Annotated in this window: 622 protein-coding genes, 16 tRNA genes, 1 rRNA gene, 8 pseudogenes, 2 CRISPR repeat arrays and 1 riboswitch (2 of these 650 cut by a window edge); of the genes and pseudogenes, 337 read left to right on the top strand and 310 right to left on the bottom strand. The window is 47.5% G+C overall.

Features of this window, described 5'->3' with window-relative positions; genetic code table 11:
• Nucleotides 1-172, bottom strand: a 16S ribosomal RNA gene (locus tag ACO6VG_RS14815); it reaches 1,384 nt to the left of the window's first position.
• Between the two features lie 665 nt (nt 173-837).
• On the opposite strand from ACO6VG_RS14815, the gene ACO6VG_RS14810 reads away from it, so the two are divergent.
• Nucleotides 838-1,395, top strand: a complete 558-nt coding sequence (locus ACO6VG_RS14810; RefSeq protein WP_422137479.1) for a chalcone isomerase family protein — start codon at nt 838-840, stop codon at nt 1,393-1,395.
• A gap of 41 nt (nt 1,396-1,436) precedes the next feature.
• Here ACO6VG_RS14810 and ACO6VG_RS14805 read toward each other — a convergent pair whose 3' ends face one another.
• Nucleotides 1,437-2,450, bottom strand: coding sequence for a hypothetical protein (locus ACO6VG_RS14805; protein ID WP_422474465.1), 1,014 nt, complete (start codon nt 2,448-2,450; stop codon nt 1,437-1,439).
• 65 nt (nt 2,451-2,515) lie between these two features.
• Nucleotides 2,516-3,403 (bottom strand): DMT family transporter, encoded by an 888-nt coding sequence (locus ACO6VG_RS14800; protein WP_422474463.1) that lies wholly within the window; start codon nt 3,401-3,403, stop codon nt 2,516-2,518.
• Nucleotides 3,404-3,744: 341 nt separating this feature from the next.
• Between ACO6VG_RS14800 and ACO6VG_RS14795 the strand changes: the two genes are divergently transcribed.
• The gene (locus ACO6VG_RS14795) at nt 3,745-4,176 is read left to right on the top strand and encodes an IS607 family transposase (protein ID WP_422476293.1); all 432 of its coding nucleotides are present in this window, start codon (nt 3,745-3,747) and stop codon (nt 4,174-4,176) included.
• A complete protein-coding gene (locus ACO6VG_RS14790; RefSeq protein ID WP_422476291.1) occupies nt 4,088-5,302 on the top strand; it encodes an RNA-guided endonuclease InsQ/TnpB family protein in 1,215 nt (404 codons plus the stop codon). The genes ACO6VG_RS14795 and ACO6VG_RS14790 overlap by 89 nt, the downstream gene beginning before the upstream one ends.
• Nucleotides 5,303-5,365: 63 nt before the next feature.
• Here the strand turns inward: ACO6VG_RS14790 and ACO6VG_RS14785 are convergent, their stop codons facing one another.
• Complete coding sequence (locus ACO6VG_RS14785; RefSeq protein ID WP_422133008.1) at nt 5,366-5,866, bottom strand: GAF domain-containing protein; 501 nt, start codon at nt 5,864-5,866, stop codon at nt 5,366-5,368.
• 258 nt (nt 5,867-6,124) lie between these two features.
• Here ACO6VG_RS14785 and ACO6VG_RS14780 point away from each other — a divergent pair, with 258 nt between their 5' ends.
• Nucleotides 6,125-6,325, top strand: a complete 201-nt coding sequence (locus ACO6VG_RS14780; protein ID WP_422133007.1) for a hypothetical protein — start codon at nt 6,125-6,127, stop codon at nt 6,323-6,325.
• A 206-nt stretch (nt 6,326-6,531) separates the two neighbouring features.
• Here the strand turns inward: ACO6VG_RS14780 and ACO6VG_RS14775 are convergent.
• The 3 genes from ACO6VG_RS14775 to ACO6VG_RS14765 form a co-directional block, all read right to left on the bottom strand.
• A tRNA-Glu gene (locus ACO6VG_RS14775) sits at nt 6,532-6,607 on the bottom strand.
• A 34-nt stretch (nt 6,608-6,641) separates the two neighbouring features.
• A tRNA-Ala gene (locus ACO6VG_RS14770) sits at nt 6,642-6,717 on the bottom strand.
• 160 nt (nt 6,718-6,877) lie between these two features.
• Entirely contained in the window at nt 6,878-7,837 is a 960-nt protein-coding gene (locus tag ACO6VG_RS14765; RefSeq protein WP_422474461.1) for a GlxA family transcriptional regulator, read from the bottom strand.
• A 76-nt stretch (nt 7,838-7,913) separates the two neighbouring features.
• Between ACO6VG_RS14765 and ACO6VG_RS14760 the strand changes: the two genes are divergently transcribed.
• Nucleotides 7,914-8,438 (top strand): cysteine hydrolase family protein, encoded by a 525-nt coding sequence (locus tag ACO6VG_RS14760; RefSeq protein WP_422474458.1) that lies wholly within the window; start codon nt 7,914-7,916, stop codon nt 8,436-8,438.
• A gap of 511 nt (nt 8,439-8,949) precedes the next feature.
• On the opposite strand, the gene ACO6VG_RS14755 is transcribed toward ACO6VG_RS14760, so the two are convergent.
• From ACO6VG_RS14755 to ACO6VG_RS14695, 13 genes are all read right to left on the bottom strand, one after another.
• Nucleotides 8,950-9,022: transfer RNA gene (locus ACO6VG_RS14755), tRNA-Glu, on the bottom strand.
• 43 nt (nt 9,023-9,065) lie between these two features.
• Nucleotides 9,066-9,141: transfer RNA gene (locus ACO6VG_RS14750), tRNA-Gly, on the bottom strand.
• Nucleotides 9,142-9,178: 37 nt separating this feature from the next.
• A tRNA-Glu gene (locus tag ACO6VG_RS14745) sits at nt 9,179-9,254 on the bottom strand.
• 43 nt (nt 9,255-9,297) lie between these two features.
• Nucleotides 9,298-9,373 (bottom strand) — tRNA-Gly (locus ACO6VG_RS14740).
• Nucleotides 9,374-9,407: 34 nt separating this feature from the next.
• A tRNA-Gly gene (locus ACO6VG_RS14735) sits at nt 9,408-9,490 on the bottom strand.
• Nucleotides 9,491-9,527: 37 nt separating this feature from the next.
• Nucleotides 9,528-9,603 (bottom strand) — tRNA-Glu (locus ACO6VG_RS14730).
• A 43-nt stretch (nt 9,604-9,646) separates the two neighbouring features.
• Nucleotides 9,647-9,722 (bottom strand) — tRNA-Gly (locus ACO6VG_RS14725).
• A gap of 34 nt (nt 9,723-9,756) precedes the next feature.
• A tRNA-Gly gene (locus ACO6VG_RS14720) sits at nt 9,757-9,839 on the bottom strand.
• 34 nt (nt 9,840-9,873) lie between these two features.
• A tRNA-Gly gene (locus tag ACO6VG_RS14715) sits at nt 9,874-9,956 on the bottom strand.
• Nucleotides 9,957-10,051: 95 nt separating this feature from the next.
• Nucleotides 10,052-10,127 (bottom strand) — tRNA-Glu (locus ACO6VG_RS14710).
• A 53-nt stretch (nt 10,128-10,180) separates the two neighbouring features.
• A tRNA-Ala gene (locus ACO6VG_RS14705) sits at nt 10,181-10,256 on the bottom strand.
• A gap of 258 nt (nt 10,257-10,514) precedes the next feature.
• Nucleotides 10,515-12,008 carry a glutamate--tRNA ligase gene (gltX, locus tag ACO6VG_RS14700; protein WP_422133006.1) on the bottom strand — a complete coding sequence of 498 codons (1,494 nt, stop codon included), beginning with the start codon at nt 12,006-12,008 and terminating at the stop codon, nt 10,515-10,517.
• A 154-nt stretch (nt 12,009-12,162) separates the two neighbouring features.
• The gene (locus ACO6VG_RS14695) at nt 12,163-13,455 is read right to left on the bottom strand and encodes a cation:proton antiporter (protein WP_422133005.1); all 1,293 of its coding nucleotides are present in this window, start codon (nt 13,453-13,455) and stop codon (nt 12,163-12,165) included.
• Between the two features lie 269 nt (nt 13,456-13,724).
• Here ACO6VG_RS14695 and ACO6VG_RS14690 point away from each other — a divergent pair, with 269 nt between their 5' ends.
• From ACO6VG_RS14690 to ACO6VG_RS14680, 3 genes are all read left to right on the top strand, one after another.
• Complete coding sequence (locus ACO6VG_RS14690) at nt 13,725-14,603, top strand: LysR family transcriptional regulator (protein WP_422133004.1); 879 nt, start codon at nt 13,725-13,727, stop codon at nt 14,601-14,603.
• Nucleotides 14,604-14,666: 63 nt separating this feature from the next.
• A complete protein-coding gene (locus ACO6VG_RS14685; protein WP_422474456.1) occupies nt 14,667-15,590 on the top strand; it encodes a hypothetical protein in 924 nt (307 codons plus the stop codon).
• A 110-nt stretch (nt 15,591-15,700) separates the two neighbouring features.
• Nucleotides 15,701-16,078, top strand: a complete 378-nt coding sequence (locus ACO6VG_RS14680) for a RidA family protein (protein WP_422133002.1) — start codon at nt 15,701-15,703, stop codon at nt 16,076-16,078.
• A 40-nt stretch (nt 16,079-16,118) separates the two neighbouring features.
• Here the strand turns inward: ACO6VG_RS14680 and ACO6VG_RS14675 are convergent, their stop codons facing one another.
• A complete protein-coding gene (locus ACO6VG_RS14675; RefSeq protein WP_422133001.1) occupies nt 16,119-16,679 on the bottom strand; it encodes a DUF2058 domain-containing protein in 561 nt (186 codons plus the stop codon).
• 193 nt (nt 16,680-16,872) lie between these two features.
• Between ACO6VG_RS14675 and ACO6VG_RS14670 the strand changes: the two genes are divergently transcribed.
• Nucleotides 16,873-17,388: a shikimate kinase gene (locus ACO6VG_RS14670; protein ID WP_422133000.1), complete on the top strand. Its 516-nt coding sequence runs from the start codon at nt 16,873-16,875 to the stop codon at nt 17,386-17,388.
• Between the two features lie 92 nt (nt 17,389-17,480).
• On the opposite strand, the gene ACO6VG_RS14665 is transcribed toward ACO6VG_RS14670, so the two are convergent.
• From ACO6VG_RS14665 to rplM, 5 genes are all read right to left on the bottom strand, one after another.
• Nucleotides 17,481-18,236, bottom strand: coding sequence for a cytochrome c1 (locus ACO6VG_RS14665; RefSeq protein WP_422132999.1), 756 nt, complete (start codon nt 18,234-18,236; stop codon nt 17,481-17,483).
• Nucleotides 18,236-19,468 (bottom strand): cytochrome b, encoded by a 1,233-nt coding sequence (locus ACO6VG_RS14660; protein ID WP_317142580.1) that lies wholly within the window; start codon nt 19,466-19,468, stop codon nt 18,236-18,238. Before ACO6VG_RS14660 ends, ACO6VG_RS14665 begins: the two co-directional genes overlap by 1 nt.
• Nucleotides 19,468-20,061: a ubiquinol-cytochrome c reductase iron-sulfur subunit gene (gene petA / locus ACO6VG_RS14655; RefSeq protein WP_422132998.1), complete on the bottom strand. Its 594-nt coding sequence runs from the start codon at nt 20,059-20,061 to the stop codon at nt 19,468-19,470. Before petA ends, ACO6VG_RS14660 begins: the two co-directional genes overlap by 1 nt.
• Before the next feature lie 480 nt (nt 20,062-20,541).
• Complete coding sequence (rpsI, locus tag ACO6VG_RS14650) at nt 20,542-20,934, bottom strand: 30S ribosomal protein S9 (protein ID WP_252176279.1); 393 nt, start codon at nt 20,932-20,934, stop codon at nt 20,542-20,544.
• A gap of 12 nt (nt 20,935-20,946) precedes the next feature.
• A complete protein-coding gene (rplM, locus tag ACO6VG_RS14645) occupies nt 20,947-21,375 on the bottom strand; it encodes a 50S ribosomal protein L13 (protein WP_252176280.1) in 429 nt (142 codons plus the stop codon).
• A 302-nt stretch (nt 21,376-21,677) separates the two neighbouring features.
• Here rplM and ACO6VG_RS14640 point away from each other — a divergent pair, with 302 nt between their 5' ends.
• The 7 genes from ACO6VG_RS14640 (at nt 21,678) to trpC (ending at nt 28,809) form a co-directional block, all read left to right on the top strand.
• Nucleotides 21,678-22,709: an NADP(H)-dependent aldo-keto reductase gene (locus tag ACO6VG_RS14640; protein WP_422474454.1), complete on the top strand. Its 1,032-nt coding sequence runs from the start codon at nt 21,678-21,680 to the stop codon at nt 22,707-22,709.
• Nucleotides 22,710-22,954: 245 nt separating this feature from the next.
• Nucleotides 22,955-23,632, top strand: coding sequence for a ribulose-phosphate 3-epimerase (rpe, locus tag ACO6VG_RS14635; protein WP_422474452.1), 678 nt, complete (start codon nt 22,955-22,957; stop codon nt 23,630-23,632).
• Nucleotides 23,633-23,723: 91 nt separating this feature from the next.
• A complete protein-coding gene (locus ACO6VG_RS14630; RefSeq protein ID WP_422412230.1) occupies nt 23,724-24,410 on the top strand; it encodes a phosphoglycolate phosphatase in 687 nt (228 codons plus the stop codon).
• 357 nt (nt 24,411-24,767) lie between these two features.
• Nucleotides 24,768-26,294, top strand: a complete 1,527-nt coding sequence (gene trpE, locus ACO6VG_RS14625; protein ID WP_422132994.1) for an anthranilate synthase component I — start codon at nt 24,768-24,770, stop codon at nt 26,292-26,294.
• A 1-nt stretch (nt 26,295) separates the two neighbouring features.
• On the top strand, nt 26,296-26,877 hold the full coding sequence (locus ACO6VG_RS14620) for an aminodeoxychorismate/anthranilate synthase component II (RefSeq protein ID WP_422474450.1): 582 nt from the start codon (nt 26,296-26,298) through the stop codon (nt 26,875-26,877).
• An 88-nt stretch (nt 26,878-26,965) separates the two neighbouring features.
• Nucleotides 26,966-28,003: an anthranilate phosphoribosyltransferase gene (gene trpD, locus ACO6VG_RS14615; protein ID WP_422132992.1), complete on the top strand. Its 1,038-nt coding sequence runs from the start codon at nt 26,966-26,968 to the stop codon at nt 28,001-28,003.
• Nucleotides 28,004-28,005: 2 nt separating this feature from the next.
• Entirely contained in the window at nt 28,006-28,809 is an 804-nt protein-coding gene (gene trpC, locus ACO6VG_RS14610) for an indole-3-glycerol phosphate synthase TrpC (RefSeq protein WP_422132991.1), read from the top strand.
• A gap of 345 nt (nt 28,810-29,154) precedes the next feature.
• Here trpC and ACO6VG_RS14605 read toward each other — a convergent pair whose 3' ends face one another.
• Nucleotides 29,155-29,634: a superoxide dismutase family protein gene (locus ACO6VG_RS14605; RefSeq protein WP_422132990.1), complete on the bottom strand. Its 480-nt coding sequence runs from the start codon at nt 29,632-29,634 to the stop codon at nt 29,155-29,157.
• A gap of 406 nt (nt 29,635-30,040) precedes the next feature.
• Between ACO6VG_RS14605 and ACO6VG_RS14600 the strand changes: the two genes are divergently transcribed.
• Nucleotides 30,041-30,451 carry an OsmC family protein gene (locus ACO6VG_RS14600; RefSeq protein ID WP_422474448.1) on the top strand — a complete coding sequence of 137 codons (411 nt, stop codon included), beginning with the start codon at nt 30,041-30,043 and terminating at the stop codon, nt 30,449-30,451.
• Between the two features lie 17 nt (nt 30,452-30,468).
• Here ACO6VG_RS14600 and ACO6VG_RS14595 read toward each other — a convergent pair whose 3' ends face one another.
• Together ACO6VG_RS14595 and cysZ are read right to left on the bottom strand one after the other, a co-directional pair.
• Nucleotides 30,469-30,810, bottom strand: a complete 342-nt coding sequence (locus tag ACO6VG_RS14595) for a histidine triad nucleotide-binding protein (protein ID WP_422132988.1) — start codon at nt 30,808-30,810, stop codon at nt 30,469-30,471.
• Nucleotides 30,811-30,891: 81 nt separating this feature from the next.
• Nucleotides 30,892-31,620: a sulfate transporter CysZ gene (gene cysZ, locus ACO6VG_RS14590; protein WP_422474446.1), complete on the bottom strand. Its 729-nt coding sequence runs from the start codon at nt 31,618-31,620 to the stop codon at nt 30,892-30,894.
• 364 nt (nt 31,621-31,984) lie between these two features.
• Between cysZ and trxB the strand changes: the two genes are divergently transcribed.
• Nucleotides 31,985-32,935 (top strand): thioredoxin-disulfide reductase, encoded by a 951-nt coding sequence (gene trxB, locus ACO6VG_RS14585; RefSeq protein WP_422132986.1) that lies wholly within the window; start codon nt 31,985-31,987, stop codon nt 32,933-32,935.
• A gap of 129 nt (nt 32,936-33,064) precedes the next feature.
• Here trxB and ACO6VG_RS14580 read toward each other — a convergent pair whose 3' ends face one another.
• Complete coding sequence (locus ACO6VG_RS14580; protein WP_422137470.1) at nt 33,065-33,559, bottom strand: YhcB family protein; 495 nt, start codon at nt 33,557-33,559, stop codon at nt 33,065-33,067.
• A gap of 284 nt (nt 33,560-33,843) precedes the next feature.
• On the opposite strand from ACO6VG_RS14580, the gene zapE reads away from it, so the two are divergent.
• The 3 genes and pseudogenes from zapE to ACO6VG_RS14565 all read left to right on the top strand — a co-directional run bounded on the left by zapE (nt 33,844) and on the right by ACO6VG_RS14565 (nt 36,420).
• A complete protein-coding gene (gene zapE, locus ACO6VG_RS14575; protein WP_422137083.1) occupies nt 33,844-34,950 on the top strand; it encodes a cell division protein ZapE in 1,107 nt (368 codons plus the stop codon).
• Nucleotides 34,951-35,407: 457 nt separating this feature from the next.
• A pseudogene (gene fucP, locus ACO6VG_RS14570) lies at nt 35,408-36,277 on the top strand (L-fucose:H+ symporter permease); the annotation flags it as partial.
• 2 nt (nt 36,278-36,279) lie between these two features.
• The gene (locus ACO6VG_RS14565) at nt 36,280-36,420 is read left to right on the top strand and encodes a hypothetical protein (protein ID WP_422137469.1); all 141 of its coding nucleotides are present in this window, start codon (nt 36,280-36,282) and stop codon (nt 36,418-36,420) included.
• 59 nt (nt 36,421-36,479) lie between these two features.
• Here ACO6VG_RS14565 and ACO6VG_RS14560 read toward each other — a convergent pair whose 3' ends face one another.
• The 5 genes from ACO6VG_RS14560 to ACO6VG_RS14540 all read right to left on the bottom strand — a co-directional run bounded on the left by ACO6VG_RS14560 (nt 36,480) and on the right by ACO6VG_RS14540 (nt 39,968).
• Nucleotides 36,480-36,683, bottom strand: a complete 204-nt coding sequence (locus ACO6VG_RS14560) for a hypothetical protein (RefSeq protein WP_422132983.1) — start codon at nt 36,681-36,683, stop codon at nt 36,480-36,482.
• Nucleotides 36,684-37,058: 375 nt separating this feature from the next.
• Nucleotides 37,059-37,280, bottom strand: coding sequence for a hypothetical protein (locus ACO6VG_RS14555; RefSeq protein WP_422137468.1), 222 nt, complete (start codon nt 37,278-37,280; stop codon nt 37,059-37,061).
• A gap of 164 nt (nt 37,281-37,444) precedes the next feature.
• A complete protein-coding gene (djlA, locus tag ACO6VG_RS14550) occupies nt 37,445-38,263 on the bottom strand; it encodes a co-chaperone DjlA (RefSeq protein ID WP_422132982.1) in 819 nt (272 codons plus the stop codon).
• On the bottom strand, nt 38,260-38,925 hold the full coding sequence (murU, locus tag ACO6VG_RS14545) for an N-acetylmuramate alpha-1-phosphate uridylyltransferase MurU (RefSeq protein ID WP_422137082.1): 666 nt from the start codon (nt 38,923-38,925) through the stop codon (nt 38,260-38,262). The genes djlA and murU overlap by 4 nt, the downstream gene beginning before the upstream one ends.
• 5 nt (nt 38,926-38,930) lie before the next feature.
• Nucleotides 38,931-39,968 (bottom strand): aminoglycoside phosphotransferase family protein, encoded by a 1,038-nt coding sequence (locus ACO6VG_RS14540; RefSeq protein ID WP_422137467.1) that lies wholly within the window; start codon nt 39,966-39,968, stop codon nt 38,931-38,933.
• A gap of 639 nt (nt 39,969-40,607) precedes the next feature.
• Here ACO6VG_RS14540 and ACO6VG_RS14535 point away from each other — a divergent pair.
• The 5 genes from ACO6VG_RS14535 (at nt 40,608) to ACO6VG_RS14515 (ending at nt 47,881) form a co-directional block, all read left to right on the top strand.
• Nucleotides 40,608-43,454, top strand: coding sequence for an LPS-assembly protein LptD (locus ACO6VG_RS14535; RefSeq protein WP_422137466.1), 2,847 nt, complete (start codon nt 40,608-40,610; stop codon nt 43,452-43,454).
• Nucleotides 43,454-44,746, top strand: coding sequence for a peptidylprolyl isomerase (locus ACO6VG_RS14530; RefSeq protein WP_422132979.1), 1,293 nt, complete (start codon nt 43,454-43,456; stop codon nt 44,744-44,746). Before ACO6VG_RS14535 ends, ACO6VG_RS14530 begins: the two co-directional genes overlap by 1 nt.
• Before the next feature lie 103 nt (nt 44,747-44,849).
• Nucleotides 44,850-45,833 carry a 4-hydroxythreonine-4-phosphate dehydrogenase PdxA gene (gene pdxA / locus ACO6VG_RS14525; RefSeq protein ID WP_422132978.1) on the top strand — a complete coding sequence of 328 codons (984 nt, stop codon included), beginning with the start codon at nt 44,850-44,852 and terminating at the stop codon, nt 45,831-45,833.
• A gap of 63 nt (nt 45,834-45,896) precedes the next feature.
• Nucleotides 45,897-46,703 (top strand): 16S rRNA (adenine(1518)-N(6)/adenine(1519)-N(6))-dimethyltransferase RsmA, encoded by an 807-nt coding sequence (gene rsmA / locus ACO6VG_RS14520; RefSeq protein ID WP_422132977.1) that lies wholly within the window; start codon nt 45,897-45,899, stop codon nt 46,701-46,703.
• 359 nt (nt 46,704-47,062) lie between these two features.
• The gene (locus ACO6VG_RS14515) at nt 47,063-47,881 is read left to right on the top strand and encodes a symmetrical bis(5'-nucleosyl)-tetraphosphatase (RefSeq protein ID WP_422132976.1); all 819 of its coding nucleotides are present in this window, start codon (nt 47,063-47,065) and stop codon (nt 47,879-47,881) included.
• Between the two features lie 243 nt (nt 47,882-48,124).
• Here the strand turns inward: ACO6VG_RS14515 and ACO6VG_RS14510 are convergent, their stop codons facing one another.
• On the bottom strand, nt 48,125-49,168 hold the full coding sequence (locus ACO6VG_RS14510) for a hypothetical protein (protein ID WP_422474443.1): 1,044 nt from the start codon (nt 49,166-49,168) through the stop codon (nt 48,125-48,127).
• Between the two features lie 401 nt (nt 49,169-49,569).
• On the opposite strand from ACO6VG_RS14510, the gene ACO6VG_RS14505 reads away from it, so the two are divergent.
• Both ACO6VG_RS14505 and ACO6VG_RS14500 read left to right on the top strand, forming a co-directional pair.
• A complete protein-coding gene (locus ACO6VG_RS14505) occupies nt 49,570-50,787 on the top strand; it encodes a type II secretion system F family protein (RefSeq protein ID WP_422132974.1) in 1,218 nt (405 codons plus the stop codon).
• Nucleotides 50,788-50,848: 61 nt separating this feature from the next.
• A complete protein-coding gene (locus ACO6VG_RS14500; RefSeq protein WP_422132973.1) occupies nt 50,849-51,070 on the top strand; it encodes a transcriptional regulator in 222 nt (73 codons plus the stop codon).
• A gap of 249 nt (nt 51,071-51,319) precedes the next feature.
• Here ACO6VG_RS14500 and ACO6VG_RS14495 read toward each other — a convergent pair whose 3' ends face one another.
• From ACO6VG_RS14495 to ACO6VG_RS14480, 4 genes are all read right to left on the bottom strand, one after another.
• Nucleotides 51,320-51,838, bottom strand: coding sequence for a GNAT family N-acetyltransferase (locus ACO6VG_RS14495; protein WP_422474441.1), 519 nt, complete (start codon nt 51,836-51,838; stop codon nt 51,320-51,322).
• Entirely contained in the window at nt 51,822-52,115 is a 294-nt protein-coding gene (locus tag ACO6VG_RS14490; RefSeq protein ID WP_422132971.1) for a DUF1778 domain-containing protein, read from the bottom strand. Before ACO6VG_RS14490 ends, ACO6VG_RS14495 begins: the two co-directional genes overlap by 17 nt.
• Before the next feature lie 586 nt (nt 52,116-52,701).
• On the bottom strand, nt 52,702-53,922 hold the full coding sequence (locus ACO6VG_RS14485) for a hypothetical protein (RefSeq protein WP_422132970.1): 1,221 nt from the start codon (nt 53,920-53,922) through the stop codon (nt 52,702-52,704).
• A 729-nt stretch (nt 53,923-54,651) separates the two neighbouring features.
• Complete coding sequence (locus ACO6VG_RS14480) at nt 54,652-56,169, bottom strand: IS1182 family transposase (protein WP_422474439.1); 1,518 nt, start codon at nt 56,167-56,169, stop codon at nt 54,652-54,654.
• 637 nt (nt 56,170-56,806) lie between these two features.
• On the opposite strand from ACO6VG_RS14480, the gene ACO6VG_RS14475 reads away from it, so the two are divergent.
• On the top strand, nt 56,807-57,679 hold the full coding sequence (locus ACO6VG_RS14475) for a prepilin peptidase (protein ID WP_422474437.1): 873 nt from the start codon (nt 56,807-56,809) through the stop codon (nt 57,677-57,679).
• Between the two features lie 7 nt (nt 57,680-57,686).
• A complete protein-coding gene (gene coaE / locus ACO6VG_RS14470; protein WP_422132968.1) occupies nt 57,687-58,289 on the top strand; it encodes a dephospho-CoA kinase in 603 nt (200 codons plus the stop codon).
• Nucleotides 58,290-58,323: 34 nt separating this feature from the next.
• On the opposite strand, the gene ACO6VG_RS14465 is transcribed toward coaE, so the two are convergent.
• Together ACO6VG_RS14465 and ACO6VG_RS14460 are read right to left on the bottom strand one after the other, a co-directional pair.
• Nucleotides 58,324-59,946 carry an NAD+ synthase gene (locus tag ACO6VG_RS14465; protein ID WP_422132967.1) on the bottom strand — a complete coding sequence of 541 codons (1,623 nt, stop codon included), beginning with the start codon at nt 59,944-59,946 and terminating at the stop codon, nt 58,324-58,326.
• Between the two features lie 99 nt (nt 59,947-60,045).
• Nucleotides 60,046-62,148 (bottom strand): EAL domain-containing protein, encoded by a 2,103-nt coding sequence (locus ACO6VG_RS14460; protein ID WP_422132966.1) that lies wholly within the window; start codon nt 62,146-62,148, stop codon nt 60,046-60,048.
• Nucleotides 62,149-62,359: 211 nt separating this feature from the next.
• On the opposite strand from ACO6VG_RS14460, the gene ACO6VG_RS14455 reads away from it, so the two are divergent.
• From ACO6VG_RS14455 to ACO6VG_RS14430, 6 genes are read left to right on the top strand one after another with little or no spacing between them, the layout of a single operon-like run.
• Nucleotides 62,360-62,926, top strand: a complete 567-nt coding sequence (locus ACO6VG_RS14455) for a GspH/FimT family pseudopilin (protein ID WP_422132965.1) — start codon at nt 62,360-62,362, stop codon at nt 62,924-62,926.
• Entirely contained in the window at nt 62,923-63,393 is a 471-nt protein-coding gene (gene pilV / locus ACO6VG_RS14450) for a type IV pilus modification protein PilV (protein WP_422132964.1), read from the top strand. The genes ACO6VG_RS14455 and pilV (ACO6VG_RS14450) overlap by 4 nt, the downstream gene beginning before the upstream one ends.
• Before the next feature lie 3 nt (nt 63,394-63,396).
• Nucleotides 63,397-64,446 carry a PilW family protein gene (locus ACO6VG_RS14445; RefSeq protein WP_422132963.1) on the top strand — a complete coding sequence of 350 codons (1,050 nt, stop codon included), beginning with the start codon at nt 63,397-63,399 and terminating at the stop codon, nt 64,444-64,446.
• A gap of 2 nt (nt 64,447-64,448) precedes the next feature.
• Nucleotides 64,449-65,009, top strand: a complete 561-nt coding sequence (locus ACO6VG_RS14440; protein ID WP_422132962.1) for a pilus assembly PilX family protein — start codon at nt 64,449-64,451, stop codon at nt 65,007-65,009.
• A gap of 23 nt (nt 65,010-65,032) precedes the next feature.
• Complete coding sequence (locus ACO6VG_RS14435; protein WP_422132961.1) at nt 65,033-69,643, top strand: pilus assembly protein; 4,611 nt, start codon at nt 65,033-65,035, stop codon at nt 69,641-69,643.
• A gap of 57 nt (nt 69,644-69,700) precedes the next feature.
• Entirely contained in the window at nt 69,701-70,123 is a 423-nt protein-coding gene (locus ACO6VG_RS14430) for a type IV pilin protein (RefSeq protein WP_422132960.1), read from the top strand.
• An 11-nt stretch (nt 70,124-70,134) separates the two neighbouring features.
• Here the strand turns inward: ACO6VG_RS14430 and ACO6VG_RS14425 are convergent, their stop codons facing one another.
• The 7 genes from ACO6VG_RS14425 to ACO6VG_RS14395 form a co-directional block, all read right to left on the bottom strand.
• Nucleotides 70,135-70,539, bottom strand: a complete 405-nt coding sequence (locus ACO6VG_RS14425; protein WP_422132959.1) for a type IV pilin protein — start codon at nt 70,537-70,539, stop codon at nt 70,135-70,137.
• The gene (locus tag ACO6VG_RS14420) at nt 70,536-72,986 is read right to left on the bottom strand and encodes a pilus assembly protein (RefSeq protein WP_422132958.1); all 2,451 of its coding nucleotides are present in this window, start codon (nt 72,984-72,986) and stop codon (nt 70,536-70,538) included. The genes ACO6VG_RS14425 and ACO6VG_RS14420 overlap by 4 nt, the downstream gene beginning before the upstream one ends.
• Nucleotides 72,987-73,050: 64 nt before the next feature.
• Complete coding sequence (locus ACO6VG_RS14415) at nt 73,051-73,512, bottom strand: hypothetical protein (protein ID WP_422474434.1); 462 nt, start codon at nt 73,510-73,512, stop codon at nt 73,051-73,053.
• Nucleotide 73,513: 1 nt separating this feature from the next.
• Nucleotides 73,514-74,284 (bottom strand): PilW family protein, encoded by a 771-nt coding sequence (locus ACO6VG_RS14410; RefSeq protein ID WP_422132956.1) that lies wholly within the window; start codon nt 74,282-74,284, stop codon nt 73,514-73,516.
• Complete coding sequence (pilV, locus tag ACO6VG_RS14405) at nt 74,284-74,829, bottom strand: type IV pilus modification protein PilV (RefSeq protein WP_422132955.1); 546 nt, start codon at nt 74,827-74,829, stop codon at nt 74,284-74,286. The genes ACO6VG_RS14410 and pilV (ACO6VG_RS14405) overlap by 1 nt, the downstream gene beginning before the upstream one ends.
• Nucleotides 74,829-75,371: a GspH/FimT family pseudopilin gene (locus ACO6VG_RS14400; protein ID WP_422132954.1), complete on the bottom strand. Its 543-nt coding sequence runs from the start codon at nt 75,369-75,371 to the stop codon at nt 74,829-74,831. Before ACO6VG_RS14400 ends, pilV (ACO6VG_RS14405) begins: the two co-directional genes overlap by 1 nt.
• Before the next feature lie 314 nt (nt 75,372-75,685).
• Complete coding sequence (locus ACO6VG_RS14395; protein WP_422474432.1) at nt 75,686-77,551, bottom strand: autotransporter domain-containing protein; 1,866 nt, start codon at nt 77,549-77,551, stop codon at nt 75,686-75,688.
• A 235-nt stretch (nt 77,552-77,786) separates the two neighbouring features.
• Here ACO6VG_RS14395 and ACO6VG_RS14390 point away from each other — a divergent pair, with 235 nt between their 5' ends.
• Nucleotides 77,787-79,841, top strand: coding sequence for a hypothetical protein (locus ACO6VG_RS14390; protein WP_422132952.1), 2,055 nt, complete (start codon nt 77,787-77,789; stop codon nt 79,839-79,841).
• A 47-nt stretch (nt 79,842-79,888) separates the two neighbouring features.
• On the opposite strand, the gene ACO6VG_RS14385 is transcribed toward ACO6VG_RS14390, so the two are convergent.
• From ACO6VG_RS14385 to ACO6VG_RS14365, 5 genes are read right to left on the bottom strand one after another with little or no spacing between them, the layout of a single operon-like run.
• Entirely contained in the window at nt 79,889-84,658 is a 4,770-nt protein-coding gene (locus tag ACO6VG_RS14385; RefSeq protein WP_422132951.1) for a pilus assembly protein, read from the bottom strand.
• Nucleotides 84,659-84,680: 22 nt separating this feature from the next.
• Complete coding sequence (locus ACO6VG_RS14380) at nt 84,681-85,241, bottom strand: pilus assembly PilX family protein (protein ID WP_422132950.1); 561 nt, start codon at nt 85,239-85,241, stop codon at nt 84,681-84,683.
• A 10-nt stretch (nt 85,242-85,251) separates the two neighbouring features.
• Entirely contained in the window at nt 85,252-86,307 is a 1,056-nt protein-coding gene (locus ACO6VG_RS14375) for a PilW family protein (protein WP_422132949.1), read from the bottom strand.
• Nucleotides 86,304-86,813 carry a type IV pilus modification protein PilV gene (pilV, locus tag ACO6VG_RS14370; protein ID WP_422132948.1) on the bottom strand — a complete coding sequence of 170 codons (510 nt, stop codon included), beginning with the start codon at nt 86,811-86,813 and terminating at the stop codon, nt 86,304-86,306. The genes ACO6VG_RS14375 and pilV (ACO6VG_RS14370) overlap by 4 nt, the downstream gene beginning before the upstream one ends.
• A gap of 28 nt (nt 86,814-86,841) precedes the next feature.
• Nucleotides 86,842-87,381, bottom strand: coding sequence for a GspH/FimT family pseudopilin (locus ACO6VG_RS14365; protein WP_422132947.1), 540 nt, complete (start codon nt 87,379-87,381; stop codon nt 86,842-86,844).
• 341 nt (nt 87,382-87,722) lie between these two features.
• Here ACO6VG_RS14365 and ACO6VG_RS14360 point away from each other — a divergent pair, with 341 nt between their 5' ends.
• From ACO6VG_RS14360 to ACO6VG_RS14335, 6 genes are read left to right on the top strand one after another with little or no spacing between them, the layout of a single operon-like run.
• On the top strand, nt 87,723-88,187 hold the full coding sequence (locus ACO6VG_RS14360) for a GspH/FimT family pseudopilin (protein ID WP_422137454.1): 465 nt from the start codon (nt 87,723-87,725) through the stop codon (nt 88,185-88,187).
• Complete coding sequence (pilV, locus tag ACO6VG_RS14355) at nt 88,184-88,699, top strand: type IV pilus modification protein PilV (protein WP_422137453.1); 516 nt, start codon at nt 88,184-88,186, stop codon at nt 88,697-88,699. The genes ACO6VG_RS14360 and pilV (ACO6VG_RS14355) overlap by 4 nt, the downstream gene beginning before the upstream one ends.
• Nucleotides 88,696-89,664 (top strand): PilW family protein, encoded by a 969-nt coding sequence (locus tag ACO6VG_RS14350; RefSeq protein ID WP_422137452.1) that lies wholly within the window; start codon nt 88,696-88,698, stop codon nt 89,662-89,664. The genes pilV (ACO6VG_RS14355) and ACO6VG_RS14350 overlap by 4 nt, the downstream gene beginning before the upstream one ends.
• A gap of 6 nt (nt 89,665-89,670) precedes the next feature.
• A complete protein-coding gene (locus ACO6VG_RS14345; RefSeq protein WP_422451805.1) occupies nt 89,671-90,120 on the top strand; it encodes a PilX N-terminal domain-containing pilus assembly protein in 450 nt (149 codons plus the stop codon).
• A 14-nt stretch (nt 90,121-90,134) separates the two neighbouring features.
• Nucleotides 90,135-95,168, top strand: coding sequence for a pilus assembly protein (locus ACO6VG_RS14340; RefSeq protein ID WP_422474429.1), 5,034 nt, complete (start codon nt 90,135-90,137; stop codon nt 95,166-95,168).
• A 2-nt stretch (nt 95,169-95,170) separates the two neighbouring features.
• Nucleotides 95,171-95,620 (top strand): type IV pilin protein, encoded by a 450-nt coding sequence (locus ACO6VG_RS14335; protein ID WP_422474427.1) that lies wholly within the window; start codon nt 95,171-95,173, stop codon nt 95,618-95,620.
• A 48-nt stretch (nt 95,621-95,668) separates the two neighbouring features.
• Here ACO6VG_RS14335 and ACO6VG_RS14330 read toward each other — a convergent pair whose 3' ends face one another.
• The 12 genes from ACO6VG_RS14330 to murJ form a co-directional block, all read right to left on the bottom strand.
• Nucleotides 95,669-96,529 carry a D-hexose-6-phosphate mutarotase gene (locus tag ACO6VG_RS14330; protein ID WP_422132940.1) on the bottom strand — a complete coding sequence of 287 codons (861 nt, stop codon included), beginning with the start codon at nt 96,527-96,529 and terminating at the stop codon, nt 95,669-95,671.
• A gap of 308 nt (nt 96,530-96,837) precedes the next feature.
• Complete coding sequence (locus tag ACO6VG_RS14325) at nt 96,838-98,049, bottom strand: alginate export family protein (RefSeq protein ID WP_422474425.1); 1,212 nt, start codon at nt 98,047-98,049, stop codon at nt 96,838-96,840.
• Nucleotides 98,050-98,177: 128 nt separating this feature from the next.
• On the bottom strand, nt 98,178-99,047 hold the full coding sequence (locus ACO6VG_RS14320; protein ID WP_422132938.1) for an ABC transporter ATP-binding protein: 870 nt from the start codon (nt 99,045-99,047) through the stop codon (nt 98,178-98,180).
• A gap of 18 nt (nt 99,048-99,065) precedes the next feature.
• On the bottom strand, nt 99,066-100,064 hold the full coding sequence (locus tag ACO6VG_RS14315; protein WP_422132937.1) for an ABC transporter permease: 999 nt from the start codon (nt 100,062-100,064) through the stop codon (nt 99,066-99,068).
• 151 nt (nt 100,065-100,215) lie between these two features.
• On the bottom strand, nt 100,216-101,559 hold the full coding sequence (locus ACO6VG_RS14310; protein ID WP_422137081.1) for a CmpA/NrtA family ABC transporter substrate-binding protein: 1,344 nt from the start codon (nt 101,557-101,559) through the stop codon (nt 100,216-100,218).
• A 451-nt stretch (nt 101,560-102,010) separates the two neighbouring features.
• On the bottom strand, nt 102,011-102,598 hold the full coding sequence (locus ACO6VG_RS14305; RefSeq protein WP_422132936.1) for an ANTAR domain-containing response regulator: 588 nt from the start codon (nt 102,596-102,598) through the stop codon (nt 102,011-102,013).
• A gap of 162 nt (nt 102,599-102,760) precedes the next feature.
• Nucleotides 102,761-103,705, bottom strand: a complete 945-nt coding sequence (ispH, locus tag ACO6VG_RS14300; protein ID WP_422474423.1) for a 4-hydroxy-3-methylbut-2-enyl diphosphate reductase — start codon at nt 103,703-103,705, stop codon at nt 102,761-102,763.
• Entirely contained in the window at nt 103,702-104,187 is a 486-nt protein-coding gene (locus ACO6VG_RS14295) for an FKBP-type peptidyl-prolyl cis-trans isomerase (protein WP_422474421.1), read from the bottom strand. Before ACO6VG_RS14295 ends, ispH begins: the two co-directional genes overlap by 4 nt.
• 96 nt (nt 104,188-104,283) lie before the next feature.
• On the bottom strand, nt 104,284-104,778 hold the full coding sequence (gene lspA / locus ACO6VG_RS14290; protein ID WP_422132933.1) for a signal peptidase II: 495 nt from the start codon (nt 104,776-104,778) through the stop codon (nt 104,284-104,286).
• 232 nt (nt 104,779-105,010) lie between these two features.
• Nucleotides 105,011-107,848 (bottom strand): isoleucine--tRNA ligase, encoded by a 2,838-nt coding sequence (ileS, locus tag ACO6VG_RS14285; protein WP_422474419.1) that lies wholly within the window; start codon nt 107,846-107,848, stop codon nt 105,011-105,013.
• A gap of 168 nt (nt 107,849-108,016) precedes the next feature.
• Nucleotides 108,017-108,940: a bifunctional riboflavin kinase/FAD synthetase gene (ribF, locus tag ACO6VG_RS14280; protein ID WP_422132931.1), complete on the bottom strand. Its 924-nt coding sequence runs from the start codon at nt 108,938-108,940 to the stop codon at nt 108,017-108,019.
• A 180-nt stretch (nt 108,941-109,120) separates the two neighbouring features.
• Nucleotides 109,121-110,704 carry a murein biosynthesis integral membrane protein MurJ gene (gene murJ / locus ACO6VG_RS14275; RefSeq protein WP_422132930.1) on the bottom strand — a complete coding sequence of 528 codons (1,584 nt, stop codon included), beginning with the start codon at nt 110,702-110,704 and terminating at the stop codon, nt 109,121-109,123.
• Nucleotides 110,705-110,992: 288 nt separating this feature from the next.
• Here murJ and rpsT point away from each other — a divergent pair, with 288 nt between their 5' ends.
• Nucleotides 110,993-111,259 (top strand): 30S ribosomal protein S20, encoded by a 267-nt coding sequence (gene rpsT, locus ACO6VG_RS14270; protein ID WP_317142656.1) that lies wholly within the window; start codon nt 110,993-110,995, stop codon nt 111,257-111,259.
• 143 nt (nt 111,260-111,402) lie between these two features.
• Nucleotides 111,403-112,614, top strand: coding sequence for a hypothetical protein (locus ACO6VG_RS14265; RefSeq protein WP_422132929.1), 1,212 nt, complete (start codon nt 111,403-111,405; stop codon nt 112,612-112,614).
• A gap of 86 nt (nt 112,615-112,700) precedes the next feature.
• Here ACO6VG_RS14265 and proB read toward each other — a convergent pair whose 3' ends face one another.
• From proB to rplU, 4 genes are all read right to left on the bottom strand, one after another.
• The gene (gene proB, locus ACO6VG_RS14260; protein WP_422132928.1) at nt 112,701-113,831 is read right to left on the bottom strand and encodes a glutamate 5-kinase; all 1,131 of its coding nucleotides are present in this window, start codon (nt 113,829-113,831) and stop codon (nt 112,701-112,703) included.
• A 120-nt stretch (nt 113,832-113,951) separates the two neighbouring features.
• The gene (cgtA, locus tag ACO6VG_RS14255) at nt 113,952-115,160 is read right to left on the bottom strand and encodes an Obg family GTPase CgtA (protein WP_422474417.1); all 1,209 of its coding nucleotides are present in this window, start codon (nt 115,158-115,160) and stop codon (nt 113,952-113,954) included.
• 219 nt (nt 115,161-115,379) lie between these two features.
• Nucleotides 115,380-115,637 carry a 50S ribosomal protein L27 gene (gene rpmA, locus ACO6VG_RS14250; RefSeq protein WP_422132926.1) on the bottom strand — a complete coding sequence of 86 codons (258 nt, stop codon included), beginning with the start codon at nt 115,635-115,637 and terminating at the stop codon, nt 115,380-115,382.
• 143 nt (nt 115,638-115,780) lie between these two features.
• Nucleotides 115,781-116,092, bottom strand: coding sequence for a 50S ribosomal protein L21 (rplU, locus tag ACO6VG_RS14245; protein WP_422132925.1), 312 nt, complete (start codon nt 116,090-116,092; stop codon nt 115,781-115,783).
• Between the two features lie 403 nt (nt 116,093-116,495).
• Here rplU and ispB point away from each other — a divergent pair, with 403 nt between their 5' ends.
• The 5 genes from ispB to ACO6VG_RS14220 all read left to right on the top strand — a co-directional run bounded on the left by ispB (nt 116,496) and on the right by ACO6VG_RS14220 (nt 123,213).
• Nucleotides 116,496-117,473 carry an octaprenyl diphosphate synthase gene (gene ispB, locus ACO6VG_RS14240; protein ID WP_422474415.1) on the top strand — a complete coding sequence of 326 codons (978 nt, stop codon included), beginning with the start codon at nt 116,496-116,498 and terminating at the stop codon, nt 117,471-117,473.
• 669 nt (nt 117,474-118,142) lie between these two features.
• Entirely contained in the window at nt 118,143-119,330 is a 1,188-nt protein-coding gene (locus tag ACO6VG_RS14235; protein WP_422474413.1) for a hypothetical protein, read from the top strand.
• Between the two features lie 65 nt (nt 119,331-119,395).
• Nucleotides 119,396-119,986, top strand: coding sequence for a hypothetical protein (locus tag ACO6VG_RS14230; protein WP_422474411.1), 591 nt, complete (start codon nt 119,396-119,398; stop codon nt 119,984-119,986).
• Between the two features lie 435 nt (nt 119,987-120,421).
• Entirely contained in the window at nt 120,422-120,547 is a 126-nt protein-coding gene (locus ACO6VG_RS14225; RefSeq protein WP_422132921.1) for a hypothetical protein, read from the top strand.
• A 134-nt stretch (nt 120,548-120,681) separates the two neighbouring features.
• Nucleotides 120,682-123,213 (top strand): hypothetical protein, encoded by a 2,532-nt coding sequence (locus ACO6VG_RS14220; protein ID WP_422474409.1) that lies wholly within the window; start codon nt 120,682-120,684, stop codon nt 123,211-123,213.
• 221 nt (nt 123,214-123,434) lie between these two features.
• Here the strand turns inward: ACO6VG_RS14220 and ACO6VG_RS14215 are convergent, their stop codons facing one another.
• A complete protein-coding gene (locus tag ACO6VG_RS14215; RefSeq protein ID WP_422474407.1) occupies nt 123,435-125,996 on the bottom strand; it encodes an inositol phosphate phosphatase SopB in 2,562 nt (853 codons plus the stop codon).
• A gap of 176 nt (nt 125,997-126,172) precedes the next feature.
• On the opposite strand from ACO6VG_RS14215, the gene ACO6VG_RS14210 reads away from it, so the two are divergent.
• The gene (locus ACO6VG_RS14210) at nt 126,173-127,753 is read left to right on the top strand and encodes a peptide chain release factor 3 (protein ID WP_422137439.1); all 1,581 of its coding nucleotides are present in this window, start codon (nt 126,173-126,175) and stop codon (nt 127,751-127,753) included.
• Nucleotides 127,754-127,820: 67 nt separating this feature from the next.
• Here ACO6VG_RS14210 and ACO6VG_RS14205 read toward each other — a convergent pair whose 3' ends face one another.
• Nucleotides 127,821-128,339 (bottom strand): copper chaperone PCu(A)C, encoded by a 519-nt coding sequence (locus ACO6VG_RS14205; protein WP_422132917.1) that lies wholly within the window; start codon nt 128,337-128,339, stop codon nt 127,821-127,823.
• A 3-nt stretch (nt 128,340-128,342) separates the two neighbouring features.
• Nucleotides 128,343-128,810: a hypothetical protein gene (locus ACO6VG_RS14200; protein WP_422132916.1), complete on the bottom strand. Its 468-nt coding sequence runs from the start codon at nt 128,808-128,810 to the stop codon at nt 128,343-128,345.
• 48 nt (nt 128,811-128,858) lie between these two features.
• Here ACO6VG_RS14200 and ACO6VG_RS14195 point away from each other — a divergent pair, with 48 nt between their 5' ends.
• Nucleotides 128,859-129,650, top strand: coding sequence for a TatD family hydrolase (locus ACO6VG_RS14195; RefSeq protein ID WP_422132915.1), 792 nt, complete (start codon nt 128,859-128,861; stop codon nt 129,648-129,650).
• Here ACO6VG_RS14195 and ACO6VG_RS14190 read toward each other — a convergent pair.
• The 6 genes from ACO6VG_RS14190 to ACO6VG_RS14165 form a co-directional block, all read right to left on the bottom strand.
• Nucleotides 129,616-131,391, bottom strand: a complete 1,776-nt coding sequence (locus tag ACO6VG_RS14190; RefSeq protein ID WP_422132914.1) for a hypothetical protein — start codon at nt 131,389-131,391, stop codon at nt 129,616-129,618. The two genes, ACO6VG_RS14195 and ACO6VG_RS14190, sit on opposite strands and share 35 nt — an antisense overlap.
• 212 nt (nt 131,392-131,603) lie before the next feature.
• Nucleotides 131,604-132,119, bottom strand: a complete 516-nt coding sequence (def, locus tag ACO6VG_RS14185; protein WP_422137435.1) for a peptide deformylase — start codon at nt 132,117-132,119, stop codon at nt 131,604-131,606.
• Nucleotides 132,120-132,189: 70 nt separating this feature from the next.
• Nucleotides 132,190-132,266: transfer RNA gene (locus ACO6VG_RS14180), tRNA-Pro, on the bottom strand.
• A gap of 40 nt (nt 132,267-132,306) precedes the next feature.
• Nucleotides 132,307-132,383: transfer RNA gene (locus tag ACO6VG_RS14175), tRNA-Pro, on the bottom strand.
• A 37-nt stretch (nt 132,384-132,420) separates the two neighbouring features.
• Nucleotides 132,421-132,497 (bottom strand) — tRNA-Pro (locus tag ACO6VG_RS14170).
• A gap of 327 nt (nt 132,498-132,824) precedes the next feature.
• On the bottom strand, nt 132,825-134,186 hold the full coding sequence (locus ACO6VG_RS14165; protein ID WP_422132912.1) for a class II 3-deoxy-7-phosphoheptulonate synthase: 1,362 nt from the start codon (nt 134,184-134,186) through the stop codon (nt 132,825-132,827).
• Between the two features lie 381 nt (nt 134,187-134,567).
• Here ACO6VG_RS14165 and ACO6VG_RS14160 point away from each other — a divergent pair, with 381 nt between their 5' ends.
• Nucleotides 134,568-134,804, top strand: coding sequence for a hypothetical protein (locus ACO6VG_RS14160; protein WP_422132911.1), 237 nt, complete (start codon nt 134,568-134,570; stop codon nt 134,802-134,804).
• Nucleotides 134,805-134,898: 94 nt separating this feature from the next.
• Here the strand turns inward: ACO6VG_RS14160 and ACO6VG_RS14155 are convergent, their stop codons facing one another.
• The 3 genes from ACO6VG_RS14155 to ACO6VG_RS14145 form a co-directional block, all read right to left on the bottom strand.
• Nucleotides 134,899-135,819: a M14 family metallopeptidase gene (locus tag ACO6VG_RS14155; RefSeq protein ID WP_422132910.1), complete on the bottom strand. Its 921-nt coding sequence runs from the start codon at nt 135,817-135,819 to the stop codon at nt 134,899-134,901.
• A gap of 98 nt (nt 135,820-135,917) precedes the next feature.
• Complete coding sequence (locus ACO6VG_RS14150; RefSeq protein ID WP_422132909.1) at nt 135,918-136,760, bottom strand: sulfurtransferase; 843 nt, start codon at nt 136,758-136,760, stop codon at nt 135,918-135,920.
• 304 nt (nt 136,761-137,064) lie between these two features.
• The gene (locus tag ACO6VG_RS14145) at nt 137,065-137,382 is read right to left on the bottom strand and encodes a hypothetical protein (protein ID WP_422132908.1); all 318 of its coding nucleotides are present in this window, start codon (nt 137,380-137,382) and stop codon (nt 137,065-137,067) included.
• A gap of 463 nt (nt 137,383-137,845) precedes the next feature.
• On the opposite strand from ACO6VG_RS14145, the gene ACO6VG_RS14140 reads away from it, so the two are divergent.
• Genes ACO6VG_RS14140 through ACO6VG_RS14125 form a run of 4 tightly spaced genes read left to right on the top strand, consistent with a single transcriptional unit; the run spans nt 137,846 to nt 141,543 of the window.
• Nucleotides 137,846-138,811, top strand: coding sequence for a glycosyltransferase family 2 protein (locus ACO6VG_RS14140; RefSeq protein ID WP_422137432.1), 966 nt, complete (start codon nt 137,846-137,848; stop codon nt 138,809-138,811).
• Nucleotides 138,798-139,166 (top strand): GtrA family protein, encoded by a 369-nt coding sequence (locus tag ACO6VG_RS14135; protein WP_422132906.1) that lies wholly within the window; start codon nt 138,798-138,800, stop codon nt 139,164-139,166. Before ACO6VG_RS14140 ends, ACO6VG_RS14135 begins: the two co-directional genes overlap by 14 nt.
• Nucleotides 139,163-139,969, top strand: coding sequence for a ChbG/HpnK family deacetylase (locus ACO6VG_RS14130; protein WP_422132905.1), 807 nt, complete (start codon nt 139,163-139,165; stop codon nt 139,967-139,969). The genes ACO6VG_RS14135 and ACO6VG_RS14130 overlap by 4 nt, the downstream gene beginning before the upstream one ends.
• Entirely contained in the window at nt 139,951-141,543 is a 1,593-nt protein-coding gene (locus tag ACO6VG_RS14125) for a glycosyltransferase family 39 protein (protein ID WP_422474405.1), read from the top strand. The genes ACO6VG_RS14130 and ACO6VG_RS14125 overlap by 19 nt, the downstream gene beginning before the upstream one ends.
• 17 nt (nt 141,544-141,560) lie before the next feature.
• On the opposite strand, the gene ACO6VG_RS14120 is transcribed toward ACO6VG_RS14125, so the two are convergent.
• Both ACO6VG_RS14120 and ACO6VG_RS14115 read right to left on the bottom strand, forming a co-directional pair.
• Nucleotides 141,561-142,031, bottom strand: a complete 471-nt coding sequence (locus ACO6VG_RS14120) for a glycine zipper 2TM domain-containing protein (protein WP_422132903.1) — start codon at nt 142,029-142,031, stop codon at nt 141,561-141,563.
• A 74-nt stretch (nt 142,032-142,105) separates the two neighbouring features.
• Nucleotides 142,106-144,433, bottom strand: a complete 2,328-nt coding sequence (locus ACO6VG_RS14115; RefSeq protein ID WP_422137430.1) for an inositol phosphate phosphatase SopB — start codon at nt 144,431-144,433, stop codon at nt 142,106-142,108.
• A gap of 393 nt (nt 144,434-144,826) precedes the next feature.
• Here ACO6VG_RS14115 and aspA point away from each other — a divergent pair, with 393 nt between their 5' ends.
• From aspA to ACO6VG_RS14100, 3 genes are all read left to right on the top strand, one after another.
• Nucleotides 144,827-146,263, top strand: a complete 1,437-nt coding sequence (aspA, locus tag ACO6VG_RS14110; protein ID WP_422132901.1) for an aspartate ammonia-lyase — start codon at nt 144,827-144,829, stop codon at nt 146,261-146,263.
• Between the two features lie 626 nt (nt 146,264-146,889).
• The gene (locus ACO6VG_RS14105; protein WP_317142683.1) at nt 146,890-147,543 is read left to right on the top strand and encodes a response regulator transcription factor; all 654 of its coding nucleotides are present in this window, start codon (nt 146,890-146,892) and stop codon (nt 147,541-147,543) included.
• A 450-nt stretch (nt 147,544-147,993) separates the two neighbouring features.
• On the top strand, nt 147,994-148,500 hold the full coding sequence (locus ACO6VG_RS14100; RefSeq protein ID WP_422132900.1) for a response regulator: 507 nt from the start codon (nt 147,994-147,996) through the stop codon (nt 148,498-148,500).
• 6 nt (nt 148,501-148,506) lie between these two features.
• Here ACO6VG_RS14100 and sbcB read toward each other — a convergent pair whose 3' ends face one another.
• The 6 genes from sbcB to ACO6VG_RS14070 form a co-directional block, all read right to left on the bottom strand.
• Complete coding sequence (gene sbcB, locus ACO6VG_RS14095; RefSeq protein ID WP_422474403.1) at nt 148,507-149,931, bottom strand: exodeoxyribonuclease I; 1,425 nt, start codon at nt 149,929-149,931, stop codon at nt 148,507-148,509.
• A gap of 2 nt (nt 149,932-149,933) precedes the next feature.
• On the bottom strand, nt 149,934-150,572 hold the full coding sequence (locus tag ACO6VG_RS14090; RefSeq protein WP_422132898.1) for a YigZ family protein: 639 nt from the start codon (nt 150,570-150,572) through the stop codon (nt 149,934-149,936).
• Nucleotides 150,573-150,666: 94 nt separating this feature from the next.
• Nucleotides 150,667-151,035 (bottom strand): PilZ domain-containing protein, encoded by a 369-nt coding sequence (locus tag ACO6VG_RS14085; protein ID WP_422132897.1) that lies wholly within the window; start codon nt 151,033-151,035, stop codon nt 150,667-150,669.
• A gap of 35 nt (nt 151,036-151,070) precedes the next feature.
• Nucleotides 151,071-162,176, bottom strand: coding sequence for a hypothetical protein (locus ACO6VG_RS14080; protein ID WP_422474401.1), 11,106 nt, complete (start codon nt 162,174-162,176; stop codon nt 151,071-151,073).
• A 180-nt stretch (nt 162,177-162,356) separates the two neighbouring features.
• Entirely contained in the window at nt 162,357-163,253 is an 897-nt protein-coding gene (locus ACO6VG_RS14075; protein ID WP_422474399.1) for a hypothetical protein, read from the bottom strand.
• Nucleotides 163,254-163,455: 202 nt separating this feature from the next.
• A complete protein-coding gene (locus tag ACO6VG_RS14070) occupies nt 163,456-164,268 on the bottom strand; it encodes a hypothetical protein (RefSeq protein ID WP_422132894.1) in 813 nt (270 codons plus the stop codon).
• 334 nt (nt 164,269-164,602) lie between these two features.
• Here ACO6VG_RS14070 and sodB point away from each other — a divergent pair, with 334 nt between their 5' ends.
• The 4 genes and pseudogenes from sodB to ACO6VG_RS14050 all read left to right on the top strand — a co-directional run bounded on the left by sodB (nt 164,603) and on the right by ACO6VG_RS14050 (nt 167,419).
• Nucleotides 164,603-165,184, top strand: a complete 582-nt coding sequence (gene sodB, locus ACO6VG_RS14065) for a superoxide dismutase [Fe] (RefSeq protein WP_422132893.1) — start codon at nt 164,603-164,605, stop codon at nt 165,182-165,184.
• A gap of 203 nt (nt 165,185-165,387) precedes the next feature.
• A pseudogene (locus ACO6VG_RS14060) lies at nt 165,388-166,556 on the top strand (IS3 family transposase).
• 204 nt (nt 166,557-166,760) lie between these two features.
• Nucleotides 166,761-166,985 carry a FitA-like ribbon-helix-helix domain-containing protein gene (locus tag ACO6VG_RS14055; protein ID WP_422132892.1) on the top strand — a complete coding sequence of 75 codons (225 nt, stop codon included), beginning with the start codon at nt 166,761-166,763 and terminating at the stop codon, nt 166,983-166,985.
• Complete coding sequence (locus ACO6VG_RS14050; RefSeq protein WP_422474397.1) at nt 166,982-167,419, top strand: type II toxin-antitoxin system VapC family toxin; 438 nt, start codon at nt 166,982-166,984, stop codon at nt 167,417-167,419. The genes ACO6VG_RS14055 and ACO6VG_RS14050 overlap by 4 nt, the downstream gene beginning before the upstream one ends.
• Before the next feature lie 207 nt (nt 167,420-167,626).
• Here ACO6VG_RS14050 and ACO6VG_RS14045 read toward each other — a convergent pair whose 3' ends face one another.
• Nucleotides 167,627-167,797: a hypothetical protein gene (locus ACO6VG_RS14045; protein ID WP_422132890.1), complete on the bottom strand. Its 171-nt coding sequence runs from the start codon at nt 167,795-167,797 to the stop codon at nt 167,627-167,629.
• A 684-nt stretch (nt 167,798-168,481) separates the two neighbouring features.
• Nucleotides 168,482-169,468, bottom strand: a complete 987-nt coding sequence (locus ACO6VG_RS14040) for a transposase (RefSeq protein WP_422474395.1) — start codon at nt 169,466-169,468, stop codon at nt 168,482-168,484.
• Between the two features lie 137 nt (nt 169,469-169,605).
• Here ACO6VG_RS14040 and ACO6VG_RS14035 point away from each other — a divergent pair, with 137 nt between their 5' ends.
• From ACO6VG_RS14035 to ACO6VG_RS14025, 3 genes are all read left to right on the top strand, one after another.
• Nucleotides 169,606-171,231, top strand: a complete 1,626-nt coding sequence (locus tag ACO6VG_RS14035; RefSeq protein ID WP_422474393.1) for a serine/threonine-protein kinase — start codon at nt 169,606-169,608, stop codon at nt 171,229-171,231.
• Nucleotides 171,232-171,359: 128 nt separating this feature from the next.
• A complete protein-coding gene (locus ACO6VG_RS14030; RefSeq protein ID WP_422474391.1) occupies nt 171,360-172,961 on the top strand; it encodes a serine/threonine-protein kinase in 1,602 nt (533 codons plus the stop codon).
• Nucleotides 172,939-173,319, top strand: a complete 381-nt coding sequence (locus ACO6VG_RS14025) for a thiol-disulfide oxidoreductase DCC family protein (protein ID WP_422132886.1) — start codon at nt 172,939-172,941, stop codon at nt 173,317-173,319. Before ACO6VG_RS14030 ends, ACO6VG_RS14025 begins: the two co-directional genes overlap by 23 nt.
• 25 nt (nt 173,320-173,344) lie before the next feature.
• Here the strand turns inward: ACO6VG_RS14025 and ACO6VG_RS14020 are convergent, their stop codons facing one another.
• The 8 genes from ACO6VG_RS14020 to ACO6VG_RS13985 all read right to left on the bottom strand — a co-directional run bounded on the left by ACO6VG_RS14020 (nt 173,345) and on the right by ACO6VG_RS13985 (nt 192,821).
• The gene (locus ACO6VG_RS14020; RefSeq protein ID WP_422474389.1) at nt 173,345-176,599 is read right to left on the bottom strand and encodes a hypothetical protein; all 3,255 of its coding nucleotides are present in this window, start codon (nt 176,597-176,599) and stop codon (nt 173,345-173,347) included.
• A gap of 115 nt (nt 176,600-176,714) precedes the next feature.
• Nucleotides 176,715-177,176 carry a DUF29 domain-containing protein gene (locus tag ACO6VG_RS14015; protein WP_422137419.1) on the bottom strand — a complete coding sequence of 154 codons (462 nt, stop codon included), beginning with the start codon at nt 177,174-177,176 and terminating at the stop codon, nt 176,715-176,717.
• A 241-nt stretch (nt 177,177-177,417) separates the two neighbouring features.
• Nucleotides 177,418-180,660, bottom strand: a complete 3,243-nt coding sequence (locus tag ACO6VG_RS14010; protein ID WP_422474387.1) for a hypothetical protein — start codon at nt 180,658-180,660, stop codon at nt 177,418-177,420.
• 199 nt (nt 180,661-180,859) lie between these two features.
• The gene (locus ACO6VG_RS14005; RefSeq protein ID WP_422474386.1) at nt 180,860-184,219 is read right to left on the bottom strand and encodes a hypothetical protein; all 3,360 of its coding nucleotides are present in this window, start codon (nt 184,217-184,219) and stop codon (nt 180,860-180,862) included.
• A gap of 172 nt (nt 184,220-184,391) precedes the next feature.
• Nucleotides 184,392-185,540, bottom strand: coding sequence for a hypothetical protein (locus ACO6VG_RS14000; RefSeq protein ID WP_422474384.1), 1,149 nt, complete (start codon nt 185,538-185,540; stop codon nt 184,392-184,394).
• A gap of 204 nt (nt 185,541-185,744) precedes the next feature.
• Nucleotides 185,745-187,997, bottom strand: a complete 2,253-nt coding sequence (locus ACO6VG_RS13995) for a hypothetical protein (protein ID WP_422132880.1) — start codon at nt 187,995-187,997, stop codon at nt 185,745-185,747.
• Between the two features lie 48 nt (nt 187,998-188,045).
• Nucleotides 188,046-192,458, bottom strand: a complete 4,413-nt coding sequence (locus ACO6VG_RS13990) for a hypothetical protein (protein WP_422474382.1) — start codon at nt 192,456-192,458, stop codon at nt 188,046-188,048.
• A 102-nt stretch (nt 192,459-192,560) separates the two neighbouring features.
• On the bottom strand, nt 192,561-192,821 hold the full coding sequence (locus tag ACO6VG_RS13985; protein WP_422137414.1) for a hypothetical protein: 261 nt from the start codon (nt 192,819-192,821) through the stop codon (nt 192,561-192,563).
• Between the two features lie 342 nt (nt 192,822-193,163).
• Between ACO6VG_RS13985 and ACO6VG_RS13980 the strand changes: the two genes are divergently transcribed.
• The 3 genes from ACO6VG_RS13980 to ACO6VG_RS13970 all read left to right on the top strand — a co-directional run bounded on the left by ACO6VG_RS13980 (nt 193,164) and on the right by ACO6VG_RS13970 (nt 195,671).
• On the top strand, nt 193,164-193,520 hold the full coding sequence (locus ACO6VG_RS13980) for a type II toxin-antitoxin system RelE/ParE family toxin (RefSeq protein WP_422132876.1): 357 nt from the start codon (nt 193,164-193,166) through the stop codon (nt 193,518-193,520).
• Nucleotides 193,517-193,792: a helix-turn-helix domain-containing protein gene (locus ACO6VG_RS13975; RefSeq protein ID WP_422132875.1), complete on the top strand. Its 276-nt coding sequence runs from the start codon at nt 193,517-193,519 to the stop codon at nt 193,790-193,792. Before ACO6VG_RS13980 ends, ACO6VG_RS13975 begins: the two co-directional genes overlap by 4 nt.
• A gap of 314 nt (nt 193,793-194,106) precedes the next feature.
• A protein-coding gene (locus ACO6VG_RS13970; RefSeq protein WP_422474173.1) for an IS3 family transposase occupies nt 194,107-195,671 on the top strand; the annotation gives its coding sequence in 2 pieces (ribosomal slippage) (nt 194,107-194,560 and nt 194,560-195,671; 1,566 coding nt in all).
• 19 nt (nt 195,672-195,690) lie between these two features.
• On the opposite strand, the gene ACO6VG_RS13965 is transcribed toward ACO6VG_RS13970, so the two are convergent.
• Complete coding sequence (locus tag ACO6VG_RS13965; RefSeq protein WP_422474380.1) at nt 195,691-196,038, bottom strand: hypothetical protein; 348 nt, start codon at nt 196,036-196,038, stop codon at nt 195,691-195,693.
• A 216-nt stretch (nt 196,039-196,254) separates the two neighbouring features.
• Between ACO6VG_RS13965 and ACO6VG_RS13960 the strand changes: the two genes are divergently transcribed.
• Nucleotides 196,255-196,494 carry a hypothetical protein gene (locus ACO6VG_RS13960; protein WP_422132873.1) on the top strand — a complete coding sequence of 80 codons (240 nt, stop codon included), beginning with the start codon at nt 196,255-196,257 and terminating at the stop codon, nt 196,492-196,494.
• Here the strand turns inward: ACO6VG_RS13960 and ACO6VG_RS13955 are convergent.
• The gene (locus ACO6VG_RS13955) at nt 196,491-197,951 is read right to left on the bottom strand and encodes a hypothetical protein (protein ID WP_422474378.1); all 1,461 of its coding nucleotides are present in this window, start codon (nt 197,949-197,951) and stop codon (nt 196,491-196,493) included. The genes ACO6VG_RS13960 and ACO6VG_RS13955 overlap by 4 nt on opposite strands.
• Nucleotides 197,848-199,140, bottom strand: a complete 1,293-nt coding sequence (locus ACO6VG_RS13950; RefSeq protein WP_422474376.1) for a hypothetical protein — start codon at nt 199,138-199,140, stop codon at nt 197,848-197,850. The genes ACO6VG_RS13955 and ACO6VG_RS13950 overlap by 104 nt, the downstream gene beginning before the upstream one ends.
• Before the next feature lie 429 nt (nt 199,141-199,569).
• Here ACO6VG_RS13950 and ACO6VG_RS13945 point away from each other — a divergent pair, with 429 nt between their 5' ends.
• Nucleotides 199,570-202,476, top strand: coding sequence for a hypothetical protein (locus tag ACO6VG_RS13945; RefSeq protein WP_422408878.1), 2,907 nt, complete (start codon nt 199,570-199,572; stop codon nt 202,474-202,476).
• Nucleotides 202,477-203,207: 731 nt separating this feature from the next.
• Here the strand turns inward: ACO6VG_RS13945 and ACO6VG_RS13940 are convergent.
• Complete coding sequence (locus tag ACO6VG_RS13940) at nt 203,208-203,816, bottom strand: HNH endonuclease (protein ID WP_422132869.1); 609 nt, start codon at nt 203,814-203,816, stop codon at nt 203,208-203,210.
• Between the two features lie 254 nt (nt 203,817-204,070).
• Here ACO6VG_RS13940 and ACO6VG_RS13935 point away from each other — a divergent pair, with 254 nt between their 5' ends.
• The 3 genes from ACO6VG_RS13935 to ACO6VG_RS13925 all read left to right on the top strand — a co-directional run bounded on the left by ACO6VG_RS13935 (nt 204,071) and on the right by ACO6VG_RS13925 (nt 206,388).
• Nucleotides 204,071-204,415 (top strand): antibiotic biosynthesis monooxygenase family protein, encoded by a 345-nt coding sequence (locus ACO6VG_RS13935; RefSeq protein ID WP_422474374.1) that lies wholly within the window; start codon nt 204,071-204,073, stop codon nt 204,413-204,415.
• A 53-nt stretch (nt 204,416-204,468) separates the two neighbouring features.
• The gene (locus ACO6VG_RS13930) at nt 204,469-205,488 is read left to right on the top strand and encodes an acyltransferase (protein WP_422132867.1); all 1,020 of its coding nucleotides are present in this window, start codon (nt 204,469-204,471) and stop codon (nt 205,486-205,488) included.
• Nucleotides 205,489-205,638: 150 nt separating this feature from the next.
• On the top strand, nt 205,639-206,388 hold the full coding sequence (locus ACO6VG_RS13925; protein ID WP_422132866.1) for an HAD-IIA family hydrolase: 750 nt from the start codon (nt 205,639-205,641) through the stop codon (nt 206,386-206,388).
• 45 nt (nt 206,389-206,433) lie between these two features.
• On the opposite strand, the gene ACO6VG_RS13920 is transcribed toward ACO6VG_RS13925, so the two are convergent.
• The 3 genes from ACO6VG_RS13920 to ACO6VG_RS13910 all read right to left on the bottom strand — a co-directional run bounded on the left by ACO6VG_RS13920 (nt 206,434) and on the right by ACO6VG_RS13910 (nt 207,707).
• On the bottom strand, nt 206,434-206,700 hold the full coding sequence (locus ACO6VG_RS13920) for a hypothetical protein (protein ID WP_422137144.1): 267 nt from the start codon (nt 206,698-206,700) through the stop codon (nt 206,434-206,436).
• Complete coding sequence (locus ACO6VG_RS13915; protein ID WP_422137080.1) at nt 206,630-206,917, bottom strand: helix-turn-helix domain-containing protein; 288 nt, start codon at nt 206,915-206,917, stop codon at nt 206,630-206,632. Before ACO6VG_RS13915 ends, ACO6VG_RS13920 begins: the two co-directional genes overlap by 71 nt.
• Before the next feature lie 127 nt (nt 206,918-207,044).
• The gene (locus tag ACO6VG_RS13910) at nt 207,045-207,707 is read right to left on the bottom strand and encodes a TetR family transcriptional regulator (protein WP_422474372.1); all 663 of its coding nucleotides are present in this window, start codon (nt 207,705-207,707) and stop codon (nt 207,045-207,047) included.
• Nucleotides 207,708-208,281: 574 nt separating this feature from the next.
• Between ACO6VG_RS13910 and ACO6VG_RS13905 the strand changes: the two genes are divergently transcribed.
• The 7 genes from ACO6VG_RS13905 (at nt 208,282) to ACO6VG_RS13875 (ending at nt 218,885) form a co-directional block, all read left to right on the top strand.
• On the top strand, nt 208,282-209,970 hold the full coding sequence (locus ACO6VG_RS13905; RefSeq protein ID WP_422474370.1) for an F-box/WD repeat-containing protein: 1,689 nt from the start codon (nt 208,282-208,284) through the stop codon (nt 209,968-209,970).
• Between the two features lie 275 nt (nt 209,971-210,245).
• Nucleotides 210,246-211,409: an isovaleryl-CoA dehydrogenase gene (locus ACO6VG_RS13900; RefSeq protein WP_422474368.1), complete on the top strand. Its 1,164-nt coding sequence runs from the start codon at nt 210,246-210,248 to the stop codon at nt 211,407-211,409.
• Nucleotides 211,410-211,570: 161 nt separating this feature from the next.
• Complete coding sequence (locus ACO6VG_RS13895) at nt 211,571-213,178, top strand: carboxyl transferase domain-containing protein (RefSeq protein WP_422474366.1); 1,608 nt, start codon at nt 211,571-211,573, stop codon at nt 213,176-213,178.
• Between the two features lie 17 nt (nt 213,179-213,195).
• Entirely contained in the window at nt 213,196-213,981 is a 786-nt protein-coding gene (locus tag ACO6VG_RS13890) for an enoyl-CoA hydratase-related protein (protein WP_422474364.1), read from the top strand.
• Nucleotides 213,978-216,029: an acetyl/propionyl/methylcrotonyl-CoA carboxylase subunit alpha gene (locus tag ACO6VG_RS13885; protein WP_422474362.1), complete on the top strand. Its 2,052-nt coding sequence runs from the start codon at nt 213,978-213,980 to the stop codon at nt 216,027-216,029. The genes ACO6VG_RS13890 and ACO6VG_RS13885 overlap by 4 nt, the downstream gene beginning before the upstream one ends.
• Nucleotides 216,019-216,930: a hydroxymethylglutaryl-CoA lyase gene (locus ACO6VG_RS13880; protein ID WP_422474360.1), complete on the top strand. Its 912-nt coding sequence runs from the start codon at nt 216,019-216,021 to the stop codon at nt 216,928-216,930. The genes ACO6VG_RS13885 and ACO6VG_RS13880 overlap by 11 nt, the downstream gene beginning before the upstream one ends.
• Nucleotides 216,927-218,885, top strand: coding sequence for an acetoacetate--CoA ligase (locus ACO6VG_RS13875; protein ID WP_422474358.1), 1,959 nt, complete (start codon nt 216,927-216,929; stop codon nt 218,883-218,885). The genes ACO6VG_RS13880 and ACO6VG_RS13875 overlap by 4 nt, the downstream gene beginning before the upstream one ends.
• A 101-nt stretch (nt 218,886-218,986) precedes the next feature.
• On the opposite strand, the gene ACO6VG_RS13870 is transcribed toward ACO6VG_RS13875, so the two are convergent.
• Entirely contained in the window at nt 218,987-219,364 is a 378-nt protein-coding gene (locus ACO6VG_RS13870; RefSeq protein WP_422140072.1) for a hemerythrin domain-containing protein, read from the bottom strand.
• 549 nt (nt 219,365-219,913) lie between these two features.
• On the opposite strand from ACO6VG_RS13870, the gene ACO6VG_RS13865 reads away from it, so the two are divergent.
• Entirely contained in the window at nt 219,914-221,407 is a 1,494-nt protein-coding gene (locus ACO6VG_RS13865) for a CoA-acylating methylmalonate-semialdehyde dehydrogenase (protein WP_422132857.1), read from the top strand.
• Nucleotides 221,408-221,477: 70 nt separating this feature from the next.
• Here the strand turns inward: ACO6VG_RS13865 and ACO6VG_RS13860 are convergent, their stop codons facing one another.
• Both ACO6VG_RS13860 and ald read right to left on the bottom strand, forming a co-directional pair.
• Nucleotides 221,478-221,933, bottom strand: coding sequence for a GNAT family N-acetyltransferase (locus tag ACO6VG_RS13860; RefSeq protein ID WP_422132856.1), 456 nt, complete (start codon nt 221,931-221,933; stop codon nt 221,478-221,480).
• A gap of 170 nt (nt 221,934-222,103) precedes the next feature.
• The gene (gene ald, locus ACO6VG_RS13855; protein ID WP_422137400.1) at nt 222,104-223,225 is read right to left on the bottom strand and encodes an alanine dehydrogenase; all 1,122 of its coding nucleotides are present in this window, start codon (nt 223,223-223,225) and stop codon (nt 222,104-222,106) included.
• 382 nt (nt 223,226-223,607) lie between these two features.
• On the opposite strand from ald, the gene ACO6VG_RS13850 reads away from it, so the two are divergent.
• From ACO6VG_RS13850 to ACO6VG_RS13830, 5 genes are all read left to right on the top strand, one after another.
• A complete protein-coding gene (locus ACO6VG_RS13850) occupies nt 223,608-223,796 on the top strand; it encodes a hypothetical protein (protein ID WP_422137399.1) in 189 nt (62 codons plus the stop codon).
• A 91-nt stretch (nt 223,797-223,887) separates the two neighbouring features.
• Nucleotides 223,888-224,310: a DUF3301 domain-containing protein gene (locus ACO6VG_RS13845; protein WP_422132853.1), complete on the top strand. Its 423-nt coding sequence runs from the start codon at nt 223,888-223,890 to the stop codon at nt 224,308-224,310.
• A gap of 114 nt (nt 224,311-224,424) precedes the next feature.
• The gene (gene yeiP / locus ACO6VG_RS13840) at nt 224,425-224,991 is read left to right on the top strand and encodes an elongation factor P-like protein YeiP (RefSeq protein ID WP_422132852.1); all 567 of its coding nucleotides are present in this window, start codon (nt 224,425-224,427) and stop codon (nt 224,989-224,991) included.
• A 623-nt stretch (nt 224,992-225,614) separates the two neighbouring features.
• Nucleotides 225,615-226,100 (top strand): hypothetical protein, encoded by a 486-nt coding sequence (locus tag ACO6VG_RS13835; RefSeq protein ID WP_422132851.1) that lies wholly within the window; start codon nt 225,615-225,617, stop codon nt 226,098-226,100.
• 120 nt (nt 226,101-226,220) lie between these two features.
• On the top strand, nt 226,221-226,826 hold the full coding sequence (locus tag ACO6VG_RS13830) for a DUF416 family protein (RefSeq protein WP_422132850.1): 606 nt from the start codon (nt 226,221-226,223) through the stop codon (nt 226,824-226,826).
• Between the two features lie 4 nt (nt 226,827-226,830).
• On the opposite strand, the gene ACO6VG_RS13825 is transcribed toward ACO6VG_RS13830, so the two are convergent.
• The gene (locus tag ACO6VG_RS13825) at nt 226,831-227,937 is read right to left on the bottom strand and encodes a hypothetical protein (protein WP_422474356.1); all 1,107 of its coding nucleotides are present in this window, start codon (nt 227,935-227,937) and stop codon (nt 226,831-226,833) included.
• An 82-nt stretch (nt 227,938-228,019) separates the two neighbouring features.
• Nucleotides 228,020-228,382 carry a hypothetical protein gene (locus ACO6VG_RS13820; protein WP_422132848.1) on the bottom strand — a complete coding sequence of 121 codons (363 nt, stop codon included), beginning with the start codon at nt 228,380-228,382 and terminating at the stop codon, nt 228,020-228,022.
• Nucleotides 228,383-228,572: 190 nt separating this feature from the next.
• Here ACO6VG_RS13820 and ACO6VG_RS13815 point away from each other — a divergent pair, with 190 nt between their 5' ends.
• The 3 genes from ACO6VG_RS13815 to ACO6VG_RS13805 all read left to right on the top strand — a co-directional run bounded on the left by ACO6VG_RS13815 (nt 228,573) and on the right by ACO6VG_RS13805 (nt 230,068).
• Nucleotides 228,573-228,773: a DUF2788 domain-containing protein gene (locus ACO6VG_RS13815; protein WP_422132847.1), complete on the top strand. Its 201-nt coding sequence runs from the start codon at nt 228,573-228,575 to the stop codon at nt 228,771-228,773.
• A 168-nt stretch (nt 228,774-228,941) separates the two neighbouring features.
• Entirely contained in the window at nt 228,942-229,643 is a 702-nt protein-coding gene (locus ACO6VG_RS13810; RefSeq protein ID WP_422132846.1) for a pseudouridine synthase, read from the top strand.
• Nucleotides 229,644-229,681: 38 nt separating this feature from the next.
• Nucleotides 229,682-230,068, top strand: a complete 387-nt coding sequence (locus tag ACO6VG_RS13805) for a VanZ family protein (protein WP_422132845.1) — start codon at nt 229,682-229,684, stop codon at nt 230,066-230,068.
• Between the two features lie 78 nt (nt 230,069-230,146).
• Here ACO6VG_RS13805 and ACO6VG_RS13800 read toward each other — a convergent pair whose 3' ends face one another.
• Together ACO6VG_RS13800 and ACO6VG_RS13795 are read right to left on the bottom strand one after the other, a co-directional pair.
• The gene (locus tag ACO6VG_RS13800) at nt 230,147-231,520 is read right to left on the bottom strand and encodes an ATP-binding protein (protein WP_422132844.1); all 1,374 of its coding nucleotides are present in this window, start codon (nt 231,518-231,520) and stop codon (nt 230,147-230,149) included.
• A 17-nt stretch (nt 231,521-231,537) separates the two neighbouring features.
• Complete coding sequence (locus ACO6VG_RS13795) at nt 231,538-232,236, bottom strand: response regulator (protein ID WP_422132843.1); 699 nt, start codon at nt 232,234-232,236, stop codon at nt 231,538-231,540.
• 717 nt (nt 232,237-232,953) lie between these two features.
• Here ACO6VG_RS13795 and ACO6VG_RS13790 point away from each other — a divergent pair.
• From ACO6VG_RS13790 to ACO6VG_RS13775, 4 genes are all read left to right on the top strand, one after another.
• The gene (locus ACO6VG_RS13790; protein ID WP_422132842.1) at nt 232,954-234,168 is read left to right on the top strand and encodes an efflux RND transporter periplasmic adaptor subunit; all 1,215 of its coding nucleotides are present in this window, start codon (nt 232,954-232,956) and stop codon (nt 234,166-234,168) included.
• 5 nt (nt 234,169-234,173) lie between these two features.
• Nucleotides 234,174-237,302, top strand: a complete 3,129-nt coding sequence (locus tag ACO6VG_RS13785; RefSeq protein ID WP_422132841.1) for an efflux RND transporter permease subunit — start codon at nt 234,174-234,176, stop codon at nt 237,300-237,302.
• Between the two features lie 195 nt (nt 237,303-237,497).
• Nucleotides 237,498-239,786 carry a hypothetical protein gene (locus ACO6VG_RS13780; RefSeq protein ID WP_422137396.1) on the top strand — a complete coding sequence of 763 codons (2,289 nt, stop codon included), beginning with the start codon at nt 237,498-237,500 and terminating at the stop codon, nt 239,784-239,786.
• 183 nt (nt 239,787-239,969) lie between these two features.
• Complete coding sequence (locus ACO6VG_RS13775; RefSeq protein ID WP_422132839.1) at nt 239,970-240,338, top strand: hypothetical protein; 369 nt, start codon at nt 239,970-239,972, stop codon at nt 240,336-240,338.
• Between the two features lie 28 nt (nt 240,339-240,366).
• Here ACO6VG_RS13775 and nhaD read toward each other — a convergent pair whose 3' ends face one another.
• The gene (gene nhaD, locus ACO6VG_RS13770) at nt 240,367-241,674 is read right to left on the bottom strand and encodes a sodium:proton antiporter NhaD (protein ID WP_422132838.1); all 1,308 of its coding nucleotides are present in this window, start codon (nt 241,672-241,674) and stop codon (nt 240,367-240,369) included.
• Nucleotides 241,675-242,164: 490 nt separating this feature from the next.
• Between nhaD and ACO6VG_RS13765 the strand changes: the two genes are divergently transcribed.
• Entirely contained in the window at nt 242,165-242,635 is a 471-nt protein-coding gene (locus ACO6VG_RS13765) for an aminoacyl-tRNA deacylase (RefSeq protein ID WP_422132837.1), read from the top strand.
• Nucleotides 242,636-242,691: 56 nt separating this feature from the next.
• On the opposite strand, the gene ACO6VG_RS13760 is transcribed toward ACO6VG_RS13765, so the two are convergent.
• Complete coding sequence (locus ACO6VG_RS13760) at nt 242,692-243,678, bottom strand: pentapeptide repeat-containing protein (protein WP_422132836.1); 987 nt, start codon at nt 243,676-243,678, stop codon at nt 242,692-242,694.
• 135 nt (nt 243,679-243,813) lie between these two features.
• Between ACO6VG_RS13760 and ACO6VG_RS13755 the strand changes: the two genes are divergently transcribed.
• From ACO6VG_RS13755 to ACO6VG_RS13745, 3 genes are all read left to right on the top strand, one after another.
• The gene (locus tag ACO6VG_RS13755; RefSeq protein WP_422132832.1) at nt 243,814-244,251 is read left to right on the top strand and encodes an ArsC family reductase; all 438 of its coding nucleotides are present in this window, start codon (nt 243,814-243,816) and stop codon (nt 244,249-244,251) included.
• Nucleotides 244,252-244,350: 99 nt separating this feature from the next.
• Nucleotides 244,351-245,388: a 2,3,4,5-tetrahydropyridine-2,6-dicarboxylate N-succinyltransferase gene (gene dapD / locus ACO6VG_RS13750; protein WP_422132831.1), complete on the top strand. Its 1,038-nt coding sequence runs from the start codon at nt 244,351-244,353 to the stop codon at nt 245,386-245,388.
• Between the two features lie 479 nt (nt 245,389-245,867).
• On the top strand, nt 245,868-246,464 hold the full coding sequence (locus ACO6VG_RS13745) for an OmpA family protein (protein ID WP_422137391.1): 597 nt from the start codon (nt 245,868-245,870) through the stop codon (nt 246,462-246,464).
• Nucleotides 246,465-246,535: 71 nt separating this feature from the next.
• Here ACO6VG_RS13745 and dcd read toward each other — a convergent pair whose 3' ends face one another.
• Nucleotides 246,536-247,120 (bottom strand): dCTP deaminase, encoded by a 585-nt coding sequence (dcd, locus tag ACO6VG_RS13740; protein ID WP_422132829.1) that lies wholly within the window; start codon nt 247,118-247,120, stop codon nt 246,536-246,538.
• A gap of 184 nt (nt 247,121-247,304) precedes the next feature.
• On the opposite strand from dcd, the gene ACO6VG_RS13735 reads away from it, so the two are divergent.
• Nucleotides 247,305-247,880 (top strand): NAD(P)H-dependent oxidoreductase, encoded by a 576-nt coding sequence (locus ACO6VG_RS13735; protein WP_422132828.1) that lies wholly within the window; start codon nt 247,305-247,307, stop codon nt 247,878-247,880.
• A 31-nt stretch (nt 247,881-247,911) separates the two neighbouring features.
• Here the strand turns inward: ACO6VG_RS13735 and apbC are convergent, their stop codons facing one another.
• The 8 genes from apbC to cas9 all read right to left on the bottom strand — a co-directional run bounded on the left by apbC (nt 247,912) and on the right by cas9 (nt 258,899).
• Nucleotides 247,912-249,006 (bottom strand): iron-sulfur cluster carrier protein ApbC, encoded by a 1,095-nt coding sequence (gene apbC, locus ACO6VG_RS13730; RefSeq protein WP_422137389.1) that lies wholly within the window; start codon nt 249,004-249,006, stop codon nt 247,912-247,914.
• 75 nt (nt 249,007-249,081) lie between these two features.
• The gene (locus ACO6VG_RS13725) at nt 249,082-249,771 is read right to left on the bottom strand and encodes a replication protein P (RefSeq protein WP_422132826.1); all 690 of its coding nucleotides are present in this window, start codon (nt 249,769-249,771) and stop codon (nt 249,082-249,084) included.
• On the bottom strand, nt 249,728-250,204 hold the full coding sequence (locus ACO6VG_RS13720; RefSeq protein ID WP_422132825.1) for a DnaT-like ssDNA-binding domain-containing protein: 477 nt from the start codon (nt 250,202-250,204) through the stop codon (nt 249,728-249,730). Before ACO6VG_RS13720 ends, ACO6VG_RS13725 begins: the two co-directional genes overlap by 44 nt.
• 201 nt (nt 250,205-250,405) lie before the next feature.
• A complete protein-coding gene (locus tag ACO6VG_RS13715; protein WP_422132824.1) occupies nt 250,406-250,528 on the bottom strand; it encodes a hypothetical protein in 123 nt (40 codons plus the stop codon).
• 380 nt (nt 250,529-250,908) lie between these two features.
• A CRISPR array of direct repeats spans nt 250,909-251,954; the repeat unit is 37 nt; unit sequence CTTTCAGTAGCCATTGATTCGAAGTAAGCTGTTCTGC.
• Nucleotides 251,955-252,059: 105 nt separating this feature from the next.
• Nucleotides 252,060-252,602: a CRISPR direct-repeat array (repeat unit 37 nt; unit sequence CTTTCAGTAGCCATTGATTCGAAGTAAGCTGTTCTGC).
• A 205-nt stretch (nt 252,603-252,807) separates the two neighbouring features.
• Nucleotides 252,808-253,392, bottom strand: coding sequence for a CRISPR-associated protein Cas4 (cas4, locus tag ACO6VG_RS13710; RefSeq protein WP_422408844.1), 585 nt, complete (start codon nt 253,390-253,392; stop codon nt 252,808-252,810).
• Nucleotides 253,379-253,651, bottom strand: coding sequence for a CRISPR-associated endonuclease Cas2 (gene cas2, locus ACO6VG_RS13705; RefSeq protein WP_422408842.1), 273 nt, complete (start codon nt 253,649-253,651; stop codon nt 253,379-253,381). The genes cas4 and cas2 overlap by 14 nt, the downstream gene beginning before the upstream one ends.
• Before the next feature lie 20 nt (nt 253,652-253,671).
• Nucleotides 253,672-254,667 carry a CRISPR-associated endonuclease Cas1 gene (gene cas1 / locus ACO6VG_RS13700; protein WP_422408840.1) on the bottom strand — a complete coding sequence of 332 codons (996 nt, stop codon included), beginning with the start codon at nt 254,665-254,667 and terminating at the stop codon, nt 253,672-253,674.
• Nucleotides 254,658-258,899: a type II-B CRISPR-associated RNA-guided endonuclease Cas9/Csx12 gene (gene cas9, locus ACO6VG_RS13695; RefSeq protein WP_422474353.1), complete on the bottom strand. Its 4,242-nt coding sequence runs from the start codon at nt 258,897-258,899 to the stop codon at nt 254,658-254,660. Before cas9 ends, cas1 begins: the two co-directional genes overlap by 10 nt.
• Nucleotides 258,900-259,114: 215 nt before the next feature.
• Here cas9 and metG point away from each other — a divergent pair.
• From metG to ACO6VG_RS13655, 8 genes and pseudogenes are all read left to right on the top strand, one after another.
• Nucleotides 259,115-261,169 (top strand): annotated as a pseudogene (metG, locus tag ACO6VG_RS13690) (methionine--tRNA ligase); the annotation flags it as partial.
• A gap of 79 nt (nt 261,170-261,248) precedes the next feature.
• Nucleotides 261,249-262,580, top strand: coding sequence for a DEAD/DEAH box helicase (locus ACO6VG_RS13685; protein WP_422474351.1), 1,332 nt, complete (start codon nt 261,249-261,251; stop codon nt 262,578-262,580).
• A gap of 150 nt (nt 262,581-262,730) precedes the next feature.
• Nucleotides 262,731-263,252 (top strand): hypothetical protein, encoded by a 522-nt coding sequence (locus tag ACO6VG_RS13680; protein WP_422132822.1) that lies wholly within the window; start codon nt 262,731-262,733, stop codon nt 263,250-263,252.
• 105 nt (nt 263,253-263,357) lie between these two features.
• A complete protein-coding gene (locus ACO6VG_RS13675) occupies nt 263,358-264,671 on the top strand; it encodes a DEAD/DEAH box helicase (RefSeq protein ID WP_422132821.1) in 1,314 nt (437 codons plus the stop codon).
• A gap of 90 nt (nt 264,672-264,761) precedes the next feature.
• Nucleotides 264,762-265,163, top strand: coding sequence for an SMI1/KNR4 family protein (locus ACO6VG_RS13670; protein ID WP_422132820.1), 402 nt, complete (start codon nt 264,762-264,764; stop codon nt 265,161-265,163).
• A gap of 189 nt (nt 265,164-265,352) precedes the next feature.
• Entirely contained in the window at nt 265,353-266,342 is a 990-nt protein-coding gene (locus ACO6VG_RS13665; RefSeq protein WP_422132819.1) for a rhodanese-related sulfurtransferase, read from the top strand.
• A gap of 297 nt (nt 266,343-266,639) precedes the next feature.
• Complete coding sequence (locus ACO6VG_RS13660) at nt 266,640-268,310, top strand: C2H2-type zinc finger protein (protein ID WP_422474349.1); 1,671 nt, start codon at nt 266,640-266,642, stop codon at nt 268,308-268,310.
• Between the two features lie 341 nt (nt 268,311-268,651).
• Nucleotides 268,652-270,262, top strand: a complete 1,611-nt coding sequence (locus ACO6VG_RS13655) for a C2H2-type zinc finger protein (protein WP_422408827.1) — start codon at nt 268,652-268,654, stop codon at nt 270,260-270,262.
• 45 nt (nt 270,263-270,307) lie between these two features.
• On the opposite strand, the gene ACO6VG_RS13650 is transcribed toward ACO6VG_RS13655, so the two are convergent.
• Both ACO6VG_RS13650 and ACO6VG_RS13645 read right to left on the bottom strand, forming a co-directional pair.
• Nucleotides 270,308-270,922, bottom strand: a complete 615-nt coding sequence (locus ACO6VG_RS13650; protein ID WP_422132816.1) for a hypothetical protein — start codon at nt 270,920-270,922, stop codon at nt 270,308-270,310.
• Between the two features lie 67 nt (nt 270,923-270,989).
• Nucleotides 270,990-271,448, bottom strand: coding sequence for an Lrp/AsnC family transcriptional regulator (locus tag ACO6VG_RS13645; RefSeq protein ID WP_422132815.1), 459 nt, complete (start codon nt 271,446-271,448; stop codon nt 270,990-270,992).
• A 145-nt stretch (nt 271,449-271,593) separates the two neighbouring features.
• Between ACO6VG_RS13645 and ACO6VG_RS13640 the strand changes: the two genes are divergently transcribed.
• Nucleotides 271,594-272,505, top strand: a complete 912-nt coding sequence (locus tag ACO6VG_RS13640) for a DMT family transporter (protein ID WP_422132814.1) — start codon at nt 271,594-271,596, stop codon at nt 272,503-272,505.
• 56 nt (nt 272,506-272,561) lie between these two features.
• On the opposite strand, the gene ACO6VG_RS13635 is transcribed toward ACO6VG_RS13640, so the two are convergent.
• Both ACO6VG_RS13635 and ACO6VG_RS13630 read right to left on the bottom strand, forming a co-directional pair.
• Nucleotides 272,562-273,041, bottom strand: a complete 480-nt coding sequence (locus ACO6VG_RS13635) for an FKBP-type peptidyl-prolyl cis-trans isomerase (RefSeq protein WP_422474347.1) — start codon at nt 273,039-273,041, stop codon at nt 272,562-272,564.
• A 93-nt stretch (nt 273,042-273,134) separates the two neighbouring features.
• Nucleotides 273,135-276,740, bottom strand: coding sequence for a hypothetical protein (locus tag ACO6VG_RS13630; protein WP_422408824.1), 3,606 nt, complete (start codon nt 276,738-276,740; stop codon nt 273,135-273,137).
• An 11-nt stretch (nt 276,741-276,751) separates the two neighbouring features.
• Here ACO6VG_RS13630 and ACO6VG_RS13625 point away from each other — a divergent pair, with 11 nt between their 5' ends.
• Complete coding sequence (locus tag ACO6VG_RS13625) at nt 276,752-277,486, top strand: DNA-3-methyladenine glycosylase I (RefSeq protein ID WP_422408822.1); 735 nt, start codon at nt 276,752-276,754, stop codon at nt 277,484-277,486.
• A gap of 258 nt (nt 277,487-277,744) precedes the next feature.
• Here ACO6VG_RS13625 and ACO6VG_RS13620 read toward each other — a convergent pair whose 3' ends face one another.
• The gene (locus ACO6VG_RS13620) at nt 277,745-278,077 is read right to left on the bottom strand and encodes a type II toxin-antitoxin system RelE/ParE family toxin (protein WP_422137381.1); all 333 of its coding nucleotides are present in this window, start codon (nt 278,075-278,077) and stop codon (nt 277,745-277,747) included.
• Nucleotides 278,070-278,330, bottom strand: coding sequence for a type II toxin-antitoxin system Phd/YefM family antitoxin (locus ACO6VG_RS13615; RefSeq protein WP_422137380.1), 261 nt, complete (start codon nt 278,328-278,330; stop codon nt 278,070-278,072). Before ACO6VG_RS13615 ends, ACO6VG_RS13620 begins: the two co-directional genes overlap by 8 nt.
• 225 nt (nt 278,331-278,555) lie before the next feature.
• Between ACO6VG_RS13615 and ACO6VG_RS13610 the strand changes: the two are divergent.
• Nucleotides 278,556-278,776 (top strand): annotated as a pseudogene (locus ACO6VG_RS13610) (DNA-3-methyladenine glycosylase I).
• 211 nt (nt 278,777-278,987) lie between these two features.
• On the opposite strand, the gene ACO6VG_RS13605 reads toward ACO6VG_RS13610, so the two are convergent.
• Nucleotides 278,988-279,188, bottom strand: a complete 201-nt coding sequence (locus ACO6VG_RS13605; RefSeq protein ID WP_422132784.1) for a type II toxin-antitoxin system PrlF family antitoxin — start codon at nt 279,186-279,188, stop codon at nt 278,988-278,990.
• A 157-nt stretch (nt 279,189-279,345) separates the two neighbouring features.
• On the opposite strand from ACO6VG_RS13605, the gene ACO6VG_RS13600 reads away from it, so the two are divergent.
• Together ACO6VG_RS13600 and ACO6VG_RS13595 are read left to right on the top strand one after the other, a co-directional pair.
• On the top strand, nt 279,346-280,116 hold the full coding sequence (locus ACO6VG_RS13600; protein WP_422474345.1) for a type IV pili methyl-accepting chemotaxis transducer N-terminal domain-containing protein: 771 nt from the start codon (nt 279,346-279,348) through the stop codon (nt 280,114-280,116).
• Between the two features lie 233 nt (nt 280,117-280,349).
• A complete protein-coding gene (locus ACO6VG_RS13595) occupies nt 280,350-281,009 on the top strand; it encodes a hypothetical protein (RefSeq protein WP_422408817.1) in 660 nt (219 codons plus the stop codon).
• 68 nt (nt 281,010-281,077) lie between these two features.
• On the opposite strand, the gene ACO6VG_RS13590 is transcribed toward ACO6VG_RS13595, so the two are convergent.
• The 3 genes from ACO6VG_RS13590 to ACO6VG_RS13580 all read right to left on the bottom strand — a co-directional run bounded on the left by ACO6VG_RS13590 (nt 281,078) and on the right by ACO6VG_RS13580 (nt 283,158).
• On the bottom strand, nt 281,078-281,992 hold the full coding sequence (locus ACO6VG_RS13590; protein ID WP_422474343.1) for a Tim44 domain-containing protein: 915 nt from the start codon (nt 281,990-281,992) through the stop codon (nt 281,078-281,080).
• 381 nt (nt 281,993-282,373) lie between these two features.
• Nucleotides 282,374-282,790 carry an alternative ribosome rescue aminoacyl-tRNA hydrolase ArfB gene (arfB, locus tag ACO6VG_RS13585; protein ID WP_422132780.1) on the bottom strand — a complete coding sequence of 139 codons (417 nt, stop codon included), beginning with the start codon at nt 282,788-282,790 and terminating at the stop codon, nt 282,374-282,376.
• A 5-nt stretch (nt 282,791-282,795) separates the two neighbouring features.
• On the bottom strand, nt 282,796-283,158 hold the full coding sequence (locus tag ACO6VG_RS13580) for a DUF2288 domain-containing protein (protein ID WP_422132779.1): 363 nt from the start codon (nt 283,156-283,158) through the stop codon (nt 282,796-282,798).
• 175 nt (nt 283,159-283,333) lie between these two features.
• On the opposite strand from ACO6VG_RS13580, the gene ACO6VG_RS13575 reads away from it, so the two are divergent.
• The 4 genes from ACO6VG_RS13575 (at nt 283,334) to ACO6VG_RS13560 (ending at nt 293,008) form a co-directional block, all read left to right on the top strand.
• Nucleotides 283,334-283,825, top strand: coding sequence for a hypothetical protein (locus ACO6VG_RS13575; RefSeq protein ID WP_422474341.1), 492 nt, complete (start codon nt 283,334-283,336; stop codon nt 283,823-283,825).
• A gap of 16 nt (nt 283,826-283,841) precedes the next feature.
• Nucleotides 283,842-286,475: a hypothetical protein gene (locus ACO6VG_RS13570; protein ID WP_422474339.1), complete on the top strand. Its 2,634-nt coding sequence runs from the start codon at nt 283,842-283,844 to the stop codon at nt 286,473-286,475.
• 120 nt (nt 286,476-286,595) lie between these two features.
• Entirely contained in the window at nt 286,596-289,733 is a 3,138-nt protein-coding gene (locus ACO6VG_RS13565; RefSeq protein WP_422474337.1) for a hypothetical protein, read from the top strand.
• A 119-nt stretch (nt 289,734-289,852) separates the two neighbouring features.
• Entirely contained in the window at nt 289,853-293,008 is a 3,156-nt protein-coding gene (locus tag ACO6VG_RS13560; RefSeq protein ID WP_422474335.1) for a hypothetical protein, read from the top strand.
• Between the two features lie 49 nt (nt 293,009-293,057).
• Here the strand turns inward: ACO6VG_RS13560 and ACO6VG_RS13555 are convergent, their stop codons facing one another.
• Nucleotides 293,058-293,780: an SDR family oxidoreductase gene (locus ACO6VG_RS13555; RefSeq protein WP_422474333.1), complete on the bottom strand. Its 723-nt coding sequence runs from the start codon at nt 293,778-293,780 to the stop codon at nt 293,058-293,060.
• A 316-nt stretch (nt 293,781-294,096) separates the two neighbouring features.
• Here ACO6VG_RS13555 and ACO6VG_RS13550 point away from each other — a divergent pair, with 316 nt between their 5' ends.
• Nucleotides 294,097-294,726, top strand: coding sequence for a glutathione S-transferase (locus ACO6VG_RS13550; protein WP_422474331.1), 630 nt, complete (start codon nt 294,097-294,099; stop codon nt 294,724-294,726).
• 191 nt (nt 294,727-294,917) lie between these two features.
• Here ACO6VG_RS13550 and dnaK read toward each other — a convergent pair.
• Nucleotides 294,918-296,801 (bottom strand): annotated as a pseudogene (gene dnaK, locus ACO6VG_RS13545) (molecular chaperone DnaK); the annotation flags it as partial.
• A gap of 657 nt (nt 296,802-297,458) precedes the next feature.
• On the opposite strand from dnaK, the gene rsxA reads away from it, so the two are divergent.
• Genes rsxA through nth form a run of 7 tightly spaced genes read left to right on the top strand, consistent with a single transcriptional unit; the run spans nt 297,459 to nt 304,448 of the window.
• Nucleotides 297,459-298,043: an electron transport complex subunit RsxA gene (gene rsxA / locus ACO6VG_RS13540; RefSeq protein WP_034834307.1), complete on the top strand. Its 585-nt coding sequence runs from the start codon at nt 297,459-297,461 to the stop codon at nt 298,041-298,043.
• 19 nt (nt 298,044-298,062) lie between these two features.
• Entirely contained in the window at nt 298,063-298,647 is a 585-nt protein-coding gene (rsxB, locus tag ACO6VG_RS13535; RefSeq protein WP_422137371.1) for an electron transport complex subunit RsxB, read from the top strand.
• A complete protein-coding gene (rsxC, locus tag ACO6VG_RS13530) occupies nt 298,644-301,154 on the top strand; it encodes an electron transport complex subunit RsxC (RefSeq protein ID WP_422474329.1) in 2,511 nt (836 codons plus the stop codon). The genes rsxB and rsxC overlap by 4 nt, the downstream gene beginning before the upstream one ends.
• Nucleotides 301,155-301,184: 30 nt before the next feature.
• Complete coding sequence (gene rsxD, locus ACO6VG_RS13525; protein WP_422132770.1) at nt 301,185-302,258, top strand: electron transport complex subunit RsxD; 1,074 nt, start codon at nt 301,185-301,187, stop codon at nt 302,256-302,258.
• Nucleotides 302,259-302,272: 14 nt separating this feature from the next.
• Nucleotides 302,273-303,061: an electron transport complex subunit RsxG gene (rsxG, locus tag ACO6VG_RS13520; protein ID WP_422137369.1), complete on the top strand. Its 789-nt coding sequence runs from the start codon at nt 302,273-302,275 to the stop codon at nt 303,059-303,061.
• Nucleotides 303,058-303,816 (top strand): electron transport complex subunit E, encoded by a 759-nt coding sequence (locus ACO6VG_RS13515; RefSeq protein ID WP_422132768.1) that lies wholly within the window; start codon nt 303,058-303,060, stop codon nt 303,814-303,816. The genes rsxG and ACO6VG_RS13515 overlap by 4 nt, the downstream gene beginning before the upstream one ends.
• On the top strand, nt 303,816-304,448 hold the full coding sequence (gene nth, locus ACO6VG_RS13510) for an endonuclease III (RefSeq protein WP_422474327.1): 633 nt from the start codon (nt 303,816-303,818) through the stop codon (nt 304,446-304,448). The genes ACO6VG_RS13515 and nth overlap by 1 nt, the downstream gene beginning before the upstream one ends.
• Nucleotides 304,449-304,557: 109 nt before the next feature.
• Here the strand turns inward: nth and ACO6VG_RS13505 are convergent, their stop codons facing one another.
• Together ACO6VG_RS13505 and ACO6VG_RS13500 are read right to left on the bottom strand one after the other, a co-directional pair.
• A complete protein-coding gene (locus tag ACO6VG_RS13505) occupies nt 304,558-305,637 on the bottom strand; it encodes a substrate-binding domain-containing protein (RefSeq protein ID WP_422132766.1) in 1,080 nt (359 codons plus the stop codon).
• An 80-nt stretch (nt 305,638-305,717) separates the two neighbouring features.
• Entirely contained in the window at nt 305,718-307,103 is a 1,386-nt protein-coding gene (locus ACO6VG_RS13500) for a hypothetical protein (RefSeq protein ID WP_422474325.1), read from the bottom strand.
• Nucleotides 307,104-307,458: 355 nt separating this feature from the next.
• Between ACO6VG_RS13500 and ACO6VG_RS13495 the strand changes: the two genes are divergently transcribed.
• The 4 genes from ACO6VG_RS13495 to plsB all read left to right on the top strand — a co-directional run bounded on the left by ACO6VG_RS13495 (nt 307,459) and on the right by plsB (nt 313,326).
• Nucleotides 307,459-308,916 (top strand): hypothetical protein, encoded by a 1,458-nt coding sequence (locus ACO6VG_RS13495; RefSeq protein WP_422474323.1) that lies wholly within the window; start codon nt 307,459-307,461, stop codon nt 308,914-308,916.
• Between the two features lie 160 nt (nt 308,917-309,076).
• Nucleotides 309,077-310,207 (top strand): succinyl-diaminopimelate desuccinylase, encoded by a 1,131-nt coding sequence (gene dapE / locus ACO6VG_RS13490; protein WP_422132763.1) that lies wholly within the window; start codon nt 309,077-309,079, stop codon nt 310,205-310,207.
• A 32-nt stretch (nt 310,208-310,239) separates the two neighbouring features.
• Entirely contained in the window at nt 310,240-310,626 is a 387-nt protein-coding gene (locus tag ACO6VG_RS13485) for a hypothetical protein (RefSeq protein WP_422132762.1), read from the top strand.
• A gap of 219 nt (nt 310,627-310,845) precedes the next feature.
• Entirely contained in the window at nt 310,846-313,326 is a 2,481-nt protein-coding gene (plsB, locus tag ACO6VG_RS13480) for a glycerol-3-phosphate 1-O-acyltransferase PlsB (protein ID WP_422132761.1), read from the top strand.
• An 81-nt stretch (nt 313,327-313,407) separates the two neighbouring features.
• Here plsB and ACO6VG_RS13475 read toward each other — a convergent pair whose 3' ends face one another.
• The 5 genes from ACO6VG_RS13475 to adk form a co-directional block, all read right to left on the bottom strand.
• Nucleotides 313,408-314,193 carry a class I SAM-dependent methyltransferase gene (locus ACO6VG_RS13475; RefSeq protein WP_422474321.1) on the bottom strand — a complete coding sequence of 262 codons (786 nt, stop codon included), beginning with the start codon at nt 314,191-314,193 and terminating at the stop codon, nt 313,408-313,410.
• Nucleotides 314,194-314,392: 199 nt separating this feature from the next.
• On the bottom strand, nt 314,393-315,052 hold the full coding sequence (locus ACO6VG_RS13470) for a peroxiredoxin (RefSeq protein WP_422132759.1): 660 nt from the start codon (nt 315,050-315,052) through the stop codon (nt 314,393-314,395).
• A gap of 237 nt (nt 315,053-315,289) precedes the next feature.
• Nucleotides 315,290-316,093, bottom strand: coding sequence for an undecaprenyl-diphosphate phosphatase (locus ACO6VG_RS13465; protein WP_422474319.1), 804 nt, complete (start codon nt 316,091-316,093; stop codon nt 315,290-315,292).
• Nucleotides 316,094-316,206: 113 nt separating this feature from the next.
• The gene (gene tsaB, locus ACO6VG_RS13460) at nt 316,207-316,878 is read right to left on the bottom strand and encodes a tRNA (adenosine(37)-N6)-threonylcarbamoyltransferase complex dimerization subunit type 1 TsaB (protein WP_422474317.1); all 672 of its coding nucleotides are present in this window, start codon (nt 316,876-316,878) and stop codon (nt 316,207-316,209) included.
• Nucleotides 316,879-317,029: 151 nt separating this feature from the next.
• Nucleotides 317,030-317,680, bottom strand: coding sequence for an adenylate kinase (gene adk / locus ACO6VG_RS13455; protein WP_422132756.1), 651 nt, complete (start codon nt 317,678-317,680; stop codon nt 317,030-317,032).
• Between the two features lie 224 nt (nt 317,681-317,904).
• Between adk and ACO6VG_RS13450 the strand changes: the two genes are divergently transcribed.
• A complete protein-coding gene (locus ACO6VG_RS13450) occupies nt 317,905-318,420 on the top strand; it encodes a hypothetical protein (protein WP_422408789.1) in 516 nt (171 codons plus the stop codon).
• A gap of 4 nt (nt 318,421-318,424) precedes the next feature.
• Here the strand turns inward: ACO6VG_RS13450 and ACO6VG_RS13445 are convergent, their stop codons facing one another.
• Nucleotides 318,425-318,808, bottom strand: a complete 384-nt coding sequence (locus tag ACO6VG_RS13445) for a gamma-butyrobetaine hydroxylase-like domain-containing protein (RefSeq protein WP_422408787.1) — start codon at nt 318,806-318,808, stop codon at nt 318,425-318,427.
• A 209-nt stretch (nt 318,809-319,017) separates the two neighbouring features.
• Between ACO6VG_RS13445 and ACO6VG_RS13440 the strand changes: the two genes are divergently transcribed.
• The 5 genes from ACO6VG_RS13440 to ACO6VG_RS13420 all read left to right on the top strand — a co-directional run bounded on the left by ACO6VG_RS13440 (nt 319,018) and on the right by ACO6VG_RS13420 (nt 324,441).
• Complete coding sequence (locus ACO6VG_RS13440; protein ID WP_422408785.1) at nt 319,018-320,397, top strand: TatD family hydrolase; 1,380 nt, start codon at nt 319,018-319,020, stop codon at nt 320,395-320,397.
• 346 nt (nt 320,398-320,743) lie between these two features.
• Nucleotides 320,744-321,289, top strand: a complete 546-nt coding sequence (locus ACO6VG_RS13435; protein WP_422132752.1) for a hypothetical protein — start codon at nt 320,744-320,746, stop codon at nt 321,287-321,289.
• A 311-nt stretch (nt 321,290-321,600) separates the two neighbouring features.
• Nucleotides 321,601-322,146, top strand: a complete 546-nt coding sequence (locus tag ACO6VG_RS13430; protein WP_422474315.1) for a hypothetical protein — start codon at nt 321,601-321,603, stop codon at nt 322,144-322,146.
• A 451-nt stretch (nt 322,147-322,597) separates the two neighbouring features.
• Nucleotides 322,598-322,936 (top strand): hypothetical protein, encoded by a 339-nt coding sequence (locus tag ACO6VG_RS13425; RefSeq protein WP_422132751.1) that lies wholly within the window; start codon nt 322,598-322,600, stop codon nt 322,934-322,936.
• Nucleotides 322,937-323,178: 242 nt separating this feature from the next.
• Nucleotides 323,179-324,441 (top strand): LPS O-antigen chain length determinant protein WzzB, encoded by a 1,263-nt coding sequence (locus ACO6VG_RS13420; RefSeq protein WP_422474313.1) that lies wholly within the window; start codon nt 323,179-323,181, stop codon nt 324,439-324,441.
• A gap of 4 nt (nt 324,442-324,445) precedes the next feature.
• Here the strand turns inward: ACO6VG_RS13420 and hslU are convergent, their stop codons facing one another.
• The 8 genes from hslU to ACO6VG_RS13380 form a co-directional block, all read right to left on the bottom strand.
• Nucleotides 324,446-325,786, bottom strand: a complete 1,341-nt coding sequence (gene hslU, locus ACO6VG_RS13415; RefSeq protein WP_422132749.1) for an HslU--HslV peptidase ATPase subunit — start codon at nt 325,784-325,786, stop codon at nt 324,446-324,448.
• A 97-nt stretch (nt 325,787-325,883) separates the two neighbouring features.
• The gene (gene hslV / locus ACO6VG_RS13410; RefSeq protein WP_257255452.1) at nt 325,884-326,432 is read right to left on the bottom strand and encodes an ATP-dependent protease subunit HslV; all 549 of its coding nucleotides are present in this window, start codon (nt 326,430-326,432) and stop codon (nt 325,884-325,886) included.
• 411 nt (nt 326,433-326,843) lie between these two features.
• A complete protein-coding gene (locus ACO6VG_RS13405) occupies nt 326,844-328,946 on the bottom strand; it encodes a S9 family peptidase (protein WP_422414107.1) in 2,103 nt (700 codons plus the stop codon).
• Between the two features lie 71 nt (nt 328,947-329,017).
• Entirely contained in the window at nt 329,018-329,617 is a 600-nt protein-coding gene (locus tag ACO6VG_RS13400) for an SPOR domain-containing protein (protein WP_422442254.1), read from the bottom strand.
• Between the two features lie 48 nt (nt 329,618-329,665).
• Nucleotides 329,666-330,037, bottom strand: a complete 372-nt coding sequence (locus ACO6VG_RS13395; protein ID WP_422474311.1) for a hypothetical protein — start codon at nt 330,035-330,037, stop codon at nt 329,666-329,668.
• 98 nt (nt 330,038-330,135) lie between these two features.
• Nucleotides 330,136-331,266: a hypothetical protein gene (locus ACO6VG_RS13390; RefSeq protein WP_422412086.1), complete on the bottom strand. Its 1,131-nt coding sequence runs from the start codon at nt 331,264-331,266 to the stop codon at nt 330,136-330,138.
• A 342-nt stretch (nt 331,267-331,608) separates the two neighbouring features.
• On the bottom strand, nt 331,609-332,673 hold the full coding sequence (locus ACO6VG_RS13385; RefSeq protein ID WP_422137348.1) for a hypothetical protein: 1,065 nt from the start codon (nt 332,671-332,673) through the stop codon (nt 331,609-331,611).
• Nucleotides 332,674-332,695: 22 nt separating this feature from the next.
• The gene (locus ACO6VG_RS13380; protein ID WP_422132743.1) at nt 332,696-332,959 is read right to left on the bottom strand and encodes a hypothetical protein; all 264 of its coding nucleotides are present in this window, start codon (nt 332,957-332,959) and stop codon (nt 332,696-332,698) included.
• A gap of 114 nt (nt 332,960-333,073) precedes the next feature.
• Between ACO6VG_RS13380 and ACO6VG_RS13375 the strand changes: the two are divergent.
• A pseudogene (locus ACO6VG_RS13375) lies at nt 333,074-333,640 on the top strand (trypsin-like serine protease); the annotation flags it as partial.
• A gap of 191 nt (nt 333,641-333,831) precedes the next feature.
• On the opposite strand, the gene ACO6VG_RS13370 reads toward ACO6VG_RS13375, so the two are convergent.
• Complete coding sequence (locus ACO6VG_RS13370) at nt 333,832-334,233, bottom strand: hypothetical protein (protein WP_422412108.1); 402 nt, start codon at nt 334,231-334,233, stop codon at nt 333,832-333,834.
• Between ACO6VG_RS13370 and leuS the strand changes: the two genes are divergently transcribed.
• Nucleotides 334,222-336,819 (top strand): leucine--tRNA ligase, encoded by a 2,598-nt coding sequence (gene leuS / locus ACO6VG_RS13365; RefSeq protein ID WP_422476289.1) that lies wholly within the window; start codon nt 334,222-334,224, stop codon nt 336,817-336,819. The genes ACO6VG_RS13370 and leuS overlap by 12 nt on opposite strands.
• Before the next feature lie 66 nt (nt 336,820-336,885).
• Here leuS and ACO6VG_RS13360 read toward each other — a convergent pair whose 3' ends face one another.
• On the bottom strand, nt 336,886-337,302 hold the full coding sequence (locus ACO6VG_RS13360; protein ID WP_422132742.1) for a response regulator: 417 nt from the start codon (nt 337,300-337,302) through the stop codon (nt 336,886-336,888).
• A gap of 148 nt (nt 337,303-337,450) precedes the next feature.
• On the opposite strand from ACO6VG_RS13360, the gene trxC reads away from it, so the two are divergent.
• Both trxC and ACO6VG_RS13350 read left to right on the top strand, forming a co-directional pair.
• Nucleotides 337,451-337,891 (top strand): thioredoxin TrxC, encoded by a 441-nt coding sequence (gene trxC, locus ACO6VG_RS13355; protein WP_422132741.1) that lies wholly within the window; start codon nt 337,451-337,453, stop codon nt 337,889-337,891.
• Between the two features lie 84 nt (nt 337,892-337,975).
• Nucleotides 337,976-339,814, top strand: coding sequence for a hypothetical protein (locus ACO6VG_RS13350; protein WP_422412089.1), 1,839 nt, complete (start codon nt 337,976-337,978; stop codon nt 339,812-339,814).
• A gap of 109 nt (nt 339,815-339,923) precedes the next feature.
• Here ACO6VG_RS13350 and ACO6VG_RS13345 read toward each other — a convergent pair whose 3' ends face one another.
• Complete coding sequence (locus ACO6VG_RS13345) at nt 339,924-340,535, bottom strand: YceI family protein (protein ID WP_422474309.1); 612 nt, start codon at nt 340,533-340,535, stop codon at nt 339,924-339,926.
• Between the two features lie 543 nt (nt 340,536-341,078).
• Here ACO6VG_RS13345 and ACO6VG_RS13340 point away from each other — a divergent pair.
• Complete coding sequence (locus ACO6VG_RS13340; protein WP_422442249.1) at nt 341,079-341,300, top strand: hypothetical protein; 222 nt, start codon at nt 341,079-341,081, stop codon at nt 341,298-341,300.
• Nucleotides 341,301-341,367: 67 nt separating this feature from the next.
• Here ACO6VG_RS13340 and ACO6VG_RS13335 read toward each other — a convergent pair whose 3' ends face one another.
• Complete coding sequence (locus ACO6VG_RS13335; RefSeq protein WP_422474307.1) at nt 341,368-343,839, bottom strand: F-box/WD repeat-containing protein; 2,472 nt, start codon at nt 343,837-343,839, stop codon at nt 341,368-341,370.
• A gap of 372 nt (nt 343,840-344,211) precedes the next feature.
• On the bottom strand, nt 344,212-345,870 hold the full coding sequence (locus ACO6VG_RS13330) for an ankyrin repeat domain-containing protein (RefSeq protein ID WP_422474305.1): 1,659 nt from the start codon (nt 345,868-345,870) through the stop codon (nt 344,212-344,214).
• A gap of 272 nt (nt 345,871-346,142) precedes the next feature.
• Between ACO6VG_RS13330 and ACO6VG_RS13325 the strand changes: the two genes are divergently transcribed.
• The gene (locus tag ACO6VG_RS13325; RefSeq protein ID WP_422137343.1) at nt 346,143-347,009 is read left to right on the top strand and encodes a hypothetical protein; all 867 of its coding nucleotides are present in this window, start codon (nt 346,143-346,145) and stop codon (nt 347,007-347,009) included.
• 188 nt (nt 347,010-347,197) lie between these two features.
• Here the strand turns inward: ACO6VG_RS13325 and ACO6VG_RS13320 are convergent, their stop codons facing one another.
• A complete protein-coding gene (locus ACO6VG_RS13320; protein WP_422132734.1) occupies nt 347,198-347,908 on the bottom strand; it encodes a DNA-3-methyladenine glycosylase I in 711 nt (236 codons plus the stop codon).
• A gap of 151 nt (nt 347,909-348,059) precedes the next feature.
• Here ACO6VG_RS13320 and ACO6VG_RS13315 point away from each other — a divergent pair, with 151 nt between their 5' ends.
• The 5 genes from ACO6VG_RS13315 to ACO6VG_RS13295 all read left to right on the top strand — a co-directional run bounded on the left by ACO6VG_RS13315 (nt 348,060) and on the right by ACO6VG_RS13295 (nt 353,470).
• Nucleotides 348,060-349,229 carry a pyridoxal-phosphate-dependent aminotransferase family protein gene (locus ACO6VG_RS13315; protein WP_422474303.1) on the top strand — a complete coding sequence of 390 codons (1,170 nt, stop codon included), beginning with the start codon at nt 348,060-348,062 and terminating at the stop codon, nt 349,227-349,229.
• A 126-nt stretch (nt 349,230-349,355) separates the two neighbouring features.
• Nucleotides 349,356-349,565 (top strand): hypothetical protein, encoded by a 210-nt coding sequence (locus ACO6VG_RS13310; RefSeq protein WP_422132732.1) that lies wholly within the window; start codon nt 349,356-349,358, stop codon nt 349,563-349,565.
• 418 nt (nt 349,566-349,983) lie between these two features.
• On the top strand, nt 349,984-350,400 hold the full coding sequence (locus ACO6VG_RS13305; protein WP_422132731.1) for a hypothetical protein: 417 nt from the start codon (nt 349,984-349,986) through the stop codon (nt 350,398-350,400).
• Nucleotides 350,401-350,569: 169 nt separating this feature from the next.
• Nucleotides 350,570-351,895, top strand: a complete 1,326-nt coding sequence (locus tag ACO6VG_RS13300) for an ADP-ribosylglycohydrolase family protein (protein ID WP_422474301.1) — start codon at nt 350,570-350,572, stop codon at nt 351,893-351,895.
• 546 nt (nt 351,896-352,441) lie between these two features.
• A complete protein-coding gene (locus ACO6VG_RS13295) occupies nt 352,442-353,470 on the top strand; it encodes a hypothetical protein (protein ID WP_422132729.1) in 1,029 nt (342 codons plus the stop codon).
• Nucleotides 353,471-353,594: 124 nt separating this feature from the next.
• Here ACO6VG_RS13295 and ACO6VG_RS13290 read toward each other — a convergent pair whose 3' ends face one another.
• Nucleotides 353,595-354,368 (bottom strand): ferredoxin--NADP reductase, encoded by a 774-nt coding sequence (locus ACO6VG_RS13290; RefSeq protein WP_317142846.1) that lies wholly within the window; start codon nt 354,366-354,368, stop codon nt 353,595-353,597.
• A gap of 427 nt (nt 354,369-354,795) precedes the next feature.
• Between ACO6VG_RS13290 and ACO6VG_RS13285 the strand changes: the two genes are divergently transcribed.
• From ACO6VG_RS13285 to ACO6VG_RS13270, 4 genes are all read left to right on the top strand, one after another.
• The gene (locus ACO6VG_RS13285; RefSeq protein WP_422132727.1) at nt 354,796-354,921 is read left to right on the top strand and encodes a LysR family transcriptional regulator; all 126 of its coding nucleotides are present in this window, start codon (nt 354,796-354,798) and stop codon (nt 354,919-354,921) included.
• A gap of 127 nt (nt 354,922-355,048) precedes the next feature.
• A complete protein-coding gene (locus ACO6VG_RS13280; RefSeq protein WP_422474298.1) occupies nt 355,049-355,510 on the top strand; it encodes an IS607 family transposase in 462 nt (153 codons plus the stop codon).
• A gap of 55 nt (nt 355,511-355,565) precedes the next feature.
• Nucleotides 355,566-356,633: a hypothetical protein gene (locus ACO6VG_RS13275; RefSeq protein ID WP_422474296.1), complete on the top strand. Its 1,068-nt coding sequence runs from the start codon at nt 355,566-355,568 to the stop codon at nt 356,631-356,633.
• Nucleotides 356,530-356,823, top strand: coding sequence for a zinc ribbon domain-containing protein (locus ACO6VG_RS13270; protein WP_422474294.1), 294 nt, complete (start codon nt 356,530-356,532; stop codon nt 356,821-356,823). The genes ACO6VG_RS13275 and ACO6VG_RS13270 overlap by 104 nt, the downstream gene beginning before the upstream one ends.
• 55 nt (nt 356,824-356,878) lie before the next feature.
• Here ACO6VG_RS13270 and ACO6VG_RS13265 read toward each other — a convergent pair whose 3' ends face one another.
• On the bottom strand, nt 356,879-358,174 hold the full coding sequence (locus tag ACO6VG_RS13265; RefSeq protein ID WP_422132725.1) for an ankyrin repeat domain-containing protein: 1,296 nt from the start codon (nt 358,172-358,174) through the stop codon (nt 356,879-356,881).
• 290 nt (nt 358,175-358,464) lie between these two features.
• On the opposite strand from ACO6VG_RS13265, the gene ACO6VG_RS13260 reads away from it, so the two are divergent.
• The 6 genes from ACO6VG_RS13260 to ACO6VG_RS13235 all read left to right on the top strand — a co-directional run bounded on the left by ACO6VG_RS13260 (nt 358,465) and on the right by ACO6VG_RS13235 (nt 364,800).
• Nucleotides 358,465-359,355 carry a LysR family transcriptional regulator gene (locus ACO6VG_RS13260; RefSeq protein ID WP_422137336.1) on the top strand — a complete coding sequence of 297 codons (891 nt, stop codon included), beginning with the start codon at nt 358,465-358,467 and terminating at the stop codon, nt 359,353-359,355.
• 95 nt (nt 359,356-359,450) lie between these two features.
• On the top strand, nt 359,451-360,323 hold the full coding sequence (locus tag ACO6VG_RS13255; RefSeq protein ID WP_422132723.1) for an aspartoacylase: 873 nt from the start codon (nt 359,451-359,453) through the stop codon (nt 360,321-360,323).
• 184 nt (nt 360,324-360,507) lie between these two features.
• Nucleotides 360,508-361,071: a hypothetical protein gene (locus ACO6VG_RS13250; RefSeq protein WP_422132722.1), complete on the top strand. Its 564-nt coding sequence runs from the start codon at nt 360,508-360,510 to the stop codon at nt 361,069-361,071.
• Entirely contained in the window at nt 361,068-362,114 is a 1,047-nt protein-coding gene (holA, locus tag ACO6VG_RS13245) for a DNA polymerase III subunit delta (protein ID WP_422132721.1), read from the top strand. The genes ACO6VG_RS13250 and holA overlap by 4 nt, the downstream gene beginning before the upstream one ends.
• 253 nt (nt 362,115-362,367) lie before the next feature.
• Nucleotides 362,368-363,249 (top strand): hypothetical protein, encoded by an 882-nt coding sequence (locus ACO6VG_RS13240; RefSeq protein ID WP_422132720.1) that lies wholly within the window; start codon nt 362,368-362,370, stop codon nt 363,247-363,249.
• Between the two features lie 171 nt (nt 363,250-363,420).
• A complete protein-coding gene (locus tag ACO6VG_RS13235) occupies nt 363,421-364,800 on the top strand; it encodes a sodium-dependent transporter (protein WP_422132719.1) in 1,380 nt (459 codons plus the stop codon).
• An 82-nt stretch (nt 364,801-364,882) separates the two neighbouring features.
• Here ACO6VG_RS13235 and ACO6VG_RS13230 read toward each other — a convergent pair whose 3' ends face one another.
• Nucleotides 364,883-366,700, bottom strand: coding sequence for a hypothetical protein (locus tag ACO6VG_RS13230; RefSeq protein WP_422474292.1), 1,818 nt, complete (start codon nt 366,698-366,700; stop codon nt 364,883-364,885).
• 354 nt (nt 366,701-367,054) lie between these two features.
• On the opposite strand from ACO6VG_RS13230, the gene ACO6VG_RS13225 reads away from it, so the two are divergent.
• Together ACO6VG_RS13225 and ACO6VG_RS13220 are read left to right on the top strand one after the other, a co-directional pair.
• Nucleotides 367,055-367,288 (top strand): AbrB/MazE/SpoVT family DNA-binding domain-containing protein, encoded by a 234-nt coding sequence (locus tag ACO6VG_RS13225; protein ID WP_422137333.1) that lies wholly within the window; start codon nt 367,055-367,057, stop codon nt 367,286-367,288.
• Nucleotides 367,230-367,442 (top strand): type II toxin-antitoxin system PemK/MazF family toxin, encoded by a 213-nt coding sequence (locus ACO6VG_RS13220; RefSeq protein WP_422137332.1) that lies wholly within the window; start codon nt 367,230-367,232, stop codon nt 367,440-367,442. The genes ACO6VG_RS13225 and ACO6VG_RS13220 overlap by 59 nt, the downstream gene beginning before the upstream one ends.
• Before the next feature lie 116 nt (nt 367,443-367,558).
• Here ACO6VG_RS13220 and ilvD read toward each other — a convergent pair whose 3' ends face one another.
• The 7 genes from ilvD to eat all read right to left on the bottom strand — a co-directional run bounded on the left by ilvD (nt 367,559) and on the right by eat (nt 376,737).
• Nucleotides 367,559-369,400 carry a dihydroxy-acid dehydratase gene (gene ilvD / locus ACO6VG_RS13215; protein WP_422474290.1) on the bottom strand — a complete coding sequence of 614 codons (1,842 nt, stop codon included), beginning with the start codon at nt 369,398-369,400 and terminating at the stop codon, nt 367,559-367,561.
• A 154-nt stretch (nt 369,401-369,554) separates the two neighbouring features.
• Nucleotides 369,555-370,265 (bottom strand): DUF3581 family protein, encoded by a 711-nt coding sequence (locus ACO6VG_RS13210; protein ID WP_422132714.1) that lies wholly within the window; start codon nt 370,263-370,265, stop codon nt 369,555-369,557.
• Between the two features lie 287 nt (nt 370,266-370,552).
• Complete coding sequence (locus ACO6VG_RS13205) at nt 370,553-371,251, bottom strand: glutamine amidotransferase-related protein (RefSeq protein ID WP_422132713.1); 699 nt, start codon at nt 371,249-371,251, stop codon at nt 370,553-370,555.
• Nucleotides 371,248-372,417 (bottom strand): iron-containing alcohol dehydrogenase, encoded by a 1,170-nt coding sequence (locus ACO6VG_RS13200; RefSeq protein WP_422474288.1) that lies wholly within the window; start codon nt 372,415-372,417, stop codon nt 371,248-371,250. Before ACO6VG_RS13200 ends, ACO6VG_RS13205 begins: the two co-directional genes overlap by 4 nt.
• 22 nt (nt 372,418-372,439) lie before the next feature.
• Nucleotides 372,440-373,828, bottom strand: a complete 1,389-nt coding sequence (locus tag ACO6VG_RS13195; RefSeq protein ID WP_422474286.1) for an aldehyde dehydrogenase family protein — start codon at nt 373,826-373,828, stop codon at nt 372,440-372,442.
• Between the two features lie 23 nt (nt 373,829-373,851).
• The gene (locus ACO6VG_RS13190; protein ID WP_422132710.1) at nt 373,852-375,225 is read right to left on the bottom strand and encodes a glutamine synthetase family protein; all 1,374 of its coding nucleotides are present in this window, start codon (nt 375,223-375,225) and stop codon (nt 373,852-373,854) included.
• Between the two features lie 66 nt (nt 375,226-375,291).
• Entirely contained in the window at nt 375,292-376,737 is a 1,446-nt protein-coding gene (eat, locus tag ACO6VG_RS13185) for an ethanolamine permease (protein WP_422132709.1), read from the bottom strand.
• Nucleotides 376,738-377,013: 276 nt separating this feature from the next.
• On the opposite strand from eat, the gene phrB reads away from it, so the two are divergent.
• The 4 genes from phrB (at nt 377,014) to ACO6VG_RS13165 (ending at nt 383,228) form a co-directional block, all read left to right on the top strand.
• Nucleotides 377,014-378,432 carry a deoxyribodipyrimidine photo-lyase gene (gene phrB / locus ACO6VG_RS13180; protein ID WP_422474284.1) on the top strand — a complete coding sequence of 473 codons (1,419 nt, stop codon included), beginning with the start codon at nt 377,014-377,016 and terminating at the stop codon, nt 378,430-378,432.
• A 662-nt stretch (nt 378,433-379,094) separates the two neighbouring features.
• The gene (locus tag ACO6VG_RS13175) at nt 379,095-380,069 is read left to right on the top strand and encodes a YbgA family protein (RefSeq protein WP_422413428.1); all 975 of its coding nucleotides are present in this window, start codon (nt 379,095-379,097) and stop codon (nt 380,067-380,069) included.
• 105 nt (nt 380,070-380,174) lie between these two features.
• Complete coding sequence (locus tag ACO6VG_RS13170) at nt 380,175-380,372, top strand: hypothetical protein (RefSeq protein ID WP_422137323.1); 198 nt, start codon at nt 380,175-380,177, stop codon at nt 380,370-380,372.
• 258 nt (nt 380,373-380,630) lie between these two features.
• Complete coding sequence (locus ACO6VG_RS13165) at nt 380,631-383,228, top strand: ATP-binding cassette domain-containing protein (RefSeq protein WP_422474281.1); 2,598 nt, start codon at nt 380,631-380,633, stop codon at nt 383,226-383,228.
• Between the two features lie 6 nt (nt 383,229-383,234).
• Here the strand turns inward: ACO6VG_RS13165 and ACO6VG_RS13160 are convergent, their stop codons facing one another.
• From ACO6VG_RS13160 to ACO6VG_RS13150, 3 genes are all read right to left on the bottom strand, one after another.
• On the bottom strand, nt 383,235-384,107 hold the full coding sequence (locus ACO6VG_RS13160; RefSeq protein WP_422137321.1) for a class I SAM-dependent methyltransferase: 873 nt from the start codon (nt 384,105-384,107) through the stop codon (nt 383,235-383,237).
• Nucleotides 384,108-384,302: 195 nt separating this feature from the next.
• Nucleotides 384,303-384,428, bottom strand: coding sequence for a hypothetical protein (locus ACO6VG_RS13155; protein ID WP_422137320.1), 126 nt, complete (start codon nt 384,426-384,428; stop codon nt 384,303-384,305).
• Nucleotides 384,429-384,599: 171 nt separating this feature from the next.
• Nucleotides 384,600-384,830, bottom strand: a complete 231-nt coding sequence (locus tag ACO6VG_RS13150; RefSeq protein ID WP_422132702.1) for a hypothetical protein — start codon at nt 384,828-384,830, stop codon at nt 384,600-384,602.
• A gap of 26 nt (nt 384,831-384,856) precedes the next feature.
• On the opposite strand from ACO6VG_RS13150, the gene argS reads away from it, so the two are divergent.
• Complete coding sequence (gene argS, locus ACO6VG_RS13145; protein WP_422474279.1) at nt 384,857-386,599, top strand: arginine--tRNA ligase; 1,743 nt, start codon at nt 384,857-384,859, stop codon at nt 386,597-386,599.
• A gap of 48 nt (nt 386,600-386,647) precedes the next feature.
• Here the strand turns inward: argS and ACO6VG_RS13140 are convergent, their stop codons facing one another.
• Nucleotides 386,648-388,240, bottom strand: a complete 1,593-nt coding sequence (locus tag ACO6VG_RS13140; RefSeq protein WP_422132700.1) for an FMN-binding glutamate synthase family protein — start codon at nt 388,238-388,240, stop codon at nt 386,648-386,650.
• Between the two features lie 186 nt (nt 388,241-388,426).
• Between ACO6VG_RS13140 and ACO6VG_RS13135 the strand changes: the two genes are divergently transcribed.
• Nucleotides 388,427-388,915: a DUF29 domain-containing protein gene (locus ACO6VG_RS13135; protein ID WP_422474277.1), complete on the top strand. Its 489-nt coding sequence runs from the start codon at nt 388,427-388,429 to the stop codon at nt 388,913-388,915.
• A gap of 31 nt (nt 388,916-388,946) precedes the next feature.
• Here the strand turns inward: ACO6VG_RS13135 and dtd are convergent, their stop codons facing one another.
• Nucleotides 388,947-389,384, bottom strand: coding sequence for a D-aminoacyl-tRNA deacylase (dtd, locus tag ACO6VG_RS13130; RefSeq protein WP_422132698.1), 438 nt, complete (start codon nt 389,382-389,384; stop codon nt 388,947-388,949).
• A 249-nt stretch (nt 389,385-389,633) separates the two neighbouring features.
• The gene (gene pip / locus ACO6VG_RS13125) at nt 389,634-390,587 is read right to left on the bottom strand and encodes a prolyl aminopeptidase (RefSeq protein WP_422137317.1); all 954 of its coding nucleotides are present in this window, start codon (nt 390,585-390,587) and stop codon (nt 389,634-389,636) included.
• Nucleotides 390,588-390,854: 267 nt separating this feature from the next.
• Here pip and ACO6VG_RS13120 point away from each other — a divergent pair, with 267 nt between their 5' ends.
• Nucleotides 390,855-392,555: a CAP domain-containing protein gene (locus ACO6VG_RS13120; protein ID WP_422474275.1), complete on the top strand. Its 1,701-nt coding sequence runs from the start codon at nt 390,855-390,857 to the stop codon at nt 392,553-392,555.
• Nucleotides 392,556-392,590: 35 nt separating this feature from the next.
• On the opposite strand, the gene typA is transcribed toward ACO6VG_RS13120, so the two are convergent.
• Both typA and ACO6VG_RS13110 read right to left on the bottom strand, forming a co-directional pair.
• Nucleotides 392,591-394,405, bottom strand: coding sequence for a translational GTPase TypA (gene typA, locus ACO6VG_RS13115; RefSeq protein WP_422132695.1), 1,815 nt, complete (start codon nt 394,403-394,405; stop codon nt 392,591-392,593).
• A gap of 22 nt (nt 394,406-394,427) precedes the next feature.
• Nucleotides 394,428-395,078 (bottom strand): hypothetical protein, encoded by a 651-nt coding sequence (locus ACO6VG_RS13110; RefSeq protein ID WP_422474273.1) that lies wholly within the window; start codon nt 395,076-395,078, stop codon nt 394,428-394,430.
• Nucleotides 395,079-395,307: 229 nt separating this feature from the next.
• Here ACO6VG_RS13110 and msbA point away from each other — a divergent pair, with 229 nt between their 5' ends.
• From msbA to ACO6VG_RS13095, 3 genes are all read left to right on the top strand, one after another.
• Nucleotides 395,308-397,149, top strand: a complete 1,842-nt coding sequence (gene msbA / locus ACO6VG_RS13105; RefSeq protein ID WP_422132693.1) for a lipid A export permease/ATP-binding protein MsbA — start codon at nt 395,308-395,310, stop codon at nt 397,147-397,149.
• A gap of 123 nt (nt 397,150-397,272) precedes the next feature.
• Nucleotides 397,273-398,715 carry a bifunctional D-glycero-beta-D-manno-heptose-7-phosphate kinase/D-glycero-beta-D-manno-heptose 1-phosphate adenylyltransferase HldE gene (gene hldE, locus ACO6VG_RS13100; RefSeq protein ID WP_422132692.1) on the top strand — a complete coding sequence of 481 codons (1,443 nt, stop codon included), beginning with the start codon at nt 397,273-397,275 and terminating at the stop codon, nt 398,713-398,715.
• A gap of 158 nt (nt 398,716-398,873) precedes the next feature.
• On the top strand, nt 398,874-400,265 hold the full coding sequence (locus ACO6VG_RS13095) for a hypothetical protein (protein WP_422413356.1): 1,392 nt from the start codon (nt 398,874-398,876) through the stop codon (nt 400,263-400,265).
• A 33-nt stretch (nt 400,266-400,298) separates the two neighbouring features.
• On the opposite strand, the gene ACO6VG_RS13090 is transcribed toward ACO6VG_RS13095, so the two are convergent.
• Together ACO6VG_RS13090 and ACO6VG_RS13085 are read right to left on the bottom strand one after the other, a co-directional pair.
• Nucleotides 400,299-401,108 carry an aldo/keto reductase gene (locus ACO6VG_RS13090; RefSeq protein ID WP_422413358.1) on the bottom strand — a complete coding sequence of 270 codons (810 nt, stop codon included), beginning with the start codon at nt 401,106-401,108 and terminating at the stop codon, nt 400,299-400,301.
• On the bottom strand, nt 401,101-402,315 hold the full coding sequence (locus tag ACO6VG_RS13085) for an FAD-dependent oxidoreductase (protein ID WP_422413360.1): 1,215 nt from the start codon (nt 402,313-402,315) through the stop codon (nt 401,101-401,103). The genes ACO6VG_RS13090 and ACO6VG_RS13085 overlap by 8 nt, the downstream gene beginning before the upstream one ends.
• 199 nt (nt 402,316-402,514) lie before the next feature.
• Between ACO6VG_RS13085 and pxpB the strand changes: the two genes are divergently transcribed.
• Genes pxpB through ACO6VG_RS13065 form a run of 4 tightly spaced genes read left to right on the top strand, consistent with a single transcriptional unit; the run spans nt 402,515 to nt 405,660 of the window.
• Nucleotides 402,515-403,216, top strand: coding sequence for a 5-oxoprolinase subunit PxpB (gene pxpB, locus ACO6VG_RS13080; RefSeq protein ID WP_422132688.1), 702 nt, complete (start codon nt 402,515-402,517; stop codon nt 403,214-403,216).
• Nucleotides 403,213-404,199 (top strand): biotin-dependent carboxyltransferase family protein, encoded by a 987-nt coding sequence (locus ACO6VG_RS13075; protein WP_422413362.1) that lies wholly within the window; start codon nt 403,213-403,215, stop codon nt 404,197-404,199. Before pxpB ends, ACO6VG_RS13075 begins: the two co-directional genes overlap by 4 nt.
• Nucleotides 404,189-404,968, top strand: coding sequence for a LamB/YcsF family protein (locus ACO6VG_RS13070; protein WP_422132686.1), 780 nt, complete (start codon nt 404,189-404,191; stop codon nt 404,966-404,968). The genes ACO6VG_RS13075 and ACO6VG_RS13070 overlap by 11 nt, the downstream gene beginning before the upstream one ends.
• Nucleotides 404,968-405,660 (top strand): hypothetical protein, encoded by a 693-nt coding sequence (locus tag ACO6VG_RS13065; RefSeq protein WP_422137309.1) that lies wholly within the window; start codon nt 404,968-404,970, stop codon nt 405,658-405,660. The genes ACO6VG_RS13070 and ACO6VG_RS13065 overlap by 1 nt, the downstream gene beginning before the upstream one ends.
• Before the next feature lie 42 nt (nt 405,661-405,702).
• On the opposite strand, the gene ACO6VG_RS13060 is transcribed toward ACO6VG_RS13065, so the two are convergent.
• Nucleotides 405,703-409,134, bottom strand: a complete 3,432-nt coding sequence (locus tag ACO6VG_RS13060) for a hypothetical protein (protein WP_422474270.1) — start codon at nt 409,132-409,134, stop codon at nt 405,703-405,705.
• A gap of 474 nt (nt 409,135-409,608) precedes the next feature.
• Here ACO6VG_RS13060 and ACO6VG_RS13055 point away from each other — a divergent pair, with 474 nt between their 5' ends.
• Complete coding sequence (locus ACO6VG_RS13055) at nt 409,609-410,388, top strand: DUF2057 family protein (RefSeq protein ID WP_422132683.1); 780 nt, start codon at nt 409,609-409,611, stop codon at nt 410,386-410,388.
• Entirely contained in the window at nt 410,385-411,101 is a 717-nt protein-coding gene (rsuA, locus tag ACO6VG_RS13050) for a 16S rRNA pseudouridine(516) synthase RsuA (RefSeq protein WP_422132682.1), read from the top strand. The genes ACO6VG_RS13055 and rsuA overlap by 4 nt, the downstream gene beginning before the upstream one ends.
• On the opposite strand, the gene ACO6VG_RS13045 is transcribed toward rsuA, so the two are convergent.
• The 12 genes from ACO6VG_RS13045 to ACO6VG_RS12990 all read right to left on the bottom strand — a co-directional run bounded on the left by ACO6VG_RS13045 (nt 411,083) and on the right by ACO6VG_RS12990 (nt 423,387).
• On the bottom strand, nt 411,083-411,613 hold the full coding sequence (locus ACO6VG_RS13045) for a DinB family protein (RefSeq protein WP_422132681.1): 531 nt from the start codon (nt 411,611-411,613) through the stop codon (nt 411,083-411,085). The genes rsuA and ACO6VG_RS13045 overlap by 19 nt on opposite strands.
• Nucleotides 411,614-411,655: 42 nt before the next feature.
• Nucleotides 411,656-412,861 carry a hypothetical protein gene (locus ACO6VG_RS13040; RefSeq protein WP_422132680.1) on the bottom strand — a complete coding sequence of 402 codons (1,206 nt, stop codon included), beginning with the start codon at nt 412,859-412,861 and terminating at the stop codon, nt 411,656-411,658.
• A gap of 16 nt (nt 412,862-412,877) precedes the next feature.
• Nucleotides 412,878-413,786, bottom strand: coding sequence for a cyanophycin synthetase (locus ACO6VG_RS13035; protein WP_422137305.1), 909 nt, complete (start codon nt 413,784-413,786; stop codon nt 412,878-412,880).
• Nucleotides 413,783-414,637 carry a hypothetical protein gene (locus ACO6VG_RS13030; RefSeq protein ID WP_422474268.1) on the bottom strand — a complete coding sequence of 285 codons (855 nt, stop codon included), beginning with the start codon at nt 414,635-414,637 and terminating at the stop codon, nt 413,783-413,785. The genes ACO6VG_RS13035 and ACO6VG_RS13030 overlap by 4 nt, the downstream gene beginning before the upstream one ends.
• A gap of 34 nt (nt 414,638-414,671) precedes the next feature.
• The gene (locus tag ACO6VG_RS13025) at nt 414,672-415,190 is read right to left on the bottom strand and encodes a hypothetical protein (protein WP_422474266.1); all 519 of its coding nucleotides are present in this window, start codon (nt 415,188-415,190) and stop codon (nt 414,672-414,674) included.
• Nucleotides 415,191-415,327: 137 nt separating this feature from the next.
• Nucleotides 415,328-415,801: a YHS domain-containing (seleno)protein gene (locus ACO6VG_RS13020; protein ID WP_422132676.1), complete on the bottom strand. Its 474-nt coding sequence runs from the start codon at nt 415,799-415,801 to the stop codon at nt 415,328-415,330.
• A gap of 194 nt (nt 415,802-415,995) precedes the next feature.
• Nucleotides 415,996-416,940 (bottom strand): CNNM domain-containing protein, encoded by a 945-nt coding sequence (locus ACO6VG_RS13015; RefSeq protein ID WP_422474264.1) that lies wholly within the window; start codon nt 416,938-416,940, stop codon nt 415,996-415,998.
• A 267-nt stretch (nt 416,941-417,207) separates the two neighbouring features.
• Nucleotides 417,208-417,792 carry a cobalamin adenosyltransferase gene (locus ACO6VG_RS13010; protein WP_422132674.1) on the bottom strand — a complete coding sequence of 195 codons (585 nt, stop codon included), beginning with the start codon at nt 417,790-417,792 and terminating at the stop codon, nt 417,208-417,210.
• A 91-nt stretch (nt 417,793-417,883) separates the two neighbouring features.
• Nucleotides 417,884-419,734, bottom strand: a complete 1,851-nt coding sequence (locus ACO6VG_RS13005) for a TonB-dependent receptor domain-containing protein (RefSeq protein WP_422132673.1) — start codon at nt 419,732-419,734, stop codon at nt 417,884-417,886.
• Nucleotides 419,735-419,738: 4 nt separating this feature from the next.
• Nucleotides 419,739-420,806 carry a cobalamin-binding protein gene (locus ACO6VG_RS13000; protein WP_422412944.1) on the bottom strand — a complete coding sequence of 356 codons (1,068 nt, stop codon included), beginning with the start codon at nt 420,804-420,806 and terminating at the stop codon, nt 419,739-419,741.
• Nucleotides 420,807-420,938: 132 nt separating this feature from the next.
• A riboswitch (cobalamin riboswitch) is annotated at nt 420,939-421,147 on the bottom strand.
• A 117-nt stretch (nt 421,148-421,264) separates the two neighbouring features.
• Nucleotides 421,265-421,858, bottom strand: a complete 594-nt coding sequence (locus ACO6VG_RS12995; RefSeq protein ID WP_422132671.1) for a cob(I)yrinic acid a,c-diamide adenosyltransferase — start codon at nt 421,856-421,858, stop codon at nt 421,265-421,267.
• A gap of 47 nt (nt 421,859-421,905) precedes the next feature.
• Nucleotides 421,906-423,387, bottom strand: coding sequence for a cobyric acid synthase (locus ACO6VG_RS12990; protein WP_422132670.1), 1,482 nt, complete (start codon nt 423,385-423,387; stop codon nt 421,906-421,908).
• A gap of 229 nt (nt 423,388-423,616) precedes the next feature.
• On the opposite strand from ACO6VG_RS12990, the gene waaA reads away from it, so the two are divergent.
• Nucleotides 423,617-424,906: a lipid IV(A) 3-deoxy-D-manno-octulosonic acid transferase gene (gene waaA, locus ACO6VG_RS12985; RefSeq protein WP_422132669.1), complete on the top strand. Its 1,290-nt coding sequence runs from the start codon at nt 423,617-423,619 to the stop codon at nt 424,904-424,906.
• 245 nt (nt 424,907-425,151) lie between these two features.
• Here the strand turns inward: waaA and ACO6VG_RS12980 are convergent, their stop codons facing one another.
• Complete coding sequence (locus tag ACO6VG_RS12980; RefSeq protein WP_422474262.1) at nt 425,152-425,478, bottom strand: hypothetical protein; 327 nt, start codon at nt 425,476-425,478, stop codon at nt 425,152-425,154.
• Between the two features lie 349 nt (nt 425,479-425,827).
• Here ACO6VG_RS12980 and ACO6VG_RS12975 point away from each other — a divergent pair, with 349 nt between their 5' ends.
• The gene (locus ACO6VG_RS12975) at nt 425,828-426,841 is read left to right on the top strand and encodes an IS110 family transposase (protein WP_422132667.1); all 1,014 of its coding nucleotides are present in this window, start codon (nt 425,828-425,830) and stop codon (nt 426,839-426,841) included.
• Between the two features lie 359 nt (nt 426,842-427,200).
• On the opposite strand, the gene ACO6VG_RS12970 is transcribed toward ACO6VG_RS12975, so the two are convergent.
• On the bottom strand, nt 427,201-427,677 hold the full coding sequence (locus ACO6VG_RS12970) for a hypothetical protein (RefSeq protein ID WP_422474260.1): 477 nt from the start codon (nt 427,675-427,677) through the stop codon (nt 427,201-427,203).
• 332 nt (nt 427,678-428,009) lie between these two features.
• A complete protein-coding gene (locus ACO6VG_RS12965) occupies nt 428,010-429,410 on the bottom strand; it encodes a TolC family outer membrane protein (RefSeq protein WP_422411359.1) in 1,401 nt (466 codons plus the stop codon).
• A 241-nt stretch (nt 429,411-429,651) separates the two neighbouring features.
• Here ACO6VG_RS12965 and ACO6VG_RS12960 point away from each other — a divergent pair, with 241 nt between their 5' ends.
• From ACO6VG_RS12960 to ACO6VG_RS12945, 4 genes are all read left to right on the top strand, one after another.
• Nucleotides 429,652-430,302: a cupin domain-containing protein gene (locus tag ACO6VG_RS12960; RefSeq protein WP_422411357.1), complete on the top strand. Its 651-nt coding sequence runs from the start codon at nt 429,652-429,654 to the stop codon at nt 430,300-430,302.
• A 26-nt stretch (nt 430,303-430,328) separates the two neighbouring features.
• Nucleotides 430,329-430,769, top strand: coding sequence for a DUF1249 domain-containing protein (locus ACO6VG_RS12955; protein ID WP_422132663.1), 441 nt, complete (start codon nt 430,329-430,331; stop codon nt 430,767-430,769).
• Between the two features lie 101 nt (nt 430,770-430,870).
• Nucleotides 430,871-431,653, top strand: a complete 783-nt coding sequence (cpdA, locus tag ACO6VG_RS12950; protein WP_422411355.1) for a 3',5'-cyclic-AMP phosphodiesterase — start codon at nt 430,871-430,873, stop codon at nt 431,651-431,653.
• Between the two features lie 91 nt (nt 431,654-431,744).
• Nucleotides 431,745-431,999 (top strand): hypothetical protein, encoded by a 255-nt coding sequence (locus ACO6VG_RS12945; protein ID WP_422132661.1) that lies wholly within the window; start codon nt 431,745-431,747, stop codon nt 431,997-431,999.
• Nucleotides 432,000-432,046: 47 nt separating this feature from the next.
• Here the strand turns inward: ACO6VG_RS12945 and ACO6VG_RS12940 are convergent, their stop codons facing one another.
• Complete coding sequence (locus ACO6VG_RS12940) at nt 432,047-432,814, bottom strand: alpha/beta fold hydrolase (RefSeq protein WP_422132660.1); 768 nt, start codon at nt 432,812-432,814, stop codon at nt 432,047-432,049.
• A 172-nt stretch (nt 432,815-432,986) separates the two neighbouring features.
• Here ACO6VG_RS12940 and ACO6VG_RS12935 point away from each other — a divergent pair, with 172 nt between their 5' ends.
• Nucleotides 432,987-433,895 carry a hypothetical protein gene (locus ACO6VG_RS12935; RefSeq protein WP_422474258.1) on the top strand — a complete coding sequence of 303 codons (909 nt, stop codon included), beginning with the start codon at nt 432,987-432,989 and terminating at the stop codon, nt 433,893-433,895.
• A gap of 69 nt (nt 433,896-433,964) precedes the next feature.
• On the opposite strand, the gene ACO6VG_RS12930 is transcribed toward ACO6VG_RS12935, so the two are convergent.
• From ACO6VG_RS12930 to ACO6VG_RS12920, 3 genes are all read right to left on the bottom strand, one after another.
• On the bottom strand, nt 433,965-434,798 hold the full coding sequence (locus ACO6VG_RS12930; protein WP_422132658.1) for a thymidylate synthase: 834 nt from the start codon (nt 434,796-434,798) through the stop codon (nt 433,965-433,967).
• Nucleotides 434,799-434,837: 39 nt separating this feature from the next.
• Entirely contained in the window at nt 434,838-435,707 is an 870-nt protein-coding gene (gene lgt / locus ACO6VG_RS12925; RefSeq protein WP_422132657.1) for a prolipoprotein diacylglyceryl transferase, read from the bottom strand.
• 132 nt (nt 435,708-435,839) lie between these two features.
• Nucleotides 435,840-436,628 carry a sulfite exporter TauE/SafE family protein gene (locus ACO6VG_RS12920; RefSeq protein WP_422132656.1) on the bottom strand — a complete coding sequence of 263 codons (789 nt, stop codon included), beginning with the start codon at nt 436,626-436,628 and terminating at the stop codon, nt 435,840-435,842.
• Between the two features lie 372 nt (nt 436,629-437,000).
• Between ACO6VG_RS12920 and ACO6VG_RS12915 the strand changes: the two genes are divergently transcribed.
• From ACO6VG_RS12915 to ACO6VG_RS12885, 7 genes are all read left to right on the top strand, one after another.
• A complete protein-coding gene (locus ACO6VG_RS12915; RefSeq protein ID WP_422132655.1) occupies nt 437,001-437,897 on the top strand; it encodes a lysophospholipid acyltransferase family protein in 897 nt (298 codons plus the stop codon).
• Between the two features lie 394 nt (nt 437,898-438,291).
• Nucleotides 438,292-439,710: a glutamate decarboxylase gene (locus tag ACO6VG_RS12910; protein WP_422132654.1), complete on the top strand. Its 1,419-nt coding sequence runs from the start codon at nt 438,292-438,294 to the stop codon at nt 439,708-439,710.
• 87 nt (nt 439,711-439,797) lie between these two features.
• Nucleotides 439,798-441,384, top strand: coding sequence for a putative glutamine/gamma-aminobutyrate antiporter GadC (gadC, locus tag ACO6VG_RS12905; protein ID WP_422137295.1), 1,587 nt, complete (start codon nt 439,798-439,800; stop codon nt 441,382-441,384).
• Entirely contained in the window at nt 441,381-442,319 is a 939-nt protein-coding gene (gene glsA / locus ACO6VG_RS12900) for a glutaminase A (RefSeq protein WP_422474256.1), read from the top strand. Before gadC ends, glsA begins: the two co-directional genes overlap by 4 nt.
• A gap of 371 nt (nt 442,320-442,690) precedes the next feature.
• Complete coding sequence (locus ACO6VG_RS12895) at nt 442,691-444,613, top strand: PrkA family serine protein kinase (protein ID WP_422132651.1); 1,923 nt, start codon at nt 442,691-442,693, stop codon at nt 444,611-444,613.
• A gap of 188 nt (nt 444,614-444,801) precedes the next feature.
• Nucleotides 444,802-446,085, top strand: a complete 1,284-nt coding sequence (locus ACO6VG_RS12890; RefSeq protein ID WP_422132650.1) for a YeaH/YhbH family protein — start codon at nt 444,802-444,804, stop codon at nt 446,083-446,085.
• Nucleotides 446,078-447,688 carry a SpoVR family protein gene (locus ACO6VG_RS12885; RefSeq protein WP_422474254.1) on the top strand — a complete coding sequence of 537 codons (1,611 nt, stop codon included), beginning with the start codon at nt 446,078-446,080 and terminating at the stop codon, nt 447,686-447,688. Before ACO6VG_RS12890 ends, ACO6VG_RS12885 begins: the two co-directional genes overlap by 8 nt.
• 19 nt (nt 447,689-447,707) lie before the next feature.
• On the opposite strand, the gene ACO6VG_RS12880 is transcribed toward ACO6VG_RS12885, so the two are convergent.
• Entirely contained in the window at nt 447,708-449,024 is a 1,317-nt protein-coding gene (locus ACO6VG_RS12880) for an amino acid permease (protein WP_422132648.1), read from the bottom strand.
• 350 nt (nt 449,025-449,374) lie between these two features.
• Between ACO6VG_RS12880 and ACO6VG_RS12875 the strand changes: the two genes are divergently transcribed.
• From ACO6VG_RS12875 to ACO6VG_RS12865, 3 genes are all read left to right on the top strand, one after another.
• Nucleotides 449,375-450,520: an FAD-dependent oxidoreductase gene (locus ACO6VG_RS12875; protein ID WP_422474252.1), complete on the top strand. Its 1,146-nt coding sequence runs from the start codon at nt 449,375-449,377 to the stop codon at nt 450,518-450,520.
• Nucleotides 450,521-450,561: 41 nt separating this feature from the next.
• A complete protein-coding gene (locus ACO6VG_RS12870; protein ID WP_422132646.1) occupies nt 450,562-451,491 on the top strand; it encodes a sulfurtransferase in 930 nt (309 codons plus the stop codon).
• A gap of 426 nt (nt 451,492-451,917) precedes the next feature.
• The gene (locus ACO6VG_RS12865) at nt 451,918-452,214 is read left to right on the top strand and encodes a cold shock domain-containing protein (protein ID WP_422132645.1); all 297 of its coding nucleotides are present in this window, start codon (nt 451,918-451,920) and stop codon (nt 452,212-452,214) included.
• A 215-nt stretch (nt 452,215-452,429) separates the two neighbouring features.
• Here ACO6VG_RS12865 and ACO6VG_RS12860 read toward each other — a convergent pair whose 3' ends face one another.
• From ACO6VG_RS12860 to tyrS, 3 genes are all read right to left on the bottom strand, one after another.
• The gene (locus ACO6VG_RS12860; RefSeq protein ID WP_422474250.1) at nt 452,430-454,103 is read right to left on the bottom strand and encodes a GMC family oxidoreductase; all 1,674 of its coding nucleotides are present in this window, start codon (nt 454,101-454,103) and stop codon (nt 452,430-452,432) included.
• Between the two features lie 460 nt (nt 454,104-454,563).
• Nucleotides 454,564-456,201, bottom strand: coding sequence for a phosphoglucomutase (alpha-D-glucose-1,6-bisphosphate-dependent) (gene pgm, locus ACO6VG_RS12855; protein ID WP_422474248.1), 1,638 nt, complete (start codon nt 456,199-456,201; stop codon nt 454,564-454,566).
• Between the two features lie 255 nt (nt 456,202-456,456).
• Complete coding sequence (tyrS, locus tag ACO6VG_RS12850) at nt 456,457-457,764, bottom strand: tyrosine--tRNA ligase (RefSeq protein ID WP_422137290.1); 1,308 nt, start codon at nt 457,762-457,764, stop codon at nt 456,457-456,459.
• Nucleotides 457,765-458,235: 471 nt separating this feature from the next.
• Here tyrS and ACO6VG_RS12845 point away from each other — a divergent pair, with 471 nt between their 5' ends.
• A complete protein-coding gene (locus ACO6VG_RS12845) occupies nt 458,236-459,675 on the top strand; it encodes an OapA family protein (protein ID WP_422474246.1) in 1,440 nt (479 codons plus the stop codon).
• 42 nt (nt 459,676-459,717) lie between these two features.
• A complete protein-coding gene (locus ACO6VG_RS12840) occupies nt 459,718-460,845 on the top strand; it encodes an anhydro-N-acetylmuramic acid kinase (RefSeq protein WP_422132640.1) in 1,128 nt (375 codons plus the stop codon).
• Between the two features lie 67 nt (nt 460,846-460,912).
• Here ACO6VG_RS12840 and ACO6VG_RS12835 read toward each other — a convergent pair whose 3' ends face one another.
• From ACO6VG_RS12835 to ACO6VG_RS12825, 3 genes are all read right to left on the bottom strand, one after another.
• Nucleotides 460,913-462,343, bottom strand: coding sequence for a hypothetical protein (locus tag ACO6VG_RS12835; RefSeq protein ID WP_422132639.1), 1,431 nt, complete (start codon nt 462,341-462,343; stop codon nt 460,913-460,915).
• 221 nt (nt 462,344-462,564) lie between these two features.
• Entirely contained in the window at nt 462,565-462,921 is a 357-nt protein-coding gene (gene erpA, locus ACO6VG_RS12830; RefSeq protein ID WP_422132638.1) for an iron-sulfur cluster insertion protein ErpA, read from the bottom strand.
• A gap of 152 nt (nt 462,922-463,073) precedes the next feature.
• Entirely contained in the window at nt 463,074-463,859 is a 786-nt protein-coding gene (locus ACO6VG_RS12825) for a DUF6776 family protein (RefSeq protein WP_422132637.1), read from the bottom strand.
• A 409-nt stretch (nt 463,860-464,268) separates the two neighbouring features.
• Here ACO6VG_RS12825 and ACO6VG_RS12820 point away from each other — a divergent pair, with 409 nt between their 5' ends.
• Both ACO6VG_RS12820 and ACO6VG_RS12815 read left to right on the top strand, forming a co-directional pair.
• On the top strand, nt 464,269-464,901 hold the full coding sequence (locus ACO6VG_RS12820; RefSeq protein WP_422137288.1) for a CDP-alcohol phosphatidyltransferase family protein: 633 nt from the start codon (nt 464,269-464,271) through the stop codon (nt 464,899-464,901).
• Between the two features lie 9 nt (nt 464,902-464,910).
• Nucleotides 464,911-465,084 carry a hypothetical protein gene (locus ACO6VG_RS12815; RefSeq protein WP_422132635.1) on the top strand — a complete coding sequence of 58 codons (174 nt, stop codon included), beginning with the start codon at nt 464,911-464,913 and terminating at the stop codon, nt 465,082-465,084.
• A 64-nt stretch (nt 465,085-465,148) separates the two neighbouring features.
• On the opposite strand, the gene ACO6VG_RS12810 is transcribed toward ACO6VG_RS12815, so the two are convergent.
• On the bottom strand, nt 465,149-465,358 hold the full coding sequence (locus tag ACO6VG_RS12810) for a cold-shock protein (protein ID WP_034832746.1): 210 nt from the start codon (nt 465,356-465,358) through the stop codon (nt 465,149-465,151).
• Between the two features lie 522 nt (nt 465,359-465,880).
• Between ACO6VG_RS12810 and ACO6VG_RS12805 the strand changes: the two genes are divergently transcribed.
• Nucleotides 465,881-466,393: a GNAT family N-acetyltransferase gene (locus ACO6VG_RS12805; protein ID WP_422132634.1), complete on the top strand. Its 513-nt coding sequence runs from the start codon at nt 465,881-465,883 to the stop codon at nt 466,391-466,393.
• 206 nt (nt 466,394-466,599) lie between these two features.
• Here the strand turns inward: ACO6VG_RS12805 and ACO6VG_RS12800 are convergent, their stop codons facing one another.
• Nucleotides 466,600-467,115: a TIGR00645 family protein gene (locus tag ACO6VG_RS12800; RefSeq protein WP_422132633.1), complete on the bottom strand. Its 516-nt coding sequence runs from the start codon at nt 467,113-467,115 to the stop codon at nt 466,600-466,602.
• Nucleotides 467,116-467,381: 266 nt separating this feature from the next.
• A complete protein-coding gene (argC, locus tag ACO6VG_RS12795) occupies nt 467,382-468,416 on the bottom strand; it encodes an N-acetyl-gamma-glutamyl-phosphate reductase (RefSeq protein WP_422474244.1) in 1,035 nt (344 codons plus the stop codon).
• A 382-nt stretch (nt 468,417-468,798) separates the two neighbouring features.
• Between argC and hemJ the strand changes: the two genes are divergently transcribed.
• The 5 genes from hemJ to ACO6VG_RS12770 all read left to right on the top strand — a co-directional run bounded on the left by hemJ (nt 468,799) and on the right by ACO6VG_RS12770 (nt 474,454).
• Nucleotides 468,799-469,221: a protoporphyrinogen oxidase HemJ gene (gene hemJ / locus ACO6VG_RS12790; protein WP_422132631.1), complete on the top strand. Its 423-nt coding sequence runs from the start codon at nt 468,799-468,801 to the stop codon at nt 469,219-469,221.
• A gap of 96 nt (nt 469,222-469,317) precedes the next feature.
• Nucleotides 469,318-470,145, top strand: a complete 828-nt coding sequence (locus tag ACO6VG_RS12785) for a DUF805 domain-containing protein (RefSeq protein WP_422132630.1) — start codon at nt 469,318-469,320, stop codon at nt 470,143-470,145.
• A 414-nt stretch (nt 470,146-470,559) separates the two neighbouring features.
• Complete coding sequence (locus tag ACO6VG_RS12780; RefSeq protein ID WP_422474242.1) at nt 470,560-471,747, top strand: acetate kinase; 1,188 nt, start codon at nt 470,560-470,562, stop codon at nt 471,745-471,747.
• Nucleotides 471,748-471,813: 66 nt separating this feature from the next.
• On the top strand, nt 471,814-473,910 hold the full coding sequence (gene pta / locus ACO6VG_RS12775) for a phosphate acetyltransferase (protein WP_422132628.1): 2,097 nt from the start codon (nt 471,814-471,816) through the stop codon (nt 473,908-473,910).
• Nucleotides 473,911-474,169: 259 nt separating this feature from the next.
• A complete protein-coding gene (locus tag ACO6VG_RS12770) occupies nt 474,170-474,454 on the top strand; it encodes a GDCCVxC domain-containing (seleno)protein (RefSeq protein ID WP_422476287.1) in 285 nt (94 codons plus the stop codon).
• An 87-nt stretch (nt 474,455-474,541) separates the two neighbouring features.
• On the opposite strand, the gene ACO6VG_RS12765 is transcribed toward ACO6VG_RS12770, so the two are convergent.
• The 4 genes from ACO6VG_RS12765 to bioA all read right to left on the bottom strand — a co-directional run bounded on the left by ACO6VG_RS12765 (nt 474,542) and on the right by bioA (nt 477,840).
• A complete protein-coding gene (locus tag ACO6VG_RS12765; RefSeq protein ID WP_422132627.1) occupies nt 474,542-475,204 on the bottom strand; it encodes an OmpA family protein in 663 nt (220 codons plus the stop codon).
• An 11-nt stretch (nt 475,205-475,215) separates the two neighbouring features.
• Nucleotides 475,216-475,860, bottom strand: a complete 645-nt coding sequence (locus ACO6VG_RS12760) for an MBL fold metallo-hydrolase (RefSeq protein ID WP_422132626.1) — start codon at nt 475,858-475,860, stop codon at nt 475,216-475,218.
• A 218-nt stretch (nt 475,861-476,078) separates the two neighbouring features.
• Nucleotides 476,079-476,327, bottom strand: coding sequence for a hypothetical protein (locus tag ACO6VG_RS12755; protein WP_422132625.1), 249 nt, complete (start codon nt 476,325-476,327; stop codon nt 476,079-476,081).
• A 226-nt stretch (nt 476,328-476,553) separates the two neighbouring features.
• On the bottom strand, nt 476,554-477,840 hold the full coding sequence (gene bioA, locus ACO6VG_RS12750) for an adenosylmethionine--8-amino-7-oxononanoate transaminase (protein ID WP_422474240.1): 1,287 nt from the start codon (nt 477,838-477,840) through the stop codon (nt 476,554-476,556).
• 205 nt (nt 477,841-478,045) lie between these two features.
• Between bioA and ACO6VG_RS12745 the strand changes: the two genes are divergently transcribed.
• The 3 genes from ACO6VG_RS12745 to nagA all read left to right on the top strand — a co-directional run bounded on the left by ACO6VG_RS12745 (nt 478,046) and on the right by nagA (nt 480,946).
• Nucleotides 478,046-478,900, top strand: coding sequence for a 6-carboxytetrahydropterin synthase (locus ACO6VG_RS12745; protein ID WP_422474238.1), 855 nt, complete (start codon nt 478,046-478,048; stop codon nt 478,898-478,900).
• Between the two features lie 111 nt (nt 478,901-479,011).
• Nucleotides 479,012-479,668, top strand: a complete 657-nt coding sequence (locus tag ACO6VG_RS12740; protein ID WP_422137283.1) for a hypothetical protein — start codon at nt 479,012-479,014, stop codon at nt 479,666-479,668.
• A 123-nt stretch (nt 479,669-479,791) separates the two neighbouring features.
• Nucleotides 479,792-480,946: an N-acetylglucosamine-6-phosphate deacetylase gene (gene nagA, locus ACO6VG_RS12735; protein ID WP_422474236.1), complete on the top strand. Its 1,155-nt coding sequence runs from the start codon at nt 479,792-479,794 to the stop codon at nt 480,944-480,946.
• Nucleotides 480,947-480,988: 42 nt separating this feature from the next.
• Here the strand turns inward: nagA and ACO6VG_RS12730 are convergent, their stop codons facing one another.
• Both ACO6VG_RS12730 and ACO6VG_RS12725 read right to left on the bottom strand, forming a co-directional pair.
• Complete coding sequence (locus ACO6VG_RS12730; RefSeq protein ID WP_422474234.1) at nt 480,989-481,888, bottom strand: GlxA family transcriptional regulator; 900 nt, start codon at nt 481,886-481,888, stop codon at nt 480,989-480,991.
• A gap of 197 nt (nt 481,889-482,085) precedes the next feature.
• Complete coding sequence (locus tag ACO6VG_RS12725) at nt 482,086-482,778, bottom strand: class I SAM-dependent methyltransferase (protein ID WP_422132619.1); 693 nt, start codon at nt 482,776-482,778, stop codon at nt 482,086-482,088.
• Between the two features lie 269 nt (nt 482,779-483,047).
• Between ACO6VG_RS12725 and ACO6VG_RS12720 the strand changes: the two genes are divergently transcribed.
• From ACO6VG_RS12720 to ACO6VG_RS12685, 8 genes are all read left to right on the top strand, one after another.
• The gene (locus ACO6VG_RS12720; RefSeq protein WP_422132618.1) at nt 483,048-484,262 is read left to right on the top strand and encodes an aspartate aminotransferase family protein; all 1,215 of its coding nucleotides are present in this window, start codon (nt 483,048-483,050) and stop codon (nt 484,260-484,262) included.
• 109 nt (nt 484,263-484,371) lie between these two features.
• A complete protein-coding gene (locus tag ACO6VG_RS12715) occupies nt 484,372-485,634 on the top strand; it encodes a hydrolase (protein WP_422132617.1) in 1,263 nt (420 codons plus the stop codon).
• The gene (locus ACO6VG_RS12710) at nt 485,631-486,662 is read left to right on the top strand and encodes an arginine N-succinyltransferase (protein WP_422474231.1); all 1,032 of its coding nucleotides are present in this window, start codon (nt 485,631-485,633) and stop codon (nt 486,660-486,662) included. The genes ACO6VG_RS12715 and ACO6VG_RS12710 overlap by 4 nt, the downstream gene beginning before the upstream one ends.
• Before the next feature lie 36 nt (nt 486,663-486,698).
• The gene (locus ACO6VG_RS12705; RefSeq protein ID WP_422132615.1) at nt 486,699-487,523 is read left to right on the top strand and encodes a DUF1338 domain-containing protein; all 825 of its coding nucleotides are present in this window, start codon (nt 486,699-486,701) and stop codon (nt 487,521-487,523) included.
• Nucleotides 487,524-487,637: 114 nt separating this feature from the next.
• Nucleotides 487,638-488,675, top strand: coding sequence for an arginine N-succinyltransferase (astA, locus tag ACO6VG_RS12700; protein WP_422132614.1), 1,038 nt, complete (start codon nt 487,638-487,640; stop codon nt 488,673-488,675).
• A 48-nt stretch (nt 488,676-488,723) separates the two neighbouring features.
• Nucleotides 488,724-490,190 (top strand): succinylglutamate-semialdehyde dehydrogenase, encoded by a 1,467-nt coding sequence (gene astD / locus ACO6VG_RS12695; RefSeq protein WP_422137278.1) that lies wholly within the window; start codon nt 488,724-488,726, stop codon nt 490,188-490,190.
• Between the two features lie 33 nt (nt 490,191-490,223).
• Nucleotides 490,224-491,567, top strand: a complete 1,344-nt coding sequence (gene astB, locus ACO6VG_RS12690; RefSeq protein WP_422137277.1) for an N-succinylarginine dihydrolase — start codon at nt 490,224-490,226, stop codon at nt 491,565-491,567.
• Nucleotides 491,568-491,633: 66 nt separating this feature from the next.
• Nucleotides 491,634-492,191, top strand: a complete 558-nt coding sequence (locus ACO6VG_RS12685; protein WP_422132608.1) for a hypothetical protein — start codon at nt 491,634-491,636, stop codon at nt 492,189-492,191.
• A 32-nt stretch (nt 492,192-492,223) separates the two neighbouring features.
• On the opposite strand, the gene ACO6VG_RS12680 is transcribed toward ACO6VG_RS12685, so the two are convergent.
• Nucleotides 492,224-494,041, bottom strand: coding sequence for a WD40 repeat domain-containing protein (locus tag ACO6VG_RS12680; protein WP_422474229.1), 1,818 nt, complete (start codon nt 494,039-494,041; stop codon nt 492,224-492,226).
• A gap of 170 nt (nt 494,042-494,211) precedes the next feature.
• Entirely contained in the window at nt 494,212-494,751 is a 540-nt protein-coding gene (locus ACO6VG_RS12675; RefSeq protein WP_422137275.1) for a WD40 repeat domain-containing protein, read from the bottom strand.
• On the opposite strand from ACO6VG_RS12675, the gene ACO6VG_RS12670 reads away from it, so the two are divergent.
• The 3 genes from ACO6VG_RS12670 to ACO6VG_RS12660 all read left to right on the top strand — a co-directional run bounded on the left by ACO6VG_RS12670 (nt 494,725) and on the right by ACO6VG_RS12660 (nt 497,310).
• Nucleotides 494,725-495,525 (top strand): aldehyde dehydrogenase family protein, encoded by an 801-nt coding sequence (locus tag ACO6VG_RS12670; RefSeq protein ID WP_422474227.1) that lies wholly within the window; start codon nt 494,725-494,727, stop codon nt 495,523-495,525. The two genes, ACO6VG_RS12675 and ACO6VG_RS12670, sit on opposite strands and share 27 nt — an antisense overlap.
• A gap of 33 nt (nt 495,526-495,558) precedes the next feature.
• A complete protein-coding gene (locus tag ACO6VG_RS12665; RefSeq protein ID WP_422474225.1) occupies nt 495,559-496,686 on the top strand; it encodes an N-succinylarginine dihydrolase in 1,128 nt (375 codons plus the stop codon).
• Between the two features lie 66 nt (nt 496,687-496,752).
• Nucleotides 496,753-497,310, top strand: a complete 558-nt coding sequence (locus ACO6VG_RS12660) for a hypothetical protein (RefSeq protein ID WP_422132608.1) — start codon at nt 496,753-496,755, stop codon at nt 497,308-497,310.
• A 32-nt stretch (nt 497,311-497,342) separates the two neighbouring features.
• Here ACO6VG_RS12660 and ACO6VG_RS12655 read toward each other — a convergent pair whose 3' ends face one another.
• The 6 genes from ACO6VG_RS12655 to ACO6VG_RS12630 all read right to left on the bottom strand — a co-directional run bounded on the left by ACO6VG_RS12655 (nt 497,343) and on the right by ACO6VG_RS12630 (nt 506,614).
• A complete protein-coding gene (locus ACO6VG_RS12655; RefSeq protein ID WP_422474223.1) occupies nt 497,343-499,040 on the bottom strand; it encodes an F-box/WD repeat-containing protein in 1,698 nt (565 codons plus the stop codon).
• A 287-nt stretch (nt 499,041-499,327) separates the two neighbouring features.
• On the bottom strand, nt 499,328-501,136 hold the full coding sequence (locus ACO6VG_RS12650; RefSeq protein WP_422474221.1) for an F-box/WD repeat-containing protein: 1,809 nt from the start codon (nt 501,134-501,136) through the stop codon (nt 499,328-499,330).
• Nucleotides 501,137-501,462: 326 nt separating this feature from the next.
• Nucleotides 501,463-503,286 carry an F-box/WD repeat-containing protein gene (locus ACO6VG_RS12645; RefSeq protein ID WP_422132605.1) on the bottom strand — a complete coding sequence of 608 codons (1,824 nt, stop codon included), beginning with the start codon at nt 503,284-503,286 and terminating at the stop codon, nt 501,463-501,465.
• Nucleotides 503,287-503,505: 219 nt separating this feature from the next.
• The gene (locus ACO6VG_RS12640) at nt 503,506-505,311 is read right to left on the bottom strand and encodes an F-box/WD repeat-containing protein (protein ID WP_422474218.1); all 1,806 of its coding nucleotides are present in this window, start codon (nt 505,309-505,311) and stop codon (nt 503,506-503,508) included.
• A gap of 295 nt (nt 505,312-505,606) precedes the next feature.
• A complete protein-coding gene (locus ACO6VG_RS12635; RefSeq protein WP_422132603.1) occupies nt 505,607-505,741 on the bottom strand; it encodes a hypothetical protein in 135 nt (44 codons plus the stop codon).
• A gap of 237 nt (nt 505,742-505,978) precedes the next feature.
• The gene (locus ACO6VG_RS12630; protein ID WP_422474216.1) at nt 505,979-506,614 is read right to left on the bottom strand and encodes a glutathione S-transferase family protein; all 636 of its coding nucleotides are present in this window, start codon (nt 506,612-506,614) and stop codon (nt 505,979-505,981) included.
• 159 nt (nt 506,615-506,773) lie between these two features.
• On the opposite strand from ACO6VG_RS12630, the gene ACO6VG_RS12625 reads away from it, so the two are divergent.
• Nucleotides 506,774-507,943 (top strand): JmjC domain-containing protein, encoded by a 1,170-nt coding sequence (locus ACO6VG_RS12625; RefSeq protein ID WP_422474214.1) that lies wholly within the window; start codon nt 506,774-506,776, stop codon nt 507,941-507,943.
• Between the two features lie 95 nt (nt 507,944-508,038).
• On the opposite strand, the gene ACO6VG_RS12620 is transcribed toward ACO6VG_RS12625, so the two are convergent.
• Entirely contained in the window at nt 508,039-508,314 is a 276-nt protein-coding gene (locus ACO6VG_RS12620) for a hypothetical protein (protein WP_422474212.1), read from the bottom strand.
• Nucleotides 508,315-508,884: 570 nt separating this feature from the next.
• Here ACO6VG_RS12620 and ACO6VG_RS12615 point away from each other — a divergent pair.
• Entirely contained in the window at nt 508,885-510,159 is a 1,275-nt protein-coding gene (locus ACO6VG_RS12615) for a hypothetical protein (RefSeq protein WP_422474210.1), read from the top strand.
• Nucleotides 510,160-510,538: 379 nt separating this feature from the next.
• Here ACO6VG_RS12615 and ACO6VG_RS12610 read toward each other — a convergent pair whose 3' ends face one another.
• Nucleotides 510,539-512,347, bottom strand: a complete 1,809-nt coding sequence (locus tag ACO6VG_RS12610; protein WP_422137264.1) for an F-box/WD repeat-containing protein — start codon at nt 512,345-512,347, stop codon at nt 510,539-510,541.
• A gap of 413 nt (nt 512,348-512,760) precedes the next feature.
• Between ACO6VG_RS12610 and ACO6VG_RS12605 the strand changes: the two genes are divergently transcribed.
• Entirely contained in the window at nt 512,761-514,074 is a 1,314-nt protein-coding gene (locus ACO6VG_RS12605) for a hypothetical protein (protein WP_422474208.1), read from the top strand.
• Nucleotides 514,075-514,144: 70 nt separating this feature from the next.
• On the opposite strand, the gene ACO6VG_RS12600 is transcribed toward ACO6VG_RS12605, so the two are convergent.
• Complete coding sequence (locus ACO6VG_RS12600) at nt 514,145-514,666, bottom strand: hypothetical protein (RefSeq protein WP_422132596.1); 522 nt, start codon at nt 514,664-514,666, stop codon at nt 514,145-514,147.
• Between ACO6VG_RS12600 and ACO6VG_RS12595 the strand changes: the two genes are divergently transcribed.
• A complete protein-coding gene (locus ACO6VG_RS12595; RefSeq protein WP_422474206.1) occupies nt 514,665-514,937 on the top strand; it encodes a hypothetical protein in 273 nt (90 codons plus the stop codon). The genes ACO6VG_RS12600 and ACO6VG_RS12595 overlap by 2 nt on opposite strands.
• A gap of 475 nt (nt 514,938-515,412) precedes the next feature.
• Here the strand turns inward: ACO6VG_RS12595 and groL are convergent, their stop codons facing one another.
• The 4 genes from groL to ACO6VG_RS12575 all read right to left on the bottom strand — a co-directional run bounded on the left by groL (nt 515,413) and on the right by ACO6VG_RS12575 (nt 518,853).
• Nucleotides 515,413-517,059 carry a chaperonin GroEL gene (gene groL, locus ACO6VG_RS12590; protein ID WP_422132594.1) on the bottom strand — a complete coding sequence of 549 codons (1,647 nt, stop codon included), beginning with the start codon at nt 517,057-517,059 and terminating at the stop codon, nt 515,413-515,415.
• Nucleotides 517,060-517,114: 55 nt separating this feature from the next.
• Nucleotides 517,115-517,408 (bottom strand): co-chaperone GroES, encoded by a 294-nt coding sequence (locus ACO6VG_RS12585; RefSeq protein WP_257252343.1) that lies wholly within the window; start codon nt 517,406-517,408, stop codon nt 517,115-517,117.
• Nucleotides 517,409-517,545: 137 nt separating this feature from the next.
• Entirely contained in the window at nt 517,546-518,013 is a 468-nt protein-coding gene (locus ACO6VG_RS12580; RefSeq protein WP_422132593.1) for an FxsA family protein, read from the bottom strand.
• A gap of 117 nt (nt 518,014-518,130) precedes the next feature.
• Nucleotides 518,131-518,853 (bottom strand): HugZ family protein, encoded by a 723-nt coding sequence (locus ACO6VG_RS12575; protein WP_422132592.1) that lies wholly within the window; start codon nt 518,851-518,853, stop codon nt 518,131-518,133.
• Between the two features lie 397 nt (nt 518,854-519,250).
• On the opposite strand from ACO6VG_RS12575, the gene ACO6VG_RS12570 reads away from it, so the two are divergent.
• Both ACO6VG_RS12570 and ACO6VG_RS12565 read left to right on the top strand, forming a co-directional pair.
• Nucleotides 519,251-520,303, top strand: a complete 1,053-nt coding sequence (locus ACO6VG_RS12570) for a hypothetical protein (RefSeq protein ID WP_422474204.1) — start codon at nt 519,251-519,253, stop codon at nt 520,301-520,303.
• A gap of 235 nt (nt 520,304-520,538) precedes the next feature.
• On the top strand, nt 520,539-521,300 hold the full coding sequence (locus ACO6VG_RS12565) for an SDR family oxidoreductase (protein ID WP_422132590.1): 762 nt from the start codon (nt 520,539-520,541) through the stop codon (nt 521,298-521,300).
• A gap of 42 nt (nt 521,301-521,342) precedes the next feature.
• On the opposite strand, the gene ACO6VG_RS12560 is transcribed toward ACO6VG_RS12565, so the two are convergent.
• Nucleotides 521,343-522,287 carry a DUF481 domain-containing protein gene (locus ACO6VG_RS12560; RefSeq protein WP_422132589.1) on the bottom strand — a complete coding sequence of 315 codons (945 nt, stop codon included), beginning with the start codon at nt 522,285-522,287 and terminating at the stop codon, nt 521,343-521,345.
• Nucleotides 522,288-522,855: 568 nt separating this feature from the next.
• On the opposite strand from ACO6VG_RS12560, the gene ACO6VG_RS12555 reads away from it, so the two are divergent.
• The 5 genes from ACO6VG_RS12555 to ACO6VG_RS12535 all read left to right on the top strand — a co-directional run bounded on the left by ACO6VG_RS12555 (nt 522,856) and on the right by ACO6VG_RS12535 (nt 524,659).
• Nucleotides 522,856-523,170 carry an MGMT family protein gene (locus ACO6VG_RS12555; RefSeq protein WP_422132588.1) on the top strand — a complete coding sequence of 105 codons (315 nt, stop codon included), beginning with the start codon at nt 522,856-522,858 and terminating at the stop codon, nt 523,168-523,170.
• Nucleotides 523,171-523,173: 3 nt separating this feature from the next.
• Nucleotides 523,174-523,368 (top strand): hypothetical protein, encoded by a 195-nt coding sequence (locus ACO6VG_RS12550; RefSeq protein ID WP_422132587.1) that lies wholly within the window; start codon nt 523,174-523,176, stop codon nt 523,366-523,368.
• A 397-nt stretch (nt 523,369-523,765) separates the two neighbouring features.
• Entirely contained in the window at nt 523,766-524,053 is a 288-nt protein-coding gene (locus tag ACO6VG_RS12545) for a type II toxin-antitoxin system RelE/ParE family toxin (RefSeq protein WP_422137258.1), read from the top strand.
• Nucleotides 524,054-524,056: 3 nt separating this feature from the next.
• A complete protein-coding gene (locus tag ACO6VG_RS12540; protein ID WP_422132585.1) occupies nt 524,057-524,338 on the top strand; it encodes an addiction module antidote protein in 282 nt (93 codons plus the stop codon).
• Nucleotides 524,339-524,383: 45 nt separating this feature from the next.
• Nucleotides 524,384-524,659, top strand: a complete 276-nt coding sequence (locus tag ACO6VG_RS12535) for a BrnA antitoxin family protein (protein WP_422132584.1) — start codon at nt 524,384-524,386, stop codon at nt 524,657-524,659.
• Between the two features lie 320 nt (nt 524,660-524,979).
• Here the strand turns inward: ACO6VG_RS12535 and tnpA are convergent, their stop codons facing one another.
• From tnpA to ACO6VG_RS12510, 5 genes are all read right to left on the bottom strand, one after another.
• Nucleotides 524,980-525,432: an IS200/IS605 family transposase gene (gene tnpA, locus ACO6VG_RS12530; protein ID WP_422132583.1), complete on the bottom strand. Its 453-nt coding sequence runs from the start codon at nt 525,430-525,432 to the stop codon at nt 524,980-524,982.
• A gap of 181 nt (nt 525,433-525,613) precedes the next feature.
• Nucleotides 525,614-527,179, bottom strand: a complete 1,566-nt coding sequence (locus ACO6VG_RS12525; RefSeq protein WP_422132582.1) for an AmpG family muropeptide MFS transporter — start codon at nt 527,177-527,179, stop codon at nt 525,614-525,616.
• 243 nt (nt 527,180-527,422) lie between these two features.
• Nucleotides 527,423-527,908: a YajQ family cyclic di-GMP-binding protein gene (locus ACO6VG_RS12520; RefSeq protein ID WP_422132581.1), complete on the bottom strand. Its 486-nt coding sequence runs from the start codon at nt 527,906-527,908 to the stop codon at nt 527,423-527,425.
• A gap of 96 nt (nt 527,909-528,004) precedes the next feature.
• Nucleotides 528,005-528,226, bottom strand: coding sequence for a dodecin (locus tag ACO6VG_RS12515; RefSeq protein WP_317142992.1), 222 nt, complete (start codon nt 528,224-528,226; stop codon nt 528,005-528,007).
• A 48-nt stretch (nt 528,227-528,274) separates the two neighbouring features.
• Nucleotides 528,275-529,447, bottom strand: a complete 1,173-nt coding sequence (locus ACO6VG_RS12510) for a MerR family transcriptional regulator (RefSeq protein ID WP_422137256.1) — start codon at nt 529,445-529,447, stop codon at nt 528,275-528,277.
• A 152-nt stretch (nt 529,448-529,599) separates the two neighbouring features.
• On the opposite strand from ACO6VG_RS12510, the gene ACO6VG_RS12505 reads away from it, so the two are divergent.
• Nucleotides 529,600-529,875, top strand: coding sequence for a hypothetical protein (locus ACO6VG_RS12505; protein ID WP_422137255.1), 276 nt, complete (start codon nt 529,600-529,602; stop codon nt 529,873-529,875).
• A gap of 23 nt (nt 529,876-529,898) precedes the next feature.
• On the opposite strand, the gene ACO6VG_RS12500 is transcribed toward ACO6VG_RS12505, so the two are convergent.
• From ACO6VG_RS12500 to ACO6VG_RS12490, 3 genes are all read right to left on the bottom strand, one after another.
• Nucleotides 529,899-531,857: an AarF/UbiB family protein gene (locus ACO6VG_RS12500; protein ID WP_422474201.1), complete on the bottom strand. Its 1,959-nt coding sequence runs from the start codon at nt 531,855-531,857 to the stop codon at nt 529,899-529,901.
• 103 nt (nt 531,858-531,960) lie between these two features.
• Entirely contained in the window at nt 531,961-533,595 is a 1,635-nt protein-coding gene (locus ACO6VG_RS12495; protein ID WP_422137299.1) for an IS1634 family transposase, read from the bottom strand.
• A gap of 418 nt (nt 533,596-534,013) precedes the next feature.
• The gene (locus tag ACO6VG_RS12490) at nt 534,014-535,684 is read right to left on the bottom strand and encodes an AarF/UbiB family protein (protein ID WP_422474199.1); all 1,671 of its coding nucleotides are present in this window, start codon (nt 535,682-535,684) and stop codon (nt 534,014-534,016) included.
• A 517-nt stretch (nt 535,685-536,201) separates the two neighbouring features.
• On the opposite strand from ACO6VG_RS12490, the gene ACO6VG_RS12485 reads away from it, so the two are divergent.
• On the top strand, nt 536,202-537,119 hold the full coding sequence (locus ACO6VG_RS12485; protein ID WP_422474197.1) for a ketopantoate reductase family protein: 918 nt from the start codon (nt 536,202-536,204) through the stop codon (nt 537,117-537,119).
• A 36-nt stretch (nt 537,120-537,155) separates the two neighbouring features.
• On the opposite strand, the gene ACO6VG_RS12480 is transcribed toward ACO6VG_RS12485, so the two are convergent.
• Nucleotides 537,156-537,680, bottom strand: a complete 525-nt coding sequence (locus tag ACO6VG_RS12480; RefSeq protein WP_422474195.1) for a hypothetical protein — start codon at nt 537,678-537,680, stop codon at nt 537,156-537,158.
• 154 nt (nt 537,681-537,834) lie between these two features.
• Between ACO6VG_RS12480 and nadC the strand changes: the two genes are divergently transcribed.
• The 3 genes from nadC to ACO6VG_RS12465 all read left to right on the top strand — a co-directional run bounded on the left by nadC (nt 537,835) and on the right by ACO6VG_RS12465 (nt 541,518).
• On the top strand, nt 537,835-538,713 hold the full coding sequence (gene nadC / locus ACO6VG_RS12475; RefSeq protein ID WP_422474193.1) for a carboxylating nicotinate-nucleotide diphosphorylase: 879 nt from the start codon (nt 537,835-537,837) through the stop codon (nt 538,711-538,713).
• A 16-nt stretch (nt 538,714-538,729) separates the two neighbouring features.
• A complete protein-coding gene (gene galE / locus ACO6VG_RS12470; RefSeq protein WP_422132573.1) occupies nt 538,730-539,746 on the top strand; it encodes a UDP-glucose 4-epimerase GalE in 1,017 nt (338 codons plus the stop codon).
• 89 nt (nt 539,747-539,835) lie between these two features.
• Nucleotides 539,836-541,518: a helix-hairpin-helix domain-containing protein gene (locus ACO6VG_RS12465; protein ID WP_422474191.1), complete on the top strand. Its 1,683-nt coding sequence runs from the start codon at nt 539,836-539,838 to the stop codon at nt 541,516-541,518.
• 103 nt (nt 541,519-541,621) lie between these two features.
• On the opposite strand, the gene ACO6VG_RS12460 is transcribed toward ACO6VG_RS12465, so the two are convergent.
• Entirely contained in the window at nt 541,622-542,095 is a 474-nt protein-coding gene (locus ACO6VG_RS12460) for a pilin (RefSeq protein WP_422474189.1), read from the bottom strand.
• Nucleotides 542,096-542,235: 140 nt separating this feature from the next.
• On the opposite strand from ACO6VG_RS12460, the gene ACO6VG_RS12455 reads away from it, so the two are divergent.
• Nucleotides 542,236-542,676 (top strand): hypothetical protein, encoded by a 441-nt coding sequence (locus ACO6VG_RS12455; protein ID WP_422132570.1) that lies wholly within the window; start codon nt 542,236-542,238, stop codon nt 542,674-542,676.
• Here the strand turns inward: ACO6VG_RS12455 and ACO6VG_RS12450 are convergent.
• Complete coding sequence (locus ACO6VG_RS12450; protein ID WP_422132569.1) at nt 542,669-543,940, bottom strand: O-antigen ligase family protein; 1,272 nt, start codon at nt 543,938-543,940, stop codon at nt 542,669-542,671. The genes ACO6VG_RS12455 and ACO6VG_RS12450 overlap by 8 nt on opposite strands.
• 438 nt (nt 543,941-544,378) lie before the next feature.
• Here ACO6VG_RS12450 and ACO6VG_RS12445 point away from each other — a divergent pair, with 438 nt between their 5' ends.
• Nucleotides 544,379-545,362, top strand: a complete 984-nt coding sequence (locus ACO6VG_RS12445; protein WP_422474187.1) for a transposase — start codon at nt 544,379-544,381, stop codon at nt 545,360-545,362.
• A gap of 394 nt (nt 545,363-545,756) precedes the next feature.
• Here ACO6VG_RS12445 and ACO6VG_RS12440 read toward each other — a convergent pair whose 3' ends face one another.
• The 5 genes from ACO6VG_RS12440 to ACO6VG_RS12420 all read right to left on the bottom strand — a co-directional run bounded on the left by ACO6VG_RS12440 (nt 545,757) and on the right by ACO6VG_RS12420 (nt 551,104).
• A complete protein-coding gene (locus tag ACO6VG_RS12440) occupies nt 545,757-546,620 on the bottom strand; it encodes an ABC transporter permease (protein WP_422132566.1) in 864 nt (287 codons plus the stop codon).
• Between the two features lie 10 nt (nt 546,621-546,630).
• Complete coding sequence (locus ACO6VG_RS12435) at nt 546,631-547,494, bottom strand: ABC transporter permease (RefSeq protein ID WP_422474185.1); 864 nt, start codon at nt 547,492-547,494, stop codon at nt 546,631-546,633.
• A gap of 2 nt (nt 547,495-547,496) precedes the next feature.
• Nucleotides 547,497-548,615, bottom strand: coding sequence for an ABC transporter ATP-binding protein (locus ACO6VG_RS12430; protein WP_422474183.1), 1,119 nt, complete (start codon nt 548,613-548,615; stop codon nt 547,497-547,499).
• An 87-nt stretch (nt 548,616-548,702) separates the two neighbouring features.
• Nucleotides 548,703-549,773: an extracellular solute-binding protein gene (locus ACO6VG_RS12425; protein ID WP_422132563.1), complete on the bottom strand. Its 1,071-nt coding sequence runs from the start codon at nt 549,771-549,773 to the stop codon at nt 548,703-548,705.
• Nucleotides 549,774-550,081: 308 nt separating this feature from the next.
• The gene (locus ACO6VG_RS12420) at nt 550,082-551,104 is read right to left on the bottom strand and encodes a hypothetical protein (protein WP_422474182.1); all 1,023 of its coding nucleotides are present in this window, start codon (nt 551,102-551,104) and stop codon (nt 550,082-550,084) included.
• 473 nt (nt 551,105-551,577) lie between these two features.
• Here ACO6VG_RS12420 and ACO6VG_RS12415 point away from each other — a divergent pair, with 473 nt between their 5' ends.
• Complete coding sequence (locus tag ACO6VG_RS12415) at nt 551,578-553,434, top strand: hypothetical protein (protein ID WP_422474180.1); 1,857 nt, start codon at nt 551,578-551,580, stop codon at nt 553,432-553,434.
• Between the two features lie 143 nt (nt 553,435-553,577).
• Here the strand turns inward: ACO6VG_RS12415 and ACO6VG_RS12410 are convergent, their stop codons facing one another.
• A complete protein-coding gene (locus ACO6VG_RS12410) occupies nt 553,578-554,003 on the bottom strand; it encodes a type II toxin-antitoxin system VapC family toxin (RefSeq protein ID WP_422474178.1) in 426 nt (141 codons plus the stop codon).
• A complete protein-coding gene (locus tag ACO6VG_RS12405; protein ID WP_422137242.1) occupies nt 554,000-554,254 on the bottom strand; it encodes a type II toxin-antitoxin system Phd/YefM family antitoxin in 255 nt (84 codons plus the stop codon). Before ACO6VG_RS12405 ends, ACO6VG_RS12410 begins: the two co-directional genes overlap by 4 nt.
• 624 nt (nt 554,255-554,878) lie before the next feature.
• Between ACO6VG_RS12405 and ACO6VG_RS12400 the strand changes: the two genes are divergently transcribed.
• Entirely contained in the window at nt 554,879-555,112 is a 234-nt protein-coding gene (locus ACO6VG_RS12400; protein WP_422132560.1) for a FitA-like ribbon-helix-helix domain-containing protein, read from the top strand.
• Nucleotides 555,099-555,518, top strand: coding sequence for a type II toxin-antitoxin system VapC family toxin (locus tag ACO6VG_RS12395; RefSeq protein ID WP_422132559.1), 420 nt, complete (start codon nt 555,099-555,101; stop codon nt 555,516-555,518). The genes ACO6VG_RS12400 and ACO6VG_RS12395 overlap by 14 nt, the downstream gene beginning before the upstream one ends.
• Before the next feature lie 215 nt (nt 555,519-555,733).
• On the opposite strand, the gene ACO6VG_RS12390 is transcribed toward ACO6VG_RS12395, so the two are convergent.
• Both ACO6VG_RS12390 and ACO6VG_RS12385 read right to left on the bottom strand, forming a co-directional pair.
• On the bottom strand, nt 555,734-556,006 hold the full coding sequence (locus tag ACO6VG_RS12390; protein WP_317143018.1) for a CopG family antitoxin: 273 nt from the start codon (nt 556,004-556,006) through the stop codon (nt 555,734-555,736).
• On the bottom strand, nt 556,003-556,281 hold the full coding sequence (locus tag ACO6VG_RS12385; RefSeq protein ID WP_422474175.1) for a hypothetical protein: 279 nt from the start codon (nt 556,279-556,281) through the stop codon (nt 556,003-556,005). The genes ACO6VG_RS12390 and ACO6VG_RS12385 overlap by 4 nt, the downstream gene beginning before the upstream one ends.
• A 347-nt stretch (nt 556,282-556,628) precedes the next feature.
• Here ACO6VG_RS12385 and ACO6VG_RS12380 point away from each other — a divergent pair.
• Nucleotides 556,629-558,193 (top strand): IS3 family transposase gene (locus ACO6VG_RS12380; protein WP_422474173.1). Its coding sequence is split into 2 segments (ribosomal slippage): nt 556,629-557,082 and nt 557,082-558,193, totalling 1,566 coding nucleotides; the frame shifts between segments, so codons are not numbered across the junction.
• Nucleotides 558,194-559,000: 807 nt separating this feature from the next.
• On the opposite strand, the gene ACO6VG_RS12375 is transcribed toward ACO6VG_RS12380, so the two are convergent.
• From ACO6VG_RS12375 to ACO6VG_RS12365, 3 genes are all read right to left on the bottom strand, one after another.
• Entirely contained in the window at nt 559,001-560,386 is a 1,386-nt protein-coding gene (locus ACO6VG_RS12375; protein WP_422132555.1) for an O-antigen ligase family protein, read from the bottom strand.
• Nucleotides 560,387-560,491: 105 nt separating this feature from the next.
• Nucleotides 560,492-560,947: a pilin gene (locus ACO6VG_RS12370; protein ID WP_422132554.1), complete on the bottom strand. Its 456-nt coding sequence runs from the start codon at nt 560,945-560,947 to the stop codon at nt 560,492-560,494.
• 41 nt (nt 560,948-560,988) lie between these two features.
• Nucleotides 560,989-561,231, bottom strand: coding sequence for a hypothetical protein (locus ACO6VG_RS12365; RefSeq protein WP_422474171.1), 243 nt, complete (start codon nt 561,229-561,231; stop codon nt 560,989-560,991).
• Between the two features lie 265 nt (nt 561,232-561,496).
• Here ACO6VG_RS12365 and ACO6VG_RS12360 point away from each other — a divergent pair, with 265 nt between their 5' ends.
• Both ACO6VG_RS12360 and ACO6VG_RS12355 read left to right on the top strand, forming a co-directional pair.
• Complete coding sequence (locus ACO6VG_RS12360) at nt 561,497-561,973, top strand: hypothetical protein (RefSeq protein WP_422474169.1); 477 nt, start codon at nt 561,497-561,499, stop codon at nt 561,971-561,973.
• Nucleotides 561,974-561,990: 17 nt separating this feature from the next.
• Entirely contained in the window at nt 561,991-562,278 is a 288-nt protein-coding gene (locus ACO6VG_RS12355; protein WP_422474167.1) for a type II toxin-antitoxin system ParD family antitoxin, read from the top strand.
• Between the two features lie 60 nt (nt 562,279-562,338).
• Here the strand turns inward: ACO6VG_RS12355 and ACO6VG_RS12350 are convergent, their stop codons facing one another.
• The 6 genes from ACO6VG_RS12350 to moaD all read right to left on the bottom strand — a co-directional run bounded on the left by ACO6VG_RS12350 (nt 562,339) and on the right by moaD (nt 566,046).
• Nucleotides 562,339-562,785, bottom strand: a complete 447-nt coding sequence (locus tag ACO6VG_RS12350) for a DUF29 domain-containing protein (RefSeq protein ID WP_422137235.1) — start codon at nt 562,783-562,785, stop codon at nt 562,339-562,341.
• Between the two features lie 64 nt (nt 562,786-562,849).
• Complete coding sequence (modC, locus tag ACO6VG_RS12345) at nt 562,850-563,923, bottom strand: molybdenum ABC transporter ATP-binding protein (protein ID WP_422474165.1); 1,074 nt, start codon at nt 563,921-563,923, stop codon at nt 562,850-562,852.
• Nucleotides 563,923-564,597 (bottom strand): molybdate ABC transporter permease subunit, encoded by a 675-nt coding sequence (gene modB, locus ACO6VG_RS12340; RefSeq protein ID WP_422132550.1) that lies wholly within the window; start codon nt 564,595-564,597, stop codon nt 563,923-563,925. Before modB ends, modC begins: the two co-directional genes overlap by 1 nt.
• Nucleotides 564,597-565,346, bottom strand: a complete 750-nt coding sequence (gene modA / locus ACO6VG_RS12335) for a molybdate ABC transporter substrate-binding protein (protein ID WP_422474163.1) — start codon at nt 565,344-565,346, stop codon at nt 564,597-564,599. The genes modB and modA overlap by 1 nt, the downstream gene beginning before the upstream one ends.
• Nucleotides 565,343-565,798 carry a molybdopterin synthase catalytic subunit MoaE gene (moaE, locus tag ACO6VG_RS12330; RefSeq protein WP_422474161.1) on the bottom strand — a complete coding sequence of 152 codons (456 nt, stop codon included), beginning with the start codon at nt 565,796-565,798 and terminating at the stop codon, nt 565,343-565,345. The genes modA and moaE overlap by 4 nt, the downstream gene beginning before the upstream one ends.
• Nucleotides 565,799-565,800: 2 nt before the next feature.
• Entirely contained in the window at nt 565,801-566,046 is a 246-nt protein-coding gene (gene moaD, locus ACO6VG_RS12325; RefSeq protein WP_422132547.1) for a molybdopterin converting factor subunit 1, read from the bottom strand.
• 80 nt (nt 566,047-566,126) lie between these two features.
• On the opposite strand from moaD, the gene ACO6VG_RS12320 reads away from it, so the two are divergent.
• Nucleotides 566,127-566,690 carry an MYG1 family protein gene (locus tag ACO6VG_RS12320; RefSeq protein WP_422137232.1) on the top strand — a complete coding sequence of 188 codons (564 nt, stop codon included), beginning with the start codon at nt 566,127-566,129 and terminating at the stop codon, nt 566,688-566,690.
• A gap of 43 nt (nt 566,691-566,733) precedes the next feature.
• On the opposite strand, the gene moaC is transcribed toward ACO6VG_RS12320, so the two are convergent.
• Genes moaC through mobA form a run of 3 tightly spaced genes read right to left on the bottom strand, consistent with a single transcriptional unit; the run spans nt 566,734 to nt 568,339 of the window.
• Nucleotides 566,734-567,210 (bottom strand): cyclic pyranopterin monophosphate synthase MoaC, encoded by a 477-nt coding sequence (gene moaC / locus ACO6VG_RS12315; protein ID WP_422476285.1) that lies wholly within the window; start codon nt 567,208-567,210, stop codon nt 566,734-566,736.
• Complete coding sequence (gene moaB, locus ACO6VG_RS12310; RefSeq protein ID WP_422476283.1) at nt 567,207-567,731, bottom strand: molybdenum cofactor biosynthesis protein B; 525 nt, start codon at nt 567,729-567,731, stop codon at nt 567,207-567,209. The genes moaC and moaB overlap by 4 nt, the downstream gene beginning before the upstream one ends.
• A 23-nt stretch (nt 567,732-567,754) precedes the next feature.
• Nucleotides 567,755-568,339, bottom strand: coding sequence for a molybdenum cofactor guanylyltransferase (gene mobA, locus ACO6VG_RS12305; RefSeq protein ID WP_422474159.1), 585 nt, complete (start codon nt 568,337-568,339; stop codon nt 567,755-567,757).
• Nucleotides 568,340-568,513: 174 nt separating this feature from the next.
• Between mobA and ACO6VG_RS12300 the strand changes: the two genes are divergently transcribed.
• The 3 genes from ACO6VG_RS12300 to ACO6VG_RS12290 all read left to right on the top strand — a co-directional run bounded on the left by ACO6VG_RS12300 (nt 568,514) and on the right by ACO6VG_RS12290 (nt 573,843).
• Complete coding sequence (locus ACO6VG_RS12300; protein WP_422474157.1) at nt 568,514-571,726, top strand: hypothetical protein; 3,213 nt, start codon at nt 568,514-568,516, stop codon at nt 571,724-571,726.
• A gap of 77 nt (nt 571,727-571,803) precedes the next feature.
• Entirely contained in the window at nt 571,804-573,294 is a 1,491-nt protein-coding gene (locus ACO6VG_RS12295) for an SLC13 family permease (protein ID WP_422132543.1), read from the top strand.
• Nucleotides 573,295-573,384: 90 nt separating this feature from the next.
• Nucleotides 573,385-573,843: a YcgN family cysteine cluster protein gene (locus ACO6VG_RS12290; RefSeq protein WP_422137227.1), complete on the top strand. Its 459-nt coding sequence runs from the start codon at nt 573,385-573,387 to the stop codon at nt 573,841-573,843.
• A 17-nt stretch (nt 573,844-573,860) separates the two neighbouring features.
• Here ACO6VG_RS12290 and ACO6VG_RS12285 read toward each other — a convergent pair whose 3' ends face one another.
• Together ACO6VG_RS12285 and ACO6VG_RS12280 are read right to left on the bottom strand one after the other, a co-directional pair.
• Nucleotides 573,861-574,607 carry an enoyl-CoA hydratase-related protein gene (locus ACO6VG_RS12285; RefSeq protein ID WP_422132541.1) on the bottom strand — a complete coding sequence of 249 codons (747 nt, stop codon included), beginning with the start codon at nt 574,605-574,607 and terminating at the stop codon, nt 573,861-573,863.
• A gap of 252 nt (nt 574,608-574,859) precedes the next feature.
• Entirely contained in the window at nt 574,860-575,756 is an 897-nt protein-coding gene (locus ACO6VG_RS12280; RefSeq protein WP_422474155.1) for a 1,4-dihydroxy-2-naphthoyl-CoA synthase, read from the bottom strand.
• A gap of 225 nt (nt 575,757-575,981) precedes the next feature.
• Between ACO6VG_RS12280 and ACO6VG_RS12275 the strand changes: the two genes are divergently transcribed.
• The 8 genes from ACO6VG_RS12275 to ACO6VG_RS12240 all read left to right on the top strand — a co-directional run bounded on the left by ACO6VG_RS12275 (nt 575,982) and on the right by ACO6VG_RS12240 (nt 585,711).
• A complete protein-coding gene (locus tag ACO6VG_RS12275; protein WP_422474153.1) occupies nt 575,982-576,389 on the top strand; it encodes an SCP2 sterol-binding domain-containing protein in 408 nt (135 codons plus the stop codon).
• 146 nt (nt 576,390-576,535) lie between these two features.
• Nucleotides 576,536-577,057: a flavin reductase family protein gene (locus tag ACO6VG_RS12270; RefSeq protein ID WP_422137223.1), complete on the top strand. Its 522-nt coding sequence runs from the start codon at nt 576,536-576,538 to the stop codon at nt 577,055-577,057.
• Nucleotides 577,058-577,127: 70 nt separating this feature from the next.
• On the top strand, nt 577,128-577,694 hold the full coding sequence (locus ACO6VG_RS12265; protein ID WP_422137222.1) for a DUF4202 domain-containing protein: 567 nt from the start codon (nt 577,128-577,130) through the stop codon (nt 577,692-577,694).
• An 11-nt stretch (nt 577,695-577,705) separates the two neighbouring features.
• Entirely contained in the window at nt 577,706-578,206 is a 501-nt protein-coding gene (locus ACO6VG_RS12260; protein ID WP_422474151.1) for a protein disulfide oxidoreductase, read from the top strand.
• Between the two features lie 66 nt (nt 578,207-578,272).
• The gene (locus tag ACO6VG_RS12255; protein WP_422132535.1) at nt 578,273-579,697 is read left to right on the top strand and encodes an efflux transporter outer membrane subunit; all 1,425 of its coding nucleotides are present in this window, start codon (nt 578,273-578,275) and stop codon (nt 579,695-579,697) included.
• A 7-nt stretch (nt 579,698-579,704) separates the two neighbouring features.
• A complete protein-coding gene (locus ACO6VG_RS12250; RefSeq protein WP_422137219.1) occupies nt 579,705-580,895 on the top strand; it encodes an efflux RND transporter periplasmic adaptor subunit in 1,191 nt (396 codons plus the stop codon).
• A complete protein-coding gene (locus ACO6VG_RS12245) occupies nt 580,892-583,984 on the top strand; it encodes an efflux RND transporter permease subunit (RefSeq protein ID WP_422474149.1) in 3,093 nt (1,030 codons plus the stop codon). Before ACO6VG_RS12250 ends, ACO6VG_RS12245 begins: the two co-directional genes overlap by 4 nt.
• 314 nt (nt 583,985-584,298) lie before the next feature.
• Nucleotides 584,299-585,711 (top strand): hypothetical protein, encoded by a 1,413-nt coding sequence (locus tag ACO6VG_RS12240; RefSeq protein ID WP_422474147.1) that lies wholly within the window; start codon nt 584,299-584,301, stop codon nt 585,709-585,711.
• Nucleotides 585,712-585,724: 13 nt separating this feature from the next.
• Here the strand turns inward: ACO6VG_RS12240 and ACO6VG_RS12235 are convergent, their stop codons facing one another.
• Nucleotides 585,725-588,481, bottom strand: coding sequence for a hypothetical protein (locus ACO6VG_RS12235; RefSeq protein WP_422474145.1), 2,757 nt, complete (start codon nt 588,479-588,481; stop codon nt 585,725-585,727).
• A 334-nt stretch (nt 588,482-588,815) separates the two neighbouring features.
• Here ACO6VG_RS12235 and ACO6VG_RS12230 point away from each other — a divergent pair, with 334 nt between their 5' ends.
• Entirely contained in the window at nt 588,816-590,618 is a 1,803-nt protein-coding gene (locus ACO6VG_RS12230) for a WD40 repeat domain-containing protein (RefSeq protein WP_422474143.1), read from the top strand.
• A gap of 103 nt (nt 590,619-590,721) precedes the next feature.
• On the opposite strand, the gene ACO6VG_RS12225 is transcribed toward ACO6VG_RS12230, so the two are convergent.
• Nucleotides 590,722-590,898 carry a hypothetical protein gene (locus ACO6VG_RS12225; protein WP_422132529.1) on the bottom strand — a complete coding sequence of 59 codons (177 nt, stop codon included), beginning with the start codon at nt 590,896-590,898 and terminating at the stop codon, nt 590,722-590,724.
• A gap of 162 nt (nt 590,899-591,060) precedes the next feature.
• Here ACO6VG_RS12225 and ACO6VG_RS12220 point away from each other — a divergent pair, with 162 nt between their 5' ends.
• The 3 genes from ACO6VG_RS12220 to ACO6VG_RS12210 all read left to right on the top strand — a co-directional run bounded on the left by ACO6VG_RS12220 (nt 591,061) and on the right by ACO6VG_RS12210 (nt 595,672).
• The gene (locus ACO6VG_RS12220; protein WP_422132528.1) at nt 591,061-591,381 is read left to right on the top strand and encodes a hypothetical protein; all 321 of its coding nucleotides are present in this window, start codon (nt 591,061-591,063) and stop codon (nt 591,379-591,381) included.
• Nucleotides 591,382-591,952: 571 nt separating this feature from the next.
• On the top strand, nt 591,953-593,743 hold the full coding sequence (locus tag ACO6VG_RS12215; RefSeq protein WP_422132527.1) for a WD40 repeat domain-containing protein: 1,791 nt from the start codon (nt 591,953-591,955) through the stop codon (nt 593,741-593,743).
• Between the two features lie 720 nt (nt 593,744-594,463).
• The gene (locus ACO6VG_RS12210) at nt 594,464-595,672 is read left to right on the top strand and encodes an F-box/WD repeat-containing protein (protein ID WP_422474141.1); all 1,209 of its coding nucleotides are present in this window, start codon (nt 594,464-594,466) and stop codon (nt 595,670-595,672) included.
• 196 nt (nt 595,673-595,868) lie between these two features.
• Here ACO6VG_RS12210 and ACO6VG_RS12205 read toward each other — a convergent pair whose 3' ends face one another.
• From ACO6VG_RS12205 to ACO6VG_RS12195, 3 genes are all read right to left on the bottom strand, one after another.
• Nucleotides 595,869-596,141 carry a hypothetical protein gene (locus ACO6VG_RS12205; protein ID WP_422474139.1) on the bottom strand — a complete coding sequence of 91 codons (273 nt, stop codon included), beginning with the start codon at nt 596,139-596,141 and terminating at the stop codon, nt 595,869-595,871.
• A 103-nt stretch (nt 596,142-596,244) separates the two neighbouring features.
• The gene (locus ACO6VG_RS12200; protein ID WP_422132524.1) at nt 596,245-597,399 is read right to left on the bottom strand and encodes a hypothetical protein; all 1,155 of its coding nucleotides are present in this window, start codon (nt 597,397-597,399) and stop codon (nt 596,245-596,247) included.
• A 664-nt stretch (nt 597,400-598,063) separates the two neighbouring features.
• Nucleotides 598,064-599,230 (bottom strand): hypothetical protein, encoded by a 1,167-nt coding sequence (locus ACO6VG_RS12195; protein ID WP_422132523.1) that lies wholly within the window; start codon nt 599,228-599,230, stop codon nt 598,064-598,066.
• 1,111 nt (nt 599,231-600,341) lie between these two features.
• On the opposite strand from ACO6VG_RS12195, the gene ACO6VG_RS12190 reads away from it, so the two are divergent.
• Complete coding sequence (locus tag ACO6VG_RS12190) at nt 600,342-602,279, top strand: WD40 repeat domain-containing protein (RefSeq protein WP_422474137.1); 1,938 nt, start codon at nt 600,342-600,344, stop codon at nt 602,277-602,279.
• A gap of 99 nt (nt 602,280-602,378) precedes the next feature.
• Here ACO6VG_RS12190 and ACO6VG_RS12185 read toward each other — a convergent pair whose 3' ends face one another.
• The gene (locus tag ACO6VG_RS12185; protein WP_422474135.1) at nt 602,379-602,642 is read right to left on the bottom strand and encodes a hypothetical protein; all 264 of its coding nucleotides are present in this window, start codon (nt 602,640-602,642) and stop codon (nt 602,379-602,381) included.
• Between the two features lie 238 nt (nt 602,643-602,880).
• Here ACO6VG_RS12185 and ACO6VG_RS12180 point away from each other — a divergent pair, with 238 nt between their 5' ends.
• From ACO6VG_RS12180 to ACO6VG_RS12170, 3 genes are all read left to right on the top strand, one after another.
• Entirely contained in the window at nt 602,881-603,759 is an 879-nt protein-coding gene (locus tag ACO6VG_RS12180) for an F-box/WD repeat-containing protein (protein WP_422474133.1), read from the top strand.
• Between the two features lie 151 nt (nt 603,760-603,910).
• Nucleotides 603,911-605,797, top strand: coding sequence for a WD40 repeat domain-containing protein (locus tag ACO6VG_RS12175; protein WP_422474131.1), 1,887 nt, complete (start codon nt 603,911-603,913; stop codon nt 605,795-605,797).
• A 253-nt stretch (nt 605,798-606,050) separates the two neighbouring features.
• On the top strand, nt 606,051-607,988 hold the full coding sequence (locus ACO6VG_RS12170; protein WP_422474129.1) for a WD40 repeat domain-containing protein: 1,938 nt from the start codon (nt 606,051-606,053) through the stop codon (nt 607,986-607,988).
• A gap of 99 nt (nt 607,989-608,087) precedes the next feature.
• On the opposite strand, the gene ACO6VG_RS12165 is transcribed toward ACO6VG_RS12170, so the two are convergent.
• Nucleotides 608,088-608,330 (bottom strand): hypothetical protein, encoded by a 243-nt coding sequence (locus tag ACO6VG_RS12165; protein ID WP_422132517.1) that lies wholly within the window; start codon nt 608,328-608,330, stop codon nt 608,088-608,090.
• 238 nt (nt 608,331-608,568) lie between these two features.
• Here ACO6VG_RS12165 and ACO6VG_RS12160 point away from each other — a divergent pair, with 238 nt between their 5' ends.
• The 3 genes from ACO6VG_RS12160 to ACO6VG_RS12150 all read left to right on the top strand — a co-directional run bounded on the left by ACO6VG_RS12160 (nt 608,569) and on the right by ACO6VG_RS12150 (nt 614,466).
• The gene (locus ACO6VG_RS12160; RefSeq protein WP_422474127.1) at nt 608,569-610,374 is read left to right on the top strand and encodes an F-box/WD repeat-containing protein; all 1,806 of its coding nucleotides are present in this window, start codon (nt 608,569-608,571) and stop codon (nt 610,372-610,374) included.
• A 151-nt stretch (nt 610,375-610,525) separates the two neighbouring features.
• A complete protein-coding gene (locus tag ACO6VG_RS12155) occupies nt 610,526-612,187 on the top strand; it encodes a WD40 repeat domain-containing protein (RefSeq protein ID WP_422474125.1) in 1,662 nt (553 codons plus the stop codon).
• 353 nt (nt 612,188-612,540) lie between these two features.
• On the top strand, nt 612,541-614,466 hold the full coding sequence (locus ACO6VG_RS12150; protein ID WP_422474123.1) for a WD40 repeat domain-containing protein: 1,926 nt from the start codon (nt 612,541-612,543) through the stop codon (nt 614,464-614,466).
• 232 nt (nt 614,467-614,698) lie between these two features.
• Here the strand turns inward: ACO6VG_RS12150 and ACO6VG_RS12145 are convergent, their stop codons facing one another.
• Nucleotides 614,699-616,567 carry a WD40 repeat domain-containing protein gene (locus ACO6VG_RS12145; RefSeq protein ID WP_422474121.1) on the bottom strand — a complete coding sequence of 623 codons (1,869 nt, stop codon included), beginning with the start codon at nt 616,565-616,567 and terminating at the stop codon, nt 614,699-614,701.
• A 436-nt stretch (nt 616,568-617,003) separates the two neighbouring features.
• Complete coding sequence (locus ACO6VG_RS12140) at nt 617,004-617,192, bottom strand: hypothetical protein (protein ID WP_422413440.1); 189 nt, start codon at nt 617,190-617,192, stop codon at nt 617,004-617,006.
• Between the two features lie 53 nt (nt 617,193-617,245).
• Here ACO6VG_RS12140 and ACO6VG_RS12135 point away from each other — a divergent pair, with 53 nt between their 5' ends.
• Nucleotides 617,246-617,731 (top strand): DUF29 domain-containing protein, encoded by a 486-nt coding sequence (locus tag ACO6VG_RS12135; RefSeq protein ID WP_422132512.1) that lies wholly within the window; start codon nt 617,246-617,248, stop codon nt 617,729-617,731.
• Between the two features lie 187 nt (nt 617,732-617,918).
• On the opposite strand, the pseudogene ACO6VG_RS12130 reads toward ACO6VG_RS12135, so the two are convergent.
• Nucleotides 617,919-618,071: pseudogene (locus ACO6VG_RS12130) on the bottom strand (transposase); the annotation flags it as partial.
• A 161-nt stretch (nt 618,072-618,232) separates the two neighbouring features.
• Here ACO6VG_RS12130 and ACO6VG_RS12125 point away from each other — a divergent pair.
• From ACO6VG_RS12125 to ACO6VG_RS12080, 10 genes are all read left to right on the top strand, one after another.
• The gene (locus ACO6VG_RS12125) at nt 618,233-620,026 is read left to right on the top strand and encodes an F-box/WD repeat-containing protein (protein ID WP_422474119.1); all 1,794 of its coding nucleotides are present in this window, start codon (nt 618,233-618,235) and stop codon (nt 620,024-620,026) included.
• A gap of 377 nt (nt 620,027-620,403) precedes the next feature.
• Nucleotides 620,404-622,326: a hypothetical protein gene (locus ACO6VG_RS12120; protein WP_422474117.1), complete on the top strand. Its 1,923-nt coding sequence runs from the start codon at nt 620,404-620,406 to the stop codon at nt 622,324-622,326.
• Between the two features lie 146 nt (nt 622,327-622,472).
• On the top strand, nt 622,473-624,386 hold the full coding sequence (locus tag ACO6VG_RS12115) for an F-box/WD repeat-containing protein (protein WP_422474115.1): 1,914 nt from the start codon (nt 622,473-622,475) through the stop codon (nt 624,384-624,386).
• A 260-nt stretch (nt 624,387-624,646) separates the two neighbouring features.
• Entirely contained in the window at nt 624,647-626,317 is a 1,671-nt protein-coding gene (locus ACO6VG_RS12110; protein WP_422474113.1) for an F-box/WD repeat-containing protein, read from the top strand.
• 156 nt (nt 626,318-626,473) lie between these two features.
• Nucleotides 626,474-628,426 carry an F-box/WD repeat-containing protein gene (locus ACO6VG_RS12105; protein ID WP_422474111.1) on the top strand — a complete coding sequence of 651 codons (1,953 nt, stop codon included), beginning with the start codon at nt 626,474-626,476 and terminating at the stop codon, nt 628,424-628,426.
• A 117-nt stretch (nt 628,427-628,543) separates the two neighbouring features.
• The gene (locus tag ACO6VG_RS12100; protein ID WP_422474109.1) at nt 628,544-629,677 is read left to right on the top strand and encodes an F-box/WD repeat-containing protein; all 1,134 of its coding nucleotides are present in this window, start codon (nt 628,544-628,546) and stop codon (nt 629,675-629,677) included.
• 332 nt (nt 629,678-630,009) lie between these two features.
• Entirely contained in the window at nt 630,010-631,938 is a 1,929-nt protein-coding gene (locus ACO6VG_RS12095; RefSeq protein ID WP_422137192.1) for an F-box/WD repeat-containing protein, read from the top strand.
• Between the two features lie 178 nt (nt 631,939-632,116).
• Complete coding sequence (locus ACO6VG_RS12090) at nt 632,117-634,093, top strand: WD40 repeat domain-containing protein (RefSeq protein WP_422474107.1); 1,977 nt, start codon at nt 632,117-632,119, stop codon at nt 634,091-634,093.
• A gap of 158 nt (nt 634,094-634,251) precedes the next feature.
• Entirely contained in the window at nt 634,252-636,036 is a 1,785-nt protein-coding gene (locus ACO6VG_RS12085) for an F-box/WD repeat-containing protein (RefSeq protein WP_422474105.1), read from the top strand.
• A gap of 165 nt (nt 636,037-636,201) precedes the next feature.
• Nucleotides 636,202-638,232, top strand: a complete 2,031-nt coding sequence (locus ACO6VG_RS12080) for an F-box/WD repeat-containing protein (RefSeq protein WP_422442210.1) — start codon at nt 636,202-636,204, stop codon at nt 638,230-638,232.
• Here ACO6VG_RS12080 and ACO6VG_RS12075 read toward each other — a convergent pair.
• Entirely contained in the window at nt 638,189-639,823 is a 1,635-nt protein-coding gene (locus ACO6VG_RS12075) for an IS1634 family transposase (protein WP_422474103.1), read from the bottom strand. The two genes, ACO6VG_RS12080 and ACO6VG_RS12075, sit on opposite strands and share 44 nt — an antisense overlap.
• A 133-nt stretch (nt 639,824-639,956) precedes the next feature.
• On the bottom strand, nt 639,957-640,766 hold the full coding sequence (locus ACO6VG_RS12070) for a type II CAAX prenyl endopeptidase Rce1 family protein (RefSeq protein ID WP_422474101.1): 810 nt from the start codon (nt 640,764-640,766) through the stop codon (nt 639,957-639,959).
• Between the two features lie 1,007 nt (nt 640,767-641,773).
• On the opposite strand from ACO6VG_RS12070, the gene ACO6VG_RS12065 reads away from it, so the two are divergent.
• Nucleotides 641,774-643,705 (top strand): F-box/WD repeat-containing protein, encoded by a 1,932-nt coding sequence (locus ACO6VG_RS12065; RefSeq protein WP_422474099.1) that lies wholly within the window; start codon nt 641,774-641,776, stop codon nt 643,703-643,705.
• Here ACO6VG_RS12065 and ACO6VG_RS12060 read toward each other — a convergent pair.
• Nucleotides 643,655-644,425, bottom strand: a complete 771-nt coding sequence (locus tag ACO6VG_RS12060; RefSeq protein WP_422137185.1) for a hypothetical protein — start codon at nt 644,423-644,425, stop codon at nt 643,655-643,657. The genes ACO6VG_RS12065 and ACO6VG_RS12060 overlap by 51 nt on opposite strands.
• Before the next feature lie 696 nt (nt 644,426-645,121).
• On the opposite strand from ACO6VG_RS12060, the gene ACO6VG_RS12055 reads away from it, so the two are divergent.
• On the top strand, nt 645,122-646,573 hold the full coding sequence (locus tag ACO6VG_RS12055; RefSeq protein ID WP_422474097.1) for a WD40 repeat domain-containing protein: 1,452 nt from the start codon (nt 645,122-645,124) through the stop codon (nt 646,571-646,573).
• Nucleotides 646,574-646,606: 33 nt separating this feature from the next.
• On the opposite strand, the pseudogene ACO6VG_RS12050 reads toward ACO6VG_RS12055, so the two are convergent.
• The 5 genes and pseudogenes from ACO6VG_RS12050 to ACO6VG_RS12030 all read right to left on the bottom strand — a co-directional run.
• A pseudogene (locus ACO6VG_RS12050) lies at nt 646,607-646,909 on the bottom strand (IS3 family transposase); the annotation flags it as partial.
• A gap of 93 nt (nt 646,910-647,002) precedes the next feature.
• The gene (locus ACO6VG_RS12045; RefSeq protein WP_422474095.1) at nt 647,003-647,947 is read right to left on the bottom strand and encodes a C-terminal binding protein; all 945 of its coding nucleotides are present in this window, start codon (nt 647,945-647,947) and stop codon (nt 647,003-647,005) included.
• Nucleotides 647,940-648,830 (bottom strand): hypothetical protein, encoded by an 891-nt coding sequence (locus tag ACO6VG_RS12040; protein ID WP_422474093.1) that lies wholly within the window; start codon nt 648,828-648,830, stop codon nt 647,940-647,942. The genes ACO6VG_RS12045 and ACO6VG_RS12040 overlap by 8 nt, the downstream gene beginning before the upstream one ends.
• Before the next feature lie 12 nt (nt 648,831-648,842).
• A complete protein-coding gene (locus ACO6VG_RS12035; RefSeq protein WP_422474091.1) occupies nt 648,843-649,505 on the bottom strand; it encodes a 2OG-Fe dioxygenase family protein in 663 nt (220 codons plus the stop codon).
• 185 nt (nt 649,506-649,690) lie between these two features.
• Complete coding sequence (locus ACO6VG_RS12030; RefSeq protein WP_422474089.1) at nt 649,691-650,341, bottom strand: fumarylacetoacetate hydrolase family protein; 651 nt, start codon at nt 650,339-650,341, stop codon at nt 649,691-649,693.
• 696 nt (nt 650,342-651,037) lie between these two features.
• Between ACO6VG_RS12030 and ACO6VG_RS12025 the strand changes: the two genes are divergently transcribed.
• From ACO6VG_RS12025 to ACO6VG_RS11990, 8 genes are all read left to right on the top strand, one after another.
• Nucleotides 651,038-652,825, top strand: a complete 1,788-nt coding sequence (locus tag ACO6VG_RS12025; RefSeq protein ID WP_422474087.1) for a WD40 repeat domain-containing protein — start codon at nt 651,038-651,040, stop codon at nt 652,823-652,825.
• 285 nt (nt 652,826-653,110) lie between these two features.
• Nucleotides 653,111-654,943: an F-box/WD repeat-containing protein gene (locus ACO6VG_RS12020; protein ID WP_422132496.1), complete on the top strand. Its 1,833-nt coding sequence runs from the start codon at nt 653,111-653,113 to the stop codon at nt 654,941-654,943.
• 624 nt (nt 654,944-655,567) lie between these two features.
• On the top strand, nt 655,568-657,358 hold the full coding sequence (locus ACO6VG_RS12015; RefSeq protein ID WP_422442206.1) for a WD40 repeat domain-containing protein: 1,791 nt from the start codon (nt 655,568-655,570) through the stop codon (nt 657,356-657,358).
• Nucleotides 657,359-657,594: 236 nt separating this feature from the next.
• A complete protein-coding gene (locus tag ACO6VG_RS12010) occupies nt 657,595-659,382 on the top strand; it encodes a WD40 repeat domain-containing protein (protein ID WP_422474085.1) in 1,788 nt (595 codons plus the stop codon).
• A 153-nt stretch (nt 659,383-659,535) separates the two neighbouring features.
• On the top strand, nt 659,536-661,329 hold the full coding sequence (locus ACO6VG_RS12005; protein WP_422474083.1) for an F-box/WD repeat-containing protein: 1,794 nt from the start codon (nt 659,536-659,538) through the stop codon (nt 661,327-661,329).
• 351 nt (nt 661,330-661,680) lie between these two features.
• The gene (locus ACO6VG_RS12000) at nt 661,681-663,492 is read left to right on the top strand and encodes a WD40 repeat domain-containing protein (protein ID WP_422132492.1); all 1,812 of its coding nucleotides are present in this window, start codon (nt 661,681-661,683) and stop codon (nt 663,490-663,492) included.
• A 282-nt stretch (nt 663,493-663,774) separates the two neighbouring features.
• Nucleotides 663,775-664,380 (top strand): RING finger domain-containing protein, encoded by a 606-nt coding sequence (locus tag ACO6VG_RS11995; protein ID WP_422411306.1) that lies wholly within the window; start codon nt 663,775-663,777, stop codon nt 664,378-664,380.
• Between the two features lie 218 nt (nt 664,381-664,598).
• Nucleotides 664,599-665,189: an RING finger domain-containing protein gene (locus ACO6VG_RS11990; RefSeq protein WP_422474081.1), complete on the top strand. Its 591-nt coding sequence runs from the start codon at nt 664,599-664,601 to the stop codon at nt 665,187-665,189.
• A 3,980-nt stretch (nt 665,190-669,169) separates the two neighbouring features.
• Here ACO6VG_RS11990 and ACO6VG_RS11985 read toward each other — a convergent pair.
• The 19 genes from ACO6VG_RS11985 to ACO6VG_RS11895 all read right to left on the bottom strand — a co-directional run bounded on the left by ACO6VG_RS11985 (nt 669,170) and on the right by ACO6VG_RS11895 (nt 699,705).
• Nucleotides 669,170-669,976 (bottom strand): hypothetical protein, encoded by an 807-nt coding sequence (locus ACO6VG_RS11985; RefSeq protein WP_422476281.1) that lies wholly within the window; start codon nt 669,974-669,976, stop codon nt 669,170-669,172.
• 314 nt (nt 669,977-670,290) lie between these two features.
• On the bottom strand, nt 670,291-671,310 hold the full coding sequence (gene lipA / locus ACO6VG_RS11980; RefSeq protein ID WP_422137073.1) for a lipoyl synthase: 1,020 nt from the start codon (nt 671,308-671,310) through the stop codon (nt 670,291-670,293).
• A gap of 78 nt (nt 671,311-671,388) precedes the next feature.
• Entirely contained in the window at nt 671,389-672,051 is a 663-nt protein-coding gene (gene lipB / locus ACO6VG_RS11975; RefSeq protein WP_422474079.1) for a lipoyl(octanoyl) transferase LipB, read from the bottom strand.
• Nucleotides 672,051-672,317, bottom strand: coding sequence for an HP0495 family protein (locus ACO6VG_RS11970; RefSeq protein ID WP_422132487.1), 267 nt, complete (start codon nt 672,315-672,317; stop codon nt 672,051-672,053). The genes lipB and ACO6VG_RS11970 overlap by 1 nt, the downstream gene beginning before the upstream one ends.
• Nucleotides 672,318-672,402: 85 nt before the next feature.
• Nucleotides 672,403-673,620 (bottom strand): D-alanyl-D-alanine carboxypeptidase family protein, encoded by a 1,218-nt coding sequence (locus ACO6VG_RS11965; protein WP_422474077.1) that lies wholly within the window; start codon nt 673,618-673,620, stop codon nt 672,403-672,405.
• A gap of 170 nt (nt 673,621-673,790) precedes the next feature.
• Entirely contained in the window at nt 673,791-674,573 is a 783-nt protein-coding gene (locus ACO6VG_RS11960) for a septal ring lytic transglycosylase RlpA family protein (RefSeq protein WP_422132485.1), read from the bottom strand.
• A 175-nt stretch (nt 674,574-674,748) separates the two neighbouring features.
• Nucleotides 674,749-675,846, bottom strand: coding sequence for a lytic murein transglycosylase B (gene mltB / locus ACO6VG_RS11955; RefSeq protein WP_422132484.1), 1,098 nt, complete (start codon nt 675,844-675,846; stop codon nt 674,749-674,751).
• 498 nt (nt 675,847-676,344) lie between these two features.
• Entirely contained in the window at nt 676,345-677,493 is a 1,149-nt protein-coding gene (gene rodA / locus ACO6VG_RS11950) for a rod shape-determining protein RodA (RefSeq protein ID WP_422132483.1), read from the bottom strand.
• The gene (gene mrdA, locus ACO6VG_RS11945) at nt 677,490-679,355 is read right to left on the bottom strand and encodes a penicillin-binding protein 2 (protein WP_422132482.1); all 1,866 of its coding nucleotides are present in this window, start codon (nt 679,353-679,355) and stop codon (nt 677,490-677,492) included. Before mrdA ends, rodA begins: the two co-directional genes overlap by 4 nt.
• Before the next feature lie 12 nt (nt 679,356-679,367).
• Nucleotides 679,368-679,835 (bottom strand): 23S rRNA (pseudouridine(1915)-N(3))-methyltransferase RlmH, encoded by a 468-nt coding sequence (gene rlmH, locus ACO6VG_RS11940; RefSeq protein ID WP_422132481.1) that lies wholly within the window; start codon nt 679,833-679,835, stop codon nt 679,368-679,370.
• The gene (gene rsfS / locus ACO6VG_RS11935; protein ID WP_422137175.1) at nt 679,835-680,185 is read right to left on the bottom strand and encodes a ribosome silencing factor; all 351 of its coding nucleotides are present in this window, start codon (nt 680,183-680,185) and stop codon (nt 679,835-679,837) included. Before rsfS ends, rlmH begins: the two co-directional genes overlap by 1 nt.
• Nucleotides 680,186-680,335: 150 nt before the next feature.
• A complete protein-coding gene (locus tag ACO6VG_RS11930; protein WP_422474074.1) occupies nt 680,336-681,598 on the bottom strand; it encodes a glutamate-5-semialdehyde dehydrogenase in 1,263 nt (420 codons plus the stop codon).
• 690 nt (nt 681,599-682,288) lie between these two features.
• Nucleotides 682,289-683,899, bottom strand: a complete 1,611-nt coding sequence (locus tag ACO6VG_RS11925) for a response regulator (RefSeq protein ID WP_422132478.1) — start codon at nt 683,897-683,899, stop codon at nt 682,289-682,291.
• A 180-nt stretch (nt 683,900-684,079) separates the two neighbouring features.
• Entirely contained in the window at nt 684,080-686,842 is a 2,763-nt protein-coding gene (locus ACO6VG_RS11920; RefSeq protein ID WP_422474072.1) for a hypothetical protein, read from the bottom strand.
• 317 nt (nt 686,843-687,159) lie between these two features.
• Nucleotides 687,160-689,067: a hypothetical protein gene (locus ACO6VG_RS11915; RefSeq protein WP_422474070.1), complete on the bottom strand. Its 1,908-nt coding sequence runs from the start codon at nt 689,065-689,067 to the stop codon at nt 687,160-687,162.
• A gap of 593 nt (nt 689,068-689,660) precedes the next feature.
• Entirely contained in the window at nt 689,661-691,973 is a 2,313-nt protein-coding gene (locus ACO6VG_RS11910; RefSeq protein WP_422474068.1) for a hypothetical protein, read from the bottom strand.
• A 156-nt stretch (nt 691,974-692,129) separates the two neighbouring features.
• Nucleotides 692,130-694,601, bottom strand: coding sequence for a hypothetical protein (locus ACO6VG_RS11905; RefSeq protein ID WP_422474067.1), 2,472 nt, complete (start codon nt 694,599-694,601; stop codon nt 692,130-692,132).
• Between the two features lie 266 nt (nt 694,602-694,867).
• Complete coding sequence (locus tag ACO6VG_RS11900; RefSeq protein WP_422474065.1) at nt 694,868-697,054, bottom strand: hypothetical protein; 2,187 nt, start codon at nt 697,052-697,054, stop codon at nt 694,868-694,870.
• 269 nt (nt 697,055-697,323) lie between these two features.
• Entirely contained in the window at nt 697,324-699,705 is a 2,382-nt protein-coding gene (locus ACO6VG_RS11895) for a hypothetical protein (RefSeq protein WP_422474063.1), read from the bottom strand.
• A 200-nt stretch (nt 699,706-699,905) separates the two neighbouring features.
• On the opposite strand from ACO6VG_RS11895, the gene ACO6VG_RS11890 reads away from it, so the two are divergent.
• Nucleotides 699,906-700,796 carry an SDR family oxidoreductase gene (locus ACO6VG_RS11890; protein WP_422132471.1) on the top strand — a complete coding sequence of 297 codons (891 nt, stop codon included), beginning with the start codon at nt 699,906-699,908 and terminating at the stop codon, nt 700,794-700,796.
• Nucleotides 700,797-701,009: 213 nt separating this feature from the next.
• Here the strand turns inward: ACO6VG_RS11890 and ACO6VG_RS11885 are convergent, their stop codons facing one another.
• Complete coding sequence (locus tag ACO6VG_RS11885) at nt 701,010-703,262, bottom strand: hypothetical protein (protein ID WP_422474061.1); 2,253 nt, start codon at nt 703,260-703,262, stop codon at nt 701,010-701,012.
• Between the two features lie 826 nt (nt 703,263-704,088).
• On the opposite strand from ACO6VG_RS11885, the gene ACO6VG_RS11880 reads away from it, so the two are divergent.
• Entirely contained in the window at nt 704,089-704,823 is a 735-nt protein-coding gene (locus tag ACO6VG_RS11880; RefSeq protein ID WP_422132469.1) for an FAD-binding oxidoreductase, read from the top strand.
• A 199-nt stretch (nt 704,824-705,022) separates the two neighbouring features.
• Entirely contained in the window at nt 705,023-706,693 is a 1,671-nt protein-coding gene (locus ACO6VG_RS11875) for an alpha/beta fold hydrolase (RefSeq protein ID WP_422474059.1), read from the top strand.
• A 58-nt stretch (nt 706,694-706,751) separates the two neighbouring features.
• On the opposite strand, the gene ACO6VG_RS11870 is transcribed toward ACO6VG_RS11875, so the two are convergent.
• Nucleotides 706,752-708,005: a bifunctional DedA family/phosphatase PAP2 family protein gene (locus ACO6VG_RS11870; RefSeq protein WP_422137166.1), complete on the bottom strand. Its 1,254-nt coding sequence runs from the start codon at nt 708,003-708,005 to the stop codon at nt 706,752-706,754.
• 153 nt (nt 708,006-708,158) lie between these two features.
• Between ACO6VG_RS11870 and trmH the strand changes: the two genes are divergently transcribed.
• Both trmH and ACO6VG_RS11860 read left to right on the top strand, forming a co-directional pair.
• On the top strand, nt 708,159-708,842 hold the full coding sequence (trmH, locus tag ACO6VG_RS11865) for a tRNA (guanosine(18)-2'-O)-methyltransferase TrmH (RefSeq protein ID WP_422132466.1): 684 nt from the start codon (nt 708,159-708,161) through the stop codon (nt 708,840-708,842).
• A 156-nt stretch (nt 708,843-708,998) separates the two neighbouring features.
• Nucleotides 708,999-710,108 (top strand): polysaccharide deacetylase family protein, encoded by a 1,110-nt coding sequence (locus ACO6VG_RS11860; RefSeq protein WP_422474057.1) that lies wholly within the window; start codon nt 708,999-709,001, stop codon nt 710,106-710,108.
• A gap of 202 nt (nt 710,109-710,310) precedes the next feature.
• Here the strand turns inward: ACO6VG_RS11860 and ACO6VG_RS11855 are convergent, their stop codons facing one another.
• Nucleotides 710,311-711,123 carry a hypothetical protein gene (locus ACO6VG_RS11855; RefSeq protein ID WP_422137165.1) on the bottom strand — a complete coding sequence of 271 codons (813 nt, stop codon included), beginning with the start codon at nt 711,121-711,123 and terminating at the stop codon, nt 710,311-710,313.
• A 458-nt stretch (nt 711,124-711,581) separates the two neighbouring features.
• On the opposite strand from ACO6VG_RS11855, the gene ACO6VG_RS11850 reads away from it, so the two are divergent.
• The 6 genes from ACO6VG_RS11850 to ACO6VG_RS11825 all read left to right on the top strand — a co-directional run bounded on the left by ACO6VG_RS11850 (nt 711,582) and on the right by ACO6VG_RS11825 (nt 716,197).
• Entirely contained in the window at nt 711,582-712,154 is a 573-nt protein-coding gene (locus tag ACO6VG_RS11850) for a hypothetical protein (protein WP_422474055.1), read from the top strand.
• A gap of 374 nt (nt 712,155-712,528) precedes the next feature.
• Nucleotides 712,529-712,900, top strand: coding sequence for a c-type cytochrome (locus ACO6VG_RS11845; protein WP_422132462.1), 372 nt, complete (start codon nt 712,529-712,531; stop codon nt 712,898-712,900).
• Nucleotides 712,901-713,025: 125 nt separating this feature from the next.
• On the top strand, nt 713,026-713,568 hold the full coding sequence (locus ACO6VG_RS11840; protein ID WP_422132461.1) for a hypothetical protein: 543 nt from the start codon (nt 713,026-713,028) through the stop codon (nt 713,566-713,568).
• A gap of 215 nt (nt 713,569-713,783) precedes the next feature.
• Nucleotides 713,784-714,089, top strand: coding sequence for a hypothetical protein (locus ACO6VG_RS11835; protein ID WP_422132460.1), 306 nt, complete (start codon nt 713,784-713,786; stop codon nt 714,087-714,089).
• A 50-nt stretch (nt 714,090-714,139) separates the two neighbouring features.
• Nucleotides 714,140-715,072: a hypothetical protein gene (locus ACO6VG_RS11830; RefSeq protein ID WP_422132459.1), complete on the top strand. Its 933-nt coding sequence runs from the start codon at nt 714,140-714,142 to the stop codon at nt 715,070-715,072.
• Nucleotides 715,073-715,336: 264 nt separating this feature from the next.
• Complete coding sequence (locus ACO6VG_RS11825) at nt 715,337-716,197, top strand: hypothetical protein (RefSeq protein ID WP_422474053.1); 861 nt, start codon at nt 715,337-715,339, stop codon at nt 716,195-716,197.
• On the opposite strand, the gene ACO6VG_RS11820 is transcribed toward ACO6VG_RS11825, so the two are convergent.
• Together ACO6VG_RS11820 and mpl are read right to left on the bottom strand one after the other, a co-directional pair.
• On the bottom strand, nt 716,194-716,745 hold the full coding sequence (locus tag ACO6VG_RS11820) for a flavin prenyltransferase UbiX (RefSeq protein WP_422137072.1): 552 nt from the start codon (nt 716,743-716,745) through the stop codon (nt 716,194-716,196). The genes ACO6VG_RS11825 and ACO6VG_RS11820 overlap by 4 nt on opposite strands.
• 67 nt (nt 716,746-716,812) lie before the next feature.
• The gene (gene mpl, locus ACO6VG_RS11815; protein ID WP_422132457.1) at nt 716,813-718,180 is read right to left on the bottom strand and encodes a UDP-N-acetylmuramate:L-alanyl-gamma-D-glutamyl-meso-diaminopimelate ligase; all 1,368 of its coding nucleotides are present in this window, start codon (nt 718,178-718,180) and stop codon (nt 716,813-716,815) included.
• A gap of 251 nt (nt 718,181-718,431) precedes the next feature.
• On the opposite strand from mpl, the gene ACO6VG_RS11810 reads away from it, so the two are divergent.
• The 28 genes from ACO6VG_RS11810 (at nt 718,432) to ACO6VG_RS11675 (ending at nt 773,188) form a co-directional block, all read left to right on the top strand.
• A complete protein-coding gene (locus ACO6VG_RS11810) occupies nt 718,432-719,697 on the top strand; it encodes a 6-phosphofructokinase (RefSeq protein WP_422474051.1) in 1,266 nt (421 codons plus the stop codon).
• Between the two features lie 143 nt (nt 719,698-719,840).
• Complete coding sequence (locus tag ACO6VG_RS11805; protein WP_422474049.1) at nt 719,841-721,241, top strand: hypothetical protein; 1,401 nt, start codon at nt 719,841-719,843, stop codon at nt 721,239-721,241.
• Between the two features lie 282 nt (nt 721,242-721,523).
• Entirely contained in the window at nt 721,524-722,777 is a 1,254-nt protein-coding gene (locus ACO6VG_RS11800; protein WP_422474047.1) for a hypothetical protein, read from the top strand.
• Between the two features lie 133 nt (nt 722,778-722,910).
• On the top strand, nt 722,911-724,266 hold the full coding sequence (locus ACO6VG_RS11795; RefSeq protein ID WP_422474045.1) for a hypothetical protein: 1,356 nt from the start codon (nt 722,911-722,913) through the stop codon (nt 724,264-724,266).
• 246 nt (nt 724,267-724,512) lie between these two features.
• Entirely contained in the window at nt 724,513-725,640 is a 1,128-nt protein-coding gene (locus ACO6VG_RS11790; RefSeq protein WP_422474043.1) for a hypothetical protein, read from the top strand.
• A gap of 243 nt (nt 725,641-725,883) precedes the next feature.
• Nucleotides 725,884-727,125 (top strand): hypothetical protein, encoded by a 1,242-nt coding sequence (locus tag ACO6VG_RS11785; protein WP_422474041.1) that lies wholly within the window; start codon nt 725,884-725,886, stop codon nt 727,123-727,125.
• A 252-nt stretch (nt 727,126-727,377) separates the two neighbouring features.
• Nucleotides 727,378-728,589 (top strand): hypothetical protein, encoded by a 1,212-nt coding sequence (locus tag ACO6VG_RS11780; RefSeq protein ID WP_422137158.1) that lies wholly within the window; start codon nt 727,378-727,380, stop codon nt 728,587-728,589.
• A 344-nt stretch (nt 728,590-728,933) separates the two neighbouring features.
• Nucleotides 728,934-730,691 carry a hypothetical protein gene (locus ACO6VG_RS11775; RefSeq protein ID WP_422474039.1) on the top strand — a complete coding sequence of 586 codons (1,758 nt, stop codon included), beginning with the start codon at nt 728,934-728,936 and terminating at the stop codon, nt 730,689-730,691.
• A 156-nt stretch (nt 730,692-730,847) separates the two neighbouring features.
• Entirely contained in the window at nt 730,848-733,745 is a 2,898-nt protein-coding gene (locus ACO6VG_RS11770; protein ID WP_422474037.1) for a hypothetical protein, read from the top strand.
• A 101-nt stretch (nt 733,746-733,846) separates the two neighbouring features.
• Nucleotides 733,847-735,823 (top strand): hypothetical protein, encoded by a 1,977-nt coding sequence (locus ACO6VG_RS11765; RefSeq protein ID WP_422474035.1) that lies wholly within the window; start codon nt 733,847-733,849, stop codon nt 735,821-735,823.
• 660 nt (nt 735,824-736,483) lie between these two features.
• Complete coding sequence (locus ACO6VG_RS11760; RefSeq protein ID WP_422474033.1) at nt 736,484-738,460, top strand: hypothetical protein; 1,977 nt, start codon at nt 736,484-736,486, stop codon at nt 738,458-738,460.
• 161 nt (nt 738,461-738,621) lie between these two features.
• Nucleotides 738,622-740,424: a hypothetical protein gene (locus tag ACO6VG_RS11755; RefSeq protein ID WP_422132445.1), complete on the top strand. Its 1,803-nt coding sequence runs from the start codon at nt 738,622-738,624 to the stop codon at nt 740,422-740,424.
• 294 nt (nt 740,425-740,718) lie between these two features.
• Nucleotides 740,719-742,830, top strand: a complete 2,112-nt coding sequence (locus tag ACO6VG_RS11750) for a hypothetical protein (RefSeq protein ID WP_422474031.1) — start codon at nt 740,719-740,721, stop codon at nt 742,828-742,830.
• Between the two features lie 134 nt (nt 742,831-742,964).
• Entirely contained in the window at nt 742,965-745,016 is a 2,052-nt protein-coding gene (locus tag ACO6VG_RS11745) for a hypothetical protein (protein ID WP_422132443.1), read from the top strand.
• Nucleotides 745,017-745,145: 129 nt separating this feature from the next.
• Nucleotides 745,146-746,945, top strand: coding sequence for a hypothetical protein (locus tag ACO6VG_RS11740; protein WP_422474029.1), 1,800 nt, complete (start codon nt 745,146-745,148; stop codon nt 746,943-746,945).
• 135 nt (nt 746,946-747,080) lie between these two features.
• The gene (locus ACO6VG_RS11735; RefSeq protein ID WP_422474027.1) at nt 747,081-749,489 is read left to right on the top strand and encodes a hypothetical protein; all 2,409 of its coding nucleotides are present in this window, start codon (nt 747,081-747,083) and stop codon (nt 749,487-749,489) included.
• A 131-nt stretch (nt 749,490-749,620) separates the two neighbouring features.
• Nucleotides 749,621-752,059 carry a hypothetical protein gene (locus ACO6VG_RS11730; protein ID WP_422474025.1) on the top strand — a complete coding sequence of 813 codons (2,439 nt, stop codon included), beginning with the start codon at nt 749,621-749,623 and terminating at the stop codon, nt 752,057-752,059.
• Between the two features lie 133 nt (nt 752,060-752,192).
• A complete protein-coding gene (locus ACO6VG_RS11725; RefSeq protein WP_422474023.1) occupies nt 752,193-754,244 on the top strand; it encodes a hypothetical protein in 2,052 nt (683 codons plus the stop codon).
• A gap of 157 nt (nt 754,245-754,401) precedes the next feature.
• Entirely contained in the window at nt 754,402-756,282 is a 1,881-nt protein-coding gene (locus tag ACO6VG_RS11720) for a hypothetical protein (RefSeq protein WP_422140048.1), read from the top strand.
• Between the two features lie 124 nt (nt 756,283-756,406).
• Nucleotides 756,407-758,650: a hypothetical protein gene (locus ACO6VG_RS11715; RefSeq protein ID WP_422474021.1), complete on the top strand. Its 2,244-nt coding sequence runs from the start codon at nt 756,407-756,409 to the stop codon at nt 758,648-758,650.
• Nucleotides 758,651-758,815: 165 nt separating this feature from the next.
• The gene (locus ACO6VG_RS11710) at nt 758,816-760,747 is read left to right on the top strand and encodes a hypothetical protein (RefSeq protein ID WP_422474019.1); all 1,932 of its coding nucleotides are present in this window, start codon (nt 758,816-758,818) and stop codon (nt 760,745-760,747) included.
• 161 nt (nt 760,748-760,908) lie between these two features.
• Complete coding sequence (locus ACO6VG_RS11705) at nt 760,909-763,062, top strand: hypothetical protein (protein ID WP_422409164.1); 2,154 nt, start codon at nt 760,909-760,911, stop codon at nt 763,060-763,062.
• Between the two features lie 93 nt (nt 763,063-763,155).
• Complete coding sequence (locus ACO6VG_RS11700; RefSeq protein WP_422474017.1) at nt 763,156-765,078, top strand: hypothetical protein; 1,923 nt, start codon at nt 763,156-763,158, stop codon at nt 765,076-765,078.
• Between the two features lie 247 nt (nt 765,079-765,325).
• On the top strand, nt 765,326-767,077 hold the full coding sequence (locus ACO6VG_RS11695; protein ID WP_422474015.1) for a hypothetical protein: 1,752 nt from the start codon (nt 765,326-765,328) through the stop codon (nt 767,075-767,077).
• A gap of 125 nt (nt 767,078-767,202) precedes the next feature.
• Nucleotides 767,203-769,113, top strand: a complete 1,911-nt coding sequence (locus ACO6VG_RS11690; RefSeq protein WP_422474013.1) for a hypothetical protein — start codon at nt 767,203-767,205, stop codon at nt 769,111-769,113.
• A gap of 92 nt (nt 769,114-769,205) precedes the next feature.
• On the top strand, nt 769,206-769,586 hold the full coding sequence (locus ACO6VG_RS11685; RefSeq protein WP_422474011.1) for a hypothetical protein: 381 nt from the start codon (nt 769,206-769,208) through the stop codon (nt 769,584-769,586).
• Nucleotides 769,587-770,300: 714 nt separating this feature from the next.
• Nucleotides 770,301-770,717: a hypothetical protein gene (locus ACO6VG_RS11680; protein ID WP_422474009.1), complete on the top strand. Its 417-nt coding sequence runs from the start codon at nt 770,301-770,303 to the stop codon at nt 770,715-770,717.
• A 125-nt stretch (nt 770,718-770,842) separates the two neighbouring features.
• Nucleotides 770,843-773,188 (top strand): hypothetical protein, encoded by a 2,346-nt coding sequence (locus ACO6VG_RS11675; protein WP_422474007.1) that lies wholly within the window; start codon nt 770,843-770,845, stop codon nt 773,186-773,188.
• Between the two features lie 104 nt (nt 773,189-773,292).
• Here ACO6VG_RS11675 and ACO6VG_RS11670 read toward each other — a convergent pair whose 3' ends face one another.
• A complete protein-coding gene (locus ACO6VG_RS11670) occupies nt 773,293-773,592 on the bottom strand; it encodes a hypothetical protein (protein WP_422409175.1) in 300 nt (99 codons plus the stop codon).
• Between the two features lie 176 nt (nt 773,593-773,768).
• Here ACO6VG_RS11670 and ACO6VG_RS11665 point away from each other — a divergent pair, with 176 nt between their 5' ends.
• The 13 genes from ACO6VG_RS11665 to ACO6VG_RS11605 all read left to right on the top strand — a co-directional run bounded on the left by ACO6VG_RS11665 (nt 773,769) and on the right by ACO6VG_RS11605 (nt 797,979).
• Nucleotides 773,769-775,958: a hypothetical protein gene (locus ACO6VG_RS11665; protein WP_422474005.1), complete on the top strand. Its 2,190-nt coding sequence runs from the start codon at nt 773,769-773,771 to the stop codon at nt 775,956-775,958.
• Nucleotides 775,959-776,083: 125 nt separating this feature from the next.
• Nucleotides 776,084-778,744, top strand: a complete 2,661-nt coding sequence (locus ACO6VG_RS11660; RefSeq protein WP_422474003.1) for a C2H2-type zinc finger protein — start codon at nt 776,084-776,086, stop codon at nt 778,742-778,744.
• A 110-nt stretch (nt 778,745-778,854) separates the two neighbouring features.
• Complete coding sequence (locus ACO6VG_RS11655; protein WP_422474001.1) at nt 778,855-780,597, top strand: hypothetical protein; 1,743 nt, start codon at nt 778,855-778,857, stop codon at nt 780,595-780,597.
• Nucleotides 780,598-780,664: 67 nt separating this feature from the next.
• A complete protein-coding gene (locus ACO6VG_RS11650) occupies nt 780,665-782,758 on the top strand; it encodes a hypothetical protein (protein WP_422132423.1) in 2,094 nt (697 codons plus the stop codon).
• A 150-nt stretch (nt 782,759-782,908) separates the two neighbouring features.
• Entirely contained in the window at nt 782,909-784,582 is a 1,674-nt protein-coding gene (locus ACO6VG_RS11645; RefSeq protein ID WP_422132422.1) for a hypothetical protein, read from the top strand.
• A gap of 150 nt (nt 784,583-784,732) precedes the next feature.
• Nucleotides 784,733-786,682 (top strand): hypothetical protein, encoded by a 1,950-nt coding sequence (locus ACO6VG_RS11640; RefSeq protein ID WP_422473999.1) that lies wholly within the window; start codon nt 784,733-784,735, stop codon nt 786,680-786,682.
• Between the two features lie 27 nt (nt 786,683-786,709).
• Nucleotides 786,710-786,958: a hypothetical protein gene (locus ACO6VG_RS11635; protein ID WP_422132420.1), complete on the top strand. Its 249-nt coding sequence runs from the start codon at nt 786,710-786,712 to the stop codon at nt 786,956-786,958.
• Nucleotides 786,959-787,030: 72 nt separating this feature from the next.
• Nucleotides 787,031-789,427, top strand: a complete 2,397-nt coding sequence (locus tag ACO6VG_RS11630) for a hypothetical protein (RefSeq protein WP_422473997.1) — start codon at nt 787,031-787,033, stop codon at nt 789,425-789,427.
• A gap of 180 nt (nt 789,428-789,607) precedes the next feature.
• The gene (locus ACO6VG_RS11625) at nt 789,608-791,437 is read left to right on the top strand and encodes a hypothetical protein (protein ID WP_422473995.1); all 1,830 of its coding nucleotides are present in this window, start codon (nt 789,608-789,610) and stop codon (nt 791,435-791,437) included.
• 145 nt (nt 791,438-791,582) lie between these two features.
• Entirely contained in the window at nt 791,583-793,379 is a 1,797-nt protein-coding gene (locus tag ACO6VG_RS11620; RefSeq protein ID WP_422473993.1) for a hypothetical protein, read from the top strand.
• A 56-nt stretch (nt 793,380-793,435) separates the two neighbouring features.
• Complete coding sequence (locus ACO6VG_RS11615) at nt 793,436-793,654, top strand: hypothetical protein (protein WP_422132416.1); 219 nt, start codon at nt 793,436-793,438, stop codon at nt 793,652-793,654.
• A gap of 78 nt (nt 793,655-793,732) precedes the next feature.
• A complete protein-coding gene (locus ACO6VG_RS11610; RefSeq protein WP_422473991.1) occupies nt 793,733-795,697 on the top strand; it encodes a hypothetical protein in 1,965 nt (654 codons plus the stop codon).
• Between the two features lie 173 nt (nt 795,698-795,870).
• Nucleotides 795,871-797,979 carry a hypothetical protein gene (locus ACO6VG_RS11605; protein ID WP_422473989.1) on the top strand — a complete coding sequence of 703 codons (2,109 nt, stop codon included), beginning with the start codon at nt 795,871-795,873 and terminating at the stop codon, nt 797,977-797,979.
• 441 nt (nt 797,980-798,420) lie between these two features.
• Here ACO6VG_RS11605 and ACO6VG_RS11600 read toward each other — a convergent pair whose 3' ends face one another.
• Both ACO6VG_RS11600 and ACO6VG_RS11595 read right to left on the bottom strand, forming a co-directional pair.
• Nucleotides 798,421-799,173 carry an HIRAN domain-containing protein gene (locus ACO6VG_RS11600; RefSeq protein ID WP_422140028.1) on the bottom strand — a complete coding sequence of 251 codons (753 nt, stop codon included), beginning with the start codon at nt 799,171-799,173 and terminating at the stop codon, nt 798,421-798,423.
• Nucleotides 799,158-800,084, bottom strand: a complete 927-nt coding sequence (locus ACO6VG_RS11595) for a hypothetical protein (protein ID WP_422132412.1) — start codon at nt 800,082-800,084, stop codon at nt 799,158-799,160. Before ACO6VG_RS11595 ends, ACO6VG_RS11600 begins: the two co-directional genes overlap by 16 nt.
• Between ACO6VG_RS11595 and ACO6VG_RS11590 the strand changes: the two genes are divergently transcribed.
• Complete coding sequence (locus tag ACO6VG_RS11590) at nt 800,083-800,433, top strand: hypothetical protein (protein WP_422132411.1); 351 nt, start codon at nt 800,083-800,085, stop codon at nt 800,431-800,433. The two genes, ACO6VG_RS11595 and ACO6VG_RS11590, sit on opposite strands and share 2 nt — an antisense overlap.
• A gap of 178 nt (nt 800,434-800,611) precedes the next feature.
• Nucleotides 800,612-801,986, top strand: partial view of a hypothetical protein gene (locus ACO6VG_RS11585; protein WP_422132410.1) — the 5' portion only. It continues 272 nt past the right edge of the window; 1,375 of the gene's 1,647 nt are visible here — the first part of the coding sequence; its start codon is at nt 800,612-800,614; the stop codon falls past the right edge of the window.

Raw genomic sequence — 801,986 nt, 5'->3', positions numbered from 1 at the left:
TATTAATCCGGATTTCTCCGGGCTATCCCCCACTACCGGGCAGATTCCTACGTGTTACGCACCCGTCCGCCGCTCGTCAGCAACTAGCAAGCTAGTTCTGTTACCGCTCGACTTGCATGTGTTAGGCCTGCCGCCAGCGTTCAATCTGAGCCATGATCAAACTCTTCAGTTTAAATCGTTTTGTCAGCTGCCCCGAAGAACATGCTGACTGCTCAATCTTTGCAATTAAACGTACATGTTAGAATTAACGAGTATGTTCGCTTGCTTGATCAGCATTTAAATCATTCCAGAGCAAAGCTCTGTTGACCGATGCCATTCGCACAAGCGCCCACACGAATTGTCTGATAATTTGTTAAAGAACTGGATTAAAACAAGAAGGTTTTAACCGTCTGATTCAGCGGTCAGCGCTGTTCAGCGAGGCCGCTATCTTACCGCGACCGTTTTTGTTGTCAAGTGCTTGTTTTCTAAGTCACTTTTCAACTTACCAAGACCGCATTCGTTCACTCAGTGAGCGTTGCGTTTCTGTCTCAGCGGCGGTGCATTCTACGCTGTTCGATCCGATTGTCAATCACCGTTTTAAACGCTGTTGCAATGGATCCTTGCGTGCTCTTTGAGAGCCATGCACCATTCAGTGGAGGCGCATTATACAGGGGAGGTTTGTTCTGCCAACCCCCGGTGAATACCTACACCAGCAGGTCAACTTTCCAACCTTTGGTTATGATCAGTCTCTTTTCATTTGCTTTTCTTTACCAATTAATACATTTGTTTTTTTCACAGTTATTCGTCGGTTAGCGTATATTTAGTTCTTCATTTCGTCATTCCCTTCAGGAGAGATCTGTGAAAAAAATACTCCTCTTTGTTTCAGCGCTTGTAATGAGCCTGAACCTCCAGGCCATTGAGCTAGATGGTGTAAATGTTCCAGAAACGCTAACCCTGGAAAACCAGACTCTGAAACTCAATGGTGCAGGTGTCCGCTCCAAATTTTTTGTTGATCTGTACGTAGGCTCGCTCTTCACCACGGAAAAAGCCAGTGAAGCCAGCAGTGTCTTGAACAGCACAACGCCTGTAGCCATTCAGCTGTTCATCACCTCCACGCTGATCACTTCTGAAAAACTCACTGAAGCCGTTAATGAAGGATTTGAGAAGTCGACCGGTGGCCAGATCGCACCTCTCGAAGATCGACTGACCGCCTTTATCGATGTTTTCAAAGACGAGATTGTTAAGGGTGATAACTTCGTAATGTTTATCACCCCCGGCAAGGGCGTTAATGTCTATAAGAATGGGAAAAAGCTGGCTACCATCGAAGGTGATGACTTCAGCAAAGCTCTACTGGGTGTCTGGCTGGGAGATCAACCTGCCGACGCTGACCTCAAGGCTGATATGCTGGGCCACTGATACTTTCGCAGCCAGTTTACTGGCTGCTTACTCCTGAACCTTTAGCTCTGATCACTGAGAAACTGCTGTTCAATAGTTTCCACGGCATGACAAAAGCAGTCTCCCTGCATTTCACCAAGACATTCTTTCTGCAGATAACCCACCATCGCCTCCCCTATCATGGTGATTACCATTTTGCGATTGTAGAGAGGCAGACTGCTTGCATAACCCAGAGCAAACTGCCTGAGCGGATTCACTATGCAGTCATAGGCAACCCCACAATAAAACCCCTTCCTGGTCTGAGCATCAGAGGCCATTTCAGCCAAACTTCCCACCACTTCCTCAAGATCTTCATGCACATAGGCTGGCTCACCAAATTCGCCAATGGTCTCCGCCAGGTCCACCAGGTAGATTCGATCAGATTCCTGGTCATAGATTTCATTATTTCCATTTCGGTCCGGAAGGTGTAACCGAACCATCCGGCTCAACATTTCGGCAATGTTCTTGGCGGGTCGTTTTGGATCTAAATGAGCCAGAGCCAATACCTGCCCATAACGGTAAAAAGCTTTTCTCAACAAAATTTTCTGTTTGGTATTCAGGGCATAATCTGAGGCAAGATACTGTTGATTGTAAATGTTACTCAAATTCTTGCCCGGAACCAGAGGATAACTCAGGATGTAGTGCTGCTTTTGATTGAGCATGAAAGTAGCAGCACGATCCGGGAGAACCAGTTCAGCATTCACCCTGACCAACCAGGGGTAAAGCGAAAGCTTCTTTTTCAGCAGCCATTCAGACTCAAAGCGTATCAGTTCACATCCATAACAATCTTCTCGAAAGATCTTGACAAACCATTCAGTACCATCAAACAAAGCGGTGTAAGCCCGATCGAGCTCGCCACCGGCGGTTATGATTTCTTTAAAGTTTTTACCTTTACCCTGAAACAGCTGGTGTATGGCCTCTTCATGGGTCTGCAGCTCAGAGAAGTCCGGCACCTTCGGTAATTCAACGAATTCAGCTCTGGCGGCATGACTGAGGATGAGCAACAGGATCAGAAAGGAAGATCGGAGAGCGGTCATTTGAAAAAAAGCCTCTGATAGCTTAATAACCGTTTTATCGACCTTTAGCCCTGCTCTTTAATAAGTCAGGCCAGCCAGAGTAGCAGAATGACACTACTCAGAATCAGAGCCATGCCATAATATTCACGAGGCGAATGTTTTTCCCTGAACAGACGACTGGAGATAATCAGCGTGAAGAAGAATTCAACCTGCCCCAAGGTTTTGACCAGGGCCGGGTTTTGCAGACTGAAGGCTGTAAACCAGCCGATGGACCCCAGGAGACTGAGAAGCCCGACAGCGCCACTTAACTTCCATTGCTGAATGAGGTTTCCCAGAGTCTGAGGCTCTTTTAACCAGATAAAGCCACCCAAAAGCACCGTTTGCATAAGAACTGTGACAGTCAGTGTATAGGCCGAAGCCACGAGCGGATCATCATCCAGCGACAAACTCGCCTGTCTGACCCAAAGGGTGGTCAAAGCCAGAAGGAACCCTGCGCCGAGGCCAAACGCAGCAGATACCGAAAACAGGGATCGCCATCCTTGCTGCCCGGGCGGATTCAAAAAGATCAACCCAACCGTCCCCAACAAAACACTGATCCAGCCCGCCCAGCTGAGCATCTGGGAAAAAATAATGGCACCCAACACAGCCACCAGAACCGTCTCAGACTTGGAATAAATAACCCCAATCGCAAAGTTTCTCAGGTGAAAGAGCTTGACGATAACAACCGTAGCAGCGATTTGAGCCAATCCGGCACCCAAACTGTAGAGCAGGAAAGTGGAAGAAATTTCAGGCAGCTCAGAATCCTGCCAGTGCAGTTGCAGATACAAATAAACCCAAACCAGGGGAAGTGAGAAAACATATCGGGAAAATGTGGTCCCCCAGACACTGACTCGCTCAGAAAGTGTTTTTTGACATGCCGTGCGAAATGCCTGAGCAACAGCGGCCATCAAAGTCAGCCAGATCCAGGTAGACACTGTTTCTCCTCCCTGAAAAAGATAAAGCATACCATCTTACCCATTGGACTTGGTGATGTGGGTAGACGACAAACTTGACATGTGTTCCAAAACCCCGGTGTTGAGCAATGAGGTTTCGGAACAGTCAAATAAAATTGCAACAATCGCAAAATCAATTACGCCAGACACAAGATAAATCATTAAAAGGTGAATTTATCTTGTGGGTTTCAGCTACAAAGCTAGCCAAGATTGAAAGCGTAACCAGCCAAACTATAAGGCGCAAGATCGAAAGCGGTCACTACGAAAAAGTGAAGCAAACAAGTGGTGGTCACTTCCGCATATTCATTAGCCAGTAAAGGAAGATATGCTATGCAAGAGTCAGTTCTGGAAAGCAAAAATCCAGCATCGACACGCAAAAGCATATCTTACTCCAAAAACATCCTGACGCAGAATTTATCAGCGATATTGCCAGTGCTTTCAACTTTAAGCGAAAAGGACTGCAAACCATTCTGGAATCAGCGGTGTGCGGAAATCCAACCCATATTGTGGTTGCCACAAAAGATCGCCTTGCCCGATCAGGATTTGAACTTATCAAGTGGCTTGTTGAATTATCGGGAGGACAAATCGAAGTTTTGGATGACCCGGATAACGCCTGTGAGCCATTCGACACCCAAGAGCTTATCGGTTTCATTACCTCATTCTGCAATAGCCACTACGGGAAGCGATCTGCTAAAAGACGCAAAGGACGCAAAGATAGTAGCGTCAAAAAAGATCAGGTTTTACCCAGAGAATAAGCAAGCCTATCACGATGCCCTGATGCTCTATCGGAGGTCGTACAACCTTGCTGTTGAGCGTTTCCGCAATGATGACTATAAAGATGCCAGCAGAAAATTCATCAACATGCGACCCGCCATTAAAGCTCAAGTGGAGCAGGAGCAAAAAGAAAGTGGCAGGGCTTATAACTCGATTGTTTCTGATAATGGAACACTGGCGGCAGCGGCTACATTCAAAGCGGTCTGCAAGCACAACAAGAAGCTCAAGGGAGCTAAAGAGGGCTTTGCAGAAATCAGTTTCAAAAGCCGCAAAGGTTGCAGGCACTCATTCTCTATTGACCGTTTCCCAAAGGGATTAAATCCCTGCGTACAGGCTCTTGGCAAGATTCACCTGACAGAAGATGTGCCAGCAGAAGCGATTGGTAAATCTTGTGTCGTAACCTACGACAAAGGTCGCTGGTTCATTCAGGTTCAACAACATATTGAACTAAATCCCGAAATCCAAGGGAAGGTTAGATGCGTTGGAGTTGACCCCGGAGTTCGCACCTTTGCCACTTGCTACAGCGAAAAAGAGGCGTTGATAGCGGGTAATAACGTTGCAAAAACAAAGCTGTTCCCACTGATGAAGCAAGTGGACAGCTTGATCAGTCAAAAGCAAAAAATCCTGAACACTCAGAAGGGCGTTGAGTTCCCCGATATGCCCCAATGGGCAAGAGATCGGATTATTCATTTCAACAGGGAAATTGACCGGCTGACATGCAAAAAGGATGACATTGTTCTTGATCTGCATAACCGGCTGGCGTTCGAGTTGGTGTCGAACTACGACGTTGTATTTTTGCCAACCTTTGAGACAAGAGGTATGGTCACACGCAAAGATAAGAAGGTTCGCACCATTCGCCGTAACACCTGCCGCCAGATGCTTGACCTCAATCACTACCAATTCAAAAAGCGGCTTAAGTGGTACGCAAAAAAGTATGGAAAGCATGTAGTTGATTGCAACGAAGCCTATACATCCAAGACTCAATCATGGAACGGGACCATTGACGAAAAATTAGGTTCTTCCAAAATTATTAAGGGTGAGGGCTTCACCGTTGATCGTGATATCAACGGTGCCAGAAATGTCTTTCTTAAGTGTTTGACAAGGTAGCTTGAACCTTAGCCATAACAGCGAGTGTTGCGCTCGTTGCGGTTTTAATCAAGAGGATAGACCTCAGTAGCAAAGCTGGTCGAATTGAACCCTTTCTTCCAGCAATTCTGCCAAGGCCTCCAGACCTTTTTGGTCTTCTTCATCAAAACGGGAAGTGATCGGACTGTCGATGTCCAGAACCGCTTTCACCTCACCCCCTTTAGACAACGGAATCACGATCTCGCTCTGACTGGCTGAATCACAGGCAATATGACCAGGAAATGCAGTCACATCAGCCACTAGCTGGGTGGTTTGGTCCCGGGCAGCAGTACCACAGACGCCCCGGCCAAACGGGATGCGAACACAAGCAGGATTACCCATAAACGGCCCCAGTACCAGCTCATTGCCCCGGACGATATAAAACCCGGCCCAATTTACCTCTGCCATGGTCGTAAACAGCAGGCTGGCAACATTGGCGAGATTGGCTAGTGCATCCATTTCACCCTCAGTCAATGCCTTTGCCTGAGCCACCAATATTCGATAAAAGCTGGCTTTATCCTCCGGCATCTCAACAACTTTAAACATACTTGCACTCATTTAGATACAGCTTGATACAGCCCTAAGTTAGTAGCAGTTCGCAGCAGAGTACGTAGCCACTGCCGTTATTATCACCATCAGAGCCAGTTTATATACAAGTTCAGAGACTCCAAGGGGAACTTATGTCTCTAAAGTCACTCTAACTAATTATAAGGCTAACCGTGCACTTTCCCGAAGCCCGTCTAAGCTGGACTAGTGTTAAGAAGGGGGTGTGTGTTCAAAAGCACAATTAACAGAGAGGCTGTAATGTTCAATTTACATCGAATTCTTGAAGAAATGTCGACCACCGGATGGATCATCGTGGCTTTCTGCCTGGTGGCATGGATTGCCGCTACCTACCTGATGGGAGAGATTTCCGACAAACATTGGGGCGACAGGGAATCCGGTGCTTTGGTAGGCTTCTTCGTACCCGGTATTCTCTTTGTAATTGGCCTTTATATGCTCTGACATTTCTGTCTGGTTAATTCAGCCTGCATCAGCCAGACAATTCACTTTCTGGCTGACCGACCTGGACAAACAGACTGATGAAAAGCATTCTGCACATATAATAATTAAGAAGGGAATCGGTGCCAGGGAAAGGAATTGTATTGCAGCAACGAATGATTGAATTATCTTTTCGATCATCTCAATTTATTCATCACTTCAAAGATAAATGGCATCCCGTAGGGGACTCGAACCCCTGTTACTGCCGTGAAAGGGCAGTGTCCTAGGCCACTAGACGAACGGGACACAATATTTAGCTAACACCAGGAAAGTGTTAAATTGGTGGAGCTAAGCGGGATCGAACCGCTGACCTCAACACTGCCAGTGTTGCGCTCTCCCAGCTGAGCTATAGCCCCAAAATCTGATGAGTATTATGCAGTTATTTCCTCAAAGATCAAGTAGTAGAAAATCATGCCTGCATGACTAGTGACTTGATCAATAGCCGCCATCTCGGTATGTCAAGAATCAATACAACTTCCTTGAATCTGAAAAGACTTCACAGGCTCTTTCGATTACCTAATCCACCTGAAATCTCTTGCGGAACTCACTCGGCGTAAGCCCATATTCTCGGTTAAATATTTTTCTAAACGCACTGACGTTATGATATCCAACCAGATATGAGACTTCAGAGATACTTTTATTACTGAGTTCGATTAATTGGCAGGCATTGTGTAACCTGAGTTTTTGCAAATACTCCACCACCGTCAAACCAACAGCATTTTGAAATCGACGCTGAAGCGTTCTGGTACTGACAAAAAGACGTTTGGCAAGACCAGACACAGAAACCACCTCCGAGAAGTGTTCGTTAAAGTAAGTTTGTACTTGAAGCACGAGCGGATCACCATGATCCATCCTGGGCATAAACTGACGGTAAAACGCTTGCTCCCGATAGCCTGTATCGGTCACCATTTCTTTCGATAAATGAGTCGCTACCGATGGAGGACAGAAAGATGAAATCACTTCAAATGCGAGATCGAGCCAAGCCATTCGGCCACCCGCTGTAATGACATTACCCTCATTAACAATCATGGCATTGATATTCAATTTGGCTTTGGGGAACATCTCGCTGAATTCACTACCGAGCCTCCAATGGGTGGTGCAAAACTTATTGTCCAGAAACCCACCTCTGGCGAGCATAAACGACCCAACACAGGCAGAGGCGAGTACTGCTCCCTGCTGGTGAGCATTAGTCAGGTATTGATTCAAAACGTCGCAATCTTGCATGTAAAATGTGCCGCCGCTACAGGGTGGCAATACGACAACGTCTGGTATCTCAGCCCCACCAATTGCTTCAAGCCTATAAACAGCTGTGACGAATTCTGTTTCAACGCCCAGTTCTCGACAAACTGCACTTGCCAACTCCATCGTCTCTAAAAAACCAAACACCGCTGATTTACTGACCGATGGATACTCAATAATTACAGTTTTTATTTGTCTCACGGTGACACCTGTCGCATTTGAAGCTAATGATGTCATTTTAGTCGCTGCTCAGACAAACCCAAATCAAACAAAATGACCAAACATTGACAAGAAACTATCAGGAAAAACTTAGATGACTCAACAAGCTCTAATCGTAATCGACATTCAAAACGACTATTTCAAAGCAGGAAAATATGCACTCCATCAAACGGAAGTAACGCTAACGCAGAATCTTAAAGCGATAGAATTAGCGAAAGGAAAAAACATACCGATTATTCACATACAACACCTGGTTTCACCTGAGGCGGGTGAAGGTTTGTTTTTCTACGAAAACTCACATGGCGCTGAAATTCATGCAGACATTCTGGCAGCGGCACCTGATGCTCCTATCATCACCAAACGCCATGCAGATTGCTTTGAAAAAACCAATCTTGATGAAATACTTCAAGCGCTAAATGTCAATGAGATTATACTGACAGGCATGATGACTCATAACTGTATCACCCATACAGCCTTATCTCCTGCAGCAGCCAGATATCAACCCAAAGTGATTGAAGAGTGCGTATGCACTACAGATCGCATTACCCATGCATTGGCCCTTGATGCAATGCAAGTAAGGGGTATCGAAATGTCGACCATTGAAAAAGCCTTCGCTTAATACTCCCATCCATACGATGAGCTGTCTGTGGGTGTCTCGTTATGGTTCATGCTTTTGGTACACATGGTACGGTGCCCCCAGCTAGGGGCACCGGCCTTTGAATCAGTATAGGTATTTCACAGATTTCGGTGCCCCTAGCTGGGGGCACTTTGCAAGCGGAGCGATAGTACTGGTAGTTACAGGCCGGTGCCCCTAGCTGGGGGCACCGAGATTTTGGGGCGAAACTCTTGGGGATTCGGGAGAGAAAATTGGGCGTTTTTACCACGCCTTACAATTTGGTACGCATGGTACTCTAAAATTCTCGTGAGCTGTGTGAATTATGAGGAGGGTTCCTGGCTCAGTGCCCCTAACTGGGGGCACCGAAACTCCAGGGGCACTCTGAGGGGCACTCAGAAAATGGTATCAGGTGGAATGGGGCTTGTAGGGGTGCTATCAGGGGGATTTTGCTGTGCAAAAGTTGATCAGATATTTTGTAAGGTATTGATTTAGAAGGGAAATTAGCAGGAAGGAGTATCCCGTAGGGGACTCGAACCCCTGTTACTGCCGTGAAAGGGCAGTGTCCTAGGCCACTAGACGAACGGGACACAATCTTTTGTGTCTATATGCTTGTGCATACAACCTTTAATTTGGAGCGGGAAACGAGACTCGAACTCGCGACCCCAACCTTGGCAAGGTTGTGCTCTACCAACTGAGCTATTCCCGCAGTGAAGATTTTTTATGACTTCTTCAATGTCTTAAATTGGCATCCCGTAGGGGACTCGAACCCCTGTTACTGCCGTGAAAGGGCAGTGTCCTAGGCCACTAGACGAACGGGACACAATCTCTTATGTCTATATGCTTGCGCATACAGCCTTTAATCTGGAGCGGGAAACGAGACTCGAACTCGCGACCCCAACCTTGGCAAGGTTGTGCTCTACCAACTGAGCTATTCCCGCAATGAAGATTATTTAGGACTTCTTCAAAGTCCGGAGCAGGAAACGAGACTCACTCTTTAGCTCTGAGGCGACCCCAACCTTGGCAAGGTTGTGCTCTACCAACTGAGCTATTCCCGCAATGAAGATTTTTTATGACTTCTTCAATGTCTTAAATTGGCATCCCGTAGGGGACTCGAACCCCTGTTACTGCCGTGAAAGGGCAGTGTCCTAGGCCACTAGACGAACGGGACACAATCTTTTGTGTCTATATGCTTGCGCATACAGCCTTTAATTTGGAGCGGGAAACGAGACTCGAACTCGCGACCCCAACCTTGGCAAGGTTGTGCTCTACCAACTGAGCTATTCCCGCAATGAAGATAATTTAGGACTTCTTCAAAGTCCGGAGCAGGAAACGAGACTCACTCTTTAACTCTGAGGCGACCCCAACCTTGGCAAGGTTGTGCTCTACCAACTGAGCTATTCCCGCAATGAAGATAATTTAGGACTTCTTCAAAGTCCGGAGCAGGAAACGAGACTCACTCTTTAACTCTGAGGCGACCCCAACCTTGGCAAGGTTGTGCTCTACCAACTGAGCTATTCCCGCTTAATCAGTGCATTCAACAATGAACTGAGCGACGCAGTCTAATGACTTAGCCGGTCAGAACAATCAGTAAAAATACTATTCACCGACTTTGAAAATGGCATCCCGTAGGGGACTCGAACCCCTGTTACTGCCGTGAAAGGGCAGTGTCCTAGGCCACTAGACGAACGGGACACAATTTTTTATTCAAACGCCTATGACGAACAAAACGTCTGGCTTTGAAAATTTGGTGGAGCTAAGCGGGATCGAACCGCTGACCTCAACACTGCCAGTGTTGCGCTCTCCCAGCTGAGCTATAGCCCCAAAATACTCCTTAACACTCCGGCTCACCCTACCCTTCCTGAAAAGATGTTTGGCTGCCCCGAAACGCAGGGCGAATGATATGGATGCCCCCCTGACCTGTCAAGCTCACTTATGAAAAAATGTTTAATTGAAGCAGATAGTTATATAGTTTTTTATCGCTGGACGCTTTACCGCTCAGGCTTTAAACAAAGCTTCTGCCCCTGATAAAGAAAAAGCCGGAAAAATCCAGCCTTTTCTATAGGGAGGGATGAGTCAGGTTTACTTAGACCCAGCGCCCAGTGCCCTGAACTCTTTTTCAAAACGCTTGGTTTCTTTCTTGGACAATCCACCCAGAACATTGACCGCATGGCGCAGACGGGCACGAGTCATGTCGGCACCGAGAATGGCCATAGAATCCATTACCGACCAGGAGTTCGGTGTCCCGGCAATGGCGATAAAGATTGAAGGATTAAAATCTCCCAGCTTCAATCCCATCTCCCCGGCAAGGGTTTTCACTTCAGCAAAGATATTTTCTTTGTTCCACTGCCTGAGCTGCTCCAGTCTCCAAAGGGTGAACTGCAGCACTTTCTTTACCTCAGCCAACGCAAGCTTTTTATGTATAAAGTCTTCTTCTGACAGCTCTAACATGCCAGAGAACATAAAGCTGGCCATGGGAGCAAAGTCAGCCAGAGTTTCGACACGCCCCTGGGCGAAAGGCAGGAACTTCATAATGTAGTCGCTGTTGAGCAACCATTTATGAAGGCGATCGGCAAACTGCTCGGTGCTCAGATCCTCACGAATCCAACTGGCGTTCAGCCACGACAGTTTTTCCTGGTCAAAAATCGGACCACCCAGGGAAATACGCTGGATGTCAAAGTTTTCAACCATCTCTTCCAGGTTAAACTTCTCGCGCTCATCCGGCATCGACCAACCCATACGAGCCAGGTAATTCAGCAGCGCTTCTGGCAGGTAGCCGGCATCCCGATAATAGGTAATACTGGTTGGATTCTTGCGTTTGGATAGCTTGCTCTTGTCCGGATTTCGCAGCAGTGGCATGTGGCAGAGCTTTGGCATTTCCCACTCAAAGTATTGATAAAGCAGCTGGTGCTTGGGTGCAGAACTGATCCACTCTTCACCCCTGATGACATGAGTAATACCCATCAGGTGATCGTCGACCACATTAGCCAGATGGTAAGTAGGCATACCGTCTGCTTTAACCAGAACCTGCATATCCACCTGAGACCATTCAATTTCGATGGTGCCACGCAACATATCTTCTACTTTGCTACTGCCTTGAGAAGGTACCTTCATGCGAATAACATGGGGCTCGCCTGCAGCCATCTTGCTCTGCACTTCTTCTTCAGACAAATGCAGACAGTGACCATCATAACCTGAGCCCTGTTTGGTTTCAGCCTGCTCTGCTCTCAGGGCATCCAGACGCTCAGCGCTGCAGAAGCAACGAAAAGCATGCCCTTTATCAAGCAGCGCTTGCGCGTGCTCGTCGTAAATTTCACGTCTTTCACTTTGACGATAAGGGCCATGAGGACCGCCCACATCAGGGCCTTCATCCCAGTTCAGCCCCAGCCAGCGCAAAGAGTCGAGAATCTGCTGTTCAGATTCAGCGGTACTTCGCGCCTGATCAGTGTCTTCTATGCGAAGCAGAAACTGCCCACCCTGACTTTTGGCGAAAGCCATATTAAACAGGGCAATATAGGCCGTTCCCACATGGGGATCGCCGGTAGGTGAGGGAGCTACGCGAGTACGAACAGTCATGATCTACTAATGAGTAAAGTTTTAAGTGGCCGCTAGTCTACACCCTGCAGGGCCGCATCGACAACGAATCAACGACCGGTTAATACTTGAGGCCAACAATCCGTTCATTAGCGTTGCTGCTTATTATTGCTTTCACGATGAATCATTAAAAGGGTTATCCCCCCAGCTTTTTCATAGCTTCTCTAACTATGATGTAGTGTTGATTGACACCCAGCTTTCTCATCAGCCAGTTTACTGTAGTGCCCTGAACCAGAAGAGAGAACAAAATCACAGCCAGAGTCATGTCCATAATCAGTTTTTTCTCGGGAATACTGTCAGGAATCGACAGCATCAGTGCAACAGGCACTACACCTCTCAAACCACCCCAAAACATAATGGCTTTGATTTTGTTATCCACCGGACGCCCCACCGGCAGGCGGTTAGATATGGGCAGGAGCAGATAGACGACGACCAAACGACCAATCAAAACAGAAGCAATGGCGATCAACAGGTAAGGGTAATAGTACTGTAAGTGGTCCAGATTTCTGAATAACAGGTTTTCTTTCATCCCCAAAAGCAGGAAAATCAGGCTGTTAGCAATAAAGGCCACAAACTCCCAAAAAGGCGTAATAAAGCTGCGCACCTGTTGAGACAATACTTTTCCTGAATTGGATCGAGTAACGATACCCGCAGCAATAGTTGACATAACACCGGATACTCCCAGAACGTGGTCAGCAACGATAAAGCTGCTATACGCCAGGATAGTGGTATGAGCAATCTGCACAAAGGGCTCGTTTCTGCCCAGCTTCAATAGCCAGTCCATACCGATACCCATGACCAAACCAACCAGTATTCCGCCAAAGAAGATTTCGATAAATGACCAGACTCCGTCGAACAGAACACCGACGCCGAGGCCGCCACCGGCCTGAATAACCGCCAGGACAATCCCGAAGATAACAATTGCTGTGGCATCATTAAACAGACTCTCTGCATCCATCAGCATAGACATTCGAGCCGGCGCTCCAACTTCCTTGAACAGGGCAATAACGGCAACGGGGTCCGTTGCAGAAATCAGCGCCCCGAACAGCATAGCTCCAGCGAGACTGAGAGGAGTCAGCACATTCATGATGACCCCAACCACCAGCATAGAAAGGATTACGCCAAATATGGCCAGATTCAACACCGAAGTCATCTCACGAAACAGATATGGAGGCTTTATGTTGATAGCCGCATCAAATATCAACACCGGAAGCAGGATATACATGATCAGATCATGGGACAGTTCGACCTTTAATAAGGGCCCCAATACGTCAGTGTATTGCGCCAGAATTCCCAGAGCCATGCCGATTACTACCAGACCAATGGTATAAGGAAACCGCAATTTTTTTAGTAATATGGCTGAGCTGGTGGCAAGCAGCAGCAGAGCAGCCAGTATCAGGACCTGTGTAGCAAGGCCGGTTTCATGCATATCAAAACCTCTGAAAACGATTCAATGAGACATCAGGATTATGTCGATTCGGGTAGACCAGGAAGAACAATTGCGCCTGAGGTACCAAGGAAAAATAGCATCCCACAGAGGAATTGACAGCTCAACCAGGAGACTGGTGCAGAGCTTACATCAGCCGTTAACTCCATAGGTTACAAAGACGTAAAGGTGAAGACAATCAGACATCTTAAAATTCAGTATTGTGCTCAACCAGTTTAAAATACAAGCGTTACCCTAATCAGAACCTCAACATGCACATCACACTGAAACAGCTCAAGACATTCCGGGCTGTCGCAAGTCTCGGACAGGTTCGCCTGGCTGCCCAACAGCTTAACCTTTCTCAACCCGCTACCAGCATGGCCCTTGCCGAGCTGGAGAATCAGCTGGGCTGCCAGCTTTTTGACCGCACTGGCAACAAGCTCCTGATCAATCACCAGGGCGAGCTACTCATGCCTCTGGCCTCCGAGTTACTGGATCGGACGTCTGAAATAGAAACTCTGTTTAGAGATCTGCAAAACACCGAATCGGGTCATCTTCGAATCGGTGCAAGTACCACAATTGGCAACTATTTGTTACCCGATATTCTGGCCCGGTTCAGTGCAGACTTTCCCAGGATCAGCTTTAACATGGATATCCGTAATACCGAGACCATCATCAAGCGGGTAACCAGTTTTGACCTGGATATTGGCTGTGTAGAGGGTCCCTGCCAGCATGAAGATATTGACGTCATCCCCTGGAAAGAAGATGAACTGCTGGTCATCTGCAGCCCTGACAACCCTATAGCTAAACGGGGGGAAATCTCACTGGAAGAACTCAATCACCAGCAGTGGATTCTCAGGGAACCGGGCTCTGGCACCCGAAATATTTTTGATCAACATCTGAGCCAAAAGCTGACTGACCTGCCTATCAAGATGGAACTAAACCAGTCAGAAGCCATCAAAAAGCTGGTACAGTACGGTCAGGGCATCGGCTGCCTGTCCCGGCTTTGCGTCAGCCATGAACTGGAGCTGGGCGAACTGGTTGCTGTCAAAATCTCCGGAATCACCATGAAAAGAACCCTCTCTCTGTTGCTTCACAGGAAAAAGTATCAGAGCCAGATCATTCAACTGATACTGAAAGCTCTTCGCTGACAGAAGCCGGAATATTGACTATTTTAAGTGAGCTACTGATGAACAGCGTACAAGGATACTATTTTGCAGCTCACGGCAAAGCCTTCACACTCACAACCGCTTTTTACCAGCAAGACCATCTGGAATATTGTTTTTCTGATTCTGGCATTCTGGTTGGCCAAAGCTAATGCCTCCGAGTCTGAAGAGACCGAGCCTGCATCGAAAATAAGCAATGCAGAGCTGGAAAAGCTGGATGTCAATGAACTGAAAATGACTGTGCTTACGGACATCTCCAGCACAATAATCAGTGACGAAGAGCTTGCCAGCAGTATCAAGACCAACATCGCAAGCCTGGTCATCAGCCCCCTCATGCTCACACCTGAAGTTCAGGTTGTCGGCAGTGATGAGTTCACACGCCCAATAGCTGTCAGTTTTCAGAAAACCTTTGAGCAGAGCTTGATGAATATGCTTGATGAAGCCCTCCTCAGTCATGCAATAGCGATTATCCACACCCGCAAACCGACCACCCCGCTATGCAATCCTGTGGGCAAAGCACTCAGACAAACCATGTCAGCTTCCATGCAGGATGACCCGCACCGGGTTAAAACCATTCAGGACAGGACTTTCACCCTGCGCAGAATGGCGCAGAAAGGTTCACCTGTGGAGCTTTATGTGGCGTACACCAAAGGCGGTCTGGATAAACGCTCGCCCGAGGAACAGCAGATTTATAAAAAAGAGGTTAATAACACTGCCAATTCCAGTCTCCGTGACAAAGAGATGACCTGCACTGAAATGCCTGATGAAATAGTAGGCGCCTCCTACTTACTGACCACTAAACGAGGAAACACGCTCTTCTTTAGCACTAATGGTACTCAGGCGGCGGATGCTGCTGGCAGTACTGTCTGGAGATTCTGGTTCGGAAGTTTGAAAGATGCTTCCGTCGAAAAGCGTTACAAAGAAGTGATCAAGTACCTCAAAGAAGGTGGTCTGGATATTCCTGTTAAGTAATTGTACCTGAATCGGCCAGTTACCCCCCCTCACTACGATGACAAAGCCCTGACAGGTGATTAGAATCCGCAAACTAAAATTGGTAAACCGCCCCAGATAACTTAAGTATTATGCACAAAGTCATTGAAACCCCGGATGCACCACCTGCCATTGGCCCATACTCCCAGGGGATTCAGTTTGGCAACCTGATTTTCACCTCCGGCCAGCTGCCCATTGAGCCTGAGACCGGAGTAATGTCTGAAGACACCAAAGAACAGGCTCATCAGTGTCTGAAAAATCTAAAGTCTGTTCTGGAAGCCGCAGGCAGCAGCCTGAATAAGGTCAAGAAAGCGACGGTGTTCGTAAAAGATATGAATGACTTCACTGATATCAATGAAGTTTACAAGCAGTACTTTACCTTCCCTTTCCCTGCTCGCAGTTTGGTAGAAGTGGCTCGCCTGCCCAAAGATGTGAAGGTAGAAATTGAAGTCATTGCCACCACTGAGTAGTCAGTTGCGTCAGTAAGGGGGCCTGAACGCCCCCAGTGCTTCACCACATCAAATCGTCCGGAATTTCATAATCCGCGTACCACTCCTGCTCTTCTTGGGTCAGCTCGCTCTGACTTTCAGACTGAACAACCACAGCAGCAGGTTGACGCTCTTCAATCTTTCTGGCCACTGTTGCGGGAATCACCCGATACTCTTCCTCGTCTGCCTGACTCAGAATACCGATCGCATAAAGCCCCCGACTCAGTCTGTTTTGCATGTCTTCAGAGACATAGATCTTTTTAACCTTGCCATCCACCACAAAGTTATAACCCACATCACCGACTTCCCGGGGAATAGTGTTCATCTCAATGAGCTGACAAACCTGTGCAGCAAACGCCTTTTTCTGACGTTCTTCCTCCAGTTTGCGATTGAGCTCACGATCACGTTCTATCTGGTCGGCTTTCTGCTTTTCCAGTTCAATACGGCGTTTTTCCTGATCGGTCAGCTCACCAGTCTTGGCAGCCTGCTTCTTCTTTTTCTTATTACTGGATTTGGCTTTCAATGCCTGTTGTTTGGTTGCCAGACCAGCGCCCATCAGCTGGTCTCTTAATGATTTACTCATGGATTGCTCAAAATAGATGGATCGAAGATGGATAAAATCTCAGGAGTGATATCTTAGCAGCCGCGTGATTTCGGAGCCAGCCGAACTCTGGTAGATAAGACACATGCCTTCAACAGAGGGCTTGCAGTTGAGCATTCAGGTGTTTGAAAATAGGCCACTAAACTCTGGAAAGCAGTCACGGGTGACGCTAACAATGAAAAACAACATCACACTGATCGGTATGCCAGGCGCTGGAAAAAGTACTATTGGTATTATTCTGGCCAAAGATCTGGCCTTTGGCTTTCTGGATACCGATGTACTGATCCAGATCAGCCAACAGAAAACCCTGCAGGATATTGTTGACGGATCAGGCTATATGTCTCTTCGAGACATTGAAGAAGCAGAACTGCTCAAAGTTAATCTTAAACGGCACATCATTGCCACCGGGGGCTCAGCCGTTTACAGCGAAGCCGCCATGAAACATCTTGCTAAAGAATCGGTCATCGTCTTTCTGGATCTGGACCTTGAGCAGATTCGTCAGCGCATTCATAACTTTGATACACGAGGTATCGCTCGTGCAGAAGATCAAACCATTGAGGATCTGTTTGAAGAACGGGTGATGCTTTACAAGAAATACGCAGATGTAACTATCGATTGCCGTACCCTCTGTCAGGACTCGCTGGCACTGGAAATCATTGAGCAGGTTAAACCACTTCTTCAAACAGATTGAGTGATCACAACTACCCGGGGAAAAACAGCAGATAACAAAAAGCCCATGACAGATATTCCGACATGGGCTTTTTTACGCTAACAGACTGTCAATCAGTGAATATCTTTCCAGTATTCGCGCTTGAGCAGCAGAGCTACGATGAAGAGCAGAACCAGGAACAACAAGACATAGATACCCAGCTGCTGACGCTTCTGCTTCACAGGCTCAGCAGAGTATGACAGGAAGTTGGTCAAGTCATACATCGCCTGATCGTATTCAGCCGGAGTCAGGGAGCCTTTGCGCTCAGGATCCACAACCAGACCACAAATCTTCTCACCGGTCAGAGGATCACGCTCGGTCGGGCTTGCACCCTGACAGCTGTCAATCTGAACACCTTGAAGCTCCATCAGCACATGAGGCATACCCACGTCAGGGAATACCTTGTTATTCACACCCCACGGACGCTTTGGATCTTCATAAAAAGTACGCAGATAGGTATAGACCCAGTCTTCACCACGTACCCGGGTCACCATGGTCAGATCCGGTGGCGCAGCACCAAACCATACCTTGGCTTCATCCTTGCGCATACCGTTCTTCATAAGATCACCGATCTTGGCAGACTTTGGTACCAGATTTTCCATCATCAGATCGTGTGGAATACCGATATCGTCGGCTACACGCTCGTAGCGCTGGAACTGAGTCGCATGACAGCCCGCACAAAAGTTCTGATAATACATGGCACCACGCTGCAGCGATGCCTTGTCAGAGTGATCAGTCTCAATCGGATCCAGAGGATAACCTGAACCACCCGCCGCAAATCCAAGCACTGGGACCAGCGAAAACAACAGGGTAATTATTGTTTTTTTCATTATCCGGTCACCCTCTCCGGTACAGGTTTGGTTTTTTCCCATCGTGTATAAAACGGCATCAACAGGAAGAATGCGAAGTAATACAGGGTGCAAAGCTGTGCAATCAGTGTGTAGGTTACTGTCGCCGGCTGAGTTCCTAACCAGGTCAGCACCGCAAAGACAATGGCAAACAGGAAGATCCCAACCTTGCTGATAATACCCTTGTAGCGCCAGGATCTGACCCGGCTGCGATCCAGCCATGGCAGGACAAACAAAATAGCAATCGCTGCACCCATCATGATAACACCACCGAGCTTGGAGTCGATCGGACCTATGTCAAAGGTGATCGCACGCAGGATGGAGTAGAAGGCTCCGAAGTACCATACCGGTGCAATATGCGCTGGAGTCTTCAGTGCATCGGCCTGCTCAAAGTTAGCGTACTCAAGGAAGAAGCCACCCATTTCAGGGAAGAAGAACATGACACTACAGAACACAAACAGGAAGACTGCAACCCCTACCAGGTCTTTCACGGTGTAGTATGGGTGAAATGGAATACCATCCAGAGGTACGCCGTCCTTGTCTTTCAGCTTCTTGATATCAACACCGTCAGGGTTGTTGGAACCCACTTCGTGCAGGGCAATGATATGCAAGACCACCAAACCCAGAATAACGATAGGCAGAGCCACAACGTGCAGAGCAAAGAAACGGTTCAGAGTAATACCCGAGATCAGGAAGTCACCCCGGATCCACTGCTGCAGGTCTGGACCAATAACAGGGATAGCACCGAACAGGGAAATGATAACCTGGGCACCCCAGTATGACATCTGACCCCATGGCAGCAGGTAGCCCATAAAGGCTTCAGCCATCAGCGCCAGATAAATGGCCATACCAAAGATCCACACCAACTCCCTTGGAGCTCGGTAAGAGCCGTAGATCAGACCACGGAACATGTGGAGGTAGACAACGATAAAGAAGAAAGATGCGCCGGTAGAGTGCATGTAGCGAATCAGCCAGCCGTATTCCACATCACGCATGATGTATTCAACGGAAGCAAAAGCCTGCTCTGCACTGGGCACGTAACTCATGGTCAGCCAGATACCGGTCAGCAACTGGTTAACCAGAACCAGCAGCGCCAGAGAGCCGAAGAAATACCAGAAGTTAAAATTCTTTGGTGCGTAGTATTTACTGAGATGATCTTCCCAGACCTGGGTGACAGGTAGCCTGGCATTAAGCCAATCCATGAAGTTGCCCATTACGCATTCTCCTCATCTTGGCCGACAATGATGACTGTGTCGCTCTCAAAGGTATAAGGAGGCACTTCCAGATTGGTGGGCGCAGGCACTCCCTTGAATACACGACCAGCCAGATCGAACTTCGAACCATGACATGGGCAGTGGTAACCACCTTTCCATTCAGGGTCAAATTCCATCGGTTTGACTTCAGGCATGTATTTGGGTGAACACCCGAGGTGGGTGCAAAGACCGACCAGAATCAGGTACTCATCCTTCACGGAACGGTACTCATTTGCTGCGTACGCTGGCTGTTCTGATTTCTCGGACCTGGGGTCTCTCAACTTGTCATCCAGAGACCTTATATTATCCAGCATGGCCTGGGTTCGTCTTACCACAAACACAGGCTTACCGCGCCATTCAACTACAATCTGCTGTCCCGGCTCCAACTTGCTGAGGTTCACCTTCACAGGAGCACCAGCAGCCTTTGCTTTGGCACTGGGATTCCATGACTTGATAAAAGGTGTAGCGACCCCAACGGCCCCGGCAGCCCCCACCACCGAAGTCGCAGCCACGAGAAAGCGGCGCCGGCTGTTATTTACGCCGTTGTCACTCATTTAACCTACTCTCCCCATCCAGGCAAATGCCCAAAAACTTCTTTTAATTCACGGGTGGGATATTAGCAGGGAGTACAAGAGTTACGTCTCTTACTAAGAGAAAAATCTTTAAATGACCTTTCTCTCACCCCCTGTCAAAGCCTTGTCTGATTATTTGTCCCACCTAAGCAGCAGAGCGTAATGATACTGGTTTTAGTTTCTATACAAAAGCCTTACATGAAGTTTTCCTTAACCTCTGAATCAAACCCTTACGCCACAGGAACTCCAGCCCCCCCATTGTCCAAGGGCATATTCTATTACATCCAGCCCAGGCCATATTTGTTAAACATCCAACACTGATTAAGTTTGTTTTTTATACAAACAACCTTCGCCAAGGATACAAAACACCAGCGATCGTACCGTTTTCTTTTTTTCAGCCAAAAAAAACGCCCGCATAAAGCGGGCGTTTTCTGCAGCGCCTGAAAACAGGCGCCAGCGACATCAACGCTTGGAGAACTGTGGACGCTTACGCGCTTTGCGCAGACCCACTTTCTTACGTTCAACTTCACGTGCATCACGAGTCACATAGCCAGCTTTACGCAGAGGAGAACGCAGGCTCTCATCGTACTGGATCAGCGCACGAGTGATACCGTGACGGATAGCACCGGCCTGACCGGAACCACCACCACCGTTAACGGTGATTTTAATGTCGAATTTTTCCAGCAATTCGGTCAGTTCCAGAGGCTGGCGAACAACCATACGAGCAGTCTCACGACCGAAGTATTCGTCCAGGCTACGGCCATTGACAGAAATACTGCCAGAACCAGATTTCAGGAAAACGCGAGCGGTAGAAGACTTACGACGTCCGGTACCGTAGTATTGAGTCACTGACATGGCTACCCCCGATTAAATGTCCAGTTTCTGTGGCTGTTGAGCAGCATGCGGATGCTCAGTACCGGCGTAAACTTTCAGCTTACGGTACATGTCGCGACCCAGAGGGCCTTTTGGCAGCATACCTTTAACAGCTTTTTCAATGACCATTTCTGGCTTGTGCGCAATCAGCTTTTCAAAACTGGCTGAACGCAGGCCACCAGGGAAGCCAGTGTGACGGTAATACATTTTGTCAGACGCTTTACGACCAGTAACATGGACCTTCTCTGCATTAACAACAACGATGTAATCGCCAGTGTCAACGTGAGGAGTGTATTCTGGCTTATGCTTGCCGCGCAGACGGGTTGCAATTTCGGTAGCCAGTCGCCCCAGGGTCTTGCCTTCAGCGTCGACCACGAACCAGTCACGTTTTACGGTTTCTGGCTTTGCACTAAAAGTTTTCATTAAATTCGCCTCAGTAGTATTGCTCTCGCAATACCTGTTCTTACTTGGCCGCCCTTCTCAGGGAACTGATCAGGGATCGAAGCAAGGCTAACAGCTCCGGCAACGACCTGTTCAAACATGGGCGCTCAATTGGGAAACGGGAGCGGTATTATATCGTCTGTTCACAGGAATGAAACCCCCTTCCGACACATTAGAGGATTCCTACGTATCCGCTGATACAAATAATCTGCAAATACCCTTGTGAACATTGTAAATCCGGAGTTATTCTGCCATCAGGCTGAAACCTTTGGAGCTTGATTTCAATGGAATACAGAAAACTGGGGCGCACCGATATTAAAGTCAGCGTCCTTTGTCTCGGCACTATGACCTGGGGCGAGCAAAATACCGAACAGGAAGCATTCGCTCAGCTGGATCGAGCTGTGGACTATGGTGTCAATTTCATTGACACTGCAGAAATGTATCCGGTACCGGCCAGGGAAGAAACTTATTCCCTTACAGAATCTATCATTGGCAACTGGATAAAGCAGCGTGGCAAAAGCAATGATCTGGTCATTGCCACCAAGGTCTGCGGCCCCGGCCTGACATATATAGACGGTGGCCGAATGATGACACCGAATCATATCCATAAAGCCATTGACGGCAGCCTGAAACGACTGGGCGTTGAAGCTATTGACCTTTATCAGCTGCACTGGCCTGATCGTAACACCAACTTCTTCGGAAAGCTCGGTTACGCTCACCAGCACGGCTTCGACGGGACGCCGGTAGAAGAAACACTTTCAGCCCTGGATGAACTGGTTAAGGTCGGCAAGATCAAACACTACGGCCTCTCCAATGAAACCCCCTGGGGTGTTATGGAGCACCTCCGTATCAGCAGCGAAAAGCACCTGCCAAGAGCCGTCAGTATTCAAAACCCCTATAATCTGCTGAACCGTTCTTTCGAGGTAGGTCTTGCTGAAATAGCCCACCGTGAGCAGGTCGGTCTTCTGGCATACTCACCATTGGGGTTTGGCGCTCTTTCGGGCAAATACATTGGCGGTGCGCGACCTGAAAACGCTCGATTAACGTTATTCCCTCACTACCAGCGCTATGACTCACCCCAATCTCGCAGGGCCATCGAGGCCTATGTACAGCTGGCAAAAGATTCAGGTCTGGACCCTGCTCAGATGGCACTGGCATTTGTCACATCCCGCCCTTTCCTGACCAGCAACATCATTGGCGCTACCAACCTGGAGCAACTGGAGAGCAACCTCGCTTCCAGTGAATTGCAGCTGTCAGAACCCCTGCTGGAAGAGATTGAAAGCATTCACACCCTGCAGCCGAACCCTGCCCCCTGATTTATTACACCCTTGTTCATCGGGTGTCAGCCTCAATGACACCCAACACCCCTGAAACAACGAGCCTCTTCCAGTGAGCAAAAGGTCAAAACACCGCAAAGCTTCAGGCACTTTCTGAAAGCACGACTCAATCTAGTCAGTCCACCTACTTGAAGGTGAATACTTTTTTGTTAAGAACTGACATCGGCTGGGCAAAAGTCTAAAATCCCCCACATTTCTGATCGGAACTCACCGGAAACCAAAACATGCGTGACTTTATTATCGCCCCCAGCATACTTTCAGCTGACTTTGCCCGTCTTGGAGAAGAGGTGGACAACGTCATTGCCGCTGGAGCTGACTGGGTACACTTTGATGTCATGGATAACCATTACGTGCCCAACCTGACCATTGGCCCCATGGTTTGCAAGGCCCTGAGAAAGCATGGCGTCACAGCTCCCATCGATGTCCACCTGATGGTCAACCCGGTAGACCGCATAATCGGAGATTTTATTGAAGCCGGCGCCAGCATCATCACCTTCCACCCTGAAGCCTCTGATCATATTGATCGCAGCCTGCAGATGATTCGTGAAGGTGGCTGCAAAGCCGGACTGGTATTGAATCCGGCAACCTCTCCCGACGTGATTGAATATGTGATCGACAAACTGGATATGATTCTGCTTATGTCCGTAAACCCGGGCTTTGGTGGCCAGAAATTCATTCCTTCGACTCTGCGCAAACTGCGCCATGCTCGCAAAATGATTGACGACAGTGGGCTGGACATTCGTCTGGAGGTAGACGGCGGCGTCGGTGTACAGAACATTCGCCAGATCGCTGAAGCCGGTGCAGATGCTTTTGTTGCCGGCTCAGCCATCTTCAATGCTGAGGATTATCATGATGTTATCAGCCAAATGCGGACAGAGCTTTCCAAGGCAGAATCCCTCTGAAGCTGACCTCAGGGAGTAGAGTCGCCTGCTGACTCTGTTCCTTCTAAAACCTCGGCCTCTATTACTTCTTCCCTCTGGATATTTGAAAACAATGAAGTTGTTTGAATTGTTGAGCAGTCCCGTTCAATTAATCATGTACGATCTCGATGGCACACTGGTTGATAGTGTTCCCGATCTGGCTATAGCCCTGGATAAAATGCTGACAGAACTCAACCTGCCTGAAGCTGGTGATGAAAAAGCCAGGCTCTGGGTAGGCAATGGTATTCCATCCCTGGTCAAAAGAGCTCTGGCCGATGACATGATGGGAGACCAACCCGGTGTTGTTGAAGAAGGCATCTTTACCAAAGCTATGGAACGGTTCAAACACCACTACGCCATTGAAGTTGGCCAGCACAGCGCTCTTTACCCCGGCGTATTCACCTTCCTCAACCAGATCCACAAGGCGGGCGTCAAACAGGCTGTAGTAACCAACAAATCCGAAATCTTCACCGACTCACTGTTAAAGCATATGGGCATTGACCACTTCTTTGAACTCAGCATAGGTGGTGACAGCCTGAACGAGCAAAAGCCCCACCCGCTGCCCCTTCAGCACACCATGAAGCACTTTGGCTGTACTACGCAGAACAGCCTCATGATCGGGGACTCCAGCAGTGACGTAAAAGCGGCCAGAGCTGCAGATGTAAAAGTGGTGGGCCTTCGCTACGGCTATAACCATGGAGAGCCGATTGAGTCTGCACACCCGGACCTTGTTATCGATAGTCTGACGGATTTGCTATGAAATCTGACCCTGAGCCTGACAGACTGCCAAACTGCAAAGACTCAGGGGAGAGGCAATAAACTACACAATTCAGTAGTCCCAGTGTTTGCATTAACCCTTGCAGTCATATAGTCTTCAACTCTTACTCATACAACTGCGCCCAGAATAATTGCGGAGCCAGCAGTGATAGCAAGTCATTCAGAGACATACATCAATATAAGAGCCACTGAACGGTCAGTGAGACCTTCCACCCCTACCTCAAAGCTTTCCTCCCGGCGATGGCATGGCTGGCCCTGCGCCTGATTAAAAAGCCCCAACTCAGCCAAAACCCTGCGTTTTTTAGTACTTTTTAAACAGCCTGATAATAAAGAGGCCAGTATGACGCCTGAAGCTTTTTCTCGTCTGGCCCGCGAAGGATATAACCGTATTCCTGTAACGCGGGAAATCCTGGCGGATCTGGACACACCCTTGACCACTTACCTGAAGCTGGCCAATGGTCGCTACTCATACCTGCTTGAGTCCGTGGAAGGCGGAGAAAAGTGGGGACGCTACTCAATGATTGGACTACCGTGCAGAACCATACTCCGGGTGTCAGGCTACAACCCCGACTGCAAGGTCACACTGGAAACCGATGGCCAGATTGTTGAAGAGCATAACCCGGAAGATCCTCTGACCTTTATTAAGCAGTTTCAACAGGGCTACAAAGTGGCCGAGCTGCCTGATCTGCCTCGCTTTACCGGCGGACTGGTAGGCTACTTTGCTTACGACACGATCCGTCATATTGAAGAACGGCTGAAACGAACAGCGCCAAAAGATGAGCTAAACAACCCGGACATCATGTTGATGGTTTCTGACGAACTGGTGGTATTTGACAACCTCAGTGGCAAGTTGATTATGGTGACCCATGCTGACCCGGCAGAATCTGCTGCCCTGGAAAAAGCAGAGTTTCGACTGGATGACCTGGTGCGGAGACTGCAAACGACCAATCTACTGCCACCGGCACAGGCTTCACTGAACCCTGCCCGGGAAAATGATTTCAAATCCGGTTTCGGTCAGGATGCCTTTGAAGCTGCAGTAGAAACCATCAAAGAATACATTCTGGCCGGAGACGCTATGCAGGTGGTTCCATCCCAGCGCATGACCATTCCTTTTGACAGCTCACCCCTTAACCTTTACCGGGCTCTGCGCACTACTAACCCATCCCCCTATATGTATTACATGGATCTGGGTGATTTTCATGTCGTAGGCTCATCACCTGAGATTCTTGCCCGTCTTGAAGACGGTGAAGTCACCGTCAGACCTATTGCCGGTACTCGCAAACGCGGTGCCACCGAAGAGCGGGATAAGGCACTGGAACAAGAACTGCTGAATGACCCCAAAGAACTGGCAGAACACCTGATGCTCATCGACCTGGGAAGAAACGACGTTGGGCGTGTAGCTAAAACAGGCAGTGTCAGCCTGACCGACAAGATGATCATTGAACGTTACTCTCACGTTATGCATATCGTATCGAATGTCACCTGTCGTTTAAAAGACGGTATGGATGCCATGGACGTGCTCAAAGCGACACTACCAGCAGGTACACTCAGTGGCGCACCGAAAGTACGTGCCATGGAAATTATTGATGAACTGGAACCTGTCAAGCGCGGGGTTTACGGCGGAGCAGTGGGTTATCTGGCATGGAACGGCAACATGGATACTGCCATTGCCATTCGCACTGCCGTGATCAAAGACCGCAAACTCCACGTTCAGGCTGGTGCGGGCATTGTCGCCGACTCAGTTCCCGAAATGGAATGGAAAGAAACCATGAATAAGGGGCGAGCCCTTTTCAAAGCCGTTGCCATGGCTCAGACAGGTTTGTCTGCTGCTTCCAGCAGCCAGAAGCAGACAGGGGAGCGAAACTAAGATGCTTTTAATGATCGACAACTACGATTCGTTCACCTGGAATCTGGTTCAGTACTTTGGCGAACTGGGTCAGGAAGTGGCAGTGCATCGTAACGACCACATAACTCTGGAACAGATCCAAACCCTAAACCCGGAACGTATAATTATTTCACCCGGCCCCTGCACACCCAATGAGGCCGGTATCTCCATGAAAGCTATTGCTCACTTCAGTGGCAAAAAGCCTATTCTTGGTGTCTGTCTGGGACACCAGAGCATAGGCCAGGTCTTTGGTGGCAAAGTAGTCCGGGCCCGGCAAGTCATGCATGGAAAGGTCTCACCTGTTTATCATAAGGGGCTGGGGGTGTTCACAGGCCTTCCCAACCCGGTCACAACGACCCGCTACCACTCACTGGTTGTTGAAAAAGAGAGCTTGCCAGACTGTTTTGAAATTACCGCCTGGACCCAGCACGAAGATGGCAGCATGAATGAGATCATGGGGATTCGCCACAAGACTCTACCCCTGGAAGGTGTCCAGTTCCATCCGGAATCCATCATGACCGAACGAGGCCACGACATGCTGGAAAATTTTCTGAAGCAATCCTGAAGCAATAAAGCCTTTGGTGACAGAAGCCAGGCCATAGACAACAGACATTCAGACGAACGATTGAGAACACCGACTGGAGCCAGATTACATGAATATTAAAGAGGGCATTTCCCGCGCTGTCAGCCATCTTGACCTGAGCCGTGACGAGATGATGAGCATCATGCGCGACATCATGACAGGCCAGTGCACCAATACCCAGATCGGCTCATTCCTGACCGCCATGCGCATGAAAAGCGAAAGCATTGAAGAAATTACCGGGGCTACCCAGGTACTCAGAGAAATGGTTACTGCGGTTGAAGTTAACGCTGACCACCTGGTGGATATTGTCGGCACCGGTGGAGATGGTGCACACCTGTTCAATGTATCAACAGCTTCCTCGTTTGTCGCCGCCGCCGCCGGTGCCTCTGTTGCCAAGCACGGCAACCGGGGAGTATCCAGTTCCAGCGGCAGTGCTGACCTGCTGGAAAGAGCAGGCATTCAGTTGGACATCAGTCCTGAACAGGTAGCACGCTGTATTGAACATGTGGGCGTAGGCTTCATGTTTGCTCCGGCTCACCACTGTGCCATGAAAAACGTTGTCGGTGTCCGCAGAGAGCTTGGCATAAGAACCTTCTTCAACATCCTGGGACCTATGTCCAACCCCGCCAGTGTAAAAAACCTTGTCATCGGTGTGTTTACCCGTGAACTCTGCCGCCCTATGGCCGAGGTTCTGCGCGAGCTGGGCAACAAGCACATCATGGTCGTACACTCTATGGATGGTCTGGACGAAATCAGTATCGCCAGCGAAACTTTTATAGCTGAGCTGAAAGATGGCGAAATTCATGAATACGTGATCAAGCCAGAGAACTTTGGCATTGAATCCCGGAGCCTGATCGGGTTGAGTGTAGAAGGTTCCGGGGACTCACTGGCGCTAATCAGGGATGCCCTGGGTAAACGGGAAGGCGAATACGCCAGCAAAGCGGCAGACATGATCGCGCTGAACGCTGGTGCGGCCATTTATGTTTCCGGTGTCGCCACCAGTCTGCAGGAAGGGATAGCCATGGCACAGGATGCTATTGCCAGCGGGCTGGGCCTGGAAAAAATGCGTGAGCTGGCCAGCTTCACACAAGTGATTGCGGAGGGGTAACAATGTCTATGCCAACCATCCTCAACACAATTGTTGAGAGAAAACGTGAAGAAGTCGCAGAGCGTCAGGCAACACTGTCCATGCAGGAGGTTATTACCAGAGCCCGTCACACTGAAGAGTCCCGTGGCTTTGCCAAAAGCCTGGAAGCCCGGACAGAAGCCCGGCAGGCAGCGATCATTGCCGAAATCAAAAAAGCGTCTCCCAGCAAGGGGGTGATTCGCGAAAATTTTGATCCGGCCAGCATTGCCCGGAGCTATGAAAAAGCGGGCGCCAGCTGCCTGTCCGTATTGACTGACAGGGACTTTTTCCAGGGTGCTGAAAGCTACCTTCAGGAAGCCCGCTCAGCCTGTGCCCTGCCTGTTTTGCGCAAAGACTTTATGATCGATCCATGGCAGATTTATGAATCCCGCATGATTGGTGCAGACTGCATCCTGCTGATCGCTGCCTGTCTCACAGACGGTGAACTTCAGGAGTTCAGCAGTACTGCCCTGGACCTGGGGATGGATGTTCTGGTAGAGGTCCATGGTGCCGATGAGCTGGAACGTGCTTTACCTCTGGAAGGTACATTGCTGGGCATCAATAACCGAAACCTGCATACTTTTGAAGTCACATTGGACAATACGTTCTCTCTGCTTACTGAGATTCCGGAAGGCAGAAAAGTGATTACAGAAAGCGGCATCCATACAACAGAAGACGTTGATAGTATGTTTTCGAAGGGTGTAAACAGCTTCCTGGTCGGTGAAGCATTTATGCGTCAGGAAGATCCGGGTGACGGGTTGAAAAAACTGTTTAGTCAATACCTTTAACGCCTTAGATTGAGGACCAGCAGCCAAGATCAAACTGTTTTCTACCCAGGCATCAGAGGCTGTCGCAATACTGCCTCCAGCCCCCAGGAGCCTGTCGGACTTAAGACTGTCCTACACGGCAACTGCTCCTGCGTTGCTCTAGCTCCTGCATCCATGCAGTCGTGCGGTTGCGATAAATTGGTCTAAAAATCCTTGTTTCTTCGTCAAATAGCTCGCTATTCCCCTCAGAAACAGAAATTTTTATCCTCAATTTCTTGCAATCCTCGCTACGGACGCTTAAGTCCGACAGGCTCCTGGCCCGGGTTTCGTCTGCTCAAGCAGAAGCTCTCAAAGCCCAACGGATAACTACTTGATGACCCCGCAGGCAATCCTTGAATCGGCGCCTTCTGGCGTGTTATTGCCAATGACAGCAGTGCCGGAGTGGATAACCAGCGAGCGCTCTTTCAGATCAGTCAGTTTCAAATTCTTGGCAACCACCGGAACTGTGGCGAAGCCCTTGTCGTCTACATCAAGCATGGGCAGATCATCAAGAGCACCTCCGGCTGCCAGGGCCGCCTGCATCACGTCATTTTTGGAGCCCGGTTCGCAGCTGGGGTTTTCATGAACACGGAAACCATGCTCTCCGGGCGGCAGGTCATAAAGATTGGGTGTCAACTGCACCCCTCCTCCGGAGGCTTCAGAAACAGTCACTGTTCCCAGTTCTGCTCCTACACCGGAAGGAGAAACCTGATTCACCATGACCGTATAGCTTTCATTGGAGGTACAGGCAGAAAGCATAGCTGCCACGACTACTACACCCGATAGCGCACTGACTTTATTGAACATGATTGCCAACTCCAGGAGAAATGGGATTGTAAAACAGCAATATAGCCATGCTTATTCGGGTTTACTTAATACAGTGCCTTAAAAAACAGGCTTTTTATGGTTTTATTCCAAAAAAACTCATTGACATTCCCGACCGTTATTATGTTGCTTCCGACTCACCAGCATCACGTTTCTTATCAGCCAGAGCCGTTATGGCTCCTGCTCACAGAGCGTACATTAACAGGATGGTTAGCCTGACATCCTGCTGCTGAGGTAAGATAGCGGCTTGATACCCATTGGATTTGGATAAAAGACGATGGGGATATTTTTCTGGCTGCTCTTATGAAGCCTCCACCCCAAGCTCCCGACCTTCAAAGCTTGTGGGTTTGAGACTGAGAGCCCTCTTCAAGAAAGGAAAGACGCTGTAATGAAAGCACAAGTCAAATGGGTGGATCAGGAACGTTTTCTGGGACTGACTGACAGTAATAACTCCGTTGTCATGGACGCAGATAGAGCGGTTAAATCCGCACCCAGCCCAATGGAACTGATCCTGATGGGCCTGGGTGGCTGCTCATCTGTTGATGTGATCGGTATTCTGAAAAAAGCTCGCCAGAAGGTCGTTGACTGCCACGTCGATATTCAGGCTGAACGTGCCGACTCTGTACCTGCTGTCTTCACCAAAATTCACCTCAACTTTGTCGTTAAAGGCACCGCAGTAAAAGAATCCCATGTTGAGCGTGCAATAGAACTGTCTGCAGATAAGTATTGCTCGGTTGCCAGGATGCTGGGTAAGGGTGATGTAGAAATCACCCACAGCTTTGAGATTATTGAAGCCTGAGTCACAGGCATGGCTCGTCAGCCCGGAGGCCAGCTCATCTGACGACCACCAATCAGGTGGAGATGAATGTGGTAAACCGACTGACAGCCATGACTATTACAGTTCATCACCGTTCTGTAGCCGTCTTCGGCAAAACCTTCATCTTTAGCGATCTGACTGGCCACCAGCGCCATTTTCCCCAAAACTGCCTGATCTTCCGGAGTGGCATCGTTAAGTGTTGCGATATGCTTCCTGGGAATGACCTGAACATGAACGGGGCCCTGGGGATTGATATCCCTGAACGCAAGAACATCGTCGTCTTCGTAGACCTTGTCGACGGGGATCTCCCCTTCGACTATCTTGCAGAAAAGACAGCTCATTAATTGACCTCCGGGCCTTTGAGTCGAAAAACTGAATTAAGCCTATCATCAGATTCCTTAGCCCGAAAGGCTCCTGTTGCACTACTCAATTCTGTCTTCCCAAAGCAGCGTCGATCCTACGACAGCAGCTGGCATGACCAGCAAGTTGACAAAAGGAATCAGCATAACCAGAGTGACGGCTGTACCAAAACCCCAGACGTAATTTCGATCCTGCTTCAGACGTTCCAGCATATCATTAAACGACACCCCCCTGTTGTCCGCAGCATAGTCACAGTATTGGATCGACATCATCCAGCTGTTGAACAGAAACCAGAGCACAGGGGTGACGAGGTTCACCACGGGAATAAAGGATAAAATTAACAGAACCACAGCCTTGGGCAGGTAGTAGATGAGTTTTCTGACCTCCCGGCCTACGGCTCTGGGTAACAGGGTCAGCCAGTCTTTCAACTCGTATTCCGGCAGGTCTGACTTGCAATGAAGGTTCTGAACTTTTTCGGCAAGAAGCCCATTGAAGGGTGCCGCGATAAAGTTCCCAACGATGGTAAAAGTAAAAAAGACCACTCCCAGCATGGCCAGGAATAACAGAGGCCAGAGCAGGAATTCAAGGAAAGACAGCCAGTCAGGCAACCAGTTAAGCAGCTGCTCCATCAGCACGCTCATTTGCTGAAGACCGAAATAGATCAGGAATCCAAACACCAGAATATTAACGGTCAGGGGAATCAAGACAAACAGGCGGATGGCCGGATCGGGAAGATAGGATAGACCCTTGAGGAAATAACCGGGTCCACTTCCCGGTGCAGGCGATGGCATGGCAGAGTTCCTTTTATTGATGTTAAGTACCTAACCAGTTGGTTTCGCATATTCTGGACGGCGGCTTTTTCCATCCTTCTGCGTTCCAACTCTAGTTGCGTAGCTATGGCTACGCGCCCGTCGTTGCGCCTTGAAGGATGAAAAAATCCACTCGCCAGAATATGCGAAACCAACTGGCCAGGTACTTACACAACTGCTGACAATTGGCAGTGAAGTTAATGACGAACAAAGGCCAATCGCTGAAGAGATTCTGGTTCTCGTCAGCACAAGCCGTTATTATTCACACAGTTTAACGAATTATGAAGCCTTTACCGTCAGAGATTTTCTTTGTCTCTGACAGTCATTCCTGAACGAGGAGTAAAATGTGAGTGAAGCCAAGCACGTCCAGCTGCTGATTCTGGGTTCCGGTCCTGCAGGATATACAGCTGCGGTTTACGCTGCCAGGGCAAACCTGAAGCCGGTTATGATCACTGGTATGCAACAGGGCGGGCAGTTGACAACCACTACCGACGTGGACAACTGGCCAGGAGGCCCCGAAGGTCTTCAGGGACCCGGCCTGATGGAAGATATGCGCATCCATGCAGAACGCTTTGGTACCGAAATCATCTTTGATCATATCGAAGAAGTCGATCTGAGCAAGAAGCCATACACCCTGAAAGGTAGCGATACCTACACCTGTGATTCCCTGATTATCAGCACGGGTGCCAGCGCCCGCTACCTGGGCCTGGACAGTGAAGAAGCCTTCAAGGGCAGAGGGGTTTCTGCCTGTGCCACCTGTGATGGATTCTTCTACAAAAACAAGGACGTCGTGGTAGTGGGTGGCGGTAATACTGCTGTCGAGGAGGCCCTCTATCTTTCCAACATTGCAAAGAAAGTGACACTCATTCACCGTCGCAAGGGTTTCCGTGCAGAAAAAATTCTGCAGGACAAGATGATCGACCGGGTAGAAAACGGCAACATGGAGCTGGCCCTTGACGCCACATTGGATGAGGTACTGGGAGATAGCATGGGCGTGACAGGCGTTCGCATCAAGGATGTGAATACTGGCGAGACCCGCGAAATCAACGCTGAAGGCTGCTTCATTGCCATCGGCCATACACCGAATACCGGTATTTTTGAAGGCCAGCTGGAAATGAAAGACGGCTACATTAAAGTCAACAGTGGTTCAGAAGGCAACGCAACACTGACTTCCAAAGAAGGCGTATTCGCTGCGGGTGACGTTATGGATCACGTTTACCGTCAGGCTATTACCTCTGCCGGCACTGGCTGTATGGCTGCCCTGGATGCTGAAAAATACCTTGACTCTCTGTCCTGATCACAGTGCCCCGCCATTGAGGCTGTCGTAAAGCTCTGCCATACTCTCAGGCCGTTTGGGTCGCGGCCCGGGAGCGGAGGGTGGAGTCTTGCGTCGGCTTCTGTTGTCGGCTTGCAGGCTTAAGAGAGATCAGGAGGTTTTCTGGCTACTCACCGCCTCTTGAGCTTCAGTTGTTACCATGAAGTCTTCAGACAGGGTGCCTTTCTCATCCGGAGCTGTCGTCTTGGGTGCATAGTCCAGCGGCTGCTCCAGAGGCTTCGCACGTTCGTTATGACGCTTGGGAATCTGACCCGACAACAGAGCTGTGCTGCTGATCAGAGAATCACTGAGCTTGTTCTTGACTCTGTCATCGTTACACAGTGAATCGGCTCCGTTAGCCATATGCTCATAGACATCTTTATAGCTGTCCGTCAGCTTGTTGATCAGGTGAGCCGTTGTGTTGAAATGATCGGCTACGTTATCCTGATACTGCTTGAAATCAGCTTCCAGTTCGATCAGCTGAGCTTCCATTTTGCCTCGATCCGAACGGGGGCCTGCCAACAGATGATACAAAAGTGCGCCACCGGTCATACCCGCCAGAAATGCCAAACTGCCTAAAAACCAAAGTACATTCACATTTTCCACAGCATCGCCTCATTGGGTGGAACATTTCACGTCCTTTATTGCTGTCAAAGTTATAATCTTTTATGCGCAAAGTATAGAGCGGTTGTGTAACATCGGGATGCCAAAACATACCTTGTCCTGCTGAAGCCGGAAGGATACATTGTGCTCCGTTATTCCAGACTGCGGCAATGATGGCAGCTCGACTTATGCCTGCCGATACAGGAATGGGCCGGAACTGTTTCAACAACCCTGGAAATGACACCCGTAAACAACGGACCTGGTGAAATAACAACTGTATGACTAGCATGACCCCGGAATCTCGTTACCAGCAGGACTTAAAGAAAGACAGCTTCAGCTATGACCCGGCTCAGGAAGCAGCGGTTCAGCATCTTCAGCGTCTTTTTGATCAGCTGACCGCTGAAGCTCCCCGCAACTCCCTGCTCAGGCGCATCAACCCTTTTGTCGGCAAAGAATCCCATACTGTTCGTGGACTCTACTTCTGGGGAGGCGTTGGCCGGGGCAAAACCTATCTGATGGACACCTTTTATGACTGCCTCCCGTTCTCCGAGAAAAAACGCATGCACTTTCACCACTTCATGCGCTGGGTTCACGGTGAACTGAAAAAGCTGTCCGGAGAAAAAAACCCCCTGGATAAAGTGGCAGAAATACTGGCTGCCGAAACCCGGGTCATCTGCTTTGACGAGTTCTTTGTCTCAGACATCACCGACGCTATGCTTCTGGGTGGACTCTTTGAGCAACTTTTTCAAAGAGGCATTACACTGGTAGCCACTTCCAACGTGGTACCCGATCAACTCTATAAAGACGGCTTGCAAAGAGCCCGATTCCTGCCAGCCATTGACCAGATAAAAGAGCATACCCTGGTGATCAATGTTGATGGTGGCACCGACTATCGCCTGCGCCTGCTGGAAAAGGCAGACACTTACTTCAGCCCTCTGGGAGCGGAAGCTGATCTGCACTTGCAGAAAACATTCGATGACCTTGCACCAGACATAAGTCACTGCAGGGAAGCCGACGTCATTGAGATAGCGGGCCGAGCCATCAACAGCGAACGCACCTGCGAAGACATAGGCTGGTTTAGTTTCGGGGCACTCTGTGACGGTCCAAGAAGCCAGAACGACTACATAGAGCTGGCCTGCCTTTACCAAACCGTCATTCTCGAAAATGTACCCCAGATGGGCGAGAAGAAAGACGATCAGGCCAGACGTTTCATCAACATGGTGGACGAATTCTATGACCGCAACGTCAAGCTCATTCTGACCGCTGCAACGCCCTTGCCTGAACTCTATACCTCCGGCAGGCTGAACTTTGAATTCCAGCGCACCATCAGTCGTCTGCAAGAGATGCAATCCAGAGAATACCTGTCGCAACCGCACGACCCGATTTTGTCATAAAACAGAGTATTGGGCTCAAATGAGCATGCCCTCGAGCCATGCATTTTGAGCCTGAAACCAGTCCGGGCATAGCTGTCATGCATAACTGAATATCCTGTCTATACTCCCCTCCCGGAAAGACATCGAAAAGCCACTGAGGCAACAGATAGCAAGCTGCCATCTATGTTGTCTTCTGTCTGGTTTTGAATGCGATCAGGACAGCCATAACGTGAAGGAATGTATTAATTTAATACGCTAAGTACTCAGCCATACGGAATCGAATATTTCTGGCTTATTGGGCAGGTGCTCTGCAAGGCGCAACGACGGGAACATAGCAAGCTATGTGACCAGAGTTGCAACGCATCACGACTGCATGGATGCAGGAGCTAGAGCAACGCAGGAGCAGTTGCCGCGAGTGCCTGAACAATAAGTCAGAAAATATAATTTCGTATGGATGAGTACTTAAAAGTTTTCTTACAAATCCGGTGTGCTGCTCGGAATGAGTCTGTTTGCATTTGGCGCCTTGCTGTTTTACCCAGCCAGCCAGACTATGCAATATTCCCACTTTCTGGCAGCCCTGTTTGTACTGGCTGGCGGGCTTTCCATTCTGGAGACCAGTGCTAACCCTTACATTATTGCCATGGGGCCACAAGAGACCGCTACCCAGAGATTGAACTTCGCCCAGTCCTTCAACCCTTTAGGTTCAATTGTCGGGGTCCTGATCGGGAAATTCTATATCCTGAGCCAGCTCAACCCGGCTTCAGTCGCAGAGCGGGTAGCAATGCCGGTTGCCCAGCTTGAGGCCATCCAGTCCCGGGAATTAATGGCTGTTATGGAGCCATACATAGTGACGGCTGCCATCATTCTGGGAGGCTGTCTGTCTATAGCGCTCTGCAAAATGCCAAAAGCGGCAGATGCTTCCGAAGCATACAGCTATTCAAAATCCTTTAGCCGTCTCTTTAAAAAGAAAATATTTATCCGTGGAGTACTGGGGCAGTTTCTTTACATGGGGGCGCAAATTGGCTGCTGGTCATGGACAATTCGTTATGTCATGAATAATGTCGGAGGCACCGAGGCAGAAGCATCAACCTATTACCTCTATTCAATCCTGTTATTCAGTGGAAGTCGCTTCCTTTGTACCTCTCTGATGCGCTATATCGAACCTGCCAATTTACTGGGGGGGCTTGCCACTGTTGCGGCAGTTATGACTATCGTTGTAATGATGAGCGCTGGCTATGCTGGCATTTACGCTCTGGTGGTTATCTCCGGATGCATGTCACTGATGTTTCCTACCATTTACGGCCTCTCTGTAGCTGGGCTGGGTAAGGACACTCAGCTAGGAGCCTGATTATGGCCATTCTTGGTGGCGCGGTGCTCACCGCAATAATGGGGCGGATTTCAGATATGGCGGGGATTGGCTGGGCCTTTATTATTCCGCTGATCGGATTTACTTACCTCACATGGTTTGGTCTCAAAGGGAGCAAAGCCTGATTTCATGGTGAAAAGTTTCTGGCAGGTTGCAATGGCTGCACCTGCCAGTTTGCTGAAGCTTAGCTCAGAGTGACTCTTCGATCCCATATGGTTTTTGCAAAAGGTTCATAAATCAGACAGCGAATATACCTCACAGAACTCCGTACTTGCTTTACCCGTTTGAGCGGATAAAAGCAGTAGCCTTCATTACGCTCTCTTTTCAAAACAACCCGGGTCGTGGATGGAATGTGCCAGTACATGAATCGTTGTCTGACAATATTCATGGAAGAATCTCCTGAGAGAGAGAAGGCGTCCCTTCCAATGCAACAGGCATTCCGTGTTCTGCGTTTGAAAGAAACATTAGTCTTCTTCTCCCTATTGGGAAAGTTCCTGACAAAATGCTCCCGAATTATTTACTTTTCCGGTGCTCTCGAATCTTCGAGTAGAGCTTACAAGGCAGTCAAAAGGTATCTCATAATATTTCCAAGTTTCTTATCCTGACTTTATACAAAACGGCGCCGGACACCTGAAGTCTGTCGCCGGGGTTTGACCCGCTGCCAACTTATGAAGAAGCGGTTCCAGGTCTTCTCGAAGACTGCGGTATTTTTTTAATAACCTGCTCAGTGAGCGTTCGAATTCTGGTGTGTATTGAAGCTTTATCAATGCTCAAGACCCTGCCACAGGTCCTCTATGGGCTTGAGGTCGTTTTCAGTAATTTCTTTCCAGCCTTTTTCAAACGAATTTTCTGCACTATCGAAGGCAACACTCTCACGGAAACTATGAACAATAGTCAACAGTGCCGGTAGGAATTCAGGAGGTACTTGCTTTATCTCACTCAGCAACCTCCTTTGCACATCAGTTTCATTTTTACTTTCTTTCATGTTTGATCAACTCAGTAATAAGAACGACATACATTACATAAATGGAAGAATCTCCTGAGAGAGATGGCGTCCCTTCCAAGACTACAGGCAATCCATGCTCTGCACTTGAGAGAAACATCAGCCCTCTCCCTCTTAAGGAAGTTCCCTACAAAAATACACCAGAATTACTTACTTTTCCGGTGCTCTCGAATCTGGTCGTAAGCCGCCTGGATTTCCTGGGTTTTCTGCTTGGCGACTTCCATCATCTCTTCGGGCAGACCTTTGGCCACCAGTTTATCAGGATGATGCTGACTCATCAGCTTACGGTAGGCTCTTTTCACTTCACTGTCTGTTGCAGAAGACTCAACCCCCAGCACTTCATAGGCTTTGGAGAGACTTTTTCCACTGTCTGGACGTGCCCAGCCGCCACCCTGATGCCCCCCGGCATGATAATAAGCTCTCTGAGCCTGAAACCTTTTGTGAAGCAACTCAAAACTGATCTTGCTGACACCCAGTTGATCACATACCTGTTTGAAAACAACCCGCTCAGCCTGAGTCAGGCTGCCATCAGCGTATGCAGCTTGCAGCTGAATTTCAAGAAACAGGGGGAGCAGGGTACTTGAACCTGCGACTCTGCGAAACTCAGCCAGGGCGGCACTGATATCTGCCGAAGGCTGCTTACCCTGGTTAAAAAGATTGATTGCAGCCTCACGCTGATCCGGTGAGAGACGCATCTGATTCATAATGGCCGATGCCATTTCAATCTCATGCTCACTGACTCGCCCGTCAGCCTTGGCCAACTTGCCCATCACCAGAAAAGTGGCCTGAAAAAACGCACTCTGGGCACGCTGACGATTAAAATGCCCCCCGGGACCGCCACCCTGGCGTTGATTGGGATTAATATAATTACGGTTCAACCAGGCGCCCACCAAGCCACCCAAAAACGCCCCGAAAGGTCCTCCAAACACAAAACCGATGAATACACCGATCAGAATTGCCGTCATGTTGCCCTGCTCTGATTTAAATGTCCTTCCAGACTCTGCAAGCGTTCCACTGTGCCGACATCAGTCCAGAGTCCGTGATAATGTTCTCCCGCCACTTTGCCCGAGGCCATTGCATCAATCAACAGGGGTGCGAGTTTAAAGACGCCGGATTTACAATGTGCAAAGAGTTCGGGTGACAATACACTCAGCCCACTGAAAGTCAGCTTGTTCTTACCATCCTTATGAACCCGTCCAAGACTGTCCAGGGCAAAATCACCGACTTTCTTGAAGTCAGGATTATCCACCAACACCAGGTGAGCTAACCCCTTGGGTGTATCTGGTAAAGACTGGAAATCAAAGTCTGTATAAACATCGCCGTTGACCAGCAGGAAAGGATCATCCCCCAGCAACGGTAAAGCCTTGAACACGCCACCACCTGTTTCCAGAGGCTCAGACTCCGCTGAATATTCAATATTCAAGCCCCAGTGGCTGCCTTTGCCCAAAGCCGCAACCAGTTTTTCACCGAGCCAGGCATGATTGATTACTATGTCTGTGAAGCCAGTCTCCGAGAGCTTTTCCAGATGATGTACTATCAGCGGTTTACCACCCACTTCTACCAGTGGCTTGGGTTTTTCCAAAGTCAGTGGCCTGAGTCTTTTTCCCAGGCCGGCAGCCAGAATCATTGCTTTCACTGTTCAGTCTCTTTCCGTGTAGCTGTAATACAATCGTTAAGAATGGGTGCCACAGATTGCCTGAGCCATTTGGCATGAAAATCCAGCTCCTGATAACGTTCACAAACATCCATGACATAAGCGAAGGTTGCTGGTATCTCTGGCAGGTACTGAGGCTTGTTATCCCGGAACCAGAGTCGGGAGAATATTCCGAGACACTTGAGGTGTCGCTGCAATCCAATCCAGTCAAACCATTTAAGGCTGGTTTCAAAATTCACATCTTTCAACTGAGGGTGAGACTTGATAAACATCTTTAACCAACTCTCCACCTTGTCTCTGGGCCAGCTGATATAACAATCTTTCAGCAAAGAAACAGCGTCATACAACACGGGACCATGAAGGGCACCCTGAAAATCAATGACCCCCAGGTTCCCTTGCGAGAGCACCATCAGGTTTCTGGAATGAAAGTCACGGTGAACGACCCCTTTGGGTTGTTGCAAAGCTGTCTCGGTAAGCAGTTCAAACAGCTGGTTGAGTTGCCTGCCGGTAGTGCCTTCAATATCCAACCCCAGCAATTCTTTCAGAAACCATTGGGGATAGATTTCCAGCTCTGTCATCAACAGTTCACGGCTATAAGGGGGGAGTGTGTCAGGCTTACACGTCTGGATTTGCAAAATAATATCCAGCGCTTTTCCATAAAACTCGTCAGCACTGCTATCATTGAGGGCCTGAAGCAACAGGGTGTCGCCAAAGTCATCCACCAGCATAAAGCCTGACTGATAATCAACCGAGTGTACATCTGGCACAGAGACTCCCTGAGCCTTGAGCAAACCCGCAACGGCAACAAAAGCACGGGAGTCTTCAGTCTCTGGTGGAGCGTCTACTGCCAGCAATGAGCCTTCAGGGAGTTGCAATCGATAATAATTTCTGAAGCCGGCATCACCACCCACAGGAATCATTTGGGCAGCCCGGTCGAGTGTAGCCTGGACCGGCGTTAAAGCCTTGTACGCCCAATGCTTTAATTGCTGCAGACGATCGTTTGGAGAGGGTGTCACTTGCTTTACATGTCCTGTGTTGATTGAGAGGCCACCTACAGATTCAGAGGCTCCATTGCTTATGCCTCTTTTACTCTTGAATGTCTATGCAATATTCGGACTGAACAACTGAAGGTTTAACATCAAGGTGTTGAAATGTATTGCACTGAAAGACAGAGTAACACAGACTAGTAATAGTGATATAACTGACCCTACTGATTGTTTACTGCATGAGCAATCGGGCTCAGTCATAAATTGTCAACAAGCCATGGAATGCAAAGTCTTCGGGCAAAATCACTGTCCGCCTGAAACACTCAGCCGGACAATAGCTCATGGTAAAAAGCAGATGTTCGCTCTACGATTTCCAGAGGTCTGCCAGCAATTGACAGAGACTGACCTGAACTTTCATGTTTTCAGAACAGCTGGCGATCATGATAACCACACACAAGACCCGAAACACTGCTTTACAGATGCCCTTATTGATAGGAAATGCTGCTTCCGGCAGCAGGTTGAGTAACAAGGTTCTCTGTACGCATGACAGAGCAGATTTAAACCGCCATCAACCATGGCACGCCGTTTTGTCTCGCTCCGACATAAACCGGAGTTGTGCAAAAAACCTTCAAACCATGGTAACAAGAACGGCACGGGAAAGTTGAGCTCATGGAGAAATACCCTCTACCTTTCAAACCGGCAACATTAACTCTGGCGATTGCTTCCGTGCTGCTTGCCAGCCAACCGACTGTCAGGGTTTATGCCGAATCCACACTATCAGCAGATGATCATTGGAGCTGTAAAGCCAGCCCGGATGGGTCCGGCTGGCACTGTTCTGCCGAGCCGATGGAGCCTGGTGTTATGAATCGGGCGTCTCGCCCCATTGCGCCGGCTGTGACCCAATCCGCTCGAAAGAAAGCCAGCAGTGAAACAGCTACTGTCGTAACCGGCAACAGCCACGCCAACCTCAGGGAAACGCTAGACTGGGTGCCTAAATCCCGGCTCAGCGAGAATGAACGAAAAGCATTGGATCAGGCAACGCCCTGGTGCACAGGTGACTATTCAGAGCCTGCCCGTCCTGGTAAAAACTTCGCGGGCAACTCTGATACAGCACCCATCATTGCCGAATCAGATGAATCCTCTTTTGGTCAAAATGACATAGGAACTCTTACCGGCAACGTCTCTATCAGACAGGGCAATCGTCAGATCCAGAGTGATACGGCCAGAATGAATCGCGCTACCAACTATGCCGAGTTCGAAGGCAACGTGGTCTACCGTGAACCTGGCACCCTGCTGGTAGGTGATTACGCTGATATGCTGCTCGATAGTGGCCGGGCTACCATCAAGAATGCCAGTTACGCCATGCATGGAGCCCATGCCAGAGGGAACTCCGAACAAATCATTCGCAACGAAGACTCTACACTGGTGCTCGAAGATGCCTCTTACACCACCTGCCGCCCCGGTGATGAAAGCTGGCTGCTAACTGGCAGTAATGTCACTCTTGACCCCAATACCGGTTTTGGTTCAGCGCGAAATGCTGTTATTCGGGTCGAAGGGCTACCCATTTTCTATGCCCCCTACATGTACTTCCCCATTGATGATCGTCGTCAATCCGGCTTTCTGTACCCGACAATAGGCTCAGACAGTGAAAACGGCATCGACTTTACCCTGCCCTATTACTGGAATATTGCCCCGAATTACGATGCCACCATCACGCCTCGCATTTTGTCCAGGCGCGGTCTGCTGCTGGAAAACCAATTCCGCTATATGAATGCAAGCGGAGAAGGTGAAGCAGGTATTGCCGGGCTAACCAGTAAGGACAAGCTGGAAAAAGAAAACCCCTATTACGATCAGGAACGCTGGCTGGCCAATGTGCGTTATAAACAGCGTTTTTCTGAGCGTTGGACGGCAGAGCTCGACTATGCCGACGCCAGTGACAAAAATTATATTGAAGACTTTGGTACCAATCTAAACCTGTCCAGTTCTGGTCCGTTGAATCAGAAGATAGGCACCCAATACCTGGGCGGCAGTACTTACAATAACTGGACCTTCAGTCTCAATGCTCACCAGTTCAAGAACATGAGTCAGACGGCTGATGACCCCTATAACAAACTTCCACAGCTGGTCTTCAGTGGTAACTGGCAAGCAGGAGAAACATTGCAGGTCAATTACCTGGCGGATTACACCCAGTTCAGTCGGGATAAAGACTGGCGCTTCGTCAGAGAGATTCAGCATCCGGACTTTGGTGATCCGGATATCAGAGAAAGTGTTTACGACGAAGGCTACGGTATCAAAAAAGCCGAAGGGGGTCGGGCCTTCGGTCAGGCAGGTGTCAGCTACCCAATGAAGACCATTTGGGGCTTCCTGACACCTGAAGTAAAGGTTCGAAGTGTTAACTACAGCCTCAGCAATCTGGTGGCAAGTGAAGTGATCAACGACCTTCAGGGAGCCTATGGTCAATCTGTCATCGACCCGAATGATTTTACCAAATCTCCGAATACCACAGCGGCTTCCTTCAGCCTGGATAGTGGCCTCTACTTTGAGCGTTTTACCAACCTGTTCGGTACTGACTTCACAAACACTCTGGAGCCCAGGGCCAAGTACCTTTATGTGCCTTATGTCGAGAATCAGGAATACAACCCGATTTTCGACACCGCCGCCATGGGCTTCACCTACGGTTCTCTTTGGCTCGATAACCGCTTCAGTGGCTATGATCGTATTGGCGATGCCAACCAGCTCTCTCTGGGCGTTACCACCCGCCTGATTGAAGACGATGGTTTTGAACGGATGCGTTTTGGTATTGGCCAGATTGTCTATTTCCAGGATCGCAAAGTCTACATAGCCAACAATTTAGGCTACGAGAAAGTTCCGGCTGAGGACATTGATGAAAACTTTGTCGCCATGGATGAAAGACTCAAAAGTGAACTGACCGATCCAACCTCTCCCCTGGCATCGGAATTCATCTACAATTTCAATCGCACAATGAGTGTGAGACAGGATTTCTCCTGGAATACCAACGAAAATCGTCTGGACAACTATGGTCTCTACTATCGTTGGCAGCCTGAACAGCGCAAGACTCTGAACCTGGGTTTCCGTTTCAGGGATCAGGTTGATCGCTATGTTCAAGACAAAGATGGACAAAATATTCAGATCGGCACCGACCAGAATGGCAATCCAATCTTTGAAACTGCTGATAACAACGTGAAGCAGACCGACCTGTCCTTTGCCTGGCCGATCCCCGCAACCACTAGTTGGGTTGGTCTGGGTCGCTGGCAATATGATTTAACCAACAAAAGGAACCTGGAGAGCCTTGCGGGCGTCGAATACAACAGTTGCTGTTATCAGGTTCGATTTTTCTGGCGTTCATGGATCGAAACAGACGATAATATCGACCACCCTGATCCGAAGAGCGGTGTTTTCTTCCAGTTCATCTTGCGTGGACTGGGTAATATCACTGGCAGCTCCGGAACGGAATACTTGCAAGGTATCCAAGGTTACGAGATTCACGAGAAGTAATGATGACGGGATTGAAGAGTCTATTCTTTGTCGCCTGCTGCACCCTTGCAGTAGTCGGCGGTACGGCTAACGCCAAGTCGCTACCATTGGATCGCATTGTTGCCGTCGTCGACAAAGACGTGGTGATGGAAAGCGAGCTAAACAACCGTATCGAAGCTGTTCAGCGTCAGTTGAACAGTCGGGATATTCCCATGCCTCCTGACAACATCCTCAAGAAGCAGGTGCTCGACCAGCTGATTCTTGAAAACCTGCAACTGCAGATGGGTCAGCGCGGCGGAATCCGAATTGATGACTGGGCTTTGAATGACGCCATCAGTAAAATCGCCAAGCGGAACGGTATGTCTGTTGAAGCCTTCAAGAAAAATCTTGAATCAGGCGGCCTGTCTTACGCCGCTGCCCGGGAAGAAATTCGTCGCGAGATGATCATCAACCGGGTGCGTCAACGCCAGATTGCCGAGCGCATCCAGATCAGCGAGCAGGAAGTGGACAACTTCCTCAAGTCGCCGGAAGGACAGGCCAGCATGCAAGTTGAATATCGTCTGGGCCATATTCTCATTGCCACACCAGACAATCCGACACCTGATCAGGTTCGGGAAGCTGAAAAGAAAGCCAACAATATTGCTATTCAGCTTGACAGGGGTGCCAACTTTTCCGAAATGGCGCTCAGCTACTCCGGCGGCCAGAACGCTTTAAATGGTGGCGATCTGGGCTGGCGCTCTGCTGATCAGCTGCCAACTCTTTTTGCTGAACAGGCGTTGAAGATGACAGACGGAGAAGTATCTGCACCGATTCGCAGCCCTGGTGGCTTTCATATCTTCAAACTGATCGACACTCGTGGTAACGAGAAGCATATGGAACATCAGATACACGTTCGTCATATTCTGATCAAGCCCAACGAAATTCGCAGCGATCTTGAAGCGCAGATGCTCGCCAAGAGCCTCTATGACCGAATTGAGAAAGGTGAAGATTTTTCTGAGCTGGCCAAGGCTTATTCTGACGACACTGGCTCAGCTCTCAATGGCGGAGACCTGAACTGGGTTTCTCCCAAGACTCTGGTTCCGGAATTCCAGAAAGCCATGAAAGAAACGCCTGAAAAAGTAGTCAGCGACCCCTTCAAGAGTTCATACGGCTGGCACGTTCTGCAGGTATTGGGTAAACGTAATTCAGACATCAGCGACAAGGTCCGCAGAAACAAAGTGCGTGAAATTCTGGGCAACCGCAAGTTTGAAGAAGAGCTTCAGGTGTGGCTACGTGAAATCAGAGATCAGAGTTACATAGACATACGACTCTGAGACATCCCGAGAAGAATAACGCCCCGGTTTTCCGGGGCGTTGTTTTTTTTGTAGACTCTCTTTTGTGGCACACACTCTATTTTTCATGGCTCATGGCTGACTTATGACACGCAACACACTGCCCAGACTGATCATTACCTCCGGCGAGCCTGCAGGCATCGGACCCGACCTCTGCCTGCAACTGGCTTACCAGAATTTGCCAGTGCAAACAGTGGTCGCTGCCGATCCTGAGCTTCTGGCGCAGCGTGCAGACACTCTGGGAATGGATATAACCTTTGAATTATTCAACCCTGATGAAAAAGAACCTGCCAGAGAAGGAACTCTTCTGGTTGCCCCTGTCTCCCTGACCAAACCCTGCTCAGCCGGACAGCTTAATGAAGCCAACAGCCCCTACGTTCTGGAAATGCTGAGCTATGCCATTGAAGGCTGTCAAAATGGTTTGTTCGATGCCATGGTCACCGCTCCTGTCAGCAAGGAAGTGATCAATAACGCAGGTGTTCCTTTCAGTGGCCATACCGAATTTCTAGCCGAAAAAACCAACACTCAAAAAGTCGTTATGATGCTGGCAACCGAAGGCCTCAGGGTCGCTCTGGCCACCACCCACCTGCCACTTAAGGATGTCTCGTCTGCTATCACACAATCTTCTCTGGAAGAAGTCATCAGAATTCTTCACAGGGATATGGTGACAAAATTTACCATCGAGAACCCCAGAATTCTGGTCTGCGGTCTTAACCCTCACGCTGGAGAAGGGGGTCACCTTGGCATGGAAGAAATAGAAACCATTATTCCGGTACTGAATCAGTTAAACCATGAAGGTATGAATCTGGTAGGTCCTCTGCCAGCCGACACGCTCTTTAACCCGAAATATCTTGAAAATGCTGACGCTGTTCTGGCGATGTACCATGATCAGGGTTTGCCGGTTCTGAAATACAAAGGCTTTGGTAATGCCGTCAATATTACCCTGGGGCTTCCCGTTATTCGTACCTCTGTCGATCACGGCACGGCTCTGGATCTGGCCGGGACTGGAAAAGCCGATTCGGGCAGCCTGTTTACCGCTATCCGCTATGCTCTCGATATGGTTCAGTAGCCAAATGGCTTATCTGCCGCTATTATAGCGCCCCCTCTGTTGCTGGTTTAGTTTGTCAAAAGCATGGCTGAAATTCCCTACCACAAGGCCCGTAAACGATTTGGTCAGAACTTTCTGCACGATCACGGTGTCATTCAACGGATTATCCGTTCCATACACCCAAAGGCGGGCGACCGAATTGTGGAAATTGGCCCAGGTCAGGGTGCACTGACCGAATTTCTGCTGGACGCTGCCGGGCAACTGGACGTGGTTGAACTGGACAGAGATCTGATCCCGACTCTGAAGCTCAGGTTTGGCCTGAATCCTGAGTTCAGAATTCACGAAGGAGACGCCCTAAAGTTTGATTTCTCCTCTCTTATTAAAGAGGGTCAAACACTTAGACTGGTGGGCAACCTGCCCTACAACATATCCACCCCCCTGATTTTCCACCTGCTTGAGTTCCAGGGGCTGATCAGCGATATGTACTTTATGTTGCAAAAAGAGGTTGTGGAAAGACTGGCAGCGCAGCCCGGTGAAAAGCACTATGGGCGTTTGGGCATCATGGCCCAGTACTACTGCAAGGTAGACAATCTGTTCGTTGTGGGCCCGGGCTGTTTCAAACCAGCCCCCAAAGTTGACTCAGCCATTGTACGACTTGAGCCTTATAATGAGTTACCTTGCCCGGCGGATGACGTAAACCTTTTGGAAAGGGTTGTTCGGGAAGCTTTCCAGCAACGCCGTAAAACCATGCGAAACACTCTGAAAAAGCTGATCTCTGCCGACGCACTCACTGAACTGGGTGTTGACCCAGCGAGTCGCCCTGAAACGGTGACGCTGCCCGAGTTTGTTGCCATCGCCAACTATCTGCATACATCTGCCATGAACGACTGAAACAATTGTTCATCACCCTCGGTGATGAACAATTTTTCACCGTGAAAAGCTGCTATTAAATGCTAAACAGCAAGACAGCTTGCATGCCCGCTGCTCACTGAGTTACTACTATTAGCAGGGAAATGCATATTAGCAGGGAAATACAGTTTTCAGTAGTGTGGAGAAGAACCTCCATCCGGCCAACGAAGAAAAGGATATTTTTTCGAGTCGGTCAGAAGCTTATCCTGAAACAGACACCTGATCAGGAAAAGCCTTTGGGCATTTCCACCAGGCAATCCTCAATTTGATGTTAAAAATCAGCAACCTTTATAAGTCATGTATTGCTGCTCCACATTGAAAGGTTCAGGAGATTATAGTTAATGACCGTTTACGCCGTAGGTGATATCCAGGGATGTTACGAACCTCTCAGACGCCTGCTTGACAAAGTCCGTTTCAAGCCTGGCCGTGATCAATTGTGGGTGGCGGGAGATATGGTAAACCGTGGCCCCGACTCACTGGCCACGCTTCGCTACCTGAAAAGTCTCGGTAGCCATTGTACTGCTGTTCTGGGGAACCATGACCTGCACCTGCTAGCTGTTGCTGCACGCGTTCGCCGATCTAAAAGGAAAGACACATTAGCCCCTCTACTCAGCGCCCCTGACCGGGACTCACTGCTTGATTGGTTAAGGTACCGCCCACTGATTCATCATGATAAAAAACGCAAAGTCACCATGGTGCATGCCGGAATTCCCCCGATCTGGACTCTGAAGCAGGCCTGCCTTTATGCAGGCAAGCTGGAAAAAGCGCTTCAGGGAGAAAACTATCAGGAGTTTCTTCAGTTTTTATTCAAATCAGACTCCATCAGCTCTATGGAAGAGGCCTATACCCGTCGAGCTCGTCTCAAACTGACCGCAGCCTACCTGACACGGATGCGTTTTTGTGACCAATACGGTCGGCTTGACCTCGATAACAAGACAGCATCTGCCTCAGAGACATTCGCCCCCTGGTACAGCTTTCCTGACAGCCCGGTCTACAAGGAACGTATTATTTTTGGTCACTGGGCCGCCCTGGAAGGCAACAGTCAGCGAAAAAAAATCCATGCTCTCGATACCGGTTGCGTCTGGGGACGCTGCCTCACTGCCCTGAACCTGGACGACTACACTACCACCTCAGTAGACTGCTGCTATGAGGATGAATGAAATGGCTAAGAGAAGTTTGTTGAACACTTTGGGCCCTTAAGTACTCAACCATACGAAGTCATATTTTCTGACTTTTTGTTCAGGCACTCGCGGCAACTGCTCCTGCGTTGCTCTAGCTCCTGCATCCATGCAGTCGTGATGCGTTGCAACTCTGGTCACATAGCTTGCTATGTTCCCGTCGTTGCGCCTTGCAGAGCACCTGCCCAATAAGCCAAAAATATTCGATTCCGTATGACTGAGTACTTAGCGCCTTCTTTTGAAATTCTGACTTTGCTCGGAACTCCCGGTATTGTGTTCTCTTTTTTGGTGCTTCAAAAGAGCCTCATGATTCATACAGACTACCCCGCATCCACAGGTTACTGGATCGTAGTCGTCTGCCCCCCAGGCATCACCTGTAAAGATTGCCTCTGGATGCAGCGTGCAGCTGTTTGTTGGGTCATCCATCGTAAACGTAAATTTAAATGTATGGGGTTGCTCAAAGGGTTGTGTTTCTGCCATCTCATTATCATAACAAGTATGGGTCGTCGAATTCTCCAGCGGACCCAGCGACCAATCAGCTGACTCGCTAATATCGATTATTTGAGGGAGTTTACAGACACCTGCGCAGGAATCGACAAAACAATTTAAACCCAAAGTATGCTGGGGTTGTCCAGAGCCTTCGTTACCGCCGCCAGAGCCTGAAGACCAAAAGCTGGAAAAAGCTTGGGGGGTTGCGGTTCCTGAGGCTTGCTGACCGGATGATGATGCTTCTGCTGATGGCGCTTTTTGTTGTTGACTGTGACCAGGAAGCATCATAGTGGTGACCGCAAACGGGTCACCCTGAGTTGCCTCCAGTTGACCCAACGGTTTATAGAACGGTGAATCGGCGTTCCAATAGCTTTTCAAAAGCGCGCCTACAGCAGCAAGTGCTTCTGCAGTCAGACGTGAGTATGGTTTAGAGTCAGGGGTGCCATTGGTGGTCAGAACCAGTTCGTAAGCAACCAGCAGATTAGCAGCGTAAATCAGTTGCCAAGAAATCGACTCAATAAAAGACGTTTTCACTCCGTAACCGCCAAGACTGAATGCTTCGTTATCAGGTGGCAAATTCGATCCTGAATCGGCGTCGACACCGTATGACGGCTTGTCAGACAATCCATGCTCGCCAGACATTATGGAAAAGCTCTCGCCCGGGTAAACGCCACTCTGTTCAAACTCGACAACAAAACTTCCTTTCAATGATCTGGCCTGACAAATCACAGACAGAGAGAGCATCGGCAACAGCAGTGCCAAAGAGAGTGGTTTTTTCAAAATTTTTTCCTTACATCTGTTTTGTGTTTTATGTCTTCTGTCTTGTGTTTTTGATTTATTAGATTGGAAAAGTAGACAAAGAAAGTGATAGTTCAAGAAAGCAAGCGTATTTTTCTGTCAAAAACCAAAGGTTTCACTGGTAAAAAAACCGCTGCGGCAAACCCGCTACAGCAGAATAGTCACCGGCTTTTTACAACCGTTCTGAAGACTTCTGTCATCTTTTTGTGATTTTGTTTTCTACTTCCTATAAAGTTTCCCTAAGGTCTCGTACAATATTCGCCGACAAAGCCATTAGCGCTATAATGAACCCCCTATAGCGAACTCCGTTAACAGCGGTTCAGCGCCATTGCATCGCGGTGGCTCAACAAGAATGATAAAAGAAGCTACGGAACTGGCTAGATATGGCACGAAAACCAACAAAAACAGCCACATTCGTCTGGGAAGGTAAGGACAAGAGTGGACGGAAGGTCAAGGGAGAAATCCAGAGTGGTAGTATTGCCCTGGTCAAGGCCGAACTCCGTAAGCAGGGAATCAGCACCACAAAAGTCAGAAAAAAAGGTATGTCACTGGGCACAAAGGGCGGCAAGATCAAGCCCATGGACATTGCCCTGTTTACCCGCCAGCTCGCTACCATGATGAAAGCAGGTGTACCCCTGCTTCAGGCTTTTGATATTACCTCTGACGGCATCGAAAAGCCTGCCATGAAAGATCTCATTGGCAAAATCAAGAATGATGTTGCCGGTGGTTCCACCTTGGCCGACGCTCTGAGAAACCATCCCATTCATTTTGATGACCTCTATTGCAACCTGGTCGCTTCCGGTGAGCAGTCAGGCTCTCTGGAGTCACTGCTGGACAGAATCGCCACCTACAAAGAGAAGACCGAGGCCCTCAAGGCAAAAATCAAAAAAGCAATGAAATACCCCATCGCAGTCGTGGGTGTTGCGATGATCGTAACCGGTATTCTGCTGGTCTATGTAGTGCCTCAGTTTGAGGAAGTATTCCAGGGGTTTGGAGCCGAGTTGCCTGCCTTTACCCAGCTGGTTATCGGTATCTCTGAAGTGGTTCAGAGTTCATGGCATCTGGCGATAGCCGTTCTTGTCGCCTTCGGATTCCTGTTCAAAAAACTGTTGCAGAAGTCCAAAGCAACCAGAGACAAAATGGATCGAATCACCCTCAAGATCCCGGTGATTGGTGTTATTCTTGATAAATCAGCGGTAGCCCGATTTGCCAGGACTTTATCGACGACGTTTGCCGCCGGTGTCCCCCTGGTGGACGCCCTCGATTCGGTTGCCGGTGCTGCAGGTAACGTCGTCTATTTCGATGCTACCCAACGGATCAAGGAAGACGTATCCAGCGGTCAGCAACTCCAATTTGCCATGAGAAACTCCGGCATATTCCCTGCAATGGCCGTTCAGATGGTGTCGATTGGTGAAGAATCTGGCGCTCTGGATGAAATGCTCGATAAGGTCGCTACCTTTTACGAAGACGAAGTCGACAACATGGTAGATGGACTGACCAGTTTGATGGAACCTTTGATCATGTCGGTTCTTGGTGTGCTGGTTGGTGGTCTTATTATTGCGATGTATTTGCCTATCTTCCAGTTGGGGTCTGTTGTGTAGAAACATTTTGATGATGACCTGAAAAAAGCACTGGAGGCTGGTGATTTAGTGGAGATTAGCTATGAGTGATTTACTGGACGCAATGCATGAAACCTCCAAGGGCTTGTATGACGCTGGCATTATGAATACCACGACCATGCACAAGTTCGATGCACTATGTTTACCACCAGTAAAGGCGTTGGCTCCAACGCAGATTAAGCATTTGCACCCTAAATGCAAAGTCAGCCAGTCTGTCTTTGCAGCATTTTTGAATGTTAGCCCGTCCACCGCCGTGCAGAAATGAGAAACGGTCAGCAGCACACGAGGCCGGAATTCTGTCCAATTGGGCTTCAAATGACTCGGGTGACATGATTGGGCGAGGTGTTACGGCGTTTTTGCTAGGAGCCTGACCGAGAATAGCGCCCGTAGCGAGGACGGCAGAAAATTGAGGATGAAAATTCGGTTTAGTGAGGAGAATAGCGAGCTATTTGACGAACAAAAGCGGATTTTCAGACCAATTTGCTGCCGCCGCAGTAGGGCAGACTATTCTCGGTCAGGCTCCTAGCGTGCTGGCTAATTCTATACATGTTTCGATGGGCAGCCACATATCAAGTTTTGTTTCATCTTCTGGATAGGCTAGACAAAAACCATATTGTTCATAAAATGAAACAACGGTTGCCATCATTGGATCAACAAATAATCCGATAGTTGAAATCTGGTCTGCAACAAGTACCGTTCGATAAATAGCATCAATTAGTAACATTTCCCCTAATCTCTGCCCTTGATATGAGGTAGCTACGGCGAGTCTTGTAAGCTTTACGGCACTCAGAGGATGCGGGTACTTCTGGTAATATTGATGTGCCGGAGGAACTGTTACTGAATATCCAGTCAGAGTGTAATAACCGGTGATAGTCTTTGATGACGATTCCTGGCAAGCCACATAGGTTTTTGAAATGTGTTTTACACTCTTTTGTCGAGCCTGCTGTTGTAAAAATCTATTTAATTCTTCAATACCGCAATCAAAGATCTTGCGATCATGATTGCGTGTGATTTCCTCAATGATTAGTGACATTCACAGTGTCCTTATAATTCCTGGCTGCTTCCAATAATTTCCCATTTGCTTTAGGAGGATTTTCCAGGGCTTCAAATAGTGCATCAGCCCCCTTCATGGAAAGTTGTAATGATTCAGTTTGTGTTATCACAGTGCGAGCCTTCTCCATTGCAGAATCAATTAGAAACTGAGAAAGAGATGCACCGGAATAATCAGCAGCTCGTTGGATAATGTCCTGAATATCCTTGGATGTTCGTGCTACAAGCCGTGTTTCTTTACGATCTGGAATTGAGGCCATAAATCACCTATTAGTTAATTATCGAATAGATGTGTGTCATTATGGCATACAGGAAGATCATTAACCAATAAATTAATTGCCTCACCACATGGTATTCGGCCTGCAAAATTGCTTTCACCCGGTGGCTTATGGATTCGTTCCCGAGCTCCTGTGGTTGCTTCATCTTTGCTCTGGCAGGTCTGAAGCCAATTTCTGCCAGCCTGGTTCTGTTCAACAAGAGAACCAACGGTTAATTCACACAGGTCAATACTGGACCTCGCAGGTTCCTGAGAAATCCATCCTGTACCTCTGCACCGGTCACAGATCCCGGCCAGGCTGAAACTGCCTCACCAATTCGGCAGTTCTGTGCTGACACCATTCCCAACAAAATGAAGTCCCAAGCGAACACATGATATCGAGACTCAATCCTGCGGCTGTAGTACCTTCTGTCTTCGCTTCACAACCAGCGTTATCTCTGGCTGTGCAAGACGCACTTCCGGTCCTGCCCAATTTGGAACGCACTGCGTTCCAGTTTGCAAAAGCCAGATAAAAAGCGCATGTAAAGCAGGTCGCGACATTCGCCTATGCGTAGCCGCTGTGCGAGGAGTTAGCTGTCATCGTCAGCATTTTGGATACGGGGGTAGTTACCTGAAATTTCAAAGAGTGAGTGAGCTATAAGTGCAAGCCTATAAAGAGAAGCCATGCCAGTGTGATGAATATATGCATCATTAATAAGTGCAGCTATGGCTCTTTCATTTTCTGTATCTGAATTGTAATTTGCCTGGCTACCATTGTAAAAATGGTTAAATCTTTTAAATGTATTAAAATCCCAATCTCTAGTCCTGTTTCTAATAAATTTGATAACTGAAGATCCTCGACCGAAATTTCTTTTAAGCTTAGCTAAGGCTTCTTGTTCGTGGAGCGTATATTCTTGAGTGTTTTTTCCCAAATCCGGGTCATCTCCATAATTAAGCCATTGCCCTACAATATCAGAGCAATAACTTGTATTCTTAACCATAATAATGCCTGTATTCGGTAAATGACCACCATCTAAGAAATCTGACTCTTCATAGTACCAGTAGTCCCGAGAAGTTATAATGCAAACTTTCTCATCAACTGAATCTATTATTTTATCAAGATGGCTTTGATCATTCTTGAAATCATTGATCACAATATCATCATCAATCCAGGCAATCCATTTCCCAGGTTTTACCCGACCCTCTTTCAGGAATTTCTTAATTAAAAATATTTTCCCCCAATAAGGCTGCATACCTTGCATCCAATTCATCAAATCTACTGAGTCATCATCCTGACTATTCTGGCTAAACAATACAAACTTATAGTTAGTGCGTCTTGCTTTTGAAAATGCCAAATGATTTTTTGCAACGGCCAGTGAATAGGGTTTCCAGGTTCCTCCCGATAGAATAAAGTCTATATTTTTCAATCCATGTATTGCATTGCCATCAATTTCAGAGGCATTTGGAACAGAAGAAAGAGCTGCTTTAAGAATATTTGGCTTGTTGAAATTTGTCTTGGAATATCTAGAATAATTATCTCGATATGATTTAGATTGTCCTTCAAAATCAGCTTTATTACTGATTTCTAATTCAAGGTTATTTTTAACATTCACATATAAATAACTCTCTTTAGAAAGCTCTGTATAAATATATTTATTTAAATTATGCTTTTTATCCTCATTTTCTATTTCAGTGATACTTTGCTCATATGGGCTTTTCCAGAATCTATTATCACCATCGCTTGGAATTGTGCTGTCAGCTGAAAGCCATAAAGGGATTAATGATAGAGAAATGTATCTATATTTTTTCATAACGCTTAGAATTCCATTTAATATTCATATATTTTCGGCATCATCATGATATTTTAAACAGGATGGGATGCAACTAACAAAACCTTCCAACCGACGCACCTCAGGCGTGCGGTTGAAGGCGGACCCGCTGTGTCATGATTATTGTCCCGGTTATTAATTAATCTACTAATAAAACCGTCGGCGGTAGACAGTTTATCGTTCCTCGTTATTCTGAAGAACGGAAAGCCGCTATAAGTACCTGGCCAGTTGGTTTCGCATATTCTGGCGAGTGGATTTTTTCATCCTTCAAGGCGCAACGACGGGCGCGTAGCCATAGCTACGCAACCAGAGTTGGAACGCAGAAGGGTGGAAAAAGCCGCCGTCCAGAATATGCGAAACCAACTGGTTAGGTACTTATTATTGAAAAAGCTTTTACCATCCGTTAATCGCTCTGTTCCCTAGGTGCCTGACCGAGAATAGCGCCCGTAGCGAGGACGGCAGAAAATTGAGGATGAAAATTCGGTTTTGTGAGGAGAATAGCGAGCTATTTGACGAACAAAAGCGGATTTTCAGACCAATTTGCTGCCGCCGCAGTAGGGCAGTCTATTCTCGGTCAGGCTCCTAGGAGCCTGACCGAGAATAGCGCAACCAGACCAACAGAAGTTTTCCCAAATCTTAAAATGAGCAAAAAATATCCAATTATTAGTGGGATTTTGCTCATTTTTGCATATTTATGCCTTCTCACAGCCTCTATGCTGCCTTTTTAGCCTCTTTCAAATCTTCAAGACGGATTGACCTCGTGGAAGCCGCTTTTACAAATTTTTTGATATTATGCGCAGTGCATACCAGTGAAAATTCCGCTGAAACTTTTTCTTTGCTGCGGAGACTGAACCCTCGGAAACCAGATTCTTTTATCTGTCCAAATGGTGGCTCCGCAATAACTTTACGACGCTCATATATGGCTTTCGCACCGGCTGTCTCCATTTTCTTATTCATAGCCTGACGTGCTTTTTCAAACTTATCGGTACGGATAACCCTGCCAGCCTCTTTCTTTGAATCACTGCAATTCCGACGATAAGGGCATTCCCTGCATACCGTCTTGTTTGCCCGGTAGCTTTTTCTTTTGCTTTTGCTGGCCGGGTTCGTTACCAGCTTTTCCCCTGCCGGACAGATAAATACATCAGCTTCGGAATCATACGCAAAATCCGCTTTGACAAACTTCCTGTCAGAGCTTTCAAGGTCGTCAGCGGCAGGCTTCTCCGCCTTGTCGGTTGCGATATAGGCATCAATCTCATGTCGCTCGACTGTATGTAAGTTTGACCCTGAAAAGTAACCATTATCCATACTCCACTTATCTACAGCCGCGCCATCAGTGGCTCCTGATAATGCCCTCAGCGCCGGCTCCACTTCCTGTACATCGTTGGCGTGTTGGCTGACATGCTGGCCAACAATGATCTGGTTATCGGAATCAACTGTAATTTGAGCATTGTAGCTGTACTCACAATACCCCTTCTTGCTCATCATGCGGGCATCGTGATCTGCAAAACTGATCTGCTTTTTGTCGTCTATTGGTTTGTCTGGATTTAAAGCTTTTTCACGTTCTTCAAGTGCTTTCTTGGCCTCTTTGATTTTTTTCAGGCGCTCTTCTTTAAACTGGAGGTCTTCAGGAATGCTGTAACCATTGGTTGCTTTGTAGGCGTCATCTTCTTCCTGATCACACTGACTGGCTTTTTTGATCAGCTCATCCACTTCGGCACTGAGTTCTGCCTCTTTCGCTTTGAGCCTCCCGTAGCTCATGGCCTTGTGTTTTGAGCTGTTGGCTTTGAACTTGGAGCCGTCCAGGCTGATATGACCCAGTGATGCCATTTTGAGTTCAATGGCCAGTTTGACTGACTGTTTGAAGCAGTCATGGAAAAACGACAGATTATCCTTACGAAAGTCACCAAGAACCCTGAAATTCGGGCAGTTCATTTGTGAGATATACATGAACGCCAAGTCTTGTCGACACCGTCGCTCAATCTCACGGGAACTGAAAACACCATGGCTGTATGCGTAGATCAGAATAGCGACAATGAGCTTTGGAGGGTATGCGTGCTGACCAAGGTGGTGATATTTTTTTTCGACTTCAGACGTATTAATGTTCTGAAAAATGCTTTCATAAATAAAACAATCATGATCTTTGGGAAGCAAATCGAAAACGTTGGTTGGGAACAGCAGATGCTGATCAAACTCAACAGGACTGTCCTTAAACTTTGGTGGTGGTGACATTTGGCATAATCAGAGTTGGTTTAAGGCTTATCATAACAGATAAGCCTATTCTCGGTCAGGCTCCTAGGAGCCTGTCGGACTTAAGACTGTCCTACACGGCAACTGCTCCTGCGTTGCTCTAGCTCCTGCATCCATGCAGTCGTGCGGTTGCAATAAATTGGTCTAAAAATCTCTGTTTCTTCGTCAAATAGCTCGCTATTCTCCTCAGAAACAGAGATTTTTATCCTCAATTTCTTGCAATCCTCGCTACGGACGCTTAAGTCCGACAGGCTGCTAGGTTGACTAAAAAGAAGGCATTAGTGAGCGACTGGCAGCATTTGAAGCGATTGCTGCAGAACTCTAGACAAATCCACACTGACTATATTGGGTGCCTTGGCTGGTAACAGTTTCCGGCACCTGTCAGTATTTTTAATACATTGTCATTATGGTCTGAGTCGCTGGCAGGCCATAAAGACTTTCAAAGGATAACCCGACAACTCAATTGAGACTGCACCCAAGAATGCACTGACGCCAAAAATCAAGTAGAGTAACCCCAGAAACAGCCATGAGCCATAGTGTCGCTGCTATCGAATTATAATGCGTCTCTGAACCTGAACGAGTGGCACTTTAATACTAAGAAAACCGGATTTATTGACTAATGGCACTCATAGAATTACTGCAATCTTCGCCCACTTACTTCTACCTGACCCTGACTCTGGTCGGCCTTCTGGTCGGTAGTTTTCTCAATGTTGTTATTTTGCGCCTGCCGGTGATGATGGAACGTCAGTGGAAGCTGGATTGTCTGGAAACACTTCATCCGGACAAGGTGCCCACTGAGATGGAGCCTTATAACCTGATCAAGCCCGACTCCACCTGTCCAGGCTGTGGTCACAAGATTCGGGCCTGGGAAAATATTCCGGTTATCAGCTACCTGTTTTTGAAAGGTCGTTGTTCTTCCTGCAAAGCCTCTATTTCTGCCCGCTATCCGATCATTGAGATGATCTCTGCCCTGCTGACCGTTGCTGTTGGTATCTACTTTGGCGCCACTCTCCAGACAGTTTTACTTTGCTTTTTAGTCTGGTCCCTGCTGGCATTGACCATGATTGACCTGGACACCCAACTGCTGCCAGACAGCATTACCCTGCCCTTACTCTGGCTGGGCTTACTGGCCAACAGCTTTGAATTATTTATTCCGTTGCAGGACGCAGTGCTGGGTGCTGCTGCCGGTTATCTTTCACTCTGGTCTGTTTACTGGTTATTCAAACTGCTGACGGGCAAAGAAGGTATGGGCTATGGTGACTTTAAACTACTCGCTGCGCTCGGTGCCTGGATAGGTTGGCAAATGCTGCCACTGATTATTCTGCTGTCTTCACTGGTAGGAACCATTGTCTCAGTGGTACTGATCATTCTCAAAAAACAGGAACGGAGCAAACCTGTTCCTTTTGGACCTTATCTGGCCGCTGCCGGTTTTATTGCCCTGCTTTGGGGGGAAACACTGGTTCAATCTTATCTGCAGATTATGGGGCTGTGAGCTGAGCATGAGTAAGTTGGTTATTGGCGTAACGGGCGGCATCGGCAGTGGTAAAACAGCCGTTACCGACTACTTTTCCAGTCTCGGTATTACTGTGGTGGACGCGGACCAGGCTTCAAGAGAAGTGGTGGAACCCGGTCGGCCAGCTCTGCAAAAAATTGCAGAACGACACGGTCAGGATATTCTTACTGATGAAGGTACACTGGATCGAAGAAAACTCAGGGATATTATTTTCAATGACGACAGCGAACGTGTATGGCTGGAACAGCTGCTGCACCCTTTGATCCGTCATCAAATTATTCAGGAACTGGCAGCGTCTGAGTCTCCTTACACCATCATCGTTTCACCGCTTCTGGTGGAAACCGATCAACATGTGCTCACCGATCGCATTCTGGTTGTCGATGTCCCTGAAGACATTCAGCTTTCAAGAACCATGAGTCGGGACGGCATGGGCAAAGAACAAACCCGGGCCATTATGGCCAGGCAAGCCTCCCGGCAACAGAGGCTGGAGAAAGCCAGCGACGTAGTTGATAACAGCGGCTCTCTGGAGCAGCTGTTTCAACAGCTGGATGAGGTTCACAAGACTTACATGGCTTTGGCAAACGCATGAGCCCTGTTGGGGAAGCCTGGTTTTGCCCGGACCCTCAAATGCCCGGACGCCATCCGTTGGTAATCGGGTATCGGCGGTCTCGCCCAAAACCACGGGGAGTAATGCGAACCCCGACCACCGCCTGCCGACGTTTGAACTCATTAACATCAATCAGGCGCAGTACCCGATAGACAGTATCCCGGTCAAAACCGGATTCGATAATGGCTTCCGCGCTTTTATCTTCTTCCACATACATTTCGATGATTCGATCCAGTTCATCGTAGGGAGGCAGGCTGTCTTCATCCACCTGGTCCGGTGCCAGTTCGGCGGAAGGCGGGCGATCGATCACTCGTTGCGGAATCACATAGCCCAAAGAATTTCGGTACTCGGACAATTCAAAAACAAGCGTTTTTGGCACATCTTTCAGGGCATTGTAACCACCGCACATATCACCATAGAGCGTGGCATAGCCTACCGCCATTTCACTCTTGTTACCGGTAGTGAGGACCATGTAACCTTTTTTGTTGGAAATAGCCATCAGCATAACGCCCCGGCAACGGGACTGAAGGTTTTCTTCTGTAGTGTCCTTTTGGGTATTCTCAAACTGGGCACTCAGCGTTTCCATAAACGCATCAAACATCGGTGCAATGGGCATGACGGAGTAATCGACACCCAGAATATCGGCTTCTTCACGGGCATCTTCCAGACTCATGTTTGAGGTATAACGGAATGGCATCATAACCGCCTGCACCCGCTCAGCGCCCAGGGCGTCAGAGGCAATGGCCAGAGTCAGAGCGGAATCAATACCACCAGATAAACCTAAAACAACGCCTTTGAAGCCATTTTTATTCACATAATCACGAACACCTGTAACCAGAGCTTTGTAAACCCTTTCATGAAGGCCTGGCAGCTCTGCGACGTCTTCCTGGTCAAAAGCCTTGTCTACTATGTCGAAACGGGTTGTGTAGAGACCTTCAGCAAAGTAATCGGCCCTGACAGCAACCTGCCCATTGCCGTTCATAGCAAAAGAGCCACCGTCAAACACCAGTTCATCCTGACCACCCAGCAGGTTGACATAAAGCACAGGAAGACCCGTTTCCAGACAACGGCTGCGGATGGTTTGGTAACGGATAGATTGCTTATCTTTGTGAAAGGGAGACGCATTGAGACTCAAAATCAGCTCGGCCCCGGCATCCGCAGCCTGCTGGGCTGAAGAGGGATACCATAGATCTTCACAGACAGTCAGTGCCAGCGTTACCCCTTTACACTCAAAGACGCAGGGTTTCTGTCCCGGCATGAAATAGCGTTTTTCATCGAAAACCTGGTAATTCGGCAGATGTTGTTTGGCGTATCGGGCCACCACCTGACCGTCTCTCAACACCACGGCCTGATTTTCCAAACCATGTGCCCCCATGGCGGGCAGTCCAATCACCAGGTCAACGCCTTTAATCACACTGAGCTTGCTGATGGCCTGCTCAATTCTTAACACCATACTGGGCCTGAGTAACAGATCTTCAGGAGGATACCCACAAAGTGTCAATTCAGGAAAAACCACCAGATCGGCCTGATGCTGATCACGGGCTTCTTCAGCCGATTCGATCACCTGTTGGGTGTTGCCGTCGATGTCGCCCACCTTGAGGTTAAGCTGAGCCATGACGATATTGAGCTTTGCTGACATTGAAAAGCCTGATGTCTTAATCTTGAATCTGAGAGCAGGCTATTTTCGACGATGTTGCAGTCGGTGTAAAACTCAAAATGATCCATGATTATGGGGAGGCTAGAAATCACCCTCAAAATCAAAGTCCATATGTTCTGCAGGCTCCTGAAGAAAGTCGCCCTGGATGAAATCAACACCGGTATGCCACAGTGGTGCCATTTCAACAGCACTCTGAACCTGGGGAACAATCACTTTCTGACCTTTTTCCGACAGCGCCTGAACCATTTTCTTGAGCTCTTCGCCCTGATTTTCGCTGGTCAGATCTTTGGTGAAAGACGGATCGACCTTTATATAGTCCAGAGTCATTGAGGCAATGGTTTCCATAGGGTTCAAACTACAGCCAAACTCACTCACTCCAGTACTGCAACCCAACTCCTTGACCGCCTTGAAAAAGTCCGGTGCCTGTCTATTGAAGCGGACAATATTCTGCTCACTGACTTCCACAACCACGGATGAAGCAGGAATACCTGCTGCCTTAAGTGCAACGCCCATCCAGGGCAGGAACTCCTTCTCAAGTATGGCGTTACCGCCGAGGTGCATAAAGAGTCGGATTTTATCCTTTGTGCGGGTTTGGTTCAGAAGCGCTTTTCCTGCTTCTATGACCTGCCAACGATCGACTTTGCTCCAGAGCGCATTTTTATCGAGCTTGTTTCGGAATGCCACTGAGTCATGTTCACGACCTCTGGCATCCACCATATGCAGCTGAACTTCAAAGTGCTTTTCAGAAGAACCTTTCAGACTGACCACAGGCTGGTACTTCAATTTGAAATTGTCATTTTTCAACGCCTGACTGACCATGCCTGCCAGATGCTTCTCCACAGAACTGACCTTATTAATCTTACGTTTCTGGAAGAAACAAATCTTTCCGCCACCTTCTTTTTGAGCCTGTGTGGCAGCATGACGGGCTCTGACCAGCTGAGTATTTAGATCGCTGCTGGAATCGGTCAGTATGACACTCCCCAGACTCAGCTTGACGGGAAGCTCATTTCTTCCCAGTGTAACTCTCTCGTGTGTAACACCCCTGATAACTTGATCGGCCAGCTCCCGCACTGCCTTTTCATCACTGGCCTTAACCAGAGCCATAATACAGTCGCCGCTCCAACTGGCAGCCTGATGTTCTATCAACACCAATCCGAGTCGAGAACTAACTTCCTTGTAGTAAGGCTGGCTGACTCTTTTGCCTCCTTTGGCATGAAGTGCCCGCAGTGAATCGAGAGTAATACAGAGCAAGGCAAATTGGTCTTTACCTGCAACCACTCTCTGCATGGCAACATCCAACTGCTCCTTGAAAGCTTCTTTATCATAGAGGTGGGTTTCACTGTCGGGACGTGCGACTTCAACGTCTTTCTGCCCAATTTCCGAAGTTCCTTCGGATTCCTGGGTTCTCACCAAAACGCTCAGTGTATAACGCCCCTCATAGGAAGTAGGACTGACTATAGCCCTCACAGGCACTTCCTTATCCCGATCAGCCAGCAGTGGACATTGAATGGCTGCCAGTGCCCGACCACTTTCTTCGATACTGTTCAGGAAGTCACCCACTTCCCTGCGATCTCTGCCTGCAACCAGATCAGTAAAGGGTTTACCGACAAGACTGGCGTTGCCATCAACCCCTACCAGCTCATTAAATGCCGGGTTTGAGTATTTAATCTGACCTTCACTGATGTAGATGATGGCATCGACCTGATCATCCAACAGGTGACGCCTCTGCTTCTCTGATTCATTCAGGGCAACACTCATGCGTCGGTAGTGACGGCGGGTATTAAGGTCGGCAATTTCCCGATCGGAAGTCAGCAGAAGCAGTTCATCATTGTCCTGGGTAATGACACTTCTTACTCCCAGCTTAAGCCATTCCAGCTGTTCTTCTTCTTGCTCTTCTTCCTGTTCTTCTGACAACACGATGGCAGGAATATCCCTGCCCTGCTGGTCAACCCGATCAAGCACTGAACTGATTGTTAATCCTTCTGGCAAGCCTGCTGATGAGATAATCAGCAAATCCCATTTCTGATGACCGGACAGGGCTTCTTCCAGACTTTCCATAGCGATGACATGATGAGCACGGGTCGGGTATCCGGCATCCCGATAGACATTCAGCAGTGCCTCGGCTTCTTCAGAAGAAGCATCCACTATCAACAGCCGGACAGTATCCCTTTTTTCCTGCTCCATGGCATTGACCTGATTCAACGAGAGTTTAAGGCTTATCTCATTCTTATAACTGCCATACGCCTGAAATCATTAGCCCCTGCCAAAAAAACACCCTGTTTTTATCCGTCTGGCTTCTTTGTAAATAATTCTACAGGTTCTCTGACCCTATACACAGATCACGAAAACGCACTTCTAAACTAATCAGAGAAGCGCTAAAAACCGGTCAGATGTGATGGAGCAGTCAAACAATGATAAAGCCAGAGCAATAAACAGCCCTGAGCCTGGAGAACAAGGATTTTCATTAATTGAACTGATGATCACTCTGTTGATCGCTGCGATTATTGTTGCCATGGGACTGCCACAACTGAGAGAAATGTCTAACTCCATCCGTTTCTCAAACATTCAGCAAAACCTGCTGTCAAACCTGCTTTACACCCGCAGTGAAGCCGTTAAAACCGGCAACGATACCATCGCCTGTGCATCCACTGACGGAGTCACCTGCGCAGCAGACCCAACCCTCTGGAGTCAAGGCTGGATCATTTTCACCGATGAAAACAGTAACGGCCTATTTGATTCAGGAGTCGATACCTTGAGACGTTCCCAGACAACAGATTCCATCGCCTCAATCACCTGGAGTAACAACACTCCAATCGTGTTTGAGGGAGATGGCACTGTCAATAACACCAGTTCAGGCAATTTTCTCATTTGCGACAATCTGACAACATCCAAGGTTGCCAGGGGCATCACCATTAACCTGTCTGGCCGGGTGCGCTCAACGGACTCGGTGGTCTGTCCATGAGTTCAAAGCGCTCTCAGGCAGGAATGACCCTGGTGGAAGTTCTGATCACAGTGGTCATTCTGGCTTCTGGCCTTTTGGGAATGGCTGCTTTACAAACCCGAAGCATCAGTTACAACAATATTGCCTACTTCAACTCTCTGTCCAACATTCTTGCTTACGACATGCTCGACAGGATCAAAGCCAACCCGGTCTATGGCCTGAATGGGCCCGGTTATTCTGCCAGTGTCGGCAATGTGCCCGCAGCCTATCCCGATGATTGCGACACAGCAGATTGCACACCTGCAGAGCTGGCCCGCTACGACGTAGCACAGTGGAAGTTCATTCTCGACACTCAGCTCCCCGATTCAGATGGCTCAATTGTCAAAACCGATACACCAGAGGGTCGGAACTACACCATCACGATTTTCTTTGATGACAGCAAAGGTCAGCAGCCCCGCCGTCAGGTGATTCTGAGGAGCACGCTATAAAACATGAATAGTTCCAAGCAGAAGGGACTCAGCCTGATTGAACTGATGATTTCGATGTTATTGGGTATTTTCATCATTACTTCGGTCACTCAGGCCTTTCTTAGCAGCAATAACTCCAATCGCTTGAACTTTCAGTTGGGGCTAATGCAGGAAGCGGCCAGAATTGCTGTCAGCTCCATATCCAATGACGTCCGTGTCGCTGGCTACACAGGCTGTAATACCGATGCTGCAATCGGTAATGCTCTGCTTCAAAACAGTGCTCCCCATGAATGGCTCACTGCTGAACAACCGACACAGGGAATGAATCTTTCTGACACGCGGTCAAAGATGGACGCTCAGGCCACTTCGGAAAGCCTGTTGATCTTCAAAGCCAATCCCGACACTGTTTTTGCTATAACCAACCATGACACATCCACATCCACCCTGACACTGGACCGCAACATCGGTTCGACCCTGCCGGTCGGCGGTGCTGCAGTGATAACCCGTCAGGACTGCTCTCAGGTAGCCCTGATAGCCCTGAGTTCCATCGGCGGCAGTACCTTAACCCATACCACCAGCGGTGTCGGCGATTTCAAGAATTGTGTCGCTCAACTCAAGGGCAGTTTTCGTTGCTATGACGGCTCGACGCCTTCCGGCGCTCTGTCATTCAATCCCGGTTATTTGAAGCCTCTGGAATCTGTGGGTTATTTTGTGAAACCGGATAACGGCCTGCCTACCCTGTTCCGAAAAGAAGCAGGCAATGCCTCAGCACTGGCCATAGTGGACGGCATTGAGGATATTCGAATTCATTACGGCCTCGACACAGATAACGACGGGGTCACTAATCGCTATATCAGCGCCGGTGATCGCAGTTTTCGCCATGCTGACTGGCTGCAAACCACCGCCATCCGAATTCATCTGCTGACGCGCAGTGAAACCGAAATCCTCCCTGTTCCAGCACCTCCGCCTGCGCCCCCGAGAACCTATCTTTTCGATGGTCAACAAGTCACTCAGTCGGATCGCTTCTTACGCAAGGAATATGTCATGACCATGGCCCTGAGAAACAGTGGATAATCATGAGTCATATCAGACGACGTCGCGATGAAGACGGAACCGCTCTGCTCTACACCATGATTTTTTTTACACTCATGGTGATGGCGACTCTGACGGCGGTTCAATTCTCAAGCCTTGAGCAAAGAATGTCAGCCAGCTACCGGACTCATCAGACCGCTTTTATCGCTGCCGAAACCGCACTGCTGGAGGCCGAACGCTGTATCAAAAGCCAGAGCAGTTGCAACGATATCAACACGTTCGCCAGCGATTGCAGTAATGGCCTCTGCTTCAATGGCTCTGACCGTAACAGCATTATCAGCTGTAGGGCCGGGAATGCCAGCCCCTGGGAAAGTGCCGCCCTCTGGGCCGATGCCAGCAAAACCATTGTTGCCACCAGTGTGCCTTCAGGAACCTCAGCCCGCTATACAGTGGAATTCCTCTGCTACATTCCAAGAGTCTTGTTTGGGGTCACTCCCAACCCCGCCAACCCTTCCGACTGGTCAAAGCTTTACCGTGTAACCGTGCTTTCTTCGGTCGATAACCTCAATAGTCAGGTCATGTTGCAGTCCACCTACAAACGGTGAACCAGAAGAAAAAGGATTTCACAGTGTTCGTGTTAAAAGGGATCAGTCCGTCTGCGCTTTTTGCAGCCAGAAAACAGCCTTTATCTCTGTTTTCGCTAAAAATCTGTTTATTGACATTCCTGCTCCAGCCCCTTTTCCTGCAACAGGCCATCGCAGCCGCCTCGGACTACGCTGCAAAGCCCAACCAGGGCAGCACCTTTTCACCGCCTCTTGTTATGCTGGCGATGCCGGTGGATCAACAGCTCTTTCAAAGAGCTTATTCAGACTACACCGATCTCGATGACGACGGCCTGATCGATTCAACTTATAAGGACGACTTTGATTACATCGGTTACTTTGACAGTAACTGGTGCTACGCATACAGCAGCTCGGACAAGATGTACCAACCCGTATTGCCAGCAACGGGTAGCAATCAACATTTTTGCCAGGACGCCTCAGCCCCATGGAGTGGTAACTTTATGAACTGGGTGTCCATGTCCAGAATGGAAATACTGAGAGTCATTCTCTACGGTGGACATCGGTCAACGGACTCTGCCACACAGACAGTGCTTAGAAGGTCTTCCCTCTCTACAAACCTCAGTGGTGCTTTTGCCAAAGTTTATTCCGGTGCAGACATTGATAAATACACTCCGTATTCATCACCGGTTTCTTTTTGCAGTCTCTGGGCTGGAGCACCGTCACTGAGAATCGCAGCGGGTCAGTTTCCTCGCTGGGCCACTACAGAAATCAACCAATGTCAGTGGGGAAATGCATTCAGTCCTGCCAGAAGTGCTGAACTGGCGACCCACACTGTCCAGGTAGAAGCTTGTGTCTCGGGCAAAGATGGCAATAATACCGGGCGTTGCAAACAGTACTCCAGCGGTGTTCCCAAGCCCGTTGGCCTGCTCCAAGGCTATGGCGAAGAAAATCAGATTCAATTTGGTCTTATTACCGGAAGTTATGGCCGCAACAGCTCAGGCGGTCTGTTGCGGCGCAATATCAGACAGTTTGCAGGTAATACCGACCCAAATGATGATGAGATCAATCTATCCAATGGCACCTTTAATACCAGCGTTCAGGGTATTATTCACAATATCGATGCCATTGGTTTGACTGCATGGCGTAACCCGATTTCAGAAATTTATCTTGAGGCCATCAGGTATTTCTCGGGAAGCAACGCAGGTTCTTCTGACTTCAGCACCTCAGATGCCGGACGAGGCATGACCAATGAAGCCTGGGTGACACCTATGAGCCAGGCCAATGACTGCGCCAGCTGTGCCATCATTCTTATATCCAGTGGCACCAACGTGTATGACCTGGATGATTTAGACAATAGCATCTCTGATGTCACAGGTCTGAGTAATATCAATGACCTGATTAACCTAACCGACGATCTCGGTGACATTGAATACAATGGCAACCTCTCGGGTAATTATTATTACGGTGGCAGTAACAACCGTTGCACAGCAAAGTCCCTGTCCAATCTTTCAGATGCCGTCGGTATCTGTCCTGAAGCTCCGGACAAAGAAGGGGGTTACGCAGTTGCGGGTCTGGCTTATCACGCTCAAACAACAGACCTGAGAACCGATCTTGATGGTATCCAGAATATTAAAACCTATACCATTCAACTGGCTGACAGCCTTCCCTCCCTGAGCGCCAATGTCAACAACAAGACGGTCAGCTTCCAACCGATCACTTCCAGCGGCTCTTTCCGTGACCTTGTGGTCGATGAGCAGACGGCAGACGGCAAAAAAGGAAAATACACGTTTATCTGGGAAGATTGTCAGGAAGGCTGTGACAATGATTATGACGCCAGCTCCAGTATTGAATATTGCCTTGGCAATGCCTGCTCACCCGCCATCACCGGCAATCAGATTCAGGTCAGTTCCCGCTTCGAAGGGAAGTTTTCTAACGGAAACTACTCTTTTTCCCACAGTATTTTTGGTACCAATAATGATGGTATAGCGTCACCCTACGCGGCGGGCCCCGGTGGTGGAGCAGCCCAGGGTCCCGGAACGCCAGAGACTCAAACCTATGTGGCAACTGGCACTGCGTCCGGTATTTTGCCCAAACCACTGAGGCTGGCAGCAAAGTATGGGGGCTTCAACGATCTGGATAATGATGGTACACCCAATCATGATGCCAATGGTGATGGAGTGCCTGACAATGATTCCAGAGAGTGGGATATCAGAAATAACGCAACAGGTGAACTGGGCGCCGACAATATTCCCGACAATTTTTTTCTGGCGAGCAATCCATCTTTGTTACGAACCCAGCTGGAGCTGGTTTTTAAGGACATCGCCAGCCGTATATCTTCCGGTGCCAGTGCCGCGTTGGTTTCTAACAGTGCCAGCGGTGCAGGCTCGGTCATTCAGGGGCTATTCCGCCCCAAAATAACGGTCAGGAACATTGAAATCAGTTGGGTCGGACTGCTTCACAGTTTATTTGTTGATACCAAAGGTCACTTCCGGGAAGACTCCAATGGTAACCGGACACTGGATGACTATTCGACTGACCAGATTGTGACCTTGTCTTTTGACCCCGCCAGTAGTTCTACTGTTATTCAACGTTATACCTCTTCCGATAATGGTGTAACACTGACGCCTGATGGCAGTACCGCCGATTTGACCTCACTGGCACCTGTCTGGGACGCTCGTGAACGCTTGACGGAAATCAACAATATTACCAGTCAAAGAAACTATACGGCGCTGACCAACACTGGCCGTCATATCCTGACCTGGCTGGATGCCAATAATAATGGCCGTGTCGATGCCGGTGAGGAACAGCCTTTTGTCTCTGCCACCTTCACAGGCAGCAACGGTGACTATTTAGGTGTGAACGCAGCAGAATCGGATAAGCTGGTTAAATTCATTCGTGGCGAAGACCAGACGGATTATCGCTCCCGTTCTGTGGACATCGACAATGATGGCGACCTGGAAGTATGGCGACTGGGCGACATCATTCACTCCAATCCCGTCGCCGTGTCCAAACCGGAAGGGTATTACTCTGACAGCAAACCCTTCAACGGCAACGACGCAACCTTTATCGATTTTCAGAAACACTACGAAAACCGCCGCCAGGTCGTGTATCTGGGTGCCAACGATGGCATGATCCATGCCTTCAATGCCGGTTTCTGGGACAAAGACAATCAGCGCTTTGACCTGAATCATGATCCCTCAGAAACTCAGCACCCCCTGGGTGGAGAACTCTGGGCGTACACACCGATGAATTTATTGCCCCATCTTCGCTGGCTGTCAGAACCGGATTATCCCCATGTTTATTACATGGATGGCGAACCTTTGATTTTTGATGCCAATATTTTCACCCCGGATGCGGACCACCCAAAGGGCTGGGGAACAGTGCTGCTCATGGGCATGCGGCTGGGTGGAGGACCCATTGGCGTTTCAGTCAACAGTACAACCCGGACAATGCGTTCTGCCTACGTCATGCTGGATATTACTAACCCGGAAAAGCCTCCGAAACTGCTGGCAGAAATTACTCATCCGGAGTTGGGCTTTACCACGGGCCGACCCGTGGTGGTACAACGGCGAAAACCCAATGCTTCCGGAGACTATAATTTCCCCACCGAAAACAACTGGTACCTGGCCTTTGGCTCAGGTCCGACAGGCACAGGGCCCAGCGGTATACGACAAGCTCTGGGCGATGCTACCAGTGACCAGAATATGAAAGTGTTTGTCTATGATCTAAAGAGCAAAAACTTTCTCAGCGCTTTTAACCCAATGGACAGTGGTATCGCACAGGCTTATGCCGGCAACATGGCCACCGTGGACTGGGATCAGGACTACTATGACGATGCCATCTACTTTGGCAGTGTAGAAACCGCAGGCAATCTCAGTGGCGAACTGCTAAGGATCAACCTGGCAGACCCTCTGGCTGCAAACTGGACACTGGGCACCTTAACCCGCCCACAGCGCCCTGTTAGCGCCCGTCCCACGGCAGTGACCAACAGCGATAATGAGCGCTGGGTCTTTGTCGGTACTGGTCGTGAGTTGACCCGGGCAGACAGTCAGAATACTCAGCAGGAGTTCTTTTTTGGTGTTAAAGAACCCAAGCTCAGTGGTGTGTTCTCTTATGGCACGCTGCCCTTCAGCAGCCTGATTGATACGACGGATATTCAAGTGGAAGCCGATGGTGACCTGAAATCCGGCTTTACCGTATCGCCGGGCACGACAGTGAGTAACTTTGAGTCCCTGCGCAACAGCCTGACCACCGAAGCCGGTTGGAAAAACCGACTGATCCATGACGGCAAAAATCCCAGCGGTAAAAGTGTTAGCTCACCGGCTAATGCTTTTGCCCTGCTGCTGTTCACCGAATACCAACCACCTGCTGATCAGTGTCTGGTGGATGGCACCAGCTTTCTGAATGCTCTGCACTATCAGACAGGCACGGCAATACCCGCCAGTATCCAGCAAGTGCTGACTGCGGGTGGTTTTACTGACGATACGGTATCGGAAAAGAAAATCAGCCTGGGAGCAGGCCTGGCACCGGCTCCGGTAGTCCACCAGGGCAGTGACGGCAAAACCAGCATTATTATTCAGGGCGGTGCCGGTAATATTTCCAGCACCAATCTGGAATACACACTGACAGATGATGGCCGACAATCCTGGCGACAGATATTTAATATCCCCAAGTAGGAAGGCTATAGCGTAAACGGCCATGTGCCAGAAGAAATAATTCTAAGGAGCTGAGTTATGGATAACGAGCCAGTGCCTACTATAGGCAATGGATTCAGTCTGATCGAGCTGATGATCGTCGTTGCTATCATCGGCATTATTGTCGCGGTTGCCATTCCATCCTATCAGCAATATGTCTTTGAAAGTCGCAGGACAGACGCCCATATCGCCCTGACGACGGCGGCCGCAGAACAGGAGAAATTCTACACCTACGACAATGCTTATACCACTGATATCAACAATCTTGGTGGAGCTACTTCTCCGGACGGGCACTACACCATCGCCGTAACGGCCACCAATACCACCTATACCCTGACAGCCACAGCAAACAGCAGCAGCAACCAATTTGAAGATGCAGACTGTCGAACCATCACCTTAAATCAACTTGGGGTCAAAGCCGGTTTTGACAGTGCCGGGACAGCGTTTTCAGAATGTTGGTGAACCGGAAAGAGCTATTGCCAGGAACCGAGTGGCGTTCGTGTACCACGACTATTGATAGTCAGGTTACCGTCCGGGGCCTGAACACCCTGAGGGGTCGCAGTCAGTAATACACACTGTGAAATAGTCATAGAAGAACACGCAGCTGCACTGATTAAGTAATGACCATTCTCGGACACCACTTCATTGGCACCATTGATGGCGTAGCCCAATTTTGAGAGATCAGTAGTATAAGCCAGTTGTTCGGTAAAATAGCGTTCCTGCTGCTGCATAATCGTCAAAAGGGACGATATGCCTTCGCTGCGTCGGGAATGCATCACATGTTCGTTATACGACGGGACAATGATTGCGGCGAGAATACCGATGATGGCCACCACGATAATAATTTCCAGTAGTGTAAATCCCTTTACCTTTCTCACTGTTTTTCCCTCCAGAACGTTTTGTGGAAAGGTATCGAACCCGCTTCCCTGAGAATATCCTGAAAACACTCCCCACCCACACAGATATCTGCGCCTTGACTGCTACGGTTAAGAATGACGGGCGCTGGCGTCAGGATATCATATCGTAGCTCTCTCTTGCGGTCGCCTTTAACAACCTGACTATTGCCATCAAGATCAACTACTGCACTGGCATTATCAATGTTCAACACATAGAGAAAGCTGCTACCCCCACTACCAGGCGCGTAGGTAGTCAGGGTCAGGACATTATTGAACACAGTGGGCCTGCCCAGCAGCTTTTCTCCAGACACCTCAAAGCGGATATACCAGCCTTTCAAGCTACCCAAAGAACTGCGGGCCGTTGCCCGCTGAACCCCATTCCCCTGCTGTACAAGGTTGGCCGTGGCATCGTAGAGCGCTGATTCATCAATGACTGAACCATTGTTGTAGTTATAACTGGCAGGAGCGTCGTAAATGTTGGGATCCCTGAATACATAAAGCCGATCATTGACCTGAGTCCCCAGAGGTTTCGCCCTGAAACCACTGCCTACGACAATGTTCAAATGATCAACCGATCTTGACAGCGAAACATCCGGCCTTTCATAAAACCGTCGGGCATCGGCACTGGAGCTGCCAGAGAAGTTGGCAATTCGCCCTCCCGTGGCGAAGTTCGAGGCTCCGCTGTTATTCTGGTTAACATCGAATCGCCAGACCTGACCGCCAATGTCCACCGCAAAAAAGTAATCCGTCAGCCCATCGTTGTCGATGTCAATGACCGCAAGATCAGCAGGAATACTGTAATCCATATCCGACAGGTTCAGGTTGGTACCGCTGTTACCGGCAGACCAGAGCTTCTGGCCTGTTTCGGCATCCACCATATAGATGGCCCGGCCGATGTCATTATTGCCGATCGTCGTCTGTTCATCAGTATCCTGATCGTAGCCAGCACCAAATAACAGCACTTGTCTGTCAGAACCATTAAAACGAACCTTTGCCAGCGTTGGGGCTGACCAGGTCTGGCCCAATTCAGGAAAATCAGGGTTATTTGCAATGCTATCTGCCTGATTGTCCCTGTCCTGGTCCCCTCGAATCACCCATTTCAATACCGGACTGTTCCTTTCAGTAACATCAAGAGCGTAGATATTACTGCCGCCGCGCCTCATGGTGAGATAAAGATAGACATGCTCTCCAGAATCGGGACTGCCATTATTAGTCTGAAGCACATCGCCATCACCGTTGGCATCATTTATCCATACCGTCATAGGGCCATCCATGCCGTAGGGCTTGGCCGGCTTAGTCACAGGGGGAGGCGGTATCTGAGGGGTGCTCCTGAGCCTGCAGCTCTTATCAAGGGGGACATCACCAAACTTATAGCGATACTCACAAAACTCAGGCTCTAAACAGGTTCCCGGGGGCACAGAAAGAGAATAATTATAGTAACAGTCACCGTCCGACTTTGGTATGCTATTTTTAAGACGGCAACTCTGTGTATGATGAAGATCTAAAAATCGATACTGATAACTGCACCAATACTCGGGAATGCATTTACCGGGTATTCGGTAGTCCCAGACACAACCCGCATCGGAAGATGGGCCGCTATAGTGGTCCCCCCCCCCTACCAGATTATCTTTGTAGAGTTTAAGGTTAACGAGCAACTCTTTAGGAATAAATGAGAACTCGGTGCTGCCATTAGCGGTATTTACACCGTGTAAAAAGCCGTCGTTGGTGGTGAAATAGACAGTTCGATCCACCACTGAGCCAACACTGTTCTTATAATAGGTGATCACTTTTGGCTGGGTATGAAGTGGATCACCAATACTGGTTCGATTGTCCGTAATGGAACCGTCCCTGTCTTCGTCGTCAACATCAACCCCTCTGGCCCACTTGAGAACATTGGTGCGGTTCGTTGCCGACCCACTCCCGGACAAAGCCAGAAGCCCGGTGGTAATCCTTGAATTATTCTCACTGACACGATTACCCGAAGCACTCAGGATGAGATTGTTACCAGTGATAATATTGGAAACCACCAGCCGATTTTGACTCAGATGGGCAGCCATCCCCCCTTCACTAACAGAGCCACCATCATAAGTATTTCCCCAAAAGCTTTTGGAAACGCCGCCAAAAAATCCGGTGGATGAATTGATAGCCAAATTACCATTGGCATCATAAACCTGATTATCCGAACCCAACCGGTAACGCTTGAGGTTGCCGCGCCAGCTGGGGCCATTCTCAGTCCGCAGCACGATATAATAGAGTTCATCAGAGCTTTGGAGAGCGTTTGCAGCATCACTGACCGATCCGGGTGCCGCAAACCCCAGGGTATCGGTCTGACTGTTATTGTATGCATTGATCAGAAGATCTGTGTCGTCGGACTTTACCTTTGACAGCCAAAACAGACTGAGAAGTAATGTAAGAAGTAGATGATGCATTAAAGGGGAAATCCTCCGTCACGCGCTCTTACTTCTCCATCGGCAGCAAAGCCTTCAGATTGATTCAAAGTGTGTTCACATAGATAAAGCCCAGGGTCTGACTGGATTGTGCGCCTGCCTTGAGCAAAGTAGCGACACTATCAATTTCGAACATCAGCCCCATGTATTTGCCCAGGCTGTAGCCCGGAGGCGGTGGTACCTCACCGATATATCGGAGAGTGGCAGTCTGGCAGATTTGAGTCGAGTTAGGGCAACCTGTCTGGTCCTGTACAATGGTCAGGCTGACATTACTGGCCTTGGCATCCAGTAAAACACTGGGGTTGTCGATAAGGTATTTATATTGTCCATCCAACTCACTGTACGCTACCTGATAGACCTGTAATCCTTTCTGTTCATTGCTGACCGCCATTTCTTCAAAAATAGCCATTTCCATGACAAACAAACTCGAAAATAGCAGCACCAGCATAATGATCATGGTCATAAGCATGATCGCACCCTGTTGCCTGGCTCTGTGAATAGATCTCATACTAGAATCCGGCGTTGTTAAGTTTATAGGCTGTGGTAAAGACATATCGGGGGCGTCCATCGTTAAAGGTCAAAGTATTACTGTCCAGAATGTTGTACGTCCGCGTTCGCTGTTCAAATGAGCGAGCCTGCTGACCAGAATTCACAAGTATGCCCAATCTGATACTTCTGACATCCCGCCAGTCACTGACCGTACTGGCCGACAGATACTGATGTACATTATTCGTATTGTTATGGGTAACGCCATAAAGAGCCTGGAGACGTTCAACACCACTGATCACAGCCCTGGCTGCACCTCTGGCTATAGAGTTTGCCGGGTTGTAGCCCCGGCAGAACAGAGTATCAATATTGTTATTAGCCGGATCAGGAGCCACATAGTAAACATTGGCCGTCAGCTCATTCGCCGGAACGGTGTTACCCGCACAATCTTCACTGTTCTGAGGTAGAAACTGGACAGCCACCTGATCACTGTTGTTACCGCCACCATCAAATGTACATTGTGCCGCGCTGCCACATCTGCCAGTAAAGAATGGCAGCACCAGACTATTCACTTCATCGCTGTAGCCTGCCTGTCTTAGAGCACGACCCAGCAGATACAGTGTATGCCGCCCATTTTCCTGGGCCAGGGCAAGATCTTCCTGGAAATAGGTAGAACGACTGCTGTTCAACATCAGTTTTAAAAAGGTGCTGCTGACTAACAAACCGATCACAAGCGCCAGCATCAGTTCAATCAGCGACAACCCTTGCTGTCGGAATAAGGATTTTCTGATCATTACCGTAGATATTTCAGAGTCAGTGATTTCTGAGCCAGAAACAAACTACCAATGCCGCCTCTGGCTTCCCATTCAAGGGTTATCGACACCGTTGCACCAGAATTACAGGGGCTGGCTGAACAGCTGACAGTCATCTGCTGGTCGGATAGTCTGGCATTTCGGCACATGAGATCATGAACATCAAAATCAGCCATTTCATCAGCCGTGCAGGTGTTGGCAAGGCATTGTCTGGGAGCAGGCCCGGCACAATAGGATGAGAGATTACTGCTGGCGGTCTGGGCTCTACTCTGGTAACGGCCTGACTGCACCCCCTGAACATTCACCTTCATACGTTCAGACATCTCATTCGCCAGCCAGAGCGCCTGAGAACGTTGCAGGCTGTCTTGAGTTGCTCTGGTGGCCTGAGCCTGCATTCCCGCCATCCCAAGAATGCCTACCATAAAAATCACCACACTTATCAACACTTCTATGAGACCAAAGCCTTTCTCTTTGCTCTGTGGAACCTTTCTGTACGTCTTTGTATGTGCTTTTAAGTGTGCTTCCATCAACAATTACCTGTGGAAGAAGATTTTCGAATTTGTCCAGTCGTTGTGACCGATACGGTTTTAATTGGAGTGCCCAATCCTCCCGTGGGACAAACTCTGATAGTTCGCACCACTGAAGGGCTGCCCCTGGGGGTAAATGTCAATGTGTTACCGGCATTCAGATTAATCGTGACATCACTGTCAATTTCTCCGTATACCCTGATAACGTCCTCACCCGTATCAACCGAACTGTTATTGTTGGGATTAGTGAAAACCATCCAGCCTGCTTTCCAGTTGCTGCCTGAAGTATCGCAACTTGTGCCGTTTTTGCTTCGACAGAGACTGATATTCACGCCTCTTTTTATCGCCTCACTGCGAGCCACCACCACACTACTGAAAATACGTTGATTGTAAAAATCCAATCGAAACGATTGCACAAGCGAATCCAGGGACACCGTTATGGAACTAATGATGCCGACCAAAAGAATGGTGATCATCATCTCGATAAGGGTCAGCCCTTTCACAAGCCCGGGCCGGGTAATTGCGAAGCGATGCCTGAACACAACCTGCTTCCTTTGCTGAATGACACTCCAACTTTAGGAAAAAAAGCAAGACCAGAGATTCAGGGAATGACAGGCGGCTTATCCAGGTGTGAGCCGGATAGCACCTGATAAAAAGGCTTCAAAGAATTGACACGAATCGGGAGATTAAGGGCTTCCCCGGGGAATGCCAAAGATCTGTCGTCATGACATTCTGCCCGAGGTTTGTGAATTCAGTTCGTGATTGCTGATACCGCCTCCGGCTTCCTGATGGATATCGAAAGACGATGTAACCCAGCTCCAGTTTGACTCTTTTTATGAAAAGGTCACGTCCCGGCTTAGAAAGCAGCCGAATACGTCAAACTGACCAGCTCAGAGCCATCACCCTGACCGCTATAGTTATAATTCAGCCCCAACTTGCCATTGCCCAATTCCATAACGGCGCCCAGATTAGCCGTAGCAAAGCCACCTTCATCCACATAGGCTCCAGGCAGGTTGTACTGCCCAAAATTCAGATTGGTATTGGTGACGTTAATGCTCTCAAAGCCACCTTCCTGCTCATCGGTATGATACATCTCGGCGTTGAAGGCAATAGTCTCCGTGAGCTGCATACTACCCATAAAACCGGCACGCAGCTGCATGCTTTCTGTGGATTGATTCCCCCATTTGTAATTGGAAATTTCTCCGCCACTCTCGGTATAACCGTTAACAGAAGCATGAATGGCTTGTAATCCGAGAACGGGACCAAAAACAAACTGAGACGATTCATCGAGCAGGTTATAGCCAGCCAGAAGATCCAGACCAACAGCATGGCCTTCGGTATCCCCTTTGGCAGTATAAGACTGCGAACCTATATTGAAATCACGCGCAAGATCTGCATAGTCCATATTGGTATAACCCAGTGCACCTTCTAAAAACCAGGCACCTTCACGATAACCATAAAGAATATTCAGACCATAATTGTTTGCCTCAAACGATGAACCATCGACGTCCAGCTCATTCTGTCCCAGAGTAACAGCAATACCCAAAAAATGGTTGTCATCCAGGCCTTTGATCAATCCCACAGTGGATGAATAACGATCATCGTCGGGACTTAAGCCGCCATCCAGCTCATTGGCCCCCGAAGCGCCACTGATAAACCAGCCACTTTTTACATCCTTCCAGCGGGACTGACGCATTTCATTGGTAACTGCACTGAATTGACTGCGAGCTGCACTCAAGCCCATCAGCGGTAACAACCCCACTTTTCTGGGGGCTATAATGATATCCGCCATGTAATCTGCAGCCAGAGCATGGGTTTTGCCGGTGGGGTGCAAAAAATCATTAAAAATCAGGCTGTCAGGGTCCGGAGCAGTGCCATCAACCCCATAGACCGGATGCTCGAAGCATGTGCTTGAAGCACCAGTACCCGCCTCACCATTGTCATAACAGGTATACACCTGATCGATTGGAGCGACGGTGACAGCTGCATCGACGCCTGAGGCAAAACCAAATTGATCAGCGTCCCTGATAATAAGATCAATAAAACCCTGAAAATCTACCGGTATGACATTGGCACTGGTTTGGTTGACAAAAATTTCAAGCGCCTGGTTGTAACCAGCAGCAGCAGTACTTGCCCCAGTGGCCTGATTCGGATCAGCCAGAGCAGCCAGTTGAGTAAGGGGAATCCGCCCCATATCAGGCAAATTTGCCAACATAATATAGTTGGCACCAGCAGCACTCAGAGCACCCACCGCTGTAGCCATATTCTGGGCTGATGCCTGAATCGCAGCCGCTTGATCGGGCGCGCTCGACCATGTTCCCCGTAAATCATTCCCCCCACCATCGAGCAAGTAAAGTGCATTTCCAGAGGCCGAAGGGTTATCAATCAAGTAAGAATTAAAATTGCTTCCTCCACTGACCGTAACAGTATTTGCATCATCCTGAAGGGCAACCCCACCAACAATAGAATCCAGAACATCGGCGGTTTGATAGCCCCCGACTGCATAGTTATTACCGCCATTGGCAAGAGTATCAATATCCAATCCCAGGGCCTTAGCCAGCAATTCAGTCGCTATGACTCCGCCATCATTTGTCGCATAAGACAGGTTGCCTGTATCCAGCAAGCTGTCACCAAACACGTAAAAGTCACTGAAGGGCTGCTCGGCCTGAGCACCAAAAGATACGACTGCAGCCACAGCCGCAGATAGAATTTTCCGCTTCATCTTCTTTCCTTATTATTATTGTGATGATTTTTATATGCAGTATTGTGAGGCTATTTTTATCACTGCGACCAGAATTTAGCAATCAGTCATTAATAATCGGCATATGCCGCCGACTCACTTTTCCTGATTTTCTCAAGCAGCTAGCTCATCAGTCTTTATTGTCTTTCTTTGAACTTTTTTTGGATTTAAAGGTCAAAATATACTCAAGGAACACAATACTTCAGGGATTAAGTATATGAATATATCGCAGTCTGGAGCCTTCAATGGCCCCTCCATCGGAAATGAGCCCTACTCGCTACAGGACAGCGTTGCCAGACTGCCTGGCAGCAACAACGCGGCAGAGGTTTATTTACCAGCTAATCGCGAACATCACTACACGGGTTCAGAGCAACCTGTTGTACAGCGCAAGGTTTCTAACCTTGCCCTCTTTGACGGGCCTGGCCCAGTATCCGCTTCAGGTCATGATATTTACCTGACGCCACTGTCCACAGCTGTACATCTTCGGGAAACGCTGCAGAACCTTATCAAAACATTGCATTATCAAAAAATAACCATCGAAAAGTCTGACGTTAAAGAACCGGAAAACCAGATTGAAGAAACGAAGGAGGATGATAAAACCGATGAGGCACTCAATATTTTTATCGGTTTTATATTATACAAGGAGGGCCTCCAGGAAGACCGTGGTTTTTTTGCAAGAGAACAAAATCGATATTTGCCAGACCAGACAATCGAAGCCAGACGGGTTACTGAGATCTGTGATGTCCTGAAGAAAATATTTCAAGAGCATTCAGAAGGAGTAAAATCTAACGAGAACTATTTTAAACATGAAGGTCTTAATTATGATCTCTCTGAAATGCTGATTGATTATCTTGCGGAAACCGGTTATATCCCAGTCTGGAAGAATTGCGATAGTATACCCTGGGCTCTTCGCAGGGAACTGTTTGAATTTTTTGAAACTATCCTGTCGCATTACGGCAAGTTTTCCGAGCTAATCGCTATATTTGGTTTTATTTACAAACATGAATCCCATTTTATTGAGATTGCCAAAGCTTCTGCTGACAGTCTCAATAATAATTTGTTGTCGTGTGTTTTACGCATCGATGATGACCTGCGCGAAACATTCAACAAATCGATAATGAAAGAAATATTTGAACGACGCTATATACATGTTATTGACAACCTGTTTGCCAAAAAGTCTGAATTCGTGGGGAGCAGCGAGTACCCATTGATGAGTCCATGCCTTAAATTTGGAGAAGAGTTCGAATACTATATTAACACTTTATCGGGCTCAAAAAGTGAAGCGAGGCGTAAAGCCCTGTATCCTCTTGGAGAGCACCTTGAAGAGCAGGGCTTTAAGTTCCTTGGTTGGATTGAACCATACAAGAGGCGGTATACCCTGAACAGTGATTTTGAGATTACCTCGTTTGTGGATACAGTTGAGTGTCTTGAGATAAACTGCAAGCCATACCACTTAGATGATAAACAAGCCCATGACTGCTTTAAAAAGGTGATTAGTGCGATTAACTTCATGCGCAACAATAGGGTTATCAGTTATAGCTCCGGGCACAAACATGTTGATGTGTTGAGTGCAACGGGCGGTGATCCCGCAATTATCATGGCAATCGAATGTGAATTACAAAACAACCCCTATTTACTCAGATTTTTCGGTAATGAAAAACGGATTGTCTCAGATAGCGAGGCGCAATGGCATAAAACATTCAATGATTTTGAGAAGCTGAAGGATATCGCGATAGTCAGGATGAATCAAATGATTGCCCATTACAATACGAGACTAATGGATGGGGATTATTGCAGCAGCAATTTGCAAGGAGCAACCGATGAAGAAAAAATGGAAAACCTGAAACAGTTTACTGGTTTTTACAGTCGATTTGTTCAGATGACCGACTTTCAGCATATGACCGGGAAATGGAGGTGTATGCCATGTGAAGAAAATGATGCACTCGCAGGCGCTGCAGAAAAGTACATGGCGATCTCGTTATTACATATCAACGGAACAGCTGCCATCAATGCGCTTCCAACAATGGAATTCCGTTTTTTCCGCTGTCCGAAAACAGCTGAAGAGGTACAACTGGTCAATGAATTCTTGCAGGCCTGGTTTCAATATATCCACCAGTGTCGGCGTGACAATATACCTCTGGAACCCGTTCCTGCTGACATCAAGGCATCCAAAGATTATTCCCCTGAAGAAGTGCGGAGCTGCAGTCTTGCCTATCTCGAAAAAATAGGTCTGGATTCACGACGTTATCTGGTCTTTATGGATGCAGAATAATGGCTTTATCCAATTGAAAAGAAAGGCAAGACCAGAGATCCATGGAATCATTCGCTTCCCCAGGGAATGCTCAAGATCTGTCGCCATGACATTCTGCCAGAAGTCTGGAAACGGTAATTCAGTTCGTGACTACTGATACTGCCCCCGGCGCCCTGGGTTACCGCAGATCGACTGCCACCAGCCCCCTGATGGATAACGGGAGACGACGCATAGCCCAGCCCCAGATTGACTCTTTTTATGGAAAGATCAGCGCTGGTTTGATCGCCCTGATCCTGCTCACCCAGAACGGGATCGGGTGATGCTGTCCCCGTCTGGTAATGCAAGCCGACCAGAGTACTGGAACCATCCACACGGCAACTGTCTGCTGATGGCTTGTATTCAGTGAACAGAATCAGAGAAAACAATCGGGAAGCCGAGGTGATTGACCGCCCGGCGGGAATAACACCATCACCCTCTAAATCAATCATCCAGCCACTCTTGGCCGCAATCACTGACTGAAGCGCAGTAAAGCTACTGACGGTTGAGGAGTCCACTGTATAAGCCACATTGCCGCTGCTGGTTTTTTTATTGATGTTACCATTGGTGTAGACCTGAACGTCCGTCGTATTGACCAGATCTGATAAAGACACCGCATTGTAGGTTAAAGCACCGCTGCTATCCTGTGGTTCCCTGAAACCATAGAAGGACTGTGCTTGTGTTGTGCGATTGTCATCATACGTCAGTAGTCTTCCACTCCCTACATAAAGCCAATGATGACGCTTGTCTGAGGCCACAACAGGGGCGGCTGAAATCGGCTTCCCGGTATCAAGAAGTGTTGCCAGTGTTGAGTCGGCCATAGTGTTTTGCAGACGCAATCTCATAAGTTTGCCATCCAAAGTCGAAGCACCTGTTGCAACTGCTCCGAGATAAACGGCATCGTCTTTATAATCCCGATCCCAATCCACAGCTGTAATATTACCTCCGTATGCCTGAGAAACCCCTGAATCCATCGGCGCCATGCCCGACACAAAAGCTTTACTTTTCAGATCATAGACAAAGAGTTTCAGATTCTGATTACTCGACCCGTCATCCAGTGCCGTTCGTATGCCAGACTCCCCTGTACCGATGGGTCCTGATGCAAAAACCAGATACCATTCATTCGTCGTAGGTGTTTGACTCCAATCATCTTCACCCTGGCTGTCTTTGGCAGCCACACGACGTTTTACCAGAGCAGGGCGAGAAGTGGTAAAGCCCAGTTCCGGATGGGTTATTTCCGCCAGCAGTTTAGGGGGCTCCTCTGGATTAGTGATATCCAGCACTACATAGGCAGAGCGAAGTGTTTTGTTATTCCCACCCAAAGTCACCTCGTAATCACCGCCACCAAGACGCATACCCATCACCAGCACGGTTCCCCAGCCGCCGGGATAATCACTGTCATTACTGTCAAAAATGTTGGCATCGAAAGTTACAGGCTCTGCATCCATGTAGTAAACATGGGGATAGTCCGGCTCTCTCAACCACTGCAGATGAGGCAACAGATTCATGGGCGTATAAGCCCAAAGTTCAGAACCCAGTGGATGGCTGACTTCGCTGTTATCCCCCGTTGTGTTATAGCCGTATTGACTGTCATCCCAGAAGCCACCGTTAAAAGCGTGGATCATGCCGTCATTAGCCCCTACGTAAAGCATGTGCCGACGGTTTTTGTATTGGTTGTAGAAGGAGGTATAGGTGGTATCGGAATAGAGGGCATCAAACCGACTTTCCGGAGAAGACACCAGCTGTGGTGTTGAATGAATAATATCACCCAGTCGCCAGACATCATCGTCTCCGTCTTCATCGTAGTCAATGGTTCTAGGACGGGTTCCGGAGATCTCCTCACCGCGAACATAGTTGATGACATTGGCAACCTCAGAAGCTGAAACCCCCAGATAACCCTCGCTTGTGCTGAATGTATCAGGCGTCAGTGGCAGAGTTTCACCGATATCAACAACACCATCATTATCTTCATCCAGCCAGGTCAGAATATGGCGGCCACCTGAAGCGAGGGAACTGAAGGTACGCTGACTGGTGACGTTGGAGAGACTGGATAATTGATCTCTGGCATCCCAGATTGCATCCAGCTGATTCAGGGACTTAAGAGCGCCGTCGGGCGTCAGTGTTACCCCTGAATCTGAAGTGGAATATCTCTGAAGCAGCGTCTGGTTGGAGTTGGGGTCAAAAATCAACTTCACGACTTTATCGACCGTATAATCATCAAGCTTGTCATTACCATTGCTGTCTTCGCGAAGTAAACCCTTACTGTCGACAAAGAGCGCGTGAAGCATACCACCCCAGGAAATGGTCTTACCGTTGTACTCCATAACGGGTTGAAACAGCGCCTGATAGAGAACACCTGCGCCAGTCTGACTGTTCGAAAAAAGTGCCGCGTTGGTGGCGGAGGACACCCTGCTGACGATATCCTGCAACACTTGCCCCAGCTGAGCTTCTAACTGGCTGGGGTTACGAGCGAAATAATAATTGTCAGGTAAACCATCTGCGCCTATTGAGCCTGTAGTATTATTCCGGCTATCCCACTCCCGGTCGTCATCTGAAATCCCATCGCCATTTTCGTCATACCTGGGCGTACCATCGCCATCAAGATCAACAAAGCCACCGTACTTGGCCGCAAACCAGAGCGGTTTTTCAAGTAGACCTGCTGAGTTGCCGCTGGCCGTAAAGTTATTCACTTCATAATCCGTCTGCCCTTTGTAGACAAAATCGTTTTGTAATCCATCGTCGTAAGTACCAGTCATTGTGTAACTGAACCTCAGGTTCAATCCGGCATAAACACCATCTACTTGGACAGCCATTCGCACCTGGTCACTGCCAAAACTACCCACACGCAGGGTTGAATCTGAAGTGGCTGAGCACTGGGCTCCAACACAAAACTTAATGCGTGAGGAAGCGTCATAATCAAAATCATTACCCCAGAGAGAGTCCTCCCAGGTAAACAGCAAGCTGCCTTCCACGACCTCACCATCAGAGTTCAGTACTGTATTCTCTACCACTACATCAGTGAGTGTGCAGTCACTACCACTGCCAGAGAAATTCGTTCCGGAACCAAAGTTGGAGCTGGTATGACAAACCGGTTGGAAAGTGACAGGCTTACCACCCGCATTCAGGGTAAAGCTAGGCATACTCTCTGCCAATTGAACGGCATAGGTTTTGACTTTCTGCACACCATCAAGAGTAGTGTTCAAATCGGTCTGGTTGCCATAGAACGCCAATCCGGACGCCTGATAACTCCCCTCCAGCTGAGGCAACTCAGGACACAGGCCTTTGGCTTCTGACAACCCATTAAGATACTTAGCTGTACACTGTCGCGTGCTACCTGTACCTCCAACCAGATAGTTACCAGCAAAGTTATTGTTATATTCAAGCTCACCTACTTCATCGGTTTTGCTATTCACACTGGCAGTACCCGACAAGCCAGGCAAATCGGCACTACTGGAGAGTTCGTCGGAATCAAAAGAGTTCAGTCCGCTGGACAACAGGATAATTGAACAGTTGGCACAGGCGTTGGCTGAAGTGACGGGGGCAATCCAGGACTCGGTCGACAGTCCTGACACAAATTGATCATCAACACTGGTATCAAAAGCACTGCTGGGTGATGACTGACCGGCAAAGTATCTTAGAGCCTCCAGATACATTTCAGCCAGTGGATTCCCCCAGTTGCTGCAATGACGATTTGAATAAGTTGAACGCCCTGATTTAAAGGTATCAATGGAAATGCCATAAGTGCTGCAGTCGGTATATTTATTCTGACTGTAGCTGTACCTGGCAATTCTGAAGCTGTTGATGTGCTGTATGATGCCATTGACAGAGCCGTTAAAAATACCGGTAGATACATTGACCTCATCATCAGAAGACGACGAGTTACCACCAATTTTGGAGATATTTCTTCGCAGCAAGCCACCAGAAATATTCTTGTCGTAACTGCCGCTGATCAAGCCAAACCGGAGACTGCCATCTTCACCATAGCGTTGCAGCAATCCCACCGGTTTGGCGTTGCCATTAGAATACTCTCTGCAACGAACCGACGTTGATGCATCTTTACCTGCTACACAGGATTCAACCCGAACCGTTTTTTCTGCTAACTCATAGCTGCTGGAAGGACTGTTAGACGCACCCCACTGGCACTGAATCACTTCAGTAGAAGCCCAGCGTGGCCATTGACCACTGGCAATACGAACCTTTGGTTCACCAAGTTCACTGGTCGCCAGATTACAAAAACTCACAGAACCACTGTAAGGAGTCAGACTGGCAAGATCACTGCCATTGTATACTTTGACAAAAGCATGAATATCTCTGGGCAAATAGGCTCTTTCCAGAACGGTCAATGATGAACTATCAGAAGAACGTTTACCCCCAAAGAGCACCCTTCTCAGAACATCCATTCGACTCATGGTCGCCCAATTCAGAAAATTACCACTCCATGGTGCACTTGCTGTATCACAGAAGTGACTATGGGTACCGGTTGCCAGTGCAACCGGTGAAAATCGCCCATTCGACGAACTGTACGAATAGCACCACTGACTGTCGAAGTACCCCAGGTATTCGAAGTCGTCTTTATAGGTCACATCCAACTGACCATCACCATCCAGATCCGAGTAATCCGGGTAGGCTTTTTTAAACAGCTCGTGATCAACCGACATCACCAACATAACCAGAGGTTCCGAGCTTCGACTTAACAGAGGTGGCACCGATGAATAGAGATTCGATGAGGGATCTGCTGATACCAGAGTGGACCAGACTGACAAAACAGACAGGCTGTTTATCAGCATTTGCTTCATCTTCATGACTGCACTCCTTGAGCTATAGCTAGTCATTTTTTTTATAAGTAGTCTGCAGCATGACCCGGGCATCTGTAGAACCACCCGTTGCCAATACGGTAATCCGATAAAACTGCGCCCAGTCAGTAAAACTGCCCGGGTCGGGGACAGGGCCATCACTTTCCTTGGGTAGATAGCACCGGAACTCAACGATGTATTTAGCCTGAGCAGATATACCTTCCAGATTAATGACCGTCGTTCGATGTTTTGAAGAGGAAGACCAGACAGACTCATCCTCCCAGGGCCTGTCACTGCCATTTTCACAGGTTCCTGCATCGGTAATTTCAGCGCCACTGAAACAAAGCCCATTGCTGCAGCCTGAATTAAAACTGGAAAGGGAAAAAACGGTATTGGCAATGTAATTTTCAGCTTCGAGCACTGCCACTTCGGCAGAGTGAAAGGCTAATTGTTCATTTCGAAAGTTACCGGTCATTTTCTCTTCCAGACTGGTCATCCTGATCGAAGTAATACCGGCTACTGTGAGAATCAATAGCAGCACCAGACTGACCATTAAAACGCTTCCCTGTTGAGACTTCATTGTGCTTTTCATTGAGCGATCCTCACTGCGGAATTCGATTCCGCAACTCCATAGTGATCACAAAAGATCGACGTAAAAAATTATCCGAGGGTGTTATGCGGTTTCCGGCAAAAAAATAGGACTGAGGGGTGTCCGTCACCTCCTGAAAACTTCTAAACAGCATCTCCATACGCACACTGGTGACATTTTGCCAATCAAGACTGAACAACCCTATCTCTGAAGCGGTTCGATATTGATTGGCAATGCCATCGTCATCGCTGTCATAGCCATAAAGCAGACTTAAACCTTCTACACCTTCAAGAAGCGCTTCAGCTGAATTAATCGCTCCAGAGGAAGTTTCTCCGGCAAACCTGCGATAGAGATTCGGGACACCGTTACTGTCCCGGAGGTAGTAAACGACAGAAGACAGAGGAAAAACCTGTGAACCGGTATGACTCTCAGCTTTGGCGTCCGCAGCGGATGTCAGACAGTTATAGCTTCCACCCAATTGGCTGGTGCAGTTATACAAGTTGCCACTGGAAGCTGATTCGTGAGAGACCATTGAGCCACTGGTATTGGCTCCGGCACGAAAAACGGAGACCCCCTGACAGTCAGAGCGAACCGCAACCAGAAGATCTCCTGAATTAAAACTATGAGGAGCCGACAGCGTCATTCTGGCCGTTCCGGTATTGTGGCTGATGACACTCAACGCGCTTTCCTGATCAACCTTGTGAATGACAACACTCTCTGAAATAGCATTGCTGTCGACTCTGGAATTATTGGCCTGGGGAACACCCAGAATGCCCTTATCAAAGTGTGCCATCCAGATGCGGTCATCCGTGCTGGTAAATAAAGCATTGGCAAGATCCGAAGAGGGAGGGCAACCTGTAGAGCCAGCCATACGAATATCCCGCGCGATCAAATCAATGGCAAAGCGCGCATTTTCCTGAATGCGGGAGAGTTCATCCTGTAACATGTAAGTGCGATTGGCACTCAAAAAAAGGTGCCCAATACCCGCGATAAGAATCAACCCCAACAGCAGGGCGACCATCATCTCTACCAGTGATAACCCTGCCTGCTTCACCCCCTCTCTATTCATAGTGCACTCCTCAACACCACTTCACGTGCTGCCTGGGCACTATGGGAATCATTGAATTTCAGAGTGATGACATAGACACGGCCTGAGGAAGTATCTTCTATGGCAATAGAGCCTGTAGCATCGGGTAGCTGACAGGCCAGCTGGAATTTCCATTGCTGCACATCATAGGTTGCTAACTGTGACTCACTGCAGGTTGCAGATTCACAGCTATTAATAAATTCCTGAGTCGTACAGGCAGCGGCAACATGCTCTGTTTCCAAAGTGATGTAATCACTGCCCGTAGCTGCGACTGTTTTATTCGCACGAATACGATCCATCATATCGTTGACAACAATGACAGCCTGGGAGCGGAGATAAGCCAACTGGTTATGCTGGAGGCTTTTGGTTTGCAGGCCAGCCATGCCCAACACACCGACGGAGATCACCAGCAGAGCCACCATGACCTCGATCAGGCCAATACCCTTCTGATACAGCTGGTTGATCAGGTTGCGTGTACTTCCTTTCATACGCACCTCAGTAGATTTCACAGTCTATTCAGTTGCAGGTTCCCGACTCTGACACCCTTGCTCTCCCGGTGAGACTCAGAACTATCTGCCTGACTTCAAAGCCACTCGAATTGGCTTCGCACAGAGTAAATGTGCCTGCCAGCCGGGCTTGTCCATGAGGGTTAAAACCCAGCGTGTTGCCATTATTCCACTGCATGGAAATCAGATTATCCGTATCTCCAAAGACTCTGATTAACTGATCTTCCGAGTCGAGAGCACCATCAGCATCTTCATCTGCAAACACCAGCCACCCTGAGCTCCAGTTCATCAGTGAGTTATCACACCCAGACCCATTACTGGACTTGCAAATCGAAACAGGACTTCGTCGTTTAATCGCCTCACTTCGGGCCAGCAACATACTGCCGAACAGTGTCTGGGTATTAGCAGCAACACGACGATCTGCCAGTACATCTTTCATTGAGGGAGCTGCAACAGTGATAAGAATCGCAAAAACAGACAGTGTGACCAGCATTTCAGGAAGCGTCATCCCTGCCCCGCTTTTCCATTTTTGGCCCGATCCGAACACCATAATCAGTTCTCTGTTTCGATACTTTGGGAAGAAGGTTTCTCATCGTTTAACTGCACTTTAGTTGTCTCTGATCTCAAACCGTAGAAGCACTGTAAGAAACTCGGATAGCAAGATCGCTTCAACCGACCAATGGCAAAAACCGCTTGGTTTTCAGGGATAAAAGATTTCGGCAGGGGGCAAAGTGGCAGGTACTTATAACAGCTCATCCAGATGAAATACCGCTTATCGGTATCTACTGCCAACTGCAAAAACATTGTGTTCAACTCGGCCATGCAGGGATCGGTACACTGCCTGCGGCTTTCGAAAAGAAGAAAAATAAATACAAGAAGAAATGCTTTTTCATGGATGTTCAGAATCCCATCAAGTATTCCGGCTTTACATTAATAGAGCTGATGATCACTGTGGCAATACTGGCCATCCTTGCCAGTATTGCCTACCCCAGTTTTGATGCATCCATTCAGGACAGCAGGATTACATCTCAGACGAACCGTATTTTGGGTGCACTTCACTTGGCACGAAGTGAAGCATCTGCAAGAAATATGGCCATAACTGTCTGTGGCTCCAATGATCAAGCTACCTGCAATGACAATGATTGGTCTGATGGTTTTATTGTCCTTGAGGGAGCGAACCTTCTGCAAACCTTCACCCCTCTTGAAGGCGGAAATCAGGTCAACGTCGCCCGAGTTGACTTCGACCAGAACGGGCAACTTATCGCACCTATTCAACTGACTGTATGTGATGCCAGAGGTGCTGCCTTCTGTGGAACGATTCAGCTAAATGGTTCCGGACAAGCGAGGATACAATGACCGGGAATAAACTCACCTCAGAAATGGTACAGGGGTTCACGCTCATTGAAATTCTTGTAGCCGTTTTAGTCTTGTCTATAGGTCTTCTGGGAATGGCCAGCCTTCAATTATTGGGCAGCCAATCATCTCAGGGGGCCGCTTCCAGAACACAAGCTGCTCTTCTGGCCTATGACCTGGCAGAGAGAATGAGAAATAACAGAGACGCTGCTCTCAATGGCAGCTACGGTAATGGTCAGCTCGCCGCACCTAATGACCCTGCTTGTATCTTTCAAGGAGGAGGATGCAATCCAGACCAGCTTGCCGCACACGACATCAGAGAATGGCTGGATCACATTGTTGATGTGAACAATATAGGGCTTGATGGCAATAACTGGCAACCAACAATTGCTGGTGCCACAGCATCTCTGGCCCAGAACAATAATCAATTTACTCTAACAATCAACTGGCAGGAAACTGATAGCGGATCACAACAACTTTTACAGCGAAGCTACGAAATGGGTTTTGAAATATGAAGTCGTACAACTCAAAACAACTCGGTCTTAGCCTTGTAGAACTCATGGTGGCTATTGCCCTCAGTGCCTTATTAATGCTGGGCGTAACCCGGATGTTTGCTGACTCAGTTACCTCCAATGCAACAGAAACTGCACTTTCTCAAATCAGGGAGAGTGCTCGAATAGCTATGGATATGATTAAGCGCGACATTAGAATGGCTGGATATCAGGGAGACTGTGCCCCATCCACTATGACCTCGATGAATAACTCTGTGCTTAATTTTGCAAATCAGGCATTAGGTGGCACTGAAGGAAATGGCACAAACAATGATACTTTAATGATGTTTACAGCATCAGAAGAGTTTTCCGATACCGATGTCAGCAGTTTTTTTTCTGCAGGTAGTATTACTCTGGAGAACTCTGTGACATACGATGCCAATGATATCTTCCTTGTTTCAGACTGCCAGAACGTTGCCATATTTACTCCTAATGCTGGTGCTGCAAACACTACTCAAATTACACCACAACAAAATATCGATACTAGTGACATGGTTCTCCTGTCCACGTGCACTCCTGATAGCACGTGCAATCAGAGTCATCCATTATTCAGAGTAGGGAGTATGGTTGCAGGTGTGCCCCAAGGTCTCATATACGACATCAACGGAACGACACTTCGCCGTGATGGCGTCAATATGGTTGACGGCATCGAGAACATGCAAGTTCTATATGGCGTCATAGATAATGGTGGCCTGAGATACTGTGATATAAGCGACTTTGGTAACACAGCGGGTGACTGCCAATGGCAAAACCTCAGAAAGGTTAGAATCAGTCTAATTGCCGTCTCAAGAGCAGCTGTACTTCCTCAGGCAACTCAACAAACTTTCCCTATTCTGAACACGGCTGCCGCAAACAATCAATTTGTTGCTAATGACCGTTTCCTCAGGAGAGTTTTTACAACAACAATCAACTTAAGAAATCGGGGATAATCAGAAATGAAAACAAGGGCCCCCTATAAATCTGAAAGAGGTGCAATTCTATTCATCTCTTTGATAATTTTGCTATTGGTTACCGTAATTGCAATCGGATCAGTACGTTACTCCACTCTGGATCAGCGCATCTCTCTGACTGTTCAACAAAAAAACTCAACGTTTCAAGCTGCTGAAAGTAGCTTAAGCCAGAATGAAAACGATATGGATCTCAAATTTGCCGTTGATCAGGCTGGAGAAGGTGGATACACACAAACCTTCATATTTACTGACGCCTCTGGCTCCCAGGTTGCAGCTCAGGCAACCACCACCCGGGTAGGTATCGTTCAGGGACAAGGCTTACGTTCTGATGGTCTTAAGCTCTACCGCTTTCGAACTGTCAGCAATGCAAACATGAATAATGCGAATACAGTCACAGAACTTGAGGCTGGTTTTATTAAAGCGATATTGGAGTAACAGGAACAGCCTCCATGAAATTGAAGTCCATTAATATAACTTTACTCACTTCCCTTTTACTCACCACCAGTACTGCAACATGGAGTGACGATACAGACATATTCCTGAGCAATCCAAACTATGATAGTTCAATCAAGCCTAATGTACTTTTTATCCTTGATAACTCAGGTTCGATGGATTGGTCACTCACAGATAACTATGATGCAGGCTATGGAGAAGACTCTCGCCTTGATGTTCTTAAGCAGTCATTTGGTGACATTATGGCAAATGCATCTGACATCAATGCTGGTTTAATGAAACTTCACGCCCGATCAGGAGAGTCAAGCCGACTCACTTTTCCTGTTACGGATATTGATGCCCTTTATGGCTCAGATATTATTCTGGCTGGAACACCTGAGCTTTTAGAATCAACCGATGATGCTACTGAAGATCTCACGACGGGCGCGGTAACTACATCTTCCAACACTCTCACACTAGGTGTTGTGAGCAGTTCAGCTATAAATAGTCAAGAGCGAACTTATCAGCTTCAAAACTATTATGACAGTCCTGAAGGGCTCAGTTCAGATGGTTCAATTTGGTATAACACATCATACTATTCATTTTATAGCACTCAGTTGAATGGGCTGTATTTCAGAAATCTCGAAATACCCTTTAATGCCATTATCGAAGAGGCTCATATTAAATTTCGCAGCACGTATGATACCGATGAGTTTGTGGAAATTAAAATTGATGCAGAGCTGGCGAAAAACCCGCAATCAATGGGACCGGATCAAAGTAATTTTGGAAATAGGCCTCGAACTTCTGCCAGCCATGTTTGGGAACCTGATGACTGGTTAAGTAACACCAACGGAGTAACTGACGATATATCAAGTGTTATACAATCGATTCTGAACGATGCATCGCTCAATTGGACGGCTGGTGAGAAGCTGAACAATCTGGCTCTTTTCATGGAAGTTATTGGTGGAACACCCAATGATCGTCATATATTCAAAGAACAATCCGATGGGAGCTATAAAAGCTACGCCCCCAAACTGTTCATAAAATACTCTGTACCGGAAAGTACTGTTGAAAAATTAACAGGAGTTCGCTTCCAGTCAGTAGGGATCCCCAGCGGCTCAACAATAAACAGTGCAAAAATAGAGTTTACATCCACTGAAAACAGTTCTGAGCCTATATCTTTTAATGTCTTCGCAGGAAAACCAACAGGCAACCACAATAATTCATTTTCTCAAAATAATCAGAACCTCAGCAGCAGGGAAAAATACGGACCTATAACCTGGACTCCCGGAAGCTGGTCCGCAGGAACTTCCGAAGATCCAAGTGTTCATGAGGTTGATGTAGCAAGCCTACTTCAAGAGGTTGTTAATGATAGTAACTGGTGTGGAAATGACAGCAGCACCTTCTATATTAGCAAGGGTTCTGGAAGTGGTAACCGAACTGCCTACAGCATTGACAGGAACAATGCTAAAAAGCCTCGCCTCGTTGTTCAATACACTCCACCCGCAAACGGATCGGGTTGCATAACCTCTATCATTAACACGCGCATTAATGGTTCAGATCAGGATGCTTATGAGTGGAACTCTGATGGAGGTATCTATTTATATAACAATGAGATTCGCATGGGTGGTAATTCAAGCACCTATTCTACAGGCGGTCTTCATTACCCAAGATTACCCCTGAAGAAAAATGCCACCATTTTAGAAGCCTATCTTGAATTGACCTCACATAATAATAATTCAGGGAACATGTCAATCCGTATTCAGGCAGAGGATCGGGATACTTCGTCAGCATTTGTCAGTGGCTACAGAAATATCAGCTATCGCAGCGGCTTAACCTCTGCATCTGTTGACTGGTCAATTCAGGAAAACTGGATTACTGGCATCACTTATCGCTCACCGGACATAAAAGATGTTATCACTGAAGTCATCAGCAGAAATGGCTGGCAGGCTGGCAATAATCTGACCCTGATCCTCAAGGCCACCGGGGGTGAGCGTTATGCAAAGAGTTACGATAATAGTCCATCATCTTCGCCTCGACTGATAGTTAAAGTCGCAGACGGTGGTATCGACACAAGTGCAGGCTATAGAGTTAAAGATCATCTCGTATCTCTTGTTGACAATATGTCGGCTGGTGGAGGCACCCCCATTGTTCCGAGTATGTACAATGCAGCCAATTACTACACAAGCATTTTTCGAGGAAACCAAACTCCCATAGTTAACTCTTGCCAATCCAACCATCTTGTATTGTTGACTGATGGACAAGCGAACAGCAATACCTCTACAGCAATAGATGGCATTGCCAGCTTGATCGGCCAGACCTGTTCAGGAGATGCCTACAATGATGGTGAAAAGTGTGGCAGATCCCTTGCAAACTGGATGGCTACAAACGATCTGGTTGATACCGTTGAGTCTGTCAATACAGTAACCACCCACACAATCGCTTTTGCAACACAAGCTGATCAGAATGCCAAACAGTTCATGCAGAATTTGGCCTATCAGGGAAGAGACAGAACGAAGCCCGATAGCGAAGTAGGCTACTATGAGGCAAAAAACGCTCAGGATCTGGCAAATGCTTTCAACGATATTGTTAACGGCATTCTTGACAAGGAAAGTACTTTTGCAGCGCCTGGTGTTGCTGCAAACTCATTCAACCAATCCCGGCACCTGAACAAGATTTTCTACAGCGTCTTCAAGCCCTCTCTCAGCGATCGCTGGATAGGAAACCTTAAAAAGTACCAGTTGCTCACTGACAATAATGACTCCACAGAAATTTATGACGGTAGTACCCCCCCTCTACCGGCTATAGATCAGGAAACAGGTTTCTTTACTGATGCTTCCAAGAGTTTTTGGAGCGCTACGCAGGATGGCAAAAACGTTGATGAAGGCGGTGCAGCCAGTCGCTTCAATGGTGCAGATAACCGTAAAATATTTACCTATATTGGTCAAAACCCAGCGGGCACTTCTGTCTCTATTGCGGCTGATAATCAACAATTGAAAATTACAAACTCAAATCTGACACCTGACCTGTTTGGCCTGAATAATGCTGATGTTGCCAGGAAGAATGAATTAATAAATTGGGTAAGAAACCCTAACACCTGGATGGGAGACCCCCTCCACTCCACACCCGCATTAGCAAATTACCGGTGTCGTAACCAAACCGTAGACAACCTCTACAGTTGTAGTGAAGATAACCTGGAGCTTGCCCTGTTCATTGGCAGCAATGATGGAATGTTCCATGCATTCAACACCACCCCTATATCCGGCCAAGAGCAAAATATGGAATACTTCTCGTTTATTCCACAAGAATTATTGCCAATCCTGGAGACTCTCGAGGAAAACAACACAACAAGCCGTATACCAGGACAGCAGGGCCGCCCCTATGGTTTGGATGGTGACATTACCTTATGGACCAACGATGTAAATGGTAATGGTGTGATCTATGGTGGTGCAGACACTATGGACTACGACAATGACAGCGATACCCTGTTAATACCCAGTGACACTCTAAACCCGAATGAGTTCGTATATGCCTATGTAGGCATGCGTCGCGGAGGACGAAACTATTATGCATTGGATGTCACAGATTTAAGCACTCCTGAAATGCTTTGGTTCATTCGTGGAGGTGAAGGTAATTTCAGTCGACTTGGACAAACCTGGTCGAAGCCAATTAAAGCAAAAATAAGAATAGGCAAGTCGGTCGACAGCTCAACAGATAACAAAGTAAGCAGCAACCTTACTGAAACCATTGATGTACTTGTCTTTTCAGGAGGCTACGACAACAGTCAGGATGCCTCTGCAATATACAAGACAGACACCATGGGTAATGCAATATACATTGTTGATGCAAGTACGGGAGAACTCCTCTGGCACGCAAGCCCGGATAATACTGCCTCACTTAAGCTGAATAAGATGCAATACAGCATCCCTGGCGGAGTCAGCCTGGCCGATCTCCAAGGTGATGGATTCCCGGATCAGATTCTGTTCGGAGATACCGGAGGCCAGCTTTGGCGATTATACCTGAATCAGTGCATACCCATTTCAAACGCTAACGGAGAGTACAGCAACGATCACTGTGCTGTTACTTCAAGAAGTGAACTGGGTAATCTAGTCTGGCCAAGTGACTCGGATGGTAATGGAACCTGGGATTCCGACGACGGGGTTATGGCTTACATTGGTTATCCAACAGCTGAAGATACTTCTCAGAGCACGCAAGCAGAGAACGCGCGCAAGTTCTATACCCGCCCCGACATTACAACTTTCGGAAGAAACGGACGCCTTAATATAGGCATTGCCATGGGTAGTGGAAAACGCTCTGACCCTCTGGGAAGAATTAACCAGCACACAGAAGATCGCTTTTTCTTCATTACCAGTGAGGAGTTATACAACCCAAGTTTTAGCTCTGACAGCAACGACGACAACCATAAGTCCAAGCGATCCATACCGGAGCATACAATGTATAACGTGAATGATAATGACCTGATAGAAATCACTTATTCACAAAACAGTGACGGTGATTACGTAACATCAGTGCCAACAGGCTCTGACACCTTGGGGAAAGGCTGGTATCTCGCTATGTCGACCATTCCTGGCTTGCATGAAAAAGTTCTGAGTGATCCGACTATTTATAACAGTGAAATTTATTTCAGCAGTTTTACACCAGAGGCGGATGCAACAAACACTTGTTCAGCAGTTACTGGTCGAAGCTGGGCATGGAAAACAAGCCTGGACGGACAGGTTATTGATCGTGACCGGATTAATACCAATGGTATTGTCGATGCCAGCGTGTTCATTCGGCTTGCAAAAGACGAGGGTTCTGATTCAGAACCCTCACCTCAGCCGGATGGAGGAACACCTCCACCAGGAGGTGGTACAAATCCAACTCCAGATGGCGAAAACCCATCTCCAGATGGCGAGACCCCAGATCCAGATAGTGAAGAAAACCCATCTTCAGGAAACGACTCAACATGCTTGATGTTTAATGGTACAGATGGAGAAGAAGTAGCTTGTCCAAACTTTGAAGGCAGTAGCTACTGGAGACAGGTTAGATAGCCATGAAAGATATAAGAACAACAGAAAAAGGCTTCACACTGATAGAGATGATGATTGTTATAGCAATCATTGGAATACTGGCTGCTGTAGCGATTCCTGCCTATAACCAACAGGTACAGGATGCGGCTACGGCGGATGCACGTGCCTCACTCACTGGATTGGCGAATGCAATGGAAAGACAAAGAGCTCAAACAGGCTCTTATTTAGGAGCTTCTGCAGCTGATGGCGATGGCGATAATGACAACGGTGCTCCGAGCATTTTTGCCACCCAAAGTCCGGAAACCGGCAACCCGAACTTCAACCTTACCATTGCTGTTCCAGCGGGTGGAGTGACTTACACTTTAACTGCAACGGCTACCGGTGCTTCAGGTATAACTGCAGGAGATACTATAACCCTGACCTCGCTGGGACAGCGAGGAGGGACAGGTACACTCGTAAACGTCTGGAACTAGCCTCGAACAAGCCCTCTAAACCCGAGGGCTCCATTCCAAAAAAACCAGTCACCCCACAAAAATCTCAGCCACCATAACATGACTCCCCCCCGGTTCCAGCCCAACAGAAACCTGGGGCAACGTTATCGTTTCCACACAAACCATAGACTTATAATCAAAAGTAGGCACATCATGCATTTTTTCTGCCCGAACAGGTCCCGGGTTCCAGACGACTGTGCCGTTGCTGCCGGATTTTTTGATGGTGATTTTTCTTCCCAAACCAGGATCGTGAAGGATGCAGGCTTCGCTATCATCAATATAGGTTCTGTCGACTTCACCCTGAATGATCACATCCCCTTCCTGAATGCAGGCTCTGCTGTCGTCAGTCTCATCCAGGTAACGCTTGCCATCCAGTCCTTCAATCCAGATCAGGTCCGTGTTTGATACGGTGAAATAAGTATGCAATGCCTGACTGATTTCAACTTTTCCTGCTCCAGTGTTTCTCGAGGTCAGACTGATTCTTAGTGTTTTGCCAACAATAATCTCTATAGTTAGGCCTGCTTTACCATCCCATTCCGGAATACTGTCAATTGGTAATGACAAAACAACTCGAGTCTCGCCAGTCTCCAGCGTGTCAGTCAACTCAAATTTCCAAAGCTCTGTACGGGCAAAACCGTGATTGGGGCCTCCTTCCTGTCGAGGACCAAACCATGGCCAGCAAATGGGCACGCCACCACGAATCGCTTTTCCCTCAACCATATCCGCTAGCGGGCTCATCCAGAGGACCTTCTCCTGACCTTTTGGCTGATAACTTAAAACCTGCCCTCCCTGCAGGGAAATCATAGCTTTGGCAAAAGGGTTGTCGATTTCAAGAACAGGCACAGCGCCTATCATTCTGGGTTTGAAAGCAGAATTCGTTTGAAAAGTCATAGCGAAACTTCCTGAGTTGTAACATCAAAATAACAGACCCACATTTCTGTGACATGATCAGACACCTCATCGACACATGCATTTACATCTATACCTGCAGATACACTGATAGCAGGGTATGCGGTCAGTCTGGACTTATTGTGGCAACCAAAAATTTACAAGACTATGAAAGAGTATCAAAACTTCAGATAGAGAATTGGGTAAGTAGACGATAAATATCGTATTTTGGACATCCGATAAGCTGGATTGAATATGGGATCAATAACTATTTTATGAAAGGGAAGCTCAGGCTTCCCTTTTCGTTGTTATCAGAAACTTAAACCCACCCACAACCAGAGTTTATCGGTATCTACCTTACCAGCAGCATCATCGCCTGCAGTATAGGTGGCATATTTCACACCCGCGTTATAGTGCTTCCCAAACTTCTTGCTGTAGACCAGGTCGATCTCTTTACCCAGATCTTCAATAGTGGAGGTCTCTTCATCAGCACTGAAATCGTGATAGGTGACCGACCACTTACCACCAAAAAGCTTGCCACCGACTGTGGCATAAAGATCTTTAAGACCCTGAGCAGGAGTGCTCAGGAACTGATCCGCCCAACCATTGAACTTATGAGCAGTAGCCAGCGGCGTCGAGAAGCCATAATTGCCATCATCGGAGCCCAGTACTTCATAACCCACTTTGGTGGTAATACCGAATATCGCTACTCCACCCTCGACAAAGTAGAAATTGGCGTCGTATTTATCTGAACCTGATTCGGACTCCTGAGTGGCAAACTCTCCAGTGTAGAGGAGTTTCAGGTCACTGACATCTGCGGAACCTGAGAGTCGCACGCCGTAAGTATCCAGACTGTTGTCGGTATCATCATCCAACTCAAGCAAGTATGCATAGCCGGTCAGTTTTCCTAAGGGTGTGGCATAAGAAGCGTTGAGCAAATGATCCTTGGATCTCAGATCCTTTTCTTCCGCAAAAATCCGGTTGCGTTTGTTGATGTAGGCGTATTTCAGTGACAGTCCTTCAACCGGCATATAATCAGCGCTGAATGCATTAAAGGTTTGTCGATCCTGTCGCCAGCCAACATGCCCAACAAAACGTTGATTATCATAAGCGATAACCTGTCTTCCGAGCCTGGCTGTCAGCCCTTCCATTTTATATTGAATAAATGCCTGATCGACTTCAGTCACTTCCGGATCAGCAATCACGGAATAGTCAGCACCATTGCCAACCGCATCATTGTAATCATCGATACCCGCTATAGACCTTGAATCTTCAAATTCCAAAAGGCCAGAGAAACCGTAGTAATCCCCTGTCTTGTATCCCAGTCGAGAGCGAAGGGTCAGTGCTTTGCCGTCTTTCAGGGTATTGTCCTGATCAACCGTTTCGTATCTGAGCCTGAAGTCACCATACGCCTCTCCGCCGGTAAGCGCTTCTATAAATTCGTCAGCCTGAACCTGAGTTGTTGAGACAGCAGCTGCCCCCGCAATAGCCGCTGCCAGTAATGTTACCTTTGTGTGTTTCAAGGACTTAAACTCCGTTTTTTTGTTGTGAAAAGCCTTTTATCGCATGGACGACAAAAAATTATTTTTCTCGCTCATTGCTGATTTATTGTTGTTATTGTTGATTGAGCTGCGTTATACCCCCCCGGATACTACGCGGCCTGAAAGCTTTCCTTACTGCTGGAAGCTTCTTTTTTCTTTTTATGCTTGCTGATGTTTTCCACCTTGCGCTGTTTCTCATAGAGGAACTTCAATACTTCAGAGCGCAGGCGGGTATACTCAAGGTCTTCTGCCAGAGCCAGACGATCTCTGGGACGTTCCAGATTGATGTCAAGAATTTCGCCAATAGTGGCTTCTGGCCCATTGGTCATCATGACGATGCGATCCGAGAGCAGTACGGCTTCATCCACATCATGGGTAATCATGATGACGGTGTTATTCAGCTCCTGCTGGATCTCCATCAAAGAGTCCTGCATATGAGCCCGGGTCAGAGCATCAAGAGCACCGAAAGGTTCATCCATCAACAAAATTTCCGGCTGCATGGAGAGTGCCCTGGCAATGCCGACACGCTGCTTCATACCTCCGGAAATTTCATCAGGTCGCTTGTGCATGGCATGCTCCATGTGCACCAATTCCAGGTTGTGCTCTATCCATTCTTTTGTTTCAGACTTGCTTTTTGAGCGTCCAAATACCTGCTTAACCGCCAGCTCAACGTTCTGATAGGCTGTCAGCCAGGGCAGCAGAGAATGATTCTGGAACACCACGGCTCTTTCCGGTCCCGGTTCCCTGACCTCCTTACCGTTAAGGACTACACCCCCGGTAGTGGCCTGGTAAAGCCCGGCAACAATGTTCAATACGGTTGACTTACCACACCCCGAATGACCAATCAGCGAAACAAATTCTCCTTTACTGATCTTCAGGTCCACGCCTTTGAGTGCCGTGAAAGGTCCTTTTGGTGTATCAAACACCATGTCGATGTGGCTTATATCTAATAGAGTGCCCGCTGCTTTTTGAGAGTTCATGTCCGTCACCTCCGTGAATTAACTGACTATGCCGGCCTTGTCCCAGGAGACAAAGCGCTGCAGCTGAAGCATGGTGCGATCCAGCAGAAAACCGATAAACCCGATGACGATAACGGCCACCATAATCCGGGCCAGAGAGTTGGAGCTGCCATTCTGGAACTCATCCCAGACGAACTTTCCAAGGCCGGGGTTCTGAGCCAGCATTTCCGCAGCGATCAGAACCATCCAGGCAACCCCTAACGACAATCTCATACCGGTGAAAATCATCGGTATGGAAGCGGGCAGAACAATTTTCTGCACATGCTTCAGGGCTGGCAGTCTCAGCACACGGCTGACATTCACCAGATCCTTCTCAATAGAAGAAACGCCCACTGAAGTGTTGATTACCATGGGCCACAGACAACAGAGCGTGACGGTAATCATGGAATTTAAAAAGGACTTGGCTACCAAAGGGTCAGGACTGACATACACAGCACTGACGACCATGGTCACCAAAGGTAGCCAAGCCAGGGGAGAAACCGGTTTAAAAATCTGAATAACAGGATTCACTGCCGCATTCAGGGTTTTATTCAGTCCTATGGCAATCCCCAGGGGTATGGCGATGACTGCTGCCAGGACAAATCCACTCAGCACAGTGATAAGGCTGGTGAAGATCTGGTCCAGAAACGTTTCTTTACCGGTGTAGGCACGAATTTTGGGTACGTAATCCGGGTCCTTGGCCAGTCTGGCTTCGATACGCTTCTCTTGTCGCTCATAGAAGGCCTGCTCTTTGAATCGTTCGGCGCTGTGTTCTTCATAGAGCGACCCCATTTGCTCCCAGACTGCCGAGGGTCCGGGAAATTGGCCCAGTGATGTATCAATTTTGCTGGCGACCCCTGACCAAATCATCAGAAAGACCAGGATGCCGGCAAAAGGAATCAACAGGGTTTTAAAGGTTATTATTATTGTTGTTTTAAGATTTTCAGAAATAATTGGCTTGTTAGTATTGTTATTGGCCAACGCAGTTTCAGTTGTCATGTTGGTTCTCTCCCCCAAACAGCCTTGAGCGGAAAATTCAGCCCATCCCGGAACATAAAACAGTGCACAAATCGTGATGGGGCTGTATTTTCAAAATCATCAGCCCGAGCTTGAATGGATCAACCACAAGGCTGATCCATTCACAACAAAATCAAATCTTGTCGCCCTGCTTCAGACCAATACTGAACTTGTTGATGTACTCATTAGGCTTCTTGCCGTTGTAGACGATGCCGTCAATAAAGTGGGTCTGTGGATTTCTGAACCCGTCTTCTTCTGCAAAGTTCGGGAAGTCGCTAACCTTGGCCAGTTTGTCTTCGATCAGGGACCTGGCAGCTGCTTCATAGATATCCGGGCGATAAACTTTCTTGGCAATGTCGACGTACCAGGAATCGGGTTTATCTTCAGAAATCTGTCCCCAGCGACGCATCTGGGTCAGATACCAGATCGCATCAGAGTAGTAGGGATAAGTAGCGTTGTAACGGAAGAAGACGTTGAAATCAGGTACTTCACGTTTGTCACCTTTCTCATATTCGAAAGTACCGGTCATGCTGTTGGCAATCACGTCGTAGTCAGCACCTACATAATTGGACTGGGAAAGTATTTTCACAGCCTCAGGACGGTTGGCGTTGTTGTTTTCATCCAGCCATTTGGCAGCACGGATCAGTGCGCGAGTCAAACGAATAGTGGTGTTGGGGTATTTTTCGGCAAAGGCTTTGGTAATACCGAACACTTTCTCCGGATTGTCTTTCCAGATCTCGTAATCCGTAACAACAGGAACACCGATGTTTTTGAAGACAGCCTGCTGGTTCCAGGGCTCACCTACACAGTAACCATAGATAGTGCCCGCCTCCATAGTGGCTGGCATCTGAGGTGGCGGAGTCACCGATAGCAGTGCGTCAGCATTAATCTGACCTGAGGTATCCCCCTTGTGCGGAGCATAATATCCGGGGTGAATGCCACCCGCTGCCAACCAATATCTTAATTCATAGTTGTGTGTGGAGACCGGGAAGACCATACCCATGTTGAATGGTTTGCCGTCGTCTTTGTACTTTTCAACAACGGGTTTCAGAGCATCCGCCTTGATAGGATGCTGAGGCTTGCCGTCTGCCCGTTTGGGAATATTCGGTTTCATCTGTTTCCAGATTTCATTGGAAACAGTGATACCATTACCGTTCAGATCCATGGAAAACGGAGTGATGATTTCCGCTTTTGTACCATAACCCATGGTCGCAGCAATAGGCTGACCGGCCAGCATGTGCGCGCCATCGAGCCGTCCATCGATGACACCATCGAGCAATACTTTCCAGTTTGCCTGAGCTTCTATGGTGACGTACAAGCCTTCATCTTCGAAGTAGCCTTTTTCGTACGCAATGGCTATTGGTGCCATGTCCGTCAGTTTGATAAAACCAAACCTCAGCTCTTCTTTTTCTGGATAACCCAACTCGGCATTTGCCTGCATTGACACAAGACCACTGACGCTAATCAGGGCACTCATTGCCACCGACTTAAAGGGTCTGAACCACTTCATTTGTCACTCCAAATATCTCTACTGATAGCTCACTGCCCTGCTACCTAAAGATTTATTATTCTGCACCGCCCCCTGAAATGCCTTCTCGGCTCTGGCTCATAGATCGCTCCATCACCTTGTCGTCACGCATTTCAGGGGTTCGGTACATCCATGTAAAAAAAAAGGCGCCCACCGCTACCTGGAAATTTTTCCGGATAGCGATGAGCGCCTTTGCTCTCTTTCACAACGTCTTTGTTGCGAATGCCTGCTCCTGCCGCCCTTGGCAGGAACATTTTTTATTGTTGTAGCTGAGTTAAAGCATTCTTCGTGCCAACTAATTTCGGCCTCTAACTCTGATCTTTTTTCAATTTTGTTTCATTTTTATTTCGGTTTGGTGCACGACACTGAAATTGCGCACCAACAACGAGCAATCTTCCGATCATGACGCTTTTTCTTCCAGCATGTTGAAAACATCAATAACATTTCTGGCCACAGCTGCCAGAGTTTTACCGTTATCCATAGCCATCTTTCTTAACTTTTTATAAGCCCGGTCTTCACTGATCCCCTGTCTGGACATCAGCAACCCCTTAGCCTTGTCCAGTAACTTTCGATCTTCCAGACGACTCCGGGTCCGCTCCAGCTCATCTTTCAATGACTGGTATTCCTGAAAACGGGCAACGGCCACATCAATAATGGTTTTGAGGCGCTGAGGCTGCAGATCAGCCACGATATAGGCATTAACGCCGGATCGTGTGGCTTGCTGGACGATGTTGTCAGTGGTTTGCTCTACAAACATTACGACAGGGAGTGGAGAGGTCTTGTTGATCAGAGCCAGCTTTTCCAGAAGTGAGGGGGCAGGCTTATCCAGACCAATCACCAGAATATCGGGCGAGAGGTCGGGCACAAGGGTCAGCAGGTCCTCATTCTGCCCCTGTCGTTTAATGACTTGGTAGCCAAACTCATTCAGTGCCTGGTTTAAAACAGACAGTCGAGCCGAACGGTCTCCAATCAACAACACTGAATCCATAGCCTGTAACACTTTATATCCCTGAAAAGATAACTATTCACAGACTATTTTTAAGCAAGGGCTGTACCAGAGCAATGAGGAACGGGTTTAGCATTCAGAACCAGCCAGCTGTTCCGGAAACGAAATCGATGCAAATGCCTGATGCCTGGCCAATTGGATGTGTCAGACTTCTACCATCCGGAGCTCTTTGGGCATGCTAAAAACAATATTCTCTTGTTCCCCTTCCAGTTCTTCGGGCTCTTCGGCGCCTAATTCAATCAACCGATTGATGACACCTTTTACCAGCACTTCAGGGGCTGAAGCGCCTGCGGTAATGCCCAGACTCTGTCTGCCTTCCAACCATTCAGGCTGAATATCCTGGGCTCCGTCAACAAGATATGCTGATGCGCCTGTTCTTTCGGCTAATTCTCTAAGGCGGTTGGAGTTGGAACTGTTCACCGAACCTACCACAAAGACTGCATCGCATTCAGATGACAGAGCCCTCACGGCATCTTGACGATTTTGAGTGGCGTAGCAGATATCGTCTTTGCGCGGCCCATTAATTTCAGGGAACTTGGTCCTCAGTGCATCAATCACCCTGGCGGTATCATCCATAGACAGTGTCGTCTGTGTAACATAAGCAAGATGTTTCGGATCTTTCACTGTCAGTTTCCGAACATCGTCTTCTGTTTCGACGAGGTACATCTTCCCGCCTTTAGAGTCGTCGTACTGGCCCATGGTACCTTCCACCTCAGGGTGACCATCGTGACCAATCAGAATACACTCCATACTATCCCGGGAGTAACGCACAACTTCCATATGGACTTTTTTGACCAGAGGACAAGAGGCATCAAAGACTTTCAAACCACGACGGGCAGCCTCTGCTTCGACCGCTTTGGAGACACCGTGAGCACTGAAAATAACAATAGAATCATCCGGTATCTGATGGAGCTCCTCGACAAATATGGCACCACGCTGTTTGAGGTTTTCTACCACAAACTTGTTGTGAACGACTTCGTGACGCACATAAATAGGAGGCTCAAAAACATCCAGAGCCCGGTTTACGATGTCGATAGCCCGGTCAACGCCTGCACAGAATCCCCGGGGATTTGCCAGCCTGATTTTCATGCCTTTGCGCTCTTGTCTGGTGTATGAGTTTCTGGTGTATGAATCGCTTGAGTGATATTCAGAACCTTCACTTCAAACAACAGTTCTTTACCCGCCAGTGGATGATTAAAGTCCACTTCAACATGGCTCTCTGTCAAACCGGTAATGACGCCAGCCAGCTCAGAGTTGGCGGCATCAGCAAAAGAAACGACTAAACCTTCCTGCAACTCCATATCATCAGAGAATGTGTCTCTGGTAAACTCCCTGATGTTCTCGGGATTAGGCATACCAAAAGCACCGACGGGTGGGATTCTGAAGCTGCCCTGGTCACCCTCGGACAAGCCATAAATCACCTGCTCAAAACCCTGAGGCAGGTTCCCATCCCCCACGACAAATGTAGCAGGCTGGCCATCAAAATTACTGTCTACCACCTGCCCGTCTTCCAGTTTCAGGGCAAAGTGCAGTGTTACCTGCCTTCCCGGTCCTACCACAACATCAGACATTGTTTTTCTATACCCGCTTTCGAAAAATCCATTCATACACAGACAACGATTGCCGCCATCTTAAAGACTCCAGGTGCCCCATAGTCCAGCATAATTTCAGCTATGACTGTTATGCTGAGGCCGGAAGATATCCAGAACCAACATGGCTGCACCGGAGGTTATGGCCATATCCGCCAGGTTGAAGGACGGGAAATACCAACCGTCATGATACACCAGCAGAAAATCCACGACGTAACCATTCATGATCCGATCATAAAGATTGCCCAGTGCACCTCCCAGTATCAGAGCCATTGAGCAGGCCTGCCAACTTTCTTCTCTCTTCATTCGGGCAAGCCAGATGACCAACATCAGGCTGACGACGGATGCTACCCCCACAAAAAGCCACCGTTGCCAGCCACCCTGATCACTCAGAAAACTGAATGCGGCGCCAGTATTATAGGCCAGAGTCAGCGAGAAAAAGGAAGGAATGACAGGCACCTGCTCATAAAGGTATAAGCTGTCCACAATGCGATGCTTGACCACCTGATCCAGAATCAGAACCACTCCACTTATCCACAACCAGTGGAGCATTCCCCAGGATTTTTTTCTCATACTGTTGAGGCCCTTTTAATCTGTTTTAGTGAGTCCCAGTTAAATCTTATGCCGAGTCGTATAAATGTCGATATGGTTACAAACCGAAATAGAAGATAAAGCTCTATGTCTATAACCGGAGAAGGTGACTTTTCCTTGTCCGTCTGACTGTTCATGCAGTCAAAAAATAGAGCACCAGTGAATGAAAAAAATGCCCGAACGCTATCGGGCATTTCTGATTCATGACGATCAATCAGGCAAATCTTCTGACCTCACCTTCACCGTCAACATTTTCAACACAACGCCCGCAGAGTGAAGTGTGTGCTTCAATAGTGCCAACGTCTTCACGACGGTGCCAGCAACGATCACACTTCTCATGCACTGACTTGCGAACAGCAACCTTCAAATCCTCAACTTCGGTATCCACAGCCTTCACAGCTTCAGGCAGAGGCTTGAGTTCAGCCTTGGAAGTAATCAGGACAAAGCGCAGTTCATCGCCTAGTTTGCCCAGCGTTTCCAACAGTTCATCACTGGCAAACAAGGTCACTTCTGCTTCCAATCCGCCACCGATCACACTTTCTTTACGAGCATCTTCAAGCGCCTTATTGACGGCGTGTTTTACGGCCATGACAGAGTTCCAGTAATCTGCACCCAATTCATCACCTTCCAGGCTTTTCAGGTCTTCATACCAGGTTTCCAGCAGAACAGACTTGCTGCGCGAGCCAGGAATGGACTGCCAGATCTCATCGGCCGTAAAGCTGGTGATGGGAGCAATCCACCGGGCAAAGGCTTCAACAATATGGAACATAGCCGTCTGACAGCTGCGACGCGCCAGACTATCTGACCGGGTTGTATACTGACGATCCTTGATGATGTCCAGATAGAAACCACCCAAATCCAGAGAGCAGAAATTATGAACTTTCTGGTAAACATTAAGGAAGTTATAGCTGTCATAGGCGTCAATGACTTCCTTCTGCAGACCCATGGCACGGCCAACGGCCCAGCGATCAAGAGACAGCATATCATCCCAGGCTACACTGTCGGTTTCAGGGTTGAAGCCGTTTAGGTTAGACAGCAGGAAACGAGCCGTATTACGAATACGACGATAGCTGTCTGCCGTGCGCTTGAGGATTTCATCAGACACGGTCATTTCTGCGGTGTAGTCTGTTGCAGACACCCAGAGACGTAAAATATCTGCACCCAGTGACTTGAATACCTTCTGGGGGGCGATAACATTGCCCAAAGACTTGGACATCTTGCGACCATTGGCATCCACCGTGAAGCCATGGGTCAGAAGCTGCTTGTAGGGTGGCACACCTTTAGTAGCAATGCCGGTCTTCAGGGAAGACTGAAACCAGCCACGGTGCTGGTCAGATCCTTCTACATAGATATCTGCAGGGGACTGCAAACCTTCGCGACGATCCAACACAGAGTAGTGGGTGACACCGGAGTCAAACCATACATCCAGAGTGTCTGTCACCTTCACATAGTGCTCAGCATCTTCTGCTGATAACAGATCAGCAGGCTCCAGATCAAACCAGGCATCCATACCTTTCTGCTCGACTTTCAAGGCCACTTTTTCAATGAGTGCAGAGGTATCAGGATGCAGCTCTTCGGTTTCCTTGTGAATAAACAGAGCAATGGGCACACCCCAGGTACGCTGACGAGAGATACACCAGTCGGGGCTCTGGCCCAGCATGGACTCCATACGGTTACGACCCCAGTCTGGAGTGAACCTGACATTATCCAGAGATTTCATGGCTGTGTTTAGCAGGCCTTCTTTTTCCATACTGATAAACCATTGCGGTGTAGCACGGAAAATCAGGGGCGTTTTGGTTCTCCAGCAGTGTGGATAGCTGTGCACCATTTTGGCCTGAGCCAAAAGACGACCATTTTCTTCTAACGTTTCAACAACCTTTGGATCAACCTTGTAAACATGCTCTCCGGCAAAACGTTCAACATGACTGCGATAGAGACCGGCATCATCCAGATAGTTCAGTGTGCCAATGCCGTACTTTTTACCAACGTTAAAGTCATCGACACCATGGTCAGGTGCAGTATGTACAGAGCCGGTACCGGCGTCGGTGGTGACATGATCACCCAGAATCAGGGGGATTTCACGATGATAGAATGGATGGGCTACTTTTTTGCCTTCAAGCCGGGCTCCCAGACTACGGGCAATGATAGTGTAGTCTTCAATACCGTAGCGTTGCATGGCAGACTCAACCAACTGTTCGCCCAGAATCAGTCGTGCAGGCTGACCGTTGACCTGACACTGAATCAGTGCATAACCCAATTCTGCACCCAGTGTTACTGCCTGGGAGGATGGCAGAGTCCATGGCGTTGTGGTCCAGATAACAACGGCTACTTCGCCTTCACCCTGCTCATTACCTTTGCCATCATTGTCAAAATCAAAAGCAGACAGTAGATCAGCTTCGTCCAGAGCGGCGTAACGCACATCAACCTGGGTAGAGGTTTTTTCCTGGTATTCCACTTCAGCCTCAGCCAATGCAGACCCCCCAACCACACTCCAATAAACAGGCTTATAACCTTTCACCAGATGACCGTTGTCGGCTATTTTACCCAAGGCCCGGATAATGTCGGCTTCGGTCTGGAAGTCCATGGTCAGGTAAGGCTTATCCCAGCTACCCAGGATGCCCATGCGTTTGAAATCTTCACGCTGACCATTGACCTGCTTGGCGGCATACTCCCGGCACTTGGCACGGAAGGTTTTAAAATCAACCTTATCGCCCGCCTTGCCCAACATGCCTTCCACTTTATGTTCAATCGGCAGGCCGTGGCAGTCCCAGCCCGGCACGTAGGGAGCATCAAAACCGCTCAGGGTTTTGGACTTGATGATCATGTCCTTAATGATTTTATTGACCGCGTGACCGATATGGATGTCGCCATTGGCATAAGGAGGGCCATCATGCAGAATGAACTTGTCACGACCTTCGGACACCTTGCGAATCTCTTCGTAAAGCGCTTCGTCGTACCAGCGCTTGAGCATTTCAGGCTCACGCTTGGCCAGATTTCCACGCATTGGGAAATCAGTCTCCGGCAAGTTCAATGTATGCTTATAGTCGGTCATAGTTGGATCTCATCATCACACGTCTTGCGGGCCAGACAAACAGGCCCAAAGCTCGTCATCCCAAACTGTTTCAAGAAACTCGCCCGGAAGTTCCAGACGATGTTTCTCAGCAATCTTCTCACAAGCTGTTTTTCTGAGTATTCGTGAAACAGCTTTTTTGAATCCGGCTCATTGATGAAAGAAGCTTCTTGCGGCTTCCACATCATCAGCAATCGCTGCCTTGAGAGCATCCAGCGATTCAAACTTTTTCTCACTGCGGATCTTCTTGATAAATTCTACCCGCAGGGTGTGGCCATACAGGTCACCCTGATAGTCCAGAAGGTGCACTTCCAGCATGGCACGGGTGGCATTCACGGTTGGCCTGACACCCAGGTTAGCCACCGCATCATAGCTTCGGCCATCGAACCATGCCCTGACTGCAAACACTCCCTGTATAGGCAGTGTCCGCCTGCAGACACGTATATTCGCAGTTGGAAAGCCCAACTGCCTGCCCAACTGCTGGCCTTTTGTAACACGCCCCATCATGGTGAAGGGACGTCCTAACAATTTCTCTGCCGCATCCAGACTCACACTCGCCAACTGCTCACGAATCCGGGTACTGCTGATACGGTCCATATCCATAGATACCGTTCGGGTGTCGCACACCTCGAACCCGAATTGATCGCCCATCTTTCTCAGGTGCGCAAAATTTCCCTGCCGCTTCAATCCGTAACGGAAATCATCTCCCACTATCAGATAGCGTATATCCAGTCCATCCACCAGCACCTTCATAACAAAATCATCCGGTGTCAGGTTTTGCAGTTTCTGATTGAAAGGCAGGCACAGTACCTGATCTACACCGGCTTCTTCCAGAAGTGTCAGTTTCTCTCTCAGGTTAGTCAGTCTTGCCGGTGCCTGATCGCCCTGAAAATATTCCCGGGGCTGAGGTTCAAAAGTGATCACACAAATCCTGACATCCAACTCGAAAGCTTGCTGCCGCAGTGTCTCCAGGATAGTCCGGTGTCCAAGATGAACACCATCAAAATTACCAATAGTCGCAACACAGGCGCGATGCTCCGGTCTGATATTGTGCATTCCGCGAATCAACTGCATTAGGCGGTCTATTCTCTGTTAGGCTGGCAAAGGCAGGGATTATATCTCAGGAGCGTTTTGTACTTAAGAGCCATGTTCATCAAATCACCGCTCTTTTTTCCCGGGTTGAATCTGTCGCCCGGAAAAGTACTGAAAGGAAGCCTGACAGACAGTAAAAAACTGCCCGCCAGACACTGCTCATTAATGCCTGAAGTGAACAGGGCGCAAACCTACAACCAGTAAGGCCGTTGCGTAAACAGCAAGCCCGGCAGCAACCACTTTCGCCATTTCAAACACTCGCTGCCAGAGCGTTGCATCCAGCCACCAGGCAGCGTCACCCGCCATCCAGAGCAGTAGCACCGCCATTGCGAGATTGGCAAAGATCAGTCGCCCGCAGAACAACCACCACCCCGATTCAGGAGTGAATACACCGGAACGCTTTAACCCCCAGAACAATAGTCCGGCATTCAGGAAAGCAGACAGGGTAGTAGCCAGGGCCAGACCCGCATGTTTAAGCCAGAAAACCAACATCAGATTAAAAGCCATATTGGCCACCATCGCAATGATGGCAATCTTGACCGGAGTTTTGGTGTCCTGACGGGCAAAGTAGCCGGGTGCAAGCACCTTGATCAGCATAAAAGCAATCAATCCCAGGGAATAAGCCCGAAGACTCATACCCGCCATAATAACGTCCCGGTTCTGCATCTCACCGTAGTCGAACAATGTTGCCAACAGAGGCTCTGACAGAATGAACAGCGCAATGCCCGCCGGAACGCCAATCAACAGGACAAGACGAATTGCCCAGTCCAGGGTTTTGGAAAACTGATCTCCGTGGTCATCAGCATGCTTGCGAGAGAGGCTTGGAAGAATCACTGTGGCAATAGCAATACCGAAAACACCCAGCGGCAGTTCAGACAAACGGTCTGAGTAATAAAGCCAGGAGACACTCCCGGTTTCCAGAAAAGACGCCAGCACCGTATCCAGTAATAAGTTGACCTGACTGACAGACACCCCAAACAACGCTGGAATCATCAGTTTCATGATACGCCTTACACCCTCATGCTTATGTCCCCACCCGGGAGCTGGCAGCAAGCGAATCTGCAATAAAAAAGGAATTTGCAATAACAACTGTGACACGCCGGCAATCACCACACCCCAGGCCAGAGCCATGACAGGCTCATCAAACCATTGCGACAGCAATACAGTAGAGCCAATCATGCTGAGATTCAGCAGAACCGGGGTAAACGCAGGTACTGCAAAGCGGTTGTAACTATTCAGAATGGAGCCCGCCAGAGCCGTCAGCGAGATCAACAGAAGATAGGGAAAGGTAATCCTCAACATCTCCTGAGCCAACAACAGTTTTTCGGGATAATCCATAAAACCCGGAGCAAACAGGCGGATTAACAGGGGAGAGGCCAACATGCAGACCAGGGTCACCAACAGCAGCAAACCTGCCAGAGTGCCACTGACCCGACTGATCAGATAGCGCACCTCATCAAAGCTGCGTTTAGTACGATACTCTGACAACACCGGCACAAATGCCTGGGAGAAAGCCCCCTCAGCAAACAGTCGACGAAGAAAATTTGGAATCTTGAAGGCAACAAAAAACGCATCTGCTGACGATGTGGAACCAAAATACCCAGCAATAACCACATCTCTGGCCAACCCCAAAATCCGGGAAAGCATGGTCATTATGCCCACGACCAGGCTCGACCTCAGCAAACTGGGTGATTTATCCTCAGCTTCACTCTTCTGAGGACTGTCTGATAAGTTTTCTGTGGACATTCAGGTCGCTCAAACGATCAAAAACCGATAATAGTACTGAGTTGTCAAAGTTATTAACAGCCTCACCATTCGGGTTTGCACGCCATAGCGCCAGGAAGCCTTATTGACAACCCTTGTCCAAATAGGCATGATTCCGCGACTTGACTGTATGGGTATGGCACTGGTGAGACCCTTGCCCGGGGGATTCATTTGTGACGCGGCAAACACCATACTCCCAACAGGGTGCCCGAAGCAGCCCTGTTTAAAAACAGTGCAAATGGTTAATTAAGATTCTTAGGAGCACCACAAATGGCTAACTCTCCATCCGCCAAGAAGCGCGCCCGTCAGGCTGAGAAGCGTCGTACTCACAATGCTTCCCTGCGCTCCATGGTTCGCACTTCCATCAAAAAAGTAGTTCGCGCCATCGAAGCCAAAGACGTTGAACTGGCTAAAACTGAATACACTGCGGCTGTTCCAGTGATCGACCGCATGGCCGACAAAGGCATCATCCACAAAAACAAGGCTGCTCGCCACAAGAGCCGCCTGAATGCACAGATCAAAGCTCTGTCTGCATAATTGCCAGCCCTTGCATAGCAAGGGCATAACAAAAAGGCCGGTTTTCACCGGCTTTTTTTATGCCTTTACAAATTGAAACTTAAAATTCACAACTATACTTCCGCATTATTTCTTCCTACCCCCTCTCAACGAGGACCTTAACCATGCGGCATTTTTATTCGTTAATCTTACTCGCTTTCACCAGTCTGGCAGCAACGTTCTCTTACGCGACGCCAGCCCTACCTCCGGAAATCACTCTGGTGCTCTGTGCCCCCAAAGGCACAACGACCGATTTAATTACCGAGATGGGGATAGCCAGATTTGACTACAAAATAAATCCCGTCAAGGCTGCCGCACTCGTGCAAAAGACGATATCCGACCACCCTTTGCATCCCAAGGTCGTTTGCACCGGCGAAATTTCAAAAATCATGGAGAAAGTCAAAATTGGCAGCCAACCTGCTGCAAACGACAACGATCAGGAAGCCTTCCGGAAGATCGCGGACGCTGTTGCGAAGACTGAAAAGTCGTCCAACTTGTTCCGCAAAGGGGATCATGAGTTTTATTACCGCACCGTCTCCCCGGAGAATTCAAAAGAGATCCTGATGGAACCCGGAAAGGCTCAGGCTCTCTATCAAAAAGATTCCGGCATACCTAACGCTGGAATCAGTGATTATATGAACAGAAATAGCGGCACGCTTCTCCTGCTTCCACCTCTGGTATTCGCCGCAAGTGGTGCTTCTGAATACACCATTTACTACATCCTGGCACTCGGCCTGGGAATTTCGTTCCAGCAAACAGGCATCTGGAATTCACTCACCATTCTGGCGCTGAATACCGCCGGCATTGCCGCCCAGGCAGGTCTGCTCTTTCAACAAAACAAAGGGGGCGAGTTTCAAGATGAGTGGGACACCAATGGTTATTCCGCAGAGGCAGTTAAAGAAGAGTATGAGAAGCTACGTGCTTCGGAGGCAGATTATAACACGGTGGCAACAACCTCATGGGCTATTCTGACCCAGCAGGTTGCAGCCACTGCATTTACATTCAGCGCTATCAAATTGGCAGCGGCCAAATATCTGAGCATGGGCACAACACAGGCACTGGGCGTTTCATTTGGTCAGGCAGCGTTTAACATCATCTTCGAAAGCATAACAGGCTACCCGCTGGAAGATTGCATCCCTATTTTCAAATACGATAAAAATTACAGCGCCATCAGCGCCAGAAACTGGCCTTACTACGGCAAGAAATTTGTCGCCACTAATTTTTTCATGATTCACTGGGCCGCCAAACATTCAGGATTTATTGCTCGAAAAACCGCTTGGCTTGGTGGGCATCTGGGAAGAGCAGCATCCTTTTTGTGGAAAAAGAAACAGGATTGACAATAATTATACCGGTGTCCATGAAACCGGGATCAGATCATAAAGACGAATACCTCAATGAGTTGCGATCTGATCCCATACCTGACTCAATGCCCAGCAAGCACCATATTATCTCGATGCAAAAGCTCGGGCTCACCTGAATAACCTAACAACTCACCTATCTGGTGACTGGGTTTGCCCATGATCTTCCGGGCATCATCAGCCCCGTAATTGATCAAGCCACGGGCCACTTCCTGACCCGACTCATCAATGCAGGCCACCATCTCGCCCCGAAGGAAGTGACCTTCTACAGCCTTTACCCCCACGGCAAGAAGACTTTTGCCCTGGTTTTTAAGCACATTAACGGCACCCGCATCCAGAACCAGCTTTCCTGAAGTTTGCATGTGCCCCTGCAACCACTGCTTGCGAGCAGCCAATCGCTCATGATCCGGAGTGAGCAAGGTCCCCAAAGCTTCCTGTTCAAAAAGGCGAGTGATGACACTCTCAATCTTGCCGCCCACAATAACCGTTGCCGCACCAGATGCCGCCGCCTGACGAGCCGCCCGAAGCTTGGTTTGCATGCCACCGCGCCCCAAACGACCACTGCCACCACCTGCCATAACATCCAGGGACGAATCAAAGGCCCTGGCCTCACTCACCAGTCTCGCCCTGGGGTCTTTACGAGGATCGGCAGTATACAAACCTTCCTGATCCGTCAGAATCACCAGGATATCGGCCTCCACCAGGTTGGCCACCAGAGCACCGAGAGTATCGTTATCACCAAAGCGAATCTCATCGGTCACAACGGTATCGTTCTCATTAACGACGGGAACCACATCCATATCAAGCAGTGTTCTCAAGGCGCTGCGAGCATTCAGATAGCGTTGACGATTGCTGTGGTCCGCATGGGTCAGTAACACCTGAGCCGGCTGGATACCATGCCTCTGAAAGCTGCTCTCCCAGGTTTGAACGAGTCGCGTTTGCCCCACGGCAGCCGCAGCCTGAAGCTCGTTCAGAGCGGTCGGTCGCTCCTTTTGTCCAAGCTTTTCCATGCCAGCCGCGACAGCTCCGGATGACACCAGAACCAGCTCAACACCTTGCTTACGCAGTTCGCACAACTCATCGACCCAACCATCTATCTGATCAATAGCCAGACCACGCCCTTCATCCGTTAACAGGGCGCTACCTATTTTGACCACCCAGCGTCGGGCTGTTTTCAGCCTGCTACGCTCACTCATGTTGCTCTCCTGCACTTTCTCCTGCACTCGCCCCTGAACCTGAGAAGGCTGTCGTGCAGTGCTTCGCTAATACTGAGTTATAAAGTGGTTCAGCTTTGCTCGCCAGTTTTGCCACAGCCTCTAAGGTGCGTAGAAGACTTCAACATCATCATCGTCGTCATGATCATCGTCGTCCCGAGCCGCTTTTTCAGCTTTTCTGGCAAGACGCTGCTGCCTCCTCTCTTCCGCCAGCTCACGCATACGCCCTCTGGCTTCGTGCTCCAGCTTCTGACGGGCCTCTGCTTCCTGAGCAGCCAGTTCAGCATCTTCGCTCTCCTGAAGATTACGCTCTTCAATGTAAGACATCAGATCCTGGGCCAACTTTTCTGTACCCCGGGAAGAGATTGCGGAAATCTTGTAAACAGGTCCTTCCCAGCCCAGCTCTGCAATCACCCGATCACAGATCTCCTGCTGTTGCTCTTCGGGCAACAAATCCAGCTTGTTCAGCACCAGCCAGCGCTCACGTTCAGCCAGAGCCGGACTGAAACTTTTCAACTCATCGACAATGGCATTTGCCACATGCACAGGATCGCTCTCGTCGAAGGGAGCCACATCGACCAAATGCAGGAGTACACGACAACGTGAAAGATGCTTAAGGAATCGAATTCCCAGACCCGTACCATCGGCAGCCCCCTCAATCAGACCGGGAATATCAGCGATAACAAAACTGCGATGCTTCTCCACACTCACCACACCGAGATTAGGAACCAGCGTGGTAAAGGGATAGTCTGCTACTTTCGGCCTGGCATGAGAGACTGAGCGAATAAAGGTAGACTTACCCGCATTGGGCATACCCAGAAGCCCCACGTCAGCGATAACCTTGAGCTCCAGCCTGAGCGAACGCTCTTCACCCGCAGAACCCTTGGTTGTCTGTCTCGGAGCACGGTTGACGCTGGATTTAAAGCGGGTGTTACCCAGACCATGCCAGCCACCCTGGGCGACCAGTAACTTTTGGCCCTCGTGTGTCAGATCACCAATCACTTCTTCTGTTTCATCATCCACAACCGTAGTGCCCACAGGTACAGGCAATTCCAGATCCTGCCCCTTGGCACCGGAGCAATTGCGACCACGACCCGACTCACCATTTTCTGCCTGATAGCTGCGCTGATAGCGATAATCCACCAGCGTGTTCAGGTCGTTCCCGGCAACCACATAGATGCTGCCTCCGTCACCACCATCGCCACCGTCCGGCCCCCCTTTGGCAACATACTTTTCTCGCCTGAAACTCAGGCAGCCATTGCCACCTTTGCCAGCCTGAACCCTGATGGTGGCTTCATCGACAAACTTCATTCAAAACCTCCCGCAGCAATGACTTCAGACGGCCAATGCCTGCAGATAAATACTCACCCAAATGCCTGCAGCAAAAGAAAAGCATTGACCTCCAGACACTCAACTTCAGGAGTCTACACCACTCAAATCACTTTACGCATATACAAGAAAGCCCCGCCAAAAAGCAGGGCTTTCCCGTGGCGCCACCCTCAACAGGGGGTAAACACCAGAAAAGTACTGTTACGCAGCTTCGATGCGAACGTACTTACGCTTCTGAGGACCTTTAACCTCAAAAACAACCTTACCGTCAGCCTTGGCAAACAGGGTATGATCCCTGCCAATACCGACGTTTTCACCCGCGTGGAACTTGGTGCCACGCTGACGAACCAGGATATTACCTGCGTTGACTACCTGACCGCCGAAACGCTTAACGCCAAGGCGTTTACTTTCTGAATCGCGACCGTTACGAGTAGAACCACCTGCTTTTTTGTGAGCCATGCTGCTCTCCTTTTAGCCCGGTCAAACAGCCGGCTACCACACCAGATGCAGACCTTAGAAGTATTTAACGAACTGTTTCCAGTCCATCAGCCATGCCCTTTTAATCAGCCTTGAGCGGCTTCAGCAATTAAAAGGCCTGATTATTAGCCAGCAATGCCGGTAATTTTCAGCTCAGTGAACCACTGACGGTGGCCCATCTGCTTGCGGTGATGCTTACGACGCTTGAACTTTATGATCTTGATCTTTGGACCACGACCATGAGCTACAACTTCAGCAGTCACCTTGGCACCTTCAACAACAGGAGCGCCGATCTTGACTTCTTCACCATTAGCTACCAGCAGAACGTCGTTAATATCCAGGCTTTCACCTGCAGCTACGTCCAGTTTTTCAACCTTCAGGGTTGTGCCTTCAGCAACACGGTACTGTTTGCCGCCAGTTTTGATAACTGCGTACATATTTATCTCCGAAAATCCTTAATAGCCTCTTTGTCAAAGGCATCCGGCGAGATCCAGGCTTTGGTTCAAGAAAACAAGACCAGGGTACTCAGACCGGAATTTTCAATGCCATCTACGTCTATCTGATCATCACTTCAAGGTGGGCTGCGCCGCATAAACTTCTGATCAACTCTGAAAACAGAGCTCAAAAGCATGACAAAATGGACCGCCGCCCGGATTCTCAGTCAGATTGTAAGACAGGGGCGCAAATTCTAAGGAATTGCAATCCGACTGGCAACCCCGATTTATCCTTTATGACCCCTGGGGGTGATACCCATGAAATAAGCACCAAAGTCATACAGCTATTGACAGCCGGGTGGTCTCTACCTACGATGCTCGATTTCCCTATCTCTGCAGCAGCCTTATGCCTGAACGCAACAAGCACTCCTTTCAAACCGTTGTCAGCGAAGATTTTGCTCTGGTTAACCAGTACATCGCCGAACAACTGCACTCGGATGTTGTCATGGTCAGCAAAATTGGCCAGTACATAATCCAGTCCGGAGGCAAACGGCTCAGACCCCTTCTGGTTCTGCTGACCGCAGGCGCCACAGGCTTTCGGGGACAGGACCATATCCCACTGGCGGCTATCATCGAGTTTCTCCATACCGCAACGCTGCTGCACGATGATGTCGTGGACCAGTCGGACCTCCGCCGAGGTCGCGATACGGTCAACGCGCTCTGGGGTAATGCTCCCAGTGTTCTGGTGGGCGACTTTCTCTATTCCCGAGCCTTTCAGATGATGGTCAGTCTGGACAACATGAAGCTGCTCAAGATTCTCTCTGATGCCACTAATATCATTGCTGAGGGTGAAGTCATGCAGTTGATGAATATCAACGATGCCAGCGTGACAGAAGAACAGTATATGGATGTTATCCGATGTAAGACCGCCATGCTCTTTGAAGCCTCTACCCATACTGCAGCGATCCTGTCTAATGTGGACAGCAGGGTTGAACAATCCCTGAGAGATTTTGGCAATCATCTGGGCATGGCATTCCAGCTGGTAGATGACCTGCTGGACTATGAGGGCAGCAGCGAAGACATGGGAAAAAACCTTGGCGATGACCTGGCAGAAGGCAAACCCACTTTGCCCTTGATATTCACTCTCTCCCAGGGCACCCCGGAGCAGAAAGCACTGGTCAGGGAAGCTATTGAACAAGGTGGTCTGGATAAGATTGATCAAATTGTTGAGGCGGTTCGCACCTGTGGAGCGCTGAATTACACATCCCGCATAGCCAGAGAACAGTCTGAGAAGGCCATTGCCTGCCTGCAGGCCTTGCCTGACAGCGAATATCGTGACGCTATGGAAGACCTGGCACGTTTTGCTGTGGCCAGAACATTCTGAACACTACCGAACAGCTTCTCTCTTCAGGTGGATGCTATCCACCTGCAAGGCACTGAACCTTTATTTCACTCTAAACCATCGGGTGTGAGCAGCTGACAAGCAGATTCACCTTCTGTTGGTTAGCCACCCAAACTCTTATGGAATCAAGCTGCACCTCAGAACCCATCAGCTTGATAAGCCCTTCATTTTATTCATCTATCAGATTTTGATCTACGACTTCTATCATCCGAATCGAAGGGGGCAAAACACATAATGAGAAAATAACAGAAAAATGTAGGGAACATTTTCATGAAATCACAGTCTAAACCTTCATTATGGTCAGAAATACTGGAAAACAACTGAGAAACCACTTAGCAAGAATTGATTAATCGGCTTATCTCAGCGTCTGTGTCTAACTGACCACTCATGCTCAAATTGGAGATTGCTATGATACATGATTTTTCCTTAACAAAGACTGATACGAGATGGCAATCATCCCAGAATCATGGAGAACAAACCGCTTCTTCAGTATTGCCCCTTGTGAACATCGATTCATCGGTTGTGAACATCGATTCATTGCCCTTAACACCTGAACCACAAAGTACCGGGCTGCAAAGACGCTCCAGAATTGAAGCAATTAATCAATCATGCCTTCGATGCCTGCTACCCAAATTACCCGAATCTTTTCGGTTGGATTTTGACCTTAGTGAAATTGAACGCCAGATTGATAGCTATCGGAATAGCTTTCAAGCTTATGCCGATAAGGATAAGCCTTTGGAAGCTTATGAGCGCAACAAATTGGCATTGAGAACACTGGAGTCTAATATAGATGAGAATCTCAGGTGGCCCATACGCAGACACGTACGCAGACACGATAACAGAAGATACGTCAGGCTACAGAATAGACTTGATGAACAAATACAGAATGTAGATACACTCTTGAAAGCTAATTTGAAGCGTGCCACCCAATCATTTTCCAGTATCAGCCTCCTACTGAACCTCGTCTACTCAGAGCTATCTGAGTTCATTGCACTCCCCGATACGATCTGTCCGCTAAAGGACTCATTAAAGAGGTTATTTGACGAGGACCAGGCGCAACACCCCCAATCCGGTAATGCCGAGACTCTCCAGTTGATATACAAGGTTTCTTGTTTGGTCGATCAAAAGATAGAGGAAGAGCAAAAAAGCCTGGATCATTTTCGCATTAGACTGCAGATGAGGAGGCAAGAAAGAACACAAAGAGACTTAGAGCTTCTTAAAAATCTGAATGCAACCCTGCATGACATGGCCGTTGCTAATATGTGCCGTCACCTTGATTCACTCAACACTATGGAGTCGTTAATAGAATTCGTTGAAAATCATGGCGGAAATATAAGAACCCTGTCAGATTCAAACCATAACTCTCTTATTCAGCGTATGATAAAAACAATAGAGCATTTACCTGAAAAGGTATCCGCTGAACCACTGTTTTTACTTGATAAGAAGATGGAAGCTATTCGTGAAGACAGTAAAAAAATAATTCTCAAAAAGGCATCTTCTTTACTAACCAACGAGATCGACTCATTAGATGCCGGGATAAAGGCTTTTATCAGAGCAAGTCTTACTGGACTGGGTGGATTTAGAAAAGATGAGGTTGCCGAGGCATTATTCTATAAGATGTGTACATTTATTAAAGACTTTGATGATGCACTTCTTACATTTGATAAAGTCACTGCCTTAAATCCACATACCTCAAAAAAACATTCTGATATCTTGTATAAAAAAGTGGTATCCCAGGCAGTCAGTTTCGAGCACTTTTACCGGCTCACCAATCATACAGCTTTTGATAAAGACAAGAGCACCCTTTTCCTGAAAGCTTTTGTTGCTCTCTCTGAATGATTGAAACAAATGTACACTTAATTTACAGCTATTATGGAAACACCTTTTCATAGTAGTAACCTGTCATGTCTGCTTCTATTATTGCCCGCCGAGAGAAAACTATTGTCCAGCAGATTGTGGTGCCTATTGATTCTGGGAACATGCTGAATCTTGAAGATGGTTTGCAGAGAGCACTGAATGAAGCAGGGCAACTCGGAACTCAAGAGTTACTGAAGCTATTTGAGCCCCCTAATAAAGAACCTATCGTCGTTAACCAGCAGAAGTGGAGCAGCTATAAGGGAAAAGTGCTGAAGCACTACGAAACCTTATACGGGCGCGTACCCATGGAACGTTCTGTTTATCAGGGGGTCAGGGGTGGAAGTACTTTGGCACCGATTGATCTTCGCACTGGGATTGTTGGCTCTGCTACACCCAAATTTGCCAAAACTCTTGCCTGGAAATACAGTCAGATGCCTGCTCCTGCTGTAAAAGAAGATTTTGAAACCAATCATCAAAGAGTACTGTCAAACTCGTACATCAAGCATTTATCCGACAGAGTAGGTGCGTTAGTCGAAGACCAGAAAGACACTCGCTACGACTTGCCATCACTTACCGAGCCCGTGGAAACAATCGCTATCGGTCTGGATGGCACCTGCATGCTGCTGCGAGTATCGTGACGCTACGGAAGACCTGGCACGTTTTGCTGTGGCCAGAACATTCTGAACACTAGCAGCCTGACCGAGAATAGCGCCCGTAGCGAGGACGGCAGAAAATTGAGTATGAAAATTCGGTTTTGTGAGGAGAATAGCGAGCTATTTGACGAACAAAAGCGGATTTTCAGACCAATTTATTGCAACCGCAGTAGGACAGTCTTAAGTCCGACAGGCTGCTAGCCTGCCGAACAGCTTCTCTCTTCAGGTGGATGCTATCCACCTGCAAGGCACTGAACCTTTATTTCAACCTAAACCATTAAGTGTGAGCAGCTGGCAAGCAGATTCACCTTCTGTTGGTCAGCCACCCAACCTCTTATTGGATCAAGCTGCGCCTCAGAACCCATCGGTCTGATAATTACCTGACCTGAATCCACCGTCGCAGGATGTCGGGAGCAGTTTATGCCTTTTTTGAGTGAAGCAACGATGGCTGGATCAGAGGTTGGAAGGACGGGCTTCATCAGCAATGCAGCAAAGATTTCACGTAATGAGAAAATAACAGAAAAAATGTATGGAACATTTTCATGAAATCACAGTCTAACCCGCCATTATGGTCAGAAATACTCGAAAACAACTGAGGAACCACTTAGCAAGAATTGATTAATCGGCTTTTCTCAGCGTCTGTTTCTAACTGACTACTCAGGCTCAAATTGGAGATTACTATGATACATGATTTTTCCTTAACAAAAACTGATACGAGATGGCAATCATCCCAGAATCATGGAGAACAAACTACTTCAGTATTGCCCCTTGTGAACATCGATTCATCGGCCTTAACAAGTGGACCACAAAGTACCGGACTACAAAGACGCTCCAGAATTGCAGCACTTGATCAATCATGTTTTCGATGCCTGCTACCCAATTTTGTTTGGTTGCGTTTAGGCCTCAGTGAAATTGAACGCCAGATTGATAGCTATCGGAGTAGCTTTCAAGCTTATGCAAATAAGGATAAGCCTTTGGAAGATTATGAGCGCAACAAATTGGCGTTGGAAACACTGAAATCTAATATAGATGAGAATCTTAAGTGGCCCGTACACAGATACGATAACAGAAGATACGTCAGACTACAGAATAGGCTTGATGAACAAATACAGAATATATATACGCTCCTGGAAGATAATCTGAAGCGTGCCACCCAATCATTTTCCAGTATCAGCCCCCTACTGAATCTCGTCTACTCAGAGCTATCTGAGTTCATTGCATTTCCCGATACGCTCTGTCCGCTAAAGGACTCATTAAAGACGTTATTTGACGAGGACCAGGCTCAACACCCTGACTCCGGTAATGCCGAGACTCTCCAGTTGATATACAGGGTTTCTTGTTTGGTCGATGAAAAGATACAGAAAGAGCAAAAAAGTCTGGATCATCTTCGCATTAATCTGCAGACGTGGGGGCAAGAAAGAGTACAAAGAAACTTAGAGCTTCTTAAAAATTTGAATGCAACACTGCATAACATAGCCGTTGCTAATATGTGCCGTCACCTTGATTCACTCAACACTATGGAGTCGTTAATAGAATTCGTTGAAAATCATGAAGGAAATATAAGAACCCTGTCAGATTTAAAGCATAATTTTCTTATTCAGCATATGATAAAAACAATAGAGCATTTACCTGAAGAGGTATCCACTGAATCACTGTTTTTACTTGATAAGAAGATGAAAGCTATTCGTGAAGACAGTAAAAAAATAATTCTCAAAAAGGCATCTTCTTTACTAACCAACGAGGTCGACTCATTAGCTGCCGGGATAAGGGCTTTTATCAGAGTAAGTCTTGCTGGACTGGGCGAATTTACTAGAGATGAGGTTGCCGACAGATTATTCAATAAGATGTGTACATTTATTAAAAACTTTGATGATGCACTCCTTACATTTGATAAAGTCACTGCCTTAAATCCACATTCCTCAAAACAGTTTGATATCTTGTATAAAAAAGTGGTATCCCAGGCAGTCAGTTTCGAGCACTTTTACCGGCTCACCAAACATGCAGGTTTTGATAAAGACAAGAGCACCTTTTGCCTGAAAGCTTTAGCAATAAATCCAGACCATGTTGACCTCAGGAAACTTCATAAAAAAATCATTGAACAGAAAATTAATCAACAGTTTTATAAAACCGTAGACGCATCAAGAAAAGTTTTTATTAAAAACAGTCAGTCACAGATTGAAAAGATTATTGGCTCACACAAAACTAATTATCAAAATCAAATTAGCACTCTAATTAGAGAACCAAGTATTCTCACACGCTACAATGAAAAAATTAAAGAAGCTACCAAGAAATTTAAAAAAGCGGATCTTAGTTTTCGCCACATTAGAAGTCGTCTTGACACAGATAGATTAAAAATACCTTTAAAAGAGGCTATTACGCTTTCCTTGGAAGCTATGATACTAGCACCCACAGACAAAATGAGAAAAAGCGCTGAAGAACTAATCGACAAATTTTTTAATGAAACACATATGAACCCACGGACTTACCAAAAAAAAATACCGAGACCAAAAATAATAAATAAAGAGATTAAAAAGATCAAAGCTTATCCAACCACAGAAAACAAATGTCAGAATTTAAAAGAAACTGCCATCGCTAATCTCAAGCGCAAGCTTGACGCTCAGGTTTTAATTAAATCCCATGAGTTCGATAAACTTGTGAGCCAGAAAAAGCAAGAATTAGACAACTCATTGTCGTTGCACCATCAGAAGCTTGGCAGTTATTACCATAGCTTGGCTCAAATGAGTCCCACTGCCTGGTTTTTTCCAATAGATGGGTTTTTGATGCCCTATGTGTATGCTGCCCTATTAAGCCCTGAATATCCCGTCAATATGGGTAGCAGATATTCATCTGATACCGGTGATGTGCGCGGAGATCTTTCTCCGTCTACTGTCACAGGAAATTTATCAATTTCAGATTCAGTCATTGGAGATGTTCTTGATCAAGGCAGTCTCGATTTAAGCGGTATCGGTGACAGCATCGATTTAAGCGGTCTGGGTAACAGTCTCGACTTAGGCAGTCTCGATTTAGGCAACCTCGAGCTAGGCAACCTCGAGCTAGGCAACCTCGAGCTAGGCAACCTCGAGCTAGGCAACCTCGAGATAGGCAACCTCGAGCTAGGCAACCTCGAGATAGGCAACATCGAGATAGGCAACATCGAGATAGGCAACATCGATTTTAGCGGTCCAGATAACAGTTTCGATTTAGGTTTCTAGTAAAACAACAGACAGCCATGTTCGTAGACAGAGGGTTATTTGCAGACGTCAGAAAAGGACTAATCAACCTATAAGCCTCGTAAGACAGATCCAAAATACTTTCTGTCTATGTCAGACTTGAGGAAGCTTTGAAACCTGGCTTAGCAGTTGGAGGCTCTCATGCTGTTTAGCACCGGGAAAAACAAGGCGGGCAGAGTTCACACCCGCAAGATTTTCGGTGGTTATTTCACTTTAAACCGAGCTTTATGAGCAAGCTTATGAGCAAATTCACCCAGACGCTTTTTGTTCAACTTAGTCTTGAACCCGGGGATGTTGATGTTCATTTGCTGCAATTCAAGATTACCTGAACCAAACTGGAAAGCCTGACTGAGGTTACGATCCTCCCGGCTAACGGGTTTGCGGGGATCCGGGACATAGCCTCTGGCCTCCACTTCGGCAGCAAAGCGCTTGATAGAGGCGTCGGCTTCTCCGGTTCGATCCTTGCCACTTTTACAATTGATATGACCCACTGCGCCTATCTTGAATGCCAGCAACTGAATTCGCTCAACCATCTTATAGGCATCTTCGCCTTCTGTTTGATAGTCGCCTGAAACATGAAGATCCCTGATCTGTTCAACCAGCATACGAACAATCTGCTTGGATTGCTCCGGGGCCGAGCCTGCCAGATAGTCGCCAACCCAACCGCCAACAGGATCGAACTGGTCTAAAGAGCCCATCAGTTCAATAAGTCCCTCATTATTAACCCGCTTGGCCTCACCCCAGGGACGGACAACCGACTTCAGACCACCCAATGACAGTGAATTGACACCATAATTAGTGTTGGCCAGCTTCATATTGACTCTGAGTTGATATTTTTCGCCTTTGGCATCAGAAATAACCAATGGCTTACCATCGTTGAGTTCTTTCTGAACTTCCTTGAGGGCGGCGACCTGCTCTCTCTGCATCTTCAGTTCATCATCATGAATATGCAGATAGTGCCTCAGTTTGTCGGCACTGAGCATAGACGTGGAGAGCATTTTCAAAGGAACAGGCTGCCCCGATGTCAGATAGTCTGGATTATCATCCAGAAACTGTTTTACAGCCGCCGTCACCAACTCCCTGGCCCGGTTTTTGGCTGCGGCAAGTCGAGGCTCTTTTTCTTTTATCCCATAGGCCGAGAGGGTTCCGGAACGCAACCCTTTGAACAGAACTTTCTTGTTCCCCATTTCTGCAGTGGACAGCTCAGATTGTGCCATATTGACGGCATGAACGCGTTCTCTGGTTTCAGTCGAAGGCCTGCCCATACCCTCATAAGAATGCTCAAAGATATCTTTTGCTCCTTCTCCCCACTTCATTTGCGAAGCAGGGGTCAGCTGACTCTCATAATGCCGGGTTCGCCCCTCAATCCTCACATCCAGATGGGTAGTGATTTTTTCCCATTGAACTGTTGAGAGCACCTCACTGCGTGATTCTTTCAGTTTCTTGCTGGCATTATCCAGACCCACCTCTCCCAGCCGCTTCAGTATACAGGCGGTATAAGCCTTTGCATCAACCACGGGAAGAGCGTCAGCCCGGGAAGCTCTTCCAGTTAGCTTCGCTCTGGCTGGAGGAAGATCATTGTCTGTTCCTTCCTGAATACGGTCAAAATGGTCACTCCACGTCTGATGCAATGCTTCCAGCTTTGCCAGCTTGCTGGTTTTCTTTCTGCTGAGTAGACCTTTCTTACCTGAGTTGTTGATGAGTGCACTTTCATGCTCAATTTCATTCTTGAGAACATTAATTGCGGAAATCAGTTCCTGACCTTTAAACTTTTTCCACTGCAGCGGCCCCAGTGGATTCTCCTGGTCACTGACCTCCAGCTGATCGATAAAATCCAACACACCATCGAGCTGCCCCACCAGATCATGGATTAGAGCCTGCTGCAATTGGGCAGGCAAATTTTGTGAATGCCGTTCCAGTGCATCCAGCGTCTTGATAAGTTGCTTGGCAAGCTCTCTGGCCTCTTCAGCCTGTTCGGCATAACTGGTGTTCTGCAGACGCTCCAATGGGGAACCGGAAAGAAGCCCAGAAACACGGTTGGTGTAATACTCGGCATTACCTATCAGCTCCATCTCGTATTGGCTGATATAGAGATCATCACCTTCTATCGGAGTTCCCGGGACTTTGTCCTTATCAAAGTGCTCTTCGGCCCAGAGCCTGAGCTGACCGGGAAAAAGAGTATGTCCCTCCTCTGTTTCCCCGGTGAGAAAGCGGGCCGTTTCGGGAATATTGGCTGAGAAGATGGATTCATGCTGAGCGACCACTTTTACCGCAAGCTCAAGAGCCTTTGATTGACTCAGATAATCGGTATGACCAGAGAGCTGAAACTGAACGACTTCCTTAAGATGCTCCTGCTCATGTGGAGGAAGAGATCGCCACTTAAAAGGTGTCGCAGTCTCAAACGCTTTTGCCACCATACCGGAATCCAGCCAGAGCTCTATACTGCTGCAATTCAGCTTTCTGACATCCCTTAGCAGGTCTGTGGCCCGTGTTTCCAGCTTTTTAATGGTTCTTTGGTTCAGCGGCTTGCTTTTGAGATCATTGTGAAGCTGATTTTCCACAAAACTGCCGTACTTGAAAACAAATGCCGTAGTACCTTCACTGGCACTGAGTTTTTCACCTTCCCTCAGCTCTCTGACAGGAAGCGGCAGCAACTCGGCCTCCCGGCCTCGCCACTTGCCTCTGACAGAAATGTCACTGGATTCATCCTGCCCTCTGTCCAGCAGGGGTTGCAAGCATTGCAAAGTCCGTTGCGATGGATTCAAAACACTCACTTCCTTATCATCAATCTCCTCGCAACTTTATCGACCGGTTTCGCCAAAAGTCCTGTGTTATCAAGCACAACATCCGATTTCAATCTTTTATGATGATTCTGGCTTTGCGCAACAGAGCGGATATAATGTCGCCATTTTTTCAAGCTCTGGAATCAGGCAAAACATCAATGAGTGGATTATCCCCCGAAGTGGCAAAGCGTCGAACCTTTGCGATCATCAGTCACCCGGACGCCGGTAAAACCACCATCACAGAAAAGCTGCTGCTTCTGGGTGGTGCTATCCAGATGGCCGGCACTGTAAAAGGTCGTAAAAGCGGTCGTATGGCTACTTCTGACTGGATGAAAATGGAACAGGAAAGAGGTATCTCGATCACCACCTCGGTTATGCAGTTCCCTTACAAAGGTTGCACTGTCAACCTGCTGGACACTCCCGGACACGAAGACTTCTCGGAAGACACCTACCGAACCCTGACAGCAGTGGATAGCTGCCTGATGGTGATTGACGGCGCCAAGGGTGTCGAAGACCGGACCATTAAACTGATGGAGGTCTGTCGTCTGAGAGACACTCCAATCTTTACCTTTGTTAATAAGATGGACCGTGAAGTCCGGGACCAGATTGAAGTGCTGGACGAAGTGGAAAGCATCCTGAAAATTCAGTGTGCTCCCATTACCTGGCCGATCAGCATGGGCAAGAATTTCAAGGGGGTTTATAACCTCTACACCGATACTATTCACGTCTTCACCCCCGGCCAGGGACATACTATACCCGACGATATTCGTATCAAGGGTCTTGAGTCGGACGAAGCCAAAGAGCTGCTGGGTGATATTCATGAAGACTTTGTCGATGAGGTGGAACTGGTTCGCGGCGGCAGTCATGAGTTTGACCTGGAAGCCTATCATGCTGGCAAGATGACGCCTGTTTTCTTTGGTACTGCCCTAGCCAACTTTGGCGTCCGTGAAATGCTGGACGACTTTGCCGAGTGGGCTCCAGCGCCTCTGGCTCGTATAACAGATCAGAGGGCAGTGGAGCCGGACGAAGCCAAATTTTCTGGCTTTGTATTCAAGATCCAGGCCAATATGGACCCTAAACATCGTGACCGCATTGCCTTCCTGCGCATCTGTTCCGGAAAATACACCCGTAATATGAAAATGAAGCATGTGCGAATCGGCAAAGATGTAAAAATTGCCGACGCTGTCACTTTTCTTGCAGGTGATCGCTCCCATGTCGAGGAAGCTATCTCCGGTGACATTATCGGTCTGCACAACCACGGCACTATCCAGATTGGCGATACTTTCAGCCAGGGCGAAGAGATTCGCTTTACCGGGATTCCACACTTCGCCCCCGAACTTTTCAAGCGCGTTCGCCTGAGAGACCCTCTGAAGCTCAAGCAGCTCCAGAAAGGCTTGCAACAACTTTCAGAAGAAGGCGCAACCCAGTTGTTCATGCCTCTGAACAATAATGACCTGATCCTGGGTGCGGTCGGCGTACTCCAGTTTGATGTCGTTATGCGCCGCCTTAAGGATGAGTACAAGGTGGAGGCTATGTACGAGCCGGTCAATGTCAATACCGCCCGCTGGGTGGATTGTACGGACGAACGTAAATTGGAGGAATTCAAGCGCAAATGCGCTGACAATCTGGCGATTGATGGTGGTGGCTACCTGACTTACCTGGCTCCTACCCGTGTCAATCTCTCCCTGGCAGAGGAACGCTACCCGGATATTAGCTTCAGGACCACCCGCGAGCACTGAGCTCTCCTGAATCCTGCCACTTCGCTTTAAAGTGAAGTGACAGGATCAGGCCAGGATGACTTCTGAATCAGTGATCCATGGTACTGTGATCCACTGAGCCGTGATCCATCTCGCCATGCTTCGTGGCACTGCCATGGGCCATATCTTTGGTTTCGTGACTAAGATCCTTTACCGGCACTTTTACATCCACAGCGTCCCCGTCAGAGAAATGCAGGGTGACATCAACCTCACTACCGGCTTTCAATGGCCTCTTCAAACCCATCAGCATGATATGATTGCCACCACTTTTGAGATATTCAGTTTTACCTGCCGGTATATCAATATCTTTCAACTCGAACATTTTCATCATATTCCCTTCATGCCTGTGACCGTGCAGCTCAACATGAACCGCGCTATCACTGTCGGCAGAGACCAGCTTGATATCTTCTTTACCTTTGTTGGTAATAGTCAGAAAAGCCGCAGAGTTTGTGGAAACAGCCGGTACCGCTCTTGCGTACTGATCCTTTATCTCAACATCTGCCGCCTGAAGGGCTATAGGTGACATGCCTGCGAAAATGGCCAACGTAGCCATTGCCAATAGCTTCATAATTCAAGTCTCCAGTTCAAAAACAACTGTTGTCACTTCGGAACCTGATTCAATCACCAGTCTGGCCAGCCAGGTCATATCTTTATCAACCGTGCAAAAAGTCAGGTTACCTACGCCACTGAATACCGAAGGCCCAAAAAAAGAGGACTGCTTGTAGAGTGGAAAAGGAGCTAACCCCATCGGCATATCCCGGCCAAAAAACTCCATGGTAACCCTGTCTGCTGACAGGCCTCTCAGGAGAACTTCAACATCCAGCGGCTCCAGCTTCGGCAGACCTGACGGCTTTATTCTCAGCTCAATCTCGCTGTCTGCTGTTGTCAGTCGACAGCCTTCAGCCACCAGACATCTCTTGTGGAAGCTCTGCCCGGTCAGCCCTGTTTCAGATTCCGACTTGAAGTAGCGAGGTATAAAAACCAGTACTGCAATCAGCACCAGCGAAACACCCAACCCTATGTACTGCTTTATTTTCATCGGGGTAACATAACAGACTGAAGCCCGATGACCAACTTTATGAACATTATGTCCCCTATACCAGAATTGTTTGACAGCCATTGTCACCTGGACTTTCCCGAGTTCGACCAGGACCGGGATGAAACCCTTGAACAATGCTGGCTCGCAGGTGTCCGCTCAATCTGCATCCCGGCAACGGAAGCGCGTTACTGGCCCAGAGTTCTGAAACAAGTGAATGATTTGCCCGATTCTGTGCGACGCTTTGTCTCACTCGGACTACATCCTTATTTTCTGAAAAGCCACAGACCTCAACACCTTGATGAATTGAAAGTATTCCTGGAACGTCATTCCGAGACGGTTTGTGCTGTGGGTGAGATAGGCCTGGACTACTCGCTGACCAACTCGGACCGTCAGCAACAGCACTACTATTTTATCAGGCAGCTTGAGCTTGCCGATCAATTTAAGCTACCTGTCATTCTGCACTGCAGGAAAGCACACGATGAAATCCTTAAAGAAATCCGGCAAATTAAACCGGAGAAAGGTGGCATCGTACATGCTTTTTCTGGCAGTGAACAACAGGCCCGACAGTATATTGAACTGGGCTTCAAACTGGGGTTTGGCGGTACAATTACCTACCAGAGGGCCAGAAAAACACGCCAGCTGGCCACCTCGTTACCCCTGAGTAGTATTGTTCTGGAAACCGATGCCCCGGACATGCCGATGTCAGGCTATCAGGGTCAAAGGAACACTCCCACCCTATTACCTGTTGTCCTTGAGCATCTGGCACAATTACGTTCCAGCTCTACAAAAGAGATCGCACAGGCTACTACCGAGAATGCATTATCAATCCTGGCGAAATAATATAACTGGACAACGGCTCAGGCTCAGGTTCGGTTAAATTACCCCCAATCACCATGTCATCAATCTGGCGGATAGGACCGCCCGATGAGCTCAAGAGTGATGACAGGGAAGAAGATGAACTGGAACTGGAAGAAGAATAGAAGCCTGAGTCATCGTCATGACCTCCATCATCATTAAAAGTACCACCATCAGTGGAGAGCGTCGTTGGAAGCACACCGGGCACATTATTCAGGATATTCTGTTCGGACGTTGCAAACATCCAGCGATTAACACCATCGTAGATCAGCACCGGCTCAACTTCAGGAACAGCATCCAATTCACTGATGGTGCCGTCCAGATTAAGGCTCCAGACCTGTATAACACCGCCCAACCGGATCATAAGATACAAAGGTTTATCAGGTGGATGATCCGACCCCAGCAGGGCTGCCCAGGTCATCAAAATAGTAGGAAGTCCGCCCAGATTCCCTTCTGAGAGAAAATCAGCTTCAGCTTCAATATCTGCAGCAATCCAGCTTAAAAGCCTTCTCTGGGCATCAGTCAGATTATTCTGCTCCCAGGTTTTCCATAACTGTCTCAACAGGACAATGACACGCTCCCGATTCAAATAATCGTTTGGCAGAATAGCGTTCAGTGAAACAAATAAACACTCATTGCCATGATGGACCTCGTGAAGAGTCAGCCTTAATGGTTCCAACAACATTCTAGCAAACGAAAGAAAGCTTTCATGTTCCATCGCCACAAGACTTCTACTGGACATGAAAGGTTGGAAGTGATGACGCATACGACTGCTTAATACTTCCGAATCTAATGAATTCTGTTGAAAAAGACGTGTCAGGGCATAGCCTGAGTTAAAATGATGAAGTCGCAACTGTCGAGCCAGATCTGGCAGCTCTGAATCAATAGTTTCTTCTGTCAGTTCAGGAACTTCGTTATTCGTATGCCAATAAAAATGAATGTCCGATAGGTCAGCATTTCTTCTTCTCCAGGTTTTAAACTGCTCAAACAAAACCTGCAAGATTGCAAATAATTCTTTTTTCGTTCGATTACCCAGAAGATAGTTCCGTTTCCACATATTCCAGGTAATTAAATTATCATCACTGTCGAGAAACAGGGCGTGATCAATGGAAGCCCGAGCCCCCGGATCATTCACATGAGTACCTTCGATAATAAGAATATCGCAGGTGATACGCCGGGCTTCTTCAGGACCCAGCTGACCTTCCAGATGGCGACAATAAGGGGCATACCGAAAAGAATCCCCCCGGGCTATCGCTGCCAGACAGCTATCTCTAAGCTCTGCCCGATACTCCTCACCATTGTTGTTCCCTGACGCGCCATCGCCCAGATGGCTGAACATTTCACGTCGGTCGGCACGGGAATGAAGAAAGGTATCAATCCCCAGTGTCTCCAGACTGCAGACCCTGCCTGACAGCTCCGAATGTGATCGTTGATAAAGTGCCGAAGAAGTTCGAAGCTCCTGAGTAAATTGATCAAGAAAAGTAGACTTACCGGCTCCGGAAGGCCCATCCAGACCAATAGTAAAAGGTCTGGAAGAATCATTTTCTCCTTCCAGATTACCCTGTTGCAGATTATAGAGATAATCAAGAAAAGCGTTTATCGCCAGAGCTTGAACAATCAAGCCGTTTGATCCTTCAGCAGTAGTCCAGGGGATAGAAACAATAAAAGCTATAAATAATGAACGACGTCCCGTTCGAGCAAACTCCTTTATTTTTTTAATGAGCAAAACAGTAACTCCAAGCCAATAAACACGACCTTATCTAAAGTAGACTAAAGCGATTCATTCTGCCGAAAGGAAGTTGCTTTTAGTTTATTAATAAATGCACTCTGAAATGAACAAGGCTCGGTTTACTATGAAAACACTTCTATTTTCCAGCCTACAAACCTTCTATAGGATCAAGAGTCAAAAACATGTTGGATTCAAATCTGTCTGCGGCCTTATTTATTACCTCTTTCATGCTTCTTCAGCGCCTTACGTGCTCTTTGACGTACCATTTTTTGCTTCAGAGCCGAGAGTTTGTCAATAAATAATACACCGTCCAGATGGTCGATTTCATGCTGAAAAGCTTCTGAAAGGATACCCTCACCTTCCATCTCGAAAAATTCACCATGACGATCCTGAGCCCTGACTTTGACCCAGCCTGCCCGCTTAACTGCTGCCCAGCAGCCCGGCAGTGAAAGACAGCCCATCTCCATTTTCTGTTCACCCGACTTTTCAATAATCTCAGGATTTACAATGACCAGAGGCTGACTTTTATCACGCGTGACATCAATTACCGCCACTCTCATCCCCAGACCAACTTGTGTAGCAGCCAGCCCGGCACCGTTAACGGCATACATAGTTTCGAACATATCATCCACGATTTTCTGAAAACCCGGACCAAAGTCAGTAACAGGAGTAGTGGGAGTTCTTAAAGCAGGATTGGATTCCGGAACCAGTTTTAAAATCGCCATGGAGTTTCTTCTGTGAATATTTTGTTGGTTGTTACACAACAACTATAGACAGAAAAAAAGGAGGAAAAAATGGTCGGGGTAGAGAGATTCGAACTCCCGACATCCTGCTCCCAAAGCAGGCGCGCTACCAGACTGCGCTATACCCCGATGCGTTTTGACCAGAAACCGTGAAATTTCTGCAAGAATTTGGTCGGGGTAGAGAGATTCGAACTCCCGACATCCTGCTCCCAAAGCAGGCGCGCTACCAGACTGCGCTATACCCCGTGTTCTGTCCAGAAGTCAGGTTACTTCTGCAAGAAACTGGTCGGGGTAGAGAGATTCGAACTCCCGACATCCTGCTCCCAAAGCAGGCGCGCTACCAGACTGCGCTATACCCCGTCTCTATCTCGTGACAGGCTTTTGAGGCCTCGCCACGGAACGGCGGCTAATCTACCAAAATGATTCGCCTTTGACAAAAGTATTTGCCACAAAACTTCAACCAGCTAAAAAACAGACAACCAAGAACTTGCACAGGAAGGACCTTTTTTTAATGTAAAATGTTTTTTCGCTCATGGTTATTTTTTTAGTCAGACTGGGAAAATTTCCTTCCGAAGCATAGATGCCCTGTAAAGATATTATCAACTCCAATTCCTCAGTGCTGAGTTGAGCAGTAACAATGCCATTCACTACCCCCTCGAAGGATCCTGTCCAACTGCATCATCGTGGTCATCTTTCACGCAGTTTTCGACAGTCTTTCAGAGTGTCGGAAATCATGAAAGCAAGTTCCAGCGCCTGATCAGCATTCAGTCTTGGATCACAGTGAGTATGATAGCGATTACCCAGAGAGTCTTCGGTTACGGCACGGGAACCACCAATGCACTCGGTTACCTTCTGACCGGTCATTTCAAAGTGAACACCACCCGCATAGGTTCCTTCTGCCTGGTGAACCGCAAAGAACTGTTTCACCTCACGCAGAATTCGGCTGACCTCACGCGTCTTATAACCGTTGGAGGCCTTGAATGTGTTGCCGTGCATCGGATCACAGCTCCACAACACCTGACGCCCTTCCCTCTCGACAGCACGAATCAGTTCTGGCAGGTGTTTTTCAACATTGTCTGCGCCCATGCGCACAATCACATTCAGGCGACCAGCTTCGTTGTCCGGGCTGATCAGATCAATCAGGCGAATCAGATCTTCAGGAGGCATGGTTGGACCCGCCTTCAGACCAATCGGGTTGCTAATACCCCGAACGAATTCAACGTGTCCCCCCTCAACCTGACGAGTTCTGTCGCCTACCCAGAGCATGTGTGCCGAGCAGTCGTACCAGTGACCGGAAAGACTGTCCTGACGGGTCATGGCCTGCTCATAAGGCAGCAAAAGAGCTTCATGGGAGGTGTAGAAGTCCGTTTCACTGATCACCCTGGAATGCTCGGAAGAAATACCGCAGGCCCTCATGAAATCAAGTGCTTCATCAATTCGATCAGCCAGATGACTGTACTGCTCAGACTGTGGACTGCTGGCGACAAAATCCAGATTCCAGGCGTGAACCTGCTCCAGAGACGCAAGCCCGCCCTGGGCAAAAGCCCTGAGCAGGTTCAGAGTCGATGACGCCTGATGATAGGCCTTAAGCATTCTCTCGGGGTCAGGAATTCTGGATTCTACTGTGGCGTCCATAGCATTAATGATGTCGCCGCGATAAATCGGCAGCTCAACACCTTCTATGACTTCGGTACCAGACGAACGGGGCTTGGCAAATTGGCCAGCCATCCTGCCTACCTTGATGACAGGACAACTGGCGCCAAATGTCAGCACGACGGCCATCTGCATCAGGACCTTGAAGGTATCCCGAATATTATCTGCTGAGAACTCCAGAAAGCTCTCGGCACAGTCACCACCCTGCAATAGAAACGCTTTGCCCTCGGTAGCAGCTGTCAACTTCTGTCGCAACGCTCTTACCTCACCGGCAAAGACCAGCGGCGGCATGCGGTGTAACTGTTGCTCCACCTGTTTAAGATGATCTTGATCGGGGTATTCCGGCAGCTGGATGACAGGCATTTCTCTCCAGCTATCAACTTGCCATTGTTTCATTTGCTCCTCTCGGGGCGTCGTATTTCTTCATGAACATAACAGGCCATTTTACATGAAATCACTGGACAAAGCCCAATCTCTATCGAACTTGTATCAAAAAGAATAGCCTGTTTTTTACTTTCAGCCTTTCAACAAAAAGCCTTTACACACAATTGAAAAATTTGGTATACAGTGCACTGAAATTTAGCCTGGTGCATTAGCGACCATGAATTCCACACGATCCATGACCAAAACCATTATGAAACGCGGCATTATTATGTGTCGCGGGGTCTGTCATGGATAGCTTAAAAGCAGAAAACACAGCCCCCGCACCAAGAGAAGGTCCGGGGGCTTTTTTTTTGCCACTGCGAAATAAAGCGTCACGAAAAAAAGGAGAAGACAGTGAGCGAACTCAAACTCAGACTGGTCACGACAGGTAGCCTCGACAGCCTTGAGAAAGTATTGAACTCCAGTGCAGAAGAGGGCCTCAAGATCAGCAACTTTTCTGCTGAACTGGTTCCGGAGCGAGGCCACTACGAAGTCAAAATGTCTGTCTCAGGCTTTACCAGCCAGAACCAGGTCGTCAGTAAGCTGGCTATGGAAAAAGACATTCGCGAGCTGACGCCGCTGCGCCGGTGATCCTGTAGCCTGTCAATCTGAAGCTGTCTTGAAGCTTGTTTGCGGTTGATGTTTCCTGCCGTCATTGCCTGCTGCAGGAAACGCAGGCTCATAGTCAGAGCTGACCCATTACATAATTGAGACTGCCGACAATAGCCGCCACCTGGGCATCATTGCACTCTTCGTCAGTTACTTTTGGGCTGTCCGGATAAACTTCAGTCGTGGTGCCAAACCTGCAGTCTGTTATACCACCACAAAGACCCAGCTTTTTCATAGGATAGTGGATCACACCTTCCTGAATCACCGGGGAGCCAATAATTTTTCCCTGATCGTCTGCGGGTGCAATGTGCGTCACCTGTCTGACGGAATCAATCACCGCCTTCTGGAATTCGGGAACAGGGTTTTCGGTATCAGCCACTGTGTAGAAACCATCCGGTATTCCCTCTTCCACATAGCCTTTGCCATCCCTTGCTGCCAGAGCAGGACGAAATTCAGTTTCATCCGTATCCGTAGTTTCATGCAGATCAATATGAACCAATACTTCCTGCTCCAAACCTGCCAACAGTTTCATCAAGTTGGTGGACTCTTCTGCCGGGCTGTCTTTGTAGAAGGAACGATTAGGATCAATGGCATTGGGATTCCAGCGATTGATGGTTTCATAACCCCAGGGGCTGATGCAGGGCGCCACCAGGATATTGAAGTGGCTTACAAAGTTTTTAGCCTCAACTTCCAGAAATTTTAACGCACCGTGAACACCACTGGTTTCATAGCCGTGGACTCCACCGGTCACCAGAACAACGGGCTTGTCAGTGTTCCAGTTTCGACTCCTGATGGCATACAAAGGAAAACGCTCAACATCGTAGGACAGGGCACCATACTGCTCAACATCATAATGCTCTTTCAAAGCCATTATTTTGGGCACGACTTCCCTTTGGTATTCACGCTTGATGGTGGTTTGTTCATACCAGACTTTACGTTCTTCCTTGCCCCATACTTGACCAGGCGTGCCAATCGGGAATCTATAACTGCTGCCCATCTCTCTGCCCTTAACGCATTCACTGAAAAGAGCAGAGTATACAGAGTTCAGTCAATAGCCGCTTGTGATGATAACATCCAGTCCAAAAGACACAGGGTTCAACGCAAACCGGTTGCTACCGGCCTGCTGTCATCAGTAATCCACTCACTCCATGAACCCGGAAAGAGTTTGGCAGCTGGCATACCAGCGTATTCCATAGCCAGAAGGTTATGACAGGCAGTAACACCCGAGCCACAGTAAAACACGGGCTCCAGTCCATCGACCATCAGAACTCCCAACTGTTTTCGTAACTGTTCTATGGAAAGAAAAGAACCTGAATTATCCATATTGGAAGTGAATGGATAACAGATCGCCCCGGGAATATGACCTGCTTTACTGTCAAGAGGCTCTGATTCTCCGGCAAAACGCTCAGGAGCACGGGCATCTATTAAACGAAAAACCGGACTTTGCAACTGCTCCATAACCTCACTGGCAGAGACTGTCATGCCGTGATTAACATCAGCCATAAAGTCAGAGGGGGTGATAGCAGGCGTTTCAGTCGTTACAGGATAACAGCCAGCAGACCATCTTTTGAAACCACCATGCAAAACCTGAACAGGTTCCACGCCAACCCAGCGCAATTGCCACCATGCTCGGGCAGCCATAGCATGATTACCGTCATCATAAACAACCACATGGGTGGTTTTGCTGATACCCAGGGTTCTCAAATGTTCAGCAAACACCTCAGGCTCCGGCAGGGGATGCCTGCCGGTTTTCCCGGGAACCAATGGAGCAGACAGATCTTTCTCGAGATCGATGTATCGAGAACCGGGGAGATGTCCTTGACGGTAAAGAGTCTGTCCCAGTTTGGGGTCGGCAAGACTGAAGCGAGCATCAAGCACGACAACCCCGGGGGCGGTTAGCAGGGCTGCCAGGGTTTCGGGTTCTATGAAGGGTGACATTCTATAAATCCATCCCAACTTTCAGGGAGATGCTCAAACATCTCGGTAAGAAGACTTCACTGAGGTTCTGGATTATTGCTGATCAATTCAGAGGCAGGGGCTGGGTAAAAACCCTGAGGGGAGACTCAGGGTTACTACCCGACTGTCCATGATGGGTTCACATCCGTGTGAATTTGCTGTCCATGCACCTTCAACATATCAAGCTGCTGAAGGGCAGAATGCAGGAAGAAAGCACCAGACTTTGTAAGACATTTCCCACAATCTTGTAATCAATCAATAAGCCTCGGTAAATAATCGTTATATCTCAGTGATCCAGCTCATCCAGTTCGCTCTGGTCTACCACTTCGTCATTGATCAGAACCTTTTCAGACAAAATGTCACCGATATCCCCAGCCTCATCATCAATAATAATCCGTGTTACATCACCATTATTGGACAACGGGAAATCATCGTCGTCTTCAGCTGCCCTGGTTTCTGCCTCAGGCTCAGAGGGAGTCTCAACAAGCACATTGTTACTATCTACCTGCCCAGGTTCATCAGCGGGTTGCATCAGATAAAGCCCTGCGGCAACGGCCAGAATCCCAAAGCCAAATACCAGGGCAATCAGATGTTCCTTTCTCATAGCTACTCCGTCACAGGGTCTGTTTATGATCTCAAAATCCGGACTATACCGTATCAGACGACAGGACATTGGTCATGCTTCTGTGCCCCGAACTGACAGAATGCCCCAGCTAAAAGATTCTTCTAATGAAAGCAAGGATTCACGCAATCCTGAGTCAGTCCTTTAAAACTCTGACCGCAACTTGCTTTTTCAGAGACACCATACCACTATGGTGTAGAACTTTGCTCAATTTTTGGTCACAAGCGCGAGTCAGGAATGCTCTGTCAACACCAAGAAAAAAAGCATTTTACTGATGAATAACCTTGTTCTTTTCCTGCAGCTTAGTGAATTGAGCCTCACTGTAAAGAGTGCCAAGCCGATAAATAATAACAATTAAATGTAGCCATGAGCCCGATATATCGCTCCCTGTTCAAGGATGGAAAGCGAAACTCATGACCCTATAAATTATCGAGCCGGAGACAAAATGCCCTCTAACAACTTCTTACTTAGCTGTGTGGTGCCGGTTTTCAATGAAAGCCAGGTCATTGGTCGGTTCATGGAAGCACTGATTAAACAGCTTGAAGAGATCACCGAGCATCTTGAAATTATTGTGGTGGATGATGGCAGTACCGACAAAACGGTCGAACTGGTCGAATCCTTCTGTAATGACGAGAGGATCAAGCTGATTGAGTTATCCAGAAACTTCGGCAAGGAGACTGCGCTGACTGCCGGAATTGATGCCACTTCCGGTGACGCTGTGATTTTGATCGACGCAGACTTTCAGCACCCTCTGGAAATGATCCCTGTTTTTGTTGATTACTGGCAACAGGGTTACCAGATGGTCTACGGCGTCCGTCAGGACAGGGAAAATGAATCTTTCCTGAAAAAGAAAGGCGCACAATTTTTCTACCGAATCATGCACTCCAGCACAGGCATTGATGTACCAGCTCACGCAGGCGACTTCCGGCTACTGGACAAGGTAGTGGTCGATGCCCTCAGAGCCATGCCTGAGCGCAGTCGCTTTATGAAAGGTATCTATGCCTGGGTAGGTTACAAGAGCATCGGCCTTCCCTTTCAGGTTAGAAACCGGCTGGCAGGGCAATCCGGCTGGGGCTATGGCAAACTGACCAGCCTGGCTCTTTCGGGCATTACAGCATTCACTACTTTGCCACTCAGGATTGTCGGTGGGCTTGGACTGATTATTTCTTTCATCTCAGTGTTTTACGCACTCTTTATCATCTTTCGAACTCTTGTTCTTGGCGCCCCCTTGCCGGGCTGGCCCACGGTCATTGTCGCCATCACCTTTATTGGCGGCATACAGCTATTGTCTCTCTGGTTACTGGGTGAGTACATTGCCGGTATTTTCTGTGAAGTAAAAAAACGCCCCAGATACTTGATACAGCGACAACTGGGATTCAAGAATCAGAAGGATAGCAATGCAGCCGATTAAGTTTATTATAACTGGCAGTACTGCTGCAGCTGTTCACCTTTTTGTACTCTGGCTTCTGGTAGACCTGACTCAAGTAAACCCGCTACTGGCAAACCCTGCCGCTTTTATTCTGGCCTTTGTCGTCAGTTACCTGGGTCATTCATTGTGGACTTTTAATCACAAGCAACATGTACTTCGCAATACTCTGCTGAAATTCCTGTTGGTTCAATTGCTCTGCAGTTTTGTGCTCAATCAGGGGCTTTATACCCTGCTGTTAACCTACACCGGTTTGAATTATCTAATGGCCAGCTTTATCGTCCTGGCAACGATTCCCCTGGTCACTTATACCCTGAGCAAATACTGGGCCTTTAAATGAAAAGAATAACACTGTGCGCAGATGATTACGGGATTCACCCAGGGGTATCGGAAGCTATTCTGGAGCTGGCCATTCTCGGCAGAATTCAGGCCACCAGTTGTCTGGTCACTGGTCCGGACTGGATAAAGCAGGCAAGCCACCTGACGACCATTCAGGAAAAGGTTGATATTGGCCTGCATCTTAATTTAACTGAAGGCAATGGCCTCAGTTCCGCCTATGTAGACGGGCTCCCCAGCCTGAATGAGGTTTTAATCAAGAGCCATCTTCACTTATTGGACCGGACCGCCCTGCTGGAAGAAGTCACGGCACAATATCAGTATTTTATCGACGCTACCGGCAGAGCCCCCGACTTTGTTGATGGCCATCAGCACGTACACCACCTGCCCATGGTACGTGAAACCCTGTTATCGGTAATACGCACCTTTAGGCCCGAACCTTCTTTCTGGGTGAGAAGCGTTACACCCATCATCCGTCATGGTGGTGGCCTGAAAAGCTACATTATTGAAGGTTCTGGCAGTAAGAGCCTAAACTGCGAATTGCTCAACCAGAGTATCAATACCAATACTTCCTTTGCTGGCGTCTATTCACTGAAACCGCAAGAAAACTATTCCACCCTGATGAAAGCATGGCTCTCTGATTCATACGACAAAGGGCTGATTATGTGTCACCCGGGTAAAACTGCCGACCACATCAATCTGGATCACCCTCAAGCCAGACAGTTAGAGTTTGATTATTTATCGAGCCAACAATTTCTAGCCGACTGTCAACAAACAGGAGTTGATCTGTGCAGAATGAAGCAATGATTGCCGAGTCTTCACCCTCTTCCATGGTCATTAAGCACCCTTTTCGCTGGCTCGGTCTGATCTGCCTTTTTCAGCTGTTTTTCTGGACCCTGGGCCCCTGGTTGGTCAGGAACACGCTGCACTCTGACACACTTGAAGGCATCGCCTGGGGTAATCTCTGGCAGTGGGGGTATGAAAAACACCCACCTCTGGCAGCCTGGGCTGCCGCTTTTTTTTCAAACTTAAGTGATACCAGCGACTGGCCTGTCTATCTCTTTGCCCAGGTTACTGTGGTGATTGCTTTTGTTGCTGTCTGGCGTCTGGCCAGAGAATATTTGACCGAGGCTGGTGCCCTGCTGGCAGTCTTTTTGTTACAAGGCATTCTCTTCTACAGTAACCGGGTAGAAAGACTGACACCGGACACGCTTCAGCATCCAATTTGGGCCTTACTTGCCCTGACTTTTTATTTTGCAGTGACTCGTCAATCCCTGGCTTATTGGCTGCTGACCGGAGTCATGTCAGGGCTGGCCATTCTGACTAAATATCAGGTGGCCGTTTTGTTTGCGCCCCTGTTTATTGTTCTTTTAATCACCCACGAAGGCAGACTCGCACTTTCCTCCGTTGGCCCATGGTTGGGTGGGCTTCTCGCACTGGCTATCGCTTCACCCCATCTTTACTGGCTATGGGACAACAACTTTGCAGCAGTGAGCTATCTGGGAGAAAACTACGTTGAAAGTGAGCGTTATGGAACCGGTACACACTGGGATCATCTGATATTTCCTCTGAACTTTATCAAGAATAATCTGGGCAATGTCCTGGTATTCTTTCTTTTGATGATCCCCCTTTTCAGAGCTCCCAGGCTCCCTATCCTTTATGATCGTTTCAAAAAAGTTTTTCTAATCGCCATAGCGACAGGTCCATTTGCCTGTACACTCTTGTTTGGACTGGTAACCGGCGAGAAGCTCGTACCCCGCTGGGCTACCCCCTACTTTGTCTGGCTGCCGCTGCTGGTGCTGGTCTGGACTCGTCCATTGATCGATTACCCGCGTTTCAAGAAAGTGGTGTTCTGGTGTTTATTCACCGGGGTATTGTTTGTTTTATTGAGATGCAGCTACTTGCTGTTCAAACCTGTCTTTGATGAAGATTACTCGGATTCAGTGGAGTTCGTGCCTCTCAGGGCCCAAATGCTAAAAGCTGAAGAGTTGTGGGCATTTCACCAGGAAGATCGCCCTGAAAACGAAGGTTATATCCCTTATCTGGGCGGGCTTCACTACCACGTTGCTGAGCTGCTGGCGTATAGCCAGAATCACAAAACCATTCCATTTTTTGGTCTTAATCCGACAGAAAGCCTCTGGATGAAAGAAGAAGATTTCCGCAAAAAAGGCGGAATCATTGTCATGACGGATGGCAAGCGATATTCAAAGGAAGTCAGACAAAGGCTTGAAAAGAACTATCCTCAGGCTGAATTTCTAGGGCTCTTTGAATTCGAGCCCGTGACTAAAGTGAAGGTGGATAATAAGCCTAAACTGTTTGTGGAGTATTACCTCTTAAGACCGCAAATGACCCCAGGTAATCTGGCGGAGGGCATTGATTAAGCCGATCCGCCTTTTTCTCACTGAACCTTGACAACCCGGCTGGCAGTGCCCTGGGTAAGGATTTTTACTTTATCGCCCGCAGCAAAGCTAACGGCCGGATCAGCCTGTTGAACAACAGAAACATAAGAGCCGTCATCCAGTCTGACTGTTAGTTCAACACCCTGCTTGGAGGTAATTTTCTTCTCGGCCATATTGCCCAAAACGCCACCGGCAACAGCTCCAGCCACTGCTGCAATAGCACTTTCGCGCTGACCACCAATACTGGAAGCTGCGATACCACCCACCGCTGCCCCTGCCAGAGTGCCGACCTCACCCTGGCTGCCTTCGAGTTTGACCAGCCTGGATTCAGCAACGGTGCCAAACCGGACTGTCTGCATTTGACGAGCTTCAGAAGCAGAATAAGTAGTCCCTGTCTGATCGGTCGTACAGCCAACCACAGAGAGAGAAAGCAGCAAGACGGTCCCTGCCTGTTTGATCCTATTGTTCATAAATATGCCTCCTGTTAGGTTTAATTCCAGTTTCCTGTCCAGTTTAGACTGTGCTACGGCGACAAAATTCCCCACTAATCCACTGATTTGGAAAGCCCTCTGATTTCTTCGCGAATGGCAAGATCACCCACTCTCTCGTTGATCGAATCGACCCATTCTGTTTTATAACCGCGAACACCCACGTTCTGCTCCTGGACTTCCAGATTTCCGCTCTCCTGAAGAATCTTCTGGAATAAGGCTCTGTCAGCAGGATCCACAATAGGTCCCGGTTCGGGTACCTCTCCGGTTTCCGGGTTGATCCTGGCCGCCAGAAACTTGATTTCGGCATCCAGCATTCCGGTTCTGTCTTTGCCGCTATTGCAATTGGATAATGGCACAGCACCCACCATGTGAGTCAACAGGGCCACTCTGGTAGCCAGCTTATAGGCATCATGATGATGGTGATAATGGCTACCTTTTTCATAGATTGCTTTAATCTGAGTGGTAAGATCCTTTACTGATCGATCATCCCTGTTTAACTGGTCCAGCCGGGCATTCAGTTCAGACACTTTTTCCCCGTTGCCTACTTCTTCGGCGTCCCTGATCTGCGCCCTGATTTCCTCACATTTCTTTGAAGTGCCATTGAGAAATTCAGCAGCCATACCGCCGGGGATGTCGGCCTTGCCCAGCTTGCCTACCAGCATTTCCATAGCCGGATCGTTCATTTTTTTCTGGAAAGATCTTCCACCTGTTACCAGAGAGGCGCTTCCAACCCCTCCCCAGTTCACAGGAATATTAAAGCGTGCCTGTTTGAAATTAAGTTTGATGGTCCGGGTCTGTCCGTCAGCTCCCGGAAGTTCCATCGTGACAGGCTGTTTAGCAGGGTCAGTAAAGTATTTGAAAGCTTCATTCTGAGCTTTCTGCATTTTTCTCTCTTTTCCGGAACCCAGGCCTGTCGTGACCATGGAAGTGGATGTCATAGCAAGTGTTGGGACTGGCCCTCCCTGTGACGCTATCAGAGCTTGCTCAAAAATATCAGGCCGGGTTGCCAGAGCCGAAAGTAAGATTTCTCTGGCCTTGACTTTTCCACCTTCAGCCTTTAGATCGGGATCCCAGTCAACACCATAAGGATCGGCAATGCCATGTCTTATGCCTGTGTAGACATTACTGTTATTAATAGAAAAATCACTGCGACTCAGGTTAGTAGCATGATACGTGTTGGTCGAATCGATACCGCTGACTCCATACCCTGCATAGTCAGTTTCATAGAGACGGGAAACCTCTCCCCTTAAGGACTCTGGCACTTTGATTTCAGCCGCAGGTTGCTGTCTGGAAGCAAACTCAACTCCAGCCTGAGAGAAAGATTTTTCTATCGTTTTCCAGGGACGAAAATTTAACTGATCGATAAAAGCCTCTTCGAAATCTCTGGCCACAGTTTGCTTATCGACGCCAGCCGAAACCAGGGCGTCCTGCAGAATTTTCGGATATGATTCTTTGGCCTTGCGCATCTCTTCCCTGTTGACAGGTTCATCGCCCTTAAGCTGAACGGTTTGCTGGAGTCTTCTCAACTCATTCAATAGCTGACGATCTAGCTTGGTCAGGCGTTCAACATCCTCTGTACGTCCCTCTCTCTGAGCCGAATGTGATTCATTCTTCAGAACTTCTCTGGCTGAATCAAACTGCAGCTTCTGTAACTTGAACAACTCTTTGTGATCGTGAGTACTTCCGGGAACGACCACTTCAGCATCTGATAGAGGTATCTGGTTGTGATCTGAGACGGTCTGGGACTCCCTGCTTTCATTCAGATGCACCTCTAACACTTCTCTGGCAACCTCCCTGTCTACATTCCTCAGAGATAATTCATTGAGGAGCTTACCTGGAAGTCCCCGCAGATTTTCTACCATCTTTTCTGTCACGGGTTCATAGTCCTGATGAATCTTTTTCTCATGCTGCTCGATGAACTCTTTCATTGCCAGAATAAGCTCACCACCATCAGACTGAAGTCTGGCTTCAATGAGAACATCTTTGGCTACGGAAATAGCTGCATTTTCGAATTGGTTTCTGGCCTGCTGATAGGCCTTCTGAACTTCAGGACTGTCACCCTGCCCCATTTTTACCTTGGCAAAGACATCTTCAACCTCTCTGAAAATATCGTTTGCCTGAGCCTGAGATCGAATATTGCCAGACATCATCTTCGGCACAGGCTGACTGAATGCAGTGATTTGTCTCTGCTTTATGGGGATATTGCGAAGTGCACGGTTACCTCGTCCCGGCAACTTTTTCAGAACATTCTTAATGGCTTTGATGAACCTGTTCTGGCGGCTGCTGTGCCTCGCCTCCTGCATTTCCCCGATATCCGGAGTTGCCGCTTGAGGGCTAACCGATGTGGGCTGGAAGCCCGCTGGAAGTTTGCTGCCATCCATAGCTATGATTCCTCAGTCAGTGATAAATTCCGGGAAGTGAAGAAAGAATCAGTAAATCCCTGAGCACCGCCACAGGGGTTGTCTGATCATATCGGGAGCGAATCTGTGTCCATTCATGTCTGGGGTTAGAGAACAGACCTGGAATTTGATTTAGTAGCATTAACAATAAGCCTTTGACATCCTATTAGAAGAATAGCCAAAGGCAGAACCTATAACCTGTCATCGGTAGCTATTCACACCCTGAATGATGACATTTGTAATAGTTTGATAGGTAGAATTTCATATTGCCGGAAGCTCTAAGCAGGAACAGACTAACCCTGATATTTTGAGGTGGCACTTAACCAGACTCCCCATCTCTTGTTGCCGATATTCCTTATTAATGGTGATACATCAATGGCACTGGATAATACTGATCTGAACGAATACCGCATCGAGCATGATCTGCTGGGTGAAGCCCCTGTACCCCAAGAGGCTTACTATGGCATCCAGACTCAGCGAGCCCTGGAAAACTTCAACATTTCCGGTGTCACACTGAACCACTTCTCAAACATTCCGAAAGCCCTGGCCATGGTCAAGAAAGCCTGTGCACTGGCTAACCGCGATCTGGGAATGCTGGATACAGCCAAGGCCGATGCCATTGCAGACGCCTGTGACGAAATTATTGCCGGAAAACTGCATGACCAGTTCACCGTTGACATGATTCAGGGCGGGGCCGGAACCTCCACCAATATGAATGCCAACGAAGTGATTGCCAACCGCGCACTGGAGCTGATGGGTTACCGTCGTGGTCAATATGAGCACCTGCACCCAAACACACACGTTAACATGGCACAGTCTACCAATGACGTTTATCCAACGGCTATGCGTCTGTCCATGGTGTTGAAACACAACGAACTGGTTGTAGCCGCCAAGAGCCTGAAGAATGCCTGTGATGTTAAAGCTGAAGAGTTCAAAGACGTACTGAAAATGGGTCGTACCCAGCTGCAGGATGCTGTACCTATGACTCTGGGTCAGGAATTCCGTGCTTTCTCAACTACTATCGGTGAAGACATTGACCGTATCAAGGATATGGCCAAGCTACTGTGCGAAGTCAACCTGGGCGGTACTGCCATCGGAACGGGTATCACTGCAGACAGCCGTTACGCACCCCTGGCGGTTAAATACCTGTCTGAAATTTCCGGCCAGAATATGATCCTGGCGGGTGACCTGGTGGAAGCCACCTCCGACATGGGCGCTTTTGTTATCTTCTCCAGCGCCCTGAAACGAATGGCCGTCAAGCTGTCCAAGATGAGTAATGACCTGCGTCTGCTCTCTTCCGGTCCTCTGTGTGGCTTTAATGACATCAATCTGCCTGAAATGCAGCCAGGTTCCTCCATCATGCCGGGCAAAGTTAACCCGGTTATTCCTGAGGCCATGAGCCAGATCGCTTTCCACGTTATCGGAAACGATCTGGTCGTTACCATGGCTTCAGAAGCAGCCCAGCTGCAGCTTAACTACGCTGAGCCGGTACTGGTTTACAAGATTCTGGAATCCATCCAGCAGCTCACCAACGGTATGTTCATGCTGTCTGATCGCTGCGTTAAAGGCATTACAGCTAACAGGGACGTCTGTATGGATTATGTCTACAACTCTGTTGGCCTGGTAACCGCTCTGAACCCATACCTGGGTTACGAAAATTCCAGCCGCATTGCCAAAACTGCCTTGAAGACCGGTCGTCGTGTAGTAGATCTGGTTAAGGAAGAAGGCTTGCTGACGGACGAGCAACTGGCGGAAATTCTCAAGCCAGAAAACATGATCGCGCCACTGGACCTGAGCAATAAGGTACACTGATCGTTAAAATCAGTCGTATATAGTGACATCCGGTGTATGAAGAACCGCGCTATTGCAGGTGCGGTTCCTTTATCAGCCCTTTGTCCCCGGAATCCGTTGAAAAATCAAGACCAACAAGGATTTTACCGCCCAAAACCTGCCCTTCTGCTTACTTACCCACATTTAATAAACATTTACAGTAGTTATACCACTTGGAATGTATAATTTTTTCATTAACATTGCGCATTCCGTTAGGCGACCAGTAGAAAGCGAAATTATCTGGACCATTCAAACGTAATTACGACTTGGAAATATCGGACATCGAATAACCAAGCTCAGTATACTGGGTTGTAGTTTGCAAAAAGCTGTCCAGCAAAATCCAGGCAGAACAGCCCACTCAGTGTAAGTTGTAAAAGAGACAACAGGCGTTACAAGAAACAGCCTGCGCGGAGCATAGCTACTTCGAGGTGTTGTTACTTCAGTGCATTGTTACAAACCTCTGCTACACTGAGATCGAATTCCACAGCCGTTAAGCATGTAAAAAAATGAATGACGTGGTTCTACCTTCGCAAATTTTCTCCGGCCTGACGGCGTTTGATTATTAAATCCGTTTACGGCAACTTTTATACAGTTACAGTGGAGTCGTTATGCAGCAACAGGATATGAAGCAGGAGCCCACCGTTTTCATCATCGACGATGACGAGGCTGTTCGTGATTCGCTGAAAATGCTGATGAAATCTGTTGGACAGACAGTAGAAGCTTTCTTTTCCCCAGCCGAATTTCTGGAAGTCTACGATGAAAACCGTCCGGGATGTATCGTACTGGACATTCGTATGCCGGGAATGAGTGGGCTTGAGCTACAGAGCAAACTCAACGAAATGCACTGCATTCTGCCTATCATTTTTATTACCGGACACGGCGATGTACCTATGGCCGTTCAGGCTATCAAGGATGGTGCAATGAACTTTATCCAGAAACCGTTCCGCGATCAGGAGCTTCTGGATCTGATTAATGACGCCTTGAAACTTGATGCGCAACAACGTCGTGAGCTGCTCGAGCACAAAGAAATCCTTCGTCGTCTTTCTACGCTGACTGACCGTGAGCGTGAAGTTCTACACCATGTCGTTGAAGGTAAGGCGAACAAGGTGATCGCTGCTGACATCAATCTGAGCCAGAGAACGGTAGAAATCCATCGCTCTCGTGTGATGGAAAAAATGGGCACCAAATCCCTGGCCCATCTGGTTCGCCAGGTTATGCAGGTTAAAGAGCACCTGGAAGGTGAATTTTACTTCAAGGTCTGATCTCTATCCGGGGCGCCTTTATGAATGACGCCCCGGTTCATTAATCTCTCCCTGGTAGTGGTCAGCACACAGTCTTGTCAGTCCATAACACGCCAGCCCTGCTCCTCACAATTATCTCTGGATTCCCTGCGAAGCCTTGCGCCACCTTTTAAGTAGTCCCCGTACAACGTCTAGTACATCCCTCCATTCAGCAATTCTGAGACTAATCCTAAACTCCTAATACGCTATGAGAGAGCTGAGGGCAGAAGTCGATTTTTCTTAAATGAACGAGACTATTTTTGGGACTATTTTTGGCTACCAAGCGGTAACTGAATACTTTATTAATAAAAAAATCGATCATTTCAGAAAAATCATCTACTTTATTGCAACTAAAGTTTTTCTTTCATTGCAGATAACGCTCTGCTGGATGTAGATGCCCTGTGTTAAGAGAGCAGGTCATTCTTTCAGAGCATGAGTACAACAGAGTTCCCATTTTCTGGCAGGATACCCGATTACCCTGCAGAGGCTGGCGGCTCGGCAAAAGACACAAGTATTGTTATTGAATTGACCATCAAGGCTGCCCCTATGAGCTTGGCAACAAAAGCTACTGTGTATCTTCTGGAACAGGATACAAATGTTACCGACACCATCCGCAGCCTGTGTGATGAGAAGTCTATGCTACTCGAATGTTTCAGCAACAGCAGTGAACTGTTGATGGCGATGCAGGCCATAAAGCCTGACTGCATCATTGCTGAGAATGAAAAAGAAAGTAAAGAAGCTATACAGCTGTTGGAGACCCTGAACGAAGCTGAATATGATATTCCTGTGATCGTTCTTGGACACCATAACGATGTCCACACTGCCGTCGCGGCCATTAAGGCAGGCGCAGTCGACTACATCGAAAAGCCCGTTATTTATGGCCGACTGGCTGAACACTTTAACCAGGTGATCGGCGGAGGGGGTGCTGCTGCGGTTTGATTCATTTCAACTCACAGATGATTCCAGCCCCCTGACGTAACCGGCCAGCTCATCAAGCAGAGCCTGCTGTGCGACGGAAGCCATCCCCTGTGCTTCATCCATAGCCTGCCAGAATGAGCCAAAGCCGAGAATCCGGTCGTCACCCTCAGACAGTCTCAGCTTTCGATAAGATTCCCAGGTTTCCAACTCCTCGACATCCAGTGTCTCTGGATAATGTCGTGCCCGGTAACGAAACAACATATCATCCAATCGCGCATCATCGAAAGAAAAGCCCAGTCTGGCCAGAGAATAGGGCTCTGAAGATCTGATCACCTGCATTCGCTCTTTATCTTCATCAGAGAAAAAACCACCGGTATAGAGCATCTGATCCGGATCGCTGGAAGTGTTTTCTGGCGCAGAGTCAAATACCTGCTGAACCTTCTGCATCACTTGTGGATGTTGCAGCAGCCATTCCCTGTTCCTTGAGCACGCATTCAGATCTATCCCCAGTCGCTGCTGGTCCTCTGGCCTGAGTACCTTCAAGGGAGCTACCACCGGGCATTTATTGATATGCACCACTTTCAGAGCAATCCTTTCCTGCCCTTCTCTGGCAGGTGAGAATAATCGCGCCTGTAACTCTTCCACCGACAGGCCCATCAGAACTTCAGGGTCAACAGACAAGTCGTAAACGACCACCCCATTGCGATTAACGGGATGTATGGCAACAGGCATCACGATAGCAAGACAGTGCCTCTGAGCACCAAACATACCTGAGACATGGACAACAGCCTCTTTTTTCATCAGATTCAACTGCCGGGAAACGTCTCTCTTATTGCGAAGGTTCAAGATAAAGTTGAAGACTCGGGGTTGTCGGTCACGTATCAGACGTGCCATCGCTATGGTGGCTCTCACATCAGACAAAGCATCATGAGCATCGCCATGATCAATCCCGTTTGCCTGGGTCAGTTCTTCCAGCCTGTAACTGTTAAAACCATCTTCTCTTTTGGGCCAGACAATACCTTCGGGCCTCAGAGCAGCGGTCAGCCTCACCAGATCAATGAGATCCCAGCGACTGTTTCCGTTCTGCCACTCCCTGGCATAGGGATCATAGAAGTTTCGATAAAGGCTGTTACGAGTCACTTCATCATCAAAGCGAATCGAGTTGTAACCTGCGGCACAGGTTCCGGGCTCCACCAGCTCGGCATGAATCCGACGAATAAACTCCGGCTCAGCCACCCCTCTTTCGTTGACAACCTGAGGTGTCAAACCGGTGACCAGACAGGCCATGGGATGAGCCAGATGATCTGGGGGTAGCTTGCAGAAGATATTGAGAGGCTCCCCGATTTCATTCAACTCGGCATCAGTTCTGATACCCGCGAACTGGCAAGGCCAATCCGTCGCAGGATCGGTTCCAAAGGTTTCGTAATCGTGCCAGTAGAAACTTCTCAGCATGTTCACTCCTGCCAATTTAATGCAATCTTCCCCTTCAGGGATTCAGTAATTCTGGAAGCAAAGTCCATCCGGTTCGCTTCAGGCAATTCAACCTGGATAACAACCTGGTCGGTATAGTCACAATCAATGATCTGTCCTGACAAAGATTCGAGCCAGTGTCGAAAAGCCTGTTCGCTGGCATAATCCAGCACTGCGGTTCCCCGAACCATGGGAACGCATTCAACCACAGGTAACTGTTCGACGGCGGCCTGAACTGATGAGCCATAAGCCCGAACCAATCCTCCGGCTCCCAACCTGGTACCACCAAAGTAGCGTACCACGACGGCAGCGACTTCTCCGATTTGACGATGCTGCAAAACATTTAGCATGGGCTTGCCAGCCGTGCCACCGGGCTCACCGTCATCATCAAATCCCATGACGGTATTCCCCTCGGGAGGGCCCGCTATAAAAGCCAGACAATGATGGGAGGCGTCAGGAAACTGTTTTCTCAGAGATTGCTGGAAGGAGAGTGCTTCGGCTCTTGAGGCCACTCTGGACAGGAAAGTAATAAAACGGCTTCGCTTGACTTCCGTTTCCCGCTCAAAAGAGGTTTCGGGTAAGAGGTCTGGCACCCGATAGCGGCCGGAGGGCTGGCTGGACATTCAATTCTCTTGTTGCAGTCAGGGCGATGTGAATGCACAAGACAAAGCAGATAACAATCAACCCAGTGATCGTTGACCTTATTTTCCGCTAAATCTATGGGCACTCAGTGAAAGAAAAGTACTCCTTGAGCACTTCAACCAGATCAATAATATCATGCCCTGCACTGACAATACTGTAGCCAGAATCAAAAAACTCCGGACCCACGTCGGGCTTGCACCAGTGACACCGGGCATCAAAGTCAATATAATTTTTCTCTTCATCCGGACCAGGCAGCTTAATTCTCATGCTGTAAACCGCACCAATGAGAACCGGTACCGTACTGATGAGCATCAGACCATTGCTGCTGATATTGCCAATACTTCCCATTTCCTTGAGCGTGTTCCTGTTGTAAATGGTCAAATAATCATTCAACTGGTGACGCTTGATGCTGCGACGCTCCTTGCCGCGTGGGACCATAGACATAATCTGTATTCCTTTACTGCCCAACCTGTAAAAATTTAAACCAGAACCTTGTACAACTTGCTCTGCCTTAACTCACTCTGTTTCAGCATTAACTCCTGCTCTCGCTCTGTGATCTTTTTCTGTTCCCTGGTAAAAGCATCAAACTGCTGCATTAATGCTCTTTCCACTTCATCCACACAGCCCCTGAACTCGTTTTTGACCGGGTGCTGGCACAACTTGACGGCACGATCCAGCTCAGCCTGCCGCTCACTAAGGGAAGCAGCCTGGGTCTGCAAGCGGTTCAACTGAGCTTTGTTGGAGATATAACCGTCTTTAATCTCGAAATGACCTTCGGCCTTATCGCAATCCATAACGTTCTGACTGCTATTCCCAATCAGCGTCCACTGACCTTGCGGCCCCTTCCTCCGCCACCTGAACTTTTGAGGGTTGGCAGCGAACTCTTTAAGTCGACCGAAACCCATCGCTTTGATTACGTCAGGACCAATGGGATTCCTGTACAGAGACAGCCGCAGGTTGTGATCAAGATCAACACATTGAGTGATCACGTCCATCATCCGCTTTTCTAATGCTTCAAGATCTGCTGGTTTAATTTGATAAACTATGACTTTCATGACAGCCTTCATCATATCGCTGTACGCTCTCCGAATGGTGGCCTCCGTTTGCATCGCCTCCCGCGCCCCCCCTGCACCACTCAGCTTTCGCCTGCTGGCCTGAAGGGAAGCCATAATGTCCTCGAAAAGCTTAGCGCCCAGAGCTTTGTCATTGAAACTCTTCACTACATTGTGAAGTTCAGTGACTCTTGTAAGAGCCTCTTCTAAAGCGACATCGCTCTCACGGATCAATTTTTTATTGGTCTCACTCACCATATCTTTGCCATCAAGCTTAATGCCTTCGCTCTTTAACTCCTTGAAGTAACCACTAAGGCGCTCACGCATGGGTTTTGCATCCGCTGTTTCAAGCAGATCCTCCTGATAGGTTCCTGGCAGAACAAATCGCCTCTCAGTCGACTTGAGAAAGCGCGTGACTTCTGACTTGAGGGTACGGGTCACGACAGGCACCGCTTCTGTGGGAATTCCTGCTGCTTTCAAGTCCAGACCATCCACCAGGCTGACACCTTCATCATTCAGCCAGTGATGCTCTCTGGCAAACACCTTATCCAGATGACTGTTGGTTCTGGCCTGCATCAACTCTTTCTCACAGCTCAGGGTATGATGACTTTTCTCACGACTGGCAATATCCACAGCCACAAGTTCAAGCCATGCATTCTTACAGACCCACTGGCGGACTTTCAGTTCAATCAGCTCCTGAAATGCTGCCTCAGAAAGACCCAGCTCTGCCCACTCTTTTTTAGCCATCTCAGCCAGTTGGGCTCTTATTTGTGGAAGGCTCTGCAAATAACCACTCTCGCCTTCTTCTGTTTTTTGAACAGGGAGGGTAACTGTTTGCTCAACCACTTTTTTCAATGCGGGAGAGGCGTTATCAATGCCCTCAGGAAACAGATTTTCTTCAGCCTGCATGGACTCATCCAACGCGTTCAAAGCCTGAATAAATGCCTCTTTCTGTACGTCGGCACCTTTGATGTCTTTAACCGCATCCAGATCCACCGCCATGAACACCCTTTGAGCCTTGTGCAAGTCCTTGCTGTCACGGGTAAGACGGCCAAGTTGCTGAACCAGATAGTTCTCATTGGCTTCACCACCGGCCTGACCCACCAGCCCATGAAAAATACCTACACTATCATTCCCCTGGGGCATGTCAGTGCCCACAGACTGGGCTTTACTCAAGTAACCATCGGTACTCTGTCCACCCAAACGGCTGAGCTGGGTAATGGTTTCCCGGGAAGCTGAAGCCCCCTGTCCATAGACCGGATCATCCTGATACTGCATCTGCAGATTCTTGTCATGGTCATAGTAAATAACAGACTTCTGAACGCCCCCCATGGCCAGTCGTTCCTGATTCAAAGTCCGACTCATCTGGTGCGCTTTTGTCGTACATTCATCACCCGACTCAGCGCCATCAAAGAAAATAATCTGGGGCTCTGGGCCTACCCTGTGCAAAACATCCGTCAGCATCTTGTTCCTGCCCTCAGGGTCGGAAGAGCTGAAAAACACCGGTTCTGCCAGAGAAATAAAGTGCCAGAAACGCTGATTGGTGGTCACCGGGTCTGTTCTTGCTTTGTGACGCACTTCTTCAGCACTGCCTGAAGCACTGGCCAAAGCTGCACAGTACAAGGTGCCCAGAGTTGCTGAGAGTAAATGCCGGGCTTTACATCCAAACAGAAATTCAGAATGTTTCAGATTGATACTTCGGGGCCCTACTTCAAAGGCATAGCCAAGCCCTCTGATCACCGCTTGTACAGTCTGAGCCACTGATATCGACTCAGCTTCGGTATGAGGCACCATCTCACTGTCAAACTCGTCGGCAAACACCATAGAGTTTTTGAGCAAGTCCAGACAGTCATCCAATTTTGCCAGTATCGCCTGCTTGTCCTGAATGAAACCTTCAGCGTCCAGCAAGGCCTGCTTCAGATGCATCAGAATCTGCACATCTGTGATTGAGGCGCCCACGGGCACTCGCCCCTGAGCCAGCAGGGATCCTCTGTCATTAATCGAAGTTCCGGCAGGTAACCCCAGCAGGGTATTCTCAACTTCTACCAACCGGGCGACGGATAACTCACAGGGAGGTGCAAAGCAGGTTTCAAGATCCAATCGGCGATAGTCCTGCCCCTTGCGAGCGTAGTACTCACGCAAGCCTTTATCCAGTTCTGCCTGATTGGTCTTTGGAGCCATGACAATAATCGAACGGTCCGTATCAGCACCTAACTGGGCCGAAGCGTGATCCGTCAGCGCCAGCAGCAGTGTACTTTTACCGTAGCCAGTGCCTTTATGAGACATCATGGCAACTTCATGGCCATTGGCCCATTGGCTGACACCGTCCAGTGTAACAGCCAGTTCGTCGGCCTGATCGGGTGACAAGACAATGTGATGCCTTCTTTCAAACGACAAAAGGGCCAGGTTTTTAGTATCCAGCAAGGTATTCTCGTAACTGCTGATTCGGTTATTCAGATTGCTCTGTCTGGATGCCAGCAGAGCCATATCCAGATTCCATTCCTGACAACGCCTGATGTATTCGTGGGGCTCACTCACCTGCTCAAAGGCGGCAAAGTCCAGATCCACCAACTCACTTTTAAGCGCCTCAAGGCGCTGACCTATCAGGCTGCTCTGCTCAAGGTCAATATCCACCAGCATTAGCTGCGACATGCGTTTGATAAACCCGTCAACATCATTACCACCCGGAGCCAGTCCCTTCTCAAAGTTACGAATGGCATGATCCAGAAGCTCGCCATCAGAAAAACCCTGCACATCATTTTCAGAAGCATTACGAATGTAGCTGACCAGACCTTTTTCCAGAGCTTTTTTTAACTGAAGTGTACGAACACAGTGCTTTCTGTTGTTGACGATGACCTTTTCAAAATGGCTCAAAACCGACTGCCTGTTGGTTTTTAGCGTTTTCGGATCAGGTATCCCACGGGGTCCCTGGGTTTGCAACTCGCAACCAGAGTAGACTGACAGGTTTTTAAATACCTGTTCCTGAAACGCTTTTTGTTCTCCTTCAAGCGTTTTAATAACACTTTCAGTGACACTTTTAGTGACACTATGAGCACTATCAACCAGCAACTCCCTCCTGGCTTTCAGAAACGCTTCACTGACATGGCCGAAACTGGCATTGACGGTAAAGGGCGAAAACTGTTCTGGATGAAACGTTTCCTGATGGGCACCGGTTTCCGGCTTCCTTGATTTTTCCTGAGCCACTTTTCTCACCACCGGAAGCTCAACAGGCAGGCTTCTGACACGTCCATCACAAGGTGTGCAGGTAAAAGGCGGTTTCAGTAATTGATGATCCACTTCCTTAACAACTTTCTTATAACATTCATCAATTTGCTTGAGGGAAGCACTCGGTAGCCAGGTATTTTTCAGCGATTCAAGCTCAAGGACTTCAGGCGGATAATCTTTGCGTGATCTTGATGGTGAAGTACTGTCTGGCTTCAGTAAGCAAGCTTTACTCAGTAAGTTCGCTTTAATCAGCTCGCTTCTGGGGTTTTCCCCCCGGATTGGCACCGGGATCAGTTGATCATTGGAACCCAGTTCATACATAAAGCACTGCTGATCTGAAGGTGTTTTCTGAGCAACCAGCAGGACGGTTTGTCCCGAAGCACTTTTCAGGGGAATCCAGTCCCGCTTTTTTTCTCTTCCTTCCTTGCTGACCTGAAAGGGAACTTCGAAATTGGGATGCTCATGAAGAAAAGCAGGATCCAGAGACCAGGTTCGTCCATCCAGCTGAATCTGCCAGTGCTGACCCTCTTTGGAGTGAAACACCAGTGAAGGTCGGCATTGGGCACCTTCAGACAATTCAATGTATCGGTCACCGGTAACAAGGCTGGTTTTATGGAGAGCAATCTTATTAAAACCATTCATGAAACTGTTTATCAGACAGTCAGGGTTCTGGGTAAGAGCACTGACCCTGAAACCGGCCTGATTCTGAACATGACCTGAAGCTTCTGCCAGAGGTACCGGTGAATCTGGCTGAAAGCAGGCAATTTCGGCTTGATGAGGATGTTCAACAGCCTGGGTAAAATCATCATCGTGAGTAAGGCCCCTGAACTTCTGCTCCGGCTCGAGTCTGGTTTCCTGAGCCAGCAACTCTGTGCACTGCCTTTCCAACTTGAGCCTGCGCGTCTCTCTCTCTTTTTTGGTTTCGTAATTCTCTTTATGCTGCCTTACAGCCATGGTGAGAACCAATGATCCGGGTCTTTTCAGCTCCTTTTGAAGGGTTCTGAGCACCTTTGTCATGGTCGGTGTCGCGGGTAATCCAAATTCATCCCTGATCTGACTGAGCCCCACCAAGGAGGCATCGGCATAGCTGAAGTCAACCCATTGCGTTGCCCCTGCTGCTAAATTTGCGGACCCGGGTTGTTTAACAATCCCTTCATGCTGCTCCTGTAAACTGGACAGCAGAGTTAAGAGTCTGTCACAGATCTGCGGATCCCTGACCATTTGCTCTTCCAGAGAATGGCCCGCCTGCGGCTTGAGATCGCCTCCCAGCTGTTGATCCAGTCTGGTTTCAAACTCCGCCTTTTGATATTCAACCAGCTTCGATAAAAATACTCGTCCATGTTCGGGCACACTGCGTCTCAACCGGGGTGGCAGATGCTCTGAAGCCAATCGCTGAAGCGAGTATTCATACTGTTTTAAAAGCCGATGCCCTTCGTCTGGCTCCTCAATCGTTGCAATTTTTTTCTTCCAGGATTCATTCAGACGCTTTGAAGCTGATCTGGCAAGGGCGCACAAGGCATGTGTATAGAACTCCCTGTCCCGATCCCCCGAACTTTTTGCCAACAGTGTACTCATATTGGTCAGTTCCAAATCGACTATGGCTTCAGGATCTTCCGGGCCAGCCAGAGCATCAGGCTTTAAGGCTTCAAGAGTGGCTTCGAATCTGTCGACCTGAGTCTGAAAATCATCCTGCTTCCTGGCCAGTACCTCTATATTGCCCCGGGTCAGGGATACAGTCCGGTCAATCTGACGGGTAAACTCATCTACTGAAGGGCGATCCGGGTTCGCACTCAGGGCTTTTTGATAGGTCTGATGGATAGACTCCAGCTCCATCAGGAATTGCTCATGGAGCGACATCACTTGTTTTCGGGAGCCGCTCCTACCCGGAAAATGATCCGGATCGGTGAAATGATAAATTTCCCGTTCTTTTTCTATCACTTCCAGTCTGGAAGCCAGCTCAGACCAGGCTGAACTCATTTTTTGAATCAGGCCCGAAATAACAAAAGTTCCTGGGCCAAGAGAAGCAAACTCTTTGCTTTTGATCTCTGAAACGACTGTCCCCAAATCTGTCCACTGGGGCAATGGAGATTCCTGAGTGAGATCCAAACCTTCATCAGCAGATGAATCGAACCGATCAGGTAACGGATCAGAAGAAGCCTTTGAAGTATAAGACTCCGCCTCGGAAAAGCCGTCCTCGGAAAGAGAATCTGACTCATAACCGGAGTCAACCTGATGACTGTCAACCTGATGACTGTCAGCCTGAAGCGTTAATTGATTGAACCGCTCAGATTCGCGCTCAAGGCTTTCCTTAGCTTCAACTAATTCTTGGTTTTTTAATATCAGGGCGCTCTCTTTCTCAAGAACTTGAGCTTCCAGATTACTTTTCGTTTCAGAGAGTGTTTCAACCCGTTCCCGCTCAACTTCTAACTGGCTTTGTAGAGAGGCCTTGGCCTTAAGAGCTTCTTCTGATTGCTGCTCGACTTCTCTCTTTTTCTCTCTAATCTTGTTCAACTCTTCCTGAGTTATATGCAGTTGGTCTTTTAAATGAATAACTTCAGTGGCAAGCGTCTGGTTTTCAATACCCACAGCCTGAAACTCAGTCAGTTTCGATTGCAAACCCTTTCGCTCCTGCTCCAGGTCACTGACAGCCTTTTCCAGCTTTATCTTTTCCTGATCTCGCTGGCGCTTTTCCTGCTCAAGACTCTCGGCTAATTTTTGATGTGCAAGTTCTTTCTCTTTCAATGCAAGCGTATGATTTGACGCTGCTTCTCTGGATTGACCACTCAGGCTCCTTAATTCAGCTTTCAGGCTTTCAGCCTCGCTCTGAAGACGACTGACTTCTTCTTTTCTCTCCTCAAGGCCCAGAGATTTTTGCTGCAACTCAAGATCTTTCGTCTTACCTTCCAGTTCAAGCTTTGAAACCCGGTTATCAACATCATTTTTCAGATGCTGGAGTTTTTGCAACTGCTCTTTAAGATCAACGACGATCTCTTTGTGCGAGCTGGTAAGACGCTGCCTTTCTTCTTCCCAACCCGAAGCTTCATGCTTATGCCTGCTTTCCTGAAAAGCCAGATCTTTTTCAAGCTGACTGCTGTAAACTTGAGCCTCTTTCAACGCCCTTTCCTGTTTGACACCCAGATCATCAACCATACCCTTTAAGCTGTGAGCCTCTTTTTGGCTATCCCTCAACAGGGCTTCCAGTTCGCTAACCCTTGTATCCTTTATTTTTCTTTGTTCTTCCGCTGTCTCGGAAAGCGATTTAAAGTGGTCCCTGTTTTCTTTAGCCAGACGAATCTCTCTTTTAAGATCAGCAAACTCCAGTGACTTCTCACTTTGCTCATCGTTAAGCTGCTTTTTCAGAGACTCCAGGGTGGTTTCTGCCTCTTCAAGACTGCCTCGCAGAAGGCACAGCTCCTCATTCTGCTTTAAGGAAGCGCTATGAGCCTGATCCCTCTCTTGCGTCAATCTTTTTACTTCCAGCTCCAACCTTCCATATTGTGTGCCCAGTTCGGTAGCCTCACCCTCCAGAGACAACACCCTGGTTTGACTTTCCTCAAGACTGTTTTTCAACGTAATCAACTGGTTATTTACACGCTCAATGCTTTGTTCTTTCTGTTCGAGAGTGGCGTCTTTATGGGATAGCTCAAGCTTTGTCTTCCTGACCTCCTCCTGAGACGCAAGAAGTTGCTGATCAAGTCGTTTTTTTGTTTCAACCAGCTGGTCATGCTGGTTTTTCAAATCAGCAAACAGTTTTTTCCTGGCCTCCTCAATTCTGACTTTTTCTTTATCCCAGTCAGCTGAAGCAACTTCTGCCTTTTGCTCCAGCGCCTCGACCTTTAGCTTAAACTCATCTCGCTCCCGGATGAGCCTTTCCATCTCAAGGGAATGCTGACTTTTCAGACTTTCTGCATTGAGCTGAAGCTCCTGAAGCTGCTTCTTCACCTGATCTCTATCATGAGCAAGAGCATCTGACTCTGATTGAAAGTGGTCTCTTTTCTTTTCGGTCTCTTTAAGACGACTTTCCAGATCAGACACTCTGGATCTTGAATCCCTGAGCTGGTTTTCCCATTGAGCTTTCTCAATCTCTGCGGCATCACTACCGCTTCGTAAATTTTTCTCAGCTTTCAGAAGCATTTGCTTTGCTTCATCTCGCTCCCGGGCAATTAACTGAACTCTCTCTTCCAACTCAATGACTTTATTGTCACTCAATTCTTTCTCAGGGAGCAGTTGTTGAACTCTGTGCGTGAGCTTTTCAATAGCACGAACTTGATCATCGACATTCTGGCTAAGCGCAACCACTTTCTGTTGCTTTTCCTGCGTTCTTTGATTGGCTTTTTCAATCTCGCTCCTGAATTCAACCTCAGCTTCTTCAAGTTCCCGAATCCTGTCGTCCTTTGCCAGGATCGAAGATGACAGCGAGTTTTCCCTGATTTTGGCTTCGGCAAGTTCATCTTCTTTGCCGGTTAGCAGATCTTTTAGTCGATTCACTTCCTGCTGGCTTAACTGAAGCTCTCTGTGATAACGCTCTGACGTCTCCTGCAATTTAGGGATAGACTCGTCAGCTATTGCAGAGCGCTCTCTCGCCTCTCTTTCCTTGCTTTTTGCTTCATCAAGTTTGCTTTGCAGCTTTTCTGCGTTGTTTTCAGCAGCTTGAAGCTGTCTTATATATTCGGTGACCTCCTCTTTCGAGGACCGGGTAGCCCTTTGAGCCGTCTCAAGTTCTCCGCGAAGGGCTGCCAGCGATGACTCGAGTTTATCTTTCTCTTCCTCAAGCCCATCGCTCTTAACCGTTAGCTCCTGAACTTTTCTCCTCTCAATCACTAACGCCTGATCTCTCTGTGAAAGATCCTCCTCTTTTGAGCGAAGATCATTCTCAAGACTGACTATTTTTTCCCTGAGTTCACGCTCAGTGCTCTGCAACCTTGACTGCAACTCATTCAGCTCTCTCTCTTTGTCTGTGAGCTGAATCTGTACCTGCTGTTCAGATATTCTGGCGCTTTCGACCTCTGACTCTAAATCAGCTTTTTCTTTTTGATGCTTTTGTTCAGCAACTCTTAACTGCTCTGCAATCTGAGCCATCTCAGCCTCGTGAGATTGACTCTCCTGCGAACCGTTACTCTGTTCAAGCCGGAGACTCTGCAGCTGCTCTTTCAGGGAGGTGATCTCAGCTCTGGCTATATCCAGCTGCTCATTCAGCGCTTCCAGACCTTTTAAGTCCTGCTCATATTTGACTTGCAAGTCTTCCAGTTCGGCCTGTTTAGTCAATAGCGACGCTTCAAGCTTCGCTTTTTCTTCCTGAGCCTGATCCTTATGCTCAACAAGGGTTTGTTGCAGGCCTTTGATTTCATCGTCGTATTTCTGTCGTTCCAGATGAATCTCTTTTAATGATCGGGCTTTTTCCTCAAACTCAGACTGCTGCTGCTCGAGTTCTTCGACCTTTTCCCGTAGATCTTTTTTGGTATCCGTTAATGCTTTTTTGAGATCTTCTTCACGAGCAAGCGCCCCTTTATAGTCGCCTTCAAGGGCAAAAAGTGATTGCTCTGCTGAATCCGCCCTGCTGTCTGCTTCTTCAAATTTTCTTTGCAGCTGGTCCAGCTTTTGCTTGTGAGCTTCTACAATACGATTTAGCTGCTCTTCCAGTTGCTTCGCCTTTTCTTCAACTTGCCTTTTCTTGCCAGTGATATCGACATGGTCCAGAACCCAACGATCACGATACTTGGTAAGCTCTTTCACCTGGGATTCAAGCTGCGCCACTCTTGCAGAATCCGCTTGCTTTTGTGCTTCAAGGTCCTTATTGAGTGCCTTGATATCAAGCTGCAGTAACCCATTTTGCCTGAATAAATCAGCCACTCGCTCTTGAGCATTTTGATAACTCTGCTGAAGCTCTGCCAGCCTGGCTCTTTCCTGATTCAGCTCATTTTCAACGGATTGATAGCTCTCCAGGTACTCCTGCCGCAGTCGCAGTACCAGCTGATCCTTTTGTTCCAGAGCTGAAACAGCCTGCTGACCCATCTGCTGATGGTTCAGATGGGCTGCCTGAAGTTGACTTTGCAGCGCGTCTATTTTTTGACCAGAGTCAACCACCTGTTTCTGGAGTTCTGACAGAGTAACGCCATTGTCAGCCAGCATTCGGGTTTGCTCTTTCATTCGAGCTTGAAGCTGACTGTTCAATGCTTCCAGCTCATCCAGCCTGTCGTCAGAATCGAAGGTTTCTGCACTCAATAATTCGCTGCTGCCAATGGGAGATCCATGGGTACTGACTATCCGATACTGCTCCTCACGTAACTGACGATCCCTCTCGCTGAGTTCGTCTTTTAGTTCGGATTGTTCTTTCTCAAGCTCACTCAGCCTTTCTGAAAAACCTTCAGGCACTCTCTTTTCTTTCTGCTTGAGGACTTCTACTGCTTCCTTCAGTTCAGTCAACTGATTGCGGGTCTGTTGCAGCTCGTTGCCTAATTCTTCTTTCTCTTCTCTGAGACATCTCAGTTCCTGTTGCGCCCTGGATAGTTCAAAACTCCGGGTGGAAAGAACAGGACCATCAGGCGGTCTGGGAGTTGCAAGTGTAGGCACCAACGGTGGCGTGCCGAGACTATTCTCTGCAAAGATGTGACCAAGAAACGGATCATTCTCTGAAGGGCTGGAAATCTCTTCAGGGTTTGTTAGCTCGGGGGAATGCCGACAATAGAACTCAGCGAGCGCCAGAACCTCGCGATTCATTTTATCCAGCTCATACCGTTTCAGCAGTCCCCATGCCCATGCTTCCTTCGATTGACCACTGGCTGTGATTGCATCAGCAACACCGGTCTGCAGAACCTCTATCTGATGAAGCATGGATTGGGCCATGGCCAATGTCATCAAAGGCCCGTTGTTGCCATTGAGGCCAGTTTCCAGCTGTTGGCGGTTAGCTGGCATTTTAAAGCGCCAGCCCAACACATCATGGACCCTGCCCAGCCGTTCAGCCATCTGTAGTCTGGTTTTCCTGTCAGCAGTTTTTACTGTCTCAGACCTTATGCTTTCTCTGAGTCTGAAAAGAGTATGATCAGCAACCTGACTGACAGGACGGGCATAAGCCCTGCAAATCATGTTGTGAGGTTTTGGAATTGAGGGCGTGCCCACATCGACATGGGAGATATCCCTGTCTCCAATGGGGGTTGTAATTGGACGATCGCCTTGTAGAAGCTTATTTGGCAGTTGAACTGAACCCACACCATGACTTGTCTGTTCCTCAGAAGTCTGGGAACCATGCACTGATGTACTGTTCAGGTGTTGGCTATGGGGTATGCCAATGCCACTGCTTCTATGGTCCATGCGGTCTACAACATCCGTTGAAAAACTACACAACTGCCAAGAAACAGCTTACATTCCGGCACCTAAGACGCTAAATTCATACCTGTCGGATGAATTCACAATTTAAGATTAGCAGTGGGTTGCCGAGGAGTTTTGCATTCCGGTGGCTTGAAAGCACAGCTCGTCAAAACGCCAGAGTACTCATCTGGACGGCCTTGAGATGGCTTTGGTCGCGTCGCTCATAAACTCAATAAAATAGGGAAGCAGAACCTGATTGACCTCAACCAGTGACGTCGTTTCTATCCAGCCCGGGCCATGTAAACCTCTCTGTTTCTCAAGCTCTTGCCAGTTCAATGTGCAGGAACCCAGGCTAATAAAAGGTCTTTGCTCGCCATTACCCGGAACGGCCCAGTCAAAACGTACCTTGCCAAGGTAGGGTCTGATGCTTTTTTCTCTCACAGAAATGGGCTGTTCGGAAATCAATCTGGAATTGGCAGAATAACGAGCACTCAGGAGAGCGTCAGAATTAAACAGTTCACTGGAGCCCATGATCAGGTATTTAACAGACGAATGAGATTGGTACCAGCGCTTGAGACGATCTTCATCATAAACAGTGTTTTCTTCCCCTAATCCGGTAAAAGACATCCATTTTTTAAACTGGCAGCTGTCGATCTCCCGGGTCATGTTGGCAGGACAGGTATGTTCAACGCTGGATAACAGGGTCTGATAAAATTCCAGGCTGTCACCTGCCCCAGCCAACGGGAATTGAGATCTGAGTATCTGGTAAAGTCTCACGCTGTTTTCAAAATCTGGCGACAATGTCAGATCACTGGCCACCTTGATAACAGGTACCAACAAACCTTTTGGTTTTGATTCCAGCAGAGTCAGCATATCTGCAGAAAATGAGCACTGTCCTGTCAGGGTCATGTATTCGTCAGGTACCAGAGATTCAAGGGAGGGATGAGTATTCTTGACCTGCCATTGATGATTGAAAGTCCAGCCTGATGGCTTTTTTAGAACTGTATTTGCGGATTGGGAAGTGTCTGCTTTAGTCTCAAACCAGTCAAATAGCGAGCAGGAAGAAGTCATGACTGCCATCGCAACCACCAGACATATGCGCACTGTTATGGGAAAAAAGCCCATCATCGACCCACATCTCCGGAAAAAGTTATTACCTTAAATGTAGCCAGTTTAAAACGGAATCTCGCTTTTCATTAAATGAAAGGTGGTTTTCAGAAGCTGTCGAGATCTTGTTTAGCACCCGGCAGCGCCTGAAACCAATTACGCTATGGGGATTGGATTATTCCAGCCCCAGACCTTCCCTGGGGGGTTGTGTCAGTTCCCTGACAGTATCTTCCAGTTGCTGAAGTTTGCGGTTAACCTGCACCCGGAATGAATCAACCGCTTTAACTGCCTGCTGCTGATCTTCCACTTTCCTGGTGAGCTCAGCCTGAAGTTTTTTCTGATCAGCCACCAGCTTTTTCATTTCAGCAACCTGTTTGTCAAACTTCGCAAGGCTCTCCGTCATCATACCCTGGGCAGCCACCTGCTCAGTGCTAATGGCCTTCATCAACTGATCCATTTCACGAATACGCTTCTGCAAAGCACTCAGCTGGCCAGATGCTTTGTCCACTGTTTTGCCTGCTTTATCTGCTTCCTTGAGAGCTTTGGCAACATTATCCTTATTGATCAGGATCCACTGACGGTTTCGCTTGTTCGAAACATCCCAGAGCTTGCGAATTTCAGAATTCACTACCTCCAGCTCAGATCGCAGCGCTGAGCCGCTCTGATCAAGGTTTTCACCAGTAGCAGTGATCTCTCCGGTCACGGTACTCAGCTTTTCCTGGGTGACCTTCAAGGCCTGGCGGGTATCAGCCAACTCCTTTTGTATCAATTTGAATTGCCAGACGCCACCCGCCCCAAGCACAACAATCATGACCAGTATGAGCCAGGTCAGGCCATTTCCACCTTTAGCCGAAGCAGTCCGCCCCGAACCCCCTTTCTTGAGAGGAGGCGTTCCTCCGGAAGCCACAGCTTTCCTGCGCCCCGGACGCTCGTCCGCTGCAATTGAGAAATCCGGTATATCATTGATCGCCTTTTTCTCTTCTCTCATGGGTTTCTCATCTGTCTCTTAATCCGCTACGGGCATCTGTTCCGCCATGGGCAGTTGAGGGGCAATACTACTATGAAATAGAGACTGGAATAAGGGCAACAGACTTTATGATCAGCGCCGTAACAGAGAAAATCAGCGGAATTGCCTATCACAGTCTGGAAATATCCGGTTCATGACACTGTTTCAGGTTTTTTCTGTCACCCGGGGGTTGAAGAGATATCGCGCGCCCCCAAACTATCCACCACATAGATTCGTAATCAAACCGATGTTAATATCGTCGCGCGAGACGAATTCAGGTCAAACAAGATCAACCCCCCAAGTGGAGAACGACAACATGGCTTTTGAACTTCCTGCACTGCCCTACGCACGCGATGCACTGGCTCCTCACATTTCTGAAGAAACTCTGGATTACCACTACGGCAAGCATCACAAGACCTACGTTGACAAACTGAACGGTCTGGTTGCGGGTACCGAGCTGGAGAGCAAGAGCCTGGAAGAAATCATCAAGACTTCTGAAGGCGGCATCTTCAACAACGCTGCTCAAATCTGGAACCACACGTTCTACTGGAACTGCCTGAGCCCTAATGGTGGTGGTGCTCCTGCCGGTGAACTGGCTGAAGCTATCAATAATGCTTTCGGTTCTTTTGACGATTTCGTTGCTGCATTCAACGACAAAGCGGTTAACAACTTTGGCTCTTCCTGGACCTGGCTGGTTAAAAACAGCGATGGTTCTGTAGAAATCGTAAACACCAGCAATGCAGGCACTCCTTTGACGACCAATCAGAAACCACTGCTGACCTGCGACCTGTGGGAGCATGCCTACTACATCGACTATCGCAATGTGCGTCCAGAGTATCTGAAACATTTCTGGGCACTGGTTAACTGGGACTTTGCTGCGGCTAATTACGATGGTTAAGATTCTGATTTGATAGATACACAATTAAGTTGGAAATTCTAACATTTAAGTTAGCAAACAGGCTTAATTTTTGACCTTCACTGTCTGGCATATAAATGTCAGACGGTGTTTTTCTTTATGCCTTTAAAGAATATAAATGAAGTGGTCTAATGACACCGGACACCTCGTTAAGCACAATAGTGCAACCAGTAACGAGGTTCATAATGGCAACGCGAAAACATTATTCTCAGGAATTCAAACTCAAAGCTGTAAAACTGGTTACTGAACAAGCTCAGTCGCCTACAGCAGTCGCCAGAAGTCTAGGAATTTGTGCGACTAACCTCCGTCGTTGGGTTCGACTCAGTGAAGAGAAGAAAGAGCTGGCTTTCCCCGGCAAAGGCCATCAGGCCCTGACGACTGAACAGCAGAGAATCAAAGAGCTTGAAGCTGAAAACAAACAGCTGAAAATGGAACAGGAAATCTTAAAAAAAGCCATGGCCTTCTTTGCGAAAGACCAGCTGTAAGATACGCCTTCATACAGCGGGAGAGGAAGGCCTATCCTGTCGTAACGCTATGCAAAGCACTAAAAGTTAGTCGCAGTAGCTTCTACGAATAGAATAAACAACAGGCAAAAAATCAACAGATTGACCCGGAGATGTTTCGCCTGGAGGCAGATGCCCGAGAGATTTTTGCTCAATCAGGTGACCCTTATGGAAGTCGTCGAATGGCGAAAGCCCTGCGTTCAAAAGGTTACAGCATAGGGCGTTATCAGGCCAAAACCCTGATGCAACGGCTTGGCCTGCGGGTTCGGGCGGTCAAAAAATTCAAGGTGACAACCAACAGCAAACACAAACTGCCAGTGGCGGCAAACCTTTTGAATCGTGAGTTTTCAGTTTCAGCACCCGACAGAGTATACGTAGCTGATATCAGCTACCTCTGGACTCGTGAAGGCTGGGTTTATCTGGCGGCTGTCGTTGATCTGTTTTCGCGGAAAGTCGTCGGTTGGTCGATGAGTAACCGTATGACGACAGAGCTGCCCCTGGAAACTTTGAGAATGGCTTACTGGGGCAGAAAGCCTGGAGATGGTGTGATGCACCATTCAGATCGTGGCAGCCAGTACGCGTCTCTGGAGTATCAGAATCAACTCAGGGAGTATGGGATGGTCTGTAGTATGAGTCGCAAGGGTAATTGCTGGGATAACTCTGTGATGGAGCAGTTCTTTGGCAGCCTGAAAAGGGAAAGAACGGATCATTATATTTATGATACTCGGGCAGAAGTAGAGGCACATGTTATTGATTACATTTTGTTCTACAACAATAAAAGATTGCATTCCTACCTGGACTATGTGAGTCCAGTAGACTTCGAGAAGCAAAAATTGAAAAAAGCAGCTTAATCAGGTGTCCGTTTTTACTTGACCACTACAGATAAACGATTGACCCAGCGGCTGCTGGCGGGATGAATAACGCTGAATCACAAGAGTGCCTGATACATAATTAACAGCTGATCATATTGCTTACACGCCATTAACGCCAGCATGCTTTCAATATGCTAGCATATAAAATGGTAGCGCAATGACTTAGCAAAATGGAGGCCCCCTATGGCAACACTGACCATTAGAAATCTACCTGATGAACTGGTTGAGCGCCTTAAACTGAAAGCCAAAGCAGCCAATCGTTCCATGGAGCAGGAGTTGCGGGAACTGCTGGAAGCCAGCTACCCCAGGAAGCAGGATACAATTGACCGTATCAGAAGCCGCTGGAACCAGCTCCCGGAAACCCATCATGAAGAAATGGACGAGTGGCGCAACGAAGGGCGTCCATGATGGCAAATAAGGGCATAAAAGCAGCTGTCATCGATACCATGGTATTTGCCTATGGCCTTCTTAACGAAACGGACTTTGCAGAAGATTCACTCACAACCATCGCTCGTACAGAAACTATTCACGTACCCGACTCCATCAGGGCCGAGCTGACCAATGTGCTATGGCAGTGGATTACCCAAAAAAGCATTTCCGTGCAAACCGGCCTGGATGTGCTTCAGGATGCCAGCACCCTGTTCAGCCGTGTTCATCCGACCGAACATTACTGGCGGGAGGCCTTGATTCTGGCCTGTGAAGACAAGCACCCTGCTTATGACACCCTTTTCATTGCCGTGGCGAAAGGCCAGAGTATCCCCCTGGTGACTTACGATAAAAAGCTGCTGAAAACATATCCTGACATAGCCATCAGGCCCGATGTGTATATTCGAACCCTCTGAATACAAAGAACCTGCAACCCTGGCCACTCGCTACATATTAGAATGGGCACCGTTGCAGGCCTGTGACTCAATTGATAGCAGCTGAAGCAGGAAACGCAAGCTGCTCGAAAACCGGTAGGTCGTTCAAACCATTTCGCTTTTCACCCTCACTGGCACCATGCCAACAACCAGACTCATCCTGCAGCTCTTTCGCTTTCAGCCCACTGCTCAGGCTTCACTGAAACAACCCTGATAGCGGGCTTTGAGTATGCGCACCAACTGATCCTCAGCCTGATATCCAGCCTCTGTGTTTTGATAGCCAACAGCATTCACAACCGCTGTGACAAACTCATCAGATGCACTGGCAAGGCTCTCAAGCTCATGTCTGAGATAAGTCACCTAGGCGTCTTTCAAGTAACGGCGGTAAGAGGAAAAAAAGAAAGGAAAAAAGGACATCCAATGAAAGGAAAAAAGGACATCCAATAAAGGGAACGGAAAAAAAGGACATCCAATTAAGAAAAACGGAAGGAAAAAAAGGACATCCAAGGAAGGAAAAAAAGGACATCCAATTAAAGCAGGAAAAAAAAGACATCCAATTAAAAGAAAAAAATTATCCATTTAAAAGAAAAAAATTAAAGAAAAAGGAAAAAAAGGACATCCAAGGAAGGAAAAAAAGGACATCCAATTAAAGCAGGAAAAAAAGACATCCAATTAAAAGAAAAAAATTATCCATTTAAAAGAAAAAAATTAAAAAAAAAACAAGATATCCACGGAAAAAAACGGAAAAAAAGGACATCCAATAAACGAAAAAAAAGGAAACAGGAAAAAAAGGACATCCAATTAAAAGAAAAAAATTATCCATTTAAAAGAAAAAAAATTAAAGAAAAAACAAGATATCCACATCAAATATAAAATACAGACCACAAACTGGGAGCCTGGCAACCCATCAAACCCTGACAGCCACTCAAAATCATCGCTTATCATAACAAACGACAAGCGGATCACTCAAAAAAGGAAAAAGTCAGAAATAGGTAGACGCCCCATATGACAGGAGCAACAAATAACAACGAAAAAGTCGGGCAATCAGCTTAAGCCATGAAATAAACGACTACAGATAAACAATCCCTTCACCCATTGCTGTCCCATTTCCCGAGCAAAAGTTTTCATGGCTTCCAGCCTGCCCACTGCACGATAGAAGCGGTTATTCCATCTCATGGTTTTGAGCCATTCATTTGAATCAATTTCCAGTCGGGTCAGAATGGGTGGAATATCTGAAGGGTTTGAACCTTTCTTATCAGATCGCACTGCACGCCCACTCCAGTCAACCAACTCAAGATAATCATGAAGAATATAAGGCAACGCCTTATCCGGATTTTGCCCCTGTGATCGAAAAGGCATAAGGGTGGCTGGCTGCTTTCGGGTATCAGAACCTGCCAAATTTTCAATTCGTTCCTGGATCGACGTGTAGTCTGATCCTTCTGGAGTTTCAGCCATTTCGGCACGGAGCGGATTCAGGTCAACATAGGCCATGCAGGTCAACAACGCTGCCTCATCCAACAACGCCTGACTTTTAAACCGCCCTTCCCAGAAGCGACCTTTGCAGCCATCTTCCTGGTTAGCCTCACGGGCAAGATATTCGTTGAGGCAACGCATGAACCAGCTGATACTCGTTAGACGATTTCGATACTCTTCAACAAATTCGTCCACGCGAGCCAGTTCCGAATGACTCAGCCGGTCAGCAGCAAGATACTTCTGAACCAGAAGCGGCCCTGTGAAAAGCCTTGTCCATCGACTCAAAACTTCGTCTCTTGTCCACTCTCTGGCAGGTTTTTGATTAATATGCAAAACCACATGATAGTGATTCGACATGACAGCATAGGCGCAGACCTCTATAGAAAAGATTGAAACCATTTCCCTGAGCTTGTCAACAATCCACTGCCGACGGTGCTCGTAGTTTTTGCCCGTTAAATGATCCTCTCCACACAAATATGCTCTGCGTACGCATCGAGCTATACAGTGATAATATGGCGTGGAGCCTGGGTCGATCAGAGAACTTCGTGCACGGGTCATAATCTCTCCTGCCGGAACTAAATATCAGCAACAGGGAAAAATTAGACGAGCTGGCTTGTTTGTCAAATATAAGGGTGTCCTATTATTTTTCCCTGCCGATGCACTCCTTAATAGTCAAAGTAGCCAGGGAAAAATCCGTGGATATTCCAGGAAAGAAGCGAGGGCCTGCCATTAATGTCTCTAATGTCCCTGAGCAGGCGCAGCCAGAACAGAAGGAACAGGGTAATTGGCAGGGTAAGAAAGTTCAGTCAAATGATGTGCCGGTCGACGATCTGAGGCACAGCTCTTCAAGCTCAGGCTCAGACTCAGCTTTTGCTGAAATATCTGACTTGTCTGACTTTTCGGTTTCTTCCCACCCCCCAAGCCCGGGAGAATTCAGTGAAACTGAACTCTTTCCTGAAGATGATGTTTTTACTTATCCCTCTCCTTTGAATGAAACGGCCCATCTGGCAAAAAAACAGTTGGGTAGAGGGCGCTTTGCAACGGTACACCGGGTTATTCAGGAAAAAAGCGGAGGCAAGCAAGAACATTTTGCATTAAAACAGACGCATTTGGGTGACCAGGGAGCAGGTGAAGACAGGATATTAAAGAAATTGGGAGAGCATCCAAATATTGTCAGCAGTTATGGTCTGGTCGAAGTCGACGGGGTCAGAGGGCTCCTGACAGAGTTGATTGAAGGCCCCTCTCAGGATAGCGTGATGATGCTTCTTATTGAGCTTTATGGAAATGGCAGGCTCAGCAGTCAGGCGTTTTTCAATGTTCTGGCGTTTATGGAATACGAGAAGTTCCGGGCACTTGATCACCTGCACAAGAAAGGCATTGTCCACAACGATCTGAAACCCAATAACGTCATGATTGATCTTAAAAGCGGCCGCTTGAAACTGATTGATTTTGGTGGTGCCAAAGAAGAGGGTCAAAAAGCCAGTTACAGTCATGAAGACTACGCTTCTCCGGAATTGTACCGATCGGAGTTAATTAAGAAAGAAGAAGTTAAAGCCAGCTATGCAACGGATGCCTTTGCTCAGGGGCAACATCTCTACCGTTTTTTGAACAGTCCGGATCAACCCCATATTCATTCCTTTACCAATGGCGCGGATCCATGGGGCAAATATACGCCCAATCAACGATCTGAAGCGGCTTTTGAGGTACTTAAGGCATTTCTTGATTATCAGAAGCCCAATTTTGATGGCAGTTACAAACAAGCAATGAAGCCAGTAAGTCCTGAATTAACAGAGGACGATCTGAAGACTGAATCTGAGCGTATGAAGCTGCAAGAATTTAATCTGGATAGTCTGCTGACCTCCAGTGATGAAATTAGCAGCATTATAAAGTTGCTGGATGGGGATTTGAGCGCCAATGATGTAGAAAGAATCAAAAAAATGCTGCATGGAAAATTAAACGCCAAGGACAGCGAGACAGCGCAAAGACTGCTGGACGGGCCGCTCACATTTCATGATATCAAGGCAATCAAACGATTGCTCTATAGCAAGTTAACGACACCTGAAAAAGAGACGGTGGCCGATCTCGGACACCTGATAGCCTCTGCAGAAGAGATGAAGAGAAGTAAAAGTCAGCTGATTAATATGATTAACCGCCTGCTGCACCCGTCGCCCGAGCAGAGAATGACACCAGAGCAAGCTTTGCAGCACACCTGGTTTACTGAGCGTACGATAGACAAAGAGCAGGCCTTAAGAACTCTTCAGATGGCTGCTGATGCCCTGAAGGGAGGTGATGAAGGTGGTGAAAATAAGCGTTTTGTATGAGTGACTGAGCCCACCTCGGAGCGCCTTTTAAACCCTTCACTTTCTTCTCCCGGATAATAGGCTCCCGTTAATTACCTCTCATTCCTGCCGATTCACTCATTAATAATTAAAGTAGCCGGGAAAAATCCGTGGATATTCCAGGAAAGAAGTCAGAGCCAGCCAATGCTGCATCGCTCCCCGCTGAGCAGGCGCAGCCGGAACCGGAGAAGCAGGGGAAATGGCAGAGTAAGAAAGTTCAGCTCGAAGCGCCGGTGAAAAATTTAGAGCAACACTCTTCGGGCTCAGGCTCTGATTTCAGTGGTATCTCCACTTCTTCGATTTCTTCTTACCCGTCAAGCCCCGGAGTCGTCAGTGATAGCGAAGTATTTCCTGAAGATGATGTTTTCACGCATTCCTCACCATTGAATGAATCGGCCCACCTGGCTAAGAAGCAATTGGGTAGAGGACGCTTTGCATCGGTACATCGTGTTATCCAGGAAAAAAGTAAAGGCGTTAAAGAACATTTTGCATTAAAACATACTCATTTGGGTGACAAGGGAGAACGGGAAGCCAGGTTATTAAAGAAGTTGGGAGAGCACCCAAATATTGTCAGAAGTTATGGAATGGCCGAAGTCGACGGTGTCAGGGGGCTCCTGACGGAGTTGATTGAAGGCCCCTCCCAGGATAGCGTAATGATGCATCTGATTGAGCTCTACGGCAATGGCAGGATCAGCAGTCCGGCGTTTTTCAATGTTCTGGCGTTTATGGAGTACGAGAAGTTCAAGGCGCTTGATCACCTGCATAAAAAAGGCGTTGTCCATAATGATCTGAAACCCAATAACATCATGATTGATCTTAAAAGCGGCCGCTTGAAACTGATTGACTTTGGTTGTGCCAGAGAAGAAGGCAGCAGAGCCAGTTATAGTCATGAAGACTACGCTTCTCCGGAACTATACCAATCCGAGTATGAAAATGGGTTGGTCAGAGCCAGTTATGCGACGGATGCTTTTGCTCAGGGGCAACATCTGTACCGTTTTTTGAACAGTCCGGGTCAGCTCCATATTCGCTCTTTTACCAATGGCGCAGAGCCATGGGGTAAATATACCCCCGACCAACGATCTGAAGCAGCTTATGAGGTGCTCAAGGCATTTCTTGAGTATCAGAAGCCCAATCCTGATGGCAGTTACAAAAAGGCAATGAAGCCAGTAAGTCCTGAATTAACAGCGGATGATCTGGAAGCTGAGTCTGAGCGTATGAAGCTGCAAGAATTTAATCTGGACAGCTTGCTGACCTCCAGTAGTGAAATTGGTGTCATCACAAAGATGCTGGATGGAGAGTTGAACGCCAGAGACATAGAAAAAATCAAAAAAATGCTGCATGGAAAATTGAATGCCCGAGACAGTGATACCGCTCAGGCACTGCTGGATGGACCACTTTCATTGGATGATATCCAGGCCATCAAACGACTGCTCTACGGCAAGTTAACGACACCTGAAAGAGAGACGGTAGCCGATCTGGGAAAACTGATAGAGTCTGCAGAAGAGATGAAGAAAAGTAAAAGTCAGCTGACTGACATGATTAACAGTTTGCTGCACCCGGAGCCCCTGGAGAGATTAACGCCAGAGAAAGCTTTGCAGCATCCCTGGTTTACTGATCGGACAATAGACAGAGAGCAAGCCCTGAGAACACTTAACTGGGTTGCTGATGTCCTTAAAAGAGATGAAGGCGATGCAAATAAGAGTTTTGTATGATGGTCTCTGTCCTCTTTGTACGAAAGAGGTCGCACGCTGGCAAAATGCCCGTTTTCGCTGTGAAGTAGAGTGGTTTGATATCACCGGTCAGGAAAAAGTACTGGAAACCTGGGGGGTTGATCCCGGTAAGGCTCTGCTTGAATTGCACACCATGACCAATGATGGACAGGTTTATACCAGTATTGACAGCTACGCTCTCTTGCTCAATCAGCTACCCGGTTGGGCCTGGCTGGGTTGGCTCATGAGTCTGCCCGGTCTGAAACAGTTCCTGAAATGGACCTACGACTGGATGACCAAAGTCCGCCTGAAAAAAGAGGGACGCTGGCCGGGTCAGTGCAACACAAAACAATGTAAATAGCCTTGCACTTGTTCATTACACATCATCATCCGTGTACTTGGTGTGCGAACGCAAAAATATTGCCGACAAGCAGTGTAAGTCCCTTGACCAGACTGACCAGAGGAAAGACAGCGTTGTTGGCTCCCAGATTGAGTTCGTCATTGACATTATGGAAATCTCTGGGGAATTTTTTTTGCATGTCGAAGATACTCAAACCTTCTGGATACAGTGTGCTATCCAGATTTCCAGTCTCCTTTATATGTTTCGAGAAACACTCAACATAACGATCAAATGTGGCCTCATCAGGTTGCCTGGCCGTCCAGTAAATAATTTCACGGGCTGTTCGATTCAGCCATGAACGGTATGTGTCTTCGACTAGCCCCATAAGTTCTTGCAGTCTTGACTTGGACGGCGACTCTTTTTCTTTTGCTAACAGGCCTGACAGGTATTCGTTCAGTAGTTGCTCAATAAAGTTTTCTGTGTCTTCCACTGCCTGTTGATTTTGATAATGATAATCCGGCGAGTCGCGGCGCAGACGTGATCTCAACAACACGGCTGCCAGCAGGTTTTCGCAGAGGGCATTGGCAAAACTTAACCGCTGCATAACTTCTGGCGTATAGCCCGAAGTTTTTGAGTCTCTGGCAGTGAGGCCGCTTTTCATGCTGCCATAGAACTCAACATCGCCCCAATCCCGTAGACCATCCCAGCCAAAATCAGGGCGTTCAATGGCTTTGATCCAACCTCCAAATGTTCCGGGTAATGGCAAGGCATAAAGCATGGATCCCAACAAAGGGGTGAGGAACACCCAGCGACGTCCGGTATCGTGAAACGCCGGGATAGTTGACGTGGGCATAACACCAAAGTTGCCATTAAGTACTCCAATATCATGGATGCCTTTCAATAGACCTCTCTCGGCGACCGCGAAGGGGGCATTGGTTAGATCAGGAGTGTGAGCGTATTGACCATAGTGTCTTGTGGCCTTGAAGAAGTAGACCCTGACAGCTCTTTCACCATCAACATTAATCACTTGTAAGCGATCAGTGAAACCTCGGGTACTCTCGGGAAGATCCTTTTCCAGCACCGTAAGGTATTGGCCAAAAAGGGGTTTCTGGCTTTTGAAGCGGTCACTTTTGGCTATAAGTTGATGCATAACGCCTTCTTGCGCCAGGGTAGTCACGGGCTCCCCGACCCGCTGGAACTTATAGTAATCAACCTCTTCACCGTTGGTTATTGCCAGTGTACGGCCACCAACAATGGTTCCTTCTTTTTCAAACAGTGACAGCCGGTGCTGACCAGGATAAACCGATGGAAATTCTGTTTCACCAGCACGAGCAAATTCTGACTGTAACTGACGACTGGCGTCTTTATTCGCAAACTCAAAACTATATGCGTGGAGAGACGCCAGCAACTTGAATGCCACAGTATTTGGCTGTTGAAATTTGAGCGGGTTAACCGGCTCTGTTAATGCAACAGAGGAGTCCAGTCTGGAGAAAAGCCCAGGATCATTGAGATAAGCCAGAGTATCATCCAGTAACTTTCTGGGTAAGCGATCCTTCCAGAACCTCAACAACAGCGGTTTGTTAGCAAGGATCCTGGCAGCCAGAACATGAACAAGCCTTTGCTGGAGTGCCGGGTCATTGCAACACTGCTCCAGATACCCTGCATCATTAAACTTATGCAAAAAATCCAGATGGAGTTCAATGTAGCTTACTATAAGGTCGCCTTTGTCGGGCCGTAAACCTCTCTTAATAATATGAGTCGCTCCAGACCAAAAGGGTTCAGAGTTTAAAACGATATCGTCTTGTTTCGTCAGTAATTCATCGGAAAACGAATCGAAATATTTTATAGGGAAATACTGACAGACAGTACCCATCACCTGGTTTTTATAATCATCATCTGCATTAATTTTTTCAAAAAACTCATCAAGAAGACTAAGGGAAAAATTTTCACTTTTCTCAGGTCTGTTGATTAATATTTTCAATAAAGACCATTTTGCTTTTTCGATTAATCCCTGAAGCAACCTATCATCTGTATTTTTAATTGATACAACAATAAAAGGATTGGCAATTACCAGCTTATTTAACAACAAAGCAAGTTTATCTCGATCAGTCTTATATCTTTCTATACAAAGATGATAAATATCAGGTAAGGGCGTGGTATACGAACGAGCGAAATCTCTGTTACCCAGAATGGCTGAAGCAGTTTTGAAAAGGACTTCTTCAAAGAAATCATCATCATTTATCAGCACCTTATATTCATGATTGCCGTTGAAAATTTCGCTAAAATTATCACACAAATTTTCACCGTCAAGGGAATCCAAAATCGACTTTTTTGTTATGAACCGATCCGGAACCTCTGATAATTGACACCGTCCCTTCGATAATTGTAAAAGGCAGTAGTCTTTTTTTCTGTTAATAATGTGTTGTGGCAGATCTTTAAGTTCTATCCTTCCTGAATTGATAAGCTCATCATACAATTCATCATCTTTAAAGCTGTGTGGAAGAACGCTCAGAGATCTTATTTTTGCTGCGATGTCCAGATAACCATAAATCAGTTGTGCCTGTTTCGGTGGTGTTCCCTTCGGAAGACCATTCACGTTTGAGTACTCTATCAAAAAATCAATATCAGATTTTAATTCTTCAGAAAAGTCTTTGTAGTGAGCGGTTAGGGCCAGGTTCCTGATATCATTTAAAAATATTTTTTTTGTTCGATCAGCTGTTGATAACAATACATCTCTGATTTTATCACCTTCCGTCATTGAAAAAGCACACCAAAGACGGTTCCTTACTATCTCTTCAAGAAGGGTTTCCGATTTGAAATAATCTTCAGGCAAATATTTTTCAGGCGCATAAGGAAGAAAGTCGGCAACATCGATAAACTCATCTTTTGTGAGCCGATCGCTTCTACCATCAATGAGTCCTTGAATAAGCTCGACTTGTCTGTCGCTGATGATCGCACTATTCGCACTCTGAATGGCTTTAAGCTTTCTTAAAGGTCTGGGTGATAATGCTTCGGGCTTCACAACTCTGTCATCAGTAAAGTCCAGTTTTCGTTTGCTTATAGTGGCTTCACGAGTATCTACCTCTAAAGCAACAGCTCTGGAGGAAATTCCGATCTCTTTCTGATCTTGTTGCCCTGTTGCGGGATCTGGTATGAAAACTGTGCGATTGACTCCAAATGGCTCACCGCTGACAGAGCTGAAGGTTCTGCCGGAGACCTTGCCATGATCCGCTGTCTCTTTAATATCCGCTGTAGCACCGCAGGTAGAGGGATTAAATGATTGTTGAGATAATCGATCCATTGTTTATTTCTGCCTTTAACTGTCCTTAATCTTGACGAGGGTCAAGCCAAAAAATGCTTAAAAATTTTGACCCATGAAATAAACAAAAGTTCCAAAATCGGGTGGGGACGGGCTTTTACTCAACATCCGGCAGCCAACCTTCAGTCATCACTTCCTCATATGTCCATGGGCATTCCCTGGGGAAATCACTGGGTTTACACATCATTTCTCTAGCTACTTGATTTCGAGCTGATTGATAAGCTTTTGGTAAAATCTCGTCCAATTTATTGTTGAGAGAAGGGTTTTCTTCCAATTCTTCTTGTACAGCGTCCCTCTGTTTTCCAATACTGATCAACCAGCTTGTGTGCCATTCTTTAAAGTCGTGCATATCATCTTTTTTAGACTGCATCTGCCATTTAAGCGCATGTAAAAAAAGCCCTTTTAGACAACTTTTTACTGTACGATAACGAGCTTTGCCCATGTCCTCAACTTCCTCGATCAGGTTGTCCAAATCCAGCTCGCTATAACGACCTTGCCTAATCAGCTCGGCTTGCTGAAAAGACCAACTGTAGAAGTCGGTATCGTATAAATCACTCATTGTTAAACCTCTTGTGAAACAATGCAGTATGTACCAATGAACAATGACCATTACCAGTGAACCGTTACGATCCGTGACCTCTTGACAATTATAAAACATGCCTTCACGCACCAAAAAAGAGCCTGTGCAGAGGCAATAAAGAAGGATCGTAGAGCTGCAAAAAAGGCCAATGGCCAAGCCAGTGCCACATCAAACAATGTAAATAGTCTTAAATACTGGCTGCGCTGGGGGAATACGAACCTCATTCCCTATTTTCTTCCTCGGTGTATTGACCTGCGTACGCAAAAATATTGCCAGCTAACAACGTAAGCCCCTTGACCAGGGCGACCAGGGGAAAGACGGCGTTATTGGCTCCCAGATTGAGCTCATCATTGACATTATGGAAGTCTTTGGGGAATTTTTTATGCATGTCGAAGGTTTGCAAACCTTCCGGGTACAATGTGGCATCCAGGTTTCCGGTTTCCTTTATATGTTTTGAGAAACACTCAATAGAAGGATCAAGTGCACTGTCACCTTTCGCCTCATAGGGTTGTTTGGCTGTCCAGTACAAAATTTCCTCGGCTGTTCGCTTCAGCCAGGAGCGGTATGTGGTATCGTCAAGCCCCATCAATTCTTGCAGTCTTGGTCTGGGCGGCGATTCTTTTTCTTTTGCCAACAGGCCAGACAGGTATTCATCCAGTAGTTGCTCAATAAAGTTTTCTGTCTCTTCCACTGCCTGTTGATTTTGATAGTGATAATCCGAAGAGTCCCGGCGCAGGCGAGCTCTTAACAACACTGCTGCCAGCAGGTTTTCGCAGAGGGAGTTGACAAAACTTAATCGCTGAAGAAGCTCGGGAGTATAACCCGACGTTTTTGAGTCTCTGGCAGTGAGGCCGCTTTTCATAGAGCCATAAAACTCAACATCGCCCCAATCCCGCAAACCATCCCAACCAAAATCAGGGCGTTCAATGGCTTTAACCCAGCCCCCAAAGGTTCCCGGTAATGGCCAAGCATAAAAATCAGAGTTACCCAACAATGCGCTAAGGAACACCCAACGACGGCCGGTAGCATGAAACGCCGGGATCGTTGACGTGGGCATAACGCCAACGCTGCCATTAAGTACGCCAATGTCGTGAATGCCATTCAACAAGCCTCGCTCGGCGATCGCGTAAGGGTTGTCGGTTGCATCCGGAGTATGGGCGTATTTAGCGTAATTTTCTGTCGCTTTGAAATGGTAGACCCGGAAGGCTCTTTCACCATTAATTTCGCTCACTTGTAAACGATCAGTGAAACCCGGGATACTTTCGGGAAGATCCTTTTCCAGTACCATGAGGTACTCTCCAAAACGGGGTTTCTGGCTTTTAAAGCGGCCACTTTTGGCAATAAATTGATGCATAATGCCTTCCTGTGCCAGAGTGGCTTCGGACTCTCCAATTCGCTGGAATTTATAGAAATCAACTTGCTCACCATTCTGTACTGCCAATGTACGGCCACCGACGATGGTTCCCTCTCTTTCAAATAGCGACAATGAATGTTGATGTTGACCAGGATAAACCAGTTTAAAGTTTGTGTGATCCGCACGGTCAAATTCTGATTGCAACTGACAACTTGCGTCTTTATCGGCAATCTGAAGGCTATTTCCCTTAAGAGACGCCACCTGCCTGAGTGCCAAAGTGTTGGGTTGTTGGAGTTTGAGAGGATTCACCGGTTTTGTTAATGCTCTGGAGACATCCAGTTCGGATAAAAGGGCAGGATTATTGAGATAAGCCAGAGTACCATCAATCAAATGCCGGGGGAGATAACGTGGCCACTCCGTCACTAACTGCTGCTTGTTGGCAATGACCTTGTTAGCCAGGACATGAATAAGCCTTTGCCGGATTGCCGGGTCGGCGCAACGCTCCTCAAAATATCCTTTGTCATTGAAGTGGCTCAAAAAAAGTGGATAGGATTCAATGTAGTCTATTATGATGTCGGCTTTGGCGGGCCGTAATTTTCTGGAGATAATGTGAATCGCTCCAGCTTTAAAGGGCTCAGAACCCAGAACCAGAGCGTCTTGCTTACGCTTTATGTCTTCTGAAAAAGGTTCTGAGCAAGTGACAGGAAAATACGGATAAACAACATTTATAACTTGGTTTTTAAAATCATTACTTGCATTAACTTTATTGAAGAAACGAGTAATCATAGGCATAAAAAAAAGGTGACTTACTTCAGGCATACTATCCAATATTTCCAACAATGATTCTTTTGCTTCCTCAATCAACTCCTGAAACAGCTGATCACCGACATCTTTAACAAGTAAAATAAAAAAAGGATTAGTTCTTATCAATCTTTTCAGCAACAAAGCAAGTTTTTCTCTATCATCACTGTATTTTTCAATACAACATTGATAAACCTTGGACAAGGTATTGATTTGTGCAGTGTAGAAATTATATCTTGCTTCCAACACCGATGAAGTCATTTTTAGCAGGAATTCTTCAAAGAAGTCAGGATCATTCTTCAGCGTCTCAAATTCACTATCACTTCTGAGGATATTGATAAAATCAGCATGCAAACTGTCACTATTAAGCGAATCCAGAACAACCTTTTTTGTTATAAACTGAGCCGGAACCTGTGATAACCGGCACAGACCTTTTGATAACTGCAAAAGGCAGTACTCTCTGTTTTTGTCCCGGATTTTGAATGGCAGCTTACTTATCTCTATTCTTCCTGAACGGATAAGCTCATCATAAAAATCATCATCTTTAAAGCTTTCAGGCAGAATATTTATAGACTTTATTTTGGCTGCGATATCCAGTCGCTCATAAATCTGCACAGCCAGTTGCGGCGGTGTAAAACAGGGAATACCGTGAAAACTTGAGCATTCAGTCAGAAAATCTATATCCTTTTTTAATTCTTCAGGAAAGCTGCTGTAGTCAGGCCTGATGCCTTCTTTCCTGATACGGGTCAAACACAACTCTTTTTCCCTTTCAGGTGTTGATGCTAATACCTCCCAAAATTCATCACTCCCCTCCATTGCGAAACGCTTCCAAAGCTGATTTCTTATAATCCCTGACACAAGGGTGGGTGATTTGAAAAAATCTTCAGGCAATTTTTCTTCAGCGTAATAATCAAGAAAGTCGATAACCTCTATAAACTCTTCTATTGTGAATCTACCTTTTTCTTCATCCAGGAGTCTTTGTATCAGCTGGAATTGTTTGTCGCTGATGATAGCAGTAGATGTCCCCGGAATAGCTTTAAACTTTTTAAATTTTGGTTTTTTTTTAGCGGCTACAAGACTATCTATCTCTAAAGCAGCGACTCTGGAGGCAATCCCCACGTCTTTTCGTTTTTTTCTTGTAATGGGATCTGGCCTGAAATCTGTGGGATTGACACCAAATAGATCATCACCGGCAAGGCTGACGGATCTGCCGAAGACCCTGGCTGCATTTTTTTTATCATCAGCTGTAGCAATGCAGGTAGAAGGGTTTAGCCTTGAATTACATGAGGGTTGATTTAATTGATCCATCATTTTTATCCTTTCTCTGATTGTCCTTAATCTTGACGGAATTCAGCCCGATCAAGGAGTACTTATATATTTTGACTCTTAAATTAGACGAAAGTTCCAAAAAAGAATGATCGCAGAATTGAAGAAAAGGCCGCTGGCTCAGCCAGTGCCAAACCTCTAAATAGCCTGAGATATCGGAGTCAGCGGGGGAATACCCATGTCATTCCCTATTTTCATCTTCAGTGTACTGATTGGCGAACGCAAAAATATTGCCGACTAACAACGTAAGCCCCTTGACCAGACTGACCAGAGGAAAGACGGCGTTATTGGCTCCCAGATTGAGTTCGTCATTCACATTATGGAAGTCTTTGGGGAATTTTAAATGCTTATCGAAGGGACGCAAACCTTCTGGGTACAATGTGGCATCCAGATTTCCAGTAGCCTTTATATGTTTTGAGAAACACTCGACAGAAGGATCAAGTGGACTACGGTCTTTGGCCTCACTGGGCTGCTTTGCCGTCCAGTACAGGATTTCCTCGGCTGTCCGCTTCAGCCATGAACGGTATGTGTTATTGTCAAGACCAATAAATTCTTGCAGTCTTGGCTTGGGCGGACACTCTTTTTCTTTTGCCAACAAGCCTGACAGGTATTCGTCCAGTAGTTGCTCAATAAAGTTTTCTGTCTCTTCCACTGCCAGTTGATTTTGATAATGATAATCCGCAGAGTCGCGGCGCAGGCGTGCTCTTAACAACACGGCTGCCAGCAGGTTTTCACAGAGGGAATTGACAAAACTTAACCGCTGAAGAACCTCGGGAGTATATCCCGAAGTTTTTGAGTCTCTGGCAGAGAGGCCGCTGCTCATGGAGCCAAAAAACTCAACATCGCCCCAGTCCCGTAAACCATCCCAACCAAAGTCAGGGCGTTCAATGGCTTTAACCCAGCCTCCAAAGGTTCCGGGTAATGGCAAGGCAAAACAAATGGAGTTACCCAACAATGGAGTAAGGAACACCCAACGTCGTCCGGTATCATGAAATGCCGGGATCGTTGAAGTAGGCATAACGCCGAACTTGCCATTAAGTACGCCAATGTCGTGAATGGCGGCAAACAGGCCTCGCTCGGCGTTTGCGTATGGGCTGCTGGTTGTATCGGGAGTATGAGCGTATTTAGCGTAGTTTTTTGTCGCTTTGAAGTGGTAGACCCGGAAGGCTCTTCTCCCATTAATATTGATCACCTGTAAACGGTCACTGAAACCTCGAATACTCTTGGGGAGATCCTTTTCCATTACGATAAGGTACTGACCAAAACGGGGTAGCTGGCTTTTAAAGCGGTTATTGGTCACCCTGGCAATAAATTGATGCATAATACCTTCTTGTGCCAGGGTGGCTACGGACTCTCCAAGTCTCTGGAATTTATAGTAATCAACGTCCTCACCATTCTCTACTGCCAGTGTACGACCACCCACGATGGCTCCCTCGCCTTCAAATAGTGATAATGGATGTTCAATACTATCAACCCACAGCCCAAGCCTTTTCATCGGAAAATACAATGGATTCAGACTGCAATAAACCGGTTCAAAATAAGTGCGATCTGCACGGTCAAATTCTGATTGCAACTGACGACTGGCGTCTTTTTCGTCAAACTCAAAGCTATATGCGTGGAGAGACACCAGCAGCTTAAATGCCGACGTATTGGGTTGTTGAAATTTGAGTGGATTCACCGGCTCTGTTAATGTGCCTGAGACATCCAGTTCTGAGAAAAGGGCAGGATTATTGAGATAAGCCAGAGTATCGTCAATTAATTTTCGGGGTACACAACCTCTCCACTCCGACATGAACAGCTGCTTGTCTGCAATGATTCTGTTAGCCAGAACATGAATAAGTTTTTGCCGGATTGTTGCATCCGTACAACACTTCTCCAAATATTTTTTGCTATTAAAACGACGTAAAAAAGATTGATAATACTCAATGTAATCTATTATGAGTTCGGCTTTATCAGGTTTTATACGTCTATCTAAAATATGCGTTTTTCCAGCATCAAAAGGTTCAGAAGCCAGAACCATAGCATCTTGCTTTAGTAATATATCTTCCGGAAAACTACGGGAATAATCTTCAGGAAAATACGGAAAAACAACATTCATAACATCGCTTTTAAAATTATCGTCTGCTTTAACTTTCTTAAAGAACAAAGATAGAACTTTCGTATCAAAACCCTGACTTATTACAGGTCTAATGCTTAACATCTCTAACAGTGATTCTTTTCCTGTTTTAATCAATCCCTCAAGCAACCTGTCATCCTGACTTTCAACGTTTATAACAAAAAAAGGATTAGCCTTTACCAGTTTTATTAACAATAAAGCAAGTTTCCCCCTGTCATCCCTGAACCTATCTATACAACATTGATAAACAGAAGACAATGGATAGGCTCTTGAATCTTCGAATTTCATTTCTCTTTCCAACGCTGTTAAAGCAAACTTGAGAACGACTTCTTCAAAGAAGTCAGAATCATTGCTCAGCATCTTATACTTGGTATCATCTTTAAAAATATTGATAAAATCAACATGCAAACTGTCACTATTGATCGAATCCAAAATAGCCTTCTTTGTTATAAACTGATCCGGAACCTCTGATAACCTGCAGAGACCTTTTGATAATTGCAAAAGGCAGTACTCTTTGTTTTTGTCTCTGATGTAGAATGGCAGATATTTAAGTTCGATTCTTCCTGAATGGACAAGCTCATCATAAAAGCCTTCATCTGTAAAACTGGGCGGCAGAACATTGATAGAATTTATTTTAGCTCCTATGTCCAGGTGCTCATAGATCGACACAGCCAGTTTCGGCGGTGTATCAGGAGGAATACCCTGCAAACTTGAGTATTCAGTCAGAAAGTCCATATCGTTTTTTAGTTCTTCAGGAAGGCTTATGTAGCGAAACCTTAACCCCGTTTTCCTGACATCAGTCAATAATATCTGTTTTTTCCTTTCGGGTGTTGATTGTAATACTTCCCTCATTTTATCACTTCTGTCCAGTTTGAAAACATCCCAAAGATGACTTCTTATTATCCCTGACAAAAGAGTGGGTGATTTGTAATAATCTTCAGGTAATTTTTTTTCAGGACAAAAATCAAGAAAGTCGATAACAGCTATAAATTCATCGACTGTGAATCTACCTTCTTCACCATTCATGAGACTTTTAATCAGCTTGATTTGTTGGTCGCTTATGAGAGCAGTGTTTGCATCCTGAATGACTTTAGGCTTTTCTGAAGGTCCGGGTAATTGTGCTTCGGACTTTATATCTCTGGCATCGGTAAAGTCCATTTTTGATGTGCGTTTAGTGGCTTCACGGTTATCTCCATCTAAAGCAACGGCTCTGGAATAAATTCCGATCTCTTTTTGATCTTTTTGCCCTGTTACTGCCGTGAAATCTGCGTGATTGATTTCCACCAGCTCAACGCTGACAGGGCTGACGCTTCTGCCGAAAGCATTGCCATCATTTGCTTTATTCTTTTTCGGAACATCGGCTGCAGCAATGTAAGTAGAAGTAGCTGGTCCTTCATTATGTGGGAGTTGAAATAATCGTTCCATCGTTTTTTCCCTGCCTTTAATTGTCCTTAATCTTGACGAGGATGAGATTTCCCAAAGAATGCTTAGAATTTAGACCCGTTAATTAAACGAAAGTTCCAAGAAAGAAGAATCGCAGAGTTGAAAAAAAATTCGATAAAATTCAAACGTTAATCCGCCTGAAAGAGTGGTTGTGTTATTGCAATTCTTCCAATTGGCTCTCAAGATTTTTAATGCGATTATATGCAGCCCGATTTTCAAGCACGCAGTAACATGGGTCATTGCAAACAGAAACACAATCGGCTTTTAACGGGCCATAATGACAATAATCTATATAGGTAACGATTTCCTCCCAGTCAGGATAGTCTTGGCAATTTGTCAGTTCGATGTTCAACCACTCTTCAATAATCACCCGTTCGTCCTCACTCCAGCCATTACGCAGAGGTAGGCAGTCCTTGAGCAAGAGTTTTTTTAATTCACTGTACTTTTCGTCCGGATTGAACGTCGGGTATTCCGTACCTTTTTCTTCATAAAAAACCCCTTTCAAATAATCGTATTTACCAAAAAAAATAAATGCACCGTGGAACTTCACCAAAGCTTGATACTCCTCGGGGGCAAAACTGTCTCTACCAGACCAGTCTTTATTCAGAAACTCATATAACGCTGTCGGCAACCTCGTTAATATTGAATCTGCCAGTGACTTCACTTCATCCTTGGCAGGCCAATCGTCTCTACGGTTATGATCATAAAGAAAAACCAATCTATTATGGACATGCGATGTAAGAGCATCTTTAAGTTTTCCCGGATTGACATGCAAATCAAAACCGGAGGGGCTGACAGAATTTTGTGGGTAGAGCAGTATTATGTCATTTTCCTGAAACTTTGCCGGTGATTTTTCAGCACCTGTTTTTACAACACCGGGTACTGGCGCAGTCATTTGATGCTCATCCAGCGATTGCTCCGGATGCTCACGGGAAACAGGAAGCCGGGTTACTGGCATCAATGTTTCATCCACTGGCTGCAAAGGTGCAACGAATTTAGGGTGTGCGGGTTCTGTAGGCCCGGCAAGATCAAATTCTGGTTTGTTTGTAGCGGCTGCATCTACAGTCAAAGCTACGACTCTGGAGGAAATTCCGATCTCTTTTTGATCTTTTGGTCCGGTTATGTGATCTGCTGTCAAATCGGGGCAATTGGCTCCCACCGGCTCACTGCTGACAGGGCTGACGGTTCTGCCGGAGAGTTTGCCCTGATTCGCTGGAGCATTTTCTACTTTATCATCTGTTCCAACAGTAGAAGTAGAGGGAGTTACCCCATAATCAAATGAGGGTTGTAGTAATCGATCCATTGTTTTATTCCTTACTTTAATTGTCCGTAATCTTGTCGAGGGAGAGCCCATCTAAAGAATGCATACGTATTCTAGACCCGTTTATTTAACAAAAGTTCCAAAAAAAGTAAGATCATAGAGCTGAAAAAAGACCTCTGGCCGGGTCAGTGTCGCAAAAAACAATGTGAATAGCCTGAGGTACAGGATGAACTGTGGATATCCAGGTCATTCCATACTTTCATCTTCAGCGTATTGACCTGCGTAGGCAAAAATATTGCTGACCAACCGCGTAAGCCCCCTGGTCAGAGCGACCAGTGGAAAAACAGCGTTAATGGCTCCAAGGTTGAGCTGACCATTCGCTCTGCAGAAGTCTCTGGGAAATTTTTTCTGTATTTCCAGGGGATGCAGAGGTTTCGGGTACAATGTTTCATCAAGACAGCCCTTCTGCTTTAAGTGTTCCGAGTAACACTCACCAGAGAGGGGAGAGGCACAAGGGTCCGTCACCTCACAGGGTTGCAAGGCAGTCCAGTAAAGGATCTCCTGAGCTGTGCGAGTCAACCATGAACGGTATTTGGAATCGTCTATTAATTCGAGTGCCGAAGTATTGCGCAGCTGAAAGTTAAGAGGATTAACGGGTTCTGACAATTTGTCAGAAGCATCCAGTTTCGAGAAAAGTGCCGGGTCTTTGAGAAAATCCAGAGTATCATCCAATAATTGTCGGGGGAGACAAAATTGCCAAACATACAATACATCTTCTTTATTAGTAACTAACCTTTCTGCAAGTATTGGAATGAGCCTTTTCCGGACTATTGGATCATTGCAAGACTTCTCCAAATATTCTTTATTGTTAAAAAGCCTCAAAAATTCCCGATTCCGTTCAATATAGTCAATTACAGTGCGAGGGTCAGCGGGCAATAACTTTCTGTTCAGAATGTGATGACATCCCATATCAAAGGCTTCAGATTTGAGCACTATTCGATCCAGCTCATTCTGAATTTCATCTGGAAGATACTCGATCCCATGATCAGGAAAATAAGGATAAACAACATTCAAAACATGGGTTTTAAAAGCGCTGTCTGCATTAACTATTTCAAAGAAACCATAAAGAGCCAAAATACTAAAACCTTGGCTTACTTCAGGCCTACTACTTAATATGTCCAATAATGAATACTTTGCTATATCGATTAACTCCTGAAACTGCTCACCCTTAAAACCCCCAATAGAATTCAATACAAAAGGATTAACTTTCACCAGTTTTTTTAATAAAAGACCAAATTTTTTTTTGTCATTTTCATACAGTTTCGAAGCAAGAGAATATACCCTGAACAGGGACCTTCGATAGGCATCATCGACAAGATTATTTGTTTCCAATTCAGCAGTTACCACCTTGAGCATGATTTCTTCAAAAAAGACAGAATCCTTGGTGAACAGGTTGCATTTCTGGTAGTAAATACTCTCAAAATTATGATACCAATTACAGCTACTGAGCGAATCCAAAATAACTTCTTTTGTCAAAAACTGAGCCGGAACCTCTGGCAAATCACACAAACCCTTTGATAGTTGTGACAGACAATAAGCTTCGTTTTTACTTTTAATATATTCTGGAAGGTCTTTAAGCCTTATCATTCCTGAGCGAATAAGTTCATCATAAAAATCATCATCTTTGAAACTGACTGGAAGATTTTCCAGCGATTTCATTTTCGCTGTGGTATTCAAGTGGCTATAAATAAAAACGGCCAGACTGAATGGTGTATCTTGGGGAATACCATACAGATTCGAATACTCAATAAGAAAATTAATATCACATTTCAATTCATCGGTTAGATCATCGAGGCCACATCGGAAAGGTATATACATAGGCTGGGCCAATAGTATACCCTTGGTTAGCTTGTTTTTTGGTAGTTCTTGAATCGCAAAAATACCATGTCTTACAAACTCTTTCATAAGAATTGGCGACTGATGATAAGCTCGAGGCAAAAATCGGCTAAGGTCTTGTCGTCTTATAAAGCTGATAATTTTAGTGAATTGACCTTCTGTGAGTTCATGGCCTCGACCATCAATAAGCTTTTGAATCAGCTCGACTTGTTCTTCCGTAAAGATAGCATTGCTCGTGCCCGGGCTCGCTTTAAGCTTTTTTAAAGTTCCGGGTGTTGATGCTTCGGACTTTATCGAAAGACCAATATCTACAGCATCATTAAAGTTCAGCTTTGTTTTGCGTACACTGGCTTCACAGGTATCTATATCTAAAACAACCACTCTGGAGGACATTCCGGTCTCTTTTTGATCTTTTGTGGGTTCTGATTCGAAATCTTCTCGATTGAAGCCCAACGTTCCATCGCTGACAGGTCTGACGACTCTGCCGGAGATATTGCCCTGATTTTCTCTAGCATTTTCTGGAACATCGGCTTTAGCTCTGTCAGAAGTTCCAAAAAAACACAGAGTCGGAAAAAGACCCCAGCCCGGGCCAGGACGGCACAAAATAATCTAAATAACCCTGGATGCAGGATGCAATGGCGGATATCCACGCTACTCCCAATCAGCACCCTCGGTATATTGGTCTTCGTAGGCAAAAATATTACTGACAAACAGGGTAAGCCCCTTAACCAGACTGATCAGGGGAAAAACAGAGCGCCTGGCCCCAAGAATGGACTGACCAGTAGCCAGGCGGAAATCTCTGGGAAATTTTTTATGCTCATCCAGGGGGTGTAAATGTTTCGGGTACAGTGTTTTATCCAGGCGTCCACTGCGTTTCAGATGTTCTGAATAGCACTCGCCAGAAGGGGTAAAAGCACAAGGGTCTGTGACCTCATCAGGTTGCAGGGCAGTCCAGTATAGAATCTCCTGGGCTGTACGAGTCAACCATGAACGATATTTAGCATCGTCAAGTCGCATCAATTTCTGCAATCTTGACTTGGGCTGTAATTCTTTTTCTTTTGCAAACAAACCCGAAAGGTATTCGTTAAGTAGCTGTTCAATAAAGTTTTCTGTCTCTTTCACTGCCTGTAGATTTTGATAATGATAATCCGGGGAGTTGCGACGCAGGCGCGATCTCAACAACACGGCTGACAGCAATTTTTCGCAAATAGCATTGGCAAAGCTTAGCCGTTGCAAAACCTCCGGAGAATAATCCGTAGTTTTTAAGTCTCTCTTAGTCAGGCCACTTTTCACAGCGCCATAGGACTCCATATTGCCCCAATCCCTTAAACCATTCCAGCCGAATTCAGGACGTTCAATAGCTTCGATCCAGCCCGTAAACTCTCTGGGTAAGGGGAAGACAGAATAAAGTGACTCGTCCAACAACGGACTCAGGAACACCCAGGGACGTTGGCTAGCGTGATAGGACGGTAACCTGGACTTAGGCATAATGCCAAACTGGCCATTAAGTACGCCAATATCATGAATGCCCTTCAGTAGACCCTGCTCAGCTGTCGCATAAGGGGTTCCGGTTACATCAGGAGTGTGAGCGTATTTAGCAAAGTTGTTTGTCGCCTTGAAGTGATAAACCAGACTGGCTCTTTTACCATCAAAATCGCTCGCTTGTAAGCAATCAGTGAAACCTTGGGTACCCTTGGGAAGATCCTTTTCCAGCACCAGAAGGTACTGTCCAAAATGGGGTTTCTGACTTTTAAAGCGGTCACTTTTGGCAGCAAATTGATGCATAATGCCTTCTTTCGCCAGGGCCGTCTTCAACTCTCCGACCCGATGGAATTTATAGTAATCAACCTCTTCACCATTGGCTATTGCCAGTGTACGTCCACCAACGATGGTACCTTCTTTCTCAAACAGTGTTATCGGATGTTGACCAGGATAAACCGGTTGAAACTCTGTTTCAGCGGCACGAACGAACTCTGACTTTAATTGTCGAGTGGAATCTTGATCCGCAAAATGAACACCAAATGCGTGAAGAGCCACCAGTAATTCGAATGCCGAAGTATTGGGCAGTTGAAATTCCAGAGGATTAACGGGTTCTGTGAGTTTTTCAGAAGAATCCAGTTTGAAAAAAAGTGCCGGATCTTTGAGAAAATCAAGAGTATCATCCAGCAATTGTCGGGGCAGATTATCCTTATAATCATGCAATAAATCATGTTTATTGGCAACAAGCCTTTGTGCAAATGTATATATGAGTCTTTGCCGGAGTATCGGGTCAGTGCAGCAACTTTCGAGATATTCTTTGTCTTTAAAAAAGTACACAAACTCCCTGTGTCGTTCAATGTATTCTACTACAATGCTACGATCGACAGGCCGTAACTTTCTGAACAGAAGATGCTCTTTTCCCTTGTGAAAGGGCCTGGATTTGAGCACCATTTTATCTTGCTCCTTGAGGATTTGCTCTGGAAAACGAATACGGGGTTTGAAAGACTCCCCAATATGAGCAAGAACATAAGGAGAAACAATATTCAGGACACGGACTTTAAAACTTTCATCTGCATTCACTTTGTCAAAGAAACCATCAATTAGTCCAGGGTATAAGCCATGACTTACTTTAGGTCTCCTGCTTAATATGTCTAATAATGACTCCTTTGCTATGCCGATTAATTCCTGAAGCAAGGCAGCATCCAGATTTACAGTGTAAAGCAAAATAAAAGGATTTGCTTTTGTCAGTTTTTTTAATAATAAACCAAATTTTTCCCCATCTGCCTCATATCTTTTTAATGCAGAATTATGCACCTCACACAAGCAGGAATCGTTTAAATCAGAGTATAATACAGAATCGAACTTATCCAACATTCCCAATTCGACTGTGACGAACTTGACCAGTAGTTCTTCATAAAAAACAGGATCACTGGTGAACATTTTGTATTCATCGGAACAAATTCTACGAAAATTACGAAGCAAATGTTTACCATTATTAATCGAACTCAGGATGGATTCTTTTGTCATAAAATGAATCGGAACGTCTGATAATTCACAAAAGCCATTTGCCAATTGTGAAAGGCAGAAGGCTTTGTTTTTATTTTTAATGCGTTCTGGAAGGTAATCAAGCTCGATCATTCCTGAACGAATGAGCTCGTCGTATAAGTAGTCACTTTTAAAACTGGCTGGAAGACGATGCAAGGACCCTATTTTTTCCACGGTGTCCAAGTGACAATAAATAAAAATTGCCAATTTTGCTGGTGTGCTGTAGGGAATGCCATAACGCCCTGAAAATTCAATAAGAAAATCAAGATCTTTTTTCAATTCATCAGGTAATTTATCATAGCGGGTAAGGGTACGAATACCATCGCTCTGAGCTAAAAGTATATCTTTAGTTAGTTTATCTACTGGTATTTCGTCAGCGCATAAAACACCATTCCTCACAAAGTCTTTCATAAGGCTGGGTGATTCTAGATAAGCATCAGGCACATATTGCCTGGAATTTATTATTGAAAAATAGTCGATAACGTTCACGAACTCATCTTCTGTGATTTCACTGGCTTTGCCATCAAGGACCTTTTGAATCAACTCGACTTGTTTCCCGGTAAGAAGAGCGGTGTTCACACCCGGACTAACCTTAAACCTTTTTAAAGGTCCGGATGATGAGACTTCGGGCTTTACCATAAAACTTCTAAATAACGCAGGATGCAGTACCCACAGCACCGGTGGAACGTCGGAGAGCTTTCCTGATTTCCAGATACCACCTTCCGGCATCAACGTTTTAACCACTGGCTGCAACGCTTTAGCAAGCTTATCGTGAGGGGGGGTTATGATCGTTTTAAGGCTTCTTTCGTTATGTTGAGAGGAGGCCTGAAAATAAGGCTTGCCAGCATTCTCTGGCTCCTGATTGTTTTGCTGAAAAGAGGCTATGAAAAAGTGTAGAACCGCCTTTTCCAGCAGTTGCAGAATCAGCTCAGCGCGGTTGGCATTCGCCAGCTGTTTAATGGTCGCGTCAACGCTGGTTTTGATGTCCTGCTGCCCCTGCAAAGTCATACCAAAATGCGGGTATGGAAACAGTTTATAGGTCAATTGCAGATGGCTGTTGCATTCGGGTTGCTGCTCGCCACAAAGTGAGAGCTGACCGCTATGACCATCCGCCTCAAATTCAACCTTGCCAGCGACCTGTGACACAGGGAGGTTGGTTGAGGCCGAATCCGGATTTTGGATCAGAGCTATGGTGTTTTTAATGACCGCATCGCTTAGCAGGCTAGCAATGGAAAAACCATTGGCAAAATCTTTCGCCTCATTATGCAACAACGACTCAATACTCACCGGTAAACTTTCTGAGTTTCCAGTGTTGGTCAGTGTGACTAAAGTTGACTCCCTGCTTTTGTCTGAATAGTCAATATCAATGCGAATGGCATTTGCCGCCATGGGTGAAACCCATGAGAGATCAATATGGACGACACCGTGTTGCGAACTGGCCTCGTACAGCTCCAGCCAGGGGGAGTAACCCTCAGCTAATGGAGTCTCGGCCAACCAGGGGCTGATGGATGGGTTCAACGGGAATGGCGTTATTCGCAAAGTCTGCTGGTGACTTTGCTGCTGGTAAATCAGCTCCAGGTAAAATCGCTTGCGAATGTGAGGAGGGTCCACCTGAATTTGTTCTGATCCCAAACGAGTCCCGGTATACCAAGTGTACAAGGCACTTTTTACACCGGGCAAAATGGCCATGGACAAGACTTGAGCGGTGTGCAGCACCAAAGGGTTTTCTGTCCAGCGGCTCAGTACGGAGGCTGTAGTTTTACTCACCATCCAGTAAATCATGGCGTTAAACGCCAGCGTGGGCAGTGTGCGCAAACCGTTCAGTGATAAATAATCGCCATAACGTCGATAAGTAAAATCATCTCCAAGACGGAAAAAGAAGCCCAATGGCGACACACTGTGAAACTCAAAATCAAAAGGTGAAAGTGTATTTAACCCGCTTTCAGCTTCACGATAACCGTGATTATCCGTATCTGAATTGCTGATGCTTGCCCAGGACAACTGCAGGGTAAAAATAAAAAATAATGCGTATCTTCTCATGAGATTGTTTAAATCCAATCATTGATGAACGCACGAAAACAAATAATGGTCTTTATTGTTTTTACCATTGAAACAGGCATCAACAACTCATGGTGACCGCTATCAGTGCAAGAGCCTAGTCAATATTTTTGATTCCGGCAAAAAAATCATACGAATTTCACGCCCTTTCCGGTCTCGGGTCAAGGCTTCACGACAGTTACCCGGTGGTTCATCCAGGATTAGCACAGAATCCAGCTGATCCAGCTTTCTTGCGGCGATTTGCCAAAACGACTGTGGACAGACTTTGCGGGCCAGGCGGGAAGCCTTATCGTTAAAAATATCTGCTGTTGCCTTGTCTTTGGATGAAGCGATCATGGATTGCATGGTAGCACGGATACCATGCCACCATCGGATGAATATTCAGTTCGGCTTATAGCTCTCCGGCGAAGGCTTTTTGGCTGAGGGCATTGAACAGAGCATCAGTCTCAAAGGATGCACTTTGGGCACGAGCTCTAGATTCAGCATCAGTCTGGTTCCCATGTTCCTGCGTTGGAACCCATAGGCTCTCTTCATTTACTGTGCCTGACTTGTTGGGGAGGTGTGCATTCCCACGGTGGACCGTGGGAACGAGTCAAAAAATATCGCTGATTATATCCATTACTGGCTGGCAGAACCCGAATTTTCTACCAGAACCCGGCTGGAAAAAGTTTACACCTGTGTTAACCTGTGACCATTCGTGTAATCAGTTTCTATACAACGGAAGACGGCAAAACGCCTGTTGCTGATTTTCTGAATACCCTGAGCAGCCAGCAGGCTCGAAAAGTTACCTGGGTTCTGAAGCTGGTTCAGGAGCAGGAGAAAGTACCAAGCAGTTATTTTAAAAATTTGGTTAGCACTGAGGAAATCTGGGAGGTTAGGGTTCAATCTGGAAGTGATATATTTCGTCTGCTGGGTTTCTTTGACGGAAGCAGCCTGATCGTATTAAATCACGCTTTTCAAAAAAAGACACAGAAGACACCGTCAAAAGCCATCAGGCTGGCAGAAAAGCGTCGCAGGGATTATCTGAACAGGAGGATACCATGAGTGATCTGGATCAATACATTCAAGATAGGAAAGCCCGAGACCCGGAATTTTCCGACGGTTATGATGAGGACTATGAGTCGTTCAAGTTTGGAGTATTGCTCAAGGAGGCCAGAAAAGAAGCAGGGTTGACCCAGCTCCAGCTGGCACAAAAGCTTCAAACCCATAAAAGCGCGATATCCCGTATCGAAAACAATTCTGAGGATGTAAAACTCTCCACACTTGAGCGCTTTGCTGCTGCCCTGGGTAAAAAGCTGGAAATTCGGCTAGTATAACCTGCATCTGGACTTTTATTTCACCCATCAGGGCTGTGGCTTCTTGCGACGTTTCTAACACTGCTTCAAGTATGAACAGTAACCAGCTTTCCCAGTCTCCTTTTGCTCTCTCAATGCTTGTAATCGTGAGTAATACTGAGCCTTGTTTCGAATGATGCCCTGCCCCCGGATATCCAGCCATTGCATTAGAGGGCCTGTTTCATCCTGAAGTTGCTGCCGGGTTTGTGGTGCGAACTAATCCCGCTGTGTCAGGATAGTTGTCCCGCTCACTGATTAACCAATAAAAGCTAGACAGTGGGCGATGGACGTTGAATATGCCTCGTTTTTCAGAGGAACGTAAATCAGCTGTTTTGAAAAAACTGTTACCACCACACAATCGCTCTGTGCCGGATGTTGCCAGAGAGGAAGGTATCAGCGAACAAACCCTGTATAATTGGCGTAAAAAACTACGGGACAAAGGATTACCTGTGCCAGGGAACGAACAAAAATCAGAACAATGGTCCGCTGAAAGCAAGTTTGCCGTGGTCGTTGAAACCGCTGCTTTGTCAGAAACAGAGTTAAGTGAATACTGCCGTAAAAAAGGGCTTTATCCTCAACAAGTCAAGGAGTGGAAGCACGCTTGTATTTCAGGTGCTGTTCAGGCTTCTCAGCGTGCAGACCAGGAAAGCAAGCAATTAAAACAAGAGCGTAAGCGCAATCAGAGCCTTGAAAAAGAGCTTCGCCGTAAAGACAAGGCGTTGGCAGAAGCTGCAGCCCTGCTGGTGCTATCAAAAAAGCTCGATGCCTTCTACGGGATAGACAGCGAGGACAACTGACACCTGTCGATAAGCGCCGCCAACTGCTGACATGGTTTGATGAGGCTATAGCAAACGGCGCTTCTCGCTGGAAGGCTGCTGAACAATTGGAAATATCCCTGAAAACACTGAATCGCTGGCGCGATGACAATGGTGCAGTGTTAACGGACAAACGCCCGGATGCCTTGCGCCCGGTACCCTCTAACAAACTGACTGAGGAAGAGGAGCAACGTATTCTGACTATCAGTAATGAAGATGAGTATGCGAGCCTGCCACCATCGCAGATCGTGCCAGCCCTTGCAGACAAGGGAGTATACGTTGCTTCTGAATCTAGCTTTTACCGTGTTTTGAAAAAGCATGGTCAGTTGCACCACCGCGGTCGTTCAAGAAAGCGATCGAAAAGCAACAAGCCGACAACCTATGTTGCCACTGGCCCTAACCAGGTCTGGTGTTGGGACATCAGTTACATACCTTCCAGGGTACGCGGCCAGTTCTGGTACCTCTACCTGATACTGGACGTTTACAGTCGTAAGATTGTTGGTTGGGAGATTCATAGCCATGAGTCTGGTGAGTTAGCCAGTGAACTGATTAACCGGACAATGGTGGCTGAAAAATGCACTAAAACACCGCTTGTACTGCACTCAGACAATGGGGCTCCAATGACGTCGAGTACCTTTAAGGCCAAGCTTGAGGAATTGGGCATTATTCCCTCTCATAGTCGCCCAAGGGTGAGTAATGATAACGCATTTGCAGAATCGATCTTTAAAACGGTGAAGTACTGTCCTCAGTGGCCATCTCAAGGTTTTCTGACGTTAGAACAAAGTCGACAGTGGATGCTGAAGTTTGAGCGCTTTTATAACAATGAACACCGCCATAGCTCAATCCGCTTTGTGACACCTGCGCAACGCCATGAGAAAAGAGATCAGGAAATCCTGAATCACCGGAAACAGGTGTACACCAAAGCGCGAGAAGCTAATCCAACGCGCTGGTCAGGAGTTATTAGAAACTGGGAGCCTGTAGGTGCGGTTGCACTGAATCCTGAGCGGTTGTCTGAAGCAAGAATTAACGAGAAAAAGGCAGCCTAAAATTCAGTTTTCGGGACAACTATCTTGAAAAACTCCGTAATTGCCTGGCGATGGTTTTCAGGCTGCCCTGTTCAAACTTTTTCTGAGCGGCTTTGCCCAGTTCAATCCAGGCTTCAAGACGTTTTTGGGCCAATGATTTGCTTTGGCTGACTTCGCCTTCTCCGGGGTCTTCTTCAAAGTATTCAAAGTTGCCCCAGTGGTCGAAGATCCGGAACTTTTCTTTATGCTTACCCAGACCATACAGGTTTTCACAGAACCGGGTTCCCCGCCCAATCATCTGCCAGAATTTCACTTTGGATTTGATGGGTTTGGCAAAGACCGGGTTCACTATTTCCGGTACATCAATTCCGGTATCCAGCATATCCACCGTGATCGCTATGGTTAGCTTATCATTGGTGGACTGATCACCCTCTTTGAAATCATCAATCAGTTGCTCGGCACGGGAAACATTCTTCAGGGTATCCAGTCATATTCCCTACTGCTGTAGAAAGGTCCTGGTAAATCACCATTTGCTTATCTACAACTTAGACTAGTGCAGCTAAGCTCTGATATCCATACACCCCTCGTTCCCACGCAACAAAGGGTGTCGCAAAACCCTGGTTCACCTCCCGTCATTTCCGGCCTCACTCCCGTCATTCCCGCGAAGGCGGGAATCCACACAGACTCATCACCAGAACCATACTGCCCGGTGCCCCCCTGGCCTTTTCATCCGCGTGAAGGCAGAGACCCGCTGTTGGCGCTGGATTCCCGCCTTCGCGGGAATGACGACCACAGAGTATCGGAACGAGTGGGCTGTATGGATATCAAGGCTTGGCTGCACTAGGCCAAATTATCATCCTCGGAGTATTGATCTGAGAATGCAAAAATATTGGCGGCCAACAGCGTGAGCCCCTTGGTCAGACTGACCAGAGGAAAAACACTGTTAACGGCTCCGAGATTGGGCTGACCATTGGCTTTGTAAAAGTCTCCGGGGACTTTTTTCTGCGTGTCCACAGGATGCAATTTCGAGTACAACATTTCATCAAGATGTCCATTTTTCTTTAAGTGCTCCGAGTAACACTCATCAGAAAAGGGAAATGCACTGGGGTCTTTGACCTCATGAGGTTGCAGGGCCGTCCAGTACAGGATCTCCTGAGCTGTCCGAGTCAGCCATGAACGGTATTTGGTATCGTTTAACCCCATGAACTCTTGCAGTCTTGCCTTGGGCTGTAATTCTTTTTCTTTTGCAAACAGGCCCGACAGGTATTCGTTCAGTAGCTGTTCAATAAAGTTTTCTGTCTCTTTCAATGCCGATTGTTTTTGATAATGATAATCCGGGGAGTCCCGACGCAAGCGTGACCTTAATAACACAGCTGCCAGCAGGTTTTCGCACAGGGCATTGGCGAAGCTCAATCGTTGCAAAACCTCTGGAGTATAACCCGCCGATTTAGAGTCTGCGGCGGCCAGGCCACTTTTCATAGAGCCATAAAACTCCACATCACCCCAATCCCGCAGACCAGCCCAGCCAAAATCAGGACGTTCAATAGCTTCGATCCAGCTTTCAAATTTTCCGGGTAATGGGAGGGCAAAATATTTCGAGTTCCCCAACAACGGACTCAGAAACACCCAACGACGTCCGGTATCGTGAAATGACGGTATCGTTGACGAAGGCATAATGCCAAACTGGCCATTCAGTAAGCCAATATCATGAATGCCATTCAATAGACCTCGCTCAGCAGTCGCATAAGGAGTGTTTTTTTCATCAGGAGTGTAAGCGTATACACCATAGTCGTTTGTCGCTTTGAAGTGATAGACCAGTACGGCTCTTTCACCATCAACATTGATGACTTGCAAGCGGTCAGTGAAAGCTCGGGTCTTCTCAGGGAGATCCTTTTCCAGTACGGCAAGATACTGGCCAAAACGGGGTTTCTGGCTTTTAAAACGGTCACTTTTGGCAATAAATTTATGCATAATGCCTTCTTCCGCCAAAGTAGACATGCACTCTCCGACCCGATGGAACTTATAGTAATCAACCTCTTCACCATTGGCTATTGCCAGTGTACGACCACCAACGATGGTGCCCTCTTTTTCAAACAGTGATAGCGAATCCTGACCAGAATAAACCCATTGAAAGCCTGTTTCACCGGCATGGGCAAACTCTGACTGTAACTGACGACCGGAGGCTGGATCCGCAGGTTTAAAACCAAACGCGTGAGCAGCTACCAGCAATTCGAATGCCGAAGTATTGGGGAGTTGAAATTTGATTTGCGTTTGACTTATATCTTTTTGAGGCGTAATCATATGCTTGCATCATACATAATTCCCCTGAAGAATATTTCAATGAAGCATCATATTTATCAACACGTTCCAAATCAGCTGTTACAGCCCTGACCAGTACCTCTTCAAAAAATACAGAGTCCTTGATAAAAACCTTATATTCATCAAAAAAAACTCTACTAAAGTTATGCCCGTAATATTTACCCTTGATCGAGTCCAGAATGGATTCTTTCGTCAACAAATGAACCGGAACTTCTGATAATTCACACAGGCCTTTTGATAATTGCGAAAGACAGTATTCTTTGTTTTTGCTCTTGACGTGTTCTGGAAGGTCTTCAAGCGCTATCATTCCTGAATGAATGAGTTCATCGTAAAAATCATCATTTTTATTTTTAAAGCTGTCTGGAAGTTGATTGAGAGATTTTATTTTCTCCGTGATGCCCAGATGATCATAAATAAGAACAGCCAGTTCCGGTGGTGTACCAAAGGGGATAACTTTACGGGCTGAATATTCAATAAGGAAATAAAAATCTGTTTTCAATTCGTCTGGTAGTTCATCGAAGTCACAACAACCAATACCAAAACTACTCTTGGACAAGAGTATATCTTTAGTCAGTTTATTCTTGGGTATTTCATAAACTTTAAAAATACCATTCCTTAAAAATTCTTTCATCAAGGCGGGTGATTCTAAATAAGCTTGGGGTACGTAATTTCTAAATTTTTTTCGTGAAAAATAGTCGATAACGCTCTTAAATTCCTCTTCTGAGAGTTCATGGCTTCGACCATCAAAGACTTTTTGAATCAGCTCGACTTGTTTTTGGTTTAAGATAGCCGTGTTGCCACCCGGATTGGCTTTAAACTTTGTTAAAGATCTGGGTAATGATGCTTTAGGTTTTACCCTAAGAGCAATATCTCCGGCATCGGTAAAGAGCCGTTTGTGTTTGCGCTGAGAGGCTTCAGAGGTATTCGGATCTAAAGCAACGGCTCTGGAGGAAATTCCGATCTCTTTTTGATCTTTTTGTCCTGTTACAGAATCGGTTGTGAAATCATCGAGACTGACTCTGAATGGCTTACCGCTGAGAGCGCTAACGGCTCTGTCGGCAACAATGCGCTGCGTTGATGTAGCATCTTCTGTTTCTGTAACACTGGCTTTAGCAATGCTAGTAGAGGAACTTTGTACATTAGTACATGATTTTTGAAATGATGCTTCCATTATTTTTTTCCTGCCTTTAATTGTCCTTAATCTTGACGAGGATGAGCCGACGAAGATGAGCCCAACCAGAGAAGGTTTACTAGTAAGACCCGTTTAGTAGACCAAAGTTCAAAAAAAATCGCCGGATTAAAAAAAGCTTGTTGGCCAGACCTATGTTACATAGAGCAGTGCAAACAAGCTGTCATTGCTACTGATTCTGCGTATTTGATTAGCTGAAGCCTGCCAAAGATAAATAACCCTCTGTCTGATGGTCTATCCTGCTATGCAGCATCGAATTTGTTCTGGATTGGGTGCGCCGGACAACCGATTGGACGAAAAGTATGGGATTGGCAAAACGGACAGTCTATCAACAATAATTTTTATACTTGTTCACACAGACCAGACAATTTATTCCTGACTGGCAGGGTGAATGACGGATTTCAGGGTGGCATGAAAAAAACTTATTATTCACTGGGTGCTTACGGACTTCTTTTTTTCTGTCTTGCGATTCAAGTGGCAACAATACCCCAGGCAGTGGCCGAGAATAGTCTCTCTGAGCCCATGTCATTAAGTTCGCTGTTCCCCTTGCTGGCCACTGTTTACCGGAATATGCCCGAAGCAAAGAGCCCATTGCCTGACCTGAATCCGCCACCGCAGCCATCACATCATCCCGGAAACATTTCATGCTCTTTTGATACCACCGTTTCAGTCGTTGCGCCGCAATACCACCAGATAAAGCTACAAATCGCCCTGGCTGAAGGCCATATCTGGCAATCTTCAGGCAATAATGAACCTTTGGATCTGGAGCCCCGTCATCTGCCCAGTGCGGTAAGATACATTGACCCAACGGGACATTGTCACGAGCACTGGGTTATTCAGGGTGTTACCATACAAGACATTCCACCAGACATCGACCCGGAAGACCCTGAAAACAGCCTGCCACCATCACTGAGGAATAATTCTGATTTACCCACACCCTTTAATTTCACCCATCTTTTTGCAGGTAATGGACTGGATAGATCTGATAGCAATGACCTTGACGCAGTACAAAACCCGTTAACCCATCTCCTGCCTGCCCCCTACCCCCTGTCAATCCGTTATGCTGAATCCGGCCTGTCGGTTTTATTCCAGGATTCAATGTGGCTAAGGCTTAATCAGGAAGAATCGCTGGTTCTTGCGCCTTCGGAGTTTCCTGCCGTGGCCAAAGTCAGCGATATGTCCGATGAAAACTGGCCGCAACTCATTGCGGCTGAGTCTGTTCACAGGAATACCGATGGTGTCAGGTCTGTCTTGAGATGGACTAATAGGCTGATACAGAACGCACTGTCCGATGATCCGTTATTAAGATTTCTGGCATTCATTCACGGGACAGCCTTTCTGGTACAGGACAGTAATGGACAACTTTCATACATCATCCAGCGCAACGGCAAGCTGTTATCCATCAGCAGATTCGAAGCCCACTTAAGGTTAAGTCTTTATAGCCAGAGCTTTCTTGAGTCACTGTATCCGGAGATTTTCGGGCCATCGCTCCCCGCAGGTGGCGGCTGGCATGAATGTAACCGCTGGGTTCGCAAGAAGCCTTTTCATCCCTATGAGAGGTCTGAACGTGATGCCAGTAACGGTTCTGGTGCTCAAAGACCTGTAAATCCTGAAGGCGGGAATAATGAAGGAAATGACAGATCGACTCGATCTGAAGCTCATGCAATGCATTACTCAGAACAAACCCGGGAACCCGGAACAGCATCTACCGAAAAGGATGGGAGGCAAGCACAGATAAACCGGCAGAAAGTTGACGCTATTTACGATTATCAACCTCCGGAAAACCGCGATGAAACGCCCATTCCGTTATACGCTACCGCTTTTCTTAATGGCAACCAGCAACATTTGTATTGTCCGGTTTGCACTGAGTTCATTACCGGAGAAGCGAAAGCCTGCACTTCGAGTGTTCCTCACAGTGTCTGCATTGACTGTTTTGACGAAATGACTAAAGCAAAAGTGAGAAACATCAAAGAATGCATTACTTGCAGTGAGAAAATGCATAATCATTCATTCAACTATGAAGACGCTGCCGCAGTTGTCATGTTCCAATGTCCGTTAGGCTGTGGGCACAGTTGCCCGCTGGCATTCATAAAGAACCATATCAAAGAGCAGCATACCCCCGGTTCATCCGAAGATCGATCAGTGACTATGAACCAAGAAGAGGAAGAGCAGGCGATGCCTCCGGGGAGCGTGTTATTTTATGGTGTGCCTGTAATGGCAGAAGATAAAGACAGGGTCGAGCAATTTCTTCATATCTGCCGGCAGATTAATGATCCCGAACACCTGCAACTGGCAGGCGCATTTACCCGGGTCTTCGAGGCACTTCAAAACAGGCCCGAACAGTCAGCCAGTGTTCATTCTGGACGGGATAACACAGACGTGACCAGTCATCACCCGTCGTATGCTTTTTTCAATTCCAGAGAGAAAAATCTTGATTCGGCATACTTGCAGTGTGTCAGAAGTACTGATGAACAAAGCGCCAAATGCCGTTTTTGTAACGTACGCATAGGGTTGAATCAAAATGTGATGGATATACGGGAACATTTAAGCAAATGCTCTAAAATCGGTTTCTGCCCTAACAGAGATGATGGCTGTTCTTTTCAACATCAGTCTGCCCTGATGCCGACACACTTGTTAAAATGCCGTTATAACAAAGTTAAGTGCCAAATATGCCACCAACAGGTAGCTTTGACGAAAATGAGCAGGCACAGGAAAAACTGCCTTGCCAGTATACGACTGAATCAGGATGATGCCTTATTTTATGACAGAACTGAGCAGAAGCCTGTTAGGCTCTGGGGTCAAGATAAAGAGGAGGCGATTCCAGTGTTTAAGAAGCCAGGAGAAGATACCTACTATTGCAAAATTTCAAAGCTTTTTTATGAATCAATAACCAAAAGAGGACACGTATGGGGAAAACACTCTATAAAGTTTATCTGCGTTAACCCTGATTATTCCGATGGTTTTTCTGTAGATTTCAGATTTGATACCTTTGAAGGTAGTCTGTCTCTCCTTATATTTCCGGAAGCAGAACATCGCCGTATGGCACTACCCGTCGTTTTTAACGGAAAAGGTGAAAAGCTGGAAGACATACCCTTTGTGATGCGGGGAGATTCCTCATGTGATCTCTGTGGTTACGAGGTTCATCTTGATACGATGACTCATCCAGATCCGTACCCAATATGCCTGACAGAATTACTTTTTAAAACCGTGTATAGTAAGGACAGAGGTCGTCACAACAATGGTTTTCCTGAATGTGTTTACGTTCAGATTAAACTTACCCCGGTTGGCCAGCAGCGTAAGTCCCCTGACCAGAGGTAAAACGGCATTATCGGCCCTGAGATTAAGCTGATCATCGCCTTGATCGAAGTCTCTGGGAAATTTTTTCTCCTCGTCCGCTAGGTGCAAAGTTTCAGGGTAGAGTGTTTTATCCAAATGCCCCGTTTGCTTTAAGTGCTCTGAGTAGAACTCACAACCAGGATCAAATGCACGATTGTCTCTGACCTCGTAGGGTTGCAGGGCAGTCCAGTAGAGGATCTCCTGAGCTGAGCGAGTCAACCATGAACGGTATTGGGTATCGTCTAATTCCGTAAATTCTTGCAAGGTAGTAGCTAGAGCGTTAGTCGCTATCCTTCTGCAAAAGGCGCCGGACGGCAGAATTCCATGGCCAGAATACCGATTCCTGCGGTGTAGAAACCGATACCTGCCCCCGCTGCGGCCTGGCTGCTGATCCAGATGCTGGAGGGTTTCAGCATCATCCGCATAATCAGGCAATCAGGGCAAGGATGCCTTTTGCTGCACGACTCAGAAAACGCAGAGGCTCAAGTGATAGCGAGGGATCACTTATTGACATCCTCCCCCGCTGATTCAAAGAAATCAGCAGGGGATTCCTTTACAGGTGCTACTCTCTCACGATTTCACACAGGTTTCTGCTTCATGGGTATGGCACAAAGGACTTACATTACCTCCACAGACTTTACTTTCCCTCTGCCCGAGGGTAGGTCTACAAAATGCTTTTCGACAATGACAGACATAACAAAAGAGAAGAATCATTAAATGAAGTCATCAATCAGTTGTGCAGGCTCTTTGTCCAGACGATCCGGATCAAGACTCCAGCGACAGTTTTTAGAAAACTGGCTGCTGAGATAATCCGCCTGCTCCGGCAAAATCCGGTGGCTATTCACTAAAGCCAGATATTCAGCGGCATTCGGTCGATAGGGTAGCGCCACCAGTGTCATATCCAGTTCATCCAGCAAACGATCACTTTTGAATTGATTGCATCGCTTGCAGGCAGCCACCACATTCATCCAGTCGTCTTGTCCGCCCCTTGAGGTAGGCAGAATATGGTCACGGGTCAAAAACCGGCGTGCCAGGAACTTGCCACAATACATGCACTGGTGATTATCACGTTCAAAAAGAGAAGTGTTAGTTAAGGCTGGATTTGTGCGGGCAGGGAAGAGTCGTTTACCACCACAAGCAATGATGCTGGGTAATTCAATGACCGTCTGGGCGCCAAGCCATCGGTTATAGCCACCTCTTACCCGATAAATGATGTCACCAAGGCTCCAGCGGATCAGGTCTCTCGAGTAGAGACAGACTGTCTCCTGCCAGGTCAGCCACTCCACCGGTTGTCCGGCAGCATTCAGTCGCAGAATATACATAATTCAGCTCCCGTTTTTTCATCCATGACCCTCTTTTATTAACTTATCGAAATGAAATGCACTTGCCAATGCCCTATTCCCGACAACTGTTTGTTAACAATTGAACTTTTGTTCAAAAAACACAGGCAGGAACTGCATTTATTTTAAATCAGAATTGACTCCTATACTGACTTTCTGAAACCACAACCCAACCAGAGTTGGAAACGCAGACACGCCGTAACGGATTCTGATAGTCTTTTTTCAAGGGACGGAGCTTGTCTCCCCTGCAACAGAACGACAGCGAAGTAATAATACTGGAAGTAACCATCCTGGATGTAAAACCGGGCCAGGAGGTCGGGTTTGAACGAGCCTTTGTTCAGGCACAGGACACCATTGCCAGCATAAAGGGTTACTTCTACCATCAGCTACAAAAACGTCTGGAGAAGGATAGCCTTTATCTGCTTTTGGTAAACTGGGAAACACTGGAAGATCACACTGAAGGCTTCAGAGGGTCAGAAGAGTATCAGGATCGGAAACGGTTACTGCATCACTTTTATGATCCCTTTCCAGAGGTGGATCACTACACCCAAACTTTAATAAGTAGTTTCCCCCCTGAATAAGCTATGAAGCAAACTTCATAATATACGGTCACCCAGCAAGAAGAATCAGGCCAATGTCATCAAAAAGAGAACCTGTGTTTTATCTGGATCTATTACGAGTTGTGGCCGCAGTAGCTGTGATCATTATCCACGTATTGGGACCCTATCGTGACCTTTACGGGCAAATTCCGATGTCGGACTGGCTCACAGCGGTCACTTTTAACAGTTTTTCCCGCTGGTGTGTTCCTATTTTTATCATGATCACCGGCATGTTGTTTTTATCAGACAAACGCCCTTTTGACCTGGATTACTTCCTCAGACGACGGGTGATGAAAGTTCTGGTGCCCTTCCTTTTCTGGGCCATGTTTTATTCCTTTCTGGCAGGACTCTCACCCACTTTTGATTACCAGTGGACCAGGGCCATTGATACCCTGAAAGAACTTCCCTATAAAAGCACCTGGTACCACCTTGGCTTCTATTACTATTTTATTCCTCTTTATCTTGTTATTCCTTTTCTAAGGCCTGCCGTTCACATCATGCCCGATGATCTGCTTAAATTTATGGCCGGGGTCTGGTTATGGCTGACATTGAGTTATTTGATCAGGATCGAGACTTTCTGGCATATCAATACTCTCCTGTACGGGGGTTATTTAATCTGGGGTTATTGCCTTGCAAAGTATGATACCCGCAAACATCAACCATTGATTATTCTTGGCGGTATTCTTGGACTGGTGCTTACTTTAGGTGGTGTGCTCTGGCTCAGCACCGAAAAGGGAATGTACAGCTTTGGTCGATTTAACTCCTATAAAACCATTAATACCGTTCTTGTGGCGACCATGGTCTTCTGTCTTGCCAAGCACTATGGCGACAGGATTCAGGGTAGAAGCAAAAACATTATTTCCATGTTCAGCCGTTACAGTCTGGGCATCTATCTGGTACATCCTCTTCTGCTCTGGCCCGTAAGAGCCTACGACCTCTACCCAGCCAGCGCCATTATCATGATTCCCTTCTGGACTGTTGTGACCTTACTGGCCAGTACCGCTTTCGTCTGGCTACTCAGTCGAAGTCGTTTAACCCACTGGATGGTTCCCTGATCTAAAGAATGTCGCAAAAGTAGCGGGCAAGAGACCAGATTCTATTCGATAACGGGGAGGTAAAACTCCCCGCTGAAAAGCTATCTGGCTATCTGGCTTTCAAGCACCTTATAATGCCCTTCTAACTGTCCAAACTGATCAGGTAGCATTATGTCTAAAAGCGTGATTTGTGACATTGACGGCGTAATTCTGCATGACAACACCCTGATTCCTGGCGCTGATGATTTCATTCATAGCATGCAGGAGCGGGACATCTCTCTGATCATGCTGACCAACTACCCCTCCCAGACCGAAAAAGATCTGCAAAACCGCTTTGCTTCTGCTGGTATCACTATCCCGGAAAGTTGCTTTTTCACTTCCGCCATGGCCACCGCAGAATTCCTTAAACGACAGGAAGGTCAGAAAGCTTATGTTATTGGCGAAGGTGCCCTGATTCACGAACTGTATAAGGCAGGCTTTACCATTACCGATATCAATCCGGACTTTGTCGTCGTGGGTGAAACCAGGAACTATAACTGGAACATGATCCACACCGGTGCCCGATTTGTCTCTGAAGGGGCACGCTTTATTGCCACAAACCCTGATACCCACGGTCCCAATATGTCTCCGGCCTGCGGCGCACTCTGTGCTCCTATTGAGCGGATTACGGGCAAAAAGCCATTCTACGTAGGTAAACCCAGTGCCTGGATTATCCGTGCCGCCCTGAACAGGATGGGGTCACACTCAGACAACACTGTTATTGTGGGTGACAACCTGCGCACTGATATTCTTGCAGGCTTTCAGGCGGGCCTTGAAACCATTCTGGTTTTATCCGGTGTGTCCCGCCTTGCCGATATCGATCAGGTTCCTTACAAGCCCAACCATATTTTCGATTGTGTAGCGGATATTGATATTATCTGAGCCGGTTTAATCTCAGACAGAATTTGAGTGATCTGAATGCCTGCCTCACAGATAACGATCAGTCTTTCTCTTTTTAGTCCTTTTGACGTTGTATCTAACGCCAGAGCCGGCTACCGACATAGCTCTGGCAATGGACTTCTCCAAGGCAGTTCTGAGTTCTGGAAACGACTCCCACCGGTCAAAGCCGTTAATATAATCTCTGGCAATGCCCGCCATCTCTTCCAATCGTTTTGAAGGATTTTTAACACCAATACCTTTGCCAAATCTCACCAGTTTGTCTTGATCTGAAATATTCATATTTAAATAACTCATCAAGATCATCCCATGTGGGTCTTTCAGCATCTTTAACCGTCAGCTCCAGGCCCAGCAACCCAAGATAATTGTTCAGAGCCCACAAAGCTCCCCGATATCGATCGTTTTCTATGGCTGAGATAACACTTCGGGTGGTTTTAGCCTGTTTAGCAGCCTCGGTCTGATTCCAATCCCTGGCTTTTCGGCGATCTCGACATTGCTGTCCAATAGTATTCATTTTCATCAATTATGAATGCATATACATTCACTATGACATAGGTTCACATTATGAACTTATATACATTCATTTTTAGTTTGAAAAATCCTGTTTAACTTCTGAGGAAGCATCTTTCCAAACGGGAAACTCAGAGCCTTGATTTCGGCTCTCTCTGCAGAGCATCCTGATCCATCCCGCCTGCCAGAAACTCAATGAGGAACCGGGTCTGCTGAACAATATGTTCCGGTGTCCAGGTCTCAGGGTCCAGACGGCACTGCTGATCCCAGCGAGCTACCGTGTGAACGACCATGGAACCCAGGAAAGTGAGCCGGGCATGGCGCTCTTTGAAACTCAAGTGTGGCAAGGTGGTAGCAAATGCTTCAGTCATACGAACCAGAGAGCTGCTTCTGGGGGTATCCATGGCAACGATCTGTTGATTGCCACGCTGGAACAGCTGACTGACCAGACTGGTATAGGAGCTATCTTCTCTTGAGCCTGTAAGGTTTTCCATGTAGGGAAGCAATAGAACCTTAACTAAATCTCTGGTTGTTGGAGGTTCCTTGCGGTTAAGGAGTTCATCCAGCATCTCGTGACGTTTTTGGTTGAGAGGGATCATCCGGAAATCCAGAATTGCATTAATCAATCCGGCCCGGTCACCAAAATGGTACTGAACAGCAGAGTTATTCTTCTGTCCTGCAGCTCTGGCTATTTCACGATCCGAAACAGCATCGAGCCCTCTTTCGGCTATCAGCTTTTCCGCTGCTCTTATCAGTGCTTCCTTAGCGTCTGTCAGACGTATAATTGCATTCATAGTGTTGCCACAAAGGTTAAGCTATCTAGCTTAATTACTCACTTTAATATCATTCAAAAAGAACGAGCCAACTCAGTTATAAAGGCTGCCCGCTGTCGTAGACCGCCTACGTTGTCTGGCAGAGAAATGCCGATCATAAAACCCTTTTGCCGTTCTCAATGATGAGACACTGGCAGCACTTCCTGTTCAATGCCGTTTAATAGCAGTATTTAAAGCTTCTTAAATTGAACGCAAGCTTAACACCTGTAGTCTTTGAGGGCGAACCCCAGTGAGAGCTGAAGTCTTAATTCCGCTGCACCGGTTAAAAAATGGCTTCCATTCTCCCTGTCCCGAAGAGGGTGTTCCTTGTCAGCCTGTGTTCTCCTGAATGCTATGGGCAGGGTGAAGGACAGCCAAGCCAGCTCCCTGGTTTGGAAGAGATTATTGTAGATTAGAGGGACTTATTCGCAATTTAGTTAGCTTCACTTACCTTAATGTTATGAACTTTCATTCTAAAACCGTTTCCAACCTTCATTAATCAATTTTGAAAAGCCTCTCAAGGAGAGAATACAAACTGACTATGGAGTAACCAGACATGTTTTCCCCTGTAGAAAGAAATCCCAGCATTAACGATTCACTCTCACATACACTTAAGCAATCCCGATCAGAGGAAGCGCCAAGGGGTATAAGTGCAGGTAGGAACGTCACTGTGTGTGACAAAAATGAATCTTTATTCCTCAGTTTGCCCCGCATACCAACATTGATGATTATTGGCCATTTAAATTTTCGAGAGGTCACCGGTTTAGCAATGGTATGCAAACATTTTCACACATTTATTAAAACAAATAAGACTGTGGAAAGAGCCTGGTATCGCCGGTTTCCTTCACCACACCAATATCAACTCAATACCATTGCTACGACAAAAAAAGATGAGGAAAAACTCCGTCATTGGCTGCAGCCGTTCGCATATGAGGACACCATCAAGTCACTTATAGAACAACGAAATATGACTCATTTTCCTGCCGACCTTCTTTTCACCAACAGTAAACTGATGTCTCAATGTGAAAAATTTGAATTAGTGGAAAAAAACAAATTTAGCCATAGTAATACAATCTGCAAGGCTACCTTCAGCGCCGATGGCTACCATCTGGTGAGCACCGGTATGGATAAAAAGGCGATAATCTATGGCCAGAAGATCAATGGGTCATGGGTACAAGAAGCCAAAATCCCCCATGACTGCTGGCTCAGATTCGCCATCTTCAGTCACGATAGTCGTCATGTGGTGAGCGCCGGTATTCATGATGGCAAAGCGAAAATCTGTGGTCAGGGTGACGATGGATCATGGCAAGAAATAGTCACTATTCGCCATAAAGGTGTTGTCCTCTCTGCCACCTTCAGCGCCGATGATCACCTTGTAATGACCGCCAGTTCGGATGGAGTGGTGAAAATCAATGGACAGGAGACCTATGGATCCTGGGAACAAAAAGCCACTATTAACCATAATGGTTCGATCGTGTCAGCCAGTTTAAGCTTCGATGGCGGACATCTGTTAGTTATCGATTCAGATAACACCATAACAATCTATGGTCAGGAAGAGGATGGATCATGGAAAGTAAAAACCGCCATTCACCATGAGGATAATGTCCGCTCTGCCACCTTCAGCACGGATGGCCACCATCTGGCAACCGCCAACGTGGATGGTACGGCAAAAATCTATGACCTGCTGGACGATGGATCATGGAAAGCAATAACCACGATTTCTCATCGTGATAAGGTCTACTCAGCCAACTTCAGTAGCGATAGCAACCGTGTGGTGACTGCCAGCGCTGATCGCAAGGCGAAAATCTATGTCCGGAAGGCGCCCGGATCATGGGAAGAAGAAGCCACCATTGAACAACAGGGGGCAGTCACATCAGCTGACTTCAGCGCCGATGGCCGTCATCTAGTGACCGCCAGTGATGATCACACGGCGACAATCTATGGCCCGAAGGCGCCCGGATCATGGGTAAAAAAAACCACCATTACCCACAAGGGCTGGGTCCGATCAGCCACCTTTAGTGCCGATGGTTGCCATGTATTGACGATCGCCAACAAAGACAAAGAGGCTCAAATTTATGGTCTCGGAGGCGATGGGTCCTGGGTCAAAAAAGCCACTATTCGGCGCAAGTCGAGGATCGTGTTAGCCACCATCAGCAGCGATGGCCGACATGTGTTGACCATCAATGCATCTCATCAGCTGAGAATCACTGAACTGCAAAGGAAAGACCAATTACATGTGCCTTAAGGACATTGCAAGCAAAATGGGTGGACATAAGAACGTCTGCTGGAATGGGCAAAAAATCCGGGTCCCACCTTAATCCCTGTATTCAACTTTCAACAATAAGCATTTACGTTGACTCCAAGAAGTGGAACACTAAGATTATATTCTGAAGTTATTTATCCGATAACTGACGTTTAGATGGATGTACAGAAAGATCTTCGGGACTGTAGCCACAAATTGAAATGCTTTAGCCAATCAATGCCTATAGTCTAAGAACAATTTAAACAAAGATGCTTTCAATGAGTTACCTGACATTCAACTTCAATCTGGGTGAAACCAATGATCTGCTGAGAGAGCAGGTCAGGCAGTTTTGCGATCATGAAATTGCTCCGCTTGCACAGGAAATCGACAGGAGCAACCAGTTCCCCATGAACCTCTGGCAGAAGTTCGGAGAGATGGGTTTGCTCGGTATAACAGCAGAAGAAGAGTTTGGCGGTTCTGGCATGGGTTATCTCGCGCATGTCATCGCTATGGAAGAGATCAGCCGCGCTTCCGCCTCCGTTGCACTCAGTTATGGCGCACACTCCAATCTGTGCGTAAACCAGATCAGTTGCAACGGCAACTTAGAACAGAAGCGGAAATACCTTCCCAAGTTGATTAGTGGTGAGCACATCGGCGCGCTGGCCATGAGCGAGCCCAACGCAGGGTCTGATGTTATCAGTATGAAACTGAAAGCCGAAAAAAAAGGCGACAGATATATTCTGAATGGCAATAAAATGTGGATCACCAATGGCCCTGATGCCCACACCTACATCATTTATGCCAAAACCGAACCCGGAAAAGGCTCCCGGGGAATCACCGCATTCATCGTTGAACGAGACGCCAGGGGTTTCTCTCGCGCTCAAAAACTGGACAAACTGGGCATGAGAGGCTCGAACACCTGTGAGCTGGTGTTTGAAGATTGCGAAGTGCCTGCAGAAAATGTACTGGGCAACGTCAATGAAGGGGTAGCTGTACTCATGAGTGGTCTGGACTATGAAAGGGTCGTTCTGTCCGGTGGCCCGACCGGCATTATGCAAGCCTGTATGGATATCGTGATCCCCTACATCCACGATCGTAAACAGTTTGGCAAATCCATTGGTGAATTTCAGTTGATTCAGAGCAAAGTGGCTGACATGTACAGCCAGATGAATGCCAGTAAAGCTTACCTTTATGCGGTTGCAGCAGCCTGCGATCGTGGTGAAAGTACCCGAAAAGACGCAGCCGGTGTCATTCTTTATTGTGCTGAGCGAGCTACTCAGATGGCACTGGACGCCATTCAGATTCTGGGAGGCAATGGCTACATCAATGAATACCCGACAGGTCGCCTGCTCAGAGACGCCAAACTTTATGAGATAGGTGCTGGTACATCAGAAATCCGTCGTATGCTGATTGGCAGGGAGCTGTTCCAGGAGTCATGCTAACAGCGACACGCAGTATTGCCCCTTCAGGGAACCATGCTGCCATAACAAGAATAATAAGCTCTCAAACAGCCATGGCCTTGGCATGCTGGATGTGATCTGACCTCTATCGCAACGCTGCAAGACTATGTGCAAACGAAACGGCTTCATCAGAGGCGATCAATATGCCCGTATTATCTTCAAAAGTGGCACCCGACAGTCCCGAATTCCACAAGAACCGGCGACATATGCAGGCCCTGGTAGACCAGATCAATACACGCTTTGAGACCATTGCCCGGGGCGGCAGTCAAAGATCCAGAGAAAACCATATTGCCCGAGGTAAACTATTAGCCAGGGATCGTATTGCCCAGTTGCTTGATCCCAATTCTCCCTTTCTTGAAATAGGCCGTTTTGCCGCCACAGACATCTATGATAATGACGCTCCCTGCGCCGGTGTTGTTGCAGGTATAGGTTTTGTTGCTGGCATCGAATGTATGATCCTGGCCAACGATGCTACTGTGAAAGGCGGCAGCTACTTCCCGCTTACAGTAAAAAAGCACCTGCGCGCCCAAACCATAGCTGAACAAAATCATCTTCCCTGCATTTACCTGGTGGATTCCGGAGGGGCCAACCTTCCCTATCAGGATGAAGTATTTCCAGACAGAGAACACTTCGGTCGCATCTTCTTTAACCAGGCCAATATGTCTGCCAAAGGAATCCCCCAGATTGCAGCGGTTATGGGCTCCTGTACGGCGGGAGGAGCCTATGTGCCGGCTATGGCAGACGAAACCATTATCGTCAGAAATCAGGGCACCATTTTTCTGGCAGGACCACCGCTGGTCAAAGCCGCTACCGGTGAAGAGGTCACGGCAGAAGAACTGGGTGGAGCCAGAGTTCATTGTGAACAATCCGGGGTGGCTGACCACATGGCCGAAAATGATGCCCATGCGCTTGAACTTGTGAGACACGCCATTGGCAGATTGAACAAAAAGAAAAAACACTCCGTTGCATTAGAAAAGCCTGTTCCTCCAGTCTATGATCCTGGCGAGCTCTATGGCCTTATCCCTTCTGATCTGAAACAGAATTATGACGTTCGAGAAGTCATTGCCCGAATCGTCGATGGCTCCGAATTTGATGAATTCAAGGCCCGCTATGGCAACACTCTGGTCTGCGGCTTTGCCAGAATTCATGGTCACCCGGTCGGTATTTTGGCTAACAACGGTGTTCTTTTCTCGGAATCAGCCCAAAAAGGGGCTCACTTTATTGAATTATGCTGTCAAAGACGTATGCCTTTGATTTTCCTGCAAAACATCACAGGCTTTATGGTGGGTTCAAAATATGAAACTGGAGGCATAGCGAAAGACGGCGCCAAAATGGTGAATGCAGTAGCCTGTGCAACCGTGCCAAAGCTCACCGTCATCATTGGCGGCAGTTTTGGTGCTGGCAACTACGGTATGTGTGGCCGGGCTTATGATCCAAGATTTCTATGGACCTGGCCCAATGCAAGAATTTCGGTCATGGGCGGTGAACAGGCCGCCGAAGTTCTGGCCCAGGTTAAAAAAGACAGCCTGGTCCGAAAGGGAGAAACCCTTTCTGCTGAGGAAGAGGCCGCCATAAAAACACCGGTCATCGAAACCTATGACCACAAGGGCAGCCCGATTTATGCCAGTGCCCGGCTCTGGGACGACGGCATTATTGACCCCGTCAATACCCGTGACATTCTGGGACAGAGCCTTTCTGCAACCCTCAATGCGCCCATTGAAGAGACTCGCTTCGGCGTGTTCAGAATGTGAGCCAGGGAAGTAATACCATGAGCAACTCTCTCATTATCGAAACCAGCGGCAATGGTGTTGCCACCATTACCATGAATCGTCCGGAAGTGGGCAATGCCTTTAATGCCGAACTGATCAGCGAACTGATTGATGCCCTGAAACAGCTGTCTGGCGAAGAGACTCGACTCCTGCAACTGAGGGGCTCCGGCAAACATTTTTCTGCCGGAGGTGACCTTAACTGGATGAAGAACGCTATTCATCTCAGTGAACAGGAAAACTACGACGATGCACGTACACTATCAGAACTGCTCTACACCCTGAATCACTTTCCTGCACCAACTATGGCGGTGGTTCAGGGTGCTGCATTCGGTGGTGCCATAGGACTGATTTGTGCCTGTGATATCGCAGTTGGCGCTGACAACACCCGATTCAGCCTGAGTGAGGTCAGGATTGGCCTGATTCCAGCCGTCATCAGCGCCTACGTTGTACAGGCCATTGGCACCCGTCAAGCTCGTCGTTACTTCCTCAGTGCGGAAGTCTTTTCCGGAGAAAAAGCACTTGAGTTGGAATTGCTGCATGAACTGGCGCCTGAATCAGAACTTGATGCCAAAGCCGATGAACTGACCCAACAGCTTCTGGGGAATGCTCCGGCAGCGACCCGACTGGCAAAAAGCATGCTGCACAGTATTCATAACAGGCCCATTGATGATGAATTTGTTGAACTGGCTTGCCGGGAGATAGCCCGGATCAGAGTTTCTCCGGAAGGTCAGGAAGGTCTGGCATCATTCCTTGAAAAACGCAAACCTTCATGGAGACAGCCATGAGCAAGAATACAGCCATGAACTCGGACAACAGTCTCCAGAATGTAAAGCATTTCCATAAAATCCTCATTGCCAACCGGGGTGAAATCGCCTGCAGGGTAATAAGAACCGCCAGAAAACTGGGAGTCAGAACAGTCGCAGTCTACTCTGATGCGGATTACCAGGCCCTTCACAAAACCCTGGCCGATGAGGCTTATTATATTGGCCCTTCACCTGCACAGAAAAGCTACCTGTGCAGCGACAAACTGATTGAAGTAGCAAAACAATCCGGTGCCCAGGCAGTACATCCCGGCTATGGGTTTCTGTCTGAGAATGCCGACTTTGCCCTCGCATGTCATGACGCCGGTATTCACTTCATTGGACCCGGGCTCGAAGCCATCAGAGCAATGGGTTCAAAAAGTGAAGCCAAAACCCTGATGGAAAAAGCCGGTGTTCCTATTTGTCCCGGTTACCACGGTTACGATCAGTCTGATGAAACCCTGAACCTGGAGGCGGAGCGCATCGGTTACCCCCTGATGGTCAAGGCCGCCCTGGGTGGCGGCGGCAAGGGCATGAGAATTATTGAGCATCACGACCAGTTACAGGAAGGCCTTCAGGCGGCCCGAAGAGAGGCCCTGAAAAGTTTTGCCGATGACCACTTACTTCTGGAGTCGTATATCACCCAACCTCGCCATGTAGAAGTTCAGATCTTTTTCGATCATAACAATGAAGGTGTTTATCTCTTCGATCGTGACTGCTCCTTGCAGCGACGTCATCAGAAAGTCATCGAAGAAGCCCCCGCACCTGATCTTTCCGATGCCATGCGAAAAAGTATGGGAGAGGCAGCAGTCTCAGCGGGTAAGGCGATACAGTATCGCGGAGCCGGTACGGTTGAGTTCCTGGTCGACGGTGAACGTTTCTACTTTATGGAAATGAATACACGACTTCAGGTCGAGCATCCGGTCACTGAGGCAATTACCGGACAGGATCTGGTTGAATGGCAACTGGCTATTGCCGCAGGTGCATCCTTACCTCTGACCCAGGACCAGCTGCAATGTCATGGTCATGCCCTTGAAGCTCGCATTTATGCCGAAAGCCCCGATCATGATTTTTTACCCTCTTCAGGGAAAATCATGAACTTGCAATGGCCTCAGGCAGTAGATCACGTCCGCATCGATACAGGTATACGACAGGGAGATTATATTTCCAGTCACTATGATCCGATGCTGGCAAAACTGGTAGTCTGGGCTGAAAATCGTGAATCTGCTATTGATAAAATGTCCCGAGCTTTGTCTGACTATCAACAGGCTGGCTTAAGTGATAACCGTGATTTTCTGATGCATCTGGTCAATGAGCCCGCTTTCAGAGAAGCTGGATTATCCACACAGTTTATTGATCAGCATCCACCTCAGACAGAGCTGAACCATGATCAACTACGAATGTCGTTGATTGCAGGAGCCCTTTATCAATTCCATCAATCTCAATACGAGGGGTCGTTACCGGCTGCTTCAGCACCGTCTCAAATGACTCTCTTTCTGAACCAACAACCCTATCTGATTTCACTGGAAAAAGTGTCTGAAGGATTCAGGGTGAGTCTGCCTGATGGCTATTGTCAGGCTGATATCCACTGGTATGAGGCAGAGTCTGGTTGTTTGTCGGGACAACTGTTGATTGGCGATCACACAGAGTTCTCTTCGACACAATTAACATCACAATGTCGTGTGCTTCCCCTACCGGAAGCCAGACTGAAAATATTCTTCCCGCACTTCAGTGTCGAGCTGTGTCTTTCAGGACAATGCCTGACCGCTCACGATGGTTCTGAAGCCATGTCAGCACCAATGAACGGAACCGTCAGCTCTGTCATGGTCTCAGAGGGACAGCAGGTCAATGCCGGAGCCCCTTTAATGGTTATGGAAGCCATGAAAATGGAACATACCATTCATGCTCCCTGCGGCGGAATGATTGAGTCGATCTTTTACAAGGAAGGCGACAGAGTGGACGCTGGTTCTTCACTCATGAGTTTTCAGGAAGCCTTGAGCAAGGGTACAAAGGAAAACGAAAATGCTGCCTGAATCTGTCCGCATTGTTGAAGTTGGCCCCCGTGACGGGCTACAGAATCTGCCAACGCCAGCGTCTTCAGAAACCCGGGTAGAACTGGTCAACTTACTGTCTCAGTCTGGTCTTGAGCACATTGAAACCGGCAGTTTCGTTTCCTCCAACTATGTTCCCCAGATGGCGGGCTCGGATCAGGTATTCCAGACCATTAAGCGACAAAGTAACGTTGTTTACACGGCTTTGACCCCCAACCTCAGGGGGATGGAAGATGCCCTGAAGGCAGGAGCGGACGAGGCCGCAGTGTTTGCCTCAGCTTCCGAAGGTTTCAGTCAGAAAAATATTAACTGCTCCATTGCCGAGAGCCTTAAACGTTTTGAACCGGTTATGGAGTTGGCCAGACAGAATAATATGCCCGTCAGAGGCTATGTTTCTTGCATTATCAGTTGTCCTTATGATGGTGCAACCTCACCTCGGCAAGTGGCTGAAGTGACTAAAGCGCTCTATCAAATGGGATGTTACGAAGTATCCCTTGGAGATACCCTGGGCACAGGAACACCTCTTCGGGTTAAAAGAGTTCTGGAAGCCTGTTGTCGTGAAGTGTCTATCAAACACCTTGCTGCTCACTATCACAATACTTACGGACAGGCATTAGCCAATATTTACGCATCTCTTGAGGAAGGTCTGGCGGTAGTAGATTCGGCGGTTGCAGGTCTGGGTGGCTGCCCCTATGCACCGGGAGCCTCTGGCAATATTGCGACTGAAGATGTGCTCTATCTGATGGAAGGTCTGAACATCAAAACCGGCGTGCAGATGGACAAGCTTTTGAAGGCCGCTGCCTTCATCTGTCATCAACTGGGTATTCGTTCTCACTCGAACACTGGACTGGCTTTGGAAAGAATAAAGCAGGATCGCATATGACACAGCTCTGGACACCTGACGAGAGCCGGATTCAATCATCAAATCTTCATACATTCATTCAGTCTGTCAATGAAAGCAACGTTCAGCAACTGACTGACTACCACTCCCTCTATGACTGGAGTGTCAGCGATCGTTATGCTTTCTGGGAAAACCTGGCAAAATTTGTCGATATTCAATTTCACACCCTACCCTCTGCCATCTGCAACCATGATCAAATGCCGGGAGCAGAGTGGTTCCCGGACTCGACTCTCAACTATGCAGAACACATGCTGCGACATGGCAAAGATGCTGAGAAGGCTACAAAAGATGCGCTGGTTTTCAGACGCGAAGACGGCCACCGTACCACCTTGAGTTGTGGCGAACTGACTAAAGCGGTCGCGGCAGCTCAGGCAGGACTGAAAGCGGCAGGGGTCAGCAAAGGAGACAGGGTAGCAGCTTTTATGCCCAACTGCCCTGAAACCCTGATCATGATGCTGGCTACTACCGCCCTGGGAGCTATCTGGTCGTCCTGTTCGCCAGACTTCGGTATTCAGGGCGTTCTGGACCGTTTTGGGCAAATCACACCAAAAGTACTGCTCAGTATTGATGGCTATTTTTATAATGGTAAGCCGATTCAGTGTCTGGAAAAGGTTCAATCCCTTCAGGCACAGATCCCTTCTATCGAACAAACCGTCATTGTGCCATTCCTGAGCGGTGATGCCGATATCAGTTCCCGAACCTCATCGGTCTTATACGACGATTTTATTATTCAAGACATTGATACACCTGAGTTTGTAGCGGTGGACTTTAATCATCCTTTGTTCATTATGTATTCTTCCGGCACGACCGGAGCCCCAAAGTGCATCGTGCATGGACATGGCGGAACCCTTCTGCAACACCTGAAGGAATTGTCTTTACACACGAATTTAAAACCCGAAGACATTATCTTCTACTTCTCTACTTGCGGCTGGATGATGTGGAACTGGCTGGTTTCCTCTCTTGCTTTGGGTGCCACTGTCGTTCTTTATGATGGTTCCCCTTTCTATCCCGAACCGCGAAGTCTTATAGATATGGCGGAAGAAGAAGGCATCACTGTTTTTGGCACCAGTGCAAAATACATTGCGGCATTGGAAAAAGCCGGGGTTAAGCCTGCTGAATCTCACTCTTTACCAAGGCTGAAGACTATTCTGTCTACGGGCTCTCCTCTGCTTCACGAGAGCTTTGATTACGTATACCGGCACATCAAAAAAGATCTGTGCCTGTCTTCTATTTCTGGTGGCACCGATATCATCTCCTGCTTTGCTCTGGGCTGCCCTGCCTTACCAGTTAATAAAGGGGAGATTCAGTGCCGCGGACTGGGAATGGACGTTCAGTTTGTCAGCCCTGAAGGCAAGCCTCTGTTGGAAGAGAAGGGTGAACTGACCTGTCAGAGCAGTTTTCCATCCATGCCCAATGGATTCTGGAATGATCCCGAAAATAAAAACTATCACAAAGCCTATTTCAGCCAGTTCCCGGGTGTCTGGGCCCATGGAGACTTTGGTGAGCTGACTGAAAATAAGGGGGTGATCATTCACGGTCGGGCAGATGCTGTCCTGAATCCGGGTGGCGTAAGAATCGGGACTGCGGAAATTTACCGACAGGTTGAAAGGGTAGAGCAGGTGCTTGAGAGCATTGCCATTGGTCAGGAGTGGAAAGGCGATATCAGGGTTGTTCTGTTTGTTAAGTTACGAGATGGTGCCACACTGGATGACGAACTTATCCACGAAATTAAAAAGGCCATTCGAGACAATACAACGCCCCGTCATGTGCCTGCGGTTGTACTACAGACACCGGATATTCCCAGGACCATCAATGGCAAGATTGTTGAGCTGGCCGTTAGGGATGTTGTCCATGACAAACCAGTTGCCAATGTCGAAGCCCTGGCGAACCCGGAAGCTTTAGAGTATTTCCGAAAGCGACCAGAACTTCAGGATTAAGGGGCTGTCGCCCTTGAGGCAGCAGTTTGTCAATGCGCTTTGGAAACCTCCCGATCGACAGGAGCGCCCACCACAAACTGATACAGATTTTCGTAGGATTCTCAAGTATGGGTTCCAAAAAGAGGATCTGGAGTCTCTTTCAAAGCCTCACTTACCTGCTTAAGGTCTTCCTCCGTCAGAATCGCTTTTATCGCCGGGATTAAAACCCTGTTTTCTTTCTTTATGTGAGCCCTTTGCAACTCAACGTATTTTTGATATTCCGCCAACAGCTGATTGACCGGGATAACCTGATCCATAGCCAGAGCATTGAAGCGCTCTATCAAACTGGTGGTTAACTGACGTATTTCTTTATGTTCAGCCTCTACTTCTGCCATAAGATTGCGCTGGCTGGCATCAGTCAGTCTCGGACGGAGACGGGATAGCAATCGGGATTTCAGTGGGTGATGGAAGCTGTCCGGATAATTATGCAGGTAATCCAGAACATCGAGGATCAGTCAGACTTTGGGTGTACGCTGACTGTCATCTTTGTATCCGGCGTGATCCAAACAATCGAGCAGCCGCAAAAGGTGCTCATGATCCTTCACAAGTCTATTGATCGGCAGCGACATAGCACACTCCCTCCCTTGTTCTTCTTAATTATGAAATGCCAGCTCTGAAAGAAAACTTAAGGGATCTTCAAGACATTCAGACATTTCAGCCCGGGGCTCGAGAATAGACAGCCCTCTATGGAGTCAAGTGAATAAAAACCCTCTCACATTCTGAAAGCTGGATCTATTCTATTTACAGAATATTTCCGAAGGGTTGCTCCAATGCCTTATTTTGCCACTATTCAAGTCAACCTGCTCAACAACCATTTGAGCAGGTTCGCAGAATAACTGCAGTCAGCCGTAATCCAGAAGTTCTTGAGTCAAAGGAGTTGTTGGAGTTTTGCGACAGCCTCTTCATACGGAGACTGAATTCCCGTAACCTTAAAAAGGTAATGGTTTCACTCTGAACAATAAAAGTAATGAACTGTAAGGAGCCCTGACATGAGTGCTCAAATCAACCATTTCATCGCCGGCTTGCCCTCTGCACCCAGCGCACGACAGTTACCCGTTTTTAACCCTGCTACCGGACAGCAGGAAGCTTCTGTTTCTCTGGCCAGTGCCATGGAGGTCGAGGTTGCTATAGCCACAGCCAAACAGGCTTTTGAGCAATGGCGAAATGTCACCCCACTAAATCGCGCAAGACTTCTCTTCAAATACAGGGAACTGGTTGAAAGACACCGTAATGAGCTGGCTGAAATGCTGACCAGAGAACATGGAAAAGTTCTGGAAGATGCTCATGGCGATATTACCCGTGGATTGGAAGTCGTAGAATTCGCTTGTGGTATTCCTCACCTGCTGAAAGGGGAATACACAGAAAATGTGGGAACTGATGTGGATGCCTGGTCCGTCAGCCAACCCTTGGGCGTAGTGGCCGGAATCACACCTTTTAACTTCCCGGCCATGGTTCCCATGTGGATGTTCCCCCTGGCCATTGCCTGCGGTAACACGTTTATTCTCAAACCTTCAGAAAAAGACCCCTCAGTTCCTTTCCGTCTGGCCGAGTTGATGAAAGAAGCCGGTCTTCCCGATGGTGTTTTGAATGTGGTCAATGGTGATAAGGAAGCTGTTGATACTATCCTCGCCTCAAGGGATGTTCAGGCCGTCAGTTTTGTTGGCTCTACAGCTGTTGCTGAGTATATCTATCAGAAAGGCTGCCACCACGGAAAGCGCGTTCAGGCTCTGGGTGGAGCCAAAAACCACATGGTTATTATGCCAGATGCTGATCTTGATCAGGCCGTTGATGCACTGATAGGTGCTGCCTATGGTTCTGCGGGCGAACGCTGTATGGCTATTTCTGTTGCAGTTGCTGTGGGTGATGTAGCGGATGCACTGATTGAACGCCTGACTCCGAGAGTGAAAGCCTTGAAGGTGGGTAACGGTCTGATGTCTGGTATTGAACTGGGTCCACTCATCAGCCAGGAGCACCGCAGCAAGGTATCAGGTTATGTGGATGCCGGTATTGCCCAGGGTGCCAAACTGGTCGTGGACGGCAGAAATTTTTCCGTTGAGGGCCACGAAGAGGGTTACTTTCTGGGCGGCTGCCTGTTCGACAATGTTACCACCGATATGTCCATTTACCGGGAAGAGATATTCGGACCGGTACTGTCGATAGTACGAGTGCCTGATTATGAGACAGCGGTCACCCTGATCAATGATCATGAATACGGCAACGGTGCTGCCATATTCACTCGTGATGGCAACAGTGCCCGACAGTTTGCCCATGACATCCAGATCGGCATGGTCGGTATTAATGTACCCATTCCAGTCCCAATGTCATTCCACAGCTTTGGCGGCTGGAAGCGGTCTCTGTTTGGTCCACTGCATATGCACGGCATGGAAGGTGTGAAGTTTTATACACGTCGCAAAGCTATTACTTCTCGTTGGCCAATCGGAATCAGACCAGGCGCAGAGTTTGTCATTCCTACCATGAAATGAATAGCCACTGAACATTAGAAGCTGGCACACAGCAGAATCAGTTGTCAGAGACAACAGGAGCGGCCGGTCATCAAGATCTTCTTAAAAACATAGCAATATGGGGGATACCATCTTCCTCATAGATGTCACCTTCAGCTTTAAAGCCATAAGCGCCATAAAATGTTTGAAGGTGAGCCTGACCACTGAGATAAAGATCATACTCAGGAAAGAGTTCGGTGGCTTTTTCTACCGCTCGTTTCATCAACTCTTTGCCCAACCCGCCACCACGGTAAGAGTATGTAGTGATAACACGACCAATAGCCACAACAGATTCGGGGGAGGATGGGGGTATAATCCTCAGATAGGCCGCAAGATTATTTTCACCTTCCCTCCAGCCTGATAAGTGCAGACACCTTTGATCAACCCCATCCGCATCGTGATAAGGGCAATCCTGCTCAACGATAAAGACATCCTGACGGGCTTTAAGAATGCTATATACTTCCTGCCCGGTAAGTTCTTCAAACCTGGACCATTGCCAATTAATCAAACCCGAATCCAACCCAAAATCAATCAACCTGTGTGTGAATATCTATTCACTGTTAAGTAACGAGCTACCCAACAGAGTATCCTGCTCGCCGGACCATCTCTCAAGAATTAAAAACAAAAAACTCTGGCTTCCAAAAGCAAACCAGAGTTTTCGGTTCAGATAACCTTAAATCAGATTTCAGACAGCATTTCAGCAGCAGATCTGTAGGTCAGGTTTTGTACCTGAGCAACGCTCTCACAGGTCACTATGCCTTTGCAGACGTTAAGACCTTCCAGCAGGTGTGAATTATCCTCAAGAGCTTTACGAGTCCCCTTATTGGCAATGTCCAGAACATATGGCAGCGTTGCATTTGTCAGTGCCACTGTAGAAGTTCTTGCCACGGCACCTGGCATGTTGGCCACACAGTAGTGAACAACACCATCCACGATGAAGGTAGGATCATCATGGGTGGTGGGTCTGGACGTTTCAACACAACCACCCTGATCAATAGCAACATCAACAATAACAGAGCCACGCTTCATTCTGCTGACAAGATCTCTGGTCACCAATTTGGGTGCGGCAGCACCTGGCAGCAGAACTCCGCCTACCAGCAGATCAGCTGTCAGTACATGCTCTTCAATAGAATGATGAGTAGAAAACACGGTTTTAATACGGTTGCCATAGCGGGCGTCAAGCTGTCTGAGAGTGTCCACAGAGCGATCCAGAATAACAGCGTCTGCCCCCATGCCAACAGCCATAGCTGCAGCATTTTGACCAACAACACCGCCACCGATAATGACAACCTTCGCAGGATCTACACCCGGAACACCGCCCATGAGTACGCCACGACCTGACTGGGACTTCTCGAGACAGTGGGCGCCAGCCTGAATAGACATACGACCAGCGACTTCTGACATGGGTGCCAGCAAAGGCAGACGACCATTAGCATCTGTTACAGTCTCATAAGCAATGCAGGTAGCTCCTGATTCAATCAGATCCTGAGTTTGAGGAACGTCTGGCGCCAGATGAAGGTAAGTAAAGAGAGTATGGTGAGGACGCAGCCTTGCTCTTTCAATAGCCTGAGGTTCCTTGACCTTAACAATCAGCTCAGCCTTTTTGAAAACTGCCTCGGCACTTTTAACAACAGTAGCTCCGGCATTCTCATAACAATCATCGGTGAAACCAATACCTGCTCCGGCATTCATTTCAACCATAACTTCATGTCCCTGTGCCACGAGTTCCTTAACTGCAGCGGGTGTCAACCCGACTCGATACTCATGATTTTTTATTTCTTTCGGCACACCTACCAGCATATATTCCCCCAGCCCAAGCTTTATCTACGCTTATAAACTAGTATAAGATCCTCGGTTTAGTGAATTATTTTTATTTGAAATTTTTTTCAGAATATTCAACCAAAAAAACTAACACTACAAATAAAATCACCAACTCCAGAAATTTTCAGGCAATCAACTGCCTCACCGCAAGCGAAGAGGAAAAAGACTCCCAGAGGTTAGTCAATAGAAACAATAAGGAGGCTTTAAAGATTGGAGAAAGCACGTACCAAGTCAAAGAAACGAAACATATTGCTGCTATTCTGGTTTCGAATTTCAGTGAGACCTTTGTTCGACCAAAACCCGGAATGGATGATCTGGATAGTAGAGAGTCACTTTATGGAGCCAATAGTTGGAGGCTAACGTGCCCGACACCATTTTTATGCTTGAATATCTCAACCGGGTTGGCGTAGACATCAAGCAGTTTACTGATCAGAAAGCCCTGGCGGCGGAATACTTCAGAAGAATTTACAGAGTCGACCCCAGAGAAAAGATCATTGACCGTGATGGAAAGCCCATTGGTAAAGCCAGCAATCCAAGACATCTGCACTGATTTCTGGTTTATTACTCAGAAAAACGCCACAACTTGTAAAGAAACGCTTGAGACATAGCTTTTCTGTCTTGCTTGGCTATAAAATGCCCCTATGAATATTATCATCTGGATGCTACTTGGAGCAGCTTTTGCCTGGTACTGGGCTGATACAACAAAAGCAAGAGAGATCGCGATCATGCATGGCAGACGTGCCTGCAAGGAAATGAACTTACAGCTTCTTGATGGGACAGTGGTTCGTTATTCTACACGTTTCAAGCGCAGTCCAGACGGTCAGATGCGCCTTGCCAGAGATTTCAGTTTTGAATTTACACCCGATGGGATTCAGCGTTACCCGGGTCATATACGCTTGCTCGGTCAATACTTGCAGGTAGTGAATTTGCAATACACTAACCCTGAAGAACAGCAAACTTCGAATCTGATCATGTCTACAGAGTATTCAGAGGATACTCAGCCCAAGAATAACAATCCATCTGATGCAGTTGATCTGACAAACTACCAGGACACGAAGCCCTAGTACATCGTTTCAGCCCAAACATTCAGACCCAATATACAAATGATTAACGAGCCGATGGCAATTTCTGTCCTGTGATAGAATTTGCCTGCCCCCTTTGAACCGAGGTTAAAACAAATGGCCCATGCCAAAGATCTGAAGAAAGGTCAGATTGTTCAAATTGAAAACCAGTATTGCATCGTTCGACAGCAGGAAACCAAGAGTCCGTCCGCTCGCGGTGCCTCAACCCTCTACAAGTTTCGTTTCAGCTCCATTCCCGATGGCCAAAAGCTGGAGATGACCTGCACAGGTGACGATCAGTTTGCTGATGTCGACTTACTCCGCCGAACAGTTTCGCTTCTCTATCGTGAAGGTGATGAATTTACCTTTATGGACAGTGAGGACTACAGCCAATATCTGGTTAACTCAAGCACCATTCAAGAGCAACTTCCCTATATGTCTGATGGCATGGAAGGACTGATCGCTCTCTTGGTCGATGGTCAGCTACTGGCTATTGAACTACCGTCATCTATCGCTCTGGAAATTATTGATACCTCTCCCGCGATTAAAGGTGCTTCTGCTGCTGCTCGAACCAAAACAGCACGATTGACTACCGGTCTTGAAGTTCAGGTTCCAGAATACCTGAGTACCGGAGAAATCATCAAGATTAATACAGAGACAGGCAAATTCATGTCCAGAGCATAAAGTCGGATCATACCTTTTTGGCTCTTCAAACCTTCTGCGATTTAAACCTTCAACAGTGCACTTGAGTGCGCTGTTAAAAACGATCGCCATTGGAGTCAATACATTCGCTCGGTCACCTAATGTCAGGGCATTATGACCAGATAGTATTGGTCATTCACAGCCCAGAGCCTGCAAAAGGGTCAAGATAGCAACCCCGTGGCCGATAAGGTCAGATACCAGAGTTTTCTTGTAGATTTCATAGTTCAAGGAAAAAACCAGTAATAAGTGAAATAAATACGAAGGAATATAACTAACTATATGGTCCCAATACACAACGAATGGATAACGAGGTGTTTTTCTCTTTTTGTACCATTCATCACGGCCATCCTGAGAAATTATTTCACAATATAATAACGAAAAAACATATATATTATGTCGCTATATTGAGCAGGAAATTCAAGGCACTTCAGCCTGAACATGCTTAACTGAATAGTAGGGGTTTTTCTATTGCCAGCATGTCGTATAGACTGGCAATATAATTTGGATGGAAGCGCATTCAGCGCTAACTAAGGGTTAGCACCATGGATGGAAGCAAATCTTTAAACAGCTCTAGTGCATGTTGCAAATGGGGGTCGTGCTTTTTCATGACTTTGTTCCCGGTTGTAGCACTGTCGGACTCGGAAGGTCATTATCTTTCAGGGTCCCCTCATTACAGCACTGTCTACTCTCGTGATGTTTCGATGATTGACCCGTTCTCCACCATAACTACTAAGCGATCAAAAAACGTCAATAGAATGCCTGAGTTGTCTATCCGGGAAAAATCCAAAGTAAACCAGAAAAAAGTCAGCTCTTTTGTATACAAAGCTGTTAGCGATCCCAAAAAGCTGGCCGAACAGGCTGCCGCCAGTGCTGCATTTCTCGGGCTTGACTACATTGGTGTTGCCAGACCCATCAAAGAAGGCATGGACTTCATCAAGGAAAAAACACAGTTCGAATTCGGCGACTGTGGTAAGGTCCAATTCAGCAGTAACGTCAAAGCAGAAACCTGCATGTTCGATAATTCTACAATTGAGCTCAATTCTGATTATGATCTGGATTCTTTCACTGTTAACTTCAAATGGCAGATCTAATTAAAGGGTTATGATTTGTAGCCAAAGCTCTAACTGACTCAGGAAATTCTTCCAAGCAGTGCCTTCCCGGTATAATCCCGTTAGAATCCCTGTCCAGATATTCTGGCCTGAGGTTTCACCTTGAACACACATCGACAATACGCTCAGTTCTTGCGTCAACTGCATAAACTTCCAGCCTGGAAGCTCGTAGCAGTCACAACTGCTGTCTGTGAAAGAAGCTGGCCCAACTTTGCCCTGTTTGCCGAACTGACAGAGTTTGGACTTCCCGAAGACGTTCGACACTCTCTTAATATGCTCTGGGATAACGTCGCAGGCTATCAATCAGCCAAAAACTTTGAGCGTCTTCTGGAGAAGCTTGAGCCGAATGTACCCGACCTTGATGAGTGGGAGATGTTTGGCGCCATTCCAGCTTACGACAGTGTTATCAGTACGATATGTGCCGTTAACTGTGCTATGGAACCTGATGCTGGAGAGACAGCCAGTGCCTTGACACTCTCACTGAGCACCATTGGTAAATTCGTTAAGTATACAGAAGCTGAAGAGCTTAAAGGGACTGAACTCCAACAGTATGTTGAGCAGCATGAGCTTTATCAGCAACAGATTGCGTTTATTAAAGAACTGCTGGATCAAATCAGCAGAAGCAAGCAAAGCCCCGATGTTATGAAACAGATCAGGGCTTTGGCCAGGAATGAAGGAATCAGCCACATTGGTATCAGTCTTGAGTGATTTATCATTTCGAATTACTGATGATATCTTTCAGCAATGTATATATTTTACTCTGAGAGTTCGACATCGTATCAAAGTTCTGATTGTAAGTAGTCATCGCACGCTGCAACTGGACAGTCTGCAACTGGTTACTCCCCGTCAGATTTTCTTTTGCCGCGTTCAGTGATGTCTTCAGCGAAGCCCATTCCTCTGGTGTGAGCTGGCCTTTTCCACTGGCGTCAGTGTAATTGATCTTCAGCAGATTACTGAGAACATCACGCTCTTCCTGAGTCAATGCTGGCATACCACCAGTCACTTCATTAGTAAAACTATTCTGGAAGGCAACTTTACGGGCTGCATAGCCACTGAGAGTTTGACTGGAATCGTTCGGGTCCTTACGAGACATCTGGTTGGTATTCACTCCGTCAAACTCCCAGGAATGAAGCCCACCCGCCTCAAGTAGAACATAACCATCGTTACTGGCAGCATCCAGGGCGGTGCCATTGAGATTTGGTGTACCTATAACAGGCTTTGCCGTATTCAAGTCAGTTACTGTAAGCCCCTGATTGCCTCTGGTGATGGTGATTCCGGTGATATCCGCGAGACCTCCTGACAAATTGGAAGGATCAAAGGGAGTTCCGGGAGCAGATGTTTGAAAAGTAATCTCAGTACCATCATCCAACACCATAGTCATATCATTCATAACCGGAATGCCCACCTGTTTGGCATCCGATATGGAGCCCTTGGCAACCGGCACCAGTGCCTGGTTTTGATAATTGAGTTGATTGCCTTCAGCATCCACCAGAGTGAAGGTAGTTTTGCCATTAGCATCCGGCTGAATAGCAATACCATAACCATTATCCAGTACAATGTTATTACCGTTAGTGGTCCAGGTCGTCTGCTTGTATTGACTGGTGCCATACTGGGCTATGTTGGATTTGTTGATCAGAGTATTGACGTTACCCAATAGCTTATTAGAAGTTTCTATCTCACTGAGAAGTTTGCGGACTTCTGAGTCCAGCATGTTCCCGCGCTCAAGGTAGACAGCCGAGACAAAGTCCTGCTGACTGAGCTTGGAAGAATCAACAACATTAACATTATTATTACTGTTAACTCCATTAACGGTAGCCATGAAAAACCGCCCCTGTCATCCACATGAATATTCAGTAAAAAAACACTGTTTTCTGCTCGATCCGGCCGTTCCGTTCGGACCATCAGACAAATCCGGTCCGATGCCTTCTGCCGGAGGATCCTGATTTTGTCTTAGGTTTCAGCAGTCGATTAGCCATTCTGAGTTCTTTTCGTTTCAGTGATGCTTCTTGAGAAAGGTCACTCTTCAGCTCATCATTGAACTTAATCAGCTCCTGACGGGCTTTATGCTTGAAATGGGTGGGCCAGGCATCGCTATTGATAAACTCACGGAGTTTCTTTTTATCCATACCAACAGAATCCATAAAGTCTTTCTGTTGGTTAATGCCTGCTTTGGCGGTCTTTACTGCAGCTTCGGATTCCTGCTGAACAAGCCAGGACGATTTCTTAAGCTTGGTGACATCAATCAATCTGATACGGGAGGCCATAGGGTTCTCTCCTTTTAGCGAAGTAAGCGGCCATTTACTCACCAGTCAATGGCCCATTATCGCTTTGGCACTTTGTATTCTTTCCAGCTCAACCTTACTTTCCGATGACATCAGCCAGTTCTTCTTATTTCAGTGTAGACATAGAATTCACCGGCGATAGAATGAGTAGCCCTATTCGCTGGAGTGAAGTATGGATATAGACAGTTTTGAAAGCCTGATGATGAAAGCCCTCCTGACAGCTCTGGTGTTGTTCATGGGTTTCATTGTTTACGATCTGGCTAAAAAGTCGAAAGCGGGAAAGTTTGGTACATTTATTCTTTTTGGCGCTTTATGCCTGGGTGTACTGGGGTTTGTCCTGAAAGGTGTTTTGATGAAAACGATTGGTGGTTAAGGCCTTTTGCCTGACTCTGCGACGATTGAACACGCACTTACCACTCAAAACAGCGTAATCCTGTCGAACGTTTGCAGAGTCTCGCCCATTATTCAGATTAGACTTCAGGGCTTTTGTTCTGTCTCAATCACTTTATAATATCAGCCAAAGCCAATGAGACTGAGCCCGATGTCAGGTCGCCCCCTCCACCCCCCCGGTTCTCCCGAGAAGAAAACAGAAAAGACTCCCGCTCCCCGACTGATTCTGTTTAACAAGCCTTTCAATGTACTGACTCAATTCACCGATTCAGAAGGGCGCCCTACGCTTAAGGATTACCTGCCCATTCCAGGTGTTTATCCTGCTGGTCGCCTGGACAGGGATAGTGAAGGGCTGGTGCTACTCACTAACAATGGACAGATTCAACATCAGGTCAGTTCTCCCCTTCACAAGATGGATAAAACCTACTGGGTTCAGGTGGAAGGCATACCCAATGAACGGGCATTGGAGAAACTGAGAAAAGGCATAGAGTTCAAAGACGGCAAGACACTTCCTGCAAAAGCCAGAATCATAGAGGCTCCAGCAGTCTGGCCAAGGACACCGCCCATAAGGGAAAGAAAGTTCATCCCTGACTGCTGGTTGGAGCTGACTATTCGAGAGGGACGAAACAGACAAGTTCGACGCATGACCGCAGCAGTTGGCCACCCTACCCTGAGACTAATACGATACCGTATAGGTGATTGGGCACTGGACGAACTCAAACCGGGAAACTGGTGCGAGATAGAGATACCAGATGCTTTAAAGGTACAATTAAAACAAAACAGTATTACCAGAAATCGTTCCAGCGCCAATAAACTGGCTCGAAAAGGTTTTACAAAACGTCATAGAAAATAAATATCTGATCATTTTCAGGAATCGACAGGAAGGACAGCTTGATAGCATTATTCAAGACTCATTACACAAAACTGGCCCGGACTGCCCTCCTGCTGGCCATGGCATCTATTGTGGTTTTGTCCCTATTGCCAATAGAAAAAGTCCCCCTCAGTGCTGTAAACGATAAGCTTCAACATCTTGCAGCTTTTCTGCTGTTAGCTTTTCTGATGGATGCCAGCTTTCCAAACCAGCCATTCAACTTATGGAAAGTCAGTGGTTTAATGGCCTACGGCTTTCTCATTGAATTGCTGCAATTACAAACGGAATATCGCTTTTTTTCACTGGCTGACCTGATGGCTGACCTGGCCGGAACAGGTCTGTACTTTTTCACTATTCCTGTCTGGAAGCGCATACCGCTGATCAACTGGCGCTGGTCTCTAACGTAAATGCTGAGCGAGGAGTCTTCAGCTTTGCCAGCGCTTCAATTCATTGCGGCGTTCTCCCTGATTTCTGGCAGATGCCGGTCATAACTTGCGCTTATTGTCCAGAGGTATCCTGATCGTTACTTCAAGACCAGGGTGGGCATTTCTGGCGCAGATTGACCCATCGTGATTGGCTATAGCACCCATTGCTATGGCAGTCCCCAGTCCAAATCCATCATTCTCCTTGCCTCGGGTTTCATCCACCCTGAAGAAAGGTTCGAACATGGACTCCAGCACCTCTTCAGGAACACCCGGACCTTTGTCCCGTACTTTGATGATCACATTTCGCCGAAATTGTTCCAGTGTCACTTCAACATTACTGCCTTGCGGAGTAAATCGGATGGCATTACGAATGATGTTTTCAGCGGCGCTGCTCAGCCAGTCACGCACTCCAACAATCTCAACAGGCTGGCTCTTAATCAGATCAACACCTTTATTCTGCGCCTGAGCTTCAAAATTGCCGTCATCCACCAATTCCTTGATAAGCTGCTCCAGATTGACCTGCTCACAGGCCACTTCACTCAGACCATGCTGAATACGGGAGAAACGAATAATCTCACCAATCAGCTCATCAAGGCGCTCAATTTCCCTCTCTATACGCCCATGTTCTGCCTCAGCTTCTGGCGTTTTTCTTCGAGCCAGCGCCAGAGAAATCTGCAACCGGGTTAACGGGGAACGTAACTCATGAGAGACGTTTCTGAGTAAGATTTCCTTGTTATTGATCAGCGTCTCTAACTGCTCTGCCATGTGATCAAAGTCGCGGGCAAATTCTCCCAGCTCGTCGCCTCTTTGTCGAACAGTGGCTTCCACCCGGGCAGAGAGCTCTCCTTTCGCCAACTTTCTGGAGGTTATCTGCAATCGCCTGATGGGGACTACCAGATAGCGCGCCAGCATGATGCAGAGCAGAAAACTGACCGCCAGAGCAATGATGACCAGATGCCATTGCTGAGAAAGTACTTTGGTCACTCGCCAGTGAACCAGTCTGGGCATTTCCTTGGTCAGAAACAGATCATAAGGCACTCGTCCAATCCAGACTTTCCTGGGGCCTACAACTACCACTCCACTTCTGAAAGTAATGGTAGGCTCAGTGCGATCATGGGTTCGATCATAAGCGGACATCAGTTCGTCCGGAATGGCTCTTCTACCCATCACTTCACCGGCAGGATCAAAAAGGTAAAAATAACTTCCGCTGAACTGAGGGAAAGGAGTGTGGGGAGCCCAACCAGAAGCCATGCGTTCGACTTTTCTGGAAACGATCTCCAGTTCACGAAACAGCTCTCTGCGTTCTGACAGAAAATCCGAGGGATTCACCGTTATGGCCACCGCTATAACCATGGCAGCCATCATCGACAACATGGTAAGCCAGAACCACAGGAACAACTTCCAGAACAGACGCTGAAATGGCCAGACCAACATTCTCCGGACTTGTTTAATCATGGTCGTATATAGAAGTAGCCGGCACCACGGACGGTTTTAATTCTGGGTGAGCCATCCGGTCGTGTGCCAATTTTCTTGCGTACATTGCTCACATGCATATCAATCGCGCGATCATAAAGTGTCAGACGACGGTTCAATGCGATTTGGGTCAATTCATCTCTGGAGATCAATTCGCCAGCTTTTTCAATCAGTGCCTTGAGAACCATAAACTCAGTGGCCGTCAGCTCAAGCAGTGTTTCACCCATCTTGGCTTCACGGTTTGCCAGATTGAGAGTGATATCATCAATAGAAAGGACTTTATTACCGACCTCGGTCCCCGGTGACCTTCCCCTTCTCAGAATGGCCTTGATCCTGGCTACCAGTTCGCGGTGGTTATAGGGCTTGGGCAGATAATCATCCGCTCCGATTTCCAGCCCAATGATGCGATCTACATCATCGCCACGAGCCGTTAACATCAATACCGGGATATCAGACGTCTGACGGATTTTTTTCAGGACTTCGAAACCGTTCAGTTTTGGCAGGGTAACATCGAGCAATACCAGCTGATACTCGCCAGAGAGGGCAGCATGGGCACCTGACTCACCATCATGAACTGCATTGACAGAGTACCCTTCTGTGGCCAGGTACTCAATCAACAATTCACAGAGTTCAATATCATCATCTATCAACAGAAGCTCTAGATTTTCATTACTCATTGGCAGCTCCTCAATAAAAAAAGACCCCGCAGGGGCAAGGCGGGGTTAAAGGTACAGCACAGGGCACAAAATTTACAGAGAGTCTGTCAGCTGACTTATCCAACACGACCCCGGAAAGCGTCACGAAACAACAAATTGTCTTGTTGCAAACAAACAGAGCTCAACATTCCGGAAGACCTTCGTTTCAATCGCCCCCTTCTTTGTTGAAAAACTTTAGCGTTTAAACAATGGCCACAGTGTATTGAAGCCCGTATATACACTGGGGTTAGAGTCAGTAAGCACTCTGTAAAAAGATTTACTCGCATCTGAAGTAAGCGTCCTGTAAACAAATGCTTTATTTTTAATTTAGTGGTAGGAATCAGCCTTTAGCTGAGTACAATACTCATTACTTTTCCAGCACGAGTATGCTCAGCTCTGCAAAATACTGCGCCAACTATAGAAAAACGGGTGACTTTGAGTATAAACGCTCAATAATTAATGTTTGTATTCACCTTCTCCGGCACTCAATGGTGGCGGTTGCACAGAATAAAAGACAGGTGAAAACTAACTGTAATCATGCCTGAATAAACTCTTGTGCAAGCAGCTAAGACTATTTACAGACTAGACTTGCCGGTGTATTGCCTGGCGGAGAGATCTCCTGACCGGCACACTCATACCACAAGACTCTGACCGTGGGCTGGAAATCTGAACTTGAGACTCTTTCTCTCGGAGCCATCGATGAAATCAATCATCAGAAATAGACAACGCCCCCTGCTCCCTTTCGGCTTGCTTGTCGCATCTCTGTTAGCCTTGTCAGGCTGTAATCAAGAGCAGGAACAAAGAAAAATGCCTCCCCCTGCTGTTTCAGTTATCAGTGTTACGGAGCAGCCTGTTGGCGATTACAAAGAATATGTCGCTCGTACAGAAGCTGTTAATACTGTCGACCTGAGAGCGAGAGTAGAAGGCTTTCTCGCAAAGAGAGACTTCATTGAAGGGCAAACCGTCGAGAAAGATCAGCTGCTATTCGTTATAGACCCGAAACCGTATATCGCCAACCTTAAAAAGGCCGAAGCTGATCTGGCCAGTGCTAACGCAGAGTTGAACAAGTCGAAAAAAGACCTTCAACGCAGCAAGGATCTTCATAAAAAAGGCTATATCAGTCAGGCTGATCTGGACACCCAGACCAGCAAAGAAGCTCAGGCAGAAGCCTCTGTTCAAGCTGCTGAAGCGCAGCTGGATACTGCCAAACTGGATCTTAGCTACACCAAAATCATAGCCCCCTTTAAAGGTCAGATCGGCCGCACCAATTACAGCGTGGGTAACCTGGTAGGTCCCAATAGTGAACCTCTGGCAACTCTGAATTCGATTGACCCTATCTATGTCAACTTCCAGGTCGACGAACAACTATTCATCAGCCGCTTGCAGGAAAGTTCTGGCAGCCGGACATCCGAAAAGCAGGACTTTGAAATGAGCCTGCGTTTACCCAATGGCAGCGATTACGATCACAAGGGCACCTTCAATTTCGCAGACACCAGAGTCGATGAAACCACGGGAACCCTAACCCTGCGGGCTGAATTCCCGAATCCTCAGGGCATCATAGTTCCGGGCCTTTACGTCACCCTGATCGTGGAAGGCAAGAACAAAACCGAACATCCGATCATCCCGCAGTCTGCCGTTCAGGAAAACCAATCGGGCCGCTTTGTATTGGTCGTAGATGCTAATAACGCAGTTGAAACCCGTCAGGTAGAACTTGGACGTCGCCTGGGGCCAATGTGGGTTGTAGACTCTGGACTTAAAGCCGGTGAAAAAATCATCGTTGAAGGCCTCCAGAAAGTTCGTCCGGGTGTCAAAGTCACTCCCACCAGCGTCACAATTGATCCAGAGACAGGCGGAATTGAAGCCCAGCCAAAGTCTGATCAAGAGCAGGGCAGCCAGGCTAACAAACAAGGGTAACTGCGATGATCAGTCAGTTTTTTATTCACAGGCCCAAGTTTGCCTTTGTTCTATCGATCGTCATAACCCTGGTGGGTATGATTTCCATGCTGACCCTGCCTGTGGCTCAGTTTCCTGAAATCACCCCTCCCCAGGTTAACATCAGTGCGGTATTCCCGGGAGCCGATGCAGAAACCATAGAAGAAGCCGTCATCCGACCGATTGAAGAACAGGTCAACGGTGTAGAGGACATGATCTATATCAACTCTTCTGCTGGTAACGATGGCAGCGCCAGCATCACCGTGACCTTTGATTCCGGTGTCGATCAGGATATGGCTCTGGTAAACGTCCAGAACCGTGTTGCTGTAGCTGAACCATCACTTCCCGAAGACGTCAGAAGAACGGGGGTGACGGTCAGCAAAAAGTCTTCAAGCATGCTGTTGGGCATCAACCTGGTTTCCAATAAGAGTGAGTACGACGGCGTTTACCTCAATAATTACGCCAACAATTACCTGAAAGAACCCATGGCTCGTATTGACGGGGTCGCTTCCGCCGACATTTTGGGTTCACTGGTTTATAGCATGCGTATCTGGCTTGATCCTGAACGCATGGCATCTCTTGATATCACAACCTCAGACGTATCCAACGCACTGAATGAGCAAAACGTTATTGTTGCAGCCGGTAAGCTGGGTCAGGCGCCAAACCAGCCAGACCAGCAGTTCACTTACACCATAAAAACCCAGGGACGTCTGAGCAACCCTGAGGAATTCGGCAACGTCATTATCAAGGCCGACCCTGATGGCTCCTATGTTCGCATCAAGGATATCGCCCGGGTTGAAATGGGCTCCCAGAGTTACGATGGTGTTGCCAAGTTTAACAATGATGACACGGCTTTCCTGGTTATCTATCAGCAGCCTGATGCCAACGCTATGGATGTGGCGAAAGGTGTAAAAATGACCATGGAAGAGCTGTCTGCCCGTATGCCGGAAGGTATCGAGTATGAAATCAAGTTCGATACAACCCAGTTTATTGATCAGTCCATCAAGGAAGTAATCATCACTTTGCTCCAGGCAGTCGCTCTGGTGGTATTGGTTGTATTCCTGTTCCTGCAAAACTGGCGGGCAACACTGATCCCCGCAATCGCAATACCGGTCTCCCTGATTGGTACCTTCGCTATCATGAAAGCTCTCGGGTTTTCCATTAACACTATTACGCTTTTCGGCCTGGTGTTGGCGATAGGGGTGGTCGTGGACGACGCCATTGTTGTTATTGAAAACGTTGAGCGATTAATCACCAGGGAAGGGATGAGCCCGACTGAAGCCACCAGTCAGGCCATGAAGGAAGTATCGGGTCCTATTGTGGCGACCACCCTGGTATTGCTGGCGGTATTTGTACCTGTAGGCTTTATGCCGGGTATTACCGGTGGACTTTATTCACAGTTTGCGGTCACCATATCGGTAGCCGTTGTAATCTCTTCCATCAACGCTCTGACATTAAGTCCGGCCCTGTGTGCCACTTTGCTGAAAAAAGGCAAGATGGGACACATCAACTGGCTGGTTCCTCTTGATAACTTTATCAAGCGACTGACCGGCGGCTACAAGAGCTGGGTTACCCTGTTGATTAGAAGAAGCATTCTGGGAATTGGACTGTTTGCAATCATGATGGCCTCCACCGGCTTCCTGTTCAACAGCACGCCCTCCGGTTTTGTTCCGGATGAGGATCAGGGATTCTTCGTGGTTGATGTTCAGCTTCCTGACGCAGCGTCCCTGAACAGAACCGAAGCCACTATGGAGAACATCACCAACATCATTCGAACCGAACCCGATGTAGACAGTGTTATCAGTGTTTCCGGCTTCAGCATCATGGGTGGATCCAACTCCAACAACGCCATGGCTATCGTTGTCCTCAACGACTGGAAAGATCGCCCGGACCCTCTACAACACCAGCAGGCGGTACTGAGAAAGATACAGGGCAAGCTCTGGACGTTACCGGAAGCCCAGGTCATGGCGTTTGCCTTCCCGCCCATTCCAGGCCTTGGATCTTCAGGTGGTTTTGACTTCAGGCTTCAGGATACGCTTGGCCGCACCCCTCAGGAGCTTGGTCAGGTGTTGAATGGGCTGATCTATCAGGCAAACCAGCGCCCCGAAATGACTCAGGTATTCAGTACTTTCCGTGCTAATGTGCCTCAATACTTCCTCGAAGTAGATCGCAACAAGGCTAAGGCACAGGGTATTCCGCTGTCTGAAATTTTCATGACCCTGCAAACCCAGCTGGGCTCCCTGTATGTCAATGACTTCAGTAAATTCGGTAGAACCTACCAGGTTAAGCTTCAGGCAGAAAGCGAGTATCGCGCCAATCCTTCAGACCTGAGCAAGTTCTTTGTCAGAAACCTGAATAACCAGATGGTGCCTCTGACTACCGTTGCCTCATTGAAACCGATTCTCGGCCCCAGCAGCATTGACCATTACAACCTGTACCGCTCAGCCAGCATAAGTGGCAAGGCTAATCAGGGTTTTAGTTCCGGTGATGCCATCACAGCCATGGAAGATCTGGCCAAAACATTGCCCGATGGCTACACCTTCGAGTGGTCTGGACAGTCACTGCAGGAAATTGAAGCCGGTAGTCTGGCTCCACTGCTATTTGCCCTGGCATTCCTGTTTGTCTACCTGTTCCTGGTGGCACAGTATGAAAGCTGGACCATGCCGCTGGCAATCATCGTGGCAGTGCCCATAGCGGCTTTCGGTGCCATTGTCGGAATCAACCTGTTCCGGTTATTGATACCCTCGATGGCCAATGATATCTACGCCCAGATAGGTATGGTGCTATTGATTGGTATTGCTGCAAAGACGGCGATTCTTATCGTAGAATTTGCCATGGTTCAAAGACAGTCAGGCAAGAGTATCTTCGATGCTGCCATCAACGCTGCCGAACTGCGCTTTCGCGCCGTATTGATGACAGCCCTGTCTTTCGTACTTGGGGTACTACCTCTGGTATTTGCCAGTGGTGCCGGTGCTGCCAGCCGAAGGATAATTGGTACGACAGTAATGTCTGGAATGATCGCTGCCACCCTGTTCGGCACGATAATGATCCCATTGTTCTATTATCTCCTGCAAAAAATGCGTGAGCATTTTGATTCAGATAAAGCGAACAGCTGATCAACATAAAGCCCCTGTCTAAAGGGGCTTTTTTGTGTCCAGCCTGCCTCTCGCTACCGTGCGCCAGCTTGAGAACCAGAGTTTTTTGCTCCCACTTCCATGAGGTAATCTATCCTTCCTCTCTGAATGCCAGAATGCTAGAACAGAATTATTAAACACTCACTCTTTGTAGCGGCGCTGTGGCTGCTGCTGTCGATGTCTATCGTCTGTCAGGCTCAACCGTTGACAGGTTTTTTTGTTGTCGAGCTTGAACCGAATGCAGTTTTTCCAAACCAGAGCCTTTCTATAAAGCGTAACCGGCACACATGGCCTTGCAGCCCATCATACATTTCCGACACAAACGACTGTACAGAACAAGATTCGCCGCCTGATATCAAACAACACATACCTGACATTTACGGGATGCCCCCTACCCTTATTGAGTTGATAGCGCAGCAATGTTTTTTCACCGCTCCTCTGCTGATTGCCTACCAACTGATCCTGACAACCAAAGATTCTCCTTCAGGCTCGAATCCCTATTCATGGCTCCCCTTAAAAGTGGTTATCACTGTCTGTTGGCTTTTAAAAAGCGATTGGACCCCCGATTCACCTCTGTTTAAACCGATTAAACTACAAGAGGTCAGCCAGAAACATTCGTTTGCGACCATCACTATGATGTTTGGCTCTGGAGATAACCAGCAATCACAACAGTCATCAGAATCATCCATTCAGACAGTATCGGAAGCCAGGACCCTCCCTGCAGGCTCTTTCACTAACCCCGTGAACTCTGACTCTGGCGGCGGTAACGGAGATCCTCAACAACACCTGCACACTTTCGGTTTAAATTGTTTCATCCTTCCCTGTCATGGCGTTTGTCAATTCCGAAGATCACCCGACAGCGGATTGCCCAGTGGATGGCCACTGAAATCGGCAGAAAGTTCAGCAGTCCAGAAGGGAGCAGGACAGAGCACATGCCCCGATCCAGTCAATAAACACAACCATAACCGTATAGATCGCTTTAATTTTCTACAGACTCTATATTCCCAGCAAAACTGGCTTTTCCAAATATTGAGTAATCCTGCCATTCAACTCCAATGTACTTCTGTTCAACCTTCTCAGACACAGTTCGATCAGATGCAACCCCGTGGCCTTAACAACAACCGGGCAAGTAGCTGCAAGCTAGCATACTCCATGAGTTCTGGGTCAACAGACAGTCACTCAACCGGGCCAGTCAGAAATGACGCCCAAGTACTTGAGAAATTTCCTGTCTCCAATGATGACTTGATTGTAATCAACGGGTTACTCAATTTAGGTAATCAAATCCTTCTCGAAAAAATCGGGACCTCTTGTGCCTTTACCGACTTCACATCCTCACTGGGAACTTCAGAAACACCACAAAAAACAACAGAATCACCCCAATGGGTTCAAAGCCCAACTCAGCTTATTCAGATAGGTTCAATAAAGGCGCCGACAGCATCTTGTAAAATTATATTCGCGACATCAAACCAAAAAACCTCTCAAGCTGGCGAACCTGAATTGGCTCGGACTTCACCTTCAGGTTATCTTCCCCCCAATGGTTCCACCCGTTGTCAACAAGACTGGCCTAATCCCATAAGGAGAAACGGTGGCGGGCAACAAATCTGCGCAGTGACTTTGGTCGGGAAGGATGGCCAGACACGGCCATGTGGGGTGATCTTCAAGAATGCCCGATCTCTATCCTCGCACAAGAGCAGATACCACAGCGGGCAAAAAACCTGTGACCTGACAGAAGTCGGAAAGGATGGCCAGCTGCTGCCATGCGAAAAGGTCTTTAATCATTCTCAAGCCCTGGCGGCTCACAAAGCCAGAGCCCACATCAGACAACAAACCTGTGGCGTAACCTTAGTCAGAGAAGATGGCCAGCTGCAAAGATGCGGAACAGTCTGCGAGGATGCCAGAGCCCTGATATCTCACAAAAGAAGCGCTCACAAAGGACAACAAAAAATCTGCGATAAGACAGTCATCGGAGAGGATGGCCAGCCGCGACCATGCGGAAAAGTCTGTAATAATTCAATGGCCCTGTCGTATCACAAAAGAAAATACCACACCGGGCTACGAACCTGTGACGTGACCGTGATCGGCGAGGATGGCCGACAGCAGTCATGCGGGAAAGTCTGCAGAAGTACTCAAGACCTGATTGAGCACAAAAACAAAGAACACACCGGCCAACAAATCTGCTACGTGCGCCTGATCGGGGAAGATGGTCAACTGCAGCAATGCGGAAAGGTCTTCAGGAATATTCCATCGCTATCAGTTCATAAAAGCAAAATCCACAGCAAACAAAAAACTTGTGATGAAACCGTGATCACAGAGGATGGTCGGTCCTGGCCATGCAGGGTGATCTGCAAGAATGATCAAATCCTGATGGATCACAAAAGAGGACATCGTAAGCGCAAATCTGTTGATGTGGAGCAAAACAATGACCTCACTCCTGAAAAAGCTAAACGAAGTTTTCAAAGCCATTAAGCTGGTGTAATAATTGACAGATTGATCCGGAAGTTTCTTAAAGCCTCAAGCTCCTCAATCAAGTCAAAACGGCTTTATGATCAATGATCGCAAAGACTCAACGTATTTCACGAAACCGGAACTGCGGGAGCTTCTCTGGAAGAAAGGGAATGCTCCTGGTAAAGAGAACAAGGAGCTTCAGGTTTGAAAAGATCTGATCATTCCAGAACATCTCTTCCCATCGCAGCATGGATACTCCCATCCATTCTGTTGGCTGGCTGTGCCAATCCTCTGGAATCAATCAGCTGTTACTACCAGCCTGTCAGGGGAACGATGCTGATTAATGAAGTGAAGGGAGACCTTGCTGAACTGGACTTCTTTCCCGATACAAAGCAGGATCTGGTATGGTTCAGGAAGCACGATATTGAACCTGAAGGTCTTGTGATGCCTATCAGCAATGTTGGGCGAGCGCCAAAACCTTCTAGCCGTCACAAGGCGATTGTTAATATCCTTACTTCAGGCAGCTGCTCACCCTATATTGTTTATCAGGGAGAACCTGTTCTGGCGCAATGAGAACAGGAATTATCCCCTGCCTTTCACTTCAACCGTTCACCAGGAAGTGGGTTGCAATACTGGCGGCATATCCCAGGGCAATGGCCCAGCTCCACTTCAAATGGCCCAGGAAGGTATATTGGCCTTTGGCCGTTCCCATCAGACCGACGCCGGCAGCGGAGCCTATTGACAGTAAACTGCCGCCTACCCCTGCGGTCAGGGTAATCAGCAGCCACTGGAATGTATCCATTTCAGGGTTCATTCCCAGAATGGCAAACATGACTGGAATGTTATCCAGAATCGCAGAGAAGACTCCGGCTGCAATGTTCGTCCAGGTGGCACCTATACCGGTGTACATGCTTTCGGAAATCAGCTCCAGGTAACCCAGATAACGCAAGCCCCCTACAGAGAAAATGACACCAAAAAAGAACAGCAGGGTGTCCCACTCGGCGTGGGCAATCCGTTTGAAAATATCCAGATCTTCTTTTTTCTCGTCGTCCATCGAAGGCATAATCTGACTGGCGGTCAGCCCTTTCAATCGCAGGAAATAGGTATAGAACATCAACAGCGAAAGTCCGGTCATCATGCCCATAAAAGGGGGCAGTCCGAAGAAGCTCTCAAAACAAACGGCCAGTACAATCGTGATCAGGAACAGCACACAGATAGCCCACCCACCCCGGCGAATACCTGAATGGTCTTCGAGGGCCGCCGGGCGACCATTATCAATAAAGAAATTCATGATGGTCGCCGGGATAATAAAATTCACAACCGAGGGAATAAATAAAGTAAAGAATGTGAAAAACTCAACCTTGTCAGCCTGCCAAACCATCAACGTTGTGATATCACCAAAAGGACTGAAAGCTCCACCGGCATTGGACGCTACAACCACATTGATCATTGCCAGGGTGACAAAAGCAGGGTTTCCCTGTCCGACGGACATAATGACGGCACCCATCAACAGAGCCGTCGTCAGGTTATCGGCAATCGGTGAAATAAAGAAGGCCAGCACTCCGGTTACCCAGAAGAGTTGACGATAACTGAACCCCTTTCGGATCAGCCAACTGCGAAGTGAATCGAATACCTGACGCTCTTCCATGGCATTGATGTAGGTCATCGCCACCAGCAGAAACAAGAACATGGCCGAATATTCTTCCAGGTCATGCATGACCGCTCTGGATAAGCTTTCGTGGGATACTCCCTCTCCGACGGCCAGCCAGGCAATGAGGGCCCAGATGATACCGGCAGCCAGAATGACCGGTTTTGACTTACTGAGATGTAACTTCTCTTCCGCCATCACGGCAATATAAGCCAGAGTAAAAATGACAATACACAACCAGGCGATGGGGTGAGTTGTCATCCTCAACAACTCCTCTGCCGCAAAAGAGTTCTGCGGAAGAGCAAACAAACCTGCCCCGGCAAGCAGGGAAGGCCTTCTCAGTCCAGAGAAATTCACTATGATTTCCTTTAATTTTTAAATGAGTCAGGGTCCAAAAACGCGCAAATGATACTGATTGAATAACGATAAGCCAACCGCCTGTGAGATCCAATTTGAGCCAGCCCAACTCATTTCAGTGGATTCCTGTCTAATAAATCGACACCCTGACTATTTACTTTCGATATAAAATATTTTTTGTGAAATCTGCTCAGACATGCAGGGTATGAAGCGTCGGTTAAAGAGTAGAAACAGATTACAATCGACTTTTATATACAATTTTCATCTTACTATTTAGGCCTGAGGGCACAGCACTCTGAAATAATCCATATACACTTGGGCGTAGTCTCTTTAATTACGACTTTTCTAACCTTCGTGCGGGGACGTGAAGATGAGCATCGCCCGGAAACTGCACATGTTTCTAAACCAACATAATGCGGAATACGAACTTGTTTCCCACCCATACTCAGAAAGAGCGATGAATACGGCACACTCCGCCTGTATTCCAGTCAAGAATATGACGAAAGCTGTCGTTCTCAGGGACAACAGGGGTTATGTCATCGCTGTCATGCCCTCAATGAACAAACTCATGCTGCGCTGGATCAACGCCAAGCTGGATCGACATCTGAATCTGGTTTCAGAACAGGAATTGAAACACCTTTTCCCGGACTGTGAGGATGGTTCGATTCCTGCTATCGGCACTGCTTATGGCATGACCACCTGCTGGGATGACGAATTGAATTCATTACAGGACCTGTATCTGGAGTCTGGTAACCACAGGGAGCTGATTCATATGAACCGTAATCAGTTCAAGGCATTGCTTCAGGGAGAAACCCATGCTGCCATCAGTTGCGACCCAGACGAAATGGAAGCCTATTGCAACTGAAAAAACAGCTGAGGGTCGATAACCGCTGAAGACTCTATAGCCAGTGACGGCTCTCTTCAGCGGGTCATTTTTTTTACAAAAACCACCACAAAGAGTGCCAGCGTGAAGCTGCCAATAAAGGCCTCAATGGCTGCAAACAATCTTGAAAGACCCACGGGAGCCAGATCTCCGTAGCCCAGTGTGGTAAAGGTCACGACACTGAAGTAAAGTGCCTCCAGCCAATTAATCAGATTATTATAAAAAGGCTGGCCCGACTGGTACTGAACCATTGTCCCGCTATCCTCAATACCCAAAAAGAAATAAAAAAGGGAAAAGAAGACAATAAATGACACTGAAAACAGAACCACTCTTTCGGGCTTTTCGCCATAGCCGCTGAGCAGATCGACAATCTTTGAAACCACCCTCTGCCGGGAGATGAGGGGAAACCGGTATCGGTTGAAGGTCCTTTCCCGGTAAAAAAACTCACCAGCATTATGAAACAGTCCCTGCGCTTCACAATGTTTGCGAATATTTCTGGCTACTTCTTCAGCCTCCTCAAATAACTCGCTGGACTGGCGTTTATCGCCTTCCCGGCTGGCCTGATGAGCTTTTTCTTCCTGCAGAAAAGTATCACCAAAATCAACATGCTCAATTCGGGCCGACTTAAAATTAACACCCAGAAGGTTTGCTCCTATTAAACGGGTACGATGTAGATTTGCACCACTTAAGTCCGCTTTCAGTAAATTACAACCGGAAAGGTCTGCTCGATAAAGATGAGCTTTAACAAGGCTGCAACGACTCAAGTCACTACTGATCAAGTGATAGACTTCACCCTCAGGAGAGACAAGATTCAGATTATCGAGATGAGCGCCTTTCAGATAAAACCCCTCCATCATGGTACTTTTATGAGCCCGCTCTTCCAATAATGCTCTGACATCGGCACCGGATTTATCAACGTCCCTGTCATGCCAAAAGCAATAGTCACTGCCTTCTAAAGCCGGCTCACTACAGGGGCCGGATCGCTCGCCAATATAACGGCATCGATGGTCATCTTTAATCGGCATGACAAAATAGCCCAACCTTTTTCAATAAGTGCTCCATACTGTGTCGGCAAAATAATCAGAAGTGTTTACCATCTGCTTTTTGAATTTCCTGACCGGCTCATGCAATTCAACACCCAGACGTGTATGCTTAGCCGCTTGAAACTATTACTTGAATATCTTCCATCTCCCGGTGAGACAGAAGATGGTTTTATTGCATACCGCGTACACAGCGGACACACAGGTAGCCTCGTGATCACCCTCTACGGAATCAGCAACTGCGACACCGTTCGAAAAGCCCGTAAGTGGCTTACTGCTGCCGGTATTGAATACCGGTTCCATGACTACCGCAAAGACGGCCTGGACAAGGCTTCTCTGCAAACCTGGTCCAATGAACTAGGCTGGGAAGCACTGCTGAATCGTCGTGGCACAACCTGGCGACAGCTACCAGAGCAGCAAAAAGCGTCTGTCGATGAAGCCTCAGCCATTGAGTTAATGCTGGAGCAACCCGCTATAATCAGGCGACCCTTGCTCGACACAGGCTCCAAAAGAGTTCTGGGCTTTTCAGACAAGCAATATCAAACACTTTTTCAGTGAAACGCCTGACTCTTTTCAAGCAGGCAGAATAACAAAGCCCCTTGCAATCGCTGCAGAGGGCTGTCTCCAATTTGATTTGAATATCAGGGGAAGTAATTTATGAACCAAACTCTTTTCAGTCTTGCGATTGGTGTAGGCAGTAAAAACACGAAAGGCGACTGGCTGGAAGTATTCTATCCTATGCCTCTGCTGAACCCATCGGAAAAGCTGGTTGCAGCGATTATCGAGCTCGTTGATTACACTGGCGGCAACACCTGCGTTGAGCTGGACAGTACAACCTGTCATGCGCTTGAAGAGTCTTTCGTCAATCTGGGTGAGGAAGCTCTGGCGAAAATGATGCTGAGCCTTGAAGAAAGTGATCAGCCCCGTGTCATTACTTTTCTGGAAACGGACGACACCCTGAACAGCACGCCTGAAGCTTACCTGAAGCTGCATCTGCTCTCACATCGTCTGGTTAAGCCTCATGGTGTCAAACTGCAAGGGATCTTCCCTCTGTTGCCCAACGTTGCCTGGACCAGTGAAGGAGCTATCGACCTGACAGAACTGCCTGAGCGCCAGCTGAAAGCTCGTGCTGAAGGCCGCTACATCAGCGTAGACTCAGTGGATAAGTTCCCGAAAATGACCGATTACGTGGTCCCTGCCGGAGTGCGTATCGCCGATGCGGCCAGGGTTCGTCTGGGCGCTTATGTTGGTGAAGGCACCACGATCATGCACGAAGGCTTTATTAACTTTAATGCCGGCACCCAGGGCAAGAGCATGATTGAAGGTCGTATCTCTGCCGGTATTATGATTGGTGAAGGTTCTGACCTCGGCGGTGGTTGCAGCACCATGGGTACCCTCTCGGGTGGTAACGACATCGTCGTTTCCCTGGGCGAAAACTGCCTGATCGGCGCCAATGCAGGAATCAATATTCCACTGGGCGACCGTTGCACCATCGAAGCCGGTCTGTACCTGACGGCTGGCAGCAAAGTCAATGTCCTGGACGATCAGAGAAACGTGGTTGAAACCGTCAAAGCCAGCCAGTTGAGTGGCCAGTCTGACCTGCTGTTCCGTCGCAACTCAATTTCCGGTGCCATTGAATGCCTGACCAATAAGTCGGCTATCGCTCTTAACGAAGACCTGCACGCTCATAATTGATAAGTCAGGGCTTCCAGCGCTCTGAACAATTCGGACTACTAAATGAATAAACCAGTCCATTTCTGGCCAAAGCCTTATAAACTTTATTTGAGGTTCTGGTCAGTCGACTGGTTTCTTCTATCAGGCCTATCGAACGGAATGGCCACTCTGTAAGATAAGCGACTTTGATCGATTAATTTCTACCCCTTATCGGCTAATGACTATCGACAAAATCCGGTAGCTTTCATGACATTTTGAATCTCGAAAAGTGAAACCTCTGAAAAGTGACCACTCTTCCAGCAAATCATCCCTCTGACGCCTCTCTGACGCCAGTTGTTGTCAAAAAAACAGCCTGATCTCAGCCTGCCTCTGACAATAAAACCAAACCACCGGAAAACAGTCATCTGGAGCAGGATTCAACGCTCCCTATAATCAACACAAATGGTCTGCATTCATTCTCTTGCAGACCAGACTCTAAAACCATGGATAGGAGTAGTACCATGTCTGCAAGGATGCTGAGCACGTTAGCTATCGTTTTCCCTCTGCTGTTCACGGCAGGTTGTTCCACCACCTCTTCACAGACTCAACCTCAGAAGCCTCACTGGTCGACCTGTATGGCCCAAGGGGGGGTAGTTATGGGGATCCCCGGAGCGGCTTACAATATGGCAACCGGTGGTGCTGCCCTGGTGGCAGGAGCACTGATCGGTGGCACAGCCTGCGCCATGGCAGACCCTGTTACTGAGCCTGAGGGTCCAATGGTTACTAATGGTGTAGAAGAGATGTCCACCGTTAACTTTGACTTTGACTCTTCCAGACTGAGATCGGGCGATCTGGAAATGCTGAACACGCTGATTGGTCAGCTGGATCATGACAGCCACATCGAAATAGTCGGCCACGCCTGTGAGATAGGTTCCCGCTTATACAACCAGAAGCTTTCTGAAAGAAGAGCTGAGGCCGTTAAAGACTACCTGGTGAGCAAAGGGATTCCAGAAGAAAACATGAACGTCAGAGGCAAAGGTGCAGATCACCCACTACGCGGGAATGATACAGAAGAGATGAGACAGGAAAACCGTCGTGTTGAAATCATGCTGAAATGATACCGGCCTGACAGCTAAAACCCCGGCTTGCCCGGGGTTTACTTTTTTGTCATCAGACCGGGAGCTCTACCTCATTGATCCTCAGCAATTCGACTGGCTACTGCACTCTTCTGTTCCTTGTATTTTGCGTCTTTTCGTTTGTTGTAGGGGCGGGCTGCGGTACCACTCATGGTCTCGAAATTAATGGCTCCTATGCCCATTCCCGGTCTCAAAGCCAGTGGCAGTTTGCCACCGTTGAAAAACTCCAGCACAATCTGACCACTCCAGCCCGGGTCAATCCGGTGAGCGGTGACATGCACCATCAGACCCAGTCTCGCCAGAGAAGATCGACCGTCCAGCCAGCCAACAATATCATCGGGCAAGGTAATGGATTCACGGGTAACTGCCAAAGCCAACTCGCCCGGATGAAGGAAAAAAGCTTCGCCATCATTCAGGGCAATCTCCTTGCTCATGATGGAGTCCAGCACCCGATTAATCTCTTCTCTGGGACCACTGATGTCCACAAAAGGGGCTGCATGATCGTTGAACACCCTGAAACTGTTTCCCAGAGTCAGGTCAACACTGACCCCACTGATCTTGCCAGAGCCGGGACGGGGCTCAATAATGATTTTTCCACTGTCGAGGCAAGCTTCTATATCCCGATCACAAAGTCTCATGGTCTATTTTTCCAGCAGCAAGAAGGGAGTGTCTCAACCACAACCCCCAGGATGTTATTAAACGTCATTATACGTGCCCGACAATCAAAGGCGGTAGCCCTCTCCTCGCTTTCTCTGCTACACCTGTTTTTGTTGCTAAAAGCCTCTAAAATGGCTCTGATTGTTGTCAGCAAATAAGATCAGAATGAATGTTTTAGTCGTTTATGCCCACCCGAACCCGGAAAGCTACAATGGAGCACTGTTCAGAATGACCTGTGAACAGTTGACTCTGGCCGGGCACAATGTACACCCACTGGATCTTTATGAGATTGAATTTGAAGCTCGAATGTCCCGTGAAGAGAGACTGAACTACATGACCCGTAACAACACTGACGGGATCGAAAACCAGGTTGCCAAACTGAAATGGGCAGAAGCAGTGGTCTTTATCTACCCCACCTGGTGGATGGGCCCTCCGGCGATTTTAAAGGGCTGGCTTGACCGGGTCTGGCTACCCGGAGTTGTGGCAACCTATGGACCTAAAGGTCTGGAACCGGGCCTGACCCGTATTAAAAAGTTCCTGATCATTACTACCCAGGGGTCATCCCGCTGGCGGATGGCTCTGATAGGCAATCCGCCCAGAAAAATGTTCAGGCTCTCACTGAAAGTGGTATCCCGCTGCAAAGATATAAAGTGGCTGGCGCTTTACGGTATGGACAAAAAAACAGAGGAAGATCGAAAGCAGTTTATGAAAAAAGTCAGTAAGCACCTGCAAGGCTTCTGAAAAACGGGAGAGCAGCCTCTCCCCGTTTTAGTTAGTCGTCACTGAATGAGATGGTTGGCGCTTCGGGCTTCTCAGTATTTTTTAATGCCAGTTCCGCAGCCATCCGTTTAGCCATATCCCTGTAGATCATGGTGATCTGTGAGTCCGGCTCAGAAACCACAGTCGGCTCTCCTGCATCAGACTGTTCACGAATCATCATGGACAAAGGCAGTGCAGCCAGCAGATCAACACCAAACTGGTCAGCAATGCGGGTTCCTCCCCCTTCGCCGAAGAGATGCTCGGTGTGACCGCATTCAGAGCAGACATGCATAGCCATATTTTCAACCACACCCAGCACCGGGATATTGACCTTATTGAACATTTCGATGCCTTTTTTAGCATCGATCAACGCCAGATCCTGCGGTGTAGTCACAATAACACTGCCAGTGACGGGTACTTTCTGAGCCAGTGTCAGCTGGATGTCCCCGGTGCCCGGAGGCATATCGATAAACAGGTAATCAAGATCATTCCACAATGTCTGGGTCAACAGTTGCTGCAGAGCACCACTGACCATGGGACCGCGCCAGACCACCGGAGTATCTTCTGTCACCAGAAACGCCATGGACATGGCCTGAATGCCGTGAGCCTCAATGGGAATAAAGAACTTTTCATTTTTGACTTCCGGACGGGTACCATCAGGCAGGCCCAACAACATCCCGATACTGGGACCATAAATATCGGCATCCAGAACACCAACTCTGGCACCTTCTGCGGCCATCGCCAATGCCAGATTGACAGTGGTGGTCGACTTACCCACACCACCTTTTCCGGAAGCCACTGCAATAATGTTTTTGACACCGGACAGAGCTTCCAGCTCACCCTGAACCGGCGCACTGGACACACGCCAGCCGACAGAGACTCTGGCACTTTCAACACCGGGAAGGTTCTCGATCTTGGCAGCCAGTAACTGCTCAATGCCCCCCTTCAAGCCTTCTGCCGGGTAGCCCAGTTCGACCTTCAGGGTGACTTTGCCCGACTCAATGGAAAGCTCTTTGATACAACCTGCCGTGACCAGGTCCTGTTTCAGAAAAGGATCGTGATAGCCTTGAACAGCGGCTTCAACCGCAGCACGATCTGGGACACTCATGGGCGTCAGACTCCAACCGTTTGAATGGCAGATAGACTAATGATTTCGTTGTTATTCTGCCAGTAAAAAACGAATTTACTGACCATTGGACAGCGACTTTTTCAACTTCTCAAAAGCAGAGCGGCCCGAGTCAGGATCAATGCCCTGCTTTGCCATGGTTTTTCGCAGCGCCTGCTCAGCCTGCTCATCCGCAACCCTCACGGCTTCTTTCGAGCGACTGTCTTCAATACCTTTCATGATTGAAGCCTCAAGATCCTCACCATCAAGAACCCGGTTACAGAGTATGTTGTAATTTCGCTCAAAGATGGGAAAGGCGACTCTTTGCTCTTCACTTCGCAGGGTCATCCAGCCCGTTTCCCGTGCTGCCAGATAGACGGCAATGTGAGACCAACGAGAGTCGCGGCTCTGCTCAGGCGCATAGCAGGCTTCGTAATAAGCTTGCAGAGGCTTTTTCAAGCCCATCTCATCATGATGCAGCTTACAATGTTCGCGTATCTCGCTGAGATCAGGAAAAAATTTAGTGGTATCCAGAACTTTTTGACCAGCCCTGACAATCCTGGCAGGCTTGAATTCTCCGAGCCCCTGAATCCAGACTTTCTTCGCTTCTACCAATGAAGCATCGGTTGGGAAGGCTTTTTTAAACTTTAACGGGAAGGCGGCTTCCAGCATGGTAAACAGAGTATTAATGGCATACTTTGTCTGTTGAGCTCTTTGCAAGGTTTCACGACTGGTCGTCTGACTCGTCGAAGTCGAACTGGAGTCCATCTGCCCAGCTGGTGTCTGTAAGTTTTTCGACAGTTGATTTATGAGTTCGTTGCCCTTCTTCACTTTGACCCCGCTTCCACTGGTAGATCACATGGTTCTTGAACTTATTCTGCCAGGCTTTGCGAGCTTCACCGGTCTCCAGCCAGTAGAGCTTGAATTCCGGAAGTTGGGCAAGGGTAAAGTCTGCCGGAATACCGTGGTGCGCCTCAAGAAACTCTATGTAAACTGCATCAGGCGTAAAATCCTCAGGCAGAGGCTGAACCCTGGCGCCCTCCGCAAGCGTCTTCGACTGAGCGGCTGTCGCTCCAGTCGTCTGTCGGGCAAACACAGGATGTTCTTCTCCACGTTCCTGAGCAAAATCCTGAAATGGAGACCTGTCTCCGGAAGCCCACTCTCTTCGCAGTTTTTGCTTCTGGCGTTCTTCGTCAGTCATGAATTTAACAATACCTGCCTTCCCGGCTTCGGTCTACCGGTTGTAATAATGGAACAGCCCTGCGCTGTCAGATAAGGCCAAAGGCGAAGACGCCAGCCAGAGACAGGATCATTCCTCCGTTAAGGAGGCAGAAACCTGTCTTAAGATTTTGTGCTGAGTAAATCCCTTCGGGAGCCTGAAGCCAGGCCGGACAGAACCCATTTACTCCCGGAATTTGTCCCATACCTGTAACGGGAAGCCGGTTATTTTAACGCCAGTAAAGCCGGATTGAATAGCGGTATTTTTACTTTCTTCGGGCGGTTTCACCCAGACCAGACCTGTCATGCGCTGGCGACTTTTCCTTTGTAGCTTTTAAGTGATCTTACTTTTTTCACAGGGACAAAAATTTCATCTGAACACGAGATAAATTTCAGTGGCTATTGATTTAAAGTAAGCTGTGTTGCCAAAATAACCCTCTTCAAGGCCTCTCATAGCAGCACTTTGTTCTGCTTCGCTGAGGTAGCCCCACACATCACCGATTTTTAAATCGGTACCCGATCAAGATTTTTTGGTCGTTCGGTTAACTCCTTGCAAGCACTATTGTCGGTTGCATCGTATGCTACTCGAATTGGAGATAAAAACAGGCACCTATTGACATATCACCCACTAACACCTAGTTTTGCCCTAACACGCCCGCCATGCCTCTCGACGAAGCACACTCTGGCCTTTCAGCAGCCATTGATTCGAAGTAGGCTGTTCTGCTTCAAACAGACCATCTTTAATGCGGGTTTTTTTTGTCTTTCAGTAACCATTGATTCTAAGTAAGCTGTTCTGCCGATAGGTGGGCACGCTACAAAAACACTCAATTTCAACTTTCAGTAGCCATTGATTCGAAGTAAGCTGTTCTGCCGTGTAACCCCACCAGATGGGAGTGAGGCTTTTTTCTTTCAGTAGCCATTGATTCGAAGTAAGCTGTTCTGCGTTCGGCCTGTTGTTGGTTTAAATGACGAGCGTTCGCTTTCAGTAGCCATTGATTCGAAGTAAGCTGTTCTGCAGAATAAACCGGGCTTTGCCCTTCGGAACCCCAGAGCTTTCAGTAGCCATTGATTCGAAGTAAGCTGTTCTGCCTACGGGTGCAGGCTGCTGGCCCGGTGAATAATCCTTTCAGTAGCCATTGATTCGAAGTAAGCTGTTCTGCAAAGCGACTGACGGCATGGCTCCGGAGGGTAGGGCTTTCAGTAGCCATTGATTCGAAGTAAGCTGTTCTGCCGCAAAAACCAAACAACTCCTGAACGGATATTGACTTTCAGTAGCCATTGATTCGAAGTAAGCTGTTCTGCACTGCTGGCAGATTGTGAAGCGCTGGAAAAATCAACTTTCAGTAGCCATTGATTCGAAGTAAGCTGCTCTGCTCAGCCACACCAACAACCAGACGGCCTTCAATAACTTTCAGTAGCCATTGATTCGAAGTAAGCTGTTCTGCCACTTCAGATAATCCAATGTCGAACAGTGGGGACACTTTCAGTAGCCATTGATTCGAAGTAAGCTGTTCTGCCTAAATTGGGAGCTTTCTCAAGCCCCGTCCTTTACTTTCAGTAGCCATTGATTCGAAGTAAGCTGTTCTGCCCAGGACAATGGGTTAGTAACCGTGCTCCCTGGGTGAACTTTCAGTAGCCATTGATTCGAAGTAAGCTGTTCTGCTTTTTTTTTGTCTGCTGCCTGGCTGCCATCGCTCTTTCAGTAGCCATTGATTCGAAGTAAGCTGTTCTGCTGTCGGTGCCTGGCCATGCACAGCTCTGGACCTCTGGGATAGAACCATTGATTCGAAGTAAGCTGTTCTGCTGTCGGTGCCTGGTGAAAGCGTCCAAGAGATCAAACTTTCAGTAGCCATTGATTCGAAGTAAGCTGTTCTGCTACTCAAGGACACTGATGACAGGGCTTTCTACGGCTTTCAGTAGCCATTGATTCGAAGTAAGCTGTTCTGCACCGGAGATGATTCAACTGACGGTACAGCCACTGCTTTCAGTAGCCATTGATTCGAAGTAAGCTGTTCTGCGGGAAGACCTGAAAACCCTCATGAGCGAATTGGGATCTTTCAGTAGCCATTGATTCGAAGTAAGCTGTTCTGCAGTCTCAACCGGTCAGATTTCAGGTAATCCTGGAACTTTCAGTAGCCATTGATTCGAAGTAAGCTGTTCTGCAACCGGGTACGATGATAGTAACATATGCAGACGGGACTTTCAGTAGCCATTGATTCGAAGTAAGCTGTTCTGCACCTAGACAGCAATAAACCCATTCGCGTTGTAGAGGCTTTCAGTAGCCATTGATTCGAAGTAAGCTGTTCTGCTCATACTTCTGGTTCTGAGTTTGACGCAGATGTACCTTTCAGTAGCCATTGATTCGAAGTAAGCTGTTCTGCTCCTCACATAACCAATTGATTTTTATTGGTATAATCGAGGCAGAACGAATATTTTTTTCGAAAGTACCCAGCCTGCATAAAAAGGCTGTCTTTTTTCGAAAAAACGAGTAAGCTGAAACTAGCTCGAATCATATGCTCTGAAATCATAGAAAATCGCGATATGCGAACCAGCTCTCTGGATTGCCCATGCTGGTGTTTAATACCATTAATCTCGGTCGTTGCAATAGTGCAGGTATTCGCACGAAGTGCACTGAACGTCAGCCTTTGCGGGACTGTGGGGTAGGCTTACTCTACTGAGGCTCGTGTTTATTTCATCAACCTTCATTTTAACTTCATTTCTTAGCGATAACGTCAGCTCGTAGTAGTGTGCTTTCGCTTTTCTTCCTGTGGATACAAAAAAAGCTGGGCATTTTCGCCCGTAACTATTCTCTGCCGCCATACCATAAGCTGCTGCTTGTAAAACCTGCCCTTTGGTTGGCTTTCCTTCACCCAGTTTGAATTCTACGATATGTACTGTTTCATCGTTTAGAAGAACCAGATCAATGCGACCATGCATAGCTGGCTCGAAGGATTGTACAGCCTGATCAAATAGCTGCTCAGCGTTTTCGATACCGTAACGGCTAAGCTTTCTGCGGCGAGACAAAAAGTCTTGACGGTTGTGAAATTGCTGACCCTGAGCCACCCACATCGGTCGCAGCGGCTCCAGAGCTGCCACTTCCTGAAACCATGGAATACGGGGGCAAAACTGATATTGTCGTAAGTGTCTTATGGGTAAGCTAGAGTATGTCATAGTTCAGTGGCTCGTGAATATCTGCTGGTACTGTGCCAACAAAGTGAGTGAGTTGATCAGTCAGGTTGGCTCGAATCAAAAAAGCTCTGTCGCTTTCTTCTATAAGCTCCTCGAGGACTCTCATAGCAGCACTTTGCTCTGCCTTGCTGAGATAGCCCCACATCACCGATTTTTGAATCGGTACCAGACCAAGATCTTTTAGTCGGTCGGTGAGTTCTTTGCGCGCCTTATTATCTGATACATCGTACGCTGCTAGCATTTGTGTTCTTATTGACATAGCTACCATTTGAAAAGGAAAGGTTTATAGGCTCTTTCTCCAGCAAACTCCCCGGCAAGCAGGTAGACCTGACGCTGAAGAATGGACTCCAGTGAGACTTTCCGTTTTTTATAAAGATGTTTTTTTCGAAAAGTTTCGTGGATAGAGGCGGCTAATTTCCGCTTTATTGCTGCATCCAGTCCTTTTTTATCACTGCATTGTTCTCTGAGTTTGATGACATTGCGATCCACAACCCAGGGACGGTACTCTTCCATAAGGTCGAGTATCAGGCAGGGCTTTCCAGCACGCTCTGTGTGCAGGACACCAGCAAAAGACTCAAGACCTGCATTGATCACGCAATGCCAGATATAGGAAGACAGAATGGCGTAGCCGTAATTGAGCATACTATTGCCAACATCTTGTGCATTACGACCAGTTCTACCAGGAAATGATGCCGGTAAAAGAGCGCAGTCCCTTAATGTTTGCCAGTAGCTTCTAGCTGCAAATCCTTCATGCCCAAGCAGAGTGCTACGCCATTCGCCAGCCTTGGGTAAGTGCATTTTTTTTACATTATCGCTGCTGATGGCCAGCTCCTGACACGCATCCTCCAGTCTTTGTTTGTGATCAGGACGCCTGGCACTGTATTTACCAAAATACTTCAATACTGCCCGCTGGTTTCGAATTTTACCGACAATAAACTGCTGACCCATATGAAGCTGATTTGCCGACTGTGCCAGATATTCAAACTGTTTTTGCCGCACCCGAACCACCGCATGTTGCTGGGATCCCTGAAGGCACACAATACCTCTTGGTCGCCAGTCCATGACAAACAACTTGATCCCACGGAGGGCACATGCGGTAATCATATTGCTGGACAGACTGACGCCGGATTTTGCCACAGTGATAGTCTTTACTCGACTCAGCGGATATTCCTGTATGCACCGGCCTTTCTCACTGACCGTAAGGCGGGCACCGGTGATGCCCAACGCCTGCCCATAGTCGGATACCGTTATATGCATTCTGGCACTCCCTGCTCATAAGCAATCTGGAGGACAGGCTTCATGTTGTCATTAGCGATGTACTCAAAGACAATAGTTTTACCCAAGCGGAGTATTTGAGCATTGCCTTTGTCTTTGCGTGGGAGCGGGATTAAATCGTGTTTAAATATATCCCAGTTGATCAGCTGCTTGTGGGGTAGAGAGGGTTGCAACTCCCAGCTGTATTTGAGATCAGCATTGTTTTCCTTGTTGTACCAATTCAGAAGACTGGATTCCGTTAGGGTTACTCTTGTACGGATACGGTCTTTACTGCCGGGGGCACAGGAAACGCTCATTATTCCATCTGGCAATGGTAGGTCTTTAGGCACTATCAATTCTCTCCAATCATCAAAAAAGGTAATATCGTCAGCTCTCTTGTTTAATGATCGGTCTAAACTGGTGAGATCTTGACTGTTACTGAAATGTGGTAGTTCAACAACTTGATCCCATTGGGTCTTACCCTGATTTTTAGCAAAACCAGCTGCTCCAAAACTATCTACAGCAAGTTGCTGCCAGACAGTGCGACCATCCAATGATGTTCTTCTTACCCGATAGCTGCCACCAGCAGCCTTGATTGGCAGAGAATAAATCTTCCTTACTTTTTTGTGCTGGTGTGCCGTTTCTTGTTGTGTCTCAGGGAAAAGGCGCTGCCCCATATTGCGCCAATAATTTGATGTCAACTCTCGTTTTTTTCCTAAATTGTCGGCGATATCCTGATCGTTACACACTTTTTCCCACTCTTTGTAGCAGGGAAGTGTGAGCTTATGTTTTTCTACCTTGGCTATGGTCGCGGGCAGCTCTGCATTTATTTGAAAGAATTTTCCAGCCAGTACGTCGTCCCTTTTTCTGAAGCATTTGTTTTTACTGTCATAGAGATGAACCTCCAGTTTTTTCTTCTGCGTCACATACATCATTTTTTCCAATGCTGTACAGTGCAGCTCAAATTCTGCCTGCTGGCCGTTTTTGTGTAAAAAAGCAAAGGCAGTGGGTCGGTCAATGTAAGCAGTAACCATATCATTATCACTGAGTTGGGCTTGCAGTTCGTCCAGATTAAGTGGCAATTCAGTATTGTGACTGCGTAAACAGGGATGGAGCAGGGCATAGAGTTGTTCTGCCCCCTTAAGTACTTTGACGCTATTTTCCGGGGTAAAGCCGAGGCGAAGCCGGTCTGAAAAAACCAGCAGGGGGATGAATCGCTCTGCATACAGACCAGCTTTGAACAACCGTGAGCTGGCAAGATCATCTTTCCGGTACAGCGGTTTTTTGCGCAACACCCGAATATCAATGCTCTCTGGAAGCAAACTGTTCAACCATTCTGCCTGTTTCTCGCTGCTTACCGGGGCTATTTTCAGCGCCCTGGCAACAGAAGACTCCATAAGAAGGCTACCACTGACCAGTGCTGCATCAATCGCATGACTGGCGATAGGCTGCGGTGATGCTTTGGCCAGCTCAGGGTGTTGCGATGCCAAAATACCTCGACAGAGCTGTACTGATTCCACCGGTACTTTTACCAGCTCAAAACGCACACGGTTACCCTGAACTTTGCGAATGTAGTGCATGATTCGCTTGGCAAGCCACGCCTGGGTACCGTTGACTCTGGCCTTTCGTTGTCCGGCCAGCAGTTGCAATAGTTCATCTCTAAAGCCGGGAATAAACAACCCATGTCGAATGGCTTGTTGCTCCTCTGCCGTCAGGGTGTGAAAGCTGATAAGTTCTTTTCTGTCGATAAAAGGTTGCGCTTTCTTCCGGATTGTCGCTTCAATTGCCTTAATATCTGAGGTACCAAAGATATTTTCCAAATAGTTGGATGACAGCTCAGACAGTGTATAGGTTGTGTCGCCTTTTTTCTGGTTACCGGTACTACTGACAAACAGCAAGTTGGCTTCGCTGTTGAACACCGTTCCCATGCGCTTTTGAGTATATGAACGGGGGATAATATGATCGTACTCCCCATACCGGCCAAGAGAGTGACCGGTGTAGGCACAGATACCCTGTGAGGCTTCACGAATCCGCTGTTCTTTATCCCTGAAGCGCGCCAGCTCCGACTCACCTCCTTTTTGAGCATCTTTCTTCTTTTTTTTATTGCGTTTGATTGTGTAGAGATCTTCCGCAAACTGGAAACGATTTTCTTCTAAAAGAATAGGGACAACCAGAGAACAATTGTCTGGGGAGCTTTCAGCAATTTGTCGGTTTTTCTCATTAGCGATGGCATAGGCCTGCTTTTCCAGAATACGACCCAACATGCCATCAAAGGGGCGAATACTGTCACTGCTGAGTAGGCAGGCTCTGGCACAGTCTTTGCCGTCCTGATTAACGGTTTTCATCCGCCAGAGATTTTCTTCAGCCGTTGGTTGTGATGAATGGCTGAAACCGGAAGGATCGCTCTCCAGCAGGTTATAAATCTGTGCCAGCTGGAAAATATTACTAAAACGTCGTGCATTTTCCGGAGAGAGGTTCAATTTATCCGTAATGAAATCAGCTACGGTACCTGCCGTATCTGCCAGTTTTAACAGGTCTTTTCCATGCTTGGGCAGTTTTGTTTCCGTCAGTCCGCTCTCAATCCTGTCTCGCAATGATTGAAATTGCAGTAAATGGGTTTTGAGCCTGTTGCCGTGGTCTTTTTGTAATTCGGATGCAAGTTTGCACCAGCCCTTGATAGACCGACCGTTAAACTTTCCACCTCCTATACCCCAAGCGGATTTGAGGTTATCAATTTTTTGCTCTGCCTTGTCACCTAAGTCGCTGCCAATGATTCGCCCCAAGAGTTTAGGGAGCTGGTTGGCTTTTCGTTGAGGTGTACGATTGAGACTCAGTAGCAAATTATTGTCATCTTCTGGCGACCAGAGCCCTTTTCGGGCATCAGCAATTTGCTGATAGTAAGGGCGAGCAATCTTACTGAGAAATGGCTCAGCGTGCTGCGACAGGTGAAGCAGAAGTTCGTCCATGGCAGCTTTGAGTTTATTACCTTTTTCTGGTTTACCGGTGCTGAGGGCTCTGATCTGATAAGGATCCCAATCTCTGCTTCGATCCAGAATCCGCATAAGCAAAATACCGTCTTTATCAAGAGCGGCATCAAGACGGGCAACGGTCTCCGCATGGGGTTCATCAAGCTCAGGTTGATGTCGAAGGATACGCTCCACAATTATACGCCAGCGAGGATAAGCTCGATCTAGCGCGCTCGCTGAAAAATAAAGCGTCTTGTCTTTTGGTGGTCGACGGTTGTTTTGATCTTCGTAGGGTGGGATAGTCAGCAGTGGATCAATGGTTAGCATTAAGTTAATGACTGACTGCTGAGTTTTTCGGAGCTTCAGCAGTTTTTGCCAGTTAGCTTTGGTTTGCTGATCACAGTGCCAGTTTTTTATCGAGCGCCAGAATTGCTTGCTAAATCTTTCTTCATCCCAGTAATCACCTTTTTTGCTTTTGCTGAAAGAAGAGTCATTAAAGTAACGACGCAATGTACTCAGTTTTAAATTACTGACGTGGCCAATCAGCTTAGAAAATTCATCCACAGAAAGTGGTGTTTGACTAAATATTTCTTTTAATTTTCCGTCTTTTTCAAGACAAATATCGCTGGCAATATTTTGCAGGTAATCTCGACGGTGCAGGTGCCCCTCTTCATGAGCATTAATCCGGGTTTTCAGAAACTCGCACATGTATTTGTGTGCGCTTTCAATTATTTTTTTATCATCTCGCCACTCAGCCGGAAGCCCTTTAGAGAAGTCTCTGGTCTTACCCAGTCGCTCTATAGCCTCGTGGATGGCAGATGAATCTTCCGCAGTCCGTTGTAACCATTCTTCAATATCATTGTATCCCGCTAACTCAGGAATAATATGCTCAAAAGCGGATGGGGAGCAGGCAGGAGGTTTGGACAGTGATTCATCATCAAATCGATTGAAACCACGACGGTTCAGTAGTCCAAATAAAAACTCTCTGTCTTTTTCTGACCATGTGTATGGATTGACTGCATAGATGTCCTTGAGAATAGTCAGCAGTAATCGCTTAGCCAGTTTGCGTCGGTCGTAGTTCCGCCCCTGATGCCTTACCTGAGTTCTACCCTGTTGGGAAAGCTGGAAGTTGTCATCATCAAGCAAGAGCACATAACCACTGTTCAGAGGAGAGTTACGAGGATCTTCGCCCTGATGGTAATGCATGGTATGTACGCCGGTATATTTGGCACCCAAATCAATGGCAATGGGTGAAATTATTGTTGTCATTACTATTCAGGCTCCCGTGGCCAGGCATTTAGACAGAAAATGATCTGCCCTACCGGTCAAAATAATAATCTATTTCCCAAAAACTCAGGTAATCATAATAAAGCCAGTAGGTCAGGACATAGGTAAAGGAAAGTTCACCCAAGTCTTAGCCTAAGCGACAGAAATTATCGTATACTGCCCACCTTTACCCTCTTTCAACTTTCCAGCAACACAGTACTCGAATGAGCCAACGTAAAATACTTGTCACCAGTGCCCTGCCCTATGCCAATGGTCCTCTGCATATGGGACACCTGGTGGAATACATTCAAACCGATATCTGGGTTCGTTTTCAGAAGCTGTTCGGCAACCAATGCACTTACGTCTGCGCCGACGATGCCCATGGCACCGCCATCAGCCTGCATGCTGAAAAGCAGGGCATTTCGCCAGAAGAGTCTGTCGCCCTGATCAACAAAGAGCGCATTCGTGACTTTGGTGATTTCCTGGTGGAGTTTGATAATTACCACTCCACCCACTCTGAAGAAAATCGCAAACTGTCTGAAGCCATTTACCTGAAGCTGAAGGAAAATGGCCATATCGCCAGCTGCAACATCACACAGGCGTATGACCCTGAGAAGCAGATGTTTCTGGCGGATCGTTATATCAAGGGGGAATGTCCAAAGTGCGGGGCAGACGACCAGTACGGTGATAACTGTGAAAAATGTGGCGCCACCTATTCTCCCACCGACCTGAAAAATCCCAGGTCGGCTATTTCCGGTGCGGTTCCGGTAGAAAAAGAGAGTGAGCACTTTTTCTTCAGACTTTCAGATTTTGATGGCTTCCTGAAAGAGTGGACCCGTTCCGGCACCATTTCCGACGAGATTGCCAACAAGTTGGCCGAGTGGCTGGACGCTGGCCTGCAGGACTGGGATATTTCCCGCGACGCGCCTTACTTCGGCTTCGAAATTCCCGGTGAGCCCGGTAAATACTTCTACGTCTGGCTGGACGCTCCCATCGGCTATATGGCGTCTTTCGAGAACCTGTGCCAGAAAAGAGACGACCTGAACTTTGACGATTACTGGAAAAAAGACAGTGACTGTGAAGTGCATCACTTCATCGGCAAGGACATTGTCAACTTCCATTGCCTGTTCTGGCCTGCCATGCTGGAAGGTACGGGTTATCGCACACCGACCTCCGTCAATGTTCATGGTTACCTGACAGTGAACGGCGAAAAAATGTCCAAGTCCCGTGGCACCTTTATTACCGCCCGGACTTATCTGGAGCACCTGGACCCGGAGTATCTGCGTTATTATTACGCCGCCAAACTGTCCAGTCGCATCGATGACCTGGACCTGAACACAGAAGACCTGGTTCAGCGGGTAAACTCTGACCTGGTCGGCAAAGTGGTTAACATTGCCAGTCGTAACGCCGGCTTTATCAAGAAGCGTTTTACTGGAAAATTGTCTACCAACAACATGATCCCGGAGCTGACAGCCGACTTCCAGAAGACCGGAGAGCGCATCGCAGAACTCTATGAAGGCCGTGAATTCGGCAAAGCCATGCGTGAAATCATGGCTCTGGCTGACAAAGCCAATGCCTGGATTGACGAAGTGAAGCCCTGGGTTGTTGCTAAAGAAGAAGGCAAGGATCAGGAACTGCACGACATCTGTTCAGCCGGTATTAACCTGTTCCGTTTGCTGATGATCTACCTGAAGCCGGTTCTGCCTGCTATGGCGACCAGGGCAGAAGCCTTCCTGAACATAGAGCCTCTGCGCTGGACCGACAGCCAGACCCTGCTTCTGGATCACGGGGTGAACAAGTTCAAGCCTCTGATGACCCGTGTCGAGTTGAATAAAGTCGAAGCCATGATTGAAGCCAGCAAAGAGGTACTTGCCAAAATGTCTGAGCAAAAACCTGCTGAAACCTCTGCCTGCAACGAATGGCTGGAAAAAGAGCCTGTGGCTGAGCAGATTACTTTCGATGACTTTGCCAGGGTGGATCTGCGTATTGCCAAAATTGTCAATGCCGAGCTGGTAGAAGGCGCTGGTAAACTACTGCGATTAACTCTGGATATTGGCGAAGCAGAGCCTCGCAACGTATTCGCCGGCATAAAGTCTGCCTATGCCCCGGAAGCCCTGACCGGCAAGTATACGGTTATGGTCGCCAACCTGGCACCTCGTAAAATGAAGTTTGGCGTGAGTGAAGGGATGGTTCTGGCCGCCGGCCCCGGCGGTAAAGATCTCTGGATTCTTGAGCCCCATGAAGGTGCTCAACCCGGAATGCGTGTCATGTAATCCACTCAATCATACCCTGTTAAAACCCTCCCCCTCCCCACCGAGCTGATTCGGTGGGAATTCTCATAAGGAGTATCGCTTGCTTTTTTCTGACCTGGCTCTGCACGAACGGCTGCAAAAAGCCCTGACTGAAAGAAATTTCAGCGAGGCCACCCCCGTCCAGGTGGCAGTGATTCCCAGAGTGCTGGATGGCAAAGATCTGCTGGTCAGCTCCGAAACCGGCAGTGGCAAGACGGCGGCATTCCTGCTGCCTGCCCTGAATCATTTCGAGAACACTCCAGCCCCCCGCTCCAGCACCCGAATGCTGATTCTGGTGCCCACCCGGGAGCTGGCCCGACAGATTCTGAAAGAGACGGAAGCCCTGGCCCGTTTTACCCAGATCAAAGCCGGACTGATTACCGGTGGCGACCCGTTTCGTCACCAGGTCAATACATTGAGAAAGAATCCGGAAATTCTGATCGCCACGCCGGGCCGTCTGCTTGAGCACATGGAGAACAACAATACCGACTTTAATGATCTGGAATACCTGATTCTGGATGAGGCTGACCGCATGCTGGATTTTGGTTTCAGTCCAGACATCCTGAAAATTGCCTCTGAATGTCGTCAGGATCGACAAACCATGCTGTTCTCTGCCACCCTGCAACAAAAAGGGATGGGTGTACTGATTGACTTGGTTTTGCGAGAACCTGAAACCCTGACCTTAAATACGGCCAGAGAAAAGCATGAGAACATCCATCAGCAGGTCGTACTGAGCGATGATCAAAAGCATAAGGAAAAGCTGACTCGCTGGCTGTTGGAAAACGAGCCTTTCGAGAAAGCCATTGTTTTCACCAATACCCGTAACCTGGCTGACCAGCTGTGCGGTTTCCTTCGCTACAGTGACCTGAAAGCCGGTGTTCTGCATGGTGAGATGGATCACCAGGAACGAAAAAAGATGATGGCCATGCTGGCTTCAGGCCAGATCAATATTCTGGTGGCTACCGATGTCGCAGCCAGAGGTCTGGATATCAAAGGGATTGAGCTGGTCATTAATTTCGATATGGCTCGCAATGGCGATGACTATGTTCACCGCGTCGGCCGCACTGGACGAGCCGGTGAAAAAGGTCTGGCCATCTCCCTGATTGGCCCCAACGAATGGAACCTGATGTCAGGCATAGAGCGTTATCTGAAAACACGCTTTGAAAAACGCTCAATCAAGGAGCTGAGAGGCAGCTGGAAAGGCCCTAAAAAGCTGAAGGCTTCGGGAAAAGCCGCCGGCAGCAAGAAAAAGAAGGTCTCCGACAAGACTAATGCTGGAAAAACACGGCAGCGCAACAAAAAGAACCTGGGTAAGCGCCGTAAACCCGCCAGCCAGGACACCACTGAATCGGTTGATGCCGGTTTTGAGCCTTTAAAACGCAAGAAAAACTAATCCTTCCTGAACCGTTATGAGAGCGGGTTTTCTCAGACTTTAGTCTGGAAAAAACCGCTTTAACCTCAACAAATCCCTTCCTACTGAGAACTTAACTGCACATTTCTTGTCCAATAACAATATAAGCCATTAAAAAATTGGAGGAAGGGAATGAAAAATCTAATAAAAATTAAGCTATTCAGCGTGCTTGTTTGCCTGGCCAGCTTCGTCAATGCCGGAAACTTATGTAACCTGCCCTCAGGGAACTACTCGGGAATGTCTAAAGTTACGCTTGATCGCTCGACCGACAAGGTGGAACAGTTTCAAGTGGAACTGAAAATCGGCTCCGACAATAACAGCTTCGGCTATATCAAGCTGTATGAGCTGGATATGGACTCTTCAGGCACACTCCATCATAACCTGATCAAAAATGAGTATTTCACGTTGAGTGGTTGCAGCTCTGGCGCAACTTTCAAGCTGAAAGGCCCTGAGATCGAGGGTTTTCTCAAGGTGATGAACATTAATCAGAGCCTGGGAGAAATCACCATCACAGGGGCTATCAATACTTATGAAGAAGGTCTTTATGGCGTGGCTCAATGGCTCTATGACAGTGCCGGATCAATGATTGGATCCGAAGGTAAGTACGAGATAGATTTTCGCAGACTGCCCTTGCGCCTGCGCAAGCAGATCTGAGTTGCACTCCCGCTCCAGTGAGAGCGGGTAAACCCCAATGCACAACGCCAAAGACTGCTGTACAATCCTCTGCCCATTTCATGTCTTAGAGGTCTGCAGATCAAAATGACTGATTTTTCATCCCTTGGTTTGTGTAAACCTCTCCTTCAGGCAGTCACCGAACAGGGTTATAAAAAAGCCTCCCCGATTCAGGCCAAAGCTATTCCTATGGTTCTGACCGGCCGCGATGTCATGGCATCCGCCCAGACCGGAACGGGCAAAACAGCTGGCTTCACCTTGCCGCTGCTGCACCGTCTGTCAGAAATGCGGACGCTCAAGAACCATCCTGTTCGCGCCCTGATCCTGGTACCTACCCGCGAGCTGGCTATTCAGGTTGGCGAAAGCGTCGTTCGCTATGGTTCAAACCTCTCTCTTCGCTCAGCAGTCGCATACGGCGGTGTTGATATAGAGCCCCAGGTGGCAGCGCTTCAGGCTGGAGTGGATGTGCTGACGGCAACACCGGGGCGACTGCTGGACCTGATCCGAAAACAACATGTGACCCTGGACCACCTGAAAATCCTGGTTCTGGATGAAGCCGACAGAATGTTGGACCTCGGCTTTAAAAATGAGCTGGATCAGATTCTTGAGGTTCTGCCCGCCAAACGTCAGAATCTGCTTTTCTCTGCAACCTTCTCCAAGCAGATCAAGGCGCTGGCCCATGAGTTCCAGCGTCATCCGGTCAAAATTGAAATAGAGAATCCAAACTCTGCTGCCAGCACAGTCAAACAGTCGGTCTATCCTGTGGATCAGCAGGATAAACCGGAAATCCTCAGCTATATCATTGAAGGTGGCAAGTGGGAGCAGGTTCTGGTTTTCGTGCGCACCAAAAAAGCCGCCGAAAAAGTTGCAGACCTGCTCGCTGACGAAGGTATCAGCGCCACGGCACTGCACAGTGACAAGAGCCAGCCTGTTCGCAGCAGAACGCTGGTTGAGTTTCAGGCGGGTGCTTACCGGGTTCTGGTAGCCACTGATGTTGCTTCCAGAGGGCTGGATATGGATCAGTTGCCACTGGTGGTAAACTACGACCTGCCTAAAGTGCCGCAGGATTATGTGCACCGTATTGGTCGAACCGGTCGTGCTGGCAGCCCGGGGCGAGCGATCTCCCTGATGAACCCGGAAGAGAAAAAACTGCTGGAAGCCATTCGTAAGCTCATTAACAAGCCCCTGAACGTTGAGCCAGTGCCTTATTTTGAGGACGGTGTTAAGGTTACTTTGAGTGACGAGGCGCCCTCCAAAAAGTCTGGCAAGCCGCGCTCAACTTCAGCTCATCCGGGAAAAAAGCCTGCTGGTAATAAAAACAGGCCAGCATTCAAATCAGGCTCCGGCAACACTCGAAAAAAACCTTCCCAATCTGGCAGACCGGTCAAAGGTCGCAGATAATCAGGAAAACCGGCTCCATTGAGCCTCATGACAGCCCCTTATCCATGAGGGGCTTTTCTACCGCCACAGCCCCAGTCACAGGTTATCGCTATGGAAGATGTCATTGATGAACTCCGGGAAGGTGCCGTCGAGGTACCTACACCATTGGAGCTTCCTGACGAAGATGAGATTATCGAAGCTGAAGAGCAGCTACTGCTTCCGATTCCTTCCGACTTCCGGGAGTTTCTGCTGCAAGTCAGTGACCTTGTTTTTGGCTCCATGGAACCCGTTACCATTAAAGACCCCTGCTCTCACACCTACCTGCCTGAAGTTGCGGCCATCGCCTGGGACCAGGGAATGCCCAGAGATCTGCTGCCGCTCTGTGAGCATAATGGCGACTTTTATTGCGTGTCTGCGGAAGGTGAAGTAGGCCTTTGGACAGCAGGCGACCTCTCGGAAACCACCTGGCCTTCGGTCTGGCACTGGGCTAAAGATGTCTGGCTGCAAAGCTAGTTTATGTAATAAAACCAGACCAACCAACAGAGTGTGTGTGAGTATTAACTGCACTGGCAGCCGGTGCTTTCTCTTTGCTATCCTTATCGGCTGGTCTGATTCCTGACCAGAAAGTTAGTCGTCTTTCGCCTGAAGGAGGCTGTAACACACCGCACCGGATTTACGCTCCGGCCAGCAACAGGACCCTATATGTCAATCGTCGTTTGTGCGCTCTATAAATTTGTTACTCTGGATAACTTTGAAACCATTAAGCCTGAACTTCTGAAAGTCATGGAGGGCCATGGCGTTCATGGCACTCTGCTGCTTGCCCGGGAAGGTATTAATGGCACCGTTGCCGGTACCCGAAATGCCATAGACCAGCTCCTGGTCTGGCTGAAAAGCGACCCCCGTCTCGCTGAAATTGAGTATAAGTTATCCTACACCGAGGCGATGCCTTTCAAACGTACCAAGGTCAAACTCAAGAAAGAGATCGTCACCATGGGTGTGGAAGGTATTGATCCCAACCATGTTGTCGGAACCTATGTCGATGCCAAGTCATGGAACGATTTGATCAATGATCCGGAGGTTCTGGTGGTTGATACCCGCAACGATTATGAAGTCCAGGTAGGCACCTTCAAAAATGCGATCAATCCCAACACCGAGACCTTCAGGGAGTTTCCTGAATACGTCAGGGATCACCTCAACCCCGGGCAACACAAGAAAATTGCCATGTTCTGCACTGGTGGCATTCGCTGCGAAAAGTCGACGGCCTATCTGAAAGAACAGGGTTTTGAAGAGGTCTACCACCTGAAAGGCGGGATTCTCAAATACCTGGAAGAAATACCCCAGGAAGAATCCACCTGGGAAGGCGAATGCTTTGTTTTTGATGATCGTGTCACCGTCAATCATCAGCTTGAAAAAGGTCAGTACGATCAATGCAACGCTTGTCGTCTTCCTATAACCGTTCAGGACCAGCTCAGCGAACACTTTGAACAGGGCGTCAGTTGCCCTCACTGCTATGACAGGCACACACCGGATCAGAAGCAACGTTTCCGTGAACGTGAACACCAGATTCAGCTGGCAAGACGACGTGGAGAAGCTCACCTCGGAGGTGAGGTCGGCAATACCGTTTTGAATCGAAGAAAAGCCAAACAGGCTTTTCGTGAACAACAACGCGCTCTGGCAGCCACAAAGCAGTAATACCAATCAAACTTTCTAACTCCCAATTGCGCTGAAGATTTGAGCCTTAATCCTGCGTTGGCGATCGTCGCCATAGCCAAGGCTCAAATCTCCATGCTCACAAGAAATACCAGCCACCTCCCAACAGCATCACAAACAGGATGGCCCATCGATCTGCATCATGCCCCTGCGTCAAGGGATGCTCAACGGCCCTTTTAAAAACACACTTATCTTCTTGATCTATCCTTCCTATCGGTAAACCAGAGCAAGGATAGAATTATTAAATACTTACTCTTTACAGCACTGCTATTACTGTCATTGTCTGTCGTCTTTCAGGCCGAGCCGTCGGGAAGAGATTTTATTGTCAGGCCTGCACAGAATACAGATAATCCAAACCCGTGCTTTTCTATAAAACGAGACCGAACGGTCCGGCCAGGCAGCCATTTTTTTTGGGTACCTGACGAAGTGGTTGTCGGATTTGCGATCACTACTGTGCTATTTAACTCTGGGCATGACCCATCACAATACCGGTCATCAACATCATCATCCGGCCAACAAACCTCACCAGCCACCAGCCACTCCGGGGGCTCTTTTACCAGCCCACTGAACACTGATAATGACGACGGTAACGGAGACCCTCAACAACACCTGCATACTTTCGATTTAAACTGTTATACCTCTCCCTGCCATGGCCTTTGTCAACGGCGACCATTACCCGACAGCACCGAGCCAGGGCAATGGCTGCCGAATTTTGAAGAGAGTTGGACAGACCAGACAGAAGCAACACACGAACAAGACTCATACTCCCATTTAGCCGATGACTGTTTTATTTGTATGGGTCATCTTGAGTTTCCAGAGGCCCAACTCCCTCAATACAATGCGCCTATCGAAACACTGGCCGAACCGGGCATTCAGCCCCAGGGGACTTCTTGCCTTTCTGCCACCGCTGATGGTTTTGCTGTCATTAATGACTCGTTCACTGTCCCGGGCCCTCCCGAAGCGGTCGGGATTTCCATTGCTCTTACCCAGAGAGGCACGTTACAAGCCCGGAAAGAGGATAAAACCAGACAAAAAACCTGCGACGCACCCCTGGTCGGGGCGGATGGCCACACGAAAGCCCTGTCAAATCACAAAAGGAAAGATGACACCGAAGCTCAAACCTGTCCTGAGTGCCAGAAGACCCTGTCAGACGCGAAGGCCCTTTCGAGTCACAAAAGGCAATATCATAGTGGAGAGAAAACCTGTTCTAAGTGTCTAAAGACCTTGCGCAACACTCAAGCCCTGTGGGATCACAGAAAAAAAAATCACAGCGGAGTAAAAACCTGCCCCCAGTGCCAGAAGACCCTGCCAAACACGAAAGCCCTGTGGATTCACAAAAGAAAAGATCACACCGGAGTGCAAACCTGCCCTGACTGCCAGAGGACCCTGTCAAACACTCAATCCCTCGCGGATCACAAAAGTCACTATCACACCGGAGTGCAAACCTGCCCTCTGTGTCAGAAGGCCCTGCCAAACTCGAGAGCCCTGTCGGTTCACAAAAAAAAAGATCACACCGGAGTGCAAACCTGCCCTGAGTGCCAGAAGACTTTGCCAAACGCGAAAGCCCTATCGTACCATAAAAGAAAAGATCACAGCCGAGTGCGAATCTGCCCTGAGTGCCAGAAGCCCCTGCGAAACGCTCAAGCCCTGTTGGATCATAAAAGAAAAGATCACAGCGGAGTGCAAACCTGCCCTGAATGCCAGAAGACCCTGCCAAATGCTCAAGCCTTGTCGTATCACAAAAAATGTCATACTGGAGTGCAAACCTGCCCTGAGTGCCAGAAGACCCTGCCAAATGCAAAAGCCCTGTCGAATCACAAAAGCAAAGTACACACCGGAGTGCAAACCTGCCCTGAGTGCCAGAAGACCCTGCCAAACGCGAAAGCTCTGACGTATCACAAAAGTCAACACCGGAAACGAAAGCTTGATGACTCAAAGTCAAGTGATTGATTTGTGCTTGTCATTGGATCACCTAAACACAACCAGAATGACCCATCGGTCTGCATCATGCCCCTGCGTTAAGGTATGCTCAACGGCCTTTTTAAAAACACACTTATCTTCTTGATCTATCCTTCCTATCTGTAAACCAGAGCAAGGATAGAATTATTAAATACTTACTCTTTACAGCACTGCTATTACTGTCATTGTCTGTCTTCTTTCTTGCCGAGCCGTCGGAAAGAGATTTTATTTTCAAGCCTGCACACAATACAGATAATCCAAACCCGTGCTTTTCTATAAAACGAGACCGACCGGCCCGGCCAGGCAGCCATTTTTTTTGGATACCTGTCGAAGTGGTTGTCGGATTTGCGATCACTACTGTGCTATTTAACTCAGGGCATGACCCATCACAATACCGGCCATCAACATCATCATCCGGCCAACAAACCTCATCAGTCACCAGCCACTCCGGGGACTCTTTTACCAGCCCGCTGAACACTGATAATGACGACGGTAACGGAGGCCCTCAACAGCACCTGCATACTTTGGATTTAAACTGTTATACCTCTCCCTGCCATGGCCTTTGTCAACTGCGACCATCACCCGACAGCATCGAGCCAGGGCAATGGCTGCTGAATTTTGAAGAGAGTTGGACAGGCAAGACAGAAGCAACACACGAACAAGACTCATACTCCCATTTAGCCGATGGCGACTGTTTTATTTGTATGGGTCATTTTGAGTCTCTGGAGACCCTACTCCCCCAACACAATGTGCCTTTCGAAATACTGGCCGATCCGGGCATTCAGCCCCAGGGTGCTTCTGGCCTGTCTACCACCACTGATGGTTTTGCTGTCATTAATGACTCGCTCACTGTCCCGGGCCCTCCCGAAGCAGTCGGGATTTCCATTGCACTTACCCAGGGAAGCACAGTACAAGCCCGAAAAGACGACAAAACCAGACAAAAAACCTGCAATGCAACCCTGGTCGGAGCGGATGGCCACACGAAACCCCTGTCAAATCACAAAAGGAAAGATGATACCGGAGCTCGAACCTGTCCTGAGAGTCAGAGAACCCTGTCAGACGCAAAGTCCCTTGCGAGTCACAAAAGGCAATATCATACTGGAGAGAAAACCTGTTCTGAGTGTCTAAAGACCTTGCGCAACAATCAAGCCCTGTGGGATCACAGAAAAAAAAGTCACAGCGGAGTGAAAACCTGCCCCCAGTGCCAGAAGACGCTGCCAAACTCGAAAGCCCTGTCGGATCACAAAAGAAAAGATCACAGCGGAGTGCAAACCTGCCCTGACTGCCAAAGGACCCTGCCAAACGCTCAATCCCTCTCGGAACACAAAAGTCACTATCACACCGGAGTGCAAACCTGCCCTCAGTGTCAGAAGACCCTGCCAAACACGAGAGCCTTGTCGGATCACAAAAGGAAAGATCACACCGGAGTGCAAAGCTGCCCTGAGTGCCAGAAGACCCTGCCAAACGCGAAAGCCCTGTCGGATCATAAAAGAAAAGATCACAGCGGTGTGCGAACCTGCCCTGAGTGCCAGAAGACCCTGCGAAACGCTCAAGCCCTGTCGGATCACAAAAGGAAAGATCACAGCGGAGTGCAAACCTGCCCTGAATGCCAGAAGACCTTGCCAAATGCTCAAGCCCTGTCGCATCACAAAAGGCGTTATCACACCGGAGTGCAGACCTGCCCTGAGTGCCAGAAGGCCCTGCCAAATGCAAAAGCCCTGTCGAATCACAAAAGGCGTTATCACACCGGAGTGCAGACCTGCCCTGAGTGCCAGAAGACCCTGCCAAGCTCTCAAGCCCTGTGGGCTGACAAAAGCAAAGATCACACCGGAGTGCAAACCTGCCCTGAGTGCCAGAAGACCCTGCCAAACGCGAAAGCCCTGACGGAACACAAAAGTCAACACCGGAAACGAAAGCTTGGCGACTCAAAGTCAAGCGATTGATTTGTGCTTGTCGTTGGCTCACCCGGGAGGCGAAGTCGGCTGTCTTCAGACAAAATATCGAATCACTATCTCAACATTGAGCCGACCCTTATTATATTGGTGCACCAACAACATACAGAAGGCCAGTGTTATCAACGGAAGAAGCCGCTTTTTCTCTTCACTTAAGAAATACCAGCCACCTCCCAACAGCATCACAGCCAGAATGGCCCAATGGCCAACCTCGTGCTCCTGCGGCATGGTGTGGAACAGCACCACAAAACAACCCACAATATTGAACAGAATCCAGAGTGGCGAGAGCATCCCGATACTGCCCAGTATTGGAAACCTGATCAATGCTCCACCGGTCCATGTTTTTGGCTGGATATCGGACGACAAATGCAGCGCAATCCCCATTGCCAGACCGCCTGCAACGAAGGGCAGATCAAGCATCAAGGGCAATACCGCCAGAAGGCACGAATGAGTAATTCCTGAACGGTGACTCAGCCCTGGTAAAGCCAGATCAATATCCGGCAATCGAATACCGGCAATCAGTCCACTCAGGAACAGCAGTGCTGATTCAAACCGGACGATGGCCTGAAAATAATCGGGAAAATAATGCCGCCCTGCCAGAACAGAAGCCGCCAGCAGACAACCCGCTAACGGAGAAGTGATGTGTCGCATACAACCGGAACAACTAAAGATATGAGGGTGAAACCAGTCTAGTACATGATTTCGATGAGTCTCATAGTCAACCCAATGGCAGGTAAGTCGTATTTTTCAGCTTCTCCATAGCAAAGGAAGAGGTCACTTCACTGAGTCCAGTCACACTGTTTACCAGTCGCTTATAGAATACGTCAAAGGCTGCCATATCCCTGACCAGCACTTTCATCATATAGTCGTACTCTCCTGCCATCCGGAAGAACTCAATCACTTCGGCAAAGTCACTGACTTCCGAGACAAAAGCCTCATACCATTCATTGCTGTGATTTTGGGTTTTGATATTCACAAAAGCAGTGAGGTGTAAACCCAGTTTTTCACTGTCCAGCAGCGCCACCCGCTGAGTGATATAGCCCTCTTCTTCCAGCCTTTTCAACCGCTTCCAGCAGGGTGAGACGGTTAACCCTACCCTGTCGGCAATATCAGCCACTGGAATGGATGCATCCCGCTGAAGACAGTCAAGAATCAGTTTATCCTTTTTATCAAGCATAATAGAGAATTATTTTTCCCAAAACTTTTTAAATCATGACGACTTTGACAACATTTTTCCAGCTTTGTCATTTAAACTTTTCATCATAGGTAATAATTAGCAACAACTGTTTTTCAGCCATTGAACGTATTACGAGGATGTTGGCATGAGCACAAAGACCCGGGTCAGCCTTTTGTTTGTTACTGTCTGCTTCATTTGGGGGACGACATGGCTGGCTATGGAACTGGCTGTTGCTACTATTCCGCCCATTACCGCTACCGGCATTCGTTTTGCTGTTGCAGCACCCCTGATTCTTCTGCTGGCCAGATTGAAAGGCGTTACGATCTGGTTCCCAAAGAATAAAAGTCTGGAGTTTTTCCTGATCAGTCTGTTTTACTTTGCCATCCCCTTTACCCTGATGATTTTTGGCGAACAATATATTTCATCGGGACTGGCGTCTATCATCTTCGCCAATATGCCGGTCGTCGTTCTGATCTTTTCGGTATTACTCCAGCGCCATAAGGTGGCTATGCACCAGCTGGCGGGTCTGGTCATAGCCCTGGGCAGCCTGGTGACTATTATTGGTAACGAAATGTCGGTCAACAGTAACGGCAGCCTGATGGGTGTGATTGCACTGGTCGTTGCCGTGCTCATGCATGCCCTGATTTACACCAGTGTCCAGACTCGTTGTGAGGGTATTCATGTGCTGACCTACAATGCCCTCCCCTGTCTGATGGCAGCGGTATTTCTGATGATTACGGGCTACTTCATGGAAACGCCGGATATAAACAGTTTCTCGGCGCTCTCACTCAGCGCAGTGATCTATCTGGGTTCCGTAGCAGGGATTGGCGGCATTATGGCTTACTTCCAGTTAAACAAACTGGCCAGCCCATTCCAGGCTTCCATCTGTTTTCTGATCTTCCCGGTGATTGCACTCTGTCTGGACAGCCTGTTGAACGGAACAATGCTCAGCCATGAGTCTCTGTTCCTGACTCTGTTCCTGATGCTCGGTGTATTTTTGACCAAATTGCCAGAAAAAACTTTCAGAAAAAACAAGATCTTGTTCAAAAGAAGCTAATGCTTTTTACCGTCATAAAAAAAACCGGGCTATTCACCCGGTTTTTTATGACTGATTCAATGCTCGTGAGCACCGGGTCCATGTACATGACCATGATCCAGCTCTTCTTCTGTCGCATCACGAACTTCAACCACCTCAACGGCAAAGTTCAGGTCTTCCCCTGCCAGATGATGGTTGGCATCAATCACAACTTCATCGCCTTCAATGGCCGTAATGGTGACAATGCGTGGGCCGATAGCGGTATCTGCATGGAACTGCATACCTACTTCTACGTCGTGTTCACCAAACTGGGCACGGGGAATGGGCTGCACCAGACTTTCATCGTATTCGCCATAGGCTTGCGCAGCTTCTACAGAGACGTCCAGCTTGTCACCCGCCGTTTTTCCTTCCAGAGCACTTTCCAGACCGGCGATAATATTACCCGCACCGTGCAGATAGGCCAGAGGGTCATGACCTTCGGAACTGTCCAGAACTTCACCCCCGGCATTTTTCAGGGTGTAGTGGATCAGCGCGACTGTTTTGTCGGTAATGTTCATGAATTGAAATTCTCTGGAATGAATGAAAATGAAAGAACAGAATACCTGTCTGTCTGAAAAACGAACAGTTCTTTTTCCGGTTAAAATCACCCTCTATTCAGACATCATCCCGGAACGTGCTGACTCTGCCAACTCAAGGTGAAGCTGTGCCCTGTTTTCTCCCTCTTTGCCTGCCTGTTGCAACAACTCAACCGCTCTGGCCGGATTGGAAACCTTACCTTCAACACCGTAAAGGTAGCGTATACCGAGCTGGTAGAGTTCGTCCGGCCTGACATCGTGTAATCCTTTGTGTTTCATTCGCTTTTCCAGAGCATGAATACTCTTTTCAACCCTGGCAGTAGGATGTATGAAAATCTTCCGACCGTTTTCTATTCTGTTAGCCAGAATAGTTTTTGCTACTCTCCCTTTGACTCCCTCTCCCTGTGCAGCTATTCCCTCAAGCTGGTTCAGGGCTTTGTAGAAAGCAGAAGGTTTATGAACATGGGTCAACAAATCTCCGGCTTCAGCCAGCAACGCATAAGGCTCCCGTTCTTCACAGAGTTGCTTCTGAAGCGCTATCGCTGCAGGGTATTTTTTCCTGGCAGCAAGCGATAACCTGCGGGCCGACTCAATACTCCGATGCTCTTTCTCGTCCTCGCTCATCTGATCCGGCCTGATGGCATGGAGCCCGTCTCTTAAAACGACACTTGCATAGTAATTCAGTCTGGGATCTTCCGGCTTCTTCTTGAGTGCTTCTGCCAACACTTCATAAGCTTCTTTGATCAGCCCTGCCTGCGAAGCGGAAAGAGCCAAAGCTACAGGATCAATCTGTGAGCGGAAGGGCTGTTTCAGTATGGCTTGGGCCAGAGGCGGGGTAACAGGCCACTGAAGGCTCCTGAATAACAGGATGCCCCGACCAGCTGTACCCGGATACTGAAAAAATAATCCAGCTAATGTTTTCAAATAGCTGAAGGACAGTTGATCCCCACCCTTCGACCTCTCTATCCAGGGTTGAAGCTGCAACGTTTTCAGCAGACGCTCAGCCCGATCAGATCCGACCTGTCGACAATAGCTCTCCAGTGTTGAGAGAGCCTGCAGATCGCCCATATTGATCTTATGTATAAAATCTTTGTCGTCTGTTAAAGCATCACCCCAACAGACACCGGTGTAATGATGCAGCAAAACCGGAAGAGAGAGCTTTTCGCCCCGAACAGCCTCTTGCGGTGCTTTCATGATCGGAATGGGGTAACTCAATGGACCAATACCCAGTGAAATACAGAGCTGTCCGTCGGCCACATTCATACCCTTGAACGAAGCCCAACCGGCTGCACCGATCAGACCACTTCTGAACCATTGATCCCATGAAGACCATTGTGTCCAGGCGGATTTATCCACATCCTTTTCATCCAGATCGAAAGAGAGAAACTCGGCTGTTTTCAGGTCCACCAGCCCCTTCTCCACCTTTACTTTGACTGACGCCTTCAGCTTTCTGCCCTTAAGAAAACCTGTGGGTATGTTTTGTCGGATAGCTTGGGGAAGCTGCTCGAAATCCTCGATAAGGTCATCACCACTCAAAAAAACATCGTTGAGACAAACGTATCCAGTGCCTTCTTCATCCAGCTTTGTAGTCAGGTTTCCAACCTTGACAGAGCCGGCTCTGACGCCATCGATACTGATATTTCCCGGAGTGACTGCCGTAATCGCTGAAGATTGCCTTAAATCCCCTTCTTTGAACTTCGTATTAGAGACCTCACACTGATCCACAGCCACATTGCCCCTGACTGGAACAGAAAACTTGCTGGCCTGAGTCTTAACGGTCACCAGCCCCTCACCTGATAAGTGTGTTTTACCGACACTGAACTTGAGTTCAGCATCTCCTTTTTCACTGTCTTTGAGATGAGCAGAGAGCTTCTGTATCTGCCCACCCAGGTTTTGGGGCAGCTCAATGCGGGTATCACGCCAATGAATCGAGGATGGCTGGCCATGGGTATCAACGATCAGCCGGTTTGTTTCAATTTCGGTTTGAACCTGCCCCTGATGCAGAGCCCTTGCAAGCTTTAAATCTTCACCTCTGACATCAGCATGACAATTAACACTGTTACCAGAATCCGCTCCCAGCTTCTGATTGAGCCTCAGCCCGGCTGAAAAGGTTTTTGCACGACCGCTAAAATCTGTTGCACCTCCATCCAGTTTGCCCTCCATATGAACCTTATTCAGATCCAGATGCGCTTGTGCTGCTCCGCTATTTTCCAGCTCCAGATGGCCTGCATCGAGTTCCAGATCGAAATCTCCAGACCCACTTTGAACTTTTTCTTTTGATAACTGCGCCTTCAACTGCAGATTAAGGTCGCTGGCTCTGGCCCTGAGACCGGAGGACTGTTTTTCCAGTTCAGAGACCCAGTCAAAATCTTCCTCTTTATCAGAGGTTATTAAATCCATAGGCTTGAGCTTTTTCTCGCGGGCAATACCATACAGGGCATCCGAAAGCCCTCCTGTATCCACTTCCATGGTTTTCACACTGACGGCCAGCCTTCTCTCCGTCTCACCCTGTGTGCACTCAAAAGGCTTGAGTTCACTAGCCACCTTAAGTCCTTCCATCCTGCTCAGTGGCAGAGGCAGACCTTTTCTGGCTATCTCAAGATCATGAACCATCAGATCAAATGGATGCTCGAGCAGAGAAAACATCTTGCTGATGCTTTCTTTCACCCCGATACTTAACCCCCCTGTAAATGCAAACAGGGCTGCCGGGTCCGGTTCATCCAGAGAAGCCTTTATTTTTCCAATGGTGACCCCTGTCCGGTTAAGCTCGAAGAAGGTGCCTTTCTGCCTGCGAATACGGTGAAGTGCCCTGAAAAAGCCTGCAATGCCCTTTCCACTAATATAGGCATTAATTCCTGCTACCACTCTGCCCTGAATACTGACATCCATATCCTTGATTTTGATATCCATCTTAAGGGGAGGCTGACCGGGCACATCAACATTAACAGAGCCCTTAACATCCAGGGTAATTTTGGGGTAGGTCTGGCCCGTGTCCGAATCCAAGAGCTCCACTTTGTGGACCCTTAACTCAACATGCTTCAAAGTGGCTTTGCCACCTCCCAGTGACAGTTCGTCCAGATGAACAGTATGATCCTTTAACTCTCCTCTATGCATAGCTTTGAAAGATCGCAACAGCCTGAGGTAACTACGAATCTCATTATCCCTGGCCACTCTTGCCTGCTTTTTCTGTTTACGCAACAGCATCTGCTTTTTTTTCAGAATCCGGCGTTCATCAAGCGTTTTCTTTAAAGGCTTGCTGTGTATCGCCTCCCTGACCCTTTTCAACTGTTTGTTCAGTTGTCTGACGACGGCCGCCCTGCGAAAGCTGACTTTTGACCGAACTTTTTTCAAGTCCAGCACCCAGATTATGACCGTAGCCAATAGTCTCTCGAACACGCTTGATCTAATTTTTGGCAGGGCGGGAAAGGCTGCTTCCGAGGTTGCAGGTATATCATCAATCTGAATCAGTGGCTGGGCATCGACCACTCTGGGGTGTCGGGAATCCAGACTTTGAGGAGCAGTGTGCCACCCTTCCTGCGGGAACGTTAATCCTTCCTCTCCATCCGCAACAGAAACATCTCGAAAGCCTGATGAAACGGTGTTTTTTGATGAAGGCTCATCCGGCAAATGAGGAGGTACAGGTGGCAACACAGAACCGGATGATGACACTTTGGATGGCATGACTTCCTTCCATGAAGTTGTTACTGTTTCAGCTTAGCCAAAATCACTGCCAACAGCTCAAGAGTGCCATTGACCTGTTCTCTAATGCTTTACTCTTCACGGCAACCAGTATGGGAGTCATCCTTTTGACAAATCAACGATGTGCCTGGTGCACAGAAGACCCGGACTACATTCGATATCATGATGAAGAGTGGGGCATTCCCTGTCACGACGATCAGAAGCTGTTCGAATTTCTGATTCTGGAAGGGGCCCAGGCTGGTCTCAGCTGGATCACCATACTCAAACGCCGGGAGGGCTACCGCAGAGCATTTGCAGGCTTTGATCCGACAGCCGTCGCCCAATTCACCGGGCAAGATGTAGAAAGACTGCTCCAGGATGAAGGTATTGTCAGAAACCGGCTGAAAGTAAACAGTGCCATCAACAACGCCCGGGCCTTTCTGAACATTCAGGAAGAGTTTGGCAGCTTTAATCAATATATCTGGTCCTTTGTGAATCACACTCCAATCCGGAACCAGTGGAAAACCATGTCTGAGGTGCCGGTCACCACCCCGGAATCCAATGCCATGAGTAAAGACCTGAAAAAAAGAGGTTTTTCATTCGTAGGCAGCACTATCTGTTATGCCTACATGCAGGCTATGGGGATGGTGAATGATCATTTGGTGGGCTGTCCTTCGTACTCCTCACCACTGTTGGTGTCGGTTGAAGCAAAAGATGCTTCAACCGACAAGAGTGAATATCTGACGTAAGGTTAATATTTCTTTTATAGTCTGCAATTCATTCTTCTGAAATATCCATCATTAAGTACTCAACCATACGAAATCATATTTTCTGACTTATTGTTCAGGCACTCGCGGCAACTGCTCCTGCGTTGCTCTAGCTCCTGCATCCATGCAGTCGTGATGCGTTGCAACTCTGGTCACATAGCTCGCTATGTTCCCGTCGTTGCGCCTTGCAGAGCACCTGCCCAATAAGCCAGAAATATTCGATTCCGTATGGCTGAGTATTTAGTCCCAGTATGAAGAGTTTTTATTTTTTCTTCTGGCAAGGTGACTGAATGGCACCATCCGTTTATGTAATATACCGAACGCGATCAACATACTGTCACGCATGAAATAATAAATCACATGGCTAGCACAGGGAAAACTCAAAACGTTCGTCCCAACCTCCGGCCTCTGTGCGCCGAGAGTAGGACTTTCAGCAAGAAGTTGTATAGTTTTTCGGAGTTCGGAAATGTATTTTTTTGACTGTTCAATTCCCCATTGAGCTATTGTGTAGCGCCGGATTTCGATCAAGTCAGATTGAGCGTCGGGAGTTAAGAGATAGATTGCATCAGTCATGTTGTCCTGATTCCAGCTCATCAAAAAATGCATCTCCATCCGCCAGCTTGCCTGCTGCTATATCAGCTTCAGCCTGAGCAGCCTTTAACTGCAACATTTTCAACTTGAGTTCTTCGATGTCTTTGTAATCATCTGCTGAAATAACCACAGCAACGGGCTTACCATTCTTACTGATTTGGACCGGGCGACTCTGTGCCTTTAGCAACATGTCACCAAAATTTGTTTTCGCTTCATTAGCGGTTAGAGCTTCCATTGCATTGATTCTCCCAGTTTCGTTCGATTCGTTCAATATAATCGAATCAACCTATTTCCGCAAAAATATGGAAAATTAAATTTCTGCTCGTCATCTTCGAAAGTCAACCCAAAAGCCCGTATCACCTTCGAAAAACCGTAACCAGAGTCTTGCTTTGGTCGGTTCCATCGGATAAAACAACGTAGTTCATACTGCTGCTTGGGTGTCCCCAGACCTCCACCGGGCATGAATCACACTCCAATCCGGAACCAGTGGAAAACCATGTCTGAGGTGCCTGTCACCACCCCGGAATCCAATGCCATGAGTAAAGACCTGAAAAAAGAGGTTTTTCATTCGTAGGCAGCACTATCTGTTATACCTACATGCAAGCTATGGGGATGGTGAATGATCATTTGGTGGGCTGTCCTTCGTACTCCTCATCAGTTTCCTTGTCAGACAAACCATAAAGTGGTTTTTGCGGCAACGGCTCTGCACAAACGTTGACTTTCAAGGATATGCAGGATTAGAGGGATTGCCTGAAACCCGTTCAAATGCCAACTGGTTGATTGCCGCCAGTCGTTTTGTGGCGTTTTTCTTTTGAAAGTCGAGATCGATATCAATCTCCCCAACCAGATCACTGAGCTTCCGAGCAAGCTCCGGGGAAAACGGCTTCAGTGTTCAGGGGTGGTTTTTCATATCCCGCTCAAGAAAATCCAGGAAGCCTGCTATTACAGGGTCTCTTTTGTCACTCTGGCACTTAAAAAGCAGGACGCTGCCATCGGAGCGAATCTCATACTGAAGCTTTTCCTGCTTGTTTAATTCCAGCGCCTTTCTGACCGAGGCCGGAATAATCGTCTGAGAACTATTCAGCTCTGGCATATATTCTGCACATAGCTTTGCAACATAACCTGTTGAACCAAAAACTCATCAGGATGCCCCCGGATAGCGCAGAGAGCGAACAATAACAGTGCAAATTTCCAGAATACTTCCCGACTTCCGCCCACTTTTATTCTGTTATAAATTCCTGGGCTTTATTATGGCGTATTTAATCGCTTACTCAGGAGAAACTTCAGCCGCCCTGAACGATGCCGAAGCGGTCAACACATCCGGTTTGCAACGGATGCTGTCTCAGCGAGTCGCTAAAAGCTACCTGATGATCGGAGCCGACATTAACTCAGAAGACGCCAGAGAGCAGCTCGATAAAAGCATTACGCTGTTTGAAAATAACTTTCAGGCTTTATCAGATTATGCGCCCAACGGTGCAATCAAACATCAGCTGAATGTGGTTGCGAAAGACTGGGAAACTTACAAAAAAATGGCACTGTCAGAACCCGACAGAGAAGCTGCAGCTGACCTCATTCAAAAGGCTCTGAGGGTATTCAACAGCAGCAATGACCTGGTTACATTGATTGAAAAGCACTCTGCCACCAGCAAAGCCAGACTGGTCAATGTTTCAGGTCGACAGCGCGCGCTCAGCCAGAGAATAGCTATGTATTACCAGGCTCTGGCCTGGGGCGTCAGTGGCAGTACCTATGAGAAAGGTTTTGAGGAATCCATGGCTCTGTTTGAAAGCTCACTGAATGAACTCGACCAGTCCCCCGTGAATACCCCTGAAATCAAAAAGCTGCTCTCCAAGGTTAAAGCTCAATGGTTTTTTTCCAAATCAGGGTTTACGCAATATAAACAGGGACGCTATATGCCTACAGCCATCTCTGTGACCACAGAATCCATTCTCAAGAAAATGCAGGTGTTGACCCAAAAGTACGAACAGGTCATGGTCAATGATCAGGGGCTAGCCAGCAGTTAGTCCCCGGCTTCCTCAGCGGTATCACGCTACATACCTGTGAAACGCAAGCTGATCTCGGCAAGACCGTCATTATAAAAACCTCCCCAACTCAACACCGTCCTGGTGGCTGCGGGAGGTTTCTGGCTGCAAGGCTATACCCTCTCGCTTTGTCCTTTTCCTGCTTACAGCACGTGTTTATGAACTTCCCCTGTTTCTTCTTGTCAAATTTAAGTAAGCAATTAACGGAGTGACTTATGATTCCATCTAATTCAACTAAACCACCTTTATTGGTTACTGGTTCTGGCAAACCGACAACAGCGCCGGATCAGCCAGAAACGGCCAGAGCTACGGCTGTTGACGCCCAAAAAACATCTGGCCTTGATAATCCAACATCCCATGGTGCAGCCAGGCCATTGTCTTCATATTCTATTGAGTCTTCAGACGATGAATCTGAAGACAGTGATGAAGATTTTTCAAAACGGCTGGACGAATATCTTGAAGGCAGCAAAAGCGGAATTTTAAAACTGTTTTCGGATGAACGTGAATGGGTTGATATGGACAAAAACGTTCAAGCACTCAGGCTTGTTAATAGTTTATTCCTTGTTCATGTTCCTGATCAGGGTCGGGCCTACAAAGCCTGGTATATTTCCGGGATGGATTTGCATAATATATTCAAGCCAGAGTTACGAGATATACTCGGGGTGAACAGCCGCTTAGAAGCTGAAGCTTCTGACGACAGAGTAAAAACCTGGAAAGAATTCGTGCAAGAAACGCCTGGAACCAGCTATTTGTGTGGCCCTAATGCTGACGATAAAGTACGGGATTTTTTTGATGTTGACCCAGTTAATGTCACTAAAACCAAAAAAGGGCCAGTTACCGTCACATTTGATATTGCTACCAGAAGTTTTCGGTAAATGACATGAAGATCATCGACAATAGAGCCCAGTCAGGGAAAGGCAAAACACCTTTCCCTTCGGCTCCGTCAGGCTTCAATACCCACAATCAGCCAGGGAGCATCGGGCTCTTTCAAGCTACGTTGCAGATGCCAGATATCGGTAATATCTTCTTCAACACCTTCAACGGTATCGCGATATTTACCGGTGAAGCGCACGCTGATCTCGGCAACAGTGTCGTTGTAATCAGCTCTGCCCAACTCAGCGTCCACAAAGATCACTTCGGTGTGCTGATCGCCACCCAAAGTGGCTCTTTCCGCTTTTAACTGTAAAAACAGTTCAGGGTCCAGATACTCACGTATGATGTCCAGATCGTTTTTATTCCATGCTTCCTGAAGCGTGCGGTAATGGTCTCTGGCACCATTCATGAATGCACTCAGGTTAAAGCCTTCTGGCAGATTCATCGGGACATCACTGGTTCCAAAACCGGTTTGAGGCAAGCTTGTTTGGTCAGCCTGACCGAAGTCATCTTCGCGCTGTTCCCTGTTCTGGCCAAACAGCTGATCTAACGAAGGGGAAGGCTTATTCTGGCCTGACTGTTCCGGGGTGAAGTGAGCATGATTGCCACCATGACCCGCTGCCGTAGCTTTGGCACGGTTCATACTGCGGAACACCTTGAAGAGCACAAAAGCCAGCAAAGCGATAATCAGAATATCCATCATCTGCAGACCAGTGAAAGCACCGCCGAACAGAGAGGCAATCAGCCCACCCGCCAGCAGGCCACCCAACAACCCGCCCAGCATGCCCTTGCGGGAGCCTTGAGCAGCTGTCTGTTTGCTACCCTGCTGAGGTGCTGCAGCCGGCTGTTTGGGAGCGGGAGCCGTGTTATAAGAACGGCCGAAGCTCTTGCCTCCTCCAAACTTTTTAGCATCGGCTACTGGTACGTTGAAGACGAAGCTGAAGGCCATGATGATGGCCATAAAAGAAGCAAATCGTTTTATCATGAATCCGAGAGTCTCTTGTTTCCAATACCCATGGGCCTTAATCCTATGGAGAGCCAGATTTATTGCAAGTCATTCCATAAAAAAACCGCATTAATCAATGAAATAAGTTAGGTACTTAAATCAGGTCTCAATTCATTCAGCCTGAGGAGATCTCTTTGTTTCTCCACAAAGCTCCTCGGAGGACTGTAGAGGGTTCAGTATACCATTGGAGGCACTGATTGTCGGTTTAGTCCGGCGCCCCGTTACCCGAAGGTGGGGGCGCAGATCCATCGGTTGGCGGTATCGGCATCTGGAGTCTCCTGACTCTTTCACTTCCGTTAGCTTTATAGTCCGTGGCAGTGGGACTGTTAATTAATTTTTCTAATAATAACCGAGTTTTGATCACCAGCCCTTGACCTGACCTCTCAGTGCTTTTGTCTGGCCTCGCTGATGCTTTCGATCCATGCGTTTTTTCTGTGAAGAACGGGTGGGTTTGGTGGCCTTTCTTTTTTTAGTCACCGCTGTCGCTTTTTGAATCAGGCCCAGTAACCGATTCAGAGCATCTTCACGATTTTTCTCCTGAGTTCTGAAGGACTGCGCCTTGATAACAATGACGCCCTCAGAAGAAATCCTCTGATCACTGAAAGCCAGCAGCTGTTCTTTATAAAAGTCCGGAAGGGAAGAAGCCCTGATATCAAACCTTAAATGGACCGCCGAAGAGACTTTATTAACGTTCTGCCCCCCAGCCCCCTGAGCACGGATAAAATTAAACTCAATCTCATCCGAAGGAATGGTAACGGCATTGGAAATCTTCAGCATAGAATTCAGTTTCTATCCTGAACAAGCACCCACGGGCGCACAACTACCGCCCATAAATCCGCTTTTTGTTCATGCCAGTTCCTCGCCTGATCATCACTGACCGGTCCCAGTTTCCTGTCATTCAACCAGATTTCTACCGTCGCTTTATCATCAATGGAGATACTGTGAGCGACGGCAACAATATCCAGATCGGGAGCCACCGCCAGCAGGTGGCCGGAAGCAAAGTAGCGCTGGAGATCTTCCCAGGCAATTTTTGCGGTTTCCAGGTTGAGTTTGGCTTTGTTCAGCTCATTGGGGTCTAGAGAGTCACTCATTAACAATCTGTCTGTCTGATAAAGGTTAATAGAGGCAGAGACTAACACATCCATGGTTTTTTCAGCCAGTCAGGTCTCAGGAAGGCTCAAGCCTCTTCAGACCCGAATGTCTAACGATCCGGAGTCTCCCGAACCGGAGATAACTTTCCATTTTTTGAACCAAATCAAACTTTGCTGGTCCATTAATTAAAAGATTTAAAAAAAAATCAGACTATAGATGGAGTAAATCATGTTAACAGGGATAGCCAATACTACCGCCTCAAACTTGTCCAGTTGGACCCTTCCGGAAACAAATGTTTCCGCGCCTGCTTCCACTCCAGATTTGAGCAACACCACAGCCGGGTCTGATGGACCCTCAACTCGCTCTGTACACCTGCGACAGATCACTTCTACTGCTGACCAGCATAGTGAATGGATATCCCATGTTCAGAGTGCAATAAGTAGAATTGATATTCCAATTGATAATAAATTTTTGCGAGAAAAAGTAGAAAATGCCAATCATGATCTTGAAAGGATGAGTCCGATCCATCCCGGGAAGGATGAAAAACTCTATTCGCAGTCATTGCAAGAACTGATCTGCTGCCTTGTCGAGGAGCCTATATATCCTGAAAATATTTCCGTTCTTCAAACGCTGGCTGATTTGGGGCTGGGACTTGAAGGCATGTCGATGAATTGTGAAATAAAGATCCCCCCCCCGGTTATTAGAACAGTTCCTGAGTAACACACGCCATAAAGAAGTGCTGAAAATTCTTGACAAACATGCCAGAAAAATAATCTTTATGGCTGATCCGGGCTATATGGAAGTATTGGAAAAATACCTCACCCGCTGGCAGATTCAGGAGACCGCCCGGGAGCTTATGCATCTGCTGGCAAAAAGTTGCAATCTTCTGAGATACATCAATCCATCTCTACGGTTTTCCGATCCTTCAGCAACGTATCTGATAGCAGCTATTTTCGATTCGCTGGGCATCAGGCATGGAAACCCTCAGGCGTCACAGGATTTCTGCCAGAGCATCAACTCTGCACTTGGCTCAGAGTTTTTTATATTTCAGCTTTCTATGCTGGAAGTAAATATACAAAAGCATGAAAAACTGATCCTGAAAAAACTGGAAATGCTCGATGACAGGGAGCGGGAACAGCTTCTGGTATCCAGCTTTATATTAGGCCAGTGGGAGCTGTTCAGGCGGTTGCTGGCCGACTCTTCTCCGACAATTCTTAATCGGGAGTTTAATAACGGCGGGAATATTCTTCACCTTATGGTGACAGCACTGCAGAGCGTGAACTCTTTCGATGGGATATGCAGCTATTCCTGTCTGGAAGCTTATCCCCCCCGCTATGACCAGTTGTTTCAATATCTGCCCGCCGAGACTCTGGCCAATCAACGGGACAACAGCGGCGCAACTCCGCTGTTGCTTTTATACCGACATCACCGCGAGCAGTTAGCATCAGTGCCCATATCCAAAGTGGAAGACCGACAACTGGCCAAAGCCCGGCGCAGCGCTCTGATCAAGATAACCGCTTCTGCTCACCTCATTGATTGTATGCAGGATCATTTAGACGGAAAATTCCCGTTCAATGTCAACTGGTTTTTTGAGTTCCTGCAACTCTTTAAATCCCTGCCGTCATCTACCTTTAAGGCCGATCGCTTAGGTTCTTCTGACTATTCATACAAAGGACACTTGTTACACAAACCCTTGCCCAGTGCAACCAGGTTACTACAGCCTGTTATCAATTATTTTCACCTTCACCCTGACGTTTTGCGGGATGAGCAGCAGACACTGGAATTAATGAGGTTAATACATCAGAACGGGTTGCCGGTTGAATTTTCTGCGCAGGTGCTCCGGGCTGCCAGCGAGGACATACAAAAAAAACTACTTGAGCACCTGTCAGCAGCACCTGATGATCGCAATTCACTCTTTATTGAACGAAACTACGACGTAGCCCAGAGGAGACGTTTCTACCCATGGCATCTGATTGGCCTTGGGGTTGGCGGCGGGTGTGCGCCTGATCCAGACAGATTTTATTGTCAGGGGTTTCGCCATGCGGTTGCTGAATTTGACAGGGAACACCCAAAAGAGACGGTTCCACGAATTCCCGGGCTTTGGGAAGCAGAGCTACTCAACGTCAACTGCAGGAGTATTATAACTTACGGTCGCAGCCTGGCTTTTCCATCCAAAGAGGTACCTGAGGGGTATCGCCGTTTCAAGTTCCTGAAACAGCAACATTGCTGCACAGAAGACTGGCATGATTTTGTCCGCGAGCAGCCACAGCTGGAATTTTTTCGAACCCATAAGGATAAGCTGGGCCTTGAAAGCGCCCTGCTTAAACCACGGGGCATTTATCGTCTGAACGATGCCCTGGACAAGCTCAAAGCCTGTCGATTAACTGAAGAAACCCTGGCAAGCATTGCCCTGGAGCCTGATGGTTCGGCACTGCTACAGGTCTTTGATGATGAAAAAGATACCTGCCTGTATCACCACTATCCTTATGAAGCTGGAAAGGTGGACGGCCTCTCAGTGCAGGCATCCTTTGATGGCCTGAGACTATTTGCCAGAGATGCGGGTCGTCTCTGGCATCACAATTTTCAGGCACCAGATACACTAACTTCGTTCCATAATACCGCTAATGGCAGACGCTGGGTACCAACACCCTTTTTTGGAACTCAAAGTGTTCCCGGCACGATGGGAGAGTGGAATGCCCAGCATTACCCAAACGTAGCACCTGCCCCGGTGGGGATGAGAGACTGGGCTGATATCCGCTCATTTGCCGAGCAAACCTCCTACAGCTTTGGTTTGCCAAAACTCTACCTTATAACCGATCGTGAGGGGATGGGCGAATTGCGGATCACTGAGCTTGGGAAAGTCTTTTACGGACTGGTGATTAACTGGCTCAGGGTGCGCCATGACACCAACAGTCTCGATTACAAAAACAGGGTGCAGATGAACCAGTTGCAGGATGAGCTGGTGACAATTGCCGCTGACCTGTTTGCTAGTGCTTACCAAATGGACACGGAGGCCATGAAAGCAAGGATATGCCAGAAATTCCCGGCAGAGTCGCTCAGCCGGGCTGCACTTGAGTGTGGTTACTGGTGTGACCCGGAACTCCGCTATGTAAAGGATATCAAATCAGGCCGTTTTCCTGATGAGGTTTATCCGGATCATCCGCGTCAGAGCTTTAGCCCTGGTCGATTAAATCCAGACACAAAGAACCTGACCGATCTGGGAATTCGGCGCTCATCCAGAGCCAAAGGGCCAAATCTGGGTGTTGACACCGGCACCCTGCCAATGCCCCATCTCGACAGTTTGTTCTGGTTTGCACTTTATACGGGGTGGCAACAGCAGGAGCCATCCCGGCAGAGTGTTTCAAGATAACCATCCTGTTGATGGCCTTTTTTATACCCATCGAACATTCCATTTTTTGAACCAAATCAACCTTTGCTGGTCTAAAAATAAAGACGCTACAAAAAATTCAAGTTATTGATGGAGTAAATTATGTTGTCACGGATGACCCATACTATCGCCTCAAACTTGTCCGGTTGGACCGTTCCGGAAACAAATGTTTCTGCCACTGTTTCTGCAGGTTTGAGCAACGTAACAGCCGGGTCTAATGGACCCTCAAGTCGCCCTGTACACCTGCGACAAATCACTTCTACTGCTGACCAGCATCGTGAATGGATATCCCATGTTCAGAATGCAATAGGCAAAATAGATATTCCAATAGGTAATAAATTATTGCGAGACAAGGTAGAAGATGCCCATCATGATCTTGAGACGATGAGTCCGATTCATCCAGGGGAGGATGAAAAGCTCTATCCGCAGTCATTACAAGAACTGATCAACTGCCTTGCCATGGAACCTAAATTTCCTGAAAATATTTCCGTTCTGAAAACGCTGGCGGATTTGGGGTTGGGTCTTGAAGGCATCTCGATGTCTTTTAAAATAAACACCTCCCCCCGATTATTAGAACAACTCCTGAACAACACAGACCATGATGCAGTACTGAAAATTCTTGCCGAAGATGCCAAAAATATAATCTTTATGCCGGATTCGGGCTATATGGAAATATTGGAAAAATACCTGACCCGGACGCAGATAGAGAAGGCTGCCAGAGAGCTTATGCTTAGGCCGAGAATGTTCTGCTTAATAGTCACAAAAATTAATCGATCTCTACAGTTTTCCGATCTTTCAGCAAGCTATCTGATAACAGCTATTTTCGAATCGCTGGGCATCAGGCATGGCAACCCCGGAGCATCAGAGGATTTCTGCCAGAGTATCACCACTGCACTGAATTCAGAGTATTTTATATCTCAGCTTTCTATGCTGGAAGTGAATGTACAAAGGCATGAAAAACTGATCCTGGAAGAACTGAAAAAGCTGGATGATAAGGAGCGGGAACAGCTTCTGGTATCAACCTTTATATTAGGCCAGTGGGAACTGTTCAGGCGATTGCTGGCAGACTCCTCTCCGACAATTCTTATTCGGGAGTTTAATAACGGCGGGAATATTCTTCACCTTATGGTGACAGCACTGCAGAGCGTGGGCTCTTACAAGGAGGTATGCAGATATGACTGTCTGGAAGCTTATCCCCCCCGCTATGACCAGTTGTTTCAATATCTGCCCGCCGAGACTCTGGCCAATCAACGGGACAACAGCGGCGCAACTCCACTGTTGCTTTTATACCGACATCACCGCGAGCAGTTAGCATCAGCGCCCATATCCAAAGCGGAAGACCGTCAACTGGCCAGAGCCCAGCGCAGCGCTCTGATCAAGCTAACTGCTTCTGCTCATCTCATTGGTTGTATGCAGTATCATTTAGACGGAAAATTCCCGTTGAATGTCAACTGGTTTTTTGAGTTCCTGCAACTCTTCAAATCCCTGCCGTCATCTACTTTTAAGGCCGTCCGCTTAAGTTCTTTTAAGTATTCATATAATGGAGAGTTGTCACACAACCCCTTGCCCGGTGCAACCAGGTTACTACAGCCTGTTATCAATTATTTTCAGCATCACCCGGACGTTTTAAGGGATGAGCAGCAGACACTGGAATTAATGAGGTTAATGCATCAGAACGGGTTGCCGGTTGAATTTTCTGCGCAGGTGCTCCGGGCTGCCACTGCGGGCATGCAAAAAAAACTACTTGAGCACCTGTCAGCAACACCTGATGATCGCGATTCACTCTTTATTGAACGAAACTACGACTTAATCCATATAAGGCCACGTTTCTATCCATGGCATCTGATTGGCCTTGGGATTGGTGGCGGGTGTGCACCTGATCCTGACAGATATTATTGTCAGGCTTTTCGCCATGCGGTTGCTGAATTTGACAGGAAACGCCCAAAAGAGACGGTTCCGCGAATACCCGGGCTTTGGGAAGCAGAGTTAGTCAACTGCAGGAGTAGTATTATAACTTACGGTCGCAGTCTGGCTTTTCCATCCAAAGACGTACCTCAGGGGTATCGCCGTTTCAAGTTCCTGAAACAGCAACATTGCTCCACAGAAGACTGGCATGATTTTGTCCGCGAGCAGCCACAGCTGGATTTTTTTCGAACCCATAAAGATAAGCTCGGCCTTGAAAGCGCTCTGCTGAAACCAAGAGGCATCTATCGTCTGTTTGATGCCCTGAATAAGTTCAAAGCCTGTGGATTACGTGAAGAAACCCTGGCAACCATTGCCCTGGAGCCTGATGGTTCGGCACTGCTGCAAGTCTTTGACGATGAAAAAAATACCCAACTGTATCACCACTATCCCTATGAAACCGGAGACGTGACCGGTCTCTCGATGCAGGCATCCTTTGATGGCCTCAGACTCTTTGCCAGAGACGCAGGTCGTCTCTGGCATCACAATTTTCAGGCACCGGATACACTAACTTCATTCCATAATTCTGCTGATGGCAGATGCTGGGTACCAACAGCCTTTTTTGGAGCCCAGGGTGTTCCCGGCACGATGGGAGAGTGGAATGCCCAGCATTACCCAAACGTAGCACCTGCTCCGGTGGGGATGAGGGACTGGGCGGATGTCCGCTCATTTGCTGAGCAAACCTCCTACAATTTTGGTTTGGCAAAGCTCTACTTCATAACTGATCGTGAGAGACAGGGCGAATTGCGGATCACTGAGCTTGGGAAAGCCTTTTACGGGCTAGTGATTAACTGGCTCAGGGTGCGCCATGACACCGACAGTCTGGATTGCAAAAACCCCGTGCAAATGAACCAGTTGCAGGATGAGCTGGTGACCATTGCCGCTGACCTGTTTGCCAGTGCGTACAAAATGGATACGGAGGCCATGAAAGCAAGGATATGCCAGGAATTCCCGGCAGAGTCGCTGAGCCGGGCTGCACTTGAGTGTGGTTACTGGTGTGACCCGAAACTCCGCTATGTAGAGGATATCAAATCAGGCCGTTTTCCTGATGAGGTTTATCCGGATCATCCGGATCAGAGCTTTAACCCAGGCCTATTAGGTCCAAAAACAGAGAACCTGACCGATCTGGGAATTCGGCGCTCATCCAGAGCCAAAGGGCCAAATCTGGGTATTAACAGCGGCACCCTGCCAATGCCCCATCTCGACAGTTTGTTCTGGTTTGCACTTTATACGGGTTGGCAACAGCAGGAGCCATCCCGGCAGAGTGTTTCAAGATAGTCATCCTGTTAATGGCCTTTTTATATCAATCGAACTTTCTATTTTTTGAACCAAATCAACCTTTGCTGGTCTAGAAACCAAGACGTTACAAAAAAATCAATTTATTGATGGAGTGAATCATGTTGCCACGGGCGACCGATACCACCACCTCAAACTTGTCCAGCTGGACCGTTCCGGGGACAAATACTTCCCCCCCTGTTTTCACTACAGGTTTGAGCAACAAAACAGCCGGGGCTGACGGGCCCTCTTCTGGTCGCTCCATACACTTGCGACAGATCACTTCTACTTCTGGCCAGCGTCATGAATGGGTAACCCATGTTCACAATGCATTAAGAAATATTGATATTCCACTTGATAACAGGTTTTTGCGAGAGCTGGTAGAAAATGCCCAACAGGATTTTGACAGGGTGAGTAAGAACAATTCCACAGAGGATGAAAAATTCTATTCGCCGCACTTGCTAAAACTGATCTTCAACCTTGCCTGCCGACCCACCCTTCCTGAAAATATTTCCGTTCTACAGACGCTGGCTGATTTGGGGTTGGGACTCCCGAATGAGTCGGTGGGTAATGAAATACGGATACCGCCGCAATTATTAAAACAACTCTTTGATAACACACACCGTGAAGCAGTACTGGGAATTCTTGGCGAGCACGCCAAAACAATGATGTTTAGGGCTGATCCGGGCTTTATGGAAATATTGGAACACTACCTGAGCCCGTTACAACTTCGGCGGGCTGCCCGGGAGCTTCTGAATTATCTGGCAAGAGATTGCCATTTTCTGGCGGGACTCAACCAATTTCTTCGACTTTCCGATGGTTCGGCACCGTACCTGATAAAAGCTATTTTCAACTCACCGGGCATCAGGCATGGCAACCCTCAAACGTCGCAGGATTTCTGCCAGACAATCACCACTGCAATGGCTTCAGAGGCTTTTATTTTCCAGCTTTGTTTGCTGGAAGTTAATGCCCAGAGGCATGAAAAACTGATCCTGAAAGCACTGGAAAAGCTGGACGAGAGGGGGCGGGAGCGCATGCTGGCATGTGCTTTTATATTAGGCCAGTGGGAACTGTTCAAGCGCTTGCTGTCGGGCTCATCAGCCGCAATTCTAAACCAGAGGTTTGCTAACGGGAGTAACATTCTACACCTTATGGCGACAGCCATTCCGAGCTTAAAATCTGGCCTCAGCATACGCAGCTATCGCTGTCTGAATACTTATACTCCCCGCTATGACAAGTTGTTTCAATATCTGCCCGCGGAGACTCTGGCCAACCAACGGGACAACAAGGGCGCAACTCCGCTGTTGCTTTTGTACCGTCATCAATGCCCGCAATTAGCGTCGGCGGCCATGTCCGGAGCGGAAGACCGTCAGCTGGCCAGAGCCCGCCGCAGCGCTCTGATCAAGCTAACCCATTCAGGTCATCTCATTGATTGTATGCAGGATCATTTAGACGGAAAATTCCCTTTGAATGTCAACTGGTTTTTTGAGTTCCTTCTGCTTCACAGATACCTGCCAGCATCCACCAATAGAGCAATCAGCTTACGCTCTACTGAGTATTCATTGTACGAACAGCTAATAGACAAACCCCGGCCCCATGCAAGAGAGTTACTTCAGTCAGTTATCAACTATTTTGAACTTCACCCTGACACTTTAAGGGATGAGCAGCAAACACTGGAACTGATAAAGTTAATACACCGGATCGGATTGCCGGTTGAATATTCTGCGCAGGTGCTCCGGTTTACCACTGGGGACATGCAAAAAAAACTCCTTGGGCACCTGTCGGCAACAGCTGATGATCGCAACTCACTGTTTATTGAACGACGCTACGATGTATCTTATGACGGGAAACCTTATTACTATCCATGGCATCTGATTGGCCTTGGTGTGGGTGGTGGGTGTGCACTTGATCCAGACATGTTTTACAGCGAACGTTTCTGCCATGAGGTCGCTGAATTTGGCAGAAAACATCCAAAGGAGTCTGTTCCGGAAATTTCCGGGCTTTGGGAAGCAGAGTTATTAATCAACAGCGGGTATATTGAAACTTACGGTCGCAGTCTGGCTTTTCCTTCTGCAGAGGTACCTCAGGGGTATCGCCGTTTCAAGTTCCTGAAACAACAACCTGGCTCCACAGAAGGCTGGCATGATTTTGTCCGCGAGCAGCCGCAACTGGATTTTTTTCGAACCCATAAGGATAAGCTTGGCCTCGAAAGCGCACTGCTGAAACCAAGAGGCATTTATCGTCTGTCCAATGCCCTGAATAAGTTCAAAGCCTGTGGATTACGTGAAGAAACCCTGGCAATCATTGCCCTGGAGCCCGATGGTTCGGCACTGCTACAGGTCTTTGATGATGAAAAAGATACCCACCTGTATCACCACTATCCTTATGAAGCTGGAAGAGTGGACGGCCTCTCAGTGCAGGCATCCTTTGATGGTCTCAGGCTGTTTGCCAGGGACGCGGGTCGTCTCTGGCAACACAATTTTCAGGCACCGGATACATTAAGCTCATTTCATAATGCTGCTGATGAAAGATGCTGGACCCCCACACCCTTTTTTGGAAACCAGTGTGTTCCCGGCACTCTGGGAGAGTGGAATGCCCAGGATTACCCAAACATAGCACCTGCCCCGGTGGGGATGAGGGACTGGGCTGATATCCGCTCATTTGCAGAGCAAACCTTCTCCAGCTTTGGTATGAAAAAAATCTATTGTGTAACTGATTGTGAGAGACAGGGCGAATTGCGGATTACTGAGCTTGGAAAAGCGTTTTATGGGCTGGTGATCAACTGGCTAAGAGCGCGCCATGACACCGACAATCTGGATTACAAAAACAGCGTGCAGATGAAGCAATTGCAGGGAGAACTGGTGACGATTGCCGCTGATCTGTTTGGTAGTGCATACAAAATGAGCACCGGAGCCATGAAAGCAAGGATATCTCAGGAATTCCCGGCAGAATCGCTGCGCCGGGCTGCACTTGAGTGTGGTTACTGGTGTGACCCGAAGCTCCGCTATGTAAAAGATATCAAATCAGGCCGTTTTCCCGTTGAGCTTTACCCAGATCATCCGAATCAAAGCTTTGACCGTGAACGATTGAACCCCGACAATGAAAACTTTACCGATCGGGGATTTATTCGCTCATCCGGGGCCAAAGGACCCAATTTAGGTATTGACACCGGCACCCTGCCATTGCCCCATCTGGACAGTTTGTTCTGGTTTGCTTTATATACAGGGTGGCGCCTGCAGGAACCATCCCGAGGGAGTGCTTCAAGACAATCACCCTGATAATGGCATTTTGTTGCGAGAGCAGATCAATAAACCGATCCTCTGAGTCTTAAGGCTGCTGACGTGTAGCAGAAACCACAATTTCACGCACACAGACATTTTGAGGCTGGCTGTAAACAAAGTTCACGCAGCTGGCGATGTCTTCTGGATGAATAACGCCACCCATGCTGTCTTTCCAGCTTTCATAACCTTCCCTGATATCACTGGACGTGGTGTGACTCAGCAGCTCGGTCTCTACTGCACCGGGAGCAAGGGTAATCACCCTTACATTGTCGTCTGCAACTTCTTCACGCAGGGTTTCTGACAAGCCATGAACCGCAAATTTGGTGCCACAGTAGGCCATATGATTAGGAAAGCCTTTGATACCAGCAATGGAACTCAGGTTAATAATAGTGCCACCCTTGCGCTTTTTCATTTTGCCAATAACAGCTCCAATACCATTAAGAACACCGTTCACGTTAACGCGGATCATTTGATCCCACTCGGCTGGATCTTGTTCATCCGCATTACCCAGCAACATCACACCTGCATTATTGACCAGACAATCAGTCTCACCGTAAACAGATTCCGCTTCATCCACTGCGGCATAAAAAGCTTCGCGATCAGTCACATCGACTTTTCTGCACAGCGTGTTGGGCAGGCCCAGAGCTTCCAGCTTTTCAATTCTTCTTGCCAGCAGTAACAGTGCATGGCCCTGGGCACTGAATTGACAGGCAATGGCTTCACCAATACCGGAACTGGCACCTGTAATTACTACCAATGGTTTTGTCATGGGAGGAATTCCTGTTAATACCAATCGAACTTAAATCGTACCTGGCATGAGTTCGTAACCAATCAGAATTGAGCGACACTCTACCTTCAGACTCACCTCTTGCAGAAATACCTTTTGGTTTGGACATCAATGAGTTTTTATTATCTACAGGGCTACCTGGATGCCCTGCAGCGAATATCAATGCCTGAAAAATGTTATGTGAGATCAAAACTTGTAAAAGAGTTTCAATTCCTGGCAAGAACTACTGTATTATTTTTGTGCCTTGTCCGCCGCCTGAAGAATAGTTTCAGATGACTTAACCTGCCCGGGAACCTCCGTGAACCATAGCAATACAGCCATTCTTTATTCTTTTCGTCGATGCCCTTACGCCATGCGTGCCAGACTGGCTCTGACTTACGCAGGTATTACCCTTGAGCACAGAGAGATATTACTGAAAAACAAACCTCAGGCGATGCTTAGTGTCTCACCAAAAGGCACCGTTCCTGTTTTGGTACTTCCTGAAGGCAGAGTCATTGATGAAAGTCTGGATATCATGCTCTGGGCACTGGCTGTCAATGATCCTGAAAACTGGTTACCTGAGAATCCTGATGACAGAGCTGAAATCGTGGCACTGATCCGCAAAAGTGATGTCGAGTTTAAGCCACGACTGGATCGCTATAAGTATGCCGATCGACACCCTGAGCATCCCATGGAATTTTACCGTACTCAGGGTGAAGAGTTTATAGCGCTTCTGGACAACAAACTCAGCAGTCAGAACGGATTAATGTCCGATAAAGTCACCCTGGCGGATATGGCAATTGCTCCTTTTATACGACAGTTTGCCCATGTAGACAGAAACTGGTTCTTTTCGACGCCTTACCGGGGAGTGCAACAATGGCTGAAGCGCTTTCTTGAATCCGGGCTGTTTTTGCAAATCATGGGCAAACACCCTTTATGGGAAAATTAACACTCAGAAATCTCCCTTCGAAATCAGAGACCATGGCAAAACTCCAACAACTCGTTCCCACGCCAGGACCCAAAGGGCCTGAAAGCATGGGAACCAGAGTTTTGCAACAGCCTCAATTGGCGGTGATTTACGCCGGATTTGCTAATTATCTGGTTAGTGACTTACAACTCGTCTTTATCCTCGGATGTATCAGTGGCCCGGGCAGCTATAGACTGAAAGGCGTCGCTGAGTTCCTGATATTTTTCCTCTAACTGTTCTGCAGTGGCTTCCGCATTGTCATCAAGCCAGGCAATGGCATCCTGAACGTTATTATCAAGAAGGCTCTTGTCTTCATCAGAGAGTTTACTTACCCAGCCGTTACTGTCATCCGTCAATTGGGCGCGTTGCGAATAAACAATTGATTCCAACTTGTTACGGGCCTCAACTCTTTTTTGTGTCTGCTGATCCTGCTCCGCGAATTTCTCGGCATCCTGAACCATTTTTTCAATTTCCTCTTCGCTCAGTCGGCCAGTATCTTTGTTAATAACGATATTGTTACTGCCACTGGATTTTTCCTCGGCCTTCACCGTCAATATGCTGTTCTCGTCCACAGAGAAAGTCACATCTATTTGAGGAGTGCCCCTGGGAGCAGGTGGAATACCGGTAAGATCAAACTTACCCAACAGGTGATTGTCCTTCGTCATAGGACGCTCCCCCTCGTAGACCTGGATAGTCACTGTGGTCTGGCTATCGCTGGCAGTGCTGAATATCTGGTGTTTCTTGGTGGGGATTACCGTATTGCGGGTCAGTATTTTTGCGAAAACCCCGCCTACTGTCTCAATCCCCAGGGAAAGTGGGATGACATCAAGCAGAAGTATGTCGCTGGTTGACTTATCCCCACTGAGCACCGCTCCCTGAACAGCAGCACCATAGGCGACGGCCTCATCCGGATTGATACTATGATTTAAAACTTTACCTTCAAAGAAATTGCTTAGCAGCTCCCGAACTTTAGGGATTCGGGTGGAGCCACCAACCAGAATAATCTCGTGGATATCCCCGCGCTCAAGTCCGGCATCTTCCAAAGCCTTCTTCACGGAAGTCAGTGTTTTTCGGAACAGGTCAATATTGATCTCTTCAAATTTCGCTCTGGACAGTGGCTCGCTGAAGTCCTTTTCATCTGCCAGTGACTCAACTTCAATCCGGGCCTGATGGGACGCTGACAAAGTGCGCTTGGCCTTCTCCACCTCACGGCGTAATTTTTGCTGAGCGCGTTTGTTATGGGTCAGATCAAGACCGTATTTACGTTTGGCAATTTTACTGAAGTGATTAACCAGTCGCTGGTCAAAGTCCTCCCCCCCAAGGTGAGTGTCGCCAGCAGTAGCCAGTACCTCAAACACACCGCCATCAATCGTCAGTATTGATACATCAAAAGTGCCACCACCAAGGTCAAATACCAGTATGTTTTCTTCACCCTTGAGCCTTGCATCCAAACCATAAGCCAGTGCCGCTGCCGTCGGTTCATTGATGATTCGCTCCACAGTCAACCCTGCTATTGTGCCAGCATCCTTGGTAGCCTGGCGCTGGGCGTCATTGAAATACGCAGGCACTGTGACAACCGCATGGGTGACCTTCTGCCCAAGATATTCTTCCGCAGTTGTTTTCATTTTGCTCAGGACCATCGCACTTAGCTCTTCCGGAGTAAATGAAAAATGTTCCTGCTGGGTCGTCATTTCCACCTTGGGCTGACCATTGACATTGACGACACTGAAAGGGAAGTGCTTAATATCTGCCTGCAATTGCGGGTCATCATAACTTCGACCAATAATGCGCTTGACATCAAACACCGTAAGCTCCGGATTTCTGGAAGCCTGGTTCTTCGCAGCGTCTCCAACAAGACGCTCATTTTCCGGCGTCCATGCGATAAACGATGGCGTTATTCTATTTCCCTGATCATTGGCGATGATTTCCGTTCGCCCATTGCGACGAATACCCACACAGGAGTAGGTGGTCCCCAGATCAATACCGATAATAACTCCTTTCTCTTCGCTAGCCTCTGATTGGGCAGAGGCAAAGATTATCAGAGCGCGAAATAGCATAGCCTTAATAAATGACTTTTGAATTAAACCCCACTCCAGCATGATCAGCACCTTTATTAACGGATTTGAAGTTAACAGTTACCCCAGGCAATCAATGGCAGAGCGCTTGCTAATACAAACGCACATCCTAAAAACGCTAATCTGAACTCTATGCCTTCGTCAGAAGAGGAAGGATTGGCAAGCGCAGGCCCCCTTAGACCTCTCATAGTTTCCAAGAGTCGAACGGGAATTACGCTTGAGCATAAAATTCAGTTGCGCAAGTCAAACTTTACACTCAACGTTTTTCAGTCAACTTGCGCTAAAAAGTGAACTGTTTTATCGAATTGACCGGAAAGCTAGGCCATTATTTCTGGATTTTCAACCAATCCACTTACTTTCCAAACAGTCTCTCGAACTGGGTGACTTGGGAAATTTCCACGATGCATCAATGTTCCAATCCCGCTATAATCCCGCAGTTTTCAACATGAAATGTGGTCAGGCGGTGGTGTGAACCGTTTTATATTTATTTCTTTTAGATCTTAAAGTGCATTTAACTGCATTTTTTGGACATATATAATGAGCGGCCGCATTCGGGTATTGACGATGCTGACACCTGGATAAGTCACTCCATGGTCAGCCTGCCCCCAGAACACTCTCGGTAGAGTCAAAATGGAACAGATGAGCGAACTGGTACTGATTATGATCAGTGCCATCCTGGTCAACAACTTTGTACTGGTTCAGTTTCTGGGCCTCTGTCCGTTTATGGGTGTCTCCAACAAGCTGGAGTCAGCCATGGGTATGTCTCTGGCCACCACGTTTGTTCTCACTCTGGCCTCTATCTGCAGCTATCTCACTTATCAGTACCTATTGATTCCCCTGGGTCTGGAATTTCTTAAAACCATTGCTTTCATCCTTGTCATCGCAGTAGTGGTTCAGTTTACCGAGATGGTGGTCAGAAAAGTCAGCCCTCTGCTGCATCGTGTCCTTGGCGTATTCCTGCCTCTGATCACCAGTAACTGTGCTGTTTTGGGTGTGGCTCTGCTGAACAGCAATCGATTAAACAGCTCACTGGTTGATTCTGCGACCTACGGCTTCGGCGCTGCTGCCGGTTTCTCGCTGGTGCTGGTTTTGTTCTCTGCCATGCGCGAACGAATTGCTGCTGCCGATGTCCCAACTCCTTTCAGGGGAGCGGCCATCGGAATGATCAGTGCTGGCCTGATGTCACTGGCCTTTATGGGTTTCACCGGCCTGATCAAACTGTAAGGGAGAGCTGTCAAGGTTTATGGAAATCGTCATTTTCGCTATTATCGCCCTTCTTGCCCTGGCGCTCGTTTTTGGCGCCATACTGGGTTTTGCCAGCGTTCGCTTCAAGGTGGAAGGCAACCCTATTATCGACCAGGTGAATGAACTACTGCCCCAGACCCAGTGCGGTCAATGTGGTTTTCCGGGCTGTCGTCCCTATGCAGAAGCAATTGTCAGCGGTGAATCCATTAATCGTTGCCCTCCCGGTGGTCAGTCCACTATCAATGCACTGGCTGACCTTCTGGATGTAGAGCCAGAGCCACTGGACGAAGAGCACGGCGCCGAAAAACCACCCATGGTCGCTTATATCCGGGAAGATGAGTGTATCGGTTGCACCAAATGTCTACAGGCTTGCCCGGTTGATGCCATTCTCGGCGCTGCCAAGCAGATGCATACGGTTATGAAAGATGAATGCACCGGCTGTGATCTCTGTGTTGAACCCTGTCCTGTTGATTGCATAGACATGGTAACCATCGAAACAACCACCCGTACCTGGAGCTGGAACCTGCCCTCCAGAGCAGAACCCGACCTGATAGCCACTGACATGAGAGGTCAAGCCCTATGAATTTGCCTCTCAGGGATATTACTGAATCCGGGCACTTGTCCAGAGGCAAAGTTTGGCCTCTGACGGGTGGTGTTCATCCTGAAGAAAACAAGCACCAGTCCAACCGCACGCCAATCAGGCCGACTCCCATGCCGGAGAAGTTGATTCTGCCATTGTCACAGCACGCGGGATCTCCAGCACAACCCATTGTTTCTGTTGGCGACACCGTATTGAAGGGACAGATGATTGCCAAAGCGACCGGCTTTGTCAGTGTGCCCGTTCACGCACCTACCTCAGGCACTGTAACTGCAATAAGTTCGCAAGCTATTCCCCATCCCTCCGGGATGCACGACGAGTGCATTACATTGGTTCCGGATGGAAAAGATCAATGGTGTGAGCTAAAGCCCGTCAACGATTATACTTCTGTTGAGCCAGCCACCCTGCTTGAACTTATCCGCCAGTCAGGTATTGCGGGTATGGGCGGAGCAGGCTTCCCAACCGCAGTCAAGCTATCGCCAAGGAGCCCGGTACACACCCTGATCCTGAATGGCTCGGAATGTGAGCCGTATATCACGGCTGATGACATGCTGATGAGAGAACGTGCCGACAGCATTATTGCCGGCGCAGAGATTTTGCAACACCTTCTCAATGCCGAATGCTGCCTGATCGGCATTGAAGACAACAAGCCAGAAGCGATTGAAGCTGTTAAAAAAGCCGTTGCTCTGTGCGACAACGGTCACAGGATGAAAGTGGTCGTCTTCCCAACCAAATACCCTTCCGGTGGTGAAAAGCAGCTGATTCAAATACTGACAGGTCTTGAGATACCCTCCGGGAAACTGCCTTCTGATTTGGGTATTGCTGTTCAGAATATCGGCACGACGGTGGCTGTCTACGAGGCTGTCCAGCATGGAAAGCCCCTGATTTCCAGAATCACCACCATGACCGGCAAAGCCCTCTCAAGCCCGGGTAATCTCGAAGTTCTTCTGGGCACACCCGCCAGACACCTTCTCTCCTGTGCAGGTATCAATGATCAGGAGCTGGAAACATTGATTATGGGTGGCCCTATGATGGGTTTCACGCTCAATGAGCAGGATGTCCCTGTCACCAAAACCAGCAACTGCCTGATTGCCGGAACCCGGGAAGAATTCCCTCCGGCTATGCCCGCTCAGGCCTGTATTCGCTGTGGTATGTGCGCAGAAGCCTGTCCTTCCTCTTTGCTGCCTCAACAGCTTTACTGGCATGCGAAATCAGAAAATCATGAGCAGCTGAAGCATCATAACCTGTTTGACTGTATCGAATGCGGTGCCTGCTCCTATGTTTGCCCGAGCAGTATTCCACTGGTTCAATATTACCGCGCCTCAAAAGGTGAAATTCGGGCTCAGGAAGCCAGACATGCCAAAGCAGAGCGCTCTAAAGTTCGCTACGAAAATCGCCAGGCCCGTCTGGAAAAAGAGCAGGCTGAAAAAGAAGCCAGGCGTAAGGCTAATGCTGAACGCGCTGCCAGGTTAAAAGCTGAGAAGGCGGCTTCAGGCAATAAAGTTTCATCAGCAGCCCCGGACCCTGTCCAGGCCGCCATTGAAAGGGCCAAAGCCAAAAAAGCAGCCACTGGCACAGCTACCAGCAAGCCGGCAAAAGCGACACTGTCAGGAGATCAGAAAGAGCTCAGGATCCAATTGTCTCTGGCCAACGCCCAGCTGAAGAAAACCCGCAGAGCTCTGATTCAGGCTCAAGAGAAAGCAGAAGGCGACGTTGACAAGCTAAGTGCTGACGTCAGTATGCTGGAGAACCAGGTGGCAAAACTGCAGAAAGATTTTGATGCTGCAGCCGTTTCAGAGCCTTCAGCTATAAAACAGCCTTCAGCTATAAAACAGTCTTCAGCTATAAAACAGCCGCCGAAAACTGAAAAAGCCCTTGATGAAGAAGCCGCCAAAAAGCTGAAAATAGAATCCGCTATGGCTAAAGCGGCCTTGAAAAAAGCAGAAAGAGCTTTGGCCACAGCACTCGAAGAAGGCAGCTCTGAAACAGAAGCCCTCGAGGACACTGTAGAAGAGTGCCGCCAGAAAGCAGAGCGTCTGGCCAAAGAATGTGCTAACGCCGATCTAGAAAAGCCTGCAAAACCCGCAGCGGATGACAAAAAACTGAAAGTTGAGCGTGCAATGGCCAAAGCAGCTTTGAAGAAGGCTGAGCGCGAAATGGCTAAAGCCCGGGAATCGGGCTCCATTGACACAGTACCCCTTCAGGAAAAAATAGACGAATGTCGGCAAAAGCTTGAACAGCTGGAATCTGGAAAAGCATCCGTTGCTGATAGCGAACCGGAGACGACCAGACCATCATCCCCGGCAAAAGTAGAAGCCAGCGACGACCTTAAGAAATTGAAAATTGAGAACGCCATGGCCAGAGCCGCTCTCAAGAAAGCCCAAAGGGCACTGGATAACGCCGAAGGCGATACTCATGCCCTGGAAGCTGCGCTGATGGAAGCACAAGCCAAAGCAGCTGAAGCTGAAAATGCTCTGACCGCAGCAGGTTAAATCTCATTTAATAAACAGTCGGAATTTACGATGACCCTGGTAAGGCAGACATCCCCCCATGCTCGCAGCCCGAACAGCACGCAGCAGGTAATGAAATGGGTCCTACTGGCAGCAATGCCGGGTCTGGCCATGCAGACAGTCTTTTTTGGCTGGGGAACGCTGATCAATCTCGTCTGGTGCGTATTCATTGCACTGGGCTCGGAAGCCTTGGTGCTGAAAATACGACAACGCCCTATCGGCTTTTATCTCTCTGATGGTTCTGCGATTGTCACTGCCGTGCTGCTGGCCCTGGCACTGCCACCTCTGTCTCCATGGTGGCTAACCCTGATAGGGACCTCCTTCGCTATTATCATTGGCAAGCAGCTCTATGGGGGGTTGGGCAACAATCCATTTAACCCGGCCATGTTAGGCTATGTGCTGCTACTGATCTCTTTCCCTCAGGAAATGACACAGTGGTTACCTCCACTGGGTTCAGCAACAGGCGCAGAGGGTCAGGCTGCAGTGAAAAGTTTCAGCGATGCGCTTTTCACCATTTTTCCATTGTTCGGCCAACCCGTTAATGTTGATGCCATCAGTATGGCAACGCCGCTGGATATCGTTCGGGAGAATACATCTCTGACCATGAAAGAACTCTGGTCAGAGAATACAGCCTTGCAATATTTTGCTGGCAGAGGCTGGCTCTGGATCAACCTTGCTTATCTGTTGGGTGGCCTTTTCCTGCTCTACAAAAAAGTTTTCACCTGGCACGCACCAGTGGGAATGCTGGCAGCCCTGCTGGTGATGTCTACCCTGTTCTGGGGTGGCACCGGATCTGGCAGCCACGGCTCACCACTGTTCCATTTATTCAGTGGTGCCACTATGCTCGGCGCCTTTTTCATCATTACCGATCCCGTCAGCAGTGCTACCAGCAACAAGGGCAGGCTGATCTTTGGCGCTGGCATAGGGATTCTTGTTTACGTTATCCGAGTCTGGGGCGGGTATCCTGACGGTGTCGCCTTCGCCACACTGTTAATGAATATGGCTGCACCCATGATTGATTATTACACCCAGCCCAGAACCTATGGTCATAAAAAGCCCAACAAGGGTTTGCCTAAGCAGCCCTGAGTGAATAATGCGAAATGAGTGACTCACGAATACCTGTAGATAAAGAAAGTCAAAATGAGCCAGAGGCGTCTTCTCAACAGAAGACACCTTCTGGCGGTCTGACCAGTAGCATCGTCCACAACAGTCTGACACTGGGTCTGTTCGCCATTCTGACCGTAGGCCTTATCGCTGCGACTTTTGTTTTGACAGAGAAGAAGATTCATGCCCAGGTTCGTGCCTTTGAAGCCAGGGCTCTGAAAGAAATTCTTCCGGGTAAGACACACGACAACAACATTCTGGATGCCCGAATTACCATCCCGGCCAATGATTTGCTGGCAACCTCTACCGAAAAGTATGGCTACGTAGCTTTCAGGAATAACAAGCCTGTGGCAGTTATTCTCCCCGCCGTAGCCCCCGACGGCTATGCCGGAAAAATCGATCTGCTGGTGGGTATTTATACCGACGGAACCCTGGCTGGTGTCAGAGCTACCCAACATAAGGAAACACCCGGACTCGGTGATAAAATAGACACCAAAGTGTCTGACTGGATTTTGCAGTTCCAGGGTAAATCGCTGCTGGACCCTGCCCCTGAAGATTGGGGTGTCAAGAAAGATGGCGGCCAGTTTGACCAGTTCACCGGAGCTACTATAACCCCCAGGGCTGTTGTCGGTTCCGTTTATCGAACCCTGAACTATTTTGACGCTCACAGGCAAGCACTCTTTAAAGAGGGCGAGGCAGCCATGAACGGAGAAACTACTCTAAGCGAAGAGACTGACTTGAAGGGAGAGACAGCCTTGCGCGAAGAAAGAGGTGCAGAAAAATGACCAATGACGTTGCTACTGATTCAGCGCTGCAGAAAAAATCATTATTTGCCGATCAATCTGCCGCCAAGATTGCCTGGGACGGACTCTGGAAAAATAACCCGGCCCTGGTCCAACTGCTGGGTCTTTGCCCCTTGCTGGGTGTATCCAACACCGTAGTTAACGCTCTGGGACTGGGAGTTGCGACCATGCTTGTTGTCATGGGCTCAAACATCGTTGTTTCCCTGATTCGACATCAGGTGACTGACGCGATTCGCCTCCCCGTTTTTGTTATGGTCATCGCCTCCTTTACCACCTGCATAGAGCTTTTGATGCAGGCCTACACTTATGAACTGTACAGGATTCTGGGTATCTTCATTCCCCTGATTGTCACCAACTGCATTATTTTGGGCCGTGCAGATGCCTACGCCTCCAGGCAACCCGTGATTCCTGCCGCTTTTGATGGGTTTATGATGGGAGCAGGCTTTGCTGCCATTCTGGTTCTGCTGGGAGCGCTTCGGGAACTGATCGGTCAGGGAACACTATTCTCAAGTATGGACCTGCTGCTGGGCCCTGTCGCACAAAACTGGACAATTGTCGTTTTTCAGGACTACAAACAGTTTCTGTTCGCCATTCTTCCTCCCGGAGCCTTCGTATTCATGGGCTTTCTTATCGCCATCAAGAATGTCATCGACAAAAAGCTGGAAGAAACCAGAAAGGCTCAGGAACCGTTATCAGAAGTGGGCAGTAAACGTGTTCGAGTAACTGGAAATATCTAATGAATAAAGAAAAAAGGACCCGAATTTTTACCCGGTTACGGGACCAGAACCCTAACCCGACGACAGAGCTCAATTACTCCTCATCCTTTGAGCTTTTGATCGCCGTGATTCTTTCAGCTCAGGCAACGGATGTTGGCGTTAACAAAGCGACAGATAAATTATTCCCGGTGGCCAATACACCCCGGGCCATTTTGGATCTCGGTCTTGAAGGTCTGAAGGAGTTCATCAAAACCATTGGCCTGTTCAATGCCAAAGCCGAAAATGTCATCAAGACCTGTAGAATGCTGCTCGAACACCACGACGGCCAAGTCCCTGATAACCGCGAAGCCCTCGAAGCACTACCCGGTGTGGGCAGAAAAACCGCAAACGTTGTGCTGAACACCGCTTTCAAGCAACCTGCTATGGCTGTAGACACTCATATATTCAGGGTTTCCAACCGAACCGGAATCGCTCCGGGCAAGAATGTTCTGGAAGTGGAAAAAAAACTGGTCAGACTGGTTCCCAAAGAATTTCTTCTGGACGCTCACCACTGGCTCATTCTTCATGGTCGCTATGTCTGTAAGGCCAGAAAACCTCAGTGCGGCAGCTGCATTATTGAAGATTTGTGTGAATTCAAAAAAAAGACTTCCTGACCTATTAGTACCTGACCAGGCACCGAGACTCCGTCCGTCCTGAGCTTGTCGAAGAATAATGGCAACACATTTCGACAAGCTCCGGACGAACCTTATGGAGTATAGCGCTTTAGAAACCGCAGTGACCTCTGTTAATCCAGGCGGCAACAGCTGCGGAAGTAACAGCAGACAGAATACCAGCATAAGGAATCGCTGAAAAATAACTGACAGCGGACGAAGTGTTAGCCGGATCGCAAACCTCTTTATAACTTGCAGGGTAGTAACCATGAGTTCCAATATAGGCTTGAGTGGTAGGTGACAGCATAAACGCTGCAAAGGTTTCAGCTGCTTTGATGCTGGTAGAACCCTCTATTATTACCATTTCCTGCCTGAGACGATGAAAATCATTGTCTTTTAACAGGGACACCTCGTCATCTTTGGGATAATTGTGCCTAACATGATGTGAATCCCTGGAGTGATCATCTTCTTCATGAAACACTAATGAGGCCGGGAGCAGAGCAAATAGCTCTGTTTTGTTTATGTTGTTGTTCCAGACATCATGGGTACTGTTTTCGATCTTGATTCTCCTCATTACATTCAAGGGATAGTACAACCCCGCAGCCTCAAGCAGATCCTCCGCCCTCTTGCCGTAGGGAGAATCCTTAGGATCCGGTATATAGACTGTCTCATTGCGATGCTTGGAGATAAAGTCACCCAACTCCTTCAGTGTTATAGTCTCTTTTCCATGACCGTGACCATGATCTTCGGTCTGGTTACCCATCTTGTGCAAGAACGCAAGCCGACCAAACGCATAGGTTTTCCGTGACTTCGGTTTGGCTTTTTCTAGCCGCACCAGCGTAGCCGGGTGGGTTTCATCTGCACTGAGAAAGACGTCGAAGGGCTCGTCATTAATAATACGATCAAACAAATCATCACTTGCGCCTTTTACCAGCGTAAGCTCAATGTCCGGATGGAGTTTATTAAAGGTTTTTCTCAACTCAACAGCTGTCGGGTAAAAGTTGGATGCAACCGCAATTTTCAGCGTGTCTGATAAAACAACGGGACTGAGGAATATCAGAGCCAGAATAAAACATGCGGATCGATAGACTTTTTTAAAAAAACCATGTCGTGTATTAGACCTGAGAGACTGCCAATACTCTTTGAAACTCCATTTCGGGCAGCTGAATAAAGTCGGCATTAACGTAGTCATAACAACTCTGTGTTTACTGGTAGATAGGGCAAGAAAGTATAGACGGTATTTATGCGATGTATTTTTTTATCGGTTTAGTCTCACTCGTCATTTGGACATTGGTAAGGTCCGCACATGCTGACGTACATGAAATTAAAGGTATCAATCACCTGTTGTATAGTCATTTCAATGATGCCGGTCCTGGCAGGGCTTCTCTCTGCTGTAGGCTTCGATCTTGCAATATTTAAAGGAATGACGCCCTGCCCTGCAGCTAATGCCTTCGGAAAAGTTTGATTAAGAATAACGGTAATCAGAGACTCTGTCAGGCCTAAAGCGAAACCATAGTCAGGGGAACTGGGATTACTCGCCATGTATTCATATATTACTTTATTTTCTGAAGAAGCAGGTTGAATATGTCTATTAATGGTAAGGAGACTTTCAACCGCATCAGAACGACCATGAGGGTCACGAATATAAACAATCTCTTTTTCTTTGTCATAACCGATCAGACTATAGGCGTGCCGGGGTTCGATTCCCTCGAATGGCCTTAGCTTCAAGGGGGCTGACAACGCTGAGGAAATAAAAAAAGTTGCTGCTTTTTCATCATCCACAAAAAAGTTGAGTAGCATCTTTAACCGAGCCTGAGATTCAAACTCCGGGTTGATGTGCCCGGAAAGTGAATTCATGAGTACCTCATTGGCTATTGATGGGAGTACTTTGACCAGCTCAGAATATTGATGATACTCGAATCGCGCCCGATCATTTCGTCCCCGTACGTTATAATATTTTTTCGACAGATGCGCATAAGCGGCTTCCAGCATCGCCAGCCAGATACCGCCATCGCGTGTTTCGGCAAAGTGTGAGTAACGCTCAACTTCTCTGAATTGAATCACTTCGCCTTTAGCAATCCCGGGAAAAACAATTTCAAACGTCTGTTCATCGAAGGGATAAAAGTAATTGAATGCGAGTCTTTTTCCCGTTTCTGAGCTGGCTATTGAGGCCAGCCAAGCGATCAGAATACAATCTGGAAAATACCCCTGCAGGAGATTATCCGGAGTAATACTCGTCAGACCTTGAGGAAAAAGTCGTCTGTAGCCGTCGGCAAACGGTTGCCGTTCGGGTTTTGCAAGCCAGACATCCCAGAAGCTGTTGTCCTGCTCGTGGTGATACTTTGCGACTCGCCCCGACAGTTCAGCCAATTCAATGCTTTCTCTGCTTAATGAGGCAGTGACAGGGTTTTGCCATGACTCGAAATTAACAAGATAAAGTCTGATGGTCTGGTAAAGGTCTTTGTTCAGATAGGGTGCATGGTAGCCCTCAATCAGCTCATCATAGGAGAGCAGGCCATCAAAGTCTTTATCAAGGGCGCCTGCCAGCTCCGGGAAGTAGCGGTAGGCCGACGGATAGCCGGGTGAAAATACCCCGCCTAAAACCTGAACAGAAAAAAATAGCAAACTCGTCAGTAATAAAGGGTGTAAGCGGTCCATAGTACTTTTTCTCCAAAAAAAACCTTAATCAGCTCGTCAGGTATTGCGATACAACCCGCTATTAATTAGATGACAGAAGGCTCCGAAGAGTTCCTATATATGGGTTAGTGAAATGGACACTATTGTTGGCAGAATCGCCGTGTGCCTGCTCAGAATCAGCTTGTTTATTCTGCGCTAAAGCGCACCGGATCTGAATTTAAGGCCATAAGGTTCCTGCAACAATTGAAAGAGAAAACAGTGCTGACTCTTTTTTTTGACTCTTCTTTTTGACTCTTCTTTTTGACTGTCTGGAACTAGTTGCACTTTCTGTTGTCCAAATAGATACCGACAATTAAATTTAGAGAGGTAACTTACTATGCAACCATTAAAATCCCCATCATCACTGCCACTAGACAGCTCAATCAGGCAGGAGCAATCTGTCCAGTCAACAGACACCTCAGGAAGGGCTGATAACGGAAGGGCAGTAAACAGCTGGTTTGGCGCTATCTATAACGGTTTCTTCCGCGCTATTGGCTACGGAGAAACCGGTACAGACACTGCTTCAGCTCTTTCCGACAGGACAATCGCTGCTTCTGTCTCCGGCAGCTCTGCACACACAGGCTCCATCCCGGCAGCCGATCCACAACCAGCCACTCCGATGGAACTCACAGAGGTTTTACCTGCTCTGGCAGAGGCCATAAGTGCAAAAGATGCCGCCCGGGTAAAATCACTGCTGGCATCACTGAAACTGACATCCCCGAATCAAGCTGCGCAAGTAGCCGAGGATAACCTTAAAACCATTTTGCAGGATTATTTCCCATCTGCTCGTAAAATACCCCAAAATGATTACATAAAGCTGAAAAAGCTTATCGACTGTTTGCTGGCCAACTGTGGCAATGGTGGTTATGCACTGGCGAATTCAGCTCTGAACCTTTTTGTCGTCCGGGGAGATTTTCCACATGCCCAGTCTGTTAAAGATAAACATCAGGCAATTCTGGAAGCAGATCATCTTCAGGTAGCCCTCGATAAGGATGTCCAGAATTACGCGCCATACGTTAAACATACCGACGACTCTTACCCACGCTTCCTCCATAGCCACAGCAAAGCGCTACTGGCCCTGGTGGATCAGCAAGATCATCAAACCATGGAGATTGCCAGGAAAACGTTCGCTGACGGGCTGGAAAAATGTTTGAGAGACACCCAATGGGTGCGAGGCTTGCCCCCACAAGATTTTACTGAGATAGAGAGGTGTTTTTGGGAATTTTACAAATTCGGCATCAAGGATGAGGAGCTGGCCTACTCCTTCCTGAATCTCTTCTTTATCAGGGGTGATTACGAGTCGGCAAAGAAAGTTGCATCGGACGGTATCCGCATTAACGACGAGGACCTTTGCAAAGCCCTCAGGGATCATTTTCACCAAGGCTCTGTCAAGCAACTGTTTGAGCTGGCAAATCCCGGGGCTGCTGGCCAAAAGAGAACTAAAGAAACCGTTCTGGATATTTTGCAACAAGCTCTGGTCGATGTTGATCGCATGCCACCTCATGAGATTGTAAATTTCGAGAGTTTTATCCGGTCTTATATCTGCCTGCTTTCTAAACCGGTCGAAGGCAGATTGTTCTTGCTCAACCCGCTCATTGATTTTTGTGTTCGTGGGGAAAAAATTGAACTGGCACAACGGCTGAAAAGAATTTTTAAGGGGTGTTACCTTGAGCCAAAGGCTTTCGAGAATGCCTGTGAAAAACTGAAGCAGTCTGCAACCGATGAATTAGAGAAATCAGAGACGCTAAAAGCGTTATCGGATCTGACCGAGCCCGCCAAGATCAAGACCGATTAAGCCTTCGGTCTTGATCTTGGGCTGAGTGAATTTCTTCAAGGTCCTGGACAGAAAACCCTGGCATTCTGAAGACTTTATTGGCTCGGCTGGCAAGTACATCACGTGGTACAATCACTTTTCAAAGTGAAAAACTGTAAACCATAGAACAGATAAACTGCACATGACCCCTACGATTGAACTTGCCATAGATCTGATTCAGCGTCCCTCAGTCACTCCTGAAGATGAGGGCTGCCAGGATCTGATGATCAGCCGTCTGGAACCCCTGGGCTTCAAAGTAGAGAAACTGCGGTTTGGTGAAGTGGAAAACATCTGGCTTCGCAGGGGAGACTCTGCGCCGGTTCTGGCATTTGCCGGTCATACCGACGTTGTACCCACAGGTCCTGTAGAAAAATGGGATAACCCTCCTTTTTCTCCTTTTGTCGATGAAAACGGTATGCTGCAGGGCCGCGGCGCGGCAGATATGAAAGGCAGTCTGGCTGCCATGGTGACAGCTTGCGAAACCTTTCTGGCCGCGAACCCTGACCATAAAGGCTCCATTGCTTTCCTGATCACCAGCGATGAAGAAGGTCCGGCCCGGCATGGAACCGTTAAAGTCATTGAGCACCTGGAAGCCCGTCACGAAAAGATAGACTGGTGCATCGTAGGCGAGCCATCCAGTACTCACCAGGTAGGCGATATCATCAAGAATGGACGCCGGGGCTCTATGCACGGCCACTTGCTGATTCATGGGATTCAGGGGCACGTCGCCTATCCGCATCTGGCCAGAAATCCGGTTCATGAAGTGGCACTGGCTTTATCAGAGTTGACCGGCGAAGAGTGGGATCAGGGCAATGAGTTCTTCCCACCCACCAGCTTCCAGATCTGGCACATTCATGCCGGAGAAGGTGCCAGCAATGTGATTCCCGGAAACTGCGAAGTCAACTTTAACTTCCGTTTCTCCCCTGAAGTCACTGACAAAGCGCTGCAGGAAAGAGTGCTGGCCATTCTGGATCGACATAACCTTGAATACGATATTGAATGGCATATCAGCGGCCAGCCATTCCTTACCCGCCCTGGTGCGCTGGTCAATGCAGCCCTGGCATCCATCAAGGCTGAAACCGGCATAGATTCAGAGCTGTCGACCTCTGGTGGCACCTCCGATGGCCGGTTTATAGCGCCAACCGGTGCCCAGGTGGTTGAGCTGGGTCCGGTCAACAAAACCATCCATAAAGTGAATGAATGTATCAAAGCCAGCGACCTTGATGATCTGGGCCGGATTTATCAGGGCATCCTGAAGCGACTGTTGACCTAAATTCATCCTCTACTCTCAGACATACAGACCCTATGAACAAGGTTGAAGATCTAGAAATTTATGTCAAAGACCTGAGCCTGGAGATGATCCGGAAATGGCTCACGGTTAATTTTGATAGCGTTGAAGTTCTTAGTAGCGGCAAGAAAGTCCACGACTTTCTGCTGCACAGCGAGAAAGACTCAGCGCCGGTGATGATTGTTGAGTGTGCGGTTGGCAAAGCCTGGACCAGCATCTGGTTCAAAGCCAATAAAACCCCCTGGAGTGATGATATGGCCTGCGCCAGAAGCCTGAACCAGTTTGCCAGGTGCCGGGTGAGGGCCAATGCAGCCCCCTGGTCAGACGGTGAAGATATGGATGAATGGTGGCAGATGACGGAAACAGGCGAAGAAAGCACGGTCTCCTGGCCTAATGCTCTTTGAAAACTTATTGCTGCCAGAGAAGCTATTAAGCGCTTCTGGCTTTTCCCCATTGCTTTTGCTCGCCAGGAAAGAACAAAACCCTTACTGGCGTGCCTTCACTCCGGGAACCTGTTTTCAATCCGGGAAATAGTCACTTTCCTCTTTGCGCCACGGCCTCTATTCAAGCTAGAATCCACCGACAGCCATTCACCCTCTTGATTTCAGGCCGCGACCAATTCCATGCACAAACCCAATACTCTCAGTCGCTTTTTGTTTCATAGCTTGAGAAAGCTGTTATTCATCTGGGTTAGAACAACGGTTCATAACAACACTGCACAAAGCCTTGGGATTCAGCCAGACAAGCCTGTCTGCTACGTACTTCGTAACCGCTCCCTGTCCGATCTGATGGTAGTTGAGCAGGAGTGTCGAAAAGCCGGTCTGCCACGACCCTATGCGTTTATTCACAGTGGTCACAAGAACGGTGATCAGGCCTATTTTTATCTGACTCAGCAGCGAGGCGTTCTGCTTCAAAGAGAGCATCCGGAAACGGCAGATACACTGGCAAATCTTCTCAGGGAAACCGAGGAGCATCCTGACCGCGACGTTCAGCTGGTTCCTGTCAGTATTTTCTGGGGACGGGCCCCGGATAAAGAGCAGTCCGCCCTGAAGCTCCTTTTTGACTGGAACTTCAGCCTGGGAGGACGGTTCAGGAAGTTTATGGCCATTCTGCTCCATGGCAGACAGACCATGGTTCACTTTAATCCAGCCATGTCCCTGAGAGAAATGGTGGATGAAGGCCAGGAACACTGCCGCACTCTCCGAAAGGTGGGTCGTATTCTCAGGGTGCACTTTCGTCAGCTCAGAGAGTCTGTCATTGGTCCTGATCTCTCTCACCGAAGAATACTGGTCAATGGCCTGATCCATACACCACAGATTCGCAAAGCCATAGAAGCTGAAGCCGCTGCCCGGGAAATCACCCTGATCGAGGCCGAGAACAAGGCTCGACAGTACGCCAATGAAATCGCCTCTGACTACTCTTATCCGGTCCTCAGGTTTCTGGACATTGTCTTGACCTGGTTCTGGAACAAGCTCTACGACGGCCTGTCGATCAATAACATCGAACCGATCAAAGCACTTTCCCAGAAGTACAGCGTTGTTTACGTACCCTGTCACCGCAGCCATATTGACTATCTGTTGCTTTCCTATGCTCTTTACAATGAAGGACTGACACCTCCCCATATTGCTGCCGGTATCAACCTGAATATGCCTGTCGTTGGCACCATTCTCCGTAAAGGCGGCGCTTTCTTTATGAGAAGAACCTTCAGAGGCAACCCTCTCTACAGTGCAGTCTTTCATGAATACATGCATACCCTGTCCAGTCGTGGATTCCCCATTGAATATTTTGTTGAGGGTGGCCGCTCCAGAACCGGTCGAACCCTGAACCCGAAAACCGGCATGCTCTCTATCAGCCTGAGAAGCTACCTCAGAGATAACCGACGACCCATACTGTTTGTGCCGGTTTATATCGGTTATGAGAAGTTACTGGAAGTCAGCACTTACATGAGTGAGCTGCGGGGCAAGAGCAAGAAAAAAGAGTCCCCTCTTGACGTTGTGCGCACACTGGCAGCCCTGAGGGATCAGTTTGGCAAAGCCTGGATTAACTTTGGTAACCCGGTCAGCATGGGTGAATTCCTGGATAAGGAAGTACCTCAATGGCAGCAGGATCAGTCTGAAGACTTTAAACAACAGTGGCTAAAGAAAGCTACCAACACACTTGCTTTCAAAATTGCCAGTGGGATTAACTCAGCGGCAGTCATCAACCCGATTAACCTGATTGCCATGGCCCTGCTTTCATCGCCACGTCATGCTCTGGGTGAACAGGAGCTGGTTCTGCTGATTGAGACTTATCAGCAACTCCTCAGGAAATCTCCCTACAGCCAAAAAACAGTTATTACTGATATGGATGGCTATAGCGTTATCCGCTATGCCGAGAAGCTGGATGTACTCAATAAATTCACTGATTCTCTGGGAGATGTTTACAGTCTTGACGAAAAAACGGCGGTAATGATGACTTATTACCGGAATAACGTACTGCATATGTTTGCCGTACCTTCCCTGCTCAGCTGTCTGTTTATCAACAACAATGCCATGACACAAAGAGAAATTCTCCGAGTCTGTTCCATTTTATACCCTTATCTTCAATCCGAGCTCTTTCTCAGATGGAGTAAAAGAGGATTTCTGAAAGTGGTCAACCAGTGGCTGGAAACATTGGCAAGTGAAGGGCTTATCATCAGTGACCATGACGGCTATTACCGCCGACCTGATTACAGCTCAGTGCAGTTTGTCACCCTGACGGTGCTTTCCCGTGCCATTGCCCAGACCCTTGAGCGCTTCTTCATGGTCATCAGCCTGCTGATCAGTAATGACAGCGGCAATATCGAACAGGAAACCCTGGAAAACCAGAGTCGTGTTCTGGCTCAGAGACTGTCCATTATCCACGGGTTGAATGCCCCTGAGTTCTTTGACAAGGCGCTGTTCAAAAACTTTATCGAGCAGTTAAGACTCAATAACGTCGTGGAGATCACCCGGACTAACAAGCTCAACTACGGCGATGAAGTCAAAATGGTCGCGGACGAAGCCTTTAAGGTCCTGACCAGCGAAGTCCGTCATAGCATACTGCAAACCACCAAAACCCAACCTGCTCCTGTCGAAGAGCATTAACTCGCTTTCGGTTCGGGAACCCTCTTTCATCGTCGGATGATTGGATGATGAAAGAGGGAACCGCTAGTCCTGAACCTTTCACTAAAATGCTTTAAGAGCGTGGATATCATACCTGCATGCCTTTCCTTCCAGTTTGTAGGTAGGTGAGGTATTGCCCAACTCCGGTGATAACCGGGGTCTTTTAATCACCACCCGGTATTGGGCCAGTTTCAGGGCAGGCTCAAGCAACTCATCGGCATCGGGATCACCTGATAATAGTGCCTGAAAGATTTTCATTTCCTTTTTGACCTCTGCAGACCTCTCTTTATGCGGAAACATGGGATCGAGATAAACGACATCAAACTGTTTTCCAAGGGACAGACTCGACGCCATAGCATGACGACTGTCTTCTTTGATCAGCTGCATACGTCCGGCAATCTCTGAGACCTCCGGATCTGCTATCGCTCTTCTGATGCCGTCTTCCAACAAAGCGGCGATGACGGGAGAGCGCTCAATGACCGTCACCTTGCAGCCAAGAGAGGCCAGCACGAAGGCATCTCGACCAAGCCCACCTGTGGCATCCAGAACATGAGGTTTGACACCTTTATTCAAACCCACGGCTTTAGCTATGTCCTGACCTTTCCCGCCACCGAACTTTCTTCTGTGGCCTGCCTTTCCACCCACAAAATCAACACTGATGGGATTTTCTTTTCCACAAGCCCGTGTCAGAGAAAGGCGATCATCTTCAAAACCCAGAATAAGTTGATTTTCCCGGCAGTCAGCCGGATTCTCAATGTAAGTGGCTCCATCCATGGAACTCAGCAGCGTCTCAAGATAGGCTTGCTTATCAGGATCCGGATGAATTTGTACTACGACAGAACTGGCCATTCACCTATTGCTCACAACGCGTTTAGTTAGATCGGATTTTATCACCGGAGAGCTGTTTGAAAACCTCGAATCATTTCTAAAGGGGGCCTCCCGGGCTGGTTCCAGACCGCTATTCTGTAACTGTGCACCATAAAAAAACAGCAGACATTTGGCCTGCTGTTTCTGTTAATAGAGGAAGTTTCAGATATTAGTTCGAGCATTAATCAGGCTGAGCAACCACCCTCAGGTAAGGCTTCAGAGTCTTCCAACCCTGCGGGAATTTCTTTTTAGCTTCTTCCTCTGAAACCGCAGGTGGAATAATCACATCCTCACCAGGCTGCCAGTTCACTGGGGTAGCCACGGTGCATCGGCTGGTCAGCTGAATAGAATCCAGAGAACGAAGGATCTCGTCAAAATTCCTGCCGGTGGTCATTGGATAGGTCATCATCAATTTGACCTGTTTGTCAGGGCCGATGATAAATACGGTTCTGACCGTAGCATTGGTGGCAGCTGTTCTCCCTTCTGAGCTATCACCTGCGTCAGCAGGCAGCATGTTATACAGCTTCGCTACGTTGAGGTCCGTGTCACCAATCATGGGGTACAGGGGCAGGTGCCCCTGAGTTTCCTCAATGTCTCTGGCCCAGCGTTCATGATCATCTACAGGGTCCACACTCAAACCAATGAGCTTACAGTTGCGTCGTTCGAACTCTGGTTGCAGCCGGGCCATATAGCCAAGCTCTGTCGTACAGACAGGTGTAAAGTCTTTCGGATGGGAGAATAAAATAGCCCAGGAATCACCTATCCAGTCATGAAACCGAATAGAGCCTTGGGTGGTTTGAGCTGTGAAATCAGGGGCAACGTCATTAATTCTCAGAGTCATGTCAATTCCTCGGGGATCAATCTCGGGTCAAAAGCCAATATCTCAGCACCATCTATGAAAAAGAGTTCTCATTACGACCGGTCTGAAGCAGGTAGTCTTGCTCGACCAGTCCCGGATTGCAACTTATGAGAAGTAAAGCCTGTTTGCAAATGATCAACTGAAATATAAAGTTTGAAGCTGAATTTACCCATCCGGACAGGATGGGTAGCGCTACTTTAAGCCCTTACATACTGATGCTTAGAACAACACCACAGCAATCAGTAATGCGCCGAGAATAAAGCGATAGATCACAAAAGGCATTAATCCGATTCGATTAATAAACGACAGAAAGAAGTATATGCAAACCCAGGCACTGAAGCCTGCCAACAGGGCACCAGAGAAGAGTACGCTCCAGTCCACCGGCTCTGTCGCTTTAACAAGGTCCAGTGTCAGAAGCAGCCCTGCTCCGAGTATGACCGGAATAGAAAGCAAAAACGAAAAGCGGGCTGCTGCCTCCCGGGTCAAACCGAGCATAAGGCCAGCGGTCATGGTTATGCCTGAGCGAGAGGTGCCCGGAATCAAGGCGATAGCCTGGGCAAAACCAATTAACATGGCCTGACGAAAGTTTAACTTTTCGATAGGTTGTATTTTTTTCCCCTTGTAATCTGCCCAACCGAGAAGCGCACCAAATATCATGGTTGTCCCCGCAATGACGGCAATACTGCGCATAGCCTCGTCCAGGCCCAAGGACTTCAGGACAAAACCAAACACAACCGCTGGCAAGGTAGCAAAAATCAGGTACCAACCCAGACGACTGTTGACCGATGAGCCTTTACCCATCAGAGAGCCCAGCCAATCCTGAGTAATTCTGATCAAGTCTTTACGAAAATATCCTACAACCGCGATCAATGTGCCAATATGAACCGCCACATCAAATGCCAGACCCTGATCCTTCCAGCCCAACAATTGCGCAGGCAATATCAAATGAGCAGAACTGGAAATCGGCAGAAACTCTGTCAGGCCCTGAAGCAGAGCAAGAATGATTACCTGAAGGCTATCCACGATAGCTTCCCTCCCCTGATGGATAATATCAGCCCATGCCGACTTCTGTGTCATCTCACAAAGGAAGAAAGCACTTCCCATCAAGCTTTAATTGTTAAAGGAGAAAACGAGTTTTATCGTTCACTTTTCTTGAGAGCCACTTTATCTCTGAGATAGACTGGCCTGGCTTGTTCAGCAGGGACACTGAGTCCTTCGCTGAAATCAGCCGCAGCCAGAATGGCGATATCTGCCGCCCTGGGATATGCCTCGGGAAAACATTTCACCACTTTTGCTGCCAGCTGGTCTTCGAACTGCCAACCCGTCCCCATACCCAGCCAATTCTGTTTGCCATCGGGCAGGACAACTTTTTCGGGAACGATAACGCGCTCTTCTATCTCTGGCTGCATCAGTCCATTCTCTTCCTTGAAGGCCCCCCAGTAAACTTCTCCCATTCGGGCATCAATAGCAGCCAGTACGGCATTTGACTGATGCACTCTGAAGCCTTCCTGCGCCAGTGCTCTAAGAGTTGACACAGCAACAACCGGCTTATCGATGGCAAATGCCAGCCCCTGCACCATGGCAGCCGCTATTCTGAGACCTGTGAAAGCACCTGGCCCGCAACCAAAAGCCAAAGCGTCCAGATCAGACAGGCTGACTGCCTGTTTTTTCAGTAGATTGTCGACCATTCCCAAAAGCTCACGGCTGTGCCTTCTGGGTAACAACTCAAAATGTTCAACAATCTCGCCATCCAGATTCAGTGCCACTGAACAGGCTTCTGTAGCGCTATCTAGAGCCAGAATTTTCATCAGCGTATCTCTAATAGGGGTAACTCATGCGGCTAACGGTGTATTATATCGTTGCCAGCTCATGAGAAAGTCTCCTGAAAACGTAAAAAAAGGACGAACAGTCGTCCTTTTTTTACGATCAGCATCATGAGATGCCAGACAGCAGAGCTTATCAGGCAGCCCCAGGCTTCAGGGCACTGATCACTTTAGCCTTGATATCATCAACACTGCCTACACCCTCTACACGGCTATAACGGGTCTGGCCTTCAATAGACTTATAGAAGCTGACCAGAGGGGCCGTCTGGTCATGGTAAACGCCCAGACGCTTGCGAACGGTCTCTTCCGTATCGTCATCACGCTGAATCAGGTCTTCACCCGTCACATCATCTTTACCTTCAACCTTCGGTGGGTTATAGACAACGTGATAGGTTCGGCCACTGTCGGGGTGAACACGTCTTCCTGCCATGCGTTGAACAATCTCTTCATCTTCAACGGCAATTTCGATCACATGGTCAATGTCGACGCCGGCATCACGAAGTGCTTCAGCCTGGGGAATGGTTCTGGGAAAGCCATCAAACAGGAATCCATTGGCACAGTCATCCCTGGCAATACGTTCTTTAACCAGCTCAATGATGATTTCATCTGAAACCAGGGCGCCGGAATCCATAACCGCTTTGACTTTAAGGCCCAGCTCGGTACCGTCCTTGATCGCTGCGCGCAGCATATCGCCGGTAGAGATCTGGGGGATACCAAACTCTTCCATGATGAACTGGGCTTGCGTACCTTTACCGGCACCCGGGGCACCCAACAGAATCACTCTCATGAACAGGCTCCTGTCTGACAAGACCCAGTGTTTGAGCATTGCCACGACGATTTTAAAAGGCACAAAGGATATACACAGAGCCACTGGGTTACAAGTTGATACAGGAAAATTCTAACCTCCATGCACCCATCATCAGGGTAAACGAGGTTAACTCACAACGATGAAATTTCTTAATCCCTTGGCCGATAAAGTCTCCAGAACACCCATTCCAGAGAGAAGCAGATATGAGATGGCCATACAATGCAAAAGTACTATCCATAAAGGTACTATCCATAATGGTTGTGTCCCTGATGGCTATGACCCTGCCGGTCACATCTATGGCACTTCCTGACGCTAAAATCATGGGGCATCGCTGGCTACTCTCCGCTATAAAAAGTAACCGCCCCCCTTCTGGCTATCTTGATCTCAACAACTGCAGTATTAGCAAGAACATTGGCGACCTGCCTGCTGACAAGCGCACTTACAGAGTTTCATTTGCCGAAAATTTTTCCTACGATCCCGAAGATGGCAGCATCTCAACCATCATGAACAGGCTTTACCAACAGACCCTTAACCTGGGCGGAACCCCTGTTCTTATCAGTAGACCTGCCACCGTTATCCTGACCAGCAGGCCTCAGAGAGAATCGGTCACTTACCAGATCGTCGTCTCTCACAATGAGAGAACCCTGATGCAGCTCTATGAATGCCCCTGGAGTACAGCAGTCTATTTGTGGAAACCCAGAGGGACACTGTTCAACTAACGATTTAACTGATCATCAGTTTGACAACATCAGCATCGGGCTCCCGGCTTTCACCCGCCTGGTGCAGCTTCTCCAGATAGGCCTCCCAGTACACTTCCTGGTTGACACAAAGATCGTAGAGATAGCCCCAGTCGTAAATGCCACTGTCATGGCCATCACTAAAGTGAATTTTAATCGCATAGTGGCCAACCCTTTCTATATTGGTGACCTGAACCTGCTTTTTTCCGGTTTGCAGTACTGGAGTACCATGCCCCCTAACCTCGGCAGAAGGGCTGTGGACACGAAGCATCTCACTGCTGAGCTGATAAGACTCATCGCCGCCGTATTTCAACTCCAGTCGTTGGGATTGCCTGTGAAAGTTCAAAGCTTCGGGGATTTTTTGCTGCATGCTTCAAAGTCTCTACTGCATCGTTAAATGACTGGCTCAACGCAGTTTACATCAGAGTGCTGTTTTCTTGTTAGTTATGCTTACGTCAATGTTGTGAACTTTCAATCTGAGAACCACTCTGATTTATTGGAGGACATCGCTGTTGAATGCCCTTCAACCCGATATCCTTGTAATCAAGGAGAATACTCATTTAATTGAAGGAGCTTAGTATGATTAACTCAAATAACACTACCGGCGCTGTCGGAGGTTCAAACCCAATCACGTCACAACCTGTTCAACCTCAACCGCAAGAGGCTGGAGAAGGTGCTTGTTTCGGTAGGACTGCCAGTACTGCTTTTAGCAGCAAAGGTACGCAATGGGCCGCAGACGAAGCGGATCTGAAAGTCTGGCAAGAAGGCCGTTCAAAGCCACGGAAAATGAAAAAAAAGAAGAAAGGCTCAGGTTCTGCTGACAAGCCTTCTTCAGGCGTTTTTCCCGTTGCATTCCGATACCTTGGCAACCCGAACTACCCTGCCGTTCAGGGTCAGCAGGTCATGGATAAGGGCCCGGAGTCCCGATATTGCCAGCGCTCAAGCGAGGCCGCAGCATCACCTGATGCGCCTGCCAGGGATGATGAAGCTTCTGGTTTCCAGTTAGCTGCCCGGCCAGAGTCGGGCAAGGTAAATCTGACTCGCCCGAGGTTCGGCAGGCCTCAATACACGACGCCACTTGTTGATATTGGAGCCAATCTCGTTAAAGACTGCTTTGACTTGCCCCAGGTTCTTGCAGAAGCCTCCCGGGCAGGGGTTGGTAGCATCATGATAACGGGCACTTCCATTTCTGCGTCGAAAAAGGCTCAGAAACTGGTGGATCAATGGTCGGAGCCATCGGCGAAAGCTGCTGAAGCTTGTGGATTTTCAGATTCCTCCCCATGCTCTTTGTACTATACAGTGGGGTGCCATCCACACGATGCCAAGAATTTCCACCGAGAAGGTGGCATACGGGAAATGAGAAAAATACTTAAACAGGGGGATCGTCACTGCATTGCGGTGGGTGAGTGTGGATTGGATTACGATCGCGAATGGTCGTTTCCTGATGTGCAACGAACCGTGTTCAGGAAACAATTGGAGCTGGCTGCAGAGCTGAAAAAACCACTGTTTTTGCATGAGCGACTTGCCCATGATGACTTCATCGGCATTCTGAAAGATCACATAAATCAGTTGCCTTCACCAGCCATGGCTTGCGTTCACTGCTTCACGGGTAACAGTGAGCAACTGCAGGCCTATCTTGATCTGGGCTGTTCCATCGGAATTACCGGTTATATCGGCGACAAACGTAACGAAGATCTGGTTAAGGCACTGCGCTCTGTTGGTTGGGAGACTCTGCGTGAGCGCCTGATGGTTGAGACCGATGCACCGTTTTTAGAGCCTTATCTGGTCATGCCAGAGCGGTTAGAAAATCGTCGGGGTGGCAGAAGAAGAAATGATAATGAACCGGCTAATCTGCCCTATGTGGTCCACGCGCTGAGCCAGGTGCTTGGCGTGGATGGCGAAGAGATTGCCGCTGCAACCACCGACAATGCCAGACGTATATTCTCCCTCGGTAACTGACGCAGTACTGTTATCCCACCTGCAATGAATCGGATTATTGACACCCTCCCCGCCGTAAAGAGGGTGTCGCAGATGGCAGCATCTCAACCGGCATGAACAGTCGTTGAGATTGTTTCAGAGCCTCGGGGATTTTTTGCTGCATGCTGAAAGTCTCTGCTGCAGTTAAATGACCGACTAAACGCGGTTTACAACAGAGTCCTTTTTTCTTGTTAGTTACGCTTACAACAATGTTATGAACTTTCAGTCTGAAACCCGTTCTAACCCATCGTAGGACATCAATATTGAATGCCCTTCAAACCAAAATCCTTGCAATCAAGGAATACTTATTTAATTCGAGGAACATAATATGAACGTAAATAATGGTAACATTAGCGGCGCTACCGGGTATTCACCCGCGCCACAAGCTCCGGAAAACACACCAGAAGGTACTTGTTTTGGGAGGAGTGTTATCGTCATTAATAAACATGACAATTTTGGTAACAGTGCGTCAATCTTAGAAGGAGGCGAAATAAAAGTCACCTTTAGCGTGGATGATATGATCACTTCAGCCGAATTAAGTGCCGATGACACCCGGGCGGTGGTTAACACTCGTGATGGAGTGGCGAGCACCTACGTTAAGTCTGCTGATAGCTTCTGGTTCTTACAGGATCATATCACTCCAGACAACTTAAGTGCCGATGGCAACCGGGCGGTGATTAACAATCGCGATGGAGTGGCGAAAATCTACGTTAAGGATGCTGAAGGAGTATGGTTCTTACAGGATTCGATCGCTCCAGCCGACTTAAGGGACGATGGCACCCGAGCGGAGATCACCACTGATGGAGTGGCGAAAACCTACGCTAAGGATGATGATGGGTTATGGTTCTTACAAGACACTTCTATGGAGAGGTGATCAACTACGCTTCTTCAGTGCGGTGACTGCCATCAGTGCACTGCAAGTAGCGACAAAACGTTGAAAATCACTGAACTAAGAAGGGATTGTTCAATAGCCTCCGGCTGAGTCGGAGGCGTATTTCGTTAAATGACTGACTCAAAAAAGCTTACATCAGAGTCCTGTTTTCTTGTTAGTTATGCTGACAACAATGTTATGAACTTTCAACCAGAAACCCGTTCTAACCCATCAAAGGACATCAATGTTGAATGCCCTTCAAACCGAAATCCTTGCAATCAAGGAAAATACCTATTTAATTCGAGGAACATAATATGAACGTAAATAATGGTAACATTAGCGGCGCTACTGGGTATTCACCCGCACCACAAGCTCCGGAAAACACACCAGAAGGTACCTGTTTTGGGAAGAGTGTTATCGTCATGGATGCTGAGAGTTTTCATCGCAGTGCGTCAATCTATGATGCTGAAGGTGAAAAGAAAGCCATCTTTAGCATGCGTGACCAGATCACTTCAGCCAAGTTAAGTACCGATGACTCCCGGGCGGTGGTTAACACTCGCGATGGAGTGGCGAGCACCTACGTTAAGTCTGCTGATAGCAGCTGGTTCTTACAGGATCATATCACTCCAGACAACTTAAGTGCCGATGGCAACCGGGCGGTGATTAACAATCGCGATGGAGTGGCGAAAATCTACGTTAAGGATGCTGAAGGAGTATGGTTCTTACAGGATTCGATTGCTCCAGCCGACTTAAGGGACGATGGCACCCGAGCGGAGATCACCACTGATGGAGTGGCGAAAACCTACGTTAAGAATGCTGATGGGTTATGGTTCTTACAAGACACTTCTATGGAGAGGTGATCAACTACGCTTCTTCAGTGCGGTGACTGCCACCTGTTTACTGCAAGTGGCGAAAAACGTTGAAAATCACTGAACTAAGAAGGGATTGTTCGATGGCCTCCGGCTGAGTCGGAGGCGTATTTTGTCCATAATGGCTGTGACCCTGCAGACGGCAGCATATCGACCATGATGCAGCTCTTTGGAGCCTTTCGGACTAAAGCCTCCATAGCGAGGATTCATTCAGAGCTTCGGGGGTTATTTGCTGCATACTCAAAATCTCTACTTCAGCAAAATGACAGGCTCAACGCGGTTTATCAGGGTCCTGTTTTCTTGTTAGTTACGCTGCCATCCATGTTATGAACTTTCAATCTGAAACCCGTTCTAACCTATCATAGGACATCAGTATTGAATGTCCTTCAAACCAAAGCCCTTGCAATCAAGGATGATACTTATTTAATTAGAGGAACTTAATATGCATAACGTAAATAATAACACCACTACCGGCGCTTTTGGGTTTTCAGAGTCAACCTCACAACAAGCTCCGCAAAACGCACAACAAGGTGCTTTCGGCCCAAGGGCTGCTATCGGTACTGGCATTTATGACAACAGCGTGACAATCTATTGTCCGCGCGCCGATGGATCAGAGGAAGCAAAAGCTACCATTTATCTTAAGGATCGGGTCGTTGCAGCTGCAGTAAAAACCGGTGATAGCGACCACCCGTGGTTAGACACCAGTGGCACCCGGGTAAAAGTTGCCACTGCCGATTGGTGGAGAATCTACCTTTTGAGAGACGATGGGACTTGGAGATAGCCGTGACCAACTCTGCTACTTTCAGTGCCGGTGACTGCCATTTGTGCACTGCAAGTAGCCACAAAACGTTGAAAATCGCTTAACTACGAAGGGATTGTTCAATGGCCTACTGGGCAGACGAAATACCCTCGCGACCGGAAGTGCTCACCAGAAAAATTTCGCTACTCATCTTTGAAGCGTCTCGTAACAGCCATTGCGCATTATAAAAACAATCAAATACCGAGCTTTACCTGCAAGTGTCTTTGCCTGATCAACATAAAATCACAGGAGACATTAACCCTTTTATTCTGGATAATGTTGCAGCATTAAATTTACAACGAATAAATACGCTCAAGGATTTTATCCCAGGTATGAATAACCTACAGACCCCAAATCAGTTATACCATGACCCTTATCCTGACGATGAAATTGACCTTTTTGAACTTGCAGAGAAACTGTTTGCCCAGAAATGGCTGATTATAGTGATTACCACGCTGGCAACAGCCATTGCTGTGATTGCTGCCTTTAAGCTTCCTGTAAGCTACACGACCGAGGCTGTCTTAAATGAATCTTCCCCGGCAAATATTGCGGCTTGGAACAGTAACGTTTTCCTGATTGCCTCAAATGGTGAAAGCAAGGACTCCGAGCATCTGACCACTGAAGAAGCCTATCAGCTGTACCTGAAGTATTTAACCAGCCCTGCCGCAAGACGTTACGCATTCCAGAAGTCGTCTCTTGCAAACACTGCTTCCGATAATAGCTCAACGCCTGATCAAAAAATGCTCGCAGCACAATACAAAGCATTTTCTGATAACTTAGCTATCACAACGGGCAAGAATGATAATCGGACGAACATTCGATACAGCTCTTCAAACCCTGAAGAATCAGCATCGATCATTAATGAAGTTCTTTTGCCCTATGCTCAGGAACGGTTCGTAAAGAATATGCATGAGAACTTTCATGCACAGGTTGAAATAACGAAAAAGCAGATAAAAAGTCATATTGATCGTCTGGAATCAAACTTCATCTCTTATAACAGACTGCGCCTGACAGAATTGAAGGAAGCCTTAGCCCAGGCTCAAGCCGCCGGAATTACGGAACTCCAGACCAGTCAAGTGAATGCAACCATTATTGATGGAGCTACTTACTTACTGGGTGAAAAGCTTCTGAAGTCAGGGGTTGATGCGGTCAGCAGCAGAATTGAGAAGTATCGCTTTTACAGCAGGCCCAATGCAGAAGATAGCGCAGAAAAACCCTACATCAGAGGTGTATCCAGTCGTGTTTACCAGCTCGAACAATTAGAAAAACTGGACCCGGACTTTTCTACCATGATTCCTGCCAAAATAGAGCAACCTGCGATCGTGCCAGTTTCACCTTCTAAACCCAATAAAAAGCTTATCGTCGTTTTAGGAGCTATGTTAGGGCTGATGGCTGGCGTCTTTCTTGCCCTGATCAGGATAGCGCTGAAAAACAGAGAAGAGAAAAAGCGAACTGCCGACCACAACTCTCTGAGCATGGTCGGCTAGAATATCAGAGAATATAGCGACTCAGGTCTTCGTCCTGAACCAGCTCGCCCAGATGCTCGTTAACATAAGCGGCATCGATCAGCAGCGGTGATTCGCTGTGTTTCAGGGAGAGGTCTGCTGCACTGTAGGAGATCTCTTCCAGCAAACGCTCAATCACGGTGTGCAGACGACGGGCACCGATATTTTCGGTGTTCTCGTTGACTGTCCAGGCCACTTCCGCAATACGGGCAATACCATCTTCAGCAAAAGAAATATTGAGTTCTTCTGTTTTCATCAGCGCCTGATATTGCCTCGTCAGGGAAGCATTAGGCTCAGTCAGAATACGAACAAAGTCTTTAGTGGTAAGTGCCTTCAACTCAACACGAATAGGCAGACGACCCTGCAGCTCTGGAATGAGATCAGATGGCTTGGCGAGGTGAAATGCACCGGAAGCCATGAACAGAATGTGATCCGTTTTGATCATGCCGTACTTGGTGGAAACGGTGCAGCCTTCGATCAGTGGCAACAAGTCCCGCTGAACACCTTCACGGGAAACATCCGCGTTGGAGCCGGAAGAACGCCTGGCCACCTTATCAATTTCATCGATGAAGACAATGCCATTCTGTTCAACAGACTCAATCGCTCTGGTTTTCAGTTCGTCTTCATTGACCAGTTTTGCAGCTTCTTCGTCCTGAACCAGTTTCAGAGCGTCCTTGACTTTCAGCTTGCGTTTTTTCTGCTTGCCGGCATTCAGATTCGAGAACATATTCTGCAGTTGGCTGGTCATTTCCTCCATGCCGGGAGGTGCCATTATTTCCACACCCATGGCCGCTTCGCGAACATCGATCTCGATCTCTTTCTCATCCAGCTGGCCTTCACGCAGCTTTTTGCGAAACACCTGACGGGTTGAATTATCCTGAGGCTTTTCGGACTCTTCCGAGAAGGAACGGGGAGGAGGCAGCAGGGCGTCGAGTATCCGCTCTTCTGTGGCATCAAGAGCACGATCTTTTACTCTCTCAACTTCCTGCTCACGCAGCATTTTTATAGCCGCATCCATCAGATCTCTGATGATGGATTCTACGTCACGGCCAACATAACCCACTTCTGTAAACTTGGTTGCCTCAACCTTGATAAAAGGGGCATTAGCCAGTTTGGCCAGACGACGAGCGACTTCAGTCTTACCAACACCGGTAGGACCAATCATCAGAATATTCTTGGGGGTAATTTCATTTCGCAGCTCTTCATCCAGCTGCATGCGACGCCAGCGATTGCGAAGAGCAATGGCTACAGCACGTTTGGCATCATCCTGGCCAATAATATGTTTATTCAGTTCGTGAACGATTTCACGAGGGGTCATATTTGACATGTCACAGACTCTGTTAACGAAAGATCAGTAAATTCACCATTTAAACACTGTCAGCGAGAAGCCGGATTGTAACCGATTTCTGCTTTCGGCCTTCTGGTCAGGACTGCTCAATCTTGATTTCTTCGATAACCCGGTTCTGGTTGGTATAGACGCAGACATCTGCGGCTATTTCCAGACTTTTCTCAACGATATCTTTCGCACCCAGGTCAGTATTCTGGTAGAGCGCTTTGGCAGCAGACTGAGCAAAGAATCCACCCGAGCCAATGGCCAGAATGCCATCGTCAGTGACCATAACGTCACCATTGCCGGTAATGACCAGAGATGCTTTGGCGTCTGCCACAATCAACATGGCCTCCAGACGCTGCAATGTTCTGTCGGTACGCCATTCTTTCGCCAGTTCAACGGCTGCTTTTTCCAGACGCCCATGATGCTTTTCCAACTGGGCTTCAAAACGTTCGAAAAGAGTAAATGCGTCTGCTGTACCACCTGCAAAGCCTGCTATAACCTTGCCTTTGAACAGGCGACGCACCTTATGGGCATTGCCCTTGATGACGGCATTACCCAGTGAAACCTGACCATCACCCCCTACGACCACACTATCGTTTCGACGAACGGACAGAATGGTGGTGCCGCGATACTGTTCCAAGGTGGGCTCCTTTTAGCATTTTGCTTGATTCGTCGATTAATATTGGGGGCGAGACAGAATTATCAAGGGGGCGGCAGGGAAAAACTTTCCATACCGCATAACGCGCTCCTGACCAGTGGGTTATCCGCCTGATTTTTCGCATTAGAAAATTTCGAAATTAACCCCATGGTAACACTTAATAGTGTTTCCGCGCCTGACAGTCCGTTAAGTACTCAGCCATACGGAATCGAATATTTCTGGCTTATTGGGCAGGTGCTCTGCAAGGTGCAACGATGGGAACATAGCAAGCTATGTGACCAGAGTTGCAACGCATCACGACTGTATGGATGCAGGAGCTAGAGCAACGCAGGAGCAGTTGCCGCGAGTGCCTGAACAATGAGTCAGAAAATATGATTTCGTATGGTTGAGTACTTACATCCTATCAAAACATTTCAGGATAAAGGCGTAATCAAATGCAATCTCCTCTATCCATTCGTAACGCTTGCTGGCACCGGCATGACCCGCATGCATTTTCATATTGAGGATCAGGGGGTTATCGTCGGTTTTCAAGGCTCTTAGTTTGGCCACCATTTTGGTGGGTTCCCAATAAGTGACCTGCTCATCGGATATCCCCGAGTTGTAAAGCGTAGGCGGATAGTCCTTTGCTTCTATGTTGTCATAGGGCGAATAACCTGAGATGTAATCAAAGTCTTCTTTGCTGGTGATCGGGTTACCCCACTCTTCCCATTCTGGCGCAGTCAGGGGCAAAGACGCATCACTGATGGTATTGATCACATCGACAAAAGCCACATCGGCAACAACACAACCAAACAGGTCGGGTCTCATATTGGTCACGGCTGCCATCAGCAGACCGCCCGCACTGCCACCATTGATAGCAATATTACCCCGGGCCGTATAGCCACGACGAACCAGGTACTCACAGCAATCAATGAAATCATTAAAGGTATTCATTTTGTGCTGCATTTTGCCATTGAGATACCAGCTATACCCCTTGTCATCCCCGCCCCTGACATGTGCAATGGCATAGACAAAGCCGCGATCAATCAAACTGAATTTAGGCGAAGAAAAACCTGCCGGCATTCCATAGCCATAAGAACCATAGGCATACACCATGGCCTTGTTACTTCCATCCAGCTTCGTTCCTTTTTTGCAGATAATGGTCAGTGGCACCTGTTCACCATCTCGAGCCATGGCAAACTCTCTCTTCACTTCATAAAGCGCGGCATTAAAGTTGGGAACATCCTTGCGATAAACCTCTGTCAAAGCACCATTTTCCAGATTCAACTCAAACACCGTGTTTGGCGATACAGGTGAATCGTAGTCTAACCTGACAACGGTTGCCTGATGATCCCAGTCACCATAAAAATCCAGACAATAAGCCTCATCCGGCATTGAGATGATTGAGAGAGTTCCGGAATCCATATCCATCACAGCCACTTCATCCAGTACTGTCTGGTTATTCTTGCGCTCAACGATCAGAAAGTGGCTATAGAAATGGATACCGCCCAGGCACAGGTTCTTCTGCTCAGGCAGAAACTCCTGCCAGTTTTCCTGGGGCCACTTTTCCTGAGCAATCGTCATTTCAGAAGCTGCCGGACACTTCATAACTTTGAAGTCGTTGGCTCCATCCTGATTGGTCAGAATGTAGAAGTCGCCCCTGTAATGTTCCAGAGAGAAAGAGACATCGTTCTCGCCCACAGCAAACTTTTCAAACTGATCTGAATCCCGTCCAGCCAAATACACGACATGCGTCGAACCACTATCCAGATGAATCATGAAATACTCACGATCATTGGTTCGTGATAATGACAAAAACATGCTGTCGTATTCTTCAGGCTTGGAAAAGATTAACTCTTTTTCAGCAACACCTTTATGGATATGGACTTTGTATACATCACGACCACGACCTGACTCATCCCGCTCAACAATGTACAGATGCTCATTGCCGTGCCAGAGAAAAGACCCGGTACTGTTTGCAAACTCCCAATCCAGATCCTGTCCTGTCTCCAGATCTCGAACCCGAATAGTCCTCTCCATTGAACCGGTCAGATTGAAGCTGTAGGCAAAATGAGTCTGCTTAAGGTTGGTGCCTGAAGCACCGAAGATATAAAGCTCTTTACATTCTGCTTCCCTGTTTATGTCAAAGTAGACTTCTTCAGGCGCTTCTCTTGAGCCCTGCTTGCGACAGAGAATCGAATAATCCTTGCCTTTTTCTTCTCTTGAGTAATAGAAAAAACCACCTTCTTTGACCGGCCAGGATTCATCGTCTTCCCTGATACGGGAAAGAACTTCACCGTAGAGAGTTTCTTCAACATCCTTGTAGCCTTTCATAAACTCATCTTTGTAGGCGTTTTCAGACTGGATGTATTCAAGAACCGCCGGATTATCAAAATCCAGATCACCGGCAATAAACTTCTGCCAGTTTTTATCTCTCAGCCAGTGGTAGTCATCAACCCTGCTGGTACCATGTTGAACGATCTCGTGGGCTATTTTTTGGGCTACCGGTGCTTTCATACTTATCACCTGATTCATTTTTCTTCGCTTATGGCACTTTATCATTCGGGAGTATAAGTGGGTGAATCCAGCTATTTCATTCTCAACAACAGACCATCAATCTTGAAATCAGCCAGCACCTGCTTTGCCTGATCAATACTTTCTGATGTATCAAAAGGCCCCAGCTGCACCCTGTGCCACGACTCCCCTGCACCCACGGTTACCTTGACGACCCTGGGTTCCTGACCTGCCAAAAGCAACTGCGCCCTCAGACGATCGGCGTCTTTGGCACTTCGAAATGAACCAGCCTGCAACAAATACTTCACACCGGGCTTAGTAGCTCTTTTCGCTTCAGGCACGGATTTGGAGCCAGTTTTTTCACTGACACTGACTGCAGGTGGCGACTGGCGTTCAATCGGTTCAGGCAGAATCACTTCCTGCTCGGGCAGCACGGTATAAAAATCGAAGACCGGCTCCGGGCGTTCCTTACCCGACTGAGCCGTTTCAGCTGTCTCCATAGGAGCATTAACGGAAACAGGAGCCGGTGTCAGCTTGATCAGGAAAGCCACAAAAAAGCCTGCCGCAAAACCGGTTACCAGCCACATCCAGCCTGGCAGTTTCGACTGTTGATTGGATTTCTTTTTCGAAGCGGCCTTGCTGGCGCCTCTTCTTGTTGGAGTACGGGTGCTCATATGCCTGATGCAAAATCTGTTTCAAGAGAAAAAACAAGAAACTCATCGTCACTCATGAACCGGATTTTTGCACAATATCCTTTTTAACAAGACGACTTTAACGAACAGGATCATATTACCACGGTTCCCCATAGTTACCACGAAGTCACGACACCTTGTGACTTTACATCCGGTCCTGGTGGCCAATCCCGAGCTGAAAAGGGCCATCTCAGACCGGTGATTACATTCCGCCGTAAATCCATGCACTGTACTGTCGCAGAAATGCACTTCATGAACCTCTTTGGTTTCAATCAGTTGTTGTCTTCTATTTCCATCTCCCCAGATTTCTATACGACTGCCTTCCAATTGCCTGGAATGCTCCAAATAGACAGTGCTTTTTGAAGATTGATTGGTTTTGTGTAACTTCAGGTTTTTCAGCATAACCATGTCACCACTGACATGAACACAAGGAATACAAATCAGATAACTCTGGTTTTCCACGCATTGTTTATTTGTTTCTATGACTTAGACGACCACATTTATTCTGTATTTCCTTCTATGTGAGCGGTTGGATACCTTCTCTGAAGGCATTCTGGAACAAAATATTCACTTAACTTGTCCTCCTTATCAGTTTTTTTTGGAAAATAACTGATTTTATCATTGATACACCAAGGAACATTAGAATGAAATATGCCGGTCATTTGTCGGTCAGAAGCGTTATTTTTATAGGTAATGATCGCGTGAACCTCACCATAACGACGTTTTACCCATAATGGGACCTGGATCTCATCAAAAGCGGGGTCATGGGATGCGGATGGTTCAGTTTTTATATTTTCAAAACTCAATTTGGCAGCGAACATTCCATAATCTTCATAAACGATAAAAATCCCCGGGGTAACTCCAGATTGCCAAGACTGTGAATGTTTAACAGGGTAGGTAAAGTTCGAATACGACACAATACGACTGTTTTCATGCAAAATCAGTGTGCATTCTGATGGGAATCCATGCACAGTACTGTCGCTGAATTGCACTTTAAAAACCTCCCTGGTTGCAACCACTGGATGCTCTTTATTCCCATCATTCCAGATTTCAATCTGGCTGACTTCCAGTTTTTTGGAGTGCTCCACATAAATAGGGCTTTCAATAGACTCACCCGTTTTGTGTAACCTGAGGTTCTTCAGCGTAACCTCGTCACTCTTGGCATGGATAAAGTGATTAAGATTACCGTAAAAATTAGCAAAGCTGCCACCGGCATCCAGTTCAAACCCATCGAGATACAGCAATTGGGTGTCTGAAGCCCGAATAAACTCATCAACACCGTTGGAAAATATTGTCCCCGCTAATGACACAGTTGGATACTTGCCATCAGTGGCAATACCAACAATACCCACATTGACAGCTCTGCCTGACACGGTAATCGGATCATACAGAGCAAAATCACTGGCTACAATATGCAGAGTATTTCGGGATTTCAGATTACCCCTCAGACTTCTGACCGGATTGTCATGGAAAACAACATTAGTAAAAACACCCGGAAATGCTTTTAAAACCTCTTCACAACGAGCCTGAACATCAGCTCTGGGGTGAGTGCAACAATATCCGGCATTTATCCACAAAGCGGACAATATTATTGGAAATCGGTATAACCAGATCTGCAATACTGAAAACATATCTATTTCCGTTAAAAATAGTTAGCATTAGCAAAAGCTGAATCATGTAAGTACCTGGCCAGTTGGTTTCGCATATTCTGGCGAGTGGATTTTTTCATCCTTCAAGGCGCAATGACGGGCGCGTAGCCGTAGCTACGCAACCAGAGTTGGAACGCAGAAGGGTGGAAAAAGCCGCCGTCCAGAATATGTGAAACCAACTGGTTAGGTACTTATAATGGTCAAACAATTCAAAAATTCAATTCAGAAACATTCCGTCAGGTGAACCACCCTCAGGCAAATAAGTCAAATGCTAAGGCGACAAACAGACTTAAATGAAAAATCACAATAAGAGCAGGCATTATCTTAGAGTTCTCGCTCGCTAATATTTAATAGTTTATCTAATGATATTCGCAACTCTATTAATTCTTTATTCCCTTTTATAGAAGCTGATGGATACTTTCTATGAAGGCATTTTGGAACAAAATCTTCTTTTAAAAATGCCTCATATTGAGGTGTTTTCAGGATAGGTATGGCTGCAGCATCTCCCTTCCAATGAACATCAGTAAGAAACATGAGAGTATTTGCCCGGTCAAACGTGTTATTTTTATAGGTAACGCTCGCGTGAACCTGATCAGGACCATTTACCCATAAAGGAACCTGAACCCAGTCAAGATCGGGATCATGATATGAGGGCGGATCGGTTCTTATATTTTCGAAACTCAAATTGGCACTGAATTTTTCAGGATCTTTATAAACGATAGAAATTCCCGGGTAAGCAAACACATACGAAAAACGTTCTTGTTTAATGGGTAAGGCAACATTTAAATACGACACCTGATAACTGTTTTCATGCAAAATCAGTGTGCATTCTGATGGGTAGCCATGCACCGTACTGTCACTCAAGTACACTTCATCAACCTTTCTGGTTTCAAGCAATGGTGGTTCTCTGTACCCATCTGTCCAGATTTCTAAATGGCTGACTTCCAGTATTTTGGAGTGCTCCACATAGATAGCGCTATCAATAGATTCATCAGCTTTGTGTAACTTGAGATTCTTCAGTGTAACTCTATCATTACTGGCATGAATAAAATGGTTAAGATTGCCGTAAAAATTAGCAAAGCTGCCACCGGCATCCAGTTCAAACCCATCGAGATACAATAACCTGAAGTCTGAAACTCGAATGAACGCATCAACGCCATGGGATAACATTGGTCCTGTCAATGACAATGTTGGATATTTGCCATCAGTGGCAACACCAATAATCCCCACATTGACGAAATAACCTGATACGGTAATCGGAGCATCCAGGGCATAATCACTGGTTACAATATGCAGAGTATTTCGGGTTTTCAGAATGCCCCTCAGACTCACAGCCGGATCGTCATGAAAAACAAAACGAGTAAAAATACCCGGATTTGCTTTTAACACCTCTTCACAACGAGCCTGAACTTCAGCTCTGGGGTGAGTACAAGAGTATCCAGAATCTATCCACAAAGCAGCCAATATTACCGGGAATCCGGATAACCAGATCTTCAATACTGAAAACATATCTACTTCCATCAATAATGGTTAATAAGAGCAAGACCTGAGTCAGCTGTAATGTTAGTAGCTCCAGAAATGTCCAGTTGTCAGCCGCTGTGTATGCAACACCCACATAAGTCGCATCAGGATAACGCGCTTTTATCTTATGAACTTCCAATGAAAAACGCTTCATGAACGTTTGCTTGCCACACTCAGGTGCTGCTGCGCAATAAAGATAGCAATTGCAGAACAAGCAAAATATGCTAATTTCGTAAGCAACTTTCATAGATTCAGGAGAGCTGAATCCGTGCATGCAAACAAAAACGCAATCTTAACTCTGTTTTTTTACACCTTTATATTCAAAGATGTTTTTGCCGCATCATTGGATAGAGTTGAACGATATGTGCCATCATCAGTAGTGCCCATTGACACATATCCATGGATTGCCTTCTCATCCTCCCCCTCATCATTATGTACAGCAGTACTAATATCTGACATTCATCTGTTGACTGCAGCCCATTGTGTAAGTTCATTAAGCGAAAATGATAGTCTACGACTTTTTTTCTTTAATAAAGCTCATGCTCCAGTTAGAGAGGCTGTTAGATATATCAAGCACCCTGATTACAGACATCCGAACACAATACACGACATTGCAATCATTGAACTGGAGGATTCAGTGAACATAGCACCTCCAAAAATGCAATTAAATGCAACATGCCCTGATCTCCGGGAAGTTGCGCCCCATCCAATGGCTGCTGGTTATGCAGGTAAAAAAATATTACGATCAGCTTCTTTATATTGGCCCTTTAAATGTCGAACCGACGTCTATCGACTTTGGTATAGGGGTACATCGCAGAATGGCGACTCAGGAGGACCTTTGTTTTATTTTCGGAACAACGAGACTTATGTATTAGGAATACATCATTCTTCTGTCAACATCTCGTTTTTAGCGGGTGCAATCTTTCAGAATAAAGTATCTCTGTCTTTCAATCATGAATTCATCAGTGACTCAATTGCGTTAGAAGAAGTGTATCAGGCGCATTCTGGCACCTGGTTTATTTCTGGTCATTCACTTATTTTAGAAAACTGGAGTAAGTTAGCTACATCCAGTACACCCACTTCATCCAATATATCTACTTCAACCGATACATCTACTTCACCCAATACATCCAGTTCATCCAATACATCGACCAGGTCCACCTCAAATACTTCATCCAGTACATCATCAAACTCACATTTTGTTGCCCTGCCTGCTCTGTTGTACATTGTTCTACAAGCCCCATAACAAAAAATTCCAGAAGCGCTACCCCCGCTGCCCTCACTCATGTATGCTTCGCAGGTTATACTGAACACCCGTGTTCTTCTCCGCTCTGCAATTAAAAATTTGTACATTTTGCAAATTTTTAATTGCAGAGTTTGAAACCCTTTAAATCCAGATTCTCGCAAAGAGCCATGATGGAAGAGCATTACCAGCCGCACAAGATTGAGACAGAAGCCCAGAAATACTGGGAAGAGAATGACAGTTTTGCTGTCAGTGAAGAGGCCGGCAAGGAAAAGTACTATTGTCTGTCCATGTTCCCTTACCCCAGCGGCCGACTGCATATGGGCCACGTTCGCAACTACACCATTGGCGACGTGGTCTCCCGTTATCAACGTATGCAGGGTAAAAACGTCCTGCAACCCATGGGTTGGGACGCCTTCGGTCTACCGGCAGAAAACGCCGCTATCAAAAACAAAACCGCTCCAGCTCCATGGACTTACGAAAACATTGACTACATGAAAGGTCAGCTCAAGCGTCTTGGCTTCGGTTATGACTGGAACCGCGAGCTGACCACCTGCAAACCGGACTACTACAAGTGGGAACAGTGGTTCTTCACCCAACTGTACGAAAAGGGTCTGGTCTACAAGAAGATGTCTTCTGTGAACTGGTGCCCTAACGACGCTACCGTACTGGCCAACGAACAGGTAGAAAATGGCCGTTGCTGGCGTTGCGACACTCTGGTGGAGCGTAAAGAGCTGCCCCAGTGGTTTGTGAAAATCACGGCTTACGCTGACGAACTGCTGGCTGATCTGGATCAGCTGGAAGACTGGCCTGATCAGGTTAAAGCCATGCAGCGCAACTGGATTGGTCGCTCCGAAGGTGTTCAGATGACCTTCAAAGTGGCCAATCCCGTTGCCGGATCACCGGAAGCATTCCAGATCTACACCACACGCCCGGACACGCTGATGGGTGTGACTTACGTGGGCGTTGCTGCAGAGCATCCTATTGCCAAAGCTGCGGCTGCTAATAATCCGAAACTGGCCGCTTTCATTGCAGAATGTAAGTCCAACGGTGTCACCGAGGCAGAAATGGCCACCATGGAAAAAGTGGGTGTCGATACCGGTATTCGAGCCATTCACCCAATGACGGGTAAAGAAGTACCTGTCTGGGCTGCCAACTTTGTATTGATGGATTACGGCACCGGCGCTGTTATGGCGGTACCCGGTCATGATCAGCGTGACTACGAATTTGCTACCCGCTTTGAACTGGCTATCGAACAAGTCATCGAGCCCGCAAACGGCGAAGAGTGTGACCTGTCCAAAGAAGCGTTCACTGAAAAAGGCAAGCTGATCAACTCCGGGGAATTTGACGGCCTGACTTCTCAGGAAGCATTCAATGCAATTGCCGACAAGCTGATTGCTTTGGGCCAAGGTGAAAAGCAGGTTAACTACCGTCTGCGTGACTGGGGAGTCAGTCGTCAGCGTTACTGGGGAGCTCCGATTCCCATGTGTTATCTGGAAGATGGCACTGAAGTCACAGTCCCTTTGGAAGATCTTCCGGTTCTGCTGCCTGAAAATGTTGAGATGGATGGTGTTCACTCACCCATCAAGGCCGATCCTGAGTGGGCTAAAACCACCCATAACGGCCAGACAGCAACCCGTGAAACCGATACCTTCGATACGTTCATGGAGTCCAGCTGGTACTACGCTCGTTATTGCTCTCCTAAGACTGACGAACAAATGCTGGACCCGGCGGCTGCCAACTACTGGCTGCCTGTCGATCAATACATTGGTGGTATTGAACATGCCGTTATGCATCTGCTTTACTCCCGTTTTTTCCACAAACTGCTTCGTGATGCCGGCCTGGTTGACAGTGACGAACCCTTCAAAAAGCTGCTCTGTCAGGGCATGGTTCTGGCTGATACCTTTTACAAGCTGGACGATAAGGGCCTGAAGCACTGGATTGCACCAAACGAAGTAGACTTTGAACTGGACGACAAAGGTCGATTGATCAAAGCCACCCTGAAGGAAACCGGTGAAACCGTTGAGCATGCGGGCATGAGCAAAATGTCCAAATCCAAAAACAACGGTATTGATCCACAGGAACTGATCGATAAGTACGGTGCCGACACTATCCGTCTGTACACCATGTTTGCTGCACCTCCCGAGCAGACCCTGGAATGGTCCGAAAGCGCTGTTGAAGGCGCTCACCGCTTCCTGCGTCGTTTCTGGAAACAGGTTTCTGAACATCTGGCTTCCGGAGATGTACCTGCTTTGGACAGCAAGGCTTTGAGCAAGGAACAGAAAGACCTGCGTCGTAAAACTCACGAAACTATCAAAAAGGTTTCCGATGATTGCGAACGTCGTCTGACTTTTAACACCGCTATTGCTGCCATCATGGAATTGAACAACGCGATTGCCCGGTTCCGGGACAACAGTGATCAGGCTCGTGCCGTTCTTCGTGAAGCCCTGGAGGCCTCCACTCTGATGTTAGCACCTATTGCTCCTCACGCTATGCACAGCGTCTGGAATGCCCTGGGTCATGCAGAGCCTGTGGTTCAGGCTGGCTGGCCTGCGGTGGATGAGTCTGCCCTGGAGAAAGACGCCATCACCATGGTGGTTCAGGTCAACGGCAAAGTTCGTGCAAAGTTGGAAGTTCCAGCCGACATGGATAAAAGTGCGATTGAAAAGCTGGCGCTTGAGCAGGAAAATGTAACCAAGTTTACTGAAGGAAAGACTGTTCGCAAGGTGATTGTAGTACCCGGCAAACTGGTTAATATCGTTGCCAATTGATCGGTTAACGCCAGCCCCCTGTCAAAAAGGCCAGCATTTTTGCTGGCCTTTTTCCTGAGACGTCATTCAGCCGAGATAATCGACCAGGGTTTGAAATAAATAATCACGCTCAATAGGCTTGGTTAAGTAGTCGTCCATGCCTCTGGATAAGGCTTTATTTTTTAACTCGTCAATAGCATGAGCACTGAGACCAATAATAGTATGCTCTTCTATTCCGGCCTCCTGTTCAAACTCCCGGATTGCTTCGGTGGCAGTGTAACCATCCATGACGGGCATTTCACAGTCCATCAGAATCAGGTCCCAGCTCTCCGGATCACTCTTGCAGTATTCCAGAGCTTCCTGACCGTTTTCTGCGAAAACCGGCTCAATATTGACTTTCTTGAGTAACTTCTTCAGCACCAGTTGATTGGCGGGATTATCTTCAGCCACCAGCACTTTCTTGTTCTCCAGCACACCGGACTCAACGATTTGGTAAACGTCCATGATTTAACCTTCTTATAACAATTGCCCTACTTTCAGATTAGCGGTTAACCCAGAGTTTGCATTAATGCATCTGGTCTTATGCTCTATTAACGAGTCATAATCCCCCACATATATCACGTAAAATTCTTCATTTGTCCCAGGTAATGATATGTCTCAGCCCTTGCAAATCGCCTGCCCCAAATGCAGCACTCCCAACCGGGTCCCTAAAGAGCGCCTGGAAGACGGGGGCTCTTGCGGTAAATGCAGGAACAAACTCTTTTACGGCAAACCCGTAGAACTCAATTCCGGTAATTTCAAACGTTTTCTGGCCCAGACCGATATACCGGTTGTGGTGGATTTCTGGGCTCCCTGGTGCGGTCCCTGTAAAGCCATGGCTCCAGCCTTTTCCGAAGCAGCCCGTGAACTCGAACCCAACATAAGACTGGCAAAACTCGATACTCAAAAGCACCAGCAAATTGCAGCGCAATTGAACATCCGCTCTATCCCAACCCTGATTGTGTTCAAATGCGGGAAAGAAATTGGCCGTATATCCGGTGCCCTGCCCGCCAATCAGCTGAAGAAGTGGATTAAAAATGCGGCCAAAAGCTAATAAAAACCAGAGGCAATAATAAATAGAACAACTAATGCTCTACTATTCTTAAGGAACGGATAGAAAACGGCATACAGGGACAGTATGAGCTTGATCGACAAAACCTCAGGTCAGGGTCCAAAATGGATACAGCCTGAGCAGACCAATCGGGTTTCCAAGGATGGCAAAGTCAAGGCGTTGAGTGATGTCGTCAGCAAGATGCTCTCTCCTGGAGATCAGGTGACTCCTGAAAAAAAGTCCATCTATAAACGGGGCGTCCGGGTTATACCTCCAACGCCTAAAGAAATGTACAAGACATCGTCCCAGCCGCGCAGACAGGCACCGTCGGCGACCGATCTTAAGCCGCAGAAACAACCCTCTGTTGAGCAGAAGACCCGACTCAGACCCAGAAGCCAGGTGCTGACTGAAAGACCCCAGGAAGCTAAATCAGTTGCCAGTCGATCCATTAGCAAGCCTGCGACACCTCCAACGAACACATTGCTTCAGACTGCCGCTATGCAAAAAGCGACCAGCAATCTACTGGACCATCACCTGGCCAAAATATCATGGGCAACGGACAAGCAGGCAGAGTACCGGGAACTGATTGCAACCTTCAAACCCGGCTCCTGTGCTGAGGGAGATGATGCGTTCTCTGACGTACAGGAAGCCCTGAGGGGCGCAGCCCAAAAACTGGGAATCCCGGAACTCGCAGACGATCCCGCTGCGATAAAAGACTTGCAGAAGCATTTTTATCGGCGTCTGGAAACAAAGGGTAAAGAACTTCTGAAGCAAGCTCCCCCGGAAAGAACCGTTAAAAAAGTGCCTCCAAAACCACCAGTCCGCACCAGCTCACTGCCCGATAGTGTAGCTCCGACTGCAAAAAGCAAAGAGCCAGCGAGCATTCAGAAAACGCCTGTCACACCATCAGAGAAGGTTGAGACAGAGCCAGCCGCTCCTATCACTGAAATTTCTCTTCCGGCCAGACGCCGGAGAAAAAGACAAGCGGCACTGGATGCACCGGCAAAATATATGTCCAAAAGTCTCGCTCAGCGCAAGGACACCCCCTGGAAAGAGCAGATGCCGAAATTTTTCACCCGATATCTGAGAGCCATGGCTCTGACGGGGGCATCCGAAAAAGGGGGTGTCGATAAAAAATGGTTCAAGCATGAAGTACCAGGTTCCTCAATCCTCAGTAACAAAAGCAGTGCTTCGGATACCCAGAAAGGACTCAGGAACAGACTGGAAGACATTGCTTTCCAAAAAGGTGAAAGCCTTACCGGCTTCTATCGTTTCTTTGACCAACATCAGCTCGGCAGAAATGTGAGAATGGCGGCAGTCAGTCAGATGATGTTACCCCTGTCCGAGCACGGCCATCTTGACCCCATGAGTCTGCAGGACCTTGAGCCCAACTCGGGTAAAGAAGTATCCCAATGGCTGAATCAACAACTGGACACTATATCCCAGCAGGAATACCAGAATTACACGACGCTGCTGAATGACCTCAAGAACAGGACAGAAGGTAAATACAAAGTACGCCTGGATGACACGCCTTTCGGTAAAGTGCCTCTGGAAAGCATTACCGAGAAAACCCATGGTACAGGTGTTTTCAAGGTAGCACGGGTGAACAGTTTTCAATACACCCTCGATCATTGCACACCCTGGCTAAAATCCGCTCACCCCGTCACCGAAAAATTTGCCGAACTGCGCCTGAAGAACACCAAAAAAGATGATGATCAAAATTTAACAGCCGGAGGAAATAAGGGTCAAAATTTAACAGCCGGTCAGCTCGAAGAGCTGAACAACCAGGCAAAAGGACTGTTAAGCGAAATGAGCCAGATAAACATGAACAAGGTCCCAAAGAGTGTTCAGGACATCATGGATACAGAAAAGAAAAGTCTGGAAAATATTGTCACCAAATATAAAGAGCTGTCCAAGCAAAATTAGTGCAGCCAAGAGGTATATTCCATACCACTTGGCTGCACTGGATGGTTGGCCGCCATCAAGCAAGAACAGAGAACTGATCCCGCCATCCTGCTTTCCAGGTAGATCTATTTTATTTGCTGAATACTAATGAAAAATTGACAGGAACGGTGTCAGAAATCGGGATCTGTCCCACAGTTTTAGCCAGTTCTGTCAGATTTTTAGCCGGAATACCAAATTGAGAAGCTCGAATGATAACCGGCTCTGTGCTGGCCACCGACAATAGATTTCCGCACTTTACCACATTGACTGGAAATTCCAGCTCTTGTGTTTGGCCATAAAGGGTTACTTTTGCCGGCACAGTTAGCTGCTTAACCACTGTCTCAGGGGCTAATAATGAGTTGGAAATTTGTGCAGAAACCTTAGCACTGGGAAATAAATCCGATTGGAAAAACAGCTTATTCAAGCGCTCATTTCTAATTCCAATGCCAGTGTCAATGCCAGAGATTGGAATATCCAGAGTTAACAGACCGGCTTCATTAATACTGCCCGTTAGAGAGGATATTGAAGCCGACTCAATAACGTACTCTAACTTCACCGTAGCAAATGACACTCTTGATATATCCCGGTTTAGTTCGTATTGCGCCGCTTTACTGAGTCCGCAAGCAGTTAACACTAATAGAAATAAAAGGATTTTTTTCATCTTTTTTCCCTTGGAATTAATCGGGGCAGGTTGAAACCTCATGGCTTCATTCCTCCAACGTAGAGGTATTTACTGGGCGTTTCTGCCAGTTAAGCACTCAATCCAATCAAAAATCAAACCAGACGCACTAACCTCAATGGCACACCGTCTGAAAATGGCAATAATTTTTGATCATAAGTGGCTATTCCAAGATAGTCTGTGACACTCCCTGCCTTGTCAGGCGAGGCTTCTGACTTCACAGGCTACAGCCAGCCTATAGCGACTGGACTTACACAGAAGCCTCCATCAGCAGTAACCGGGTGCCCCTCGGTTATTTATTGGTCTTTTGTTTGATTTGCCGCAGCCTTAACGGGTCACTCAGGTATGGGCTCGTCTGGTTCTTCAAGGGCGGTTGGGCAGTTGTCTCTGCCTTAATTTTTTGTTAACAGTGCTTGGTTTTCGTCACCGTGAGTCTCTGCATAGAGACAGACCGATGGAAAATACAACCAACTACGTACAAATACTCAACCGGAACGCTCTGCGTTCCCGTCTTATATCCCCGCCCGATTGAGGGTGTCGCAAAACTCTCTCCAGCCTGGGAACGAGTTGACTCCCGTCATTCCCGGCTTCATTCTCGTCATTCCCGGCTTCATTCTCGTCATTCCCGGCTTCATTCTCGTCATTCCCGCGAAGGCGGGAATCCACAATGACTCACCACCAGAACCATACTGCCCGGTGTCCCCCTGGCCTTGTCATCCCCGAGAAGGCAGAGATCCACCGTTGGCGATGGATTCCCGCCTTCGCGGGAATGACGACTTCAGAGCGTGAGAACGAGCTGTTGAAGTTTTACAACACCCTCGATTGGGCGAGGGTTTACGACGATTTTGCTAACCGTTCACCTGCGAGCCTTTTTACTTGGAGGCGGCGACAATAACGATGACGCTGCAGCACGTTTACCTTTTGAATGGGATGTTGGCGCTGCCTCTACCCCGCAGAGGCGCCAGACTTTAATCCGCTTCCCCTTGCTGCTAATGGTGACGAGATGGCTACCGTTGGTGCTGAATTCTGATGATTTGAGCGAGTATGGATGGCGGATGAGAGTTTTACGCGACCATTTGCCATCTTTGCCACAGCCAAGGATCTGGGCATCGCCTGAAAAGTCGTTGATGACAACATGGGTACCATCGTGGTTGAACTGACCTGAACAGACCCCGCCCTCTAGCTCAATATTGGCGCCAGGCAGCCACTGCCCTTCGGTACAGAGAGAGTGGATTAAGGCTTTACAATTGTTTTTGGGCTCTGATGTGTCGTTGCTCGATAGTGTCAAAATATGGCGACTATCAGCACTGAACAGGGCAGAATTGATTTTATCTTCATGCATAATGGCCATTTGCTCTGTCCAGCGCCTGTGGTCTGTATCAAACCCGTAAATTTTCGCCGAGTGATCATCACTGCTGGTTATTATCAGCAGACTATTGGGGCTAAAGCTGGCAGAGCTGACCCTCCCTGTATGGTTGATCAGCGCATTTTTCTGCCAGTTGTTGTCGCTATCAAAACTGAAGACGGTACCCGTGTGATCGAGACTGGCCGTCACTGCATGGCAGCTGTCGGGGCTGAAGGTGGCTGAGCAGATCCTGTCGGAGTGGCTAATGTCGGCTTTTTCTGTCCAGCAACCATCAGGGTTAACGCTGTAAATCGTTGCTGTTTGTCCAAACTTACCAGTCTGATTAGTCCAGACAGTGATGATATGCTTGCTATCCGGGCTAAACTCGGCTGAGATGACTTTGTTTTTGTGTTGCAAGGTGGTTATCGACAACCATTTGCCGTTAGCTGCACGCCTATGGATTTTGGCGGTATGGTCTTCACTGGCGGTCACTAGAAGGCAGCTATCAGGGCTGAAGTTTGCTGAACAAACATCCCCCTCATGGACAATCGTCGCTGTTAATGCCCAGCGGCCATCCTGGTCTACTGAACTGATGTACGCATTTTTATCGCCGCTGACCGTCACCGCATGCCGACTGTCGGGGCTGAAGCTGGCTGATCTGATCTTTTTTTTATGGACAATGCAAAGTTGCTCTGCCCAGCGGTTATCCATAGAACGGCTGGTGATTTTTACCGTACATTGGGTACAGAAGCTCAGTATATGGCGATTATCTGCGCTACAGATGACCTGCCTGACCCTGCCTACGTGGGGAATGTGGATCTGCTGGCAGTCACTGTTCTTCGCCGCCAGAGCATGAATTTTTGCTCTGCCATCGGCGCCATAACAATCGGTCACCAGGTAGCAGGCGTCGTGGCTGAGTATGGCTGTTTCGACTGAATAGGACTTACACTGAATGTCTGCTACCAAATTCGGCTGCAAAACCGGACTGTCAATCATAAATTGACTCACCCGGTAAAACAGGAGTTGAGGGAACAATGGTATCTTTTCCGGGCTCCGGGCCTCAGAGTTGTCTGTCACCTCCCTGTCTGACTGGCGACAGAGATGATTCACCAGCATTTTATCCCGGGTAAACTGCATCAACCAGGCTCTGACTTGAGGTTCACTGAAATTTTTGGCGATCTGTATGAATATCTGCTGTTGTGATGGCGCGAACTGTTTGAACCATACCTTGCTGCTGGCCATGTTCCTGGCAATCAGAACCGGGGCAGCTATTTCCCTTAAATGCAGACAGCTTTCTTTGATCGCTGTTACATCTCTGTGCGATAAATGACCCATGATCCGGGATAGAATCTTCTCTGGCAGAGCCAGTAATGGAAAGAAGTCCTGATCAGGAACAATGGCGACACTGTTGCTGGTGACGTTTTCTGCCGGATCATTGGTCATGGCAACTGCAATAATAGAGCCATGGGCTTGGCCAACAAGAGGGGTATCTGAGCTTAAAGGCTTCTGTGACATCGTGTAAGAGTGATCCAGAATCTGTGCAGGTTTGAGCTCAGGCGGTGGCGTTAAATCTTCCGATGTTGAGAGCTGTTGTTTTTCAGGGTGGGCGGCGCTCCCTGGGAGTAATGTTTTATTGTCAACACTATCACCGGAGTTAGAGTCAATTGTGACCGGGGAATTGTCAGTACTTGTTGAGTTAGTCTGAGCATCCGGCATAGGAAGATACAGAGACCTAATATCTGAGATAGGGCGTGCATGGAACCGGGAGATGCCGTCCTGCGTATGAATGTAACAGGTGTCAGCATTGGAAAAGAAGGCAGAAACCTTTCTGACAGCCTTAACGGATCTGCCGGCAAAGAAGTAATAGCTGTCGTCTTCGCGGGCTTGTAACAAAATAACAGGCTTGCTGGACTCATTGCCATAAAACCTCAATTCGAAAGCTGCACCGACAGTATTCTCCGATAGGTTGCGAATGCCCTGCATACTCTTATTCCTTCAAGCTGGTTATTTATCCAGGAGCCTGACCGAGAATAGCGTCCCTCTTGTCGACCCCATAGCGAGGACGGGCAATATGCTTGGTCAAGCTCATAAGGGCTTCGACAGACTTACAAAGAAATAGTTCATGGGAACAAGTGAGATGGCGAATTTTCATAAGCTGGAGACAAAAACGGCAGGTCGTGAATGTTTCCAGAAAGCGCCTATCCGCTTTTGTGAACGAACGGATATCCTATACGACCAAGCGGTTGGCTATTGCTCTGGTTACATCTGTATATCTGTGGCCTGAAATGCAAAATGCTGTGGATATTTTGGAAATGGAAAACGATGATGAGTGGTATCAGGCTTTAGGAAAACTGGCTACCGCTTCTTCAGCTCTGTCTCTATCAGCTCCCTGATTTCACCATGACATGCCTCAGGGGCTAATGCTACTGAAGATGTTTCAATATCAGCACCTTCTTCAAGAAGACGTTTAACGATCTCAATATGCCCGGCTTTGATCGCCATCTGTATCGGGGTTTCGCCCTCATTCGTTTTGTGATTTATTTGGACATCAGGTCTGACGAGTAACTTTTCCACTATTTCGGCGTGACCATAATGACAGGCACAGTGTAATGGTATTGCACCATCTTGTCTGGGTAGATTGGTACGAATGCCCGGCTGATCTAACAACTTATCCACGACATTTGTATAATTATGGAGTGCAGCCCAAGTCAGGGCAGTCTGGCCAAAATCATCTTGCTGATTGAAAAAGCCTGGTTCTATGTCTGCGACCTCCGTGGCTTTAACCATCACTGTTTCAGCCACTTCACTGGTTCCACATTTAACAGCCAGTAGCAGCTGATTGAAATTATGAGGGTTACGATGATTTATGGGTAAAAGCCCGGATTCCGGAATTTCCGCTAACAGGATTTCTAGACGCCTGTGTCCTGAGTTGCTGCTGGCTGATGAAAGGTTTGTGAATTCCTTGATGGCAAATACGGTATCCGTTGACTCGTCTGGAATCGCTGTGCCTGATGAAAAGATTTGACTGGTGTTTAAAGAGTCGGCCAGGCAGCCAGCGGCGAAGGCGAACAAGTCCCGTTCCTTTTTAAATAACTCCTTATAGTTACGAATATTTTGATCCCTGATTTCAAATCCTTCGGGAGTCAGCTTCAGAGATAGGATATGCTTGCCGGTTTGGAGATGAAAAAGACGGCTTCCCCGGCCTTCCGGAATCGTTTCTGCGATCTTGTTTAATAATAAGCGCAACCCGGATTGGGTAAGCCCAATGGGGTACCAGGGAGTTGAATGTAAGACCGGAGTACTGCTACCAGCCGCTGAGACAATCCATTGTGCAGTCTTCTCTGTATTTTGCACAGGCACTTCTTCCTGCAACGTCGTGGTTGCGGGTGCCTGAAAAGCCAGTAACGATTCACAAAAAGGCCGCAGTTTTAATAACAAGAGCGCCTGATGATCCTGCGTGGCAGGATCGGCTTTAAACATCTGCTGGGCATCCAGAATAGCATCCGCCAGATGATCATAGTGGTTATTCCAGAATACCCAGCCCAGTACCGGATCCTGACTTACAGTGCTCAAAAGTTCATCATATTCCTCTGCACACCCCATCCGCTCGTATAGTACGTAGCTTGAGGCAAGACCACAGCAACAGCCGTCACTGAAATCATAAAGTCTTGCCTTATCTTCACCATCAAACCGGGTTGATAGTGACATCAGATTCATGACCAAAAACGGTAATCTTTGCTGCGGCTCTGATTTCGATTGCTCAATTTTCTGCACTCTGCTTGACAGAAGCTCTCCATGACCAATCAGGTGGAGCAAAGGCAATAATATAATTTGCGTTACCCGACTGAGCAAAGTTGTGGATTGAGTGATTGCTAAAGACAGCGTATGCAGAAAAGTTTGACCGACCGTACTTTTGACTAACCAGTGCTTAAAACGCCCTGAATCCAAGTCCTGTTGCCGAGGCATCTGATCAGATTGAACCTGATCATTCGGCAGGCGTGGTCCTGTTTTCATCGCTATTCCTGAGTCACAATAATGACCGATTTATCGGCTCTGGGTGAAGTAAATCAACAATTTACCCATTCATCAGTTGATTTTTCCGGGTTTATGGGAATACGGCGATGTATATGCATTACACAGAAGTTAGAAAGCACGATGGGTATAAATCACTGAATCAAGAGGCATAAACTGACAAGCTGCTCTCAGATACCGGAAATATGGCCGATATAAGCCACATCGCCTGCAAAACAGAGTGTTTTTTAAGGTGTGACAGACCGGAAGGAACCATGAATAAAGCAGCTGAACCCATTGAAAACGTTATGCCAGAAGAGAGCAACAGCCCTTACCCGGGTCTATCAGAAAAAATGACTCGGGCCGAGCTGAGTCAGAAACTCAAGGATGCCGTTGCCCAGAATCAGATCAAGCTGCTGGAATCTCTTTTCTGTTTCATGCTGGTCAATGAATACTCGCCCGAACAAATTAATCAGGAGTTGGATTATATTCGCGCCAATAATTCGGCCATTCAGGACTCTCTCATTCGCTGGAGTGAGGAGCCCAAAGGGAAAAAGAAGCTAAAGATTGCTGGCAAAGCAGCTTTTATTGCGGTGATGATTCATTATGGTAACGGAAGTTTTGTTCCTGCTATTAAGGCCATAGAGCGTTTCTATGCCCTGGGAGATGCCCCCCATGAATTTACCGAGGCCATTGATGAAATTCAAATAAGCTCCTGGCTGGGCCTGTTGAACCATGAACTTGAAAATCAGGTTCCGCTTAAAAACATCATACGTCAGCTTGAAGCTCTCAGGCTGAAACACATCTGGTCAAAAGATCTGGCTATGTTTGCCATTCCAGTGACCACGGCCTATTTCCGTGAACAAGCCAAAGAAAAACTCCTTGATGGTGATTTTATCGGAACTTATCGTGACCTCGAGCAGGCCCTGAGACTCCCTGAAGAAGACAAGTCAGAGACCTACCAAGCCTACGCTGATTGTATTGTCCGACAGGTAAATGACCCTCTGTTTCGTTCAAGAGCAATCAAACCCGAACTGGAAAAACTAAGCGCCAAGATGGAATACCTGCACGAAGTAGACTTCTGGACACCGGAGCTGGACATCGGACGCTTTCATCTCAAAAATATGCTGGGTGATATTTAGCGTTCTGATTTGAGAAGTCAGAAGGACCCTGAAAAACATTATTTCTTCAGAAACTTGCCTACTGATGTATACCCGCTTAGCATGGCGGTGCCATTTTGATCTGACTTATTCTCAGGGCAGGTAGGGCAGGCTGTGGCTCCGATGGAGGACGGCCAATCGTGATACTTTGCTGACCAATAAAATTTTATTCAGTGTGCCATGTCAGCCAACGCCTGAACATGGTTATCACCGACACCAAAAGCCAATATTCTGCTAAGTTCGGCCAACGATCGACCACTGGTCTCCCTGAGCTGATTGAAGAATAACTGGATGGCTTTCTGGCTTTTCTGACTGGTCGCACTGCCTTCAATGACTTTCATAGCACGAAAATAGCCTTCAACATCCCGTGTCATCAGAAAGGTATCTTTGCCCAATGCCCTCAGGGCATAGGGGCCGGTATTGCCGCCCAGACGACTGCCATGTTTTTTCAGATAGGCCCAAAGCCCAATGATATTATCTTCAGGCCAGAGCGCGACAAACTGTGCAAAGCTACCTTCTCTCTGTCGTACATCATGGATCATCAGGGCATTTTCCCGGATGCTCCAGACCTTCTTGAGATGACGAATAATTTTAGGGTCAGTTGCTTTTCGCTCCAGCATGTCGTCAGGCATCATCAGCAACTTGTCAATATCAAAACCCCAGAATACCTCCTCAAAGTCAGGCCATTTCTGATCCACAACTCTCCAGACAAATCCACTCTGAAAAACCTTGCGGGTAAGTTCTGCAAGATAGCGGTCATCCGGAATACTTCTTAATTGGTCATTGGAAAGGGGTTTTACCAGCAAGGATTCAACGGCTGCTTCTCCCCCCTTGCGTTCACAGGCACGTTCAAAGATGACATCATAGCGTTCTGGCTTCATGGCCACTCCATATTTCTGGCAAAGGTTTGCCGAAAAGTGTATACAGTGCTCAAAAAAAATTGAACATTGATAGTTACTGATAAAATGTGTATTACATACACACCCCTTTGTCATAAACCTGACCAAAAGGTCAACAACAGCAGAACAAGACATGACCATTCAATCATTTCATCCGCCCAAACGAACACTGATGGGCCCGGGCCCTTCAGATGTATACCCTCGAATTACAGAGGCTCTGTCCCGACCCACTATCGGTCATCTTGATCCTGAGTTTGTCCGTATGATGGATGAGGTCAAGGAGCTGCTTCAGTACGCCTTCAGGACCCGCAATGCCCTGACACTGCCCATCTCCGCACCCGGCTCTGCCGGTATGGAAGCCTGTTTTGTCAACCTGATCGAACCAGGCGACAAGGTAGTGGTATGCATTAACGGCGTCTTTGGTGGCCGTATGAAAGAAAACGTCGAGCGGGCAGGTGGCGAACCCGTTATTGTTCAGGGTGAATGGGGTCGTGCTGTTGATGTGGCTGAAGTTGAAAAAACGCTTCAGGCTCACTCGGACAGCAAAATTCTGGCCTTCGTTCATGCAGAAACCTCTACCGGTGCCTGCTCTGATGCAGAAACACTCTGTCGTCTGGCCAAAGAGAATAACTGCCTTACCATCGTTGATGCGGTCACGTCACTGGGTGGATCTGAGCTGGAAGTAGATGCCTGGGGTATCGATGCTATCTACTCGGGCACACAGAAATGTCTCTCCTGTGTGCCAGGTATATCTCCGGTGAGCTTCAGCGAAAAAGCTGTGGAGAAAATTGCCAGCCGCAAGCACAAAGTCCAGAGCTGGTTCCTGGACATGAATCTGATCATGGGATACTGGGGTAAGGGGGCCAAAAGGGCTTATCACCATACTGCGCCTGTCAACGCCATGTATGCCCTCCACGAAGCTCTGGTTATTTTGCAGGAAGAAGGTATCGAAAACGCCTGGCGCCGCCACAAGCTTCATCATCAGGCCCTGGCAACCGGTCTTGAAGCCATGGGGTTGGAACTGGTTGTTCCTGAAAATGAACGTCTGAGCCAGCTGAATGCGGTCAGGATTCCTGATGGTATCGACGACGCCCGGGTGAGAAGTGAACTCTTGTCAAAGTACAACCTGGAAATTGGTGCAGGCCTTGGTGATCTGGCTGGAAAGGTCTGGCGGATAGGGCTGATGGGCTGCAGCGCCGACCAGACCCATGTTCTGTGCTGTCTGGGTGCCCTGCAGGCGGTTCTGGGTTCTGATGAAAACGGAGCGGCCGCTGCACTGGCATTTTATCGCTCACAGAACTAATGCCCTGGGTCTCCTTCATCCGTTGAGGGAGGCCTGAATTTTGTTAAGAGAATTCTCAACAGTACACCGAGCCTGAAAGAATCATTCTGCTAATATCGAAGAAACAGATTCGTTGGGGTAAGAAGTATGTTCAAGCTGCTGGCAATTATTTTACTGACTCTGGTTGCGATCGTCGGCCTCGCACGGAATTTTGAAATGCTCGTTGGACCGGATTATGCCTATGTGAAAGCGGACTATCCCCGCTTTGCCGATAAAGCCTGGTTTGACTTTGAATTCGGTAAAAGAGCCGGACTCGAAGGCGTATACGATGATGTTAAAGAAAAAATAAAGCAGTAATCCTGCGGCATAAATCTATTTGCTGACAGACGGTACTCCAGTTGCGGGCTGCTCGCCTGCCAATGGATTCTAAGTCTGATACCAGCTGATACGGACGGACTCGCTCTATCATACGGCCAGACTGCCAGCGTCGGTGCTGCTTGTCTGAAAAGCAGCTCGGGGACACCCGCTTGTGCGTTTAATGTATCTTCACCAGGTCTTGCAAATATGATTTGTATAAAAGACTGATATTTTTTCCTCCGCATGGAAGCATGAGTATTATGTCGTAGTGTTATCCAACAGACGAGTTATTAACCCAATGATTGCCAGGAAAAAACTGTATGTATTGTTATTTATCGTACTTGGCAATATATCTTTTTCAGAAGCTTCAATATTGAAGTTACATGACAAGATGCTTGTAGACTCCCGGAGATCAGGAATGACACAGCTGGATTTTTGTCAGAACATTAGCAAAGCTTCAGGTTTGATTAAACTCATGGCACACCTAAGATTTTTTCATTCTATATTATTAAGTCGTCGCCAGCCCAATCCCATAACACCAAAAGAATTATTTTTTCGAATTTCACAAAGAACAGCTCCAACTGAAATGAGTATGGAAATGCAAATTGATATGGCAATTCAAGTTACTGAAATAGCTCACGGTTTTAGTCTCGACTATGCTTTTTCCGAATTTGATGCAATGACTACAAGTGATATAGAAAATGAAGTGAGAACAATACTTATTAAAATACGAACAATAATGAGTGGATACGAACCCTTTTTTAGACGGTGTGAAGAATTAAATTTATCCAAAGAACTACAAGATACAATCGCGCTAATCGACGAGTCGGTTTAAAAACATCCGCACCTCAGCTACCCACCCTGAAGAAAAGGGCTTATAAAGCCTTTGTTGACCAGCCGTTGCTGTCCTCTATGTTTTTACATTGCCTACTGGCTTCCGGGTGGCAAGACTTAAAACAACCGCTATTATTCCCTTACCAGAATTAATATAAGGAATGTATCTAATGACTAACCTGGGACGAGCTGATCCAGAATGTTGGTATAAATCAGTTAATCTTCAATTTTTCATTGCTCAGTGCATGTGCTTTGCAGTCTTTTTCCTGCTCATAATGCCTGCATTTGCTGCTACGCCGACCAATGCAGAGCTGGCATTGCTTGGCACTGCCCTGGGGGATTGCAAGGGGACCGTTCGTTACGGCTATGGAGCAGGGAGGCGTGAGCTATTTACGGATGACACTCACAAAGCGGCTGCAATTTACAAGTTCTTTTTGGATTATTACCGAGGCGCTGATCATGCCAAAAAACAACATCAAAAAAAGGGAAAAGGCGCACAATTTGATGCTGTCAGGCTGGCTAAATGCCAGTGTTTTTTTGCATTTCCCAAAGAGCAGCGTTTTCATTTAAATATGGAAGATTCGATGGATGTGGTGTTAAGCGAATACGGTGCTTTTCACTCTCGGTTGTTAAAAACTTTCTTTCAGGGATTCAGAAATGGCACTCTGACAACCAGGGATCAGGTTCTCGACCTTTCCGGTCAGAGTTTTCGTACAAGATCAGGGAAAGCAGAAGGCTCCTCTGGTAATGGCGGCTGTATGGGAATTGCTACGATTGTGGCTATCCTTGATCATGATCCCTATATCAGTGACGAGGATTTTGTCAGCCGCGTTCGACAAACGGTTCAGGTCAGTCATAACCATGAGCAGGCCATGCAGGCTGCTGTCGCTATCGCCCTTGCAGCGAGGGTCATGATTGAAAATCGTGATTCAAGAACTGCGAACAGAGATCTGGCCGAAATCACCTTACAACGCATTTATAGACAGGTAACTGACCCGGAAGTTTTGAAATGCCTGAGGATTATTGAGCAACAAATCCTGCAAAACACGCATGCTCGCAAGCTTGATCATGGGGAGGTTATGGCTGAGTTAAATCTCCTTCTGCCTTCCAGCTCTGGTGCAGAGAGATCCCGAAAAAAGACTGGTGACACAAAGCTTCGAGGAACCTGGGCCCCCAGTTCTGCAGCGGCCGTCCTGTATTTTCTTTTTACCGGTGACAGATCCCAGAATTCATTGCTGCAGCAGGTAGCAAAATTTACCATAGACCAGGATACGATTGGGGCAATGTTAATGGCACTCAGTGCTCTGCGGGAAGGTGGTTTCAGACGAAGCGAGTTTGGTGCAGGGCAGGAGCTGAAACTGTTACAGGAGTTGCTTGACCATTTGCCGGAGTGGGTTGCAATAAACCCCAATGCCTTGGATTATCTGGTCGATGATGATGAGGATGAAGGTGAGGCAGGTGCGAGTAATTGTGCCTGTCGGAGCCAGTCAATGTGAATTAAGAATATTGAGCTAATCGATGAATCAATTAAGGACTTCAGTGCATAAAAACAAAGGCTTATCAGCTTCAATCGCCGTACCTCTAAAGCTGGCTATATCTCTCACCCCTTCGCTCCAGAGTCTCAGAGGAAACGGGTTGAGACAGGGAAAAAAGTGTCGAAAAACCGCTAATTACAGAGAGTAAATAAGCATTTTGAGCCACTTGTTAATATCACATCAGCATTTTTCGACGGCCTCTGAAGCAAGCAAACAAGTCAATGACTGTTATATTTTTACTCAGCAATTAAGTACTCAACCATACGAAATCATATTTTCTGACTTATTGTTCAGGCACTCTAACTGCGTTGCAACTCTGGTCACATAGCTTGCTATGTACCCGTCGTTGCGCCTTGCAGAGCACCTGCCCAATAAGCCAGAAATATTCGATTCCGTATGGCTGAGTACTTAACGTTAGAATTACTAACTAAAAAGATATTTTTGGAACTTTATAAGACTTAAGAAATCAAACATATTGATAATTTTTTACGATATAAAGTAGACAATATGACTCCACCTCATCCAGATGATCCATTGTACAGAAGTTGGTATTTTGACAAGAAAAACCCTATTCATAAAGGAAATACTGTAAAGTTAAGAATGCGATCTTTTCGATCAATGAAAAGAGCATCCCCTTATCCTCTGAAATTCAAATATATACCTATTCCTGATAAAGCCCAAAGGTCAAAGACTTTAAGACTGGAAAGAGGAAGAAATTTAGTCACACAGAAATTTATAGAAGTACTTTCAGTAGTGAAAGTTAACTGGGCCAGGGCAGTAAAGCTACTGAAAAGTGGTGGAGATCCTTTTGCATATAAAGGGACTGGCTTCACTCCAAATATATTATTTAAGCTTATTGTTGATATTACCAATACTCCAAAAATCGAAGCAAAACACCTTTTAGAGTCAAAAGAACGGGAAGAGTTCATTGCATTACTTCTGGAGAGAGATGAGATTGAATCTGCCCTAATGGAGTTTGACTCGTCACCCTTTCAAAACACACCATTTACCGCAGCCATTGCAGCCAGAGATATAAAGTTATCAAAAGCCCTATTCAATCATCTAACGAAAACAAACCATGAGTTATTAATCACACCAAATCAAAAGACATTAGAAAGGCAATTTGGAAACAATACACCTCTGGTACTGGCCATTAAAACTAACAATGAAGAACTGGCTTTGGATTTAGTACCTTTTTATACCGATGAGTTATTGCGTAAGCGTGTAACCTGGGCAAACAACAACACTCTTGAATTGGCTCATTTAGCGAGATTCAATCATTTACTTCCAATAATGGTGGCAATAGCTCAAGGTCTTACTACAGATGAAGCAACCAAGCTTCAATCATTATATGATGGATGTCCACGTGGGAGTGATATATGGCATGATTTATATGAAACAGATATGTTTCTTAATGACGAAGGAGAATTCATTGAAGATAGAGAAAGAGTCTCAAATCCTGATATTTATCATACCTCAAAATATATTCGAACCAGTGTAATTCCCCTACCCCAAAATCGGTGTTCCCTCCATTAATACATAATAACTGATAGCAGATCGAGAACAGGCTATCGCAAAAGTAGCCTGTAAAACTGACCCAGCTTAACGCTCTATTGGTCAAGCAAAAGACTTTCACAACAGCCGCCTTTTCAGAAAGGAATTACTTCTCAACAAAAGCCCTTTCAATAACATAGTGCCCCGGATTTCCACCACGGGCTTCCTTAAAGCCACGCTCATCCAGAATACGACACAGATCTTTCAACATGGCAGGGCTGCCGCACAGCATGAAGCGATCATTTTCCAGATCGGGCTCAGGAAGATTCAGGTCGGCAAACAGCTTGCCACTTTCCATCAAGTCCGTCAGGCGCCCCTGGTTGCGGAAAGGTTCCCGGGTAACCGTTGGGTAATACTTCAACTGTTTTTTAACCATCTCACCAAAGTATTCATTTTCTGGCAGTTCATTTTCAATCCGGTCCTGATAAGCCAATTCAGAAACATAGCGAACGCCGTGAGTCAGAATTACATTGTCGAACTGCTCATAAATTTCAAAATCCTTGATAATGCTCATAAAAGGAGCCAGACCCGTTCCTGTGCTGAGTAGGTAGAGATTCTTTCCGGGCAGCAGATGATCGGCTACCAGAGTCCCCACAGGCTTGGTGCCCACCAGAATGTCATCTCCCACTTCCAGCTTCTGCAGGTGTTGGGTCAGGGGGCCATCCTGTACCTTGATGGAGAAAAACTCCATCTCTTCTTCATAGTTGGCGCTGGCAATGCTATAGGCTCTCAGCAGAGGTTTGTTATCGATTTCCAGACCGATCATGGTGAAATGGCCGTTCTTGAACCTCAATCCCTGGTTGCGTGTAGTGGTAAAGCTGAACAGGGTATCATTCCAGTGATGTACACTGGTTACTGTCTCCCGGATAAGATTACTCATAGTAGGTGTCACTCCTGATGGTCGATTTTTCTTTCTGACACTTTGCTGTACCCTGAAAAGTTACTTATCTTTGTAATAATTCAAAAGGCGGTCAGCTCCCTCGCGATCTTTTACTGTGACTCGAGCATCCCTGTCAATGAGTTATCGCAGCGATTCGATGTCCCGAGCTTTGAGAGTGTATTTAAGAAAGCTCCCACCCCGAGAATCTACCGGTGCATTAACATCACCGAAGCCATTGATAGCGGACGGGAGTAACAATTTAATATCTACCGCTCTTTTGGACAGATATCTGATTTTTTTTGAAAGCGTCATTAGCCGAAAGTTCATTTATTCGTACTATTTTTTCTTCCGGGATATCTTAGTCAGGGGTAGGATATTTGTGAAACAGATAATTCTTATAAGATTATTCGATTAAATCGATTACCCCATGAAACTGACTCTCCAACAACTGGAGATTTTCCCGGAGGTTGCCCGCCAGCAGAACCTTAACCGCTCCGCCAAAGCTCTGGTCATGTCCCAGTCTGCCGCCAGCAGTGCACTGAAAGAACTGTAACAAAAATTCAATACTCAGCGCTTTGATCGCATTGGCAAAAGACTTCAGCTGAATGATCCCGATAAGATTACTCAAGGTTGTTATCACTCCTGATGATCGATGGTTCTGCCTGACACTTTGCTGCATCATGAACAGTCAAATAAAATTGCAACAATCGCAAAATCAATTACGCCAGACACAAGATAAATCGTCAAAAGGTGAATTTATCTTGTGGGGTTCAACTATAAAGCTAGCCAAGATTGAAGGCGTAACCAGCCAAACTATGAGGCGCAAGATCGAAAGCGGTCACTACGAAAAAGTGAAGCAAACCAGTGGTGGTCACTTCCGCATATTCATTAACCAGCAGAGGAAGATATGCTATACAAGAGTGAGTTCTGGAAAGCAAAAATCCAGCATTGACACGCAAAAGCGTATCTTACTCAAAGAGCACCCTGATGCAGAATTTATCAGCGACATTGCCAGTGCTTTCAACTTTAAGCGAAAAGGACTGCAAACCATTCTGGAATCAGCGGTGTGCGGAAATCCAACCCATATTGTGGTTGCCACAAAAGATCGCCTTGCCCGATCAGGGTTTGGACTCATCAAATGACTTGTTGAATTATCGGGAGGACACATCGAGGTTTTGGATGACCCGGATAACGCCAGTGAGTCATTCTACACCCAAGAACTTATCGGTTTCATTACCTCATTCTGCAATAGCCACTACGGGAAGCGATCTGCTAAAAGACGCAAAGGACGCAAAGGTAGTAGCATCAAAAAAGATCAGGTTTTACCCAGAGAATGAGCAAGCCTATCACGATGCCCTGATACTCTATCGGAGGTCGTACAACCTTGCTGTTGAGCGTTTCCGCAACGATGACTATAAAGATGCCAGCGGAAAATTCATCAACATGCGACCCGCCATTAAAGCTCAAGTGAAGCAAGAGCAAAAAGAAAGTGGCAGGGCTTATAACTCGATTGTTTCTGATAATGGAACACTGGCGGCAGCGACCACATTCAAAGCGGTCTGCAAGCACAACAAGAAGCTCAAGGGAGCTAAAGAGAGCTTTGCAGAAATCAGTTTCAAAAGCCGCAAAGGTAGCAGGCACTCATTCTCTATTGACCGTTTGCCAAAGGGATTAAATCCCTGCATACAGGCTCTTGGCAAGATTCACCTGACAGAAGATGTGCCAGCAGAAGCGATTGGCAAGTCTTGTGTCGTAACCTACGACAAAGGTCGCTGGTTCATTCAGGTTCAACAACATATTGAGCTAAATCCCGAAATCCAAGGGAAGGTTAGATGCGTTGGAGTTGACCCCGGAGTTCGCACCTTTGCCACTTGCTACAGCGAAAAAGAGGCATTGATAGCGGGTGATAAGGTTGCAAAAACAAAGCTGTTTCCACTGATGAAGCAAGTGGACAGCTTGATCAGTCAAAAGCAAAAAATCCTGAACACGCAGAAGGGCGTTAAGTTCCCCGACATGCCCCAGTGGGCAAGAGATCGGATTATTCATTTCAACAGGGAAATTGACCGGCTGAAATGCAAAAAGGATGACATTGTTCTTGATCTGCATAACCGGCTGGCGTTCGAGCTGGTGTCGAACTACGACGTTGTATTTTTGCCAACCTTTGAGACAAGAGGTATGGTCACACGCAAAGATAAGAAGGTTCGCACCATTCGCCGTAACACCTGCCGCCAGATGCTTGACCTCAATCACTACCAAGCGGCTTAAGTGGTACGCAAAAAAGTATGGAAAGCATGTAGTTGATTGCAACGAAGCCTATACATCCAAGACTCAATCATGGAACGGGACCATTGACGAAAAATTAGGTTCTTCCAAAATTATAAAGGGTGAGGGCTTCACCGTTGATCGTGATATCAACGGTGCCAGAAATGTCTTTCTTAAGTGTTTGACAAGGTAGCTTGAACCTTATCCATAACAGCGAGTGTTGCGCTCGTTGCGGTTTTAATCAAGAGTTACTTATCCTTATGATCATTCAAAATCGAGTCAACTTTGTCCCGGTTGCTGTCTGTGACTTGAGCTCCTCTGTCAATGAGTTGTTGCAATGCTTCCTTGTCCTTGGCAATGAGTGCATATTCAAGAAGGCTGCGACCCGGGTCGTAACCTGAATGACCTGCCGGTGCATTAATATCAGCAAAACCATTGATAGCAGACGAGAGTAACACTTTAATAATTTCCACCCTGTCAGATGAATTTCTTACATAATTGACTCCGTCAAAAGCTGTGTACCCTTGTCCGGTACTAAGCTCAACTTTTGCCCCCGCATTGATCAGCATCCTGACCAGGCCTAAATGGTTTTTCGTTTTAGGGTAATCTTGAGGTAAACCAAATACCATTGCGTAGTGAAGGGCGGTACGTCCATCGCGAGCAGTTGCATTTACATCGGCTCCGTTTTTAATCAGAGTTTCAAGTGCCAACTCATGATCAGCATCAACAGCTATGTGGATTGCCCTGTGGCCGTCGTTATCTGGAATATCGAAACGGGCTCCATGCTCCATCAAAAGGGTAAACAAATCAGGACATTCAGGCTTTTCGGCAGCCAGATGCAGAGGTGTTCGGCCACACTCGTCGCGGATGTTCACACCAGCATTGAAGTCCAGTAATGTTCTCACCGTCTCCAGATTATGATTGCTGACTGCGTAGTGTAGTGCTGTTTTGCCCTTTGAGTCCTGAACGTCAATATCTTCGCCAATGTCAAGTTCTTCGGCGACATCAATACCTTCGTCAGGGTCAATATCTTCGTCGATGTCAGGATCCTCGGCCAGTAATCTGGCTATATTTTGATCGCCCTTTATCGCTGCAATGTGGAGGGCTGACATCTTCGCTTCCTGCCATGAGTGTTTCGAGCCCGGGCCTTCATGCTCCATAAGTTCCAGGGCGTGGTCTATCTGGCCAGATACTACAGCATGGGCCACCGATGAAAATTCTAATTCCGGAAGACGGTGATCCTGACAGATAGGGCATATTTTCCGGGAATCAAGACTCTGCTGGTTTTCTTCAAATTCCCTGTGGCAGGAACCATGAAAAAGATGGAGTTTGGGGTTGGTGGACTTAAAAAAATTGTATGTTACGTGTGCAACAACGACGTTGTGAGAGCCAAAAACACCCTTAAAGCAAATGCCACATTCTTGAGAAATATTACCTTCAGTCAAATTGTTGATTTTTCTTGTACTTTCGTCACAGAAACTTCTCGATTCCAGAATCAATTGTTTCAAATTTGCCATTGAGAAGGTGTGTGAACTTATATCCATTAGTCAGTCCCTTATTGTGTTTTTAGATCAATATCGAACCATCATATCAACTGATAGCAGACATTCTTTGGTCGACAACTAGTCGCTCCAGGTGCTGGCACCTGAGCTATCTGAGTGATTGTTTCTTACCCGGAGCGTAAAAAATCCATCACAATCGAACGTTTGAGAGAAAAGTTGGCCAAAAGTTCAATTATTCATACTATTTTTTCTTCCGGAATAGACCAGTCAGGGGTAGGATATTGGCAAAACAGATAATTCTTATAAGATTATTCGATTAAATCGATTAGCTCATGAAACTGACTCTCCGACAACTGGAGGTTTTTCTGGAGGTTGCCCGCCAGCAGAACCTTAGCCGCGCCGCCGAAGCTCTGGTCATGTCCCAGTCTGCCGCCAGCAGTGCACTGAAAGAACTGGAACAAAAGTTCAATACTCAGCTCTTTGATCGCATTGGCAAAAGAATTCAGCTGAATGACCTCGGCCAGCAGATTCGACCGGACGCCGAAGCCCTTCTGGAAAAGGCCCGGCAGCTTGAGCAGAAACTCTTCAGCAAAGCTCTGACAGGACAGATCCGGGTCGGCGCTACTTTGACCATAGGCAATTATCTGGCCGTTAACATCGTAGCCCGAATGATGAGAGACAAACCGGGTACCCATATTGATCTGCAGGTGGCCAATACCGCCAATATTACCGAGAAGGTTCTTAACTTTGATCTGGATATCGGACTGATCGAAGGAGAGTTACACCACCATGACCTGAATGTCATTCCCTGGTGTGATGATGAACTGGTTGCCTTCTGCGCACCGGGCCATGACCTCGAACACAAAACCCAACTGACAGACCAGGATCTTTTGAGTGCTGGCTGGATTCTCCGCGAAGCCGGTTCGGGTACCCGTCAGGCGTTTGATCGAGCTATGCACGGCATTCTGCCCAACCTGAATGTGGTTATTGAGTTGCAACACACTGAAGCCATCAAGCGGGCTGTCGAGGCCGGTCTCGGGATTGGCTGCCTGTCGAGAATTACACTTCAGGATGCTTTCAAAAGGGGCAGTCTGATACCTTTGTTAATCCCTGACAGAGATTTGAGCCGACAATTCTATTTCATCATGCACCGACAAAAGTACATCAGTCAGGGAACCAGGGAATTAATTGAACTCTGCCGCAGCTGGACCGCCAGCCCTTGAGAACATGAGAGGTCTTTGGGCTTTTAAGTTCTCAGAAAGTTATACAAATCTGAAACCGGGTTTAGTCTTTTAGCCAGTGCAACAGAGGTCTGATTATGATTAAAAGAATCACTATCGTGGGCGGAACCCATGGCAACGAGTTGATTGGGCCTAACCTGATCAGGAAGTTGGAACAGGACGGTAGTTTCAAACAGAGCGTCATTCCAGTAGATTATCTGCTGGCCAATGTTGAAGCTTATAAAGCAGTCAGACGATTTATGGATGCCGATCTGAATCGTTCCTTTACGGATGACATTCTCAACGGCGATGATGATTCGGTCTATGAACACCGCCGAGCCCGGAAAATCAATCAACTGCTCGGCCCCAAAGCCAATAATGACCGTTTTATCATCGATCTGCACAGTACCACCAGCAACATGGGAATGACGCTGATTATCAAAGATCAGGCCGCTTTCAACCTCAAAGCAGCATCCTATGTGCAACAACAGATGCCGGAAGTAAAAATCATTCTGAGTGACCGTGATAACCAATTCAGCCGAACGCTGAATAGCCTTTCCGACTACGCAGTGACCATTGAAGTCGGCCCTATTCCCAACGGCGTTTTGCGACACGATCAGTTTTCAGACACTGAATCAGTGATCCAACATCTGGTCGACTTCACCCAAATGCCAGAAAACGAACGGGACAATATCCTGCCCGCAAGCACCGAAGTTTATAACGTCAGGGATCGTTTTTTTTATCCCAGAGACGACGACGGACAAATATCTGCCATGGTTCACAGTGCTCTGCAGGACAGGGATTTTGAGGAGCTGAAGCCAGGCATGCCGATGTTTCAGAATATGGATGGCACAGTGACTCCCTATCAGGGTGAACCCGGATACCCCATCTTTATCAATGAAGCTGCGTACTATTACGAGAACACGGCTTTTGTCATGACAACCCGGAAAACGGTTGTTCCAGACGGTTAAACTCTTCAAGGCAACGATACACAGGCAGGCATTCCGATGTTAACCTTTAAGGGACGTCATGCTAGCATGCCGTCCCCTGAGATACTGTCCGACTGCTGGCACAATCTCTGGTCGCAGTTCATCAGCCTTGAGCTAAAACAGCCATGAGCTCAATAAAGAGTCCTGAGCCCGGAATGGAGAGATTATGACAAGACGCTTTCATACAGGGGCCATTCTCCCCCTGCTACTGATCACCGGTTTGCTGACAGCCTGCGGCTTTCAGCTGCGAGGCAAGGTCGATATTGCCAGTGAAATTGCCCAGCTGTCTGTCTCAGGAAGTGATCTGCCGTTTGTCAGGGAGTTAAAAAAAGCCCTGACGCTCAATGGTATTGAGATCACAGATAATGCCCACTATCACCTGCAAGTGTTGAGTCTGGAGCGTTCGACAGGCGATGAGATTCAAGCCAGTGTCGGTCAGTACGAACGCCTGCTGACCCTGAAAGCCACCTACCAGCTCAGCACTAATGATGGCCTGAAACTCTTTGACCCCATTGTGCTCTTCAACGAGCGCTACATGTTCCAGGACAAGAACCAGACCAACGCGGCCCTGAGCGAGGAAGCCATCATCTTTGATCAACTTCGTCAGGAGCTGTTGCTGACCACTGTTCGCAGAGTGGCTGCTATTTCCGGTGAAGTGCTTCGCCAGGAAGAAGTACGAGCCCGCAAAGCCCTCGAAGCCGAGCGAGAGGCGCGTGAAGCGGAACAATGAACATCAGACCCGACCAACTCGGCGCCCAACTCAAGCGACAACTCTGTGCTGTCTACATAGTCAGTGGCGATGAGCCCCTGCAGGTCTCGGAGTGCTGTGACCAAATCCGGCAAGCGGCAAGAAAGCAGGGGTTTACCGAGCGACACGTTTACCATGTCGACAATAACTTTGACTGGGGGGATTTTCTGGAAGCAGCAAACAGTCTCTCACTGTTCGCTGAAAAACAAATTCTTGAAGTCAGGATGCCCAATGGCAAGCCCGGTGATGCAGGCCGAAAAGCTTTTCAGGAATATCTGAAACATCTTTCTCCGGATAACCTGCTACTGATCATTACCGACCGGCTTGATAATGCCAGCCAAAAGGCAAAATGGTTCAAGGCCCTGGAACAGGAAGGACTGTTTATCCCGATCTGGCCTGTTGAACATGACAAGTTGCCGGGCTGGATTGCCCGACGTCTGAAAAGTCAGGGGTTTGAAGCCAGCCAGGATGCTCTTTCGCTACTTTGCGAACGCATTGAAGGAAATCTGCTGGCCGCGTCACAGGAAATTGAAAAGCTGAAGCTCCTGGCGGATGGCAAAAAGATTGAAGTGGAAACCGTCAGGGAAGCGGTTTCTGACAGTGCCCGCTATGACGTTTTCCAACTGGCTGATGCGGCCCTGAATGGTGACCCGAAGTCTGTGGTCAGAATACTCGGCGGTTTGAAAAGCGAAGGCATTGAGCCACCCATTGTGCTCTGGGCTCTGGCCCGTGACGTGCGACTGCTCAGCCACCTCAGCCGATTAAAATCCCGGGGCACACCGCCCAATCTGGCTTATGATCAGGCAGCCAAAACTCACGGCATGTCATCCTTTATTCTCAAGAAGCGTAAAAACCTGCTGGAAAAATGCATGGGTCGTCACAGTGAGCGTGCCTTTCGCCAGATGCTGATTCATACTGGCCATATTGACAAAGGTGTCAAAGGGCTTGAAAAAATCAACTGCTGGGATGAATTATTGACCCTGAGCCTTTTCCTGGCCGGTATGCCTGCTCCTCTTCAAGCCTGAATTTTATACCAATCGGTACGTTTTTAATGACATTAAACAGACAGCTGTGACCGTCAGACCTCTGGCTAAAAATAGTATTCAATCTCAGTCGGTTGACTCATTCTGCCTTTAATTAGTCGCTTATAATTTCCTATTGCACTAAATAAACCCACTTGCTAGACGCATTTGCAACAAGCGAACAACTTCTATAAAGGCTTCTATGGCAGGGCCGATGGTTCGAGAGATCCGAAACCGCGCACAGGAGTGTATGGATATGATTTTTCGAAACCTGCTGGGAGCAGCTGCTGCATTGCTGGTAGCAGGCTGTGCCTTCAACATGTCAAACCATAAAGGGGCCTATAACGAGAAATGGTCCAAAGCCAAGAACCTGACTAATGCAGGCGGCATGCTTGAACAGGTGTATGACCAGCAGTTACCTGCCGGAGCTTACAACAAGGAAGGCAAGCTGGAGGACTACAAACTGGGCAATATTTCTCACCCGGCCTATGGTGCTGCCAGCGGTGTGGTGGGAGTTAATGTCAAACCTTATGGCGCCTTTGAACGCTTTTACTGGGGATGGACGGTACCGGGTGCCAGCCATTATGATCACCACAGGTTATTTGCCTGGATGCCCATCGCCATGGCCGAGGATGAGATCGGAGCCAGGGAAACGATGGAGCTGATGCTGACCCGTTCCGCCCTGACCATCCTCAACGACATGAATTACAAGTACAAGCCGATCAAAACACCTTTCGAGCATAATGGTCTGGCTTTCAAGCAGTGGTACCTGGAACAGACCGGTGCTACCTGCTCTTTTGCCCGAATGAACTGTGTTCTGAGTCTGTATATCCCGGTTCCAACTGCTGTCGACCATGCGCCTTCATTCTCCTATTTCAGTATGGCGGGAGAGCCAGCCTGGTTTTTCTCAGCCCATGATGATAACGCTTTCCCCAGGCTGTCCATCACCCAGGGTGAAGGTTTGGAAAGCATCAGCGAGAATGTCTTTTATCAGAAGCTGAGTGCCCGTCTGCCAGGGTGGGTCTATTTCTACATGGCGCCCAAAGAGGTGGGTATCGGAGACGACAACAAAACCATCGCTTACCCCTATGTACTGGAGAAAGGCAAACCGTTGCTGTTCATTCGCCCCAACAAGTAGGTAAAAACGAAAAGCAAACCTCAAAATCACTGCTATAGTCTTTGGGATTTGCTGTTACAGCGGCGCAGTTGTCGGCCCATAAAGATCAGGCCCGCGCATCAGACAACGAGGAAGCTGTTATCAACAGGCTGTATTAAAAATAAGTCGGCGGACAAACAGTCCCTGAATGGAATGACTGATCAGAGTAAATCCACCTTGCCAGAAATCCAGGCTACACGAGGTCAGTTCAGTAGCAGACTGAGCTTTATTATTGCCGCTGCCGGCTGCGCAGTAGGTGTGGGAAACATCTGGAGCTTTCCAACCCAGACGGCACAAAATGGCGGCGCAGCCTTTGTTCTGGTTTACCTCTGTTTCTCATTCCTTCTTGCTTACCCCACACTGGTGGCCGAACTGACTATCGGTCGATACAGTCAATCCAACTCAGTGACTGCCATGACCGGTCTGGATAACAGGAACTGGGTCAAAAAACTGGGCTTGATCACCAGCATTATGGGATTGGTGACCCTGACTCTGATTTACAGTTTTTACAGCATTATCGGTGGCTGGTTTACTGGTTTCTCTCTGGCCCCGATCTTCGAATTGGGCGGCCTTCACGCGGCGGCCAGCTGGCTGACCGATTTTAATGTCTACTCAACGGCTCTGGTCACCCTGCTTTTCATGGTTCTGACCACGTTGATCGTCATCGGTGGGGTTAAAGAGGGCATAGAGCGCTGGTGTAACAGGCTGATGCCCGCCCTGTTTATTATTTTGTCTGTGCTCATTGCTTTCGCTTTAAGCCGACCCGGTGGTATAGAAGGTTTGAAAGTCTATCTGATTCCGGACTTTTCCAAACTACTGAACCAACAGCTTTTGATTTCAGCCCTGGGGCAGTCTTTCTTCTCTATGTCTCTGGGTGTGGGCTGCATGATGGTTTACGGTTCTTATCTGAGTAAAAAAGCCAACCTTCCACTCACCGCTTTCCAGGTTGCGCTGGTCGACAGCTCAGTGGCGTTCCTGGCTGGTATGCTGATCATTCCCTGTATGTTCGCTGCCATGCAGCAGGGTATCGAGATTTACACCGCTAACGGACAGCTCCACAGTGCTGACACGCTGGTTTTTAACGTACTGCCAACCTTATTTAATCAGCTGGGAATACTCGGGCAGCTGGTTGCGCTGGCTTTCTTCATGCTGCTAACGATTGCCGCGCTGACTTCATCGATTTCTCTGATAGAACCAACCGTAGCCTATATGGTTGAAAAGCTCAGTTTTCGTCGCCATTACGCCAGTTGGTGCATTACGGTGATCTCAGCCTGCCTGTCGGTTTTAATCATTTATCACATTGAGACGCTGCTGGGTCTGGCCGTTAAAGTCGCTACTCAGTATCTGCAACCTGTTTTGTGCTTCATGATTGCCATTTATGGCAGCTGGATCATGCGTCAGAACCGCCTGCTGAAGGAATTGAGTCAGGGCTTTCCTGAAATCCGGAAGAGCCTGTTCTGGAAGATCTGGCCCTGGTATATCAGGACGATTTGCCCGGGCCTGATTCTGATACTCTTCCTGAGCAATCTCTGATCTTCTTTTTAAAAATTTCCCGGAAAGCCTGCTAATAGCAACCGGGCTGAAAGAACAGGAAGAAGATTAAAAATAAACTCCGTCAAAAGCCAAAACTCTCTCTGACGGCATCGATACCCCCAGAATCATAAAGCGCATCCACTCTCTCTATGACGGCCTCGATATTCTCAGAACCACAAAACGTTTCCACTCTCGCTCTGACAGCCTCGATATTCTCAGAACCATAAAGTTCTTCCAGAGAAGAATCAAAGTTAGCATCGAACCATTCAGTGAAATCCTTCAGGTATTTTTCCCGTTTTTCCAGATATTTTATCCTCTCTTCTTCTTTTCTTCTCTCCTTCTCTTTCTCTTCGATGCTAAGCTCTTTTTCTTTATCTCTCTTTTCTGCCTTGTTTTGTATAGCTCCATGAACCTGCTCAGTGACGTTGGTATTAACAGTTGGCGGAAACATCGCCATCACAGCAGTTGACACTGCCACAACATAGTTTATTTGCATTCTGTCAAATATTGTGCCAAGGCTTAACATTGTGCACGTGAATTCACTTCTACCAATAAACGGTTTTTCTAATTGATTTGTTATGAACTTTTCTAAGGCTAGAAGAAATTTTTGAAACAATTCAGGGTTTTCATTTCCAGGGTTTTCATTTGAGGCGTTTAATACCCTTTTGAGTCTTATCTTTAATTCTAATTTTCTGAAAATCGTTACACAATGTTCAACCATGTCTTCATCCGTATCTGATTGGCTAAAACAACTCGGCATATTATCAACATGTGCGCTTACGATTTTTTTAAAGAGAAATTCAAGATTCAGGCTTGTGGCATACAAGAAACTCATGAACTGCATATTCGAGGCAACTGATTCAGGATCTTTCTCACCATATTCTTCTATAAGCATTAACATTTGTTCAGCTGATTCTACACCGTACTGATAAAGCGGTGTTAAATTTTTATTAACTTCAAAATTGAGCAGAGAGTAAGCAGCTAATAACATTGGGTCTGCTGATGCCTCAGAACTTTCAGCTTCTGGGGAACCACCCAATTGTTGCAAAATCTTAAGACGCATTTCTCCCAATAACTTAAGCCCAGAGAAGACGGAAGCAGACTCTTTAACATTTGCTTTTAAAACATCGTGATCGTTTATTGAGGCTAATGTACCTAAAAGGTCACGTTTTCCGGCATGGAGTCTCTCAATACCAGACAAGCCAGTGGCGTGAAACAGGAATGAGTCAAATAAAGCATGAGCCACCTGAGGGAGGCTTTCATTTGAATGGATGATTGTGTAGTAGCTCAACATCAAAATCGCCAGGTTCTGTTGATCTTCTGGCTTAGTCATATCGACAGGAGATTCGGTACCCATGATGTTAGTCAGAACGCCTATCATTGCATTCTGGTTACTGTCAGCCGAAATATGGAGAACTTGTTGTACTTGCTGAATCATGCTTGCAATTGTCAGGCTCTCATCGGGTGGGGTTATCGGGATATAGCTCAACATAGTGTTCAAGGTGTTGTTTTCAATTCCCGTATTCAATCCCAGGATAATGGCAGTAATTTGTGCATGATTCATTGGCGGGAGCGGAATATCCATTAAAGGCTGAGGCTGCTGCGCTCCAGCCCCATCCGATGCTTCTGAACCCTCAGCTATTATTTCGCCTTGCTCATTTTCATAGTTCATTGCAAAGATAAGATGGGTGCTATTTGGGCTGGGTACAAAAGGAGGGATTTTGCCTGTATAAGCATTATGGTTAATTAAATCCTCCAGGAAGCCAGACCCTTTTGTGGTTTTTTCTCTGACAAATTCCTCCATCATTGGCGTTGAAAAAGGACTTCCTGCCAGCAGTTTTGAACAGGGGCAAGCCATTATGATGAGGCCAAGGGAAGCAGCAGTTGGTAATCGAGCCATGTAATTCCCCATTGTCGTCTTTCTAGCTTAGTTTGAACGCTACAGTAAAGTAGTCCATCTATTGCAGCAGCGACAGATTTTCAGCACCCGCCAGACCAAGCCTGATCACCCTTTTAACTCCGTTTTTAAATAGAAAAGGCGGATAACGGGCTCAACCTCATCTCTGAAAATGAAAGTCAGTAAGGATTAGTGTTTGAGCATGGGCTGGAGACCTGAAACTAAAATTCAGTTCCCTGTACGATTTCGAGCACTCGTAGTTTTAAAAGTGGCCAAATTTAAGAACGCTTGTATTAACTTGCTCAGGCGCTATAGTTTATACCTGTGTATATACTTTTATTCGGAGCCAGTGGCCAGATGATCGTTCAAATTAAAAAATGGGGTAATAGCCTTGCCGTTAGAATACCTGCTAAGGCTCTTTCTATTTCAGGGTTAGGTGAAGGTTCCTGGTTGGAAGTAAATTCTTTAAAGGGTGAAATTCTCCTGAAGGAATCAAAGCCAAAGATGAAATACACCTTGGAGCAAATGTTTGATGGTTATGACGAGAACAGTTTTGAGCCTAATCAGGAAGATAAGAGGCTGGCCCTTTGAGGTCAAAATTGATGGCGGAGATGTTTCAGGAGTTGCCCTTTGTGAACAGATCAAGTCATTGGACTACATTTCGAGAGAACTAGAATTCATAGAGAAAGCTGATCCTGATGCAGTTGAAGAAGCGATAGCCAAAATAGTGGCTATTTTCGATTAAGTCGGCACATCAATGTAAGCTCAGACTCATTGTCCTGGATTTTTTTGTTTGTTTACGACAGATAAAGTACACGACAAGCTCTATATAACATAGAGCTTGTCGTTCATGAGTCACTGTCAATCCAGGAGCGACACATCTCTGACAGCACCTTTATCGGCACTGGTCACCATAGCCGCATAGGCTTTTAATGACGCAGAAACCTTACGAGGCCGCTCTTTCAGAGGTTTCCAGGCTGCCTTGCCTTTCGCTTCCATCCGGGTACGACGCTCGGCCAGCTCTTCATCAGACAACTGTACGTCAATGGTACGATTAGGGATATCAATACGAACGATATCGCCTTTTTCTACCAGAGCAATATTGCCCCCCGCTGCCGCTTCTGGAGAAGCATGACCTATGGAAAGTCCGGAAGTACCACCAGAGAAACGACCATCGGTCAGGAGCGCGCACTCTTTACCCAAACCTTTGGATTTCAGGTAGCTGGTCGGATACAACATCTCCTGCATACCCGGACCACCTTTGGGACCTTCGTAGCGGACGATAACAACATCACCGGCTTCTACCCGACCTTCGAGAATATCACTGACTGCATCTTCCTGACTCTCACAGATATGTGCAGGTCCTTCAAAAACCAGAATACTCTCATCGACACCAGAGGTTTTTACTACGCAACCATCCAGGGCAATATTACCGGTCAGAACCGCGAGACCACCTTCATTGCTGTATGCATGCTCCAGTGTCCGGATACAACCTGATTCACGATCATCGTCCAGCGTTGGCCAGCGAGTTTCCTGACTGAATGCCTGTGTCGTACGTATGCCGGCAGGTCCTGCCTTGAAGAATGTCAGTACCGATTCGTCACTGGTCTGTTTGATATCCCATTTAGCCAGAGCTGCGGCCATGGTTTCACTGTGAACCGTCGGGATCTCATTGTTCAACAACCCTGCCCGATCCAGTTCACCCAGGATGCCAAACACACCACCTGCACGATGGACATCTTCCATATGGTATTTCTGGATGTTAGGTGCCACCTTGCACAGCTGAGGCACCTTGCGAGAAAGGGCATCAATATCTTTCATGGTGAAATCGACACCCGCTTCCTGTGCAGCGGCCAGCAAATGCAGAATGGTATTGGTGGACCCCCCCATGGCTATATCCAGACTCATAGCATTTTCAAAGGCCTTATAGCTGGCAATAGAGCGAGGCAGAACAGACTCGTCATTCTGTTCGTAATAGCGCTTGGTAATATCGACAATCCGTCGACCGGCTTCGAGGAACAGTTGCTCACGATCGGCATGAGTGGCCAGCATGGAACCATTGCCCGGCAGGGACAGACCCAGAGCTTCCGTCAAACAGTTCATGGAGTTGGCGGTAAACATACCGGAGCAGGAGCCACAGGTTGGGCAAGCTGAACGTTCATACTCAGCAACAGTTTCATCGTCGGCATCCGAGGCGGCAATGACCATGGCATCGACCAGGTCCAGTCCATGCTGTGCCAATTTGGTTTTACCGGCCTCCATGGGACCACCGGAGACAAATATCACTGGAATATTCAGTCTCATGGCGGCATTGAGCATTCCGGGAGTAATCTTGTCGCAGTTGGAAATACAGACCAGGGCATCAGCAGTATGGGCATTTACCATGTACTCAACGGAGTCGGCAATGATGTCCCGGCTGGGCAGGGAGTAAAGCATGCCGTCATGGCCCATCGCGATACCATCATCGACGGCGATGGTATTAAACTCTTTGGCTACACCACCATGCTTTTCAATTTCTCTGGCCACCAGCTGTCCCATGTCTTTTAAATGAACATGGCCGGGAACAAACTGGGTAAAAGAGTTGGCTACGGCAATAATAGGCTTTTTGAAGTCATCATCCTTCATACCCGTGGCACGCCAAAGCGAGCGGGCTCCAGCCATATTACGACCGTGGGTCGAGGTTCTTGAACGGTATGCAGGCATGACTCTCTATCCTTTCTCTCTGATTCTTAATCCTGATGTTTGAGAAGCTCTCTGGAAACCAGGCTCTCTGATGTCTTCCATGGCGGATTCGGGATTATAACAGAATGATGGGAGCCTGATAGGCTCCCGACAGCCTCATAATGCAGAAGAATAATTAAGCTGCGTATTCTATCCGGCGACGATTATACTCCTCGACCATACTGTCGACGGCAGGCTGATCATATTCCCGCAGGTTGGCCAGAACCATGGTTTTCTTCCCTTCGCCCACAACTTTGTCACCTTCTTTGAAGACAAAGCCCAGGGTGACATTACCACGTTTGCCATTCACTTCCAGATGAGACGCTGAGGCCTCTATTACGGGGTCTTTCAGATCAATTGTGTCCAGATGTACCGACATGGTTTCGTAGATAACCAGAGGCCGCGCCACATTAATCATGACATTCTTCTCTTTCATCAGTGGCACCAGAACATGTGGGAAGTTTTCACCTGAGAACGCCACATAAGCCTTTACCAGCTTTGCAATCATGTCAGCATTGTTTGTTTGCTTGCCATCATGCTCAACCCGCAGGTATTCCTTCTCACTCTGGTCACAAATAATCTTGTCACCATTGTCGGCATCGGCAATCGACAGGGCAACGCCATCACTGACCATGCCACTGAAACTCACTTTCATATCAGGGTATAGCCCTTCAGAGCAGAGAATTTTGGCAAACAGAAGATCACCCGGAACACAAAACTTCTTGGTGTCGACATCATGCAGCGGGTTGAAGTCATTGGCGATATTCTTGGCAAAATCACTGGACTGCTGACGAGTGAATGAGAACTGGTTATTTTCCAGCTCAGTACAATATTGATCTAAAAACATAATGTTGTTCTGTTGGCCCGGTCTTTCAGATGAGTGACCAGAGCTCAATCCATTTCATATGGACTTGTATTTCCCCAGGGCAGTGAGAATCAAATATTGAAAACGGCCAGAGGGCTCGATCTATCTCTGGCGACTCACTGATATCATACGTCAAATCCGAATAAGACTACTGTTACTAAAACGTAGCCGTTTGTTTCAGCACTTCATATATTAATACAACCAATTGATTAATAAGCCATTTTAGTATCAACCCGGAAACTCAATTAAATTTCCGGGTTAGACCATGACTAGAAAAACTGCATGATCCATTGAGCTATCAGATCACTATCAGGATCGTCTTTCAACGAATCCATGCCCTTGCGCACTCTGTCCCCGGGAATCGCCTCCCGACGTGAATTCATCAAGTCCGCAGAGTAAGACTTGCTGAATTCCGGATGCCCCTGAATACTGATAAAAGAATCGCCATATTGCAGCATAAAATTGGGACAGAAATCACTGCAGGCGAGTACTTCAGCCGAAGATGGCAAACGAGTGACTTGATCCCTGTGACTGACCAGTAACTTGAAGTCCTCAACCGCAGGCTCCATCCAGCGGGTCTTTCGGGTGACGTGATTGTACGACATACCAACACCCCAGCCTTTGTCAGCCAGCGCTACTTGCCCCCCAAGACTGTTTGCCATGATTTGATGACCAAAACAAATACCCGCCAACTTGCAACGATCCTCGTACAGCCTTCTGATAAACCCTTCCAATAAAGCTATCCATGGAAAAGGATCATAAGCACTGTGACGACTGCCCGAGATAATCCAGCAATCACACTCATGAGTCGTTTCAGGAATCTCACCATCCACTACCCGGTAGGTGATCATCTGTATATCAGGCTCCTGCTTTCTCAACAGAGCCAGAAACATATCCGGATAATTGTTGTGAACCTTGCGCAGCTCGGGCGAAACGTCATCACACAACAGCAAACCGACTTTCATCATAGATCTCCCCGAACCGCATCCTGGCCTATCTGCTGATATTCAGCCGCAGAAAAAGAGATTGGGTTTCCGGCTGCCGAAGGATCGGCAAACGCCATCCGCCCGACTTTATCCAGCTGGCTATCGTCGATTCCGATTTCAGCCAGTGTATGGGGGATTTCCAACTGTTCTCTGAGCCCTATCACCCAGTTGAAGAAAGCGTCAAAGCCCGGAGCAGGCAGGTCAAGGTAACGACTGAGGGCCGCCATTTTATGACCGATGGCGGCTCTGTTTGCCTTCAGAACATAGGGCATCAGAATGGCATTCAACAATCCATGATGAGCGTCGTATAAAGCCCCCAGTGGATGCGCCAGAGCATGCATAGCACCCAGACCTTTCTGAAAGGCCGTTGCCCCCATGCTGGAGGCCACCAGCATCTGATGCCGGGCCTCAAGATCACTGCCCTGCGCCACTGCCCTGGGAAGATAGTCTTTTACCAGACGAATGCCTTCCAGTGCGATACCCTGGGCCATAGGATGATGGAAAGGCGAACAATAGGCTTCAAGATTATGGGAGAGTGCATCTATACCAGTCGCTGCGGTGAGTCCGGCAGGTAAACCACAGGTCAGTTCGGCATCAAGAAGCACGATGCCAGGAAGCATACCCGGGTGAAAAATGATCTTTTTCACCTGCTCATCCTGATGGGTGATCACGGAAGAACGCCCCACTTCCGAGCCCGTTCCGGCGGTGGTGGGCACAGCCACAACGGGCAACATTCCCTCTACATTGACTCTCAGGTAGTTATCACCCACATCTTCAAAATCCCAGATTGAACGACTCTGGCCAACCATCAGGGCAATAGCCTTACCCGCATCCAGGGCAGACCCCCCGCCAAAAGCGATCACACCATCATGGTCGCCTTCCTTACAGGCAGCGACGCCGGCTGAGACGTTCTCACCGGTTGGATTACCCTTGATTCCGGAAAACAGTCCACACCCGGTCAGAGCAGAGCTGACCTGTAGCCGGGCTTCCTGAATCATGGGCAACTGTGATAACCCCGGATCGGTAATAATGAGTGGGTTTTTCATCCCCAGTTCAATGCAGGCAGCAGGCAGATCTTTGATGCGGCCAGCGCCCGTTCGGATAGCTGTCGGGAAGTTCCAGTTAGCTGTGTACTGCTCAATGTTCATTAATGTACGTCTCCTTACTGCCTCAGCCGTGCTTGATGTGGAAAGATTTGGGTCGGGTCAGGGCATCAAAACCCAGCACCGACAGGGTGCAGCCCCGACCAGAGTTTTTAATACCTGTCCAGGCCAGAGCAGGGTCAAGATAATCACAGCGATTGACAAAGAAAGTGCCGGTTTGAACCTGACGACCCAACTCAACCGCCCGCTCAATATCCCGTGAGAAAATGGCGGCAGTCAGTCCAAATTCACTGTCGTTCATCAGGCTGAGCGCTTCTTCATCTGAAGAAACTTTTTGAATCCCTAAAACAGGACCGAAACTTTCTTCAGTCATCACCCGCATATCGTGATTTACCTGAGTCAGCAGCTGGGGTGCAAGATAGGGAGTGCCTGGCTCATCCTTGGGAAACAAGGCCGGATCGATATGAGCAACTGCACCCTGTAACACAGCTTCTTCCACCTGCCCCCTGACAAAGTCCGCAGCACTGCTTTTTACCAGAGGACCCAGAGTGGTTTCAGGATCATCGGGTCGTCCGAGGCGGTATTGCTTCACCAGAGCAACAGCCTTTTCAACAAATGCATCATAAACAGCTTCATGTACGTAGAGCCTTTCTATGCCACAGCAGGATTGACCGGAGTTAAAGAAAGCACCGTCTATCACCGTGTCTGTCGCTGCATCCAGATCAGCATCCGCTCTGATATAGGCAGGATCTTTGCCACCAAGCTCCAGACCCATACCGATGAATCGTCCGGCAGCCGCCTTTTCTACTACGGCTCCCGCAGGAACTGAGCCCGTAAACGCCACATGCTTGATCGCGTCACATTGAATCAGGTACTCAGTGTTCTCATGGGACATGTGCAGATACTGAAAAAGCCCTTCAGGCAGACCCGCTTGAAGAAAGGCTTCGACCATGCGCTCGGCACAGAGCGGGGTTTGAGCAGAATGCTTCAGAAGCACGGCATTACCGGCCAGCAGGGCTGGCATAATGCTGTTGATTGCGGTCAGGTAAGGATAATTCCAGGGCGCTATGACCAACACAACACCCAGAGCTTCCTTGCAGATATAACGGGTAAAGCCTTTTTTTTCAGGAATTGTGACGAGCTTCAGTGCTTCACTTGAAGCTTCAATCATGTAGCGGGCACGCTCTTCAAACCCTGCTACTTCTCCGGCAGAGTATTTGACTGGTCTACCCATCTGCCAGGTAATTTCACTGGCAATGTCGTCTTTCTGAGCGACAAAGTAATCCACAGCTTTGCTGCAGATGTTTTGTCGCTCTTCCAGAGCAGTACTTTGCCACTCAAGCTGAGCTTTCTCAGCCTTTGCCAACGCTTGATTAATGTCTGAAATATCAGACAGTGGACGTTCAGCAACCACCGAACCATCCACTGGTGAAAGGGTAATCTGTGTATTATTCATTGTTTTAAATCCGTTGGAAGTGATCAGATAATTTCGAAATAACGATCCATTTCCCAATCCGTAATATGCTTTCTGAACTCTCGTTCTTCCCACTCTCTGGAAGCAGCGTAGTGTTCGACGAAAGCGCCACCCAACATCGTTCGGGCGGCTTCGGATTGCTTGAATTTTTGGGCTGCATCCCAGAGCGTTGTGGGTAGTGCATATTCAGGTGGGTGCCCCTGGTCGTAGGCATTTCCTTTCACCTGATCCTCGGGCTCCCATTGGTGAATAATGCCCTGAAGACCGGAAGCCAAAGCGGCGGAAAGGGAAAGATAAGGGTTAGCATCCGCAGAGCCCAACCGGTACTCCACTCTCTGTGACGTCTCTGAACCCGGAATAACACGCAATGCGGTGGTACGGTTTTCAACCCCCCAGGTCGCGTCGGTAGGTGCCCAGAAGCCGGGAATAAGTCGGGTGTAACTATTGACGGTAGGGGCCAGCATGGGCAGAAATTCAGGCATTAATCGCTGCAAACCGGCAATAAAATGCCTCTGTGTCTGACTGATGCTGTGTTTCTGGCTGGGATCAAAGAACGCCGACTGCCCATCCTTTTTGTTGAACAAAGACAAATGAATATGACCGCTCTGCCCCGGATAATCCGGTGACCACTTGGCCATAAAAGTGGCCATCAGCCCATTACGCTGCGCCAGCACTTTCATAAACGTTTTAAACAGTGCGGCTTTATCTGCGGCATTTTCAGCAGAGTCGACAGCAATGGCAGCTTCGACCACGCCAGGCCCGGTTTCTGTATGAATGCCTTCGATGGGAAAATCCATTACTTCGGCCATTTCCAGTATCTGGTGATAAAGATCGGAATGCACTGAGTTTCTTATCATCGAATAACCAAACCAGTCAGGCGTCAATGGTTTGAGGTTTCGAAAACCTTTTTCCCGAACCGATTCCGGTGTCTCCTGGAACATAAAAAATTCATATTCCAGCGCCGCACGGGCATCAAAGCCCATGTCAGCTGCTTTCTCAATGACCCTTCTCAATGTACCCCGGGGACAGAGCGCTTCTGACTGCCCCTTGAATTCGGCAATGAACAACAGCATGCCATTTTCAAATGGGATCTCCCGGCAGGAATGGGGCAGGATTCGTACGGGAGCATCAGGGTATCCAGTATGCCAGCCTGTATATTTTACATTGTCATAAAGCTGGTCTTTACTGTCCCAGCCGAGGATTACATCACAAAAGGCAAAGCCGCTTTCCAGAGCTGAAAAAAACTTGGCCTTGCTCATGTATTTGCCGAGCATGATTCCATCGTTATCGAAAAGACCGACCTTAACGTGAGAGAGTCCCCTCTCTTCAACAATTTTTTTAGCATCTTCAATGGTTTTGACATCTCTGGGGTTGTGCATATTTGATACTCGTTTTTCTTAGGCTTTTCAGGTGTCAGGCACCAGAAAGGTGCCCAAACAATCAGCTCAGCTCAGCTCAGACTCAGCTTCGGCAATGGCTTCGAATTCTTCTTCTGGCGCTTTAGCCACCAGGTGCTGTCGGCTGTATAAACCGAAATAAGCCACCATGACGGCATAGAAAGCCGCAGACCAGAAAGCGGCTTCGCTGCTCACCAGAAAGGTAGAGAGAAAGGCAACAATAGCCAGACCAAAAGCAATGCCTGACGTTATGATGCCACCCGGCGTTTTATAAGGACGTTCCAGCTCTGGCTCTTTAACTCGCAGGATAATATGAGACAGCGTCATCATGGCGTAGGAGAGGGTGGCACCAAAAACGGCCATAGTGATCATCAGATCACCTTCTCCGGTCAATGACAGCAGGAAACCAATGATTCCAGGAATGACCAGGGCCATTGTGGGCACTTTTCGCTCACCGGTTTTTGATAAAAAGCGAGGTAAATAGCCGGCTCTGGACAAGGCGAATACCTGTCGGGAATAAGCGTAAATGATAGAAAAGAAGGACGCGATCAGACCGGCAAGTCCAACAAAGTTTACAAAGGTCGCCATGTAAGAGTCTTTACCATAGACTTCTTGCAGAGCCCCTACCAGTGGAGCAGCATGATCCTTCATGTATTCGGCGCCCACTGCGCCGGGGGCCAGAACCAGTACCAGCCCTCCAAACAACAACAGAACGACCATGGCGGTGATAATCCCTCTGGGCATATCCTTCTTGGGATCGCTGGCTTCTTCAGCCGCCAGGGGAACACCCTCTACCGCCAAAAACAGCCACATGGCAAATGGGATGGCAGCCCAGATACCGACATAACCTTCGGGCAGGAAAGTTGAAGCGCCGGTAGCTTCTGCATTCACGGCGATATCAAACAGGTTGTCGACGTTGAAGACAGGAATCATTCCCAGGATAAACACTACTATGGCTAAACATGCCAGGCCGGTAATCACCATCATGATTTTCAGAGCTTCTCCGGCCCCCAAAAGGTGCAAACCAATAAAGGCAGCATAGAAGGCACCGTAAACCAGGGGTCCGTCCCAACCAAAAAGTTCATTCACATACCCGCCTATAAACACGGCTATCGCTGCAGGCGCGATCGCATATTCAAGAAGTATGGCGGTGCCTGTCAGATACCCTCCCCAGGGACCCATTGCCCGACGGGCGTAGGAGTAGCCGCCACCAGCAGTAGGTAATGAAGAAGACAGCTCAGCCAATGACAACACCATAAAGGTATACATAATAGCCATGACAAGGGTGGCCAGGAGCATGCCACCAAAACCGCCCTGTTCCAGCCCGAAATTCCAACCGGCAAAATCTCCGGAAATCACATAAGAAACCCCGAGTCCAGCCAGAACCAGCCAGCCCGCTGCTCCTTTCTTAAGTTGTCTCTGCTTCAGATAATCATCAGAAACCTGCTCATATTCAACAGAACGGGTTGTTGGAAACGAACTCGTATCGAGCATGTGTAGTACCTTTTTTTAAAGCCATCCTGTTAGCTCATCTATGCTATTAACTCCCCTGATAGCATAGTGAGAAAGTTAAAATATTGTTTAGCAACTATTAAGCCAGAGTTCTTAACGTTTCCCCGGGATGATCCACTTCCTTTTAAAGTCCGTAACAGAGTTATAACTTAAAAATATAACTGAAGGTGCTATTCACACTATGAAAATCCAGCTCAGTCAGAGAGAGTATTTATTTGCCTATTTCGGAGGTGGGCTGGATTTCCAGCCTACATATCTATGAGTCGAACACTGGTCTGGTTCAGAGGCGATCTGAGAGTGAGTGACAACCCTGCTCTATACCACTGCGCAGACAAAAATGAAGTTATAGCTGTTTATTGCCTGTGCCCGGATCAGTGGCAGGAGCACAATGACAGCCCGAACAAGCTCTGGTTCTGGATGCAGAATCTCAAACAACTGGAGCAGTCTCTTAGCAGACTCAACATTCCATTGGTCGTCATCCAGTCTCTCCGGTTTGAACACTGTGCCCAACAACTGTTGCAGATGGCCCGGAAGCTAGAGTGCGATGGCATAAGCTTTAATAACGAACATGGGCTCAATGAAGAAAACAGGGACAAGGCTGTAGAGCAAACATTTATCGGGCAGCAGCTAGAGTGCCAGCGCTTTTCTGACCAGACCCTGATCCCTCCCGGTCAACTGTTGAATGGCAGCGGTGATTATTTCAAAGTCTTCACGCCCTTTAAAAAGGCTCTCTATCGAACCCTTAACCTGCATCAGATTCAGCCACTGCCTGCGCCTGAAAAGCAAAAGCCCTTGAAGTTGCCTGAAGTTGAGACCTTCGACTATCAAAATCTGTTTAAGCCCGTAGAAGGCTTGCAAAAACTCTGGCCCGCTGGTGAGGAGGAAGCAGCAAACCGGCTCAAAGCATTTATTGAGTCTCACGGTGAAGGTTATAAAAAGTTCCGGGATTTTCCGGGTATTGATGCCACCAGCACCCTCTCACCCTACCTGGTTTCAGGAACAGTCTCCCTCAAACAGTGTTTTTATGCTGCCCTTCAAGCCAACAACGGAGAAATGGACTCAGGAAGTGATGGCCTGCAATGCTGGATGAGTGAGTTAATCTGGCGGGAGTTTTACAAACATATTTTGCATGGATTCCCCAGACTCTCCAGAGGCAGAGCATTCATCACGGACACTGAACATCTGCCCTGGAATGATGATAAACAGGCATTCAATGCCTGGTGCAAAGGTGAGACCGGCTTTCCATTAGTCGATGCAGCCATGAAGCAATTGGTGAATACCGGCTGGATGCACAACCGCCTCAGAATGGTCACGGCCATGTTCCTGACCAAAAATCTGATGATTGACTGGCGCCTCGGGGAAACCTTCTTTATGCAGCATCTGATTGATGGTGATCTGTCTGCCAACAACGGTGGCTGGCAGTGGTCTGCCAGCACAGGCACCGATGCGGCCCCCTATTTCAGAATGTTTAACCCTGTCAGTCAGTCCGAGAAATTTGATTCACAAGGTCATTTTATTCGCCACTGGCTACCCCAGCTGGACAAACTCAGTAGTAAGGAGATTCACGCCCCCTGGCAAAAAAATACTCATGAGATTAACTACCCGGCACCGATTGTTGACCTCAAAGCATCCAGAGCAAAAGTACTCTCTGCTTTCAAGGCGCTGAAGCAGTCATAAACAAAATCGGAAGAGCCTGTCTCGCCCCTGAGCCTTCGGAAATGAATTTCAGTGGACGAGGCAGTTTTTTTTGTTGGATTTGTGCGAATGGTTGACCTGTCTGAGCAACCCTTCAGGTCGATTTTGCATCGTAAATCACGCTGTTTATAACGCCTCTGAATTTGCGGGTTATGACGGTCGCCTACTAGACTGGGTGATTATGGTCTTTTGAAGATAATCATGTCTGATGTTAAAACTGCTTCATCCATATTGCCTCTCTGGAAACGTTGCCTGATTGCCCTTGCAGTGATGTTGGTAGCAAGTTTTTTAATCGGTTTATTGTTTCGTAGTATATTCGGTTTTTCTCTGCCCGATTATGTGTCTGGGGCAGTCGGAGGTTTCTCAGCGATATTGATATGGGAGTTTCTCAAGTGAGTGCAACTTGGGCCTTTGTTGTTATCGGTCTTTGTTATTATCAGTGCCGAATCGTTGGACTTATACGTACGCAGTAGTATGTTAGCCTTCCGTGCTATCGTTTTATTCGGACCTGGCAGGAAGCTTACAAAAGATAAAGATGGCCGCTCTTTCCGGAGCCCGGGTCGAACCTTGGTCCGACAGGCTCCCGGGGGTTTGCCTTAAAATAAGTGACATTGAAAGCAAAGGGATAAGAAAGGAAGAGTTAAATGGCTATCGTCTCGATTCCAGAACCTGAAAAAGACATCAAACTCGGCATCAGCGCCTGCCTGATGGGTCAGAAAGTCCGGTACGATGGTGGGCACAAGCGCTCTTCATTCTGCATGAATACCCTGAGCCAGTACTTCCACTTCGAACCAGTCTGCCCCGAAGTAGCCATCGGACTCGGCACCCCCAGAGAGCCAATTCGTCTGGTTGGGGATATCCAAAAGGTTCGGGTTGTGGGTACAGACCATCCGGATGTCGACGTTACCGATCAGCTAACGGATTATGGCTACAAGAAGGCCAAAGAATTAACCGATATCAGTGGCTACATCCTGATGCAAAAATCCCCCAGCTGCGGTATGGAAAGGGTCAAGGTCTACCATGAAAACGGCTGCCCTTCCGGCGTCAGTTCAGCCGGTGCCTACGCCAAGGCCCTGATGGCAGCACAACCCTTACTGCCGGTAGAGGAAGAAGGCCGACTCCATGATCCCGTTTTAAGGGAAAATTTCTTCACCCGGGTCTATGCCTATCACCGCTGGCACAACGAAGTGCTGAACAACCCCAGTCATGCCGCTGTGGTTCATTTCCACTCTGCCCACAAATATATGATCATGGCTCACAACCCCAGTGACTATACAGCCCTGGGAAAACTGGTTGCCAAAGGTGGCAAACTGGAACTGGAATCTTTGCTGGCACAATACTTCGAAGAATTCATGAACACCCTGAAAAAAAGGGCTAACCGCAAGTCCCACACCAATACCATGTTGCACATTCTGGGGTATGTGAAAAAAACCGTGGATACCAAAGAGCGAAACCAGTTTCTCAAACTGGTCGAAGAGTACCGTCAGGGTATATTGCCATTAGTGGTTCCAATGACCATGCTACGCCATTTCATTGAAAATCATGGTAACGATTACATTCGGGAACAAACCTATCTAAACCCTCATCCTGATCAATTAGGACTCAGGAATCAGATCTGAATTCTGACGCTCCACACTAAGCGCCGGACACAAGTGTCTGGTGCTGAGCTACAAACTGTGAAACAGAACCTTCTTGAGCGGTCAAGAACCCTCGCCTGATAGAGGGTGTCGCAAAACTCTCTCCAGCGTGAGAACGAGTTTACTCTCGTCATTCACGGCTTCATTCTCGTCATTCCCGCGAAGGCGGGAATCCACACTGACTCACCACCAGAACCATACTGCCCGGTGCCCCCCTTGGCCTTGTCATCCCCGAAAAGGCAGAGACCCAATGTTGGCGCTGGATTCCCGCCTTCGCGGGAATGACGACTTCAGAGCGTGAGAACGAGCTGTTGAAGTTTTGCGACACCCTCAATAGCGCTGACAGTCACAAAGAAAGCGGAATCACTATTCGGATACTTCGCATCTTGCACGCCACACAGCAGTAGCCTCCTTCCAGATAAGCACTTCAAACTACTTCACTGATTATCAGAAAAGAAGGAACTTTTCCGCCCCCCCATACTCTAATATCTAGTCCACTGAAGTGACACACAAAGAAGAATTAAGAAGTAAAAGGAGTTTTGAGTGCGATTTTTTGTATTGGGATTCATTCTGTCATTAATGAATGAAATGGCTTTCTGTTCAGAATTATTACAACCCTCTTATCCTGATCTGGTGTCTCACCAGCCTCATCAGATATTGCATAATTCTCAGTGGCTGGTAATGCCTGTCCTGAGCGGTATTGCAGGTGGCATAGCTGCGAGCAATTCGCCTGACCAAACCCCTTATACCGTGAGTGCAGGCGTTATTTCCGGTGTCGCACTATCTGGCCTGGATTTACTTTACAATCACGTCAATACATCTGCCTCCTATTATATGAGTGCCGGTGTCATGGGAGCCGCTACCATGAGCAATACTCCCATGCCCAGCTCTATTAATTACCTTTGTGGTTTTGTCGGTGGCGCACTGATTGCTTCAGGCCAGTTTAACTTTCTTGAAAAGTACCTCAGCGCACCCGCAAAGGGAGCCATCAACGGCGCCATCCTGGGAGGAATGCCGGGAGCGGCTGCAGGAGCGGCTCTCGGTGCAGTCGATGAAGTGATGGCAGCCTGTAATCTTACGGGCACCGAGCCCTTATCCACAACATTATCCGCTGTCACTCAGCTAAAAGTAATGACGCCCTTTTTCTCATCGGCTCTGGGCCGACTGCCACTGATTGGCAGCTCGTACAGCTCTGCGGTGTCTCAACTCAATGTTCCTTATTTAATGGAAAGTGCTGGCACTGTCTGGAGTGGAACCTGCCTGTTTACCTCACTTTCAGAAGACGAGCGCTCCCTTTCTTATCTGTGTATCACTCTGAAACCCTCCAGTCGGGAGAATGACAAATCCAATTTGGAAGTCGTTTCTGAAATGGATCAGATCCTGAATGAAATTATGGATCACCAGACCACCCAGAGACTCTCACACATGCAGGCTCTTGCTATAGCAGGCTCTCAACTGATGAGCTCCAGACTGACCAAAATGCGCTCTTCCCGGGCCCAGTCTCTTCATACAAGTCTGTCAAACTTTAATCCAAGGTTCGGTCTAAAACCTGAAGAGGCTTTATCCGGTTATGTTGAAGCCGGTCTGTCAGTGGGCTATTTCTGCCTGCCATACGTAGGACACTGGTTGATGGATTCGGTGATAGAAAGCTACTACAGAATTCTGATGACGCAAGCTGCAGAAGATGAACTGGAGAGTCTCTTTTTCGATGACCAGAATTTTATAAGACTGAATCTGGATAAAAATCTCGACACCCTGATTGCCGGAATGGATGTCAGTATCCACAACATCGTCAATGCCGGTAGCTCACTGAAGCGTTCGCTGGCCCGCGCTTATATCGGTGGTTTTTATGACCTTTCTTTTATTGTCAAAAGCGGCGCTGCCGATATGCTGGTGTTCATGGATATCTATAGCAAAATGACTGAGTCCGTAACCCTGAGCCTTAACCAGGGAGCCCTGGATCTGGAAACCAAAAGGCATTCCCTGAGCACTAAACTCGACTTGTTGAAAAAAGACTTCAACACCAATGCACGAACCATTGGCAACGGTGCCAAAAAGGATTTTATGGTCGAAAAGTATTCTGAGCTGCTGCTGGCAGTTCGTGAAACAGAAGCCAGCCAGTCTAAAGCAGGGCTGATTTCGGGCAGCTGGAGCATAGCAAAAGGCCTTGTCGACTTCGTCGCCAAAAGCCTTTTTATTGTCAAAAAGATGAGCACTGGGGAAGTTGCATACGACGATTATCAGGCCCTTCTTTTCGCTTCTGACAGTGTTTCCGACGCCTTCTCGTGGCACGCTAATAACGTCGAAAACCTGCTCAGCTTCGATAAAGCACAATATAGCATTTACTCACTGGGAGCAGAAATAAACGATCCCCCGGCGGAACTTTGGAAACAGCCTGACTATCGGGCAAAAAAAGGGGATGAGGTCGCCATTCGTCTGGACGCCTTCTCCATGGGACATCCTGAAGGAGTGCTGATGACCGATCAGGCATTGACCATTCCCAAGGGCTATTATGCGGTTTCCGGTGCTTCTGGCAGCGGCAAGAGCAGCCTGCTTTCAAAGATCAGAAGAGAAGCCGGCAACGGTATCTGGGCAACGGGTAATGTGACCTACACCACTGCCAATGGCGAGTTGCCTGAAGTCTTTCATGCCGAACAGTTAACCTACATTCCTCCGAACACAACCCTGAGAGAACTCGTCACGTTAAGATTGGAAACCGACTCAAACGACCCGCATCCTCAAAAGCCAGAACACAGAGGCGACCTGACAGATAGAGAGTTAATCAACATGTTGCAGGAGATCGATTTCTACCCTGAAGATCAATGGCACCTTCTGGAAGAACAGCTTCGCGACGAACGCAACTGGAAAGATCAGCTCAGTGGTGGCCAGATTAAAAAACTGGCGCTGCTCTCGGTGATTAACCGGCGCCCTGAAGTAGCCATACTGGACGAAATTTTCGCCGGGATGGATCAGGCATCGGTGCAACGGGCACAGGAAATGTTAAAAAGATATCTGCCTGACAGCCTGCTGCTGATCGTCGACCACAATGCAGCCCACAATAACCACCATGGATTTTTTACGGGCAGAATCCACCTTGAAGACAGCCAGGTCAATCTCTGGGAGATGGAAAGTGAACAGTAATGTTCTTTATTTATAAGCAACAATGACCATATCGTATTTTGGAATCGGAATGTCCTCACCGGTCTTTACATCCTTAAGCCACACTTTTCCACGAATCCGGTGCTCTAAAATCCATTCATTATCAAAAAACTTAGCTACATGAACTTTAAAACCAACGTCGTTCAGCATAAAGATAAGTTTGCGGGGATGAATGAATCCGTAATGTTCTTTAATTTCTGCATGCCAGTCTTCCGTATAGTCCTTTCTGAACATGTAATCATAAGCTGATGCCATATCCGTCTCGACGGATTCATAATCTTCGGTACTCTCATACGAACCAATTGGCACATGTCGGCTATGTTGCCAGAAGCCGAGTGCAAATTCAGCGAAACAATGTCGGTCCTTTACATCAGATTTTGCGTGATAAAAACGAACTTGCCTCGTATCATCTTCAGGTCGGGCAAAATCTTTGATAATGATTCTCCCCCCTTTCTTAAGCGTCTGATAGGCAAGCTCTAAAGCATTTTTAACAGCGTCGAGAGAATCTTCGTTGTAGGAATAGATCTCATGAAGGACCGCAGCCATTATCACTGCGTCAGCATTCATGCCATAAGGTTTATTGCCACTGCCCTGCTCAAAATGAAGATTTTCTATTGCGCTGTATCGACTTTGGGCATGGGCTATCATCGGAGGCTGAATATCGATCCCCTGAACCATTAATCCGGGATTTTCCCTGGCAATGGCTGCGGCCACAGCACCAGTGCCAGATCCTACATCAATAATAAATGCCCCGTCGTATAATGGCAGATGGGGTAACAGCCGGGACAGTTTGTGTTGTAAAGCAGCATCCATCTGATTGGTGTAAAGGTCGAAATTACGATGCTCGGCAGCCGCCCCCATTAAACTGGACTCATATTGTCCGGTTAAAAAATTAACTGCCGAAACATTAACTAAAGGTGCTAATGCCAGCCATAGAGTCAGGGCAAAGCAGAAAGTCCTCAAAAACATCGCAAGCTCTCACTGATCTGAAGAATATTCAAGTGTCTGAATTCAAATCCTTATGTTTAGTCGCTTTTTGGAAAAAAGACAGTTATTTTATTTTCCCATTGATGGCGATAAATCCGGTTTATCAGCCTCTGCAGCAGCCGGGGTAGACAAATCAACCAGCTGACCATGGTGATACCCGACTTCACATTTCTCGACAGTGGCAACATTTCTCATGATTGAAGAAGACTGCTATTGTCTCAAAGCCGTTTTATTCGCTATTATTTCCCGCTATGAAATCACTCTCATCAGCCACTTCATCTGCCTCTCAGGCGGCAAGTCCTGAAAGGCTTCAGTCAGCATCTGATATTGCCCTCTGTTGCGGCAACTTTCCGGGCTGCCTGACATTCACATTGCGACGATGCCAAGGCTGAAAGGTTGCTTTTCAGTCACCATCACTTTCGACATCCTGCTTTTTTGCAGAACAAGGCTGCCGCTGACCGGAAAGGTCAACAGGCGCTCTATTAGAGACGCCCAAGCGATAGAAAAATATTTTGAAAAACCATCAACAATGAGACGCAGACAGTGCAAAATATTTTTCCCGATGAGCAGCCAAGAGAGAAAAAAATCATCGCACACAAGTTTCAGACCAAGGAATTTTTTCCATGAATATTCTTAAACTGCTTGAAGACAGAGTCATCAAAGCACTGATCGCCGCCGGAGCCCCAGAAGACACCCCTCCGATGGTTCGTCAGAGCGCACGGGCCAACTTTGGTGACTATCAGTGCAATGCGGTGATGGCAGCAGCCAAGAAAATGGGACTCAAACCTCGAGATCTGGCCCAAAAAGTAGAAGAAAACCTGGATCTGGAAGGCATTGCTGAAAAAACGGAAATTGCCGGACCCGGCTTCATTAATATCTATCTCAAGCCAGAATGGCTCGCTGCCAGACTGAAGGAAGCAGTAAAAGACGATCGTTCCGGTGTAGCCTCTGTCGACAGCCCGGAAACTGTGATTGTCGATTACTCCGCGCCTAATGTTGCTAAAGAAATGCACATTGGCCACATTCGCTCCACCATCATTGGTGATGCCACCGCTCGAACCCTGGAATTTCTGGGCCACAAGGTCATTCGCCAGAACCACCTGGGAGACTGGGGGACTCAGTTCGGTATGCTGATTGCTCACCTCGAAGAACTGGAGCAAGACAGTCAGGAAGCTCAGGCTATGGAGCTTTCAAATCTGGAAGCCTTCTACAAGGCGGCTAAAAAACGTTTTGACGATGACGAAGTGTTCGCCACAAAAGCCCGTGAATATGTTGTCGAATTACAATCTGGCGATGAGCACTGCCTGAAACTCTGGAAAAAACTGGTTGATATCACTCTGTCTCACAACCAGGAAGTCTACGAGCGATTGAATGTTTCCCTGACGCCATCCGATGTTATGGGTGAGAGCGCCTACAATGACAGCCTGCCTGCCATTATCAATGCACTGGACAGCAGAGGCCTGTTGAGTGAAGACCAGGGGGCAAAAGTGGTCTTTCTGGATGAATTCAAGAACAAAGACGGCAACCCGATGGGTGTCATCGTTGAAAAGTCTGGCGGCGGCTTTCTCTATTCTACAACCGATCTGGCGGCCCTGCGGCACCGGACTCACGCCTTGAACGCCGACCGTGTTCTTTACTATGTTGATGCTCGTCAGGGACAACACTTTGACCAGATCTTCACCATTGCCCGCAAGGCCGGCTTTGTCAATGAAGATACCCGCACAGAACATCATGCATTCGGTATGATGCTGGGCAAGGATGGCAAACCGTTCAAAACCCGTGCCGGTACTACCATCAAACTGGTAGATCTGCTGGACGAAGCTGAAGAGCGTGCAGCCAGACTGATTGCCAGCAAAGCCTCTGATCTCAACGAAGAACAAAAGTTCAAGGTTATCAAAGCCGTTGCCATGGGCTCGGTAAAATACGCTGACCTGTCCAAAAACCGCACCAGCGACTACGTTTTCGACTGGGACACCATGCTGGCCTTCGAAGGCAACACTGCGCCTTACCTGCTCTACGCCTATACCCGTATTAAAAGCATCTTCCGCAGGGCCGGAGTTTCTGAAACCGACCTCACCGGTAACATCCTGGTTGAAGAGCCTTCCGAGAGAGACCTGGCTCTGAAGCTCAACCAATTCAGCGAAACCATTGAGCAGGCTGCCCGTGAAGGAACGCCTCACGTACTTTGCGGCTACCTCTACGACTTGTCTGGTGCATTCATGAGCTTCTATGAAAACTGCCCGGTTAACAAAGAAGGCGTCAGCGAACCCGTTAAAAGCAGCCGCCTGCAATTCTGTGCCCTGACTGCCCATATCCTCAAGAAAGGCCTTGACCTGCTGGGCATTGAAACCGTTGAACAGATGTAATCCTGTTTAACCCGGAAAATGCCGACTTTAATGTCGGCGCTTTCTATTTCAGGCAATCAGCCCGGGGAAAAACTCATCAGCCGAAGCCTGGGCCCAGTGGTTGCTGTAGCCAACCATATCATCGCGATTCAACAGGCATCCTGTTTCCAGAACCGGGTATATGGTTGCGTAAGAAGCTTCTGTCTGATCGGCGAGACGTCGGAAGATATGCCTCGCATTCAACTGTTCCGGGCTTTCCAGCCCCATTGCTCCAACAATATCGAGAAAACTGGCCACCGTCACATGGTGATAATTTGCTACCCGGATCTGTTTTTCAGCGATGTTGACGGCACTGCCTCTGACCGGGTCCTGAGTGGTCACTCCGGTCGGGCATTGATTGGTGTTGCACTTCAATGCCTGAATACATCCCACAGCAAACATCATGGCTCTGGCTGAGTTACACAGGTCAGCACCCAAAGCAATCTTTGTCACCATATCAAAACCCGAGGCTACCTTGCCGCTGGCAATGATCTTTACTTTCTCTCTCAGACCTGCACCCGTCAGGCAGTTGTTCACAAAGACCAGGGCTTCATTCAACGGCATTCCCAGCCGATCAGTATACTCCACCGGGGCTGCACCTGTGCCTCCCTCTGCGCCATCAACCGTAATAAAATCCGGTGCCAAACCGGTTTCCAGCATGGCTTTACAGATCCCCATAAACTCCACTTTGTTGCCCAGACAGAGCTTAAAGCCTACTGGCTTACTGGCAATACCCCTGAGATGATCAATAAATAAAATCAGCTCTTTAGGCGTTGAAAAAGCCGAATGCGCGGGAGGAGAAATGACGGCCTCTCCCTCAGGAACACCTCTGGCTTCAGCAATTTCTTTTGAGACTTTAACGGCGGGTAGCACGCCACCATGGGACGGTTTGGCTCCCTGGGATAATTTGACCTCAACCATCTTCACGGCTTCATGCTTTACTTTTTCAGCAAAACCTTTTTCGTCGAAGCCACCTTCTTGTGTACGACAACCAAAGTAACCTGTGCCGATCTGCCAGACCAGATCCCCTCCTTCTGCCAGATGGTGTCGGCTTAACCCGCCTTCTCCCGTATTGTGAGCAAAGTCTCCCCTGCGTGCGCCCGCATTCATTGCTCTAATGGCATTGGCACTCAGGGCGCCAAAGCTCATGCCGGAAATATTCAGCCTTGACGCCAGATAAGGTTGTGAGCAGGAATGTTCACCGATCAGTATTCTTCCATGGCTGGCATCCACCTCTTTGGGGGTCAGGGAATGATTGGCCCGATGGTAGCCGCAATCGGTCAGTTCAAACTGGGTGCCAAAAGGTTGGGTATCAGACACGCCCTTGGCTCTTGAATACACCATATTTCGGATTTCACGATTAAAAGGTTTGCCACTCTGATTTGACTCGATAAAGTATTGATGAATCTCGGGACTGATAAACTCCAGCGCATAGCGCATATGGCCAATGACAGGATAATTTTTCAAAACGTTATGATTGGTGCAGGTCAGATCAAAAATCCCGACCAGAGTGTAAGGCACCAGAAAAACAAACAGCCAAAGTATCCCGGGCCAGAAAAACGACAGAAGCAAGGTGATCAGCATTCCGCCAACGGCAACCCAGAAAAACAGTTTACGAGCCATTTCTCCACCTTTTTCAGCGAGAAAGTCCAGATAGCTGGATCTGATGCTCTTGAGTCTTGATGATAAAACGGTCTTTGGCAATGCTCCTTCTTTTGTCCCCCTCCGCAAAGGCATCTAAACCTTGGGAGTTCATTTTGATTCCCTTCTGTTTTTTGCCTACAGTGGTAAGGCAAATGGAGGTATTTTATGGAAAATCTTTACGAAACCGATTACACCCAATGGCTTGGCCAGCAACGGGAACTTCTGGCCCAGGGGCAATTTGATCAGCTTGACGTCCCTAATCTTTTGGAGGCGATAGATATACAGATGGGCAATATTGCCGACGAGTTAGGTTCCCACTTGATCATATTGCTAGTGCATCTTCTCAAATACGACTATCAGAAACAGGTACTGAAAGACCCTTGGGTTAAAGATAAAGTGATCCATACCTGGATGCCAAGCATCAATAATTCAAGAACACGAATTGGACGCCACATACAGAAAAATCCCTGCCTGCAACCCAAAGTTAATGACCTGCTGGCCGAGGTTTATCCGCATGCCAAAAAAGATGCCATCAAACAAATGAACCATTACATTCGCACTGAGGCCAGTCGCCTGAACAAAGACAGCTTCCCCGAACAATGCCCATGGACTTTCGAGCAAATCACCGATGACGACTGGCTGCCGGGAGATTAACCCTTCTGGCGTTTTTCCATCGAATAATACTTCAGACTTCGAGATTGAAAGTAACCGGCCCATCATTCAACAAAGAGACTTTCATGTCGGCACCAAAACGACCCGTTGCGACATCGTGATGAAGAGTTTGGGCACGCTCGACAAAATAATCATACAGCTGTTCACCATGTTCAGGAGAAGCCCCGGAACTGAAGCTGGGACGGAGTCCTTTGCGTGTGTCGGCGACAAGCGTGAACTGTGAGACCACCAGCAACCCACCTCCAGTGTCTTTCAAACCCAGATTCATTTTTCCATCCTGATCACTGAAAACCCTGTATTTGAGCACTTTATCCAGTAACTTATCCGCTTTTGCCTGATCATCGTCCTTTTCTATGCCCAGCAATAGCAAAAGACCTTCTGCAATCTGGCCTACGGTTTCACCGTTCACTTTTACATTGGCAAACTGAACTCGCTGGATTAATCCACGCATGGGTTATCCTACTCCAGAAGTCTGTATAAAAGGTCGCCCAGGCTAGGAGCCTGACCGAGAATAGCGCCCGTAGCGAGGACGGCAGAAAATTGAGGATGAAAATTCGGTTTTGTGAGGAGAATAGCGAGCTATTTGACGAACAAAAGCGGATTTTCAGACCAATTTGCTGCCGCCGCAGTAGGGCAGTCTATTCTCGGTCAGGCTCCTAGTGCCAGGGCTGGGAAGAAAATCACTTGAACCCATGTGAAATTAACCGAATTTTTCCGCCAACTTATCGGTGGCAATCACCAGTGCATCGACAATACCTGGCTCGGAGGACGAATGACCTGCCTCCCTGATCACCTGAAGCTCTGCTTCTGTCCAGTGATCAGCTAACACCTGAGCGTTATCCAAAGGGCAGATCATATCGTATCGACCATGGACAATAATGCCCGGAATCTGGTCAATGTATTTCATGTCACGAATAATCTGATGAGGTTCAATAAAGCTGTCATTCATGAAGTAATGAGCTTCAAGCCGGGATATGGCTTTTGCGTTATGTGGTTCGCTGCAAAATTCTTCAGCATCAGGACAGGGCTTCAATGTGCTGATCCTCCCTTCCCATAATGCCCAGTGCTTGGCGGCATTCATCTGTGCCAGCTCATCATCACCGGTCAGGCGATTGTAATAAGCTTCCAGCATATTACCTCGCTCACTTTCCGGAATAATTTCTTCAAAGTGCTTCCAGTGATCCGGAAACACTCTGCCGGCTCCCTGCTTGGTGTAGAGCCAGTCAAAGTCCTTCTGTCGGGACAGAAAAATCCCCCTGAGCACCATGGCCATAACCCTTTTAGGGTGAGCCTGAGCGTAGAGCAGAGACAGGGTAGAGCCCCAGGAGCCGCCAAAAAGAAGCCATTTTTCAATACCCAAATGTTTTCGAATCTGCTCCATATCAGCAATCAGATTCTGGGTGGTATTCCCTTCCAGCTCAGCATGGGGCAGCGACCGACCACAGCCTCGCTGATCAAAAAGGATGATTCTATATTTCTCGGGATCAAAGAATCGCCGCGATTTTTCTGAAGTACCCACCCCGGGCCCGCCGTGGACAAACAACACGGGAATACCATCTGGACTCCCGCACTCTTCCACATAAAGTTGATGAACGGTATCTACAGCCAGTTTGAAAACAGAGTATGGCTTTATAGCCGGGTAAAGCGTGCGCATGTTCCTTCCTTCAGAAGTCACTGAATCAAGCGAAGTCAGTCAGCTGAGCAAACAGAGCATCTGATCCACCTCTTGTCACTGGGACACTGCCGAAAACTTAAATCAGACAGGCTCCCAGCACTCTACAATACTCTTAAAAACCAAGGTTTTCCAAGCATTGTCACGGCTTCTGAGGAACTTTTACGCCTCTTGGCTATCTAAGTTTCATAGCTGATATGAAAGGCAGGGAGTGCCTATGTATAACGTTGAAACAGCGAGCAGTAGTCGATGAACAAGCCATTTCTTCACAGGTCCATTAATCCATTGATCATAGCTTTGGCGTTCTCCACCGCCATGGGTTTTTGCCATGCTGCAGTGGTGGACCCCTTCCCGGTGGATAATTCTGAGGAGCTGAACAGACACCTCTCAAGCCACAATTATCAAATGCCTGAAAAGTGTAACAAAAATGCAGATCAGGGAAGTTGCTGGGCCCGCTCCATCATGAGCCTTCTCAGTGAACAGGAACTTAGCCAACTCTACAGGCAGTCGGCAGAGTACCTTAACTACCCGGACGATCAGTCAATTAATGCGGCTGCCCTGCATCTCTATCTTGAAAGTCACAGCACGGTCATACCTGAAGGTGCGACACCGGGTGTGCCTATCAACCATCTGAACACTCAACTGGCCATTCTTCTTAAGAAAAGAATACTGACAATAACGCCGTTAGCGGATGGATCGATTGCTATTCAATTCTTCTCAGGCTTTGAAGATGGCAGCTATGAAATCGAGGAAAACATCATTTCATTGTCAGAAGAGCCTGAAACTCTTTTCTCAGCCTTAATCACAGCAGATATAAGCCTTTTCCTGAACCCCGGCGTTAATGACACTCCTGGTCATGTGCAGCCCATTGTCTTCAATCTGCAACCCCATCAGACACCCGGGGCAGCTCTTGCTGAAGACTCGCTGAATGCAATGATCAATCGACCTGCCAGAACACTTGAGATCTTCGCTGGTAGCAGCGGTGATATACCACCTTACTTTTTCTCTGCGCTCCAATTTGGCGTCAGAAATGTCCGCCACCAACCCAGTCTGGAGGAGATGGAGCGCGAAATAAAAGAGGCCAGAAAAAGAAAATTCGCCAGAGAAAAAATGAAACAAGATGTCGAGCATTACAGAAACGAAGCCGCAAGCGAATATCGAAAAGGAGCCATGACTCGTTTTTGTGCAAGCTGTGCAAAAGGTGCCTTCAAACTGGGTATTCTTGGTGCTGCCTCTGCAGTCATTTACCAGAAATGGGAAACCATTAACGCTTATTCACAAGACTTCTGGAAAGAAGTTATTGCTCCTAACCTGCCAATGATGGCCCGTCTCGATGGCACAGGGGTGATAGGAAACTCTAAAGATCTGCCTGAGGAACTGGTTGGCTACGTTGATACAATTCCGGAGAAAAGTCGTGAAGCCTGGAAATATCTCACTTTCAAAGTGGACAGCTACCTGAGATCACGTTGGTCTGACTCTCGCTGGACTCATTCTCATTGGTACAACGAGGTCCTGGACCAACCCACCCAGGGCTTTGCAAATCAGGTGCTAACCGCTGTCAATGCTATACGCTCTAAACCGCAGGTCTGTGGCAATACCGTCATGCGTGCAGTCGGACGTTTGCGCTGGAACTACTCTCTTGAAGCAGCGGCCTTCAAACACGCAACGGATATGGCCAATAAAAATTTTATGAGCCATGTAGGTTCAGGTGGCAGTGAAATCAATCAACGAATTGAAGCACAGGGTTATCGCTGGTCAGCTCTTGCCGAAAACGTTGCCGTAGGCCAACACAACCTGGACGCTGTGTTAAAAACCTGGATGAACAGTCCGGGGCATTGTAAAAATATCATGTCGCCTGATGTCACCGAGATGGGAGTCAGCTTTGTAGAGAATCCCTCCGGCCGATCCAGAAAATACTGGGCCCAGGTTTTTGCTTCACCAAAATACTGACCGGGGCGCTGCCCCCGGTCAGAACAGCCACTCAATTATTTACTGCGGCTGGCGCGCTTGCGCTCATGCTCCTTCAGGAATTTCTTGCGCAGACGGATATTGTCAGGTGTAACTTCCACCAGCTCGTCATCGTCGATAAATTCCAGGGCCTGTTCCAGGCTATGTCGGATAGGCGGTGTCAGTTGAATGTTTTCGTCAGAGCCGGAAGCACGAACGTTCGTCAGCTGTTTACCCTTGGTCGGGTTAACCACCAGGTCATTGTCACGATTATGCAGACCAATGATCTGACCTTCATAAACGTCAACGTTCGGGTTCAGGAACAAACGACCACGATCCTGTAAGTTCCAGAGCGCATAGCCCAGCACCTTACCATTCACCATAGAAACCAGAACACCGTTCTTGCGGTGAGTCACTTCGCCATCTTTCACGTCACCGTAGTGATCAAAGACATTGGTCAGAATACCGCTACCAGAAGTCATGGTCAGAAACTGGGAACGAAAACCGATCAGACCACGGGCAGGCATGATGAACTCCAGGCGAATACGGCCCTTGCCGTCTGGTACCATGTTGGTCAGTTCTGCCTTACGGTGTCCCATCTCTTCCATCAGAGAGCCCTGATGTTCTTCCTCAACATCCACAACAACCTGTTCGTAAGGCTCCTGCAAAACGCCGTCAATCTCCTTGATGACAACCTCTGGACGGGAAACCCCCAGCTCAAAACCTTCACGGCGCATGGTTTCGATCAGAACCGACAGATGCAGTTCACCACGACCAGACACCTTGAACTTGTCAGCATCATCACCCTGCTCAACACGCAGCGCTACGTTATGCAGCAGTTCGCGATCCAGACGCTCTTTGATATTACGGGAGGTCACATACTTGCCATCCTGACCTGCAAAAGGAGAATCATTGACCTGGAAGGTCATGCTCACGGTTGGCTCATCCACCGTCAGTGCTGGCAGCGCTTCAACGTGATTTGGATCACACAGGGTGTCTGATATGTTCAGCTTGTCGATACCCGTTACACAAACGATATCGCCAGCACGAGCCTCTTCCACGTCTACACGTTCCAGACCCAGGTGCCCCATAACCTTGAGGATCTTGGCATTGCGCTCATTGCCATCGGCACCAATCAAGCGAATCGGAGTTGAGGGCTTGAGAACACCACGGGTGATACGACCAATACCGATAACTCCCAGAAAGCTGCTGTAGTCCAGGGCAGATATCTGCATCTGGAAAGGCGCATCGACATCCACCTTGGGAGAAGGGACATTATTGACGATCATTTCAAACAGTGGCGTCATATCTTGTGCCATGTTTTCAGGATCATCACCGGCAATACCATTCAGTGCAGAAGCGTAAATAACCGGAAAATCCAGCTGCTCTTCGGTAGCACCGAGACGATCAAACAGATCAAAGACTTCATCCATGACCCAGTCCGGACGAGCACCAGGACGGTCAATCTTGTTGATAACAACGATAGGGCGCAGACCCTGCTCAAAAGCTTTCTGGGTGACAAAGCGGGTCTGAGGCATAGGACCGTCAACCGCATCCACCAGCAGCAGAACCGAATCCACCATGGACATAACACGTTCCACCTCACCACCGAAGTCGGCGTGTCCGGGTGTGTCCACAATATTAATGTGGTAGTCCTGCCAGTTGATGGCGGTGTTCTTGGCCAGGATGGTAATGCCCCGCTCCTTCTCCTGGTCATTGGAATCCATGATCCGTTCGGCACCCTGATCTTTTCGACCCAGAGTTCCGGACTGCTGAAGCAGCTTGTCAACCAGGGTGGTTTTACCATGGTCAACGTGTGCGATGATGGCAATATTGCGTAACTTTTCTATCACTGTCTTTCTCTCTTAAAATCTTTCAGGTGTGCTTCATTACAGCTTCGACCTTGTCCACATCCAAATCCGCCAGCCTGGCGTAGGTGGAACAAAATGTCTGGTCCTTAATCAGATACTGAACATCCTGCTCATAACGAGCCAGATGATGTAAATTCCTCAGCCTTAACGCTTCTTTCAGAGGACTCCGGCTAAAGCGCATATCGGCAATGTCTATCAGCCCAAGAGCACCGTCGGGCAACTTGAGAATATTACCCATGTGCAGGGAGCGAAAATAGACGCCCTGTTTATGCAGCTGCGCAATATATCGGGCTAACTGCTCGACCAGAACTCGGGTTCCATCTTCATCCAGAGCAGGGAAAACCTGCCTGAGGGTCCGACCCGGCAATGGCCGATAATGGACAGCTGTTTTTTTATATCTTCCAAGACGGTAGCAGCTAATAATGTCAACCGTTTGAATGCCACGGGTCACGAGTTCCGAGGCATTTCTGGCGAACCGGACAGAATATGGCTTAAACCACGCCGAGCTGATAGTGCTTTTAACCCGAAACAGTTTCAGAAAAGTCTTATCTTTCAGTTTCAGAACCTTGTCGCCAAAATGGTCCTGCTCTATCACCTCAGCCCCTTCGATCAGGGCCTGATAAGCCGTGGAAGATAATCGCTGCATACCACTCATGTCTGTTGAGTACTCATTATTTCCACAATAAAAAAAGCGGCCAATCATACCCTAGCACGAAACATTCATAAAGCCGCTTTGATCCGGGTAAAGGAGGGCAACGCAAGGTAGAGCTTTACCAAGAACGTCATTTTACGGTAAAAATCATGGTTTTAGAGGCTCTATCCATTGAGCCCACAGCCAGATTCATCCAGAATAGGCCCCTCATTTTTAACTGATTACAGTGGCCATGTCGGAACACGCCAAGTCGGGAAGCCTGCAGATTTACCTGCGCCTTCTCAGCTATGTAAAGCCCTACTCGGGCTTTTTTGCCCTCAGTATACTGGGCTATGTCATGTTTGCGCTCAGCCAGCCAGCTTTTGCCCGTTTGCTGGAATATTTTGTTGAAGCGCTCGAAGGCAGCTTTGCCACTATTGACAGAGACCTTGGGAGTTTTCTTCCCGCTTCTATCATGACTTCGGTGGCCCTGATTCCTATCGTCATGTTGTCTATTGCCATATTCAGGGGGATTGGTTCCTTTCTGGGTAACTACTTCCTGGCCAAGGTGTCCTTATCGGTTGTGCACGACCTGCGCTGCCTGATGTTTAACCGAATGATTCAGTTGCCCAATAACTACTTTGACAACAACAACTCCGGGCACCTGATTGCCAGAATCACCTACAACGTGGGTATGGTGACCTCGGCAGCAACCGATGCCGTCAAGGTTATTGTGCGGGAAGGCCTGACCGTTGTTTTCCTGTTCGGGTATCTGATCCTGACCAACTGGAAGCTTACCCTGGTATTCATCGGCGTTGCTCCCATCATTGCCCTGGTGGTCAGTGCCGCCAGCAAACGTTTCCGTAAGCTGAGTTCGAAGATTCAGACATCCATGGGGGATCTGACCCACGTCAGTTCGGAATCGATCAATGGTTATCGGGTAGTCAGAGGCTTTGGTGGTGAGAGTTATGAAACCAGCCGCTTTTTTGATGCCAGTGATCGCAATACCCGTCAGGGGCTGAAAATGGTCAAGGCTTCCGCTGTCCATACGCCCACCCTGCAATTCCTGGTTAATACAGCCCTCGCTATTCTGTTCTTCCTGGTGCTGTGGCTAAAAGGAGATGCAACCACCGCTTCTCTGGTGAGTTTTGTCACGGCTGCGGCACTGCTGCCAAAGCCTATTCGTCAGCTGAGCGAAGTAAACGCCAACATACAAAAAGGTATTGCCGCAGCAGAGAGCATTTTTGAAATGGCTGACCAGCCTTCCGAACCTGATAACGGCACCTTTGAAAAGGAAACAGTTGCAGGCAAGCTGGAGTTTCGAAACTTGTTTTTCACATATCAGAATACTGACAAACCCGCCCTGAACAATATTAACTTCACTGTTAATCCGGGTGAGACTATTGCTCTGGTGGGCCGCTCGGGATCGGGAAAAACAACACTGGCCAACCTGGTTCCCCGTTTCTACACCTACGGACAGGGTCAAATTCTTCTGGATGATACGCCCATTGATGATTACAGCCTGAAGAACCTTCGCAGTCATATCGCTCTGGTAGATCAGAATGTCACTCTGTTTAATGATACAGTGGCTCGCAACATTGCCTATGGAGACCTGCGCGACAAAGATGATTCTGACATTCACCTGGCTGCTGAAGCCGCCCATGCCAATGAATTCATCAAGAATATGGCTCAGGGCATGAACACGCTGGTTGGTGAAGATGGCGTGCTGCTCTCGGGTGGCCAGCGGCAGCGTTTGGCCATAGCCAGGGCTATTCTGAAGGACGCTCCCATTCTGATTCTTGATGAAGCCACTTCGGCCCTGGATACCGAATCCGAGCGTCATATCCAGGCGGCCCTGGATGAAGTCATGAAGAATCGAACAACGCTGGTCATTGCTCACCGACTTTCCACCATCGAGAATGCTGACCGTATCATTGTGGTGGATAAAGGCGAAATTGTAGAGAGCGGCACTCATTCCGAACTACTGGCCAGAGAAGGTCATTATGCCAAACTGCATCAGATGCAGTTCCAGGAAGAGCAGGAAGAAGTCGTAGAGGTGATACCTTTGGCTTCTTCGCAGCCATTACAACATTGAACGCTTTAAAAAAGCTGAGGTTTTACCATGATTACCCATCAAGACGATTTCGTGGTAAACCTACCGGAAACTGGGCCAACTTACTTGGCAGGCCTCCCAAGATACCGAAGCGGAAGACACTGAATGAAACTGACTCTGCCACGATTTAATGAAGCCAGGGTTCTGGTGATCGGCGATGTCATGCTGGATCGATACTGGCACGGCGGCACCTCCAGAATCTCCCCTGAAGCACCAGTACCTGTTGTTCGCGTCACCAATATAGAAGATCGCCCCGGCGGCGCTGGCAACGTAGCCCTTAACATTGCCTCTCTGGGCGCCCCGACCTGGCTGATAGCTGCTACCGGAGATGATGAAGCAGCCGACTCCCTGCAGACCCGTCTTGAAGCGGCCGGAGTCTATTGCGATTTTGCCCGGCTGAAAGATATGCCTACCATCACCAAACTCAGGGTCATCAGCCAGCATCAGCAACTCATTCGCCTGGATCAGGAAGAACCTTTCTCCGTTCTCAGCAGCGATATTCTCGAAGAAAAAGCAGCCAATTTGCTGAATAACATAGGGGCTGTCATTCTTTCTGATTACAACAAGGGTACCCTGCAGAACCACCAGCAGCTGATCAAACTGGCACGTACAAAAGGCGTTCCGGTCCTTGTTGACCCAAAAGGTACAAACTTTGAGCGTTACCGTGGTGCTACGATCATTACTCCGAACCTGCAAGAATTTGAAGCCGTTGTCGGCCGCTGCGCAGATGAGCAGGAGCTGATCACCAAAGGTCACCAGTTACTGGACGAGCTGGAGCTTGACGCCATGCTGATCACTCGCAGTGAGCACGGCATGACCCTGATTCGCAGAGACGAAAAGGAACTGCACCTGCCAGCCAGAGCCCGTGAAGTCTTTGATGTGACCGGCGCCGGAGACACCGTAATTTCCACTCTGGCCACTGCACTTGCAGCGGGGGCTGAACTGCCCAAAGCAGCCGCTCTGGCCAATATTGCAGCCGGTATTGTGGTTGCCAAGCTGGGGACTGCAACGGTCAGCATGCCAGAGCTGCGCCGTGAGGTGAACAGAGAACTGGGCGCAGAGCGTGGCGTTGTGACCCCGGATCAGCTCAAGATTGCACTGGAAGACTCCCGGGCCCATGGCGAAAAGATCGTCTTCACCAACGGCTGCTTCGACATTGTTCATGCCGGCCACGTGGGTTATCTGGAGCAAGCCCGAAAGCAGGGTGACAGGCTGGTACTGGCTATCAACAGCGATGCTTCTGTAAAAAGATTGAAAGGTGAAGGCCGCCCCATTAACTCGGAAGATCGCAGAATGGCGGTACTGGCAGGCCTTGAAGCTGTGGACTGGGTCGTATGCTTCGAAGAAGATACACCTGAAAACCTGCTCAGAATGGTTAAACCTGACGTTCTGGTAAAAGGCGGTGACTACACCATTGATGAAGTGGTCGGTGCTCCTATCGTCTACGAATACGGCGGCGAGGTGAAGGTTCTGGCGTTCCTGGATAACTGTTCGACAACAGCCATTGTTGAAAAGATCAGGAAGGACAAATCTAAAGAGTCTGCTTGATACTTTTATCACTTGATACTTTTATCATAAAACAACAGTATTGCCGCCAACTTTTCGACAGTTAGCGGCTATCTTCTTCAAAACCCAAGGCTAGCCACTCTCCAGAACTTCGCCCTCTATAATAAGTTGAAAGCACTCAAAGATTCAGGGATAGAGTAATGGGTATTATCAACGGCGGCGAAAAGATTTCTATCAGCCCGACATGGTCTGAACATGCTCAACAGAAAGTTGATAAACCCAGGGGACGCCATAAAGGCTCTTCAGTATATTCCATCGAAAATACCGTCCCTCAAAACGGGAAAGGCAAGAAACTACCGATAAAAAGCCTCTTCTCCCGCTGTGTCAGCAATTCTGATAAAGCCGCAGCGAAAGAAAAGAAAGCCACTGAGAAGAAAGCCGTCAAAGCGTTTATGGTGGCAATGGATGATGTCAAAAAAGCAGTAAACAACAAAAATGGCAGTTCTGAGTCTGTTCAGAAAGTGATTGACAAGCACGCCAAAAACAAGGGTGAATTGGAAGACCTGTTGGCTAACCTGACCAGAAAATCCGGACAAGCAGCCTTGCAACCTCATGTTCAAAAAGCATTCAAGGAGGCCGGTCTTTCTATGATGCTGTCGAAAGCAAGAGATAACGCTCAGCCACTAAAAAATACCACAGATCATGGTCAGTCTTTCAGAGATGCACTGGATAAGTGCATGGCACCGTTAAGGGCTGAGCGGCAAGAACTGAATTACTCCACTTATCCTGACTCTATTCGAGATCAGCTTAAATCTTATCCCGCACTGACTGAATGCCTGGTGGAAGAACTACCCAACTCAAAAGGATATTCTTCTCCCAACAATCGATATTCTGCTATTCAGGCCCAGACTATTCTGACCTGCCAATGCTTTGAACAGGCTCACCAAATTAAGCAAAATCTGAACAGAACTATGAAGAGTCAACAATTACCCCCTGAAACAAAAAGCAAGATCGCGAGTGCTTTAAATGAGGTTCAGGGAATTTTAGAAGCTACGCAAAAAGACCTCAAAAGCCTGCACCGTAACTACGCCATGAAAGGAGAGGGTCATTTCCTGAACACTGAATACCGAGAGAGTATCAAGGAAAGAATTCATTCAGACCCTGTTAGCAAAGATTCATTCAGTAGCAAGCAAACTTCCAGCAAGCGCCAACCGGTCAGTCAATCTATACCGGCTCAGGAAAACAGGGTTCAACCTGAAGCCAAAGCAGCTCATAAGCCACCTGGAAGAGTAGCACCCGCCATTCCTTTCGATGCTTCTCTTGCAGCCCTGAAAAAAGAGAGGCCAGAGCTGTCACGTGAAGCAGGCCTACTAGGTGATTATCTGAAGGAACTGCAGACTTTCTGCAATTCACGAGAGTTAGTTAACCTTATGGGTAAAGATTTTTCAGCTTACAGAGACGCAGGCTGGAGCTTTGACCAGTACGCATCCCTGTGTCAGCATGCAGCTGGATTCATTGCAGAAAACCGGTCACTGACACCTGCTGAAGCGATGAATGCGGCCTATGAAAACATCACAACCCCGCGCCAATAAAAACCTTTTTTCTCTAACCTGGCCGCCAGAGAATCAGCTCTCAAGAAGTCTGATGACTCTGGCGCACGACTCTGCATTACTCTTGAGGTGTAACGGATTAATAGTGCCAATCACTGCCGCCGAGGTCGCAGGATGAGAGAAAACCAACTCCATGCTTTTCTCCACCGGATCTTCACCTTCCAGACAAACATGCCCACTGGCCAGAGCTTTCTTGATCAGAATGCCCTTATCGTTCCGGAGAGCGTAATCAAGTACCGGTTTCTCAGCCTGCTCCTTCAAGTTATAAGTCACCATGGCGATATCCGACTTTTCCAGCGCCATAATGCCGCCTTCAACAGTTTTGGTAGACATGCCTGACGCCAGAATCTTGCCCTCTTTTTTTAACGCTTCCAGTACTTCCAGACAGCCATATTGCTGAATAATATTGACGTCATCACCATAGGAATGGACCAGCACCATTTCAATCCAATCAGTATTCAGCCGTTTCAGACTTCTCTCGATGCTGAAGCGAATATGTTCCGGTGTGAAATCAAAACGAGACTCACCGTTCTCAAACTCTTCTCCGACTTTACTGCAGATAACCCAGTTGTCTCTCTGACCTTTTAACAAAGACCCCAATCTTTCTTCACTGGTGCCGTAGGCTGGTGCTGTGTCCAGCAGATTAATACCCAGGGTTTGTGCCAGTTTCAGAAGCTCTCTGGCCTCGCTATCATCCGGAATCCTGAATCCGGATGGGTATTTTACGCCCTGATCCCTGCCCAGCTTTACGGTTCCGAAACCGATGGGAGAAACCCGGATATCGGTACCTGCAATGGTTCTTGTCTCAAGTCGGTAATCAGTCATGATCGACAAATGCCCCGCTCCAGAAGGGTTGGCAGATTTCAGGATGCTGAACATCCTCTGGCAAAGCAAAGCCTTCATTGCCAGAAGGCGAGAGTTGCTGCCTGTTCAGCACTTTAATGACCTCATCAGAAAGGTTGGGTGCCAGCGCCAGCTTGGTCGGCCAGGAAACAATGCCGTTTTCTATCTCATGAATGAATGCGGCATCCGGTCTCAGCAGTCTGCTCTGTCTGGGTTCGGCCCGGTTTACAAACATCGTCGCCCATTGGGCATCGTCCAGATTAACCCATGGCAATAATGCAGTCAGCTCACGCCGGGCCACCCGGATCTGTTGTTCCGGTGTGCGTTCCATCCCGTCTTCCGCAATTTCGCCCCCCAGATACCAGACCCAGCTGCCTTCACCATCCGGATGGCTGGTGACTGTTATTCTTGGAACGGGTTTAGTACCCAGACAATGCGCGAAGAGCGGCTCAGGATGACGATGCCGAACCATAACCATATGAAGCGGCCTTCTCTGCATCTCTGGCCGGGAGAGTCCCCAGAGTTTTATCAGGTCCTCTGTGCCTTCGCCCGCCGTGGTAACAAACTTGCTGGCCCTGATTTGCAGGGTTTTGCCTCCAAAGGTATGCTCGATGAAATCTATTTTTTTGCCTTCAGTGACAATACGGGTGTTTTCAGACCAGTCCACCTTGAGAATCCGATCTTCCAGACCTTTCACCAATGCATCGATGACCGTCCGGATATCCAGCACGATCTCATTGAGCTGATAGACTTTGCCCAGAAACGCTTCATGACGAAAAATATCAGGAAAATCCTCCGGTTTCTTCAACTGCTCCACCCGACCGCGCAAAGCCTTGCTGGCGAAAAACGTAGTAAGCCTGGAACCCACATCACCGGGAGACCATAGATACTGGAACTCAGAGAGTATAACGGCTCCCGACAGATCAACCTCACCTTCCCCCCTGAGAGCCTTGCGCCAGCGGTCTGGCATGCCGACAATACACTCTGCCGCCTTGGTCAGAGTGCCGGTCAAAGTGTACTTGGTCCCGCCATGAACGATCCCCTGGGATTTGATCGTCTGACCACCGCCGAGGGTAGCATTCTCCAGCAGAAGGGCTTTATAGCCTTGCTGATTGAGGGTATTGAACAGCCAGAGACCGGCAATGCCTCCGCCAATTACAACAACATCTGTTTCTATGGTCTGAGTCATATAAAGTGGATCAGAGAGTAAGACAGGGAAAATACAAAACCGGCAGTATACGCCTCATACCCGTCCGAGACCAACATCGCCTTCAGCCTCTGGATGCCAGACGTTCGCATTTGGTAGATTTACTCTCTCCGACGACTAACGCTTGATAACCCAATCCTATGTTAGAATCGGCTGCAGACTTTGAGAATATGACGATAATATGAACCATCCCTGTGAGTGCTTCCCTCTGGGTGACTCAGCTCTAATGCTGTGTTTTGGTGACCGGATCAGTCCCAAAATAAACCTGATCGTTCACACGGCGGCAAAACAAGTTCTCGAAGCGGCATCCCCTGAAATAATTGAGATAGTTCCGGCTTACACAACTTTGACCGTCTATTACGATCCCTGCCAGATTCAATCAGCAACACCTTATGAAGCTTTGAAAGAAAAAATACTCAACCTCCTGCAAACACTCAAGGTGGGTCAGACAAACGTTGGCAATCTTGTTGAAATACCAGTCTGCTACGAAAGCAGCTTTGCTCCGGACCTGGATCGTGTAGCCAAACACTGTCGCTTAAAAACTGAAAAAGTGATTGATCTTCACACTTCAGCGACTTACGACGTTTACTTTCTTGGCTTTGCTCCGGGTTTTCCCTTTCTGGGTGGAATGAATAAAAGACTATCGATACACAGACTTGAAAACCCACGTCTGTCGATACCGGCTGGCTCCGTTGGCATTGCCGGTGAGCAGACAGGTATCTACCCTCTTTCCACTCCCGGAGGCTGGCAGCTGATAGGCCACACCCCTGTTTCTCTGGTGGACTTCAGTAACGACCACCCCACCCTGCTCAAGCCCGGTGACAGAGTAAAATTCACCGCTATTTCCTCCAGAGAGCATCAGGAAATGGAGGCGCAAAGGTGAGCCTGACCGTCAAACAACCCGGAATGCTGACCAGCCTCCAGGATCTGGGCAGGTATGGCCTCCGGAACCTGGGCCTATCAACTTGTGGCGCTATGGACTCCCTGGCAGCCAGAGTCGCTAATCTGATACTGGGTAACCCTGAGAATGCCCCACTGCTGGAATTCACTTTGACAGGACCCACTCTGGAATTTCATAAGTCCACTGTAATCTGTCTTAGTGGAGGAAGTGCCGATGCCACCGTGGATACCCATCCCATCGCCAGCAACTTCGTAACCGCCGTTAAAGCAGGGCAAACACTGAAAATTGCCAGTCTCAGAACAGGCTGCCGGGGCTATCTGGCGATTAAAAACGGCTTTCAGGCTCGGGAAGTGTTGGGAAGTTGCAGTACTTATCTGAGAGCTGGTATCGGTGGCCTTGGCGGTCGGGCACTGAAAGAGAACGACCGGCTTGGCTTTAACAGCTGGGCAGCAAAGAAAAATTTCAAACCTGATATTGCTGTGGGCCACAGGTTTACACAGTATCTTGAGGATCAGAAACATGTTCAGCCTGTTCGTTATATCCGGGGTCCACAAACGTCATGGTTCTCCGGCCCAAGCCTGAATGTTTTCCAGAACCAGAGCTACTCTGTCCGCCCGGATTCTGACCGGATGGGTTATCGTCTCTGTGGTCAAAAGATCAAAAGCAGCTATCCCGGAAATCTGATCACAGAGGGGACAGCCATGGGTTCCATTCAGATCCCTCCGGATGGTCAACCCATTATTCTGATGAGTGATTGTCAGCCCACTGGCGGATATCCCAAAATCGGGAACATCATCTCTGCGGACTTGCCCAGAGTCGCCCAGCTGAAGCCATCGGACACACTGACCTTTCAGGAAGTAACTGTGGAAGAAGCACAACGGGAACTGGTAAAACAGAGAATCGGCCTGAACCGTCTGGCCATAGCGGCTGAATATTATTGGAACCGAAACCAAAATGATTACTGATAAAGCTCTGACACTGGATCTGAACTGCGACATGGGTGAAAGCTTTGGCCAGTACAGGCTGGGAAACGATACTGGAATCATGCCGTATATCAGTTCTGCCAACATTGCCTGCGGCTTTCATGGGGGTGATCCGAATATCATGGCCAACACGGTAAAACTGGCTTTGGAACACAGTGTTGCCGTCGGTGCTCATCCCGGTTTACCAGACCTTCAGGGCTTTGGTCGCAGAAACATGCACATCAGCCCCGAAGATGCCTATAACCTGACACTTTACCAGACAGGCGCATTAAGCGCTTTTGTGACGGCACAAGGCGGTCAACTTCACCATGTCAAACCTCACGGAGCTCTGTACAATATGGCCGCCCGTAACCCGGACCTTGCCAAAGCCATAGCCGAAGCGGTTTATCAATTTAATCAGGAACTGATTCTCTATGGGTTAGCCGGTAGTTGCCTTATATCTCAGGCTGAAGCCATTGGCCTGAAGACCGCCAGCGAAGTCTTTGCCGACCGCAGCTACCAGATTACTGGCCAGCTAACCCCCAGAGATCAGGACGGCGCAATGATTGAAGACCAGCAAAAGTCCCTCGACCAGATCAGAGACATGGTATTACACAAACAAGTGACGTCAGTGGATGGCCGGACAATTGCTATCCAGGCCGAGACCCTGTGCATACATGGCGATGGTCCCCGGGCTCTGGACTTTGTCCGTGGCTGTGAACGATTTCTCCGGGCACAGGGCATCACCATTCAAACGATTCAGGCGCAGTAATGAATATTTCTCCCCAGGCTTCATTGCCCTCTTCAAGATCTCTTTTTGCCACTTCCTGGAGTGGCGGCAAGGATGGTTGCTTTGCTCGATGGATTTCCAGTCAGAGTGGCGCCAAACCCGCCTGTCTGCTCACTATGCTCAGAGAAGGTGAACAGAGAACCAGTGCCCATGGACTGCACCAGGAGGTTCTTCAGACTCAGGCTGATTGTCTGGGAACCCCAATCATTTTTGGCTCTGCCGGGTTTGGAGGTTATGAACAGGGATTAAAAAAGGCACTGGCAACCGCTATCAGTGAGTATTCTGCCAGTCACCTTGCTTTTGGTGATATCGACCTGGATGCCCACAAGGATTGGTACGATCGTATTCTCAAAGATACTTCTATCCAGACCTGTTACCCACTCTGGCACTACAGCCGCAAACAGCTTCTGAAAGATATGTTCTCGGTGGGCCAGGAGGCCCTGATTGTCAGCATCAAGAATGAATCACTGGATCAAAGTTTTCTCGGACGAATACTGACACCCTCACTGGCCGATGAGATAGAAGCCAGAGGCATCTGCCCCACTGGAGAAGAAGGCGACTTTCACACACTGGTGATCAATGGTCCTGACTTTAAAGAACCCTTGTCCGTTAAAAAAGCAGATATCTGGCAGGATGACTGGGGCCACTCTGTGCTTGAGCTCTTACCTGCCTGAGGTTCAGGAGAACGCTTTCTGGCCCTCTCCAACAACGCTCTTTTATGCCGTGGAAACGTCCGGGTCAGGCACAGGTATCTCTTCGTAAGCAACCCTGTTAAATGCCCTGGAGCGTAAAATGCTGGCCATTTTGTCCAGGGCTGGATCGGGGTAACTGTCCTGAAGACGCTCCACAACGTGCATAAGTACAATGCCTGATATGGAATCAAGCTTTGGCTCTGAAGATTCAAGGGCTGCCAGGACATTAATGCGCATCATTGCCATCAGTGCACGGGCAGGGCCAGCAGCCTGACCGACCGCCAGGTTGAGTTCGTCAATCATAATGCTAGTAAGCGGTCTGGCGAGGGTCGGACTACCGGAAGCCAGCTCGGGGGAATCGTAAGGCAGCAGGGTTGACGGACCAGAATCCATAGGGGTAATCAAGTCAACCACATAAACCCAGTCTTTCTTTGTATAGCCTTCTTTTAAACGAAGAATGAGGTTGCAAAAAAAACATTTTTTTCCGTAGTAAAGTTCCTCACCAACTTTGGTCTTAAGCAGCACACATTTATCAGGCAAGTAACCACCTGCCCGGGCAGCTTCCTCCAGCCGGTTATAGAGTCTCCCTATGATCTCACTGAATTGCTCTTTGTTAAGTACTAAAAGATCTGTATCCCTTGGCGTGACTGAGCGCTCAATAATTTCCCGGGATATTTCGCCCGGTAACAGATCGCTACCGGTTGCCCGTTTTAATGCCTGGCTCCCCCAGCGTGACTGAACCTGCGTCTGATAGGCACGGCTTCCCAGATATACCACAGGCTTATTGTTATGATTCAGCGCCTGTACTTCGCTGGCTATTTGCTCATGAAAATAAGCTCTTGTCTCGAGAGTCTCCTGAGTATCTACCCTGAAAAATGTATTCACGACAAAATTTGCCAGAGTATCAGGCTTTTTGCTGGCTTGTTTGTTAAATCGGCCATTTTTAAAATGAACTGGATTCGGTTCATTATTGCCAGTGATTTTCACTAGTGATAGCTCTTTGGAATTATCCAGATCTTTTACGCAACCTGCTATGAAAGCAATATTTTTGTTAATTTTCTTCCTGCAACTGACTGTAGCCTGCTCAAGGTTGGCAATAGTGGGAAATTCACTTTTGAGAATATCGATACGTTTACTGCTAACGGTAACAAGCCCCGTATTCAAATGCTGAAGTTGTCGTAAGCCATGGTATAAAGTAGCTTTGATTGACTCGAACAGGACAATCTTCAGACATTTGTCTTGCCCAGTAATAACTTGCTCTCTGATTTTGTTCAATTGCCTGAAAGCATCTCTGAAACAGGTTTGGATGTTTTGATTGATCTTATCAAATTGATCAATTTTCTCTTTAATCCCGGAAGCATTTGCTTTGATTTTTTCTTTCCATTTCTCTTTGGTCTCCTTAAGCGAGGACGACGGATCACTTGTTTGAATGCTTGTAATGCAGCCCTCCAGATCACTGAAAATTGAAGCGCATTCACAAATATGCTCAATGAGCATTGCACAGTAATAACTGCAGTGGGAGAACGTCAGGAGCAATTCACTGTGTGGTGATTGGGCAATGTTTGCAAAAATATTGATTAGCCATTCACAGGATTTCCTGTCTAGTTCTGTGATGTTAATGCCTGGATTATAGATATCGCACTCTTTGTTTATGAGCTTTAAAATATCATTATTCTGGATCAGAGTCTCTGCCAACAGGGATTTCAGGGATTCAGGAAGCTGTTGCGGATTGTCATTTGTTATCCCATCCGTGGCGGTACCTTGCACGATAACTTTTTTGACCTCATTAAAGCTATTTCTGATAGCCACCTCGTGATTGTTGGTCAGAGTCTGTATTCTTAGCTTGGCGAGTGATAATCGATGATGGTATTTACAGGATTCCACGGCTTCATTGGTCAATAAGCCAAGCTCCTGCAACTGGGTTGCCCATGGGCTCAGAACATTAAATATGTGTTGCAGCTCTTCTGTCTTCTTTATCTTTATTAATGGTGACTGGTTCTCAGTGACACTCTCCTTGTGAGCAAGCAGGGTACTCAGGTAGATAGAAGAAGCTTCAATCCCAAGTTCGAAATAACGGTTCAGGGGATAGCATCGGGTTTGTGAATATTCATTAAGACCATCATGCCAGCTTTCAATGTTGATTCCTTTCGTATTGTCTTTTTTAAGCCCTTGAATAACTTTTTCCAGTGAATAGTCGTTATGGAAAACGATTCGACTGGTTGTTTCACAAACCTTATTAATAACATCCCATCGTTCTGACATTAACGCTGCATGGAATAGCTCTGCACAGAATAAATGCTGAGCAATCATCTTTTTGTCAACGCAGACGGGTTGGAATTCCTGATCGTACCCTTCATTCCTGTATCGATCAATTGAACTGAAAAGACATCCAGAGGCGATTTTCACGATATCTTGAGAATCTTTCTTGCTCTGGATTTCCAATGTTGCCGAAGCAACGGTAGTGAGCAGATTGCTTATCCCTTCACTGAGTCTGCGAGACTCAGATGCCACAGAGTTAGATCGTTTCCGGGGGGGCGCATGCAAAATTGAGTGGTGCTTCCTGATTTTTGGTTCAACTGGCGCTCGAAGAGCAATATTTCTTCTGAAATCAGCATGTCTTATCATGCTCTCCACAAAACTATAGATACAGGACAAATGGCATACAATAGACTCACTCAGAAAGCTGATTGATTGCTGGCCCGGGGAAGTATCCTTGGGGGACCATAGACATAGCATTTTCCCGAGAACACGATAGTTCTGGACCAGCTGCCGTGTTACGTTACTCATGTCATCGCTCAAAAACAGCTGTTTGGACAATAGGACATATTGGCTTTTGTCAGCCAATTTTATTGTGTTGAACCAATCAACAATTTTGTATGAACTCTCCTTGAGTACCTGATATTTATTAGCGAGACGCTTGAGCAAAGCCAGTCTATTGTAGATTAAGCTATGGAACTGCAGAGCATCTGTATCAAGAAATTTTCTATCAAAAAACTCTTGATCAAGTTTCATTTGAAATTTGAGTAATTCCTGCCTGAAGTTTTGGACATCCTCTATCGTAATTTCTTCAGAAGGTGAGGACGGTGCTTTGTGAAAGCAAGGAAGAGTATCCAGAATGATGTCATCAGGCAGAGGCCCCAGGAGAACTTCGAGGGGAGAAAGGCAGGCTGATGACTGCTCCGGCTGGCCTTGGTCAATAGCTGATGTCAAATCAGGTGTATGGTACTTTTGTTCTACTGATCTGATCGCAGCCTGTCTTTCAGATAGTGGAAAACCACTGGGTTTGCAGTATGCCGGATCATTGCTTTGATCACTGCTCTGGAGTTGAGACTCTGGATTTATTGCAGTCGTTGAGCCTATGTCCTCCAGTCCTTCTGAGCAGCGCTGAGTGTTGCATTCTTCAGGGTCAGGCTGCGGGTAAAAAGGCGGAGCAGAAGTGTTTTCGATATTTTGCATAATAGATACTTAAACCAAACAATCATTAATTAAATAACCGCATGTAATAATCAGGCACATACTATTTTGACATCATTATGTTGATTTGGTTCCATGGACTTAATTGCACTCGCCCCTCAAGGATTAAAGACTTGCGAGTAAGGTTTGCCACCAACAGGAGCCTGACCAAGAATAGACTGCCCTGCGCGGCAACTGCTCCTGCGTTGCTCTAGCTCCTGCATCCATGCAGTCGGCGGCAACTGCTCCTGCGTTGCTCTAGCTCCTGCATCCATGCAGTCGGCGGCAACTGCTCCTGCGTTGCTCTAGCTCCTGCATCCATGCAGTCGTTCGGTAGCGAATAGTCGTCACATCGCCGCAGCAAACCGGCTGAGCAGAGTTCCGCCTCCCAAAAGCCACTTGCTTTTAAACCCTGAGTCCGGCATGTTGTAGCGCTTTTCTTACCCTCATTAATATAAGTTGCATAAGGGGATATCTATGCGCTCTCTTTTAAACGACTTTTTCAGCCTCTCTGAGCGCTCAAGACTGCATCATCGCACATGGCTAAACAGACTCCTGGCGTCAACTCTTGGCTTTTTCATGGTCGCTTCAGTCTCAGCGGCTGAATCCAGAGCAGAACAGGCCACCCTGCAGATACCGGCCAAATCTGAGTTACTGGTTCTTGACGGCACCAATGTCAAAGACCTCGACTTCAAAGTGGAGGCTAACAAGCCCATTTCTCTTACCAATGTGCGCCATCAGATTGTTTTCCAGTTATCTGATACCGTCACTAACGGCGGGGACCGAACTCGCTTTACTTCCAAACCTTTTGTCCTGACCTTCCATCCAGCAGCTGGCAAGCACTACAGCATTGATGTTCCCGACCTGAGAGACATTCGTCAGGCCGAAGCTATCAACAACAACCCCACCGGCAAGATTTCATTGAAGGATGCCAAGGGCGAAGCCGTTCCCTATGAATTTGCTATTCTGCCCAGCAAGGGTATCCAGTTCGGCCGCAACTATGCAGCAGACGTCCAAAAGTTTAATCGTAGCGACAGCCCTGCAGCGGCCAGCGAATTTTCAGGTATGGGTGTCTTCGCAGAGACAAACACAGGCTTTGCCAATGCGACTCAGAATGAGGAAATCTATGGCTCTGCTGCCAATAAAAGTGACGAGGCCAATATAAGTGCCAGCATGCTGCGTTACTGGTTTGAAAAAGCCGATCCGAAAACCCGGAAGACCTTCGTCAACTGGGCCCGGGAACAGGTCAGCCAGTGAGACTCGACAAATTTCTTTGTGAAAGCACCGAACTGAGCCGCTCAGAAAGCAAAAGGCTTTTGAAAACCGGGTCGGTGACCGTGGAGGGTACCGTCGTCAAAGACCCTGCCTGCAAGGTTTCTGACGATGCTGAAGTTCTTCTGGATGGAGCACCACTCACTCTGGTGGGATTTCGTTACATTATGCTCTACAAACCGCTGGATACCCTTTGTGCAACGCCCTCAGGAACAAGAGCCGAGATGTATCCATCCGTTATTAATCTGCTGGATGTCATTAAATCCGATCGTCTCAGGATTGCCGGTCGGCTGGATGTCGACACCACTGGGCTGGTACTGATTACAGACGACGGTCAGTGGTCTCACAAAATCACGTCACCGGTTAAAAAGTGCGGAAAACGTTACCGGGTAGAACTGGCCTCGCCTCTGGATCAGTCAGCCATCGAACAGTTTGCGCAGGGTGTCCAGCTGCATGGGGAGAAAAAGCCAACCCGCCCCGCGCAACTCGAATTTATTTCTGATCAGGAAGTACTGCTGACGATACATGAAGGCAAGTACCACCAGGTCAAGCGCATGTTTGCGGCTCTGGGTAATCGTGTAACGGCCCTTCATCGGGAACAGATTGGCTCTATCACGCTCGACCCTGATCTGAAAACGGGTGAGTGGCGCTATCTGACTGAAAACGAAATCCACTCCGTTCAGGAAGCCACCACCTGACCCCGGTTAAAACTGGACGTCGCTGGTGCCATACCCACGGAAGGGTCGATTTTGTTACCTGCTACTTTTGCGATCGTCGCCATCATTGCCAGATGGTGAGTCAGATGACTGCTAGCAAAGACCAGCTCCCTTCCCAGGGTGGATTTTAATCGCACGCTGCTGCTTTCTGACAAAAGTACCTCGGTTTTGATTTCAACATCTAAATCCAGATCCCCTGCTTTCAGCGCCTTTAACCATTGCTGCAAATCTTTTAACTCTGCCAGACCCGCATTCTTTTCATGCTCCAGCAACAGCCCCCGACGTCTGAGATCATAATCTACCGATTTATCAGAAGAAGAACGGATAGCTTCATACAGATCCAGAACATGACGCAAGTGCTGCCCGACGGTACTTTGGAAAAGATCGGAGTCCCTGAATCGGTAATCATCAGCGCTCAAACCAGAAACAAAACCGATCATCTGTTCAACTGTTTCCTGATTGCCCCGGAGTATCCGCTCAAAATCATTACGCATGATAAAAATATCCTTTTCTCTTAACTGTCTATCGAGTTTTTATCAGAAATTATTTTTTCCGCTCATGGCTTCTCTATCTACCCTGACAGTTCCGGCCTGCCAGCTATAGCGGAAATAAACCAAAGCTAAAATGGATGAAACAAAGTACACAGCCTGAAGTGCCTCCAGAGGTGCTTTTCCCTGATGCAGGAACAGAGCTGTAATAATAAACAAAACAGTTACACCCAGTTGCGAGCAGTAACTTTTCAGTAAAAGGTAGGTATGGGTATCCGTTTTATCGGAACGATCAAAAAACACTTTGTTGAATGACAAACGGAACAGGCTGGTCAGGAAAGCAATGACGAGAATAAATGCATACTGCTGCTGTGTTGAGAGCGTTTCATCGACCATTCCCCTGAGCAGCCAGCTGAATGCATAAAGAAATATGGCCCACCGGAAAAGACGGATAGCGGACATACGGTCAATAAAAGTCTGTATCAGTTTAAACAGGGCAGCGACTGCGATTGCCAGAATCACCATCATTCCACCCAGCTCAAGCAGACTTTCTCTGTTGATAAAATAGAGTGAGAGAGTCCAGAAATAACTTTCCAGAAAAAGAAACAGTCCATCTACAAAAAACACCCCGCAGGAGCCAAAACTATCACGAAATCGGAGCACTTCAGAGACACGGGCAGCCGGTGCCGAAAACGCTGTGTTGATTGCAACAGCCACCTTCGTTTTGAAAGTTTGAGCAACACCTGCAGTTGAGATCAGTGCGCTGAGTAGAAACAGAATCCAGTAACTTGATTGCTCCAACAGAAATGCACCCGCCACTATGCCGATTTTAAGCATCACTGCTACCAATATCTGGAAGTTGCCAAAGTGCTGACCGGAATTCCGATTATGACTGATGGATTTGAACAGCAGACGTTGAGCCATCCAATAGAAACAGCCATAAATACCATTCAGAATGGCCAGCAGAATAAGTCCTGTGGCTCCGCTGTCTGCTTGTTGTTGAAAGAAAAACAGTCCCGCCACCAGCAGGACCTCAGTCAAAAACGAAGCCCTTACGGCCCAGACGCTGCCTTTTCCAGATCTCAGGTTTTCCCAAACCCACAGGGTAAAAAGATAAGCCAAACCGGACAGGGCAATAAATACAGCTATTTCGGTCAGACTATAACCCTGTTGCCATAACAGAGTGGGCATAAAGAACGGCAACAGACCGACCAGAAATGCGTGAATACCTGAGAACTGAAAAAAGTAATGCACTCCAGTCTCCTCTGTCTCAGAAAATATCAGTCTGAGCGATCTGGAGTTTATTCAGTTCCTCAAACACCCCGGAGATATCTTCTTTTTCTCCATATCTGGGGTAGTCGTGCATTTTCACGTAAGGACGAGAGTTCACCTCCAAAAGGATGCATTTCTGATCTTTATGACTATGCTCTATGCCTTTTTCCATGATGACATCGATACCGAGAATATTGGCATCGAAAGTAGCCAGCACTTTTTCCATCAGTCGTATATTCTCTCTGGCCAGATTAGTGGCCGGAATGGTTTCAATAACACCGCCGGGTGCCAGGGCAATTCGATGGAACAGCTTTACCTGCTCCTGATCAGCCGGAACGGAATTCAGATCAAAGCCCTGTCTCGCTAAATAGTTTCTGGTTTGTTCACTTTTCTGAAGCGGGTACATGCAATCCAGAAGCCCCATCTCCTTTCGAATAGTATTCTCCTGATCGATCAGGGTGCTGATCGAGTCCTCACCATTTCCGATAACAAAAGGAGCATAACGCTGAATCACAGACACCACTTCACCGTTCGCCACCAGAACCCGATAGTTTTTTCCTTCCAGATACTGCTCTACAACACTGGCAGGCCACCAGATTTTGGCCAGCAAAGCCGCTTTCCATAACTCCCGATAGTTGCGAATGGGAAAATAGCTGCCTCGTGAGAAACCGCCGACATTAGGCTTAACCACCAAAGGAAAGCCATGCTGCCTGGCAAAGCGAATAGCCTTCCATGGATTAATGAAAATCTCACCACGGGCATGGGGAATATCATTTTTATTGAATGCCGCTCTTGCCTGAGCTTTTGAACGACAGCTCTTGCGAACTTCCAGAGAGTTGTACTGAGTGCAACCATTCATAAATTTCTGGCTGATGTAGCTGTAAACCGCTTTCCTGATAAATTTCACAGCACCATCTCCTCTTCGGTCTTGGCTGGCAGCTTTTTAAAATTCAGCCGGTTCAGGTAAAACAGCTTCCTGAAGAAAATAGATTTCCGTTTACGGGCTTCTGGAATTTCACCGGTCACCTGCGCCAGTTGACCGGTCAACTGACCTATCAGCCGCAACTTCTCGAAAGCCCCCAGATTCTTGCTTAACAACACCAGAGGCATTGGCAGGAAGAGATTGATTTCAAAAATTTTGAACTCTCCTTCAACCAGCGCTTCGATGCTGTCTGCCCGGATACCATAGCGAGCCATTCTGAACGGCCCGGTCTCACTCAAATGCATAGCCAGCTGATCGGCCTGTTTTCTATCCAGCTCGTGGGTTTTGTCCAGATAAAACGTTTCGCTGTTGTAGATACCATTGACAGGATGTTCATCGTTGCTGGTATTCAGAACCTGGGTTACGGACAGTGTTCTAAGGCACTTTGTGGAATCCGGGGAGCAAATCACAAACACTTCAAACTCTCTTTTCCCCTGGGCACCTTCCTGAATCAGATAGGGCACACTGTCCTGAACGCGATTCGCTCTTGCGGCCTCCAACTGAATTTCATTATCGACCCGTATAACCCCGGCGGAGTTCTGTCCCCATTCAGGTTTCAGAAAAACCGGGTATTGCTCCGGCCTTATACCATCAGTATCCAGGCTCTGTTTCAGGCGCCACCGTCTGGGAATGGACTCATCCATATCAAGTTTCGAGTACAGTCCTTTGGCGTCATTGAAGTAATCGGCATTCAACTGAAAAAACAGCCAGGGCTTTACTCTTTGTCTCAAGGCGTGCCAGATAAATCCCAAAACCAGCAACGTACGAACTATCATAATGATCACTTCCAGATTTAGTGTCTCCGGTGAGTTAAGGGTTAGATCTTGCCAGTTTTTCTTCTTTAACCAAAGAGAAGTTGGCTATCGCCATGATCAGCCCCAACACCAGGATGGATACAGCGGCATAGAACAGGGAGCCGCCGTCACTTTTCCCCTGGTGCAATACCTCTATTCCCAGAGGTGTAGCAAGGTGGAAGAAAACCGCACCCACCATGATACCAGACGCTGCCAGCCCCCCGAGACTGTGTATCAGACTCTGGCTGATTTTGCTTTCATTGCGACTCAACTTATTGTTAATGAACAGTATGACAGGCAGGAACAACAGCAAACTGACGGATAATTCTGCAACTCCAACAACAATAGCACCGTAACTACTGAACCACTCACCCATTGAAACACCAATAACTCCCTGCATCCACTGACCAATAGTTCCAAAGATATGCTGGGTATCCGGATGCCCACTGAACTTGTAGGGCAGGGAGAACAGAAACACCTTGGCTATCCAGAGGACAGTTAACCAACTAAAAACTTGTATCACGCGTTTTTTCATGGGATCAATTCCATTTCTCAAAAATCAAAAAGTCCTTTCACCCGATTTAAAGTGATGTGACTCATCGTACTAATGGGATAGATGAGTAAAGTCTCAGATCGCCAGCGAACCAGACTTTACTCGGAACTTGATAAGCTTTAATTGATCACTTTCGGCCAGTTATCATCAGCTTTATTGATCAGGTTTTTCTTATCCTTGAGCCATTTTTTCTGAACGGAGCTATTGTAATTCAGGTAAAGCTTACCATCTTCGATGGTCCATTGCTGAGGATCAGCACTGGCAGTCTTACCTTGAGCCACAGCCCATGCACAATAGCCGCCATACTGAGGGGCGTACTTTTCCGGAGACTCCAGAAACAGCTTTTTATGTTCTTCACTGCTGAAGTACCAGGTAGCCCCTTTATAGCGGGTAGAAAATTTATCGGAACCTTTTACCGGCTTACTATCAGTAAAGTAAGCCACCGGGTCGTAGCCACTGACAGCCTTGTCGCTGAAAAGCCCGGTATAAATCTCGTCTTCGGCCATAGCCTGCATCGAAAAAACCAGCGTCAGAGCCATGATCAATCTGGCCCATACGCCTCCAGCTAAAGATAAGTGATTTGCTCTGGTCATTTGCTTTACCTCTTTGATATTCGAAAAAAATCATTGTCCTCTTGGCTGAATATACGCTACGACAAATTAAATAGTTTCAGAACAAAGAAATAAAAATCAAACACATCAAAACTGTCATTCAGTTTTCAGTTATCGATCCATGAATACCTGTTTCAGGGGAGGCAACGAGATGGGAATTGCGGGGTTCTACAGACTCAGGAAGCCTGTAGAATAGCTCGATAAACCTGTTTGGCAGTGATCATTCGGGTCTGTTCCGGATTCCGCCCGGCAAGAAGTGCGACAGAGGCCCGGGCCTTGCCAAAAGCCTTTATGGCATCCAGCAACGTACACTGTTCTTCCAGGAAAACAACCTGTCTGGCCAACTCTCCAACCGTTTTATCGGCAAGGCCATTAACCAGACAGCTAGTGATATGACGATAGTGTACAATACCCACTACTTCGCCATCGCTCACAACCAGGTAGCGCTTGTAGGAATGCTCGCAAATGAATGCCTGAATGTCCTGCACTCTGGAGTCAGAGGCAAGCCAGATCATAGGACCATCTTCAGTGGTCAGGGCTGCCAGAGTCTTCTGGTTCATTTTCAGGGCCAGCTCTGCCATTTTACGCTCTTCACGTTCTATCACGCCGGACTTATTGAAATGACGAATGATGCCTTTCAGCTCGTCGCGACTGGGCTCCTGAGTATTCTCAATCCTGAACAGTCTGGCCCAGACCAGCGTCATCTTGAGCATTGGCCGAAGCAGAAAACAGATAACTCTTACGAAACGGGCAGAATGATTGAGTACGGGCTCTGCCATCTGAACCGCAAAGAGTTTTGGCAAAATTTTGGCAAATACCAACATGCAGTAGGTCAGAAGAGCAGTGAATATGGCCAAACCGGTGTCATTAAAATGTCTGGCAGCAATAGCTCCTATCATCGAACTTCCGGCAATACTGATCAGCGTGATCAACATGACCATGGAGGACAAATGAGCCTCCTTGTTCTTGATAATGTATTTAATGTCGGCCTTGTTAACAGGCTTGTGTCTGAGAATTGTGGCTAACCTGAGATCATCAACATAAATAATGGCAGATTCAATAACCGAGAGAATAGCAGTAACAGCAACAATCAGGCAGGCAACAGCAACAACAAGAAGCATCCTTGCTCCTCCATTTTTTTAATCTGTGGGAATAAACCTTTATCGGTCACCTAATTGATAAGTTTAAGTTAAAAATCTCATGACGACAGGCTGATTTCACGACTTGCAGACAGCCTTTCTTATTTTGAAATAGAGCGCCTGAACAGCTACAGGCACTTAAACAGCCATGAGCGTAAAAGTAGTGAAAAGAAAGTCCTTTTCTTACCACGGCCTCCAATTTCTTTATTATTCTGAGCCTACTTTCTATCCTAAATCGAACTTTCCTGATTACACAACCTTTTTCCTGGACTCCTGCTTTAACTTTGAGGGTGACTTGGACTTGTAACTCTTGCTCACATACTCAGGTTCCGTGATCCCCAGTCGTCCATTAATCACCACCGTTAATCTGAAAAAGAGATTGCAAAGCATGTTGGCAAAGCGGTGCAGAACATCCGGAACTTCTATGCCTTCAGCATCCACCAGAACCATGGCTCTGATCGCTTTTTTACTGAGCGAACGACAGGAGTGAAGCAACTGAACGGGTCGAGGTCCGCGAGGTAAAACAAAACCTTTTATTCGCCCGACAATCTCTTCCTGATAACGATCAAAATACCCGGCGAGCCATTCTATCTGCTCTTCAAAGATGGCCTGCTTCCCCCGGATAGACGCATTAAGATGAAAAATTTTCGGCTGCAGTTCGCAGAGAAAATCGTAGATATCCCTGAACCTTTCATCTCCTTCCAGCTCATAGATAGCTCCGCCCAGTGTCGTACAAAGCTCATCGGTAATAATTTCGTGATCACACAAAGGTGAATGCTCGTAGATGAAGGGATAGCATAGTTCCCGGACGTCTTTGGATTTTTTAAGTGCCATATTGACTACCTTATAAAAAAGCTCTCACTCCTGGAAAAGAGGGTGAGAGCTTACTTAACATATGACAGACGTTAGTCGTACGAAAATTGACTTACAACTCAGGAGTCCAGGTCAGAGTTACAAACGCCCCCAGAGGCTGCCCCCTGTAGCCATCAACCGGCTGATATTCTTTATCGAAAATGTTCACCACTTTCAATCCGGTCTTCAACTCAGAAGTCAGCTTATAGCTCATGCGCAAATCAACAGTTCCGAAACCTGCAACTTCTGTCGTATTGGCAGCATCTGCATAAGACTTGCCTTGCGCACGGAAAGTAGCACCTAGCCCCAATTTATTGAACTGCTTGTCAAAGTCCAGAGTAAAGAGCTCTTCAGCTCTATTACGTAGAACCTTACCCTTATTCACTCCAGAACGATTTTCCGGATTAAGAAAAGAAACGCTGGAATTGACATCCCAACCCATAGCACGGGTCTTGACTATTAGCTCAATCCCTCTGATGCGAGCCTGATCAATATTAATGGGCGTGTAGGTGCTGTCTAAAGCAATCATATCTTCCATGTTGTTCTGGTATAGAGAGACGGACCAGTCAGCAACAGCCAGAACACCTTTCAGACCCACTTCAAAATTTTCAGACTTCTCAGGTTTCAGATTGGGGTTATCATAGCCCGGGTAGTATAGGTCACCCAGTGTTGGTGCTCTGAAGGCAGTGCCGTAGGAAGCCGTGAAGCGCATTTCATTGGGCAAAGCCAAACCGTAGGAAGCACTACCGGTTGTGTTATACCCATACGCCTCATTCTTGTCTCTTCTCAGAGCTACCTGAACGTCCTGGTTACCTATTGAGGAATGGTTTTGAACAAACACGCCCGCGTTGTATCTAGAATCTTCCACATAAGCAGTACTGCCATCGTATTTCTCATTAGAATAATCAATGCCTGCTGTCAGCAACTGGTTCTCATGCCAGGCAATATCATTCTTCCAACTGGTTGAATAACGCATGGTTTCACTCCAGTAACTGTCTGAAGTTACACCTGTTTTATAGTTTTCTTCCCTTGCCTGGGTATGCTCTTCGGCATAACCAGCCTCCAGTCGTGTACCCCAGATATCATTTATAGTCAGATCAACGAAGGAGCTGATGTTGGTTACCCTGAAAAGATTATAGGGCTGGGTGTCATAAGAATAAGCAGAGTTATTGTCATACTCAGACTTACCCTCTGAGTGCTGAAAGCTAGCCCCTGCTATCAAGTTACCTGAAAATTCGTTAGAAACACTACCAAACACAGATTTGTTTCTGTACGCGTCATTATCACCATCACCATTCGTTTCAGTGAGCGTAAAATCGTACCCACCTGTCTCATACATGTTTGCCCCAAGGTTAAAACGCAAACCTTCTGACTGACCGCTGTAACTCAGACCATACTCACCGGTGTTTCGGCTGCCACCACCCACCTTGACTTTCAGATGAGGCTTTCCATGGCCCTTGCGAGTGAAAATCTGAATTACACCACCTATTGCATCGGCACCATAAAGGCTGGAGCGAGGGCCCCGAACAATCTCAATTCTTTCGATATCTTCCGGGTCCAGATATTGAAGAGGTGACACACCTGAGCTGGCCGAGTTGATCTTCTGTCCGTCGACCAGAACCAGCGCTTGAGCGGTCTTTGTCCCCCTGAGATAAATACTGGACAGGCTGCCTGCACCACCGTTTGTTGCGACCTGCATACCCGGTGTTTTACTGAGCAATTCCGGCACACTGGTAGCCAGACTACGCTCAATTTCTTTCCGCGTAATTACAGTAACCGGAGCCAGAGCCTCATCCACAGACTGAGCAGTTCTGGAGGCTGTCACAACCACTTCCTCCAGCTTGATAATTTCTTCACTGGCCTGAAGCGTGCCAGCCAGACCTGCTGTGGCCAGAGCGACTGCAATACGCAATGTGTGGGACATGGGATTATTCCTTGTGTGTGTTTGCTGGCGTCTTTGAAGCCCTGGCAAGACTTTCTTTTCTGACGCTCTCGAGTTGTTGGCAAAGGGATTCGGCAGCATCCAGAGCCCGGGGTGCTGGCCTGGATATCAAATTGCCCGGCACGGTAATCAGATGGTGCTGTTTCACTGCCTGAAGATCGCTCCATTTCGACCAGCGCTCTTCGATAGCTTTACCGTCTTTAAGATTGCTGGAGCTGACAATAACCTCTGGGTTCTTGCCAAGAAGGGATTCCATGCTGACTTTGGGTACCCGTATTTTTGAGTCGGCATAAATATTTTGGCCACCACAAAGCTCTATCACCTGCCCGATAATCTGGTTCCTGCTGATACTCATCAGCGGTTTGTTCCAGATCTCATAAAAGACAGTGACAGGCTTTTTAAACTGGTATTTTTTCTTGATGGATTGGTAACGAGCCAGAAACCTTTTGGCTTCTTTATCCGCAACCGCAGAGGTGCCAAACAGCCTGCCCAAGCGCCTGATGACCGATGCGATCTCAGGAAAGCTTAGCGGATCAATGTAGAAAACCCTGACACCCAGTGACTCCAGCTTTGACGTCACTTTCGGGCTGTTGCCTCCTGCCCAGGCCACCACTAAATCTGGTTTCATAGCAGCAATGGCTTCAATGCTGACATTGGGAAAGCCACCTACTCGGGGTACTTTAGCGACTGCGGGAGGGTAGTCGCTGTGATCATCGACTGCGACAACTTGCTTACCTGCTCCTGCAGCATAGATCAATTCTGTTGAACCGGGAGAAAGGCTGACTATTTTTTTGACGGATTTGGGGGCACAGACTTCCCTTTTCAGGTCGTCTTTTATGCAAACCTGTGCTGCCTGCAACAATGTCGTATGACCAGAAATTACAAAAGCAGCCAGCCAGGTAGCAGACAGAAGATACCCTTCAGCGAAGCGCAGCACTTTTGCGACAGCCTTCCCGAGTGATGAACAATTTCGTTCTCGACTTGTTTGATGCAGATGCCTCATGGAATCCCTGAGATCGATGTTTCTCAGGGCGGCAGACAGTCGGCCAGACACAAAGTTCCAACCGCAGAATTATTCTGACTTGTCTCTCTTGCTCAAAGACTTGTCAGTTTCCGGGGAAGATATGAATTTTCCCAACCGCCAGGTGACCCGCCCGGTTAGAAAGCTCTATAGCTCAGAGCTTCCATGGTTGCTTTACTGAAGGCAGGTCTCCTGGCTCCGGGATCAACATGCTTTTCTCACCTTCCCGGACCTTGAATCCAGTGGTTTAGAAAGCCTCCAGGGGCTTTCTTGAGAACGCATTACTCCGTCACAGTTGCGGGCACAGCCGGGTTTAAAACCCCGTTCCCTATCGTTCGCAAGCGGATAATAGACCGTTTCGCAAACAATCCACAGCGTCTGAACATGTCAGCACTTTTTATGCGCTGCCGTTGCCACCGTGGGACCTTCGTAAAGGTCGGGCATATTACCCGAACTTTCGTGTTAATTCACCCCTCTTGAGAAAGGCGACATTAACCCTGAACTTTTGATTTGGGAGAGGGCTGCCAGAGCACCTCTCCTTCGTTCTTTCTGGCACAATGCCTTGAAAGCACATACATCACATCGGACAGCCTGTTGAGAAAGGTAATGAGAGGGGCATTAATGTCGACACCAGATTCACGCAATCGGACCACAGCACGTTCGGCCCTGCGCGAAACCGTTCTTACCATATGACAATGACAGGCGGCAGCCCCGCCACCGGGCAATGTAAAATTTTTCAATGGTGGTAAATCTTCATTCAACTCGTCAATCAATGTCTCCATGACTGTCGTATGCTCTTCCTGAATCAATTGATATCCGGGCATGGCCAACTCTCCACCGACATCAAACAGCCTGTGCTGAATCTCGCTGACCCGACTCAGCTGCGACTCGGTCAAGTCATCAGACTGCCTGAGCACATTTAGCAACATACCCATCCAGCTGTTTGTCTCATCAACGGAGCCAATAGCTTCAATCCGATCATCCGCTTTTGACAGAACATCACCACTGCCAATCCGGGTGGTTCCCTTATCACCAGTACGGGTATAAATTTTGGTCAGCCGATAGCCCTTGCGCTCTTCTGTCATCTTAAATATTCCCTCAGACGTAATTATTTGAAGTAACGAAATATTTTTCACTGATAAACAGCTAACAATTTGTTCAAATCAATATTCTGCTCAACAGCATCCGCCATTCTATTAATACCTTCTTCCCTGAGCGCTTCGTAGTCCACTGCCGCTAATTGCCTGAGACCAGACCAGGTTAAAAAGGCATTACAGGCTGCCGTTGTTTCAAAAATGCCATGCAAATAAGTACCAAATATCTGGCCATCTTCAGACATGACACCGTCCACCCCCTGTTTCAGTTGAATGAGAGGATTATCAAGAGCCGAACCCCGGGTAATACCCGCATGAATTTCATAACCGGTCACTGGAACCTTTTCCATATCGGGAAGAGAGAGGCAACCAGCCACCTGTTTCAGCTGCTTTTGGGGGGCTATTGTGGTTTCCAGGTTCAGCAACCTCAATCCTTCAGTGCTGCCAGGTTCTCCTTCGATACCCTGAGGGTCATGTACAATATTGCCGAGCATTTGATAGCCTCCGCAGATGCCCATCAGCTTTCCGCCATATCGCAGATGCCTGAGAATATCCTGATCCCATTCATTCTCTCTTAGATAGTCGAGATCAATCCGGGTATTTTTGGTACCGGGAATAATAATCAGATCCACCGGAGGAATGGGTTCGCCTTTGCCAACAAAGTGAATCTGAACATCAGGTCTCAGCCTAAGGGGATCAAAATCAGTGTGATTACTGGTACGGGTCAGTATAGGCACCGCAATTTGTAAAACTGAATCATTATCATGAGAAACCTGTTGTGACTCAATTGCATCTTCAGCCTCCAGATGCAGGCCATGAAGATAAGGAAGCACACCCAGCACCGGCTTACCCGTTTTTTTCTCGAGCCATTCCAGTCCCGATTCCAGTAGCTTGATATCACCTCTGAAGCGATTGATCACAAAACCGGCTACCCGTCTTTGCTCTGATTCTGACAATAGTGCCAATGTTCCATAAAGATGGGCAAAAACCCCGCCTTTATCGATATCAGCAACAATAATGACCGCACAGTCGGCAGCCTGGGCAAACCCCATGTTGGCAATATCCCTGTCACGCAGATTGATTTCTGCCGGACTTCCCGCCCCTTCAACCAGCACGAAACGGTATTGCTCTGCCAGCCTGCGCCAGGATTCGAGGACGCACTCCAGCAACCTCGGTTTGAATTCATGATAGGTCTGGGCATTCATTTCCCCGATAGAACGTCCATTGACGATCACCTGTGCACCTGTATCGGAGTTAGGCTTCAACAAAACCGGATTCATATCTGTATGGGGCTCAAGACCCGCCGCTAATGCCTGCAGCGCCTGGGCTCTGCCAATTTCGCCGCCATCCTCGGTCACCGCACTGTTCAGAGCCATGTTCTGTGGTTTGAAGGGAACCACTGGAATACCCCGCCTGCTGAAAGCTCGACAAAGTCCGGTAACCAGCGCACTTTTCCCCGCATCACTGGTGGTTCCCTGAACCATGAGAGTCCGTCGCCCGGGCGGTATTGAGTGATTCATAAGTTCCAGAATGGCAGTCCTGACAATAAGGTGAGGCAGTTTGATATTGTTCAGTGGATGGATGCAAGCGCTTTCTTGATGTCCAGCATCATTTCTCCATGGGTTACATCAGTGTTCGAAAGCCCCCATCACTGAAAGCCGGACAGATTCGACTCATAAATCTATTTCGGGTCAGGCTCTATCTGTTAACATACTTGGTAGTCCAACTCCTAACGAATCCAGCCCGAGCATGAGTCGATACTTATATTCACTTTTATTGTACCTTTTGGTGCCCGCTGTCCTGATCAAGCTGATTCTGCGCACTAGAAAATCTCCTGCATATGGTCATCGCTGGGGTGAACGCTTTGGTTTTATCAAAAAGTTGCCCAATGACAAACCCGTCATATGGATCCATTCCGTTTCTGTGGGTGAGACCATAGCCAGTGCGCCCATGGTTAAAGCCTTGATGAATCAATACCCCAATTACCGCTTTGTCGTCACCACCATGACACCCACTGGCTCCGAGCGTGTTAAAAAAATATACGGTGACCGTGTTTCTCATGTCTATTGCCCCTACGATTTGCCAGACGTGCAAAACCGTTTTTTAAATCGGACTCACACCAAAATGGCTTTAATCATGGAAACAGAGCTATGGCCCAACACCATTGCCGCCTGTAAAGCCAGAAACATTCCCGTGGTTATCATCAATGCCCGGTTGTCAGAGAAGTCGGCCCGGGGTTATGCAAAATTGAGCTCGCTGACTCGAAATATGATGCAGAACATCCATCAGGTGGCCTGCCAGACCGAGAATGACGGTGAACGATTCAAACAACTGGGCTTGCCTGCTGAACGTCTGGCCATAACCGGCAGCGTCAAGTTTGATATGTCTGTGGATGATGAGATCAACAACAGTGCAGCTTTGCTTAAATCCACATGGGAATCGGGATTGGGCCACAAGACAAAAATACTGATAGCTGCCAGTACCCACGACGGCGAGGACAAGCCGGTTCTGGATGCTTTTCGCAAAGTGCACGAGAAATTATCCGATACTCTGTTGTTGCTTGTTCCCCGACATCCCGAACGCTTTGACCGTGTTTTTGAACTGTCAGAAAGTCTCGGGTTCATCACCATAAGACACAGTCAGGCGACAGAAACATCTGCAGATACCCAAGTAATCATTGGCGACACCATGGGTGAGCTGATGAAGCTGTATGCAACATCAGACATAGCCTTTGTCGGGGGTAGTCTGATTAAGAACGGAGGTCATAATATGCTGGAGCCCGCCGCCCTGGGGATACCTGTTTTATCCGGTCCCAGCGTTTATAACTTCACAGATATCAGCCAACAGCTAGAAGACGCTGGCGGTATGAAAACCATACAGAACTCAGATCAACTGGCAGCAGTCGTATACGATCTGCTGACAGACGATGCAGCCAGAAAAAAGATGGGCGGCCAGGCTCAAAGATTTGTGGAAGGTAATAGAGGTGCATTGCAAAAGCTTTTGAAACAGGTGTCAGAAACCATTGATCATCTTGACTGAGTGGCCACAGAAAGTACACTGATCGCCTGACTGGACATCAGAGCCAACTCACCTGGACAGAGTCGATAAATGTCTCGACTCTGGCTCCTGCGTCGTTCTACCTCATGAATCCATTGACTCGAAGCGCACCTTTTAAATTATCGACCTCCGGTAGAATACGAAGTGGCAATTTAGCCGTAGGACCTGTGTCTATTTTATCGGGGGAGTATCATGGCTCACTGTGTTCGCCACCTTTGCTAAAAGCATTAGCTGCCATGCCAGTTGTCAGCGCTCAAACTGTCTTCCAGCAAACAAAATTCAGAATAACCGGCTTTGTAAATATTTTTTACTATTTCTAAATATTTTGTCTTCAGCATAGCTAGAATAACATTGGAACTGTACATTGGAAGTGAGGATATGTACCCTTGTGTAAAACTATTAAAAGGGATTAACAGACATTCATGATTTCTTCCGCAATTTGCATCGGTGTCCAGCTCATCATAAAGATCAATCATATTTAATAGCCACAACCCTAATTCTTCTTTCACTTTAACTTCTCTTCCAATATATCTATTATCATCCGCTAAATCCAAGATATATATTTTATCTTTATCTTCATGATATTTTTCATTCCTGGTATTTCTATCACTAAGATGTAGCCTTACAGATCTATTTAATATGACATCTATATCGTGACTAGGAGCCTGACCGAGAATAGCGCCCGTAGCGAGGACGGCAGAAAATTGAGGATGAAAATTCGGTTTTGTGAGGAGAATAGCGAGCTATTTGACGAACAAAAGCGGATTTTCAGACCAATTTGCTGCCGCCGCAGTAGGGCAGTCTATTCTCGGTCTAATGGGATGGTCCGCCCCTCCTAAACGGCTTCAAATGAGCCAAAATGGAGTTAACCATTTAAACAGGATTAACCGGAGCGAACCACCCATGACTATTTCAGTACTTGGTATCGATATTGGCAAGAACAACTTTCACCTGTTTGGTGTTGATGACCAGGGTAGCAAAGTCATCAGAAAGAAGTTGTCCAGGAAGAACCTTTTGGAGTACGTGGCAAATCTGGAGCCATGCATTATCGCTATGGAAGCTTGTGGTGGTGCTCACTATTTGGCTCGGTTATTCAAGAACTATGGGCATACTGTCAAGCTGATTTCACCTCAATTTGTCAAGCCTTATGTCAAGACCAACAAAAATGACTACAACGATGCTGAAGCGATTGCAGAAGCAGCTTCACGGCCCAGCATGCGTTTTGTACCTGTTAAAACGTCAGAGCAGCAGGCCTGGCAACTTCTGCACCGCTATCGTCAACAAGCGGTTGATCAGAGAACTGCCCTGGTTAACCAGATCCGGGGGTCACTATTGGAAGAAGGTATTGTGGTTGCCCAGGGTATTGGTAAAGTTCGTGCACAGCTTCCACGAATTCTGGAAGATGCTGAAAATGGACTCCATTCGCTGACTCGTGAGCTGCTACATGGTTTATCAGAAGAGTTGGCCAGTCTTGACAAGCGTATTCAACAGTATGACCAGAAAATTCAGGAGCTGGCTGAAAACGACGACGAATGTCGTCGAATGATGACTATGCCGGGTATCGGAGCCATCACTGCCACAGCATTGAAGGCAGCCGTTGGTGATGCGACGTATTTTAAATCTGGTCGACACCTTGCCGCATGGTTGGGATTAGTTCCAAGACAGCATTCCACAGGCGGTAAGTCAGTCCTGCTGGGCATCAGTAAACGGGGTGATAAATACCTGCGCACATTATTGATACACGGCGCACGTTCGGTACTCCACTGCCTCAAAAATAAGGATGACCGCTGTAAAAAATGGGTTAGCCAACTTAATGAGCGCAGCAATCACAACGTTGCCGCCGTTGGTCTGGCTAATAAAATGGCTCGGATTGTCTGGGTCATCATGACCCGAAATGAAGTTTACAAGGCTGCATAATGAGGTAAAGGCGGCAGCGGCAAAGTAAAGCATAAGCTTAATCAAAGGGGAACCCCCCCCGCAGATTGCGATGAGCATGTACAGTTGATGGCAAACAGGTAAAAACCGGCAACCTGAAACCTGATAGGAGTCTTGGCCCTTGAGGCCGTCGGACTGATAAGGCCAGGTTGCGCGGATACCCATCAGGGCCAGAGGGTTAGACCTCATGAATAGGCCGTATATATGATTGCAGTTATCTTTGTTTGCTAATTAACAAAACAGGCTCTTGCAAAACGGGGCGGACCATATAAGGCTCCTAGGCTTTTCAGGGTCAAGATGATTAACTGATAAAACCTGCCCGTAGCGATAAAATGCTTTCTTCAAGGTTTCTTTTCGTTAAAATACTTACTGTAAATATCTGATAATGTTTCACCAGGAACCCAGGCATATCTGGCAACCAAATGTTTTTTATTTTCCAGAATAAAGGTTTCACCTTTTTCAGGAAATACCAGTTCTGCATTTTTTAAACCAAGCCATGAATAATTCTTATATTCTTTCTTTAATTTCCACTCAGTATCAAAATGAGTGTTTTCACATGACTCGCAGTCTTCTCTTGTAATTTTAACAAACCATCTTTTGTTCAGAGATATAACAGAAAAGACTTTTTCAACCTGGCCGCCAGAAGTCTTTATTTCTTCTATCTCTTGTAAATGATCATCGAAAAGTATTCTGACGGCATCATAGTATGAGTTAACTTTTCCAAAATCTGGCAATTTTGGAAGCCCTTTAAAATCTGCTTTTAAAGAAAAAGGATACATCAAGCAGAACAGAAATATTACCAGATGCTTTTTAAACATTTTTTCGACTCAAGTATTTTTATTGTTATCGGTATTTCAAAAAATAGCTTTACCACTCAACCTCAAGGCAGCCAAAAAGTGAATTAGATGCTCTTGCCAGGCTTTTATTGTCGACGGTCATCTCATCAATAGGGGAGTCTAAACTACTGACTGCATCATTAAGTGGTGATGTATTAGCATTGTATGAATACAAAATAGAGATAATAAAAGTAATTCGAGTTATTACACTTGCTCTGTGATTTTTAACGCTTTAGATCTATGGATAAAATAATAGCGCTGAAACCAGCGCTATTATTTTATTATCCAAGCCTGTTTAAACCAAAATGTCTCTGTCAGTTAGCACGACACTGGGCAGGAATGGACATCTCCTCTGAAGACACTATCCAGTTATTCAGCTGGGTAAGGTCTTCCGGATTCAGGGTACCTGCTGTCTGCTTCAGCTTCAATGTGTTCACGATAAAGTCGTAGCGGGCATTCAGGTAATCACGCTGGGCAGCAAACAGTGTCTTCTGGGCATCGAGAACATCGGTAATGTTACGGGTACCAACTTCATAGCCGCTCTCTGTCGCTTTCAACGCACTTTCAGAAGAGACAATACCCTGACAACGGGCTTCTACACGAGCGACATCAGAATTGACGGTGCGGAACAGGTTACGGGTACCGGAGTTAATCTCGCGCAACGCCTTGTCGTAATTCTGCTGAACCGATTCCATCTGGTAAGTCGCCTGGCGAACCTGAGAGCTGGTTGCACCACCGGCAAACAGTGGCAGGGTAAATTTAACGCCTACTACGGTTTGGTCACCATCACCTGTCATCATTGCGCCGGTATTGGGATCAAATCTTTTGGCAGAGTCAGCATCACTGGAGTTGTAGTTATAACTGGCAAAAGCATCAACTGTAGGTGCATGTCCTGACTGCTTGGCCTTGATATTGCTCTCTGCTGCCTTCAGGCTTTCACGCGCTGCCTCGAGCTTCAGGTTATTCTTGAGCGCGCTGTTTACCCAGTCATCAGAGCTAGCGGGCGTGGGAGCAGTGACAGGCATGGTCTTGTTCAGCTTGCCAATGTCCCGAACATCTTTATTGATGATTGTGCGCAGCGCTTCATAAGACACCGAGAGGCTGTTTTCACCATCAATCCGGGCCACCCGGGCGCCGTCGTAGCGCGCCCTGGCTTCGAGAACATCAGTCTCCGCAATAAGACCCACATTATAACGTTCACGAGCCTGATCCAGCTGCTGTTTAACCGCTTTTTCTTCGGCTATGGAGGTGATCAGACTGTCTTCAGCTCTAAGCACATTGAAGTAGGCTTCTGCAACCCTGAGAATAAGATTCTGTTGCTCATAGCTAAAAGTGACTTCCGCCTGGGCACTTTGAAACTTGGCGGTATCATAACCAAACCAGCTGGCCATATTGAATAATGGCTGGCTTAAAGTGGCTCCCCAAGTATGAGAGTTATAGTCGTCTTTAACGTCACTGACTGTTGCCTCGAGGGATGTTTTGTTGTACTGAGTTCCACCCGACAAAGACAAATTGGGCAGCAACAGGGCTCTTGCCTGGGTGCTACCTTCCTGAGTCGCCATCATATCGGCACGTGCAGCGGCCAGCTGGGCATCATTTTTCAACGCCAGATTATATACTTCCAGCAAGTTGTATTCAGTCTCAGCCGCTTGGGCAGACATAATTGAGCTGGCCAGGGCTGCCAGTAAAAAGCCTTTAAGATAAGTTTTTGGCATATCTCCAGTTCCTTGAAAAATGGGCCCGAAAGCCGAACAATAATGTCGGTTTACCCGTTGTTACTCAAGCGCAACTCGCTGAATTTACACTAGTTTACCTGTCGTCAAAAGCAATAAACTCAATGTGAAAAGATTTGAACTGGCTTCTTAATACAGGCGACCATGAATCCAATAATTGTTTGATCAGGAAACCGACACCGAATGGTCATCCATTGTCTTATAGTTAAACAGGTAATATTCCATGCTGAACATGAACTTTAAGGAATCCGTTGTTATTCAAACCGAAAATCAGCAGTGGCAACCAAGCCCCGCCAGTAAAGTGTTCCGTAAGCCACTGGCTCGGGAAGATAAGGAGTCAGGACATGCCACCAGCATCGTTCAGTATATTGCCGGTGCCAGTTTTCCTGCGCACCCTCACCCGAATGGTGAGGAAATTCTGGTACTCTCAGGAACTTTTTCCGACGAAACGGGAGATTTTGGTCCAGGTAGCTATCTGCGAAATCCACCAGGCAGCCAGCACGCGCCTTTCAGTAAAGAAGGCTGCGTGATATTCGTGAAGCTATGTCAGTTTGATCCGTCAGACAGGCAAACTGTTCGAGACAATATGTTCGAAGCCCTGGGCCGGAATGATTCAACCGGTGTTGCTGAAGTGTTTCTATATCAGTTTAAAGATGAGAAAGTTTCTACCCTCAGAATTCCTGCAGGGAAAACCCTGTCTCTGCAAGACAGGTCTGGAGGACTAGAAATACTGGTTATTTCTGGTAAGCTTTCGACGGCTTCAGGAGACTGGCCTGCTGGCACATGGATACGAACCCCACATTTTAATTACGATCTTGAACCGGCAACGGAAGACACTATCGTTATGATCAAGACTGGTCACCTTCCTCTTTAGCACGGCCATGCACTACAATTGAGCATATGGACACCAGGACAGAAAAGGCTCGCTACAAAGCCGACCTCATCAAGCAGCAAAACTTGTGTGAAAGGAATTTTCATAAACTCATGCTTCTGCTGCCCGATCTTGAGCAAAAAGATAACGTTGCTCTTTCATTTTATTTCGCTGGCAAGAAAGGACAGGCATGGTTTCAGGTGCTCGAGCGGGCTCCTTTTACGACCGTTCTGCAAGTCGATCTGGATGCAGCCTGGGGTGAGTGGCTGAGGCTGCCCGAGTTCCGAATCCGAATTTATCTGGATGTCAGAATGGCCGAGATCATCAGTGTCAATAAAGAACGACACTTCAAGGCTATCTATCCTTATCCCAATGAAAAGATGCTCATGCCTGACGAAAAGGAACAGTTGAATCAGCTTTTTTCCGAATGGCTGAACTTCTGTCTGACTCATGGTTTAAGTCAAATCTGATATGAACTGAAGACGTGCGAAGAGTGACTGCTTTATTCTGGCCTCCCTGATAAAATTATGAAGAAGACTCGCTGCACCCATTATGAATTATCAGAGGACCTATGACCGGAATACGCATCATTCAGTTAACGGATACCCATCTGTTCGGCTCTTCTGATCGCAGATTGATGGGAGCAGACACCAATCAGAGTTTTCTCGACGTTTGGGAGAAGATTCAATCCTCGTCCTTTAACCCGGACATTTTCCTTGTCACCGGAGACCTTACCCAGGACGAGAGCCTGGAATCCTACCAATCGTTGAAAACGGTTCTGGATACCAGTGAGAAACCTTATCTCTGGACTTGTGGAAATCATGATGATGCTCAACTGATGCAACAGGTCAGCCCGCAAGCCATGAGTCCTTATCTGGATTCAGGCTCCTGGCAGATCATTATGCTTAATTCCCAGATTCCGGGGCAGGTTCCGGGCTTTTTATCGGACAAAGAGCTCCAGCTTCTGGAAAAACACCTCTCTGAGACCCCGCATAAACACACACTGGTGGCTTTTCACCATCCGGCCTACATCATTGAGAGTCAGTGGTTGGACGCTATCAGCCTGAAGAACGCTGAACAGTTTATGAGCCTGATCCAGTCATACTCCAATGTCCGGGTGGTTATCAATGGTCATATCCATCAGGAACGGGATCAGACCATCAAAAATACCCGGTTTCTTTCTACCCCTTCTACTTGTGTCCAGTTCAAGCCTGAGTGCGATAATTTTATGCTGGATGACCGCTGGCCAGGCTATCGAGAGCTTGAGCTAATGCCTGATGGCACCTTACATACACGGGTGGTTCGACTGGAAGGCTACTCTTTAAAACCGGATCTCACTGCTAACGGCTATTGATAACCCCCTTCAATATCAGCATTTTTTATTAGAACCCTGACTGTTTTTTTCTAGATTGATAATTAGGAGTAGTAAAAAAGGAAGTAAGATTATGTCCAGGGTTAGGTCAATGCAGTTCGATGACCAGGATAAGATCTTTTGGGATTCAGGTCAGGAATTCAGAAAGAGACAAACCGCCAAGGAACGCTGCAAGCAGAGAAAGAAGAAATCCATTCGACAAGGCATTGAAGATTATTGGGATAAAAAGTCCCTCCGTCAAAACCTCGCCGATTCCCACGACGATTTAGATGACGATGACGATTACAGTCAATGGGATGACATAGAGGGTGAACAACCCAGGCATTGAAGTTGATACAGTAAAGCCGCCCGTCTGAGGCGGCTTTTCTTGTTACTTCAGGATTCAAGAAAGCGCATCAAAGTACGAGCGACCAATTCTGGCTTTTCGGCATGCAACCAATGTCCTGTACCGGCAATTTCTCTCATGGCTGCTTTTGGAAATCGTTTAAGTACTTCTTCCCGGTGTTCTGCGAGAATGTAATCCGAGTTACCGCCTTTCAGGAATAATACATCACCTTCAAAAGACTCCTTTCCGGAATGACCCGCAGAAATATTCAGGTAGTTATGATGAATCGCTTCCAGGTTCATTCTCCAGCGGTAATTTCCCTCGTCATTGCGATAAAGGTTCTTCAGAAGAAATGTTCGAACAGCCAACTCTTCTACATGCTGGCGCAGAGCATGATCGGCATCGCCACGCTTCTGTATAGTCTCAAGATCAACAGCAAACAAACCTGCAAAAACATCGTCGTGCCGTCGCACCCTGTAATGCACGGGAGCTATATCCATAACAGCCAGCTTGTTTACCCGCTCAGGGTGAGTCAAAGCCACTTCCATAACGACTTTACCGCCCATAGAGTGTCCTAGCAGGTGTGCTTTCTCAATCTGCTGATCATCCAGGTACTCAACGACATCGGCAGCCATGACAGGATAATCCATTGCATCATCATGGGGAGAGCGACCATGGTTGCGTACATCCAGACCGTGTACCATGAATCTTTCTGCAAGCTGCCGATTGATAGCCCCCAGGTTTTCCTGTGATCCAAATAATCCGTGCACACTAACCAGGTGCTCACCTTCTCCCTGTTGTCTGGCATACAATTTCATGGGTTATTTAATCTCTCCTTCGTCTTGCAGCGATCCACGCAGGATAAGGCATCATACTGGTTGACCACGTGGACATTGTATTTCCTTAAGATACTTTATCAGTATGGTCTTTCTTCAGTAATACGGAAAAAGCCTAAGACACTCCCTCAGACGTAATGCTAGTCTGAACTTTATGACTTCACTATCTGGTAAGGACACCATTATGAAAGGCTCTCAATGGCTCCGCGGCCTCTTAATCTCGGTATTTTGTCTGCCTGCCTGGTCTGCGCCCCCCTTAAAACCCGAACTGCTCTCCGAGCAGGTGCAGGCAGACAAAGAAGGGTGGTGGAAAACTGGTTTCCTGGTTGGCACGGTTTCCTCAAAAGGCTGGGAAGTGGGCTTTATCTGGGAATCCGGAGAGCTGGAAGTTCTGGCAGGGAAAGGCACCTTGAATGGCACAAACTACCCAGCCAAAACCTACGAGGTATCGGTACAACCTGAATTTTATTACCTCTGGGACAAACTGAGAGTTTCCAGGAAACCTTTAGTGATCAGATACCAATATCCATTTTGGTCTAACCCCTTCGCTACTAACAGTGGTTATCGAGTGATTGATGTCCAACCGGTTGAGAGCAGCTTTTCCAAAACGCCTTCATTTACACAATACCCTAATGGCATAGATTTAAATCCGACGATAAAAAATTCAGGAACCTACACTCAGCGGCAAACATTCGGCCTGGTGCTCCATGTAGCCCGTTGGCTACTGAACCACAAATGTACGGTATACCTTCATTTGGGTGGCACCGCCAGGAGTCTGAAAAGCAGGCCGACTTATAAACCGTCTCTTGAATACAATGTCGATAAGCGTGAATATGAACACAGAACGGTTTTAACCTATGAAACTTATGAAGTAGAAGTGCCTAACGTTGTTAAGTTATACACGGACAGCGAAGCCATTTGTCGCTATGCAGAAGATTCCGCTATATCGCAGTCAGAAGTCTATGTTGAATACTATGGAGTAAAAGCCCAGGCTGATACCGCGACGTTCTCAATCCTCAACTCCATCCATGTTGCCCCCCCCTTCGACGAAGAAGAAAATTAATGATTCAATCTGACGTAACAACGGCCTCTGGCCTGATACGTCAGAGCACTTGAAAACCTCGAAAACTGATTAAACCGAAACAGCCGCCCTGATATGAGGATGAGCCTGGTAATCAACCAACTCAAAGTCATCAATAGTAAATTCAAACAGCTCCCTGATGACAGGATTCAACTTCATTGTTGGCAAGGGAAGTGGCTTGCGGGTTAGCTGCTCTTCTGCCTGTTCCAGATGGTTGGAGTATAGATGGGCATCACCAAAGGTATGAACAAAATCCCCCAGCTCCAGGTCACAGACCTGGGCAATCATCATGGTGAGTAGTGCATAAGAGGCGATATTAAAAGGCACACCCAGGAAAATATCAGCACTGCGCTGGTAGAGCTGGCAGGACAGCTTGCCGTCCAGAACATAGAACTGAAACAGACAATGACAGGGAGGTAAGGCCTGCTTACCCATCGCGGCATTGTCTTTAGGGCTGAACTTTACGTCCGGCAGCACACTGGGATTCCAGGCACTGATGACCAGCCTTCTGGAATCTGGATTGGTTTTTATTTCATCCAGCAGCCACTGTATCTGATCAAACGTTTCTCCGTTTACACCTTCCCAGCTCCGCCACTGCTTGCCATAAACAGGGCCCAGATCACCTTCGTCCGTCGCCCATTCGTCCCAGATTCTGACACCGTTTTCCTTCAGATAGGCGATATTAGTGTCGCCCTTCAGGAACCAGAGCAGCTCATGAATAATGGAGCGCAGGTGGCACTTCTTGGTGGTAACCAAGGGGAAACCTTTCGACAGATCAAAGCGCATTTGATAACCAAAAACACTGTAGGTTCCAGTGCCGGTCCGATCAGATTTGAAAGTTCCTTGCTCTTTTACATGACGCAGGAGATCAAGATACTGTTTCATGACATTGATCCTTTATTTTATTAACGCTCATGGCTGTTATTAACGCTCATGGCTGACTTCCTTAGCGGGCTTGGGTTTATACTTTTTCAACCAGGCCCGGTCATCCTGATTCTGACCATCCACCAGTGGGAACTTTTTATAGGCTACCACCATAAGCGCCACACCCAGAAAAATCATGGGCACTGTCAGCAACTGCCCCATGGTCATCCAGTCAAAAGCAATAAAGCCCAGCTGCTGGTCGGGTTGCCTTACGAATTCTACGCAGAAGCGTCCGATGCCATAGATCAACAAGAATAGTCCCGATACAGCCATACGGGGACGTGGTTTGGCCGAGAACCACCAGAGTGCTCCAAACAGGATGACACCCTCAATAACAAACTGGTAAAGCTGTGATGGATGTCTTGGCATCCGGGAGGGGTCTGTCGGAAATACCATAGCCCATGGAACATCAGTTACCCTTCCCCATAGCTCACCACCTATAAAGTTACCCAGACGGCCCATACCCAACCCCAGTGGAATGAAAGGGGCAATAAAATCCGTCATCTGAAAGAAGTTCTTGTCAATCCTGCGACCAAAGAGGAATACGGCCAGCAGAACCCCCAGCAGACCACCGTGGAAAGACATGCCACCTTCCCAGATACTGAATAGCCAGAGCGGATTTTGCAGAAAATAATCAAAGTTGTAGAACAGCACATAGCCCATGCGCCCACCTACTATGACCCCGACAGCTATGTAGAACAATAAATCCCCGATTTGTTCGGGATTCCATAAGCCGTTTGATTTCCTGGCTCTCTGGACCGCAAGCCACCAGCCTCCGGCAAAACCCACCAGATACATCAGGCCGTACCAGTGGACTTTGAGTGGCCCAAGGCTGATCGCAACGGGATCAATTTGAGGATATGGGATCACAGGAGGATTCCGGATAGTTCTCAAGGTTTGCTATTACACACCCCTCTCTCTCAGTTCGAGTGGAGTGCCATGGATACGAGTTGGACCAGTGTATCAGCTGTACAGAGGAGTGAGCCAGCTGGCCGGACTCTTTTACATTGAGAAAAGAAACTTAAACCCTACTATCACTAGCAGGAGAGCAAAGAGTTTTTGCAGCTTTTCGGAAGGCAGCTTATGGGCTAACTGAGCGCCAAAGCGGGCGAAGAGCATACTGGTCAAGACAATGCCAAGAAATGCCGGCCAATAGACATAGCCAGTGCTCATCGTCGGCAGCAGCTCGTTTTCCCAACCCAGAAACATGTTCGCAGCAGTTCCCACAAGAGCAATCGGTAAACCACATGCAGCAGAAGTCCCCACCGCATCAGTCATTGAGAGATTGCACTTGCGCAAAAAGGGTACCGACAGGCTTCCACCCCCGATGCCAAACATACTGGAAGCCCAACCGATGACACCTCCAGCTGCCACCAGTATTGGTCGTGCCGGTACCTTGCTGCTTTCAGAAAGCTTGAAGCCAAACCACATCTTTGCAGCCACTGCCAGGGCAAATGCCCCAATAAGTTTCTGAAGCATAGAACCTGACATCTGGATCGCTGTGTAAACCCCCAGCCATGAACCCAACAGAATCCCCAGAGCCAAAACGCTGAAAACAGGCCACTGAACAGCACCCTTGGCATTATGAGTCCTAATGGAGCTGACTGAAGTAACAACAATAGTGGCAAGCGAGGTACCCACAGCCAGATGAGTGAGAATATCGGGAGATAATCCTTGCAGTTCGAAACTAAATACCAGCACCGGAACAATTATCAGCCCTCCACCAATCCCGAACAGACCGGCCAGAGTCCCGGCCAGAGCACCGAGCAGCAGGTAGGAAAGAAAAATCATTAAACAACTATCCAGCTAAGCAGCCTCAAATCAGGAATCCTGTTGTGATTACCCATAGCCAAGGCCAACAAATATTATCAGGGCAGCATTCCTTGATGGAATGAAGAGTGACCCTTATTGTAAATAAAATCAACAAGTAAATTAACTAGAAAACAGCGATTTAGCTCATCTCTTTCAAAAACATAACCCGACGGGAAGCTCATTAAGGCTCAACACAATGACCGCATTTAATACAGCATCTAAGCAACTTCCCTGTATGCGGGGCGTTGTGCAACATAAACAACAAAGTACAAATTTTGCCCATCGACTGGTAATAAAGCATTCCTTCACCTAATCTGGTTGTCACAATTTTTTTACATAACAAGAATAAAAATGGCGATACTCTTAAAGTCCGGCTGGAAGGACTCAGTGTTGGATCTCTTAATCGGGCTCTTGTCCCGAACGCCTCAGGTGCTTTATTCTGTCATAGGCCTGATATTTTCTTACGTCTTGCGAGCTAAAAAGGGGCATATTGCCCGAGCGTCACTACAACTAGCTCTATTGCCTGTATCCGAGAAGACGCATAAACAGATCATTCGACAGTCTGCACGTCACACCGTTGATTATATTCTTACCCTGCCTTTTCTTGATAAAGTGCCTTATCTGCTCAACAATCAGGATGTCATTGCCCGCGCCCTTTCAGAAAACAAGGGTGTGGTTGTACTCTCTCTCCACTTGGGCCCTCCTGATTTGGGAACCCTGGCACTCTCACAACGGGGTTTACCGGCAACTACCCTGATTGGTTCAGGAAAGCAGTCGCCTTTGACTCATAAGTTCGGAAAAGCATTTCTTTTGAGGGTCGGCATTGAGCCCATTGTGAAAGGTGACCCCACTGCCCTGCTTCAGGCTCTGAAAAAGAAAAAAGCCGTATTTCTATACAGCGATCTCCGCTCAAAAGAGATGCCTGTAACATTTTTTGGACAGGCAACCCGGGCACCTGCCTGCGGAATCATGACAGCTCATCTTCTAAAAACTCCCGTTCTCTTTCACTACTGCACGTTTGAAAATAATCAATGGCAGTTGCATTTTGAGCCTCTGCCACTGACCCGAACCGGTAACAGAAAACTGGACACCCAGCACGACCTTCAACAACTGATGCACAGAATGGAACAGGTGATCAGGGAAAACCCCCAACTTTGGATATGGCATTACGACCGGTTCAAGTTGAAAAACAAGATTTACGGGAACAAAAGCATTTCATTATCTTCAACCAAGCCGGATGTATCATAAAATCGACTAGTGCGAGTATAGATGGCTCAAGATCAGTCCCCTGAACGACAGCTCTCCTTACGAATTCAACGTTCAATTTTTTTCACTGGTGACTGTCTGACAACGCCCTTTATGACAACTTTCCATGACTGGCAAAAGCCTGTGATAATGGCGAGTTGTTCGATTAAGTTAAGGGTATTCATTGCACTGCTCTCAGTTATTCACTGATGGCGCTTTTCAGGAGATAAAAGTGTTACCAAAATTGCATTTAAGGGTATTGCTCGGGGCCGACTTTTCGTAATCTTTTCGTCATCTCAGCCTACTTCCAAGAACTTTGCTATACTCTTGTTACCGTTTTATCCTGTCACGTCTAATGTCAGTTATCTCTCGTTTCCAGTGATTTGGAACTGCAGCCATGCCTCTTCACTCTATCCATCGAAGTTATAGCAGGGACTATCAAAAGACTGATGACGTCTACGCATCGTCTGATTTGTCCGTCAGTATGCCCAGGTACGAAATGCCGAAAACATCCGAAGATCCTCGGCATGCTTATCAGGTCGTTCATGATGAGCTGATGCTGGACGGTAATTCCCGTCAGAATCTGGCTACCTTTTGCCAGACGTGGGTAGATCCGGAGATTCATGCAATCATGGATGAATGTGTCGACAAAAATATGATCGACAAGGATGAATACCCTCAAACAGCAGAATTGGAAAGACGATGTGTGCATATTTTGGCTGATTTGTGGAATTCACCGGATGCAGCAAACACCTTGGGCTGTTCCACTACTGGCTCAAGCGAAGCTGCCATGCTCGGCGGTATGTCTCTTAAGTGGCGATGGCGTGAGCGGATGAGGCAACAGGGCAAACCTGTTGACAGGCCGAATCTTGTTTGCGGTCCAGTGCAAATCTGCTGGCACAAATTTGCCCGTTATTGGGATATAGAACTTCGTGAGATTCCAATGGAAGGCGACCGTCTTATAATGACTCCGGAAGAAGCCGTTAAGCGCTGCGATGAAAACACGATTGGTGTCATTCCAACACTGGGCGTCACCTTTACCTGCCAGTATGAACCAGTAGAGGCGGTTTGCAAGGCTTTGGATAAACTTGAGGAGGATACTGGTCTCAATATCCCGGTGCATGTCGACGCTGCAAGTGGGGGCTTTCTTGCTCCTTTTTGCCAGCCAGATTTACTTTGGGATTTCAGACTGCCAAGGGTAAAGTCCATCAACGCCTCCGGTCACAAATTTGGTCTGGCGCCTCTAGGCGTTGGCTGGGTCATCTGGAGAGATCATGAAGATTTGCCTGAGGATTTGATTTTCCGGGTCAATTATCTTGGCGGTGATATGCCAACTTTTGCTCTGAACTTTTCCCGTCCCGGAGGTCAGATTGCGGCTCAATACTATATTTTCCTGCGTCTTGGAAAAGAGGGTTATCAACGTATACAGCAAGCCTGTTATGACACAGCCCAATACCTCAGCAAAAAGATCGAAAGCCTGGGTTTGTTCGACGTAATCTACAATGGAAACGGCGGGATCCCGGCCATAAGCTGGTCACTGAAGCAGAACGTTAACCCCGGCTTTAACCTATATGACCTGTCGGATCGCATTCGCATCAGGGGCTGGCAGATTGCAGCCTATTCAATGCCAGCCAACCGTGAGGATCTGGTTATCATGAGGATTCTCGTTCGTCATGGTTTCAGTCGGGATCTGTCAGACTTACTGATTGATGACCTCAGACGTTGCCTTGATTACTTTGAGAATCATCCTGTAGAAAATTCGGGTAACGAAGGGGATTCATCGAGCTATAACCACACTGGCTTCAAGTCCAAATGACTCACCTCTGCTCAGGCTAGCCTGACTCTTTTATCAGACAACTCCCCCCTCCCAGGGTAACAATGTCTGGAATGAGGTAAACACCTTATGGCTGACAATTCCTCTACTGGAGTCAGTGTTAAGAAGTTCACAGTTTTTACACTGGCAATTATGAACATCGTTGCGGTAGTCAGCCTTCGTGGCTTACCCGCAGAGGCTGAATATGGGCTTAGTTCAGTTTTCTACTACATCTTTGCAGCAGTAGTCTTTTTGATACCGGTATCTCTTGTTGCCGCAGAACTTGCTACCGGCTGGCCTGAAAAAGGCGGTGTATTCCGCTGGGTTGGAGAAGCCTTTGGCCCGAGATGGGCTTTTCTGGCCATGTTTATGTTATTTATTGAAGTCAGTGTGTGGTTTCCTACTGCATTAACTTTTGGCGCAGTATCTCTGGCATTTGTTGGACCGGACCAAACCTGGGATCAGGCCCTGTCTTCCAATAAACTATTTGTGCTTGCTGTTGTTCTTGTCATCTACTGGTTGGCCACTTTTATCGCGTTTCGGGGCGTAGACGCATTCTCTAAAGTTTCGAAGTGGGGAGGGATGATTGGTACAATTATTCCAGCCGCTGCTTTGATTGTTTTGGGATTCAGCTACCTGTTCAGTGATCAGCCAATTCATATTGAACTTAAGTGGGATGACATTCTTCCTGACTTCACTAATTTCAGCAACATTGTACTGGCTGCCAGCATTTTTCTCTTTTATGGCGGCATGGAAATGAATGCAATCCATGTAAAAGAGCTGGATAACGCGTCAAAATCTTACCCGATGGCCATCGCCGTAGCCTCCATTGGAACAGTAGCGATATTTGTTTTTGGCACACTGGCTATTGGTTTTATTATTCCTCAGTCAGATATTAATCTGACACAGTCACTTCTGGTGGCGTATCACGATCTATTCAAGTGGGCAGGTCTGGGCTTCCTTGCCCCGATTACGGCCATTTGCCTTGCTATCGGGGTTCTTGCCGGCATTGTCACATGGGTTGCAGGCCCGTCTTCGGGTTTGTTAACTGTTGCAAAGGCAGGTTATCTACCACGGTTCTGGCAGCACACTAATAAGCATGATATGGCAACTCACATCATGTTATTCCAGGCTGGAATAGTCAGTGTTTTGTCCGTGCTCTTTGTGGTAATGCCTTCTGTGCAGGCTGCCTACCAGATTCTCAGCCAACTTACGGTTATTCTTTATCTCGTGATGTACCTTCTTATGTTTGCTGCGGCAATACATCTGCGCTTTACTCAACCCAATCGCCCAAGACCATACAGTGTGCCCGGTGGCAAAGGTGGTATGTATCTGGTTGCAGGCATTGGCCTTTTTGGATCAATGATTGCGTTTATCTTCAGTTTTATTCCGCCAAACCAGATTGCTATAGGAAGTCCAACCACTTTCGTGTTCATTCTGATCGCTCTTACCATCCTCTTTATCATACTTCCTTTTATCATTTATGCCTGTCGGAAGCCGCACTGGAAAGACGAGCATGCCGACTTTGCTCCGTTTACCTGGGAGATTGAGGGTACTCACCCAGGCATCCCCAATGAATCTGATACTCACACCACACACCTGACAAAACAACATTTTCAATGGTTACACAAGAAGAGGGCTGAGAATCAGGTTGAAATTAAAGGAGATCAGGCATGAGCTTCAACACAACTCAGTTACAGGATCTTGCCAATGAAGCCCTGATACTTGGCAAGGCTTGTCTTGATGGGAAAAATGCCGATTATATTCCGTTCCTTGCCAGCGTCCCTCCTGATTTATGTGCCATATCCATATCCTGCTGTGATGGAACAATCATTCATAGTGGTGATTACGATTATGCTTTTGCCCTTGAGTCCATCAGTAAGGTGTGCTCAATGTCACTGGCTATGCAACAAAAAGGCTCCGAAGAGGTTAGAAAAAAAATCGGGGCTGAGCCTACGGGGTTGCCATTTAACTCTGTTCTGGCACTTACAGTACATCAAGACAAGCCGCTGACACCTCTGGTTAATGCCGGTGCCATTTCTACTGTAAGCTTTATTAATGCTCCCGATAAAGAGTCACGCTGGCAGATGATCCTTGATTTCCAGAGGAAAATGATGTCCCAAAACGTTTGTCTCTCAGAGGATGTTAACACTTCCGAGCAAGAGACCAACTTTCATAACCGGGCCATCGCATGGTTATTGTATGCAGCAGACAACTGCTTCAGCGATCCAATGGATGCCTGTGATGTATATACACGTCAATGCTCAACTTTAGTTAGTTGTGATGATCTGGCAACCCTTGGCGGGACACTGGCTAATGGTGGGGTAAATCCGGTCACGAAAGAAAAGGTAATTGACCAGGCACATATCGCGCCTATTCTCGCAGAAATGACGATGGAGGGTATGTATGACTATTCCGGGGACTGGGCATTTCTGGTGGGCTTGCCGGGTAAGAGCGGTGTTGGCGGTGGCGTAGTGGCTGTTGTTCCCGGAATGATGGCCATTGCCGGATTCTCACCACCACTGGACGAGGCTGGCAACAGTGTTCGAGCCATGAAAATGATTAGTCATATTGCCAATAGCCTTGATCTTAGTGTTTACTGCCCACCTTGAGGTAAAGAGTGCTCAAGATCAAACTCCTGAACGACGGCTCTCCTTACAACTTCAACGTTCAAAATTTTTCACTGGTGACTGTCTGAAAACCCCTATAAGATAGATTGGCTAACTCTCTCGAAAATTATATTTTTCCTTTTTTATCAACAAGTTACCCTCCTCTACCCAGACAAGAAAAAGTCCGAAAAGAAGTAGACATTTATACGGATAGTCTCTATAACATTTACTGTGACCAACACACACAGAGCACTTATAAAGTTACAGTGTCGTGTGAATCGCAGTAACAATTCGCGTTCAAATTACAGTGCCCAGACCAACAATAAAATAAGTACGCCTATGATCATGGAGGTCGTGGCGAGGGGGAGCCGGATATGTCTATTTTTTCTCACTATCAGGAAAGGTATGAATCAACTCAGCAAGAGGAGATGAGCCTTCAGGAATACCTCGACCTATGCAAGAGCACCCCTGGTGCTTATGCCAATGCGGCAGAGAGAATGCTGTCAGCCATTGGCGAAGCAGACATTATCGATACGTCTCGTGACCCACGTCTGAGTCGTATTTTTTCCAATAAGTTGATCAAGCGCTATCCTGCTTTTGAAGAGTTCTATGGCATGGAAGAAGCGATCGAACAGATTGTTTCTTACTTTAAACATGCTGCACAGGGTCTGGAAGAGAAGAAACAGATTCTTTATTTGCTGGGTCCGGTAGGTGGCGGTAAGTCCTCTCTTGCTGAGCGTCTCAAAGCTTTGATGGAACTGAAACCATTCTATGCCATCAAGGGCTCGCCCGTATTTGAATCACCACTGGGTCTGTTTAATCCCGACGAAGACGGCAGGATTCTAACCGAAGAATACGGCATTCCCGGCCGCTACCTGAAATACATCATGTCTCCCTGGGCGGTTAAACGCCTGCACGAATTTGGTGGCGATATTTCCAGATTCCGTGTTGTTAAAGTCTACCCTAGTCGTTTAAATCAGGTGGCTATTGCCAAGACTGAGCCAGGTGATGAGAACAACCAGGACATTTCCAGCCTGGTTGGCAAAGTAGATATCCGTCAATTGGAAGAATTCTCTCAGGACGATCCGGATGCCTACAGTTTCTCTGGCGCACTGTGCCGTGCCAACCAGGGTGTGATGGAATTCGTGGAGATGTTCAAGGCACCTGTAAAGGTTCTACACCCACTGTTGACTGCCACTCAGGAAGGTAACTACAACTCTACAGAAGGTATGGGGGCCATTCCTTTTGAAGGTATCTTGCTGGCGCACTCCAACGAATCCGAGTGGCAGACCTTCCGTAACAACAAGACCAACGAAGCATTTATTGATCGTGTCAACATCGTTAAGGTTCCTTACTGCACACGCATCAATGAAGAAGTGGGTATCTACGAAAAGCTGCTTGAACACAGCTCTCTGAAAGATTCGCCCTGTGCACCTGACACTTTGAAAATGCTGGCCCAGTTCTCTGTTCTGTCCCGCATCAAAGAGCCCGAGAACTCTTCCGTTTACTCCAAGATGCGGGTCTATAACGGTGAGAACCTGAAGGACACCGACCCTAACGCCAAGCCTCTGCAGGAGTATAAAGATTCAGCCGGTGTTGACGAAGGCATGGACGGACTCTCTACCCGCTTTGCGTTCAAGATTCTGTCCAAGGTCTTCAACTTTGACTCCACCGAAGTCGCAGCCAACCCTGTGCACCTGATGTACGTTCTGGAACAACAAATTGAACAGCAGCAGTTCCCGGATGAATTGACTGATCGCTACATGCGCTTCATCAAGGAATATCTGACACCCAAATATGTTGAGTTCCTGGGTAAGGAAATTCAGACCGCATACCTGGAGTCCTACTCCGATTATGGGCAGAACATCTTTGATCGCTACATCACTTACGCTGATTTCTGGATTCAGGATCAGGAATTTCGTGATCCCGATACCGGACACATTCTGGACCGCAGCGCCCTGAATGACGAGCTGGAAAAAATCGAGAAGCCTGCTGGCATCGCGAACCCGAAAGACTTCCGTAACGAAGTGGTTAACTTTGTTCTGCGTGCCCGAGCCAACCACGAAGGCAAGAACCCAAGCTGGTTGAGCTACGAGAAAATGCGTGCGGTGATCGAGAAGAAGATGTTCTCCAACACAGAAGATCTGCTGCCAGTGATCTCCTTTAATGCCAAAGGCTCGAACGAAGACCAACGCAAACACGCAGACTTTGTTAAGCGCATGGTTGAGTATGGATATACAGAAAAACAGGTTCGCCTGCTGTCCGAGTGGTACATTCGGGTTCGTAAGTCACAGTAAGTCATGAGCCCATTTGCGGCCCATGGCAGCGTTCTTGATTAATCACCACAGCGCCTTTGCGGGCGCTTGTGCATCTTGTTTAATTAGGAAAAATGGTCATTGTTCAAAGAACGACATGGCCATGGCACCAGGAAAATAGTTCTGGATAGAACAAGCAGCCAGGGCTAAGCACCCAAGGAGAGCGTCCTATGAGCATAATAATTGACCGGCGCCTCAATGCGAAAAAGAAAAGTACGGTCAACCGTCAGCGTTTCCTGAGGCGCTATAAAGGTCTGGTAAAAGAGGCAGTTCAGGATGCTGTCGATCAACGCTCTATTACTGACGTTGACAGCGGCAGTGACATCAGCATTCCCAGAAAAGACGTGTCAGAACCGGTTTTTCATCATGGTCGCGGTGGCCGTGTGGAACAGGTTCATCCGGGCAACAAAGAATTCACTGCCGGCGATCGTTTCCAGCGCCCTCAGGGCGGAGCTGGTCAGGGCAGCGGTGAAGGCGAGGCCAGCAACAGCGGTTCCGGTGAAGACGATTTCATTTTTTCCATTAACCGTGAAGAGTTCCTGGAATATCTCTTTGAAGATCTCGAGCTGCCCAATCTTGTTCGCAAAGAACTCAGGGATTCCACCGACTTTAAACTGAAAAGAGCAGGTTATACGACTGCGGGCTCTCCTGACAGGTTGAACGTAGTTCGCTCCCTGAGAGCAGCTCACGCTCGTCGAATTGCTCTTTCCGGTAAAGAAAGAAAAGAGATTCGTGCCCTGAAACGTCAACTGCGTGAAATGGAAGTAAGCCCGGAAAGCAACGATGAAGTTCTGAGAAAAGAGCTGAAGGATCAGATTGCTGAGCTGAACAAAAAACTCAAGCGTCTGCCCTTTATCGACGAGTTCGATCTTAAGTTCAACAACCTGGTAAAAGTGCCGCAGCCTTCAAGCAAGGCGGTCATGTTCTGTGTTATGGACGTGTCGGGCTCTATGACCCGTGAAATCAAGGACATTGCCAAGCGCTTTTTCCTGCTGCTCTACCTGTTCCTGGAGCGCAATTACGAAAAAATTGAAGTTGTTTTCATTCGTCACCACAGTGAAGCCCGTGAGTGTAACGAGCACGACTTCTTCTATGCCCGGGAAACCGGTGGCACCGTTGTATCCTCAGCACTGACACTGACAGACGAAATAGTGACTGAGAGATATTCCCCCGGTGAGTGGAACATCTATGTAGCCCAGGCGTCTGACGGCGATAACTGGGAAGCAGACTCTGCCAAGTGCCGTAATATTATTGTCGACAAACTGTTGCCGCTGACTCAGTACTACTCCTATGTAGAAATTACTGATCGTCACCACCAGAACCTGTGGCATGAATACAAAACCATCGAAAAGAACCACGAAGGTCATTTTGCCATGCAGCAGATACGACATGCTGGAGAGATCTATCCGGTGTTCCGCAAACTGTTCGAAAAGAAGGAGGGTCAAAATGCCTGACAGGGAACGCTATGAGCAGGACACTGATCCGCATACAGCAGGGCCTTCCTCCGAAGCTGCCAGTGTTCAGAAGCCACCACGTCGTGCAGAGCCTATTTCCACAGGCTCAGAGTGGACTTTTGCACTGCTGGAAGAATACGACAGAGAACTGGCAAAGTTGGCAGCACGCTATCAACTGGACACCTACCCCAACCAGATAGAAGTCATCAGTTCCGAACAGATGCTCGATGCTTATGCTTCTGTGGGTATGCCACTCATGTACAACCACTGGAGCTTCGGTAAGCAGTTTCTCAGTAACCAGCAAAACTACCAGCGCGGACAAATGGGTCTGGCCTATGAGATTGTGATCAACTCCAATCCTTGTATTGCCTATCTGATGGAAGAAAACACCATGCCTATGCAGGCACTGGTTATCGCACACGCATGTTACGGACACAATTCTTTCTTCAAGGGTAACTATTTGTTCCGGCAGTGGACAGATGCAGACTCCATTATTGACTACCTGCTGTTCGCTAAAAACTACATTGCAGAGTGTGAAGAAAAGCACGGTGTTGACGCAGTGGAAGAGCTGCTCGATGCCTGTCACGCTCTAATGAATCAGGGTGTCAATCGCTATGAGCGCCCTCGTCCTATTTCACCAGAGGAAGAGAAAGCGCGAATCAAAGAGCGTGAAGAATACATTCAGCGCAACCTGAATGACTTGTGGCGAACCATTCCTCTTCGTGAAGAGAATGAAGTAAAGCAGACTGAGCGCTATCCAAGAGATCCGGAAGAGAACATTCTCTATTTCATAGAGAAAAACGCCCCTCTACTGGATACCTGGCAACGAGAACTCATACGGATCGTTCGCAAGGTGGCTCAATACTTCTATCCTCAGCGTCAGACTCAGGTCATGAACGAAGGTTGGGCAACCTTCTGGCACTACCACCTGATGCACGAAATGTACAACGAGGGTCACATTACAGAAGGCTTCATCATGGAGTTCCTACATTCGCACTCCAGCGTGGTGTTCCAGCCTGATTTTGATGACCCCCGTTACAGTGGCATAAATCCATACGCTCTGGGCTTTGCGATGTTTCAGGACATCCGCCGGATCTGTGAAAACCCGACAGAAGAAGATCGTCGCTGGTTCCCTGATCTGGCCGGTTCGGATTGGCTGGAAGCCGTTCACTTCGCCATGAAGAACTTTAAGGATGAAAGTTTCATCATGCAGTATCTTTCACCCAAGGTGATGAGAGATCTGAAGCTGTTCTGCATCGACGATAATGAAATCAACCCATATCTTGAAGTCAGCGCCATTCATGACGACTCCGGCTACCGAAAGGTGAGGGAATCTCTTGCCGCACAGTACAATCTGGGCAACCGTGAACCCAACATTCAGGTATACAGCGTAAACACCCGCGGTGACCGCTCCATTACCATGCGCCACTTCATGCACCGGGGTCGCCCGGTAGATTCTGACAGTACTCGTGAAATCATCAAACATATCCACAGACTGTGGGGCTTTGATGTGCATGTGGAGTCTGTTGATGAGTGGGGTGGTGTAAAAACCATTTACGGTCTGCCCAGACAGGAAAAAAATGAAGAGACCGAGGCAGCCTGAAAAAGCTCAAACAACCTCTTTATCCATTAGCCGGGTCCTCCAGAGGATCCGGTTTTTTGTTACCCCGATGCTGATACCGGTAAACTGCACCACCAAAGACAATCAACACCGTACCGTATAAAAAAACCATATAGCCAGCCCCACTGAAACCGAGAAGACAGTAACCGGACGCCAGAAGAATGATAATAAACCAGCCTGAAGTAATCCCTCCGGGTTTTCTCCGCTGAATCTGGAAGCAGGAAAGACAGGCACAGAAATAAGTCAGCAACATAATGTAAACCGCAATCAGTACGATAGACTCAAAATGCTTTTGAACTGTAGGCTCCACCGTTAACAGAAGCATTATGGACATCAGAATGGCGGTGATTAACAGGCCTTTCCAAGGTGATCCATAACGATTCAACACCCTGAATGCTTTAGGTAAAAGTCCTTCCGAAGAGGCCGTTATGGCTATCTGGGAATGCATAAGAATCCAGCCATTAAGGCTGCCAAAACAGGCAATAACAGCCATGGCACTGACCAGTTCACCGACCCGGTCACCCAGCAAATAGCTGGCTGTTACGGAGAAAGGTGCAGCACTGCTTTGCAGAATATCGTTAGGTACAATACCCATCATTGCCGTGGTGCTCAGAATATAGAAAAGAGCAGCCAGCAGAGTGCCTAATAATGTCGCACAGGGGACATCCCGCCTCGGATTTTTGGCGTGACATGCAAGGTTACAGGCTGATTCCAGACCTATAAAAGACCAGAGCGTCAACGTGATGGATTCAGACAAGATATGACTGGACGATTGTCCGGTCACATTAAAGGAGTTAATGATGTTTACCGTTTCGAACTGACTCCAGCCCAGAGTACTGACAATAATCACAGGCACCAGCATGCAGGAAGCCGTAATGATCTGGAGACGACCTAAAAGACGAATATCGGTCAAATTGATCACACTGAGGATCCAGATGACAGCAATGGCAGCCAGGGCGGTTTCCCAGGGACCATCGAGCACAGGAAAGAAATAACTGAGATAGGCCACACCACTCAGAGCCACCGCAATGTTGCCAATCCATATGGCAGCCCAGTATCCATAAACAACCTGTGACCCGATATAACGTCCCAGTCCTCCCCTGATATAAGCATAGAGACCGGAACCCTGTTTACAATCTGACCTCAATCGAACAAAAACCAGAGATAGCATTACCGCGCCAATAACCGTAACAATCCACCCCAGAAGAGTGATTGAACCATAGCTGGCCAGAGATGAAGGTAACAGAAAAATACCGGCACCCATCATATTTCCTGTTACCAGCATGGTCAGTGGCAAAAGGGATAATTTTCCAGACACCAGAGACACACCTCCATCATCAACAGCCATGAGCTGAGAGAAGTATTTTGCGTTATTCTTTGCTTGATCCTTTTCCTTTTACTTCACTCTTCACAAGTATCACTGGCATCGCGAACCAGCTTTGTTATTCCATCGGATAGTAGGATATCCATCTCAAACCGCTCATTTATCGCTGCCACGAAGTCATGACAGTTTAGACTATGAAGCATTCCAAAACGTTTTCCGGACGTTTGGAAGTACCCTTTTTTTTAAAGATCCATCCGGACAGCATCGGCAGAAAAAAGTAAAATCATAGTAAGAGCGTTCCTGACGGCAGATAAAGTGGTAAATCCAACAATTGAGAGAGCAGTATGACTAATACCATTAAGCCTACAGTTGTTCTGGCCGGAGGAGGCCATGCCCATGCACTGTTCCTGAAAAGGCTTCAGAAGAAGCAAACGCCTCCCGCTCATTTTATTCTGGTTTCTGCCAGTCGCTATACCCCTTATTCAGGCATGCTTCCTGGTGTCATTTCAGGACAATATAGTGCTGAGCAGTCCCACATTGATCTTGAGTTGCTGGCCCATGAATCAAAATGCAGATTCCTTAAAGCGACTATCTCGGGGGTAGATACCAAAGCGAATGAATTGATTTTTTTGAATGGTGACCGACTGGGGTACGACATAGTCTCCATCAATACAGGCTCTACACAAGCTCGTGTCATTGATACAAAAGACAGCATCACTATAAAGCCTATCAGGCCTTTTTTATCCTGGTTAGGACAGCCTTTGCCCGAACATATTAAGCAGAATGAAAGTTTTACTCTGGCCATTATGGGTGCCGGGGCTGCAGGTGTTGAGGTAGCAATGGCCCTTCACCAACGCTTCAAGCATCTTCACTCCCTCAAAATACATATTGTCACAGCTCAGGGTATTCTGAAGGGCTATCCGCCGAAAGTTCAAAAAATGGCCAAAGAGGAAATTGAACGAAAGCCTATTAAAATACACACTCATTTTCGGGTAACCGAAGTCAAAGATAAAACCCTGATCAGTGATCAAAATGACCGCCTGCCATATGATGCCCTGATACTGGCTACATCGGCAGCTCCCGCTCGTTGGCCTTCTGAAAGCTCGCTTGCAACCAGTCCAGAGGGATTTATCCACGTTAATCCCATGCTGCAATCCGTCAGCCATGACAATGTCTTCGCTTGTGGTGATGTCGCAGAATTCACTCACTCCAGACAGGCCAAGTCGGGAGTTTATGCGGTTCGACAGGCTCCGACCCTGTTTCAAAATATTTGTAACATCCTCGAGAAAAAAACGTTGGAACCCTACCGTCCACAGAAACAATTTCTTTCTCTGCTAAGCTGTGCAGATGGTCGAGCCATTGCATCAAGAGGCTGGTTCAGTACCAGAGGGCGTTTAATATGGCTTTGGAAAAACTGGATCGATCAACGATTTATGGCGCAGTTCCCCCTGCCCGCCTCAGGCTCCATGGAGTTCAATGGTTCCGATTGAAGCTAAACCTCACGAGAATTTTATCGGCCCGAAAGAAGCCTATGACTCTTCTGATTTTAGTGTTGTCTGTTGTGATGTCAGTGCCAGTCCATGCAAATGCGGTGCTCAGCCTTGACGACCTGGAGCAAAAGATCCGGCAGGCCAGTAACCTGCTGCTTCTGGATGTACGCCCCAAGTTTCGCTTCCTGCTGGGTCATATTCCCGGTGCTCACAATATCTGGCGCCCGGCTTTTCAGGCTGACGCAGATGATTATCCCTACTCCGGAATGAGAGCCAGCAGAGAGAAACTGTCCGAACTATTAAGCCGACTGGGTGCTACTCCAAAAACGGAGATTGTTCTCTACGATGATCAGCAAGGCATGAATGCAGCCCGTCTCTGGTGGTTACTGAAACTCTATGGTCATGATCAGGTCTCTATCCTTGATGGAGGCCTGTCGGTCTGGGAAAAGCACAAAAAAAAGCTGAATTTCAAATCGCCTCAAACACCTGAACGATCCAATTACCAGTTCACGGGGACACCTCATCCTCAATGGCTTGCTGAGATGGAACAGGTAAAGTCGATTCAAGCAAAAAAAGAGAACGTCGCCCTACTGGTGGATGTCAGAAGTTTGGATGAATTCACCGGCAAAACCATAAAGTCAGGAGCCTATCGCCATGGCCGGATTCCCGGAAGTATCTGGTTTGAATACAAGCAAACTGTCAATGAAAATGGATTCCTCGACAAAGAACGATTAAGACATTTGTTTCTGTCAGCGGGTATCACACCTGATAAAGAGATCGTTGTTTACTGTCAGTCCGGAGTCCGTTCGGCTCATACCCTTTTTGTTCTTTCCGAGATACTGGGATACAGCAGGATAAAAAACTACGACGGTTCCTGGATTGAATGGTCCTGGATGAGAGAGTTACCAGTCGTCCAGGGGCCACCCAAAAAAAACCATATAAAGTTCACAAATCCTCTGCAGCATAATTAATTCTCAAAAATACTGTCTTATCTATTCCTGAATATCAAAATGGGCTGTTATCTCGCGTCAATATGGTCTTATAATAGGTTTAGCTCTATATGGAAATGTAGGCTGTATTCTTGGCATGAAAGCTTTCTAGGAGCCTGACCGAGAATAGCGCCCGTAGCGAGGACGGCAGAAAATTGAGGATGAAAATTCGGTTTTGTGAGGAGAATAGCGAGCTATTTAACGAACAAAAGCGGATTTTCAGACCAATTTGCTGCCGCCGCAGTAGGGCAGTCTATTCTCGGTCAGGCTCCTAGCCGAGGAGACATCACCAAAAAAGAGCTCTGTGATATGGACGACGCAGAATAGACATGTGACTAAAAATAAAACAACAAGGGTTGCTGTTTCCCGGCAGTTCCTTCAATGTTAATAATGTAGGAATCGCGCTGTATGGAAGCGACCAAGAAGGAAATGGAAGCTATGCTGGAAGGTACAGTAAAGTGGTTTAACAATCCTAAGGGATATGGATTCATCCAGGCCCAGGAAGCCACTGAAAATCAAGACGTACTCATACATTACTCCGTTATCGAAATGGACGGCTTCAAGACGCTGAAAGCCGGGCAGCTTGTGCAATTTGAAATTGGTCAGGGACCCAAGGGGCTGATAGCCACTCGTGTCGTTCCTGGTGGTGGAGAAAGCGCAGACCAGAGCACACAGACTTCCCGGGAAGAATCCCTGCCAGCCTGACAGTTGGTGTCAGCCTGGCTCCAGAGTCCAGAGACGATGTCACCCGAAACTTTGCCTCGTCAAAGAGAAAGGGTGACATTAGTCTGACAGGGATTTGTAATAAAATGCACCTGTTCATCAGGTAGCAGATGCCCGGTATTTGGGAAAATGCTCGCTGAGTGCTCTGATGATCAAGGCAGAAAAATACTGTGTGTTTTACCCGCTACACGGCTCGCTCAAGAGGAATAAACAGAAATCCTGGACTGCGTCTTTTCTGTTTCCGTCACTTTTTCAAAATGAATTTTTGGCTGATTTTTGTCAAGAATCATGTCCGCTGCTTTTTCAGCGATCATCATTGCAGGCGCATTGGTATTCCCGCTGATCAGAGTTGGCATGATTGAGGCGTCAACCACCCGCAACCCTTCGAGCCCGTGAACTTTCAGACGAGTGTCGACTACAGCCATGTCATCAGCTCCCATTTTGCAAGTACCCACCGGATGATAAATGTGATTGGCATTATTTCTTATATAAGACTCAAGCTCATCATCGTCCTGTACATCCGAGCCTGGCAGATACTCCTCTCCAGCGTAGCGGGACAACTCAGACGACTGAATAATCTGTCTCACTCTTTTGATCCCTCTCACCAGACAGTCCATGTCGGCCTGTTTTTCCAGAAGATTCAGTTCAATCACGGGATTATCCGTGGGGGATGCACTGTTAAGGGATACACGACCTCGGCTATCAGGCCTGAGGATACATACATGAATCGAAAACCCGTACTGCAGATATCTTGAAAGTTTACGACCATGATCTTCCATAGCCGCTGGAATAAAATGCAATTGCAGATCAGGCCTTTCAACTTCCGGAGAGGATTTTATAAATCCGCCCGACTCTGCAAGGCTACTGGTCAGGAAACCTTCTCTTTTATAGATGTATTTCACTGCATCCCTGATAACCCTGCCCATTCCCATCGGCCTGGCAAAAGCCATTGATGATGCAGTCTTGTCATTGGCGACAACCAGAACATCAGGATGCTCCTGAAGGTTTTCACCAACACCTGGCAGTTCATGCAAACAGTCAATATTGTGGGGAGCCAGTTTATCTCTGGCTCCGATGCCTGAAAGCAGCATAATCTGCGGAGAACCATAAGCTCCAGCTGAAAGTATGACTTCTTTTCGAGCGAAGAGCTTCCTTCTGGTAACGCCTCGAACAATTTCAATCCCTATAGCCTTTTTGCCTTCAAGGATGACCCTGGCAGTATGACTTTTGGTCATGACCGTCAAATTGGGTCTATCCATGACAGGGTGCAGATAAGCAGCCGCTGAACTGCATCTTTGACCCTCTTTCTGTGTCACCTGATACCAGCCTACACCTTCCTGATCGGCACCATTAAAGTCCGGATTGTTTTTTTCTCCAACTTCTATCGCACCTTTAATAAAAGCTTCACTCAAGCAGTGTTGACTTCTGGGGTCTGCAACATTCAGCGGGCCACCGGTGCCATGAAGTTCAGAAGCACCTCTTTCCTGATTCTGGGATTTTAGAAAATAAGGCAAGACATCATTGAAAGACCAACCTTCATTCCCCAGAGCAGCCCACTGATCGTAATCTTCTCTTTGCCCTCTGATATACAGCATGGCATTGATGGAACTGCTCCCTCCAAGGGTTTTTCCCCGGGGACAGTATATATCCCGGTTATTCATGGTGGACTGAGCCTCGGCATTCAGCTGCCAGTTGTGAAAGCCATGGGGCACAGTAATTGCGGCTCCGGCAGGTATATAAATCAAGGGAGACTTGTCGCTGCCTCCTGCTTCTACCAGGCAGACCTGATGGTCAGGATTCTCAGACAGGCGGTTAGCCAGAACACAGCCTGCAGAGCCACCTCCCACAATGATGTAGTCGAACTCTGTCATATAAGTCACTTTTATTATCAGTCTTTTTCAGCTTATTGCTGCTGAATTCTTTGCCGTAAAAGCTTACTAGCTAGCCTGCCATCGCTTCAAGTTCATTTTACTTCTCTGGCATTTAGCCATAAAAAAGTCCTTGCAACTCTCCTGATATCAGGAATTTATTCATGAACATGATTATTAGATTCCAGATTTCCGAGATCTCCCTCCCGCAGAAGCCCACGGGAAGGGAGTCTGAGAGACTGTCGAAAAACGCCTAGGAGCCTGACCGAGAATAGACTGCCCTACGCGGCAACTGCTCCTGCGTTGCTCTAGCTCCTGCATCCATGCAGTCGTGCGGCGGCAGCAAATTGGTCTGAAAATCCGCTTTTGTTCGTCAAATAGCTCGCTATTCTCCTCACAAAACCGAATTTTCATCCTCAATTTTCTGCCGTCCTCGCTACGGGCGCTATTCTCGGTCAGGCTCCTAGCCGGTAACAAAAACTTCCGAAACCATAGCTTTGGCTTCTTCCTGAATTTGCTTAAGGTGGTCAAGACCGACAAAACTTTCGGTATAGATCTTATAAACTGCTTCAGTGCCAGAAGGTCTGGCAGCAAACCAGCCTTTTTCAGTAACGACCTTAAGACCACCGATGGCGGCGCCGTTTGCAGGAGCATGGGTTATTTTGGCAGTAATGGGATCACCCGCCAAAGTATCAGCTTTAACCCTATCCGGGCTCATGGCTGAGAGTACTTTCTTCTGCTCATCGGAAGCAGGAGCCTGCAGTCGTTCATAAACCGGAGAGCCATAGCGGTCTGTCAGCTCCTGGTAATGTTCACCCGGGTCTTTACCTGTAACGGCAATAATCTCAGCAGCAAGAAGAGCCAGGATAAAACCATCCTTGTCTGTGCACCAGGTGAGCCCATCACGCCGCAGGAAAGCAGCACCGGCACTTTCTTCGCCTCCAAAGGCCAGCTCGCCAGAAGCCAGACCATCGACAAACCACTTGAATCCGACAGGCACTTCCGCCACTTCTCTGCCCAAACCTTTTGCTACATGATCAATCATGGCGCTGGACACCAGAGTCTTGCCAATTTTAGCATTGCCCGACCATTGCTCACGGTGGTTGTACAGGTAATTGATCGCCACCGCCAAATAATGATTGGGGTTCAGCAGACCATGTTCACGAGTCACAATACCATGGCGATCAAAGTCTGGATCGTTACCAACAGCAATATCAAAGCGATCCCTCAATTCAATCAGCCCTGCCATGGAATAGGCTGAAGAACAATCCATACGAATCTTGCCGTCTTTATCAACATGCATAAAGGAGAAAGTAGGATCAACTTTCTTGCTGACCAGCTCAATATCAAGCCCGTAACGCCTGGCAATAGGCTCCCAATAGTGAAGGCCGGAGCCACCCAGTGGATCAACACCTATTTTTACACCCGCCCTGCGAATAGCCTCCATATCAATGACATTTTCCAGATCATCAACATAAGGTGTGACATAGTCGTATTCAGTAATAAAGCCGGATTCCATCGCCTTATTAAGCGACATCTGTTTAACACCTTCCAACCCCTGAGCAATGAGTTGATTGGCTCGATCCTGAACCCGGTTGGTGACTTCAGAACCGGCCGGACCTCCATGGGGAGGATTGTATTTGAAACCACCGTCTTCAGGAGGGTTATGGGAAGGCGTGATGACAACACCGTCCGCCCTGTCCTGATGATCCCGGTTGTAGGAGACGATGGCATGAGAAATGACCGGAGTTGGTGTATAACCTCTGCCTTCCTGGATTCGAGCCTTTATACCGTTGGCTGCCAGCACCTGAATGGCGCTGATCAATGCAGGTTCTGACAGGGCATGGGTATCCATGCCAACAAACATGGGTCCGGTAATATTATGCTCGCGACGGTATTCGCAGATCGCCTGTGTGATAGCAAGGATATGAGTTTCGTTAAAAGAGGCCTTGAAAGAAGTCCCCCTGTGTCCTGAAGTACCAAACTGGACTCGCTGCGTGGGGTTCAATGGATCGGGCTGAATAGTGTAATACTCGCTGACCAGACGGGGAATGTTGGTCAGCATATCATCTGTGGCGATTTTACCGGCTTGAGGATGCATGAAGAATTCCTGAGTGAGTGACACTGAAGCATAAAGCAAAAGCTGCTCCAGGTCAGAACACAATATGGCTTAGGTTACCCGCCCTGACTATATGAAGACAGTATCGGAAATTGCCATTGTACCGTGCCAACGATGACCCAGAAACGTCTTGCAGGCCATTCCACAAAGATTCCCTCATGAAAAGCTTTACAGAGGCTCTGAACTTAACAGAGCCTTGGAGATGTCTTCAAAGAGTTGGGAGCCAGCCACAAGCCTTTAGGTCACTTCAAAAAGGAAGTGATTTTTCTTACCCAGTTTCACCAGGAAGAACCGTCCATACATGGCATTTTCTTCAGCAAAGCACCCAGGCAGGTTCATGTTGTCGGCAGCACCGCGAGCTGCTCCATTGAAGAATACCGCATTACGACCCAGCGCATCCTTTACCTGCTTACCGCTTTTCACCATGCCAACCTCTGCAAACAGCTGGGTCATGGGATTACCTTCCAATTGATCACGTTTGATGGTTGCACTGGGCAGCCCATCCAGCTTCAACTGTTCAAGATCCGTTTCAGATAAATTGCTGATCTCTCCCGAGAACAGAGCTTCCGTAATACGTTCTGCAGCTTGCAGACCCTCTTCACCATGCACCAGAAGGGTGACCTCTCTGGCAAGAACCTGCTGGGCCTGCGGACGACCTTCACGCACTTCGTCTTCTTGCTTGATCGCTTCAATCTCTTCCTGTGACAGGAAGGTAAAAAAGCTCATAAAACGGTAAACGTCAGCGTCCGCAGTATTCATCCAGAACTGATAGAAAGCGTACTGGGAAGTCCTGGAAGGATCCAGCCAGACCGCACCGCCCTCGGTTTTACCAAACTTGGTACCATCGGACTTGGTGATCAGGGGCACAGTCAGGCCAAAGGTTCTGGCTTGATTCTGACGACGAGACAGATCAATGCCACCCACAATGTTACCCCACTGGTCACTGCCACCCACCTGAAGAGTGCAGTCATAACGACGATTCAGCTCAGCGAAGTCCATTCCCTGAAGGAGGGCGTAGGAGAACTCGGTGAAAGAGATACCGGAACCTTCACGATTCAGTCGCTGCTGAACGGATTCTTTGTTGATCATGGCATTGACGGAGAAATGTTTACCTACGTCTCGCAAAAAATCCAGAGCAGTCATCTCACCAGTCCACTCCAGATTGTTGACCACTAAAGCGGCATTCTCACCGCAGTCAAAGTCGATAAACTGGCTGACCTGTTTCTTGATCTTGTCAACCCAGCCTGCCACAACATCAGGTGTATTCAGCTGTCGCTCGGCCGCTTTGAAACTGGGATCTCCTATCAGACCCGTTGCACCACCCACCAACGCAATAGGCCTGTGCCCTGCCATCTGGAAACGTTTCAGGACCAGCAAAGGAACCAGATGTCCCAGATGCAGACTGTCTGCAGTCGGATCGAAGCCGCAATAAAGAACCCTTGGCTGTTCACTCAGATGAGCGTCCAGCTCTTCCACGGCAGTGGTCTGCGCGATAAGCTGGCGGGCCTGCAGATCTTTCAGAAGCGGATTTTGACTCTCAGACATTTACCTATCCTGCTATGAAGTCAACGAGACTGAGCGAAACCATCACGGCTCAGCCTCATGAATTAAACACTGCCGAGGCAGCTGTAGACTCAATTTAGCGGGTAAAAGTACAATAAAACGACTTAAGAACAAAGCCGGAAAAATCGGTTTAATTACATTAATTAACTTAGAGAGCGGTTTAGTTACCTTACTTTAGAAAAAACCACAAACAGAACAGGGCAGATCGGTAGCTTTCAACTAATAATATATAGAGTTTTGGGCCAGAGTCGGTTTCCTGACGCCCGCCAACAAAACATTTACAATTCGTTTATAGCTATATATCAATTCATTATGTAGCGTTTAGATATATAATTCATATATATTCTTCACAAAACTTTAACCAAACAGCTACGAGCTATTTGAAATACTGTCTGATCCGAACCATAAAAGTGGCAGGCACCTGAAACAGTAATTCAACAGTAAATACGTGCAATGACCAAACTTCCCCCCAGAGGTGCCACGCGCAAGCAACCCGGCGGCATCAAGAGTTTTCCTAAAAGACACCTGTTACTGGTAACTGGTGTCGCAGCTACGGTGATGACTGTTATTGGCTTGCTGCCGTCTCCACAAGTTGAGGCCAAACGCTCAGAAACCGAACTGCTTATTGACGAATTTCAATCTTCATCCCCCAAAGAAAAACTAAAGGAACTGGCTCTTGAGGAGAAAGCTGCGCCTGAAGAAACGGTTCCTGAAGAGACGGGAGAGCAACGTGAGGCCAGAGAAAAAGCCGAGCGACTGGCCAAGGAAGAAGCTGCTCTAGGCCCCCGAAGAAGTATCACTATCGAGTCCGGCGATAATCTCTCAACTTTGTTTGATGATATGGGTTTGAGTGCCAAAACTGTCTATGAAGTCTCCAGAACTCCGAAACTGGGCAAAAACCTGACCGATATCCTCCCCGGACAGGCGTTTGAATACCGGGTCAACAGCAAAGGAGTTCTGACCCGGCTGCGCTATGTCCAGAATAAACTTGAAAGCATCCTCTATGAAAGACAGGGGAATGGCTACGTCGGTAAGAAGATAATCCTCGAGCCTGAAGTGCGTATTGCCTTTGCTCAAGCCTCAATCAAAAACTCTCTTTTTCTGGCGAGCCAGAATGCTGGTCTGAGCGAGAAGATGACCATGGAGCTGGCGGGCATATTTGGTTGGGACATTGATTTCGCGCTGGATATTCGCAGCGGTGACAGTTTCAACGTGATGTACGAAGAAAAATATTTGGATAACGAGAAGCTGGGTGATGGCAATATACTCGCAGCAACATTTATTAACCAGGGTGAAGCCTTTACCGCCATTCGTTACACCAGCAGTCATGGTGACAGCAATTACTACTCTCCGGATGGCAAAAGTATGAAAAAGGCATTCCTGCGAACGCCTGTGAACTTCACCCGGATCAGTTCAAGCTTTAATCCTAACCGCCTTCATCCAATTTTCAAAACCAAGCGCCCTCACAACGGGACAGACTATGCAGCGCCCACTGGCACTCCCATCAAGGCAGCGGGTGATGGTAAGATTCAATTTATTGGCTGGAAGAATGGTTTTGGCAATGTTGTCTTTATCCAGCACCCTCATAATATTGTTACCGTTTATGCCCACCAGAATCGTGTAAATAAAAGATTCAAGAAAGGTAGCCAGGTTAAACAGGGACAGACCATTGGCTATGTGGGCCAGACTGGCTGGGCTACAGGCCCGCACCTTCATTACGAGTTCCGGGTCAATGGTGTTCACAGAAACCCCGTTACCGTCAAGCTGCCTAATGCCTCACCGATCCCCAAAGCCGAGAAGGCACGTTTTATGGCTTTTGCCAATAAAACCATGGCCCAGCTGGAAAAGCACGGTACAACTATGCTGGCCAGAAACGAGAAAGAGTCGAAATAACAACGATAGCCTCCAGGGAGGGCATGATGGATTATCAGAGATATGCCTGAATACTTTATCGGCCTGATGTCAGGCACCAGCCTTGATGCCATTGACGCAGTTCTGGTTGAATTTGAGGACTCGATATCCAGGCACTCACCATCAGGAAACTGTCGACAGCTGCAGGCATTATCCCATCCGCTCCCTGAAAATCTCAGAGAACAGCTTCTTGCCCTGACACTACCTGGTCCTGATGAAATTGAACGAATGGCGCTGGCTGAGCCCGCTTTTGCCCGGGAATCGGCTGATGCCGTCAGGCGACTCCTGGAACAGGCCAATGTTGATTCAAACCAGATTTCTGCCATTGGCAGCCATGGACAAACGATCCGCCACCGCCCGGAAAAAGGTTTCACTCTGCAGATTGGTGACCCTGGTCTGATTGCTGAACTATCAGGGATTACTGTTGTCGCCGACTTCAGACGTCGAGATGTTGCGGCAGGTGGACAGGGAGCTCCCCTTGTTCCTGCCTTCCATCACGCTGTTTTCAGCAACCCTGTATTGGACAGAGTGATATTGAATATTGGCGGTATGTCCAATATCAGCTTGTTACCTGCAGACCATAAGAAAGCTGTCATAGGCTTTGACACCGGTCCGGGTAACGTTCTGATCGATTATTGGTGCCAACAGCACCTCAACCAGAAATTTGATGCCAATGGCCAATGGGCCTCATCAGGAAGCGTGGATGACCAACTGCTGAATGCGATGCTGAATGACAGCTACTTTTCTGAAGTGCCGCCCAAGAGCACTGGCAGGGAACGCTTCAACCCGGGCTGGCTGGAGTCTCACCTGAGAAATTTTTCTGGCCTGCAACCTCAAAACGTGGCGGCCACACTCACTTTACTGACAGCAAAAACCATTGCCCTGGATATCTGCCAATACGCTCCCTCAGCCAAAGAACTTCTGGTTTGTGGTGGGGGTGCCAACAATAAGCAATTGATGAAACTGATTGAAGATGAGCTTGACCCTTTGTCCGTTGCAACCACAACCTCTCTGGGCATAGCACCTGAATGGGTAGAAGCAGTAGCCTTTGCCTGGCTGGCCAGACAGACACTGTCAGGAAAGCCTGGCAATCTTCCTGCCGTGACAGGAGCTGCTGGCGAACGGGTCCTTGGGGCTATATTCCCGGCTTGATAAATACCGCTGACAATGGATAAAATTGTTCGACCAGACTAAGGCTGAAGAAAAATCGTGATTTCTATTAACCTTCCGGAGCTTTCAAGAGTCGTTTTCTGGCTTCTTCAGCACCGTATTCGGCGATTAATGCCGGAGTAAGAATTTTGTTAATTTTATCGACACTACTTCTCAACTTGTCCCTGTCCTGAATAGAGGTTAACCCTTTACTCATTAAAGACCGAATAGACTTTCTAAACTTATCAAAACCATTGCTATACAGTTGCATCAGTGATCGTTCCTGTTTCATGTGAGCAGCCCACTTGAGTAGATTTGACTTCGGGGGTCTCTGACTCTTAAAGGTTTTAATCAGAGAAAACATTTGCTCATCAAGCCAAACAGAATCATTGAACAGTGGTTGAAAGTCGTAAGCATCACCGAGATTCTGAGAGACATCTTCCAACTCCAGCTCTAATTCAAGCATCTCCAGCTCAAACTCTTCATCATTAATCGATTGGTATATATTTTCGCCAGTAGATGGGTCTATGGAATCCGAACGGACTCTTTCCGGATCACTTGCATGCTGGGGTGATGATTTGAAGTTCAAACTTTTGGGGACATCGTAATCTGAAGATACTTTCAGGTCTCTGGGTATATCATAGTCTGTACTTTTCATCCGATTAACAGGCACATCATATTCTGGTTTTGCTTTCAGATTTGCAGGTACATCATATTCAGGGCTTCGCTTGCGATTAGCAGGCACATTATATTCCTGTTTTGTTTTCAGATTACCGGGTACATCATATTCAGTGCTTCTCTTCCGGTTAGCAGGGACATCGTATTCTGGTTCTTTTTTTAGTCTACCGGGTACATCATAGATATTAGCCTGTCCAGGCTTTTCATTTCCGGCAAGTGCCTCTTTGCCCTGGTTACGTGGTTTTGGCTGCGGAGCTCTACTCAGAGAGCCGCTCAAGTCCCCGCTGTTTTTTCTTCTCGTCCGAGGGGTAGGTACTGGCCTTTCTTTCACATCTGGTTGCTCTTGTTGCTTGCTCTGAACAAGCTCATCGGTCGGCTCTTTAACCTGAGGAGGCTGCCTCGGTAATGATTTACTTCTTCTGGGTGCCACTGTTGGCGCCTTCTTATTGCTGCGTCGATTCGATTCAACTTCATTCCCACTCCGCTCCTGTTGGCCGTTCACTGAAGAGGGGCTCTCTGGAGATCCAGGCGTTGGAATGGGGGCCGAAATGGATTGACCCTGCAGAGGGAGTACCTGAATGAAAATCTTGCTTTCAGCTTTCGCTGCCACTCTCGACTTCAGGTCTGTAGGAGGCTTAGGATCTGGTTGCTTACTTTTCGCTTGCTCAGTCTTCAAGGAAGGAAGCCCATGGGGGCCAGCTTTTCTGATTTTTCTCAGTATGCCTCCCAGCAGTGCTTTGACGGTAGTTTTCCAGTTATTCTTAACAGGTGAAGACGAATATAAGGGCCCATCGCTTCCCTGAGGACCTGAGAGATCTGCCATCACACACCATCCATATATGCATTAATATACCTATCAGTATAATAGCCTCTGAATTCAACGCGTTACGACGACTTTCAAGTTACGGACTACTGACGCTTCAGAGAGTACTTGTCTGACAGCATTGCCCTGCTGGCCAAACAAATGGCAGGGCTGAAAGGATGAGGGCATGAGCAGCTACTTAACAGGAATATCCGGGCGCTGGCGCCCGGCAAAAAGAGTATTCAGATAGAAAAAGAAGAACCGCAGCCACACGTGGCGGTTGCATTAGGATTTTTCACCAGGAATCGGGAGCCTTCCAGTCCCTCTTCGTAATCGACCTCAGCACCGACCAGATACTGGTAGCTCAGTGAATCCACGACCATTTCAGCTCCCTGCTTTCTGACCAGGGTATCGTCGTCTGCCAGTTGATCATCAAACTTGAAACCATACTGAAAGCCCGAACATCCACCACCAGTGACATAGACACGAAGCCTCAGGCACTTGTTATCTTCATCTTCCATGAGCCGATTGACTTTCTCAGCGGCATTATCCGTCAGTTCGATCGGGTCCGGCATTACCGTTTCAACTACTGCGCTCATTTATCCTCCCGTGCTACCTGATCGCCACAGGCAAACCCTATCTCTGTATACTCTCAGAGTCCTGCTCTTACGGTCTCTGCACGTATAACTGTATTAATATGCTGCGTCCATTATCCAAGTAACCCAGTAAAGCAGTCAACTACTCAGGCGACTTAACCACTTTCGGTCAGTCCGTTTTTCACATCGCCTTCCAGCTCTTCCTGCCAGTCCAGAATATTGGTCAGGCTTCGCACTGCACCACTTTTGACTTTAATGCTGACCATCACTTTCTCGGGCTTGAACCCGTCGGGAAGCGTCAGATTGATATAGTCACGGTTTTCAGGGAAAGACTGAAAATAACGGAACCCAAGTGCCTGGGACTTTTCCATTCCGGCCAGTTCCATCAGGGACAGAGACTCTTTCTTACCATCTTTCACCCCTTTGACAAAGACATTCAGAGTTCCTTTGAGAAACGGGTTGTCTCTGGCCACCTGAGAGACCACCATTCTGAAGCGATACTGATTTTTCTCCTCACCCTGCAGCAGATCAAATGCATAGAGCCTGATGCCTTCAGCACTGTCTTCCGGAGCAAGAATACTCTTGTAAAATGCTAGATCCTTGCTCAGCAGAGCTTTTTCATCTTCCAGATCCCGTATAACACTACGAATGCTGTTTGCCGCCTCGCGGTCCACCTTACTGGTTCTTTCCAGAATAACCAATTTCTGCCTGAGAGACTCCTCTACCCCCAACAAGTCTTGCAACTGATTCCTTAGATCTAAGCTTTCCTGCCTCAGTCTGGCTGCCTCGGTATCGGAAATCCGTCCCCCAAGATAATAAGAAAGTCCCGTAGCCAGAACAAAGGCCAATACCAGAAAAAGCCTGATTTTGCGCTCTCTGGCGGGATCATCACGCACCACCTTCATACTACCCGGCGGCTTGATAGAAAGAGAATCTGGCATCTCATTTATCCTGATAAAAAAGCGGCATAATGAACTTTCCGGGCAAAATTTATGCTTTCAGGGACAATCCCGGCAAGCTCCCGACAACCTAATGTTAAGTACCTGGCCAGTTGGTTTCGCATATTCTGGCGAGTGGATTTTTTCATCCTTCAAGGCGCAACGACGGGCGCGTAGCCATAGCTACGCAACCAGAGTTGGAACGCAGAAGGATGGAAAAAGCCGCCGTCCAGAATATGCGAAACTAACTGGTTAGGTACTTATATAAGCACCTAATCAGATACTTACAAATAGAATCCGCTGGACTATGCAAAAGCCACTTTCCCGGCTGCTTAAAACAGTAACGTTTCGACTCCTATGGCACGATCAGGGTATGATAACCGGCTGTGACTAAAGACTGCCTGAAACCCTGATGCTTGACCGCTGGACTTCTCTCTGGATCAGATCGCCTCTGAATCTTCTTGCCCGCCCACTGAAAAAAGCAGGTGTCCGGGCTGACCAGATTACTCTGACTGGTTTCCTGGTCGGATTAACAGCCCTGCCATTGCTGGCATTTGAACTCTATTTGCCTGCTCTGGTTGCCATTCTTTGCAATCGTCTGATGGATGGGCTCGACGGTGCTCTGGCAAGAATAACACAAACCTCAGATGCCGGTGGCTATCTGGATATAACCCTGGACTTCATCTTTTATTCGGCCATCGTGCTTGGCTTTGCCTTTGCCGATCCTGAAAAAAATGCCCTGATGGCCAGCCTGCTGATCTTTACTTTCGTCGGAACGGGCTCCAGCTTTCTGGGCTATGCGATTATGGCTCAGAAGAGAGGTCTCTCAGACCCTGACTTTAGCAACAAATCCTTCTATTACCTGAATGGTCTGGCAGAAGGTACAGAGACCATTGCCATTTTTGTGGTCTTCTGCCTGTTTCCCCAGTATTTCCCGATTCTGGCTGCATTTTTTGCTGTAATCTGTATCCTGACAACCATGACCAGAGTCTGGGCAGGTTACCAGACTCTCAGGCGGGCAGACGAGCTCGATACCCATCAGTGAATGATAACCATGGAATTATTGAAGATACTGTTTCTACTCTTTATTGCGCTAGCCGTAGTGGTCATGGCAACACAGCGGTTCGGCAAACCCATGAGTCGGGAGAAACAGTCAAAACTGTCAAAAATAGCCATCATACTGATTTTGATCATGCTGGTAGCCAGAATCATCAAAGAGTTCGTCTAGACGAAAGAAGGCAGCGCAAAGCGCTGCCTTTTTTGTTCACTGCCCGAAGGGTCGTGAAGAGTAATCAGTCGATTACTTCAATGTTCTCAGCCTGAGGGCCTTTGGCGCCCTGAGTCACCTCGAACTTAACACGCTGGCCTTCGACCAGAGTTTTGAAACCGGTACCGACGATAGCTCTGAAGTGAGCAAATACGTCCGGACCAGAGTCCTGGCTGATAAAGCCGTAACCTTTGGACTCGTTGAACCATTTAACTGTTCCGGTAGAAGCAGACATAATCAATTCCTGAAATTGAACAAAAATAGGGTGGTCACACAACATGACCGCTTAGCTGAAAGCGTCGCTACTACTTATGATTTATCAGGAAGATCTACAACTATGGAACTTCGAAACGCAAGACATAAATATAAGGCATAACTTAAAGCTAAGCTAATTGTATCTCAAATAGCTACAGAAGCAATGAGTACAACACGATTAAAGATATCGTGAAAATCAGCAGATACAACCCCGGCAACATTGATATAGAGACAACCTGCATGATTATTTCTCATAACCGTTACCTTGATTCCTTATTCCGCACCAAAACCTGCGACTGGAAGACCGCTATCAGAGGGCATGCAGCCTTGTAAAACAGATACCAAAATTCCCAGACAGACAGTTTTGTTGAACTTTGCTACTTATTCCCACACCCAGGCTCACACCAGCCACCTCGAGAAAAGCACCCAGCCATATAACTTGCATCGAACATTTGGGTAGAGAATACTGCAGTTTTGAAGTTATAGCAGAGAAGTAGTGATCATGAAAATAAAAATACGACATCAGGAAGACAGAGACTTACCCCACATTGCAGAAATGTTTGAATATGAGGATTTGGCAGAAAACACCTCCCAGATCCCCTATAACCACTCCGACCACTGGAAACAGCTGTTCCAATCCCGAAGCAATGAATCCGTTCAACTGATTGCAGAGGTAAATGGCAAGGTTGCAGGTCATCTCGGCATTCTTATGTCCAGCAAGCCACGTAAAAAACACGTCGCTACTTTTGGCATCAGCGTACATCCTGATTTTCAGGGACAGGGAATAGGATCAGAACTGGTTGACGAGATGATACAGCTTTGTGATCACTGGCTGAATATTGTTCGCATTGAACTGGGTGTTTTCACAGAAAACAAACAGGCAATCGCCCTGTATAAAAAGTACGGGTTTGAAATTGAAGGGACGTCGCGCTTTGACTGCTTCCGCAGAGGCCAGTACAGCAGCACCTATAAAATGGCCAGAATAAGACCGGATCTGCTGGAACAACTGTCATAACACCAAGGTCCGGGAATAATCTGCAAATCCAGAACGCTGTCCTGAGCCACCAGTATCACAGCAAGGTCTTCTGGTGCACGCTCCATCAGTCCATACTTCAGGCATTGGACAGGTTAAGAATACAAGAAGAGAAAGAATATCAGTCATAACTGGCTCACCGGAATGAGTCAGCCTGAGAACACGATTAACCTCTGAGTAAGAGAGCGTTAAAGCGAGGTATTAATCTCTTTCTCTTTTCTGTAAAGCAGGAGATCGAGCAGGCCCATAAAGAACGCTGAGGCAACAAAGGTCAGATGTATCAGCGCCGCCCACATCAACTTGTCATTTGGGATATTAACCGTATTCATAAACATTTTGAGCAAGTGGATTGAGGAGATGGCTACAATGGAGGCAGCAACCTTGGCCTTAAGTGAGCTGGTATCCATTTTACCTAACCAGCTGAGCTTCTCAGAACTCTCATCCAGGTCTATTTTAGAAACAAAATTTTCATAACCGGCATACATAACCATAACGATCAGGCCCCCAACCAGAGCTAAATCAACTAGCGTAAGCACCTTGAGTATTACCTGCGTCTCATTCATATTAGAAACGTCGAGCAGCAGGTTAGTAACACTCTGAAAAAACTCAATCAATAAAGCGATCAGGACAAGACTCAAGCCGATGTAAATTGGCGCAAGAAGCCAACGGACAGAATAGAGCAGCTTTTCAAACAGTTTTTCCATGGATATGCCAGATCAGTCGGTAGATCATTAAAGGTCGCAGAATATAGCACAATTATTCTAAGCGAAATTACAAAAGTCGTAATGATTTGCGAACCGAGCAGTGCCGACGCATGAAAGACTTGAAGAAGCCATTACCCAGTATACTTGCTCTTTTGATGTCTACCCCTCAAGCGGAAGTGTCCTTTGACCAAAAATAACGCTCAGTCTATGCAACCTGCCAGGCAAGGATGGAGCATCGACAACCAGAACAGGCTCACAAAAAAATATCAAGGCATCAAAGCAGGCGCATCAAGGCCTGCTGTTTCATTCAGTTCGCACATGATATTCATGTTCTGAATGGCCTGACCTGCCGCCCCCTTCACCAGATTATCTATGACCGACAGAATAACTACGGTATCGCCGTCCAGAGGACGATGAACGGAAATGCGGCACTGATTACAGGATTTGACTGAACGGGTTTCCGGATGACTGCCTGCAGGCAAAACATCAACAAAAGGTTCATGACTGAACTTGTTTTCATACAACGCCTGAAGATCAATGGAGTGATCTTTTACCGAAACATAGGACGTTGCATGAATCCCCCTGATCATGGGGACAAGGTGGGGCACAAAAACCAGCTCGCCCCTGTAACCCTGCCCTCCCATTCTGCCTATTCCCTGTCTGATTTCTGGCAGGTGTCTGTGGCCTGGCACACCGTACGCCTTGAATGACTCCGAAACTTCGCACAACAAACTGGCCACTTTGGCTTCACGACCAGCGCCGCTGACTCCTGACTTGGCATCTATAATAACACTGCCTTCTACCAGAGCATTTTCCATCAATGGCAACAGACCCAGCTGTGCAGCTGTCGGATAACAGCCCGGATTAGCCACCAACTGCGCAGTTTTAATGGACTCCCGATTCATTTCTGGCAAACCATAGACCGCTTCTGCCAGCAGTTCGGGACAGGCATGATCAATACCATACCATTGCTTCCAGTCAGTAGCACTGGCCAGACGAAAATCAGCAGCCAGATCCACGACTTTCACACCTTTGTCCAACAGTTTGGGCACGGAATTCATGGCAATTCCGTTGGGCGTTGCGAAGAACACAAGATCACAGGTGGCCAAGACATCATCGTCTGGCTGTGAATAGACAATATCCATCTTGCCTCTAAGCCCTGAATATAGCTCACTGACGGGCTTGCCTGCCTCTTTTCTTGAAGTAATCACCGTTACTTCAACGTCGGGATGAATCGCCAAAAGACGCAGCAACTCTGCTCCGGTATAGCCGGTACCACCAACAATGCCTACCTTGATCATGGATACAACGCCTTAAAAATAGAATATTTATTTAAAATAATAGAATAAATATTTATAAAAGCTCTTTCAAGACTCGCTTCTGCAAATATTCTTTGTGACACTCCCCGCCTTGTCGAGGGTTTACGGCGATTTGCTAAAAGATGATGCTATTTGGCCCAAGACTACGATAAATATCTCGCAAGCTCTCACCAGCATGCAAAGACTGTTTAAGACAGCGAGTCACTCTAACAGCAGGGTTTCAACAAAACAACGTTCATAACACAACCTAGCCGGTTTACAATACTCAGGAATTCACTCACCCTTGCACCCGGATATCGAACTCTGGCGTCTTTTCCGCTACTCTCTATCCGCTATCAGTAATCAAAAATCAAGGATCTCGCGCATGCTCTGGGTTAAAGCCTTTCATATTATCGCCATGGTCTGTTGGTTTGCAGCCCTTTTCTACCTGCCAAGACTCTTTGTTTATCACGCCATGAGCGAAGATCAGGTCAGTAATGAACGATTCAAGATCATGGAGCGCAAGCTTTACCGTGGGATTGCCCTGCCGTCCATGATCGCCACTCTGGTGCTGGGTATCTGGTTACTCCGTTTCAACCCGTCCTATTATATGAGCAGTGGCTGGATGCACGCCAAGCTGGCATTGGTGGTTCTGCTGATTGGCTATCACCACATGTGTGGCGCGTTCCTGAAAAAGTTTGCCAATGATGCCAACACTAAGTCAGACAAATTCTACCGTATTTTTAATGAAGTGCCGGTTCTGCTTCTGGTGGCTATTGTAATTCTGGTTGTAGTCCGTCCCTTCTAAGGATTAACAACCTTGCGTTTCCGGCATATCTGCCGATAAGACGCCCTGAGTGGTGACACCCCGAACAGGTGTTTCCAAAGCTCGGGGGATCCAGTTATGAAGCGCAAAGATTATAAAGTCATATTCAAAGGGCAGATTCTTCCTGGCTTTTCCGAAGCTGAAGTCAAAAATAATCTGGCCCGTTTGTTCAATGCCGATGCGCAGCGCATTGACCGCCTTTTTTCAGGCAAGCCCTACGCGGTTCGAAAGCCTGTCACCAGGAAAGAAGCCCGCAAATACGAAGAAGCCATTAGAAAGGCCGGTGGACAATGCCGGATTATGACCCTGGATGGCTCAAAAACATTACCACCCACTGAAGAAAACAGCTCATCTATCTTTGCCGAGACCTCGCTGTCCAGAGCACCCCGACAAAATAGTAATGAGCCATTGCGGCTGATAAGACGCATCGGACGAACCCGCTACCTGGCCATGAGTTGGCTGGTCGTAGCTGTAGAAGCTGTTGCCTTCCTGCTCCCTGATTATTTACCAATGCTGATTGGAGCAGCCCTGACTATTCAGCAGACTGTGTCAATGGTTCTGGGCATTCACAGTCTGGCAATCATGCTTACACTTTATCTGGTCATTACCCGACTTCACGATATGGATCGAAGCGGCTGGCTGTGGCTGTTTCTGGTCATTCCAGTGGTCAATATTCTGCTGCTTTTCTGGCTCAGTATCGGGCCGGGCACAGAAGGAAAAAACAACTATGGGGAGCAGCCGTTACCACCAGCCAATCTGACACGTGCACTGGGCATTTATCTTCCCATCTCATTGATGCTTGTTGGAGTCGCTGGCGCTTATCTCTATCAGGAACAACTGGTGACCTGGATTCAGATGTTGCCTGAAGCGACCAAGAAATGGACGGGGCTTGAGTATCCGGGATAAAAGGCTAAATTACCTTTGTGCCCTGAACAGATTCTAACGATATGATTTTCCTATCTGCGGAATACCTTTCCCCGGACTGTAGAAATTCCGATAGAGGCATTCAAAAATAGTATCTGAATACGCATCTTTACGCAGTCCACTGACCTGCATCAATGGTTATAATCGAAACTTTTATAACGTTGCCCGTATTATGAGCCGATATTCGTCTGGTGAATTGCAAAGCATTTTTATTCATCCCTGGTTTTCGAATATCTGTCCTGCGGGCCACCATGATGCAAACAGTTCCTTCAGTATTGAACTCAGGGTGCTTCGGCACACAGAGTCAAACTACTGTTGACACATACCCCTTCAGAAGGCTGACCGGAGTCAATCGGTCAGCCTCCCATTGCAAGTATTCTGCTAGGTACTATTTCAATGAGCAAAGACAGCATTCTGGTCATCAACTGCGGCAGCTCATCCCTCAAATTCGCAGTGATTAACCCGACAACGGAAGAAGAGAAAATCAACGGCATCGCTGAACGCCTGGACAGCAGCGAAGCGGTTCTGCGCTGGAAGGTCAAGGGCGAGAAAGGCTCTCAGGCGCTCGGACTGGCTGCACACGAAGCAGCTTTGGAAGCACTCATGGGCCTCCTGCGTGAAGAAGGTCTGGTAGAAGGCATCTCCGCCATTGGTCACCGCGTTGTTCACGGTGGAGAGAAGTTCTCCAAGTCCTGTCTGGTCACAGATGAGGTTCTGCAGGCGATTGAAGACGGCACCAAACTGGCTCCTCTGCATAGCCCAGCCAACCTTGCAGGTATCCGTGCCGCCCAGAAAATTTTCCCGGGCCTGCCCAATGTTGTTGTTTTTGACACTGCATTCCATCAGACCATGCCAGCCGAAGCTTACCTCTACCCGATTCCATACAGCCTGTACAAAGAACAGGGTGTTCGTCGTTACGGCTTTCATGGAACCAGCTATCGCTATGTCGGTCAGGCTGCTGCCGACATGCTGGGTCTGGATATCAATGACAGCAATCTCGTGGTAGCTCATCTGGGTAACGGAGCCTCTGCCTGTGCGATCAAGAATGGCAAGTCCATTGATACCACTATGGGCCTGACACCTCTGGAAGGTCTGGTTATGGGCACCCGTTCCGGTGATGTTGACCCCAACCTCTTCAACTTCCTGAACAAAACTCTGGGCTACACCCTGGAAGAAGCCACCGACCTGCTGAATAAGAAGAGCGGTCTACTGGGCCTGTCTGAAATGGACAGCGACTGTCGTGTTATTGAAGACGCTGCAGCTCAAGGCAATGAACGTGCGCAACTGACCCTGGACGTTTTCTGCCATGTTCTGGCTGAAAAAGTAGCGGGTTTTGCTGCCGCCATGGGTAAGATTGATGCCCTGGTATTCACCGGCGGTATCGGAGAGAACTCCAGCGTCATTCGCAAGAACGTTATTGAACGCCTGAGCATTTTCGGCTTCAAGGTAGACAACAAGCTCAATGATGAAACTTTCCGGGGCAGAAGCGGTGTTATTACCGAGGAAGGCTCAACGATTGCAATGGTCGTGACCACCAACGAAGAGCTAATGATTTCCCGTGACACTCAGGCCCTGATCGCCTGATTCAACCTGGGGTCTGCCTGAAGACCCCATGTTTGACTTGCTTGCGAACATTTCTGGAGCTGCATTATGCGTACGTTTTTTCTGGCCCCAACCCGATATGGAGTCGGCCTGACTTCAGTCTCCCTGGGTCTGGTGCGGGCACTCGACACTCTGGGCCTGAGGGTAAAATTCTTTAAGCCCATTGCCCAGTTGCATACGACGGATAAAGGTCCTGAGCGTTCTACACGACTGGCTCAGCGTATTATGGACCATGAGCCACCGACACCGATTACCACCCAAAGGGTTGAAAACCTGCTGGGAGACAATAAAGGTGATGAGATTATGGAAGAGATTGTCGCTCTATTCGACGATGCTTCCGAAGGGGCTGAAGTGGTCGTAGTCGAAGGCTTGGTTCCCACCCGTGACATGCCTTATGCCAACCGCCTTAACAGCGATATGGCCAGAACATTGAACGCCGATATTATTCTGGTTTCAGAAAAAGGCAAGGACTCTCTGGAAGATGTTGCAGATAAACTGGAAATTGCTGCCGACAGTTTTGGTGGCATCAAAAACCCCAGTGTCATCGGTTATATCCTGAACAAACTGGATAAAGAGCTGGTTGAGCAACTGACTGAAGATCAACAATTCAGACCCTTGCCCGAGTTTACTCGCAAGAGCTTCTTGCCCCTGGGTTACATCAGCTACGATCCACAGCTGAGTTCACACCGCACTCTGGACATTGCCCGCCATCTGGGTTGTGAAGTCATTAACGAAGGTGACATTGCCCAGCGTCGTGTTAATTCCTACACACTGAGTGCCAGAACTCCCAGTAACATGATCCAATACCTGAAGCCCGGTAATCTGATCATTACTGCCGGTGACCGTGATGATATTGTTCTGGCAACCTCTATGGCAGCCTCCAACGGTGTTCCCCTGCCCGGATTGTTACTCACCAGCGGAATCAGAATGTCCAAGGCTGTTCAGGAGCTCTGTGCCAAAGCATTCTCTACCGGTCTGCCAGTCCTGATGACTGAAGATGACTCTTATACGACCGCTACCCGTCTGGATCGCATGAGTGACGAGCTGCCTCTGGACGACATGGAGCGTATTGAAAAAGTGATGAACACCATCGCCGAGAATCTTAATAACAACTGGTTCAAGCAGCACTGCGGAGGTCTGACAGAGCGTCGTCTTTCGCCTCCGGCATTTCGCTACAGTCTGGTGCAACAGGCAAAAGCAGCTCGCAAACGCATTGTTCTGCCAGAAGGTGATGAGCCAAGAACCATTCAGGCTGCCATCATCTGTCAGGAACGCGGCATTGCCGAGTGTATCCTGCTGGGTAATCGCGAAGTTATTGAACAGGTCGCTCGTGACAACGGTTTTGATCTGCCAGAAGGGCTGATTATTATGGACCCCAGGAGTATCAGTCAGCGTTACATTGAGCCCATGGTCGAACTGCGCAAGCATAAAGGCCTGAATGCTCCTATGGCAGAAGCTCAGCTGGAAGATACCGTTGTTCTGGGTACCATGATGCTGGCCACGGACGAAGTGGATGGCCTGGTTTCCGGCGCTGTCCACACTACGGCCAACACCATCCGTCCGGCTTTCCAGCTGATCAAGCCGAAAAAAGACGCCGGTGGACTGGTATCTTCCATCTTCTTTATGTTGCTGCCTGATCAGGTTCTGGTGTACGGTGACTGCGCCGTTAATCCAAACCCTGACGCAGAAGCTTTGGCTAACATTGCCATTCAGAGTGCCGACTCCGCCAGAGCCTTTGGCATTGAGCCGCGCATCGCGATGATCAGCTACTCTACAGGCTCTTCCGGCATTGGTGCAGACGTTGAGCGTGTTCGCGATGCTACCCAGCTGGTTCGTGAGAAGCGCCCTGATCTGGTGGTTGACGGTCCACTGCAGTACGACGCTGCGTCCGTCGAATCTGTTGCCAAGAGCAAGGCGCCCGACTCAGACGTTGCTGGTCGTGCAACTGTCTTCGTATTCCCGGACCTCAATACGGGCAATACTACCTACAAAGCTGTACAGCGTAGTGCCAATGTCATCAGTGTAGGTCCAATGCTTCAGGGTCTGAACAAGCCGGTCAACGACCTCTCCCGCGGTGCTCTGGTGGACGATATTGTCTACACCATTGCCCTCACCGCTATTCAGGCTGCTGCCGAAAAAGCCTGACTCTGCCTTTTGTTCGGGGGAGACAAAATGTCTCTCCCGTCATTTATGCAAATCAAATATCTCATCTCACTGTCGTTTGTTTATCCTGCTACACATCTTCCTGAACACGACCGCGAATAATCTCTTAATCATTCGAGGCAACACATAATTGTCACACTTCTTGCTTAACATTTATGAACAATCATTCAAGTAAGGAGAAACTGTGTCGACATTGGATTATTACGCCCTGAAGAAAATAACAAAAGCAGAGAAATTGACAATGAAACTTCATCTTAATACCGAGTCAACGGTTACCTGTAACTGCTGCGGCCATTCCGAAACTGAAACCATGCCACTGGATGCTTGCGTTTATCTCTATGAATGCAGAAGCTGTAAAAACCTGATGACTCCCCAGAGAGGGGACTGCTGCATCTTTTGTTCTCGTGGCTCCCATCCCTGCCCCACCAGCCAGAAAGAAAGCAGAAGCTATCGAGTAATACCCAAGCAAGAACAAGCAGCCACGGAAGCCTCACACTATGAGACGAGCCAAACGATGGCAGGATAATCTGTCTGCCAGCCCGTAAAGGAGCCAGTGAGGCCGACGAACGCTTATCTCAGAACAGTTTCGGCACACTGGCTGGCTTTTCAATATTTATTGATGTTTGGGATCCGGTATCAAATTTATCTCTACCCTTCTGTTCAGCGCACGACCCTGCATGGTGTTGTTATTGCCAATAGGATCTGAGGCTCCCGCACCAGAATAGGTAACGCGTGACCCGGAAACCCCTTGATATATCAGATAATCCGCCACACTCCTGGCCCGATCCTCGGAGAGAGGCAGGTTAATCTTGTTAGTCCCGGTGCTGTCGGTATAGCCAACTATGTCAACCAGATTCTTGTCGAACTCCTTGACAACTTTGGCAACAGAACCCAGAACAGGATAGAAACTGGACTTGATCGCTGACTTATTGGTATCAAATGTGATGTTAGAGGGCATGATTAACTTGAGGTTATCTCCATCCCGTTGTACCTGAACACCGGTTCCCAGCAACTCTTTTCTGAGCGCTGCTTCCTGCCTGTCCGTGTAATAACCATAGCCAGCTCCGGCTGCAGCACCAATCGCAGCGCCCTCCAGAGCCCCTTCGCCGCCACCGACCAAACCGCCAATGACAGCACCGGTAACTGCACCAATGCCACCGTATGCAGTGGTTTTACTGACTTCCTTCTCACCAGTGTATGGATTGGTCGTATGACAACCCGCTATGACCGCAGCGGCGGCAACGACCAATGACATTCTTTTCAGCTGCATTAACATGTTCACTTCTCCTAACCGCGAATAATGCTGTTTTCCCGGATTTCTTCGCCAATACAGGTATCCGGACCATGACCTGTAACTACAGTGGTTTCCTCATCCAAAGTGTACAGACGATCACGAATGGACTTCTCTATTGCTTTGAAGTCACCACCCCAAAGATCCGTTCTACCAATTGATCGGCGGAACAGGGTGTCTCCAGCGATCAACAGATTCTCTTTCACAAAGTGGAAACACATGGACCCAGGGGTATGTCCGGGAGTATGCATCGCCACCCCCCCACAGCAAGGAAGCTCCTGATCATCATTCAGCCAGAAGTCAGGATCTGGAACAGGGTTATAGGGCACACCAAACATACGACACTGAGTTTCGAGATTATCCCAGAGGAACTTATCTTCTTTGTGAAGATGAATGGAAGCACCAGTCTTTTTCTTGATTTCACCGCTAGCCAGGAAGTGATCCAAGTGAGCATGAGTATGAATCAACGCTACTGATTTTAGTCCGTGACTCTCCAACTTGGCAAGAATCACATCAGGATCACCACCGGGGTCGATGACGATGGCTTTCCTGGTAATGGGGTCACCAATGATGGTGCAGTTACACTGCAAAGGCCCCACAGGAAATGTTTCTTTGATCAGTGATGGATATTGCTCGGTCATTCTAGGGAACCTGCGAATAAGATTTGATTTCTTCCAACCTTTTTGTTTTCAGCAAAGCCAGATCGATATTCAGAAAAGAGAGTGGCTGTTGAACGGACACTCTTTGACAGGGCTTTGACGCGAAGATTATCACATATCGGGGGATCTTATTCGCCAGCTTACGTTCGAAGTGTCTGGTGTGCCAAACTCCAACTCCAATCTCAGGGAAGTCTTAAATCTCAGGGAAGTCTTACCAGCACCTTCATTCGCCCACGACCCTGACTCAAAGAAATACTCAACCGCGTATTGACGGGAGCACCTCGCAGATTCAGCCTGACCAATGAATTACAAACGGTCAGCCGCCTCATGACGACTTCTTCTGGCAACCCGCCAAATATCGGGTAGGGATAGCAGGGTTCTGCGTCACAAGAGCCCTGTTCTTCGTCAAAGTCTTCCAGCAGATCAGGCAGATCAAAACGGAGAGCCATAACTAAACCTCCAGCAGCAGCCTTGGGAAGTGCCAGCCCGGAAGCCCGAACGAGGGCCACCGGAACTCTATAACCGACTATCCGAGCCGGATAGCACGTAGAATTGTAGACAACCTCTGCAGAGCCCATGAATCTTTTTTGAGCACTGGCACGCCAATCACCAAATCCCTCAGCGCATCCTGCTCAGCCATTAATTGCGATTCGCACTCTCGCGAGACGGTGCTCGTTAACGGATGGACTCAACGACCGTACAAATGGCTTTGCACAGAGTATCCAGATCTTCATCTGAAATGACATAAGGTGGCATAACATAAACCAGTTTACCGAAAGGTCTGACCCATACCCCCTGTTCTGGGAAACGGGGTTGAATTTCAGACATCACCACCGGCTGTCTCAATTCAACCACACCAATAGCTCCCAGAACCCGTACGTTAGCCACCGCTCCAAGCTTATTACAGGGAGAGAGACCAGCCCATAATTTTTTCTCTATGTTAGCCACCTGATTGACCCACTCACCTGAAGATAAAATATCCATGCTCGCCACACCGGCTGCACAAGCCAGAGGATTAGCCATGAAAGTAGGTCCGTGCATGATCGGACCAGTGTCACAGATGGCCTTACTGACTTCTTCGGTGCACATCACAGCTGATAACGTCATATAGCCACCGGTAAGGGCTTTACCTACACACATGATATCCGGGATAACATCGGCGTGTTCACAGGCAAACATTTTCCCGGTTCGACCAAAACCCGTGGCAATCTCATCATGAATGAGCAAGACTTCATGCTCATCACAGAGTGCTCTGACTTTTCTCAGAAAGTCGGGGGAGTAGAAATGCATTCCACCAGCCCCCTGAACGATAGGCTCAATAATAACGGCGGCCACCTGATGATTCAGGGACTCCAGTTCAGAGCGAAAAGGTTCTATATGATGGTCTTCAAGTGTCTCATCGAAGCCGCAGCCGGGACGGGGCACGAAATGATGTTCAGGCAGAATACCGGTAAACAGATGGTGCATACCATTGTCAGGATCACAGACCGCCATGCCCCCGGTCGTATCGCCGAAGTATCCGCCTTTAAATGTCAGCAACTTGTTCTTGTTAATCTCGCCCCTGCATTGCCAATACTGCATGGCCATCTTGATGGCTACTTCTACAGCGACTGAACCTGAATCCGCAAAAAATACGGTTTTGATCGGTTCGGGTGTCAACTCAACCAGTCTGCGAGACAGTTCAATGGCGGGCTTATGGGTCAACCCACCGAACATGACATGGGACATTGAATCGACCTGATCCTTAATGGCCTGATTCATAAACGGATGATTATAGCCGTGGACCGAACACCACCAGGAGGACATCCCGTCAATCACTTCTCTGCCATCACTCAAGCGGAGCCTGACCCCTGAAGCACTTTCAACGGCAAACAGTTTATACTGGCTGGGTGTTGTCCCATAAGGGTGCCAGATATGCCGGGCATCAAATTCAAGATCAGATTGTGTGATGGTTCGATCCAAAATGGACTCCAAGGTTTTCAGGTGTTCAGGATGCGATGAATAATAAGCTAAATCCCCGCAACAATTCACTGGGCGGCCAAATGAAAATCCATTCCACAGAATTTAGCCGGGCACTGAATCGCCTCGAGAAATGAGTTACAATTGCTCTTTAACTCATTATTTTTCTTCACCCCGTTTTCTTCAATCACAGTAGAACCAGAAACCAATGACCGCACTGTTCGTCAATCAACTCACCACACTTGATTTCAGTTACCTTTCTCCGGAACGCGGGGTTGTAGGGGAAACCTGGCTGGTCGATGTCGTGCTTCGGGGCGATCTGGATGAACAGGGCATGGTCTTTGACTTCGGCCATGTCAAAAAGCAGATCAAGGCTTCTCTGGACATTCTTGCCGACCACCGCCTGCTTGTGCCTGCTTCTCACGGAGCAATAACCGTCAAAACAGAGAGCGAAGAATGCCTTTCTGTCAACATGCAGACCAGTACCGGTGATGTCATCGAATGCAAGGCTCCCGCCCCTGCAATTTTACTGGTCAATGCTCAGGAAATAACCCCTGAAGCTCTGACCCCCTTTCTCGAAAAAACCTTGCTGGATGAACTGCCAGACAACGTCGTCGGTGTTGAACTGGATATTTATCCTGAACAGTTTTCCGGTGCTTTCTACCACTACAGCCACGGCCTGAAAAAACATCTGGGCGACTGCCAGCGAATTGCCCATGGCCACCGTTCTCCTATCCACATCTACCTGGACGGAAAGCGCGACCCGACGCTCGAAGCAGACTGGGCCGAAAACTGGAAAGATATCTACATCGCCACCCGTGAAGACCTGCTGGAAAAAGTGACCATAGGCAGGCGGGATCACTTTCGCTTTGGCTATACCTCAGACCAGGGCTACTTCGAGCTGACTCTGGCAGAAGACCGCTGCTACCTGATTGATACTGACAGTACCGTGGAACTTCTGGCAGAACACATTGCAACCACCCTGAAAGCCCGTACCCCGAATCACTCAGTCCGGGTTGTGGCTTTTGAAGGATTTAACAAAGGCGCTGTGGCGGAAAAATAAATACCCCTGATTCAGGAGGCGTCTTTGACGGGTCAGACTTATGCTTTCAAGCCAAAGCTGTCTTAAGTCGGACTAAAATTAGATCTATCGATCAACAGAAACGGATTTCTTATGGCCATCGAAGACGTCAATAATCGCCCCATTTCCCCCTCAAGCCCTCGACAAGATCCTGAATTGGGCCTTTCCGCTGAGCAACAGGTTGAAGAAGAAGTAAAATTCACTTTTCAAGACCTGAAAAGCCACATGGAAGAGATGTTGCAATTCAATTACGCCGTCATCCATGAACTCCTGGGGCAGATTGCCGCTATCAGTCCCTACAGGGCAGACATGGCTCAGGGTAAACAGCCAGAAGTGGCCTTAACAGAAGCTTCTGATGCCGTCAAAGCAACCCCTGTTGCGCCCGTCGGAAAAGCAAGCGCGTCAGCCTACCTGGCTGGCCTTCAGCACATTGAAGGGATGTTGGGAAACCACGACATCAAGCTTCAGGCAATGCTTGATAAGCTGGCGCTGTCGCGCTCTGGCAGAAAAGTCAGTCTGGAGAGTCAGGGGTTGGAGTTTGAACGTCTGAAATCCATCGTCATTCAGGCAGAAGGCAGAATGAACCAGGTATTAAGCCAGATGCCAGAAACCCTGCCTGAACATCCGGGACGCATGTTAAAGGACATGCTGCCTGAGGTCATCGAAAAATTGCAGCAATACGATGGCAGCTTTCGGGAAGCGCTCACCGAAGTGCGTGAAGAAATCCTCAGGGTCAGCTCACCCCGGTGAGAACCGATGATCACCTCACTGCTCCTGAGCACTCTCACCTGAGCATAGGTAATCATAACCCTACGGAGCCCGTTTAGCGTCATGGTACAATCATGGTCATTTTCCTGCTGACAGGTCTGAGACATGACGACTTTTTATCTGAAGGCAAAAAAGATCTTCACTGAAGAAGGCATTCTTCAGGACAGTTTTCTAAAAATAACGGACTGTCTTATTGCCGCTATTGACTGTGTGCCTGAAGAAGGCGCGGTGATCACGGATCTGGGAGACAGTCAAATTGTCCCCGGCCTCATTGATCTGCATATTCATGGCAGCGGTGGCTTTGACGTCATGGATGCCAGCCACGAAGCCATTAACACCATCTCAAAAACCATTGCTGCTAAAGGTGTCGTAGGCTTTCTTGCCACCACCGTTACTGATACCTGGGAAAGAAACCTCGCGGCCCTGAGAAACGTTAAGCACTGTATCGAGCAGGGCGTTGAGGGTGCAGAAGTGCTGGGTTCCTACAGTGAAGCCCTATTTTTTTCCGAACGTTTCAAAGGCGCCCATGAAAGCAGCTACTTCCTGAAGCCCACAAAAGAAAGACTCGACGAGTTGCTGGCAGCATCGGGTGGCACCCTTCGCTCACTGGCTCTGGCCCCTGAAATTGAGGGCGGCATTGAAGCAATTGAATACCTGACCAGCAAGAATGTCCGCGTCATGATTGGACACACAGGCGCTACTTACGATGTCTGCAAGAAAGCCTTTGCAGCGGGAGCCGTGGGCGGCGTTCATATTTTTAACCAGATGCTCGGATTGCATCATCGTCAACCCGGTACCGCCGGTGCTGTTCTGCACCACCGGGATATCTATGCAGAATTGATAGCAGACGGAGTTCATGTTGACCCCATAGTGATGGACCTGGTTTACCGCCTCAAAGGGGCTGATAAAACCGCTTTGATCACCGATTGCATCTGTGCAGGTGGATTGAGCGACGGGGAATACCAGCTGGGACTGTTGACAGTTCATGTCAAAGACGGTGTTGCCAGAACCGAATCGGGTGCTCTGGCAGGAAGCACCCTGACACTGAATCGTGCCGTCGCCAACATGATCGAAAAAGTGGCTGTAGACCCTCTGAGCGCTGTTCACATGGCTTCTCTGACACCAGCGACTTTGCTCGGCCTGCAGGACGAACTGGGCAGCATTAAGGTCGGTAAGCGTGCATCCATAGCGGTTATGAACAAAAATCACGAGGTCCTGATGACTTTTATCGACGGCAGGCAGGTTTTCAGCCTGTATTGATATCTTGCTCCGGTGGTGCGCTGACTACTGTAGAAGGCTAACTTACGATTGCCGCTCTTCCCTGGGCGTCAGATCAAAATGGTTTTTATACGCCGTGCTGAAATGTGAAGCATTAGAGAAGCCACAAGCAACCCCCACATCCACTATCGGCCTGTCAGTCTCCCTGAGCAGCTTTCTGGCGCACTCAAGCCTGAGCTTCAAGTAGTGCCTGGAAGGCACAGTATCCAGATATTTTCGAAACAGTCGTTCCAACTGTCTACGGGAAATACCCACCAGAGAAGCCAGTTCATCGGCACCCAGTGGCTCTTCTATATTGGCAGCCATCAACTGTGTTGCTTCCTCAATCTGTGGTTGCTGCTTTCTGACGGGGGGCGCGACAAAAGAAGAAGTCCCCAGCCCACCAAGACGATCCCTCACCAATAATTCCGATACACTGGCAGCAAGATAACCCCCCTGCTCCCGGGCGACCAGAGAGAGCGTCATATCCATAGCAGCCGTGCCTGCGCCACAGGTCATTCTGTTTCGGTCCAGTTCAAAAGTCGTCTGGCTCAACACCACCCGGGGATAGAGTTCCTGAAGGGCATCAGCGGCCCCTTCCAGTCGAGCACGATAACCATCAAGAAGGCCTGCACTCGCCAACAGGTTGGCGCCTTTGCCAATCCCGCCCAAAACAGATGCCTCGGACAATGCGGCAGAAGGAATCTGAACACCTGTTTTTGAAGCGACCAGAATCACCACATCCATGAATTCCAACGCCGACTGAGAGGGCTCAATGGAAAGACCCAGGTTACTCGTGACCGTTGATTCTGCAATGACAGCACTCTCATAAACGCACTGTCCGGTCGCCTGATTAACTGCTCTCAGCACTTCCAGGGCTGAAGACAACCCCAGCAAAGAGAAGTCGGGATATAAAAGAAAACCGACTTTGCAAGGCTTACTCACCCATAGCTCCTTTCTGCGCTGCAATCTCCGGAACCGAAAAAAGAATTATTCTTCATAGGGAAAAAATACTCGTAAAGCGTGCCTGATGATATCTCTATGGACAGAAGCCAGACTCTGAAAAATTCATCATAACAACTAAAGGCATCTTCTTTCAGTACAGAAATAAGCCTTGCAGCTCAGATCAGGACAATGGCCAGTCAATGCCCCAAAATGTAAATACTGAACAAAGGTGAATGAAGCTCGTCCTTCCACGGCATCCCGTCATCTGCCGTCCCCAGAGGCTGACTAAACGCCAGCAGGTTCAAATTCGACAGAGAGAATACTGAGCGGTAGTCCTCATCAGTCCAGAAAAAATCTTCAAAGACTACCCCCGAATCCGCCACAGAGCATTTAACTCGACAGCCACTGGTAAGCTCCCTGTTTTGAGGGAAGTCATTATCGATCGTCAACCAGTTGCCCTTGAACTTTTGCTCTGAACTGACAATCACTATCGCCGCACCATCGGGCTTTAATACCCTTTTCACTTCGCGGATCACCGCCTCCATTTCAGATAAAGAGTCTATTTCAACCAGAACATAAGACAACATCACCAAATCATAAGACGCATCGGGACGAGGAATAGCTGCGGAATGAATGCGGGTAAATACCGTGTTCTGATGATCCTTTATAGCCTGATGGAGCATACTGTCTGAAATATCCATACCCTCTACATCAAACCCGGCATCTTTTAATAGCGGAATCATCAATCCTGCACCGCAACCATAGTCCAGCGCCCGGGCTCCCACTTTAACGTATTTATCCAGGATTCCAGGCAGGTCTCTGCGGATCATAAATCCGAGGTGGTTTTTCTCTTCGGCATAAGCCCTTGCTATCTCTTCTGAGTACTCCATAACCTCATATCACTGTGATGGGAACCTGAAGATAAAAAATAGCAGAGCCGTTCAGAAAAAAAGTTTCTCAGCAAATGATCCTCAGAGAAAACTTCAGGTCGCCTGGTGTAAACTGTTCGATCCGACTTTGATCTATAGTGGATAGGCAAGCGGCCAAAACAATAAATAAGTTCATGATAAATCAGCCATGATCGGAAGCAGCGCATTTCAGTCTCTACCCTGTTGAAAGACGCTCACTATATAAAAACCATGTACACCGAGGACAAGAAATGAGCGAATACTCCGTTAACAGAGCGACCTTCGATGAAGTCATGGTGCCTAACTATGCACCACAGGCGATGATTCCCGTTCGCGGAAAAGGTTCACGAGTCTGGGATCAGGAAGGCCGAGAATACATCGATTTCGCAGGGGGTATTGCCGTTAATGCTCTTGGCCACTGCCACCCTCGGCTGGTCAAGACTCTCAAGGAACAGAGTGAAAAGCTCTGGCATATGAGTAATGTTTACACCAATGAGCCTGCTCTGGCTCTGGCCCAGCGCCTGACCGAGATCTCCTTTGCCGATAAAGTATTCTTCTGTAACTCGGGCACCGAAGCCAACGAAGCAGCCTTCAAACTGGCCAGAAAGTATTCTTTTGATCATGTTGGCCCTGAAAAGCATGAAATCATATCCTTCAAAAGCTCCTTCCACGGTCGCAGCCTGTTTGCTGTAACAGTGGGAGGCCAGCCAAGTTACTGTGAAGGTTATGCGCCGGTCCCCGCCGGTGTGACTCATCTACCCTACAACGATCTGGAGGCCCTGAAAGCAGCCATTTCAGACAAGACCTGTGCAGTCGTTCTGGAACCGATCCAGGGTGAAGGTGGGGTAATCCCGGCGGACCCAGAGTTCCTGAAGGGCATAAGAGCACTATGTGATGAACACAAAGCTCTGATGGTTTTGGATGAAGTGCAAACCGGTGTAGGCCGTTCCGGTGAGTTTTATGCTTACATGACCACCGGTGTCATTCCAGACATTCTGACCACAGCCAAATCACTGGGCGGTGGCTTCCCCGTAGCTGCCATGCTGACCACCGACGAGGTGGCCAAAAGCTTCGGCTTTGGCAGCCACGGCAGCACCTATGGCGGTAACCCGCTGGCCTGCGCTGTCGCTCTTGAAACCATCAACCTGATCCACAACGATCAGGTTCTGGCCAATGTCAGCAGCAAACACGAACTCTTTCGAAGCGAGCTGGAACGCATTAACAAAGTCTATGGCATCTTCAGCGAAGTTCGTGGCAAAGGTTTGCTGATGGGTGCAGAGCTGACCGAAAACTGGCACGGCAAAGCCAAAGACTTTCTGGCTGCTGCTGCTGAAGAAGGTCTGATGATGCTGGTTGCTGGCCCGAATGTGCTGAGAATGGCCCCCTCACTGATCATCCCGGATGAAGATATCCGTGAAGGTATGGCAGCACTGGAACGGGCAATTGCCAAGGTAGTCAATTCATAATTAACCACTGCACCGGTCTCTTGCTTCTGGCCGGTGCCCCTCTTTAATCAGAAGAGAATGCCGCATTAGTGTGCATTTCAACAAAAAGCATCTCTGAAAATGGTGTTTCATGTCCGACCTTCTTGCCCCGCTACAATCCCTGCTAACCCGTCTGGACAGCCTTCAGGCAGAGATGCTTCTACACACCATTGAACTGGCTGAAATCAACTCTGGCAGTCTCAATGCCACGGGCGTTAATCAGGTGATGGAACGCCTCAGACAAATGACTGCACCTCTGGGTGGAAAACAGGAAGTCATTGACCTGGAACCTTATGAAGTAATTAATGACCAAGGGGAAGTGATTCAACACACATTGGGCAAGGCCCTGAGAATCCGTAAGCGCCCCGAGGCTCCCCTGCAGGTTTTCCTGTGCGGCCATATGGACACTGTGTTCCCAAAAGACAGCTCTTTCCAGAAGGTTATTCAACTTGATGAAGATACTATCAATGGTCCGGGTGTCACCGATTTGAAAGGCGGCATCATTGTGATGCTGAATGCACTCAAAATTCTGGAAGCAAGCCCATGGGCAGATCAAATTGGCTGGGAAATTCTCTTTAACCCGGATGAAGAAATAGGTTCACCGGGTTCTGCTGCGTTAATAAAAGACGCCGCCAGCCGTGTAGATCTGGGCATGATTTACGAACCCTGCTTCCCGGATGGCAGCTTCGCGGGTCAACGCAAGGGCAGCGGAAACTTCACTGCTGTCTGCTACGGCAAAGCAGCCCACGCTGGCAGGGAACATCATCTGGGAAGAAATGCTATTCGTGCCCTGTGCGACTTTGTCTCAGCAATGGATGACCTGAACGGAAAGCGGGAAGGCGTCACATTTAATCCCGGCTATATTCACGGTGGTGGCGCAACCAATATTGTTCCGGACCAATGCATAAGTCGTTTCAATATCCGCCTGGAGAGACCGGAAGATGAGCAGTGGTGCCTTAAGGAACTGCAAATGATTGTCAATGAGATCAGCAGTCGCAACGGTATCCGTCTGGAACTTCACGGTGGCTTTAGCAGAAAGCCCAAGGTACTCACTCCGGCCAATCAGCAACTGTTTGAGCTGGCCAGACAGTGTGGTCATGCCCTGGGGCTGACTCTTGATGTAAAGCCAACCGGCGGCTGCTGCGACGGCAACAACCTGGCCTCAGCCGGCATTCCCAATATTGATACCCTGGGTGTTCAGGGTGGGCATATCCACAGTGAACAGGAGTACCTGAAAATCAGCAGCCTGATACCCAGAGCCAAATTGAGTGCAGCCCTGCTACTGACCCTGGCCCGTAATGAAGCCCTGGGTACCGGAAACGCCTGGCTGAAAAACAAAGAGTCCCGACCATGAAAGTCGTCAGACCTGTTGATTATCAAGACCTCAGTGCTCTGGAAACACTGGCCAACAGCGCCAGAGGCTCAATGACCACCCTGCCTGCGAACCGTGATCATCTGGCAGAATTGATCTGCAAAACCCGTGACTCCCTCAGTCAGAACGTTGAAGGTGCCGGAGAAGAAAGCTACCACTTTGTTCTGGAAGATCAGGAAACGGGTGAGATTCTTGGCATATCTGGCATTATCGCCACGATAGGTCTTTCGGCGCCTTTCTATAATTTCCGTGTCGACGAAGAAGTTCACGCCTCCGAGACACTGCAAACCATTAACCGGATGACGGTTTTAAAGCTCTGTCAGGACTACACGGGTTACACCAGCCTTTGCACTCTTTTTATCTCTCAACAACACGACAGCTGGTCTAACCTTCAGTTGCTGAGCCGTGCCAGGCTGCTGTTCATAGCTGAACACAGAGACCGTTTTGCTGACCGTGTTCTGGCAGAAATTCAGGGCGTTGTTGATGAAAACAACCGCTCAGCGTTCTGGAACAGTCTGGGCACTCACTTTTTCCCAATGGCGATGTCCAAAGCCAATTATCTGACCGGCCTTGAGGAAAAGAACTTTATTGCTGACCTGATGCCCCGTTATCCGATTTACACACGCCTGCTGCCGAAGCAGGCAAGAGCAGTCATTGGTGAACCCAGACCCGACCGGGAGCCGGTGTTTAACATTCTTGAACGGGAAGGCTTCAGCTATCAGGGGTATGTGGATATTTTTGATGCTGGCCCCACTCTGGAAGCAGGAACCGACCGGCTAACCACTCTCCGTGACAGCCAGATCCATCAACCGGATCTATCCACAACATCGGCTGAACGAGAAACAGTTTATACACAAAACGACGACTATCTTGTAGCCAATACATCGGCCCGATCTTTTCGATGCATCAGCACGGCTTTCAACCCTCAAGCCCCCACCCTGAAACAGAAAGAAACAGACCTGCTGCAACTGAATGACGGAGACCCCGTCAGAGTGGCAGTTAGCTATTAAAAGACCTTGGACTTATAAAGTTAGAGGATACAGGCAATGACAGAAGCCAAAACAAACACGATCAAAACCCTTCTGGAAGCCATGTGGCAGAATTATCTGGAACTGACACCTGACGCCCGGACAATCCATAACCTCTTTGCTGCTCAAAATGATGGCTTAGTGATCAATGATCACATTGCATTGCGAACGTACAATCTGGACAGGGTTAGCCTCGAAAAAGTAGCACGCCCTTTTCTCGATGCAGGTTATGTTGCCGGCGGCGACTATGAGTTTCCCGGCAGAAAACTGGTAGCCAAACACTTCCAGCATCCCGACGACACCCTGCCAAAAGTATTTATCAGTGAGCTGCTGGTTGAGGCGCTGTCCATTGAAGCTCAGCAAGTTATCCACAGCCTGGTCAACCAGGTCACTGAAACGTCTGTTCTTCAGGATGATTTCTGTTTTTCAGGACGACCCTGGACGGTCAGTCAGCAAGACTATGACCTGCTATTACAGGAAAGTGAATACGCTGCCTGGGTGGCAGCCCTCGGATACCGTCCCAACCACTTCACTGTCTCCATTAATCACCTGCAATCCCATGATGACATCCAGGTTCTGAACCAGATGCTGCAGGACAATGGTTTCATACTGAATGAAAGCGGCGGTCTGGTGAAAGGCTCTCCCGAAGTGCTTCTGGAGCAGTCATCCACTATGGCCGGTAAAGTCAACGTCAGCTTCTCCGATGGTGACCGGGAAATCCCCGGCTGCTTTTATGAGTTTGCCAAGCGCTACCCTCTGCCCGACGGCAAACTCTATCAGGGGTTTGTAGCCGCTTCTGCTGACAAAATTTTTGCAAGTACTGATACCCGGTCAACCCAATAATCTGGAGTTGTTCAGTTATTGAAGAAGGCAAAAGCGGCAGTGCAGATTTTTTCTCAGGCTGCTCTGTTCAGCTCAATATAATCAAAAACAACAACTATTCAGTGACGTTTTCTTATGATGATAATCAGACCCATCACCGAACAGGATCACGACGCACTCTGGCAGATTGCCCAGATAACCGGCGTGGGTTTCTCGTCCCTGCAACCTGACCCTGAGATGGTTCAGAAAAAGCTCGAATGGGCAGTCAACTCCTTCAGGGCTGAAAAACCTCTGGAAGAAGCTTACTACCTGTTCGTCATGGAAGACATGGAAACAGCAGAGGTCGTTGGTGTCTGCGGCATTGAGTCCGCTGTGGGCCTTAAAGATCCCTGGTACAACTATAAGGTCAACACTCAGGTACATGCCTCCAGAGAACTGGATGTCTATACCCGTATCAAGACCCTGACACTTTGTAGTGACTACACAGGTCACTCAGAACTTTGCACTCTGTTCCTGACACCGCAATACCGCAAATCCAGTAATGGACACCTGTTGTCCAAATGCCGCTTTCTTTTCATGGCCGCTCATGAGCCTCGCTTTGACGAAAGCGTCATTGCTGAGCTTCGTGGTTTTTCCGATGAAGAGGGTGAATCTCCTTTTTGGGAAGCCCTGGGCAGACAATTCTTTGCCGTGGACTTTGTCGAGGCTGATCAACAGGTCGCCCGTGGTAAATCCTTTATCGCCGAGCTGATGCCACGCAACCCCATTTATAGCAACCTGTTACCGGCAAAAGCCCAAAGTGTCATTGGCCAGACTCATGAGGATACCGTACCGGCCAGAAAACTACTGGAGGGCGAAGGGTTCCGATACACCGGTTATATCGACATTTTTGATGGTGGCCCGGTGCTGGAAACTCAGGTTAAAGACATCCGGGCAATCAGGGATTCCCGTCGCTACCGGATCAAAGTCCATAACCACCTGGATACCGATGAAACGGTCTGGCTGATGGCCAATAGTCACTTCCGTGACTTTCGCTGCATCGCCGGACAATTGTCTTTTGAAGGACTGGAGTTCGTCAACATCAGCCAGAAACAAGCTCAGGCACTGAATGTAGGGGACGGCGATGAACTCAGAGTCGTGCCACTTTTCAACCCACAGCGAAGTCATCGCTAAGAAGCAGTTATTGATAAACAGCCCATGGCTCACTAACGGAGTTACATTATGAAAGGTTCTCTATTTATAAAAGGACAATGGCTTCAGGGTGAGGGGCAGACATTTCATTCCCTGAATCCAGCCAGTGGTGAAATCATCTGGAGTGGTTCTGCTGCTCAACCCTCCCAGGTTGATCAGGCCATTTCAGCAGCCCGAAAAGTCCAGCCGGAATGGGCTGCACGCACTCTGGAAGACCGCATTAAACGGGTGCGCAAGTTTGCCGCACAGGTTGAAGAAAATGCTGACTTGCTGGCCAGAACCATTGCCATGGAGACGGGTAAACCCCTCTGGGAATCCAGAACTGAAGCAGCGGCCATGAAAGGCAAGATTGAAATTTCTATCAAAGCCTGTAATGAGCGCACCGGAACGACAGAAAACACCATGCCCGGAGCCCGCGCTTTTATACGACACAAGCCTCATGGTGTCGTCGCGGTTTTTGGCCCCTACAATTTTCCGGGACACTTGCCCAATGGGCACATTGTTCCGGCCCTGCTGGCGGGCAATACGGTTGTCTTCAAACCCAGCGAACTGACCCCGGCTACTGCGGAAGAAACCATCAAACTCTGGCAGCAGGCCGGGCTGCCGGAAGGCGTGTTGAACATGGTTCAGGGCGAAAAAGAAACGGGTATGGCTCTGGCCAGGCACAAAGGCATTGACGGTCTGTTCTTCACCGGCAGCTCCAATACCGGAAGACTGATCCACCAGCAGTTTGGTGGCCAGCCAGGCAAAATTCTGGCTCTTGAGATGGGTGGCAATAATCCATTAATTATTACTGAAGTTAAAGACCACAAAGCAGCGATACACGACGCTATTCAGTCAGCATTTATTACTGCCGGTCAGCGCTGTACTTGCTCCAGGCGCTTGTTCGTTCCTGCCTCAGAATGGGGTAATAGTTTTATTGATCAGCTGGTCGAAGCCGCTGGCAACATCAAAGTGGGTCAATGGAATGATGAAGACCAGCCCTTCATGGGAGCCGTTATTTCAGAAGCGGCGGCGGACGCTATTCTTCAAGCTCAGACACACCTGCAGCAGCTGGGTGGTCAATCACTGCTGACGAGCCAAAAATTGAAGAAAGGCACCGGTTTACTGTCACCCGGCATTATTGATGTTACCGCCATTAAAGAGCTGCCTGATGAAGAATACTTTGGCCCTCTGTTGCAGGTAATTCGTTACGACCAGTTCGACGAAGCCATTGAACAGGCCAATAACACCCGCTATGGACTCTCCGCAGGCATTTTCAGTGACAGTCGTCAAGACTATGAACAGTTCCTGCACCGCTCCCGGGCCGGAATCGTCAACTGGAACAAGCCCATCACCGGAGCCAGCAGTGCTGCGCCATTTGGTGGTATTGGCGACAGTGGTAACCACCGCCCCAGTGCCTACTTTGCCGCTGATTACTGTGCTTACCCGGTAGCCAGTGTGGAAGCTGAGAGCTTGTCACTCCCGGAAAAACTGGCCCCGGGTTTAAAGCTTTAATAACGCTGGCTCCGAGATCGGAATAGAAGAGATATGAATAAAACTGTTGAAGCCAATTTTGATGGCCTGGTAGGTCCAACCCATAACTATGCCGGCCTGTCTCTGGGCAATATCGCCTCAACCCATCATCAGTCAGCGCCTTCCAATCCCAAACAGGCTGCTTTACAGGGTCTGGCGAAAATGAAGGCATTGCACGACATGGGTTTAGTACAGGGAGTGCTGGCACCCCAGGAAAGACCAGACGTTTATACCCTGCGCAAGCTTGGTTTTAGCGGCAGTGATGAACAAGTGCTTGCCGAAGCCTCACGACAGGTGCCCAAAATTCTTGCCGCATGCAGTTCTGCATCCACCATGTGGACCGCTAATGCCGCTACTGTATCACCCAGCGCCGATACAACCTCTGGCACCGTGCACTTTACACCTGCAAACCTGTGCAGCAAGTTTCACCGCTCCATTGAGCATGAGATAACAGGCAGAATTCTAAAAGCCGTTTTCTCCAGCGAGGAACATTTTACGCATCATCCTGCACTTGTCAGTAGCTCTCACTTCGGTGATGAGGGTGCAGCCAACCATACCCGTTTCTGTCAGAACTATGGAGACGAAGGGGTAGAGTTCTTTGTTTATGGCCGTTACAGCTTTGATGACGCCCGGCCAGCTCCGACAAAGTTTCCGGCTCGACAGAGTCTGGAAGCCTCACAGGCTGTTGCCCGCATCCATCAACTCAATACCAGTCGTACTGTATTTGCACAACAAAACCCCGAAGTCATTGATCAGGGAGTTTTCCATAATGATGTTATTGCTGTGGGGAATCGCAACGTCCTGTTCTGTCACGAGAAAGCTTTCCTGAACCAGGCTCAAGTCTATAACGACCTGAAAAATGCCTATGGCCGGGATGACTTCTGCATTATCGAAGTGCCTGAAAGTCAGATCAGAGTGGAAACGGCAGTGAAAAGTTACCTGTTCAACAGTCAGCTGCTCAGCACTTCCGATCGTGATATGACTATTGTTGTTCCCTCTGATTGCCAGAGCGATCGACAGGTTGCAACCTATCTGGAAGGGCTGGTTGCATCCGATAATCCCATCAATAACATCAAAGTGTTCGACCTGCGTCAAAGTATGAATAATGGTGGTGGACCTGCCTGCCTGCGCCTGAGAGTTGTGCTGACTTCTGAGGAACTGGCTGCCACCAACCAGGCCTGCCTGATAAACGACACTCTCTATGTAACACTCTGCCACTGGGTTGAAAAGCATTACCGCGACAGGCTGACTGAAGCCGATCTTGCCGATCCTGAACTTCTGATTGAGTCTCGCACAGCACTGGATGAGTTAACCGGCCTTCTGAAACTGGGGTCTATTTATCAGTTCCAACAGGTGTAAAGGCCCGGAGCTGATTTTATCTCCGCAAGAGATAGAATCAGCTCATCCATTTCATGGGAGAAAAAAATGAGAACAATGTCGCTTGCCATGGTGGCGCTTATTTCCATAGTCCTTACAGGTTGCGTGAGCCTGACAGCTCCTCAGAAAAATCCCCAGGTCGCCCCCCTGTCGATTACTTCTTCGCCTCTGCATCGATTCTCTTTAGCCGATTTTGATGGTCTGATGTTCGAGCCCATTATCCCCGAAGAAGCGGACCCGATGTTCCCCAGCCGCGAGAGTGCTTATCAAACAATAGAATTCGAGATAGCCAAACAGCTGTCAGCGAAAATGACTATCGATCCTGACCAGATCCCTCAGAATTCATTGATTGTTCGCTATGGCATTGCTTCCGATTCCATCGTCTCCGACGCAGAACTGATTCAATTCTTTGGCACAACGCCGGGACTGGTCACTGAGCCGGGTCAGGAAAAACTGACCATAGCCATTGCTCTGATTCGGGCCAATACCGGCGACGCCCTGTGGAAAGGGGTTGCCCAGGGCACAATAGTTCCCGGACTGAGCAATGAAACACGACTGGCCAGAGCCGAAGCGGCCATAGCCAGAATGCTGGGCAATTTGAAGTAACGTCTAGGATATTGGAGAATGAAGGCAAGTAATCAATTATTCATTTTCCGTAGTTCAATAATTTTCACCTTGTTATAGCTGCTTTCATAACTACCGCAGGCGTTGGTAAGCACGTGGCCGCAGTCGGTACTGAAGGTGGCTGATTCGACCCCCCACATCCCATGGGAAATTGTGGCTTTTTCTACCCATAATCCATCAGCACTCAGGCCAATAATTTTCGACGTTGAATCTCTGCTGGCAGTTATCAGATGACAGCCATCGGGACCGAAGGTGGCTGAGTTGACCCTTGCCTTGTGGGAAAAGGTGGCTAATTTTTCCCATACTCCATCATTGTCATGGCCATAAATTTTCACCTTTCCATCGTTACTGGCGGTCACCAGGTAGAGGCCATCGGCGCTAAAGCTGGCTGAATTGACTCCGTCCTTATGGTGAATGGTGGTTTTTTTCTCCCATTTTCCGTCCTCCTCCTGGCCGTAGATTTTCGCCTTGCCATCAACACTGGCGGTCACCAAATGATTGCAATCAGCGCTGAAGGTGGCTGAGTTGACTACTTCCTTATGTAAAATAATGGCTTTTTCTTTCCATGGCCCGTCATCCTCATGGCCATAGATTTTCACCGTACAATTGCTGACGGTCAACAGATGGCTGCTATCAGCGCTGAAGGTAGCTGAATCGACATCATCAACATGGTAAATTTTCGCTTCTTCTTCCCAGGTTCCCCCCTCCTTCTGGCCGTATATTTTTGCCGTGCCATCACAACTTGCGGTCACCACGTGGGTGCTATCGGGGCTGAAGGTAGCTGAGCTGACAGAGTCATCATGATCGATTGTGGCTTTTTCCACCCATAGTCCATCGCCCATCTTGCTGTAGATCTTCACTGTGTGATCGTCACTGGCGGTCACTAAATGAGAGCTATTGGCGCTGAAAGTGGCTGAATTAACGCATCCATCATGAAAAATGGTAGCTTTTGCTTTCCATGATCCATCGTCCTCATAACCATAGATTTTTGCCGTGCCATCATCACTGGCAATGACCAAATAGCGGCCATCGGCACTGAAGGTGGCCGACTCAACGCAGGTATCATGGAAAATGGCAGCCTTCTCTTCCCATGAACCATCGTCATTACGGCTACAGATTTTCACCATGTCATCATTACCGATGGTCACCAGGTGGCGACCATCGTCGCTAAAGGTAGCCGATTCGATGCCTTCATCATGGAGAATGGTAGCTTTTTCTTTCCATGATCCATCGGACTCCATGCCATAGATTTTAGCCGTGTCATCGTCACTGCCAGTCACCACGTGGAGACCATCTTTACTGAAAGTCGCTAGACTGTATAAGGAGTCATGGGAAATAGTGACTTTTTTATCGACATTGAATGTTCTGCACTTCGACATCAAATCAGTGTTGTTGAAAAAGAACAGAGCAGGAAAACATTCCTCTTCTCGACGCCCAACAAGTGACTCGATTAACGCCTGATTATTCGTAAATTGCCCCACCCAACCTCTGAGTTGCTCATCACTTCTTGCCTTGATAACTGTCTTCATCAGAGACTGTTGAGCTGGAGAAAAACGTCGATACCATTCCTTTGCCAGGACATCTTCTTTTTTAATAAGCTCTCGAAAGTGGGTACATGACTGTTTCAAACGGGCAATATCTTTAAGCCACGGACGGCCAATAATATTTAATTGTGTCGAGCGGGAAGCATTGAGTAGAGGAGGTTTACCATTCTCAAAGGCAGTAATTTCCCTACCCTCATTGACACCGGTTTTTGCTCGCTTCGATTCAGGTTCATCAGGTTCTGGTAAATATGAAACGCCGGTGTTTGAGCTGTTATATATTGAGTCCATGCTTGGTCACTCCTTAGTTTAATAGTTTGTGTTTATCTTCAATCAGGAAGAACATCCAAAATTGAAACTAAGGGTTGGATTCTGTTTTAAAGTAAAAGTTCATAACAGGGTGTTAAGTGAAACTAACAACAGTTTCTGCCTTTCAGCACAAGGTAAAGGCAAACAATCAATTATTCATTTATCCGCAGCTCAGTAATTTTCGCCTTGTGATAGCCACCGTTGGCGGCGGTGGTAAGCACATGGCTACAGTCGTCACTGAAGGCGGCTGATGAGACCAGCCCGCCATGGGAAATTGTGGCTTTTTCTTTCCATAATCCATCCGCCCCCAGGCCAATAATTTTCGCCGTTTTATCTTTACTGGCGGTGACGATATGGTAACCATCAGAACTGAATGTGGCCGAATAGGCTCGACTATTATGGCAAATGGTGGTTTTTTCTTTCCATGATCCATCGTCCTCACGGCCATAAATTTTCACCTTGCCATCGTCACTGGCGGTCACCACATAGCGGCCATCGGGACTGAATGTGGCTGAATTGACATCGCCTCCATGGTAAATGGTGGCTTTCTTTTCCCATGACCCATCATCCGCCTTCTTACCATAGATTTTCGCCGTGCCATCATAACTGGCGGTCACCAAATGGCTGCCATCGGCACTGAAGGCGGCTGATTTGACCTTATTTTTATGACGAATACCGGTTTTAAATTCCAACAGCAGTTTGGTGGCCAGCCAGGCAAAATTCTGGCTCTTGAGATGGGTGGCAATAATCCATTAATTATTACTGAAGTTAAAGACCACAAAGCAGCGATACACGACGCTATTCAGTCAGCGTTTATTACTGCCGGTCAGCGCTGTACTTGCTCCAGGCGCTTGTTCGTTCCTGCCTCAGAATGGGGTAATAGTTTTATTGATCAGCTGGTCGAAGCCGCTGGCAACATCAAAGTGGGTCAATGGAATGATGAAGACCAGCCCTTCATGGGAGCCGTTATTTCAGAGGCGGCGGCGGACGCTATTCTTCAAGCTCAGACACACCTGCAGCAGCTGGGTGGTCAATCACTGCTGACGAGCCAAAAATTGAAGAAAGGCACCGGTTTACTGTCACCCGGCATTATTGATGTTACCGCCATTAAAGAGCTGCCTGATGAAGAATACTTTGGCCCTCTGTTGCAGGTAATTCGTTACGACCAGCTCGACGAAGCCATTGAACAGGCCAATAACACCCGCTATGGACTCTCCGCAGGCATTTTCAGTGACAGTCGTCAAGACTATGAACAGTTCCTGCACCGCTCCCGGGCCGGAATCGTCAACTGGAACAAGCCCATCACCGGAGCCAGCAGTGCTGCGCCATTTGGTGGTATTGGCGACAGTGGTAACCACCGCCCCAGTGCCTACTGTGCCGCTGATTACTGTGCTTACCCGGTAGCCAGTGTGGAAGCTGAGAGCCTGTCACTCCTGGAAAAACTGGCCCCGGGTTCAAAGCTTTAATAACGCTGGCTCCGAGATCGGAATAGAAGAGATATGAATAAAACTGTTGAAGCCAATTTTGATGGCCTGGTAGGTCCAACCCATAACTATGCAGGCCTGTCTCTGGGCAATATCGCCTCAACCCATCATCAGTCAGCGCCTTCCAATCCCAAACAGGCTGCTTTACAGGGTCTGGCGAAAATGAAGGCATTGCACGACATGGGTTTAGTACAGGGAGTGCTGGCACCCCAGGAAAGACCAGACGTTTATACCCTGCGCAAGCTTGGTTTTAGCGGCAGTGATGAACAAGTGCTTGCCGAAGCCTCACGACAGGTGCCCAAAATTCTTGCCGCATGCAGTTCTGCATCCACCATGTGGACCGCTAATGCCGCTAGCGTATCACCCAGCGCCGATACAACCTCTGGCACCGTGCACTTTACACCTGCAAACCTGTGCAGCAAGTTTCACCGCTCCATTGAGCATGAGATAACAGGCAGAATTCTAAAAGCCGTTTTCTCCAGCGAGGAACATTTTACGCATCATCCTGCACTTGTCAGTAGCTCTCACTTCGGTGATGAGGGTGCAGCCAACCATACCCGTTTCTGTCAGAACTATGGAGACGAAGGGGTAGAGCTCTTTGTTTATGGCCGTTACAGCTTTGATGACGCCCGGCCAGCTCCGACAAAGTTTCCGGCTCGACAGACTCTGGAAGCCTCACAGGCTGTTGCCCGCATCCATCAACTCAAGGCAGTGAAAAGTTACCTGTTCAACAGCCAGCTGCTCAGCACTTCCGATCGTGATATGACTATTGTTGTTCCCTCTGATTGCCAGAGCGATCGACAGGTTGCAACCTATCTGGAAGGGCTGGTTGCATCCGATAATCCCATCAATAACATCAAAGTGTTCGACCTGCGTCAAAGTATGAATAATGGTGGTGGACCTGCCTGCCTGCGCCTGAGAGTTGTGCTGACTTCTGAGGAACTGGCTGCCACCAACCAGGCCTGCCTGATAAACGACACTCTCTATGTAACACTCTGCCACTGGGTTGAAAAGCATTACCGCGACAGGCTGACTGAAGCCGATCTTGCCGATCCTGAACTTCTGATTGAGTCTCGCACAGCACTGGATGAGTTAACCGGCCTTCTGAAACTGGGGTCTATTTATCAGTTCCAACAGGTGTAAAGGCCCGGAGCTGATTTTATCTCCGCAAGTGATAGAATCAGCTCATCCATTTCATGGGAGAAAAAAATGAGAACAATGTCGCTTGCCATGGTGGCGCTTATTTCCATAGTCCTTACAGGTTGCGTAAGCCTGACGGCTCCTCAGAAAAATCCCCAGGTCGCCCCCCTGTCGATTACTTCTTCGCCTCTGCATCGATTCTCTTTAGCCGATTTTGATGGTCTGATGTTCGAGCCCATTATCCCCGAAGAAGCGGACCCGATGTTCCCCAGCCGTGAGAGTGCTTATCAAACAATAGAATTCGAGATAGCCAAACAGCTGTCAGCGAAAATGACTATCGATCCTGACCAGATCCCACAGAATTCATTGATTGTTCGCTATGGCATTGCTTCCGATTCCATCGTCTCCGACGCAGAACTGATTCAATTCTTTGGCACAACGCCGGGACTGGTCACTGAGCCGGGCCAGGAAAAACTGACCATAGCCATTGCCCTGATTCGGGCCAATACCGGCGACGCCCTGTGGAAAGGGGTTGCCCAGGGCACGATTGTTCCCGGACTGAGCAATGAAACACGGCTGGCCAGAGCCGAAGCGGCCATAGCCAGAATGCTGGGCAATTTGAAGTAACGTCGGGGATATTGGAGAATGAAAGCAAGCAATCAATTATTCATTTTCCGTAGTTCAAAGATTTTCACCTTGTTATAGCCACCGGGATAGCCACTGCTGGCGGTGGTAAGCACATGGCCACAGTCGTTACTGAAGGTGGCTGATTCAACCCCCCACCCAAAGGAAATTGTGGCTTTTTCTACCCATGATCCATCAGCCCTCAGGCCAATAATTTTCGACGTTGAATCTCTGCTGACAGTTATCAGATGGCAGCCATCGGGACCGAAGGTGGCTGAGTTGACCCCTGCTTTGTGGGAAAAGGTGGCTAATTTTTCCCATACTCCATCATTGTCATGGCCATAAATTTTCACCTTTCCATCTTCACCGGCGGTCACCAGGTAAAGGCCATCGGCACTAAAGCTGGCTGAATTGACTTCGTTCTTATGGTAAATGGTGGTTTTTTTCTCCCATGTTCCATCCCCATCCTGGCCGAAGATTTTCGCCTTGCCATCAACACTGGCGGTCACCAAATGATTGCAATCAGCGCTGAAGGTCGCTGAGTTGACTACTTCCTTATGTAAAATAATGGCTTTTTCTTTCCATGGCCCGTCATCCTCATGACCATAGATTTTCACCGTACAATTGCTGACGGTCACCAGATGGCTGCTATCAGCGCCGAAGGTAGCTGAATCGACATCATCAACATGGTAAATTTTCGCTTCTTCTTCCCAGGTTCCACCCTCCTTCTGGCCGTATATTTTTGCCGTGCCATCATAACTGGCGGTCACCACATGGGTGCTATCGGGGCTGAAGGTAGCTGAGCTGACCCAGTCATCATGATCAATTGTGGCTTTTTCCACCCATAGTCCATCGCCCATCTTGCTGTAGATCTTCGCTGTGTGATCGCCACTGGCGGTCACTAAATGAGAGCTATTGGCGCTGAAAGTGGCTGAATTAACCCATGCATCATGAAAAATGGTAGCTTTTGCTTTCCATGATCCATCATCCTCATAGCCATAGATTTTTGCCGTGCCATCATCACTGGCAATGACCAAATAGCGACCATCGGCACTGAAGGTGGCTGACTCTACGCAGGAATCATGGGAAATGGTGGCCTTCTTTTCCCATAAACCATCGTCATTCAAGCTACAGATTTTCACCTCTTCATCATCACCGATGGTCACCACGTGGCGACCATCATCGCTTAAGCTAGCCGATTCGACGCCATCATCATGGAGAATGACGGCTTTTCCTTTCCATGATCCGTCGGACTCCTTTTGATAGATTTTCGCCATGCCATCGTGACTGGCAGTCACCACGTTGAGACCATCTTTACTGAAAGCCGCTGAACGGATTAAGGCCTCATGGTAAATAGTGACTTTTTTATCGACATTAAATGTTTCACACTGCGACATTAGATCGGCATTGTTGAAAAAGAGCAGAGCAGGAAAACAAGCCTCTTCCCGACGTTTAACAAGTGACTGGATTAGCGCCTGATTATTCGTAAATTGCCCCAGCCAGGCACTGAGTTGCTGATCACTTCTTGCGGCGGTGGTTGTCTTCAGTAGAGACTGGTGTGCTGAAGAAAAACGGTGGTACCATTCCTTTGCCAGAATATCTTCTTGTTTAACAAGCTCTTGAAATTGGCTAGATACCTGTTTCAAACGGGTAACATCTTTAAGTCCCAAATAACCAATAATATTTAATGGTGTGGGGCGAGACAAATTGAGTAGCTGAGGTTCACTGCTCACAGATACAGTGATTTCCCTACCCCCACTGGCACCCGTTGGTGCATGCTCCGATATAGATTGAGGAGGTTTTGGTAAATATGAAAAGGCAGCTTTTGAGTTGTTGCTTATTGATTCCATGCTTGGTCAATCCTTAGTTTAATAGTTTGTGTTTATCTTCAATCAGGAAGAACATCCAAAATTGAAACTAAGGGTTGGATTCTGTTTTAAAGTAAAAGTTCATAACAGGGTGTTAAGTGAAACTAACAACAGTTTCTGCCTTTCAGCACACGGTAAAGGCAAACAATCAATTATTCATTTATCCGCAGCTCAGTAATTTTCGCCTTGTGATAGCCACCGTTGGCGGCGGTGGTAAGCACATGGCTACAGTCGTCACTGAAGGCGGCTGATGAGACCAGCCCGCCATGGGAAATTGTGGCTTTTTCTTTCCATAATCCATCCGCCCCCAAGCCAATAATTTTCACCGTTTTATCTTTACTGGCGGTGACGATATGGTAACCATCAAAACTGAATTTGGCCGAATAGACTCGACTATTATGGCAAATGGTGGTTTTTTCTTTCCATGATCCATCGTCCTCACGGCCATAAATTTTCACCTTGCCATCGTCACTGGCGGTCACCACATAGCGGCCATCGGGACTGAATGTGGCTGAATTGACTTCGCCTCCATGGTAAATGGTGGCTTTCTTTTCCCATGACCCATCATCCGCCTTCTTACCATAGATTTTCGCCGTGCCATCATAACTGGCGGTCACCAAATGGCTGCCATCGGCACTGAAGGCGGCTGATTTGACCTTATTTTTATGACGAATACCGGTTTTAAATTCCAATGATCCATCGTCTTCAAGGCCATAGATTCTCACCGTGTAATTGTTGCTGACGGTCACCAGATAGCTGCCATCGGCGTTGAAGGCAACTGAATCAATATCGTCAAAATAGTGCAAGGCGGCTTTTTCTTCCCATATTCCACCTTCCTCCAGACCGTAGATTTTTGCCGTGCCATCATAACTGGCGGTCATCACACGGGTAGCATCGGTGTTGATCTTAACCGAGCTGATCAAGTCATTATGATAAATTATGCCGGTTTCCAGCCATGACCCATCGTTCTCCCTACTGTGGATCTTCACTGTGTGATCGCCACTGGCAGTTACCACATGGCGGCCATCGTTACTGAAGGTGGCTGAGCTGACAAATTCATTATGGGGAATGATAGCTTTTGCTTTCCATGATCCATCCTTCTCATAGCCATAGATTTTCGCCGTGCCATCGTCACTGGCAGTTATCAAATAGCGGCCATCGGCGCTGAAGGTGGCTGATTTGACATAAGCATCATGGCAAATAGTGGCCTTTGCTTCCCATGATCCATCATCATTACGGCGATAGATTTTCACCTTGTCATCTTCACCGATGGTCAACACGTGCAGGCCATCGGCGCTGAAGGTGGCTGATATGACCGATTTATCATGGGAAATGGTGGCTTTTTCTTTCCATGACCCGTCGTCCTCCTTGTCGTAGATTTTCGCGGTGCCATCGTCACTGGCAGTCACCACGTGGAGACCGTCTTTACTGAAAGTCGCTGAATTGATAAAGGCTTTATGGGAAATAGTGACTTTTTTATCGACATTGAATGTTCTGCACTTCGACATCAGATCAGTGCTGTTGAAAAAGAACAGAGCAGGAAAACATTCCTCTTTTCGACGCCCAACAAGTGACTCGATTAACGCCTGATTATTCGTAAATTGCCCCACCCAACCTCTGAGTTGCTCATCACTTTTTGCCTTGATAACTGTCTTCATCAGAGACTGTTGAGCTGGAGAAAAACGTCGATACCATTCCTTTGCCAGGATATCTTCTTGTTTAATAAGCTCTCGAAAGTGGGTGCATGACTGTTTCAAACGGGCAATATCTTTAAGCCCCAGACGGCCAATAATATTTAATTGTGTCGGGCGGGAGGCATTGAGTAGAGGAGGTTTACCATTCTCAAAGGCAGTAATTTCCCTACCCTCACTGACACCGGTTTTTGCTCGCTTCGATTCAGGTTCATCAGGATCTCGTAAATCTGAAACGGCAGTGATTGAGTAGTACTTGTCTGGCCGCATGCTTTGTCACTCCTTAGTTTGATAGTTTGTATTTATCCTCAATCAAAAAAACATTCGAAATTGATGTTTAGAGTTAGATTCTGTTTTAAAGTAAAAGTTCTTAACATGTTGTTAAGTGGAACTAACAACAGTTTCTGACTTTTAGCACACGCAGAGTAGCGTCACTCAAAAGAAACCTCTTGAATGGATAAGCCCGGATCGCGCACTCATCTTCAGGGTGACAGGATTACTGAAATACGATCAATGTCGCACTGTCGTGGACAATGGAATATGGGAGCGGCTACTCGAGGCTATATTTAACCGCTCTTTCATGAAGAAGCGGTGGACTAGTGAATATAAAGTGAAAGCAAACAATCATGCATCAGTAGTTGTGTAATTTTTACTTTGCGATCGCTACCAACGGTAACCACATGACCGCCATCATTGCTGAAGGTGGCTGATGTGACCCAACCCATATGGGAAATAGTGGCTTTTTCCAGCCATGATCCATCGGCCTCCTGGCCAATAATTTTCGCCGTGTAATCTTTGCTGGCAGTCACCAAATGGCGGCCATCGGAACTGAAGGTGGCTGAATTGACTTCGTCAGCATGGGAAATAGTGTTTTTTTCTTTCCATGATCCATCGTCCTCACGGGCATAAATTTTCACCTTGCCATCTACACTGGCGGTTACCAGGTGGCTGCCATCGGCGCTGAATGCGGCTGATCTGAGATCATTTTCGTGGGGAATAGCGACTTTTTCTCTCCATACTCCATCCTCAAGAGCAAAGATTGTCACCGTGTTATCGTAACTGGCGGTCAGCAAATAGCGACCATCGGAGCTGAAGGTGGCTGAAACGTCAGACTCAAAATGGCTAGTGGTTACTTTTTCTTCCCATGTTCCATCCTCCTTCAGGCTGCAGATTTTCGCCGTGCAATCATAACTGGTGGTCACAAGGTGGGTACTATCGGCGCTGAAGGTAGCTGAGCAGGCCCAGTTATCATGATAAATTGCGGCTTTCTCTACCCATGACCCATCGTCCTCCTTGCTAAGGATCTTCAGTGTGTAGTCGCTGCTGGCAGTCACTATATGCTGATCATCTGGGCTGAAGCTGGCTGAATGGACCTCTTCAAGATGGGAAATGATCGCTTTTTCTTTCCATGATCCATCGTTCTCATGGCCATAGATTTTCGCTGTGCCATCGTCACCGGTGGTCACGACATGGTGGCTATCGCTGCTGTTGCTGAAGTTGGCCGAATTAACATATTTACCATGGCAAATGATCGCTTTTTCTTTCCATGATCCATCGTCCTCATGGCCATAGATTTTCGCCGTGCCATCGTGGCTGGCGGTCACCAAATAGCGACAATCTGTGCTGAAGGTGGCTGATTCAACACGGGCAACATGGGAAATGATGGCTTTTGCCTGCCATGATCCATCGTCATCACGGCCATAGATTTTCACCTTGTGATCGCAACCGATGGTCATCACGTGGCGGCCATCGGTGCTGAAGGTGGCTGATCTGACCAAGTCATCATGGGAAATGATGGCTTTTTTTTGCCATGATCCATTGTCCTCCTGGTCGTAGATTCTCGCCGTGCCATCATAACTGGCTGTCACCAAGTGGAGGCCATCGGTGCTGAAAGTGGCCGAGTTGACATCGCTTCTATGGGAAATAGTGACTTTAGTCTCTAAATTAAACGTTTTGCGTTGCGACATTAAATCAGTGTTGTTGAAAAAGAGCAGCGCAGGAAAATAAGCATGGTTTCGGCGTTCTACAAGTGACTTGATTAACACCTGATTATTCGTAAACTGCCCCAGCCAACCACTGAGTTGCTGAACATTTTTTGCAGTGACGACTGTCTTTAGCAGGGACTGGTGTGCAGAAGAAAAGCGGCGATACCATGCCTTTGCCAGAATGTCTTCTTCTTTAATAACCTCTCGAAAGTGGGTACACACCTGTTTTAAACGGGCAATATCTTTAAGTTTCAAACAGCCAATAATTTTCAATTGTGCCAAGCTGGGCAAATTGACTAGTGAAAGTTCATCCTCGTCACATACAGTAATTTTCCTGCCTGTATTGACACCCTTTGGTGCTGGCATCGATGTAGATTGATCAGGTCTTGGCGAAAGTGAACCGACAATATTGGAGTTGTTATTGACTCCATTCATGCTCTGTTACTCCTAGTATTTACCCTCAATTAAAAAGAACATTTAAAATTGATGCCACGGGTTAGAATCGGTGATGAAATAAAAGTTCATAACAGGTTGTTAAGTGAAACTAACAAAAGTTTCTGTCTTTCAGCACACGCAGAGCAACGTCACTCAGATGGATAAGCCCGGATCGCACGCTCATCTTCGGGGTGACCGGAGTACCGAGCAAGCAAACAATCAATCGATGAATAGTTTAATGATTTGCACCCTGTCATGGTAGCTGACGGTAACCAGATGGCTAACGTCGTTGCTGAAAGTGGCTGATATTTCCGACTCCCATTGGTAAATCGCGGCTTTTTCTACCCATGATTCATCAGTTTCCTGGCCAATGATTTTCGCCATGTTGTCGTAACTGGTAGTCACCAGATGGCGGCCATCGGCACTGAAGGTAGCTGAGGTGACCGAATCGTCATGTTCAATTTCGGACTTTTTTTTCCACAAACCATCGTCGTCATGGCCATAAATTATCACTCTGCCATCGTAACCGGCAGAAACCATATGACGACTATCGGCGCTGAAGGTGGCTGAATTGACGCAGTCATAGCCGCCATGGTCGATGATGGCTTTTTCTTCCCATAATCCACCCGCACCCGCCTTCTGGCCACAGATTATCGCCGTGCCATCGTCACCGGTGGTCACCAGATGGCAGCCATCGGGGCTGAAAGAGGCTGTATTGACCACATCTCTATGAAAAATAGTGACTTTTTCTTTCCATGTTCCATCGTCCTCATAGCCATGGATTTTCACACTGCAATCGCCACTGACGGTAACCACATGGTATCCATCGGCGCTAATGGTAGCTAAATTGACACCGTCTTCATGGTCAATGGTCGCTTGTTCTTGCCATGTACCACCCGCCTCCTGGCCGTATATTTTCGCAGTGCCATCCCAACTGGCGGTCAGCAAACGGCGACCATCGTCGCTTAAATTAGCCGAGATGACACAGTCATCATGAGTAATTCTGGCTTTTTCTTTCCATGAACCATCATCCTCATAGCCGTAGATTTTCGCCCTGTGGTCGTAACTGGCGGTCACCACGAGACGGCCGTCGGAGCTAAAGACGGCTGAAACGATCTTGTTATCATGGGAAATGATGACTTTTTCTTCCCATAATCCATCCTCATCATGACCATAGATTTTTGCAATGTCGTCGTCACTGGTGATCATCAGATGGCGGCCATCAGGGCTGAAGTTAGCCGAGTTGATGCAGTCATTATGACGAAAGATGGCTTTTTCTTCCCATCTTCCATTAGCCTCCCAACCGAAGATTTTTGTGGTTTTATCGTCACTGGTGGTCACCACGTGGCGGCCATCGTCACTGAAGGTAGCTGATCTGACCGCGCCATAATGGGAAATGATGGCTTTTTCTTGCCATGATCCATTGTCCTCCTGGTCATAGATTCTCGCCGTGCCATCATTACTGGCAGTCACCAAGTGGAGGCCATCGGTACTGAAAGTGGCCGATCTGATAGGGCGTCTATGGGAAATAGTGGCTTTCGTCTCTAAATTAAACGTTTTGCATTGCGACATTAAATCAGTGTTGTTGAAAAAGACCAGAGCAGGAAAATAAGCATTCTTTCGGCGTTTTATAAGTGATCGGGTTAACACTTGATTATTCGTAAAATGCCCCACCCAACGGCTGAGTTGTTCATCATTTTTTGCGGAGATAACTGTCTTTAGTAACGACTGGTGTGCTGAAGAAAAGCGGCGATACCATGCCTTTGCCAGAAGGTCTTCTTCTTTAATAACCTCTCGAAAGTAAGTACACACCTGTTTTAAACGGGCAATATCTTTAAGTCTCAAACAGCCAATAATTTTCAATTGTACCAAGCTGGGCAACTTGAGTAGCGAAAGTTCACCCTTGTCACATACAGTAATTTTCCTGCCGGTGCTGACACCCGTTGGTTCTGGCATCGATGTAGATTGATCAGGTGTTGGTGAAAGTGAACCAACAATATTTGAATCGTTATTTACTCCATCCATGCTCGCTTACTCAATGGTTAGCATTTACCCTCAATTAAAAAGAACATTTAAAATTGATGCCACGGGTTAGACTCGGAGTTGAAATAAAAGTTCATTACGGGTTTTCAAGTGAAACTGACAATAGTTTCTGTCTTTCAGCAAAAGCAGAATAGCGTCAATTAGAGGAAACCCCTTGAATTGATTACCCAGGATCGCACGCTCATCTTCGGCGTGATTGGAGTAAGGCTTTTCAGCCGGGTAACAATAACGCAGCTCAGCCTTACTTTTTTACCACCGGCAGCAATAATTTTCGCCACTAGTGCAGCCAAGCCTTGATATCCATACAGGCCACTCGTTCCGATACTCTGAGGTCGTCATTCCCGCGAAGGCGGGAATCCAGCGCCAACAGCGGGTCTCTGCCTTCTCGCGGATGAAAAGGCCAGGGGGACACCGGGCAGTATGGTTCTGGTGATGAGTCTGTGTGGATTCCCGCCTTCGCGGGAATGACGGGAGTGAGGCCGGAAATGACGGGAGGGGAACGGGTTTTGCGACACCCTCTGTTGCGTGGGAACGAGGGGTGTATGGATATCAGAGCTTAGCTGCACTAGCCTTCTGATTTTGGATCTTCTAAACAGAAATGGATGACAACTGTTTTCCAGTATCCAACATTATTTTCCGTTTTTTTTGATTAATTCAACAACCTCGCATCTTCCTTCATTCTTTTCTGCAAAGCCGGATGCGCCTTGACCCTATGGAGATAGGCGGCAAAGGCCGGATATTCTGAGGGGTCAGGTTCGAATCCGGCATAACCGGCATTGATAAAACAGGAACCGATGCCAATATCAGCCATCATCAACGATTCACCCAAAAGAAAACCTTGTTCCGGAACAACACTTTCCAGATAGGCCAATGTCCTGGGCATGTTGTCTTTAAGGTTTTGCTGTACTTTGTCTTCGTCCGTTTCCATCCCCATCATTGGCTTCACCAACCGTTCGAAGAACAAACCTTCAGCAATCACTTTCATCAAAACGGTATCAGCGTATTCCTCATACCAGCGGGCTTTGGCTTTGTGGGCCGGATCGGTGGGATACAAAGCAATTTCCGGATAGCGATCTTCCAGATACTCACAGATGATGGAGGAGTCGGCCAGGGTAACTTCACCATCCTGCAGGGCAGGAATTTTTTTCAGTGGACTGATTTTTTCAAAGCCCTCCGGGGTATTAAATGGAATGACGAGGTCCAACTCAAAATCCAGTCCCTTCATTTCCAGGGCTGCTATAACCTTTCGGACCATGGGAGAAAGGATTGCTCCGTAAACTTTCATGCTAATTCTCCTTTACTGTGAATCATTTTCATTCCTTAAAGATAAGAAAATGGTTCTATCACTATGACGACTGAGAACCCCTTATCCTACAACCAAGTCTATTAATAAGACCACTTTATGCTAACCTTGCGTCGTTTATTTACATTCCGATGAAATTCAATGAGACAGTCTATTCTGGGTCCCCTCTCTGCAGAGGCTTTCCTGCAGGGCTATTGGCAAAAGAAACCCCTGCTGATTCGCCAGGCCATAGCGGATTTTCAGTCGCCTCTCTCAGCCGATGAGCTGGCAGGTCTGACTCTGGAAGAAGAAGTTGAGTCCCGCATTGTTCTGGAGAAGGGAGAAACTCCGTGGGAACTGAGACGAGGACCTTTTAGTGAATCTGACTTTACCTGTCTGCCTCCCAGTCACTGGACACTTCTGGTTCAGGCTGTGGATCACTGGGTTCCCGATGTTCACTCGCTGCTGGATTACTTTGACTTTCTGCCCTCCTGGCGCCTTGAAGACATCATGATCAGCTATGCAACCGATGGGGGTTCAGTGGGTCCTCACTACGATCATTTTGATGTTTTCCTGATTCAGGCCGAAGGCAAAAGGCGCTGGCAAGTCGGCCCGGTCTACGATGCCAGCTCACCAAAACTGGAAAACACTGACCTTCATATCCTGTCAGAGTTTGAAGTTCAGGAAGATTATGTCCTTGAACCGGGTGATATGCTCTATTTGCCACCCGGTGTCGGTCATCATGGCGCTGCCGAAGGCGAATGCATGACTATTTCAGTAGGCTTCCGGGCTCCCAGTCATCGCGAAATTCTAATGCAGTTTACTGACTTTATCGCCGATCAGCTGCCAGAAAGTCTTCGCTATTCAGACCCCGACCAGACTTTGCCCGAACGCGAAGGCGAGATTGATGAAAAAACCCTGGATCGTCTGCAGACAATCCTGAAAGAGCATATAGAAGATCGTGCAATGCTGGCAGACTGGTTTGGAGAGATGATGACTCAACCCAAACACGAGCAGCCTGTCGAAGAGCCCTGGCAAAATTGGGAAGCCTTTAAGGAAGAGGCTGCAGGAGTTGATCTGGTGCTTAATGAGGGCTCAAGGCTTGCTTTCAGGGAAGAGAGAAATTCCCTGACACTGTTTGCTGATGGTGACGCCTACAAATGTCACTCTGAGGAGGCAACAAACCTGGCTCAACAGTTGTGTCAGGACTCACAACTGGCATCCGATCATTGGTGCTCTGTCGTAGATAATGAAACACGGGAGCTAGTGCTCGACTTGATTAACTCAGGCTGTATCTACCCGCTCTTTGAAGAAGATGGTGTGGGCTCATGATCGACATCCTACCCGACCTAAAGAGGGTGTCGCAAAAGCCCAACAACTCGTTTCCACGCTCTGCGAGGGTGTCGCAAACCTTCAACAGCTCGTTCTCACGCTCTGAAGTCGTCATTCCCGCGAAGGCGGGAATCCAGCGCCAACGGTGGATCTCTGCCTTCTCGGGGATGACAAGGCCAGGGGGACACCGGGCAGTATGGTTCTGGTGGAGAGTCAGTCTGGATTCCCGCCTTCGCGGGAATGACGAGAATGAAGCCGGGAATGACGAGAATGAAGCCGGGAATGACGAGAATGAAGCCGGGAATGACGAGACTGAAGTCGGCAATGACGGGAGTCAGCGCGTTCCCGCGCCGGAGATAGTTTTGCGACACCCTCTCTGCGCGGGAATGCATACCTCCCCTGAAAAGCGGACTCTGCAGCTCGAGATAAGTATGGGTTCCCACGCAGGGACCCACAGGGACTAAAAGCATGGGAACCAGAGTTTTGCGACATCCTCTAAAGGACGGGGATTCCTGTTAGTCACCCGACAGGTTCCTGTTTCACAGTTCGTTGCTCAGGGAACAAGCGAGGGCGCCTAGCCCAATGTTCCCCAAGTCTCACACGAACTCCGCAGGCTTAACATTCCTCCAGCCCGGAGGTAGGTCTGCGAGAGACGTAAGGTTTGATAGTTCATGGGCTTGCTCTACGCAAGCCGAAGCCGAGCTTACATCCCCATCCTCAAAGTATGGGGTTTTACGCTTATTCGATAAGAGTGAAAGCAAGCAATCACTCATGCATCTGTAGTTGTGTGATTTTCACTTTGCGATAGCCAATTAGTTCTGTTTCTTTGAAAGATTACCCAGACATCTTACGGCCCTAAAATTTCACTGATACAGAATCCCCGCAGAAATTTTAATTACGACTATTCTGGTTAAATTATTTTAAAGAATGCAGATGAAGCAATGACCATACAACATGCCTTTAAGTTATTTTCGTTTTCAATATTTTTGTTTATTTGTCAGCATGGTCTGGCAAACGACACTTACAACCTTGAAGAATTTCGCCAGTATTATATAAAAAACTGGAAGCCCACTTCAAAACAACAACAAGACAAAGATAATTCCATCATAAACCCATTTAAAAATATTCGTATTGGCTTTTTCAGGCTAAATTTAACGACTGACGATGTATATGGAGATGATCGGCTGGAAATTTATAATGACTTTCTGTTTGATGAGCAAGACTTTAGGCATCTTTTAAACTTTTACTCTAATTACGTGAACATAGGGGGTCCTCAATATCGGCATGGGCGCATTCAGAAAATGTTGAGATTGATGTTTCATATATTCACTATAAATGTGACCACGAAAATCAGGCCGATAGATCGAATGAAAATGAATGCAATGGCGACAAGACTCTTCGAACAATTATTTAAGTCTCCAACCATCAATGGCGGAGCAAACCCTCATTACAACTATTTCAATTTAGGTATAGCACCTATGCTACCTGATTATGACAATATAAATGACGTTTTTGCCCTGATGTTTCTTGCTTTTCTTAGCCCTCATGTTCTTTCCATGCAAGACTTTGATCCGTACTTTGATCAGGTGCTCCTGCACTTTACCCGAAACAGCTATCATCAAGCGGTATCCGATTCTCTGATGTCTGGTAATATCAGCGAATATCAATCTCCGCAAGGCTTTGCCCATCAGCTCAAAGCGGCAAATCTGGACAGTGAAACTGCGCTTTTGATCGCTTTATGCGCAATGGGAAGAGCTTCTCACCATTACATCGAATTAGGACTGGTTTGGCCAAAAACACTGGAAGAAGTGCTGCAAAGATTTTTGCGAAATGACTTTCTGAGCAGAAGCTACCTGTTTATGGCAAACGACGACTACAAAAAAATACTTTCTATGCCCGCAGCCCTGCATAGCCGTGAAAGCATGCAAGAGTTCACACACATAATTCTGGGAATTGACATGGCATCCTTGCCTGTATTAGTGGAGGATGATAGGCCAGATTTCGACTATTACGGGAGTTCAGACAGTGAAGATTCCGATGAAGGAATGGTATCAGACTATAACAGCGAGGTGTCAGAAGGAGCAGTGGGAGGAGCCGCACGAGAAACCCAGGGATGCAGGATTTGCTCAAGACCAACGGATGATAATATTCCATCAGAAAACTGCACACGCTCTGTTGTCTGCAGTGTCTGTATTGAAAGCACTTTGAAGGAATAGAGGGGCAGTCCGGTATGTCGGAACAATAACACAGCGCTGTGATCGCCTGATTACCAGAGGTTCAGCTATGGTGTCGTATCTCATGACTGGCACCCGGTCAATGGTCTTCTGTCATGGACAATAAAACACAGGAATGGCTTCTTGACTTCATTTACTCAGGCACTAACCGTTCTTGGGGAAAAATGCCAAAGACTGATGAACAAGAGTGAAAACAAACAATCAAACGCTCATCACTAGCAGCCTGTCGGATTTAAGCGTCCGTAGCGAGGATTGCAAGAAATTGAGGATAAAAATCTCTGTTTCTGAGGAGAATAGCGAGCTATTTGACGAAGAAACAGAGATTTTTAGACCAATTTATTGCAACCGCAGTAGGACAGTCTTAAGTCCGACAGGCTGCTAGTTTAATGATCTTCCCCCTGCGATCGCAGTCGACGGTAACCAGATGGCTTAAGTCGTTGCTGAAGGTAGCTGATGTAACCGAATCCCAATGGGAAATAGTGGCTTTTTCTACCCATGATCCATCAGTTGCCTGGCCAATAATTTTCGCCGTGTTATCTTTACTGGCAGTCACCACATGACGGCCATCGGCACTGAAGGTGACCGACCTGACCGGAAGCGTATGGTAAATGATGGATTTTTCTTTCCACAATCCACCGTCCTCACGGCCATAAATTATCACTCTGCAATCTTCACAGGCGATAACCACATGACGGCCATCGGCGCTGAAGGTGGCTGAATTGACGTTGTCGTAGCCATGGTGGATGTTGACTTTTTCTTCCCATAATCGACTCGCATCCGCCTTCTGGCCATAAATTATCACCCTGCCATCTATACAAGTGGTGACCACACGGCAGCCATCGGGGCTGAAAGAGGCTGTTATGACCAAATTCCCATGAACAATAGTGGCTTTTTCTTTCCATGTTCCATCGTCCTCATAGCCATGGATTTTCACACTGTAATCATCACTGGCGGAAACCACATGGTGTCCATCGGCGCTGAAGGTGGCTGATCTGACGACTTCATCATGGTAAATGGTGGCTTGTTCCTCCCATTTTCCGCCCGCCTTCTGGGCGTAGATTTTCGCCGTGCCATCGTAACTGGCGGTCACCACATGGCGACCATCGGCGCTAAAAGTAGCCGAGATAACCCAGTCACCATGAGAAATTCTGGCTTTTTCCAGCAATGATCCATCGGACTCCAGACTGCAGATTTTCGCTGTTTTATCGTCGCTGGCGGTGACCACATGGTGGCCATTGGCGCTGAAAGAAGCTGAATTGACACTTTTACCATGGACAATGATGGCTTTTTCTTTCCATAATCCATCGTCCTCATGACCATAGATTTTCGCCATGTTGTTGTCATCGGTAGTCACCAGACGGCGGCTATCAGGGCTGAAGTTAGCCGAGCTGATATAACCATTATGGTGAACGGTGGCTTGTTCTTCCCATGTTCCATTGGCCTTCCAACTGAAGATTTTTGCGGTTTTATCGTCACTGGTGGTCACGACGTGGCGCCCATCGTCGCTGAAGGTGGCTGATCTGACCCAGTCATCATGGGAAATGATGGCTTTTTCTTGCCATGATCCATTGTCCTCCTGGTCATAGATTTTCGCCGTGCAATCATTACTGGCAGTCACCAGGTGGAGGCCATCGGTACTGAAAGTGGCCGATCTGATAGGGCGTCTATGGGAAATAGTGGCTTTCGTCTCTAAACTGAACGTTTTGCATTGCGACATTAAATCAGTGTTGTTGAAAAAGACCAGAGCAGGAAAATAAGCATTCTTTCGGCGTTTTATAAGTGATCGGGTTAACACTTGATTATTCGTAAAATGCCCCACCCAACGGCTGAGTTGTTCATCATTTTTTGCGGAGATAACTGTCTTTAGTAACGACTGGTGTGTTGAAGAAAAGCGGCGATACCACGCCTTTGCCAGAATATCTTCTCCTTTAATAAGCTCACGAAAGTAGCTGCACACCTGCTTTAAACGGGCAATATCTTTAAGTCTCAAACAGCCAATAATTTTCAATTGTGTCAGGCTGGGCAAATTGAGTAGTGAACGTTCATCCTTGTCCGCTACAGTAATTTTCCTGCCTGCACTGACACCCATACCCGTTGGTAATCGCCCAGATATAGATTGTCCAGGCGTTGTTGAGCGAGAAATATCAGGGTTGTTATTGATTCGATCCATGGGTGGTTGCTCCACACCTCGTATTTATCTTCAATTAGAAAGAGTCAATTAGAAAAGACGTTCGGAATTGACGCTGTATGTTCGACGCGTTTTTAAAGTAAAAGTTCATAATATGTTTTTAAGCGCAACTGAACAAAGTTTCTGTCTTCCAACATACTCAGAATGACTGACTTCAATCAGTCAGAGCTCCATGGAGCTGTAAGACTTGGAATTTTCATTTTCCACGTCTCAAATCAAGAAAAGTTGAAGCTGATTTCTTAGGTAGATATGTCCTGTCAAGTACTGGATTTCTGAGTCTTTGACAGATTAACCAGTCATTTTTTGGCCTTCAGGCTTTACTGAAAAAAAGCCCAACGGCAGGCTTGTTAGTTACTATTCTAATGAGGTTGTTTTAACTAATTGAAGGCAAGGTTATGATCCTGGATCGCTCCTTTATGGTGCTTTTGTTTTCAGTGTTTTTTTTCTTTCAGCAGGGGCTGGCAAAGGATACCTATGACCTTGAAGAGTTTCGCCAGTATTTTAAAAAAAACCGGAATCCACCTTCGAAAGAACAACAAGAGGGCGCAGATAATTCGATCGTGAGTCCCTTTGAAAATATTCGTATTGGCTTTTTCAGACTGAATTTAACGGCTGACGATGTATCTGGAGATGATCGACTGGAAATACATAATGATTTTTTGCTTGATGAGCAAGACTTTAGAAATCTGTCAAACTTTTACTTTAACTATGTCAACATTGGGGATTCTCAACATCGGCATGGGCGCATTCAGAAAATACTAAGGCTTATATTTCGTATATTCACTGTAAATACGACCACGGAAAACAGCCCGGAAGATCAGGAGCTAATACAGGCAATGGCAAAAAGCCTTTTTGATCCATTGTTTTATAATCAAACCAACGCTGACGGGATTAACCCCTATTACACTATTTTCAATCCAGATTCACCAGAATTCCTGTCTCATCATATCAATATTGATAACAGTTTAGCCCTGATGTATTTTACTTTTCTTGGTCCTTATGTTCTTACCATGAATACCTTCTTACATCATTCTGATGTTCTGATTAGACGTCTCACCCGAAACAGCTACCATCCGGCATTATCCAATTCACTGCTGTCTGGCAATATCAGCGAATATTATTCTGCGCAAGGCTTTGCCAATCAGCTCAAAGCAGCGAACCTGGACACTGAAACAGCCCTTTTAATCGGGCTATGCACCATGGCAAGAGCTTCTTCAATGTGTACGAATTTACATTGGAGCTGGCCAGAGACGCTGGAAGCACTGTTGAAAAAATTCATGTCCACTGGAATTTTGGGTAACTGCTTCAATGCTATTTCGCTCCTACGCCAAGGACCCTTTGCTTCTGTACCCGAGTTTTCGCATAGCTATCAAGGCATGCGAGAGTTTGCATACAATATTCTGGGTCTTGACATTAACTTCACACCCTCGCGTTTATTAGCTAAAGAAATCTATTCACATTCAGGCATTCCCGGCAATCTGTCGGACCATTCTCTCCAGGATACCGGTTCTTCCCGTAATTTTGACTCTGGCTGGCGTTCAGAAAATCAAGGTTCCAACAATGGAACAACGCTGGAAGCAGGAGCAATTGAGGGAGCCACAGAAGGACGTCAGGAATGTTTGATTTGTTCAGGATCACTGGAAGATAAAACAATATCAGAAAACTTCATACGCTCTGTTTTTGCACAGCCTGTACTAAGAACATTTTAAAGGACTAGAAAAGAAGGGAAGCCATGCTTCCCTTTAATCTTTCCTGCTGTTCTGACACTCTTTCCGGCCTTTACTGGGCTGACTCAGGCGGACCTTCGGTAATAACTACGGGGCTATTGGAGCGGTTCAAACCTTCAAAAGCCTCCAGTCTCACAGGCTTATGGCGTACTTCCTTCCAATGCTTTTCCCAATCGTTATCGAAATCGTTCTCACCTTCCTGGTAAGTGTTGTCGCCCAGTTTATCAGCGATCACTTTGATACTGTTTTTAATGATTTCCAATTTTTCATTTTCATGTTCAGAATTGTAATTGGCAAAGTTTGCAATCTCATGTTCTGCCAGCACCTTTCTAGCGGTATCCCAAAGTTTATGAAAATCAGCTCGCTCCATAAGCTGGTCGTCCCATGGAATGAGGGTAACGGGCTCCTCACCTGGAAAGGCAATGGTCACTTTGAGATCTTTTGGAGCATTCTTTGGATTATCCAGAGCCCCCTTGGCTCGATTTAATAAGGAAAACTCCTCATAGCGATTGGAGATCGGAGCTGCTTCATTCAGCTTCTCCTTCTGCCTGGCAATGAGTTGATCCTTAGTCATGGTTTCAAGCTCTCTGAACTCCCTGAAGGCTTTTTCTTCGGGAGTCTCGGGTGCCGGAGGTGCCGGTGGTGCCGGTGGTGCCGGTGGTGCCGGTGGTGCCGGTGGTGCCGGTGGTACCGGTGGTGCCGGTGGTGCCGGTGGTACCGGTGGTGCCGGTGGTACCGGTGGTGCCGGTGGTTCTTCGCCGGGTCTCAGCCCCGGTGTATTTTCGGGGTTTGAAGAATCTATTCTTCTTTCGCTTAAAGGCGTATCAGGCGTCTTTTTTTGCTGAAGCTGGCTTAACTGATGATCAGGGTTCACAGGACCACTGATTTTATGAGTTTTTGAATTCCCGTCATTTGATAAAGGGTCGTTGCCACCTGTACTTCCAGACGGTGTTTGAAGATGACTACCATTCCCTCTGATTTCCATGCCACTGCTCATATGCTGCTCCTTTCCTGTTAATCGCCATGACCAGAGTCATCGGCAAAGTGCATTCCTGATTGAGTTGGAAACTCTCCTCAGAGGGTCAACTTCCTCTGTCCATATAAGGTTTGATTCTGAAAGATCTAAAAGGTTCCTTCACATTCCACTTTTTTTCACTCTCAGATTCGAGCTTAAGAAGCGGTTTGTCAGCAACAATTGAGTCGGCATGAAGTGATCTCTGCAAGCAGATCACCGCAAACGATGGGGAATATGATCATCAAAAAAGGCCACTCCTGAAACAGAAGCAGCCTTTTAGGAGAAGCAGAGCTTCGGGAAGATGACTACATCATGCCACCCATACCGCCCATACCACCCATGCCGCCCATGTCAGGCATAGCAGGAGCAGCAGCGTCAGCGGGCTCATCAGCAACCATGGCTTCAGTAGTGATCATCAGACCTGCAACAGAAGCAGCCGCCTGCAGGGCAGAACGGGTTACTTTAGCAGGGTCCAGAATACCCATTTCGATCATGTCGCCGTACTCGCCGGTAGCAGCATTGTAACCGAAGTTGCCTTCGCCGGATTTAACCTTATCAACAACAACAGAAGCTTCATCACCGGAGTTGGAAGCAATCTGACGGATTGGACCTTCAAGAGCGCGCAGAATCAGCTCAACACCGGCTTTCTGCTCAGCATTCGCCGTTTCAACAGAGATCTTGGAGAGCGCGCGAACCAGAGCAACACCACCACCAGCTACAACGCCTTCTTCCACAGCTGCGCGGGTAGCGTGCAGAGCGTCTTCTACACGAGCCTTTTTCTCTTTCATTTCCACTTCGGTCGCAGCGCCAACCTTGACCACAGCAACACCGCCAGCCAGCTTGGCAACACGCTCTTGCAGTTTTTCCTTGTCGTAGTCGGAGGAGGAGTTTTCGATCTCGGCACGGATCTGCTCAACACGGGAAATGATATCAGCCTGGTTGCCAGCACCATCAACAAGGGTGGTGTCTTCCTTGGTGATGGCTATACGCTTGGCAGAACCCAGGTCTTCCAGAGAAGCGGCTTCCAGAGACAGACCCACCTCTTCAGAAATAACAGTACCACCGGTCAGGATCGCTATGTCCTGCAGCATGGCTTTGCGACGGTCACCGAAGCCAGGCGCTTTAACAGCAGCTACCTTAACAATGCCACGCATGTTATTTACAACCAGAGTGGCCAGAGCTTCGCCTTCAACATCTTCAGCGATGATCAGCAGAGGCTTGCCAGCTTTGGCTACGTTTTCCAGTACTGGCAGCAGATCACGAATGTTGGAGATCTTTTTGTCAACCAGCAGGATGAAAGGATTTTCCAGTTCAGCAGACATGCTTTCCTGGTTGTTGATGAAGTAAGGAGAGAGGTAGCCACGATCGAACTGCATACCTTCTACTACGTCCAGTTCATTTTCCAGACCGGAACCTTCTTCAACGGTGATAACACCTTCCTTGCCAACTTTCTCCATGGCTTCAGCGATGATCTGACCCACCAGCTCATCGGAGTTAGCGGAGATAGTGCCTACCTGAGCGATGGACTTGCTGTCTTCGCAAGGTGTGGCCATAGCTTTCAGTTGTTCAACAACAGCCGCTACCGCCTTGTCGATGCCACGCTTGAGATCCATTGGATTCATGCCGGCAGCTACGTACTTCAGACCTTCGTTCAGAATAGACTGCGCCAGTACAGTTGCAGTGGTCGTACCATCACCCGCCTGGTCGTTGGCCTGGGATGCGACTTCCTTAACCAGCTGAGCACCCATGTTCTGGAATTTGTCAGCCAGCTCGATTTCCTTGGCTACAGATACACCATCTTTAGTGATGGTTGGAGCGCCGAAAGACTTTTCCAGCAGAACGTTACGGCCTTTTGGACCCAAAGTCGCTTTTACAGCGTCGGCCAGAATGTTGACGCCTTCCAGCATTTGTTTGCGAGCTTCGTCGCCGAACTTAACCTGTTTTGCTGCCATGATGGGTAATCCTTTGGAAATTTAAAACAGTTGCTATGAAATCGGGGTTCCGGGATCAGTCTTCCAGAACAGCGTAGATTTCGCTCTCGGATACGATGATCAGCTCTTCACCGTCAATCTTCACGGTGTCAGAACCAGCGTACTTACCAAAAATGACTTTGTCGCCGACGCTCACACCCACAGGACGCTTTTCACCGTTGTCCAGAAATACGCCGTCACCGACAGCCACTACCACACCCTGGTTTGGCTTTTCAGTAGCAGAACCTGGCAACACGATACCGCCAGCAGAGGTAGTGGTTTCTTCTTCACGACGAACGACCACGCGATCACGCAACGGACGGATTTTCATCGATGTATCTCTCCAACTGTTTATGCCGAAAAATCAGCAATCAACTCTTGTAAAACGGTCTGACTTGCATCGCCAGAACCGAACCCAATTATCGGTACTAAGTAGGTAGGGGTGGCTTTTGTCTTTTCAAGGGGGTACTAAGATTTTTTTTCATCTTCGCGCTTGAACTCACCCTCAAGGGTCTGGTGAATCCCCCGGTTAGTGTCGACGTCTTCACGGTAGTATTCACCCTCAAAGGTGTTGGATGACGCCTGCCAGCGACCATTTTTGATCATTCGTCTTACCAGCATACTGCGCACCGGGGGAATGAGCAGAACCAGCCCGATAAAATCGGTGATAAAGCCGGGAACCATCAGCAACACTCCGCCCAGGGCGGTTACAAAACCTTTCAGCAATTCCAGTGCAGGCTTCTCGCCACGATTCATTTTCTCTCGGGCCTTGAGCATGGTACGAAAACCCTGACGACGGATGACCGCCATACCTGCCACCATACCCAGGATAACCAGAGCCAGTGTATTAAGTGCGCCAATATAACTACCTACCTTGATCAGCACGACCAGTTCAAGAGCAGGGAGCAGTAAAAAAATCCAAACGGGGAAGCGCATAGAAGCCTCCAGAGACAATGGTGCTTCTTATATAATGTTAATTGTGCAAACTTCAAGAGTTTAGACGCAAAAAGCCCCGAACACGTCGGGGCTTTTTGCTAAAAGCAAAGCCTGTTATCAGGCCACTTTAGCCATCTCAACCAGAGTCTTGCGTACTGCCATTGGCTCATCCACTTCTGTCGGGAAAGGAATACGAACCAGCCTGTCTTTCAGTAGCAGGTGCATGCCAGTGGCATCAATACCTGCCATCTTTGGCTCAACACCTTCCGGAAGATCAATATCAGCAGCTTTGCAGTACTTCACCATCGCCTCGACATGATCTTCGTTCATATGCTTGACCATGCCCTTTTCTACGCTGCCGTAAAATGGGTTTTCACGAGTCATCAGCTCATTTTTTACCCAGAAAATCTGACCAAAACCACCGATGAAACGAGCACGCTTCAGATGAATTCGGTAGAAGTCAAAACCATGGGTTTTGTGATACTGAGCAGAAGGTGGGAAGAAAGAGTAGTAACGTTGCTCCAACTCCTTAAGTTCTTCGCTGTCCGTTGCAATCTTTTCTGCATCACCCATCCAGGTCAGACGGCCAGCCTTATGGATATCGTCTACACCACTCTGGGTAATAATCAAGGAAACCTTGGGGTTGGCTTCAATGTTTTTGGTGTGCTGGGCGAGGTCACTGATCAGGATGATCGGGCTGCCCTGCCCGTCGAGGCAGTAAGGCATAACAGAACCAAACGGATACCCGGGCACATCATCAGAGTGAGTCGACAAAATACCGTGGTACTCATTCAAAAGTAAGTTGCGTGCGTCGTGCGCCGCCTGAACCTTAGGTTCCATCTGTTTCCCCCTGAATTTTCATATCATAAAACATACCACTTATAACCACTGCCTTTGAAGATTTCCCAAATCCAGCGGGTATATTTCGATATGTAGAATACTGCTGATCAACCTATAGCCGGAATCAACTATCTATAGCTGGAATCAACTATGGCTGAATATTAAGACACCTGTTTCAGGTATTTTTCGGCGATTATATATTAATGAGAGTGATTATCAATAAGATTTTCATGCGCTGTTAGCCGCTAATCACCAGGCAGACATGCAATCATTGAACAATACCGCAGACTGTTAACGTTGGAACTTTGTTCGAGCATTGAGGTCTGAATGCTCAGGATGGCTGGTAACGCACTTAAATCAGCCCATTTACCTCAATTTAACTTACAGGAATTTCGTTATGCAGATCGGTAATCCAATGGCTCAAAGCCTGTCAATGGGACAGCCTGCTTCCACATCAGCCAATGCCTCTGAGGAGGGGGTGTTTAGAAATATCAGGAAAGTTTTTTCCTGGTATGATCCGATGGAGGGAACCAGGACAAAATTATTACCCAGCTTAGCACTCGTGGCGGGGACTGCTTCTGCAGGAGCGGTTTCCCTGGATGCTTTGGTAAAGAACTGGCCCCCTGTCACTGTGCCAACCGGCACAGGTCTGGCCGATCGCGCTGTTGCCGTGCTGGAAGATACCGTTCAGAGACATCCATGGGTCTGCGGTGCCGCCGTCGGAGCAGCAACAGCTTTCGTAGGGTTGAACATGCTTGCCAGTAGTCTGAAGCCATTGGCCAAAGAGTGTATAGAAGCTGCCCGGGACGGGGTGAGGCATGAGCTTCACAGGGACTTTCAAGAAATCACGGTTCTCAAAGAGCTGATTGCTCAACATCAGAAAAAGATGTTGGAACTTAAGCCTCTTCTATCGGAGGAGGAAGCAAGATACAAAAAACATTCACAGGAAGCCTATGAGAATCGCCTGGCCGAGTTCTGGCAAGAAGCTAATAGTATGGCGGGGCATTTGAAAAGTTATGTCGATGGCTTGCTGTCGTCTGGCCGCAGTTATCGGAGAAATGTCCTGCGTGGAGATAACCCGGCTCATCTTTACAGGGCTGGTGTGGAGTTAGAAAGGTTTGTCAGCAGGGAGAATCAGGACTATTCATTCCTTTCCCAACGACAACTGCTTGATGCACTCAGACCTGTCTTAAGTGAGGATGAATTAAAGAGAGTTAAAATCATACTCCGAAACTTTCCTATCAAACCCTCCCTTTTCGTCCATCGCGGGCCAATAGCCAGAGAGTACGCAGAAATTCAGGAACAAAACGCATCAGACCAAAGAGAGGTTGGCGGATTGCAATCCAAAATCAGAAAAGTGCTGGCCCAATACCCGATTTTAAATCCTGACGCTGCTGGCAATATCCCCAAACCTCCGGCTAAGGAGTTTGGGGGCTATATGCCAGAGTAATTTGATTGATGGTGTCGTCATTGAACTAAGGCCGGTTTGCGGGCTCAGAGAGGCTCCTTATCCACAAAAGCGCTTCTGACAGTGAAAGATATCGCTACATCCCTGGCTGATCAGGAAGAACTCTGACAAAGCAGCTCGTTCTAATGGCTGCTCCGCATAACAGAGCCGTTTATAGAGAATTCGTTGTGTTCCGTTACAATCACTAAGTGGTTTTCAGACGCAGAAGAACAGTAGAATGAATCTTGAACGAAGCAACATCCTGATCACCGGCGCTGCCCGTGGTCTGGGCAGGGCCATGGCGCTGCATCTGGCAAAAAAAGGCGCTGGCCTTGGACTGATAGATCTTGAAGGCGAAGCCCTGGATCAGGCGTTAAAAGAATGCTCTGAGCTGGGAGCAAAAACCATTGCCCTGCCCACCAATGTCGCCAATGAGCAGGAAGTAGAAAACAGTGTCAGGCTTGCCAGCGAGAAACTGGGCCCGCTCAATGGTCTTATCAATAATGCAGGCATCCTGCGTGACGGCTTACTGATCAGGACAAAAGACGGCAAGGTCACTGACAAGCTTTCATTGGCAAAATGGCAGTCAGTCATTGACGTCAATCTCACGGGTGTTTTTCTTTGTGGTCGTGAGGTGGCGGCCAGCATGATTGATTCAGGCAGCAAAGGATTGATTCTGAACATTGCCAGCATTTCCCGCTCAGGCAACTTTGGACAAACCAACTACTCCGCCGCTAAAGCCGGTGTCGTCGCCATGACAGTATCCTGGGCCAGGGAACTGGCTCGTTTTGGCATCAGGAGCGCTGCAATTGCACCGGGCATGATTGAGACTGAAATGACGCTGGGCATGAAGCCTGAAGCCCGCGCCAAAATGACTGCAGGTATTCCGGCTGGACGTATGGGCAAGCCTGAAGAGATTGCGGCAACTGTCGCCTTCATTTTTGAAAACGACTACTTCAATGGTCGTGTATTGGAACTGGATGGAGGTTTACGCCTGTGATTGGTCGCCGCAGAAGCTATTGGCCTCTGCGGCCAATCCTCGCTACCAGGAATAACCAATGCCCACCTTGATCTGACTGGAGGTTTTGTCAGCACCCTCTGTTGGAATACTGTCGTAATCCAGATAATGCATCAGGTTTAAAGAAAGACTTTCAGATAACCCCACCCTCAAACCATGCTCTCCATCAAACAACCACTGCCGACCTGAGTTCAGACGGTAAAACAGCTTACTGTTAAAGGAATACTCAAGGTTATCAATGAGCTTCTTCCGGTACACCAGCCCTGTTGTCACGGCCAGGTTTTTTTGGTTATCTTCCAGCTGATAATCTTCCCAGAGATGGGTCAGGCCGACAGTGGTAATCAAGGTTTCTTTGACCGTTTCCCTGAAGCGGTAACCTACCGACCCTCCCAGGGTCAGCCTTGATCTCAGATCTTCCGTGGAGTCGTACTCCTGCTCCAGAGAGCCCTGGACAAACCAGTGTTCAGTGAAATAGCGACTGTATGCATACCCCAGCTCCCACTCTTTGGTGGAAGAGTCTGAGTCTTCTTCTTTCTCTATTTCAATGTCCCACTTAAAACTGTTCTTGTTCCACTCGTCATTGATATCTAGATTGCCACTGAGCGTGAAGGTGGTTTCATTGTCCTCACCCTGATCACTGTCCAACCCAAAGTTGACTTTGCCTGCAATGTCCCAGTTAGAAGCCAGTACGGGTTGTTCACGGCGAATTTCTGCTACTGGCCAGGCGGCCGAGAAGCGCCGCTCAAAACCATCGGGATCCACAACCACCAGTTGATCGCCATTGCTCTTTAACTGACGCTGCTGAGCCTCTTTCTCACCAATCAAACCAATCCAGACGGGCTGATCGGTTTCAAGAGAACGAACATGACGCCAATTGATGGAAATATCTCCAGCATAACGGGTAGAAACAGTCAGTTTACCCGCTTCCAGCCCCATGATTTTGCCACTGATTACATCTCCATTTTCCATCCATATCTTATCCCCATGGACCATCGCTGCCATGCAGGAAAGAAGTAGTACCCAGACTTTGCGTAACCCAGGAAAACGGCCAATGCCCCTGAAACACTGGACCCCCATGAATACCCCTCGATGAATCGATGTCTTAATGCTTTATAAGGGGGACAAGAGTTCCAAATTAATGAAAGCTTAACAAGAGGGAAAGCCGCTATAGGCATCAGTTTTGCCTCTACAAACGGGTGCCTGGAACCAACAAAAAGGCAGAATCATCGTTTGTCTTGCCATCTTTAGGTGCTTCGTCGGGGAACACTGAAAAACTTTTCACGACAAATGGCCAACAGATTAAGATATGCTTGCAGCCTGTCGGACTTAAGCGTCCGTAGCGAGGATTGCAAGAAATTGAGGATAAAAATCTCTGTTTCTGAGGAGAATAGCGAGCTATTTGACGAAGAAACAGAGATTCTTAGACCAATTTATTGCAACCGCAGTAGGACAGTCTTATAGTCCGACAGACTGCTTGGCAAGTTAGCTGGTAATATCTATCCCTCGACTACTTTTCCAATCACTCTGGAGACCAGGCTTGCAAGCACCGTTCAGTCCATCCGATATCTGGCTCATCCTGACCAAAATACCCGAGGGTAAGGTGGTCACTTATGGACAACTGGCCAACATGGTCGGTGCTCCGGGCTATGCCCGGGTAGTGGGTAATATTATGAAGCAACTGCCTTCAGGTTCCGGACTTCCCTGGCACAGGGTCATCAATAGCAAGGGACAGATTTCGTTTCCGGAAACCAGCGCCAAGTATCAGCAACAGCAATCCTTGCTTGAGTCAGAAGGTATTACTTTTCTTAATGGCAAGGTCAATCTGAAGCTATATCAATGGAGTGGAGATTAAAGTTTGAACGATCAGGATCAGCACCCGGAAGACATTGCTCTGGCGATTGAAATTATTCGCCAGTTGGAAAACCTTAACTATCAACCCGAGACCATTCTCCAGGCAATGATGCATATTTGCAGGGATTCTCTCGGCAAGCTCCCCGAACAGGAAAAAGAACAATGGCAGGCAAAACTCATTGCCGAGATCAAACGCTAGGAGCCTGACCGAGAATAGCGCCCGTAGCGAGGACGGCAGAAAATTGAGGATGAAAATTCGGTTTTGTGAGGAGAATAGCGAGCTATTTGACGAACAAAAGCGGATTTTCAGACCAATTTGCTGCCGCCGCAGTAGGGCAGTCTATTCTCGGTCAGGCTGCTAGGAAGCTTATATTGTCCGCCCCTCCTAAACGGCTTCAAGTAAGCCAAAATGGAGTTAACCATTTAAACAGGATTAATCGGAGCGAACCACCCATGACTATATCCCGTTAGGCGTGGAGCAGGGCCAGAAGCCGACTGTCGAGCTCTACCCGAATGGATAAAGCGTTAACGTGTGCTACTTTTAAGAGCTGGCAAACCTTAATTAACGTGCATACAATAATTCTATGAAGTATGAAGTGACTCGAACGCGGGAGTTTGTCCGCTGGCAAACCCGACTGAAGGACCGTCAAGCCCGCAGGGCGGTTACCATGCGCTTGGTCCGTGCCCGTGCTGGCCACCTGGGCGACACCAAACCGTTGGGTGGTGGTGTCAGTGAAATGAGAATTTTTGCAGGCAAGGGTTACCGCCTTTATTTCACGATCCGTGAGGGTCAGCTGATTGTGTTGCTTTGCGCTGGCGACAAGTCCAGCCAGTCCAGAGACATAGAAAAAGCCAGACAGATCCTGAAAGACCTGGAGGAATAAACGATGAGTTTGAAATTGACACCCTTTGATCCTTTTGACCATGCCCTGACCGATGAAGACATTCCATGGTTTCTGACGGAGGCTTACCTTGATGAGGACCCCGCTGTGTTCATCATTGCCCTTGGGGATGTGGTAAAGCACAAAGGCGTGGCCGAGCTGGCCGAGCAGACCGGACTGAATCCCGAAAGCCTTTACAAAGCCTTCAACGGCAAGACTCAGCCCCGCTGGGATACGGTTCACCGCATTCTTAAGGCGCTGGGTGTCCGGTTGCAGGTGGCGGCCTGAGTTGGTTAAACCTTTGTGCCCTTGATAAAAGGGAGATTAAACGTTATGCCGAAGCTTATACCGGGCACTATATGGCCCACTGATGAAGAAGAGGCGGCCATCAATGCAGGCATTGCCGCTGGTCCTGACACATATGAACTTACTGACGAGGAGTTCAAACAATTACGCCCAGTGGGGCGACCCAAGGCCGAAGAGACCAAGGAGCGGATTACTATCCGGCTGTCACCCGAGGTGGTAGAATTTTTCCGCGCCACTGGCAAAGGCTGGCAGACCCGTATCAATGAAGCTTTGCGTGAACATGTGGTCAGGCATTCAGGGTGACAGCTCATGCGGCCTCCCCCTGCTCTGGTTTCACCGGATCCCCAGCCAGCCGAAACGCCACTTCAGTACTCCCACCCCCCGCAGATTGCGATGAGCATGTACAGTTGATGGCAATCAGGTAAAAACCGGCAACCTGAAACCTGATAGGAGACTTGGCCCTTGAGGCCGTCGGACTGATAAGGCCAGGTTGCGCGGATACCCATCAGGGCCAGAAGGTTAGACCTCATGAATAGGCCGAATGTAATTGCAGTTATCTTTGTTTGCAAGTTAAATGACCTCCGAGAGCCGGAGGCTTATTAGGTGACGCCCTCAAAGGGCTTTTATTGCGCCCAAGGGCGCGTGTCAAAACCAAGTTTCAGCTGATCTCGTGTTTCATCATTTTTCTCCTGATTTCGGATATATTCCCTAACCACATCTTCATCAAGACCTACTGTGCTGACAAAATACCCTCTTGCCCAGAAATGCTCACCAGAAAAATTCCTCTGCTTACCTTTGAAGTGTCTCGCAATAGCTATTGCGCATTTACCCTCCAAATAGCCAACAACATTTGAAACAGAATGTTTCGGCGGAATGCTAATGCAAATATGAACGTGATCTCGCATCAAATGCCCTTCCACAATTTCACACCCTTTGCGACTGGCAAGATCGTGGAAAATGGCTCCCAGAAATTTTCTCAAGCTCCCATAAATAACCTTTTGCCTCTTTTTGGGAATAAAGACAATGTGATACTTACAATCCCATCGAGTATGAGTCAGACTTTTGTAGTCTGGCATAAGTCAAACCTCTTGGTTCTTGGCGGAACCTTTGAGGTTAGCTACCGAAGCCTCGGTATAACCTATGCGAGTCTCCCCGGCATAGCCGGGGGTTTACCTAATGATTAATTAACAAAACAGGCTCTTGCAAAACGGGGCGGACCATATAAGCCTTCCAGGCGGGCTTTAAGCCCGCCTGGTGTCAATCGCGTGCAGCTTCCTCAGATTGCTCCATAAGCCTCTGCACGTAACTGATTAACAGCAGCACCGGCAAACCAAGAATAGCGGAGCCTGCAAAAAAGACAGGATAGTTCACTGCATCCACCACGCTACCGGAGTACCCCGCCAATAGTTTCGGTACAAGCGACATCAGCGAACTGAAGACTGCGTACTGCATCGCTGTGAATGCACGATTCGTCAAACCGGAGAGGAAAGCAACAAAGGCAGCAGAGGCAATACCTGCACTGAGATTGTCAGTTGCGATGACCACAGCCAGAATCCAGGTTTCAGGTTCCATTTGAGCCAGCAGGGAAAACAGCAGGTTACTGATAGCAGCCAATAGCCCACCGATCCAGAGAATTTTCATCACCCCGTAGCGAAGGGCTAACAATCCCCCCAGAAAACCACCGGCAATGGTCATTAACAGACCAAAGGTTTTGGTAACAGCTGCTATCTGTTCCTTGCTGTAACCCATATCCTTGTAGAACACATTAGCCACTGCCCCCATAACAATATCGGCAATCCGATAGGTGCCTACCAGCAGCAAAATATAGATCGCCAGTTTTCCGTAACGCGCAAAGAAATCAGCAAAAGGAGCCACATAGGTTTCTCTGACCATCCCCTTGGGCGCTACGTTCAGACTGATCATCAACCAGGCAGCCCCACCACCCAGAGCCACACTGAACAGCAATCGGAAAGATTCAGAAAAGAACCCTGCAACATGAACTGAAACACCGCCATCAACCAACATTGTTTTCAACTGGGAAGAGATCTCGGGAGTTAATGTAAAACCTGCAACAAAAGCCCCTGCCGCTACTACAAACAACCCCAGAAAACGAACATAGTCACTGGTGCCATAATCCTGAGAGAAGGCAGACTGATTGTTTTCAGGCTCTGGAATCAACAAGGTGGTGACAACCCCTACCAGCATGAACGCAGCCATACAGCGATAGACAGAAGCCCAGGCCTGGTAGTGATAAACGGATTCATCACCCCCTGAAAACCAGCTGGCCAGTGCCAGACTGCCAGCCCCGGCCACCAGCATGCCGACTCTGTAGCCCGCAATGTAGGCGGAAGACATCATGGCCTGAAGATCGCTCTCTGCAGCTTCTATCCGGTAGGCATCAATCACTATATCCTGTGTAGCAGATGAGAATCCCAGCATCACAGCCCCCACTGCAACCCAGGTCAATCCATAGACAGGATCATGACTCGCCATAAATAAAAGAGCAGCCATCACCGCGAACTGGGCGAGTAATAGCCAGGCTCTGCGACGCCCGAGACTTTTTGTCAACCATGGCAGAGGGACCCTGTCTACCAGAGGGGCCCAGACAAACTTGAAGGAGTAACCCAGGGCAGCCCAGCTAAAGAAGGTCACCATGCTGCGCTCAACACCCGCCTCCCTGAGCCAGATAGAAAGGCTGCTGAATATGAGTAATATGGGAAGGCCGGCTGAAAAACCAAGAAACAGAACACTGATGACCCTTGGATGCCTGAAGCTTTTCCATGCCTCTCCCCAGGAACGGGAAGAAGAGTCCATTAGTTGCATTCTGCTCCTCCGGGTTTGCTCTTCACAGATGTCAGCGAGTTCTTCGTTGAACTCATAGAAAGGTGCCCTGATAATAACATACCGTTAACGTCTTCCAGTGGTCGAATCTGGCAAATTTATTTTATAGAACTATCGGGAAAGTTTAATAAAAGCACACCTGAACATGCCGGGGAATATTTTTTTGTCTCGATGTTGATTTACCGGATGCCGGTTAACAGGAGAGGCAAGCCCCTCCTGCCAGAATCAGTCTCTGAAGTTGTTGTACTGCAGAGGCATCTCGGTATCCGCTTCTCTCAACAATGCAATAGCGGTCTGAAGATCATCACGCTTCTTACCCGTAACGCGAACCTGCTCACCCTGAATGGCTGGCTGTACCTTGAGCTTGGCATCCTTGATCATCTTGACGATTTTTTTGGCTTGCTCTTTATCCAGCCCCTGACGAACGATGACATCCTGTTTGACCTGTTTGCCAGAACCATAATGATCTTTCACTTCCAGACATTTAACATCAATGCCCCGCTTGACCATTTTGGTTTTCAGCATTTCAACCATTTGCAGCAGCTGGAAGTCAGCATCGGCCGTCATCACAATCTGGTTTTCACCGCTTTTTTCAAAGCTGGCTTCAACCCCTCTGAAATCATAACGGGTGGTCAGCTCACGGTTCGCCTGATCGACCGCATTGGTCAACTCGTGCATATCCACTTCTGAAACAATATCAAATGAAGGCATGAGGGATTCCCCAATCAACAAATTTTAAACGTTGACGACTATTGTATCCGAGAATCCCTGTTGAATGGCAAGCTTAGGTTGAACAGGGTATGGCAATCAGGATGATTGACCACGGTCTTCCAACCTGAAACCAATTCTGACGGTTACCTGAAAGTGTGCAATCTCACCATCCTCAACATGGCCCCGATGCTCCACCACTTCGTACCAGCCCAGGTGATTAAGAGTGACACTGGCAGTGGCAATAGCATTGCGAATAGCGTCATCGCTGCTGACAGTCGAGCTGCCTACCACTTCCAGGATTTTATAGATGTGTGCCATAAATACTCTCCACGACATTGGAACGTCAGGAGAAGTATAGACGTCCATTTAATCACGTTTGCCAAGAACAAACATTTGATAACCGAACTGTCCCAGGAATTTTCTGTAGATTTCCAGCTCAGTCTCAATATTCTTCAGCGCTAATGAGTCAGGCATGGCAGGTGACAAATCATGGATTCGTTTTTTCAGTGGTTCGGAGTAGTTATCCCAGGACTCCCGGCTTAGAGAAAAATGGTCGACTATATCATATCCGACAGCGTCCATTTGCTTGAGACGATTGCTGATCGTCTGCATATCAGGGTAGTCTTGCTGCCAATGGGCCATCGCTTCCTGATCCGGATTATCTGTTAGCCATACCAGGTCGCTTACCACCATGAAGCCACCGGGCCGCAGTAATGACTGCCATTGCGTCAGGGCTTTTTGGACCCCCATGATATAAGCACTGCCTTCCGACCAGATAAGATCAAAGCTTTCACTCTCAAAGGGCAATTCAGTCATGCTCACGCAAACGCTGGAAAGCCGTCCGGAAATATCCTGCTTCTCAAAACGCTCTTTTAATCGAGCCAGTGCTGACGCTTCATTATCTATGGCAGTGATGTGTGCTTCGGTATTGTCTATCAACACTCTGGTTGACAGGCCTTTGCCACAACCAATCTCCAGAATATCAGCAGGAGCTTCGGGCACCAGTGATAATGCTTTCAGCGTGTCTTTTTCACTGCCTGGACCCCAGCGTTCGAGGGTCTCATAAACTTTCATAAAGTCGATCATATAAGTCTCGTGATCATTCATATCTTTCGATAACCACTTCAATCTGAGGGCTTCTTTTTCACTAAAACCCTGTTTTACTAACCAGTTCAGATGAGCATCAGGAGCAACCTTATCGAGGTCTTCATGCCAGGCTCTGAGGTCACCCTCACCCAGCATGGCTGCCAACAGCGCTCGTGACTGCTGCTTCAGTGCAATGTCTTCATCAAGCTGCCTGAGGCGGTTTTTCAACAGGTCCCTGTCTATCTTTTTTTCAAGGCAAACTTTGCACTCTTTCAAAGTCAGCCCTCCCGCCTGCAGTTGCTGAATCAAGCGGACTCTTTGAAGGTCTTTATCACTGTAAAGACGGTAGCCATTTTCAAGTCTTTTACCTGAAATAAGCTGCTGCTTCTCGTAGTAGAGAAGCGCTGTACGTGAAAGCCCTACAGCGGCGGCTAACTCAGAAATCCGGTACACACTGATGCATCCTCAAACCATCAACAGGAAGGAACTTTAAGCTATAAAGCTGTAGACAGGTCAAGAAAAATTGAATGATCGAGAACAAATAGAGACCAACACCCGAAGCCTTAGAGAGGGTGTCACAAAACTCTCTCCGCCGTGAGAACGAGTTGACTCCCGTCATTCCCGGCTTCATTCTCGTCATTCCCGCGAAGGCGGGAATCCACAGTGACTCATCACCAGAACCATACTGCCCGGTGACCCCCTGGCCTTGTCATCCGCGAGAAGGCAGAGATCCACCGTTGGCGCTGGATTCCCGCCTTCGCGGGAATGACGACCTCAGAGCGTGGGAACGAGTAGTTGGAGTTTTGCGACACCCTCTTTGTCGAGGGTGTCACAAAAATACTTACCCATTCAGATCAGGTCTTTATTATTACAACTACTGATTATAGGGTCGCCCGGACGGGCGCTATTCTCTGTCAGGCTCCAATTTGTCCAATAGCGCCTCAAGATACCCTATATACTGACGATATGCAGATAATTGCCACCCAACCCGCATTACCCTGGGATCGATCGGTCTGATCTGAAAACCGAGACTTTTAGCCAATTTGTCAAAAGGAACACCGACGACTTTGTTCAGGGTCGCTTTGCCAGCCTTCTGCATATCTTGCTCCACATGCTCCATGGCAAGCCTGATCATAAATCGCGACAATAGCTCTACAAACGCAGCCTCTGATTGAACAGGCCCCTTCGTATTAGAATCGTCCGAGATGCCTTTTAACCAATGATAAGTCTGACTGCAAACTGCTCCAACGGTAGCTTCTCTCTGAAATTGTTGTAATTCATCAATGGGGGGTATGATGCCCCGTCCAAAGCCGCTACGAAAAGGTTCAATAAATTCTTCTAAAGATTCCAGCATTTCCGGAGATATTGGCGTGTAAACCAGATCCCGGACATCAACTTCGCCGGTTGTATCCGTTGGGCTGGGGGTATTTTGCTCCTCAACCAGACCATTCCCGGTAGCACGGCTATGAAAAAGCAAGAACAGTCCAATAACAAGTGAATAATAAACAGTATCTTTTACTATGCGCAAAATATCGTTATTGGCAGTACTGTTAGCGTGATCAATACAATAAATACTGATACGATCGCTCTCCAGTTTCATCATGAAATTACCCGGTTGGAAATCGGTGTTAAAAAAGTGGGATTCACTGATTGAATCCAAATAAACCGTTAGCACAAGTTTATGAATGCCAACGATAATAGTCTTTATTTCCGTTTCACTTAACCTTCCACCCTCTTTCCAGTCCGGCTGCCATGAAGCGAGCCTCTCCCTTAATGCGTCTGTACGATCGAGAGAACAGCCATCAATATACTCCATCACAAGGGCATCAGGGCTGGATAACGATACAGCCACCTCAGGTACCCTGAACTGAACTGGCACCTGATGGCCTGAACCGGTACTTACGCGGTACTCGTTGGTTTCTGTCAAATTTTTTAATGCCTCAGACGCTTTTTCAGTAAACTTAAGTTCCTGTGATAAATCACACTCATTACTAAAACTCTTGAATGCCTTGGAAAAGTCGTCAAAGTCCTTCTCTGACATAAAACCCCGGTCATAAAAGTCAGAAAACACGTCGGTCATTATCGAAACATCAATGTTAATTTTTTCTGCCAATTCTGGTGATAAATATTTAACAGCAAAATCTTGTCCATCAATATTAAACTGATCGACCTGGCAAATAGTCCCACGCCCAAGTGTTTCAACATGCCGGACAGTTGCTGCTGAAACGGCAGTGTTAGCCATTAACTGGCTACCGCTGTCATTATCAGCTGTGCCTGATCGTTCCTGCATGGCACCTTCAGAAAGCAGCCTGTCAGAACGCAATCCGGCATTAGCCACATTGCGCTCGACAACTTTCCTGATTACCTCAGGATCAACCTTGCCTGCCGAATACTGACTTGCGGATTTCACTATGTCAGTCACATAGTTATAAAGCTTTTGATCTGATTTAAAATACTCAGCCGGTACCTGAGTTGCTGCCAGGTATTGGCCTATTTTGCCGCATAGCCCACCATTTTCATGGTAAAACTGAGCAACTGCTTCAGGAGAACGTAAACAGACTTTCTTCACCACTGCAGCGCCGCAACTGGCAGCCACCCCAAGAACACGTGATGTCCTCTTGAGGGTGCGGGTGACTCCCTGTGTTATTGAGCCAGCCGCCTGAGATATCGTCCTGAAAACCAGGGAGTCACCCGCTCTGGAGTGACCTGCTGCAGGGTGCTCATGGGCGGGTTGCAATTGCTTGTCGGGATTAATGGCGGTGACAGTGCTTTTTGATGATGCACTGGTGGAATAGTTAGCCTCAGACAGCCTATTGTATGCACCGGTGCTGGTCAGTCCTGCGGTATTATTCGAAACGTCCATATCAACTCCTTGGTTCATCCATATTGTTTACATACAATCTTTGACTTGAATGAATCAAAGAAGTTCATTTTTAATGCTTATTATCCGCCTTTCACCACCCCTATCAGGAATACATGGACTCGTAAAAAATGCCCAAAATTTGAATGATCGTCCACTGCCTTTCCTTCAAACCAACCACATGTTCCTCCTGATTATTGACCGTTAATACACTAAGCCCCTGAAAACAGAAAAATACCCATCTTGCTGTTGGGTTCTGGCAGGGCTTTTTTTTCTGGTCTGGAAATACACGACTTTGCTTTTTCAGTTCCTGCCTGATTCTGTGCTGGATAGCAGCATAGACCATCAGGCACAGAGTCATCACCATTAACAGGGCTTCAATACGTTCCGCTTTCTTCAAATAGAGCGAAGAGACCAGAAAGTCCGGGCTCTTCAGGAACCGAAAGCCGCCTTCAACTTTTTGTTGCGACTTATAGATAGACAACAGCTCAGAGGCATTCAAACTATTTTTATCCAGCTCATTGGTGCTTAGGATAAAACAACCCAGTGAGGCCTCTGCATGCTCCCTCTTCTCGCAGGAAACAAAGCATTCAGCCTGCACAAAGTACTCGAAGTGATCAGGCTTGCTATCCGGCGATGGTCTTCCTTTGCCCGAATAGCAGGGTTTACAGATAACCTCAGGCTCTGTTTCGCTTTGGCAAAGTTTCGATTGTTTCTGCCACAAGGCAAAAGCCTTCAATGCATCGTCCCGGCACAAAAAGGCCTTTTTGCTCAGCTTCTCCAGATCACGGGCCTCTTTCAATGACTGTTTTTGCATCTTTCGGGTCAGTGTTTTCCGTTCACTAAGCCCGCGCTTTTTGTTGAGAAACAGGAACCATCGTTGTTGAACCCCTCCGTAGCAGGAAGGCACTTCAGCTGAGTAATAATCTTCATAGCCTTCAACAGGCTCCAGCGACATGGTTGGCGCTTTGCAGACCAGCTCCTTTGCCTCCTTGATGTTCAGGGGTACCCGGGAGATAAACAGCTGCTTTTGCTCATCAAGCGACTGAAGGGTTTCTGCAACATACATGGCAGCATCAGCAACCAGATAGCGGCTATTCAAAGCAGCCTTAAAACATGACAGATGATTTTTGATAATTTCCTGAAAACAGGTTTTGTCGTTTACATTACCGCTGGCAGGGGCCATAAACACAGGGATGCCCGCCTGGTTTTCAGTCATTAACTGTAAGACTACCTGGTTCAGGTCAGGCCGGTGGTCACGGCTGTAACCTTGGCAGATATGAATACAGTTCAAGTCGTCTGGATTGTCATGACTGTTATAGACTCCATCCACATGAAAGCTGGTGCCATCCAGATTTAATGCCTTGCAAGGAAGTTTCAGATGATTGACGACCTTGACGGCCAGATTGAGATACAAGTCGCTAACACCAGCGTCGTACAAACTGTCGAGAGCCCGACCAAGTACCTTATCGTTCAAGTGTTCAGCCTGTATACCTTCCCCGATAAGGCGGTCAATCGGCTTATCCTCAAAAAACTCAGGGAGCATGTATAGAGTTTGCCCCGTAAAGCCCAAGCCATTGATGATCATTGCAACTACAGCTTGTCCAATAGTGACATTACGAACATCGGAGTCATTTGTGATACGGGCATCAATGTATTCGGCTATCTTTAACTCCCGACACATAGCGGCAACCAAGCCAAGGTGGTTGAGGTTCTTAGACTGGTATTGAGCTTGAGACATGTTGGTGTACCTGAATGTCTGTTTATTTCTTTGACAACAGATTTTAGGCAAATATCAATCGGTGTGGTGAAAGGCAGTTATTATTTATTTTGAAAGAAATTAAGGGCGCAATCCCGCTTCTTTAGAGGCGGGTCAAGGCCTTGCAAGGCGTTAGCCTTGCTGTGACAATTGCTTAGATATTGTTACTGACTTTTTCCGAGGTAGTGACCAATAAGACTGCAGTCGTCGGCAACTGCTCCTGCGTTGCTCTAGCTCCTGCATCCATGCAGTCGTCGGCAACTGCTCCTGCGTTGCTCTAGCTCCTGCATCCATGCAGTCGTCGGCAACTGCTCCTGCGTTGCTCTAGCTCCTGCATCCATGCAGTCGTAGGTGGCAGTGAATTGGCCTGAAAACCCGCTTTTGTTCGTCAAAAAGCTCGCTATTCTCGATAATACTCCCAGTTATCCATTAGCGACTCCAGTTGCCCTATATACTGGCGATATGCAGACAATTGCCACCCAACCCGCAGTAATATGGGATTGTTCGGACTGATCTGAAAACCCAGACTTTGAGCAAATTTGTCAAAAGGAACAGCGACAACTCTGTGCAAGGCTGTAATGTCAGCCTTCTGCATATCTTGCTCCACATGCTCCATGGCAAGCCGAATCAAAAATCGCGTCAATAGCTCCACAAACGCAGCCTCCGATTGGACAGGCCCCTCCGTATTAGAATCGTCCGAGGTGTCTATTAACCAATGATAAATCTGACTGCAAATTTCTCCAACGCTAGCTTCTCTCTGAAATTGTTGTAATTCATCAATGGGGGGTATGATATCCGCTCCAAAGCCCCTACGATAAGTTTCAATAAATTTTTCTATAGATTCCAGCGCTTCCGGGGATATTGCCGTACAAACCAGAGCCCGGATGTCAACTTCGTCGGTTGTATCCATCGAGCTTGGGATATTTTCCTCTTCAATCAGGCCATTTCCGTTAGCACGGTTATGAAACAACAAGAACAGTCCTGCAAGAAGTGAATAATAAACAGGGTCTTTCATCATGCGCAAAATATCGTTATTGGCTGTACTGTTGGCGTGATCAATACAATAAATACTGATACGATCACTCTCCAGTTTCACCATGAAATTACCCGTTTGGGGGTCAGTATTTAAAAAAAAGGATTCACTGAATAAATCCAGATAAACTTTTAGCACAAGTTTATGAATGCCGACGATAATAGTATTTATTTCCGTTTCACTTAGCCTTCCACCCTCTTTCCAGTCCGGCTGCCATGAAGCGAGCCTCTCCCTTAACGCGTCTGTACGATCAAGAGAACAGCCATCAATATACTCCATCACAAGGGCATCAGGGCTGGATAAGGGTACAGACACCTCAGGTACCCTGAACTGAACCGGCACCTGATGGCCTGAGTCGGTAGTTACATGGTAGCGCTTGGTTTCTGTCAAATTTTTTAAGGCCTCGGACGCTTTTTCGGTAAACTTAAGTTCCCGTGATAAGTCACACTCATTACTAAAACTCTTGAATGCACTGCAAATGTCGTCAAAGTACATCTCTGAGATAAAACCCCAGTCATAAAAGAAAGAAACCAGGCTGTTCACCAACGAAACATCAATATTAATTTTTTCTGCCAACTCTGGTGATAAATATTTAACAGCAAAATCTCGTCCACCAATATTAAACTGATCGACCTGGCAAATACTCCCACGCCCAAGTGTTTTAACATGCCGGACAGGTGCTGCTGAAACGGCACTGTTAGCCATGAACTGGCTAACGCCGTCATTTATGCCTGATCGTTCCGGCATGGCATCTTCAGAAAGCAGTCCGGCATTAGCCACATTGCGCTCGATAACTTTCCTGATTACCTCAGGATCAACCTTGCCTGCCGAGCACTGGCTCGCGACTTTTACCATGTTAGTCGTGTAGTTATAAAGATCTTGATGTGATTTGAAATACTCAGCCGGTGCTTGTTTTGCAGCTACGTATTGGCCTATTTTGCCCCAAAGTCCGCCATTTTTATGGAAAAACTGAGCAATTGGTTCAGGAGAACGATAACAGACAACCTTCGCTATAGTAGCGCCACCACTGCAAGCCAACCCAATAACACGCGATGTCCTTTTCAGGGTGCAGGTGACTCTTTGGGTAATTGAGCTAGCCGCCTGAGATATCGTCCTGAAAACCAGGGAGCAACCCGCTCTGGAATGGCCTGCTGCAGGGTGTTCATGGGCGGGTTGCAATTGTTTATGGGGATTAACGGCGGTGACAGTGCTTTTTGATGATGTACTGGTGGAAGCAGCGTTAGCCTCAGACACCCTATTGTATGCACCGGTACCGGTCACTCCTGCGGTATTATTCGAAACGTCCATATCATTCCCCCCTGGTTCATAAATATTGTTTACATACAATCTTTGACTTGAATGAATCAAGGAAGTTCATTTTTAATGCTTATTATTTTCAATTTTGAATTGAAAAAACTGTAGATAGTTGGAGAAAAATTGAATGGTCGAGAACAAATAGAGACCAATCTTACAACACTGGCAGCACTCAATATTCACATATCACCATTGACTGTTTAAACTCGCCCGGATTATCTCAACCAGAGTGAGCCAAGAAGTGACCTGGCATATCATCGGTGCAGGCAGTATGGGCTGCCTGTGGACAGCTCAGTTCCTCAAGGCGGGCATGAAAGCGACCCTGCTTGTTCGGGAACAGAGACTGCGCTCACTCAACGTTACCCAGCCTGTTCTGGCCATTGATGAACTGGACGGAGTCAGTCAACACTTCCCTATCAAACTGGACTCTCCCGAGTCTCTCACTGGCTCGATAACCCATTTATTAGTCTGCACAAAAGCACAGGATGCTGAAGCGGCTGTTCTTTCAATCGCTGATCACTTATCAGACCAGTGCCAGATACTATTAATCCAGAACGGTATGGGCAGCCAACAGGCGATAGCACAACATTTCAGTTCACAAACCGTATGGGCCGCATCGACGACTGAAGGAGCATGGATGAAAGACGTTCTGCATGTCTGTCATGCCGGTCGTGGGTCAACCTGGGTGGGTCCTGTTGCTCAGAAGCCTGACAATGCTGTCTGGCAAGGATTAAAGGGCACGCTGAAAAAGCTGCCAGTTGACATTCAGTTTACCCATCAGATTGAAGAAAAGCTCTGGGATAAACTGGCAGTCAATTGTGCCATCAATGGTCTTACGGCTTTATATGATTGCAGGAATGGAGAACTGCTGGACACTGAAGAGCGTCAACAACGTTTAGCAGCATTGGCTGAAGAAGTGACACAGGTGAGGCAAGTCGCCGGTATTCCCGGATCAGGAAACCTTCTTGAGCTGGTCAGGCAAGTCTGCCGGAATACCGCAATGAACCACTCGTCTACCTGCATGGATGCCCGACAGGGTCGAAAAACCGAGCTGGCGTTTATTAACGGCTATCTGATTGACCAGGCTGAAAAGCTGGGAGTAGAAACGCCTGCTAACCGGACACTGATAAGAGAGCTGGCAGAACTCAATATCAGTTAGCCAAAAATAACGTCAAGGCATAAGCGACAGGTCCATTCAAGAGTGAGGTGTACGCCACAACTTAATGGCTGATCCAAGTGAACAAATGAAGTGATCGGTTTTGAGGGTCTCTCCGGTTTTTGCATCCGAGGCAATAAACCAGATATTAAATTCTTTATCATCTTCTCTGGAGAGGGTGTAAGCACTTTGCCACTCTATCCAGGCTGGCCATTCTATCCAGTCTGGCAGAGGTGTGGCATCCCTGACTTCAGCCATTAGATAGGTATTCAGTTTATAGCTCGTTAACATCATTATCGTGCCATCTTCATTGATGGTGTTTCGTTTAAAAATAGTGACCTCTTTTCCACGAAAACTCTCTACTGCCTGAGAATGAGGCTTAAGGTTCTGGTACTTATGAGTACACTGTCCAAAATCAATCACACCGATAACAGGCACTTCTCCGTGTTCAAGAGCATCCTTGAGGGCTATGTAGGAATTAATTTGTCTGGTCTCGGCCCATACCTGAGAGCAGGACATGGCCAAGGCAAGAAAAGCACACTTAAACGGCTTGATAATGTACATACTCTTTTGTCTTCTGCTGTGTTTTGAACATGACCCACGAGTATAGATCATGACAGGCTATTACTGTCGGCAAGAGCAAAGACATGAGACAACGATTTGTTTATAATCCCCGCCAATTCTTCATGATTTCCGGCCATATATTAGTAGAGTCAACATGCAGCCCCGAGACAATCTCGCTTCCGACCTGACCGACACCATCCAGCACAATGTTCGCAATGCCCTGGAAGAAGACATCGGCTCAGGTGATATTACGGCCTCCCTCATTCCTGCCTGGCAAATGGCCAAAGCACGTATCCTCTGTCGTGAACCTGCGGTTATTGCAGGGCGCCCCTGGTTTGATGAAGTATTCAGGCAGATTGACCCATCGGTGACTCTGGACTGGCAGGTTCAGGAAGGTGAACAGGTGGAAGCGGACCAGGTTCTGGTTTTTATGGAAGGTCCTGCCAGAAGCCTGTTGACCGGTGAACGTGCAGCCATGAACTTCCTTCAGACCCTTTCCGGCACTGCTACCCGCTGTTCTTACTACGCCAATCTGGTCAAAGAGACGGGCGTTAAACTGCTGGACACTCGTAAAACCCTGCCCGGTCTTCGCCTCGCCCAAAAGTACGCCGTCATGGCAGGCGGATGTCACAATCACCGGATCGGGCTTTATGATGCCTTCCTGATCAAGGAGAATCATATTGCCGCCTGTGGCGGGATTGAGCAGGCAGTCAGCACCGCCCGGGCCATGGCTCCGGGCAAGCCTGTGGAAGTTGAGGTCGAGAACATGGAAGAGTTCCAGCGGGCAAGAAGCGCTGGTGCCGACATCATTATGTTGGACAACTTCCCTCTGGACGCACTGCGTGAAACCGTCGAACTGAACAACTCCCTGCCAGCACCTCAACCCGGGCTGGAAGCTTCCGGGGGTATTACCGATGAGCGCCTGCCGGTAATTGCAGCGACCGGAGTCGACTTTATTTCCATCGGAACACTCACCAAAGATATTCAATCCATTGATCTGTCCATGAGACTGATTGATACCACAGAGATCTGAACAGGAAGCCAAAACCATGAGTAAAATTCTGGTCACAGGAGGTGCAGGCTATATCGGTAGCCATACCTGTCTGGAATTATTAAACGACAACTATGAAATAGTGGTTCTGGATAACCTCAGCAACAGCAGCGAAGAATCTCTGGGCCGGGTTCAGGAGATTACCGGCAAAACACTGGCGTTTGTTAACGGCGACATCCGCGATCGAGCTTTGCTGGACGGCCTCTTTCAGCAGCACGATTTTGAAGCCGTTATTCACTTTGCGGGGTTGAAAGCCGTAGGGGAGTCTTGCGAAATCCCTCTCGATTACTATGAAAACAATGTCTACGGCACCCTTGTACTCTGCCAGGCCATGCAGGCAGCCAATGTTAAACGCATTGTCTTCAGCTCGTCAGCGACCGTTTATGGTGACCCTGCCAGTCTGCCGATCACAGAAGATTTTCCGCTGAGTGCCACTAATCCTTACGGTCGCTCGAAACTGATGGTGGAAGAAGTTCTGGAAGATCTTTTCAAATCGGATACTGACTGGAGCATTGCCCTGCTTCGTTACTTTAATCCGGCAGGTGCTCACGCTTCTGGTCGCATTGGCGAAGATCCTAATGACACCCCGAACAACCTGATGCCTTACGTGACTCAGGTGGCCATTGGCAAGCTGGAAAAGTTGAGAGTTTTCGGTAACGACTACCCCACCATCGACGGCACCGGAGTTCGTGATTATATTCACGTCGTGGACCTGTCACTGGGTCATGTCAAAGCCATAGAAAAACTTCGTACGACCAAAGGCGTACATACCTGGAACCTCGGCTTAGGTAAAGGCTACAGTGTTCTGGAAATAGTTGCGGCGTTTGAAAAAGCGTCTGGCCAAAATGTACCTTACGAGATCACGGCTCGCCGTTCCGGTGACATTGCCGCCTGCTATGCCAATACCGACAAAGCTCTGAATGAGCTGGGTTGGAAAGCAGAGCGGGGGCTTGAAGAAATGGTGACCGACGCCTGGCGCTGGCAGTCCGACAATCCGGATGGATACAACCCTTAACTTTAATGGGGCTCTAATGCCCCATTTCGATCAGTTTCGTCTTATCTGGCCGATCAATTAAAGACGTCCCCCTCCCCGGAAAACTGATCATGAAACACCTTTTTTCGCTTTTTCTCCTACTCATTCCAATCACTGTATGGAGCGCCTGTCCAAGCTGGACCTCAGAGCAGGCTGAAAAGCAGATCGTTGCTCTGCAACAAGAGATCAGACATAACGATGACCTTTACTACAACAAACACTCTCCCGTGCTCACCGACCATGAATACGATGCGCTGAAAGCGCAACTGCAATCTCTGATAAAGTGTTTTCCGGAACTGACACTTCCTCCTGTTGCTGAGGAGAATATCGAGGGAGACGTTGACCATCGCGCCTTTATGGGTAGCTTGAAAAAAGCCCGGGACATTGATGATATCAAAAAATTTCTCAAACAAGCCGGTAAGGAAATCATTCTGGTTCAACCCAAAATTGACGGTGTTGCGGTTGAGCTGGTTTATCAGAACGGCAAACTGGTCGCCGCTTCTACCCGGGGCACAGGCGACAGAGGGCAGAATATTCTTGATGCCGTCAAACACATGCCCATAATCCCGAAAGCGCTGATTACGGAATATAACGATATTGTCCTGCACGGAGAACTCTTTGCCCGCCTGAATGAGACCGTCAAAAATTCCGTTTATAGCAGTGCCCGTCATTATGTCTCCGGCCATATCAGTCGCAAAGAACTGGATGTTTCGTCACTGGGCAGTATCGAATTCTTCCCATGGCGCTGGGTCAACAGCCCTTTTGATAGCGACAAGACGGTGATCAATACCCTGTACGGCTATGGTTTTGAGCTACCTGCCGAGCATACCCAACGGGGTAATACTCTGAAAGAGATAGAAAAAATCCGTGATACCTATAATAAACGCAGCGGTATGGAGCCCTTCCTTATGGACGGTATTGTTCTGAAACTGGACAACCTCGAGCTTCGTAAAAAACTGGGCTGGGAGAGCCAGAATCCAGCCTGGGCCATTGCCTGGAAATTCCCTTCCGACAGTGCCATAACCACAGTTAAAGGCGTTGATTTCAGAGTGGGACGTACCGGCCAGATCACCCCGGTACTTCAGCTGGAGCCGATAGCGATCGGAGGGGAAACCGTTCGGCAGGTATCACTGGGCAGCATCAAAAACCTGACTGAGAAGGATATCGCTATTGGCGACCAGATTTCTGTGCAACTGAAAGGTGCCGCTACACCGGTTTTTGGTCAGGTTGTTCTGAGGCCGGAGCATCGCACCCGACCAATGTTTCCAGACCCAAAAAGATACAATGCCTTCTCCTGCCTTGAGTTAAAGCCGGGCTGTGAAGAACAGTTTACTGAAAGATTGAAATGGCTGAGGATAAGTCTGGATATTCCCTTTTTGCACGAGCCACTGATAAAAAAGCTGATGGCAAATAAGGCCATTGACCGCTTTCCAGATAGTTTCAAAGTGTCTGAGTCTGACCTGAAACAGGCAGGCTTGAATGAGCATTCATCGAAACAACTGCTATCAGTACTCAACACACTTCATAGGGTTTCTCTAAAGTCCCAGATAAGAGCCCTGAGCATTCCACAGCTGGGAGAAACTCGCTCCAGAAAGCTGGCAAGCCATTTTAAAAGCTGGGACAAAATTCTTGATGCCACGCCAGAGGAAATGGCGGCTGTGGTTTTGATGTCCGTTAAGCAGGCTCAGAGGGCTAAAAGCTATTTGAATACTCCAAGCATCAGGGACTCTATTGAATGGTTCAGACAGCCCTGATTCTTCTTCTGGCCTTCATTCTCAAGTCAGTCTCATCTATTCACCAAACAGAAAAAAGGCCGGAATTAAATCCAGCCTTCGAAGCAACTACACCAATAAAGTTCTAGGGTGAGAAATCAGGTGTATCAGTTAAAGAATCATTGCTGCACAATGTACCACCACCATTACATGTAAGAGTCCATACAGTGCCTGTTGCATCAGGAGTGTACGTTAAAGTCTGTGAAGCAAAAGCCCCACCTGGAGTAATTGTGATAACCCCATCCACGACATCGTCTATTGTGTTTCTTGCAGCGGGAATACCATTTGATCCATCATCACAATCAGTGATAGGGTTGGTTTGAGCACAAATACCTACAGCCGTCTTATACTGGCTGGCTTCACTCAATGCAGCGTTTACCGTCGCATTACGGGTGTAATTCTGGTACTGGGGAATCGCCACTGCCGCCAGAATACCAATGATCGCCACTACGATCATCAGTTCTATCAGCGTGAAACCCAGCATCCTGGACATCCATGTTTTCATCTCGTTATCCTCGGTCATTGAATAGCTGCCCTCCGCCAATACACTGGGCCCCACAGGTCAGTCTCTAGCAAGATGTCGGCGCTCATGACCAGAGCTTTAGGACTTACCTTTCGTTTTTAAAACCGCTGATTTCTCGTGATTTTCAGATGTGGCCCGATAAGCCTTATACAGGCTTTTCTTCAGGGGCAGCTGCCATGAAAAATCTCACCCTTTTCGCCAATAAAAGACTCTCTCTTGTTGCCCGGGTCATTACTGTTGTGCTGATACTGACAACCACTGCGATCACCGGCGCTGTCAGTCTTCAACATGTCTACCAAGGTGAAGTGGATCGTTATTTTGAGCAGGGGCAAGACTCAGAGCTGATGCTGATCATTCAATCGGGGTACCACACACTCAAAACCACAGGCGTGGGAAAAGACAATTTCAGACCCTTATTAGGCAGTGAACTGGGAGAATATCAGAATCACACCTTTGTTGGCTGGCACGCAGATTTCAGACAAATGACCCGGGAAGGTGGATTTCCTTTCTTCATGCTCTACGAAGTCAGTTATCAGAAAGGGCGGACTCAGGAGTATTTTTCCTACCAGGGCCTACTGAATCCTCAACTGGTAGCCAGAGAAATCCATATTAATTAACAAGGTGAAAGGCTCCATTCTGCCAGAAACGTGGGGCCATGGATTCAAAGGGAATTGAAACTGGGTAGGTTCCCTGAATAAACTCAACGTAGAAAATGCTAAAGAAGGTAATAGACAACAAGATAAGCATTGAAGCCAACAGCTTTGAAACACTCAGTTCGTAATCCTTAACTTCAGCAATGACCTTCACTCTGTCCTTATCGTGAGCATACAGACAATAGCCCACTACCAGCAACATCATCATCTGACTCACAGGCGTGATAAATACACCACTGATCTGGGCATGAAGCACCGCACTCAGAATAGCCCAAAAGGCCGATATCTGGATATAGGTTTGCTGCCCCGACAATGATCCTCTCTCTAACCTTTTTTTCAGCCGCATCAGGTAAGAAACGCCACCCCAAAGCATGACGATAACAAAGCACAATGTAGCCAGCGTCCCCCACTCAGAAAGCCATTGCAAAACAATATTATGGGGCGATCCCAGTCCATTGTCTGATGAAAGAATAAAATGCTGAGGCCCCACCCCAAACAGGGGATTATCTAATGCCAGTTGCCAGGCAGTGATCCAAAGCTCAACACGATCATAGGTTTTCAATGCCGCTGAGAGTGGTCTGAATCCCTTGACTCCATGCCCCAATAAATAAGGAATGAACCAAATAAAAACCGTATAAGCGATCAACCCAAGCATCAATGCTTTTGTATGAACTCGAATAATGGGTGTTATTACTTTCTGGAAACAAAAGTAAATAGCTATTCCACTCATAACCAAAGACAGAAGGATGCCTCGGCTCTGTGATAAAAAAATGAAAAAATACATAATCATCAAGGGAATCCAGCTTAGCCTCTGAACCAGTGACCCCTTGCTTTTCGACAAAAGGGGCAGTAAAGCCAAAAGTGGAATCAGCCAGTTCTGCGCATGATTCAAAATCCTGGGGTTAGTAAATCCATAAATCGTGTGCATCCAGGACTCAGGCGGATATTGTAAATAAACAGCATAGTGAAACAGGTAGCCAAAACCGTAAAGCCCTAAAGCCATGCCAATAACACTGATAATGCCTGCCAGCTTTCTCTCATCAATACTTTTGGCCAGGAGTAAAGTGCTCATCATCAGTAAACCATAGAGCCCAACCTCCTGAATGCCTTTTAACGGATACTCACTCATTAATGCCGAGCATGATCCAAACCCTAAGCCAAGGAAGATCAAGACTCTGGCCAGAACGGGCAAATAAGCAAAGCCATTCAGGGACTGATAGCAAACCATAAACAACCCAGAGGCAACAGAAAGAAAAACAACTTGAACAACTCGCCTGAAGTTGTAGCTGGACAGTCCGAAATCCCAGATTAGAAGAGCCGACCACATTGCCAGTAGTGTCAGCGTCATTAAAAGAAACACTGCGCTTTTATGGTGAGACTGATGAATGAACGTGAGCATGAGCACTGAATTTATGTGGACATAATCATCGTATATCGGCTATGAGCCGGACAAGAAAAGAACAAAAAGGACACCCAAAAAGAACAAAAAGGACACCCATATATTTGACCAATAGCAAAAGAGAGGAAAGGAAAAAAGAGAACAAAAAGGACACCCATATATTTGACAGAAAGAACAAAAAGGATATCCATATATTTGACCAATCGACTGGTTAAGCTATTTTTCTCATGTTTACGATTTTTACCCACCATAGCAATAGGAGATCTCATGACTCAAGCCCGCAGCAACCTGATTGATTCAGGTTCGACACCCTATTACCACTGTGTGTCTCGGTGCGTCCGCAGGGCTTACTTGTGTGGTGAGGATCATCTGACCGGGAATAGTTTTGAGCATCGCAGGCAGTGGGTGGTCGACCGTCTGCGTACATTGACCTCTGTCTTTGCTATCGAAGTCTGTGCTTATGCTGTGATGTCTAATCACTTTCACCTGGTACTACACATCAACATCAATGAGTCTGATAAGTGGAATCGAGATGAAATACTGCGGCGATGGACTACCCTTTTCACAGGTCCATTATTGATCCAACGCCATTTGAGCAATGCAAAGCTCAGCTGCTCGGAGCTCAGCCGTATCGATGAATATGTGGCTGAGTATCGTAGCCGTTTGAAAAGTATCAGCTGGTTTATGCGTTGCTTGAACGAACATCTTGCCCGTGAAGCCAACAGGGAAGATGGTTGTAAGGGCCGATTCTGGGAAGGACGTTTTAAAAGTCAGGCGTTACTGGATGAAGCCGCTTTACTGACCTGTATGGCTTATGTTGACCTTAACCCTATCAGGGCAAAACTTGCCTCAACACCAGAGCAATCCGACTATACCTCTATCCAAAAACGCATTGAAAAAACTACCGAAGCAACAGATAGCAGGCAGCCGTTCATGTTGAAGCCTTTTCAGAACCAGGAGCAAGACCCGAATAAAACATTGCCATACATTCTTAATGATTATCTGGAGCTGGTAGACTGGAGTGGAAGAGCGGTCAGAAAAGATAAGAAAGGTTCTATAGCGGAAAGCTCACCTCCTATCTTGGCAAGACTAGAAATAGATGGTGACGAATGGCTAAAAACCATGAGCAGAAACAATCGATTTTATCGTGCAGTCGGACGACTGAAGGCCATGAAGGCATATGCGATCAGTACAGGTCAACGTTGGCTTCAGGGGTTATATTGTTGTGGCCAGTTATTTCAGACTGGTTGATTCATCTTTTGCCTTATACGCCACATTCTTACCGAATAGATTTGGTGAGATGGGATTCTGCATATTTTATAAACCTAATAAGTTGTATTTCCTTGTTTTATCGAGTTTAGGGTCATCCCAAGTTTGATCCGATCAGGTATTTTTTATGCGTGACGGGCTATGTATTGGCTTCTGGTCAAGAAATTTTATGGGTGTCTTATTTTTCTAATTTCCTTCTTTTTCTATGGGTGTCCTATTTTCTTTCCTTCTATTTTCCTTCCTTATGTGGGTGTCCTAATTTCTCGTCCTAATGGGTTTCCTATTTTCCTTCTTCTCTAATGGATGTCTTATTTTTTTTGGGTGTCCTATTTTCCTTATCCTATTTTCCTTATTTTCCTTTTATCTAATTTTCCTTCTATTTCTCTCTAGTTTCCGTTCTTTGAACAAAAATACTAACGAGAGCAAGTACACCAGACCCCACCATCAACAGCGTCGAAACCGCATTGAGCACAGGTGTTGAACCTTCCCTCATACGATCAAACAATGTAATCGTTAAAGGGGAATCACTGCCTGCAAGAATTAAAGTGGTATTAAAATTCTCGAAAGACATCAGAAAGGCCACAACCGCTGAGCCCATCACTGCTGGCTTTAACCAGGGCAGTGTAATAGTTATAAATACCTCAAGACGGCTTGCACCAAGGTTTAAAGCAGCTTCTTCCATTTCACTATCCAGCTTTCTTAGTCGTGCCGAAATGACTAGTGTTGCCATAGTACTGATAAAGGCGAATTGCCCAAGCACAACAAGTGGCAGACCAGGCCTTAAAAACTCCAGATCAAGCCCATAACTGTCTTCTATCGTATTGGCGATGCCGCTGCTGAAAGAAAGAATGGAAATCCCGAGAATGACACCTGGAACCACCAGTGGTAGCAACATCAAGCTGTAGAGAAACTGTTTTCCCCGGAAATCATAACGCTCAAACAACAGTGCATTGGTAATAGCTAAAGTAACTGACAGAATAGCAACAAACAGTGCGATCATTAAGCTGGTGATAATACTCTCCTTTATCACACCGTCATGAAATAAACCAAGTCGCTCTTTGTTACTAGCAAAATACCAGTCCAGAGAAAACCCTTCCCAGGGCAGGGAAGGAAATACACTGTCGTTCATTGAGAATACGGCAACCGTGACAAGCGGAGCCAAAAGAAACAAAAAGAACAAACATACATAAACCGTGTAAGTTTTCTGAAATGCTCTGCTTTGGGGAATACTTTGTATCATGATCTATTTCTCAGGTTTCACTGGCTAATGCCTGTTTGAACGATTGTTTGCTGAGCTTCAGGCCAAGCCAGACAATCAGCGACGACAGGCAAAGCAATAAAACCCCAAAGGCTGCTCCCTGTTCCCAGTTAAAGCGAGTAATAAACTGGGTAAAAATCTGCTCGGTAAACCAGAGACTGTCTTTACCACCCAAAAGTGTCGGTGTCAGATAATTGCCAAGGGTCAGCATAAAGACGACGATGCACCCGGATACGATACCTGGTACAGCATATGGGATAATGACTGTGCGAAGCACAGTGAAGTGGCTACCGCCCAGATCATAAGCTGCTTCTACAAGGCTATCATCCATTCCTTCCAGAGTGCTGACCAAAGGCACCACCATAAAGAGCGTGGAAGCATATACGAGGCCGGTCATAACAGTGATGTCGTTGTACAGCATCTCTACCGGCGCATCCGCCAGCCCAACCCATTGCAGTAAGCCACTGACAACACCGCTCTCCCGCAGCAAAATCATCCAGCCGTAGGTTCGCACTAGCTCACTGACCCAGAATGGAATCAGACAGGCAAGAAACATCAGGTTCTTGTTTTTACCCTGAGCAATTTTAGCGATATACCAAGAAACCGGGAAAGAGATCAGTAATGTCAGGCCAGTAGCAAGAATGGACATCACAGCAGTTCGCAAAAATGTATTCCAATAGAGCGGCTCTGTAAAAAACTCCTGATAATGAAGCAGGCTGAAATCATAAACACCGTAACTGACTCGCTCCCTCAAAGAAATGACCAGCATATCCAGCTGTGGTAACAGAATCAACAATACCAGCGTCAGCAAGAGAGGCATTAACAGTAGATAAAAAGAGAGTTTTCTGCCGGTCATGGTCACGGCCCCCTCTTTTTGTTTGATAGTTTTTTATTTGACAAAAAAATATTGTTCTGTCGTATATCCCAGGACAGTGAAACAGCGTCTCCAGCCACCAGATCATGAAACTCTCGAGTCTGCGGCAACGAAACACTCAACTGCTGGGATGAATCAATATCTTTCACCAATATCTGGCTATTACCGCCATCAAAAAGAATATTTTCTACCCGACCATTAATATGGTTTTCAGAAGTTACATTCTGATCTCTTCGGATACGGATAGCTTCCGGACGTATAAACAAATCAACAGAGTCTCCGGAGTTCAGTTCTACTTTTGGAAACGCAGTTTTAAATTGCTGGCCCGCGTTAGATCGAATTATTGCTGTTTCACCAGCAATAGACTCAACGATTCCATCCACCCGATTATTATTACCAACAAAACCAGCGACAAATGACGTTTCTGGCTCATAGTAAAGCGACTGAGGAGAGCCCACCTGTTCTAAACGGCCATGATTCATGACGGCTACCTGGTCTGACATAACCATCGCTTCAGATTGATCATGGGTTATATAAATAAAGGTTGTACCAAACGCCTTTTGTAGTTTTTTTAATTCAACCTTCATTTGTTCCCGAAGCTTCAGGTCAAGAGCGCCAAGAGGCTCGTCCAGTAAGAGAACATCCGGTTCTAGCACAAGGCATCGTGCAATAGCCACCCGCTGTTTCTGACCACCAGAAAGTTGATTGACTGATTTTTTTTCAATACCCGGCAAGCCAATACGTTCCAGAACATCGGCAACTTTTTTATCCCTCTGCAGCTTTGGTACCTTATCGCGCTTAAGCCCGTAAGCAATGTTTTCCCCAATATTCATCATGGGAAAAAGAGCCAGGTGCTGAAATACCATATTTACCGGGCGCTTATTAGGTGGGGTACCAGCCATATTCTTCCCTTTTATCAGAATTTCTCCCTGATCTGGTTCAGAAAAACCGGCAAGCATTCTCAGCAGCGTGGTTTTGCCACAGCCAGAGGGGCCAAGTATGGAGAAAAAGGAGCCAGCAGTAATTTCAAGAGAAATGTCTTCTACTGCCTGAAAACTGCCAAAGTGTTTGAAAACATTGCGGCATTCGAGATCTAAAGTCATCGGGTTGTACATCCTGGAAAACCACCAGCCTCTGTCATATAAATCTCACATTAAAAAAACAGGGCTGACGGATACAGCTATAAGTGACTATTGTGCGGCTTTGATACGATCCAGAGTTTTCCCTTCGATGATTTCAAGACCTGCAGGCACTGGCGGATACCACTTGATATTATCGAGACTGCTCTGGTTATAGCTGATCTTGTAGCTGTTGCTGAGCTGATCGTTAACAAACTCTTCAGCACCGGCGGATGCAGTAAAATTACCCGCAGCTTCGGTAATTTTGGCAGCAATTTCGGGCTGCATTACAAAGTTGATCCATTTATAAGCAGCTTCGTCATTCTTGCCTTTAGCGGGAAGGGCGAAAGTATCAATCCAGCCGAGTGCTCCAGACTCTGGTGGTACGAAGTTGATGCTAGTCGTTTCCTTATGCAGCTTCCAACCGCCGGCATCCCAACCCATAGCCAATGTGACTTCGCCACTGCGCAGCAGGTTAAGCAAAGCATCACCGCCTTCCCAGTAAGCTTTAACATTGGCTTTACAGTTGATGAGCTTCTGCTCAACTTTGCTGAGAATTTCAGTGTACTTCTTCTGATCGTCGTAAGCTGCGAATGGGTCTTCACCCATAGCAAAAGCGAAACCAATAAGGGTTGGACGCTTCAGTCGATAGGAGACTTTGCCCTTATAATCATCAGAGCAGAGGTCATTAAAGCTGTAGCTGCTTTTGCTACCTGCAGTATCGACAATCAGACCGCTGGTACCCCAGATATGAGGAACACCATACACATCACCGTTAATCGTGGTGTTGGCTTTGGTAGCAGACAACATGGAAGGAATAAACTGACCGGCATCGAGTTTACTGAGATCAATAGGCTTATAAATTCGATATTCTTTTTGAGCACCGGTAATACGATCCTGACTTGGCTGAACCAGATCATAGCCTGCGCCGCGAGTAGCGCGGAGCTTGGAAATCATATCTTCGTTATTGGATTTGGTAACCTTAACGGCAATACCGGTTTCCTGTTCAAACTGATCAATGACTTCCTGGGGTGCGTAGCCTCCCCAGGTCAAAAGCCTTAGTTCTTCCGCCTGTGCATCGACAGAGAACATGACAGCAGTGGATATGGTCAGCACCAGCAGACCTTTTATCGGTTTCGACATGGAGCGCCCCTAAGAGGTTTGTTGTTGTTCGTTATTGTTATGCAATCTTGTTACAGAAATATTTCACCAATTGACAAGAAGGTCAATAAAGATATTTTCCTGCTATTTAATTATTCCAACTTAGAAAACAGTTTACCTCGGATAAAAGAGGGCACGCCATCAGGCGCGTTAAAACAGACGACGCAAACTCTTTATTGAAATAAGTGAGGAGCACCGGGCTGCAAAGGCTGTTTTCTAGTTAATCTTTAACACAGCGCAGCAAAATCATCAAGACATTTTGTGAGCATCCAAATTCCCTCAGTTTCTCTTTATATTTTCCCCCTATAGACTTCAAGAGTAATCTTATCTTCTTTTTTAACTCCCAAATATCTCCTTGAAGATGAGAACATTCTAAAATATGGTCGGTCATCCGAATTTTTTAAAGCTGAAAACAATGTAGGTACAAACTTCTGGCCAAATATAGATTTAGAACAGGCTTTATTATTTGATGTTTTTATAACTCTACCGAATGACGATTTTATTTTTTCAAATTCCTTGTAGATTCTTTTCATTTTTTTAGCGGATGAAGGGGAAGATTTTTTTTCGCACTGAAATAAACTCAAATCACAATCTTCTTTAAATTCTTTTGCTTGATTGTTTATCATTGAAGAGTCACCAGTAATCCATTGTTCAAGAGTGAATGCTCCAGAAACTGACTGTAGTAAGTGAAATTTTTCAGCTCCCCTAACAATAACAAAATCATGAATACTTTCCTCTTCGCTATCATCCGAAACTTTAAGCTTATGAAAAAACACGTAATCATGCTCTGGGTCATTATTGAGGTAGTTCTTATATCCATCCTGATCATCAGGTAAAAAAATAGTAGATTCTGAATAGCTTTTCAGATCGAAGTTTTTTTGAAGAACTAAAGACGTTACGCTGCTTATCGTTTCTTCTTCCAGTTCACCTAAACTCAATTCTAATGCTAATGAAAACGTGTCGCTTTTTTTTGCAAGAACCCTGTCAGGCATATATTTTTTGTCGACACCCAGTTCTCTTAAAACATCGGATAACAGTCTACTATCTCCCTCACTATAAAGTGAAACAGGCCTTGAAAAAGCACAGGCAGTCTCATCTGAAGTACTTTGAAAAAACGGTGACTTTTCCTGTAGTTCGATTGATTGCCCTGCATAGGGTGCTGAGGGCAAATTGAGACAATGCGGAGAACTTTCATTACATAGAGTAACTTCTTTACCCATAATGAAACCAGTGGGTAATTTCCCTCTTCGGGCGCGCTTGGGTGGTGGTGAGTCTGAAAAAACTGTGTCGGAATTTTTATTTATGCCATCCATGTCGGTTATCTCCCTGATAAGTATTTTTCCTCGATTAGCAAGAGCTTACAAAATTACTCCTAATAACTTAGAGGCGTTTTTAGCACAAAAGTTCATAGCAAGCTGTTAAGTGCAACTAACAAAGTTTCTGTCTTTCAATAAGGGCAGGACGGTTTTACACATTGACACCTTGTTTCCAGACTCCACAGACTGACGTAGAACTCTGGCCCCCTTGCTTTTAAACCCTCTGGGTCCCAACGTGGGAGTCCATACGTTATCTCAAGTTACGAAGCTCGGCTTTCGAGGGGGGTGATGTGTTTCTAAACAGGTTGCAAGTACAAGTCGGAAATTTTTTGGATGCCCTGATTTCTTTGGGAACAAGTAAAAAATTTTATGGGTCTCTCTCACACTAATCTATCCTTCTTATCTGTAAACCAGAAGGCAAGGGTAGAATTATTAAACACTCACTCTTTGCAACACTGCTGTTACTGTCGTTGTCTGTCATCTGTCAAGCGAAACCGCTAACAAGGCGTTTTATTATCGAACTTGAACAGAATGTAGATTTTCCAAACCAGAACTTTTCTATAAAGATTGACCAAGGCACATTGTCGGGCAGCCTGCCAGACATTGCCGACATAAATGGCTGCGCAGAAGCGGATTTACCGCCTGATAACAAACGACACAAACCTGGCAGTTACAGGGTAAAAAGGACCCTCGTTGAGTCGATTTCCTGGCAATGGCTTTACACCACAAACCTGCTGGTTATCTACGAACTGTTCCTGACCAGCAGAGATATCTCTCTACGTTTAAAGCCTTATTTATGGATACCTGTAGAAGCATTTATAACCGTCGGCTTGCTTTTAAAAAGCAATTGGAACCCGGATTCATTGCTGTTTAACCCGATTGAACAACATGAAACGAGTCAAAGTCACCTGCTTGCGATAACCGCTACGATGCCTGGCTCTGAACACGAACAACAAGGCCGACCATCAGAATCATCCGGCCAGCAGGGCCTACGTACCGACAGCTACCCTAAAGACTATTTCATCAATCTACTGTATTCTGACTCTGGCGAGAATAACGGATTCCCTCAACAACACTCGCACACTTTGGGTCTAAATTGTTTCATTTTTCCCTGCAGTGACGTTTGTCAATTCCGACAATCTTCCGATGCGTCCTACAACGCAGCCCCAGATTCTAGAGAAAGTTCAACAGACCACAAAGAAGCAAGACCCGGACAAATATCATGCCCCCATCGGGCTGATACAACCGGCCCTTCCAGACAAGCAACCTGCAACGTGATAGTGTTCGGGAAGGATGGCCAGCTGCGACAATGCGGAAAGGTCTACAAGAATAAACGAGCACTAAATTCTCATAAAAGCAGATTTCATAGCGGCCAAAAGACCTGTGATTTGATGGTGATTACAGAGGATAAACAGTCGCAGCCATGCGGAAAGGTCTTCCAGAATGCCAGAGGCCTGGAAAATCACAAAAGCATTGTCCACAGCGGGCAAAAAACCTGTGCTGTAACCATAATCGGGAAAGGTGGCCAGCCGCAGCCATGTGGAAAAATCTGCAGCAATGCTCGATCTTTGACGGTGCATAAAAGTCGATACCACACTGGTCAGAAAACCTGTTCCATAACCTATATCGGGGAGGACGGAAATCAGCGGCCATGCGGGAAGGTCTGCAAGAATGCTATAGCCCTGACGGAACACAAAAGCAAATGCCACAGCGGGCAAAAAACCTGTAACGTATCGGTGGCTGGAGAGAACGGCCAGCCAGTGCCGTGCGGGATGGTCTGCCAGAATGCTATAGCCCTGTCGAATCACAAAGGCAGCTACCACAGCAGGCAACAAACCTGTATGAAAAACGTGATCGGGGATGATGGCCAGCTGCGGCAGTGCGGGACAATCTGCAGAAATGTTCCAACTCTGTCGTATCACATAAGAAGAGAGCACTGCGGGCTACAAACCTGTAAAGTAAACATGGTTGGGGAAGATGGTCAGAAACGGCATTGCGGGAAAGTCTGCAAGAACCCTGATGCCTTGTCGAATCACAAAAGAAGAGATCACAGCGGGCAAAAAATCTGTGATAAAACCATAATCGAAGATAATGGCCAGCCGCGACCATGCGCGAAGGTCTGCAATAATGCTAAAGCCCTGTCGGATCACAAAACCAAATACCACGCCGGGCAACAAATCTGTGACGTAGCCGTGATCGGACATGACGGCCAACCGCAGCCGTGCAGGAAGGTCTTCAAAAATTCAAAAAAACTCTTGAATCACAAAAGAATACATCGAAAACGCAAGCCTTTTGATGTGGATCGGGACACTTATCCTATTCCATGAACTGGCACCCGCCCTTGCATAAGGAAAACTCAGAAACACGCTTATTTCTTCAACTCGTTCCCAGGCTCTGAGGCTGTGGCAAAACCTTTAAGTCAGAAATTTTGTGGGTGTCTTGTTTCTTGCCCCCGGATTCATATCCCAATTTACTTATCTACCCATGGGTTATATAGCTTTGCCTGGCTCATACGCATATCGTTTGTATTTCGAGTAACTACAGTACAGTCATGGACTAAGCCAGTGACAGCTACAAGCCCATCAATAACAGGCATGGGAGCACCCTTCTTTTCAGATTCAGAGTGAATTCGCCCCCAAGCCATTGCCACCCCTGAATCTACAGGTAATATTCTATGCTTGAAGCGCTCCATAAGATCAAACTCAAGCCAGGTCCGCAATTTATCCTGCCTTATCGGATCGTGGCACTTTCCTATCCCTTTTTCTATTTCTCCCAAAGTCAAAACACTCAAATAAAGCTTGTTTTCCTCGCAACCATCCATCCATTCAATTACATGCTGATCAGGACTTTTTTTGAATGCTTCTGACAACACACAGGTATCCAGTAAATACTTCACAGATCTATATCCCTCGGGGTTTCTTTACTTCTGTCAAACGCTTCAACATTAGAATCCGAAAAAGGAGATGTTTTGAGAAAGTCACTCAGACTATTCTCTGGTGCACACATCTTTTGATAGTCTTCAAATGAGAGAACAACAGCCGCTTTATGCCCGTGTCGGGTCACAAATTGTGGACCGAACTGACGAGCCCGGTCCACAATATGACTAAACTTGCTTTTCGCCTCTTGTAACTGCCATTGATTTTCCACTTTAACCTCCTGAATCATCACAAACTCTCAATAAAAACTAGTCTGACTAGTCATTTATGTCAACCTCGGCATCTACGCCATCAACTCTATAGACAGGCTGGAGCTGCAATTGCCGAGAATATCTAACTTTATGCAGAGTACGTCGGAGGAAGTTAAGAAGAAACGGATTCATTCAAGCACAATGATTCAAAGACACCCATATTAACAATGATTCAAGGACACCCATATAGGAATCAAAGACACCCATATAAATGTGGATGTTCCCGAATTCCTTCCAACCCTTCCCCTCTGTCGCTTTTCTTGATGTCGGATTCAAGGATAATCGAGAAGGATAATCGTAATCGAGGACACCCATATTTAAACGCGGATGCCCCTATAAACGCGGATGCCCCTATAAACGCGGATGCCCCTATAAACGTGGGTGCCCCTATAAACGTGGGTGCCCCTATAAACGTGGGTGCCCCTATAAACGTGGGTGCCCCTATAAACGTGGGTGCCCCTATAAATGTGGGTGTCTCTATAAATGCTTAGAGATAAATGTGGGTGTCTTGGATTACTTTTATTATCGTCCATCTCTGATATCAATGCTATCATTTACGAATTGAATACATCTGGATGACTCTCATGGCTAACCTGATAGTGCGCAATATTGATGAGGAAATAGTTGATGCCCTCAAAGCTCGGGCAGGAAAACACGGGAGAAGTGCAGAAGCTGAGCATCGAAGAATTCTGGAAGCAGCTCTCCTTCGTCCCAAGAAAAAAAGCTTCACTGAAGCACTGAAAAACATTCCAGATGTCGGCTCAGATACGGACTTCGAACGTATCAACGATAACGGTGATCGTGATGTATTTAATTGATACCAATGTCATCAGTGAATTAAGAAAAAGAAACAGCGCAAATCAGGGCGTTCAGCTTTTTTTCAACACAGCACAAAAAAAATCATTAAAGCTCTACCTTAGTGTTGTCTCCATAGGTGAGCTCCGTAGAGGCGTTGAAAAAATCCGTCATCGAAATGACTCTATTCAGGCAAAGCAGTTAGAGCTATGGCTAAATCATCTGGTAGATGATTATCGAGATCATATTCTTGACTTTGGTAGCACCGAAGCACAGATTTGGGGAAAACTCAGAGTACCCCGCCATGAAAACGCAATTGACAAACAAATTGCAGCAACAGCCCTTGTTTATGGCCTGACAGTAGTCACAAGAAACACCCCGGATTTTGTGGATACAGGGGTTAATTTGCTCAATCCATTTCTGGATTGAACAAAGAGATTATGTCGATGAGGCATAGCAGTCATTGCCAGAAATATTGTGGGTTACCTATTCTCCCTTGAGGAAATTTCGTGGGCGTCGCATTTCTTGCCTTTCTTCGATTCAAAGACACCCGTATATAAATATGGGTGTCTTTGATTAATTTGGTTAGAGATAAATATGGGTGTCCCAGATTATCTGTGGATGTCTCATTTATTGGTTTCTTGTCAGACATCCCGCAAAGCCCCTGACAAATACTTATGAATAATACTGGACACCAGTGTCTGGTATGGAATCCCTTCCCGCTGGGCCCGTGACTTAATCGCCATCAGGTCATGTTGGGAAATGCGGATATTAATACGCTTATCCTTTTTAAACGTCTCACTGGCCATGGCTTCCAGCGTCGTCTTGCGCTCGGGGGTCATCACAGACTCATACTCACCCTGTTCAAGGGCATTGAGCAACGTTTGCTCCTCGTTATCCAATGTCGTTTTTTTCATGATCGATCTCCCAAATAGTCACGGGTAAATTTGCGGCTGGGAATCAGTGTTTTCAAAAAGATCTCCTGCTCACTTTCCACGTAGGGCAGCAGCCAGACGTAACCCTGTACATTCACCACAAAGATCCGCTGATGCGGATAGGCTTGCGGATTAGGATGGACGATGTCATCCAGCAGGCCACCATTCTCTATGTGGAAAATGACTTCCTCGAAAGACTGATCCCGTTCGCGGATCAGCTGCTGATTCTTCTGAGGGTTCCAGTTAAAGCGTTTCATCAGAGAAGTATAGCGAATGTGTGCCTTTTGTCATCAAATAAAGCAGGCAATAGTGATTCAATAGTTCGACTTTCTGGGGGATTCAAGGGGGATTCAAGGGGGATTCAAGGAGGATTCAAGAGGAGGATTCAAGGACACCCATATATAAATGTGGGTGTCTTAAATTACTCGCTGTATATAAATGTGGATGCCCCCGGATTCATGGGAGAAATTTATGGGTGTCCTAGATTACTCCTTCTTTTAAGAAACCCACAAATAAATGTGGGTGTCCTCCCGCTGTGTCAGGATAGTTGTCCCGCTCACTGATTAACCAATAAAAGCTAGACAGTGGGCGATGGACGTTGAATATGCCTCGTTTTTCAGAGGAACGTAAATCAGCTGTTTTGAAAAAACTGTTACCACCACACAATCGCTCTGTGCCGGATGTTGCCAGAGAGGAAGGTATCAGCGAACAAACCCTGTATAATTGGCGTAAAAAACTACGGGACAAAGGATTACCTGTGCCAGGGAACGAACAAAAATCAGAACAATGGTCCGCTGAAAGCAAGTTTGCCGTGGTCGTTGAAACCGCTGCTTTGTCAGAAACAGAGTTAAGTGAATACTGCCGTAAAAAAGGGCTTTATCCTCAACAAGTCAAGGAGTGGAAGCACGCTTGTATTTCAGGTGCTGTTCAGGCTTCTCAGCGTGCAGACCAGGAAAGCAAGCAATTAAAACAAGAGCGTAAGCGCAATCAGAGCCTTGAAAAAGAGCTTCGCCGTAAAGACAAGGCGTTGGCAGAAGCTGCAGCCCTGCTGGTGCTATCAAAAAAGCTCGATGCCTTCTACGGGATAGACAGCGAGGACAACTGACACCTGTCGATAAGCGCCGCCAACTGCTGACATGGTTTGATGAGGCTATAGCAAACGGCGCTTCTCGCTGGAAGGCTGCTGAACAATTGGAAATATCCCTGAAAACACTGAATCGCTGGCGCGATGACAATGGTGCAGTGTTAACGGACAAACGCCCGGATGCCTTGCGCCCGGTACCCTCTAACAAACTGACTGAGGAAGAGGAGCAACGTATTCTGACTATCAGTAATGAAGATGAGTATGCGAGCCTGCCACCATCGCAGATCGTGCCAGCCCTTGCAGACAAGGGAGTATACGTTGCTTCTGAATCTAGCTTTTACCGTGTTTTGAAAAAGCATGGTCAGTTGCACCACCGCGGTCGTTCAAGAAAGCGATCGAAAAGCAACAAGCCGACAACCTATGTTGCCACTGGCCCTAACCAGGTCTGGTGTTGGGACATCAGTTACATACCTTCCAGGGTACGCGGCCAGTTCTGGTACCTCTACCTGATACTGGACGTTTACAGTCGTAAGATTGTTGGTTGGGAGATTCATAGCCATGAGTCTGGTGAGTTAGCCAGTGAACTGATTAACCGGACAATGGTGGCTGAAAAATGCACTAAAACACCGCTTGTACTGCACTCAGACAATGGGGCTCCAATGACGTCGAGTACCTTTAAGGCCAAGCTTGAGGAATTGGGCATTATTCCCTCTCATAGTCGCCCAAGGGTGAGTAATGATAACGCATTTGCAGAATCGATCTTTAAAACGGTGAAGTACTGTCCTCAGTGGCCATCTCAAGGTTTTCTGACGTTAGAACAAAGTCGACAGTGGATGCTGAAGTTTGAGCGCTTTTATAACAATGAACACCGCCATAGCTCAATCCGCTTTGTGACACCTGCGCAACGCCATGAGAAAAGAGATCAGGAAATCCTGAATCACCGGAAACAGGTGTACACCAAAGCGCGAGAAGCTAATCCAACGCGCTGGTCAGGAGTTATTAGAAACTGGGAGCCTGTAGGTGCGGTTGCACTGAATCCTGAGCGGTTGTCTGAAGCAAGAATTAACGAGAAAAAGGCAGCCTAAAATTCAGTTTTCGGGACAACTATCTTGAAAAACTCCGTCCTAGATTACTCGTCCTAGATTACTCGGGAGATAAATATGGGTGTCTTAGAATATCTCTTCTTAGAGATAAATGTGGGTGTCCCAGTTTATTGCTCGGTTCTAGAAACCCACAAATAAATGTGGGTGTCCCAGTTTATTCTTTCTGGAGATAAATATGGGTGTCCTAGATTATTCTAACGGGAGATAAATATGGGTGTCCCAGATTATCCCCTCGATAAATGCTTGAGAAACCCACAAATAAATGTGGGTGTCCTAGATTATTCTTCTTAGAGATAAATGTGGGTGTCCCAGTTTATTGCTCCAGAGAAACCCACATATAAATGTGGGTGTCCCAGATTACTTATTTTTTCCTATCCAGAGAAACCCACAAATAAATGTGGGTGTCCCAGATTATTTCGGGGATTCAAGGGGATTCAAGGGGATTCAAGGGGATTCAAGGGGATTCAAGGGGATTCAAGGACACCCATATATAAATATGGGTGTCTTAAATTACTCGCGGATTCAAGGACACCCATATATAAATGTGGGTGTCTTAAATTACTCGCTGTATATAAATGTGGATGCCCCCGGATTCATGGGAGAAATTTATGGGTGTCCTAGATTACTCCTTATTGCTTCAAATAAATGTGGGTGTCCTAGATTACTTGGGTGTCCCAGATTATTTCCCAGTTTATTTGTATAAATATGGGTGTCCTAGATTATTTTTTTTATTGTGAGAAACCCACAAATAAATGTGGGTGCCCTAGATTACTCGATGGGTGTCCTAGATTACTCGTTATGAAATGCACCATTCCTCCAGAATCTTGGTGCATTTGGTTGAAACTCAAGCGTTGTTGGATAGTTTCCAGCAAAATACTCCCAATAAAGGATGGCAAAATAGGCCGAGGAAAATAATAGCAACAATATAATGACAAACCATTTAGAAACAGTCTCTCTAGATATTAGATCTTTGGAGTGCACACCCATACAAAATCCCAATACCAGAATCATAAGCATCTGACTCATTGGTGAAATAAATACACCACTAACCTGAGAATGAATACCTGCACTCAACAGAGCTGTAAAGGCAGAGATCTGTAGCAGTTGTTGATGACTCGACAACAAACCTGTATCAACCCTATAAATCAAACCTCGTAAATAACTCATACCACCCCAAATAATCAGAATAATTAAACAAATAGCAGCAGGAACACCCCACTCAGAGGCCCACTGAAGAATAATATTATGCGGCGAACCTGGACTACCTACCAAGGTGATAAAGTGTTGCGGACCTATACCGAAAAATGGGTTATCTTGAATAGAGTCAAGGGCTATTTTCCATAATTCAACTCGCCCCGAAGAAGTAGAATTAGCCACAACAAATCGTTCAAAATCAAAATTTGAAGTAATTCCAAATACAGATGGAACTATCTGGACAAGTAAAATATAAAGAAACAATCCGAAACCAAAAGATTTAAGATGAGTAAATGCTAAAACTTTTGAGAATTTAGGAAATAAATAACAAGTGAACGCAATGGATAAAATTATTGCAATTGATACTCCACGTCCTTCCGACATTATTAAAAAGAAGTACATAAATATGATTGGCAACCAACTTAATCTGCCTAGAAGCTTATATTTCCTATTGGAAATAAGCGGTAGTAGAGCCAAAAAAGGAATTAACCAGTTTTGGGCGTGATTCATCTCTCTCGGATTAGAAAAGTTGTGAATTGTATTAGACCATGCTTCTGGTGGAAATTTGAGATAAATGACATAGTCAAAAAGATAGGTAAAAAAGTAAACGACCACACTCCCACCGATTAGGGAGATCGAAAAAATCAACTCATTTTCCCTAATCTCTTCACTTCTTAGATATAAGCACGATAAAAAAATCAAACAATAGAGCCCAATTTCTTGAATACTTTTTAAAAAATACAAGGAATTAAATGAAGATATGGTGCAAAGTACAAGCAGAATACCTACCAACAACAAAGAAAGACTTGAAAACTGATCTAGAAAAAAACAAAACCCTTTCTCAAAAAACAATTTGAACACAAAAAAAATTATAAAAAGAAAAAAAACAAACTGATACAAACGTTTTCTGTTGTAATCTGGAGAGATAAAATCAAAAAAAACAAAATCAAGAAAAGAAAAACAAACAATAACTGAAGTCATTAACAATGCAATTAAAACACTTTTATCAGAAAGGAATTTAATCACAAAACACCTATAAAAAAGGAAGCCCCATAAAACGGAGCTTCTTTTATAACTTACTCGAACTCAGATTGACGAGTTGTACTTACACGAATTCGGAGCATAATCTGCGGCAGCACTCGTTCCACATGACCATGCGCCAGTGGCAGTGCGAGACCAAACAATTTTCTTTCCTGCAATCTGCCCATTCATTCCATTCGCCGACGTCTCAAGTGTAACTTCAATGGCACCTGCTGTACTGTTCGCGTTGACACCCGAAACCGCTACACTTGCAATGGATGCTGCATTAGCAACATTAATAATATTACCAATAGCTGTATTATCTTGAGGAAACTCTCCATTCTGAGCAATAAAATCTTCTAAAGCAGTTTTATAACCACCTATAAAAGATATGGGTTCTGCAAGTTGTGCACGAGCGACATAATTCTGATACTGCGGAATAGCCACAGCCGCCAAAATCCCAATAATCGCCACAACGATCATCAATTCAATCAGCGTAAAACCACTTTGTTGTTTTTTCATTATTCTTAGCCCCCTGAGGACATACATTTTTATTATTCATTTTAAGCCACCACAGGCCGCAAGCACCCGCCAAAAACGACACATGGCCGCCCTGGTTTGCTCAGTCTACCCACTGCACCCGACAGTGACGCTTCCATAAATACTCTTTCATCCAGTCCATTGTCTGATGGGCAGAATACGATGAAAAAATAACCACTCATGGCTGTAATGTCTTCCTGACTGCTCGCTGAGAGCTTTTTGATGCAAAACTTTCTGTCCTGAGACCCTGTGCGAAAGTGGTACATCAACCTTATCCAACTGCAGAGACCGCACACAGATAAGGGAACATCCTTAGAGCATTACGATATATTCCAGAAAGAAAAAAGCAACCTTTTTCTGGTGTATTTGTGTTGTTTTGGCCAACTTTTTCAGCTTGACAAAAAACACGGTTTCTGACGTTTAGTTGCCTGACAAAAGACAGCCCCTGAGCCACACAGGATTCTGGCAAAAAGAAGGGTTTCAACTATAGTTCCTCCCACTATCAGTTTAAGGCCAACAAGGAGCCCAGCTGTGCAAAATGCCCTGTTTAAAGAACTCAAAAGAATGGGTATGAACGAAGATATAGCCTTGGAGTTCGTCAGTAGCGAGCTCCCTCAAAACCTCGCCACCAAAGAAGATATTCTGGTGCTTCAGGAAAGCATCCTGCAAGTCAAACTTGATACAGAACGTAGTATTGCCTCATTACGAGAAGAGATGCACATCGGTGATAATAAACTTCAGGCTGAATTCGTAAGTCTACGGGAAGTAATGCATACCGATCAGAATAGACTTCAGGCTAATTTTGTAAACCTGCGAGAAGAAACTCATCAATCCATCCACGAGCTGCGCATGGACAATAAGGACATCCGGGCCGAAATGAAAGAAATGAGAGCTGAGATTCGCAGTGAACTGGCCGTACTGAGCCGACAGTTCTGGATTACTTTTGGAGGTCTGATTACTACTATTGTTAGTGTCTTTCTGATCAACTATTACTTTCACATGCCATAGTGCACTGAGCCAATAAGATGTCAAAAAATACCTGTATTAACCTTGGAGAACACTTCGACAATTTTATCTCAAGGCAAGTCGATAGTGGTCGTTATGCCTCAGCCAGCGAAGTCATCAGGACTGCGTTGCGGCTGCTTGAAAACCAGAACAAAAAGTTGGAAACCCTACGGCAGCTCTTGATAGAAGGCGAAGAAAGTGGACATGCAGACTACCAACCAAGACTGGGGGATGACGCAGAGCGTTTTGCTGAAGATGTCAGAATGGCTCGTTCTAACGACTCATTACCAGATTCATCATGGGACTGATCGAAGTCGCTTAAATGCTGATTGTCGATCATTCCCCCCCAAATCCTATTAAAAGGGAGGCTATTGTAGAAAGTCTACTGGCCAGAAATCAGCACTCATAGCTTGGTCGTAAGTCCAGGGACAAGTCGAAGGAAACGTCTCAATAGTCAACCCTGTCTCTTTGGTCGCCTCAATCAGTGCATACCGGTAGGCTCTTTCCATGGCTGCCGGGATTCTGGGTTTAAGGCTGGGGTTATCGTTAATGTGATCCGAGAGTTCTGCCCTTTGGCCTATAATCGTATACCGCCAGCTATTCGATTGCAGACCCGGTTGATATTGCCACTTCAGCAAATGCATCAAGAGAATCTTCAAACGACTGACTAGCTCTCGATGCAGGTTTTTCCCCATAGCTTCTATTTCCAGTGCAATATTCTTGATATCGGCTTCATCCAAATTCCCGGACCTGAGCAAATCAAGCTGTTGATTGACCCATCCGTAAAAGTCAGAGTCGTAAAGTGGCTCGCCCATCAGATATCCCTCCTGCCAAAGTAGCTATTATAGTCATTCATTCTGAATTCAGTGCGTCTTAACCTCAAACCACCTCCAACCCCGAAGCCTTAAAATGAGCAAACACCTTCATGCCAATTTTCAGCGCCAAGCGATCCACCGACTTTCGTGTCACCAGGGCCATTAATGTCTGCTCACCCAGACTTAATGTAATTAACTGGTGCCAGTCGTCTCTTGTTTGTATTGAATCAATCACCACCGGCAAACGATTCAAAACACTGGTGTCGCAAAAATCTTCCAGAACAATACTTACTTCATGGGCAGGAACAATCATTCGCACTCTGGCCCCTAACGCCAAACCTGACTCGTGAACATGCAGCGTATGGCCTTCCGCATTCAGAACGGTAAGCCCATAGTCTTTATCATGATCAACCACTTCTGCTTCCAGCATGGATAACAGCGGCTCATGCTGATCATCTACGGCTAATGCGCTGTTTAACAGAGTCTGACTCTGATCTTTGCCGGTCACAGTGCCCCGGTGCAGTAATAACACCTTGTCTGTCAGGCGAGCCACCTCTTCTCTTGAATGACTGACCATGATGATGGGGATATTAAAATCCCGGTGAATACTTCTTAAGCAGGGCAATATCGTTGCCTTGGAATCCCAATCCAGAGAGGCCAGAGGCTCATCCATTAACAGCACCTGTGGCGCATTCAACAAAGTACGGGCAATGGCTACACGCTGTTTTTCTCCGCCGGATAATGTTTCAACGCCGCGACTTAACAAGTGACCAATGCCTGATTGCTCGACGACTGCTGCAAAGGTTAATCCCTGTCGATCAGTGTTTGAGCGCTTCATGGAAAACTGCAGGTTGCCCAGAACGCTCAAGTGTGGAAATAAACGGGCTTCCTGAAAGATGAAACCTATCCCACGTTGTTCCGGGGGTACAAAAATACCCTCTTCGCTGTCCATCCAGACCTGTTCATTAAACTGAATCCGACCCTGCGCCTGTTTTTCCAGACCGGCAATGGCTCTGAGCAGAGAGGTTTTGCCACAGCCCGAAGCACCCATGATGCCCCAGACTGCATTGAGCTTCAGGGAGGTATTGATGGAAAGATCAAATCGATCCCGTGGCAGTTGAATATCCAGTTTCAACATCAATGATTACTCACTCCAGACACCTGTCGCTTGTCAATGCTATAGAGGGCTACCAGCATCACAAGAGCAAAGGTTAACAAACCCGCTGCCATAGCGTGAGCCTGATCCAGCTGTTGGGTTTCCACCGCATCGTATAAGGCAATGGACAATACCTGGGTCTCGCCGGGAATATTGCCGCCAATCATCAGCACCACACCAAACTCGCCCACAGTATGAGCAAACCCCATACAGGCAGCCAGCAAGAGTGCTCTGAGGGAATTAGGCAGAACCACATTCATAAACCGGTCAAGCCGACTGGCACCCAGCATTGAGGCGGCTTCAAGCAGACCATAATCCAGCTGCTCAAACGCTCTTTGCAGAGGTTGTACGACAAATGGCAACGAATACAGTACAGAAGCAACCACCAGCCCTGAAAAACTGAATGCGAGGGTAGAACCGGTTAGATCAACCCACCACTGGCCCAGAATATTGTCTGGCGAGAAGGCGATTAACAGATAAAAACCGAGTACCGTCGGCGGAAGCACCAGTGGCAAACCCACAAAAGCTTCTATCAATGGCCGAAAACGACTTTTCATATTGGCCAGTTTCCAGGCCAGAGGGACACCCACCAGCATTAATAGCAGCGTCGTCGTCAGAGCCAGTTTAATGGTCAGCCAGATGGCTGTGGTCAGCATTATTTCGCCCTATCCTTGATGGCTGGAAAATAGCCATGCTCAGCAATATATTTCTGGGACGAGACAGACAACACAAACGCCGAAAACGCCTGAGCTATCTTTTTATGCTCTGTCCTTTTCAGTATCACCATATCCTGACGAACGGGATCATAAAGCCTGTCCGGCACATAGGTGATTTGCTTCAGCTCTTCACCCGTCAGCTGAGATAAGGCAACCAGTCCCATATCAACATTACCACTGGCAACAAACTGCCAGGTCTGCTGAATGTTAGCGCCCAGAACCAGCCGCCCCTGATAACTCTGCCATAACCCCAATTTTTCAAGAGATTGTTTTGCCGCCAGTCCGTAGGGAGCGGTTGCGGGGTTGGCAATAGCGAGTCTTCCCTGCCAGTCTTTGAGCTGCTCAATGGCAAAGGGGCTTTTATGCTCTGTTCGATGCCACAGAACCAGACGTCCATAGGCGTATGTTCTGCGGCTGTCTGGCAGCACCCTGCCATTGCTTTCCAGCTTCAGGGGTCGGGCTTGATCGGCTGAGAAAAAAAGATCAAAAGGAGCACCGTGCATAATCTGGTGATAGAGCACGCCGGTCGACGCTGAAGAGATACTGACCCCGTGGTCGGTCTGACGCATAAACTGTTCAGCCAGATGTTCCAGCACAGGTTTAAAATTGGCCGATACCGCTACTCGAAGATTGGCGGCGGTTGCGCCTATGCTCAACAACAATGTCAGCATACCCAGCCAATACTTCACAAGGATTCCTGTCCCCAGCGTTTGGCTGCCTGTTCATCGGACTCTCTGGCATCGACCCAGCGATCACCTTCTGGCGTGGTTTCCTTTTTCCAGAAGGGAGCACGGGTTTTCAGGTAGTCCATAACAAACTCACAGATCTCAAAGGCTGCTTTGCGGTGGGCACTGGCCACACCGACAAAAACAATTCTGTCGCCCGGCTGAAGCTGTCCGACCCGGTGAATTACTTTAATGGCTTGCAGTGGCCAACGTTCTGCGGCTTCATCAATAATTTCCTGGAGCGTCTTCTCGGTCATACCCGGATAATGTTCCAGGTACAGCCCTCCCACATCATCCCCGAGGTTTTCATCCCGCACCAGTCCGGTGAAAGTCACCAGCGCCCCGGTACCGGTGTTGCCACTGAGCTGATCCTGTTCATAGCCCGGATCAAAGTCGTCTTTCTGTATCGAGATCATGATCACCCTCCGGTGACGGGGGGAAAGAAAGCAATTTCGTCGCCTTCTTTTATTTCAAAATCCTTGCGGGTCATGGTCTGGTTCAAAGCCACCAGGGTGCGTGAGTCATTGACGACTTCCTGCCAGTCTTGCCCCTTTGCAGAGAGCAGACTTCGGAGTGCAGAAAGATTCTCTGGAATCTCTGCCAGCTCCAGTCTGTCTGTACCCAGCTTTTCCCGGTAGCTGGCAAAAAAAAGAACCTTAATCACCGGATTTACTCTCCTCTGGAAAAAGTCTGCTACTTTGAGAGTTCTACTCAATAACGTTCTACTAAAACAAGGCTGTATCTATGTCACCCATCGAAGCCAGACTCGACATACTGGAAATACAACATAAAAACCTGGACGCCGACGTGCATAGCCTCGCAAAGGTCTGTGCAGAAATCAAAAATATCGCCCTGACCAATCAGAGTGATATCACCGGATTAAAGCTTGATGTCGCAGACGTTATCAACGACATTGCTGATGTTAAAAATGATGTTGGGTCGGTTAAGGAACATGTCAATGCCTTAACCGCTGCAACTCATGCCGGCTTTATGAGAACCGACAAACGCTTTGATGAGATGGACGCCAGATTCACCGAGCGTATGGATCAAACGGATAAAACAATTAATCAAATGAACACTGAGCTCAATGAACGTATGGATCATATGGACTCAAAATTCACCAAGCGCATGGACCAGATGGACTCAAAATTCACAAAACGCATGGACCAGATGGACTCAAAATTCACCGAACGCATGGACCAGATGGATTCAAAGTTCGCCGAACGCATGGAGCAGATGGATGCCAAGTTCACTGAACGCTTTGAACAACTGGAATTATTAATCCGGCAACGACAACCCATTAACTAAAACCCGCAAAACCAGTGGCAGCTTCCTATGTTGCCACAGCCATCTACCCTGCTTTGTAGTGGCCGCCCTTGCCACCGCTTTTCTCAAGCACCCGCACACCTTCGATGCACATATCCTTATCCACCGCCTTGCACATGTCGTAGATCGTCAAAGCCGCCACTGAAGCTGCTGCCAGTGCTTCCATTTCAACACCGGTTTTACCGCTCAGGCGACAGCAGGTCTCAATACGTATGCGGTTTTGCTCTGGCTCAAGTTCAAATTCTACGCCAATGAAGTTAAGCATTAACGGATGACACAGAGGGATCAGGTTGCCACACTGTTTAGCAGCCTGAATACCGGCAATGCGTGCTACCGCCAGAACATCGCCTTTCTTGAGACCATTGTCGGCTACCAGTGCCAGCGTTTCTGGCTTCATCACCACGAAACCTTGTGCCCTGGCTTCACGCCGGGTGACATTTTTGTCACCCACGTCCACCATGCTGGCCTTGCCCTCTTCGTTGGTATGGGTGAGCGACATCAGCCTTCAACCTTTTTGAGTTGCTCGACAAAGTTGCAGGGGCGATGACGACGGTCCAACTGCTCTCTGATAATACCTTCCCAGGCAGTCTTGCAAGCGTTGTTAGAACCCGGCATCGCAAAAATGATGGTGCCATTGGCCAAGCCGGCAACGGTTCTCGACTGAATAGTAGAGGTACCCACCTGCTCATAGGAGAGTTGCCGGAACAGCTCGCCATAACCGTCTACCTCCTTGTCAAAAATGGGGAGTAAGGCTTCCGGTGTACTGTCACGGCCCGAAAAACCTGTGCCGCCAGTCACCAGAACGACCTGAACATGGTCTGAGGCGATCCAGCGGGATACGACTTCACGAATCTTGTAGATGTCGTCTTTGACAATGGCTTTGTCAGCCATTTTATGACCGGTGGCGGTCAGATTATCCACCAACAGTTGGCCGGAGGTATCTGTTTCCTCTGTGCGGGTATCAGAAACAGTCAGAACCGCAATATTCAGGGGTACTAATTCAGTTGCTTGCTTATGAGCCATCATGTCTCCGTTAATACCGTTAATCATTTCTCAAGCTTTTCCCCGCTCTTGGCTTTCAGGGCACGATGCCACTCATCGGGGGTGTTGGTGTTCTGGAAATACGCTGCCATTGGGGCAGGAAGCGGGACAGCCACACCCTGCAGACGATCAAACAGCCGTCCAAGTGAATAGTCTTGGTGATCCTGACTGCTCAGCGCACTATTGACGGCACTTCGTAGCTGGCTGTCGACAGGCAGGATAAGTGGCAGGGAAAAGGTTTCAAAGATAACCGCCCTGCCCAGCTCAGCTGCAGATAATACCAGCTTCCTGCAGGCTTCCGGTGGCAATAGAGGCATATCCACTGGTACCACTAAAAGGTTCACACCATCGGGTAGAGTGTCAATGGCCGCATGAACACCGCCAAGAGGTCCCCGGCCAGGTATTTTATCCACCAGCGCCCTGCTGCCAAACTGGTCACCACTGAGCAGTACTTTATCGATACCCGACTCATACAGCAGATTTTGCATATGTTGAAACAGGGGAATGTTCTGCCAGAGCAGACGAGCCTTGTCCTGCCCCATCCGGGAAGACTGGCCACCCGCCAGCACCAGTCCGATAGTTTGGGTCATATTCAGGCACCCTGACCATAAAACGTTTTGCCAGATGAACGGGTTGAGGATTCTACCAGTCTGTCCTGTAGAGGTTAAGGCTAAAAAGTTGCATAGCCCAAACCGGTAACCAAAAATGACTGGTCGTTTAAATCTGCTCTTTACCGAACCGATTCCGTGCCGCTAATTAAATTGATGGATTCCATCCTGCAGACTCCCGGGAGCGAAAAAAGACTTTCCCGGTCAATCAGGGAAGCATCAGAGACTGACATGCCCAGCATAGAAGAACACATAAGCCATCATCTGGGGCTCATCGACCAGGCTACTCAGGAAGGGCGGGCCTGCCGTGTCGCTATGGGCAGGGATGGTCGGCCAGTTGTAGAGACCTCCCCAAAAGAGTTTCTGAAGCAAGGCTCCTGGAAACTGTTACACCGGAGAAACGCAGAGGCTGAAAGAACGCTCAGGGAAATGATCATCGACGTTATTCGCAAGCCTGAGACTAGCTTATCTCTGCGAAAACAGGTCTTTGAAGGCGCCAAAGCCGGTCGATACGTCTTTTTTTCAGAAAGGGAAGCCAAAGTAATAGAAGAAAACGAAGCACTGATGTTACGCCCTGACCAAAAAAAAGAACCCGTTACCAGCAAACCTCTGCCAAAAAGAAAAGTCAAACTGCAGGATGCCATGAACTTCAAAGGACGGATCAGAGAGGTGTCCGGCAACCCGAAGAGGCACCGGTTTCCCGATGCCATGAAAAGCAGTGGCCCTGCCAGAGAGGTTAAAAAAAGGACACCTCCGGAAATCCCTGCTATTCCCTTTACGCCACCGACCATTACTGTTACTCCACCCGCTGAAGAGGCCCAACAGCCGGGTGAATCAACACCGATAGACTTCGAAGCAACGCCTGTGCTTCAGCAGCCGTCAGAAACCACAGACTCTTCGCCCATCACCGGCGGCATCCCCTACATACCGACACCGGTGGAAGTGCCGGAAGACCCGCCTGAGGCCCCGGTTTCTCCAATATCAAGACCTATCACTCTGGTCCCAATGGATTCGCTTGAACGCCCGGTCATTTTTCCGAAAGTGCCCCGGCTTATGCTCGAAGAGGCTCGAAAAGAGCTGGAGACAAAGCTGCCTGCAATCAATCTTGCCGACGCAGATCAGTTTCTCTGGTTGTACTACACCTGTGTGTTTCTCGAAGAACACACATCCGACGACTCGGATGAATTAAAAGCGCAGCTGGAGCAAAGCTTTGCCGCTGCCGGTCTGTCTAATCAATACAGAAAACGGCAAACCGAACAAATGTGGCAGGCGGTTCGCATGCTGAAAGCCGACTTGTCGCCCGAAGCGTTCACTGAATGCACGGATGAGATCAGTCAAATCAGCAGCCCCATGCGTTTCAGCCTTACCCAACACCTGGTCAGGGATATCAATCAACTCGGTTTTCGAAAACTGCCCTACCCCAACGGCGATCCGGCTAAAAAAATCGATGCATTTCAGCTGGAGTTTCTCGAGCAGGTTAAAGATACCGACGAATTAATGGAAGAGCTGGGCTTTGAAATCGAAGATCCCGATGAAAGTGACCACCCCCTGGAAGCCAGGGCAAAGCTGGTGGATGTCAGGGCACAGTTAGAGAACGAATTATTAACCTACAGCACCGAGCATGAGTCCTTTGCACAGTTGGTTGACCAGCTGGAAGAGGTTGATCCTGCTGCAATCAGACAGAAAATCGAAGATGGAATAACACTCACCGGGGAAGAATTACAGGCCATTATCGCAGCCAAAAAGCAGAAACTGGAAATAGCGCAGCGGCTGGGAAAAAAGTGGGGAGACTCCCTGCTGCTGGACGGACGTAACTGGCCAGACAGCTATTCCAGGCAAACGTTATCGAAACTTTATGATCTTGCCAGTCTGGACAGCCCGGCCATTAATGCCACTCTTACTGGCTGGATTCTGGATAAACATCAGCAGGCGGAATACCATCCACAAGTTATCATTGATGGTTCCGGCATCCATGGACTGCTGGCGGCGTTGACACAGGTTGAAGCTGGCGCCAATGTTACCCTGTTATTGAACCCGGAACCCGTCTTTGCTGCCAACGAGACAGTCCGGCTCGACCCGCAATGGATGGAAGCATTACGCTTTCATCTCGGTGCACAGTTTGACCTGCTGTTTACAAGCCTGCCAGACCCTGAACACCATTCTCCACAAAACACTGACAGCAGCTCAGGTCTGCTGCACCCGGACGGTTTTGGAGAAATTTCAGCGGGCACCCTGCATCAGGCTCTCTGGAACCAGGTCCTTGAGATGGCCGGGCCTGATGCGTCGCCCCTTAAAATGGTCGCCAATGCCCGGGTCGTCGATATTGAAGCGCCTGATCAGCAAAATACAAAATACCTTGTTCATCTGGAACATCGGAGCGAGCAGAACAGCCACAGGAACAAAGTCCCTGTGGACCTCCTGATCAATGCCCGGGAAGAGCCTGACGCTCCCAGCGCTGAATATCTGACAACAAAAACTGTCGATGATAAAAACCATAAGGCCGGAACTAACGGGCAAGCCAAGCCGCCAAAGCGTTTAGCCTGTCGGTGTGCATTTTCATTGCCCCTGGCTTCCGCTCTCAATGAACCTGCGCTAAGGAGCCCTTTCTACACGACGGTTACCGACTCGTCATTCAGCCAGTCTTTGGCCAAAAACATGCAGGAGAGACTGGGTCATATGGCGCCTGTCCTTCCTGGTATCAGAGAGAACATGCTCAACAGAATCCAGCTCAACCTGATCGAAAGGAAGGAAGATTTCGACAACAACAGCCAATATACAATCACTGGCGAATTGGAAAAGCTCTGCCTCTCACTTAAGAATGAACCGGTACCGTTGAAAATCTTTCACACTGAAAACCGGCACGTCATCCAGATTGACATGGAGCTACCTGCCCAACTGTGCCAGTTTCTTGAAATTGCCGATGCTTACCTGCAACACCATGACGCAACTACCCAAGAGGCAGCAGCCATTCGTCAGCAGATTATGGCGGCATGGTTTGAAACGGTGGTGGTGCATACAGAATTGCCTGAACGGGGCATCCAACCGGAACACCTGAGACTGGATTCCCTGTCTACTTTTGCACCGAAAAAGACAGCTCTTGATCCCGCCGTTGAGACCCTTGAGGCTGATAACAGCATGCTCACCATAACGGCCATTGGCCCTGCAGCCGTCAAAAACCCAATGTCTCCCGAAGCTAACCAGACCTCGGCCAGAGAACATATCTTCCAGTGTCAGGCGTTGACTGAAAAGCTGTCGGAGCACTACAGCCCGGAGGGTCATCTTAAGGACGCTGAAAACCTGCTGGAAGACGCAGAAGATATGGCACAAAAGTACTTATTACTGCAAAAATTCGTTTTTGAAGACGATTAATCCTGCAAGAACTTCATCCTTTATTAGACTTTAAGGTTCCTCTCCTACGAACACTAATAATTGAATGAGGTTGTATCATGTCCAGCCATCTGGAAAACACTACAGCATTGAAACAATGGACTGCAAGACTGGCTGTTCCCCTGTCGTTCTGTGCACTCCTTCTGGTGATCTCTTTGCCTCTTGAAGGTTTGACCGCTTATGGCCAGATTATGCTGGGCATTCTGGTTTTGGCGGTCATTCTCTGGGTAACAGAAGCTTTGGCTTACCCTATCAGTGCCCTGCTTATTGCTGCACTGGTTACCCTCCTGACAGGCATTGTCCCCAGCAGTGAAACCGGTGCAGTCCTGGGTACCAGTAAAGCACTGGGACTGGCGATGAAAGGCTTTTCATCGCCCAGCATCATTGTTATAGCCGGTGCACTGATCATGGCTGCCGCAATGCAGTCCACAGAGCTGGACAAACGTATCGCCCTGACCATTCTGTCACGCATTCGCCCCAGCCCCGGCGCTATTATTGCCGGCTGCCTTCTGGTCGGCGTGGTGTTTTCGTTTATGATTCCTTCACCCACTGGGCGTACGGCCGTTCAGGTTCCTATTCTGGCAGGGGTGATCGCGACACTGGGTCTTGACCCCAAAAGCCGTCTGGCAGCGGTATTGATTATGGGGGCCGCCCAGGTCAGCACAATATGGAACGTTGGTGTCATGACAGCCACCGGCCATAATGTGGCGGGCCTTGAGTTGATGCATGAACACACGGGCTTCACCATGACCTGGATTCAATGGTTGATCCATGCCGGTCCCTGGTCGGCCCTGATGACGGTAATCCTGTATTTTATTTTGAAAATGGAGGTCAAGGGGCACGCTTTGAAAGACGACATCGGCCAATGCCTGGACACCTCTTCCGACCCCTGGACCTCCCAACAGAAAAAGCTGGCACTTTTTACCGTTCTCCTGATCAGCCTCTGGGTGACCGAGGGCACGTTTCACCACATTACTGTTCCAGCCACCATGTTATTGATGTCCGTTTGTCTGCTGCTGCCCGGAATTGGGGTCTTTGAGAGCTGGAAAGATATTGAGAAGCGCATTCCCTGGGGCGTCATCGTCATGTTTGGCGTCAGCATCAGTCTCGGTCAGCAACTGGTGAGTACAGGCGCTGCTGCCTGGCTGGCAGAACGCTGTTTTTCATCCATGGAAATTCACACCATGTCGTTGGCCCTGCTGGTGTTCGTCATGACATTGTTTACTGTGGTCATGCATTTGGGCTTTGCTTCGGCAATGAGCCTGACCGTAGCATTACTGCCGGTATTCCTGGCTTTTGCCGACACCCTGCCAGACAGCATGATACATAACGCCATGGGGCTGGTGCTCATACAACTGTTTGCCGTGAGCTTTGGTATGATTCTGCCGGTGAACTCACCCCAGAACATGGTGGCCTATTCAACAGGCACCTTCCAGGCAAAAACATTTGCCCGGATCGGTTTGCTGCTGACTCTGGCTAGTCTGTTGACCTTTGTACTCTTCTCAATGACCTGGTGGCAGTGGACCGGACTCTTGTCTCCGACCCATTAACCAAAACAGGATAGAGTGTGAAGCCACCTATATCTTAAGTCGAAGATTTGCGGTAAGTTTCACACTCTCATACCAGCCGATTTCCAGCCTATGTCTTCACCAGCCCAAGAACCTTTCTGGCGCACCAAAAGCCTGAAAGCCATGACCCGTAATGAATGGGAGTCTCTTTGTGACGGCTGCGGGCGCTGTTGTCTGAACAAACTCATTGATGACAACACCGGCGAGATTCATGCCGTCGCGGTTTCCTGTAAATTACTGGATCCCACAACGGGTCGATGTCAAAACTACAAACATCGCCGCAAGTTTGTGCCCGACTGTATTATGCTCACCCCCGGAACCATGCAGGAACATCTCCCATGGCTGCCCGACAGCTGTGCATATCGGTTATTGCATGAGGGCTATGATCTACCTGAATGGCACCCTTTGATTACGGGTGATCCGGACTCAGTTCACAAGGCTGGTTTTTCAGTAAAAGGAAAACCTGTCGCATCCGAAGAAGACGTGCCAGACCCTTCGGATTGGTTTGATTACATTATTCGCACCGGATGACAGATAACTCCTGACTATCAGGCTTTCCCCATAAAGGCACTCATAATCTCGCGAGCCTCGTCCGACTGAAGTCGTTCAGCAAAAAGAGCGCCTTCATCGGTCAGTCTTTTCTCGACATCACTGCGGTAGGACTGTTTAAGCAGTTTTTTGGTGTATCTCAGTGCTTCTTTTGGCTTGGCGGCCAACTCTTCAGCCCTGGCCAGGGCATGTTCAAAGATATGATCAGTATCAACCGCTTCGTTGGCTATACCGTAATCCCGGGCCGTTTCTGCATCAAAAAAGTCCCCCAGCATAAGCAGTTCTGCGGCACGCTGATGACCCATCACCTGAGGCAGCAGAAGGCTGGAAGCCGCCTCCGGGACCAGGGCCAGGTTGACAAACGGTAATCTCAGCTTGGCGTTTTTAGCAATATAAACCAGGTCGCTGTGCAACAGCATCGTAACACCAACACCGACAGCGACACCGCTGACCGCTGCCACCAAGGGCTTTTCCAAAGCAACCAGTTGACGAAGGAACGTCATTACAGGGGAGTCGAGACCCAGACCCTGTTTCAGAAAGTCACCCAGATCATTGCCTGCCGTAAAGGCATCGGTGTATCCCTGAATCAGAACAACACGAACAGCATCATTCTTATCTGCATCGGCCAGTGCTTTGGCCATATCGGCATACATAGCACTGGTCAGGGCATTCTTTTTTTCCGGCCTGTTCATGGTCACAATCAAGACCGAACCATTTTGCTCAAGCACTACATTATTTTCAGACAAATTCATCACCTTTGAGAGTTGTTTTCTTATTTTCCTGAGTTCACTAATTTGAACACTAACCGCAGCCAGTCTCGGTAAATTGAGACCCGTATCTCGACCCAATTATTCTTTCCCAAGCTCCGCAAGGGAATGTATACCCCCTGAAAATCCGGGCTCTAAAATCTGTGGTAAGGTATGGGTTCCCACGCTTGGGTCCAGAGAGTTAAAAGCATGGGAGCCAGAGAAACTATAGACCAACGCCTCGACCCATCCTTAATAATGGTAAGGAAAACGAGAAAAGTCCCTGGATCTCTTTTCCAGAAAAGCATCACGTCCTTCCCTGGCTTCTTCCGTGCCATAGGCCAGCCGGGTCGCTTCGCCGGCAAACAACTGCTGGCCAACCATACCATCATCAGTCATGTTTAAGCCAAATTTCATCATGCGAACAGCTGTTGGTGATTTCTCGCCGATCATGCCTGCCCATTGCAGAGCCACTTCTTCCAGCGTTGCGTGAGGCACTACTTTATTGACCATGCCCATTTCAAAGGCCTCCTGAGCGGAGTAATCCAATCCCAGGAAAAAGATTTCGCGGGCCCGTTTTTGTCCGACCATTTTGGCCAGATAGGCTGAGCCATACCCCGAATCAAAGCTGGCTACATCCAGATCAGTCTGTTTGAAAATGGCGTGTTCTGCCGAAGCCAGTGTCAGGTCGCAGACAACATGCAGGCTGTGTCCACCTCCTGCGGCCCACCCGGGCACTACCGCCATCACCACCTTGGGCATAAACCGGATCAGTCGCTGCACTTCAAGAATGTGCAAACGCCCCAGACGGGCATGATCCTGCGCATCCTGAGGTATTCCCTCATACTTGTAGCCGTCTTTGCCACGCATACGCTGGTCGCCTCCGGAGCAGAAAGCCCAACCTCCATCTTTCGGGGATGGACCGTTGCCCGTCAGAATCACAACGCCTATATTGCTGGAGGTTCTCGCATGTTCGAGCGCCCGGAACAGTTCATCCACTGTCTGGGGTCGAAAAGCATTTCGACACTCGGGCCGGTTAAAAGCAATTCTCACGGTTCCCTGATGTCTGGCTCTGTGATAAGTAATGTCTTCAAATTCAAAGCCATCCACTTCCTGCCAATGTTCCGGATTAAAAATTTCAGAAACCATAGGACCTCCCGAGACACACAGACCGTAGCGACAAAAGATTTTAGCGAACAATTGTCGTATAACAGCCAGGCAGTGCCATTAAATAATCCATAAAAAAGCCGTGATTCAGAAGCCTTGCGGATTGACTGAAGCATAGCCCTGTCTAAAAGTTATGAAAAACCTTTACCATGGGTTGGTGTCTGTCAATAAGGCAATATCCAGGAGAGTTTTTCATAAAAATCGGATATGATCTGCGAATATTTCACAATACATAAAAGCCTGACCCACTTAAGAGCCTCAGGATATAACAGAAAAAATACTCATGGAGTTATAACAATGGCCACGGTGCAAGAAATCTTTGATGAAATGCCCAACCGTTTTGATGCCATTGCCGCAGTAGGGCAAAAACTGATTTTTCAGTTTGATATTACGGACGGGGATAGTTATCACATTACCATCAATGACGGCACTTGTCGTGTGGTCAAGGGCACCAGTAATGACCCCAGTGTCACCTTAATCACAGACACTGAATCTTTTGTCGGTATCATGACCGGTAAACTGGATGGCATGCAGGCCTTCATGGCTGGCAAGGTTCGCACTGAAGGCAATATGATGCTGGCTACCAGGCTCAACGACTTTTTTCGCAACGAATGACCTTCTCCGGAGTTAATGGCCTCTCGACCTGTTGGAAATCAGCAGGTCTCTCCCTCTCTATCGGCACTTCTGTTTGATTGGTATCATAGTACCCAATTTCGCATAAGTAGCTATTTTCAATTCCTTTCCAATCGTGAGTGCAGTTTATGAGTGATCAGTCTCTGGTTTCGGACTTTAAACAGGCCATGCAGGAACTAGCAGCCTCCGTCAACGTCATTACTTCACAACATGACGGATCAAGAAACGGTCTTACGGCCACAGCCGTATGCTCTTTATCCATGGAACCGGCTTCCATGCTGGCTTGTATCCATGAAGACGTACAGACACTGGCAGAAATCAGAGCCAGCGGTTATTTCTGTATCAATGTTCTGAGCGCAGACCAGCAAAATGTATCTGATGTATTTGCCGGCAGTTCAGGTGCCAGAGGCGAGCAGCGATTCCTGGAAGCAGGAGACTGGACAACGTCTCAATACGGAGCACCCATGCTGGATGAAGCTTTGGCCAGCGTCGTCTGTGAACTGCAGGAAATCAATAAGTCCGGTACCCATCATATTTGTATTGGCCATGTTCGCGAAGTTCGCCTGAACCGGGGCTCATTGCCACTGGTTTATGCCCGGCAACAATACAGCACTCTGACCGATCTGTCTGAAGCAGAAAGAGCTGCCTGAATATGAGAATTCTCACGATAGCAACGCCATCTATCCTGATAGAAATCCACCCACAAAAACATAAAAGTCCATGAGCCGTATTCAACATACTCTCGCAGCGATCGACAAGCTGCATGAACAAGACCCTGAAACCTTCGAAGGTAAAGCCAAAGAACTGATCTATGCAGAGAATATGTCTGCATGGCTCCATAAGTTAAGCCCGGATGCTTCTGAAGAATTGCAGATTGCTGTTCGCAGCCAGCATCTCTGCCGTTGGGAAATTCCGCGCTCAGAATTCCCGATGGATCGCCCCGGATACCTTAAATGGCGAACCGAACTGGGCAAGCTGCACGCCCGAAAAGCAATAGCGGTCATGCAGGAGAATGGTTACAGTGAAGAGAGTTGCAAGCAGACCGAAAGTATCATTCGCAAACTTGGTATCAAACGCAATGCCGAAGCACAGACCCTTGAAGACTGCGCCTGTCTGGTATTTATTGAAACCGACTTTCTGAACTTTGCCGGGAAGCACCCGGAAGATAAAGTTATTCGAATTGTCCAGAAGACCTGGGCCAAAATGTCAGAACAGGCTCACCGGGAAGCCCTTGCACTGGATCTGCCTGCTGAAGCAGTGAGCCTGATTCAGAAAGCTCTGACTTAGAAAGGATTTCAATGAGCATACGTCTTGGCAAGTTTATTCGGGAAGCCTTCTTAACGCTGCTAATCGGTGTTGCAGTCATGACGGCATACAACGTCTATCTGCAAAAAGATATGCCTTCAGGCAAGGCTCCAGAGCTGCGTGCAATCCCCATAAACGGAGAAGCAGTCGACCTTTACACACTGTCTGAGGAAAAGCCCGTCCTGCTTTATTTCTGGGCCAGCTGGTGCCGGGTCTGTCACTGGGTCAGCCCTGCGGTGAGTGATTTGTCAGAAGAGTATCAGGTCGTTAGCGTGGCCCTGGCCTCGGGCAACAATGAGAGAGTAGCGCGATACCTTAATGCTAAAGATTTGCACTTTTCCGTCATTAATGATCCGCAGGGCTCTGTCAGCAGAGCCTGGAATGTCAGCGTGACGCCGTCTATTTTCATCATCAGAAACGGTGAAATCAAAACCATTACAACAGGCTACACCAGCAAGGCAGGAATGCTGGCAAGGTTGTGGATAAATCAATAGCTTATCTAAGCATTTGGTAATTACCTTTGATCCAAAATCACGGTTTCAGGATAATGGCTGTTTAGAATGACTCGTTTCTCAGCCATGAAATACCTACGATACCTGACAATAGGAACCTTGCTCCTCCTGATGTCGGGTTGTACCACGCAGAACAACTTATCGTCACCAGAAGTTTCTCTGCCAGCGGCCTTTTCTCAATCCGGCAATGAAGCTAGGTACAGCCTCTGGTGGCAAAGCTTCAATGACCCCCAGCTCAATACTCTTATTGAAAAAGCACTGACCGATAATTTCAGTCTGAAAGCGGCAACGGACAGGCTTCGTCAGGCTGAAGCCGCTGCCAGACAATCTGGAGCAGCATCACTTCCCAATGTTGATGCGACCTTCGCAGGCAGCCGAACCCGTCAGTCTTCCAATAATATGGAGCAATTTCAGATCGGATTGATGGCCAGTTATGAAATTGATCTCTGGTCACGCCTGACAGCCAATGAAGCCTCTGCAGAATTCGATTTTCTCGCCAGCCGAGAAGCACTGGCCATTGCAACAATAACATTGTCGTCTGAAGTAGCCCGTCACTGGTATGAATTGGTCACCCAGCAAACTCTGATCAAACTCTATCACCAGCAGATTGAAAATCTGACCCGTCAGCTGTCAGTGATTGAACTGCGATTCCGATACGGTCAGACACAGGCAGAAGACCTGCTGCAACAGCAACAGCTTCTGGAAAATCTTAAGGCTAAAAAACTCGCCGCCGGGCATCAGAAGCAACTGACCTCCCGACAGTTGGCGCTTCTGATTGGGACAAGCACTCTGCCCTCAATCGATATTCCGGAAACCCCGGAGCTGAAACCTCTTCCTGCTACCGGCTTGCCAGCTGACCTACTGAGTCGTCGCCCGGATCTGAAACAGGCCTGGTTTAATGTCGAGCGTCAAAACCAGCAATTAATAATGGCCGAAGCCAACCGGCTACCTCAGATCAATCTCACGGCCTCAGTGTTATCCACCAGCTCAAACTTCTCTTCTCTGATGAATGATTGGGCAGCCAATCTGGCGGCCGGACTGATAGGCCCACTCTTTGACGGCGGGATGCGTAAAGCTGAAGTCGATCGTCGACAAGCTGCTTTAAGCGAATCTCTGAACACTTACTCTCAAGCAGTTCTCGAAGCCTTTACGGAAGTAGAAACCACACTGACTCGCGAACAGTCCGTGCACCAGCACCTAGAGAGTATTGACAAACAATTGTCGTTAGCTTTGAAGGCAGAACAGTTCAAACTCACCCGATATCAGAATGGTGACAGCACTTTTCTTGAAGTGTTAACCGCACAAAACAGCAGACTGGATCTGGAACAACAGAAACTGATTAGCAAGGGCAATCTTCTGGCCGCGCGAATTCAACTTTACCGAGCTCTGGCAGGTGATCTGAACATAGAAAAGCTCGTCCGGCATGGAAGCATGGCAAGCACTGAACAAGACAAGGCTCTGCTCACACACTGATATGAAAATGAATCCCCCCATCCAACACCTGAAAAAACCTGCTGCTCCTCTATTGATCCTTGTTATCTCGGTTATTGCAGCATGGTTGCTGATGACGACCTCCCCCAAAGCCGGTCGTGCCGAACCCGGGAAAAAAGCCCAAATGGTGGAAACGGTTACCGTTGAACAACAAACCGTCAACATTCGTGTCAGGGGTCTGGGTACCGTTATCCCCAGTCAGCGGGTCACTCTTTATCCTGAGATCAGTGGCAGGGTCGACGGTATCCTTGATGGTCTGGTGCCCGGCTCCCGTGTCAGGAAAGGTGAGCTGCTTGTGGCTCTGGATCAGGATGAATATCAGATTCTTGTTCGGGAACAGGAAGCCGCTGTCGCTCAGGCATGGTCGGAATTGAAGCTGGAGCAGGGACAGCAGAATATCGCCCGGCAGGAGTACGAACTGACAGGCAATACGCTCTCTCCGGAAGAAGAAGCCCTGGTCCTTCGGCAACCTCAACTGGAAGCCGCCAAAGCAGCCTTAAGTCAGGCTCAGGCGAATCTGGATCAGGCAAAACTGAACCTTGGAAGAACACACATAACAGCTCCGTTTGATAGCCAGATCATCAGCAACACTATTCACCCCGGCAGTCAGGTTAACAACAGCACCGCTTTGATGGTGCTGATCTCTACTGACCGCTTCTGGATCGAAATGGAAGTGCCTGCCGGTCAATTGCAATGGCTGAATTTTGCCAACGAAGACCCTGCCGGTAGTGCGGTGAAAATCACCAGCCCGGATTGGGGTACGGAGTCCCGTCAGGGAACACTGATCTCCGTATCTCCGGAACTGAACGACGGTTCTCTGATGGCAAAAGTCATTATTGAGATTGAGGACCCGCTGGCTCAACGAGAAGAGAATAACGATAAACCTCCCGTCATGATTAATGACCTGCTCCGAGCAGAGATCCTGGGCAAAAAAGTGGACAATGCCTTTGTCGTGCCTGAAGCACTGATAAGAAACAGCCATCAGGTCTGGCTGTTAACCCGGGATAACAGTCTTGAGATTCGTACCCTCTCACCTGTATACCGTGATTCCGAAAAAGCGATCCTGCTTTCTGGTCTTGAAGATGGTGACCAACTGGTCAGCTCCTCGCTGATTGCCCCTGTCGATGGCCTGCCCTTGCGAAGAACTGAAAAGCCTTTTGTTGCAGGTAAGCAGCCATGAACGAAAATAAAGGCGCTATCGCGTGGATGGCCCGTGACAAAATCACTCCGAATCTCCTGATGCTCTTTCTGATTATCGGCGGCCTGTTTGTCACCTGGGGCATCAAGAAAGAAATTATGCCGGAATTCAATGTTGATCGGATCGAGGTCGCTGTCAGTTATTCGGGAGCAACACCCGAAGAGATCGATCTGGGTATTGTACTGCCTGTTGAAAATGCCATCCGGGGCATTGAAGGCATTGATGAGATCAACTCAACTTCGGTTTCAGGCTCAGCCTCAATCACCGTCAAAGTAATGGAAGGGTATGATGCCAACCAGATGCTTCAGGAAATTGATCAGGCAGTAAACCGGCTCACCACGCTGCCGGAAGAATCTGAAAAACCAAGGATATCCGTCAAGAGTCGTAAAAGAGAAGTCATGGAAATCATGATCTACGGTGATGTCGACAAGCGGATTTTGCGTACTCTGGCAGAAAACGTTCGCGACCGTTTACTGCAAGACCCCGGACTCACCCAGATTGAGCTGGATATGGAACCAGGGCATGAGATTCAGATCAGTATCGACCAAGATCAGCTTCAACGTTATGAATTGACTCTGGGAGAGGTCTCCGAAGCTATCAGTCAACAGGCATTCGATCAAACTTCCGGAGAAATTAACGCTATCGGGGGCGACATCAGTGTAAGGGTTCAGGAACGTCGTGAACAGGTTGACACTTTTCGTGATGTTCCGATCAAATCAATGACCAGTGGCAGCACCCTGAAACTGGGAGACATTGCCACACTCAGCCATGAATTCGACGATGACGGAATGGAAGCACGTTATAACGGTCAGCTGGCAGCCGGACTGACTGTTTACCGTGTAGGAGAACAAACGCCCATCGGTGTATCGGATACCGTAAGAAATATTCTGCCTGAGATAAGGGCGGAACTGCCTCCCGGAGTGAGCATCGATATCACCGATGATGACTCGGTAAACTTCAAAAACCAGATGAACCTGCTTTTGAAAAATGCATTCCTGGGGCTGCTACTGGTGCTGGTTCTTCTAAGCCTGTTTCTGGAGTACCGCCTGGCCTTCTGGGTCACCATGGGGATTCCGACATCCTTTCTTGGAGCAATGCTATTACTGCCCGGAATGGATGTTTCCATCAACATTATTTCCATGTTTGCCTTTATCATCGCCCTTGGAATTGTGGTGGATGATGCCATTATTGCCGGTGAAAACATCTATCATCGTCGTCAGGAAGGAATGAGTTTTTCCAGAGCAGCTATTCTTGGCGCCAGAGACGTCGCCGTACCACTGACGTTCAGTATCCTAACCAATATGGTAGCCTTTCTCCCGATTCTGACCCTGCCCGGAATGCTGGGTAAGCTACAGCAGGCCACTCCGCTGGTGGTCATCAGCGTATTCGCTATTTCATGGATCGAGGCCCTTTTTATTCTCCCTGCCCATCTGGGGCAAACGAAAGACAGGCCAAAAGGTAAAGCAGGTCAATGGCTGGACAGCGTTCAACAAAGTACCAACAAACTTCTAATGTCGTTTATAAACACAAGATACAAGCCAGCACTAAACAGCATTCTTAATCATAAATACCTGTCACTTTCCGTTGCCCTGGCTATTGTAGTGCTGGTTGGAGCATGGCAAGCCAGCGGCAGGCTGGGCTTTTATCTGATGCCCAGAACCGATGCCAGCTTTGTCAGGGTCATCGCGACCCTCCCATACGGTAGTCCAGACAGTAAAATCAGGGAAACTCTGGCAATCATTGAAGCTGGCGCTCAGAAGCTGGCCCGGGAAAATGGCGGCGATAAACTGGTTAGCGGCCTTACAACCATCATTGAGAACGAGGTGATCAGAGTTTCTCTGAACCTGACGGCTCCTGATGTACGTCCAATCAATACGGCTGAAGTTGCCAGACTCTGGAGGAAAGCCAATGGTGAAATGAACGGCCTGCTGAGTATCACTTACACAACGACGGGTCATGGACCGGGAGGTGATCCTGCCCTGACCGTTGAACTGAGCCACAGCGACACTGAAGTTCTTAGTCAGGCCAGTGAATTCCTCTCACGGCAACTGCAACAGTTTGGCGGAGTCACAGATATCTCCAGTAGTTTTGCCAGTGGTAATCCTCAGCTGGATATCCGTATCAGTCAGGAAGGCATGGCAATGGGACTCACTGCTGATGATATTTCAAAGCAGTTGCGCAATGCTCTCTTTGGAGTCACTGCTATAAAACAACAGGAAGGAAGAAACGAAGTTTCGGTAAAAGTCATGTTGAACGAAGCACTGAGACAGAGTGAAGCCGACCTTCTCAACATGATGATTCGTACTGACGACGGCAACTATATTCCTCTGACTCGTGTCGCAACCGTAGACCATAGCATTGCACCATCAACTGTCATCCGCAGGGATGGTAACAGAACCGTTGATATTACCGCAGAAGTGAACCCCAGAGGCTCTACACCTCAGATCATCAGCTCTTTGCAAAAAAATGTGTTTGACGAGCTTTTGGCAAAGTATCCGGGACTGCAAATCGACCTGGGAGGAGACCAGAAACGTGCGGCAAAAAGCATGAGCGCACTGCTGAAGTCGAGCCTGCTGGCCATGCTTCTGATCTACGCTCTGCTGGCTATACCTTTTCAGAGCTTTACCCAGCCGCTGCTGGTCATGGCAGCTATTCCCTTTGGACTGGTAGGTGCTTTCCTGGGTCATATGATACTGGGTTACACCCTGAGTATGATCAGTTTTATGGGCGTTATAGCACTCTGTGGTGTTGTAGTGAACGACAGCCTTATTCTACTCACTACTTACAACAAGCACAGAAAAGATGGTAAAGATTGGCGAGAAGCGATTAATAAGGCCGCAACCCGACGATTCCGCCCCATTATCCTGACGACACTGACCACTTTTGGCGGCTTAGCTCCGATGATTTTCGAAACATCCCGTGAAGCTCAAATGCTCATCCCCATGGCGATCTCCCTGGGCTTTGGTATTCTCTTTGCCACATTTATCACTCTGGCCATCATTCCCTGTCTGATTGGCGTTGGGCACGATATCAAAAGCCGGTTTAAGTGGGAGGCAGGGCAAGCTTATTGATGTAAACCGAAACAATGCCTTAGCAGCCTGTCGGACTTAAGCGTCCGTAGCGAGGATTGCAAGAAATTGAGGATAAAAATCTCTGTTTCTGAGGAGAATAGCGAGCTATTTGACGAAGAAACAGGGATTTTTAGACCAATTTATTGCAACCGCACGACTGCATGGATGCAGGAGCTAGAGCAACGCAGGAGCAGTTGCCGAGTAGGACAGTCTTAAGTCCGACAGGCTGCTTAGGTCTCTGAACCAAAAATCGCCATTTCTTGTGGCTTTCCTGGTCTATCCTTCCTCCCTGTAAACCAGAAGGCAAGGATAGGATGATTAAACATTCACGCTTTGCAACACTACTGTTGCTTTCGTTGTCTGTCATCGGCCAGGCCGAGGCGTTGACAAGACGTTTTGTTGTCGAGCTTCAACCTGATTCAGGTTCTCCTTACCAGAGCTTTTCTATTAAGCCAAACCACCCTGCCTTGTCGGGCAACACATCCGATATTGCTGACGCAAGCCTCTGTGCAGGATCAGATTCGCCCACTGAAGAAAAGCGACACACTCCGTATGATTACGGGATAAAAACAACCATCATTGAATCAATTTCGTGGCAATGGCTTTACGCCACGAAGCTGCTGATTGCTCATGAAATGATCCTTCACACCCAGGACAGCCCTCTATACTCCACATGGCCACCTGTAGAAGCATTTATCACTGTCGGCCTGCTTCTGAAAAGCTATTGGAACCCCGATTCACCCGCGTTTAACCCGATGGGACAACAAGAGGCTGCATTGATGTTGACACAGGAGGAGTATCCATTTGTGATCAACACCATGGCCTCTGACTCAGGAGCTGACCAACAACATGACCAAAAACATGGCCAGCCAGCAGCATCATCCAACCAACAAGCTTCAGGGACAACCACCCGGCTTAGAGGCACTATTACCAGTCACCCGCCTTCTGACTCTGGCGACGGTAATGGAGACCCTGAACACCAGCAGCACACTTTCGGTTTAAATTGTTTGGCAGATAGCTGTAATGGCGTTTGTAAATTCCGACAATCAGGAGCAAGACCGAAACAATGGTCAAGGCTCAATGAAGATTCCGATCGACAGAGCGTCCCTTCCAGAAAAGTCAGGCTCTCCTCTTCGCTTACCCGGTTGCCACCCACCTCCCTCCCGGCAACGACAGCACAGGCGCTGCCGGTTTACCAAAACAGAGACAACACCGGGCAACAAACCTGTCACAGAATAGTGGTCGGGCCCAATGGTCGTCTGATGCTGTGCGGGACAATCTGCCAAAATGCCCAAATTCTGATGGATCACAAAAGAAGATTTCACCAAAATACCTGTTACGAAACAATGATCGGGCCGAACGGTCAGCTGCGGCGATGCGGATCGGTCTTCCAAGATGCCAGAACCATGATGCATCACAAAGCAAGGTGTCACCCCGGGCAAAGATTCTGTGACATAACAGTGGTCAGGCAGGATGGTCAGCAGAGGCCATGCGCAAAGCTCTTCCCCAATAGCCAGAGTCTGTCGGTTCACAAAAGCAGATGCCACCGACATACCTGCGAAGTAATAGTGGCCTGGCCCGATAATCAACGGAGGCCATGCGGGCGTCACTTTAGAAGCGCCCAAGACCTGATGACCCACAAAAGAACCCATCAAAGACTCGGGCCTGTAGCCTTAAAAAGGCTAAGAGCCATAAAGAAAGCTTTTTTTATCTCGAGGCAAAAATGACTAAAAAATACTTTCATAAAACAGAGCAATCATGATCTTTGGGAAGCAGTGTCTCAAACAAATTTTGGTATTTCTCACGCAAATGATTATTGCGTTTTGAAAAATGATCCATAACAGTATTGCCTTGGTTGTCTTTGATGTGCATTAGCTTAAAAAATGTTTCAAGACCAAGTTTTTGAATTAAAAGATCACCGATTTTTTTATTGATATATTTACAGGAAAAGAAATTGTGCAGCGGTGTGCAGCCGTTATTGTCTTTAAGCTCAAATAACTCAACCAGCAGGAGAGCATCTGCATTTGGTTGACATAGCCGATTCATAATATGCTCTTGTAATGTTTGTGAATCAATACTATCAAATAGTAATGTTGAATTGTCGGCTGCCAAGAATAGTAAATGTAAAGGAGTTGAGCCATCGTTTTTCATACGGCCTTGCAAAAACAGGCTTAATCCATAGTTTTCATCCAGCCAATTGACGGTATTAATGATATCATTCAGTTCTGTATCTTCAGAATCAATAAGCCTGGGCTCAAACAGAATATGCAATAGATTTCCACCGGTCGCAGGATTTATTTGTTCAAGAAAGGCTTTGCCCGAATCACCCAGGGAATAAACTATGTTTTTCAGGATTTCTTTATAGATAAACAGATGTAAAACTTTATAATGACCATCCTGTAAAGAGAAGAAGAACTCCTTTACTTTCTCCTCACTCATCATGCTTACTATTCCCTGGAATATCTGCATATTCAAACAGGCTAGCATTTCCCGCTGTTCACTGCTATCAGGATAGAACTTGAATTCCTTAGGACATTTCCATTTGCGGTAAGCTATGACGTATCGACTCAGGGCTGTGGTTATTGGGCATTGTTCACCTTGCTGTGGACTTGTAGCCCATTTGGAAAAAGTATCTTTATTGACTGCATTCTTCTGCAATGTAATCACGTGAAGAAGGTTTTCCGGCAAGGATTTTTTATTGTAGAAAGTTTGTTCAAGTATATAGATTACAGATTCTGTTAATTGGGATGGAGTTTTCTGACTGAAAAAACGTTCAATATCCACCTCTGTTTTCCTGGAGATACTCATTAAAAAATATTTGGGATCGTTCGATAGATCTTGTTTTAATTTTGTATCACTTATTTGGCTGAAATAATATTCTGCATCAACAAAACGTTTGGCAGCTAAGGCATGATAGTACAATTCAGCAGCAAATGAATTTTGCAAGGCCTCGTTACTGGTGTTCATGATCCTGTATTTGAAGTAATCCCACTGCTCCCTGACATCAAGCATATGCTGCAACAGGGTTGCCTGATGTTTGGTTTTGTAAAGCAGCAGTTTAATTCTTAATTCTGGATCCGCAATCTGATTCCAGAGAAATTCAGCCAATTTCATTTTACTTCTGTTCATGGCCTCTACAATCGGAGTTTGCTCTTGCTGCCGTGTGATGTTCTGATGATCAGTACCGTCGATTGTCTGATCCCAAATACGTCGATCACCAGCAATGATCAGAATCCGGTGGTAAGCGATCATATCCTGCAGCATGTACTCTATACCTTCTTCAATTTCTCTATGAGAATCAGTAGAGTTGAGAAGCCACTGTTTAAAGAAGGAATGGCCTTCCAATGTGCAGATCGACAGCACCTTAAACCTCAGTGATTGATCGTGGATAGTCATGCAGAGAGAGGCAACTTTATCAAGCTTGTTAAGCTCAAGGCACTTTTGTATCAGTGAATGGCCCGTTTCCGATTGCACGGTACAAAGCCTGGCTTTTTGAACATCATCCAATTCTTCAGTCAGTATCAATACCAATTCATCAGAATGGAGTCGTGTGCCTGTGCAGGCCCATAGTAAAGCAGACTCATTGGATTTTCCGGTAAATTGGATAGCGTCAAAGCGTTCCTGCGGGTTCAGCTTACATAACAGTTGTTGAATACGGTGAAAGTATTTTTCAGTCCTTAGCTGGAGGGCTCCACCGGGCCTTGCTCTGTCATTGCACATGAACTGTAGTATGCTTTGATCAAGGTCGGGACTCCCCTTCAGGAGTTTTACAATCAATTCCCTGTTTTCATCAAAGACGGTGTCAAACAGATGGGTACTTTTATTATAGAGACAGGCAAATGCAAGGGGAGAAGCAAGGTCATTTATGGGTTGGGTGAGCATCTCCAAAAGGGTTTGTCTATCTATTTTCTCTTCCAGCTTCTTGAGTAATGGTTTATCCATAACACAGCATATCAGATGTAAAAACGTTTTGTTGTCATCGTATGGTTCTAACAGTGCATGCTGTAGTTCTTCCGAAGACAGTCGGTCAAATAAAACCTGGAAAAAAATATGGCCTGCCTTTTCGGTAACGACGGCCAATTCAATAAGTGAATTCGTAGGTTCAGATCTTACCCAGTTTTGAGAGGGTCGGGTAACAGTGAATAGACTTTGAATCTGAGCATCACTGAGAGCATTTACCTGGGCTTCGATCTCCTGATCTTTTTCTTGCTCCAGGGATTGATAAATACGCTCGAATTCAGCGCCCCATGGAATCATTTTGCAGGGTTTATCGGCATCTGAGTTGATAAAGGGTTCAAGTGTAGTGACCGATCGAGCATTAATGTTACTTTCAGGGGGGAATGCTGCAACCAGGGTTAAAGATGGCAGCTTGGAGGAGTGCGGATCATCTGGGTCCAAAACATCCAGTTGCCTTTTAAAGCTTTTAGATAAACTGCTCCCTTTGGGTTCAGTGTCTGAATTAACGGGTAGTGGGCTTGGGTTCGGGCGAATATTCATTAAAAATTTACCTCCTGATTGTTACACATACTTTAATCTGGAGATCGTAAACTTAAGTCTCCCTCAGTATCGCTGTGCAGCATGAAATTATAATTTTTCGGTTGATTTGTTAGTAATCTTTTTGCACTTAGACTCTTGACAATGAGAAAGGTTCAATGACAAGAACAAAAAAATATCTCCATAAACGTCTGGGGATTCACTTATCGTTCAACGGATTCTTGTTAGTCTGGCTATCATCAATGTCTTGAACTTTCATGCTAAAACCGAATCTAACTCTCAGAAACAATTTTGGGTATCCCTGCCAACCAAAGTTAAAATTATGGAGAAACGAGCCATGAATTTCATAAGAAGCCTTTCCTGTTTTGGTGGCTCACTGACATCAACTCCGGATCAAACTCGATCAGGTACATCATCTGGTACCACTCTGGGTAGGAACGTTATTCAAGGTAACAAGAACAAGCCTTTAATGTTGCTCGATCTGCCCCCGGACATACAATCCGAAATTTCTACTTATTTGAAGGATTATGACGTTGCCAAATTAACACGGACACATTCCTACATTAACAACACACTCAAAAATGATACAGCAATGGCAAAGGCATGGTATCGCCAGTTTCCTTCATCCCATCAGGCTCTGCTGAAGAGAATCGTCGCTGCAAAAGATAAAAATCAACTTGAGGCTTGGTTGGGGCGCTTTACAAAAGACAAGGCATTAATCAAGTCAGTCATGGATCGCCAGAAGAGTATTTGTTTTCCTGCTGTGTTTTTTTCCACTCTCACTAAACTGATGTCTGAATGTAAAACATTTAAATTAGAGAGAAGAGCCACCCTCCCCGATAGTGCTGGTGTGAAATCGGCCAGTTTCAGCCCCGATGGTCGCCATGTGATCACCTGCAGTGGAGATAACAGGGTGAAAGTTTATGGCCGTAAGGACGATGGCTCATTGGAAAAAAAAGTTACTATCACTCACGAAGACACCGTCAACTCAGCCACCTTCAGCCCCGATAGTCGCCATGTGTTGACCATAAGTGACGATAAAACTGTGAAAATCTGTGGTCAGAAGGACGATGGATCATGGGAAGAAAAAATCACTATTTCCCATGAAGAAAGGGTCAGGTCAGCCAGCTTCAGCCCTGATAGCCGACAGATGGTGACTGCCAGTGATGATTGCAAGGCGATCATTTATGGCCCCAAAGACGATGGCTCATGGGAAGAAAAAGTCATTATTCAACACGATGATAAAGTCTTGTCAGCCAGCTTCAGCCCCGATAGCCGCCACCTGGTGACCCGCAGTGACGATGAGGAGGCGAAAATCTATTACCAGAAGGATGATGGGTCATGGGTAGAAAAATTCACTGTTTCCCACGACAACTATATCTTCTCAGCCAACTTCAGTGCCGATGGCCGCTATTTGGTGACTGCTGGTATCGATGACAGGGTGAAAATCCATGGCCTGGTGGCCGATGGTTCCTGGGAAAAAAAAATCGCCATCCGTAATAAAGGCATCAAATCAGCAACACTGAGCGCAGACAATCGCCATTTGGTGATCAACTGTCACGATGGTAGGGCGATAATCTATGGCCATAAGGAGGATGGATCATGGGAACGAAAAGGCTTCATTGCCCATAAACATGTCAATTCAGTCACCTTCAGCCCCGATAGCCGACATTTGCTGACCTACTGTAAAAATGGTAAGGCGAAAATTTATGGCCAGAAGGACAATGGATCCTGGGAAAAAAAAGCCGTCATTCGCGATAAAGATACTTTCTTCTCAGCCAAATTCAGCGCCGATAGCCGCCATGTAATCACCTGCAGTGAAGATAACACGGTGAAACTCTATGGCCGAAAGGTCAATGGATCGTGGAAAGAAAAAACCACCATTTCCCATGTTGGTCTTGTCACATCAGCAAGCTTTAGCGTCAATGGCCGCCACCTGGTCACTGTCAGTATCAATGGAACGGCGAAGATTTATGGCCAGGGGAACTATGGATCATGGCAAGAAAAAGGCATCATTCACCGTCGTGATCCGATCGGGGCAGCCACCTTCAGCATCGACGGCCATGTGTTGACCGCAAGTGACAGCGTACAAATCACTGAATTACAGATGAATAGCTTAATGTTTGCGGACACTCATTAGCTCAGAGCCACATTATTTTGCTGCAACACATGTTAAATGACACGGCAAAAATCACTGAACTTCAGATGAATAAATGATTGTTTGCTGTCACTGGTAAATTGCTCTACAGGTGACGACCATTATCGATCTCGGTATAAAAATCCATGGCCTGGAAGCCGATGGAGCATGGGAACAAAAAGCCATCTTTTCCGATATACATATCCTTTTCCAGGAAGGCGTTTTTATTGAGGCTGTGTTTTTCACTATAACCAGCAAAATCTTTGTTCAGCGTGCCAATCACGTCCCCTTCCTGAGTTAATTTCAGTGTGAGGATATCCCCGGAGTGACTGTCTTCCTCGGTATTTGCGCCCTTGCCTGTGCCTGTGCCTGTGCCTGTTATCTAAATATAGTGTTATATTTAGTCTAAATAATAATTTAATTTGAATCTAAATAAGGTGATTTTATGTTGCAGAGAGTGCTTTGTGGGTTCACGACTTCTATTAGTAAGTTCAAAACCAATCCGGGCAATGCCATAGCGGAAGCCCAGGGAGAGGCAATCGCAGTGACCTCGAATAATGAGGTTCAGTTCTATGCTGTACCGGCTGAGCTGTTTGAGGAAATGACCGCATTTTGCGAGTATGCTCAACATGGCACTTCTGAGTTGAGGAGTGTTCCTGGTCGTTTTACTACAACCGATGAGATGGTTGAGCAGATGACTGAAAAGCTGAGAACCAGGTCAGATGATGACTTGGGGGAATTTGTTGAATGCGAAAACAAAACATAAAAGCCAGCGATAACCAACTGATTTGAAATCCTGGAAGATGATCAGAATCATCGAGGAAAGACAGAAAGAAGGGATGGGAAAGGACGTTTTAATCCCTCCGAGGCTCAATTCGATCGATTGAGTGAAAAAACAAAAAAAAGTACTAACTACCAATAAAAAGTAGGGTTGTAATGGCTAAGTTGGAAAAAATTGCTGAAGGGTTTCGCGAAAAATTTTGAGAGGGAAGAACGACATTTTACAGGCTAGAGATTAAGTACCTGGCCAGTTGGTTTCGCATATTCTGGCAAGTGGATTTTTTCATCCTTCAAGGCGCAACGACGGGCGCGTAGCCATAGCTACGCAACCAGAGTTGGAACGCAGAAGGGTGGAAAAAGCCGCCGCCCAGAATATGCGAAACCAACTGGTTAGGTACTTAATGACTGATTGTTTGCCATCAATCCTGTGATTAGAAGTTGTCCAGAGAGCATGAGAACAATGTGAACTTTCACACTAAAACCGACTCTAAGCTGCAGAATCAATTTTGAATCTCCTTGACAACCAGGGATAAAAAAATAACCACGAAAAACGAATTATGGATTGCATAAATAACCATTCCGGTATTGGTGATAAACTTCCATCAAGACCAGATCAATCTCCACCAGAGACGCCAAGTGGTAGCACTGCGGGTAGGAAAGTCACTGTACACGACAAGAATGAGTTTTCATTATTGCTGTATTTGCCCCCGGGAATACAGTCCAAAATTTTCACCTATTTGCGAGTTCATGATATTACCCAATTAACACGGGCAAATTCACGCATTAACAACAGGCTCAAAAATGATGCAGCAATGGCGAGGGCATGGTATCGCCGGTTTGCTTCATCACACCAGACTCTTTTAAAGACAATCGTCGCTAAAAAAGATAAAGATGAACTCCAGAAATGGTTGCAGCGCTTTACAAAGGATGAGGCATTAGTCAAGTCAGTCACGGATCGCCAAGAAAGTATTTATTTTCCTGCGCTGTTCTTTTTCACTCTCACTAAACTGATGTCTCAATGCAAAACATTTAAATCAGAGACAGCCATCCTCCCCGGTAATAACAAGTTGTGCACGTCTACTATCAGCCCCGATGGCCGCCACGTGGTGACCGCCATTGACAATAAAACGCTAAAAATCTATGGCCAGAAGGACGATGGATCATGGAAAGAAAAAAGCACTGTCTCCCATAATAACAATGTATTCACAGTCTCTTTCAGCCCCAATAGTTGCCATGTGGTGACCGCCAGTGTTGGTGGTGAGGTGAAAATTTATGGTCAGAATAACGATGGCTCATGGGTAGAAAAAGCCACTGTTTCCCATGACAAATTTGTTTTCTCAGCTATCTTCAGCACCGATGGTCGCCATCTGGTGACCGCCAGTAGTGATAACAAGGCAAAAATTTATAGCCACAAGGACGATGGATCATGGTCAGAAAAAGCCATTATTCGCTACGATGAGCCAGTCATATCAGCCACCTTCAGCAATGATAACTGCCATGTGGTGACCACCAGTTTATTCGGCCAGTGGAAAATCTATAGCCAGCAGAACGATGGATCATGGACAGAAAAAGCCGTTAACCACGATGATTCAGTCAGATCAACCACCTTCAGCGCCGATGGCTGCTATTTGGTGACGACCACTATCCATCACGGTGCAAAAATCCATGGCCTGGAGGCCAATGGAGCATGGAAACAAAAAGCCATCTTTTCCGATATGCATAGGGTCAACTCAGCCATACTCAGCGACGATAGTCGCCATTTGGTGACCTCCAGTTACGATGGCAGGGCGATAATCTACAGCAAGAAAGACGATGGATTATGGAGAAAAAAAGCCATTATTTACCATGATCATCGTGTCGATTCAGCCACCTTCAGCCCCGATAGCCGCCATATGGTGACCGCCAGTTGGGATTGCACAGCGAAAATCTACGGCCTGAAGGGCAATGAATCATGGGAAGAAAAAGCCATCATTTCCCATAACAATTTTGTCTACTCAGCCACCTTCAGCCCCGATAGTCGCCATGTGATTACCCGCAGTCAAGATAACACGGTGAAAATCTATGACCAGAGTATCAATGGTTCCTGGGAAGAAAAAGCTACCATTTCCCATCTCGGGAGAGTCACATCAGCCACCTTTAGCATCGATAGCCGCCTTGTGATCACCGGCAGTGACGATGGCACGACAAAAATTTTTGGCCAGCAGAGTGATGGAACCTGGGAAGAAAAAGCCACCATTTCCCTCAATATTCCCATCGGATCAGCCACCTACAGCATCGATGGCCATGTGTTGACCGTCCATGGCTTTAACACAGTGAAAATCACTGAGCTACAGATGAATGACTCTTGATTAAATCGGCAGCGAGCGCAACACTCGCTGTTATGGACAAGGTTCAAGCTACCTTGTCAATGATAAATTCTGCATCAGGGTGCTCTTTGAGTAAGATACGCTTTTGCGTGTCAATGCTGGATTTTTGCTTTCCAGAACTCACTCTTGTATAGCATATCTTCCTCTGCTGGTTAATGAATATGCGGAAGTGACCACCACTGGTTTGCTTCACTTTTTCGTAGTGACCGCTTTCGATCTTGCGCCTTATAGTTTGGCTGGTTACGCCTTCAATCTTGGCTAGCTTTGTAGTTGAACCCCACAAGATAAATTCACCTTTTGACGATTTATCTTGCGTCTAGCAGCCTGTCGGACTTAAGACTGTCCTACTGCGGTTGCAATAAATTGGTCTAAAAATCTCTGTTTCTTGCAATCCTCGCTACGGACGCTTAAGTCCGACAGGCTGCTAGCGTAATTGATTTTGCGATTGTTGCAATTTTATTTGACTGTCACTCATTAGCCCAAACCCTCATATTCTTCTGCAACATCTGACCAATAAGCCAGATATATTCGATTCCATATGGCTGAGTACTTATTGATCATTTTTCCCAGATCAAAACCCTGCTTTTTTGTTAGTCAGGCTTACAACAATGTCTTGAACTCTCACAATAAAACCGACTCTAAATTGCACAGTCAATTTTAAATACCAACCCAATTTAAATAATAACTATGGGGAAACGAGCCATGAACTTCATAAAAAGCCTTTCCTGTTTTGGTGGCTCACTTTCATCAACAGCGGATCAGTCTCGATCAGAAAGAAGAAGTGGTACCACCATGAATAGGAACGTCTTTATACATAAAAGGAAAAAGCCTTCACCATTGCTCAGATTGCCCGAGGAACTTCAATCCAAAATCTGTACTTATTTGCAGGCTCATGATATTGCCAAATTAGCGCAGGTAAATTCACACATTAACATCACTATCAAAAATGCTGATTTAATAGCAAAGGCATGGTATCGCCAGTTTGCTTTATCACACCAGACGCTACTAAAGACACCCCTCACTTCAAAAGACAAAAATCAACTCGAGGGTTGGTTGAGGCGCTTTACAAAGGATGAGGCATTAATCAAATCAATCATGGATCGCCAAGAGAGCAAGTATTTTCCTGTTTTGTTCGTTTCCACTGTCACTAAACTGATGTCTGAATGTGAAACATTTAAATTAGAGACAAAAGCCACATTCCCCGCTTTTGGTAAATCGGACTTGTTTAAGTTCAGCCCCGATGGCCACCATGTCATAATCCCTATTGACAAAGGGAAAGTGAAAATCTACGGCAAGAAGGACGGTGGATCATGGGAAGAAAAAATCACTATCTCTCATGATGACTGGATCAGGTCGGTCACTTTCAGCGCCAATAGCCGCCATGTGGTGACCACAAGTGACGATAAAACCGCAAAAATTTATGACCTGAGTACCGATGGATCATGGGTAGAAAAAGCCACTATTTCCCATGTTAAATCTATCTTTGAAGCCACCTTCAGCCCCGCTGACCGCTATATCGTGACTGCCAGTAAAGATGGCAAGGCGAAAATTTATGGCAAGCAGGACGATGGTTCATGGGTAGAAAAAGCCATCATTTCCCATGACGACTTTGAAAACTCAGCCGAATTCAGCGCCGATGGCCTCTATGTGGTGGCCATTGAACATCGCAGAGCAATAATCTATGGCAAGCAGGACGATGGGTCATGGGTAAAAAAAGCTATTATTTCCCATTACAAACCTGTCAGGTCAGCCAAATTCAGCGCCGATAGCCGCCATCTGGTGACCTGCAGTAACGATGGCACCGTAGCAATCTGTGGCAAGAAGGACGATGGATCATGGCGGATAGAAATCATCTTGACCGTCCATGAAGATAACACGGCAAAAATAACTGAACTTCGTATGAATGAATGACTGATTGTTTGCTGTCACTCATTAGCCCGGGTCCACATTTTTCTTCTGCAATTCCTGCCCGGCAGCTTATACCAATCGTGCTTTCCCGTGTTGAGCGTGGAGATTTGAGCCTTATGACAAGGCGACAATCGCCAACCCAAAGCTGACGGGCGCACAGTATGTGCGTCCCTGTTGAGCGTGTTGTTAGGTGGCATGGCTATTGGCGCGAGAGTAAGACTTGGAGCATTTCTTTGATAGCGGCAATATCAGAACCTTGCTGGTCAAAACGCTTATCTTGCTGGTCAAAACGCTTATCTTGCTGGTCAAAACGCTTATCTTGCTGGTCAAAACGCTTATCTTGCTGGTCAAATCTCTGGTGCATCTCACCACGGATTTGACCAAGGCCGTCAATTACGTCAGCCAGGGTGTTACGGATATTATTAATCTCTGTCGTCTGAGGTTTGGGTTTGGGTTTGGGTTTCACACTCATCGGTTACTCCTTGATAAAATGTCGAAGAAGATCAGCATAGCAGAGACTGGCACAAAGACACCTAACACAGGATTAAGGCTCAGATCTTCAGCGCACCAGGGAGTTAGAAAGTTCGATTAGTATTAAGCCCCTTTGAGTTATCAGAAGCCGAGACAGCTCCGGGCTCTGAGTCGCCTTTGACTCCCTCTGAGACTTCTCCTGCTTCTTCAACCGGGCAAAGAAAAGCTTTATAGGTGGCCCTCACCATATGTTTGAACAAATCATTGTCAGGCAAATTAACTGGATAAAGCCTACCTCCCTCATTATTCAGGTAGCAGTTGATCACAGAAATAACGTGACTTTCCTGATCACTGGCATAAGCCATCACTTCGCCATCTTGATTCAGAAGAAAAACAAAGATCATATTGTCTTCTTTGATAAGAACAGCAAGGAAACAGCCTCCCTTAGGATTAGGAAGCGTCAGAACGTATTCATTCTTTTCCAAAGTCCGGATACTGTACCGTGGCCAAGTGTACGCTCTCATCCAGCCAAAAAAGATCAACCCTAACACGACATCCTGTCGAATGGCAGACTGTGCCTGAGTTAATAGCTGCCGAAATTTATCTATCCTGCTATCATCTGGATCGTCGGGGACGAACGTGTCCATGTTGCTTTCAAAATAACAGTCATTGAAGGATGTAGTTGTTGTGACTGGTTGCTCGCCGGCAGGTTCGTCAACCACTGAAGTCTGCTGCTGGACAAGGCTAGAATCGTCCTGCTGATTAACCCGTTCACAATCAGACTGATTTCCCCCATCTGGAGCAGGTGCAATAACCACTTCATTAAAAAAGCCACTCGTGGAAGACTCTAACAAAGCCATTTTGCTTGTTGAAGGTCCATCAAAAGCAACAGCCTTTATTCTGGGACCCAGCTTCAGACTGGAAGCCGGTGGTAGCTCTTCACACTGGCAAGTATTCTCAGTGGATAAATACACCATTTTGGGCTTGGGGTCCTTACCTCTGGAACTTGGGGTATTAGCCGCCAGCCCTCTTTTTCTTATTCTTGCCTGGGCGATCTCCCTTTTTTCCCTGAACTGCCTGTGACATCGATAACATCGACAATCACAGTCATCGAGATGACGGTTACACTGCTTACACCTTTGACGACCCGATTCATCCGTTACTATTTTATCTTTCCCGTCGCCGTTACATCCATGACTGTAGAAGACTCCAGGCAACAAAAATACAAACAACAGCACACTCAAACCCGATCTAAGCATAAACCCTCCTGAACCAAACCGTTCAGGCAGACTAGTTAATTAATTCAGATTCGTCATCTTGAATGCCATTGCTTTTAGCCTTTCTGTAGCCGGAACTGTTCAATAAAGAACCCTGACCCGATTCCCCTCTGAATCACGCTCTGTAATATCTCTGTTGGTCGCTTTCCAGCGTCCTCCCTCATAAGGGAATTTTGTTCCTTTCCACCATCACCAAACTGATGTCTGAATGTAAAACGTTTGAATCAGAGGCAAAAGTCACCCTCCCCCTTAGAGGCTGTCGCAAAAGCCCAACAACTCGTTCCCACGCTCTGCGTGGGAATGCATACCTCTCCTGAAAAGCGGACTCTGCAGCTCGAGATAAGTATGGATTCCCACGCTGGGACCCACAGGGCCTAAAAGCATGGGAACCAGAGTTTTGCGACAGCCTCCTTAATGCTGGGTTAGACTTCTGAGCCTTAAGACAGGGCGACAATCGCCAACGCAGGATTAAGTACCTAACCAGTTGGTTTCGCATATTCTGGACGGCGGCTTTTTCCATCCTTCTGCGTTCCAACTCTGCTTGCGTAGCTATGGCTACGCGCCCGTCGTTGCGCCTTGAAGGATGAAAAAATCCACTCACCAGAATATGCGAAACCAACTGGCCAGGTACTTAAGGCTCAAATTTTCAGCGCACCAGGGAGTTAGAAAGTTCGATGGGTATTAGCCCCGTTGAGTTATCAGAAGCCAAAACAACTCCAGGCTCTGAGTCGCCTTTGACTCCCTCTGAGACTTCTCCTGCTTTTTCATCAATGTAACGAAAAGCTTTAAAGGTGGCCCTCACCATATGTTTGAACAAATCATTGTCAGGCAAATCAACTGGATAAAGCTTACCTCTCTCCTTATTCAGATAGCAGTTGATCGCAAAAATAACGTGACTTTCTTCATTACTGGCATAGCCCATCACTTCGTCATCTTGATTCAGAAGAAAAACAAAGATCATACTGTCTTCTTTGATAAGAACAGCAAGGAAAAAGCCTCCCTGAGGATTAGGAAGCGTCAGAACGTATTCATTCTCTTCCAAAGTCCGGATATTGCGCCGGGGCCAAGTGTACTCTCTCATCCAGCCAAAAAGGATCAACCCTAACACGACATTCTGTCGAATGGCAGACTGTACCTGAGTTAATAGCTGCCGAAATTGATGTACCTTGCTATCTGGATCGTCGAAGACGAACGCTTCCATGCTGCTTTCCAAATAACAGTCATTGAAGGATGAAGTTGTTGTGTCTGGTTGCTCGTTGGCAGGTTCATCAACCAATGAAGTCTGCTGCTGGACAAGGCTAAAATCATACTGCTGATTAACCCATTCATAATCAAACTGATTTCTCCCATCTGGAGCAGGCGCAATAAGCACTTCATTGAAAAAGCCACTCGCGGACGACTCTAACAAAGCCATTTTGCTTGTTGAAGGTCCATCAAAAGCAACAGACTTTATCCTGGGACCCAGCTTCAGACTGGAAGCGGGTGGTAGCTCTTCACACTGGCAAGTATTCTCAGTGGATAAATACACCACTTTGGGCTTGGGGTCCTTACCTCTGGAACTTGGGGTATTAGCCGTCTGCCCTCTTTTTCTTATTCTTGCCTGGGCGATTTCCCTTTTTTCCCTGAACTGCCTGTGACATCGATAACATCGACAATCGCAGTCATCAAGATTACGGTCACACTGCTTACACCTTTGACGACCCGATTCATCCGTTACTATTTTATCTTTCCCGTGGCCGTTACATCCATGACTATAGAAGACTCCAGACAACAAAAATACAAACAACAGCACACTCAAACCCGCTCTGAGCATAAACCCTCCTGAAACAGACCGTTCAGGCAGACTAGTTAATTAACTGAGATTCGTCATGGTGAATTCCATTGCTTTTAGCCTTTCTGTAGCCGGAACTGTTCAATAAAGAACCCCGACCCGATTCCCTCTGAATCACGCTCTGCAACATCTTTGTTGGTCGCATTCCAGCGTCCTCCCTCATAAGGGAATTTTGTTCCTTTCCGCCATCACCAAACTGATGTTTGAATGTAAAACGTTTGAATTAGAGGCAAAAGTCACCCTCCTGCTTGATGCTGGGTTAGACTTCTGTAAATTCAGCCCCGATGACCACCATGTGATGGTCCCTGATGACAATATCTGGTTCGTACAAGCCAGATTTACGAGTTTCCAGTTAAACGCTATTTTTTTCGAAACATGAATCAATGAATTCTGAGGTCGTCTAATGAAGAATTATCTCTTTGTAATAATGCTCGGATATGCATGTGTTTTCTCGGACATTGTTCATTCCAATGACCACTCCGATCAGGAGTACTATAGCTATATTTGGGGTTCATATAACGCTGATGGTTTTGTGGCAAATATAATTGCATTGTACGGAACTGGACTTGTAGTTATTGCGATAACCCCAGTCATATGCGTAAGTGCTCTTGCGGGATGTTGTTTTTGCTCTGGTTCACTTCATGTCAGAGCGTTGAAAGGCGCTGCAATACCGGGAGCCCTCGCAGCATTGGTATATTCAGCCTTGGGGGCTGACGCGTGGTATAACTGGCGTATGGGTAATGTAGTCGGGGGGTCTGGGCCGTGAAATTCTATGGCAAGAAGGACGGTGGATTATGGTAAGAAAAAGCCACTATTTGCCATGATAAATACACCCTGGTTCCCATGCTTTCAGGCCCTGTGGGTCCCAGCGTGGGAACGAGTTGATACTGTGCAAATCACTCAACTAAAGATGAAAGACAAAAACCCGCTTGCTACTGATTGATCACTTTCCCGGATCAAAGCCCCGTTTTCTTGTTGGTTACGATTAGATCAATCTTTTGAACTTTCACACTAAAACCGAGTCCAAGCTGCAGAATCAATTTTGAATATCCTTGCCTGCCGGGGATAAATAATAGCAGCGGAAAAACAAACTATGGATTGCATAAATAGCAATGCTCGTACTGGTGGTCCACTTTCATCAACAACAGATGAATCTCGACCAGGAACGCCAAGTGGTATCTCTGCGGGCAGAGACCTCATTGAATGTGACAAGAATGAGTTTTCATTATTGCTCGATTTGCCCGAGAATATACAATCCAAAATTTTCACTTATTTGCAGGTTCGTGATATTACCCAGTTAACACGGGCTAATTCAAACATTAACAACAGGCTCAAAAATGATGATGCCATGGCAAGGGCATGGTATCGCCAGTTTGCTTCATCACACCAGGCTCTGCTGGAGACAATTGTCGCGACAAAAGATAAAGAGGAACTCCAGAAATGGTTGCTGCGTTTTACAAAGGATGGGGCTTTAGTCAAGTCAATCATGGATCGCCAAACGAGTGTTTATTTTCCTGCTCTGTTCTTTTTCACTCTCAACAAACTGATGTCTGAATGTAAAACATTTAAATTAGAGACAAAAGCCAGCCTTCCCTGTCATGGCAAGACAAACTCCGCTACCTTCAGTGCCGATGGCCGTCATCTGCTGAGCGTCAGGAATGATAAAAAAACGGTGGATATTTATGGCCACAAGAACGATGGATCATGGGAAACAAAAGGCACTATCTCCCATTATATGAGTGTCGTATCGATCACCTTCAGTGCCGATAGCCACTATGCAGTCACCACTGGAATGGATGGCAAGGCGAAAATTTATGGCAAGAAGGACGAACGATCATGGGAAGAAAAAGCCACTGTTTCCCATGATCAGTGGGTCATATCAGCCAACTTCAGCACTGATAGCCAGCATGTGGTGACCTGCAGTAACGACGGCAGGGCGAAAATCTACGGCAGAAAGGACGAACGATCTTGGGAAGAGAAGGCCACTATTTGCCATGATAAATTCGTCAACTCAGCCACCTTCAGCGTCGATGGTCGCTATGTAGTGACCACCAGTGGAGATCACAGGGCGAAAATCTATGGCCAGAGGGACGATGGGTCATGGGTAGAAAAAGCCACTATTTTCCATGACAACCGAGTCTGCTCAGCCACCTTCAGCCCCGATGGTCGTTATCTGGTGACCACCAGTTTTGATGGCAAAGTGAAAATTTGCGATCAGGAGGACGATGGGTCATGGCTGGAAAAAACCATTATTTCCTATGACGACTTTGTTGACTCAGCCCCCTTCAGCTCCACCTTCAGCTCCGATAGTCGCCATCTGGTGACCATCGCAGGTAGCAAGGCAAGTATTTATAGCCTGGAGGCCGATGGATCATGGGAAGAAAAAGTCACTATTTCCCATGATAAGTGGATCAACTCAGCCACCTTCAGCTCCGATAGCCGCCATATGGTAATCGCCAGTGATGATGGCAGAGCAATAATCTATGGCCAGAACCAAGAAGGATCATGGGAAGAAAAAGTCACCATTTCCCATAACCTGAGTGTCTGCTCAGCGACATTCAGCGCCGATGGCCGCCATGTGGTGACCGCCAGTTTAGATCGCAAAGCGAAAATCTATGGCCAGAAGGACGATGGATCATGGGAAGAAAAAGCCATCATTTCCCATGACGGTTTTGTCGACTCAGCCATATTCAGCCCCGATAGCCGCCATGTGATCACCCTCGGTCAGGATAACACGGTGAAAATCTATGGTCGGAAGATCGATGGATGCTGGGGAGAAAAAGCGACCATATCCCACCTTAGGAAAGTTAATTCAGCAACCTTTAGCATCGATGGCCACCATGTGATCACCGCCAGTGCCGATGGAACCGCGAGAATTTATGGTCGGCAGAGTGATGGTTCCTGGGAACAAAAAGCCATCATTTCCCATCATAGTGCGATCGTGTCAGCCAGCTTCAGCGCCGATGGCCATGTGTTGACCATTCATGGCGATAAAACAGTGAAAATCACTGAACTGCAGATGAATGAATGACTGATTGCTGTCAACCCTGTGGTGAGAAGTTGTCGTATAATGCCAACAACTCGTTCCCACGCGAAGCGAGGCTGCCGCAAAACTCTGGTTCCTATGCTTTCAGGCCCTGTGGGTCCCTGCGTGGGAACTGAAGTCGTCATTCCCGCGAAGGCGGGAATCCAGCGCCAACGGTGGATCTCTGCCTTCTCGGGGATGACAAGGCCAGGGGGACACCGGGCAGTATGGTTCTGGTGGAGAGTCAGTGTGGATTCCCGCCTTCGCGGGAATGACGAGAATGAAGCCGGCAATGACGAGAATGAAGCCGGCAATGACGAGAATGAAGCCGGCAATGACGAGAATGAAGCCGACAATGACGGGAGTCAACGCGTTCCCACGCCGGAGAGAGTTTTGCGACACCCTCAGAGCGTGGGAACGAGTTGTTAAAGACAGAACCCCCCTTTCTAATTGTTGATCATTTTCCCGAATCGAAGTCTTGTTTTCTTGTTAGTCAGGCTTACATCAATGTCTTGAACTCTCATACTAAATCCGACTCTAAGTAGCACAATCGATTTTAAATACCCCCACAAACCAAATTTAAATAATAACCGTGGAGAAACGAGCCATGAATTTCATAAAAAGCCTTTCCTGTTTTTGTGGTTCACTTTCATCAACAGCGAACCCATCCCGATCAGAAAGAGCAAGTGGTACCGCTAAGGATAGGAAGATCATCGTACGAAACAAGAAAAAGCCTTCACCATTGCTCAGTTTGCCCGAGGAAATGCAATCCGAAATTTTTACTTATTTGAAGGCCCACGATATTGCCAAATTGGCACAGGTAAATTCATACATTAACGACACTCTCAAAAATGATACTGCAATAGCAAGGGCGTGGTTTCGCCGGTTTCCTTCATCGCACCAGGCGCTATTAAAGACAATCGTCACTGAAAAAAATAAAAATCAACTCGAGGGTTGGTTGACGCGCTTTACCAAGGATAAGGCATTAATCAAGTCAGTCATGGATCGCCAACCGAGTATTTATTTTCCTGCTCTGTTCTTGTGCACTCTCACTAAACTGATGTCTCAATGTAAAAAATTTAACCTGGAAACCAAAGCCACCTTCTCTGGTAGCGGTGCCGCCTTCAGCCCCGATGACCACCATATGATGATCGCCATTGACAATGAAACGTTGAAAATCTATCGCCAGGAGGACAATGGATCATGGACAGAAAAAGCCACTGTTTCCCATAATGACGGGGTCAAATCCGCCACCTTCAGCCCCGATGGTCGCTATGCAATAACCGCCAGTAAAGATGGCGCGACGAAAATTTATGGCCAGCAGGCCGATGGATCATGGGTAGAAAAAGCCACTATTTCCCATGATGACTGTGTCAACTCAGCCACCATCAACGCCGATGGCCATGTGCTGACCATCCATGGCAACAATACTGTGCAAATCACTCAACTAAAGATGAAAGACACTCACCCATTTTCTACTGATTGATCATTTCCCCGGATCAAAGCCCCGTTTTCCTGGTTGGTTACGATTAGATCAATCTTTTGAACTTTCACACTAAAACCGACTCTAAGCTGCACAATCAATTTTGAATATCCTTGCCTGCCGAGGATAAATAATTGCAGCGGAAAAACAAACTATGTATCGCATAAATAGCAATGCCTGTATGGGTGGTTCATCTTTATCAACAACAGATGAATCTCGACCAGGAACGCCAAGTGGTAACTCTGCAAGCAGAGACGTCATTGAATGTGACAAGAATGAGTTTTCATTATTGCTCCATTTGCCCCCGGGAATAGAATCCAGAATTTTTACCTATTTGCGGGCTCATGATATTACCCAGTTAACACGGGTAAATTTACACATTAACAACGGGCTCAAAAATGATGCTGCAATAGCAAGGGCATGGTATCGCCAGTTTGCCTCATCGCACCAGGCTCTGCTAAAGACAATCGTTACTACAAAAGATAAAGATGAACTCCAGAAATGGTTAAAGCGTTTCACAGAGGATGAGGCATTAATCAAGTCAATCATGGATCGCCAGGCAAGTATTCACTTTCCTGCTTTGTTCTTTTCCACTCTCACCAAACTGATGTCTGAATGTAAAACATTTAAATTAGAGACAAAAGCCAGCCTCCCCTGTAATGGTGGGACCGATTCCTCTACCCTCAGTGCCGATGGCTGCTACCTGGTGAACACCATGTATAAAACGGTGGAAATCTATGGCCGGGAGAGCGATGGATCCTGGGAAGCAAAAGGTACTATTAGCCACTGTGGCCAAGTCATGTCAGTCACCTTCAGTACCGATAGTCGTTATGTGCTGACTGCCACCGATGAGGGCGAGGCGAAAATCTATGGCAGGAAGGACGAACGATCATGGGAAGAAAAAGCCACTATTTCCCATGATGATTGGGTCACATCAGCTACCTTCAGTACCGATGGCCGCTGTGTGGTGACCGCCAGCGCAGATGGCAGGGCGAAAATTTATGGTCAGAGGGATGATGAGACATGGGCAGAAAAAGCCATCATTCGCCACGATTATTTAGTCACTACGGCCACCTTCAGCGCTGATGGTCGCTATGTGGTGACCGCCAGCATGGACAACAAAGCGAAAATCTATGGCATCAAGAATGATGGTTCGTGGGAAGAAAAGGCCATTATTACCCACGAAGACTCTGTTGAATCAGCCATCTTCAGTGCCGATGGTCGCTATGTGGTGACGACCAGTGAAGATCACAAGGTAAAAATCTATGGTTTGGAGGCCGATGGATCATGGGAAGAAAAAGCTATCATTACCCACAATGGAGAGGTCAACTCAGCCACATTCAGCTCCGATAGCCGCTATTTGGTGACCGCCGGAGATGATGGCAGGGCAGTAATCTATGGCCTGAATAAAGACGGATCATGGACAGAAAAAACCACCATTTCTCATGATGGTTGGGTCTACTCAGCCCTCTTCAGCCCCGATAGCCGCCAGGTGGTGACCTGCAGTGAAGATTCCACGGCGAAAATCTATGACTTGAAGGACGATGGATCATGGGAAGAAAAAGCCATCCTTCCCCATGAGGATAAGGTCTACTCAGCCACATTCAGCCCCGATAGCCGCTATGTGGTCACCCACGATGAAGATTACACGGCGAAAATCTATGGCCAGAAGCTCAATGGATCCTGGGAAGAAAAAACCACCATTTCCCATGATGGGAGTATTATGTCAACAACTTTTAGCGTCGATGGCCGCCACGTGATCACCGCCAGTGGAGATGGCACGGCGAGAATTTATGGCCAGACAAGCGATGGGGCATGGCAAGAAAAAGCCATCATTTCCCATAATGCCGGGATCCTGTCAGCCACCTTCAGCGCCGATAATCTGGTGTTGACCATCCATCCCGATGGAATGATGAAAATCACTGAACTGCAGATGAATAATCAACAGCTGTCACTCATTATCCCAGATCCACATTATTCTTCTGCAACTCCTGCCCAGCAGGATAGACCCCTGCTTCAAGTTGGATGTTGCCTCTTTTGATTCATGACGCTCAATAACTGAGAGCATTTAGCAAGAGGCTGTTATGGCTCACTATTCCAAAGAAATGAAAGAGCCCGTTATCCAGAAACGGGAAGATCAGCGTCAATAGGCAGACCGGACAATGCCTGCCAGCCAACTAACCGAAATTGAACAAATATCGTGAACTTTCACACTGAAACCCACTCTAAGCTGCAGAATCAATTTTAAATATCCTTGCCAACCAGGGATAAATAACAACCATGGAAAACGAACTATGGATTGCTCAAATAGCAGCTCCTGCAATATTACCCCACGCTCAACACCACCACGTCAGTCACCATCTGATACACCAAGTGGTACCACTATGGGCAAGAACGTCATTGTACGTCACAAGAATGAGTTTTCATTATTGCTCGATTTGCCCGAGAATATACAATCCAAAATTTTCACTTATTTGCAGGTTCGTGATATTACCCAGTTAACACGGGCTAATTCAAACATTAACAACAGGCTCAAAAATGATGATGCCATGGCAAGGGCATGGTATCGCCAGTTTGCTTCATCACACCAGGCTCTGCTGGAGACAATTGTCGCGACAAAAGATAAACAGGAACTCCAGAAATGGTTGCTGCGTTTTACAAAGGATGGGGCTTTAGTCAAGTCAATCATGGATCGCCAAACGAGTGTTTATTTTCCTGCTCTGTTCTTTTTCACTCTCAACAAACTGATGTCTGAATGTAAAACATTTAAATTAGAGACAAAAGCCAGCCTTCCCTGTCATGGCAGGACAAACTCCGCTACCTTCAGTGCCGATGGCCGTCATCTGCTGAGCGTCAGGAATGATAAAAAAACGGTGGATATTTATGGCCACAAGAACGATGGATCATGGGAAACAAAAGGCACTATCTCCCATTATATGAGTGTCGTATCGATCACCTTCAGTGCCAATAGCCACTATGCAGTCACCACTGGAATGGATGGCAAGGCGAAAATTTATGGCAAGAAGGACGAACGATCATGGGAAGAAAAAGCCACTGTTTCCCATGATCAGTGGGTCATATCAGCCACCTTCAGCACCGATAGCCGCCATGTGGCGACCTGTAGTAATGACGGCAGGGCGAAAATCTACGGCAGAAAGGACGAACGATCTTGGGAAGAGAAGGCCACTATTTGCCATGATAAATTCGTCAACTCAGCCACCTTCAGCGTCGATGGTCGCTATGTAGTGACCACCAGTGGAGATCACAGGGCGAAAATCTATGGCCAGAGGGACGATGGGTCATGGGTAGAAAAAGCCACTATTTTCCATGACAACCGAGTCTGCTCAGCCACCTTCAGCCCCGATGGTCGTTATCTGGTGACCACCAGTTTTGATGGCAAAGTGAAAATTTGCGATCAGGAGGACGATGGGTCATGGCTGGAAAAAACCATTATTTCCTATGACGACTTTGTTGACTCAGCCCCCTTCAGCTCCACCTTCAGCTCCGATAGTCGCCATCTGGTGACCATCGCAGGTAGCAAGGCAAGTATTTATAGCCTGGAGGCCGATGGATCATGGGAAGAAAAAGTCACTATTTCCCATGATAAGTGGATCAACTCAGCCACCTTCAGCTCCGATAGCCGCCATATGGTAATCGCCAGTGATGATGGCAGAGCGATAATCTATGGCCAGAACCAAGAAGGATCATGGGAAGAAAAAGTCACCATTTCCCATAACCTGAGTGTCTGCTCAGCGACATTCAGCGCCGATGGCCGCCATGTGGTGACCGCCAGTTTAGATCGCAAAGCGAAAATCTATGGCCAGAAGGACGATGGATCATGGGAAGAAAAAGCCATCATTTCCCATGACGGTTTTGTCGACTCAGCCATATTCAGCCCCGATAGCCGCCATGTGATCACCCTCGGTCAGGATAACACGGTGAAAATCTATGGTCGGAAGATCGATGGATGCTGGGGAGAAAAAGCGACCATATCCCACCTTAGGAAAGTTAATTCAGCAACCTTTAGCATCGATGGCCACCATGTGATCACCGCCAGTGCCGATGGAACCGCGAGAATTTATGGTCGGCAGAGTGATGGTTCCTGGGAACAAAAAGCCATCATTTCCCATCATAGTGCGATCGTGTCAGCCAGCTTCAGCGCCGATGGCCATGTGCTGACCATCCATGGCGATAAAACAGTGAAAATCACTGAACTGCAGATGAATGAATGACTGATTGCTGTCAACCCTGTGGTGAGAAGTTGTCGTATAATGCCAACAACTCGTTCCCACGCGAAGCGAGGCTGCCGCAAAACTCTGGTTCCTATGCTTTCAGGCCCTGTGGGTCCCTGCGTGGGAACTGAAGTCGTCATTCCCGCGAAGGCGGGAATCCAGCGCCAACGGTGGATCTCTGCCTTCTCGGGGATGACAAGGCCAGGGGGACACCGGGCAGTATGGTTCTGGTGGAGAGTCAGTGTGGATTCCCGCCTTCGCGGGAATGACGAGAATGAAGCCGGGAATGACGAGAATGAAGCCGGGAATGACGAGAATGAAGCCGGCAATGACGGGAGTCAACGCGTTCCCACGCCGGAGAGAGTTTTGCGACACCCTCAGAGCGTGGGAACGAGTTGTTAAAGGCAGCCCCCCCCTTTCTAATTGTTGATCATTTTCCCGAATCGAAGTCTTGTTTTCTTGTTAGTCAGGCTTACATCAATGCCTTGAACTTTCATACTAAATCCGACTCTAAGTAGCACAATCGATTTTAAATACCCCCACAAACCAAATTTAAATAATAACCATGGAGAAACGAGCCATGAATTTCATAAAAAGCCTTTCCTGTTTTTGTGGTTCACTTTCATCAACAGCGAACCCATCCCGATCAGAAAGAGCAAGTGGTACCGCTAAGGGTAGGAAGATCATCGTACGTAACAAGAAAAAGCCTTCACCATTGCTCAGTTTGCCCGAGGAAATGCAATCCGAAATTTTTACTTATTTGAAGGCCCACGATATTGCCAAATTGGCACAGGTAAATTCATACATTAACGACACTCTCAAAAATGATACTGCAATAGCAAGGGCGTGGTTTCGCCGGTTTCCTTCATCACACCAGACGCTATTAAAGACAATCGTCACTGAAAAAAATAAAAATCAACTCGAGGGTTGGTTGACGTGCTTTACCAAGGATAAGGCATTAATCAAGTCAGTCATGGATCGCCAACCGAGTATTTATTTTCCTGCTCTGTTCTTGTGCACTCTCACTAAACTGATGTCTCAATGTAAAAAATTTAACCTGGAAACCAAAGCCACCTTCTCTGGTAGCGATGCCGCCTTCAGCCCCGATGACCACCATATGATGATCGCCATTGACAATGAAACGTTGAAAATCTATCGCCAGGAGGACAATGGATCATGGACAGAAAAAGCCACTGTTTCCCATGATGACGGGGTCAAATCCGCCACCTTCAGCCCCGATGGTCGCTATGCAATAACCGCCAGTAAAGATGGCGCGGCGAAAATTTATGGCCAGCAGGCCGATGGATCATGGGTAGAAAAAGCCACTATTTCCCATGACGACTGTGTCAACTCAGCCACCTTCAGCGCCGATGGCCGCTGTGTCGTGACTGCCAGTAAAGATGGCAAGGCGAAAATTTACAGCAAACAGGACGATGGTTCATGGGTAGAAAAAGCCACTATTTCCCATGACGGCTGTGTCGACTCAGCCACCTTCAGCACCGATAACCGCCATGTGGTGACCGCCAGCGTAGATGGCAAGGCAAAAATCTATGGCAAGCAGGACGATGGGTCATGGGTAGAAAAAGCCATCATTTCCCATGATAATCGTGTCAAGTCAGCCGACTTCAGCACCGATGGCCACTATGTGCTGACAGTCAGCACTGATCAGGAGCTGAAAATCCATCGCCTGAAGGCCGATGGATCATGGGAACAAATAACGATTATTCATATGAATAATGTCAATTCAGCCCTATTCAGCGACGATAACCGCCACTTGGTGATCTCCAGTGACGATGGTACGGCGACAATCTACGGCAAGAAGGACAATGGATCATGGAGAGTAAGAACCATCATTTCCCATGGTGATAGTGTCAGCTCAGCCACTTTCAGCCCCGATAGCCGCCATCTTGTAACCTGCAGTCGCGATGGCGAAGCGAAAATCTATAGCCAGAAGGCCATCAATGGATCATGGAAAAGAGAAGCCATCATTGCCAATATCGATAAGGCCTTCCCAGTTATATTCAGCCCCGATAGCCGCCATCTAATCATCTGCAGTAGAAATAATGACAGGATGAGAATCTATGGCCAGAAGGTCAATGGATCCTGGGAAGAAAAAGCCATCATTTCCCATAATCAGTATGTTAATTCATTCGGCTTTAGTGACGATGGCCGCCATGTGCTTACCTCCGGTTCTTATGGCAAGGCGAAAATTTATGGCCAGTTAAGCGACGGATCATGGAAAGAAAAAGCCACCATTTCTGATCAAAGTGGGATCGTATCAGCCACCATCAACGCCGATGGCCATGTGCTGACCATCCATGGCAACAATACTGTGCAAATCACTCAACTAAAGATGAAAGACACAAACCCATTTTCTACTGATTGATCATTTCCCCGGATCAAAGCCCCGTTTTCCAGGTTGGTTACGATTAGATCAATCTTTTGAACTTTCACAATAAAACCGACTCTAAGCTGCACAATCAATTTTGAATATCCTTGCCTGCCGGGGATAAATAATAGCAGCGGAAAAACAAACTATGGATTGCATAAATAGCGATGCCCTTACTGGTGGTCCACTTTCATCAACAACAGATGAATCTCGACCAGGAACGCCAAGTGGTATCTCTGCGGGCAGAGACGTCATTGAATGTGACAAGAATGAGTTTTCATTATTGCTCCATTTGCCCCCGGGAATAGAATCCAGAATTTTTACCTATTTGCGGGCTCATGATATTACCCAGTTAACACGGGTAAATGTACACATTAACAACAGGCTCAAAAATGATGCTGCAATAGCAAGGGCATGGTATCGCCAGTTTGCTTCATCGCACCAGGCTCTGCTAAAGACAATCGTTACTACAAAAGATAAAGATGAACTCCAGAAATGGTTAAAGCGTTTCACAGAAGATGAGGCATTAATCAAGTCAATCATGGATCGCCAGGCAAGTATTCACTTTCCTGCTTTGTTCTTTTCCACGCTCACCAAACTGATGTCTGAATGTAAAACATTTACATTAGAGACAAAAGCCAGCCTCCCCTGTAATGGTGGGATCGATTCCTCTACCTTCAGTGCCGATGGCTGCTACCTGGCGAACAACAGGAATTATAAAACGGTGGAAATCTATGGCCGGGAGAGCAATGGATCCTGGGAGGCAAAAGGCACCATCTGCCACTATGATCGTGTCACATCGGTCACCTTCAGTGTTGACGACCGCTTTGTGGTGACCGCCAGCTTCGATGGCAAGGCGAAAATCTACGGCAGGAAGGATGAACAATCATGGGAAGAAAAAGCCACTATTTCCCATGATGAGTGCGTCACATCAGCCACCTTCAGCGCTGATAGTCGCAATGTAGTGACCGCCGGCGTGGACAACAAAGTGAAAATCTATGGCATCAAGAATGATGGTTCGTGGGAAGAAAAGGCCATTATTACCCACGAAGACTCTGTTGAATCAGCCAGCTTCAGTGCCGATGGTCTCTATGTGGTGACGACCAGTGACGATCGCAAGGTAAAAATCTACGGCCTGGAGGCCGATGGATCGTGGGAAGAAAAAGCTGTCATTACCCACAACAAAGAAGTCAACTCAGCCACATTCAGCTCCGATAGCCGCTATTTGGTGACCGCTGGTGATGATGGCAGGGCAGTAATCTATGGCCTGAATAAAGACGGATCATGGACAGAAAAAACCACCATTTCTCATGATGGTTGGGTCTACTCAGCCCTGTTCAGCCCCGATAACCGCCAGGTGGTGACCTGCAGTGAAGATTTCACGGCGAAAATCTATGACTTGAAGGACGATGGATCATGGGAAGAAAAAGCCATCCTTCCCCATGAGAATACAGTCTACTCAGCCACATTCAGCCCCGATAGCCGCTATGTGGTCACCCACGATGAAGATTGCACGGCGAAAATCTATGGCCAGAAGCTCAATGGATTCTGGGAAGAAAAAACCACCATTTCCCATGATGGGAATATTATGTCAACAACTTTTAGCGTCGATGGCCGCCACTTGATCACCGCCAGTGCAGATGGCACGGCGAAGATTTATGGCCAGACAAGCGATGGGTCATGGCAAGAAAAAGCCATCATTTCCCATAATGCCGGGATCCTGTCAGCCGCCTTCAGCGCCGATAATCTGGTGTTGACCATCCATCCCGATGGAATGGTGAAAATCACTGAACTAAAGATGAATGAATGAGTCTTTGCTGTCACTCATTAACCGAGATCTGCATTATTCTTCTGCAACACCTGCCCGACAGGATAGCCCCCTGCTTCAAGATAGATGTTGCCTCCTTTGATTCATGACTCTCAATAACTGAGAGCATTTAGCAAGAGGCTGTTATGGCTCACTATTCCAAAGAAATGAAAGAGCCCGTTATCCAGAAACGGGAAGATCAGCGTCAATATGCAGACCGGACAATGCCTGCCAGCCAACTAACCGAAATTGAACAAATATCGTGAACTTTCACACTGAAACCCACTCTAAGCTGCAGAATCAATTTTAAATATCCTTGCCAACCAGGGATAAATAACAACCATGGAAAACGAACTATGGATTGCTCAAATAGCAGCTCCTGCAATATTACCCCACGCTCAACACCACCACGTCAGTCACCATCTGATACACCAAGTGGTACCACTATGGGCAAGAACGTCATTGTACGTCACAAGAATGAGTTTTCATTATTGCTCGATTTGCCAGAGAATATACAATCCAAAATTTTCACTTATTTGCAGGTTCGTGATATTGCCCTGTTAACACGGGCAAATTCAAACATTAACAACAGGCTCAAAAATGATGATGCCATGGCAAGGGCATGGTATCGCCAGTTTGCTTCATCACACCAAACTCTGCTGGAGACAATTGTCGCAACAAAAGATAAAGAGGAACTCCAGAAATGGTTGCTGCGTTTTACAAAGGATGAGGCATTAGTCAAGTCAATCACGGATCGCCAACCAAGTGTTTATTTTCCTGCTCTGTTCTTTTTCACTCTCAACAAACTGATGTCTCAATGTAAAACATTTAAATTAGAGACAAAAGCCAGCCTCCCCTGTGATGGTAGGTCCAACTCCGCTGCCTTCAGTGCCGATGGCCGCCACCTGCTGAGCTTCAGGAATGATAAAACGATGGATATATATGGCCACAACAGCGATGGATCATGGGAAGCAAAAGGCTCTATCTCCCATTATGACCGTATCAGATTGGTCACCTTCAGTGACGATAGCTGCTATGTAGTTACCGCTGGAGTGGATGGCAAGGCGAAAATTTATGGCATTAAGGACGAACAATCATGGGAAGAAAAAGCCACTGTTTCCCATGATCAGTGGGTCATATCAGCTACCTTCAGCACCGATAGCCTCCATGTGGCGACCTGTAGTAAAGACGGCAAGGCGAAAATCTATGGCAAGAAAGACGATGGATCATGGGAAGAAAAAGCCATTATTTCCCATGATAAATGGGTCAGCTCAGTCACCTTCAGCGTCGACGGTCGCTATCTGGCGACCACCAGTGGAGATTACAGGGCGAAAATCTATGGCCAGAGGGACGATGGGTCATGGGCAGAAAAAGCCATCATTCCCCACGATTTTATAGTCCATTCGGCCACCTTCAGCGCCGATGGTTACTCTCTGGTGACCACCACCCTGAAAGGCAAAGCGATAATTTGCGGCAAGAATAACGATGGATCGTGGGTAGAAAAAGCCATTATTTCCCACGACAAGTTTGTGTACTCAGTCACCTTCAGCACCGATAGCCGCTATCTGGTGACGACCGGTTACGATAGCAAGGTGAAAATCCATGGTCTGGAGGCTGATGGATCATGGGAAGAAAAAGCCATCATTTCCCATGATAAAGAGGTCAAATCAGTTACCTTCAGCTCCGATAGCCGCCATTTGGTGACCGCCAGTGATGATGGCAGAGCGATAATCTATGGCCAGAACGAAGAAAGATCATGGGAAGAAAAAGTCACCATTTTCCATTACCTGGGTGTATGCTCAGCCACATTCAGCGCCGATAACCGCCATGTGGTGACCGCCAGTTTAGATGGCAAAGCGAAAATCTATGGCAAGAAAGACGATGGATCATGGGAAGAAAAAGCCATCATTTCCCATAACGAAAGTGTCGACTCAGCCACATTCAGCCCCGATAGCCGCCATGTGATCACCCTCAGTAATGATAACACCGTGAAAATCTATGGCAGGAAGATCGATGGGTGCTGGGGAGAAAAAGCTATCATATCCCACCTTATGAAAATTAAATCAGCAACCTTTAGCATCGATGGCCACCATGTGATCACCGCCAGTACCGATGGAACGGCGAAAATTTATGGTCGGCAGAGTGATGGATCCTGGGAAGAAAAAGCCATCATTTCCCATCATAGTGCGATCGTGTCAGCCAGATTTAGCACTGATGGCTACCTATTGACCACTCATGGCGATAAAACAGTGAAAATCACTGAACTGCAGATGAATGACTGATTGTTTGCTGTCAACCCTGTGGTGAGAAGTTGTCGCATAATGCCAACAACTCGTTCCTACGCGAAGCGTGGGTGTCGCAAAACTCTGGCATGAAAGTTCATAACATTGATGTCAGTGAAACTAACAGTTCAACAGGTCTTTGATTCGGGACAATGTTTCGTCCCCTTGCTTCCACCAAAACCATTTGCCGATTAAACGTTAATTGAAGCCGGAAGAGTTTGAGAAGTATCAGTCATTCATCCATCCTTAGTTCAGTGATTTTCGCCGACTGATCTTCATGGATGGTTAACACATGGCCATCGACGCTGAAGGTGGCTGACACGATCCCTCCAGGATAGGAAATGGTGGCTTTTTTTTGCCATGACCCATCGCTTACCTGACCGTAAACAATAGCAAGATGAAAATCTGACAGCGCCAATAAACTAAAAAATGTATCTCTAAACTGGTGATAAATAAATTCCGACGCATTATCGTTATTGGCAGTGACCAAATGGCTGCCATCGGCGCTGAAGGATGCTGATCTAATATACATACCATTGGAAACGGTGGTTTTTTCTTCCCAGGACCCATTAAACTTGCGGCCATAGATTTTCACCTTCCTGTCTTCACCGTGGGTCATCACATGACGGCTGTCAGCGCTAAAGGTTGCTGATTTGATTGGCATACGATGGGAAATGGTAGCTCTTTCTACCCATGATCCATTATCGTTCAGGCCGTAGATTTTCGCCTTATTATCTGCACTGCGGGTGATCACACAGCGGTTATCGGGGCTGAAGGTGGTTGAGTAGACCCGATCATCATGAGAAATGGTGGCTTTTTCGTTCCATGATCCGTCTTCCTGACCATAGATTATCGCCCTGCCATCTTGACCGGAGGTTACCATATGACGGCTATCGGCGCTGAATGTGGCAGAGTAGAAACGATCCTCATTGGAAAAGATGGTTTTTTCTTCCCATGTCCCATCGTCCTCCAGGCCACAGATTTTCATCCTGTTACCTTCACAGCAGGTGATTATATGTCGGCTATCGGCGCTGAATTTGGCTGACCAGACTGAATTGTCATGGGAAATGATGGCTTTTACTATCCATGACCCATCGTTCATTTTGCCATAGATTTTCGCTGTGTGATCCAGACTGGTGGTCACCACATAGCGACTATCGTCGCTGAAGGTGGCTGATGTTAAAAAATCGTGGCTAATGATGGCTTTTTCTGCCCATGACTCATCGTCTTCCAGGCCATAGACTTTCGCCTTGCCATCGTGACTGGCGGTCACTAAATAGCGATCGTTGGCGCTGAAGGTGGCTGACATGACAGGTTTATCATGAGAAATGATGGCTTTTTCTTCCCATGATCGTTCGTCCTTCTTGCCATAGATTCTCGCCTTGCAATCTTCACTGGTGGTCACTACATAGTGGCCATCGTTACTGAGCATGAATGATGTGACACGACCATCATGGGTGATAGTACCTTTTGCTTGCCATGAACCATCGGTCTCCCGACCAAAGATTATCACCGTTTTACTATCACTGACGCTCACCAGATAGTGGCCATCGGCACTTAATGTAGCAGAGTTCATCCTGCCGTTATTGAGGAGGGAGGCTTTTGTCTCAAATATAAATGTTTTGCATTCAATCATCAGTTTAGTGAGAGTGAAAGAGAACAGAGCAGGAAAGTCAATACTCCCGTGACGATCCATGACTGACTTGACTAATGCCTTATCCATTGTAAACCGGCTCAACCAATTCCCGAATTGATCCTTATCTTTTTCAGTGACGATTGTTTTTATCAGAGCCTGGCGTGATGAAGCAAACCGGCGATACCATGCCCTTGCCATTGAATTATCATTTTTGAGCGTCTTGTTCATGTATGAATTTGCCCGTATTAAATTGGCAATATCACGGGTCTGCAAATGACTATAAATTTTGGATTGTATTTCAAAGGGCAAATTGAGCAATAATGAAAGCTTATTCTTGTCACGTACAATGACGTCCCTACCCATAGTGGTAGCAATGGGTGTCTCTGATTGAATCTCTGATTGAGAGTGATCGGGGGTTGGTGAGAGTGGCCCACCAAGGCAAGAATGGTTACTTATGCGGTCCATAGTTCGTTTCTTAAAAGTTGTTATTTCCGCTGGTTGCAGTGATATCCAAAATTGATTCTGCAGATTAGAGTCGTTTGTAACATGAAAGTTCATAACATTGATGTCAGTGAAACTAACAGGAAAACAGGACTTTGATTCGGGAAAATGATCAATAAGTAGAAGTCAGTTTTCTGATAAGTACCGCTCAGAGAACTTACCATCATTGCAGATTGCTTAACTCAACTTAAGTTATGCGCCTTGCCAACTGGCCGTGATTACAGGATCGATTTGATTTCGAGTATCCTGTGACAGCTGAGCGTTACCCGCAGGTGGGGCACTGAAACCAGCCATTGCAGTTACAAGGCTGTCAACCTTGTTTGCAAGAAGCACTGCATCATTGGTACGAATCTCATCCTACGCAAAGCGTGGGTGTCGCAAAACTCTGGTTCCCATACTTTTAGCCCCTCTGGGTCACAACGTAGGAACCCATACCCATCTCGCGCTGCAGAGTCTGCTTTTCAGAGGAGGTATGCATTCCCACGCAGAGCGAGGCTGTCGCAAAAGTGCTGTTGGCATCAATGGCCGAATTAACCAGCCCAAAACCACGGCCCCCCCCGGCAAAGGCATCTGTGCTCTGGTAATTCATTTTGCTTCCCTTCTGTTATTTGCCTACAGTGGTAGGTCAATGGAGGTATTTTTATGAATAGCTTATATAACACTGATTATCATCAATGGCTGAGTCAGCAAGTAACCCTGTTGAAAACTCAAAACTTTAATCAGTTGGATTTAGAAAACCTGATTGAGGATTTAGAGTTGAGCCTTAAGCAAGACCTTCGCGAGTTGGAGAACCGCCTGTCAACTTTGATAACTCATCTTCTTAAATGTAATTACCAGACCAGTGCACTAAGGGAGTCTACAGCGACAGATAGAGTCCTTAAAGGTTGGATGGAAACCATAGTTAGATCAAGAATTAAGATTAATAAACTGGTGAAAGAGAATCCTAGTTTAACGTCAAGGATCAAAGACTCCCTTAAACAAGCGTATGTTGATGGTAAAAAAGGAGCCATCAAAGAAATGAATATTTATGTCCATAAAAAACTCGACAACAATAGCTTTCCTGACGAATGCCCCTGGAGCTATGAGCAAATAATGACTGAAGACTGGTATCCACTCAACGGTGTCTGAGTGGTAGGGCAATGGAGGTGATTTATGGAAAACTTGTACGACACTGATTACCACCAATGGCTGAGCCAACAGCAGGATCTGCTTGCCAAATGACATTTTGACGGGCTTGACACAGAGAAATTGTTGGGGGAGCTAGAGCTGGGCAATGAACAACCCCGCCAGGGGGCGGGGTATCCTTGGTGCAAACTCAAAACATTGCAAGCTGATGATCTGAGTGAAGTTTGTCGTACTCATTTCCCTGATTCTTCACATAATTCGCTATCATCTGCTCATCACCATGCTTTCCGACAGTGCTTGCAAAGTACCCATCAGTCCAAAATTCGCCGCCCATAATGGTTTTGCAACACCCTCAAAGCGTAGGAACGAGTTGTTAGAGTTTTGCGACACCCTCGAAGCGAGTTGTTATTGTGAACTTTCTCAAGAAATCCGACTCAAAGCTACAGAATCAATTTTGAATATCCCTGCCAGTGAGGGATAAATAATAACTATGGAAAACGAGTTATGGATTGCCTAAAGAGTCATTCCAGTATTGGTGACGCACTTTCATCAACACCCGTTCAATCTCAATCAGGGACACCAAGTGGAATCAGCACGCGCAGGGACGTATTTGTTCGTGACAAGAATGAGCTTTCTTTATTGCTCGATTTACCCTTTGAAATACAATCCAAAATTTATACTTATTTGCAGACTCGTGATATTGCCCGTTTAACACAGGTGAATTCATGCATTTACAACTCGCTCAAAAAAGATGCATCAATGATAAAGGCGTGGTATCGCCAGATTGCTCCATCACACCAGGCTCTGATAAAGACAATCGTTATGGCAAAAGATAAAAATCAACTCGAAGGTTGGTTAAGCCGTTTCACAGAGGATAAGGCATTAGTCAAGTCGATCATGGATCGCCAAACGAGTATTTATTTTCCTGCTCTGTTCTATTCCACTCTCACTAAACTGATGTCTCAATGTAAAACATTCGAATTAGAGACAAAAGCCAACCTCCCAGGTAATGGTAAGCTGAACTCAGCCAGCTTCAGCGCCGATGGCCGCTGTATGGCGATCGCCAGTGATAATGATACGCTGGAAATCTATGGCCGGGAGAGCGATGGATCCTGGACAGAAAAAGGCACTGTCCTCCATTATGGCAGTATCATTTCGTCCACCTTCAGCGCCAATGGCCGCTATGTAGTGACCGCCAGTAAGGATGGCGAGGCGAAAATCTATGGCAAGAAGGACGATGGATCATGGGAAGAAAAAGCCACTATTTCCCATAATAACTGGGTCAACTCAGCAACCTTCAGCAACGATAGTCGTTATGTAGTAACCGCCAGTGGCGATGGCAAGGCGAAAATTTACGGCCAGAGGGACGATGGGTCATGGGTAGAAAAAGCCATTATTTTCCATGATCAAGATGTCAAATCAGCCACCTTCAGCCCCGATAGCCGCCATGTGTTGACCCGCAGCAGTGACGGCGAAGCGAAAATCTATAGCCAGAGGGTCGATGGATCATGGGAAGAAAAAGCCATTATTTCCCACGACGACTGGGCCTTCTCAGCTGGCTTCTGCGCTGATAGTCGCCATGTGATCACCCGCGGCGAAAATAACAAGGTAAAAATCTTTAGCATCGAGGCCGACGGGTCATGGCAAGAAAAAGCCACTATTTCCCATGATTGCTGGGTCCTCTCAGCCGCTATCAGCGCCAATGGCCGCTATGTGGTGACCACCCGTCGCGATCACTCTGTGAAAATCCATAGCCTGGAGGACGATGGATCATCGGAAGAAAAAGCCATCTTTTCCCATGAGAATCGTGTCAATTCAGCCTGCTTCAGCCCCGATAGCCGCCATGTGGTGAGCCACAGTTACGATGGCAAGGCGAAAATCTATGGCCAGAAAGACAATGGATCATGGGAAGTAAAAGCCATCATTTCCCATGATGACAGAGTCTGGTTAGCCACATTCAGCGCCGATAGTTGCTATCTAATCACCTGCGGTGAAGATAACAAGGCGAAAATCTATGGCCGGAAGGGCGATGGATCATGGCAAGAAAAAGCCATCATCTCTCATGACAAGGATATAAGATCAGCAACCTTTAGCGTCGATAGCCACCATGTGGTCACCGCCAGTATTGATAAAACGGCGAAAATTTATGGCCAGGTAAGCGATGGATCCTGGCAAGAAAAAGCCACCATTTCCCATCCTAGTAGTATCAGATCAGCTATCTTCAGCGCCGATGGCCTTGTGTTGACCATCCATGGCATTAACACAGCAAAAATCACTGAACTACGGATGGATGTATGACTGATTATTTGCTGTCAATCTTGTGGTTAGAAGTTGTCACATAATTACAACTCGTTCCTACACGAAGCGAGTTGTTATTGTGAACTTTCATACTAAAACCGACTCTAGCAGCCTGTCGGACTTAAGCGTCCGTAGCGAGGATTGCAAGAAATTGAGGATAAAAATCTCTGTTTCTGAGGAGAATAGCGAGCTATTTGACGAAGAAACAGAGATTTTTAGACCAATTTATTGCAACCGCACGACTGCATGGATGCAGGAGCTAGAGCAACGCAGGAGCAGTTGCCGTGTAGGACAGTCTTAAGTCCGACAGGCTGCTAGGCTGCGGAATCAATTTTAAATATCCTTGCGGGATAAACAATAACAATGGAAAACGAGTTATGGATTGCATAAAGAGTAATTCTGGTATTAGTGATGCACTTGCAACAACACCCGTTCAATCTCAATCAGGGACACAAATTGGAATCAGCACGCGCAGGGAGGTATTTGTTCGTGACAAGAATGAGCTCTCATTATTGCTTGATTTACCCATTGAAATACAATCCAAAATTTATAGCTATTTGCAGACTCGTGATATTGCCCGTTTAACACAGGTGAATTCATGCATTTACAACACGCTTAAAAAAGATGCATCAATGATAAGGGCGTGGTATCGCCAGATTGCTTCATCACGCCAGGCCATTACGGGAATAATCCTCACTGCAAAAAATAAAGATCAACTCGAGAATTGGTTGAGCCGATTTACAAAGGATAAGGCATTAGTCAAGTCAATCATGGATCGTCAGGCGTGTTTTTATTTTCCTGCTTTGTTCTTTTCCAATCTCACTAAACTGATGTGTCAATGTAAAGCATTTAAATTAGAGACTAAAGCCACCATCCCCTGCCATAGTTCAGAGGACTTAGCTTCCTTCAGCGCCGATGGACGCCACCTGGTGATCGCCTTTGACTCTGAAACCTGTAAAATCTATGGCCAGCAGAGCGATGAATCATGGGTAGCAAAAGGCACTATCTCCCATGATAGGCAAGTCAAATTTGTCACCTTCAGTGCCAATAGCCACTATGTAGTGACCGCTGGCATGGATGGCAAGGCGAAAATTTATGGCAAGAAGGACGAACAATCATGGGAAGAAAAAGCCACTATTTCCCACAGTTACTGGGTCCGCTCAGCCACCTTCAGCCCCGATAGCCGCCATGTGTTGACCTACAGTAACGACGGCAAAGCAAAAATCTACGGCAAGAAGGACGAACGATCATGGGAAGAAAAAGCCACTATTTCCCATGATAATTGGGTCGATTTTGCCACCTTCAGCAAAGATGGTCGCTATGTAGTAACCACCAGTTGGGATCACAGTGCAAAAATCTATGGCCAGAGTGACGATGGGTCATGGGCAGAAAAAGCCGTCATTCCACATGATGACATTTACTCAGCCACCTTTAGCCCCGATAGCCGCTATGTGGTGACTGAAGGCCTGGGCAGCAAAGCGAAAATCTATGATAAGAAGAACGATGGGTCATGGCTGGAAAAAGCCATTATTTCCCATTGTGTCTCAGTCACTTTCAGCTCCGATAGTTGCCATGTGGTGATCACCAGAAGAAATGGCAGTGCAAAAATCTATAGACTGGATGCCGATGGATCATGGCAAGAAAAAGCCATCATTTCCCACAATGCAGAGGTCAACTCAGTCACATTCAGCCCCGATAGTCGCTGTTTAATAACCTCCAGTGACGATGGCAAGGCGATAATCTCTGGCCAGGATGAAGACGGATCATGGCAAGAAAAAGCCATCATTTCCGATTACCTGAGTGACTGCTCAGCCAAATTCAGCGCCGATAGCCACCATCTGGTGACCGCCAGTCTAGATTTCAAAGCGAAAATCTATGGTAAGAAGGACGATGGATCATGGGAAGAAAAAGCTATCATTTCCCATAACGAAAGTGTCTACTATGCCTCATTCAGCCCCGATTGCCGCCATGCCATCAGCTGCAGTGAAGATTTAACGGTAAAAATCCATGGCCTGGAGATCGATGGATCATGGAGAGAAAAAGCCAACATTTCCTATGATAGGGGCATTACAATAGCAACCTTTAGTGCCGATGGCCGCCATGTGGTCACTGTCAGTCTCGAAGGGACAGTGAACATTTATGGTCAGAACAGCGATGGATCATGGGAAGAAAAAGCCAGTATTTCCCATCCTGGTACTATCCGATCAGCCACCCTTAGCGCCGATGACCATTTGTTGACCATCCATGGCACGGACACGGCGAACATCACTGAACTAAGTATGAATGATTGCCGTTACTAGCCCAGCCATACCAATCGAACTTTCTAACTCCCTGTTGCGCTAAAGATTATTGTGAACTTTCCTACTAAAACCGACTCTAAGCTGCAGAATCAATTTTGAATATCCTCGCCAACCAGGGATAAATAACAACAATGGAATAACAAACAATGGATTGCATAAATAACAATTCCTGTATTGATGATCGACTTTCATCAAAACCAGAGCAATCTCAAACAGAGCCGCCAAGTGCTACCTATGCAGGCAGGGAAGTCATTGAACGTGACAAGAATGAGTTTTCATTATTGCTCGATTTACCCGAGGATATACAATCCAGAATTTTTACTTATTTGCAGGTTCGTGATATTGCCCAGTTAACACAGGTAAATTCATCCATTAACAACAGGCTCAAAAATGATGATGCAATGCCAAGGGCATGGTATCGCCGGTTGGCTTCATCACACCAGACTCTTCTAAAGACAATTGTCGCTACAAAAGATAAAGATGAACTCCGGAAATGGTTGCAGCGTTTTACAAAGGATGAGGCATTAATCAAGTCAATCATGAACCGCCAGGCAAGTATTCACTTTCCTGCTTTGTTCTTTTCCACTCTCACTAAACGGATGTATCAATGTAATGCATTTAAATTAGAGACTAAAGCCACCATCCCCTGTGAAAGTTCAAAGCACTATGCTGCCTTCAGCGCCGATGGACGCCACCTGGTGATCTCCTGTGTTCCCAAAACCTGCACAATCTATGGCCAGGAGAGCGATGGATCATGGGTAGCAAAAGGCACTATCTCCCATAATAACTATGTCAGATCAGTCACCTTCAGTGCCAATAGCCACTATGTAGTGACCGCTGGTATGGATGGCGAGGCGAAAATTTATGGCAAGAAAGACAATCGATCATGGGAAGAAAAAGCCACTATTTCCCATAATCGCTGGGTCCGCTCAGCCACCTTCAGCCCCGATAGCCGCCATGTGTTGACCTGCAGTAACGACGCCAAGGCGAAAATCTATGGCCTGACGGACGATGGTTCATGGGAAGTAGAAGCCATCATTTCCCATAACGAAGAGATCTACTTAGCCACCTTCAGCATCGATAGTCACTATGTAGTAACCGCCAGTGCAGACGGCAAGTCGAAGATCTATGGCAGGAAAGACGAACGATCATGGCAAGAAGAAGCCACTATTTCCCACGATGACTGGGCCAAATCAGCCAACTTCAGCACCGATGGCCGCTATGTGGTATCCGTCTGTGGAAATGACACTGCGAAAATTTATGGCAAGAAGGACGATGGATCATGGGAAGAAAAAGCCATTATTTCCCATTTTGTCTCAGCCATCTTCAGCTCCGATAATCGCCATTTGGTGACCACCAGAAGAAATGGCAGTGCAAAAATCCATAGACTTGATGCCGATGGATCATGGAAAGAAAAAGCCATCATTTCCCACAATGGAGAGGTCAACTCAGCCACATTCAGCCCCGATAGTCGCTATTTAATGACCACCAGTGACGATGGCAAGGCGATAATCTATGGCCAGGATAAAGACGGATCATGGAAAGAAAAGGCTACTATTTCCCATTACCTAAGTGTCTGTTCAGCCAAATTCAGCGCCGATAGCCGACATGTGATGACCGCCAGTTTAGATGGCATAGCGAAAATCTATGGCAAAAAGGACGATGGACCATGGGAAGAGAAAGCCAGCATTTCCCATAAAGAAAGTGTCTACTCTGCCACATTCAGCCCCGATAGCCGTCATCTCATCACCTGCAGTCCTGATTACACGGTGAAAATCCATGGCTTGGAGATTGATGGATCATGGAGAGAAAAAGCCATCATCTCCCATCGAAGGGTTATTACATTAGCAACCTTCACTGTCGATGGCCGCCATGTGGTCACTGTCAGTTACGTTGGAACAGTGAAAATTTTTGGCCAGAACAGCGATGGATCATGGAAAGAAAAAGCTACCATTTCCCATCTTGGTGTTATCCAATCAGCCACCCTCAGCACTGATGACCATTTGTTGACCATCCACAACGCAACGGCGAGCATCACTGAACTAAGTTTGAATGAATGATTGCTGTTACCAGCCCAGCCTCACATTATTATTCTGCAACACCTGCCAGGCATGATAGTTCGAACGCACCGGAAAACCGGCCACGACTTCAACAATTTCCTGGATCAAAGTCCTGTTTTAAGCACCTAACCAGTTACTTATTATTGGTTACGCTTACATCAATATTGTGAACTTTCCTACTAAAACCGACTCTAAGCTGCAGAATCAATTTTCAATATCCTTGCCAAACAGGGATAAATAACAACCATGGAAAAGGAACTATGCATTGCTCAAATAGCAGCTCCTGCAATATTACTCTACGCTCATCAACAGCAGAGCAATCTCAAACAGGGCCGCCAAGTGGTACCTATGCAGGCAGGGAAGTCATTGAACGTGACAAGAATGAGTTTTCATTATTGCTCGATTTACCCGAGGATATACAATCCAAAATTTTTACTTATTTGCAGGCTCGTGATATTGCCCATTTAGCACGGGCAAATTCATGCATTAACAACAGGCTCAAAAATGATGATGCCATGGCAAGGGCATGGTATCGCCAGTTGGCTTCATCAAACCAGACTTGTCTAAAGACAATCGTCGCTACAAAAGATAAAGATGAACTCCGGAAATGGTTGCAGCGTTTTACAAAAGATGAGGCATTAATCAAGTCCATCATGGATCGCCAGGCAAGTATTCACTTCCCTGCTTTGTTCTTTTCCACTCTCACTAAACTGATGTGTCAATGTAAAACATTTAAATTAGAGACTAAAGCCAGCATCCCCTGTAGCAGTTCAAAGGACTTAGCTGCCTTCAGCGCCGATGGCCGCCACCTGGTGATCGCCTGTGACTCCAAAATCTTTAAAATCTATGGTCGGGAGAGCGATGGAACATGGCAAGCAAAAGGCACTATCTGCCATGATTCCGCTGTCGAATCGATCACCTTTAGTGCCGATGACCGTTACGTAGTGACAACCAGTAGAAAGTGCAAGACGAAAATTTATGGTAAGAAGGACGAACGATCATGGGAAGAAGCGACTATTTCCCGAGACAACTCCTTATACTCAGCCAAGATCAGCGCCGATGGCTGCCATGTATTGAACCGCAGTACCAATAACAAGGTGAAAATCTATGGCCTGGAGACCGGTGGTTCATGGGAAGAAAAAGCCACTCTCTGTCATAATGATTGGGTCCGGTCAGCCACCTTCAGCCCCGATAGCTGCCATGTGGTGACCTGCAGTGAAGATTGTAAGACGAAAATCTATGGTCTGGAGGCCGATGGATCATGGAAAGAAAAAGCCAGCAAATACCATGGGTATAGCATCAGATCAGCCACCTTCAGCCCCGATAGCCGACGTATGATGACCTGCACCTGTGATGGCAGGGTGAAAATCTATGGCCAGAAGGACGATGGATCGTGGAAAAGACAAGCCACCACTTCTAATGATGATCAGTTCAATTCAGCTACCTTCAGCCCCGATAGCCGCCATCTAATCACCTCCTGTTTCCCTGGCAAAGCGAAAATCTATAGCCAGAAGGACGATGTATCATGGAAACAAAAAAAGACCATTTCCCACTATTTGGAAATTAGATCAACAGCCTTTAGTGTCGATAGCCGCCATGTGATGACCTGCAGTTATGATAGAAAGGTGAAAATCAACGGCCTGAAGGACGATGGATCATGGCAAGAAAAAACGGCCATTTCCCACGGTTTGGGAATCAGATCAGCAGTCTTTAGCTTCGATGGCCGCCATGTGGTCACTGCCAGTGACGAAAAAACATCGGAAATTTATGGTCAGGTAAGTGATGGATCATGGCAAAAAAAAGCCACCATTTCCCATGGTTGCAGGATCAGGTCAGCCATCTTCAGCGCCGATGGCCATGTGTTGACCATCCATACCGATAACACGGCGAAAATCACGGAACTAAAGATGGATGGATGGGTGGATGAATGAATGAATGAATATTTCGCGGATCAAAGCCCTGTTTTCTTATTGGTTACGCATACATCAATAGTGTGAACTTTCAGACTAAAACCAACTCTAAGCTGCAGAATCAATTTTGAATATCCTCGCCAACCAGGGATAAATAACAACCATGGAAAAGGAACTATGGATTGCTCAAATAGCAGCTTCTGCAATATTACTCCACGCCCATCAACACCAGGTCAATCTCCATCAGATACACCAAGAGGTACCATTACGGGCAAGAACGTTATTGTACGTGACAAGAATGAGTTTTCATTATTGCTCGATTTACCCGAGGATATACAATCCAAAATTTTTACTTATTTGCAGGCTCGTGATATTGCCCATTTAAGACGGGTAAATTCATCCATTAACAACAGGCTCGAAAATGATGATGCCATGGCAAGGGCGTGGTATCGCCAGTTGGCTCCATCACACCGGACTCGTCTAGAGACAATTGTCGCTACAAAAGATAAAGATGAACTCCAGAAATGGTTAAAGCGTTTTACAAAGGATGAAGCATTAATCAAGTCAATCATGGACCGCCAGGAAAGTATTCACTTTCCTGCTTTGTTCTTTTCCACTCTCACTAAACTGACGTGTCAATGTAAAACATTTAAATTAGAGACTAAAGCCAGCATCCCCTGTAACACTTTAGAGGACTTAGCTGCCTTCAGCGCCGATGGACGCCACCTGGTGATCGCCTGTGACTCCAGAACCTGTAAAATCTATGGCAAGGAGAGCGATGAATCGTGGGTAGCAAAAGGCACTATCTCCCATGACAGACAAGTCAGATTTGTCACCTTCAGTGCCAATAGCCGCTATGTAGTGACCGCTGGCATGGATGGCAAGGCGAAAATTTATGGCAAGAAGGACGAACGATCATGGGAAGAAAAAGCCACTATTTGCCACAGTCACTGGGTCCGCTCAGCCACCTTCAGCCCCGATAGCCGCCATGTGTTGACCTACAGTGACGACGGCAAAGCGAGAATCTATGGCAAGAAGGACGAACGTTCATGGGAAGAAAAAGCCACTATTTCCCATAATGATGAGGTCCATTTTGCCACCTTCAGCAAAGATGGTCGCTGTGTAGTAACCACCAGTTGCGATCACAGGGCAAAAATCTATGGCCAGAGTGACGATGGGTCATGGGCAGAGAAAGCCATCATTCCACATGATGACACTGTCTACACAGCCACCTTCAGCCCCGATAGCCACTATGTGATAACCACCAGCCTGGATAGCAAAGCGAAAATCTATGGCAAGAAGAACAACGGGGCATGGCTGGAAAAAGCCATTATTCCCCATTTTGTCTCAGTCCAATTCAGCTCCGATAGTCGCCATGTGGTGATCACCAGAAGAAATGGCAGTGCAAAAATCTATAGACTTGATGCTGATGGATCATGGCAAGAAAAAGCCATCATTTCCCACAATGCAGAGGTCAACTCAGTCAAATTCAGCCTCGATAATCGCTGTTTAATAACCTCCAGTGACGATGGCAAGGTGATAATCTCTGGCCAGGATAAAGACGGATCATGGCAAGAAAAAGCCAGCATCTCCGATTACCTGAGTGACTGCTCAGCCAAATTCAGCGCCGATAGCCGCCATCTGGTGATCGCCAGTTTAAATTACAAAGCGAAAATCTATGGCAAGAAGGACGATGGATCATGGGAAGAAAAAGCCATCATTTCCCATAGCAAAAGTGTCTACTTTGCCGAATTCAGCCCGGATTGCCGTCATGTCATCACCTGCAGTGAAGATTTAACGGTGAAAATCCATGGCCTGAAGATTGATGGATCATGGAGAGAAAAAGCCATCATCTCCCATGATAAGGGTATTAGCTTAGCAACCTTTAGTGCCGATGGCCGCTATGTGGTCACTGTCGGTTACGATGGAACAGTGAACATTTATGGTCAAAATAGCGATGGATCATGGGAAGAAAAAGCCACCAGTTCCCATCCTGGTTTTGTCGGATCAGCCATCCTCTGCACCGATGACCGTTTGTTGACCACCCATAGCGCGTGCACGGCGATAATCACTGAACTAGGAATGAATGAATACTCCCTGTTTCAGGCTATTATGTGTCGCCTCTTTTGATTCATGACTCTCAATAACTTATTGTGAACTTTCCTACTAAAACTGACTCTAAGCTGCAGACTCAATTTTGAATATCCTTGCTAACCAGGGATAAATATCAACCATGGAAAACGAACTATGCATTGCTCAAATAGCAGCTCCTGCAATATTACTCCACGCTCATCAACAACAGACCAACCTCCATCAGATACACCAAGTGGAACCAACGCAGGCAGGGAAGTCATTGCGCATGACAAGAAAGAGTTTTCATTATTGCTCGATTTACCCGAGGATATACAATCCAAAATTTTTACTTATTTGCAGGCTCGTGATATTGCCCATTTAAGACGGGTAAATTCATCCATTAACAACAGGCTCGAAAATGATGATGCAATGGCAAGGGCGTGGTATCGCCAGTTGGCTCCATCACACCGGACTCGTCTAGAGACAATTGTCGCTACAAAAGATAAAGATGAACTCCAGAAATGGTTAAAGCGTTTTACAAAGGATGAAGCATTAATCAAGTCAATCATGGACCGCCAGGAAAGTATTCACTTTCCTGCTTTATTCTTTTCCACTCTCACTAAACTGATGTGTCAATGTAAAGCATTTCAATTAGAGACTAAAGCCACCATCCCCTGTAATACTTTAAAGGACTTAGCTTCCTTCAGCGCCGATGGACGCCACCTGGTGATCGCCTGTGACTCTAAAACCTGTAAAATCTATGATCAGGAGAGCAATGAATCATGGCTGCCAAAAGGCACTATCTCCCATGATGAGAAAGTCAGATCAGTCACCTTCAGCGCCAATAGCCGCTATATAGTGACCGCTGGCATGGATGGCAAGGCGAAAATTTATGGCAAGAAGGACGAACAATCATGGGAAGAAAAAGCCACTATTTCCCATGATCAGCGGGTCAAATCAGCCACCTTCAGCCCCGATAGCCGTCATGTCATCACCTGCGGTATAGATAACACGGTGAAAATCCATGGCCTGACGATCAATGGATCATGGAAAGAAAAAGCCATCATCTCCAATGATGACGATATTAGATTAGCCACCTTTAGTCTCGATGGCCGCCATGTGGTCACTGCCAGTTTCGATAGAACAGTGAAAATTTATGGTCAGAACAGCGATGGATCATGGGGAGAAAAAGCCACCAGCTCCCATCCTGGTGGACTCGTATCAGCCACCTTCAGCATCAATGGCCATGTGTTGACCATCCATGGCGATAACACAGCGAAAATCACTGAACTACGGATGGATGACTGATTGTTTGCTGTCAATCCTGTGGTTAGAAGTTGTCGCATAATTACAACTCGTTCCTAAACGAAGCGTGTTGTTAAGTACCTGGCCAGTTGGTTTCGCATATTCTGGCGAGTGGATTTTTTCATCCTTCAAGGCGCAACGACGGGCGCGTAGCCATAGCTACGCAACCAGAGTTGGAACGCAGAAGGGTGGAAAAAGCCGCCGTCCAGAATATGCGAAACCAACTGGTTAGGTACTTATTGTGAACTTTCCTACTAAAACCGACTCTAAGCTGCAGAATCAATTTTGAATATCCGTGCCAACCAGGGATAAATAACAACCATGGAAAAGGAACTATGGATTGCTCAAATAGCAGCTCCTGCAATATTACTCCACGCCCATCAACACCTGTTCAATCATCATCAGATACACCAAGTGGTAACACTATGGGCAAGAACGTCATTGAACGTGACAAGCATGAGTTTTCATTATTGCTCTATTTACCCGAGGATATTCAATCCAAAATTTTTACTTATTTGCAGGCTCGTGATATTGCCCATTTAAGACGGGTAAATTCATCCATTAACAACAGGCTCGAAAATGATGATGCCATGGCAAGGGCATGGTATCGTCGGCTGCCTTCATCACACCAGACTCGTCTAAAGAGAATCGTCGCTACAAAAGATAAAGATGAACTCCAGAAATGGTTAAAGCGTTTTACAAAGGATGAAGCATTAATCAAGTCAATCATGGACCGCCAGGAAAGTATTCACTTTCCCGCTTTGTTCTTTTCCACTCTCACTAAACTGACGTGTCAATGTAAAACATTTAAATTAGAGACTAAAGCCAGCATCCCCTGTAACACTTTAGAGGACTTAGCTGCCTTCAGCGCCGATGGACGCCACCTGGTGATCGCCTGTGACTCCAGAACCTGTAAAATCTATGGCAAGGAGAGCGATGAATCGTGGGTAGCAAAAGGCACTATCTCCCATGACAGACAAGTCAGATTTGTCACCTTCAGTGCCAATAGCCGCTATGTAGTGACCGCTGGCATGGATGGCAAGGCGAAAATTTATGGCAAGAAGGACGAACGATCATGGGAAGAAAAAGCCACTATTTGCCACAGATACTGGGTCTGCTCAGCCACCTTCAGCCCCGATAGCTGCCATGTGTTGACCTACGGTAATAGCGACGGCAAAGCGAAAATCTATGGCAAGAAGGACGAACGATCATGGGAAGAAAAAGCCACTATTTCTCATGATGATGAGGTCCATTTTGCCACCTTCAGCAAAGATGGTCGCTATGTTCTGACCGCCAGTGAAGATCACAGGGCGAAAATCTATGGCCAAATGGACGATGGGTCATGGGCAGAAAAAGCCATCATTCAACATGATGGCATTCTCTGCACAGCCAAATTCAGCCCCGATAGCCGCCATGTGGTGACCACCAGCATGCGTGGAAAAGCGAAAATCTATGGTAAGAAGAACGACGGGTCATGGCTGGAAAGAGCCATTATTTCCCATTTTGACTTAGTCACCTTCAGCTCCGATAGTCGCCATATGGTGATGACCAGAAGCACCAGAAGAAATGGCAGTGCAAAAATCTATAGCCTGGATGCCGATGGATCATGGGAGGAAACAGCCATCATTCCCCACACCGCAGAGGTCAACTCAGCCACATTCAGCCCCGATAGTTGCTGTTTAATAACCTCCAGTGACGATGGCGAGGCGATAATCTCTGGCCAGGATAAAGACGGATCATGGCAAGAGAAAGCCATCATTTCCGATTACCTGAGTGAATGCTCAGCCAAATTCAGCGCCGATAGCCGCCATCTGGTGATCGCCAGTTTAAATTACAAAGCGAAAATCTATGGCAAGAAGGACGATGGATCATGGGAAGAAGAAGCCATCATTTCCCATAGCAAAATTGTCTACTATGCCACATTCAGCCCCGATTGCCGTCATGCCATCACCTGCAGTGAAGATTTAACGGTGAAAATCCATGGCCTGAAGATCGATGGATCATGGCAAGAAAAAGCCATCATCTCCCATGATAAGGGTATTAGCTTAGCAACCTTTAGTGTTGATGGCCGCTATGTGGTCACTGTCGGTCGCGATGGAACAGTGAACATTTATGGTCAGAACAGCGATGGATCATGGGAAGAAAAAGCCACCAGTTCACATTCTGGTCATATCGAATCAGCCATCCTCAGCGCCGATGACCGTTTGTTGACCACCCATGACACGGACAAGGCGAGAATCACTGAACTAAATATGAATGAATGATTGATTGATTGATTGATTGATTGCTGTTACTGGTCCAGCCGTACCAATCGAACTTTCTAACTCCCTGTTGCGCTAAAGATTATTGTGAACTTTCTTACTAAAACCGACTCTAAGCTGCAGAATCAATTATGAATATCCTTGCCAACCAGGGATAAATAACAACCATGGAAAAGGAACTATGGATTGCTCAAATAGCAGCTCCTGCAATATTACTCCACGCTCATCTGCACCGGGTCAATCACCATCAGATACACCAAGTGGAACCACTATGGGCAAGAACGTCATTGAACGTGACAAGCATGAGTTTTCATTATTGCTCGATTTACACGAGGATATACAATCCAAAATTTTTACTTATTTGCGGGCTCGTGATATTGCCCAGTTAACACGGGCAAATTCATCCATTAACAACAGGCTCAAAAATGATGATGCCATGGCAAGGGCGTGGTATCGCCAGTTGGCTTCATCACACCAGACTCGTCTAGAGACAATTGTCGCGACAAAAGATAAAGATGAACTCCAGAAATGGTTGCAGCGTTTTACAAAGGATGAGGCATTAATCAAGTCCATCATGGACCGCCGGGCAAGCATTCACTTTCCTGCTTTGTTCTTTTCCACTCTCACTAAACTGATGTGTCAATGTAAAGCATTTCAATTAGAGACTAAAGCCACCATCCCCTGTAATACTTTAAAGGACTTAGCTTCCTTCAGCGCCGATGGACGCCACCTGGTGATCGCCTTTGACTCCAGAACCTGTAAAATCTATGGTCAGGAGAGCGATGAATCATGGGTAGCAAAAGGCACTATCTCCCATGATGAGCAGGTCAGATCAGTCACCTTCAGTGCCAATAGCCGCTATGTAGTGACCGCTGGTATGGATGGCAAGGCGAAAATTTATGGCAAGAAGGACGAACAATCATGGGAAGAAAAAGCCACTATTTCCCATGATCTGAGGGTCAAGTCAGCCACCTTCAGCCCCGATAGCCGCCATGTGTTGACCTACAGTAACGACGGCAAAGCGAAAATCTATGGCAAGAAGGACGAACGATCATGGGAAGAAAAAGCTACTATTTCTCATGATGATGAGGTCAATTTTGCCACCTTCAGCAAAGATGGTCGCCATGTAGTAACTACCAGTCTGGATCAAAGGGCAAAAATCTATGGCCAGAGTGACGATGGGTCATGGGCAGAAAAAGCCATCATTCCCCATGATGACAATGTCTACACAGCCACCTTCAGCCCCGATAGCCGTTATGTGGTGACCGCCAGTCTGGATAGGAAAGCGAAAATCTATGGCCAGACAGACGATGGGTCATGGCTGGAAAAGGCCATTGTTTCCCATTTTGCCTCAGTCACCTTCAGCTCCGATAGTGGCCATGTGGTGATCACCAGAGATAATGGCAGTGCAAAGATCTATAGACTGGATGCCGATGGATCATGGGAAGAAGAAGCCATCATTTCCCATAATGGAAAGGTCAAGTCAGTCAAATTCAGTCCCGATAGTCGCTGTTTAATGACCTCCAGTGACGATGACAAGGCGATAATCTCTGGCCAGGATAAAAACGGATCATGGAAAGAAAAAGCCACCATTTCCGATTACCTGAGTAACTGCTCAGCGGGTACATCAGCCTGGGAGTTTCTTAAATCAATTTCCGGTTACCTAAGAGAGTGCTCAGCCAAATTCAGCGCCGATAGCCGCCATCTGGTGACCGCCAATTTAGATCACAAAGCGAAAATCTATGGCGAGAAGGACGATGGATCATGGGAAGAAAAAGCCATCATTTCCCATAACAGAAATGTCTACTTTGCCAAATTCAGCCCCGATAGCCGTCATGTCATCACCTGCAGTAATGATCTCATGATGAAAATCTATGGCCTGAAGATCGATGGATCATGGAGAGTAAAAGCCATCATCTCCCATGATAGTTTTATTACATTAGCAACCTTTAGTGTCGATGGCCGCCATTTGGTCACTGTCAGTTTCGCTGGAACAGTGAAAATTTTTGGTCAGAACAGCGATGGATCATGGGAAGAAAAAGCCAGCATTTCCGATCCTGATATTATCCGATCAGCCACCCTCAGCGCCGATGACCATTTGTTGACCATCCATGGCATGGGCAAGGCGAGAATCACTGAACTAAGTATGAATGAATGATTGCTGTTACTGGCCCAGCCATACCAATCGAACTTTCTAACTCCCTATTGCGCTAAAGATTATTGTGAACTTTTCTACTAAAACCGACTCTAAGCTGCAGAATCAATTTTGAATATCCTTGCCAACCAGGGATAAACAATAACTATGGAAAACGAACAATGGATTGCATAAATAACAATTCCTGTATTGATGATCGACTTTCATCAAAACCAGATCAATCTCAAACAGGGCCGCCAAGTGGTACCTATGCAGGTAGAGAAGTCATTGAACGCGACAAGAAAGAGTTTTCATTATTGCTCGATTTACCCGATGATATACAATCCAAAATTTTTACTTATTTGCAGGCTCGTGATATTGCCCATTTAAGACGGGTAAATTCATCCATTAACAACAGGCTCGAAAATGATGATGCAATGGCAAGGGCGTGGTATCGTCGGCTGGCTTCATCACAACAGACTCGTCTACAGAGAATCGTCACTACAAAAGATAAAGATGAACTCCGGAAATGGTTGCAGCGTTTTACAAAAGATGAGGCATTAATCAAGTCCATCATGGATCGCCAGGCAAGTATTCACTTCCCTGCTTTGTTCTTTTCCACTCTCACTAAACTGATGTGTCAATGTAAAGCATTTAAATTAGAGACTAAAGCCACCATCCCCTGTAATAGTTCACGGGACTTAGCTTCCTTCAGCGCGGATGGACGCCACCTGGTGATCGCCTGTGACTCCAGAACCTATAAAATCTATGACAAGCAGAGCGATGAATCATGGGTAGCAAAAAGCACTATTTCCCATGATAGGTTTGTCAGATCAGCCACCTTCAGTGCAGATAGCCGCCATGTGTTGACCTACAGTGACGACGGCAAAGCGAAAATCTATGGCAAGAAGGACGAACGATCATGGGAAGAAAAAGCCACTATTTCCCATGATAATTCGGTCAAGTTTGCCACTTTCAGCAAAGATGGTCGCTATGTAGTAACCACCGGTCTCGATTGCAGGGTAAAAATCTATGGCCAGAGTGACGATGGGTCATGGGCAGAAAAAGCCATCATTCCACATAATGAAGCTCTCTACCCAGCCACCTTCAGCCCCGATAGCCGCTGTGTAGTGACCGCCACTATGAATTGCAAAGCGAAAATCTATAGCAGGAAGAACGATGGTTCATGGCTGGAAAAGGCGATTATTTCCCATTTTGTCTCAGTCAAATTCAGCTCCGATAGTCGCCATGTGGTGATCGCCAGAAAAAATGGCAGTGCAAAAATCTATAAACTGAATGCCGATGGATCATGGCAAGAAAAAACCATCATTTCCCACAATGGAGAGATCATCTCAGCCGAATTCAGCCCCGATAGTCGCTGTTTAATGACCTCCAGTAACGATGGCAAGGCGATAATCTGTGGTCAGGATAAAGACGGATCATGGAAAGAAAAAGCCACTCTTTCCCATTACCTGGGTGTCTTCTCAGCCAAATTCAGCGCCGATAGCCGCCATCTGGTGACCGCCAGTTTAGATAGCAAAGCGAAAATCTATGGCAAGAAAGACGATGGATCATGGGAAGAAAAAGCCATCATTTCCCATAACATAGGTGTCTACTTTGCCACATTCAGCCCCGATAGCCGTCATGTCATCACCTGCGGTATAGATAACACGGTGAAAATCCGTGGCCTGACGATCAATGGATCATGGAAAGAAAAAGCCATCATCTCCCATGATAGAGGTATTAGCTTAGCAACCTTTAGTGTTGATGGCCGCTATGTGGTCACTGTCGATCGCGATGGAACAGTGAACATTTATGGTCAGAACAGCGATGGATCATGGGAAGAAAAAGCCACCAGTTCACATTCTGGTCGTATCGAATCAGCCATCCTCAGCGCCGATGACCGTTTGTTGACCACCCATGACACGGGCAAGGCGAGAATCACTGAACTAAGTATGAATGAATGATTGCTGTTACTGGCCCAGACCCACATTATACCAATCAAACTTTCTAACTCCCTGTTGCGCTAAAGATTATTGTGAACTTTCCCACTAAAACCGACTCTAAGCTGCAGACTCAATTTTGAATATCCTTGCCAACCAGGGATAAATAACAACCATGGAAAACGAACTATGGATTGCTCAATTAGCAGCTCCTGCAATATTACTCCACGCCCATCTGCACCAGGTCAATCACCATCAGATACTCCAAGTGGTACCGCTATGGGCAAGAACGTCATTGAACGCGACAAGAAAGAGTTTTCATTATTGCTCGATTTACCCGATGATATACAATCCAAAATTTTTACTTATTTGCAAGCTCGTGATATTGCCCATTTAAGACGGGTAAATTCATCCATTAACAACAGGCTCAAAAATGATGATGGAATGGCAATAGCGTGGTATCGCCAGTTGGCTTCATCATACCAGACTTGTCTAAAGACAATCGTCGCTACAAAAGATAAAGATGAACTCCAGAAATGGTTGCAGCGTTTTACAAAGGATGAGGCATTAATCGAGTCAATCATGGATCGCCAGGCAAGTATTCACTTTCCTGCTTTGTTCTTTTCCACTCTTAATAAACTAACGTGTCAATGTAAAACATTTAAATTAGAGTCTAAAACCACCATCCCCTACACTTCAAAGGACTTAGCTTCCTTCAGCGCCGATGGACGCCACCTGGTGATCGCCTGTGACTCCAAAACCTGTAAAATCTATGGCAAGGAGAGCGATGAATCATGGGTAGCAAAAGGCACTATCTCCCATGACAGGGAAGTCATATCAGTCACCTTCAGTGCCAATAGCCACTATGTAGTGACCGCTGGCATGGATGGCAAGGCGAAAATTTATGGCAAGAAAAACGAACAATCATGGGAAGAAAAAGCCACTATTTCCCATGATCAGTGGGTCAAATCAGCCACCTTCAGCCCTGATAGCCGCCATGTGTTGACCTACAGTGACGACGGCAAAGCGAAAATCTATGGCAAGAAGGACGAACGATCATGGGAAGAAAAAGCCACTATTTCCCATGACTATAGAGTCAGTTTTGCCACCTTCAGCAAAGATGGTCGCTATGTAGTAACCACCAGTTGGGATGAAATGGCAAAAATCTATGGCCAGAGTGACGATGGGTCATGGGCAGAAAAAGCCATCATTCCTCATGATGACAATGTCTGCACAGCCACCTTCAGCCCCGATAGCCGCTATGTGGTGACCGCCAGCCTGGACAGGAAAGCGAAAATCTATGGCCAGATAGACGATGGGTCATGGCTGGAAAAGGCCATTGTTTCCCATTTTGTCTCAGTTACCTTCAGCTCCGATAGTCGCCATATGGTGATCACCAGAGATAATGGCAGTGCAAGGATCTATAGACTGGATACCGACGGATCATGGGAAGAAGAAGCCATCATTTCCCATAATGGAAAGGTCAAGTCAGTCAAATTCAGTCCCGATAGTGGCTGTTTAATGACCTCCAGTGACGATAACAAGGCGATAATCTCTGGCCAGGATAAAAACGGATCATGGCAAGAAAAAGCCATCATTTCCGATTACCTGAGTCACTGCTCAACTGGTACAACAGCCTGGGAGTTTCTTGAATCAATTTCCGGTTACCTAAGGGAGTGCTCAGCCAAATTCAGCGCCGATAGCCGCCATCTGGTGACCGCCACTTTAGATGACAAAGCGAAAATCTATGGTAAGAGGGACGATGGATCATGGGAAGAAAAAGCCATCATTTCCCATAACAAAAATGTCTACTTTGCCAAATTCAGCCCCGATAGCCGTCATGTCATCACCTGCAGTAATGATCTCATGATGAAAATCTATGGCCTGAAGATCGATGGATCATGGGGAGAAAAAGCCATCATCTCCCATGATGAGCTTATTAGATTAGCAACCTTTAGTGTCGATGGCCGCCATGTAGTCACTGTCAGTTTCGCTGGGACAGTGAAAATTGTTGGTCAGAACAGCCATGGATCATGGGAAGAAAAAGCCAGCATTTCCCTTCCTGATGTTATCCGATCAGCCACCCTCAGTGCCGATGACCATTTGTTGGCCATCCATAGCAAGAACACGGCGAGCATCACTGAACTAAGTATGAATCCGCCTTTCACCACCCCTATCAGGAATACATGGACTCGTAAAAAATGCCCAAAATTTGAATGATCGTCCACTGCCTTTCCTTCAAGCCAATCACATGTTCCTCCTGATTATTGACCGTTAATACACTAAGCCCCTGGAAACAGAAAAATACCCATCTTGCTGTTGGGTTCTGGCAGGGCTTTTTTTTCTGGTCTGGAAATACACGACTTTGCTTTTTCAGTTCCTGCCTGATTCTGTGCTGGATAGCAGCATAGACCATCAGGCATAGAGTCATCACCATTAACAGGGCTTCAATACGTTCCGCTTTCTTCAGATAGAGCGAAGAGACTAGAAAGTCCGGGCTCTTCAGGAACCGAAAGCCGCCTTCAACTTTTTGTTGCGACTTATAAGTAGACAGCAGCTCAGAGGCATTCAAACTATTTTTATCCAGTTCATTGGTGCTTAGGATAAAACAACCCAGTGAGGCTTCTGCATGCTCCCTTTTCTCGCAGGAAACAAAGCATTCAGCCTGCACAAAGTACTCGAAGTGATCAGGCTTGCTATCCGGCGATGGTCTTCCTTTGCCCGAATAGCAGGGTTTACGGATAACCTCTGGCTCTGTTTCGCTTTGGCAAAGTTTCGATTGTTTCTGCCACAAGGCAAAAGCCTTCAATGCATCGTCCCGGCACAAAAAGGCCTTTTTGCTCAGCTTCTCCAGATCACGGGCCTCTTTCAGTGACTGCTTTTGCATCTTTCGGGTCAATGTTTTCCGTTCACTAAGCCCGCGCTTTTTGTTGAGAAACAGGAACCATCGTTGCTGAACCCCTCCGTACCAGGAAGGCACTTCAGCTGAGTAGTAATCTTCATAGCCTTCAACAGGCACCAGCGACATGGTTGGCGCTTTGCAGACCAGCTCCTTTGCCTCCTTGATGTTCAGGGGCACCCGGGAGATAAACAGCTGCTTTTGCTCATCAAGCAACTGAAGGGTTTCTGCAACATACATGGCAGCATCAGCAACCAGATAGCGGCTATTCAAAGCGGCCTTAAAACATGACAGATGATTTTTGATAATTTCCTGAAAACAGGTTTTGTCGTTTACATTACCGCTGGCAGGGGCCATAAACACAGGGATGCCCGCCTGATTTTCAGTCATTAACTGCAAGACTACCTGATTCAGGTCAGGCCGGTGGTCACGGCTGTAACCTTGGCAGATATGAATACAATTTAAGTCGTCTGGATTGTCATGACTGTTATAGACTCCATCCACATGAAAGCTGGTGCCATCCAGATTTAATGCCTTGCAAGGAAGTTTCAGATGATTGACGACCTTGACGGCCAGATTGAGATACAAGTCGCTAACACCAGCGTCGTACAAACTGTCGAGAGCCCGACCAAGTACCTTGTCGTTCAAGTGTTCAGCCTGTATACCTTCCCCGATAAGGCGGTCAATCGGCTTATCCTCAAAAAACTCAGGGAGCATGTACAGAGTTTGCCCCGTAAAGCCCAAGCCATTGATGATCATTGCAACTACAGCTTGTCCAATAGTGACATTACGAACATCGGAGTCATTTGTGATACGGGCATCAATGTATTCGGCTATCTTTAACTCCCGACACATAGCGGCAACCAAGCCAAGGTGGTTGAGGTTCTTAGACTGGTATTGAGCTTGAGGCATGTTGGTGCACCTGAATGTCTGTTTATTTCTTTGACAACAGATTTTAGGCAAATATCAATCGGGGTGGTGAAAGGCAGATTGAACGTGAGAAAATATGATTTCGTATGGTTGAGTACTTAATAGCTGTTATCTGCTAAGAGGAGTGTCGTCTATTATAAATGACGACTAAGTACATAATAAAGTTTAAAGTAACATGGGATGCTGTAGCGCTTAGTAAACCATAATCTTTAGTAAGTTGTCCTCTTCTGTATGAGTTTATCGTTGATATCACAGCTTGTGCCATTAATGGGTTCGGGTTGGTAAGATGTAAAAGTCCAAATGATGTGGATTTGATAATGTTACTTAAAATAAATATTTTTTCATCATGACTGTTGCTACTATTAGTTGCGAATTCTATAGAGTAATTGATTAGACGGAGCAAGAGGCCATTAAATATCACCTCTTCAATGGCAGCTCCTGTAATAGCCTCTTCGAATGTTATTTTTCCATTGTATGGGTCATGAATTAATGATAGAGGACGTAAAACGAAAATAGCCACAATTTGAACTTGTGTAAAATGTATTACACCTGATAATAAACCATAATAAAGTTGATTATTAAAATCAAACTTCTTTAAAAGAGCGACTATTCTGTAGGATTCTTTATCTTTAATATTCACTGATTCTAATTCTGATTCTGAATTTGTGAGCGTCATATTTATGATTGTATGCAAAGAGTTAAACTCATCCTCTGTTTTTGGTAGAGGTGTATCTGAATTTATAAGAATGATCTTCTTGTTAGGTTCTTCATCTTCAATATTCACTGAATCTGAATCTGTGAGGGTCATGTTTATTACTGTTTGCAAAGAGTTAAATTGATCCTCTGTTTTTATGAGAGGAGCAGACTTTGCATGTTGAGTTACTAATGAAAAACATATTACGATTATTAAAGTATATTTTTTCACTGTACTTCCCCCCTAAAAAAACAAGCATGGTAGCTGCTAAACGATTTCAGTCTGTTCCGAGACTTCGTCTATCGATAATTCTCGCCGTCAGTAATTGGCTGAAGCAGGCTTTATGAAGTTCGATTAATGTGTTCAACTATCTTAAAATTATCCGTGTTTAAAAGTAACCCTTTTCCATATCATTGCATTCAGGGTTTTGTATAACGCTACTGTCTTTAAAAGTGAGTTCATTGATACCAGGTGTTTCTCTGAATGCCTTGTGTTTGCATTTTGTTCTCCTTAAGAATCGATTTGATCTTTTATTATTTGACTATGCTGTTGCCAAAAAGTTCTATGAATAGAAACGACTGTGTTAGGAATGCTAACTATTCGAGACCAGTACAAAATAAAAATACCAGCAGGGTGATAGAAGTGCTTACCGCTTCTCTCTGTTGAGACAACTGTTTAAGTATCGCATAAAATGTCATGCAAAGGGCATGGAACCAGGTTGTATTCAATACTGCTCCAAAGACTCAAAGAATGTGGATTCGTATAGCGATAGGTGGGATTCTTAGGGTAGACATTAAGCTCAAAAAAGATTCATTTCTAGCGGCAGAACTCACCTTGAACAGCCACAACAAAGCTTCGAAAAAATTATCAAGGCTGAACAAGATGAGTACTGCAAATAGTAGACTAGTTGAAAAAAACTGCTGACGTGTTTCGACCGGTCTGAACTCCTCAGTATGGCTGACTACTTACAAGGAAGCTGCTCAACTTCTGGGCAGATAATGCGAAACGTGAACACCCTGCACGAGATGGTTGTTCAGGGCGTACAAGATTAGGTCTTTGTGCTGTGGGTGGGGCTTAATGTCTACCCTAAGATAAGTACCTAACTAATCGAACTTTCTAACTCTCTATCGCGCTAAAGATTATTTTGAACTTTCCCACTAAAACCGACTCTAAGCTGCAGACTCAATTTTGAATATCCTTGCCAACCAGGGATAAATAACAACCATGGAAAACGAACTATGGATTGCTCAATTAGCAGCTCCTGCAGTATGACTCCACGCCCATCTGCACCAGGTCAATCACCGTCAGATACTCCAAGTGGTACCGCTATGGGCAAGAACGTCATTGAACGCGACAAGAAAGAGTTTTCATTATTGCTCGATTTACCCGATGATATACAATCCAAAATTTTTACTTATTTGCAGGCTCGTGATATTGCCCATTTAAGACGGGTAAATTCATCCATTAACAACAGGCTCAAAAATGATGATGGAATGGCAATAGCGTGGTATCGCCAGTTGGCTTCATCATACCAGACTTGTCTAAAGACAATCGTCGCTACAAAAGATAAAGATGAACTCCAGAAATGGTTGCAGCGTTTTACAAAGGATGAGGCATTAATCGAGTCAATCATGGATCGCCAGGCAAGTATTCACTTTCCTGCTTTGTTCTTTTCCACTCTTAATAAACTAACGTGTCAATGTAAAACATTTAAATTAGAGTCTAAAACCACCATCCCCTACACTTCAGAGGACTTAGCTTCCTTCAGCGCCGATGGACGCCACCTGGTGACCGCCTGTGACTCCAAAACCTGTAAAATCTATGGCAAGGAGAGCGATGAATCATGGGTAGCAAAAGGCACTATCTCCCATGACAGGGAAGTCAGATCAGTCACCTTCAGTGCCAATAGCCGCTATGTAGTGACCGCTGGCATGGATGGCAAGGCGAAAATTTATGGCAAGAAGGACGAACAATCATGGGAAGAAAAAGCCACTATTTCCCACAGATACTGGGTCCGTTCAGCCACCTTCAGCCCCGATAGCTGCCATGTGTTGACCTACAGTAACGACGGCAAAGCGAAAATCTATGGCAAGAAGGACGAACGATCATGGGAAGAAAAAGCCACTATTTCCCATGATGGTAGAGTCAATTTTGCCACTTTCAGCAAAGATAGTCGCTATGTAGTAACCATCAGTTGGGATCACAGGGCAAAAATCTACGGCCAGAGTGACGATGGGTCTTGGGCAGAAAAAGCCATCATTCCCCATAATGACATTCTCTACACAGCCAGATTCAGCCCCGATAGCCGCTACGTGGTAACCGCCAGCCTGGATAGCAAAGCGAAAATCTATGGCAGGAAGAACGATGGGTCATGGCTGGAAATAGCCATTATTCCCCATTTTGCCTCAGCCACCTTCAGCTCCGATAGCCGCCATGTGGTGATCACCAGAAAAAATGGCAGTACAAAAATCCATAGACTGGATGCCGATGGATCATGGGAAGAAACAGCCATCATTTCCCACAATGCAAAGGTCAAGACAGTCACATTCAGCCCCGATAGTCGCTGTTTAATAACCTCCAGTAAAGATAGCAAGGCGATAATCTCTGGCCAGAATAAAGACGGACCATGGCAAGAAAAAGCCACCATTTCCCATATAAAAAGCGGCTTCTTACCCAAATTCAGCGCCGATAACCGCCATCTGGTGATCGCCAGTTTGGATAACAAAGCGAAAATCTATGGCAAGAAGGACGATGGATCATGGGAAGAAAAGGCCATCATTTCCCATAGCGAAAGTGTCTACTATGCCGCATTCAGCCCCGATTGCCGTCATGTCATCACCTGCAGCGAAGATTTAACGGTGAAAATCCATGGCCTGGAGATCGATGGATCATGGAGAGAAAAAGCCATCATCTCCCATGATAGGGGTATCAAATTAGCAGCCTTTAGTGCCGATGGCCGCTATATGGTCACTGTCGGTTACGATGGAACAGTGAACATTTATGGTCATAACAGCGATGGATCATGGGAAGAAAAAGCCAGCATTTCCGATCCTGGTATTATCCTATCAGCCACCCTCAACGCCGATGACCGTTTGTTGTTCATCCATAGCGCGGGCAACTCAAGAGTCAATGAATACTCTCTGTTTCACACTAAATGTCGCCTCTTTTGATTCATGATTCTCAATAACTGAGAGCATTGGGTCATTAAGTAACGATTTGGTCTGTAATGCCTTAAATTCAGTTTTTGCAGATTGATAACCGGGGGCACCAGGAGCATAATAGAGTTCATCAAATAAGGGTGTGGTTCCAGTAGCCAGAGACCAACTTGCACCAGAAAAGCCATCATCTCGATTATCTTTAAGAGTATTGGTAACAGAAAATAGCACCTCACCCTCATAACTAACATGATAATAAGAATTAAATAGTTGAGAACGGCACGTCCCATCATTAATTTTTTGACTTTTTGAAATATTGCGAGGTTCAAGATATCCAAGTAATTGGATGACATTCTCAAGTACTTGGATATCCTGAGCAGTAGCTGTATTTCTCCTACACCTATCTTTATTAATTAGATATTCTTGTTTCAAATTATCTAAGTAATTTATGATTTTTTTCACAGTTTCCCGGGCTTTTTTGTTTGCTGCGTCTATTTCGGTGCTCTCCTGGCTAGACACTATTCTCTGTTCAAGTGATTTGCTGGTGCTGGCAACCGCTCCCAACCTCTGACTTGAGTGATCAGGATCACCTCCGTTGACGGCACGCCTCGATGAAGAATCAATTTTTCCAGATGCCGTTGTAGTTCTTCCGAAGCAGACAGCCTCTGATGATTCCTTCTCAGGCTTTGGTGAAAATAAAGCAACAATGCCGGAATTGTTATCTACATTATCCATTTTTAATATCTCTTTAGTTAGCTTCGTTCTCACCTAGGAGCCTGACCGAGAATAGCGCCCGTAGCGAGGACGGCAGAAAATTGAGGATGAAAATTCGGTTTTGTGAGGAGAATAGCGAGCTATTTGACGAACAAAAGCGGATTTTCAGACCAATTTGCTGCCGCCGCAGTAGGGCAGTCTATTCTCGGTCAGGCTCCTAGCAGCCTGTCGGACTTAAGCGTCCGTAGCGAGGATTGCAAGAAATTGAGGATAAAAATCTCTGTTTCTGAGGAGAATAGCGAGCTATTTGACGAAGAAACAGAGATTTTTAGACCAATTTATTGCAACCGCAGTAGGACAGTCTTAAGTCCGACAGGCTGCTAGCAAGAATATTTAAAATTGATTCAATAGTTTTGAGTCGGTTTTGGAAAGTAAGTTCATAACATTGAAGTCAGTGCGATTAACAAACCTGTGAACAAGACGGGAACATAGCAAGCTATGTGACCAGAGTTGCAACGCATCACGACTGCATGGATGCAGGAGCTAGAGCAACGCAGGAGCAGTTGCCGCGAGTGCCTGAACAAGAAGTCAGAAAATATGATTTCGTATGGTTGAGTACTTATGTGAACTTTCCTACTAAAACCAACTCTAACCTGCAGAATCAATTTTGAATACCCTTGCCAACCAGGGATAAATAACAACTATGGAAAACGAACAATGGATCACATAGATAAAAAATCCCTTGGAAGCACGCCAACCTCATCGACACTTGAACAACCTCCATCAGTTGCACCAATGGGTACCATTATGGGCAAGAACGTCATTGAACGTGACAAGAATGAGTTTTCATTATTGCTCGATCTACCTGAGGATATGCAATCCAAAATTTTTACTTATTTGCAGGCTCGTGATATTGCCCATTTAACACGGGCAAATTCATGCATTAACAACAGGCTCAAAAATGATGCTGCAATGGCAAGGGCGTGGTATCGCCGGTTTGCCTCATCACACCAGACTCTACTAAAAACAATCGTCACCACAAAAGATAAAGATGAACTCCAGAAATGGTTAAAGCGTTTTACAAAGGATGAAGCATTGGTAGAGTCAGTCATGGATCGCCAAGCCAGTATTCACTTTCCCGCTCTGTTCTTTTTCAGTCTCACTAATCTGATGTCTCAATGTAAAACATTTAAATTAGAGACAAAAGCCAGCCTCCTTAGTCATGGGATGAACTCAGCTGCCTTCAGCCCCGATGGCGACCATCTGGTGATAAGAGAAGTTGAGAAGAGCACTTTGAGAATCTTCGGCCAAAAGGACGATGGTTCATGGCAACGAAAAAGCACTATCTCCCATGATGACCATATCCGATCCTTCACCTTCAGCGCTGATAGCCGCTTCATGGTGACCGCCGGTAAAGATGGCGAGGCGAAAATCTATGGCAAGAAGGACGATGGATCATGGGAAGAAAAAGCGACTATTACCCATGATAACTGGGTCAACTCAGCCACCTTCAGTGCCGACAATCGCTACGTAGTGACCGCCAGTTTCGATCATAAGGCGAAAATTTATGGCCTGATTGACGATGGATCATGGGTAGAAAAAGCCATCATTCATCACGATTGTCACGTCGATTCGGCAACCTTCAGCGCCGATAGCCGCTATGTAGTGACTGCCAGTAAAGATGGCAAGGCGAAAATTTATGGCCGGGAGGACGATGGGTCATGGACAGAAAAAACCATTATTTCCCATGACGACCGAGTCCTCTCGGTTACCTTCAGCGCAAGTGGCCGCTATGTGTTCACCAACGGCAGAGATAAAAAGCTGAAAATCTATGGCCTGAAGGCCGATGGGTTATGGGAAGAAAAAGCCACTATTTTCCATGATTGCCACTTCCGCTCAGCAGCCATCAGCGCCAATGACCGCTATATATTGACTGCCAGTTGCGATCACAAGGTCAGAATCCATGACCTGACTGACAATGGATCATGGGAAGTAAAAGCAACTATTTCCCATGATTACCGGGTCAACTCAGCCACCTTCAGCCCGGATAGCCGTCATGTGTTGACTGGCAGTCACGATGGCAAGGCGAAAATCTATGGCCAGAAAGACAATGGATCATGGGAAGAAAAAATCAGTGAGCGGGACAACTATCCTGACACAGCGGGCTAATGTTGATATGGCAAGAGTTCTCCGGACACTTTTTCACGCTGCCTCGGCAAGTTTCTGTTCATACTTGAACGGTGCCAGGTAGCCATTGGTTGAGTGCTTTCTCTGGCGATTGTAAAACACTTCGATATACTCAAAAATTGCTTGCTGTGCCTCATCCCTCGTCTGAAAACCTTCATGATGAATCAGCTCTGTTTTCAGAGTACGGAAGAAACTTTCGGCTACAGCGTTGTTCCAACAGTTACCCTTGTGACTCATGCTGCAAGTGAAGTCATTAACTTTCAGGAGCTTCTGGTACCGATCTGAAACATACTAGCTACCACGGTCGCTATGGACTAGCAAGCCTGCGCCGGTTCTTCGCTTCCACATTGCCATCTCCAGAGAGCCTGTAATCAGCGTGGCTGCCATTATGCTTCAGGTGGCTGTTTCTCATCAGCTGACAATATTGACTGGCTTCTTTCCTGTTACCGCTAACAAGGCATTTTTAGCCGCTTTTTTTCTTTGCTCTTGTCCTGATTCATAAGAGTGGTAAGCTGCATGAGGATTAATGATTAAGCGTCCTGCTAACCAGGGTTCATTCCTTCTCCATGCGTCGTATATTGCGTGAGGTTGGGGTGGCTCTTCAGGGAGTACATCCAGAGCAACATAACTCAGGTGATGGCTTTTAAGTGCTTGATAAATCACTTCGATATCTTGCACTAGCTGTCCCCTTGCAGTGTTGATCAGGCTGGCACCCGGTTTCATTTTGTTTATAAATTCTTGATTTACCATGCCCATAGTGTGTTTGTTTAAAGGACAATGTAGGCTAACCATGTCGCTAGTGCTGAGTAGTTCGTCAAGGCTATAACAGCGGCTTGTGTTATGCACTTTATCGTAGCCTTCGGCTATATTAGGATCGAAGAATTGAGTTTGATAACCAATTGCCTGACAGTTTTTTAACGTCAAACTTCCAATACGACCAAGGCCTATAAAACCTACTTTAATTGAGGAGGTGCGCTTGATGCCCGGCATTACATTTTCCTGCCAACCTTTTCTGTAATGAGGGGCGAGTGCATTATAGCGCGTGAGCCCACGTGCTCCATTAAGCAGCATAGCTGTGGCAGTATCAGCTACCTCCTCGGTACAGTAATCAGGATTGTTACACACCGTAATCCCTCTTTTTCTACATGCTTCCAGATCAATTTTGTCAAAGCCTACTCCATAACGAATGATCACCTCTGCATGAGGAAACTCATTAAGAAATTTTTCATCTACTATTTGATGCCAAACTAGTAAGACGGTAATGTTTTCTTGTGGTTCACTAGCTAAGAAATCACCAAGGATTTTTTGCTCTATGCTAGCGTTAATGATTCTGTCGGTAATAAATACTTTATTCATTTGTACTTTTTAATCTGATGAATTTATAGGTGGTGAATTTTTTTGTGATGAAAATAAGAGCTGCTACAGCACTGATAGCTATTCCGAGGCGTATTAGCAAAATAGCGGCAATGTCAGCTCCGAAAATAGCAAAGATTAGGGTTTCTTCGATCAAGCCATGAGCTAAGAGTAGAAAGGTTAAAAGATAAAGTCTGTGCTCTTTGGCAACAGACTTGATATCTTTCAGCAAGATACCAGCTCCATATGTGACTCCTAATAGGCAGCCAACGGTCATACTTGATAGGTATGTGTGTTTATCTAGTAATGTTTTGAAAAATGCTTGCTTTTTAATTAGGTCAAAAGCCACTACCAGAGTGGTCACCAAAATTGAAATTTTTAGTGTTAGAAAAACTGCATTAGAAAAAGCCCCCAATACAAGGTCGATGAATGTAGTGTACTCAGCTTTTACTTGGCTGCTTCCTATCTTTCCTACCAATTCTTGAGGTGTTAAAAGTGATGCTATCCAAGCTCCTAAAATGCCTAAGCATAAACGGGATATCCAATGTATATGAATGGGAAACCCCACTTTTTTCATTACTGCTGACTCCAGAGGAATGGAATGACAAATCGCAATAAATGTGCCTACTATCGTCCATTCATAAGGCGAGAGGTTGAGTCCTGAAGCAACTGCTATACCGGCGTAAATATTAAGGAAAAAGCTGGCTGCGAAAGCTATAGCTACGTCGGCTGGTAATTTAAGTAACTGAGTAGCAGGCTCAAATATGAAGCCTAGATAGTCGATAACTCCCAGATATTGCAATACTTCACTCAGCATTGAAAAAGGAATAACCAGTTTTGCAATCATTAGAATGATGCGTTTAGATTCTTTGATACTTTCTTTCATCGTTTGCTCCAGCTATACAAAGTTATAGTCAATAATAAGCATGTCTCTCCAGCCTGGCTCGTCTTGCAGTGCAGGGAATAGCGGGGAAACATCATGTTTTACAACTTCATCGTTGACTATTATGCTATCGAGGAACGAGTTGAGTTGCTTATGTTCGATCGGGATATCTTTATTGCTGTAGATTCCAGACACGCCTCCCAGAACATTTTTCCGCTTAATAAGGTGTTGAGAAACGAAATGATGTCCATCTCTGTGTATTCCTTCGGGGGTTGGCAAGCCAACTACATTCTCTTTTGTATTTACTCGAAATTGATGAGTGTTAATTATCAGTTTTCTAGCTTTATAGTCTTCTACAGGAATGATATTGAGACAATAGTTTATCAGGCTATTAAGAAGCGTAGAGTTGGCAAAGCCGAGGTCAACAGGGGGAAGGTGCCTGTTTAAGCCTCCATTCAGATGATTGATATCCTTTGATTGAAAGAAACCTTGACTTCCATTTATTAAATTTAGCTTTTGGGTTTCAAAATTATATTCATACCGCGCAAATCTACGTTGTCGATAATTACCCTTGTCGTTCATATATTCATCTTTAGGAAGATTATCCCAGAATTTGCTGATGCTTTCGTAGTTTATTTCTTCAGCAATTCCGCCTGTAAGGTCGTTACCTTTGATCACCGCATAGCCATATAGGTGAAGTGCTCTCTTCTTTTTATTGATAAAAATAGACCTTTCTTCCTCATTAGGAGATGGCTCATAATGCTGTGTCGTGTCGTGTCGTGTCGTGTCGTGTCGTGTCGTTCAGTTAGCACTTTCTAACTCCCTATTTAACATTTGTTTTATTAAGTGAGGTTTATAGTGTATTAAGCGATGCTGGCGCTGGTTTTTAGCTCGCATCTGTTTCTTACGTAAAGCTCAGCTATTAACTGGTCACCAGCAGATAGGGAGCTGACACCTGCCGGAGTGCCTGTCAAAATAATGTCCCCAGCCTGCAAAGTGAATGCTCTATCAATATCTTCAAGGAGGTCTTCAATCTTAAAGATCATCTGGCAACTATCACCTACCTGTTGCACTTTATTATTTTTGTATAACACCAGTCTTAGGTGGTCGAGGTCAGAATAACTATTGATTTCAATAAACTCGGAAATGACTGCTGATCCAGCAAAAGCTTTGGCTCTTTCCCAAGGGTGGCCTTGTTTTTTTAATTTATTTTGAAGGTCTCTCAGGGTTAAATCGAGAGCAAGACCTATTCCTCTGATGCTGTAACTTTTGGGGGTTGCTCCCTCACCGATCAAGACAGAGATCTCCAGTTCATGATGAACTTCACCATGCTCATTAGGAAGGTTGAGATTTCCTGAAAAAGGTACCTGAGAAGAGAATGGTTTTATGAACAATAATGGAGATTGAGGAACCTCGTTGTTAAGCTCTTTAACGTGATTCAGGTAGTTTCTACCTACACAAATAATCTTTCCAACTGCGCAGCCGGATGGTTTTTTACTTGTAATTGGGATCATGGTTTTTTATCCCTGCTATTGTTCACTTTTATTAGGTGAGCCATTCTTTTAGGCTGGCCAGAGCGAATCTATAGGTTATTAACTCGGCTGTCAACAATATTACTTTTGACGTCTATATAGCCCTCAGGAAGTATAAAATTTGTACAGATAAAAGCCTGTCAGTCATCAAACTATCATCAAACTGAAACCCTTCTTACATCACTCTGACTTATTTCTCTCATAGGATGTGTTCGCGAAAAATAGCCCACGAGAAACGGGAGCACGTGTGAAAGTTCTGATTTAATGTCTCTTTAGTTAGCTTCGTTCTCACTTAGCAAGAATATTCAAAATTGATTCAATAGTTTTGAGTCGGTTTTGGAAAGTAAGTTCATAACATTGAAGTCAGTGCGATTAACAAATCTGTGAACAATCCAGCAGTACCTGCTCACGGACAAAATTTCCCATGATGACCGGGTCAACTCAGCCACCTTCAGTACCGATGGCCTTGTGTTAACCATTAATCTCAAGGCTAACATCACTGAACTCAGTATGAATGATTACTGTTACTAGCCCCACATTATACCAATTGAACTTTCTAACTCCCTATTGCGCTGAAGATTATTGTGAACTTTCATAATAAAACCAACTCTAAGCTGCAGAATCAATTTTGAATACCCTTGCCAAGCAGGGATAAATAACAACTATGGAAAACGAACAATGGATCACATAGATAACAAATCCCCTGGAAGCACGCCAACCTCATCGACACTTGAACAACCTCCATCAGTTGCACCAATGGGTACTATTATGGGCAAGAACGTCATTGAACGTGACAAGAATGAGTTTTCATTATTGCTCGATCTACCTGAGGATATGCAATCCAAAATTTTTACTTATTTGCAGGCTCGTGATATTGCCTATTTAACACGGGCAAATTCATGCATTAACAACAGGCTCAAAAATGATGCTGCAATGGCAAGGGCGTGGTATCGCCGGTTTGCCTCATCACACCAGACTCTACTAAAAACTATCGTCACCACAAAAGATAAAGATGAACTCCAGAAATGGTTAAAGCGTTTTACAAAGGATGAAGCATTGGTGGAGTCAGTCATGGATCGCCAAGCCAGTATTCACTTTCCCGCTCTGTTCTTTTTCAGTCTCACTAATCTGATGTCTCAATGTAAAACATTTAAATTAGAGACAAAAGCCAGCCTCCTTAGTAATGGGATGAACTCAGCTGCCTTCAGCCCCGATGGCGACCATCTGGTGATAAGAGAAGGTGAGAAGAACACTTTGAGAATCTTCGGCCAGAAGGACGATGGATCATGGCAACGCAAAGGCAATATCTTCCATGATGACCATATCCGATCCTTCACCTTCAGCGCTGATAGCCGCTTCATGGTGACCGCCGGTAAAGATGGCGAGGCGAAAATCTATGGCAAGAAGGACGATGGATCATGGGAAGAAAAAGCGACTATTACCCATGATAACTGGGTCAACTCAGCCACCTTCAGTGCCGACAATCGCTACGTAGTGACCGCCAGTTTCGATCATAAGGCGAAAATTTATGGCCTGAGTGACGATGGCTCATGGGTAGAAAAAGCCATCATTCATCACGATTGTCACGTCGATTCGGCAACCTTCAGCGCCGATAGCCGCTATGTAGTGACTGCCAGTAAAGATGGCAAGGCGAAAATTTATGGCCGGGAGGACGATGGGTCATGGACAGAAAAAACCATTATTTCCCATGACGACCGAGTCCTCTCGGTTACCTTCAGCGCAAGTGGCCGCTATGTGTTCACCAACGGCAGAGATAAAAAGCTGAAAATCTATGGCCTGAAGGCCGATGGGTTATGGGAAGAAAAAGCCACTATTTTCCATAATTGCCACTTCCGCTCAGCAGCCATCAGCGCCAATGACCGCTATATATTGACTGCCAGTTGCGATCACAAGGTCAGAATCCATGGCCTGACTGACAATGGATCATCGGAAGTAAAAGCAACTATTTCCCATGATTACCGGGTCAACTCAGCCACCTTCAGCCCGGATAGCCGTCATGTGTTGACTGGCAGTCACGATGGCAAGGCGAAAATCTATGGCCAGAAAGACAATGGATCATGGGAAGAAAAAACCATCATTTCTCATGAACACTGGATCGTATCAGCTAACTTCAGCGCTGATGGCCGCCATGTGATCACCCTCAGTGAAGATAACAAGGTCAAAATCTACGGCCTGAAGGACAATGGATCATGGCAAGCAAAAGCCGTCATCTCCCATGGCAGGGATATCAGATCAGCAACCTTTAGCATCGATGGCCGCCATGTGGTCACTGCCAGTTTCGATCAAAAGGCGAAAGTTTATGGTCAGAACTGCGATGGATCATGGCAAGAAAAAGCCACCATTTCCCATCAAAGTACTGTCCAATCAGCCACCTTCAGCGCCGATGGACTTGTGTTAAGCATCGATTTCACGACTAACATCACTGAACTGAGTATGAATGATTGATGGTTTGCTATAAGTACCTAACCAGTTGGTTTCGCATATTCTGGACGGCGGCTTTTTCCACCCTTCTGCGTTCCAACTCTGGTTGCGTAGCTTCGGCTACGCGCCCGTCGTTGCGCCTTGAAGGATGAAAAAATCCACTCGCCAGAATATGCGAAACCAACTGGCCAGGTACTTACGATTAGATCAATTGTGTGAACTTTCCTGCTAAAACCGACTCTAAGCTGCAGAATCAATCTTGAATACCCTTGCCAATCAGGGATAAATAACAACTATGGAAAACACACAATGGATCGCATAGATAACAAATCCTTTAGAAGTGCGCCATCCTCATCAACACCTGAACAACCGCCATCAGTGACCCCAATGGGTACCATTATGGGCAAGGACGTCATTGTACGTGATGACAATGAGTTTTCATTATTGCTCGATTTACCCGAGCATATGCAATCCAAAATTTTTACTTATTTACAGGCTCGTGATATTGCCCATTTAACACAGACAAATTCATCCATTAACAACAGGCTCAAAAATGATGCCACAATGGCAAGGGCGTGGTATCGCCGGTTTGCTTCATCACATCAGGCTCTACTAAAGACAATCGTCACTGCAAAAGATAAAGATGAACTCCAGAAATGGTTGCAGCGCTTTACAAAGGATGAGGCATTAGTGAAGTCAATCATGGATCGCCAGGCGAGTATTCATTTTCCTGCTCTGTTCTTTTTCAGCCTCACTAATCTGATGTCTCAATGTAAAACATTTAAATTAGAGACAAAAGCCAGCCTCATCTGTAATGGTGGGTTAAAATCAGCTGTCATCAGCGCCGATGGCCGCCATGTATTGGCTCATACTGAAGACACATGGATGAAAATCTTCAGCCGAAAGGACGATGGGTCATGGCAACCAAAAGGCACTATCTCCTATGATGACTACGTCATATCGTCCACCTTCAGCGCCAATAGCCGCTACCTGTTGACCGTCAATGACGATTACAAGGCGATAATCTGTGGCAAGAATGACGATGGATTATGGGAAGAAAAAACGACTATTAACCATCATCGCTTTATCAACTCAGCCGTCTTCAGCGCCGACGATCGCTATGTAGTGACCGCCAGTTACGATAAGAAGGCGAAAATTTATGGCCAGAAGGACGATGGATCATGGGAAGAAAAAGCTATTATTCACCACGATTATTGGGTCAATTCGGCAACCTTTAGCGCTGATAGCCGCTATCTAGTGACGGCCAGTGAAGATGGCAAGGCGAAAATCTATGGTCTGAGGGACGATGGGTCATGGGCAGAAGAAGTCATTATTTCTCACGATGACCAGGTCCACTCTGCTAACTTCAGCGCAAGTGGCCGCTACGTGTTCACCCGCTCCGGAGATAAAAAGGTGAAAATCTATGGCCTGGATGATGGGTCATGGAAAGAAAAAGCCACTATTTTCCATAATAGCTGGTTCTACTCAGCAGCCTTCAGCGCCAATGACGGCTTCATATTGACTGCCAGTAGCGATCACAAGGTGAGAATCCATGGCCTGACTGACAATGGATCATGGGAAGTAAAGGCCACTATTTCCCATGATAAATGGGTCAACTCAGCCACCTTCAGCCCGGATAGCCGCCATGTGTTGACTGGCAGTTTCGATGGCAAAGCGAAAATCTATAGCCAGAAAGACAATGATTCATGGGAAGAAGAAGCCATCATTTCTCATGAAAACCGGATCGTATCAGCTAACTTCAGCGCTGATAGCCGCCATGTGATCACCCGCAGTGAAGATCACAAGTTGAAAATCTACGGTCTGAAGTACGATGGAACATGGCAACAAAAAGCCATCATCTCCCATGGCAATAGTATTAGATCAGCCACTTTTAGCGTCGATGGCCGCCATGTGGTTACTGCCTGTTTCGATGGCAAGGCGAAAATTTATGGTCAGAACAGCGATGGATCATGGGTAGAAAAAGCCACCCTTTCCCATCAAGGTACTGTCCTAATATCCACTTTTAGCAACGATGGTCTGGTATTGACCATCGACCGAAAATCCACCCCCAGCGTCAATAATGCCCTGATGGTGATCTACGATCGTGCGGCGAATATCACTGAACTAAGTATGAATGAATGATGGTTCGCTGTTCCATTCAGCCGTGTACCGAAGGTGCATCAGCTGGAAGATTTCGTTGGCCATACCAAAATTTCTGATTAGCTTCGATCTTGCTTTGTGCGGCTAATGCCTGCTGATATCAGATGGCTAGGAGCCTGACCGAGAATAGCGCCCGTAGCGAGGACGGCAGAAAATTGAGGATGAAAATTCGGTTTTGTGAGGAGAATAGCGAGCTATTTGACGAACAAAAGCGGATTTTCAGACCAATTTGCTGCCGCCGCAGTAGGGCAGTCTATTCTCGGTCAGGCTCCTAGCAGCCTGTCGGACTTAAGACTGTCCTACTGCGGTTGCAATAAATTGGTCTAAAAATCTCTGTTTCTTCGTCAAATAGCTCGCTATTCTCCTCAGAAACAGAGATTTTCATCCTCAATTTCTTGCAATCCTCGCTACGGACGCTTAAGTCCAACAGGCTGCTAGAAAAACTCACATTTCAGTAGTCCCGACTTTTAAATCAAACTTCACATTGCATGTTCAGAGATAGATAGTGAACTTTAATACTAAAACCGAGTCAAAATCACAGAATCAATATTAAATATCCTTGCTATTCAAGGTTAAACACTATCTACGGAGAAAGAGAAACGAACAATGGATTGCATAAATAAAAATTCCTGTGATGTTACTCTACCCTCATCAGCATCAGGTCAACCTCCGTCAGATACATCAAGTGGTACCATTATGGGCAAGAACGTCATTGTACGTGACAAGAGTGAGTTTTCATTATTGCTCGATTTGCCCCCGGGAATACAATCCAGAATTTTCACCTATTTGCGCGCTCATGATATTACCCAATTAACACGGGCAAATTCACAAACTAACAACGGGCTCAAAAATGATGCTGCAATGGCAAAGGCATGGTATCGCCATTTTGCTTCATCACACCAGACTCTACTAAAGACAATTGTCGCTGCAAAAGATAAAGATGAACTCCAGAAATGGTTAAAGCGTTTTACAAAGGATGAGGCATTAGTGAAGTCAATCATGGATCACCAGGCGAGTATTCACTTTCCTGTCCTGCTCTATTTCACTCTCACAAAACTGATGACTCAATGTAAAACATTTGCATTAGAGACAAAAGCCACACTCCCCTGTGATGGCGAGACCGGCTCAGCTACCTTCAGTGCCGATGGTCGCCATCTGGTGAGCGTCAATTGTAAAACAGTGGAAATCTATGGCCAGAAGAGCGATGGATCATGGGAAGCAAAAGGCACTATCTGCCATGATAACCGTGTCTGTACGGTCACCTTCAGTGCCAATGGCCGCTATGTAGTGACCGCTGCTGACGATTTCAAGACGAAAATTTATGGCCAGAAGGACGAACAATCATGGGAAGAAAAAGCCACTATTTCCCATGATAACTGGATCAATTCAGCCACCTTCAGCGCCGATAGCCGCCATCTGGTGAGCTGGAGTAAAGACGGCAAGGCGAAAATCTATGGCAAGAATGACGAAGGATCATGGGAAAAAAAAGCCACTATTTACCATGATGAATGGGTCTGCTCAGCCACCTTCAGCGTCGATAGTTGCTATGTAGTGACCGCCGACGGAGACGGCAAGGCGAAAATCTATGGCAAGACAGACGAAGGATCATGGGAAGAAAAAGCCATTATTTCCCATAATAAATGGGTCAAATCAGCCACCTTCAGCACCGATGGCCGCTATGTGGTGACCGCCAGTGGAGATGGCACGGCGAAAATTTATGGCCAGGGGGAAGATGGCTTGTGGACAGAAAAAGCCGTCATTACCCACGATATGTTAGTAGCATCGGCCACCTTCAGCACCGATGGCCGCCATGTGGTGACCGCCAGTTTTGATGGCAATGCGAAAATCTATGGCAGGAATAACGATGGGTCGTGGATAGAGAAAGCTATTATTCCCCATGACGATTGTGTCAGGTCAGCCACCTTCAGCCCCGATGGTCGCTATGTGAGGACGATCAGTGACGATCACATTGTGACAATCTATGGCCTGGAGGACGATGGTTCATGGGAAGAAAAAGCCATCTTTTCCCATGATGAAGAGGTCAACTCAGCCACCTTCAGCCCCGATAGCCGCTATTTGGTGACCTCCAGTGACGATGGCATAGCGATAATTTACGGCAAGAAGGACGATGGAACATGGGAAGAAAAAGATGCTATTTGCCATGATGATTGGGTCTTCTCAGCCACCTTCAGCCCCGATAGCCAACATGTGATCACCGCCAGTAGAGATGGCACTGCGATAATTTATGGCCGACAGAGTGATGGGACCTGGGAACAAAAAGCCATCATTTCCCATCATAGTTCCATCGAATCAGCCACCTTCAGCACGGACGGCCATGTGTTGACCATCCATGGTGATGGAACGTTGAAAATCACTGAACTACAGATGAACGACTAATTGTTTGCTGTCACTCATTAGCCAAGATCCGCATTATTCTTCTGCAACACCAGCTCAGCACGATAACTTGAGCGCAAAAGGGTACCCGCAACGAATTCTACAAACCCTCTTTCCAGACCCCGCTGAGGATTAGATCAATAGTGTGAACTTTCCTACTAAAACCGAGTCTAAGCCGCAGAATCAATTTTGAATATTCTTGCCAATCAGGAATAAATAACAACGATGGAAAACGAACTATGGATTGCATAAATAACAATTCCCCTGAAACTGCTCCACGCTCATCAAGACCAGGTCAACCACCATCAGATACACCAAGTGGTAACACTATGGGCAGGAACGTCTTTGTACGTGACAAGAATGAGTTTTCATTATTGCTCGATTTGCCCCCGGGAATACAATCCAGAATTTTCACCTGTTTGCGGGCTCATGACATTACCCAATTAACACGGGCAAATTCAGACATTAACAACAGACTCAAAAATGATGCTGCAATGGCAAGAGCATGGTATCGCCGGTTGGCTTCATCACACCAGACTCTATTAAAGACAATTGTCGCTGCAAAAGATAAAGATGAACTCCAGAAATGGTTAAAGCGTTTTACAAAAGATGAGGCATTAGTTAAGTCAATCATGGATCGCCAGGCGAGTATTTATTTTCCTGCTCTGTTTTTTTCCACTCTCACTAAACTGATGTGTCAATGTAAGACATTTAAATTAGAGACTAAAGCCAACATCCGCTGTAGTAGTCAACAGAACTCAGCTATCTTCAGTGACGATGGCCGCCACTTAGTGATCACCTGTGACTTTAAAACATGGAAAATCTATGGTCAGGAGAGCAATGGATCATGGGAAGCAAAAGGCACTATCTCCCATGATGACGATGTAAGATCTGCCACCTTCAGTGCCGATGGCCGCTATGTAGTGACCACCACTATATTTGGCAAGGCGAAAATTTATGGCAAGAAGAACGAACAATCATGGGAAGAAGAAACTATTTCCAACGACGATTCGTTACGCTTAGCCACCTTCAGCGCCGATGGTCACTATGCAGTGACCGCCAGTAAAGATGGCAAGGCAACAATTTATGGCCGGTTAACCGATGGGTCATGGGTAGAAAAAGCCATCATTCGCCACAATAATTTTTTAAGCTCAATCACCTTCAGCGCCGATGGCAGCCACGTGGTGACAGCCAGTTTTGATGGCAGAGCGAAAATCTATGGCAAGCAGAATGATGGGTCATGGGCAGAAAAAGCCATTATTTTCCATGATAACCGGGTCGACTCAGCCACCTTCAGCGCCGATGGCCGCCATGTGGTGACACGCAGTGCCGATAACAAGGTGAAAATCTATGGCCTGGAGGCCGATGGTTCATGGGAAGAAAAAGCCATCATTTATCATGATGATGGAGTCTGTTCAGCCAGCTTCAGCCCCAATAGCCGCTGTGTGGTCACCGCCAGTAAGGATGGCAGGGCGATCATCTTTGGCAAGAAGGACGATGGATCATGGGAAGAAAAAGCCACTATTAACCATGATGATTGTGTCTGGTCAGCCACCTTCAGCCCTGATAGCCGCTCTGTGGTCACCCGCAGTAAAGATAAAAAGGCGAAAATCTATGGTCTGAAAGACGATGGCTTATGGGAAGAAAAAACGACAATCCCCCATTATTTGTATATTTGTTCAGCAACCTTTACCTTCGATAGCCGCCATGTGATCACCCGCGGTGGAGATAGCAAAGTGAAAATCTATGGCCATCAGGACAATGGCTCCTGGGCAGAAAAAGCTATCATTACCCACGATGATGTCATATCAGCAAACTTGAGCGTCGATGGCCGCCATTTGGTCACTGCCGGTAGCGATAAAATGGCGAACATTTATGGCCAGGTAAGCGATGGACCATGGCAAAAAAAAGCCACCATTTATCATCGCAGAGGGATCAGACGAGCCATCTTTAGCGCCGAAGGTCATGTGTTGACCATCCATGGCAATAACATGGCGAAAATCAGTGAGCTATGGATGGATGAATGACTGATCATTTTCCCAAAACAAAGTCCTGTTTTCTTATTGGTAACGATTAGATCAATCCTGTGAACTTTCCTACTAAAACCGACTCTAAGCTGCAGAATCAATTGTGAATATCCTCGCCAATCAGGGATAAATAACAACGATGGAAAACAAACTATGGATTGCCTGAATAACAATTACGTTAGAATTACTCCACCCTCATCAAAACCAGGTCAACCACCATCAGATAGACCAGGTTGTACCACTATGGGCAGGAACGTCATTGCACGTGACAAGAATGAGTTTTCATTATTGCTCGATTTACCCGAGGATATACAATCCAAAATTTTTACTTATTTGCAGGCTCGTGATATTGCCCTGTTAACACGGGTAAATTCATCCATTAACAACAGGCTCAAAAATGATGATGCAATGGCAAGGGCATGTTATCGCCGGTTGGCTTCATCACACCAGGCTCGACTAAAGAAAATTGTCACTACAAAAGATAAAGATGAACTCCAGAAATGGTTGCAGCGTTTTACAAAGGATGAGGCATTAGTTAAGTCAATCATGGATCGCCAGGCGAGTATTTATTTTCCTGCTCTGTTTTTTTCCACTCTCACTAAACTGATGTGTCAATGTAAGGCATTTAAATTAGAGACTAAAGCGAGCATCCCCTGTAGCAGTCGAGAGAACTCAGCTACCTTCAGCGACGATGGACGCCACCTGGTGATCGCCTGTGACTTCGGAACATGGAAAATTTATGGCCAGGAGAGCGATGGATCATGGGAAGAAAAAGGCACTATCTTCCATGAATACTGTTTCAAATCGGTCACCTTCAGTGCCGATGGCCGCTATGTGGTGGCTGTCTATAGAGATGACAAGGCGATAATTTATGGCCAGAAGGACGAACGATCATGGGAAGAAGTGACTATTTCCCACGACGACTCGCTCTGCTCAGCCAGCTTCAGCACCGATGGCCGCTTTGTAGTGATCACCACTAAAAATAACAAGGCGAAAATTTGTGGCAAGAAGGACGATGGCTCATGGGTAAAAGAAGTCACTATTTCCCATGATAAATCGCTCCAATCAGCCACCTTCAGCACCGATGGCAGCCATATTGTGACCGCCAGTTTTGATGGCAAGGCGAAAATCTATAGCAAGAAGAACGACGGTTCATGGATAGAAAAAGCCATTATTTCCCATGATAAATGGGTCCAATCCGCCGCCTTCAGCGACGATGATCGCCATGTGGTGACCCGCAGTATCGATCACAAGGTGAAAATCTATGGCCTCAAGGCCGATGGTTCGTGGGAAGAAAAAGCCATCATTTCCCATAATAAAGACATCAACTCAGCGACATTCAGCGCCGATAACCGCCACTTGGTGACCTCCAGTGACGATCGCAGAGCGATAATCTACGGCAAGAAGGGCGATGGATCATGGGAAGAAAAAGCCACTATTTACCACGATGATTGGGTCTTCTCAGCCACCTTCAACTCCGATAGCCGCTCTGTGGTCACCCGCAGTGTAGACAGAGTGGCAAAAATCTATGGCCAGAAGGACGATGGATCGTGGGAAGAAAAAATGATCATCTCCCACTATTTGAAAATTATATCAGCAACCTTTAGCGTCGATGGCCGCCATGTGATCACCAGAGGTGAAGATAGCAAGGTAAAAATATATGGCCATAAGGACAATGGATCCTGGGAAGAAAAAGCCATTATTTCACATGCCTATGGTGATGTCATATTAGCAACCTTTAGCCTCGATGACCGCCATCTGGTCGCTGCCGGTAACCATAAAACGGTGAAAATTTGTGGCCTGGTAAGCGATGGATCATGGAAAATAAAAGCCGCCATTTCTCATCGCGAAGGGATCAGGACAGCCATCTTCAGCGCCGATGGCCATGTGTTGACCATCCATGACGATGACACGGCGAAAATCACTGAACTATCAATGAAGGACTGATCGTTTACTGTCACTCATTAGCCCAGACCTACATTATTCTTCAACAACGCTTTTTCCAGACCCCGCTGATGCTGCTTCCCAAACGCTTGGGGAGTCTCATGCAAGGTTCAGCAGGTAAATGTTTTTTGGTGGGTTACAGGTGCTGACCCAGAGTGCCATTCTGCATGTTCTGAAAGATAGAAACCCGCTTTCTGGTTATTGATCATTTTCCCGGATCAAAGCCCTGTTTTCTTGTTCGTTACGATTAGATCCATATTGTGAACTTTCCTACTAAAACCGACTCTAAGCTGCAGAATGAATTTTGAATATCCTTGCCAATCAGGGATAAATAACAACGATGGAAAACGAACTATGGATTGCCTGAATAACAATTCCGGTAGAAGTATTCCACCCTCATCAAAACCAGGTCAACCACCATCAGATACACCAGGTTGTACCACTATGGGCAGGAACGTCATTGTACGTGACAAGAATGAGTTTTCATTATTGCTCGATTTGCCCCCGGGAGTTCAATCCAAAATTTTCACCTATTTGCGGGCTCATGACATTATTCAATTAACACGGGCAAATTCAGACATTAATAAGAGGCTCAAAAATGATGCTGCATTGGCAAGGGCGTGGTATCGCCGGTTGGCTTCATCACACCAGACTTTACTAAAGACAATTGTCGCTACAAAAGATAAAGATGAACTCCAGAAATGGTTGCAGCGTTTTACAAAGGATGAGGCATTAGTTAAGTCAATTATGGATCGCCAGGCGAGTATTTATTTTCCTGCTCTGTTCTTTTCCACTCTGACTAAACTGATGTCTCAATGTAAAACATTTAAATTAGAGACTAAAGCCAGCATCCTCTGCGATAGTTCAGAGCACTTAGCTGCCTTCAGCGGCGATGGCAGCAACTTGGTGATCGCCTGTGACTCTAAAACATGGAAAATCTATGGCCAGGAGAGCGATGGATCCTGGGAAGCAAAAGGCACTATCCCCAATAACTACTGTGTCAAATCGGTCACCTTCAGTGTCGATGGCCGCTATTTAGTGGCTACCAGTATAGGTGGCAGGGCGAAAATTTATGGCAAGAAGGACGACCGATCCTGGGAAGAAGCAACGATTCCCCATGACGACTCTGTCCACTCAGCCACCTTCAGTGCCGATAGTCACTATGCAGTGACCGCCAGTAGAGATGGCAAGGCAAAAATTTATGCTAAGGTGGCCGATGGGTCATGGGTAGAGAAAGCCATCATTCGCCACAATAATTTTTTACGCTCAGTCACCTTCAGCGCCGATGGCCGATATGTGGTGACCGCCAGTTTTGATGGCAAAGCGAAAATCTATGGCAGGAAGAACGATGGGTCATGGGCAGAAAAAGCCATTATTTCCCATGATAACGGGCTCAACTCAGGCACCTTCAGCGCCGATGGTCGCCATGTGATAATCCGCAGTGCAGATAACAAAGTGAAAATCTATGGCCTGGAGGCCGATGGTTCATGGGAAGAAAAAGCCATCATTTCTCATGATGATGGAGTCTGGTCAGCCACCTTCAGCCTCAATAGCCGCTGTGTGGTGACCGCCAGTATGGACGGCAGGGCGATCATCTTCGGCAAGAACTACGATGGCTCATGGGAAAAAAAAGCTATCATTACCCACGATGATTGGGTCTTCTCAGCCACCTTCAGCTCCGATAGCCGCTGTGTGGTCACCCACGGTATAGATAAAGTGGCGAAAATCTATGGCCAGAAGGACGATGGATCATGGGAAGAAAAAATGATCATTTCCCATAACCTTAAGATCCGCTCAGCCAAATTCAGCGCCGATAGCCGCCATGTGATCACCTGCAGTGAGGATCACACGGTGAAAGTCTATAGCCGGAAGGACAATGGATCCTGGGAGAAGAAAGCTACCATTTCCCATGATATTAGTGTCGGACCGGCAACCTTCAGCATCGGTGGCAACCATGTGGTCACCTGCAGTACCGAGGGTAAGGCGATAATTTACGGCCTGGGGAGCGATGGATTATGGAAAGAAAAAGCAGTCATTTGCGATAATACTGAGATCAAATCGGCCATCTTCAGCTTGGATGGTCATGTGTTGACTATACATGGAGGTAACAGGGCGAAAATCACAAAACTATGCATGATTGACCGATCGTTTACTGTTACTCATTAACCCAAACCCTCATTATACTTCTGCAACACCTCTTTCCAGACCCAGCTGATGCTACTTCCCAAACGCTTGGGGAATCTCATGTAAGGTTCAACGTTACGCTTGCATCAATCTCAAAAACTTTCGTGCTAGAGCTGACTCTAACTTACTGAATTAACGTTTGAATATCCCTGTCAACCGCAGGTAAATAACAGCTTGTCACAGGATAAGTCATAAAATTTGGTGAACTTTTCTCCCGGTTTTTTATCTAATCATTAACCAATCAACAAAAATGGAGTTTATTTTATGAAGATGAATGTTACGGATGTATGTCAAATCTGTTTCGGGACTTTTAATGAAAATGATCATGAAAATCTTCGATGTCATGATAAAGTATTTCTCTCGTGTCATGAGACTCATGCCTTTGGAAGAAAATGCATTGCTCAATGGTTTGACCAATCTAAGAAATGTCCTATTTGTAGATTTGAAGAGCCGTCATTTATTCTTGAGAATATGCCTCCTGCTCGTCCATTGCATGAACGGGTAATCAGAAAAATTTCTCAAATTGCTAATTATACTTTTATTAGTGCTGCTAGCTCTGCTCTTACTGCAGCAACCTTTATTGGTGCCTTCGGCGCTATTAGCCTCGGCACTGGTTTGGCTGGGACTGTTGCTGTTGACTCTGCTTTGGCTGCTGGTGTAAGTACAGCTATTGTAACTGGATCTGCTTTTGGAGCGGGAAATAGCTTGGCTGACTTACGACCTTTCGGGTTGGCAGGTGCGGCTATTGGCTTTGCCTGTTGTCCTGTAGCTTTTGGAAGTTATAGCTACCTTGCTGCTTCTCATTTTGCTGGTTTTACTGTTGGTGCACTCGTTGGCGGAACTTGGCCCTTAACTAATCTACACCCATAAAGAAACGCGAAGACTGGTCACACCCAACAAAGTCGTCATGACTTTTATAACCGCTGATGAAGTGGAGGTCAGGCTCCTGGAAGGACGAATTGACTGTCAGGCAGATTGATTAGTTAAAGTAGAATTGACCCTCGAAGTTGGTCAGTCCACTTAAAGCACTGGATGTGGAATTCTCGATGGGTGTCCAGATATTTGAACAGAGATGGAGTTTATTTTCGATGAATGTTGCGGATGTATGTCAAATCTGTTTCGAGTCTTTTAATGAAAATGATAATGAAGATCTTCGATGTGATGATAAAGTAGTTCTCCCGTGTCATGAGACTCATGTCTTTGGAAGAAAATGCATTGCTCAATGGTTTGACCGATCTAAGAAATGTCCTATTTGTAGGTCTGAAGTGCCGTCATTTATCCTTGAGAGTATGCCTCTTACTCGTTCATTGCGTGAACGGGTAATCAGAAAAGTTTCTCAAATTGCTACTGATGTTTTTATTTGTGCTGCTAGCTCTGCTATCACTTCGGCAATCTTTATTGGTGCCTCCGGCATTATTGACCTTGAGACTGGTGATGTTGAGTCTGCCCTGGCTGCTGGTGTAAGTACAGCCATTGCAACTGGATCTGTTTTTGGAGCGGCAAATAGCCTGGCTGACTTAAAACTTTTCGCGTTTACGGGTGCGGTTATTGGCGTTGCCGGTTGTCCTATAGCTTTTGCAATTTATGGCTACCTTTCTGCTTCTCATTTTGCTGGTTTTGCTACTGGTGCATACGTTTGCGGAGTTTGGTCCAGTATTAGTTCTCATCTGGGTCCATAAGGCTCCTGGAATATTGATTTTCAATTCACGCAAACCCCTCACCAGGCTGAGCTTGTTGCAAAAGTAGCGAGAAAAGCACAGCACTTTTTCGACAGCCTTTTTACGTCGGAGGTATGTTCAGGTACAGGCTCAAAATCAGGGTCAGACTGGTCATGACATCCAACACAGTACTCGTGACTTTGGTACCCTCTGATGAAATCGAGGACTGGTTAAAAGGAGCAACAGCGGACGAATCGACTGTCAGGTCGGTCATAGCACCCAACATAGTTGTCATGACTTTTGTACCTGCTGATGAAGTGGATGTATTGTCAAAAGGAGAAACAGAGGACGAATTGACTGTCAGACTGGTCATGGCATCCAACAAAGTCGTCATGACACCTGCTGATGAAGTGGAGGCCTGCCCAGAAGGAGTAACAGAGGACGAATAGACTGTCGGGCAGGCTGATGAGTTAAAGTAGAATTGACCCTCGAAGTTGGCCATTCCAATTAAAGCAGTGGCTGTGGAATTCTCGATGGGTGTCGGGAAATACAGGCAGTCTGATGAGTTAAAGAAGAATTGACCCTCGTAGTTGGTCAGTCCACTTAAAGCACTGGTTGTGGAATTCTCGATGGGTGTCCAGGTATTCAATGCGATATTCACATGCTGGGAAAATGTAAGTGGGCCGGTAGTTGCATTGCCTGGATTCACGAAGCTTTCGCAATTATATGCCCAAACCAGTGGATCTGTGCTTTTAATGCTGTATTCATGCTGCTCTTGTCGCCAGAGTTTGACTGCCTGAAAGTGGTTGCAAGTGAGGGCTAGGTCAACGATTCCTTTGATATCTAAAGCTGTATTTTTTACCCGGATCTGATTGCCCACGAGTACATAAAAAGGAGGTTCTTCACTGGTATCCGAATGACCGACAAGAGAGAAACCAAATTTTTCTTTTTTATATCCCGGCGACACAGTTTCGAACAAAATTTCACCTGCATTGTCAATGTCGATCTCGTTTCCAGAGATATCGATACTGCTTCCCGGTCCAATATGTAACTCAGCCACCCACCCCATCTTGCCCTGGAATTTGTTCCCATAAACACCGATCGCCATGAACCGTTTATTGATGGCGGGAAGTTTAACAAATAGCCCTCCATTGGGAATACAGTCGCGGCGCCATGATTCGATGGTATCACCAGTCACCATGTTATTGGCAAAAATCAGGCTCGGACCCTGGTGCCTAAAATCGACAGATGCATCCAGAGGAAGTCTGCAATCAATTCTAACTCCGTTCTGGCAATTGAGATTGAATACGTTGTCTTCTACAAACAGTCTCCGGTTAATACAACGTACTGTAATAATGCCAATTGGATTGCGGCCATTAGGTGCAGTTGGCTGGAAAGTAATGTGTCTTATACGGCTGTCCATTGTTTCATCGAAACTAAAGTACTTAAGGGACCCGAACGTGATCATATATGAATCTGTATAACTTTCATCAGGCGAGATGACGATTTCGTAACCTTCATTTGGAGCCCCGATGATGTCCTGACCATCCTTCAAAACTATTTCACTGTCAATTAGATACACAACCGGAATTTTACCTGATGAGGGGGTAATAACGGATGGAGAAAGCGTTGCGCCAGAAGCAGTTTCGGAAGAGAGCAATATAACGGTGTTCTTTGGAACCTCATTTATAAACTTACCTAAATTCTCTGAAGAGTTGGTACTGAGAACGATACACTGTCGTCCGCTAACAAGGTCTTTATAATCGTTTAGCCGCTGATGAACCCCTGTCGTCTGACCTTTAAGAGAATCGCATGGTACCCTTAGAGGAGGGCTTGCAGGAGAATAGGTTGTAGGAACATCGGTTGTAGGAGCAGCAGTTGTAGGAACATCGGTTGCAGGAACAGCGGTTGTAGGAACAGCGGTTATAGGAACAGCGGTTATAGGAACATCGGTTGTAGGAGCAGCGGTTGTAGGAACATCGGTTGTAGGAACAGCGGTTATAGGAACATCGGTTGAAGGAACATCGGTTGAAGGAACATCGGTTGTAGGAGCACCGGTTGTAGGAACAGCGGTTGAAGGAACATCGGTTGTAGGAACAGCGGTTGTAGGAACAGCGGTTGTAGGAACAGCGGTTGTAGGAACAGCGGTTGCAGGAGCAGCGGTTGTAGGAACAGCGGTTATAGGAGCAGCGGTTGTAGGAACATCGGTTGTAGGAGCAGCGGTTGTAGGAGTAGGAACATCGGTTGTAGGAACAGCGGTTGTAGCAACATCGGTTGAAGGAACAGCGGTTGTAGGAGCACCGGTTATAGGAACAGCGGTTGTAGGAGCACCGGTTATAGGAACATCGGTTGTAGGAGCACCGGTTGTAGGCAGACTGGTCATGACATCCAACACAGTGCTCGTGACTTTGGTACCCTCTGATGAAGTCGAGGACTGGTAAAAAGGAGTAACAGAGGACGAATTGACGGTCAGGTTGGTCATAACACCCAACATAGTTGTCATGACTTTTGTACCTGCTGATGAAGTGGAGGCATTGTTAAAAGGAGAAACAGAGGACGAATTGACTGTCAGACTGGTCATAGCATCCAACAAAGTCGTCATGACACCTGCAGATGAAGTGGAGGCCTGCCCAGAAGGAGTAACAGAGGACAAATCGACTGTCAGACTGGTCATGGCACCCAACAGAGTCGTCATGACTTTTGTATCTGCTGATGAAGTGGAGGCCTGCCCGGAAGGAGTAACAGGGGACAAATTGACTGTCAGGCAGACTGATGAGTTAAAGTAGAATTGACCCTCGAGGTTGGTGAGTCCACTTAAAGCACTGGCTGTGGAATTCTCGATGGGTGTCCAGATATTCACAATCTCGGAAAGTGTGGTTGGGCCGACAGTTGCCATGCTTGAATTCGTGAATCTTTCGCAATTACCCACCAATGATAATGGATCTGTGGTTTTAATGCTGTATTCATGCTGCTCTTGTCGCCAGAGTTTGACCGCTTGAAAGTGGTTGCAAGCGAGGGCCAGCTGAACGATTCCTTTGATATCTAAAGCTGTATTTTTTACCCTGATCTGATTGCCCACAAGATTATAAACAGGAGGTTCTTCATTGGTATCCGAATGACCGACAAGAGAGAAACCAAATTTTTCTTTTTTAAATACCGGCGACACAATTTCCCACAAAATCTCACCAGCATTGTCAATGTCAACCATGTTTCTAAAGATATCGATACTGCTTCCCGGTCCAATATGTAACTCAGCCACCCACCCCATATTGCCCTGGAATGTGTTCCCGTTAACAGCAATCCTTTTTGACTGGTTTTTGATGGCGGGAAGTTTAATAAATAGCCCTCCATCGGGAATATAGTCGCCGCCCCATGATTCGATGGTATCAGCAGTAACCCTGTTATTGGTGAACATCAGGGCCGGACCCTGGTGCAAATCATTAACAGATGCATTCAGAGGAAGTCTGCAATCAATTCTAACTCCGGTCTGGCAATTAAGATTGAATACGTTGTTTTCTACAATCAGTCTCCGGTTAATACAACGTGCTGTAATAATAGGACCAATTGGTTTGCGGCCATTAGGTGCAGTTGGCTGGAAAGTAATGTGTCTTATATGGCTGTCTTTTGTTTCATTGAAACTAAAGTAGTTAAAGGACCCAAACTTGATCATATATAAATCTGTATAAGTTGCATCAGGCGAGATGACGATTTCGTAACCTTCATTTGGAGCCCCGATAATGTCCTGACCATCCTTCAAAACTATTTCACTGTCAATTAGATACACAACCGGGATTTTACCTGATGAGGGGGTAATAACGGATGGAGAAAGCGTTGCGCCAGAAGCAGTTTCGGAAGAGAGCAATATAACGGTGTTCTTTGGAACCTCATTTAGCAACTTACTTAAATTCTCTGAAGAGTTGGTACTGAGAACAATGCACTGTCGTCCCCTAACAAGGTTTGAATATTGGTTTAGCCGTTGATAAACCCCTGTCGTCTGACCTTTAAGAGAATCGCATGGTACCCTTAGAGGAGGGCTTGCAGGAGAATAGGTTGTAGGAACATCGGTTGTAGGAACATCGGTTGTAGGAGCACCGGTTGTAGGAACAGCGGTTGTAGGAGCAGCGGTTGTAGGAACAGCGGTTATAGGAACATCGGTTGAAGGAACATCGGTTGTAGGAACATCGGTTGTAGGAACATCGGTTGTAGGAACATCGGTTGTAGGAACATCGGTTGTAGGAACATCGGTTGTGGGAACAGCGGTTGAAGGAACATCGGTTGTAGGAACAGCGGTTATAGGAACATCGGTTGAAGGAACATCGGTTGTGGGAACAGCGGTTGAAGGAACAGCGGTTGAAGGAACATCGGTTGTAGGAACATCGGTTGAAGGAACATCGGTTGTAGGAACATCGGTTGTAGGAACATCGGTTGTAGGAACATCGGTTGTAGGAGCAGCGGTTGTAGCAACAGCGGTTATAGGAACAGCGGTTGTAGGAGCAGCGGTTGTAGGAACAGCGGTTATAGGAACTTCGGTTGAAGGAACATCGGTTGTAGGAACATCGGTTGAAGGAACATCGGTTGTAGGAACATCGGTTGTAGGAACATCGGTTGAAGGAACATCGGTTGTAGGAACATCGGTTGTAGGAGCAGCGGTTGTAGCAACAGCGGTTATAGGAACAGCGGTTGTAGGAACAGCGGTTGTAGGAACATCGGTTGTAGGAGCATCGGTTGTAGGAGCATCGGTTGTAGGAGCATCGGTTGTAGGAACATCGGTTGTAGGAACAGCGGTTATAGGAACAGCGGTTGTAGATTGAGTGGTGATCTGAGCTTGCAGGCTAAGAGTCTTTAAGAGAAATAGAGGAGGGATTAAAAAAGCAAAACAGCGCTGAAAATCAATCATTTCCATGGTTCCTTATAAGACGTCTATAGGGAACCTAGTGTAGTGCATCATTGTGTTTTGAGATTAATCGAAATCGACGGTTCACACGAACCACATTATCCAATGAAACGGAAGAATACCCATCTTGGGGTTTTACGCTCATTCGATAACGTGTTGACCATCCGTGGCGATAGCACGTTGAAAATCACTGAACCAGGAAATGAATAAGTGATTATTTGCTGTCACTCATGAGCCCAGACCCACATTATTCTTCTGCAACACCTGCTCAGCACGATAGCTCGAACGCACCAGGGCACCGGCTACGACTTCAACAAAACCTCTTTCCAGGCCCCACTGACGATACTTCTCAAACTCTTGAGGGGTCACGTAACGCTCAATAGGTAAATGGTTTTTGGTAGGCTGAAGATACTGCCCCAGGGTCAGGATATCGCAATCAATGGCCCTGAGATCATCCATGGTCTCAATTATCTCTTCCTCGGTTTCACCCAGACCCAGCATCAGACTAGTTTTAGTGAGTACGTCTGGACGATATTTTTTGGAGTGGGCCAGAACATTGAGCGTCTGCTCGTAGCTGGCACGCGGGTCACGAACAGGATGTGTCAGTCGTTTAACGGTTTCAACATTTTGGGCAAAAACGGCAATACCACTGTCGACCACCGTTTCAACATCGACCAGAACACCGAGAAAATCCGGTGTCAGTGCTTCAACGTCGGTTTCAGGATTAACTTCCTTTACACGTTTTACGACGGCGGCATAGTGACCGGCACCGCCATCTTCCAGATCATCACGGTTAACAGAGGTCAGAACCAGGTATTTCAGGTTCATCAGTTTTACGCTGTTGGCCGTATGGTCTGGCTCATCTTTATCCAGCCAGCCTTTGGGGTTACCAGTATTCACCGCACAGAAGCGACAGGCACGGGTACAAACATCACCCATCAGCATGATAGTGGCGGTACCCGAACTCCAGCATTCATTAATGTTGGGGCACATGGCTTCTTCACAAACGGTACTCAGCTTGTGCTCATGAACCGTCCCTTTGACTTCTTTGAACTTACTGCCGTACCTGGGCTTGATTCTCAACCACTCCGGCTTGCGCATAAAAGGCTGAACCGCTTCATCGGAGCGATTGCTGGCCTTGATGCCATTCTTGATGGCGGTAATGCCTTTTTCATTGACGAATTTCTCGCCACTCTGAATAGTAACAGCCGGAATCTGGACGGTTGGAATCAGGTTGCTATCGGTCATAGAGTCCCAGTCATGTTGGTCGGTTGTACCGGTTTGTGAAGCCGTTCGTTCACTCACTCGAATTTGAAGAGAGATTGCTCAGGCCTCCTGAACCAGATCAAACTCTGTTGCTTCCTTTACTGTCTGAGCCTCATTATACCCAAGTTCCTCCATAAGGCACTCAAGTAAGCGATTGCTCACTTCATTCCATTGCACAGGATTTTGAAATTCCCTGAGCTGGGCGACCTTCAGATCCTTGTAACCGCAGGGGTTGATACGGGTAAAGGGCTCCAGATCCATATCCAGATTGAAACTCAGTCCATGATAACTTTTCATCTGTCTGAATCGCAGCCCCAGGGCGGCAATTTTTGCTCCATCAATGTAAACGCCGGGAGCGTCAGGTCTGGCACAGGATTCAATACCATAGCTTGACAGTACTTTGATGATGGCCCTCTCAATAGCTGACACCACCTGCCTGGGACCACTGCCTGAGCGGCGAACATCCATCAGCAGGTAGACCACCAGCTGACCCGGACCGTGATAAGTGACCTGACCTCCACGGTCCACCTGGACCACAGGAATATCTCCGGGTGCCAGGACATGTTCAGGCTTGCCGGCCTGACCCTGAGTAAAGACAGGGTCGTGCTCGACAAACCAGAACTCATCATCCGTCTGCTCATCTCTGCGTTCGGTGAATGCTTTCATGGCCTCAAAAACAGGCTCATAAGGCTGCCTGCCCAAGTAGCGGATGTTCAGTTTCATCAAAGTACCATTTGCACCCGGCCGGTCGCTTTCAAATCTTCGAAGATCGCTTTCAGCTGAGATTCTCCGGTGGCCCGAATAGTCACCATAACCGAGGTGTATTTGCCAGTTCGACTCTCTTTCAGCCGGAAGTTGCCATCGTAATCCGGTGCATGCTGCTTGACGATAGCGCAGACAACCTTCTGAAAATCGACAGCGGCATTACCCACAATACGGATCTCGTAATCGCAGGGAAATTCAATTTTTGGCGCTTCTTGATCGGTCATTTTTTACACTGATGATAAATGAAATACCTTCAGATTCTGCGAGCCTGAAGGTATGGGCATTTCACTCACTGCTGCCACTGAATGTTCAGGACAGTCCTTTAAAGAACAGCACGATACTATCCCACAGACGTTTGAAGAAGCCACCACGCTCTATCGCAGTCTCTGCTCTGAGAGGGACTTCTTTGATAATTTCATCATCGATAGTCACTTTCAGTGTACCCAGCTGCTGGCCAGCTTCAACAGGGGCTTCAACAATTGGATCAATATTCAGAGTCGCTTTCAGCTTCTTACCCGTATGCCTGGGCACTGTGACAATCAGATCCTTGTCGATGGCAACGTCTACCTGATCTTGTGTGCCTTTCCAGACCTTCACAGTTTCAAGCGTTACGCCACCTTTTTTAACATCAACATTTTCGAAGAAACGGAAACCATAGGTCAGCAGTTTCTGTGCCTCCGCAGCACGCTGCTTCTCACCTCTGGCACCCAGAATAACAGTAATCAGACGACGCCCATCGCGCTTTGCGGTAGCTGCCAGACCAAAACCACTGGCCTCAATGTGCCCTGTTTTCAGACCATCAACATTAGGGTTAGTCCATAACAGACGGTTTCGGTTGGGCTGACGACGCAGTGGCTTACCGGTTTTTTTGTTGGTACCGTATTGATAATACTTCTGAGCATAAAGCTCGTAATACTCAGGGTAATCCTTGACGATATGGCGAGACAGTATCGCAAGATCCCTTGCAGAGGAATAGTGATCAGGCGCAGGCCAGCCCGATGCATTGACAAAATTGGAGTTAATCATCCCCAGTCGCTCGGCGGTATTGTTCATCAGCTCGGCAAAGGCGTCTTCACTGCCGGCAACATGTTCAGCGATGGCGACACTGGCGTCGTTACCGGAGACGATAATAATACCTTTCAACAGCTCCTGTACCGGAACCCGCTCACCCACCTCAATGAACATGGTTGAGCCGCCCATTTTCCAGGCTTTTTCGCTGATCAGCACTTCATCATCACGATGAATATTGCCTGACGCCAGCTCAACCTCGGCAATGTAAGCAGTCATCATTTTGGTTAGGCTGGCAGGGTGAAAAGGGTCATCCGCATTCTCGGAGGCCAGAATCTCACCGCTGTCGGCATCCATCAATATAAAACTGTTGGCAGCAATCTTGGGTGCCGCAGGAATCAGGGCAGCGGCTTCAGCATAAACTGCGCCGGTTGCCAGAATAAATAGCATGGACACCCATCCGGCTAACCTTTTCAATCGCTCATGGTTGGCCCGGACAGGATTTAATCGTTTGATCATTATAGAAATTAGCTCTGAAATTCACTGTTGCTGGCCATTATAATGTTACCGACTAAGGAGTTTAAGAGAAGCATTGAAAATAGAATGTAATATGCTCATTGCCTGATCAGTGAAAGTCTGTCAGGCCACACTGGAATATCGGTCTGGCCGACTAAAAAGACTGACTCAAACTACTTCCCGGAAGCCTCAGTAACCTCTTCGTAAATCAGGTAAGGCACGTCAAAATCGCCTTCATCCAGCTTCTCAAGGAGTTCTTCAAGATGCTCAATCGTTTGCACCGGCCCAATCCTGACTCGGTAAAAAGGATCAGGCTCCTCTTCCCCTTTCACCACTCTGATATCACTGCCTATGGTCTCAGCCACCTGTCGACGCAATATCTGGGCATAGTGATAATTCTTCAGCGCAGCCAGTTGTACAAAGAGCAGTTGATTATTACCGCTCCCGCTAACCGCTTCATTGCCTTTGGCGGCAGCAAGAGACCTGACATCTATCCCCTCTACCAACACATCAGTCACTCCTTTCTTAGCGAACCCCAGCTTAACGGCAGCAGCATAAGAGAGGTCTATAATCCGATCGCCGTGGAATGGTCCGCGATCATTGACCCGAAGTACAACCGACTTGCCATTGTGACTGTTAGTGACCTTGACATAGGAAGGCAGGGGCAAAGTCTTGTGTGCCGCAGTCATACCGTAGAGATCGTAAACTTCACCGTTAGCCGTCTGCTTGCCATGAAACTTGGTGCCATACCATGAGGCCTTGCCCTTTTCCTGATAGCCTTTGGCACTCTTCATAGGGGTATAGGTCACATCATTGAGTTCATAGGGAGAATCCTTGAACTGACCATCATGGGTGACAGGAATCGCATCAGGAATCTGACTGACATCCCTTTTCTCAGTGGGAGGCCCGTCCTCAACGGTGACACAACCGTTCAAGAGGAAAAAGGTCAGTCCCACAAGGCTTCCTGCTATAGATCTTGCTCTGATTATCGATTTCATAGGATATGGTGCTTTAACGTTATTCTGCCTGAGATCGGGAGCCTGAAGGAATACCCGCGAGACAAAGAAGAAAACCGCTTTTATGACTCAGGCATAAAAACGGTACCTTCACTGATGAACCGGGAGGATCAGACTATTCAGACTGCTTTCCTGCTAATGTCTTCGCAGACTTTGACGCTGATGTTATATAGCCTGTTTTTACATCACTTGCTAGCTGATAAACCGCCATTGCATAAAGCTTGCTGCGGTTATAAGTCGTGATGACATAAAAATTATGCATCCCCAGCCAGTACTCCGGCCCCTTGTCACCTTCAAGCTTGATAGCAGCAGCCTTGGCGGTCTCTGGTAAAAGAGCTTCAGGATGCCAGCCAGAACCTTCAAGCTGCTTTAGAGTTTTTTGCGGTCTGACCGAATCAGACACAGCTTTCTCATATTTGGTTCCGGTAACCTTAGCTTTACTGACAATAGGCTTGCCAACTTTCCAGCCGTTTTCCCGGAGATAGTTAGCAACGCTGGCAATTGCATCTTCTTCATGCTTCCAGATGTTGGACTGACCATCACCGGTATAATCTACTGCATAAGCCCTGTAACTGGAGGGCATAAACTGGGGTATACCCATGGCTCCGGCATAAGAGCCGGTCAGGTCTGAAGCATCCAGCTCCTGTTCACGGGTCAGAATCAGAAACTCCTTCAGCTGCTGTGTGAAAAACTTGCTTCGCGGAGGGTAATCAAAACTCAGGGTAGAAAGAGCATCAAGAACCTTAAACCCACCGGTCTGTCGACCATAGTATGTCTCTACTCCGATAATGGCGACTATAACATCTGCAGGCACACCATACTCTTTTTCAACTCTTGAGAGTGTTTTCTCGTGAGCCTCCCAGAAGTCCACGCCAAGGTCTACTCGCTCCGGGGTCATGAAAATTTTCCGGTAGTCTTTCCACTCCAGACGTTTCTCGGCAGGTCTGCTGATCAACTCAAGCACTCTTTCAGACTTGTTTGCCTTACCCAGAATGTCTTGCAGTTCCTTACGGGAAAACTGTTCGTTCTTCACCAGATCATCAATGAACGCCTTCACCTCCGGTTGAAGTGCATAGTCAGGCTGATTATCGACCACCTTTTCAGCACCGGCCGTTACCGATCCTGAAAGAAGACAGCCGCTGAATAATATGCCCGCCGTCATGAGTCGAAATGTCGGCAGTCCTAAAAATTCTTTTACCATTCTTAAGGCCATAAACCCTCCCTGCTACTACTCAAGTGAATGTCGTTAGCTGATATAACTTCATACGGGATAATGTCTACTCTACAGCAGTCATGAAGAGACAACTAGCATACCGGCGCAGTTTAAGTTAAATGTCGTTTTCTCAGTGCAGAAAAACCGATCTAAGGAACTCTCCCGTGAGATTGAAAGGATCTTAAGATATCGCTCCCTGCGGCAGGGACTCACCGGAGAGTCTTCCTGCCTGTCAGAGTCTGATAAGGGAGAAAGAGTTTTGTGAAGGACATTGACCTGACCGGCAATAGTCGTTGCCCGCAGGACGCCCTTAGACTGAAGTGGTCGCATGACGAACATTCCAGACCCTACAAAAAACGGGTCGATTCTCATTATAGCTCATGCAAACAGCATCTAACGTAAAACAGAGCCAGCAAGCCTGCATAATAATCTCCATGCTCATCACGGGAGTTAGAAAGCACAACTGGCATAACTTATGGAAAAAAGCTTTCTCTGTGATTATCGACTTTGCCCCAGAAACGTTTTATGAGTGTGTATCGACATCAACAGACCAAAGCCAGCCATCAGAGTAGCCAGCGAGGTCCCTCCCCGGCTGACCAGAGGCAGAGGTACCCCGACCACGGGGAGCAGGCCGCTCACCATACCAATATTAACGAAGATGTAGACAAAAAACGTCAGTGTAATACTACCTGCGAGCAGTCTGCCAAACAGAGTCTGAGCCTTGAGCGTTATAAACAGGCCTCGACCAATAATCAGTGCGTATAATGCCAGAAGAACCAGACACCCCATCAGGCCGAACTCTTCTGCCAGCACTGCAATAATAAAATCAGTATGACTTTCCGGCAGAAAATCCAGATGCGACTGAGTTCCCAAAAGCCAGCCCTTGCCGTATAGCCCACCCGATCCTATGGCAATTTTTGACTGGATAATATTCCAGCCCGCACCCCAGGGATCACTCTGGGGATTGAGAAAGGTTAATACCCGCTGCTTCTGATAATTGAGCATGACAAAGTGCCAGAAGCCCCAAACAGAAGGAACAGCCAGCATAATGGCAGAAAAAATCAGCCGTTTCCTCAACCCGGCCAGCAATAATATAAACAGACCTGAAGCACCAATCAGCAGGGAGGTCCCCAGGTCGGGCTGCCTGGCAATCAACACGACCGGAATACCAATCAGAATCAGTACCAGCGCAATATCTTTTAGAGAAGGTGGCAACTGTCGTTTCGAAAGATAACTCGCCACCACAATCGGCATAATCAGCTTGATGATTTCTGAGGGCTGAAACCGTATGAAAGGCAATTGAATCCAACGCTGTGCGCCCTTGGAATGAATGCCCAGAAACAGCACAGCGACCAAGAGAATGACACCGCCAACATATATCCATGGTGACAACCGCATCAGCAGTCGGGGTGAAACCTGGGCAATGATGATCATTCCAACAAAACCAATGAGCATATAGACGGCCTGTCGAATAACAATGCTCATATCCTGTCCACTGGCACTGTATAGAACGAACAGACCGGCTCCACAAACAATGACCACAAACCCTGTCAGCATAAAGTCGATATGCAGACGCTCTGACCAGTCCGGTGCCCTGTGAAAGCCCTGTCCTTCATTCAGCTGACGAACAAAATCCTGGCCGGTCATTGTGCGGTCCCCTTGTTTTCAGCACTGGTTTTCTCCTGTTCGGCCCTGGCGAGTTTGGGAAGGAGATAAAAGTCCATCACCTCCCGGGCTATGTTGGCAGCACCATTATTGTTCTCCAATACCACAGCCATCGCTATCTGGGGATCTTCAACAGGCGCAAAGGCCACAAAAAGACTATGGTCCCGCTCGAATTCCTTGAGTTTCTCAGCATCATATTCTTCACCCTGAGGAATACTGACCACTTGGGCAGTACCTGTTTTTCCTGCCATTCGATACTTCAGGCCACGACCAATTCGCCAGTAAGCCGTGCCCCGATTGTAACTGACCACTTTTTCCATAGCATTGATGACCAACCCCCAATGCTGGTCATCCAGCTCAATGTCGTCCCCCCATTCGGGGCTTTGCAATTCCGGAATGTCTTCTTTCACCAGACGAGGCTCAACATGTTTCCCCCGGTTGGCAATCAGGGTAACCAGTTCTGCTAATTGCATGGGAGTCGTCAGCATGTAGCCCTGGCCAATGATGGCAATCACAGTTTCCCCGGGATACCAGGGCTGACCATAAGCGCCTTGTTTCCACTCTGTTGAAGGCAGCAAACCTGCTCTTTCTTCATGAATGTCAATACCGCTACTGCGCCCCATCCCGAACTGGCTGAGAAAATCATGGAGACGGTCAATCCCCATTTTTTCAGCCACCTTGTAGAAAAAAGTATCGTTGGAACGCAGGATTGCCCGATTCAGATCAATCCAGCCGTCACCCTTTCGGTTCCAGTTACGGAAACGGTGCTCACTGCCCGGAAGTTGGAACCAACCTTTGTCATAGATTTTGTCATTCTTATCCACCACGTTATTGTCCAGCAGACCCAGAGCTACCAGAGGCTTGATCGTGGAAGCCGGCGGGTACTCACCCAATGTCGCACGATTATAGAGCGGCTTTTCGATGTCCGTATTCAGATCATTGAAAGTAGCGTAATCGATTCCGGTCACAAACAGATTGGGATCGAACGCCGGATTACTGACCATAGCCATGACACCACCAGTTTTGGGATCCAGAGCCACCACGGACCCCCTTCTTCCCTGCATTGCCTGAATAGCTGCATTTTGCAGATCGGTATCAATAAACAGCTGCAAATCTTTGCCAGGGATGGGATTAACCCGGTTCAGAACCCTGGTCACCCGACCACGGGCATTGACTTCAACTTCCTGGTAGCCCGGCTTACCTAAGAGTACAGGCTCATAAAAACGTTCCAGACCGATCTTACCGACAGTGTATGTGCCGTTATAAAGAGCCGGATCGAGGTTTTTTAACTCACGCTCGTTGATTCGCCCCACATAACCGACACTATGGGCGAAAGCGTCGCTTTCAGGGTATTCACGAACCAGTTCGGCATTAATCTCGACACCCGGCAGGCGAAACTGGTTTACAGCAATCAGCGCAACCTGCTCGTCGTTCAGCCGAAATTTGAGGGGGACCGATTCAAAAGGCCTGCGTCGTTTTATCTGCTGCAGGAAACGACTGCGCTCAGTCTCGGTAACAGTAATTAACCGGGCAATCTCGTCGAGCAGCTGATCAAGATCTTCTACGCGCTCCCGAACAATAGCCAGTGTCTGACTGGAGCGGTTGGTTGCCAGCAATCGGTTATTTCGGTCATAGATCAGTCCCCGAACCGGAGGCACTGTCTGCAAAAGAACACGGTTTTCTTCCGACTGGGTGGCCAGTTCATCGTATTGAACCACCTGCAGATAGAAAAGTCTGGAAATCAGCACCATGACTAAAAGGATCGTGAAGACCAGTGCTAACCAGACTCGAATGCTGACAATCCGTTGCTCTGCTTTGTGGTCCTTTAAGGTATTCACCGGCATCTGTATAACTGTCTATTTATGATAGGGGTGATTCTTGAGGATACTCCAGGCACGATAGACCTGTTCAGCAACAACGACCCTGACCAGGGGGTGAGGTAACGTCAATGGCGATAACGACCATCTGAGATCGGCCCGGGCCATCACACTGGGATGAAGCCCTTCTGGCCCTCCGACCATGAGGCTGACATTACGGCCAGAATGCATCCACCCTCCCATATTGTCTGCCAGTTTATCCGTCGACCAGGGCTTCCCTGTGATTTCCATGGTCACTATCAGGTCACCCTGGCCGACTGTACTCAGCATTTGTCCAGCTTCTTTTTCCTGCAGGCGACTGATGTCAGCACCCTTGCCGCGCCGGTTCAACGGAATCTCAATCAGATCCAGTTTGAGGTCAGAACCCAGGCGACGACTGTATTCCCTGTAGCCCTCATCAACCCAGGGTGGCATTTTCGAGCCAACGGAGATCAGACGAACACGCATCAGGACTGCTCTGTAGCCCGCTGTTCCTCGCTGGCCTCCCAGAGGCGTTCAAGATCATAGAATGCACGGGTAGCTGGCATCATAACATGCACTACAACGTCACCCATGTCGACCAAAACCCATTCGGATTTCTCCTGACCTTCTGTACCCAGTGGACGAACACCATTTTGCTTGCACTTATCGATTACATTGTCTGCTACAGACTTCACATGACGGTTGGAAGTACCGCTGGCGATAATCATGTAATCGGTCACGCTGGTCAGCCCGGAAACATCAAGAGAGGTAATGTCGTTACCTTTCATTTCTTCAATAGCATCAATGACCAGTTGCTTCAGTTGTTCAGATTGCATATATCTCTTTAGAACTCGATAAAAAACCAAAAGCCTGACCATGAATTGTACAGGCTTTTGTCATAATTGTTTGCTGATTAAGTACCTAAGTACCTAACCAGTGATTATTATGTACCATAATTAACCGCCACCTTGAGTGATGGCAATTCGTTATTTCCGGATATGACCATCGCCTAATACTACATATTTCCGGGATGTCAGCCCCTCCAGCCCCACAGGACCACGGGCATGAATTTTGTCCGTTGAAATACCAATCTCAGCACCCAGCCCATACTCAAAGCCGTCCGCAAACCGGGTAGAGGCATTGATCATAACAGAGCTGGAGTCTACTTCTCTCAGGAAGTCCCGGCCCCGGGTATAACTCTCGGTGATGATCGCATCGGTATGATGAGAGCCATAGCGATTAATATGCTCGATAGCTTCATTCATATCAGCGACCAACTTAATGGATAGCACCGGTGCCAGATACTCTGTCTGCCAGTCTTCTTCGGTGGCGGCCAAAGCATCCGGAACCTCGTCACAAACCTCTGCACAGCCTCTGAGCTCAACCCCCAATTTCCGCAAGCGCTGAGCCAGTTCCGGCAGTATATCGGCTGCAACAGCCCTGTTTATCAGCAGGGTCTCCATGGCATTGCATACACCATAGCGGTGGGTTTTGGCATTCACAGCAATGGCCAGTGCTTTCTCCCGATCTGCCAGATCATCAATATAAACATGGCAAATGCCATCCAGGTGCTTGATAACAGGCACCCTGGCATCACGACTGATACGTTCGATCAGACCTTTGCCACCCCTTGGAACGATGACATCTACATATTCGGGCATACTGATCAGAGTTCCCACTGCTTCACGGTCAGTGGTCTCTACCACCTGAACCGCTGCTTCTGGCAAGCCAGCCGATACCAGGCCCTTCTGAATGCATTGGGCAATCGCCTTGTTAGAAGCAATTGACTCACTGCCTCCACGCAGAATCACAGCATTACCGGATTTCAGACAGAGACTGGCAGCCTCAATGGTTACGTTGGGTCGAGACTCATAGATAATGCCTATAACCCCCAAAGGGACTCGCATTTTACCCACCTGAATACCACTGGGTACATATTTGAGGTCATCAATCGTACCCACTGGATCAGGCAACGAAGCCACCTGATTCAGGTTCTCGATCATGGTATCAATGCGGGCATCTGTCAGTTCCAGGCGATCCAGCAATGCTGCATCCAGCCCTCGCCCCCGCCCGTTTTCCAGGTCCACAGCGTTAGCTTCACGCAGTAGCGGTCGAGTTGCTTCCAGCTCAGTGGCGATCGCCAGCAGAGCTCTGTTTTTCAGGCCAGTATCCGCTTTGGCTACTTGTGCACTGGCTTCCCGGGCCTTTTTGCCCAGTTCATGCATGTACTCTGTTACCTGTTCAGTCACTGCGTGCTCCTTGTTCAGCCGGGCATTATAACCTGCCGACGGTTATACAGGAATGCTGCTATGCCTGCATAGTTCCTCTGGACAGCAAAGTACCTCTGGACAGCAAAGTACCCCTGGACAGCAAACTTTCTGAATTTTACCCAGCGTCGCCCGATAGCATAGCCTTTGCTGCTAAGTGCGATCGAAGCAGCTTTAATCCTGAATGCAAATTGATTGGAATCAGGATGCTACGTGATCCCATAGCCTGAGGTGTGGGAAAAGCAGAGTTGTGAAGCTCTCCCAACGAGTTGTCGCAGTGCAAATGTCTGCTATCTTGATGGCTTCAGACAGAGGGAGTATGAAGTATCAAAACTATTCTCATATTATTTGCACTATTTATACAGCCTGCTTTACCAGATACAGTCTTATGTGAACTGAGGGTCTTTCATCAAGTGAGGGAAAAACACTATATCCTTCGACATATTCAGAAAGAAACGGGTAAATATCTATGGACCCGGTCATATCCCGATGGCCGACACTATTGCATACCATCGTATGTTTCCCCCTTGATCGGAGGTTATATTTTTGTATGTTTCGATGATAACTGCATTTATTATGAAGTCCTCTCGCATAATTGCCCGACCGAAGGCTCATATTCTCCTCCTGCTCACCCATCATTTGGTTGCCATTTAAGAGATGGAGCGAGGGGAGTCAGGCAATCGGCATTGTAAACTCAAAAATAGTGCCGCCCTCAGGGTGACGATTGAACGTCAGTCGTCCACCATGTGATTGAATAATGGAGTGGCAAACGGTCAGACCGATCCCCATACCATCTGACTTGGTGGTGTAGAAAGGCGTGAACAGTTTTTCTTCTGCATCAGCAGCCAGTCCATAACCCCGGTCAATGACGGATACCTTGACGAACCGATCATCGATCTGCTCTGCCTTAACCCAGACACCTATGTCCCGGGTGTCCTGATCTCTCATGGCTTCCATACCATTGCGAATCAGGTTCAAAGCCACCTGCTGAATCTGCACCGGGTCCACTTTCACCTCTGGCAGGTTCTGAGCCACCTCAGTATGAATTTCCATACTGTTATTTCGAGCATCCACCTCAGCCAGCTTGACGGTATCGCTAATCAGCTTGATCGGATCGACACAACCCAGAACGTGATCAGGCTTTTTAACAAATGAGCGAATGCGGGCAATGATCTCACCGGCACGACGGGCCTGAATATTAATTTTGTCCATAGCCTCATAAAGCGAATCGTAAACATCGTCGTCTTTATGTTCCAGCCTGACCATCATGCGCTTGGCTACCTGAGCGTAGTTGGAAATTGCGGTCAGAGGCTGGTTCACTTCATGGGCAAAACCTGCGGCCATCTCTCCCATGATACTCAAACGGGAAACATGGGTCAGTTTTTCCTTCTGGGTCTCCAGTTCGTCCAGAGCCTTCTGCAACGCTGCCTGTCCACGCTTTTTGCTGCTGATGTCAGTAAAGACCACCACTGCACCGCTGGGCTGTCCCTCTTCCATAATGGGAGTGCATGAATAACTGACCGGGAATGATGAGCCCTCTTTATGCCAGAAGAGTGCATCGTCCACCCTTATGCTGACCCCTTTACTCAATGCCTCCTGAATAGGAGCCAGATGCAGACTGCGTGCTTCCTCTCCGGCTTCATCCAGCATCAGTTCAATCAGGCTACGACCGATGAGGGTGTCCATGGGCCAGCCCGTCATAATGGAAGCGGCTGCATTGGCAAAGGTGATTCGCCCCCTGCTGTCCAGCCCAAAGATACCTTCGTTCATGCTTTCCAGAATACGGGCCTTGTCAGCTTCAAGCTGTCGATTGCGGGCAGAAAGCGCCTGCTCCAGTCGATGTATCTTGAGCTGGGTTTCTACCCGGGCAATCACTTCTTCGGCCTGAAAAGGTTTGGAGATAAAGTCAACGGCACCCGTTTCCAAACCTCGAACCTTGTCCTTGGTGTCATCAAGGGCTGATAGAAAAATCACGGTAATATTGCTGGTAGCCGGATCTTCTTTCAGCTGACGGCACACTTCATAGCCGTCCATGCCTGGCATCATGATATCCAGCAAAACCAGCGCTGGCTTGGCCTTGTGAGCAATCCTCACAGCACTTTCACCGTTTTTCGCAATAAGAAGCTTGTAGCCTCGTCCACTGAGGGTCTGCAGCAGCACCTGCAAGTTGGTAGGGTTGTCATCCACCAGGAGAATGCGTTCTACATCATCAACCGTTTCCGGAGGAGTGTCTGCCACGTACATAGTTTTCGCCAATTCGTTAGTCACAGCTGGAAAAAGCATAGTCGAAGAAGTGCGCCATTCTGACAGAATTTGCCCTGCAGGGCATGGGATCTTTACATACTTAACGATGTGTTTTTTTGCGTTTTTACGGCGCTCAACCAAGAGACCGACAGAGAATAGCGCGTCCGGGCGACCCCCTAGGAGCCTAAGTTCGATAAGCCCCCGGGGCCTTGATAGGTATCAGTCCGTCAGCTTCTCCTGATAATCACATTTATTCACTTTATCTGCTGCAGGAATGAGTTCACCATCCTCGTCGAGATCAGCAGGCTTGCGTTTTCGATCTCTTCTGTTGTGATCCGACAGGTCTTGAGGTTTTTTGCGGACTATCACGGACGCTCGTTGCTGGCCATCCTCGATTACGCCTGGGTTAGGGTCTTGTTGCTTCTTGTGGGCACTTCTTTTGTGAGACCACAGGCTTTGAGCATTCTTATAGACTTTCCCGCATGGCTGCTGCTGACCATCAGCGCAGACCACAGTCACGTCACAGTTTTTCTGTCCGGTGTGGCATTTATTTTTGTGACTCGTCAGGGCTATCGCACTCTTAAAGACCTTCCTGCATGACTGCTGCTGGCCATCCTCCCCGGTCACGGTTGAGTCACAGATTTTTTCGCCGCTGTGGCATGTGCTTTTGTGTATCGACAGAGCTTTAGCATTCTTGCTGAGCTGCCCGCATAGCCGCTGCTGACCATCCTCTCCGACCAGGATCAATGCACAGATTCGCTGCTCGCTGTGGCATTTGCTTTTGTGATATATAAGGGCCCTGTGATTCTTGCAGAACGTCCCGCATGGCCGCAGCTGACCATCCTCCCCGAACACAATCAACTCACAGACTTGCCCGCTGTGGTAGTTTCTTTTATGGTCTGACAGAGCTCCGGCACTCTTACAGACCTTCCCGCATCGTCGCTGCCCGTCATCCTCCTCAAACATGATTATCTCACAAGTTTTTTGCCCGGAGTGTTTTCCTCTTTTATGGTTCACCAAGGCTCTGGCATTGTTGCAGAGCTTCCCGCATGGCCGCTGCCGACCATCCTCCCCGACCACGAGCACTTCACAGGTTTGTTGCCCGCTGTGGTAACTTCTTTTGTGCTTTGACACGGCTACAGCATTCTTGCAGTGATTGCTGCATGGCCGCAACTGACCCTCCTCCCCGACCACGACCACTTTACAGGCTCGTTTTCTGGAGTGTTCTTGTCTTTTGTGATACTTCAGTTTTTTTGTATTTGTGAAGAGCCTCCCACATGACCGCTGCTGGCCGTCCTCCGCAACCACAACCACATCACAGGTTCGTTCCCCGGAGTGTTCTTCTCTTTTGTGATATTCCAGGCAGTTAGTATTCATGAAGAGCTTCCCGCATGGCCGCTGCTGACCGTCCTCCCCGAATACGATCACTTCACAGTTTTTTTGCCCTTTGTGGTATTTACTTTTGTGATCCGACAGGGCGCCAGCATTCTTGCAAATCTTTCCGCATCGCCGCTGCTGGCCGTCCTCCCCGACTTCGATCTGATCACAGGTTTTTTGCCCGGTGTGGAATGTGCGTTTGTGATTCACCAGGGATCCAGCATTCTTGTAGACCATCCCGCATGGCCCCTGCTGGCCGTCCTCCCTCATTACGGTCAAGTCACAGACTTTTGGCCCGGTGTGGCATCGTCTTTTGTGACTCGACAGGCTTATGGCATTCTTAAAGACCTTACCACATGGCTGCTGCTCGCCGCCCTTCAGGACCACGGTCAACTCACAGATTTTTTGACCACTGTCGGCTTTAGCTTGTAGTGCGCCTGTCAGGGAAAGATGAGCTTGACTTTGATCCAACTGGGATGACTTAAAGGTGGTTTGCTGTGTTTCTGAAGAATTAAGCGTAAAGGCAAGTTCGTGTTCTCCAAGAAGACGCTGCAGATCAAGTGACCCATTAGTGGCCGTTAAATCATCGGCAATGGAAGACAAATACCCGAGCATTTGCACATCATCATCGAGTGACTCAGTAGCGTCAATGGCATTCTGGATTAAGTCTGCAAAATGACCATCAATGTCATCAAATTGTGGATCAGAATCGAATGGAAGCTGAATGTCAGAAAAATCATTGAATGTTCTGAAAAGAGGGTTTTGACGGGACTCCATAGCTTTTGCAGGATCAAAATGCCCCATGCAACCTGAGCAGTGTCCGGTAGCCAAGTGAGGGCATGAGCTTTTCAGGGTATTCAGGGGCCATTCAGCAGGCTCACTGCTACCAGATAAGGGGTGCAATTGACAAAAGCCATAACAGGGATGGACGAAACAATTTAAACCCAAGGTGTGCAGGTGTTGCTGGTCGCCTCCGTTTCCGCCGTTATAGTCATTATTCAGAGGGCTGATAAAAGAGCTCATAAGTGGCAGAGTGGCTTTTGGGGCTGGCTGGCTGGATGATTCTGACGACTGATATTGCGGTGAGTTCTCTCCGGAGCCAAACGCTGCAGTGATGGTTGCAAACCGGTGATCACCCTCTGTCATTACAGATGTCACCTGTTGTTCAATCATGCCAAACAGTCGTGTATCGGGATTCCAATAGTTTTTTAAAAACCAGGCAACAGCGACAAGCACTTCTGAAGGAAGCGATAAATAAGGAGTGGTGATTCTGGTTGCCACTTTTGTGGTCACGCTCATTTCGTAAGCAATAAGCAGATTTGTAGCGTAAAGCCATTGCCACGAAATCGACTCAATGATGGTTTTTTCTATTCCACAACCAGGTGACCTATTTCGCTTTTTACAAGGCGGCAAATATGATTGTCCGTAGTCGTTTATATGGGCAATATCTGATGGGTTGCCCGACAACGTATGCCAGTCAGATTTTATAGAAAAGTTTTGTTTTGGGGAACCTGCATTCTGTTCAAGCTCGACAATAAAACGTCTTGTCAACGATCCGGCCTGACAGATGACAGACAACGACAGCAGCAGTAACAGCAGTGCCACAAAGAGTGAGTGTTTAATAATTCTATCCTTGCATTCCGGTTTACAGAGAGGAAGGATAGATCAAGAAAACAAGCCTGTTTTCTGTCAAAACGCTCAAAAATCATACTCCTGGCGGCAGAAGGTAAAACTGATAATGCCACTCGTTGGAGTACTCGTTCTATGACTGCTGTCAGCGATGGCGGTGAAGCCAGCGTTCGACCAATCTGGAAGGCAAATGACCTCTTGAAGAGACGTTCAAAGTCTCTTTCTTACCTGATCAACTTGTCAGGTCGCTGATAACCTGACCAAAAAGACGGCTGCCAGGACGTTGAAAGGTATTAGTCCGCCAGCTTCTCCTGGTAATCACACTTATTCACTTTATTTCCCGGAGGACTGAGTTCCTCGTCCAGATCAGCAGGCTTGCGTTTTCGATCTCTTCTTTTGTGATCCGACAGGGCTTTAGCGTTCTTGCAGACTTTCCTGCATGGCCGCTGCTGACTATCCGCCCCTAACACAGTCACTTCACAGGTTTGTTGCCCTCTGTGGTTTTTACTTTTGTGATTCGACAGGGCTTTAGCATTCTTGCAGACCTTCCCGCATGGTCGCTGCTGGCCATCCTCAGCAAACATGATCACTGTACAGGTTTGTTGCCCTCTGTGGTATTTACTTTTGTGATCCGACAGGGCTTTAGCACTCTTGACGAGCTTCCCGCATGACCGCTGCTGGCCATCCTCGCCGATCAGGATCACTCCACAGGTTCGTTGCCCGGAGTGTTCTCTACTTTTGTGATTCGATAAGGCTCCAGGGCTCTTGAAGACCTTCTCGCATGGCCGCTGCTGGCCGTCCTCCCCGACCACTCTCAGGTAACAGGTTTTTTGACCGCGGTGGTATTTGCTTTTGTGATTCGACAGGGCTCTGGCACTCTTAAAGACCTTCTCGCATGGCCGCTGCTGGCCTTCCTCCCCGACCACGGTCAACTGACAGACTTTTTGCCCGGTGTGGCATTTGCTTTTGTGATTCGCCAGGGATCTGGCGTTCTTGTAGACTGTCCCACACGGTCGTTGCTGGCCGTTCTGCCCGACCACGGTCAACTCACAGGTTTTTTGACTAGTGTCGGTTTTAGCTTGTACTGCGCCTGTTCGGGAAAGATGAGGTTGGCGATCCAATTGGGATGATCTGGAGATGCTTTGCTCTGTCTCTGAAGGGTTAAGCGTAAAGGTAGGCTCGTCTTCTTTGAGAAGACGCTGTAGATCAAGTGACCCATTAACGACCGAAAAATCATCAGCAATAGAAAACAGATGCCCGGGCATTGGCACATCATCATTGAGTGACCGGTTAGCGTCAATGGTATTCTGGATCAAGTCTATAAGGTGACCATCAATGCCATCAGAGGGTAGCTCAGACTCGAACGGGAACTGAATGTCAGAAAGATCATGCAATGTATTGAAAAAAGGGTTTTGATGGGACTCCAAAGCATATGCAGGATCAAAATGCCTCATGCAACTTGAGCAGTGTCCGGTAGCCAGGTGAACGCATGAGCTTGCCAGAGTATTCAGGGGCCATTCAGCGGGCTCACTGCTCTCGGACAAGGGGAGCAATTGACAAAATCCATGACAAGGATGAATGAAACAATTTAAACCCAAAGTGTGCAGGTGTTGCTGATCGCCTCCGTTGCCACCGCTGTAGTCATTATTCAGGGGTCTAATAAAAGAGCTTATAGACGGCAGGGTGGCTTTTGAGGCTGGCTGGCCGGATGGTTCTGACGACTGATATTGCGGTGAGCTCTCTCCGGAGCCAAACACTGCAGTGATGGTTACAAACGGATGATCCCCCACTGTCATTATAGATGTCACTTGTTGTTCAATCTTGCTAAACAGCCGTGTATCGGGCTTGCAATAGTTTTTTAAAAACCAGGCAACAGCGACAAGTACTTCTAAAGGAAGCCATAAATAAGGAGTTGCGATCTTGGGTCCCACTTTTGTGGTCACGAACAGTTCGTAAGCAATCAGCAGATTCGAAGCGTAAAGCCACTGCCACGAAATTGACTCGATGATGGTCTTTTCTATTCCATAATCAGGTGATCTATGTCGTTTTTTATCAGGTAGCAAATCTGGTTGTTCATAGTCGTTTATGTGGGCAATATCTGATGGGTTGCCCAACAACGTATGCCCGCCAGGTTTTATAGAAAAGTTTTGTTTTGGTGAACCTCCATCCTGTTCAAGCTCGACAATAAAACGTCTTGTCAACGATCCTGCCGGACAGATGACAGACAACGACAGTAGCAGTAACAGCAATGCCGCAAAGAGTGAGTGTTTAATAATTCTATCTCTGCATTACGGTTTACAGAGAGGAAGAATAGATCAGGAAAATAAACCTGGTTTCTGCATAAACGCTCAGACATCATACTCCTGTGCCCATTGGAAATCTTACTCGGAATAGCGCGTCTAGGCGACCCCGTCTAGGCGACCCCGTCTAGGCGACCCCGTCCAGGCGACCCCGTCCAGGCGACCCCGTCCAGGCCGACCCCGCATAGGTGACGCTTAAAGCTGATAAGCTCCCGGGGCGCTGACAGGTATCAGTCCGTCAGCTTCCTCTGGTAATCACACTTATTCACTTTATCTACAGAAGGACTGAGATCATCGTCCTAGTCCAGATCAGCAGACTTGCGTTTTCGACCTCTCCTTTTGTAATCCGACAGACATCGTGGATAGTAGCAGACCGTCGCGTATGGTCGTTGCTGGCCAACAGTTACTTTAGGGTTTTGTTGCTCGCTCTGGTCGTTTCTTTTGTGATTCAACAGAGCTTTAGCATTCTTGCAGTCTCTCCCCCATGGCTGCTGCTAACCATCCGCCCCGACTACGATCACATTGCTGGTTCGTTGTCGGCTGTGGTATGTTTTTTTGTGATATATCAGGGCCTTAGCATTCTTGCAGAGCTTCCCGCATGGCCGCCTCTGACCATCCACCCCGAACACGATCACTTTACAGGTTTGTTGCCCGCTGTGGTATTTACTTTTGTGGTCCGAGAGGGCGTTAATACTCTTAAGGACCTTACCGCATGGTCGCTGCTGGCCACCCTTCGCAAACAAGATCACTTCACAGGTTTGTTGCCCGGTGTGTTGGCCTCTTCTATGAGTCACCAGGGCTTTAGCATTCTTGCAGAGCTTCCCGCATGGCCGTTGCTGACCATCCTCCCCGACCACCATCACTTTGCAGGCTTGTTGCCCGCTGTGGTATTTGCTTTTGTGATCCGACAGGGCAGCAGCGCTCTTGAAGACCCTTCCGCATGGCCGCTGCTGACCACCCTCCCCACCCACGATCACTGTACAGGTTCGTTGCCCGGAGTGTTCTCTTCTTTTGTGATTTGCCAGGATTATAGCATTCTTGCAGATTTTCCCGCATGGCCCCTGCCGACCATCCTTCCCGAACACAATCACTTCACAGGTTTGTTGCCCTCTGTGGTATTTACTTTTGTGATCTATCAGGGCTTTAGCATTCTTGCAAAGCTTTCCGCATGGCCGCTGCTGACTGCCCTCCCCGAAAACGATCTCTTCACAGGTTCGTTGCCCAGTGTGGTATTTACTTTTGTGATCCGTCAGGGCTTTAGCATTCTTGCAAAGCTTTCCGCATGGCCGCTGCTGGCCGCCCTCCCCGACTTCGGTCAGGTCACAGACTTTTTGCCCGGTGTGGTATGAGCTTTTGTGATTTGCCAGGGCTCCAGTACTCTTCAAGACCTTCCCGCATGGCCGCTGCTGGCCGTCCTCCCCGACCACGGTCAGGCTACAGATTCTTTGACTGGTGTGGTATTTGCGTTTGTGATCCGACAGAGCTCTGGCACTCTTAAAGCCCCTCCGGCATGGCCGCTGTTGGCCGTCCTTACCGACCACGACCACCTCACAGGTTTCTTGACCGCTGTCGGCTTTAGCTTCTGCTGTACCTGTCCGGAAAAGATGAAATGGTTTCTGATTCAATAGGGACGACTTAGAGGTGGTTTGTTGTGTTTCTGAAGGGCTAAGCGTAAAGGCAACCTCGTCTTCTTTGAGAAAACGCTGTAGATCGAGTGACTTATTAATGACCGCAAAATCATCAGCAATAGAAGACAAGTGCCCGACCATTGGCACATCACCATTGAGTGACCCGGTAGCGTCAATGGTATTCTGGATTAAGCCTGTAAGTTGACCATCAAATAGTGGATCAGAATCGAATGGGAGCTGAATGTCAGAAAGATCATTCAATGTTTTGAAAAGAGGGTTTTGACTGGAATCCCCAGCATATGCTTTATCAAAATGCCTCATGCAACTTGAACAGTATCCAATAGCGACGTGAACGCATGCGCTTTCCAGGGTATTCCGGGGCCATTCAGCAGGCTCACTGCTACCGGATACGGTGTACAATTGACAAAAGCCATGACAGGGATAGACGAAACAATTTAAACCCAAAGTGTGCAGCTGTTGCTGATGGCCTCCGTTTCCCCCGTTATAGTCATTATTCAGGGGGCTAATAAAAGAGCTCATAAGCGACAGGGTGGCTTTTGAGGCTGGCTGACTGGATGATTCTGACGACTGGTATCCTGGTGAGTTCTCTGTGGAGCCAAACACTGCGGTGATGGTTGCAAACCGGTGATCCACCCGTGTCATCATAGATGTTGCCTGTTGTTCGATCGGGCCAGACAGCCGCATATCAGGCCTCCAATAGTTTTTTAAAAGCCAGGCAACCGCGACAAGCGCTTCCAAAGGCAGCCATAAATAAGGGTCGGTGTTCATGGGAGCCACTTTTGTGGTAACGAACAGTTCGTAAGCAATCAGCAGACTCGAAGCATAAAGCCATTGCCAGGAAATCGACTCAATGATGGTCTTTTCTGGTCCATAACCAGATGAACTATGTCGTTTTTTATCAGGTGGCAAATCTGCTTCTGCATAGTCGTTTGTGTGGGCAATATCTGATGGGGTGGCCGACAACGTATGCCAGTCGGGTTTTATAGAAAAGTTTTGTTTTGGGGAGCCTGCATCTCGTTCAAACTCGACAATAAAGCGTCTTGTCAACGAACCGGCCTGACAGATAACAGACAACGACAGTAGCAGTGACAGCAGTGCTGCAAAGAGTGAGGGCTTAATAATTCTATCTCTGTATTCCTGTTTACAGAGAGGAAGCATAGATCAAGAAAATAAACCTGTTTTCTGCTGAAACGCTCAAAAAATCATACTCCTGTGCCCCCCGGGAGTCTGACTGGGAATAGTGCATCCAGGCAACCCCATCCAGGCGACCACAGAGGACGCTTAAGCCCGATAAGCTCCAGGGGCGTTCAGGTATCAATCCGTCAGCTTCCCCTGATAATCACGCTTACTCACTTTACCTCCCGGAGGACTGAGTTCAGCGTCCTCGCCCAAAGCAGGCTGGCGTTTTCGATCTCTTCTTTTGTGATACGACAGGGTTTGAGGTTTTTTGCAGGCGAACCCGGACGACCGTTGCTGGCCATCCTCGATTAAGGTCAGGTTACGGTTTTGTTTCTCTTTGTGGGCCTTTCTTTTGTGATGCCACATGACTCTGGCATTCTTGCAGAGTTTCCCGCATGGCTGCTGCTGACCATCCGCACCGACCACGATCACTTTACAGCTTCGTTGCCCGCTGTGGTATTTGCTTTTGTGCTCTGACAAGGCTAGAGCACTCTTATAGACCTTCCCGCATGATCGCTGCTGGCCATCCTCCCCGAATACCATCACTTTGCAGCTTTGTTGCCCGCTGTGGTATTTTCTTTTGTGATCCGACAGGGCTCCAGCGCTCTTGAAGACCTTCCCGCATGGTCGCTGCTGACCATCCTCAGCAAACATGATCACTTCACAGGTTTGTTGCCCTCTGTGGTATTTACTTTTGTGATCCGACAGGGCTTTAGCATTCTTGTAGAGCTTCCCGCATGGCCGCTGTTGACCATCCTCCCCGAACACGATCACTTTACAAGTTTGTTGCCCGGAGTGTTTTCCTCTTCTGTGGTTTGCCAGGACTATAGAATTCTTGCAGAGTTTCCCGCATGGCTGCAGCTGACCATCCTCCCCGGCCACCATCACCTCACAGGTTTGTAGCACGGAGTGTTCTTCTCTTTTGTGATCTATCAGGGTTCTGGCATTCTCGAAGAGCTCACCGCACGGCCGCTGCTGACCATCCTCTCCGAACACGATCACTTCGCAGGTTCGTTGCCCTCTGTGGTATTTATTTTTGTGATCCGACAGAGCTCTAAAACTCTTGGCGGGCTTCCCGCATGGCCGCTGCTGGCCATCCTCCCCGACCAGGATCACTTCACAGATTCGTTGCCCTGAGTGTTCTCCACTTTTTTTGTGATTCGATAAGGCTCCTGCGTTCTTGAAGATCTTCCCGCATGGCCGCTGCTGGCCGTCCTCCCCGACCACTTCCAGGTAACAGTTTTTTTGACCGCGGTGGTATTTGCTTTTGTGATTCGACAGGGCTCCGGCACTCTTAAAGACCTTCCTGCATGGCCGCTGCTGGCCGTCCTCCCCAACCAGGGTCAGCTCACAGACTTTTTGCCCGGTGTGGCATTTGCTTTTGTGATTCGCCAGGTATCTGGCATTCTTGTAGACCATGCCACACGGCCGTTGCAGGCCGTCCTGTCCGACCACGGTCAACTCACAGGTTTTTTGACTAGTGTCGGCTTTGGCTTGTACTGCACCTGTTCGGGAAAGATGAGGTTGGCGATCCAATTGGGACGACTTGGAGGTGGTTTGTTGTGTCTCTAAAGGGTTAAGCGTAAAGGCAACCTCGTCTTCTTTCAGAAGACGCTGTTGATCGAGCGACCTATTAATGACCGCAAAATCATCAGCAATAGAAGACAAGTGCCCGACCATTGGCACATCATCATTGAGTGACCCGGTAGCGTCAATGGTATTCTGGATTAAGCCTGTAAGGTGACCATCAAATAGTGGATCAGAATCGAATGGGAGCTGAATGTCAGAAAGATCATTCAATGTTTTGAAAAGAGGGTTTTGACGGGACTCCCCAGCATATGCTGGATCAAAATGCCTCATGCAACTTGAACAGTATCCAATAGCCACGTGAACGCATGCGCTTTCCAGGGTATTCCGGGGCCATTCAGCAGGCTCACTGCTACCGGATACGGTGTACAATCGACAAAAGCCATGACAGGGATGGACGAAACAATTTAAACCCAAAGTGTGCAGCTGTTGCTGATGGCCTCCGTTTCCCCCGTTATAGTCATTATTCAGGGGGCTAATAAAAGAGCTCATAAGCGACAGTGTGGCTTTTGGGGCTGGCTGACTGGATGATTCTGACGACTGGTATCCCGGTGAGTTCTCTGTGGAGCCAAACACTGCGGTGATGGTTGCAAACCGGTGATCCCCCCGTGTCAACATAGATGTCGCCTGTTGTTCAATTGGGCTAAACAGCTGTGTATCGGGCTTCCAATAGTTTTTTAAAAGCCAGCCAACAGCGAAGGGCACTTCCGAAGGCAGCCATAAATAAGGCTCGCCACTCATGGGGGTCACTTTTGTGGTAACAAACAGTTCGTAAGCAATCAGCAGATTCGAAGCGTAAAGCCATTGCCACGAAATCGACTCAAAGATGGTCTTTTCTATTCCATAACCAGATGAACTATGTCGTTTTTTATCAGGTGGCAAATCTGGTTCTGCATTGTCGGTTATGTGGGCAATATCTGATGGGGTGGCCGAAAACGTACGCCAGTCACGTGTTATAGAAAAGTTTTGTTTTGGGGAGTCAGCACCCCATTCAAGCTCGACAATAAAAAGTCTTGTCAATGATCCGGCCTGACAGATGACAGATATTGACAATAGCAGTAAGAGCAGTGCCGCAAAGGGTGAGTGCTTAATAATTCTATCTCTGCATTCCGGTTTACAGAAAGGAAGGATAGATCAAGAAAATAAACATGTTTTCTGCCAAAACGCTCAAAAATCATACTCCTGTGCCCCCTGGGAGTATGACTGGGAATAGCGCATCTAGGCGACCCCATCCAGGCGACCACAGAGGACGCTTAAGCCCGATAAGCTCCAGAGGCGTTCAGGTATCAGTCCGTCATCTTCCCCTGATAATCACGCTTATTCACTTTACCTCCCGGAGGACTGAGTTCATCGTCCTCGCCCAAAGCAGGCTTGCGTTTTCGATCTCTTCTTTTGTTGTAGGAAAGGGTTTGAGGTTTTTTGCAGGCCGTCCCAGACGACAGCTGCTGGCCATCCTCCCCGAACACGATCACTTCACAGGTTCGTTGCCCGGAGTGTTCTCTTCTTTTGTGATATAACAGGCTGTTAGCATTCATGAAGGGTTTCCCGCATTGTCGCCGCTGACCATCCTCCCCGACCACGATCATTGCACAAGCTTTTTGCCCTCTGTGGTATTTACCTTTGTGATCCGCCAGGGCTTTAGCATTCTGGCAAAGCTTTCCACATGGCCGCTGCTGGCCGTCCTTCGCGACTTTGGTCAGATCACAGACTTTTTGCCCGGTGTGGCATTTGATTTTGTGATTCGCCAGGGCGCCAGCATTCTTGTTAACCATCCCGCACGGCCGCTGCTGGCCGTCCTCCCCGACAACGGTCAGGTCACAGGTTTTTTGCCCCGTGTGGTATCTGCTTTTGTGATTCTCCAGTGATCCAGCATTCTTGAAGACCATCCCGCATGGCCTCTGCTGGCCGTCCTTGCGGACTTCGATCAGATCACAGACTTTTTGCCCGGTGTGGCATTTGCTTTTGTGACTCCACAGGGCTCGAGCATTCTTATAGACCTTCTCGCATGGCCGCTGCTGGCCGTCCTCCCCGACCACGGTCAGGTCACAGGTTTTTTGCCCCGTGTGGTATCTGCTTTTGTGATTCTCCAGTGATCCAACATTCTTGAAGACCATCCCGCATGGCCGCTGCTCACCGTCTTTCCCGACCACGCTCAGACCGCAGACTTTTTGCCCTGTGTGGCACTTGCTTTTGTGATTCCCCAGAGCTCGAACACTCTTAAAGACCTTCCCGCATGGCCGCTGCTGGCCGTCCTTCCCTGACACGATCACTTCACAGGTTTTCTGGGCGCTGTCAGCTTTAGCTTGCGCTGCGTCTGTCCGGGAAAGATGAGGTAGGCTCTGATCCAATCGGGATGACTTAGAGGTGGTTTGTTGTGTTTCTGAATGTTTAAGCTTAAAGGCAGGCTCATCTTCTTTAGGAAGACGCTGTAGATCGAGTGACCTATTAATGATCGCAAAATCATCAGCACTGGAAGACAGATGCCCGGGCGCTGGCACATCATCATTGAGTAACCCGTTAGCGTCAATGGTATTCTGGACTAAGCCTGTAAGGTGATCATCAATGCCTTCAAATGTTGGCTCAAACTCGAACGGGAGGTGAATATCAGAAAGATCATGCAATGTATTGAAAAAAGGATTTTGACAGGACTCCTCAACATATGCAGGATCAAAATGCTTCATGCAACCTGGGCAGTGTCCAGTAGCCAGGTGGACGCATGAGCTTTTCAGGGTATTCAGGGGCCATTCAGCGGGCTTACCGAAGGATAAGGGTTGCAATTGACAAAAGCCATAACAGGGATGAATGAAACAATTTAAACCCAAAGTGTGCAGGTGTTGCTGATCGCCTCCGTTTCCGCCGCTATAGTCATCATTCAGAGGGTTAATAAAAGAGCTTATAAGCGTTAGGGTGGCTTTTGGGGCTTGCTGACTGGATGATTCTGACGACTGGTATTGTAGTGAGTTCTCTCCAGAGCCAAACACTGCGGTGATGGTTGCAAACCGGTACTCCCAACGTGTCAGCATAATAGATGCCGCCTGTTGTTCAATCGGGCTAAAAAGCCGTATATCGCGCCTCCAATAGTTTTTTAAAAGCCAGGCAACAGCGACAGACACTTCCAAAGACAGCCATAAATAAAGGGCGGCGCTCATGGGAGCCACCTTTGTGGTAACGAACAGTTCGTAAGCAATCAACAGATTCGAAGCGTAAAGCCATTGCCACGAAATCGACTCAATGATGGTCTTTTCTATGACATAACCATATAAACTGTGTCGTTTTTTAACAGGTGGCAAATCTGGTTCTGAATAGTCGTTTATGAGGGCAACATCTGGTGGGTTGCCCGACAACGTACGCCAGTCACGTTTTATAGAAAAGTTTTGTTTTGGCGAGTCTGCATCCCGTTCAAGCTCGACAATTAAGCGTCTTGTCAACGATCCGGCCTGACAGATGACAGACAACGACAGTAGCAGTGCCAACAGTGCCGCAAAGGGTGAGTGTTTAATAATTCTATCTCTGCATTCCGGTTTACAGAGAGGAAGGATAGATCAAGAAAATAAATATGTTTTCTGTCAAAAGCCTCAAAAATCCTGCTCCTATGCTTACTGGCAGTCTGACAAAAAATAGCGCATCCAGGCGACCCCGTCTAGGCGACCCCGTCTAGGCGACCCCGTCCAGGCGACCCCGTCTAGGCGACCCCGTGCAGAGGACACTTAAGTCCGATAAGCTCCCGGAGCGTTGATAGATATCAGTCCGTCAGCTTCCCCTGGTAACCACACTTATTCACTTTATCTGCAGGAGGACTGAGTTCATCGTCCTCGCCCACAGGATGCTTGCGTTTTCGATCTCTTCTTTTGTGATTTGATAGAACTTGAGGTTTTTTGCAGACCGTCTGTCGACCATCCTCGATTACGGTTAGCTGGCAGTGTTGTTGCTTGCTGTGGACTTTTGTTTTGTGATTCGACAGGGCTTTAGCATTCTTGCAGACTTTCCTGCATGGTCGCTGCTGGCCATCCTTCCCTATCACGGTTGAGTCACAGGTTTGTTCCCCGGTGTGGCATATGCTTTTGTGTATCGACAGGGCATGAGCATTGATGCAGAGCTGCCCGCATGGTCGCTGCTGACCATCCTCGCTGAACACGTTCACCGTACAGGATTCTTGCCTGCTGTGGTGTTTAATTTTGTGATATCTCAGTGCTCTGGCATTCTTGCAGAGCCGCCCGCATGGCCGCTGCTGACCATCATCCCCGAGCAGGTTCACTTTACAGGCTTCTTGCCCGCTGTGGTAATTACTTTTGTGGTCTAACAGGGCTACGGTATTCTTACAGACCTTCCCGCATGGTCGCTGCTGACCATCCTCCCCGACCATAATCAAGACACAGGTTTTTTGCCCGGTGTGCCATGTGTTTTTGTGATTCGACAGGGTCTTAACATTCTTGCAGAGCTTCCCGCATGGCCGCTGTTGACCATCCTCCCCGACCACGGTCACTTTACAGATTTGTTGCCCTCTGTGGTATTCACTTTTATGGCTCGACAGGACTCCAGCATTCTTACAGACCTTCCCGCATGGTCGCTGCTGACCATCCTCCCCGACTACAGTCACTTCACAGGTTTGTTGCACGCTGTGGTATTTAGTTTTGTGATAAGTCAGTGCACTGGCATTCTTGCAGAGCCACCCGCATGGCCGCTGCTGACCACCCTCCACGAACACGATCACTTTACAGGTTTGTTGCCCGCTGTGGCATTTACTTTTGTGGCCCCAGAGGGCTTTAATGTTCTTAAGAACCTTACCGCATGGTCGCTGCTGGCCATCCTCCCCGACCACGCTCTGACCACAGACTTTTTGCCCGGTATGGTATTTGCTCTTGTGATTCGCCAGGGCTCCATCACTCTTAAAGAACTTCCCGCATGGCCGCTGCTGGCCGTCCTCCCCGACCACGGTCAACTCACAGGCTTTTTGAGCTCTTTCGGCTTTAGCCTTTACTGCGCCTGTCCGGGAAAGATGAGGTTGGCTTTGCGCCAATTGGGATGACTCAGCGGTGGTTTGTTGTATTTCTGAAGGGCTAAGCGTAAAGGCCTGCTCGTCTTCTTTGAAAAGATGCTCTAGATCGAGTGACCCATTAATGACCGCAATATCATCGGCAATGGAAGACAGATGCCCGAGCATTGGCACATCATCATTGAGTGACCCGGGAGCGTCAATGGCATCATGGATTAAGTCTGTGAGGTTACCATCACTGCCACCAAATAGTGGATCAGAATCCAATAGGAGCTGAATGTCAGAAAGTTCATGCAATGTATTGATAAGAGGGTTTTGACGGAACTCCGCAGCATATTCAGGATCAAAATGCCTCATACAACTTGAGCAGTGTCCAGTAGTCTGGTGAACGCATGAGCTTTCCATGGTATTCAGGGGCCATTCAGCGGGCCTGCTGCTACTGGACAAGGGCTGCAATTGACAAAAGCCATGACAGGGATGAATAAAACAATTTAAACCCAGGGTGTGCTGGTGTTGCTGATTGCCTCCGTTTCCGCCGCTATAGTCATTATTCAGGGGTCCATTAAAAGAGCTTATAGGCGACAGGGTGGCTTTTGGGGCTGGCTGGCTGGATGATTCTGACGACTGGTATTGAGGTGAGTTCCCTGTAGAGCCAAACACTGCGGTGATGGTTGCAAACAGGTGATCCTCTCGTATCAACATAGATGTCGCCTGTTGCTCAATTTGGCTAAACAGCTGTGTATTGGGCTTCCAATAGATTTTTAAAAGCCAGGCAACAGCGAAAGGCACTTCCAAAGGCAGCCATAAATAAGGCTCGTCACTCATGAGGGTCACTTTTGTGATAACAAACAGTTCATAAGCAATCAGCAGATTCGAAGCGTAAAGCCATTGCCACGAAATCGACTCAATGACGGTCTTTTCTATTCCATAACCAGATGAACTATGTCGTTTTTTATCAGGTGACAAATCGGGTTCTGCATAGTCGTTTATGTGGACAATATCTGATGGGTTACCTGGCAACGTATGCCAGTCACGTTTTATAGAAAAGTTTTGTTCTGGGGAGCCTGCATCCCGTTCAAGCTCAACAACAAAACGTCTTGTCAACGATCCGGCCTGACAGATAACAGACAACGACAGTAGCAGTGACAGCAGTGTCGCAAAGGGTGAGTGTTTAATAATTCTATCCCTGCATTCCGGTTTACAGAGAGGAAGGATAGATCAGGAAAACAAACATGTTTTCTGACAAAACACTCAAACGCCTGTGCCCCTGGACAGCTATTCGTGCTTCAATAGCCTTTTAATCATTAAGCCTGTGATATTGGAATCCAAGTATGAAAGTACTGGTCATCGGTCAAACCGGTCAGGTCGGCCATGAAGTCTGCAAAAGACTGACAGAGAAAGGTATTCCCTGGCACGCGCCGGACAGAACGGAACTGGACTTATCCAGGCCCGATCAGATTCAGAGCTGTCTCAACCACCACCAGCCAGATCTGGTCATCAATGCTGCGGCCTATAACAATCCGGTCAAGGCCGAGAATGAGCCTTCCCGCTGTTTCAGTATCAACAGAGACGCCGTTGCAGAATTGGCAGACTGCTGCCAGCGTCAAGGCATTATTCTGTTTCAGCTGTCAAGTTACAGGGTATTTGACGGTACCAAGCAGGAACCTTATAACGAAAAAGATCCTACCAACCCCATCGGTGTTCTCGGTAACAGCAGGCTTCAGGCGGAGCAACAAATCCGTGAACGCTGTGAGCGGCATATCATTCTGCGTCTGTCGTGGATCATCAGTGCGCGTCGTCCCAACATGCTTAGAAGACTGGCGGAACAGATGCTGGTTAACAAGGAAGTCTATGTAACTCCGGACCAGCTGGGTTGCCCGACACCGGCTGACGATGCTGCCCGGATTATTATCGCCATGGTTCAACAACTCGATTGTGGCGCCCAGACCTGGGGCACTTACCACTACTCCACCACAGAGTCAGTTTCTGAAAGCAACTTCGCCGAAATTCTTATTGCTGAGGCTTCCCAGCATCGCGACCTGAGCGTCCGAAAGCTGATCATGGCCAACATCGAATCCAGGGAAGGCATCAAACCTCCCGCCAATGGCACCCTATCTTCCAATAAGGTGCTGAACACTTTTGGCGTACATGCCCGCCCATGGAGAAGTGCTGTGGCCCGTATTGTCCGTGAAGTATGTGAGCTGACATCTTATCCACCGTAAACGACGGGGGATTGAAAAATAGCACAAGAGGCTTGCCCTGCAAGCCGGGCTTGCTGGTTTCAAAGTTGTTAGGTCGTTAAAGGTAATCGGGCCTTTCATTCTTTTCCATTTTTTCATCATCGCCTTTACCTTATCATCAAACCCGACGTTTTCAGCATCAATATCTCTTAGCTGTTTTTCACTAAGAACACCGGTATTTTTGGCAAATTTTTGTCAATCAATGCCTGGCTTAGAACCAATACTCAGGAGTTCATCCTCTGCAACGGTAGAATCCAAAGTTAGATGTGCGGTGGCGTATGCAACGGCTTGGGTTGACGGAACAGTTTCGGGATCTGATAGCTCATTAGATAGTTCTCTGGGAACCATACCAAAGATCAAAAACATACTATGTATAAATTTGTCTTTTTTTTCTGGCTCAGCAGCTTCCAGAAGCTTAACAAGCTGTTCGTTGGCTTTAATGCTAAAGTTTTCTAAAAGCTCAAGTTGCTCACTGGGTACACCTTCAGCAAAACTGACATGCTCAGGAAACATATCTCTTAAACGCTGTCCGTGCATTGATCTTATAAGAACCATTGCAGTATACATAGCTTCAACATCTATAAAATCATCATTTTCATCGCTAGTAACTCTTAACCCCGTAAAATGAAGTGTTTCACTGGCATGTCTACCTAAATATTTCCTGTTATATCGAGTAATAAAAGAATATCGACCAAAACTCGCACAGCCCCACATAATAATTCCTGATAAGTTCTCATAATCCATATCCGTATCCGGAAGACCAAAACCATACTTGGCATAAACATCTCTGGCTAATTTATTTAGCATTGCTATTGTTACAAACCTTGATGGGACTTTTTCATCGTTTAGCCACAAACTCGCTTCAGAAAATATTTCAAAGATAAAATTAATTAATTCTGATTTCTCTCTCTGATCTAATCCGGAATAAAAAACTTTGCCCGGGTCATCAGAAGCCAAAAGATTATTAGTCGTCAAGTAGTTCAGCAATTCGTTTGTGAATTGTTTCCAACTGGTTTCGTTCTCAAACTCATCCCTGTTAATAGCAAGTGCTTTGACAATTCTTGTCACCTCTACATAATCTTCAATTCCCTGGGATTTTGCCAATTCACCGACTTCTGAAACAAGGTGGTAAAGACACATACTGCCATTTAAAAATTTAACCCATTTCGAATGAAATTTACTTAGCGCATTTTTATCTGATACAAAACTTTGCGTTAAAAGTCTATAAAGTTCCGGGAGCTTATAGTTATCATTAATGCGAAAACAATCATCTCTCTGCCTTCCATCTGAATCCAACGTTTTGAACCATTCAAATACGTAGATTGCTGAAGGATCAGCCTCTTCTGTGCCTGACACAGGTTCTTCACTGTCTTGTCCTGTTGCAGCAGACAGCTCTTCCGTCGATTCCTGCTCAGCGAAAATGTTTCCTGACCCAGGTACTTCCTTATCCTGCCCTGTTGCAGGGAGCTGTTCTTTAGTCGGTTCCTGCTCAAGTTCACTGGATTCACGATCCAGACATTCTTTGCATTTATCGAAGGCAAGTACAGGTTTATTACAAATCAGGCATAAACCATTGTCTGATGACCCACCTGACCCATCATCTCCATCACTCTCACTGCCACTGCGGCTGCCTCGATTTTGACGACCATACTCTCGTTGATACTGGGCGTAAGAGGGTGGTCCAACGTTGGCCGTTTGCTTTCCAGCCTGAGTGGTTCCTCCAGAATGGCCGATCCCTGTAGGGACGTAGCCCGGAAAAACGGACACGCTGAGTAATTGTTTGGGACTGAAAATGAACTCTTGCTGCGCATAACGACGGTAGTCTGCTGTTTGTAACGGTTGTGACAGGTTACTGTTCTGGTAATGATCAAATACGGCCTCCGGATTATCGGGATTTCTGGACAATGCCAGAAAAAGCCCTGAACTCCTTTCAAGATTTGCACCTCTTATTTTATCCCAAAGTTCCTGCGAAATAATGATTGCCTGCTCATTCCAACCCTGCTTTATTTTGAGCACAATCCGGGTATCCCAAATCTGTTTTTTTACGGTCTGGCCGTCAGTGCCGGGTATCAGGGTCATTCTGCTGACATGCTCACTGGTCCATTCAAAGGAGTAAAGAGGGCCCATCCCACTGCCCGGCCTTTTTTTGAATAAATCGTCTAAATCATCGTTGCCGCCAACACCGCCACCACCAGAGCTTGTATAGGGTTTGCTGTTATCGGCAGTATCAGCGGCTCCGGGTATACCACTGAAACGGCTGCTGACGTCAGAATGACCAGGCCCATTTTTTACAGCTTGTTTATTGCGGTAAAAAATATCGACAAATGATGTTTTTTTGTTAGCTGACGTATTAATGCCCGATGACGAAGGTAAAGCAGCGCTTTCTGAAAAAAGACCGCTGCATTGCGGTTCTATAACCCATCCATTCTCGTTATCTTCAATGGTCAAAACCAACGATTGATGACCAGCCGGTAAACGCCATCTGACCGAGTACTCATGCTGCCAGCGAACACTGTCAGGTGTCGATGCAACCCGTATCACGCTCCCATTTTGTATATCTGGCATACCCTGACCCGTTACAGGCTTTTTAATGACCGGCGGGGTGGGATAATTTCCTGTCGACAATACGGGGGGCGTCCTGAAACAAAAATTAAATTGATCGCCCGATTGACTATCAAGGATGACATAAAGCTGATTGTTCGCCAATTCAGAAACTGTTTTAGCGTTCTCGTCAACCGCCTTGCGATCATAAGTAAGAAGGAGGGGCGGTTTGTTATCTCTAAACGATAGTTTATTAATCTCCCCCGATGTGTCAGTGACTTTGGAGAAGCTTCCCCAATCCGACCAGCTCAACAGGCTGGTATAAAAAGCACAGTGACCAGAAAGCGGCAAAATGACAGACAAGATGAACAAAAAAAACAGGCGAACCATAGTCAGAGGCCCTGCATTTTTCATGATCGGATTTTCCTGAAGATTTGTGATTGATAAGGCATAAAAGTAGACCTTAAATTTGAAAATTTTTTATTTATTTCTGAAGCTCTGATGTGTGATGAGGCTAATCTGTATTTGCCTCGTGGAGAGGTGAACCCTGTTGAAAAGTCACTCTCAGGGCATTAACCTTGACGAGGGTACTCCCTTTTGCGCCGGGAAAGAGTTTGAACCTTATGAAGCTGTTTCTTCAAGAAACAAAAACTTTCATTTGATATTAAAACATTAATGGAAATCCCCGAGACAGATTAATGAGTTTCTATTTAATACGCTCAAGGAGTTCGAAATGCCACGCCCACTCTATCCAGCAACCCTGACAGCCAAACACCAGCTCAGTCAGAACTCCGTACAACTGGACTTCAGGTTAGAGGCCGGTTTTGACTATCAGCCCGGACAATTTGTGCAGTTGCACTTCTCCTTCCAGGGACAGGACTACAAAAGAAGTTACAGCATTGCCAATTCACCCGAGTCTTTCCAAAACTCTCAACAGCTTGAGATAGCCATTAGCTTTGTTAAAGGGGGGGTTGCCTCTTCTCTGTTCAGTGAAGCAGAAGCGGGTCTGGAACTGTCCATCGGCGGGCCTTTCGGTGTGCTCACCGTACCGAAACAACACGACGGACGCATCATACTGGCAGGTACCGGAACAGGTCTTGCACCTTACCGGGCCATGGTACCTGAACTGAAAAAACTGGCCAGTGAAGGTACTCGGATTCTTGTTTTGATGGGTGTAAGAGACAGGGCCGATATGATTTACGAGCAGGATTTTCGTGACCTTGCTGCTTTATCCGAATCCATAGAATACAGGGCCTGTTATAGCAGGGAAAAGTCACTGAACTCCTCCGCCAACGAATACCCTGGTTACCTTCAGAATCAGTTTCCACAACTGAATCTTTCACCCGAAAAAGACCTGGTTTACCTGTGTGGCAACCCTGCCATGATTGACGATGCTTCCGCAGAACTGAAAGAGCTGGGCTTTGGACCAAGGCAGGTCAAGCGGGAAAAGTATGTCTTTTCCAGTTAATCCTTCTTGCGACTGAAACCATAGGCGCCCATTGCAGTTTTTAGATAGCACCAATAAGTTAATACACACCCACTTAAAACCTGTGTATGATGAGTTACACCCCGTTGAAACGAAACGGTAATCGTCGAGATTCAATTGCGGGTGAAAAAAATATAAAAACAACAAAAAACAATATAAAAATAATAAAAAAGGTAACTCCATGTCGAAACGGCTACTCAAGCTGCTGGTTCTTCACCTGGCATTGTCTCTCCTCCCTCTCCATTCCTTCGCATCCATACAGCCACTGTTTCAGTTCGCTGCCGGATTGCTGAACAATGGACAGTTTCCAGAGTCTGATCGCTATACAACCGATGATGATATTGTCATTCTGACCAATGATGGCGTAGAACTGACCGCTAATATCTTTGTGCCCACCCAACTCACCGGGTCTGCACCCGCTGTCGTTTTTATTAACAGTTGGGGGATGAATGAGTACCAGTACCTGCAACAGGCTGCAGCTCTGGCTGAACGAGGATATGTTGTTCTTAGCTATTCTACCCGGGGCTTTGGTGAGTCTACCGGACAAATTGACACGGCTGGTCCTAAAGACATTGCCGACTACAGTCAGGTCATTGACTTTCTACTGAATAACTACCCTGTAAACCCCAATGCGGTTGGTACTGCGGGTATCTCTTATGGCTCAGGAATCAGCCTGATCGGAGCTGCTCAGGATGAACGGGTCAAAGCCGTTGCCGCCATGAGCAGCTGGGGAAGCTTGCTGGACGCACTCTACGGCAATCAAACCCCCAGACTGGCCTGGGGAGAATTACTGATTTTGTTATCTGACCTCCAAGGCAGTCCCGATCCGATCATTGCTGAAAACTGGAACATCATTAAAAACCAGAAGCTGGATCAGTTACCTGCCGTTATCGAGTGGGCAGATGAAAGGTCTCCGATCAGCTACGTCGAGCAACTGAATCAGAATAATACTGCCGTCTATTTTGCCAAAGCTTATGGCGATAACCTTTTCCAGGCAAACTCTCTGCTTGAGATGTACAGTCAGCTGAGTACCCCCAAATATATAGATCTGCTGACCGGAACCCATGCAACGGCAGAGCTGTTGCCTCCGCTGTTGGGCATTGGTGAAGACAGAATCTGGAACAATGTCTACCAATGGTTCGACATTCACCTGAAGGGTGAAAGTAACGAACTGAGTCAGGCCAGTCCGTTTCAGATGAAAGTAAAGTTCCAGGACCGGTATGAAGGGTTCGACGGTTTTCCAATAAAAGAAGCTGCAGAGCAGAAGTACTATCTTCATCCAAGGTCTGCATTTGATAACGGCGATTTGGAAACCTTTCCCTATGAACCACCGTTCTGGATGTCAAAAGACAACACTATCAACTCCTGGACGGGTAGTTTATTCAGTACCCAGATTCCTGTTCTTTCACAACTTCTGGAACAGCTTGAAGTCCCGGTCGTCACTAACATTTACGCCGCATCCGATTTCAGAGGCATTTATTTCAACACCGATAAGCTGCAGAACGTCATGAAAATAAGGGGTAATCCGACCGTTAACCTTGTCGTACAACCACACTATGACAAGGCACAACTGGTGGGCTATCTCTATGACATGGACAGTTTGGGTAATGCAAGATTGATCACCCACGGTGTATCAACCTTGCCTCAGGCCGAACCCGGACAAAAAATTGAAATGTCCTTCGAGCTGGTCACCACAGCTTACGATGTACCGGAAGGGCACCGGGTTGTGTTGGCTATAGATACTAAGGACCCTCAGTATAAGAGACCTACAAGCGACAATTACTTTATTGATTTCGAGTTCAGTCGCCAGAAGCAATCAACATTCACGATTCCAACCCTTCAGGCAAACTGAGCCTACACAGTTTCTTCTTCTGAACATCACCGCCCGGAACCATTCCGGGCGGTTTCTATCAGGATATTCGGGGCTTGGGGATTTTCTCGTTAAAGTAAACTCTCTCTGCAGTCACCGCCACACTGAACCAGATACTTCCTAACAGCAAACCTGCCAGAACATCTCCAAACCAGTGGGCTTCAAGCACAAGTCTCGAGAGTGCCACCATCAGGGCAATCATCATGGCACAACTGTAGGCACTGAACTTAACAACGCCTCTCTTGGCGGCCACCAGGTATAAGGTCACCAGCAGCCAGACAAAGGTAGCCTGAGTGGTATGCCCGGAAGGGAAAGAAAACTGATCCAGACCATCAAAGTCAGCTGGTCTGGGTTTATCAATCCCCCATTTCATCAACCAGAGAGTTGCCTCCATACCCGCCAGGCAAGTCGACATAATCAACAATTTTTTATAGCGCCTGCACCAGAGAAAGTAGACAGCAAACAACACCAGGGGTAACCAGAGAATAAGGGCACTTCCCAGCCAGGTCACCAGACCGGACAGGTACTCAACTATCGGTACAGAAATACTGGCAATAAACGAGTGCATTCTGGGATTGTGGTCATCAAACTGACCACTGACGTCCATCACTGTCAGAAGTAACAGGCTGATATGCGCTATCACAATGAAGCTGACCGGTAACAGCAGCATCAACTTTTTCCTGTAGAACCTGCGATCCAGAATCAGCCCCAGATAAGCAATCAACAACGAAACAACGGTCAAACCGGTTAAAAGATAGTAAAAGGATTGCGGCACATCCAGCTTCAGGGCAGCACCGGTCAGATAGCCCGGCATGGTGTAGGCTATCGCCCAGGGCGCCGTGGAGAGCAGGTTGATAATATAAAAACGCAGGGGAGGCATATCCATCATCCCGGCAACGGCTGGAATCACCGGACGGATAGGGCCTATAAAACGCCCCAGGGCAACACTGAAGCCACCGTACCGTTCAAAAAAGCGTTCGCCTTTTTCCAGCCAACCGGGATGCCTTGAAAATGGCCAGCAGTTGCGAATTCGACCATGTAAATGATAACCCACCTGAAAGCTGACACCATCTCCCAGGGCCGCGCCCACAAAAGCCCAGGCCAACATGGGTAAGGGTTCCATCAACCCACTGCCAGCCAGAGCCCCAAGAGCAAACAGCAGTGCAACACCAGGAATGAGAAAACCGATGGCCACCAGCGACTCCACAAAAGCAGCCAATGCTATAATCGGGCCCAGCCAGTACCCGTGATGTTGAAGCCATTCATGCACTGCAACAAAGCTATCCGATTCCACAAAAAGCCTCTTTCAGAGTCATCATTTTTGGCCAGAAGCCAGTGTTCTCCTGCAAAGCAAGAAGGCTTATAACCCTGGGTGAATTCATTGATGTAAAATACTCCTATCATACCTACGAGAAATGCCACGCAATACAATATTGAGAGCAGAGCCATGACACCGGAACGTTACAAGAAATTTAAACACCTTCTGGATCGACGCCAGCCCGACCTGACGGTAATCACCGATCAGGTTCATAAACCCCATAACCTTTCAGCTATTATCCGAACCTGCGATGCAGTAGGCATTCCCGATATTCATCTCAGCCAGCCAAAGATGGGCTATCGAAATTTCCGCGGCAGGACTGTTGGCAGCCACAAATATGTCAATGTTCATCATCACAGCAGTGTAGAGGAAGGTATATCACAACTGAAAGCCAGCGGCTTTAAAGTTTATGCTGCGCATTTTTCCAACACTGCAATCCCCTATTCAGAAGTTGATTACACTTCACCTGTAGCCGTAATGATGGGCGCTGAGAAAAAAGGGATCAGCACCGAGGCAGCAGAGCTTGCTGACCAGCACATTATTATTCCCATGCAAGGTATTGTGGCTTCTTTCAACGTCTCGGTAGCAGCAGCGGTCATCCTGGTTGAAGCTCAAAGACAGCGTCTGTTAAAGGGAATGTATGATAAACCAAGCCTGCCTCCCGAGATCTACCCCCCAACCCTGTTTCGCTGGGGATACCCCGAACTGGCTCGGTATTGTGACCAGCGGGGGCTGAAATACCCGCAAATGGATGACAACGGGCAGCTTATAGACCCATCTTCCTGGTATGCCCAGGTCCGGACTGATACCTGAGTCCTATGGCAGTTTCTGCTCATTGAAGCCAGTCCCTTGTCATGAGCTGACATTGCTTGCCAAACATACCGTAAATGTCTTAGTTTCAAACATTGAAACTCTTCATAAGCAGTCCTTGTACTCATTACTCACTCTTACTTTAAAAACAGAGGCTACATGATCCCCCATATAGTATCCCGCATCAGGCAACTCAACCGCACTGCCTCTTTGCCCTTGAGAGGATTACTGGCTGCAGCTGCATTCATACCTTCACTGGCTATGGCAGCAGATAGCGCGGTTTTCCTGCAATATCATCATGTCAGTGACAAGACCCCGGCTATCACCAGTATTACGCCAGAGATGTTCAGGCAACATCTGGATTACCTGGATAAGAATGACTTTAACGTAGCGCCCATAGAGGCCATCACCAAAGCCATACAAAGTGGCGACTCGGTGCCTGATAAAACGGTAGTGATCACTTTCGATGATGCTTATAAGAACATCTACGAAAATGCTTTCCCAATGCTCAAAGAAAAGGGCTGGCCCTTTACCATTTTTGTCAGCACTCAGCCAGTAGACAGTGGCTTTGGCAACTTCCTGACCTGGCAGCAGATTCAGGAGATGACCCGCTCAGGCGCGACCATCGCCAACCACACCCTCAACCACCCTCATATGCCGGAAAAGCAACCCGGAGAATCCAATCAGGCCTGGCTCGAGCGTTCCAGAAAAGAGATCACCGAAACCGAACAACGCATCAGGAAAGAAACCGGTCAGAATGTGAAAATGCTGGCCTGGCCTTTCGGTGAGACAGCCCCGGAACTGAGAAAGATGATCAAAGAGATGGGCTATATTGGATTTGGACAGCAGTCTGGTGCCGTTGGCCCATTATCAGACTTTACCCGTCTGCCCCGCTTCCCTATGTCCGGAAGTTATTCCGATATGAGTGGTTTCAGAACCAAAGTTAACAGCAGACCCCTGCCAGTGATGCAGCAGGAACCCGATACCGCCATCATCGATCCAAAAAACCTGACACCCTCTTTAACCCTTACTCTGGCCGATGGCAGCTATCAGAAACAGCAACTCAATTGTTATGTCTCCGGACAGGGCAAAGTTGAAGTGAAATGGTTCGATAAAGAGAAAACCCGATTCACAACTCAGGCAAAATCGCCACTGCCAGTTGGTCGCAGTCGCTATAACTGCACGGCCCCTTCGATGGATGGACGTCATTATTACTGGTTTTCTCACCAATGGCTTCGCCTTACGGAAGATGGAAAAGCCATTGATTAGAGTCACCTGACCAGGGCTTGCTGTCTTTTGACAGAGAGTGATACAAACGCTTAATCCGTTTCAGCCACTCTGATTTAACTGAATGGCTGAAACAGGATTAAATGAATATTAAAGTGAGTCTCTTGGCAATAGCAGTCTTTGAGGTGTTTTTTCTAAAAACTCGTAATGTACTCTATATTTCATCATTCAAAGAAATGAATGACTAGTTTATATAGGATAGTGTGAGAAACTCTGAAACAAGTGTTTTTTGAAGCTTACACTGGCGAATAATCTCTTGAATTTCTTTTTGCTTACCACTAATTATTTCACATAAGATACTCATCACAATTCTTGAAATATCAGATGTCGAGCTTATACAAGAAACAATTAAAAGTCGCATATCCTGGGAAATTTTACATCCATTGAAAAGACATATTGCATCGTAAAGATCCAAATTTTTAATAAGCTCCAGCCAAGACGGAGCTAATAGAATTGTACCTTCTGTGTCGTAAGTTGTTGAGTCAACAACCCCTCCCTCAATAAAAAACACAACTCCATCTTTCCTTTGACCTGCAATAGACCACTGTTCTCCTACCCATGATTTAATTTCACAATCATAAAGTACTACAGACTGAACAAGTTTTACTTCAAATTTATCAATTGGAGAATATGAAAGCAAACCAGGCAATGGTACCCCCTTTATAGTAAAACTTTGGTCATCGAGGCGAATTATATCTTCCTGCAAACAATTTTTTAACCCATTGACCCAGATTGTTTCTGAAACAAAAGAAAAATCAATATGGCTAACTTTATCGGCCACATCATTAGTTACCAGCACTATAGCTCTTTCCATACCCTCTACATCTTGAATTGCCTCAATAAGGTTTACTTCTTCTGGACAGCTTAAATAGTTTAAAATAATTAAAAGCGGCACGTCATATTTGAAAACATCTTTTAAGTTAATTGCTACAGCACCTTGCACGTTTAAAAGAAAAGTAGCTATTACCGCAACCAATATTTTTTCAATTAAGTTCATAGCATGACACTTATACAAATATCTTAATTTTAAGACTGCCCAGACTATCACATGTCATATTCTCAATAATATCTATATGAGGCCTTACATTGATCCTCATTCCACTGGTAATGGTTCAGGTAAATAATCTGTGCATTCCCGGTAGTATCAAAGCAGCTATTTTATTCAGCACCTAACTCTTCAAAAGTTTTCAAAAATTTCCATTTTGAGGCCACAGGTATAGCAGATTAGGTATGACACATCTCCTTATTTAAAAATTATTTACATTTCATTCGTAAAAGGAGTGGCACCCATGGAGAAGTGGCGAATAAGCAAAAAAAGCTGGAACCCATGATTGCCAACCTGTTGACGATTTTTGGAGGTCGCTCAGCCTGCGGTGCAGCAGCTGAAACCAGCATTATGCTTTCCCAGAAATTTCAACTATACATACTGCAGAACCACCACTCGGTTGGACGACAATGATGAAGATCATAAGGTGTTTGTTGGTTTTAATAGCTACATGTTCCGTAGAGCTTCATGCTGACCTACTATCTGAAACGAAAAAAGTATTGGATTTTTTTGATCGGGGCATGGAGAAAACTCTTCCATCAAACTCAGAGGAGTTTGGAAAACATGAAGACTTAAAAAGTTCTTCAGAGCTTAGCATTACTCTTGATGAACTCAGGGCATGTTTTTCAGTGCTTCACTCTAAACTGGAAGTTTCTGCAACATCTGCCAAAGACGTGTTTGTGCAGAATCTTCAAAAATCAATGAGCCAAGTCTTCCATAAGCATATACCTCAGGAGTTTGCTACAAAGGCGGCAGAGTTCGGTACAACCACTCTGCATGGTGTAAGCTTGAGTGATTTCCTGCGTCCGTATGAATCAATGGGGGTAGGAGATTTGAAAGCAAGAACCAAATTTTTACTGGAACAAATATTAAGTACTTTTCTCAATAACCAAGGTTTTCATGACTTTTACAAGTCTATTGGAATCGACACCAATTTCTATGAAACCATAGTCTTGTTACAGTCTATTTCATCTGAAAAGTAATTTATCCACCTTAACAACAAACATAACAATTGATCAGGTTCGTTCCGAGGCGTCGCCCTGCGATGCGCAGCTGAAGCAGGCGATAGCCGTACAAAACAAGATCAAAATCACTCAGAAATTTTGGTGTAGATTCTCATTCCTTTGTGTAATGCAAAAAATCGACATTTAATACTCCTCCTTTTTAAAGTTTTGTGAATTAGACAAAAATGTAAGTTCATTGTTTAATGTTTTGTCATACAGATTCACATTCTTGTCATTAATACTAACGTCATCGCAAGGCACGGCTAAACCGGGTAGCCGGAGGTCTCTAACCTTCAACACACACCGCCTCAGCTAGGAGCCTGACCCATTAGAGAGGTATCTTGGGGAACATTATGAACATTAAGCCCTGGCTGCCCATCAGCCTCTTCTCTGCGGTCCTGCTGGCCGGATGCGACCTGTCCGGGCACAAAAGCTCTGAATTTCGTCCGGTTGAAATGACTCCGAGACTGGAAGCTGCGAAAAATAAGGCCCTGGTTCTGTGTTCCGGATGCCATGGCCCCGACGGCATAGGCACTGCTGACATTAATCCTAATCTGGCCTGTCAGAAGAAAGTCTATATGGTGAAGCAGCTGAATGATTATCGGAATGGACTGCGAGGCAACCATATCCCCATGGTCAATATCGCCAGGATGCTGACCGGGGAAGAGATAGACGCCATCAGTGAATGGTACTCACTGCAAAGGTGTCCCATTGATACTTTTTAGGGAGCCTCTGAGAGCCTGATGTTAGCCACACTGACCGAACCGTCAGTGACCTCTCTTTTCACCCCATGTCATACTGCCTGTCGTGAAAAAACCAACCCGCTCATGGATTATCAAGGAGGTATGCCATGGCTTACGGAACAGAAGCAACGCATTCAACGCCAGTGTTTCAGGATCATAAGATCATTAATGGGACGCATGATCAGCTGGCGATAGACACTGCTAATACTCTGGTTAGAGCTGGAGGTAGAGCTCTTGAGCAATTGGGCGCCAGAGCCAAAAGAACCTTTATGGGGCTGTCTGTGGACAGTATCAAAGTACCGACCTTTATAAAGGACAAGATCAAATCCATTGGAACGTCCAGAGCCTGGAAAAGCATCAAGCAGTATTGTGTACGCATCAATGAAGCCTGGGGAACCTTCGCCCGATGGGGAATGGGTGGTGCATTGGCGGGAGGCTTCCTCTTTGGATCAACGGTAGGTGCTGCTTTCAGCATGGGCCTGGGTGGTGCGGTCGGGCTTTATTACGCCACCAGCACCTGGTCAAACGTTGCCAGACAACAGGAACAGACCAACCAGGATGCCGCCAAACTGCAAAGGTATCAAGATCTGTATGGAGATATTAAACCTGATGAGCCTTATAAGCTGACAGCAGAAAATTTTCATAATTAAGTATCAATAAACTGCTTTTGGTATAGCGTGGCATTTTGCCAATGCCACGCTTTGTGCTTCAAGAGTGAGGTCTCAAAAGGCAATCATGAGGTTTTTCCCCATTGACTTTCAAAACCATAAATTCAATTACCCGATCTATAAGAACCCGCTTTACTTTGACCGAATTCAACCGATCTACACTGAAGATAGGAAAACACACAAGCTGAGGAAGTCCCATGAATGATGATACCGTCAAAAAACTGGCCCTGATGATTGCTGCTAACTGTACCCGCAACTCTGTTCTGGAGGAGGCTGAAAAAACCAGGGCTATCTCAGAAGAACAGATGACACAGTTTAATCATCAGATGTCCAACCGCATCTATACCTTTCTGACCTACCTTCTTAATAAACCGGCAGAAGAATACTCGATCATGATTGCAGAACTCTCAAAAAACTACCCTGAAGCCTGGGCGCTCCCCGATCTGGATCAGAGCCTGATTAATGCGGTAGCGAAATCTTCTTTGCCATCTTTACCACATTGAATCAAAAACTGATCTATGCTGAGGTGTTTTAACCGGGTCCATCAATGGTCATGAACTTCAGCTCCTATCAACGCTATAAGCTCCAGCTATCAGGGCTTTTACTGACGCTCTTCCTGACAGCCAAGACTCTGGCTGCTGATCCTGCATTAAGCCAGCAGCAACTTGATACACTGTCAGCACTGCTCTCTGAAACGGGCACTCCTCACAAGAAAGATTTTAACTCCATGGTCGAAGCAACTCAGCAGTGGCGGAGAAAACCCGGCCAGGAGCGCTGGGAAGTGGCAGACCTGAATTTTTCTGCCAAACAGAAAAAAAAGGTGAGGAAGTATCTGGCAGCCCTGGGCTTAATCAATCAACAGAAACCCAATAAGAAACAGTTTGATTACGCTCTGGTGCTAGGTGCAACAGCACCACGGATGAAAAGTCGTTTTCAGCATCTGGTCACACTCTGGAAGGAAGGCGTTCGCTTCGACCGGATCATTTTTTTATCCGGAGAGCGCCCCATTCACGACGACATCGACATGACAGAATTACTGGTTTCTGACGTGATTGGTAAAGAGGCTTCCAGGGATAAAAAACAAAAGGCACGCCCTGCAACAGAAAAAGAAGCCGCCAGGATGGTCTATATGTCCACTGAAATGCCTGATGACATGCAAAATATTCCTGTTGAACTCTTCTCATCGAGCCGAACCTGGCTGGTCGATCGATGGCAACGGGGCAACACAAGAGACAGTTTCAAAAGCTGGGTAAAGAGCAACCCCAAACCCGGCTCTGCCCTGATCGTATCAAACCAGCCGCATCTTCTTTATCAGCAAGAGGTCATCCGGCAGGAATTACCCCAAGGCTTCATCACCGAGGGAACGGCCCAGCAAGCAGATCCTGACAGTCAAATCATCATGATCCTCGATGCTTTGGCCCTCTGGCTTCACAACCTGCAGATCAGAATCGCTCAGAAAGCAGGCCAGGAGGCTGACAGGCAATAGTCTAAATCACTCTTCTGCCCGGCCGAAAAATTCTATTACGGCTTTAGTAAGTACCTGGCCAGTTGGTTTTGCATATTCTGGCGAGTGGATTTTTTCATCCTTCAAGGCGCAACGACGGGCGCGTAGCCATAGCTACGCAACCAGAGTTGGAACGCAGAAGGATGGAAAAAGCCGCCGTCCAGAATATGCGAAACCAACTGGTTAGGTACTTAATGTTTTAACACCTGCCTTTTCCCATTCTGACTGATTCCATGGAAGGACTCTATGCACCGACATGCCCCCGCCTCTGACAGCTCGATTCTGGACCACAGCACAGTCATTAACCCTCTGAAACTGTCGGGCTTAGCCACTTTAATGGACGAAGTCGGTATCTCTCACACAAACTCCCTCGACTCTCTGATCATTGCTTCTCAACAGTGGCGCAGACAACCCGGTCAGGAGCGCTGGGAGATGAAGGATCTGCCCCTGACACCGGACCAACATCTGGCGGTTATGGGTCACCTTAAGGCGCTCAACTTCGTTCAGGAGTTACTCCCATCCTCTACAAACTATGAGTACTCCTTAGTCCTGGGGGCAACGGTTCCCGGAATGGAGCGAAGACTTAACCACCTCGCCAAACTCTGGCAGGAGGGTGTCCGGTTTAACAAAATTGTTTTTCTGGTAGGACAACGTCCACTGAAAGAGGGTATCGATAATATTGACAGTCTTGTTGCCAACAGTATTGGTGAACAGGCCCGGGGAAAGGGCGCCAGAACTGCCCGCCCCATCACAGAGACAGAAGGTGCCATGCAACTGTTTGCCACCATGAAACTTCCCGGGGAGATGAAAAAGCTGCCGACAGAGTTTGTTGACTCTCCCAGAGTCTGGAAACAGAATCACTGGCAGAGAGCCAACACGCGGGACACCCTGATTCAGTGGATGAAAGCAGCACCGACTCCCGGCAGAACACTGGTAATTTCTGACCAACCCCATGCCCACTATCAACTGGAAGTGGTGAAACAGGAGCTTCCTGACGCTTTCCAGCCTGAAGTAACCGCTCAGACTGCGGATGAAGGGACCCGGATAATACTTTATCTGGACGCACTGGCTCTCTGGCTTCACAACCTGCAGTCGCGAATTAACTAATTAACGTACGACTGCCCCCACCCGGGCATCAGTGTCTGCTCGATGTCCAGCTGGCTTAATATCCTGGCCACCACAAAGTCCACCAGATCTTCCATGGTTTCAGGTTTGTTATAAAATCCGGGTGAGGCAGGCAAAATCACTGCCCCCATTCGGGTCAACTTGAGCATATTCTCAAGGTGAATCTCCGAATATGGTGCTTCTCTGGGCACCAGAACCAGCTTTCTGCGCTCTTTTAAAGCCACATCCGCAGCTCTCTCAATCAGATTATTACTGGCTCCATAGGTTATAGACGACAATGTGCCCGAACTGCAGGGACAGACGACCATCTTACTGGCAGCACCACTGCCAGAGGCAACGGGCGACATCCATTCTTCATGGCCTAATAGTTTGATCTGCCCGGCTCTGGCTTTGCAGTAATCAATCAAGACAGCCTCTGCTTCCCGGTCGCCGTCAGGCAGATGAAGAGACGTTTCCGTTTCAATCACCACTTTTGCGGCTCTTGAAATCATGCAAAAAATCTCTGCCCCCGAAGCGACAAGACACTGCATCAACCTGAGTCCATACTGGGCCCCGGAAGCCCCGGTAATAGCAAGAGTAATTCTCTCAGCCAATGTATTAACCTTTTTCTGACGCTGCCGCGTTATTAAGTTTCACCAGCAGACGCTGATGAATTCCCTCAAAGCCACCATTACTCATAATGACCAGATGATCACCCTTCTCAGAAGTTTCAATCAGGTAATCGATGATCTCTTCAGTAGACGACATTACACGGGTAGGAACGGGGCTTTTGTCAATAAACTCACCCTGTAACCACTCAATATTTGTGGGCTGAAACCAGATGACTTCAGACGCATTCCTGACACAACCCGACAAAGCATCACCATGAACGCCCATTTTCATGGTATTGGAGCGCGGCTCGATAACAGCCCGAATACGGTCATTCTGATGTCGGGCACGTAAGCCATTCAAAGTGGTTTCAATCGCCGTCGGATGATGGGCGAAGTCATCATACACTTTGATGCCACCTATATCAGCCAGCAATTCCATTCTGCGTTTGACCCCCTTGAAGAGGCTGAGTGCTTCACAAGCCAGAGCAGGCAACACCCCGACGTGCCGGGCAGCGGCTATAGCCGCCAGGCCGTTGGCAACGTTGTGATCACCCGTATGCGACCAGTTGACCTGGCCAACCACCTTGCCCTGATAGATGACATCAAAACCACTGCCATCCGTTGCAGTCAGGTGGGTCGTCCACTCAACTCCCAACTGCTCCTGTTCCGACCAGCACCCCATCGCCAGAACCTGGTTCAGGGCTTCGCAGTTCGCCGGAGATATAATTCGGCCATCACCCGGTATTGTTCTGACCAGATGGTGAAACTGCTTCTGGATAGCGGCAAGATTTTCGAAGATATCCGCGTGATCAAATTCAAGATTATTCAGTATGGCTGTACGGGGATGGTAGTGAACAAACTTAGAACGTTTATCGAAGAAGGCGGTATCGTACTCATCCGCTTCGACCACAAAAAACGGAGTCTTCCCCATTCTAGCCGAAATACCAAAGTTAGCCGGGATGCCACCAATCAGAAAACCCGGCGACATGCCTGCATATTCCAGAATCCACGCCAACATGCTGCCGGTTGTGGTTTTGCCATGAGTACCAGCGGCGGCCATCACCCATTTGTCTTTCAGAATGTGCTCGGCAAAAAACTGGGGACCCGAGGTATAAGCAAGTCCCTTGTTCAGGACGTGCTCTACAATCGGGTTCCCCCGGCTCATGGCATTCCCTATCACGACCAGATCAGGCTCATGGTCAAGATGTTCGATATGATAGCCCTGCATCAGCTGAATACCTTCAGCTTCCAGCTGTGTGCTCATGGGCGGATAGACATGTTCATCGGAACCACTGACCCTGATGCCAATATCCCTGGCCAGAAGGGCGAGGCTTCCCATAAATGTGCCGCAGATTCCCAGAATATGTATGCGCATACCATCCTTACTCATCGTCAGTCGCTGGCGGCTCTTCAAGGGCCGCAAACGGTTCTGAAAACATATGGCCAATGCGAAGTCGTTCTGGCCGTGGATTTAAGACTCTTTCCTTACCTTTTTACAGAAAAAATTCCGCTAAATAAACGGACAAACAGGCTTGTTTTAAGTATTATGCGGATCGAAACCCGCTAAACCATAGAACAACAGAAACATTCAAAGCCAAGATTACTATTCAGCGAGAGCCACTCAGGATGTCAATCAAACATGCATTTTATGCACAGTCAGGGGGCGTAACAGCAGTTATCAATGCCAGTGCCTGCGCCGTTATCGAGACCGCACGTCGCTATCCGGACCAAATTGGTAAGGTCTATGCGGGTTATAACGGTATTCTGGGAGCGCTCAGAGAAGAACTGATTGACACCAGTCAGGAATCCCATGAAACCATCGGAGCACTTCACCGAACCCCCGGAGGCGCATTTGGATCATGCCGTTACAAGCTCAAATCCTTCGAAGAGAGTGAAGCAGAATACCGCCGACTGATCGAAGTGTTTCAGACACACAATATCGGCTACTTCTTCTACAACGGCGGTAACGATTCCATGGATACGGCGCTGAAGGTGTCTCAGCTCAGTGAAAAAATGGGCTACCCCATCACCTGCATTGGTATTCCCAAAACCATCGATAATGATCTGGCGGTAACCGACAACTGCCCCGGGTTTGGTTCAGCCGCCAAATACCTTGCCGTTTCCACCAAAGAGGCCAGCCACGATATTGCCTCCATGTGCGATACCTCTACGAAGGTGTTTGTCATGGAAGTGATGGGCCGCCATGCCGGCTGGCTGGCAGCGGCCGCCGGACTGGCAGCCCGTCAGAATGGAGATCCTCCTCATATTATTGTGTTCCCGGAAACGCCCCTGAATAAAGAAAAGTTTCTGGCCAAGGTCAAGAAAACCGTGGATGAAGAAGGTTACTGTGTCATTGTCGCCTCTGAAGGCGCCAAATACGCCGATGGCACTTTTGTATCTGCTTCAACCACGGTCATCGACTCTTTTGGTCATCAGCAGCTCGGTGGTGTGGCACCGGCACTGTGCACCATGATCAAGCGGGAACACGGCTTCAAATACCACTATGCGGTGGCAGACTACCTGCAGCGTTCAGCCAGACATATTGCCTCCAGAGTGGATGTTGAACAGGCTTATGCCGTGGGTAAAGCAGCAGTTGAACTGGCGGTCACTGGCAAAAATGCCGTAATGCCCTGTATCACCCGTGAGTCCAATGCGCCCTATCGCTGGTCTATCGGTGAAGTGCAGTTGGAAGAAGTGGCCAACTTCGAAAAGAAAATGCCCATGGAGTTCATTGATGAGGAAGGCTTTGGCATTACTCCGGTCTGCCGGGAATACCTTGAGCCGCTGATTGAAGGTGAAGAATACCCGCCTTATCTCAATGGTCTGCCAAGATTCGCCAAGCTGAGAAAAGTGATGGTTGAGAAAAAACTCAACAACACTTTTGATAGCTGAATCGAACACGCCCGGACAGGAAATCATGCTATGTAGTGACCTCTTCCGGGCGTGCTTTATTAAAAAAACACTCTTACTTTCCTGATCTAAACTCAGTCTCGCAAGATTACTTGCAGAAACTTTAAATCAGGATGTAAGAATAAATGTTCAAACACTCACTCCTTGCGGCACTGCTGTTGTTGCTGTCGTCATCTGTCACCTGCCAGGCTCAATGGTTGACAGAGCGTTATATTGTCGAGCTGCAACAAAATGTGGATTCTTCTGAAAAAATCTTTTCTATCAAGCGGCATGACCGGCATACATTGCCGGATAACCCTTCAATCACTGGCAAAACAAACAGCTATGCATTATTAGACTCCCCGACAAATAACCTGGCATTCGGACCCGACGGTTACTGGCTAAAAAAGACCATTATTGAGTCGATTTCCTGGAATTTGCTTTTCGCTACTCATCTGCTGGTTGCCTTCGAACTGATCCTGACCACTCATGACACTTCTCCAGACGCCAAAACCTATTCTCAACTACCCCTTGCATTTATCGCTGTCGGCTCTCTTTTAAGCAGCTATTGGATCAGCGACTTACCGATGTTTAACCCGATAGGACAACCAGAGGCGAGTAAGGACCACCCGTTTGCAATCAACACTATGATGCTCAGCCCCGAAGATAATTCTCAACAAGGCCAGCTATCAACAGCATCCACCCAGCAAGCCTCAGGAACAACCATACGACTGAGAGGCACTATCACCAGCCACCCGCATTCTGACTCTGGCGAAGGTAACGGAGACCCTGAACAACAGCAACACACTTTCGATCTAAACTGTCACGCAGATAACTGTAATGGCGTTTGTAAATTCAGAAAATCAGAAGCAACAACGGAACAAGGCTCAGGGCTCGATGGGGAATTCGATCCACAAAGCCCTCCCTCAGAAGCCGTTGGGTTCTCACTTTCGCTTGCCCAGTCGCCGTCAACCTCCATAGCTGAGACTCCAGAAACACAGCCAATAAAAACAGAATCGAGGGAGTTATCATATTTGCGTCAGACCCGACACGCGACTCTTGCCCAAATAGCCACTGCAAGAGACCCGGAGGTTTTCCGAAACGGGTACATTTACCTACTCTGTGAAGAGGCAGTTTGTGGCGAACGCGTGAAAAGCCCGAATGGCACGCTGCAACCATGCGGGATGATCTGCGGGAGTCGTCAAGCCCTGGTGGATCACTTTGACAAGTTTCACAACGGCTGGGAAAAACAGCAGGGAGCCGGAACGGGTCTGAAGGACAATCTATCGAAGTTTTGGCAAAGGTTCTGTGCTGCGTTGAGTCGGAGCCAACCCACCCCTGAAGCCCCATCGGGTAACCAAAACAGACACGACCTGCTAGTCTGTGGCATTGAGGTTGAGGGCCCGGGGTGGCCGTGGTGCACGCGGCTTTGCATGAATCCTCAGCGTCTGATGCAGCACAGAATGATGTATCATGGTCGTAGGCCTGCCAGTATGAACCAGCATAACCCAGCCTCAGAAAAGCAAAAAGAAGTCAGTAGCGATTAAATCTGACGCTCGCCTTTTGCTCTCAACTCGTTCCCACGCTTTGCCCTCGTTCTCACGCTTTCAGGCCCTGTGGGTCAAAGCGTGGGAATGCATAAGCCCCTTCAGTAAAAGACAATAATCGTTTTGATAGGTACACAAAGCTACCCATCCACCACCGAATGGCTCGTGATTACCCTCTTCGGCCTCGCCAAAGGATACCGCAGCGCTTCAAAGAATTTTCCTGGGCTACACTTGGCCTCGCAAGATTGATTGCAGAATATTTAAATCAGGATGCAAGAATAAATGATCAAACACCCACTCCCCGCAGTGCTGCTGTTGCTGCTATCATTACCGGTCACCTGCCAGGCTCAAATGCTGACAAAACGTTATATTGTCGAGCTGCGACAGAATACAGGTTCTCCAGACAAAAGCTTTCCTATCCAACAGCATTATCCACATACATTGCCTGACGACCCTACAATCATTGCCAAAACAAACGACTATGCAGAGTCAAATTACCCGGCAAATAACATACCATTTGGACCCGACGGTTACGGGCTAAAAACAACCATTATTGAGTCGATTTCGTGGCATGTGCTTTATGCTACCCGTCTGCTGGTTGCCTTTGAACTTACCCTGACGACCAAAGACGTCTATATAAATTCCAACACCTATTCATGGCTAGCGTTTATCGTTGTCGAATCACTTTTAAACAGCTATTGGAATCCCGATTCACCCATGTTTGGCACCATTGGACAACAAGAATTGAGTCAGGATTATCCGTTTGCGATCAACACCATGACGCCCAGCCCCGGAGATAACCCACAACAAGGCCAGCCACCAGCATCATCCGGACAGCAGGCCACAGCAGTAACAACCACCCAACTGACAGGCTCTCCCACCAGCTCTCTGGATTCCGGCGCTGGCGATGGTAACGGAGACCCTGAACAACACCAGCATACTTACGGTTTAAATTGTTTCGTCGATTCCTGTAATGGTGTTTGTCGATTTCGACCACCATCCGATAGCAGTGAGCGAGCTAAAGCAGATGAGGAGTGTCCTATATGCTATGAAAAGTTTAGCAACACAATGATTACTCCCTGTTGTTCGCAGAAAATTGATAACCACTGTTTAAAAAGGACGTTTCAGAATGCTCCACGACGGTCAATGAAAACCTGCCCACTTTGCAGAGCAGACATGAATTTGTTAGCACAATCACCGGATTTTGCAGTAAGCGAAGAGGGACAGCAGGACCGACCAAATCCTTATAACGAACCCTGGGGTTTTCGTTTGGCCCCTTTCGTTTTCACCGGGAGAGCAGACAGTCTGACATGTGACAATGTCATAATCGGCCAGGATCGCCAGCCACGGCCATGCGGGAGGCACTGCAGGAATAGAAGAGCCTTGGCAGCACACGTAACACAGTACCACTCTGGGCAACAAACCTGTGAACTGACCGTGATCGGCGAGAATGGCCAGCAAAGGCCATGCAGCAGGATCTTCCGGAATGCCAGAACCCTGAGTTTTCACAAGATGATGCACCACCGACGGCAATGAACCTGTGACATGACCACGCCCCGGGGGCTCAGCAGCCAGCGATAGAGTTTTTTTAACAAATGGTCTTTATTAGAAAACACACCTGTTTTTCTGGTCTACACTTCTTCGCTTTAAATCAAAATGTAAGAAAAAAGTGATTGTAAAACCAATTTTTACGGCCCTGCTGTTACTCTTGTTATTATCTGTCACCTGCCGGGCTCAAGCATTAACAGAACGTTATATTGTCGAGCTTCAACAAAATACAGACTCTCCAGACAAAAGCTTTTCTATCCAACAGCACTACCCGCATACATTGCCGAAAAACCCTTCAATCATTACCAAAATAAACAACTATGAAGGATCAGATTCCCCGGCAAATAACATACCACCCGGACCCCGCAGATACGGACTACATACGGCCATCATTGAGTCGATTTCGTGGCATGTGCTCTACGCTACCCATGCACTGGTTGCCTACGATCTGACCCTTACGACCAAAGACGTCTATATAAATTCCAACACCTATTCATGGCTACCATTTATCGTTGTCGGCTCGCTGTTAAGCAGCTATTGGAATCCCGATTCCCCCATGTTTAATCGGATTGGACAACATGAATTGAGTCAGGATTATCCGTTTGTAATCACCACCATGGCGCCCAGCCCCGGAGATAACCCACAACAAAGCCAGCTATCCGCATCATCCGGTCAGCAGGCATCAGGAACAACCACCCAATTAACAAGTTCTTTCACCAGCCCTCTGGATTCAGGTTATGGCAACGGTAACGGAGACCCTGAACAACATCGACATACTTACGGTTTGGATTGTTACGTCGATTCCTGTAATGGCGTTTGTCGATTCCGATCACCATCCGATAGCCAAGAGCTGGCTGAAGCAGGTGAGAATTGCCCTATATGCTTTGATAAATTTAGCAATGCAATGGTCACTCCCTGTTGTTCGCAGAAAATTGACACATACTGTTTGCGAAGGGTGTTTCTGACCGCTCCTCGATGGACCACGAAAACCTGCCCATTTTGCAGAGCAGACATGGATTTTTTAGCACGATCGCCGGATTTAGCATTAAGCGCAGAGACACAGCAAGGCCCACCAGGTCGTTATAACGAACCCCGGGGCCGTTTCCCACGAACAGCCTTTTTCGCTCTCTCTGAGAGAGTATTCGGGCCAAGAACCTGTAACGAGGCCTTAATCGGCGAGGATGGCCAGCAACGGCGATGCGGGAAGGTCTGCAAGAATATCCGAGCCCTGTTAGAGCACAAAAGCAAACACCACAGCAAGCCACAAACCTGTAATCTGACCGTGATGTCGCGGCCATGCTTGAAGGTATGCAAAAATGTCCAAGCTCTGGCATACCACAAAGTCAAGTGCCACAGCAGACAGAAAACCCGTGACGTAACCGATGTCGGGAAGGATGGACAGCAACGTCCACGCGGGAAGGTCTGCAGAAATACCAGAGCCCCGGTGGAACACAAAAGAGAACATCGAAATCGCTAGCCTGATCAACGCGTTCCCTCGCTTTTAGGCCTTTTGGGTCACAGCGTGGGAATGCACTGGCCCTTTCACTAAAAGACATTAATCGTCTAAAAAGATGCACGAAGCCAACCATCTATCACAGAATGGCTCGTAATTTCACCCTCCGGGATCGCCAAAGAATATCGCATTGCTTCAGTGAATTTTTCTGGTCTACACTTGGTCTCGCAAAATTACTTGCAGAACATTTAAACCAGGATGTAAGAATAAATGACCAAACAGTCAATCTATGTACCACTGCTGTTACTGCTGTCTTTGTCTGCCACCTGCCATGCTCAACGATCGACACAACATTTTGTTGTCGAACTTGAACAGAATACAGATTTCCCTGAAACCCAGAGCTTCTCTATCACGCAGCATGACCTGCGCACATTGCCGAACAACCCTTCAAGCATTGCCAAAACAAACAACTTTATGGGGTCAGATTCCCAGTCACCCGGACCCGGCAGTGAAGGGCTAAAAACAGGCATTAGTGAGTCGATTTCGTGGCATCTGCTCTACGCTACCCATTTGCTGGTTGCCTGCAAACTGACCCTGACTACCAAAGACGCCCATCTAAACTCCAACATTTATTCATGGCTACCGTTTATTGTTGCCGACTCGTTGTTAAACACCTATTGGAGCCCGGATTCACCCATGTTTGGTACGATCGGACAACAAGAATTGAGCCAGTATTATCCGTTTGTGATCAATACAATGATGCTTAGCCCCGAAGATAACCCACAACAAAGCCAGCCATCAGAATCATCCGGTCAGCAGGTCTCAGGAACAACCACCCAACTTACAGGTTCTTTCACCAGCTCACTGGACTCAGGCTCTGGCGAAGGTAACGGAAACCCTGAACAACACCAGCACACTTACGGTTTGGATTGTTACGTCGATTCCTGTAATGGCGTCTGTCGATTCCGACCACCATCCGATAGCCAAGAGCTGGCTGAAGCAGGTGAGAACTGCCCTATATGTTTTGATAAATTTAACAATGCAATGGTTACTCCCTGTTGTTCACAGAAAATTGACACACACTGTTTACGAAGGGTGTTTCTGAACGCTCCGCGACGGTCAATGAAAACCTGCCCACTTTGCAGAGCAGATATGAATTTATTAGCACAATCACCTGATTTTGCAGTAAACGAAGAGGCACAACAGAACTTACCAGGTACTCATAACGAGCCCCGGGATTTCCGTTCGTTGCCTTTCGTTTTCACAAGGAGAACAGACAATCTGACATGTCTCATACCCTTTGTCGACGAGGATGGCCTGCTGCGGTCATGCCAGAGAACCTGCTTAAATAGACGAGCCTTGGCAGAGCACAAACGCCGCTGCCACAGAGGGCGATGAGTCTGTGAGGTCTAAATCAGCGAATATGGCCAATAGCGTCGATGTGGAAAGGTCTTCAAGACTGCCAATCCCTGAGTTTTCACAAAATGAGAAGCCACAGACGACAATGAACCTGTGACGTGACCACAGCCCGGGGGCTCAGCAGCCAGCGATAGAGTTTTTTTAACAAATGGTCTTTATTAGAAAAAACACCTGTTTTTCTGGTCTACACTTCTTCGCTTTAAATCAAAATGTAAGAAAAAAGTGATTGTAAACCCAATTTTTACGGCCCTGCTGTTACTCTTGTTATTATCCGTCACCTGCCGGGCTCAAGCATTAACAGAACGTTATATTGTCGAGCTTCAACAAAATACAGATTCTCCAGACAAAAGCTTTTCTAACCAACAGCACTACCCGCGTACATTGCCGAAAAACCCTTCAATCATTACCAAAATAAACAACTATGAAGGATCAGATTCCCCGGCAAATAACATACCACCCGGACCCTGCGGATACGGACTACATACGGCCATCATTGAGTCGATTTCGTGGCATGTGCTCTACGCTACCCATGCACTGGTTGCCTACGATCTGACCCTGACGACCAAAGACGTCTATATAAATTCCAACACCTATTCATGGCTACCGTTTATCGTTGTCGGCTTGCTGTTAAGCAGCTATTGGAATCCCGATTCCCCCATGTTTAATCCGGTTGGACAACAAGAATTGAGTCAGGATTATCCGTTTGTGATCAATACAATGATGCTTAGCCCCGGAGATAACCAACAACAAGGCCAACTGTCAGAATCATCCACCCAGCAAGCCTCAGGGACAACGACACGGCTTAGAGGCATTATCAGCAGCCGCCAGCATTCTGACTCTGGTGGCGGTGACGGAGAACCTCAACAAAACCAGCATACTCTGGGTTTAAATTGTTTCGCGAATAACTGTAATGGCGTTTGTAAATTCCGACAATCTGGAGCAAGACCGAAAACAAGGTCAAGGCTCTACAGGAACTCAGAGCCACAGAGCTTACCTTCTGAAAAAGTCGGGTTCTCCTTTTCGCTAACCCAGACACTTTCACCATCCCCGGGAGCGTCTTCAGAAACACAACCAATAACAACACAAACGACGGAATTATCCCAACTGGATCACAGCCGCAGGGAAAGCCCGCAGGAAGCCCGAGCCAGTATAACGCCCCCTCCCGTATCGAGGCTGTGGAAAAGATTCTGCGCTGCTTTGGGTCGGAACCAACCTGACTTTTCCCAAACGGGCACCGTAAAAGCTGCGTCGGGTAACCAGAAAAGATACAGGACCGAACCGGAAACCTGTGACTTGCCCGAAGATCAACGCCCGAGGCCATGCAGACGTCTTTGCAAGAATGCTCGTCAGCTGAGCAAGCAAACAAGAATAGTGCATCTTCGAATACCTGTTGGTGCAAACCGGGGACTTAGGCCTCCTGATGTAAATCAAAATCATCCAACCCCAAAAAGAGCAAGAGGATAAGTTTTGCAACACCCTCTTTCATGAGGGTAATATGTTTTGCTTGGCAGTCCGGAAACACCAAAGGACACAAGACTTCTAACTAAGTGACCGAAGTCATCCATCTAACCATCGAATGGCTCATGATTACACTCTCAGGGCCCAGCAATCGATACAGCTGCATTTTAATGAGTTTTTAGCAATTTTTTTTGTCAGAAAACACGCTTATTTTCTTGGTCTATACTTCTTCCCTTCAAACCAGGATGTAAGAATAAAGTGATTAAGAACCCTCTATTTGCGGCACTGCTGTTGCTGTCTGTCACCTGCCGGGCTCAGGTATTAACAGAACGTTATATTGTCGAGATTAAACAAAATACTGGCTCTCCAGACGGAAGTTTTTCTATCAAACAGCATGACCTGCACAAATTACCGCTCCCCCCTTCAACCACTACTAACATCAACGTTCATCCAGTCCGGGACTCTCAGGCAAATGACACAGCATTCGGGCTCAGCGTTTACGGGCTGAAAACGGTTATTATTGAGTCGATTTCGTGGCATTTGCTTTACACCACTCCTCTGCTGGTTGCTTACGAACTGTTCCTGACCACCCGTGACGCCCCTCAAAGCCCCAAAACTTATTCGCGACTACCTGTGGAAGCGTTTATCGCTGTCGGCTGGCTTTTAAACAGTTATTCGAACTTCGACTCACCGATGTTTAACACGATTGGACAACAGCAGGCGAGTCAGGATTACCCGTTCGTGATCAACACTATGATGCTCAGCCCGACAGATAACCAACAGCATGACCAGCGGTCAAAATCATCCAGCCAGCCAGCTTCAGGAACAAGCACCCGGCTTATGGGCACTTTCTCCAGTCACGAGCATTATGTCTCTAGCGGCCGCAAAAGAGACCCTGAACTGGACCAACACACTTTTGGTTTAAATTGTTTCGCAAATGACTGTAATGGCGTTTGTCAATTCCGACAAGCAGAAGCAAGACCGGGAAAAAGGTCAAGGCTCAATGAGGACTTCGATCGACAGTCCACCCCTTGCAATGAGTTAACGCCCCCCTTCCCGCCAGGAACTTCAGAAACACAACAAATAACAACAGATACTACAAAATCATCCCCATTGGGTCAGAGCCAACCTCATTTTTCCAAAACAGGCACAATACAAACCCTGTCAGAAGACGAAGGTCTAGCGGATGACGATCCTCTGTCCGATGACAACCCCATTTCGGATGACGATCCTCTGTCCAATGACGATCACCTTTCGGATGACGGTCCACTTTCAGATGAAGAACCTCTGTCGGATGATGAATCCCTGTTGGATGATGAATCCCTGTCGGAAGACGAGAGCGATTACTACTTTGATCCACCAACCTGTGGGATATTGGTGCGCAGGGACGGCCAGTTGGAGATATGCGGGAAGGTCTGCATGCCTTTTGAATCCCTGTCGGAACACAAAAGTACTCACCGAAGACGTTAGCCTTTTGATATGGACGCGTAGGATAGCCTCGGTCCTAATCTGACCCCACTCTGTCGAGAATGTCGCAAAAGTACTGCGCTGATGCCGGTTAAAAAGGTAGCCCAGGCTTGCTCGCTTATCTTTTGCGACTTTCTTCAGCCTGGGAACCTATAGTCTATCTGAAGTTGTAGAGCGAGATTTTCTTAGGGGTATGCATTCCTACTCGGAATAAGTGAACGAGATGCTGGAGTTTTAGGATACCCTCTTTTTTCATAAGGTGGTCTAACCTTCTTCTCTATAGACAGGAATGCAAGTACAGAATCATTAACCAGTCACTCGTTACAGCACAGCTATTGCTGCTACTGTTGTCTGTAATCTGTCAGCCCGAACTGTGGACAGGATGTTTTACCGTTGAGCCTGAACAGAATGAAAACTTTCCAAACCACAGCTTTTCTATAAAGTGTGATCAGCCTGCAGTGCCTGGAAAGCGATCAGGCATTGCCAGTGCAGACACCTGTTCGGGATCAGCTTCACCGTCTAATGACAAGCGGCACAGACATGACGGTAACGAAGCAACAATGATCCTTATCGATTCGATTTCGTCGCAAAGATTTTATTCTACTAACCTGCTGGTTGCTTACGAACTGACCCTGGCCTCTGAGGACGCCGCTCTGAGTGCCAGCCCCTATTCATGGCTACCTTTAGACGTGGTTGTCGCTGTCGGCTGGCTTTTAAAAAGTTATTGGAGCCCCGGTTCACCCCTGTTAAACACGATGGAACAACAGGGGGCATCTATGTTGTCACAGGTAGATCACGCTTTTTCAGTCATTACTGTGATGTTTAACTCTGGACATAACCAACAAGAAGGCCAACCATCAGAATCATCCTGCCAACAAGCCCCTGAAGCCAACAACCGGCCTACTGGCTCTCTCGCCAAGCCACTGCATTCTGACTTTGGTGACGGTAGCCAGAGCCCTGGACAAAACCAGCATACTTTAAGCCTGAATTGTTTCGTTCATCCCTGTTATGGCGTTTGTAAACTCCGACAAGCATCCGAAAACGCAGAGGCTGCTGAATGGCTGCTGGACATCGAAGAAAATTTGACAAACTACACTGAAAAAACACCCAAACAAAGCTCATGCACTCATTTAGCCGATGGATACTGCTTTAGTTGCATGGATTATTTTGATCCTGTAGAACCGGGACAAACCATGCCTTTAAAAACATTTAATAATCTCGCTGACATCCAATTCCAATGTAACTCTGGTCAACTGTTTCAAACGTCTGGCTCTGATAGCAACCCAGACAATAGCTGCAATCCTATAGAATCAATGAATACAGTAGCACCTGAGAACACTCTATCCGGAATAACACATTGCCATCAAGCCCTCTCCTGTGACGTCAAAGTGGTCGGGGAAGATGGGATGCAGTCGTGCGGGAAGATTTTCAAGAATGTTCGAACCCTTTCAATTCACAAAAAGAGATACCACACCGGACAAAAACGCTGTAATACAATTGTCGTCAGTAAAGATGGCCTGCAGCAGCCATGCGGGAGGCTATTGAAGAATGTTCAAGCTCTGTCAACTCACAAACAGAGATACCATACCGGACAAAAAAACTGTAATAGAACTGTCGTCGGGAATGATGGCCATCAAAAGCCATGCGGGATAGCTTTCAAGAATGCTCAAGCCCTGGCAGATCACAAAAGAAAAGTACATACCGGACAACAAATCTGTAACTTAATCGTGGTCAGGGAGGATGGCCTGCAGCAGCCATGCGGAAGGGTCTGCAAGAGTTCCAGAGCCCTGTCGGATCACAGAAGCATGCACCACACCAGCCACAGAACATGTAGTGTCATTGTGTTCAGGGAAGATGGCCTTCAGCGGCCATGCGGAAAGATCTGCAGGAGTAAAAAATCTCTGTCAGATCACAAAAGAAGTGTCCATAGCGGGCAAAAAACCTGTGACGTGATAGAAGTCGGAGAAGATGAACGTTCGTCGCCATGCGGAAAAATTTGCAGGAGTACCATAACCCTGGAGCATCATAAAAGAAAACATCGAAAACGCCAGCCTGCCAGTGTGGTCCGGAACAAACCTGAGCCCTCAAAAAGTCACATTGAATAAGTAAAAATCTAATCTGTCTCCCGCCGTTACCGGGCTGTCACAAAACTCTGGTTCCCATGCTCAGGAGGGTGGTCTACTCTTCCTCTCTGTACACCAGAAAGCAAGGATAGAATTATTACACACTCACTCTTTGCGACACCTCTGCTACTTATGCTGATGTTGCCTGTCGTCTGCCAGGCCGAAGCGTTAACAAGACGTTTCATTTTTGAGCTTGCACAGGATGCAAGCTCTTCAAACGCGATTTTTTCTATACAGCGTGACCTGCCTGTATTACCGGTCAAAACGTTAGACATTGTCGACACAAATGACTACGCAGGGTCAGATTCACCATCGAATAAAAAACGACAGGGACTACTCTTTACGACACTGATGTTGGCGCTGTTGTTGTCTGTTACCTGTCAGGCAGATGCGTTGGCAAGACGTTTTGTTGTCAAACCCGGACAGGTTGCAGGCTTGCCAAATAAGAGCTTTTCTATAAATCCTGACCGACAGACATTGTCCGACAACCCGACAGAGATCGATCTTGAAAACGGCTATGCAGCCTCAGATTCTCCACCTGATGACAAACGACACAGAGCTGATGGTTACAGAGTAAAAACGCCCCTTATTGAGTTGATTTCGTGGCAATTGCCTGACCTCAGGCATCTTCTGGTTGCTTACGAACTGATCCTGACAATTAACACCACAACTCTCAGACCCAAACATTATTCCGGACTACCTGTCGAAGTGGGTGTCGCTCTCGGCTGGCTTTTCAAAAGCTATTGGAACCCCGATTCACTACTTTTTAATCCTATCAGACAACATTTTTTATCTATATTGAAACGGGGGGAAAACCTGTTCCAGATCATCACTGTGATGTATGGCTCTGGATATGACCCAGCAAAAAACCCGTCATCAGGATCATCCAGACAGCAAACCCTGAAAACCCATACCCACACTACAGGCACTTTCACTAGCCTCTTGAATCATGGGTATAGTGACGGTGACGAAGGCCCTGAACAAGACCAACATACATTGGGTTTAAATTGTTTCATCTACCCCTGCCATGGCGTTTGTAGATTCAGACCATCATTTGATAGCAGAGAGCCCGCTGAAAAGGCTTTGAATCCCGAAGAAAGATCGACAGACTACAAAGGAGAAACACCCAGACAAAGCTCATGCTCTCATTTAGCCAATGGATACTGTTTTAGTTGTCTGGATCACACTAATTCTCTAAACATTTCATGTTCACAACAAAACACATTTCCAGAAACAAGGGATTATTTCCCTGGCATTCAAAGCCAATACACTTCCAGCCAGCTATCAGAGCCAGTGACCCATGACATTGATAACAACTGTTCAAACGATGTCGCTATAGGCGAGGCCGACTTTACTTTGATCAGTGCAGTAGCCGACTTTAAAAATGTCGCTAACGAGCCACTCGGTGACGAAGTATCAATGCTCAGTAATTTGTCTTTCACCACTGATAATTTTGCGGTCATGAATGAGTCAGTCAGTTTTGAAAGTCGTCTCGAAGAAATCGGGATTTCCTTTACACAAACCCAGACGGGCACAGTACAAACTTCTTCAGTATCTGACAATGTCCAGATAGAAACGGCATATTCTCAAGAAACTCAGTCGGTTCAAAAAAGCAAATACCACAACGGGCTAGTCTGTGACTACAAAATAGCTGGAGAGGATGGCCAGCCGCGACTCTGCGGAAGAGTCTACAAGAATACCAAGGCCCTGACGTGTCACAGAAGCAAATACCACAGCGGGAAAAAATTCTGTGACATGATCGTGGTCGGGGAAGATGGCCAGCAAAGACCATGCTGGAAAGCCTTTATGAATGCTCAAGCTCTGTCGAATCACAAGAACAGAGAGCACACCGGACCACAAATCTGTGACGTGACTGTCGTCGGCGAGGATGGCCAGCTGCGGCCATGCGGGAAGGCCAGTAAGAATATTCATGCCCTGTCGAGTCACAAAAACGAATACCACAACGGCCAGCAACAAATCTGTGACATTATCGTGGTCGGGGAGGATGGCCAGCAGAGGCCATGCAGGAAAGCCTGCAAGAATGCTAAAGCCCTGTCGAGTCACAGGAACAGATACCACACCGGACCACAAATCTGTGAGGTGACTATCGTCGGGGAGGATGGCCAGCAGCGGCAATGCGGGAAGGCCTGCAAGAATATTCTTGCCCTGTTGACGCACAAAAGCGGATACCATACCGGCCAGCAAACCTGCGATGTATCCGTGTTCGGTGAAGATGGCCAGCGACAGCCATGCGGGAAGGTCTGCAATAGTGCTGTGGCCCTGACACGCCACAAAAACAAATGCCACACCAGGACAAGAACCTGTGACATGCCCGTGATCGGGGAAGATGGCCAACAAAGGCCATGCGGAAAGTTCTGTGTGAATAATCTTGTATTTGCGTATCACAAAACCGCATACCACTCCGGGCAGTCAACCTGTGAAGAAATCGTAATCGGGGAAGATAGACAGCAGCGGCCATGCGGGAAGGTCTTTAGCAATGTTAAATGCCTGTCATCTCACAAAATCAGATATCACGGCAGGGAACAAACCTGTGATGTGGTAGTCGTCTCAGAGGCTGGTCAGACGCAGCGCTGTGGGAAGGTCTGCCCCCATCCTATAGCCCTGCGGTATCACAAACAAAATCACGGCAAACAAAAAAGCTGTAACCTGACCGTGATCGGGAAAGATGGCCAGCAGCGGCCATGCGGGAAGGTCTGTAAGAATGCTAAATGTCTGTCATCTCACAAAAGCAGATACCACAAAGGGGAAAAAACCTGTGACGTGCCAGTCGTCTCAAAGGATGGCCAGGCGCAGCCGTGTGGGAGGGTCTGCATCAATAATCAAGCTCTGAAGAATCACAAAAGAAGAGACCACGGAGAGAAACAAACCTGTTACCTGACATTGGTCGGGGAAGATGGCCAGAAAAGGCCATGCGGTGTGGTCTGCAAGAATGCTTCATCCATGTATGAACACATGAGAAGGCATCGAAAACGCAAACATGTTGATGTGGACCAGAACAATGAACTCCGTCCCTGAACTGACAACCACCCTTTCATGAAGTGATCTATCATTCATTCTTTAAACCATCAGGCAAGGATAGAATTATTAAACATTCACTCTTTGCGGTAACGCTTCTAATGCTACTGTCATTATCTGTCTTCAGTCAGACCGAGCCTGGAACAGGACGTTTTATTGTCAGGATTGAACGGACAGCAGGTTATCAAAAACAAAACTTTTCTATAAAGCCTGACCGTCGCGCATTGTCGGGCACACCGTCAGACATTGCCGACACAATCAGCTTCGCAGGATCAGATTCGCTGCTTGATGACAAAGGAGACAGATTGGGTACTCACGGAGTAAAAACGCCCCATATCGAATCAATTTCCTGGCAACTGCTTTACGTCACGAATCTGCTGGCTTCTTTCGAGCCGATCCAGACCACCAAAGACGTCCTTCAAAGCCCTTATTCTCATCTATGTCTACCTGTAGAAATAGTTATCGCTGTCAGCTGGCTTTTAAAAGGCTGTTGGCCCCCTGATTCATCATTGTTTAACCCGATTGAACCACTGATCGAACAACAAGAAGCGAGTCAAAACCAGCCGTTTATGATCACCACTGTGATGATTGGCCCCGAACATCAGCAACAACAAAGTCAGCCATCAGATTCAACCCGCCAACAGTCTTCGGGTACGACCATTCCTTATAAAGGCTCTTTCACTCCTCCCATGAATTCTGGCTCTGGTGATGGTGAAGAAAATCCTCAACAACACTCACATACTTTCGGTTTCAATTGTTTCACCAATCCCTGTCATGGTATTTGTCTATTCCGACCATCATCCGATAATGGAGAACCCGATGAGTGGCTAGTGAATTCCATAGCAAAATCATGCCCCCATTTGGCTGGTGGAAATTGCTTTAGTTGCATAGATCATTTTCATTCTCAAAACACCAAAGACTCCCGGGAAAGTTCGCATTTCGGAACACTGGATGATCTTTTTGACATTCAGCATCATTACGACTTTGATCTGCTATTTGAGCTACCTACTCATGACACTGGCAGCCACTTTGCCAATAGCTGCAACCCTGAACAATCAGCAATTGCAGGGGACAATCATACAACGGCCCCTGACAGGCAAAAAATCTGCGACGCGATCGTGACTGGGAAAGATGGTCGGCAGCAGCCATGCCAGAAGGTCTGCAAGAATGCTCGAATTCTGTCATCTCACAAAGCCAGGGCGCACAATGGGCAAAGAACCTGCGAGGTAACAGTGTTCGGGAAAGATGGCCAGCCGCAGCCATGCGGGAAGGTCCTCAAAAATACTCAATCTCTTTCATCCCACAAAAACAGATACCACTCAGGGCAGAAGACCTGTGACGTATACGTGATCGGCGAGGATGGCCAGAAGCGGCCATGCGGGACGAACTGCAAGAACGCTCAAGTCCTGACGATTCACAAAAAACAACATCACACCGGACAACAAACCTGTAGCGTGTTGGTGGAGGGGATGAATAAGCAGCTGCAACAATGCGGGACGATCTGCTTGAATGCTCAGGCCCTGCAGATGCACAAAAGCAATCATCACTCCGAGCAAAAAACATGTAGGGTATTCATGGTTGGGGAGGACGGTCAGACGCGGTCATGCGGTAAGATCTTCAAGAATAATCGAGACCTGTGTAATCACAAAAAAAAAGATCACTCCAAGCAACAAACCTGTGACTTGACAGTGCAAGGGAAGAATGGCCAGCCGCAGCCATGCGGAAAAGTCTGTAAGAATGCCAAAGCCCTGACGGATCACAAAAGCAGAGGCCACAGCGGGCAACAAACCTGTGCCACAAAAGTGATCGGGAAAGATGGTCAAGCTCATCCATGTGGGAAGATCTGCAAGAATGCTCGTGTCCTCAGATATCACAAATTAAGCGCCCACACCAGCCAACAAACCTGTGAAGTAAAGGTAGTTGGGGAGAATGGTGAGCCGCAGCCATGCGGAAAAGTCTGCAAAAATGCCAAAGCTCTGACGGATCACAAAAGAAGACACCGTAAACGCAAACGTGCTGATGTCGATCAGGAGGATAAACTCGATCCCCGAACTGATACCCATATTTTCGTAAAATGATTTATCCTCTCTGTCTAATGAGTCGATTTCTCGGCAGTTGTTTTAAACCCTCTGTACTCTGGCTCTGGTGGCAGTAATGGAGGTCCTCAGGAACTCCTGCATGCAATGGGTTTATTGCTAATGTCCGGGAGTTTGCTCTCCAGCATAGATGATTTTGCAGACGTTAATCAGCTGCACGATTTAAATAGTCTTCTTGAAGAAATCTGGATTTCCATTACGCTTAACCATTCAGAAGCACAACCGAATCGTCACATTTGGGTCAGAGCCAACCTCATCTTTCTTGGGCTGACGCATTAAAGGTTTCGATAGGTGACAGTAATTGGAAAGGATGGCAGGCTGCGGCCATGGGGGACGATCGGTAAGAACCCTCGTGGTCCGGGGTGGTAGCTTTAATCCCTGGTCTGACCACCGCACCTTCATGAGGAAGACACAAAAAAATACTTATTTTCCTGACCTATCCTTCCTCTCTTTAAACCAGAAGACAAGGACGGAGTTATCAGACACTCACTCTCTGCGGCGCCGATTTTGCTGCTAATGTTGTCTGTCACTTCCCAGACCGAAATGTTGACAGACCGTTATAGTGTTGAACTTCAACAGCATGCAAGTTCTCCAAATCAGGGCTTTTCTATAAACTCTGTTACTAGTACACTGTCGTATTATATGTCAAACTTAGTCGATTTCAACGGCTATTCAACCTCAAGTTCGCCACCTGATGAAAAACGACACATATACACCACAAACCTGCTGGCTGCATGCAAACTGATCCTGACCATCAAAGAAGCTCCACAATACTCACCCTCTTATTCACGGTTTTCTGTAGAAGTGATTGTCGCTGTCGATTGGCTTTTAAAAAGCTATTGGAACTCCGACTCATCACTGTTTAAACCGATTGAGCACATGGCGTCTTTGACAATCATCACTGCAATGTTTGGCTCTGGACATAACACACCGCAATACCAGCCATCAGGATCATCTGGCCAGAGAGCCTCAAAGGCTGCTCGCCAGGACACAGATTATTCCACAAGTCTCTTATATTCTGGCTCTGGCAGCGGTAACGGCGGCCCTCAACAACACCTGCATACCATGGGTTTAAATTGTTACGTTTATCCTTGTCATGGTGTTTGTAGCTACCGACTCTCTGCTGATAGCAGAGAGTCAATTGAATGGCTGCCGAATTCTGATGTAAGTGCGACAGGCCACATGTGGGCAACTCCCCGACAGAGCTCATGTCCTCATATGCCCAGTGGCTACTGCCATCACTGTGTAAGCCATTTTAACCCTGTTAACGCTAAAGATTCCGCACAAAGATCGCTTATCGAACTATGGAATGATTTTTCTGACGTTCAACCCACCCTCTATTCTGGCCAACCATTTGAGTCTAATTCGCATGGCATTGGTTTCAACCCAGACGGGTCACTGAATAATGAAGTACCAATGCACAGGAATTTGCTCTCCAGCGTTGATAATTATGCGGCCATTGACAGACTTCCCGAGACAGATAGTTTTCTTGAAGAAGCCGGAATGTCCATTACGCTTAACCATTCGGCAACAGAACAAAAAAACACCGGATCACCCCAATTGAGTCAGAACCAACCTCACCTTTCTCAGACAGATGCATTACGAGTCCAGGTAGCAGAGAACGACTGCACTGGGCAGACAACTTGTGACGAGATCGTGTTCGAGGAGGATGGCCAGCAGCGACTATGCGGGAGGGCCTACAAGAATTACAAGTCTCTGGCATCTCACAAAAGCAGAATCCACACCGGGCAAAAAAACTGTTACATGGTTGTGGTCAATAAAGATGGCCAAACACAACCATGTGGGAAGGTCTTTAAGAATGCCGGCGCCCTGGCATGTCACAAAAACAGATACCACAACACGAAGCAAACCAGTATTGTTACTGTGATCGGGGAGGATGGCCAGCACCAGCTATGCGGCAAGCTCTACCCAACTGCCCACGCCATTTCGATTCACAAAAGAAGAGTCGAAAGGAAAAGAAATACCTGTAATGTGGCCCTGGTTTCAGAAGATGGCCTGCAGCGGCCGTGCGGGATGCTCTTCAAGAATGTTCAATCTCTGTCGGTTCACAAAAATAGATACCATACCGGGCAACAAGCCTGTGACGTGATCGTGGTCGGAGAGGGTGGCCTGCAGCGGCCATGCGGGATAGTCTGCAAAAATACTCTATCCCTGTCAGTTCACAAAAGTAGATACCACACCGGGCAAAAAACCTGTGACGTGACCATGATTGGAAAGAATGGCCTACAGCAACCGTGTGGGATGATCTTCAAGAATGCTCAATCTCTGTCGTCTCATAAAGGCAGAGCCCACAGTAAGCAAAAAAAAATTTGTGACGCGACCCTGGTCGGGGAAAATGGACTACAACGACAATGCGGGGTAGTCTGCAAAAATGCTCCATCTCTATCAGTACACAAAAGCAAATATCATCGCAGACAACAAACCTGTAACGAAATCGTGGTCGGGAAAAATGGCCAGCTGCGACCATACGGGAAATTATGCAAGAATGCTGGTGTCCTCCGGGATCACAAAAAAACACATCGAAAGCGCCAGTCTGTTGATGCGAATCAGGACAATGACTCCGATTCTCAAGAAGGCAAAGTAAACAAAGCAAAATGAATTAAATAACGATCTGATACTCATCCTCTCAAACACATTTATTTTCTTGATCTATCCTTCATCTCTGTGAACCATAATACAATGATAGAATTATTAAACACTCACTCTTTAAAACACTGCTGTTGTTACTTTCGCTATCTATCGTCTGTCAGGCAAAACCGTTGACAAGACGTACTGTTGTCGAGCTTGGACAAGATGCAGACTTTCCAAACCAGAGCTTTTCTATAAAGCTTAAGCTGAACACGTTGCCGGGTAGCCCTTCAGTCATTGCTGACAATAACAGCTATGAAAGACCAGATTCGCCGCCTGATAATAATCGACAAGAATCGTTCGGTTACGAAATAAAAACGGCCATCATTAACTTGAGTTCCTGGCAGTTGCTTTACGCTACTCACCTTCTGGTTGCGTTCGAACCGATCCTTACCACCAAAGACGCTCCTCCATGCGCCACCCCTTATTCATGGCTACTTGTAGAAGTGGTCATCACTGTCAACTGGCTTCTAAAGAACTATTGGAATCGCGACTTATTGCAGTTTAAGCCGATTAAACACCCAGCGACGTCTGCAGCCATCACTGCGATGTTTAGCCCAGGACACAATCCATCACAAACTCAACAATCAGAATCGTCCTGCCGGAAGCCCTCAAAGGCAGCTACCCACGCCAAAGGCTATTTCAATAGACTGCTATATTTTGGCTCTGCCGACGGTAACGGAGACCCAAAACAACAACTGCATACTATGGCTTTCAGTTGCTACGTCTATCCTTGTCATGGTGTTTGTAAATACAATCCATCTTACGCAACGACACTCGAACAAAGCTCATGCCCTCATCTGACCAGTGAATACTGCTATAGTTGCGTAAGTCATGTTAAACCTGTTAACGCTACAAATATCGAACAAGAATCGCTTTTCGAACTATGGAATGATCATTCTTACATTCAGCCCCTATTCGATTTTGACCAACTATCCGAGCCAAATCTGCATGACATTGATGTCAACCCGACCGAACCACCCGACCACGAATTACCAATGCCCGGGAGTCTGCTCTCCGGCATCGATAATTTCGCAAACAATAATCGGCCATTCTGTGTAAATAGTTTTCTCAAAGGTATAAGTATTCCCGTTAGGGTTAACCATTCAGAAACACAACAAAAAACCACCGAATCATCCCAATCGGATCAGAACCATCCTCATCTTTCTCAGACAGACGCAATCCAGTTGCAGCCAGCAATTAACGACCACACCAGGCAGATAGCTTGTAACGTGACCGTGGTTGAGGAGGGTAACCAGCCGCGACCATGCGGTGTAGTCTGCAAGAATGTCAAAGCTCTGAGATGTCACAAAAGCAAGTACCACACCGGGCAAAAAACCTGTGACATAACAGAGGTTGGGCAGGATGGCCTGAAGCGGCATTGCGGGACGGTCTGCAAGAATGCTCAATCCTTGTCGTCTCATAAAAGGAGAGCCCACAACCAGCAAAAACAAACCTGTGAAATGGGCGTGATTGGGGAGGATGGTCTGACACGGCCATGCGGGAGAGTCTGCAAAAATGCGCCGTCTCTGGCGGTTCACAAAAGCAGATACCATACCGGGCAACAAATTTGTGATGCAGCCGTGGTCGGGGGGGATGGCCAACAGTGGCCATGCGCGATGATCTGCAAGAATGCTCAAACCCTGTCGGATCACAAAAGAAGAGACCATAGCAGGCAAAAAGCCTGTGGCATAATAATGGTTGGGGACAATGGCCAGTGGAATATATGCGGCAAAATCTACAACAATCCTTATGCTCTGTCGGCTCACAAAAGAAAATATCACCCCAGGCAAAAAACCTGTTACGTGAAAGTATTCGGGCAGGATGGCCTGTCGCAGAGATGCGGGTTGGTCTGCAGCAGTGCTCTGGCCCTGTCATATCACAAAAAAACACATCGAAAACGCAGCACTTTTAATATCAGTGACGACAAGTAACTCAGCCCCTGATCTGACACTCCCCATTCCATAAAGTTGTGCCCCTTACAGCCTTAGTTTTTTAATAGAGTTTTTTAACATAAGGTCTTTGACAGATAAACACTCTTGTTTTCTTGATCTATCCTTCCTCTCTGTAACCCGTAACACTAGGATAAAATTATTAAACACGCATCCCTTGTAACCCTGCACTTGCTGGTATTTTTCTTATCTGTCTTCTGTCAGGCTGAAACATTGACAAGACGTTTTATTGCCTTGCCTGAACAGGATACAGGTTTTCCAAATCAGAACTTTTCTATGAAAAATAACCGGCGTACTTTGTCAGGCAGCCCATCAGACATTGACGACACACCCAGCTACGCAGGATCTGATTCGCCGCAAGATCAAAAACGACACGAACCTGGCGGTTATAGAGTAAAAACGATAATCATTGAGTCGACTTCGTGGCAATGGTATTACGTCACTCATCTGCTGGTTGCTTTCGAACTGATCCAGACCAACAGAAACATCCCTCTAAGCTCTCACAGTTATTCATGGGTACCTGTAGAAGCGTTTTTCACGGTTGGTTGGCTTTTAAAAAGCTATTGGAACCACGGTTCACCGCTATTTAAACCAATTGAACAACAGGAGGCGACATCTGTGCTGACACAGGGGGATCAGTCGTTTGCGATCACCACCATGATGTCTGGCTCTGGACATCAACAACAAGGCCAGCCATCAGAATCATCTGTCCAGCAAGCTTCACATTTCTCCACCCTGCCTACAGACTATTTCACAGGTCTCATGTATTTTGACTCAAGCGGAGGCAGGGGGGGCTCTGGACTATACTCACACACCTTTGATCTAAATTGTTTCGTCCATCCATGTCGTGGCGTTTGTCACTTGCGATCATTACCCTTTCACCACTTATATTCTTTATACGGTTTTTTTGGTTTATCCGATTCATCTGACTCATCTGACTCATCTGACTCATCTGACTCATCTGACTCATCTGACTCATCTGACTCATCTGACTCATCTGACTCATCTGACTCATCTGACTCATCTGACTCATCCGATTCATCTGACTCATCTGACTCATCCGATTCATCTGACTTATCCGATAGCGAAGAGCTGAATTCCGAAGAAAGTTCGACAGGGCACGCAGAATATAATTGCAACTATATGGACGGGGTCGCATCACAGTCAGTAGATGCAGAGAAGAACGATAGAATTGGCCCTGCCGGGCAGGTCATCTGCAACCTGATAGTGGTTGGGGAGGACGGCCGACAGAAGCTATGCAGGAAAGTCTGTGAGAATACTCGATCCCTGTCGTCTCACAAAAGCATATACCACTCCGGGAATAAAATCTGTAACTTTACAGTGACCGGGAAGGATGGTCAGAAGCAGCCATGCGGGTCAGTCTTCAAGAATGCTAAATCTTTATCATCACACAAAAGCAGATATCACTCCGGACAGAAAATCTGTAAAGCGATCATTGTCGGGAAGGACAGTCAGAAGCGGCCATGCGGGGTTGTCCTCAAAAATGCTCAATCACTGTCTGTACACAAAAGCAGATACCACAGCGGCCAAAAAATCTGTAGGTTCACCGTGTTTGAGGCGAACAAGCAGCCGCGACCCTGTGGAAAACTCTGCAAGAATGCTAAGGCCCTCTGGGATCACAAAGGAAAATACCACTCCGGGCAAAAAACCTGTAACTCTAAATTGATCGGGGAGGATGGTCAGCAGAAACTGTGCCTGATGACCTTCAGAAATTCTAGAGTCCTGTTGGATCACAAAAACAGATACCACTCAGAGCAAAAAAGCTGTGACTTCACTGTGTTCGCAGAGGATGGCCAGCCACAGCCATGCGGGAAGATCTGCAAGAATACCAGAGTCCTGCTTGATCACAAAAGAAAAGAGCACACTGGACAAAAAACCTGCGACTTGACATGGGTCGGGGAGGATGGCCAGCCGCGTTCATGCGGGAAGCTATGCAAGAATGCTAAAGCCCTGTCGGATCACAAAAGCAAACAACACAGCAGGCAAAAAATCTGTGGCGTAACCATTTTCCCAGAGCACAGCCGACCTCGGGCATGCGGGAAGATCTGCAAGAGTTCTCAGGCCCTGTCAGCTCACAAAACCAGAGCCCACAGCGGGCAACGAACCTGTGACCGGACCGTGATCGGTGAAGATGCTCGTCCACGCCCGTGCGGAGAGGTCTGCAAGAGTTCCAGAGCCCTGTCAGATCACAAAAGAGACAAGCACACAGGGCAACAAACCTGTTACGCGACCGTGGTCGGAGAGGATGGTCGGCAGCGACCATGCGGGAAGGTATTCAAGAATGCTCGAACCCTTTCGAATCACAAAAGAATACACCGTAAACGCATGCCTGTTAATGTGAACCTGGACAATGACCTCATTCCTTGAACTGATAACCCCCCTCTTAGAGGGAAAGACAAAACAATAAACTTATTTCTTGATCTATCCTTCCTCTCTGTAAATCAGAAGACAGGGATAGAATTATTAAACACTCACTTTTTTTGGTACTGCTATTGCTGTCGTTGTCTGTCATCTGCCAGGCTAAGCCGTTAACAAGGTGCTTTGTTATCGAACTTGAACAGAATGCAGATTTTTCAAACCAGAACTTTTTTATAAAGCTTGACCGACGAACATTGTCAGACAACCCGTCTGACATTGCCGAGACTAATGGCTGTATAGAACCCGGTTCACCGCCTGATAAAAAACGACACAAACCTGACATTTACGGTATAAAGACGCCCCTGATTGAGTCGATTTCCTGGCAATGGCTATACGCTACGAATCTGCTGGTTGTTTATGAACTGATCCTGAACACCAAAGACACCTTTCAATGCCCAACCCTGTATTCATCGCTACCTCTGGAAGCGGCCATCACTGTCGGCTGGCTTTTAAAAAACTATTGGAACCTCGACTCACTGCGGTTTAACCCAATTGAACAACAAGAGGCGAATCAAAATCACCCGTTTGCCATTACCACTATGATGGCTGGCTCTAAACAGAATCAACCTCAATATCAGCCATCACAATTATCCGGTCAGCATACCCCAAAGGCCAGTACTCATATTACAGGCTATTTCACCAGCCTTCTGTATTCTGACTCTGGCAGTGGTAATGAAGACCCTCAACAATACCTGCACACTCTGGGTTTAAATTGTTTTATCTATCCCTGTAACGGTGTTTGTCGATTCCGACAATCTTCCGATCCGTCCAATAGCGTAAACGGGGTCGCCTCAGAATCAATGGTTGCAGGCGCAGCCGATACAACTCCCCCCGTCAGAAAGACAACCTGCAATGTGATCCTGATCGGAAACGATGGCCAGTTGCGACAATGTGGGAAGTTTTTAAAGAATAAAAAATCACTTTGGACTCACAAAAAAAAATGCCATACCGGGCAAGAAACCTGTGACGTAACATTATCAGGAGAAGATGACCAGCCGCGCCCCTGTGGAATGGTCTGCAGTAATGCCAAAAAATTGGCATCTCACAAAAAGAGATTCCATAGTGGGCAACAAACCTGTAACTTGACCGTGCTCGGGGAGAATGACCAGCTGCAGCCTTGCGGGAGGGTCTTCAAGAATACACAAACACTCTTATCTCACAGAAGGAACATCCATTCCGGGCGACAAACTTGTGAAATAACCATGGTCGGGGAGGATGGCCAGCCACAGCCTTGCGGGAAAGTCTACAAGAATATTCAAGCCCTGTCGTATCATAAAAGAAGCATACACAGCGGGCAACACATCTGTAATGAAAAGGTTGTCGGGAAGGATGGCCAGCCATGGCCGTGCGGGGAGATCTGCAAGAGTGCTCAAGCCCTGTCGAATCACAAAGCCAGATCCCACACCGGGCAAAAAACCTGTAACGTGGCCGTGGTCGGGGTGAATGGCCAGCTACAGCCTTGCGGGAAGGTCTTCAAGAATGGACGATCACTGTCATGTCACAGAAGGTGCATCCACAGCGGGCAAAAAACCTGTGACTTGACCGTGCCCGGGGAAAATGACCGACCACAACCATGCGGGACGCCCTGCAAGAATGCTCAGGCCCTTCGGGATCACAAAAGAAAAGCTCACACCGGACAACAAACCTGTGACTTGACCGTGCTCGGGGAGAATGACCAGCTGCAGCCTTGCGGGAAGGTCTTCAAGAATACACAATCACTGTCATCTCACAGAAGATGCCACCATTCCGGGCGACAAACTTGTGGAATAACCATGGTCGGGGATGATGGCAAGCCACGGCCTTGCGGGAAAGTCTACAAGAATATTCAAGCCCTGTCGTATCACAAAAGAAGCATGCACAGCGGGCAACTCATCTGTAATAAAAGCGTTGTCGGGGAGGATCGCCAGCCATGGCCGTGCGGGAAGACCTGCAAGAGTGCTCAAGCTCTGTCGGATCACAAAGCCAGATACCACACCGGGCAAAAAACCTGTAATGAGGCCGTGATCGGGGTGGATGGCCAAACATGGTCGTGCGGGAAAATCTGCAAGAGCGTCAGAGCACTGTCGGATCACAAAAGAATACATCGAAAACGCAAGCCCGTTGCTAATTACCGGAACAATGACCCCACTCATTGAACTGCCCCCTCTTTGATGAGGAAATCAACACACTTATTTTCTTGATCTATCCTTCCTCTCTGTAAATCAGAAGACAGGGATAGAATTATTAAACGTTCACTCTTTTCGGTATTGCTGTTGCTGTTGCTGTTGTTGTCTGTCATCTGCCATGCTAAGCCGTTAACAAGGTGCTTTGTTATCGAGCTTGAGCAGAATGCAGATTTTTCAAACCAGAACTTTTGTATAAAACTTGACCGACGAGCATTGTCAGACAACCCGTCTGACATTGCCGTTACTAGTGGCTGTATAGAACCCGGTTCACCGCCTGATAAAAAACGACAAAAACCTGACATTTACGGTATAAAAACGGTCCTGATTGAGCCGATTTCCTGGCAATGGCTATACGCTATGAATCTGCTGGTTGCTTATGAACTGATCTTGATCACCAAAGACACCTTTCAATGCCCAACCCTTTATTCATTGCTACCTCTGGAAGCGGCCGTCACCGTCGGCTGGCTTTTAACAAGCTATAGGATCGGCTCATCGCTGTTTAACCCAATTGAACAACAAGAGGCGAATCAAAATCACCCGGTTGCGATCACCACTATCATGGCTGGCGCTGAACATAATCAACCTCAATTTCAGCCATCACAATCATCCAGTCAGCATACCCCACAGGCCAGTACTCATATTACAGGCTATTTCACCAGCCTTCTGTATTCTGACTCTGGCGGCGGTAATGAAGACCCTCGACAATACCAGCATACTCTGGGTTTAAATTGTTTTATCTATCCCTGTAACGGTGTTTGTCGATTGCGACAATCTTCCGATCCGTCCAATAGCGTAAACGGGGTCGCCTCAGACGAGGTCGCCTCAGACGAGGTCGCCTCAGACGGGGTCGCCTCAGACGAGGTCGCCTCAGACGGGGTCGCCTCAGACGGGGTCGCCTCAGACTCGATGGCTGCAGGGGCAGTCGATACGACTCCCCTGGTCGGACAAACAACCTGCAACATAATCCTGATCGGAGATGATGGCCAGCTGCGACAATGTGGAAAGTTATTAAAGAATAAAAAAGTACTTTGGTCTCACAGAAGCAAATACCATACTGGGCAAAAAACCTGTGACCTAACATTATTCGGTGAAGATGGCCAGCCGCGCCGCTGCGGGAAGGTCTACAAAAGTGCTCAAGCCTTTTCTGAACATAAAAGCAGAATCCACAGTGGAAAAAAAACCTGTGATGTGACAGAAGTGTCGAAGGATGGTCAGCATCGACCATGCGGTAAGGTCTGCAAAAATTCCACAGCCCTGTCGAATCACAAAAGAATAGCTCACTCGGGACAACAAACCTGTGATGCCAACCTGGTTGGGGAGGATGGCCAGCTATACCCATGCGGGAAGCTCTGCAAGAATGCTAAAACCCTGTCGAATCACAGAAACCAATATCACACCGGGCAAAAAACCTGTGACGTAAAAGTCGTCGGAGACGATGGTCAGCCTCAGCCATGTGGAATGGTCTGTCAGAATGCTAAAGTTCTGTCGGATCACAAAAACAACTTCCACACCAGTCAACAAAGTTGTGATGCGAGCGTGGTTGGGGACGACGGCCAGCAACGGCTCTGCGGGAGGGTCTACGGGAGTGTTCGATCTCTGTCGGTTCATAAAAGCAACAGCCACACCGGACAAAAAACCTGTGCCGTAACAGTAATTGGTGAGGATGGCCAGCCAGGGCCGTGCGGATTGGTCTGCAAGAATCTTAAAGCCCTGTCGAATCACAAAGCCAGATATCACAGCAAGGAAAAAACCTGCAAGGAGACCGTGTTCGGGTTAGATAGTCAACCGCGGCCGTGCGGGAAAGCCTGCAAGAATGTCAAAGCCCTGTCGGACCACAAAAGACAACACCGTAAACGCAAGCCTGTTAGAGTGAACCGGGACAATGACCTCAGTCCTTGAACTGATAACCGCCCCCTTAATGGGAAAGACAAACAAACACACTTATTTTCTTGATCTATCCTTCCTCTCTGTAAACCAGAAGACAGAGACAGAATTATTAAACACTCACTCTTTGCGGCACTTCTGTTACTGTCGTTGTCTGTCATCTGCCAGGCTAAACCGTTAACAAGGTGCTTTGTTATCGAGCTTGAACAGAATGCAGATGTTTCAAACCAGAACTTTTTTATAAAGATTGACCGAGGGACATTGTCAGGCAACCCGTCTGACATTACCGATACAAACGGCTTTAAAGAACCCGGTTCACCACCTGATAAAAAACGACACAAACTTTACATTTACGGTATGAAAACGACCCTGATTGAGTCGATTTCGTGGCAATGGCTACAGGCTACGATTATGCTGATTGCTCATGAACTGACCCTGACCACCAAAGACACCTTTCAATGCCCAACCCTTTGTTCATGGCTACCTCTGGAAGCGGTTATCGCTGTTGGCTGGCTTTTAAAAAACTATTGGAACCCCGACTCACCGCTGTTTAACTCAATTGAACAACAAGAGGAGAATCAAAATCACCCGTTTGCCATTGCCACTATGATGCCTGGCTCTGAACAGAACCAACCCCAATATCGGCCATCACAATCATTGGATCAGCATACCCCACAGGCGACTGCTCACATTACAGGCTATTTCACCAGCCTCCTGTATTCTGACTCTGGCAGCGGTAATGAAGACCCTGAACAACACCTGCACACTTTGGGTTTATATTGTTTTATCTATCCTTGTAACGGTGTTTGTCGATTTCGACAATCTTCTGATCCATCCAATAGCGTAAACGGGGTCGCCTCACACGGGGTCGCCTCAGACCCAATGGTTGCATGGGCAGCCGATACAACTCCCCCTGTCGGACAAGTAACCTGCAACGTGATCCTGATCGGAGATGATGGTCAGCCGCGCCAATGTGGGAAGGTGGTAAAGAATAAAAAAGTATTTTGGTCTCACAAATACAAATACCATACCGGGCAAAAAACCTGTGGTTTAACATTATTAGGAGAAGATGACCAGCCGCGCCGCTGTGGGAAAGTCTGCAAAAGTGCTCAAGCCTTGTCTGAACATAAAAGCAAAGTCCACAGTGGGAAAAAAACCTGTGACTTAATAGAAGTAGCGGAGGATGGCCAGCTGCGACCATGCGGCAAGATCTACAAAAGTGCACAACTCCTCTCGACTCACAAAACCAAATACCACACCGGGCAAAAAGCCTGTGACGTGGCAGTAGTCGGCGAGGATGACCAGGTGCGGCCATGCGGGATGGTCTGCAGTAATGCCAAAAAATTGGCCTCTCACAAAAAGAGAGTCCATATCGTGCAACAGATTTGTAATGCGACAGTGGTCAGAAAGGATGGCCAGCCGCGACCATGTGGGAGAATCTGCAAAAATCCTAAAGCCATGTCGGAGCACAAAAGCAAATTCCACAGTGGGCAACGAACCTGTACTGCGACCGTTATCGGGGAAGATGGCCAGCAGCGAACGTGTGGGGAGATCTGCAAGAGTGCGCGGAGCCTGTCGTATCACAGAAGCAAATACCACACCGGGCAAAAAACCTGTGACCTGACAATAATCAGTGAGGATGGCCAGCTAAGGCTATGCGGATTGGTTTGCAAGAATATTCAAACCCTCTGGACTCACAAAAGGTATGTCCATAACACACAGAAAACCTGTGATGCCATGGTGGTTGGGAAGGATGGCCAGCTGCAGCCTTGCGGAAAGATCTTCAAGAACGCAGATTCACTGCCATCTCACAAAAGCGCCTACCATTCCGGGCAACGAACCTGTGAAATAACCATGATCGGAGAGGATGGCCAGCCAAGGCCATGCGGGAAAGTCTGCAAGAATATTCCAGCCCTGTCGTATCACAAAAGAAGCGTGCACAGCGAACAACAAGTCTGTAATGAAACCGTGGTCGGCGAGGGCGGCCAACTGCGGCCATGCGGGAAGGTCTTCAAGAATGCAAATTCACTGTCATCTCACAGAAGCGCGATCCATAACGGGCAAAGAACCTGTGAAATAACCATGATCAGAGAGGATGGCCAGCCACGGCCATGCGGGAAAGTCTGCAAGAATATTCCAGCCCTGTCGTATCACAGAAGAAGCGTGCACAGCGAGCATCAAGCCTGTAATGAGACCGAGGTCGACGAGGGCAGCCAGCCGCGGCCCTGCGGGAAGATCTGCAAGAATGCTCAAGCCCTGTCGAATCACAAAAACCAATATCATACCGGGCAAAAAACCTGTGATGTAAGAGTCGTCGGGGAGGATGGCCAGCCACGGCCATGTGGAGTGTTCTGTCAGAATGCTAAAACTCTGTCGAATCACAAAGCCAGATACCACAGCGAGGAAAAAACCTGCAAGGAGACCGTGGTCGGGTTAGATGGTCAACTGCGGTCGTGCGGGCAGATCTGCAAGAGTGGCAGAGCCCTGTCGGACCACAAAAGAAAACACCGAAAACGCAAGGCTGTTAATGTGAACCGAGACAATGTCCTCACTCCCTGAACTGTGCCGCCTTTCATGAGGAAGCCACAAAAACACACTTATTTTCTTGATCTATCCTTCCTCTCTGTAAACCAGAAGACAGGGACAGAATTATTAAACACTCACTCTTTGCAGCACTTCTGTTACTATCGTTGTCTGTCATTTGCCTGGCTAAACCGTTAACAAGACGCTTTGTTATTGAACTTGAACAGAATGCAGATTTTTCAAACCAGAACTTTTTTATACAGCTTGACCGAATAACATTGTCAGGCAACCCGTCTGATATTGCCGATACAAACAGCTATGCGGAACCTGATTCAGCGCCTGATAAAAAACGACACAAACCTGACAATGACGGGATGAAAACCACCTTTCAATACCCAACCCTTTATTCATGGCTACCTCTGGAAGCGGCCATCACTGTCGGCTGGCTTTTAAAAAGCTACTGGAGCCTCGAATCACCGCTGTTTGACCCAATTGAACAACAAGAGGCGAATCAAGATTACCCGTTTGCCATTACCACTATGATGCCTGGCTCTGAACAGAGCCAACCTCAATATCAGCCATCACAATCATCGGGGCAGCATACCTCACAGGCCACTCATCCTATTACAGGCTATTACACCAGGCTTCTGCATTCTAACTCTGGCAGAAGAGATGAAGACCCTGAACCAGACCTGCATACTTTGGGTTTAAATTGTTTTATCTATCCCTGTAACGGTGTTTGTCGATTTCGACAATTTTCCGATCCATCCGATAACGTGAACGGGGTCGCCTCAGACGGGGTCGCCTCAGAGTCAATGGTCACAGGGGCAGCCTATACAACTCCCCCTGTCGGACAGGTAATCTGTAACGTGATCCTGATCGGAGATGATGGCCAGCTGCGACAATGTGGGAAAGCTTTAAAGAATAAAAAAATACTTAGGTCTCACAAAAGCAAATACCACACTGGGCAAAAAACCTGTGACGTGACATTATCAGGAGAAGATGACCAGCGACGCCCCTGTGGGAAGGTCTACAAAAGTGCTCAGGCTTTGTCTGAACATAAAAGCAAAGTCCACGCCAGAAAAAAAACCTGTGACTTAACAGAAGTAGGGGAGGATGGCCAGCCGCGAACATGCGGGAAGACCTACAACGGTGCACAAGCCCTCTCAATTCACCAAACCAAATACCACACCGGGCAAAAAACCTGTGAAGTAACCGTGGTCGGGAAAGATGGCCAGCCGCAGCCGTGCGGGAAGGTCTACAGTAATGCAAAAAAATTGGCATCTCACAAAAAAAGAGTCCACAGCGGGGAACAAACCTGCAATACGACCGTGATCCGTGAGGATGGCCAGCCGCGAACATGTGGGAAAATCTGCAAGAGTCCTAAAGCCCTGTCAGAGCACAAAAGCAAGTTCCACAGTGGACAAAGAACCTGTAACGTGACAGAGACAGGAGAAGATGGCCAGTCACGACCCTGCGGAATGGTCTGCCCGAATGCTATAACCCTCTTGAGACACAAAAAAAGAACCCACGGTGGGCAACGAACCTGTGCTGCGACCGTTACCGGGGAAGATGGCGAGCAGCGATCGTGTGGGAAAATCTACAAGAGTGCGCAGAGCCTGTTAAATCACAAAGGCAAATACCACACAGGGCAAAAAACCTGTGTCTTTAAAGTCGTCGGGGAGGATGGCCAGTTATGGCCATGTGGATTGGTCTGCAAGAATGCTCAAGCCCTTTGGACTCACAGAAGGTACGTCCACACCAGAGAGCAAACCTGTGATGCCAACGTAGTTGGGGAGGATGGCCAGCTGCACCGATGCGGAAGGGTCTGCAAGAGTGTGCAGAGCCTGTCGAATCACAAAAACGCATACCACACCGGGCAAAAAACCTGTAACGTAAAAGTCATCGGGGAAGACGGCCAGCCACGGCCATGTGGAATGGTTTGTCAGAATGCTAAAGTCCTGTCGAATCACAAAGGCAACTTCCACACCAGTCAACGAATTTGTGAAGCGAGCGTGTTTGGAGAGGACGGCAAGCAGCGGCGATGCGGGAAGGTCTTCAGAAGTGCTCAATCTCTGTCGGTTCATAAAAGCAACAACCACACCGGGCAAAAAACCTGCCACTTAACCGTGCTCGGGGAAGATGGACTGCCACAACCATGCGGGGCTCTCTGTAAGACTGCTCAGGTCCTGTTGAAGCACAAAAAAATGGCTCACACTAGCCAACAAACCTGTGACCTGGCTATGCCGGGGAAGAATGGCCAGCTGCAGTCTTGTGGGAAGGTCTTCAAGAATGCACAATCACTGTCATCTCACAGAATCACCATCCATTCCGGGCGAAAAACCTGTGAAATAACCATGATCAGTGAGGATGGTCAGTCAAGGCTATGCGGGAAAGTCTGCAAGAATATTCAAGCCCTGTCGTATCACAGAAGAAGCGTGCACAGCAAGCAACAAGTCTGTAATGAAACCGCAGTCGCCGAGGACGACCAGCCGCAGCACTGCGGGGAGGTCTGCAAAGATGTCAAAGCCCTGTCGGACCACAAAAGAAAACACCGTAAACGCAAGCCTGTTAATGTGAACCGGGACAATGACCTCACTCCTTGAACTGATAACCGCCCTCTCAGTGAGAAAAGCAAAAAATACAGTTATTTCTTGATCTATCCTTCCTCTCTGTAAATCAGAAGACAGGGATAGAATCATTAAACACTCACTCTTTGCGGCACTGCTGTTACTGTCGTTGTCTGTCGTCTGCCAGGCTAAACCGTTAACGAGACGCTTTGTTATCGAGTTTGAACAGAATGCAGATTTTTCAAACCAGAACTTTTTTATAAAGCCTGACCGACAAATATTGTCAGACAACCCCTCTGACTTTGACAATACAAACGGCTATACAAAATCCGGTTCACCGCCTCATAACAAACGCCACAAAACTGACATATACGGGATCAAAACAACCCTGATTGAGTCTATTTCCCGGCAATGGCTAGACATTACCAATCTGCTGGTTGCTTATGAGCTGATCCTGACCACCAAAGACACCTTTCAATGCCCAACCCTTTATTCATGGCTACCTCTGGAAGCGGTTATCACTGTCGGCTGGCTTTTAAAAAACTATTGGAACCCCTTCTCACCGTTGTTTAATCCAATTGAACACCAGGAGGCGAATCAAAATCACCCGTTTGCAATCACCACTCTGATGCCCGGCTCTGAACAGAACCAACCTCAATATCAGCCAACACAATCATCGGGTCAGCATGCCCCACAGGCCACTACCTGTGTTACAGGCTATTACACTAGCCCTCTGCATCCCGACTCTGGCAGCGGTAATCAAGACCCTGAACAAGACCTACATACTTTGAATTTAAATTGTTTTGTCCATCCCTGTAACGGTGTCTGTCGATTTCGACAATCTTCCGATCCATCCAATGAGGTAAATGAGGTCGCCTCAGAACCAATGGCTGCAGGGGCAGCCAATACAACTCCCCCGATCGGACAAGCAACCTGTAACGTGATCCTGATCGCAGATGATGGCCAGCTGCGACAATGTGGAAAGGTCTTCAAGAATAAAAAAGTACTTTGGTCTCACAAAAGCAAATACCATACCGGGCAAAAAACCTGCGACATAACATTAGTCATCAAGAATGGCCAGCCGCGCCTCTGTGGGAAGGTCTGCGAGAACGCTCAAGCCCTGTCGAATCACAAAATCTCTTGCCACTCCGGGCAAAAAACCTGTGTCGTGATTGTGTTCGGGGAGGATGGTCAGTCAAGGCCATGCGGAATGGTCTTCATGAATGCCGCAGCCCTGTCGAGTCATAAAAGGAGCGTCCACTGCAGCTTAAAAACCTGCGATGCCAACCTGGTTGGTGAGGATGACCAGCTTTACCCATGTGGGAAGGTCTGCAAGAGTGCACAAGCCCTGTCGTGTCACAAATACAGATACCACAGCGGGCAAAAAACCTGTCGCGTAAGAGTCTTCGGGGAGGATGGTCAGCCAAGGCCATGCGGATTGCTCTGCAAGAATTCCGGAGCCCTGCTCAATCACAAAAACAGCGTTCATGCTGAGCATAAAACCTGTGATGCGGCGGTGATCGGCGAGGATGGTCAGCTAAAGCCTTGCGGGAAGGTCTTCAAGAATCCACAATCACTGTCATCTCACAGAAGGTGTATCCACAGCGGGCAAAAAACCTGTGACTTGACCGTATTTGGGGAGGATGAGCAACCACAACCATGCGGGACGCTCTGCAAGAATGCTCAGGCCCTTCGGGATCACAAAAGGCTCGTTCACACCAGACCACAAACCTGTTATGCCAACGTGGTTGGGGAAGATGGCCAGCTGTACCCATGCAGGAAGCTCTGCAAGAATACTCAAGCCCTGTCGACTCACAGAAACCAATACCACAGCGGGCAAAAAACTTGTAACGTGACAATCGTCGGGGAGGATGGACAGCTGCGGCCATGTGGAGTGGTCTGCAATAACGCCAAAAAATTGTCCTCTCATAAAAGCAGAGTCCACAGCGGGCAACAAATCTGTTATACGACCATGGTAGGAGAAGATGGCGAGCTGCGTTCATGCAGGAAGGTCTGCAAAAGCACTCAAGACCTGTACGTGCACAAAAGCACAGTTCACACCGGACAGAAAATCTGTAACCTGACACTAGTCGGGGAGGATCGACAGCCACGGCCATGCGGAGTGGTCTGCCAGAATGCCAGGGCCCTTTCGAATCACAAAAGAATACATCGAAAACGCAAGCCTGTTGATTGGGACCGGAACGGTGACCTCACTCCTTGAACTGCCCCCCTTTCATGAGGAAGCCACAAAAGCACACTTATTTTCTTGATCTATCCTTCCTCTCTGTAAATCAGAAGACAGGGATAGAATTATTAAACACTCACTCTTTGCGGCACTTCTGTTACTATCGTTGTCTGTCATCTGCCAAGCTAAACCCTTGACAAGATGCTTTGTTATCGAGCTTGAACAGAATGCAGATTTTTCAAACCAGAACTTTTTTATAAAGCTTGACCAAGGAACATTGTCAGGCAACCCGTCTGACATTTCCGGTACAAACGGCTATAAGGAACCCGATTTACCTCCGGATAAAATACGACATATACCTGACAATTACGGGATGAAAACCACCTTTCAATACCCAACCCCTTATTCATGGCTACCTCTGGAAGCAGTTCTCACTGTCAGCTGGCTTTTAAAAAACTATCGCAACACCTACTCACAGTTATTTAATCCCGGTAAACAACAAGAGGCGAATCCTGACCACCCGTTTGCCATCACCTCTCTGAGGCCCGGCTCTGAACAGGACCAAACGCAATATCAGCCAACACAATACCAGCCAACACAATCATCGGGTCAGCTTCCCCCGCAGGCTACTACTCATGTTACAGGCTATTTCACCAGCCTCCTGTATTCTGACTCTGGCAGCGGTAATGAAGACCCTGAACAACAACTGCATACTTTGAATTTAAATTGTTTTATCCATCCCTGTAACGGTGTCTGTCGATTTCGACAATCTTCAGATTCATCCAATAGCGGAACGCCTGTTTGTGAAAAAAGTTCAACAGACAACACTGGATCACCCCCCGTATCAGACTCATACCCTCATTGGGCCGATACAACGGCCCCTACCGGAGAGGCAACCTGCAGCGTGATCCAGGTCGGAGATGATGGTCAGGTGCGGCAATGCAGCAAGGTATTTCAGAATAAACACAAGCTGTCGCTTCACAAAGGCAAATACCATACCGGGCAAAAAACCTGTGTCGAAACATTATTCGGAAAAGATGGCCAGCTACGACCCTGTGGTAAGGTCTTCAAAAGCGGTCAAGCCTTGTCTGGACATAAAAGCAAAGTCCACAGTGGAAAAAAAACCTGTGATGTAACAAAAATCGGTGAGGATTGCCAGCCTGGGCCATGCGGATTGGTCTTCAAAAATTCCAGAGCCCTGTCAAGTCACAAAAGGTGCGCTCACACCAGGCAAAAAACCTGTGATGCCAACCTGATTGGGGAGTATGGCCTGCTGCATCCATGCGGGAAGGTCTGCAAGAATGCTCAAGCCCTGTCGAGTCACAAATACAAATACCACAGCGGGCAAAAAATCTGTAACCTGAGAGTCGTCGGGGAGTATGGCCAGCCACGGCCATGCGGGATGATTTGCCAGAATGCCGGAGTCCTGTCGACTCACAAAAGCAACTTCCACAAGGGGCAACGTAGTAGCTGTGATGTGAACGTGCCTGGGCAGGACGGCCAGCTGCGACCATGTGGGAAGGTCTTCAGGAATGTTCAATCTCTGTCGGCCCATAAAAGCAGCATCCACAGCGGGCAAAAAACCTGTCACTTGACCGTACCCGGGGAGGACGAGAAACCACAACCATGCGGGACGATCTGCAAGAATGCCCAGGCCCTGTCGGATCACAAAAGAAGAGCTCACACCGGACAACAAAGCTGTGACTTGCCCATGCTCTGTGAGGATGGCCAGCTGAGGCCGTGCGGGAAGAGCTACAAGAGTGCAAAAAGCCTCCTGGATCACAAACACAAGTATCACAGCGGGCAAAAAATCTGTATGGAAATCGTGATCGGGGTGGATGGACAGCCATGCCAGTGCGGGAAGGCCTGCAAGAATGCTAGAGCCCTGTCTGATCACAAAGCCCAATGCCACTCCGGGAAAAAAACCTGTAAGGAGGCCTTGGTCGGGATGGATGGCCAACTGCGGTCGTGCGGGAAGATCTGCAAGAGTCTCAAAGCCCTGACGGATCACAAAAGAATGCATCGAAAACGCAAACCTGCTAATGCGAATCAGGACAATGACCCCACTCCTTGAGCTGATAACCACCTCTGGTGTCAGAGACAAAAAAACACACTTATTTTCTTGATCTATCCTTCCTCTCTGTAAACCAGAAAGCAAGGATAGATTTATTAAACACTCACTTTTTGTGGCACTCTTTTTGCTGTCGCTGTCTGTCGTCTGCCTGGCTAAACCCTTGACAAGATGCTTTCTTATCGAGCTTGAACAGAATGCAGATTTTTCAAACCAGAATTTTTTTATACAGCTTGACCGACGAACATTGTCAGGCACCCCGTCTGACATTGCCGATACAAACGGTCATACGGAACCTGATTCACCACCTGATAAAAAACGACACAAACCATCCAATTACGGGATGAAAACCACCCTTATTGAGTCGATTTTCTGGCACTGCCTATACGCTACGAATCTGCTCGTTGCTTATGAACTGATCCTGACTACCAAAAACATCTCTCTATGCCCAACCCTTTATTCATGGTTACCTCTGGAAACGGTTATCACTGTCGGCTGGATTTTAAAAAATCACCCGTTTTCCATTACCACTATAATGAACGGTTCTGAACAGAACCAGCCTCAATATCAGCCATCACAATCATCGGGTCAGCATACCCCACAGGCCGCTACTCATATTACAAGCTATTACACCAGCCCTCTGTATTCTGACTCTGGCAGCGGTAATGAAGACCCTCAAGAACACCTGCATACTTTGGGTTTAAATTGTTTTATCTATCCCTGTAAAGGTGTTTGTCGATTTCGACAATCTTCCGACCCTTCCAATAGGGTAGACGGGGTCGCCTCAGACGGAGTCGCCTTAGACTCAATGGTTGCATGGGCAGCCGATACAACTCCCCCGGTCGGACAAGCAACCTGTAACGTGATCCTGATCGCAGATGATGGCCAGCTGCGACAATGTGGGAAGATCTTCAGGAATGCTGAATCTCTCTCGGTTCATAAAAGCAGCACCCACAATGAGCGAAAAACCTGTAAAATGGTCGTACTCTGGGAGGATGAACAGCCACAACCATGGGGGATTCACTGCAAGAGTGCTCAGGCCCCGCGAGATCACAAAAGAATAGCTCACACGAGACAAAAAACCTGTGACTTGACTGTGCTACGGGGGAATAGCCAGCTGCAGCCTTGCGGGAAGGTCTTCAAGAATGCACGATCACTGTCATCTCACAGAAGCGGCACCCATACCGGGCAACAAGCCTGTGATATAAACGTGCTTGGGGAGGATGGCCAGCTGCATCCATGCGGGAAGGTCTGCAAGAATACTCATTCCCTGTCGAATCACAAAAGCCAATATCATACCGGGCAAAAAGCCTGTGACGTAAGAGTCGTCGGGGAGGATGGCCAGTCACGGCCATGCGGGACAGTCTGCAAGAATATTCCAGCCCTGTCGTATCACAAAGGCAAATACCACACCAGACAACAAAGCTGTGACTTGACCATACTCTGTGAGGATGGCCAGCTGCGGTCGTGCGGGATGACCTTCAAGAGTGCAAAAGCCCTCTTGGATCACAAAAGCAGATATCACAGCGGGCAACAAAACTGTCCCGTGACAGAAGTCGGGGAGAATGGACAGCCACGAACCTGCGGAATGATATGCAAGAATGCTAAAGCCCTATGGGATCACAAAAGCAGAGTACACTCCGGGCAAAAAAACTGTGAAGAAAATGTGGTCGGAAAGGATGGTAAGCCGCAACCATGCGGGAAGCTCTTCAAGCATGCTATGGCCCTCTCGAATCATAAAAGAAGCGCCCACACCGAACAAAAAGCCTGTGAATTTACAGTGATTGGAGATAATGGCCAGTCGCGGCCATGCGGAGTAGTCTGCAATAATGCCAAAGCTCTGTCGAATCACAAAGGCAATTACCATACCGGGAAAAAAACCTGTGGCATCACTGTGCTCGGAGAGGGTGGTCAGCTGCGAAGATGCGGGAAGGTCTTCAAAAATGTATCATCACTGTCGTCTCACAAAAGCAGCGTCCACACCGAGCAGCAAACTTGCGAAGCTACTGTGATTGGGAAGAATGGCCAGCCTCTGCCATGCGGGACAGTCTGCAAGAATGCCAAAGCCCTGTCGAATCACAAAAGCAATCATCACACCGGGCAACAAACCTGTGAATTCATCACAGTCGGGGAGGATAACCAGCAGCGGCCGTGCGGTAGGATCTTCCGCAGTATTGCATCTCTGTCGGCTCACAAAAGCAAATATCACACCAGACAAGAAACCTGTGACTTAAACGTGCTCGACAAAAATGGTCTGTTGCGACCATGCGAGAAGGGCTGCAAGAATACTCAAGCCCTGTCGAAGCACAAAAGAACACATCGAAAACGCAAGTCTCTTGATGCGGACCGGAACGATTACCTGACACTTTGAACTGAAACCGGCCCTTTCATTGGGAAAACACAAAAACATACTTACTTGCTTGCTTGATCTATCCTTGCTCTCTGTAGACTTGAATACAAGAATAGAATCATTAAATACTCACTCTTTGCAGCACTGCTGATACTGTCGCTGTCTGTCACCTGCCAGGCTAAACCTTTGACAAGACGTTATATTGTCGGGCTTGAACAGAAGGCAAATTTTCAAAACCAGAACTTTTTTATAAAGCTTGACCGAAGGGTATTGCCAGGCAACACAACGGACATTGTCGACACAAACGGCTATGCAGAACCCTATTCACAGCTTGATGACAAACGACACAGACCTGACAGCTACAGGTTGAAAACGTTCTTCATTCAGTCAATTTCGTGGCAGTGGTTTTATGCTACGAATCTGCTGGTTGCTTATGGACTGTTTCTGACCACCAATGACATCCCTTTAAGCTCAAGCCCTTATTCATGGATACCTGAAGAAACAGTTATCGCTTTGGGTTGGCTTTTAAAAGTCGATTGGAATCCCTATTCATCCCTGTATAACCCGATTGAACCACAAGAAGCGAGTCAGCCCCCCCCGTTTGCAATTTCCGCTATGATGGCTGGCTCTGAACATGCTCCGCAACAAGGCCAACCATCAGAATCACCCGGCCAACAGCCCCCCGCTCATATTAAAGGCTATTTCTACAGCCTCCTTTATTCTGACTCTAACGACGGTAACGAAGACCCTGAACAACACTCGCATACTTTAGGTTTAAACTGTTATATCTATCCCTGTCATGGCATTTGTCAATTCCGACAATCTTCCAATCCATACAATAGCGGTGCGTTGGCTTTTGAAGAAAGTTCGACAGACCACACAGAGACAAACCCAGAACCAGACTCATGTCCCTATTCGGCAAATACACACTACTATCTTTATAAATTTGAAGACGGGGTCGCCTCAGACGGGGTCGCCTCAGACGGGGTCGCCTCAGACGGGGTTTTCCTTAACCTAATGGGAGCAGGATCAGCTGATCCAACTCACCTTGCAGGGCAAACAAAGTGCAATGAAATAGTATCAGGGGAGGATGGCCAGCAGCGACAATGCGGGAAAGTCTGCAAAAATGCCAGAGCTCTGTCATCTCACAGAAGCAAGTACCATAGCGGAAAAAAAGCCTGTGACTATACGGTAACCGGCGAGGATGGCCGACCTCAGCCATGCGGATTGCTCTGCCAGAATAACAGAGCCCTGTACAATCACAAAAACACCGATCATATCGGACAAAAAACCTGTGGTGTGACTGTGGTCGGGGAGGATGGCCAGCAGCGACCATGCGGGAAAGTCAGCAAGAATGCTCAAGCCCTGTCATCTCACAAAAGCGCATACCATACCGGGCAAAAAATCTGTAATTTGACCGTGCTCTGGAAAGATGGCCAGCTGCGACTATGCGGTCAGGTTTTCAAGACTTCACGATCACTGTCGTTTCACAAAAACAGCGCTCACAGCGAGAAAAAAATCTGCGAATTTACAGTGATTGGAGATAATGGCCAGCCGCGACCATGCGGAACTGTGTGCAAGAATGCTGAAGCCCACTGGAGTCACAAAAACAGTTACCACAGCGGGAAAAAAACCTGTGGCATGACTGTCCTCGGGGAGGATGGCCAGCAGCGGGCATGCGGGAGGGTCTTCAAAAATTTAGCATTACTGTCGTCTCACAAAAGAGGCACCCACACCGGGCAAAAAACCTGTGAACTGAACCTGATTGATCAGGATGGCCAGCCGCAACAATGTGGAAAAGTCTGCAATAGTGCCAAAGCCCTCTCATCTCACAAAAGCAACTGCCACTCACGGCAAAAAGCCTGTGAACTGACTCTGGTTGATAAGGATGGTCAGCAGCGGGCATGCGGAAAGGTCTTCAAAAATTTAGCATCACTGTCGTCTCACAAAAGCAATTACCACTCAGGCCAAAAAACCTGTGAACTGCCCCTGATTGATAAGGATGGCCAGCCGCAACCATGCGGAAAGGTCTGCAAAAATGCTCAAGCCTTCTCGGACCACAAAAAAACACATCGGAAACGCAAATCTGTTAATATGAATCTGAACGGCCTCCCTTGATCTGACTCCCGCCCTTTCATACGAAAGACACAAAAACACTCTTATTTTCTTGATCTATCCTTCCTCTCTGTAAGCCAGAAGACAGGGATAGAATTATTAAACACTCACTCTTTGCTGTACTGCTGTTACTGTCGTTGTCTGTCACCTGTCAGTCTAACCCCTTGACAAAATGCTTTGTTATCGAGCCTGAACAAAGTGCAGATTCTTCAAACCAGTATTTTTTTATAAAGCTTGACCGAAGAACTTTGTCAGACAGCCCGTCTGATATTGCCAACACAAACGGTTATACAGAACCCGATTCACCGCCTGATGAAAAACGACACAAACTTTACAATAACGAGATGAAAACGACCCTGATTGAGTCGATTTCCTGGCTACCTCTGGAAGCAGTTATCACTGTCGGCTGGCTTTTAAAAAATTATTGGAACCCGGGCTCACAGTTGTTTTATCCCATCAAACAACAAGAGGCGAGTCCTAATCACCCGTTTGCCATCACCACTCTGATGCCTGGCTCTGAACAGGACCAACCACAATTTCAGCCATCACAATCATCGGGTCAGCATACCCCACATGCGGCTAGTTATATTACAGGCTATTACACCAGCCTTCTGTATTCAGACTCTGGCAGCGGTAATGAAGACCCTGGACAATACCTGCATACTTTGGGTTTAAATTGTTTTATCTATCCATGCAACGGTGTTTGTCGATTTCGACAATCTTACGACCCATCCAATAGCGGAGCGCTGGTTTGTGAAAAAAGTTCGACAGACAACACTGGATCACCCCCTGTATCAGACTCATACCCCCATTTCGCTGATACACACTGCTTTGGTTGTACGTCTGTAGACGGTGTCGCGTCAAACTCTATGATTGCAGGGGCAGCCGACTCAAGGCTCCCTGCCGGACAGGCAACTTGTAGCGTGATCCAGGTCGGAGATGATGGTCAGGTGCGGCAATGCAAGAAAGTATTCAAGAATAAAAAATATCTGTTGTTTCACAGAAGCAGATACCATACCGGGCAAAAAGCCTGTGTCCTGACATCAGTCGGAGAGGATGGCCGACCAAGACCCTGTGGGAAGGTCTGCAAAAATACTCAAGCCCTGTCGAGTCACAAACACAGATACCATAGCGGGCAAAAAACCTGCAACTTGATCGTAATCGGGGAAGATGGCCAGAAACGGCCGTGCGGGAAGGTCTTCAAGAATGCTGTCGATCTGTCAATTCATAAAATCAGCACTCACTACGGGCAAAAAACCTGTTATGAGCCCGTTGTCAGGGAGAATGGCCAGACACAGCCATGCGGAAGGGTCTGCCAGAATCCTAAAGCCTTGTCTAATCACAAAAGAAATTTCCACAGCAAGCAACAAACCTGTGATGCGATCGTTGTCGGGGAGGATGGCCAGCTGCGGCCATGCGGAACGGTATGTCAGAGTGCTAAAGCTTTGTCGAATCACAAAAACAATTACCACACCGGGCAAAAAACCTGTGAAATAACCGTGGTCGGCAAGGATGGCCAGCTGCGGCCGTGCGGGAAGGTTTTAGGGAGTGCTCAATCTCTGTCTGCTCATAAAAGCAGCATCCACACCAGGCAACAAACCTGTGACCTATCAGTAATCGGTGCGGATAGCCAACCACGGCCATGCGGAACGGTCTGCCGGAATGCTAAAGCCTTGTTGAATCACAAAAGTAATTTCCACACCGGTCAACAAACCTGTGATATGACCGTTATCGAGGAGGATGGCCAGCTGCGGCCGTGCGGAACGATCTGCAAGAATGCTAAAGCCTTGTCGAATCACAAAAACAATCACCACACCGGGCAACAAACCTGTGAAGTAACCGTGATCAGGGAGGATGGCCAGCAGCGGCCATGCGGGAAGGTTTTTAGGAGTGCTCAATCTCTATCGTGTCATAAAAGCAGCATCCACAGAGGGCGACTAACCTGCGACCTATCAATAATTGGTGCGGATAGCCAACCACAGCCATGCGGAAAGGTCTGCCAGAATGCTAAAGCCTTGTCGAATCACAAAAGAAGAGACCACAGTGAGCCACAAACCTGCACTATGACAGTGGTTGGAAAGAATGGCCTGCAGCAGCCGTGCGGAAAGGCCTTCAGAAACGATCAATATCTGTCGGCTCATAAAAGCAGCGTCCACACTAGGCAACAAACCTGTGGCATAACCCTGGTCGGGGACGACGGTCTGCTGTGGCAATGCAGGAAGGTCTGCGAGAATGCTCATGCCCTCTCGGAGCACAAAAAAAGACATCGAAAACGCAAGCCTGTTTATGTGAACCAGCTCAATAACCTCACTCCTTGAGCTGATACCCGCACTTTAAGGGAGTGTCGCAAAACTCCAAAAACCCGCACCTTCGCTCTGCGTGGGAATACATAACTCTCCAGAAAAATTTTCTTGATCTATCATTTCCTCTTTAAACCAGAAGGCAGAGATATAATTATTAAACACTCACTCTTTCCAGCACTGCTGTTACTGTCTTTGTCTGTCGCCTGTCAGGCTGAACCCTTGACAATATGCTTTGTTATCAAGCCTGAACAGAATGCAGACTGTTCAAACCATAATTTTTTTATAAAGCTCGACCAACAAACCTTGTCAGATAAACCGCCTGACATTGCCGACACAAACGGCCACACGGAACCCTATTCATCACCTGACAAGATACGACGTAAGACTTACAACTACGGGGTAAAAAAGCCCCTCATTAAGTCGATTTCCTGGCATTGGCTATACGCTACGAATCTGCTGGTTACTTATAATTTGATCCTGACCACCAAAGACACCTCTCAATCCCCAACCCCTTATTCATTGCTGCCTCTGGAAGTGATTATCACTCTTGGCTGGCTTTTAAAAAACTATTGGAACCCCGACTCACTGCTGTTCAACCCAATTGAACAACAAGAGGCGAGTCAACATCACCCGTTTGCCATCACCACTATGATGGCTGGCTCTGAACAGGACCGACCACAATATCAGTCATCACAATCATCAGCGCAGCATCCCCCGCAAGTCAATACTCACTTTAAAGGCTATTACACCAGCCACCTGTATTCTGACTCTGGCGGCGGTAATGAAGACCCTGAACAGTACCTGCATACTTTGGGTTTAAATTGTTTTATCTATCCCTGTAACGGTGTTTGTCGATTTCGACAATCTTCCGATCCGTCTAATAGCGTAAACGGGGTTGCCTCAGACGGGGTCATCCTCAACTCAATAGCAGAAGTGGCAGCCGATAGCACCAGCCCCGCCGGGCAAATTACTTGCAACGTGATAGTGTTAGGGAAGGATGGCCTGCTGCAACAATGCGGAAGGGCCTTCAAGAATGCAAAAGTCCTGTCGGTTCATAAAAGCACATATCACACTGGACAAAAAACCTGTGACGCAACGGTAGTCGGGGAGGACTATCAGGAGCGGCTATGCGGGAGGGTCTACAAAAACACTAGAAGCCTTACATATCATAAATACAAATACCACTCCAGGCAAAAGCCTTGTGACGTAGTCGTGGTTGATGAGGATGGCCAGCGGCGATCATGTGGGACGATCTGCATAGGTTATTTTGCCCTGAAACAGCACAAATCACGAAAGCACGCTGCTCAAGAAACCTGTAACGTAACCGTGATCGGCGAAGATGGCCAACCGCAGTCATGCGGGAAGGTTTACAAGAATGCCCTATCCCTGTCATGTCACAAAAGCAACTTCCACTCAGGGCGACAATCCTGTAACGTGAACGTGGTCGGGGAAAATGGCAAACTACGTCCATGCGGAAAGGTTTGCAGGAATGCTCAAGCCTTGTCGTATCACAAGAGATCCTTCCACACCGTGCAACAAACCTGTCATGTAACCGTGGTCGGGAAAGGCGGCCACGCGCGAGAGTGCGGGAAAGTCTTAAATAATGCTCAGTCTCTTTCAGTTCATAAATATACATACCACACCGGGCAACAAACCTGTGATGTGACCGTGGTTGGTGGGGATGGCCAACAGCGGCCATGCAGGAAGGTCTACAAAAATGCTCAAGCCCTTTCGCATCACAAAAGCAGTGTCCACACTGGGCAACAAACCTGTGACGTGGTAATAGCCGGCAAGAATGGTCAGCAGCGGCCATGCGGGACGGTCTGTATGAATGCTCTAGCCCTGAGGTATCACAAAAAAAAAGTCCACTCAGGACAACAAATCTGTGATATGACAGTGGTCGCAGAGGATAGTCAGCAGAGACCATGCAGGAGGGTCTGCAAGAGTAATCAAGACCTGTCGAATCACAAGAGAAGACATCGAAAACGAAAGTCTGTTGATTCGGACCAGGGCGATGACCTCACTCCCTGAACTGACACCCGGCCTTTATGAGTAAGACACAAAAACACACTTATTTTCTTGATCTATCCTTTCTCTCTGTAATCCAGAAGGCAAGGATAGAATTATTAAACACTCAGTCTTTGCGGCACTTCTTCTGACGCTTTTATTACCTGTCGTTTATCAGGCCGAAGCATGTACAAGTCATTTTATTGTCGAGCCTGAACAAAATACAGGCTCTTCAAACGGGAATTTTTCTATAAATGGTGACCGCTACACATTGCCAGAAAAATCCTCAGAGATTGCCGACACAAATGGCCACGCAGAACACGAATTGCCAACGGATAAAAAACGACAGAGTTTTTATATTTACGGAGAAAAAATGCCTCTCACTGAGTTGATTTCGTGGGAATGCCTTTACACTGCGAATCTGCTGATTGCTAACGAACTGGCTCTAGCCACCAGAGACGCCCCTCTTCGCTCAAACCGCTATTCATGGATACCTTTGGAAGCGGTTACCACTGCCGGTTGGCTTCTAAAAAATTATTGGAATCGCTATTTACCTCTGTTTAACCCGATTGAACAACAAGAGGCGAGTCAAAATCGCCCGTTTGTAATCAACACTATGATGCCTGGTTCTGAGCAGGATCAACCTCAATATCAGCCATCAGAACCATCTGGCCAGCGTGCCCTGCAAGCCACCACTCACATTAGAGGCTATCACACCAGCCTCCTGTATTCAGATTCTGACGAAGGTAACGAAGACCCTGAAGGACAACTGCATACTTTGGGTTTAAATTGTTATATCTCTCCCTGTAATGGTGTTTGTCGATTCCGACAATGTTTAGATCCATCCAGTAGCGCAGGGTTGGTTTGTGAAGAAAGTTCAACAGGCTACGCAGAAGTAACATCCGGACAAAGCTCATGCCCCCAACTGGCCAGTAATGCCACCGGCCCTGCCCAGCAGGCAACTTGTAATGTGATAATGTTCGGGAAGGATGGCCAGCTCCGACAATGCGGGAAGGTTTACAAGAATAAAAAAATTCTTTTGTCTCACATAAGCGGATACCACACCGGGCAAAAAGCCTGTGACGCAATAGTGACTGGGGAGGATAACGAGCCGCAGCTATGCGGAGCGTCCTACCAGAATGCCAAAACTCTGTGGTATCACAAAAGCGTTGTCCACAGTGGGCAACAGACCTGTGTCGTAAACATAATCGGGGAAGATGGCCAACAGCGACCATGTGGAAAAATCTGTGAGAGTATTCGATCTCTGACGGTTCATAGAAGCAGATACCACACCGGGCAAAAAACCTGTTACGTAAACGTTATCTGTGAGGATGGCCAAGAGCGGCCATGCGCAAAGGTATGCATCAATAATGCTGCCCTGATGCACCACAAATCAAAAGATCACTGCACACAACAAACCTGCGGCATAACCGTGATCGGGGATGATGGCCAGCCGCAGCCGTGCGGAAAAGTATGCAAGAGTTATCGATCACTGTCATCTCACAAAAACTACTTCCACACCGGGCAAAAAAACTGTGACGTGATAGTGGTTGCTGAGAATGGCCAGCAGCGAGCATGCGGAAAAATCTGCAAGAATTCTCATGCCCTCTCGGAGCACAAAAGCAGCAACCACTGCGAGCGGAAAACCTGTAACGTGACCGTGGCTGGAGGGGATGGTCAGCAGTGGGCATGCGAGAAGGTCTGCAACAACGCCAGAGCCCTCCGGGAACACAAAAGAATATTCCACACCGGGCGACAAATCTGCGACATGCCAGTAATGGGAAAGGATGGTCGGTCGCGGCCGTGTGGGAAGGCCTTCAAAAATGCCAAAGCCATAATGGATCACAAAGGAAGAATCCACACCGGGAAAAAAAACTGTGACTTAATAGTACTCAAAGAGGATGGTCAGCTGCAGCAATGCGGTAAGATCTGCAAGAATGCTCATGCTCTCTCGGAGCACAAAAGAAGACATCGAAAACGCAAGCCTCTTGATGTGGGCCAGCAAGATGACCTCAGTCCTTGAACTGACACCCGCTCTTTTATGAGTAAGGCACAAAAACACACTTACTTCCCTGGTCTATCCTTCCCCTTGGTAAATCAGAAGGCAAGGATAGAATTATTAAACTCTCATGCTTTGCAGCACTGCTGTTGCTGATACTGTCATTATCTGTCTTCTGTCAGGCCGAGCCGTTGACAGAGCCTTTTATTGTCGGATCAAACGACCATACAGTGTCTGATTTGCCATTGGATGACAAACGACACAGAAATGACAATTACAGAATAAAAATAAACTTCATTGACTCGATTTCATGGCAATGGCTTTACGCCGCGAACCTTCTGGTTACTCTTCAACTGATCCTGTCTAGCAAAGACGCCTCTTTAAGCTCCAATCTTTATCCATGGCTATCTGTAGAAACGATTATCGTTGTTGGTTGGCTTTTAAAAAGCAATCGGTCCCCTGATTCAGCGTTGTTTATGCCTCTTGAACAACAAGCGAGATTTATGTTGACAGAGGTGGATCTCTCGTTTGCGATCAACACTATGATGCCTGGCTCAGAACCTAATCAAGCACAGGCCCAGCCCTCAGAATCATCCATCCAACAAGCCCCACAAATCACAACCTACCCTATAGGCTATTTCACCAGTCTACTGTATTCTGACTTTGATGACGGTAACGAAGCCCCTCAACAACACTCACATACTTTGGGTTTAAATTGTTTCGTCCATCCCTGTAATGATGTTTGTCAATTCCGAAAATCTTCAGATTCATCCGATAGCGGAGCGCTGGAATGTCGAGAAAGTTCGGCAGACCACACAGGCGCAACACTCGAACAAAGCTCAACCCCCCATCAAACTAATACACAATTTGATAGCTTCGACTCTACAGACGGAGTCGCCTTAGACGGGGTCGCCTTAGACGGGGTCGCCTTAGACGGGATCGCCCTGAACTCAAAGGTTACTCTTCTGGCCGATACAACTAATCCCCCGCAGCAAACAATCTGCAGAGAGTTATTAGTCGGAAAGGATGGCCAACTGCAGCAATGCGGGAAGGTCGCCAAGAATGAAAGAGCACTTTCATCTCACAAAAGCAGTTACCATACCGGGCAAAAAACCTGTGAGCTAACCGTGGCCGGGGAGAACGGACAACGGCGGCCATGCAAGATGACCTGCCAGAATGCTCAAGCCCTCTACGCTCACAAAAAAATCGTCCACAGCGGGCAAAAAACCTGTGACTTTACTGTGGTCAGGGAGGATGGCCGAAAGCGGGTATGTGCCATGGTTTGCAAGAATGCTCAATCTCTTTGGAATCACAAAAGCAAAAACCACGGCGGGGAACAAACCTGTAGAGCGACCCTGGTCACAGAGGATGGCCTGCAGCAACCATGCGGGAAGATCTACAAGAATTTTCAGGCTCTGTTTTATCACAGAAGAAAAGAGCACACCGGGATACAAACCTGTAACACAACCGTGGTTGGTGAGGATGGCCAGTCGCGGCCATGCGGTATGACCTGCAAGAATCTCGTAGCCATTGGGATTCACAGGAGCATCTTCCATTCCGGGCAACAAACCTGTGACGAGGCATTAGTCGGGAAGGATGGCCAGCAGAGGCCATGCGGGACGGTCTGTAAGAATGCTTCAATCCTCTCGGTTCACAAAAGCAAAGTTCACAGCGGGCAAAAAACCTGTGATGTGGCAGTGGTCGAGAAAGATGGTCAGCAGCGACCATGTGGGAGGGTTTGTAAGAGTGCCCATGCCCTGTGGGATCACAAAAGCAAAATCCACAGCGGGCAAAAAACCTGTGACGCAACGGTGGTCGTTGAGGATGGACAGCAACGACCATGCGGAAAGGTTTGCAAGAATGCCAGAACCCTGACGAATCACTATAGAAGAGACCACAGCGGGCCAAAAGCCTGTGAAGTGACAGTGATCGGGGAGGATGGTCAGCAGCGGCCGTGCGGGAAGGTCTGTGAAAATCTCCAAGCCCTGTCGAATCACAAAAGAATTCATCGAAAACGCAAGCCTTTTGATGTGAATTTAGACAATGACCTTAATCCTTGAATGGACAACTTCCTTTTCATGAGAAAGTTACAAAAACACACTTATTTTCTTGATCTATCCTTCCTCTCTGTGTAACAGGAGGCAAGGACAGAATGATTAAATACTCACTCTTTGTAGCACTGATGTTGCTGTCGTTGTCTGTCATCTGCCGGGCCAATCCATTGACGAGACGATTTATTGTCGAGCTTGAACACAATACAGATTCTCCAAACCAGAACTTTTCTGTAAAGCCTGACGGGCATATTTTGTCAGACAACCTGCCAGACATTGCCGGAAAAAACGACTATGCAGAGACCGTTCTGTCATCAGATGACAAACGACAAAGACCTGAAGAATACGGGGTAAAACGCTCCTTATTGGATCGATTTCACGGCAATGGCTTTACGCAACAAATCTCCTGGTTGCATACGAACTCATCCCGATCACAAGAAACACCCGTGAAAGCTCCCACCATTGTTCATGGGTACCTGTAGAAGCGGCTATCGCTGTCGGTCAGCTTTTAACAAACTATTGGAACTCGTATTCACTGCTGTTTAATCCGATTGAACCAAGAGAGGCGAGTGAAAACCACACGTTTGCAATCACCACTATGATGCATGATTCTATAGATGACCAACAATAAGGCCAGTCATCAGAATCATCCGGCCAGCAAGCCCCACAAGTAACTAACCATTGTGCAGGCTCTTTCAATCATTTCCTTTATTCTGACTCTGGTGAAGGGAACCAAAGCCCTCAACAACACTCACATACCCTGGGTTTGAATTGTTTCGTCCATCCCTGCAACGGCCTTTGTCAATTTCTACAACCTCCCGATTCATCCGATAGCAGAGCAATCAAATCAGTAGAAATCTCGAAAGACTGCACAGGAGCCACACCCAAACCGGGATCATGCCCCCATTTAGGCAATAGACGACTGTAGTTGTAACTCTGTAAGTGGGGTCGCCTCAAATCCGATGGCTGCAGGATCAGCCAATACAGCTCCCCCAGCCGGGCTGGCAATCTGCAACGTGATAGTGTTCAGGGAAGATGGCCAGCTAATGCAATGAGGGAAGATCTACAAGAGTAAAAAATCACTGTCCTCTCACAAAAGCAACCACCACACCGGGCAACAAATCTGTGACGTAACCCTGCTTAGAGAGGATGGCCTGTCTCACCAATGCGGGGCGATCCGCAAAAGCGCTAAAGCCATGTCGGATCACAAAAGCAAATACCACAGCGGACAGAGAACCTGTGAAGTAAAAATGGTCGGAGAGGATGGCATTCAGCGACTATGCGGGATGGTTTGCAAGAGTACTCAGAGCCTGTTGGATCACAAAAGAAGAAACCACAGCGGGCAAAAAACCTGTAGCGTGGTCATAAACGGGAAGGATGGCCAACAACGTCCATGCGGGCTGATCTGCAAGAATGCTTCAGTCCTTTGGAATCATAAAAGAAGAAACCACTCCGGGCAACAAACCTGTAGCCTGCTCGTGATCGGGGAAGATGGCCAGCAACAACCCTGTGGAAAGGTCTGCAAAAATGCCATGGAGCTGAGGAATCACAAAAGAACACATCGAAAACGCAAGCCTGTTGATGTGAATTGGGGCAGTGGCCTTAATCCTTGAACAGACACTCGCCTTTCCATGAGCAATATACAAAAACACACTTATTTTCTTGATCTATCCTTCCTCTCTGTACACCAGAAGGCAGAGATAGAATTATTAAACACTCTCTCTTTGCAGCGCTGCTCTTGCTGTCGTTGTCCGTCATTTGCCAGGCCAAGCCATTGGTAAGACGTTTTATTGTCGAGCTTGAACAGAATGCTGATTTTCCCAAACAGCACTTTGCTATAAAACACGACTTGCGTATATTGTCGGGCCCTCCGTCAGGCATTGTCGACGAACACGGCTATGCAGAGCCCGGGTTGCCATCCCATAACAAACGACATAAACCTGACAGTTACGGAGTGAAAACCACCTTCATTGACTCGATTTCGTGGCAATGGCTCTGCACCACTAACCTACTGATTGCTTATGAACTGATCCTGACCAGCAAAGACAGCTCTCTATGGCGAAACGCTTATTCATGGCTGCCATCAGAAGCGGCTATCACTGTCAGTTGGCTCTTAAAAAGCTATTGGAACCCCAATTCAACGCTGTTTAGCCCGATTGAACAAAAAAAGGCGATTCAGGATCATCCGTTTGCGATCACCACTGTGATGGCTGGCTCTGAACATGTCTCACAACAAACCACACCATCAGAATCATCCGGCCAGCCAGTCCGACAGACCATCACCTTCCCTAAAAGCTATTTCACTCAACTTCTTTATTATGATTCTGCCGACGGTAACGAAAACCCTCAACAGCACTCACATACTTTGGGTCTGAATTGTTTCGTCCATCCCTGTATTGACATTTGCCAATTCCGACAATCTTTGGATTCATCCAAAAGTTCAACAGACCACACAGGATCAACACCCGGACAGAGCTCATGCTCTCATTTGGCCAATGCACACTGTTATCGTTGCAACTTTAAAAATGGCGTCGCCTCAGACTCAGAGAATACAGGGGTAGCCCATACAACTGGCAATGCCGGGCAATTAATCTGCAACATGATAGTGTTCGGGAAGAATGAGCAACAGTCGTCATGCGGGAAGGTCTGCAAGAATGCTCGCGCCCTGGCGGTCCACAAAAGATCACTCCACTGCGGGCAACAAACCTGTAACCTGCCCCTGGTCGGGAAGGATGGCCAACTGCAGCTATGTGGAAAGGTTTACAAGGGTAAATACGCCTTGTCGGATCACAAAAGAAAAGCTCACACCGGGCAACGAACCTGTAACCTTACCGTGATCGGGGAGGATGGCCAGCGGCGGCCATGCGGAGTGCTCAGCAAGAATCTACAGGCCCTGATGTCACACAAAAGAAGATACCACTGCGGACAAAAAACCTGTGACGAGATTGTGACCGGGAAGGATGACCGGCAACGGCCATGCGAAAAGGTCTTCAAAAATGCTTTAGACTTGTTTAATCACAAAAACAGGGACCACGCCGGACAAGAAACCTGTAACGAGATCATGATCAGGAAAGATGGCCAGCAAGAGCCATGCGGGAAGCTCTTCAGGAGCGCTAAAGCTCTGTCATCCCACAAAAGAACCCATACCGGGCAAAAAACCTGCGAGATGACCGTAGCCGGGAAAGATGGTCAGCGATGGCAATGCGGAAAGGTCTGCAAGAATAAAAAAGTACTTTCAACTCACAAAAGCCAATACCATACCGGACAAAAAACCTGTGTCGTAACAGTAGTCAGGGAGGATGGCGAAAAGCAGCCATGCGGAACAGTCTGCGAGAATGCTTATGCCCTGATGAATCACAAAAAAATACTCCACTGCGAACAACAAACCTGCAACCAGACCGTGGCCGGAAAAAATGGCCAGCTGCGGCCATGCGGGAAAGTCCGCAAAAATGCCAAGGCCCTGTTGTATCACAAAAGAGTAGCTCACAGCGGGCAACAAATCTGTGACCTAACCTGGCTTGGGAAGGGCAACCAGCGAGAGCTATGTGGGAAGGTCTTCAAGAATTTACAATCACTGTCGTCTCACAAAAGCAGCGCCCACAGCGGTCAAAAAACCTGTGCCGTAAAAGTGCTCACAGAGGATGGCATTGAGCAACTATGCGGTTCGGTCTGCAGTAGTGCTCAAGCCCTTCTGGATCACAAAAGCAGAGTCCACAGCGGACAACAAACCTGTGACAGTATCGTGGTGGGAGAAGATGGCCAGCAGCAGGCATGCGGCAAGGTCTTCGGTAATAGTAACTCTCTGTCATCTCACAAAACCAGATACCACAGCGGGCAAAAAACCTGTAGCCTGGCCATTGCCGGGAATAATGGCCAGCAACGGCCATGCGGAATGGTCTGCAAAAATACTCAGGCCCTGTCGGACCATAAAAGAAGAGACCACACCGAGCAAAAAACCTGTAACCTGCCCGTGATCGGGGAAGATGGCCAGCAGCGACTTTGTGGGAAGGTATACAAACATGCCTTTGAGCTGTCGAATCACAAAAAAACACATCGAAAACGCAAGCCTGTTGATGTGAAGTGAGGCAATGACGGGAGTGAAGCCGGGAACGACGGAAGTGTTCCCGATGCTCCCAGTAACCTGATTGTTGCCTCAAGACTGGTACTGACTGTCCTGTGAGGTTTGTGCTACGCGAGCTTATTGAAGATCTGGATTAGCATGTCTTCAATCTTGTCAAAACGACGGTCATGATCCTCTAAATAGTTTTCAATCTTGTCAAAACGCTGGTCAACCTTCTTAAAACGCTGGTCAACCTCCTTAAAACGTTGGTCAATCTTGTCAAATTTCCGATCATGTATTTTCAGGTGAATCTCTAATTGCTGATATGACCGAAGCATAAACGATAAGCTATCGCTCAAGCTTGCGGTCACTTTCTCCCATTTGTCTTGTTGTTCTTCCAGTACCGTGACTCTTGACTCAAGGCTCATACTGCCAGTCCCATGTGGTTTTTTGTTTGAAAATTGAGAATAGCAGAAACTCCCCCTTCCTCGAGGAAGATACAAAAACACACTTATTTTCTTGATCTATCCTTCTTCTCTGTAGACCAGAAGGCAGAGATAGAATTATTAAACACTCTCTCTTTGCAACACTGCTGTTGCTGTCGTTGTCGGTCATTTGCCAGGCCAAGCCATTGGTAAGACGTTTTATTGTCGAGCTTGAACAGAATGCTGATTTTCCTAAACAGCACTTTTCGATAAAAAACGACTTGCATATATTGCCAGGCCCCCTGTCAGACATTGCCGACAAAAACGGTAGTATTGAACCCAGTTTGTCATCAGATAAAAAACGACAGAAAACTTGCAGTTACGGGCTGAAAACGCCCCTTATTGAATCGATTTCATGGCAATGGCTTTATGCCGCAAATCTGCTGGTTGTTTTTGAACTGATCCTGACCACCAAAGACGCCCCGACGGGGTTCAACCTTTATTCATCATTACCCCTGGAAGCGGTCGTAGCTGTCGGATGGCTTTTAAACAACTATCGGAACCCTGTGTCATCCTTATTCAACCCTTATGAACAACAGGAGGCGAGTATAAATGACCCGCTTTCGATCATCACTATGACGCCTGGTTCTGAACGCAACCCATCACAATATCAGACATCACAATATCAACCTTCACAAGCATCTGGCCAACAGGCTCCGAGAACCACCCCCTATCCCGAAGGGTCTTTTACCAGCCCCTGGCATTCTGGCTTCGGTGACGATAACGAGGACCCTCAATCACATCGACATACTTTGGGTTTAAATTGTTTCGTCTATCCCTGTAATGGTGTTTGTCGATTCCGACCATCATTCGGTAATGCACATTCATTGAGTGCAGTGGCCGCCTGTACTGTAAAAACCCGACCACTGACGATGTTTTGGCATTTACCCGTCACCACCGATGATTTGCTCATAATCAATGGGTTACTCAATCTGGGTAGTCATGGTCTTGCCGAAAAAAACCCGTTTTCCATTTCGCTAATCCATTGCACTCCCCCGGCAGAAACTTTGGAAGCACAACAAACAACAGCATCAACCCAATGGAATCAAAACCTGATTCATCCTTCCCGGACAGCCCAGGCAGCAGCTGATAAGATTATATTCACGACATCAGACGATAAAGACTCTCAGACGGACGACATTGAATCGGCAGAGACTTCATCTTCGGGTTGTCTCCCTTACACAGGCGCTAACCATTGCCAACAAGGCCTTTTGGATCAAAAAAAAAGAGACCACTCCGGGCAACATATCTGTGTCGACAAACTGCTTGGGGAAGATGGTCAGCAACGACTATGTGGAAGAGTCTGCAGCAGTATCAAAGCCCTGTCAGATCACAAAAGAAGACACCACTCGGGGCCTCGAACCTGTTGCGAGACGGTGCTCGGCGAGGATGGCCAACCGCAACTCTGTGGAAAAGTCTGTAAAAGCATCAAAAACCTGTCAGATCACAAAAGAAGACATCACACCGGACAACAAACCTGTGCCCAGACAGTGCTCGGGAAGGATGGCCAACCGCAACTCTGTGGAAAGGTCTGCAACAATATTAAAGCCCTCTCAGATCACAAAAGAAGACACCACTCCGGGCAAAAAATCTGTGGCGAGACAGTGCTCGGGGAGGATGGCCAACCTTGTCAATGCGGAAAGGTCTGCAAAAGTAGTCAAATCCTGGCGGAACACAAAAGAATAAGTCACAGCGGGCAAAAAACCTGTGACGCAACCCTAATCGGGAAAGATGGCCAACTGCAGCCGTGCAGGCGGGTCTTCAAGAATGCCCATGCCCTTTCGGCTCATAGAAGCTTTATCCACAGCGGGCAAAGAACCTGTTCCGTAACCGTGGTCACAAAAAGTGGCCAGAAACGACCATGCCGGATGCTCTGCAAGAATGCTCAGAGCCTGGCGGATCACAAAAGAAGAAACCACACAAGGCAACAAACCTGTGACATGCTCGTGGTCGGGGAAGATGGCATGCAGCAGCCATGCGGGAAGCCCTGCAAGAGTGCCAAAGTCATGTCGGACCACAAAAGAAGAAAACACGGTGGGCAACAAACCTGTAACTTGACCCTGGTTGGGGAGGATGGAATGCAGAGGCCATGCAAGACAATCTGCAAGAATCCCGCTGCTCTGTCGACTCACAAAAGCAGTGTCCACAGCGGACAAAAAACCTGTGACTTGAACATGGTCGGGAAGGATGGTCGACAGCGATTGTGCAGGAAGATCTGCAAGAATGCTCAAGCTCTGCGGGATCACAAAAGAACACATCGAAAACGCAACCCTGTTAATGACAGCCGGGACGATGACTTCAGTCCTTGAACAGAGACCTGCCCTTTCATGAGAAAGACAAAAGAACACGCCTGTTTACTTGATCTATTCTTCCTCTCTGTATACCAGAAGGCAGGCACAGAATTATTAAACACTCAATCTTTGCAGCGCTGCTATTGCTGTTACTGTCATTGTTTGTCATCTGTCAGGCCAGATCGTTGACAAGACATTTTATTATCGAGCTTGAACAGAACACAGATTTTCCAAACCAGAACTTCTCTATAAAGCCTGTCCGGCAAACATCGTCGGGCAACCCGTCAGACATTGCCGACACATACGGCTATGCAGACCCTGTTTTGCCATCAGATGACAAACGACACAGACTTGACAGTTACGGGATGAGAATGCCACTCATTGAGTCGACTTCGTGGCAATGGCTCTACGCCACGAAGTTGCTGGCTGCTTACGAAATGATTCTGACTAGCAAAGACGCTCCTCAGTACTCCACTCCTTATTCATGGCTACCTGCAGGAGCAGTTGTCGCTGCTGCCTGGCTTTTAAAAAGCTATTGGAACTCTGATTCACTGCTGTTTAAGCCAATTAAACAAAAACAGGCGAGTCAAAATCACAGACTTGCGATCATCACTATGATGTCCGGTTCTGAACACAACCCATCACAATATCAGCGCTCACAATCATCCGGCCAACAAACCACAGAAGCCGCCAGCCAGCTCACAGGAGCTTATAATAATCCCCTGCATTCTGACTCTGGCGACGGTAACGAAGACTCTCAACCACATCGACATACTTTGGGGTTAAATTGTTTCGTCAATTCCTGTCATGGCACTTGTCGACTCCGACACTCATCCGATAGCAGAGAGTCCGCTGAATGGCCGCCAAAGCCGGAAGAAAGCCTACCTATAGACGAGGTAGCTTATATAAATGACTTTGCCGGGTCATTCAGAAATGATTTGACATACCCGGGGAGCATGCCCTGGAACACCAGTGATTTTGGCGACATTAATGCACTGTTCGACCCACAATATCTTCTCGAAGAAGAAGGGATTTTCGTTAAACTTAATCATTCAGAAGCACAACCAACAACCATTGAATCATACCCACTTGATCTGAACCAACATACTCTTTGCGAGACTCCTTTTATCGAGACAGCCACAGCACAAGTCACAACCAACAGCGAGCAAAAAGTCTGTGAAACAATAGTAATCAGAGAAGATGGTCAGCCGCAGCCCTGCGGGGCAGTCTGCAAGAATAGTTATGTCCTGTCGAACCACCGTAGAAGAATCCACAGCGGTCAAAAAGTCTGTCAAGTCACTGTGATCGGCGAAGATGGTCAGCAACAGCCATGCGGGACAGTCTGCAAGAATGCCCAAGCCCTGACGGACCACAAAAGAAAAAGTCACACCGGGCAACAAAGCTGCCAGATAACTGTGGTCGGGGAAAATGGTCGGCAACAGCCATGCGGGAAGGTCTGCAGCAGCACCAGAGCGCTATCGGATCACAAAAGAAATGCCCACACCGAAAAAAAAACCTGCGACCAGCCAGTCTATATGGAGGATGGTCAGCCTCAGCTATGCGGAAAGGTCTGCAAGAGTGCCGTTATGCTGTCGGACCACAAAAGAAGAAAGCACACTGGGCAACAAACCTGTACCTTGACCGTAGTCGGAGAAGATGGTCAACAGCGGCCGTGCGGGAGGATCTTCAAGAATCTTGCGGTTCTGAGCAATCACAAAAGGGGCCTCCACTCCGGTCCAAAAACCTGTGAAGAGACCATTATCGGAGAGGATGGTCAGTCGCAGCCTTGCGGGAAAGGCTGCAAGAATCTTCAAGCCCTGACATCTCACAGAAGCAGATACCACAGCGGCCAACAAACCTGTACCGCAACTCTGGTCAGCGAAGATAATCAACTGCGACCATGCGGATTGGTCTTTAGCAGTGTCAGAACCTTGTCGGACCACAAAAAAAAAGTTCACAGCGGGCAAAAAACCTGTAGCCTGACCCTGGTCGGGGAGGATGGTATGCTGCGGTCGTGCGGAACAGTCTACAATAGCTATCAAGCCCTGTCATATCACAAAAGCAGTTACCACAATGGGCAACACACCTGTAGTGTGATCGCGTTCGATGGAGATGATCAGCTGCGGCAATGCGGTAAGACCTTCAATAGTTCTCGAAATCTGGCGCAACACAGAAGAAAAGTCCACAGCGAACAAAAAACCTGTGGCATGGCCATAATCAGAGACAATGGCCTGCACCGGACATGCGGCAAGACCTTCAATAATGCTCAAGCCCTGACGAATCACAAAAGAAAAATCCACAGCGGACAAAAAACCTGTCGCGTGACCGTAATCGGAGAAGATGGCCAGCAACGACCATGCGGGAAAACCTGCAGGAGTGTCCAAGACCTTTCGGATCACAGAAGAAGAGACCACACAGGGCAAAAAACCTGTGACCTGACCGTTGTCGGGGAAGATGGTCGGCAATGGCGATGCGGAAAGGTCTGCAAGAATGCGGTAGCCCTGATCGGTCACAGAAGAATAAACCACAGCGGAAAACAAACCTGTAACCTAACTGTTATCGGGGTGGATGGTCAGCAGCGGCGATGCGGGACAACCTGCAACAATGCTGCAATTCTTTCCTATCACAAAAGCAATCTCCACAGCGGGCCAAAAACCTGTGACGTAACCGTGATCAGGGAAGATGGTCAGCAGCGACAATGCGGAAAAATCTTCAAGAATGCCAGAGTCCTTTACAATCACAGAAGAACACATCGAAAACGCAAGGCCGTCGATGTTGAACCAGACGATGGTATCACTCCTTGAACGGACAACCGCCCTTCAATGAGCAAAACATAAAAACACACTTATTTTCTTGATCTATCCTTCCTCTCTTTAAACCAAAAGGCAGAGATAGAATTATTAAACATTCTCACTTGGCAACACTGCTGTTGCTGTCGTTGTCTGTCATTTCCCAGGCCAAAACGTTGACAAGACACCTTATTGTCGAGCTTGAACAAAATGCAGATTTTCCAAACCTGAACTTTTCTATAAGCCCAGACTGGCCTGCATCGTCGAGCAAACCATCAGACATTGCCGACACAAACAGCTACCCTGAACACGATTTGCCATTGGATGACAAACGACATAGACCAGACAGTTACGAGGTAAAAACGACCCTCATTGAGTCAATTTCGTGGCAATGGCTTTATACGACAAATCTACTGGTTACTCACGAAGTGATCCTCACCACCAGAGACATACAACAAAGTTCAAGCCATTATTCATGGCTGCCATTTGAAGTGGTTATCGCTGTTGGTTGGCTTTTAAAAAACTATTGGAATCCGGATTCACTGCTGTTCAACCCGACAGAACAACAAGATGTGAGTCAAAATCATCCCTTTGCGATCACCACCATGATGACTGCCTCTGAACATAACCCACCACAATATCAGCCAACAGAATCACCCGTCCGGCAAGCTCCAGGAGCCAACAGCCAACTTTCAGGCTCTTTCATCAACCCCGTGCATTCTGACTCTGGAGACGGTAAAGAAGATCCTCAACCACATCGACATACTTTGGATTTAAATTGTTTCGTCTATCCGTGTCACGGCATTTGTAGATTCCGGTCATCATCCGATAATGCACATTCAATAAGTGCAGAGGCCAACTGTACTGAGTCTGCCCGGAAACTGAATGATGATCTGACAATGCCCGGGCATTCGCCTGTCAAGTCTGACGATTGGGTCATAATTAATTGGCTGATCAATCTGGGTAATCATGGCCTTGTCGAAGCACCCGGTAAGGTTGTATTAACGAGATCAAATCCTGAAAACTCTAAAACGGACGAAGTTAAATGGTCAGGGGCTTCACCTTCGGGCTACCTTCCTTTTGGTGGGGCTTGCCATTATGAAAAAGCCAGCTCGAATCAAGAAAGAGAAGACTGCACCGGGCAAATAACCTGTGACGAGACAGTGATCCTGGAAGATGGCCAGCAACGATTATGTTGGAAGCTCTGCAAGAATGCTCGGACTCTGGCGGATCACAAAAGCAGAAACCATACTGGTCAAAAAACCTGTGACGTGTCTGTGGTCGACAAGGATAACAAGCAGCGGAAATGCGGATTGATCTGCAAGAGTGTTCAAGGCCTCGCATATCACAAAAGGAGAGACCACACCGGACAAAAAACTTGTGATATGACCGTGATCGCGGAGGATGGACAGTTGCGGCCATGCGGGATGGTTTTGAAGAATGCTCCACTTCTGTCAGCTCACAAAAACGGATATCACACGAGACAAAAAGTCTGTGCCGAAACAGTGGTCTCGCAGGATGGCGAGCAGCGGCCATGCGGGAAGCTCTGCAAGAATACTAAAGCCCTGGCGGAACACAAAAGAAGAGAACACAGTGGAAAAAAAACCTGTTATATAACCGTGGTCGGGAAGGATGGTCAACAACGTCAATGCGGGAAAATCTGCAAAAATGCTGCCGCTATGTCGACTCACAAAAGCAGTATCCACAGCGGGCAAAAAACCTGTTACGAGACTCTGATCGGGAAAGGTGGCCAGCAGCGGCAATGTGGGAAAGTCTTTAGTAATGCCGGAGGCCTTTATGAACACAAAAGAGTACATCGAAAACGCAAGCCTGTTAATCTGGACCAGAACGATGATCTCAGCCCTTGAACTGAAATAATACCCGCTCTCAGATGTGGTGATCTATCCTTCCTCTGCGTAAACCAGAAAGCAAGTATTGATTATTAAACATTACCTCTTTGTAGCATTGCTGTTACTGTCATTGTCTGTCATCTGTCATGCAAAAACGTTGACACGACTTTTTATTGTCGAGTTTGAGCAGAATACAGACTTTCCAAACCAGAACTTTTTTGTAAAACCTGACCAGCTTACATTGTCGGGAAACCCATCAGACATTGCCGACAAAAACGGCTATGCGAAACCTCATTTCCCATCGGATAAAAAACGACACAGACCTTTCAGTTACGGGTTTAAAACATCCCTCATTGGGTCGATTTCGTGGCAATGGCTTTACGCCAAAAATCTGCTGGTTGCTTTCGAACTGATTCTGACTACCAGAGAGCCCCCTCTATCCTGTTTATGGGTACCTGTAGAAGCTGTTATCGCTGCCGGTTGGCTTTTAAAAAGCTATTGGAACCCCGAATCACCCATGTTTGAGCCGATTGAACGACAAGAGACGAGTCAAAGTGACCCGTTTATGATCACCACTATGATGCCTGGCCCTGGACAACATACAACACACTATCAGTCATCAGAATTATCTGGCCAGCAGGCAGCAAATGCTATCACCCAACGAACAGGCTCTTTCACCAGCCCGCTGCATTCTGGCTCTGCTGACGGTAACGAAGACCCTAAGCCAAACCGACATACTTTGGGTTTAAATTGTTTCGTCTATCCCTGTCATGGCATTTGTCGACTCCGACCATCGTCTGAAAATGCCTATCCACCGAGTGCAGAGGCCAGTTATACTGATCCTGCCCAGCCACTCAATCATTATGTGTCAATGCATGGGCATTTAACCGAAGACAGTGACGATTTGGTCATAATCAATGGGTTACTCAATCTGGGTAGTCATAGCCTTGTGGAAAAAACCGGGATTGCCTCTGCCCTTTCCCACTTCACAGCATCAAACCATAACACCTTTCAAACGGGCACAACTGAATGGACAGGGGCTTCACCTTCGGGCTGCCTTCCTTTCGGGGGGGCGACCCATTACCGACAAGTCAGGTCGACTAAGGAAAAAAGAAACCATACCGTGAAACGAACCTGTCTCGTGAGAGTACTCGGGGTGGATGGTCAGCAACGGCCATGCGGGATGGTCTGCAAAAATTCTCAGGCTCTGGCGAGTCACAAAAGAAGAAACCACACTGGAGAACAAATCTGTGATTTGATCGTGGACGGGAAGGATGGCCAGTCACTGCCATGCGGGACTGTCTGCAAGAATGCTCAAACTCTGTTGGGTCACAAAAGGAGAAACCACACCGGGCAACAAATCTGTGACGTAATCGAGATCGGAGAAGGTGGCCTCAAGCGGCCATGCGGGACACCCTGCAAGAGTACCAAAGCACTGTCGGATCACAAAAAAAGAGACCACACCGGGCAACAAACCTGTGTCGTGACCGTGGTCGGGGAGGATGGTCGTCAGCGGCCATGCGGAAAGATCTGCAAAAATGCTCAATCTTTATGCACCCACAAAAGTCAATACCACAGCGGGCAGCAGATCTGTGACTTCATCCTGGTCGGGGAAGATGGCCAGCAACGACTATGCGGGAAGGTCTGCAGGCACTCTCGAAACCTGACTGACCATAAAAAAAGGAACCACAGTCGGCAACAAACCTGTGAATTTAAAGTGCTTGGAAAAGATCGCCAGCTGCGGCCATGCGGGGTAATCTGCAAGAACGCTGCAGTTCTCTCGACTCATAAAAGCAGTATTCACAGCGGGCAAAGAATCTGTGGCCTGACCGTGTTCGGGGAGGATGGTCAGGAGCGGCTATGCGGGACAACCTGCAGGAATTCTGCGTCTCTCTGGAATCACAAAAGCACTATCCACGGCGGACAAAAAATCTGTAACCTGACCATGGTCGGAGAGGATGGTCAGCAGCGTCGATGCGGGAGAACCTACAAGAATGCCGGCGCTCTTTCGAGTCACAAAAGCATTGCCCACAGTGGGAAAAAAACCTGTAGCATGACCGTGGTCGGGCATGATGGTCATCAGCAACAATGCGCAAAAATCTTCAAAAATGCTAAAGCCCTGTCTAAGCACAAAAGATTGCATCGAAAACACAAGCCTCTTGAAGCCGACCAGGATTAACAGAAGCTCTTTGATAGAAAGGCACACTTATTTTCTTGATCTATCCTTCCTCACTGTATATCAGAATCCAAGGATAGAATTATTAAACACTTATTCTTTGCAACAACGCTGTTGATGCTTTCGTTTTCTGTCTTCTGTCAGACTGAACCGTTGAAAAGTGGATTTATTGTCGAGCTTGAACAGAATGAAAGTTTTCCAAAAAAGCGCTTTTCTATAATTCAGTCGATCTCGTGGCAGTGGATTTACACCACTAATCTGATGACTGCGTACGAACTGATCCTCACCACCAAAGAAGTGTCTCCAGACAGCAGCCCTCATTCATGGCCACCCGTCGAAGTGGTTTTCACTGTCGGTTGGCTTCTAAAAAGCTATTGGAAACCGGTCTCAGCGTTGTTTAACCCAATTGAACTACAAGCGCCATCTATCTTGCCACAGGAGGATCAGCCGTTTGCGATTATCATTACCCTGTTCGGCTCTGGACATGACCAACAACAGGTCCAGCCTTCAGAATCATCCGTTCAGCAAGCCCCAAAAGCTACCATCCAGAATACAGGCTATTTCACTCATCGCCCCTACTCTGACTCTGACGACGGTGACGGAAACCCACCACAGTATTCACACACTATGGGTTTAAATTGTTTCGTCCATCCCTGTCACGGTGTTTGTCGATTCCAACCATCATCCGAAAGCAGAGAAGCTGCTGAATGGCTGCTGAATTTAAAAGAAAGTTCGAAAGGCTGCACAAAAATGACATTCGGGCAAAGCCCGCGCCCTTATGGCATTAATGACAAAACGACAAATAACTGTAACCCGAAACAATCAGGGCATGCAGAAGCAGCACATGCGGACCCTGCCGACTCAGTCAATCATGATGTGCCAATGCACAGGCATTTACCTCTCACAGCTGAAGATTGGGTGATAGTCAATGGATTACTCAATCTTGGTTGTCACAGTTTTCGCGTAAAAACAGGAATTTCCTTTATGCGTGACCATTTCAACCCCCCAATGGAGACTTCAGAAACACAACAAACAACAGAGGGATCAACCCATTTCAGTCATAAGCCACTTCATTTTTCCCAGAAAGACACAGTGCAAGCCAAAAACAACATAAGGCAAAAAATCTGTAAAGCAACGGTGGTCGGGAAGAATGGCCAGCAGCGATTGTGCGGAAAGGTCTGCTGGAGTGCCGCAGCTTTATCGGTTCACAAAAGCACTTACCACAGTGGGGAAAAAATCTGCCTTAAGACCGTGATCGGAGAGGATGGTCAGCTACGACAATGCGGCAAGGTCTGCAAGCATAATAATGCCTTGTCAGATCACAGGAGAAGAGACCACACCGGTCAAAAAACCTGTGAAGTCACCGTGATTGGGGAAGATGGCCAGCAGCAGCCATGTGGAAAAGTCTGCAAAAATGCTCAAGCCCTGACGGATCACAAAAGCGGGTACCACTCCGGACAAAGAACCTGCAACGCTACCATGGTTGGGGAGGATGGCCAGCCTAAGCTATGCGGGAAGATCCTCAAGAATACTATTGCCCTGATGCATCATAAAGAACACTTTCACAGCAGAAAAAAAACCTGTGACGTAACCGTGATCGGTGAGGATGGCCTGCTTCGGCCATGCGGAATGGTCCTCACTAATGCTCGATACCTGAAGAATCACAAAAAAAGGGTCCACACCGGACGACAAACCTGCGACGAACCCTTGATCGGAGAGGATGGTCAGCAGCGACCATGCGGAAAAGCCTGCAAGAATGTTGAAGCCTTGCGACTGCACAAAAGAAAACATCGAAAACGCAAGCCTGTTGATACGAATCTGGATTAACAAGAGCTCTTTAGCAGAAAAACAAACTTATTTTCTTGATCTATCCTTCCTCTTTGTAAACCAGAATCCAAGGATAGAATTATTAAATACTCACTCTTCTCGACACCGTTGTTTCTACTATCTATTTCCGTCGCCTGTCAGGCCGAGCCGTTGACAAGCCGTTTTATTGTCGAGTTTGAACAGAATGGAGGTTTTCCAGACCAGAGCTTTTCTATAACGCCTTACACCCCTTCAGATATTCCTGACACAAACAGCTACACAGGATCAGCTTCGCTGCCTGATGGAAAACGACACAGATCAGGCTTTTACGGGGTAAAGCCAAACCCCATTGAGTCTATTTCGTGGCAATGGGTTTACACCACTAACCTGCTGATTGCTTACGAATTGATCCTCACCACTAGAGGCACTCCTCTGAGAGCTAACCCCTATTCATGGCTACCTGTAGAAGCCGCTTTCGCTGTCGGTTTGCTTTTAAAAAACTACTGGAACCCCAACTCACCGTTATTTAACCCGATTGAGCAACAGACGGCATCTATGTTGAGACAGTGGGATCAGCCGTTTGCGAGTATGATTACAATGTTTGGCTCTGGACATAACCAACAACAAGGCCAGCCTTTAGAATCATCCAGCCAGCAAGCCTCACAGGCCGCCACTCAGCCTGAGCGCTATTTCATTAATCACCTGTATTCTGACTCTGGCGAAGGTAAAAGAAACCCTCAGCAAGACTCTCACACTTTAGGTCTGAATTGCTTCGTAAATTCCTGTCGTGGCATTTGTCAATTCCGACCATCAGCGAGCAGCAGAAGGCCTGCTGAATCACCACTGAATGTCGAAAAAAGCTCAACAGGTCCTACAGGAGCAATACCCGGACAAAGCTCATGTCCTCCTTTGATAATTAAACACGGTCTCAGTTGCACAGGCTACTATGATTCTGTAAACACTACAGACTCACAAAAAAAACTGCCTGTAAAAGTATTCAATGATCGCTTTTCCTTTCAATTCCAATGCACTCCTGGTGAAACCTTTCTGCCTCAGACGCATCAAGCTCAGCCCCATGACGTTAATGACAACCTGACAAACAGCTGCAACCATACCCTCTCGATGAATGCAGGGAAAGCACAGTCTAACTCTGGCCAGCCACTCCATGATAATGCGCCAAGGCATAAGTATTTGTCTGTCACTGATGATGATTTGGTTATAGTCAATGGTTTACTCAATCTGCGTGATCATAGTCTTCTCAAAAAAATCAGGAATTCCTATGTCCGCAAACCTTTCAGACTTCCAGCGGGGGCGTCAAAAACACAACAAATAACAGGATCACCCCAATTGGGTCATAACCCACTTCATCTTTCCCGGACAGGCAGAGAACAAGCCACAAACCTCAGCGGGCAGAAAATTTGTAACGCAACAGTGGTCACAAAGAATGGCCTGCAGCAACCATGCTGTAAGGTTTGCATGAATACTACTGCCCTTTCGATTCACAAAAGCAAATACCACACCGGGCAAAAAACCTGTATCGAGACCGTAATCGGAGTGGATGGTCAACTGCAGCCATGCGGAAGAGTCTGCAAGCATGCTAATGCTCTTTCAGATCACAAAAGAAGAGAGCACACTAAGCAAAGAACCTGCGGTGTGGTAGTGGCTGGAGAAGATGGCCAACCGCAGTTATGCGGGAAGGTCTTCAAAAATACTTATGCCCTGACGCATCACAAAAGAACTCTCCACAGCGGGCAAAAGACCTGTCCCGTGCCAGTGACTGGAGAAGATGGCCAGCCGCGACCATGCGGGAAAATCTTCAAGAACGCTGAATCTCTGTCATCTCATAAATGCAAATACCACACCGGGCAAAAGACCTGTGACGTGACTGTGCGCGGGAAGGATAACCAACAGCAGCCGTGCGGATCCGTTTTTAACAGTTTTCAAGCCCTGTTGGATCACAGAAGAAAGAACCACAGTAGCAAAAAAATCTGTGAGGAAACCATAATCGGGAGGGATGGCAAGCGACAGAAATGCTGGACGATCTGCCAGAATGCTAAAGCCTTCTCGGATCATAAAAGAAAACATCGAAAACGCAAACCTGTTGATGCGGATCAGAATTAATTTTCTATAAAGCGAAACCTGAGCGTATTGTCAGATATCTCCACAGTCATTACCGATACCAAAGACTATTCAGAACCCGATTTGCCATCGGATAAGAAACGACATAGACATCAAAGACATAGGGTAAAAACGATCAACATTAAGTCGATTTCCTGGCAATGGCTTTATGCGACGAATCTGCTGGTTGCTTATGAAGTGATCCTGATCACCAGAACACCCTCTCTGAGTGCAGACACTTATTCACAGATACCTGAAGAAGCAAACTTATCTTCATAACCTATCCTTCCTCTCTGTATAGCAGAGTACAAGGATAGAGTTATTAAACACTCACTTTTTGCAGCATCACTATTGCTGCTCGTTTCATTTCCTGTCGTCTGTCAGGCTGAAGAGTCAACAAGGTGCTTTGTTGTCGAGCTTGGGCAGAATGCAACTTTTCCAAACCGAAGCTTTTCTATAAAGTGTGCAAGACAGGCAGTGTCAGAAAAACCATCAAACGTTGTCGACACAAGCGACAATGCAGGATCAGATTTGCCGCCTAATGGCAAACGACAGAAACCTGGCAATTACGGAGTCAAAACAACTTTTCCTGAATCGATCTCGTGGCAATGGCTCCACACTGCCAAGCTGCTTGTTGCCTACGAACTGATCTTCACCACCAAGGGTCCCGCCCTCGGTGCCATGACTTCTTCATGGCTGCTCATAGAAGTGGTTGTTGCTGTTGCCTGGCTTCTAAAAAACTATTGGCGCCTCGATTCATCGCTGTTTAACCTCATTGAACAACAGGCGAGTCAGAGACATTCGTGCGCCGCCATCACTGTGGTGTTTGGCTCTGGAGATGACCAACAACAATACCAACCATCAGAATCTTCCTGCCAGAAAGCTCAAAAGACAACTACCCACTATAGAGGCTCTTCCGCTGCTGGCCACCTGAACAATGATAATGAAGACGGTGACGAAGGTCTTCAGCCAAACCTGCATACTTTGGGTTTAAATTGTTTCGTCTCTACCTGTCGCGGCATTTGTCGATTCAGATCATCATTCGATAGCAGAGAGTCAAATGAATGGCCGCTCAATTCCATAGAAAGTTGGATAAACCACAGAAGGGCAGCCCCCTTTCTGGGCGCGTGCCATCATTTGGCCAATGGACACTGTTTCAGTTGCTTAGGTCGATTTAATCCTGAAGACACTGAAGATTTTCAACAAAACTCATCTTTCGAAGATTTGAATGGTATCCTTGATACTCAACTCTTATGCAATTTTGGCCAACCGCTTCATTCACTGTCATACCAGCCACAGACTCGTGACATTGATGGCAACCCAATCAACAGCTGCAACTATGCAGATTGGGTCGACTCAGACGGGGTCGCCTCAGACGGGGTCGCCTCAGACGGGGTCGCATGCACAATAAGTTCAGAGGCAGCCGATGCAACTGAACCTGCCAGACAAGCAATCTGTAACCTGACAGTGATCGGAAAAAATGGTCAACAGCTGTCATGCGGGAAGGTTTACCGGAATGCTAAAGCCCTGATTAATCACAAAAAAAATACCCACACCGGGCGAAGAAACTGTTACCTGACGGTGGTTGGGAAGGATGGTCAGCAACAACCATGCGGGAGAGCCTTCAAAAATACTCAATCTCTGTGGTCTCACAAAAGCAGGGTCCACAACAGACAACAAACCTGTAAGGTGACCGTGGTCGGGAAGAATGGCAAGCCGCAACCGTGCGGAAAGGTCTGCAGTAATAATCGTGCCCTCAGGGATCACAAAAGAACTGCTCACACCGGTCAACAAACCTGTAACCTGGATGTCATCGGAAAGAATGGCCAGCGGCAGACATGTGGAAAAGTCTGCAAGAATGCTCAAGCCCTGGCGGTTCATAAAAGCTGCTACCACAGCGGGCAAAAAACCTGTCACCTGCTTGTAATCGGGAAGGATGGTCTGCAACGTCCATGTGGAAGTATCTGCAAGAATGCCAAAGCCCTGCAGATTCACAAATGCAAGTATCACACCGGGCAAAAAACCTGTAACTTGATCATAGTCGGGGAGAATGACCAACAGCGGTCATGTGGAACCATCTGCAAGGATTCTCAAGCCCTGTTTCATCACAAGAAAAGACATCACACAGGGCAACAAACCTGTCAAAAGACTGTGTTCGGGGAAGATGGCCAGCCGCAGCAATGTGGGAAAATCTGCAAGAATGCTCTGGCTCTGCTTAATCACAAAAACAAAGTCCACAGCGGGCAAAAAACCTGTAACGAAACAGTGTTTACGGAGAATGGTCAGCAGCAGCCATGCGGAGTGGTCTGCCCCAATACCAGAGCCATAGAGAATCACAAAAGGCAATACCACAGCATACAAAAAACCTGTAGCGAAACCTTGGTCGGGGAGGATGGTCAGCCGCGACCATGCGGAAAGATCTGCATGAATGACGTGGCCCTGACGAATCACAAAAGAAGAAAGCACACCGGGCAACAAACCTGTGACGTGACCGTTCCCGGACAGAATGGTCGGCTGCGGCCATGCGGGGCAATCTTCAAAAATGCCGGATCCCTGGCGTCTCACAAAAACAGCGTCCACTCCGCTCAAAAGACCTGTCGCTTGACATTGGTCACAGAGAATGGCCAGCCGCAGTCCTGCGGGAAGGTCTGCAAGACTGCTAAAGCCGTGTCGGTTCATAAAAGAACACACAGAAAACGCAAACCAACTGAAGGAGTACAGGACGATGCCCCGGCCCTCAAAAGGTAAAGATATCAATCTGAGATCAGCACTTTTATTCAGTTTTGCCATTAAGCCGTTGGTTTATTGCAGAAGATCTGCGATTGAAAAACATGCTTATTTCATGATCTATCCTTTCCCATCTGTAACCCGCAAAGCAAGGATAGAATTATTAAACATTCACCCTTTGCAGCACCGCTGTTCTTACTATTGTTGTTTTCTGTCGCCTGTAAAGCCGAACCTTTGACAGGACGTTTTATTGTCGCGCTTGAGGAGAATACAGGTTCTCAAAATCAGATCTTTTCTGTAAAGCCTGACCAGCTCAGGTTACCGGGCCCGTCAGAGTTGATTTCGTGGCCAGGGCTTTATGCCACGAACCTTCTGATTGCTTATGAACTGATCCTGACCACCAGGGCCACCACTGCGGGTGAAACCCCTTATTCATCGCTACCTGCCGAAGGAGCTATCGCTGTCGGTTGGCATTTAAAAAACTATTGGAACCCGGACTCATGGCTGTTTAACCCGATTAAGCTACAAGAGATAAATCAGGATTACCCGTTTGTCATCACCACTATGATGCACGGCTCGGGACATGACCAGCAACAACGTCAGCCAACAGAATCATCCCGCCATCAAGCCCCAAAAGCCACCAACCGTCCTTCAGGCTATGTCACCAGACTACAGGATTCTGAATCTGGCGACGGTAACGGAGACCCAGAACAACACTCACACACTTTGGGCTTAAATTGTTTCGTTTATCCCTGTCATGGCGCCTGTAGATTACGATCATCATCCGATTCATCCGATAGCAAAACGTCGGATCGTGAGGCAGTCCACACGAGAGAAATGGCCGAACAAAGCTCATGCCCCCATTTGGTCAATAGACACTGCTATCGTTGCCGGTTAGTGATCGGGGCCCCTTCAGAGTCAGTGGGTGCTGGTACAGCCAATAAAACTCAGCTCAACGTGACAAACTGTAACGTTATAGAGATCGATGAAAATGGCCAGCTGCGCCAGTGTGGGAAGCTCTACAAGGATGTCCGAACACTGTCGACTCACAGAAGAAGATACCACACCGGACAACAGGCCTGTGAAACGACTGTGGTCGGGCAGAATGGCCAGCCGCAGCCATGCGGGGCAGTCTGCAAGAATGCTGGAGCCCTGATGGTTCACAAAAGCAGCGTCCACACTGGACAACAAACCTGTTACTTAACATTGGTCGGGGAGGATGGCAAGCTGCGCCAATGCGGAAAGCTCTGCAAGAATAGCGGAGCCCTGTCGACTCACAAAAGAAGACATCATAGCGGGCAACAAACCTGCGACATAACATTGGTTGGAGAGGATGGCCAGCAGCTCCCATGCGGAGTGGTCTGCCGCAATGCTCACATCCTGACGTTTCACAAAAGAAGATACCACTCCGGACAAAAAGTCTGCGATGTAAGAGTGGTCACAGGGGATGGCCAACAGCGGTCATGTGGGACGGTCTGCAAGAGTGCTCATGACCTCTCGATGCACAAAAGATGTACTCACACCGGTCAACAAGTCTGCGATGCAACTGTGGTCACAGAGGATGGCCAGCAGCAGCCATGCGAAAAGGTCTGCAAGAATGCTAAAACCTTGTCAGAGCACAAAAGCAATTACCACACCGGGCAGAAAACCTGTGACGTATACATTGAAGGGGAGGATGGCCAGCAGCAGCCATGCGGAAAGGTCTTCAAGAGCGCTCGAGCCCTCTCGTCGCACAAAAGCAGATTCCACACAAGTCAAAAAACGTGTGACGCGACAGTGGTCGGGGAGGGTGGTCAGCAGCAGCCATGCAAGAGGGTCTGCAAGAGCGCTCCAGCCCTGTCGGATCACAAAAGAAGACATCATAGCGGGCAACAAACCTGCGACATAACATTGGTTGGGAAGGATGGCCAGCATCGGACATGCAGGAAGGTCTGCAAGAATGCCAAGGCTATGGATAATCACAAAAGAATACACAGAAAACGCAAACCAGCTGCAGGAGAACAGGACGATGCCCCAGCCCTCAAAAGGTAAAGTGAATAAATAACAATCTGAGATCAGCACTTTTATTCAGTTTTGCCAGTAAATCTCTGGTTTATTGCAGAAGATCTTCAATTGCAAAAAATGCTCATTTCATGATCTATCCTTTCCCATCTGTAACCCGCAAAGCAAGGATAGAATGATTAAATATTCACCCTTTGCAGCACCGCTGTTCTTACTATTGTTGTTTGCTGCAGTGTGTATGGCCGAACCTTTGACAGGACGTTTTATTGTCGCGTTTGAGGAGAATACAGGTTCTCAAAAGCAGATCTTTTCTGTAAAGCCTGACCAGCTGAGGTTACCGGGCCCGTCAGAGTTGATTTCGTGGCCAGGGCTTTATGCCACGAACCTTCTGATTGTTTATGAACTGATCCTGACTGCCGGGGCCACCACTATAATGCACGGCTCGGGACATGAGCAGCAACAACGTCAGCCAACAGAATCATCCCGCCATCAAGTCCCAAAAACCACCACCCGTGCTACAGGCTTCGTCTCCAGTCTCCTGAATTCTGAATCTGCTGACGGTAACGGAGACCCACAACAACACACACATACTTTGGGCTTAAATTGTTTCGTCTATCCCTGTCATGGCGCCTGTAGATTAAGATCAGATAAAACCCGGCCCACCGGGCAAGTAATCTGTAACCTGATAGAAGTCGATGAAGATGGCCAGCTGCGCCAATGTGGGAAGTTCTACAAGAATGCCAAGGCCCTCTGGACTCACAAAAAAAGATACCACACCGAACAACAAAGCTGTGACGCGACTGTGACCGGGCAGAATGAGCAACCGCAGCCTTGCCGGGTGGTCTGCAAGAATGCTGGAGCCCTGGCGTCTCACAAAAGCAGCTTCCACACTGGACAAAAAACCTGTCAATTAACATCGGTCGGCACTGATGGCCAGCAGCTGCCATGCGAGAAAGTCTGCAAGACTGCTAAAGCCCTGACGGATCACAGAATAAGACACCACTCCGGGCAAAAAACCTGTAACCTGACGTTGGTCAGGAAGGATGGTCAGCAGCGGACATGCGGAATGGTCTGCAAGAGTAATAAAGCCTTCTCGGATCACAAAAGAAGATACCACACCGGACAACAAACCTGTGAAGTAACCGTGATTGGGCAGGATGGTCAGCCCCAGCCATGCAGGAAAGTCTGCAAGAATGCTATAGCCCTTTCGACTCACAAGAGAAGATACCACAGCAGGCAAAAAACCTGTGACTCAATGATGTTCCGGGAGGATGGCCAACAGCGGCCATGTGGAACCATCTGCAAAAATGCTCAGGCCCGGGTGCATCGCAGGGGCAGAGACCTCAACGGGCAACAAACCTGTCAAATGACTGTGATCGGGAAGGATGGCCAGCAGCGGACATGCGGAAAGGTCTGCAAAAACGCTCAAACCTTCTCAGAGCACAAAAGCAATTACCATACCGGACAAAAAACCTGTGACCTAACCGTGATTGGGGAGGATGGCCAGCAGCGGCCATGCGGGATAATCTGCAAGAATGCTAAATCCTTGTCGGATCACAAAAGAAGATGCCACACCGGGCAACAAACCTGTGACGCGACCCTGGTCGGTCAGGATGGCCAACCGCGATCGTGCGGAACGGTCTGCCAAAATGCCAGAGCCTTTTCGGATCACAAAAGAAGATACCACACCGAACAACAAAACTGTGACGCCACTGTGATCGGGCAGAATGGCCAGCCACAGCCTTGCGGGGCAGTCTGCAAGAATGCGGTAGCCCTAACAAGCCACAAAAGCAGCTTCCACACTGGACAACGAACCTGTCACTTAACATGGGTCGGGGAGAATGGCCAACAGCGGTCATGCGGATTGGTTTGCATTAATGCCAGAGCCCTGGCTAACCACAAAAGAACGCATCGTAAGCGCAAGTCTGTTTATGTGGATCAGGATGATGATCCTCAGCCCTCGAAAAAGTAAAGCAAGAAAGCAATGATCTCTAACAGAAACTATAAATCTTCCTTAACGCTCAAGCATTGTGGTTTCACAAAAAAAAAGACCACACCGGGGAACAAACCTGTAACTCGATGGTGGTCACGAAGGATGGCCAGCGGCGACGATGCGGGAAGGTCTACCGGAATCTTAAATCCCTGTCTGAGCACAAAAGTAGATATCATCGAAAACGCAAGCCTGTTGATCTGGAGCAGCACGATGACCACAGCCCTTCAAAAGGTAAAGTAAGTAACGATATTTAACAGGAGACTTTTGACAGAAAAACACGCTTATTTTTTTGATCTATCCTTCCTCTCTGTAGACCGGAACTCAAGGATAGAATGATTAAACACTCACTTTTTGTGGCATCGCTGTTACTACTACATTCCCTGTCTGCCACCGCTCAAGCCGATCCGTTGACAAGACGTTTTATGGTCGAGTTTCAACAGGATTCAGGTTTTCCAAACCAAAGCTTTCCATTAAACAAAGACCAGAGATTATCGGGTAACCCGTCAGTCAATGCCGAAACAAGCCGCCATACAGGACAAGTTTTACCATCTTATTATAAACGACAAAAATATTATGAGGTAAAAGCAACCTTGATTGGGTCGATTTCCCGGCAGTTGCTTTACGCCACGAATCTACTGGTTGCCCTCGAAGTGATCCTGACCTCCAGAGATGCCCTTCTGAGCTCTGCCCCTTATTCGTGGCTACCAGTAGAAACGGTTGTCGCTTTCGGCTGGATTTTAAAAAGCTATTGGAACCCGGATTCATTGCTGCTTAATCTGATTCGACAACAAGAGATAAGTCAGGATCACCCGTTTGTGATTACCACTATGATGCCTGGCTCTGGAAATAACCAACAACAAGGCCAGCCTTCAGGATCATCGGGTCTGCAGGCCCCCGCAGCAGCCCCCAGCCATCCGATAGGCTATTTCACCAGCCTTCTGTATTCCGACTCTGGCGAAGATAACGAGAACCCTCAACAACAGCAACATACTCTTGGTTTAGATTGTTTCGTCCATCCCTGTTATGGCGTTTGTAAATTTCGATCGCCTGTTGAAGGCTTGACAAACCTTACAAAAGCAACACCCAAACAAAATTCATCTACCTATTTGGCCAATAGACACTACTATCTTTGCATCAGTCATTCTGATCCTGTAAAAGAAACATCGAATGATTCCCCTGACATTCGACTCCAATGTTTTTCTGGCGAACTATCTCAGGCACTTCACATTGATGGCAACCCGGCCAATAGCTGCAACCTTGAAGGAGTCGCCCCGGACTCAACGGGTGCAGGCACAACCGATATAAGGGCTCCAGCCGAGCAAGCAACCTGCAACGCGGTAGTGGTCGCGGAAGATGACCATCTGCGGCAATTCGGGAAAGCCTTTCAAAGTACTCAAGCACTGTCGAATCAGAAAAGAAGAATCCATACAAGGCAAAAAAACTGTGAGGTGACTGCGGTCGGGGAGAGTGGCGAACAACAACCATGCGGGGTGGTTTGCAAAAACGACAAATCTCCGACGTCTCATAAAAGCAAATACCATTGTGGGCCAAAAACCTGTAACGTCGCTGTGGTTGGAAATGATGGTCAGCAGCGGCCATGCGGGAAAGTCTGCAGGAACTCTGTTTTCCTGTCGGATCACAAAAGCAGATGCCACACCGGACGAAAAACCTGTGATGAAATAGAGGTCGCGGAGGATGGTCAGCAGCGGCCATGCGGGGCAGTTTGCCAGAATTTTAGAGCCCTTTCGACTCATAAATCCAGATACCACACCGGGGAAAAAACCTGTGGCGCAACAGTGATTGGGAAAGATGGCCGACAACAGCCATGCGGGAGAGTCTGCAAAAATGCTTTAGCCCTTTCGAGTCACAAAATAAGGAATCATAGCGGGCAAAAAACCTGTAACCTAACAGTGGTCGGAGAGAATGGTCAGCAACGGCCATGTGGGAAGATCTGCAATAGTGCTGGAACCCTGTCGGATCACAAAAAAAGAAGCCACAGCCTACAAAGAACCTGTGACGTGAAGATTGTTGGAGAACATGGCCAGCCTCAGCCATGCGGGATGGTCTGCAAGAATTCTTATACCATCTGGGCTCACAAAAACAGAGTCCACGGTGGGAAGCAAACCTGCGACGTGATCATTGCTGATAAAGACGCCCAGCAGAGGCCATGCGGAAAGGTCTTTAAGAATAATCTGACCCTTTATGATCACAAAAGAAGATATCATCTAAAACGCAAATCTGTCGATGTGGACCAGGATGATGACCTCAGTCCTCCAAATGGTAAAGTGAGTAAGTAACGATCTTTAACAGGACGGTAACCTCAGCCTTCCAGAAGCTAGAATTAATTAGCGATCTTAAAGAGAAGATTTTTGAAAGAAAAACACACTTATTATTTTGATCTATCCTTCTTTTCTGTAAACCAGAATGCAGGGATAGAATTATTAAACACTCAATCTTTGCGGGGCTGCTGTTGCTGCTCTCTGACGTCTGCCAGGCAGAACCGTTGACATTGGGTTTTATTGTCGAGCTTCAACAGGATACAAGTTTTTCAAACCAGAGCTTTTCGATAACAACACACCGGCGCACATTGCCGGGTGATCTGCCAGACATTGCAGATAAAACCAACCATTCAGAAAAGAAACTGCCACCTGAAGTCAAACGACACAAACCTTACAGTTACGGTATTAGAGCAGCAATTATTGAGTCGATATCCTGGCAGTTGCTCTACGCTGCGAACCTGCTGGCTGCCCTTGAACTGACCCTGACCACCAAAGGCATGCCTGTGGACGCCACCTCCCATTCATGGCTGCCGGTAGAAGCGGTTGTCGTTGTCGGTTGGCTTTTAAAAAGTTATTGGAACCCCGATTCACCGATGTTTAATCAGATTGAACAACAAGAGATGACATCTATGTTGGCACGGTGGGATCAGCCGATTGTGATCACCACTATGATGGAAGGCTCTGGAAACAACCAACCGCAGGGCCAGCTATCAGAGTCATCTGGCCAACAAGCCTCTCAAGCCACCAGTCAACCTGCAAGCTCTTTTTTCGACCCTCAATATTCTGGCTATGGCAACGGCTCCGGAGACCCTCAACAATACTTACACACTCTGGGTTTAGATTGTTTCGTCCATCCCTGTCATGGCGTTTGCGAATTTCGGCCATCTTATGAAAACGTGGACCCCGTTCAAAGGTCGCTGAATGTTGAAGAAAGTCTGGTAAACCATGCAGGAGCAACACACTGGGAAAACTCATGCCCCCATTTGGCCAATAGTCACTGCTATCGTTGCATCAGACATTCTGATAATGCAAAAGAAACATCGAATGATCCTCCTGACATTCAACTCCAATGGGCTTTTGGCCAACTATTTCAACCAAATGGCATTGATAGCAATTTTGCATATAGCTGTAATCTGATAGTGGTCGGGCGTGGTGGCCAGTCGCGACTTTGCGGAAAAGTCTTCAGAAGTACACAAGCCTTGTTGGGACACGCAGGCAGAGTCCATTCCGGGAAAAAAATCTGTGACTTAACCCTAATCGGGGAGGATGGCCAAAAGCAACCGTGCGGGAAGGTCTTCAAGAATGCCAAAACCCTGTCGGAGCACAAAAGAGGCATTCACAGCAAGCAAATGACCTGTAACAAGACAGTAACCGGGGAGGATAACCAGCCACGGACATGCGGGAAAGTCTGTAAGAATACTAAAGCCCTGTCCAATCACAAAAGACAGGACCACTCCGGGCAACAAACCTGTAACGTTATGATGGTCGGGGAGGATGGGCAACAACGGCCATGTAGACAGATTTGCAAGAATAGCCGAGCCCTTTGCGATCACAAAAGAAGCACCCACACCGGGCAACAAACCTGCGACTTTATAATACTCAGAGAGGACAGCCAACCACGACTATGTGGAACGATCTGCAGGAGTGCCGAAAGCCTGTCGGAACACAAAAGAAATGAGCACACCGTGCAACAAACCTGTGACGTCGTAATGGTAACAGAGGATGGCCAGCGGCGGCCATGCGGGAAGGTCTACAAGAATAAACGGATCCTCTGGCATCACAAAAAATACTCCCACACCGGGCAACAAATCTGTGACTTCATGGTGGTCGGGGAGGATGGTCAAACACACCCATGCGGAAAAGTCTGCTGGAATGCTAAAATCCTGCACGACCACAAAAGAAACGCCCACAGGCAAAAAATCTGTGACCTTATGGTGGTCGGGCAGGACGGCCAACAGCGGCCATGCGCGACTCTCTTCGAGAATAAAAAAGCTTTGTTGTGCCACAAAAGAAACGTCCACAACGTGAAACAAAACTGTGACGTAACCGTGGTCGGAATGAATGGCCAACCCCGGCCATGCGGAAAGGTCTGCAAGAGTATTCAAGCCCTGTCATGTCACAAAAGCAGATACCATAGCGGACAACAAACCTGCAACGCTATATTGGTCGGCGAGGATGGCCAACAGCAGCCATGTGGAAAGGTTTACAAGAATGTCAGAGCTCTGTCTGAGCACAAAAGAATACATCGAAAACGCAAACCTGTTGATGCGGACCACAAAGACGGTCTCAGCCCTCCGTAAGGTAATGTGAATAAGTAACGACCTTTAGCAGAAGGTTTTTTGACAGAAAAACACGCTTGCTTTCTTGATCTATCCTTCCTCTCTGTATATTTAGAGGCAAGGATAAAATCATTAAATACTCACTCTTTGCAACACCCCTGCTGCTACTTTCGCTGACTGTCGCCTGACAGGCCGAAGCGTTGACCAGACGTTTTATTGTCGAGCTTCAACAGGATGCAGTTTTTTTCAAACCAGAGTTTTTCTATAAAAACAGACCAGCGTTCGTTGTCGTATAATCAGTCAGACATTGCCGACAAAAATGGCTTTATAACTATCAACAAGCTTATCATGCTGACCGGTCATATCCTGACATGTGGTCAGTAAATGGTTGTACTTGCAGCCCCAAAGTCATTTTTTTCACAAGTAGTCGAGTTCACATATTTGGCATGATGATTCACGGTATCATCTTAAAGCGGGTGAGTAGGGTTTAAACTCTTCGTCATCAAAAAGTTTACACTGTGGTTTTGTATCTTCTGTCTTCACTGTCAGTGTGCACATCAGCTGATAGTACAAAGGCGCATCGTCATTAACCCGGTTGACTGCAAGTGTGAGATCAGCTCTCTGACCGATCAATTGATGAATGGCCTTCGCCAGATATCGTGGGCAGTAACCAACAATCTCGGGTGTCTCGCTGGTGCGAATAGCGATCGCCTGGTGATCTGCCGGGTTCTGAATATCCTGCATCAGTAGAAGCGGATCGCCGGATTGCAGGGTTTTGATACGGGCTCGGGCGGAGTCCGTAACGTAGCGTACGCCGTGAACAAAAAAGTCGAATTCAAAGGAGCCCGATGTATCCTGCTGCACTTCAGGAAAGACCTGCAAATTATCAGTACTTTTAGTACCACCGGTTTTGGCCAGGATAAGCAGTGGGCAATTTTGTCCCTCCAGGCCCAGCCAGGATAATAAAAGCTTATATTCAGGCCGACGTTCTGATAACAGGCGATTGGCAAACAGGGGGAACAACCGTTCAGACCGATAAACCTTGGTTAAATCCTCCATGCCGGTAAACGGTGTAAACCGTTCACTATAGCCAGCTCCCCGAGTGTATTGAAACTGGTAATGATCGCCATTCCGAGTCAACTTGCCCACCGGGTGCCACTCTCTTTTTAACGGGTCCTGCCAGGCTAAAAATACGCTGTTTAACGATGTGTGCATAGTAGACTCCTTCTATTTTCTAAAATCATTTGTTCAGCAAATTGAATGGCTATGGGGGTTGTTACCTCCTCTGGTATCCGCTGTAGTAGCTGACCTATTTCAGCCTCGGACAGCAAGCTGAGTTTTTTCAGCCAGAAGCCTGCAGCCCGGGGCTGCATTTCTTTGGCAATAATAAAAGCATCCATGGTTTTCAATGGTTTATTGTCGGCTTTGGACCTATAGAGTGCACAACTGGCTTTCCTGACGTATGCCGCAACGGAAAACCCCCGGTCCTTTGTGGACAGGCGTTTCTGCCGGGTATCATCCCGCTCTGTGCAGCCAAGGCTGGAAGCGTGATCATAAGTTGGGCAAAGGTACTTTTTACCGCTGGCATCGTCCAGTAAAACCGCCCAGTTTTCATGGTGCCGATCCTGATTGCTGATCAGTGCATCCAGCATAAGGTAGCCGGTAAACACGCCAGCAGCATCCATAAACTCGGGGAATTTCTCCTTAAAGGGCGGAAGAATACCACTTTTTGCGGTTTCAAGAATACCCATTACCCGTGCCACCGTATGTTCTCTGACCCGGACAAACCGTTGTTGTTCATCGCCGGGATAGGTGTTATCAGTGGACATTAACAGCTGGTTACCCAAAGTCATCCGCCAACGGGTACGATCAGTAATAATGCTTGGGCTGGTGACACCAATATTGCCCTGAAAGCGGGCCATCTCATAGGTGGCGTGGGGAATACCCAACTGCACGCAAAGTTGCTCTGCCACCTTTTCCGACCAGTGCTCCCCGGTTAACGGGCGTGACTTTTTAAACAGCCATTTCTGTTTCTGCCAGGTATACCAGGATTTCTCCTTGGTGCCGAGATCCTCCGGCGAGTCCATCTCCTCCCTGATATCGATGATTTTATAGGGTGTTGTCATGCCGGGTTTCCTGGCTTTCTTGGGTTATTTAACGGTGACCTGGCCGTTCATTAGCATGGGAAGTAGCCACTCCGGGCACCAAACCTGCAAGGTTATAATACTCGGGAAGGACAGCCAACCACGACCATGCGGAATAGTCTGCAAGAATGTTCGAGCCCTGTTATGCCACAAAAGCAAATACCACACCGGGCAACAAACTTGTGATGTGACCCTGGTCCGGGAGGATGGACAGCCGCAGCAATGTGGAAAGGTTTGCAAGAATGCAATTACCCTGTCCAGGCACAAAAAAACACATCAAAAACGCAAGCCCGTTGATACAAACCAGAAAGACGGTCTCAGCCCTCCATAAGGTAATGTGAATAAGTAACGACCCTTGGCAGAAGGTTTTTGAAAGATAATCACGCTTGCTTTCTTGATCTATCCTTCCTCTCTGTACAACCGGAGGCAAGGATAAAATCATTAAATACTCACTCTTTGCGACAACTCTGCTGCTACTTTTTCTGGCTGTCGCCTGTCAGGCCGAAACCTTGACCAGACGTTATGTTGTTGAGCTTCAACAGAATACAGCTTTTTCAAACCAGAGTTTTTCTATAAAGCCAGACCAGCGTTCACTGTCGGATAAACCGTCAGATATTGACGGCAAAAACGGCTTTAAAAGACCAGATTTACCCTCTGATAATAAACGACAAAGATTTCTCAATTACGAAGTAAAAACAACCCTCATTGAATCGATTTCCTGGCAGTTGCTTTACGCCTCGAATTTGCTGCTTGCTTTCGAACTGATCATGACCAGCAAAGCCCCCCCTCTGGGTGCTACTTATTCATGGCTCCCCGCAGAAGGCATTGTCACTGTCGGCTGGCTTTTGAAAAGCTATTGGAACCCCGACTCACTGCTGTTTAAACCGATTGAACAATCAGAAATGAGGTTGTCACAAGGGAATCAGCCTTTTGCAATCACTACTATGATGCACGGCTCCGGCTATGACCAACAACAACAACCACAACAACAAAGCCAGCTATCAGAATCATCTGGCCAACAGGCCCCGCAAGCCACCAGCCAACAAACAGGCGCTTTCACCAGCCCTCTGTTTTCTGGCACCGGTGACGGCTACGGAGACCCTCAACAAGACACACATACTTTAGGTTTAGATTGTTTCGTATACCCCTGTTATGGCGTTTGTGAATTCCGACCATCTTTCGAAAACACAGAGCCAGATGAAAGCTGGCTGAATTTTGAAGAAAGTCTGGCAAGCTATACAGAAGTAACACCCGGACAAAACCCATGCCCCCATGACTGTCTATGCTTTCGTTGCATATGGCATTTTGATCCTGAAAATGAAAGATCAAATGACCCCTTTGCCATTGAACTCAAATGCACTTCTGGCCAACTATTTCAGTTAGATGGCATTGATGACAACCCGGTCAATACAACCGCCCCTGCAGAGCAAGTCACCTGCGACCTGACAATAGTCGGTAAGGATGGCCAGCTACGGAATTGCGAGAAAGTCTACAGGAGTATCAAAACCCTTTTGAATCACAAAGGAAAAGTCCACTCCGGTAAAAAAACCTGTCTCGTGCCGGTAGTCGGGAAGGATGGCCGACTGCGACCATGCGGGGAGGTCTCGAAAAATGCCGGTGCCCTGTCGAATCACAAAAGAAGGGCCCACAGTGGGCAGCAAACCTGTGAAGTCATAATGGTCACAGAGGATGGTCAGGAACGGCCATGCGGAAAGGTCTGCATGAATGCCAGCGCCCTGTCGAATCACAAAAAATGCGCCCACACCGGACAAAGAACCTGTGATATGACCGTGGTCGGGGAGGATGGTCAGCCGCAGACATGTGGGAAACTCTGCAAGAGTGCTCAATCCCTCTCGTGTCATAAATTCAGTCACCACACCGGGC

The sequence above is a fragment of the Endozoicomonas sp. ALB032 genome (assembly GCF_049310125.1).
Taxonomy (GTDB): domain Bacteria; phylum Pseudomonadota; class Gammaproteobacteria; order Pseudomonadales; family Endozoicomonadaceae; genus Endozoicomonas_A.
The sequence above is the reverse complement of the archived record's forward strand: the minus strand, read 5'-3'. Positions and strand labels throughout refer to the sequence as shown.

Excerpts from the sequence above, each read along its gene's own strand:
- ACO6VG_RS13645 (WP_422132815.1), bottom strand. The coding sequence starts at position 271,448 with ATGCTTGATAAAAAGGATAAACTGATTCTTGACTGTCTTCAGCGGGAT.
- ACO6VG_RS11770 (WP_422474037.1), top strand. The coding sequence starts at position 730,848 with ATGTTGCCTGTCGTCTGCCAGGCCGAAGCGTTAACAAGACGTTTCATT.
- ribF (WP_422132931.1), bottom strand. The coding sequence starts at position 108,940 with ATGCAGTTGATTCGCGGAATGCACAATATCAGACCGGAGCATCGCGCC.
- ACO6VG_RS13620 (WP_422137381.1), bottom strand. The coding sequence starts at position 278,077 with ATGACTGATGCAATCTATCTCTTAACTCCCGACGCTCAATCTGACTTG.
- ACO6VG_RS13945 (WP_422408878.1), top strand. The coding sequence starts at position 199,570 with ATGAAAAAAACTTATTATTCACTGGGTGCTTACGGACTTCTTTTTTTC.
- ACO6VG_RS13230 (WP_422474292.1), bottom strand. The coding sequence starts at position 366,700 with ATGGCTCGATTACCAACTGCTGCTTCCCTTGGCCTCATCATAATGGCT.
- ACO6VG_RS14630 (WP_422412230.1), top strand. The coding sequence starts at position 23,724 with ATGAAGTTGTTTGAATTGTTGAGCAGTCCCGTTCAATTAATCATGTAC.
- ACO6VG_RS12395 (WP_422132559.1), top strand. The coding sequence starts at position 555,099 with ATGTATTTAATTGATACCAATGTCATCAGTGAATTAAGAAAAAGAAAC.
- ACO6VG_RS12220 (WP_422132528.1), top strand. The coding sequence starts at position 591,061 with ATGTTGCAGAGAGTGCTTTGTGGGTTCACGACTTCTATTAGTAAGTTC.
- rsxD (WP_422132770.1), top strand. The coding sequence starts at position 301,185 with ATGACCCTGGTAAGGCAGACATCCCCCCATGCTCGCAGCCCGAACAGC.
- ACO6VG_RS14670 (WP_422133000.1), top strand. The coding sequence starts at position 16,873 with ATGAAAAACAACATCACACTGATCGGTATGCCAGGCGCTGGAAAAAGT.
- ACO6VG_RS12015 (WP_422442206.1), top strand. The coding sequence starts at position 655,568 with ATGGATTGCATAAATAAAAATTCCTGTGATGTTACTCTACCCTCATCA.
- ACO6VG_RS12230 (WP_422474143.1), top strand. The coding sequence starts at position 588,816 with ATGAATTTCATAAGAAGCCTTTCCTGTTTTGGTGGCTCACTGACATCA.
- ACO6VG_RS12480 (WP_422474195.1), bottom strand. The coding sequence starts at position 537,680 with ATGTACATTATCAAGCCGTTTAAGTGTGCTTTTCTTGCCTTGGCCATG.
- ACO6VG_RS14455 (WP_422132965.1), top strand. The coding sequence starts at position 62,360 with ATGGAGCAGTCAAACAATGATAAAGCCAGAGCAATAAACAGCCCTGAG.
- ACO6VG_RS14430 (WP_422132960.1), top strand. The coding sequence starts at position 69,701 with ATGGATAACGAGCCAGTGCCTACTATAGGCAATGGATTCAGTCTGATC.
- moaB (WP_422476283.1), bottom strand. The coding sequence starts at position 567,731 with ATGGCTCATAAGCAAGCAACTGAATTAGTACCCCTGAATATTGCGGTT.
- trpD (WP_422132992.1), top strand. The coding sequence starts at position 26,966 with ATGAATATTAAAGAGGGCATTTCCCGCGCTGTCAGCCATCTTGACCTG.
- ACO6VG_RS12170 (WP_422474129.1), top strand. The coding sequence starts at position 606,051 with ATGGATTGCTCAAATAGCAGCTCCTGCAATATTACCCCACGCTCAACA.
- ACO6VG_RS11620 (WP_422473993.1), top strand. The coding sequence starts at position 791,583 with ATGATTAAATATTCACCCTTTGCAGCACCGCTGTTCTTACTATTGTTG.
- petA (WP_422132998.1), bottom strand. The coding sequence starts at position 20,061 with ATGAGTGACAACGGCGTAAATAACAGCCGGCGCCGCTTTCTCGTGGCT.
- ACO6VG_RS12970 (WP_422474260.1), bottom strand. The coding sequence starts at position 427,677 with ATGTTTAAAAAGCATCTGGTAATATTTCTGTTCTGCTTGATGTATCCT.
- ACO6VG_RS14665 (WP_422132999.1), bottom strand. The coding sequence starts at position 18,236 with ATGAAAAAAACAATAATTACCCTGTTGTTTTCGCTGGTCCCAGTGCTT.
- ACO6VG_RS14140 (WP_422137432.1), top strand. The coding sequence starts at position 137,846 with ATGCCCTCTAACAACTTCTTACTTAGCTGTGTGGTGCCGGTTTTCAAT.
- ACO6VG_RS12500 (WP_422474201.1), bottom strand. The coding sequence starts at position 531,857 with ATGGACGTTTCGAATAATACCGCAGGACTGACCAGCACCGGTGCATAC.
- ACO6VG_RS13350 (WP_422412089.1), top strand. The coding sequence starts at position 337,976 with ATGAGCTTGATCGACAAAACCTCAGGTCAGGGTCCAAAATGGATACAG.
- ACO6VG_RS13820 (WP_422132848.1), bottom strand. The coding sequence starts at position 228,382 with ATGGCCTCCCGTATCAGATTGATTGATGTCACCAAGCTTAAGAAATCG.
- ACO6VG_RS13495 (WP_422474323.1), top strand. The coding sequence starts at position 307,459 with ATGCAACCATTAAAATCCCCATCATCACTGCCACTAGACAGCTCAATC.
- ACO6VG_RS12065 (WP_422474099.1), top strand. The coding sequence starts at position 641,774 with ATGGATTGCTCAATTAGCAGCTCCTGCAGTATGACTCCACGCCCATCT.
- ACO6VG_RS14055 (WP_422132892.1), top strand. The coding sequence starts at position 166,761 with ATGGCAACACTGACCATTAGAAATCTACCTGATGAACTGGTTGAGCGC.
- ACO6VG_RS12440 (WP_422132566.1), bottom strand. The coding sequence starts at position 546,620 with ATGATACAAAGTATTCCCCAAAGCAGAGCATTTCAGAAAACTTACACG.
- ACO6VG_RS13725 (WP_422132826.1), bottom strand. The coding sequence starts at position 249,771 with ATGGACTCCAGTTCGACTTCGACGAGTCAGACGACCAGTCGTGAAACC.
- ACO6VG_RS13745 (WP_422137391.1), top strand. The coding sequence starts at position 245,868 with ATGTCTGCAAGGATGCTGAGCACGTTAGCTATCGTTTTCCCTCTGCTG.
- ACO6VG_RS11765 (WP_422474035.1), top strand. The coding sequence starts at position 733,847 with ATGCTACTGTCATTATCTGTCTTCAGTCAGACCGAGCCTGGAACAGGA.
- nagA (WP_422474236.1), top strand. The coding sequence starts at position 479,792 with ATGACGACTTTTTATCTGAAGGCAAAAAAGATCTTCACTGAAGAAGGC.
- ACO6VG_RS12780 (WP_422474242.1), top strand. The coding sequence starts at position 470,560 with ATGAGCAAAGACAGCATTCTGGTCATCAACTGCGGCAGCTCATCCCTC.
- proB (WP_422132928.1), bottom strand. The coding sequence starts at position 113,831 with ATGAGTGAGCGTAGCAGGCTGAAAACAGCCCGACGCTGGGTGGTCAAA.
- ACO6VG_RS12370 (WP_422132554.1), bottom strand. The coding sequence starts at position 560,947 with ATGAAAAAACAACAAAGTGGTTTTACGCTGATTGAATTGATGATCGTT.
- ACO6VG_RS12425 (WP_422132563.1), bottom strand. The coding sequence starts at position 549,773 with ATGTCGAAACCGATAAAAGGTCTGCTGGTGCTGACCATATCCACTGCT.
- ACO6VG_RS13665 (WP_422132819.1), top strand. The coding sequence starts at position 265,353 with ATGTCAATCGTCGTTTGTGCGCTCTATAAATTTGTTACTCTGGATAAC.
- ACO6VG_RS14695 (WP_422133005.1), bottom strand. The coding sequence starts at position 13,455 with ATGCATGAAACCGGCCTTGCTACACAGGTCCTGATACTGGCTGCTCTG.
- ACO6VG_RS14560 (WP_422132983.1), bottom strand. The coding sequence starts at position 36,683 with ATGAATATTGTCAGACAACGATTCATGTACTGGCACATTCCATCCACG.
- ACO6VG_RS12595 (WP_422474206.1), top strand. The coding sequence starts at position 514,665 with ATGGTTTCAAGCTCTCTGAACTCCCTGAAGGCTTTTTCTTCGGGAGTC.
- ACO6VG_RS12000 (WP_422132492.1), top strand. The coding sequence starts at position 661,681 with ATGGATTGCCTGAATAACAATTCCGGTAGAAGTATTCCACCCTCATCA.
- ACO6VG_RS13360 (WP_422132742.1), bottom strand. The coding sequence starts at position 337,302 with ATGGACGTTTACCAAATCGTTGAGTCCGGTGTGCTGGAGAACAAGAAA.
- ACO6VG_RS12895 (WP_422132651.1), top strand. The coding sequence starts at position 442,691 with ATGTCTATTTTTTCTCACTATCAGGAAAGGTATGAATCAACTCAGCAA.
- aspA (WP_422132901.1), top strand. The coding sequence starts at position 144,827 with ATGGCACTGGATAATACTGATCTGAACGAATACCGCATCGAGCATGAT.
- ACO6VG_RS11925 (WP_422132478.1), bottom strand. The coding sequence starts at position 683,899 with ATGCTTTTTCCAGCTGTGACTAACGAATTGGCGAAAACTATGTACGTG.
- rsxG (WP_422137369.1), top strand. The coding sequence starts at position 302,273 with ATGAGTGACTCACGAATACCTGTAGATAAAGAAAGTCAAAATGAGCCA.
- ACO6VG_RS13280 (WP_422474298.1), top strand. The coding sequence starts at position 355,049 with ATGAACAGTCAAATAAAATTGCAACAATCGCAAAATCAATTACGCCAG.
- ACO6VG_RS14780 (WP_422133007.1), top strand. The coding sequence starts at position 6,125 with ATGTTCAATTTACATCGAATTCTTGAAGAAATGTCGACCACCGGATGG.
- ACO6VG_RS12205 (WP_422474139.1), bottom strand. The coding sequence starts at position 596,141 with ATGAGTGTGAAACCCAAACCCAAACCCAAACCTCAGACGACAGAGATT.
- ACO6VG_RS12190 (WP_422474137.1), top strand. The coding sequence starts at position 600,342 with ATGGATTGCATAAATAGCAATGCTCGTACTGGTGGTCCACTTTCATCA.
- ACO6VG_RS13285 (WP_422132727.1), top strand. The coding sequence starts at position 354,796 with ATGAAACTGACTCTCCAACAACTGGAGATTTTCCCGGAGGTTGCCCGC.
- ACO6VG_RS13310 (WP_422132732.1), top strand. The coding sequence starts at position 349,356 with ATGTTCAAGCTGCTGGCAATTATTTTACTGACTCTGGTTGCGATCGTC.
- ACO6VG_RS12090 (WP_422474107.1), top strand. The coding sequence starts at position 632,117 with ATGGATTGCTCAAATAGCAGCTCCTGCAATATTACTCCACGCTCATCT.
- ACO6VG_RS14155 (WP_422132910.1), bottom strand. The coding sequence starts at position 135,819 with ATGGGCAGCAGTTATAGATTCCCGATTGGCACGCCTGGTCAAGTATGG.
- ACO6VG_RS12990 (WP_422132670.1), bottom strand. The coding sequence starts at position 423,387 with ATGAATCACTCAATACCGCCCGGGCGACGGACTCTCATGGTTCAGGGA.
- ACO6VG_RS13650 (WP_422132816.1), bottom strand. The coding sequence starts at position 270,922 with ATGCGACACATCACTTCTCCGTTAGCGGGTTGTCTGCTGGCGGCTTCT.
- ACO6VG_RS13425 (WP_422132751.1), top strand. The coding sequence starts at position 322,598 with ATGCATAACGTAAATAATAACACCACTACCGGCGCTTTTGGGTTTTCA.
- erpA (WP_422132638.1), bottom strand. The coding sequence starts at position 462,921 with ATGAGCGCAGTAGTTGAAACGGTAATGCCGGACCCGATCGAACTGACG.
- ACO6VG_RS14495 (WP_422474441.1), bottom strand. The coding sequence starts at position 51,838 with ATGTCACTAATCATTGAGGAAATCACACGCAATCATGATCGCAAGATC.
- ACO6VG_RS13920 (WP_422137144.1), bottom strand. The coding sequence starts at position 206,700 with ATGAGTTATTTAAATATGAATATTTCAGATCAAGACAAACTGGTGAGA.
- ACO6VG_RS13715 (WP_422132824.1), bottom strand. The coding sequence starts at position 250,528 with ATGACAGGTCTGGTCTGGGTGAAACCGCCCGAAGAAAGTAAAAATACC.
- astB (WP_422137277.1), top strand. The coding sequence starts at position 490,224 with ATGAATAAAACTGTTGAAGCCAATTTTGATGGCCTGGTAGGTCCAACC.
- ACO6VG_RS12955 (WP_422132663.1), top strand. The coding sequence starts at position 430,329 with ATGGACACCAGGACAGAAAAGGCTCGCTACAAAGCCGACCTCATCAAG.
- ACO6VG_RS12945 (WP_422132661.1), top strand. The coding sequence starts at position 431,745 with ATGTCCAGGGTTAGGTCAATGCAGTTCGATGACCAGGATAAGATCTTT.
- ACO6VG_RS12685 (WP_422132608.1), top strand. The coding sequence starts at position 491,634 with ATGAGAACAATGTCGCTTGCCATGGTGGCGCTTATTTCCATAGTCCTT.
- ACO6VG_RS13800 (WP_422132844.1), bottom strand. The coding sequence starts at position 231,520 with ATGTTGGTCTGGCCATTTCAGCGTCTGTTCTGGAAGTTGTTCCTGTGG.
- ACO6VG_RS13435 (WP_422132752.1), top strand. The coding sequence starts at position 320,744 with ATGAACGTAAATAATGGTAACATTAGCGGCGCTACCGGGTATTCACCC.
- rsxB (WP_422137371.1), top strand. The coding sequence starts at position 298,063 with ATGGAAATCGTCATTTTCGCTATTATCGCCCTTCTTGCCCTGGCGCTC.
- gadC (WP_422137295.1), top strand. The coding sequence starts at position 439,798 with ATGGCTGACAATTCCTCTACTGGAGTCAGTGTTAAGAAGTTCACAGTT.
- ACO6VG_RS12865 (WP_422132645.1), top strand. The coding sequence starts at position 451,918 with ATGGAAGCGACCAAGAAGGAAATGGAAGCTATGCTGGAAGGTACAGTA.
- ACO6VG_RS13615 (WP_422137380.1), bottom strand. The coding sequence starts at position 278,330 with ATGGAAGCTCTAACCGCTAATGAAGCGAAAACAAATTTTGGTGACATG.
- ACO6VG_RS11680 (WP_422474009.1), top strand. The coding sequence starts at position 770,301 with ATGTCGGATCACAAAAGCAAATACCACAGCGGACAGAGAACCTGTGAA.
- ACO6VG_RS12560 (WP_422132589.1), bottom strand. The coding sequence starts at position 522,287 with ATGGAAAATGGAGATGTAATCAGTGGCAAAATCATGGGGCTGGAAGCG.
- ACO6VG_RS12565 (WP_422132590.1), top strand. The coding sequence starts at position 520,539 with ATGAATCTTGAACGAAGCAACATCCTGATCACCGGCGCTGCCCGTGGT.
- cgtA (WP_422474417.1), bottom strand. The coding sequence starts at position 115,160 with ATGAAGTTTGTCGATGAAGCCACCATCAGGGTTCAGGCTGGCAAAGGT.
- ACO6VG_RS12250 (WP_422137219.1), top strand. The coding sequence starts at position 579,705 with ATGAATCCCCCCATCCAACACCTGAAAAAACCTGCTGCTCCTCTATTG.
- ACO6VG_RS13810 (WP_422132846.1), top strand. The coding sequence starts at position 228,942 with ATGTCAGGTCGCCCCCTCCACCCCCCCGGTTCTCCCGAGAAGAAAACA.
- ACO6VG_RS12910 (WP_422132654.1), top strand. The coding sequence starts at position 438,292 with ATGCCTCTTCACTCTATCCATCGAAGTTATAGCAGGGACTATCAAAAG.
- ACO6VG_RS11965 (WP_422474077.1), bottom strand. The coding sequence starts at position 673,620 with ATGATCAAACGATTAAATCCTGTCCGGGCCAACCATGAGCGATTGAAA.
- ACO6VG_RS12235 (WP_422474145.1), bottom strand. The coding sequence starts at position 588,481 with ATGAATATTCGCCCGAACCCAAGCCCACTACCCGTTAATTCAGACACT.
- mobA (WP_422474159.1), bottom strand. The coding sequence starts at position 568,339 with ATGACCCAAACTATCGGACTGGTGCTGGCGGGTGGCCAGTCTTCCCGG.
- ACO6VG_RS13765 (WP_422132837.1), top strand. The coding sequence starts at position 242,165 with ATGTTTCTAAACCAACATAATGCGGAATACGAACTTGTTTCCCACCCA.
- coaE (WP_422132968.1), top strand. The coding sequence starts at position 57,687 with ATGAGTAAGTTGGTTATTGGCGTAACGGGCGGCATCGGCAGTGGTAAA.
- ACO6VG_RS14225 (WP_422132921.1), top strand. The coding sequence starts at position 120,422 with ATGCCTTTTTTGAGTGAAGCAACGATGGCTGGATCAGAGGTTGGAAGG.
- ACO6VG_RS13885 (WP_422474362.1), top strand. The coding sequence starts at position 213,978 with ATGAGCAAGAATACAGCCATGAACTCGGACAACAGTCTCCAGAATGTA.
- ACO6VG_RS12755 (WP_422132625.1), bottom strand. The coding sequence starts at position 476,327 with ATGGCTCTCCGTTTTGATCTGCCTGATCTGCTGGAAGACTTTGACGAA.
- ACO6VG_RS12055 (WP_422474097.1), top strand. The coding sequence starts at position 645,122 with ATGGATCACATAGATAAAAAATCCCTTGGAAGCACGCCAACCTCATCG.
- ACO6VG_RS13010 (WP_422132674.1), bottom strand. The coding sequence starts at position 417,792 with ATGGCACTTAAAAAATCCAAAGACGTCCGGGAACTATGCTATCCCTTC.
- cas9 (WP_422474353.1), bottom strand. The coding sequence starts at position 258,899 with ATGACAACAATAATTTCACCCATTGCCATTGATTTGGGTGCCAAATAT.
- ACO6VG_RS12710 (WP_422474231.1), top strand. The coding sequence starts at position 485,631 with ATGAAAGTCGTCAGACCTGTTGATTATCAAGACCTCAGTGCTCTGGAA.
- ACO6VG_RS13835 (WP_422132851.1), top strand. The coding sequence starts at position 225,615 with ATGACTTTGTTCCCGGTTGTAGCACTGTCGGACTCGGAAGGTCATTAT.
- ACO6VG_RS12245 (WP_422474149.1), top strand. The coding sequence starts at position 580,892 with ATGAACGAAAATAAAGGCGCTATCGCGTGGATGGCCCGTGACAAAATC.
- plsB (WP_422132761.1), top strand. The coding sequence starts at position 310,846 with ATGCACAAACCCAATACTCTCAGTCGCTTTTTGTTTCATAGCTTGAGA.
- ACO6VG_RS14080 (WP_422474401.1), bottom strand. The coding sequence starts at position 162,176 with ATGGACCATAGAAGCAGTGGCATTGGCATACCCCATAGCCAACACCTG.
- trxC (WP_422132741.1), top strand. The coding sequence starts at position 337,451 with ATGTCTCAGCCCTTGCAAATCGCCTGCCCCAAATGCAGCACTCCCAAC.
- ACO6VG_RS14050 (WP_422474397.1), top strand. The coding sequence starts at position 166,982 with ATGATGGCAAATAAGGGCATAAAAGCAGCTGTCATCGATACCATGGTA.
- ACO6VG_RS12815 (WP_422132635.1), top strand. The coding sequence starts at position 464,911 with ATGGAATTATTGAAGATACTGTTTCTACTCTTTATTGCGCTAGCCGTA.
- ACO6VG_RS13110 (WP_422474273.1), bottom strand. The coding sequence starts at position 395,078 with ATGAGTGGTATGCAGCGATTATCTTCCACGGCTTATCAGGCCCTGATC.
- cysZ (WP_422474446.1), bottom strand. The coding sequence starts at position 31,620 with ATGCCATCGCCTGCACCGGGAAGTGGACCCGGTTATTTCCTCAAGGGT.
- ACO6VG_RS13135 (WP_422474277.1), top strand. The coding sequence starts at position 388,427 with ATGGAAAATCTTTACGAAACCGATTACACCCAATGGCTTGGCCAGCAA.
- lspA (WP_422132933.1), bottom strand. The coding sequence starts at position 104,778 with ATGAGAAAAAAATCCTGGGGAATGCTCCACTGGTTGTGGATAAGTGGA.
- ACO6VG_RS13395 (WP_422474311.1), bottom strand. The coding sequence starts at position 330,037 with ATGCTGAAAAACCTGAAGTTACACAAAACCAATCAATCTTCAAAAAGC.
- ACO6VG_RS12240 (WP_422474147.1), top strand. The coding sequence starts at position 584,299 with ATGATTAAACATTCACGCTTTGCAACACTACTGTTGCTTTCGTTGTCT.
- ACO6VG_RS13195 (WP_422474286.1), bottom strand. The coding sequence starts at position 373,828 with ATGAATAATACACAGATTACCCTTTCACCAGTGGATGGTTCGGTGGTT.
- ACO6VG_RS11800 (WP_422474047.1), top strand. The coding sequence starts at position 721,524 with ATGATCAAACACCCACTCCCCGCAGTGCTGCTGTTGCTGCTATCATTA.
- ACO6VG_RS13565 (WP_422474337.1), top strand. The coding sequence starts at position 286,596 with ATGTTGTCACGGATGACCCATACTATCGCCTCAAACTTGTCCGGTTGG.
- ACO6VG_RS12300 (WP_422474157.1), top strand. The coding sequence starts at position 568,514 with ATGGATTCCATCCTGCAGACTCCCGGGAGCGAAAAAAGACTTTCCCGG.
- ACO6VG_RS12915 (WP_422132655.1), top strand. The coding sequence starts at position 437,001 with ATGGCGATACTCTTAAAGTCCGGCTGGAAGGACTCAGTGTTGGATCTC.
- hldE (WP_422132692.1), top strand. The coding sequence starts at position 397,273 with ATGAAACTGACTCTGCCACGATTTAATGAAGCCAGGGTTCTGGTGATC.
- ACO6VG_RS12920 (WP_422132656.1), bottom strand. The coding sequence starts at position 436,628 with ATGATTTTTCTTTCCTACCTGCTGCTCGGTGCTCTGGCCGGGACTCTG.
- ACO6VG_RS14500 (WP_422132973.1), top strand. The coding sequence starts at position 50,849 with ATGAGTGATTTACTGGACGCAATGCATGAAACCTCCAAGGGCTTGTAT.
- ACO6VG_RS12385 (WP_422474175.1), bottom strand. The coding sequence starts at position 556,281 with ATGAAACGCTTTAACTGGAACCCTCAGAAGAATCAGCAGCTGATCCGC.
- ACO6VG_RS14000 (WP_422474384.1), bottom strand. The coding sequence starts at position 185,540 with ATGGATCGATTACTACAACCCTCATTTGATTATGGGGTAACTCCCTCT.
- ACO6VG_RS14265 (WP_422132929.1), top strand. The coding sequence starts at position 111,403 with ATGCGGCATTTTTATTCGTTAATCTTACTCGCTTTCACCAGTCTGGCA.
- ACO6VG_RS13635 (WP_422474347.1), bottom strand. The coding sequence starts at position 273,041 with ATGAACATTACCGACAAAACAGTCGCGCTGATCCACTACACCCTGAAA.
- ACO6VG_RS13390 (WP_422412086.1), bottom strand. The coding sequence starts at position 331,266 with ATGTTTTCAGTATTGCAGATCTGGTTATACCGATTTCCAATAATATTG.
- ACO6VG_RS14320 (WP_422132938.1), bottom strand. The coding sequence starts at position 99,047 with ATGAACTCTCAAAAAGCAGCGGGCACTCTATTAGATATAAGCCACATC.
- holA (WP_422132721.1), top strand. The coding sequence starts at position 361,068 with ATGAACATCAGACCCGACCAACTCGGCGCCCAACTCAAGCGACAACTC.
- ACO6VG_RS13985 (WP_422137414.1), bottom strand. The coding sequence starts at position 192,821 with ATGCAATCCATGATCGCTTCATCCAAAGACAAGGCAACAGCAGATATT.
- ACO6VG_RS13025 (WP_422474266.1), bottom strand. The coding sequence starts at position 415,190 with ATGAAAAAACGCGTGATACAAGTTTTTAGTTGGTTAACTGTCCTCTGG.
- ACO6VG_RS14490 (WP_422132971.1), bottom strand. The coding sequence starts at position 52,115 with ATGGCCTCAATTCCAGATCGTAAAGAAACACGGCTTGTAGCACGAACA.
- ACO6VG_RS13900 (WP_422474368.1), top strand. The coding sequence starts at position 210,246 with ATGAGTTACCTGACATTCAACTTCAATCTGGGTGAAACCAATGATCTG.
- ACO6VG_RS12355 (WP_422474167.1), top strand. The coding sequence starts at position 561,991 with ATGTCAAAAAATACCTGTATTAACCTTGGAGAACACTTCGACAATTTT.
- ACO6VG_RS13915 (WP_422137080.1), bottom strand. The coding sequence starts at position 206,917 with ATGAATACTATTGGACAGCAATGTCGAGATCGCCGAAAAGCCAGGGAT.
- ACO6VG_RS13205 (WP_422132713.1), bottom strand. The coding sequence starts at position 371,251 with ATGATGAAAGTCGGTTTGCTGTTGTGTGATGACGTTTCGCCCGAGCTG.
- ACO6VG_RS12725 (WP_422132619.1), bottom strand. The coding sequence starts at position 482,778 with ATGGAGTACTCAGAAGAGATAGCAAGGGCTTATGCCGAAGAGAAAAAC.
- cas4 (WP_422408844.1), bottom strand. The coding sequence starts at position 253,392 with ATGACATACTCTAGCTTACCCATAAGACACTTACGACAATATCAGTTT.
- ACO6VG_RS13605 (WP_422132784.1), bottom strand. The coding sequence starts at position 279,188 with ATGCCAGAGCTGAATAGTTCTCAGACGATTATTCCGGCCTCGGTCAGA.
- mltB (WP_422132484.1), bottom strand. The coding sequence starts at position 675,846 with ATGGCCTTAAGAATGGTAAAAGAATTTTTAGGACTGCCGACATTTCGA.
- ACO6VG_RS11840 (WP_422132461.1), top strand. The coding sequence starts at position 713,026 with ATGGCTTACGGAACAGAAGCAACGCATTCAACGCCAGTGTTTCAGGAT.
- ACO6VG_RS12080 (WP_422442210.1), top strand. The coding sequence starts at position 636,202 with ATGGATTGCTCAATTAGCAGCTCCTGCAATATTACTCCACGCCCATCT.
- ACO6VG_RS11595 (WP_422132412.1), bottom strand. The coding sequence starts at position 800,084 with ATGACAACACCCTATAAAATCATCGATATCAGGGAGGAGATGGACTCG.
- ACO6VG_RS13260 (WP_422137336.1), top strand. The coding sequence starts at position 358,465 with ATGAAACTGACTCTCCGACAACTGGAGGTTTTTCTGGAGGTTGCCCGC.
- ACO6VG_RS12745 (WP_422474238.1), top strand. The coding sequence starts at position 478,046 with ATGACCGCACTGTTCGTCAATCAACTCACCACACTTGATTTCAGTTAC.
- ACO6VG_RS13940 (WP_422132869.1), bottom strand. The coding sequence starts at position 203,816 with ATGTATATTCTGCGACTGAATGCTGCCGGACAACCGGTGGAGTGGCTG.
- ACO6VG_RS13845 (WP_422132853.1), top strand. The coding sequence starts at position 223,888 with ATGAATATTATCATCTGGATGCTACTTGGAGCAGCTTTTGCCTGGTAC.
- ACO6VG_RS12670 (WP_422474227.1), top strand. The coding sequence starts at position 494,725 with ATGACGAATACCGGTTTTAAATTCCAACAGCAGTTTGGTGGCCAGCCA.
- ACO6VG_RS13875 (WP_422474358.1), top strand. The coding sequence starts at position 216,927 with ATGACACAGCTCTGGACACCTGACGAGAGCCGGATTCAATCATCAAAT.
- ACO6VG_RS13070 (WP_422132686.1), top strand. The coding sequence starts at position 404,189 with ATGATTACTGATAAAGCTCTGACACTGGATCTGAACTGCGACATGGGT.
- ACO6VG_RS14380 (WP_422132950.1), bottom strand. The coding sequence starts at position 85,241 with ATGAAAAGCACAATGAAGTCTCAACAGGGAAGCGTTTTAATGGTCAGT.
- ACO6VG_RS13095 (WP_422413356.1), top strand. The coding sequence starts at position 398,874 with ATGGGTATTATCAACGGCGGCGAAAAGATTTCTATCAGCCCGACATGG.
- ACO6VG_RS14075 (WP_422474399.1), bottom strand. The coding sequence starts at position 163,253 with ATGGCAGTCATGACTTCTTCCTGCTCGCTATTTGACTGGTTTGAGACT.
- ACO6VG_RS14165 (WP_422132912.1), bottom strand. The coding sequence starts at position 134,186 with ATGAAACAATGGCAAGTTGATAGCTGGAGAGAAATGCCTGTCATCCAG.
- ACO6VG_RS13500 (WP_422474325.1), bottom strand. The coding sequence starts at position 307,103 with ATGGACCGCTTACACCCTTTATTACTGACGAGTTTGCTATTTTTTTCT.
- ACO6VG_RS12465 (WP_422474191.1), top strand. The coding sequence starts at position 539,836 with ATGAAACACCTTTTTTCGCTTTTTCTCCTACTCATTCCAATCACTGTA.
- apbC (WP_422137389.1), bottom strand. The coding sequence starts at position 249,006 with ATGAGTGTCCCAGATCGTGCTGCGGTTGAAGCCGCTGTTCAAGGCTAT.
- ACO6VG_RS13910 (WP_422474372.1), bottom strand. The coding sequence starts at position 207,707 with ATGAATGCAATTATACGTCTGACAGACGCTAAGGAAGCACTGATAAGA.
- ACO6VG_RS13320 (WP_422132734.1), bottom strand. The coding sequence starts at position 347,908 with ATGAAGCCAGAACGCTATGATGTCATCTTTGAACGTGCCTGTGAACGC.
- ACO6VG_RS12005 (WP_422474083.1), top strand. The coding sequence starts at position 659,536 with ATGGATTGCCTGAATAACAATTACGTTAGAATTACTCCACCCTCATCA.
- ACO6VG_RS14680 (WP_422133002.1), top strand. The coding sequence starts at position 15,701 with ATGCACAAAGTCATTGAAACCCCGGATGCACCACCTGCCATTGGCCCA.
- hemJ (WP_422132631.1), top strand. The coding sequence starts at position 468,799 with ATGCTCTGGGTTAAAGCCTTTCATATTATCGCCATGGTCTGTTGGTTT.
- ACO6VG_RS13065 (WP_422137309.1), top strand. The coding sequence starts at position 404,968 with ATGAATATTTCTCCCCAGGCTTCATTGCCCTCTTCAAGATCTCTTTTT.
- ispH (WP_422474423.1), bottom strand. The coding sequence starts at position 103,705 with ATGAAAATCAGGCTGGCAAATCCCCGGGGATTCTGTGCAGGCGTTGAC.
- ACO6VG_RS14020 (WP_422474389.1), bottom strand. The coding sequence starts at position 176,599 with ATGGATCGATTATCTCAACAATCATTTAATCCCTCTACCTGCGGTGCT.
- ACO6VG_RS12810 (WP_034832746.1), bottom strand. The coding sequence starts at position 465,358 with ATGTCTGCTTCTACCGGAACAGTTAAATGGTTCAACGAGTCCAAAGGT.
- ACO6VG_RS14305 (WP_422132936.1), bottom strand. The coding sequence starts at position 102,598 with ATGGATTCAGTGTTGTTGATTGGAGACCGTTCGGCTCGACTGTCTGTT.
- hslU (WP_422132749.1), bottom strand. The coding sequence starts at position 325,786 with ATGTCAAATATGACCCCTCGTGAAATCGTTCACGAACTGAATAAACAT.
- ACO6VG_RS14195 (WP_422132915.1), top strand. The coding sequence starts at position 128,859 with ATGTCCCCTATACCAGAATTGTTTGACAGCCATTGTCACCTGGACTTT.
- ACO6VG_RS14410 (WP_422132956.1), bottom strand. The coding sequence starts at position 74,284 with ATGATCAGAAAATCCTTATTCCGACAGCAAGGGTTGTCGCTGATTGAA.
- rpe (WP_422474452.1), top strand. The coding sequence starts at position 22,955 with ATGCGTGACTTTATTATCGCCCCCAGCATACTTTCAGCTGACTTTGCC.
- ACO6VG_RS13735 (WP_422132828.1), top strand. The coding sequence starts at position 247,305 with ATGAATGTTTTAGTCGTTTATGCCCACCCGAACCCGGAAAGCTACAAT.
- ACO6VG_RS12270 (WP_422137223.1), top strand. The coding sequence starts at position 576,536 with ATGAGTGATCAGTCTCTGGTTTCGGACTTTAAACAGGCCATGCAGGAA.
- ACO6VG_RS12100 (WP_422474109.1), top strand. The coding sequence starts at position 628,544 with ATGCATTGCTCAAATAGCAGCTCCTGCAATATTACTCCACGCTCATCA.
- ACO6VG_RS12265 (WP_422137222.1), top strand. The coding sequence starts at position 577,128 with ATGAGCCGTATTCAACATACTCTCGCAGCGATCGACAAGCTGCATGAA.
- nhaD (WP_422132838.1), bottom strand. The coding sequence starts at position 241,674 with ATGACAACTCACCCCATCGCCTGGTTGTGTATTGTCATTTTTACTCTG.
- eat (WP_422132709.1), bottom strand. The coding sequence starts at position 376,737 with ATGCTCGATACGAGTTCGTTTCCAACAACCCGTTCTGTTGAATATGAG.
- rplU (WP_422132925.1), bottom strand. The coding sequence starts at position 116,092 with ATGTACGCAGTTATCAAAACTGGCGGCAAACAGTACCGTGTTGCTGAA.
- ACO6VG_RS12835 (WP_422132639.1), bottom strand. The coding sequence starts at position 462,343 with ATGGCAGATCTCTCAGGTCCTCAGGGAAGCGATGGGCCCTTATATTCG.
- ACO6VG_RS14015 (WP_422137419.1), bottom strand. The coding sequence starts at position 177,176 with ATGAGTGATTTATACGATACCGACTTCTACAGTTGGTCTTTTCAGCAA.
- ACO6VG_RS12145 (WP_422474121.1), bottom strand. The coding sequence starts at position 616,567 with ATGGACCGCATAAGTAACCATTCTTGCCTTGGTGGGCCACTCTCACCA.
- ACO6VG_RS13555 (WP_422474333.1), bottom strand. The coding sequence starts at position 293,780 with ATGACAAAACCATTGGTAGTAATTACAGGTGCCAGTTCCGGTATTGGT.
- msbA (WP_422132693.1), top strand. The coding sequence starts at position 395,308 with ATGTCGGAACACGCCAAGTCGGGAAGCCTGCAGATTTACCTGCGCCTT.
- ACO6VG_RS12940 (WP_422132660.1), bottom strand. The coding sequence starts at position 432,814 with ATGAAATTGTATGCCAGACAACAGGGAGAAGGTGAGCACCTGGTTAGT.
- ACO6VG_RS11790 (WP_422474043.1), top strand. The coding sequence starts at position 724,513 with ATGACCAAACAGTCAATCTATGTACCACTGCTGTTACTGCTGTCTTTG.
- trpC (WP_422132991.1), top strand. The coding sequence starts at position 28,006 with ATGTCTATGCCAACCATCCTCAACACAATTGTTGAGAGAAAACGTGAA.
- ACO6VG_RS12030 (WP_422474089.1), bottom strand. The coding sequence starts at position 650,341 with ATGATCCCAATTACAAGTAAAAAACCATCCGGCTGCGCAGTTGGAAAG.
- ACO6VG_RS14340 (WP_422474429.1), top strand. The coding sequence starts at position 90,135 with ATGAAATTGAAGTCCATTAATATAACTTTACTCACTTCCCTTTTACTC.
- ACO6VG_RS13430 (WP_422474315.1), top strand. The coding sequence starts at position 321,601 with ATGAACGTAAATAATGGTAACATTAGCGGCGCTACTGGGTATTCACCC.
- sodB (WP_422132893.1), top strand. The coding sequence starts at position 164,603 with ATGGCTTTTGAACTTCCTGCACTGCCCTACGCACGCGATGCACTGGCT.
- ACO6VG_RS11860 (WP_422474057.1), top strand. The coding sequence starts at position 708,999 with ATGATCCCCCATATAGTATCCCGCATCAGGCAACTCAACCGCACTGCC.
- ACO6VG_RS12375 (WP_422132555.1), bottom strand. The coding sequence starts at position 560,386 with ATGACTTCAGTTATTGTTTGTTTTTCTTTTCTTGATTTTGTTTTTTTT.
- ACO6VG_RS14765 (WP_422474461.1), bottom strand. The coding sequence starts at position 7,837 with ATGACATCATTAGCTTCAAATGCGACAGGTGTCACCGTGAGACAAATA.
- ACO6VG_RS14555 (WP_422137468.1), bottom strand. The coding sequence starts at position 37,280 with ATGAAAGAAAGTAAAAATGAAACTGATGTGCAAAGGAGGTTGCTGAGT.
- ACO6VG_RS13905 (WP_422474370.1), top strand. The coding sequence starts at position 208,282 with ATGTTTTCCCCTGTAGAAAGAAATCCCAGCATTAACGATTCACTCTCA.
- argC (WP_422474244.1), bottom strand. The coding sequence starts at position 468,416 with ATGATCAAGGTAGGCATTGTTGGTGGTACCGGCTATACCGGAGCAGAG.
- ACO6VG_RS13505 (WP_422132766.1), bottom strand. The coding sequence starts at position 305,637 with ATGACTACGTTAATGCCGACTTTATTCAGCTGCCCGAAATGGAGTTTC.
- ACO6VG_RS13370 (WP_422412108.1), bottom strand. The coding sequence starts at position 334,233 with ATGCTCTTCCATCATGGCTCTTTGCGAGAATCTGGATTTAAAGGGTTT.
- ACO6VG_RS13975 (WP_422132875.1), top strand. The coding sequence starts at position 193,517 with ATGAGTGATCTGGATCAATACATTCAAGATAGGAAAGCCCGAGACCCG.
- ACO6VG_RS12400 (WP_422132560.1), top strand. The coding sequence starts at position 554,879 with ATGGCTAACCTGATAGTGCGCAATATTGATGAGGAAATAGTTGATGCC.
- ACO6VG_RS12045 (WP_422474095.1), bottom strand. The coding sequence starts at position 647,947 with ATGAATAAAGTATTTATTACCGACAGAATCATTAACGCTAGCATAGAG.
- ACO6VG_RS13190 (WP_422132710.1), bottom strand. The coding sequence starts at position 375,225 with ATGCACAACCCCAGAGATGTCAAAACCATTGAAGATGCTAAAAAAATT.
- ACO6VG_RS13160 (WP_422137321.1), bottom strand. The coding sequence starts at position 384,107 with ATGGGGGCGGCTGCCGAGCATCGTAATTTCGACCTTTACACCAATCAG.
- ACO6VG_RS14640 (WP_422474454.1), top strand. The coding sequence starts at position 21,678 with ATGGAATACAGAAAACTGGGGCGCACCGATATTAAAGTCAGCGTCCTT.
- ACO6VG_RS13895 (WP_422474366.1), top strand. The coding sequence starts at position 211,571 with ATGCCCGTATTATCTTCAAAAGTGGCACCCGACAGTCCCGAATTCCAC.
- ACO6VG_RS14205 (WP_422132917.1), bottom strand. The coding sequence starts at position 128,339 with ATGAAGCTATTGGCAATGGCTACGTTGGCCATTTTCGCAGGCATGTCA.
- cpdA (WP_422411355.1), top strand. The coding sequence starts at position 430,871 with ATGACCGGAATACGCATCATTCAGTTAACGGATACCCATCTGTTCGGC.
- ACO6VG_RS12705 (WP_422132615.1), top strand. The coding sequence starts at position 486,699 with ATGACAGAAGCCAAAACAAACACGATCAAAACCCTTCTGGAAGCCATG.
- adk (WP_422132756.1), bottom strand. The coding sequence starts at position 317,680 with ATGAGAGTGATTCTGTTGGGTGCCCCGGGTGCCGGTAAAGGTACGCAA.
- ACO6VG_RS13085 (WP_422413360.1), bottom strand. The coding sequence starts at position 402,315 with ATGACTCAGACCATAGAAACAGATGTTGTTGTAATTGGCGGAGGCATT.
- mrdA (WP_422132482.1), bottom strand. The coding sequence starts at position 679,355 with ATGCCGGTGAATACCTTAAAGGACCACAAAGCAGAGCAACGGATTGTC.
- pxpB (WP_422132688.1), top strand. The coding sequence starts at position 402,515 with ATGAACCATCCCTGTGAGTGCTTCCCTCTGGGTGACTCAGCTCTAATG.
- ACO6VG_RS14390 (WP_422132952.1), top strand. The coding sequence starts at position 77,787 with ATGAATATATCGCAGTCTGGAGCCTTCAATGGCCCCTCCATCGGAAAT.
- ACO6VG_RS14805 (WP_422474465.1), bottom strand. The coding sequence starts at position 2,450 with ATGACCGCTCTCCGATCTTCCTTTCTGATCCTGTTGCTCATCCTCAGT.
- ACO6VG_RS14605 (WP_422132990.1), bottom strand. The coding sequence starts at position 29,634 with ATGTTCAATAAAGTCAGTGCGCTATCGGGTGTAGTAGTCGTGGCAGCT.
- ACO6VG_RS14090 (WP_422132898.1), bottom strand. The coding sequence starts at position 150,572 with ATGTCCAGCCAGCCCTCCGGCCGCTATCGGGTGCCAGACCTCTTACCC.
- ACO6VG_RS12060 (WP_422137185.1), bottom strand. The coding sequence starts at position 644,425 with ATGGATAATGTAGATAACAATTCCGGCATTGTTGCTTTATTTTCACCA.
- nadC (WP_422474193.1), top strand. The coding sequence starts at position 537,835 with ATGCAGCCCCGAGACAATCTCGCTTCCGACCTGACCGACACCATCCAG.
- ACO6VG_RS12805 (WP_422132634.1), top strand. The coding sequence starts at position 465,881 with ATGAAAATAAAAATACGACATCAGGAAGACAGAGACTTACCCCACATT.
- ACO6VG_RS13155 (WP_422137320.1), bottom strand. The coding sequence starts at position 384,428 with ATGAGAAATGTTGCCACTGTCGAGAAATGTGAAGTCGGGTATCACCAT.
- ACO6VG_RS13210 (WP_422132714.1), bottom strand. The coding sequence starts at position 370,265 with ATGTTTTTAGATCAATATTGTACTGAGCTGGAAAATAACCAGTTCTCA.
- ACO6VG_RS11890 (WP_422132471.1), top strand. The coding sequence starts at position 699,906 with ATGAAAGTACTGGTCATCGGTCAAACCGGTCAGGTCGGCCATGAAGTC.
- ACO6VG_RS11845 (WP_422132462.1), top strand. The coding sequence starts at position 712,529 with ATGAACATTAAGCCCTGGCTGCCCATCAGCCTCTTCTCTGCGGTCCTG.
- pilV (WP_422132948.1), bottom strand. The coding sequence starts at position 86,813 with ATGAAAGGAAGTACACGCAACCTGATCAACCAGCTGTATCAGAAGGGT.
- tsaB (WP_422474317.1), bottom strand. The coding sequence starts at position 316,878 with ATGAAAATTCTGGCTCTAGATAGCGCTACAGAAGCCTGTTCAGTGGCA.
- ACO6VG_RS14115 (WP_422137430.1), bottom strand. The coding sequence starts at position 144,433 with ATGGATGGCAGCAAACTTCCAGCGGGCTTCCAGCCCACATCGGTTAGC.
- ACO6VG_RS12570 (WP_422474204.1), top strand. The coding sequence starts at position 519,251 with ATGCAGATCGGTAATCCAATGGCTCAAAGCCTGTCAATGGGACAGCCT.
- galE (WP_422132573.1), top strand. The coding sequence starts at position 538,730 with ATGAGTAAAATTCTGGTCACAGGAGGTGCAGGCTATATCGGTAGCCAT.
- ACO6VG_RS11810 (WP_422474051.1), top strand. The coding sequence starts at position 718,432 with ATGTCAATCAAACATGCATTTTATGCACAGTCAGGGGGCGTAACAGCA.
- ACO6VG_RS13005 (WP_422132673.1), bottom strand. The coding sequence starts at position 419,734 with ATGTCCCACACATTGCGTATTGCAGTCGCTCTGGCCACAGCAGGTCTG.
- ACO6VG_RS13865 (WP_422132857.1), top strand. The coding sequence starts at position 219,914 with ATGAGTGCTCAAATCAACCATTTCATCGCCGGCTTGCCCTCTGCACCC.
- ACO6VG_RS13880 (WP_422474360.1), top strand. The coding sequence starts at position 216,019 with ATGCTGCCTGAATCTGTCCGCATTGTTGAAGTTGGCCCCCGTGACGGG.
- pip (WP_422137317.1), bottom strand. The coding sequence starts at position 390,587 with ATGCGCACGCTTTACCCGGCTATAAAGCCATACTCTGTTTTCAAACTG.
- ACO6VG_RS13030 (WP_422474268.1), bottom strand. The coding sequence starts at position 414,637 with ATGATAGTTCGTACGTTGCTGGTTTTGGGATTTATCTGGCACGCCTTG.
- ACO6VG_RS12625 (WP_422474214.1), top strand. The coding sequence starts at position 506,774 with ATGAGACAGTCTATTCTGGGTCCCCTCTCTGCAGAGGCTTTCCTGCAG.
- ispB (WP_422474415.1), top strand. The coding sequence starts at position 116,496 with ATGCCTGAACGCAACAAGCACTCCTTTCAAACCGTTGTCAGCGAAGAT.
- phrB (WP_422474284.1), top strand. The coding sequence starts at position 377,014 with ATGAGTCGAACACTGGTCTGGTTCAGAGGCGATCTGAGAGTGAGTGAC.
- astD (WP_422137278.1), top strand. The coding sequence starts at position 488,724 with ATGAAAGGTTCTCTATTTATAAAAGGACAATGGCTTCAGGGTGAGGGG.
- ald (WP_422137400.1), bottom strand. The coding sequence starts at position 223,225 with ATGCTGGTAGGTGTGCCGAAAGAAATAAAAAATCATGAGTATCGAGTC.
- ACO6VG_RS12935 (WP_422474258.1), top strand. The coding sequence starts at position 432,987 with ATGACTTCACTATCTGGTAAGGACACCATTATGAAAGGCTCTCAATGG.
- ACO6VG_RS13625 (WP_422408822.1), top strand. The coding sequence starts at position 276,752 with ATGAAGTTGTTACTGTTTCAGCTTAGCCAAAATCACTGCCAACAGCTC.
- ACO6VG_RS12930 (WP_422132658.1), bottom strand. The coding sequence starts at position 434,798 with ATGAAACAGTATCTTGATCTCCTGCGTCATGTAAAAGAGCAAGGAACT.
- ACO6VG_RS12870 (WP_422132646.1), top strand. The coding sequence starts at position 450,562 with ATGACTCTTCTGATTTTAGTGTTGTCTGTTGTGATGTCAGTGCCAGTC.
- ACO6VG_RS12180 (WP_422474133.1), top strand. The coding sequence starts at position 602,881 with ATGAATTTCATAAAAAGCCTTTCCTGTTTTTGTGGTTCACTTTCATCA.
- ACO6VG_RS13720 (WP_422132825.1), bottom strand. The coding sequence starts at position 250,204 with ATGACTGACGAAGAACGCCAGAAGCAAAAACTGCGAAGAGAGTGGGCT.
- ACO6VG_RS13575 (WP_422474341.1), top strand. The coding sequence starts at position 283,334 with ATGTTAACAGGGATAGCCAATACTACCGCCTCAAACTTGTCCAGTTGG.
- nth (WP_422474327.1), top strand. The coding sequence starts at position 303,816 with ATGAATAAAGAAAAAAGGACCCGAATTTTTACCCGGTTACGGGACCAG.
- ACO6VG_RS14135 (WP_422132906.1), top strand. The coding sequence starts at position 138,798 with ATGCAGCCGATTAAGTTTATTATAACTGGCAGTACTGCTGCAGCTGTT.
- ACO6VG_RS12210 (WP_422474141.1), top strand. The coding sequence starts at position 594,464 with ATGAACTTCATAAAAAGCCTTTCCTGTTTTGGTGGCTCACTTTCATCA.
- ACO6VG_RS14785 (WP_422133008.1), bottom strand. The coding sequence starts at position 5,866 with ATGTTTAAAGTTGTTGAGATGCCGGAGGATAAAGCCAGCTTTTATCGA.
- gltX (WP_422133006.1), bottom strand. The coding sequence starts at position 12,008 with ATGACTGTTCGTACTCGCGTAGCTCCCTCACCTACCGGCGATCCCCAT.
- ACO6VG_RS13595 (WP_422408817.1), top strand. The coding sequence starts at position 280,350 with ATGATTCCATCTAATTCAACTAAACCACCTTTATTGGTTACTGGTTCT.
- ACO6VG_RS12630 (WP_422474216.1), bottom strand. The coding sequence starts at position 506,614 with ATGAAAGTTTACGGAGCAATCCTTTCTCCCATGGTCCGAAAGGTTATA.
- ACO6VG_RS14760 (WP_422474458.1), top strand. The coding sequence starts at position 7,914 with ATGACTCAACAAGCTCTAATCGTAATCGACATTCAAAACGACTATTTC.
- ACO6VG_RS14220 (WP_422474409.1), top strand. The coding sequence starts at position 120,682 with ATGATACATGATTTTTCCTTAACAAAAACTGATACGAGATGGCAATCA.
- ACO6VG_RS14420 (WP_422132958.1), bottom strand. The coding sequence starts at position 72,986 with ATGCATCATCTACTTCTTACATTACTTCTCAGTCTGTTTTGGCTGTCA.
- ACO6VG_RS12640 (WP_422474218.1), bottom strand. The coding sequence starts at position 505,311 with ATGGATGGAGTAAATAACGATTCAAATATTGTTGGTTCACTTTCACCA.
- ACO6VG_RS13055 (WP_422132683.1), top strand. The coding sequence starts at position 409,609 with ATGCGCTCTCTTTTAAACGACTTTTTCAGCCTCTCTGAGCGCTCAAGA.
- ACO6VG_RS13315 (WP_422474303.1), top strand. The coding sequence starts at position 348,060 with ATGACCATTCAATCATTTCATCCGCCCAAACGAACACTGATGGGCCCG.
- ACO6VG_RS13290 (WP_317142846.1), bottom strand. The coding sequence starts at position 354,368 with ATGAGTAATCTTATCCGGGAGACAGTAACCAGTGTACATCACTGGAAT.
- ACO6VG_RS13400 (WP_422442254.1), bottom strand. The coding sequence starts at position 329,617 with ATGAGCACCCGTACTCCAACAAGAAGAGGCGCCAGCAAGGCCGCTTCG.
- dtd (WP_422132698.1), bottom strand. The coding sequence starts at position 389,384 with ATGCGTGGATTAATCCAGCGAGTTCAGTTTGCCAATGTAAAAGTGAAC.
- ACO6VG_RS14690 (WP_422133004.1), top strand. The coding sequence starts at position 13,725 with ATGCACATCACACTGAAACAGCTCAAGACATTCCGGGCTGTCGCAAGT.
- ACO6VG_RS12610 (WP_422137264.1), bottom strand. The coding sequence starts at position 512,347 with ATGGATCGAATCAATAACAACCCTGATATTTCTCGCTCAACAACGCCT.
- pilV (WP_422132955.1), bottom strand. The coding sequence starts at position 74,829 with ATGGAAGCACACTTAAAAGCACATACAAAGACGTACAGAAAGGTTCCA.
- ACO6VG_RS12960 (WP_422411357.1), top strand. The coding sequence starts at position 429,652 with ATGCTGAACATGAACTTTAAGGAATCCGTTGTTATTCAAACCGAAAAT.
- ACO6VG_RS11825 (WP_422474053.1), top strand. The coding sequence starts at position 715,337 with ATGCACCGACATGCCCCCGCCTCTGACAGCTCGATTCTGGACCACAGC.
- trmH (WP_422132466.1), top strand. The coding sequence starts at position 708,159 with ATGACACCGGAACGTTACAAGAAATTTAAACACCTTCTGGATCGACGC.
- ACO6VG_RS12215 (WP_422132527.1), top strand. The coding sequence starts at position 591,953 with ATGGATTGCATAAATAACCATTCCGGTATTGGTGATAAACTTCCATCA.
- ACO6VG_RS14360 (WP_422137454.1), top strand. The coding sequence starts at position 87,723 with ATGGATGTTCAGAATCCCATCAAGTATTCCGGCTTTACATTAATAGAG.
- yeiP (WP_422132852.1), top strand. The coding sequence starts at position 224,425 with ATGGCCCATGCCAAAGATCTGAAGAAAGGTCAGATTGTTCAAATTGAA.
- ACO6VG_RS11875 (WP_422474059.1), top strand. The coding sequence starts at position 705,023 with ATGTCGAAACGGCTACTCAAGCTGCTGGTTCTTCACCTGGCATTGTCT.
- glsA (WP_422474256.1), top strand. The coding sequence starts at position 441,381 with ATGAGCTTCAACACAACTCAGTTACAGGATCTTGCCAATGAAGCCCTG.
- rodA (WP_422132483.1), bottom strand. The coding sequence starts at position 677,493 with ATGACCGGCCAGGATTTTGTTCGTCAGCTGAATGAAGGACAGGGCTTT.
- tyrS (WP_422137290.1), bottom strand. The coding sequence starts at position 457,764 with ATGTCTGAGAGTCAAAATCCGCTTCTGAAAGATCTGCAGGCCCGCCAG.
- ACO6VG_RS14565 (WP_422137469.1), top strand. The coding sequence starts at position 36,280 with ATGGCCATTCTTGGTGGCGCGGTGCTCACCGCAATAATGGGGCGGATT.
- ACO6VG_RS14085 (WP_422132897.1), bottom strand. The coding sequence starts at position 151,035 with ATGTCTATGGTCCCACGCGGCAAGGAGCGTCGCAGCATCAAGCGTCAC.
- ACO6VG_RS14515 (WP_422132976.1), top strand. The coding sequence starts at position 47,063 with ATGACCGTTTACGCCGTAGGTGATATCCAGGGATGTTACGAACCTCTC.
- ACO6VG_RS12115 (WP_422474115.1), top strand. The coding sequence starts at position 622,473 with ATGGATTGCATAAATAACAATTCCTGTATTGATGATCGACTTTCATCA.
- ACO6VG_RS12160 (WP_422474127.1), top strand. The coding sequence starts at position 608,569 with ATGAATTTCATAAAAAGCCTTTCCTGTTTTTGTGGTTCACTTTCATCA.
- ACO6VG_RS14595 (WP_422132988.1), bottom strand. The coding sequence starts at position 30,810 with ATGAGCTGTCTTTTCTGCAAGATAGTCGAAGGGGAGATCCCCGTCGAC.
- ACO6VG_RS12390 (WP_317143018.1), bottom strand. The coding sequence starts at position 556,006 with ATGAAAAAAACGACATTGGATAACGAGGAGCAAACGTTGCTCAATGCC.
- ACO6VG_RS13925 (WP_422132866.1), top strand. The coding sequence starts at position 205,639 with ATGTCTAAAAGCGTGATTTGTGACATTGACGGCGTAATTCTGCATGAC.
- ACO6VG_RS11760 (WP_422474033.1), top strand. The coding sequence starts at position 736,484 with ATGTCAAACTTAGTCGATTTCAACGGCTATTCAACCTCAAGTTCGCCA.
- ACO6VG_RS13220 (WP_422137332.1), top strand. The coding sequence starts at position 367,230 with ATGGTTATGACGAGAACAGTTTTGAGCCTAATCAGGAAGATAAGAGGC.
- ACO6VG_RS12540 (WP_422132585.1), top strand. The coding sequence starts at position 524,057 with ATGAGTTTGAAATTGACACCCTTTGATCCTTTTGACCATGCCCTGACC.
- ACO6VG_RS14105 (WP_317142683.1), top strand. The coding sequence starts at position 146,890 with ATGCAGCAACAGGATATGAAGCAGGAGCCCACCGTTTTCATCATCGAC.
- ACO6VG_RS12645 (WP_422132605.1), bottom strand. The coding sequence starts at position 503,286 with ATGAATGGAGTCAATAACAACTCCAATATTGTCGGTTCACTTTCGCCA.
- mpl (WP_422132457.1), bottom strand. The coding sequence starts at position 718,180 with ATGCGCATACATATTCTGGGAATCTGCGGCACATTTATGGGAAGCCTC.
- ACO6VG_RS11670 (WP_422409175.1), bottom strand. The coding sequence starts at position 773,592 with ATGAGCCTTGAGTCAAGAGTCACGGTACTGGAAGAACAACAAGACAAA.
- ACO6VG_RS14010 (WP_422474387.1), bottom strand. The coding sequence starts at position 180,660 with ATGGATCAATTAAATCAACCCTCATGTAATTCAAGGCTAAACCCTTCT.
- ACO6VG_RS11850 (WP_422474055.1), top strand. The coding sequence starts at position 711,582 with ATGATGAAGATCATAAGGTGTTTGTTGGTTTTAATAGCTACATGTTCC.
- dapE (WP_422132763.1), top strand. The coding sequence starts at position 309,077 with ATGACCCCTACGATTGAACTTGCCATAGATCTGATTCAGCGTCCCTCA.
- pgm (WP_422474248.1), bottom strand. The coding sequence starts at position 456,201 with ATGCATCCTCAAGCCGGTAAAATCGCCACAGATGATATGCTGACCAAC.
- ACO6VG_RS11610 (WP_422473991.1), top strand. The coding sequence starts at position 793,733 with ATGATTAAACACTCACTTTTTGTGGCATCGCTGTTACTACTACATTCC.
- ACO6VG_RS13380 (WP_422132743.1), bottom strand. The coding sequence starts at position 332,959 with ATGAAGCGTTTTTCATTGGAAGTTCATAAGATAAAAGCGCGTTATCCT.
- murU (WP_422137082.1), bottom strand. The coding sequence starts at position 38,925 with ATGATTCTGGCTGCCGGCCTGGGAAAAAGACTCAGGCCACTGACTTTG.
- ACO6VG_RS12575 (WP_422132592.1), bottom strand. The coding sequence starts at position 518,853 with ATGGAACCTAAGGTTCAGGCGGCGCACGACGCACGCAACTTACTTTTG.
- ACO6VG_RS12290 (WP_422137227.1), top strand. The coding sequence starts at position 573,385 with ATGTCTTCACCAGCCCAAGAACCTTTCTGGCGCACCAAAAGCCTGAAA.
- ACO6VG_RS14620 (WP_422474450.1), top strand. The coding sequence starts at position 26,296 with ATGCTTTTAATGATCGACAACTACGATTCGTTCACCTGGAATCTGGTT.
- zapE (WP_422137083.1), top strand. The coding sequence starts at position 33,844 with ATGACCCCGGAATCTCGTTACCAGCAGGACTTAAAGAAAGACAGCTTC.
- ACO6VG_RS14315 (WP_422132937.1), bottom strand. The coding sequence starts at position 100,064 with ATGACAACTGAAACTGCGTTGGCCAATAACAATACTAACAAGCCAATT.
- ACO6VG_RS11600 (WP_422140028.1), bottom strand. The coding sequence starts at position 799,173 with ATGCACACATCGTTAAACAGCGTATTTTTAGCCTGGCAGGACCCGTTA.
- ACO6VG_RS14070 (WP_422132894.1), bottom strand. The coding sequence starts at position 164,268 with ATGAGAGAAGAGAAAAAGGCGATCAATGATATACCGGATTTCTCAATT.
- lipA (WP_422137073.1), bottom strand. The coding sequence starts at position 671,310 with ATGACCGATAGCAACCTGATTCCAACCGTCCAGATTCCGGCTGTTACT.
- ACO6VG_RS12275 (WP_422474153.1), top strand. The coding sequence starts at position 575,982 with ATGATCTGCGAATATTTCACAATACATAAAAGCCTGACCCACTTAAGA.
- rsxA (WP_034834307.1), top strand. The coding sequence starts at position 297,459 with ATGAGCGAACTGGTACTGATTATGATCAGTGCCATCCTGGTCAACAAC.
- ACO6VG_RS11685 (WP_422474011.1), top strand. The coding sequence starts at position 769,206 with ATGATTAAATACTCACTCTTTGTAGCACTGATGTTGCTGTCGTTGTCT.
- ACO6VG_RS12840 (WP_422132640.1), top strand. The coding sequence starts at position 459,718 with ATGCCTGAATACTTTATCGGCCTGATGTCAGGCACCAGCCTTGATGCC.
- groL (WP_422132594.1), bottom strand. The coding sequence starts at position 517,059 with ATGGCAGCAAAACAGGTTAAGTTCGGCGACGAAGCTCGCAAACAAATG.
- ACO6VG_RS13045 (WP_422132681.1), bottom strand. The coding sequence starts at position 411,613 with ATGCGTAATGATTTTGAGCGGATACTCCGGGGCAATCAGGAAACAGTT.
- ACO6VG_RS12665 (WP_422474225.1), top strand. The coding sequence starts at position 495,559 with ATGAATAAAACTGTTGAAGCCAATTTTGATGGCCTGGTAGGTCCAACC.
- ACO6VG_RS11820 (WP_422137072.1), bottom strand. The coding sequence starts at position 716,745 with ATGCAGTGTCTTGTCGCTTCGGGGGCAGAGATTTTTTGCATGATTTCA.
- ACO6VG_RS14130 (WP_422132905.1), top strand. The coding sequence starts at position 139,163 with ATGAAAAGAATAACACTGTGCGCAGATGATTACGGGATTCACCCAGGG.
- ACO6VG_RS13090 (WP_422413358.1), bottom strand. The coding sequence starts at position 401,108 with ATGACTGATTACCGACTTGAGACAAGAACCATTGCAGGTACCGATATC.
- ACO6VG_RS12075 (WP_422474103.1), bottom strand. The coding sequence starts at position 639,823 with ATGCCTCAAGCTCAATACCAGTCTAAGAACCTCAACCACCTTGGCTTG.
- ACO6VG_RS13580 (WP_422132779.1), bottom strand. The coding sequence starts at position 283,158 with ATGGATGTGTTAGTCTCTGCCTCTATTAACCTTTATCAGACAGACAGA.
- ACO6VG_RS12600 (WP_422132596.1), bottom strand. The coding sequence starts at position 514,666 with ATGACTAAGGATCAACTCATTGCCAGGCAGAAGGAGAAGCTGAATGAA.
- cas1 (WP_422408840.1), bottom strand. The coding sequence starts at position 254,667 with ATGCATATAACGGTATCCGACTATGGGCAGGCGTTGGGCATCACCGGT.
- rpsI (WP_252176279.1), bottom strand. The coding sequence starts at position 20,934 with ATGTCAGTGACTCAATACTACGGTACCGGACGTCGTAAGTCTTCTACC.
- ACO6VG_RS12020 (WP_422132496.1), top strand. The coding sequence starts at position 653,111 with ATGGATCGCATAGATAACAAATCCTTTAGAAGTGCGCCATCCTCATCA.
- ACO6VG_RS13630 (WP_422408824.1), bottom strand. The coding sequence starts at position 276,740 with ATGCCATCCAAAGTGTCATCATCCGGTTCTGTGTTGCCACCTGTACCT.
- pilV (WP_422137453.1), top strand. The coding sequence starts at position 88,184 with ATGACCGGGAATAAACTCACCTCAGAAATGGTACAGGGGTTCACGCTC.
- ACO6VG_RS12010 (WP_422474085.1), top strand. The coding sequence starts at position 657,595 with ATGGATTGCATAAATAACAATTCCCCTGAAACTGCTCCACGCTCATCA.
- astA (WP_422132614.1), top strand. The coding sequence starts at position 487,638 with ATGATGATAATCAGACCCATCACCGAACAGGATCACGACGCACTCTGG.
- ACO6VG_RS14535 (WP_422137466.1), top strand. The coding sequence starts at position 40,608 with ATGGAGAAATACCCTCTACCTTTCAAACCGGCAACATTAACTCTGGCG.
- ACO6VG_RS13140 (WP_422132700.1), bottom strand. The coding sequence starts at position 388,240 with ATGGCTCGTAAACTGTTTTTCTGGGTTGCCGTTGGCGGAATGCTGATC.
- ACO6VG_RS12650 (WP_422474221.1), bottom strand. The coding sequence starts at position 501,136 with ATGCGGCCAGACAAGTACTACTCAATCACTGCCGTTTCAGATTTACGA.
- ACO6VG_RS12110 (WP_422474113.1), top strand. The coding sequence starts at position 624,647 with ATGCATTGCTCAAATAGCAGCTCCTGCAATATTACTCTACGCTCATCA.
- ACO6VG_RS12120 (WP_422474117.1), top strand. The coding sequence starts at position 620,404 with ATGGATTGCATAAAGAGTAATTCTGGTATTAGTGATGCACTTGCAACA.
- ACO6VG_RS12740 (WP_422137283.1), top strand. The coding sequence starts at position 479,012 with ATGGCCATCGAAGACGTCAATAATCGCCCCATTTCCCCCTCAAGCCCT.
- ACO6VG_RS14375 (WP_422132949.1), bottom strand. The coding sequence starts at position 86,307 with ATGAATAGAGAGGGGGTGAAGCAGGCAGGGTTATCACTGGTAGAGATG.
- ACO6VG_RS12365 (WP_422474171.1), bottom strand. The coding sequence starts at position 561,231 with ATGTACCACTTTCGCACAGGGTCTCAGGACAGAAAGTTTTGCATCAAA.
- ACO6VG_RS13590 (WP_422474343.1), bottom strand. The coding sequence starts at position 281,992 with ATGATAAAACGATTTGCTTCTTTTATGGCCATCATCATGGCCTTCAGC.
- ACO6VG_RS13235 (WP_422132719.1), top strand. The coding sequence starts at position 363,421 with ATGACTGATCAGAGTAAATCCACCTTGCCAGAAATCCAGGCTACACGA.
- ACO6VG_RS14100 (WP_422132900.1), top strand. The coding sequence starts at position 147,994 with ATGAGTACAACAGAGTTCCCATTTTCTGGCAGGATACCCGATTACCCT.
- ACO6VG_RS14480 (WP_422474439.1), bottom strand. The coding sequence starts at position 56,169 with ATGTCACCACCACCAAAGTTTAAGGACAGTCCTGTTGAGTTTGATCAG.
- ACO6VG_RS14365 (WP_422132947.1), bottom strand. The coding sequence starts at position 87,381 with ATGGTGTTCGGATCGGGCCAAAAATGGAAAAGCGGGGCAGGGATGACG.
- ACO6VG_RS12845 (WP_422474246.1), top strand. The coding sequence starts at position 458,236 with ATGACCAAACTTCCCCCCAGAGGTGCCACGCGCAAGCAACCCGGCGGC.
- ACO6VG_RS14310 (WP_422137081.1), bottom strand. The coding sequence starts at position 101,559 with ATGAGTGCCCTGATTAGCGTCAGTGGTCTTGTGTCAATGCAGGCAAAT.
- ACO6VG_RS12515 (WP_317142992.1), bottom strand. The coding sequence starts at position 528,226 with ATGGCACACATCTATAAAATCCTGGAAGTGGTAGGCAGCTCGACTGTC.
- ACO6VG_RS14385 (WP_422132951.1), bottom strand. The coding sequence starts at position 84,658 with ATGAAGATGAAGCAAATGCTGATAAACAGCCTGTCTGTTTTGTCAGTC.
- ACO6VG_RS14145 (WP_422132908.1), bottom strand. The coding sequence starts at position 137,382 with ATGAGAAAGGAACATCTGATTGCCCTGGTATTTGGCTTTGGGATTCTG.
- ACO6VG_RS12295 (WP_422132543.1), top strand. The coding sequence starts at position 571,804 with ATGTCCAGCCATCTGGAAAACACTACAGCATTGAAACAATGGACTGCA.
- ACO6VG_RS12125 (WP_422474119.1), top strand. The coding sequence starts at position 618,233 with ATGGATTGCCTAAAGAGTCATTCCAGTATTGGTGACGCACTTTCATCA.
- modB (WP_422132550.1), bottom strand. The coding sequence starts at position 564,597 with ATGCTGACCACAGCCATCTGGCTGACCATTAAACTGGCTCTGACGACG.
- ACO6VG_RS13120 (WP_422474275.1), top strand. The coding sequence starts at position 390,855 with ATGAACAAGCCATTTCTTCACAGGTCCATTAATCCATTGATCATAGCT.
- ACO6VG_RS12420 (WP_422474182.1), bottom strand. The coding sequence starts at position 551,104 with ATGGATGGCATAAATAAAAATTCCGACACAGTTTTTTCAGACTCACCA.
- ACO6VG_RS13560 (WP_422474335.1), top strand. The coding sequence starts at position 289,853 with ATGTTGCCACGGGCGACCGATACCACCACCTCAAACTTGTCCAGCTGG.
- ACO6VG_RS11830 (WP_422132459.1), top strand. The coding sequence starts at position 714,140 with ATGAACTTCAGCTCCTATCAACGCTATAAGCTCCAGCTATCAGGGCTT.
- ACO6VG_RS13060 (WP_422474270.1), bottom strand. The coding sequence starts at position 409,134 with ATGCAAAATATCGAAAACACTTCTGCTCCGCCTTTTTACCCGCAGCCT.
- ACO6VG_RS14660 (WP_317142580.1), bottom strand. The coding sequence starts at position 19,468 with ATGGGCAACTTCATGGATTGGCTTAATGCCAGGCTACCTGTCACCCAG.
- ACO6VG_RS12445 (WP_422474187.1), top strand. The coding sequence starts at position 544,379 with ATGACTCAAGCCCGCAGCAACCTGATTGATTCAGGTTCGACACCCTAT.
- ACO6VG_RS14025 (WP_422132886.1), top strand. The coding sequence starts at position 172,939 with ATGCAAATAAGAGTTTTGTATGATGGTCTCTGTCCTCTTTGTACGAAA.
- ACO6VG_RS12965 (WP_422411359.1), bottom strand. The coding sequence starts at position 429,410 with ATGCCAAAAACTTATCTTAAAGGCTTTTTACTGGCAGCCCTGGCCAGC.
- rpsT (WP_317142656.1), top strand. The coding sequence starts at position 110,993 with ATGGCTAACTCTCCATCCGCCAAGAAGCGCGCCCGTCAGGCTGAGAAG.
- ACO6VG_RS12255 (WP_422132535.1), top strand. The coding sequence starts at position 578,273 with ATGACTCGTTTCTCAGCCATGAAATACCTACGATACCTGACAATAGGA.
- ACO6VG_RS13335 (WP_422474307.1), bottom strand. The coding sequence starts at position 343,839 with ATGCAGGGCATTCGCAACCTATCGGAGAATACTGTCGGTGCAGCTTTC.
- ACO6VG_RS13670 (WP_422132820.1), top strand. The coding sequence starts at position 264,762 with ATGGAAGATGTCATTGATGAACTCCGGGAAGGTGCCGTCGAGGTACCT.
- ACO6VG_RS12770 (WP_422476287.1), top strand. The coding sequence starts at position 474,170 with ATGAAACTTCATCTTAATACCGAGTCAACGGTTACCTGTAACTGCTGC.
- leuS (WP_422476289.1), top strand. The coding sequence starts at position 334,222 with ATGGAAGAGCATTACCAGCCGCACAAGATTGAGACAGAAGCCCAGAAA.
- ACO6VG_RS13175 (WP_422413428.1), top strand. The coding sequence starts at position 379,095 with ATGGCTATCGTCTCGATTCCAGAACCTGAAAAAGACATCAAACTCGGC.
- ACO6VG_RS12105 (WP_422474111.1), top strand. The coding sequence starts at position 626,474 with ATGGATTGCTCAAATAGCAGCTTCTGCAATATTACTCCACGCCCATCA.
- ACO6VG_RS12875 (WP_422474252.1), top strand. The coding sequence starts at position 449,375 with ATGACTAATACCATTAAGCCTACAGTTGTTCTGGCCGGAGGAGGCCAT.
- rsxC (WP_422474329.1), top strand. The coding sequence starts at position 298,644 with ATGAATTTGCCTCTCAGGGATATTACTGAATCCGGGCACTTGTCCAGA.
- ACO6VG_RS14675 (WP_422133001.1), bottom strand. The coding sequence starts at position 16,679 with ATGAGTAAATCATTAAGAGACCAGCTGATGGGCGCTGGTCTGGCAACC.
- ACO6VG_RS14200 (WP_422132916.1), bottom strand. The coding sequence starts at position 128,810 with ATGAAAATAAAGCAGTACATAGGGTTGGGTGTTTCGCTGGTGCTGATT.
- ACO6VG_RS13815 (WP_422132847.1), top strand. The coding sequence starts at position 228,573 with ATGGATATAGACAGTTTTGAAAGCCTGATGATGAAAGCCCTCCTGACA.
- ACO6VG_RS14210 (WP_422137439.1), top strand. The coding sequence starts at position 126,173 with ATGAGTGGATTATCCCCCGAAGTGGCAAAGCGTCGAACCTTTGCGATC.
- ACO6VG_RS12615 (WP_422474210.1), top strand. The coding sequence starts at position 508,885 with ATGACCATACAACATGCCTTTAAGTTATTTTCGTTTTCAATATTTTTG.
- ACO6VG_RS11990 (WP_422474081.1), top strand. The coding sequence starts at position 664,599 with ATGAATGTTGCGGATGTATGTCAAATCTGTTTCGAGTCTTTTAATGAA.
- ACO6VG_RS13265 (WP_422132725.1), bottom strand. The coding sequence starts at position 358,174 with ATGGATATAAGTTCACACACCTTCTCAATGGCAAATTTGAAACAATTG.
- ACO6VG_RS13445 (WP_422408787.1), bottom strand. The coding sequence starts at position 318,808 with ATGCAGCAAAAAATCCCCGAAGCTTTGAACTTTCACAGGCAATCCCAA.
- ACO6VG_RS12760 (WP_422132626.1), bottom strand. The coding sequence starts at position 475,860 with ATGACCGAGCAATATCCATCACTGATCAAAGAAACATTTCCTGTGGGG.
- ACO6VG_RS12175 (WP_422474131.1), top strand. The coding sequence starts at position 603,911 with ATGTATCGCATAAATAGCAATGCCTGTATGGGTGGTTCATCTTTATCA.
- ACO6VG_RS13250 (WP_422132722.1), top strand. The coding sequence starts at position 360,508 with ATGACAAGACGCTTTCATACAGGGGCCATTCTCCCCCTGCTACTGATC.
- ACO6VG_RS14415 (WP_422474434.1), bottom strand. The coding sequence starts at position 73,512 with ATGAGATCTATTCACAGAGCCAGGCAACAGGGTGCGATCATGCTTATG.
- ACO6VG_RS12520 (WP_422132581.1), bottom strand. The coding sequence starts at position 527,908 with ATGCCTTCATTTGATATTGTTTCAGAAGTGGATATGCACGAGTTGACC.
- ACO6VG_RS12995 (WP_422132671.1), bottom strand. The coding sequence starts at position 421,858 with ATGACAGAAGAGCGCAAGGGCTATCGGCTGACCAAAATTTATACCCGT.
- rsfS (WP_422137175.1), bottom strand. The coding sequence starts at position 680,185 with ATGCAATCTGAACAACTGAAGCAACTGGTCATTGATGCTATTGAAGAA.
- ACO6VG_RS14005 (WP_422474386.1), bottom strand. The coding sequence starts at position 184,219 with ATGGAACGATTATTTCAACTCCCACATAATGAAGGACCAGCTACTTCT.
- ACO6VG_RS14530 (WP_422132979.1), top strand. The coding sequence starts at position 43,454 with ATGATGACGGGATTGAAGAGTCTATTCTTTGTCGCCTGCTGCACCCTT.
- cas2 (WP_422408842.1), bottom strand. The coding sequence starts at position 253,651 with ATGCTAGCAGCGTACGATGTATCAGATAATAAGGCGCGCAAAGAACTC.
- ACO6VG_RS13485 (WP_422132762.1), top strand. The coding sequence starts at position 310,240 with ATGAACAAGGTTGAAGATCTAGAAATTTATGTCAAAGACCTGAGCCTG.
- ACO6VG_RS12605 (WP_422474208.1), top strand. The coding sequence starts at position 512,761 with ATGATCCTGGATCGCTCCTTTATGGTGCTTTTGTTTTCAGTGTTTTTT.
- ACO6VG_RS12350 (WP_422137235.1), bottom strand. The coding sequence starts at position 562,785 with ATGGGCGAGCCACTTTACGACTCTGACTTTTACGGATGGGTCAATCAA.
- ACO6VG_RS11805 (WP_422474049.1), top strand. The coding sequence starts at position 719,841 with ATGTTCAAACACTCACTCCTTGCGGCACTGCTGTTGTTGCTGTCGTCA.
- ACO6VG_RS13475 (WP_422474321.1), bottom strand. The coding sequence starts at position 314,193 with ATGGCCAGTTCTGTCGTAGTACAAATTCATCCGGATCCTGATAAGCAA.
- ACO6VG_RS11590 (WP_422132411.1), top strand. The coding sequence starts at position 800,083 with ATGCCGGGTTTCCTGGCTTTCTTGGGTTATTTAACGGTGACCTGGCCG.
- rsmA (WP_422132977.1), top strand. The coding sequence starts at position 45,897 with ATGGCTGAAATTCCCTACCACAAGGCCCGTAAACGATTTGGTCAGAAC.
- ACO6VG_RS13300 (WP_422474301.1), top strand. The coding sequence starts at position 350,570 with ATGACTAACCTGGGACGAGCTGATCCAGAATGTTGGTATAAATCAGTT.
- ACO6VG_RS13890 (WP_422474364.1), top strand. The coding sequence starts at position 213,196 with ATGAGCAACTCTCTCATTATCGAAACCAGCGGCAATGGTGTTGCCACC.
- dcd (WP_422132829.1), bottom strand. The coding sequence starts at position 247,120 with ATGAGACTTTGTGATCGGGATATAGAAGCTTGCCTCGACAGTGGAAAA.
- ACO6VG_RS13825 (WP_422474356.1), bottom strand. The coding sequence starts at position 227,937 with ATGGCTACCGTTAATGGAGTTAACAGTAATAATAATGTTAATGTTGTT.
- ACO6VG_RS12135 (WP_422132512.1), top strand. The coding sequence starts at position 617,246 with ATGAATAGCTTATATAACACTGATTATCATCAATGGCTGAGTCAGCAA.
- ACO6VG_RS14295 (WP_422474421.1), bottom strand. The coding sequence starts at position 104,187 with ATGTCTGATGTTGTGGTAGGACCGGGAAGGCAGGTAACACTGCACTTT.
- ACO6VG_RS13225 (WP_422137333.1), top strand. The coding sequence starts at position 367,055 with ATGATCGTTCAAATTAAAAAATGGGGTAATAGCCTTGCCGTTAGAATA.
- ACO6VG_RS11995 (WP_422411306.1), top strand. The coding sequence starts at position 663,775 with ATGAAGATGAATGTTACGGATGTATGTCAAATCTGTTTCGGGACTTTT.
- ACO6VG_RS13790 (WP_422132842.1), top strand. The coding sequence starts at position 232,954 with ATGAAATCAATCATCAGAAATAGACAACGCCCCCTGCTCCCTTTCGGC.
- ACO6VG_RS12095 (WP_422137192.1), top strand. The coding sequence starts at position 630,010 with ATGGATTGCTCAAATAGCAGCTCCTGCAATATTACTCCACGCCCATCA.
- ACO6VG_RS14350 (WP_422137452.1), top strand. The coding sequence starts at position 88,696 with ATGAAGTCGTACAACTCAAAACAACTCGGTCTTAGCCTTGTAGAACTC.
- ACO6VG_RS13255 (WP_422132723.1), top strand. The coding sequence starts at position 359,451 with ATGATTAAAAGAATCACTATCGTGGGCGGAACCCATGGCAACGAGTTG.
- ACO6VG_RS12580 (WP_422132593.1), bottom strand. The coding sequence starts at position 518,013 with ATGCGCTTCCCCGTTTGGATTTTTTTACTGCTCCCTGCTCTTGAACTG.
- ACO6VG_RS13600 (WP_422474345.1), top strand. The coding sequence starts at position 279,346 with ATGGCGTATTTAATCGCTTACTCAGGAGAAACTTCAGCCGCCCTGAAC.
- ACO6VG_RS12525 (WP_422132582.1), bottom strand. The coding sequence starts at position 527,179 with ATGCAACTAATGGACTCTTCTTCCCGTTCCTGGGGAGAGGCATGGAAA.
- ACO6VG_RS13950 (WP_422474376.1), bottom strand. The coding sequence starts at position 199,140 with ATGGAAGCATCATTTCAAAAATCATGTACTAATGTACAAAGTTCCTCT.
- ACO6VG_RS14335 (WP_422474427.1), top strand. The coding sequence starts at position 95,171 with ATGAAAGATATAAGAACAACAGAAAAAGGCTTCACACTGATAGAGATG.
- ACO6VG_RS14465 (WP_422132967.1), bottom strand. The coding sequence starts at position 59,946 with ATGTCAGCAAAGCTCAATATCGTCATGGCTCAGCTTAACCTCAAGGTG.
- ACO6VG_RS12025 (WP_422474087.1), top strand. The coding sequence starts at position 651,038 with ATGGATCACATAGATAACAAATCCCCTGGAAGCACGCCAACCTCATCG.
- ACO6VG_RS12155 (WP_422474125.1), top strand. The coding sequence starts at position 610,526 with ATGGATTGCATAAATAGCGATGCCCTTACTGGTGGTCCACTTTCATCA.
- rplM (WP_252176280.1), bottom strand. The coding sequence starts at position 21,375 with ATGAAAACTTTTAGTGCAAAGCCAGAAACCGTAAAACGTGACTGGTTC.
- ACO6VG_RS11750 (WP_422474031.1), top strand. The coding sequence starts at position 740,719 with ATGAAAAATAACCGGCGTACTTTGTCAGGCAGCCCATCAGACATTGAC.
- ACO6VG_RS13680 (WP_422132822.1), top strand. The coding sequence starts at position 262,731 with ATGAAAAATCTAATAAAAATTAAGCTATTCAGCGTGCTTGTTTGCCTG.
- ACO6VG_RS13295 (WP_422132729.1), top strand. The coding sequence starts at position 352,442 with ATGACTCCACCTCATCCAGATGATCCATTGTACAGAAGTTGGTATTTT.
- ileS (WP_422474419.1), bottom strand. The coding sequence starts at position 107,848 with ATGACCGACTATAAGCATACATTGAACTTGCCGGAGACTGATTTCCCA.
- ACO6VG_RS13200 (WP_422474288.1), bottom strand. The coding sequence starts at position 372,417 with ATGAACATTGAGCAGTACACAGCTAACTGGAACTTCCCGACAGCTATC.
- ACO6VG_RS12975 (WP_422132667.1), top strand. The coding sequence starts at position 425,828 with ATGACTATTTCAGTACTTGGTATCGATATTGGCAAGAACAACTTTCAC.
- ACO6VG_RS12260 (WP_422474151.1), top strand. The coding sequence starts at position 577,706 with ATGAGCATACGTCTTGGCAAGTTTATTCGGGAAGCCTTCTTAACGCTG.
- ACO6VG_RS12820 (WP_422137288.1), top strand. The coding sequence starts at position 464,269 with ATGCTTGACCGCTGGACTTCTCTCTGGATCAGATCGCCTCTGAATCTT.
- ACO6VG_RS12535 (WP_422132584.1), top strand. The coding sequence starts at position 524,384 with ATGCCGAAGCTTATACCGGGCACTATATGGCCCACTGATGAAGAAGAG.
- ACO6VG_RS13015 (WP_422474264.1), bottom strand. The coding sequence starts at position 416,940 with ATGCTTCTTGTTGTTGCTGTTGCCTGCCTGATTGTTGCTGTTACTGCT.
- def (WP_422137435.1), bottom strand. The coding sequence starts at position 132,119 with ATGGCGATTTTAAAACTGGTTCCGGAATCCAATCCTGCTTTAAGAACT.
- ACO6VG_RS13640 (WP_422132814.1), top strand. The coding sequence starts at position 271,594 with ATGAGCACAAAGACCCGGGTCAGCCTTTTGTTTGTTACTGTCTGCTTC.
- ACO6VG_RS12800 (WP_422132633.1), bottom strand. The coding sequence starts at position 467,115 with ATGGAAAAACTGTTTGAAAAGCTGCTCTATTCTGTCCGTTGGCTTCTT.
- ACO6VG_RS14395 (WP_422474432.1), bottom strand. The coding sequence starts at position 77,551 with ATGAAGCGGAAAATTCTATCTGCGGCTGTGGCTGCAGTCGTATCTTTT.
- ACO6VG_RS12450 (WP_422132569.1), bottom strand. The coding sequence starts at position 543,940 with ATGGTTTGCTATCAGTCCCTGAATGGCTTTGCTTATTTGCCCGTTCTG.
- ACO6VG_RS11970 (WP_422132487.1), bottom strand. The coding sequence starts at position 672,317 with ATGACCGATCAAGAAGCGCCAAAAATTGAATTTCCCTGCGATTACGAG.
- ACO6VG_RS13330 (WP_422474305.1), bottom strand. The coding sequence starts at position 345,870 with ATGAAAACAGGACCACGCCTGCCGAATGATCAGGTTCAATCTGATCAG.
- ACO6VG_RS13990 (WP_422474382.1), bottom strand. The coding sequence starts at position 192,458 with ATGAGAAGATACGCATTATTTTTTATTTTTACCCTGCAGTTGTCCTGG.
- ACO6VG_RS14445 (WP_422132963.1), top strand. The coding sequence starts at position 63,397 with ATGAATAGTTCCAAGCAGAAGGGACTCAGCCTGATTGAACTGATGATT.
- ACO6VG_RS13760 (WP_422132836.1), bottom strand. The coding sequence starts at position 243,678 with ATGCCGATTAAAGATGACCATCGATGCCGTTATATTGGCGAGCGATCC.
- ACO6VG_RS12280 (WP_422474155.1), bottom strand. The coding sequence starts at position 575,756 with ATGGTTTCTGAAATTTTTAATCCGGAACATTGGCAGGAAGTGGATGGC.
- sbcB (WP_422474403.1), bottom strand. The coding sequence starts at position 149,931 with ATGCTGAGAAGTTTCTACTGGCACGATTACGAAACCTTTGGAACCGAT.
- ACO6VG_RS13470 (WP_422132759.1), bottom strand. The coding sequence starts at position 315,052 with ATGACTCTGAGAATTAATGACGTTGCCCCTGATTTCACAGCTCAAACC.
- ACO6VG_RS12435 (WP_422474185.1), bottom strand. The coding sequence starts at position 547,494 with ATGACCGGCAGAAAACTCTCTTTTTATCTACTGTTAATGCCTCTCTTG.
- ACO6VG_RS12765 (WP_422132627.1), bottom strand. The coding sequence starts at position 475,204 with ATGTTAATGCAGCTGAAAAGAATGTCATTGGTCGTTGCCGCCGCTGCG.
- ACO6VG_RS13515 (WP_422132768.1), top strand. The coding sequence starts at position 303,058 with ATGACCAATGACGTTGCTACTGATTCAGCGCTGCAGAAAAAATCATTA.
- argS (WP_422474279.1), top strand. The coding sequence starts at position 384,857 with ATGAATATTCTTAAACTGCTTGAAGACAGAGTCATCAAAGCACTGATC.
- pta (WP_422132628.1), top strand. The coding sequence starts at position 471,814 with ATGCGTACGTTTTTTCTGGCCCCAACCCGATATGGAGTCGGCCTGACT.
- ACO6VG_RS13325 (WP_422137343.1), top strand. The coding sequence starts at position 346,143 with ATGAATAAAGCAGCTGAACCCATTGAAAACGTTATGCCAGAAGAGAGC.
- ACO6VG_RS13240 (WP_422132720.1), top strand. The coding sequence starts at position 362,368 with ATGATTTTTCGAAACCTGCTGGGAGCAGCTGCTGCATTGCTGGTAGCA.
- ACO6VG_RS12040 (WP_422474093.1), bottom strand. The coding sequence starts at position 648,830 with ATGAAAGAAAGTATCAAAGAATCTAAACGCATCATTCTAATGATTGCA.
- ACO6VG_RS13450 (WP_422408789.1), top strand. The coding sequence starts at position 317,905 with ATGAGATGGCCATACAATGCAAAAGTACTATCCATAAAGGTACTATCC.
- ACO6VG_RS12890 (WP_422132650.1), top strand. The coding sequence starts at position 444,802 with ATGAGCATAATAATTGACCGGCGCCTCAATGCGAAAAAGAAAAGTACG.
- ACO6VG_RS13785 (WP_422132841.1), top strand. The coding sequence starts at position 234,174 with ATGATCAGTCAGTTTTTTATTCACAGGCCCAAGTTTGCCTTTGTTCTA.
- ACO6VG_RS12825 (WP_422132637.1), bottom strand. The coding sequence starts at position 463,859 with ATGCCAGATTCTCTTTCTATCAAGCCGCCGGGTAGTATGAAGGTGGTG.
- ilvD (WP_422474290.1), bottom strand. The coding sequence starts at position 369,400 with ATGCCTGCATACCGTTCAAGAACCTCGACCCACGGTCGTAATATGGCT.
- ACO6VG_RS13930 (WP_422132867.1), top strand. The coding sequence starts at position 204,469 with ATGTCATCAAAAAGAGAACCTGTGTTTTATCTGGATCTATTACGAGTT.
- tnpA (WP_422132583.1), bottom strand. The coding sequence starts at position 525,432 with ATGCCAGACTACAAAAGTCTGACTCATACTCGATGGGATTGTAAGTAT.
- ACO6VG_RS14330 (WP_422132940.1), bottom strand. The coding sequence starts at position 96,529 with ATGACTTTTCAAACGAATTCTGCTTTCAAACCCAGAATGATAGGCGCT.
- ACO6VG_RS13780 (WP_422137396.1), top strand. The coding sequence starts at position 237,498 with ATGTCTATCGTCTGTCAGGCTCAACCGTTGACAGGTTTTTTTGTTGTC.
- ACO6VG_RS12680 (WP_422474229.1), bottom strand. The coding sequence starts at position 494,041 with ATGGACTCAATATATAACAGCTCAAACACCGGCGTTTCATATTTACCA.
- ACO6VG_RS12195 (WP_422132523.1), bottom strand. The coding sequence starts at position 599,230 with ATGCTCAGAGCGGGTTTGAGTGTGCTGTTGTTTGTATTTTTGTTGTCT.
- ACO6VG_RS14230 (WP_422474411.1), top strand. The coding sequence starts at position 119,396 with ATGTCTGCTTCTATTATTGCCCGCCGAGAGAAAACTATTGTCCAGCAG.
- ACO6VG_RS13305 (WP_422132731.1), top strand. The coding sequence starts at position 349,984 with ATGACACAGCTGGATTTTTGTCAGAACATTAGCAAAGCTTCAGGTTTG.
- trpE (WP_422132994.1), top strand. The coding sequence starts at position 24,768 with ATGACGCCTGAAGCTTTTTCTCGTCTGGCCCGCGAAGGATATAACCGT.
- modC (WP_422474165.1), bottom strand. The coding sequence starts at position 563,923 with ATGTTGAAACTGGATATTCAACTGCCACGGGATCGATTTGATCTTTCC.
- ACO6VG_RS13675 (WP_422132821.1), top strand. The coding sequence starts at position 263,358 with ATGACTGATTTTTCATCCCTTGGTTTGTGTAAACCTCTCCTTCAGGCA.
- ACO6VG_RS11880 (WP_422132469.1), top strand. The coding sequence starts at position 704,089 with ATGCCACGCCCACTCTATCCAGCAACCCTGACAGCCAAACACCAGCTC.
- ACO6VG_RS14150 (WP_422132909.1), bottom strand. The coding sequence starts at position 136,760 with ATGTCACCCTTCATAGAACCCGAAACCCTGGCAGCCCTGCTAACCGCC.
- ACO6VG_RS12150 (WP_422474123.1), top strand. The coding sequence starts at position 612,541 with ATGGATTGCTCAAATAGCAGCTCCTGCAATATTACCCCACGCTCAACA.
- ACO6VG_RS11835 (WP_422132460.1), top strand. The coding sequence starts at position 713,784 with ATGAATGATGATACCGTCAAAAAACTGGCCCTGATGATTGCTGCTAAC.
- ACO6VG_RS14345 (WP_422451805.1), top strand. The coding sequence starts at position 89,671 with ATGAAAACAAGGGCCCCCTATAAATCTGAAAGAGGTGCAATTCTATTC.
- ACO6VG_RS14440 (WP_422132962.1), top strand. The coding sequence starts at position 64,449 with ATGAGTCATATCAGACGACGTCGCGATGAAGACGGAACCGCTCTGCTC.
- ACO6VG_RS14600 (WP_422474448.1), top strand. The coding sequence starts at position 30,041 with ATGAAAGCACAAGTCAAATGGGTGGATCAGGAACGTTTTCTGGGACTG.
- lipB (WP_422474079.1), bottom strand. The coding sequence starts at position 672,051 with ATGAAACTGAACATCCGCTACTTGGGCAGGCAGCCTTATGAGCCTGTT.
- ACO6VG_RS12455 (WP_422132570.1), top strand. The coding sequence starts at position 542,236 with ATGAAAAATCTCACCCTTTTCGCCAATAAAAGACTCTCTCTTGTTGCC.
- ACO6VG_RS12320 (WP_422137232.1), top strand. The coding sequence starts at position 566,127 with ATGTCACCCATCGAAGCCAGACTCGACATACTGGAAATACAACATAAA.
- rpmA (WP_422132926.1), bottom strand. The coding sequence starts at position 115,637 with ATGGCTCACAAAAAAGCAGGTGGTTCTACTCGTAACGGTCGCGATTCA.
- ACO6VG_RS12495 (WP_422137299.1), bottom strand. The coding sequence starts at position 533,595 with ATGTCTCAAGCTCAATACCAGTCTAAGAACCTCAACCACCTTGGCTTG.
- ACO6VG_RS13795 (WP_422132843.1), bottom strand. The coding sequence starts at position 232,236 with ATGAGTAATGAAAATCTAGAGCTTCTGTTGATAGATGATGATATTGAA.
- ACO6VG_RS14460 (WP_422132966.1), bottom strand. The coding sequence starts at position 62,148 with ATGGAGCAGGAAAAAAGGGATACTGTCCGGCTGTTGATAGTGGATGCT.
- dapD (WP_422132831.1), top strand. The coding sequence starts at position 244,351 with ATGAACCAAACTCTTTTCAGTCTTGCGATTGGTGTAGGCAGTAAAAAC.
- ACO6VG_RS13440 (WP_422408785.1), top strand. The coding sequence starts at position 319,018 with ATGATTAACTCAAATAACACTACCGGCGCTGTCGGAGGTTCAAACCCA.
- ACO6VG_RS13405 (WP_422414107.1), bottom strand. The coding sequence starts at position 328,946 with ATGAAAGCACCGGTAGCCCAAAAAATAGCCCACGAGATCGTTCAACAT.
- ACO6VG_RS12720 (WP_422132618.1), top strand. The coding sequence starts at position 483,048 with ATGAGCGAATACTCCGTTAACAGAGCGACCTTCGATGAAGTCATGGTG.
- moaE (WP_422474161.1), bottom strand. The coding sequence starts at position 565,798 with ATGATCTCGATACAGAAAGACGACTTTGATCCGGGCTATGAACAGGAT.
- ACO6VG_RS12585 (WP_257252343.1), bottom strand. The coding sequence starts at position 517,408 with ATGAAAATCCGTCCGTTGCGTGATCGCGTGGTCGTTCGTCGTGAAGAA.
- ACO6VG_RS12885 (WP_422474254.1), top strand. The coding sequence starts at position 446,078 with ATGCCTGACAGGGAACGCTATGAGCAGGACACTGATCCGCATACAGCA.
- pilV (WP_422132964.1), top strand. The coding sequence starts at position 62,923 with ATGAGTTCAAAGCGCTCTCAGGCAGGAATGACCCTGGTGGAAGTTCTG.
- ACO6VG_RS14505 (WP_422132974.1), top strand. The coding sequence starts at position 49,570 with ATGGCACGAAAACCAACAAAAACAGCCACATTCGTCTGGGAAGGTAAG.
- ACO6VG_RS14475 (WP_422474437.1), top strand. The coding sequence starts at position 56,807 with ATGGCACTCATAGAATTACTGCAATCTTCGCCCACTTACTTCTACCTG.
- ACO6VG_RS12860 (WP_422474250.1), bottom strand. The coding sequence starts at position 454,103 with ATGACAGAGTTCGACTACATCATTGTGGGAGGTGGCTCTGCAGGCTGT.
- ACO6VG_RS14485 (WP_422132970.1), bottom strand. The coding sequence starts at position 53,922 with ATGAAAAAATATAGATACATTTCTCTATCATTAATCCCTTTATGGCTT.
- ACO6VG_RS12785 (WP_422132630.1), top strand. The coding sequence starts at position 469,318 with ATGAAGCGCAAAGATTATAAAGTCATATTCAAAGGGCAGATTCTTCCT.
- ACO6VG_RS11910 (WP_422474068.1), bottom strand. The coding sequence starts at position 691,973 with ATGCTTCCTCTCTGTAAACAGGAATACAGAGATAGAATTATTAAGCCC.
- arfB (WP_422132780.1), bottom strand. The coding sequence starts at position 282,790 with ATGCTGAAGATTTCCAATGCCGTTACCATTCCTTCGGATGAGATTGAG.
- ACO6VG_RS13345 (WP_422474309.1), bottom strand. The coding sequence starts at position 340,535 with ATGAGGTTTCAACCTGCCCCGATTAATTCCAAGGGAAAAAAGATGAAA.
- djlA (WP_422132982.1), bottom strand. The coding sequence starts at position 38,263 with ATGACGGCAATTCTGATCGGTGTATTCATCGGTTTTGTGTTTGGAGGA.
- murJ (WP_422132930.1), bottom strand. The coding sequence starts at position 110,704 with ATGTCCACAGAAAACTTATCAGACAGTCCTCAGAAGAGTGAAGCTGAG.
- ACO6VG_RS12715 (WP_422132617.1), top strand. The coding sequence starts at position 484,372 with ATGTCCGACCTTCTTGCCCCGCTACAATCCCTGCTAACCCGTCTGGAC.
- ACO6VG_RS13020 (WP_422132676.1), bottom strand. The coding sequence starts at position 415,801 with ATGACCAGAGCAAATCACTTATCTTTAGCTGGAGGCGTATGGGCCAGA.
- ACO6VG_RS12200 (WP_422132524.1), bottom strand. The coding sequence starts at position 597,399 with ATGCTTAGATCGGGTTTGAGTGTGCTGTTGTTTGTATTTTTGTTGCCT.
- ACO6VG_RS13955 (WP_422474378.1), bottom strand. The coding sequence starts at position 197,951 with ATGATTACGCCTCAAAAAGATATAAGTCAAACGCAAATCAAATTTCAA.
- ACO6VG_RS14120 (WP_422132903.1), bottom strand. The coding sequence starts at position 142,031 with ATGAACAATAGGATCAAACAGGCAGGGACCGTCTTGCTGCTTTCTCTC.
- waaA (WP_422132669.1), top strand. The coding sequence starts at position 423,617 with ATGAGTCGATACTTATATTCACTTTTATTGTACCTTTTGGTGCCCGCT.
- ACO6VG_RS12660 (WP_422132608.1), top strand. The coding sequence starts at position 496,753 with ATGAGAACAATGTCGCTTGCCATGGTGGCGCTTATTTCCATAGTCCTT.
- ACO6VG_RS12430 (WP_422474183.1), bottom strand. The coding sequence starts at position 548,615 with ATGACTTTAGATCTCGAATGCCGCAATGTTTTCAAACACTTTGGCAGT.
- ACO6VG_RS11855 (WP_422137165.1), bottom strand. The coding sequence starts at position 711,123 with ATGAACTTAATTGAAAAAATATTGGTTGCGGTAATAGCTACTTTTCTT.
- pdxA (WP_422132978.1), top strand. The coding sequence starts at position 44,850 with ATGACACGCAACACACTGCCCAGACTGATCATTACCTCCGGCGAGCCT.
- ACO6VG_RS12140 (WP_422413440.1), bottom strand. The coding sequence starts at position 617,192 with ATGAATTACCAGAGCACAGATGCCTTTGCCGGGGGGGGCCGTGGTTTT.
- ACO6VG_RS14040 (WP_422474395.1), bottom strand. The coding sequence starts at position 169,468 with ATGACCCGTGCACGAAGTTCTCTGATCGACCCAGGCTCCACGCCATAT.
- rlmH (WP_422132481.1), bottom strand. The coding sequence starts at position 679,835 with ATGCGTGTTCGTCTGATCTCCGTTGGCTCGAAAATGCCACCCTGGGTT.
- ACO6VG_RS12085 (WP_422474105.1), top strand. The coding sequence starts at position 634,252 with ATGGATTGCATAAATAACAATTCCTGTATTGATGATCGACTTTCATCA.